The 906,991-nt window shown below is 71.4% G+C and carries 802 protein-coding genes, 21 tRNA genes, 6 rRNA genes, 2 other RNA genes, 17 pseudogenes and 3 riboswitches (2 of these 851 cut by a window edge); of the genes and pseudogenes, 395 read left to right on the plus strand and 453 right to left on the minus strand.

The window, feature by feature from the left end; all coding sequences use genetic code 11:
* Window positions 1–536 carry the final stretch of a UDP-N-acetylglucosamine 1-carboxyvinyltransferase gene (gene murA, locus ACQPXS_RS19920; protein WP_351809237.1) on the plus strand. Its footprint begins 805 nt before the window's first position, so 536 of the gene's 1,341 nt are visible here — the last part of the coding sequence; its start codon lies beyond the left edge, outside the window; it ends in the stop codon at window positions 534–536.
* 135 nt (window positions 537–671) lie between these two features.
* Here murA and ACQPXS_RS19925 read toward each other — a convergent pair whose 3' ends face one another.
* The 14 genes and pseudogenes from ACQPXS_RS19925 to ACQPXS_RS19990 form a co-directional block, all read right to left on the minus strand.
* Complete coding sequence (locus ACQPXS_RS19925) at window positions 672–953, minus strand: HU family DNA-binding protein (RefSeq protein ID WP_023550134.1); 282 nt, start codon at window positions 951–953, stop codon at window positions 672–674.
* Window positions 954–1,301: 348 nt separating this feature from the next.
* Complete coding sequence (locus tag ACQPXS_RS19930) at window positions 1,302–2,717, minus strand: NAD-dependent malic enzyme (protein ID WP_351809240.1); 1,416 nt, start codon at window positions 2,715–2,717, stop codon at window positions 1,302–1,304.
* A 389-nt stretch (window positions 2,718–3,106) separates the two neighbouring features.
* The gene (locus tag ACQPXS_RS19935) at window positions 3,107–5,494 is read right to left on the minus strand and encodes a HelD family protein (protein ID WP_433450727.1); all 2,388 of its coding nucleotides are present in this window, start codon (window positions 5,492–5,494) and stop codon (window positions 3,107–3,109) included.
* 228 nt (window positions 5,495–5,722) lie between these two features.
* Window positions 5,723–6,490 (minus strand): anti-sigma factor family protein, encoded by a 768-nt coding sequence (locus tag ACQPXS_RS19940; RefSeq protein ID WP_433450728.1) that lies wholly within the window; start codon window positions 6,488–6,490, stop codon window positions 5,723–5,725.
* A 62-nt stretch (window positions 6,491–6,552) separates the two neighbouring features.
* Entirely contained in the window at window positions 6,553–7,137 is a 585-nt protein-coding gene (locus ACQPXS_RS19945) for a sigma-70 family RNA polymerase sigma factor (protein WP_030167252.1), read from the minus strand.
* 217 nt (window positions 7,138–7,354) lie between these two features.
* Complete coding sequence (locus ACQPXS_RS19950; RefSeq protein WP_433450729.1) at window positions 7,355–7,948, minus strand: CGNR zinc finger domain-containing protein; 594 nt, start codon at window positions 7,946–7,948, stop codon at window positions 7,355–7,357.
* A 114-nt stretch (window positions 7,949–8,062) separates the two neighbouring features.
* Window positions 8,063–8,737 carry a contact-dependent growth inhibition system immunity protein gene (locus ACQPXS_RS19955; RefSeq protein WP_433455872.1) on the minus strand — a complete coding sequence of 225 codons (675 nt, stop codon included), beginning with the start codon at window positions 8,735–8,737 and terminating at the stop codon, window positions 8,063–8,065.
* Window positions 8,738–8,759: 22 nt separating this feature from the next.
* The gene (locus ACQPXS_RS19960) at window positions 8,760–9,059 is read right to left on the minus strand and encodes an RNase A-like domain-containing protein (protein WP_356312115.1); all 300 of its coding nucleotides are present in this window, start codon (window positions 9,057–9,059) and stop codon (window positions 8,760–8,762) included.
* 53 nt (window positions 9,060–9,112) lie between these two features.
* Window positions 9,113–9,601, minus strand: coding sequence for a hypothetical protein (locus ACQPXS_RS19965; protein ID WP_433450730.1), 489 nt, complete (start codon window positions 9,599–9,601; stop codon window positions 9,113–9,115).
* A gap of 19 nt (window positions 9,602–9,620) precedes the next feature.
* Window positions 9,621–11,315, minus strand: a complete 1,695-nt coding sequence (locus ACQPXS_RS19970) for an RNase A-like domain-containing protein (protein WP_433450731.1) — start codon at window positions 11,313–11,315, stop codon at window positions 9,621–9,623.
* Window positions 11,315–11,626 (minus strand): WXG100 family type VII secretion target, encoded by a 312-nt coding sequence (locus ACQPXS_RS19975; protein ID WP_356312108.1) that lies wholly within the window; start codon window positions 11,624–11,626, stop codon window positions 11,315–11,317. The genes ACQPXS_RS19970 and ACQPXS_RS19975 overlap by 1 nt, the downstream gene beginning before the upstream one ends.
* Before the next feature lie 57 nt (window positions 11,627–11,683).
* Window positions 11,684–12,109 carry a WXG100 family type VII secretion target gene (locus ACQPXS_RS19980; protein WP_433455874.1) on the minus strand — a complete coding sequence of 142 codons (426 nt, stop codon included), beginning with the start codon at window positions 12,107–12,109 and terminating at the stop codon, window positions 11,684–11,686.
* A gap of 137 nt (window positions 12,110–12,246) precedes the next feature.
* Entirely contained in the window at window positions 12,247–12,444 is a 198-nt protein-coding gene (locus ACQPXS_RS19985) for a DUF397 domain-containing protein (protein ID WP_356312103.1), read from the minus strand.
* A gap of 7 nt (window positions 12,445–12,451) precedes the next feature.
* Window positions 12,452–13,303 (minus strand): annotated as a pseudogene (locus ACQPXS_RS19990) (helix-turn-helix domain-containing protein).
* 98 nt (window positions 13,304–13,401) lie between these two features.
* Between ACQPXS_RS19990 and ACQPXS_RS19995 the strand changes: the two are divergent.
* Window positions 13,402–13,575 carry a hypothetical protein gene (locus ACQPXS_RS19995; RefSeq protein ID WP_433450732.1) on the plus strand — a complete coding sequence of 58 codons (174 nt, stop codon included), beginning with the start codon at window positions 13,402–13,404 and terminating at the stop codon, window positions 13,573–13,575.
* A 171-nt stretch (window positions 13,576–13,746) separates the two neighbouring features.
* A complete protein-coding gene (locus tag ACQPXS_RS20000; protein ID WP_433450733.1) occupies window positions 13,747–13,878 on the plus strand; it encodes a hypothetical protein in 132 nt (43 codons plus the stop codon).
* A gap of 167 nt (window positions 13,879–14,045) precedes the next feature.
* Here the strand turns inward: ACQPXS_RS20000 and ACQPXS_RS20005 are convergent.
* From ACQPXS_RS20005 to ACQPXS_RS20020, 4 genes and pseudogenes are all read right to left on the minus strand, one after another.
* A pseudogene (locus tag ACQPXS_RS20005) lies at window positions 14,046–15,049 on the minus strand (IS5 family transposase).
* A gap of 272 nt (window positions 15,050–15,321) precedes the next feature.
* Window positions 15,322–16,482, minus strand: a complete 1,161-nt coding sequence (locus ACQPXS_RS20010; RefSeq protein ID WP_433450734.1) for a uroporphyrinogen-III synthase — start codon at window positions 16,480–16,482, stop codon at window positions 15,322–15,324.
* 86 nt (window positions 16,483–16,568) lie between these two features.
* The gene (locus ACQPXS_RS20015; RefSeq protein ID WP_433450735.1) at window positions 16,569–17,948 is read right to left on the minus strand and encodes a nitrate/nitrite transporter; all 1,380 of its coding nucleotides are present in this window, start codon (window positions 17,946–17,948) and stop codon (window positions 16,569–16,571) included.
* A 251-nt stretch (window positions 17,949–18,199) separates the two neighbouring features.
* The gene (locus tag ACQPXS_RS20020) at window positions 18,200–19,210 is read right to left on the minus strand and encodes a LysR family transcriptional regulator (RefSeq protein WP_433450736.1); all 1,011 of its coding nucleotides are present in this window, start codon (window positions 19,208–19,210) and stop codon (window positions 18,200–18,202) included.
* 96 nt (window positions 19,211–19,306) lie between these two features.
* On the opposite strand from ACQPXS_RS20020, the gene ACQPXS_RS20025 reads away from it, so the two are divergent.
* On the plus strand, window positions 19,307–20,524 hold the full coding sequence (locus ACQPXS_RS20025) for an MFS transporter (RefSeq protein ID WP_433450737.1): 1,218 nt from the start codon (window positions 19,307–19,309) through the stop codon (window positions 20,522–20,524).
* Here the strand turns inward: ACQPXS_RS20025 and ACQPXS_RS20030 are convergent.
* The 6 genes from ACQPXS_RS20030 to ftsE all read right to left on the minus strand — a co-directional run bounded on the left by ACQPXS_RS20030 (window position 20,510) and on the right by ftsE (window position 25,719).
* Window positions 20,510–21,604 (minus strand): hypothetical protein, encoded by a 1,095-nt coding sequence (locus tag ACQPXS_RS20030; protein WP_433450738.1) that lies wholly within the window; start codon window positions 21,602–21,604, stop codon window positions 20,510–20,512. The two genes, ACQPXS_RS20025 and ACQPXS_RS20030, sit on opposite strands and share 15 nt — an antisense overlap.
* A 166-nt stretch (window positions 21,605–21,770) precedes the next feature.
* Window positions 21,771–22,139: a transfer-messenger RNA gene (ssrA, locus tag ACQPXS_RS20035) on the minus strand.
* A gap of 159 nt (window positions 22,140–22,298) precedes the next feature.
* Window positions 22,299–22,778, minus strand: a complete 480-nt coding sequence (smpB, locus tag ACQPXS_RS20040; RefSeq protein ID WP_433450739.1) for an SsrA-binding protein SmpB — start codon at window positions 22,776–22,778, stop codon at window positions 22,299–22,301.
* Between the two features lie 56 nt (window positions 22,779–22,834).
* A complete protein-coding gene (locus tag ACQPXS_RS20045; RefSeq protein WP_433450740.1) occupies window positions 22,835–24,010 on the minus strand; it encodes a S41 family peptidase in 1,176 nt (391 codons plus the stop codon).
* Between the two features lie 67 nt (window positions 24,011–24,077).
* On the minus strand, window positions 24,078–24,995 hold the full coding sequence (ftsX, locus tag ACQPXS_RS20050; RefSeq protein WP_351809280.1) for a permease-like cell division protein FtsX: 918 nt from the start codon (window positions 24,993–24,995) through the stop codon (window positions 24,078–24,080).
* A 34-nt stretch (window positions 24,996–25,029) separates the two neighbouring features.
* On the minus strand, window positions 25,030–25,719 hold the full coding sequence (gene ftsE, locus ACQPXS_RS20055) for a cell division ATP-binding protein FtsE (RefSeq protein WP_031159396.1): 690 nt from the start codon (window positions 25,717–25,719) through the stop codon (window positions 25,030–25,032).
* 236 nt (window positions 25,720–25,955) lie between these two features.
* Here ftsE and ACQPXS_RS20060 point away from each other — a divergent pair, with 236 nt between their 5' ends.
* On the plus strand, window positions 25,956–26,147 hold the full coding sequence (locus ACQPXS_RS20060; protein WP_351809283.1) for a hypothetical protein: 192 nt from the start codon (window positions 25,956–25,958) through the stop codon (window positions 26,145–26,147).
* Between the two features lie 173 nt (window positions 26,148–26,320).
* Here the strand turns inward: ACQPXS_RS20060 and ACQPXS_RS20065 are convergent, their stop codons facing one another.
* From ACQPXS_RS20065 to ACQPXS_RS20080, 4 genes are all read right to left on the minus strand, one after another.
* Entirely contained in the window at window positions 26,321–27,178 is an 858-nt protein-coding gene (locus tag ACQPXS_RS20065; RefSeq protein WP_433450741.1) for a hypothetical protein, read from the minus strand.
* 296 nt (window positions 27,179–27,474) lie between these two features.
* Window positions 27,475–28,581, minus strand: coding sequence for a peptide chain release factor 2 (prfB, locus tag ACQPXS_RS20070; protein WP_365719313.1), 1,107 nt, complete (start codon window positions 28,579–28,581; stop codon window positions 27,475–27,477).
* A gap of 765 nt (window positions 28,582–29,346) precedes the next feature.
* The gene (locus tag ACQPXS_RS20075) at window positions 29,347–30,573 is read right to left on the minus strand and encodes a serine/threonine-protein kinase (RefSeq protein ID WP_433450742.1); all 1,227 of its coding nucleotides are present in this window, start codon (window positions 30,571–30,573) and stop codon (window positions 29,347–29,349) included.
* Between the two features lie 157 nt (window positions 30,574–30,730).
* Entirely contained in the window at window positions 30,731–32,407 is a 1,677-nt protein-coding gene (locus ACQPXS_RS20080; protein WP_433450743.1) for a serine/threonine-protein kinase, read from the minus strand.
* A 337-nt stretch (window positions 32,408–32,744) separates the two neighbouring features.
* On the opposite strand from ACQPXS_RS20080, the gene ACQPXS_RS20085 reads away from it, so the two are divergent.
* The 7 genes from ACQPXS_RS20085 (at window position 32,745) to ACQPXS_RS20115 (ending at window position 46,906) form a co-directional block, all read left to right on the plus strand.
* Window positions 32,745–36,116, plus strand: coding sequence for an FHA domain-containing protein (locus tag ACQPXS_RS20085; RefSeq protein ID WP_433450744.1), 3,372 nt, complete (start codon window positions 32,745–32,747; stop codon window positions 36,114–36,116).
* Window positions 36,117–36,271: 155 nt separating this feature from the next.
* The gene (locus ACQPXS_RS20090) at window positions 36,272–37,654 is read left to right on the plus strand and encodes an ABC transporter substrate-binding protein (RefSeq protein WP_433450745.1); all 1,383 of its coding nucleotides are present in this window, start codon (window positions 36,272–36,274) and stop codon (window positions 37,652–37,654) included.
* A 73-nt stretch (window positions 37,655–37,727) separates the two neighbouring features.
* Window positions 37,728–39,008, plus strand: a complete 1,281-nt coding sequence (locus ACQPXS_RS20095) for a carbohydrate ABC transporter permease (protein ID WP_433450746.1) — start codon at window positions 37,728–37,730, stop codon at window positions 39,006–39,008.
* On the plus strand, window positions 39,005–39,913 hold the full coding sequence (locus ACQPXS_RS20100) for a carbohydrate ABC transporter permease (RefSeq protein WP_433450747.1): 909 nt from the start codon (window positions 39,005–39,007) through the stop codon (window positions 39,911–39,913). The genes ACQPXS_RS20095 and ACQPXS_RS20100 overlap by 4 nt, the downstream gene beginning before the upstream one ends.
* Before the next feature lie 171 nt (window positions 39,914–40,084).
* On the plus strand, window positions 40,085–42,313 hold the full coding sequence (locus ACQPXS_RS20105; protein WP_433450748.1) for a bifunctional glycosyltransferase/CDP-glycerol:glycerophosphate glycerophosphotransferase: 2,229 nt from the start codon (window positions 40,085–40,087) through the stop codon (window positions 42,311–42,313).
* Between the two features lie 150 nt (window positions 42,314–42,463).
* Window positions 42,464–44,665 carry a CDP-glycerol glycerophosphotransferase family protein gene (locus ACQPXS_RS20110; protein WP_433450749.1) on the plus strand — a complete coding sequence of 734 codons (2,202 nt, stop codon included), beginning with the start codon at window positions 42,464–42,466 and terminating at the stop codon, window positions 44,663–44,665.
* Window positions 44,666–44,671: 6 nt separating this feature from the next.
* Entirely contained in the window at window positions 44,672–46,906 is a 2,235-nt protein-coding gene (locus ACQPXS_RS20115; protein WP_433450750.1) for a bifunctional glycosyltransferase/CDP-glycerol:glycerophosphate glycerophosphotransferase, read from the plus strand.
* 52 nt (window positions 46,907–46,958) lie between these two features.
* On the opposite strand, the gene ACQPXS_RS20120 is transcribed toward ACQPXS_RS20115, so the two are convergent.
* A complete protein-coding gene (locus ACQPXS_RS20120) occupies window positions 46,959–47,372 on the minus strand; it encodes an organic hydroperoxide resistance protein (protein ID WP_351809318.1) in 414 nt (137 codons plus the stop codon).
* A 96-nt stretch (window positions 47,373–47,468) separates the two neighbouring features.
* Between ACQPXS_RS20120 and ACQPXS_RS20125 the strand changes: the two genes are divergently transcribed.
* A complete protein-coding gene (locus ACQPXS_RS20125) occupies window positions 47,469–47,978 on the plus strand; it encodes a MarR family winged helix-turn-helix transcriptional regulator (RefSeq protein WP_433450751.1) in 510 nt (169 codons plus the stop codon).
* Between the two features lie 12 nt (window positions 47,979–47,990).
* On the opposite strand, the gene ACQPXS_RS20130 is transcribed toward ACQPXS_RS20125, so the two are convergent.
* Window positions 47,991–49,472, minus strand: a complete 1,482-nt coding sequence (locus ACQPXS_RS20130; protein WP_433450752.1) for a glycosyltransferase family 39 protein — start codon at window positions 49,470–49,472, stop codon at window positions 47,991–47,993.
* 230 nt (window positions 49,473–49,702) lie between these two features.
* Between ACQPXS_RS20130 and ACQPXS_RS20135 the strand changes: the two genes are divergently transcribed.
* The 4 genes from ACQPXS_RS20135 (at window position 49,703) to ACQPXS_RS20150 (ending at window position 54,669) form a co-directional block, all read left to right on the plus strand.
* Window positions 49,703–50,971 carry a glycosyltransferase 87 family protein gene (locus ACQPXS_RS20135; protein ID WP_433450753.1) on the plus strand — a complete coding sequence of 423 codons (1,269 nt, stop codon included), beginning with the start codon at window positions 49,703–49,705 and terminating at the stop codon, window positions 50,969–50,971.
* Between the two features lie 44 nt (window positions 50,972–51,015).
* Window positions 51,016–52,653 (plus strand): glycosyltransferase family 2 protein, encoded by a 1,638-nt coding sequence (locus tag ACQPXS_RS20140; protein WP_433450754.1) that lies wholly within the window; start codon window positions 51,016–51,018, stop codon window positions 52,651–52,653.
* An 81-nt stretch (window positions 52,654–52,734) separates the two neighbouring features.
* A complete protein-coding gene (gene galE / locus ACQPXS_RS20145) occupies window positions 52,735–53,715 on the plus strand; it encodes a UDP-glucose 4-epimerase GalE (RefSeq protein WP_433450755.1) in 981 nt (326 codons plus the stop codon).
* Window positions 53,716–53,724: 9 nt separating this feature from the next.
* The gene (locus ACQPXS_RS20150; RefSeq protein ID WP_433450756.1) at window positions 53,725–54,669 is read left to right on the plus strand and encodes an ADP-ribosylglycohydrolase family protein; all 945 of its coding nucleotides are present in this window, start codon (window positions 53,725–53,727) and stop codon (window positions 54,667–54,669) included.
* Window positions 54,670–54,684: 15 nt separating this feature from the next.
* Here ACQPXS_RS20150 and ACQPXS_RS20155 read toward each other — a convergent pair whose 3' ends face one another.
* Window positions 54,685–55,311, minus strand: a complete 627-nt coding sequence (locus tag ACQPXS_RS20155) for a TetR/AcrR family transcriptional regulator (protein ID WP_351809339.1) — start codon at window positions 55,309–55,311, stop codon at window positions 54,685–54,687.
* A 210-nt stretch (window positions 55,312–55,521) separates the two neighbouring features.
* Between ACQPXS_RS20155 and ACQPXS_RS20160 the strand changes: the two genes are divergently transcribed.
* The 4 genes from ACQPXS_RS20160 to ACQPXS_RS20175 all read left to right on the plus strand — a co-directional run bounded on the left by ACQPXS_RS20160 (window position 55,522) and on the right by ACQPXS_RS20175 (window position 61,307).
* On the plus strand, window positions 55,522–56,436 hold the full coding sequence (locus ACQPXS_RS20160; protein WP_433450757.1) for an ABC transporter permease: 915 nt from the start codon (window positions 55,522–55,524) through the stop codon (window positions 56,434–56,436).
* A gap of 16 nt (window positions 56,437–56,452) precedes the next feature.
* Window positions 56,453–57,262, plus strand: a complete 810-nt coding sequence (locus tag ACQPXS_RS20165; protein ID WP_433455876.1) for an ABC transporter ATP-binding protein — start codon at window positions 56,453–56,455, stop codon at window positions 57,260–57,262.
* 176 nt (window positions 57,263–57,438) lie between these two features.
* On the plus strand, window positions 57,439–59,646 hold the full coding sequence (locus tag ACQPXS_RS20170; protein WP_433450758.1) for a CDP-glycerol glycerophosphotransferase family protein: 2,208 nt from the start codon (window positions 57,439–57,441) through the stop codon (window positions 59,644–59,646).
* Window positions 59,643–61,307 (plus strand): glycosyltransferase family 2 protein, encoded by a 1,665-nt coding sequence (locus ACQPXS_RS20175; RefSeq protein ID WP_433450759.1) that lies wholly within the window; start codon window positions 59,643–59,645, stop codon window positions 61,305–61,307. The genes ACQPXS_RS20170 and ACQPXS_RS20175 overlap by 4 nt, the downstream gene beginning before the upstream one ends.
* A gap of 137 nt (window positions 61,308–61,444) precedes the next feature.
* Here the strand turns inward: ACQPXS_RS20175 and ACQPXS_RS20180 are convergent, their stop codons facing one another.
* From ACQPXS_RS20180 to ACQPXS_RS20190, 3 genes are all read right to left on the minus strand, one after another.
* Window positions 61,445–62,959, minus strand: coding sequence for a hypothetical protein (locus ACQPXS_RS20180; protein ID WP_433450760.1), 1,515 nt, complete (start codon window positions 62,957–62,959; stop codon window positions 61,445–61,447).
* Window positions 62,940–63,425, minus strand: a complete 486-nt coding sequence (locus ACQPXS_RS20185; protein ID WP_433450761.1) for a GtrA family protein — start codon at window positions 63,423–63,425, stop codon at window positions 62,940–62,942. The genes ACQPXS_RS20180 and ACQPXS_RS20185 overlap by 20 nt, the downstream gene beginning before the upstream one ends.
* Window positions 63,426–63,562: 137 nt before the next feature.
* Window positions 63,563–68,497 (minus strand): NAD-glutamate dehydrogenase, encoded by a 4,935-nt coding sequence (locus ACQPXS_RS20190; RefSeq protein WP_433450762.1) that lies wholly within the window; start codon window positions 68,495–68,497, stop codon window positions 63,563–63,565.
* Between the two features lie 1,143 nt (window positions 68,498–69,640).
* Between ACQPXS_RS20190 and ACQPXS_RS20195 the strand changes: the two genes are divergently transcribed.
* Window positions 69,641–70,207, plus strand: a complete 567-nt coding sequence (locus ACQPXS_RS20195) for a DJ-1/PfpI family protein (RefSeq protein ID WP_399172437.1) — start codon at window positions 69,641–69,643, stop codon at window positions 70,205–70,207.
* Window positions 70,208–70,393: 186 nt separating this feature from the next.
* Here ACQPXS_RS20195 and ACQPXS_RS20200 read toward each other — a convergent pair whose 3' ends face one another.
* Both ACQPXS_RS20200 and ACQPXS_RS20205 read right to left on the minus strand, forming a co-directional pair.
* The gene (locus ACQPXS_RS20200) at window positions 70,394–71,062 is read right to left on the minus strand and encodes an HAD family hydrolase (protein WP_433450763.1); all 669 of its coding nucleotides are present in this window, start codon (window positions 71,060–71,062) and stop codon (window positions 70,394–70,396) included.
* Window positions 71,063–71,129: 67 nt separating this feature from the next.
* On the minus strand, window positions 71,130–71,642 hold the full coding sequence (locus tag ACQPXS_RS20205) for a DUF6912 family protein (protein ID WP_356312008.1): 513 nt from the start codon (window positions 71,640–71,642) through the stop codon (window positions 71,130–71,132).
* Window positions 71,643–71,972: 330 nt separating this feature from the next.
* On the opposite strand from ACQPXS_RS20205, the gene ACQPXS_RS20210 reads away from it, so the two are divergent.
* Window positions 71,973–72,497: an Rv3235 family protein gene (locus tag ACQPXS_RS20210; RefSeq protein ID WP_433450764.1), complete on the plus strand. Its 525-nt coding sequence runs from the start codon at window positions 71,973–71,975 to the stop codon at window positions 72,495–72,497.
* A 171-nt stretch (window positions 72,498–72,668) separates the two neighbouring features.
* On the opposite strand, the gene secA is transcribed toward ACQPXS_RS20210, so the two are convergent.
* Window positions 72,669–75,479: a preprotein translocase subunit SecA gene (gene secA, locus ACQPXS_RS20215; protein WP_433450765.1), complete on the minus strand. Its 2,811-nt coding sequence runs from the start codon at window positions 75,477–75,479 to the stop codon at window positions 72,669–72,671.
* Window positions 75,480–75,741: 262 nt separating this feature from the next.
* Here secA and ACQPXS_RS20220 point away from each other — a divergent pair, with 262 nt between their 5' ends.
* Both ACQPXS_RS20220 and ACQPXS_RS20225 read left to right on the plus strand, forming a co-directional pair.
* Entirely contained in the window at window positions 75,742–76,311 is a 570-nt protein-coding gene (locus ACQPXS_RS20220; RefSeq protein WP_356312004.1) for a GNAT family N-acetyltransferase, read from the plus strand.
* Window positions 76,312–76,442: 131 nt separating this feature from the next.
* A complete protein-coding gene (locus ACQPXS_RS20225; RefSeq protein WP_433450766.1) occupies window positions 76,443–77,618 on the plus strand; it encodes a winged helix-turn-helix domain-containing protein in 1,176 nt (391 codons plus the stop codon).
* A gap of 3 nt (window positions 77,619–77,621) precedes the next feature.
* Here the strand turns inward: ACQPXS_RS20225 and ACQPXS_RS20230 are convergent, their stop codons facing one another.
* The 7 genes from ACQPXS_RS20230 to mtnA form a co-directional block, all read right to left on the minus strand.
* Window positions 77,622–78,368 (minus strand): response regulator transcription factor, encoded by a 747-nt coding sequence (locus ACQPXS_RS20230; RefSeq protein WP_356312001.1) that lies wholly within the window; start codon window positions 78,366–78,368, stop codon window positions 77,622–77,624.
* A gap of 204 nt (window positions 78,369–78,572) precedes the next feature.
* Window positions 78,573–79,265, minus strand: a complete 693-nt coding sequence (hpf, locus tag ACQPXS_RS20235; RefSeq protein WP_390681328.1) for a ribosome hibernation-promoting factor, HPF/YfiA family — start codon at window positions 79,263–79,265, stop codon at window positions 78,573–78,575.
* Between the two features lie 311 nt (window positions 79,266–79,576).
* Window positions 79,577–80,437, minus strand: coding sequence for a ComF family protein (locus ACQPXS_RS20240; RefSeq protein ID WP_433450767.1), 861 nt, complete (start codon window positions 80,435–80,437; stop codon window positions 79,577–79,579).
* Window positions 80,438–80,560: 123 nt separating this feature from the next.
* A complete protein-coding gene (locus ACQPXS_RS20245) occupies window positions 80,561–82,396 on the minus strand; it encodes an LpqB family beta-propeller domain-containing protein (RefSeq protein WP_433450768.1) in 1,836 nt (611 codons plus the stop codon).
* The gene (gene mtrB, locus ACQPXS_RS20250; protein ID WP_433450769.1) at window positions 82,386–84,494 is read right to left on the minus strand and encodes an MtrAB system histidine kinase MtrB; all 2,109 of its coding nucleotides are present in this window, start codon (window positions 84,492–84,494) and stop codon (window positions 82,386–82,388) included. Before mtrB ends, ACQPXS_RS20245 begins: the two co-directional genes overlap by 11 nt.
* Before the next feature lies 1 nt (window position 84,495).
* Complete coding sequence (gene mtrA, locus ACQPXS_RS20255; protein ID WP_187279108.1) at window positions 84,496–85,185, minus strand: two-component system response regulator MtrA; 690 nt, start codon at window positions 85,183–85,185, stop codon at window positions 84,496–84,498.
* Between the two features lie 183 nt (window positions 85,186–85,368).
* A complete protein-coding gene (mtnA, locus tag ACQPXS_RS20260) occupies window positions 85,369–86,514 on the minus strand; it encodes an S-methyl-5-thioribose-1-phosphate isomerase (RefSeq protein WP_433450770.1) in 1,146 nt (381 codons plus the stop codon).
* Between the two features lie 140 nt (window positions 86,515–86,654).
* Here mtnA and ACQPXS_RS20265 point away from each other — a divergent pair, with 140 nt between their 5' ends.
* The 5 genes from ACQPXS_RS20265 to ACQPXS_RS20285 are packed head-to-tail and all read left to right on the plus strand — an operon-like array spanning window position 86,655 to window position 92,322.
* Complete coding sequence (locus ACQPXS_RS20265; RefSeq protein ID WP_433450771.1) at window positions 86,655–88,043, plus strand: glycerophosphoryl diester phosphodiesterase membrane domain-containing protein; 1,389 nt, start codon at window positions 86,655–86,657, stop codon at window positions 88,041–88,043.
* A 4-nt stretch (window positions 88,044–88,047) separates the two neighbouring features.
* On the plus strand, window positions 88,048–88,830 hold the full coding sequence (locus ACQPXS_RS20270) for a DUF4129 domain-containing protein (RefSeq protein WP_433450772.1): 783 nt from the start codon (window positions 88,048–88,050) through the stop codon (window positions 88,828–88,830).
* Complete coding sequence (locus ACQPXS_RS20275; protein ID WP_433450773.1) at window positions 88,827–90,023, plus strand: DUF4350 domain-containing protein; 1,197 nt, start codon at window positions 88,827–88,829, stop codon at window positions 90,021–90,023. Before ACQPXS_RS20270 ends, ACQPXS_RS20275 begins: the two co-directional genes overlap by 4 nt.
* Window positions 90,023–91,012 carry an AAA family ATPase gene (locus tag ACQPXS_RS20280; protein ID WP_433455879.1) on the plus strand — a complete coding sequence of 330 codons (990 nt, stop codon included), beginning with the start codon at window positions 90,023–90,025 and terminating at the stop codon, window positions 91,010–91,012. The genes ACQPXS_RS20275 and ACQPXS_RS20280 overlap by 1 nt, the downstream gene beginning before the upstream one ends.
* Window positions 91,012–92,322 (plus strand): DUF58 domain-containing protein, encoded by a 1,311-nt coding sequence (locus ACQPXS_RS20285; RefSeq protein ID WP_433450774.1) that lies wholly within the window; start codon window positions 91,012–91,014, stop codon window positions 92,320–92,322. The genes ACQPXS_RS20280 and ACQPXS_RS20285 overlap by 1 nt, the downstream gene beginning before the upstream one ends.
* A gap of 90 nt (window positions 92,323–92,412) precedes the next feature.
* On the opposite strand, the gene rrf (ACQPXS_RS20290) is transcribed toward ACQPXS_RS20285, so the two are convergent.
* From rrf (ACQPXS_RS20290) to ACQPXS_RS20305, 4 genes are all read right to left on the minus strand, one after another.
* A 5S ribosomal RNA gene (gene rrf, locus ACQPXS_RS20290) occupies window positions 92,413–92,529 on the minus strand.
* Window positions 92,530–92,614: 85 nt separating this feature from the next.
* Window positions 92,615–95,729, minus strand: a 23S ribosomal RNA gene (locus ACQPXS_RS20295).
* A 298-nt stretch (window positions 95,730–96,027) separates the two neighbouring features.
* Window positions 96,028–97,552 (minus strand): 16S ribosomal RNA (locus ACQPXS_RS20300).
* The 16S, 23S and 5S rRNA genes sit together here, the layout of an rRNA operon.
* Before the next feature lie 551 nt (window positions 97,553–98,103).
* Window positions 98,104–99,111 (minus strand): stage II sporulation protein M, encoded by a 1,008-nt coding sequence (locus ACQPXS_RS20305; protein WP_365334235.1) that lies wholly within the window; start codon window positions 99,109–99,111, stop codon window positions 98,104–98,106.
* A 154-nt stretch (window positions 99,112–99,265) separates the two neighbouring features.
* Here ACQPXS_RS20305 and ACQPXS_RS20310 point away from each other — a divergent pair, with 154 nt between their 5' ends.
* Window positions 99,266–100,228, plus strand: a complete 963-nt coding sequence (locus ACQPXS_RS20310) for an RDD family protein (protein WP_433450775.1) — start codon at window positions 99,266–99,268, stop codon at window positions 100,226–100,228.
* Between the two features lie 46 nt (window positions 100,229–100,274).
* Here ACQPXS_RS20310 and ACQPXS_RS20315 read toward each other — a convergent pair whose 3' ends face one another.
* A complete protein-coding gene (locus ACQPXS_RS20315; RefSeq protein ID WP_433450776.1) occupies window positions 100,275–100,889 on the minus strand; it encodes a hypothetical protein in 615 nt (204 codons plus the stop codon).
* A gap of 192 nt (window positions 100,890–101,081) precedes the next feature.
* Window positions 101,082–102,539: an adenosylhomocysteinase gene (gene ahcY, locus ACQPXS_RS20320; protein ID WP_433450777.1), complete on the minus strand. Its 1,458-nt coding sequence runs from the start codon at window positions 102,537–102,539 to the stop codon at window positions 101,082–101,084.
* A gap of 633 nt (window positions 102,540–103,172) precedes the next feature.
* Here ahcY and lepB point away from each other — a divergent pair.
* Window positions 103,173–103,865, plus strand: coding sequence for a signal peptidase I (gene lepB / locus ACQPXS_RS20325; RefSeq protein WP_433450778.1), 693 nt, complete (start codon window positions 103,173–103,175; stop codon window positions 103,863–103,865).
* A gap of 9 nt (window positions 103,866–103,874) precedes the next feature.
* Here lepB and ACQPXS_RS20330 read toward each other — a convergent pair whose 3' ends face one another.
* The 6 genes from ACQPXS_RS20330 to ACQPXS_RS20355 form a co-directional block, all read right to left on the minus strand.
* Complete coding sequence (locus ACQPXS_RS20330; RefSeq protein WP_433450779.1) at window positions 103,875–104,855, minus strand: cation diffusion facilitator family transporter; 981 nt, start codon at window positions 104,853–104,855, stop codon at window positions 103,875–103,877.
* Window positions 104,856–105,026: 171 nt separating this feature from the next.
* Window positions 105,027–106,178: a mannose-6-phosphate isomerase, class I gene (gene manA, locus ACQPXS_RS20335; RefSeq protein WP_433450780.1), complete on the minus strand. Its 1,152-nt coding sequence runs from the start codon at window positions 106,176–106,178 to the stop codon at window positions 105,027–105,029.
* A 116-nt stretch (window positions 106,179–106,294) separates the two neighbouring features.
* The gene (locus ACQPXS_RS20340) at window positions 106,295–107,422 is read right to left on the minus strand and encodes an SIS domain-containing protein (RefSeq protein ID WP_433450781.1); all 1,128 of its coding nucleotides are present in this window, start codon (window positions 107,420–107,422) and stop codon (window positions 106,295–106,297) included.
* Window positions 107,423–107,483: 61 nt separating this feature from the next.
* The gene (locus tag ACQPXS_RS20345) at window positions 107,484–107,654 is read right to left on the minus strand and encodes a Trm112 family protein (RefSeq protein WP_433450782.1); all 171 of its coding nucleotides are present in this window, start codon (window positions 107,652–107,654) and stop codon (window positions 107,484–107,486) included.
* 152 nt (window positions 107,655–107,806) lie between these two features.
* A complete protein-coding gene (locus tag ACQPXS_RS20350; protein WP_433450783.1) occupies window positions 107,807–109,171 on the minus strand; it encodes a phosphomannomutase/phosphoglucomutase in 1,365 nt (454 codons plus the stop codon).
* Window positions 109,172–109,321: 150 nt separating this feature from the next.
* Entirely contained in the window at window positions 109,322–109,744 is a 423-nt protein-coding gene (locus tag ACQPXS_RS20355) for a DUF3499 domain-containing protein (RefSeq protein WP_351812215.1), read from the minus strand.
* Window positions 109,745–110,160: 416 nt separating this feature from the next.
* Between ACQPXS_RS20355 and ACQPXS_RS20360 the strand changes: the two genes are divergently transcribed.
* The gene (locus tag ACQPXS_RS20360) at window positions 110,161–110,613 is read left to right on the plus strand and encodes a metallopeptidase family protein (protein WP_351812250.1); all 453 of its coding nucleotides are present in this window, start codon (window positions 110,161–110,163) and stop codon (window positions 110,611–110,613) included.
* A 127-nt stretch (window positions 110,614–110,740) separates the two neighbouring features.
* Here the strand turns inward: ACQPXS_RS20360 and ACQPXS_RS20365 are convergent, their stop codons facing one another.
* The 3 genes from ACQPXS_RS20365 to ACQPXS_RS20375 form a co-directional block, all read right to left on the minus strand.
* A complete protein-coding gene (locus ACQPXS_RS20365; RefSeq protein ID WP_433450784.1) occupies window positions 110,741–112,267 on the minus strand; it encodes a DUF5719 family protein in 1,527 nt (508 codons plus the stop codon).
* Window positions 112,264–115,941 (minus strand): glycosyltransferase, encoded by a 3,678-nt coding sequence (locus tag ACQPXS_RS20370; protein ID WP_433450785.1) that lies wholly within the window; start codon window positions 115,939–115,941, stop codon window positions 112,264–112,266. The genes ACQPXS_RS20365 and ACQPXS_RS20370 overlap by 4 nt, the downstream gene beginning before the upstream one ends.
* A 193-nt stretch (window positions 115,942–116,134) precedes the next feature.
* Window positions 116,135–116,398: a WhiB family transcriptional regulator gene (locus tag ACQPXS_RS20375; protein WP_003975777.1), complete on the minus strand. Its 264-nt coding sequence runs from the start codon at window positions 116,396–116,398 to the stop codon at window positions 116,135–116,137.
* Between the two features lie 632 nt (window positions 116,399–117,030).
* Between ACQPXS_RS20375 and ACQPXS_RS20380 the strand changes: the two genes are divergently transcribed.
* The 4 genes from ACQPXS_RS20380 (at window position 117,031) to ACQPXS_RS20395 (ending at window position 120,936) form a co-directional block, all read left to right on the plus strand.
* Window positions 117,031–117,525 (plus strand): cysteine dioxygenase, encoded by a 495-nt coding sequence (locus ACQPXS_RS20380; RefSeq protein WP_433450786.1) that lies wholly within the window; start codon window positions 117,031–117,033, stop codon window positions 117,523–117,525.
* Between the two features lie 33 nt (window positions 117,526–117,558).
* Window positions 117,559–118,518: a 2-phospho-L-lactate transferase gene (cofD, locus tag ACQPXS_RS20385; RefSeq protein ID WP_433450787.1), complete on the plus strand. Its 960-nt coding sequence runs from the start codon at window positions 117,559–117,561 to the stop codon at window positions 118,516–118,518.
* On the plus strand, window positions 118,515–119,822 hold the full coding sequence (locus ACQPXS_RS20390; protein ID WP_433450788.1) for a coenzyme F420-0:L-glutamate ligase: 1,308 nt from the start codon (window positions 118,515–118,517) through the stop codon (window positions 119,820–119,822). The genes cofD and ACQPXS_RS20390 overlap by 4 nt, the downstream gene beginning before the upstream one ends.
* Window positions 119,823–119,916: 94 nt before the next feature.
* The gene (locus tag ACQPXS_RS20395; RefSeq protein ID WP_433450789.1) at window positions 119,917–120,936 is read left to right on the plus strand and encodes a DNA-3-methyladenine glycosylase family protein; all 1,020 of its coding nucleotides are present in this window, start codon (window positions 119,917–119,919) and stop codon (window positions 120,934–120,936) included.
* A gap of 628 nt (window positions 120,937–121,564) precedes the next feature.
* Here the strand turns inward: ACQPXS_RS20395 and ACQPXS_RS20400 are convergent.
* Window positions 121,565–122,647: a sugar phosphate nucleotidyltransferase gene (locus tag ACQPXS_RS20400; protein ID WP_433450790.1), complete on the minus strand. Its 1,083-nt coding sequence runs from the start codon at window positions 122,645–122,647 to the stop codon at window positions 121,565–121,567.
* Between the two features lie 185 nt (window positions 122,648–122,832).
* A complete protein-coding gene (locus tag ACQPXS_RS20405; RefSeq protein WP_433455882.1) occupies window positions 122,833–124,212 on the minus strand; it encodes a peptidoglycan recognition protein family protein in 1,380 nt (459 codons plus the stop codon).
* Window positions 124,213–124,335: 123 nt separating this feature from the next.
* Between ACQPXS_RS20405 and ACQPXS_RS20410 the strand changes: the two genes are divergently transcribed.
* The 4 genes from ACQPXS_RS20410 to ACQPXS_RS20425 all read left to right on the plus strand — a co-directional run bounded on the left by ACQPXS_RS20410 (window position 124,336) and on the right by ACQPXS_RS20425 (window position 130,115).
* Window positions 124,336–125,091, plus strand: a complete 756-nt coding sequence (locus tag ACQPXS_RS20410; RefSeq protein ID WP_433450791.1) for a TIGR03089 family protein — start codon at window positions 124,336–124,338, stop codon at window positions 125,089–125,091.
* Between the two features lie 122 nt (window positions 125,092–125,213).
* Window positions 125,214–126,395: an LCP family protein gene (locus ACQPXS_RS20415; RefSeq protein WP_433450792.1), complete on the plus strand. Its 1,182-nt coding sequence runs from the start codon at window positions 125,214–125,216 to the stop codon at window positions 126,393–126,395.
* Window positions 126,396–126,625: 230 nt separating this feature from the next.
* Complete coding sequence (locus ACQPXS_RS20420; protein WP_433450793.1) at window positions 126,626–128,386, plus strand: LCP family protein; 1,761 nt, start codon at window positions 126,626–126,628, stop codon at window positions 128,384–128,386.
* A gap of 130 nt (window positions 128,387–128,516) precedes the next feature.
* Complete coding sequence (locus ACQPXS_RS20425) at window positions 128,517–130,115, plus strand: LCP family protein (protein ID WP_433455884.1); 1,599 nt, start codon at window positions 128,517–128,519, stop codon at window positions 130,113–130,115.
* Window positions 130,116–130,190: 75 nt separating this feature from the next.
* On the opposite strand, the gene ACQPXS_RS20430 is transcribed toward ACQPXS_RS20425, so the two are convergent.
* The 9 genes from ACQPXS_RS20430 to ACQPXS_RS20470 all read right to left on the minus strand — a co-directional run bounded on the left by ACQPXS_RS20430 (window position 130,191) and on the right by ACQPXS_RS20470 (window position 138,369).
* Window positions 130,191–131,099 (minus strand): hypothetical protein, encoded by a 909-nt coding sequence (locus ACQPXS_RS20430; protein WP_433450794.1) that lies wholly within the window; start codon window positions 131,097–131,099, stop codon window positions 130,191–130,193.
* Between the two features lie 61 nt (window positions 131,100–131,160).
* Complete coding sequence (locus tag ACQPXS_RS20435) at window positions 131,161–131,598, minus strand: hypothetical protein (protein ID WP_356311621.1); 438 nt, start codon at window positions 131,596–131,598, stop codon at window positions 131,161–131,163.
* A 47-nt stretch (window positions 131,599–131,645) separates the two neighbouring features.
* Window positions 131,646–132,116: a DUF2690 domain-containing protein gene (locus ACQPXS_RS20440; RefSeq protein ID WP_356311622.1), complete on the minus strand. Its 471-nt coding sequence runs from the start codon at window positions 132,114–132,116 to the stop codon at window positions 131,646–131,648.
* Window positions 132,117–132,215: 99 nt separating this feature from the next.
* The gene (locus ACQPXS_RS20445) at window positions 132,216–132,632 is read right to left on the minus strand and encodes a peptidase inhibitor family I36 protein (protein ID WP_433450795.1); all 417 of its coding nucleotides are present in this window, start codon (window positions 132,630–132,632) and stop codon (window positions 132,216–132,218) included.
* Between the two features lie 65 nt (window positions 132,633–132,697).
* A complete protein-coding gene (locus tag ACQPXS_RS20450; protein ID WP_433450796.1) occupies window positions 132,698–133,579 on the minus strand; it encodes a hypothetical protein in 882 nt (293 codons plus the stop codon).
* 86 nt (window positions 133,580–133,665) lie between these two features.
* Window positions 133,666–135,060, minus strand: coding sequence for an ABC transporter permease (locus tag ACQPXS_RS20455; protein WP_433450797.1), 1,395 nt, complete (start codon window positions 135,058–135,060; stop codon window positions 133,666–133,668).
* Window positions 135,057–135,749, minus strand: coding sequence for an ABC transporter ATP-binding protein (locus tag ACQPXS_RS20460; protein WP_433450798.1), 693 nt, complete (start codon window positions 135,747–135,749; stop codon window positions 135,057–135,059). Before ACQPXS_RS20460 ends, ACQPXS_RS20455 begins: the two co-directional genes overlap by 4 nt.
* A complete protein-coding gene (locus ACQPXS_RS20465) occupies window positions 135,746–137,071 on the minus strand; it encodes a peptidoglycan-binding protein (protein ID WP_433450799.1) in 1,326 nt (441 codons plus the stop codon). Before ACQPXS_RS20465 ends, ACQPXS_RS20460 begins: the two co-directional genes overlap by 4 nt.
* A 269-nt stretch (window positions 137,072–137,340) precedes the next feature.
* Entirely contained in the window at window positions 137,341–138,369 is a 1,029-nt protein-coding gene (locus ACQPXS_RS20470) for a glycosyltransferase family 2 protein (protein WP_433450800.1), read from the minus strand.
* A 252-nt stretch (window positions 138,370–138,621) separates the two neighbouring features.
* Here ACQPXS_RS20470 and ACQPXS_RS20475 point away from each other — a divergent pair, with 252 nt between their 5' ends.
* Window positions 138,622–139,998, plus strand: a complete 1,377-nt coding sequence (locus ACQPXS_RS20475) for an LCP family protein (protein ID WP_433450801.1) — start codon at window positions 138,622–138,624, stop codon at window positions 139,996–139,998.
* Between the two features lies 1 nt (window position 139,999).
* Here ACQPXS_RS20475 and ACQPXS_RS20480 read toward each other — a convergent pair whose 3' ends face one another.
* A complete protein-coding gene (locus ACQPXS_RS20480) occupies window positions 140,000–140,389 on the minus strand; it encodes a hypothetical protein (protein WP_433450802.1) in 390 nt (129 codons plus the stop codon).
* Between the two features lie 141 nt (window positions 140,390–140,530).
* Entirely contained in the window at window positions 140,531–141,091 is a 561-nt protein-coding gene (locus ACQPXS_RS20485; protein ID WP_433450803.1) for an acyl-CoA thioesterase, read from the minus strand.
* A 119-nt stretch (window positions 141,092–141,210) separates the two neighbouring features.
* Between ACQPXS_RS20485 and ACQPXS_RS20490 the strand changes: the two genes are divergently transcribed.
* The gene (locus ACQPXS_RS20490; protein WP_433450804.1) at window positions 141,211–142,533 is read left to right on the plus strand and encodes an LCP family protein; all 1,323 of its coding nucleotides are present in this window, start codon (window positions 141,211–141,213) and stop codon (window positions 142,531–142,533) included.
* A gap of 78 nt (window positions 142,534–142,611) precedes the next feature.
* On the opposite strand, the gene ACQPXS_RS20495 is transcribed toward ACQPXS_RS20490, so the two are convergent.
* Both ACQPXS_RS20495 and ACQPXS_RS20500 read right to left on the minus strand, forming a co-directional pair.
* Window positions 142,612–142,974, minus strand: a complete 363-nt coding sequence (locus tag ACQPXS_RS20495) for a four-helix bundle copper-binding protein (RefSeq protein WP_351807473.1) — start codon at window positions 142,972–142,974, stop codon at window positions 142,612–142,614.
* A gap of 163 nt (window positions 142,975–143,137) precedes the next feature.
* Window positions 143,138–144,295: an acyl-CoA dehydrogenase family protein gene (locus ACQPXS_RS20500; protein WP_433450805.1), complete on the minus strand. Its 1,158-nt coding sequence runs from the start codon at window positions 144,293–144,295 to the stop codon at window positions 143,138–143,140.
* 181 nt (window positions 144,296–144,476) lie between these two features.
* On the opposite strand from ACQPXS_RS20500, the gene ACQPXS_RS20505 reads away from it, so the two are divergent.
* Window positions 144,477–145,820 (plus strand): UDP-glucose dehydrogenase family protein, encoded by a 1,344-nt coding sequence (locus ACQPXS_RS20505; RefSeq protein WP_433450806.1) that lies wholly within the window; start codon window positions 144,477–144,479, stop codon window positions 145,818–145,820.
* A gap of 134 nt (window positions 145,821–145,954) precedes the next feature.
* On the opposite strand, the gene ACQPXS_RS20510 is transcribed toward ACQPXS_RS20505, so the two are convergent.
* Window positions 145,955–146,461, minus strand: a complete 507-nt coding sequence (locus tag ACQPXS_RS20510; RefSeq protein ID WP_433450807.1) for a CGNR zinc finger domain-containing protein — start codon at window positions 146,459–146,461, stop codon at window positions 145,955–145,957.
* Between the two features lie 95 nt (window positions 146,462–146,556).
* Between ACQPXS_RS20510 and ACQPXS_RS20515 the strand changes: the two genes are divergently transcribed.
* Both ACQPXS_RS20515 and ACQPXS_RS20520 read left to right on the plus strand, forming a co-directional pair.
* Entirely contained in the window at window positions 146,557–146,931 is a 375-nt protein-coding gene (locus tag ACQPXS_RS20515; RefSeq protein ID WP_356311641.1) for a VOC family protein, read from the plus strand.
* 20 nt (window positions 146,932–146,951) lie between these two features.
* Window positions 146,952–147,344, plus strand: coding sequence for a VOC family protein (locus ACQPXS_RS20520; RefSeq protein WP_390682657.1), 393 nt, complete (start codon window positions 146,952–146,954; stop codon window positions 147,342–147,344).
* 8 nt (window positions 147,345–147,352) lie between these two features.
* Here ACQPXS_RS20520 and ACQPXS_RS20525 read toward each other — a convergent pair whose 3' ends face one another.
* Both ACQPXS_RS20525 and ACQPXS_RS20530 read right to left on the minus strand, forming a co-directional pair.
* On the minus strand, window positions 147,353–148,447 hold the full coding sequence (locus ACQPXS_RS20525) for a dipeptidase (protein WP_433450808.1): 1,095 nt from the start codon (window positions 148,445–148,447) through the stop codon (window positions 147,353–147,355).
* A 125-nt stretch (window positions 148,448–148,572) separates the two neighbouring features.
* Window positions 148,573–148,932 (minus strand): MerR family transcriptional regulator, encoded by a 360-nt coding sequence (locus tag ACQPXS_RS20530; RefSeq protein ID WP_433450809.1) that lies wholly within the window; start codon window positions 148,930–148,932, stop codon window positions 148,573–148,575.
* Window positions 148,933–148,993: 61 nt separating this feature from the next.
* On the opposite strand from ACQPXS_RS20530, the gene ACQPXS_RS20535 reads away from it, so the two are divergent.
* On the plus strand, window positions 148,994–150,160 hold the full coding sequence (locus ACQPXS_RS20535) for an alkene reductase (protein WP_433450810.1): 1,167 nt from the start codon (window positions 148,994–148,996) through the stop codon (window positions 150,158–150,160).
* Here the strand turns inward: ACQPXS_RS20535 and ACQPXS_RS20540 are convergent.
* The 3 genes from ACQPXS_RS20540 to ACQPXS_RS20550 are packed head-to-tail and all read right to left on the minus strand — an operon-like array spanning window position 150,100 to window position 152,963.
* The gene (locus ACQPXS_RS20540) at window positions 150,100–151,287 is read right to left on the minus strand and encodes a dipeptidase (protein ID WP_351807460.1); all 1,188 of its coding nucleotides are present in this window, start codon (window positions 151,285–151,287) and stop codon (window positions 150,100–150,102) included. The two genes, ACQPXS_RS20535 and ACQPXS_RS20540, sit on opposite strands and share 61 nt — an antisense overlap.
* A gap of 6 nt (window positions 151,288–151,293) precedes the next feature.
* Complete coding sequence (purE, locus tag ACQPXS_RS20545; RefSeq protein WP_351807458.1) at window positions 151,294–151,827, minus strand: 5-(carboxyamino)imidazole ribonucleotide mutase; 534 nt, start codon at window positions 151,825–151,827, stop codon at window positions 151,294–151,296.
* Window positions 151,824–152,963, minus strand: a complete 1,140-nt coding sequence (locus ACQPXS_RS20550) for a 5-(carboxyamino)imidazole ribonucleotide synthase (RefSeq protein WP_356311650.1) — start codon at window positions 152,961–152,963, stop codon at window positions 151,824–151,826. The genes purE and ACQPXS_RS20550 overlap by 4 nt, the downstream gene beginning before the upstream one ends.
* A gap of 182 nt (window positions 152,964–153,145) precedes the next feature.
* Between ACQPXS_RS20550 and ACQPXS_RS20555 the strand changes: the two genes are divergently transcribed.
* Entirely contained in the window at window positions 153,146–153,652 is a 507-nt protein-coding gene (locus tag ACQPXS_RS20555; RefSeq protein ID WP_351807456.1) for a GtrA family protein, read from the plus strand.
* 19 nt (window positions 153,653–153,671) lie between these two features.
* On the opposite strand, the gene ACQPXS_RS20560 is transcribed toward ACQPXS_RS20555, so the two are convergent.
* Window positions 153,672–154,943, minus strand: coding sequence for an ATP-binding protein (locus tag ACQPXS_RS20560; protein ID WP_351807454.1), 1,272 nt, complete (start codon window positions 154,941–154,943; stop codon window positions 153,672–153,674).
* Between the two features lie 53 nt (window positions 154,944–154,996).
* The gene (locus ACQPXS_RS20565; protein ID WP_020940464.1) at window positions 154,997–155,674 is read right to left on the minus strand and encodes a response regulator transcription factor; all 678 of its coding nucleotides are present in this window, start codon (window positions 155,672–155,674) and stop codon (window positions 154,997–154,999) included.
* Window positions 155,675–156,192: 518 nt separating this feature from the next.
* Here ACQPXS_RS20565 and ACQPXS_RS20570 point away from each other — a divergent pair.
* Window positions 156,193–157,698, plus strand: coding sequence for an oligopeptide:H+ symporter (locus ACQPXS_RS20570; RefSeq protein ID WP_433450811.1), 1,506 nt, complete (start codon window positions 156,193–156,195; stop codon window positions 157,696–157,698).
* Between the two features lie 100 nt (window positions 157,699–157,798).
* Here the strand turns inward: ACQPXS_RS20570 and ACQPXS_RS20575 are convergent, their stop codons facing one another.
* The 7 genes from ACQPXS_RS20575 to ACQPXS_RS20605 all read right to left on the minus strand — a co-directional run bounded on the left by ACQPXS_RS20575 (window position 157,799) and on the right by ACQPXS_RS20605 (window position 165,487).
* Window positions 157,799–159,073 carry a hypothetical protein gene (locus ACQPXS_RS20575; RefSeq protein ID WP_433450812.1) on the minus strand — a complete coding sequence of 425 codons (1,275 nt, stop codon included), beginning with the start codon at window positions 159,071–159,073 and terminating at the stop codon, window positions 157,799–157,801.
* A complete protein-coding gene (locus tag ACQPXS_RS20580; RefSeq protein ID WP_433450813.1) occupies window positions 159,070–160,149 on the minus strand; it encodes a hypothetical protein in 1,080 nt (359 codons plus the stop codon). The genes ACQPXS_RS20575 and ACQPXS_RS20580 overlap by 4 nt, the downstream gene beginning before the upstream one ends.
* Window positions 160,146–161,648 carry a hypothetical protein gene (locus tag ACQPXS_RS20585; RefSeq protein WP_433450814.1) on the minus strand — a complete coding sequence of 501 codons (1,503 nt, stop codon included), beginning with the start codon at window positions 161,646–161,648 and terminating at the stop codon, window positions 160,146–160,148. The genes ACQPXS_RS20580 and ACQPXS_RS20585 overlap by 4 nt, the downstream gene beginning before the upstream one ends.
* Before the next feature lie 121 nt (window positions 161,649–161,769).
* A complete protein-coding gene (locus ACQPXS_RS20590) occupies window positions 161,770–162,435 on the minus strand; it encodes an LPXTG cell wall anchor domain-containing protein (RefSeq protein ID WP_433450815.1) in 666 nt (221 codons plus the stop codon).
* A gap of 174 nt (window positions 162,436–162,609) precedes the next feature.
* Entirely contained in the window at window positions 162,610–163,893 is a 1,284-nt protein-coding gene (gene serS / locus ACQPXS_RS20595; protein WP_433450816.1) for a serine--tRNA ligase, read from the minus strand.
* A 328-nt stretch (window positions 163,894–164,221) separates the two neighbouring features.
* On the minus strand, window positions 164,222–164,791 hold the full coding sequence (locus ACQPXS_RS20600; RefSeq protein WP_433450817.1) for an ATP-binding protein: 570 nt from the start codon (window positions 164,789–164,791) through the stop codon (window positions 164,222–164,224).
* A gap of 318 nt (window positions 164,792–165,109) precedes the next feature.
* Window positions 165,110–165,487, minus strand: a complete 378-nt coding sequence (locus ACQPXS_RS20605; protein WP_351807444.1) for an STAS domain-containing protein — start codon at window positions 165,485–165,487, stop codon at window positions 165,110–165,112.
* Window positions 165,488–165,732: 245 nt separating this feature from the next.
* Here ACQPXS_RS20605 and ACQPXS_RS20610 point away from each other — a divergent pair, with 245 nt between their 5' ends.
* Together ACQPXS_RS20610 and ACQPXS_RS20615 are read left to right on the plus strand one after the other, a co-directional pair.
* Window positions 165,733–166,629 (plus strand): RNA polymerase sigma factor SigF, encoded by an 897-nt coding sequence (locus tag ACQPXS_RS20610; protein WP_433450818.1) that lies wholly within the window; start codon window positions 165,733–165,735, stop codon window positions 166,627–166,629.
* Window positions 166,630–166,939: 310 nt separating this feature from the next.
* Window positions 166,940–168,508: an RICIN domain-containing protein gene (locus ACQPXS_RS20615; protein WP_433450819.1), complete on the plus strand. Its 1,569-nt coding sequence runs from the start codon at window positions 166,940–166,942 to the stop codon at window positions 168,506–168,508.
* A 30-nt stretch (window positions 168,509–168,538) separates the two neighbouring features.
* On the opposite strand, the gene hutI is transcribed toward ACQPXS_RS20615, so the two are convergent.
* Genes hutI through hutU form a run of 4 tightly spaced genes read right to left on the minus strand, consistent with a single transcriptional unit; the run spans window position 168,539 to window position 173,956 of the window.
* Window positions 168,539–169,714 carry an imidazolonepropionase gene (gene hutI, locus ACQPXS_RS20620; RefSeq protein ID WP_433450820.1) on the minus strand — a complete coding sequence of 392 codons (1,176 nt, stop codon included), beginning with the start codon at window positions 169,712–169,714 and terminating at the stop codon, window positions 168,539–168,541.
* Window positions 169,715–169,743: 29 nt separating this feature from the next.
* A complete protein-coding gene (locus ACQPXS_RS20625; protein ID WP_365334189.1) occupies window positions 169,744–171,081 on the minus strand; it encodes a formimidoylglutamate deiminase in 1,338 nt (445 codons plus the stop codon).
* Window positions 171,078–172,295: an allantoate amidohydrolase gene (locus tag ACQPXS_RS20630; RefSeq protein WP_433450821.1), complete on the minus strand. Its 1,218-nt coding sequence runs from the start codon at window positions 172,293–172,295 to the stop codon at window positions 171,078–171,080. Before ACQPXS_RS20630 ends, ACQPXS_RS20625 begins: the two co-directional genes overlap by 4 nt.
* Window positions 172,292–173,956, minus strand: coding sequence for a urocanate hydratase (hutU, locus tag ACQPXS_RS20635; RefSeq protein WP_433450822.1), 1,665 nt, complete (start codon window positions 173,954–173,956; stop codon window positions 172,292–172,294). Before hutU ends, ACQPXS_RS20630 begins: the two co-directional genes overlap by 4 nt.
* A 106-nt stretch (window positions 173,957–174,062) precedes the next feature.
* On the opposite strand from hutU, the gene ACQPXS_RS20640 reads away from it, so the two are divergent.
* The 5 genes from ACQPXS_RS20640 (at window position 174,063) to ACQPXS_RS20660 (ending at window position 177,811) form a co-directional block, all read left to right on the plus strand.
* A complete protein-coding gene (locus tag ACQPXS_RS20640; protein WP_433450823.1) occupies window positions 174,063–175,502 on the plus strand; it encodes a diaminopimelate decarboxylase in 1,440 nt (479 codons plus the stop codon).
* Window positions 175,503–175,682: 180 nt separating this feature from the next.
* Window positions 175,683–176,069, plus strand: a complete 387-nt coding sequence (locus ACQPXS_RS20645) for a hypothetical protein (RefSeq protein ID WP_351807429.1) — start codon at window positions 175,683–175,685, stop codon at window positions 176,067–176,069.
* A complete protein-coding gene (locus ACQPXS_RS20650; RefSeq protein WP_433450824.1) occupies window positions 176,066–176,869 on the plus strand; it encodes a transcriptional regulator in 804 nt (267 codons plus the stop codon). The genes ACQPXS_RS20645 and ACQPXS_RS20650 overlap by 4 nt, the downstream gene beginning before the upstream one ends.
* Before the next feature lie 31 nt (window positions 176,870–176,900).
* The gene (locus ACQPXS_RS20655) at window positions 176,901–177,416 is read left to right on the plus strand and encodes a roadblock/LC7 domain-containing protein (protein WP_433450825.1); all 516 of its coding nucleotides are present in this window, start codon (window positions 176,901–176,903) and stop codon (window positions 177,414–177,416) included.
* Between the two features lie 20 nt (window positions 177,417–177,436).
* On the plus strand, window positions 177,437–177,811 hold the full coding sequence (locus tag ACQPXS_RS20660) for a hypothetical protein (RefSeq protein ID WP_433450826.1): 375 nt from the start codon (window positions 177,437–177,439) through the stop codon (window positions 177,809–177,811).
* Window positions 177,812–177,827: 16 nt separating this feature from the next.
* Here ACQPXS_RS20660 and ACQPXS_RS20665 read toward each other — a convergent pair.
* From ACQPXS_RS20665 to ACQPXS_RS20675, 3 genes and pseudogenes are all read right to left on the minus strand, one after another.
* Window positions 177,828–178,409, minus strand: a pseudogene (locus tag ACQPXS_RS20665) (hypothetical protein); the annotation flags it as partial.
* A gap of 92 nt (window positions 178,410–178,501) precedes the next feature.
* Window positions 178,502–179,395, minus strand: a complete 894-nt coding sequence (locus ACQPXS_RS20670) for a MurR/RpiR family transcriptional regulator (RefSeq protein WP_433450827.1) — start codon at window positions 179,393–179,395, stop codon at window positions 178,502–178,504.
* Complete coding sequence (locus ACQPXS_RS20675) at window positions 179,392–180,909, minus strand: aromatic amino acid ammonia-lyase (protein ID WP_433450828.1); 1,518 nt, start codon at window positions 180,907–180,909, stop codon at window positions 179,392–179,394. Before ACQPXS_RS20675 ends, ACQPXS_RS20670 begins: the two co-directional genes overlap by 4 nt.
* 141 nt (window positions 180,910–181,050) lie before the next feature.
* On the opposite strand from ACQPXS_RS20675, the gene ACQPXS_RS20680 reads away from it, so the two are divergent.
* Genes ACQPXS_RS20680 through ACQPXS_RS20705 form a run of 6 tightly spaced genes read left to right on the plus strand, consistent with a single transcriptional unit; the run spans window position 181,051 to window position 186,177 of the window.
* Window positions 181,051–182,085 carry an ABC transporter ATP-binding protein gene (locus tag ACQPXS_RS20680; RefSeq protein WP_433450829.1) on the plus strand — a complete coding sequence of 345 codons (1,035 nt, stop codon included), beginning with the start codon at window positions 181,051–181,053 and terminating at the stop codon, window positions 182,083–182,085.
* A complete protein-coding gene (locus ACQPXS_RS20685) occupies window positions 182,082–182,723 on the plus strand; it encodes an ABC transporter permease (RefSeq protein ID WP_433450830.1) in 642 nt (213 codons plus the stop codon). Before ACQPXS_RS20680 ends, ACQPXS_RS20685 begins: the two co-directional genes overlap by 4 nt.
* Entirely contained in the window at window positions 182,723–183,385 is a 663-nt protein-coding gene (locus ACQPXS_RS20690) for an ABC transporter permease (protein ID WP_351807413.1), read from the plus strand. The genes ACQPXS_RS20685 and ACQPXS_RS20690 overlap by 1 nt, the downstream gene beginning before the upstream one ends.
* Before the next feature lie 13 nt (window positions 183,386–183,398).
* Complete coding sequence (locus tag ACQPXS_RS20695; protein ID WP_433450831.1) at window positions 183,399–184,331, plus strand: ABC transporter substrate-binding protein; 933 nt, start codon at window positions 183,399–183,401, stop codon at window positions 184,329–184,331.
* A complete protein-coding gene (locus tag ACQPXS_RS20700) occupies window positions 184,332–185,747 on the plus strand; it encodes a purine-cytosine permease family protein (RefSeq protein WP_433450832.1) in 1,416 nt (471 codons plus the stop codon).
* 10 nt (window positions 185,748–185,757) lie between these two features.
* Window positions 185,758–186,177 carry a hypothetical protein gene (locus ACQPXS_RS20705; RefSeq protein WP_433450833.1) on the plus strand — a complete coding sequence of 140 codons (420 nt, stop codon included), beginning with the start codon at window positions 185,758–185,760 and terminating at the stop codon, window positions 186,175–186,177.
* 767 nt (window positions 186,178–186,944) lie between these two features.
* Here ACQPXS_RS20705 and ACQPXS_RS20710 read toward each other — a convergent pair.
* Window positions 186,945–188,336: a cystathionine beta-synthase gene (locus ACQPXS_RS20710; protein WP_351807406.1), complete on the minus strand. Its 1,392-nt coding sequence runs from the start codon at window positions 188,334–188,336 to the stop codon at window positions 186,945–186,947.
* A gap of 159 nt (window positions 188,337–188,495) precedes the next feature.
* Between ACQPXS_RS20710 and ACQPXS_RS20715 the strand changes: the two genes are divergently transcribed.
* From ACQPXS_RS20715 to ACQPXS_RS20725, 3 genes are all read left to right on the plus strand, one after another.
* Window positions 188,496–189,515 carry an SGNH/GDSL hydrolase family protein gene (locus ACQPXS_RS20715; RefSeq protein ID WP_351807405.1) on the plus strand — a complete coding sequence of 340 codons (1,020 nt, stop codon included), beginning with the start codon at window positions 188,496–188,498 and terminating at the stop codon, window positions 189,513–189,515.
* A gap of 383 nt (window positions 189,516–189,898) precedes the next feature.
* Window positions 189,899–191,116, plus strand: a complete 1,218-nt coding sequence (locus ACQPXS_RS20720; protein WP_433450834.1) for an acetyl-CoA C-acetyltransferase — start codon at window positions 189,899–189,901, stop codon at window positions 191,114–191,116.
* 283 nt (window positions 191,117–191,399) lie between these two features.
* Window positions 191,400–192,191 carry a hypothetical protein gene (locus ACQPXS_RS20725; RefSeq protein ID WP_356311686.1) on the plus strand — a complete coding sequence of 264 codons (792 nt, stop codon included), beginning with the start codon at window positions 191,400–191,402 and terminating at the stop codon, window positions 192,189–192,191.
* 10 nt (window positions 192,192–192,201) lie between these two features.
* Here ACQPXS_RS20725 and ACQPXS_RS20730 read toward each other — a convergent pair whose 3' ends face one another.
* The gene (locus ACQPXS_RS20730; RefSeq protein ID WP_351807400.1) at window positions 192,202–192,513 is read right to left on the minus strand and encodes a hypothetical protein; all 312 of its coding nucleotides are present in this window, start codon (window positions 192,511–192,513) and stop codon (window positions 192,202–192,204) included.
* A 99-nt stretch (window positions 192,514–192,612) separates the two neighbouring features.
* Between ACQPXS_RS20730 and ACQPXS_RS20735 the strand changes: the two genes are divergently transcribed.
* The gene (locus ACQPXS_RS20735) at window positions 192,613–192,843 is read left to right on the plus strand and encodes a DUF4287 domain-containing protein (RefSeq protein ID WP_020940491.1); all 231 of its coding nucleotides are present in this window, start codon (window positions 192,613–192,615) and stop codon (window positions 192,841–192,843) included.
* 67 nt (window positions 192,844–192,910) lie between these two features.
* On the opposite strand, the gene ACQPXS_RS20740 is transcribed toward ACQPXS_RS20735, so the two are convergent.
* From ACQPXS_RS20740 to ACQPXS_RS20765, 6 genes are all read right to left on the minus strand, one after another.
* The gene (locus tag ACQPXS_RS20740) at window positions 192,911–193,765 is read right to left on the minus strand and encodes a Bax inhibitor-1/YccA family protein (RefSeq protein WP_433450835.1); all 855 of its coding nucleotides are present in this window, start codon (window positions 193,763–193,765) and stop codon (window positions 192,911–192,913) included.
* 186 nt (window positions 193,766–193,951) lie between these two features.
* Window positions 193,952–195,127, minus strand: a complete 1,176-nt coding sequence (locus ACQPXS_RS20745) for a 4-hydroxybenzoate 3-monooxygenase (RefSeq protein WP_366487928.1) — start codon at window positions 195,125–195,127, stop codon at window positions 193,952–193,954.
* A 140-nt stretch (window positions 195,128–195,267) separates the two neighbouring features.
* Window positions 195,268–195,942, minus strand: coding sequence for a hypothetical protein (locus tag ACQPXS_RS20750; protein WP_433450836.1), 675 nt, complete (start codon window positions 195,940–195,942; stop codon window positions 195,268–195,270).
* A 107-nt stretch (window positions 195,943–196,049) separates the two neighbouring features.
* Window positions 196,050–197,972 carry a hypothetical protein gene (locus ACQPXS_RS20755; RefSeq protein ID WP_433450837.1) on the minus strand — a complete coding sequence of 641 codons (1,923 nt, stop codon included), beginning with the start codon at window positions 197,970–197,972 and terminating at the stop codon, window positions 196,050–196,052.
* 135 nt (window positions 197,973–198,107) lie between these two features.
* Window positions 198,108–198,326, minus strand: coding sequence for a hypothetical protein (locus ACQPXS_RS20760; RefSeq protein WP_433450838.1), 219 nt, complete (start codon window positions 198,324–198,326; stop codon window positions 198,108–198,110).
* Between the two features lie 41 nt (window positions 198,327–198,367).
* Entirely contained in the window at window positions 198,368–198,583 is a 216-nt protein-coding gene (locus ACQPXS_RS20765; protein ID WP_399177023.1) for a hypothetical protein, read from the minus strand.
* Window positions 198,584–198,817: 234 nt separating this feature from the next.
* Between ACQPXS_RS20765 and ACQPXS_RS20770 the strand changes: the two genes are divergently transcribed.
* Complete coding sequence (locus tag ACQPXS_RS20770) at window positions 198,818–199,225, plus strand: helix-turn-helix transcriptional regulator (RefSeq protein WP_433450839.1); 408 nt, start codon at window positions 198,818–198,820, stop codon at window positions 199,223–199,225.
* Window positions 199,226–199,367: 142 nt separating this feature from the next.
* Entirely contained in the window at window positions 199,368–199,622 is a 255-nt protein-coding gene (locus tag ACQPXS_RS20775) for a hypothetical protein (protein WP_356311696.1), read from the plus strand.
* A 72-nt stretch (window positions 199,623–199,694) separates the two neighbouring features.
* On the opposite strand, the gene ACQPXS_RS20780 is transcribed toward ACQPXS_RS20775, so the two are convergent.
* The 4 genes from ACQPXS_RS20780 to ACQPXS_RS20795 form a co-directional block, all read right to left on the minus strand.
* A complete protein-coding gene (locus tag ACQPXS_RS20780; RefSeq protein WP_433450840.1) occupies window positions 199,695–200,567 on the minus strand; it encodes a serine peptidase in 873 nt (290 codons plus the stop codon).
* Entirely contained in the window at window positions 200,564–202,876 is a 2,313-nt protein-coding gene (locus ACQPXS_RS20785; protein WP_433450841.1) for a WD40 repeat domain-containing protein, read from the minus strand. Before ACQPXS_RS20785 ends, ACQPXS_RS20780 begins: the two co-directional genes overlap by 4 nt.
* Window positions 202,873–204,999 (minus strand): hypothetical protein, encoded by a 2,127-nt coding sequence (locus ACQPXS_RS20790; protein WP_433450842.1) that lies wholly within the window; start codon window positions 204,997–204,999, stop codon window positions 202,873–202,875. The genes ACQPXS_RS20785 and ACQPXS_RS20790 overlap by 4 nt, the downstream gene beginning before the upstream one ends.
* A 382-nt stretch (window positions 205,000–205,381) precedes the next feature.
* Window positions 205,382–205,468, minus strand: a tRNA-Leu gene (locus tag ACQPXS_RS20795).
* Window positions 205,469–205,893: 425 nt separating this feature from the next.
* Here ACQPXS_RS20795 and ACQPXS_RS20800 point away from each other — a divergent pair.
* Together ACQPXS_RS20800 and ACQPXS_RS20805 are read left to right on the plus strand one after the other, a co-directional pair.
* Complete coding sequence (locus ACQPXS_RS20800; protein ID WP_433450843.1) at window positions 205,894–206,664, plus strand: ABC transporter ATP-binding protein; 771 nt, start codon at window positions 205,894–205,896, stop codon at window positions 206,662–206,664.
* On the plus strand, window positions 206,664–209,192 hold the full coding sequence (locus ACQPXS_RS20805; RefSeq protein ID WP_433450844.1) for an ABC transporter permease: 2,529 nt from the start codon (window positions 206,664–206,666) through the stop codon (window positions 209,190–209,192). The genes ACQPXS_RS20800 and ACQPXS_RS20805 overlap by 1 nt, the downstream gene beginning before the upstream one ends.
* A 63-nt stretch (window positions 209,193–209,255) precedes the next feature.
* On the opposite strand, the gene ACQPXS_RS20810 is transcribed toward ACQPXS_RS20805, so the two are convergent.
* Complete coding sequence (locus ACQPXS_RS20810; protein ID WP_433450845.1) at window positions 209,256–210,548, minus strand: class I SAM-dependent methyltransferase; 1,293 nt, start codon at window positions 210,546–210,548, stop codon at window positions 209,256–209,258.
* Window positions 210,549–210,815: 267 nt separating this feature from the next.
* Here ACQPXS_RS20810 and ACQPXS_RS20815 point away from each other — a divergent pair, with 267 nt between their 5' ends.
* Window positions 210,816–211,412 carry a hypothetical protein gene (locus ACQPXS_RS20815; protein WP_433450846.1) on the plus strand — a complete coding sequence of 199 codons (597 nt, stop codon included), beginning with the start codon at window positions 210,816–210,818 and terminating at the stop codon, window positions 211,410–211,412.
* Between the two features lie 79 nt (window positions 211,413–211,491).
* Here ACQPXS_RS20815 and ACQPXS_RS20820 read toward each other — a convergent pair whose 3' ends face one another.
* The 7 genes and pseudogenes from ACQPXS_RS20820 to ACQPXS_RS20850 form a co-directional block, all read right to left on the minus strand.
* Window positions 211,492–212,871 carry an NAD(P)/FAD-dependent oxidoreductase gene (locus tag ACQPXS_RS20820; RefSeq protein ID WP_351807376.1) on the minus strand — a complete coding sequence of 460 codons (1,380 nt, stop codon included), beginning with the start codon at window positions 212,869–212,871 and terminating at the stop codon, window positions 211,492–211,494.
* 443 nt (window positions 212,872–213,314) lie between these two features.
* On the minus strand, window positions 213,315–214,271 hold the full coding sequence (locus ACQPXS_RS20825) for an exopolyphosphatase (protein ID WP_433455886.1): 957 nt from the start codon (window positions 214,269–214,271) through the stop codon (window positions 213,315–213,317).
* A 204-nt stretch (window positions 214,272–214,475) separates the two neighbouring features.
* Window positions 214,476–214,877, minus strand: a pseudogene (locus tag ACQPXS_RS20830) (DUF501 domain-containing protein); the annotation flags it as partial.
* A 28-nt stretch (window positions 214,878–214,905) separates the two neighbouring features.
* A complete protein-coding gene (locus tag ACQPXS_RS20835; protein ID WP_365330918.1) occupies window positions 214,906–215,382 on the minus strand; it encodes an FtsB family cell division protein in 477 nt (158 codons plus the stop codon).
* Between the two features lie 118 nt (window positions 215,383–215,500).
* The gene (gene eno, locus ACQPXS_RS20840) at window positions 215,501–216,808 is read right to left on the minus strand and encodes a phosphopyruvate hydratase (RefSeq protein WP_351807373.1); all 1,308 of its coding nucleotides are present in this window, start codon (window positions 216,806–216,808) and stop codon (window positions 215,501–215,503) included.
* Window positions 216,809–217,143: 335 nt separating this feature from the next.
* Window positions 217,144–217,839, minus strand: coding sequence for a transglycosylase family protein (locus ACQPXS_RS20845; RefSeq protein WP_433450847.1), 696 nt, complete (start codon window positions 217,837–217,839; stop codon window positions 217,144–217,146).
* A gap of 4 nt (window positions 217,840–217,843) precedes the next feature.
* A riboswitch (cyclic di-AMP (ydaO/yuaA leader) is annotated at window positions 217,844–218,016 on the minus strand.
* A gap of 182 nt (window positions 218,017–218,198) precedes the next feature.
* Window positions 218,199–219,260 (minus strand): transglycosylase family protein, encoded by a 1,062-nt coding sequence (locus ACQPXS_RS20850; RefSeq protein ID WP_433450848.1) that lies wholly within the window; start codon window positions 219,258–219,260, stop codon window positions 218,199–218,201.
* 291 nt (window positions 219,261–219,551) lie between these two features.
* On the opposite strand from ACQPXS_RS20850, the gene ACQPXS_RS20855 reads away from it, so the two are divergent.
* Window positions 219,552–220,235 carry a DUF899 family protein gene (locus ACQPXS_RS20855; protein ID WP_433450849.1) on the plus strand — a complete coding sequence of 228 codons (684 nt, stop codon included), beginning with the start codon at window positions 219,552–219,554 and terminating at the stop codon, window positions 220,233–220,235.
* Here the strand turns inward: ACQPXS_RS20855 and ACQPXS_RS20860 are convergent.
* The 6 genes from ACQPXS_RS20860 to ACQPXS_RS20885 all read right to left on the minus strand — a co-directional run bounded on the left by ACQPXS_RS20860 (window position 220,229) and on the right by ACQPXS_RS20885 (window position 228,439).
* Complete coding sequence (locus ACQPXS_RS20860) at window positions 220,229–221,539, minus strand: cytochrome P450 family protein (RefSeq protein WP_433450850.1); 1,311 nt, start codon at window positions 221,537–221,539, stop codon at window positions 220,229–220,231. The genes ACQPXS_RS20855 and ACQPXS_RS20860 overlap by 7 nt on opposite strands.
* Complete coding sequence (locus tag ACQPXS_RS20865) at window positions 221,536–222,672, minus strand: nucleoside triphosphate pyrophosphohydrolase (protein ID WP_433450851.1); 1,137 nt, start codon at window positions 222,670–222,672, stop codon at window positions 221,536–221,538. Before ACQPXS_RS20865 ends, ACQPXS_RS20860 begins: the two co-directional genes overlap by 4 nt.
* 148 nt (window positions 222,673–222,820) lie before the next feature.
* Window positions 222,821–223,474 (minus strand): SurA N-terminal domain-containing protein, encoded by a 654-nt coding sequence (locus ACQPXS_RS20870; protein ID WP_390682735.1) that lies wholly within the window; start codon window positions 223,472–223,474, stop codon window positions 222,821–222,823.
* Window positions 223,475–223,708: 234 nt separating this feature from the next.
* The gene (locus tag ACQPXS_RS20875) at window positions 223,709–225,199 is read right to left on the minus strand and encodes a protein kinase domain-containing protein (protein ID WP_433455888.1); all 1,491 of its coding nucleotides are present in this window, start codon (window positions 225,197–225,199) and stop codon (window positions 223,709–223,711) included.
* Between the two features lie 38 nt (window positions 225,200–225,237).
* Window positions 225,238–225,906 (minus strand): hypothetical protein, encoded by a 669-nt coding sequence (locus tag ACQPXS_RS20880; RefSeq protein ID WP_433450852.1) that lies wholly within the window; start codon window positions 225,904–225,906, stop codon window positions 225,238–225,240.
* Between the two features lie 262 nt (window positions 225,907–226,168).
* Window positions 226,169–228,439, minus strand: a complete 2,271-nt coding sequence (locus ACQPXS_RS20885; RefSeq protein WP_433450853.1) for an N-6 DNA methylase — start codon at window positions 228,437–228,439, stop codon at window positions 226,169–226,171.
* A 187-nt stretch (window positions 228,440–228,626) separates the two neighbouring features.
* Here ACQPXS_RS20885 and ACQPXS_RS20890 point away from each other — a divergent pair, with 187 nt between their 5' ends.
* Both ACQPXS_RS20890 and ACQPXS_RS20895 read left to right on the plus strand, forming a co-directional pair.
* Complete coding sequence (locus ACQPXS_RS20890; protein ID WP_433450854.1) at window positions 228,627–229,328, plus strand: hypothetical protein; 702 nt, start codon at window positions 228,627–228,629, stop codon at window positions 229,326–229,328.
* A 247-nt stretch (window positions 229,329–229,575) separates the two neighbouring features.
* Complete coding sequence (locus ACQPXS_RS20895; RefSeq protein WP_433450855.1) at window positions 229,576–230,295, plus strand: hypothetical protein; 720 nt, start codon at window positions 229,576–229,578, stop codon at window positions 230,293–230,295.
* A 27-nt stretch (window positions 230,296–230,322) separates the two neighbouring features.
* Here ACQPXS_RS20895 and ACQPXS_RS20900 read toward each other — a convergent pair whose 3' ends face one another.
* The 5 genes from ACQPXS_RS20900 to ACQPXS_RS20920 all read right to left on the minus strand — a co-directional run bounded on the left by ACQPXS_RS20900 (window position 230,323) and on the right by ACQPXS_RS20920 (window position 239,295).
* A complete protein-coding gene (locus ACQPXS_RS20900; RefSeq protein ID WP_433450856.1) occupies window positions 230,323–231,066 on the minus strand; it encodes an N-acetyltransferase in 744 nt (247 codons plus the stop codon).
* A gap of 68 nt (window positions 231,067–231,134) precedes the next feature.
* Window positions 231,135–231,848, minus strand: coding sequence for an HNH endonuclease family protein (locus tag ACQPXS_RS20905; protein ID WP_433450857.1), 714 nt, complete (start codon window positions 231,846–231,848; stop codon window positions 231,135–231,137).
* 237 nt (window positions 231,849–232,085) lie between these two features.
* The gene (mfd, locus tag ACQPXS_RS20910) at window positions 232,086–235,619 is read right to left on the minus strand and encodes a transcription-repair coupling factor (protein WP_433450858.1); all 3,534 of its coding nucleotides are present in this window, start codon (window positions 235,617–235,619) and stop codon (window positions 232,086–232,088) included.
* 308 nt (window positions 235,620–235,927) lie between these two features.
* Window positions 235,928–238,510 carry an ABC transporter permease gene (locus tag ACQPXS_RS20915; protein ID WP_433450859.1) on the minus strand — a complete coding sequence of 861 codons (2,583 nt, stop codon included), beginning with the start codon at window positions 238,508–238,510 and terminating at the stop codon, window positions 235,928–235,930.
* Window positions 238,507–239,295, minus strand: a complete 789-nt coding sequence (locus ACQPXS_RS20920) for an ABC transporter ATP-binding protein (protein ID WP_351807354.1) — start codon at window positions 239,293–239,295, stop codon at window positions 238,507–238,509. Before ACQPXS_RS20920 ends, ACQPXS_RS20915 begins: the two co-directional genes overlap by 4 nt.
* Window positions 239,296–239,720: 425 nt before the next feature.
* On the opposite strand from ACQPXS_RS20920, the gene ACQPXS_RS20925 reads away from it, so the two are divergent.
* The 3 genes from ACQPXS_RS20925 (at window position 239,721) to ACQPXS_RS20935 (ending at window position 243,649) form a co-directional block, all read left to right on the plus strand.
* Entirely contained in the window at window positions 239,721–241,331 is a 1,611-nt protein-coding gene (locus ACQPXS_RS20925) for an MFS transporter (RefSeq protein WP_433450860.1), read from the plus strand.
* 195 nt (window positions 241,332–241,526) lie between these two features.
* Window positions 241,527–242,006, plus strand: coding sequence for a DUF485 domain-containing protein (locus ACQPXS_RS20930; protein WP_433450861.1), 480 nt, complete (start codon window positions 241,527–241,529; stop codon window positions 242,004–242,006).
* Window positions 242,003–243,649, plus strand: coding sequence for a cation acetate symporter (locus ACQPXS_RS20935; protein WP_433450862.1), 1,647 nt, complete (start codon window positions 242,003–242,005; stop codon window positions 243,647–243,649). The genes ACQPXS_RS20930 and ACQPXS_RS20935 overlap by 4 nt, the downstream gene beginning before the upstream one ends.
* Here the strand turns inward: ACQPXS_RS20935 and ACQPXS_RS20940 are convergent.
* The 6 genes and pseudogenes from ACQPXS_RS20940 to ACQPXS_RS20965 form a co-directional block, all read right to left on the minus strand.
* On the minus strand, window positions 243,646–244,533 hold the full coding sequence (locus ACQPXS_RS20940; RefSeq protein ID WP_433450863.1) for a cellulose-binding protein: 888 nt from the start codon (window positions 244,531–244,533) through the stop codon (window positions 243,646–243,648). The two genes, ACQPXS_RS20935 and ACQPXS_RS20940, sit on opposite strands and share 4 nt — an antisense overlap.
* 150 nt (window positions 244,534–244,683) lie before the next feature.
* Window positions 244,684–245,001, minus strand: a complete 318-nt coding sequence (locus tag ACQPXS_RS20945; protein WP_433450864.1) for an EthD family reductase — start codon at window positions 244,999–245,001, stop codon at window positions 244,684–244,686.
* A complete protein-coding gene (locus ACQPXS_RS20950) occupies window positions 244,998–245,555 on the minus strand; it encodes a dihydrofolate reductase family protein (RefSeq protein WP_433450865.1) in 558 nt (185 codons plus the stop codon). Before ACQPXS_RS20950 ends, ACQPXS_RS20945 begins: the two co-directional genes overlap by 4 nt.
* A gap of 116 nt (window positions 245,556–245,671) precedes the next feature.
* A pseudogene (locus ACQPXS_RS20955) lies at window positions 245,672–246,610 on the minus strand (RNA polymerase subunit sigma-70); the annotation flags it as partial.
* Window positions 246,611–246,652: 42 nt separating this feature from the next.
* Window positions 246,653–249,562, minus strand: coding sequence for an SUKH-4 family immunity protein (locus ACQPXS_RS20960; RefSeq protein ID WP_433450866.1), 2,910 nt, complete (start codon window positions 249,560–249,562; stop codon window positions 246,653–246,655).
* Between the two features lie 10 nt (window positions 249,563–249,572).
* On the minus strand, window positions 249,573–250,592 hold the full coding sequence (locus tag ACQPXS_RS20965) for an SMI1/KNR4 family protein (protein ID WP_351807344.1): 1,020 nt from the start codon (window positions 250,590–250,592) through the stop codon (window positions 249,573–249,575).
* 265 nt (window positions 250,593–250,857) lie between these two features.
* Here ACQPXS_RS20965 and ACQPXS_RS20970 point away from each other — a divergent pair, with 265 nt between their 5' ends.
* Complete coding sequence (locus ACQPXS_RS20970) at window positions 250,858–251,373, plus strand: YwqJ-related putative deaminase (RefSeq protein WP_433450867.1); 516 nt, start codon at window positions 250,858–250,860, stop codon at window positions 251,371–251,373.
* Window positions 251,374–251,452: 79 nt separating this feature from the next.
* Window positions 251,453–251,986 carry an SUKH-3 domain-containing protein gene (locus tag ACQPXS_RS20975; RefSeq protein ID WP_433450868.1) on the plus strand — a complete coding sequence of 178 codons (534 nt, stop codon included), beginning with the start codon at window positions 251,453–251,455 and terminating at the stop codon, window positions 251,984–251,986.
* Window positions 251,987–252,026: 40 nt separating this feature from the next.
* On the opposite strand, the gene ACQPXS_RS20980 is transcribed toward ACQPXS_RS20975, so the two are convergent.
* The gene (locus ACQPXS_RS20980; RefSeq protein WP_433450869.1) at window positions 252,027–253,340 is read right to left on the minus strand and encodes a sensor histidine kinase; all 1,314 of its coding nucleotides are present in this window, start codon (window positions 253,338–253,340) and stop codon (window positions 252,027–252,029) included.
* A 166-nt stretch (window positions 253,341–253,506) separates the two neighbouring features.
* Between ACQPXS_RS20980 and ACQPXS_RS20985 the strand changes: the two genes are divergently transcribed.
* The 8 genes from ACQPXS_RS20985 to ACQPXS_RS21020 all read left to right on the plus strand — a co-directional run bounded on the left by ACQPXS_RS20985 (window position 253,507) and on the right by ACQPXS_RS21020 (window position 260,097).
* Complete coding sequence (locus ACQPXS_RS20985; RefSeq protein ID WP_433455890.1) at window positions 253,507–254,379, plus strand: hypothetical protein; 873 nt, start codon at window positions 253,507–253,509, stop codon at window positions 254,377–254,379.
* Between the two features lie 11 nt (window positions 254,380–254,390).
* A tRNA-Gln gene (locus ACQPXS_RS20990) sits at window positions 254,391–254,461 on the plus strand.
* A 135-nt stretch (window positions 254,462–254,596) separates the two neighbouring features.
* The gene (gene glmU / locus ACQPXS_RS20995; protein WP_433450870.1) at window positions 254,597–256,045 is read left to right on the plus strand and encodes a bifunctional UDP-N-acetylglucosamine diphosphorylase/glucosamine-1-phosphate N-acetyltransferase GlmU; all 1,449 of its coding nucleotides are present in this window, start codon (window positions 254,597–254,599) and stop codon (window positions 256,043–256,045) included.
* 154 nt (window positions 256,046–256,199) lie between these two features.
* Window positions 256,200–257,180 carry a ribose-phosphate diphosphokinase gene (locus tag ACQPXS_RS21000; RefSeq protein WP_365330969.1) on the plus strand — a complete coding sequence of 327 codons (981 nt, stop codon included), beginning with the start codon at window positions 256,200–256,202 and terminating at the stop codon, window positions 257,178–257,180.
* A 209-nt stretch (window positions 257,181–257,389) separates the two neighbouring features.
* A complete protein-coding gene (locus ACQPXS_RS21005; protein WP_433450871.1) occupies window positions 257,390–257,986 on the plus strand; it encodes a 50S ribosomal protein L25/general stress protein Ctc in 597 nt (198 codons plus the stop codon).
* Between the two features lie 91 nt (window positions 257,987–258,077).
* The gene (gene pth, locus ACQPXS_RS21010; RefSeq protein WP_433450872.1) at window positions 258,078–258,680 is read left to right on the plus strand and encodes an aminoacyl-tRNA hydrolase; all 603 of its coding nucleotides are present in this window, start codon (window positions 258,078–258,080) and stop codon (window positions 258,678–258,680) included.
* 79 nt (window positions 258,681–258,759) lie between these two features.
* Entirely contained in the window at window positions 258,760–259,275 is a 516-nt protein-coding gene (locus tag ACQPXS_RS21015; protein ID WP_351807487.1) for a hypothetical protein, read from the plus strand.
* Window positions 259,276–259,401: 126 nt separating this feature from the next.
* Window positions 259,402–260,097, plus strand: coding sequence for an LPXTG cell wall anchor domain-containing protein (locus ACQPXS_RS21020; RefSeq protein WP_433450873.1), 696 nt, complete (start codon window positions 259,402–259,404; stop codon window positions 260,095–260,097).
* Window positions 260,098–260,167: 70 nt separating this feature from the next.
* Here ACQPXS_RS21020 and ppc read toward each other — a convergent pair whose 3' ends face one another.
* A complete protein-coding gene (gene ppc, locus ACQPXS_RS21025; protein ID WP_433450874.1) occupies window positions 260,168–262,900 on the minus strand; it encodes a phosphoenolpyruvate carboxylase in 2,733 nt (910 codons plus the stop codon).
* 303 nt (window positions 262,901–263,203) lie between these two features.
* Here ppc and ACQPXS_RS21030 point away from each other — a divergent pair, with 303 nt between their 5' ends.
* The 3 genes from ACQPXS_RS21030 to ACQPXS_RS21040 all read left to right on the plus strand — a co-directional run bounded on the left by ACQPXS_RS21030 (window position 263,204) and on the right by ACQPXS_RS21040 (window position 265,308).
* The gene (locus ACQPXS_RS21030; RefSeq protein ID WP_433450875.1) at window positions 263,204–264,211 is read left to right on the plus strand and encodes an acyl-CoA desaturase; all 1,008 of its coding nucleotides are present in this window, start codon (window positions 263,204–263,206) and stop codon (window positions 264,209–264,211) included.
* Entirely contained in the window at window positions 264,208–264,885 is a 678-nt protein-coding gene (locus tag ACQPXS_RS21035; RefSeq protein ID WP_067049993.1) for a TetR/AcrR family transcriptional regulator, read from the plus strand. The genes ACQPXS_RS21030 and ACQPXS_RS21035 overlap by 4 nt, the downstream gene beginning before the upstream one ends.
* Window positions 264,886–264,990: 105 nt before the next feature.
* Entirely contained in the window at window positions 264,991–265,308 is a 318-nt protein-coding gene (locus ACQPXS_RS21040) for a hypothetical protein (RefSeq protein WP_433450876.1), read from the plus strand.
* Here ACQPXS_RS21040 and ACQPXS_RS21045 read toward each other — a convergent pair.
* Both ACQPXS_RS21045 and ACQPXS_RS21050 read right to left on the minus strand, forming a co-directional pair.
* Window positions 265,257–265,616 (minus strand): VOC family protein, encoded by a 360-nt coding sequence (locus tag ACQPXS_RS21045; protein ID WP_433450877.1) that lies wholly within the window; start codon window positions 265,614–265,616, stop codon window positions 265,257–265,259. The genes ACQPXS_RS21040 and ACQPXS_RS21045 overlap by 52 nt on opposite strands.
* A gap of 2 nt (window positions 265,617–265,618) precedes the next feature.
* Entirely contained in the window at window positions 265,619–266,443 is an 825-nt protein-coding gene (locus ACQPXS_RS21050; RefSeq protein ID WP_433450878.1) for a trans-aconitate 2-methyltransferase, read from the minus strand.
* A gap of 88 nt (window positions 266,444–266,531) precedes the next feature.
* On the opposite strand from ACQPXS_RS21050, the gene tamR reads away from it, so the two are divergent.
* Window positions 266,532–267,029, plus strand: coding sequence for a MarR family transcriptional regulator TamR (gene tamR, locus ACQPXS_RS21055; protein ID WP_351807328.1), 498 nt, complete (start codon window positions 266,532–266,534; stop codon window positions 267,027–267,029).
* Here tamR and ACQPXS_RS21060 read toward each other — a convergent pair.
* Window positions 266,988–267,761, minus strand: coding sequence for a LuxR C-terminal-related transcriptional regulator (locus ACQPXS_RS21060; protein ID WP_433450879.1), 774 nt, complete (start codon window positions 267,759–267,761; stop codon window positions 266,988–266,990). The genes tamR and ACQPXS_RS21060 overlap by 42 nt on opposite strands.
* A gap of 449 nt (window positions 267,762–268,210) precedes the next feature.
* On the opposite strand from ACQPXS_RS21060, the gene ACQPXS_RS21065 reads away from it, so the two are divergent.
* Window positions 268,211–268,630, plus strand: coding sequence for a hypothetical protein (locus ACQPXS_RS21065; RefSeq protein WP_365330983.1), 420 nt, complete (start codon window positions 268,211–268,213; stop codon window positions 268,628–268,630).
* A 66-nt stretch (window positions 268,631–268,696) separates the two neighbouring features.
* Here ACQPXS_RS21065 and galK read toward each other — a convergent pair whose 3' ends face one another.
* The 3 genes from galK to galT are packed head-to-tail and all read right to left on the minus strand — an operon-like array spanning window position 268,697 to window position 271,871.
* On the minus strand, window positions 268,697–269,851 hold the full coding sequence (gene galK, locus ACQPXS_RS21070) for a galactokinase (RefSeq protein WP_433450880.1): 1,155 nt from the start codon (window positions 269,849–269,851) through the stop codon (window positions 268,697–268,699).
* Window positions 269,851–270,813: a UDP-glucose 4-epimerase GalE gene (galE, locus tag ACQPXS_RS21075; protein WP_433450881.1), complete on the minus strand. Its 963-nt coding sequence runs from the start codon at window positions 270,811–270,813 to the stop codon at window positions 269,851–269,853. The genes galK and galE (ACQPXS_RS21075) overlap by 1 nt, the downstream gene beginning before the upstream one ends.
* Window positions 270,810–271,871, minus strand: coding sequence for a galactose-1-phosphate uridylyltransferase (gene galT / locus ACQPXS_RS21080; protein WP_433450882.1), 1,062 nt, complete (start codon window positions 271,869–271,871; stop codon window positions 270,810–270,812). The genes galE (ACQPXS_RS21075) and galT overlap by 4 nt, the downstream gene beginning before the upstream one ends.
* Before the next feature lie 180 nt (window positions 271,872–272,051).
* Here galT and ACQPXS_RS21085 point away from each other — a divergent pair, with 180 nt between their 5' ends.
* Window positions 272,052–273,743 (plus strand): sodium:solute symporter family protein, encoded by a 1,692-nt coding sequence (locus ACQPXS_RS21085; RefSeq protein WP_433450883.1) that lies wholly within the window; start codon window positions 272,052–272,054, stop codon window positions 273,741–273,743.
* Window positions 273,744–273,764: 21 nt separating this feature from the next.
* Window positions 273,765–274,109: a hypothetical protein gene (locus ACQPXS_RS21090; RefSeq protein WP_433450884.1), complete on the plus strand. Its 345-nt coding sequence runs from the start codon at window positions 273,765–273,767 to the stop codon at window positions 274,107–274,109.
* Between the two features lie 175 nt (window positions 274,110–274,284).
* Here the strand turns inward: ACQPXS_RS21090 and ACQPXS_RS21095 are convergent, their stop codons facing one another.
* From ACQPXS_RS21095 to ACQPXS_RS21110, 4 genes are all read right to left on the minus strand, one after another.
* On the minus strand, window positions 274,285–274,968 hold the full coding sequence (locus ACQPXS_RS21095) for a helix-turn-helix transcriptional regulator (RefSeq protein ID WP_433450885.1): 684 nt from the start codon (window positions 274,966–274,968) through the stop codon (window positions 274,285–274,287).
* Between the two features lie 226 nt (window positions 274,969–275,194).
* Complete coding sequence (locus tag ACQPXS_RS21100) at window positions 275,195–277,039, minus strand: PQQ-binding-like beta-propeller repeat protein (protein WP_433450886.1); 1,845 nt, start codon at window positions 277,037–277,039, stop codon at window positions 275,195–275,197.
* Between the two features lie 82 nt (window positions 277,040–277,121).
* The gene (locus tag ACQPXS_RS21105) at window positions 277,122–278,924 is read right to left on the minus strand and encodes a PQQ-binding-like beta-propeller repeat protein (protein ID WP_433450887.1); all 1,803 of its coding nucleotides are present in this window, start codon (window positions 278,922–278,924) and stop codon (window positions 277,122–277,124) included.
* A 505-nt stretch (window positions 278,925–279,429) separates the two neighbouring features.
* Window positions 279,430–281,238, minus strand: a complete 1,809-nt coding sequence (locus tag ACQPXS_RS21110) for an ABC-F family ATP-binding cassette domain-containing protein (protein WP_365330998.1) — start codon at window positions 281,236–281,238, stop codon at window positions 279,430–279,432.
* Between the two features lie 155 nt (window positions 281,239–281,393).
* Here ACQPXS_RS21110 and ACQPXS_RS21115 point away from each other — a divergent pair, with 155 nt between their 5' ends.
* Window positions 281,394–281,987 carry a Uma2 family endonuclease gene (locus ACQPXS_RS21115; protein WP_433450888.1) on the plus strand — a complete coding sequence of 198 codons (594 nt, stop codon included), beginning with the start codon at window positions 281,394–281,396 and terminating at the stop codon, window positions 281,985–281,987.
* A 9-nt stretch (window positions 281,988–281,996) separates the two neighbouring features.
* Here the strand turns inward: ACQPXS_RS21115 and ACQPXS_RS21120 are convergent, their stop codons facing one another.
* The 6 genes from ACQPXS_RS21120 to rsmI form a co-directional block, all read right to left on the minus strand.
* Window positions 281,997–282,890: a 4-(cytidine 5'-diphospho)-2-C-methyl-D-erythritol kinase gene (locus tag ACQPXS_RS21120; RefSeq protein ID WP_433450889.1), complete on the minus strand. Its 894-nt coding sequence runs from the start codon at window positions 282,888–282,890 to the stop codon at window positions 281,997–281,999.
* Window positions 282,887–283,786 (minus strand): 16S rRNA (adenine(1518)-N(6)/adenine(1519)-N(6))-dimethyltransferase RsmA, encoded by a 900-nt coding sequence (gene rsmA / locus ACQPXS_RS21125; protein WP_433450890.1) that lies wholly within the window; start codon window positions 283,784–283,786, stop codon window positions 282,887–282,889. The genes ACQPXS_RS21120 and rsmA overlap by 4 nt, the downstream gene beginning before the upstream one ends.
* An 83-nt stretch (window positions 283,787–283,869) precedes the next feature.
* Window positions 283,870–285,306: a ubiquitin-like domain-containing protein gene (locus tag ACQPXS_RS21130; protein ID WP_433450891.1), complete on the minus strand. Its 1,437-nt coding sequence runs from the start codon at window positions 285,304–285,306 to the stop codon at window positions 283,870–283,872.
* 154 nt (window positions 285,307–285,460) lie between these two features.
* On the minus strand, window positions 285,461–286,357 hold the full coding sequence (locus ACQPXS_RS21135; RefSeq protein ID WP_433450892.1) for a TatD family hydrolase: 897 nt from the start codon (window positions 286,355–286,357) through the stop codon (window positions 285,461–285,463).
* Window positions 286,358–286,404: 47 nt separating this feature from the next.
* Entirely contained in the window at window positions 286,405–286,806 is a 402-nt protein-coding gene (locus ACQPXS_RS21140; protein ID WP_433450893.1) for a hypothetical protein, read from the minus strand.
* Window positions 286,807–287,138: 332 nt separating this feature from the next.
* Window positions 287,139–287,987, minus strand: a complete 849-nt coding sequence (rsmI, locus tag ACQPXS_RS21145; protein WP_351807309.1) for a 16S rRNA (cytidine(1402)-2'-O)-methyltransferase — start codon at window positions 287,985–287,987, stop codon at window positions 287,139–287,141.
* 136 nt (window positions 287,988–288,123) lie between these two features.
* Between rsmI and ACQPXS_RS21150 the strand changes: the two genes are divergently transcribed.
* On the plus strand, window positions 288,124–289,872 hold the full coding sequence (locus tag ACQPXS_RS21150; protein WP_433450894.1) for a dolichyl-phosphate-mannose--protein mannosyltransferase: 1,749 nt from the start codon (window positions 288,124–288,126) through the stop codon (window positions 289,870–289,872).
* A 163-nt stretch (window positions 289,873–290,035) separates the two neighbouring features.
* A complete protein-coding gene (locus ACQPXS_RS21155; RefSeq protein WP_433450895.1) occupies window positions 290,036–291,697 on the plus strand; it encodes a penicillin-binding transpeptidase domain-containing protein in 1,662 nt (553 codons plus the stop codon).
* Here the strand turns inward: ACQPXS_RS21155 and ACQPXS_RS21160 are convergent, their stop codons facing one another.
* Window positions 291,698–292,036, minus strand: coding sequence for an SsgA family sporulation/cell division regulator (locus tag ACQPXS_RS21160; RefSeq protein WP_365331018.1), 339 nt, complete (start codon window positions 292,034–292,036; stop codon window positions 291,698–291,700).
* A gap of 169 nt (window positions 292,037–292,205) precedes the next feature.
* Between ACQPXS_RS21160 and ACQPXS_RS21165 the strand changes: the two genes are divergently transcribed.
* The 6 genes from ACQPXS_RS21165 to ACQPXS_RS21190 all read left to right on the plus strand — a co-directional run bounded on the left by ACQPXS_RS21165 (window position 292,206) and on the right by ACQPXS_RS21190 (window position 297,064).
* Window positions 292,206–293,261 carry an energy-coupling factor ABC transporter permease gene (locus ACQPXS_RS21165; RefSeq protein ID WP_433450896.1) on the plus strand — a complete coding sequence of 352 codons (1,056 nt, stop codon included), beginning with the start codon at window positions 292,206–292,208 and terminating at the stop codon, window positions 293,259–293,261.
* The gene (gene cbiQ, locus ACQPXS_RS21170) at window positions 293,254–294,024 is read left to right on the plus strand and encodes a cobalt ECF transporter T component CbiQ (RefSeq protein WP_433450897.1); all 771 of its coding nucleotides are present in this window, start codon (window positions 293,254–293,256) and stop codon (window positions 294,022–294,024) included. Before ACQPXS_RS21165 ends, cbiQ begins: the two co-directional genes overlap by 8 nt.
* Window positions 294,012–294,770, plus strand: a complete 759-nt coding sequence (locus ACQPXS_RS21175; RefSeq protein ID WP_433450898.1) for an energy-coupling factor ABC transporter ATP-binding protein — start codon at window positions 294,012–294,014, stop codon at window positions 294,768–294,770. The genes cbiQ and ACQPXS_RS21175 overlap by 13 nt, the downstream gene beginning before the upstream one ends.
* Window positions 294,767–295,234, plus strand: coding sequence for a MarR family winged helix-turn-helix transcriptional regulator (locus tag ACQPXS_RS21180; RefSeq protein WP_433450899.1), 468 nt, complete (start codon window positions 294,767–294,769; stop codon window positions 295,232–295,234). Before ACQPXS_RS21175 ends, ACQPXS_RS21180 begins: the two co-directional genes overlap by 4 nt.
* 130 nt (window positions 295,235–295,364) lie before the next feature.
* Window positions 295,365–295,811 carry an organic hydroperoxide resistance protein gene (locus ACQPXS_RS21185; RefSeq protein ID WP_351807293.1) on the plus strand — a complete coding sequence of 149 codons (447 nt, stop codon included), beginning with the start codon at window positions 295,365–295,367 and terminating at the stop codon, window positions 295,809–295,811.
* An 83-nt stretch (window positions 295,812–295,894) separates the two neighbouring features.
* Window positions 295,895–297,064: a serine hydrolase domain-containing protein gene (locus ACQPXS_RS21190; protein WP_433455892.1), complete on the plus strand. Its 1,170-nt coding sequence runs from the start codon at window positions 295,895–295,897 to the stop codon at window positions 297,062–297,064.
* 72 nt (window positions 297,065–297,136) lie between these two features.
* Here the strand turns inward: ACQPXS_RS21190 and ACQPXS_RS21195 are convergent, their stop codons facing one another.
* From ACQPXS_RS21195 to ACQPXS_RS21220, 6 genes are all read right to left on the minus strand, one after another.
* Complete coding sequence (locus ACQPXS_RS21195; RefSeq protein WP_351206064.1) at window positions 297,137–297,412, minus strand: DUF1876 domain-containing protein; 276 nt, start codon at window positions 297,410–297,412, stop codon at window positions 297,137–297,139.
* Window positions 297,413–297,466: 54 nt separating this feature from the next.
* On the minus strand, window positions 297,467–298,357 hold the full coding sequence (locus tag ACQPXS_RS21200) for an NAD(P)-dependent oxidoreductase (RefSeq protein ID WP_365331027.1): 891 nt from the start codon (window positions 298,355–298,357) through the stop codon (window positions 297,467–297,469).
* A 56-nt stretch (window positions 298,358–298,413) separates the two neighbouring features.
* A complete protein-coding gene (locus ACQPXS_RS21205) occupies window positions 298,414–299,259 on the minus strand; it encodes an EamA family transporter (RefSeq protein WP_433450900.1) in 846 nt (281 codons plus the stop codon).
* Window positions 299,256–299,771, minus strand: a complete 516-nt coding sequence (locus ACQPXS_RS21210) for a YbaK/EbsC family protein (protein ID WP_433450901.1) — start codon at window positions 299,769–299,771, stop codon at window positions 299,256–299,258. Before ACQPXS_RS21210 ends, ACQPXS_RS21205 begins: the two co-directional genes overlap by 4 nt.
* A 128-nt stretch (window positions 299,772–299,899) precedes the next feature.
* Window positions 299,900–302,125, minus strand: coding sequence for an MMPL family transporter (locus ACQPXS_RS21215; protein WP_433450902.1), 2,226 nt, complete (start codon window positions 302,123–302,125; stop codon window positions 299,900–299,902).
* Between the two features lie 109 nt (window positions 302,126–302,234).
* Window positions 302,235–302,882 carry a TetR/AcrR family transcriptional regulator gene (locus ACQPXS_RS21220; RefSeq protein WP_433450903.1) on the minus strand — a complete coding sequence of 216 codons (648 nt, stop codon included), beginning with the start codon at window positions 302,880–302,882 and terminating at the stop codon, window positions 302,235–302,237.
* A gap of 171 nt (window positions 302,883–303,053) precedes the next feature.
* Here ACQPXS_RS21220 and ACQPXS_RS21225 point away from each other — a divergent pair, with 171 nt between their 5' ends.
* Window positions 303,054–306,575 carry a S41 family peptidase gene (locus ACQPXS_RS21225; protein WP_433450904.1) on the plus strand — a complete coding sequence of 1,174 codons (3,522 nt, stop codon included), beginning with the start codon at window positions 303,054–303,056 and terminating at the stop codon, window positions 306,573–306,575.
* A 146-nt stretch (window positions 306,576–306,721) separates the two neighbouring features.
* On the opposite strand, the gene ACQPXS_RS21230 is transcribed toward ACQPXS_RS21225, so the two are convergent.
* The 4 genes from ACQPXS_RS21230 to ACQPXS_RS21245 all read right to left on the minus strand — a co-directional run bounded on the left by ACQPXS_RS21230 (window position 306,722) and on the right by ACQPXS_RS21245 (window position 310,473).
* Window positions 306,722–306,946 (minus strand): hypothetical protein, encoded by a 225-nt coding sequence (locus ACQPXS_RS21230; RefSeq protein ID WP_351807286.1) that lies wholly within the window; start codon window positions 306,944–306,946, stop codon window positions 306,722–306,724.
* A gap of 94 nt (window positions 306,947–307,040) precedes the next feature.
* Window positions 307,041–307,925: an SDR family oxidoreductase gene (locus ACQPXS_RS21235; protein ID WP_433450905.1), complete on the minus strand. Its 885-nt coding sequence runs from the start codon at window positions 307,923–307,925 to the stop codon at window positions 307,041–307,043.
* Complete coding sequence (locus ACQPXS_RS21240) at window positions 307,922–308,887, minus strand: alpha/beta fold hydrolase (RefSeq protein ID WP_433450906.1); 966 nt, start codon at window positions 308,885–308,887, stop codon at window positions 307,922–307,924. Before ACQPXS_RS21240 ends, ACQPXS_RS21235 begins: the two co-directional genes overlap by 4 nt.
* Window positions 308,884–310,473, minus strand: a complete 1,590-nt coding sequence (locus ACQPXS_RS21245; protein WP_433450907.1) for a flavin-containing monooxygenase — start codon at window positions 310,471–310,473, stop codon at window positions 308,884–308,886. Before ACQPXS_RS21245 ends, ACQPXS_RS21240 begins: the two co-directional genes overlap by 4 nt.
* Before the next feature lie 200 nt (window positions 310,474–310,673).
* On the opposite strand from ACQPXS_RS21245, the gene ACQPXS_RS21250 reads away from it, so the two are divergent.
* Window positions 310,674–311,294, plus strand: coding sequence for a MerR family transcriptional regulator (locus ACQPXS_RS21250; protein ID WP_356312420.1), 621 nt, complete (start codon window positions 310,674–310,676; stop codon window positions 311,292–311,294).
* Window positions 311,295–311,308: 14 nt separating this feature from the next.
* Here ACQPXS_RS21250 and ACQPXS_RS21255 read toward each other — a convergent pair whose 3' ends face one another.
* On the minus strand, window positions 311,309–312,112 hold the full coding sequence (locus tag ACQPXS_RS21255; protein ID WP_351807282.1) for an exodeoxyribonuclease III: 804 nt from the start codon (window positions 312,110–312,112) through the stop codon (window positions 311,309–311,311).
* Window positions 312,113–312,191: 79 nt separating this feature from the next.
* Here ACQPXS_RS21255 and ACQPXS_RS21260 point away from each other — a divergent pair, with 79 nt between their 5' ends.
* Complete coding sequence (locus ACQPXS_RS21260) at window positions 312,192–312,677, plus strand: GNAT family N-acetyltransferase (protein WP_433450908.1); 486 nt, start codon at window positions 312,192–312,194, stop codon at window positions 312,675–312,677.
* A gap of 49 nt (window positions 312,678–312,726) precedes the next feature.
* On the opposite strand, the gene ACQPXS_RS21265 is transcribed toward ACQPXS_RS21260, so the two are convergent.
* The 7 genes from ACQPXS_RS21265 to galU all read right to left on the minus strand — a co-directional run bounded on the left by ACQPXS_RS21265 (window position 312,727) and on the right by galU (window position 318,274).
* Window positions 312,727–312,800, minus strand: a tRNA-Ala gene (locus tag ACQPXS_RS21265).
* A gap of 91 nt (window positions 312,801–312,891) precedes the next feature.
* Window positions 312,892–314,079 carry a divisome protein SepX/GlpR gene (gene sepX / locus ACQPXS_RS21270; protein WP_433450909.1) on the minus strand — a complete coding sequence of 396 codons (1,188 nt, stop codon included), beginning with the start codon at window positions 314,077–314,079 and terminating at the stop codon, window positions 312,892–312,894.
* A gap of 173 nt (window positions 314,080–314,252) precedes the next feature.
* Window positions 314,253–314,876: a GNAT family N-acetyltransferase gene (locus ACQPXS_RS21275; protein WP_433450910.1), complete on the minus strand. Its 624-nt coding sequence runs from the start codon at window positions 314,874–314,876 to the stop codon at window positions 314,253–314,255.
* A gap of 20 nt (window positions 314,877–314,896) precedes the next feature.
* The gene (locus ACQPXS_RS21280; protein ID WP_433450911.1) at window positions 314,897–315,397 is read right to left on the minus strand and encodes a MogA/MoaB family molybdenum cofactor biosynthesis protein; all 501 of its coding nucleotides are present in this window, start codon (window positions 315,395–315,397) and stop codon (window positions 314,897–314,899) included.
* Entirely contained in the window at window positions 315,394–315,906 is a 513-nt protein-coding gene (moaC, locus tag ACQPXS_RS21285) for a cyclic pyranopterin monophosphate synthase MoaC (RefSeq protein ID WP_351807276.1), read from the minus strand. The genes ACQPXS_RS21280 and moaC overlap by 4 nt, the downstream gene beginning before the upstream one ends.
* 137 nt (window positions 315,907–316,043) lie before the next feature.
* Window positions 316,044–317,366 (minus strand): molybdotransferase-like divisome protein Glp, encoded by a 1,323-nt coding sequence (gene glp, locus ACQPXS_RS21290; RefSeq protein WP_433450912.1) that lies wholly within the window; start codon window positions 317,364–317,366, stop codon window positions 316,044–316,046.
* Entirely contained in the window at window positions 317,363–318,274 is a 912-nt protein-coding gene (gene galU / locus ACQPXS_RS21295) for a UTP--glucose-1-phosphate uridylyltransferase GalU (protein WP_351807274.1), read from the minus strand. Before galU ends, glp begins: the two co-directional genes overlap by 4 nt.
* 133 nt (window positions 318,275–318,407) lie before the next feature.
* On the opposite strand from galU, the gene ACQPXS_RS21300 reads away from it, so the two are divergent.
* Entirely contained in the window at window positions 318,408–318,989 is a 582-nt protein-coding gene (locus tag ACQPXS_RS21300) for a 5-formyltetrahydrofolate cyclo-ligase (protein ID WP_433450913.1), read from the plus strand.
* Window positions 318,990–319,059: 70 nt separating this feature from the next.
* Here ACQPXS_RS21300 and ACQPXS_RS21305 read toward each other — a convergent pair whose 3' ends face one another.
* Window positions 319,060–321,903, minus strand: coding sequence for a penicillin acylase family protein (locus ACQPXS_RS21305; protein WP_433450914.1), 2,844 nt, complete (start codon window positions 321,901–321,903; stop codon window positions 319,060–319,062).
* Window positions 321,904–322,120: 217 nt separating this feature from the next.
* Here ACQPXS_RS21305 and ACQPXS_RS21310 point away from each other — a divergent pair, with 217 nt between their 5' ends.
* The 6 genes from ACQPXS_RS21310 to mscL all read left to right on the plus strand — a co-directional run bounded on the left by ACQPXS_RS21310 (window position 322,121) and on the right by mscL (window position 327,918).
* Window positions 322,121–323,677: a potassium/proton antiporter gene (locus ACQPXS_RS21310; protein ID WP_365331062.1), complete on the plus strand. Its 1,557-nt coding sequence runs from the start codon at window positions 322,121–322,123 to the stop codon at window positions 323,675–323,677.
* Window positions 323,678–323,957: 280 nt separating this feature from the next.
* On the plus strand, window positions 323,958–325,256 hold the full coding sequence (locus tag ACQPXS_RS21315) for an MFS transporter (RefSeq protein ID WP_433450915.1): 1,299 nt from the start codon (window positions 323,958–323,960) through the stop codon (window positions 325,254–325,256).
* 67 nt (window positions 325,257–325,323) lie between these two features.
* Entirely contained in the window at window positions 325,324–325,623 is a 300-nt protein-coding gene (locus ACQPXS_RS21320; protein WP_433450916.1) for an FmdB family zinc ribbon protein, read from the plus strand.
* Window positions 325,624–325,723: 100 nt separating this feature from the next.
* Complete coding sequence (locus ACQPXS_RS21325; RefSeq protein WP_433450917.1) at window positions 325,724–326,557, plus strand: S-methyl-5'-thioadenosine phosphorylase; 834 nt, start codon at window positions 325,724–325,726, stop codon at window positions 326,555–326,557.
* A 164-nt stretch (window positions 326,558–326,721) separates the two neighbouring features.
* Window positions 326,722–327,303 (plus strand): hypothetical protein, encoded by a 582-nt coding sequence (locus tag ACQPXS_RS21330; RefSeq protein WP_433450918.1) that lies wholly within the window; start codon window positions 326,722–326,724, stop codon window positions 327,301–327,303.
* A 138-nt stretch (window positions 327,304–327,441) separates the two neighbouring features.
* The gene (mscL, locus tag ACQPXS_RS21335; protein WP_433450919.1) at window positions 327,442–327,918 is read left to right on the plus strand and encodes a large conductance mechanosensitive channel protein MscL; all 477 of its coding nucleotides are present in this window, start codon (window positions 327,442–327,444) and stop codon (window positions 327,916–327,918) included.
* 19 nt (window positions 327,919–327,937) lie between these two features.
* Here the strand turns inward: mscL and ACQPXS_RS21340 are convergent, their stop codons facing one another.
* Window positions 327,938–328,114: a hypothetical protein gene (locus tag ACQPXS_RS21340; RefSeq protein WP_351807265.1), complete on the minus strand. Its 177-nt coding sequence runs from the start codon at window positions 328,112–328,114 to the stop codon at window positions 327,938–327,940.
* 135 nt (window positions 328,115–328,249) lie between these two features.
* On the opposite strand from ACQPXS_RS21340, the gene ACQPXS_RS21345 reads away from it, so the two are divergent.
* The 4 genes from ACQPXS_RS21345 (at window position 328,250) to ACQPXS_RS21360 (ending at window position 332,852) form a co-directional block, all read left to right on the plus strand.
* The gene (locus tag ACQPXS_RS21345; protein ID WP_433450920.1) at window positions 328,250–329,488 is read left to right on the plus strand and encodes a low temperature requirement protein A; all 1,239 of its coding nucleotides are present in this window, start codon (window positions 328,250–328,252) and stop codon (window positions 329,486–329,488) included.
* A 37-nt stretch (window positions 329,489–329,525) separates the two neighbouring features.
* Window positions 329,526–330,548, plus strand: coding sequence for a P1 family peptidase (locus ACQPXS_RS21350; RefSeq protein WP_433450921.1), 1,023 nt, complete (start codon window positions 329,526–329,528; stop codon window positions 330,546–330,548).
* 182 nt (window positions 330,549–330,730) lie between these two features.
* Complete coding sequence (locus ACQPXS_RS21355) at window positions 330,731–331,948, plus strand: Ig-like domain-containing protein (RefSeq protein ID WP_433450922.1); 1,218 nt, start codon at window positions 330,731–330,733, stop codon at window positions 331,946–331,948.
* Between the two features lie 157 nt (window positions 331,949–332,105).
* Complete coding sequence (locus tag ACQPXS_RS21360) at window positions 332,106–332,852, plus strand: DUF6227 family protein (RefSeq protein ID WP_433450923.1); 747 nt, start codon at window positions 332,106–332,108, stop codon at window positions 332,850–332,852.
* Between the two features lie 59 nt (window positions 332,853–332,911).
* Here ACQPXS_RS21360 and ACQPXS_RS21365 read toward each other — a convergent pair whose 3' ends face one another.
* The 5 genes from ACQPXS_RS21365 to ACQPXS_RS21385 form a co-directional block, all read right to left on the minus strand.
* Window positions 332,912–333,163, minus strand: a complete 252-nt coding sequence (locus ACQPXS_RS21365; RefSeq protein ID WP_433450924.1) for a hypothetical protein — start codon at window positions 333,161–333,163, stop codon at window positions 332,912–332,914.
* Window positions 333,164–333,278: 115 nt separating this feature from the next.
* Window positions 333,279–335,441, minus strand: coding sequence for a PTS fructose transporter subunit IIABC (locus ACQPXS_RS21370; protein ID WP_433450925.1), 2,163 nt, complete (start codon window positions 335,439–335,441; stop codon window positions 333,279–333,281).
* Between the two features lie 193 nt (window positions 335,442–335,634).
* Complete coding sequence (pfkB, locus tag ACQPXS_RS21375; protein WP_433450926.1) at window positions 335,635–336,582, minus strand: 1-phosphofructokinase; 948 nt, start codon at window positions 336,580–336,582, stop codon at window positions 335,635–335,637.
* Entirely contained in the window at window positions 336,579–337,340 is a 762-nt protein-coding gene (locus tag ACQPXS_RS21380; RefSeq protein WP_433450927.1) for a DeoR/GlpR family DNA-binding transcription regulator, read from the minus strand. The genes pfkB and ACQPXS_RS21380 overlap by 4 nt, the downstream gene beginning before the upstream one ends.
* A 206-nt stretch (window positions 337,341–337,546) precedes the next feature.
* The gene (locus ACQPXS_RS21385; protein ID WP_433450928.1) at window positions 337,547–339,151 is read right to left on the minus strand and encodes an MFS transporter; all 1,605 of its coding nucleotides are present in this window, start codon (window positions 339,149–339,151) and stop codon (window positions 337,547–337,549) included.
* Between the two features lie 62 nt (window positions 339,152–339,213).
* On the opposite strand from ACQPXS_RS21385, the gene ACQPXS_RS21390 reads away from it, so the two are divergent.
* Window positions 339,214–340,203 (plus strand): helix-turn-helix transcriptional regulator, encoded by a 990-nt coding sequence (locus ACQPXS_RS21390; RefSeq protein WP_433450929.1) that lies wholly within the window; start codon window positions 339,214–339,216, stop codon window positions 340,201–340,203.
* A 62-nt stretch (window positions 340,204–340,265) separates the two neighbouring features.
* Here the strand turns inward: ACQPXS_RS21390 and ACQPXS_RS21395 are convergent, their stop codons facing one another.
* On the minus strand, window positions 340,266–341,021 hold the full coding sequence (locus tag ACQPXS_RS21395; protein ID WP_433450930.1) for a TetR/AcrR family transcriptional regulator: 756 nt from the start codon (window positions 341,019–341,021) through the stop codon (window positions 340,266–340,268).
* Between the two features lie 152 nt (window positions 341,022–341,173).
* Between ACQPXS_RS21395 and ACQPXS_RS21400 the strand changes: the two genes are divergently transcribed.
* Window positions 341,174–342,283 (plus strand): MerR family transcriptional regulator, encoded by a 1,110-nt coding sequence (locus ACQPXS_RS21400; RefSeq protein ID WP_433450931.1) that lies wholly within the window; start codon window positions 341,174–341,176, stop codon window positions 342,281–342,283.
* 526 nt (window positions 342,284–342,809) lie between these two features.
* Here the strand turns inward: ACQPXS_RS21400 and ACQPXS_RS21405 are convergent.
* Complete coding sequence (locus ACQPXS_RS21405) at window positions 342,810–343,808, minus strand: sigma-70 family RNA polymerase sigma factor (protein WP_351807253.1); 999 nt, start codon at window positions 343,806–343,808, stop codon at window positions 342,810–342,812.
* A gap of 192 nt (window positions 343,809–344,000) precedes the next feature.
* On the opposite strand from ACQPXS_RS21405, the gene ACQPXS_RS21410 reads away from it, so the two are divergent.
* Window positions 344,001–344,519 (plus strand): GNAT family N-acetyltransferase, encoded by a 519-nt coding sequence (locus tag ACQPXS_RS21410; RefSeq protein ID WP_351807251.1) that lies wholly within the window; start codon window positions 344,001–344,003, stop codon window positions 344,517–344,519.
* A gap of 37 nt (window positions 344,520–344,556) precedes the next feature.
* Here ACQPXS_RS21410 and ACQPXS_RS21415 read toward each other — a convergent pair whose 3' ends face one another.
* Window positions 344,557–345,348 carry a dioxygenase family protein gene (locus ACQPXS_RS21415; RefSeq protein ID WP_433450932.1) on the minus strand — a complete coding sequence of 264 codons (792 nt, stop codon included), beginning with the start codon at window positions 345,346–345,348 and terminating at the stop codon, window positions 344,557–344,559.
* A gap of 104 nt (window positions 345,349–345,452) precedes the next feature.
* Between ACQPXS_RS21415 and ACQPXS_RS21420 the strand changes: the two genes are divergently transcribed.
* Window positions 345,453–345,962 (plus strand): MarR family winged helix-turn-helix transcriptional regulator, encoded by a 510-nt coding sequence (locus ACQPXS_RS21420; protein WP_351807249.1) that lies wholly within the window; start codon window positions 345,453–345,455, stop codon window positions 345,960–345,962.
* 31 nt (window positions 345,963–345,993) lie between these two features.
* On the opposite strand, the gene ACQPXS_RS21425 is transcribed toward ACQPXS_RS21420, so the two are convergent.
* Window positions 345,994–347,550 (minus strand): MFS transporter, encoded by a 1,557-nt coding sequence (locus ACQPXS_RS21425; RefSeq protein ID WP_433450933.1) that lies wholly within the window; start codon window positions 347,548–347,550, stop codon window positions 345,994–345,996.
* Window positions 347,551–347,730: 180 nt separating this feature from the next.
* A complete protein-coding gene (locus ACQPXS_RS21430) occupies window positions 347,731–348,378 on the minus strand; it encodes a TetR/AcrR family transcriptional regulator (protein WP_433450934.1) in 648 nt (215 codons plus the stop codon).
* A 465-nt stretch (window positions 348,379–348,843) separates the two neighbouring features.
* Here ACQPXS_RS21430 and ACQPXS_RS21435 point away from each other — a divergent pair, with 465 nt between their 5' ends.
* From ACQPXS_RS21435 to ACQPXS_RS21445, 3 genes are all read left to right on the plus strand, one after another.
* Window positions 348,844–350,061 (plus strand): M6 family metalloprotease domain-containing protein, encoded by a 1,218-nt coding sequence (locus tag ACQPXS_RS21435; protein ID WP_433450935.1) that lies wholly within the window; start codon window positions 348,844–348,846, stop codon window positions 350,059–350,061.
* A gap of 115 nt (window positions 350,062–350,176) precedes the next feature.
* Window positions 350,177–351,793, plus strand: coding sequence for an IclR family transcriptional regulator domain-containing protein (locus ACQPXS_RS21440; protein WP_433450936.1), 1,617 nt, complete (start codon window positions 350,177–350,179; stop codon window positions 351,791–351,793).
* A gap of 84 nt (window positions 351,794–351,877) precedes the next feature.
* A tRNA-Arg gene (locus tag ACQPXS_RS21445) sits at window positions 351,878–351,950 on the plus strand.
* A gap of 71 nt (window positions 351,951–352,021) precedes the next feature.
* Here ACQPXS_RS21445 and ACQPXS_RS21450 read toward each other — a convergent pair.
* A pseudogene (locus ACQPXS_RS21450) lies at window positions 352,022–352,837 on the minus strand (tyrosine-type recombinase/integrase); the annotation flags it as partial.
* 319 nt (window positions 352,838–353,156) lie between these two features.
* Here ACQPXS_RS21450 and ACQPXS_RS21455 point away from each other — a divergent pair.
* The 3 genes from ACQPXS_RS21455 to ACQPXS_RS21465 all read left to right on the plus strand — a co-directional run bounded on the left by ACQPXS_RS21455 (window position 353,157) and on the right by ACQPXS_RS21465 (window position 355,415).
* Window positions 353,157–353,684 (plus strand): hypothetical protein, encoded by a 528-nt coding sequence (locus ACQPXS_RS21455; RefSeq protein WP_433450937.1) that lies wholly within the window; start codon window positions 353,157–353,159, stop codon window positions 353,682–353,684.
* A 28-nt stretch (window positions 353,685–353,712) separates the two neighbouring features.
* Entirely contained in the window at window positions 353,713–354,717 is a 1,005-nt protein-coding gene (locus ACQPXS_RS21460; RefSeq protein ID WP_433450938.1) for a peptidase, read from the plus strand.
* Between the two features lie 158 nt (window positions 354,718–354,875).
* The gene (locus ACQPXS_RS21465; RefSeq protein ID WP_433450939.1) at window positions 354,876–355,415 is read left to right on the plus strand and encodes a hypothetical protein; all 540 of its coding nucleotides are present in this window, start codon (window positions 354,876–354,878) and stop codon (window positions 355,413–355,415) included.
* Window positions 355,416–355,443: 28 nt separating this feature from the next.
* On the opposite strand, the gene ACQPXS_RS21470 is transcribed toward ACQPXS_RS21465, so the two are convergent.
* On the minus strand, window positions 355,444–356,544 hold the full coding sequence (locus ACQPXS_RS21470) for an FG-GAP repeat domain-containing protein (RefSeq protein ID WP_433450940.1): 1,101 nt from the start codon (window positions 356,542–356,544) through the stop codon (window positions 355,444–355,446).
* Window positions 356,545–356,848: 304 nt separating this feature from the next.
* Window positions 356,849–356,992: a hypothetical protein gene (locus tag ACQPXS_RS21475; RefSeq protein ID WP_433450941.1), complete on the minus strand. Its 144-nt coding sequence runs from the start codon at window positions 356,990–356,992 to the stop codon at window positions 356,849–356,851.
* Window positions 356,993–357,282: 290 nt separating this feature from the next.
* Here ACQPXS_RS21475 and ACQPXS_RS21480 point away from each other — a divergent pair, with 290 nt between their 5' ends.
* On the plus strand, window positions 357,283–357,522 hold the full coding sequence (locus tag ACQPXS_RS21480; protein WP_433450942.1) for an Imm32 family immunity protein: 240 nt from the start codon (window positions 357,283–357,285) through the stop codon (window positions 357,520–357,522).
* Window positions 357,523–357,994: 472 nt separating this feature from the next.
* Here the strand turns inward: ACQPXS_RS21480 and ACQPXS_RS21485 are convergent, their stop codons facing one another.
* Window positions 357,995–358,219 carry a hypothetical protein gene (locus ACQPXS_RS21485; RefSeq protein WP_433450943.1) on the minus strand — a complete coding sequence of 75 codons (225 nt, stop codon included), beginning with the start codon at window positions 358,217–358,219 and terminating at the stop codon, window positions 357,995–357,997.
* Window positions 358,220–358,257: 38 nt separating this feature from the next.
* Between ACQPXS_RS21485 and ACQPXS_RS21490 the strand changes: the two are divergent.
* From ACQPXS_RS21490 to ACQPXS_RS21500, 3 genes and pseudogenes are all read left to right on the plus strand, one after another.
* Window positions 358,258–358,587: pseudogene (locus tag ACQPXS_RS21490) on the plus strand (helix-turn-helix domain-containing protein); the annotation flags it as partial.
* Between the two features lie 221 nt (window positions 358,588–358,808).
* Entirely contained in the window at window positions 358,809–359,336 is a 528-nt protein-coding gene (locus ACQPXS_RS21495; RefSeq protein ID WP_433450944.1) for a hypothetical protein, read from the plus strand.
* A 459-nt stretch (window positions 359,337–359,795) separates the two neighbouring features.
* Window positions 359,796–359,941: pseudogene (locus ACQPXS_RS21500) on the plus strand (IS5/IS1182 family transposase); the annotation flags it as partial.
* Window positions 359,942–359,999: 58 nt separating this feature from the next.
* Here the strand turns inward: ACQPXS_RS21500 and ACQPXS_RS21505 are convergent.
* The 4 genes and pseudogenes from ACQPXS_RS21505 to ACQPXS_RS21520 form a co-directional block, all read right to left on the minus strand.
* Window positions 360,000–360,329, minus strand: coding sequence for a hypothetical protein (locus ACQPXS_RS21505; protein WP_433450945.1), 330 nt, complete (start codon window positions 360,327–360,329; stop codon window positions 360,000–360,002).
* A 1,409-nt stretch (window positions 360,330–361,738) separates the two neighbouring features.
* On the minus strand, window positions 361,739–362,128 hold the full coding sequence (locus ACQPXS_RS21510) for a hypothetical protein (RefSeq protein ID WP_433450946.1): 390 nt from the start codon (window positions 362,126–362,128) through the stop codon (window positions 361,739–361,741).
* A 266-nt stretch (window positions 362,129–362,394) separates the two neighbouring features.
* A pseudogene (locus ACQPXS_RS21515) lies at window positions 362,395–362,754 on the minus strand (site-specific integrase); the annotation flags it as partial.
* 87 nt (window positions 362,755–362,841) lie between these two features.
* Window positions 362,842–363,423, minus strand: coding sequence for a hypothetical protein (locus ACQPXS_RS21520; RefSeq protein ID WP_433450947.1), 582 nt, complete (start codon window positions 363,421–363,423; stop codon window positions 362,842–362,844).
* A gap of 609 nt (window positions 363,424–364,032) precedes the next feature.
* Between ACQPXS_RS21520 and ACQPXS_RS21525 the strand changes: the two genes are divergently transcribed.
* A complete protein-coding gene (locus ACQPXS_RS21525) occupies window positions 364,033–365,130 on the plus strand; it encodes a hypothetical protein (RefSeq protein ID WP_433455895.1) in 1,098 nt (365 codons plus the stop codon).
* 543 nt (window positions 365,131–365,673) lie between these two features.
* Here the strand turns inward: ACQPXS_RS21525 and ACQPXS_RS21530 are convergent.
* Complete coding sequence (locus tag ACQPXS_RS21530) at window positions 365,674–365,877, minus strand: hypothetical protein (protein ID WP_433450948.1); 204 nt, start codon at window positions 365,875–365,877, stop codon at window positions 365,674–365,676.
* A 296-nt stretch (window positions 365,878–366,173) separates the two neighbouring features.
* Between ACQPXS_RS21530 and ACQPXS_RS21535 the strand changes: the two genes are divergently transcribed.
* The gene (locus ACQPXS_RS21535; protein ID WP_433450949.1) at window positions 366,174–366,380 is read left to right on the plus strand and encodes a hypothetical protein; all 207 of its coding nucleotides are present in this window, start codon (window positions 366,174–366,176) and stop codon (window positions 366,378–366,380) included.
* Window positions 366,381–367,535: 1,155 nt separating this feature from the next.
* Here the strand turns inward: ACQPXS_RS21535 and ACQPXS_RS21540 are convergent.
* Window positions 367,536–367,832: a GYD domain-containing protein gene (locus ACQPXS_RS21540; protein WP_351805721.1), complete on the minus strand. Its 297-nt coding sequence runs from the start codon at window positions 367,830–367,832 to the stop codon at window positions 367,536–367,538.
* 161 nt (window positions 367,833–367,993) lie between these two features.
* On the opposite strand from ACQPXS_RS21540, the gene ACQPXS_RS21545 reads away from it, so the two are divergent.
* The 8 genes and pseudogenes from ACQPXS_RS21545 to ACQPXS_RS21580 all read left to right on the plus strand — a co-directional run.
* Window positions 367,994–368,728 carry a hypothetical protein gene (locus tag ACQPXS_RS21545; RefSeq protein WP_433450950.1) on the plus strand — a complete coding sequence of 245 codons (735 nt, stop codon included), beginning with the start codon at window positions 367,994–367,996 and terminating at the stop codon, window positions 368,726–368,728.
* An 84-nt stretch (window positions 368,729–368,812) separates the two neighbouring features.
* Window positions 368,813–369,133, plus strand: a complete 321-nt coding sequence (locus ACQPXS_RS21550; RefSeq protein WP_433450951.1) for a GYD domain-containing protein — start codon at window positions 368,813–368,815, stop codon at window positions 369,131–369,133.
* A 1,249-nt stretch (window positions 369,134–370,382) separates the two neighbouring features.
* Window positions 370,383–370,736 (plus strand): hypothetical protein, encoded by a 354-nt coding sequence (locus ACQPXS_RS21555; protein ID WP_433450952.1) that lies wholly within the window; start codon window positions 370,383–370,385, stop codon window positions 370,734–370,736.
* 54 nt (window positions 370,737–370,790) lie between these two features.
* Entirely contained in the window at window positions 370,791–371,015 is a 225-nt protein-coding gene (locus tag ACQPXS_RS21560; protein WP_433450953.1) for a hypothetical protein, read from the plus strand.
* 741 nt (window positions 371,016–371,756) lie between these two features.
* Entirely contained in the window at window positions 371,757–372,359 is a 603-nt protein-coding gene (locus ACQPXS_RS21565) for an RNA polymerase sigma factor (RefSeq protein ID WP_433450954.1), read from the plus strand.
* On the plus strand, window positions 372,356–373,150 hold the full coding sequence (locus ACQPXS_RS21570) for a hypothetical protein (RefSeq protein WP_433450955.1): 795 nt from the start codon (window positions 372,356–372,358) through the stop codon (window positions 373,148–373,150). Before ACQPXS_RS21565 ends, ACQPXS_RS21570 begins: the two co-directional genes overlap by 4 nt.
* Window positions 373,151–373,322: 172 nt before the next feature.
* Window positions 373,323–373,964 (plus strand): hypothetical protein, encoded by a 642-nt coding sequence (locus ACQPXS_RS21575; RefSeq protein ID WP_433450956.1) that lies wholly within the window; start codon window positions 373,323–373,325, stop codon window positions 373,962–373,964.
* 134 nt (window positions 373,965–374,098) lie between these two features.
* Window positions 374,099–374,929 (plus strand): annotated as a pseudogene (locus ACQPXS_RS21580) (slipin family protein); the annotation flags it as partial.
* On the opposite strand, the gene ACQPXS_RS21585 reads toward ACQPXS_RS21580, so the two are convergent.
* A complete protein-coding gene (locus ACQPXS_RS21585) occupies window positions 374,871–376,067 on the minus strand; it encodes an MFS transporter (RefSeq protein WP_351805707.1) in 1,197 nt (398 codons plus the stop codon). The pseudogene ACQPXS_RS21580 and the gene ACQPXS_RS21585 overlap by 59 nt on opposite strands.
* Before the next feature lie 88 nt (window positions 376,068–376,155).
* On the opposite strand from ACQPXS_RS21585, the gene ACQPXS_RS21590 reads away from it, so the two are divergent.
* From ACQPXS_RS21590 to ACQPXS_RS21600, 3 genes are all read left to right on the plus strand, one after another.
* A complete protein-coding gene (locus ACQPXS_RS21590; protein WP_433450957.1) occupies window positions 376,156–377,175 on the plus strand; it encodes a helix-turn-helix domain-containing protein in 1,020 nt (339 codons plus the stop codon).
* Between the two features lie 9 nt (window positions 377,176–377,184).
* Window positions 377,185–377,673 carry a glutathione peroxidase gene (locus ACQPXS_RS21595; RefSeq protein ID WP_351805705.1) on the plus strand — a complete coding sequence of 163 codons (489 nt, stop codon included), beginning with the start codon at window positions 377,185–377,187 and terminating at the stop codon, window positions 377,671–377,673.
* A gap of 66 nt (window positions 377,674–377,739) precedes the next feature.
* Window positions 377,740–378,639, plus strand: coding sequence for a MerR family transcriptional regulator (locus ACQPXS_RS21600; protein WP_433450958.1), 900 nt, complete (start codon window positions 377,740–377,742; stop codon window positions 378,637–378,639).
* 125 nt (window positions 378,640–378,764) lie between these two features.
* Here the strand turns inward: ACQPXS_RS21600 and ACQPXS_RS21605 are convergent, their stop codons facing one another.
* From ACQPXS_RS21605 to ACQPXS_RS21615, 3 genes are all read right to left on the minus strand, one after another.
* The gene (locus tag ACQPXS_RS21605; protein WP_351805701.1) at window positions 378,765–378,956 is read right to left on the minus strand and encodes a DUF397 domain-containing protein; all 192 of its coding nucleotides are present in this window, start codon (window positions 378,954–378,956) and stop codon (window positions 378,765–378,767) included.
* Between the two features lie 189 nt (window positions 378,957–379,145).
* Window positions 379,146–380,003, minus strand: a complete 858-nt coding sequence (locus tag ACQPXS_RS21610) for a helix-turn-helix domain-containing protein (protein WP_351805699.1) — start codon at window positions 380,001–380,003, stop codon at window positions 379,146–379,148.
* A 275-nt stretch (window positions 380,004–380,278) separates the two neighbouring features.
* Entirely contained in the window at window positions 380,279–381,034 is a 756-nt protein-coding gene (locus tag ACQPXS_RS21615) for a GOLPH3/VPS74 family protein (RefSeq protein WP_351805697.1), read from the minus strand.
* A gap of 144 nt (window positions 381,035–381,178) precedes the next feature.
* On the opposite strand from ACQPXS_RS21615, the gene ACQPXS_RS21620 reads away from it, so the two are divergent.
* The gene (locus ACQPXS_RS21620; protein ID WP_433450959.1) at window positions 381,179–383,623 is read left to right on the plus strand and encodes a D-alanyl-D-alanine carboxypeptidase; all 2,445 of its coding nucleotides are present in this window, start codon (window positions 381,179–381,181) and stop codon (window positions 383,621–383,623) included.
* A 221-nt stretch (window positions 383,624–383,844) separates the two neighbouring features.
* Window positions 383,845–385,746 carry an MFS transporter gene (locus tag ACQPXS_RS21625; protein WP_433450960.1) on the plus strand — a complete coding sequence of 634 codons (1,902 nt, stop codon included), beginning with the start codon at window positions 383,845–383,847 and terminating at the stop codon, window positions 385,744–385,746.
* On the opposite strand, the gene ACQPXS_RS21630 is transcribed toward ACQPXS_RS21625, so the two are convergent.
* Window positions 385,739–386,587, minus strand: a complete 849-nt coding sequence (locus tag ACQPXS_RS21630) for a hypothetical protein (RefSeq protein WP_433450961.1) — start codon at window positions 386,585–386,587, stop codon at window positions 385,739–385,741. The genes ACQPXS_RS21625 and ACQPXS_RS21630 overlap by 8 nt on opposite strands.
* Before the next feature lie 72 nt (window positions 386,588–386,659).
* On the opposite strand from ACQPXS_RS21630, the gene ACQPXS_RS21635 reads away from it, so the two are divergent.
* Together ACQPXS_RS21635 and ACQPXS_RS21640 are read left to right on the plus strand one after the other, a co-directional pair.
* Window positions 386,660–387,448, plus strand: coding sequence for an SDR family oxidoreductase (locus ACQPXS_RS21635; RefSeq protein WP_433450962.1), 789 nt, complete (start codon window positions 386,660–386,662; stop codon window positions 387,446–387,448).
* 126 nt (window positions 387,449–387,574) lie between these two features.
* A complete protein-coding gene (locus tag ACQPXS_RS21640; protein ID WP_433450963.1) occupies window positions 387,575–389,134 on the plus strand; it encodes a sodium:solute symporter family protein in 1,560 nt (519 codons plus the stop codon).
* Window positions 389,135–389,336: 202 nt separating this feature from the next.
* Here the strand turns inward: ACQPXS_RS21640 and ACQPXS_RS21645 are convergent, their stop codons facing one another.
* Window positions 389,337–390,218 carry a LuxR C-terminal-related transcriptional regulator gene (locus ACQPXS_RS21645; protein ID WP_433450964.1) on the minus strand — a complete coding sequence of 294 codons (882 nt, stop codon included), beginning with the start codon at window positions 390,216–390,218 and terminating at the stop codon, window positions 389,337–389,339.
* 344 nt (window positions 390,219–390,562) lie between these two features.
* Here ACQPXS_RS21645 and ACQPXS_RS21650 point away from each other — a divergent pair, with 344 nt between their 5' ends.
* The 17 genes from ACQPXS_RS21650 to ACQPXS_RS21730 all read left to right on the plus strand — a co-directional run bounded on the left by ACQPXS_RS21650 (window position 390,563) and on the right by ACQPXS_RS21730 (window position 408,372).
* Window positions 390,563–390,745: a hypothetical protein gene (locus ACQPXS_RS21650; RefSeq protein ID WP_433450965.1), complete on the plus strand. Its 183-nt coding sequence runs from the start codon at window positions 390,563–390,565 to the stop codon at window positions 390,743–390,745.
* Window positions 390,746–390,884: 139 nt separating this feature from the next.
* Window positions 390,885–391,997, plus strand: a complete 1,113-nt coding sequence (locus ACQPXS_RS21655) for an N-acetylneuraminate synthase family protein (RefSeq protein WP_433450966.1) — start codon at window positions 390,885–390,887, stop codon at window positions 391,995–391,997.
* On the plus strand, window positions 391,987–392,790 hold the full coding sequence (locus ACQPXS_RS21660; protein WP_433450967.1) for an SDR family oxidoreductase: 804 nt from the start codon (window positions 391,987–391,989) through the stop codon (window positions 392,788–392,790). The genes ACQPXS_RS21655 and ACQPXS_RS21660 overlap by 11 nt, the downstream gene beginning before the upstream one ends.
* A gap of 28 nt (window positions 392,791–392,818) precedes the next feature.
* Complete coding sequence (locus tag ACQPXS_RS21665; protein WP_433450968.1) at window positions 392,819–394,771, plus strand: transketolase C-terminal domain-containing protein; 1,953 nt, start codon at window positions 392,819–392,821, stop codon at window positions 394,769–394,771.
* 60 nt (window positions 394,772–394,831) lie between these two features.
* Entirely contained in the window at window positions 394,832–395,506 is a 675-nt protein-coding gene (locus ACQPXS_RS21670; RefSeq protein WP_433450969.1) for an RraA family protein, read from the plus strand.
* Window positions 395,506–396,468 carry a dTDP-4-dehydrorhamnose reductase gene (gene rfbD / locus ACQPXS_RS21675; protein WP_433450970.1) on the plus strand — a complete coding sequence of 321 codons (963 nt, stop codon included), beginning with the start codon at window positions 395,506–395,508 and terminating at the stop codon, window positions 396,466–396,468. Before ACQPXS_RS21670 ends, rfbD begins: the two co-directional genes overlap by 1 nt.
* Entirely contained in the window at window positions 396,465–397,787 is a 1,323-nt protein-coding gene (locus ACQPXS_RS21680; RefSeq protein ID WP_433450971.1) for a D-arabinono-1,4-lactone oxidase, read from the plus strand. Before rfbD ends, ACQPXS_RS21680 begins: the two co-directional genes overlap by 4 nt.
* A gap of 4 nt (window positions 397,788–397,791) precedes the next feature.
* Window positions 397,792–398,484 carry an HAD family hydrolase gene (locus tag ACQPXS_RS21685; protein ID WP_433450972.1) on the plus strand — a complete coding sequence of 231 codons (693 nt, stop codon included), beginning with the start codon at window positions 397,792–397,794 and terminating at the stop codon, window positions 398,482–398,484.
* Window positions 398,481–399,464, plus strand: a complete 984-nt coding sequence (locus tag ACQPXS_RS21690; protein WP_433450973.1) for a branched-chain amino acid transaminase — start codon at window positions 398,481–398,483, stop codon at window positions 399,462–399,464. The genes ACQPXS_RS21685 and ACQPXS_RS21690 overlap by 4 nt, the downstream gene beginning before the upstream one ends.
* The gene (locus ACQPXS_RS21695) at window positions 399,464–400,441 is read left to right on the plus strand and encodes a quinone oxidoreductase family protein (RefSeq protein ID WP_433450974.1); all 978 of its coding nucleotides are present in this window, start codon (window positions 399,464–399,466) and stop codon (window positions 400,439–400,441) included. The genes ACQPXS_RS21690 and ACQPXS_RS21695 overlap by 1 nt, the downstream gene beginning before the upstream one ends.
* A 31-nt stretch (window positions 400,442–400,472) precedes the next feature.
* Complete coding sequence (locus ACQPXS_RS21700; RefSeq protein ID WP_433450975.1) at window positions 400,473–401,336, plus strand: aldo/keto reductase; 864 nt, start codon at window positions 400,473–400,475, stop codon at window positions 401,334–401,336.
* A complete protein-coding gene (locus ACQPXS_RS21705; protein WP_433450976.1) occupies window positions 401,333–402,595 on the plus strand; it encodes an ATP-grasp domain-containing protein in 1,263 nt (420 codons plus the stop codon). Before ACQPXS_RS21700 ends, ACQPXS_RS21705 begins: the two co-directional genes overlap by 4 nt.
* Before the next feature lie 11 nt (window positions 402,596–402,606).
* Window positions 402,607–403,569 carry a TauD/TfdA family dioxygenase gene (locus tag ACQPXS_RS21710; protein WP_433450977.1) on the plus strand — a complete coding sequence of 321 codons (963 nt, stop codon included), beginning with the start codon at window positions 402,607–402,609 and terminating at the stop codon, window positions 403,567–403,569.
* A 135-nt stretch (window positions 403,570–403,704) separates the two neighbouring features.
* Window positions 403,705–404,952 carry an ATP-grasp domain-containing protein gene (locus tag ACQPXS_RS21715; RefSeq protein ID WP_433450978.1) on the plus strand — a complete coding sequence of 416 codons (1,248 nt, stop codon included), beginning with the start codon at window positions 403,705–403,707 and terminating at the stop codon, window positions 404,950–404,952.
* 26 nt (window positions 404,953–404,978) lie between these two features.
* Window positions 404,979–406,253: an MFS transporter gene (locus tag ACQPXS_RS21720; RefSeq protein WP_433450979.1), complete on the plus strand. Its 1,275-nt coding sequence runs from the start codon at window positions 404,979–404,981 to the stop codon at window positions 406,251–406,253.
* Window positions 406,250–407,014 carry an SDR family oxidoreductase gene (locus ACQPXS_RS21725; protein ID WP_433450980.1) on the plus strand — a complete coding sequence of 255 codons (765 nt, stop codon included), beginning with the start codon at window positions 406,250–406,252 and terminating at the stop codon, window positions 407,012–407,014. Before ACQPXS_RS21720 ends, ACQPXS_RS21725 begins: the two co-directional genes overlap by 4 nt.
* On the plus strand, window positions 407,011–408,372 hold the full coding sequence (locus ACQPXS_RS21730) for a hypothetical protein (RefSeq protein WP_433450981.1): 1,362 nt from the start codon (window positions 407,011–407,013) through the stop codon (window positions 408,370–408,372). The genes ACQPXS_RS21725 and ACQPXS_RS21730 overlap by 4 nt, the downstream gene beginning before the upstream one ends.
* Before the next feature lie 56 nt (window positions 408,373–408,428).
* Here the strand turns inward: ACQPXS_RS21730 and ACQPXS_RS21735 are convergent, their stop codons facing one another.
* Window positions 408,429–409,544 (minus strand): ADP-ribosylglycohydrolase family protein, encoded by a 1,116-nt coding sequence (locus ACQPXS_RS21735; RefSeq protein WP_433450982.1) that lies wholly within the window; start codon window positions 409,542–409,544, stop codon window positions 408,429–408,431.
* 97 nt (window positions 409,545–409,641) lie between these two features.
* Entirely contained in the window at window positions 409,642–410,424 is a 783-nt protein-coding gene (locus ACQPXS_RS21740; RefSeq protein WP_433450983.1) for a TetR/AcrR family transcriptional regulator C-terminal domain-containing protein, read from the minus strand.
* A 108-nt stretch (window positions 410,425–410,532) separates the two neighbouring features.
* On the opposite strand from ACQPXS_RS21740, the gene ACQPXS_RS21745 reads away from it, so the two are divergent.
* Together ACQPXS_RS21745 and ACQPXS_RS21750 are read left to right on the plus strand one after the other, a co-directional pair.
* A complete protein-coding gene (locus tag ACQPXS_RS21745) occupies window positions 410,533–411,558 on the plus strand; it encodes an alpha/beta fold hydrolase (RefSeq protein WP_433450984.1) in 1,026 nt (341 codons plus the stop codon).
* Between the two features lie 404 nt (window positions 411,559–411,962).
* Complete coding sequence (locus ACQPXS_RS21750; RefSeq protein ID WP_351805682.1) at window positions 411,963–412,472, plus strand: DUF2165 domain-containing protein; 510 nt, start codon at window positions 411,963–411,965, stop codon at window positions 412,470–412,472.
* Here the strand turns inward: ACQPXS_RS21750 and ACQPXS_RS21755 are convergent.
* The 3 genes from ACQPXS_RS21755 to ACQPXS_RS21765 form a co-directional block, all read right to left on the minus strand.
* Complete coding sequence (locus tag ACQPXS_RS21755; protein ID WP_433450985.1) at window positions 412,465–413,028, minus strand: hypothetical protein; 564 nt, start codon at window positions 413,026–413,028, stop codon at window positions 412,465–412,467. The two genes, ACQPXS_RS21750 and ACQPXS_RS21755, sit on opposite strands and share 8 nt — an antisense overlap.
* A gap of 59 nt (window positions 413,029–413,087) precedes the next feature.
* The gene (locus ACQPXS_RS21760; protein ID WP_351805678.1) at window positions 413,088–415,673 is read right to left on the minus strand and encodes a bifunctional FO biosynthesis protein CofGH; all 2,586 of its coding nucleotides are present in this window, start codon (window positions 415,671–415,673) and stop codon (window positions 413,088–413,090) included.
* Window positions 415,674–415,737: 64 nt separating this feature from the next.
* Window positions 415,738–416,583, minus strand: a complete 846-nt coding sequence (locus ACQPXS_RS21765) for an LLM class F420-dependent oxidoreductase (RefSeq protein WP_351805676.1) — start codon at window positions 416,581–416,583, stop codon at window positions 415,738–415,740.
* Between the two features lie 153 nt (window positions 416,584–416,736).
* Here ACQPXS_RS21765 and ACQPXS_RS21770 point away from each other — a divergent pair, with 153 nt between their 5' ends.
* A complete protein-coding gene (locus ACQPXS_RS21770; RefSeq protein ID WP_433450986.1) occupies window positions 416,737–418,254 on the plus strand; it encodes a CehA/McbA family metallohydrolase in 1,518 nt (505 codons plus the stop codon).
* On the opposite strand, the gene ACQPXS_RS21775 is transcribed toward ACQPXS_RS21770, so the two are convergent.
* Window positions 418,247–418,759: a PadR family transcriptional regulator gene (locus tag ACQPXS_RS21775; RefSeq protein WP_356304147.1), complete on the minus strand. Its 513-nt coding sequence runs from the start codon at window positions 418,757–418,759 to the stop codon at window positions 418,247–418,249. The two genes, ACQPXS_RS21770 and ACQPXS_RS21775, sit on opposite strands and share 8 nt — an antisense overlap.
* Window positions 418,760–418,852: 93 nt before the next feature.
* On the opposite strand from ACQPXS_RS21775, the gene ACQPXS_RS21780 reads away from it, so the two are divergent.
* Both ACQPXS_RS21780 and ACQPXS_RS21785 read left to right on the plus strand, forming a co-directional pair.
* The gene (locus tag ACQPXS_RS21780) at window positions 418,853–419,422 is read left to right on the plus strand and encodes a hypothetical protein (RefSeq protein WP_433450987.1); all 570 of its coding nucleotides are present in this window, start codon (window positions 418,853–418,855) and stop codon (window positions 419,420–419,422) included.
* Entirely contained in the window at window positions 419,419–420,732 is a 1,314-nt protein-coding gene (locus ACQPXS_RS21785) for a carotenoid oxygenase family protein (protein ID WP_433450988.1), read from the plus strand. The genes ACQPXS_RS21780 and ACQPXS_RS21785 overlap by 4 nt, the downstream gene beginning before the upstream one ends.
* An 86-nt stretch (window positions 420,733–420,818) precedes the next feature.
* On the opposite strand, the gene ACQPXS_RS21790 is transcribed toward ACQPXS_RS21785, so the two are convergent.
* Genes ACQPXS_RS21790 through ACQPXS_RS21805 form a run of 4 tightly spaced genes read right to left on the minus strand, consistent with a single transcriptional unit; the run spans window position 420,819 to window position 423,732 of the window.
* Window positions 420,819–421,235 (minus strand): hypothetical protein, encoded by a 417-nt coding sequence (locus ACQPXS_RS21790; protein ID WP_433450989.1) that lies wholly within the window; start codon window positions 421,233–421,235, stop codon window positions 420,819–420,821.
* Between the two features lie 28 nt (window positions 421,236–421,263).
* Window positions 421,264–421,788: a protease inhibitor I42 family protein gene (locus tag ACQPXS_RS21795; RefSeq protein WP_433450990.1), complete on the minus strand. Its 525-nt coding sequence runs from the start codon at window positions 421,786–421,788 to the stop codon at window positions 421,264–421,266.
* Entirely contained in the window at window positions 421,742–423,307 is a 1,566-nt protein-coding gene (locus ACQPXS_RS21800) for a peptidoglycan-binding protein (protein WP_433450991.1), read from the minus strand. The genes ACQPXS_RS21795 and ACQPXS_RS21800 overlap by 47 nt, the downstream gene beginning before the upstream one ends.
* Window positions 423,308–423,321: 14 nt before the next feature.
* A complete protein-coding gene (locus ACQPXS_RS21805) occupies window positions 423,322–423,732 on the minus strand; it encodes a hypothetical protein (RefSeq protein WP_433450992.1) in 411 nt (136 codons plus the stop codon).
* 146 nt (window positions 423,733–423,878) lie between these two features.
* Here ACQPXS_RS21805 and ACQPXS_RS21810 point away from each other — a divergent pair, with 146 nt between their 5' ends.
* Window positions 423,879–424,274 (plus strand): nitroreductase/quinone reductase family protein, encoded by a 396-nt coding sequence (locus tag ACQPXS_RS21810; RefSeq protein ID WP_365327446.1) that lies wholly within the window; start codon window positions 423,879–423,881, stop codon window positions 424,272–424,274.
* Between the two features lie 175 nt (window positions 424,275–424,449).
* Here the strand turns inward: ACQPXS_RS21810 and ACQPXS_RS21815 are convergent, their stop codons facing one another.
* From ACQPXS_RS21815 to ACQPXS_RS21845, 7 genes are all read right to left on the minus strand, one after another.
* The gene (locus ACQPXS_RS21815; RefSeq protein WP_433450993.1) at window positions 424,450–425,898 is read right to left on the minus strand and encodes an aldehyde dehydrogenase family protein; all 1,449 of its coding nucleotides are present in this window, start codon (window positions 425,896–425,898) and stop codon (window positions 424,450–424,452) included.
* Window positions 425,895–427,625 (minus strand): N-acyl-D-amino-acid deacylase family protein, encoded by a 1,731-nt coding sequence (locus ACQPXS_RS21820; RefSeq protein ID WP_433450994.1) that lies wholly within the window; start codon window positions 427,623–427,625, stop codon window positions 425,895–425,897. The genes ACQPXS_RS21815 and ACQPXS_RS21820 overlap by 4 nt, the downstream gene beginning before the upstream one ends.
* Before the next feature lie 13 nt (window positions 427,626–427,638).
* Complete coding sequence (locus ACQPXS_RS21825) at window positions 427,639–428,757, minus strand: LLM class flavin-dependent oxidoreductase (RefSeq protein ID WP_351805654.1); 1,119 nt, start codon at window positions 428,755–428,757, stop codon at window positions 427,639–427,641.
* Window positions 428,758–428,857: 100 nt separating this feature from the next.
* Window positions 428,858–429,628, minus strand: a complete 771-nt coding sequence (locus ACQPXS_RS21830) for an SDR family NAD(P)-dependent oxidoreductase (RefSeq protein ID WP_433450995.1) — start codon at window positions 429,626–429,628, stop codon at window positions 428,858–428,860.
* 8 nt (window positions 429,629–429,636) lie between these two features.
* Window positions 429,637–430,608: an LLM class F420-dependent oxidoreductase gene (locus tag ACQPXS_RS21835; RefSeq protein WP_433450996.1), complete on the minus strand. Its 972-nt coding sequence runs from the start codon at window positions 430,606–430,608 to the stop codon at window positions 429,637–429,639.
* 127 nt (window positions 430,609–430,735) lie between these two features.
* On the minus strand, window positions 430,736–432,223 hold the full coding sequence (locus tag ACQPXS_RS21840) for an FG-GAP-like repeat-containing protein (RefSeq protein ID WP_433450997.1): 1,488 nt from the start codon (window positions 432,221–432,223) through the stop codon (window positions 430,736–430,738).
* 128 nt (window positions 432,224–432,351) lie between these two features.
* Window positions 432,352–433,590, minus strand: a complete 1,239-nt coding sequence (locus ACQPXS_RS21845) for an amidohydrolase family protein (RefSeq protein WP_433450998.1) — start codon at window positions 433,588–433,590, stop codon at window positions 432,352–432,354.
* Window positions 433,591–433,779: 189 nt separating this feature from the next.
* Between ACQPXS_RS21845 and ACQPXS_RS21850 the strand changes: the two genes are divergently transcribed.
* The 4 genes from ACQPXS_RS21850 (at window position 433,780) to ACQPXS_RS21865 (ending at window position 438,973) form a co-directional block, all read left to right on the plus strand.
* The gene (locus ACQPXS_RS21850) at window positions 433,780–436,755 is read left to right on the plus strand and encodes a BTAD domain-containing putative transcriptional regulator (RefSeq protein ID WP_433450999.1); all 2,976 of its coding nucleotides are present in this window, start codon (window positions 433,780–433,782) and stop codon (window positions 436,753–436,755) included.
* Between the two features lie 211 nt (window positions 436,756–436,966).
* Window positions 436,967–437,191 (plus strand): hypothetical protein, encoded by a 225-nt coding sequence (locus ACQPXS_RS21855; RefSeq protein WP_351805642.1) that lies wholly within the window; start codon window positions 436,967–436,969, stop codon window positions 437,189–437,191.
* Window positions 437,192–437,865: 674 nt separating this feature from the next.
* Window positions 437,866–438,357, plus strand: coding sequence for a hypothetical protein (locus ACQPXS_RS21860; RefSeq protein ID WP_433451000.1), 492 nt, complete (start codon window positions 437,866–437,868; stop codon window positions 438,355–438,357).
* 73 nt (window positions 438,358–438,430) lie between these two features.
* Window positions 438,431–438,973, plus strand: a complete 543-nt coding sequence (locus ACQPXS_RS21865) for a GNAT family N-acetyltransferase (protein ID WP_433451001.1) — start codon at window positions 438,431–438,433, stop codon at window positions 438,971–438,973.
* Between the two features lie 555 nt (window positions 438,974–439,528).
* Here ACQPXS_RS21865 and ACQPXS_RS21870 read toward each other — a convergent pair.
* A complete protein-coding gene (locus tag ACQPXS_RS21870; RefSeq protein WP_433451002.1) occupies window positions 439,529–441,151 on the minus strand; it encodes a FadD3 family acyl-CoA ligase in 1,623 nt (540 codons plus the stop codon).
* A 97-nt stretch (window positions 441,152–441,248) separates the two neighbouring features.
* Here ACQPXS_RS21870 and ACQPXS_RS21875 point away from each other — a divergent pair, with 97 nt between their 5' ends.
* Genes ACQPXS_RS21875 through ACQPXS_RS21885 form a run of 3 tightly spaced genes read left to right on the plus strand, consistent with a single transcriptional unit; the run spans window position 441,249 to window position 443,589 of the window.
* Complete coding sequence (locus ACQPXS_RS21875) at window positions 441,249–442,403, plus strand: lipid-transfer protein (protein WP_433451003.1); 1,155 nt, start codon at window positions 441,249–441,251, stop codon at window positions 442,401–442,403.
* Window positions 442,404–442,405: 2 nt separating this feature from the next.
* Complete coding sequence (locus tag ACQPXS_RS21880; protein ID WP_433451004.1) at window positions 442,406–442,816, plus strand: Zn-ribbon domain-containing OB-fold protein; 411 nt, start codon at window positions 442,406–442,408, stop codon at window positions 442,814–442,816.
* Window positions 442,813–443,589 carry an enoyl-CoA hydratase/isomerase family protein gene (locus tag ACQPXS_RS21885; protein WP_433451005.1) on the plus strand — a complete coding sequence of 259 codons (777 nt, stop codon included), beginning with the start codon at window positions 442,813–442,815 and terminating at the stop codon, window positions 443,587–443,589. Before ACQPXS_RS21880 ends, ACQPXS_RS21885 begins: the two co-directional genes overlap by 4 nt.
* 126 nt (window positions 443,590–443,715) lie before the next feature.
* On the opposite strand, the gene ACQPXS_RS21890 is transcribed toward ACQPXS_RS21885, so the two are convergent.
* Entirely contained in the window at window positions 443,716–446,061 is a 2,346-nt protein-coding gene (locus tag ACQPXS_RS21890) for a PQQ-binding-like beta-propeller repeat protein (protein WP_433451006.1), read from the minus strand.
* A 180-nt stretch (window positions 446,062–446,241) separates the two neighbouring features.
* Window positions 446,242–446,994: a VOC family protein gene (locus ACQPXS_RS21895; RefSeq protein WP_433451007.1), complete on the minus strand. Its 753-nt coding sequence runs from the start codon at window positions 446,992–446,994 to the stop codon at window positions 446,242–446,244.
* A gap of 122 nt (window positions 446,995–447,116) precedes the next feature.
* On the opposite strand from ACQPXS_RS21895, the gene ACQPXS_RS21900 reads away from it, so the two are divergent.
* Complete coding sequence (locus ACQPXS_RS21900) at window positions 447,117–447,764, plus strand: TetR family transcriptional regulator (protein WP_351805624.1); 648 nt, start codon at window positions 447,117–447,119, stop codon at window positions 447,762–447,764.
* Window positions 447,765–447,864: 100 nt separating this feature from the next.
* Here the strand turns inward: ACQPXS_RS21900 and ACQPXS_RS21905 are convergent, their stop codons facing one another.
* On the minus strand, window positions 447,865–448,317 hold the full coding sequence (locus tag ACQPXS_RS21905) for an Lrp/AsnC family transcriptional regulator (protein ID WP_351805622.1): 453 nt from the start codon (window positions 448,315–448,317) through the stop codon (window positions 447,865–447,867).
* Window positions 448,318–448,399: 82 nt separating this feature from the next.
* Here ACQPXS_RS21905 and ACQPXS_RS21910 point away from each other — a divergent pair, with 82 nt between their 5' ends.
* Window positions 448,400–449,023: a LysE family translocator gene (locus tag ACQPXS_RS21910; protein ID WP_433451008.1), complete on the plus strand. Its 624-nt coding sequence runs from the start codon at window positions 448,400–448,402 to the stop codon at window positions 449,021–449,023.
* A gap of 26 nt (window positions 449,024–449,049) precedes the next feature.
* On the opposite strand, the gene ACQPXS_RS21915 is transcribed toward ACQPXS_RS21910, so the two are convergent.
* Both ACQPXS_RS21915 and ACQPXS_RS21920 read right to left on the minus strand, forming a co-directional pair.
* Entirely contained in the window at window positions 449,050–449,523 is a 474-nt protein-coding gene (locus ACQPXS_RS21915) for a nitroreductase family deazaflavin-dependent oxidoreductase (RefSeq protein ID WP_433451009.1), read from the minus strand.
* A complete protein-coding gene (locus ACQPXS_RS21920; RefSeq protein WP_433451010.1) occupies window positions 449,520–450,710 on the minus strand; it encodes an acyl-CoA dehydrogenase family protein in 1,191 nt (396 codons plus the stop codon). The genes ACQPXS_RS21915 and ACQPXS_RS21920 overlap by 4 nt, the downstream gene beginning before the upstream one ends.
* A 121-nt stretch (window positions 450,711–450,831) precedes the next feature.
* Here ACQPXS_RS21920 and ACQPXS_RS21925 point away from each other — a divergent pair, with 121 nt between their 5' ends.
* The gene (locus ACQPXS_RS21925) at window positions 450,832–452,001 is read left to right on the plus strand and encodes a thiolase C-terminal domain-containing protein (RefSeq protein WP_433451011.1); all 1,170 of its coding nucleotides are present in this window, start codon (window positions 450,832–450,834) and stop codon (window positions 451,999–452,001) included.
* 9 nt (window positions 452,002–452,010) lie between these two features.
* Here ACQPXS_RS21925 and ACQPXS_RS21930 read toward each other — a convergent pair whose 3' ends face one another.
* Window positions 452,011–452,985 carry a magnesium transporter CorA family protein gene (locus ACQPXS_RS21930; protein ID WP_433451012.1) on the minus strand — a complete coding sequence of 325 codons (975 nt, stop codon included), beginning with the start codon at window positions 452,983–452,985 and terminating at the stop codon, window positions 452,011–452,013.
* A 163-nt stretch (window positions 452,986–453,148) separates the two neighbouring features.
* Here ACQPXS_RS21930 and ACQPXS_RS21935 point away from each other — a divergent pair, with 163 nt between their 5' ends.
* On the plus strand, window positions 453,149–453,814 hold the full coding sequence (locus tag ACQPXS_RS21935; protein WP_433451013.1) for a pyridoxine/pyridoxamine 5'-phosphate oxidase: 666 nt from the start codon (window positions 453,149–453,151) through the stop codon (window positions 453,812–453,814).
* A 255-nt stretch (window positions 453,815–454,069) separates the two neighbouring features.
* On the opposite strand, the gene ACQPXS_RS21940 is transcribed toward ACQPXS_RS21935, so the two are convergent.
* The 3 genes from ACQPXS_RS21940 to ACQPXS_RS21950 are packed head-to-tail and all read right to left on the minus strand — an operon-like array spanning window position 454,070 to window position 455,865.
* Window positions 454,070–454,930, minus strand: a complete 861-nt coding sequence (locus ACQPXS_RS21940) for a GNAT family N-acetyltransferase (RefSeq protein ID WP_433451014.1) — start codon at window positions 454,928–454,930, stop codon at window positions 454,070–454,072.
* 55 nt (window positions 454,931–454,985) lie between these two features.
* Entirely contained in the window at window positions 454,986–455,381 is a 396-nt protein-coding gene (locus tag ACQPXS_RS21945; RefSeq protein ID WP_433451015.1) for a Zn-ribbon domain-containing OB-fold protein, read from the minus strand.
* Window positions 455,382–455,415: 34 nt separating this feature from the next.
* Window positions 455,416–455,865 carry a DoxX family membrane protein gene (locus tag ACQPXS_RS21950; protein WP_356304060.1) on the minus strand — a complete coding sequence of 150 codons (450 nt, stop codon included), beginning with the start codon at window positions 455,863–455,865 and terminating at the stop codon, window positions 455,416–455,418.
* Between the two features lie 234 nt (window positions 455,866–456,099).
* On the opposite strand from ACQPXS_RS21950, the gene ACQPXS_RS21955 reads away from it, so the two are divergent.
* The 3 genes from ACQPXS_RS21955 to ACQPXS_RS21965 all read left to right on the plus strand — a co-directional run bounded on the left by ACQPXS_RS21955 (window position 456,100) and on the right by ACQPXS_RS21965 (window position 460,420).
* A complete protein-coding gene (locus tag ACQPXS_RS21955) occupies window positions 456,100–457,296 on the plus strand; it encodes a flavin-containing monooxygenase (RefSeq protein WP_433451016.1) in 1,197 nt (398 codons plus the stop codon).
* A gap of 122 nt (window positions 457,297–457,418) precedes the next feature.
* Window positions 457,419–459,641 carry an acetate--CoA ligase family protein gene (locus ACQPXS_RS21960; RefSeq protein ID WP_433451017.1) on the plus strand — a complete coding sequence of 741 codons (2,223 nt, stop codon included), beginning with the start codon at window positions 457,419–457,421 and terminating at the stop codon, window positions 459,639–459,641.
* Window positions 459,638–460,420, plus strand: coding sequence for an enoyl-CoA hydratase/isomerase family protein (locus ACQPXS_RS21965; protein WP_433451018.1), 783 nt, complete (start codon window positions 459,638–459,640; stop codon window positions 460,418–460,420). Before ACQPXS_RS21960 ends, ACQPXS_RS21965 begins: the two co-directional genes overlap by 4 nt.
* Window positions 460,421–460,424: 4 nt before the next feature.
* Here the strand turns inward: ACQPXS_RS21965 and ACQPXS_RS21970 are convergent, their stop codons facing one another.
* The gene (locus ACQPXS_RS21970) at window positions 460,425–461,360 is read right to left on the minus strand and encodes a hypothetical protein (RefSeq protein ID WP_433451019.1); all 936 of its coding nucleotides are present in this window, start codon (window positions 461,358–461,360) and stop codon (window positions 460,425–460,427) included.
* A gap of 83 nt (window positions 461,361–461,443) precedes the next feature.
* On the opposite strand from ACQPXS_RS21970, the gene ACQPXS_RS21975 reads away from it, so the two are divergent.
* Together ACQPXS_RS21975 and ACQPXS_RS21980 are read left to right on the plus strand one after the other, a co-directional pair.
* Complete coding sequence (locus ACQPXS_RS21975) at window positions 461,444–462,040, plus strand: flavin reductase family protein (protein ID WP_433451020.1); 597 nt, start codon at window positions 461,444–461,446, stop codon at window positions 462,038–462,040.
* Between the two features lie 78 nt (window positions 462,041–462,118).
* Window positions 462,119–462,907, plus strand: coding sequence for a hypothetical protein (locus ACQPXS_RS21980; RefSeq protein ID WP_433451021.1), 789 nt, complete (start codon window positions 462,119–462,121; stop codon window positions 462,905–462,907).
* A 23-nt stretch (window positions 462,908–462,930) separates the two neighbouring features.
* Here ACQPXS_RS21980 and ACQPXS_RS21985 read toward each other — a convergent pair whose 3' ends face one another.
* The gene (locus ACQPXS_RS21985; RefSeq protein WP_433451022.1) at window positions 462,931–464,238 is read right to left on the minus strand and encodes an MFS transporter; all 1,308 of its coding nucleotides are present in this window, start codon (window positions 464,236–464,238) and stop codon (window positions 462,931–462,933) included.
* Between the two features lie 71 nt (window positions 464,239–464,309).
* Between ACQPXS_RS21985 and ACQPXS_RS21990 the strand changes: the two genes are divergently transcribed.
* Window positions 464,310–465,326 carry a GlxA family transcriptional regulator gene (locus tag ACQPXS_RS21990; protein WP_433451023.1) on the plus strand — a complete coding sequence of 339 codons (1,017 nt, stop codon included), beginning with the start codon at window positions 464,310–464,312 and terminating at the stop codon, window positions 465,324–465,326.
* Here the strand turns inward: ACQPXS_RS21990 and ACQPXS_RS21995 are convergent.
* The 3 genes from ACQPXS_RS21995 to ACQPXS_RS22005 form a co-directional block, all read right to left on the minus strand.
* Window positions 465,316–466,365, minus strand: a complete 1,050-nt coding sequence (locus ACQPXS_RS21995) for a Zn-dependent alcohol dehydrogenase (protein WP_433451024.1) — start codon at window positions 466,363–466,365, stop codon at window positions 465,316–465,318. The genes ACQPXS_RS21990 and ACQPXS_RS21995 overlap by 11 nt on opposite strands.
* The gene (locus ACQPXS_RS22000) at window positions 466,365–467,513 is read right to left on the minus strand and encodes an acyl-CoA dehydrogenase family protein (RefSeq protein ID WP_433451025.1); all 1,149 of its coding nucleotides are present in this window, start codon (window positions 467,511–467,513) and stop codon (window positions 466,365–466,367) included. Before ACQPXS_RS22000 ends, ACQPXS_RS21995 begins: the two co-directional genes overlap by 1 nt.
* Before the next feature lie 101 nt (window positions 467,514–467,614).
* Window positions 467,615–468,526: an SDR family NAD(P)-dependent oxidoreductase gene (locus tag ACQPXS_RS22005; protein WP_433451026.1), complete on the minus strand. Its 912-nt coding sequence runs from the start codon at window positions 468,524–468,526 to the stop codon at window positions 467,615–467,617.
* A gap of 86 nt (window positions 468,527–468,612) precedes the next feature.
* On the opposite strand from ACQPXS_RS22005, the gene ACQPXS_RS22010 reads away from it, so the two are divergent.
* Window positions 468,613–469,539 (plus strand): cyclase family protein, encoded by a 927-nt coding sequence (locus ACQPXS_RS22010; RefSeq protein WP_433451027.1) that lies wholly within the window; start codon window positions 468,613–468,615, stop codon window positions 469,537–469,539.
* A gap of 263 nt (window positions 469,540–469,802) precedes the next feature.
* On the opposite strand, the gene ACQPXS_RS22015 is transcribed toward ACQPXS_RS22010, so the two are convergent.
* The 4 genes from ACQPXS_RS22015 to ACQPXS_RS22030 all read right to left on the minus strand — a co-directional run bounded on the left by ACQPXS_RS22015 (window position 469,803) and on the right by ACQPXS_RS22030 (window position 474,127).
* On the minus strand, window positions 469,803–470,366 hold the full coding sequence (locus tag ACQPXS_RS22015) for an ATP-binding protein (RefSeq protein WP_433455897.1): 564 nt from the start codon (window positions 470,364–470,366) through the stop codon (window positions 469,803–469,805).
* A gap of 553 nt (window positions 470,367–470,919) precedes the next feature.
* Window positions 470,920–471,795, minus strand: coding sequence for an acyl-CoA dehydrogenase family protein (locus ACQPXS_RS22020; protein ID WP_433451028.1), 876 nt, complete (start codon window positions 471,793–471,795; stop codon window positions 470,920–470,922).
* 2 nt (window positions 471,796–471,797) lie between these two features.
* Complete coding sequence (locus tag ACQPXS_RS22025) at window positions 471,798–472,931, minus strand: acyl-CoA dehydrogenase (RefSeq protein ID WP_433451029.1); 1,134 nt, start codon at window positions 472,929–472,931, stop codon at window positions 471,798–471,800.
* Entirely contained in the window at window positions 472,931–474,127 is a 1,197-nt protein-coding gene (locus ACQPXS_RS22030) for an amidohydrolase family protein (RefSeq protein ID WP_433451030.1), read from the minus strand. Before ACQPXS_RS22030 ends, ACQPXS_RS22025 begins: the two co-directional genes overlap by 1 nt.
* A gap of 91 nt (window positions 474,128–474,218) precedes the next feature.
* Between ACQPXS_RS22030 and ACQPXS_RS22035 the strand changes: the two genes are divergently transcribed.
* Window positions 474,219–475,727 carry a class I adenylate-forming enzyme family protein gene (locus ACQPXS_RS22035; RefSeq protein ID WP_433451031.1) on the plus strand — a complete coding sequence of 503 codons (1,509 nt, stop codon included), beginning with the start codon at window positions 474,219–474,221 and terminating at the stop codon, window positions 475,725–475,727.
* 117 nt (window positions 475,728–475,844) lie between these two features.
* Here ACQPXS_RS22035 and ACQPXS_RS22040 read toward each other — a convergent pair whose 3' ends face one another.
* Window positions 475,845–476,357, minus strand: coding sequence for an EF-hand domain-containing protein (locus ACQPXS_RS22040; protein WP_351805569.1), 513 nt, complete (start codon window positions 476,355–476,357; stop codon window positions 475,845–475,847).
* A gap of 187 nt (window positions 476,358–476,544) precedes the next feature.
* Complete coding sequence (locus tag ACQPXS_RS22045; protein ID WP_356304017.1) at window positions 476,545–476,919, minus strand: STAS domain-containing protein; 375 nt, start codon at window positions 476,917–476,919, stop codon at window positions 476,545–476,547.
* 342 nt (window positions 476,920–477,261) lie between these two features.
* On the opposite strand from ACQPXS_RS22045, the gene ACQPXS_RS22050 reads away from it, so the two are divergent.
* Both ACQPXS_RS22050 and ACQPXS_RS22055 read left to right on the plus strand, forming a co-directional pair.
* A complete protein-coding gene (locus ACQPXS_RS22050) occupies window positions 477,262–477,831 on the plus strand; it encodes a sigma-70 family RNA polymerase sigma factor (protein WP_433451032.1) in 570 nt (189 codons plus the stop codon).
* Window positions 477,828–479,249 (plus strand): zf-HC2 domain-containing protein, encoded by a 1,422-nt coding sequence (locus tag ACQPXS_RS22055; RefSeq protein WP_433451033.1) that lies wholly within the window; start codon window positions 477,828–477,830, stop codon window positions 479,247–479,249. Before ACQPXS_RS22050 ends, ACQPXS_RS22055 begins: the two co-directional genes overlap by 4 nt.
* 59 nt (window positions 479,250–479,308) lie before the next feature.
* Here ACQPXS_RS22055 and purU read toward each other — a convergent pair whose 3' ends face one another.
* Window positions 479,309–480,187 carry a formyltetrahydrofolate deformylase gene (gene purU, locus ACQPXS_RS22060; protein WP_351805561.1) on the minus strand — a complete coding sequence of 293 codons (879 nt, stop codon included), beginning with the start codon at window positions 480,185–480,187 and terminating at the stop codon, window positions 479,309–479,311.
* A 112-nt stretch (window positions 480,188–480,299) separates the two neighbouring features.
* On the minus strand, window positions 480,300–480,800 hold the full coding sequence (locus tag ACQPXS_RS22065) for an SCO4402 family protein (RefSeq protein ID WP_433451034.1): 501 nt from the start codon (window positions 480,798–480,800) through the stop codon (window positions 480,300–480,302).
* 117 nt (window positions 480,801–480,917) lie between these two features.
* Between ACQPXS_RS22065 and ACQPXS_RS22070 the strand changes: the two genes are divergently transcribed.
* The gene (locus tag ACQPXS_RS22070; protein ID WP_433451035.1) at window positions 480,918–482,243 is read left to right on the plus strand and encodes an ABC transporter substrate-binding protein; all 1,326 of its coding nucleotides are present in this window, start codon (window positions 480,918–480,920) and stop codon (window positions 482,241–482,243) included.
* A gap of 43 nt (window positions 482,244–482,286) precedes the next feature.
* Here the strand turns inward: ACQPXS_RS22070 and ACQPXS_RS22075 are convergent, their stop codons facing one another.
* Together ACQPXS_RS22075 and ACQPXS_RS22080 are read right to left on the minus strand one after the other, a co-directional pair.
* Window positions 482,287–483,873 (minus strand): hypothetical protein, encoded by a 1,587-nt coding sequence (locus tag ACQPXS_RS22075; RefSeq protein WP_433451036.1) that lies wholly within the window; start codon window positions 483,871–483,873, stop codon window positions 482,287–482,289.
* 197 nt (window positions 483,874–484,070) lie between these two features.
* The gene (locus ACQPXS_RS22080) at window positions 484,071–485,456 is read right to left on the minus strand and encodes a transcriptional regulator (protein WP_433451037.1); all 1,386 of its coding nucleotides are present in this window, start codon (window positions 485,454–485,456) and stop codon (window positions 484,071–484,073) included.
* Window positions 485,457–485,745: 289 nt separating this feature from the next.
* Between ACQPXS_RS22080 and ACQPXS_RS22085 the strand changes: the two genes are divergently transcribed.
* The 3 genes from ACQPXS_RS22085 to ACQPXS_RS22095 all read left to right on the plus strand — a co-directional run bounded on the left by ACQPXS_RS22085 (window position 485,746) and on the right by ACQPXS_RS22095 (window position 488,859).
* The gene (locus ACQPXS_RS22085) at window positions 485,746–486,411 is read left to right on the plus strand and encodes a bifunctional DNA primase/polymerase (RefSeq protein WP_433451038.1); all 666 of its coding nucleotides are present in this window, start codon (window positions 485,746–485,748) and stop codon (window positions 486,409–486,411) included.
* A gap of 88 nt (window positions 486,412–486,499) precedes the next feature.
* Window positions 486,500–487,276 (plus strand): ABC transporter ATP-binding protein, encoded by a 777-nt coding sequence (locus tag ACQPXS_RS22090; protein ID WP_433451039.1) that lies wholly within the window; start codon window positions 486,500–486,502, stop codon window positions 487,274–487,276.
* Window positions 487,273–488,859 (plus strand): transporter, encoded by a 1,587-nt coding sequence (locus ACQPXS_RS22095; protein WP_433451040.1) that lies wholly within the window; start codon window positions 487,273–487,275, stop codon window positions 488,857–488,859. Before ACQPXS_RS22090 ends, ACQPXS_RS22095 begins: the two co-directional genes overlap by 4 nt.
* A 9-nt stretch (window positions 488,860–488,868) precedes the next feature.
* Here ACQPXS_RS22095 and ACQPXS_RS22100 read toward each other — a convergent pair whose 3' ends face one another.
* Entirely contained in the window at window positions 488,869–489,780 is a 912-nt protein-coding gene (locus ACQPXS_RS22100) for an alpha/beta fold hydrolase (RefSeq protein WP_433451041.1), read from the minus strand.
* Window positions 489,781–490,126: 346 nt separating this feature from the next.
* On the minus strand, window positions 490,127–490,819 hold the full coding sequence (locus ACQPXS_RS22105) for a metal-dependent transcriptional regulator (RefSeq protein ID WP_020940714.1): 693 nt from the start codon (window positions 490,817–490,819) through the stop codon (window positions 490,127–490,129).
* A 261-nt stretch (window positions 490,820–491,080) separates the two neighbouring features.
* Here ACQPXS_RS22105 and ACQPXS_RS22110 point away from each other — a divergent pair, with 261 nt between their 5' ends.
* The gene (locus tag ACQPXS_RS22110) at window positions 491,081–492,496 is read left to right on the plus strand and encodes a PAS domain-containing protein (RefSeq protein ID WP_433451042.1); all 1,416 of its coding nucleotides are present in this window, start codon (window positions 491,081–491,083) and stop codon (window positions 492,494–492,496) included.
* 26 nt (window positions 492,497–492,522) lie between these two features.
* Here ACQPXS_RS22110 and ACQPXS_RS22115 read toward each other — a convergent pair whose 3' ends face one another.
* On the minus strand, window positions 492,523–493,278 hold the full coding sequence (locus ACQPXS_RS22115; protein ID WP_433451043.1) for an SIS domain-containing protein: 756 nt from the start codon (window positions 493,276–493,278) through the stop codon (window positions 492,523–492,525).
* 437 nt (window positions 493,279–493,715) lie between these two features.
* Window positions 493,716–494,402, minus strand: coding sequence for a pyridoxamine 5'-phosphate oxidase (gene pdxH, locus ACQPXS_RS22120; protein WP_433451044.1), 687 nt, complete (start codon window positions 494,400–494,402; stop codon window positions 493,716–493,718).
* Window positions 494,403–494,569: 167 nt separating this feature from the next.
* Here pdxH and ACQPXS_RS22125 point away from each other — a divergent pair, with 167 nt between their 5' ends.
* On the plus strand, window positions 494,570–495,670 hold the full coding sequence (locus ACQPXS_RS22125) for a citrate synthase 2 (protein ID WP_366487254.1): 1,101 nt from the start codon (window positions 494,570–494,572) through the stop codon (window positions 495,668–495,670).
* Between the two features lie 85 nt (window positions 495,671–495,755).
* Here the strand turns inward: ACQPXS_RS22125 and ACQPXS_RS22130 are convergent, their stop codons facing one another.
* The 11 genes from ACQPXS_RS22130 to ACQPXS_RS22180 all read right to left on the minus strand — a co-directional run bounded on the left by ACQPXS_RS22130 (window position 495,756) and on the right by ACQPXS_RS22180 (window position 509,534).
* A complete protein-coding gene (locus ACQPXS_RS22130; protein ID WP_433451045.1) occupies window positions 495,756–496,790 on the minus strand; it encodes an isopenicillin N synthase family dioxygenase in 1,035 nt (344 codons plus the stop codon).
* A 236-nt stretch (window positions 496,791–497,026) separates the two neighbouring features.
* Complete coding sequence (locus ACQPXS_RS22135) at window positions 497,027–497,599, minus strand: hypothetical protein (RefSeq protein WP_433451046.1); 573 nt, start codon at window positions 497,597–497,599, stop codon at window positions 497,027–497,029.
* A 34-nt stretch (window positions 497,600–497,633) separates the two neighbouring features.
* Window positions 497,634–498,272, minus strand: a complete 639-nt coding sequence (locus tag ACQPXS_RS22140; protein ID WP_433451047.1) for a TetR/AcrR family transcriptional regulator — start codon at window positions 498,270–498,272, stop codon at window positions 497,634–497,636.
* 4 nt (window positions 498,273–498,276) lie between these two features.
* Window positions 498,277–499,011: an enoyl-CoA hydratase family protein gene (locus ACQPXS_RS22145; protein WP_433451048.1), complete on the minus strand. Its 735-nt coding sequence runs from the start codon at window positions 499,009–499,011 to the stop codon at window positions 498,277–498,279.
* A complete protein-coding gene (locus ACQPXS_RS22150) occupies window positions 499,008–500,579 on the minus strand; it encodes a 4-coumarate--CoA ligase family protein (RefSeq protein ID WP_433451049.1) in 1,572 nt (523 codons plus the stop codon). The genes ACQPXS_RS22145 and ACQPXS_RS22150 overlap by 4 nt, the downstream gene beginning before the upstream one ends.
* Before the next feature lie 29 nt (window positions 500,580–500,608).
* On the minus strand, window positions 500,609–501,799 hold the full coding sequence (locus ACQPXS_RS22155; RefSeq protein WP_433451050.1) for an acyl-CoA dehydrogenase family protein: 1,191 nt from the start codon (window positions 501,797–501,799) through the stop codon (window positions 500,609–500,611).
* A 7-nt stretch (window positions 501,800–501,806) separates the two neighbouring features.
* A complete protein-coding gene (locus ACQPXS_RS22160) occupies window positions 501,807–503,654 on the minus strand; it encodes an acetyl/propionyl/methylcrotonyl-CoA carboxylase subunit alpha (protein ID WP_433451051.1) in 1,848 nt (615 codons plus the stop codon).
* Window positions 503,655–503,662: 8 nt separating this feature from the next.
* Window positions 503,663–505,261, minus strand: coding sequence for an acyl-CoA carboxylase subunit beta (locus ACQPXS_RS22165; RefSeq protein ID WP_433451052.1), 1,599 nt, complete (start codon window positions 505,259–505,261; stop codon window positions 503,663–503,665).
* Complete coding sequence (locus ACQPXS_RS22170; protein ID WP_433451053.1) at window positions 505,258–506,934, minus strand: acyclic terpene utilization AtuA family protein; 1,677 nt, start codon at window positions 506,932–506,934, stop codon at window positions 505,258–505,260. The genes ACQPXS_RS22165 and ACQPXS_RS22170 overlap by 4 nt, the downstream gene beginning before the upstream one ends.
* Window positions 506,931–507,725, minus strand: a complete 795-nt coding sequence (locus ACQPXS_RS22175) for a TIGR03084 family metal-binding protein (protein WP_433451054.1) — start codon at window positions 507,723–507,725, stop codon at window positions 506,931–506,933. Before ACQPXS_RS22175 ends, ACQPXS_RS22170 begins: the two co-directional genes overlap by 4 nt.
* 90 nt (window positions 507,726–507,815) lie before the next feature.
* Complete coding sequence (locus tag ACQPXS_RS22180; RefSeq protein WP_433451055.1) at window positions 507,816–509,534, minus strand: NAD-dependent malic enzyme; 1,719 nt, start codon at window positions 509,532–509,534, stop codon at window positions 507,816–507,818.
* Window positions 509,535–509,734: 200 nt separating this feature from the next.
* Between ACQPXS_RS22180 and ACQPXS_RS22185 the strand changes: the two genes are divergently transcribed.
* Window positions 509,735–511,159 carry an FG-GAP repeat protein gene (locus tag ACQPXS_RS22185; RefSeq protein WP_433451056.1) on the plus strand — a complete coding sequence of 475 codons (1,425 nt, stop codon included), beginning with the start codon at window positions 509,735–509,737 and terminating at the stop codon, window positions 511,157–511,159.
* 218 nt (window positions 511,160–511,377) lie between these two features.
* On the opposite strand, the gene ACQPXS_RS22190 is transcribed toward ACQPXS_RS22185, so the two are convergent.
* The 6 genes from ACQPXS_RS22190 to ACQPXS_RS22215 form a co-directional block, all read right to left on the minus strand.
* On the minus strand, window positions 511,378–512,313 hold the full coding sequence (locus tag ACQPXS_RS22190; RefSeq protein ID WP_433451057.1) for an EamA family transporter: 936 nt from the start codon (window positions 512,311–512,313) through the stop codon (window positions 511,378–511,380).
* A 112-nt stretch (window positions 512,314–512,425) separates the two neighbouring features.
* Window positions 512,426–514,342 carry an ABC transporter ATP-binding protein gene (locus ACQPXS_RS22195; RefSeq protein WP_433451058.1) on the minus strand — a complete coding sequence of 639 codons (1,917 nt, stop codon included), beginning with the start codon at window positions 514,340–514,342 and terminating at the stop codon, window positions 512,426–512,428.
* A gap of 87 nt (window positions 514,343–514,429) precedes the next feature.
* Window positions 514,430–514,561, minus strand: coding sequence for a hypothetical protein (locus ACQPXS_RS22200; protein ID WP_433451059.1), 132 nt, complete (start codon window positions 514,559–514,561; stop codon window positions 514,430–514,432).
* Window positions 514,562–514,729: 168 nt separating this feature from the next.
* On the minus strand, window positions 514,730–515,851 hold the full coding sequence (locus ACQPXS_RS22205; RefSeq protein ID WP_433451060.1) for a lipid II:glycine glycyltransferase FemX: 1,122 nt from the start codon (window positions 515,849–515,851) through the stop codon (window positions 514,730–514,732).
* Window positions 515,852–515,885: 34 nt separating this feature from the next.
* Entirely contained in the window at window positions 515,886–516,653 is a 768-nt protein-coding gene (locus ACQPXS_RS22210) for a metallophosphoesterase family protein (protein ID WP_433451061.1), read from the minus strand.
* 32 nt (window positions 516,654–516,685) lie between these two features.
* Window positions 516,686–519,601 carry an FAD-binding and (Fe-S)-binding domain-containing protein gene (locus ACQPXS_RS22215; protein WP_433451062.1) on the minus strand — a complete coding sequence of 972 codons (2,916 nt, stop codon included), beginning with the start codon at window positions 519,599–519,601 and terminating at the stop codon, window positions 516,686–516,688.
* 157 nt (window positions 519,602–519,758) lie between these two features.
* Here ACQPXS_RS22215 and serC point away from each other — a divergent pair, with 157 nt between their 5' ends.
* Entirely contained in the window at window positions 519,759–520,877 is a 1,119-nt protein-coding gene (serC, locus tag ACQPXS_RS22220; protein ID WP_433451063.1) for a phosphoserine transaminase, read from the plus strand.
* 154 nt (window positions 520,878–521,031) lie between these two features.
* Here serC and ACQPXS_RS22225 read toward each other — a convergent pair whose 3' ends face one another.
* A complete protein-coding gene (locus tag ACQPXS_RS22225) occupies window positions 521,032–522,012 on the minus strand; it encodes a WD40 repeat domain-containing protein (RefSeq protein WP_433451064.1) in 981 nt (326 codons plus the stop codon).
* 113 nt (window positions 522,013–522,125) lie between these two features.
* Here ACQPXS_RS22225 and ACQPXS_RS22230 point away from each other — a divergent pair, with 113 nt between their 5' ends.
* From ACQPXS_RS22230 to ACQPXS_RS22245, 4 genes are all read left to right on the plus strand, one after another.
* Window positions 522,126–522,809: an SGNH/GDSL hydrolase family protein gene (locus tag ACQPXS_RS22230; protein WP_433451065.1), complete on the plus strand. Its 684-nt coding sequence runs from the start codon at window positions 522,126–522,128 to the stop codon at window positions 522,807–522,809.
* A gap of 88 nt (window positions 522,810–522,897) precedes the next feature.
* Window positions 522,898–523,479 (plus strand): Uma2 family endonuclease, encoded by a 582-nt coding sequence (locus ACQPXS_RS22235; protein WP_433451066.1) that lies wholly within the window; start codon window positions 522,898–522,900, stop codon window positions 523,477–523,479.
* 25 nt (window positions 523,480–523,504) lie between these two features.
* Window positions 523,505–523,804, plus strand: coding sequence for a putative quinol monooxygenase (locus tag ACQPXS_RS22240; RefSeq protein WP_433451067.1), 300 nt, complete (start codon window positions 523,505–523,507; stop codon window positions 523,802–523,804).
* 67 nt (window positions 523,805–523,871) lie between these two features.
* Window positions 523,872–524,864, plus strand: a complete 993-nt coding sequence (locus ACQPXS_RS22245; RefSeq protein WP_433451068.1) for an aldo/keto reductase — start codon at window positions 523,872–523,874, stop codon at window positions 524,862–524,864.
* A gap of 168 nt (window positions 524,865–525,032) precedes the next feature.
* Here the strand turns inward: ACQPXS_RS22245 and thpR are convergent, their stop codons facing one another.
* Window positions 525,033–525,605 (minus strand): RNA 2',3'-cyclic phosphodiesterase, encoded by a 573-nt coding sequence (gene thpR / locus ACQPXS_RS22250; RefSeq protein ID WP_433451069.1) that lies wholly within the window; start codon window positions 525,603–525,605, stop codon window positions 525,033–525,035.
* A 39-nt stretch (window positions 525,606–525,644) separates the two neighbouring features.
* Here thpR and ACQPXS_RS22255 point away from each other — a divergent pair, with 39 nt between their 5' ends.
* Window positions 525,645–526,166, plus strand: a complete 522-nt coding sequence (locus tag ACQPXS_RS22255; protein WP_433451070.1) for a GNAT family N-acetyltransferase — start codon at window positions 525,645–525,647, stop codon at window positions 526,164–526,166.
* A gap of 33 nt (window positions 526,167–526,199) precedes the next feature.
* Here the strand turns inward: ACQPXS_RS22255 and ACQPXS_RS22260 are convergent, their stop codons facing one another.
* The 3 genes from ACQPXS_RS22260 to ACQPXS_RS22270 all read right to left on the minus strand — a co-directional run bounded on the left by ACQPXS_RS22260 (window position 526,200) and on the right by ACQPXS_RS22270 (window position 529,305).
* Window positions 526,200–527,366 (minus strand): TIGR03118 family protein, encoded by a 1,167-nt coding sequence (locus ACQPXS_RS22260; protein ID WP_433451071.1) that lies wholly within the window; start codon window positions 527,364–527,366, stop codon window positions 526,200–526,202.
* Between the two features lie 126 nt (window positions 527,367–527,492).
* The gene (locus ACQPXS_RS22265) at window positions 527,493–528,839 is read right to left on the minus strand and encodes an MFS transporter (protein WP_433451072.1); all 1,347 of its coding nucleotides are present in this window, start codon (window positions 528,837–528,839) and stop codon (window positions 527,493–527,495) included.
* A gap of 28 nt (window positions 528,840–528,867) precedes the next feature.
* Window positions 528,868–529,305: a MarR family winged helix-turn-helix transcriptional regulator gene (locus tag ACQPXS_RS22270; RefSeq protein ID WP_351805477.1), complete on the minus strand. Its 438-nt coding sequence runs from the start codon at window positions 529,303–529,305 to the stop codon at window positions 528,868–528,870.
* 121 nt (window positions 529,306–529,426) lie between these two features.
* Between ACQPXS_RS22270 and ACQPXS_RS22275 the strand changes: the two genes are divergently transcribed.
* Window positions 529,427–529,696 carry a ribbon-helix-helix protein, CopG family gene (locus ACQPXS_RS22275; RefSeq protein ID WP_433451073.1) on the plus strand — a complete coding sequence of 90 codons (270 nt, stop codon included), beginning with the start codon at window positions 529,427–529,429 and terminating at the stop codon, window positions 529,694–529,696.
* Here ACQPXS_RS22275 and ACQPXS_RS22280 read toward each other — a convergent pair.
* A complete protein-coding gene (locus ACQPXS_RS22280; protein ID WP_433451074.1) occupies window positions 529,666–531,117 on the minus strand; it encodes an NCS2 family permease in 1,452 nt (483 codons plus the stop codon). The genes ACQPXS_RS22275 and ACQPXS_RS22280 overlap by 31 nt on opposite strands.
* Window positions 531,118–531,289: 172 nt before the next feature.
* Here ACQPXS_RS22280 and ACQPXS_RS22285 point away from each other — a divergent pair, with 172 nt between their 5' ends.
* Window positions 531,290–531,556: a DUF2530 domain-containing protein gene (locus ACQPXS_RS22285; protein ID WP_351805471.1), complete on the plus strand. Its 267-nt coding sequence runs from the start codon at window positions 531,290–531,292 to the stop codon at window positions 531,554–531,556.
* 46 nt (window positions 531,557–531,602) lie between these two features.
* Window positions 531,603–534,002, plus strand: a complete 2,400-nt coding sequence (locus ACQPXS_RS22290) for an HAD-IC family P-type ATPase (RefSeq protein WP_433451075.1) — start codon at window positions 531,603–531,605, stop codon at window positions 534,000–534,002.
* Between the two features lie 99 nt (window positions 534,003–534,101).
* On the opposite strand, the gene ACQPXS_RS22295 is transcribed toward ACQPXS_RS22290, so the two are convergent.
* The 6 genes and pseudogenes from ACQPXS_RS22295 to ACQPXS_RS22320 form a co-directional block, all read right to left on the minus strand.
* The gene (locus ACQPXS_RS22295) at window positions 534,102–534,932 is read right to left on the minus strand and encodes a hypothetical protein (RefSeq protein WP_433451076.1); all 831 of its coding nucleotides are present in this window, start codon (window positions 534,930–534,932) and stop codon (window positions 534,102–534,104) included.
* A gap of 131 nt (window positions 534,933–535,063) precedes the next feature.
* Entirely contained in the window at window positions 535,064–535,993 is a 930-nt protein-coding gene (locus ACQPXS_RS22300; RefSeq protein ID WP_433451077.1) for a hypothetical protein, read from the minus strand.
* 136 nt (window positions 535,994–536,129) lie between these two features.
* A complete protein-coding gene (locus ACQPXS_RS22305) occupies window positions 536,130–536,888 on the minus strand; it encodes a calcium-binding protein (RefSeq protein WP_433451078.1) in 759 nt (252 codons plus the stop codon).
* A 132-nt stretch (window positions 536,889–537,020) separates the two neighbouring features.
* Window positions 537,021–540,170 (minus strand): sacsin N-terminal ATP-binding-like domain-containing protein, encoded by a 3,150-nt coding sequence (locus ACQPXS_RS22310; protein ID WP_433451079.1) that lies wholly within the window; start codon window positions 540,168–540,170, stop codon window positions 537,021–537,023.
* Between the two features lie 151 nt (window positions 540,171–540,321).
* Window positions 540,322–540,826, minus strand: a pseudogene (locus ACQPXS_RS22315) (GNAT family N-acetyltransferase).
* Between the two features lie 4 nt (window positions 540,827–540,830).
* Window positions 540,831–541,757, minus strand: coding sequence for a DUF3027 domain-containing protein (locus ACQPXS_RS22320; RefSeq protein WP_365327268.1), 927 nt, complete (start codon window positions 541,755–541,757; stop codon window positions 540,831–540,833).
* A 288-nt stretch (window positions 541,758–542,045) separates the two neighbouring features.
* On the opposite strand from ACQPXS_RS22320, the gene ACQPXS_RS22325 reads away from it, so the two are divergent.
* The 4 genes from ACQPXS_RS22325 to ACQPXS_RS22340 all read left to right on the plus strand — a co-directional run bounded on the left by ACQPXS_RS22325 (window position 542,046) and on the right by ACQPXS_RS22340 (window position 545,641).
* Window positions 542,046–543,452, plus strand: coding sequence for an MFS transporter (locus tag ACQPXS_RS22325; protein WP_433451080.1), 1,407 nt, complete (start codon window positions 542,046–542,048; stop codon window positions 543,450–543,452).
* A gap of 137 nt (window positions 543,453–543,589) precedes the next feature.
* Window positions 543,590–544,063, plus strand: a complete 474-nt coding sequence (locus ACQPXS_RS22330; protein ID WP_433451081.1) for a DUF2771 domain-containing protein — start codon at window positions 543,590–543,592, stop codon at window positions 544,061–544,063.
* The gene (locus ACQPXS_RS22335) at window positions 544,036–544,794 is read left to right on the plus strand and encodes a futalosine hydrolase (RefSeq protein WP_433451082.1); all 759 of its coding nucleotides are present in this window, start codon (window positions 544,036–544,038) and stop codon (window positions 544,792–544,794) included. Before ACQPXS_RS22330 ends, ACQPXS_RS22335 begins: the two co-directional genes overlap by 28 nt.
* The gene (locus ACQPXS_RS22340; protein WP_351805451.1) at window positions 544,781–545,641 is read left to right on the plus strand and encodes a 1,4-dihydroxy-6-naphthoate synthase; all 861 of its coding nucleotides are present in this window, start codon (window positions 544,781–544,783) and stop codon (window positions 545,639–545,641) included. The genes ACQPXS_RS22335 and ACQPXS_RS22340 overlap by 14 nt, the downstream gene beginning before the upstream one ends.
* 7 nt (window positions 545,642–545,648) lie before the next feature.
* Here the strand turns inward: ACQPXS_RS22340 and ACQPXS_RS22345 are convergent, their stop codons facing one another.
* Window positions 545,649–546,032 carry a cold-shock protein gene (locus tag ACQPXS_RS22345; protein WP_351805449.1) on the minus strand — a complete coding sequence of 128 codons (384 nt, stop codon included), beginning with the start codon at window positions 546,030–546,032 and terminating at the stop codon, window positions 545,649–545,651.
* 154 nt (window positions 546,033–546,186) lie between these two features.
* Here ACQPXS_RS22345 and ACQPXS_RS22350 point away from each other — a divergent pair, with 154 nt between their 5' ends.
* Entirely contained in the window at window positions 546,187–546,438 is a 252-nt protein-coding gene (locus tag ACQPXS_RS22350; protein ID WP_356303861.1) for a hypothetical protein, read from the plus strand.
* Here ACQPXS_RS22350 and ACQPXS_RS22355 read toward each other — a convergent pair.
* Window positions 546,414–547,040, minus strand: coding sequence for an HAD family hydrolase (locus ACQPXS_RS22355; protein ID WP_433451083.1), 627 nt, complete (start codon window positions 547,038–547,040; stop codon window positions 546,414–546,416). The genes ACQPXS_RS22350 and ACQPXS_RS22355 overlap by 25 nt on opposite strands.
* Before the next feature lie 106 nt (window positions 547,041–547,146).
* On the minus strand, window positions 547,147–548,172 hold the full coding sequence (locus tag ACQPXS_RS22360) for a hypothetical protein (protein WP_433451084.1): 1,026 nt from the start codon (window positions 548,170–548,172) through the stop codon (window positions 547,147–547,149).
* 132 nt (window positions 548,173–548,304) lie between these two features.
* Between ACQPXS_RS22360 and ACQPXS_RS22365 the strand changes: the two genes are divergently transcribed.
* Both ACQPXS_RS22365 and ACQPXS_RS22370 read left to right on the plus strand, forming a co-directional pair.
* Window positions 548,305–550,881: a helicase-associated domain-containing protein gene (locus ACQPXS_RS22365; protein WP_433451085.1), complete on the plus strand. Its 2,577-nt coding sequence runs from the start codon at window positions 548,305–548,307 to the stop codon at window positions 550,879–550,881.
* A 65-nt stretch (window positions 550,882–550,946) separates the two neighbouring features.
* Window positions 550,947–552,605 (plus strand): DNA repair helicase XPB, encoded by a 1,659-nt coding sequence (locus ACQPXS_RS22370; protein WP_433451086.1) that lies wholly within the window; start codon window positions 550,947–550,949, stop codon window positions 552,603–552,605.
* 34 nt (window positions 552,606–552,639) lie between these two features.
* Here the strand turns inward: ACQPXS_RS22370 and ACQPXS_RS22375 are convergent.
* A pseudogene (locus tag ACQPXS_RS22375) lies at window positions 552,640–552,753 on the minus strand (glycosyltransferase 87 family protein); the annotation flags it as partial.
* Complete coding sequence (locus tag ACQPXS_RS22380) at window positions 552,750–552,932, minus strand: hypothetical protein (protein WP_433455899.1); 183 nt, start codon at window positions 552,930–552,932, stop codon at window positions 552,750–552,752. The gene ACQPXS_RS22380 and the pseudogene ACQPXS_RS22375, both read right to left, overlap by 4 nt.
* Before the next feature lie 281 nt (window positions 552,933–553,213).
* On the opposite strand from ACQPXS_RS22380, the gene ACQPXS_RS22385 reads away from it, so the two are divergent.
* Both ACQPXS_RS22385 and ACQPXS_RS22390 read left to right on the plus strand, forming a co-directional pair.
* Window positions 553,214–555,310: a HelD family protein gene (locus ACQPXS_RS22385; RefSeq protein WP_433451087.1), complete on the plus strand. Its 2,097-nt coding sequence runs from the start codon at window positions 553,214–553,216 to the stop codon at window positions 555,308–555,310.
* A 56-nt stretch (window positions 555,311–555,366) separates the two neighbouring features.
* Window positions 555,367–556,014 carry an LppU/SCO3897 family protein gene (locus ACQPXS_RS22390; RefSeq protein ID WP_433451088.1) on the plus strand — a complete coding sequence of 216 codons (648 nt, stop codon included), beginning with the start codon at window positions 555,367–555,369 and terminating at the stop codon, window positions 556,012–556,014.
* A gap of 21 nt (window positions 556,015–556,035) precedes the next feature.
* Here ACQPXS_RS22390 and ACQPXS_RS22395 read toward each other — a convergent pair whose 3' ends face one another.
* Together ACQPXS_RS22395 and ACQPXS_RS22400 are read right to left on the minus strand one after the other, a co-directional pair.
* Window positions 556,036–556,728 (minus strand): copper homeostasis protein CutC, encoded by a 693-nt coding sequence (locus ACQPXS_RS22395; protein WP_433451089.1) that lies wholly within the window; start codon window positions 556,726–556,728, stop codon window positions 556,036–556,038.
* 72 nt (window positions 556,729–556,800) lie between these two features.
* Window positions 556,801–557,469 carry a maleylpyruvate isomerase family mycothiol-dependent enzyme gene (locus ACQPXS_RS22400; RefSeq protein ID WP_351805431.1) on the minus strand — a complete coding sequence of 223 codons (669 nt, stop codon included), beginning with the start codon at window positions 557,467–557,469 and terminating at the stop codon, window positions 556,801–556,803.
* Window positions 557,470–557,541: 72 nt separating this feature from the next.
* On the opposite strand from ACQPXS_RS22400, the gene ACQPXS_RS22405 reads away from it, so the two are divergent.
* Entirely contained in the window at window positions 557,542–558,186 is a 645-nt protein-coding gene (locus ACQPXS_RS22405) for an HD domain-containing protein (RefSeq protein WP_433451090.1), read from the plus strand.
* Window positions 558,187–558,212: 26 nt separating this feature from the next.
* Window positions 558,213–559,301 (plus strand): GNAT family N-acetyltransferase, encoded by a 1,089-nt coding sequence (locus ACQPXS_RS22410; protein WP_433451091.1) that lies wholly within the window; start codon window positions 558,213–558,215, stop codon window positions 559,299–559,301.
* 38 nt (window positions 559,302–559,339) lie between these two features.
* Here ACQPXS_RS22410 and ACQPXS_RS22415 read toward each other — a convergent pair whose 3' ends face one another.
* The gene (locus ACQPXS_RS22415; RefSeq protein WP_356303830.1) at window positions 559,340–559,618 is read right to left on the minus strand and encodes a DUF4031 domain-containing protein; all 279 of its coding nucleotides are present in this window, start codon (window positions 559,616–559,618) and stop codon (window positions 559,340–559,342) included.
* Window positions 559,615–559,998, minus strand: a complete 384-nt coding sequence (locus ACQPXS_RS22420) for a hypothetical protein (protein ID WP_365327237.1) — start codon at window positions 559,996–559,998, stop codon at window positions 559,615–559,617. Before ACQPXS_RS22420 ends, ACQPXS_RS22415 begins: the two co-directional genes overlap by 4 nt.
* A 56-nt stretch (window positions 559,999–560,054) precedes the next feature.
* Here ACQPXS_RS22420 and ACQPXS_RS22425 point away from each other — a divergent pair, with 56 nt between their 5' ends.
* The 3 genes from ACQPXS_RS22425 to ACQPXS_RS22435 all read left to right on the plus strand — a co-directional run bounded on the left by ACQPXS_RS22425 (window position 560,055) and on the right by ACQPXS_RS22435 (window position 562,404).
* Window positions 560,055–560,960: a MurR/RpiR family transcriptional regulator gene (locus ACQPXS_RS22425; protein WP_433451092.1), complete on the plus strand. Its 906-nt coding sequence runs from the start codon at window positions 560,055–560,057 to the stop codon at window positions 560,958–560,960.
* Window positions 560,961–561,047: 87 nt separating this feature from the next.
* On the plus strand, window positions 561,048–561,971 hold the full coding sequence (murQ, locus tag ACQPXS_RS22430; RefSeq protein WP_433451093.1) for an N-acetylmuramic acid 6-phosphate etherase: 924 nt from the start codon (window positions 561,048–561,050) through the stop codon (window positions 561,969–561,971).
* Window positions 561,972–561,987: 16 nt separating this feature from the next.
* Window positions 561,988–562,404, plus strand: a complete 417-nt coding sequence (locus ACQPXS_RS22435) for a PTS glucose/sucrose transporter subunit IIB (RefSeq protein ID WP_433451094.1) — start codon at window positions 561,988–561,990, stop codon at window positions 562,402–562,404.
* A gap of 10 nt (window positions 562,405–562,414) precedes the next feature.
* Here ACQPXS_RS22435 and ACQPXS_RS22440 read toward each other — a convergent pair whose 3' ends face one another.
* Window positions 562,415–563,065 (minus strand): class I SAM-dependent methyltransferase, encoded by a 651-nt coding sequence (locus ACQPXS_RS22440; protein ID WP_433455901.1) that lies wholly within the window; start codon window positions 563,063–563,065, stop codon window positions 562,415–562,417.
* A 104-nt stretch (window positions 563,066–563,169) separates the two neighbouring features.
* Between ACQPXS_RS22440 and ACQPXS_RS22445 the strand changes: the two genes are divergently transcribed.
* On the plus strand, window positions 563,170–563,940 hold the full coding sequence (locus ACQPXS_RS22445; protein ID WP_433451095.1) for a calcium-binding protein: 771 nt from the start codon (window positions 563,170–563,172) through the stop codon (window positions 563,938–563,940).
* 102 nt (window positions 563,941–564,042) lie between these two features.
* Window positions 564,043–564,612, plus strand: a complete 570-nt coding sequence (locus tag ACQPXS_RS22450) for a hypothetical protein (RefSeq protein ID WP_351805411.1) — start codon at window positions 564,043–564,045, stop codon at window positions 564,610–564,612.
* Window positions 564,613–564,624: 12 nt separating this feature from the next.
* Here ACQPXS_RS22450 and ACQPXS_RS22455 read toward each other — a convergent pair whose 3' ends face one another.
* The 3 genes from ACQPXS_RS22455 to ACQPXS_RS22465 all read right to left on the minus strand — a co-directional run bounded on the left by ACQPXS_RS22455 (window position 564,625) and on the right by ACQPXS_RS22465 (window position 566,306).
* Window positions 564,625–565,749 (minus strand): NADH:flavin oxidoreductase, encoded by a 1,125-nt coding sequence (locus tag ACQPXS_RS22455; RefSeq protein WP_356303803.1) that lies wholly within the window; start codon window positions 565,747–565,749, stop codon window positions 564,625–564,627.
* A 114-nt stretch (window positions 565,750–565,863) separates the two neighbouring features.
* The gene (locus tag ACQPXS_RS22460; RefSeq protein WP_433451096.1) at window positions 565,864–566,076 is read right to left on the minus strand and encodes a hypothetical protein; all 213 of its coding nucleotides are present in this window, start codon (window positions 566,074–566,076) and stop codon (window positions 565,864–565,866) included.
* Entirely contained in the window at window positions 566,073–566,306 is a 234-nt protein-coding gene (locus ACQPXS_RS22465; RefSeq protein WP_433451097.1) for a hypothetical protein, read from the minus strand. The genes ACQPXS_RS22460 and ACQPXS_RS22465 overlap by 4 nt, the downstream gene beginning before the upstream one ends.
* Before the next feature lie 115 nt (window positions 566,307–566,421).
* On the opposite strand from ACQPXS_RS22465, the gene ACQPXS_RS22470 reads away from it, so the two are divergent.
* A complete protein-coding gene (locus tag ACQPXS_RS22470; protein ID WP_433451098.1) occupies window positions 566,422–567,261 on the plus strand; it encodes a helix-turn-helix domain-containing protein in 840 nt (279 codons plus the stop codon).
* A complete protein-coding gene (locus ACQPXS_RS22475; protein ID WP_433451099.1) occupies window positions 567,245–567,457 on the plus strand; it encodes a DUF397 domain-containing protein in 213 nt (70 codons plus the stop codon). Before ACQPXS_RS22470 ends, ACQPXS_RS22475 begins: the two co-directional genes overlap by 17 nt.
* 77 nt (window positions 567,458–567,534) lie before the next feature.
* Here ACQPXS_RS22475 and groL read toward each other — a convergent pair whose 3' ends face one another.
* The 4 genes from groL to thrC all read right to left on the minus strand — a co-directional run bounded on the left by groL (window position 567,535) and on the right by thrC (window position 571,678).
* Complete coding sequence (gene groL, locus ACQPXS_RS22480) at window positions 567,535–569,157, minus strand: chaperonin GroEL (RefSeq protein ID WP_228624502.1); 1,623 nt, start codon at window positions 569,155–569,157, stop codon at window positions 567,535–567,537.
* 327 nt (window positions 569,158–569,484) lie between these two features.
* Window positions 569,485–569,691 (minus strand): cold-shock protein, encoded by a 207-nt coding sequence (locus ACQPXS_RS22485; RefSeq protein ID WP_019057200.1) that lies wholly within the window; start codon window positions 569,689–569,691, stop codon window positions 569,485–569,487.
* Between the two features lie 431 nt (window positions 569,692–570,122).
* Window positions 570,123–570,398 carry a MoaD/ThiS family protein gene (locus tag ACQPXS_RS22490; RefSeq protein ID WP_004000249.1) on the minus strand — a complete coding sequence of 92 codons (276 nt, stop codon included), beginning with the start codon at window positions 570,396–570,398 and terminating at the stop codon, window positions 570,123–570,125.
* Window positions 570,395–571,678 (minus strand): threonine synthase, encoded by a 1,284-nt coding sequence (gene thrC / locus ACQPXS_RS22495; RefSeq protein ID WP_433451100.1) that lies wholly within the window; start codon window positions 571,676–571,678, stop codon window positions 570,395–570,397. Before thrC ends, ACQPXS_RS22490 begins: the two co-directional genes overlap by 4 nt.
* Before the next feature lie 17 nt (window positions 571,679–571,695).
* A riboswitch (SAM riboswitch) is annotated at window positions 571,696–571,836 on the minus strand.
* A gap of 129 nt (window positions 571,837–571,965) precedes the next feature.
* Between thrC and ACQPXS_RS22500 the strand changes: the two genes are divergently transcribed.
* Window positions 571,966–572,910 carry a glucosyl-3-phosphoglycerate synthase gene (locus ACQPXS_RS22500; protein WP_433451101.1) on the plus strand — a complete coding sequence of 315 codons (945 nt, stop codon included), beginning with the start codon at window positions 571,966–571,968 and terminating at the stop codon, window positions 572,908–572,910.
* Between the two features lie 74 nt (window positions 572,911–572,984).
* Window positions 572,985–574,481, plus strand: a complete 1,497-nt coding sequence (locus tag ACQPXS_RS22505; protein WP_433451102.1) for an alpha,alpha-trehalose-phosphate synthase (UDP-forming) — start codon at window positions 572,985–572,987, stop codon at window positions 574,479–574,481.
* Here the strand turns inward: ACQPXS_RS22505 and otsB are convergent.
* The 3 genes from otsB to ACQPXS_RS22520 all read right to left on the minus strand — a co-directional run bounded on the left by otsB (window position 574,469) and on the right by ACQPXS_RS22520 (window position 577,248).
* The gene (gene otsB, locus ACQPXS_RS22510; RefSeq protein WP_433451103.1) at window positions 574,469–575,302 is read right to left on the minus strand and encodes a trehalose-phosphatase; all 834 of its coding nucleotides are present in this window, start codon (window positions 575,300–575,302) and stop codon (window positions 574,469–574,471) included. The two genes, ACQPXS_RS22505 and otsB, sit on opposite strands and share 13 nt — an antisense overlap.
* 424 nt (window positions 575,303–575,726) lie before the next feature.
* On the minus strand, window positions 575,727–575,951 hold the full coding sequence (locus ACQPXS_RS22515; RefSeq protein WP_351601564.1) for a DUF3263 domain-containing protein: 225 nt from the start codon (window positions 575,949–575,951) through the stop codon (window positions 575,727–575,729).
* 34 nt (window positions 575,952–575,985) lie between these two features.
* The gene (locus ACQPXS_RS22520) at window positions 575,986–577,248 is read right to left on the minus strand and encodes an extracellular solute-binding protein (RefSeq protein ID WP_433451104.1); all 1,263 of its coding nucleotides are present in this window, start codon (window positions 577,246–577,248) and stop codon (window positions 575,986–575,988) included.
* A 181-nt stretch (window positions 577,249–577,429) separates the two neighbouring features.
* Between ACQPXS_RS22520 and ACQPXS_RS22525 the strand changes: the two genes are divergently transcribed.
* The 3 genes from ACQPXS_RS22525 to ACQPXS_RS22535 all read left to right on the plus strand — a co-directional run bounded on the left by ACQPXS_RS22525 (window position 577,430) and on the right by ACQPXS_RS22535 (window position 580,580).
* Window positions 577,430–578,383 carry an ROK family protein gene (locus ACQPXS_RS22525; RefSeq protein WP_390682300.1) on the plus strand — a complete coding sequence of 318 codons (954 nt, stop codon included), beginning with the start codon at window positions 577,430–577,432 and terminating at the stop codon, window positions 578,381–578,383.
* Entirely contained in the window at window positions 578,383–579,528 is a 1,146-nt protein-coding gene (gene nagA / locus ACQPXS_RS22530; protein ID WP_433451105.1) for an N-acetylglucosamine-6-phosphate deacetylase, read from the plus strand. The genes ACQPXS_RS22525 and nagA overlap by 1 nt, the downstream gene beginning before the upstream one ends.
* Window positions 579,529–579,650: 122 nt before the next feature.
* Window positions 579,651–580,580, plus strand: a complete 930-nt coding sequence (locus tag ACQPXS_RS22535; RefSeq protein ID WP_433451106.1) for a 1-phosphofructokinase family hexose kinase — start codon at window positions 579,651–579,653, stop codon at window positions 580,578–580,580.
* Here ACQPXS_RS22535 and ACQPXS_RS22540 read toward each other — a convergent pair.
* Entirely contained in the window at window positions 580,577–581,518 is a 942-nt protein-coding gene (locus ACQPXS_RS22540; RefSeq protein WP_433451107.1) for a carbohydrate-binding protein, read from the minus strand. The two genes, ACQPXS_RS22535 and ACQPXS_RS22540, sit on opposite strands and share 4 nt — an antisense overlap.
* A gap of 117 nt (window positions 581,519–581,635) precedes the next feature.
* Window positions 581,636–583,291: a diguanylate cyclase CdgB gene (gene cdgB, locus ACQPXS_RS22545; RefSeq protein ID WP_433451108.1), complete on the minus strand. Its 1,656-nt coding sequence runs from the start codon at window positions 583,289–583,291 to the stop codon at window positions 581,636–581,638.
* Window positions 583,292–583,627: 336 nt separating this feature from the next.
* Here cdgB and ACQPXS_RS22550 point away from each other — a divergent pair, with 336 nt between their 5' ends.
* Entirely contained in the window at window positions 583,628–584,200 is a 573-nt protein-coding gene (locus ACQPXS_RS22550) for a flavin reductase family protein (RefSeq protein ID WP_433451109.1), read from the plus strand.
* Window positions 584,201–584,249: 49 nt separating this feature from the next.
* Window positions 584,250–584,714 (plus strand): GNAT family N-acetyltransferase, encoded by a 465-nt coding sequence (locus ACQPXS_RS22555; RefSeq protein ID WP_433451110.1) that lies wholly within the window; start codon window positions 584,250–584,252, stop codon window positions 584,712–584,714.
* Window positions 584,715–584,729: 15 nt separating this feature from the next.
* Here ACQPXS_RS22555 and ACQPXS_RS22560 read toward each other — a convergent pair whose 3' ends face one another.
* Window positions 584,730–585,590, minus strand: a complete 861-nt coding sequence (locus ACQPXS_RS22560) for a sigma-70 family RNA polymerase sigma factor (protein WP_433451111.1) — start codon at window positions 585,588–585,590, stop codon at window positions 584,730–584,732.
* A 145-nt stretch (window positions 585,591–585,735) separates the two neighbouring features.
* Window positions 585,736–586,173, minus strand: coding sequence for an alternative ribosome rescue aminoacyl-tRNA hydrolase ArfB (arfB, locus tag ACQPXS_RS22565; RefSeq protein WP_365327193.1), 438 nt, complete (start codon window positions 586,171–586,173; stop codon window positions 585,736–585,738).
* A gap of 170 nt (window positions 586,174–586,343) precedes the next feature.
* Here arfB and ACQPXS_RS22570 point away from each other — a divergent pair, with 170 nt between their 5' ends.
* From ACQPXS_RS22570 to ACQPXS_RS22580, 3 genes are all read left to right on the plus strand, one after another.
* On the plus strand, window positions 586,344–586,919 hold the full coding sequence (locus tag ACQPXS_RS22570; RefSeq protein WP_153543370.1) for a TerD family protein: 576 nt from the start codon (window positions 586,344–586,346) through the stop codon (window positions 586,917–586,919).
* 230 nt (window positions 586,920–587,149) lie between these two features.
* Window positions 587,150–588,106, plus strand: a complete 957-nt coding sequence (locus tag ACQPXS_RS22575; RefSeq protein WP_433451112.1) for a GNAT family N-acetyltransferase — start codon at window positions 587,150–587,152, stop codon at window positions 588,104–588,106.
* Window positions 588,107–588,113: 7 nt separating this feature from the next.
* Window positions 588,114–588,590, plus strand: a complete 477-nt coding sequence (locus ACQPXS_RS22580; RefSeq protein ID WP_433451113.1) for a hypothetical protein — start codon at window positions 588,114–588,116, stop codon at window positions 588,588–588,590.
* Between the two features lie 9 nt (window positions 588,591–588,599).
* Here ACQPXS_RS22580 and ACQPXS_RS22585 read toward each other — a convergent pair whose 3' ends face one another.
* Entirely contained in the window at window positions 588,600–589,991 is a 1,392-nt protein-coding gene (locus ACQPXS_RS22585) for a M1 family metallopeptidase (RefSeq protein ID WP_433451114.1), read from the minus strand.
* Between the two features lie 77 nt (window positions 589,992–590,068).
* On the opposite strand from ACQPXS_RS22585, the gene ACQPXS_RS22590 reads away from it, so the two are divergent.
* Complete coding sequence (locus ACQPXS_RS22590; RefSeq protein ID WP_356303744.1) at window positions 590,069–590,569, plus strand: hypothetical protein; 501 nt, start codon at window positions 590,069–590,071, stop codon at window positions 590,567–590,569.
* Window positions 590,570–590,572: 3 nt separating this feature from the next.
* Here the strand turns inward: ACQPXS_RS22590 and ACQPXS_RS22595 are convergent, their stop codons facing one another.
* A complete protein-coding gene (locus tag ACQPXS_RS22595; protein ID WP_433451115.1) occupies window positions 590,573–591,262 on the minus strand; it encodes a pentapeptide repeat-containing protein in 690 nt (229 codons plus the stop codon).
* 149 nt (window positions 591,263–591,411) lie between these two features.
* Here ACQPXS_RS22595 and ACQPXS_RS22600 point away from each other — a divergent pair, with 149 nt between their 5' ends.
* The 3 genes from ACQPXS_RS22600 (at window position 591,412) to ACQPXS_RS22610 (ending at window position 595,209) form a co-directional block, all read left to right on the plus strand.
* Window positions 591,412–592,584, plus strand: a complete 1,173-nt coding sequence (locus tag ACQPXS_RS22600; RefSeq protein WP_433451116.1) for an NAD(P)-binding protein — start codon at window positions 591,412–591,414, stop codon at window positions 592,582–592,584.
* 49 nt (window positions 592,585–592,633) lie between these two features.
* Window positions 592,634–593,605, plus strand: a complete 972-nt coding sequence (locus ACQPXS_RS22605; protein ID WP_433451117.1) for a zinc-binding dehydrogenase — start codon at window positions 592,634–592,636, stop codon at window positions 593,603–593,605.
* An 89-nt stretch (window positions 593,606–593,694) separates the two neighbouring features.
* Window positions 593,695–595,209, plus strand: a complete 1,515-nt coding sequence (locus tag ACQPXS_RS22610; RefSeq protein ID WP_433451118.1) for an MFS transporter — start codon at window positions 593,695–593,697, stop codon at window positions 595,207–595,209.
* Here ACQPXS_RS22610 and ACQPXS_RS22615 read toward each other — a convergent pair.
* The 3 genes from ACQPXS_RS22615 to ACQPXS_RS22625 are packed head-to-tail and all read right to left on the minus strand — an operon-like array spanning window position 595,198 to window position 597,775.
* Complete coding sequence (locus tag ACQPXS_RS22615) at window positions 595,198–595,677, minus strand: GNAT family N-acetyltransferase (protein ID WP_351805357.1); 480 nt, start codon at window positions 595,675–595,677, stop codon at window positions 595,198–595,200. The genes ACQPXS_RS22610 and ACQPXS_RS22615 overlap by 12 nt on opposite strands.
* Before the next feature lie 27 nt (window positions 595,678–595,704).
* Window positions 595,705–597,111: an NAD(P)/FAD-dependent oxidoreductase gene (locus ACQPXS_RS22620; RefSeq protein WP_433451119.1), complete on the minus strand. Its 1,407-nt coding sequence runs from the start codon at window positions 597,109–597,111 to the stop codon at window positions 595,705–595,707.
* Window positions 597,112–597,121: 10 nt separating this feature from the next.
* The gene (locus ACQPXS_RS22625; protein WP_433451120.1) at window positions 597,122–597,775 is read right to left on the minus strand and encodes a rhomboid-like protein; all 654 of its coding nucleotides are present in this window, start codon (window positions 597,773–597,775) and stop codon (window positions 597,122–597,124) included.
* On the opposite strand from ACQPXS_RS22625, the gene ACQPXS_RS22630 reads away from it, so the two are divergent.
* The gene (locus tag ACQPXS_RS22630; protein WP_433451121.1) at window positions 597,774–598,688 is read left to right on the plus strand and encodes an aminoglycoside phosphotransferase family protein; all 915 of its coding nucleotides are present in this window, start codon (window positions 597,774–597,776) and stop codon (window positions 598,686–598,688) included. The genes ACQPXS_RS22625 and ACQPXS_RS22630 overlap by 2 nt on opposite strands.
* A gap of 43 nt (window positions 598,689–598,731) precedes the next feature.
* Here the strand turns inward: ACQPXS_RS22630 and ACQPXS_RS22635 are convergent.
* Window positions 598,732–598,808 (minus strand) — tRNA-Thr (locus ACQPXS_RS22635).
* Between the two features lie 214 nt (window positions 598,809–599,022).
* Between ACQPXS_RS22635 and ACQPXS_RS22640 the strand changes: the two genes are divergently transcribed.
* From ACQPXS_RS22640 to ACQPXS_RS22650, 3 genes are all read left to right on the plus strand, one after another.
* A complete protein-coding gene (locus tag ACQPXS_RS22640) occupies window positions 599,023–600,159 on the plus strand; it encodes an ABC transporter ATP-binding protein (RefSeq protein ID WP_433451122.1) in 1,137 nt (378 codons plus the stop codon).
* Window positions 600,160–600,386: 227 nt separating this feature from the next.
* On the plus strand, window positions 600,387–600,848 hold the full coding sequence (locus tag ACQPXS_RS22645) for a hypothetical protein (RefSeq protein WP_433451123.1): 462 nt from the start codon (window positions 600,387–600,389) through the stop codon (window positions 600,846–600,848).
* A 107-nt stretch (window positions 600,849–600,955) separates the two neighbouring features.
* Entirely contained in the window at window positions 600,956–601,687 is a 732-nt protein-coding gene (locus ACQPXS_RS22650; protein ID WP_351805345.1) for a nucleotidyltransferase family protein, read from the plus strand.
* Window positions 601,688–601,771: 84 nt separating this feature from the next.
* Here ACQPXS_RS22650 and ACQPXS_RS22655 read toward each other — a convergent pair whose 3' ends face one another.
* The 7 genes from ACQPXS_RS22655 to ACQPXS_RS22685 all read right to left on the minus strand — a co-directional run bounded on the left by ACQPXS_RS22655 (window position 601,772) and on the right by ACQPXS_RS22685 (window position 608,709).
* On the minus strand, window positions 601,772–603,487 hold the full coding sequence (locus ACQPXS_RS22655) for a DoxX family membrane protein (protein WP_433451124.1): 1,716 nt from the start codon (window positions 603,485–603,487) through the stop codon (window positions 601,772–601,774).
* 153 nt (window positions 603,488–603,640) lie between these two features.
* Window positions 603,641–604,582 (minus strand): 23S rRNA (guanosine(2251)-2'-O)-methyltransferase RlmB, encoded by a 942-nt coding sequence (gene rlmB, locus ACQPXS_RS22660; RefSeq protein ID WP_433451125.1) that lies wholly within the window; start codon window positions 604,580–604,582, stop codon window positions 603,641–603,643.
* 93 nt (window positions 604,583–604,675) lie between these two features.
* Complete coding sequence (gene cysS / locus ACQPXS_RS22665) at window positions 604,676–606,076, minus strand: cysteine--tRNA ligase (protein ID WP_356303710.1); 1,401 nt, start codon at window positions 606,074–606,076, stop codon at window positions 604,676–604,678.
* Window positions 606,077–606,136: 60 nt separating this feature from the next.
* Window positions 606,137–606,541, minus strand: coding sequence for a PPOX class F420-dependent oxidoreductase (locus tag ACQPXS_RS22670; RefSeq protein WP_433451126.1), 405 nt, complete (start codon window positions 606,539–606,541; stop codon window positions 606,137–606,139).
* Between the two features lie 91 nt (window positions 606,542–606,632).
* Window positions 606,633–607,151, minus strand: a complete 519-nt coding sequence (ispF, locus tag ACQPXS_RS22675) for a 2-C-methyl-D-erythritol 2,4-cyclodiphosphate synthase (RefSeq protein WP_356303704.1) — start codon at window positions 607,149–607,151, stop codon at window positions 606,633–606,635.
* Window positions 607,141–607,893 carry a 2-C-methyl-D-erythritol 4-phosphate cytidylyltransferase gene (ispD, locus tag ACQPXS_RS22680; protein WP_433451127.1) on the minus strand — a complete coding sequence of 251 codons (753 nt, stop codon included), beginning with the start codon at window positions 607,891–607,893 and terminating at the stop codon, window positions 607,141–607,143. The genes ispF and ispD overlap by 11 nt, the downstream gene beginning before the upstream one ends.
* Before the next feature lie 333 nt (window positions 607,894–608,226).
* Window positions 608,227–608,709, minus strand: coding sequence for a CarD family transcriptional regulator (locus ACQPXS_RS22685; RefSeq protein WP_003953493.1), 483 nt, complete (start codon window positions 608,707–608,709; stop codon window positions 608,227–608,229).
* Window positions 608,710–609,325: 616 nt separating this feature from the next.
* Between ACQPXS_RS22685 and ACQPXS_RS22690 the strand changes: the two genes are divergently transcribed.
* Window positions 609,326–610,003 (plus strand): DUF461 domain-containing protein, encoded by a 678-nt coding sequence (locus ACQPXS_RS22690; RefSeq protein ID WP_433451128.1) that lies wholly within the window; start codon window positions 609,326–609,328, stop codon window positions 610,001–610,003.
* A gap of 100 nt (window positions 610,004–610,103) precedes the next feature.
* Here the strand turns inward: ACQPXS_RS22690 and ACQPXS_RS22695 are convergent, their stop codons facing one another.
* Together ACQPXS_RS22695 and ACQPXS_RS22700 are read right to left on the minus strand one after the other, a co-directional pair.
* On the minus strand, window positions 610,104–610,784 hold the full coding sequence (locus ACQPXS_RS22695; protein ID WP_010358452.1) for a response regulator transcription factor: 681 nt from the start codon (window positions 610,782–610,784) through the stop codon (window positions 610,104–610,106).
* Window positions 610,781–612,040, minus strand: a complete 1,260-nt coding sequence (locus ACQPXS_RS22700; protein ID WP_356303695.1) for a sensor histidine kinase — start codon at window positions 612,038–612,040, stop codon at window positions 610,781–610,783. Before ACQPXS_RS22700 ends, ACQPXS_RS22695 begins: the two co-directional genes overlap by 4 nt.
* Window positions 612,041–612,219: 179 nt before the next feature.
* Between ACQPXS_RS22700 and phoU the strand changes: the two genes are divergently transcribed.
* Together phoU and ACQPXS_RS22710 are read left to right on the plus strand one after the other, a co-directional pair.
* Complete coding sequence (phoU, locus tag ACQPXS_RS22705; RefSeq protein ID WP_351805326.1) at window positions 612,220–612,909, plus strand: phosphate signaling complex protein PhoU; 690 nt, start codon at window positions 612,220–612,222, stop codon at window positions 612,907–612,909.
* A gap of 150 nt (window positions 612,910–613,059) precedes the next feature.
* A complete protein-coding gene (locus tag ACQPXS_RS22710; protein WP_365334386.1) occupies window positions 613,060–613,215 on the plus strand; it encodes a hypothetical protein in 156 nt (51 codons plus the stop codon).
* Between the two features lie 70 nt (window positions 613,216–613,285).
* Here the strand turns inward: ACQPXS_RS22710 and ACQPXS_RS22715 are convergent, their stop codons facing one another.
* From ACQPXS_RS22715 to ACQPXS_RS22730, 4 genes are all read right to left on the minus strand, one after another.
* On the minus strand, window positions 613,286–614,476 hold the full coding sequence (locus ACQPXS_RS22715; RefSeq protein WP_433451129.1) for a GAF domain-containing protein: 1,191 nt from the start codon (window positions 614,474–614,476) through the stop codon (window positions 613,286–613,288).
* 91 nt (window positions 614,477–614,567) lie between these two features.
* Window positions 614,568–614,915, minus strand: coding sequence for an ANTAR domain-containing protein (locus ACQPXS_RS22720; protein ID WP_433455904.1), 348 nt, complete (start codon window positions 614,913–614,915; stop codon window positions 614,568–614,570).
* Between the two features lie 21 nt (window positions 614,916–614,936).
* Window positions 614,937–615,317, minus strand: a complete 381-nt coding sequence (locus ACQPXS_RS22725; RefSeq protein ID WP_433451130.1) for a hypothetical protein — start codon at window positions 615,315–615,317, stop codon at window positions 614,937–614,939.
* A complete protein-coding gene (locus tag ACQPXS_RS22730; RefSeq protein ID WP_433451131.1) occupies window positions 615,317–616,219 on the minus strand; it encodes a GAF and ANTAR domain-containing protein in 903 nt (300 codons plus the stop codon). The genes ACQPXS_RS22725 and ACQPXS_RS22730 overlap by 1 nt, the downstream gene beginning before the upstream one ends.
* 270 nt (window positions 616,220–616,489) lie before the next feature.
* Here ACQPXS_RS22730 and ACQPXS_RS22735 point away from each other — a divergent pair, with 270 nt between their 5' ends.
* The 3 genes and pseudogenes from ACQPXS_RS22735 to ACQPXS_RS22745 all read left to right on the plus strand — a co-directional run.
* Entirely contained in the window at window positions 616,490–617,122 is a 633-nt protein-coding gene (locus ACQPXS_RS22735; protein ID WP_433451132.1) for a LuxR C-terminal-related transcriptional regulator, read from the plus strand.
* Window positions 617,123–617,221: 99 nt separating this feature from the next.
* Complete coding sequence (locus ACQPXS_RS22740; protein WP_433451133.1) at window positions 617,222–617,788, plus strand: hypothetical protein; 567 nt, start codon at window positions 617,222–617,224, stop codon at window positions 617,786–617,788.
* A gap of 250 nt (window positions 617,789–618,038) precedes the next feature.
* Window positions 618,039–618,218: pseudogene (locus tag ACQPXS_RS22745) on the plus strand (transposase); the annotation flags it as partial.
* 103 nt (window positions 618,219–618,321) lie between these two features.
* Here the strand turns inward: ACQPXS_RS22745 and ACQPXS_RS22750 are convergent.
* A complete protein-coding gene (locus ACQPXS_RS22750) occupies window positions 618,322–618,528 on the minus strand; it encodes a hypothetical protein (protein ID WP_365334379.1) in 207 nt (68 codons plus the stop codon).
* A 264-nt stretch (window positions 618,529–618,792) separates the two neighbouring features.
* A complete protein-coding gene (locus tag ACQPXS_RS22755) occupies window positions 618,793–619,068 on the minus strand; it encodes a hypothetical protein (protein WP_362084487.1) in 276 nt (91 codons plus the stop codon).
* Window positions 619,069–619,931: 863 nt separating this feature from the next.
* Here ACQPXS_RS22755 and ACQPXS_RS22760 point away from each other — a divergent pair.
* Window positions 619,932–621,404: a sialidase family protein gene (locus ACQPXS_RS22760; protein WP_433451134.1), complete on the plus strand. Its 1,473-nt coding sequence runs from the start codon at window positions 619,932–619,934 to the stop codon at window positions 621,402–621,404.
* Between the two features lie 186 nt (window positions 621,405–621,590).
* Complete coding sequence (locus ACQPXS_RS22765; RefSeq protein WP_433451135.1) at window positions 621,591–621,800, plus strand: hypothetical protein; 210 nt, start codon at window positions 621,591–621,593, stop codon at window positions 621,798–621,800.
* Here the strand turns inward: ACQPXS_RS22765 and ACQPXS_RS22770 are convergent.
* Window positions 621,706–622,278: a DUF4265 domain-containing protein gene (locus tag ACQPXS_RS22770; protein ID WP_433451136.1), complete on the minus strand. Its 573-nt coding sequence runs from the start codon at window positions 622,276–622,278 to the stop codon at window positions 621,706–621,708. The genes ACQPXS_RS22765 and ACQPXS_RS22770 overlap by 95 nt on opposite strands.
* 227 nt (window positions 622,279–622,505) lie before the next feature.
* On the opposite strand from ACQPXS_RS22770, the gene ACQPXS_RS22775 reads away from it, so the two are divergent.
* Window positions 622,506–624,512, plus strand: coding sequence for a YncE family protein (locus tag ACQPXS_RS22775; RefSeq protein WP_433451137.1), 2,007 nt, complete (start codon window positions 622,506–622,508; stop codon window positions 624,510–624,512).
* Between the two features lie 674 nt (window positions 624,513–625,186).
* A complete protein-coding gene (locus ACQPXS_RS22780; protein WP_433451138.1) occupies window positions 625,187–629,035 on the plus strand; it encodes a S8 family peptidase in 3,849 nt (1,282 codons plus the stop codon).
* Window positions 629,036–629,915: 880 nt separating this feature from the next.
* On the opposite strand, the gene ACQPXS_RS22785 is transcribed toward ACQPXS_RS22780, so the two are convergent.
* Window positions 629,916–630,677: a phosphoglyceromutase gene (locus tag ACQPXS_RS22785; protein ID WP_433451139.1), complete on the minus strand. Its 762-nt coding sequence runs from the start codon at window positions 630,675–630,677 to the stop codon at window positions 629,916–629,918.
* Between the two features lie 155 nt (window positions 630,678–630,832).
* On the opposite strand from ACQPXS_RS22785, the gene ACQPXS_RS22790 reads away from it, so the two are divergent.
* Window positions 630,833–632,086: an MDR family MFS transporter gene (locus ACQPXS_RS22790; RefSeq protein ID WP_433451140.1), complete on the plus strand. Its 1,254-nt coding sequence runs from the start codon at window positions 630,833–630,835 to the stop codon at window positions 632,084–632,086.
* A gap of 113 nt (window positions 632,087–632,199) precedes the next feature.
* Here the strand turns inward: ACQPXS_RS22790 and ACQPXS_RS22795 are convergent, their stop codons facing one another.
* Window positions 632,200–632,418: a hypothetical protein gene (locus ACQPXS_RS22795; protein ID WP_433451141.1), complete on the minus strand. Its 219-nt coding sequence runs from the start codon at window positions 632,416–632,418 to the stop codon at window positions 632,200–632,202.
* Between the two features lie 571 nt (window positions 632,419–632,989).
* On the opposite strand from ACQPXS_RS22795, the gene ACQPXS_RS22800 reads away from it, so the two are divergent.
* Complete coding sequence (locus tag ACQPXS_RS22800) at window positions 632,990–633,463, plus strand: carboxymuconolactone decarboxylase family protein (RefSeq protein WP_433451142.1); 474 nt, start codon at window positions 632,990–632,992, stop codon at window positions 633,461–633,463.
* A gap of 15 nt (window positions 633,464–633,478) precedes the next feature.
* Here ACQPXS_RS22800 and ACQPXS_RS22805 read toward each other — a convergent pair whose 3' ends face one another.
* The gene (locus ACQPXS_RS22805) at window positions 633,479–633,955 is read right to left on the minus strand and encodes a DUF2000 domain-containing protein (protein ID WP_356303653.1); all 477 of its coding nucleotides are present in this window, start codon (window positions 633,953–633,955) and stop codon (window positions 633,479–633,481) included.
* On the opposite strand from ACQPXS_RS22805, the gene ACQPXS_RS22810 reads away from it, so the two are divergent.
* Window positions 633,954–634,766 (plus strand): AraC family transcriptional regulator, encoded by an 813-nt coding sequence (locus tag ACQPXS_RS22810; RefSeq protein ID WP_433451143.1) that lies wholly within the window; start codon window positions 633,954–633,956, stop codon window positions 634,764–634,766. The two genes, ACQPXS_RS22805 and ACQPXS_RS22810, sit on opposite strands and share 2 nt — an antisense overlap.
* Here the strand turns inward: ACQPXS_RS22810 and ACQPXS_RS22815 are convergent, their stop codons facing one another.
* The 4 genes from ACQPXS_RS22815 to mshA form a co-directional block, all read right to left on the minus strand.
* Window positions 634,767–635,570, minus strand: a complete 804-nt coding sequence (locus ACQPXS_RS22815; RefSeq protein ID WP_433451144.1) for a hypothetical protein — start codon at window positions 635,568–635,570, stop codon at window positions 634,767–634,769.
* A 114-nt stretch (window positions 635,571–635,684) separates the two neighbouring features.
* Window positions 635,685–637,349, minus strand: coding sequence for a glycosyl hydrolase family 28-related protein (locus ACQPXS_RS22820; RefSeq protein WP_433451145.1), 1,665 nt, complete (start codon window positions 637,347–637,349; stop codon window positions 635,685–635,687).
* A gap of 104 nt (window positions 637,350–637,453) precedes the next feature.
* Complete coding sequence (locus ACQPXS_RS22825; RefSeq protein ID WP_351805277.1) at window positions 637,454–637,954, minus strand: YbjN domain-containing protein; 501 nt, start codon at window positions 637,952–637,954, stop codon at window positions 637,454–637,456.
* Entirely contained in the window at window positions 637,947–639,284 is a 1,338-nt protein-coding gene (gene mshA / locus ACQPXS_RS22830) for a D-inositol-3-phosphate glycosyltransferase (RefSeq protein ID WP_433451146.1), read from the minus strand. Before mshA ends, ACQPXS_RS22825 begins: the two co-directional genes overlap by 8 nt.
* 200 nt (window positions 639,285–639,484) lie before the next feature.
* On the opposite strand from mshA, the gene ACQPXS_RS22835 reads away from it, so the two are divergent.
* The 3 genes from ACQPXS_RS22835 (at window position 639,485) to ACQPXS_RS22845 (ending at window position 643,173) form a co-directional block, all read left to right on the plus strand.
* Window positions 639,485–640,297, plus strand: coding sequence for a class I SAM-dependent methyltransferase (locus ACQPXS_RS22835; protein ID WP_351805273.1), 813 nt, complete (start codon window positions 639,485–639,487; stop codon window positions 640,295–640,297).
* A gap of 225 nt (window positions 640,298–640,522) precedes the next feature.
* Complete coding sequence (locus ACQPXS_RS22840; protein ID WP_433451147.1) at window positions 640,523–641,590, plus strand: NlpC/P60 family protein; 1,068 nt, start codon at window positions 640,523–640,525, stop codon at window positions 641,588–641,590.
* 281 nt (window positions 641,591–641,871) lie between these two features.
* Window positions 641,872–643,173, plus strand: a complete 1,302-nt coding sequence (locus ACQPXS_RS22845) for a PP2C family protein-serine/threonine phosphatase (protein ID WP_365334367.1) — start codon at window positions 641,872–641,874, stop codon at window positions 643,171–643,173.
* Window positions 643,174–643,283: 110 nt separating this feature from the next.
* Here the strand turns inward: ACQPXS_RS22845 and ACQPXS_RS22850 are convergent, their stop codons facing one another.
* The 3 genes from ACQPXS_RS22850 to ACQPXS_RS22860 all read right to left on the minus strand — a co-directional run bounded on the left by ACQPXS_RS22850 (window position 643,284) and on the right by ACQPXS_RS22860 (window position 644,862).
* Window positions 643,284–643,619, minus strand: coding sequence for a DUF2516 family protein (locus tag ACQPXS_RS22850; protein ID WP_390682302.1), 336 nt, complete (start codon window positions 643,617–643,619; stop codon window positions 643,284–643,286).
* Between the two features lie 120 nt (window positions 643,620–643,739).
* Entirely contained in the window at window positions 643,740–644,330 is a 591-nt protein-coding gene (locus ACQPXS_RS22855) for a hypothetical protein (protein WP_351805267.1), read from the minus strand.
* Between the two features lie 76 nt (window positions 644,331–644,406).
* A complete protein-coding gene (locus tag ACQPXS_RS22860) occupies window positions 644,407–644,862 on the minus strand; it encodes a helix-turn-helix domain-containing protein (RefSeq protein ID WP_433451148.1) in 456 nt (151 codons plus the stop codon).
* Window positions 644,863–645,003: 141 nt separating this feature from the next.
* On the opposite strand from ACQPXS_RS22860, the gene ACQPXS_RS22865 reads away from it, so the two are divergent.
* A complete protein-coding gene (locus tag ACQPXS_RS22865) occupies window positions 645,004–645,885 on the plus strand; it encodes a GNAT family N-acetyltransferase (protein WP_433451149.1) in 882 nt (293 codons plus the stop codon).
* Between the two features lie 36 nt (window positions 645,886–645,921).
* Here the strand turns inward: ACQPXS_RS22865 and ACQPXS_RS22870 are convergent, their stop codons facing one another.
* Together ACQPXS_RS22870 and ACQPXS_RS22875 are read right to left on the minus strand one after the other, a co-directional pair.
* Complete coding sequence (locus tag ACQPXS_RS22870; protein WP_433451150.1) at window positions 645,922–646,788, minus strand: RNA polymerase sigma-70 factor; 867 nt, start codon at window positions 646,786–646,788, stop codon at window positions 645,922–645,924.
* Window positions 646,785–647,351 (minus strand): carboxymuconolactone decarboxylase family protein, encoded by a 567-nt coding sequence (locus ACQPXS_RS22875; protein ID WP_433451151.1) that lies wholly within the window; start codon window positions 647,349–647,351, stop codon window positions 646,785–646,787. The genes ACQPXS_RS22870 and ACQPXS_RS22875 overlap by 4 nt, the downstream gene beginning before the upstream one ends.
* 184 nt (window positions 647,352–647,535) lie before the next feature.
* Between ACQPXS_RS22875 and ACQPXS_RS22880 the strand changes: the two genes are divergently transcribed.
* Window positions 647,536–649,905, plus strand: a complete 2,370-nt coding sequence (locus ACQPXS_RS22880) for an ATP-binding cassette domain-containing protein (RefSeq protein WP_433451152.1) — start codon at window positions 647,536–647,538, stop codon at window positions 649,903–649,905.
* Between the two features lie 6 nt (window positions 649,906–649,911).
* On the opposite strand, the gene ACQPXS_RS22885 is transcribed toward ACQPXS_RS22880, so the two are convergent.
* From ACQPXS_RS22885 to ACQPXS_RS22925, 9 genes are all read right to left on the minus strand, one after another.
* Complete coding sequence (locus tag ACQPXS_RS22885) at window positions 649,912–650,451, minus strand: DUF6817 domain-containing protein (protein ID WP_433451153.1); 540 nt, start codon at window positions 650,449–650,451, stop codon at window positions 649,912–649,914.
* A gap of 163 nt (window positions 650,452–650,614) precedes the next feature.
* The gene (locus tag ACQPXS_RS22890) at window positions 650,615–651,091 is read right to left on the minus strand and encodes an HAD domain-containing protein (RefSeq protein WP_351805255.1); all 477 of its coding nucleotides are present in this window, start codon (window positions 651,089–651,091) and stop codon (window positions 650,615–650,617) included.
* Window positions 651,092–651,103: 12 nt separating this feature from the next.
* Window positions 651,104–651,727: an RraA family protein gene (locus tag ACQPXS_RS22895; RefSeq protein WP_433451154.1), complete on the minus strand. Its 624-nt coding sequence runs from the start codon at window positions 651,725–651,727 to the stop codon at window positions 651,104–651,106.
* A gap of 59 nt (window positions 651,728–651,786) precedes the next feature.
* On the minus strand, window positions 651,787–653,817 hold the full coding sequence (locus ACQPXS_RS22900) for a HelD family protein (protein WP_433451155.1): 2,031 nt from the start codon (window positions 653,815–653,817) through the stop codon (window positions 651,787–651,789).
* Between the two features lie 51 nt (window positions 653,818–653,868).
* Window positions 653,869–654,483, minus strand: coding sequence for a TetR family transcriptional regulator (locus ACQPXS_RS22905; protein ID WP_433451156.1), 615 nt, complete (start codon window positions 654,481–654,483; stop codon window positions 653,869–653,871).
* Window positions 654,484–654,492: 9 nt separating this feature from the next.
* Window positions 654,493–656,787, minus strand: coding sequence for a phosphotransferase (locus tag ACQPXS_RS22910; RefSeq protein ID WP_433451157.1), 2,295 nt, complete (start codon window positions 656,785–656,787; stop codon window positions 654,493–654,495).
* 244 nt (window positions 656,788–657,031) lie between these two features.
* Complete coding sequence (locus ACQPXS_RS22915; protein ID WP_433451158.1) at window positions 657,032–657,937, minus strand: GntR family transcriptional regulator; 906 nt, start codon at window positions 657,935–657,937, stop codon at window positions 657,032–657,034.
* Window positions 657,938–658,304: 367 nt separating this feature from the next.
* Window positions 658,305–659,135, minus strand: a complete 831-nt coding sequence (locus ACQPXS_RS22920) for an HAD family hydrolase (RefSeq protein WP_356303591.1) — start codon at window positions 659,133–659,135, stop codon at window positions 658,305–658,307.
* On the minus strand, window positions 659,084–659,965 hold the full coding sequence (locus tag ACQPXS_RS22925) for a winged helix-turn-helix domain-containing protein (RefSeq protein ID WP_433451159.1): 882 nt from the start codon (window positions 659,963–659,965) through the stop codon (window positions 659,084–659,086). Before ACQPXS_RS22925 ends, ACQPXS_RS22920 begins: the two co-directional genes overlap by 52 nt.
* Window positions 659,966–660,098: 133 nt before the next feature.
* Here ACQPXS_RS22925 and ACQPXS_RS22930 point away from each other — a divergent pair, with 133 nt between their 5' ends.
* Window positions 660,099–660,266, plus strand: a complete 168-nt coding sequence (locus ACQPXS_RS22930) for a hypothetical protein (RefSeq protein ID WP_351805241.1) — start codon at window positions 660,099–660,101, stop codon at window positions 660,264–660,266.
* A 13-nt stretch (window positions 660,267–660,279) separates the two neighbouring features.
* Here ACQPXS_RS22930 and ACQPXS_RS22935 read toward each other — a convergent pair whose 3' ends face one another.
* From ACQPXS_RS22935 to ACQPXS_RS22945, 3 genes are all read right to left on the minus strand, one after another.
* Complete coding sequence (locus ACQPXS_RS22935) at window positions 660,280–661,191, minus strand: winged helix-turn-helix domain-containing protein (protein WP_433451160.1); 912 nt, start codon at window positions 661,189–661,191, stop codon at window positions 660,280–660,282.
* Between the two features lie 303 nt (window positions 661,192–661,494).
* Window positions 661,495–662,733: a GNAT family N-acetyltransferase gene (locus ACQPXS_RS22940; protein WP_433451161.1), complete on the minus strand. Its 1,239-nt coding sequence runs from the start codon at window positions 662,731–662,733 to the stop codon at window positions 661,495–661,497.
* A gap of 63 nt (window positions 662,734–662,796) precedes the next feature.
* Window positions 662,797–663,417 carry an RsiG family protein gene (locus tag ACQPXS_RS22945; RefSeq protein WP_433451162.1) on the minus strand — a complete coding sequence of 207 codons (621 nt, stop codon included), beginning with the start codon at window positions 663,415–663,417 and terminating at the stop codon, window positions 662,797–662,799.
* Between the two features lie 160 nt (window positions 663,418–663,577).
* On the opposite strand from ACQPXS_RS22945, the gene dtd reads away from it, so the two are divergent.
* Entirely contained in the window at window positions 663,578–664,003 is a 426-nt protein-coding gene (gene dtd / locus ACQPXS_RS22950; RefSeq protein ID WP_351805233.1) for a D-aminoacyl-tRNA deacylase, read from the plus strand.
* 55 nt (window positions 664,004–664,058) lie between these two features.
* On the plus strand, window positions 664,059–664,829 hold the full coding sequence (locus ACQPXS_RS22955; RefSeq protein WP_433451163.1) for a maleylpyruvate isomerase N-terminal domain-containing protein: 771 nt from the start codon (window positions 664,059–664,061) through the stop codon (window positions 664,827–664,829).
* Between the two features lie 31 nt (window positions 664,830–664,860).
* Here ACQPXS_RS22955 and ACQPXS_RS22960 read toward each other — a convergent pair whose 3' ends face one another.
* The 5 genes from ACQPXS_RS22960 to ACQPXS_RS22980 form a co-directional block, all read right to left on the minus strand.
* Window positions 664,861–665,826: a YgfZ/GcvT domain-containing protein gene (locus ACQPXS_RS22960; RefSeq protein WP_433451164.1), complete on the minus strand. Its 966-nt coding sequence runs from the start codon at window positions 665,824–665,826 to the stop codon at window positions 664,861–664,863.
* A gap of 9 nt (window positions 665,827–665,835) precedes the next feature.
* Window positions 665,836–666,273 (minus strand): Fur family transcriptional regulator, encoded by a 438-nt coding sequence (locus ACQPXS_RS22965; RefSeq protein ID WP_351805227.1) that lies wholly within the window; start codon window positions 666,271–666,273, stop codon window positions 665,836–665,838.
* A 49-nt stretch (window positions 666,274–666,322) separates the two neighbouring features.
* Complete coding sequence (locus ACQPXS_RS22970; protein ID WP_351805225.1) at window positions 666,323–666,898, minus strand: FABP family protein; 576 nt, start codon at window positions 666,896–666,898, stop codon at window positions 666,323–666,325.
* 37 nt (window positions 666,899–666,935) lie between these two features.
* Window positions 666,936–667,217, minus strand: a complete 282-nt coding sequence (locus ACQPXS_RS22975) for a hypothetical protein (RefSeq protein WP_433456275.1) — start codon at window positions 667,215–667,217, stop codon at window positions 666,936–666,938.
* Between the two features lie 111 nt (window positions 667,218–667,328).
* The gene (locus ACQPXS_RS22980; protein WP_433451165.1) at window positions 667,329–667,619 is read right to left on the minus strand and encodes a hypothetical protein; all 291 of its coding nucleotides are present in this window, start codon (window positions 667,617–667,619) and stop codon (window positions 667,329–667,331) included.
* A gap of 75 nt (window positions 667,620–667,694) precedes the next feature.
* On the opposite strand from ACQPXS_RS22980, the gene ACQPXS_RS22985 reads away from it, so the two are divergent.
* Window positions 667,695–668,057 (plus strand): DsrE family protein, encoded by a 363-nt coding sequence (locus ACQPXS_RS22985; RefSeq protein ID WP_351805223.1) that lies wholly within the window; start codon window positions 667,695–667,697, stop codon window positions 668,055–668,057.
* Here ACQPXS_RS22985 and ACQPXS_RS22990 read toward each other — a convergent pair.
* Window positions 668,051–668,431 (minus strand): VOC family protein, encoded by a 381-nt coding sequence (locus tag ACQPXS_RS22990; RefSeq protein WP_433451166.1) that lies wholly within the window; start codon window positions 668,429–668,431, stop codon window positions 668,051–668,053. The genes ACQPXS_RS22985 and ACQPXS_RS22990 overlap by 7 nt on opposite strands.
* A gap of 10 nt (window positions 668,432–668,441) precedes the next feature.
* Complete coding sequence (locus ACQPXS_RS22995) at window positions 668,442–668,702, minus strand: DUF3099 domain-containing protein (RefSeq protein ID WP_433451167.1); 261 nt, start codon at window positions 668,700–668,702, stop codon at window positions 668,442–668,444.
* Window positions 668,703–668,821: 119 nt separating this feature from the next.
* Here ACQPXS_RS22995 and ACQPXS_RS23000 point away from each other — a divergent pair, with 119 nt between their 5' ends.
* The 5 genes from ACQPXS_RS23000 (at window position 668,822) to ACQPXS_RS23020 (ending at window position 672,202) form a co-directional block, all read left to right on the plus strand.
* Window positions 668,822–669,559 (plus strand): LmeA family phospholipid-binding protein, encoded by a 738-nt coding sequence (locus tag ACQPXS_RS23000; protein WP_433451168.1) that lies wholly within the window; start codon window positions 668,822–668,824, stop codon window positions 669,557–669,559.
* A 208-nt stretch (window positions 669,560–669,767) separates the two neighbouring features.
* Entirely contained in the window at window positions 669,768–669,848 is an 81-nt protein-coding gene (locus tag ACQPXS_RS23005) for an Ms5788A family Cys-rich leader peptide (RefSeq protein WP_350751515.1), read from the plus strand.
* Between the two features lie 129 nt (window positions 669,849–669,977).
* The gene (locus tag ACQPXS_RS23010) at window positions 669,978–670,823 is read left to right on the plus strand and encodes a sulfurtransferase (RefSeq protein ID WP_433451169.1); all 846 of its coding nucleotides are present in this window, start codon (window positions 669,978–669,980) and stop codon (window positions 670,821–670,823) included.
* A gap of 57 nt (window positions 670,824–670,880) precedes the next feature.
* Window positions 670,881–671,171, plus strand: coding sequence for a DUF1416 domain-containing protein (locus ACQPXS_RS23015; protein ID WP_004000115.1), 291 nt, complete (start codon window positions 670,881–670,883; stop codon window positions 671,169–671,171).
* 380 nt (window positions 671,172–671,551) lie between these two features.
* Window positions 671,552–672,202 (plus strand): hypothetical protein, encoded by a 651-nt coding sequence (locus ACQPXS_RS23020; RefSeq protein ID WP_433451171.1) that lies wholly within the window; start codon window positions 671,552–671,554, stop codon window positions 672,200–672,202.
* 144 nt (window positions 672,203–672,346) lie between these two features.
* Here ACQPXS_RS23020 and ACQPXS_RS23025 read toward each other — a convergent pair whose 3' ends face one another.
* The 3 genes from ACQPXS_RS23025 to ACQPXS_RS23035 are packed head-to-tail and all read right to left on the minus strand — an operon-like array spanning window position 672,347 to window position 674,630.
* Entirely contained in the window at window positions 672,347–673,486 is a 1,140-nt protein-coding gene (locus ACQPXS_RS23025; protein WP_433451172.1) for a hypothetical protein, read from the minus strand.
* Window positions 673,487–673,490: 4 nt separating this feature from the next.
* Window positions 673,491–673,745: a MoaD/ThiS family protein gene (locus ACQPXS_RS23030; RefSeq protein ID WP_351805209.1), complete on the minus strand. Its 255-nt coding sequence runs from the start codon at window positions 673,743–673,745 to the stop codon at window positions 673,491–673,493.
* A gap of 48 nt (window positions 673,746–673,793) precedes the next feature.
* A complete protein-coding gene (locus ACQPXS_RS23035) occupies window positions 673,794–674,630 on the minus strand; it encodes an alpha/beta hydrolase family protein (RefSeq protein WP_433455907.1) in 837 nt (278 codons plus the stop codon).
* Window positions 674,631–674,834: 204 nt separating this feature from the next.
* Here ACQPXS_RS23035 and ACQPXS_RS23040 point away from each other — a divergent pair, with 204 nt between their 5' ends.
* The 6 genes from ACQPXS_RS23040 (at window position 674,835) to ACQPXS_RS23065 (ending at window position 681,133) form a co-directional block, all read left to right on the plus strand.
* A complete protein-coding gene (locus ACQPXS_RS23040) occupies window positions 674,835–675,623 on the plus strand; it encodes a response regulator transcription factor (RefSeq protein ID WP_433451174.1) in 789 nt (262 codons plus the stop codon).
* 97 nt (window positions 675,624–675,720) lie between these two features.
* Complete coding sequence (locus ACQPXS_RS23045; RefSeq protein ID WP_351805205.1) at window positions 675,721–676,746, plus strand: LacI family DNA-binding transcriptional regulator; 1,026 nt, start codon at window positions 675,721–675,723, stop codon at window positions 676,744–676,746.
* A 106-nt stretch (window positions 676,747–676,852) separates the two neighbouring features.
* The gene (locus ACQPXS_RS23050) at window positions 676,853–677,851 is read left to right on the plus strand and encodes a S1C family serine protease (protein ID WP_433451175.1); all 999 of its coding nucleotides are present in this window, start codon (window positions 676,853–676,855) and stop codon (window positions 677,849–677,851) included.
* Between the two features lie 36 nt (window positions 677,852–677,887).
* Entirely contained in the window at window positions 677,888–678,124 is a 237-nt protein-coding gene (locus ACQPXS_RS23055; RefSeq protein WP_351805201.1) for a hypothetical protein, read from the plus strand.
* 796 nt (window positions 678,125–678,920) lie between these two features.
* Window positions 678,921–679,655 carry a response regulator transcription factor gene (locus tag ACQPXS_RS23060; RefSeq protein ID WP_055706594.1) on the plus strand — a complete coding sequence of 245 codons (735 nt, stop codon included), beginning with the start codon at window positions 678,921–678,923 and terminating at the stop codon, window positions 679,653–679,655.
* A complete protein-coding gene (locus ACQPXS_RS23065; RefSeq protein ID WP_433451176.1) occupies window positions 679,652–681,133 on the plus strand; it encodes a HAMP domain-containing sensor histidine kinase in 1,482 nt (493 codons plus the stop codon). Before ACQPXS_RS23060 ends, ACQPXS_RS23065 begins: the two co-directional genes overlap by 4 nt.
* 13 nt (window positions 681,134–681,146) lie before the next feature.
* Here ACQPXS_RS23065 and ACQPXS_RS23070 read toward each other — a convergent pair whose 3' ends face one another.
* Window positions 681,147–681,635 carry a MarR family winged helix-turn-helix transcriptional regulator gene (locus ACQPXS_RS23070; RefSeq protein WP_433451177.1) on the minus strand — a complete coding sequence of 163 codons (489 nt, stop codon included), beginning with the start codon at window positions 681,633–681,635 and terminating at the stop codon, window positions 681,147–681,149.
* Between the two features lie 118 nt (window positions 681,636–681,753).
* On the opposite strand from ACQPXS_RS23070, the gene ACQPXS_RS23075 reads away from it, so the two are divergent.
* The 3 genes from ACQPXS_RS23075 to ACQPXS_RS23085 all read left to right on the plus strand — a co-directional run bounded on the left by ACQPXS_RS23075 (window position 681,754) and on the right by ACQPXS_RS23085 (window position 683,911).
* Window positions 681,754–682,644 carry an NmrA/HSCARG family protein gene (locus ACQPXS_RS23075; RefSeq protein WP_433451178.1) on the plus strand — a complete coding sequence of 297 codons (891 nt, stop codon included), beginning with the start codon at window positions 681,754–681,756 and terminating at the stop codon, window positions 682,642–682,644.
* Window positions 682,641–682,970 carry a hypothetical protein gene (locus tag ACQPXS_RS23080; RefSeq protein ID WP_433451179.1) on the plus strand — a complete coding sequence of 110 codons (330 nt, stop codon included), beginning with the start codon at window positions 682,641–682,643 and terminating at the stop codon, window positions 682,968–682,970. The genes ACQPXS_RS23075 and ACQPXS_RS23080 overlap by 4 nt, the downstream gene beginning before the upstream one ends.
* A 227-nt stretch (window positions 682,971–683,197) precedes the next feature.
* Window positions 683,198–683,911, plus strand: a complete 714-nt coding sequence (locus tag ACQPXS_RS23085; protein WP_433451180.1) for a PH domain-containing protein — start codon at window positions 683,198–683,200, stop codon at window positions 683,909–683,911.
* Window positions 683,912–683,915: 4 nt separating this feature from the next.
* On the opposite strand, the gene ACQPXS_RS23090 is transcribed toward ACQPXS_RS23085, so the two are convergent.
* A complete protein-coding gene (locus ACQPXS_RS23090; protein WP_433451181.1) occupies window positions 683,916–684,134 on the minus strand; it encodes a hypothetical protein in 219 nt (72 codons plus the stop codon).
* 336 nt (window positions 684,135–684,470) lie between these two features.
* Here ACQPXS_RS23090 and mshD point away from each other — a divergent pair, with 336 nt between their 5' ends.
* The 7 genes from mshD (at window position 684,471) to ACQPXS_RS23125 (ending at window position 691,871) form a co-directional block, all read left to right on the plus strand.
* Window positions 684,471–685,397, plus strand: coding sequence for a mycothiol synthase (gene mshD / locus ACQPXS_RS23095; RefSeq protein WP_433451182.1), 927 nt, complete (start codon window positions 684,471–684,473; stop codon window positions 685,395–685,397).
* A 92-nt stretch (window positions 685,398–685,489) separates the two neighbouring features.
* Window positions 685,490–685,876, plus strand: coding sequence for a GntR family transcriptional regulator (locus tag ACQPXS_RS23100; protein WP_433451183.1), 387 nt, complete (start codon window positions 685,490–685,492; stop codon window positions 685,874–685,876).
* The gene (locus ACQPXS_RS23105; protein WP_433451184.1) at window positions 685,873–686,769 is read left to right on the plus strand and encodes an ABC transporter ATP-binding protein; all 897 of its coding nucleotides are present in this window, start codon (window positions 685,873–685,875) and stop codon (window positions 686,767–686,769) included. Before ACQPXS_RS23100 ends, ACQPXS_RS23105 begins: the two co-directional genes overlap by 4 nt.
* Window positions 686,766–687,773, plus strand: a complete 1,008-nt coding sequence (locus ACQPXS_RS23110) for an ABC transporter permease (RefSeq protein ID WP_433451186.1) — start codon at window positions 686,766–686,768, stop codon at window positions 687,771–687,773. The genes ACQPXS_RS23105 and ACQPXS_RS23110 overlap by 4 nt, the downstream gene beginning before the upstream one ends.
* A 187-nt stretch (window positions 687,774–687,960) precedes the next feature.
* Window positions 687,961–690,315, plus strand: a complete 2,355-nt coding sequence (locus ACQPXS_RS23115; RefSeq protein ID WP_433451187.1) for an RNA degradosome polyphosphate kinase — start codon at window positions 687,961–687,963, stop codon at window positions 690,313–690,315.
* Window positions 690,296–691,444 carry a CHAD domain-containing protein gene (locus ACQPXS_RS23120; RefSeq protein ID WP_433451188.1) on the plus strand — a complete coding sequence of 383 codons (1,149 nt, stop codon included), beginning with the start codon at window positions 690,296–690,298 and terminating at the stop codon, window positions 691,442–691,444. Before ACQPXS_RS23115 ends, ACQPXS_RS23120 begins: the two co-directional genes overlap by 20 nt.
* Window positions 691,445–691,463: 19 nt before the next feature.
* On the plus strand, window positions 691,464–691,871 hold the full coding sequence (locus ACQPXS_RS23125; protein ID WP_433451189.1) for an NUDIX hydrolase: 408 nt from the start codon (window positions 691,464–691,466) through the stop codon (window positions 691,869–691,871).
* On the opposite strand, the gene ACQPXS_RS23130 is transcribed toward ACQPXS_RS23125, so the two are convergent.
* Window positions 691,853–692,032, minus strand: a complete 180-nt coding sequence (locus ACQPXS_RS23130; protein WP_433451190.1) for a hypothetical protein — start codon at window positions 692,030–692,032, stop codon at window positions 691,853–691,855. The two genes, ACQPXS_RS23125 and ACQPXS_RS23130, sit on opposite strands and share 19 nt — an antisense overlap.
* A 145-nt stretch (window positions 692,033–692,177) precedes the next feature.
* On the opposite strand from ACQPXS_RS23130, the gene ACQPXS_RS23135 reads away from it, so the two are divergent.
* Both ACQPXS_RS23135 and ACQPXS_RS23140 read left to right on the plus strand, forming a co-directional pair.
* A complete protein-coding gene (locus tag ACQPXS_RS23135; RefSeq protein ID WP_433451192.1) occupies window positions 692,178–693,026 on the plus strand; it encodes a hypothetical protein in 849 nt (282 codons plus the stop codon).
* A gap of 101 nt (window positions 693,027–693,127) precedes the next feature.
* On the plus strand, window positions 693,128–693,289 hold the full coding sequence (locus tag ACQPXS_RS23140; RefSeq protein WP_356304288.1) for a hypothetical protein: 162 nt from the start codon (window positions 693,128–693,130) through the stop codon (window positions 693,287–693,289).
* A 10-nt stretch (window positions 693,290–693,299) separates the two neighbouring features.
* On the opposite strand, the gene ACQPXS_RS23145 is transcribed toward ACQPXS_RS23140, so the two are convergent.
* Window positions 693,300–693,665: a metal-sensitive transcriptional regulator gene (locus ACQPXS_RS23145; RefSeq protein WP_433451193.1), complete on the minus strand. Its 366-nt coding sequence runs from the start codon at window positions 693,663–693,665 to the stop codon at window positions 693,300–693,302.
* A 230-nt stretch (window positions 693,666–693,895) separates the two neighbouring features.
* Between ACQPXS_RS23145 and ACQPXS_RS23150 the strand changes: the two genes are divergently transcribed.
* The 4 genes and pseudogenes from ACQPXS_RS23150 (at window position 693,896) to ACQPXS_RS23165 (ending at window position 696,041) form a co-directional block, all read left to right on the plus strand.
* Window positions 693,896–694,516, plus strand: a complete 621-nt coding sequence (locus ACQPXS_RS23150; RefSeq protein ID WP_433451194.1) for a DUF47 domain-containing protein — start codon at window positions 693,896–693,898, stop codon at window positions 694,514–694,516.
* A gap of 7 nt (window positions 694,517–694,523) precedes the next feature.
* Complete coding sequence (locus ACQPXS_RS23155; protein WP_351805163.1) at window positions 694,524–695,522, plus strand: inorganic phosphate transporter; 999 nt, start codon at window positions 694,524–694,526, stop codon at window positions 695,520–695,522.
* Window positions 695,523–695,543: 21 nt separating this feature from the next.
* A complete protein-coding gene (locus ACQPXS_RS23160; protein ID WP_433455909.1) occupies window positions 695,544–695,729 on the plus strand; it encodes a hypothetical protein in 186 nt (61 codons plus the stop codon).
* A gap of 8 nt (window positions 695,730–695,737) precedes the next feature.
* Window positions 695,738–696,041, plus strand: a pseudogene (locus ACQPXS_RS23165) (hypothetical protein).
* Between the two features lie 158 nt (window positions 696,042–696,199).
* Here the strand turns inward: ACQPXS_RS23165 and pstB are convergent.
* From pstB to pstS, 4 genes are all read right to left on the minus strand, one after another.
* Window positions 696,200–696,976 carry a phosphate ABC transporter ATP-binding protein PstB gene (gene pstB / locus ACQPXS_RS23170; RefSeq protein ID WP_351805157.1) on the minus strand — a complete coding sequence of 259 codons (777 nt, stop codon included), beginning with the start codon at window positions 696,974–696,976 and terminating at the stop codon, window positions 696,200–696,202.
* Window positions 696,977–697,027: 51 nt separating this feature from the next.
* On the minus strand, window positions 697,028–698,089 hold the full coding sequence (gene pstA, locus ACQPXS_RS23175) for a phosphate ABC transporter permease PstA (protein WP_433451196.1): 1,062 nt from the start codon (window positions 698,087–698,089) through the stop codon (window positions 697,028–697,030).
* On the minus strand, window positions 698,086–699,093 hold the full coding sequence (pstC, locus tag ACQPXS_RS23180) for a phosphate ABC transporter permease subunit PstC (protein WP_351805153.1): 1,008 nt from the start codon (window positions 699,091–699,093) through the stop codon (window positions 698,086–698,088). The genes pstA and pstC overlap by 4 nt, the downstream gene beginning before the upstream one ends.
* A gap of 115 nt (window positions 699,094–699,208) precedes the next feature.
* Entirely contained in the window at window positions 699,209–700,345 is a 1,137-nt protein-coding gene (gene pstS, locus ACQPXS_RS23185; RefSeq protein ID WP_433451197.1) for a phosphate ABC transporter substrate-binding protein PstS, read from the minus strand.
* Between the two features lie 352 nt (window positions 700,346–700,697).
* Between pstS and ACQPXS_RS23190 the strand changes: the two genes are divergently transcribed.
* Window positions 700,698–702,254, plus strand: coding sequence for an FAD-binding oxidoreductase (locus ACQPXS_RS23190; RefSeq protein ID WP_433451199.1), 1,557 nt, complete (start codon window positions 700,698–700,700; stop codon window positions 702,252–702,254).
* A 29-nt stretch (window positions 702,255–702,283) separates the two neighbouring features.
* On the opposite strand, the gene ACQPXS_RS23195 is transcribed toward ACQPXS_RS23190, so the two are convergent.
* From ACQPXS_RS23195 to ACQPXS_RS23205, 3 genes are all read right to left on the minus strand, one after another.
* Window positions 702,284–702,988, minus strand: a complete 705-nt coding sequence (locus tag ACQPXS_RS23195) for a phosphatase PAP2 family protein (protein ID WP_433451200.1) — start codon at window positions 702,986–702,988, stop codon at window positions 702,284–702,286.
* Window positions 702,989–703,234: 246 nt separating this feature from the next.
* On the minus strand, window positions 703,235–704,191 hold the full coding sequence (locus ACQPXS_RS23200) for an NlpC/P60 family protein (RefSeq protein WP_433455911.1): 957 nt from the start codon (window positions 704,189–704,191) through the stop codon (window positions 703,235–703,237).
* 101 nt (window positions 704,192–704,292) lie between these two features.
* Complete coding sequence (locus tag ACQPXS_RS23205) at window positions 704,293–705,987, minus strand: serine/threonine-protein kinase (protein WP_433451202.1); 1,695 nt, start codon at window positions 705,985–705,987, stop codon at window positions 704,293–704,295.
* Between the two features lie 137 nt (window positions 705,988–706,124).
* Between ACQPXS_RS23205 and ACQPXS_RS23210 the strand changes: the two genes are divergently transcribed.
* Window positions 706,125–706,358, plus strand: coding sequence for a hypothetical protein (locus tag ACQPXS_RS23210; RefSeq protein WP_433451203.1), 234 nt, complete (start codon window positions 706,125–706,127; stop codon window positions 706,356–706,358).
* A 77-nt stretch (window positions 706,359–706,435) separates the two neighbouring features.
* Here ACQPXS_RS23210 and ACQPXS_RS23215 read toward each other — a convergent pair whose 3' ends face one another.
* The 3 genes from ACQPXS_RS23215 to ACQPXS_RS23225 form a co-directional block, all read right to left on the minus strand.
* Complete coding sequence (locus ACQPXS_RS23215) at window positions 706,436–707,206, minus strand: trypsin-like serine peptidase (RefSeq protein ID WP_433451204.1); 771 nt, start codon at window positions 707,204–707,206, stop codon at window positions 706,436–706,438.
* A gap of 135 nt (window positions 707,207–707,341) precedes the next feature.
* On the minus strand, window positions 707,342–708,094 hold the full coding sequence (locus ACQPXS_RS23220; protein ID WP_433451205.1) for an SDR family oxidoreductase: 753 nt from the start codon (window positions 708,092–708,094) through the stop codon (window positions 707,342–707,344).
* Window positions 708,095–708,190: 96 nt separating this feature from the next.
* Window positions 708,191–709,093 (minus strand): oxidoreductase, encoded by a 903-nt coding sequence (locus ACQPXS_RS23225; RefSeq protein WP_433451206.1) that lies wholly within the window; start codon window positions 709,091–709,093, stop codon window positions 708,191–708,193.
* A 62-nt stretch (window positions 709,094–709,155) separates the two neighbouring features.
* Here ACQPXS_RS23225 and ACQPXS_RS23230 point away from each other — a divergent pair, with 62 nt between their 5' ends.
* The 8 genes and pseudogenes from ACQPXS_RS23230 (at window position 709,156) to ACQPXS_RS23265 (ending at window position 718,122) form a co-directional block, all read left to right on the plus strand.
* A complete protein-coding gene (locus tag ACQPXS_RS23230) occupies window positions 709,156–709,770 on the plus strand; it encodes a TetR/AcrR family transcriptional regulator (protein WP_433451207.1) in 615 nt (204 codons plus the stop codon).
* Window positions 709,771–710,060: 290 nt separating this feature from the next.
* Window positions 710,061–710,579 (plus strand): annotated as a pseudogene (locus ACQPXS_RS23235) (peptidase S8); the annotation flags it as partial.
* Window positions 710,580–711,038: 459 nt separating this feature from the next.
* The gene (locus tag ACQPXS_RS23240; RefSeq protein ID WP_014673544.1) at window positions 711,039–711,347 is read left to right on the plus strand and encodes a hypothetical protein; all 309 of its coding nucleotides are present in this window, start codon (window positions 711,039–711,041) and stop codon (window positions 711,345–711,347) included.
* Between the two features lie 108 nt (window positions 711,348–711,455).
* Window positions 711,456–712,274: a hypothetical protein gene (locus ACQPXS_RS23245; RefSeq protein ID WP_433451208.1), complete on the plus strand. Its 819-nt coding sequence runs from the start codon at window positions 711,456–711,458 to the stop codon at window positions 712,272–712,274.
* Window positions 712,264–713,613 (plus strand): hypothetical protein, encoded by a 1,350-nt coding sequence (locus ACQPXS_RS23250; RefSeq protein WP_433451209.1) that lies wholly within the window; start codon window positions 712,264–712,266, stop codon window positions 713,611–713,613. The genes ACQPXS_RS23245 and ACQPXS_RS23250 overlap by 11 nt, the downstream gene beginning before the upstream one ends.
* Window positions 713,610–715,169, plus strand: coding sequence for an SCO6880 family protein (locus ACQPXS_RS23255; protein ID WP_365334794.1), 1,560 nt, complete (start codon window positions 713,610–713,612; stop codon window positions 715,167–715,169). Before ACQPXS_RS23250 ends, ACQPXS_RS23255 begins: the two co-directional genes overlap by 4 nt.
* 14 nt (window positions 715,170–715,183) lie before the next feature.
* Window positions 715,184–716,596, plus strand: a complete 1,413-nt coding sequence (locus tag ACQPXS_RS23260; protein WP_351805126.1) for an ATP-binding protein — start codon at window positions 715,184–715,186, stop codon at window positions 716,594–716,596.
* A gap of 23 nt (window positions 716,597–716,619) precedes the next feature.
* Window positions 716,620–718,122 carry a type IV secretory system conjugative DNA transfer family protein gene (locus ACQPXS_RS23265; protein ID WP_433451211.1) on the plus strand — a complete coding sequence of 501 codons (1,503 nt, stop codon included), beginning with the start codon at window positions 716,620–716,622 and terminating at the stop codon, window positions 718,120–718,122.
* 51 nt (window positions 718,123–718,173) lie between these two features.
* Here the strand turns inward: ACQPXS_RS23265 and ACQPXS_RS23270 are convergent, their stop codons facing one another.
* Window positions 718,174–718,740: a GNAT family N-acetyltransferase gene (locus ACQPXS_RS23270; RefSeq protein ID WP_433451212.1), complete on the minus strand. Its 567-nt coding sequence runs from the start codon at window positions 718,738–718,740 to the stop codon at window positions 718,174–718,176.
* 53 nt (window positions 718,741–718,793) lie between these two features.
* Between ACQPXS_RS23270 and ACQPXS_RS23275 the strand changes: the two genes are divergently transcribed.
* On the plus strand, window positions 718,794–719,345 hold the full coding sequence (locus ACQPXS_RS23275; protein WP_433451213.1) for a cysteine hydrolase family protein: 552 nt from the start codon (window positions 718,794–718,796) through the stop codon (window positions 719,343–719,345).
* Window positions 719,346–719,402: 57 nt separating this feature from the next.
* On the opposite strand, the gene rrf (ACQPXS_RS23280) is transcribed toward ACQPXS_RS23275, so the two are convergent.
* The 4 genes from rrf (ACQPXS_RS23280) to ACQPXS_RS23295 form a co-directional block, all read right to left on the minus strand.
* Window positions 719,403–719,519, minus strand: a 5S ribosomal RNA gene (gene rrf / locus ACQPXS_RS23280).
* Between the two features lie 86 nt (window positions 719,520–719,605).
* Window positions 719,606–722,721: ribosomal RNA gene (locus ACQPXS_RS23285) — 23S ribosomal RNA — on the minus strand.
* A 303-nt stretch (window positions 722,722–723,024) separates the two neighbouring features.
* Window positions 723,025–724,550, minus strand: a 16S ribosomal RNA gene (locus tag ACQPXS_RS23290).
* 636 nt (window positions 724,551–725,186) lie between these two features.
* A complete protein-coding gene (locus tag ACQPXS_RS23295; protein ID WP_067115199.1) occupies window positions 725,187–725,738 on the minus strand; it encodes a MarR family winged helix-turn-helix transcriptional regulator in 552 nt (183 codons plus the stop codon).
* Window positions 725,739–725,848: 110 nt separating this feature from the next.
* Between ACQPXS_RS23295 and ACQPXS_RS23300 the strand changes: the two genes are divergently transcribed.
* Window positions 725,849–727,138: an MDR family MFS transporter gene (locus ACQPXS_RS23300; RefSeq protein ID WP_433451214.1), complete on the plus strand. Its 1,290-nt coding sequence runs from the start codon at window positions 725,849–725,851 to the stop codon at window positions 727,136–727,138.
* Between the two features lie 30 nt (window positions 727,139–727,168).
* Here ACQPXS_RS23300 and ACQPXS_RS23305 read toward each other — a convergent pair whose 3' ends face one another.
* Together ACQPXS_RS23305 and ACQPXS_RS23310 are read right to left on the minus strand one after the other, a co-directional pair.
* Window positions 727,169–728,815, minus strand: coding sequence for an ATP-binding SpoIIE family protein phosphatase (locus tag ACQPXS_RS23305; protein ID WP_433451215.1), 1,647 nt, complete (start codon window positions 728,813–728,815; stop codon window positions 727,169–727,171).
* A gap of 132 nt (window positions 728,816–728,947) precedes the next feature.
* A complete protein-coding gene (locus tag ACQPXS_RS23310) occupies window positions 728,948–730,327 on the minus strand; it encodes an NAD(P)/FAD-dependent oxidoreductase (protein ID WP_365323863.1) in 1,380 nt (459 codons plus the stop codon).
* 375 nt (window positions 730,328–730,702) lie between these two features.
* Here ACQPXS_RS23310 and ACQPXS_RS23315 point away from each other — a divergent pair, with 375 nt between their 5' ends.
* On the plus strand, window positions 730,703–731,482 hold the full coding sequence (locus ACQPXS_RS23315; protein WP_433451216.1) for a TetR/AcrR family transcriptional regulator: 780 nt from the start codon (window positions 730,703–730,705) through the stop codon (window positions 731,480–731,482).
* Window positions 731,483–731,810: 328 nt separating this feature from the next.
* Window positions 731,811–733,706, plus strand: coding sequence for a sigma-70 family RNA polymerase sigma factor (locus ACQPXS_RS23320; RefSeq protein ID WP_433451217.1), 1,896 nt, complete (start codon window positions 731,811–731,813; stop codon window positions 733,704–733,706).
* 61 nt (window positions 733,707–733,767) lie between these two features.
* On the opposite strand, the gene ACQPXS_RS23325 is transcribed toward ACQPXS_RS23320, so the two are convergent.
* Both ACQPXS_RS23325 and ACQPXS_RS23330 read right to left on the minus strand, forming a co-directional pair.
* Window positions 733,768–737,100, minus strand: a complete 3,333-nt coding sequence (locus tag ACQPXS_RS23325) for a BTAD domain-containing putative transcriptional regulator (RefSeq protein WP_433451218.1) — start codon at window positions 737,098–737,100, stop codon at window positions 733,768–733,770.
* A 255-nt stretch (window positions 737,101–737,355) separates the two neighbouring features.
* Window positions 737,356–739,431 (minus strand): asparagine synthase-related protein, encoded by a 2,076-nt coding sequence (locus ACQPXS_RS23330; protein WP_433451219.1) that lies wholly within the window; start codon window positions 739,429–739,431, stop codon window positions 737,356–737,358.
* A 668-nt stretch (window positions 739,432–740,099) separates the two neighbouring features.
* Here ACQPXS_RS23330 and ACQPXS_RS23335 point away from each other — a divergent pair.
* The 4 genes from ACQPXS_RS23335 to ACQPXS_RS23350 all read left to right on the plus strand — a co-directional run bounded on the left by ACQPXS_RS23335 (window position 740,100) and on the right by ACQPXS_RS23350 (window position 745,115).
* Window positions 740,100–741,524, plus strand: coding sequence for an MFS transporter (locus tag ACQPXS_RS23335; protein WP_356301181.1), 1,425 nt, complete (start codon window positions 740,100–740,102; stop codon window positions 741,522–741,524).
* Between the two features lie 61 nt (window positions 741,525–741,585).
* The gene (lhgO, locus tag ACQPXS_RS23340; protein WP_433451221.1) at window positions 741,586–742,803 is read left to right on the plus strand and encodes an L-2-hydroxyglutarate oxidase; all 1,218 of its coding nucleotides are present in this window, start codon (window positions 741,586–741,588) and stop codon (window positions 742,801–742,803) included.
* Between the two features lie 56 nt (window positions 742,804–742,859).
* Entirely contained in the window at window positions 742,860–743,708 is an 849-nt protein-coding gene (gene trmB / locus ACQPXS_RS23345) for a tRNA (guanosine(46)-N7)-methyltransferase TrmB (RefSeq protein WP_433451222.1), read from the plus strand.
* 42 nt (window positions 743,709–743,750) lie between these two features.
* Window positions 743,751–745,115, plus strand: a complete 1,365-nt coding sequence (locus tag ACQPXS_RS23350) for a PrsW family intramembrane metalloprotease (protein ID WP_433451223.1) — start codon at window positions 743,751–743,753, stop codon at window positions 745,113–745,115.
* A 115-nt stretch (window positions 745,116–745,230) separates the two neighbouring features.
* Here the strand turns inward: ACQPXS_RS23350 and ACQPXS_RS23355 are convergent, their stop codons facing one another.
* Together ACQPXS_RS23355 and ACQPXS_RS23360 are read right to left on the minus strand one after the other, a co-directional pair.
* Complete coding sequence (locus ACQPXS_RS23355; protein WP_399173015.1) at window positions 745,231–746,175, minus strand: aldo/keto reductase; 945 nt, start codon at window positions 746,173–746,175, stop codon at window positions 745,231–745,233.
* 71 nt (window positions 746,176–746,246) lie between these two features.
* Window positions 746,247–747,275, minus strand: a complete 1,029-nt coding sequence (locus ACQPXS_RS23360; RefSeq protein WP_433451224.1) for a M23 family metallopeptidase — start codon at window positions 747,273–747,275, stop codon at window positions 746,247–746,249.
* 9 nt (window positions 747,276–747,284) lie between these two features.
* Window positions 747,285–747,429: riboswitch (cyclic di-AMP (ydaO/yuaA leader) on the minus strand.
* Between the two features lie 309 nt (window positions 747,430–747,738).
* On the opposite strand from ACQPXS_RS23360, the gene ACQPXS_RS23365 reads away from it, so the two are divergent.
* Window positions 747,739–747,812: transfer RNA gene (locus ACQPXS_RS23365), tRNA-Met, on the plus strand.
* Window positions 747,813–747,871: 59 nt separating this feature from the next.
* On the opposite strand, the gene ACQPXS_RS23370 is transcribed toward ACQPXS_RS23365, so the two are convergent.
* On the minus strand, window positions 747,872–749,005 hold the full coding sequence (locus tag ACQPXS_RS23370) for a dihydrofolate reductase family protein (RefSeq protein ID WP_433451225.1): 1,134 nt from the start codon (window positions 749,003–749,005) through the stop codon (window positions 747,872–747,874).
* Window positions 749,006–749,067: 62 nt separating this feature from the next.
* Between ACQPXS_RS23370 and ACQPXS_RS23375 the strand changes: the two genes are divergently transcribed.
* The gene (locus tag ACQPXS_RS23375) at window positions 749,068–749,589 is read left to right on the plus strand and encodes a MarR family winged helix-turn-helix transcriptional regulator (RefSeq protein WP_351802621.1); all 522 of its coding nucleotides are present in this window, start codon (window positions 749,068–749,070) and stop codon (window positions 749,587–749,589) included.
* Between the two features lie 82 nt (window positions 749,590–749,671).
* Window positions 749,672–750,304 (plus strand): GTP cyclohydrolase II, encoded by a 633-nt coding sequence (locus tag ACQPXS_RS23380; protein WP_433451227.1) that lies wholly within the window; start codon window positions 749,672–749,674, stop codon window positions 750,302–750,304.
* 161 nt (window positions 750,305–750,465) lie between these two features.
* Here the strand turns inward: ACQPXS_RS23380 and ACQPXS_RS23385 are convergent.
* The 5 genes from ACQPXS_RS23385 to ACQPXS_RS23405 all read right to left on the minus strand — a co-directional run bounded on the left by ACQPXS_RS23385 (window position 750,466) and on the right by ACQPXS_RS23405 (window position 755,690).
* Window positions 750,466–750,538, minus strand: a tRNA-Lys gene (locus ACQPXS_RS23385).
* 99 nt (window positions 750,539–750,637) lie between these two features.
* Entirely contained in the window at window positions 750,638–752,173 is a 1,536-nt protein-coding gene (locus ACQPXS_RS23390; protein WP_433451228.1) for an amino acid permease, read from the minus strand.
* Window positions 752,174–752,286: 113 nt separating this feature from the next.
* On the minus strand, window positions 752,287–754,440 hold the full coding sequence (locus ACQPXS_RS23395; protein WP_433451229.1) for a DEAD/DEAH box helicase: 2,154 nt from the start codon (window positions 754,438–754,440) through the stop codon (window positions 752,287–752,289).
* 235 nt (window positions 754,441–754,675) lie between these two features.
* Complete coding sequence (locus ACQPXS_RS23400; protein WP_433451230.1) at window positions 754,676–755,206, minus strand: hypothetical protein; 531 nt, start codon at window positions 755,204–755,206, stop codon at window positions 754,676–754,678.
* Window positions 755,207–755,339: 133 nt separating this feature from the next.
* Window positions 755,340–755,690 carry a metallopeptidase family protein gene (locus tag ACQPXS_RS23405; RefSeq protein WP_356301149.1) on the minus strand — a complete coding sequence of 117 codons (351 nt, stop codon included), beginning with the start codon at window positions 755,688–755,690 and terminating at the stop codon, window positions 755,340–755,342.
* 82 nt (window positions 755,691–755,772) lie between these two features.
* Between ACQPXS_RS23405 and ACQPXS_RS23410 the strand changes: the two genes are divergently transcribed.
* From ACQPXS_RS23410 to ACQPXS_RS23440, 7 genes are all read left to right on the plus strand, one after another.
* Window positions 755,773–757,338 (plus strand): metallophosphoesterase family protein, encoded by a 1,566-nt coding sequence (locus tag ACQPXS_RS23410; RefSeq protein ID WP_433451231.1) that lies wholly within the window; start codon window positions 755,773–755,775, stop codon window positions 757,336–757,338.
* An 80-nt stretch (window positions 757,339–757,418) separates the two neighbouring features.
* A tRNA-Glu gene (locus ACQPXS_RS23415) sits at window positions 757,419–757,491 on the plus strand.
* Window positions 757,492–757,527: 36 nt separating this feature from the next.
* Window positions 757,528–757,602, plus strand: a tRNA-Asp gene (locus tag ACQPXS_RS23420).
* 24 nt (window positions 757,603–757,626) lie between these two features.
* Window positions 757,627–757,700: transfer RNA gene (locus tag ACQPXS_RS23425), tRNA-Phe, on the plus strand.
* 51 nt (window positions 757,701–757,751) lie between these two features.
* Window positions 757,752–757,949: a DivIVA domain-containing protein gene (locus tag ACQPXS_RS23430; RefSeq protein ID WP_433451232.1), complete on the plus strand. Its 198-nt coding sequence runs from the start codon at window positions 757,752–757,754 to the stop codon at window positions 757,947–757,949.
* Window positions 757,946–758,308 carry a hypothetical protein gene (locus tag ACQPXS_RS23435; protein WP_433451233.1) on the plus strand — a complete coding sequence of 121 codons (363 nt, stop codon included), beginning with the start codon at window positions 757,946–757,948 and terminating at the stop codon, window positions 758,306–758,308. The genes ACQPXS_RS23430 and ACQPXS_RS23435 overlap by 4 nt, the downstream gene beginning before the upstream one ends.
* 69 nt (window positions 758,309–758,377) lie before the next feature.
* Window positions 758,378–759,958: an IS1182 family transposase gene (locus tag ACQPXS_RS23440; protein WP_433455642.1), complete on the plus strand. Its 1,581-nt coding sequence runs from the start codon at window positions 758,378–758,380 to the stop codon at window positions 759,956–759,958.
* Between the two features lie 60 nt (window positions 759,959–760,018).
* On the opposite strand, the gene ACQPXS_RS23445 is transcribed toward ACQPXS_RS23440, so the two are convergent.
* Window positions 760,019–761,038 carry an ABC transporter permease gene (locus ACQPXS_RS23445; protein ID WP_433451234.1) on the minus strand — a complete coding sequence of 340 codons (1,020 nt, stop codon included), beginning with the start codon at window positions 761,036–761,038 and terminating at the stop codon, window positions 760,019–760,021.
* Window positions 761,039–761,128: 90 nt separating this feature from the next.
* Between ACQPXS_RS23445 and hrpA the strand changes: the two genes are divergently transcribed.
* From hrpA to ACQPXS_RS23460, 3 genes are all read left to right on the plus strand, one after another.
* On the plus strand, window positions 761,129–765,073 hold the full coding sequence (gene hrpA / locus ACQPXS_RS23450; RefSeq protein ID WP_433451236.1) for an ATP-dependent RNA helicase HrpA: 3,945 nt from the start codon (window positions 761,129–761,131) through the stop codon (window positions 765,071–765,073).
* A gap of 96 nt (window positions 765,074–765,169) precedes the next feature.
* Window positions 765,170–765,244 (plus strand) — tRNA-Asp (locus ACQPXS_RS23455).
* A gap of 877 nt (window positions 765,245–766,121) precedes the next feature.
* Window positions 766,122–766,313, plus strand: coding sequence for a DUF6274 family protein (locus ACQPXS_RS23460; RefSeq protein WP_433451237.1), 192 nt, complete (start codon window positions 766,122–766,124; stop codon window positions 766,311–766,313).
* A gap of 459 nt (window positions 766,314–766,772) precedes the next feature.
* Here the strand turns inward: ACQPXS_RS23460 and bldC are convergent, their stop codons facing one another.
* Complete coding sequence (gene bldC, locus ACQPXS_RS23465; RefSeq protein WP_003949541.1) at window positions 766,773–766,979, minus strand: developmental transcriptional regulator BldC; 207 nt, start codon at window positions 766,977–766,979, stop codon at window positions 766,773–766,775.
* Window positions 766,980–767,518: 539 nt separating this feature from the next.
* Window positions 767,519–768,361: a hypothetical protein gene (locus ACQPXS_RS23470; RefSeq protein WP_365323907.1), complete on the minus strand. Its 843-nt coding sequence runs from the start codon at window positions 768,359–768,361 to the stop codon at window positions 767,519–767,521.
* A gap of 199 nt (window positions 768,362–768,560) precedes the next feature.
* Here ACQPXS_RS23470 and ACQPXS_RS23475 point away from each other — a divergent pair, with 199 nt between their 5' ends.
* Together ACQPXS_RS23475 and ACQPXS_RS23480 are read left to right on the plus strand one after the other, a co-directional pair.
* On the plus strand, window positions 768,561–769,667 hold the full coding sequence (locus ACQPXS_RS23475) for a Leu/Phe/Val dehydrogenase (protein WP_433451238.1): 1,107 nt from the start codon (window positions 768,561–768,563) through the stop codon (window positions 769,665–769,667).
* Between the two features lie 291 nt (window positions 769,668–769,958).
* Window positions 769,959–770,216 carry a DUF3073 domain-containing protein gene (locus ACQPXS_RS23480; RefSeq protein ID WP_071380680.1) on the plus strand — a complete coding sequence of 86 codons (258 nt, stop codon included), beginning with the start codon at window positions 769,959–769,961 and terminating at the stop codon, window positions 770,214–770,216.
* A gap of 87 nt (window positions 770,217–770,303) precedes the next feature.
* Here ACQPXS_RS23480 and purM read toward each other — a convergent pair whose 3' ends face one another.
* The 7 genes from purM to purS form a co-directional block, all read right to left on the minus strand.
* Window positions 770,304–771,371: a phosphoribosylformylglycinamidine cyclo-ligase gene (gene purM / locus ACQPXS_RS23485; RefSeq protein WP_433451240.1), complete on the minus strand. Its 1,068-nt coding sequence runs from the start codon at window positions 771,369–771,371 to the stop codon at window positions 770,304–770,306.
* Window positions 771,372–771,405: 34 nt separating this feature from the next.
* A complete protein-coding gene (gene purF / locus ACQPXS_RS23490; protein ID WP_055707139.1) occupies window positions 771,406–772,935 on the minus strand; it encodes an amidophosphoribosyltransferase in 1,530 nt (509 codons plus the stop codon).
* Between the two features lie 201 nt (window positions 772,936–773,136).
* Window positions 773,137–773,574 (minus strand): META domain-containing protein, encoded by a 438-nt coding sequence (locus tag ACQPXS_RS23495; RefSeq protein ID WP_433451242.1) that lies wholly within the window; start codon window positions 773,572–773,574, stop codon window positions 773,137–773,139.
* Window positions 773,575–773,630: 56 nt separating this feature from the next.
* Window positions 773,631–774,428, minus strand: coding sequence for a sterol carrier family protein (locus tag ACQPXS_RS23500; RefSeq protein ID WP_433451243.1), 798 nt, complete (start codon window positions 774,426–774,428; stop codon window positions 773,631–773,633).
* A gap of 138 nt (window positions 774,429–774,566) precedes the next feature.
* Window positions 774,567–776,843, minus strand: a complete 2,277-nt coding sequence (gene purL, locus ACQPXS_RS23505) for a phosphoribosylformylglycinamidine synthase subunit PurL (RefSeq protein WP_433451244.1) — start codon at window positions 776,841–776,843, stop codon at window positions 774,567–774,569.
* Window positions 776,840–777,520 (minus strand): phosphoribosylformylglycinamidine synthase subunit PurQ, encoded by a 681-nt coding sequence (gene purQ / locus ACQPXS_RS23510; protein WP_356301111.1) that lies wholly within the window; start codon window positions 777,518–777,520, stop codon window positions 776,840–776,842. The genes purL and purQ overlap by 4 nt, the downstream gene beginning before the upstream one ends.
* A complete protein-coding gene (gene purS, locus ACQPXS_RS23515; protein ID WP_356301108.1) occupies window positions 777,517–777,789 on the minus strand; it encodes a phosphoribosylformylglycinamidine synthase subunit PurS in 273 nt (90 codons plus the stop codon). Before purS ends, purQ begins: the two co-directional genes overlap by 4 nt.
* A gap of 310 nt (window positions 777,790–778,099) precedes the next feature.
* Here purS and ACQPXS_RS23520 point away from each other — a divergent pair, with 310 nt between their 5' ends.
* The 5 genes and pseudogenes from ACQPXS_RS23520 to ACQPXS_RS23540 all read left to right on the plus strand — a co-directional run bounded on the left by ACQPXS_RS23520 (window position 778,100) and on the right by ACQPXS_RS23540 (window position 779,637).
* Window positions 778,100–778,417 carry a histone-like nucleoid-structuring protein Lsr2 gene (locus ACQPXS_RS23520; protein ID WP_031164632.1) on the plus strand — a complete coding sequence of 106 codons (318 nt, stop codon included), beginning with the start codon at window positions 778,100–778,102 and terminating at the stop codon, window positions 778,415–778,417.
* Between the two features lie 204 nt (window positions 778,418–778,621).
* Window positions 778,622–778,693, plus strand: a tRNA-Gly gene (locus ACQPXS_RS23525).
* An 82-nt stretch (window positions 778,694–778,775) separates the two neighbouring features.
* Window positions 778,776–778,848 (plus strand) — tRNA-Gly (locus ACQPXS_RS23530).
* 270 nt (window positions 778,849–779,118) lie between these two features.
* Window positions 779,119–779,541: pseudogene (locus ACQPXS_RS23535) on the plus strand (DNA-binding response regulator); the annotation flags it as partial.
* 23 nt (window positions 779,542–779,564) lie between these two features.
* Window positions 779,565–779,637 (plus strand) — tRNA-Gly (locus tag ACQPXS_RS23540).
* A gap of 45 nt (window positions 779,638–779,682) precedes the next feature.
* Here the strand turns inward: ACQPXS_RS23540 and ACQPXS_RS23545 are convergent.
* From ACQPXS_RS23545 to ffs, 6 genes are all read right to left on the minus strand, one after another.
* Window positions 779,683–780,582: a phosphoribosylaminoimidazolesuccinocarboxamide synthase gene (locus ACQPXS_RS23545; protein WP_365323921.1), complete on the minus strand. Its 900-nt coding sequence runs from the start codon at window positions 780,580–780,582 to the stop codon at window positions 779,683–779,685.
* A gap of 116 nt (window positions 780,583–780,698) precedes the next feature.
* A complete protein-coding gene (locus ACQPXS_RS23550; RefSeq protein ID WP_433451245.1) occupies window positions 780,699–782,180 on the minus strand; it encodes a N,N-dimethylformamidase beta subunit family domain-containing protein in 1,482 nt (493 codons plus the stop codon).
* A gap of 257 nt (window positions 782,181–782,437) precedes the next feature.
* Window positions 782,438–784,408, minus strand: coding sequence for a hypothetical protein (locus ACQPXS_RS23555; protein WP_433451246.1), 1,971 nt, complete (start codon window positions 784,406–784,408; stop codon window positions 782,438–782,440).
* Between the two features lie 265 nt (window positions 784,409–784,673).
* Complete coding sequence (gene purD, locus ACQPXS_RS23560) at window positions 784,674–785,936, minus strand: phosphoribosylamine--glycine ligase (protein ID WP_433451247.1); 1,263 nt, start codon at window positions 785,934–785,936, stop codon at window positions 784,674–784,676.
* A gap of 953 nt (window positions 785,937–786,889) precedes the next feature.
* Window positions 786,890–789,157: a DNA polymerase III subunit gamma and tau gene (locus ACQPXS_RS23565; protein ID WP_433451248.1), complete on the minus strand. Its 2,268-nt coding sequence runs from the start codon at window positions 789,155–789,157 to the stop codon at window positions 786,890–786,892.
* A gap of 79 nt (window positions 789,158–789,236) precedes the next feature.
* An RNA gene (ffs, locus tag ACQPXS_RS23570) (signal recognition particle sRNA small type) lies at window positions 789,237–789,331 on the minus strand.
* Between the two features lie 109 nt (window positions 789,332–789,440).
* On the opposite strand from ffs, the gene ACQPXS_RS23575 reads away from it, so the two are divergent.
* The 4 genes from ACQPXS_RS23575 (at window position 789,441) to ACQPXS_RS23590 (ending at window position 791,861) form a co-directional block, all read left to right on the plus strand.
* Window positions 789,441–789,528 (plus strand) — tRNA-Ser (locus tag ACQPXS_RS23575).
* Window positions 789,529–789,926: 398 nt separating this feature from the next.
* The gene (locus ACQPXS_RS23580) at window positions 789,927–790,439 is read left to right on the plus strand and encodes a phytoene desaturase family protein (protein ID WP_433451249.1); all 513 of its coding nucleotides are present in this window, start codon (window positions 789,927–789,929) and stop codon (window positions 790,437–790,439) included.
* Entirely contained in the window at window positions 790,423–791,418 is a 996-nt protein-coding gene (locus tag ACQPXS_RS23585; RefSeq protein WP_433451250.1) for a phytoene desaturase family protein, read from the plus strand. Before ACQPXS_RS23580 ends, ACQPXS_RS23585 begins: the two co-directional genes overlap by 17 nt.
* A 221-nt stretch (window positions 791,419–791,639) precedes the next feature.
* The gene (locus ACQPXS_RS23590) at window positions 791,640–791,861 is read left to right on the plus strand and encodes a hypothetical protein (protein ID WP_351802672.1); all 222 of its coding nucleotides are present in this window, start codon (window positions 791,640–791,642) and stop codon (window positions 791,859–791,861) included.
* A 451-nt stretch (window positions 791,862–792,312) separates the two neighbouring features.
* On the opposite strand, the gene ACQPXS_RS23595 is transcribed toward ACQPXS_RS23590, so the two are convergent.
* The 4 genes from ACQPXS_RS23595 to ACQPXS_RS23610 are packed head-to-tail and all read right to left on the minus strand — an operon-like array spanning window position 792,313 to window position 797,142.
* Complete coding sequence (locus tag ACQPXS_RS23595; protein ID WP_433451251.1) at window positions 792,313–794,076, minus strand: copper resistance protein CopC; 1,764 nt, start codon at window positions 794,074–794,076, stop codon at window positions 792,313–792,315.
* Window positions 794,077–794,102: 26 nt separating this feature from the next.
* Window positions 794,103–794,417, minus strand: a complete 315-nt coding sequence (locus ACQPXS_RS23600; RefSeq protein ID WP_433451252.1) for a hypothetical protein — start codon at window positions 794,415–794,417, stop codon at window positions 794,103–794,105.
* Window positions 794,414–795,010, minus strand: coding sequence for a GNAT family N-acetyltransferase (locus tag ACQPXS_RS23605; protein WP_433451253.1), 597 nt, complete (start codon window positions 795,008–795,010; stop codon window positions 794,414–794,416). The genes ACQPXS_RS23600 and ACQPXS_RS23605 overlap by 4 nt, the downstream gene beginning before the upstream one ends.
* On the minus strand, window positions 795,007–797,142 hold the full coding sequence (locus ACQPXS_RS23610; RefSeq protein WP_433451254.1) for a penicillin acylase family protein: 2,136 nt from the start codon (window positions 797,140–797,142) through the stop codon (window positions 795,007–795,009). Before ACQPXS_RS23610 ends, ACQPXS_RS23605 begins: the two co-directional genes overlap by 4 nt.
* Before the next feature lie 128 nt (window positions 797,143–797,270).
* On the opposite strand from ACQPXS_RS23610, the gene ACQPXS_RS23615 reads away from it, so the two are divergent.
* The 6 genes from ACQPXS_RS23615 to ACQPXS_RS23640 all read left to right on the plus strand — a co-directional run bounded on the left by ACQPXS_RS23615 (window position 797,271) and on the right by ACQPXS_RS23640 (window position 800,668).
* The gene (locus ACQPXS_RS23615; RefSeq protein WP_433451255.1) at window positions 797,271–797,873 is read left to right on the plus strand and encodes an HhH-GPD-type base excision DNA repair protein; all 603 of its coding nucleotides are present in this window, start codon (window positions 797,271–797,273) and stop codon (window positions 797,871–797,873) included.
* Between the two features lie 195 nt (window positions 797,874–798,068).
* The gene (locus ACQPXS_RS23620; protein WP_433451257.1) at window positions 798,069–798,737 is read left to right on the plus strand and encodes an HdeD family acid-resistance protein; all 669 of its coding nucleotides are present in this window, start codon (window positions 798,069–798,071) and stop codon (window positions 798,735–798,737) included.
* A 97-nt stretch (window positions 798,738–798,834) separates the two neighbouring features.
* Window positions 798,835–799,155, plus strand: a complete 321-nt coding sequence (locus ACQPXS_RS23625; RefSeq protein ID WP_433451258.1) for a hypothetical protein — start codon at window positions 798,835–798,837, stop codon at window positions 799,153–799,155.
* 73 nt (window positions 799,156–799,228) lie between these two features.
* The gene (locus ACQPXS_RS23630) at window positions 799,229–799,357 is read left to right on the plus strand and encodes a hypothetical protein (protein ID WP_351802684.1); all 129 of its coding nucleotides are present in this window, start codon (window positions 799,229–799,231) and stop codon (window positions 799,355–799,357) included.
* 281 nt (window positions 799,358–799,638) lie between these two features.
* A complete protein-coding gene (locus ACQPXS_RS23635; protein ID WP_004943146.1) occupies window positions 799,639–799,935 on the plus strand; it encodes a type II toxin-antitoxin system VapB family antitoxin in 297 nt (98 codons plus the stop codon).
* 103 nt (window positions 799,936–800,038) lie between these two features.
* A complete protein-coding gene (locus ACQPXS_RS23640; protein ID WP_433451259.1) occupies window positions 800,039–800,668 on the plus strand; it encodes a LytR C-terminal domain-containing protein in 630 nt (209 codons plus the stop codon).
* Window positions 800,669–800,711: 43 nt separating this feature from the next.
* Here the strand turns inward: ACQPXS_RS23640 and upp are convergent, their stop codons facing one another.
* Window positions 800,712–801,347 (minus strand): uracil phosphoribosyltransferase, encoded by a 636-nt coding sequence (gene upp / locus ACQPXS_RS23645; RefSeq protein ID WP_351802688.1) that lies wholly within the window; start codon window positions 801,345–801,347, stop codon window positions 800,712–800,714.
* A 553-nt stretch (window positions 801,348–801,900) separates the two neighbouring features.
* Here upp and ACQPXS_RS23650 point away from each other — a divergent pair.
* From ACQPXS_RS23650 to ACQPXS_RS23685, 8 genes are all read left to right on the plus strand, one after another.
* Complete coding sequence (locus tag ACQPXS_RS23650; protein ID WP_356301262.1) at window positions 801,901–802,437, plus strand: hypothetical protein; 537 nt, start codon at window positions 801,901–801,903, stop codon at window positions 802,435–802,437.
* A 56-nt stretch (window positions 802,438–802,493) separates the two neighbouring features.
* Window positions 802,494–802,925 (plus strand): tRNA adenosine(34) deaminase TadA, encoded by a 432-nt coding sequence (gene tadA, locus ACQPXS_RS23655; RefSeq protein ID WP_356301068.1) that lies wholly within the window; start codon window positions 802,494–802,496, stop codon window positions 802,923–802,925.
* Between the two features lie 45 nt (window positions 802,926–802,970).
* Window positions 802,971–803,055: transfer RNA gene (locus tag ACQPXS_RS23660), tRNA-Ser, on the plus strand.
* Between the two features lie 162 nt (window positions 803,056–803,217).
* Window positions 803,218–803,397 (plus strand): hypothetical protein, encoded by a 180-nt coding sequence (locus tag ACQPXS_RS23665; RefSeq protein WP_351802692.1) that lies wholly within the window; start codon window positions 803,218–803,220, stop codon window positions 803,395–803,397.
* A 10-nt stretch (window positions 803,398–803,407) separates the two neighbouring features.
* Window positions 803,408–803,701, plus strand: a complete 294-nt coding sequence (locus ACQPXS_RS23670; protein ID WP_351802694.1) for a Dabb family protein — start codon at window positions 803,408–803,410, stop codon at window positions 803,699–803,701.
* A 174-nt stretch (window positions 803,702–803,875) separates the two neighbouring features.
* A complete protein-coding gene (locus ACQPXS_RS23675) occupies window positions 803,876–804,781 on the plus strand; it encodes an RNA polymerase sigma factor SigF (protein ID WP_351803192.1) in 906 nt (301 codons plus the stop codon).
* A gap of 326 nt (window positions 804,782–805,107) precedes the next feature.
* Window positions 805,108–806,046, plus strand: coding sequence for an RNA polymerase sigma factor SigF (locus ACQPXS_RS23680; RefSeq protein WP_356301064.1), 939 nt, complete (start codon window positions 805,108–805,110; stop codon window positions 806,044–806,046).
* Window positions 806,047–806,237: 191 nt separating this feature from the next.
* Entirely contained in the window at window positions 806,238–807,002 is a 765-nt protein-coding gene (locus ACQPXS_RS23685) for a hypothetical protein (RefSeq protein ID WP_433451260.1), read from the plus strand.
* Between the two features lie 46 nt (window positions 807,003–807,048).
* Here the strand turns inward: ACQPXS_RS23685 and ACQPXS_RS23690 are convergent, their stop codons facing one another.
* Complete coding sequence (locus ACQPXS_RS23690) at window positions 807,049–807,246, minus strand: hypothetical protein (RefSeq protein ID WP_153540132.1); 198 nt, start codon at window positions 807,244–807,246, stop codon at window positions 807,049–807,051.
* A gap of 205 nt (window positions 807,247–807,451) precedes the next feature.
* Here ACQPXS_RS23690 and ACQPXS_RS23695 point away from each other — a divergent pair, with 205 nt between their 5' ends.
* The 4 genes from ACQPXS_RS23695 to ACQPXS_RS23710 all read left to right on the plus strand — a co-directional run bounded on the left by ACQPXS_RS23695 (window position 807,452) and on the right by ACQPXS_RS23710 (window position 811,975).
* A complete protein-coding gene (locus tag ACQPXS_RS23695) occupies window positions 807,452–807,967 on the plus strand; it encodes a MarR family winged helix-turn-helix transcriptional regulator (RefSeq protein ID WP_433451261.1) in 516 nt (171 codons plus the stop codon).
* 13 nt (window positions 807,968–807,980) lie between these two features.
* Window positions 807,981–810,539, plus strand: a complete 2,559-nt coding sequence (locus ACQPXS_RS23700; RefSeq protein WP_433451262.1) for an MFS transporter — start codon at window positions 807,981–807,983, stop codon at window positions 810,537–810,539.
* A gap of 94 nt (window positions 810,540–810,633) precedes the next feature.
* Window positions 810,634–811,455, plus strand: coding sequence for a YceI family protein (locus ACQPXS_RS23705; protein ID WP_351802704.1), 822 nt, complete (start codon window positions 810,634–810,636; stop codon window positions 811,453–811,455).
* 49 nt (window positions 811,456–811,504) lie between these two features.
* On the plus strand, window positions 811,505–811,975 hold the full coding sequence (locus ACQPXS_RS23710; RefSeq protein ID WP_433451263.1) for a PPOX class F420-dependent oxidoreductase: 471 nt from the start codon (window positions 811,505–811,507) through the stop codon (window positions 811,973–811,975).
* Window positions 811,976–812,264: 289 nt separating this feature from the next.
* On the opposite strand, the gene ACQPXS_RS23715 is transcribed toward ACQPXS_RS23710, so the two are convergent.
* The 8 genes from ACQPXS_RS23715 to ACQPXS_RS23750 form a co-directional block, all read right to left on the minus strand.
* Entirely contained in the window at window positions 812,265–813,023 is a 759-nt protein-coding gene (locus ACQPXS_RS23715) for a TetR/AcrR family transcriptional regulator (RefSeq protein ID WP_356301049.1), read from the minus strand.
* 189 nt (window positions 813,024–813,212) lie between these two features.
* Window positions 813,213–815,402 carry a glycosyltransferase family 39 protein gene (locus tag ACQPXS_RS23720; RefSeq protein WP_433451264.1) on the minus strand — a complete coding sequence of 730 codons (2,190 nt, stop codon included), beginning with the start codon at window positions 815,400–815,402 and terminating at the stop codon, window positions 813,213–813,215.
* Window positions 815,399–816,898, minus strand: coding sequence for a glycosyltransferase (locus ACQPXS_RS23725; RefSeq protein ID WP_433451265.1), 1,500 nt, complete (start codon window positions 816,896–816,898; stop codon window positions 815,399–815,401). The genes ACQPXS_RS23720 and ACQPXS_RS23725 overlap by 4 nt, the downstream gene beginning before the upstream one ends.
* A 14-nt stretch (window positions 816,899–816,912) precedes the next feature.
* Window positions 816,913–818,580 carry a sensor histidine kinase gene (locus ACQPXS_RS23730; RefSeq protein ID WP_433451266.1) on the minus strand — a complete coding sequence of 556 codons (1,668 nt, stop codon included), beginning with the start codon at window positions 818,578–818,580 and terminating at the stop codon, window positions 816,913–816,915.
* A complete protein-coding gene (locus tag ACQPXS_RS23735; RefSeq protein WP_351802716.1) occupies window positions 818,577–819,317 on the minus strand; it encodes a response regulator transcription factor in 741 nt (246 codons plus the stop codon). The genes ACQPXS_RS23730 and ACQPXS_RS23735 overlap by 4 nt, the downstream gene beginning before the upstream one ends.
* A gap of 100 nt (window positions 819,318–819,417) precedes the next feature.
* Window positions 819,418–819,774: an antibiotic biosynthesis monooxygenase family protein gene (locus ACQPXS_RS23740; RefSeq protein WP_433451267.1), complete on the minus strand. Its 357-nt coding sequence runs from the start codon at window positions 819,772–819,774 to the stop codon at window positions 819,418–819,420.
* Window positions 819,775–819,861: 87 nt separating this feature from the next.
* On the minus strand, window positions 819,862–820,737 hold the full coding sequence (locus ACQPXS_RS23745; protein WP_433451268.1) for a DUF2797 domain-containing protein: 876 nt from the start codon (window positions 820,735–820,737) through the stop codon (window positions 819,862–819,864).
* A gap of 122 nt (window positions 820,738–820,859) precedes the next feature.
* Window positions 820,860–821,228: an HGxxPAAW family protein gene (locus ACQPXS_RS23750; RefSeq protein WP_433451269.1), complete on the minus strand. Its 369-nt coding sequence runs from the start codon at window positions 821,226–821,228 to the stop codon at window positions 820,860–820,862.
* Between the two features lie 91 nt (window positions 821,229–821,319).
* On the opposite strand from ACQPXS_RS23750, the gene ACQPXS_RS23755 reads away from it, so the two are divergent.
* Window positions 821,320–821,811 (plus strand): MarR family winged helix-turn-helix transcriptional regulator, encoded by a 492-nt coding sequence (locus ACQPXS_RS23755; RefSeq protein WP_356301029.1) that lies wholly within the window; start codon window positions 821,320–821,322, stop codon window positions 821,809–821,811.
* Between the two features lie 124 nt (window positions 821,812–821,935).
* Here ACQPXS_RS23755 and ACQPXS_RS23760 read toward each other — a convergent pair.
* Together ACQPXS_RS23760 and ACQPXS_RS23765 are read right to left on the minus strand one after the other, a co-directional pair.
* A tRNA-Arg gene (locus ACQPXS_RS23760) sits at window positions 821,936–822,008 on the minus strand.
* Between the two features lie 205 nt (window positions 822,009–822,213).
* Window positions 822,214–822,304: transfer RNA gene (locus ACQPXS_RS23765), tRNA-Ser, on the minus strand.
* Between the two features lie 273 nt (window positions 822,305–822,577).
* Here ACQPXS_RS23765 and ACQPXS_RS23770 point away from each other — a divergent pair.
* Together ACQPXS_RS23770 and ACQPXS_RS23775 are read left to right on the plus strand one after the other, a co-directional pair.
* Window positions 822,578–823,198: an SSI family serine proteinase inhibitor gene (locus ACQPXS_RS23770; protein WP_433451270.1), complete on the plus strand. Its 621-nt coding sequence runs from the start codon at window positions 822,578–822,580 to the stop codon at window positions 823,196–823,198.
* Between the two features lie 206 nt (window positions 823,199–823,404).
* Window positions 823,405–827,859, plus strand: coding sequence for a PAS domain-containing protein (locus tag ACQPXS_RS23775; RefSeq protein ID WP_433451271.1), 4,455 nt, complete (start codon window positions 823,405–823,407; stop codon window positions 827,857–827,859).
* A gap of 126 nt (window positions 827,860–827,985) precedes the next feature.
* On the opposite strand, the gene ACQPXS_RS23780 is transcribed toward ACQPXS_RS23775, so the two are convergent.
* From ACQPXS_RS23780 to ACQPXS_RS23810, 7 genes and pseudogenes are all read right to left on the minus strand, one after another.
* Window positions 827,986–829,662, minus strand: coding sequence for a long-chain fatty acid--CoA ligase (locus tag ACQPXS_RS23780; protein ID WP_433451273.1), 1,677 nt, complete (start codon window positions 829,660–829,662; stop codon window positions 827,986–827,988).
* 121 nt (window positions 829,663–829,783) lie between these two features.
* On the minus strand, window positions 829,784–830,377 hold the full coding sequence (locus tag ACQPXS_RS23785; RefSeq protein ID WP_351802730.1) for a SigE family RNA polymerase sigma factor: 594 nt from the start codon (window positions 830,375–830,377) through the stop codon (window positions 829,784–829,786).
* Window positions 830,378–830,639: 262 nt separating this feature from the next.
* Entirely contained in the window at window positions 830,640–831,806 is a 1,167-nt protein-coding gene (locus ACQPXS_RS23790; protein WP_433451274.1) for a lipid-transfer protein, read from the minus strand.
* Window positions 831,803–832,249 carry an acyl dehydratase gene (locus tag ACQPXS_RS23795; RefSeq protein WP_433451275.1) on the minus strand — a complete coding sequence of 149 codons (447 nt, stop codon included), beginning with the start codon at window positions 832,247–832,249 and terminating at the stop codon, window positions 831,803–831,805. Before ACQPXS_RS23795 ends, ACQPXS_RS23790 begins: the two co-directional genes overlap by 4 nt.
* A gap of 118 nt (window positions 832,250–832,367) precedes the next feature.
* Window positions 832,368–833,291: a bifunctional MaoC family dehydratase N-terminal/OB-fold nucleic acid binding domain-containing protein gene (locus ACQPXS_RS23800; protein ID WP_433455914.1), complete on the minus strand. Its 924-nt coding sequence runs from the start codon at window positions 833,289–833,291 to the stop codon at window positions 832,368–832,370.
* Window positions 833,292–833,347: 56 nt separating this feature from the next.
* Window positions 833,348–833,514, minus strand: a pseudogene (locus tag ACQPXS_RS23805) (acyl-CoA dehydrogenase); the annotation flags it as partial.
* A gap of 256 nt (window positions 833,515–833,770) precedes the next feature.
* Window positions 833,771–834,088, minus strand: a complete 318-nt coding sequence (locus ACQPXS_RS23810) for a hypothetical protein (RefSeq protein WP_433451277.1) — start codon at window positions 834,086–834,088, stop codon at window positions 833,771–833,773.
* Between the two features lie 369 nt (window positions 834,089–834,457).
* Here ACQPXS_RS23810 and ACQPXS_RS23815 point away from each other — a divergent pair, with 369 nt between their 5' ends.
* A complete protein-coding gene (locus tag ACQPXS_RS23815; protein WP_433451278.1) occupies window positions 834,458–835,336 on the plus strand; it encodes a bifunctional DNA primase/polymerase in 879 nt (292 codons plus the stop codon).
* A gap of 65 nt (window positions 835,337–835,401) precedes the next feature.
* On the opposite strand, the gene ACQPXS_RS23820 is transcribed toward ACQPXS_RS23815, so the two are convergent.
* Window positions 835,402–835,486, minus strand: a tRNA-Ser gene (locus ACQPXS_RS23820).
* Between the two features lie 1,625 nt (window positions 835,487–837,111).
* Here ACQPXS_RS23820 and ACQPXS_RS23825 point away from each other — a divergent pair.
* A complete protein-coding gene (locus ACQPXS_RS23825) occupies window positions 837,112–837,981 on the plus strand; it encodes an amidase domain-containing protein (protein WP_433451279.1) in 870 nt (289 codons plus the stop codon).
* A gap of 13 nt (window positions 837,982–837,994) precedes the next feature.
* Window positions 837,995–838,555, plus strand: a complete 561-nt coding sequence (locus ACQPXS_RS23830; RefSeq protein WP_433451280.1) for a hypothetical protein — start codon at window positions 837,995–837,997, stop codon at window positions 838,553–838,555.
* Window positions 838,556–838,612: 57 nt separating this feature from the next.
* Here the strand turns inward: ACQPXS_RS23830 and ACQPXS_RS23835 are convergent.
* Both ACQPXS_RS23835 and ACQPXS_RS23840 read right to left on the minus strand, forming a co-directional pair.
* Window positions 838,613–838,701: transfer RNA gene (locus tag ACQPXS_RS23835), tRNA-Ser, on the minus strand.
* Between the two features lie 163 nt (window positions 838,702–838,864).
* Window positions 838,865–840,370, minus strand: a complete 1,506-nt coding sequence (locus ACQPXS_RS23840) for a trypsin-like peptidase domain-containing protein (RefSeq protein WP_433451281.1) — start codon at window positions 840,368–840,370, stop codon at window positions 838,865–838,867.
* A 260-nt stretch (window positions 840,371–840,630) separates the two neighbouring features.
* Between ACQPXS_RS23840 and ACQPXS_RS23845 the strand changes: the two genes are divergently transcribed.
* The 3 genes from ACQPXS_RS23845 (at window position 840,631) to ACQPXS_RS23855 (ending at window position 843,561) form a co-directional block, all read left to right on the plus strand.
* Window positions 840,631–841,461, plus strand: coding sequence for a glycerophosphodiester phosphodiesterase (locus tag ACQPXS_RS23845; protein ID WP_433451283.1), 831 nt, complete (start codon window positions 840,631–840,633; stop codon window positions 841,459–841,461).
* A gap of 180 nt (window positions 841,462–841,641) precedes the next feature.
* Entirely contained in the window at window positions 841,642–842,277 is a 636-nt protein-coding gene (locus ACQPXS_RS23850; protein ID WP_433451284.1) for an ATP-binding protein, read from the plus strand.
* A 318-nt stretch (window positions 842,278–842,595) separates the two neighbouring features.
* Window positions 842,596–843,561 carry a DUF5926 family protein gene (locus ACQPXS_RS23855; protein WP_356300987.1) on the plus strand — a complete coding sequence of 322 codons (966 nt, stop codon included), beginning with the start codon at window positions 842,596–842,598 and terminating at the stop codon, window positions 843,559–843,561.
* Window positions 843,562–843,804: 243 nt separating this feature from the next.
* Here the strand turns inward: ACQPXS_RS23855 and ACQPXS_RS23860 are convergent, their stop codons facing one another.
* Together ACQPXS_RS23860 and ACQPXS_RS23865 are read right to left on the minus strand one after the other, a co-directional pair.
* Window positions 843,805–844,497: a hypothetical protein gene (locus ACQPXS_RS23860; protein WP_433451287.1), complete on the minus strand. Its 693-nt coding sequence runs from the start codon at window positions 844,495–844,497 to the stop codon at window positions 843,805–843,807.
* Window positions 844,498–844,665: 168 nt separating this feature from the next.
* Window positions 844,666–845,352 carry a bifunctional DNA primase/polymerase gene (locus tag ACQPXS_RS23865; RefSeq protein WP_433451288.1) on the minus strand — a complete coding sequence of 229 codons (687 nt, stop codon included), beginning with the start codon at window positions 845,350–845,352 and terminating at the stop codon, window positions 844,666–844,668.
* Window positions 845,353–845,962: 610 nt separating this feature from the next.
* Here ACQPXS_RS23865 and ACQPXS_RS23870 point away from each other — a divergent pair.
* The 3 genes from ACQPXS_RS23870 to ACQPXS_RS23880 all read left to right on the plus strand — a co-directional run bounded on the left by ACQPXS_RS23870 (window position 845,963) and on the right by ACQPXS_RS23880 (window position 850,443).
* The gene (locus ACQPXS_RS23870) at window positions 845,963–847,363 is read left to right on the plus strand and encodes a PP2C family protein-serine/threonine phosphatase (RefSeq protein WP_433451289.1); all 1,401 of its coding nucleotides are present in this window, start codon (window positions 845,963–845,965) and stop codon (window positions 847,361–847,363) included.
* Between the two features lie 185 nt (window positions 847,364–847,548).
* Window positions 847,549–849,009, plus strand: coding sequence for an aminopeptidase P family protein (locus ACQPXS_RS23875; protein WP_433451290.1), 1,461 nt, complete (start codon window positions 847,549–847,551; stop codon window positions 849,007–849,009).
* A gap of 66 nt (window positions 849,010–849,075) precedes the next feature.
* Entirely contained in the window at window positions 849,076–850,443 is a 1,368-nt protein-coding gene (locus tag ACQPXS_RS23880; RefSeq protein WP_433451292.1) for a PLP-dependent aminotransferase family protein, read from the plus strand.
* Between the two features lie 10 nt (window positions 850,444–850,453).
* Here ACQPXS_RS23880 and ACQPXS_RS23885 read toward each other — a convergent pair whose 3' ends face one another.
* The gene (locus ACQPXS_RS23885; RefSeq protein ID WP_433451294.1) at window positions 850,454–851,017 is read right to left on the minus strand and encodes a GNAT family N-acetyltransferase; all 564 of its coding nucleotides are present in this window, start codon (window positions 851,015–851,017) and stop codon (window positions 850,454–850,456) included.
* Window positions 851,018–851,024: 7 nt separating this feature from the next.
* Entirely contained in the window at window positions 851,025–851,471 is a 447-nt protein-coding gene (locus ACQPXS_RS23890) for an ATP-binding protein (RefSeq protein WP_351802763.1), read from the minus strand.
* 186 nt (window positions 851,472–851,657) lie between these two features.
* Here ACQPXS_RS23890 and ACQPXS_RS23895 point away from each other — a divergent pair, with 186 nt between their 5' ends.
* From ACQPXS_RS23895 to ACQPXS_RS23935, 9 genes are all read left to right on the plus strand, one after another.
* Window positions 851,658–852,521 (plus strand): hypothetical protein, encoded by an 864-nt coding sequence (locus tag ACQPXS_RS23895; RefSeq protein WP_433451297.1) that lies wholly within the window; start codon window positions 851,658–851,660, stop codon window positions 852,519–852,521.
* A 162-nt stretch (window positions 852,522–852,683) separates the two neighbouring features.
* Entirely contained in the window at window positions 852,684–853,421 is a 738-nt protein-coding gene (locus ACQPXS_RS23900) for a YcnI family copper-binding membrane protein (RefSeq protein WP_433451299.1), read from the plus strand.
* A gap of 105 nt (window positions 853,422–853,526) precedes the next feature.
* Entirely contained in the window at window positions 853,527–854,180 is a 654-nt protein-coding gene (locus tag ACQPXS_RS23905) for an SCO family protein (RefSeq protein ID WP_433451301.1), read from the plus strand.
* On the plus strand, window positions 854,177–854,665 hold the full coding sequence (locus ACQPXS_RS23910; RefSeq protein ID WP_433451304.1) for a copper chaperone PCu(A)C: 489 nt from the start codon (window positions 854,177–854,179) through the stop codon (window positions 854,663–854,665). Before ACQPXS_RS23905 ends, ACQPXS_RS23910 begins: the two co-directional genes overlap by 4 nt.
* 17 nt (window positions 854,666–854,682) lie before the next feature.
* Window positions 854,683–856,674, plus strand: a complete 1,992-nt coding sequence (locus ACQPXS_RS23915) for a copper resistance CopC/CopD family protein (RefSeq protein ID WP_433451307.1) — start codon at window positions 854,683–854,685, stop codon at window positions 856,672–856,674.
* An 8-nt stretch (window positions 856,675–856,682) separates the two neighbouring features.
* Window positions 856,683–857,966, plus strand: a complete 1,284-nt coding sequence (gene efeB / locus ACQPXS_RS23920) for an iron uptake transporter deferrochelatase/peroxidase subunit (RefSeq protein ID WP_433451308.1) — start codon at window positions 856,683–856,685, stop codon at window positions 857,964–857,966.
* Between the two features lie 197 nt (window positions 857,967–858,163).
* Window positions 858,164–859,096 (plus strand): prephenate dehydratase, encoded by a 933-nt coding sequence (pheA, locus tag ACQPXS_RS23925; protein ID WP_433451309.1) that lies wholly within the window; start codon window positions 858,164–858,166, stop codon window positions 859,094–859,096.
* A 608-nt stretch (window positions 859,097–859,704) separates the two neighbouring features.
* A complete protein-coding gene (serS, locus tag ACQPXS_RS23930) occupies window positions 859,705–860,982 on the plus strand; it encodes a serine--tRNA ligase (RefSeq protein WP_356300949.1) in 1,278 nt (425 codons plus the stop codon).
* Window positions 860,979–861,779: an HAD family hydrolase gene (locus tag ACQPXS_RS23935; RefSeq protein ID WP_433451310.1), complete on the plus strand. Its 801-nt coding sequence runs from the start codon at window positions 860,979–860,981 to the stop codon at window positions 861,777–861,779. Before serS (ACQPXS_RS23930) ends, ACQPXS_RS23935 begins: the two co-directional genes overlap by 4 nt.
* Before the next feature lie 247 nt (window positions 861,780–862,026).
* Here the strand turns inward: ACQPXS_RS23935 and ACQPXS_RS23940 are convergent.
* The 6 genes from ACQPXS_RS23940 to ACQPXS_RS23965 form a co-directional block, all read right to left on the minus strand.
* Window positions 862,027–862,114 (minus strand) — tRNA-Ser (locus ACQPXS_RS23940).
* Between the two features lie 251 nt (window positions 862,115–862,365).
* Entirely contained in the window at window positions 862,366–862,608 is a 243-nt protein-coding gene (locus ACQPXS_RS23945) for a hypothetical protein (protein WP_433451312.1), read from the minus strand.
* A gap of 118 nt (window positions 862,609–862,726) precedes the next feature.
* The gene (locus tag ACQPXS_RS23950; RefSeq protein WP_433451314.1) at window positions 862,727–863,446 is read right to left on the minus strand and encodes an ABC transporter permease subunit; all 720 of its coding nucleotides are present in this window, start codon (window positions 863,444–863,446) and stop codon (window positions 862,727–862,729) included.
* Between the two features lie 10 nt (window positions 863,447–863,456).
* Window positions 863,457–864,368: an ABC transporter ATP-binding protein gene (locus tag ACQPXS_RS23955; RefSeq protein WP_351802787.1), complete on the minus strand. Its 912-nt coding sequence runs from the start codon at window positions 864,366–864,368 to the stop codon at window positions 863,457–863,459.
* A complete protein-coding gene (locus ACQPXS_RS23960; protein WP_433451316.1) occupies window positions 864,365–865,282 on the minus strand; it encodes an ABC transporter permease in 918 nt (305 codons plus the stop codon). The genes ACQPXS_RS23955 and ACQPXS_RS23960 overlap by 4 nt, the downstream gene beginning before the upstream one ends.
* On the minus strand, window positions 865,272–866,252 hold the full coding sequence (locus ACQPXS_RS23965) for an ABC transporter ATP-binding protein (protein WP_433455916.1): 981 nt from the start codon (window positions 866,250–866,252) through the stop codon (window positions 865,272–865,274). Before ACQPXS_RS23965 ends, ACQPXS_RS23960 begins: the two co-directional genes overlap by 11 nt.
* Before the next feature lie 267 nt (window positions 866,253–866,519).
* Here ACQPXS_RS23965 and ACQPXS_RS23970 point away from each other — a divergent pair, with 267 nt between their 5' ends.
* The 7 genes from ACQPXS_RS23970 to ACQPXS_RS24000 all read left to right on the plus strand — a co-directional run bounded on the left by ACQPXS_RS23970 (window position 866,520) and on the right by ACQPXS_RS24000 (window position 872,806).
* On the plus strand, window positions 866,520–867,362 hold the full coding sequence (locus ACQPXS_RS23970; protein ID WP_433451318.1) for a M24 family metallopeptidase: 843 nt from the start codon (window positions 866,520–866,522) through the stop codon (window positions 867,360–867,362).
* A gap of 32 nt (window positions 867,363–867,394) precedes the next feature.
* Window positions 867,395–869,149: an SDR family oxidoreductase gene (locus ACQPXS_RS23975; RefSeq protein ID WP_433451320.1), complete on the plus strand. Its 1,755-nt coding sequence runs from the start codon at window positions 867,395–867,397 to the stop codon at window positions 869,147–869,149.
* Between the two features lie 130 nt (window positions 869,150–869,279).
* Entirely contained in the window at window positions 869,280–869,462 is a 183-nt protein-coding gene (locus tag ACQPXS_RS23980) for a hypothetical protein (RefSeq protein WP_433451321.1), read from the plus strand.
* Between the two features lie 354 nt (window positions 869,463–869,816).
* On the plus strand, window positions 869,817–870,365 hold the full coding sequence (locus ACQPXS_RS23985) for an RNA 2'-phosphotransferase (protein ID WP_399172911.1): 549 nt from the start codon (window positions 869,817–869,819) through the stop codon (window positions 870,363–870,365).
* 57 nt (window positions 870,366–870,422) lie between these two features.
* Window positions 870,423–870,902, plus strand: a complete 480-nt coding sequence (locus ACQPXS_RS23990) for a hypothetical protein (protein ID WP_433451322.1) — start codon at window positions 870,423–870,425, stop codon at window positions 870,900–870,902.
* A gap of 42 nt (window positions 870,903–870,944) precedes the next feature.
* On the plus strand, window positions 870,945–871,847 hold the full coding sequence (locus ACQPXS_RS23995) for an LLM class flavin-dependent oxidoreductase (RefSeq protein ID WP_433451324.1): 903 nt from the start codon (window positions 870,945–870,947) through the stop codon (window positions 871,845–871,847).
* 71 nt (window positions 871,848–871,918) lie between these two features.
* On the plus strand, window positions 871,919–872,806 hold the full coding sequence (locus ACQPXS_RS24000) for an HAD hydrolase family protein (RefSeq protein ID WP_433451326.1): 888 nt from the start codon (window positions 871,919–871,921) through the stop codon (window positions 872,804–872,806).
* 91 nt (window positions 872,807–872,897) lie between these two features.
* Here the strand turns inward: ACQPXS_RS24000 and cydD are convergent, their stop codons facing one another.
* The 3 genes from cydD to ACQPXS_RS24015 are packed head-to-tail and all read right to left on the minus strand — an operon-like array spanning window position 872,898 to window position 879,049.
* Window positions 872,898–876,446, minus strand: coding sequence for a thiol reductant ABC exporter subunit CydD (gene cydD / locus ACQPXS_RS24005; protein WP_433451327.1), 3,549 nt, complete (start codon window positions 876,444–876,446; stop codon window positions 872,898–872,900).
* A 59-nt stretch (window positions 876,447–876,505) separates the two neighbouring features.
* A complete protein-coding gene (gene cydB, locus ACQPXS_RS24010) occupies window positions 876,506–877,525 on the minus strand; it encodes a cytochrome d ubiquinol oxidase subunit II (RefSeq protein ID WP_433451328.1) in 1,020 nt (339 codons plus the stop codon).
* A 15-nt stretch (window positions 877,526–877,540) separates the two neighbouring features.
* Window positions 877,541–879,049, minus strand: coding sequence for a cytochrome ubiquinol oxidase subunit I (locus ACQPXS_RS24015; protein ID WP_433451329.1), 1,509 nt, complete (start codon window positions 879,047–879,049; stop codon window positions 877,541–877,543).
* 209 nt (window positions 879,050–879,258) lie between these two features.
* Here ACQPXS_RS24015 and ACQPXS_RS24020 point away from each other — a divergent pair, with 209 nt between their 5' ends.
* Complete coding sequence (locus tag ACQPXS_RS24020) at window positions 879,259–879,645, plus strand: cyclophilin-like fold protein (protein ID WP_433451330.1); 387 nt, start codon at window positions 879,259–879,261, stop codon at window positions 879,643–879,645.
* Between the two features lie 13 nt (window positions 879,646–879,658).
* On the opposite strand, the gene hisC is transcribed toward ACQPXS_RS24020, so the two are convergent.
* Window positions 879,659–880,738, minus strand: a complete 1,080-nt coding sequence (gene hisC, locus ACQPXS_RS24025; RefSeq protein ID WP_433451331.1) for a histidinol-phosphate transaminase — start codon at window positions 880,736–880,738, stop codon at window positions 879,659–879,661.
* 430 nt (window positions 880,739–881,168) lie between these two features.
* Between hisC and ACQPXS_RS24030 the strand changes: the two genes are divergently transcribed.
* The 3 genes from ACQPXS_RS24030 to ACQPXS_RS24040 all read left to right on the plus strand — a co-directional run bounded on the left by ACQPXS_RS24030 (window position 881,169) and on the right by ACQPXS_RS24040 (window position 884,665).
* Entirely contained in the window at window positions 881,169–882,281 is a 1,113-nt protein-coding gene (locus ACQPXS_RS24030; RefSeq protein WP_351802813.1) for a LacI family DNA-binding transcriptional regulator, read from the plus strand.
* Between the two features lie 281 nt (window positions 882,282–882,562).
* On the plus strand, window positions 882,563–883,621 hold the full coding sequence (locus tag ACQPXS_RS24035; protein WP_351802815.1) for a metallophosphoesterase: 1,059 nt from the start codon (window positions 882,563–882,565) through the stop codon (window positions 883,619–883,621).
* Window positions 883,622–883,801: 180 nt separating this feature from the next.
* A complete protein-coding gene (locus tag ACQPXS_RS24040) occupies window positions 883,802–884,665 on the plus strand; it encodes a hypothetical protein (protein ID WP_433451332.1) in 864 nt (287 codons plus the stop codon).
* A gap of 165 nt (window positions 884,666–884,830) precedes the next feature.
* On the opposite strand, the gene thiC is transcribed toward ACQPXS_RS24040, so the two are convergent.
* Window positions 884,831–886,615 carry a phosphomethylpyrimidine synthase ThiC gene (gene thiC, locus ACQPXS_RS24045; RefSeq protein ID WP_433451334.1) on the minus strand — a complete coding sequence of 595 codons (1,785 nt, stop codon included), beginning with the start codon at window positions 886,613–886,615 and terminating at the stop codon, window positions 884,831–884,833.
* 240 nt (window positions 886,616–886,855) lie between these two features.
* On the opposite strand from thiC, the gene ACQPXS_RS24050 reads away from it, so the two are divergent.
* Complete coding sequence (locus tag ACQPXS_RS24050; protein ID WP_433451335.1) at window positions 886,856–888,370, plus strand: YibE/F family protein; 1,515 nt, start codon at window positions 886,856–886,858, stop codon at window positions 888,368–888,370.
* 215 nt (window positions 888,371–888,585) lie between these two features.
* On the opposite strand, the gene ACQPXS_RS24055 is transcribed toward ACQPXS_RS24050, so the two are convergent.
* From ACQPXS_RS24055 to ACQPXS_RS24070, 4 genes are all read right to left on the minus strand, one after another.
* A complete protein-coding gene (locus ACQPXS_RS24055; protein ID WP_351802823.1) occupies window positions 888,586–889,023 on the minus strand; it encodes an SsgA family sporulation/cell division regulator in 438 nt (145 codons plus the stop codon).
* 100 nt (window positions 889,024–889,123) lie between these two features.
* Window positions 889,124–890,038: an IclR family transcriptional regulator gene (locus ACQPXS_RS24060; RefSeq protein WP_433451337.1), complete on the minus strand. Its 915-nt coding sequence runs from the start codon at window positions 890,036–890,038 to the stop codon at window positions 889,124–889,126.
* A 215-nt stretch (window positions 890,039–890,253) separates the two neighbouring features.
* Window positions 890,254–890,466: a DUF5326 family protein gene (locus tag ACQPXS_RS24065; protein WP_351802827.1), complete on the minus strand. Its 213-nt coding sequence runs from the start codon at window positions 890,464–890,466 to the stop codon at window positions 890,254–890,256.
* Between the two features lie 165 nt (window positions 890,467–890,631).
* The gene (locus ACQPXS_RS24070) at window positions 890,632–890,949 is read right to left on the minus strand and encodes a cupin domain-containing protein (RefSeq protein ID WP_351802829.1); all 318 of its coding nucleotides are present in this window, start codon (window positions 890,947–890,949) and stop codon (window positions 890,632–890,634) included.
* Window positions 890,950–891,006: 57 nt separating this feature from the next.
* On the opposite strand from ACQPXS_RS24070, the gene ACQPXS_RS24075 reads away from it, so the two are divergent.
* The 5 genes from ACQPXS_RS24075 to ACQPXS_RS24095 all read left to right on the plus strand — a co-directional run bounded on the left by ACQPXS_RS24075 (window position 891,007) and on the right by ACQPXS_RS24095 (window position 894,722).
* Window positions 891,007–891,384 carry a phage holin family protein gene (locus ACQPXS_RS24075; protein ID WP_189818452.1) on the plus strand — a complete coding sequence of 126 codons (378 nt, stop codon included), beginning with the start codon at window positions 891,007–891,009 and terminating at the stop codon, window positions 891,382–891,384.
* Between the two features lie 7 nt (window positions 891,385–891,391).
* A complete protein-coding gene (locus tag ACQPXS_RS24080; RefSeq protein ID WP_433451338.1) occupies window positions 891,392–891,883 on the plus strand; it encodes a low molecular weight protein-tyrosine-phosphatase in 492 nt (163 codons plus the stop codon).
* Window positions 891,880–893,028, plus strand: a complete 1,149-nt coding sequence (locus ACQPXS_RS24085) for a cystathionine gamma-lyase (protein WP_433451339.1) — start codon at window positions 891,880–891,882, stop codon at window positions 893,026–893,028. The genes ACQPXS_RS24080 and ACQPXS_RS24085 overlap by 4 nt, the downstream gene beginning before the upstream one ends.
* Before the next feature lie 217 nt (window positions 893,029–893,245).
* Window positions 893,246–894,151 carry a LysR family transcriptional regulator gene (locus ACQPXS_RS24090; RefSeq protein WP_433451341.1) on the plus strand — a complete coding sequence of 302 codons (906 nt, stop codon included), beginning with the start codon at window positions 893,246–893,248 and terminating at the stop codon, window positions 894,149–894,151.
* A gap of 88 nt (window positions 894,152–894,239) precedes the next feature.
* Window positions 894,240–894,722, plus strand: a complete 483-nt coding sequence (locus ACQPXS_RS24095) for an NUDIX hydrolase (RefSeq protein WP_351802836.1) — start codon at window positions 894,240–894,242, stop codon at window positions 894,720–894,722.
* Window positions 894,723–894,727: 5 nt separating this feature from the next.
* Here ACQPXS_RS24095 and ACQPXS_RS24100 read toward each other — a convergent pair whose 3' ends face one another.
* Window positions 894,728–895,987, minus strand: coding sequence for a globin domain-containing protein (locus ACQPXS_RS24100; RefSeq protein WP_433451342.1), 1,260 nt, complete (start codon window positions 895,985–895,987; stop codon window positions 894,728–894,730).
* Between the two features lie 321 nt (window positions 895,988–896,308).
* Window positions 896,309–896,941, minus strand: coding sequence for an HAD family hydrolase (locus ACQPXS_RS24105; protein ID WP_433451344.1), 633 nt, complete (start codon window positions 896,939–896,941; stop codon window positions 896,309–896,311).
* 151 nt (window positions 896,942–897,092) lie between these two features.
* Between ACQPXS_RS24105 and ACQPXS_RS24110 the strand changes: the two genes are divergently transcribed.
* Window positions 897,093–897,959, plus strand: coding sequence for a GNAT family N-acetyltransferase (locus tag ACQPXS_RS24110; RefSeq protein WP_433451345.1), 867 nt, complete (start codon window positions 897,093–897,095; stop codon window positions 897,957–897,959).
* A gap of 74 nt (window positions 897,960–898,033) precedes the next feature.
* On the opposite strand, the gene ACQPXS_RS24115 is transcribed toward ACQPXS_RS24110, so the two are convergent.
* Window positions 898,034–898,453 (minus strand): GlcG/HbpS family heme-binding protein, encoded by a 420-nt coding sequence (locus ACQPXS_RS24115; RefSeq protein WP_356300880.1) that lies wholly within the window; start codon window positions 898,451–898,453, stop codon window positions 898,034–898,036.
* Window positions 898,454–898,565: 112 nt separating this feature from the next.
* Window positions 898,566–899,774: an MFS transporter gene (locus ACQPXS_RS24120; RefSeq protein ID WP_433451346.1), complete on the minus strand. Its 1,209-nt coding sequence runs from the start codon at window positions 899,772–899,774 to the stop codon at window positions 898,566–898,568.
* Between the two features lie 142 nt (window positions 899,775–899,916).
* Between ACQPXS_RS24120 and ACQPXS_RS24125 the strand changes: the two genes are divergently transcribed.
* Together ACQPXS_RS24125 and ACQPXS_RS24130 are read left to right on the plus strand one after the other, a co-directional pair.
* Entirely contained in the window at window positions 899,917–900,375 is a 459-nt protein-coding gene (locus ACQPXS_RS24125; RefSeq protein WP_433451347.1) for a MarR family winged helix-turn-helix transcriptional regulator, read from the plus strand.
* 9 nt (window positions 900,376–900,384) lie between these two features.
* Window positions 900,385–900,837 carry a GNAT family N-acetyltransferase gene (locus ACQPXS_RS24130; protein ID WP_365324063.1) on the plus strand — a complete coding sequence of 151 codons (453 nt, stop codon included), beginning with the start codon at window positions 900,385–900,387 and terminating at the stop codon, window positions 900,835–900,837.
* A gap of 69 nt (window positions 900,838–900,906) precedes the next feature.
* Here ACQPXS_RS24130 and ACQPXS_RS24135 read toward each other — a convergent pair whose 3' ends face one another.
* The 3 genes from ACQPXS_RS24135 to dnaB all read right to left on the minus strand — a co-directional run bounded on the left by ACQPXS_RS24135 (window position 900,907) and on the right by dnaB (window position 904,637).
* Window positions 900,907–902,292, minus strand: a complete 1,386-nt coding sequence (locus ACQPXS_RS24135; protein WP_433451348.1) for a serine hydrolase domain-containing protein — start codon at window positions 902,290–902,292, stop codon at window positions 900,907–900,909.
* A gap of 122 nt (window positions 902,293–902,414) precedes the next feature.
* Entirely contained in the window at window positions 902,415–903,002 is a 588-nt protein-coding gene (locus ACQPXS_RS24140; protein ID WP_433455918.1) for a phosphotransferase, read from the minus strand.
* 156 nt (window positions 903,003–903,158) lie between these two features.
* Complete coding sequence (gene dnaB, locus ACQPXS_RS24145) at window positions 903,159–904,637, minus strand: replicative DNA helicase (RefSeq protein WP_433451350.1); 1,479 nt, start codon at window positions 904,635–904,637, stop codon at window positions 903,159–903,161.
* Window positions 904,638–905,118: 481 nt separating this feature from the next.
* Here dnaB and ACQPXS_RS24150 point away from each other — a divergent pair, with 481 nt between their 5' ends.
* Window positions 905,119–906,456 carry an MATE family efflux transporter gene (locus ACQPXS_RS24150; RefSeq protein ID WP_433451351.1) on the plus strand — a complete coding sequence of 446 codons (1,338 nt, stop codon included), beginning with the start codon at window positions 905,119–905,121 and terminating at the stop codon, window positions 906,454–906,456.
* A gap of 138 nt (window positions 906,457–906,594) precedes the next feature.
* On the opposite strand, the gene rplI is transcribed toward ACQPXS_RS24150, so the two are convergent.
* Window positions 906,595–906,991, minus strand: the 3' portion of a protein-coding gene (gene rplI / locus ACQPXS_RS24155; protein WP_351802858.1) for a 50S ribosomal protein L9. It continues 50 nt past the right edge of the window; 397 of the gene's 447 nt are visible here — the last part of the coding sequence; its start codon lies off the right edge, out of view; its stop codon occupies window positions 906,595–906,597.

Consider the following 906,991-nt stretch of genomic DNA (forward strand, 5'->3'; position numbering starts at 1 on the left):
TGACGTTCCTGAACACCTACCGGAAGGTGGGCGGCGCCTTCGAGATCGACGACGAGGGCATCCGTTTCTGGCACCCCGGTGGCCAGTTGAAGTCCATCGCGCTGGAGACGGACGTCCACCCCGGTTTCCAGACCGACTGGCAGCAGCCGCTGGTGGTCGCGCTGACCCAGGCCACGGGCCTGTCCATCATCCACGAGACGGTGTACGAGTCCCGGCTGGGCTTCACGTCCGCGCTGAACCAGATGGGCGCGCACATCCAGCTCTACCGCGAGTGCCTGGGCGGCTCCGACTGCCGCTTCGGCCAGCGCAACTTCCTGCACTCCGCGGTCGTCTCCGGACCCACCCGGCTCCAGGGCGCCGACCTGGTCATCCCCGACCTGCGCGGCGGGTTCTCGTACCTGATCGCGGCCCTGGCGGCCGAGGGCACGTCCCGCGTCCACGGCATCGAACTGATCAACCGCGGCTACGAGAACTTCATGGAGAAGCTCGTGGAACTGGGCGCGAAGGTCGAGCTGCCGGGCAAGGCGCTCGGCTGACGGGTTCCCGCGCCGTACGACGAAGGGGCGGCCCTCCGGTGAAGGAGGGCCGCCCCTTTGGCGTCATCGTGCGTCTTGACGTCATCGTGCGTCAGAACGCACCGTACGTCGTCCCATGACGTACGGACGACAAGGTCACTTGCCCTTGGCGGCTTCCTTCAGCTTGCTGCCCGCGGTGACCTTCACGCTGTAGCCGGCGGGGATGTTGATCGGCTCGCCGGTCTGCGGGTTGCGCGCGGTGCGAGCGGCACGGTGGGTGCGCTCGAAGGTCAGGAAGCCGGGGATGGTGACCTTCTCGTCGCCCTTGGCGACGATCTCGCCGACGGTCTCGGCGAACGCGGCCAGCACGGCGTCGGCGTCCTTGCGGGTCACCTCGGCGCGGTCGGCCAGCGCGGCCACCAGCTCACTGCGGTTCATGTTGTTACTCCCGTGTTTTTCTTGCCGTTGGGGTGTGCCACGCGGCGGACCCGCCCGAGGCACTGCGATGCCGATGCGCTCGCGCCCAGGGACGCATCCTGCCCCTACCTGCGGCGGTAAAGCCAATCCGGCACCCGTAGGAGTCGTGAGAACACCCTGGGGAGTCACACGAAAAGCGCCCGCTCGGCGTCACCCTAGAGGGCGCCCGGCATCGGCTGGTTCCACGACGCGCCGATGCGGGGGCCGCCGTGGTGATCCTCACAGCCCCTGCACAGTACGGCACGGCGTCACCGGGACGTCGCCCGGCCGCCGCCCCGCCGTCACCCGGCGGAGCGGCGAGGAGGGGGGCTAGGCCGTCGCGCCCGCCGCCTTCGCGGCCTCGCGGACGGCGCCGGCGACGGCGCCCGCGACCTTGTCGTTGAAGACGCTCGGGATGATGTAGTTCGGGTTCAGCTCGTCCTGGCTGACCACGTCGGCGAGGGCCTTCGCGGCGGCCAGCATCATCTCGGTGTTGACGGTGCGGGACTGGGCGTCCAGCAGGCCGCGGAAGACGCCCGGGAAGACCAGCACGTTGTTGATCTGGTTCGGGAAGTCGGAGCGGCCGGTGGCCACAACGGCCGCCGTCTGGCGGGCGATTGCGGGGTCCACCTCGGGGTCGGGGTTCGCGAGCGCGAACACGATCGCGCCCTCGGCCATGGCGGCCACGTCGTCGCCGTCGAGCACGTTCGGGGCGGAGACCCCGATGAACACGTCGGCGCCGCGCACGGCCTCCTTGAGGGTGCCGGTGAGGCCCTCGGGGTTGGTGTTGTCGGCGATCCAGCGCAGCGGCGAGTCGGCCGGGGCGTTCACCAGGTCCTCGCGGCCGGAGTGGACGACACCGTGGATGTCGGCGACGACGGCGTTCTTCACGCCCGCGGCGAGCAGCAGCTTGAGGATGGCCGTACCGGCCGCGCCGGCGCCGGACATCACGACCCGGATGTTCTCGATCGCCTTGTCCGTGACGCGAAGTGCGTTGGTCAGGGCGGCGAGGACGACGATCGCGGTGCCGTGCTGGTCGTCGTGGAAGACGGGGATGTCGAGGGCCTCGCGCAGCCGGGCCTCGATCTCGAAGCAGCGCGGCGCGGAGATGTCCTCCAGGTTGATGCCGGCGAAGCCGGGCGCGATCGCCTTGACGATCTCCACGATCGCGTCGGAGTCCTGGGTGTCCAGGCAGATCGGCCAGGCGTCGATGCCGGCGAAGCGCTTGAAGAGGGCCGCCTTGCCCTCCATGACGGGCAGCGCGGCCTTCGGGCCGATGTTGCCGAGGCCCAGCACGGCGGAGCCGTCCGTCACGACCGCAACGGAGTTGCGCTTGATGGTGAGGCGGCGGGCGTCCTCGGGGTTCTCGGCGATCGCCATGCAGACGCGGGCCACACCCGGCGTGTAGACCATGGACAGGTCGTCACGGTTGCGGATGGGGTGTTTCGACGCCATCTCGATCTTGCCGCCGAGGTGCATCAGGAACGTACGGTCCGAGACCTTGCCGAGGGTGACGCCCTCGATGCCGCGCAGCTTCTCGACGATCTCCTCGGCGTGCGCGGTGGAGGTGGCCGCGATGGTGACGTCGATGCGGAGCTTCTCGTGGCCGGACGCGGTGACGTCGAGGCCGGTGACCGAGCCTCCGGAGGACTCCACGGCGGTGGTGAGCTGCGAGACGGCGGTTCCGCTCGCGGGCACCTCCAGCCGGATGGTCATCGAGTAGGAGACGCTGGGCGCCGTTGCCATGGCCGACTTCCTCTGCTTTCACCGTGTCGCGAGTTGTGCCGTCCGATCGTCGCACCTACCGCGGAGTACGCGGTAGTCGCCCTGGATTGCGGACGTTGTGTTCATGAGCGGTGCCTGGTTGCCGCGCATTTTCGGAAAACCACTTCCACCATACGAGAAACGATCAGGCGGGAAAAGGGGCGCGCAGGGCAAAGAAAGAGACCCACATCACGTTCGTGATGTGGGTCTCCCTCACGCTGATGACACCGACCCGCCATGCTCGCCTCGCGGCAAGTGGTCCCTCGCAGGGACAAAGGTTGGGCCCGGGGGCTTGGATCGAGCCGGTGCCACGTCCAGGCTAACAAACCGACGCCCCGGGGCCATTCCCGTACGGGAGGTTCACAGGAAACTCAGTCCCGCAGCAGGTCCGGCACCCCGGCCGCGTCCGGCTCGTCCCGCTCCCCCGACACCACCGTCAGCCGCTGGGTGGCCCGGGTCAGCGCCACGTAGAGCACGCGCAGCCCGGCCGGCGACTCGTCGGCGATCTCCGCCGGCGAGACGACCACCGTCGCGTCGTACTCCAGGCCCTTGGCCTCCAGGCTGCCGAGCGCGACGACCCGGTCGCCGAGCCCGGCCAGCCAGCGCCGGGCCTCCTCGCGCCGGTTCATGGCGACGACCACGCCGACCGTGCCGTCCACCCGGTCCAGCAGCCGCTGGGCCTCGGACCGCACGGTGTCCGCCAGCGACTGCTCGACGACCGTGAAGCGCGGCTCGACGCCGGTGGACCGGACCGCGCTGGGCGCCTCGGAGCCGGGCATGGCGAGCGCGAGCACCTTGGCGGCCAGCTCGGCGATCTCCGCCGGGTTGCGGTAGTTCACGGTGAGCTGGAAACGGCGCCGGGGCCGGGTGCCGAGGGCCTCGTCGCGGGCCTCGGCCGCCTCGTCCGGGTCGGACCAGGAGGACTGGGCCGGGTCGCCGACCACGGTCCAGGTGGCGTGCCGGCCGCGGCGGCCGACCATGCGCCACTGCATCGGGGTGAGGTCCTGCGCCTCGTCCACGATGACGTGCGCGTACTCGGTGCGCTCCTGCGCGAGGCGCTCGGCCCGCTCCCGCTGCGACTCCTCGCGCACCGGCATCAGCTCCTCCAGCCCGGTGAGCTGGTCCAGGGGGTCGAGTTCGCGCTTCTTGCGCGGCCGGGCCGGGGCCCCGAGGATCGCCTGGAGTTCGTCCAGCATGGCGATGTCGTGCACGGAGTGCCCGTCCCGCTTCAGCGAGCGGGCGACCCTGCGGACCTCGCCGGGGGTGAGGATCCGGCGCGCCCAGCGGCCGAGCCGCCGCTCGTCGGCCATGGCGGCGAGCACGGCCTTCGGGGTCAGCTCGGGCCACCAGGCGTCGAGGAAGGCGAGGAAGGCGTCCTCGGACGTGACGTCCTCGTCGAAGGAGGAGCGCAGCTCGGCGGCCAGCTCCGGGTCGGTGTGCCGGGTGGCCGCCCCGGACTTGGCCCACAGGGCGTCCAGCAGCAGCTTGCGGGCGCGCGGGCGCAGCAGGTTGACCGGCGCGGTGCCGCCGAGGGCGGTGCGGCGGACGCGGTCCAGCTCCGCCGCCTCCAGCTCGATGCGGCGCCCGAAGGCGACCACACGGAGCCGGGTGGGCGGACCGTCGAAGGACCGCCGCTCGCTGTCGTCGGTGTCGTCGGCGTCGTCGTCCAGGGCGAGCTGCCCCGTGGCGCCGGTGCCCGCCGGTCCCAGTTCCAGGGCGCCCCGGGCCGCCTTCCGCAGCACCTTCAGCATCCGGTACGAGCCCTTGGCGCGGGCCACGGACGGGGAGTCGTACAGCGTGGCCTCGGCACCGTCGACGAGCGAGCCGATCGCACGGATCGCGACCTGGCCCTCCTCGCCGAGCGAGGGCAGCACGCCCTCGGTGTAAGCCACGAGCAGCGGGGTCGGGGAGACGATCAGGATGCCGCCCGCGTACCGGCGTCTGTCCTGGTAGAGCAGGTAGGCGGCACGATGCAGGGCGACGGCGGTCTTGCCGGTGCCGGGGCCGCCCTCCACATACGTGATCGAGGCGGCGGGGGCGCGGATGACCAGGTCCTGCTCGGCCTGGATGGAGGAGACGATGTCCCGCATGGTGTGGCTGCGGGCCTGGCCGAGGGCGGCCATGAGGGCGCCGTCGCCGATCACGGGCAGCTCGCGGCCGTCGAGGCGGGCGGTCAGCTCGGGCCGCATCAGATCGTCCTCGACACCGAGCACGCGGCGGCCCTTGGACCGGATCACCCGGCGCCGTACGACCCGCCCGGGGTCCACCGGAGTGGCCCGGTAGAAGGGGGCGGCGGCGGGCGCCCGCCAGTCGATGACCAGCGGCGCGTAGTCCTCGTCGAGCACGCCGATGCGCCCGATGTGCAGGGTCTCGGCGATGTCGGCGGTGTTGTCGTCGCGTACGGCACCCTCGGCGGGCTCGACCGCCGTGTAGGCCCCGTCGGGCCCCTTCTTCCCGTCCTTGCCGAGCAGCAGGTCGATTCGCCCGAACAGGAAGTCCTCGAACTCGTTGTTGAGCCGGTTCAGGTGGATGCCGGCCCGGAAGACCTGGGCGTCCCGCTCGGCCAGCGCGCCCGGGGTGCCGACCTGGCCGCGCTTGGCCGCGTCGTGCATCAGGAACTCGGCCTCGTGGATCTTCTCCTCGAGCCGCCGGTACACCCGGTCCAGGTGTTCCTGTTCGACGCTGATCTCTCGGTCGCGGACGGAGTCGTGTGCGTCGTGTACCGAGCCGACCGCGGACTGCTGAACCTGAGCGGCCACCGGGCCCCCTTCTGACGTGCTGGGCAGCCGTCAACCGTACGCGAAGGGGGGCCGTCAAAGCTACGGGACGGCAGCTCAGGGGCGCGGTGAATGCGCGACAGTCCCACGGGTGCGGGCAGCCGGCACCCGTCCGGAACACGCCGGGACCCGGCCTGGGGGCCTGGGGCGCAGCCCCGGAAGGCGGCACTCCCCGCACACCGCACCCCCCGGCCGGATCCGCCGCAGGCGCTACGCGTCGACCTGCACCAGCTTCTTCCCCTGGAAGGTCACGACCTCGAAGTGGTCGATCTCGTTGGGCTTGAAGGCCGCCGCGCCGCCGATGTAGAGCGGTTTCCTGGACTCCGGCGTCGTCCCGTTCGGGATGCCGTAGCCCCAGTCCGGCACGGACCAGGAGGACATGGTCACCCGCTGCCCGTTCTTCGCGACGAGCACCAGGGAGCACTTCAGCGGGCCCTTGACGTTCTTCAGCTCCAGGACCGCCTGGGTGCCCCAGTCCTTCTGCGCCATGCCGACGGTCGCGCTGACCTGGGACGACGGGTCCGTGGCCGACTTCTTCTCGGGCAGCGAGGCGAAGGTGGTCTGGGCGCTGGACGCCTGGACCTGTCCGCCGCCATCCGAGCCGCCGTTGACCGCCACCGCCGCCAGGGGCCCGGCGATGATCAGCGCGGCCGCCGCCGCGATCATGTAGAAGCTGCGCCGGCGCTTCTGGGCGCGCTTCTCCGTGACCTCGTCGACCAGCTTCTCCACGATCCGCGGGCTGGGCCTGGCGGACAGCGACTCGCCGATCGCGGGGGTGCTGCCGGAGCCCGGCAGGTCCGCGAGCGCGGCCAGCATCGGCTCCATCCCGGCCAGCTCGTCCAGCTGCTGGGCACACCACTCGCAGCCGGCGAGGTGCGCTTCGAAAGCGGTTGCCTCGGCGTCGTCGAGAATCCCGAGGGCGTAGGCGCCGACGGTCTCGTGCTCGCTCGGCACCGAAGATCCCGATTGGGGGCTCATGGGCCCAGACATACCCGGACCACCCGCACCGAATCCCTGCATTCCCCCGTAACCACTGCTCATCACGCCGTCACCCCCCGCTCCTCCAGTGCCAGCTTCATCGATCGCAGGGCGTAGAACACCCGAGAGCGCACCGTGCCGCTGGGTATCCCCAGCGTCTCGGCCGCCTCATTGACCGTACGCCCCTTGAAGTACGTCTCGACGAGCACCTCCCGGTGGGCCGGGGTCAGGTCGTCGAGCGCGTCCGACAGCGTCATCAGCCACAGCGCCTTGTCGATCTCGTCCTCCGCGGGGATGACCTCCAGCGGCGACGGATCGACCTCCTGCGGCCGGGCCTGCCGGCTGCGGTGGCCGTCGATGACGATGCGGCGCGCGACCGTCACCAGCCAGGGGCGTACCGAACCGGTCGCCCGATTGAGCTGACCGGCGTTCTTCCAGGCACGGATGAGCGTTTCCTGTACGACGTCCTCGGCGCGCTGCCGATCACCGGCGACCAGCCGCAGGACATACGCGAGCAGGGGTCCGGCGTGCTCTCGATACAGCGCACGCATCAACTCCTCATCCGGTTCCGAGGGCTGTGAGGACATGCGATGTCGGGCCCTCGATCCACGTTCATTGGCCACGGCCGCATCCTTGCGCACGCCCACCTCCGGTGTCCGGGGGTTCCCCCAGTCGGTCGCTCGCCCACCCGTACGGAAGGAGGCGGCACGGCGTTCAAACGGAAGTGACAGTTTTCTCCGGGGTGCTGTGACGAGCGGGACATGCGACCACAATCCCACCACGTGATCTTCACATTTCAGACACGCCGCTGCGAAGGACGCGGGATCCCCGTGTACGGCCCAACCAAACCTGGTGTTATGGAAATCACGCCCGTGCGACCGCGGCCCGCCGCCGGTGCCGGGCCACCCGCTCCCGGTTCCCGCAGACCTCACTGGAACACCACCGCCGGCGCCGCCCGCGGGAGGTGTCCAGGTACACGAGCGGGCAGTTGTCACCCTCGCACTCCCGGACGGCCGCCCGCGCGATGGGGTCGGTGAGCAGGTCCACGGCGTCCCGCGCGACGAGCGCGAGCAGTCCGGCGCAGGCCGGCGGGTCGGCCAACTCCCTTGTGAGCACGCCGTCCTCACCGCGCACGGCACGCGGGACCGGGGTCGCGGCATGGGCGACCTCGTTGACCCTCCGGAGCGCGCTCTCGTACGACGACGCGCCCGGCGCGTGCGGGCCGCGCACCAACGTCCCGATGTGCGCGCGCAGTTCCCGGAACCCCACGAGCCAGGTGGCGTCGGCATGACCGAGCGCCGTCCCCTCCGGCACGAGCCCCACCCCGCCGATCCACGCGCACAACGCCTCCACGCCGTCCAGCCGTTCGGCCGGATGCGTGGTCGCGAGCAGGTCCAGACAGATCCGTCCGGCGTCGAACCGCGGCTCGTACGGGGGTGTGGCCGTACCCAGTGCCATGTGCCTGTCACCGCCTAGGGCAGGAAGCGTGGGGGCTCTTCTCTGTGGGCCTCTCCTCTTCACAGTGCCCGCCCGCGGCCTGGGCCGGAACCCCTCACACCTACTCCGGCGCTTCTAGATCTTCGCCTGCGTGGGTGGCGTGGCAAGCTGCTCGGCGACCCGCGCCAGCCAGCCGCTCGGCGAGTACGGCGCAGGTGGGTCGACTTCCATGCCCAGTTCGGCGACCGCGAGTGCATAGTCGCTCTCGTCCAGATCCAGGGCGAGCAGCTCATGGAGTTCTCCGACGAGACGGGCTACGAGCTGCGGATTGGTGGAGCCCCGGTAGTCATCGACGGCTGCATCGTGATCGTCGAACTCGTCCGGCATGTCCTGGGAGAACCAGCCGCCGAGGAACTGGCCGAGTTCGGGGAAGCGGGCGTGCCATTCCCACTGGGTGTCGGGGGACGTCGGAGGCGGTACTTCTCCGGTCTCGATGCTGTGCTTGATGTGGTCCGCGAGGCAGTACAGCCACTGCTGGATGTCAGCCTCGGACAGGCCGACGTCGGGGATGGCGTAGAACTCGCCGAGGCGCAGCCTGAGCCGTCCCGGCGGATTGTCGGCGTAGTCCCGCAGCTGCCGTTCCGCGATGGCGAGAGCCCAGGGGCGGGTGTGCCAGGTGTGGCGGAGGTAGGCGGTAAGCGCCTGACTGGGCTTGTCGGGGGTGTCGTCGGCCGGCTGCCCGAGGTAGGCACGCATGACCTGGTCGAGTTCGCCGTAGTGGCGGTCGTGTTCAAGGGGGCTCAGGGGCACGGTGGTCAACCTCAACAGGTCACTACAGGTAGATGGGGAATGTGGCGTGAACGGCGAAGCCGTGCGGGCGGGAGGCATCCCGCTTGAGGATCACCCTGGCCGCGCGCGCGTCGACCGGCTCACGTCCTGCCAGCATCATCGCCTGCAACAAAACCCGGCCGACGGGCTCGGACCGCGACGGCCAGGCGGCCTCGATGGTCAGGCGAGGGCGCGTGGACCGGGCGAGCCACCGGTGGATGACCTGCTCGTTGGCGGTGACTACCTGCTGGGTGGCCCATTGGGCGGTCTCGCGGTCGGGGTAGGTGGCGGAGCGGGTACGCACCTTCAGTCCTCTCCTCGGTGCTGTGGGGGCGGCGGTTGGGCGACGCGAACGGATCAGTCGTCCTCGAAACGCCAGAGCACCAGGACATTCTCGTCCGACACCCCGATGAGGCAGATGTCTATGGTGGTCCCGGCGAGGACATTGGCGTGGAATGACGAGGCCAGGAAGTCAGCCTCTTCACCGTCTTCCGCGTGCCCGTGATTGGTGAAGAAACGTGCGCCATCCCCTACGGCCCTCAATATTTCCCGCAGGCAAATGTCACGTTCCACATCCGGTGCGCGAAGGGATTCATGAGGGCCATACAGAAGAGATCCGGCCGAAATCAGCCCGGCCAACTCCAGAGCTTGAGCGAGGGAGACCTCCAGGATACTGTCTCGCAATTCTCCGCGATCGACCTGCCGGAGCACGGGATTCCCCTGGATCGTTTCCATCACTGTGTCGTTCCAGTCCGCGCCTCTGCGGGCCACGAGCGCGGCGAAGGACTGACGTTCGTCGAAACGCCCCCGCGCGCAGGCGGGCAGACCCGTCTTCCTGTTCGTCACAGATCCTCCCACGGCCTGCTCACGGAAGCCTCGGCATGGACGTGTAGACCACGTAGGGCGGGTGAAGGCCGTTCTTGTACTTGAGTACGACCTCTACCGAGTGTGCGTCCTGCGCCGCACTCGCCCTCGGGTTGCTTGCCTCGATGGTACGACCGGTCACGGAATTGAACTCCACCGGATCCAGATTCAGAATTGAATTATCTTTACGCGGTTTAGAGAGCCACTTCTTGATCTTTTCGTGGTTATCGACGCCTTCATTCTTCTGCCCTGAATTAGCGGGCGGACCCACATATTCCACCGTGTCTTGTGTGTATTTCTGGGCGATTGTCAGATCGGTGAAGCTGGATGCAGCGGGAATCGACGGCTGATCTCTGAGCCGCTGCGCGAGTTGCTCATCGGTCTTGCCCACGTGTTTGTCAATGACATGACTCCCGTGGACACCCTCCTGATTTGCCAGGTCGATCGGGTATCTGTGGTTGGCCTCATTGTCCCCCGGCACCGTGTACAGCGGGTTCCCTTTAAAGTCGGTCAGGGCGCGCGCCCCGAACGCCTCTGATCTGGCTGATTCGGCAATGAAGGTCGGTGCGCTCGTATAAGCCTCGTCCAGTGCCGACATCAGGCCCTTGATACGCCGCCTCTGACGATGGACCCGGTTGTTGTAGGTATCAACGGCGTCATTCATGGCGCCTTCGTCGATATTCAGGACAATACCGACCGATACGTCCGCAACCAAGCCCTTTCCCACGTGCCAAAGCCCTTTCATCAGGCTCTTGGCGTCCGTGACGTCCAATTCTCGTGGATCGAGCTGCTTGATGCTGTCCTCTACGGCTTGCCGATAGATACGGTGCAAGTCGTTGCGAACGTCTTCCGCCGCTTGGGCCACGTGGAACACGGCATCGACCATGGCATCGCAGGTGTCGAACAGCACGGCGAAGACCGGGTGGCTGGTCCCCTTCTTGTGCGCGCCGTCGTTCGCCCAGTCGTAGCCCTCTCGGGTCTGGCCCCAGGCGGAGGTTCCCCACAGCGTGCTGCAGAACTGCCGCATCGCGTCATACCACTCCTGGTTGGCTTGGTCGGTGATGCCGCCGATAAGGCTGGTCAGCATCCCGTCCACCATACTGAGCGTGGTTTGCGGCATCCTCCAGGTCTCAGAGATCGAATACAGACGCAGATGATTGGGCAGTGGGAGGATCTTCGCCGCCTTGCCCCAGCGGCACTCGTGTTCCAGCAAGGGGCGCATGACGGCGAGGACTGCACCTTCCAGACCTTCCAGGGCCTTTTGCATGAAATCTTGACCGGCGTCGAAGTCCCCCCATTCGAAATCGGTGACCGGACCGTACTTGGGCGGCGTGTCGATCACATGAGGAACGGGTCGCTGCGTCGGATGACCCGTCGGCGAGGGGTTCGTGGCGTGGTCGGCCGCGACGTAGTTGTTGGCGGTGGTGGTGAATCCGACGGCAGCACCGCCGACGCTCACCACGGACTTGGCCCACACTTCGAGGAACCGGTCGGCGACTTTCAGGTAGGCCTTCGTGAAGCCCTTCATGGCCGAGCCGTTGCCACCGCCGTCCGGATACCGCGCCAGCTCGTCGAGAAACGCCCTGATGCCCTGGTCGAGAGGGTCCTGTTGGCCCGCCACGTTGGTGGAAACCTGGTAGAGAACCGATGGCGTCACATCGATCGTCCCGTGCCTGGGGGCCGCCGGAGTGGCCATCAGGCGGCTCCCCAGCCGCGCAGGACCGCTTTGTGCGCTGCCGAGTAATTGGCGTGCCCGGTAGTGACGTACTGGTGCAGCCACTTCTGGGCCGCTTGCAGGTCGCGCGCAGAGCGGTCCCACTCGTCGAGCTTCTTGACGAAGATCTCGCGGGCTTCGCCTTTCCAGGACAGTACGACTGGTTCGACGCGGTCGTACAGATCGCCCAGCCTGCCGTCGAGTTGTTTGAGGATGTCTTCCAGCTCGACGGCGAGTTCATGGAGCGTGGCGAACGAGACGGTTATGTGGTCGTTGTCGGCACCAGTCGACATGATTCCCCCTGGGTGTCGGTGACTGCGCCCTGAGACAGGCAGGTTGCGTCGGAGCCGTCAGAAGCCGTCCAGGCTGCTGCGCGGGCGAGTCGATGTGTCGTCGGCTCCGGTGTTCGGCGTGGAGAGCTTGTCGACCTCGCTGTCGACGTCCACGTGGATCCGCCGCATCTGTTCGAGCACGTGCAGATCGTCGGCGCTGAAGCCGTCACGGCTCATCCGTACCGCCTGCTCCAGGCCCTTCATCACTTCCCGGATACGTACGGCGTCCTCGGCGGCCGCGCGATGGAACTCCCGGTACGCCGTTGCCGCCGGGCCGCGCCAGCCCGCCTCGATACGGTCGACGAGCTCGTCCATGCGCCGGACCTGCTTGTCGAGGTGGTCCTGCATGTCATCGAGGTCGTCAGCGAGCTTGGTGAGGTCCTGAGACGACACCCGCAGGTCGGCGCTGCCGCCACGCCCTGAATCCGTCCCCCGAACGGCCATGTCCTCCGCCTCCGCCTGCATCGACAACCCGAGCATCTCATTGTTGAGATAATCCTACGGACGGTAGCTGTCGAGGTGAGCTGCCCCTCGCCGAAGGCGGTCAGTCCCATGTCCAGGTCGGCTTCCTGCAACCACCGTCAACGCGGTCCGCTTGCGCCCCTGGTCTCAGTCGTGTGCGCCAGGAAGTCCGCCCAGGCAGAGGGGGTGACGGTCAGGTAGGCGGCGGTGGGAGTCTTGGAGTCGCGGATGTGGATGGTGGTGAGGGTAGGGGCTATTTCGACGCAGTTCGAGCCGTCAGGGCTGTAGGTGGACTTCTGCCAGTGGAGTTCGGACACGGTTCCCTCAGATGGTCTTGGCGATGCGGTGGATCAGGTCACGGGACTCTGCGGGTTCGAACGCGTTCTCCTCCATTCGGTCGAGCACGAGCCGGTACTTCTCCAACTGAGCCTCGGCATCGAGGAACTCGCAGCCATGGTGAGCATCCAACTGAACGGTGTCGAGCTGCGGCACCGGCCCCGCCAGATAGTCGACGGACTGCCCATTGCCGGGGAACGAACCCTTGCCAAACGGGATCACCCGCACGGTCACTTGGTCCAACTCGCTCATGTCCAACAGATGCTTGAGCTGAGCACGCACAGTGGTAGGGCCGCCGTACCCCATGTGAAGTGCGCACTCATGGATCACCGCCGTGTACGGGGGCGGATTCTGCCGGTGCAAGATTTCCTGCCGTTTGATCCGGTGGCTGACCCGGTGCTCGATCTCGTACTGCCGCAGCGCCGGCACGGCCTCCTTGAAGAGGGCCCGGGCATGGTCGGTTGTCTGGAGCAGCGCGGGATGTGGATCACCAGGGCAACGCGCAGCGCCGACGCGTGGTACTCCAGCTCGGCAAGGTCGATGAGACCAGCAGGCAAGTGGTCCCGGTGACTGTCCCACCAACCGCGAGTACGCCGACCTGTCATCGAAGCCAGTGCGTCCACGAGGTCCTCATCGCAGCAGGCGTAAGCACGTGCCATGGAGCGCAACCAGTCGGCGCTAATGGGCGTGCGGCCCGTTTCGATCATGCTGATCCGCGCCTGGTTGACCCCGAGGAGCCCGGCGGCACTCGTAGCGGTCAGCCCAAGCCCGCTCACGGAGTTTACGCAGCTCCGCACCCAGTCGTCGCTGCCGGAGCGTAGGACTTTTGGTCGGCGGCACGCTGACCCCTTAAGCCGGAAGCGCACCTCCCCAGGCAAAGCCACCGCCCGGCGTGGTCGTTGAGAGAGCCCGATTCCCTTCTCTCGACGGAGGTCTTCATGGGCACCGTATCCCTGCCCCACACCTGGGTGTACGCGCTTCGCCTGCCCCATGATCCCCGCGCGGCACGCGTCGCACGTATGACCGTACGGGCCATCTTGGGCGGACACGGCAGACACGAAGTTCTCGACTCGGTCGAGTTGTTGACCTCCGAGCTGGTCACCAACGCCTAATTTCACACCAGCGGCCCCGCCTCCCTCCGGCTCACCGCCCTCGCGGACGGGAGGCTCAGGGTCGGGCTCTGGGACAGTCACCCGCGTATCCCCGCCCCCTTCGGCGAGCCCCCTTGGGACCTTCTGCCGCCCCTCCCGGCGGACAGCGAAAGTGGGCGTGGGCTACACCTCGTGCAGGAGTACGCCGACTGGTGGGGCGGCGTCCGCATCGGTGACGGCCCGGTGGAGCGCGGCGCCGGGAAGCTGCTGTGGTTCGAGGTGGGCGGGCAGCCGGTTGCAGGAGCGGGGCAGGCCATTGCATGACGACCCTTGCGGCACGTCGCTGCTCACTCCCGCTGCGAGGCTCATCGCGCTAGCGCATATCGCTCCACACCGTCTGGGCGAAATGGAACAGCACAGGGAGCAGGCTCTGAAGGCCGCCCTCCAGGACGGCAAGCTCGGACACCTCTAGGGCCTGTGTGATGTTGTGATCATCCAGTTGTCTTCAGGAGGTCGTTGATCCAGATCATCGACGCGCGGAGGTGGAGGCCGGCGAGGTAGCTCTCGGGCGTCTTGTCGTACCGAGTGGCGATACCCCGCCAGGCCTTCAACTTGTTGATGAGCCGCTCTACGGTGTTCCGCTCCTTGTAAAGATCGCCGTCGTGGCATGTGGGGCGGCCGCCCCGGCGGCCTTTCTTCTTCCGGTTGGCGGTCTGGTCCTTCTTCTCCGGGATGACTGCCTTGATGTTGCGTTTCCGCAGGTAAGAGCGGTTAGCGCGGGACGAGTAGGCCTTGTCGGCGGCGACAGCGTCGGGCCGGCTCCGGGGCCGACCAACGGGAAGACGGATGCGCACCTTCTGCAGCACGGGGACGAACTGCGGGCTATCGGCGGCCTGTCCTGCGGTCAGTACGAGGGACAGCGGACGGCACTTGCGGTCGGCGGCGAGATGGATCTTGCTCGTCAGTCCACCACGGGATCTGCCGAGCAGGGCCTGGGTCAAGCGGAGCTTGCGCCGCCGCCTGATCCGCCGTCGCTCTTCCTGCTCGGGGTCGTCCCTGCCGTCCTGTCCGTTCTGTTCTGGCGGGCCGCCCCTTTTTGCCGGGCCCGCTCCTGCTCGGCGGCGGCTTCCTCAAGGGCGTCCATGACGTCCTTGCCGATGCGCATCCCGGCCGCGTCGTGGTGAGCGCGGGCAGTGGTGGAGTCCACGCTGACCAGGGATAAGTCCGTCTCTCCCCGGCGGGCGGCCTCGGCGATCATGCCTTCCAGAAGAGCGGAGAAGACCCCGGCGTCCCGCCACACGCGAAAGCGCCCGTAAACGGTCGCCCACGGTCCGAACTCGGAGGGCATCTCGCGCCACTGAGCGCTGGACCGGAACCGCCAGATCACCCCCTCGAACTGCTCCCGCAGCCGCTCGGGGTACGGACCGTACTCGCCTATCGGCAGGTACGGCTCGATGAACTCCCACTGCTCGTCGGTGAGTTGCCTACGTGTCACACCCAGCGTCCTACCAGGTCCCGTCCCCACACGGGACGAGAACCCGAGATTGATCACGACCTCACACAGGCCCTAGTACTGGCTCACCCACTGGCAGAACCATGTGGAGATCGAGCGACGGCCTGACCTGGGTGCCCGATACCGGGCCGCCCTCGACTCCGTGCACAACACGGACCGCCGGGAGGACCCTGAGTTCCGCGCGGCAATCGCTGAGCTCCGTGCCGTCGAGGCCGAGGCCCGGCAGACGGCGCCCCAGTCACCAGCGAGCTCGGCTACCCGTCCGCGTACTTCGCGTCCGTCGCCGGGTCCAGGGCCAGGCGGTAGCCGCGCTTGACCACCGTCTGGATCAGCTTGGGGGCGCCGAGGGCCGTGCGGAGTCTCGCCATCGCCGTCTCCACGGCGTGCTCGTCGCGGCCCGCGCCCGGCAGGGCGCGCAGGAGGTCGGCGCGGGGCACCACCCAGCCAGGGCGGCGCGACAGGGCCCGCAGCAACGACATGCCCGCCGGGGGGACCGGCTTGAGGGCGCCGTCGACGAGGACCGCGTGGCCACGGATCTCCACCCGGTGGCCGGCGATCGGCAACGCGCGGGCGCGGGCCGGCAGTTCCTGGCACAGGAGTTGGACCAGGGGGCCGAGGCGGAAGCGTTCCGGCTGGATCGTGTCCACGCCGTGGGCCTGGAGGGGGAGCGCCGTGACCGGGCCCACGCAGGCCGGGAGGACGTCGTGGGCGAGGGCTGACAGCAGGTCGGTGAGCAGGCCCCGCTCCTCCGCCCGGGACAGCAGCGAGGCGGCCGCGGGGGCGCTGGTGAAGGTGAGGGCGTCCAGGGAGCGGCAGACCGTCGCGTCCAGGAGGCGGTCCAGCGGGGTGATGTCCTCCGGGGGCATCCAGCGGTACACCGGGACCGGGACCACCTCCGCTCCGCCGGCCCGCAGGGACTCCACGAAGCCCGGGAGCGGTTCGCCGTGCAGCTGTACGGCGATACGGCGGCCGTCGACACCCTCCTCCAGCAGGCGGTCCAGGACCTCGGCCAGGGACTCCGAGGAGGGCGACCACTCCTCCGTCAGCCCGGCCGCGCGGATCGCGCCCTTGACCTTCGGGCCCCTGGCCAGGAGTTCGGCGCCGCGCAGCCGGCCGAGCAGCTGCTCGCCGAGGCCCCAGCCGTCGGCGGCCTCCACCCAGCCCCGGAAGCCGATCGCCGTGGTGGCCACGACCACGTCGGGCACCTGGTCGATGATCTCCTTCGTCGCGGCGAGGAGTTCGCCGTCGTCGGCCAGCGGCACGATGCGCAGGGCCGGTGCGTGCAGGACGGCGGCACCGCGCCGCTGGAGCAGGGCGCCCAGCTCGTCGGCCCGGCGCGCGGCGGTGACGCCCACGGTGAATCCCGCGAGCGGACCGTGCTCGACGGCTCCGGGTTGCTGGTCTTCGTCGTACATGGGCTCTCCTAGCTGGCCGGCGCGCGAATCGAGCCTGTCAACGGCGCGTGACAGGCTCGGTTCGCCGTGATTGCGCCGGTGTTACGTCACACTTCGGCGTAGCTGAGCTGCGCCTTTGTCTCCGAAGCCGCCACTGCCACGGCCTGTCGCGCCGGGCGGCGAAGGTATACGGCCCACGTCACCGCGAAGCAGAGCCCGTAGAAGGCGAGGAAGGCGACGAACGCTCCGGTGCCGCTGCCGTAGGACAGGAAGGACTGGCGGAAGGCGAGGTTGATACCGACTCCGCCGAGCGCGCCGACCGCGCCGATCAGACCCATGGAGGCGCCGGACAGCCGACGGCCGTAAGCCGCCGCGGCCTCCCCCTCCAGACCCTTGGCCATGGCCTTCGCCTGGAAGATGCCGGGGATCATCTTGTACGTCGAGCCGTTGCCGAGCCCGCTGAGCACGAACAGGACGACGAAGACGGACACGAACAGCGGCAGCGACTTCTCCCGGCTCGCGGCGATCAGTACGGCCGTGGCGGCGGCCATGGCGACGTAGTTCCACAGGGTGATGCGGGCGCCGCCGAAACGGTCGGCGAGCCGGCCGCCGACGGGGCGGATCAGGGAGCCGAGCAGCGGGCCGATGAAGGTGAGGTACGCCGCCTGGAGCGGGGTGCGGCCGAACTGGATCGTCAGGACCTGGCCGAAGGCGAAGCTGTAGCCGATGAAGGAGCCGAAGGTGCCGACGTAGAGGAAGGACATGATCCAGGTGTGGGCGTCCTTCGCGGCGTCCTTGGCCGCGCCGGTGTCGTTCTTCACGGAGGCCAGGTTGTCCATGAAGAGGGCGGCCAGCATCGCGGCCACGACGATCAGCGGGATGTAGATGCCCAGCAGGACGCGCGGGCCGCCGCTCGCGCCGATGACCGCGAGGGCGACGAGTTGGATGACGGGCACGCCGATGTTGCCGCCGCCCGCGTTCAGGCCGAGCGCCCAGCCCTTCTTCTTCAGCGGGAAGAAGGCGTTGATGTTGGTCATGGAGGAGGCGAAGTTGCCGCCGCCGATGCCGGCCAGCAGGCCGACGACGAGGAACGTGCTGAAGGACGTGCCCGGTTCCATGACCGCGAAGGCCGCGATCGTCGGGATCAGCAGCAGGCTCGCCGAGATGATCGTCCAGTTGCGGCCGCCGAACACGGCCACGGCGAAGGTGTAGGGGACGCGCACGACCGCGCCGACGAGGGTGACCATCGAGGTCAGCAGGAACTTGTCGGCGGGCGTGAGGCCGTACTCGGGGCCCATGAACAGGACGAGGACGGACCACAGGGTCCAGATCGAGAAGCCGATGTGCTCCGAGAGGACCGAGAACCACAGGTTCCGGTTGGCGATCCGCTCCCCGGTCGCCTTCCAGAATCCCTCGTCCTCCGGGTCCCAGCGTTCGATCCAGCGGCCACTGCGACGGGTTGGGGCTGTTGGGGCTGGGGCTGTCATCACGCCTCCACGGGGCTCCGGCTGCTCGGTCCGCCGTCGACCTGCCATCGACCGGCTCAGCCCGAAGGTAGGGAGGGCGCGTTTCCTGCCTGTGGCTGTGGGTGACCGGAAGGGAACGTTGCTCTCACTCGGCGCGGGGGCGGCCGGTGAGGGGAGACCGCGGGAGCTCAGGACGCGATCTTGTACCGGTGCTCCGGGCGGCCCGTCGCCCCGTACCGGAGCACCACACGCGCACGGGACCGCCCGGGTGACTACGGCCCGGGCGGTCCCGTGCGCGTACCGTTCCCCCCGGCGCCCGTCATCGCCGTCTCGTCGGCGGCAGGCATCCAGCTCCCGTACGGCCGCCGCAGCCAGCCCTCCGCCGCCGCGAGCTCCGCCGCCGCCCCGCGCAGCGCGTCCAGTCCGGGATGGACCAGCCCCTTGCGCCAGACCAGGGAGACCGGCGACAGCGGAACCGGACCGACGAGCGGGCGGCGGACGGTGCGGGGCATGGCCGGAAAGTCGACCACGGCCAGGACCGGATGCCGGTTCTTGGCCATGATCCGCTCGAACTCCTCGTCCCCGACGGCCAGCGGCAGGGGTGCGGCGAGCCGGATGCCGCGGCCCTCGAAGAGCCGGCTCGCCAGGTCGGTCCACTCCAGGGTGCGCGGGTTGCCGGCGCCGGCGTACACGGTCTCGCCGGCCAGCGCGGCCAGCGGCACCTCGGCGCGGGCGGCCAGCGGATGGTCCTCGGGCAGGACGACGGCCATCGGCTCGAGACGCACCGGCTGCTGCTCCAGGCCGGAGCGCAGCGCCGGGTCCAGGCCGGCGAAACGGCCGAAGGAGGCGTCCAGCCGACCGGTCAGCAGCTCGGCGGCGGCCCCGGTCAGGCCGCTCTCGTAACGGGCCATCAGCTCGCAGTCCGGGGCGAGCTCGCGGGCCCGGTGCAGCACACGGCGGCCGGTGACCAGGCCCGGTGAGTTGAGGTCCACCAGCAGCGGCCGGGACCGGCCGGGGGCGAAGGCCGCGAGCAGGTCGTCCTGGGCGGCGAGGACCCGCCGGGCGTGCGGCAGCAGCCGGTCGCCGTCCGTGGTCAGGGTCACCTGCCGGGTCGTCCGCACGAACAGCTCGGCGCCCAGCTCCCGCTCCAGCCGCCGTACGTCCCGGCTGAGCGCCTGCTGGGCGACGTACAGACGGGCCGCGGCCCGGGTGAAGTGCAGTTCCTCGGCCACGGCGACGAAGGCGCGCAGGAGACGGGGGTCTATGTCGGCGGGGGCGGGCATGACCGTGAACTTACAACGCAGGTGCGTGAATCGGCACCGAGAAGGTGTTGGACCCCGTGATCCACTCGGGGCGAGGGTGAATCCATGCCTTCCGTCATGTCCAGGACCACCGGCACCTACCGCCGTCTCTTCTCGCTCCCCGGCACCCGCGCCTTCACCACCGGCAACCTCCTCGCCCGGCTGCCCATGGGCATGTTCAGCGTGAGCGCCGTCGTGATGATCGCCGGCTCGCGGGGCTCGTACGCCCTGGCCGGTGCCGTCACCGCGACCGGTCTCGCGGCGACCGCGCTGGCGGGGCCCTGGATCGCCCGGCTCGTGGACCGGCACGGGCAGGCCCGGATCGCCGTGCCGGCCACGGTCGTCTCCGCGCTCGGCAGCCTGGCCCTGCTGCTCTGCGTCCGCTGCGGCGCCCCGGACTGGACCCTGTTCGCCGCCTACGCCCTCACCGCGGCCACCCCGAACATCGGCGGCCTCTCCCGCGCCCGCTGGGCCCATCTGCTGCGCGACGAGCCGGCCGCGCTGCACACCGCGAACTCCTTCGAACAGGCCGCCGACGAGCTGTGCTTCATGCTCGGCCCCGTGCTGGCGTCCTTCCTCACCGGCACGTTCTTCCCGGAGGCGGGCACGCTCACCGGCGCGGTGCTGCTGCTCGCCGGGATGCTGCTGTTCACCGCCCAGCGGGCCACCGAGCCGCCGCCGCGGGCCCGCTCCCAGGCGCCCTCGCCGCTGCGCAGCCCGGGCATCCCGCCGCTGCTGGCCTGTTTCACCGCGACCGGGGCGGTGTTCGGTTCGATGGAGGTCGTCACGATCGCGTACGCCGACGCAGAGGGTCACCGTACGGCGGCGGGAGCGATCCTCGCCCTTCAGGCGGCGGGCTCGTGCGCGGCCGGCCTGCTGTACGGCGCCCGCAAGCCGACGGGGATACGGCTCGGGCACTGCCTGGCCGCGATGGCCGCGCTGATGACGCTGCCGTGGGTGGCCGCCGGGATGGCCGGCTCGCTGTGGGTGCTGGCGGGGGCGCTGCTGGTGGCGGGCATGGCGACCGCGCCGACCATGGTGACGGCGATGAGCCTGGTGCAGCGGCGCACCCCCGCCGACCGCCTCAACGAGGGCATGAGCCTGGTGGTGACCGGGCTGCTCACCGGCATCGCCTGCGGCTCGGCGACGGGCGGCTGGGCGGCCGAGCACCTCTCCGCCGTCGCGGCCTTCGCCGTTCCGGCCGTCGCGGCCGCCCTCGCCCTGGTCATCAACTCGTGCGCGCCGGCCGCCGGTTCAGTCCGGCGCGCGACGGCGCACGGATCAGTTCTGTCGTAGCGCGGGCATCGGCAGCGGGATGCCGTACGCGGTCGCGCCCGCGCCCACGCCGCCCTCACAGGTGTTCGGAGGGGTGGTGCCGCTGCCCCGGGTGGAGGGACGTTCGGCGGCCCAGAACATCTGGCCGAGCATGCCGGAGGTGCTGCCGGCGCCGTTCGGGGCGACCGACCGGACGAACGAACCGGTCGAGTTCTCCAGGGAGTTCGCGAAGTCCGTGCACTCGGGCAGGGACTTGTTCTGGTCGCTGATGTAGACGGCGCCGGTGAACTTGGCGGGTGCGAGCGGCGGGATCGGGGGCGAGTAGGTCGGCTTGCCGTCCACGTGTTCCTGCCAGTTGGCGATGGCCGAGCTGGTGGAGGGCTGGCGGGCGGGCACCATCGCGTTGGCGTAGTCGAGGACCGGCGCGTCGGTGCGCAGCCAGTCGCTGGTCGCCTTGCGGTCGAGGTCGATCAGCCAGCGGTCGCCGGCGGCCACGTCGATGGTGAGGCGGGCGGCGGGGTCGGCACCGGAGGCGTCGTACGGGTGGGCGGCCCGGTAGGCGTCGATGAAGGACTGCAGGCCGGTGAGGTCGGGGCCGGTGTTCTGCTCGTAGTCGATCTCGATGCCGACGCCGAGGTCGCTCGCCACGGCGGCGGCCCGCTGGCCGAGGAGGGCCGGGTTCTCGGCGAGCGCGCTGTCCCAGGAGTCGGTGTAGGTGATTCCGCCGATGGAGAGCATCACCCGGATCCCGTGGGAGGTGAAGTACTGGACGATGTCCTTGGTCATACCGCGGGGCACGCCGTTCAGGGTGGTGGCGTCGGTGGTGCCGTGCAGCAGTTTGAGGGGTTCGACGAAGCTGAGGACGACGAGATTGACCGAGGGCCGGCCGTCGCCGCGGTCGATCAGCCAGTGGTTCTGGCTGTCGAACTCGCTCACCGTGCGAACGGTGCCCCAGACGCAGGCGTCGTTCGAGCAGTGCCAGGCGCCGTAGATCTGCATCGGGGTGGTGGCCGCGGCCGTGGCGGCGGGGGCCTGCGGGACGACCAGGGCGCCGAGCAGCCCGATGGCGAGGAGAAGTCTGCGGCGGAACCGGGTGCGCATACGAACCTCCGGGAGGGGAGCGGCCTGCGGGACGCGGGAGGTGGCGCGGGCAGCGTGGCAGGTCCAGACCAATCCGGCAAGGGGGTGTGCGCTCGGCTCATGACGAAGGCCCCGCCGCTTCGAGCGACGGGGCCTTTGCCCACATGGGGTAACCCCCGGAGGGGCTTGGTGGAGATGGCGGGAATCGAACCCGCGTCCAACGGTGCGGAACCAGGGCTTCTCCGTGTGCAGTTCGCTTCGCTTTTCTCGGCCCCGGCGATCACGCGAACAAGTCGCCGACGGGCTCAGTCACTGTTTGGTTTCCCTTTTCACCCCGTGACCGGGATCAAGGTTTAGTTCCCTAGCTGATGCCAGGATCCGGGTCGGGAACAGCCCCGGGCTGACACTTCGCAAGTCGCTACTTAGGCAGCGAGGGCGAAGGAATCGCGCTTGGTGTTGGCGATTATTTTTTTCGGCCTGTGGTTTACGAGATCATGGCCGCTTCCTCGACACGCTTCCCCTGCTTCGACAGCCGCTGTCGAAACCGATCATCCCCATGTTGATTTTTCAACCCCTCCGAGGAGGGTCACACGCACCCGCTGTGAGATGCAGGTGCCATCGTACGGGAACAACGCCCGCCCGTGCCACCGTATTCCCGCCGGTCACCCGGCCGTCGTACCTGGTTCAACGCGACCGGGGGTCGGTGCATTCCCGGCTAGCCGCGCTGCTTGCGCCGCGCCGCCGCCATCGCCCGGTCCGCCTCGCGCCGGTCCTGCTTCTCGCGCAGGGTCTGGCGCTTGTCGTACTCCTTCTTGCCCCTCGCCAGCGCGATCTCGACCTTGGCACGGCCGTCCTTGAAGTACAGGGCGAGGGGCACGATCGTGTGCCCCGTCTCCTGGGACTTGGACTCCAGCTTGTCGATCTCCGCGCGGTGCAGCAGCAGCTTGCGCTTGCGGCGCGCGCTGTGGTTGGTCCAGGTGCCCTGGCTGTACTCGGGGACGTGCACGTTGTGCAGCCACGCCTCGTGGTCGCTCAGCTGCACGAAGCCGTCGACCAGCGAGGCCCTGCCCTGGCGCAGCGACTTCACCTCGGTGCCCATGAGGACCAGACCCGCCTCGTAGGTGTCGAGGATGTGGTAGTCGTGCCGCGCCTTCTTGTTCTGCGCGATCAGCTTGCGCCCTTTTTCCTTAGCCATAGTGCCGACCATTTTGGCACCACACAGGGGGTGGGAGTACAGCCGATTACGCGTGACTACGAGGGGTCACCCAGGCCGGTGAGGACCGTCTCGGCCCGGGCCAGGGCCTCCGGGCCCGCCTCCAGGTCGGGGGTGATGCCCCGGCCGTCGACCGCGTGGCCGGAGGGGGTGCGGTAGTGGCCGACAGTCAGCTCGGCCACCGAGCCGTCGGGCAGCCGGGTCGGCATCTGGATGGAGCCCTTGCCGAAGGTGCGCGAGCCGATCACCACCGCGCGGCCCCGGTCCTGCAGGGCACCGGTCAGCATCTCGGCCGCGCTCATGGTGCCGCCGTCGACCAGGGTGACCAGGGGTCGGTCGGTGTCGCCGCCGGGGGCCGCGTGCAGGGAGCGCTGGGCGCCCTTGACGTCGTAGGTGGCGACCAGGCCGCCGTCGAGGAAGGCGGAGGCGGTGGCCACCGCCTCGGTGACCAGGCCGCCGGAGTTGCCGCGCAGGTCGAGGACGATCCCGCCGTCGGCCGGGGCCTGCCGCAGAGCGGCGCGTACGGCGTCCGAGGAGCCCTTGGTGAACGCGGCGATCCCGATGACGGTGACCCCGCCGGGCAGCCGGCGCACGGTCACGGAGTCGGTGGACAGGCTGGCCCGGTGCAACGTCTCGGTCCACGCGCGCGTGCCCCGCTGCAGGCCCAGGGTGACGGGCGTGCCCGCGGCCGCGTCGTCGGCGTCGCCGCGCAGTAAGGAGACCACCTCGGTGACCGGCCGCCCGTCGACCTTGCTGCCGTCGACGCTGAGCAGCCGGTCGCCCTTGCGGATTCCGGCGTCGGCGGCCGGCGAGCCCGGCTGCACCCGGGTCACCTCGATCCGGCCGTCCCGCTCGCGCCGCGCCCACAGGCCGACGCCGGTGTAGCGGCCGTCGAGGGCCTCCTGGAACTCCTGGTACTCGTCCTGCGAGTACACCGCCCCCCAGCGGTCCCCGCTGCGGCTGACGGCCCGCTCGGCGGCCTCCATCGGGGACTTGCCGTCCGCCATCGCCTCGGCGGCGGCCCGCTGCACGTCCTCGTGTCCGCCTGCCGTGGGCGGCGGACCGGCGACGGCCTTGCGTGCGGACAAGGGCGCGTCGGGTTCCGGGAACGAGCCGGTGGCGGCGCCGGTGACCAGGACGCCGGCGAAGACCAATGTCAGGGCGGCCCCGCGGCGGAAGCGGCGGGGCGGACAGAACAGGTCGCGGCCTGACATGGCGGTGAGTCTAGGACAACGCGAAGGGCCGTACGGGCGCATGCCCGTACGGCCCTTTTGGCATGCGTCACACCTTCAGGTACTTGCGCAGCGCGAAGAAAGCCGCAAGTGACGGCATCAGAACGCTCGTTGCGAGGATCAGCGGCAGCTTGGTCAACACCGCGTCCCAGCCGACGAAATTGATCAGCGTGAGCTTGTGGGAGAGGTCCATGCCGTGGTCGATGGTGAAGTACCGGCCGACCACCAGGGCCACACAGGCGAGCCCGCCGCCGATGAGCCCGGCGACCGCGGCCTCGGCGATGAACGGCGCCTGGATGTAGAAGCCCGACGCACCGACCAGGCGCATGATCCCGGTTTCGCGCCGACGACTGAACGCCGAGACGCGCACGGTGTTGACGATCAGCAGCAGCGCGACGATCAGCATCATCGCCATCACGCCGAGCGCGCCCCGGTTCATCAGGTTCAGCAGCTGGAAGAGGTTGTCCAGGATGCCCTTCTGGTCCTGCACGGACTGCACACCGGCGCGCCCGTTGAAGGCGGAGGCGATCACCTGGTACTTCTGCGGGTCCTTGAGCTTGATCCGGTACGACTCCTGCATCTGGTCCGGCGTCAGCGAACTGGCCAGCGGGGAGTTGCCGAACTGCTCCTTGTAGTGCTTGTACGCCTCGTCCTGCGACTCGTAGGCGACCTTCTCGACGACCGACATCTTGTGCAGGTCCGAGAGGATCTGCTTCTTCTGGTCCTCGGTGACGGCGCCCTTGGCGCAGTTGACGTCCGATTCGGCGTCGTGCTTGTTGCACAGGAAGATCGAGACGTTGACCTTGTCGTACCAGTAGCCCTTCATGGTGCTCACCTGGTCGCTCATCAGCAGCGAGCCGCCGAAGAGCGCCAGGGACAGGGCGACGGAGACGATGACGGCGAAGGTCATCGTCAGATTGCGGCGGAGACCGACACCGATCTCCGACAGGACGAACTGGGCGCGCATGGCGTCTTGTCGAGCCTTTCCGTCGTGAACTTGCTTAGTGCTGGTAGCCGTAGACGCCGCGGGCCTGGTCGCGGACGAGGCGGCCCTTCTCCAGCTCGATGACGCGCTTGCGCATCTGGTCCACGATGTTCTGATCGTGCGTCGCCATGATGACCGTGGTGCCCGTCCGGTTGATGCGGTCGAGCAGCTTCATGATGCCGACGGAGGTCTGCGGGTCGAGGTTGCCGGTGGGCTCGTCGGCGATCAGCAGCTTGGGCCGGTTGACGAAGGCCCGCGCGATGGCCACGCGCTGCTGCTCACCGCCGGAGAGCTCACCGGGCATCCGGTCCTCCTTGCCGCCGAGCCCGACGAGGTCGAGCACCTGCGGCACGGACTTGCGGATCTCGCCGCGGGACTTGCCGATGACCTCCTGGGCGAAGGCCACGTTCTCCGCGACGGTCTTGTTCGGCAGGAGCCGGAAGTCCTGGAACACCGTCCCCAGCTGGCGGCGCATCTGCGGCACCTTCCAGTTGGAGAGGCGTGCGAGGTCCTTGCCCAGGACGTGCACCTGGCCGTGGCTGCACCGCTCCTCGCGGAGGACCAGCCGCAGGAAGGTGGACTTTCCGGAGCCGGAGGACCCCACGAGGAACACGAACTCGCCCTTCTCCACTTCCAGGGAGACATCCCTGAGTGCGGGGCGGGTCTGCTTGGGGTAGACCTTGGAGACGTTGTCGAATCGGATCACGGATGCACCACGGGTCGCCGGGGGTAGATGAGCGTGACCATACGCGACCCGGGTGTGCAAGTGCAGTCGCAGGTCGAGGTTGGGTAAGGCTTGTACGTTTTTGTACCGTCCGCTGCTCTCTCCCCGCTCTCCAAGGCCCCGCGCAAGCTCCGCGGGAACCTGGCACAGTGGAGGGGGAACGTTCTCGTTCCCGTGAGCGTTGTACGAGTGATGGCCGGTGCAAGGAGGGCGGGCGCATGACGTACGACCGGTTGGTGTGCGCGAACTGCGCGGCGCCCGTGAGCGAGGGCCGGTGCCCGGTGTGCCGTGCCAACCGCGAGCGACTGCAGCAAGAGGGTTTCCTGGGCGGGGTGAGCCCGATGGCTCTGATCGCCCTGCTGGCGGTGCTGATCGCCGCGGTGGCGCTGCTGGCGCACCAGACCGCTTGAGAACCGGCGCGTGTAAGAAAAGTCCCAGAAACCGGTGCCGTAAACCCGTCAGGGCCCGGAGCGTGGAGCTCCGGGCCCTTCCGTGTGCGCGGTTGACGCGCTGCGTGATCGTACGACTACACAACGGCCGTCCGGCTACGCCCTGACCGTATGGTCATGCGATGGCCGTATGGTTACGCGGCCGCGCCGCCCCGGCCGTTGACCAGACGCGGCAGGACGCGGAAGCCGATGCCGCCGGCGATCATCGTCGCGGCGCCGATGAGCAGGAACGCGGTCTGGCCGGCACCGGTCTCGGCGAGCTGCTTGTCGCCGCCCTGGGCCTGGGTGTCGGAGCCGGTGTCGGTGAGGGTCGCGGAGCCCTCCTCCTGCGAGGCGTTGTCGTTGCCGCCGCCCTGCGGGGTGTCGTTGTTGCCGCCGGTGGAGCCACCGGTGGTGCTGCCACCCGTGCCGGAGGAACCACCGGTGTTGCCGTTGCCACCGCCGTTGCCGTTTCCACCGCCGGTGCCGTTGCCGCCACCGTTGCCGTTTCCACCGCCGGTGCCGTTGTCACCACCATTGCCGTTGCCGCCGTCGGTGGTAGTGCTGCCACCGTCCGTGGTGGATCCGCCATCGGTCGAACCGCCGTCGGTGGTGCCGCCGATGGTGACGGTGCCGCCGATGCCGCCGTCGGTGGTGCCACCGTCCGTGGTGGATCCGCCGTCGGTGGTGCCACCGTCCGTCGTGGAACCGCCCTCGGTGGTGCCACCGTCCGTCGTGGAACCGCCCTCGGTGGTGCCACCGTCCGTCGTGGAACCGCCCTCGGTCGAGCCCTCGGTCACCCCCAGAGTGGCGCCCTGGATGGAACCGTCGGTCGTCCCCTGGGTCGAGCCGTCGGTGTCATTGCCGTCCGTCGTGACACCCAGGCTGATCGGGCCCGCCTGGACGCCGAGGTCCAGGGCGGAGGCCGCGCCGGCTGCGGTCAGTGACGCACCGGCCGCGATCACGGCGCCGGCGGCTATCCGCGCGACCCGGATCCGCGTCTTCTTCGTCATATGGTTGCTACCCCCAGTAGCTGTTCGTCAATGAGGCGCGCATGGGGCGTTGCCGTGATCGACGGGAGGCAGCCGGTGACGAAGTCGCGTCAACTCATTCCCCCGGTTCACATGCGCCCCTGAAGTACGCATGCCGCACTTCACCCTTCCGATTTTTCAAAGCAACGTCAAGGCCGTTGCGGGCGCAATGTCCTATCGGGAGGCATTTGGGGTGAGTTGAAGCCTGTGAGTGTGATGTAAAACCCAGACAAAAGACAACTGCCGCCTCTCGGGCGGCAGTTGTCGTGTCGACAAAGTTACTTCTCCTGCTGCTTGCGCCAGCGAATGCCGGCCTCCAGGAAGCCGTCGATCTCGCCGTTGAACACGGCCTCGGGGTTGCCGACCTCGTACTCGGTGCGCAGGTCCTTGACCATCTGGTACGGGTGCAGCACGTACGAACGCATCTGGTTGCCCCAGGAGTTGCCGCCGTCGCCCTTGAGGGCGTCCATCTTGGCCTGCTCCTCCTGCCGGCGCCGCTCCAGCAGCTTGGCCTGGAGGACGTTCATGGCGGTGGCCTTGTTCTGGATCTGCGACCGCTCGTTCTGGCAGGAGACCACGATGCCGGTGGGCAGGTGGGTGATGCGGACCGCGGAGTCGGTCGTGTTGACGCCCTGGCCGCCGGGCCCGGAGGACCGGTAGACGTCGATGCGCAGGTCGGACTCGTCGATCTCGACGTGGTCGGACTGCTCGACGACGGGCAGCACCTCCACACCGGCGAAGGACGTCTGGCGGCGGCCCTGGTTGTCGAAGGGCGAGATGCGCACGAGGCGGTGCGTGCCCTGCTCGACGGAGAGGGTGCCGTAGGCGTACGGCGCCTGGACGGCGAAGGTGGTCGACTTGATGCCGGCCTCTTCGGCGTACGACGTCTCGATGAGCTCGGTCTTGTAGCCGCGCTGCTCGGCCCAGCGCAGGTACATGCGCTGGAGCCGCTCGGCGAAGTCGGCGGCGTCGACGCCACCGGCCTCGGCACGGATGTTGACGAGCGCCTCACGGGAGTCGTACTCGCCGCTCAGCAGCGTCCGGACCTCCATCTCGTCCAGCGCCTTCCTCACCGCGGCCAGCTCGGACTCGGCCTCGGCACGGGTGTCCGGGTCGTCCTCCTCCTCGGCCATCTCGAAGAGGACGGCGAGATCGTCGATCCGGCCGCGCAGCGCCTCCGCCTTCCTGACCTCGGCCTGGAGGTGGGAGAGCTTGCTGGTGATCTTCTGCGCCTCGTCCGGGTTGTCCCAGAGGGACGGCGCGGCCGCCTGCTCCTCGAGCACGGCGACGTCTGCCCTCAGCTTGTCGAGGTCCAGGACGGCCTCGATCGACTCCATGGTCGAGGAGAGGGACTTCAGCTCTTCGGATACATCGACGACTGCCACGCATCCAGCGTAACGGCTCCGCCGAGCACCGAGCCCCTACCGGGGCCCCGGCCCCCGGCCTCGGCCTTTCCCCAGGCCCACCATCCCGGTCGGCTGGGCGGCACCGCCCCACCGAGACTCGGTCACCGCGCGCTGGGATGGCGGCGATCCGGGGCACTCCCCGCCGACCGGGACAATCCCTGGCTGCCACGCCGGCGATCTGGGCACCTCCCGTCCGACCGGGACAACGCCCTCCGCTTCCCTCAGGAGCCGGTGGAGCCCACCGCCCGACCAACCCGGCACCCCTGAGACTCGGTCGCCTGTCGCCTGTCGCCTGTCGCCGGTCGCCGGTCGCCTGTCGCCGGGGCCTGGGGAGACTGGCAGCTGTCCGGGCCGCGGCGATCTGGGGCGCCTCGGGGCCAACCGAGACTGCCCTCCCCTTCCCGGGAGCCTGTCAACGCCCTGCCGGCCGCCGACGCCGCGACGATCCGGGGCCGCTCTCGGCCCGGCCGCGCTCCCGCCCCTCCCACCGAAGCCAGCCGATCACCCAAGCCGCGACGGACCAGGCCACGCCTCAGCCGACCGAGCCCCCGCTCCTCCCCCAGCGGCCGAGGGAAGCCCTCCGGCCGGCCGAACCGTCGCGTACCGGCCTCCAGCCGACCACTCCCCCACTTCCCTCCCCAAAGCCAGGAAACGCCCGCCCGTCGGCCGAGCCGCAGTGGGCCCGGGCGCCCTCCTCCAGGCGGGGAAACCCAGGGGTGACAGAGGTGGAGCCCCCTGGGTGGGTCAGGGGGTCGACGTGGGGTGGGTGGTCGGCGTCGGGTCGTCCTCGCCGCCGGAGGAGGCGAACCACGCGCCGACGCCCAGGACGGCGGCCAGGACGACCCCGGCCACCCCCAGAGTCACCCGGCGCCGCCGCACCGCGGCCTTGTGCCGGGCCGAGCCCGGCCGGGGCGCACCGGCGGCGCGAGGAGCGCGGGCCGTGCCGTGCGCGCCGCCCGCCAGCTCGTCCGGCCCCGGCACCCGCATCGAGGTGTGCGTGTCCCGGTTGGAGTCCGGCTTGGTGCCCGGCACCAGCGACACCGCGCCCCGCCGTCGTACCGGCTCACCCGGCAAAGGCGCCGGCCCCGGCTCCTCCTCCGCCGCGCCCTCGGAGGGCTCGGGTTCGTCCACGTCCAGCGGCGGCATCCCGGCCAGCGTCGGCAGCTGCTCCCGCAGCCGCGCCGCCAGCTCGGAGGCGCGCAGCCGGGACGCGGGCGCCTTGGCCAGGCACTGCACGATCAGCTGCCACAGCTCCTCCGGGATGCCGGGCAGGGGTACCACGGTCTCCGTGACGTGCCGGCGCAGGACCGCGCCGGGGTGCCCCCCGCCGAACGGGGTGAAGCCCGCCAGCAGCTCGTACAGGACCGTCGCCAGGGCGTAGATGTCCACGGACGCGCGCGGCGGCAGGCCCTCGACGATCTCGGGGGCGAGGTAGTCCGGCGTACCGATGATCTTCGTCGCTCGCGTGCGCTTCGGCGTGTCGATCAGCTTGGCCACGCCGAAGTCGGTGAGCAGGGCGGGGTGGGCGCCCCCGGGTCCCAGCGGGCCCTGCATGTCGAGGAGCACGTTCTCGGGCTTGACGTCCCGGTGGACGACCCCGGCCGCGTGGGCCGCGGCCAGCGCGTCGGCGATGTCGGCGACGATCGCGACGGCCGCCTCGGGGGCGAGCCGCCGCTCGCGCTCCAGCCGGGTGCGCAGGTCGGTGCCGCGTACGAGGTCCATGACCAGGGCCAGGTCGTTGCCGTCGACCACCAGGTCGCGCACGGTGACGATGTGCGGGTGCTCCAGGCCGAGCAGCGCGGTGCGCTCCTGCACGAAGCGCCCGACGAGCTCCTGGTCGGAGGCGAGGTCCTCGCGCAGCAGCTTGACGGCGACGGGACCCTCCGGTCCCTCGCCCAGCCACACCGTGCCGGCGCTGCCCCGCCCCAGGATCTGGTTCGCGGTGTACCGGCTGCCGATCTTCCGTGCCAAGACTGCTCCTACCAGACGCGTGTTGCCGATAAAACTACGCGTCCGGCGAGCCAACCTTCACCGCGGAGACGGAAATCACCCGCCAGATGTCGACAAATCCTCAAACTCGCGGGCGGTTACCGCGAGTTCGCGCCCCGGGTCACCCCGGTCCGGGCGCTCAGTTGCCGCTGCCGGAGGAACCGCCCAGTTGCTTCATCCACTTGCTCACCTGGCCGGCCCAGTGGCTCACCTCGTGCCAGTAGCTCCGGCCCTGCCCGATCCAGGTGTGCACCGGGGTCAGCTCGTAGATCAGCCAGCTCGCCACGACCAGGATGACGATCGTGAACAGGCAGCCCTTCAGGCAGCCGAGCCCCGGGATCTTCATCGGGTTGGCGCTGCGCTGCCGGGGTGCCCGGGGCTCGCGGGCGGGCCGCTGCGGCTCCGGCGCGGGTGGCGCGTACCGCTGCGGCTGCTGCGGCGGGGCGTACTGCTGGGGCTGCTGCTCCCCGTAGCCGTACCCCTGCTGGTAGCCCTGCTGCCGGCCGCGCGGCTGGGGCTGCTGCGGGCGGGCCTGCGGGGCCTGCCGCGGCTGCTGCTGAGGACGGGCCACCTGCCGCTGGGGCCGGTGGTGCAGCGGGTCGTCCTCCGGGGACAGGTACTGGATCTGCGTCTGCTCGTTGCGGTCGCGGGCGGCGCGCAGCTGGGTCTGCCAGGGGTGCGGCTGCTCGGGCTGCTGCCCCTGCGGACCGGTGTTCGGCAGCACCGCCGTCGGGTCGGCCGCGCCCGTGTTCGGCAGTACGGCGGTGGGGTCGGCGGCGCCGACGGGGCCGCCGGTGTGCGGCAGGAAGCTGGTCGCGGCGTTGGGGTCGTACGACCCCGCCGAGCCCTGCGGCAGCACCTGGGTGGGGTCGGCGGCGCCGGGCACGCCCGGGACGGCGGTCGGGGCCGGGTCGGGGGCCAGCAGCGCGCCCACACCCTCGGCGGCGGCGATCTGCGCGGCGTTCGCGTGCACCCCGATGCCCTCGGCGACGACCCGGAGGCCGCGCGCCAGGTTCTCGGCGCTGGGCCGTTCGTCGGGGTTCTTGCGCAGGCAGCGTTCTATGACCGTCCACAGCGGGTCCGGGACGGTGGAGGGGCGGCGCGGCTCGGCGCTCAGGTGCTGGTGCAGCACCTCCAGGGCCGTGCTGCCGGCGAACGGCGGGCGGCCGGTGACCAGCTCGTACAGCAGGATGCCGGCGCCGTAGATGTCCACGGCGGAGGTCTGCGGGCGGCCCTCGGCGGACTCCGGCGCCACGTACGCGGGCGTGCCGACGAACTCCTGGGTGCGGGTCAGGCCCGGGGAGTCGGCGAGACGGGCGATGCCGAAGTCGGTCAGCATCGGGTGCATCTGGCCGCCGGCCTGCATGAGCAGCACGTTGGCGGGCTTCAGGTCGCGGTGGACGACGCCGTCGGCGTGGCTCGCGGCGAGCGCGTCGGCGATCTGCGCGGTCATCAGCGCGGCGGCGACCGGCGTGAGGGGGCCGCTCTCGCGCAGGTAGCGGTGCAGGTCGGGGCCGTCGACCAGGTCCATGACCAGCGCCAGCAGATCGCCCTCGACGACCAGGTCGCGGACCCGGACGATGTTCGGGTGGGTGAGGCGGAGCAGCACGGAGCGCTCGCGCAGGAAGCGCATCACGATGTCCGGGTCGCTCGCCAGTTCCTCTTTGAGGACCTTGATCGCGACCGTCTCGCCGGGCTGCCCGGGTACGGCCGCCTCGGCGCCCGCGGTCTCGCGCTGGCGGGCACGCCAGACGGTGCCTGTGGCGCCGCGTCCGAGCGGCTCCTCAAGCAGGTACTTGCTGCCGACTGGCCGCACGTCACGCGCTCCCTGCTGCTTGCTGATGCTTGCTTGTCTGCATTCCGGTTGTCGTTCCGGTTGTTCCGATCCACTGTAGTGCCGCCCCCGAGGGCACTACGTAAGCGTTCCCGAGCATGTTCGATGTGTTCGACGGAAAGACGCTCCCGTCGGTCCACTGGTTGCCGCAGGCCGGACGTGACCGATCTCAAGTGATCGTCTGTGCGGCACTGGTCAGGCACTTTTGGGGGCAGAGCCGACCAATCAAGATCACTTGATGCCGGGTCCCGGGCGCGTTGTCGGTGGCAGGTGCGAGGATGCCCTGCAGTACTGGCCGACGTGCTCGTGTGGGGTGGGGATGCAGATCCGGCTGACCGTCGTAGACCCGCTGGGCCCGGCCCCGCAGCGGGGCCGCGCCGCGAGCCGCGACGTGCTGGTCACGGCGCCCACCGGCACGGACCTGGCCGCGGTCGCGACGGCGCTGGCCGGGGTGGTCACCGGGGAGGGCCGCGACGCCCCCAACTCCCCCGTAGTGCTCTACGCCGGCACCGAGCGGCTGGACGCCCGCCGCTGCGCCCTCGGCGAGCCCCCGCTGGTCGACGGCGCGGTGCTGTCCCTGGGCGCCCCGGCGGCCCCCGAGCCGCATCCCGAGCTGGACGACGCGCCCACCCAGCTGCATGTCGTGGCGGGCCCGGACGCGGGCGGCGTCCATCTGCTGCACGGCGGCCGGATCACCGTGGGCCGCTCGGCCGACGCGGACGTCCCGCTGGACGACCCCGACGTGTCCCGGCTGCACTGCGTGGTCACCGTCGGGGCGGACGGGCGGGTGTCCGTCGCCGACCTCGGCTCCACGAACGGCACGACGCTGGACGGGGTCCGGGTGGGCGAGCGCCCGGTGCGGGTCCCCGCCGGGGGCTTGCTGCGGATCGGGGAATCGGCGCTGCGGGTTGCTCCGTCCGGGGGACCGGGCGCGCGGACCGTCTCCGACGGGGAGGGATGCCTTCGGGTTGTCCTCACGGGAACGGGCGACTCCGCGGACCGGCCTTCGGCCTTCTCCGGTTCGCCGCCCGCAGGTGCCGGGGCCGTCTCCGCGACCGGGCAGCACAGCTACGGCTCCGACGGCTGGGGGACCTCCGGCAGCGGGGGGCAGGAGCATCAGCGGGGGCCGGCCGTCGTGCCCGGGCAGGGCGGGGCACCCCGGATCGAGAGCGCGCCCGGTGCCGCCCGCGGCGGGGACACGCACGCGGGGCGGTTCGGCGTCGACGGGACGGACGAGGCGCCGCCGGACGGTGGCCGCAAGAACACTCCCGTCCGGGGCATCGACGCCCCGCAGGGCGCACGGCGGCGCGGGCTCGGTGCCTGGGCGCGCCGGCTGGCCGGCGGGCGTGGCGAACAGTCCGCCGGCGCCGGGGCGTACGACGGCACCGGCGCCCGTGCCGGCACCGGCCCGGCGGCCACCGCGCCGCAGCAGCCCGAGACCTGGCCGGATCCCGCCGCACTGCTGCTGACGGCGCTCGGCCCGGGGCCCCGGCTGTGGGAGCGTGAAGCCCGTCATCCGGAGACGCTGACCGTGCGGCTCGGTACGGCGGACCGGAGCGCGCCGGACGGCTCCGGCCTGGTGCCCGCGGTGCCCGTGACGGCGGCACTGCGCGAGGCGGGCGCACTGGGCCTGGCCGGCCCGCGCCCCCGGCTGTCCGGGCTGACCCGCGCGGTGCTGGCCCAGCTGGCCGCGCTGCACTCCCCCGACCTGCTGGAGATCGTGCTGATCAGCGCCGACCGCTCCCGCCCCGTGGAGGAGCGCACGGCCGAGTGGTCCTGGCTGGGCTGGCTCCCGCACGTCAGGCCGGGCCACGGCCAGGACTGCCGGCTGCTGCTGGCCTTCGACCGCGAGCAGGCGGCGGCCCGCACGGAGGAACTCCTGCGCCGGGTCGACGACCACACGGCGACCGGCACGACCGCGGCCCGCCCCGCCCCCGCACCCGGCACCCCCGTCGGCGCCACCGCTCACGCCACCGGCATCCCGGCCCAGGGACTCGCCCCCGGCCGAACCGGCGAGGGCGATCCCGCGCCCGGCCACATCCCCACCGGCCCTGCCCACGGCGGCACCCACCCGTCGGCCGCCCCCTCGGCCCCCACCCACCGCCCCTCCTGGGCCAGGGACGACGCCGAGGTCGGCGGAGGCAGCGGTTTCGCCGGTCCCTACACCGTCGTCGTCGTGGACGGAGACCCCGGTGGCGGCGCGCTGCGGGAGGCGGTCGCGCGGCTGGCCGTGGCCGGCCCGCGGGCCGGGATCCATGTGGTCTGTCTGGCCGAGACCGCCCCCGCCTCGCCCGCCTCCCCCGTGGCGCGGACGTACGAGGCCGCGTGCGCGGTGACGCCGACCTTCCGGCACTGCGGTGCCGTGGCGCTGCTCAGCGGGGATGTCACGACGGCGGTGCACCTGCTGCGGGTGGCGCCGGGCGGACCCGTCGAGCCGGGGACGGTCGCCGCCGTGGACGCCGTGTCCCTCGCCTGGGCGGAGCGGTTCGCCCGGGCGCTGGCGCCGCTGCGGCCGGACGGCCCGGCCGGCGAGCGGGACACGCGCGTGGCGGCGCCGTTGCCGCAGTCGGCGCGGCTGCTGGACGAGCTGGGGCTGGCCCGGGCCACCCCGGCGTCGCTGATGGCGCGCTGGGCCGACGCGGCCGACGACACCCAGGCCCTGGGCGGCCGGGCGCGGGCGGTGCTCGGTGCCGGGCCGCGCGGGCCGCTCACCGCCGACCTGGTGGCCGACGGACCGCACCTGCTGATCGAGGGGCCGTCCGGCAGCGGTCGTACGGAGTTGCTGCGGGCCGTGGTGGCCTCGCTGGCCGCCGCCGAGCGGCCGGACCGGCTGGGCGTCGTGCTGATCGACGGCCGGGACGGGGTCGGGACCAGCGCCGCGCACGGCGAGGGACTGCGCGTGTGCACCGACATACCGCATGTCACCACCCACCTCGTCGCCAACGACCCCGTGCGCATGCGCGAGTTCGCCCAGTCGCTGGCCGCCGAGCTCAAGCGGCGGGCGGAGCTGCTGGGGCGGTCCGATTTCGCGCAGTGGCACGCGGGGCACGAGGTGTCCGGCCGGATCGTCGCCCAGCGCGCACCGGCCCCCGCCACCGGTGACCTGGAGGCGCCGCCCAGTTCCACCCTGCGGCTGCGGCCGGGGGCGGCTTCGCGGCAACGGGCCGAGGCGGCGCCACCGTTGCCGCGGCTCGTGGTCGTCGTGGACGACCTGGACGCGCTGGTCTCACCCCCGCTCGGCTCGCCGGGCCGGCCCGCCGCCGGTTCGGTGCTGCGCGCGCTGGAGGCGGTGGCCCGGGAGGGCGAGCGGCTCGGGGTGCATCTGGTGGCGGCGGCCGGGACCGGGGGCCGAACGGCGGAGACCGAGCCCGCGCGGCGGGCGGCCCTGCGGGTCGTGCTGGACGCTCCGCAGCAGGGGCCGGACGAACCGGCGCCGGGGCGTGGCCGGCTGGCGTACGCGGACGGGCGGGCCGTCGGTTTCCAGGGCGGCCGGGTGACGGGCCGCATCCCGCGCACCGCGACCCAGCGGCCCACGGTGGTCCCGCTGGACTGGCAGCGCATGGGCGATCCCCCGGCCCGCCGGCCGGTGCGGGAGCTGGGCAACGGCCCCACCGACCTGGCCCTGCTGGCGAGCGCGGTGGAGCGGGCGGCCCGGGAGGTGTCGGCGGCGGAGGTGCCGTCTTTGCTGTAGCCGGGGAGGCACGCATACACCGCCGGTCACGAGCCGGTCACGATGACCCGTTTGACACAGCAGGCGCTCTTGCCCGTCCCGAGCGGCCCGGCGTACACCGGACCGCACGGGACAGTCTTCTTTACGTTCAATGGAGAACGACGAACGGGGAAGTGATGCGCAGCAAGAGCAGCACCATCCGGACACGCAGGACCGTCACCACATTCGCCGCGCTGCTCACCGGAGCCCTCGCCCTGAGCGCCTGCTCCGGCAGCGATGACAACGGCGGGAAGGGCAGCGGCGAGAAGACCGGCGGAGCCACCGGCTCCACCGTCACCCTGCCGAAGCTGAACGGCGCGAACCTGGAGATCGCCGCCGTGTGGACCGGTCAGGAGCAGAAGAACTTCAAGCAGGTCCTGGCCGAGTTCGAGAAGCGCACCGGCGCGAAGGTCACCTTCGTGCCCGCCCAGGACCCGATCATCAACTTCGTCGGTTCGAAGATCGCCGGTGGCCAGCCGCCGGACGTGGCCATGCTGCCGCAGCCCGGCGCCATCAAGCAGGCCGTGCAGCGGGGCTGGGCCAAGCCGCTCGGGGCGGAGGCCCAGAAGGAGCTGCAGAAGAACTACTCCCAGGGCTGGCAGGACATCGGCAAGGTCGACGGCAAGCAGTACGGCGTCTACTACAAGGCCGCCAACAAGTCGCTGATCTGGTACAACACCAAGGTCTTCGACAACGCGGGCGCCAAGGAGCCGAAGACGTGGCCGGAGTTGCTGACCACCGCCCGGGCGGTGTACGACTCCGGGGTCACGCCGTTCTCGGTGGGCGGTGCGGACGGCTGGACGCTGACGGACTGGTTCGAGAACGTCTATCTGTCCCAGGCCGGCCCCGAGAAGTACGACCAGCTCGCCCAGCACAAGATCAAGTGGACGGATCCCTCGGTCAAGCAGGCGCTGACGACGCTGGCGCAGATCTGGGGCAAGAAGGACTACCTCGCGGGCGGCCAGGACGGCGCGCTGCAGACGGAGTTCCCGTCCTCGGTCACCCAGACCTTCACCGGCGGCGACCAGCCGAAGGCCGCGATGGTCTACGAGGGCGACTTCGTGCAGGTCAACATCGGTGAGACCAAGGCGAAGGTGGGCACGGACGCGAAGGTGTTCCCGTTCCCGGCGGTCGGCTCGGCCGCGCCGGTGGTCTCCGGCGGTGACGCGGCGGTGATCCTGAAGGACTCCAAGGCGGCCCAGGCCCTGGTCACCTTCCTCGCCTCACCGGACGCGGCGACGATCCAGGCGAAGCTCGGCGGCTATCTCTCGCCGAACAAGAACGTGCCGGTCTCGGCGTACCCGAACGCGGTGCAGCAGAAGATCGCCAAGGCGCTGATCGCCTCCGGCGACGACTTCCGCTTCGACATGTCCGACCAGGCCCCGCAGGCCTTCGGCGGCACCCCCGGCAAGGGCGAGTGGAAGGACCTGCAGGACTTCCTGAAGAACCCGGCGGACGTGGCGGGCACCCAGGCCAGGCTGGAGAAGGACGCGGCGGCCGCGTACGGAAGCGGGAGCTGATCCGGCGATGGCGTCGGCGGCAACGGCGGCGGGGGCCTCACCGGGTCCCGCCGCGCCCCGCAGTCGTAGGAGCGTGACCGGCACCCGCCGGACCGTGGCAGCGCTGTTCCTGCTGCCCGCCCTGGTGCTGCTCGGCGCGCTCGTGGTCTACCCGATCGGGTACTCGGTCATCCGCAGCTTCTACAACGCCTCCGGCGACGGGTTCACCGGCGCCGACAACTACAAGACGCTCTTCACCGACGACGGCATCCGCACCGCCCTGAAGAACAACGTCATCTGGGTGGTGTTCGCTCCCGCGGTCTCCACCGCGCTCGGTCTGATCTTCGCGGTGCTGACCGAACGGGTGCGCTGGGGAACGGCGTTCAAGCTGGTCGTCTTCATGCCGATGGCGATCTCGATGCTGGCGGCCGGGATCATCTTCCGACTGGTGTACGACCAGGATCCGCACAAGGGGGTCGCGAACGCGGTGTGGGTGGGTGTCCACGACACCTTCGCGCAGTCGTCGGCGTTCCCGAAGGCCCACCCGGGCCGTGAGTCGCCGCTCGTCGCGCAGAACGGCGGTTTCGTCACCAAGACCACGGTCCACGCCGGGCAGACGGTCACCCTGCCGCTCGTCGGCGTCGCCCCGGACCAGATGCCGGACGGCGCGAAGAAGGCGGTGGCCGCCCGGCCCGAGCCCGGGAAGATCACCGGCACCACCTGGCAGGACTTCACGCGCGGCAAGGGCGTGGGACGGCTCGGCGCGCCCGACCCGTCCGAGCGGGGCTACGCCGGGATGCGGATCGAGGCGGTGAAGGACGGCAAGGTGGTCGCCTCCACCGAGGCGGCCGGCGACGGCACGTTCACGCTGCCCGCCTCCGCCGACGGCGCGCATCTGCGCCTTCCGGCGGGCAACTTCAAGGAGCCGTACAACGGCGTCGAGTGGCTCGGCCCGGCGCTGGTCACCCCGGCGGTCATCGGGGCGTACGTCTGGATGTGGGCGGGCTTCGCGATGGTGCTGATCGCGGCCGGGCTCGCGGGCGTGCCCCGGGAGCTGCTGGAGGCGGCGCGGGTGGACGGCGCCACCGAGTGGCAGGTGTTCCGCAAGGTCACCGTGCCGCTGCTCGCGCCGGTCCTCGCGGTCGTCACCGTCACGCTGATGATCAACGTGCTGAAGGTGTTCGACCTCGTCTACATCATCGCCCCGGGCTCCTCCCAGGACGACGCCAACGTGCTCGCCCTGGAGCTGTACCGCAAGGGCTTCGCCGAGAACCAGCCGGGCGTCGCGAGCGCGATCGCGGTGCTGCTGCTGGTGCTGGTGATTCCCGTGATGCTGTTCAACGTTCGTCGGCTGCGGCGGGAGGTGCGGCGATGACGGCGACCGCCGGGAGCATCGGGAAGGTCGGGCCCGTGCAGACGGTGAAGGCACGCCGGTCCCTCGGCTCGAAGATCACCGAGAGGCTGAGCGGCGGGCTGGTCCGCGTGTTCCTGATCGTGGTCGGTCTGTTCTGGCTGGTGCCGACGATCGGGCTGCTCGTCTCCTCGCTGCGCGCGCCGGAGGACATGAGCGCGAGCGGCTGGTGGAAGGTGTTCGCCGAGCCGTCCCAGCTGACCTTCGACAGCTATCGGAAACTGCTGGAGAACGGGGACATCACCCACTCCCTCTGGAACACCGTGCTGATCACGGTCCCGGCGACGCTGCTGGTCGTCGTGGTCGGCTCCCTCGCGGGCTACGCGTTCGCGTGGATGGAGTTCCCGGGCCGGGACTGGTGGTTCCTGGGTGTGGTGAGCCTGCTGGTCGTCCCCGTACAGGTGGCGCTGATCCCGATCGCCGAACTGTTCGGGAAGGTCGGCCTGTTCGGGACCATCCTCGGCGTGATCCTGTTCCACACCGGCTTCGGACTGCCGTTCGCGGTGTTCCTGCTGCGGAACTTCTTCGCGGAGATCCCGCGCGAGCTGCTGGAGGCGGCCCGCCTGGACGGCGCCGGTGAACTCCGGCTGTTCGCGCGGGTCGTGCTGCCGCTCGGCGGTCCGGCGATCGCGAGCCTCGGCATCTTCCAGTTCCTGTGGGTGTGGAACGACATGCTGGTCGCGCTGGTGTTCACCAAGTCCGGCACCCAGCCGATCACGGTCGCGCTGCAGACGCAGGTACGGCAGTTCGGCAACAACATCGACGTGCTGGCACCCGGCGCGTTCATCTCCATGGTGATCCCGCTGGCCGTGTTCTTCGCGTTCCAGCGTCAGTTCGTGTCCGGGGTGATGGCGGGCGCGGTCAAGTAACGGCGTTCGTCAGCACCCTTGCGAGGGGCGGGCCACCAGGGGGTCCGCCCCTCGCCGTTCATCCGTCGTCCCCCCGCCGTCCCCCATATGCCGCACGAACCGTAACCAATTCATTCCATCGGCCGTTTCCGGTCAGAAACCCCGCGCCGACCGACGACCCTTGGATGTCCCTTGCCCAGGTTCAGTGTCATTGTCCCCGCGTACAAGGTCCAGGCGTATCTCTCCGAGTGCCTGGACTCGGTGCTCTCGCAGTCGTACCCCGATCTGGAACTGATCGCCGTGGACGACTGCTCACCGGATGCCTGCGGGGCGATCATCGACGAGTACGCGGCCCGGGACGCGCGGGTGCGGCCCGTGCACCTGGCCGAGAACCGGGGCCTCGGGCGGGCCCGGAACGCGGGGCTGGCCGAGGCGACCGGTGACTACCTGCTCTTCCTGGACAGCGACGACACCCTCACCCCGGACGCGCTCAGGGCGATCGCGGACCGGATCAAGGATTCCGGCGAGCCGGACGTCCTGGTGTACGACTACGCGCGCACGTACTGGGACGGCCGGGCGGTGCGCAACCAGCTCGCCGGAACGCTCACCGAGCAGGGCCCGGCGCCGTTCCGCCTCGAGGACCGGCCGGGGCTGCTCAGGGTGCTGATGGTGGCCTGGAACAAGGCGTACCGGCGGGAGTTCGTCGAGGCCCACGGCTTCGCGTTCCCGCGGGGCTACTACGAGGACACCCCCTGGACCTTCCCCGTGCTGATGACGGCGGAGTCGATCGCCACCCTGGACCGGGTGTGCGTGCACTACCGGCAGCGCCGGCAGGGCAACATCCTCGGCACCACGAGCCGCAGGCACTTCGATCTCTTCGAGCAGTACGACCGGGTGTTCGCGTACGTCGAGGACCACCCCGAACTGGCGCGGTGGCGGCCGGAGTTGTTCCGCCGCATGATCGACCACTACGCCACGGTGTTCACCAAGCGGAACCGCCTGCCGCGCGGCAGCCACGGCGAGTTCCTGCGCCGGGCCCGCGCCCACTACCGCCGCTACCGCGTCCCCGGAACCCGGATGCGCCGCCGGAACATCCTGGTCCGCTTCGGTCTGCACCGCACCTTCCGCGCGTTCCGGCTGGTCTCGGCCATGCGCCGGCGCACGATCAAGGCGGCCGTGAAGCCGGCCCGCGCCGTACGGACCGGCGTGCTGCGGCTGCACTACCGGATCCAGCTGCGGCTGCCCGTCCGCGCCGACCGGGCGGTGTTCACCTCCGGCGCGGGCCGGGGCCACGGCGGCGACCCGGCCGCCCTGGAGGAGGCCTTCCGCACCCACGCCCCGCACATCCACACCGCCTGGATCGCCCGCCCCGGGCACGAGCACACGGTCCCGCCCGGCCCGCGCCGGCTGCGGCCCGGCAGCCCCGCCTACTGGACGGCGCTGGCCCGCGCCAAGTACCTGGTCACCGACGACGTCCTGGACCCGGACCTGCGCAAGCGGCCCGGGCAGATCCTGCTCCAGACCCGGCAGGGCACGCCGCTGAAGCACATGGGCCTGGACCTGCAGGAACGCCCGGCGGCGGCCCGCGACACCGACTTCGCCCGGCTGCTGCGCGGCGTCGACCAGTGGGACCTCCTGCTGTCGGGCAACCGGCACTCGACCCTGACCTGGGAGCGGGTCCTCCCGGGCCGCTACACCACGCTGGAGTACGGCGCCCCGCGCAACGACGTCTTCCAGCGGGCGACCTCGGCGGACGTGGCCCGGCTGCGCGCCTCGCTGGGCATCCCGGAGGGCGCGGTCGCGATCCTGTACGCGCCGACCCACCGGGACTACCTGCGCACCCAGCACCCGCTGCTGGACCTGGAGCGGATCGTGCGCCGCCTCGGCCCGCGGTTCGTGATCCTGGCGCGTACCCACGGCGACCGGTGTCCCGAGGGCCCCCGGGTCATCGACGTCCGCGACCACCCGAGCGTGCAGTCCCTGTGCCTGGCCTCGGACGCCCTGGTCACCGACTACTCGTCGATCATGTTCGACTACGCCGGCCTGGACCGGCCGATCGTGGTGCACACCGGCGACTGGGAGGCGTACCGGGCGGCCCGTGGCACCTACTTCGACCTGCGTACCTTCCCGCCGGGCGCGGTCGCGCACAGCGAGGACGAGCTGATCGACATCTTCGCGACCGGGCACTGGCGCGGCTCGCGCTCGACCCAGCAGCGGGCGGCGTTCCGGCAGCGGTTCTGCCCGTACGACGACGGACGCGCCGCCGAGCGGGTCGTCCGGCACGTGGTGCTGGGCGAGACGGGTCTGCCGCCGGTGGTGCCGCTCGCGGAGCGCAAGCCGGTGCCGTCGGCCTGTGGGCAGTCGCCGCTGGCCACCGTGCCGCAACCTTCCGGTTCCCTCCCCGTCACCGAGAGGCGCTGACGGCGTTGGTCCTTTCGGGAGTTCCCGTGCCCCTCGGCTCGACGCGGCCCACCCCGAGCCGGCCGTCCACCTGGCGTCCGGCGGGGCGGCCCGGTCGCGTGACAGGCCTCGTCCGCGGGACACGGTCCGCAAGACAACAGAAAGAGCAGAATGCCCCGCTTCAGCATCATCGTCCCGTCCCACGGGGTCGCCGCCCGGCTGTCCCAGGCGCTGGACTCGGTACTCGGCCAGTCGTTCGGCGATCTGCAACTGATCCCGGTCTGCGACGGCCCCGACTCCCCGGCCGCCGCCGTGGCCGCCGGGTACGCGGAGCGGGACCCCCGGGTGACCCCGGTCGACTCGCCGCCGTCCGCCGGTCTGAGCGGGGCGCGCAACGCGGGTGTCCAGGCGGCGACCGGCGCGTACGTGCTGTTCCTCGACGGCGACGACCTGCTGCTGCCGGGCGCGCTCGCGGCGCTGGACGCCCGGCTGACCGAGACCGCCGGCGTGGACGTGCTCCATGTCGAGCACGAGCGCGCCCCCTGGTGGGAGGGCGAGCCCACCAACCCGGCCAGGCCGCTGTTCGCCGGGGCCCCGAAGGGCGCCTTCGCCCCCGCCGACCTGCCGGAGCTGACCGGTGTACAGCTCCCGGCGTGGAGCGCGGTCTACCGCCGCAGCTTCCTCACCGAGCACAAGCTCGCCTTCCCCGACAGCCACTTCACCGACCTCGGCTGGGGCGGGCTGACCACGCTCGCGGCCGGGCGGATCGCGGTGCTGCGCCGGGTCGTCGTACGGCACCGGCTGCGCCGGCAGGGCAGCCGGCTCAATCTGCCGGGGCCGCACCAGCACGAGCTGCTCGACCAGGTGGAGCTCGTGCTGACCCGGGCCGCCGAGCTGGAGCTGCCCGCCGAGCGGACGCGCGCGCTCTTCGAGCAGCTGTTCACCCAGGTGCTGAAGACCGCATCCCGGCCGGAGCGGCTGCCGTCCGGGCACCGGGCGTTCTTCCGCCGCGCCGCCCGTCTGTACCGGCGCCACCGGCCGGCCGGTTTCCGGGCGCCCGGCGGCAGCCTGGGCGTGCAGCACCGGCTGCTGGCGACCGGGGCGTACAGCGCGTTCCGGGCGCTGCGCGGCGCCAACCGGCTGGCCACGGACACCGCCGAGCGCCTGCCCCGCCCGCGCGCGGTGCGCACCCGGCTGCGCTACGCCCGCGACCTGCGCCGCCCGCTCGACGAGAACCTGGCCGTGTACTGCGCCTACTGGGGCCGGGGCTACGCCTGCAATCCGGCCGCGATCCACGCCAAGGCCCGCGAACTCGCCCCGCACATCCGCTCGGTGTTCCTGGTCGAGGCCGACCAGGCGCACGCGATGCCGGAGGGCGTGGAGTACGCGGTGATCGGCTCCCGCCGCTCCTGGGAGGTGCTGGCCCGGGCCAAGTACCTGGTCAACAACGCCAACTTCGCCGAGGGCGTCGTCAAGCGGCCCGGCAGCGTGCACCTGCAGACCCAGCACGGCACCCCGCTGAAGACGATGGGCGTGGACCAGTCGACGTACACGGTGGTGGCCGCCCAGTCGGGCAGCTTCACCAGGCTGCTCGGCCGGGTGGACCGCTGGGACTTCAACCTCTCCTCCAACCGCCACTCCACCCAGATGTGGGAGCGCGCCTTCCCCGGCTCCTGGGAGGCGCTGGAGTACGGCTATCCGCGCAACGACGTCTACTACACGGCGACCGCCGAGGACGTGGCCCGCATCCGGCGCCGGCTGGGCGTCCCGGAGGACAAGACGGCCGTGCTGTACGCGCCGACCCACCGCGACCACCACACCGGCTTCGAGCCCGGCCTGGATCTCGAGGCCTTCTGCGAGGCGGCCGGCGAGGACGTGGTCGTCCTGCTGCGCGCCCACTACTTCTACGACCGGGGTCCCGGCCGCAGCGACGGCCGGATCATCGACGTCACCGCGCACCGCTCCTCCGAGGACGTCTGCCTCGCCGCGGACGCGCTGGTCACCGACTACTCGTCGATCATGTTCGACTACGCCAACCTGGACCGGCCGATCGTGGTGTACGCCGACGACTGGGACGTCTACCGGGAGACGCGGGGCGTCTACTTCGATCTGATGGCCGAGCCGCCGGGACCGGTCGCGCGCACCCCGGGGGAGCTGGCCGCCGTCTTCCGCGACGGCTCGTACGCGGGCGCGGAGGCGGCCGCGCTGCGGGCCGCGTTCCGGGAGCGGTTCTGCGAGTTCGACGACGGACGGGCCGCCGAGCGCGTCGTACGGCGGGTGCTGCTCGGCGAGCCGCCCGAGGCGGTCCCGCCCGTGATCCCGCTCGCGCAGCGCGTCCCCGCCCCCGCCGCCGCGACCCTCGTGAGGAGCTGACCCGCCGTGCCCCGCTTCAGTGTGATCGTGCCCTGCTTCAAGGTGCAGGGCTTTCTGCGCGAGTGCCTGGACTCGGTGCTGCTGCAGTCCTTCGACGACTTCGAGCTGATCGCCGTGGACGACCGCTCCCCGGACGGCTGCGGCGCGATCCTCGACGAGTACGCCGGGCGCGACCCGCGCGTGAAGGTGCTGCACCTGCCGGAGAACGTGGGCCTCGGCCGCGCCCGCAACGCCGGGCTGCCGCACGCCACCGGCGACTACCTGTTCTTCCTGGACAGCGACGACACCCTCACCCCGGGCGCGCTCAGGGCGATCGCCGACCGGCTGGCGGAGGCCGAGGACCCGGACGTGCTGGTCTTCGACTACGCGCGCGCCTACTGGTGGGGCGGCACGCGGCGCAACGTCCTGGCCGAGGTGCTCGCCGAGGCCGGCCCGGGCACCTTCACCGCCGACGCCTACCCGCGGATCCTCGACCTGCTGATGGTGGTGTGGAACAAGGTCTACCGGCGGGAGTTCGTGCAGGCGGAGGGCTTCGAGTTCCCGCCGGGCTACTACGAGGACACCCCCTGGACCTTCCCGGTCATGCTCAGCGCCCGCAGCATCGCCACCCTGGACCGGATCTGCCTGAACTACCGGCAGCGCCGGCAGGGCAACATCCTGTCCACGACCAGCCGCAAGCACTTCGACATCCACGACCAGTACGAGCGGGTCTTCGCGTTCGTCGAGCAGCGGCACCGGCTCGCGCACTGGCGGCCGTACCTGCACCGCAAGATGGGCGAGCACTGCCTGGACATCCTGGCCAAGCCGGACCGGCTGCCGCCCGCGGACAAGGCCGAGTTCTTCCGGCGCACGCGGGAGATGTTCCGGCGCCACAAGCCGGCGCAGGGCGCCCTGACCGACGGCGAGGCCGGCCTGCTGGAGGGCTCCTGGACGGCGTACCGGATCAGGCGGCAGGCGGCGCGGGCCGGACGGGAGACGGCGCGCCGGGCCGGTCTGCTCCGCGGTGCGGCCGCCGCGCGGGCCCGCTCCGGCTGGGCGGCCCTGCACACGCACCGGCCGCTGGACCCGCACCTGGTCGTCTACTCGGCGTCCTCGCACCGGGGCATGCTCGGCGACCCGGCCGCCGTGTACGCCAAGGCCCGGGAGATCGCCCCGCAGCTGCGCGGGGTGTGGGCGATGAAGGACGAGGAGACGGCCGCCGGGCTGCCGCCGGACGTGGAGCACGTGATCGTGGGCTCCCGGCGCTATCTGGAGGTCACGGCGCGGGCGAAGTTCTTCGTGAACGACGTCAACTGGCCGGGCACGCTGGTCAAGCGGCCCGGCAGCGTGCACATCCAGACCCATCAGGGCACCCCGCTGAAGTACATGGGTGCCGACCTGCTGGACAAGCCGGGCGCCCGGCTCGGCTTCGACGTGCCGCAGATGCTGCGCCGGGCCGACCGCTGGGACTACAGCCTGGTCGCCAACCGGCACTCCGAGCTGGTCTGGGAGCGGGCCTACCCATGCCACTTCACCTCGCTGCGCACCGGCAGTCCGCGCAACGACGTGCTGGTGAGGGGCGGCGACAGCGACTTCCGGCAGCGTCACGGCATCCCGGAGACGGACACGGTCGTGCTGTACGCCCCGACCCGCCGGGACTACCGCCGCAGCGGGCACGTGGACCGGATCGACCTCGTGCGGTTCGCGGCGGACCTCGGGAAGAGCCTGGGCGAGGGCCGGGGCGAGGGGTACACCCTGGTGGTCCGGCTGCACCCGTCGCTGGCGGCCGGCCCGGCGCGCGGCATGGGGCTGGCGGAGCTGGCCCGGCGCGGGATCGTGGTCGACGCGACCGACGAGCCGCGCCTGGAGGACGTCCTGCTCGCGGCGGACGTGCTGGTCACGGACTACTCGTCGGTGATGTTCGACTACGCCTGCCTGGACCGGCCGATCGTGGTGCACGCCGACGACTGGCCCGCGTTCTCGGCCGCCCGGGGCGCGTACTTCGACATCACCGCCGAGCCGCCGGGCCATGTCACGCGCTCCTACCGGGAGCTGTCCGGGCTGTTCGCCTCCGGGTCCTGGCGGGACGAGGAGTCGGCCCGGCTGCGCGCGCTGTTCCGGGCCCGGTTCTGCGAGTTCGACGACGGCCGGGCCGCCGACCGCGTCGTACGGACGCTGCTGCTGGGCGAGCCGATGACCGGACCGGGTGCGGTCCGGATCCCGGGCCAGACGGTGGGCCGGGGCACGCTGACCTCGGCGTAGGACGCCGGGGTGCCGGTGCCGAGGCGGCCACCGGCACCCCGGGCCGCCCGGGTCACTCGATGACGAGGTCGACGTCGATGTTGCCGCGGGTGGCGTTGGAGTAGGGGCAGACCTGGTGGGCGGTCTCGACCAGCTTGCGGCCGGTCTCCTCGTCCACGGTGCCGGGCAGCTCGACGCGCAGCGTCACCTTCAGCCCGAAGCCCTCGCCCTGCTTGCCGATGCCGACCTCGGCGGTCACCGCGGCGTCGCTGACGTCGACCTTGGCCTGCCGGCCGACCAGGCCGAGGGCGCTGCCGAAGCAGGCGGCGTAACCGGCGGCGAAGAGCTGCTCGGGGTTGGTGCCCTGGCCATTGCCGCCCAGCTCCACCGGCGGGGCGAGCTGGAGGTCGATCCTGCCGTCGGAGGAGACGGCACGACCGTCACGGCCGTGGGTGGCGGTGGCGACTGCGGTGTAGAGCGCGTCCATGGGACCCGTCCTCTCGGTTCGATGCGGTGTCCGCTGCGGGGTTGCCGCGTGCTTGCGGGCACAAGTAGAGCACACAATTAAGTTGTGCACAACTGAATGGCTCGCAAGAGCTATCCTGGACCCATGACCGCCTCGCCCACCGCCGCCGAAGCCGACTGGCTCCGCCTGGACCGCCAGATCTGCTTCTCCCTGCACGCCGCGTCCCGCGCCTTCAACGGCGTCTACCGCGTGATCCTCAAGGACCTCGGGCTCACCTACCCGCAGTACCTGGTGATGCTGGTGCTCTGGGAGCAGGGCGACCTGCCCGTCAAGAAGCTCGGCGAGCAGCTGCGGCTCGACTCCGGCACGCTGTCCCCGCTGGTCAAGCGGCTGGAAGCGGCCGGCCTGGTGCGCCGGGAGCGCAGCGCCCGGGACGAGCGCTCGGTGCAGGTCCGGCTGACCGAGGAGGGCGCGGCGCTGCGCGAGCGGGCGCTGGAGGTGCCGCGCCGCATCGCCCGGGCGACCGGCTTCGACCTGGCGGAGATCACCGAACTGCACGAACGCCTCGACCGGCTCACGGCCGCACTGGACGCGGCGGCCCTGGAAGCGGGACGCGAGGAGGACTAGCCGACGCGGGCCTCAGTCACGGGGCCTCACGGGCTTACGGACGTACAGCCGTACGACCATCCCGCCCCGCCGGACCCGCTCCCGCCCGGTGAACTCCGCCCGCAGCACGGCGAGTTTGGCCCGCTCGGTGGGCCTGCGCGGGCTCCAGCGCCCGGCGAGCAGACCCGGGTCCGCCACGACCCACACCCGGTCCAGCCGCTCCAGCCGCCACCGCACCTCCCGCGGCCCGGCCTCCCGCCCGTACAGCGTCCCCGACCCGGCGGCCTGCTCCACCAGCAGCACGTCCCGCGACCCCCGGAACGCGCCCGGATAGGTCAGGGCCACGTTCCGCTCATGTGCCGGCAGGAACAGCACGGCATCCCCGGGCCCCAGCTCCCGTGCCGCCACCCGGGAGACGGCACCGAGATCGTCGGGCCGGGTGGCCGGGTCGCGGTCCGCGCGCAGGACGGGGAGCTGGTGCACGAAGGACAGCGCGATCGCCAGGACACCGGTGAGGGTGACGAGGGGGGACTGCGACAGGGGGCGCCGTCCCGGCCTGCCGTCGGCGGCCGGCCGGCCCACCACCCCGGCCAGCCGCTCGGCACCCGCCGCCACCAGCAGCGGCGCCCCGCTCAGCGCGTACAGCACATACCGGTCCACGAACAGCGGCGAGGCCTGGGAAGCCAGCATCAACAGCACAGGCGGCACCACGGTCAACGGCAGCGCCACCCCCACGAGAGTGATCTCCCCCCGCCGCCCGAAGAGCCCCGCCAACGCGACCGACGCAAGGCCCAGACACACCGCGTACACCCCTCCCGAAGGCCCGAGAAAACACCGCAGCAGCTCCTCCGCCGTCACCGCCGTGGGCCTGCGCAGCCACGCCACCTGCGCCGCCTGCCCCCGCGACACCAGAACCATCGGCACCAGTGACACCAGGACCGCGCCTGCGGCACACCCCCACCCCCGCCACATGCGCCGCCCGACACGGGCCAGCGCCAGCGACCCCCCGTGGGCGCACAGCAGCAGCACCGCGAACTCGTGCAGCCAGCAGGTGAGACCGAGGACGGCGCCGTACGCCGCCCAGGAACGCGAGGAACCGCGCTGCACGGCCCGGACGAGCAGCAGCGTCGCCCCGGCCGCCCCGGCGGCCACCAGGGCATAACTGCGGCCCTCCTGCGCATAGTGCCCGGCCATCGGCGCCACGGCGTACAGCAGCCCGGCCCACAGTCCGACGCGCGGCCGGGCCAGCCGGGTGCCGAGCGCCGCCACCAGCGCGGCCGTCACCGCCGCCGCGCACACCGACGGCAGCCGCAGGACGACCTCGCCGGGGTGGACGGCGAGGACGGCGTGCATCAGGAGGTAGTACAGCCCGTGCACGGCGTCCACGTCGTGCAGCAGCAGCCAGATCTGCGGCACCGTACGCCGCCCGACCTGGAGGCTGACGGCCTCGTCGCGCCACATCCCGCCCCGGTCCAGCCCCCAGAGCCCGACCGCGAGCATCACCAGCGCGGGCACCCCCACGGCGGTCCGGCGGCGTATCCCGGTCCGGTGGCCGCGGGGCGCGCGCGTCGCCCCGCCGGCCGGCCCGACGACTGCCCTCGCAGCCGCCCTGCGCGACTGCGGTTTCGCAGGAAGCCCGACGTTCACCACGGTCCGCCCGATCTATTGCGATTAGCCAATGCTTTTCAGACCATGACGGCGTATCGGCATGGATACACCATCCGCGGCGCTTAGGCTCCCATGCGATGAACCGTCTCCGTGTCAACTCCGGTCCGGTGCTCGGCGTCACTGCCCTCTGGCTGGCCACCCGCGCCGTGATGCTGTGGCTGCTCACCCACGACAACGCCCCACTGCTGGGCGGGGGCACGGTGAGCCGTGAGGTGTCGGGGCTGTACGGCTACTGGTACGGCGTCCTCGCGCACGGCTCGTTCCCGGCGCACGACATGCTGTGGCAGTACCCGCCGGGCGCCGGCGTGGTCCTGCTCGCGCCGCGCCTGCTGCCGTGGCTGCCGTACTTCCAGGCGTTCGTGCTGCTCACTCTGGCGATGGATGCGCTGGTCACGACGGCACTGACGCGCGTGGGCGGACGTCCCGGACGCAGCCTGCTCGGCGCGGCCCTGTGGACCGGCGGACTGCCGCTGCTGCTGCACCTCCCGCTCGCCCGGTACGACGTCCAGGTCACCGCCCTCGCGGTGCTCTCCCTGCTGGCGCTGAAGCGCTCCACGCGCGCGTGCGGGGTGTTCGGCGCGCTGGGCGCGCTGGTGAAGGTATGGCCGGCGCTGGTGCTGCTGGGCACGCCCCCGGGGCCGTCGACTCGCCGGGCGTGGGGGTGGGCGACAGCCGTCGGAGCCGCCCTGCTCGGAGCGCTCGCCGTGTCGTTCGACCACCCCCTGTCCTTTCTGCGGGGGCAGGGCGGGCGGGGCGTGCAGATCGAGTCACTCGGCGGTACCGTGCTGAACCTGGCGCGGCACGCCGGCTGGCCGGGCCGGGCGCGCTACCAGTACGGCGCCACCGAGCTGGTCGGCCCGCACGTGTCCGCCGTGGTCACCGCCTCCCTGACACTGACGGCGGTCGCCCTCACGCTGCTGGTGCTGTGGCGGATGCAGGCGCAACGCTGGAGCGAGGCCACGCCGTACGACGCGGCGCTGAGCGCGGTGCTGCTCTTCACGGTCACCAGCCGGGTGATCAGCCCGCAGTACATGATCTGGCTGCTCGGTCTCGCCGGGGTGTGCCTGACCTCGCGGCACACCAGCCAGCGGCCCGTGGCGGCGCTGGTGCTGGCGGCGGCCGCGCTGACCACCCTGGTGTTCCCGATGCACTACACCGAGGTGGTCGAGGGCGCCTGGACCGGCTGTCTTCTCATGCTGGCCCGCAACGGGATCCTGGCGGCCGCGGCCGTGCTGTCGTTCGTGCGGTTGTGGCGCTCGACGGGCCCGGATGGAAAGACCGTGCAAACAACGGAACCCCGAACCGATTCCGACCGTCTTCCGGACCGAGCACTAAGCCTCTCTTAACGGCGTATTACCGAACATTTCTACGCTCCCGGCCTGTGGACCCGATGCGATCAGACCCGACCGACACACCCGATACAGCAGGTACCGCCGAGTCGCCGCGTCCGGCGCAGGTCGGTGTCGTCGTCATCGGCTACAACGACAGCGCGCACGTGGGTGACGCCGTGCGGTCGGCGCTCGCCCAGGGGCCGGCGGTCGCCGAGGTCGTCGCCGTGGACGACTGCTCCACGGACGGCAGCGCCGAACTGCTCGACCGACTGGCCGCCGACGAGCCCCGGCTGCGGGTGGTGCGCCGGAGCGTGAACAGTGGCGGCTGCGGCAGCCCGCGCAACGCCGGGATCGACGCGGTGACCACCCCGTACGTGATGTTCCTGGACAGCGACGACGTGCTGCCGCCCGGTGCGGTGGACGCGCTGCTGGCGGCAGCCACGGGGGCGCACGCCGAGGTGGCGAGTGGGCTGTGCGTGCGCCGGGAGCTGCCCTCGGGGCGCGAACAACCCTGGCAGGCGCCCCTCTACACGGCGCACACCGTGCTCGCGCGCCCCGCGCAGCGGCCCCGCCTGGTCCACGACACGCTGTGCGTCAACAAGCTGTACCGCACCGACTTCCTGCGCGAGCACGGCATCCGCTTCCCCGAGGGCCGCTTCCTCTACGAGGACATCGTCTTCACCGCGCGCGTGCTGGCCGCCGGCCCGCGCATCGCGCTCGTACCGGACCGCGTGTACGTGTGGCATGTGCGCCGCGCCGCCGAGCAGTTGTCGCTCTCGCTGGACCGGGAGCACATCGACAACTGGAAGGCGCGCGTGGAGGCGTGCGCGCTGGCGTACGACATTCTGCTGGGCGCCGGGCAGAAGGAGCTGGCGCGGGCGGCGCGGGCCAAGTTCCTCGACCACGAGGTGCGGATGTACGCGCGCGAGCTGGGGTTGCGCGACGCGCACTACCGGCGCGCGTGGTGGGCGCACACCCGTGAGTACCTGGCGCGCTACGACGCCGCCGACTGGGAGCTGAACCCGAGCGCTCCGGGCCGGCTGCTGGCACGGGTCGTCCTGGAGTCGCCCGAGCCCCGCGACCTGCCCCGGCTGCGCGAGCTGGCCGCCCGCCCGGCGCGCCTGCTGCCGCCCTACGCCCGCACGCCCGACGGCGTCCCGGTCTGGTCCCCCGACCTCCCCCAGGTCACCCTCACACCGTTCCTGACCCGCCCCACCGGTGTGCTCCCGCTCGTGGTCGACGCGGAACTGCGGCCACGCGCGCGTGCCTCGACGCTCCGTCTGCGACTGCACGAGCTGTACGGCAGGGTGGCGGAGGCGGGCCCGCGCGAGGTGGACGTGGAGTGGCAGTCCCGGGACGACGACCGGACGCGGGGGCGCACGACGACCCCGCTCACGCCCTGCGGCCCGGAGAGCTGGTCGGCCGAGCTGCCCGTCGACCTGGCCGGGCTCGGCGCCGGCACCTGGGACCTGCGGCTGACCGTGCGCTTCGCCGACGGCGCACAGCGCGATGTGACGGCGCACGCCCTGGCGGGCGCCGGCCGGCTGCGCCGGAGCGCCGTCCCGAGCGCCCGGCACGGTGTGCTCCTGGTGCAGCCGTACGCCACGCACTCCGGCGCGCTGGCCGTGCGCGTGGCGACCGGCGTGCGCGGGGTACTGCAGGTGGCGCGCGGCCGACTCCGCCGCCTGCTTCACTGAGGACCGCCTGCTGCTTCACTGGAAGACGCCCGCTGCTCCACCGAGCGACAGAACGGGCCAACTGACGAGGAGACGGCCGCAATGACCTGGCTGATCACCGGCGGTGCCGGATACATCGGGGCACACGTCGTACGGGCGATGACCGAGGCGGGCGAGCGCACGGTCGTCTACGACGACCTGTCCACCGGCGTCGCGGGGCGCGTACCGGCGGAGGTCCCCCTGGTGCGGGGCTCGGTCCTGGACGGGGAGCTTGTGGCCCGCACGCTCGCCGAGCACGAGATCAGCGGGGTCGTGCATCTGGCGGCGAAGAAGCAGGTGGGCGAGTCGGTGGAGCGCCCGCTGCACTACTACCGGGAGAACGTCGAGGGCCTGCGCACCCTCCTGGAGGCGGTGACACGGGCGGAGATCCCGTCCTTCGTCTTCTCCTCCTCGGCCGCCGTCTACGGCATGCCGGACGTCGCCCTGGTCACGGAGGAGACCCCCTGTCTGCCGATGTCCCCGTACGGCGAGACGAAGCTGGCCGGCGAGTGGCTGGTGCGCGCGACGGGCAGGGCGACCGGCATGTCCACGGCGTCCCTGCGCTACTTCAACGTGGCGGGCGCGGCCGGCCCCGAACTCGCCGACACCGGCGTCTTCAACCTCATCCCCATGGTCTTCGAGAAGCTCACCGAGGGCGCGCCGCCGCGCATCTTCGGCGACGACTACGCGACGCCGGACGGCACCTGCGTACGCGACTACATCCACGTGGTCGACCTGGCCGAGGCCCATGTCACCGTCGCCCGCGCCCTGGCCTCCTCCCCCGGCACCGACACGACCCTCAACATCGGCCGCGGCGAGGGCGTGTCGGTCCGCGAGATGATCGACCGGATCAACGCGGTCACCGGCTACAACCGCCCGCCGACCGTCACCCCGCGCCGCCCCGGCGACCCGGCACGCGTCGTCGCCTCGGCCGCCCGTATCGCCACGGAACTGGGCTGGCACGCCAAGTACGACGTCCAGGACATGATCACCTCGGCCTGGTACGGCTGGGTACACCACCACCCGGAAGCGGCACGGTCGTAGGCTGCGCCGGTGCCCCTTCCCGGAATTCGCGAACGCGCGGTCGGCGCCGTACTCGGCTCCGCCGTCGGCGACGCCCTCGGAGCCCCCTTCGAATTCGGTCCCGAGGGCGCCTTCTCCGCCCGTTTCCCCGCTCCCGGCCACGGCGGCGAGATGCGCGGAGGCGGCGGCTGGGAGCCGGGCGAGGCGACGGACGACACCCAGATGGCCGTCCTGACCGCCCAGTCCCTGCTGGACCACGGCGGCATGGACCTGCCGGACCTCTTCCACCGCTTCCAGCGCTGGGCGGCAGCCGGCCCGAAGGACATCGGCCTCCAGACGGAGGCGGTCCTGACCAGCGGCGACCCCTGGGACACGGCCGCCGCCCTGCACTTCCAGGTCAACCTGCGAGCGGCGGGCAACGGCGCGTTGATGCGAGCCGCCCCCTCGGCGGTGTACTTCGCCCGCGACGGCCGCGAGGCCACCATGGAGGCCGCCCGCCGCCTCTCCGCGCTTACCCACGGCGACGGCGCGGCTTGGGAGGGCACGGCAGCACTGCACGACCTGATGCGCGTGGCCCTGACCGGCGAGAACCCCCTCACCGCCCTGCCGGCAACCCTGGCTGCCCTCCACCCCGCCCACCGCTCCCGGTACGAGGTGGTCCTCTCCCCCGACTGGCACCCAGACCAGGCGACCGAGTTCAACGGCGCGGTGTGGCCGTGTCTCGGCTCGGCGGTGTGGGCGCTGCGGACCACGACGTCGTACGAGGAAGCGGTCCGCGCGGCGATCGACCTCGGCGGAGACACGGACACCGTGGCGGCGGTCACGGGGGCGCTGGCGGGGGCGGTGTACGGAGCCGGATCGATACCGACACGCTGGACCGAGCCCCTGCACGTGCCGCTACCGGGGTTCGACGGCCGCGTACTGCGCACACAGGACCTGACCGAACTGGCAGAGCGCCTGATCGCACCCGCGTAGCGGTCGTGCCCCGCCTCACAACGCCTTGAGCGCCCCCGCCGTGGCCCGGGCCAGTTGGTCCAGGTAGCCCTTCGGCAGCTTCGGGGATCTGATGACCACCGCACGCCAGTACAGCGGGCCGGAGATCAGGTCGAGCGCGAGGTCGGGATCGACGCCCGCCCGTACCTCGCCGCGCTCCTCCGCCGCCGCCACGATCCTGCTGGCCACGCCCTCCTGGCCGTCCCGCAGGGCCTTCTGGAAGGCGTCGGCGATGTCGGGATTGCGGGCCGCCTCCGCCTGCAGGTCGGGGATGATCTGGGAGGCGACCGGGTGGCGCAGGGCGCGGGAGGTCACCTCGTACAGGAGGCGGAGGTCGCCCTCCAGGGAGCCAGTGTCGGGGACCGGGAAGCCCAGGACCGCCATCGCCGAGACGACGTCCAGCACCAGGTGCAGCTTGGACCGCCAGCGCCGGTACACCGCGGTCTTGCCGACGCCCGCCCGCCGCGCGATGCCCTCGATGGACATCCGCGCGTAGCCGACGGCCGCGAGTTCCTCGAAGACCGCCGCCCGGATGGCCTCGGTCACGTCCTCCCGGAGTACGGCGGCCCCGGCGGGGGTCCGGCGGCGCGGACGCGTCGGCGGCTCGTCGGCGTTCGTGGTCATGACCCACAGCATAGGCCGTTACGACGAAACGGTTGCGTTCCGACGTCGATTGGTTCTACGCTCACGATGCGACGATACGGTCCCGTTCCGACGTAAGAGAACGTGAAGAGAAGCGTAAGGAAACGAACGCACGTCGGACGACGGACCCCGACGCGCCCCGGCCCCCCAGCCGGACGCGCCACCCCCTCCCCCCGAGCGAAAGCAGCGGATGTGAGCCAGGTCCTCGACACACCGCCCCCCACCCAGGCCCCGGCCGACGACGACCTCGCGGCGCTGGCCGCCCGGCACGGCCTGTCGGTCAGCGGCGCCCGCCCCTCCCTGCCGGAGTACGTCCGCCAGCTGTGGGAGCGGCGCCACTTCATCACCGCCTTCGCCACCGCCAAGCTCACCGCGCAGTACAGCCAGGCGAAGCTCGGCCAGGTCTGGCAGGTCATGACCCCGCTGCTGAACGCGGCGGTCTACTACTTCATCTTCGGCGTGCTGCTGGGCACCAGCCACGGGGTGCCGGACTACATCCCGTTCCTGGTCACCGGCGTGTTCATCTGGACGTTCACGCAGAGCTCGATCATGGCCGGCACCCGCGCGATCTCCGGCAACCTGGGCCTGGTCCGCGCCCTGCACTTCCCGCGCGCCGCCCTGCCGATCTCCTTCTGCCTCCAGCAGCTCCAGCAGCTGCTGTTCTCCATGGCCGCGCTGATCGTCATCCTGCTGTGCTTCGGCATCCCGGTCAGCGCCTCCTGGCTGCTGGCGATCCCGGCCCTCGTCCTGCAGTTCGTGTTCAACGCGGGCGTGTCGATGATCATGGCGCGCTGGGGCGCCAAGACCCCGGACATCGCCCAGCTGATGCCGTTCATCCTGCGCACCTGGATGTACGTGTCCGGCGTGATGTGGAGCATCAGCAAGCTCACCGAGAAGGACCACCTGCCGCACATCGTCACGGTCCTGCTGGAGACCAACCCGGCCGCCGTCTACATCGACCTCATGCGGTACGCGCTGATCGACAGCTTCCACGCCAGGCAGCTGCCCCCGCACGTGTGGCCGGCCGCGTTCGGCTGGGCCCTGCTCGCCGGCATCGGCGGCTTCATCTACTTCTGGAAGGCTGAGGAGACGTACGGCCGTGGCTGAGCAGACCCCCACCGAGATGATCCCCACCGTCATCGCCGAGAACGTCGACATCGTCTACCGGGTCAACGGCACCGGCGCCGGCCGCGGCACCGCCACCGCCGCCCTCAACCGCATGCTGCGCCGCAAGCAGGCCGAGCAGGCGGCCGGCGTACGCCGGGTGCACGCGGTCAAGAAGGTGTCGTTCGTCGCCTACAAGGGTGAGGCCATCGGGCTCATCGGCACCAACGGCTCCGGCAAGTCGACGCTGCTGAAGGCCGTCGCCGGGCTGCTCCCGGTGGAGAACGGGCACATCTACACCAACGGCCAGCCCTCCCTGCTCGGCGTCAACGCGGCCCTGATGAACGACCTGACGGGTGAACGCAACGTCCACCTCGGCGGTCTGGCCATGGGCATGTCCCGGGAGCAGGTCAGGGAGCGCTACCAGGACATCGTCGACTTCTCCGGGATCAACGAGAAGGGCGACTTCATCACCCTGCCGATGCGCACGTACTCCTCCGGCATGGCCGCCCGGCTGCGGTTCTCCATCGCCGCCGCCAAGGACCACGACGTCCTGCTGATCGACGAGGCACTGGCCACCGGCGACCGCAAGTTCCAGATGCGCTCCGAGGAACGCATCCGTGAACTGCGCGAGCGCGCGGGCACGGTCTTCCTGGTCAGCCACAACAACAAGTCGATCCGCGACACCTGCGAGCGGGTCCTGTGGCTGGAGCGCGGCGAGTTGCGCATGGACGGGCCGACCGAGGACGTCATGAAGGAGTACGAGGCCTTCACCGGCGACAAGAGCGACAAGCCGGCGAAGAAGCCGGCACCCAAGAAGGCGGCCTGACCGGTCGGAGCAAGAAGGTGGCATGAAAGTTACCGGCAGCGAAACCGCAGGCCACGGAACTCGCTCTTCCTTCATGGGCCCTCTCTTACTCCGCGTGTGGTTATCCCTTTCATCCGCTTAGTGACAGTATGTTATGAAGGGTGCCCCAAGCCGACGAGCCGAAGGAGTCCACTGCGATGCCCCAACTCAGCGTCATCGTCTACGGACCGAACGCACAGGGGCACCTGACAGAGTTGCTGGACTCCCTGGAAGCCCGCCCGCTCCCCGCCGCCGAGGTCATCGTCGCCGCGGTCGGCGACTGGGCGCGGGAGACGGCCGAGGGCCACGCCCCCGAGACGGTGGTCGTACCGCTGCCGGAGGGCACCGGTGACGCGGCGGCCCGGGCGGCCGGCGCCGCCCGCGCGAGCGGCCGCTGGCTGCACTTCGTCCACGCCAAGGACAGCCTGCCCGCCGGCGCCGCCCGGCTGATCGCCGAGCGGACCGCCGAGCTGGACGCCGCCGACGGCGCCGGGGTGGACGTACTCGTCTTCGACCACGTCACCACCACCTGGCAGACCGCCGGCACCCCCTCCCGCGACGGCCGGCTGCTCGCCGCCGTCGGCCGCGACAGCCTGCCCCTGGACGAGGCCGCCGACCTGCTGCGCCTGACCCCGCTGCTCGGCAACCGCGCCCTGCGCGCCGCGTTCTGGCGGGCGCACGAGCAGCAGCTCACCACCGACGACGAACCGCAGGCCGCCCACGCCGCCCTGCTGCACGCCGGCCGGGTCGCCTGTCTCAACCAGGTGGCGTACGAGAACCGCCGGCTGCGCCCCGAGAGCCTGCCGCCGCTCGCCCCCGAGGACCGGTTCGCGCTGATCGACCGCTACGACTCGCTGCTCTCCCTCGCCAGGGACCGCCGCGCCGCCCGCACGGTGCTGTACGACCTGATGATGCGCGACCTCGTGCGCACCTTCGCCGGCGAGAACCTGCCCGACGCCGTCGCCCGCGAGTTCTTCCGCCGCGCCTCCCTCGCCGCGGTCCGCTGGCGCCCCGAGAAGCACGAGCGCCCGGCCGGGGTGGAGGGCGTACGGCACGCCCTGCTGGAGGAGGGCGCGTACACCAAGTACCGCGCGTTCCAGGCCGCCAACCGCGCCCGCCGCGCCGCCAAGAAGGCCGTGCGCACCCGGAAGAAGCAGGTCGGCGCCAAGCTCCGCGACCAGCAGTACCACCGCGCCCTGAACCGTCCCGTCGACCCGGACCTGGCCGTGTTCGCCGCCTACTGGGACCGCGGGGTGTCCTGCAACCCGGCCGCGATCGCCGCCAAGCTCGCCGAACTCGCCCCGCACATCCACCAGGTGTGGACGGTGTCGAAGGAGAACACGGCGCTGCTGCCGCCCGGCACCGACCACGTCGTCCCCGGCACCCGCCGCTACTGGGAGACGCTGGCCACCGCCAAGTACCTCACGAACAACGTCAACTTCCCCAACGCGGTGGTCAAACGCCCCGACGCGATCCACCTCCAGACCCACCACGGCACCCCGCTCAAGCGCATGGGCCTGGACCAGAAGGAACACCCGGCCGCCGCCAAGGGCCTGGACTTCGCCGCGCTGCTGGCCCGCATCGACAAGTGGGACTACAGCGTCAGCGCCAACAGCCACTCGACCCGCATGTGGGAGCGCGCCTACCCGGCCCGCTACACCTCGCTCGACTACGGCTATCCGCGCAACGACGTCTTCTACACGAGCGGCGCCCGGGAAGTGCGCGCCGCCCGGGAACGCCTGGGCATCCCGCCCGGCAGGACGGCCGTCCTGTACGCCCCGACCCACCGCGACTACGAGGCCGGCTTCACCCCGCGCCTGGACCTCGCGGCCCTCGCCGACCGCCTCGGCGAGGACACCGTGCTCCTGGTCCGCGCCCACTACTTCTACGGCGGCGCCGCCTCCCCGCTGACCGGTCTGCGCCGCTCCGGCCGGATCATCGACGTCTCCTCCTACGACCCCGTGGAGGAGCTCTGCCTGGCCGCCGACGCGCTGGTCACGGACTACTCGTCGATCATGTTCGACTACGCCAACCTCGACCGCCCGATCGTCGTCTACGCCGACGACTGGGAGACCTACCGCACCACCCGGGGCGTCTACTTCGACCTCATGACCGACCACCCCGGCCAGGTCGCGCGCACGCAGGAGGAGCTGACGGAGATCTTCGTCTCCGGCGCCTGGCGCGACGAGGGCGCGGCCAAGGCGCGGGCCACCTTCCGGCGCCGGTTCTGCGAGTACGACGACGGCCGCGCCGCCGAACGGGTCGTACGACGGGTGTTCCTCGGCGAACCGGAGGAGTCACTGCCACCGGTGATCCCGCTGGAGGAACGCACCCCCGCCCCGACCCCCGAGGAGGCCTCGGCATGACGACCCCCGACGTGACGGTGACGGTCATCGTCTACAACGACGCCGCCCGCCTGCCCCGGGCGGTCGCCTCGCTGCGCGCGCAGACGCACGCGAACATCGAGATCATCATCAGCGACGACCACTCCACCGACGACACGCCGGCTGTGGCGCGCCGGCTGGAGTCGGAGGACTCCCGCATCCGCTACCTCCGCCTGCCGGAGAACAGCGGCGGCTGCAGCGCCCCGCGCAACCGGGCCATCGACATCGCCCGGGCGCCGTATCTGATGTTCCTCGACAGCGACGACGAACTCCCGCCCCGCGCGGTGGAGTTGCTGCTCGCCGCGCACCGCGAGCGGGAGGTGGACTTCACCATGGGGGCGGTGCGCCGGGTGCGGGTGGACAACGGCCGCCGTACGACGTGGATGCGGCACCTGGTCGCCGAGCGCCGCACGGTGGAGGGCATCGAGGCCGACCCGCGGCTGCTGTTCGAGCACCTGTCGACGAGCAAGATGTACGCGCGTTCCTTCCTCGACCGGCACGAGTTGCGCTTCCCGGAGGGCATCCACTACGAGGACCAGCTGTTCTCGGCGCAGGCGTACTGCCTGGCGAAGGCGTTCACGATCATTCCGGACCCGGTGTACGTCTGGTACATCGACCCGTTCGCGGCGGCGGCGACGGCCTCGATCTCGAACCAGCGGCACAAGGTCACGAACGTCCGCGACCGGATCCACGTCCAGCGTCTGATCGACGACTTCCTGGTGGAGAGCGGGCACGCGGGGCTGCGCGAGGACAAGGACTACAAGTTCCTCAAGCACGACTTCCGGATGTACGCGGGCGACCTGCCCTACCGGGACGAGGAGTGGCTGAGCGCCTTCGCGGACATCGTGAACCCGTACCTGGAGACCCTGTCCCCCGGCGCGTACGCCCGCCTGCCCCGCCCCGAGCGGGTGGTGCTGGAGCTGCTGCGCCAGGGCCGCCTGGAGGAGGTCCGGCTCGCGGCCCGCGGGCTCGGGCACGGGGTGGCGCCGCGGCAGGTCACGGCCGACGCGTCCGGTGTGCCGTACTGGGGCGACCGCGTGCCCACGTCCGACCGCGCCCGCCGCGAACTGGACGTGTCCGACCTGGAGTTGGACACGCGCCCGTTCCCGAGCGCGCAGTTCCGCCACGAGATCACGGAGCTGACCCCGGGCCCCGGAGCCTCCCTCACCCTGGCCGTCCGCACCTACGACCCCGGTCTGCGCCTCCCCGTGGGCCCGCAGCGAGCCGGCCTGGTCCTCTCCCCCGGCAACCGCCGGATGGCGGTCCCCTTCCGGCTCGACCCGGTCCGCCCCGGCGTCTTCGAGGGCACGGTCCATCTGGACCTGGCCGAGGCCCCGCTCCCCTTCCAGGGCTTCGCGGGCGTACGGCACCCGGTGGTCCGCCTCCAGCAGCAGGGCCTGGCCAACTCCGGTGTGCTGCTGGCTCCCCTGTCCTTCCCCGCCCTCACGGCCCAGATCGAATACCGCTCCGGTGCGACCCCGCACGAGGTCGCCGTGGAACCGGAGAACCGCAACCCCGGCCGCCTGCAGATCCGCTGGCGCCCGGTGGGGGTGACGGCCCGTGTCATCCGCCCGGTCGTGCGGAAGGTGGCCCGCCCGAAGGTCCGCAAGGCGGCGAAGCTGCTGTCCAGCGTGCTGAGGTAAGGGGGCCGCTCCGAAGCGCCGTCGAGGTGCGGGTCCGTGGGCGACCGCGGGCCCGTCCTGGCCGCTCGCGCCGTTCCCCACGCCCCTGGGCGCATTGCCGTCGCCGTCGGCCGCTCAGTGCCCCGCCCGGCGACAGCTCAGGGCACCACTCGGTACAGGACCTGGGACGCCGGGCCGACCGTCACCTTCCGAAGCCCCGGCCCCGCCAGGCTCTTCGGACCCACGACCCACTTCACGCCGTACTCCCGCAGAATCCCGGCCCGGTCAGCGGAAGACGTCCCCGCGGCGAAGTACCGGGCCACCGCGTCCTCCCGCCGCGCGGCGTCCGGAAGGAACACATCCGGATACCCCGGCGCCACGGTGTACGGCCCGTACGCGGGGATCTGCCGCGCCGGAGTCGTCCGGGCCATCACCACGTCCCCGTACTTCACCCACGGCGTGATCCAGTGGTACCCCACCCACGGCGTCCGGTACTTGGAGGCGACCGCGGACGGCAGAGCGGCACGCCCCGTCACATAACCGAGCGTCCCCACCTGCGTCCACGCGCCGACCAGCAGGGCGGCACCCAACAGGCACGCCCAGCCCGCCCTCCCCATCGCCCGCCGCCCCGCCGAGACGGTCTCCAGGGCGGCCGCGAGCTGGGCCGGGATCAGTGCGGCGGGCAGGGCGCGGCCCCAGGAGTAGTGGCCGGACAGCCCGCCCGCGGCGAACACCAGCACGCCCAGCGCGAAGAACAGCACCAGCGGGTCCCAGCGGTCGCGTCGGAAGCGGAGCACCAGCGCGGCCGCCCCGACCAGCACCAGACCGAACCGCGCGGCCAGGTGCTCGTACAGCGGCTTGTGGATGGCCTCCAGGTCCGCGCCGGCCGAGAACAGGGAGAAGAAGTCGTAGTACGGCCACAGCCACAGCAGGAGCAGGCCCAGGGCGAGCGCGGCGGACAGCCGCAGCAGCACCGCGCGGGGCGGCCGCGCCGCGATCACCATCGCCAGGGCGCCCAACGAGGCCACCACGCCGGTGAACTGGTGGCACAGCAGGATCAGCGCCCAGAGCACACCGAGCCACAGCCACCTTCCCCACGCGGCCTCCTCGCGCGTCGCCCGCGTGACCCAGGCCCAGAAGTGGAAGGTGAGGCCGAGCGAGAAGACGCTGGGGTACGACACCGTCAGCGCAAGGGAGTTCAGGCCCAGGAAGCCGGACCAGTTGAAGAGCAGCGGGCCCCAGAGGAACAGCAGGCTGAGCAGCGCCAGCGCGGGTGCCATGCGGTGGGAGCTGAGCGTGCGGACGTAGCGCCGGACGCCGGTGACGAGCAGGGTCAGCCCGACGAGCGCGGCCAGCCGCAGGACGACGAACACCGACAGGCCGGTCAGCTTGGCGACCAGCCCCAGGACCAGCATCCACGGCGAGTAGTAGGGGCTCGGCGTGTCCGCGTCGACCAGCGGGTTGCCGGGATGGAACAGGTCGTGGCTCAGGCGCTGGACGGTGGCCGCGTGCATGCCGAGGTCGCCCGCCCAGGGCAGGCGGACGATCACCAGGAGCAGCAGCACCACGACCAGCGCGGCGGCGGCCTGCGGCAGCGCCCGGCCGGCCCGCGCGGCGCCCGACGGGGGCTGCGTGCGGCTCACCGGCCCGGTGTCAGACGGTGCGGTGTGCATCCTGCTGGAACACCCAGGTGCGGTAGACGAGGAACCGGAAGGCGGAGGCGAGGACGATCGACAGTGCCTTCGCCGCATTCGACGCCAGCACACCGCGCAGGCCGAGACCGTGATAGCCGACCCAGAACAGGCCGATTTCCATCACGACACCGAGGCCGCTGAACACGAAGAACAGGATGATCTGGCTGCGGGTGCGCGAGGACCGGTCGCGATAGGCGAAATAGCGGAAGCCCAGGTAATTGGTCGCCATCGCGATCCAGCTGGCCAGGACGGTCGCGGTCATCGCCTGCCAACCCAGGCCGTGCAGCAGCAGGTTGAAGACCAGGAAATTGACGAGGACACCGCTGCCGCCGACGATCCCGAATTTCACGACCTCCAGCACGACACGCGTGACGGGCCGGGCCGGAGCCGGCGCGAGGGGTGCCGCCGCGCGGGTCTCGGTGATCTCGGTGAGTTGAACAGTCACAGCGCCGACCCTATCCGAAAGGCACCGATTAGCAGGAAACGGTAAATTCGCTGATCGTTTTTGCCTAAGGGTCGGCAAGAAAGGGAACGCCCCGGGCCGATTCGACGTCGGCCCGGGGCGCTGTGACTGCCGTGGTCCTACGAATGCGTGCGCAGCAGCGTCCGCATCGTCCGCATCGCCACCGACAGGTTGGCGAGGTCGAAGGTCTCCGAACCGCGGATCTCCTCCAGGGTGGTGCGCGCCCGGCTCAGGATGGGCGCGTTCTTCTGCTCCCAGGCCTTGAAGCGCTGCTCGGGAGTGGAGGTGCCGTTGCCGACCGCGAGGACGTCCGCGGTGAGCGCCGCGTGCGCCGCGTACAGGTCCTCGCGGATGGAGGCGCGGGCCATGGACTGCCAGCGGTCGGCGCGGGGCAACTCGATGATGCGGTCCATCAGCTGGGTGATGTCGAGCCGGTCGGCGAGGTCGTAGTAGATCTCGGCGACGTCGAGCGGCTCCTTGCCCATGCGGTCGGCCACCGACACGATGTCGAGCGTCGGGAAGGCGGAGGAGAACCCGGCCACGCGCGTGGCGAGTTCGTCCGGGACGCCGGCCGCGGACAGCTCGTCGTACACGTGCTGGTACCACTCCAGGTCCGCGCCGCGCAGCAGCTTCGGCAGCTCCTGCCAGACCCGCTCGACCCGCTCGGCGAAGAACTCGACCGTCTCGGCCAGCTGCAGCGGCTGCGGCCGGTTGTTGAGCAGCCAGCGCGTGCCGCGCTCGACCAGCCGGCGCGAGTGCAGCCGGATCCGGGTCTGGACGGCCGCGTCGACCTTGTTGTCCAGCTCCTCGACCGCGTCCCACACCGGCGCCGAGCGGAAGATCGCGCGGGCCGCGGTCTGGGCCCGGACGATCTCCTCCAGGGAGGCGCCGGTCTCCTCGCGCAGACGGTGCAGATACGTCGTACCGCCCGTGTTGACCGTGTCGTTGACCAGCACGGTCGTGGTGATCTCGCGGCGCAGCGGGTGGTTGTCGACGGCGTCCGCGAACCGCTCGCGCAGCGCCGTCGGGAAGTAGGCGTGCAGCAGGCTGCGCAGGTACGGGTCGTCGGGCAGGGAGGTGGCCAGCAGCTCCTCGGCGACCGTGATCTTCGTGTACGCCAGGACGACGGCGGTCTCCGGGCTGGTCAGGCCCTGGCCCTGGCCGAGGCGCTCGCGGATCTGACGGTCGGTCGGCAGGAACTCCAGCGCGCGGTCCAGGTGGCCCTCGCGCACCAGGTGGCGCAGGAACCGCTGCTGGGCGTGGAGCATGTCCTTGGCCTGGAACAGGGCGTTGGCCAGGGCGGTGTTCTGCGCGTAGTTGTTGCGCAGGACCAGCGCGCCGACCTCGTCGGTCATCTCCGCGAGCAGCTTGTTGCGCTGCTTGACGGTCATGTCGCCGTCCGCGACCAGGCCGTTCAGCAGGATCTTGATGTTCACCTCGTGGTCGGAGGTGTCCACGCCGGCGCTGTTGTCGATCGCGTCGGTGTTGATCCGGCCGCCGTGCAGCGCGAACTCGATCCGGCCGAGCTGGGTCAGACCCAGGTTGCCGCCCTCGCCGACGACCTTGACGCGCAGGTCGGCGCCGTCGACGCGGATGGCGTCGTTGGCCTTGTCGCCGACGTCCGCGTTCGACTCCGCCGACGCCTTCACGTACGTGCCGATGCCGCCGTTCCACAGCAGGTCCACCGGGGACTGCAGGATCGCCTTCATCAGGTCGGCCGGGGTCATCTTGGTGACCTTGCCCTCGATGCCGAGGGCCTCGCGGATGTGGGCGTTGACCGGGATCGACTTGGCGCTGCGCGGGAAGATCCCGCCGCCCGCCGACAGCAGCTCGGTGTTGTAGTCGGCCCAGCTGGAGCGGGGCAGCTCGAACAGGCGGCGGCGCTCGGCGTAGGAGGTGGCCGCGTCCGGGGTGGGGTCGATGAAGATGTGCCGGTGGTCGAAGGCGGCGACCAGGCGGATGTGCTCCGAGAGCAGCATGCCGTTGCCGAACACGTCACCGGACATGTCACCGATGCCGACGACCGTGAAGTCCTCGGTCTGCGTGTCCACGCCCAGCTCACGGAAGTGCCGCTTCACGGACTCCCAGGCGCCGCGCGCGGTGATGCCCATGCCCTTGTGGTCGTAGCCGGCCGAGCCGCCGGAGGCGAAGGCGTCGCCGAGCCAGAAGTTGTACTTCTCGGCGACGCCGTTGGCGATGTCCGAGAAGGTCGCGGTGCCCTTGTCGGCCGCGACGACCAGGTAGGTGTCGTCGCCGTCGTGCCGGACCACGTCCTGCGGCGGCACGACCTCGCCGGCGACCATGTTGTCGGTGATGTCGAGCAGCGCCGAGATGAACGTCTTGTAGCTGGCGACGCCCTCGGCCAGCCACGCGTCGCGGTCCTTGGCCGGGTCCGGCAGCTGCTTGGCGACGAAGCCGCCCTTGGCGCCGACCGGCACGATGACGGTGTTCTTCACCATCTGCGCCTTGACCAGGCCCAGGATCTCGGTACGGAAGTCCTCGCGCCGGTCGGACCAGCGCAGACCACCGCGCGCGACCTTGCCGAAGCGCAGGTGCACGCCCTCGACCCGCGGCGAGTACACCCAGATCTCGTACGCCGGACGGGGCGCCGGCAGGTCCGGGATGGCCTGCGGGTCGAACTTCATGGAGACGTAGTCGTGCGGCGTGCCGCCGAGCGCCTCCTGGAAGAAGTTCGTGCGCAGGGTCGCCTTGATGACGGTCAGGAAGGACCTGAGGATCCGGTCCTCGTCCAGGCTCGCCACCTGGTCCAGGGCCGCGTCCAGCTCCTCCAGCAGGGCGTCGGTGATCTCGAGACCGGCCTTCTGCCGGTCCGGCGACATCCGCGCCTCGAACAGCGAGACCAGCAGCCGGGTGGTGTGGACGTTGTTGCGGAGGGTGTCCTCCATGTAGTCCTGCGAGAAGGTCGAACCGGCCTGCCGCAGGTACTTGGCGTAGGCGCGCAGCACCATCGCCTGACGCCAGGTCAGCCCGGCGCTCAGCACCAGGGCGTTGAAGCCGTCGTTCTCCGCCTTGCCGGTCCAGGTGGCGGCGAAGGCCTCCTGGAAGCGCTCACGGGCGTCGTCGGCGAGGTGGTCGCCGCTGCCCGCCTTGGGCATGCGCAGACCGAAGTCGTAGATCCAGGCGGTGGTGCGGTCCGCGCAGCGCAGCTCGTACGGCCGCTCGTCGGTGACCTCGACGCCGAGGCGGCTGAGCACCGGCAGCACCTTGGAAAGGGAGACGGTGCCGCCCTTCTGGTAGATCTTGAACCGGCGCTCCTCCGGCCCGGCACCCACCGGCTCGTACAGGCTCAGGCTGAAGGTCTTGTCCTCGCTGAGCTGCTCCAGGTGGACCAGGTCGGCGACCGCGGCGCGCGGGGTGTGGTCGGCCTTGTAGCCCTCGGGGAAGGCGTGGTTGTAGCGGCGCAGCACCTCGGCCGCGTGCTCCTCACCGCACTCGGCGGTCAGCGCCTCGGCGAACGCGTCGGCCCAGGACCGGGCGGCCTCGACCAGGCGGGCCTCGATGCGGTCCTTGTCGGCGTCCGACAGCTCGGGCAGCACGGTGCCCGGCGGGACACGGACGACGAAGTGCAGCCGGGAGAGGATCGACTCGGTGTTCCAGGCGGTGAAGTCGACGCTGACGCCGCCCAGCTCCTCCTTGAGGATGTCGATGATCCGCAGCCGGACGCCGGTGGTGTAGCGGTCACGCGGGAGGTAGACGAGGGCCGAGTAGTAGCGGCCGTACTCGTCCTGCCGCAGGTAGAGCCTGAGGCGCCGCCGCTCCTGCAGGTAGAGGACGCTCGTGACGATGGACTGCAGTTCGGCGACGGGCGTCTGGAACAGCTCGTCGCGCGGGTAGGTCTCCAGGATCTGCAGCAGGTCGCGGCCGTCGTGGCTGTTGGGCGAGAACCCGGCGCGCTCCAGCACCTCGTCGACCTTGCGGCGGATGACCGGGACGCGGCGCACGGACTCGGTGTACGCGGCCGAGGAGAACAGACCGAGGAATCGCCGCTCACCCACGACGTTCCCGTCCGCGTCGAACTTCTTGACGCCGATGTAGTCCAGGTACGACGGCCGGTGCACGGTGGCCCGGCTGTTGGCCTTGGTCAGCACGAGCAGCTTGTGCTCGCGGGCCTTGGCGCGGGCGTCGGCCGGCAGCCGCTCGAAGGAAGGGCTGACCGGGTGCTGCTCGTCCTCGGCGTGGTGCGGGTCCGAGCGCAGTATGCCGAGACCGGTGCCGGGCACGGCGGCGAGCGTGTCGTCCTCGCGCAGCTGGTACTCGCGGTAGCCGAGGAAGGTGAAGTGGTCGTCGGCGAGCCAGCGCAGCAGCTCGCGGGCCTCCTCGACCTCGGGCCGGGGCAGATCGCCCGGGACGGGCTCGCTCTCCAGGTCGCCGGCGATCCGGGTCGCCGCGTCCCGCATCTTCTCCCAGTCCTCGACGGCCTCGCGCACGTCGGACAGCACGCGCAGCAGATCGGCGGTGATCTGCTTCAGGTCGGCGCGGTCGGTCTCCCGGTCGATCTCGACGTGGATCCAGGACTCGAAGTGCGCGTCGTGCGGCAGGTCGCCGCCCGGCGGGGTCGGCAGGACCTCGATGAGCTTGCCGGTCAGGTCGCGCCGGACCATGAACTGCGGGTGGACGACGACGTGGATCCCACGGCCCCGCCGGGTCAGCTCATTGGTGACCGAGTCGACGAGGAAGGGCATGTCGTCGGTGACGACCTCCACGACCGAGTGACTGCAGGTCCACCCGTTCTCCTCCACGGTCGGGGTGTGGACCCGCACGTTCGCCGTGCCCTGGGGGCGGTGCTCGGCGAGACGGTAGTGCGAGACCGCGGCGCCGAAGACGTCGACCGGGTCCCGGTCGGTGAGGTCTTCCGGTGCGGTGTGCAGGTAGTAGCGCTGGAGGAAAGCGAGCATGGACTCGCTGTCCGGGGTGCCCGGGGAGCCCTTGCCCGCGGTCCCGGTCGGTAGGTGCCCCCCGACCGGGCTGTTCTCAGCTACCCGGGCAGCCCTCTCGAGCAGCTCGGCCTTGGCTTCGTCCAGCTTGGTCTGCATTGTCCTCTGACTCCTGTCGCGCGCCGTTGCGTGACGTAGAAGGAAGTACGGTCTCTTTCCCTCCGGCTCGACGCCACGGCCCGGGGTGTCCGGTCCGCATCGACGCTATGCCGCGAGGTGAGATGAGCGGGGGGTTTTCGGCCATTCTCGACACGCCGGAGCGGTGTGACGCTGCTCCCGGCGCCGCCGTGTCCAGGGTTGTCCTCGGCGTCCCGGGGGCTCCTGCGGCCCCGCCCCGCCCGCGAAGACCAGCGACCGCCGCCCGGTCACGGAGGTGCTCCGTGCAACCCGGGCGCAGGGCAGGAGCAGGATCGCCCCCGCGAGATATCGCGCTGATCACGCCACAAGGCTATCGCTCCTCACGGGGGGCCCGTCATGAGCCGTATGTGTACAAAACCGAGGGGTGAAGTTTGACGTTCTGCACAGGGGTGGGGTGCGGGGTGGTGGCGTATCCGGTCGGGTGGGGTTGGTGGGGTTGGTGGGGTTCGCGGTGGTGGGGGGATGGGCTTGGTGGGGTGGAGGTGGTGATCGGGTGCGGTGGGGTTTTCGGGGTCAGTGGGACCGGCTGCTGTGCTGGGTGGGGTGCGGTGGGTGTGCGGCTTGGGACTGGCGGTTTCGTGGGAGTGGGGTTGGTGGGGCGGGCGTTGCGTGGCGGGGTGGTGGGGTCCGGTTCTGGGTGATGGGGTCCGGTCGCGGGGCGGTGGGCTCCCGGTGAGCGGGGGTGGGCGTCTGGTCTCGTGGCGTCGGCGTTGGGCGTCGGGTGGGCGTCTGGTCGCGGGGCGATGGGCTCCGAGGTGCGGGCGGTGCCACGGCTCGGGGCCGGGGACGCCGCGGTACGGGTCGTGGGCGTCCGGTCTCGTGGCGTCGGCATCGGACGTCGGCGCCGGGTGGGGGGCGGTGAGCTTCCGGTCCTGTGACCGTGAGCTTGCGGTCTCGTAGCGGTGGGTGTGCGGTCGCGCCGGTGGGGCGCTGACCGCACTCTGAGAACAGGGCACCCTGCCGCCAGTGGGGTCCCGGCGCTTGGCCGAGGGCCGGAACCGCGACGGCCCCCCTTGGCAAGCACGCCCGGTGTTGGCACGTTGCCCAGGGACAGTGCGTCCCGCCCAGGAGTACAGGAGCACCGGAGCACCCGGAGGAGCCGACATGCCCGCGAAGATCCTGATCGTCACCGGCGACGCGGCGGAGTCCCTGGAAGTCCTCTACCCGTACCAGCGTCTGCGCGAGGAGGGCTACGAGGTCCATATCGCGGCCCCCACCCGCAAGACCCTCCGCTTCGTCGTCCACGACTTCGAACCCGGCTACGACACCTACACCGAGAAGCCGGGCTACACCTGGCCCGCCGACCTGGCCTTCGCCGACGTGGACCCCGGGGAGTACGCGGCCCTCGTCATCCCCGGCGGCCGGGCCCCCGAGTATCTGCGCAACGACCCCGAGCTCCGCAAGATCCTCAAGGCGTTCTTCGACTCCGACCGGCCGGTCGCCCAGATCTGCCACGGCCCGCTGCTCACCGCGGCGATCGACAGCCTGCGGGGCCGCCGGGTCACGGCGTATCCCGCGCTGGAACCGGACATGCAGGCAGCCGGGGCGAGCTTCCAGGACACCGAGGCCGTGGTCGACGGCACCCTGGTCTCCTCCCGGGCCTGGCCCGACCACCCGACCTGGATGCGCGAGTTCCTCAAGGTCCTGCGCTCCAAGGCACCGGTGAACTGAGGAGGCGGCGAGCCGAGGGGCGGCCGGGGCGGAGTCCACCGTGGTGGTTGCGGCACATCACCGAGCGACGGACCCGTCCTGACCGCCCGCGCAGCGGCACCCCGCCGGTGCGGGCAGGCGAAACGGCCTCACCACGGCACAGGGCACCACCAGCCGCACCGGTCCCCAAGAACCCGGCACCCGCGGCTACGCCGCTATTCGCAGCGCTTCCTCCACCGCCTCCGCCAACGTGTCCACCACCGGCACCCCCACTTCCTCGAGACTGGTCCGGCTGTGCGACCCCCCGGTGTACAGCACGGCCCGCGCCCCCACACCCCGCGCCGCGATCGCGTCGTCCGCCGCGTCCCCGATCACCACGGTCCGCGCCGGCTCCACAACCCCGCCCAGCGCCTCCAGATGCCGCACCATGTGCTCGGCCTTGCTTCCCCCGGACGGCCCCGTACGCCCGTCGACCCGCAGGAAGTGCGCCTCGATCCCGAACCCCCGTACGAGCGGCACCAGTTCGTCGTGCACGTACATGCTGAGCAGCGACTGGCTGTGCCCCGCCGACCGCCACCCCGCGAGCAGCTCCTCCGCCCCTTCGGTCAGGCCGCACCGCGCCCGGTGCTCGGCGTAGTACCGGTGGAAGACCTCGTCCATCAGCTCCCACTCGACATCGGTGGGCAGCCGGCCGATCAGCCGCTCGTAGAACTTCGGCACCGGCACGCAGTACAGCGACCGGTACTGCTCCAGCGTGATCGGCTCGAGCCCCAGCTCCGCGAACGCCGCGTTCGTCGCCCCGATGATCGCGTCATTGTCGTGGAACAACGTGCCGTTCCAGTCCCAGACGATGTGCGAAGTCCCCTTCATCCCCATGCCAGAAACCGTACCCGCCCGCACTGACAACGAGCCCAGCCGGTGAATCCGCCCAGGTCGGATCGGGTCAGACGAGTCCGACGAGGTTGGGGATCTCCTGCGTGGCGTACCACAGGAGCTCGTGATCGTCCGCGCCGTCCACGACGAACTGCGCGTCGTCGTCCCCACCGTCGGCCGCCTCCAGCGCATCCGCCGCCGCGGCCACGTCCTGCTCCGCGTCCTCGGCGTCGACGTGCACCGCGGCCGCCTTGGCGAGCGGCACGGTCGTCGTCACGGTCACCTCGCCGAGGGCGGAGGGGTCCAGCGCACGGTCCGGGTCGACGCTCGCGGCGCCGTCGGCCACGTCCACGGCGACCACCACCCGGCGCCGTACCGCACCCGGATCCGCCGCCAGCAGCCGCAGGGAGGCCAGCGCGGCCCGGCTGAGCGCCGCGTACTCCAGCTCCTCGATGTCCTCGGAGAGATACCACTCGCGCAGCGCGGGCGTGACCGCATACGCCAGGAACGGGCCGCTCCCCAGCTCGCCCGTCTTGTGCGCCTCGGCGAGACCGGGGAGGGTCAGGGGGACGTAGACGCGCATACCGGCCGCTCTTTCCTGCTCAAAGGCTCCGCTGAGGCCCCGGGAAGGGCGGCTGCCGCGTCTCCCGGAGGGCCTTCAGGATACGTGTGCCGGTCCCCTTTCGGGTCTGTGCCCACTCCCCCGAAACCGTCGACTCCGCACCATGGATTCACCCCGGCAACTCGCCACACCTCAAGGATCCGGGACAGCCGCATCCCCCTGATAGGTGAACCTCTCGGCCCCGCCCGCTCCGGCCGTGCCTCCCTTGCCACCCCGCTCCCCGCCCCCGTACAAGATCCCCACCAGCGAGTTACCGCCCGGTATCACCCGGGCCCGCCGAACGGGGACCCCATGAACAAGGTCATGAGCCGCACCGCGCCCAAGGCGACGAACCGCACTCGCCACCCGCGCCGCCGCCCGCCGACCCGCCACGACACCCGCCGCCCGGGCGGCGCCCCACCCCGCAAGCCGTCCATCAGGGGCAGGCACGCCGTGCCCCCGACCACGCCGCGAAACCACGGAACGGCCCTCCCGACGCCGGAGACCGCCTTGTCCCCGGTACGCCCCACCGACCTCTTCGCAGACCGTCTGCTGGCCGTCCTGAGCGGTCAGCGGCCCGTCCACTGGATGCTCCGCCACACCGCCGGCCGCGCCTACGACGACCTGACTCGCCTCGCCGAACGCAGCCCCCTGCGCACGCGCGGAGCCCGCCCCGTCGTCCACGACATCGGCTACTACGTCCCCAGCGAGGGCGCCCTCGAGGTCTTCGCCCGCATCGCCGCCGGAAACCAACTCCGCGCCCTGGCCTTCCGCCTGGAACGCGGCCAGGACCTCCGCTGGCGCTGCACAGCAGTGGAAACAGGGCCCCGCCCCTAGCAACCAGCACAGGCCGTACCTGCGACCAGCCACACCACCGACACACGGCTGTCCCATCCCGCGTAGCTGCGGGCAAGCCCCCCGGTCGCCCAGCGGCGGCAAGGCAGAAGGGCCGGGCCCCCGAAAGGAAGCCCGGCCCTTCTGCACGGTCAGCGCGCCGCAGGCGACCCGCTACTTCTTGCGGCGCCGCCCGCCCTTGGCCTGCCGCCGCCGCTCCGCCCGCGTCAGCCCGTCCGCCTCGGAGCGCACCGGCTCGTCGTCCTCGAGGTCGCGCTCCACGATGCCGCCCTCGCCGTCCACGGTCGGCGCCGAGAAGTGCAGATCCCTCCGCTGCGGAACGTCCAGCCCCTTCGCACGGATCTCCGGACGCATCCCGGCCTGCGCCGGCACCGTCTCCGGAACACCCTCGCCGACCGGCTCCGCGACCTCGACCGGGACCTCCTCGACCTGCTGCTCGACCTGGACCTCCAGGTTGAACAGGTAGCCGACGGACTCCTCCTTGATGCCGTCCATCATGGCGGTGAACATGTCGAAGCCCTCGCGCTGGTACTCGACCAGCGGGTCCTTCTGCGCCATCGCGCGCAGGCCGATGCCCTCCTGGAGGTAGTCCATCTCGTAGAGGTGCTCACGCCACTTGCGGTCGAGGACCGACAGCACGACCCGGCGCTCCAGCTCACGCATGATCTCGGAGCCGAGCTGCGCCTCGCGGGCCTCGTACTGCTCGTGGATGTCGTCCTTGATGGACTCGGAGATGAACTCGGCGGTCAGCCCGGCCCGGTCGCCGGCGGCGTCCTCCAGCTCCTCGATGGTGACCTTCACCGGGTAGAGCTGCTTGAACGCGCCCCACAGCCGGTCCAGGTCCCAGTCCTCGGGGAAGCCCTCGGAGGTCTCCGCGTGGACGTACGCGTCGATCGTGTCGTCCATGAAGTGCTGGATCTGCTCGTGCAGGTCCTCGCCCTCCAGCACGCGCCGGCGCTCGCCGTAGATGACCTCGCGCTGCCGGTTGAGGACCTCGTCGTACTTCAGAACGTTCTTACGGGTCTCGAAGTTCTGCTGCTCGACCTGCGACTGCGCGGACGCGATCGCGCGCGTGACCATCTTGTTCTCGATCGGCACGTCGTCCGGCACGTTGGCCATGGACATCACGCGCTCGACCATCTGGGCCTTGAACAGGCGCATCAGGTCGTCACCGAGGGAGAGGTAGAAGCGGGACTCGCCCGGGTCGCCCTGACGGCCGGAACGACCGCGCAGCTGGTTGTCGATGCGCCGCGACTCGTGCCGCTCGGTGCCGAGGACGTAGAGGCCGCCGAGCGCCTTGACCTCTTCGAACTCGGCCTTGACGGCCTGCTCGGCCTTCTCCAGGGCGGCCGGCAGGGCCGCCGCCCACTCCTCGATGTGCTCCTCGGGGTCGAGGCCGCGCTGGCGCAGCTCCGCCTCGGCGAGGTCGTCGGGGTTGCCGCCGAGCTTGATGTCCGTACCACGACCGGCCATGTTGGTGGCCACGGTCACGGCGCCCTTGCGGCCGGCCTGGGCGACGATCGACGCCTCGCGCTCGTGGTGCTTGGCGTTCAGCACCTCGTGCTGGATGCCGCGCTTGCTGAGCTGCTGCGAGAGGTACTCCGACTTCTCGACGGACGTCGTGCCGACGAGGATCGGCTGACCCTTCTCGTGCTTCTCGGCGATGTCGTCGACGACGGCCTCGAACTTGGCGACCTCGGTGCGGTAGATCAGGTCCGACTGGTCCTTGCGGACCATCGGCCTGTTGGTCGGGATCGGGACCACGCCGAGCTTGTAGATCTGGTGGAACTCGGCGGCCTCGGTCATCGCCGTACCGGTCATGCCGGACAGCTTCGAGTAGAGGCGGAAGAAGTTCTGCAGGGTGATCGTGGCGAGCGTCTGGTTCTCGTCCTTGATGTCCACCCCTTCCTTCGCCTCGATCGCCTGGTGCATGCCCTCGTTGTAGCGGCGGCCGGCGAGGATACGGCCGGTGTGCTCGTCGACGATCATGACCTCGCCGTCGAGGACGACGTAGTCCTTGTCGCGCTTGAAGAGCTCCTTGGCCTTGATGGCGTTGTTCAGGTAGCCCACGAGCGGGGTGTTCACCGACTCGTAGAGGTTGTCGATGCCCAGCCAGTCCTCGACCTTGGTGACACCGGCCTCGTGGATGGCGACCGTGCGCTTCTTCTCGTCGACGTCGTAGTCGCCGGTCTCCTCCATGCCCTTCAGCGGGTTGCCCGCCTCGCCCCTCTTCAGGCGCGTGACCAGCTTGGCGAAGTCGCCGTACCACTTGGTGGCCTGGTCGGCCGGGCCCGAGATGATCAGCGGCGTACGGGCCTCGTCGACGAGGATGGAGTCGACCTCGTCGACGATGGCGAAGTTGTGTCCGCGCTGGACGAGCTCGTCCTTGGACCACGCCATGTTGTCGCGCAGGTAGTCGAAGCCGAACTCGTTGTTCGTGCCGTAGGTGATGTCGCAGTTGTACTGCTCGCGGCGCTGGGCCGGGGTCATGCTGGCGAGGATGCAGCCGACACTCAGGCCCAGGAACTTGTGGACCCGGCCCATCATCTCGGAGTCGCGCTCGGCCAGGTAGTCGTTGACCGTGACGATGTGGACGCCCTCGCCGGACAGGGCGTTCAGATACGCGGGCAGGGTGCCGACGAGGGTCTTGCCCTCACCGGTCTTCATCTCGGCCACATAGCCGAGGTGCAGGGCGGCGCCACCCATCAGCTGCACGTCGTAGTGCCGCTGACCGAGGACGCGCTTGGCGGCCTCGCGGACGGTCGCGAAGGCCTCGGGGAGCAGGTCGTCCAGGCTCTCACCATCGGCGTACCGCTGCTTGTACTCATCGGTGAGGGCCCGCAGCTCGGCGTCGGAGAGGTTCACGAAGTCCTCTTCGATGGAGTTGACCTGGTCCGCGATGCGGTGCAGCTTGCGCAGGATCTTGCCTTCGCCTGCACGCATGATCTTCGAGAGGACGGACACGGGGGTTTGTCTCCTTGCCGGTCGGGCCTGGGACGGTCGGTTTCCATTTGACGTACTGAGCAACGGCCATCGTATGCGAGACCCCGGCTGGGCCGGGAGGCCTGGCGGCCGACGGCTGTTTCGGCGCCGCTTCATCCCGGACAACGGACGGGGCACACGGATAGTGCCGCATCCGCGCGAGGATTTGCGCGAACTGTGATCACGCGCTCACATATAGCGAAAACCGATGGCCCGGCCGTGTACCGCCGAGCACAATCAGCCGATGGAACCCGTCACGCTCACCACCGACCGCCTGATCCTGCGCACGGTCGGCCCGCACGACACCCAGGCGGTGTACGAGGCCGCGCAGGACCCCGAGATCCAGCGCTGGACCACGGTGCCCTCGCCGTATCTGCCCGAGCACGCGAGCGGCTTCACCGAGGAGCTGGTCCCCGACGGCTGGGCCCAGGGTTCGATGTTCACCTTCGGTGTGTTCCTCACCGGCGGGGAGCTCGCCGGCATGCTCGGTCTCACCATGCGTTCGCTCGGCGTGGCGGAGGTCGGCTTCTGGGCTGCCAAGGAGCACCGCGGCCACGGTTACGTCACCGAGGCCACGCTCACCGCCTGCCGGTGGATCTTCACCGCGGTCGGCGTCGACCGGGTCGAATGGCGTGCCGAGGTCGGCAACCGCGCCTCCCGCGCGGTGGCGGAACGCGCGGGGTTCACCATCGAGGGCACCCTGCGCTCCGCGCTGAACAACAAAGGAGTGCGCCGGGACTGCTGGGTCGGCTCCCTGCTCCCCTCGGACCTGGGCCTGCCGTCCACGGCGCCGTACCTCCCCGCCCGCCCCTGACCCCACCGGCCGCCCGCCCAGCCCTCTCCTCCAGGCCCACACCCCGCCTGCCCCCGTGCGTCCGCCCACCGTTTCCGGGCATCTGCGCAGCTCACCGCGGACTGTCAGTGCCACCCTCTATCGTCCGGGGCATGACGACGCTTCCGCGACCGACCACCACCCTCACCGCGGACGACGCCCGCCGTATCGCCCTGCGGGCCCAGGGCTTCCTCGGCGCGCCCGACCGGCGGGCCGGAGTCCGCGGCGTGCTGCGCCACCTCGGGGCGGTCCAGCTCGACACGATCTCGGTCCTCGCCCGCTCCCACGAACTCGTGCCGTACGCCCGCCTCGGCGCGGTCGGCCGCAAGACGGTCGAGGCCGCCTACTGGACGGGCGCCCACGCCTTCGAGTACTGGTCGCACGCGGCGTGCATCCTGCCCATCGAGGAGTGGCCGCACTTCGCCTTCCGCCGCCGCGCCTACCGTGACCGCCCGCACTGGAACCACGAGCTGCCCGAGGGCGTGTACGAGCAGGTCATCAAGCAGCTGCGCGCGGAAGGCCCGCTGACCTCCACGGAACTGGGCGGCGCGAAGAAGACGAGCGACTGGTGGGACTGGTCCGGCACCAAGGTCGCGGTGGAGCGCGCGCTAATGTACGGCGAGGTGGTGTGCGTCGAGCGGCGTGGCTGGAAGCGGGTGTACGACCTGGCCGAGCGCGCCGTCCCGGACGCGCTGCTGCACGACGAGCTGGACGACACCGAGTGCCTGCGCCGCCTGGTCCGGCTGGCCGGCGAGTCCCTCGGCGTCGGCACGCGCGCGGACATCGCCGACTACCACCGCCTCAAGGGCGACCAGGTCGACGCGGTGATCGCCGACTCGGGCCTGGTGCCGGTCGAGGTCGAGGGCTGGGGGAAGCCGGCCTGGGCCGATCCGGCGGCCCTGGCGACAACGCCGCGCGGCCGGCACCGCACCACTCTGCTGTCGCCGTTCGACTCGCTGATCTGGGAGCGGGCGCGCACCGAGCGGATCTTCGGCTTCACCCACCGCCTGGAGGCGTACGTGCCCAAGCCGAAGCGGGTCCACGGCTACTTCGCGATGCCCGTGCTCGCGGGCGGCCGGCTGGTCGGGCGGGTGGACCCGGCGCGCGAGGGCCGCACACTGGTGGCACGGCAGGTCACCCTGGACGGCCCGAAGGCGGTCCCTGCGGTCGCCGAGGCCCTGATCGAGGCGGCGACCTGGGTGAACTGCACGGACGTCCGGGTGGAGCGGGTGGACGCACCCGGCCTGCGCGAGCCCCTGACGAGGGAACTCGCCGGCCTGCTCGGGTAGGCGCTAGCGGATCTCGAGGATCTTCTCCCGCATCGCGTAGACCACGGCTTCCATCCGGGAGTGCAGCTGGAGCTTCTCCAGGATGTTGCGGACGTGGTTCTTCACGGTGTTCTCGGAGATGAACAGTTCCTTGGCGATGTCCCGGTTGTTCATCCCGGTGGCGACGAGCTTGAGGACCTCCAGCTCCCGGTCGGTCAGCCGCGGCGCGGGCACCAGCCGGCGCTCGTCGGTGCGCTGGATCATCGACTTGAACTCGGTGAGGAGCTTGGAGGCCATGGACGGGCTGATCTGCGACTGCCCGTCGGCCACCGCGCGAATGGCGGTCGCCACCTCGTCCGTGGAGATCTCCTTGAGGAGGTATCCGGTCGCGCCCGCCTTGATCGCTTCGTAGAGGTCGGCCTCCTCGTCGCTGATCGTCAGCATGATGATCTTGGCGCTGGGGGCGACCTCCTTGATGGAGGTGCAGGCCTCGATCCCGCCGCGCCTGGGCATGCGGACGTCCATCAGCACGATGTCGGGCAGCAGGTCTGCGGCCTTGTCCACGGCCTCCGCCCCGTCACCGGCCTCGCCGACGACCTGGATGTCCTCCTCGGCCGCGAGCACGATCTCCAGGCCACGCCGGAAGAGGGCGTGGTCGTCCACGACCAGGACCCTGATCGGCTCCGCGCGTACGGAGCCCGTGTCCGGGCCCATGCCGATGACACCGTCATCGCCATCCTCGTCCCGCATCGGTCCGAAGGTGTCCGCCATCGTTCCTCCCCCTGAAGGCTGTGGCCTGTGGTCCTGTGCCATCGCCAACCCAAGGCAGCGGCCCACCGATTGGGCCGGTCCGGCCATGATTTCATGCCCGGCCGACACCGGGGTGACGGGCGAGGCGTGAACTGGTCGCACACAGGTGCCCCTGGGGGCGCACACGCGCTTCCAGGGGCACCGGCTCGATATGGGCCGGATGGGTCAGCCGCCCAGCGTGCCACCTGCCGCGGGGGGCTGCGCCTCAGCGACCATCGGGTCCGTGCTGAGGTGGATCACGCCGTAGTCGTAGGCGTGTCGCCGGTAGACGACGCTGGGTTCCTTCGTCTCTGCGTCGACGAACAAGTAGAAGTCGTGGCCGACCAGTTCCATCTCGTAAAGGGCCTGGTCGAGGCTCATCGGGGCGGCGACGTGGGTCTTCTCGCGGACGACGAGGGGGCCTTCACCCTTGACCTCCAGCGAGCCGATCTTCTTCGTCGGCACTCCGTCCGTCTCTTCCTCCTGAGCGGGCAGGCCGTTGCCGTTCAGCGTCGCCGCGCCCGGGACGTGGTCGGGCACCTCGGCCGCCGAGATCCGGCGTGCGCCTCGGCGGGAGAAACGCTTGTCGTGCTGCTTGCGCAGCCGGGCGTCCAGCTTCTCCGCCGCCAGGTCGAGTGCCGCGTACGGGTCGCTGGCCGCTGCCTCCGCCCGGATCACCGGACCGCGGGAGCGGAGCGTGATCTCCACTCGGTCACAGCGGTCGGCCTGTCGGGGGTTGGGCTCCTTGGACACCTCGACGTCGAGGCTGATCACCTTGGCATCGAGCCTCTGGATCTTCTCCAGCTTCAGCTTCTCGGCCACGTGCTTGCGGAACCGCTCGGGCACCTCGGTCTTGCGGCCTTTGACGACGATGTCCACGCAGAACTCCGTTCCCGGATCGCTCCGCTCCATCGGCGGAGCATCTCCCTTTGCACCAGGTCCGGTGATCACCGGACCGCGGACTCGGTGACTTCCACCTCCTCCTCCCCCAAGGGCGCGATCCCCACCCCACCGCCACGGGTGATTGCCGAAAACCCGCGGCACGGCATTCCGATATGAGAGGTGTGGCCTGCGCCTTTCCTCACAACCGAACATATCTCGCCCGGACGGATGTCGTCACCCTCTACTCCTGCGTACCTCCCTTCAGGTGAATTACCCCTCCCACAACCTGCAACGATGCAAGTCAGCGGTCAGTTCCTGTTCATTTCGAAAGAATCCAGCGGAGCGGCGATCACGGCCGCAAGGAGCGCATGCCGGACGGTGTTCCCGACCGTCTTTTCCGGTGCACCATGCACCCACTTCTCGCTCTCCCACCGTGCTCCGATCAGTCGTTCATCCCTTCCTTCCCGAGTTACGGCTCCGTACACGACTGTTCTCACTCCAGTTCCCTCCTCTGCCGCCTCCCGGACAGCTCGCGCCGCCTCCGCCAGGCTGGCGCCGGTGGTGATCAGGTCGTCGACGAGCACCACGCGACCCTCGCCGAGCAGCCGGCCACCGCCCGCCGTCACCTCCAGCGCGCCCGCGAGGTTCGCCAGGCGCCGTCGCGCGTCCAGTCCGGCCTGGTCCGCCACCGGCCGCCGCTGGCGCAGCACGGCCGCCACCCTGGCCGGCGTCCCGGTGCGCCGCAGCTCCCCGGCCGCCGCGAGCGCCATCCGCCGCACCGGATCGTGCCCACGGGCCCGCACGGCCCACCGGGCGGAGGGCACGGGCACGAGCAGCACAGGCCCGAAGCCCGCGGCAGCGGCACCCGCGCCGGTCCCGCCGAGCCCGGCCCGCACGGCTCCCGCCAGGGCCGCGCCCAGGGCTCCCGCGAGGGCCAACGCACCCCGCTCCTTGTGCGCGAGAAGCAGCGCGCGCACCTCCTCCGCGTACGGAGCCACCGCATGCACCACCGGCAGCCCGGCCGGCTCCGGCACCGGCTGCACCCGCCGCGCCGCGCGGCCGTACAGCGCCGCCCGGCACCGCGGACAGAGGACCGTACGAGGTGCTCCGCAGCCTGCGCAGTCGGTCGGCAGCACCAGGTCGGTGAAGTCCTGCCACCACCCCCGCATGTCCACCACTGTGCCAACGCGGAAGCGGCCCGGCCACCCCTGTGGAAAACGCCCTGTGGACAACCCGGGAAACGCGCACCGCCCCTCACCCACACGGGGGAAGGGGCGGTGCGTGGTGCGAGCTCAGCCCGGATAGACCGGCGCCGTCCCGTCCTTGTCCACCTTCTGCCACTGCGACCCGGACGGCAGCCGTACGATCCCGTCCTCCGAGCAGGCCACCAGCGGCACGCCCTCGTCCTCGGACGCGGCGATCGACTTCACGCCGGTGAGGGCGCCCGGCGCCGGCCCGTCCAGCGTGGAGCCGTCGACCTGGACGTACCGCAACTGCAGCACACCGCCCTGCTCCCGGCCGACGACGAGCAGCCTGCTGTCCCCGGCCCACGACAGGGCACTGACCTCCTCCAGGTCGGGCGCAGCCGATCGCAGTTCGACCACCGAGGTGCCCTGCCCCGTACCGTCGTCGTGCTGGATCCGGCCGATGAGCAGGGACTGCTTGCCGGCCTTTTCCACCACGAGCGCGATCCGCACCCCGTCGGCGGCGACCCGCGCGTCGCTGATCCGGCCGGGCAGGTCCGGGACCGCGACCTCCTCCGGTTTGGCGGCGCCCTGTTCCACGACGTACAGCCGCGGACGGCGCGCGTCCCGGTCGGCCACCCACAGGTCGCCGCGGGCGTCCCAGCTCGGCGTCGTCAGCCGGTCGTTCGGGGTCGCGCCCTGGCTGGTCACCAGCGCATGACCCAGCGAACCTCCGGACGCCAGCGACGTCACGTACAACGACCTGCCCTGGTCGCCGACGCCGGCCGCGCTGTGCTCGTCCCGCGACACCGCCACCGACGCGAGCGCCTTGCCGCCCTCGCCCAGCGGACCCGGCACCGGTACGGCGCTGGTGGTGGTGCTACCGGTCGGCATCCGCACCAGCCGGTGCTTGCCGTCGAGGTAGTACAGGTTCTCGGGGCTCTTGGCCGACCCGTGCCAGGCGGTGGACTCGGCGCGCTCCTCGCGGAGGTCGCACAGCCGGTGGCCGCCGACGCCCTGCAGTTCGACGGACTCCAGGGTCGGCGCCAGGTTCCGCAGTGTGAACAGCACCTGCGTCGCCATCTCGGTGCACTTGGTCGCCGTGACCTGGGCCCCCTTGAGGTTCAGCGGCACGGTCAGCGTGTTCTGGTCGTCCGGCGCCAGCCCCGACACGTCCTTCTGCAGGGCCGTACCGGTCGGGAAACTGGACCTGACGACCGGCTCGAGCCAGTGGGTGGGGCCGCTCAGCAGCGAGCGAACCATCTGCGTCATCGGGTCCACCTTGCTGCGCACGAACACCGGGTCGGCGACCGCCACCGGCTCCCGCGCGGACCCGACCGTCGTGTCGGAGGCGAAGTAGTACTTGTCGACGGACGTGTAGTTGCGCTGGAAGTCCGACTTGCCCATGACGACACCGTCGGGCAGCGCGTCGATGCGCCACTGCCCGTTCTTGGCGTCCCGCGTGAGGTGCACCTTCTTGCGGTAGGAGCCGCCGGCCGGCTGGTACGCCTGCTGCGAGTCCACCGTCGCGACCCTGCTGCCCGCGAGCACGCAGGTGACGGTGCTCGTCGGCTCCGACCCCGTGCCCGGCCGGCAGTCGGGCTCGATGCTCGGCCCGTTGGCGAGGACGGTGGTCGACCGCTCCGGCCGCCACTTGTGCGCCGCGGCGGGCGTCAGGTACTTGCGGGCCGTGTCGTACGCCGGATCGTCGCTGGTCAGCGCCTCCAGGAAGCCCTGCATGATCTCGGCGGGGCCGGCGCCCTCGGCCGGCGGCATGGCGAACACCCGGACCCCGGTGTCCTGCCGCGGCGTGGACTCCACGTTCCGCAGATCCCCGCTGTCGGGCATCGAGGCGCACCCGGCCAGCAGTACGGTCCCCAGGGCGGCGTACGCCACCGCGCGTCCCGACCTGGGCCGGGCGCCTCCCTTGCGGTCAGCGCCCACGAAATGCCTCCCCTGGCTCGGTCGAGTCCTCCGTGCCGGCCGCTTCCGGCCGTGCCGTGCCCGCGTCGGGTGCCGGACGTGTGGCGGGCCTGTCGTCCGTGCGCCGTGCACCACCGGTGGGCCGGGGCACCACGCGCGCGCCGTTGCCGTTGCCGGGCAGTGCGGCCGGGTCGGCGGCGCCGGCGGCCGGCCGCGGCGCGATCGGGGCGCGCGGTGGCAGGGCGGGCGACTGGGGGCCGCGCTGCTGCACGGGAAGGGTCGCCCGCTTCTCCTCGCCTCCACCGGGCAGACCGGCCTCGTCGAGGCCACGGTTGCGGCGCGAGTCCTTGGGCTCCAGCGGTATCGGCGAACCGCGCAGCGGCTCGTCCGCGGTCCTCGGCAGTGTCAGCCGGAACTGCGAGCCACCGCCCGGCTCGCCCCAGGCCTGCAGCCAGCCGCCGTGCAGCCGGGCGTCCTCCAGGGCGATCGACAGCCCGAGGCCCGTACCGCCGGTGGTACGCGCGCGTGCCGGGTCCGCCCGCCAGAAGCGGCTGAAGACCCGGGTCGCCTCGCCCGGCTTGAGTCCCACGCCGTAGTCGCGCACCGCGACGGCGACCGCGCCGCCCGCGGCGGCGAGCTTGACGACGACGTCCTTGCCCTCGCCGTGCTCGACGGCGTTGACGACGAGGTTGCGCAGCACGCGCTCCACACGGCGGGCGTCGGCCTCGGCGACGACGGGCTGCTGGTCGCCGACCACGCGTATGTGCGTGCCCTTGCGCTCGGCGAGCGGCTCCGCGCCGCTGACCACGCGCCGGACGACCTCCCTGAGGTCTATCGGCTCGGCCTCCAGGGCCGCCGCGCCCGCGTCGAAGCGGCTGATCTCCAGCAGGTCCGCGAGCAGCGACTCGAACCGGTCCAGCTGGTCGGCGAGCAGCTCGGCAGAGCGCGCGGTCACCGGATCGAAGTCCTCGCGCGCCTCGTGGATGACGTCCGCGGCCATGCGGACGGTGGTCAGCGGGGTGCGCAGCTCGTGCGAGACGTCCGACACGAACCGGCGCTGCATCCGCGACAGGTCCTCCAGCTGCTGGATCTTCACCTGGAGGTTCTGCGCCATCTTGTTGAAGGCCTCGCCCAGGCGCGCGATGTCGTCCTCACCGGTGACCTTCATCCGCTCCTGCAGCCGCCCGGCGGACAGCCGCTCCGCGATCCCGGCCGCCATCCGCACCGGCGTGACGACCTGGCGCACCACCAGCCAGGCGATGGCCCCGAGCAGCACGACGACGAACAGCCCCGCGGTCGCGAGGGTGCCCTTGACCAGGCTCAGGGACTTCTCCTCCTGCGTGAGCGGGAAGAGGTAGTACAGCTCGTACGGCCGCCCGTTGGGGTCGTTGACCTGCTTGCCGATGACCAGCGCCGGCTGCGACTCCTTGCCGTTGGCGTAGACGATCCGGGTGTAGCTCTGGGCGGCCGTCGTGCCGCTGTTGACCCGCTCGCGCAGGTCGTCGGGGATGCTGGAGGTCGGGTTGACGTTCCCGGAGCCGCGGGGGCTGCGGCCGCCGCCGCTGTCGTCGCCGACGGGCAGCGTGACGACGTCGAAGGCGCCCGCGCCGCCGCTGGACAGCGACTCCACGAGGTCGCTCATCCACGGGATGACGTTCTGCGACTGACGGCCGTCCGCGGTCGCGGTGCCGTCGGCGGTGCGGCTCCCGGCGGCCGCGCCCGTACCGGCGCCGCTGGCCGCCTCGTCGGCCTTCTGCTTGGCCACCGCGAAGCCGCCCGTGGCCTGGCTCTGCGAGGCCTTCACCTTCGCGTCCAGCAGGCCGTTGCGCACCTGCCCGATCACGACGAACCCCAGCAGCAGCACGACGCCCAGGGACATCAGCAGCGTCGTGGCGACGACCCGCAGCTGGATGTTGCGCCGCCACAGCCGCATCACCGGCAGCAGCGGACGGCGCACCCAGCGCAGGAGCAGCCTGATGACCGGGCTGCCCTGGACCCCGCCCTGGAGCAGCCCGCCCTCGAAGAGACTTCTGAACCGGGCCCCCGCCGTCCGGCCGACAGGCCGCCCCGGACGGGCCCCGGACCGGCCGGGAGCCGAAGCGGCGCTGTCCTCCGACATGTCAGCTCGGCCCGGCCTTGTAACCGACACCGCGGACGGTCACCACGATCTCGGGCCGCTCCGGATCCTTCTCGACCTTGGAACGCAGCCGCTGGACGTGCACGTTGACAAGCCGCGTGTCTGCGGCGTGCCGGTAGCCCCACACCTGCTCGAGCAGCACCTCACGGGTGAACACCTGCCAAGGCTTGCGGGCGAGCGCCACCAGCAGATCGAACTCCAGCGGCGTCAGCGCGATCGACTGCCCGTCCCGCTTCACCGAGTGCCCGGCCACATCGATGACCAGGTCACCGATGGTCAGCTGCTCCGGCGCCGGCTCCTCCGACCTCCGCAGCCGCGCCCGGATGCGGGCGACCAGCTCCTTCGGCTTGAACGGCTTGACGATGTAGTCGTCCGCGCCCGACTCCAGGCCCACGACCACGTCGACGGTGTCGCTCTTCGCCGTGAGCATCACGATCGGCACCCCGGACTCGGCCCGGATCAGCCGGCACACCTCGATGCCGTCCCGACCGGGCAGCATCAGGTCGAGCAGGACCAGATCGGGCTTGCTCTCCCGGAAAGCGGCCAGCGCCTTGTCGCCGTCGGCTACGAAAGACGGCTCAAAACCTTCACCACGCAGCACGATGCCGAGCATCTCGGCCAGTGCGGTGTCGTCGTCGACGACAAGGACTCGTCCCTTCATAAACGACATCATCCCATTCTCATAACAGCGACAGGCGCCCTGGTGAGGGAGGTCACTGGCCGGTGACGATAGTCGTACGGAGCCGTCACTGTCTGCCCCTGTCCTCCGACGTCGATCTCCGTGACGGCTGCCGGCGCCGCCGCTCCGGGCACGCGCGGGGGCCACACGGGTGGCATGCCGTGCCCTTCGATCGCGCTATTGGCTGGTCGTCACCCCGTGCGACCTGGCGCACAGCTCCGCAAGGGCCTCGGCCGTCACGGGGGAAACGGCTCCCTCCTCGGTGACGATGGCCGTCACGAGCTCGGGCGGCGTCACATCGAACGCCGGGTTGTACGCCTGGGTCCCCAGGGGCGCCACCGGAACCCCGCCTCCCGCTCCCCTCACCGGCACCTGAGGCGCTGCGATCTCGGTGACCTCGAAGCCCGGTCGCTGCTCGACCTCGATGGACGCCCCGTCGGGAGTGTCCGGATCAACCGTCGTCACGGGGGCCACCACGATGAACGGCACATGGTGGTACCGCGCCAGCACAGCGAGCGGATAGCTCCCCACCTTGTTCGCCACCGAGCCGTCGGCCGCGATCCGGTCCGCCCCGATCAGCACCGCGTCCACTTCACCGGCCGCGAGCAGCGAACCCGCCGCGTTGTCGGTGAGCAAGGTGTACGCCATGCCGGTGCGGGCCGCTTCGTACGCCGTGAGGCGGGCGCCCTGCAGCAACGGCCGCGTCTCGTCCACCCACAGCCGCCGCAGCCGCCCCTCACGGTGTGCCCTGAGGGCCACCGCGAAGGCCGTGCCCTCACCGCCCGACACCAGCGAACCGCTGTTGCAGTGGGTGAGGATCCGGTGCCCGCCGCCGGGCACCAGCTCGTCCAGCAACGCCAGCCCGTGAGCCGCCATCCGGGCGCTGGCCTCGGCGTCCTCCCGGTGCAGCACCCGCGCCGCGGCCAGCGCCGCCGTCGCCGCCGCGGTGGGATCGCCGCTCTGCGCCAGCGCGGCCTGGTACGCCGCCTGGGCCCGGCGCACGCCGACGGACAGGTTCACCGCGGTGGGCCGGGCCTCCTCGAGGGCCCGCGCCGCCTCGGCCACGTCGAATCCGCGCGCGGCGGCGAGCGCGACACCGTACGCCCCCGCGATCCCGAGCAGTGGCGCCCCGCGCACGGCGAGCGAACGGATCGCCTCCACCAGCGCCGGCGCGTCCGTGCACACCAGCTCGACCTCCTCGGCCGGCAGCCGCGTCTGATCGAGAAGCACCAGCACAGGGCCTTCGGGTGGTTCCTCCCATCGGATCGCAGGTATCTCGGTCGGCCGTTTGTCCCCGTCGGTTCGCGCCTGCTGATCAGCCATGCGGTCAGTCTGCCCCGGATCCGGCGGACAATTGAAGGTACCCAGCGCCTACCGCGGCCGGTCCCTTGATGACCACCCCATGGCACGATGGCTGCCAACCTGCCGCCGCGACCGCGGACGGGCACCGAGAAGGAGCTTCGATGACAGACACTCCGGGCTGGGCCTCGCCCGGAACCGCCCCGTCGAACGAGGGGCGGGAACCCGGCGCGTCGGGTCCCGCCGAGCCTGCCGACCGCCCCGGCGACACCGCACCCGCATCGCAGCCGGACGCCGGCACGCAGGGTCCAGGCGTGAAGTGGTCCAAGGAGCGACCGGCGGCCGGCCAGTGGTCCGCGCCCACCGGTGCCCCAAGCCCCCAGCAGCCTCCGCCACCCCCGCCGCCCGGCCCGGGGTGGACCGGACAGCCGCCCGGCCCGGGGTGGACCGGACAGCCGCCCGGCGGCCCCGGCGGGTACGGCGGCCCTCCCGGCGGTTACGGCGGCCACGGCACCCCCGGCGGTTACGGAGCCTGGGGCGGCGGCTGGGGCGGCCCCCCGCCCGCGGCGAAGCCCGGTGTCATCCCGCTGCGCCCGCTCGGTGTCGGCGAGATCCTCGACGGCGCCGTCTCCACCATGCGCACCCACTGGCGCACGGTGCTCGGCATCTCGCTGGTGGTGTCCCTGCTCCTGAACACCAGCATGGTCCTGCTGCAGGGCCTCGTCCTGAACGACACCGCCGTCCAGTCGACGATCAACGACCCGAACAACGCCAGCCCCGACGAAGCGCTCCACGCCCTGCGCGAGACCATGATCGGCACCGGCATCGTCTCGGTGATCCGCACGATCGCCATCATCGTTTTGACCGCCCTGCTCACGACCATCACCAGCCGGGCCGTGCTCGGCAGGTCGGTCACCGCCGGCGAGGCCTGGCGCGAATCCCGCCCGCAGATCCTGAAACTCTTCGGACTGCTCGTCCTGCTGGGCCTGATCTTCGCCGGTGTCGTGGTCGTCGGTGGACTGCCCGGTCTCCTCGTCGTGCTGGCCGGCAACAGCGACGGCGGAGCCGCCCTGCTCGTCCTCGGCTTCCTCGCGGCCACCGTCGTCGCGGTCTGGCTGGGGATCCGCTTCTACCTGGCCGCGCCCGCCCTGATGCTGGAGCGGCAGGGCATCGTGAGGTCCCTGAAGCGCTCCGCGAAGCTCGTCCGCGGCTCCTGGTGGCGCACCTTCGGCATCGTGCTGCTCACGCTGCTGATCACCGTCATCGTCGCGTCGGTCATCTCCATCCCCTTCACCCTGATCGGGGCCGCCGTCAGCGGCGACAGCACGAGCGACGTGCTCGGCACCAGCGGCGGACACGTCGGCTGGACGGCCCTGATCATCCGGGGCATCGGCGCGCTGATCGGCACCACGCTCACCCTGCCGATCAGCGCGGGCGTCACCGTGCTGCTCTACATCGACCAGCGCATCCGCCGCGAGGCACTCGACCTCGAACTGGCCCGCGCCGCCGGTGTCCAGAGCACCGGCGGCCGCGGTCCCGTCCCGGGGAGCTGATGCGGTGAGTCCCACGGGGGGAGTGCTCACGGCGGCGGCCACGTCCGGCGCCGGCAACACGGTCGTACAAGGCCTGCTGCGTGCGGCGGACACGGTCGTCCGTGCGGCGGGCGGCTCGGGAGACGAGCCGCCCGTGACCATCCCGCGTGGTCCGGCGCGGGAGGCGGCTCGCCGCGAGCTGTCCAAGCGGATGTACCACGAGAACGACCAAGGGCTGTTCCAGCGCGCGCTGAACGCGTTCTGGGACTGGCTCGACCGGCTGTTCAACTCGGCCGCCTCGGCGACACCCGGCGGCACGCTCGGCCTGGTCGTCGTGGTCCTGTTCGTCGTCGCCGTCCTGGCAGCCCTGTGGTGGCGCCTGGGCACCCCGCGCCGGCAACCCTCCTCCAGCGCCGCCGTCCTGTTCGACGACCGCCCCCGCAGCGCAGCCGAACACCGCGCCGCCGCCGAGGCACACGCGGCCCAGGGCCACTGGAACCAGGCCGTACAGGAACGCATGCGGGCCATCGTCCGCTCCCTGGAGGAACGCACCCTGCTCGACGTCCGCCCGGGCCGCACCGCCGATGAAGCGGCCGCCGAGGCCGGCCGGACGCTGCCCGAGCACACCGACCGGCTGCGCACCGCGGCCCGGGAGTTCGACGCCGTGACATACGGCGGACGCATGGCCACCGAGCAGTCGTACCAGCGCATCGCCGAACTCGACCGCGACCTGGAACGCAGCCGGCCCGCCCTCGCCCACAGCACCACCAGCACGGCCCACACCACCCACCAGGGGGCCGCCGAGTGACCGCCGAGGCCACGCTGCCGACGACCTCCACCGCGCCCACCGTCCGCCAGGTGTGGACCCGCGCGCGAGGCATCGCGCTCGCCGCCGCGCTGATCCTGGTGGCGGCCGTCGCCATGGCGGCCGTACGCTCCACCGTCCGGCACGGCGCGCTGGACCCACGCTCCGCCGACCCCCATGGCAGCCGTGCCGTCGCTCAACTCCTCGCCGACCGGGGCGTCTCCACGCGCGTGGTCACCACGCTCGGCGCCGCTCGGGACGCGGCCGGGCGGGACACCACTCTCCTGGTCGCCGTGCCCGACCTGCTGACGAGCCGTCAACAGGACCGGCTGCGCAAGGCCGTCGCGGCCTCCGGAGGGCGCACCCTGCTGGTCGCGGCCGGCAGCCCCTCCGTCGAACGACTCGCCCCCGGAGTCACCGCAGACCCCGCCACCAGCAGCGCCACCACGCTCGCCCCCGGCTGCACCCTGCCCGAGGCCCGGCGCGCGGGCAGCGCCGACACCGGCGGCATCCGCTACACCACCACCCGGCTCGGCGCCGACCGCTGCTACCCCAGCGCGCGTCTGGCCACCCTGCTGCGCGTCCCCGAGGCATCCGGGGGCGGCGACACCGTTGTGCTCGGCGCGCCCGACATCCTCTACAACGACCGCCTCGACAAGCAGGGCAACGCATCGCTCGCCCTCCAACTCCTCGGCTCCCGCCCCCATCTGGTCTGGTACCTCCCCTCGCTCTCCGACGTCTCGGCCACCGGCACCGGCGACCGCAAGAACTTCCTCGACCTGCTCCCCTCGGGCTGGCTCTGGGGCACCCTGCAGCTCTTCGTCGCGGCGGTCCTCGCCGCCTTCTGGCGGGGACGCCGCTTCGGCCCCCTCGTGCCCGAGAAACTCCCCGTCGCGATCCGCGCCTCGGAGACCGCCGAAGGCCGCGCTCGCCTCTACCGCAAGGCCGACGCCCGCGACCGCGCGGCCGCCGCTCTTCGCTCCGCCACCCGCACCCGCCTCGCCCCCCTCATCGGCATCCCCGTCACCCAGGCGCACACGCCCGAGGCCCTGCTCCCCGCCCTGTCCGCCCACCTCACCGGCGAGCAACAGGGCCTGCACTCGCTCCTCTTCGGACCGCCACCCGGCGACGACGCGGCCCTCATCGCACTCACCGACCAACTCGACGCCCTCGAAAGAGAGGTACGCCGTTCATGATGGACCCGACCACTGACAACGCCGGGAACACCGGGGACCCGGGCACCGCCCGCGCCGCCCTGGAAGCCCTGCGCGCCGAGATCGCCAAAGCCGTGGTCGGCCAGGACCCCGCCGTGACCGGCCTCGTCGTCGCCCTCCTGTGCCGCGGACACGTCCTCCTTGAAGGGGTCCCCGGAGTCGCCAAGACGTTGCTCGTCCGCGCCCTGGCATCCGCGCTCGAACTCGACACCAAGCGCGTCCAGTTCACCCCCGACCTGATGCCGAGCGACGTCACCGGCTCGCTCGTCTACGACACCCGCACCGCCGAGTTCTCCTTCCAGGAGGGCCCGGTCTTCACCAACCTCCTGCTCGCGGACGAGATCAACCGCACCCCACCGAAAACCCAGTCCTCCCTCCTCGAAGCCATGGAGGAGCGGCAGGTCACCGTCGACGGCACCCCACGCCCGCTCCCCGAACCGTTCCTCGTCGCCGCGACGCAGAACCCGGTCGAGTACGAGGGCACCTACCCCCTCCCCGAGGCCCAACTGGACCGGTTCCTCCTCAAACTGACGATCCCTCTTCCCTCCCGTCAGGACGAGATCGACGTGCTGACCCGCCACGCCTCGGGCTTCAACCCGCGCGACCTGCGCGCCGCCGGCGTACGCCCCGTCGCCGGACCCGCCGACCTGGAAGCGGCCCGCGCCGCCGTCGCCAAGACGACCGTGTCCCCCGAGATCACCGCGTACGTCGTGGACATCTGCCGCGCCACCCGGGAGTCGCCCTCCCTCACCCTCGGCGTGTCCCCGCGCGGCGCCACCGCTCTCCTGGCCACCTCGCGCGCCTGGGCCTGGCTGACGGGCCGCGACTACGTCATCCCCGACGACGTCAAGGCCCTCGCCCTGCCCACCCTGCGCCACCGGGTCCAGCTGCGCCCCGAGGCGGAGATGGAAGGCGTGACCGCGGACTCCGTCATCAACGCCATCCTCGCCCACGTCCCGGTCCCCCGCTGATGGCACTCACCGGACGCGCGGCCCTCCTCGCGGCCCTCGGATCGATCCCCGTCGGCATCCTGGAACCAAGCTGGACGGGCATCCTCGCCGTCAACGGACCCCTGGCCCTCGCCTGCGCCTGCGACTACGCGCTCGCCGCCCCCGTACGACGACTCGTCCTGTCCCGCTCCGGCGACACCTCCACTCGTCTCGGGGACACCGCCGACGTCACTCTCACGATCACCAACCCCTTCCGTCGCACCCTGCGGGCACAGCTGCGGGACGGGTGGCCGCCCAGCAGCTGGCAGCCGGGCACCGAGATCGAGGCCTCCCGCCACCGTCTGACCGTCCCGCCGGGCGAACGCCGGCGCGTGACGACCAGGCTGCGCCCCACTCGCCGCGGCGACCGCCAGGCCGACCGCGTGACGATCCGCTCCTACGGCCCCCTCGGACTGTTCTCCCGCCAAGGCGCCCACAAGCTGCCCTGGTCTGTACGGGTTCTGCCCCCGTTCACCAGCCGAAAGCATCTCCCGTCGAAACTCGCCCGATTGCGTGAACTCGACGGCCGCACCAGCGTGCTGACCCGCGGCGAGGGAACGGAGTTCGACAGCCTGCGCGAGTACGTTCCCGGGGACGACACCCGCTCCATCGACTGGCGAGCCACAGCCCGCCAGTCCGCCGTCGCCGTGCGCACCTGGCGTCCGGAACGCGACCGTCACATCCTGCTCGTCCTGGACACCGGCCGGACCTCGGCCGGCCGCGTGGGCGACGCCCCACGCCTCGACGCCTCCATGGACGCCGCACTCCTCCTCGCGGCCCTGGCCTCCCGAGCCGGCGACCGCGTGGCGCTCCTCGCGTACGACCGCCGGGTACGGGCCCTGGTCCAAGGCCGCTCGGCAGGAGACGTGCTGCCGGGCCTGGTGAGTGCGATGGGGCCACTGGAACCGGAGCTCGTGGAGACCGACGCCCGGGGGCTGACCTCGGCGGCGCTCCGTACTGCGCCGCGCCGGTCCCTGATCGTGCTGCTCACGACGCTGGACGCGGCTCCCGTGGAGCAGGGCCTGCTCCCCGTGCTTCCACAGCTCACCCAACGACACACTCTTCTGGTCGCCTCGGTGGCCGACCCGCACATCGCACAGATGGCTGAGTCCCGGGGCAGCGCGGAGGGGGTGTACGAGGCAGCGGCGGCGGCCCAGGCGCAGAGCGAGCGGCAGCGCACGGCTGAGCAGCTTCGACGGCATGGCGTGACGGTGGTGGACGCGACGCCGGAGGATCTGGCGCCGGCATTGGCGGATGTGTATCTGGCTCTGAAGGCGGCGGGCCGGCTTTGATCCGCCCCGGCTCTGCCGCCCTTAGGGGTGCTACGGGTCCTGAAATGCAGAAAGGCCCACACCATCCGGTGTGGGCCTTTCCCAAGAATTGTTCGGCGGCGTCCTACTCTCCCACAGGGTCCCCCCTGCAGTACCATCGGCGCTGTGAGGCTTAGCTTCCGGGTTCGGAATGTAACCGGGCGTTTCCCTCACGCTATGACCACCGAAACACTATGAAACTGTGAACGCCGCACCGCATCTTTCAGCGGGGCTGTTCGTGGTTTCAGAACCAACACAGTGGACGCGAGCAACTGAGGACAAGCCCTCGGCCTATTAGTACCGGTCACCTCCACCAGTTACCTGGCTTCCAGATCCGGCCTATCAACCCAGTCGTCTACTGGGAGCCTTACCCCATCAAGTGGGTGGGAGTCCTCATCTCGAAGCAGGCTTCCCGCTTAGATGCTTTCAGCGGTTATCCCTCCCGAACGTAGCCAACCAGCCATGCCCTTGGCAGAACAACTGGCACACCAGAGGTTCGTCCGTCCCGGTCCTCTCGTACTAGGGACAGCCCTTCTCAAGACTCCTACGCGCACAGCGGATAGGGACCGAACTGTCTCACGACGTTCTAAACCCAGCTCGCGTACCGCTTTAATGGGCGAACAGCCCAACCCTTGGGACCGACTCCAGCCCCAGGATGCGACGAGCCGACATCGAGGTGCCAAACCATCCCGTCGATATGGACTCTTGGGGAAGATCAGCCTGTTATCCCCGGGGTACCTTTTATCCGTTGAGCGACGGCGCTTCCACAAGCCACCGCCGGATCACTAGTCCCGACTTTCGTCCCTGCTCGACCCGTCGGTCTCACAGTCAAGCTCCCTTGTGCACTTACACTCAACACCTGATTGCCAACCAGGCTGAGGGAACCTTTGGGCGCCTCCGTTACCCTTTAGGAGGCAACCGCCCCAGTTAAACTACCCATCAGACACTGTCCCTGATCCGGATCACGGACCCAGGTTAGACATCCAGCACGACCAGACTGGTATTTCAACGACGACTCCACACACACTGGCGTGCGTGCTTCACAGTCTCCCAGCTATCCTACACAAGCCGAACCGAACACCAATATCAAACTGTAGTAAAGGTCCCGGGGTCTTTCCGTCCTGCTGCGCGAAACGAGCATCTTTACTCGTAGTGCAATTTCACCGGGCCTATGGTTGAGACAGTCGAGAAGTCGTTACGCCATTCGTGCAGGTCGGAACTTACCCGACAAGGAATTTCGCTACCTTAGGATGGTTATAGTTACCACCGCCGTTTACTGGCGCTTAAGTTCTCAGCTTCGCCCCACCGAAATGGAGCTAACCGGTCCCCTTAACGTTCCAGCACCGGGCAGGCGTCAGTCCGTATACATCGCCTTACGGCTTCGCACGGACCTGTGTTTTTAGTAAACAGTCGCTTCTCGCTGGTCTCTGCGGCCACCCCCAGCTCACCAAGTAAATTGGATCACCAGGACTGGCCCCCCTTCTCCCGAAGTTACGGGGGCATTTTGCCGAGTTCCTTAACCATAGTTCACCCGAACGCCTCGGTATTCTCTACCTGACCACCTGAGTCGGTTTAGGGTACGGGCCGCCATGAAACTCGCTAGAGGCTTTTCTCGACAGCATAGGATCATCCACTTCACCACAATCGGCTCGGCATCAGGTCTCAGACACGTGCAGGGCGGATTTGCCTACCCTGCGTCCTACACCCTTACCCCGGGACAACCACCGCCCGGGATGGACTACCTTCCTGCGTCACCCCATCACTCACCTACTACCAGCTTGGTCCGGCGGCTCCACCACTCCCCTTTGCCCGAAGGCTCCGGGGCGGCTTCACGGCCTTAGCATCACTGGATTCGATGTTTGACGCTCCACAGCGGGTACCGGAATATCAACCGGTTATCCATCGACTACGCCTGTCGGCCTCGCCTTAGGTCCCGACTTACCCTGGGCAGATCAGCTTGACCCAGGAACCCTTAGTCAATCGGCGCACACGTTTCTCACGTGTGAATCGCTACTCATGCCTGCATTCTCACTCGTCAACCGTCCACGACTACCTTCCAGTGCCGCTTCACCCGGCAGACGACGCTCCCCTACCCATCACAGCACCCGTTGGGGCTATACGCTGCAATGACACGACTTCGGCGGTACGCTTGAGCCCCGCTACATTGTCGGCGCGGAATCACTAGACCAGTGAGCTATTACGCACTCTTTCAAGGGTGGCTGCTTCTAAGCCAACCTCCTGGTTGTCTGTGCGACTCCACATCCTTTCCCACTTAGCGTACGCTTAGGGGCCTTAGTCGATGCTCTGGGCTGTTTCCCTCTCGACCATGGAGCTTATCCCCCACAGTCTCACTGCCGCGCTCTCACTTACCGGCATTCGGAGTTTGGCTAAGGTCAGTAACCCGGTAGGGCCCATCGCCTATCCAGTGCTCTACCTCCGGCAAGAAACACACGACGCTGCACCTAAATGCATTTCGGGGAGAACCAGCTATCACGGAGTTTGATTGGCCTTTCACCCCTAACCACAGGTCATCCCCCAGGTTTTCAACCCTGGTGGGTTCGGTCCTCCACGAAGTCTTACCTCCGCTTCAACCTGCCCATGGCTAGATCACTCCGCTTCGGGTCTTGAGCGTGCTACTGAAGCGCCCTATTCGGACTCGCTTTCGCTACGGCTTCCCCACCCGGGTTAACCTCGCAACACACCGCAAACTCGCAGGCTCATTCTTCAAAAGGCACGCAGTCACGAGGATCCGAAGATCCCGACGCTCCCACGGCTTGTAGGCACACGGTTTCAGGTACTATTTCACTCCCCTCCCGGGGTACTTTTCACCATTCCCTCACGGTACTATCCGCTATCGGTCACCAGGGAATATTTAGGCTTAGCGGGTGGTCCCGCCAGATTCACACGGGATTTCTCGGGCCCCGTGCTACTTGGGTGTTTCTCAAGCGAGCCGTACAGATTTCGACTACGGGGGTCTTACCCTCTACGCCGGACCTTTCGCATGTCCTTCGCCTATCCATACGGTTTCTGACTCGCCGACCAGCCGGCAGACTGATCAAGAGAAATCCCACAACCCCGCATGCGCAACCCCTGCCGGGTCTCACACGCATACGGTTTGGCCTCATCCGGTTTCGCTCGCCACTACTCCCGGAATCACGGTTGTTTTCTCTTCCTGCGGGTACTGAGATGTTTCACTTCCCCGCGTTCCCTCCACACTGCCTATGTGTTCAGCAGTGGGTGACAGCCCATGACGACTGCCGGGTTTCCCCATTCGGAAACCCCCGGATCAAAGCCTGGTTGACGACTCCCCGGGGACTATCGCGGCCTCCCACGTCCTTCATCGGTTCCTGGTGCCAAGGCATCCACCGTGCGCCCTTAAAAACTTGGCCACAGATGCTCGCGTCCACTGTGCAGTTCTCAAACAACGACCAGCCACCCATCACCCCGAACCCGAAGGTCCGAGTGCACTGGGGCCGGCAACTGAGGAAAGTTTCGTTCCCTCAGACACCCAACAGCGTGCCCGACACCCTCGCCGCTTCCTCGTTCCGTTCCACGCCGAAGCAGTACTAGGAAGAGAAGCCAGTCGAGTGTGCCGAGTAGTCAACGTTCCACCCATGAGCTAACCACCGTCGATCATTCGCCGACGTAGTGGCTCTGGCTGCCTCGCGGCAGCTAGATGCTCCTTAGAAAGGAGGTGATCCAGCCGCACCTTCCGGTACGGCTACCTTGTTACGACTTCGTCCCAATCGCCAGTCCCACCTTCGACAGCTCCCTCCCGCAAGGGGTTGGGCCACCGGCTTCGGGTGTTACCGACTTTCGTGACGTGACGGGCGGTGTGTACAAGGCCCGGGAACGTATTCACCGCAGCAATGCTGATCTGCGATTACTAGCGACTCCGACTTCATGGGGTCGAGTTGCAGACCCCAATCCGAACTGAGACCGGCTTTTTGAGATTCGCTCCACCTCGCGGTATCGCAGCTCTTTGTACCGGCCATTGTAGCACGTGTGCAGCCCAAGACATAAGGGGCATGATGACTTGACGTCGTCCCCACCTTCCTCCGAGTTGACCCCGGCGGTCTCCCGTGAGTCCCCAGCACCACAAGGGCCTGCTGGCAACACGGGACAAGGGTTGCGCTCGTTGCGGGACTTAACCCAACATCTCACGACACGAGCTGACGACAGCCATGCACCACCTGTACACCGACCACAAGGGGGCGCCTGTCTCCAGACGTTTCCGGTGTATGTCAAGCCTTGGTAAGGTTCTTCGCGTTGCGTCGAATTAAGCCACATGCTCCGCCGCTTGTGCGGGCCCCCGTCAATTCCTTTGAGTTTTAGCCTTGCGGCCGTACTCCCCAGGCGGGGCACTTAATGCGTTAGCTGCGGCACGGACAACGTGGAATGTTGCCCACACCTAGTGCCCACCGTTTACGGCGTGGACTACCAGGGTATCTAATCCTGTTCGCTCCCCACGCTTTCGCTCCTCAGCGTCAGTATCGGCCCAGAGATCCGCCTTCGCCACCGGTGTTCCTCCTGATATCTGCGCATTTCACCGCTACACCAGGAATTCCGATCTCCCCTACCGAACTCTAGCCTGCCCGTATCGACTGCAGACCCGGGGTTAAGCCCCGGGCTTTCACAACCGACGCGACAAGCCGCCTACGAGCTCTTTACGCCCAATAATTCCGGACAACGCTTGCGCCCTACGTATTACCGCGGCTGCTGGCACGTAGTTAGCCGGCGCTTCTTCTGCAGGTACCGTCACTTGCGCTTCTTCCCTGCTGAAAGAGGTTTACAACCCGAAGGCCGTCATCCCTCACGCGGCGTCGCTGCATCAGGCTTGCGCCCATTGTGCAATATTCCCCACTGCTGCCTCCCGTAGGAGTCTGGGCCGTGTCTCAGTCCCAGTGTGGCCGGTCGCCCTCTCAGGCCGGCTACCCGTCGTCGCCTTGGTGAGCCGTTACCTCACCAACAAGCTGATAGGCCGCGGGCTCATCCTGCACCGCCGGAGCTTTCCAACCTCCACCATGCGGAGGAGGCTCGTATCCGGTATTAGACCCCGTTTCCAGGGCTTGTCCCAGAGTGCAGGGCAGATTGCCCACGTGTTACTCACCCGTTCGCCACTAATCCCCACCGAAGTGGTTCATCGTTCGACTTGCATGTGTTAAGCACGCCGCCAGCGTTCGTCCTGAGCCAGGATCAAACTCTCCGTGAATGCTTCCCCGTGATCGGGGTGAACACCACGAGAGCGGAACAGTCGGAGGAATAGTCCGACCGTTCACAGCGTCCTCGCTGTGTTTTTTCAAAGGAACCTCGCCCCAGCTGATGCTGGAGACGGGGTATCAACATATCTGGCGTTGACTTTTGGCACGCTGTTGAGTTCTCAAGGAACGGTCGCTTCCTTTGTACTCACCCTCTCGGGCTTTCCTCCGGGCGCTCCCCTTCGGTGTTTCCGACTCTATCAGATCTTTTCGATCCGATTTCCTCGGCGCTTTCCAGGTTCTCGCTTTCGCGTTTCCCTTTCCGGCGGTTCCGACTTTATCAGAAGTTCTTGGCCGGTCTGACCGGCCTCTCATTTCTGAGTAATCGGGAGGCGCTTCTCCGAGATGTCGTTCTCGACTTCTCTGAAGCTCGTAGAGTCTAGCCGTCACCGCTGAACTTGTCCAGTTCCAGGCAACTGTTTGAATCTACCTCCCCACGCCACCCGTGTCAACAGGTCTTGCGAGGCGAAGAGGAGAGTAGCAGCTCACAGGGGTGGAACGCACATCACGCGGCGGTCGGCACCGAGGCGCTGCGGTCCGTCGCTTCGACATCGCCGGTCTCACCTGCGCGTACCGCTCGTCCGCCCAGGACGTAGACGTACGTCAGGAATGCCAGCTCGGCCAGGACGCCGATTCCGATGCGGGCCCAGGTGGGGAGGCCGGACGGGGTGACGAAGCCTTCGATGGCGCCGGAGACCAGGAGGACCAGGGCGAGTCCGATCGCCATGCCGACGGCCGCGCGTCCTTCCTCGGCGAGCGCGGTGCGCCGGCTGCGGGGACCCGGGTCTATGACTGTCCAGCCCAGGCGCAGTCCCGTACCGGCGGCGACGAAGACGGCGGTCAGTTCGAGCAGACCGTGCGGAAGGACCAGGCCGAGGAATGTGTCGAGTCGGCCGGCGGAGGACATCAGGCCGAAGCCGACGCCCAGGTTGAGCATGTTCTCGAAGAGGATCCAGAGGACCGGCAGGCCCAGGAAGACACCCAGGACCAGGCACATCGCGGCTGCCTGTGCGTTGTTCGTCCACACCTGGGCGGCGAAGGCCGCCGCGGGATGGCTGGAGTAGTACGTCTCGTACTCGCCGCCGGGGCGGGTCAGCTCGCGCAGCTGGCTGGGCGCCGCGATCGACGACTGAACGTCCGGGTGGGTGCCGATCCACCAGCCCAGGAGGATCGCGATGGCCGTGGAGACCAGTGCCGTGGGTACCCACCAGTGGCGGGCACGGTAGACCGCGGCCGGGAAGCCCTGGCCCAGGAAGCGCGTGACGTCCCGCCATGAGGCGCGGCGGGTGCCGGTGACGGCGCTGCGCGCGCGTGCCACCAGTTGGCTGAGCCGTCCGGTCAGCTGCGGGTCCGGGGCGCTGGACTGGATGAGGGACAGGTGGGTGGCGGTGCGCTGGTAGAGGGCGACGAGTTCGTCGGCCTCGGCGCCGGTGAGGCGGCGTCGGCGGCGGAGCAGGGCGTCGAGGCGGTCCCATTCGGCTCGGTGTACGGAGACGAAGACGTCCAGGTCCATCGGGTCTGCCTGCTCCTCGGCTGGTCGTCGACTGCTCGTCGCGGAGTCGTCGTGAATGCTCTCGATCGCGGTCAGGTAGTCGCACTGGCGCGCGATGTGCCCACAGCTTGGCAGACTTGCGCTCCTGGGGGCAGATGAGGGAAGGACGGCGGGCGTGAGTGAGCTGGTGACGGGCGAGGCGGTGGCGCTCGAACTGCGGCCGGCAAAGCTGCCGAGCAGGGCGCTTGCCGTGTTGCTCGATCTCGTGGTGGCCGTGGTCGCGTACGTCGTCGTCACCATCGCGGTGGTGTTGTCGACCGCCTCGCTGGACGAGGCCGCGCAGGTGGCGCTGTCGATCGCGACGTTTCTGCTGGTGCTGGTCGGCGGGCCGATCGCGGTGGAGACCCTCAGTCATGGGCGTTCGCTGGGGAAGCTGGCGTTCGGGCTCCGCGTGGTCCGGGACGACGGTGGGCCGATCCGGTTCCGGCACGCGCTCGTGCGGGGCGCGATCGGGGTGGTCGAGATCCTGCTGACGTTCGGCGTGGTCGCGTGCATCGCCTCGCTGGTGTCGGCGCGCGGCCGGCGGCTCGGTGACGTGTTCGCGGGCACGCTGGTCGTGCGTGAGCGAATGCCGGCAGGTCGGGCCGGCTTTGTTCCGCCGCCGCCTCCGTGGCTGGCAGGGCGGTTCGCCGAGCTGGACCTCTCGGCGGTGCCGGACGGGCTGTGGCTGGCGGTTCGGCAGTACCTGACCCGGATGGGGCAGCTCGACCCGCAGGTCTCGATGGGGATGGCCCAGCGGCTCGCGGCCGACCTGGCGGCGCGGACGGGGGCTTCTGTGCCACAGGATCTGCCGGCGGCCGTCTTCCTGGCGGCTGTGGTGCACGAGCGGCAGTCGCGTGAGGCGCGGCAGGCGTTCGGCGCCGCCGGATTCGCCCCCCAGACGACCGCGCCTGGCGCACCGGCCGCTCATCGGCCACCCCCTTCTCCCCAGCCGTCCGCGTCTCCCCAGCCACCGGTTTCTGCGCAGCCGCCCACTTTCGCTCGGCCGCCGCAGGCTCCGCTTCCGCCTTCCGCCGTACCTCCGCGGGACGAGCCCCCAGCGGACCGCCCGCCCACCGGTTTCGCACCACCGGCGTAGATACGGGCCCGCTTCCTCCCCTTCCAGCCGCCTCCGGTCTCGGCGTTCAGTCGAACGTCGACGGCGGTGACTGGAGGTCCTCCAGCTCGACTCCGGGTGCGGCCAGGACGACGTCCCCGGCGATGTGAACGGTGTGCCGCTCACCGGTGTCCAGGGCTGTGACCTGGTATTCGTTCACGGTCAGAGGGCCGTTGTCAGTGGCGTGTGCTTCGCTGTTCACCAGGGCCCAGGACTGGTCCACGGTGCGGGGGGCGAGGACCGGGTCCGTGAAGGCGACCAGGCGTACGCGGGTCGCGCCGGACGAGGGGGTGAGGCGCAGGAGACGGGCGGTGGCGACGAGGAACGCGGGGGACGTGCCGGTGAAGGCGTGGGCGCGCACATTGCCTTCGGTGGCATGGGTTCCGGCGGGGTCGGTGCGGACCCAGGTGACGCCGTCGAGGGCGGCACCGCGCACCTGCCACTCCCCCGCGTGGAGTTCGAGGCGGATGGGGCGGCCGAGGTCGTCCAGGGCGAGATCGACCGAGCCGCGCTGATCGCCGGCGGGGCTGGTCAGCCGGGAGACATAGCGCCAGCCGGAGGGGCCGGGGGCGCACTGGAAGTGTTCTTCGCCGAGGGGGGTGTGATCGTGCGGATCGTGGAGCGAATAACGGCCGCGGGGCATGGGGGTCCTGGGTCTTCGACGGGCTGACGGTCCGGCCGGGCTGCCGGTGCCTCCGGTGCTGTCCGGATGGACCGGCCAAAGGGGCAGGCCCCTGGCACGGGGGTGCGGGGGCCTGCCTCGGGGACCTGCTGCCGGGGAGCGCGGCGGTGCACCGCTGTGCTCCCCGGCGGGCGGGACTACGGAGTCGCCGGCTCAGTAGCGGTAGTGGTCCGACTTGAACGGGCCGTCGACCTCCACGCCGATGTACGCGGCCTGATCCGGGCGCAGCTTGGTGAGCTTGACGCCGAGCGCGTCCAGGTGGAGGCGGGCGACCTTCTCGTCCAGGTGCTTGGGCAGCACGTAGACACCGATCGGGTACTCGTCGGGCTTGGTGAACAGCTCGATCTGGGCCAGAGTCTGGTCCGCGAAGGAGTTGGACATCACGAACGACGGGTGGCCGGTGGCGTTGCCCAGGTTCAGCAGGCGGCCCTCGGACAGCACGATGATCTTCTTGCCGTCCGGGAAAGTCCAGGTGTGGACCTGCGGCTTGACCTCGTCCTTGACGATGCCGGGGACCTTGGCGAGGCCGGCCATGTCGATCTCGTTGTCGAAGTGACCGATGTTGCCGACGATCGCCTGGTGCTTCATCTTCGCCATGTCCGACGCAAGGATGATGTCCTTGTTGCCGGTGGTGGTGATGAAGATGTCGGCGGTCTCCACGACCTCGTCCAGGGTGGTGACCTGGTAGCCGTCCATCGCCGCCTGCAGGGCGCAGATCGGGTCGATCTCGGTGATGATCACGCGGGCGCCCTGGCCGCGCAGGGACTCGGCGCAGCCCTTGCCCACGTCGCCGTAGCCGCAGACGACGGCGGTCTTGCCGCCGATCAGGACGTCGGTGGCGCGGTTGATGCCGTCGACCAGGGAGTGGCGGCAGCCGTACTTGTTGTCGAACTTCGACTTGGTGACGGAGTCGTTGACGTTGATCGCCGGGAAGAGGAGGGAGCCCTCGCGCTGCATCTCGTACAGGCGGTGGACACCGGTGGTGGTCTCCTCGGTGACGCCGCGGATCTCCGAGGCCAGCTGGGTCCACTTCTGGGGGTTCTCGCCCAGGGTGCGGTGCAGCAGCTGGAGGATGACGTGGTGCTCGTCGGACTCGGCGGTGTCCAGGGCGGGGACCTCGCCGGCCTTCTCGTACTCGACGCCCTTGTGGACGAGGAGGGTGGCGTCACCGCCGTCGTCCAGGATCATGTTCGGGCCGCCGGTGGCACTGTCCGGCCAGGTCAGCGCCTGCTCCGTGCACCACCAGTACTCCTCCAGCGTCTCGCCCTTCCAGGCGAAGACCGGGATGCCCTGCGGGTTGTCGGGCGTGCCGTTCGGGCCGACGGCGATGGCCGCGGCCGCGTGGTCCTGGGTGGAGAAGATGTTGCAGGAGGCCCAGCGGACGCGGGCGCCGAGGGCGACCAGGGTCTCGATGAGAACGGCGGTCTGCACGGTCATGTGCAGGGAGCCGGTGATGCGGGCGCCGGCGAGGGGCTGGGCCTCGGCGTACTCCCTGCGGATCGCCATCAGGCCGGGCATCTCGTGCTCGGCGAGGGTGATCTCCTTGCGGCCGAACTCGGCCAGCGAGAGGTCGGCGACCTTGAAGTCCTGTCGGTTGTCGACAGTCGTCATTGCGAGCTGCTCCTCGGTGTCGGGGCGAGGTGGGTACGGCTGGTCTGCGCGGCGGCGGACACACGGGTGCCCGAGATGAGGACACTGGCATGCCCACGTGCGCGCAGCGCAGTCCGTCGGAGGCCCTCTCTCCCTCGGTCGGTCCGCGTGGGACCGCCCGACCGCCATCAGCAGCGACGTCTGGCTCCGTCCCAAGCTACACCGGACGACCCGGTCGGCCCCAGTCCGCCTCCGCATGGTTCGAGCCGTCCGGGAGGCGGTTCCGAGGGGCGCGGAGGGGGCGGGTGCCGCGTCGGCGGGGGCGCGGAAAGCGCGGGACGGGAGCCCACGGACCGTGACGAACAGGGGCTTTCGCGCCGCGGGCCGGGGCGGGGTGGTACGGGATGCAGGCCGGACCGGAGCCGTCCGGTCCGCTGGCGGGGTGTCCGGGAACGTGCCTCGTGCGACGAAGGTGTGAGGAGGCATACGTGCCCGATCCGGCCGCCCCCTCCACCGACCGCGGGCGGGCCCCTCCTCGGCGAGCACCCGCACCCACCTCCACCCGCAGGCCAAAGGGCGCCCCACCGCACAGACCGTTCACAAGGTGCCGCTATTCTCCGCCGCCTTGGATGGGCCGCTCGGGGAGGACGAGGCATGGCGGGTGGGACGCGTGGTCGCGGGCTGGGGATGTCGGCCGGTGTGGTGGGGGTGCTGGGGCTGGTGTTGGTGGTCGGGGCCTTTGGCTGGCTGCGGGGGGCGTACGGGGTCTCCAGCGTGGGTGGTGGCAGCATGCGGCCGACGTACGGGCAGGGCGACCGGATCGTCTGGGAGCGGGTGGACGGGAGCGAGGTGCGGCGCGGTGATGTCGTGTTGTTCCGGCCGCCGAAGTCCTACGGGTTCGACGCGCCCCTGATGAAGCGGGTCGTCGGTGTGGGCGGGGACCGGGTGCGGTGCTGCACGCTCGCGGGGGCGCAGCCGCGGGTGACCGTGAACGGCAAGCCGATCGAGGAGCCGTACGTGTACGGCGGCGACGCCGACGGCGCGCACCGGCCGTATGACGTGAAGGTCCCGGAGGGGCGGCTGTTCCTCCTGGGCGACTACCGCGCGAACTCCAACGACTCGCGGTTCCACCTCGACGAGCAGGGCGGCACGGTGTCCGCGGACGCGGTGCTGGGGCGGGTGACGGATGACCGCGCGGTTCCTGCCCTGCTGGTGGCGGCCCTGCTGCTGGGTGGGGTGCTGCTGCTCGTCGGGATCGGCCTGGGCATCGGTTTCCTTGCCGTACGGCGGCGGAGGGCGCCGGAGATCGCGCAGATGCCCTGGCCGGTGCGGCCGAGCGGGAGCTGAGGTCCCGGCTCAGTGGCCGGCGGCGTGCGGGTTCGGGCCGCCGGGGGTGGCCTCCGGGTCCGGGCCCTTGGCCGCCTCGGCCTCGCTGTAGATGTCCGGTTCGAGGTAGATGACGCGGGCGATGGGGACGGCGGCGCGGATGCGGGCCTCGGCGGCGTCGATGGCGTCGGCGACCTGGGCGGCCGTGTTGTCGTGCCGGACGGCGATCTTGGCGGCGATCAGCAGTTCCTCGGGGCCGAGGTGGAGCGTGCGCATGTGGATGACGCCGGTGACGGTGTCGCCGTCGACCGTCGCCTCCTCGATCTTCTGGATCACGTCCAGGCCCGCCGCCTCGCCGAGCAGCAGCGACTTGGTCTCGGCGGCCAGGACGAGGGCGATCAGGACGAGCAGGACGCCGATGCAGACGGTGCCGATGCCGTCCCAGACGCCGTCACCGGTGAGCACGGACAGGCCCACGCCGAGGAGGGCGAGGACCAGGCCGATCAGCGCGCCGAAGTCCTCCAGCAGGACCACGGGCAGCTCGGGGGCCTTGGCGCGGCGGATGAACTGCGACCAGGACAGCTTGCCGCGCAGCTCGTTCGACTCCTTGATGGCCGTGCGGAAGGAGAAGCCCTCGGCGATGACCGCGAAGACCAGCACGCCCACCGGCCAGTACCAGTCCTTCAGTTCGTGCGGGTGGCTGATCTTCTCGACGCCCTCGTAGATGGCGAACATGCCGCCGATGGAGAACAGGACGATCGAGACCAGGAAGGCGTAGATGAAGCGCTCGCGGCCGTAGCCGAAGGGGTGCTGCGGGGTCGCCTCGCGCTGGGCCTTCTTGCCGCCGATGAGCAGCAGGAACTGGTTGCCGGAGTCGGCGAGCGAGTGGACGCCCTCGGCGAGCATCGAGGAAGAGCCGCTGAACGCGAACGCCACGAACTTGGATGCCGCGATCGCGAGGTTGGCGCCGAGTGCCGCCACGATCGCCTTCGTACCGCCTGACGCGCTCATGTGTCCGCGTTGTCCCTTCGCCCTAGTCGTCGCCTTGGCGCGGCGCCTTCGTACGGCCACGCCGTCGAGGCGTGGCCGTACTTTGCCCGGCCTTTGCCGGTGGGCCATTCTTGCAGCCCGGCCGGGCGCCGCCGCGTCAGGTATCCACAACCCCGGTCAGACGATCACAGGTCATACGATCACAGTGGCACGGAAGATCGTGCCCGTGCCGGCGATCTCCGCCTTCTCGCCGGCCGGGACGAAGACCGACTGCCCCGGGTTCAGCTCGTGCTCGCCGGCGCGGACCGAGCCGGCCGTGCAGAGCAGGATCTGTGGCGTGCCGAGGGTGAGGTCACGGGCGGTGCCGCCCTCGGGAAGGACGTACCGGGAGAGGCGGAACTCGTCGATCGGCGTGTCGTAGACCTCCTCGCCGGCCGGGGAGGCCTCGGGGCGCAGCACGCCCGGGTCGCTCGCCTCGAAGCGGACGACGCGCAGCAGTTCGGGGACGTCGACGTGCTTGGGGGTCAGGCCGCAGCGCAGGACGTTGTCGGAGTTGGCCATGATCTCGACGCCGAGGCCGCTGATGTACGCGTGCGGGATGCCGGCGCCGAGGAACAGGGCCTCGCCGGGCTGCAGGCGCACGTGGTTCAGCAGCATCGCCGCGATGACGCCGGGGTCGCCCGGGTAGTGCTGGGCGAGGTCGGCGTAGGGCGCGTAGTCGCCGCCCAGGCGGGCGCAGGCGGCAGCGGCCTCGGCGACCGTGTGCGCCATCTCCTGCGGGTCGGCGGTGAGGATCGCGGTGAGCACCTCGCGCAGGGCCGCTTCCTCGGGCTGGGCGTGGAGCAGGTCGACGTACGGCTTGAGGGAGGCGACGCCGAGCCCGTCGATCAGGTCGGCGGCCCGGACCGGGTCGCGGAAGCCGCAGAGGCCGTCGAACTCGGTGAGCGCGCAGATCAGTTCGGGCTTGTGGTTGGCGTCCTTGTAGTTGCGGTGCGGGGCGTCGACCGGGATGCCGCGGCGCTCCTCGTCGGCGTAACCCTCCGCGGCCTGTGCCAGGTCGGGGTGCACCTGGAGGGAGAGGGGCGCACCGGCGGCGAGGATCTTCAGCAGGAACGGCAGCCGCGGGCCGAACTTCGCGACCGCCCCGGCGCCCAGCTCACGCTCCGGGTCGGCGTCGATGACGTCGACGAGCGTCCCGCGCGCGGTGCGCGAGGGGGCTCCCGGGTGCGCGCCCATCCACATCTCCGCCTGCGGCTCACCGGTCGGCTCGACGCCGAGGAGGTGCGGGATGGCGGTGGGGGAACCCCAGGCGTAGGGGCGGACGGTGTTGTCGAGGCGGTCCATGTGTCTTCTCTGTCTCCGTACGTACGGCTGCCCCAGCCGGGCGCCGGTGCTGGTGCCGGTGCCGGTCCTGGTTGTCGTGCTGATGGTGGGCGCGGGGGTTCCGGCCCGTAGCCAGATCAGGCCCTCGAAGCGAGCGCCAGGTAAACGGCGGCGAAATCCGTGACGGCGATCAGTTCAGCGAGGGACTCCAGTTCGCCGCCTTCCTCCGGTTCGAGTTCGCTGATCGGCGTGTCGTGGCTGAGCGCCAGGTCACGGGCGGCGGGGGCGGCGGTGAGACCGCTGATCGGGCGGTCACGGAGCAGCACCACGCGCGCGTGCAGCGCGGGCGGCTCCTCGACGCGGTCGCGGAAGAAGTCGTCGGGGTCGGCGCTGGCCGCCAGCGGGCCGGCCAGCAGGGCGCTGTGCGCGGAGAGCGCCTCGGGGAGTTCGGCGACGAGCGCGGGACGGCCGGCGAGTTCGGCGAGGGCCGCGGCGAAACGGTGGCCTGCGGGGCCCGCCGAGGTCCCTTCCGTCCACACCACGGGCAGTGCGTCGGCGAGTTCGGCGGCGAGGGTCTTGGCCGGGTTGCTGTAGGTCGCGATGGCGGGGCCGCAGCGTTCGGCGATGTGGTCCAGGCGGTCGGCGATCTTCTCCAGGGCGTCCGGCGGGGCGCCGATCAGCCCGATCCGGTCCAGCACGGCCAGCAGCGGGGTGAGCAGCGCCCAGAAGACGCCCGGGGAGGACGCGGCGAGCGGTTCCTCCTGGTCGTACGGCGCCGTCGCCATCGGTACGAACAGGCCGTGGGCGCCGGCGACCGCCTCGGCGAGCGGGGTGCCGGCCGGGGCCACGGCGACGACCGAGCAGCCGCGGCGGTAGGCCTGGTCGGTGAGGAGGGACAGGCTCGGTTCGGTGCCGTCCGGGGTGGCGATCAGCAGCAGGTCCACGGAGCCGGCCCAGCCCGGGAGCTCCCAGCGCAGGGCGCCCGCGGCCGGGGCCACGCCGGTCGGGGCCAGACGGACCACGGGGCTGCCGACGCCGGCCAGGGTGCCGAGGAGGTCGGCGGTGTGGGTGGCGGCGGCGCCGGGGCCGGCGATGAGGACGGCGCGGGGGCGGCCGTCGGGCTTGAGGTCGCCGACGCCGGCCTCGGCGGCGTGCCGGGCCGCGGTGCGGACGCGGGCGCCGGCTTCGGCGGCGCCGCGCAGCAGGCCTCGGCGGTCGGCCTCGGCGAGGCCCTCCGGGGTGTCGAGCAGCGATTCGTCCAGCATGGGCGGTTGCCTCCGAGCGCCGGGGTCCTGTGCGGGGTTGGCTACGAGGTGAGGGGCGTCGTCACTGGGGGCGGCGCGCCTCGTCCACGAGGAGGACCGGGATGCCGTCGCGGACCGGGTAGGCGAGGCCGCAGCCCTGGCCGGTGCAGATCAGCTCGGCGTCCTGCTCCTTGAGCGGGGCGTGGCAGGCCGGGCAGGCGAGGATCTCCAGGAGGCCGGCTTCGAGCGGCATGGGGTGTCCCTTCGAGGGCGGATGTCTGTCTGTGGATGTGCCTGGTCAGCGTACCGCTGGTGGACGGGCTGAGCCGGGCTGCCGGTACCGTCCAGGCGCAACCCCCCCTGGACTCCGTATGTCCGGCCGCTCAGGCCCTTATGTCCGGCCGCTCAGGCCCTGATGATCGCCAGGGCCTCGTCCCTGATCTTGGTCATCGTCGCCTCGTCCTTCGCCTCGGCGTTCAGGCGGAGCAGCGGCTCGGTGTTGGAGGGGCGGACGTTGAACCACCAGTCGGCGGCGGCGACGGTGAGGCCGTCGAGGTCGTCCAGGGTGACGTCGGCGCGGTTCTCGTACGCGGAGCGGATCGCGGCGAGGCGGGCGGACTGGTCGGCGACGGTGGAGTTGATCTCTCCGGAGCCGGTGTAGCGGTCGTACTGGGCGACGAGGGCGGACAGCGGGCCCTCCTGGCCGCCGAGGGCGGCGAGGACGTGCAGGGCGGCCAGCATGCCCGTGTCGGCGTTCCAGAAGTCCTTGAAGTAGTAGTGCGCGGAGTGCTCGCCGCCGAAGATCGCGCCGCTGCGGGCCATCTCGGCCTTGATGAAGGAGTGGCCGACGCGGGTGCGGACGGGGGCGCCGCCGTTCTCCTTCACGACCTCCGGGACCGTACGGGACGTGATCAGGTTGTGGATGATCGTGCCCTTGCCGCCGTTGCGGGCGAGCTCGCGGGCGGCGACCAGCGCGGTGATCGCGGACGGGGAGACCGGGTCGCCGTGCTCGTCCACGACGAAGCAGCGGTCGGCGTCGCCGTCGAAGGCGATGCCGAGGTCGGCTCCCTCCGCCGGGACGCGCTTTTGCAGGTCCACGAGGTTGGCCGGGTCGAGCGGGTTGGCCTCGTGGTTGGGGAAGGTGCCGTCCAGTTCGAAGTACATCGGGACGAGGGTCAGGGGCAGGCCGGCGAAGACCGAGGGGACCGTGTGGCCGCCCATGCCGTTGCCGGCGTCGACCACGACCTTCAGCGGGCGGATGGAGGTCAGGTCGACCAGGGAGCGGAGGTAGGCCGCGTAGTCCTCCAGCGTCTCGCGCGAGGACAGGGTTCCCGCCCGGCCGACCGGCTCGGGGGCGCCCGACTCCAGCCACCGCTCGACCAGTTCGCGGATCTGCGCGAGACCGGTGTCCTGGCCGACCGGGGCGGCACCCGCGCGGCACATCTTGATGCCGTTGTACTGGGCCGGGTTGTGGGAGGCGGTGAACATGGCGCCCGGCAGGTTCAGCGCGCCCGAGGCGTAGTACAGCTGGTCGGTGGAGCACAGGCCGATCTCGGTGACGTCCACGCCACGGTCCGCGGCGCCGCGCGCGAAGGCGCGGGACAGGCCGGGGGACGAGGGCCGCATGTCGTGGCCGACGACGATGGCCGCCGCACCCGTCACCTCCGCGAAGGCGGCGCCGAAGAGCCCGGCCAGTGACTCGTCCCACTGGTCCGGAACCACTCCACGTACGTCGTATGCCTTCACGATCTGCGACAGATCAGCAGCCACGGCCAACCCTCCTGAAAGTCCTATGTGTGCCCACAAACTACCCGTCCGGGGTAAGGGCGTGGTGTGCGGACACCAGGTGGACGCCCAGTCGTAACCGGGGGTGGGGTGCGGTGCGCCGGTTTGACGACCGTGGGGGCGCGTGGGGTGGGCTCAGTTGTCCGGGGAGCGCAGGACGCGCAGGTGGCCGCGGCGGGCGACCTCCATGGGGTCCGCCGTACGGCCTCCGCCGCCCGCCTGGGCCGCGCGCTCCTGGGGGCGGGCCGCCTCACGCACGGCGTTCGCGAGCGCTTCCAGGTCGTCGCCGCTGGGCCGCGCGGGGGCGGAGCCGTCGAGGAGGCGGACGACCTCCCAGCCGCGGGGGGCGGTGAGGCGTTCGGAGTGCTCGGCGCACAGGTCGTAGCAGTGCGGCTCGGCGTAGGTCGCGAGCGGGCCGAGGACCGCGGTCGAGTCGGCGTAGACGTACGTCAGCGTCGCGACGGCAGGTCGGCCGCAGGCGGTGCGCGAACAGCGACGTACAGGGCTCACGACGTTGGACGGTACCGCACTCTTGAGCGGGCCGCGACGACTCTCCACCAGGTCACTCCACCGTGTCGTGCTGTGAAACCCCCCACACACCCCTTCGGGGAGGCCCTGTTGACCTGCGCGGACGGGTGCTCGGCGGGTTTCGGGCGCGGCTCGATACGGTCATGAGTCGGCACAAACACCGTCAATTGCCTTGAGTTCGGCGGTCTTGGAGGGTTACGGAAACGAGCCAGACGTTGGCTGGAACGGTCAACCTGCGACAGGGAGGCGGAGACTGCCGATCGGAGCCGAACGGGGCCGATCGGCGGCGGGCTGATCGGCAGGGGGCGCGGGCGGCCGTGGAGGGGTCTTGATCGACCGGGAATGCGGTCGGCCGGGTGCGGCTGGTCGGGGTGCGGCGGGGTGAGGGACGGGTTGCCGTGTGGGGTCGGGCGGGGGGAGCGCGCGGGGACTACGCTTCCCCAGTGATGGACAACCGTGTACCGCCCCGTGCCGCCGGCCCCGGGCCCCGTCGCCGTGATCGTCACGGGAGGGGCATGCGGGGACCGATCGCGCCGCCGCAGGTGCCGCTGGCGGCCAGCCGGGCCGATGTGTTCGCGGACCTGGTGCAGGACTCCGTGGAGCGTCTCGAACGGCGGTGGCCGCAGCTCGCCGACATCGACTTCCTCGTGCTGGAGGTGCCCCGGCTGGACGGGCGCGGTGAGCAGGTGTGGAGCGACGAGGCCGTGCCGCTGGGCGGGGTCGTGCCCGCTCGGGACGGGCGCCGGGCGCGGGTGGTCGTGTACCGGCGGCCGGTGGAGATCCGCACCAAGGGACGGGACGAGCGGGCCGCGCTGGTGCACGAGGTGGTCGTGGAGCAGGTTGCCGAGTTGCTCGGGCTGACGCCGGAGACCGTGGATCCGCGGTACGGGGAGGATTAGGGCGGGCCACCGGGGTACGGCGGGGGGCCGCCGCTTCTGCCGGGGTGCCCTGTGCTGGGGCTGGGCGACGGGGCGATTCGCCTGCCCGCGCCGGCGGGGTGCCGCCGGCGCTGCGCGAGCGCGTCCCTCACTTCTGCAGGACCGACAGATCCTCCGTCGTCCTCGGTACCGCCACCATCCCCCGGTCGTTCGGGAGGGTCTGGATGGTGAAGCCGGGGATTCCGGACTCTGTGGCGGACAGGGTGCGCGAGGCGTACACCGGGCCGCCGGAGACGGTTTCGACGGTGAGGGCGTAGGTGCCCTTCAGGCCGGAGGGGACGGGGACGGCCACGTCCTGCGTGGTGCCGGACTTGATCGTGTAGGTCTTCGTCGTCGGCGTACCGCCCTCGCTGCCCGCCGACGCGGTGACCTTGACCGTGGCGGTGGCGGTGGGCGCGGTCAGGGCGAGGGTCGTGCCCTTGGCGCTGTTGTCGGCCGAGGTCGCGCGGGTGCCGACGGGGGCGGTGGCCGGGATGAAGGCCGTCTCCTGCTTGTCGCCCTTGCCCCGGACCACCCGGAGGGCCGCGACGACCGGGACCGACTGGTCGGTGGGGGTCAGGACCAGCGAGCCCGCCTCGCCCCGCGTCACGTCGCGCAGGTCGGCGGTGGTCGTCATGCCCGACTTCACGTGCAGGGTCTCGTTGCCCGCCGGGGTGATCAGGCCGTCCGGTGAGGCCAGGCGGACCTTCAGGTCGGCGTCGTCGCCGCCGGGGGTGAAGGCGATCAGGCGGACGTCGGTGGCGTCCTTGGGGATGCCGGGCAGGACCAGGCTGCCGGCGGGGTCGGCGGCCGCGGCCAGCCAGTCGCCGCCCACCTTGTCGTCCAGGGCCTGCACCGACGCGCCGACCCGGCCGCTGCGCACGCTGACGTGCACGGTCAGGTCGGCCTGCTGTTCGTCGGTGAGCGTGGACAGCAGGATCGGCTTGCTCGCGTGCGCCGGGACGGTCTGGTTCTCGCCGAGCGGGGACTTGATCGCGCCGTTCTTGCCGTACAGCTCGATGTCGACGACCGCGGGGGTGTCGTCGGGGTTGGTGAGGTGGACGTAGTCGGTGCGTTCGGTGGCCGTGCTGGCGCCCGGGAACCAGAAGTCGGTGTCCGCGGCGGTGCAGTTCACGCCCTGCAGGCCACGGCCGGTGCCGGCCGCGACCTCGGTGGTCTCCTGCACGGTCCAGCCGGGCGCGAACTTCCCGTCGGCGGTGCCGATGAGCGCGGGCGCGTCCGCGCCGGAGGTGTCGCCGGTGACGGGCGTGCCCGGCGCCTTCGGGGTGAGCACCGGCTGGTCCGCCGTCTTCTTCCCGCCTTTGGACCCCTTCGAGCCCTTGCCCGTCCCGGAGTTGTCCGTGCCGTCCGCCGAGTCCCCGGCGGCCGCCTGGAGTTGGGCCTTGCCGCCGCTCGACGCGCCCTGGGTGACGGGCGTGTACGACGTGTACGACGTGTCGGCGATGTCCGAGACGCTCGGCGCCGGGCACAGCAGGCTGGTGCGCTGGACCGGCAGGTTCGCGGCCGCCTTGGGGGCGGCGGCACCGGAGGCGGACGGGCCGTCGAGCGCGGCGAACGCGGTGACGGCGGCCAGCGCGGTGCCGGCGGCGATCAGGGACAGGGTCGTGCGGTTCACTGCTGGCTCCCGTCGGGGCGCTCGCTGCCGGTGCCGTGGGGGTGCTGGGCCGGGTCGTAGCCCTGCTGGGCGGGGTCGTACGCCGGGTGGTAGCCCTGCTGGTAGGACGTGGGGTCGTACGGCATCTGGTCGGCCGTACCGCCGTAGGCGTACGGGTCGTACTGGCCCTCGCCCGTCTGGTACGGGTCGGCGGCCGGGTACGCCTGCTGGTCGTAGCCGGAGGGCGGGTACTGGCTGCCGTTGGGGTACTGGTCGGTTCCGTAGCCGGCGTATCCGGCGTTCGCGTACGAACCCTGGTCCCAGTCCTCGTAGGACTGCTGGTGGGGTACGGCGGCCGGGGGCTCCTCCGGCAGCGGCGGTGCGGCCGGCTGCTCCTCGCCGGACTGGTCGTCGCCGGCCTGTTCCTCGGCCTGGGCGCGCAGCCGCCGGGCGCGGCGGCCCTCGCCGGAGACGGCCTGGGCGGGCAGCGGCTCCTCCTCGGGCAGGTCGTCGTCGACGTCGCGGCGGCGGCCGGGCAGGGCGAGGACGACCAGGACGACGGCGAGCGCACCCTGGGCCCACAGCCAGGCGGTGTGGGTGATCGGGTCGGCGTAGGTGACGTCCAGCCTGCCGCTGTCGGTGGGCAGCTGGAAGCCCTGGGCCCAGCCGTCGACCGTGGTGCGGGTGAGCGGTCTGCCGTTCAGGGTGGCCGTCCAGCCGTCGGAGGCGGTGTCGGCGAGGCGCAGGACGCGGCCGCCCGAGCCGGACGGGATGGTCGTGTGGATCTCCACCGGTCCCGCGGTGACCGGCTGGGCGGTGCCCGAGCCGCCGGCGGGGACGATGGTGGCCCGGGAGACCTCCTGGTCGACGCGGTACAAGGCGCCGCCGTTCTGCTGGCTGAGCCGGGACAGACCTGGGGTGGTGTCGAGGACGCGGGTGATGTCGCGGGGCGCGCCCTTGTGGACGAGGACGTACCGCACGGCGAAGCCGCCGAGTTCGTCGGCCTGGTCGGCGCCGGAGCCGGCGACGAGGTTGGCGACGACCTTGTCCAGCCGGGTGTTCTGGCCGTCGGCGGCGCTGATCTCGGCGTCGCCCATGCGGGCGCCGGAGCCGCGGACCAGGGTGTAGCGCACGCGCGCGGTGGAGTCGCTGTCCAGGATCAGGGTGCGGGCCCGGTCGCCGGTGGAGGAGTCCTCGGCGACGAACGCGGGCACCTGGGTCGGGTCGCTGCGGTCCAGGGGACCGTCGGCGCCGCGGATCATCCAGCCGGCGGCGACGAGCAGCGGGCCCGCGGCACAGGCGAAGGCGATCAGGGCGGCGACGGGCTGGCGCCAGCCGAAGCTCTGCTCGGCCACACGCGCGCGTGCGCCGTCGGCGCCGAGGGCTGCGGCGGCCAGCAGGGCGATGCCGTAGACGAGGGTGGCCGGTCCGGCCCAGGCGGACCGGTTGGACAGGGCGGCGAAGACGAGGCCGACCAGGGCGACGGCCCAGGCGGTGCGGATGGCCGGCTGCCGCTCGGAGCGCAGGAGTGCGCCGAGGGCGGCGAGGACGATGCCGATGAGCATCAGGCCGTGCACGGTGCCGGGGCCGCCGGGGCTGGCGCCGAGCAGGTCGAGCGCGGAGGCGGCCGAGGTGCCGTAGGCCAGGCCGGCTTCCTTGAAGAAGCCGGTCGGGAGCAGGGTCAGCGACCAGGGGGCGAGGACCAGCAGCGGGGTGCCGAGCTGGGCGAGGAAGCGCAGGGCGTGGGCGACGAGGTCGCCGCGGCGCAGCACGAGCACGCCGATGCCGAGGAACAGCGCGATGGGCCAGACGATCGGCGTGAAGGCGGTGGTGATGGTCAGCAGCAGCGCGTACGCCCAGGTGGCGCGCCAACTGCCCCGTACGCCGGAGCGGTTGGCGAGGCCGCTCGCCGCGATCCCGGCGCGCGCGATGAGCGGCAGCAGCACGGCGAGGACGGCGGTGCCGATGCGGCCGCCGGCCAGGGCGCCGGTGGTGGCGGGCAGGAAGGCGTAGGCGATGGCCGCCCAGGCGCGCAGCAGCCGGGAGGTGACGAGCGGCCGGGAGGCGAAGTAGGCGGTGAATCCGGCGAGCGGTACCGAGGCGACCAGCAGGACCGTCATCGCCAGGCCGGTGGAGCCGAACAGGATCGTGGCGAGCGTCGCGATGATCGCGAGGTAGGGCGGTGCGGCCGGGGTTCCGCCCGCGCCGACGGGGTGCCAGGAGTCGGCGAAGCGGGACCACAGCTCGCCGGCGCCGGCCGGGGCGGGCAGCAGGGCGCCGCCCGCCAGCGCGCCGCCGGCGAGCAGGGCACGGCAGGCGGCCAGGGAGATGAGCAGCAGGGCGAGGAAGAGCACGGGGCCGGGCTTGCGGGCGATCCGCTTGAGCCGGGCGAACTGCTCGACCTCCAGGAAGTCGGCGTCGTCGCCGCCGGGTCCGGACTCCACCGCGCCGCCGTGCCGGCCGGCCGGGGAGGTGTCGTCGGAGCCGCTGGTGAAGTTGGCGGCGAGCTGTTCCACGGTGGCCCGGATGGTGGCGCCGGGCGGCGGGAACAGTTGGCGCAGTTCGCCCTTGTCGATCTGCGAGGGTCCGCGGCGGCGCCGGGCGGCGATGATCCGCTCGGGGCGCAGCAGGGTGCCGAGCAGGCCGCGGATCTCGTCGACGGCCTGGCCGGGGACCTTGCCGACGAGATAGGCGATGGTGCGCAGGACGGTGCCGAAGACGAGTCGCAGCAGCGCCCAGGGGAGCGCCGCGCCACGGGTGTTGACGAGCAGGGTGTAGACGGCGCCGGCCTTGTCGACCTTGTGCGGGGAGGCGGCGGTGCGGCCCACGCAGTCGACGGTGCGGCGCTCGCGGGAGGCGGCCTCGGCGTGCCGTACGACGGCGTCGGGAGCGATCAGGACGCGGTGGCCGGCGGTGTGGGCGCGCCAGCACAGGTCGACGTCGTCGCGCATCAGCGGCAGTCGGCGGTCGAAGCCGCCGAGCTGTTCGAAGACGTCGCGGCGGATGAGCATGCCGGCGCTGGAGACGGACAGCACGGTGCGCACGTGGTCGTGCTGGCCCTGGTCCTGTTCGCGGCGCTCCAGGCCGGTCCAGCGGCGGCCGGAGTTGGCGATGGAGACGCCGACCTCCAGCAGTTGCCGGCGGTCGTACCAGCCGCGGAGCTTGGGGCCGACGATCGCCACGTCCTCGCGGCCGAGTTCGAGTTCGTTGTCGACGACGCGCAGCAGCTCGGCGAGGGCGTCGGGTTCGGGGGCGCAGTCGTCGTGCAGCAGCCAGAGCCACTGGATGGGCTCGCCGTACGGCAGTTCGGGCATGTCGTAGGCGTCGTCGCGCCACGTGCGCGTGACGGGGTCCCAGCCGCTGGGGCGCCTGAGGTAGGGCAGCTCTTCCGGGGTGAGGAGCGGGGCGGTGCGGCTCGCCTCCTCGACGGCCTGCCCGAACCCGGTGCGGCGGGCGAGGTGCAGCACGTTGGCGTCGCCGAGGGCGTCGGTGAGCATCCGGGCGGAGTCGTCCGCGCTGCCGGTGTCGGCGGCCACCGCGTACTGGACGGGTCGCTCCTGGCCGAGCAGCCCGGCGAGCGCGTCGGGCAGCCAGCGGGCGCCGTCGTGGGAGACGAGGACCGCGGTCACCACGTGGCGCGGGAACTCTGGTGTGGCAGCGTGCTCTTGGGCTGCCGTGTGGCTGTGCACGGACATCGAGGTACGGGCCCCGGTTCGATGGACTGCGGTGGACGCCTGCGCCCTCTCGGGGGGCGAGGGGGCGGCGGGGCGTCTCGGACGAGCGACCACACTATCGGCTGACCATGACGACGGCCCGCCGCCTGTGGATAACCCACCGGCGACGGGCCGTTCGTGACGTTTTGGTATGGATTTGTGTGCGTTGCCGTGGTCAGACGGCGGCCTTCTTCAGCCGGCGGCGCTCCCGCTCGGACAGTCCGCCCCAGATGCCGAAGCGCTCGTCGTTGGCGAGGGCGTACTCGAGGCACTCGGAGCGGACCTCGCAGGCAAGGCAGACCTTCTTCGCCTCTCTGGTGGAGCCGCCCTTCTCGGGGAAGAAGGACTCGGGGTCGGTCTGGGCGCACAGCGCGCGCTCCTGCCAGCCGAGTTCCTCGTCCGCGTCGTCGACCAGCAGTTGCTGCACCAGCTCGGTCATGTGCGCCCCTCGTCTGTCTTTCGCGTCCCCGTGTGCGTTGCCGTTACCGATTTCGGCTGAACGACACGAGTGAAATTACAAGTGTGCTGCTCCGGGCGAGTCAAGCCGAGATCTGCTATTGAGCCCGTTATTCACTCTGCGGAACCAAGGCCGTGCGGAAAGTGTTCAAATCGCCATTAACCGTGACACGCAGACGAGGCCCGGAGGGGCGCCGGAACCCCGTACGGACATGTGTACGGAGAAGGACGCCCTGGCGTTCGATCGCGTTCCGCAAGGTTTGAGCGCCCGGATGTGCCCCAAGTGTCCCAGCATCCAGGCGAACAAACCTTTCATCTCCGAGATGCACCGGATTGGGTGAAATCTGTCCCACATACCGGGCGCCGAGTTGACACTGCGCGTGTGAACCGATGTGCTAATGGGCATGCTCGCGAACTTGGCGCTCACCTCGACCCGCACCGCCGGGTCCCACGGTGCTGCCCGGGCTCGCTGTAGCTGTTGTCGCTGTTCCAGCTGTTGAGCCACACCCCTGCTCCAGCTGTAGGCCGTGTCCCCCGCGACCCGGTTTCCCCTCTCCGTTCCCCCTGGCCGCCTGGCACCTTCGGCCTTCTCCCACCGAGGAACCACAGCACCTCATGAACAGCGACAACGACCTCCAGATCGCCGGCGACATCCTCGAGGTCCCGCATCTGCTCCAGCCGCCGCGCGAGCACCCGGCCACCGTCGCCGAGTTCGTGGGCCTCGCCCGCCGGATCGCCGCCGACCGCTCCGAGTGGGAGCACCTCGTGCAGTACGACGCGACGACCCGCTGGTACCACCGGCTGCGCACCGGCCCCGGCTACGAGGTGTGGCTGCTGTCCTGGGTGCCGGGACAGGGCAGCGGACCGCACGACCACGGCCGCTCCTCCGGCGTCCTGACCGTCCTGGAGGGCACGCTCACCGAGCGCACCGAACGCGCCACGCGCGCGTTGGCGGCGGGAGCCCAGCGGGTGTTCGCGCCGGGGTACGTCCACGAGGTCGTCAACGACACCCTGGAGCCGGCGGTCAGCCTGCACGTGTACCACCCGGGCCTGACCGAGATGCCCATGCACACCTCGCCGCACTGCGAAGCTCGTCCGGTGACTGCCTGACGCGTTGTCGTACCGGCCTGCAACACTTGGGCCATGCGCATTGTGGTTCTGGCAGGCGGCATCGGTGGTGCCCGGTTCCTGCGTGGTCTGAAGCGGGCCGTGCCGGACGCGGACGTCACGGTCATCGGCAACACCGGCGACGACATCCACCTCTTCGGGCTGAAGGTCTGCCCGGACCTGGACACGGTGATGTACACGCTGGGCGGCGGCATCAACGAGGAGCAGGGCTGGGGGCGGTCCGACGAGACCTTCCACCTCAAAGAGGAGCTGGCGGCCTACGGGGTCGGGCCGGACTGGTTCGGACTCGGCGACCGGGACTTCGCCACGCACATCGTGCGCACGCAGATGCTCGGCGCGGGCTATCCGCTCAGCGCCGTCACCGAGGCGCTGTGCGACCGCTGGAAGCCGGGCGTGAAGCTGATCCCGATGACCGACGACCGCGTGGAGACCCATGTGGCCGTGGAGGTGGACGGCGAGCGCAAGGCGGTCCACTTCCAGGAGTACTGGGTACGGCTGCGGGCCTCCGTCCCCGCCCAGGCCGTGGTCCCGGTCGGCGCCGAGCAGGCCAAGCCGGCGCCCGGCGTGCTGGAGGCCGTCGCCGAGGCGGACGTCATCCTCTTCCCGCCGTCCAACCCGGTCGTCTCCATCGGCACCATCCTCGCCGTGCCCGGCATCCGGGAGGCCATCGCGGACGCGGGCGTGCCCGTGGTCGGCCTGTCCCCCATCGTCGGGGACGCCCCGGTGCGCGGCATGGCCGACAAGGTGCTCGCCGCGGTCGGCGTGGAGTCCACGGCCGCCGCGGTCGCCGAGCACTACGGCTCCGGGCTGCTGGACGGCTGGCTGGTCGACACCGTGGACGCGGGCGCGGTCGAGCGGGTCGAGGCGGACGGCATCCGCTGCCGGGCCGTACCGCTGATGATGACGGACGTCGAGGCGGCCGCGCAGATGGCGCGCGAGGCGCTGGCGCTGGCCGAGGAGGTGCGGCGAGCGTGAGTGAGGAGCGCCCGGAGTACACGGTCCGGGCCCTGTCGGGCATTCCCGAGGTGCAGCCGGGCGACGACCTCGCCAAGCTGATCGCCGCGGCCGAACCGGGCCTGGCCGACGGGGATGTGCTGCTCGTCACCTCCAAGATCGTCTCCAAGGCGGAGGGCCGCGTCCTGGAGGCGGCCGACCGGGAGGCGGCCATCGACGCCGAGACGGTCCGGGTCGTGGCCCGGCGCGGCGCCCTCAGGATCGTGGAGAACCGGCAGGGTCTGGTGATGGCCGCCGCCGGGGTCGACGCCTCCAACACCCCCGCCGGCACCGTGCTGTTGCTGCCCGAGGATCCGGACGCGTCCGCGCGCGCGATCCGCGACGGCCTGCGCGCCGCCCTCGGCGTCGACGTCGGCGTCGTCGTCACCGACACCTTCGGGCGGCCCTGGCGCGCGGGGCTCACGGACGTGGCGATCGGCGCCGCCGGGGTGCGCGTGCTGGACGATCTGCGTGGCGGCACGGACGCGCACGGCAATCCGCTGAGCGCGACGATCGTCGCCACGGTGGACGAACTGGCCGCCGCCGGCGACCTGGTCAAGGGCAAGGCGGCCGGACGGCCCGTCGCCGTCGTGCGCGGCCTGCCGCACGTGCTGGCCCCGGAGGGGGGCGAGGGCGCGCGGGCGCTGGTGCGGACCGCGCGGGACGACATGTTCCGGCTCGGCACGTCCGAGGCGGTCCGGGAGGCGGTGACCCAGCGGCGTACGGTCCGGGCGTTCACCGACGAACCCGTGGACCCCGGCGCGGTACGGCGCGCGGTGGCGGCGGCGGTGACCGCACCGGCCCCGCACCACACCACACCCTGGCGGTTCGTCCTGCTGGAGTCGGCTCCGTCCCGGACCCGGCTGCTGGACGCGATGCGGGACGCCTGGATCGCCGACCTGCGCCGGGACGGCAAGAGCGAGGAGTCCATCGCCAGGCGGATCCGCCGCGGGGACGTCCTGCGCAACGCGCCGTACCTGGTGGTGCCGTGCCTCGTCATGGACGGCTCGCACCACTACGGGGACGCGCGGCGGGACGGGGCCGAGCGGGAGATGTTCGTCGTCGCGATGGGCGCGGGCGTGCAGAACCTGCTGGTCGCGCTGGCCGGGGAGCGGCTGGGCTCGGCGTGGGTGTCGTCCACGATGTTCTGCCGGGACGTGGTGCGCGAGGTGCTGGATCTGCCCGCCGACTGGGAGCCGATGGGAGCGGTGGCGGTCGGGCATCCGGCCGAGGAGCCGAGACCGCGGCCGGAGCGGGACGCGGGCGCGTTCATAGAGGTGCGCTGAGTTCGGCGTACGCGGCCGTAGCCTTCGTGCGACCGCCTAGTCTCAATGGACGGCCCAGGCTCCGCTCCCCCCAGGACTTCACAGGACCTCACTCGTGGCAGGACGTTTCGCTCAGCGCCCCTCGCGTACCACCGTGCGCGGCGGCCATGTCGGCGTGCCCGCGGGTGCCGCCGGGATACCGCGGCAGGCCGCGGCTCCGGCGCGGGTACGGCGGTGGGTGCCGGAGGGGCCGCTCGATCTCGGACTGGTGCTCGGACCGTTGCGGCGCGGACCGGCCGACCCCACGTTCCGGGCCACCGCGGACGGATCCGTGTGGCGGGCCAGCCGGACGCCCGCCGGGCCGGGCACGCTGCGGGTGCGGGCGTACGGCGGTGAGGTGCTCGGCGAGGCGTGGGGGCCGGGGGCGGAGTGGCTGCTGGACCGGCTGCCCGAGTGGCTCGGCGCGGCCGACGCGCCGGAGGCGTTCGTGCCCCGGCACCGGGTGGTGGCGCTGGCGCGGCACCGGCGGCCGGGGCTGCGGCTGACGCGGACGGGGCTGGTGCTGGAGTCCCTCATCCCCTCGGTGCTGGAGCAGAAGGTCACGACGGACGAGGCGTACCGGGCGTGGCGGTTGCTCGTGCGGAAGTTCGGGGAGCGAGCGCCGGGGCCGGCGGGGGCCGGGGAACGGCCGCTGTTCGTGATGCCGGCGCCGCGGACCTGGGCGCTGATCCCGTCCTGGGAGTGGCATCGGGCCGGGGTCGACGACAAGCGGGCTTCGACGATTCTGCGGTCCGTACGGGTCGCTGCGCGGCTGGAGCAGGCGGTGGGGATGCCGGCGGTCGAGGCACAGGCGCGGTTGGAGGTCGTGCCGGGGATCGGGCCGTGGACGTCGGCGGAGGTGGTGCAGCGCAGTCATGGCGCGGCGGATGCGGTGACGGTCGGGGACCTGCATCTGCCGGGGATCGTGGGGTGGGCGTTGGCGGGGAACCGGCACGCCGACGACGCGGAGATGCTGCGCTTGCTGGAGCCGTATGCCGGGCAGCGGCATCGGGCGGCCCGGTTGATCCTGCTGAGCGGGAACACGCCTGCGCGGCGGGCGCCGAAGATGCCTCGGGTGGACATCGGGTTGCTGTGACCCGCGCTGTGCTGCCGCGGCTGGGCGGGGGTTCGCTCGGCGGCGGAGTGCGGGGTGCGGGGTGCTGCCGCCGGACAACGGGAAGTTCCGCTTGCCCGCGCCGACAGGGTGCCGGGTGCTGTCGCCGGACAACGGGGGGTTCCGCTTGCCCGCGCTGGCGGGGTGCCGCTGCGCCCACCCGTGCCGCCCCGGCGGCACGACTGCCCGCAGCCAGGACGGCACGCCGGCCGCGGGTGGATGGACGCCGAAATCAGCGGCGCGGCTGCCCGCGACTCCGTACGTCTCACCGCTGCCACGTGGGCGCCGCCCCAGCGGCACGACTGCCCGCAGCCAGGACGGCATGACAGCCGCGGCCCGCAGCTACGGCGGCATGCCGGCCGCGGGTGGATGGGCGCCGGGATCAGCGGCGCGGCTGCCCGCGACTCCGTACGTCTCACCGCTGCCGGGTGGGCGCCGCCCCAGCGGCACGACTGCCCGCAGCCAGGACGGCATGACGGCCGCTGGTGGATGGGCGCCGGGATCAGCGGCGCGGGGAAGTGTGCGGTCAGCCGTCGCGCAGTCGCACCCGGCGACGGCCTCCACCGCCCCCGAGGCACATGGCCCCCGGAGTCGGCGGCCTGGGCGGGCGTTACTGGTCGGAGGAGAAGCGCACCGCGCCGGCCGGGATGCGGGCGTCGCACCACACGCGTACTCCCTCGCGGAGCTCGTTGTCCGCGCCGATGATCGCGCCGTCGCCGATGACCGTGCCGGTGAGGACGGTGCGTTCGCCGACGCGGGCTCTGGTGCCGATGAGGGAGTCGGTGATGACCGCGCCGGGTTCGATGACGGCGCCGGGGAGGATGGTCGAGCCGGAGACCCGCGCGCCCTCGGCCACGAGCGCGCCCTCGCCGACCACCGTGCCGCCGGTCAGCTTGGCGTCCGGCGCCACCGTCGCCGTGGGGAGGATCAGACGGTCGCCGCAGCGGCCGGGGACCGCCGGGGACGGGGCGCGGCCCAGGACCAGGTCGGCCGAGCCGCGGACGAAGGCCGCCGGGGTGCCGAGGTCCAGCCAGTACGTGGAGTCGACCATGCCCTGGAGGTGGGCGCCGGCCGAGAGGAGGTCGGGGAAGGTCTCGCGCTCCACCGACACCGGGCGGCCCAGCGGGATCGTGTCGATGACCGAGCGGCGGAAGACGTACGCCCCCGCGTTGATCTGGTCGGTGACGATCTCCTCCGGCGTCTGCGGCTTCTCCAGGAAGGCGAGGACGCGGCCGGTCTCGTCCGTGGGGACCAGGCCGTAGGCCCTCGGGTCCGTCACCTTCGTCAGGTGCAGGGAGACGTCCGCGCCGGTCGACTCGTGGGTGTCGACCAGGGCCCTGATGTCCAGTCCGGTCAGGATGTCGCCGTTGAAGATCAGCACCGGCTCCTCGGGGCCGGAGTGCAGGCGCGAGGCGACGTTGCGGATGGCGCCGCCGGTGCCGAGCGGCTCCTCCTCCGTCACGTACTCGATGCGCAGGCCGAGGGAGGAGCCGTCGCCGAAGTACGGCTCGAAGACCTCGGCCAGATAGCTCGTGGCGAGGACGATGTGGTCCACGCCCGCCGCCTTGGCGCGCGCCAGCTGGTGCGTGAGGAACGGCACCCCGGCGGCCGGGACCATCGGCTTGGGCGTGTGCACCGTGAGCGGACGCAGCCGGGTGCCTTTGCCGCCGACCAGGAGGATCGCTTCTGTCACCTGTCGTCTCTGCTTCCTGCCGGGACCGGCCGAACTACTCGTTTCACTCGTTTCGGCCGGTCAGTGTATGCAGACCGTAGCGGCGGCACCCTTGACAACCATCCGGTTTCCCACGAGATCGGTGAGAGAACGGTGTGAGAGCGGCGGGTCCCCCGAAGACGGTGCCGAGCGCGACCCCGGCCGGCTCAGCGCCCCTGATAGCGCGCCGCGCTGGAACGGGCCGTACCGAGCTTGGCGTAAAGCCGCTTGCCGGGGCACTCGGTGGCGAATCCGTCCCGATGGCCGGAGATCACGTTCAGTCGCACGTTCTTACCCTTGGGGTAGAGATTGCCACCCCCCGAGGTGAGATATGTCTTGCCACGCGGATCGGCCCCGTAAAGGCCGAGTTTCCACGCGGTGAGCCGGGCGACCGCCGTCACCGCGGCGCCGGGCGGCTTCGTCGCACCGTAGGAGCCGATCACGGCGATGCCCGTGCTGTCGCTGTTGAAACCGCGGGTGTGCGCGCCGAGGACCGCCTTCGCCACGCCGCCGGCCCGGCCCTCGTAGATGGTTCCGCACTTGTCGATGAGGAAGTTGTAGCCGAGGTCCCGCCAACCCATGCCCGTGACGTGGTAGCGGTAGATACCGCGGATGACGGAGGGAGCCTGGGCGCAGGTGTACTTGTTGCCCGAGGCCGTGTGGTGCACGAAGGCCGCCTTGACCTTCTTCGTGTAGACGAATCCGCGTTCGCGCAGTGACTCGTCCGCGCCCCAGCCGCGCCGGGTGACGATCCGCGGGCGCGGCCCGATGTACGGCTTGGCCGCCACCGGGCCTGCCAGGCGGGCGAGTTCCTGCTCGGTGGCGGGCCTGCCCAGCGCCGGGATCTCCAGGACACCGAAACCGGCGATGTCCATGTTGACGGCCGAGGCCGCCCGCGCCGCGTCCATGTGCAGCCCGGTGCGCGGCACGTCGGCCGGCGAACCCTCGGGCGGCGCCTCCTCACCGGGGTCCACCAGTTCCAGGCGCAGACCGGAGGGCAGCGGCGGCTCGAGTTCGGCCGCATGACCGCCCCGCGCGCCCCCGCCGACGCCGCGCACCCGTACGTCCACACCGTCCGAGTCGCCCACCCACAGCGGTGCGGTCGCCCCGCGCACCCGCCGCGCGTCCCGTTCCGCCGTACCCGGGTCGGCGCCGTGGTCGCCGTTGTGCGTCTCGATGTCCTGCCAGCCGGACCACTTCCGCGTCGTCGCCGACCGGGTGCGCACCTGGACACTGCCGTGCAGCTCGGCGTCCGGATCGTCCCAGACGACCCCGACCAGCGAGAAGTGCTCGCCGCTCGGCCGGTACAGGCCCTGTTCCGGGGCGGTGCCGAGGACCCGCTCGCGGGTGAGGGGGGCGAGGGGCAGCGAGCGGGTGCCGCCCGGGGCCCGGGCCTCGGAGGGGCGTGCGGGTGCGGCGGCCGCGGGCAGGGACAGCAGCGGAAGCACGAGGGCCGCGGCGCAGGCGACGCCGATCGAGGTGACGGCGGTCGACGGGGCGCCGGGGGACGAAGTCAGGAATCCACGCATGGTCATGATCGTGGACATAGGCATACAAATCTGTCCAACGGTGAGGCGGCGGTGAACTGACGGTCCGTCGGGGAAGGGTTGCGCCGAACCGGTGGCCCCACCGCACATCGCGCACGTCCGCCCGCGCGTACCCTTTCCCGGGTGAACGCCACCGATCGCACCCCTGCCGACCTGCTGGCTTCCGCGCTCGCCGCGGATCCCGGCCGCCCGCTGGTGACCTTCTACGACGACGCCACGGGCGAACGCGTCGAACTGTCCGTGGCCACCTTCGCCAATTGGGTGGCCAAGACCGCGAACCTCCTCCAGGGCGACCTGTCCGCCGGGCCCGGTGACCGGGTCTCGCTGCTGCTGCCCGCGCACTGGCAGACGGCGGTGTGGCTGCTTGCCTGTTCCGCGGTGGGCGCGGTGGCGGACGTGGGCGGGGATCCGGCCGCGGCGGACGTCGTGGTCAGCGGGCCGGACGCGCTGGACGCGGCGCGGGCGTGCGGCGGGGAGCGCGTGGCGCTCGCACTGCGGCCGCTCGGCGGGCGGTTCCCGCAGACCCCGGCCGGGTTCGTCGACTACGCCGTGGAAGTGCCGGGGCAGGGGGACCGGTTCGTGCCGTTCGCCCCCGTGGACGCGGAGGAGCCCGCGCTGATCGTCGCGGGAGCCGAGTTCAGCGGGGCCGAGGTCGTCGACCGGGCGCTCACGGATGCGCCTTCCTTCGATCTGACGGGGCCTGGATCGAGGCTGCTGTCCGGGCTGTCGTACGACACCTGGGAAGGGGTCGGCGCGGGGTTGTACGCGCCGTTGGCCGTCGGCGGCTCCGTGGTGCTGTGCCGGCACCTGGACCGGCTGGGCGAGGAGGCCCTCGCCCAGCGGATCGAGAGCGAGCGGGTGACCGCGGTCCGCCGCTGAGAGGGGTCCGGCATCCGCACGTCCCCCGATCGGAGTACCTGAGGGCGCTGTCGGTGCCCGCCCCCGCCATCGTCGTAAGAGCAGGACGTGACGCTCGTACGCCGTGAAAGGGTGCCCCGCCCGTGACCGACCCCGTTGGCAAGCCCCTCGGTCCCGGCCAGGGGGCCTCCGCCACCGGCGCGGGGCTCCTACGGCGGTGTCGGCGGCGGTGGGTGCAGGCGACGGCGCTCGGTGTGGCCGTGCTCGTCGTGGCGGGCGTCGGGACCGGCTGGGCCCTCTACGCCAAGCTCAGCAACAACATCACCGCCGATGACGCGGCCGCCCGCGAACTGGAGCGGTACGAGCGGGAGCGGCCCACCGAGCTGGTGCGGGGCGCGCAGAACATCCTGCTGATCGGGTCGGACACGCGGGCCGGGGACGGGAACTCCGCGTACGGACGGGACCTGGGCAGCGAGCGGTCGGACACCACGATCCTGCTGCATCTGGCCGCCAACCGGCGCAGCGCCACCGCCGTGTCCCTGCCGAGGGATCTGATGGTGGACATCCCCGGCTGCCGGCAGCCGGACGGCAGCCGCAGCCAGCCGGTGTTCGCGATGTTCAACCACGCCTTCCAGCTGGGCGGTTCGGCCTGCACGATCCGGACCGTCGAGAAGCTGACGGCCATTCGGATCGACCATCACGTGGTCGTTGACTTCAGCGGGTTCAAGGAGATGGTGGACGCCGTCGACGGGGTGCAGGTCTGCCTGAAGGAGCCCATCGACGACAAGGCGGCCCTGCTGAAGCTGCCCGCGGGCAAGGTCAGGCTCAACGGGGAGCAGGCGCTGGGGTTCGTGCGGGCCCGCAAGTCGCTCGGCAACGGCAGCGACACCGAACGCATGGAGCGCCAGCAGCGGTTCCTCGGCGCGCTGGTCGACAAGATGCAGAGCAACGACGTTCTGCTGAACCCGGTGAAGCTGTATCCGGTGCTGGACGCGGCGACCTCCTCACTGACCACGGATCCGGAACTGGCCAGTCTGCACGGCTTGTACCAGTTGGTGCGCGGGCTGCGCGACATCCCCACGGAACGGGTGCAGTTCCTGACGGTGCCGAGGGAGTCGTACGTCTACGACGCCAACCGTGATCAACTCGTGGAGCCGGAGGCCGAGAAGCTGTTCGCACGGCTGCGGGCCGATCAGCCGGTGGCGGTGGCCCAGGAGCCGCCGCAGGAAGCCGCGGAGCCGGGTGGAAGAACCGGCGGCACAGCCGGCCCCTCCCCCGCGCCGACATTCCGCGGGAACACCGCCGCCGAACACGGCTGTGAGTAATGCGCACATCAAGAAGCCGGACTTCCGTCCGGGAAATGAGCCGGATTGCCCAGTTGTAGGCACAGGGAATTTGTCACTGGCGTCGCTTGACGCTGAACTGGGCGGATAGTGTGAGCGATCCGGTGCACCAGGCCGCGAGATCCGTCCTGGGGTCGTGCACCTTTCACCGAGACCCGAGCGCCTTTGAGGGGGAAGGCGCCGCGTGGCCCCGACGGAGGATTCGGACAACCGTGGACGCGCAAGGCCGTGGGCGGGCGGACAACATCGATCCCGCAGACCAGTGGGTGCTCAATCCGAACACCGGCGAATACGAACTGCGACTGGGCCCTTCCGCACCGCAGTCGGCGGTTCCCGGTCCCCGCAGACCCGCCTCCCGGGCCGGCGCCGGTGCGCCGCGCCCCCGTACCGACCCGGCGTCCGGCCGGACCCGCGAGACGGGGCCGGCGCGCGGGGGCGACGTACCGCCGCCGCGGTCGGGCCGGCGCCGGGGCACCGAGCCGGAGCCTCCGCCGGGGCGCCGGGCCGCCCGGCGGCCGGTGAAGAAGAAGTCGAAGGTCAAGAGGGCCCTGGCGTGGACGGCCGGCGGCACGGCGTTCGTGCTGCTCGCCGTCGGCACCGCCGGCTATCTGTACATCAAGCACCTCGAGGGCAACGTCACCACGACGGACGTCGAGGGCGCCGCCAAGGACGGCTTCAGCAAGGACGACGCCTTCAACATCCTGATCATCGGCACCGACAAACGGACCGGGAAGGGCAACGAGGGCTACGGCGACAAGGGCAGCGTCGGGCACGCCGACACCAACATCCTGCTGCACGTCGCCAAGGACCGGTCGAACGCGACCGCGCTCAGCATCCCGCGCGACCTGATCGTGAACGTGCCGGACTGCCCGACCAAGCAGGCCGACGGCTCGACCAAGGTCATCCCCGGCACGGACGACGTGCGCTTCAACACGAGCCTCGGGCAGGACGGCCGGGATCCGGGCTGCACCATGCGCACGGTGAAGGCGGTCACCGGCATACAGCCGGACCACTTCATGATGGTTGACTTCAACGCCGTCAAGACGCTGACGACGGCGGTCGACGGGGTGAACGTGTGCCTCGCCCACGCGGTCGACGACAAGGAGTCGCATCTCAAACTGCCCGCCGGCGAGCACAAGATCGAGGGTGAGCAGGCCCTGGCGTTCGTGCGGACCCGGCACAGCTGGGGCAACAAGGGCGACCTGGACCGCATCAAGGTGCAGCAGCAGTTCATGGCCTCGCTGATGCGGAAGATGTCCTCCAGCGACACGCTCACCAGCCCGACCAAGCTGGTCAGTCTGGCGGAGGCCGCCACGAAGGCGCTGACCGTCGACAAGGGCATCGGCTCCGTGACCACGCTCAAGGACATCGCGCTGGAGCTGAAGAAGGTGCCGACGAAGAACATCAGCTTCCTCACGGTGCCGGTGAGGGACAACCCGGCGGACGGCGTCGTCCACAAGACGGTGATCGTCGATCCGGCCCTCGCCCCGCCGGTGTTCGACGCCATCAACAGCGACGTCTCCTTCACCGAGGTGAAGAAGAAGCAGAAGGCGGAGAAGGACGCACAGGCCGCCCGTCTGAAGGGCACCAGGTCCGCGCCCTCCGACGTCCGGGTGCGGATCCTCAACGGCGGTGCCCAGTCGGGCAGCGCCCAGCAGACCCTCGACTGGCTGCAGAACCAGCAGGGCGTGCTGAAGTCGGAGAACGCGGGCAACGCCCCGGCGGAGCTGAGCAAGACCACGCTGGAGTACGCGCCCGACCAGGCGGCCCAGGCCAGGGAGCTGGCCCATCTGATGGGTCTGCCCGGCTCGGCGCTCAAGCCGGGCAAGAGCGTCACCAACTCCCAGGGGCTGCCGGCGATGACGCTGACCCTGGGCAAGGACTTCAAGGGCGCCGGGGTCTCCCTGACCGCTCCGTCGAAGGCGCCGACCGTCGACAAGTCCACGGCGGACAAGGTGAAGTGCGCCTCGTAGGTAACCCAATGGGCCCGTCGTGCGTCTAACTGGACGCGGGACGGGCCCGTTGTATGGCGCAAGGGTGGGGAGGGCAGGAAGATTGGCGCAGAGTGACGTGCGGGGGCAGGATCCTGCGGTCGACGACGCGATGTCGCTCGGACCGCGGGACGGGAAGTCACCGGAGGGGTCCGGCCGGCACGGCGGGGGGCGGCGCAGAGGCGGTTCCACGACCGGGCGGCCACGGCGCAGACGGCGCGCACTGCGCTGGTCGGCGACCGTCCTGGCGGTGGTGATACTCGGCACGGCCGGCGCCGGTTACCTGTACTACCAGCACCTGAACGCGAACATCCGCAAGGGTCAGCGCAGCAGCGCCGACGACTCCAAGGCGTACAAGACGCCGGCGAACGCGGCCGGGCAGACGCCGATGAACATCCTGCTGATCGGCTCCGACAGCCGCAACACGCCGGAGGACCTGAAGCTCGGCGGGCACCGCGAAAGCGTCGGGGCGCCGCCCCTGGCGGACGTGCAGATGCTCATCCACCTCTCCGCGGACCGCAAGAGCGCCGCCATGGTGAGCATCCCCCGCGACACCCGCGTGCACATCCCCAAGTGCACGGACCCCAAGACCGGCAAGAAGTATCCGGAGACCGACGACATCATCAACACCACCCTGGCCCGGGGCGGGGCCGGCTGCACGCTGGCCACCTGGGAGAACCTCACCGGGGTCTACATCGACCACTGGATGATGATCGACTTTGCGGGTGTCGTGGACATGGCCGACGCCATCGGGGGCGTCGAGGTCTGTGTGAAGCAGAACGTCTGGGACCACCCGACTCCGGCCCAGCCCGGCGGCTCCGGGCTGAAGCTGAAGGCCGGGACGCGGAAGATCTACCACGAGCAGGCCCTGCAGTGGCTGCGTACGCGGCACGCCTGGGGCAGCGACCTGATGCGGGCCCGCGCCCAGCACATGTACCTGAACTCGATGGTGCGCACCCTGAAGCACCAGAACGTCTTCACCGACAGCGGGCGGCTGATGGACCTGGCCGAGGCCGCCACCAAGTCGCTCCAGGTCTCCGAGGAGATCGGCTCGGTCAAGAAGCTGTACGACCTGGCCATGGAGCTGAAGTCGGTGCCGACCAACCGCATCACGTCGATGACGATGCCCAACGTCAAGGACTCGCTGAACGGCGAGCACGTCGTGCCGGACCCGGCCAACGCCGACAAGGTGTGGGAGATGCTGCGCGACGACGTGCCGTTCGACAAGAACGGCAAGCCGTCGGCCACGAAGCAGATCGAGAGCAAGACCCCGGCGACCAAGTCGCCCTCCACGGACCCGGGCCGGCTGGGGGTGCTGGTGCGCAACGCCACCCAGACCTCCACCGAGGCGGCGGTCCGCGGCCGGGCGAAGGACGTCAGCCAGGTGCTGGTGCAGAAGGGCTACGCCCGGGCGACCGCCGACACCTCGGGGACGCTGTCCGAGGAGAGCACGGTCGTGCAGTACCCGAGCGCCGACCTGCAGGGTGACGCGCAGGCCGTGGCGCAGGCGCTCGGCATCCCGACGAGCGCGGTGAAGCAGTCGACCGACGTCTCCGGGGTGACGGTGGTCGTGGGCGCGGACTGGCGCACCGGCACGAGCTATCCCAAGCCGGCCAAGCCCAAGGCCGGTGACGTGCCCGACGGCTCCGACGCCATCAACGGTGCGGACACCAGCACGTGCATGGACGTGTACAAGCCCTACCAGTGGTGACCGGACGGCCGGCCGGGTGACGGCACGGACACGAGGAGGGGCCCGCCGCCCGAGCGGCGGGCCCCTCCTCGCATGTCAGCGTCGGTCGCCCTTCAGGACGGCCTTCGCCGCGGCCACCTGGGCGCGGTGGATCCGCCGGAGCTGCGCCAGCGCCCCGGCCCGCTCGCCGATCAGCGCCGCCTGGATCCGCGCCTCGGCGCCGAACCAGACCGGCAGCAGCCGGGTCTTCCGTTTGCACGCCACGTCCGCCACCGCGGTGGGTATCTCCCGTGCTCCCGGGCGGCCCTTGGCGAACGCGGGCACGTCGAGGGGGTCCATGGGCGAGGCGTAGTGATAGCCGCCGCTCGCCGCCATACAGCTCGACCAGCGGCGGAAGACGGCCACGACGGCCGGCTGCCGCATCGACTGCGCGTAACCGCCGTCGGCGATGGCGGCGGCCGCGGCGGAGATGTCCGGCCGGGCGTACCTTCCTTCGACGCGCTCGACCGCCTCGGCCCGGCACCCGCCCTTCGGGACGGCCTTGCCGTGGTAGGTCGCGCCTTCTCCCCTGAGCACCGTCAGCATCCCCGGCGGTGGCGGCGGCGCCGGGACGGTGGGGCCCGGCGGGAGGTGGTAGCCGTACGCCGACGCCTCCTCGGGGCTCGACAGTCCGTAGCGCCGGTCCGCGGTGTGCGTCTCCGGCTGCCGGACGAAGGAGTAGGAGATCCCGTAGCGCGCCAGGCAGGTCTGCTCCAGCTTCTGCTCCGCCGACTGGATGAGCTCGCTCTGGGCGGACGTCAGGCTGTAGGCGGCGATGGGCAGTTTCCCGCTGTAGTCGCCGGAGAGCACGGGCACGGCGCGGGCCGGGGCCTGCGGCGGGCCGGTCTGCGCCGGGGCGGTCCGACCGGCGGGCGGGGAGGACGGGCCGGCGCAGGCCGTCAGCGCCGCCGTGGCGAGGACCGCGACGGCGGCGCCGCGCAACGACGCCGGAAGAGAGGTGAGCACCGGGAGCCTCCACGGTGACGTGCGGCCCGGTGTCGGTCACCGGGCCGCACGCGCGGTGTCGTCAGAACTGGTAGCAGCGGCTGTCGTGGGTGAACTTGAAGGAGGCGTCGTTGTTGTAGGTGTTGTGGAGGCGGAAGACCAGCTTGGAGGGCGGAACGGAGTCGCAGGAGCCGCCGTAGCCGCTGTTGAAGTAGATGGTCACGTACGAGTTGGGCGACACGTTGTCCAGCGACGCGGCGTTGTTCTTCACCGGCTGGCCGTAACCGGCGTCCCCGGAGTACTCGTCGAAGGTGTAGCCGGCCAGGTTCGAGACGTTGTCGCGCTCGAAGTGGGCCGACGCGCCCTCCAGGTTGCTGTTGAAGTCGAAGACGACGCACAGCGAGCTGTCCAGGCAGTTGTCGGACGCGTACGCCGACGCCGGCGCGGTGGCGGCGAAGAGCGAGCCCACCACGACGGGAAGGGCCACGGCCGCGGCGGCGATGTTCCTGCGGACGTTCATGACGTTCTCCTTGTGCGGAAAGGGAAGGGTGTTCGGGAGGCGGCGGATCAGTAGGCCGCGGTGCGGGTGTCGGCCATGCCGGCCGCCGTGTCGACGGTGCCCTCGGCGAAGGAGGTCAGGCCCTTGTCGTAGACCATCGGCGTGTAGCACTGCTTCTGGCCCTGGCCGATGGTGCAGCTGTAGGTGCGGCCGTCGTTGTTGCGCGTGACGAACGCGTGGGCGCAGTCGTAGCCGGCGGCCGCGTTGCCGCACGCCGACTGGGTGTAGTTGAGGGTCAGTCTCGCCCAGGCGGTGTGACAGGCGGTGCTGTAGCGCAGCTCGATGGTGCCGAAGGTGGAGTGCGAGTTCTTCACGACCGCCGACTCCACGGTGGTGGCGCCGCTCGCGCAGCCCGTGGCGGACGGGTCGGAGCCGTCGTAGGTGTACGCCTGGGCGCCGCCGGTGGCGGCGATCATCGCGAGGCCGAGAGCGCCCGTGACCACGCCGGCACGCGCGAAGTTCCGCAGGTTGAAACGCATTTCAGAGTCCCCCTATAAGCATGGGCATGACAGATGGAGGGACGGGCCCGTCCGGTCGTGGACGGGCCGTCCCGTGGGTGGGATGGGTGAGGTGGCGCGTCAGCGCCAGCGGAAGGAGGCGTTGTTGTTGTACGTCTTGACGAGGTTGCCCAGGTCACGCGGCGGGGCAACGTCCGAGGCGCCGGCGTAGTTGGAGTTGTAGTACGACACACCGGTCTTGTCGGTGCGGCTGTTGGCGTAGGACGCGGCGTTGTTCTTCACCGGGGTGTTCACGCCGTTGGTGCCCTGGCCGCCGTCGGAGAAGTACCAGCCGGCCCAGTTGGAGATGTTCTCGTAGGTGGCCGTCCAGCCGCCCTTCTGGTTCGAGTTGTACCAGAGGCAGTAGTCGACATCGATGACACCGCCGCACAGGTTGTCCGGGATGCTGTCGGCCTGGGCGGGCGCGGCGGAGGCCAGCATGCCGAAGGTGCCGGCGGCGGCCATCGCGACGGCGACGGCGGAGCTGCGAAGGCGCATGGGGGGTTGGTCCCTTCTGGTGGGTGGACTGATGGGTGAACCGGGGTGGTGACGCAGCGGTACGGTCACCGGGACCGGCCGGCCTCGGCGGCGGCACGCTTGAGCTGGTCCTCCTTGTGCCGCTTGATCCGGGCCAGCGTCTCGGCGTTCTTGTCGATCTCCGTCCGCTGCATCGCGGACTCGACGTCGAACCAGGTGCGGACGAGCCGGGTCCTCTTCTTGCATTCGACGTCCGCGCGGGCCGTCGAAATCTCTGCGGGGCCGGTCCGGGCCTTGCCGAACCTCGGGTCGTCGATCGCGTCCATGGGCGAGGCGTAGCGGTAGCCCCTGTCCGCCATGCACGAGGACCAGGCGCGGAAGACGGCCAGCACCCGGGGGTCCTTCTGGCTGCGGACGTAGCTGTCCAGGTTGATCCGGCGCGCGATCTCGTCCGGGCCGAAGGTGCCCTTGTCCCCGGCGAGCCGCCGCTTGGCCTCGCCGACGCACCCGCCGTCCGGGTCCAGCCGTCCGTCGGCACGCGGCTTGCCGCTCAGCGCGATGCGGCCCGCCTCGCCCAGCGACCGGACGTTGGCCCGGCCGGTCCTGGGCGTCGGGAAGTGGTAGCCGTAGGTGGCCGCCGTGTAGGAGTTGGCGATGCCGTACCGGCGGTCCATGACGCCGATGTCGGGGGTGTCGGTCTCGTCGGGGCGGTAGTCGAAGCCCTTGGCCTTCATGCAGTCGCGGGCCAGGTCGTTCATCGCGTGGGTGAGCAGGCCCATCTCGGACTCGGAGAAGATGTAGCCCTCGACCGGCAGGGCCAGGTCCGCCGTCAGGCTGGAGGACTTCGGGGCGAGGGAACTGTCCGGGGCGGCGGACGTCCCCGCCCCGCCCTGGCCGCCGCCCGCACCGGAGCACCCCGTGAGCAGCAGCGCGGCGGCGAACAGGACGGCGGTCGTTTTCTTTCGCATACGTCTTCCTCGTGATCCCACGACGTCTTCGGGGTGGTGCGGGGCACTGTCTTCGGGATGGCGCGGGCCGCACCCGGCCGGGCCGGTCACCGGCGCAGCGCTTCCGCCGGCTGGACGCGGCTCGCGCGCCAGGCGGGATACAGACCGGCGAGAAGTCCCGTGGCCAGGCCGATCGCGGGCGCGGCGACGACCGTCAGCGGGGCGATCACGGGCGTCCAGTCGCGTACGACGGCCATGCCGACCACCGCCACTGTGCCGAGGCTGGTGCCCACCAGGCCGCCCAGCGCGCCCAGGGCGCCCGACTCGGCCAGGAACTGCGCCGTGATGTGCCGGCCGCGGGCGCCCAGCGCGCGGCGCAGCCCGATCTCGCCGGTGCGCTCCAGCACCGCGACCAGCGTGGTGTTGGCGATGCCGACCGCACCGATCACCAGGCAGATGCCGGCCAGCAGCATGAACAGCTGGTCGAGGTCGGAGGTGACGTTGCCGCGCAGGGCCCGCGGGTCGGGCGGCGGCACGGCCCGGAACAGGTCGGGGTGCGCCGGATCGAGCGCGAGGGGTGCCTCGCCGGCGACCTGCCGGGCGGCGCCCAGGTCGGTCGAGACGAGCATCTCGGCCCGCCGCCCGCTGTCCGGGCCGCCCCAGATCCGCTGGGCCGTGGTGCGGGGCACGACGACGGACAGCAGCAGGTCCGCCTTGCGCCGCACGTCGTCGACGATGCCGATGACGGTGAAGGGGCGGCCGCCGACGAAGACGGCGGGCTGGGTCTCCAGGGTGGTGATCCCGAGCCGCGCGGCCAGTCCGGAGCCGATCACGGCGACGTTCTCGCCCCGCCGGTCGTGGAAGGCGTCGAAGATCCGCCCCTGCGCCAGATGCGGCTGCGCCGCCGCGAGGACGCCGGGCGAGGCCGCGATCACCTGGGTCCGCTCGCCCGTCGCCGGTTCCGCGGCCGAGCCGGGGGGTACGGCGGCGACGAGCTCGTCGGCCCGCAGCCGGACGGGCCAGTAGACCCCGGCGTGCCGCACGCCGTGCAGCGCCTCGATGCGCCGGTCGGCGTCGGCCGGGAAGGCGTCGGTCAGCAGGTCGGGCTGGTCGCCGCCGGTGTCCTCGACGGTGACCTCCGTCGCGGACAGGGCGTTGAAGCGCGAGTCGATCTGCGAGGAGGCGGTGGCGGTGAGCCCGAGCACGGCGACGAACGTCCCGACGCCGAGCACGGTTCCCAGCGCGGTCAGCGCGGAGCGCGCCGGCCGCTGCAGAATCCCGGCCGTGGCCTCGGCGAACACGTCCCGCAGACTGAGCCGCGACCTCTCGACGGGCCGCACCGACGCGGGCCGCCGCCGCACCGGCCACCGGAGCACGCCGGGCAGCCGGGAGCGCGCCGGCCGGGCGCCGGGCAGACCGGAGCCGGGCGTGCCGGGGTCGGGGAGGCCGGCGTCGGGCCCGCCGGGGCCTGCCGTGCCGGGGCGGGTGGCCGGGCGGGTCATGCCGCCGTCCGTTCTGCGAGGACGCCGTCCCTGATCGTCAGCGTGCGCCGGCCGCGCGCCGCGACGCCGGGGTCGTGAGTGATCACGACGAGGGTCATGCCGTCGCGATGGAGGTCGTCCAGCAGACCCAGGACGGAATCGGCCGTCGCCGTGTCCAGGTTGCCGGTCGGCTCGTCGCACAGCAGCAGCGACGGACGGGTGACCAGCGCGCGGGCGATGGCGACGCGCTGCCGCTCGCCGCCGGAGAGCCGGGTCGGCAGCGCGTCGGCGCGATGCGCGAGCCCCACCCGGGCGAGCGTCTCGCGGGCCCGGCTACGGCGGTCCGTGCGCGGTCCGGTGTTGTAGACCATGGCCAGCATCACGTTCTCGGTGGCCGACCGGTGGGGCAGCAGATGGAAGCTCTGGAACACGAACCCGATGCGCCGGCCGCGCAGCGCGGTGCGGTCGGCGTCGCCGAGCCCACCGGTGTCCACGCCGTCGAGGAAGTACCGTCCGCTGGTCGGCGCGTCCAGCAGCCCGGCGATGTTGAGGAAAGTCGACTTGCCGGAGCCGGAGGGTCCGACGACGGTGACGTACTCGCCCCGCCGGATCGTCACGTCGCCGGGCCGCAGGGCCGGCACGGGCGGCGGGCCGGGGTAGGTGAGACCGACACCGCGAAACTCCACGACGGGAGCGGCGAGAGTGCTCACCGGGCCGCCCCGGAGCCCTGCGCGACGCCGACCACGACCTTGTCCCCGGCGAGGAGCCGGGCGCCGCCGACCGGGGTCACCGCGGTGTAGCCGTCGCCGGAGGTGCCGGTGCGCACCTCGATGCGGCGGCGGGTGCCCGAGCGGTCGAGGACCGTGACGGTGGTGCGCGAGTCGGCTCCGGCCGAGATCGCCGAGACGGGGACGACGAGGACCTTGTGCCCGGAGGAGGCGGCCTCGATGGTCAGCCGTACGTCCTGGCCGGCGAGGCGGGCCGGCAGCGGCGAGCCCGGCGTGACCGTGATGGCGTACCCCTCGCCGCCCTGCCCGCCGTCCTGTCCGCCGTCCGTCCCGTCGGCGTCGGAGCCGGAGGTGGTGGGCGCGTCCGCGACCCTGGCCACCGTGCCGGTGAGTTCGTCGCCGGTGACCTCGGAGTAGACGCGGACCTTCTGTCCGGGGTGGACCAGGCCCTTGTCCTGCAGGCTGAGCGAGCCGCTCACGACCAGCCGGCCGGCGGAGACGGTGGCGAGCTTCTCGCCCGCCTCGGCGCCGACCTTGGCCCCGAGGCTCTCGACGCGGGCGGGGAAGCCGGAGAGGAAGACGACCTCGGAGGCGGGCACCATCGGCCCGGAGACCGACTCCGCCTTCGCCAGGCCGGACTTGGCGTCGGCCAGGTCGGAGCGGGCGAAGCCGATGTCCTCGGCGCTCGCGCCCTTGCCGATGAGGCGGTCGAGTGCGCGCTGGGCCCGCTTGACGTCGGCACGGGCGGTGTCGGCGGCGGAGCCGTCGGTGGTGACCGGCTCGTAGCCGATCGCCTCGTAGAGCGCGGCGACCGCGCGCTTGGTGCCGGGCCCGAACACGCCCGGCCGGTCGGTCCCGGTGGGGTGCCCCAAATCGCGCAGGGCGCCCTGGAGTTGGCTGATGTCGTCACCGTGCGCGCCGGGCTTGAGGTCGCGGTAGACGGGCAGGCTGCCGCGCAGGGCGAACAGGGGGCGGCCGGAGACCTCCAGGAGGACGCGGCCGGCCGGGAAGGTCTGCCCGGAGCGCACCATCACCTTGGTGACGACGGGCTTGAGCCCGCCCTCGGCGGCGGTGCCGGAGGCGGCGATGTCCACGGTCTGCGACGCGGAGACGGTGCCCCGGGTGACGACCGTGTCGGAGAGCACGCGCCGCTCGACCGGGGCGGTGAGCACGTCGGCCGCGGGCGGCCGGGCGTCGGCGGCGGCCTGCGCGGGCGACTTCACATACGCGGAGGTCCACAACGCGGTGGCGGCGAGCAGCACGGAACCGCCGGCCAGACCGCCCAGCAAGCGCTTGCGCCGCAACAGCGCAGACTTCTCCCCCGAGACGGACAAGAGTCCCCCAGATCCCCCATACCGCGAGCCTTTGGTCAGAAGGCCCACAGTTACTCCACAGTCGGGAGACAGCTGATCATTAATGAACCGAAACTGTCAAGAACCTTCATCAGGAGTCCCGTTGGCCGGCCAAGAACGTCAACGAGCAGCAAACGAAGGGAAGTTGCACGGGCAAAAAGACTGGGCCCCTCCCGGTGCGGGAGGGGCCCTGCCGGACGACTCGGCGGGAGCGCCGGGGGTCAGCGCGAGACGAGGACCGCCGGCCTCCGCGACGCGATGACCCTGCGCGCCAGCGACTTCGGGCTGGTCAGAAAGCCCCAGCCCCAGGACATGTGCATGGTGGCCAGGGCCACCGGGATCTGCAGCCGGGCCTTCAGCGGCAGCCCCTTGCCCGCCGGGACCGAGCCCGCGGCGATCGCCGCCAGATAGCCGCCGGGGACGACGAGGGCCCACGGTGTGAGCGCCGCGCCGACGACGATCCCGGCCGCAATCGCGCACAGAGCGGTGGGCGGGGCGAGGTAGCGCAGGTTGATGGACCCGGAGTGGTAGCGGGCCACGACGTGCCGCCAGCGGCCGTAGTCCTTGTACTGCTTGGCGAGGGCCCGGACGGAGGGCCGGGGGCGGTAGGAGACCTTGAGCTCCGGCGAGAACCAGATGAGCCCGCCCGCCTCCCTGATCCGGAAGTTCAGCTCCCAGTCCTGGGCGCGGATGAACTCCTCGTTGTAGCCGCCCTGCTGCTCCAGCGCCTCGCGGCGGAACACCCCGAGGTAGACCGTGTCGGCGGGCCCGGCCTCACCGCCGGTGTGGAAGGCGGCGTTGCCGACCCCGATCTTCGAGGTCATCGCGGCGGCGACCGCGTGCTCCCAGTCGTTCTCGCCCTCGGCGTGCATGATGCCGCCGACGTTCATCGCGCCGGTCTCCTCCAGAAGACGGACCGCGGTGGCTATGTAGTTCGGCGAGAGCATGCCGTGGCCGTCGACGCGGACCACGATCGGGTGCCGGGAGGCCTTGATCGCCGCGTTCAGCGCGGCGGGGGTACGGCCGGTCGGATTGGGGACGGTGTGCACGCGCGGGTCGTCACGGACCAGCTCGGCGGCGATCTCGTCCGTGCGGTCCGTGGACGGACCGAGGGCGATCACGACCTCCATCTCGCCGGCGTACTCCTGCGCGAGGATCGCTTGGACGGCCCCGCGCAGATGCCGCTCCTCGTTGAGGACGGGCATGATCACAGATACGGCGGGGTGTCGCACGTCGGGCTTGGCGTTCATAGGGGGCTCACGTTACCGCGAACGGGGGACACCGGTGCGCGCCGCCAGGGCTTGGGGCCGGGCTGGAGATCCTATCGGCCTACCGTGCTCACGGATCCCACGTACGGCCTCGTCCGGAGGTGCTCCCCTTTGGCCAGCCCGCCCCGGTCCCCCGCGCGACCGCAGCGCCGACCGCAGCCGCCCCGCCGGATGCCGCGCCCGCCCGAGCGGCCCGTGCGCTCCGTACGGCCGCCCAGGCGACCCCGGTGGGCCATGCGGGCGCTGAGCACGCTGTCCGTCGTGGTGCTCGCCTCCGCGGGGATCGGGCACGCGGTGATCAGCGGCCTGGACGCGGGGATCGCGCGGGTCGACGCCTTCAAGGACATGAAGCACCGGCCGCTCGCGGGCCACGGCACGAACATCCTGCTGGTCGGCACCGACGGCCGCGACAAGATCAGCGAGCAGCAGCGGCGGAGGTACCGGCTGGGCGGGGCGCCCTGCCACTGCACCGACACGATGATGATCGTGCACGTCTCGGAGAACCGGCAGCGGGCCACCGTGGTGAGCCTGCCGCGCGACTCCTACGCCGAGGTCCCCGCGCACACCGACTCCGGGCAGGAGCGACCGCCGCACCCGATCAAGCTCAACGCGGCCTACGCCGAGGGCGGCCCCCAGCTGACCATCCGCACGGTCGAGAACATGACCCACCTGAAGATCGACCACTATCTGGAGGTCGACTTCACCAGCTTCATGAAGACCGTGGACGTCCTCGGCGGGGTGAACGTCTGCACCACGACCCCGCTCAAGGACTCCTTCACCGGCCTCGACCTCGCCCCCGGCACACACCTGCTCAACGGCGGGCAGGCCCTGCAGTACGTGCGGGCCCGGCACGTGGACGGGGCCAGCGACCTCGGCCGGATGAAGCGGCAGCAGCGGTTCCTGGCCGCGCTGATCGAGCGGGCCACCTCCTCCGGGGTGCTGCTGAACCCGATGCGGTTCCGGGACGTGACCCGCGCGGTGCTCGGCTCGGTCCGCGCCGACGAGGGCTTCGGCACCGACGAGCTGCTCGACCTCGGCCGGGCCATGCGGAACTTCTCCCCCTCCTCCTCCGAGTTCACCACCGTGCCCATCGGGCAGATCAACTACGCCGTCAAGGGCATCGGCTCGACCCTGAAGTGGGACCAGACCAAGGCGGACCGGCTCTTCACGGCCCTGCGCGACGACAAGCCGCTCACCGTGGACCAGCCGCAGCGCGCACAGCCTCGTGTCCGGCCTCCGGTGCCCGTCGACGTGGACCCCCGGCAGATCCGGGTCCAGGTGGCGAACGGCACCGGCGCCGTCGGCCTCGCCAAACGCGTCGACGCGGCGCTCGCGGGGACCGGCTTCGCCACGACGCACCTGCCGGTGACGGCCGCCGGGCACGTGCCGCGCACCGTCATCTCCTACGACCCCCGCTGGGACCGCTCGGCCCGTGCGCTGGTGGCCGCCCTGCCGGGGGCCGAGCTGCGCGCCGTACCGGGCCAGGGCCCGCTGCTGAAGGTGGTCGCCGGGGCGGACTTCAAGGACGTGCACAAGGTCCGCTTCGAGGACCCGGCGCAGCCCCAGCAGGCCCCCGTCCGCGGCAACGAGGTCGTGTGCTCGAGCAGCTAGCTCACGAGGCGCACTTCACCTGGTCCGCCGTCTGTGTCGGGACGGCCGGCGGCTCGGCCGGGCGGGCGCCGGCGGTGTCGGTGGTGGTGATGTTGCCGTCGAGGTGCCTCAGGTAGAGGTAACCGCCGACGGCACCGGCGGCCGCGACGAGGGCGAGGGTGCCGCCGGTCCACAGCAGAATCCTTTTTCCGGTGGACTTCCCGCCCGTGGGCCTCTTCCCCGCCTTGCGCGGGGCACGGCCGCCGCCGCGGCCCCGGCCCGCGGCGCGGCGCGGACCGGGCACCCGGAGCTCTTCCGCGGAGTCCGGCGCGGACCGGGGCCCGGGCACGGCCGGCTCCCCGGCGGACGGGGCCGGCCGCAGCTCGTACTCGCCGGTGTGCGGGTTGCGCACCCACCGGTCCGCGGGGTCGATGTCGTCACCGTGATCCGGCCTGGCATGTCCACGCCATCACAGTATCCGCACAGATCATCGACGGGGGCGGCCGTGACGTTTCGCGCCCCCGTACAACCCCCTTGAAAAGAAGGGGAGTTGCTAGTCGTCGAAGCCCTCGGCCGCCCGCTTCTCCCGCAGCTCGCGGATCTCCCGGCGGCGTGCCAGGCGGTGGGTGCGGCGGATCTGGGCCTCCTGGTAGCGGCGGCGGTCGCGGTCGGTCTCCGGGATCACCGGCGGCACCCGGCGCGGCTTGCCGTCCGCGTCGACGGCCGCGAAGACCAGGTACGCGGAGCCGACCTGGGTGGGCGGGGTCGACTCGTTCCAGCGCTCGGCGAGGACCCGGACACCGACCTCCATGGAGGTCCGTCCGGTCCAGTTCACCTGCGCCTTCACATGGACCAGGTCGCCGACGCGGACCGGCTCCAGGAACGCCATCTCGTCCATGGACGCGGTGACGGCGGGACCGCCGGAGTGCCGGCCCGCGACGGCGCCCGCCGCGTCGTCGACCAGCTTCATGATCACCCCGCCGTGCACCGTCCCCAGCAGGTTGGTGTCGTTGTGGGTCATGATGTGGCTGAGAGTCGTGCGCGAGGCGGACGCCGGCTTGCCTGGTATGTCCGGTTCCATGTCCGGTTCCACGTCCGTGGCCTGGTCTGTCATGCCGTCCACCTTATGCCGAAGCGAACATCGCGGAATTTGTGTCGGCTTCGCAACAGCGCCGCTGTTATTTTCCGACAGCCCTTGTAAGCCACACAGCGGCTCCCTGCACACTGGGGCGCATGAATGACTGGCCCGAGGGATGGTCCGACGACAACCGCGGCGCGCGCTACGGGCGCGGCAGTGCCGGCTCGCAGCCGGAGGCCGCCCGCGTGATGCGGCAGGTGCGGCGCGGCCCGGCGGTACCGCCCGGGCAGCGCTCCTACGGCGACCCCGGCCCGGCGGCACCTCCGTACGGGGCCGGAATCCCGCAGCAGCCGTCGTACGTCGACGGCCAGGGATACGACGACGGCACCGGTTACGACAGCGGCTACAACACCGGCCAGGTGTACGGCGGCGGCCGGCGTGGCGGCGGCTTCATACCCAACGACAACGACCCGGACCCGGATCTCCAGCACTACCGGCCGCGCCCGAACTGGCGGCGCCGGCTCAAGTGGACCGCGCTCACGCTGGCGACCGTGCTGGTCGTCACATCCGTCGCGACCTACTTCTGGGCCGACTCCAAGCTGCGCCGCGAGGTCGACCTGTCCAAGGTCATCGACCGGCCGGCGTCGGGCGCCGGCACCAACTACCTGATCGTCGGCTCGGACAGCCGTGAGGGCATGTCCAAGGCGGACGAGAAGAAGCTGCACACCGGCTCCGCCCAGGGCAAGCGCACGGACTCGATGATGATCCTGCACGTCGGCGACAACGGCGACACGCTGATCTCGCTGCCGCGCGACTCGAACGTCACGATCCCCTCGTTCCGGGGTTCCACGTCCGGCAAGATCCGCCCCGCCATGGGCCAGAACAAGCTGAACGCGGCGTACGCCTACGACGGCCCGACGCTGCTGGTCCGCACGATCGAGTACAACACCGGTCTGCACATCGACCACTACGTGGAGATCGGCTTCCAGGGCTTCGCCAGCATCGTGGACGCGGTCGGCGGTGTCACCATCGACATCGACAAGGGCTTCAAGGACAAGTACTCGGGCGCCGACTTCAAGGCCGGCAAGCAGACCCTCAACGGCGCGCAGGCCCTCGCCTTCGTCCGCACCCGGCACGCGTTCGCGGCCTCCGACCTGCAGCGCACCAAGAACCAGCAGAAGTTCCTCTCCGCGCTGGCCCACCAGGTGGCCACCCCGTCCACGGTCCTCAACCCCTTCAAGTTCTACCCCGTGATGGGCGCGGGCCTGGACTCGCTGATCGTCGACAAGGACATGTCCCTGTGGGACCTGGGCTCGATGTTCTGGGCGATGAAGGGCGTCCAGGGCGGTGACGGCACGTCGATGAACATGCCGGTCTCCGGCTCCGTCGGCGGCAACCTCGTCTGGGACAAGGCGAAGGTCAAGACGCTGGTGAACGAGCTGAACAACGACCAGAAGGTCACCGTCTCCGGCAACTAGCCGAAGCGGACGACCGCCGGAAAAGGGCTGAGGGCACCCGCGCGGGTGCCCTCAGCCCTTTTCCGGCCCATGAGGCGCTCACATTCCGGCGCCCGCCATCGCGCGACAGGTCTCCGAACAGCGGCGACACGCCTCCGCGCAGCGCATCATCTGCTGGTCGTCGGGCATGGACATACACGCCTCGGCGCACATCTCGCACACCTTGGCGCACAGCGTGCACATCTCGGCGGACATGGGCGAGCGGCGCATCATCATGTCGGCGCACATGCGGGTCGTCTCGGAGCAGTCCATCAGGGCGCGCATGACCTGCATCTGCTGCTGGCCGCCCTTCTGCATGCAGGAGCTCATGGTCTCCTCGCACATGCTGTGGCAGTTCATGCAGGCCTCGACGCAGTCCTGCATCTGCTGGGTGAGCGCCGGCGTCATCTGGGACTGGGTCATGGGTCCTCCTCGGATGCGGGGGCCCGGGGACGGACCCCGTCTGCTTCCGTCCTACGCCGCCCCGGCCCCGCCCGCATGTGACCGACCGGTCGTAACGTGCGGCGGAGCAGCACAAAGGCGCCCCGGAGGGCGCCTTTGCGAGGAGACCCGAAGGCCCGTGCCGTTACGGCAGGTTGCGGGCCATGACGATCCGCTGTACCTGGTTGGTGCCCTCGTATATCTGGGTGATCTTCGCGTCGCGCATCATGCGCTCCACCGGGTAGTCGCGGGTGTAGCCGTAGCCGCCGAGGAGCTGGACGGCGTCCGTGGTGACCTCCATGGCCACGTCCGAGGCGAAGCACTTGGCGGCGGCGCCCAGGTAGGTGAGGTCGGCGTCGCCGCGCTCGGAGGCGGCGGCGGCCTGGTAGGTGAGGGCGCGGGCCGCCGAGATCTTCATGGACATGTCGGCGAGCATGAACTGGATGCCCTGGAAGTCGGCGATCGGCTTGCCGAACTGCTTGCGCTCCTGGACGTAGCCCTTGGCGTAGTCGAAGGCGCCCTGCGCCACGCCGAGCGCCTGGGCGGCGATGGTGATGCGGGTGTGGTCCAGGGTCTTCATGGCCGTCATGAAGCCGGTGCCCTCCTCGCCGATCATGCGGTCGGCGGGGATGCGGACGTTGTCGAAGTAGACCTCGCGGGTCGGGGAGCCCTTGATGCCGAGCTTCTTCTCCGGGGCGCCGAAGGAGACGCCCTCGTCCGACTTCTCGACGACGAAGGCGGAGATGCCCTTGGAGCGCTTGGCGGGGTCCGTGACCGCCATGACCGTGTAGTACTCGCTCACGCCCGCGTTGGTGATCCAGCGCTTGACGCCGTTGAGGACCCAGTGGTCGCCGTCGCGGACCGCCTTGGTCTTCATGCCGGCCGCGTCCGAGCCCGCCTCCGGCTCGGAGAGGCAGTACGAGAACATCCCGTCGCCCTTGGCGAGCGGGGTCAGGTACTTCTTCTTCAGGTCCTCGCCGCCGGAGAGGATCACCGGGAGGGAGCCGAGCTTGTTCACGGCGGGGATGAGGGAGGAGGACACGCAGGCGCGGGCCACCTCCTCGATCACGATGACCGTGGCGAGCGCGTCGGCGCCGGCGCCGCCGTACTCCTCGGGGACGTGCACCGCGTGCAGGTCGTTGGCGACGAGGGCGTCGAGGGCCTCCTGCGGGAAGCGGGCCTCCTCGTCCACCGCCGCGGCGTACGGCGCGATCTTCGCCTCGACCAGGGAACGGACGGCGTCCCGGAGCATGTCGTGCTCCTCGGACGGGCGGTACAGGTCGAAGTCAGCCGATCCGGCCACGGTCTCTCACGCTCCAAAGACGCAGTGATACTGACGCTAATTACCGTTAAGTAACTCAAATTTTAGAGTGCAGCCCGCAACACGCCTACGTGACCTACACGACAGCTGGGAAATTTCCCGGCGGGGGTCCCGACTATGCTCAGGGGCCGCATCACCGACGTACCCGAGCTGGAGCACATCCATGAGCCTGAAGATCACCGTGATCGGCACCGGCTACCTCGGCGCCACACACGCCGCGGCCATGGCCGAGCTCGGCTACGAGGTGCTGGGACTCGACGTCGTACCCGAGAAGATCGCCATGCTGGAGCGCGGCGAGACCCCCATGTACGAGCCGGGTCTTGAGGAGCTGCTGCGCCGGCACGTGGCCGGTATCGAGGGCTCCACCGGGCGGCTGCGGTTCACCACCGACTGGGCCGAGGTCGGCGCCTTCGGTGACGTCCACTTCGTGTGCGTCAACACCCCGCAGCGGCATGGCGAGTACGCGGCCGACATGTCGTACGTCGACTCCGCCATCTCCTCGCTCGCCCCGCATCTGCACGGTCCGGCCCTGGTGGTCGGCAAGTCGACGGTGCCGGTGGGCTCGGCCGAGCGGCTGGCCGGCTACCTCGCCGAGCACGCGCCGGCGGGCGGCGACGCCGAGCTGGCCTGGAACCCGGAGTTCCTGCGCGAGGGCTTCGCCGTCCAGGACACCCTGCACCCGGACCGGATCGTGGTGGGCGTGCGCAGCGAGCGCGCCGAGAAGCTGCTGCGGGAGGTGTACGCGACGCCGATCGGCGAGGGCACGCCGTTCGTGGTGACCGACTTCCCGACGGCCGAATTGGTGAAGACGGCCGCGAACTCCTTCCTCGCCACGAAGATCTCCTTCATCAACGCGATGGCGGAGGTGTGCGAGGCCGCGGGCGGTGACGTGGCGAAGCTGGCGGAGGCCATCGGGCACGACGACCGGATCGGGAGGAAGTTCCTGCGCGCCGGGATCGGCTTCGGCGGCGGCTGTCTGCCGAAGGACATCCGGGCGTTCATGGCGCGGGCGGGCGAACTGGGCGCGGACCAGGCGCTGACCTTCCTGCGCGAGATCGACTCCATCAACATGCGCCGGCGCGGGCAGATGGTGGAGATGACCCGGGAGGCGCTCGGCGGCGGCTCCTTCCTCGGCAAGCGGGTCGCGGTGCTCGGCGCCACGTTCAAGCCCGACTCTGACGACGTGCGTGACTCGCCCGCGCTGAACGTGGCCGGCCAGATCCACCTCCAGGGCGGCCAGGTCACCGTGTACGACCCGAAGGGCATGGAGAACGCCCGCAAGGTCTTCCCCACCCTGGGCTACGCCGACTCCGCGCTTCAGGCCGCGCGGGGCGCCGACGTCGTCCTGCACCTCACCGAGTGGCGGGAGTTCGGCGAGCTGGACCCGGCGGCGCTCGGCGAGGCCGCGGCGGCCCGGGTGATCCTGGACGGCCGCAACACGCTCGACCCGGAGCTGTGGCGCCGGGCGGGCTGGACGTACCGCGCGATGGGCCGCCCGACGGCCTGAGGACACACGGGACGACGGACAGCCCCCGAGGACATACGGCGACGCCGGTTCGGCCGAGGCTCAGTCGGCCGAACCGGCGTCTTTCCGCATTCTGCACCACCGGACACATACGTGGCCGGTGAACGGCCTGTGTCTTACCCCTCCTTGGCCCGGTACCGGCGCATCTTCGCCCGTGCCCCGCACACCTGCATGGAGCACCAGCGGCCGCGTCCGGCCGGGCTGCGGTCGTAGTACGCCCAGTGGCAGTCGGGGGCCTCACAGGCCTTCAGCCGCATCCAGGTGCCCTGCGTCAGGCCCTCGGCGACGGCGGCGGCGACCCGGGAGAGCAGCGGGGCGTCGGGGGCGGGGGCGAGGGCCGCGGAGCCGTCGCTGTCGTCGACGGCGACGTACAGGGGGGCGTGGGCCAGCAGCCGGCCGAGCGGGGCGACCTCGCGGTGCGGGGGGTGCCCGGCGTGCGCGAGCAGCACGGCCCGCAGCGACTCGCGCAGCTCCCGCGCCTCCGCCAGCCCGTCCTCGGTGATCCCGAAGCGCCCCCGGCCCTCCTCGGTGTCCAGCGTGTCGGCGCCGGTCTCCACGTCCAGCGTGTTGACCAGGGACTCGACCAGCGCCAGGGCTCCGGGAGCGGCCGATCTCTCATTCATGGTTGCGACGTTACCCCCAATGCGGGAGCATGCAGTAACCGTTACCGGTTACCCGGTTCTACGGGTAACCGTGTCCGTGACACAAGGAGGTAGTCATGGCTCTCGCCAAGCTCGGCGTCGTGGTGCTGGACTGTCCCGACCCCCGTGCGCTGGCCGGCTTCTACGCCGAGGTGCTGGGCGGCACGGTGGAGGTGCAGGGGGACCCCGAGGACGACGGGTGGGTCGACCTGAAGGTGCCCGGCGGGACGGCGCTGGCCTTCCAGCGGGCGCCCGGGTACGTGCCCCCGAAGTGGCCCGCGCCGGACGCCTCGCAGCACTTCCACCTGGACCTGGTGGTGGAGGACCTGGACGCGGCCGAGAAGGGCGTGCTGGAACTGGGCGCCAGGCCGCTGGACGCGGAGGACCGCGAGCGGACCTTCCGTGTGTACGCCGACCCCGCTGGGCACCCGTTCTGCCTGTGCGCCTGCTGAGCCGTCCGAAGGAGGACACCATGGCGTCCGTCGCCCGTTTCCGCTCCGTCGTGCTCGACTGCCCCGATCCGCACGCGCTGGCCGCCTTCTACGCGGCGGTGGCCGGGGGCACCCCCGAGGCCGAGGACGACGACTGGGTCGTCCTGCGGGTGCCGGACGGGCCGCGGCTGGCCTTCCAGCGGGCCGAGGGGCACACCCCGCCGGAGTGGCCGCGCGCGGACCGCAACGGCCAGCAGTTCCACCTCGACTTCGACGCGGGCCGGACCTGGGCCGAGATCGACACGGCCCACGAGCGGGTGCTGGCGCTCGGCGCCCGGCCGCTGGACCTTGAGGACCGGGAGAAGAAGGACTTCCAGGTGTACGCCGACCCGGCCGGGCATCCGTTCTGCCTGTGCCGGATCGAGCACCCGTGACGCCCTGATCAGGAGCCGTCCAGCTCCCCGATCCTCGCGTTGGACGCCTCCCGGCGGTGCTGCGCGGCCCGCGCCGCGAAATCCGCGCTGCGCAGCACCCGTTGGACGTTCCCCCAGGTCAGCAGGGCCAGCTCGGTCTCCGACCAGCCGCGCCGGAGCAGTTCGGCGATCAGGTGGGGGTAGCGGGAGGCGTCGGCGAGGTCGCGGGGGTGGGCGGCGCCGGAGTCGTAGGTGCCGGACAGGCCCACGCACTCCGGGCCGGCCACGTCCCGGACGTGGTCGAGGTGGTCGGCGACGTCCTGGACCGCCGGCCCGGTCTGCTCGGCGGTCAACGGCACCATGCACAGGCCCCTCGCCGCGCCCACCGCCGCGAGCAGCTCGTCGGACAGGTTGGCCGGGTGCGGGCGCAGAGCCCCGGCGGCGGAGCGGGTGCACAGCACCGGGGTCTTGGACAGCGCGAGAACACGTGCGGCGGTGGCCCGGGACGCGCCGGAGACATCGGCGACCACACCGAGCCGGTTCATCTCCCGCACCACCTCCTCGCCGAACCGGCTCAGCCCCGTCTCCCCCGCCCAGGCGGTGCCCGCGAGCGTGAGCACGCGCAGGCCGAGGGCGTGCAGGACCCGCAGGATGCCGAGGGAGTCGTCGAGCGCGCCGGCATGGGCCGGGCCCAGCACCACCGCGACCCGGCCGCAGTTGCGGGCGTCGATGATCTGCCCGGCGGTGCCCACCAGGCGCAGGCCCTCCGGATGGGCCTCGATCACCGACCGCGCCTGGTCCAGCTGTTCCAGCGTCGCGGAGGTCGCACGGTCGCCGCCGGTGCCCTCCGGCAGGTGCAGCGACCAGAACAGCGCCCCCACATGCCCCTCCCGCATCCGCGGTATGTCGGTGTCGACGGCCGCCTCACCCAGCTCCAGGTCGTACCAGGACAGATGGCGCAGGGCCCACGGCAGTCCGCTGTAGCCGTCGGCCACCGGGTGGGCGGCCAGCAGGGCGTGGGCCCGCTGCAGGGACGCGTGCTCCGAGACAAAAGGGTCGTCCGGCAGGCCGCCGTCCTCGCCGACCTCGGTCGTGGAGGGGATGTCGTCCTGGAGGTCGGCCATGGCGGGCTCCGTACGTCGTCGTGGCTTACGCGGTCGAGAGCTGCGTCGGGCTGGGGCGTATCGCCACGGTCGCACGGAGGGGAGGATGGCTTCCTGGTGAGTGGGGCGTTCGGGGGTACGGCCGGTCAGGCCTCCCGGGCCGTGCGGATGACCTCGTCCAGGGTCTCCCGGGAGCGCCGCAGATCGGCGATCATGCGGTCGATCCGGTCGCGCTCGGCGGTCAGGTCCCGCACCAGACGCGGGGTGGCGATCGCCGAGGGTCCGCCGTCCCGGTCGCGCATGCAGGGCAGCAGCTGCCGGATCTTCTCGCTGTGCAGCCCGGCCGCGTACAGCTCCTGGATCCGGATGACCCGGTCGACGGCCGCCTCCGGAAAGTCGCGGTGGCCGCCGGGGGTGCGCTCGGCGGTGAGCAGCCCCTGGGTCTCGTAGTAGCGCAGCGACCGCTCGCTCACGCCGGTGCGCCGGGCGAGTTCACCGATCCGCATGTCCGCCTCCGCCGGAAGAGGGCTTGAATCTCACATCGGTGTCAAGTTCTACCGTGCCGGCATGACGCAGACAACGGACTCCACGGACCTCACGGACCCCACCGACTTCCTGGCACCGGCCCGGCTCGGGCGGCTCGCCCTGCCCAACCACCTCGTGATGGCCCCGCTCACCCGCAACCGCGCGGAGGCCGACGGCACCCCCACCGACCTGATGGTCACCCACTACGCCCAGCGCGCCTCCGCCGGACTGATCATCGCCGAGGGCACGACACCCAACCCGGTCGGACAGACGTACCCGGACATCACCGCGATCCACACCGACCGGCACGTGTCCGGCTGGCGGCGGGTCACCGACGCGGTGCGGGCGGCCGGCGGGCGGATGTTCCTCCAGCTCCAGCACGGCGGCCGCGTGAGCCATCCGGCGACCACCGGCCTCACCCCGCTCGCGCCCTCCCCCGTCCCGCTGCCGGAGACGATCTTCACCCCGCAGGGCCACCGGCGGGCCGCGGTCCCGCGCGAGATGACGGCGGACGACATCCGCGCCACGATCGCCGACTTCGCCGCCGCCGCACGCCGGGCCGTCGACGCGGGCTTCGAGGGCGTGGAGGTGCACTCCGCCAACGGGATGCTGCTGCACCAGTTCCTCGCGGACAACACCAACCGCCGCACCGACGCCTACGGCGGCCCGGCCGCGCGACGGGTGCGGTTCGCGGCGGAGGTGACCGAGGCGGTGGCCGACGCGATCGGCGCGGACCGGGTCGGCATCCGCATCTCCCCCGCGAGCACGGTCAACGGCGTCCTGGAGGACGACACCGACGGCCTCTACGCCACGCTGCTGGACCGCCTGAAGGGGCTGGACCTCGCCTATCTGCACCTGGTGCGCTCCGGCCCGGCCACCGGCTGGTACCGGCGGATCCGCGCCGACTGGCCCGGCGTCCTCATCGGCAACCCCGACCTGACCGGCCTGTCCACGCAGGGCGTCACCCGGGCCGCGCGGGAGATGCTGGCGGCAGGCGCCGACCTGGTCGCGCTGGGCCGGCCGTTCCTCGCCAACCCGGACCTGGTCACCCGGCTGCGCCTCGGCGCACCGCTCAACCCGGTCCGGGACCGGTACTTCATGTACGTGGGCGGGGCCGCCGGCTACAACGACTACCCCGCCCTCGCGGATCAGGCGGGACTGCCGTCCAGCGACTCGATGGTGGCGTCGGACGGGTCGCGGGTCGCCTGAAGGTCACGGGCCACGTCCTCCGCCGCGCCCAGCACCCGTACCGCGTTCTGCCAGGTCAGCTTGGCCAGGTCGGCCCTGGACCAGCCGCGGTCCAGCAGCTCGGCGAGCAGGTTCGGATAGCCGGAGACGTCGTTCAGACCGTCCGGGGTGAAGGCGGTGCCGTCGTAGTCGCCGCCGATGCCCAGGTGGTCGACGCCGGCCACCTCGCGCATGTGGTCCAGGTGGTCCGCGACCGTGGACACCGTGGCGACCGGGCGCGGATTGCGCTCCTCGAAGGCCTGGTGGATCTTCATCGCCTCGGGGCTGGTGTCCAGGTGGTGCAGACCGTGGGCGCGCATGTTCTCGTCGGCCGCCGCCGTCCAGTCGACCGCCGCCTGGAGCACGAACTTCGGCACGAACGTCACCATCGCCATGCCGCCGCCCGCGGCCATCCGCTCCAGGACGTCGTCGGGGATGTTGCGCGGATGGTCGCACACGGCCCGCGCCGAGGAGTGCGAGAAGATCACCGGCGCGGACGTGGTGTCCAGCGCGGCCCGCATGGTCGTGGGGGCCACGTGGGACAGGTCGACCAGCATGCCGAGGCGGTTCATCTCGCGGACCACCTCGCGGCCGAACGCGGACAGACCGCCGACCTTCGGCTCGTCCGTGGCGGAGTCCGCCCAGTCGTTGTTGTCGTTGTGGGTGAGCGTCATGTAGCGCACCCCCAGCTCGTACAGGCCGCGCAGGGTGCCGAGGGAGTTGTCGATCGAGTGCCCGCCCTCCGCGCCCATGAGGGAGGCGATACGGCCCTCCGCGCGCGCCGCCTCCATGTCGGCGGCGGTCAGCGCGGCCCGCAGATCGGCGGGGTGCCGGGCGATGAGCCGGCGTACGCAGTCGATCTGTTCGAGGGTCGCCGGCACCGCCCCGGGCAGGTCCGAGCGTACGTACACCGACCAGTACTGCGCCCCGACCCCGCCCGCGCGCAGCCGCGGGATGTCGGTGTGCAGATGGGCGTCCTGCCGTACGGCGATGTCGCGGGCGGCGAGGTCGTAGCGGACCTGCTCGCGCAGCGCCCACGGCAGGTCGTTGTGGCCGTCGACGACCGGGAACTCGCGCAGCAGGGACCGTGCTTCGTCCAGTGAGGTCATTGCCTGTTACTTCCCGAAGCCGAAGCCGCTCGACCCCTCGACCTTCGCACGCAGCCGCTTGCCCTTCTCGGTGGCCTGGTCGTTGAGGTCCTGCTGGAAGTCGCGCATCCGGTGCAGCAGGTCCTCGTCGTGCGCGGCGAGGATGCGGGCCGCGAGGAGACCGGCGTTGCGGGCACCGGCGACGGAGACGGTGGCGACCGGGACCCCGGCCGGCATCTGCACGATGGACAGCAGCGAGTCCATGCCGTCGAGGTACTTCAGCGGCACCGGCACGCCGATGACCGGCAGCGGGGTGACGGAGGCGAGCATGCCGGGCAGGTGGGCGGCGCCGCCGGCACCGGCGATGATCACCTTCAGCCCACGGTCGGCGGCCTGCTCGCCGTACGTGACCATCTCGCGGGGCATGCGGTGCGCGGAGACGACGTCGACCTCGTAGGCGATCTCGAACTCGTCCAGGGCCTTGGCGGCGGCCTCCATGACGGGCCAGTCGGAGTCCGACCCCATGACGATGCCCACGACGGGGCCGGCAGCGGTGCTCATTCGGTGATGGTGCCTCTCAGATAGCCGGCTGCGTGACGGGCGCGTTCCAGCACGTCGTCCAGGTCGTCGCCGTAGGTGTTGACGTGACCGACCTTGCGGCCGGGCTTCACGTCCTTGCCGTACATGTGGATCTTGAGCTTGGGGTCGCGGGCCATGCAGTGCAAGTACGCGGAGTACATGTCCGGGTAGTCGCCACCCAGGACGTTGACCATGACCGTCCACGTGGCACGCGGACGCGGGTCGCCGAGCGGGAGGTCGAGGACCGCGCGGACGTGGTTGGCGAACTGGGAGGTGATCGCGCCGTCCTGGCTCCAGTGGCCGGAGTTGTGCGGGCGCATCGCCAGTTCGTTGACGAGGACGCGGCCGTCGCGGGTCTGGAACAGCTCGACGGCGAGGTGCCCGACGACACCCAGTTCCTTGGCGATGGTCAGGGCCATCTGCTCGGCCTGCAGGGCGAGGGACGCGTCCAGGTCGGGCGCCGGGGCTATGACCGTGTCGCAGACGCCGTTGACCTGCCGCGACTCGACCACCGGGTAGGCGACGGCCTGGCCGTGCGGGGAGCGTACGACGTTGGCGGCGAGCTCGCGGACGTAGTCGACCTTCTCCTCGGCGAGGACCGGGACACCGGCCCGGAACGGCTCGGCGGCCTCCTCGGCGCAGTCCACGACCCACACGCCCTTGCCGTCGTAGCCGCCGCGGACGGTCTTGAGGACCACCGGGAAGCCGTCCCCCTCGGCCGCGAACCGGACCACGTCGCCGGGGTCGGCGACGATCCGGTGCCGCGGGCACGGGATGCCGATCGCGTCGAGTCTCGCGCGCATCACGCCCTTGTCCTGGGCGTGCACCAGCGCGTCGGGGCCCGGACGCACGGGGATGCCGTCCGCCTCCAGGGCCCTGAGGTGCTCGGTGGGTACATGTTCGTGATCGAAGGTGATCACGTCGCAACCGCGCGCGAACTCGCGCAGCGTGTCCAGGTCGCGATAGTCGCCGATGACGACATCGCTCACGACCTGGGCCGCCGAGTCCTGAGGGGTGTCACTGAGAAGCTTGAACCTGATGCCCAACGGGATGCCCGCCTCGTGCGTCATACGCGCGAGCTGCCCCCCGCCGACCATGCCGACTACCGGGAACGTCACACCCCTAGCGTATCGGCCACGCCGGGACGGCCGGATCGTGTCCCTCTCACAAACTCTTACCAGCCGCTTTCCACCCTCTTTCCGACCTGTTTCCTGGTCTTGGCCTTGTGCACAGGCGGTGGAGGGTTCGTCTGGATAGCATGGCTGGGCCGACGAAACCTACCGACGGGAGCTGCACAGCCATGGAACCTCGTTCCTCGGGGCTGCAACGGCTCGTACGCGAGGTGGCCAAGTTCGGCACCGTCGGCGTTGCGGGCATCTTTGTCAATCTCGGCGTCTTCAACCTGGTCCGGCACGTCTCCGACCTGCCGGTGGTGCGCGCGAGCATCATCGCGACCGTGGTCGCCATCGCCTTCAACTACGTGGGCTTCCGGTACTGGACGTACCGGGACCGCGACAAGAGCGGCCGTACCAAGGAACTCACGCTCTTCCTCTTCTTCAGCGCGATCGGCCTGGTGATCGAGAACGGCGTGCTCTACGCGGCGACCTACGGGTTCGGCTGGGACAGCCCGCTGCAGAGCAACGTCTTCAAGTTCGTCGGCATCGGCATCGCGACCCTGTTCCGCTTCTGGTCGTACCGCACCTGGGTGTTCCGGGCCATGCCCGCGCAGGAGGCGGAGTCGATCCTGGTGGCGGAGGCGAAGAAGCCGCACAGCGAGCCCGAGCCGAAGTCCCAGCGGGTTCCCTGACCCGGTTCGCGGCCGCGGTTCACCGGACCGTCGGCAGGTCCTCCTCGGTCTTGCGGGCCGGCGGTGTACGCGACAGGAACAGGCCGAAGACCGGTGGCTGGGCCTGAAGCAGCTCCAGGCGCCCCCCGTCGGCCTCCGCGAGGTCGCGGGCGACGGCCAGGCCGATCCCCGTGGAGTTCCGTCCGCTGATCGTCCGCTCGAAGATCCGCGCGCCGAGGTCGGCGGGGACGCCCGGGCCCTCGTCGGTGACCTCGACCACGGCCTGGTTGCCGGTGACGCGGGTGCGCAGCGCGACCGTGCCGCCGCCGTGCATGAGGGAGTTCTCGATCAGCGCCGCCAGCACCTGGGCGACGGCCCCCGGGGTGCCGACGGCCTGCAGATGCCGCTTGCCGGAGCTGACGATGGCCCGGCCGGCGCTGCGGTAGGCGGGCCGCCATTCGGCGAGCTGCTGCTGGATGACCTCGTCCAGGTCGAAGGTGACGGCGGAGCCGGTGCGCGGGTCGCGGGAGTTCGTCAGCAGCCGCTCGACGACGTCCGTGAGCCGCTCGACCTGGGTGAGCGCGACGTTCGCCTCTTCCTTCACGATGTCCGGGTCGTCGGTGAGGGTGATCTCCTCGAGGCGCATGGACAGCGCGGTGAGCGGGGTGCGCAGCTGGTGGGAGGCGTCGGCGGCCAGGCGCCGCTCGGCGGTCAGCATGCGTCCGATCCGCTCGGCGGAGGAGTCCAGCACATCGGCGACCCGGTCCAGCTCGGGGACGCCGTAGCGCTTGTGCCGCGGGCGCGGGTCGCCGGAGCCGAGCCGCTCGGCGGTCTCCGCGAGGTCGGTCAGCGGGGAGGCGAGCCGGTTGGCCTGGCGTACGGCGAGCAGCACGGCCGCGATGACCGCGAGCAGCGCCACCAGGCCGATGATCAGCAGGGTCCGGCCGACCTCGCGGGTGACCGCGGAGCGCGGTTCCTCCACGGTGACGCTCTCGCCCTCCTCGCCCCGCTGTGTGGCGCGGATCACATCGCCCTGCGGCTTGGTGCCGATCTCGATGGGCGCCTGGCCGGGCATGCGGATGACCGCGTACTGCTCCTTGCTGACGGGGTTGCGCAGCGCGTCCGCGTTGACCTTCTCCGCGGCGAGGAGCCGGCTGTCCACGATGCTGGCCAGCCGCACCGCCTCGGACTCCACCCGCTCCTGGGCGCTGTTGCTGATCGTCCGGGTCTCGACGATCACGAGGGAGATGCCGAAGACGGCGATCACCACGAGGACGACGGCGAGGGTGGACTGGATGAGACGTCGGCGCATGTTCCGTTACCTGAGGTGATCGCTGGCCCTGGGAAGGGGCTCCGGGGAGGGGCTCAGCTCTTCTCGAAGCGGAAGCCCACTCCACGCACCGTGGCGATGTAGCGCGGGTTCGCCGCGTCGTCGCCGAGCTTCTTGCGCAGCCAGGAGATGTGCATGTCGAGGGTTTTGGTGGAGGACCACCACGTGGTGTCCCAGACCTCGCGCATCAGCTGGTCGCGGGTGACGACCCGGCCGGCGTCCCGCACCAGCACCCGCAGCAGGTCGAACTCCTTGGCGGTGAGCTGGAGTTCCTCGTCGCCCATCCACGCCCGGTGCGATTCGACGTCGATCCGCACCCCGTGCGTGGCCGGCGGCTGCTGCGGCTCGGCGGCACCGCGCCGGAGCAGGGCCCGTACCCGGGCGAGCAGTTCGGCGAGCCGGAAGGGCTTGGTGACGTAGTCGTCGGCGCCCGCGTCCAGGCCGACGACGGTGTCCACCTCGTCGGCCCGCGCGGTCAGGATGAGGATCGGCACGGTGTGGCCGTCGGCCCGCAGCCGGCGGGCGACCTCCAGGCCGTCCATGCCCGGCAGGCCCAGGTCCAGTACGACCAGGTCGACGCCGCCCTGCATGCCGGCGTCCAGCGCGGTGGGTCCGTCCTCGCGCACCTCGACCTCGTAACCTTCCCGGCGCAGGGCGCGGGCCAGCGGCTCCGAGATGGACGCGTCGTCCTCGGCGAGCAGTACACGGGTCATGAGGTGATGGTAGACCGCCCGCGCACGGTGCTGGGGTGTGATCGCTGCCAGGAACTCTTACCTTCGCACGCCGCCGGCACGGCGTCGGCACGGCGTTGGTACGAACCATCGCTCTGGGGATGCGATCGTAGGAAGGACCTTCGATTCAGGTGCTGCGGTTCCTTCGACACCTGTGATCCGCGTCTCAAGTCCTTCCATATCCGGCAGTGTCCTGCCTTACAGTGACCTGAACGCCTGTAGTACACCAGGGGACCTTCGGCGCGCAGACGTCGCTGAAGGTCTCTTTTGTGTGCGGTTGATGAAGATCAGCCTTGAAAGGAATGACCTCTGGCCGGGCTCCGCAGCGCATCGACGCGCGACGGGGCGTGGATCCCGGTGGTCGCCGTCCACCGCTTCCGAGACCCGGAGGCGGAAATCCCCTCGGGCGTTGGGGGCGGGCGGCCGACCCCGCCGGTGCCGGCCGACCCCACCGGGCGCGCAACGCTCCAGCAGCGCGTCCCGACCAGCAAGGAACGACCATGGCGTCCAGCCTGACGAAGGACTCGGTCCGCCGGGGCACCCCCGGTTCCGAGAAGACCTTCTTCGGCCACCCCCGCGGCCTGGCCACTCTCTTCATGACCGAGATGTGGGAGCGTTTCTCCTACTACGGCATGAGGGCTCTGCTCCCGCTGTACCTGGTGGCCCCGGGCGGCCTCCACCTGAGCGCGGGCACGGCGACCGCGATCTACTCGGTGTACGTGTCGCTCGTGTACCTGCTCGCCCTGCCCGGCGGCTGGGTCGCGGACCGCTTCCTCGGCCCTCGCAAGACGGTCGCCGTGGCGGGCCTGATCATCATGCTCGGCCACCTGTGCCTCGCGCTCCCCGTGGCCGCCAGCTTCTTCGTCGGCCTGGGTCTCGTCGCCATCGGTTCGGGTCTGCTGAAGGCCAACATCTCCACGATGGTCGGCCACCTCTACAAGGGCCCGGACGACCCGCGCCGGGACGGTGGCTTCACCCTCTTCTACATCGGCATCAACCTGGGTGCCTTCGCCGCGCCGCTGGTCATCGGCACCGTCGGTGAGAACGTCAACTGGCACCTGGGCTTCGCGCTGGCCGCGCTCGGCATGGCGCTGGGTCTGGCCCAGTACCTGCTGGGCGGCCGTCACCTGAACCCGAAGAGCAGCGAGGTCCCGACCCCGCTGAGCCCCGCGGAGAAGTCCGCCACCCTGCGCAAGGGCCTGATCTGGCTCGCCATCGCCGCGGTCTTCTACGGCGTCGTCGGCGGCACCGGCCACTTCACCCTGAACTGGGCGCTGATCCCGCTCACCCTCATCGGTCTGATCGTGCCGATCCTGGTCATCGCCCGCATCCGCCGGGACAAGGACCTGGACTCGGCCGAGAAGTCGAAGGTGTCGGCGTACGTCTGGTTCTTCGTCGCCGCCGCCGTCTTCTGGATGATCTACGACCAGGGTGGTTCGACCCTGTCGCTGTTCGCGGACGGCTCGGCCAGGAACTCGATCGCCGGCTGGACGTTCCCGGTCTCCTGGTACCAGTCGGTCAACCCGGTCATGATCATGGCCCTGGCGCCGGTCTTCGCCTGGCTGTGGCTGTGGCTGAACCGCCGCGGCAAGGAGCCGAGCACGATCGTGAAGTTCGCCTCCGGCCTGGTGCTGATCGGTACGTCCTTCTTCCTCTTCCTCGCCCCGCTGTCGATCGCCGAGGGCGGTCACAAGGCCGCGGCGATGTGGCTGGTCGCGATCTACTTCGTGCAGACCGTCGGTGAGCTGACGCTGTCTCCGGTGGGTCTGTCGGTGACGACGAAGATGGCGCCGAAGAAGTACGCCTCGCAGATGATGGGCGTCTGGTTCCTCGCGGTCACCGCGGGCGACTCGGTCACCGCGCTGGTGTCCAACCCGGCCATCGGCGGCATCAACCTCGACAAGATGGGCTTCGTCGCCCTGGAGGCCGTGCTCGCCGTCGTCGCCGGTGCGGCGGTGTGGATGTACCGCAAGAAGGTCAACAAGCTCATGGGGGACGTGCACTGACGTGCACTGACGTCCGGTGACGTGCTGACGTCCACTGGGACGGCTCCCTGAAGAGGGCCACCGCATCTCGGCATGCGGTGGCCCTCTTCGTGTCCGGGAGTCAGCGCGTCCTTCGCTTCGGCATGAACGTGAACACCGCACCGCCCAGCAGGATCGCCGTGCCCGCCACCAGGCCGAGGGCCTTCAGGGCGCCGTGGTCGCTCGCGCCGGTCTCGGCGAGGCCGCCGGAGCCGGAGGTGCCGCTGCCGCCGGCCGTCGAGCCGCCCGACGTGGAGGTGCCGCCCGAGGCGCCCCCCGGCTGCCGGCTGGTGTCCAGGGTGAGCGAGACCTCCGTCTTCGTCGGCGTGCACGTCGTGGTCGTACCGAGCGCCTTGATCGTCAGGACGCCCGGGGACAGGGTCGAGGTGCCGCTCGCGCCGGGCTTGTAGGTGCCGGTGAGGTCGGGGATCTCGATCGGGTCGCCGGACTTGATGTCCTTGGCGTTCGTCGGCCCCTCCACATGCACCGTGCCCTTGTCGGCGCCGCCCAGCACCACCTCCATGGACGGCTTCACGGAACCCTTCGGGATGTCGGCGGGGCTGTTCATCACCGACTTCTTGAACTGCACGGTGAGGTCGAAGTTCCCGCCGTTCCTCCTGGCGTTGATCTGCACCGGTGAGGTCGCGTTCTTGTCGCCGATCGGGGTCTTGCAGGCGTAGGGGACCTGCACCTCCTTGCCGGTGTAGTCGGTCTGGCCGTTGCCGCCGGTGGCGGTCGGGGAGGCCGTGGTCGTCGGCGTGGCCGACGGTGTGGGGGTCGTCGACGGCGTCGGCGTCGGGCTGGACGTGCCGCCCCCGCCCCCACCGGTGACCTGGATGGCCGCCGCCTTCTGCACGGTCTCCTTCGGCGTGCACTTGGTGTCGGTCGACATCGCGTTGACGGTGTACGCGTCCGGCGTCAGCGTCACCTCGCCGGCCGTCGTCAGCTTGATGCTGCCCTTCATGTCGGACAGCACCATCGCGCCGCCCTTGGGGATCGCGGGGTTCGTGCGCGTCCCCTGCATCGCGATGTCGGCGGCCTGTGCCCCGGCCGCCTTCAGGATCCCGGACGGCTGGACGGAGTTCGCGGGCAGGTCGATGATGTCGGGGTTCTTGGACGCGGCCTGGACGAACTTCCACACGACGTCCACCGTGTCGCCGACCTTCGCCGTGGCCGGGGCCGTGATCTCGACCTTCGTGGTGCCGTCGATCGGGCTGATGCCGGCGGGCGGCACACAGTGGGTGGCGTACGACACCTCGGCCGCCTGCGCGGGGCTCGCGGCGAGGCCCAGCAGGACGCCCGCACCGCTCAGCGCCAGCGCGGCGCCCGCGGCCGTACCTCTCCTTCGGATGCTCACGTCGGTCCTTTCGTGGTGGGAGTCGTGGGACTCGCCGGGCTGTCGGAGTGCGGTGCGGAGAGCCGGCCGGCCGGGTCGCCCGGGACGGAGTCCGGGGCGAACCACGGCAGGGTCGGGTTCGTGGGGGGCGGTTCGCTGGTACGGCCGCCGGTGCGGAGCAGCCGGGGCAGGCGCAGGGTGCGGGTGAGGCGGGCGGCGCCGGGTCGGCGCGGGCGCACCCGGTCCACCACGGCCATGCCGGCGCGGAAGAGCGCGGCCGGGACGACCAGGCAGAGCAGGATCCAGAACAGCGTCACGCCCCAGGGGCGGCCCACGCCCCACGGCTGTTCGGCGAGGACCCTGCCGGCGTATTTCAGGGAGACGGTGTAGTCGCCGTGCGCCCCGGCGGTCAGCTCGACCGGCAGTCTGACCTCGGCCTTCCGGCCCGGGGCCAGGGTGCCGTGCCACTGCCGGTCGTCCCACTGCGGGGCGAAGACGCCGTGCGCGGAGCCGACCTGGAACACCGGGTCCTCGATCGCGCCGGTGCCGGTGTTGCCGACGGTGAAGACCAGGGTGCGGCTCGGCGGCGCCCCGAACCAGGTGAGCAGTCCGCTCGACCCGGTCAGCCGCGTGTCGGAGAGAATCGCCAGCCGTCCCCCGGACTGTTCGGCGGACAGCGGGGCGACGGGATGCCCGGCGACCTGCAGGACGGCGTCCGCCTCCGCCTCGGCGCCGGTGACGGTGGCCACGTGCACCACACAGGGGCAGGGCACGGGAGGTTCGGCGACCGGGAGCTTCCGGCTGAAGGCCCCCTGGGCGTCGGTGGTCACGGCCCGGCCGTCACCGTTGGCGCAGGAGTTGGTGCCGCCGATGACCCCCCGGTCCGGTGTGGCCCGCCCGCACACCAACACCATCAGCAGGGTGTGCGCTCTCCAGCCACTTCCGCTGACGGTGACCGAGCCTCCGGCACCGGCCTGAGTCACCGACAGCTTCACGACGGGGCGGTCCACCGCATACGCCGGGCCGCCGCCACCCAGCAACGCCAGCACCGCCACCAGCACCGCCACCGGCCGCAGAATCCTTGCCTTCCCGCTCACTTCACCGCACCTTCCGTCAACTCCCCACCGAGGTATGGGACACCGGCGGCAACAGCGCCTCGCACACCACCGGGTGCCGACCGGCTGGGCGGCCGCCCGACGGGTTCGGCGTCCTTCGAGGCTCCGAGCGCCGTGCGGGGTGACGGGCCACCGGGCACCACCCGGCCGGACTTCGGCACCCCGGTCGCCAAGGGGCCGGTCACAGGGCCGTCGGGTGGCGGGGCGGTGGGGGCCGGGGAGCCGGTCGTCAAGGAATCGGAGACGGAGACCTGGAACGTCGGGCCGTCGCAGGCCAAGGGGTCGGTCACAGGGCCTTCGGGAGCGGCCGGGGAGCCGGGCGTGACCGGATCGGAGGAGGGGACTCGGGACGCCGGGACGTCGGGAGCCGTGACAGCAGGGGTCGAGCCTCTGGGCGTCGGACGGCCGGGATTCGGCACCCCGGTCGCCAGGGAGCCAGGCACAGGGCCTTCCAGGGCGGCCGGGGAGCCGGGCGTGACCGGATCCAAGGAAGCGACCCGGGACGCCGGGACGTCGGGAGCCGGGGTGCCGATCGTGACCGGATCCAAGGAGGCGACCCGGAACACCAGGCCGTCGGGGGCCGGGACACCGGGCGTCGGGGCGCTGAGCCTCGGGGCGGCCGGGGCCGAGTCCTCGGGGGAAGGGTCGTCGGTGGGCGTGGGGCGGTGCCGTCCGCGGGCTGCGAATGCCGCGACCGCCACCGCGAACAACGCGACGCCCGCCACCGTCGGCCACGGCACGAACCGGGCCGACGTGGTCGCCGTGTCGTGGGCTCCGCCCGGGGCCGTGACCGTCAGCCGTACGTCGACCGCGTCCAGCGCGGGCCGGTCGGGCCAGGGCTCGGTGAGCTTCACGCGGGCGCCGGGGCGCAGGTGGACGGGGAGGGTGCGCGGCGCGCGGTCCAGGACCCGCCCGAGGACGCCGTCCGCGCGCACCGCGAGCCGCGGCGCCAGCACAGTCGTACCGCGGTTGACCAGCTCGTACGTGATGCGGTCGGCGTGCACGGCGAGGTGCTCGACGGTCAGCGCGGCGAGCGCCGGGCCACCGACGCGCAGCCGGACCGGGACGGTCGCCGTACGCCCCCGCGTGTCCCGCGCGACGACGGCACCGGAGCGGTCGCCGGGCGCGGCCCCGGCCGGCACGGTCATCGTGAAGGGCACCTCGGCGCGGGTGCGGGCCGGGACGCGTATCCCGTTCCCGGCCTCGCCGGCGAACACGGTCCGCAGGCCGGTTCCGGACAGCCGTACGACGACCGGAGCCCGCCCGGGGTTGGTGACGACCACCGTGTCCTGCAGAACCGTCCCGGCCGAGCCTTCGGCGTAGAAGGACGGACGGCCCCCGCCCGCGGGCGCGAGGGACCACTCCGCGGGCGTGGCGAAGGCGCCGGGGGCGGCCAACAGGCACAGGACCAGGGTCAGGGCGGCGCGGGCGGAGAGCAGGACGGGACGCGCGCGGGTCAGGGCGCGGGCGGCGGACAGCATGGGCGGCTCCAGCGGTTGGCCTGGACTCCGACGGGTGATCTGGGCTGCGACGACGACCTCGGCTTCGGCGGTCACCCGGGCTCGAGCCGTCGGCCCGCGCCCCGGCCGTCGTCGGACCAGGTCAGCGGCGCGACGGCTGGCCGCGGCGGGTCAGCCAAAGGGTGCCCGCCGCTCCGGTGAGGAGTACCGTGCCGCCGAGTGTGCCGAGGGCGATCGCGTCGTCCTCGGGGCCGGTTTGCGGGAGCTGTCCGCCGGAGGACGTCGAGGAGGAGCCGCCGGCTGCGGTCACGTCCAGGGTGAGGCCCGGTTTCGGGCTGTTGGTCGGTGTGCAGGTCGTCGTCGTGCCGAGCGCCTTGATGATCAGCGTGCCCGGCGTGAAGGTGACCTTGCCGGTCTTCTTCGGCGTGTAGGTGCCGGTCAGGTCGCTGATCTTGATGGGGGTGTTGGCGGGGATCGCGGCCGCGTTGGCGGGCCCGCTGACCGGCAGCGTGCCGCTGTCCGCGCCGCCGAGCCTGATGCTCGCGCTCGGGGTCATCGCGCCCTTGCCCAGCTCGACGGGGCTGGAGGAGACGCCCTTCTGCCAGGACATGGTGATCCTGTAGCCGCTACCGCTCTTGACGCCCTTGATGTCGATGGGCGAGACGGCGCTCTTGACGCCGATCGGGGTCTGGCAGCGGTAGTCGACGTCGACCACGTCGGCGTGGGCGGCCGGCGCGGACAGCAGCACCGCCGAGCCGGCCAGGGCCGCGGCGGACGCGAGCGCGGCGGTGCGTTTCGGGTACGACACGGTCGGTCCACCCCATTCGTTCCGGATGCGTGCGGGCGAGCATTCCCTGACGGCGCATCAGATTTGGCCGTCAAGGTACGCCCGGCACCGCGAGGAGGGAAGACGCATCACACGCCGGAGTTGTGACGATCCGGCGTGTGTGACGCGTGGCCCGAGTGGAGGGCGGGCCGGGGCCTACGGCCTGCGCAGCACCTCCGGCAGGCCCCAGCGCCACAGCACCTCGGGCACGGCGACCGTGCCGTCGGGCCGCTGGTGCTGCTCCAGGAGGGCCGGCACCAGACGGCTCGTGGCCAGGCCCGAGGCGTTGAGGGTGTGGACGTAAGCCGCCCTGCCGCCCCCGGCCGGCCGGTACCGGATGCCGCCGCGCCGCGCCTGGTAGTCGCGGGCGTTCGACACCGAGCTGACCTCCGCGTAGGTGCCGAGGCTGGGCAGCCACACCTCGACGTCGTAGGTGCCGGCCTGCGCGGCGCTGGTGTCCCCGGCGGCGAGCCGGGTGACCCGGTGGTGCAGGCCGAGCTCGGTCACCAACCGCTCGGCCATGGCCAGCAGTTCCCGCTGGGCCGCGTCCGAGCCGTCGGGCCGGGTGAGCTGGAACAGTTCGACCTTGTTGAACTGGTGGCCGCGCAGGGTGCCCCGCTCGGCGGTGCGGTAGCCGCCGGCCTCCTTGCGGTAACAGGGCGTGTAGGCCACGTACTTGAGGGGCAGCTCACGCTCGTCGAGGGTCTCGCCGTGGTGCAGGGCGGCGAGCGCGGTCTCGGCGGTGGGCAGCAGGAACCGCTCGGGACGGCCGTCGGCGCCGCGGTCGGTGACGAAGACGTCGTCCGCGAACTTCGGGAACTGGCCGGCGGTGTAACCGGCCTGCCAGGTCAGCAGGTGGGGCGGCAGGACGAAGGTGTACCCGGCCCGGCGGTGGCGGTCCAGGAAGTGGTTGAGCAGGGCCCACTCCAGCGCGGCGCCCTCGCCCCGGTAGACCCAGTTGCCGCTGCCGGCGAGCACGGCGCCGCGCCGGTGGTCGACCAGCGCGAGGTCCTCGGTGAGCCGTACATGGTCGCGGGGCGGGAATGCGAACTCCGGGCGGGCGCCCCCGGTGCGGACGACCTCGTTGTGTTCCTTGCCGCCCGCGGGCACGTCCGGGTCGGGGAGGTTCGGCAGCCCGTCGAGGAACGCGCGGTGTGCGGCGTCCAGCCTGCCGTGCGCGGCGGTCGCCCCGGCGACCCGGTCGGCCAGTTCCGCGGCCCTGTCGAGGAGTTCGTCCGCCGGTTCGCCGGCCCGGCGGCGGGCCGCGATGTCGGCCGAGACGCGGCGCCGTTCGCCGCGCAGCCGCTCCAGGGCCGTACGGGCCTCACGCAGCCGCTGGTCGAGGTCGAGGAAAGCGTCGAGGTCCACGTCCAGGCCGCGTTTGGCGAGGCCTTCGCGGACGCGTTCGGGGTGCTGTCGGATGAGGGTGACGTCAAGCATGGTGCTGCCCAACTGGTCGGCGGGGCGGCATGGTCCGCCCCGGGTCGGTTCCCTCGGGGCGTGGGCGAGAGGGTGCTCGCGGTGCCACCACGCCTTCGCCGTCGTACGACGGCCTCGTCGGGCCCGATGACGGGGGCCGGCCGGCGGGGCATTTCCTCCCCGCACTCGGGAGGGGATTCACACCGGGGTGCGAGGCCGCCTTCACAGCGGGTGGCGGCTCTCTCGGCTCGCTGAGCCCGGGCTACTCGTCTCCGTCAGCGCGTTGCGCCCAGGGTAGGAAGGGCCGTACCCACGGGAAAACGAATTTCCCCGGGCGCCATGGCGGGGCTCACGCCGGTGCGCCCAGCTCCGCCCACACCGTCTTGCCCGGCCGGCCCGCGGCGCGGACGACGCCCCAGTCCAGGCACAGCCGCTGCACGATGAACATGCCGTGGCCGCCGGGACGGCCGGCGCGGTGCGGGGTGCGGGGGGCCGGCTGGCCGGTGCCGCGGTCGGAGACCTCGACCCGGATCACCTTGTTGTCGCAGGCCAGGAGCAGTTCGTCGGGGCCCTCGGCGTGCAGGCAGGCATTGGTGACCAGTTCGGAGACCACGAGCAGCACGTCCTCGGCCGCGGCCCGCTGGTCGGCGCCCGCGGCGGGCAGCCAGCCCCACGCGTACAGCGCCTGGCGGGCGAAGTCGCGGGCGAGCGGGACGACCCCGCTCTCGCCCTGCAGGCCGATTCTGCGCACCTGCGGCCCGCCGGTGCCCTGGGTGCCGCCGGCGGGCCCGGACGGCACGGACGGCGCGGCTGCGCCCGTGGGCACGCCTGGCGTCGGCGCATCCCCCTCGGACGCCCCGGAAGCGCCGCTGGGCTCCGGGCCGCGGTCGCCCGGCGGGTAAGGCCGGGTGGTGCTCATCAGCGCTTCACCTCACCGATTCACCAGTTCACGATTCAACGGCCGGCACCGCTTCGTGCCGGCCGGTCCGTACGTCGTCCGTACGTCGTCCGCCCGCCGTCCGCGCGGGATGTCCTGCTCGCCCGTCCGTCGCACGTACGTCCGTCCAGTCGTTGCGCCGGTCCCGGGGCGGTCCGGGCCGGCGGTCGTCAGGGGGTGCCCCGCCTTCCTCCTGCCCTCTCCTGCCCGGCCGATACGGCACAACACCCCTGTTTTCGGCGTGCCGGGTGCGGGCGCCCGCGGCCGGTGACACACGGACGAGGGCGGCGGACGGCGGACTCAGCCGGCGCCGTCGGTCAGGGCCGCCTCCACGGAGTCGTGCACGGTGAAGACCGCCTCGGCCCCCGTGATCTCGAACACGCGGGCGACCACCGGCTGCATCCCCGCCAGATGGACCCCGCCGCCGGCGGCCTCGGCCTTGAGCCGGGCTCCGAGCAGGACGTTCAGGCCCGTGGAGTCGCAGAACTCCAGGCGGGTGCAGTCCACGACGAGGCGTGAGAAACCCTTGCCCAGAAGGTCGTCGAGGGGCTCGCGCAGAAGATCGGCGGTGTGGTGATCGAGCTCACCCGCCGGTGTCACAACGGCGCTGGAGCCCTCTTCCCGCACCTCCACCAGAAGCCGGCCCGACTGTGCGCTGCCGACCGTCCCGTGGTCCATGCCGTCTCTCTCCCGAGGTCGTGGACGCTGACTGCTCTCGAACATTACGCCCTCCCCGCACACTCCGACACCTGAAGAACTTCACAGAACCGGACATACCCGAACAGAACGCACTTGCGATCCTGTCGGTCGAGCAGGTAGGGCTAGTAAGGACACCTGCCCCTACACGCCGGCTTCGGAGGCGCCGCACACCGCAGTGCACGCACGGCTTCGGCAGCCATATGCCGAGAACGATGGAGGACACCATGTCACCCCGGCTCGACGAATCGCATACCCCGCTCGCGACGTCGACACCCCCACCGGAACCACTGGATCATCCCATCGACCCCCTCGATCCTGTCGAGGGACTCCCGGAGATCCCCCCGTACGACGAGATCGGCCCGGTCGACGCGCGGGCCTTGTCCAAGACCCTCTTCGAGCGCCTTCAGTCGCTGGAGGAAGGGACGCACGAGTACGCGTACGTCCGCAACACCCTCGTCGAGCTCAACCTCGCGCTGGTGAAGTTCGCCGCCTCCCGCTTCCGCTCCCGCAGCGAGCCGATGGAGGACATCATCCAGGTCGGCACCATCGGCCTGATCAAGGCGATCGACCGCTTCGAACTCGCCCGCGGGGTGGAATTCCCCACCTTCGCGATGCCGACCATCATCGGCGAGATCAAGCGTTTCTTCCGCGACACCTCGTGGTCCGTGCGGGTTCCGCGCAGGCTGCAGGAGCTGCGCCTGGACCTGGCCAAGGCCGGGGACGAGCTGGCCCAGCGGCTGGACCGGGCCCCGACCGTCCAGGAGCTCGCCGAGAAGCTCGGCATCTCCAACGACGAGGTCGTCGAGGGCATGGCCGCCTCGAACGCGTACACGGCCTCCTCGCTGGACGCCCAGCCCGAGGAGGACGAGACCGAGGGCGCGCTCGCGGACCGCATCGGGTACGAGGACCACGGGCTGGAGGGCATCGAGTACGTCGAGTCCCTCAAGCCGCTGATCGCCGAACTCCCGCCACGGGACCGGAAGATCCTCTCCCTGCGGTTCGTGGCGAACATGACCCAGTCGGAGATCGGCGAGGAACTCGGCATCTCCCAGATGCACGTGTCCCGGCTGCTGTCCCGCACGCTGGTACGGCTGCGCAAGGGTCTGACGATCGAGGAGTGACCTCCGCGTCCGCTGCCGTGACGCCTTCGCAGCGGCCCGGCCACCGGTGCCGGGCCGCTGCGGCGTTGCCGCCGCCGGACCCACCCCTCCGGGTGGCACGGGTATCCCCGATTCCACCCGCCATTCCCGGTTCCCGGCCGCTCTCGCGCTCAACTGGCCCCGTGGTCCCAACCGTTATGTGGTTACCCGCGGAAACCTCTTTCCCCTGCGGTCCCCCTCGACCACTATGGCCCCCCAACTGGCTACTGGCCGGTATGTCAGACCGGGGACGCAACGGCGCGGTCCCCCGGGGCGCGAGGAGGCTGGACGCATGGCTCAGGGGGACGGGGCCGGAACGGGCGGAACCGAGGCGGGCGGCACCGGAGCACCCGCGGAACACGAGGACGCGCCGGACGCCCGGCTGACCGAACTGCTCCGTTCCCCCACGGCGACGGCGTACCCCGCGCTGCAGGAACTGCGCCGCCGGCACCACCCGGCGGTCCTGGCCTACGCCCGGCTGTGCGCGGCGGGCGAGTCCGCCGCGCGCCGGCTGGCGGCCGAGGTCTTCACCACGGCGGCCCGCGAGACGGCCCGGGGCGTCGACCCGGCCGTCCCGCTGCGCCACCGGCTGCTGCTGCTCACCGCGCGGCTGGCGGCCGGCTGGGCACGCGACGAGCGCTCCGCCGGCGTCGACCCCGGGCTGCTGCTCGTCCTGAACGCCTCCGGCCTGCCCGAGGGCCCCACCCCGCCCCTGCTCCCGGCGTTCCGCTCGCTGCCCTCCCGCACCCAGGGCCTGATCTGGTACGGCGTGCTGGAGGCGGAGGCGCAGGACCGCACCGCCGCCTTCCTCGGCCTGAGCGGCGTCGACGTGGCCTACGGCACCCCGCAGGCCCTCAAGGCCCTGGCCCAGGCCTGCCTGCGCGACCGTCTCGCCGCCTCCGACGACCCGCGCTGCGCCGACTTCCGCCGGCTGATCGAGGAGGCGGTACGGCCGGACGGCCCGCGCCGCAGTCCCGACCTGGACGCCCACATGGCCCGCTGCCCGCACTGCACGGCCGCGTTCGAGGACCTGCGGGCCCTGCGGGACGCGCCCCGGCCGACCCTGGCGGAGGGCCTGCTGCCGTGGAGCGGAACGGTGTACATACGCGCCGGGGAGCCCCCGGCCGCCCCCTGCCCCACCGCCGTGCGTCCGTCCTGGCCGCCCCGGCGCCGCGTCCTGCTGGCCTCGGCGGCCCTGGGCGTGGCCCTGACCCCGCTCCTGGTGTTCGCCCTCACCCCGGCCCGCACCGACGACCAGCAGCCGACGGCCGCGACGCCCACGGCGCCACCGGTGACGGTGACGGCGACGGTCTCCGTCACCCCCTCCGCGTCACCCTCTCCCACGAACTCCCCCTCCCCCCGCTCCCCGTCCCCCTCGCCGAGCCCGTCCCGCCCGGCCACGCACCCGCCGCGCGCCGAGAAGCCCACTGCGAAGCCGACACCCGCGTTCACACCCCCCGGCACCTCCTTCGCCCAGGTGGTGAACCTGGCCACGGGCCGCTGCCTGGACATCCGCGACGGCGATCTGTCGCGGGGCAACGACGTCATCACGGCCCCCTGCTCCTCCGCCGACACCCAGCGCTGGAGGTTCGACACCTACCTGGGCGTGCTGCGCTCGGCGGCCGACGACGACTTCTGCCTGGACAGCCGGGGCTCGACCGACCGCGGCGTGGGCATCTGGACGTGCGACTCGGTCTACGGCGGCAACGGCGAGAACCTTCGCTTCACCGTCGACCCCGACGGCACGATCCGCCCGAACATCGCCATCGAGACGGCGGTGACCCCGGACGGCGGATACGGCGTGTCCCTGCTGCCCCTGGACGACGGCCGGGAGCAGCGGTGGCGGGCGGGGGCGCGGTGAGCCCGGCCGCCCTGCGCCCCCGGTCCCCGCTCAGACCACCCGTTCGCCGCGCCGCCACACCCCGCTGACCAGGGGCACGCCCGGGCGGTAGGCGAGGTGGACGTGGCTGGGGGCGTCCAGGAGGGTCAGGTCGGCCCGGGCGCCGGGGGTGAGGCGGCCGATGTCGGTGCGGCGCAGGGCCGCCGCGCCGCCCGCCGTGGCCGACCAGACCGCCTCGTCCGGGGTCATCCGCATGTCGCGCACGGCCAGGGCGATGCAGAAGGGCAGCGAGGAGGTGAAGGACGAGCCCGGGTTGCAGTCCGTGGAGAGGGCGACCGTGACGCCCGCGTCCAGCAGACGGCGGGCGTCCGGCCACGCGGCGCGGGTGGAGAACTCGGCGCCGGGCAGGAGCGTGGCCACCGTGGCGCCGTTGGCGAGCGCGTCCACGTCGGCGTCCGTGAGGTGGGTGCAGTGGTCGGCGCTGGCCGCGTCCAGTTCGACGGCCAGCTGGACGCCGGGGCCGTAGGAGAGCTGGTTGGCGTGGATGCGGGGGTGCAGGCCCTTCGCCTTGCCGGCCGTGAGGATCGCGCGGGCCTGGTCGCCGTCGAAGGCGCCCTTCTCGCAGAACACGTCGATCCAGCGGGCGTGCGGCGCGCAGGCGTCCAGCATCTCGCCGGTGACCAGGGCGACATAGGCGGCCGGGTCGTCGGCGTAGTCGGGCGGGACGATGTGCGCGCCGAGGTACGTCACCTCGTCGGTGTGCCGCGCCGCGAGGCGCAGCGCGCGGTACTCGTCCTCGACGGTCAGGCCGTAGCCCGACTTGGTCTCGAAGGTCGTCGTGCCCTGACGGAGGGCCTCGTCGAGGTAACGGCTGAGGTTGGTCTCCAGTTCCGCGTCGCTCGCCGCCCGGGTGGCCGCGACCGTGGTGCGGATGCCGCCCGCCGAGTAGGAGCGGCCGGACATACGGGCGTTGAACTCCTGCGTGCGGTCCCCGGCGAACACCAGGTGCGAGTGCGAGTCCACGAAGCCCGGCAGCACCGCCCGGCCGCCCGCGTCGACCCGGTTGTCAGTGGCGGGTGCTTTGCTGGATTCACCGGTCCACGCGACGCGGTCGCCGTCGATGACGACGGCCGCGTCCTGGATCAGACCGAGGGGGGAGCCGTCACCGGAGGAGGGGTCGTTGGTGACCAGCGTGGCGATGTTGGTGATGACGGTGCTGCTGCTCATGGTCTCGTCCTTGTGGGGAGCGACGGGGTTCAGCCGCGGAGGGCTTCGACGGCGGCGGACAGCGCCTGCGGCACGTCGGGTACGAGGGTGTGCGCCCCGTCCCGTACGACGTGCCGGCCGCCCACGACCGTATGCCGTACGTCCGCCGCGCTCGCCGCGAATACGGCCGTCTCGGCGCCCAGCCTGGGCAGCGGGCCCGCTGTCCTGACCGAGTCGAGGGCGAGGGTGGTGAAGTCGGCGAGGGCGCCGGCTTCGAGGGTGCCGGCCTCGTCCCAGCCGAGGGCGGCGTGGCCGTCGGCGGTGGCGGCCCGCAGCAGGGAGTCGGCCGTCCAGTGCCCCCGGGTGCGGGTGCGCAGCCGCTCGTTCAGCTCCATCGCGCGCGCCTCTTCGAGCAGGTCGATGACGGCGTGGCTGTCGGAGCCGAGACAGAGCGGGGAGCCGGCCCGCTGCAGGGCGACGGCCGGGCCGATGCCGTCGGCCAGGTCGCGCTCGGTCGTCGGGCACATGCAGGTGCCGGTGCCCGAGCCGCCGAGCAGGGCGATGTCCTCGTCGGTGAGATGGGTGTTGTGCACACCGGTGGTGCGCGGCCCGAGGACGCCGTGGTCGGCGAGCAGCCGGGTGGGCGTGCAGCCGTGCGCGGCGAGGCAGGCGTCGTTCTCGGCGGTCTGCTCCGACAGGTGCACATGCAGCGGGGCCCGCCGCTGCCCGGCCCACTCCGCCACGGTCGCCAACTGCCCGGCGGGCACGGCCCGTACGGAGTGAATCGCCGCCCCGATCCGCGCGTGGTCCCGCTCCTTGAGAACTGCACAGCGTTCGGCCCAGGCCTCCGCGCTGCCGTCGGAGAACCGCAGCTGGTGGGTGTTGGGCGGTTCACCGAAGCCGGAAGACACGTAACAGGTGTCGAGGAGGGTGATCCGGATGCCGGCCTCGGCGGCGGCGTCGATCAGCGCCTCGCCCATGGCGTTGGGGTCGGCGTAGGGAGTGCCGCCGGGCGCGTGGTGCACGTAGTGGAACTCGCCGACGCAGGTGACGCCGGCCAGGGCCATCTCGGCGTACACCGCGCGCGCCAGGGCGTGGTAGGTGTCCGGGGTCAGGTGGTCGGCGACGGAGTACATCACCTCGCGCCAGGTCCAGAAGGTGCCGGAGCCGACCTGGACGGTGCCGCGCAGCGCCCGGTGGAAGGCGTGGCTGTGGGCGTTGGCGAGCCCCGGCAGGGTGAGCCCGCGCAGCACCTCGGCGCCGGGCGGCGGGGTGGGCGCCCCGGTGCGCACGGCACCGATCCGCCCGCCCTCGGTCTCGACGACGACCCCCGGCTCGACGCATCGGCCGAGCCAGGCGTGCTCCAACCAGTAGGTCCGCTTGGTCACCTGCAGGCCAGCCCTTCCAGTACGTCGGCGAGCGCGCGCACCCCGGCCAGGCAGTCGTCCTCGGCGGCGAACTCGGCCGGGGAGTGCGAGACACCGGTGGGGTTGCGCACGAACAGCATGGCGGTCGGAATGCTGCCGGAGAGGATTCCGGCGTCGTGTCCGGCCCCGGTCCCGAGGACGGGCACCTTCAGGCCGGTGTCCTTGCCGAGGATGCGGCCGAGCTCGTCGCGCAGGGCGTGGTCGAACTCGACGACGGGCGTGAAGGACTCCCGTACGACGTCCAGATCGATGCCGTGGGCGTCCGCGTACTCCCGTGCGGCCTTCTCGATCCCGCCGACCACGGTGTCCAGGGTGTCCTGGTCGGCGGCGCGGGAGTCGAGCCAGCCGCGCACGAGGGAGGGGATCGCGTTGACCCCGTTGGGCTCCACGGCGATCTTGCCGAAGGTGGCGACGGCACCGGCGAGTTCGGCCTCGCGGCGGGCGGCGAGCACGGTCTCGGCGTAGGACGGCATCGGGTCGCGGCGGTCGGCCAGCCGGGTGGTGCCGGCGTGGTTGGCCTCGCCCCGGAAGTCGAACCTCCAGCGGCCGTGCGGCCAGATGGCGCTGGCGATGCCCACCCGGTCGCCGGACAGGTCCAGGGCCCGGCCCTGCTCGACGTGCAGTTCGACGAAGGCGCCGATCCGGGCCAGCCGCTCGGGGTCGGCTCCGATGCCCTCGGGGTCGTATCCGGCGGCCTCCATGGCCTGCGGGAGGCTGATCCCGTCGGCGTCGGTGAGCCGGTGGGCCTGCTCGCCGGTCAGCTGACCGGCGGTGAGCCGCGACCCGACACAGGCGAGCCCGAACCGGGCCCCTTCCTCGTCCCCGAAGTTGACGACGGCCAGGGGCTTGGCGAACCGCGCGTTCCTGCTCCGCAGCTCGTCGAGGGCCGCGAAGGAGGACACCACACCGAGAGGGCCGTCGAAGGCACCACCGTCGGGCACGGAGTCCAGGTGCGACCCGGTGACGACGGCGTCCCCGGCAGCGGGGTCACCGAGCCAGGCCCACTGGTTGCCGTTCCGGTCGACCTCGTAGGTCAACCCGCGTGCCTCGGCCTGCTCCTTGAACCACGCCCGGCAGTCGGCGTCGGCGCCGGTCCAGGCGTAGCGCCGGTAGCCGCCGGAGGCGGAGCTGCGGCCGATCGGCAGCAGCTCCGCCCACATGCTGTGGAAACTCACGCGTCGTCACCCTCGCGCATGGGCACCCGGACACCGCGCTCCCCGGCCACCGACTCCGCGATGTCGTACCCGGCGTCCACGTGCCGGATGACGCCCATGCCGGGGTCGTTGGTGAGGACGCGCCGGATCTTCTCGCCACCCAGCTTCGTACCGTCGGCCACGGTCACCTGCCCGGCGTGAATGGACCGGCCCATGCCCACGCCGCCACCGTGGTGGATGGAGACCCACGACGCACCGGAGGCCACGTTCACCATGGCGTTCAGCAGGGGCCAGTCGGCGATCGCGTCGGATCCGTCGAGCATGGCCTCGGTCTCGCGGTACGGCGAGGCCACCGACCCGCAGTCCAGGTGGTCGCGGCCGATCGCCAGCGGAGCGGCCAGCTCGCCGGAGGCCACCATGTCGTTGAAGCGCTCGCCGGCCTTGTCGCGCTCGCCGTAGCCGAGCCAGCAGATGCGCGCGGGCAGGCCCTGGAAGTGGACGCGCTCGCCGGCCATCTTGATCCAGCGGGCCAGGGACTCGTTCTCCGGGAACAGCTCCAGGATCGCCTTGTCGGTCTTGGCGATGTCGGCGGGGTCGCCGGACAGGGCGGCCCAGCGGAAGGGGCCCTTGCCCTCGCAGAACAGCGGCCGGATGTAGGCGGGGACGAAGCCGGGGAAGGCGAATGCCCGGTCGTAGCCCGCCAGCTGGGCCTCGCCGCGGATGGAGTTGCCGTAGTCGAAGACCTCGGCGCCTGCGTCCATGAAGCCGACCATGGCCTCCACGTGACGCGCCATGGACTCGCGGGCACGCGTGGTGAAGCCGGCCGGGTCCTTCGCGGCGGCGTCGGCCATGTCCTCGAAGGCCACGCCCACCGGCAGGTAGGACAGCGGGTCGTGGGCGGAGGTCTGGTCGGTGACGATGTCGATGGGGGCGTTCATCGCGAGCAGCTGCGGGACCAGCTCGGCCGCGTTGCCGAGGACGCCGATGGACAGCGGGCGGCGGGCGTCGCGGGCCTCGGTGGCCAGCTGGAGCGCGTGGTCGAGGTTGTCGGCCCTGACGTCCAGGTAGCGGTGCTCGATGCGCCGCTCGATGGCGCGCGGGTCGCAGTCGATGCAGATCGCGACGCCGTCGTTCATGGTCACGGCGAGGGGCTGGGCGCCGCCCATGCCGCCGAGGCCGGCGGTCAGGGTGATGGTCCCGGCGAGGGTGCCGCCGAACTTCTTCGCGGCGACGGCGGCGAAGGTCTCGTAGGTGCCCTGGAGGATGCCCTGGGTGCCGATGTAGATCCAGGAGCCGGCGGTCATCTGGCCGTACATGGTCAGGCCGAGGGCCTCCAGACGGCGGAACTCCTCCCAGTTGGCCCAGTCGCCGACCAGGTTGGAGTTGGCGATCAGGACGCGCGGGGCCCACTCGTGGGTCTGCATCACGCCGACCGGGCGGCCGGACTGGACCAGCATGGTCTCGTCCTGCTTGAGGGTCTTCAGCGTGCGGACCATCGCGTCGAAGGAGCGCCAGTCACGGGCGGCCTTGCCCGTGCCGCCGTAGACGACGAGCTTGTCGGGGTGCTCCGCGACCTCCGGGTCGAGATTGTTCTGCAGCATGCGCAGCGCGGCTTCCTGCTGCCATCCCAGGGCGCTCAGTTCCGTGCCGCGCGGTGCTCGTACGGGGCGGGGTCCCGACATCGTCTGCCTCCTCCTGTTGCTCTGTCTATTCACATCCTGTCCTTCTGAATAGAACTAGTCAATACATCGGGGCGCCCCCGTCCGCGCGTCGTGGGTGTTTGGCTGGATGTACCCGAGACGGACACCAGGGGACACGAGGGGAGAGGCCGTGGAGCGGGACATCCGGGACGGCGGCGCGGAGGCCGGGGCGACCGAGGCGCGGGAGCGCGCCGCGCGGCGGGACGAGGCGGTGCGGGCCGCCGTGGAGCAGGGGCTGCTGGGACCGGACGCGGCCGTGGTGGGGCTGCTGGACGTGGCCGGGATCCGTCAGTCGGCGGCGGCGCTGCGGGCGGCGTTCGACGCGGTCGTGCCGCCCGGGACGCCGGTGCTGCACGCGTTCGCGGTGAAGGCGACCCCGCTGGTGCCCGTGCTGCGGCTGCTGCACGAGGCGGGCATCGGCGCGGAGGTGGCGAGCCCGGGCGAGCTGGCGCTGGTGCGGGCGGCCGGGGTGCCGGCGTCCCGCACCGTGCTGGACTCGCCCGCCAAGACCCCGGCGGAGCTGCGCGAGGCGCTGGCCCTGGGCATCGCGGTGAACGCCGACAACCCGCAGGAGCTGGACCGGCTGGACGCCCTGGTGCGGTCCGCGCCGACCGGGTCCCCGCTCGGCCTGAGGGTGAACCCGCAGGTCGGCGGTGGCGCGATCGGGGCCACCTCGACGGCGACGGAGACCTCCAAGTTCGGGGTGGCGCTGCGCGACGAGGGGGCGCGCGAGTGGGTCGTACGGGCGTATCTGGACCGGCCGTGGCTGACCCGGCTGCACGCGCACACCGGCTCGCAGGGCATCCCGCTGGCGCTGCTGGCGCGGGGCGCGGCGGAGACGTACGCGCTCGCGGAGGAGATCAACGAGCGGGCGGGGCGGCGGCAGATCGACACGCTCGACATCGGCGGCGGGCTGCCGGTGAACTTCGCGGCCGAGGCGACGGCGCCCTCGTACGCGCAGTACGCCCGGCTGCTGGCCGAGGAGGTGCCGGGACTGTTCGACGGGCGGTACGGGCTCGTGACCGAGTTCGGACGGTCGCTGCTGGCCAAGCAGGGGACGATGGTGGCCCGGGTGGAGTACGCCAAGAGCGCGGGCGGCCGGCGGATCGCGGTGACGCACGCGGGCGTGCAGGTGGCGACGCGGACGGTGTACGCGCCGGAAGCGTGGCCGCTGAGGATCGCCGCGTACGACGCCAAGGGGCGGCCGAAGCCGGGGCCGGAAGTGGTGCAGGACGTGGCCGGGCCGGCCTGCTTCTCGGGCGACCTGCTGGCGGAGGGGCGGGCGCTGCCCCTGCTGGAGCAGGGCGACTACGCGGCGGCGCTGGACACGGGCGCGTACTACTTCGCCCACCACTACGCCTACAACTCCCTTGTCCGGCCGGGCATCTACGGATTCGCGCCGGACGGCTCGGGGGGCGTCGCCTTCGCGGCCGTACGGGAGCCGCAGACCATCGCCGAGGTGGTGGCGGAGTCCGGCGGGGCGCACGTGGACGCGCTCACCACCCTCCAGGCACCGGGAAGCCGTTGACGCACCCCCGGCGCCCCTCGAACAAATGGATCAACTCCCCTGACACAGAGGTCAGTTGACCCACACTAGTACGCCGGAAGCATGTTCCACTGGAAAATGCCAAAGGCTCCACCTTTCCCGCGCACGGTGCGTAGTGTCGCTGTCACTCAGCCGGAGAACCAGGCGGGAGGGGAGCCACCGGTGCCCGGAATCGACGAGTGCCTGCTGGAAGCGATGCGATTGCCCGGTGCCCGGGGAGCGGCACTGGTGGACTGGACGAGCGGACTGGCCCTCGGCACGGTCGGGGAGGCGCCCGGCGGCGATCATGAGACGACCGCCGCCGAGGCCGCCGAACTGGCCCGGATGGCCGCCGAGCACGGCGCCTTCGCGACCCAGTCCGACGACGGGCACCCGACCGTCGAGGACGTGATCGTCAGCAACCGCGACAGCTACCACCTGCTCAGATTCGTGGACACGTCCTTCGACAGCAGCGTCTTCCTGCACCTGTGGCTCGGCCGTGAGGAGGGCAATCTCGCGCTCGCCCGGATCCGGCTCGGCGAGATGGCGGCCCGGCTGGTGCTGGGATGACCGTGGCCGAGATACCTCCGCCGCCCCTGCCGGTGCGGGACAGGTCGGCCGGCCGGGCGCTGTCGCCGATGCTGACCCGCCTCGCCGAGGAACGGGCGACCGGCGTCCTGGTCCGCGAGCACGGCACCCTGTACCTCGCCGAGGGCCGGGTGGTGCACGCCGAGAGCCCGTTCGCCCCCGGTCTCGACGTGCTCCTCACGGCCCACGGCACCCTCGCGGCCACCGCCTGGCAGCAGGCCGCCGCCGAGACCTCCGGCCCGCTGCACGCCGCCGAACTCCTGCTGGACTCCGGACTGCTGCCCGCGGGCGCGCTGGAGCTGTGCCACCTGGACGCGCTCTACGACGCCGGCTACTTCGCGCTCGCCCCGAGCAGCGCCCCGGGCCGCTTCCGCTACGACCGCGCGCCCCGCCTCGGCCCGCTGCCCTCGGTCCCGGTCGTCGCCCTGGAACGCGAGACGCTGCGCCGCCGCCTGCTGCTGCACCGGCTGTGGCCCGACCCGGCCGCCGACAGCGCCCCGCTGATCCGCGCGGCCCCGGCCGCCGGACGGGCCGCCACCGCGCCGGTCAGGCCCCGGCAGCGGGCGGTCCTGGACCGCGTGGACGGCGTCCGCACGGCCCCCCAGATCGCCCGGAACCTGGGCCGGCAGGCCTTCCACACGCTGGTGGACGTGCGCCGGCTCGTGGCGGCCGGCCATGTCGTACCCCGGCCGGCGGCGCCCCCGCCGCCGCCCCTACCCCCGGTCACCGACCCCGACATCGCGCTGCTGAAGAGGCTCAGGGATGCGCTGGAGGCACTTTGAACGGCACCGCACCGCCGAGAGGAGAGAGCTGATGGTGTCCGAGGAGGACCTCGAGGCCGTCCTGGCCGAGCTGCACCAGCTGCGCAGCCGGGTGCCGCAGCTCACCGGCGCCCTGGCGGCCGGCGTCGACGGCCTCGTCGTCGCCCACGACACGCCCGGAGTCGACCCGGAGGGCCTCGCTGCCCTCACCGCCGCCGCGCTCGGCGTCGCCGTGCGGGTCGCCGACGCCACCGGCAACGGCGGCTTCCGGGAGCTGCTGGTGCGCGGCGAGCGCGGCTATGTCGCCACCTACGCGGCCGGCCGCACCGCCGTACTGACCCTGCTCGCCCAGGACCGGGTCAACGTCGGCCGGCTGCACTTGGAGGGCCGCCGCTCCGGGGCCCGCGTCGGGGAGCTGCTCGACGCCGCCGACGCCGCGGCCCGACAGGCCCGGCGGGCCGGGCGCCCGCTGGGCGCCGTCAGCACCACACCCCCGACCACCCGTACCCGCACGACCCGCACGCCCCGCGCGGCAAGCGCCGACGCGCGCACCGCGACCGACAGTTGAACCGTTCGAGAGGATCCACCATGGCCAACACCGAGACCGCGCTGAAGGAAGCCCTCACCTCCATCGAGGGCGCCACCGGCGTCGCGCTCGTCGACTACACCAGCGGCATGGCGCTGGGCACGATGGGCGGCAGCAAGAGCTTCGACCTGAACGTCGCCGCCGCGGGCAACACCGACGTGGTCCGCGCCAAGATGCGCACGATGGAGATGCTCGGCATCAAGGGCGGGATCGAGGACATCCTGATCACGCTGTCCGACCAGTACCACCTGATCCGCCTGCTCAACAGCCGGAGCGGCAACGGCCTGTTCCTCTACCTGGTCCTCGACTCCTCCCGGGCCAACCTGGCGATGGCCCGGCACCAGCTGAGGAAGATCGAGCAGGAACTGGAGGTCTGAGCCCCGGCGAGGCCTGGACCAGGGCCGCGGTACGGCGGCGGGCCCCGCCCGGGGCCGCGTCGCCGGCCGCGATGCCCGTACCGCGCAGGCCCTTCACGGCCTTGCCCGCCGGGCTGCCGCCGCGCCGGTCGAGCCAGTCGACGCGCACCCACAGCAGCGTCTGCTCGGCGCGTTCGCGGCGCCCGAGCCAGGCGGCCTTCAGCCGCAGCCCGGTGCCGAGCCCGGCCAGCAGCATGCCGCCGGCCACCGGCACCGCGAAGGAGGAGCCGAGCGCGGCGGCCAAGGCCGACAGCAGCCACCAGCGGTGGCCCCGGCGCCAGTTGCACACGGTCACCGCCCGGTCCTGCAGCACGTCGTACTTGCCCGCGCGGGCCGCGCCGCGGGCGAGGGCGCCGTACCGGCCCCGGCGCACCAGCGCCACGGCCGCCGCGCCGACGAGGAACAGCGCCGCCCCGGCGAGCACCCCGATCCGCCGCCCCGTCAGCCCGGACGGCAGCACCCCGATCCCGGCGGCGCACACCCCGAACCACCACAGCGGTGCGGCCCCCGCCCGTACGACGACGGCCACCCGGGCCAGCCCCTGTCCTCCGCGCGCCACGTCAGCCTCCCGTGTCACGTGTCCGCAAAGCGCCTTGAGTGTCGTGAGGACGCTAGCGGCCGAACGTGAGACGAATCTGAGAGCGGACGGGCCTATTCCACGAAGAGGCCGCGCGCCGCCGCCTTCGCGTCGAACTCCTCCAGCCGGGCCTGCGCCTGGGGCAGGTCGTCGCAGACCGCCTCCAGCAGCACCCGTCCGAGCAGCATCGGCGCGCACGCGGTGTCGAAGGCGAGCCCGGTGCCCACGGCGGCGGGCAGCAGCAGGTCGGAGTACTTGGCGACCGGCGCGAAGGCGGAGTCGGCGACCGTGACGGTCGTCAGGCCGACGTCCTTGGCGTAGGCGAGGGTGTCGACGACCTCGCGCGGATGCCGGGGCAGGGCGAAGCACAGCAGCGCCGAGGCGCCCGCGCGGACGGACGCGTCGATCCGGTCCTGGATCATGGTGCCGCCCTCGTTGAGCAGCCGGACGTCCGGGTGGACCTTGGCGGCGAAGTAGGCGAAGCCGTAGGCCTGGGAGGCGGCGGCGCGCAGGCCCAGCACCGGCAGCGGACGGGAGGCGGCCAGGATCCGGCCGGCCCTCTGCACCGGGCGCGGGTCGGCGAGCAGGTCGGCGAGGTGCCGCAGGTTCTCGATCTCGGCCTCGACGGCCTGCTGGTACTCGTTGAAGGCGCCGGCCTCGGCGGCGGGCTCGGCGGGCACGACCTCGCGCAGGTGCTTGCGCAGCGCCGGATAGCCGTCGAAGCCGAGCGCCACGGCGAACCGGGTCACCGACGGCTGGCTGACCCCGGCCAGCTCGGCCAGCTCCACGCTGGACAGGAAGGGCACGTCGGCGGCCCGCCGGACCATGCTGTGCGCGATGCGGCGCTGGGTCGGCGTGAGCCGGTGACCCTCGAAGAGCGCCTGCAGCCGGTTGGCGGGGCTGTCCGTCAGGGCCACCGTCTCGGCACTTCTGTCCACACCTCTGTCCACACTCCTGTCCACGCTCATGACGCGCTCCCCCTCCAGATGTCCGTGAACCGGTCGAGCAGTGCGGCCGCCTCCGTCACGTCGTCCGTGAGCGGCCGGTCGGCCGGGTCGGGATCGAGGACCGACTCGGCGAGCGCGAACGCCCGGCCGGCCGGCAGCCCCGGATCGGGCCGCAGATCGCGCTGGCGCAGCGCGCGGACGGCGGCGACCAGTTCGCAGCCGACCACCAGACGATACGCACCGCACGCGCGCAGGGTCTGCCGCGCGGCGAGCGAGGCGAAGCTCGCCTGTTCCTCGACGCCCCGGGAGAGTACAGCGTGGCCGAGCGAGGCGGGCGCGGAGAAGGCGCGCAGATCGCCGAGGGCCGCTCCGGCCGCGTACTCCAGGATCATCACGCCGGAGGAGGCCGGCTCGTGGTCGGCGAGGAAAGGGCGCAGCCGGGTGTAGGCGGGCTCGTTGAGCGTGGACAGGCGGGACGTGGACAGCCGGGCCACCTGGGTCAGCGCGAGCCTGAAGTGGTCCAGGGCCAGGGCCAGTTGGGCCTGGTAGAAGCCGCCGTGGTGGTAGGCGGCCAAGTCCTCGGGGGAGATGAGCGGGTTCTCGGCGGCCGCGTTGATCTCCACGGTGAGGACCTGCTCCAAGGCGTCGGCGGCGTCGTGCGCCGGGCCGTGGATCTGGGGCAGGCAGCGGAAGCCGTAGGGGTCCTGGATCCGGCCGAGCGGCGGGGTCGGCCGGTCGGCGGCGCCGATCAGCTGCCGCATCCGCCGGGCCACCTCGGTGCTGCCCCGGTGCGGGCGGGCGGCGTGCACGGGGGCGGCGTACGCCTCGTGGGAGCCGTCGACGGCCAGCAGGGACAGGGCCGCGACGACCTGGGTGGCGCCGATGAGCCCGCGCAGTTCGTGCAGGGCGAGCGCGGACTGGCCGAGGGTGAGGGCGTTGCTGCTGATCAGGGCGAGGGCGTCGTTGTTGTCGAGGGGCTGCGGCTCGGGGGCGCCGGCGCCGCGCCAGGGGTGTTCCCCGGCGAGCGCGAGGCCGACCTGGGCGAGGGCCGCGATGTCGCCGGTGCCGACGGAGCCGAACTCGTTGACGACCGGGTGCGCGCCGGTCTCCAGCGCCTCGCACAGGGCGGTGACCACGCCCGGCCTGAGGCCCGCGCCGCCGGCCAGCAGCTGGTTGGCGCGGACGGCGAGCATGGCGCGCACCTGGCGGGCGGGGAGTTCCTCGCCGATCGCGCCGGCGTGACTGCGCAGCAGCCGCAGACCGTGGCCGGCGGCGGCCTCGGTGGGCACGTCCTCGTTCCGGTTGGCGCCCACGCCGGTGGAGCGGCCGTAGACGCGCCCGGTGGCGGCGATCTGCCGGGCGGCGTTCCAGGAGCGCTCCACGCGCCGCATCGCCTCGGCCTCGGGGACGGCACGCACGGCGCCGTCGGCGAGCCGCACGACGTCCTCGACGCCGAGTCCGGACCCGTCCAGGGCCACGGCCACGGACCGCGCGGACGGCACAGACATCGGCGCGTCCACGATGCGAGACGACATCACGCCCAAACACCCCTCAATCCGGACAGTGGTTCTTGTTCTTCGGTCATCCGTTACAGCGGATTAACGCCGAACCGTTGACAACCTATTCACACACCAAGAACTCTGCATGACGTTATACAGCCGGGCAAGGGACATCTCATGATCCAGTTCGACGCGGTCCACAAGCGCTTCCCCAACGGCACGACAGCAGTCCACGACCTCAGCCTGGAGATGCCGGAAGGCGGTATCACCGTCCTGGTCGGATCTTCCGGTTGCGGCAAGACCACCACCCTGCGGATGATCAACCGGATGGTCGAGCCGACCTCCGGCACCATCCGCGTCGGCGGCAAGGACGTCACCCGGCAGGACGCGGCCGAGCTGCGCCGCTCCATCGGCTATGTCATCCAGCAGGCCGGCCTCTTCCCGCACCGCACGGTGCTCGACAACATCGCCACCGTCCCGCTGCTGCTCGGCTGGAACCGCAGGAAGGCCCGGACCCGCGCCGCCGAACTGCTGGAGACCGTCGGCCTGGCCCCCGAGGCCGGCAAGCGCTACCCGCACCAGCTCTCCGGCGGCCAGCAGCAGCGCGTCGGCGTCGCCCGCGCCCTGGCCGCCGACCCGCCGGTGCTGCTCATGGACGAGCCGTTCGGCGCCGTCGACCCGGTCGTGCGCACCCAGCTCCAGGACGAACTGCTCCGGCTCCAGGCGGAGCTGAACAAGACCATCGTCTTCGTCACGCACGACATCGACGAGGCGGTACGGCTCGGCGACCGGATCGCCGTGTTCCGCACCGGCGGCCACCTGGTCCAGTGCGCCCCGCCCGCCGAACTCCTCGCCCGCCCCGCCGACGACTTCGTGGCCGGTTTCCTCGGCGCCGAGCGCGGCCTGAAGCTGCTGTCCCTGAAGACCCTCGCCGACGTCCCCCAGGGCCCGGCACCGCAGGGCGGCACCTGGACCCTCGTCCTCGACGCGGCGGACAAGCCCCTGCACTGGGCCTCGAAGGACGCCGAGCTCCCGGTGCGCCCGCTGAAGGACACCGACTCCCTGCTGTCGGCCCTCAACGAGTCGGTCGCCTCCCCCACCGGACTGATCGCCCGCGTCGACGCCGACGGCGTCCTGACCGGGGTGTCCTCCCGCGACGACATCCACGAGCACGCCGGGCGCGCCCACGCCGAAGTGCGGGTGGCCGCATGACGATCGACTGGTCCTGGATATCGGCCCACACCGACGACCTCACCACCCTCACGCTCTCCCACCTCCAGGCGGCCCTGACGGCCGTCGCCCTGGGCCTGCTGATCTCGCTGCCGCTGGCCGTGGTCGCCCACCGGATCCCCCGGCTGCGCGGCTTCCTGCTCGGCGCGTCCAACGTCCTCTTCACGATCCCGTCGATCGCGATCTTCGTCCTGCTGCTGCCGGTCAGCGGCCTGACCCGCACCACCACCGTGACCGGCCTGACGATCTACACCCTGGTCGTCCTGCTGCGGAACACCGTCGAGGGCCTGGACTCGGTCCCCGTGAAGGTGAAGGAGGCGGCGAAGGCGATGGGCACGCGCCCCCTGCGCACGCTCCTCACCGTCGAGTTCCCGCTCGCGCTCCCCGTGATCATGGCGGGCGTCCGGATCGCCACCGTCATGTCGATCTCCCTGGTCTCCGTCGCGACCTACATCGGCGACGGCGGCCTCGGCCAGCTCTTCACCGACGGCTTCCAGCGCAACTTCCCGACCCCGGTGATCGCCGGAGTGGTCCTCACCCTGCTCCTCGCGGTCGTCGCGGACGCGGCCCTGGTCGCCGTCCAGTACGCCCTCACCCCCTGGGCCAGGAGGCGAGCCTGATGTACGAACTGTTCAAGAACCTCGGGACGTGGCTGGTCAGCGGCTCCCAGTGGACCGGCCCGGACGGCATCGCGCACCGCCTCGCCGAACACCTGCAGTACTCGCTGCTGGCCACGCTCATCGCCGCCGCCATCGGCCTGCCGCTCGGCCTGCTGATCGGACACACCGGCAAGGGCGCGTTCCTCGCGATCAACCTGGCCTCCTTCGGCCGCGCCCTGCCGACCGTCGGCCTGGTCGTCCTGGTCTTCCTGGCCGGCGGCCTGTCGATGCTGCCGGTGTACGTCGCGCTGGTCGCCCTCGCCGTCCCGGCGATCGTCACCAACACCTACGCCGGGATGACCGCCGTCGACCCGGACGTCAAGGACGCCGCCCGTGGCCAGGGCATGCGCGGCCACCAGGTCCTGTTCCAGGTCGAGCTGCCGCTCGCGCTGCCGCTGATCATGACGGGCCTGCGCCTGGCCCTGATCCAGGTCGTCGCCACGGCGACCATCGCCGCGTACGTCTCCTTCGGCGGGCTGGGCCGCTACGTCTTCGACGGCCTCGCCCAGCGCGACCTGGTCCAGGTGCTCGGCGGGGCGGTGCTGGTCGCCGTCGTCGCCGTCGTCCTGGACGTGGCCCTGGCCTCGCTCCAGCGCTTCCTCTTCCGTCACCGCACCGCGTAGGGATAAACGACCAATGAACCGACGTACTGTCCTCGGCGGCCTGTTCGCGGTCGCCTCCGTGCCCGTCCTCTCCGCCTGCGCGGGCGGCATCACCTCCCTCAACGGCCAGGGCTCCGCCGCCGGCGGCGCCGGCTCCAGCAAGGGCGGAGTCACCATCGGCACGGCCAACTTCACCGAGAACCAGGTCCTCGGCTACCTCTACGCCGCCGCCCTCCAGGGCGCCGGTGTGAAGACGACCGTCCGCCCCAACCTCGGCACCCGCGAGATCGTCATCCCCGCGCTCAGGGGCGGCGACATCGACCTGCTGCCCGAGTACCAGGGCGCCCTCCTCAACTACCTGGCCCCGAAGGTCACGGCCGCCGAGTCGGGCGAGATGCAGAACGCCCTCACCCAGGCCCTCCCGGCCGGCCTCCAGGTGCTGCCGTACGGCATGGCGGAGGACTCCGACGCCTTCGTCGTCACCCGCGAGACGGCGAAGAAGTACGGCCTGGCCTCCCTCGCCGACCTGAGGAAGCAGAACGGGAAGCTGGTCATCGGCGCCGCCCCCGAGGTGAAGAAGCGCCAGGTCGGCGCGGTCGGCCTGAAGGACGTGTACGGCGTGGAGTTCAAGGAGTTCAAGTCGCTCGACTCCGACGGGCCGCTGGTCAAGGGCGCGTTGAAGAAGGGCGACGTGGACGTGGCGAACCTGTTCACCACCGACACCGACATCAGGGCCAACGACTGGGTGGTGCTCACCGACCCCCAGCACCTCATCCCCAGCCAGCACATCGTCCCGCTCATCGCCGACCGCAAGGCCGACGACACCGTCCGCAAGGCCCTCGCCCGGCTCGGCAACCTGCTGACCACCGCCCAGCTCACCGAGCTCAACCGGCAGGTGGACAAGGACAAGAAGGACCCCGAGGACGTGGCCAACGCCTACGCGAAGCAGCACGGGCTGGTGAAGTAGATGAGCGGCCTGGTGGAACTGCGCTCCATCGACGTCGTCCCGGACGAGGAGCGCCATGGCACCGCCTTCAGCCAGTTCACGCTCTGGCTGGGCGCCAACCTGCAGATCACGGCGGTCGTCACCGGCGCCCTCGCGGTCGTCTTCGGCGGGGACGTCGTCTGGTCGCTGACCGGCCTGCTGCTGGGCAATCTGCTCGGCGGCGCGGTGATGGCCCTGCACTCGGCGCAGGGCCCCCGGCTCGGTCTGCCGCAGATGATCCAGTCGCGGGCGCAGTTCGGGGTGCGCGGGGCGGTCGTACCGCTGCTCCTGGTGATCGTGATGTACGTCGGCTTCTTCGCGTCCGGCAGCGTGCTCGCCGGGCAGGCGGTGGGCGAGCTGACGCACACCGACGACACGACCGGGATCGTCGTGTTCGCGGCCGTCACGGCGGTCACGGCGGCCGTCGGCTACCGGGTCATCCACGCCCTCGGCCGGGTGGCCGGCGTGATCTGCGCGCTGGCCTTCGTCTACCTCGGCTTCCGGCTCCTCGACCGCGCCGACCTGACCGCCCTGCTGCACGACGCCCACTTCTCACTGCCGATGTTCCTGCTGGCGATGTCCCTGTCGGCGTCCTGGCAACTGGCGTTCGGGCCGTACGTGGCGGACTACTCGCGCTATCTGCCGCGCACGACGTCCACGAGGGCGACCTTCTGGTGGACGCTGTCCGGCTCGGCGCTGGGCAGCCAGTGGTCGATGACCTTCGGCGTGCTGGTCGCGGCGACCGCGGGGGCGAAGTTCCTGGACGGCCAGGTCGGTTACGTCGTCGCCCTCGGCGGCACCGGACTCGTCGCCTCCTTCTTCTACTTCGTCATCGCGCTCGGCAAGCTCACCATCAACGTGCTCAACACCTACGGCGGTTTCATGTCGATGGTGACGAGCGTGAGCGGCTTTCGCGGGCAGCGCCGGCTGTCACGGGCCGGGCGGGCCGCGTACATCGCGCTGATCATGGTGGCCGGCACGGCGGTCGCCCTGCTCGGCAAGGACAGCTTCCTGTCCTCCTTCAAGGACTTCCTGCTGTTCCTGCTGACCTTCTTCACGCCCTGGTCGGCGATCAACCTGGTCGACTACTACCTGATCTCCAAGGAGCGCTACGACATCCCGGCCCTGTCCGACCCGCACGGCCGCTACGGCGCCTGGCGCTGGGACGCCCTCGCCGTGTACGCGCTGGGCCTGCTCGCCCAGCTGCCGTTCCTCGCCACGGGCTTCTACACCGGCCCGCTGGTGGAGCCGCTGGGCGGCGCGGACATCTCCTGGATCGTGGGCCTTGCCGTACCGGCGCTGCTGTACTGGCTGGTGGGCCGGCGGAACGCGGCCTACCCGCCCGACGACGGCAAGAGGGGGGTTGTCCCCAGTGCGGAGGGCGTGAGCGCTCTCTAACGTGTCCCTCATGACCGGAACGGACGGGCGGGACACCGACCTGAGAAAAGAACTCGACGCCACCCTCCAGACCCGCAGGGAACTGGGCGAGGAGTACGAGTCGGCGCTGGTCGACTCCTTCCTGGAGAAGGTCGACCAGCGCATCGACGGGGCGGTCGAGCGCCGGCTGCGCCGGACACTGGCCGAGCAGCGGATGCAGGTGGCGCGCGGCAACCGCCCCGGGGCCGGCGCGGACTCCTGGGCCGAGCGGTTCGGCCTCGCCGTCGTCTCGCTGGTGCTGGCGATCCCGCTGTCGGCGATCGGCGCCTACAACGCCGGCCTGTCCGGCCTGCTGATCTCCTGGGGCGGCGTCGTCGGCGTCAACCTCGTCCAGGCCGCCCGCACCAATCCGGCCCTGCTCGGCCGCCGCAGCCCCTCCGATGACGACTGACCCTCTCACGCCCGTCGAGGGCGGCAGGACAATGATCCGGCGGAGGTCGACGTGCCGGGGCCGGCTGGTGGCGTAGGCGACGACGTCCGCCGTGAGCCCGCCGGTCGCCCCGAACATCTCGTCCAGCTGCCCGGACAGCTCCGTGCTGCGGTGGCGCGGCCCGCCGGCAGCGTGGGCGGCAGCGGCCCGCACCCCGCGTACGCAACGTGCTCGCCTGGAACGCGCTCGGCGACACGGTTGACGGCTTCGGCCGCCTGGCCCCCGGCTGGTCTTGCTGGACCCGGCCGGCCGGAAGCTGTATCCGCAGTGGCACGCGGTCGCCGCCCAGGCCCCGGCGGCGCCGGAGCAGACGATCGTGGTGTACACGCCGGAACCGGGGTCGGAGACGGCCGAAGGCCTCGCTCCGCCGGGGAGTCGGGCACCGAGCGCCGCTCGCCGAACCCGGCCGGAAAAGAATTGCGCGGGGACCGCCGCACCCCCGTTGCCGGGGGGCGGGACGACGGCGGTCCCCGCGAGGGACGCGGGCCGGGTCAGGGCCGGGCTTGCGCGTCCGTGGCGTCCATGGAGGTCCGGGAGCCGCTCCGGAGGTCCTAGGCGCCGTTCGGCGCCGGCCGGGGCGGGGAGCCGCTCCCGCCCTGCCGACATCCACCAATGTGCCGGACGCGTGTTAAGCGGGTGCTGCGCGCACGTGACACGCTCGTACCACTTCCGCGAACCCCGCCTCACCTCAAACGGCGCCGGTGAACCCGCAGTTCACCCGGGCTTCGCTACTGCTTTCCGCCCTTGGCCAGGAACGCCAGCAGGTCCTGCCGGCTGACCACGCCGGTGGGCTTGCCCTCGACCAGGACGATCGCCGCGTCGGCCGAGCCGAGCACGGACATCAGGTCGCCGACCGGCTCGCCGGAGCCGACCTGGGGCAGCGGGGCGCACATGTGCTTCTCCAGCGGGTCGTCGAGGGAGGCGCGCTTGGAGAACAGGGCGTCCAGCAGCTCGCGTTCCACCACGGACCCGACGACCTCGGCGGCCATCACGTCCGGGTGACCGGCGCCCGGCTTGACGACCGGCATCTGCGAGACGCCGTACTCGCGCAGCACCTCGATGGCCTGGCCGACGGTCTCCTCCGGGTGCATGTGCACCAGGGAGGGGATGGTGCCGGCCGCCTTGTCGTTCAGGACGTCGCCGACGCGGGCGCTCGGGCCCTCGTCCTCCAGGAAGCCGTAGTCGGCCATCCACTCGTCGTTGAAGATCTTGCTGAGGTAGCCGCGGCCGCTGTCCGGAAGCAGGACGACCACGACGTCGTCGGGCCCGAGCCGCTCGGCGACCCGCAGCGCCGCGACGACGGCCATGCCGCAGGAGCCGCCCACCAGCAGGCCCTCCTCCTTGGCCAGCCGGCGGGTCATCTGGAAGGAGTCCTTGTCGGACACCGCGACGATCTCGTCCGCGACGGTGCGGTCGTAGGCGGTCGGCCAGAAGTCCTCGCCGACGCCCTCCACCAGGTACGGCCGCCCGGACCCGCCGGAGTACACCGAGCCTTCGGGGTCGGCGCCGACGACCTTGACCTTGCCGTCGCTGACGTCCTTCAGGTAGCGGCCGGTACCGGAGATGGTGCCGCCCGTGCCCACGCCCGCCACGAAGTGGGTGATCCTGCCCTCGGTCTGCTCCCACAGCTCGGGGCCGGTCGAGTGATAGTGCGAGAGCGGGTTGTTGGGGTTGGAGTACTGGTCGGGCTTCCAGGCTCCCGGGGTCTCGCGGACGAGCCGGTCGGAGACGTTGTAGTAGGAGTCCGGGTGCTCGGGCGCGACGGCGGTCGGGCACACGACGACCTCGGCGCCGTAGGCCCGCAGCACGTTGATCTTGTCGGTGGAGACCTTGTCGGGGCACACGAAGATGCACTTGTACCCCTTCTGCTGGGCCACGATGGCCAGCCCCACACCGGTGTTGCCACTGGTCGGCTCGACGATCGTCCCGCCCGGCTTGAGCTCACCGCTCTGCTCGGCGGCCTCGATCATGCGCAGGGCGATGCGGTCCTTCACGGAGCCGCCCGGGTTGAAGTACTCCACCTTGGCCAGGACGGTGGCCTGGATGCCCTTGGTCACGTTGTTGAGCCGCACCAGCGGGGTGTTGCCGACGAGGCTGATCATCGAGTCGTGGAATTGCACCGTTGTCTCCGGATGCTGCAAAAGATGTGGTCTTAGTGGTGTCGCCAGCCTAAGGCCAGCCGTGTGGCCGGCGCGGCCGTTCACTCCCCGTTGAGATTGACGCACGGTCCGTACGGGGCAAGGAGTGGGTGTACGGCTACGAGGAGGTGGCGGCGACGCATGACCAGCATGTCGAGGGCGAGAGTGGCCCGGCGCATCGCGGCCGGAGCGGCGTACGGCGGTGGCGGGGTCGGGCTGGTCGGCGCGGCCGCGGTCGGTCTGCTGCTCGCGGAGGTACGGCTGGCCCGGCGCCATGTGGGCAACCACAGCGGCGGCCGCGTCCCGGTGGCCGACGGCGTGTACGGCCACGCCTACGACGTCCCCGGGGAACCGCCCCTCCGTCTGACCATGCTCGGCGACTCCACGGCGGCCGGGCAGGGCGTGCACCGGGCGGGCCAGACACCGGGCGCGCTGCTGGCCTCGGGCCTGGCGGCGGTGGCGGAACGCCCGGTGGAGCTGCGGAACGTGGCGCTGCCGGGCGCCCAGTCCGACGACCTGGACCGCCAGGTGGCGTCGGTGCTGTCGGGGGCGTCGCCGGTCCCGGACGTGTGCGTGATCATGATCGGCGCGAACGACGTGACCCACCGGATGCCGCCGACCCGTTCGGTACGGCACCTCTCGGCGGCGGTACGACGGCTGCGCACGGCCGGCGCGGAGGTGGTGGTCGGCACCTGCCCGGATCTCGGCACCATCGAGCCGGTGCAGCAGCCGCTGCGCTGGCTGGCCCGGCGGGCCTCGCGGCAGCTGGCGGCGGCGCAGACGATCGGGGTGGTGGAGCAGGGGGGACGGACCGTGTCGCTGGGCGACCTGCTGGGCCCCGAGTTCGAGGCGAACCCGCGGGAGCTCTTCGGGCCGGACAACTACCATCCCTCGGCGGAGGGGTACGCGACGGCGGCGATGGCGGTGCTGCCGACGGTGTGCGCGGCGCTGGGCCTGTGGCCGGCGGAGGAGGAACGGCCGGACGTGTCGCGGCGCGAGGGCTTCCTGCCGGTCGCCCGGGCGGCGGCCGAGGCCGCGTCGGAGGCGGGTACCGAGGTCACGGCGGCGATGCCGACGGGCCCGCGAGGCCCCTGGGCGCTGCTGAAGCGCCGCCGCCGACGCCGCGTACCGGAAGCCGAACCGGCCCGCCCGTCCCTGTGACCCACCTGGACCCTCCAGGTTCCAGCCCCCCCGCTCTGCCTCCGCCCACGGCCCAACCGACCCGGCCGGCTGCAAAGCGGGGCAGGGTCTCCCTCCCCCCAAGCCTCCCCAGCCCCTGGCACGGGGGCCCGGGAGGCGGGCGCCGGATCGGGGAGGCCGGAGCCGGGGAGGCGGGGACCGGGGAGGCCGTGACCGGAGGGCCCAGAGCAGCACCCTGGGACGGCACCCAGGACCCGATGTGGCCAAAGCCGTCGCAGGCCAAAGCAAGCGCTTAGTAAACTGCGGCCAGTGTCACACCGCGACACCGGTGACCTGGACCATACGTAGCGGTAACTTCCCAACCGGCCCTGCCCGAGAAGAAAACCCCGTTCACTGGAGCCGTGATGCCCGAAGCCGTCATCGTCTCGACCGCCCGCTCCCCCATCGGCCGCGCCGTCAAGGGCTCCCTGAAGGACCTGCGCCCCGACGACCTGACCGCCACGATCATCCAGGCCGCGCTCGCCAAGATCCCCGAGCTGGACCCCAAGGACATCGACGACCTGATGCTCGGCTGCGGCCTCCCCGGCGGCGAGCAGGGCCACAACCTCGGCCGGATCGTCGCCGTACAGATGGGCATGGACCACCTGCCGGGCTGCACGATCACCCGGTACTGCTCCTCGTCCCTGCAGACCTCCCGCATGGCCCTGCACGCCATCAAGGCCGGCGAGGGCGACGTCTTCGTCTCGGCCGGTGTCGAGATGGTCTCCCGCTACGCCCACGGCAGCTCCGACATGCCCGGCACGCACAACCCGCTGTTCGCCGAGGCCGAGGCCCGCACCGTGGCCACCGCCGAGTCGACCGGCTCCACCTGGCACGACCCGCGCGAGGACGGCCTGCTGCCCGACCCGTACATCGCGATGGGCCAGACCGCCGAGAACCTGGCCCGCGCCAAGGGCATCACCCGCCAGGACATGGACGAGTTCGGCGTCCGCTCGCAGAATTTGGCCGAGCAGGCCATCAAGAACGGGTTCTGGGAGCGCGAGATCACCCCGGTGACCCTCCCCGACGGCACGGTCGTCAGCAAGGACGACGGCCCGCGCCCCGGCGTCACCCTGGAGGGCGTCTCGGGCCTCAAGCCGGTCTTCCGCCCGGACGGACTCGTCACCGCCGGCAACTGCTGCCCGCTCAACGACGGCGCCGCCGCCGTCGTCATCATGAGCGACACCAAGGCCCGCGAGCTGGGCCTGACCCCGCTCGCCCGGATCGTGTCCACCGGCGTCTCCGGCCTCTCCCCCGAGATCATGGGCCTCGGCCCGGTCGAGGCGAGCGAGCAGGCGCTCCGGCGCGCCGGTCTCACCATCGACGACATCGACCTGGTCGAGATCAACGAGGCCTTCGCCGCCCAGGTGATCCCCTCCTACCGGGAACTCGGCATCGACCTCGACAAGCTGAACGTCAACGGCGGCGCCATCGCCGTCGGCCACCCCTTCGGCATGACCGGCGCCCGGATCACCGGCACGCTCATCAACTCCCTGCAGTGGCACGACAAGCAGTTCGGCCTGGAGACGATGTGCGTCGGCGGCGGCCAGGGCATGGCGATGGTCATCGAGCGCCTCAGCTGATCCACCGTCCGTAGCGAGGCGGGCACCTTACGTCAGGAAGCGGCCCGGAACCGAGGAAACTCCCCGGTTCCGGGCCTTTTCGTGATCGAATCTCCCCCAGGATGTGACCTATCTCGCTCGACGGACACATCGGCGCAGGTCAGTGCAGGTCAGCGCGGTCCCTGACGAAACCGCAAGGCCAAAGTCCTGTCCGTTTCGTGACGTTACGCACTGACAGCTGCTTAGTCCGCCCTTCAAGCTGATGTAGGAAGTCGGGGGTCGACTTTGAACCGGGAGTACGTCAGTGAGCGCCATGCCGATCGCCCTGCTGCTCACCACGGCCGCCACGGGCGCCGTGGGCGTCGCCGTCCTGCGCACCGTCCTGAAGCTGCGCCGCCAGCTGGCAGAGCTGCAGACCCAGCTCGCCGAGAACCAGTCGGCCGCCATGCGCGCGCTGCTGCCGAACGCCCGCAGCGGCGCCGACGCCGACCAGATACGCGCCGCCGTGGCCGAGGCGCTCGCCGAGGAGCGGGAGCGCGAGCTGGCCGAGGCACGCGCCTTCTGGGCCGCGCAGGAAGCCCGTGACGCCTCCGACACCCCGACCCTGCTCGGCCTGCCCGACACCGAGCTGTTCCTGCCCCGGCAGACCGACTTCGCCGGCCTGGAGCCGGTGTCCGAGCCGACCGCCGACGCCGACGAGTTCGCCGGGGAGTCCCCCGAACTGGCCGCGGCCCGCCGCCGTCACCCCTCGCACCCCGACTTCGTCCCGGTGCAGTCGCCCGCGGTGAACGACCACGAGCGCACCGTGACCACGCTGGAGCAGCTGGCCGCCGAACGCGTCGAGCTCTCCGACGTCCGCCCGGGTCCCCTCGGCACCCTCGACGTCTACGTCTTCGCCGACGGCACCACCCTCTGCATGACCCCGGGTCACCGCGAGACCGCCGAGCGCCTGGCGGCGGCGGTGGACGCGGGCGAGGCCCCGTATCTGCTCGGCGGTTCGGGCGTCTCCGGCGCCTACACCCTCACCTTCGCCTACGGCGAGGACGACAGGAACATGGTCTACATCCTGGCGGACAGGGTCATCGCGTCCCTGTAGGGAACGGCGCTCAGACCCCTGCCCTCCGGCGGGCCTCCTCGACCACCCGCACCGCCTCGGCGACTTCGTCGTCGCTGCGCAGCACCATCGCCAAGTCGTGCACGGCCACGAGGATCTGATCGGCCGCGGCGAACATGCCGGCGTCCGGCATCTGCCGCGGTTCGCTCCCGGGCTCCTCGACGGCCTGGGCCCGCCGGGCCAACTCCCTGGCCAGCTCGAGGGCCTCGGCCGCGGCACCCCGCTGAAGCCGGCTCTGCGGCGCCGCGCGCAACTTGTCGGCGAAGTGATCCACTGCTCGGGTCAAGGGCGTCGTATCAACCACGCGCCGAGCGTAACGTGCCGCACTGTTGCCAATACGCGAACGCTCAGGCACGGTGACGTGAAGGACCGGCTTACATCCCCTTTGCGTTCGGAGGCGCCGATGTCCCAGCTCTTCTCGGAGGAGACCCACCGCAATCTGCTCGCCCGCATCCCCCACTGCACCGGTCGCGAAGTGTCCGACTGGTTGCGCACCGTCGAAGAAGGCCCCGCCCTGTTCCGCTTCGAGGAGAAGGTCAGCTGGCTCCGGCACGAGTACGACCTCGCGTACGGCCACGCGAAGGCGATCGTCCACGAGTACGACCTGAGGAGGGCGGCACGCAAGCTGCTCTAGCCGCCGCCGAAGACGGCGAAGGGCCCCGGGTCGGGACCCGGGGCCCTCCTCATGACCGGCGCAGGCGCTAGTCGTTGTTGGTGAAGATCGCCACCAGCCGCAGCATCTCCAGGTAGATCCACACCAGGGTCACGGTGAGACCGAACGCGGCGAGCCAGGACTCGTTGCGCGGGGCGCCGTAGGCGATGCCGTCCTCGATCTGCTTGAAGTCGAGGGTCAGGAAGAACGCGCCGAGCACGATGGCGATGATGCCGACGAGCGCGCCGAGCGGACCGAAGCTGCGCAGACCGCCGTCCTCGGCGACGCCGAACACGACCAGCAGCAGGTTGACCGCCATGACCACCAGGAACGCCATGGCGATGGCCATGCCGATGCGGGCGTAGCGGGCGGTGACGCGGATCCAGCCGGCCTTGTAGACGAGCAGGGTCGCGGCCGAGACCGCCATGGTGCCGAGCACCGCCTGGAAGGGGGCGCCGCTCCAGCGGCTGTTGTACATCTCGCTGATGACACCGAGGAAGACGCCCTCGAAGGCGGCGTACCCGAGGATCAGCGCGGGCGACGGGGTGCGCTTGAAGCTCTGGACCATCGCCAGGACGAACGCGACGATCGCCGAGCCGACGGCCAGGCCGTAGCTGGTCGCCGTGACCGGCAGCAGCGCCCAGGCAAGGACGGCGCCGACGGCGACGGTGCCGAGCGTGATGGCCGAGCGGACGACGACGTCGTCCATGGTCATCCGGTCGGTGGTGGCGGGGGCCTGCGGCGGCGCGCCGGCACCCTGCTGGGCGTACGGGTTCTGGGCGTAGGGGTTCTGCGCGTACGGGTTGCCCTGTGCGTACCCGGCCTGCGGCGCGGTGTTGAAGCCGGCGTAGCCGTTGTCGCGGCTGAACCCCCGTCGCGAGAAGACCGGGTTGCTGCTCCTCATTTCACTCCTCCATGGCTGCCGTGCGCAGCCTTGGCTCAAGAGTAATGGATTGGCAAAGGACCGACCATGATACTTGAGGAGGATCTTTCCCCTGCCGTGCTGCCCAACACGCTACGCGGGCGAGTGATTCCCGGCCATGGGTGATCGCCTTCCATGACGAACCTGCTACCTCGCCGAGACCCGCCGCTAACCCAGCGGGAATCCGGTGTACGCCTCGGCCAGGTCGGTCTCGGCCGCGCGGGAGGAGGCGATCCGCTCCAGCCGGGCCCGTTGGAGGCGGGCGTCGAAGGGGGTGGCATCCGGGGCCGGATGGAGCATCGTCGTCATGTCGTAGGAGAACCGCTCGGCCTGCCAGACGCGGCGCAGACAGGTCGCGGAGTAGGCGTCGAGGAGGTCCGCCGAGCCGGTCTCCCGCTCGTGGACGAGGGCGCGGGCGAGGGTGACGACGTCACCGACGGCGAGGTTCAGCCCCTTGGCTCCGGTCGGCGGCACGATGTGAGCGGCGTCACCGGCGAGGAAGAGCCGGCCGTGGCGCATCGGCTCGTGCACGAAGGAGCGCATCGGCGTGACCGACTTCTGGGTGATGGGGCCGCGTTCCAGCCGCCAGCCGTCCGCGGTCTCGAAACGGCGCTCCAGCTCCGACCAGATCTCGTCGTCGGTCCACTCGTCGGCGTCCGTGCCGGCGGGCACCTGGAGATAGAGGCGGGAGACGGACGGGGAGCGCATGGACAGGAGGGCGAAGCCGCGGTCGTGGCGGGCGTAGACGAGTTCGTCGTGCGAGGGCGCGACGTCGGCGAGGACACCGAGCCAGGCGTAGGGGTACGTCCGCTCGAACACCCGGGACAGCGCGGCCGGGAAGGCGGCCCGGGCCGCGCCCCAGAAGCCGTCGCAGCCCACGGCGTAGTCGCACTCCAGCACGTCCTCGCGGCCCTCGTGCCGGAACCGGATCCGCGGCCGGTCGCCCTCGGCGCCCTCCACCGCCAGCGCCTCCGCCTCGAACAGCAGCGGCCCGCCCTCTTTCAGCTGAAGGGCGATCAGGTCCTTGCAGACCTCGGTCTGGGCGTACACCATCACCGACCGACCCCCGGTCAGGCCGGGGAAGTCGACGCGGTGGCGGCGCCGGTCGAAGCGCAGTTCGATGCCGTCGTGCCGCAGGCCCTCCCGGTCCATCCGCTCCCCGGCGCCGGCCGCGCGCAGCACGTCGACGGTGCCCTGCTCCAGGATTCCGGCGCGCTGCCGATGTTCGACGTAGGCGCGGTCGCGGCTCTCCAGGACGACCGAGTCGATGCCGGCGCGGTACAGCAGCCGCGCGAGCAGCAGTCCGGCCGGCCCGGCTCCGATGATGCCGACGGTGGTGCGCATCGGTTCGTCCCTTCGAGTCGACTCTAGACGTTCGCACAGTGAACTTTTCTTCACTTACCTCGCGCCAGAGTCTGCGCCGGGGGCCGAACGATGTCAATGGGGCGCATCGCGCCCCATTGAGCCGTCGCCGGGCGCCGCGTTCAGCGGCCCGGCCAGCCGTCCAGATGACGGTGCAGGGTGACGGTGGGCTGCGCGGCCGCCTTCGGCGCGTGGGCGACGGCATCGCGCAGGACCGCGCTCACCTCGCCCGCCAGGCCGTCGACCCGGGTCTTCAGCTCGGCCGCGGGCAGCGCGCAGCGGGTCAGCGCGTCCAGCCGGCGATGGATGTCGGCGAGCCGCTGCCGGGTGCCGGCGTCGAGGGTGAGCGGTGCCGGTGTGGAGACGACGAACTGGTAGGCGCCGGCGAGGGTCTGGCAGCCGGTGCACTCCTTGTTGGCCGCGTCGCTGAGGTTCACGGCGTTCAGGTGTGTGCGCTCACCGGCGAACGTGACGATCTGGAAGGACAGCGCGACCGACCGGCAGTGGTCGTCGGCCGAGCAGCCGGCCGAGACGGCGTTGGCCTGATTGCGCGCCGCCGCCGCGTTGACCGTGCCGAACTGGCGGATGGTGAAGGAGTCCTCGGTCCGCGTGTGATGGGCTCGATCGGCGTGGCTGAAGACGTGGTCGGAGGCGAAGGCCATGTGCGAGGCGCCGGTCGTCGCCTGGGCCGGTACGGCGGTGGCCGCACCGGCGATGCCGGCCGCGAACAGGCCAAGGCCCAGGGCGCGGCGGGCGAGGGGGTGGTTGCTGGAGCGTGCCTTGCGGTGGCTGCTCATGGGTTCTCCTGCGATGTCATGAGGACTGCCTGCGAAGAGCGGTCTTCGGGCAGTGGCTTCGGGCGGTGGCTCGGGGAATGCGACGTCGGGCGCCGGCCTTCGGGACGTCAGGGCGACGCCGGTGCGGGCGAGTCGCCGGACGGTGTGGGCGTGGGGCTTGCGGTCGGTGACGTGGGGACGCTCTCCGACGGGGTCGGGGAGCTCGGGGTGCCGGGGTCCTCGCTGGTGGGCGGGGGCGTAGTCGCGGTGCCGCCGTCGGTGGAGGAGTCCGGCTCATGGGACTTCGAGCCGGTCGGCTCGCCCGGTGCCGGAGCCGACGCCGAGAACTGCGGCGCGGAGGCGGACGCGCTCATCGAGGTGCCCGGCGACGGCCCGTCGCCCGACGCCGACGCGGACGCCCCCGGCACCGCCGAAGGCGACACGGAGGCACCGCCGGTGCCGTACCCGCCGGGCCCGCCGGGGCCCGGGGTCGAGGCGTCCCGCGGCGAGGGCTCCTCGGTGGGCACCCCGGGCTGCAGGATCGGTGCGATCGGGGGCTTCTTCGGCAGCGGCTTCGGGGTCACCCCGGACACCCAGGCGTAGGAGAGTCCGGTCAGTCCGGCGAGGGCGAGCACGCACAGCGCGAGCCGTAGCCGGGGCCGTCCGGCGGTGGAGCGTTTCGCGGCCCGGAAGAGCCGGCCGCCGATCTTCACCGACAGATAGACGACACCGGCCATCGGGCAGAGCAGCATCACGCAGCCGATCACCCCGACGAGTCCGGCGACGATCTGCCCGTGCGCGAAGGCCCCGCCGGTGCCGAGGAGTTGCTCGGTCAGCGAGCGGACCATCGTGGTGAGGATCCGGGGCAGGTTCCACAGCGCGTAGCCCATCTCGCCGACGATCAGCGGCACCATCGTCAGCACCCAGCCGGCCACGATGGTGCGCGCGGACCTCTTCAGCCCGGCGACCTCCGCGCGCGCCGCCCGGCCCTTGGCGCCCGGCGCGAGCGAGAGCAGGATCGGCTTGATCTTGCCGTAGAGATCGGGAACTCCGGCGAGGTCGCCCAGGATGTAGTAGCCGTCCAGGCGGACGGCCGGCATCAGCTGTTCGAGGATCTCGAAGTGCCCGAGGTAGACGGCGGCCAGGAAGAACTGCGCCCCGGTGGCGAAGTAGGCCCCGGCCATGGCCAGCATGAAGACGACGTTGAAGTACACCCCGCCGAGGTCCGTGCGCAGCCGGCCGGCGCGGGAGATCCGGTAGACGTCGGTGACGTCGGTGTACATCGACGGCCAGATGAGGAACAGCCCGCAGCCGATGCAGCCGGGCCGGGCGCCGCCGTACCGGCAGGCCGAGGCGTGGCCGAACTCGTGGAAGACGAGCGAGGCCACGGTGAGGGCGAAGACGATGAGGATCAGCACCGGCTGGTCCAGGACCTCCAGGACCGGTTCGATCGCTCCGAAGAAGCCGAACAGCCAGACGTCCATCACGAGTGCCGTGAGCAGGACGGCGGCGACCACGACCGGGCGGTGCAGCCAGGCCAGGGCCCGCGCGATCCGCGCCGTACGGCGTTCGTCGAAGATCACCCGGTGGCCCTTGAGGGCGAGCAGCAGGTCGGAGCGCGGGGCGTCGACCTCGTCGTCCTCCTGGCCCTCGGGCACGCACACGCCGAGCGGTTCGAGCTTGTTCTCCACCAGGTAGCGGATGTTCTCGCCGCTGACCTCGCGGCCGTAGCGGGCGCTGACCCGGTGGGCGATCGTCTCGACGTCGCGGACGCCGTCGACGGACGACGCCACCAGGTACAGCAGCCGCGACAGCTGGACGACCTGCCCGTCCCCCCGGCGGGCGATGTACTTCGGTTCGGTGAAGCCCGAACCCTGGTACTCGCCGTGCAGCCGCAGTCCCGCGCTGAGCCGCGGGGCCGGCTGGACCGGCGTTCCCAGGACCGGCAGGCTTCCTGTCGTCACCTGTTCGTACGTCACCGGCCAGCCGCCGGGCCCGGGTACCGGACCGGTGTCGTACAGCGCGCTGGTGCCGTCGTCGAGCACCGTCATGTGTGGTCTCCCCCCACGTTCCCCCCGGAAAAGACCGCGGGGACGGACCGCCCGCACGCCCTGTGCTCGTCCGCCCTCCGAGGCGTTCGGCGCCCCTTCGGGCCGGTGCGGTCCGTCCCCACGACCGTGGCGCCGTTACTGCGTGACGGTGATGGTCTGCTGGGCCGACGACTCGGCGGCCGACCACGAGGAGTGGTCGTTCAGGGCCGCCGACTCGTTGTGGGCGCTGATGTTCGCCACGTGCTTGGTGACGTTGACCGTCCGGTGGAAGCTGAACTTCAGCCGGCCGAGGGCCTCGCGGCCCGGCAGCAGCTCCGCGGACTCGCCGTCCAGCTCGCGCATGTCCATGCTCATGGTGGTTGTCCTTTCGTGGTGGGTGGGTCGGTGCGCGCGGGTTACTGGCTGACGCTGATGGTCTGGCCGGCGGCGGAGTCGGCCACGGACCACGAGGAGTGGTCGTTCAGGGCGGCGGACTCGTTGTGCGCGCTGATGTTCGCGACGTGCTTGGTGACGTTGACCGTCCGGTGGAAGCTGAACTTCAGCCGCCCCAGGGCCTCGCGGCCCGGCAGCAGCTCCGCGGACTCGGCGTCGAGCTCGTGGGCGTTCAACATGGTCGATTCCCCCTCGGGAAACAGGCGCTTCCGGTCGGAGAGAGTCAGGTTCCCCCCGGACTCTGTCCAACTTGGTCGGACGGGCTGTCCAACGAGATTGGACACTAGAGCCTCGTGACACCGGTCCGCAACCCCGATCCGGTGAATCACCCTTTCGGCGGCCCCGCTACCCGACCGTAGAATCGGCGCTGACAGGCACGGTCAGGTCGAGCGGCGAGCAGGAAGTGGACTTCGGTGGCCAACGCACTGCAGCAGTTGATCCGTGAGCGTCTCGACCGCAAGGGCTGGTCCTACGGCGACGTGGCACGGCGCGGCGGCGTGCCCCGCTCCACCGTGCACCACCTGGCCACCGCCGACCGGGTCGTCCGCATGCCCCAGGCCAGCACGCTGGAAGGCCTGGCCAAGGGCCTCGAGCTGCCGCTCGACGCCGTGCGCCGGGCCGCGGCCGAGGCCTGCGGCATCCACGTCTACGGCGCCCCGTCCGCCGAGGACGCCGACGGCACGGCCGCCCGCACCACCGATCCCGAGGTGGACCTGCTCATCGCCAGCGTGCAGCAGCTGTCGGCCGAGGACCGCCGGCATGTCGCCGCCCTGGTCGAGTCCCTGCTCGGCCGCTCCGCGGGCCCGGCACCGGAGAAGTGATCCGGCGGTCCGCTCGTGGACCGCGCCGGAAAAATCATGCAACTTCCCCCGAATTGACCCTCATCGCCCGCTAGTCTCTCGTCCTGCCCGAGGAGCGAGAGCCGTACGACCACCCGGGCTCTTTGGGGGGAACGTGTTGTTCGTGCATGGCGGGCCCACCACCGCGGTGGTGCGGGCCCCCGCCGGTGAATCGGTCGTCCTGCTCTCCGGCGAGCTGCCCGAGGTGCTCACCGAGGCCGCGGTGACCGAGCTGCTGGACCTGGCCGCGGCGATCCTGGACGCGGACGAGCTGGAGCTGTTCCACACCTGCCTGCGCACCCTGCGCACGGACGGGCTCCGGGCGGGCCGGCGCATCGAGGTGGACGGAGCGGTACTGACGGTGTACGAGGGGACGTGAACCGGCACGCCCGCGAAGGGCGCCCGAGGCCTCGCCGTCCGTCGGCGCCGACCGGCTCGGACCCTCGGACCGTCACCGTCCGACGTAGGGGCCGAGGAGGGCGGACATGGCGGCGCAGGCCAGGTAGTTCTTGGCGTGGTGGAATCCGAACCCGGCGTGGATCGTGTCCGTCAGGTCCAGCGCGACTCCTTGGAAGAAGGTCGCCAGTCGGGGCGGTATCGCCACCGGGTCGCCCGGATCGGCGATGTTCACCCATCGCTCCACGCCGGGCGGACGCGTCCCCAACCGGTGCCGGGGACCGTTTTCGGGCCGTGGCGAGAGACGGTCGAACACGGCTCGCGGCAGGGCCAGCGGGGAACCGGCGGTCACCAGCAGCTCCACCCGCAACTCCGGGTGGGCGTGCAGGGCTTCGTAGGTGACGACGGAGCCCAGTGAGTGCGCGATGACGATCCGGGGGCGGTGGCGTGCGATGCGGCGAGCGACCTCCTCCCGTGCGGCCAGCCGCTCCACGGCGTCGTCGGCGCGGACGTAGGCGGCCATCTCGCGGAAGAAGACGCGGATGAAGAGTTTGGTCAGCCGGCCGTCCAGGCTCAGTCGCTCCGCCACCCACGACGCGGCGTAGCGCAGCGGCAGGGTGAGAGCGCCCTGGCTCACCGCCTGGGGTGCATCGAGTGCGGCCAGCCAGGCGGCCATCAGTTCCCGCTCGAGGGGATCTGCCAACTCCTCGGGGTCGCCGCCCCCTTGGGAGACGGGGCCAGGGTGCAGCAGCGGTGCGTAATAGGCGAAGTCGAGGTCGATGAGTGCGGGGTCGGCGGTCAGGCCGACCGCCAGATGCTTCGTCCAGTCCTGGGCTTGAGCGGTGCGTACCTCGTCGGGTGTCTGGCGGCGGTTGTAGTGGCCCACTCCGTGGACACCGACGACACGCACAGGTGAGGTAGCGGTCATGACATCTCCTGCCGGATCGCGGTGGCTTGCAGCGCCAGGACTTCGTGGCCCATGCCGACCACGACGGTCCCGTCGGGGCCGAGGGCGGCGCTGTGGGGAACGTCGGGCAGCGAAAGGCGGGCCAGCAGCCGGCCGCCGAGGGGATCCCAGACCCGTACGGTCAAGTCCTGTGCGGTGCTGACCAGCCGGTTCGCACCCTGCTGGTGCAGGACGGCGAGATCGGTCACCGCGGCGTCGTGGCCGTCCAGGACAGCGAGCCGTTCGCCGCCGTCCGCGGCCAGGATCCGGATGCTGCCGTCGTCCGCCCCGGCGAACGCCACCGGGCGTCCGCCGAGTCGGGAGGCCGCCACGGCGGTGACGGGTGACGGTCCGTCGTACGCCAGCGGCACCCGGGAACGCCGCCAGTCCAGGTCCCACACCCAGTGCAGTTCCGCCTCCTGGGCGAACACGGCGGCCAGACGGCCGTCGATGACGGCCACGTCCATGGCTCGGACCATGCAGTCGAAGGTGTCCACGCGAAGCCGGCGAGCCGTGTCCCACACCCGGACCCTGCCGTCCGCACCGGCCGTGACGGCGAAGGTCACACCGCCGCCGACCACCAGGCCCACCTTCCGTACCCCGTCGGAGTGGCCGTCCAGGACGACAGGCCTGCGGCCGCTGCCCACCTGCCACACGTGAGCGGTTCCGTCGTCGCTTCCGGTGAGAACCACGGGCTGCTCACCCGGCGCGACGGTCACGGCCAGGTCGTTGACCGGGCCCGTATGGTCCTCCAGCACCACGAGGGTCTGTCCGGCGAAGACATCCCACACGCGGGCCGTGCCGTCCCGGCCGGCGGTGAAGGCGACCATGCGTCCGTCCACGCAGGCCGCCCTCACACGGGTCACCTCGTTGGTGTGACCTTCCAGGCTGGTCGCCGTGCTGCGGGCGGACAGGTCCCACACGTGCACGTTGCCTGCCTGTCCCGCGGTGACGGCCATGGGCCAGCCCGCGGGGTCGCCCACGGCGACGGCCGTGAGCCATTCCGCGGGCCGGGCCCTGGTCGTGGTGGCCGTGATCCGGAAGGTGCTCAGGTCCCACACCCGGGCCGTGCCGTCCCGGCTGGACGTCACGACCACGGGCAGACCCTCCAGCCGAGCTGCCGCGACGCCCGTCACCCAGTCGGTGTGTCCCCGCAGCACCGCCGTGTTCCGGCCGGAGACCAGGTCCCACACCCGGGCCGTGCGGTCACGGCCGGCCGTGACGGCGGTCGGCCTGCCGTCGACCACGGTCAGTGCCGCGCCCAGCACCCAGCCCTGGTGTCCTTCCAGGACCATCCCGCCGGCCGGGACGTTCTCGCCGAGGTCCCAGACGGTGGCCGAGCCGTCGTAGCGCGTGGTGACGGCTACCGGCCACCCGTCGAGTACCGCGGCCGCCACCGAGATCATGGGCTCGGCGCGGGCCGAGAGGATCCGCCGCGTGCAGCGCACCCGGCGGTCGGCGCCGATGGTCAGTTCCCACACCCAGGCCATGCCGCCGGTTGCCGTCGTCACCGCCATGCACCGTCCGCCGACCTGCAGGACGGCCAGGGCGGTCAGCGGAGCCGATGCCCCCGGGCGCGCGTCGGCGACGCCCATGGCGTGTCCCTCCGCGAGATCCCACACCCGCAGGGTGCTGTCCCAGCTGACGGTGACGACCACCGGCAGACCGCCCAGCTCGGTCACCGCCAGCCCTGTCACCGGGCCCGTGTGCCCTTCCAAGGTGTGTGTGGTCAGTCCGGTGGCGAGATCCCATACCCGCACGCGGCCGCGCGACCCGGCTGTCACCGCGACCGGCAGACCGTCGAGCACCGTCACGACCACGTCGGTCACCGCCTGGGTGTGGTCCTCGAGCGTGGCGGTCAGCGCGGTCGACGCCTGCTGGCCCGTGGCCCACGGATACTGCCAGCCGGTGCCGTGGGCGAGGTGGTGTCTCAGCGGCCCGGCGATCCCGAACCGGGCCGCGTCCAGGGCCAGGATCTGCCGCCGCTCGTGCGGACTCAGCCGGCGGTGGGCCGAGTAGGAGGCACGGTAGACCGCCGCGGCTATCCGGGCCTCCCGGGTGCTGGCGGTGGGCAGCATCGTCAGTACGGCGTCGGGCTCTGCTTCGGCGAGGAAGTCGGCGTCGAGCAGGAGCTCGTCACTGCGGTGGGCCTGGACGGCGTGCTGGGCGGCGTGCCGCAGGAGGTAGGGATCCGCCACCTGCCACAGTCGGCGGCCGTCCGTGTGGGGGACGCAGTGCAACAGGCGGTCGAACACCTGTGCCGCGTACGGCGATTCCGCGGAGGCGCTCACCAGGCGTCCCTTCCCCCCTCGTGGGACGGGCTCTTGGGAGTCCGCGGCGGGGGAAACGCGGCCGCCGGCCCGTACGGATCGGCCCGCAGCCGCTCGGCGAGGCCCTCGTGGAAGAGGCGGTACAGAGTCGTGCCGTCCACGTCGACGTCATGCCTCAGATAGAACCGTGCCTGGTCGAGCGCCTGCCTCACCTGGTCCGGGTCCATCGGCTCACCGGCCGGGAGCTGCGACGGGGCGAAGGCCCCGGCCGTATGGGCTAGCACACGTTCCGGCATACCGAGCCCCTCGGCGTGAGCCAGGGCCGCGAGCACCGGGCGCATCCAGGTCCGCTCCCCCGGCCGGGCCAGATCGAGTCTCAGCAGTGCCGTCAGGTCACGCGGGGCGGCACGCCCCAGTTCCCGGGCGCGGGCCGGATCGCTCTCCACCGGAAGGGTCAGGACGTGCCGTAGATACAGCCCGGCGACGAGGAACTCCCCCCATTCCAGGGGTGCTTGTTCCAGGGAGCGGCGCTCGCCCGTGTCGCCCGCGAGCCGGTCGGCGATCCCCAGGGCCAACGCCTTCGCGGCGGCGGCGTTCTCCCTGAGCTGGTAGGGGCCCGCGCTGGCCAGGAGGTCGCGCACATACGCTTGCAGATCGGCGTGCAGGTCGGCCCGGTCAGCCGCGTTGAGGTCGACCAGCACCCCGGCCGTCCGCGCAAGGTCCAGCAGCGGCTCGGCGAAAGGTTCGGGCCGCGTGCCGATCAGCAGGCGCATCGTGTCCACGCGCGACGCCTCCTGTGCCAGGGGCAGCAGCAGTGCCCGGACCACGTCCTCCGGGCGCTCCGCCTCGTCCAGTGCGTCCAGCGCCAGCGTGGCGGGCCGTCGGGTGTCCGTACCCGCCAGCCGGGCCAGGCCCTCCGCGTCCCAGCCCGCGGACGGCCGGTCCGCGGCCGACGCCCCCAGTTGGCGGGCCAGTGAATCGGCCACCTCCTCCAGGGTGCGGCGCCGGGCGTGGACCACCGCGAGTTTGTCGTGCACGGCCGGACGGTGCGGCAGCGGAAGCCACAACTGGCGGGTGATGCCGTGCAGTTCGGGATGGGCCGCGCAGACCAGGACACCGAGCAGGGCCGACTTGCCCACGCCGGGCTTTCCCGTGACGGCCGCGAACGGTGGCCCGTCGCCGTTGAACCACTGCGACAGCAGCGCGGCCTCCGTGCGGCGCCCGCGGAAGTAGCCGTGACCGATGCCGGCGTCCAGCGCCTCGCCACCGGCGCCGCGGTTCATGAAGTGCAGGGGGTCGAACGCTTCGTCGACCAGCGGTGCCAGATCCTGCTCGACCTCGGCCAGCACACCGGCCCGCGCCCTGGGCGGGTAGTGCGGGTTCGGGAAGAACGGCAGGTGGTCGAGCGTGTCGAAGAAGGGGATCCGACTGCCCTCGGGCTGTTGGAAGAACTTCTCTTCCCGGCTGTATTCGGCTACCAGGCGGGTGATCTCCCGTCCGACGGTGGCCAGCGGTATGTAGCGCAGCGAGGCGTCGGCGCGCAGGACACCGTCGCTGTAGGCGTGCAGAACAGCGGCGGTGGCGCGGCTGAGCCGGTAGTTCCATGCCTGGTCCTGCGCCGCGGAGGCGGCGATCACCCAGGCCCTCCGCTTGCCGGTGGGCATCTGCTGGTGCCATGGCAGCTCGGCGGCGGTGCCGGAGTGACACAGGTCCAGGATGAAAAGGGTCAGCGGCCGCGGCTTGTCCGGGTGCGACTCGATCAAGCTGATCCACGCGGCCACGGGGTCGTCCACGTTCCGCCCGTCCCGGCCGACCACGTGCAGGGTGCGTTCACCGGTCTGGGCGAGCCGTCCATGGGCCACCAGGTGGACGATCAGCACGGCATCGTCGTCGGCGGTGGTGATGGCGGTCCGGATCTCGCCGGAGGGATCGAGGGCCCGCCCGGCGGGGGCATCCCGGTCGGGCTCCCCGTGGGGGGCGTACCCGAAGCGGGCCAGTGCCCGAGCCACCTCGGCGGCGTGCCGGGGTGCCGCGGCGAGCGGATCGAGGTCCTGGCTGTCCAGGGCCGGCGGCCCGGCAGCCTCTTCCGCGTCGACAGGAAGGCCGATGGCCAAGACCTTCCGCGGCCCGGACTCCCCGCTCACGCCCGAGCCCTCCCGCAAACGCGCGAGCCTCTCCCCGGCGCCTGCGTCAACTCCCCCGTCGATCACCCGCGTTGCCCCCCAACAGCCCCTCTTCCGGGTAGCGGATCACCAGCCGATTCTGGCACGCGGCCCTCGCGCCCACCACCGACCGCGCACGCCCGCCCACAACCCCACGCGCCGCTGTCAGGACTTCGGTGGGATGCCCTCACGACATCTGATCGGTGACCAAGAGTGACGCCCAGGCGACCTGCAGGCCGAGAAGGACGCCGCGAAGCGGGTCGGCGGCGCGCTCCAGGGGAGGCAATCGCGACCAGAACCGCAGCCGGCGGACCGCTGTCGGACCACTCCCGAGGGTGGCCCCCGCCCCGCGTCGCAGACGAAGTGGTGCCCGGAGCCGGACTTGAACCGGCACGCCCGCGAAGGGGCAGCGAGGTTTAAGCTCGCCGTGTCTGCATTCCACCATCCGGGCAGGCCATGGGGCTCCGCTTCGAGGTTCGAGCCTATCGGGACGCATCCCCCGAACAGCGGAAGGGCGGACCGATGTTGTCTTATTTTATTGACGCCTGAGGGTGCATCAGCCCGCGGAACGGGCCATCCGCACTTGCCAACAGCCTGACGTGACGGGGGTACGCCCGTACGCGGAATGACGGAATTTCACCGTCCGAACGAGGGTGTTCCACCCGTTCTCGACATCGTTCGACAGCGGTTCGACGGCGATCCGGCCAGTGCCGCTCTCAGGGTCCGCCGTCCTCCCCAGGTATGACGCGGCGCTCTCCCGTCCGACCCCAGTCGCCCCCCGGAACCGGAACAGCGACTGACTACACGCGTCCTCGGCGCCGGGACGATGGAACGGTCCCCATGGAACACACGTCGTCCCGACAGGAGCACCGTCCCGTGACCACCACACCCACCGCCGGCCGGACCACCGCCGTGGCCGCACGCGCCACGGAGCTGTCGAAGATCTACGGGCAGGGTGAGACCCGGGTGGTCGCCCTGGACCGGGTCTCCGTCGACTTCCGGCAGGCCGAGTTCACCGCGATCATGGGCCCGTCGGGCTCGGGCAAGTCCACGCTGATGCACTGCGTGGCCGGCCTCGACACCTTCTCCTCCGGTTCCGTGCGGATCGGCGAGACCGAGCTGGGCTCCCTGAAGGACAAGCAGCTCACCAGGCTCCGCCGGGACAAGATCGGCTTCATCTTCCAGGCCTTCAACCTGCTGCCGACGCTGACCTCCCTGGAGAACATCACCCTGCCGATGGACATCGCCGGGCGGAAGCCGGACAAGGCCTGGCTGGACCGGGTCATCGCGATGGTCGGCCTGTCCGATCGGCTCGCCCACCGGCCCTCCCAGCTCTCCGGCGGTCAGCAGCAGCGTGTCGCCGTCGCCCGCGCCCTGGCCTCCAAGCCCGACATCATCTTCGGTGACGAGCCGACCGGAAACCTCGACTCGCGCTCCGGCGCCGAGGTCCTCGGCTTCCTGCGCAACTCCGTGCGCGAACTGGGCCAGACCGTGGTCATGGTGACGCACGACCCGGTGGCGGCGGCGTACGCGGACCGCGTGGTCTTCCTGGCGGACGGCCGGATCGTCGACGAGATCCACGGCCCCACGGCCGACTCCGTCCTCGACCTGATGAAGCAGTTCGACGCGAAGGGCCGTACCTCCTGATGTTCCGCACCGCCCTGCGCAACGTTCTCGCGCACAAGGCCCGGCTGCTGATGACCGTGCTCGCCGTGATGCTCGGCGTGGCCTTCGTCGCCGGGACGCTCGTCTTCACCAACACCATTTCCGACGCCTACCAGAAGAGCTCCGCCAAGGGCTTCGACCAGGTCGACGTCGCCGTACGGCCCACGTACCAGGACTCCGAGGGCGACAAGGTCGGCAAGCTGTCCGACCTGACCCAGGCCACGCTCGACAAGGCCGCCGCGGTCCCCGGTGCCGCCTCCGCGACCGGAGTCGTCGGCGGCTTCACCGCCGTCGCCGGCAAGGACGGCAAACTGGTCGGCGGCGACTGGCAGTCCAACGGCGGCAACTACTGGGGCACCAAGGACGCCCGGTACCCGCTGGTCGGCGGCCACGCCCCGCACGGCGCGGGCGAGGTGCTGCTCGACTCCAGGACCGCGAAGCGGGCCGGCTACCGGGTCGGCGACACCGTGCGGCTGTCCGTGAACGGCCCGGTCCTCACCCCGATCCTCGCCGGCATCTTCACCACCGACGACGGCAACGTCTCCGCCGGCGGCAGCCTCGCCCTGTTCGACACGCCGACCGCGCAAGCGCTGTTCGGCAAGAAGGGCACGTACGACGAGATCGACGTCAAGGCCTCGGCCGGCACCAGCCAGACCGCGCTGAAGGCCCGGCTGGACAAGGCCCTGCCCGCGCACCAGGTGAAGACCACCACCGCCGAGCAGCTCGCCGACGACCAGGCCAAGCAGATCGCCGCCTCGATGAGCGGCCTGAAGCAGGCCCTGCTGGTGTTCGCCGGCATCGCGCTGTTCGTCGGCACGTTCATCATCGCCAACACCTTCACCATGCTGGTCGCCCAGCGCACCCGGGAACTGGCCCTGCTGCGCGCGGTCGGCGCCTCCCGCCGCCAGGTGACCCGCTCGGTGCTGACCGAGGCGTTCGCGGTCGGCGCGGTCGCCGGCGTGGCGGGCCTCGCCGCCGGCGTCGGCATCGGCGCGGGCCTGCGCTCGCTGCTGGGCTCCTTCGGCGCGAGCGTGCCCGACGGGCCGCTGGTGATCAGCCCCGGCACCGTGGTGGCCGCCCTCGCGGTCGGCATCCTCATCACCATGCTGGCCGCCTGGCTGCCCGGCCGCCGGGCCGCGAAGATCCCGCCGGTGGCGGCGATGAGCAGCGTGCACGCCAAGGCCACCACCAAGTCGCTGGTGCTGCGCAACACGCTCGGCGCGCTGTTCGCGGCGGCCGGCGTCGCGGTGGTCCTCGCGGCCACGTCGATGGACACCGACTCCGCCCAGGGCCCGATGGGCATCGGCGCGGTCCTTCTCATCATCGGCGTGTTCATCCTGACCCCGCTGCTGTCCCGCCCGCTGATCGCGGCGGCCGCCCCGGTGCTGCGCGCCTTCGGGGTCTCGGGCAAGCTCGCCCGCCAGAACTCGGTGCGCAACCCGCGGCGCACGGCGGCCACCGCCTCGGCGCTGATGATCGGCCTGACCCTGATCACCGGTCTGACGGTGATGGCGGGCAGCCTGCAGACCGCGATCGACAAGATGGCCTCCTCGGCGATCCGCGCGGACTACGTCGTCTCGATGGCCAACCGCTCCCCGCTCTCCCCGGACGTGGCGACCACGCTCGCCGCCACCGACGGCGTCACCGCCAGCAGCCCGCTGCGCAACGCCGAGTCCCGGATCGACGGCAAGACCGAGTTCCTGACCGGGGTCGACGGCTCGTCCATCGGGAAGCTGACCGACCTGAAGGTGGACGAGGGCTCGTTCACGGTGAGCGGCACGCGGGTCGTCGTCGACAAGGACCGGGCCAAGGAGTACGGCTGGACACCCGGTTCGCACTTCACCGCGCACTTCGAGGACGGCAAGGCACGGCAGCTGACCGTCGCCGGTGTCTACGAGGGCAACGACATGATCAACGGCATCATGCTCGACGACAAGGTCCTCACCCCGCACCTGAAGGACCCGGCCGACATGCAGGTCATGGTCAAGACGGCGGACGGCGCCTCGGACGCGACGAAGACCCGGCTGACGAAGGTCCTCGGCACCAACCCGGCCATCAAGATCCAGGACAAGCAGGACATCTCCAACAGCATCGCGCAGATCTTCACGACGATGCTGAACATGCTCTACGGCCTGCTCGGCATGGCGGTGATCGTCGCGGTCCTCGGGGTCATCAACACCCTGGCGATGTCCGTCTTCGAACGCGCCCAGGAGATCGGCATGCTCCGCGCGATCGGCCTGGACCGCAAGGCGGTCAAGCGGATGGTCCGCCTGGAGTCCCTGGTGATCTCCCTGTTCGGCGGGGTGCTCGGCATCGGCCTGGGCGTGTTCTTCGGCTGGGCGGCCGGTCAGCTGCTGGGCACGAAGATGCCGACGTACGAACTGGTCCTGCCCTGGGCCCGGATGGCGGTCTTCCTGCTGCTGGCGGGTACGGTCGGCGTCCTCGCCGCCCTGTGGCCGGCCCGGCGCGCGGCCCGGCTGAACATGCTGGCGGCGATCAAGGCCGAGTAGCCGTACGGCACGGCGAAAGAGGGGGTCTCGCAGCCGCGAGGCCCCCCTTTGCCGTACGAACCGTCAGGTGTTCCAGGTGCGGGTGCGCAGCGGCAGGCCGGACGCGCCCGACTCCGGGGTGCGGACCGCCAGGACCTGGTTGACGCCGATCCGGTTGTGTTCGAACGCGAGCGCGGAGGCGGCCATGTACAGCCGCCAGACGCGGGCCCGGCCGGGGCTGGTGAGGCGGACCGCGCGGTCCCACTCCCCCTCCAGGTTGGCGACCCACCGGCGCAGGGTGCGCGCGTAGTGCTCGCGGATGGACTCCACGTCCCGCACCTCGAACCCGGCGCGCTCCAGCTGGGTGACGGTGGTGCCCAGGGGTGCGAGTTCGCCGTCCGGGAAGACGTAGGCGTCGATGAACTCGTCCACGGAGTACGCCGACTCGTCGTGCTGCGGGCGGCGGGCGATCTGGTGGTTGAGCAGCCGCCCGCCGGGCTTGAGCAGGCCGTGCAGCCGGCGGGCGTACTCCAGATACCGCTCGGCCCCGACGTGTTCGGCCATGCCGATGGAGGAGACGGCGTCGAAGGGCCCGTCCGCGACGTCCCGGTAGTCCTGGACCCTGATCTCCACCCGGTCGGTCAGCCCCTCGTCGGCGACGCGCTTGCGGGCGTACGCCGCCTGCTCCTGCGACAGAGTGATCCCGACGACGCTCACGCCGTGCTCACGGGCCGCGTGGATCGCCATCGAGCCCCAGCCGCAGCCGACGTCCAGCAGCCGCTGACCGGGCCTCAGACCGAGCTTGGCGCAGACGAGTTCGAGCTTGTCCCGCTGGGCGCTCTCCAGGGTGCCGTCGTCCTCCCAGTAGGCGCAGGAGTACACCATGGACGGCCCGAGGACGATCTCGTAGAAGTCGTTGCCGACGTCGTAGTGGTGGCTGATCGCCCGCTTGTCGCTGCGCCGGGTGTGCAGATGCCGGCGTGGCCTGCGGACCTCCTCGCGCGGCGGCGCGGGCGGGACCGGGGGCCCGGCCAGCTTCAGCAGTTCGAGGGCGGCGGCCCGTACGGCGGGCTCACGCAGGGACTGCAGGAGGCCGCGGGCGTCCTCGCCGCGCTCCCACACCAGTCCCGCCAGCGCGTCGAGCGCGGTGTACAGGTCGCCCTCGACGTCCAGGTCCCCGGAGACCCAGGCGCGGACGAGGCCCAGCTCGCCCGGTTTGAACAGCATGCGGCGCAGGGCCCGGCGATTGCGCACGACGAGCGCCGGCGCGTCCGGCGGCCCCGCCTGCGACCCGTCCCAGGCCCGGATCCGTAGCGGGAGCGCAGCTCCCAGCCCTTGCTCGGCAAGACTCCTCAGCCGCGACGCGGCGTCGGCCATGGCGCACACCTCCAAGACGAGATCCCGGATGCCGGTAACCACGTAAACACCGTTGGCCGTCCGGCGCAGTCCCGCAAAGGAGTTACAACTGGGCAAAACAGCTGTATGGGCCATACGAATGGCAGGACCGGCCGGGGGGTGCGGAGTGTGCGCGAGGCCCTGCCGTCGGTCAAGTCACGACTTGCAGGGGCATGACGTGCGCTCGGGGGCCGGGCCGTAATGGATGACGTACCCGGCTTCCCTTCTCCTCATCGGATGTGCATTTCCATGGTTCGCCTTTCCAGGTTCCACCGTCTCGCTCTGCTCGCCGCCTCGACGGCGGTCGTCACCGGTGGCGCGCTGTCGCAGGGCAGCGCTTTCGCCGCCACTCAGTGGCAGGAGATCACCGACTCCCCGAGCGGCATCTCCGTCCGGCTCCCCGGAAAGCCCGTGATGCAGAGGTACAGCGATCACGGAGTCAACAGCCGGGACTATGTGGTGCCGACCCGCTACGGAGCCCTGGGCTTCTCGGTGTTCGACGGGCCCGCCCACGCCCAGGCCGAGCCGTGGGACCTGAAGACCGGCCTCAAGGCCGCGGTGGACGGCTACAACAGCGCCGACATCGGCGCCGGACTGCGCGGCACCGACGTCCACGAAGGCACCAAGGACGGCGACCGCTATCTGGAGGCCAAGCTCGTCGGCGTCGGCGGCAGGACGGGGCACATCCGCTTCGTCGACCACGGCAGGCAGTCGATCGTGGTCATGACCGTGGGTCACGACGACCAGCGCGACGCCGTCGACCGGGACTACCGGCAGGTGCTCGACAGCGTCAAGGTCCCGGACCACGGCCCCCGGCAGGCCCAGGGACCCGCCGTGTCCACCTGACCGGTGTGCGGACACGCCGAAGGGGCCGCCCGCACCACGGATGGCAGGCAGCCCCTTCGGCGTGTTCGGCAGACCTGGGTCAGGAGGCCTTGGCCTTCTCCTCGGTCTTCGCGGCGGCGACCGGCGCCGGCTTCGCGGCCTCGTAGAACTCCTCGCGCGGGTTCTCCATGGCGCCCAGGGAGACGACCTCGCGCTTGAGGAACATGCCGAGCGTCCAGTCGGCGAAGACGCGGATCTTGCGGTTCCAGGTCGGCATCGCCATGCCGTGGTAGCCACGGTGCATGTACCAGGCGAGGCGGCCCTTGAGCTTGATCTTCATCTTGCCCATGACGATCATCGCCACGCCCTTGTGCAGGCCGAGACCGGCGACCGCACCCTTGTTGGCGTGCTCGTAGTCCTTCTGCGGGAAGCCCCGCATGCCGGAGACCACGTTGTCGCCGAGGACCTTGGCCTGGCGCAGCGCGTGCTGGGCGTTCGGCGGGCACCAGGCGTTCTCGTTGCCCGCCTTGCGGCCGACGAGGTCCGGGACCTGCGCGTTGTCACCGGCGGCCCAGATGTAGTCCGTGCCCTTGACCTGGAGCGTGGGCTCGCAGTCGACGTGGCCGCGCGGGCCGAGGGGCAGACCGAAGCGGGCGAGGGCCGGGTTCGGCTTGACGCCGGCCGTCCACACGATCGTGTTGGCGTCGACCTCGAGGCCGTTCTTGAGCACCACGTGGCCGTCGACGCAGGAGTCCATGGAGGTGGAGAGGTAGATCTCCACGCCCCGGCTCTCCAGGTGCTCCTTGCCGTACTGGCCGAGCTTGGGGCCGACCTCGGGGAGGATCTTGTCGGCGGCGTCGACGAGGATGAAGCGCATGTCCTCACGGGACACGTTCTTGTAGTACTTGGCCGCGTCCCGGGCCAGGTCCTCGACCTCGCCGATGGTCTCCGCGCCCGCGAAGCCACCGCCGATGAAGACGAAGGTGAGCGCCTTGCGGCGGATCTCCTCGTCGGTCGTGGAGTCGGCCTTGTCCAGCTGCTCGAGGACGTGGTTGCGCAGGCCGATGGACTCCTCGATGCCCTTCATGCCGATGCCCTGCTCGGCGAGGCCGGGGATCGGGAAGGTGCGGGAGACCGCGCCGAGCGCGATCACGAGGTAGTCGAAGGGCAGCTCGTACGCCTCGCCCACCAGCGGGGCGATCGTGGCGACCTTGCGGTCCTGGTCGATGGTGGTGACCCGACCGGTGAGGACCTCCGCCTTCGGCAGTACGCGTCGCAGCGGGACGACGACGTGGCGAGGGGAGATGTTGCCGGCGGCGGCTTCGGGGAGGAAGGGCTGGTAGGTCATGTACGACCGGGGGTCGACGACCGTGACGGTCGCCTCTCCGTAGCGCATCTTCTTGAGAATGCGCCGAGCTGCGTACAGGCCTACGTACCCACCGCCTACTACGAGGATCCTGGGACGCTCCGTGGTGCTCATGCCATCGAGTATCCACCCGCCTCGGAGGGGGTGCTCGTGCGCCCCTTCACAAGGTCTGACAGGCCCTGTGCTACACTCCGCGACCCGCGTGACGCAGATCATGACCGGCCGCGGGAACCGCAGTACGGCCGGGACCGTTGTCAATGCCGCGTGAGCTGCCTCTCCGGGCCGGCGGGACGGCGGTGAGGGTGCCGTGACGCCACCGGAACAACCCTTTCCGCGGCCACCCGCGTCCTCCATCTGAACATGTTCAAACGAGCTTTGGGCCCCCGGAAGGGCCAACCGGCACCCTTTCGTGGCCCGGCCGGGCCGAATTCCTTGTGAAGAACTTCACGAACTTTCCCGGAGCGGTCGCGCCGAAGGGGCCCGAAGGGCCCCTCGGCACCGCTCAAACGTTATCCGACCTGCTCAGCAGACGGCTACCCGCGAGTAACAAAAGAGAGCTACGCCACCGACCAGGCGATGCCGTCGAGGATGTCGTGCTCGCTCACCACGACCTCCTCGGCGCCGGTCCGCTCCATGATCGCGAGCAGCACGAGGGCGCCCGCGCCGATGACGTCGACCCGGCCGGGGTGCATGGAGGGGATCGCGGCGCGCTCGGCGTGCGTGGAGCGCAGCAGCCACTCGGTGATCTCGCGGACCCGGTCGCGGGAGATGCGGGAATGGTGGATGCGCGCGGAGTCGTACTCCGGCAGCTCCTGCGCGATGGCCGAGACCGTGGTGACGGACCCGGCGAGGCCCACCAGCGTGCGCGCCTCGCGCAGCGGGACCGTCTCCTCGGCGAGGTCCAGGGCGGCCTCGATGTCGGCCCGCATGGCGGCGATCTGCTCCTCGGTGGGCGGGTCGCTCACCTTGCCGTCGTGCACCAGGTGCCGCTCGGTCATCCGCACGCAGCCGACGTCCACGGACCGCGCCGCCCGGACGTGCTCCGCGCCGACGACGAACTCCGTGGAGCCGCCGCCGATGTCCACCACCAGGTACGGCTTGGTGAGATCGTCCCGGCCCGTCAGCTCCTTGGTCGCGCCGGTGAAGGAGAACTCGGCCTCCTGCTCGCCGCTGATCACCTCCGGCTCGACGCCGAGGATGTCCAGCACGCCGCGCACGAAGTCGTCCCGGTTCTCGGCGTCCCGGGAGGCGGAGGTGGCGACGAACCGCACCTCGGCGGCGCCGAGTTCGCGGATGATCCCGGCGTACTCCCGGCACGCGGCGAAGGTCCGCTCCAGCGCCTCGGGCGCCAGCCGGCCGGTGCGGTCCACGTCCTGGCCGAGCCGCACGATCGTCATGCGCCGGTCCAGCTCCAGCAGTTCGCCCGTGGCCGGGTTGACGTCGGCGACCAGCAGCCGGATGGAGTTCGTGCCGCAGTCGACGGCGGCGACCCGTGAGAAGCCCTCCGGAACCATCGGCCGGCCTGCGAAGAAACCGCTGCGGACCTCGGTCGGGTCGGTGACCGCGCCCTCCTCGCCGGGGTGCTCGTCCGCCGGGTCGGGCGCCTTCAGCGGCTGGACACACGGCCCCTTGCGCCACCACTGCGGCAGCATCGCGATCGCCTCGTCGCCGAGCGGGTTCACGCCCGGGCCGGCGGCCAGCGAGTGGGCCACCAGCACGTGCAGGCACTTGACCCGGTCCGGCATGCCGCCCGCGCTGGGGAAGCCCTCCAGGACCTCGATCTCGTCCCGGCGCCGGATGTAGTCCTCGTGCGCGGCCCGGTAGGCGGCGGCCAGTTCCGGGTCGGTCTGCAGCCGCTCCGTCATCTCCTTCATGACGCCGTCCGCCTCCAGCGTCCCGATCGCCGAGGCGGCGCGGGGGCACGTCAGGTAGTACGTCGTCGGGAAGGGCGTGCCGTCGGGCAGCCGGGGTGCCGTCTCCACGACGTCCGGCTGACCGCACGGGCAGCGGTGCGCGATGGCCCGCAGGCCCCGCGGCGGGCGGCCGAGTTGCTGCTGGAAGGCCTCGACGTCGGCGTCGGTGGGCTCGGTGCGCTCAGTGGGCGGCGGGGGCGTTTCCATGACTGCTTATCGGAGACTTTCTGTCAGTTCACTGGTCGGAGGCGTCGGACTTGTCGACGCCGTCCCAGACGTTCGCGTACCAGGGCCGGCGGGCGGCCCCGAGGTCGGCGCGGGACTGCTTGGCCGCGCCCGGGTCGATCACCACGTACCCGGTCTCCCCGGGCATCACATAGTGCAGCCGGCGCCGGATCTGCTGCTCGGCGTAGGAGTCGTCCTGCCAGCGCGCCTTGAGGTCGCGCAGCTGCTCGACCCGCTTGCGGGCCTGCTCCTGCTGCCGCTGGAGGTCGGAGATCTGCGCACGCTGGGAGACGTACTGGCGCATCGGATAGGCGAGCGCGACGATCAGCGAGCACAGCACCAGCGCGAGCAGCGCCGCGCGGCCGGTGAGCCGGGAGCGGCGGGCCTGGCGCCTGGTCTGGGAGCGGTACACGCGGGCCGCCGTCTGCTCGCCGAGCAGCCGCAGCCTGGTCGCGGTGGAGAAACGGTCCCGGTCCTTCACGGCCATCTGGCTTCTCCCGCCTCCCCTTGCCGGTGTGCTTCACACGTGCGTACGTCCCCGGACACGGTACGGGACCGGGTACGGGGACGTACGTACGACTGGCTAAGACTTGGCCCGGGTTGGCTCAGCCCTTGGAGATCTCGTGGTTGCCCTTGAAGCGCGGGAACGCGCTGCGGCCGGCGTACACCGCGGCGTCGTCGAGGATCTCCTCGATGCGCAGCAGCTGGTTGTACTTGGCGACGCGCTCGGAGCGGGCCGGGGCGCCGGTCTTGATCTGGCCGCAGTTGGTGGCGACGGCGAGGTCGGCGATGGTGACGTCCTCGGTCTCGCCGGAGCGGTGGGACATCATGCACTTGAAGCCGTTGCGCTGGGCCAGCTCGACGGCGTCCAGGGTCTCGGTCAGCGAGCCGATCTGGTTGACCTTGACCAGCAGGGCGTTGGCGGTGCCCTCCTCGATGCCGCGGGCGAGGCGCTCGGGGTTGGTGACGAACAGGTCGTCGCCGACCAGCTGGACCTTGTCGCCGAGACGGTCGGTGATGACCTTCCAGCCGGCCCAGTCGTCCTCGAACAGCGGGTCCTCGATGGAGACGAGCGGGTAGGCCGCGACGAGCTCCTCGTAGTACTCCGTCATCTCGGCGGCGGAGCGCTCCTTGCCCTCGAAGAGGTACTTGCCGTCCTTGTAGAACTCGGAGGCGGCCACGTCGAGCGCGAGGGCGATCTGGTCGCCGGGGACGTACCCGGCCTGCTTGATCGCTTCGAGGATCAGGTCCAGGGCGTCACGGTTGGAGCCCAGGTTCGGGGCGAAGCCGCCCTCGTCGCCGAGGCCGGTGGACAGGCCCTTGGACTTCAGGACGGACTTGAGGGTGTGGTAGACCTCGGCGCCCCAGCGCAGGGCCTCGGAGAAGGACTCCGCGCCGATCGGGGCGATCATGAACTCCTGGATGTCCACGTTGGAGTCCGCGTGCGAGCCGCCGTTGAGGATGTTCATCATCGGCACCGGCAGCAGGTGCGCGTTGGGGCCGCCCAGGTAGCGGAAGAGGGGGAGGTCGGACGCCTCGGAGGCGGCGTGGGCGACGGCGAGGGAGACGCCGAGGATGGCGTTGGCGCCGAGGGAGCCCTTGTTGTCGGTGGCGTCCAGGTCGAACATGGCCTGGTCGATCAGGCGCTGCTCGGTGGCGTCGTAGCCGACCAGCTCCGGGCCGATCTGCTCGATGACGGCGAGGACGGCCTTCTCGACGCCCTTGCCCTGGTAGCGGTTCGGGTCGCCGTCGCGGAGCTCGATGGCCTCGAAGGCGCCGGTGGAGGCGCCGGACGGGACGGCGGCACGACCCGTGCTGCCGTCGTCGAGGCCGACCTCGACCTCGACCGTGGGGTTGCCTCGGGAGTCCAGGATTTCCCGGGCTACGACGACGTCGATGGACGGCACGAGCATCTCCTTCTTGGATGTGACGCTGGAAGTGCGGGGCTGTGTGCCTTACGGCTGTGCCTTGCGACTAGAGCCTAACCGTCCCCGGCGCGTCGGCCACCGACCGACCGTCCCGTGGACAGGAGAGACACGCAGACGGTACCTATTGTTCACCCACGGAACAAAGGGGCCTGCCGGTGAGGCCCTGCTGAAGAGTGGGGAAACGCAAGACCCCGCCCCGGCGCGTACGGGGGAACACGCGCCGGGGCGGGGAGCCCGTGGGGACGGGGGTGGCCCTCACGAGGCCCTCAGCATGCGGGCCGGGGATGTGAGGGCACTGTGAGCCCGTTCGGAGCCAGGCGTCACTTCAGGTGCAGCTGCTGGCCCGGGTAGATGAGGTCGGCGTCCTTGACGATGTCCTTGTTCAGCTGGAACAGCTTCTGCCAGCCGCCGGCCACGTGGTGCTTCTCGGCGATGGCGCTGAGGGTGTCGCCCTTGACGACCTTGTACTCGCCGTCGCCCTTCTCGACCTTCTTGCCGGTCGGGGTGGTGACGGTCTTGCTCGCCGACGGGGCCGTGCGCGTGGTGGAGCGGGTGGCGGCCTGGCCGGTGGAGCGGGTGGCGGTGCTCTTGGTGGTGCTCTTGGTGGTGCTCTTGGCGGCCGCCGGGGCGGAGCCGTTGTACGGCGTGCTCGACAGGCCCGTGCCGCACACCGGCCAGGCGCCCTTGCCCTGGCCCGCGAGGACCTTCTCGGCGACGGCGATCTGCTGCGCCTTGGTGGCGAGGTCGGCACGCGCGGCGTAGGCGGTGCCGCCGTACGCGGCCCAGGTGGAGTTGGTGAACTGCAGGCCACCGTAGAAGCCGTTGCCGGTGTTGATGGACCAGTTGCCGCCCGACTCGCACTGGGCGACCTTGTCCCACTCGGAGGCGGTGGCGGCGGAGGCGTTGCCGGCCGCCATCAGCGGGGCGGCGACGGCGGCGCCGGCGACACCGGCGAGCGTGATGGCGCGGACGGCCTTGGACGGGCGACGGTGCGTGCCCTTGCCGGAGAACAGCATGGATCGATCCCCTCACCGACGCCTGCGAGGTGAGCTGTCGGGTTCGGGCCGGTTGAGTTGCCCGGCCGCGCACTCGTTCATCCGAGGCGCGGCTTCACCCCAAGCCGGACCAGCGTCAACCGCTGGGCCCGGCGCTTACCTTGGGTCCCCCGCTCCTGCCTACGGCGCTTGACGCGACGACTGTTCCCGGGCATCCGCTGGCAGGATTCGGCGTTGCGGCTGCCGGGGCTCGTGGTGACGAGCGGTCCTGACCGTAGACATGCGATCGTCGGATTTTCAAAGACGATCAGGGCTTCTGAGACTCATCCCACACTTTCACCAAACCGGACATCAGCCGCGAAGTGGGGCGTCAATTCCCGCTAGCCGTCGCCGTTTTCGGCATGGACTTCCAGGGTCTGACCGGCGGCGATGTGGTCCGGGTCGGCGCCGATGACCTTCTTGTTGGCGGCGTAGAGCGCATGCCACCCGCCGTCGACGTCAAGGGAGTCGGCGATGGAGGCGAGGGAGTCGCCCTCGCGGACGGTGTAGGTGTCCGATCCGCGGCCGGCGTGGCGGCCGGAAGGCGTGGCGTTCTGACCGTTTGTCACGCTTTCGTCCGCGCTCTCGCCGCGGTGACGTCCGCCACTGCCGAGCGCGCCGGTGTCGACCAGGCTCCAGGAACCGGCACTCTGCTGGTAATTGTCCGGGTTGTCGGCGCTCGGGGTTGCTGTGGGAGAGCTGTCGCCTCCCTGTGAACCTCCGCCGTCGCGCGAGCCGGACTTGTCAGTCTTGTCGGACTTGGGGGTGCTGGTTCCGGTGAAGTCACCGGCGCCGTCCGGGGTTCCGGTGGCGTGGCTGCCCGAGCCCGGGGCCGGTGCGGTGCTCTCGTCCGAGGAGGAGCCGGTGGAGTCCGAGCCGGAGGAGTCCGAGCCGGAGTTGGAGCCGGAAGCGGAGTCCGAGGAGGACGAATCCGACAGACCGGACGAGCCGGAGTGGCCGGCCGAGCCGGACGCGTCACCCGAACCGCCGGAGCCACCGACGCCGGGGTCGACGTCGACCGAACCGGAGTGGGAGGTCAGCCCGGCGGTCAGCGCACACATGGCCCACGGCTTGGTGCCCTGGTCGGCGAGGATCTTCTCGGCGACGGCTATCTGCTGCGAGCGGCTGGCCTGGTCGGCGCTCTCGGCGTACTGCGTGCCGCCGTACTCGTCCCAGTCCTCCTGCGAGATCTGCAGACCGCCGTAGTAGCCGTTTCCGCTGTCCGCGCTCCAGGAGCCGCCGCTCTCGCACTCGGCGACCTTGTCCCACGTGGTGCCGTCGGCCGCGTTGGCGCTCGCGGCGCCGAGCAGCGGGATGGCGATGGCGGAGCCGGTCACCCCGGCCGCGACGAGGAGGGCCGGAGCCTGACGGGGGCGACGGTGACGACCGTTCCCGGAGAGCATGCGGAAGCCTTTCGTGCGACAGCAGGACCGGCGGGCGAAGCAGTGCCTCTCGCCACGCTGATGAGTGAACGTATCGGCAGACGATCACTTGTCACAAGTTCATGCCGCGCAGATCACGTGAAGATCACAGTGTTGAATGTTTGTCATCTCCTGCTGTGCGGCGGCCGATCGTCCCCTCCTGCCCGCTTTGTCACCCGTCGGAACGGCGACGCCTCACGCCCTGCCCGCGGGGCGGCCGCGACCATGGACTCGACATGACCCCCCGGGGGGCTTCCCGTCCAGGAGGACACGATGGCGCGGCACACCCGGCTGCCCGGCGAGTCCGCGGACTACCTCGCCGCACGCGAGGAACTCCGCGACGCCGAGATCGAACTCATGCGCCACCGCGAGAGGGTCGCGGCCCTGCGCAGGGCGCTCCCGCAGGGCGCCGCGGTCGACGACTACGTCTTCCTCGAAGGCCCCGCCGACCTCGACGCGGGCGACACGCCCGTCCGCGAGGTCAGGCTGAGCGAGCTGTTCACCGGCCCCGGCCGGCCGTTGATCGTGTACCAGTTCATGTACGGCAAACGGCAGACCGACCCGTGCCCGATGTGCACCCTGTGGATCGACGGCTTCAACGGCGTCGCCCATCACGTCGCCCAGAACGCCGACCTCGTCGTCCTCGCCGCCGCCGACCCGCCCACCCTGCGCCGGCACGCCCGAGCCCGCGGCTGGTCCCGGCTGCGTCTGCTGAGCGCCGGGGACAGCACCTTCAAGTACGACCTGGGCAGCGAGGACGAGGACGGTGCGCAGGACTCCACCGTCTCCGTCTTCACCCGGGACGCGGACGGCACGGTCCGTCACTTCTACTCCGCCCATCCGCGTATGTCCGAGGACATCGACCAGCGCGGCATCGACCTCCTCAACCCCGTCTGGCACCTCCTCGACCTGACGCCGGGCGGCCGCGGCGACTGGTTCGCCGGCCTGGACTACTGATCGCCGCTTCCCGCCCGGACCGGCGTGAACTCCACGGGCAGGGTGCGCAGGCCCCGCATGATGAGCCCGCCGCGCCACCGCAGGTCGGCCGGATCGGCGGCGAGCCGCAGGTCGGGCAGCCGGGTGAGCAGGGTGGCGAGCGCGGTCTGGCCCTCCAGCCGGGCGAGGGGCGCGCCGAGGCAGTAGTGGATGCCGTGGCCGTATCCGAGGTGCTGGTTGTCGCGGCGGGCGAGGTCCAGCACGTCCGGGTCGGCGAACCGCTCCGGGTCCCGGTCCGCCGACGCGAGCACCACGAGCACCGGGTCCCCCGGCGCGATGTCCTGACCGCCGATGCCGAGCGGCTCGGTGGCGAACCGCCAGGTGGCCAGCTCCACCGGGCCGTCGTAGCGCAGGAGTTCCTCCACTGCGGTCTCCAGCAGGTCCCTTTCCCCCCTTGCCAGGGAGCCTTGGAGGCGCTCGCGCTCCTCGGGGTGGGTGAGCAGGGCGTAGGTGCCGTTGCCGATCAGGTTCACGGTGGTCTCGAAGCCGGCGAACAGCAGGATGAAGGCCATCGCCGCGGCCTCGTTCTCGGTGAGGTGCTCGCCGTGGTCGGAGGCGCGGATGAGACCGGAGATGAGGTCCTCGCCGGGCGCGGGCTCGGCGGGCAGCGCCTCGCGCTTCCTGTGGATCAGCTCGGCGAGGTAGCCGCGCATCTTCTTCACCGACCGGGCGACCCCGCCCCGCGGCCCTCCGCCGTGCCGGATCATCATGCCCGCCCAGTCCCGGAAGTCGTCCTGGTCCTCGCGCGGGACGCCGAGCAGGTCGCAGATGGCGTAGATGGGCAGCGGGAAGGCGAACTCGTGGATGAGGTCGGCGGAGCCTCGCGCCGCGAACCGGTCGATGAGGTGGTCGGTCAGCTCCTGCACCCGGGGCGCGAACTCGGCGACCCGGCGCGGGGTGAACGCCTTGCTGACCAGCCGGCGCAGCCGGGTGTGGTCCGGCGGGTCGATGTTCAGCAGATGGGTCATCAGCTCGGCCTTGCGCTCACCGGGGATGCCGGTCTTGCCCTTGGCGTGCGCGGGCTCGTCGTGATGCGCCGGGTTCTTGCTCAGCCGCTGGTCGGCGAGGGCCTGCCTGGCATCGGCGTACCGGGTGACCAGCCAGGCCTCGACACCGCTGGGCAACCGCGTCCGGTGCACCGGCGCGTGCTCGCGCAGCCATGCGTAGGCGGGGTAGGGGTCGGTGGCGAACTCCCAGGTGAACAGGGCGGGAGCGGAATCCGGGGCCGGGTCGGGGGCGGACTGGGGGTGGGGCTGGTCGGTCACTCTCCGACCGTATCCGGATCCGGGTGGGCCTCCGCGTCCCGGTGGCCGCCGGGATCCGTGCGTATCGCCTCGGGGGCGACTGCCTCCGCCGGGTCCCGGTGGGCCTCCGCGTCCTGGTGGCCGCCGGGGGCCCCGGATATGGCCTCGGGGACCGCTCCCTCCGCTTCGCGGATGGCGTCCCGGTACACGCGCGCCGCCGCGCGCAGGGCGGCCTCCGGGTCGACGCCCTCCGCCTCGGCGCGGGCCGCCAGGGCCAGCAGCTGGTAGCCGACGCCCTCGCCCTCGGGGAGCGGCACGTCGAGGCCCGCCGTGCGCGCACGGGAGGCGAGCTTCGCGGCGAGGGCCAGGCCGGGCTGGCCGAGCGGGACGCCCTCCGTGACCGAGGTGCGCCGCTTCTCCTCGGCCTTGGTGCGCAGCCAGTGCGCCTTGACGTCCTCCGGCGTCTCGGCCTTCTCGTCGCCGAAGACATGCGGGTGCCGGTGGACGAGCTTGGCGACGATGCCGCCGGCCACGTCGTCGACGGAGAACGGCGTCTCCGGGTGCTCCTCGGCGATCCGGGAGTGGAAGACGACCTGGAGCAGGACGTCGCCCAGTTCCTCGCGCAGCTCCTCGCGGTCGCCGGCCTCGATCGCCTCGACCAGTTCGTACGCCTCCTCGATGCCGTACTTGGCGAGGCCCTGGTGGGTCTGCCGGGACGACCAGGGGCATTCGGCGCGGATGCGGTCCATGACCTGCACGAGGTCCAGCAGACGGGCGCCCGGCAGGTCGTAGGAGGCCGGGAGCAGTTCCAGCTCGGGCATGGTGACGCGGCCGGAGCCGGCCAGGCGGGCCAGGCCGTCGGTGAGCGCGGGCTCGCCCTCGCCGGTGGCCACGACCACCACCGTCCGCCCGCCGGCACAGGCGTCGACGAGCTCCTGGGCGGTGGGGGACGCCTGAGCCACCGCTATGCCGGCCTCGCGCAGATACGGCAGCTGCGGATGCGCTCCGTCCGCGCACAGCACGGCGTCGGCGGCGCGCAGCGCCTGCCAGGCGGGCCAGGACAGCAGGCCGGGCGCGACACGGTGGCTGGTGGTGAGCAGGACGATGCGACCGGGGTCGGCGGCGGGGGTGAGATCGGAGCTGGATGCGTTCACGATCCGAACGTAACCCACGGCGGCGAGGAGCGGATTTGGTTATCCACAGGGCGGGGACGATCGTGCGATCGTACGACCGCGACCCGCTCGGTTGCCCGAGCCCGGCCGTCCCCTGTCGTACCGTCCCGGCGCCCGGCCGGGCCGCTCGCTACGCCGTCACCGGCTGCCCGCCCGACGCCGTCGTGACCTCCCGTACCCACGGCGTCTTGGCGTCCACCCGGCTGCTCTTCTGCACGTCCCAGCTGCCGTAGCGCGGGTTGAGGTCGATGTGGAGTTCCTGGGACGCCTTGGACAGCGCCTTCCAGAAGGCGGGCTGGCTGGTGTCGGTGCCGAGCTGCCTGGCCAGCTTCTGCGCCTCCAGCTGGAGCCGGAGGTTGTCGTCGAGGCGGGCCGGGGCGATGCCGTACTTCTGCAGCCAGGCGGTCTGCAGCCCCTTGAGGCCGCCCGCCTGCTGCTCGAGCCCGGCGCGCATCTGCTGGACCTCCTCGCGGCTGACCGTGATGCCCGCGTCCCGCGCGGCACGGTGCAGCACCCGGTCCAGGACCATGTTGTGCAGGGTGTCCCGAGTGAGGCTGCTGGTGGAGGCCAGGACCTGCTGGTACTGGGTCTCGTCCGGCACCGCGGCCCGCTGTGCCCTGCGGACCTCGTCGACCCGGCTCTCCAGCTGCGCGACGGTGATCCGCTGTCCTCCCACGACGGCCGCGGCGCCCGGGTGGGCGCTGTTTCCGCAGGCGGTCAGCAGGGGTGCCGCGGCGGCGATCGCGGCAGTGAGGACGAGCGCGGTGCGACGGCGGCGGTGCAAGGAAACCTCCAAGGGGAGATTGTGCGACGGTGCACAAAGTCTTGCGGTGATCGATGTTAGGCAGTGGGGCGGCCTGGGCCAACCCATTCGACCAACGATTCGCGCGCGCTTCGGGCACCGTCGCGCCGCCGCTGCGGGCTCGGCGCACGTGAGTCCCGTCCGCGGCGCGTGTCCGACGGCGATGCCGATGCCGCGCCACGGGAGTTCACAGCGCCCTCCCGGGCAGCGGCATGGTCAACCGCGCACCTGCCCCAGCCACTGCAGGGTGCGCCGGATCTCCATGGCCATCGGATAGCCGGGACCGTGCAGCCGTTCCACGTCCATCAGCAGCCGGGCGAGGGTGTCGTGGGCGGAGGGCCGGTCGCCGAGGGCGAGCAGCAGATGGCCGATGCGCCGGCGCACGTCGTGGGCGAGCTGCGGGTCGCCGGAGACGTACTGGTTCTCGTAGTACGGCAGCAGCGCGCGGTACTCGGCGAGCGCCGCCGCCGGCTGGCCCAGCTGCTCCAGGCACTGCGCGGCCTCGTAGCGGTAGCGCAGGGACTGCGGGTCGGCCTGGCCGGCCTCGGCGGCGCGTTCGTCGGCGAGGCGGCGCAGTTCGGGCAGCGCGCGCCGGTACTGGCCGTCGTCCATGAGCGTGGCCGCGTACTGCTTGCGCAGGGTGCGCACGACCGGGGAGTGCTCCCCGTGCTGCTCGGCGGCGGCGGGCAGGATCGCGCCCAGGATGTCCACGGCCTGGGTGATGCGCCCCTCCCCGAGCAGCCGCTTGACCTCGTCCACGGCGGCGGCGACGTCGGGCTTCTCGGCCATCGGCGGCGGCGCGACGGGGGCGGGCTGGGGCGCGGGGGTCCGCGCGCGGTCCGGCCAGGGGGCGTGCGGGCGCAGGAAGGGGCGCGTGGGGTCCAAGGGCGCCCCGGTGGGCATGCCGCGCGCCGGCAGGAGCGCCGCCAGGTCCTCGTAGACCTCCTGCGCGGACGCCGGCCGGTGCTGCGGGTCCTTGGCGAGCAGGCGCAGGACGAGCGTCTCCAGCGCCTCGGGGACCTCGGGGCGGAGACGGCGTACGGGCAGCGGGGGCTCGTACAGGTGCCGGTGCAGCACCCCGAGCGCCGTCGAACCCGCGAACGGCACGTCCCCGCTGAGCAGTTCGTGCATCAGCACACCGAGCGCGTACAGGTCGGTGTACGGGCCGACCGCGCCGCCCATCGCCTGTTCCGGCGCCATGTAGGCGGGCGAGCCGATCGGGGAGCCGGTGTGGGTCAGGCGGGTGGTGTCGGTGTCCATGACGGACGCCACGCCCAGGTCGAGCACGGTGACCGTGCCGTCCTGCTTCACCATCACGTTGCGCGGCTTGAGGTCGCGGTGCACGATCGGCACGGCGTGCACGGCACTCAGCACGGCGCACAGTTGCGCGGCCACCGCGACCGCCCACTGCCACGGGTACGGATCGTGCTCGGCGAGATGGTCGGACAGGTCGGCGCCGTCGACGTACTGCATGACGAGGAACAGCTCCTCGCCCTCGCTTCCCGCGTCGTGCACGGTCACCAGACCGGGGTGGTCCACCTGCGCGGTCACCCGGCACTCGCGCATGAACCGGCGGCGCAGTTCGTCCGCCTCCTGGCCCGCCACCTTGTCCGGGCGCAGCAGCTTGACCGCCACACGCCGGTCCAGCCGCCGGTCGTACGCCGTCCACACCTGGCCCATGCCGCCCTGTCCGATGAGCGTGGACAGTTCGTACCGGCCGGCGACGACACGTCCTGTCGCCACGGTCACCTTCCGCCCTCATGGCCGTCGGGCCGGCCGTGCTGCTGCCCGTCGTGCTTGCGCAGATAGTCGCTCAGCTCGTCCAGTTCGGCGCGCACCTGGTCGATGTGGCTGGGCGCCGGGCGCCGCGGCGGCGGGGTGGTCGGCGGGGGCTGGGGCACGGGCGTGTGCGGCATCGGGGGTGGGGTGTGCGGGGCGACCGGGGCCGGCGGGAAGGGCGTGTCGTGGCCCGCCCGGCCGATCGGCACGGTGGGGACGGTCGCCGCCGTGTAGGGGTTCGCGGGGCCCGGATAGGCGTACCCGGCCTGGCCGGTCCGCGTCGCGTACGCCTGCTGCCAGCGCGAGTAGTGGCGGATTTCCGCGGCGAGGTAGTACGCGATCGTGCCCACCAGCGTGCCCAGCAGCAGAAACATGCCGAAGTAGCCGGCCGGGGTGTGGATGTCCTCGCCGGGCTCGGTGCCTATCAGCACCAGGCTGAGGATGTCGGCGACCAGCGCGGCGACGAACAGGCACCAGTCCAGCGCCCGTCGCGTGACGATCGCCAGCCGCAGCAGCATCGCCCAGGCCATGAGGCCGATGCTGAAGAACCCGATCACCACGAACAGCACACGCAGCAGAACCAGCCACGCGGTGTGCGGCGGCTGCTTCACCGGCTGGTAGCCGAGGCCTTGCATGACTGCTCCTGATGCCTGATGTGGGCGTACGTGTCCGACCGGCGTGCTCCGTCGGGCGGAGAACGCCGGTCGTCCGATTGTCGCTTCGAGCATATGACCCGACACCGACAAGGACACGAACAAGCGCCCCTGTTGTACCGAACCGTTGTCCGCCCCACAGCGCGAACCCCCCACCGGCACGGCCGCCGGTGAGCACTCCACGGTCCGCGGGACGCCGTCGGCCGGCGGCAGGACCAGGGCGCGAACGGCCCCCGGCCCGGGGTCAGTCGGGCGCCACCGTGCCGTCGGTGAGCCCGTCGTACATCCCGCGCACGAGTTGTTCCCCGAGCCGGCTCGCGTGACGCAGCGCCCGCTCGAACTCGTCGAGTGCGCGGAAGCGTGCGCCGTAGCGCCGCTGTTCGTCCAGCGGGAGCCGGGGCAGCTGCAGACGGCGCACGTCGAGCCGGGTCGCGGTGGAGGCGTAGCTACTGGCCTGCCGGTTGTTCGCGGTGCCGCGCAGGAACCCGGCGAGGAACCACGGGTCGAGCGCCGTGCGATCGGGGCGCAGCAGGACTAGGTTGCGCCCGAGGGCGGCGCCCCCCGTCGCGTCGTCGATCACGCGCGCCACCGAGCCGCCGCCCAGCACCGGTACGACGACGTCTCCCGGCTCGGTCAGCACCGCCTCCTCCTCGCTCTCCGGAAGCGCCCCGGAGGGCGCCGTGCCGGCGAGGACGTCGTGGTCGGTGAGCACGGGCACGCGCGCGTGGCCGCCGTTTCCGCCGGTGCGCATCAGCAGCGCGCCCCCGCGCGCGAGTTCACCGATGGTGGTGAGCGGCCAGCGCGCGCCCGGCGCGGGGGCGGCGGGCGGCGGAGTGAGCTCGCCGGTCAGGCGCAGGGTCGTGCCGAGGCGCTCACGCACCGCCGTGAGCTGCTCCGCGCCGTCGGCCACGGCGGCCGGCGGCAGACGGCGGGCGGGCGCGAGGTCGACGTCGTCGTCGAGGAGTTCGATGACCGGCACGGACCGGGCGAGGCCCGGCCGCTCCGCCAGCCGCCCGTCGCGTTCGAAGGCACGCCAGGCGTCCAGTACGGCCTCCCGCACCGCCGGCCAGTCCGGTCCGCCGCGTCCCTCCCCGGCGAACCTCCCGGTGTCCACGAGCAGCACCTCGGGCGACGCCGGCGTCCGTTCGGGGCGGCGCAGCACCCACACGTGCAGCGGGATGTTGTACGGCGGCGCCGCCCCGACCGGCAGCGCGGCCACCGCCCTGAGCGCGCCCCGGCGCAGCAGGTCGGCGCGGATCCGGCGCCCGGAGCGGCGGGAGGCGGCGGCCGGCGGCATGAGCAGCACGGCGGATCCGCCGTCGGCGAGCCGGGCCAGGCCGTGCTGGACCCAGGCGAGTTCGGACTCGGTGCGGGCCGGGAAGCCGTACTCCCAGCGGGGGTCGTAGGCGAGTTCGTCGTGGCCCCAGTTGCGCTCGTTGAACGGCGGATGGCACAGCACCGCGTCGGCGCGCAGCTCCGGGTAGGCGTCGGCGCGCAGGGTGTCGCCGGCGGCGCCGCGTACGCCGGCCCGGGAGTGCAGTGCCAGCCGCAGCGCGGTGAGCGCGGCCAGGTCGGGCGCGCTGTCCTGGGCGTACAGCTCCTGGTCGGGGCGGGTGTCGACGGCGCGCAGCAGGGCGCCGGTGCCGCAGGCGGGGTCCAGGACGGTACGGGCGGGGCCGGCGAGGTCGGCCATGAGACCGGCGAGTTCGGCCGGGGTGAGCGTGTACTGGCGGGGGTTGGCGTCCAGGTGCCGGCCCAGCAGGAACTCGAAGGCCTGCCGCGCCCCGATCTCGGCGGCCAGCTCGGCGGCACCGCGCAGGAGGGTGGCGGAGGGGAGGAGTTGGGGGCCGGTGGGGGTACGGGGGGTGGGGGTGGCCGAGGTGGAGGCGGGGGCGGCGGTGGCGGCTGCGGGGGTGCCGTGAATGGCGGCGGTGTTGTGAACAGCTGGTGGGGGGTTCACAGCCTGGTCCGTGGGTGAGGCGTTCACACCAGATTCGACGGGGCCGATGTTCACATCAGGCCCGGCGGCCGCGCTGTTCACACCCTCCGCACCGCCGGACGCATTCGCGCCCGCGCCCGCCCCCGCACTCCCCCCGCCGCGCCCCGCACGCCCCGGCACGCTGCCGAAACGTGCCGTCAGCACCTGCTCCAGCGCGCCCGGCAGGATCGCGGCGAGGCGCGCGTCGGAGCCGGCGCTCGCGTCGAGCCAGACGGTGGGGCGCTCGTGGATCAGCAGCAGGGCGCAGCCCGCGTGGACCAGGGCGGTCAGCGGGCCCTCGGGGTGTCCGACGAGTTGCTGCCAGACGCGTTCCCGCAGCGGGACCTCGGCGAGTTTGCCCTGCTTGCGCAGCCAGGCCTCGACCTCGGCGAGCGCGAAGGACGGGCTGGTCTCGGTGCCGCCGACCGGTTTCGGGAAGTCGGCGTGCCGGCGGCGCCAGTTGCTGACGGCGGCCCGGCCCACTCCGGCGAGTCGGGCGATCCCCGCCGCGGTCACCTCTGTCGCGTTGTCCTGCACCGGCCCCGCTCCCCTCGTCCCGTGTGTGCGCCGAGCATACCGGCGTACACAAGATCCATGCATTCACGCCGTGTACTCATCCAAACCTGTGAACCGTGTTGACTCGGTTCACAGACTCTGGTCTTATTGACCCAGCGAACAAGCGGCCACCGGAGGGGGAGGCCGCCGCTTTGGGGAGGGATTCGCCATGGGCATGAAGGCCAAGGTCTCGCTGGGCGCCGTCGTGGGGGTCGTCGTCATCGCCGCCGTGTCGGCGAACGCCGGCAGCAACGGCAAGGACGGCGGTTCCGGCGGCAGCGGCAAGGGCTCTTCCGCCTCCGCCGAGCACACCCCCGGCGGCACCAAGGACAAGAAGGGCTCGGGGGGCGGGCAGGCGTCCGGGAAGAAGAAGGCCGCCATCGCCGGCGACGGCGAGTACCAGGTCGGCTCGGACGTGAAGCCGGGCACGTACCGCACGAACGGCAACTCCGACGACATGTGCTACTGGGAACGCGCCAAGGACGCCAAGGGCGAGATGGACTCGCTGCTGGCCAACGACAACGTCACCGGCACGAGTTACGTGACCGTCAAGCCCACCGACAAGATCTTCAAGTCCAGCGGCTGCAAGGACTGGGAGGCCGTCGACCCCAAGGCGAAGGGCACGCCCGCCTCCTCGATGGACGGCGACGGCGGCATGTTCAAGGTCGGCACGGACATCGCTCCGGGCACCTACAAGTCGACCGGCAACGCCGACGACTCCTGCTACTGGGAGCGCACCAAGGACGCCGCGCACGGGCTGAACTCGATCATCGCCAACAACAACGTGACCGGCACGGCCGTCGTCACCATCAGCCCGAGCGACGCCTACTTCAAGACCACCGGCTGCGGCGACTGGAAGAAGGCGGCCTGAGCCGGCCCTTCCCACCGCCGCTCACCGAGCACCGCTCAACCAAGCCGCGCACCGCGCACCGCGCGTCAACCGCGCGCTCACGCACGGCGCACCCACGTACCGTGCACCACGCACCACGCACCGCTCACCGGACCTGTCCCGCCGACTCCGGCTGCCCGGGCCCGATCCCGGGTGGCCGGACCGGTTCCGGACGCCGTACGGCATGCCGTACCCATAACCCCGTAACACCCAGCTCTGAAGGACTGTCATGCGCCTCACCCCCCGTGTCGCCACGCTGCTCGCCGTCGCGGCGCTTCCGCTGGCCCTCACCGCCTGTTCCTCCGGTTCCTCCGCCGACACCGGCGGGGCGAGCCCCAAGCCGGCCAAGGCGAAGGACCTGAACGCCGGTCTCGCCACCGGTACGCAGTTGAAGAAGGCGCTGGCGCCCGCGTCGGCCTTCCCGGCCGGGTTCACCTCCGAGGCCGACGGCGCCTCGGACAGCGGCGGCCAGTTCCTCTCCCCGTCCGCCCGGAGCACCGCGAAGCCGGACTGCACCAGGCTGGAGAGCACGTCCTGGATCCAGGTGACCGGCTTCAAGGGGGGCGTGTCGTTCGCGCAGAACGACTACGTGAACCACGACAAGACCGAGGAAGTGGCCCAGGAGATCGACGCGTTCCAGGGCACCACCGCGAGCGCGGTGCTCAAGCAGCTGGAGACGGTCGCCGCCGAGTGCGCCACCTTCACGGACACCGACGCGCACGCCAAGGTGAAGCTCACGGGTAAGTCCACGGCCGGGCTCGGGGACGAGGCCTACACGATGACGCTGACGAGCGGCGCGTGGGAGAACGGCTCCACGCTCATCGCGGCTCGTTCCGGCAACTCCGTGATCACCGTGCTGTCCACGGCGGGCACCGACGACGGAGCGGCCACCGCGAAGAAGGTGACGACGCAGATCCTGGGCAACCTGAAGGGCCTGAAGACCACCTGACCCGGGGGGAGTGGATGCGGCACCCGCTCACAGCGGGTGCCGCATCCACACGTTGGGCTCGACGTAGACGGCGTATCCGCGCTCCGGTTCGCAGCGGACCGGGACCAGTGCGCCGGGCACCTCGACGTCGGCCGCGGTGTCGAACGGCAGCCCGGTCCAGCGGCGCCACTCCTCCAGCGAGGCGCCCACGGTCATGGAGGCCGGCGCGATGGAGTCGATGGTGGCTCCGGCGCGCGCGTGGACGCGCAGCCACGGGTCCTCGGGCAGGCCGTCGGGGCGGATTCGGTGGGCGTACTCGGTGATCGGGGTGTGCGGTTCGCGGTGCTTGGCGCTGGGGCGGACGGGGGCGACGACCTCGCGGAAGCCGAGCGCGCGGGCGTTGTCCCGCATCGCCGAGAGCATCACGGCGGACAGGCCGTGGCCCTGGGCGTGCGGGGCGATGGTGACCGAGATGGCGCTCACCGTGTCGGGGCGGGTGCCCCGGCGCAGGTCGGCGAAGGCCCACAGCAGGATCTGGTCCCAGCCGCGTGCGGGCAGGGTGCGCCGGCCGTCGGTGTCGAGGGCGAAGGGCACGCTGAAGGCGTGGGCGACGATCTCGCCGTGCTCGTCCTCGGCGAAGAGCGCGTACTGCGGAAGTTCGGTGGGGATGCGGCCGTAGTGGGCGTTGCCCACGGGGTCGTTGGTCACGAACTCGGGCCAGGTGTCGGCCATCTCGAACAACGCCGGCACCCGCTCGGGCCGCTCGGCGACGCTGCTGACCTTGACGTCCATGGCACTCACGGTAGGGGGCGCACGGCCGGCCCGGTAACGGTTTTGCCGGTCGGCGGGTCGGACCGCGTTCAGCGGGCGCGGAAACGGTCCGGCGCCTTGGTGGGGTTGCCGCCCGTGGGGAGTTTCTGGTCGGGGCAGCCGTTGAGGACCTTCTTCATGGCGGCCTTCTCGGCGGCGGTGACCCACAGGCCGTACTTCTTCTTCACCGCGACCTGGGCCGCCACATAGGTGCAGCGGTACCTCTTGTTGGGCGGCAGCCAGGTGGCCGCGTCGCCGTCGCCCTTGCCGCGGTTGGTACTCGCGTCGACCGCGATGAGGTTGAGGGGGTCGTTGGCCAGGGCTATGCGCTTGCTGGCGTCCCAGTACCTGGCGCCCTTCTGCCAGGCGTCGGACAGGGGGACGACGTGGTCGATGTCGACCTGGCTGCGGCCGCGCCGGTAGGTGATGTCCTTGCCGGAGTAGGGGTCGGGCTCCAGCAGGCCGTAGGAGACCTTGCAGGTGCCGCCGGTGAACTTCACGGCCTTCAGGTCGCGCTTGAGTATGTCGTCGCGGGTGTCGCAGGAGTTGGAGTCGGTGTCCGCCCAGGCGGTGCCGAACCGGGCCCGCGCATAACCGGTCTTCGGCGCCCGGCCCTTGACGGCCAGTGAGTCGACGGCGGCCAGGACCGCGCCGTTGCCGCCGCCCTGGGACCCGGAGGTCCCCTCGCTCTGCGCGGACTTGCAGCCGGTCACCGCGACCAGCACGGCCACGGCGGTGACCGCCCCACACCTCAGACGCGCCACGGTGCGTCCCCCCTCACTCGCCCGGGTCCGCCCGTCGACACGGGCGGAATCGTTCCGTCCCTTACGGTAACCGCCGCGAGGCCCCCTTCAGACGGGGACCAAGCGGTGCTTTCGGGCGGACGGCGGGCCGACGGCGGCCGAGCCGGGGCATGGCGGTGCCGTACCGGGGGGCGCGGCCGGCACGCGCGTGAGCCCGCTCACGCGCGTGCCGCCGGGGTGTGCGCGGCCCTACGGCTCCTAAGACCCCAGGATCGAGGCCAGGAACTCGCCGACCCAGCCGAGCAGTTCGCGGCCGACCAGCGGCTTGCCGCCGACCTTCGCGGTCTTCGGGCGCGGGACCAGCACCTGGTGGACGGACGGCTTGATGACCGTGCCCGGGTAGAGGCGCTTGACCCGCAGTTCCTGAGACTCGCGCAACTCCACCGGCGCGAAGCGGATGTTGGTGCCCTGCAGGACGATCTCGCCGACGCCGCACGCGCGGGCGAGCATCCGCAGCCCGGCCACCAGCAGCAGGTTCTCCACCGGTTCGGGCAGTTTGCCGTAGCGGTCGGTGAGTTCCTCGCGGACGGCCTTGATGTCCTCCTCCGAGTTGGCGGAGGCGATGGCACGGTAGGCCTGGAGGCGGAGGCGCTCTCCGGGCGCGTAGTCGTGCGGGACGTGCGCGTCGACCGGCAGCTCGATCTTGACCTCGAGCGGCGGCTCCTCCTCGATCCCGCCGGTCTCCAGCTGGCGCCGGTAGTCGGCGACCGCCTCGCCGACCATGCGGACGTACAGGTCGAAGCCGACGCCCGCGATGTGCCCGGACTGCTCGCCGCCGAGCAGGTTGCCGGCGCCGCGGATCTCCAGGTCCTTCATCGCCACGTACATGCCCGCGCCCATCTCGGTGTGCTGGGCGATGGTCGCCAGGCGCTCGTGCGCGGTCTCCGTCAGCGGCTTCTCCGGCGGGTACAGGAAGTACGCGTAGCCGCGCTCCCTGCCGCGGCCGACGCGGCCGCGCAGCTGGTGCAGCTGGGACAGGCCGAAGGTGTCGCCGCGCTCCACGATGAGGGTGTTGGCGTTGGAGATGTCGATGCCGGACTCGACGATCGTGGTCGAGACGAGGACGTCGAACCTCTTCTCCCAGAAGTCGACGACGACCTGCTCCAGCGCCGACTCCGACATCTGGCCGTGGGCGGTGGCGATGCGTGCCTCGGGGACGATCTCGCGGAGCCTCGCCGCCGCGCGGTCGATGGACTCGACACGGTTGTGGATGTAGAAGACCTGGCCCTCGCGCAGCAGTTCGCGGCGGATGGCGGCGCCGATCTGCTTCTCCTCGTACGGCCCGACGAAGGTGAGCACCGGGTGGCGCTCCTCCGGGGGCGTGGTGATCGTGGACATCTCGCGGATGCCGGTGACCGCCATCTCCAGGGTGCGCGGGATGGGGGTGGCGGACATGGTCAGCACGTCGACGTTGGCGCGGAGCTTCTTCAGCTGCTCCTTGTGCTCGACGCCGAAGCGCTGCTCCTCGTCGACGATGACCAGGCCGAGGTCCTTGAACTTCGTCTCGGAGGAGAACAGGCGGTGGGTGCCGATGACGACGTCCACGGCGCCGTCCTTCAGTCCCTCCAGGACGGCCTTGGCCTCGGTGTCGGTCTGGAACCGGGACAGGGCCTTCACGCTCACCGGGAACTGCGCGTACCGCTCGGAGAACGTCCCGAAGTGCTGCTGCACCAGCAGGGTCGTCGGCACCAGGACCGCGACCTGCTTTCCGTCCTGTACGGCCTTGAAGGCGGCCCGCACCGCGATCTCGGTCTTGCCGTAGCCGACGTCGCCGCAGATCAGGCGGTCCATGGGGACGGACTTCTCCATGTCCTCCTTGACCTCGGCGATGGTGGTGAGCTGGTCCGGGGTCTCGGCGTAGGGGAAGGCGTCCTCCAGCTCGCGCTGCCAGGGCGTGTCGGTGCCGAAGGAGTGGCCGGGGGCGGCCATGCGCGCGCTGTAGAGCTTGATCAGGTCGGCGGCGATCTCCTTGACGGCCTTCTTCGCGCGTGCCTTGGTCTTCGTCCAGTCGGCGCCGCCGAGCCGGTGCAGGGTGGGGGCCTCGCCGCCGACGTACTTGGTGATCTGCTCCAGCTGGTCGGTCGGGATGTAGAGGCGGTCGCCGGGCTGGCCGCGCTTGGCGGGTGCGTACTCCACGACCAGGTACTCGCGGGTGGCGCCCTGCACCGTGCGCTGCACCATCTCGATGTAGCGGCCGACGCCGTGCTGTTCGTGGACGATGTAGTCGCCCGACTCCAGGGTGAGCGGGTCGATGGTCTTGCGGCGGCGGGCCGGCATCCGGGCGCCCTCGCGGCCGGTCGCGCGCTGCCCGGACAGGTCGGTCTCGGTGAGCACGGCGAGCTTGAGGACCGGGTCCACGAAGCCGTACTCGATCGAGCCGCAGGAGACGTGCACCAGCGACGGGCTCAGCTCGCCGAGGTCGGCGTCCAGGCGGGCGGCGATGCCCTCGTTGCCGAGCACCTCCGCGGTGCGGGCGGCCGGGCCGTGGCCCTCGGTGACGAAGACCGCGCGCCAGCCGTCGGCGAGCCAGCCCTTGGTGTCGGCGAGGGCCCGCGCGGTGTCGCCGCGGTAGGTCTCGGGCGCGTGCATGCCGAGCTTGAGGGTGTCCGCGTCGAGTTCGAGGTCGGCCGCGAAGGGCGACACCGACCACCACATCATGTCCAGCTCGCGCGCGTGGTCGCGGACGTCGGCGATGGACCACAGGGAGGCGGCGCCGACGTCGATCGGGGCCTCGCCGCCGCCTGCGGTGGCCGCCCAGGAGGCCTGCAGGAACTCCTGGGAGGTGGCCACGAGGTCGGCGGCGCGCGTACGGACCCGCTCCGGGTCGCAGACCACGGCCATCGCGCCCTTGGGGAGGACGTCGAGGAGCAGTTCCATGTCGTCGACCAGGACGGGGGCGAGGGATTCCATGCCCTCGACGGCGATGCCCTCGGCGATCTTGTTCAGGAGTTCGCCGAGCTCCGGGTGCTCTTCGGCGAGGGCACGCGCGCGTGCGCGGACGTCGTCGGTGAGCAGCAGTTCGCGGCACGGCGGCGCCCACAGGCCGTGCTCGGCGACTTCGAGGGAGCGCTGGTCGGCGACCTTGAAGTAGCGGATCTCCTCGACGTCGTCGCCCCAGAACTCGACGCGCAGGGGGTGTTCCTCGGTGGGCGGGAACACGTCCAGGATGCCGCCGCGCACGGCGAACTCGCCGCGCTTCTCGACGAGCTCCACGCGCGCGTAGGCGGCGGCCGCGAGGGCTTCCACGATGTCGTTCAGGTCGGCGGTCTGGCCGGTCCTCAAGGACACCGGCTCCAGGTCGCCGAGGCCCTTGACCTGCGGCTGCAGCACGGAGCGCACGGGCGCTACGACGACGGAGACGGGGCCGGTCTCGGGGTCGTCCGGGCTGGGGTGGGCCAGGCGGCGCAGGACGGCGAGGCGGCGGCCGACGGTGTCGCTGCGCGGGCTGAGCCGCTCGTGCGGGAGGGTCTCCCAGGAGGGGTACTCCACGACGCCCTCGGCGGGCAGCAGGGAGCGCAGGGCCGCCGCCAGGTCCTCGGCCTCGCGGCCCGTGGCCGTGACCGCCAGCACCGGGCGGCCGGCCTCGCGGGCGAGCGCGGCGACCGTGAAGGGGCGGGCCGCCGGGGGGCCGACGAGGTCGACGTGCATGCGGTTGCCGTCCGCGGCCGCCGTGATCGCTTCCGCGAGGGCGGGGTCCTTGACGACGGCGTCGAGCAGACCGTGCAGGCTCATGGGGCTTTTTCCGTCCAGGGGTGGGCAACGCAAGTAGCCCGGCGCGGGTGGCAGCCGGGGGTGTCCAGCGTACGACTCCGCCGGGGGTGGCGTCGGAGGCTGTGGACAACTCCGCGTCCTCGCGGCCCGGTGCCGCAGCCGGCGCGCCCACCCGTCCCGGCCGGCTGAGAGGTGATCCCACGGAGTCCCGGCTCGGCCCGCCGCACACAGAACCCGGTGCCGGGGAGTCCCCCAGGACTCCCCGGCACCGGGTCCTTCCCCCGCAACCCCCGTGTGCGGTGGTCGTACCGTCGGCCCGGCCTGCGCGGCTAGTCCGTGGCGATCGCGTTCAGCACGTTCATCCGGCCCGCCCGGAACGCCGGGATCAGCGCGGCGAACAGGCCCACGAAGGCCGAGGCGATGAAGACCGTGATGATCGTCGGCCAGGGGATGTCCAGGACCTTCAGGCCCTCCAGCGCGAGAAGCTGCTGGGCGGTCGCGCCCCAGCCCATGCCCAGCCCGAGGCCGAGCAGGGCGCCGAAGACGGCGATCACCACGGACTCCAGGCGGATCATGCGGCGCAGCTGGCGGCGGGAGAGACCGATGGCCCGCATGAGGCCGATCTCCCGGGTCCGCTCGACCACCGACAGGGCCAGGGTGTTCACCACGCCCAGGACCGCGACGATGATCGCGAGGGCCAGCAGGCCGTAGATCATGTTCAGCAGCTGGCCGATCTGGTCCTTCAGCGCCTTCTTGTAGTCGGTCTGGTCGCGCACGGTCAGGGCCGGGTCGTCGCGCAGCGTCGACTTCAGCGCCTTGTAGGCGGCCGCCTCCTGCCCGTCCTTGGCGGTGGCGAAGACCAGCTGGTCCAGCGGCATCCGGTCGGCCGGCACGTACTTCGCGGCGGTGGCGATGGAGGCGTACATCGCGCCCTTGTCGACCACGACGTCGTCGCTGGTGATCGCGCGGACCGTCAGCTTGGCCGTCGTACCGTCCTTGAAGTCGACCGAGACGGTGGAGCCGAGCTTGATGCCGTGCTTCTTGGCGAAGCCCTCGAAGACGGACATCGAGTCGGGCTTGTAGGCGTCGGCGAGGTTGCCGGCGACCGTCTTGGTGCGCAGGTCCTGTGCGTAGGTCGGGTCGGCCGCGTTGATGGTCTCCTTCTTGGAGACCCGGCCGTCCGGCGTGGCCAGGTCCGCGTCCAGGAGCTTGTACTCGGTGACCCGCTCCAGGCCGGGCGTGGCCTTGATCCTCTGCACCATCTGCGGGTTGATCAGCGTGTACTCCTGGTCGCCCTGGATGATGAAGTCGGTGCCGACGGTCTTGTCGAGCTGGTCGGTGGCCGAGGCCACCATGGAGGAGCCGACCACCGACAGGCAGGCCACCAGGGCCAGCCCGATCATCAGGGCCGCGCCGGTGGCGCCGGTGCGGCGCGGGTTGCGCAGCGCGTTGCGCTCGGCCATCCGGCCCACGGGGCCGAAGATCCGCAGGATGATCGCGCCGAGGACGCGGACCAGTCCGGCCGCCAGCAGCGGGCCGATGACGACGAAGCCGATCAGCGTGGTCACCACGCCCAGGCCCAGCCAGCCCGAGCCGGCCTTGGCCTTGTCCGCGGTCGCGGCGACGTACAGGCTCCAGCCGCCGGCGGCGGTCAGGAGCAGGCCGATCACGGCCCGGACGGCGCCGGCCCTGGCGTCGGCCGGGGCGCCGGCGTCGCGCAGGGCGGCCATCGGGGAGACCTTGCCGGCGCGGCGGGCGGGCAGATAAGCGGCCAGGACGGTGACCACGACGCCGAGGAGCAGGCCGACGGCGGGGGTCGTCCAGGCGACGGTCAGATCGTCGGTCGACAGGTGCATGCCCATCTTGCCCATGAGCTTCATCAGGCCGACCGCGATGCCGACGCCCGCGCCGACGCCGAGCACCGAGCCGATCACGCCGAGCAGCAGCGCCTCGATCAGCACCGACCGGTTGACCTGCCTGCGGGAGGAGCCGATGGCGCGCATCAGGCCGATCTCGCGGGTGCGCTGGGCGACCAGCATGGAGAAGGTGTTGATGATCAGGAAGATGCCGACGAGGAAGGCGATCCCGGCGAAGCCGAGCATCGCGTACTTCATAACGTTCAGGAAGCTCTCGACGCTCTTCTGGTTGGCGTCGGCGACCTCCTTGGCGGTCTGCACCTTGTAGCCGTGGCCGAGGGCGGCGGTGACGTTCTTCTTCAGCTGGTCGTTCGTCACGCCCTTGGCGGCGGTGACGTTGACGTTGGTGTAGACGCCGGTCTTGCCGACCAGGGTCTGCTGGGCGGTTTTGGTGTCCAGGTAGAAGATGGCCGCGCCGGGGTTGGTGACCTGGAAGGCGGCGATGCCGGACACGCGCGCGTGGTGTGTGCCGACGACCGAGATCATGCCGATGTCGTCACCGAGCTTCAGGTGGTGCTTGGAAGCGGTGTCCTCGTCGACCATGACCTGGTCCGGGCCCTTGGGCGCCGCACCCTTGGTGATCTTCATGGTGCGGGCGTCGTTGCTGTTCCAGCTGCCGACGATGGTCGGCGCGCCGCTGCTCGGCGACAGCTTGTCCCGGTGGGCGTCGATGACGGTCACCGCGGTGGAGCCCACCGTGCCCTCGGCCTTCTCGACGCCCTGGGCGCCTCGTACCTTGCCGACCACGGAGGCCGGCATGACCGGCGGCTTTCCGGTGCGGGAGGTGGTCTCACCGGTGTCGGAGGACCCCTTCGCGCTGACCGTCACGTCCGAGGACGTGGCCTGGAACAGCTTGTCGAAGGTGGTGTTCATGGTGTCGGTGAAGACAAGGGTGCCGCTGACGAAGGCCACCGACAGCAGGACCGCGATCGCCGAGAGCGCCATGCGGCCCTTGTGCGCGAAGAAGTTGCGCAGCGAGGTCTTCAGGACGGTCATGACGTACGCCCCCGGGCGTCGAAGTCCTTCATGCGGTCCAGGACCTGATCGGCCGTCGGGTTGTACATCTCGTCGACGATCCGGCCGTCGGCGAGGTAGAGCACGCGGTCGGCGTAGGAGGCGGCGACGGGGTCGTGGGTGACCATCACGATGGTCTGGCCGAGTTCGTCCACGGACCGCCGCAGGAAGCCGAGGACTTCCGCGCCCGCGCGCGAGTCGAGGTTTCCGGTCGGCTCGTCCCCGAAGATGATCTCGGGGCGGGCGGCGAGCGCGCGGGCCACGGCGACGCGCTGCTGCTGGCCGCCGGAGAGCTGGGCCGGCCGGTGCTTGAGCCTTTCGGCGAGCCCGACGGTCTCCACCACGCGGTCCAGCCAGGCCTTGTCCGGCTTGCGCCCGGCGATGTCCATGGGCAGCGTGATGTTCTCGAGGGCGTTCAGGGTCGGCAGCAGGTTGAACGCCTGGAAGATGAAGCCGATCCGGTCCCGGCGCAGCTGGGTGAGCTTCTTGTCCTTCAGGCCGGTGATCTCGGTCTCGTCCAGGTAGATCTGGCCGCCGGTGACGGTGTCGAGTCCGGCGAGGCAGTGCATGAGCGTGGACTTGCCGGACCCCGAGGGGCCCATGATGGCCGTGAACTGGCCGCGCGCGATGTCCACGTCGACGTGATCGAGGGCGACGACGCGGGTCTCGCCGGACCCGTACGCCTTCACGACCTGCCGCGCCCGCGCGGCAACGGCCGTACGCCCTCCAGTGCCCCCGTGCCTGGGAATGGTCACAGCCGATGTCACGGTATGTCTCCTATGTCGGTCGGCATGTCGGTGAGTTGTGCCCTGGCACGCCAGGGCCTCGTTCTTGGGTACGTCGTCGAGTCTCGCGGTCGGCGGAGCCCTCGCGCGCTGGTGCGAGGCCCCCTCTTTCCCGGGGGAAAACCCCACCCCGCCGGTGCGGTCAGCCGCCCCTCGGCGACGTAAAGCCAGGTTAAGGACCGGGCCCGGCCGCTCTCGTCCTCCGCCGGGACGAACCCTTCCCGGGCCGAAGTAAGGAGGGACCCCTAGGGGTGCTCCACCCGGGGGCGGAGTTCTCCTCGGGGTCGTCTCCACCCTTCGGTGCGCAAAGCCTCCACCCTGCCGTCGCGTCAGGGTCAAGTCGCCGCGTCAGGGTCCGTCGTGTCAGGGGCGCGGTGTGCGGCGCGTGGGAAGCTGTCGTACCGGAGATGGATGCACGGGGCACGGGAGTGTCCCGGCGCGAGCACGGGAGGGGTCCGGTGGGGAGTACGACACCCGCGATACGCGGCGGCGCGGTGCGGCGGCAGGACACCCGGCGGCGGGGCGCGGTGGTCGCCGCGCTGATGCTGGCGATGGCGCTGGCCGCGCTCGACGCCACCATCGTCTCCACGGCCGTACCGCAGATCGTCGGCGACCTCGGCGGGTTCTCCGTCTTCTCCTGGCTCTTCTCCGGCTATCTGCTCGCCGTGACCGTCACGCTCCCCGTCTACGGCAAGCTGTCCGACACCTTCGGCCGCAAGCCGGTGCTGGTGACGGGCGCGGCCGTGTTCCTGCTGGGCTCGCTGCTGTGCGCGGGCGCCTGGAACATGGCGGCGCTGATCGCGTTCCGGATCGTGCAGGGGCTGGGCGGCGGGGCGTTGCAGGGCACCGTGCAGACGCTGGCCGCCGATCTGTATCCGCTGGCGGAGCGCCCGAAGATCCAGTCGAAGCTGTCCACGGTGTGGGCGGTGTCGGCGGTGGCGGGGCCGGGGCTCGGCGGGGTGCTCGCCGCGTACGCCGACTGGCGCTGGATCTTCCTGATCAACCTGCCGATCGGCGCCGCCGCGCTGTGGCTGATCGTCCGTCACCTGCACGAGCCCGAGCGGGAGAGACCGAAGAAGGCGGAGAACCCGGACAACCCGGATAACTCGGAGAACTCGGAAAACTCGGAAAACGCAGACCACGCGCGCGTGGACTGGGCCGGCGCGGTCGCGGTGTTCGCGTGCGGCGGGGTGCTGCTGACCGCGCTGGTGCAGGGCGGGGTCGCCTGGCCGTGGCTGTCGGCGCCCTCGCTCACGCTGTTCGGCACCGGCCTGGCGCTGGCCGGTGTGGTGGTCGTGGTGGAGCGGCGGGCGGCGCAGCCGATCATCCCCGGGTGGGTGTGGCGGCGCCGGACGATCGCGGCGGTCAATCTGGCGCTCGGCGCGCTGGGCCTGCTGATGGTGGCGCCGAGCGTGTTCCTGCCGACGTACGCGCAGTCGGTGCTCGGACTCGCGCCCGTGGCCGCCGGTTTCGTGCTGTCGGTGTGGACGCTCAGCTGGCCGGTGTCGGCGGCGCTCAGCCAGCATGTCTACCGGCGCATCGGCTTCCGGGACACCGCGCTGCTCGGTATCGGGCTGGCCGCGCTGATCCTGTGCGCGTTCCCGCTGCTGCCCTACCCCGGCTCGTGGTGGCAGCCGACGCTGCTGATGCTGCTGCTGGGCGCGGCGCTCGGGCTGTTCCAGCTGCCGCTGATCGTCGGTGTGCAGTCGACGGTGGGCTGGTCGGAGCGGGGCACCACGACCGCGTCCGTGCTGTTCTGCCGGCAGACCGGACAGACCCTGGGCGCCTCGCTGTTCGGCGCCGTCGCCAACGGGGTGCTCGCCGCACGGCTGGGCGGGGCGGGCGATCTGGACTCCGTCACGCGCGCGTTGGACGCCGGTACGGCCCCGGAGGCGACCCGGCGCGCGATCGCCGACGCGGTGCACGCGGTGTACATCGGGGCGGCGGCCGCGGCGGCCCTGGCCTTCCTGGTGCTGCTGCTGGTGGCACCGCGGCGGTTCCCGGTGCGCGACGAGTGAGCGCACGAGGTGCCGGTTAACGCGGGTAACACCCCAGGTCGGCGTGGGTTCTTCCGTAGTAAGCGCATACCGACTGGCCAGTTTGGTGAAAACGCCGCGCGCCCCGGACTCCGCGAGTAGCGTGCGTGGCTCCGCGCACCCCCCACCTCCCTGCGGTCCGCCGCCATGGACCCGAGCCACGCAAGGAGCCCCGGGATGTCCTACGACCCGCCGCACCGCTCGTACCCGCCGCCCCAGCCCTTCTACGACACCTCCCCACCGCCCTACGACCGGCCCCGTCCCCCGTACGACCCGTCCCACCTCACCTACCCCTGGCAGCCCGCTCCCCCGCCACCGCCCGGCCCGGACCGCCGGCCGCCCCGCGAACCCGTCGGTCACCACAGCGACCTGCGGGTGCTGCGCAGCGCCTACCGCTGGCAGCGGCGTACGGCCACGCTCACCGCGCTGGGCTACTTCACCCTGTTCCTGGTGCTGTCCGCGACCGCGCCCGGCGTGATGACGCGCACCGTCGCCGACGGCATCCCCGCCGGTCTGCTGCTCGCCCTCATCCAACTCCCGGTCACCTGGCTCGCGATCGCCCTGTACGAGCACACCGCGCGCCGGCACGTCGATCCGCTCGCGGACCGCATCCGCAAGCAGGCCGAACTCGACGCACGCCGGGGAGCCGTCCGATGACCGCCGCCGCCGGCACTCCCGCCGTGGGAGGCTTCGCCGGATTCAGCGGCTCGGCCCAGTCCATGTCCCTGGTCGCCTTCTCCACCGCCGCCACGGTGACCCTGCTGCTGTGCGTGATGACCGGCCCAGACCGCGACGACCTCGACGAGTTCTACACCGGCTACGGCTCCCTCTCCCCGCTGCGCAACGGCCTCGCCATCGCGGGGGACTACATCTCCGCGGCCACCGTCCTCGGCACCGGCGGAATCATCGCCCTGTGCGGCTACGACGGCGTCGTCCTCGCCCTGAGCACCGCGCTGTCGCTGATGCTGCTGATGTTCCTGCTGGCCGAACCGCTGCGCAACGCGGGCCGGTTCACCATGGGCGACGCGCTCGCCCGCCGGCTGCCGGGGCGCTGCGTGCGCGTCACGGCCTGCGCGGTGACGATCGCCGCGCTGCTGCCGCTGATGCTGGTCCAACTCGCCGGAACCGGGCAGCTGATGGCCTTCATCCTGGGCTTCACCGACGAATCGCTCAAGACCGCGTGCGTCGTCGCGCTGGGCGCTCTGATGATCGCCTACGCGGCGATCGGCGGCATGAAGGGCACCGCGCTCATCCAGATCCTGAAGATCGTGATGCTGGTCGGTTCGGGCGCCGTGGTCGCCGTGCTGATCCTGCGCCGCTTCGACTGGGATCCGGGCGCGCTGTTCACCGCGGCCTCGCGGCAGAGCGGCGCCGGGCCGGCCTTCCTGCGCTCAGGGCTGGAGTTCGGCACGTCGGGCAAATCCCGCCTGGACATGGTCGCCTCGGAGCTGACGGTGGTGCTCGGCGGCGCCTGTCTGCCGCACATCACCATGCGCATGTACACCGCCTCCAGCGCCCGCCAGGTGCGCCGCTCGATGTCCTGGGCGGTGTCGATCGTCGCGCTGTTCGTGCTGGTCATCACGGTGGTCGGATTCGGCGCCACGGCGCTGGTCGGCCCTGCCGTGATCGCCCGGGCTGATCCGCAGGGCAACACCGCGTACCTGCTGGGCTCGCGGGCGGTCTTCGGCGCGGACGTGTCCACGGCGGAGACCTTCCTGTTCACCATGGTGACGACGGCGATCTTCCTGACCCTGCTCGCCTCGGTCGCCGGGATGATCCTCGCCTGCGCCAACTCCCTCGCCCACGACGTGTTCGCGGCCCGCGTGCAGGAGATGCCGGCCCGCCGCGAGATGGCCCTCGCCCGCGTCTCGGCGCTCGCCACGGGCGTGCCGACGATCCTGCTCGCCACGCTGGTGCAGCACCACAGCCTGCAGCCCCTGGTGACGCTCTCCTTCTGCCTGGGCGCCTCGGCCATCGCACCGGCCCTGGTGTACGGGCTGTTCTGGCGCCGCTACACCCGCAGCGGGCTGCTGGCGACGCTCATCGGGGGCACGCTGACCGTGCTGCTGCTCATGCCGGGCACCAACCTGGTCTCCGGCTCACCCGTATCGGCCTTCCAGCACGCCGACTTCAACTGGTTCCCCTTCACCACGACCGGCATCGTCTCCATCCCGGCGGGCTTCCTCTTCGGCTGGCTCGGCACGATCGCCTCGGGCCGGGCCAAGGCGGAGCAACAGCGGCACCAGTACGAGGCGGTGGAGGGATGGATTCTGGCCGGGGCGGTGCGCAAGGGCCGTTAGTCCAGGGTCGCTCTGCCGGTCAGGGAGATCAGGCTGCTGCGGACGTGGTCCATGTGCTCGCGCACGATGTCCCAGGTCTCGCCGTGTTCGCGCAGCACCTGTTCCGTCTCCAGGGCGATGCGTTCCTCGCGCACGCGCGCGTCGGCGATGATCTCGGCGGCACGCGCGTGTGCCTCCTCCTGGCTGCGGCGCGCGTACTCCTCGGCCTCCCCCAGAGCCCGCTCGGCATCGGACAGCGCGGCCTCGGCCCGGCTCACCCGCTCGGCGTGCCGGGCGTCCAGCGCGGCGATCCGCTCGGCCGCCTCACGCTCGGCCTCGGCCCACCGCTCGGCGTGCTCGCGGGACTGCTCGGCGAGCATGCCGGTGGCGCACCGCCGTACCTCGCGCAACGCGGAAAGCGCCTCCGAGCGCCCTTCCTTCACCTCGCGCCGCGCGCCGACGCGGATGTCGTCGGCCTCGGCGCGCGCGGCGAGGAGCAGCCGCCGGGCGCGTTCGTCGGCTTCCGCGCGGAGCGCGTCCGCCGCTTCCTGCGCCTGCCGTCGTACGCACTCGGCGTGCGCCTGGGCATGCGCGAGGAACTGGTCCGCTGCACGGCGCGTGCGCGCGCACAGGCCCGCCGCCTCCTCCTGCGCGAGCTGGAACACCCGACGTGCGCCCTCCCCGAGCGACTCGTACGCGTGCGGCGCGAGCCGGACGACGGCCTCGCGCATCCGCGCGGCCTCCGCCTCCATGTCCTTGGCGAGCACGGTCAGCCGCGCGGCCCGTTCCCACGCGGCGTCGCGGTCGCAGGACAGTTTCTCCAGGCAGGCGTCGACCTGCTCGGGGCGGTAGCCACGCCCCCGGACGGTCACGAAGCCGTGCGGCGACACCGATGCGCTGCTCACCGTGGGAACCCCTCTCCGCCGGACGTACACGGCAGGATGATTTCCCGCACATCCTGATGGATCGGACGTAAGTGTTCATAATGCGACACTCCGCTGCCCGGTCACGCCCGAAACCCCGCGCTCCGCAATCGGTACGGCGAGCGGGGCCGGCTACAGCACGTCCTCCTCAAGGGTGACGATCATGCTGCGAACAGGCGCAAGCTCCGCCAAGCGCGCCGCGTCCGCCGCCGTGGCGCGCCCCTCGGCCGAGGCGAACGCCGCGCGCAGCTCTGCCGGCGAGTCCCACTCCAGCGTCGCGACCAGGTAGTACGACGCGCCCCCGCGCACCCGCGCCGTCGCCCAGCCGACGGTGTAGCGGCGCAGACCGGGCAGCCGTCGGCCCAGCGGGATGTGCACCTCGCGGTAGTGCCGGTCGAACGCCTCCGGGTCGGCGGGGGTCTCGTACAGGGCGAGGAAACGGGCCGTCATCGTGCGGCCCTCCCGTGACGTGTGAGGACGGCGGCGCCCACCCGTTCGGCCGACAGGCACTCCAGCTCGGCCGGCTCACTCCCGGCCGGGAACAGCCGCCGGCCCTGCCCCAGCACGACCGGGAAGGTGAGCAGCCGGTACTCGTCGACCAGGTCCTCCTTCCGCAGCGCGGCCACGACACCGAGGCTGCCGGTGACGACCACGTCCCGCCGCTCGGCGCGTACGGCGTCCGCCAGATCGCCTTCCATCAGGCGCGAGTTGGCCCAGACGGACACGTCCGGGGTGCCGCGGGAGACGACCAGTTTCGGTACGGCGTTCATCCGCGCGGCGAACGGATCGTCCCGGCCCGGCCACAGCCGCGCGAACAGCTCCCAGGTGGTACGGCCCAGCAGCAGGATCCCTTCGTCCAGCACACGGCCGAGCCGGAACTTGTCCCCCGCGACCGCCTCCGGGCCGTGCCGGAAGGCCCAGCCGCCGTACGGCGTACCCGCGGACCCGTCCGGGTCGGACACGATCCCGTCCAGGCTGATGAACTCGATGACGACGACACTCACGACGACGGTCCCTTCACTCGGCTCGGTTGCTCACCGGTACCTACCGGCGACACCGGCCGGACTCATCGCTCCGGCCGAGAAATCGCGTGACGGTCGCCGTCGGGAGCCGTGCCGTCTCAGCGGGCGGCGGGCGCAGCAGGCGCGAACGCGGTCAGGACGCGCGGGTCGGCGAACACCACATTGCGGGCGACCCGGCCGCCGGTCACCGTCAGGACCTGCACCGTGTGGAGCGCATGACCGCCGCCGGGCACCGGCGCGTACGCCGCGAGCGCCGGCTGCCCGTTGGCCGCCACACGCTCCACCCGCCAGCCAGCGCCGCGCATCGCGAACACCCGCTCCATGAACAGGCCGTAGTCCCGCCTGCCGCGGTACCACAGCGGCACCGGCGGCATCTCCAGGACCGCGTCCTCGGTGAGCAGCCGCACCAGCGCCGGCACGTCGGCCGCCTCGAAGGCGCGCATGTAGCGCCGCACCACCGCCCGCACCTCGGGATCCTCCGGCTCGCCGACCTCCCCGATCGCGCCCCCGCGCGCGAGGACGGCGCGCGCCCGCTGCAGCGCGCTGTTCACCGCGGCCACCGACGTCCCCAGCTGCTCGGCGACCTCGGCGGCGGAGAACTCCAGCACCTCGCGCAGCACCAGCACGGCCCGCTGCCGCGCCGGCAGCAACTGCAGCGCCGCCACCAGCGCCAGCCGCAGGTCCGCGCGCGCCTCCACGTCGAACCGCGCCTCGGGGAACGGCTCCAGCCACGGCACTTCAGGCGCCGGCGCCAGCGGCGCGCCCGGATCGTCCGAAGGCGCTCCCAGCCCGGAGGGCAGAGGGCGGCGCGAACGGCTCTCCAGCGCGCTCAGACAGGCGTTGGTCGCGATCCGGTACAGCCAGGTCCGCACGGACGCGCGCGTGGCGTCGTAGCGGTCCCGCGCCTTCCAGGCCCGCAGCATCGTCTCCTGCGTCAGATCCTCGGCCTCGTGGAACGAGCCCAGCATGCGGTAGCAGTACGCCACCAGCTCGCCCCGGTACGGCTCCAAGTCCACCGGCCCATCATGCCCTTCACTCGCGCGTGAAGGGCATGAGCCGGCAACGTCCGGCCGGCGCGCCTACAGCAGGCCGTCCCACATCTGCTCCAGCAGCACCGACCACCAGCTCTCCGGCGAACCGAGCGCCGCCGGGTCCAGGGAGGCCAGCTGCGCCTGGAAGTCGACGGTCCAGCGGCCCGCCTGCTCCTGGTTCAGCCCGAACCGCAGCCGCCACATCCGGCCCAGCAGCGCCAGGCAGCGCGCGAACTCCGGCAGCCCGGTGTTCACGAACTGCGGCGGCACCCCAGCGCCGCCCGGCCCCGCCTCGACGGGCACGGCCACGATGTTCGCCGTGCCGTACTGCACACAGATCGCCTTGCCGAAGTCGGTGCCCATGACCAGGTACGAGCCGGCGTCCGAGGCCGGCTGCACCCCGCGCTCGGCCGCCAGCTCCGCCAGCGTCGGCACCGGCCGGCCCGGCTGGGCCTGCGCCCAGAAGAACGGGCCCATGTCCACCGGCAGACCGGCCACCACCAGCGTGTGCGCCACGATCGGCGGCACACCCTGCCGCGACACCGCCTGCTGCTCGAACCGGAAGATCCCCGGCCCGAACGCCGCCGCCAGCTCCTGCGCGATGCCCTCCGGCGGGACGGGCGGAGCGGCCTGCACCGACGGCAACGGCGCCCGCACCGGCGCGGGCCGCGCCGGACCGTCCGCCACCTGGTGCAACTCGCCCTGATGTGCCAGCAGTTGCCGCATGCCCTGCTGCCGGCTCGCATGGTCCGTGCCGTACGGCGCAATGCTCGTGATCCGCGCCTGCGGCCACTGCTCCCGGATCATCCGCGCACAGTAGGCGCCGGGCAGCGCGCACGACTCCAGCTCCGTGTGCAGCTCCAGCACCTGGTCCGGCGGCACGTTCATCGCCCGCAGCTCATGGAAGATCTGCCACTCCGGATGCGGCGTACCCGGCGCCGAACGCCGGATCAGCTGCTGCTCCGAACCGTCCTGCGCGCGATAGCGCAGCACGGCCTGATAGCCCGGACCCACCGTCGGCTGCCCCTGCTGCGGATACCCGTACGCCGGCGACTGCCCGGGCGCGCCCGGCGGCGGCATCGCACCGTGCGGCATCGGCTGCGCAGCACCCGGAACGCCCGGCGGCATGCCGGAGGCGCCCGGCGCACCGAGCGTGCCGGGGGCGGGCGGCGGCGGGGGTGCGCCCGGTCCGGTGACCGGGGGCGCGGCCAGCACGGTCTCCGCGTGGTGCACGGCCTCGCGGCCGCCGCCCGGGGCGCCGGGCGTACCGGGACCGACAGGGGCGCTCGGCGGCTGCGACGCGCCGGGCGCGGGAGGCATGCCCGGGGCACCCGGCGCCGCAGGAGCGCCGGGCGTGTTCGGCATACCGGGGGCGCCCGGAACGCCGGGCGTGTTCGGCGCGCCCGGAGGCTGCGGCGCGCCCTGGCCAAGCTGGCTGGGGTCGCCCAGCACCGTGGCCGCGTGGTGCACGTTGCCCGGAGGCGCAGCAGGAGGACGGGGGGCGCCCGGAGCATTCGGCGCACCAGCGCCACCGGGACCCTCGGGCCCCTCCGGCCCGAGCGCCGACACCAGCTGTGTCGGCACATACCCGCCGGCAGGCGCGCCCGGCGCGGGAGGCGTCGGCGCACTCCCCGGGCGCGCGCCCGGCGTACCAGGGGCACCCGGCGGCGGAGGCGGCGCACCCACACCGCCGCGCGCCTTCTTCGGCGGCGGCGCGGCCTTGCTCGTCGCGGCATCCGCGATGTCCCCGGCGTTCGGCGCGAGCCGCCGCGCCGAGGCACCCGTGTCGGCCGGAGGCTGTGGCGCACCCGCCACGCCACCCGGCGGCGGCGCCTGCGGGTAGCCGTACCCCGGAGCACCCTGCGGAGCGCCGGGACCCTGCGGATACCCGTAGGTCTGCGCGCCCGGGGGCGGCGGGGGCGTGCTGCCCTGCGGAGCGCCCGGCGCACCAGGGGCCGCGGGAGCCGCAGGGGGCGCGAGCGGAGTGCCGGGCGCCGGCGGGTAGGCGGGTGCGCCCGGCGCAGACGTGCCGGGAGCCGCCGGCGGCTGCGGGTAGCCGTACGGCGGCGTACCGGGCGGGGGCGTACTGCCCTGCGGAGCGCCCGGCGGAAAGCCCTGCGCGCCCGGCGCGTTCGAAGAGTCGAGAGCCGGCGCGACCGCCGTCGGCGGCAGCTGGCTGCCCCCCGACATCAACGCCGTCTTCGCATCCGGCGCACTCACCGGCGGTCGCGGAGCCTCGTCGTCGGCATCGCTCAGCGGCGGCGCGAACACCGTCGCGGGCAACGGCACCGAACGGTCGTCCTCGGCGGAGTCCGCGTTCGTGTCCGTACCGGCCCAGGGCGTCGCCCCCACCGGCACATCCGCCGAAGGCGCGTTCACAGGAGCGGGCGCCCCGGGCACACCGGGCACGCCCGGCGCACCGGGCCCACCCTGCGCCCCGCCAGACACCCCGGACGATCCGGACGCGCCCGTCGGCACCCCGGCCTGCGTCTGCGCCAGCCCCGCCCCACCGGACGAAGCCCCACCACCGACACCGGCACCGGCGCCGGCACCGTCCTCGCCCCCAGACCGCCGGTCCCCGATGCCCAGCTTGTCCGCCGCCTCCTGCAACCACTCCGGAGGAGTCAGCAGGAACGACGTCTGGTTCAGATCCATCCGCGCGGCAGCCGACGCCGGAACCGCGTCCTGCGGCTCGTCCGCACGCCCGTACTCCTCCTCGTACCGGCGGATCACCTCACCCACCGGCAGCCCCGGCCACAGCGTCGCCTCCCCGCTGTCCCGGGCGATCACGAGCCGCTGCGCACCGGCGTCCGAACGCGGGCCCTCCGCCCGGTCCTCGCCCCACACCACGAAACCCAGCTCGAACTCCCGCACCCGCACCTCACGATGCTGGTACGCGGGCACGTCACCGTTGATCCACTCCTCGGCGCGCTCCTGCGCCTGCGCGTAGGTCACCATCGCCTGAAGCTCACTCCCCCACCGAGCCGGAAGACGCCGCACCGGAAGAACCGGAAGACACCGGAACGACACGCGCGAAGCCGCCGTCGACCATCAGATTCGCCACCGTCTCCAACTCCGGCGGACTGCCCGCCAGCCGCGACAGAAAGGCGTCGAAATCATCACCGCACGGCAGCAGCAGACGCTCCACCCGCTCCGCCGGCGGCCACGACGGATCCACATCACGCACGTCGTCGTACGCGCAGAACCACACCGAACCCGGCCGCTCGCCCTTCACCTTCACCGCGAGCAACCCGCCCTGCACGAACGCCACCCCGAGGTAATCCTTCGTCAGATGGTCGCGCAGACACTTGTTCACGTACACCAGGTCGTTGACCGCCGCCTCCTCACGCACCGTGAAGAACGGCTGGTCCAGCAGCAGCCCCAACTCGGCGTCCAACGCCGTACCCACCGGCGCGCACCCGCCCGCCGCCTTCAAGAACGAGCGATACGCGCCCGGAAGCCGGTAGCCGAGATCCTCCTCGACACCCTGAACCTGCGCCTCCGACACCGCCACACCCGACTTCGGCAGCCCGAAATGCGCCGGCCGTGTCTCCTGCAACGGCCGCGTCCCCCGCTTGGCGTGGTCCACCGCCGCCGTCGCCACCCCACCGTGATGCCGCAGCAACGCCTTCACCTCGACCGGAATCAGCTCCAGCCGCCGCGTCCCGGCCACGTGGTGCCACGTCCAGCCGTGCGGCGTCGCCACATCCGGCACCGTGTCCCACAACTCGTGCCGCTCCGCGGCCAACGCCGCGTTCGCCGACACATAGTCCGTCAGCCGCAACTCGTCGACACCGAAACCCTCCGGCGGCTCGGCGATCTCCACCGCCACGCGCGCGTACGGAGAGAAATCCGGGTAACCACGCTCATCGACCCGTACCCCTCTCGGGTGACGCGCCGCCCGGACCGGATCCGGAAAGTGCACGACCTGCCCGGCGTAGGCCGCGTTCGGCGGCGCGGCTTGCTGCCCGAGCCGACCTGTCGTCATGGCGGTAGCCCCCTGCGGCGTTCTCTCTGGCCTTAAAGCGGCGGTGTCGATCGCGGATGCCGACAGCCTATGCGGTACGCGAACCCCGGTCACCGGCCCACCGCATGCACGGGGAAACCATCCCTCCGCTTCCGTGACCAGCCGTCACCCCACCGTGACGACCAAATCCGACCCGGGCGTGTCGCACCGCCCCAGCTTCCGCAGCGGCCACGGCATTTGGCACCCTGTGTCCTTCGGGGGGATGCCCGGGGAGGGAAAAACGATCATGAACGCCTTGCGAACCGGAGGTACGGACGTGCGGTCCGGCGACCCACGCATCGGCTGGAGCGGCACCGACACACCCCCCGCCCCCACCCTCCTCCACCGCCGCGACGGCATCCTGCCCACCGTCGCCGCCGCCCTCTCCGTCCGCGGCGCCACCCTCACCGGCACCGCCGCCCGAGGCGACCAGCCCCCCGCCCTCCACCCCCTCGTCCAGGACTTCCTCGACACCCTCACCAGCGGCGAACGCGACCGCTTCACCGGCCGCTGCGCCGAAACCATCCTCATCTCCCGGCACCTCACCGCCGCCGACGCCGCACGCAGCAAACGCGCCGCCCGCAAACCCATGACCAACGGCGAAGCCCGCAAAGCCCTCAAACAGGCCAAACTCACCGCCCGCCGCATACGCGAAGACGGCGACCCCCTCCACGGCAGCTTCGCCACCCCCTGCCGCGCCTGCACCGCCCTCAGCGCGCACTTCGGCGTCCGCATCGTCGACCCCACGGCAACCGACGGCTGAAAACCACCGTCAACCGAAGTACCACCCGCAGACACGACGACCGCAGCCCCACCCCGCAGGCACGACGAACGAAGGGCAGATGCACCCCGACAACGCCACCACTCCCAAGTCCGCCCCCCGCCACGAGCACGGGGCCACCCCGCCCCGCTTCCCCGCACTCGTCGACGCCGCCCTGCGCGCCGCCGGCTGGCAACCCGGACGCTGGGACATAAAACAGGCAGAGATCTGGGCCGACGCCCTGCGCGAACACACCTCACCCGCCGGACACCGGCACACCGTCTTCCCCGCCGCCGTCGAAGCCTGGGCCGAATTCGGCGGCCTGACCATCACCCCGGGCGGCCCCGGCCGGCAGATCGCCCCCGCCACCCTCCACCTCGACCCCCTCCACGGCCGCCACCACGCCCGCACCCTCGGCGACCTCGGCCGCGCCCTCGGCACCGAACTCTGCCCCCTCGGCGAAGAGCCCGACACCGCCGCCGTCCTCGCCATCGACACCGACGGCCGCGTCTACACCCTCGACCACACCGGCGACTGGTACGTCGGCCCCGACATCGACCACGCACTCACCACCCTCATCACCGGCATCGAGCCGGTGAGGCTCACCGCGGGCTGACACCACCCGAACCCCTCAACGAGCGCAGCACGAGCGCGCCTCACGCCGCCGGAATCACCGCCGACACCCGGAAACCCCCCGCCTCCGTCGGCCCCGACACGAACACACCGCCCAGCGCCACGACCCGCTCCCGCATCCCCACCAGGCCGTTGCCACCCGACGGCAGCCCCGCCGCCGACGCCGACCCCGGCTCCGGCGGCGGCTCGTTCTCCACCTGCATCGCGATCTCCGACACCCGATGCGCCAACCGCACATACGTCTTCGCACCCGCCGCGTGCTTGTGGACGTTCGTCAACGCCTCCTGCACCACCCGGTACGCCGTCTGCTCGATCCGAGCCGCGTACGACCGCGCCTCCCCCTCCACCGACAGATCCACGACCATCCCCGCGGCCGCCGACTGCCCGACCAGCTCCTCCAGCTCCGACAGACACGGCCCCTCCACCGCACCGTCCGCCTCGGCCACCCGGGAAGCCGCGGCCGCGGCCGCCTCCCCCACCGCCGCCAACGGCACCATCGGAGCACGCCGCACCGGATCCTCCCCCGCCCGCAGCACCCCCAGCATCTGCCGCAACTCGGTCAACGCCTGCCGGCCCATGTCACCCACCAGCGCCGCGTTCCGCACCGCCTTCTCCGGGTCCTTCCGCGCGACCGCCTGCAGCGCGGCAGCGTGCACCACCATCAGACTCACCCGATGCGCGACCACGTCATGCATCTCCCGGGCGATCCGCGTCCGCTCCTCGTTGCGCGCCCACTCGGCCCGCTCCTCCGCCCGCTCGGCCAGCAACTGAAGCTCCCGCTCCAGACTGTCCGCCCGCTCCCGCAGGCTCTCCATCAACCGCCGCCGCGCCCCCACGTACAGACCCAGCAGCACCGGCGGAGCCGTCAGCCCCAACGCGGTCGTCACCGCCGCGAACGGCACGAACCAGTCACCCAGCGTCAGATCGCCCCGCGCCATGTCCTGGCGCACCCGCACGAACGTCACGACCGCCGTCCCCACCAGCGACATCCCCGCCAGCGCCCCGATGACCCGGCGCGGCAGCTCACACGCGGCGAGCGTGTACAGGCCGACGATCCCGAGCAGGAACCCCATCTGCGCGGGCGTGATGGCGATGGCCACGAGCACGACGGCGATCGACCACTTCCGCCGTACGAGCAACACGGACCCGGCGATCACCCCGAAAACGATCCCCACCGCCGCCGGAATGCCGGCATCCCGGGCGAACGGAACACCCTCCGCGCCGCACTCCACGGCCGACACCAGCGCGAGACTCCCGTCGAGCACCGCGCTGCGCCACCTGGCCCACCACCACGGCCCGGCCAGGGCCGTCGTGTGCTCTTCCCCCGTCGTGGTCATGCCTCCAGCCTACGGGCGAGGGCTGCGGCTTTTCCGGCGACTTTCACCGACCTCCACACACCACGCTCGGTAACCGAACGACCTCGAAACCCACCGGAATCACTCGAACTGGTGAACCCTTCCCGTTCGACCCCGGAACGGATCATTCCGGCCGGACGGTATGCCCATGGCACATTCATCTGGCAGGTACGCCGACTTCGAGGGGTTGCGGCAGCGGGCGGTGGCCTTGCGGCGGGCGGGGCTCAGCCGACGACAGATCCGCGACCGGCTGCACGTCGACAACAACGACATCCTCAACCGCCTCCTGGAGGGAGAGCCGCCGCCGGAATGGACGAAGCGCCCGAAGGCGAAGGACGACCTGCGGGAGAGGGCGCGGGAGCTACGACTCCAGGGGTGGACCTACGACCAGATCCAGGTGGAGCTGGGGTGCTCGAAAAGTTCGATCTCGCTATGGGTGCGGGATCTGCCCCGGCCCGAGCGCAGGCGGAGCCCGGAGGAGGCGGCAGCCATCGCAAGGCGGGGGTGGAAAGCGAAGCTGCGGATCCGCGACGAGGAGCGCCAACAGACCAAGGATGCGGCCAAGCGGGCGATCGGGGGCCTCTCCGCCCGCGAACTGTTCTTGGCGGGCGTGAGCCTCTACTGGGCCGAAGGAAGCAAGGACAAGCCGTACGACCGCCGCGAGAACGTCACCTTCGTGAACAGCGACCCAGGGGTCATCAAGGTCTTCCTCGCCTGGCTCGACTTGCTGGGAGTCGAGCGCGAGCGACTGCGCTACACCGTCATGATCCACGAGAACGCAGACGTGGCGGGGGCCGAACAGTACTGGGCAGACCTCACCGGCGCCGACCGCTCCGCTTTCAACAAGACGACCCTCAAGAAGCACAATCCAAAGACGGTCCGCAAGAACACCGGTGACAACTACCGCGGCTGCCTCGCGATCAAAGTCCTGAAAGGAGCCGACTTGTACCGTCGCATCGAAGGCTCTTGGTACGGCATAGTGGAGGCCGTGCGCGAAGCCGATCAATCAAATCGGACATAGCGCGCAAATAGTCCCGGATCGTCTAAGGGCAGGACAAACGGTTTTGGTCCGTTGAATGAGGGTTCGAATCCTTCTCCGGGAGCACACAGCGCACAAAACCCAGGTTCGGGCCCTGACCGGTGACTGCACCGTCAGGGCCCGCTCTCATGCCCCCCAGAAGTCCCCCCGGTATCCTGCGGCTGTCACCCCCACTCACCCACAGCCGAAGGGCAACCCCGTGAGCGCCATCCGCCCGGCAGCCGTCGTCGTTCTCGCAGCGGGTGAGGGCACCCGTATGAAGTCGGCCACACCGAAGGTCCTGCACGAGATCTGTGGCCGTTCCCTCGTGGGCCATGTGCTGGCCGCCGCCCGGGAACTGGACCCCGAGAACCTGGTCGTGGTCGTGGGCCACGCCCGTGAGCAGGTCGCCGCCCACCTCGCCGAGATCGACCCGGGCACCAGGACGGCGGTACAGGCGGAGCAGAACGGCACCGGGCACGCCGTGCGCATGGGTCTGGAGGAGCTGGGCGGGGGCGTGGACGGGACCGTGGTGGTCGTCTGCGGGGACACGCCGCTGCTCACCGCCGGCACGCTGAAGCGGCTCGCGCAGACGCACGCCGCCGACGGCAACGCCGTGACCGTGCTGACGGCCGAGGTGCCGGACGCGACCGGGTACGGCCGGATCGTGCGGGACGAGGCGACGGGTGCCGTCACCGCGATCGTGGAGCACAAGGACGCGACCGACGCCCAGCGGTCGATCCGGGAGATCAACAGCGGGGTGTTCGCGTTCGACGGGCAGTTGCTGGCGGACGCGCTGAAGAAGGTGCGGACGGACAACAGCCAGGGTGAGGAGTACCTCACCGATGTGCTCGGGATCCTGCGCGAGGCCGGTCACCGTGTCGGCGCCTCCGTGGCCGGCGATCACCGGGAGATCGCGGGGATCAACAACCGGGTGCAGCTGGCCGAGGCGCGCCGGATCCTCAACGACCGGCTGCTGACCGCCGCGATGCTCGACGGGGTCACGGTCGTCGACCCTGCCTCCACCTGGGTCGACGTGACCGTCTCCTTCGAGCGGGATGTGGTCGTTCATCCGAACACGCAGCTCATCGGCTCCACCCGGCTCGGTGAGGGTGCGGAGGTCGGTCCGAACAGCCGGCTGAAGGACACGCGGGTGGGTGCCGGGGCGCGGGTGGACAACACGGTGTCGGACGGGGCGGTCGTGGGGGCGGAGGCGAGCGTGGGGCCGTACGCGTATCTGCGGCCCGGGACGCGGCTCGGCGCCAAGGGCAAGATCGGGACCTATGTCGAGACGAAGAACGCCTCGATCGGTGAGGGCACCAAGGTGCCGCATCTGTCCTATGTCGGTGACGCGACGATCGGTGAGTACACGAACATCGGCGCGGCGAGTGTGTTCGTGAACTACGACGGTGAGAGCAAGCACCACACGACCGTGGGTTCGCATTGCAAGACGGGGTCGGACAACATGTTTGTGGCTCCTGTCACGGTCGGGGACGGTGCCTACACCGCCGCGGGGTCGGTGATCACGAAGGATGTGCCGCCCGGTTCGCTGGCCGTGGCCCGTGGTCAGCAGCGGAATATCGAGGGTTGGGTGGCTCGGAAGCGTCCGGGGAGCGCGGCGGCGAAGGCGGCCGAGGCGGCGTCCCGGGGCGGTGAGAGCGAGGACTGACCGGAAACGGCTGCGCCAAACACGGCGTACCGTGATAAGTGCACATCCGCACGCGTGCACCCGCACCCTTACCAGCGGATACGGCCTTCCATGCCCTGACGGGGGGTCGTGTGAGCAGTCGGCTGGCTGAGACAACCTCTGAGGAGACAGTGCTGTGACCGGGATCAAGACGACCGGCGAGAAGAAGTTGATGTTCTTCTCCGGCCGCGCCCACCCCGAGCTTGCCGAGGAGGTCGCCCACGAGCTGGGTGTCGGGGTCGTCCCGACGAAGGCCTTCGACTTCGCGAACGGTGAGATCTACGTTCGTTATCAGGAGTCGGCGCGTGGTGCGGACTGCTTTGTGATCCAGAGCCACACGGCTCCGATCAACCAGTGGATCATGGAGCAGCTGATCATGATCGACGCGCTGAAGCGTGCGTCGGCTCGCTCCATCACGGTGATCGTGCCGTTCTACGGTTACGCGCGGCAGGACAAGAAGCACCGTGGTCGTGAACCCATTTCGGCGCGTCTGATCGCCGATCTGATGAAGACGGCGGGGGCGGACCGGCTTTTGACCGTGGATCTGCACACGGATCAGATCCAGGGTTTCTTCGACGGGCCGGTGGACCATCTGTTCGCGCTGCCGCTGCTCGCCGACTATGTGGGCGAGAAGGTGGACCGGGACAAGCTGACGGTCGTGTCGCCGGACGCGGGTCGTGTGCGGGTGGCGGACCGCTGGTGTGACCGGCTGGGTGCGCCGCTCGCCATCGTGCACAAGCGGCGTGACAAGGATGTGGCGAACCAGGTGACCGTCCACGAGGTCGTGGGTGAGGTCAAGGGCCGGGTGTGTGTGCTCGTCGACGACATGATCGACACGGGTGGGACGATCTGTGCCGCGGCCGATGCGCTGTTCGCGCACGGTGCGGAGGACGTCATCGTCACCGCGACGCACGGTGTGCTGTCGGGTCCGGCCGCGGACCGGCTGAAGAACTCGCGGGTGAGTGAGTTCGTGTTCACGAACACGCTGCCGACGCCGGCGGAGCTGGGCCGGGATCTGGACAAGATCACGGTGCTGTCGATCGCTCCGACGATCGCGAGTGCGGTGCGCGAGGTGTTCGAGGACGGTTCGGTGACGAGCCTCTTCGACGAGCAGTGAGGTTTCCGCGGCCCCGCTGTGTGAGGTAGCCGGAGATCCTTTTGGGTGCGGCCTCCCGGTCCGAGTAGACTGCTGCAGTTGCTCGGCGAGGGAGGCCGTTCTCCGTTTCTGACGGGGTTCGGCGGTCCGTTATCGACGCGCTCTTCGTAGCAGGCCGTTCGTGGCCGGGTGACCACGTCCGTTCCGAGTTCCTACGAGGAGTGATCATCATGTCCGAGGTGAAGCTTTCCGCCGAGACCCGTACCGAGTTCGGCAAGGGTGCGGCCCGTCGCATCCGCCGTGACAGCAAGGTTCCGGTTGTTCTCTACGGCCACGGCACCGAGCCGGTGCACCTGACCCTGCCGGGTCACGACCTGCTGCTGGCGCTGCGTACTCCGAACGTCCTGATCTCCCTGGACATCGACGGCAAGGCCAACGAGCTGGCGATCCCGAAGGCCGTGCAGCGTGACCCGCTGAAGGGCTTCCTGGAGCACGTCGACCTGCTGCTGGTCAAGCGCGGCGAGAAGGTCACGGTCGAGATCCCGGTGCACGCCGAGGGCGAGCTGGCCCCGGGTGGCAACCTGCTGGAGCACGTCCTGTCCGCGCTGCCGGTCGAGGCCGAGGCGACCCACATCCCCGAGGCCGTCACGGTCTCCGTCGAGGGCCTGGAGGCCGGTGCCTCCGTGCTGGCCAAGGACATCACCCTGCCGAGCGGTGTGACCCTGGCCGTCGAGGAGGACGCGGTCGTTCTGCAGGTGCTGCAGGCCCAGGCCGAGGAGACCGAGGGCGAGGCCGCCGAGGAGGGCGAGGAGCAGGCCGAGGCCTGATCCTTGCGGCGTCGTCCTGCGACGTCGTCATCATCCGTTCAGCCGCCGCTCTCCCTCGCGGGGAGCGGCGGCTGGCGCGTATCGAGGAGACATGAACGTGACCACCCCCGCAGATGCCCCCTGGCTGATCGTCGGGCTCGGGAATCCCGGGCCGGAGTACGCCATGAACCGGCACAACGTCGGTTTCATGGTGGTGGAGCTGCTCGCGGAGCGGATCGGGGGGAAGTTCAAGCGGGCGGGCAAGGCGCAGGCGCAGGTGCTGGAGGGGCGGATCGGTCCGGCGGGGCCGGGCAGCCGGCGGGTGATCCTGGCGAAGCCGATGTCGTACATGAATCTGTCCGGTGGTCCGGTGAACGCGCTGAAGGACTTCTACAAGGTGCCGGTGGCGAACATCGTGGCCGTGCACGACGAGCTGGACATCGACTACGGCACGCTGCGGCTGAAGCTGGGCGGTGGTGACAACGGGCACAACGGTCTGAAGTCGATGACGAAGGCGATGGGTTCGGACTATCACCGGGTGCGGTTCGGGATCGGCCGGCCTCCGGGTCGTATGCAGGTGGCGGACTTCGTGCTGAAGGACTTCTCGTCGGCGGAGCGCAAGGAGCTGGACTACTTCGTGGACCGTGCGGCGGACGCGGTGGAGTGTCTGGTGATCGAGGGGCTGGAGCGGGCGCAGAGCGCGTACAACGCGTGAGGGTGCGGGGCGTCGTACAACTGGTGACTTGTACGGCTTTGGTTCCCGGCTGAGTTGACCGGTCGTGGTGGTATGGCCAATGATCCCGGCCATGCCCGCCACAGCCAGCTCAGCTCGTCAGGTGTCCGTGTCCGCGTTGCGGTTCGGGCGGCTTGCGGCGACGGGCGCGCTCGCCGCGCTGATCCTGTTCGCCGGGGTGTGGGGTTCGTGGGGGACGGCGCAGCACGTGATGCTGGCCAAGGGGCGGGAGCAGGGCACGGTGCGGGTGGCCGTCTGTGCGCACGACACCTGCAGTGGTCCGTTCACGCCGACGTCGGCGGGGGCGCGGGCGCGCGCGCGTGTGGAGATCGCGGAGTCGGTCGCGGTGCGCAAGGGGCGGACGTACGACGTCGTGCTGAAGCCGGGTACGCGGGACGCGGTGCGTTCGGGCCCGGCGGGGATCCTGTACGCGTGGGTGCCGTTGGGCGGGGCGTTGCTGCTGGCGTCGGTGGTGGTGGCCGGCGGGATGCGGCTGACGCGGGTGGCGTGGGTGCTGGCGGGGTGCGGGGTGGCCTTGCTGACGGGGGCTTTTCTGGCGGTGTCCGCCGGTTCGTGACTCCGTGCGCCGGTGGTGCCGGGCAGGCGTTGTGTCTTCGTGATTGACCCTGGGTCAGCGGAAGTTGGAAGCTGGGTCGCCCCCTCCACATCGTCCCCGTAGGCCACTCGAAGATGGATCAGTCCCATGCGTACCCTCCTCCGTGCCGGCGCGGTGTCCGCCGGTCTGTCGGCAGCGCTGTTCCTCGCGCCCGCTGCGCACGCCACTGCGCCGGGTGACAACGGCGATGTGAAGATCCACAAGTCCTCGACGGACGAGTACGACCAGCGCAATGAGCCGCACGTGTGCTCGTTCTATCTGGACGCCTTCCACTTCGACGGCGGCCAGCAGGTCGACTGGCACATCGAGGTGTGGGCCCCGACCGGTGGCACGAAGGGCACGACGGTGAAGTCGGGTGCCCTGTCCCTGGACGCCGACGGCCACGGCCGCACGCCGGACATGACGCTGCCGGACGGGCACTACAAGCTGTTCTGGAACTTCGACGGCGAGAAGGGCGCGGCCAAGCACAAGGTGTTCTGGACGAACTGCGAGGGCTCCGGCGGCGGTGGCGGTACGCCGTCGTCGGGTCCGTCGTCCAGTGCGACGTCGAGCGCGTCCCCGGCGCCGTCGTCGTCGGCGTCGTCGTCGCCGTCCTCGTCGGCCTCCGCTCCGGCGTCGTCCTCGTCTCCCGCTCCGTCCTCCTCGCCGTCCGCGCAGGGCGGTGGCGGTGGTCTCGCGGAGACCGGTAACGGCGTTCCGGTGGCGGCGCTGTCGGGTGTCGCGGCGGTGCTGGTCGGTGCGGGCGGCTACCTGGTGGTGCGGCGCCGGAAGGCGCGTGGCTGACCGGAGCCGGAATGGGCGGTGCCCCCGGGGTCGTACGACCCCGGGGGCACTCTTGTGCTCAGGCGGCGGGTCAGCCGGTGTTGCGCAGGCCGGCCGCCACGCCGTTGACGGTGAGGAGCAGGGCGCGGGAGAGCAGCGGGTCGGGGTCGGTGCCCGCGGCCGCCGCGTCGCGCTGGCGCTTGAGCAGGGTGACCTGGAGGTAGGAGATGGGGTCCAGGTAGGCGTCGCGGATGGCGAAGGTCTGCTTGAGGACGGGCTGGGCGTCCAGCAGGTCCTGTTCACCGGTGATCCGCAGGACCTCGCGGACGGTCAGCTCGTGTTCGGCCCTGATGGTGTCGAAGACGTGCTTGAGGTCGTCGGGGACGAGGGTGTCGACGTAGTGCTGGGCGATGCGCAGGTCGGTCTTGGCGAGGGTCATCTCGACGTTGGAGACGAAGTTCCGGAAGAAGTGCCACTGCTGGTGCATCTCGTCGAGGACGGTGTCGAGGCCCGCCTCGCGCAGGGCCTTCAGTCCCGATCCGACGCCGAACCAGCCGGGGACGATCTGCCGGGACTGGGTCCAGCCGAACACCCAGGGGATGGCGCGCAGGCCGTCGAGGCCGGCGCCGGAGTCGGGGCGCCGGGAGGGGCGGGAGCCGAGGTGGAGTTCGGCGAGCTGGTCGACCGGGGTGGAGGCGAAGAAGTACGCCGGGAGGTCGGGGTCCTCCACCAGGCGGCGGTAGGCCGCGTGGGCCGCGTCCGACACCACGTCCATGGCGGCGTCCCAGCGGGCGAGGGCCTCGTCGGACTGGCGGGGGGCGGTGTGCAGGGCGGAGGCCTGCAGGGTGGCCGCGACCGTGAGTTCCAGGTTCTCCCGGGCGAGGGAGGGGATGAGGTACTTGTCGGAGATGACCTCGCCCTGCTCGGTGACCTTGATCTCGCCTTCGAGGGTGCCCCAGGGCTGGGCGAGGATGGCGTCGTGGGAGGGGCCGCCGCCGCGGCCGACGGTGCCGCCGCGGCCGTGGAAGAGGCGCAGGCGTACGCCGTAGCGGTGGGCGACGTCGCGCAGGCGGCGCTGGGCGCGGTGGATCTCCCACTGGCTGGTGGTGATGCCGCCGAACTTGGAGGAGTCGGAGTAGCCGAGCATGACCTCCTGGACGTCGCCGCGCAGCGCGACCAGGCGCCGGTAGGACGGGTCGGAGAGCATGTCCTCGAGGATGGTGTCGGCGGCGCGCAGCTCGTCGGTGGTCTCCAGCAGGGGGACGATGCCGATCTTCGCCCAGCCGGCGTGGAGGTCCATCAGGCCGGCCTCGCGGGCGAGGACGGCGGCGGCGAAGACGTCGTCGGCGCCCTGGCACATGGAGATGATGTAGGACTCGACGACCTCGGGGCCGAAGACCTCCAGGGCCTTCCTGACGGTCTCGAAGACGCCGAGGGTCTTGCGCCCGGCGGCGTCGACGGGCGCCGGGGTGGGGGCCAGCGGGCGGCGGGAGCGCAGTTCCTTGGCGAGGAGCTTGGCGCGGTACTCGCGGGGCATGTCGGCGTAGCGCCAGGACTCCTCGCCGAGGCGGTCGAAGAGCTGGCCGAGGGCGTGGTGGTGGGCGTCGGCGTGTTCGCGGACGTCCATGGTGGCGAGCTGGAGGCCGAAGGCGGCGAGGGTGCGGATGGTGCGGGCGAGGCGGCCGTCGGCGAGCAGGCCGCCGCGGTGCTCGCGCAGCGAGGCCTGGATGATCCTGAGGTCCTGCAGCAGCTCGCTGGTGCCGAGGTAGTCGCGGCCCGCCTCGTGCGGGATGCCCCGGGCGAGGCGCTGCTTGGTGTTCTCCAGCTTCTGCCGGATGCAGGTGGCCTTGAGCCGGTAGGGCTCCTCGGCGTTGAGGCGCTTGTAGCGGGGGCTGATCTCGGGGAGCACCTCCAGGTCCTGCTTGAGGGACTCCAGGAGCTCTTCGGTGGCACCGGTGTAGCGGATGGAGTTGGAGAGCAGGCCGCGCAGCTCGTCGATCATCTCCAGGGCGTCGTTGATGCCGTGCTCGTGCTGGAGGATGAGGACGTCCCAGGTGACCTGGGGGGTGACGTTGGGGTTGCCGTCGCGGTCGCCGCCGATCCAGGTGCCGAAGGTGAGCGGGCGGGTGTCGTCGGGGAGCTTGACGCCGACGCGCTCCAGTTCCGCGGTCAGGTCCTCCAGGACGTCGCCGACGGCCTCGGCGTGCAGCTCGTCGAGGTAGTAGATGGCGTTGCGGGCCTCGTCGGCGGGCTCGGGGCGTACGACGCGCAGCTCGTCGGTCTGCCACACGAGGTCGATGTTCTCGGCGAGGCGGACGTCGTGGCGGCGGCGGTCGGAGCCCTGGACGGGGGTCTCCAGGAGCGCGGCGATGCGCCGGAGCTTGTTCAGCACCGAGCGGCGCGCGGCCTCGGTGGGGTGCGCCGTGAACACCGGGCGGACGTTCAGGTTCTGGACGGTCTGCTTCAGGTGCGCGGGGTCGGCGTCCTTGAGGCGGTCGGCGGTGCGGGCGAGGAGGCCGCCCTCGGCGGCGCGCCGGGCGCGCAGTTCGCGGCCGCGGTGCACCTGTTCGGTGACGTTGGCGAGGTGGAAGTAGGTGGAGAAGGCGCGCACCAGCTTGGCCGCGGTCTCCAGTTCGGTGCCGCGCAGCAGCTCGGCGGCGGCCTCGCCGTCCTCGCGGGTGAGGCGGCGGACCTTCTCGACCAGGTCGAGGAGCTCGGGTCCTTCCTGCCGTACGAGGGTCTCGCCGAGGAGATCACCCAGCCGGCGGATGTCGGCGCGCAGCTCGCTGCTGGTCGTGGTGGTCTGGTCGTCGGCACTGCTCACAGGTGCGGCTCCTTGCAGTGTGGAAGCTCGTCTGGGAGGGAACCCGGCCGGCTGGCCGCGCGGCGAGCGCCGCATACGGGCCGGAGTGTCCGGGAAGGAAACTTCAGCGGACCGCGCTGTCCGACCGAGTTCAAGGATAGGTGTCGATGGGGACGCGCAGGCTCCGGGGCTCTTGCCGCCGCTCGACACGCTGCCATACTTACGACGCCGTAGGTTACGGAACCGTAGGGAAGTACCGTCGCCTCCCGTCCGGTCCCGGCGGTGCGGCATCTGCCTCGACCCTCGACCCCACAGGGGACGCGCATGACCTCAAGTTCCGATGTGATCGAAGAAGCCCGTAAGGCCGACGACAGTCCGATCCCGTCCGCCACGCTGGGTGGCGAGCAGAAGCGTTCGATCGAGCAGATCACGCTGCTTTTGTTCATCACCGTGCCGTTCCTGGCGCTCGTGGCGGCCGTTCCGCTGGCCTGGGGCTGGGGGGTGAGCTGGCTCGATCTGGGCCTGCTGGTGTTCTTCTACTTCCTGGGATGCCACGGCATCACGATCGGTTTCCACCGGTACTTCACCCACGGTTCGTTCAAGGCCAAGCGGCCACTGCGGATCGCGCTGGCGATCATGGGCTCGCTGGCGGTCGAGGGTCCCCTGGTGCGCTGGGTGGCCGATCACCGCAAGCACCACAAGTTCTCCGACGCGGAGGGCGACCCGCACTCTCCGTGGCGGTTCGGCGAGACGGTTCCGGCGCTGTTGAAGGGCCTGTGGTGGGCCCACATCGGCTGGATGTTCGACGAGGAGCAGACCCCGCAGGACAAGTACGCGCCGGACCTGATCAAGGACCCGGCGATCCGGGCGATCTCCCGCCAGTTCGTGTACTGGACGATCGTCTCCCTGCTCCTGCCGCCGCTGATCGGCGGTCTGGTGACGATGTCCTGGTGGGGCGCGTTCACCGCGTTCTTCTGGGGTTCCCTCGTACGGGTGGCGTTGCTGCACCATGTGACGTGGTCGATCAACTCGATCTGTCACGCGGTGGGCAAGCGGCCGTTCAAGTCGCGGGACCGTTCGGGCAACGTGTGGTGGCTGGCGGTGCTGTCGTGCGGTGAGTCCTGGCACAACCTGCACCACGCCGACCCGACCTCGGCGCGGCACGGTGTGATGCGCGGCCAGATCGACTCCTCGGCACGGTTCATCCGCATCTTCGAGCTGCTCGGCTGGGCGTACGACGTGCGCTGGCCGTCACGCTCGCGTATCGATTCGCGCCGCAACACCGACCAGGACGGCTCCCGCCGCCGGAGGGAGACGGCGAAGGCGGCATGATTGACGCCGTGGCGACCGACTCCAGCAGCACCTCCAGCAACGACAAACCACGGCGGACCCGCCGGACCCGTATGACCGGTGCGGAGCGCCGCCAGCAGCTGCTGGAGATCGGTCGCACCCTCTTCGCGGCGAAGGGTTTCGAGGGCACCTCGGTGGAGGAGATCGCGGCGAAGGCCGGGGTGTCCAAGCCGGTGGTGTACGAGCACTTCGGCGGCAAGGAGGGCCTGTACGCGGTGGTGGTGGACCGCGAGATGCGCCGCCTGCTGGACATGGTGACCAGCTCCCTGACCGCCGGCCATCCGCGCGAACTGTGCGAGCAGGCCGCGTTCGCGCTGCTGGACTACATCGAGGAGTACACGGACGGCTTCCGCATCCTGGTCCGCGACTCCCCCATTCCCCAGTCGACGGGTTCCTTCGCCTCCCTCATCTCCGACATCGCCACGCAGGTGGAGGACATCCTGGGCCGCGAGTTCAAGTCCCGCGGCTTCGACCCGAAGCTGGCACCGCTGTACGCGCAGGCGCTGGTCGGCATGGTCGCCCTGACCGGCCAGTGGTGGCTGGACGTGCGCCGCCCGAAGAAGGCGGAGGTGGCGGCGCACCTGGTGAACCTGGCGTGGCACGGCCTGGACGGCCTGGAACAGAAACCCCGCCTGATCGGACACCGAAAGGCTTGACACCGGCCGGGACGTGGCCCTGACGACGGACGCCGGGTGCCAGGCCTGTCCCTCCTGACGCCCGCCGGGCGCGGGGCGTGGCCTGACGAGGGACGCCGGGGGCGGATGGGGCCCTCCACCACCTCGCGCGGCGGCCACACCGGCGGCGGCTGGGACTGCGCGGGACTGGCGGCCACCGGCGGCGGGACGCGCCGGATCACGGCGACCGGTTTCACGTCGTACCCGGTCCACATGCCGGTGAAGGTGGCGCAGGAGCCCTGGGGGACCTGGGTCCCGGTGGACCGGGGCGGCTGGAACAAGGCGGGCCGGGCTCTCTCCCCGCTGATCCCGCTGGCGCTCGCGATCCCGCTCGCCAGGGGCACTCTGGCCGGTTACCGGGGCTGGAGGAACTCCAGGCGGTTGCCGACGAGGTCCTGCGAGTAGAAGCGGAGATGGCCGGGGAGGTTGTCGTCCCAGGTCACCTTCGCGCCCCTGGCGGTGAGCCGGGCCGCGTACGCCTCGATGTCCGTCACCCGCAGCCCCGGGTGGGCCTTCCTCGCGGGCCGGAAGTCCTCCTCGATGCCCAGGTGGAGCTGCACGGCCCCGGCCCGGAACCAGCAGCCCCCGCGCGCCGCGAGGACGGGCGGCTTGGGGATCTCCGTCATCCCGAGGACGTCCACGTAGTACGCCCGCAGCGCGTCCTCCGACCCGGGCGGGGCCGCCAGCTGCACATGATCGACCGCGGCGAGCACGTTCAGCCCTCCTTCACGGCGACGGCGAACAGCCGGCGAAAGGGCAGGACCGTGCCGTACGGCGCGCCGGGGTAGGCCTGCCGCAGCAGGTCCCGGTACTCGGCCAGGAACCCCTCGCGCGCCTCGGGGTCGTCGGCGAGCGCGGTGAGCGCGGGCCGCAGGCCGGTGCCCTTCACCCAGTCCAGGACGGGATCCTCGCCCTGCAGGACGTGGAAGTACGTCGTCTGCCACACGTCGGTCGCGCAGCCGAGGCGGGCGAGACGGTCCAGATAGGCGCCGGGGGTGTGCACGGAGTCGGTGCGGCGCAGGACGTCGGCGAGGCGGGACTTCCAGCGGGGGCTGCCGGCGAGTTCGCGCATCAGGGCGTGCAGCGGGGCGTCGATGTTGTCGGGCACCTGGAAGGCGAAGGCACCGCCCGGCCTCAGCCCGGCGATCCAGTCGGCGAAGCGGTCGGCGTGGTCCGGCACCCACTGGAGGGTCGCGTTGGAGACGATCAGGTCGTAAGGCTCGCCGGGCACCCAGGTGCGCACGTCGGCGTGGGCGAAGTCCAGCCGTCCGCCGCCGGCCGTGGGGCCCTCGTACTCGGTGCGGGCCGCATCGAGCATCTCCGGGGAGTTGTCGTAGCCGGTGACGTGGGCGGCGGGCCAGCCTTCGGTGAGCCGGACGGTGACGTTGCCCGGGCCGCAGCCGAGGTCGGCGATGCGGGGCCGCCCCGCGGGCGGCCGCGTGGGCAGGGCGGGGACGCGGGCGAGGAGGTCGGCGAAGGGACGGGCCCGGTGACCGGCGTGTCGCAGATACTGCCCGGGGTCCCAGAGGGGTGTCGTCATGGCACCACTGTCCTCCCCCATTTATCTCGATGTCAAGACAGTTGACATCAAGAGACTTCACATCGACACAACCACTACACTGATCTCCATGGAGGACGAGGTCGATCGGCTGGTCGCAGCGTGGCGCCGGGAACGTCCGGACCTCGACGTGGACCCGCTGGAAGTGCTCAGCCGGGTGAGCCGACTCGCCCGGCATCTGGACCGTGCGCGCCGGCTCGCCTTCGCCGAGCATCAGCTGGAGCCGTGGGAGTTCGATGTGCTGACCGCGCTCAGGCGCGCGGGCACGCCGTACCAGCTCTCCCCCGGTCAGCTGCTGACCCAGACCCTGGTCACCTCGGGCACGATGACCAACCGGATCGACCGGCTGGCCAAGAAGGGCCTGGTGGAGCGGCTGCCCGACCCGAGCGACCGGCGGGGCGTACTGGTCCGGCTGACCGACACCGGCCGGGACCGCGCCGACCAGGCGCTGGCCGGCCTGCTGGAGCAGGAGCGGGCGATCCTCGCCGAGCTGTCCCGCGCCCAGCGCACGGAACTGGCCGCTCTGCTACGCCAGTTGACCGCCCCGTTCGACAACATCCCCGGCTAGTTCGGCCGGCCCGACCCCCGCGCGGCGGGCGAGTGCGACGGCGGCCAGGGTCGAGTGGACGCCCAGCTTGCCGAGGACGTTCTGCATGTGGGTGCGCACGGTGTGCGGGGAGAGGAACAGCCGCTCGGCCACGGCCTTGCGGCCCAGGCCCGCGACCATGCAGCGCAGCACCTCCTGCTCGCGCGGGGTGAGGGACTCCACCAGCCGCTCGCTCTCGGTGCGGTGCCGGCGGGCGGCCGTCAGCTCCCTGAGCACGCCGGTGAGCAGGGCGGGCGGCAGATGGGTCTCGTCGCGCAGCACGCCCCGGATCACCGTCAGCAGCCGGGACAGCGAGCAGTCCTTGGCGACCCACCCGGAGGCGCCGGCCTGCAGCGCGAGCGCCGCCCGCCGGGAGTCGTCCTTCTCGGCGAGCACGACGATCCGCACGGCGGGCTGGGCGGCCCGGACCCCGGCGACGAGCGAGATCCCGTCGACCAGCCCCTCCTCGCCGCCCCTCTGCACCGGCACGGGAACGGCCGGGCGGGTGCCGGGCACCTGGCCGCCCAGGTCGGCGTCGACCAGCAGCACGTCGAAGCGGCGGCCCTCACCGGCCGCCCGCTCCAGGCAGCGCAGCGCGGCCGGGCCGCTGCCGGCCGCGGAGACCTCGACGTCCGGCTCGGCGGCCAGGGCGGCCGCGAGCGACTCGGCGAAGATGCGGTGGTCGTCGACGACCAGGACTCGGATACGAACCACGAAACCCCCTTCCCCAGGCTCCGCACGGAGCAGGGGACAACCAAGGTCCGGAAAGGGCCCGGAGAACGACGACCCGCGCGGGTACGGACATCCGCGGAAAGGACGCGCGCCGCACGGCCGCCGCCGTCGCGGAAACTGCTACCCCCACCGCGGGTTCCGTACCCGCCTGTCTCGCCCCCTGATCAGCACCGGCCCCCACCGGTGCTGTTCCACAGAGTACGGACGGGAGCACGCAGCGGAAGGAGATTTGCAGAACTGGCCGTCCAGCGCGGTTTTGATGTGCCGCATGTTTCACATTGAGGCGGAAGTCGACAAAGCCCGACGTGATCCGCTCCGGGCCGGCCGGGCTGTTATGTCCATCACAAGATCATTCTCTCGGTGATGGTCATGGACATGCCCCTCTTACCATTCTTGCTGCGCGTTTACCGATCTTGAAGACGGAGTGAACCTTGAAGAAGAAGCTCAGCCGCATCCTCACCGTGGGTGCCGCCGCCCTCGGCGCCGTCGCCTTCGCCGCCGGCCCCGCGGCGGCCGGTGACGTCGGCGCAAGCGTCACCGGGGCGAAGGGCTCCGCGACCTTCACCTACGACGGCCACTACATCGCCCCCCAGATCTACCTGACGCTGGCCGACACGCGCCCGGACGGACACCACGCCCAGCTGCGTGTGCAGTCCGTCGACCCGAGCAGGACGGTGCACAGCTACGCGTGGCACTACGTCTACACCGGCGCCGACACCCAGCAGACGTGGCCGACCTCCCTGCAGGACAACCGCGGCATCGTGGCGCTGCGCATCCAGGTCTGCGTCGCCGAGGGCAGCACGATCCTGGGCTGCGACGAGTCCAGCTGGGACGGCAACCCCAACTACTAGCAACGACACCGGCCCCGCACACGCCGACGTGTGCGGGGCCGGTGCCTGTCGTGGCCGGGGCGGGTGTCAGACCAGTCGGCCGGCGCCCGGCGACGGCACCGCCTCGAACACCCGCGGAGCGGTGAAGCCCGCTGCCGCGAAGGCCTCTTCGACCGCCTTGGTGAGGGTGTCCACCTCGGCCGCCTCCGCCAGGACGATCGCCGAGCCGCCGAAGCCGCCGCCGGTCATGCGGGCGCCGAGCGCGCCGCCCGCCAGGGCCGTGTCCACGACCAGGTCCAGCTCCGGGCAGGAGATGCGGAAGTCGTCGCGCAGGGAGGCGTGGCCCTCGGTGAGGACGGGGCCGATCGCGCGGGTCTCGCCGGCGCGGAGCAGGTCGACGACCCGCTCGACCCGGTGATCCTCCGTCACCACATGGCGGACCAGGCGGACGACCTCCTCCTCGTCGCCCAGGCGGGCGAGGGCCGTGTCCAGTTCGGCGTACGGCACGTCCCGCAGGGCGTCGACGCCGAGCAGGGCCGCGCCCTTCTCGCAGCCGGCCCGCCGCTTGCCGTACTCGCCGCCGCTGTGGGCGTGCTTGACCCGGGTGTCCACGACCAGCAGGCGCAGGCCCTCGGCCGCGAGGTCGAAGGGGATCTGCCGCTGGGACAGGTCGCGGGTGTCCAGGAAGAGCGCGTGGCCCTGCTCGCAGCAGGCCGACGCGGTCTGGTCCATGATGCCGGTGGGCGCGCCGACGTAGACGTTCTCGGCGCGCTGGCACAGCCGGGCCAGCTTCCAGCCCGGAAGGCCCAGTTGGTACAGGTCGTTGAGGGCGAGCGCGATCACCACCTCCAGGGCCGCCGAGGAGGACAGGCCGGCGCCGGTCGGGACCGTCGAGGACAGGTGGACGTCCGCGCCGGTCACGCCGTGGCCCGCCTCGCGCAGCGCCCAGACCACGCCCGCCGGGTACGCCGTCCACTCGTCGTCGCCCTGCGGTGCCAGGTCGTCCAGCCGCAGCTCCTTTACGCCGCCCTCGACGTCCGCCGAGTGCAGGCGCAGGACGCCGTCGGTGCGGCGGGAGACCGCCGCGATCGCCCGGTGCGGCAGCGCGAACGGCATCACGAAGCCGTCGTTGTAGTCGGTGTGCTCGCCGATGAGGTTGACGCGGCCGGGTGCCGCCCACACTCCCTCCGGCTCGGCGCCGTACAGCTCGGCGAAGCGCTCAGCGACCTGCTGTGCCCCCACTACTGCTCCCTTGCGATGTGCTGTGCGAACTCCCACGCGTCCGCGACGATGCCCGCGAGGCCCGCGCGGGACGGGTTCCAGCCCAGCTTCTCGCGGGCCGTGTCCGCCGAGGCGACCAGGACGGCCGGGTCGCCGCCGCGGCGCGGTGCCACGATCTCCGGGATCGGGTGGCCGGTGACCTGCCGGACCGTCTCGATGACCTCGCGGACGGAGAAGCCCTCGCCGTTGCCGAGGTTGCAGATCAGGTGCTCGCCCGGGGTGGCTGCGGCCAGGGCCAGCAGGTGGGCCTCCGCCAGGTCCGCGACGTGGATGTAGTCGCGCACGCAGGTGCCGTCCGGGGTCGGGTAGTCGTCGCCGAAGACGGAGATCGCGTCGCGGCGGCCCTGGGCGACCTGGAGGACCAGCGGGATGAGGTGCGACTCGGGGTCGTGGCGCTCGCCGTGCGCGCCGTAGGCGCCGGCCACGTTGAAGTAGCGCAGGGAGACCGCGGCCAGGCCGTGGGCGTTCGCCTCGCTGGTGATCATGTGGTCGACGGCCAGCTTGGAGGCGCCGTAGGGGTTGGTCGGCTTCGTCGGGGCGCTCTCCGTGATCGGGACCTCGTCCGGCTCGCCGTAGGTCGCCGCCGTGGAGGAGAAGACGAGCTTGCGGACGCCCGCCTCGCGCATCGCGCCGAGCAGGGCCATGGAGCCGGCGACGTTGTTGTCCCAGTACTTCTCCGGCTTCACCACCGACTCGCCGACCTGCGAGGACGCGGCGAAGTGCAGCACGCCGTCGTAGGTGGGGTCGAGCCACTTGGCGGCGTCGCGGATGTCGCCCTCGACGAAGGCCGCGCCGGCGGGCACGCCCGCGCGGAAGCCGGTGGAGAGGTTGTCGAGGACGGTGACCTCGTGGCCGGCCTCCAGCAGATGCTGGGCCACGACACTGCCGACGTAACCCGCGCCACCCGTCACCAGGTACTTCATGAACTCGCTACCTCTCGCAGTCGCTCGGCCGCGCGCTCCGGCGGCACGTCGTTGATGAACACGCTCATGCCGGACTCGGAACCCGCGAGAAACTTCAGCTTGCCGGAAGTGCGGCGGATGGTGAAAAGCTCGAGGTGGAGCGCGAAGTCGTCCCGCGTGACCCCCTCGAACTCCTCCAGCGCGCCGAACGGGGCCTGGTGCCAGGCCGCGATGTAGGGCGTCGGAGGTTCCCCCTCGCCGAAGATACGGTCGAAGCGCCTCAAGAGTTCCAGATAGACCTGGGGGAATTCTGTGCGTGCCGGCTCGTCCAGGGCGAGCAGGTCGGGCACGCGCCGCTTGGGGTACAGGTGTACCTCGTACGGCCAGTGCGCCGCGTACGGCACGAACGCCACCCAGTGTTCACCCTCGAGGACGACCCGCCCACCGGCGAGTTCCCTCTCCAGGACGGCGTCGAAGAGGTTCTCGCCGCCGGTCGCCTCCTTGTGCGCGGCGAGCGAGCGGAGCATGAGCGCGGTGCGCGGGGTGGTGAAGGGGTATGCGTAGATCTGACCGTGCGGGTGGCCCAGGGTCACGCCGATCTCGGCACCGCGGTTCTCGAAACAGAAGACCTGCTCGACCGAGGGCAGATGCGACAGCTCCGACGTGCGGTCCGTCCACGCGTCCAGCACCAGGCGCGCCTGTTCGACGGTCAGGTCGGCGAAGGAGGCGTCGTGGTCGGAGGTGAAGCACACGACCTCGCAGCGGCCGGAGTCGCCGGCGAGGGAGGGAAACCGGTTCTCGAAGACGACGACGTCGTACGACGAGTCCGGGATCTCGCTCAGCCGGTCGCCCCGCGTGGGGCACAGCGGGCACTCGTCGGCCGGCGGATGGTACGTGCGGCCCTGCCGGTGGGAGGCGACGGCGACCGAGTCGCCGAGCAGCTCGTCGCGGCGGATCTCGGACGTCGTATGGGTCCGCTCCAGCGGGCGGCGGTCGACGGCGTCACGCACGGTGTCGTCCCGCAGGTCGTAGTAGATGAGCTCACGACCGTCGGCCAGCCGTGTCGAGGTCTTCTTCAACGCCGGACTCCTCTACGTCCCGCACCCAATCACTCAACACAATCAAACATAACAGACCACAACTCGACAACATCCAGGACCATCACAATCAAACAAAGAACGTCAACAGAAGTGTTCAATTTCTGAACGCGGAGGCGTAGGTTCCGCTCTGGATCAGTTCGCGCAACGAAGCGAGTTCTTATGCAAACCCCCACAGACAGTCCCCTGTATATGGCGGCGGCACTACGGCTCCCCACCAACTGGCTGGACTACACGATCCTGGCGATCTACTTCGTCGTCGTGCTGGGCATCGGCTTCGCTGCCCGCCGCTCCGTCAAGACCAGCCTCGACTTCTTCCTCTCCGGACGCTCGCTGCCCGCCTGGATCACCGGCCTCGCCTTCATCTCGGCGAACCTGGCGGCCACCGAGATCCTGGGCATGGCCGCGAACAGCGCCCAGTACGGCGCGTACACCGTGCACTGGTACTGGATCGGCGCGATCCCGGCTATGGTCTTCCTGGGCCTGGTGATGATGCCGTTCTACTACGGCAGCAAGGTCCGCTCGGTCCCCGAGTTCCTGCTGCTGCGCTTCGACCGGGGCGCCCACCTGCTCAGCTCGATCCTGTTCGCGTTCGCCGCCATCCTGATCGCGGGCGTCAACCTCTACGCCCTCGCGATCGTCGTCGAGGCGCTGCTGGGCTGGCCGCAGTGGGTCGCGATCGTGGTCGCCGGCGCGTTCGTGCTGGCGTACATCACGCTGGGCGGCCTGTCCTCGGCGATCTACAACGAGGTGCTCCAGTTCTTCGTGATCCTGGCGGCCCTGATCCCGATCACCGTCCTCGGCCTGAAGAAGGTCGGCGGCTGGGGCGGGCTGACCGACAAGCTGACCGCGACGCACGGCGCGAACTTCACCACCGCGTGGGGCGGTACCGGCATCGGCCACGCCAACCCGCTCGGCGCGAACTGGCTGACCATCGTCCTCGGCCTCGGCTTCGTGCTGTCCTTCGGCTACTGGACGACCAACTTCGCCGAGGTGCAGCGCGCGCTGTCCGCGAAGAACCTCTCCGCCGGCCAGCGCACCCCGCTGATCGCCGCCTACCCGAAGATCTTCATCGTCTTCCTGGTGATGATCCCGGGCCTGGTCGCCGCCGCGCTCATCCCGAAGTTCGGCACCGCGGGCTCCGGCTACCAGTACAACGACGCCATCCCCTTCCTGATGCAGGAGCTGCTGCCCAACGGCGTGCTCGGCATCGCCGTCACCGGTCTGCTCGCCGCGTTCATGGCCGGCATGGCCGCCAACGTGTCGTCCTTCAACACCGTGTTCACCAACGACATCTGGGCGAAGTACGTGGTGCGCGGCCGCGAGGACGGCTACTACGTCGGGTTCGGCCGTCTGATCACCGTGATCGGCGTCCTCGCCTCCATCGGCACGGCGTTCCTGGCGTCCTCGTTCTCGAACATCATGAGCTACCTGCAGACGCTGTTCTCCTTCTTCAACGTGCCGATGTTCGTCGTGTTCATCGTCGGCATGTTCTGGAAGCGCGCGTCCGCCAAGTCCGGGTTCTGGGGTCTGCTCGCGGGCACCACGGCGGCGATGATCAACTACTTCGTGTTCTACAAGAAGGGGATCATCTCCCTGCCCTCCGACCAGGGCGCCAACTTCGTCTCCGCGATCGCGGGCTTCGTCGCCGGCGCGGTCGTGATGGTCGCGGTGTCCCTGTGCACCAGGCCGAAGCCGGCTCACGAGCTGCAGGGCCTGGTCTACGGCACCCGGTCCCCCGGCATGTCCGAACCGCCCGCGCCCGGTGACGAGGCCTGGTACCGCCGGCCGGCCCTGCTGGGCTGGGGCGCGGTCGTCCTGGCCGCCGTCTGCTACGTCCCGTTCTCGTTCTGACGCGGGAGGATCGAGGAAACCATGTCTGAACACCCCGAGCACCCCGACCGCCGCCACCACTACACCGAGGACGAGGTGGCGCGGGAAGTCACCGAGCTGGAGGGCAAGTCCACGACGGCCGCCCGCATCTTCGACCTGCGCCGCATCATCGGCGGCCTGTTCGTGGTGTACGGCGTCATCGTCACGGTCACCGGCATCACCGACTCCCAGGCCGCCATCGACAAGGCCCAGGGCGTCAACATCAACCTCTGGACCGGGATCGGCATGCTCCTGCTGGGCGTCTTCTTCCTGGCCTGGCTGAAGCTCCGGCCCACTCCGCCGCCGCTTCCTCCTCAGGGGCTGCCGGAGGAACGGCAGGGGGAGTAGAGCGCCTGTTCCGGCTGCGGGGGCGTGGGGCCGGGCGCGCCCGCGTAGCGTAGCCGCACATCGATACGGCCCCGCGCCGCCGCAGCCGCCGGCAGTCGTGCCTCCCCCACTGGGGGAGCCACCCCGTCGGCGCCGGGTTGCGGCCCCCACCCCGGCCCGCGCCAGTGCGGGCTGCCTACTCGGGACCGGAAACCGCCGGTCCCGCCCGGTCCAGCAACCCCGTTCGCGCGGCCAGCGCCGCCGCCTCCAGGCGGGAGCCGACCCCCAGCTTCATCAGCACCCGCTGGACATGGGTACGGGCGGTACTCGGCGCGATCCCCATCCCCGCCGCGATCAGCCGGGTGTCCTCCCCGTCGGCCACCCTGACCAGCACCTCCACCTCGCGCGGCGTCAGCATCGACAGCAACCGCTGCGCCTCGTCATCGGGCTGGGCGGCCGGATTGAGCAGCTCCCCGAAGGCCCCCTGCAGCAACTGCGGCGCCACCGCCGCCTCCCCCGCCCGCGCCTTCATGATCGCCCGCTCGACGCCCTCGATCCGCTCGTCGTGCCGTACGTACCCCGACGCCCCGGCCGCGAAGGCCGCAGCGATGCCGCGCGGCGAGGGCACCGGGCCGAGCACCAGCACCGCCACCTGCGGCCGCTCCCGCTTGATCTTCACCACCGGGTCGAACACACCCGGTTCGGCCGGCGCCGCCGTACCCAGCAGGCACACCTCCGGCGCCCGCGCGATCACCAGGTCCGCCGCGCCCGCGGCCGGCGCCGCCGCCGCGAGCACCCGGTGCCCGCGCAGCTTGAGTGCCGACGCGAGCGCCTCCGCGAGCAGGCGATGGTCGTCGACGACCATGAGCCGCACTCCCATAGAGCAACCCCCCAGTCCCCCCCCCATGGATGCCCCACTATGGACGCCCACCGACACACAAGGACAGAGGGCCCCCGGCTCCTCGCCCTTCATGCCCCCGGAAGCTACACGCTTGTTCGACGTCGCGCTGCCCCTATTGATGAGAAGTGCCCCGGATCGATGAAATCCGGGGCACTTCTCGGTAAGTCACCCATTCGGGCGAGACCGCCGCGTCGACGGCGCGGCGTCAGCCACCCGTGCCGAACACCAGCACCAGGTCCTGCTCGCCGATCGACGACACGCCCTTCCGGTGGGCGAAGACCTGCGCCATGTACAGGCGGCCGTCGCGGAAGAGGAACTCGTGGCTGTCGGGCAGGAAGTTGCTCTCCGCCTCCCGCACGTTCTTCTCGGCGGGGTTCTCCAGCAGCTTGGTCGCCTTGAAGCTGCCGCCGTCGATACTGACGACCTGACCGCCCTTGTTGTACGTCGGCGGCTTGTAGGCGAGCAGATTGCTCCCGTCCATGCGCAGCGGCACGAGCGTGGTGTCGTCGCCGGCATCGGCGCGCTGGCCCGTCGGCTTTCCGGTGGTGAGGTCGAAGGCGACGACCGAGTTGGTCTGGCTGAGGCCGGAGGAGCCGTCGTGCTCCGCGGTCGGCAGGTAGAGCTTGCCGTTCCCGACGACGACCCCGTGGCAGTCCTCGACGCGGGTGATGCCCTCGCACTTGCCGGCGTACGTGCTCGACGGCGCGGAGATGTGAGCGAGCAGCTTGCCCGTCTTGCCGTCGATGGAGAAGTAGTCCGACACCTCCGTGCTGTCGCCCACGGCGGCGGCCACCACCAGCGGGTCGGTGGAGACGACGGAGGCTTCGTCGATGCCCGGGTCCATCTTGTACTCGGAGAGCACCTTGCCCGTCTTCGGGTCGAGGGTCTGGATGAGCAGCCGGGCGTTGTCGAAGTCTCCGCAGCTGCGCACCGCGACCAGCTTGGCGCCGCCGCCGTACCCCGCGTCGTAACAGTCGTCGCCCGGCTTCGGCAGCCACAGCGCCTTGCCGGAGTCGATGTCGAACGCGGCACCGCCACTGGTGTCGCCGACCGCGACGGTACGGTGACCGACCGTCACATTCTGGTAACTGACCGGGTAGTCACCGGACTTGACCGACTTCGTCCACAGCTTTGTGCCGGCGTCGAGATCGATCGCGGCGATCTGCGAGCATCCGGCGAAGCTCTTCTTCGTGTCCCACTTGGGCTGGTAGGTGATCGCGGTCCGGCCGTCGGACGTGACCTGCCTGCTGGCCGCGCAGAGCGGGCCGGGCAGCTTGATCGTCCACAGCTTGGTGCCCTTGACCGGGTCGTAACCGACGATCTCGGCGACCCCGCTCTTGGCGTACACCTTGTCGGTCAGCCATGAACCCACGGTGCTCACCACGTCGTCCGTGGTGGGCAGCGGAACCTTGAACAGCACGTCGGCCGCGGGGTCGGCCGGCACCTTCTCCTTGCCGCCCCCCGTGGTCCCGCCGCTGCCGTTCTTGCCGCCGCTGGAGGAGGCGGTGTCGTGCTTCGTGCCGTCGTCCCCGGAGGAGTGGGTGTACCAGATGCCGCCGCCGACGATCAGCGCGATCGCGACGACCGCCGCGACGATGATGAACAGCGCGGTGTTGTTCCGCCCGCCGCCGCCCTGCACCGGCTGCGGCTGCGAATGCATCGGGGCCGGCGGCAGGCCCGGATAGCCGTAACCCGGCTGCGCGGGCTGCGCGTACGGGTTCTGCGGCCGGCCGTAGCCGGCCGGGGGCTGCGGCGCACCGGGGTAGCCGTAACCGGGCTGCGGCGGCTGGGCGGGCGGCGGGACCTGCGGGTAGCCGTAGCCGGGCTGCGGCTGCGGGGGCTGCGCGGGCGGCGGGACCTGCGGCGGGCCGTAGCCGGGCTGCGACTGCGGCTGCGGCTGCTGGGGCTGCGGAGCCGACGCGGCCTGCGGGTAGCCGTAGCCGGGCTGCGGGGGCTGGGGCTGGGGAGGCTGCTGGGGCTGCGGGGCCGGGGGGCCGAAACCGCCCTGCTGCGGGGGCTGGTTCGGGGGCGGAGGGGGCGGCTGGGTCATGGGACGGGTACCTCGGTGAGGCCGAAAGGGCCGGACGGCGAAGGGGATTCGGTCGGGACGGGGACTGAGCCGGGACGGCGGCTCAGTTGCCGAAGGCCATGATCAGCTTCTCCTTCGACTGGTCGCTGCCGGACAGCCGGCCGGTGGAGATGAAGAACCGCCCGTCGGCCCAGTCCACGACACTGTCGAAGAAGGTGTCCTCGATCTCGGCGGTGCCCTGCGGGTTCTGCAGCAGCTTGGTCGTGGTGTGGGAGGAGCCGGTGGCCGGGATCGACACCACCTGGCCGCCCGCGTCGTACGACGGCTGCACATACGCGACGAGCCTGCCGCCCTCGACCCGCAGCGGGTACATCGGCTCGTCCGCCGGGGACTTGGCCCGCCACCGCGCCTTGCCGGTGGAGAGGCTGATGGCGACGATCTCGTTGGCGGTGCTGGTGGCGTCCGTCGGCAGGTACAGCGTCTCGGCGTCCGCGGCGACGCCCTGGCAGCCCTGCAGGTCGCGTTCGAGGATCGCCCAGCCGCAGCGGGGGGCGAACTTCTCGTCGACCTTCACCTCGGAGCGGAACTTGCCGTCCCTGGTGAACGTCGAGATGTTCCAGGCCTTCTTGTCCTGGTTGGTCAGATAGACCACCAGCGGGTCCACGGAGAACGTCCGGGTGACCTGCCAGCCCTTCTTGACCGGCTGGGTCCAGCGCACCTTGCCGGTGGCCGGGTCCAGTTCCTGGATCTCGTCGTGCGCGTTGCTGCCGCCGGCACCGCAGGAGGACACCTGGATCAGCCGGTCGGTGCCGCCCGCGTACGCGGTCGGGAAGCAGGCCGCGCCGTACTTCGTCTTGTCGTACAGCTTCCTGCCGCTGTCGATGTCGTACGCCGTGCCCGACTCGGACCGGCCCACCATCAGCGTCCTGCCGCTCACGGCCAGTTCGACGTTGAGCGTGCTGTCGAACAGCCCGCCGTCGGCGACCTTGGCGCTCCAGCCCTTCTCGCCGGTGCCCAGGTCGATCTGCTGCAGTTGATTGCACTTGGCGTCGTCGCCCGCGCCGCTCATGTACGCCACGACGACCTTGTCGTCGGCCGACTTCTGCGGGGTGACCGCGCAGATCTTCTGCGGGAAGGAGAGGGGACCCCACACGGGCCTGCCGTCGCCGACACCGTAGGCGAAGACCTGCTTGTACGCCGCCTTCACCGCGGCCTTGCCGGTGATCCACATGCCGGGCGCGTCGGCGCCCGAACCGGGGGCGTCCGGTGCCGACTTGTACCAGAGCACCTTCGCCTCTCCGGCCTTGCGGCCCTCGTTGAGGTTCTCCGGGTCGTCACCGCCGCCGCCCGGCGCGCTCGGCGAGCCGGAGGCGGACGGCTTGTCGTCGCTCTGCTGGGCGACCGGCTTCTTCTTGCCGCTGCCGTCGCCGTCGCTCGTGACCGCGTACACCGTGCCGCCGATGACGAGCAGCGCGGCCACCGCGGCACCGATGATCAGCGCGGTCCGCTTCTTCCCGGGCGGGGCACCGGGCGCGCCCGGGTACGGCGGCTGCTGCGGCTGCCCGAACCCGGGCTGGGGCGCCGCCCCGTACGGGCCCGGCTGCTGCGGATAGCCGTAGGGGCCCGGGGCGGGGGCGCCGTACGGGCCCGGCTGCTGCGGATAGCCGTAGCCCGGCTGCGGCGGCTGCGGGGCGGGCGGCTGGGCCGGCGGCGGGGGCGCGGGAGGTACGCCGGGCGCGGCGGGCCCGCCCTGGGGGGCGCCCGGGGTGCCGTACGGAGTGCTCGGGGCGCCGAAACCGCCCGGGGCCGGTGGCGTCTGCGGGGCGCCGAATCCGCCGCCCTGCGGCGGCTGGTCCTGCGGTGCTCCGAATCCGCCCTGCGGCGGCTGGTTGGGCGGCTGGGTCATCAGCGCTCTTCCCCCTCGTTCACTGATTTTTCGCCACGCCCTGAGGTTCTTGACGGACCCTGGGTCGTTACTCAGACGGTTCTCAGACGGCTCTTTCTATCACTCGGTACGGACAGCACACCGGCCCGGATCCGGCGCTGTTCCCAAGGGACGACCGGCCCGTGATGCGGCCGTTACGCGCCTTCACGCCCCCTTCACGCAGCGCACGCAACAGCCCCGCGCGCCGGGGCGGACGCCGGCGCGGTGAGGGGTGCGGGGGGTGAAGAGGGGGTGTGCGGTGCCTGGTTCACGGCCAGGGGGATGCGCGATCAGGCAGCGCGCGGTACCGGGCCGGGCGCCGTGGCCGGCAGCGCACACGACCGGAGCGAGAGCCGCGCTCGGCAGCGCACACGACCAGAGCGAGAGCCGCGCTCGGCGGCGCGCGCCCCCGCCCGCGCGCCGGCCCGCGCGCCGGCCCGCGCGCCGTACCCGCGTCGGCGCCCGCGCCGCCCCGCACCCGCCTCCGTTACGCGTCCTCCGCCAACTCCAGCCAGCGCATCTCCAGTTCCTCGCGCTCGCCGGCAAGGTCGCGCAGCTGGGCGTCCAGGTCGGCGACCTTGGCGAAGTCGGTGGCGTTCTCGGCGATCCGGGCGTGGAGCTTGGACTCCTTCTCGGAGATCCTGTCCAACTGGCGCTCGATCTTCTGGAGTTCCTTCTTGGCGGCGCGCTGGTCGGCGGCGCTCTTCTCCTGCGTGGCCGGCTTGGGTGCCGCGGCGGCGGCCTGCGCGGCGACGGCCTCCTCCATCCGCTGACGGCGCTCCAGGTACTCGTCGATGCCGCGCGGCAGCATCCGCAGGGTGCCGTCGCCGAGGAGGGCGAAGACCCGGTCCGTGGTGCGCTCGACGAAGAAGCGGTCGTGGGAGATGACGATCATCGAGCCGGGCCAGCCGTCGAGGACGTCCTCCAGCTGGGTGAGAGTCTCGATGTCGAGGTCGTTGGTGGGCTCGTCCAGGAAGAGGACGTTGGGCTCGTCCATCAGCAGCCGCAGCAGTTGCAGGCGGCGGCGCTCGCCACCCGACAGGTCACCGACCGGCGTCCACTGCTTCTCCTTGTTGAAGCCGAACGTCTCGCACAGCTGCCCGGCGGTCATCTCGCGCCCCTTGCCGAGGTCGACGCGTTCGCGGACCCGCTGCACGGCCTCCAGGACCCGCCAGGTGGGGTCGAGTTCGGCGACCTCCTGGGACAGGTAGGCGAGCTTGACGGTCCTGCCGACGGCGATACGGCCACCGGCAGGCTGCTCCTCGCCCTCGGTGCGGGCGGCCGCGGCCATGGCGCGCAGCAGGGAGGTCTTGCCGGCGCCGTTCACGCCGACGAGACCGATCCGGTCACCGGGCCCGAGCTGCCAGGTGACGTGCTTGAGCAGCACCTTCGGCCCGGCCTGCACGGTGATGTCCTCGAGGTCGAAGACGGTCTTGCCCAGCCGCGAGGAGGCGAACTTCATCAGCTCCGAGCTGTCCCGGGGCGGCGGCACGTCCGCGATCAGCTCGTTGGCGGCCTCCACGCGAAAGCGCGGCTTGGACGTACGGGCGGGGGCGCCGCGCCGCAGCCAGGCCAGCTCCTTGCGGATCAGGTTCTGCCGCTTGACCTCCTCGGTGGCCGCGATCCGCTCGCGCTCGGCACGCGCGAAGACGTAGTCGGAGTAGCCACCCTCGTACTCGTACACGTCGCCGCGCTGCACGTCCCACATGCGGGTGCAGACCTGGTCCAGGAACCAGCGGTCGTGGGTGACGCACACCAGCGCCGAGCGCCGGTTCTGCAGGTGCTTCGCGAGCCAGGCGATGCCCTCGACGTCGAGGTGGTTGGTGGGCTCGTCGAGGACGATCAGGTCCTGTTCCTCGATGAGCAGCTTGGCGAGCGCGATACGGCGCCGCTCGCCGCCGGAGAGCGGCCCGATGACGGTGTCGAGCCCCTTGGGGAACCCGGGCAGGTCCAGCCCCCCGAACAGCCCGGTCAGTACGTCCCTGACCTTGGCGTTGCCGGCCCACTCGTGGTCGGCCATGTCGCCGATGACCTCGTGGCGGACGGTGGCGGCGGGGTCGAGGGAGTCGTGCTGGGTGAGCACGCCGAGCCGCAGGCCGCCGGAGTGCGTGACGCGTCCGGTGTCGGCCTCCTCCAGCTTGGCGAGCATGCGGATGAGGGTGGTCTTGCCGTCGCCGTTGCGTCCGACGACCCCGATCCGGTCCCCTTCCGACACACCGAGCGAGACGCCGTCCAGCAAGGCACGGGTGCCGTACACCTTGCTGACGTTCTCGACATTGACCAGGTTGACGGCCATTTCACTCCTGTGCGCGGGGTCGGTCAGCCTTCTAGCGTAGGGCCTGCCGGGGTGAAGTCGGGGCGCGAGGAGGTGGTCACTCTTTGTGATGACGTGATCAGGAGGCGGCCGCTACCGTGGAGGGCAGGCAGCAGGTCCCGTCCATGGGAGGAACCATGACCGCCGAGTCCGTAGAGCACCGCGTCCAGTGGCCGGTGCCGCCCCAGGACGGCTACACCGTGGACGACCTGTTCACACTGCCGGATCTCCCGCCGCACACCGAGCTGATCGACGGGAGTCTGGTTTTCGTGAGTCCGCAGCGCCGTTTCCACGCCAGTGTGATCGACCTGCTTGTCCACGGCCTGCGCACGACTCTGCCTGCCGAGCTCAGGGTCAGCCGGGATATGACCGTCGTGCTCGACAACCGCAATGGTCCAGAACCCGATGTGAGCGTCATCCGCGCCGACGCCGTCACGGGTCCGGGTCAGACGAGGTACGAGGCCAGGGACGTACTCCTGGCTATCGAGGTCGTCTCGCCGGACTCGGAGTCCCGTGACCGCACGACCAAGCCCCAGAAGTACGCCGCTGCAGAGATCCCGGACTTCTGGCGCGTCGAGGAGAGCGGGACGAGCGGCAGGCCCGTCATCCATGTCTACGAGCTCGACCCGCTCACCAGGGCATACATCCACACCGGCATGCACCGCGACCGGATCAAGGTCGACAAGCCGTACTCCATCGACATCGACCTGACCGCCATCGACAACCTGTGAGTCCTGCCGTCAGAGAACCGTCGCCCCCGCCACCGGCCCCGCCGCCGTCCGCACCGTGCGGCAGGTGCCGGAGGCCCGGAGAGCTCCCGCCACCTTCTCCGCCGACTCCGCGTCGCGCGTCAGGAAGGCCGTCGTGGGCCCGGAGCCCGAGACCAGCGCGGCGAGCGCACCCGCCCCGCGCCCCGCGTCCAGCGTGTCGGCGAGCTCCGGGAACAGGGACAGCGCCGCGGGCTGAAGATCGTTGGACACGGCCGCGGCCAGCGCCTCCACGTCCCCCTTCGCCAGCGCCTGGAGCAGGTCCGCCGAGGCCACCGGCTCGGGGATCTCCCGCCCCTCGGCCAGCCGGTCGAACTCACGGAAGACCGCCGGGGTCGACAGCCCCCGCTCGGCCATCGCGAACACCCAGCAGAAGGTGCCGCCGACCTCCAGGGCCGTCAGCTGCTCGCCCCGCCCGATGCCGAGAGCGGCGCCCCCGACCAGACTGAAGGGCACATCACTGCCCAACTCGGCGCAGATGGAGAGCAGTTCGGCGCGGGAGGCGCCGGCGTTCCACAGCGTGTTGCAGGCGAGCAGTGCGCCCGCGCCGTCCGCGCTGCCGCCGGCCATGCCGCCGGCGACCGGGATGTCCTTGTCGATGTGGATGTGCACGTCCGGCTCGATGCCCCGGCGCCCGGCGAGCGCGATCGCGGCGCGCGCGGCGAGGTTGGTGCCGTCCAGGGGGACCTGGGCGGCGTCCGGGCCCGCGCAGGTGACGCGGAGCTCGTCGGCCGGGGTGACGGTGACCTCGTCGTACAGGCCGACGGCGAGGAAGACGTTGGCGAGGTCGTGGAACCCGTCGGGGCGCGCGGCGCCGACCGCGAGCTGGACGTTGACCTTGGCCGGTACCCGGACCGTGACGCTCACTCGCCGCTCTCCTCGTGCTCGTGCTCGGTGCTCCGCGCGTCCTTGTGTTCGGCGATCCGCGCGAACTCCTCCACCGTCAGCGACTCGCCGCGGGCCCGGGGCGAGACACCGGCCGCGACCAGGGCGGCCTCGGCGGCGGCGGCGGACCCGGCCCAGCCGGCCAGCGCCGCCCGCAGGGTCTTGCGGCGCTGTGCGAAGGCCGCGTCGACCACGGCGAAGACCTCGGCCCTGGAGGCGGTCGTCTTGATCGGCTCGGCCCGCCGGACGAGGGACACCAGCCCGCTGTCGACGTTCGGCGCGGGCCAGAAGACGTTGCGGCCGATGGCCCCGGCCCGCTTCACCTCGGCGTACCAGTTGGCCTTCACCGACGGCACGCCGTACACCTTCGAGCCGGGCGGGGCGGCGAGCCGGTCGGCGACCTCGGACTGCACCATGACGAGGGTGCGCTCGATGCTGGGGAAGGTGTCGAGCATGTGCAGCAGCACGGGGACGGCGACGTTGTAGGGGAGGTTCGCCACCAGCGCCGTCGGCGGGGGGCCGGGCAGTTCGGTGACGTGCATCGCGTCGGAGTGGACGAGCGCGAACCGGTCGGCGCGCGCCGGCATGCGCGCCCCGATCGTCGTGGGCAGGGCGTCGGCGAGCACGTCGTCGATCTCGACGGCCGTGACCCGGTCGGCGGCCTCCAGCAGCGCGAGCGTGAGGGAGCCGAGCCCCGGGCCGACCTCGACGACCACGTCGTCGGGGCGGACCTCGGCGGTGCGGACGATACGGCGGACCGTGTTCGCGTCGATCACGAAGTTCTGGCCGCGCTGCTTGGTGGGGCGGACACCGAGCGCTGCCGCCAGCTCGCGGATGTCGGCGGGGCCGAGGAGGGCGTCGGGGGTGGGGCTGCTCACGGGACAAGGGTACGGGGGTCTGCCCGGCCGGTTCGCCAGGCTCCTGGTGCCGCGGCCGGGGGTGGGTCCGTCGCCGGGGCCCGCTAACCGTGCAACCGTGCCCCGCAGTGCGGCCAGGGCGTCGCCCCCCGCCGCTTGTACAGCTTCTTCGCGCGCAGGGTCTGTTCCTCCGCCGGGGCGTCCTGGGGGCGGCCGGTGCCGCCGAGGCTGTGCCAGGTGTGGCTGTCGAACTGGTAGAGCCCGCCGTACGTGCCGGAGGGGTCGACCGCGTGCGGGCGGCCGCCGGACTCGCACGCGGCGAGACCGTGCCAGTTCAGGTGGCCGGTGCCGGCCACGGAGGTCGGCAGCGGCTTGGTGCCCACCCGCACGATCTGTTTGCGCGGCTTGCGCACCACCTCGGAGGTCTCCCGGCGCGGCTTCTGGCGGACACCGTTGACGATGCGCAGGAGGTAGGTGTCGCGGCGCAGTCCGGGCCGCCCGGGCTGGGCGACGACCTCGGCGCCCTTGAAGAGGGTGGGGTCCTCCCTGCGCAGGGTCTTGAACGGGATCAGCTCCTCGCGGACCTCCCGGGTGCCGCTGATCCGCAGCACGGTCACGGTCTGTCCGTCGCGGGGGAAGCTGTCCGGCGGGACGGAGGTGGTGTCCTGGCCGTGCAGGCCGATCCCGGCCTCCTGGACGGCCTCGCGGACGGTGGCCGCGTTGGTGCGGATGGTCCGGCTCCGGCCGTCGGCCATGATCGTGACGGCGCGCTCGGTGCGGACGTCGAGTGCGAGCCCGGCGCGTCCGATGGGCTGGGAGCGCGAGGCGGACAGATACGCGCCCTCGGCGCGCACCCCCAGCTCGTCCAGCGCCCCTTCCACGGTGTGCGCGGTCGTCCACACCTCGCGCCGCGTGCCGTCCAGCGTGAGCCGGACGGGGCGCCCGTAGCGCACGGCGACCGCGTCTCCGCTGGCGAGCTCCGCGTCGGGGGCGGGCGCGATCATGTCGTGCGCCCCCACGCGCACGCCCTGCTCGGCGAGCAGATCGTGCACGTCGTCGGCGAAGGTGTGCAGGGTGCGCTGCCTGCCGTCGACGGTCAGCTCGATCGCCTTGTCCTCGGCGACGAACGCGGTGGTGCCGCCGGCGAGGAAGGCCACGACCAGCGCCTGCGGCAGCAGCCGGCGCACGGCGGAATCCGGGCGCTCGACGCAGCGCAGCTTGCGCCGGCGCGCACCCCGCCCACTCACACCGGCGGCCGGCTCGTTCTCCGGCGCGACGTCCTCGTCCCGCGCACTCCCGGCGTCCCGCGCACTCCCGGCGTCCCGCGCGCTCCCGGCGTGGTCCGCCTGCGGGACGCCGCTCACGCCCCGCCGGGGCGGCACCGGCTCGCTGACGAGGTACGCCTGCGCCTCGTAGGCGGGCCGGTAGGTGTCCCGGTGCATCCCGTACGGCAGGGTCTCCGCGGTGTGCACGGAAGTGTCGGGGCCGTACGGGTCGTGCGGCTCATACGGCTCGAACGTCTCGTTCTGCGACTTGCTCACGCCGACACGCTCCAGAGGTGCCAGAGGGGGTCCGGATCGGGCCCACAGAACCTAGCGGAGCGTTCGTCACTCTCCAAAGCGACGCGACTACGTACTGTTGCCCGTCGAGCATGCGCCCAGTACTCGAACAGACGGTCCAGCAGAGCGGCAGGGCTCAGTAGCAGAAGGCCCGGGCGGTGTTGGCGGCGAGGGCCATGGCCAGCGCGTCCTCGTCGATACCGCGCACGGCGGCCATGGCGCGCACCGTGACGGGGATCAGATACGGGGCGTTGGGGCGCCCGCGGTAAGGCGCCGGAGTCAGGAAGGGCGCGTCGGTCTCCACGAGGACCAGCTCCAGCGGGGCGACGGCGAGCGCGTCCCGCAGGTTCTGGGCGTTCTTGAAGGTGACGTTGCCGGCGAAGGACATGAAGTAGCCCTCGCGGGCGCAGATCCGCGCCATCTCTGCGTCGCCGGAGTAGCAGTGGAAGATCGTGCGCTCGGGGGCGCCCTCCTCCTTCAGGACGCGCAGGACGTCGGCGTGCGCGTCCCGGTCGTGGATGACGAGCGCCTTGCCGTGCCGCTTGGCGATCTCGATGTGGGCGCGGAAGGACCGCTCCTGGGCCGCCTTGCCCTCCGGGCCGGTGCGGAAGTAGTCCAGCCCACTCTCTCCGACGCCCCTGACCTGGGGCAGCCCGGCGAGCCGGTCGATCTCGGCGAGAGCGTCGTCGAGCGCCGCGTCCCCGCCCGGCTCGCGAGCGCCCTGCCGCGACCAGCCGTCGGGGTCGCCGTGGACGATGCGCGGGGCCTCGTTGGGGTGGAGGGCGACGGCGGCGTGGACGCCGTCGTGGGCCGCGGCGATCTCGGCCGCCCACTGCGAGCCCTTGATGTCGCAGCCGACCTGGACGACGGTCGTCACCCCCACCGACGCGGCCTTCGCGAGGCCCTCCTCGACCGTGCCGGACTGCATGTCGAGATGGGTGTGCGAGTCGGCGACCGGAACGCGCAGCGGCGCCGGAAGCGGCGGTGCGGCGTTCTTGTCGCCCTTGGAGGTCTGGCCGGCGTTCGAAGGCATGCCCCGATCCTACGAAAGGGGCAAACCCTCAGCGGCCGCCGATCCACTCAGCCGGCCTTGCGCTGGAACGGGTGCAGGAGATCGGACAGGTGCCAGTGGTGCGGCTCCCGGGTCTCCGTGGGCACCCGCGGGGCCTCGACCGGGCCGGCCTGCGGCACGGCGTGGTGCCGCTCGGCGGCGCCGCGCACCGACGAGACCTGACCCGCGCGCATGATCCGCACGACGTGACCGTCGCAGTTCTGGCAGCCGGGCCGGCTCAGCGGCGACGGCACGACCCGGCCGTCCGCCACGTACAGCACGAACTCCTGGCCGTCGGCGTCCGTGTGGTGCTCTATCTCGTACGACTGCTCCCAGCCGTGCCCGCATCGCATGCAGGCGAACGCATACGACTCGTGAACGACGGCTGTGGGCGTGCCGCGCAGGCCGGTCTGCCCTGCGATCTCACTCATGCCGGCTCCTCTTGTCCGCTGGGCAAGCGCCCCGCGACGGGGCGTCTCTTCACCCAGTGGACGCCTTCACCAGCGCGAACGCACCAGGGCTGTCGAGTGTTGGAGGCGATTTGGGTCTTCCTTGCAGAAAAGGCCACGATCGGCCCCGTTTCCCTTTGCCATCGGCGACAGCCCTTTGCCGTCCCATGGCCCGTCCGCTCACAAGAGAAGATCCCTGCTCAGAGGGGTTTCCGCAGCGCCCCATGGGGCGCTGGGAACCGCGCGAGCACACCCCGCACACCCGGGCCGCCAACGGCGCACACCCCCCGAGCCGTCAGGCGAACGAACTCCCGTCACTCACCGGAACGCTTCGCTGCAACGACGGCATCGAAAACGACCCGCTTCGGCACCCCCGCCTCCACGGCCACCGCCGCGATGGCCTCCTTGCGCCGCTCCCCGGCCTCCTCACGCGCGCGTACCCGGCGGACCAGTTCCGCGGCGTCCAGTTCCTCGGGGGCACTCTGCGGCGCCCCCTCGACCACCACGGTGATCTCCCCGCGGACCCCCTGCGCGGCCCATGCGGCCAGCTCGGCCAGCGGGCCGCGCCGTACCTCCTCGTACGTCTTGGTCAGCTCCCGGCACACGGCGGCCCGCCGGTCCGCGCCGAAGACGTCGGCCATGGCGGCGAGGGTGTCGTCGAGCCGGTGCGGGGCCTCGAAGTAGACCAGTGTGCGCCGCTCGGCCGCGACCTCCCGGAGCCGGGACAGGCGCTCGCCGGCCTTGCGCGGCAGGAAGCCCTCGAAGCAGAAGCGGTCGACGGGCAGCCCGGACAGGGCGAGCGCGGTGAGCACCGCGGACGGCCCCGGTACGGCGGTGACCCGGATGTCCTTCTCCACCGCGGCCGCGACCAGCCGGTAGCCCGGGTCGGAGACGGACGGCATCCCGGCGTCGGTCACGAGCAGCACCCGCGCGCCGCCGAGCAGTTCCTCGACCAGCTCCGGCGTCCGGGCGGACTCGTTGCCCTCGAAGTACGACACCACACGGCCCTTGGGCGTGACGCCGAGGGCCTGGGTGAGCCGGCGCAGCCGCCGGGTGTCCTCGGCGGCGACCACGTCGGCGCCGGCGAGCTCCTCGGCCAGCCGGGGCGGCGCGTCCGCGATGTCGCCGATGGGGGTACCTGCCAGGACAAGGGTTCCAGTCACACCCCCATCCTCCCAGCCCCCGCCCACCGCGCGGCCCGCCCCCGCACCCCCGGACGACGATCACATCCCGACTGGTACCCGACCGGTACCCCACATGCACGGGACTCGCACAGAACGGTTCCCTACCATGGCGCGGGTGACCAGTACCGCGTCCTCCATGGACCTCCGGCAGGGCCAGGCACCGCACGACCAGCGGCCGTCGTGGCAGCAGCGGCTGCGCCGATTCGGGTACGTACCGGCCAAGGACGCGCCCTCGGGCGACGTTCGCGACCGGCTGGTGCCCCCGTACGCCGAGCCGGGCCCACGGCTGTGGCAGGTGCTCGGCGTGCCGCCGGTCCTCGCCGAGCGGATCACCCGCTGGTCGGGCTGGGGCGGTCCGCTGCTGGTGACGCTGATGGCGGGCCTGATGCGGTTCTGGAACCTGGGCAGCCCGCGCGCGGTGATATTCGACGAGACGTACTACGCCAAGGACGCCTGGGCGCTCGTCCACCGCGGCTTCGAGGTCAACTGGGACAAGAACGCCAACGACCTGGTGCTGCGGACGCACGGCCATCTCCCGGTCCCGACGGACGCGGCGTACGTCGTGCATCCGCCGGTCGGCAAGTACGTCATCGGGCTCGGTGAGCTGATCTTCGGGTTCGACCCGTTCGGCTGGCGGTTCATGACGGCGCTGCTGGGGACGCTGAGCGTGCTGATGCTGTGCCGGATCGGGCGCCGGATGTTCCGCTCGACGTTCCTCGGCTGCCTGGCGGGCGCGCTGATGGCGGTGGACGGCCTGCACTTCGTGATGAGCCGGACCTCGCTGCTCGACGGTGTGCTGATGTTCTTCGTGGTGGCCGCGTTCGGCTGTCTGGTCATCGACCGGGACCGGTCGCGGGAGAGACTGGCCGCGGCGCTGCCGGTGGACGCCGACGGCCGGGTCCGCCCGGACGAGCGCGTCGCCGACACGTTCCGCTTCGGCCTGCGCCCCTGGCGCTGGGTGGCCGGGCTGATGCTGGGCCTGGCCATCGGCACCAAGTGGAACGGCCTGTACATCCTGATCGCGTTCTGTGTGATGGCAGTGCTGTGGGACGTGGGCGCGCGCAAGACGGCCGGCGCCCGGCACCCGTACGTGGCGGCCCTGAAGTACGACACGGGCATCGCCTTCCTGGCGACGGTCCCGGTGGCGATCGCGGTCTACCTGGCCTCCTGGACCGGCTGGATCCTCTCCCCGGCGGACGGCACCGGCGGCTACTTCCGCAACTGGGCGGCCACCGACGGCAGGGGCGGCAGCTGGACCTTCCTGCCGGACTGGCTGCGCAGCCTGTGGCACTACGAGCACGAGGTGTACAAGTTCCACGTCGGCCTGACCTCCCCGCACACCTACCAGTCCAACCCGTGGAGCTGGATCGTGCTGGGCCGCCCGGTGTCGTACTTCTACGAGTCCCCCAACCCCGGCGCCGACGGCTGCCCGGCGAGCTCGGGCCAGAAGTGCGCCCGCGAGGTGCTGGCGCTCGGCACACCGCTGCTGTGGTGGGCGGCCTGCTTCGCGATCCTGTACGTGCTGTGGCGGTGGGCGCTGCGCCGCGACTGGCGCGCCGGTGCCGTCGCGTGCGGCATCGCGGCGGGCTACCTCCCCTGGTTCCTGTACCAGGAGCGGACGATCTTCCTGTTCTACGCGGTGGTCTTCCTGCCGTTCCTGTGCCTGGCGGTGGCGATGATGATCGGCGCGATCATCGGCCCACCGGACTCCTCCGACACCCGCCGCGTGATCGGCGCGTCGGCGGCGGGCGTCCTGGTGCTGCTGATCGCCTGGAACTTCATCTACTTCTGGCCCCTGTACACCGGCACGGCGATCCCGATCGACTCGTGGCGGTCGCGGATGTGGCTGGACACCTGGGTGTGAGCACGGCTTTCCGACGGGGCCGCGTCCCGTGCGGATTGTCGCAAGTGCGCTACGGATTCGCCGCCGGGATCACCCGCTGAGGCGGGGACCTTAAGGTGAGTGCCGTCGTTGGGGAGTGTGAGGGCTGCGGGGACCCTGGGGAAGGCACGGAGGAACTGAGGCTGTGGGCAAGAGAAGGCGCGTCGCCGAGCGACGGAAGACGACCGGGCCCGCCCTGGTCGGCGGGGTCATCGCCCTCGTCGTCGGCGGCGCCGGGTTCGCCGTCTACGCGCTGACCGGCGGCGGTGCCGCCGCAGACGACAGTGCCTCGGCCCCCCACAAGACCGTCAAGACCGGCCCCCTCAGCGCCGCCGAGGTCCGCACGGCCTCCACCCGTTTCCTCACCGCGTGGCGGCAGGGCAGGATCGGTGAGGCGGCCGCCGCCACCGACGACGCCTCCGCCGCCACCGAGCTGCTGACCGGCTACACCAAGGACGCCCACCTGAAGGGCGTCACGCTGACCGCCGGCACGCCCACGGGCGCCAAGGTGCCCTTCTCCGTCAAGGCGACGGTGTCGTACCAGAACCTCAGCAAGCCGCTGGCCTACGGCTCCTCGCTCACGGTGGTGCGGCGGGCGAGCGACGGCAGGCCGCTGGTCGACTGGCACTCCTCGGTCGTCCACCCGGATCTGAAGGACGGCGACACGCTCGTCACCGGCGAGTCCGGCACTCCGCCGGTCAAGGCGCTGGACCGTGACGGCGGCGAGCTGACGGCCTCCAAGTACGCCTCCCTGGGGCCGGTGCTGGACGGGCTGCGGGAGAAGTACGGCAAGACGGCGGGCGGCAAGGCGGGCGTGGAACTGCGCGTGGTGCGCGGCAAGGCCTCGCAGAAGGCCGGGCTGTCCGACAAGACGCTGGTGGAGCTGAGCAAGGGCACCCCGGGCACGGTGAGGACGACGCTGAGCCCCGCCTTCCAGGCGGCGGCCGAGGAGCAGGTCGGCAAGCGCTCGCGGGCCTCCGTGGTCGTCGTGCGGCCCTCGACCGGCGAGATCCTCGCGGTCGCCAACAGCGAGCACGGCTTCAACGTCGGCTTCCAGGGCTCCCTCGCGCCCGGCTCCACGATGAAGATCGTGACGTCGACCATGCTGTTCGAGAAGAACCTGATCACCCCGGACGCCTCGCACCCCTGCCCCAAGACGTACAAGCTGGCCGGCTGGACGTTCCACAACGACGGCGACTCCGAGATCAAGAAGGGCACGTTCAAGCAGAGCTTCGGGGCCTCCTGCAACAACGCCTTCATCGACTTCGCGCCGAAGCTGTCCAACAGCGACCTGACGAAGGAGGCCCAGGAGGTCTACGGCCTGTCCATGAACAACTGGGCCATCGGCGTCCCCTCCTTCGACGGCGCCGTCCCCGTGCAGAGCGGCGCGCAGATGGGCGCCTCGCTGATCGGGCAGGGCGGGGTGCGCATGAACCCGCTGAACATGGCGTCGGTGGCGGCCACCGTGGAGTCGGGCGCCTTCCACCAGCCGTACCTGGTCTCTCCCGACGTGGACCACCGCACGCTGGCGAAGGCGTCGCGCACCATGTCCGCGAAGACGCAGTCCGAGCTGAAGGACGTCATGCGGTTCACGGCGGACTACGGCACGGCCGCCAAGGCGATGGCGGGCATGAGCGGCGACTACGGCGCCAAGACGGGCTCCGCCGAGGTCGACGGCCAGAAGAAGCCGAACGGCTGGTTCACCGCCTTCAAGGGGGACCTCGCGGCCGCCGGTGTGGTCCAGGCGGGCGGCCACGGTGGCGACACGGCCGGGCCGATCGTGGCGTCCCTGCTCAAGATGGGCTGATCAAGCCCGTACCGGCTCCGCCGTGTACGTCCGGCGCAGGAACCTCACCAGGGTCTTCGACTCGAACTGGACGACCTCGACACCGTCATCGGAGTGGAACTCGACGACGGCCTGGACGCGCCCGCACGGCCACACCCGTACCGCGCCGCTCTCGGCCGGTGTCCGCAGGCCCCGTTCGAGCAGGGCGCGGGAGAAGGTCCACTCGTGCGGGCCCGGCAGGCCGACCCGGACCGAGCGTGGATCGGAGTCGGGGTCGTAGCGCAACACGACGGGTACGGCCCCCGGGTCCTCCTCGTCCGTGACGATATGGGCGCGTGCGTACTGCTCGACCACAGACATCGGACCGCCCTTTCACCCTGAGTGACGTAAGCGAAAGCCACGCCTCCGCTTCTTCTCCAATGTCCCATATTTCCCGGTTTATGGCTTATTGAGATGATTCACGCTGTGCCGGGACACGAGACCTTCTCTCTCTTGCAAAGCATTCGCAACAAGGGCCTAAAATCAAACGGTGCATGTACCTGACGGATTCATCGACGCCCCCACCTCCGCCGTCACCGCCGTGGCCGCCGCCGGCGCCGTCGCGGTGAGCCTGCGCGGCGCCCGCCGTGAACTCGACGAACGGACGGCTCCGCTCGCCGGTCTGGTGGCGGCGTTCATCTTCGCCGTACAGATGCTCAACTTCCCCGTCGCGGCCGGAACAAGCGGCCACCTGCTGGGCGGAGCGCTCGCCGCGATCCTCGTCGGCCCGTACACGGGCGTGCTGTGCGTGTCCGTGGTGCTGCTCATGCAGGGCGTGCTGTTCGCGGACGGCGGGCTCACCGCGCTCGGCGTGAACATCACCGACATGGCGATCACCACGACGGTCGTGTCGTACGCCGTCTTCCGCGCGCTGCTCGCCGTCCTGCCCCGCAAGCGGCGCTCGGTGACCGTGGCCTCCTTCGTGGCCGCGCTCGCGTCCGTGCCGACCGCCGCCGTCGTCTTCACGCTCCTCTACGCGATCGGCGGGACGACGGACGTGTCCATCGGCAAGGTCGCGACCGCGATGATCGGCGTGCATGTGCTGATCGGCGTCGGGGAGGCCGTCATCACCGCGCTCACGGTGAGCGCGGTGATCGCCGTGCGCCCGGATCTCGTGCACGGCGCGCGCGGCCTGCGGCAGCGGCTCAAGCTGCGCGTGAACGGCGCGCTGGTGGACGCTCCGGCGCCAGGGGGAGCGCCCACGGCGCCCTTGGCGGCGCGCACCTCCCGGCGCGCGCTGTGGATGACGGGCCTGGTCGCGTCGCTGGTGCTCGCCGGTTTCGTCAGCTTCTACGCCTCCGCGAACCCCGACGGCCTGGAGAAGGTCGCGCACGACCAGGGCATCGACAAGAAGCAGGACCGGCACGCCGCCGCCGGCTCCCCGCTCGCCGGCTACGGCGTCAGGAACGTCTCCGACGCCCGGCTGTCCGGCGGTCTCGCCGGCGTGATCGGCGTCGGCGTCACGGTCGTGGCGGGCACCGCGGTGTTCTGGGCGGTGCGCCGGCGGCGTACCGAGGACGTCTCCCCCGCCGGCACGGGTGCCTGACAGGGGAGCCGGACACGCCCACAGGCTCTACCGGCACGGGCACTCACCCGTGCACGGCCTGCCGCCGCACACCGAACTCGCCGCCGCCTTCCTGTTCGTGCTGGTCGTCGTGTCGACGCCGCGCGAGGCGATGTGGGCGTTCGCGGTGTACGCCGGCCTGCTCGCCCTCGTCGCGCGCCACGCGCGCGTGCCCGCCGGTCTCCTGCTCAAGCGGCTGCTGATCGAGGCGCCGTTCGTGGCGTTCGCGGTGCTCATGCCGTTCGTGGCGGAGGGCGAGCGGGTGCACGTCCTCGGCCTCTCGCTCAGCGTGAACGGGCTGTGGGGCGCCTGGAACGTGCTCGCCAAGGGCACCCTCGGCGTCGCCGCCTCCGTGCTGCTGGCCACCACCACCGAACTGCGCGAACTGCTGCTGGGGCTGCAGCGGCTGAAGCTGCCGCCGCTGCTCGTGCAGATCGCCTCCTTCATGATCCGCTACGGCGACGTCATCGCCGACGAGATGCGCCGCATGCGGATCGCCCGCGAGTCGCGCGGCTTCGAGGCCAGGGGCGTGCGGCACTGGGGCGTGCTCGCCAAGTCCGCCGGCGCGCTGTTCATCCGCTCCTACGAGCGCGGGGAGCGCGTGCACCTGGCCATGGTGAGCCGCGGCTACGCCGGTTCGATGCCTGTCATCGACGAGGTGACCGCGTCCCGCGCGCAGTGGTCGTACGCCCTCACCCTCCCCTGCGCCGCCCTCGTCGTCTGTCTGCTGGGATGGATTCTGTGACACCTTCGCTCGAAGTGGCCGGACTGGCCTTCGCCTACCCCGACGGCCACCAGGCCCTGTTCGGCGTCGACTTCACCATCGCCCGCGGGGAACGGGTGGCGCTGCTCGGCCCGAACGGCGCCGGCAAGACCACCCTGGTGCTGCACCTCAACGGCATCCTGAGCGGCGGCACCGGCACGGTGACGGTCGCCGGACTGCCCGTGGGCAAGCGGCACATGGCCGCGATCCGGCAGAAGGTCGGCATCGTCTTCCAGGACCCGGACGACCAGTTGTTCATGCCGACCGTGCGCGAGGACGTGGCGTTCGGACCGGCCGCGGCCGGGATCAGGGGCGCGGCTCTGGAGCAGCGGGTGCGTACGGCCCTGGAGCGGGTCGGCATGCAGGACTTCGCCGACCGCCCGCCGCACCACCTGTCCTTCGGGCAGCGCCGGCGCGTGGCCGTGGCCACCGTGCTCGCCATGGAACCGGAGATCCTCGTCCTCGACGAGCCGTCCTCCAACCTCGACCCGGCCTCCCGCCGCGAACTCGCCGGGATCCTGCGCTCCCTGGACGTCACCGTCCTCATGGTCACCCACGACCTCCCGTACGCCCTGGAGCTGTGCCCCCGCTCCCTGATCCTCAGCGACGGCGTGATCGCGGCCGACGGCCCGACCGGCAAGCTGCTCTCCGACGAGGACCTGATGCGGGCCCACCGGCTGGAGCTGCCGTTCGGCTTCGACCCGAAGTCCGTGACAATGGGCGCGTGACGAACGAGGACCGCGCCACCGAGGGGTCGCTGCTGCTGGACGACCAGCTGTGCTTCGCGCTGTACGCCGCGCAGCGGGCCGTGACCGCCGCATACCGTCCGCTTCTGGACGACCTCGGGCTCACCTACCCGCAGTACCTCGTGCTGCTGGTGCTGTGGGAGCGCGGTGAGACCAGCGTGAAGGAGCTGGCGCGCGCCCTGCGCCTGGACTACGGGACCGTCTCGCCGTTGCTGAAGCGGCTGGAGGGGGCGGGTCTGGTCCGAAGGGAGCGCGCCGTCGGCGACGAGCGCTCGGTGCTCGTCGCGTGCACGGGGCGCGGAGAGGAACTCAGGGAGCGCGCGGCGCGCGTGCCGGGCGCCCTTCTCACCACGACGGGCCTCGGCGCGCAGGAGGTCGCAGCGCTGCGCGAGGCGTTGTGGGAACTCACCGAACGCGCCGGCGCCGCGGCCGACCGAGGGCGCTGATCCCGCACTGATCCCCCCGCTGATCCCGCGCTACCCACGGTTGCCACCCCCTGCTGCCGCCTCCTGACCTACCGGCCAGTACCTTGTGCACGATGTACTTGCGCGCCACTTGTTCCGGGGGAGGCCGGCCATGACCGAGGACACCGCTGTCGACACCCGCCCGACGAAGATCATGTACGTCGCCGAGGCCACCGCCCACGGCGGCCGCGACGGCTATGTCACCAGCCAGGACGGCCAGATCGAGCTGAAGGTCGCGATGCCTCCGGAGCTGGGCGGCGACGGCAACGGCACCAACCCGGAACAGCTGTTCGCGGCCGGCTACAGCTCCTGCTTCCACAACGCGCTGATCCTCGTCGGCAACCGCGCGGGCTACGACCTGACCGGCTCCACGGTGGCCGCCAAGGTCGGGATCGGCCCGAACCGGACGCGCGGCTACGGTCTCGCGGTCGCCCTCAGCGTCTCCCTGCCGGTGCTGGACCCGGACGTGGCGGCCCGGCTGGTGGACGCCGCGCACGAGGTCTGCCCCTACTCCAACGCCACGCGCGGCAACATCGATGTAACGATCCTGCTGGGCTGATCCCACCGAGGAATCACAGGCGCGCAGCCGGTGTTGCACGCACTGTCGCAGGCGATGGGACAGTGACCGAAGGGACGGCGGGCGTGGACGTGAACGGCACAGTGGCCGAGGGCTTCGAGCCGGTCAGGGAGGCGTTCGCAGCGAACTTCGCGCTGCTCGGCGAGCGCGGCGCGGCCGTCGCCGTCTACCAGGACGGCCACAAGGTCGTCGACCTGTGGGCCGGGACGAAGGACGTCGACGGCACGGCCGGCTCCGCCCCGTGGGAGCCCGGGACCGCGCAGATCGTGCGCTCGGCGACCAAGGGTGTCGTCGCCGCCGCGCTGCTGCTCCTGCACCAGCGCGGCGAACTGGACCTGGACGCCCCGGTCGGCGCGTACTGGCCCGAGTACAAGGCGGCCGGCAAGGAGCACACCCTCGTCCGGCACCTGCTCGCCCACCGCGCGGGCGTGCCCGTGCTGGACCGCCCGCTGAGCCCCGCCGAGGCCGCCGATCCCGACCTGGGCGCCGCGGCCGTCGCCGCGCAGGCGCCCGTGTGGGAGCCGGGCACGGATCACGGCTACCACGCCCAGACCTACAGCTGGCTCACCGGCGAACTGATCCGGCGGATCACCGGCCGCCCGGTCGGCGAGTGGCTGGCCAAGGAGATCGCCGGCCCCGTCGGCGCGGACCTGTGGCTCGGTCTGCCGCAGTCGGAGCACGCGCGCGTGGGCCGCGTCGGCCCGGTCGAGCCTCCCGAGGCCGCAGGCGGCCTGAAGACCCGCCCCAAGCGCGCGGTGGCCGAGGCCTACGCCGACCCGGACTCGCTGACCCGGCGCGCGTTCGCGGCGATCACCCCGCTGCCCGACGAGAACGACCCCGCCTACCGCGCGGCCGCCCTGCCCGCCTCCAACGGCATCGCCACCGCCGACGGGCTGGCCCGCTTCTACGCCTCGCTGATCGGCGAAGTGGACGGCGGCACCCGGCTGTTCACCCCGCAGACGAGGGAACTGGCCCGCGCCGAGCAGTCCGCCGGACCGGACCGGGTCCTGGTGGTCGGCACCCGGTTCGGTCTCGGCTACATGCTGCACGGCGCGGCGTCCCCGCTGCTCTCGCCCGGTTCCTTCGGGCATCCGGGCCGGGGCGGCGCCCTCGCGTTCGCCGACCCGGAGACCGGCATCGCCTTCGGCTATGTCACCAACGGCTTCCGGAAGAGCGTGACGGCGGACCCGCGGGCGCAGGCGCTGGTGCGGGCGGTGCGCACGGCGCTCGCATAGGCGCTCACACCCGCGGGGGCGCTCACGCAGGACCGTGCGCCCCGGAGCGAGCTCCTGGGCGCACGCGCGCTGTCACACGTTGATCGTGTGCGAGGTCCGTCCGGACGCCGCGTCGATCTCGTCGTGTGCCTTGGTCAGCAGTTGCATGGCCAGTTCGTTGAGGGCACGTGCGCCGGCGATCTCCTCGCCGACCCTTGGCTGGTTGGAGTCGACGCGGTGCCGCGTCGCGTGGCCGTGCGCCCGCACCTCGCTTCCGTCGGGCAAGCGCACCAAAGCCGCCGCCTTCGTGTGCTGATCATCCTCCTTGAACTCAAGCTCGACGTGCCATCCCACAGCGGTGTGCATCATGACGATCACCTCCGAAAACCCTTGCTTCCAGGGTGCGCCCGGTACCCCGGCCCGTCATGTCGACGCCTGGTCCTCGAAGCTGGCGAAGTACGCGGCGGCCATGTCCTCGTCCGCGTGCCCCTGGGCGGCGGCGCGGGCGAACCGCTGCGCCGTCGCGGCGGCGACGTCCAGCCGTACGCCGCCGCGCTCGCCCGCCTGCACGATGAGCCGGGCGTCCTTCTCCGCGGTGGCCACGGCGAACGACGGCGGGGTCAGCTTGCCGTCGAGCACCAGCGCGGCCTTGGCCCGCAGGTACCCCATGTCGAGCGGACCGCCCTCGATGAGGTCGAAGAACCCTTGCGGATCCACGTCGAGGGCCCGGGAGAGGGCGAGGACCTCGCCGCCCGCCGCGGTGACCGCGAGCACCCAGCTGTTGGCGACCAGCTTCAGCCGGCTGGCGCTGCCCGCGCCGCCGTCGGACCCGGTCCACATGGTCTTCGCGCCGACCGCGTCGAAGACGGGCGCGACCGTCTGCCGTCCCTCCTCCGGCCCGGCGGCCAGCACGGTCAGCTGACCGGCCTCGGCGGGCTGCCTGGTACCGAGGACGGGTGCATCGTAGAAGACGAGTCCGTGCTCGCCGGCGAAGGCGGCCAGGTCGGTGACCAGCTCGATCCCTGCGGTGGTGCACTGCGCCCACACCGTGCCGGGCCGCAGGGCCGGCGCGGCCTCGCGCATGACGTCCAGGACGGTGTTGCCGTCGTACAGCATCGTCAGGACGACGTCGGCGCCCTCGACGGCCTCCGCGGGGGTGCCGGCGATCCGCGCCCCGTCCGCGGCGAGCGGCTCGGCCTTCTCGCGCGTGCGGTTCCACGCGCGGACCTCCAGCCCGGCGCGGCACAGGTTCCGGGCCATCGCGGCCCCCATGATGCCGGTACCCAGCACGCTGACGGTCGGCTTGTCGGTCATTGACGGCTCCCTGTCGTCCGGTTCCTGCCCGGTGGTTCTCCCTACGGGCTACCCGCTCACCCCGCATGCATCATCAACCCGATGCCCACCACCAGCAGCCCGGCCGCCGCGATCCGGGGCGCGCCGAAGCGCTCCTTGAAGAAGACCGCGCCGATCGCGGCCCCGACGATGATCGAGGACTCGCGCAGGGCGGCGATCGGGGCGAGTTCGGCGCGGGTCTGGGCCCACAGGACCAGGGCGTACGCGGTGACGGACAAGGCGGCGCCGATCAGGCCGAGGGCGGCGTACGGCCGGAGCAGCCGGACGGTGTCGGCACGCGCGCGTGCGCACATCCAGGCGGGGATCACAACTCCTTCGAGGGCCATGAGCCAGGCGATGTACCCGAGCGGTGCGTGCGCGGCGCGTACGCCCAGGCCGTCGATGACCGTGTACGCCGCGATCGTCAGGCCGGTCGCGAGGGCCGCGCCGACGGCCGCCCAGTTCGGCCGGCTTCCGCGCAGCCCCCACAGGCTGACGCCGATGAGGCCCACGCAGGACACGGCGATCCCGGCCAGCGCCCGGTCGCCGGGCACCTCGTGCGCGAACACGGCGGCCAGCACGGTGACCACGAGCGGGGCGCTGCCGCGCGCGATGGGGTACGCCTGCCCGAAGTCACCGAGCCGGAAGGAGGTCATCAGCAGCGCGTAGTAGGCGATGTGGACGACCGCCGAGGCCAGCAGATATGGCCAGGCGGCCCCCGCCGGGGAGGCCGCGAACGGCGCGATCGCGAGCCCGATCAGCATGCCGCCCCCGGAGATGAGGGTGAAGCCGACCAGTTTGTCGGTGATCCGGTGCGCGATGGCGTTCCAGCTGGCGTGGGTCACGGCGGCGAGCAGCACGGCGGCCGTGACGAGCGGCGTCACGCGGTCTGCTCGCGCACGTCCACCAGGTCGGCACCGGCGTGGGCGACCAGTGCCTTCGGCTCGATCGGGAACACGGTGTGCGGTGTTCCGGCGGCCGCCCAGACCACGTCGTGGGCGAGCAGTGAACGGTCGGCGAGGACACGCGTGCGGGTGCGGTGCCCGAAGGGCGGCACGCCGCCGATGGCGTACCCGGTGGTCTCGCGTACGACCCCGGCGCCGGCCCGGGTGACCTCGCCGGCGCCCAGTTCCTCCCGCACCCGCTCCACGTCCACGCGCGAGGCCCCGTCCATGAGGACCAGCACCGGCACCCCGTCGGCGGCGAAGATCAGCGACTTGCAGATCTGGCTGAGTTCGCAGCCGATGGCCGCGGCGGCCTCGGGGGCGGTCCGGGTGGCCTCCGGGAACCTCCTGGTGTGTGCCAGCAGGTCGGCGAGCCCGAGGGTGCGCAGGGCTTCGGCGAAACGGGGGTGGGCTCCGGACTCGTCGGCGTCAGTGGCGGCTGTCGTCGTCATGCCGGGCACGCTACGCCATCGTCCGAGGCCCGCTCATGAGGTTTTCGCGCAGGAACGGAAAGCCGGTGAGGGTGCAGCCCCGTCCCCACGGGCACCCTCACCGGCCGCTCTGACTCAGGAGCGGTACGTCAGGCCCGTACCAGCTCCCTCTCCTCGTCGGGGTCGGCGTCCCTGCCGGCCGCGGCGGACTGTGTGCGCAGGCCCTCGCCCTCGACGTCCACGTTGGGCAGTGCGCGGTCGAGCCACTTCGGCAGCCACCAGGCCCGCTTGCCGAGCAGGGCGAGGACGGCCGGGACGATGGCCATGCGGACGATGAACGCGTCGAAGAACACGGCGATCGCGAGGCCGAAGCCGATCATCTTGACCATCGCCTCGCTGGAGCCGATGAAGCCGGAGAAGACGGCGATCATGATGACGGCGGCGGCGGTCACGACCCGTGCGCCGTGCCGGAAGCCGGTGACCACGGCCTGGCTGGGCTTCTCGCCGTGCACGAACGCCTCCCGCATCCGGGTCACGAGGAAGACCTCGTAGTCCATCGCGAGGCCGAAGACGACACCCACCATGAAGATCGGCATCATCGACATGACCGGGCCGGTCTGCTCGACGTTCATCAGGCCCGACAGCCAGCCCCACTGGAAGACCGCGACGACCGCGCCGAGGGCCGCGAGCACGCTGAGCAGGAAGCCGAGGGCCGCCTTCAGCGGGACGAGGACCGAGCGGAAGACCACGATCAGCAGCAGGAAGGCCAGGCCGACGACCAGCGCGAGGTAGGGCAGGAGCGCGTCGTTCAGCTTCTGCGAGACGTCGATGTTCATCGCCGTGGAGCCGGTGACCAGGACCTTGGAGTCGGTCTTCGCGGCGATGTCCGCGCCCTTGCCACGGATGGCGTGCACCAGGTCCTCGGTCGTCTTCGAGGACGGCTTGGACTTGGGTACGACGGTGATCGTCGCGGTGTCGCCGGCCTTGTTGGGCACGGCCGGGGTGACGGTGACGACGTCCTTCAGGCCCTTGATCTGGTCGCCGACCTCGGTGAACGTCTTCTTGGGGCGGGAGCTGTCCTTGGCGTCGACCACGACCATCAGCGGGCCGTTGAAGCCCGGCCCGAAGCCCTCGGAGAGCAGGTCGTAGGCGCGGCGCTGGGTGGTGGAGGTGGGCTGGGAGCCGTCGTCGGGCAGGCCCAGTTCCAGGGAGGTGGCCGGGATCGCCGCCGCGCCGAGGCCGAGCACGCCTAGCAGCAGGACGGCGACCGGGCGCCGTACGACGAAGCTCGCCCAGCGGGTGCCCATGTTGGGGCGGCCGGGCTTCTTCGGCCTGCGGCCGCCGCCCAGCAGCTTGCTCTTCTCACCCGCCGGCTTGACCTTGCGGCCCGCGTAGCCGAGCAGTGCCGGGATCAGTGTCAGCGCGATCAGGACGGCGATGGCGACGGTGCCGGCCGCGGCGATGCCCATCTTGGTCAGCATCGGGATGTTGACGACCGACAGGCCGACCAGGGCGATGACGACGGTGAGTCCGGCGAAGACCACCGCCGAGCCCGCCGTGCCGACGGCGCGTCCGGCCGCCTCCTCGCGCTCGCGGCCCTCGGCCAGTTCGGCGCGGTAGCGGGAGACGATGAAGAGGGCGTAGTCGATGCCGACGGCCAGGCCGATCATCGACGCCAGGGTGGAGGTCGTGGAACCGAGGTCCAGGGCGCTGGCGAGCGCGGTGATGGCGGAGACGCCGATGCCGACGCCGATGAGGGCGGTGAGCAGCGGGAATCCGGCCGCGAGCAGCGAGCCGAAGGTGATGACGAGGACGACGGCGGCGATCCCGATGCCGATGACCTCGCTGGAGCCGGTCTCCGGGGTCGCGGTGAGCGCGTCCCCGCCGACCTCGACGGTCAACCCGGCGTCGCGCGCGTGCTGGGCGGCCTCCTTCAGGGCGCCCTTGGAGGAGTCCTTCAGCTCGATGCCGGAGACCTTGTACTTCACCGAGGCGTAGGCGATCGTGCCGTTCCCGCTGACGGCGTGCCCGGCGTAGGGGTCGGCGACGGAGACGACCTCGGAGCCGCTGCGCAGCTCCTCGACCGTCTTCTCGACGGCCGCCTTGTTCTCGTGGTCGGTCATCTTCTCGCCGCCGGGCGCCTTGAAGACCACGCGGGCGGTGGCGCCGTCGGCACTCATGCCGGGGAAGCGCTGTTCCAGCAGGTCGAAGGCCTTCTGGGCCTCGGTGCCGGGGATGGAGAAGGAGGTGCTGCCGGCGGGCGGCGCGGAGGCGGCGCCCACCCCGGCCAGGGTGAGCAGCGCGACCCACAGGAGGGCGACGAAGTGCCGTCGCCGGAAGGCGAGACGGCCGAGTTTGTACAGAAACGTGGCCACGGAGGCGTACTCCCGGTCAGGTCGTGGGGTTCATCAGGGCAGGGGTGATCAGCCCGACGACGTGAGCGGTGACGTCAGATGGTGGGCTTGCTCGGGGACCAGAGGGTGGTCAGCTGGTGGTGACGCCGAGGGCGGGGAGGACCACGGCGTCGATGTACGACAGGAGGAAGGCCTGCGTGGGCGGCTGTTCGTCGATGAGCGAGCGGGCGGCGAACCCGCCGATCATCATGTGCATCACATAGTCGATCGCGGGGTTGTCCGCACGGACCTCGCCCCGGTCGATCGCCCGCTGCAGCACTCGGCGGAACTCCGCCAGCTCCGGCTCGATGAGATGTTCCTTGAACGCCTTCAGCAGGTCCGGGTTGCCGTGGACGGCCATCGCCAGACCCCGCATCAGCGCGGAGTTCTGCTCCATCTCGCAGTCGTCGGAACGCAGGGTGAGGGCGTGCAGATCGCCTCTGAGCGACCCGGTGTCGACCCCGTCGGCGGAGCCGCCCGGCTTGCTGTGCCGCACCGCCTTCGCCACCAGCTCGGCCTTGCCGCCCCACTGGCGGTAGAGCGTGGCCTTGCTGGACCGGGTGCGCGCGGCGACGGCGTCCATGGTGAGGGCGTCGTAGCCGACCTCCCGGAGCAGGTCGAGCACGGCCTCGTACAACTCGGCCTCGCGCTCGGGCGTGATGCGGCTGCGACGCCCCGGTGCAAGCACCGGCTCGTCCGGAGCGGCTGACGCCGCGCCCTTGGATGCGACCTCGGTCATGCCACTCACCTTCCCGCTCCGCAGCTTCCTGCTTCGTACACCATGAACATACCCTGAGGGCATGCGAAACGAAACCGTTTCGTACGTGTGCTGGGTCACGAACGTGAGCGGCGCGTAAGTCCGCGACCGTGGGAGCCGCACGAGTTGCTGGGCCCCAGCGGGCGGAAAAGCATGGGGAGAGTGAGCTATCTGCGCTTCCCCCACCTCAGCGGCGACCTGGTGTGCTTCGTGGCCGAGGACGACGTCTGGCTTGCCCCACTCGACGCCCCGGGCCGGGCCTGGCGGCTCACGGCGGACCGTACGAAGGACGGGCACCCGCGCTTCTCCCCCGACGGCAGCCGGATCGCGTTCACCAGCTGGCGCAGTCTCGTCCCCGAGATCCACCTTGTCGGCGTCGAGGGCGGCCCCGCACGGCAGTTGACCTACTGGGGCAGCACCGACACACAGGTCTGCGGCTGGACGCCCCCGGACGAGGACGGGAAGTGCGACATCCTCGCCGTCGCCTCCCACGGCGAGCCCTTCTCGTACTTCACCTGGGCCTACAAGGTGTCCACCGACGGCGACCCCGGCCGCAAGCTGCCCTGGGGCCCGGTCGCCGACATCCAGGTCGCCGACATCGACGGCGTCCACAAGACCCTGCTGCTCACCGGCACCCCGCCGCACGAGCCGGCCTCCTGGAAGCGGTACCGCGGCGGCGCCATGGGCCGCCTCTGGCTGCACGGGCAGCGCCTGCTGCCCGACATCGAGGGGCATCTGGCCTGCCCCATGTTCGTCGCGGGCCGCATCGCCTTCCTCTCCGACCACGAGGGCGTCGGCAACCTCTACTCCTGCGCGTACGACGGCACCGACCTGCGCCGCCACACCGACCACGACGCCTTCTACGCCCGGCACGCCGCCGGCGACGGCACACGGGTGGTCTACCAGTGCGCGGGCGATCTGTGGCTGGTGGACGACTTCTCCCCGGGCGCCGTACCGCGCAAACTGGACATCCGGCTGGCCGGGCCGGCCACCGGGCGCCGCCGCTACCATGTGCCGGCCGCGCAGAACGTCGACGGCATCTCCGTGGACGAGACCGGCCGGGCCAGCGCCGTCGTCGTACGCGGCAGCCTGTACTGGCTCACCCACCGCGACGGCCCCGCCCGTACGATCACCGACACGCCCGGCGTACGAGTACGGCTGCCGGAGATGCTGGGCACGACCGGCCAGGTGGCGTATGTGACGGACGCCGAGGGCGAGGACGCCGTCGAGATCGCCCAGCTACCCCGCGCGACCGGCGACCGCGCGCCCCGCCGGCTGGCCCGCGGCCTGATGGGCCGCGTCCTGGAGATGGCCTGCGATCCCGAGGGCGAACGGCTGGCGGTCGCCTCGCACGACGGGCGGCTGCTGCTGATCGACGTGGCTGAGGAGGAGGGGGAAGCGGAGGAAGAGGCCGAGGGCCAGGGCCAGGGCGAGGGGGAGGGGGAGGTCGCGGGGGGCCCCGCTCAGGGTGCCGCGGGCAGCGACGACGAGTCCGCCGGCGAACAGGCCGGTGGACCCACGGAAGCCGTCGAAGGCCAGAGCACCGCACCCGCCGAAGCCGCCGAAGCCGCCGAAGCCGCCGAAGCCGCCGAAGCCGCCGAAGCCGCCGAAGCCGCCGAAGCCGCCGAAGCCGCCGAAGCCGCCGAAGCCGCCGGCGGCAGGGTCACCGAGCTGATCCGGTCCGTCAACGGCCCCGTGCGCGACCTCGCCTTCTCCCCGAACGGCGCCTGGCTCGCCTGGTCCCACCCGGGCATCGGCCGCTCCCTGCGCCAGATCAAGCTGGCCCGCATCAAGGACCGGCTGATCGTGGACGTGACCAACGGCCGCTTCGAGGACGAGAACCCCGTCTTCACCCGCGACGGCCGCTATCTCGCCTTCCTCTCCTGGCGCGGCTTCGACCCGGTGTACGACGTCCACACCGGCGACCTGTCCTTCCCGCTCGGCTGCCGCCCGTACCTCGTGCCGCTGAACTCGGCGACCCCCTCCCCCTTCGCCCTGAACCCCGAGGGCCGACCGGCGGCCGGCGGGCTCGATCCCGTCGAGGAGGAGGAGACCGGCGAGGCCGGCACGGTGACCGTGGAGGTCGAGGGCCTGGCGATGCGGGTCACGCCGTTCCCGGTGATCGCCTCCAAGTACTCCGCGCTGTGCCCGGTCGCCGGCGGCGGACTGGTGTGGCTGCGCTGGCCGATCTCCGGCGCGCTCGGCGAGACCTTCGCCAACCCGGCCGACATCAGCGGCCGCCCGACCCTGGAGTACTTCAACCTCGCCAAGGCGAAGAAGTCCGAACTGGTCGACCACCTGGACTGGTTCGCGGTCAGCGGCGACGGCACCCGGCTGGTCGTGGTGGACGAGGGCGACCTGCGCGCGGTGCCCGCCACGGAGATGGGCGACAGCGACACGACCGTCTGGATCGACCTGCGCCGCATCCTGCACGTCGTCGACCCGCCCGCCGAGTGGCGCCAGGCCTTCGACGAGGCGGGCCGGCTCATCCGCGCCTACTTCTGGGACCCGGGCATGTGCGGCATCGACTGGGACGCGGTGCTCGACCAGTACCGTCCCCTCGTCGAACGGGTCGCCTCCCCGGACGAGTTCGCCGATCTCCTGCGGGAGGTCCTCGGCGAACTGGGCACCTCGCACGCCTACGTCACCGCCGCCCGCCGCAACGAGGGCCCGCCCCACTACCAGCGCTGGCAGGGCCTGCTCGGCACCAACTTCGTGCGCCGGGACGGTGTTTGGGTCGTCAAGCGCATCCTGCCCGGCGACTCCTCCGACTCCAAGGCCCGCTCACCACTGGCCGGCACCGGCATCCGCGAGGGCGCGGTCCTCACCCACGTCGACGGCCGCCCGGTCGATCCGGTGACCGGTCCGTATCCGCTGCTCGCCGGCTCCGGAGGTACGACCGTGGAGCTGACGTTCCTCCCGGCGAAAGGCGAGCCGGGCCGGGCCCGCCGGGTCGCCGTCGTCCCGCTCATCGACGAACGGCCGCTGCGCTACCAGGACTGGGTCGCCAAACGCCGCGCGGTCGTACGGGAGTTCAGCGGCGGCAAGTGCGGCTACCTGCACATCCCCGACATGGGCGGCTCCGGCTGGGCCCAGTTCAACCGCGACCTGCGCATGGAGGTGTCCCGGCCCGCCCTGATCGTGGACGTGCGCGGCAACGCGGGCGGGCACATCAGCGAACTCGTCATCGAGAAGCTGACCCGGACGATCCTGGGCTGGGACCTGACGCGGGACGCGCAGCCGGTGTCGTACACCTCGAACGCGCCGCGGGGCCCGGTGGTCGCCCTCGCCGACGAGGCGACCTCCTCGGACGGCGACATGATCACCGCCGCCTTCAAGCTGCTGAAACTGGGCCCGGTGGTCGGCCAGCGCACCTGGGGCGGCGTGGTCGGCATGACCGGCCGGCACCGGCTGGGCGACGGCACCGTCATCACGGTCCCGATGAACGCGGCCTGGTTCGACGCCTACGGCTGGTCCGTGGAGAACCACGGCGTCACCCCCGACCTGGAGATCATGCGCACCCCCCTGGACTGGGCGGAAGGCCGCCACGCCCAGCTGACCGACGCGGTCCAACTCGCCGTGGAACTCCTGGAATCCAACCCGGCCGCCATCCCCCCCGACTACAGCCACGTCCCCGACCGCTCCCGCCCTCGTCTGCCACCACGGGCCGAGTGACGGGGCCACCACGGGCAGACTGACGGGGCACCCGTGCCCGGCCTGGCACGGAAAGGACCCCGGACAAAAGCGCAGGACAAAAGCGCAGGGCACCCTCCACGAAGAAGGGTGCCCCACGCCGAACCGGCCAAAGCCGAGCGCAGCGACTACGCGTCGTAGTCCCGGTCGAAGCGGTCTTCCATCTCCGCTTCCGTGTCCTCGATGTCGCGCATGTTCTCGCGACCGCGCTGGGGCTGCTGCTGGCCACGCTGCGGCTGCTGCTGACCACGCTGGGGCTGCTGCTGGCCACGCTGGCCGGCCCGCTCACGGGCCTCGCCGAGCTTCTGCTTGCCCTGTTCCTGCCAGTCGTTGGCCTTGTCCTTCATACCCATGTGGGTTCACTCCCGTGGTGGGTGAGGTGGAGAATTCGGCCCCTCAGTGGGGCCTCGACCAGATTCACACGGGCGACCACGGAACGCATGTGGATCAGTTACGGTGCGTAGCGCGCGCTGCCTCGTCGGCCGCCCCACCTGCACCGACGAGTCCGGAGCGCATCCCCTGAAGACGGGGCGCGAACCGCTTCATCTCGCGCTGCCCGACCGTCCCGATGAGCGCCGGCAGATAACCGCGCACGCCCTGCATGCCGCGCAGCCACCACTGCCCGTACACATGCGCCGAGCGCCGCTCGATCCCGGCGACGAGCCGGTCCACCGCCGGCCCCAGCGGGTAGGTCTTGTTGGACGGCCAGGGCAGCCGCTGCCGCAGCTCGCGCATGACCTCGTCCTGGTCGGCGCCGCGCACCATGTCGGTGTCGGTCCAGGACAGGTACGCGACACCGACGCGCACTCCCTGGTAGCCGACCTCGGCGCGCAGACTGTGCGCGTACGCCTCCACGCCCGACTTGGACGCGCAGTACGCCGTCATCATCGGCGCCGGCGTGATCGCGGCGAGCGAGGCGACCTGGAGCAGATAGCCCCGGCTCTCCACCAGCACCGGCAGGAACGCGCGCGCGGTCACCGCCGAACCGATCAGGTTGACCTCGATCACCCGCCGCCAGGCCTGCGGATCGGAGTCGATGAACGGACCGCCCGTCGCCACACCGGCGTTGGCGACCACGATGTCGACCTTCCCGAACCGCGCCTTCACCTCCTGCGCGACCCGGCTCATCGCCTCGTGGTCGGTGACGTCGGCGTACCAGTAGGCGCTGTCGCTGTGCAGGCGCGAGGAGACGTCCTTGAGCGCCTCCTCCTCCAGGCCGACCAGCGCGACCTTCGCGCCGCGCGCGGAGAGCTTGCGCGCCAGCAGCTCACCGACACCGCGCGCCGCTCCGGTGACGACCGCGACCTGTCCTTCGAGGCTGACCCTGCTCATGCGCCCTCCTTGATCTGCGCCGGGGTGGAACCGTGCTCGTCCGCGGGATCGGCCCCCGTGACGGTGACGTATGTGGTGACGAGTTCCCGGATCCTCCCGGTCACCAGATCGGGAGCCTCGATCGGGGTCATGTGCCCCACGCCTGCCAGCTCGGTCAGGCCGACGCAGTGCGGCAGCGCGGCGACCAGCGCGTGGGCGTGCACGGGGGGCGTGAGCCGGTCGGACGCGCCGTGCACGATCGCGGTGGGCGCGTGCAACTCCCGTACGCCGTGGTCGAGATCGAGCGCCTCGAGCACTCGCGCCCAGGCGTGACGTGCGGCGCGCGGGCAGGCGTGCACGATCCGCGCGCACGCCTCCACCATGTGCGGGGCCGAACCGGCGCCCATGGTGGCGTACTTGAGGATGCGCATGGCGACCGGCGTGACCGGTCCGAGCGGGGCGCGCGAGCCGAGAATGCGCCCGGTGATCCAGGTGCGCACGCGCCCGGCGCCAAGCGGCACCACGCGCGCCTCCGGCACCAGCCGCGAGCTGCCGGTGCTGCACAGCAGGACGGCGGCGGCGTGGTCACGGAAGCGGGGGCGCGGGGCCGCGGCCATGACGGTCATCCCGCCCATGGAGTGGCCGACGATCAGCGCCTTCTCTCCCGGCGTGAGCGTCTGCGCGAGCACCGCCTCCAGGTCGTCCGCCAGCGCGTGGGTGGTGCACGCGGGGCTCGCGGGACTGCGTCCGTGCCCCCTCTGGTCGTACGCGATCACACGGTGGTCGGCCGCCAGATCCCGTATCTGCGCAGCCCAGAAGGCGGTCGAGCAGGTCCAGCCATGGGAGAGGACGACGGGCGGCGCGTTCTCGGGGCCGTGCACCTCGACGTGCAGGCGCGCGCCGTCGGCGGAGACGACGGTGAGTTCGCGGGAGGGGGTGGGCGGTGCGTACGGTCCGGAGGTCACGGAGGCGAGCCGGCTCACGCGGCGCCCTCGCTCTGCGGCACGGCGGCCACCGTCTTGTCCACGGCCGCACCGGCCTTCTGCACGGCCGTACCGGCCGGCTTGGCGTCGGTCTTGCCGGTCTTGCCGGTCTTGCCGGTCTTGCGGATGACCTCGTACTCCCCCAGGTCCACCCGCCGGGTCGCGCGCCGGAACTCGGACGTCGTACCGGGCCAGATGGTGGTGTTGCGGCCGCTCGCGTCCAGGTACCAGCTGGTGCAGCCGCCGGTGTTCCACACGGTGCGCTTCATGCGCTCCTGGACCTTGCGGTTCCAGTCCTCGACGGCCGTGGGCCGGGCATCGAGGGCCGTACGGCCGCCGAGGACGTCCAGTTGCCGCAGATAGTCGGCCATGTAGTTCAGCTGGGACTCGATCATGAGGATCATGGAGGAGTTCCCGAGGCCGGTGTTGGGCCCGATGATCGTCATCCAGTTCGGGAACCCGGCGGCCGCGGCGCCGCGCAGCGCCTGCATGCCGTTCTTCCAGGACTCGGCGAGGGTGATGCCCTCCGCCCCGACCACGCGCTCGGCGATCGGCATGTCCGTGACGTGGAAGCCCGTACCGAAGATGATCGCGTCGACCTCGGCCTCGGTGCCGTCGGCCGCGACGACGGTCGATCCGCGGATCTCGCTGAGCCCGCTGGCGACGACGTCCACGTTCGGCCTGGCCAGCGCCGGGTAGTACGTGCTGGACAGCAGGATCCGCTTGCAGCCGATGCGGTAGTCGGGGGTGAGTTTGGCGCGCAGGGCCGGGTCCTTGATGGCGCGGGCCATGTTGCGCTTGGCGAGCTGCTCGACCAGGCCCAGTTCGTCGGGGTGCTTGGTGAACGCCTGGACCTGCAGCTCCCGGATGCCCCACAGCAGGCCGCGCCTGAGCTGGGTGGTGAAGGGCAGAAACCGGTGCAGCCGGCGCTCGGCGCCGCTGATGGCGCGGTCCATGCGGGGCATCACCCAGGGCGGGGTGCGCTGGAAGAGGGTGAGCCGGCCGACCCGCGGCTGGATGGAGGGCACGATCTGGATGGCGGAGGCGCCGGTGCCGATCACCGCGACGCGCTTGCCGCGCAGGTCGTGGTCGTGGTCCCAGCGGGCGGAGTGGAACACCTTGCCCGGGAAGGACGCGAGGCCCGGGATCTCGGGGATCTTCGGGTCGGACAGCGGCCCGGTGGCGGAGACGACCACGTCGGCGGTGAGTGACCCGCGCGCGGTCTCGATGTTCCACCGCAGGTTGTCGTTGTCCCAGCTCATCAGCTTGACCTCGGAGCCGAAGCGGATGTGCGGGCGCAGTCCGAAGAGGTCGGTGACGTGTTCCAGGTAGGCGCGGATGTGCTCCTGCCCGGAGAAAGTACGCGGCCATTCGGGGTTGGGTGCGAAGGAGAAGGAGTACAGGTGGGAGGGCACGTCACAGGCGCACCCGGGGTAACTGTTGTCCCGCCAGGTGCCGCCGACGCTGTCCGCCCGCTCCAGGACGACGAAGTCGGTGATCCCTTCGCGGCGCAGCCGCACGGCGGCCCCCAGGCCGCCGAACCCGGACCCGATCACCGCCACCCGTACATGCTCGTGCTCGGCCATCCCGAAGCCTCCACGCATCGCCTTGGATTCTGCCAGTGAACACTGGCGCAGTGGGACTGTAGAGCAGCTCCGTACCGAGCGGTAGGGGTCGCGGAAGGAAAGTTACCGGCGGTACAACATAGGCTGCGGGCGTGGCAGAGGACGCAGAACACCCGGCGGAGCACCCGGAGGTACGGCCGCGGGCACGGCGCGAGTACCGCATGGAGGAGCTGGCGCGGCTGGCCGGCATCACCGTGCGCACGCTGCGCTTCTACCGCGAGCGCAAGCTGATCCCGCCGCCCCGCCGCGAGGGCCGTATCGCCTGGTACGACGACCATCACCTGGCCCGTCTGCGCACCATCGCCGCGCTGCTGGAGCGCGGCCACACCCTCAACGGCATCGCGGAACTCGCCGAAGCCCTCGACCAGGGCCGCAACGTCGCCGACCTGGTCGGCGTCGGCACCCCCACCGAGGAGGAGCCGGTCCGCCTGACCCCGGAGGAACTCGCCGCCCGCTTCGAGGGCGAGGTCACCCCCGAGAACCTCGCCGCCGCCATGGAACTGGGCTATCTGGGCACCGACGGCGACGAGATCGTCCACATCAGCCGCCGCCTGCTGGACGTCTCCTCCGCCCTCGTCCGCGAGGGCATCCCGCTCGCCGAGGTCCTCACGGCCGGCGCCCGCGTCCGCGAACACGCCGACGCTCTGGCCGCGCTCTTCACCGACCTGATCCTCCGCCACGCCCCCGAGGAGGACCTCCACCGCCTGCGCCCGCTGGCCCGGAGTGTGGTGGAGGCGGAACTGTCGCTGGCGCTGGACCGGCGGATCAGCAAGCGGGACTAGAGGTCGACTCGGGACTAGAGGTCGTAGACGACCGTCACGGGCGCGTGGTCGGACCAGCGCTCGGCGTGCGTGGCCGCGCGCTCGACGAAGCCCTTGACCGCCTTCCCGGCGAGATGGGGTGTGGCGACCTGGTAGTCGATGCGCCAACCCGAATCGTTGTCGAAAGCCCGCCCCCGGTACGACCACCAGGTGTACGGACCCTCGACGTCCGGGTGCAGGGCCCGTACGACGTCGACGTAGCCGCCGTCCTCGGCCGCGAACACCTGCCCGAGCCACTGCCGTTCCTCGGGCAGGAAGCCGGAGTTCTTGGTGTTGCCGCGCCAGTTCTTGAGGTCGGCCTGCTGGTGGGCGATGTTCCAGTCGCCGCAGACGACCACTTCGCGCCCGTCGGCGGCGGCCCGCTCGCGCAGCGTCTTGAGGTGGGCGAGGAACTCTCCCATGAAGCGGACCTTCTCGTCCTGCCGCTCGGTGCCGACCTCGCCGGAGGGCAGATAGAGGGAGGCGACCGTGACGCCGGGCAGGTCGGCCTCGACGTAGCGGCCGCTGCCGTCGAACTCGGCCGAGCCGAAGCCGACCCGGACGCGGTCGGGCTCGCGCCGGGTGTAGAGGGAGACGCCCGCACGGCCCTTGGCGGCGGCGGGGGCGTGCACGACGTGCCAGCCGTCGGGCTGCCGCACCTCCTCGGGCAGCTGGTGCGGCTCGGCGCGCACCTCCTGCAGGCAGACGACGTCCGCTTCAGTCTGCGCGAGCCACTGCACGAAGCCCTTCTTGGCGGCGGCTCGCAGCCCGTTCACGTTAACCGAGGTCACAGTCAGCACCCCGGCACGATACCGGCACACTGGTCGGAGCCCTCAAAGCCCGAGGTCCCACCGACTGCATAGAAGTACGATACTCAGCATGAATATACGCCGCGTTCGTTTCGATCACCCCGACGCCGTGAAGCTCAACGACGAGGTCCAGGCCGAGTACGCCGAGCGGTACGGCGACGACGGCGACGCCACCGTCCTCGACACGACGGACTTCGACCCGCCGCACGGCGTCTTTCTGATCGCGTACGACGAGTTCGACCGCCCCGTGGCCACCGGCGGCTGGCGCAGCCAGGACCGCAACGGGGAGGGCAACGAGGACGGCGACGCCGAGGTGAAGCGGATGTTCGTCATAGCGGAGATGCGCGGCCGCGGCCTGGCCCGCCGGATCCTCGCCGCCCTGGAGGAGGACGCGCGCGCGGCGGGCCGTGTCCGCATGGTCCTGGAGACCGGGACCAAGCAGCCGGAGGCCATCGCCCTGTACACCGCCAGCGACTACGAACCGTGCACCAAGTTCGGCTACTACCGCCACCACGAGGAGAGCCGCTGCTTCGCGAAGAAGCTGAAGAAGCTGTAGACACGATGAAGCCCCAGCCGGCTTTCGCCGGCTGGGGCTTCATGCTGCGTGGACCTGAGGGGATTTGAACCCCTGGCCCCCTCGATGCGAACGAGGTGCGCTACCGGACTGCGCCACAGGCCCTTGCAACGAGTGAAACTTTAGCATCCCGATCGGGGTGCTTGGAAATCCGTTCCCTGACTGGTCAGCGCGTCTTCCGGAAGTGTGGCGGGCGTCACTCGTTGGCCGCGCGCGGGCGGTCGCCGTCCTCGTACTGATCGAACAGGGGGGTGCGCCCGCGCTCGCGCGACCGGCGCGCGGAGGCCGTGCGGCGCGCGTCACTGCGGCCGCCGGCCGGCTTGTCCGCGGACGCGGGCGCCTGCCCGTCCGCCTGGGGCTCCGGCGTGCGGCTCGCCTCCTGCTCCGGCGCGACCGAACTGGAACGCGCCGAACTCCAGGTGTCGGGCGCCCCCAGATCCACGTCGGACGTGGCACGGGGCGCGACCGGCGCGGTCACGTACGTCGGCAGGGGCACCGGCACCGGGTCCCAACTGTCCCCGCCGGGCCGCCGCTGCCGCTCGCGCTGCTGGTCGACCCACTCGGCGTGGTCCGTCTGCTCGACGAGGGCGCGCCGGTCCGCGGCGAGTGCGGCCAGCCCGGTGTCCGTCTGGGCCTGAGGGGCTTCCTCCGATTCGTCCGCGCCGGGTCCCGCGTCGAGGGGCGCGCGGCGGCGCGGCTGGCGCTCGCGCTCCCGCAGCCGCTGGGCGGCCATCTCGGCGCGCCGGCGGTCCATCTGGTAGGCGAAGCGACGGCGTTCCTGGGAGCGCAGGTAGGCGATGTACGCGCTGAGCAGCACGGCCGGCCCGGCGGGTGCCCACAGGAAGGCGAGCCCGCCGACGGCGGCGACGATCGCGCCCAGGGTGAAGGCGAGGAAGAGAACCACGGTGGTGCGCCTGCGGCGCGCGAGGACCTTCGAGCGCCGGGCGCGTGCTGCGGCCGCCTGCGCGGAGGACGCCTGGCGCGTGGACGGCACTCGCTTCTGCGCGGGCACGGAGCCGGAGTTGCGCGCCGGAGCGGCGTCGGGTTCTCGTGCCGGTTCCGGCCTCGCGGGCGCCTCGGGTTCGAGGCCGGCGTGCGCCTGACGGCGGGTCGGAGGCATGGCGAAGGCCCGGACGTCCACCGAGTCGGTGACGGCGTCCGGGTCGCCGGTGCCAGGCTCCCCCTCCTGGGCGGAGCGCGCCCGCAGGTCCTTGGCGTACCGGCGCTCCATTCCCGCCCGTCCGGACAGCAGCCGGATGGCGGTGCTGAAGCGTTCCGTCGGACGGGCCTCGTTCAGCTCGTCCTGCCTACGGAGCCACATCGGCACCAAGTAGGCGGCCCAGGCCCCGACAATGACTGCGTAGATGAGGCCGCTGCTGCTCACATCTCACACCGTAGAGGGGTTTGCACGAGGCCATCCGCCAATTGCGCCGGTGTGTCGCACGATCCGGCTGATATTTCCAGCTTTTTTTGCGACCCATGCGATCAGCGGACCGTCCCAGGTGGGAATTCAATGCCTCTGAGACGGTCAACAACCGATCAATTTCGAACACACATTCAATTTCCGGTGTTCTGGGGTTTCTGCCGCAGCTGCTGGGAACGTGCCCTCTGCCACCGCGCGAGCAAACCGTCGGGCACCTCTTCCGCGGTGAGCGCGAAGACCAGATGGTCCCGCCAGGCCCCGTCGATGTGCAGATAGCGCGGCCGGAGCCCCTCCTCGCGGAATCCGAGTTTCTCCACGACCCGGCGGCTGGGCCGGTTCTCGGGCCGAATGCAGACCTCGATGCGGTGCAGTCCGACGGTGCGGAAACAGTGGTCCACCACGAGCGCGACGGCCGTGGGCATCACCCCGTGCCCGGCCACCGCCTCGTCCACCCAGTAGCCGACATGCCCCGAGCACATCGATCCCCAGGTGATCCCGGCGACCGTGAGCTGACCGACGAGCCGTCCCTGGTACTCGATGACGAACGGCAGCATCCGGCCCGCGTTGGCCTCGGACCGCAGGTGCCGGACCATCTGGCGGTAGGTCGGCCGGTGCGCGATCGGCCCGCTCGGCGTGGGCGGCGGAATCGTCGCCTCCCAGGGGCGCAGCCAGTCCCGGTTGCGCCGGTTCACCTCGCGCCAGACCCGCTGGTCGCGCAGCCTTATCGGCCGGAGGACGACATCGCCGTCCGCCAGCACGACAGGCCAGGAAGGGCTGTTCAGCTCGCACCCCCGCTGCTGGGTCCGGGGTGGTCGCCGCCGCGGATCTGGTCGACGGCGTGGACCAGCAGGGGCTCCAGCACGGCGAGGCCGTCCTTCACGCCGCCCGTGGAGCCCGGCAGATTGACGATCAGGGTCCGGCCCGCCACCCCGGCCAGGCCCCGGGAGAGCGCCGCGGTGGGAACCTTCTCGCGCCCGTACGCCCGGATGGCCTCCGCGATGCCCGGCACCTCCCGGTCGATGACCGCGCGGGTCGCCTCGGGCGTGCGGTCGGTCGGCGATATCCCGGTGCCGCCGGTGGTGACGACGGCGTCGTAGCCGGCGTCGACCGCCGCGCGCAGGGCCGCCTCGACGGGGCCCCCGTCCGGGACCACCTGCGGGCCGTCGACGTCGAAACCGAGGCTCTTCAGGCCGTCCGCGACCAAGGGGCCGCCCTTGTCCTCATAGACGCCCGCGGCAGCCCTGTTGGAGGCGGTGACCACCAGAGCCCGGTAGGTCATGCCCGGCTCCAGTCGCCCGACTTGCCGCCCGTCTTCTGCTCCACCCGCACGTCCGTGATGACCGCTCCCTTGTCGACCGCCTTGACCATGTCGATCACGGTGAGCGCGGCGACCGTCACGGCGGTGAGGGCCTCCATCTCGACGCCCGTACGGTCCGTCGTCTTCACGGTGGCCTGGATCTCCACGGCGTCGTCCGCGACCGACAGGTCCAGTTTCACACCCGACACCGACAAGGGGTGACACAGCGGGATCAGGTCCGGGGTCCGCTTGGCGCCCATGATCCCGGCGATACGCGCCGTGGCGAGGGCGTCCCCCTTGGGCATCCCCTCGCCGCGCAGCAGTTCGACCACGCGCGGCGAGACCAGGACGCGGCCGCTGGCGCGGGCGGTGCGCGCGGTGACGTCCTTCCCGGACACGTCGACCATGCGGGCCGCGCCCGCCTCGTCGATGTGCGTCAGTCCGTCCTGCGCAGAGGGTCCGGGGGTCTCCCCCCGGAAAGACTCAGTCATGCTGTGTGCCGCTCCCGGTCCGGGCCCGGCGCGGTGCGGTGCGCGGGCCTGTTGTGCGCGACACGGTACCGCCATGTCCGCGCAGGCACCGGCCCAGGACCCCCGTCGGGCCCCTCGCACGCTCACGCGCGCGTGCCTCAGCCGAGCAGGACGACCTCCACCTCGGTGCCGGGCTCGACGGACTCCACGTCCTCGGGTACGACGATCAGCGCGTCGGCGTGCGCCAGCGCCGCGATCAGGTGGGAGCCCGCACCGCCCACGGGGGTCACCTCGCCGTCGCCGTACGCACCGCGCAGGAACTGCCGGCGCCCCTTGGGCGAGCGCAGCGCCTTGTCGGTCGTCAGGGTGGCCCGGACACGGGGCCGGTGCACGTCCGTGAGGCCCATCAGGGTGCGGATGGCCGGACGGACGAACAGTTCGAAGGAGACGTACGACGACACCGGGTTGCCCGGCAGGGCCAGCAGCGGTGTGTGGTCGGGGCCGATGGAGCCGAAGCCCTGGGGCTTGCCGGGCTGCATGGCGAGTTTGCGGAACTCCACGCCGCTGCCCGCCTCGTCCTCGTCGCCGGCGTACGACAGCGCCTCCTTGACGACGTCGTACGCCCCGACGCTCACCCCGCCCGTGGTGACCATGAGGTCGGCGCGGACGAGCTGGTCCTCGATGGTGGAGCGGAGGGTCTCGGCGTCGTCGGCGACGGCGCCCACCCGGTAGGCGATGGCGCCGGCGTCCCGCGCGGCGGCGGTGAGGGCGAAGCTGTTGGAGTCGTAGATCTGGCCGTGGCCCAGTTCCTCGCCGGGCTGCACGAGTTCGCTGCCGGTGGACAGCACGACCACGCGTGGGCGCGGGCGCACGCGTACGATGCCGCGGCCGATCGCGGCCAGCAGCGCGATCTGCGGCGGGCCGAGGATCGTCCCGGCCTCCAGGGCGCGGTCACCGGCCTTCACGTCGCTGCCCTTGGCGCGCACGTGCGCGCGTGCCTCGGCGGAGCGGTGCACGCGCACGTGTCCCTCGGCGCCCTCCGGGGCCAGGCTGCGCGCCCGCATCCCGCTCACCGGGCCCTCGCCGAGCCCGCCGTCGGTCCACTCCACCGGGACGACGGCCTCGGCACCGGGCGGCAGCGGGGCGCCGGTCATGATGCGGGCGGCCTGGCCGGGGCCGACCCGGACCGGATGGGCCGCGCCCGCGGCGACGTCGCCGACGACCTCCAGGGCGGCCGGGAACTCCTCACTGGCGCCCGTCACGTCCGCGACCCGCACCGCGTACCCGTCCATGGAGCTGTTGTCGAACGGCGGCAGGGACACCGGCACCGTGACGTCGTCGACCAGGACGCAGCCCTGGGCGTCGAGCAGTTGCAGCTCGATGGGTTCGAGGGGGCGGACGGTCGAGAGGATGTCCTCCAGGTGCTCGTCCACCGACCACAGGTCGTCCGGGCCGGCGGGGCGGGTCGCGGCGCTGCTCAAGATTGCTGCATCTCCTCGGCTACGTAACTGCGAAGCCAGGTCCGGAAGTCCGGGCCCAGGTCTTCACGTTCGCACGCGAGTCTGACAATGGCACGCAGATAGTCGCCACGGTCACCGGTGTCATAACGGCGGCCCTTGAAGACGACGCCGTGCACCGGTCCGCCGACCTTCTCGTCCGCCGCGAGCTGCTGGAGGGCGTCGGTGAGCTGGATCTCGCCGCCGCGGCCGGGCTCGGTCTTGCGCAGTATGTCGAAGATGTGCGGGTCGAGGACGTAACGGCCGATGATCGCGTAGTTCGAGGGGGCGTCCGCCGGTTCCGGCTTCTCGACCAGGCCGGTGATCCGTACGACGTCACCGTCGGCCGTCGTCTCCACGGCCGCGCAGCCGTAGAGGTGGATCTGCTCGGGCGCGACCTCCATGAGGGCGATCACGCTGCCGCCGTGCTGCTCCTGGACCTCGATCATGCGCTGCAGGAGCGGGTCGCGCGGGTCGATCAGGTCGTCGCCCAGGAGCACCGCGAACGGCTCGTGGCCGACGTGCGGGGCGGCGCACAGGACGGCGTGGCCGAGACCCCTGGGGTCGCCCTGGCGCACGTAGTGCATGGTCGCCAGGTCACTCGACTCCTGCACCTTCGCGAGCCGTTCGGCGTCGCCCTTCTTCTCGAGCGCCGATTCCAGCTCGTAGTTGCGGTCGAAGTGGTCCTCGAGGGGGCGCTTGTTGCGTCCGGTGATCATGAGGACGTCGTCGAGCCCCGCCGACACGGCCTCCTCGACCACGTACTGGATCGCGGGCTTGTCGACGACCGGCAGCATCTCCTTGGGAGTGGCCTTCGTGGCCGGCAGGAACCGGGTGCCGAGACCTGCTGCGGGAATGACAGCCTTGCTGATCCTGGGGTGCGACTGAGTCATGCCCGCAACCTTATCCGGTGCCTTTGTGCGGAATCTGTGGCTCCGGTTGGTTGACCCTTTATGACGGCATTCAAGAAGGGTGCGAGAACGACCCGTGGAACACGACGGACGCGCGAGCGAGCCTGACAAGCGAATGTTGCGGCGAGAGCTCCTCTCGGTGAGGAACAGGTTGCCGGAGAATGACGTCGACGAGACGGGCCGCGCGCTGGCGGAGCGCGCCCTGGAGCTGCCCGAGCTGGCGCACGCGCGCACGGTGGCGGCGTACGTCTCCGTGGGGAGCGAGCCCGGCACCCGGGCGCTGCTGGACGCACTGCGCGCGCGGGGCGTGCGGGTACTGCTCCCCGCGCTCCTGCCCGACAACGACCTCGACTGGGGCGAGTACGCCGGCCCGGGCTCCCTCGCGCGGGTCCAACACGGCGGGAAGATGGCGCTTTTCGAACCCTCCGGCGCGCGTCTGGGCGCGGACGCCGTGACGGCCGCGGACGTCGTCCTGCTGCCCGGGCTCGCGGTCGACGCGCGCGGGATGCGACTGGGGCGCGGCGGAGGGTCGTACGACCGCGTGCTGGCCCGTCTGGAGCGCGCGGGCGCACACCCCCGGCTCGTGGTGCTGTTGTACGACACGGAGGTCGTCGCGCAGGTCCCGGCGGAGGCGCACGACAGGCCCGTGCACGCCGTGGTGACTCCCTCCGGCGTGCGCCGCTTCCCGAGCGCCTGACGGGGCACGCCGGAAACCAGAACGGCCCTCCACGCGTGCGTGGAGGGCCGTTCTGGTTTCCGTCAGTGGGTCACGGCTTGAGGACGAGGGTGTCGCTCGTGCTGTCGTCGACCGCCTTGGCCGAGAACGACCAGGGCAGCAGTTCGCCCTTGGCCCACAGGCTCGTCTGGTCCGTGTAGTGCGCGCTGAAGGCGTGCCCGGAGGCGCCGGTCAGGTTGATCCACCTGGACTTGTCGAAGTCGGCGAGGTTGACCACCATCCGCATGGACGGCACCCAGACGACGTTGTAGCCGCCGGCGGCGTTCCAGCCGGTCGCGTTCACCGTGGCCTCGCCGCCGCTGAGCTTCCAGGGGCCGCGGTTGAGGACGTACTGCAGGGCCTTGGGGCCGTCGGTGCCGAGCGTCTGGTTCTTCAGGAACAGGCGGTGCAGCCGGCCCCAGCTCCAGGTGTCGATGTCCTTGCCCAACTTGGCGGTCAGCTCCCAGCGGGCGTCGATCATGGCGCGGCGGAAGAGCTGGTCGAGGTTGTTCGCCGGGGGGCGGGTGCCCGACTTGGGGGTCTTCCACCAGTCGCTGTCCGGCTTCTCCATCAGGGTGCGCACGACCTCGAACCAGCGGTCGCCGCCGTCCGGCTGCGCCTGGTCGGCGTCGCGCTCGCCGCACTCGCGCACCTTGGTGTCGTCGTCGACCGGGCCGGTGCTGTCGATCTTGTCGACCCACAGGCACTGTCCCTTGACGCGCAGTTCCTTGGGGAGCTTGTTGCCGAAGGCGAGCTTGAGGATGTTGCGCCAGACCGCGTTGAAGTAGGCGGCCGCCGCGGAGTCGGACTCCTGGGTGTAGTCCCAGCCCTCCAGGAGCTTCTGCGCGTCGCGCACGTTCTTGTCGTCAAGGTTGATCTTCAGCAGTTTCGGCACCAGGAGCTTGGCGATCTCGCTGCTGTTGTCCAGCTGCATCTGCCGCATGTCGTCGGTGGAGATCTTGCCGCCGTCCTTGATCTTGGACTCGATCAGGTCGGTGATGCGCTGGCTGCGGGCGCCGTAGCCCCAGTCGGTGGTGAGGGTGTACGGGTACTTGTCCTTGTCGACCACGGCCTGGTTGGCGGTGACGATGTAGCCGCGCTTGGGGTTGTACTCGTAGGGCAGCTCGTTCTGCTTGATGAAGCCGGTCCAGCGGTACTTCGAGTCCCAGCCCGGCGCGGGGATCGAGCCGTCGTCCGCGGACGACCGCGTGGGGATCCTGCCGGGCAGCGTGTAGCCGATGTGGTTGTCGGTGTCGGCGTAGACGAGGTTCTGCGAGGGCACGTCGAACAGGGCGGCGGCCTGGCGGAAGTCGCTCCAGTCCGCGGCCTTGTCGAGGGCGAACACGGCGTCCATGGAGGTGCCGGGGTCCAGCGCGGTCCACCTCAGGGCGATGCCGTAGCCGTCGCCGCGGTCGGGGGCGGCGGTGTTGACCGTGGCCCGCTTGCCGACCTGGACGAGTTCGTCGTCACGGTCGGACAGCAGCGGCATCCCGTCCTTGGTCTGGCGTACGACGATCTTCTTGGACGCGCCGCCGGCGACCTTGATGGTCTCCTCGCGGGTCTTGAAGGGGCGGATCTTGCCGTCGTACAGGTAGCCGTTCGCGCTCACCTTCTCCAGGTAGAGGTCGGTGACGTCGACCCCGGAGTTGGTCATGCCCCAGGCGATGTTCGCGTTGTGGCCGATGATCACACCGGGCATGCCGGCGAAGGTGTAGCCGGTCACGTCGTACTGGCACGTGGTGGAGACGCTGCGGCAGTGCAGGCCCATCTGGTACCAGACCGACGGCAGCGACGCCGACAGGTGCGGGTCGTTGGCGAGCAGCGGCTTCTTGGTGATGGTGTACTTCCCGGACACCACCCACGAGTTGGAGCCGATGCCCTGGCCGTTCACTCCGACGGCCGTCGGAACGTCGTCCAGGACGTTGTAGAGGCCCGCCAGCTGGCTTGTGAGCGACGATCCGGACGTGGTCGAGGTGGAGGAGCCGGTCGTGCCCGTCGAGCCCGTAGAGCCGCCTGTGGCGCCGCCGGTGGTGCCGGAGGTACCCGTCGTGCCCGTCGTGCCGGTGTTCTGCGAGGCTCCGGAGGCGCCGCTCTGCTGGAAGGAATGGGTCAGCTCGTCGTACTGGCCTTCCTGCACGATCGGCTTGTTCCGGCTGTACGGGTACTCCGGGTACAGGTCCTGGATCTGCTGCGGGCCGAGCCGGCTGGTCATCAGGGCGCGGTCGATCTCGTCCTGCATGTTGCCGCGCAGGTCCCAGGCCATCGCCTTCAGCCACGAGATCGAGTCGACCGGGGTCCACTTCTCGGGCTTGTAGTCGTTGGTGAAGCCCAGGGCGGCGTACTCCAGGGAGATGTCCTTGCCGTCCTTGCCCTGGAGGTAGGCGTTGACACCCTTGGCGTACGCCTGGAGGTACTTCTTCGTGGCGGCCGACAGCTTGGTGTCGTACTCCTGCCCGGCGATCCGGTCCCAGCCCAGGGTGCGCAGGAACTCGTCGTTCTTGACCTGGCTCTTGCCGAACATCTCCGACAGGCGCCCGGCGGTCATGTGCCGTCGCACGTCCATCTCGTAGAACCGGTCCTGCGCCTGGACGAAGCCCTGCGCCATGAACAGGTCCTCGTCGGAGGACGCGTAGATCTGCGGGATGCCGTTGCCGTCCCGCTTGACGTCGACCGGCCCAGACAGGCCCTGGAGCGTGATCGAACCCTTGGTCTGGGGGAAGGAGGCGCGGACGGTGCTGATCGACCAGTACGCGCCGAAGGCGATGCCTCCGATGACGGCCAGTACCAGCACCAGCACGATCAGGCGGGCTTTGCGCCCCTTCTTCCTGCCGGACTTGGCGGGCGCGGCACCGGTGGTGGCGGTGTCACCCGTTGTGGCGGTGGTGTTGGGGGGCATCGCTGTCCTTGCTGTCCTAACGCGAGCGGCAGGTCGGGCTGTGACTTTGAATGAGCGCTGGAGCAACCATAGGCGCAGGGCCCTGTCCCGCTTGACGCGGAGTCGGGAACCAGCGCGCACGAGCGTTCGATCTTGCCCCGCGAAGCGTCAAGAAAGCGTCAAGAGTTAGGTAAGGTAACGAAGTACTTGGGTGCGGTGCGCCGCAGCCCCGGATCTTGTGTACGCGAGCTCGCGCCCCCGGCGCGCGGGCCAAGGAAGGGAACCGCCGCTGACCGTTCACCACCTCAACCAGCTCCTGCTCGTCTGCTCCGTGGTCCTGCTCGTCGCCGTCGCGGCCGTCCGGATCTCCTCCCGCAGCGGGCTCCCCAGCCTGCTCGTGTACCTGGGGATCGGCGTCCTCATGGGCCAGGACGGCATCGGCGAGATCCACTTCAACAGCGCCGCGGTGACCCAGGTCATGGGGTACGCGGCCCTGGTCGTGATCCTCGCCGAGGGCGGCCTCGGCACGAAGTGGAAGGAGATCAGGCCGGTCCTGTCGTCCGCCTCCGTCCTGGCGACCGCCGGAGTCGCCATCAGCGTGGGCGTCACCGCGGCGGGCGCGCACTATCTGGTCGGGCTGGAGTGGCGGCAGGCGCTGATCATCGGCGCGGTGGTGTCCTCGACGGACGCGGCGGCGGTCTTCTCCGTGCTGCGCAGGGTTCCCCTCCCCGCGCGCGTGACGGGCACGCTGGAGGCGGAGTCCGGCTTCAACGACGCCCCGGTGGTCATCCTGGTCGTCGCCTTCTCCACGGCCGGCCCGGTCGAGCACTGGTACGTCCTGCTGGGCGAGATAGCCCTGGAACTGGCCATCGGCGCGGCCATAGGGCTCGCTGTGGGCTGGTTCGGCTCCTGGGGGCTCAGGCACGTGGCCCTGCCGGCCTCCGGTCTCTACCCGATCGCGGTCATGGCGATCGCCGTGACCGCCTACGCCGCCGGCGCGCTGGGGCACGGCAGCGGCTTCCTGGCCGTCTATCTGGCCGCGATGATGCTCGGCAACGCCAAGCTTCCGCACTGGCCGGCCACGCGCGGCTTCGCCGAGGGGCTCGGCTGGATCGCCCAGATCGGCATGTTCGTCGTGCTCGGCCTGCTGGTCACCCCGCACGAGCTGGGCGACGACGTCGTACCGGCGCTGATCATCGGGCTGGTCCTCACCATGGTGGCCCGCCCGCTGAGCGTGGTCCTCAGCCTGGCGCCGTTCCGTGTGCCGTGGCAGGAGCAGACGCTGATGTCGTGGGCGGGCCTGCGCGGCGCCGTGCCCATCATCCTGGCGACCATCCCGATGGTGAACGGCGTCACCGGCAGCCGCCGCATCTTCAACATCGTCTTCGTGCTGGTCGTGGTCTACACCCTCGTCCAGGGACCGACGCTGCCCTGGCTGGCGCGCACGCTGCGGCTGGGCGAGACGGGCGAGGCCTCCGACCTCGGCATCGAGTCGGCACCGCTGGAACGGCTGCGCGGGCATCTGCTGTCCGTGTCGATCCCCGAGGGCTCCCGGATGCACGGGGTGGAGGTCAGCGAGCTGCGCCTGCCTCCAGGAGCCGCCGTCACTCTCGTCGTGCGCGAAGAAAAATCGTTCGTTCCACTGCCCTCGACGGTGTTGCGGCGGGGCGACGAACTGCTCGTCGTCGCCACCGACCCGGTCCGCGACGCGGCGGAACGCCGTCTGCGCGCGGTCGCCCACGGCGGCAAACTGGCGGGCTGGCTCGGCACGAACGGGGCGTCCAGCTCGCGTTGAGGGCGCGTTCCCTGCCGTTCACGCCCCCTTCCCGTGAAATCCCAGGTGGGCCCTTCCGTGGTGCTCGTTTTCACAGCTGGGGGAGGAGGTGATCCCTGTAGCATGAAGGCGCACCCTGATCGAACCAACTCTGCCTGACGCAGAGCTGGCGCGACCGTATGGCGGCCGGGTCCCCACCCGCAGTGGGCGCCGGTATCTACCGCAGTCCGCGCAAGAGGACAGCTCTCGGCGCCCGGGCCCACACAGGCCCGCGCTACCAGGCGGCAGAAAGGCACGGGCCGTGGGATCCACGGTCACCACCACCGAACCGGAGAAGACCTCGCCGGCCTCGTCCCGCCCGGGATACGGACAGCTGCTGCGCACCCGCGGCGCCTGGACCTTCCTGCTCCCCGGCTTCGCGGCGCGCCAGCCGTTCGCGATGCTCACCATCTCCCTCGTGCTGCTCGTGCAGCACACCACCGGCTCGTACGGCGCCGCGGGCGCCACCGCGGCCGCCACCGGTGTCTCCATGGCGCTGTTCGCGCCGTACAGCGGGCGTCTCGCCGACCGCTACGGCCAGCGCGCCGTGCTGATCCCCGGCGTTCTGGTGCACACGCTGTCCGGCCTGTCCCTCACGGCGCTCGCGCTGGCGCACGCTCCCCTGTGGGCGCTGTTCCTGGCGGCCGTCCCGACCGGCGCCTCGGTGCCGCAGATCGGCCCCATGGTGCGTGCACGCTGGGGCGTGACGCTGCAGGGTTCGCCGTTGATGACCACCGCGGCGGCGTTCGAGTCGGTCACGGACGAGCTGACCTTCGTCTTCGGCCCGCTGCTGGCGACCGCGCTGTGCACCGCCGTGACCCCGGCGGCCGGCCTGGTCACGGAAGGGGCGCTGACCCTCGTCGGCGGTCTGCTGTTCGCCGCGCAGAAGGGCACGCAGCCGCCGGTGACCGGTACGGGTGGGCACGCGCGCGTGAAGCACGCCTCCGCGCTGCGCGTGCCGGGCGTGCGCGTGCTGGTGGTGACCTTCCTGGGCATCGGGTCCGTCTTCGGCGGCATGCAGGTGTCGCTCGCGGCGTTCACCGAGTCCATCGGCGAGCCCGGCCTGAACGGTGTCCTGTACGGCGTCTTCGCCGCCGGCAACATGCTGTCCGGCATCGTCTGCGGCGCGATCGCCTGGAAGAGCGCCCCCCAGCGCCGCCTGGTCGTCGGCTACACGGCGCTCGCGATCGTCGCGTCCGCCCTGTGGACGGCGCACTCGGTGCTGCTGCTCGCCGGGCTCGGTCTGCTGGTGGGCATGTGCATCGCGCCGGCGCTGATCACCGGCTACACGCTGGTCGAGGGCCTGGTCCCGGCCGGCGCCCGCACGGAGGCCTTCACCTGGCTGACCGGCGCGGTCGCGCTCGGGCAGGCGGCCGCCGTCACGGTCGCCGGACAGCTGGAGGACCGGCTGTGGGACGGCGCGGGATTCCTGGTGCCGATGGCCGGCACGGTGCTCGCGCTGGCCACCCTGCTGGCGCTGCGGTCGCGGCTGGTCGCGCCGCCGCAGCACCGTACCGTCGCACGTGGCGTCGGTCACCGCGTGCCGGTGGCGGTGGACTGATTCCCAGGAATACGTCACTATGGACTGTCGTTAGCACTCATTGAGTCAGAGTGCCAGGAGGAAGACAGTGCCGACCTACCAGTACCAGTGCACCGAGTGCGGCGAGGGCCTCGAGGCGGTGCAGAAGTTCACCGACGACGCCCTGACCGAGTGCCCCAACTGCGGTGGCCGCCTGAAGAAGGTGTTCTCCGCGGTCGGCATCGTCTTCAAGGGCTCCGGCTTCTACCGCAACGACTCCCGCGGCTCCTCGTCGAGCAGCAGCCCGGCGTCGAAGCCGTCGAGCACGTCGTCGTCGAGTTCGACGAGCACGTCCTCCTCGGACTCGAAGCCGTCCTCGTCGAGCTCCGCCAACAGCTCCGCGGCCTGACCTGCTCTTTCCCCGGACCCTGACGTCGTACGACGTCAGGGTCCTCGGCGTTTCCCGGCGCCGCTCCCCCACGGTTTCAGCGCCCGCTAATGTGCTGGTCATGGCGAACGCAGAGATCGGCGTAATCGGTGGCTCGGGCTTCTACTCGTTCCTCGACGACGTGACCGAGGTCCAGGTCGACACCCCCTACGGGCCGCCCAGCGACTCCCTCTTCCTCGGCGAGATCGCCGGCCGGCGGGTCGCCTTCCTGCCCCGGCACGGCCGCGGCCACCACCTGCCGCCGCACCGCATCAACTACCGCGCCAACCTGTGGGCGCTGCGCTCGGTCGGCGTCCGGCAGGTGCTCGGGCCCTGCGCGGTGGGCGGGCTGCAGCCCGAGTACGGCCCCGGCACGCTGCTCGTGCCGGACCAGTTCGTGGACCGGACGAAGTCCCGTATGCAGTCGTACTTCGACGGGCTCCCGCTGCCCGACGGCACCGTGCCGAACGTCGTGCACGTCTCCATGGCCGACCCCTACTGCCCCGCCGGACGGGCTGTCGCCCTGAAGGCCGCCCACGGGCGGGACTGGGAGCCGGTGGACGGCGGCACGCTGGTCGTGGTCGAGGGGCCGCGCTTCTCGACGCGTGCGGAATCGTTGTGGCACCGGGCGCAGGGCTGGTCGGTCGTGGGCATGACCGGTCACCCGGAAGCGGCGCTCGCCCGGGAACTGGAGCTCTGCTACACGTCGCTGACCCTGGTCACCGACCTCGACGCGGGCGCCGAGACCGGCGAGGGCGTCTCGCACGAGGAGGTGCTGCGGGTGTTCGCGGCCAATGTGGACCGGCTGCGCGGTGTGCTGTTCGACGCGGTGGCGGCGCTGCCGGAAACCGGGGCACGGGACTGCCTGTGCGTGAACGCGCTCGGCGGAATGGATCCGGGCTTCGAGCTGCCGTAGCGCCTTCGCGAGAAGACCCGGAATTGCCCGTTCGGGTGGCCGGGTTATCCACAATCCGTCCGTCGTCCACCGGCTCCGGCGGAATGCGGCGCGAGGCCTCATCGTGGCCTCGCAAGCCGAATTCCTCGTCGCAGGCGGTGATTCCCGTGCCTTCGTCCCCGTCCTTGAATCCGTCCCCCGCCCCGTCCCCGCCCTCTTCGCATTTTCCGGCTCCGCTCCGGCTTCCGCGTCCGCTGGGCACGGACGCCCCGGCGACCTGTCACATCCCGCAGTTCCCGCCGGTGCGGGTGCGCGGCGGTCGGTATCGGCTGCAGCGGCTCCTACGGCACCGCGGGCGGGCCATCGCGGCCGGCCTCGCGGTCACCACGGCCGCGCTCATCGCCGCGGGGCCGCGCACGGGAACCGCACCGCAGCGTGCGGAACAGGCCCCGGGCCACCCGGTTACGGTGCCCGCACGCCGGCCCTCGGCCGTGGACGTGGTGACGGCGCCCGTGCGGATCGCCGACGCGGCCACCGTCCGGCTCCTGCGGCCCGGCGACCGCGTCGACGTCATCGCCGCCGGGGACCCGTCGGCCGGCGGCGTCGCACGCGTGCTCGCGCGCGGCGTGCGGGTGACCAAGGTGCCCGAGCCGCTGGAGGACGGGGCAGAGAGCGGGGCGCTGGTCGTGCTGTCGGTGCCGCGTGCCACCGCGGCCCGGCTCGTCGGCGCGAGCGCCACGGCGAGGCTGGCGGTGACGCTGTGCTGAACCGACTGGGACGCTTCCTCGGCGGCTTGCTGTCAAGTCGCTCGATCGAACGGCGGGACTGGACACGGTGGGCTCACCGTGCCGTAGGTTGCGGAGCGTTTCGTTCCACACCCTGCGTATGCGAGGAGAGTCCCCGAGGTGAGCGCGAAGAAGGAACCGAGCGTCTGGCAGGGCTTCAAGGCCTTCCTGATGCGCGGCAACGTCGTCGATCTGGCAGTCGCGGTGGTCATCGGCGCGGCCTTCACGAACATCGTGAACTCGGTGGTCAAGGGGGTGATCAACCCGCTGGTGGGGGCGATCGGCACACAGAATCTGGATCACTACAGCTCCTGCCTGAAGGACCCGTGTGTGGTGGGTCCGGACGGCTCGGTCAAGAGCGGTGTGCCGATCCTGTGGGGCACCGTTCTCGGTGCGACGCTGACGTTCGTGATCACCGCCGCGGTCGTGTACTTCCTGATGATCCTGCCGATGTCGAAGTACCTGGCGCGGCAGGCGGCCCGCAAGGCGGCGCGGGAGGGCACCAAGGAGGTCATCGAGGTGACCGAGCTGGAGGTGCTCAAGGAGATCCGCGACGCGCTGGTCGCGCAGCGTGGATCTGGGCGCGACGAACGCTAGCGGCGCTGCCGCGGACGGCTCAGAGGTGGTGGGGCGGCTTCTCGTCGAGGAAGCGCTTGAGGTCGGCGGCGCTGTCGCCGTCCGTGCGCTCGCCCCACCCGCGGTCGGTGTCGTCCGAGGACTGCTGGTCCAGCGGGTCGTCGAAGACCAGTGCGGGCTTCGGCTCGCGGGGCTCGGATGCGGGAGCGGTGCTCATGCCACAAGGGTACGGCCCCGGCCCACGCGCCCCCGCGCGTCCGGCGCCCCCGGTGGGGCCCGCCTGTGAATGCGTTCATTGCCTGCTGATGCCTTCACAACGCCTTCCGAACGCTTTTCTGCTGTGCTGAGGGGCATGATGTCGAGTTCCGCTCCGGCGCCCGCCTCCCCGGGCGCACCCCAGCCCTCCGGACCGCTGCGACGCCTCGTCGCGCGCGGGCGCGACGAGGCTCACCGCGTCTCCTCGCCCCTGGAGCTCTTCTTCGACCTGTGCTTCGTCGTGGCGATCGCGCAGGCGGGCGCGCAACTGGTGCACTCCGTCGCCGGGGGGCACGCGGGCGACGGCATCCTCAACTACGCCATGCTGTTCTTCTCCATCTGGTGGGCCTGGATGAACTTCACCTGGTTCGCCTCGGCGTACGACAACGACGACGCGCTCTACCGGGTCGTCACCCTGGTGCAGATCGCCGGCGTCCTGGTCCTGGCCGCCGGCATCTCCCGGGCCTTCCAGCAGCACGACTACCTGCTGGTCTGGCTCGGCTATGTGATCATGCGGCTGGCGATGGCCACGCAGTGGCTGAGAGCCGCGAGATCGACCGAGGGCGCCGAGAGAACCATGGGGTTGCGGTACGCGTGCGGCGTGCTCCTGTGCCAGGTCGGCTGGCTCGGACTGTTGCTGCTGCCCCAACCCGCCCGGCCCTGGGTGTTCCTTGTGATGGCGATCGCGGAGATGTGTGTCCCGCTGCTCGCCGAGAAGGAGTACGAGACCTCCTGGCACCCGCACCACATCGCCGAACGGTACGGCCTGTTCACCATCATCGTGCTCGGCGAGACGGTCGCCGCGGCGACCGTGGCCGTGAAGGGGGCCTTCGACGAGCGCAACGCGCTGGGCGAGCTGCTGCCGATCGCGGCGGGCGGGCTGCTGATCGTATTCTCCGCATGGTGGATCTACTTCGTGGTGCCCATCCACGGTCACCTGCGCGCCAACGGTCAGGCGTTCCTGTGGGGTTACGGCCACTACCTGATCTTCTCCTCCGCCGCGGCGATCGGCGCGGGCCTGGAGGTGGCCGTGGAACACGCGGTCGGCAAGACAGCCATCTCCACGCTGTCCGCGTCGGCGGCCGTGACGCTGCCGACAGCGCTGTATCTGCTCACCGTCTGGCTGCTCCACTCGCGGCACTTCAAGGTCGGCATCGCCCAGCAACTGGTGCTGCCGGTCGCGGCGCTGCTGGTGATCTGCTGCACCTTCCTGGGCGACTGGGCGGTGTTCGCGGCGGGACTGATGTGCTCGGCTGCGGTCGCCGTCGGGGTGACGCTGACGGCGCGCATGGTCGGGCGGGGGCGTGCGGCGAGCGCCGCTGCTCCGGCCGGCTGAGTCCTCGGAGGCACCGGGAGGGGCGAGACTGGCCTCCATGACAGTTGACGCAATCACGGACGTCGCCGGGGTGCGGGTGGGGCATGCCACCCGCAGCGGGGACGGCTGGCTCACCGGTACCACGGTCGTGCTCGCTCCGGAGGGCGGCGCGGTCGTCGCCGTGGACGTGCGCGGCGGCGGCCCCGGCACCAAGGAGACCGACGCGCTGGACCCGCGCAACGTGGTGCAGCGGGTCGACGCGGTCGTGCTGACCGGGGGCAGCGCGTACGGGCTCGACGCGGCGTCCGGCGTGATGGCCTGGCTGGAGGAGCAGCGGCGCGGCGTGCGGGTGGGGCCGGACCCGGCGCACGTGGTTCCGGTCGTGCCCGCGGCGTGCGTCTTCGACCTGGGGCGCGGAGACTTCCGCGCGCGACCGGACGCGGCGACCGGGCGTGCGGCGGTGGAGGCCGCGGCGGCGAGCGCGCCCGGTGCCAGGGTGCCGCAGGGGTGCGTCGGGGCCGGGACGGGCGCCGTGGCAGGGCGGATCAAGGGCGGCGTGGGCACCGCGAGCACGGTGCTCGACTCAGGGGTCACCGTGGCCGCGCTGGTCGTCGTGAACGCTGCGGGGTCGGTGATCGAGCCCGAGACGGGGGCGCTGTACGGGGAGTTGTGCCAAGGACGGGTGGAGTACCCGGAGGAGCGCGTGCACGAGGCCGCGCGCCGGCGCCTCGACGAAACCGCCGCCGAGCATGCGCCGCCCCCGCTCAACACGACGTTGGCGGTCGTCGCGACCGACGCGGACCTCTCCAAGACGCAGGCGCAGAAGCTGGCGGGCACGGCGCACGACGGGATCGCGCGCGCCGTACGGCCGGTGCACCTCATGAACGACGGCGACACGGTGTTCGCGCTGGCGACCGGCGCGCGCGCTCTCGCCGGGCGCCCCCTGGAGCTCAACGGCGTCCTCGCCGCCGGCGCGGATGTCGTGACCCGCGCGATCGTACGGGGCGTACGCGCCGCCGAGTCGGTCGACGGGCCCGGTGGAGTGTGGCCGTCGTACGGGGAGTTGTACGGGGCGAGGTAGGGGCGGTGCGCGGCGGGGCGGAGGGCTGAGGACGGGCGGGAGCCGCCGCCGGCGTTGCATTGTCGCGGTTGTGTCACGTGATGGCGTTCAGGGGGGAGGGCGGGAACCTTCCCGGCCGCCAGTGTCCTCTTTCTTCACGCACTGGAACGGATCACGCACATCACACGAACCTGGAGCAGCCCGTGACAACGCCGGACATTGCAGCGCGGCGCGTACTGGGGGCCTGTGCCGCCCTGGTGGTCGGCAGCCTCGTCCTGACCGCTTGTGGTGGCGACGCCAACGCCACCGACAACGGCAAGGGCGGCAAGAACTCCCCCAAGGCGTCGGCGGCGCAGATCCTGATCTCGGCCAAGGACGGTTCGACCGGCGCGTCCATCAACGCGACCGGCGTGAAGGTCAGCGGCGGCAGGCTGACCGAGGTGAGGATGACCGTCGCCGAGTCGGGGCAGACCGTGGCGGGCGCGATATCGGCGGACGGCGGCAGCTGGAAGCCGAAGCGGCAGCTGGAGCGCGGGACGAAGTACAAGATCGACGCGACCGCGAAGGACTCCGGCGGCCGTACCACCACGACCAGGTCTGTCTTCACCACCGTCACGACGGCGAACAGCTTCATCGGCACCTACACGCCGGACAACGGCACCACGGTAGGGGTGGGCATGCCGGTGTCGTTCAAGTTCGACAAGTCGATCACCGACAAGAAGGCCGTGCAGTCGCACATCACCGTCGACTCCAGCAGTGGTCAGCAGGTGGTCGGGCACTGGTTCGGGGACCAGCGGCTGGACTTCCGGCCGCAGGAGTACTGGAAGGCCGGCTCCAGGGTCACGCTGAAGATCGACCTGGACGGGGTTCAGGGGGCGAAGGGCGTCTACGGCGTGCAGAAGAAGACCGTCTCCTTCACCGTCGGGCGGTCCCAGGTCTCCACGGTCGACGCCGACACGCAGACCATGACCGTGGTACGCGACGGCAGGACGATCAAGACGGTTCCGATCTCCACCGGCGACCCGCAGCACACCACGTACAACGGGCAGATGGTGATTTCCGAGAAGTTCCGGCAGACCCCCATGGACAGCCGGACGGTGGGTCTCGGCAACGCGTACAACATCCCGGACGTGCCGCACGCGATGCGTCTGACGGACTCCGGGACCTTCATCCACGGCAACTACTGGTACAACAAGGCCAATCCGCCCTTCGGCCGCGAGGGCACCAGCCACGGCTGCGTCGGGCTCGCGGACGTGCAGGGCGGGCAGGGCGCCACGTCGGCCACGTGGTTCTTCGACAACTCGATCACCGGTGACGTCGTGATCGTGAAGAACTCCCCCGACAAGACCGTCGCCCCGGACAACGGGCTCAACGGCTGGAACATGCCGTGGAGCGCCTGGACCGCCGGAAGTGCCCTCTGAGCGGCGCTTTTTGACGTCACGTCGGGCCGCGCGGGAACTTCTCGCGCGGCCCGCGCGTTTTCCTGGCATAGGTTTTCTCGGTTCCAGGACATGATGTCCGACCGAGGGGCTACGGTATGCACCCACAAGGTGACATGCAGCAACGCCGGGAGAAGCCTTGAGCGTTCCGTACGAGACGGCAGCGTACGAACCAGCCGAGTCGCCCGAGTCTCCTGAGGAGCATCTCGAGCGACTCCTCGGCCGTGCCCTGAACTCCTTCGAGCTGCCCGACGAGGTGATACGGCAGCTCGACTGCGCGCTGGTGCACGACAGTTCGCTGCACTCGGCGTACCACAGCGCGGGGCTGCACCGGGAGACGTACCGGCACACCTGGCTGCTCGCCGACGGCTCCGCGGTCACGCTGTGGGAGCTCGCGCACAACCCCACGCCGGGTGGCGCCCCGGTGAGCGAGGTGTACGTCGACGAGGAGGAGCTGCAGACGGCCACGGCGCGGCTCGGGATGCCGCCCGAGACGCCGGAGTTCGAGCTGCCCGCGCTGATGCGGCTGTGGGCGATCCCGGAGCCGCGGCACATGTTCGCCTCCGAGGACTCGGCCGACCACGCGCGCCGGCTGCTGCGCCGTGCGGAGAATCCGGACCGGCCCGACGCGCAGACGGCGGAGCTGCTGGCGACGGCGACGGCGCACGAGATCACGCAGGCGTTCGGGCGCCCGGGCCGCGCCGGGCGCGTGGGACTGAGCTACGCGCTGTACGAGCACGCGTTCCTGCTGCCGGACGGCAGCCAGGTCTCCCTGTGGGAGGTGGAGCACACCGCGACACCGGACGGGCGGCACATGTGCGAGGTGTACATGTCTCAGGACGCGGCCCGGGACGCCATGGAGCGGCGCGCGGCGCGACAGGGGTAGTGAGCGCCGCGGGGCGGCAGGGCAGCGCGTGCCGCGGGGCGGGGAACGGCGCTTCTCCGTCAGTGATCGCCAAGTCGTCGTATCAGTCCGGCGAAGGCGTCCTGTTCCGCGGGGGTGAGTTCCACCTTCTCCCACGCGGGGCCGCCCTGCCGCTGGGGCGGGAGGAACGGGAGACGAGCGGCCGGGAGCTCTCGCAGGGCCTCCTTGCGGAAGCGGCGCAGCAGGCGTACGACGACGATCGCCCAGGCCACGCCGACCAGGGTGAGGACGGCCGCGCCGGTCAACTGGAGAGTCGCGACATGCTCTGGCATAGGCCCAGTACACACCACGGTCCGGGACTTTGATCCCGGACCGTGACGTATCTCGCAGGTGCCGTGAACAACTCACAGCGAACTAAAGGGACAAGGCGTGGCGGCGGTGGGTGGGTCAGGCCGCCACGGGCTGCTTGGTCTCCTTTGCCGCGGTGGCCGCGTTCGCGGCGGGGTCGGTGGCCTTGGTCTCCGCGGTCTGCTTGCGCATGCCCTTGAGCAGGACGACCAGGGCCGTGGTGGCGCAGACGCCGGCCGCGATGGCGATGAGGTACAGGAAGGGGTTGCCGATCAGCGGGATCACGAAGATGCCGCCGTGCGGGGCGCGCAGGGTGGCACCGAAGGCCATCGACAGAGCGCCGGTGAGCGCGCCGCCGACCATCGACGAGGGGATCACGCGCAGCGGGTCGGCCGCCGCGAACGGGATGGCGCCCTCGGAGATGAAGGACGCGCCCAGCACCCAGGCGGCCTTGCCGTTCTCGCGCTCGGTGTGGGTGAACAGCCTGCCCCGCACGGTGGTGGCCAGGGCCATCGCCAGCGGCGGGACCATGCCGGCCGCCATCACCGCGGCCATGATCTTCATGGCGGAGTCGCTGGGGTTGGAGACCGCGATGCCGGCGGTGGCGAAGGTGTAGGCGACCTTGTTGACCGGGCCGCCGAGGTCGAAGCACATCATCAGGCCGAGCAGGGCGCCGAGCAGGATCGCGTTGGTGCCGGTGAGGCCGTTCAGCCAGTCGGTGAGGCCCTTCTGGGCACTGGCGATGGGCTTGCCGATCACCACGAACATCAGGAATCCGACGATCGCCGAGGAGATCAGCGGGATCACCACCACCGGCATGATGCCGCGCAACGCCGGGGGTATCCGCACCTTCTGGATGGCCAGCACCACACCGCCGGCGATCAGACCGGCCGCGAGGCCGCCGAGGAAGCCCGCGTTGATGGTCAGGGAGATCGCGCCGCCCACGAAGCCGGGGACGAGGCCTGGCCGGTCGGCCATGCCGTAGGCGATGTAGCCGGCCAGGACCGGGACCAGGAAGCCGAAGGCGACGACGCCGATCTGGAAGGACAGCGCGCCCCAGCTGTCGGCCTGCGTCCACACGAAGTGGTCCATGACCGACGGCGCCTTGTTGATCTTGTAGCCGCCGATCGCGAATCCCAGGGCGATGAGGAGACCGCCCGCGGCGACGAACGGCACCATGTAGCTCACACCGCTCATCAGCCACTTGCGCAGCTTGGTGCCGTAGCCCTCGGTGGAGTCGCCCGCGCGCTCGACCGGCGTGCCGCCCGAGGCGGGCGCCGGCGCGCTCGTCTCGCCGCGCGCCGCCTTCGCGCGCACCTCCGTGATGAGTGCGGCGGGGCGGTTGATGCCCGCCTTCACGCCGACGTCGACGGTCGGCTTTCCGGCGAAACGGTCCTTCTCTCGTACGGGGACGTCGTGCGCGAAGATCACGGCGTCCGCCGCCGCGATCACCGCCGGGTCCAGCCGGGTGAAGCCGGCCGAGCCCTGTGTCTCGACGACGAGTTCGACGCCCGCCTCGCGTCCCGCATTCTCCAGGGACTCGGCCGCCATGTAGGTGTGCGCGATGCCGGTGGGGCAGGAGGTGACGGCGACGATACGGAAGGGACGTTCGCCGGAGCCCGCGGCGGAGCCGGCGCCCGCGGGGGTCGCCTGCGCCGGGGTGGACGCGCCCGGCGCCTGCGCGGTGGTGCCCGCCGCGGCGTCGGCGGAGGCCGCCACCGACGCCGCAGCGGTGTCTTCGAGGGCGCCGCCTGCGCCCGCAGCGCCCACGGCGCCCTGAGCAGCGCCCGCCGCAGGGTTCGCGCCCCCGGTGCTCGGCGTCTCGTCGCCGCGGATCAGCGCGGCCGCCGTCTGCGTGTCGGTCACCGCGCGCAGCGCGTCCGTGAACTCGGTGTTCATCAGCTGGCGGGCCAGTGAGGAGAGGATCGTCAGGTGGGCGTCGTCGGCGCCGGCCGGGGCCGCGATCAGGAAGATCAGGTCGGCCGGGCCGTCCGCGGCGCCGAAGTCGATGCCGGCGGCGCTGCGGCCGAAGGCGAGGCTCGGCTCGGTGACGTGGGCGCTGCGGCAGTGCGGGATGCCGATGCCGCCGTCGAGGCCGGTCGGCATCTGGGCCTCACGGGCGGCCACGTCGGCGAGGAAGCCCTCCAGGTCGGTCACCCGGCCTTGGGCCACCATGCGCTCGGCGAGGGCGCGCGCCGCCGCTTCCTTGGTGTCGGCGGACAGGTCGAGGTCGACCAGGTCCGCGGTGATCATGTCGCTCATCGCGGGCTCCTATGCACGCGTATCGCCCGGGGGGAGGCGTGGGCGGAAAGGGGGACGGGGGTGGGGGCAGCGGCGAGTACCGGGGAACATCGCCGCTTCGAGGCGGGCCCGGTGGGCACGTCCTGGGGTGTGGACGCGGTGTGAGCGCCCGGCCGCCGGGTGCCGGGGCGGGTGCGGCGGAGCGCGAGGGCGTTCATGACACCGGCTCCGTCAGTTCGCGGTCGAGGGGGATCTCGGCCGTGACGGTCACGGCCGACGGGTCCAGGTCGGCGGGGGTCGGCATGACGCTGCCGGGGAGCTGGACGGCGGCGGCGCCGTGGGCGACGGCGGAGGCGAGGGCCTCGGGGCCGCTGCCGCCGGCGATCAGGAACCCGGCGAGGGAGGAGTCCCCGGCGCCGACGTTGCTGCGGACCGTGTCCACGCAGGCGGTGGCGAACCAGGTGCCCGCGTCCTCCACGAGGAGTTGCCCGTCGGCGCCCAGGCTGGCGAGCACGGCGCGCGCGCCCATGCCGCGTACCTCCTCGGCCGCCTTCAGCGCGTCGCCCACGGTCGCCAGGGGGCGCCCGACGGCTTCCGCGAGCTCCTCGGCGTTGGGCTTCACCACGTCGGGCCGCGCGGCCAGTGCCTCCAGCAGCGCATGCCCCGAGGTGTCCAGCGCGATGCGCGCGCCCCCGGCGTGCGCCCGCGTGACGACGTCGGCGTACCACGAGGGCGCGAGCCCCCGGGGCAGGCTGCCGCAGCACGCGATCCAGTCGGCGTCGCGGGACTGCTCGTGCACGGTGTCCAGGAGGAGCTCCTGTTCGGCCTGCGACAGCTCCGGGCCCGGCGCGTTGATCTTGGTGAGCACCCCGTCGGACTCCGCGAGCGCGATGTTCGAGCGGGTGGCTCCGGCGATCAGGACCGGCGCGACCTCGATGCCCTGCGCGTCGAGCAGGTCCGCGATGAGCGCCCCCGGCGCACCACCCAGGGGCAGAACGGCGACCGTGCGCCGGCCGGCGGCCGCGACGGCGCGCGAGACGTTCACGCCCTTGCCGCCGGGGTCCATGCGCTCGCCGGTGGCGCGGACGACCTCGCCGCGTTCCAGGGCGGGGACCTCGTAGGTGCGGTCGAGGGAGGGGTTGGGGGTGACGGTGAGGATCATGCGCGTACTACTTCCGTGCCGCCGCGCTCGATGGCGGCAGCGTCTTCCGGGCTCAGCCCGCTGTCGGTGATCAGCAGGTCCACATCGCCCAGGTCGCCGAACCGGGCGAAGTGCTCCTGGCCGTGCTTGGAGGAGTCGGCCAGCAGCACCACGCGCCGGGCGGCCGCGACGGCGGCCCGCTTGACCGCGGCCTCGGCGAGATCCGGGGTGGTCAGACCGTGCTCGGTGGAGAAGCCGTTGGCCGCCACGAACAGCACGTCGGCGCGGATCTCGCCGTATGCGCGCAGCGCCCAGGCGTCCACGGCAGCGCGCGTGCGGTGCCGTACGCGCCCCCCGACCAGATGGAGCTGGATGCCCGGGTGGTCGGCGAGGCGGGCGGCGATGGGCAGGCTGTGCGTGACGACAGTCAGGGAGGCCTCCAGCGGGATCGCGGCGGCGACCCGGGCGACCGTCGTACCGGCGTCGAGGATCATCGTGCCCTCGGTCGGCAGTTCGGCGACGGCGGCCTTGGCGATGCGGTCCTTCTCGTCGGCGGCGGTGGACTCGCGCTCGGTGAGGTCCGGTTCGAAGTCGAGGCGGCCCACCGGGATGGCGCCGCCGTGCACCCGGCGGACGAGGCCCGCGCGGTCGAGGGCCTTCAGATCGCGGCGGATCGTTTCCGCGGTGACCTGGAACTCCTCGGCGAGCGACAGCACGTCCACCCGGCCGCCGTCACGTGCGAGCCGGAGGATCTCCTGCTGCCGTTCCGGTGCGTACATGCGTGCTCGCCTCCGCCTCGATGTCCGTTCACTTCTGACTGATGCCCGAACGTGTGGTTTCAGTCGCGAGGCTACGCCGGGATTTCCGGAAAGTAAACAGGTTCGGGCTTCAACCGGACATGATCGGGCGTCCGGCCGGACAGAGGGGCATGGACGGGCATGCGACGGGCCCGGCACCCGCAGGTGCCGGGCCCGTCAGGCGCGGCTCAGTGCACCAGCTCCGGCTCCCGCGCCGGCGCCTCCGCCTCGGCTCCCTCCACCTGCTGTGCGGGCCGCTTCGGCAGGGCCGACATCAGCAGGAAGATCGCGCCCATGATCCCGGCGACCCACCACAGCGCGTGCTGGAAGGCGTGCACGAAGGCCGGGCCGCCCTGGGCCGGGGCCGGCCGGTCGCCGATCTCGCCGAAGAACACCACCGACACCAGCCCCAGGCCGAGCGCGTTGCCCATCTGCTGCACCGTGTTGATCAGCCCGGACGCGGACCCGGCGTGCTGGCGCGGCACCTCGGAGAGCACCGCGTCGGTCAGCGGGGCGACGATCAGCCCCATGCCGGCGCCCATCACGACCAGCGGGAGGGACATCTGCCAGGAGGCGATGCCGAGGCCGTACCGGTGCGCCTCCCACAGGTAGAGCAGGACGCCTACGGCCATGACCAGCGCGCCCGCCTGGAGCACCTTCCGCCCGAACCTCGGTACGAGGTTCTGCACCGACATCCCGGCCGCCGTCGACACCGCGAGGGAGAACGGCACGCCGGTCAGCCCGGCCCGCAGCGGGCTCCAGCCCAGGCCGATCTGCATGTAGAGCGTCCAGACCAGGAAGAAGATGCCGAGCGCGACCCCGAAAACGGTCTGTACGGCGATGCCCGCAGCGAAGCTCTTCACCCGGAAGAGGGACAGTTCGATGAGCGGGGAACCGTCCCTGGCCGCCTTCCGTTTTTCGTACGACACCAGCGCCGCGAAGACGACGAGCGCGCCGGCCATGCAGAGGTACCCCCACAGTGGCCAGCCCAGCTCGCGACCGCGGGTGAGCGGGTAGAGCAGCATCAGCAGGCCCAGCGAGACCAGGGCGACACCGACGAGGTCCAGCTTCAGCGCCCTGGGGGCCTTCGATTCGGTGATGAAGTGGCGGCCCAGGATCCAGGCCAGGACGCCGACGGGGAGGTTGATGAGGAAGATGGGCCGCCATTCGAGGCCGAACAGGTTCCACTCGGTCAGCAGCGCGCCGAGCAGCGGTCCGGAGACCGCGCCGAGGCCCACGATCGCGCCGAACAGGCCGAACACCTTGCCGCGTTCGTGGGCCGGGAAGGTGGCGTGCACGATCGACAGCACCTGCGGCACCATCATCGCCGCCATACCGCCCTGCAGGATGCGGGAGGCGACCAGCATCTCCGGGTTCGCGGCGAAGCCGCACAGGGCGGAGGCGAGGGTGAAGCCGCCGACACCGATCAGGAACAGCCGTTTGCGGCCATGGATGTCGCCGAGACGTCCGCCGGTGATGAGACCCGCGGCGAAGGCCAGGGCGTAGCCGGCGGTGATCCACTGGATCTGACTGACCGACGCGTGGGCCGTCCGCTGGATGGACGGGATGGCGATGTTGACGATCGTCACGTCCACCAGGTCCATGAAGGCCGCGGTCATGACGATGGCCAGGGCCAGCCATCGGGTTCGGTCGGGGATGGGTTCGGGGAGCGCCGTGGGAGGGGGTGTGGTCACCCGGGTGCCGGTCGTCTGTGGCTTGTCGCGCCCTGTGGCGGAGCCGCTGATCGACGCGGCTGCGCGCCCCGGGAAGGTGTTGTCGTCGCCGTGGGTCATGCGCTCAAGCTAGGAGGCCATTAGGTCAGATCGTGTCCTACTTGTGCGGCATCCTCGTACTCATGACGACGGACACCCCGGCACGGTTGTTGCAGCTCCTCTCCCTGCTCCAGACCCCCCGAGAGTGGCCCGGCGGTGAGCTCGCCGAGCGGCTCGGGGTGTCGCGGCGCACCGTGCGACGGGACATCGACCGGTTGCGTGAGCTCGGGTATCCGGTGCAGGCCAGCAAGGGGGCCGACGGCGGATACCGGCTGGTCGCCGGCAAGGCGCTGCCGCCGCTGGTGCTGGACGACGAGGAGGCGGTGGCGATCGCGGTGGGGCTGCGGGCCGGAGCCGGGCATGCGGTGGAGGGCGTGGACGAGGCCTCCGTACGGGCCCTGGCCAAGCTGGAGCAGGTGCTGCCGGCCCGGCTGCGCCACCGGGTGTCCACGCTCCAGGCCGCGACGACACCGCTGACCAGCGGGGACGGGCCGACCATCGCACCGGAGACGCTGACCGTGATGGCCTCGACAGTGGCGGGGCACGAGCGGCTGCGGTTCGCCTACCGCGACAAGGACGGCGGCGAGTCACGGCGGCTGACCGAACCGCACCGGCTGGTGTCGACCGGGCGGCGGTGGTATCTCGTCGCCTACGACCTGGACCGCGCCGACTGGCGGACCTTCCGGGTGGACCGGGTGAGCGAGCCGTTCGCGACCGGAGCCCGCTTCGCGCCACGGGAGTTGCCGACGGGGAGCGCGGCGGAGTATCTGCGCCAGTCCATCCAGCGGCGGCAGGAGAGGTACGAGTTCGCGGTGCGCTTCGCCGCGACGGCGGAGCAGGTCTCCGCACGCCTGCCGGCGGGGCTCGGGGTGCCGGAGGACGACGGCGCGGGCGGTTGTGTGCTGCGGGGCGCCTTCGGCGATCCCCTGGAGTGGCTGGCAGTACGGCTGGCGATGACGGGGTACGAGTTCACGGTGCGGGGTCCGGGTGAACTGGCCGCATGCGTCCGCGAGTTGGGTGCGCGGCTGAGTCGAGCGGGGGCGGATGTCCGCGAGGAGGGGACCCTTCGGTGAGGACACCTTCGGTAGGGGCCCTTCGGCGAGGGGCTCTTCGGCGTGCGGCGCCGGGGACGGCTCTAGCCCTCCCCGGCGTCCCACTCGAAGTCCCGCAGGGATTGGAGGTTGCGCAGCGCCAGGGTCGCGGGGCCGTCCGGGCCCGTGGGCGGGGAGGAAGTGGCGGCCCAGGACTCCACGGCCACACGGACGGCGGCGCCGGCGACGGCGGCGGCGAAGCGGAGGTCGGGGGTGACCGTCGCCTCACCGGTCCCACGACCGTCAAGTCGGCCAGGCTCACGGCCGGTTGCCGTTGCCGCGATCCGGTGCGCGAGGATCTCCGCCAGGCTCCGCTCCGACGCCTGGCACACCTCCGCCCAGACCTTGCGCAGGGCAGGGCTGGCGTCGGCCAGACGGATCAGGGTGCGCACCCATTCCCAGGACGCGGCCGAGACGCCGGCGCCGGGGATGAGGGTGTGCTGCACGGCGTGCTCCAGGGCCTCGGGGACGCCGAGCTGGGCCGGGGCCGAGCGGACCGCTTCCGCCCAGCGCTGGGCGCCTGCCGCGTAGAGGGGGGCGACCGCTTCCTCCTTGGTGGCGAAGTAGCGGTAGAAGGTGCGCGGGGCGATGCCGGCGGCCTGTGCGATGTCCTCGGCGCGGGTCGCCCGCAGACCCTGGCGGACGAACAGGGCGGCCGCCGCCCGGGCGATCTCCGTCCGGGTCTCGGCCTTGCGGCGTTCGGTCAGCGAGACGGGCGCGGAGGCGGAACGCGATTCACGGGCAGCGGTGGAGGTGGTGCCGGGGGTGGTGCTCGGCGGGGTGCCGGGGGTGGTGCTCATCCCGGCAGGCTATGCCCATGTGGCAGAATCTGCCATCCGACGGTCCACCCCGGGGTTCAGGTACGGGGTGGGCCGTCGTTCCATGACGCGCCACCATCCCGCCGCCCGCGCAGACTTGAGTCTCCCGCCAGGGGAGACCGGAAGGTGGGGTCATGCACTCCGGCATCGCGTACTCGATCGGTGAGCTGGCCCGGCGTACCGGGCTGTCGGTCAAGACCATCCGCTTCTACTCGGATCAGCATCTCGTGGTGCCGGCGAGCCGTACCCCTGCCGGTTACCGCCGCTACGGCCCCGAGGCGGTCGCCCGGCTGGCGCTCGTACGGACGCTGCGCGAACTCGGCCTGGGCCTGGAGGTGATCCGGCGGATCGTGGACCGGCCGCTCGGCCTCGGCCGGGTCGCGGCCGAGCAGGTGGCCGCGCTGGACGTGCAGATCAGTGCGCTGCGCCTGCGCCGGGCGGTGCTGTCCGCCGTGGCGGCCAGGCGTGAACCGACCTTCGAGGAGATGGAATTCATGCACCGGTTGGCGACCCTGTCCGAAAAGGAGCGGCGCCGCCTGATCGACGGTTTCCTCGACGCCGTCTTCGAGGCACCGCCCCAGCCCTCCCTGACCGACGCACCCCAGCCTTCCCCGGCCGACGCACCACCCCACCCCTCCCCGGCCGACGCACCACCCCACCTCGCCCCGGCGGACGCATCACCCCACCCCTCCCCGGCCAACGCATCGCCCCAACTCGCCCCGGCCGACGCGCCCCATCCTGCCGAGGGCGGGCTCCGGCGCTCCCTCACCCCCGAGTTGCCCGACCACGCGACCGAGGAACAGGTGACGGCGTGGGTGGAGCTGGCCGAGCTGTCGCTCGACGACGAGTTCCGTGCGGCCGTACGACGGCTGGTCCGGGAGCATGCCGGGACCCGGCACGGCCGCGAGGGCAGCGTCGCCGGCACGCCCCCCGTCCCGGACGTCGTCGCCGTCGCCCGGGATGTCGTGAACACCGCCCTTGCGTCCGGCATCAGGCCCGAGGCGCCGGAAGCGGATCCCGTCGTCGCGGCCCTTGTCACCCGATGCGCCCCCGCCTGCGGGCAGCCAGGTCACGCCGCGCCGCACGAGTGGCTGCTCCAGCGTCTCGAAGCCGCGCGCGAACCCCGCCATGACACCTATCTCCGCCTGCTGGCCCTCGTCAACGGTTGGCCGGCCCCCGAGCCGGTGACACCGGCGATCGACTGGGCGGCCGCAGCCCTGCGCGCGCGGGCGGTGGCCGGATAGGAACGCCCGGACAGGAACGGACGGCAGGAACGGACGGACAGGAACGACCCCAGCGACCGATCAGTTGACAGGCGGCACCCTCAACCGACCCAAGCGGTCGAGAAGTCGCAGATACAGACACGCATGAAGCCGGGCCTCGGCACCCGGGGGGGATAGGTGCCGAAGCCCGGCTGGGAGGTCCCGGCGCCGGGGGGGGATGTGCGTCGGGACCTGGCTGTGTGGTTCGGTTCGTGCGGTGGGCGCGTGGGGTCGGCCCGGTCTGTGCGGTTGGTGCGTGGGAGTGCGGTCCCGGGCCTGGCTGCTGGGGGCCCGGAAGGGTTGTTCCCGCGGGCCCGGGAGTTGAAGCGATGGGACCGCGCCATGTTCGCGCCGCCTTTCGCCACCGGCGTGCGCTCCCCCAGGCACCCGACGCCCACAGGCACCACAGGTTGCCGGCCGCCGCGCTCCCGCACCGCGGCCCACCGCGACCCCCGACTCAGCCCACGGGCGCCCCTCTCACAGCCGGCACCGGCACGTCGTAACTCCGTTACGCCGCCGCGTCGAAGCCGGTCTGGCGGGCCAGCTTCTTCAGTTCGAGCAGAGCGTGCTTCTCGATCTGGCGGATGCGTTCGCGGGTCAGGCCGTGTTCCTTGCCGACCTCGGTCAGGGTGCGCTCGCGGCCGTCCTCGATGCCGTAGCGCATCTTGATGATGGAGGCCGTGCGCTGGTCCAGGCGGCCGATCAGGTCGTCCAGTTCCTCGCTGCGCAGCAGGGTCATGACCGACTGCTCGGGGGAGACCGCCGAGGTGTCCTCCAGCAGGTCGCCGAACTGGGTCTCGCCCTCGTCGTCCACCGACATGTTCAGCGAGACCGGGTCACGGGCCCAGTCCAGGACGTCGATGACGCGCTCCGGCGTCGCGCCCAGCTCCACGGCGATCTCCGCGGGCTCCGGGTCGCGGCCGTGCTCACGGTTGAACTCGCGCTGCACGCGGCGGATGCGGCCCAGCTCCTCCACCAGGTGGACGGGGAGCCGGATGGTGCGGGACTGGTCGGCGATGGAGCGGGTGATGGCCTGACGGATCCACCAGGTGGCGTACGTCGAGAACTTGAAGCCCTTGCGGTAGTCGAACTTCTCGACCGCGCGCACCAGACCGGCGTTGCCCTCCTGGATCAGGTCGAGCAGGGGCAGGCCGCTGCGCGGATAGCGCCGGGCCACGGCGACGACGAGGCGGAGGTTGGAACGGATGAAGATGTCCTTGGCCCGCTCGCCGGCGGCGACCAGCGCCTCCAGTTCCTCGCGGGTGGCGTCCGTCTTGGACTCCTCCTCACCGTCGAGGACCTGCTGCGCGAAGACACCCGCCTCGATGGTCTGGGACAGCTCGACCTCCTTGGCGGCGTCGAGCAGCGGCGTGCGCGCGATCTCGTCGAGGTACATGCCGACCAGGTCGCGGTCCGCGATCTCGCCGCCATGGGCGCGAACACTGCTTGCCGAGTCGACCGTCTCGCCGGTGGCGGACTGACGACGGGCGACGGCACGGGTTGCCATGCGTGCTCCCTTGCGATGGTGGGCTGGCGGGTGGTCCTGCTGAACGCTCGGCATCGGGGGAGGGTCTGTGGCGACTCTCTCCGAGTGCCCTGCATCCGTGGGAAACAACGACTGGAATCCGGACAGAATTCCCAACCCGCCCCCCAATTTTTCTGATCATGCAGTACCCTGTCCGCCACACGGGGAGGCGACATGGCCACGCAACGTACAGAGGTGCAGGTCAGGCCGGGAGTCGAGGGAGATCTCGACGCTCTCACGGCGATCTACAACCACTATGTACGCGAGACGGCCATCACCTTCGATACCGCGATCTTCACTCCGGAGGAGCGCCGCCCTTGGCTGCTCTCCCACCCGGAAGACGGCCCGCACCGGCTGAAGGTTGCCACGGACGCGGAGTCACAGCGGATTCTGGGGTACGCCACATCCAGCCCTTACCGGCCGAAGCCCGCGTACGTCACGTCGGTGGAGACCTCGGTGTACGTCGCCCCGGACGCCGGGCGGCGCGGTGTCGGCACGCTGCTCTACGAGGCCCTGTTCAAGGCGCTGGCCGACGAGGACGTGCACCGCGCCTACGCCGGGATCGCCCAGCCCAACGAGGCCTCCGAACGGCTGCACGCCCGCTTCGGCTTCCGGTATGTCGGCACGTACCGCGAGGTCGGCCGCAAGTTCGGCCGCTACTGGGACGTGGCCTGGTACGAGAAGGAGCTGTGACCCCGAGGGGTCCCTGGGCGCCCTTGAGGGCCCGCACTCATCCGAACTGCACCGACCGCTTGGCCATTCCCATCCAGAACCCGTCGATGACGGACTTCTGCGCGTCGAGCTCGCCCCCCGCCTCCGCCGCACCCATGGTGACGAAGAGCGGGGCGAAGTGTTCGGTGCGCGGATGGGCGTATCGGCCGGCCGGGGCCTTGTTCAGGAAGTCCAGCAGGGCGTCCCAGTCGCGGGCCTGAAGGGCGCGGCGGCCCCAGTCGTCGAACTCGGAGGACCAGCTGGGCACGCCGCTCCCCGTGTACCGCAGGGCGGCGAGGTTGTGGGTGAAGAAGCCGGAGCCGACGATCAGCACCCCCTCGTCTCGCAGCGGCGCGAGCTTGCGGCCGATGTCCATCAGGCGCACGGGGTCGAGCGTGGGCATGGATATCTGCAGGACGGGGATGTCGGCGGCGGGGAACATCTCGACGAGGGGGACGTAGGCGCCGTGGTCGAGGCCGCGGTCGGGGATGTCCTGGACGGGGGTGCCGGGGGCGCGCAGCAGCTTGCGGACGGACTCGGCGAGCTCGGGGGCGCCGGGGGCGGCGTACTGGACCTGGTAGTAGTGCTCGGGGAAGCCCCAGAAGTCGTAGACGAGCGGGACGGTCTCCACCGCGCCGAGGGCGAGCGGGGCCTCCTCCCAGTGGGCGGAGACCATGAGGATCGCCTTGGGGCGGGGCAGGCCGGCGGACCAGGCGGCGAGCTGGCCGGGCCAGACGGGGTCGTCGGCGAGCGGCGGGGCGCCGTGACTGAGGTACAGGGCGGGCATGCGCTCCGGGCTGCTGGTGGACATCGCGGCGGCTCCCAGGACAGTGTTGCTTTAACTCTCAAGTTCCATGTGCAACCGTACGCCCGACTAGTTCAAGTTTCAAGGAGATGCCTCGTACAGTGGAGTACATGAACACGGCATCCGGCTCCGCCGCACAGCCCCGCTGGCTCAGCGACGAGGAACAGCGCGTCTGGCGCGCCTACCTGCACGCCACCACCCTGCTGGAGGACCACCTCGACCGGCAGCTGCAACGGGACGCGGGCATGCCGCACATCTACTACGGCCTGCTCGTCGGCCTCGCCGAGGCACCGCGCCGCCGGCTGCGGATGACCGAGCTGGCGATGCAGGCGAAGATCACCCGTTCCCGGCTGTCGCACGCCATCGCGCGGCTGGAGAAGAACGGCTGGGTGCGCCGTGAGGACTGCCCCTCCGACAAGCGCGGCCAGTTCGCGGTGCTCACCGACGAGGGCGCCGAGGTGCTCAGGCGCACCGCGCCGGGGCACGTGGCCGCCGTACGGCAGGCGCTGTTCGAGCGGCTCAGCCCGGAACAGCAGAAGGCCCTCGGCGAGATCATGGAGATCGTCGCCGAGGGCCTCCAGCCCGATGAAGCGGGTGCGGACCTGCCCTGGCTCCGCTAGGTCAGCGCGCGGCCACGCGCGCTGCGGCCGGTCAGTGGGCCACCACCGGCACCGGCACCTCGTCCTCGACGCCCTCGCCGGAGGCCACCGTGGTGGCGCCCGGGCGCCCCGCGTTGACGAAGGTGAAGGCGATCAGGGCGGCGAGGCCCAGGATGCCGACGGCGAGCCAGATCGCCGCGGTGTAGCCGTGCACCAGGCCCTGCAGCTGGACCAGCTGCTGCTGCGGCTTGGCGGCCGCACCGGCGATGTGGTCCTTGACGTACGACGTCGTCGCGGAGGCGGCGATCGTGTTCAGCAGGGCGGTGCCGATCGCGCCGCCCACCTGCTGCGAGGTGTTGACCATCGCGGAGGCGACGCCGGCGTCCCGGGGCTCGACGCCCATGGTGGCCAGGGACATGGCCGGCATGAACGCCGTACCCATGCCGAGGCCCAGGAGCAGCATCGCGGGCAGCAGCAGGGCGGCGTACGACGAGCCGACCTCCAGCTGCGTCAGCAGCAGCATGCCGACGCCGGCGACCAGGAAGCCGGGGCCCATCAGCAGGCGGGCCGGGACGCGGGTCATCAGCCGGGTGCCGATCTGGGTGGAGCCGGTGATCATGCCCGCGATCATCGGCAGGAACGCGAAGCCGGTCTTGACCGGCGAGTAGCCCTTCACGACCTGCAGGTAGTAGGTCAGGAAGAGGAACAGGCCGAACATGCCGATGATCGCGAGACCGAGCGAGAGGTAGATGCCGCCGCGGTTGCGGTCGGTCACCACGCGCAGCGGCAGCAGCGGGGCCTTGACCCGGGACTCGACGAAGGCGAAGGCGGTCAGCAGCACCGCGGACGCGATGAACATGGACACGGTGACCGCGTCGCTCCAGCCGTCGGACTCGGCACGGGTGAAGCCGTAGACGAGGGCGACCAGGCCCAGGGTGGACAGGATCACGCCGGGGATGTCGAGCGGGGAGCGGTTGCGGCCGCCCTCGGGCTCACGGATGACGAAGTAGGCGCCGGCCGCGGCGACGATGGCGAACGGGATGTTCACGAAGAAGGTCCAGCGCCAGTTCAGGTACTCGGTGAGGAAACCGCCGAGGATCAGGCCGACGGCACCGCCGCCGCCCGCGATGGCGCCGTAGATGCCGAACGCCTTGGCGCGCTCCCTGGCGTCCGTGAACATCACGGCGAGCAGCGACAGCGCGGCCGGGGCGAGCAGGGCGCCGAAGACGCCCTGGAGGGCGCGGGCGCCGAACATCATCGCACCGGTGGTGGCGGCACCGCCCAGCGCGGAGGCGAGGGCGAAGCCGGCGAGGCCGGTGACGAAGGCGCGCTTGCGGCCCCACTTGTCGGCGATACGGCCGCCGAAGAGCAGCAGACCGCCGAAGGCGAGGGCGTAGGCCGTGACGACCCACTGCCGGTTGCCGTCGGAGATGCCGAGGTCGCTCTGGGCGGAGGGCAGGGCGATGTTCACGATGGTGGCGTCGAGGACGACCATCAGCTGGGCGAGCGCGATGAAGACGAGCGCCTTCCAGCGGTTGGCGTCGCCGCCGCGTGCGGCGACGCCGGTCGGCGCGGTGGCGCCGGCAGCCTTTCGGGCTGTTTCGGACATGGGGGTACCCACTTCGGGACTTCGAGACGGAACGTGACGGAAAACGTGCGGAAAAGATCGAGAAAACAGGGAGTAGGACGAAAAAACGGAAGCTCAGGGTGTGGCTCGTCGACGGTGACGGCCGGGGCGCCGGGTGTGCCGGCCTACGGGTGGACTGGGATCGGGGGCCGAACTAATCGGTCACGAGTCGCGCAGCTCCTTGATGGTCACGGCCGTGCCCGGCAGGGCGGAGCGGGCGGGCGCCCGCAGGCCGTCGAGGAACAGCTGAAGGTGGCGGTGGACGAAACGGTCGCCGCGCAGGCAGTCCGTGCCGGCCGGGGGCCGGCTCAGCTGCGCCACGACGATCATCAGGTCGCCGACGCCGACGTCGGGCCGGAGCTGGCCTGCCGCCACGGCCCGCCCCATGACCTCCTCCACGAGCTGCTCGACACGCTCGCGGGAGGCTTCCAGGTCGGGGTGGTGCTTGTCGAAACTGCTGGCGATCATCGGGCACAGCGCGCTGATCCGCTCGACGGCGGCGGCGTGCACGAAGTGCTCCAGCGCGGCGAAGGCGTCCCCGGTCTCGGCGAGGGCCACCTCGGCCGCCTCGGCCGTACGGTCCATGACCGAGCAGACGACCTCGCGGACGAGGGCCTCGCGGTCGGGGAAGTTGCGGTACACCGTGGCGTTGCCGACGCCGGCCCGGCGGGCGATCTCGTCGAGCGGCACGTCCGGACCGTGCTCGACGAACATCTCCCGGGCCGCGGTGACGATCCGCTCCCGGTTGCGCACGGCGTCGGCGCGGGGCCGGGGCACCTTGCGCGCTACGGGGGTGGTCGCGGTCGGCACGGCGTACTCCTCGGTCTGCTGCTTGGCGATCCGGGGATGCAGTCCCCGTTTCGCTCTGACGCAGGGCTAAACGGGGAGAGGGTCCCCGGTTATTTCCCGAGCACGAAAAGAATTCCTGTGACCTGAGACACACTCACATCCCGCCGGGATTCACCCCCGTGCGAGCCCGCATTCCCACGATCGGTCTCCTCCAGCGCGCGCCCCGCACCCCGCCGACACAGGGTGATCGCAAGGGTGCAGCCGGAGACCTGTGGCTGCCGTGGAGCGAAGGGTCCATGCATGCAGCCGCAGCCGCCCCGCCACATATGCCCTGCGCAAACAGGAGCCCGGGGCGGCCCCGCCCGCACAGCAGCCCGCGGCGGCTTCGGCCACGCACGAGCCCACCGGGGCGGCCCCGCCCGCGAAGCGCGCCCGCCGCGCTCCCGCCGCCGCATACGCCCGCGCCGGGCGGCTGTACTCGCCGCGGTGACCGCCCTGACCGTGGCGGTCGGCACCTCGGCCGGAACCGGACACCTGATGGCGCCCAGCACCGCCGGACCCATCGGCACGGCCCGCTCCGCTCTCATCCCCTGCACGATCCAGGGCAGCGTCGACGTACAGATGACCGAGGGCATCCCCACCCCGCACGGCTACGCCCGCTCCACGGGCACGCTCCACGCCCTGACCCTGATGGTCGACTTCTCCGACGCGCCCGGACAGGGCAGCGCCATGGACCGCTTCCACGAGTTCTTCCCGCAGACCCGGGACTGGTTCCGCACCGCGTCCTACGGCCGCCTCGACTACCGGCCGGAGACCCCGGTCACCACATGGCTGCGGATGCCCAAGCCCTTCAAGGAGTACGGCATAGAGCGCGGCGCGCCCTTCGACCCCGGCTACCGGGAGCTGGTGCAGGACATCGTGGCCGCGGCCGACCCGAAGGTGGACTTCCGCGCGTACGACATCCTCAACGTCCTGGTCACCCCCAACGCCGGCCCCTCCGCCCTGGACACGGTCCTGTCCGTGACCTTCGCCGGCAACGGCGAGGCCGCCCCGGTCGCCGACGGCGTCCCCGTCGCCAACGCGTCCTTCATCTACTCCCGGCAGGACGACGGCTCCGGCTCCTTCTCCCACACCGGCTACCGGGTGCTGCCGCACGAGAACGGCCACACCTTCGGCCTGCCCGACCTGTACACGCAGGAGGGCGGGGGCGCGGTCGGGCACTGGGACATCATGAGCGAGGACTGGGGGGCCGGGAACGATCTGCTCGGCTGGCACAAGTGGAAGCTGGGCTGGCTGGACGGCTCCCAGGTGGGCTGCGCGGCGGCGCGCGGCACCGTCGAGTACGACCTGACACCGCTGTACAAGGCCGGCGGCGGCAAGCTGGTCCTCGTCCCCATCGACGCGTGGAGCGCGTACGCCCTGGAGGTGCGGGAGCAGGGCGGCAACGACGAGGTGGTGTGCCGGCCGGGCGTGCTGATCTACAAGGTGGACGGCTCGATCGACACCGGACGCGGACCGGTCACCGTCCACGACAGCCACCGGGACAGCGGCGGCTGCACCCGCAGCCCCAACGTCCAGGCAGAGCTCTCCGACGCCCCCTACTCCCCCGGCGAGACCTTCAAGGACCCCGGTCACGGCATCACCGTTCAGATGATCAGCAAGGACCAGGACAAGACGTACCGGGTACGGGTGACGCGGACGTAGCGCCTCCGGCTTCCGGAAGGAGCCGGCCGGAGGGAGCCGGCCGGAGGCTCTTCGGCCACGGGGCGCCGGGGGCGGTCTACCGTAGGCGTGCCCGTATGCCCTTACCGGAGAGCCGATGCCCGCGAAGAGTGCGACCGCACTGGATGCCGACACCCGCGCGGAAGCGGGGGAGGCGGTCGGGCCGTTGCTGCGCGGGGTCGGGGTGCTGCGGCGGCTGACCGAGGCGGGCGGCACGCTCAGCCCCAGCGCGCTGGAACGGGCCACCGGCCTCGCCCGCTCCACCGTCGACCGCGTCACCGCGACCCTCTCCCGCATGGACTACGTCCGCCTCGACGGCCGGGACGTCGTCCTCGCCCCCGGCGTGATGGAGCTGGGCAACGCCTACCTGGCCGCCCTGCGGCTGCCCGCGCTGCTCGGCGCCCACGCCGACGCCCTCGCCGACGAACTCGACGAGTCGGTCTCGCTCGCGGTCGCCGACCTCGACGGCATCCGCTTCATCCACCAGGCCACCCGCCGCCGCGCGATGTCCGTGAGCTTCCGCATCGGCGACCTGCTCCCGGCCGAACGCACCGCGCCGGGCCCGCTGTTCGCCACCGAGTGGACGGAGCCGGACTGGACACGCTGGCGCGCCCGCCGCGCGGCGGACCCGACGGACGCGGCCTTCCCCGCCGTACCGCCACGACAGCTGCCCGCCGACGACTCCGCCTTCCCGGAACGGGTGGAGCAGGCGCGCCGGGACGGCTGGGCGGTGGACGACCAGCTGATCGAACCGGGCCTGGTCGCGGTCTCCGTGCCCGTACGGCACCCGGACACCGGCCGCCTGGCCTGCGTGGCGAGCGTGGTCAGCCACACCAGCCGGCACTCCGCAGCCGACCTGCGCACCAGCCTCCTGCCCCGCCTTCGTACGGCGGTGGCGGCGATGGAGTCCGAGCTGCGCACCGCTGCCCCGCCCGAGCCCGGCCCGCCGCCCTCGGGCCTGGCGACCTGGACGACGGCGTCCAAGCACGAGCTGGGCCGGGACTTCGTGGAATCCCTGGCGCGCGGCCTGACCGTGCCGGCCGCCTTCGGCGAGGGCCGCACGGCGCTGTCCCTGAGCGAGGTGGCACGGGCGACCGGCCTGGCCCGGGCCACGGCCCGCCGCGCGCTGCTCACCCACGAGCACCTGGGCCTGGTGCGCGTGCACCCCGACCACACCTTCACCCTGACCCCCCGCGTCCTCGACCTCGGCTTCCCGCCGCTGTCCCGCACTACGCTCCCCCGCCTGGCCGAGCCCCACCTCCGCGCCCTCGCGGACCGGTTGCACGAACCGACGGCGCTGGCGGTCCTCACGCCCGACGGCACGGAGATCCAGTACACGGCCGGAGCGGGCGCGAGCCGCGTCCTCACCGTCCACATCACCGTCGGCGCCCGCCTGCCCGCCGCCCGGACCTCCCTCGGCCGAGTCCTCCTGGCGGACACCGCCCGCCCCCTCCCCCCGCCCCTCGCCGAGGTCCACGCCCAGGGATACGCCCTGGTCGACGAGGAACTGGAGTCGGGCCTACGCTCCATCGCCGTACCGCTGCGGGACCGGGCCGGCCGGGCGGTCGCCGCGCTGAACGTCGCCACCCACGCGGCCCGCCGCACCCTCGAGGACTGCGTCCACGACGTCCTCCCCGCCCTGCGCACGACCGCCGCCCACATCGAGTCCGACCTCCACACCGCCTCCCGCTTCACCCACATCCCCGCATCCTGACCCCGACCCGCACGGCCCGCCGTACCGCGCGGGGCCCACCCGCTACACTGTCGGCGGTGGCCCCGTCGCCACCGATCGAGCAATGCCTTCGTAGCTCAGGGGATAGAGCACCGCTCTCCTAAAGCGGGTGTCGCAGGTTCGAATCCTGCCGGGGGCACAAGGGAAAAGGCCCCGGACCGATCTTGGTCCGGGGCCTTTGACATCTACTTCTGACATCAACGCGGGCGGTCACTGACGACCGGGACGCCTCCGCAGCAGGCGATCCATGTGGCTCATGGCCTCGCGCTGGGTGTCCTGCACGACGTGGGTGTAGACGTCCATGGGGATGCTGATCTGGCTGTGCCCAAGGATCTCCATCACGACGCGGGGCGCGACTCCGGCCGCCGTGAGGAGGGTCGCGGTGCCGTGCCAGGCGTCGTGCAGCCGGATCACGCGGAGGCCGGCGGACTGGGCGATGCGGGTGAAGGAGCGGTACAGGTTCCGCGGCTCGACCGGGTGGCCGGTGCGGGTGGTGAAGACGTAGGCGGACTCCTGCCAGTTCTCCCCCGCCTTGGCGCGGGCAGCTGCCTGCCGCATGCGGTGCCAGCGGAGGGGCGCGATGCAGAGGGCGGGGAGCGGGACGGCACGGCGACGGCGGCTTTTCGGGTCGTCGTCGTACAGGACGCCCTGGCGGCGCTGTGCCTGCTGGCGGACGTACAGGACGCGGTGGTCGAGGTCGAGGTCCGACCAGCGAAGGCCGACGATCTCGCCCCGGCGGAGGCCCATGGCGATGGCGAGCACGAAGGCCGCGTAGAGCGGGTCCTTGCGAGAGGCAGCGAGGAAGTCGAGGGTTTCGTCCAGGCTCCAGGGCTTCAACTCGCGGATGTCGGTTCGGGGCGGCTCGACGAGCTTGGCAACGTTCCGCGCGATCAGTTCCTCACGGCAGGCCGAGGACAGCGCTGAACGCAGAACTCGGTGCGCTTCCTTGGCCGTTGCCCCGGTGGTCTCCTGCTCCAGGCGCACGAGGAACCGGCGTACATCGGGGACGCTGAGAGATTCGAGCCAACGAAGTACCGCAACCGGTACGACCGCAGCCGACCATCACTGCACGTACGCGGCCGGCTGGTCAGCCCAGCAAGCATCAGCGACCGCCGCGCCCGTAGTTCGCATTGAGGGGCACCGTGGCACCCCCGCAGTCCGTCTCTGGGCTGTGCATCGCCGCCATTGCCCATCCGCGACGGCCGTCACGCTCAGCTACGTGTTAGACCATCTGGCGCCCGGGGGTTGCCTCTATCGCGTGATGAGCGTCAGCCGTCCTCCAGCTTTGCCTGTTGGGGCGTGTACGCATAGGCACGGTTATTGATCACATGTTGGAGGAGTGGGAATGAGGGTCCGCACAGCAGTGCTGCTCCCGGTCGCTACGGTCGGCGCCATCATGGCCACCACCACCCCCGCGACGGCCGCCGATACGACGACCACCTTCACCGTGACCGGGACGACGGGCCTCACCATCACCGCGTCGGCGACCGCCTCTCTGTCCTCCGCCGCCCCCGGCGGCGTGGCATCGGGCCAGCTCGGCACGGTGACAGTGAGCGACCAGCGCTCCCAGCTGGGTACCACGTGGACCGCCACCGTGTCCCTGAGTTCCGCTTTCAAGACGGGTGGCGGCACCGCCGCCGAGACGGTCAGCGGCAGCGACGTGACATACAGCCCTGGCTCGGCGACCGCGGAGACCAACCCCTCGCACACCGCCGGGAGCGCGGGCACCCTGGCAAGCGCCCGCACGGCGTTCTCCCGGGCCAGCGGTGACGGCGCGAACTCAGTCAGCTGGAATCCCGCGGTCACCGTCAATGTGCCGGCGTCGAACGTCTCCGGTACCTACACCGGCACCATCACGCACTCCGTGGCCTGAATCCCGCCCCGTGCATAAAAGGAATGTCTTGTCTCTCCGGGTCCTGGCCGCTTCCCTGGCTGCTTTCCTGGCGTGTTCCACCACAGCGGTGCCGACCGCCGTCGCGGACTCTTCGTACGACACCGGATTCATCGGCTTCCGTCTGCTCGAAGCCCCGGTCGTGCGGCATGATGACCCGCGGGCACTGAAGTACATCGTCGACCACCTCAGGCCGGGAACCGTCATTCACCGCCGGTTCGAGGTCGCCAACAAGACGGGCAGCCGTCGCGAGGTACAGCTGTACCCGGCCGCGGCCAGGATCGCGGACAACAGGTTCGTGTTCGCCGAAGGCCGCACTCCCAACGAACTGACCCGGTGGACCAGCGTCCGGCCCGCCGTCCTCAGGCTCAAGCCGTGGGAGAAGACCGAGGCCAAGGTCACCATCAAAGTGCCGGACACGGCGACGCCGGGAGAACGCTACGCCGTGGTGTGGGCCGAGTGCGGAACGCCACCGGATGCCGCGCACAACATCGGCTCCATCATGCGGGTGGGGACGCGCGTGTACCTGGACGTCAGTAACAGCCGGGAGTACGCCGACTTCCGCATCACCAAGATCATCGCCCTCCGTGACAAGCACGGGTCGCCGAGCATCGTCGCCTACGTGCACAACACGGGAAAGCGGGCACTGGACCTGAGGGGGAAGGTCAGACTCTCGGACGGCCCCGGCGGGCTGGACGCGGGGGCCCATCCGCTGACCGAGGGCGTCACCCTGCCACCGGGCGGCAGGGGAACGGTCAGAGTGGACGGCCTGATCAAGAGCCTGCCCGACGGACCCTGGACCGCGCACCTGCACCTGGAAAGCGGCATGGTGCAACACGACCTCGCCGCACGCCTGACCTTCCCCAAGCCGGGAGGTATGTCGGTCGCTTTGATCGAGATCGCCTCCAACCGAAGGGTCTGGTATGCCGCGGGAGGAATTCTGCTGACCGTCACCGGTGCCACGATGACGTTCCTGCGGTACCGGCGCCGAAGCGCCACGAGAAAACACACATGAGTTCCCCTTGTTGACACTCTGGGGTGAACCACCGGAATTGCGTGCCCGGAGCACCCGGACAAGTCCTTGCGCTCACCCAGAATGCGGGAGAACCACACGCCGGATGAGCAGAAGGAGAATGAGTGGGATCACGATCCCCCTCATGGGCCCGAATCGCCTTGCGGATCGGCGTCGGAGGAGCATTGTGTGCGAACTTCCTGGTCCTGCCTCCGGGACAAGGGCCTCCGGCGGACGCCGCGACGGCCACAGCAGTCTTCCTGATTCCCGAAGCGCTGTCCTCCGCCTCGATCACCGCCCCCGCCTCGGCCAGCCTGGGGTCGGTCACGCCCGGTAACACGCTGACCGTGCAGATGGGGCAGGTGCAAGTCACGAGCACGTCCACGATGCGGTGGACGGCGACGGTGTCGGCGACGAACTTCACCACCGGAGCGGGTTCCCCCGGCCAGACCATTGCACGGGGAAACCTGTCCTACTGGTCGGGCCCCGCCACCTCGAAGTCGGGGCCCGGAACCTTCAGTCCCGGTCAGGCCACGGCCGCCAACAAGGTGACGCTGGACACCGCCCGCACCGCCTTCTCCTACACCGCGGTCAGTTCATCCAACACCTCGTGCATCTGGAAGCCGACGCTGATCATGTCGGTGCCCGCCAGCGCGGTGTCCGGCGCCTATACCGGAACAGTGACCCACTCGGTCGCCTAGCAGCCGGCTGCCAGGCGACTCGCGAGTCCTACGGGGAGGTGGTGTTGAGCAGGACCGACACATCACCGGAGGTGTAGTTCGCCACCGTCACATCAGGGCGGGAGTCCTCGTTGAAGTCCCCTACCGCGATGCCGAACGGCCCGTTGTCGGCGGCGAAGTCGGTCTTGGAGGCGAAGGTGCCGTCCCCGTTGCCCGGCAACACGGACACCGTGTTGTCGTTGGCGTTGCCCACCACGAGATCGAGATGACCGTCACCGTCGAAGTCCGCCACGTCCAGGGGGACCGGCGCGTTGCCCACCGCGTAGTCGGTCTTGGTGTTGAACGTGCCGTCCCCGTTGCCCAGCAGCACCGACACTGTGGCGTCGCTCAGGTTGGGCACAGCGATGTCAAGGTTGCTGTCACCGTTGAAGTCCGCTACCTGGATCCGGGTGGGTGAGCTCCCGGTGCCGTAGTCGGTCTTGGTGTTGAAGGTTCCGTCGCCGTTGCCCAGCAGCACCGACACCGTGTTGTCACTGACGTTGGAGACGACCAGGTCGAGGTTGGTGTCCTTGTTCACGTCTTTCGCCACGACCGAGAACGGGTACGCTCCCGTGCCGTAGTCGGTCTTGGTGTTGAAGGTTCCGTCGCCGTTGCCCAGCAGTACCGACACCGTGTTGTCGTTCGTGTTGGAGGCCGCCAGGTCGAGGTGGCCGTCCTTGTCGAAGTCGCCGACCTCCACCTTGTAAGGGCCCGAGCCGGTCGCGTAGTCGGTCTTGGTGTTGAACGTGCCGTCCCCGTTGCCCAGCAGCACCGACACCGTGTTGCCGTTCAGGTTGTCGACCGCCAGGTCGAGATTGCCGTCCTCGTTGAAGTCACCGACGGCGACGCCGGCCGGGTAGTCCCCCGTGCCGTAGTCGGTCTTGGTGTTGAACGTGCCGTCCCCGTTGCCCAGCAGCACCGACACCGTGTTGTCGTACGAATTGGCCACGGCCTGGTCGAGGTGCCCGTCCTTGTTGAAGTCGGCCACCCGCACCGCCTGAGCAGCGTTCCCTGCCGCGTAGTCGACATGTGTTGCAAACGTCGGGGCACCCGCCCACGCGGTGCCCTGAGCCGTGAACAGCGCCGTCACCGCCGCCAGAACGGCGATCACGTATGTGCGGCCTCTCCGAGCTTTCCGGGCCGGTCTTTTCTGCGACATCTCTCTCCTCCTTGCCGGTAACCATTCGTCGAAGCGATGGCCTGAGAAAAGACCTACGGTCGCGTTGACGACCCCATGGCCCCTCATTTCGGCGATCTCAGCGGTGACACGCCGTCACGCTGGAAACCATACGGTCCCGCGCCACCGAAATGCCGTCAATGAAAAGGAAATCCTTTGGAAGAGCGAATTGGCGCACAAAACCACTTCGCGGGGGGAGTGAAAATTCCTACGGCGCACGCCGGAGCAGAACAGGCACTCACTCCTCCGCGCCGTCGTCGTCGAACCCCGGCGCATCCGGGCCACGCTGCGGGCGCCAGCCGCCAGCAGTGATGGATGCGGTGAAGCAGTAGCGACCCAGCACGTCGAGGTTCTTGTGCTTGACCGGTCTCTCTAGAGCCACGGATCAGAAGGTCGCAGCAGGTGAAGACGGTCTGGCCTAGAGCCAGGCCGTCTCAGTTCCCGTCTCATTCGGCGAGGTTCACCGCCGCCCAGGCAGGACCGTCCGAAGGGGCCGCCCCAACACTCAGGCGCCCATGAACGCAGGTGAACGGCCCTGTACACCGCCCAGTAAGGCACCAACAGACTTGGAAAGCGTGCGCCCTCGGTGCCTGACGGTCCCTGAGTACGCGATGCTTTGGTATGGCCCCTGAACCTAGCGCCGCACCGTCGATGACCACTCAGGTGAGTGCGGTGACCGACGGAACCACCAGAGTCTTCACCTGGGAGGAAGACGCACGCATCGAGGTCCGCAACCTCGGCCGAGAGATCGTCATCGAAGCCAACGCGGCCGGGCTGAAGACCCTGGCTGGCCATCTCCTCACACTCGCCCAGGACGGCACACCAGATGGCGCTCACCTCCACCTGGAGGAGCACAACGGACTCGAAGAGGGCTCAGCAAGCCTGGTCTTGGAGAGGTGCGACGACGAATGACTCGTGCCAGACGTGTGCCAGATCGTGCGGGGAACCACGGGGAACAGCGGGGAACCCGTCCACCGTCCACCAAGCGTCTACGTCTCTCCGCCGCAGGTCAGGATCGGAGCCAACCCTAGATACCCTTAGCTTCCCAAGCTCATGGCCTTGCGGTGGCCAGACCGCGGTTGATGAGGGCAACGATTCCCGTTCAGCGGACCTGGGTATCGCTGAGGGGTGCCCCGGCGGGGCGAGCCGTTGTGTGAGTGCAGCTAGAAGGTTGCGTGAGTACAGGTGCAGGGGGGGACTCATGGCGCGCCGCAAGACAGTGATGCAAGTGCTCGCCGAGGCGTACAAGGCGAAGCAGCAGGCCAAGGCTGCTGAGTTAAAGCGTGCCCAGCAGAAGGAGCAGCGGGCAGCGAAGGCTGCTGAGGAGCGCCGACGCCGTCAAAAACGGGAAGCCGCCAAGGCCGAGACCGAGCATGCCCGTCTGTTAGCCGCAGGCGAGAAGCACCTCGACCGGGAACAGGCTGCACAGGCACGCGAGGTTGCCCGTATCGAGCGGGAGTTGGCTAAGCGCCAGGCCGAGCGACGGCGCGCTGAAGAGCAGCGAGAACGGGAGCAGGCCCACGCGGAGAAGGAGCGGCAGAAGCACGCGCGCGAAACCCGATTGGCGCAGTTGCACGATGAGGCAGAGCAACGCACGCTCCAGGCCCACGGCGGGCCGTGGCCTCCCTGTCCGGCGGCGAGCATCCGGTCCGCAAGGGCCGGCCGTGGTCCCCTCCGCCGGAGGACCGGGTACTGCTCGTGTCGGCCTACTGGCGCACGAATTTGACGATGCGTCAACTCGCGCCGCTCTTCGGCATCTGGAAGTCCGCGGCCGACCGGATCATCGACCACCTCGGTCCCGCGCTTGCCCTGCGGCCCCGCACGCGGTTCGCCAAGGGCACCGTGGTCATCGTGGATGGCACCCTGGTCCCCACCCGCGATCACACTATCGCCGAGCGGTCGAAGAACTATCGGTACTCCACCAACCACCAGGTCGTCATCGACGCCGACACCCGCCTAGGACTTGTCCGGCCGATCATGTTGCTGGTTAGGGTGCGAGCGTGTCCAAGCCGAGCGCGAGCAACGAGACCAGCAGCATGGTCTGCCTGTGGGTCGAGCCGTGGGCCGAGACATGGTGATCACGTTATCGCCTCACGGCGGCCGGTTCCCGATCTCCGCCCGCTGGTAGCCTCTGCACACGCTGACCAGCGCAGCCGTCCTGGAATCGATCCTGCGGCTCGGTTCTTGGAAAGAGTGACGTGATCAAGCGGGTGCACATGACCGCCGGAGTGGTTTTGGCGGCAGTCATAGTTTTGTCCGGATGCGGCGCTACGAAGTCGGACAAAGCGAAGTCCACTCCGCAGCCTGCGTCAACGGCAAGGTCTGGCAGCGCGGTCGGCGCCCCCAGTGCCGACTCCGCGTCGAGTACCGGTGAAAGCGGTGGCAAGCAGAGTTCGCGGCCGACCGCCCCTTCCACCCCCACGGCGTCCCCCTCCGTCGCTGCTGCCCGGCCTCTGAAGGACGGCACCGCCGTGCTCACGCACTGCGCGGACAAGGACGACCCGTACGCGACCGCCGCGGTCCGGAATCCGAACGGGCGCCAGGGTCTCTTCGCCGTGAGAATCAGCTACAAGAACGCAAACGGCTTCACCATGACCGAGACCTACGACGAGGTGTCGGTGCCTGCGAAGAGCAAGGCGAAGGTTCGGGTGGCCGTTGCCAGCGCGGGACCCGTGGACGAGATCGCTCGCTGTGAGGTCAATCCACGGGCCACTGCCGTGCGGTGACGGCCCACGGAGCTCACCTCGTCCGAAAACGGCCTGGGAGCCGCGCGACGATCGGTTCCGCCTGCCGGCGCCCGGCAGGGTGCCGAGGAAATGGGCGACGGCTCTTGGCCGGCTGTGACCCGCGAGCGGGGCGCGGGGACACGCGTGCCGGGCCTCGACGAAGGCGTAGAACGCAGCCCTCGACACCAACAGACGCGAACGCCGACGGTCGGCGCTGAACCTCAGCGAACGATCAGCCCAGGATTTCGGCGGGTTGACCGAGGCTGCCGAGCCCCCATGATCGACCTGATAAGGATGAGGCCAGACCTCAAAGCCTTGGCCAAGTACGGGCGCCGTCACATCGCCTGGCGCCACTTGCCTTGGCTCGGTCATTGAGACTCCTCAAACTCGCCTGCCGTCTTATCACTCACCGACAGTTCGGCTCATTGTCGCGCGCCGCCGACAGTACGACACAGGGCCGGCCACTACCGGTGGGTGATCAAGCAGACCTTCGCCTGCCCTACGGATTCCGACGCCTGTGAATCCGCTGGGAACGGCGAGCAGAGATGCGCGAGGCTTTCCTCAGACTCGCCTGCTGCCACATCACCCACCGACAGCTCCGGTCATCCTGCCAGCCGTTGCAGCAGATGGCGCCTCAATTCAACGACCGTGCAGACGAGTTGACTAATCTTCGTCGCAGGTAGCGTCGTAGTTCCTCTCGTAAGAGTCTTTGTAGCCCTGCACGTATTTCGAGTTGCTCGACTTCGGGGCAAAGGACTGGCGGTAGTTGCAGTCTGCGCCGTCGCTCTTCCCTGCCGCCCGTCCATCCACCTGGCCCTGCTGGTAGGGAGTACGGGTCTTCGTCGGCTTGGGGGTGGGGCTGGGCTGGGCCGACGCTTCGTGCGCCACCGAGGTGGCTGCTGCTGCCTGCGATACGACCGTCGGCGCAAGCGTCAGACCTGCAACCGCGGTGATAGTGCCCGCAAGCAGTGCAGTGGTTCGCTTGGCGCGCATGGCTATCCTCTTTCTCAGAGACTGTTGCTTGCATTGATGCACCGCCACTGCCGACACGCTGAGCCGGTTACGGACCATGCAGCGTTGTCGGGGGCTCGAGGCATCGGGTGCATCAGAGCCGAAGCACTTTGGCATTCAGCGCCCGCCTTCAGACGGCTGGATACAGCCGATGCTGTGGCACCCATCTACGTTATCGAACAGACGAAACTATGTCCATTTCTACGACTGTCGCACTCTTTTATGCGGCTACGTCCCGCCGGGCGGCGCAGTCACTCGCCGAACTGCTTCGTTGTCCGCAGGGGAAGCTGCCGGTCGCCCCGGCCGGTTTGGCGGTGTGCTAACCGGTAACGACCGCCGGCTGCTGACGCCGCCGGCCACTGCGCCCCTGGCCTATGCCGGCAAAGTGCCCCAGGAGGGACCGTGGGTGAGTGGAAGCAGGGGAAGTGGGGTTGGCCGACAGACCGAGGCGGCTGTCCGCAACAAGACGACGATGGGACGTCCGTTGCTACCTCCACCAAGATGACTGGACGAAGCTCGGCCAGGCCGAACTGAAGAAGAGGGTGAGTATGCGCCGCAAGAAGTGAGCCGGAGCCGTGGGGTGAGTGTCTAACTGTGTGACAACGTCGACCAACATCGGCGGACGAGCGCGAATGTCCGCCAACCATCAAGGCGGGTGAGAGGCCCAACAGTGCGAGGCAGCGCCCTCACCCAAGTTGCTTCGGGACGAAGCGGTCGCTCCCAACTGTCCCGAGTGCAGCCAACCCATGAAGTTCGGCGGCTTCGTCCTCGTCGATCGGGAGGACGATGGTCGGCGGACCTGCCGGGGGCTGTGGAGGTGTACCGGTCGGCATGTCTGGTGGCGCTGGGCCGACCATCCGGAGGAGCCGTTGGAGGCCTGCCCAATGCCCGAGCTGTTCCGCTGACATCCAACGCTGACATCAACGCCCCCGGATGGCGGCGGCACACAGCAGCCACGTACGGAACCAGTTCGTGAGGCGAGCCGCGACCAGGCCGAGGGGAGATCGAACTCCTAAAGCGGGTGCCGCAGGTTCGAATCCTGCCGGGGGCACCAGGCAAAACGGCCCGGACCGATCATGGTCCAGGCCGTTTTGACGGCACGGTTTGACGGCAACGGACGCCGAGCTTGCTGCACAGGCCTGCTCGGGCCTGAGCCTGCGCGTTCAAGTGCTCCAAGGCCCTCCCTGCCCGCTTCACGCGCTTGCGCCGGCGTTCCCGCTCCGAGGAACCAACGGAATTCGCTGACCTGCTGAAACACGGCTCTCGCAGAGGGAAGGTCCCGCGTCGAAGCGTGGAGATTGGCTTCATGAGAGGTGACACACTGGGCACCCAACAGGGCCCCCGCCGAACAGTGATCTTGGTGGAGACACGGTTCTGGCAGGCGCTCGGTTTCAGTAGCCGGCCCCGCCTCCGTCGGCGACGGTGTCCTCACCGGGGTAAAAGCTGCCGTCGCCGTAATCGACGCTGCCGGCGTCATCGGTGACCTGGCCGGGTTGGTAGGGGTCGGGGTAGATGCCGTCTTGGGGAAAATCGTCATCGACGTTGCCATTGGTGTAGCCCGTGCCGGGGTCGCCCCACAGCCCGGGGTCGTACAGGCCGCCGCCGTCACCGTCATGGGTGACCACGGTCGGCGAGGCTGTGGAGTGGCTCAGAGCCGGCGTCGCGGCGGATGCCGGAAGGATGACGCCCCCGCAGATCACCGTGGTCGAGGCAGCGACCAGTGCGATGCGGGCGACCCCCTGCTTGGGCGGGACCTTGTGGAGCTGGGAGTCAGGGGTCATCGGTCTGTTCCTTTTGATACTTGAACATTCCCTCTCTGCACTCGGAAGTACGGGCGGGGTCGGTGGATTGGTCCCAACGGGATCGCCGTGCCTGGATGGCCGGCGTTTTGGTGAGAGGGGGTCTCGTCGCGGAGGAATCCCGCCTCACCGTGCAGGCCGCGCCTCCTTGTCCGGTGAGGCCAGTACGTCCAGTGGGCCCCAGGGGCATGGGGCTGTCATGTGCCGACAACTCGGGACTTGACCGATCCGAGGGCGTCCGGTACATGCCGCCACTTCTCCCCCGCCCTGGCGCGGGCAGCTGCCTGCCGCATCCGGTGCCAGCGCAAGGGCGCGATGCAGAGGGCGGGCAGCGGGACCGTGCGGGACGGCGGCTCTTCGGGTCGTCGTCGAGGTCGAGGTCCGACCAGCGAAGGCCGACGATCTCGCCCCGACGGAGACCCATGGCGATGGCGAGCACGAAGGCCGCGTGGAGCGGGTCCTTACGAGCGGCGGCCAGGAAGTCGAGCGTCTCGTCCAGGCTCCTGGGCTTCAGCTCGCTGTTGTCGGTGCGAGGCGGCTCGACGAGCTTGGCGTACGTTGCGCGTGATCGGTTCTTCGCGGCACGTCGGCGACGTCGAGCGATTCAAGCACCCGTCGTCGCTCCGCTCCTCCGGGCGGGCACACAGTGCATGAGGTCGGAACACGTCGTGGCAGGGGCGGTCGGCTCCGCGACTTCAGTGCTGACTGTTGCGGAATCCGATGACCACGGCACCCCACCAACAGACCTGAGACACCAGCGCTGTTGCGGCTCCCCAGGCGAGGAAGCGCGGGGCGAACGCGTCCGCGCCCTGCTGCGTCATGCGCCTGTTCAGGAGCCCGGCTTGGAGGCCGTTGAGGGTGAGGACGAGCACCAGCCCCCACTTGATGCGGGTGAGGGCGGAGCCGAAGTCCGGGTGGAGCATGACGCCGCTGGCCACTAGGCCGGCGAGGCCGGTCCAGATGGGGACGTGGAGGCGGCCTGCGTTGTTCAGGGCGTCGCGCAGGGTGCACCGGCCCGTCAGACACAGGAGAGCGTAGTAATCGGCCACCAGGACAGCTCCGAAGCCGAGGACGAGCGAGGCCAGATGGGCGAAAAGCGCCGCGATGTGGAGGGTGGCATCCACGCGCAGATGCAGGGATATCCAGGCGCAGGCCGATAGGCCCAGGCAGGCGGCGAGTGCAGCGGCTGCGACCGTCCACCAGGTGTCGTACAGCCCCAGCCGCTGGACGGGCGCCGCCTGAGGGGACACGGACGACTCCGAGGGCAGCACGGACACAGACGACTCCTAGGGCAAACACAAACAAGACTTAGGTAAGGCTCACCTAAGTGTTTCTTCAAGTCAAGGTCGCGCCTGCACGGGCTTCCTGCCGCGGCGCGAGCGTGATCAGGGCGTGTCATTCCTGTGACCTCTGCTTGGAGGCGCGGGGCTGTACAGCAGCGGAGTACAGCAACCCCGCCGACTGGCACCAACCGTCCATGTGCCTCACTGATCGGCTGGCCAGCAGGTCAGACCTCGGCGACCGACCGACCGAGTTCGCGGCGAGGGCCACATCACGGCACCCCCGCTCGGGCCGTCTCTGGGCCGTACGGCGGTACTCGACGACGACCAACGGGCAAGTAGCTCTCCCAGTCGTCGTCCAGAGGCATCCAGGTCACCGGCTGCCCGGCCTCCGCGACCAACGGGGTCGCTGCAGCGATGACCGCGGCATACGGCCACCCGAGAGTGACCGGCCAGTTCCAGCCGCCCCGCCGACCTTTCGGGTAGGCCCCCCGGGCCGAGGCCCCCGCCGGCGGCGATCATGAAGACAAGCTGAGCTGTGTGATGATGCACGGAAGGTGACCGGCCCTGGGGAGGGACCGGGTGCGCGAGAAGGGCGGGCCCCTCGTGGGGAAGGGTGAGGCGTCCATACCGGACGAAGAGTGGGAGCGCTTCCTTCGTGAAGCCGAGGCGGGGACCAAGGGCGCGCCTGAGGAGCCGTCGGCGCGGGCCCGGATGGTGGCGCGGCGACTGCGGGAAGAGACGGGCCCACAGGAGCCGTGGCGGAGTCATCAACCGGACCGGCGGCAAGGAGGCAAGGGCTGGTACGTGATCGGTCTGCTGGTTGCGGTCGCCTTGCTGGTCGTGGCGCTGGATCCAGGGCGGGTGCCTGGATGGTTCCGAGGCGGAGGCGGCGAGAGTGCGCCGCTCGCCGTGGAGTCGGAACGTCCGGATCAACCGCCGCCGACGGAAGCGGCGGCCCAACGCCCGACTCTGCAGCGGCCGTTCAGGGGGTCGCCCGCGGCGCGGTGGGGTGACGGGACGGCTGGGATCGGCCTGCCTGAGGCACGGGCGACCGGCTGGATGAGCAAGGGACAGGTCGCGCAGGCTCTCGAAAAGACCCGGGAGTTCCTCGCCGCGTCCAGTCTGGATCCTGGTGTGCTGCGCGGGGAGCGGCCGAGGAAGGCGATCGCGTTGATCAATCCTCATCAGCCGGATGTCCAGGCCTACCTGGCGACCGCGTTCCGTGCACCCAGCCGGGAGAACGATCCTCTGCTGCTGTTCAGCCGGTTCGACAAGACGAAGGTCCGGCTTGTCGGGGATGTGGTCAAGGCGCGAGGGCGGATCACGTATCGAGAAGGTCAGCGCGGTGCGGTCGAGGTGACCACCGATGTCACGTACGTATATCCGGTCGTACGCGCCGCAGCGGGAAGCGATGAAGTCGCACGCACCATCGTGCGCCGCGAGGTCGTGATGAATTGGGACGACCCGGCCAAGGTCGTCGTCGAGCCGGGTACGTTCTCACTCGTCTCCTACAAGGTGGACACCACCAACGGTGGCTGCGATACCTTCACCGGCTACCTCACCCCCGAGTTCGGCGCGGACCGCACGGCCTCGCGCCGGGGAGACGGCCCCGAGGTCGACCCGTACGACCGGAGCACGTCGATGGAAACGCGCATGCGGGAGGCCGGCGATGCGGGGTGCGGGACTGCCACACGGTCGTGAGCGGCAGTTGCAGGAAATCAGAACCGCATGGCCGGGGGCCGCATGCGTCCCGGGTCGGTGGGTGTCCAGCTGCGTGACATCACCCACGAACACCAGCGAACAAGCAGTGGCGGCCTGCCCTGGTCCGACTACAGCCGGCCCATGAAGTCCGGCGGCTTCGTTCTCTCCGCGCGGGAGGACGATGGCCGGCGGATCTGCTGGTGGTTGTGGAAGTGCGCCGGTCGGCATGTCTGGTGGGAGAAGGGCCGGGGAGGGGTTCCGACGGCACCGGCAACGGCGTCGGGGTAGACGTGGCGACGAACCTGCCGAACGGCACCGTACGGCTGTCGGTGCTGTGGACCAGGAGATCTGCCTGCACCCCGACGACGACGCCGAACGGGTGGCCCGGTCACTGCTCCGAGCTGCCGAACACGGCCGCCACGTCGCACCGTCGGAAAGCCCGGGAACCGACCAAAGCACCACGGCCAGCCTCGACACCAAGTGCCCCGCCCGGGACCAGCCTCCGGCGGGGGATCGGTCGGTACCGGGACGGAGGGGGTGCCGTCAGAGCCACTGGTCGAACACGAATCCGATGGCCCGGCGGGTCAGCTCTTCCTCGATCCGCCGTTGGATGCCGCCGCTCGGGTTCGTCTCCGGCTCCGTTTTGGGCAGACGGGCCCACCAGGCCGGGCTGCCACCGGGCAGCGACACGATGCCACCGAAACGCATGTCACCCGCGAACCACACAAGACCCCGTCCATCCGTCATGCCCGTCCATACCTCGCCGGGCAACCCTCGACCGGAACTCACTCGCGACTGAGCCGTCCGGGGCAAGCAGCAGGCGTCTGGCCTCCTCCCCCTGGACCGCCTCCAAGCGGCACGGCCACACCTGCCATGGGCTGGACATCGCTGCCGTGACAGCCTCCCGCAACTCGCGCACGCTGGTCTTGCTGCTGTCGGTGATCCAGGTGTACGCGGCAAAACCCAGGAGCAGACCACCGGATGCGACAGGCCACTTGAGAGCGGGCTTGGTGAGGGCAGCAAGAAAGAGCGATGTCCCGAAGATGATGAAGAAGCAGTACCCGCCCACTCAGGCCATACCGATCCGCTTCTTCGTCGCGGCCGTGAGCGCCTCGTCCATTGCAGACCGGGTGCTCGGTGTCATCTCCTCCGCTGGTCGCGACGACACCTGGTCGCCGAACTCCTCCGCCGGCACAGCGCCCCTCCTCGGCCGAGGCAGACCCGAACCCGCCCGCTGCTCCGGCCATTGAACAGGCCGGACGCCTTTGGGTACCAGGGGTGCTCCCCCTGCAGGAATCAGCGTGGCTGGGCCGTCTCCGGCACGCGACGTATGCCGGTGTGATCTTCCACCTCGATGCGGGTGCCGCGGGTCGAATCCTGGCGGGCCTTTGCCGATGCCCTACGGCTGCGGTCATACACCTCCCTGCGCTTCTGACACCTGGTTGGCCTCACAACCTCACACCTTGGACATGCCCGGAATGCCAGTTATGTGAGCTGTCGGTACGTTCATCGCAGGTCGGTCGTCCGGCCGACGCACAGTAAGAAAGAGAGAAGTGCCCATGCCCCCGCGTGCTTTCGCTGTGGTCGGCGCCGGTATAGGCGCGACCGTCCTCGCAGCCACCGGCATAACCTATGCCTCGACCGCCGAGTCGAGCCTTGCGTCCCCGCCTGCCCACCGGGCAGCCCGGCCTCTCCACCAACCCGCCCAACCGGCCCACCACGCCGCCCACACCGAGCACCAAGCCGCATCCGCAGCCCCTGCCGCTTCCGCCACGGCTCCTTCGAGCGTCAAGAACGGGGGCGGAGACGGAAACGAAGGCCGCGATGGCGGCGGACGCGACGACGGCGGACGCGACGACGGCAGTTGGGGCGGTGGACGCGACGGCGGCGGACGCGACGGCGGCGGACGCGATGGCGGCGGACGCGATGGCGGCAGTTGGGGCGGTGGACGCGACGGCGGCGGTTGGCGCGGTGGCGGCAGTTGGGGTGGTGGACGCGACGGCGGCGGTTGGCGCGGTGGCCGCGGTTGGCGCGGTGGCGGTCACGGGTGGGGCGGAAGGATCTTCGTCAACGAACGTTCGTACCCCGCCTTCATCGAGGGGTGCATCACCGCGGCCAGCGGACTGGGCGCGCACAGCCTCAACGTCCTCAATGAAAGCAGGAGGACCGTCCAGGTCTTCCGGGGCTTCAACTGCGACGGTGGCCCTCCGATCGCCACCGTGGGACCCCGCAGCGAGACCTTCGGCGTGGTGCCCCACGGCCACGACGGCGGATTCGGTCGTCACGGTGTCGTGGGCAGCTTCCGGGTGGTCTGCGACTACGACGGCTGGTGGTGACAGCGCCACCCGGCGCACGGGAAAGTCCCCGGACCGATCAGGGTCCGGGGACTCACTGCGTGGAGGCCGTCAGCCGGCCGCCTTGGCGACGATGCGCTCCATCTCCTCTCGGCCGAAGGCCCGCAGCGTCGTGGAACGGACGTTGCCCACCCCACCGAGTTGCAGGAGCGCTGCGGCGGCAGTTTCGTCGTCGGGGGCCTCGACCACGGCCACGAGGTCGTACAGACCGACGGTCCAGTAGATGCTCAAGAGCTTCGCTCCGAGCTTTTGTACCGCGGAGCCGAAGGTCTCGGCGCGCTTCGCGGTGTCCTTGTAGTTTCGGACCCCTTGATCGGTCCAGCTCAGCAAGGCGACGTACGTCGGCATGTTCTTCCACCTTCATAAGGAGACACATCGCGAGGTCAAGCCTGGGCACAACGGGCGGAACCCGCACGGGATGCGCACCCGAACGAGCACGACGGGCGAGCGCAGCCGAGGGCGCGCCAGGTCCCCGCGGGCGGGAACGCGCCGCCGAGTACGCTCCGCGCATGGCTCTTGCGGTGCACATCCCGGAGTATCTGGAGGACTGCGAGCTGGTGGCGGGCGAGGATCTCACGGTCGAGCCCGCCTTCTGGCTCGCCCATCTCATGTTGACCATGGGCGATCCCAGCGCGGATGCGGAACGCTACGGGGTGGACGCGTCGGTCTACGAGGAGATGGTGGAGCGCCTCGGCGACCCCGAGGCGCCCTGGCCCGTGTTGCGCGTCCCCTTCGACGGTGGGCATACCGCTTATGTCGTGTATGCCAATTTCGAGGATGTCAACAACGTCGACTTCTTCGTGCGCCACGCCGAGTGGGGACGGCTCGGTTACCTCGGCCAGTGCGGCGCCGACGAGGCCCGCCCCGGACTGTCCTGGGCGGAGCTCGCCGTACTCGCCGAGGCCGCGCAGAACAGCGGTGAAGGTCTGACCGACAGGTCACAGCGCCTGTTGCTCCTGCTTCCGATGCTCGGCGACGCCGAGATGCCCCGCGAAGCGCGCCCCACGGTGGCGCAAGCGCTGATCCGCTGTGGCCTACGTACCGACGCAGCGGACGAGTTGGCCGCCGTCCTGGTCGGCGAGCAGGAGCCCGTCAGCGCATTCCGCTGGACCGTGACCTCTGACAGCCCGATCGCAGTGTGTTCGTCGTCCTACAGCCCCCGCCGAGTACCGCTCGCCCTCGGTATCACACCGGGTCAGGCTCAGGCCCTCGCGGACGCCCTCAACGCGGCTTCCAACGGGTGAATCCGGGTGCGTGGTGGATGGCTGCCGGCGTGACAGCGGGAAGTCCTCTGCACACCGGACACGTCACGGGCTGGGAGTACCCCTATGCCGAAGTTCCTCATCCAGGCCACCTACACGCCCGAGGGCACGAAGGGCCTGCTCAAGGAGGGCGGGAGCGGCCGTCGCGCCGCCGTCGACCACGTCGTCGCCGACCTCGGCGGGACGGTCGAAGCCATGTACTACGCCTTCGGGGAGGACGACTTCGTGTGCATCATCGACTTCCCCGACCCGGTCTCCATGGCCGCCGTCAGCCTCCGCGTCAAGGCCAGCGGCGCGCTCCACACCCGTGCCACTCCCCTGCTCACCGTCGACGAGATCGACGAGGCCGCCCGCCGGCAGGTCGCCTTCCGGTCTCCCGGCGCGTAAGGAAGCCACCTGGCCGCCTCGCGCGGTGCCCGAGGACCGCAAGGCCGGCCAGTCCTGTGTCCTGGCTCAGTCGTCGGAATACCGGCCGTTGCCGCCTCTGGCTTTCCCGGCGCCGTGACTGCCTGACCACTCGGTGGACCCGTCGCCTTCCTCTTCCTCGTCACCGTGTCCATGCACAGGTGGCGTCGAGGCCGGGGTTCCGTTCGTTGGTGTTGCTGCGGCGGTCGTCGTCGAGCTGGGGGAGGCGTCGGCGCGGTGTCGTCGGAGTTGAGCGAGGCGCCGAGTGCCCTGGCCACGGTGAACAGCGTGAGGGCGGCGCCGAAGAGGGCGGCTCTGGAGGCGAGCTTGCGGCGGCCACGGGGATGGGAGTGCGCGCCGGTGCGGGACTGGGTGGGGGTGCGGGGTGGCGGGCGAGGGGATCGCCGGGGGCATGAGGGCGTTGCCCGCGGGATCGGCCGGTCGTGGTGTCCCGTTCTGCGCGGCCAGCCAATCGGCTGCCTGCGCTGCGGTGGGCCGGTGGGCCGGGTCCTTCGCGAGCGGGCGCTTCCCGAGGGGCTGCGCATGGGGCAGGCAGGCGACGGGGGACTCGCCTGCCTGCCCCTCATTGCGCGGCCACCCGCTCGGATTCGGGGGGCGAGCAGGTGCCGCGGGCCCATGGGGTCCCTGGTGCCCCGGGGGCCTGGGTCCTGGGGTCCTGGGCCCACCCGTACAGCGCACTGGAGTGCCGGGCCGTCACACCCCTGCGGCACGCGTCACCACACGGCTCTCCGAGCCGGGAGAGCGGGGGCAGACCCGGATACGGGGGAACCGGGCCTGCCCCTGCACGTCGGCGCCTCCACACCCTCCCCCCGGAGGACGGGCGCCGTGACCCCGCCCGGGGTCACTTCCCACAGCGACCCGCACGTCAGGAATGTCACGGGGAGACGGACCCGGTTTCGAGACCCACACCTCCATGAAGAGACGTACTGATTTCCTTCATAACCTGGTCATGAATTACGCAAACACCTGCAGTCGATAACTGCGACGGCACCGAATCACGTCTCCATTCGGTCCGGAAAAGCGCCCTACTGCCTGCACATTTGGGCAAGTGCCTGCATAGGCGGCCATATTTGGGGCATCGCAGACGGTGGTGTAACGCCGTAGTGCATGCGGAACGCAGAAGCAGTCAGAAGCGGGGTGCCGACTCGACTGAATTCCGGCGCCCTGGAGCGAGCGCGCGGACATGGCACTACGTCAGATCGGATTTCCCGTGAGCAACATCGACCCGGTTCCCGGATACCAGGCATACAACGAGCCCTCGGGGCCGGACCGCGCCGTGCGCCGTCAGGCCACCACACGGCGTACGGCCATCACCATCTGCACGATCGCCGACATCGCGGCGGGCCTGCTGGGCCTGTGGATCCTGCTGTTCCTGCTCGACGCGAACCGCGCGAATGTGTTCGTCGAATTCGTGCGGGGCACGGCGGACTGGCTGTCCTGGTGGTCACAGGACATTTTCACGATGGACACAGAGGGTCTGCGTGTTGTCCTCAATTACGGCCTCCCGGCCGTCATCTATTTGCTGATCGGTCACGGGATCGCTGCCCGGCTCAACCGAGCCTGACAGTGGACCGGCCGCTTTACCGATCTTTATTGATCACCATGAAACTGGGCGACCATGACACACAGCTCCACCCAAAACGATCACACTCCGATCTATGAGGACCTGATACGAGAACGCGGTGACGTCGTCGCCGAAGCTCAACTCGCCGCCCGGCACACGCAGCACCAGGCGGCGGAATTGCTGACCGGGCGGAACATGGGTCAGCAGGCTCCTCACCGGGATCACGGCACCGGAGCCGCCGCGGCCGGCCAGCAGGAGTGGCGCGGGTCGGCGCCCTAGGCGGTCGGCACCTCAACGGCACCCTGGTATGCCCCGGCTGCGGCGCCTGCGCCCCGGACATCGCCCCGCACGCCGCCGCCGAGGTCGAGGACCCGCCGCCCGCGCGGCAGGGCCGGCCGGTCCGCCGGAGGAAGAACAGGCGCCGGGCGGTGGTCGCGGGCGTGGTCGCACTCGTCGGCGGCGGCCTGACCGTCGGCATGGTGGACCGGCACCCCACCGACCGGGCCCAGGCGGCCGTGGCACCCGACGACCGGAGGACGGGCGCCGGCCAGGAGCAGACACCCGACAAGGACCATCCGGCCGCCGCACCGGCGACAGCTCCGCACACTCACCGGCCCGCGCACTCCCCTTCCCGGCCGCCGACGGCGACCAACGCACCGCGCCAGCAGTCCCTCTCGGCATCGCCCCGTGCGACGCCGCCGAGCGCCCGGCCGGGCACCGTGACTCCTGCCCGCCCGACCGCCTCGGCACGACGGCTCAACAGCGGCCTGCGCCCACGGCAGGCGACGGCACGAGGCTGGGCACGTCCCGGACCGGCCCCTCACGGGTGCCGACATCGCCGACGGAGGTCTGCCTGGTCGGGGTGTGCCTCGGCTGATCACGCCAACGCCCGTGAGGGGGACCCCCCGTTGCTCGCATCGCCCACTGAAGGTCGTACCCCGTAACCGATTATTTGGGCGGCCGGTGTGGCGTGCCGTACGCTCCGAGGGCGTTGCTCGGCCGGCGGGAGACGGATCGATCGTGTTGAACGAAGGGCGTGTTCAGCCTCTGTCGGCCGATGATCTTGCGCTGAGCACGGCAGTCGCACGGGCCCAGGACGGTGACGAGGCGGCGTTCTCGGTGCTGTACCGAGCGGTCCAGCCCGGCCTGCACGCCTACCTGCGCGGGCTCCTGGGTGAAGGTGCCGAGGACATCGCCGCGGCTGTATGGCGGGAGATCGCCCGCGAGTTGCCGCGGTTTCGTGGCGACGGACCCGGATTCCGCGGCTGGACGGCGAGCATCGCCCGGCGCCACGCGCGCGGCCACCTCCGGCGTCGCGGCGCGCCACCCCGCCCGGCCGGCACCAGTACGCCCCCGGACCTCACCCACCACCTCCCGTCCGAAGCCGTGCTGTCCGCCCCGGCGGCGCGGGCCCTGGTCGGCCGGCTGCCCCGTGCCCAGGCCGAGGCGGTCCTGCTGCGCCATGTCGTACGCCTCGACGAACCGGCGGTCGCCCGGGTCATGGGCAGGCCCGTCCTTGTCGTACGGGTCCTGGCCCGGCGTGGTCTGAGGAGCCTCGCCCGGCTGCTGGACACCACCGAGGTGATACGCGAGGTCGCACCGGCACCGGGGGAACGGCGATGAGCACCCGACGAAACGGAGACGAACGGTTGAGCGGTGCGGCTCACCGGCCCGAGGACACCCCACGCCTCGGCCCCACCACCGAACGCGACAACCCGTCCGGCCTGGACGACCTCGCCGAGCGGATCGGCGAGGCGCTGCGCCGGCAGCCCGTGGACGACCGTGCGGAACAGGCCGCCCTCGCCGCCTTCCGCAGCGCACGCACGGCGAGCGACGAGGCCGTACGTACCCGGCGCCGGGACGACTGGCGGCCGAGGACGCGAACGCGGCGGTGGGCGCGCGGCGGCGCCCTCGCCCTCGCGGCCGGCACCCTGCTGGGCGGTGTCGCCGTCGCCTCCATCGGCGTGGTCGACGGCGCACGGCACCACCGCGCTCCCGAGGCCGGCACCGGCCACAGCACGCGCCGGCCGGCCACATCCACCCCCGGCGAACAGGGCCCTGCGTCCACCGGATCCGGCACGGCACCCACCGCCCTTCCCTCACGCCCCGCCACCGCAAAGGACATCGAGGCCCACTGCCGCGCCTACGAGCGGATCAAGGGCCGTGGCCATGCCCTGGGCGCCACGGCATGGCAGCGCCTCGTCCACGCCGCGGGTGGCGAACGACAGGTCCCGGGATACTGCGCCCAGTTGACCGCATCGGCGGACGACGACGCCCCGGCGCCGGCCACGACGGACAAGGCCAAGAAGACCGGCAGGACGACGAACGCCGGCAGGGCGGGGAAGGGCCAGGGCAGGCCGAGCGCCGAGCCCAGGCCGTCCAAGGGGCCCGGGGCCTCCGGCAACCAGCCATGACCAGCCGATAGGTCCCGCCGCACAACGAACGGAGTTCCCCCGGACTTCCACCCGGCTGGGCTCAAGACTTCACACCCACGGACATATCCGGAATGCCGGTCATAAAAGCTGTCGGTACGTTCAACGAAGGTCGGTCGTCCGGGCCGACGTCCGTGAGACAGAGAGAAGTGACATGGCCCCGCGTACTTTTGCTGCGATCGGCGCCGGAGTAGGCGCGACGGTCCTCGCAGCCGCCGGCATCACCTACGCCTCGACAGCCGAGTCCACCCCGGCGTCCCCGCCTGTCCACCGGGTGGCCCATGCCGCCCATCCGGCGGCCCAGACCGTCCGACGAGCTGCCCCCACCGCGGCTTCCTCGAACGGCACGAAAGCGAGCGGAGAGAAGACCGAAGGCCGCGGCGGGAACGGAGGCCGCGACGGCGGCGGGCGTGACGGCGGCGGCCCCGGCCCCGGCTTCGGTCCCGGCCCCGGCTTCGGTCCCGGCCCCGGTCGTGGCGGCGGGGACCACGGGAGGATCTACTTCAACGAACGTACGTATCCCGCCGTCGCCGAGGGCTGCATCACCGCGGCCAGCGGACTGGGCGCGAACAGCTTCAGCGTGTTCAACGACAGCCGGAAGACCATCGAGATCTTCCGGGGCTTCAACTGTGACAACGGCGCTCCGGTCGCCGTCGTGGGTCCCCACGGCGAGACCAGCGGCGTGGTGACCCGTACCTTCAACGAGGGCCCTTTCAGTGGGGGCTTGTTCAATTTCGGTGACGACGGCGTCGTGGGCAGCTTCCGGGTGGTCTGCGACGACGACGGGTGGTGGTGACCGCTCCGCCCGGTGGGTCCGCGGACCGGCTTCTCAACGGATTCTTGACGCACTCATGACGCGGGTGCCCGCATCCATCCCGCCACCGCCGGTGTCCTTCCCGGTGTCCGTGCCGTTGCGAGGAATGGAGTGCCATGGAAGGCACCGTGGTGGCGGTCGTCGTGGTGGCGCTGTTGGCGCTGCTCGTGCTGAAGAGCGGTATGCGAGTGGTCAACCAGGTGGAACGCGGGGTCGTGTTCCGGTGGGGCAAGGCCCTGCCGGAGCACCGGTCGCCAGGCGTCACCTTCCTGATCCCCTTCGCCGACCGTATGCGCAAGGTCAACGTGCAGGTCGTGACCATGCCGGTGCCCACCCAGGAGGGCATCACCAAGGACAACGTGTCGGTGAAGGTCGACGCCGTCGTCTACTTCCGGGTGACCGACCCGGTGCGCGCGGCCATCGAGGTCCAGGACTACGTCTTCGCCGTCGGGCAGGTCGCCCAGTCCTCGCTGCGGTCCATCATCGGCAAGAGCGATCTGGACGACCTGCTGAGTGACCGGGAGCGGCTGCACGAAGGGCTCGCCCTGATGATCGACAGCCCCGCCGCCGGGTGGGGGATCCACATCGACCGGGTCGAGATCAAGGACGTACAGCTGCCCGAGTCGCTGAAGCGGTCCATGTCCCGGCAGGCCGAGGCCGAACGGGAGCGGCGGGCCCGGGTCATCACCGCCGACGGCGAGTTCCAGGCCGCACAGCAGCTCGCCAACGCCTCCCGGATCATGGCCGACACACCGGAGGCCATGCAGCTGCGGCTCCTCCAGACGGTCGTCGAGGTCGCCGCCGAGAAGAACTCGACCCTCGTGATGCCGTTCCCCGTCGAGCTGCTGCGCTACTTCGACCGGGCCGTGCAGAAGATCGACGCCGACCTCAGCGTGCCTCGGCAGCAGCAGGCTCCCGCCCCGGCTCCGCAGAGCGCCGAGCAGCCGTAGCCAACGCCAGCGTCACGCCGACCGAGCCCGCCGCCATCACCGTCATCCCGGCGGCGGGCGAGGTGAGTTGGGCCACCGCGCCGGCCAGCGCGGCGCTCACCCCCTGCATGGTCAGCATGCCGGACGAGTGCAGCCCCAGGGCCTGGCCGGCCAGCTCCCCCGGGGTCAGGTCCATCAGCCGCTCCTGCTGGACGAGACTCGCGCCGAAACCGACGGAGGCGACCGTCACACACACCGCCGCCACCGGCAGCGGGGGGTGCGCGCAGAACACCAGGTACGGCGTCGCCAGCAACAGCAACAGGGGCGTGGCCAGGCGGCGACGTACCGCCGGCGGCAGCAGCCGGCCCACCGTCACATCGCCGGCGAACATGCCGAACGCCCCGCAGGCGAACAGGGTGCCGGCGGCGTGCGGCGCGTACGACACGTACAGGGACTCGCAGCCGACGACCAGGCCGTTGGGCAGCCACAGGCCCAGGTAGGTGAGGCGGCGCGGGCGCGACGACCACAGCAGGGCGTTGGTGCGCCAGGTGGCCGAAGGGGACGTACGCCCCGCCGTCCTCGGCGGCCGGGCGGTCAGGCCGAGCCGCAGGGCCAGCGCGGCCAGCAGGTACAGCGCCGCGGACAGCAGCAGGCAGACGCGCGGGGAGAGCAGCTCGAGCAGGGCGCCGCCGGTGGCGAATCCGGCGATCTGCATCAGCCCGCTCATCATGTTGAACAGCGAACGCCCCGGCAGATAGCCGTCCTTGGTGAGGATCTCGTTCAGCAGGCCCCAGCGGACCCCGCCGCCGAGGGAGGCCACGAGGCCCAGCACCAGGACGACGCCGAAGACCGCGCCGACCGGCAGCCCGGGCGCCGCCTGCGCCGCCGTTCCGGCCGCGAAGGCCAGCGCGATCACGGACAGCGCCGTACGCGGGGGCAGCCGGTCGGCGCCGGACAGCAGGAAGGTCGCGCCCAGCACCTGGGCCAGCGAGGGGCCGAACATGCTCACCGCCGACAGCAGGGGCGAGCCGGTGGCCCGGTACACGAGCGTGCCCAGGGCCAGCCCGCCGACGGTCTGCGCGGCGGTCTGCGCGGCCGAGCCGAGGAAGAGCGGGGTGAACTCGGGGGTGCGGAGCAGGGATCGGTAGCTGGACATGCCGGGGAGTCTCGGCCGGTGGCGGATGCGCCCGTTATTGTTTCGCCGCAGCGCGAAAGGTCGTACGGCCGTTGGGGGGGGTGCCGAAGTGGGCTGGTGGCAGCTCAACGCGGACACGCTCGCCCGCAGCCGGTTCGTCGTCTCGCCGCTCGCCGAGACCTTCGCCTGCCTGAAGCTGCTGCACGTGACGGACGCCGCGCATCCCGGTGAGCAGGAGTGGCTGCGCGCCCATCTGCCCGCCTACCGCGCCCGGCTGGCGGCGGACCCGGTGACGGCACGGCTGGTACGGGCCGGGCTGGGGCGGGACTGGATCGCCGACTTCCTCACCCCGGCGCCCCGCGGCGGGGAGGCGTTCGCGGACGAGGTCGCCCGGGTCCGCTCGACGGCGCCGGACGCGGCCCGCGCCCATCTGCGCACCGCGCTCGCCGGGCCGCTTCCCGCCGGGCTGGACCGGGACGACCTGCCGGAGCGGGCGGCCGTCCTGCTGGAGTGGGTGTGGGAGGCGACCGTACGGCCGTCCTGGGAGCGGCGCAGGCGGGTGCTGGAGGCGGACGTGGTCGCGCGGACCGCGCAGGTGAGCCGGGGCGGCTGGGTGAGCGTGCTGGACGCGCTGCGGCCCGGACGCACCCGCTGGCTCGGCGAGAACCGGCTCCAGATCAACCTGCACGAGTACCCGCCCCGCGAGATCTCCGGGGCCGAGCTGATCTTCGTGCCGGTGACCGTGCAGCGGGTGGGCTGGGTGGCCTGGGACGACGGGGTGCGCTACGCGGCGGTCTACCCCTGCGCCGGTGCCCTCGCCGACACCGGCGTCAGACCCGTCCCGTCCGCTCTGGGCGCGCTCCTCGGCACCGCCCGGGCCGAGGTCCTCCTCCTGCTCGCCTCGCCCATGAGCACCACCCAGCTGACGGCGGTGACGGGGCAGGGGCTGGGCTCGGTGGGGCGCCATCTGAAGGTGCTCAGGGAGGCGGGGCTGGTGGAGCGGGGAAGAGCCGGGCGGTCGGTGCTGTACGCGCGGACACCGGTCGGGGACCTCCTGGTGGAGGCGCCCCGAGGGGAGCGGGGCCGCGGACGACCGGCGGCCCGCCATGGCGACTCCTCGGGCGTCTAGGCTCACCACATGACCAACGTGCTGAATGTCGACATCGACGCCCTCACCGGCGGCCCCGCGGACCTCCCCCAGTACGCCGGGAAGGCCGTCCTCATCGTCAACGTGGCCTCCAAGTGCGGCCTCACCCCCCAGTACACGGGCCTGGAGAAGCTCCAGGAGCGCTACGCCGACCGCGGCTTCACCGTGCTCGGCGTGCCCTGCAACCAGTTCCTCGGCCAGGAGCCCGGCAGCGCCGAGGAGATCGCGGAGTTCTGCTCGGCGACGTACGGCGTGACCTTCCCGCTCACCGAGAAGGTCGAGGTGAACGGCGAGGGCCGGCACCCGCTGTACGAGCGTCTGGTGGACGTCGCCGACGCCGAGGGGCACAGCGGCGACATCCGCTGGAACTTCGAGAAGTTCCTGATCGGGCGGGACGGCACGGTCGTCGCCCGGTTCTCGCCGCAGACCGAGCCGGAGTCGGACGCGATCGTGACCGCCATCGAGGCCCAGCTCGGCTGAGCACGGCTTGACCTTGCCCCTGGGGCAGGGCCGAGCGTCCCTGTCACCGGGCGGCGGATCCGCCCGGTGACGGAGGATGACACGGTGGACGACGACCGGCTCACCGACGACCTGCTCACCATCGGCGCGTTCGCCGCGCGGGCCCGGCTGTCGGCCAAGGCGCTGCGCCTGTACGACCGCCTCGGCCTGCTGACGCCCGCGCACGTCGACGAGACGACCGGCTACCGCCACTACCGCGCCGAGCAGGCCGAACGCGCCCGTCTCGTGGCCCTGCTGCGGCAGCTGGACATGCCGCTGGCCCGGATCGCCGAGGTGCTCGGCGCCGAGGGCCCCGAGGCCGCCGACCGGCTCGCCGCCTACTGGGCGGACGTGGAGGCCCGGGTCGCCGGGCAGCGGACGCTCGCCGAGTACCTCCGTGGACGGCTGTCCGGGAGGAGCACCGAGATGTACGAGAAGTTCGTGATCGAGACCGTGGACGTGCCGGCGCAGGTGGTGATCACCGAGTCGCGGCACACGCTGGCGGACGAGCTGCCGACGTGGATCGGCGCGTCGCTGGGCCGGCTGGAGGCGGCGGCGCGGGAGTGCGGGGGCATGACGGGCGCGCCGTTCGTGGTCTACCACTCCGAGGTGTCGATGGAGAGCGACGGCCCGGCGGAGTCCTGTGTGCCGGTGGCCGACGAGGCGGCGGCCCGGGCGTGGGCCGCCGGGCGGGGGCGGGCCTGGGAGACGGCGGTACGGGTGGAGCCGGCGGCCCGGCTGGCCTACACGCGGATCACCAAGGCGCAGGTGGCGCATCCGCAGATCCTGGCCGCCTTCGAGGCCGTGGAGCAGTGGATGGCGGGCCAGGGGCTGGAGATGGCCGGTCCGTGCCGTGAGATCTACTGGGCGGACTGGGACGCGTCGGGCCCCGAGGACCCGGTGTGCGACGTGGCGTTCCCGGTGAGGCCGGCCACGCGGACGACCTGACCGCGTCCCGGACAGAAGGTGCCCTCTCGGCAAGGACGGCGACTGGTCGAGAGGGCTCTTCCGGTGGTGCTTGTGAAGTTGTCTTTCTCGGGGGGTCTTTACTGACGAAGGTCAGGGAGGGCCCCCTAGGCCTTGACCGAGGTCACGAAGGCGTTCCACGCGTTGGCCGGGAAGGCGAGGATCGGGCCCTCGGGGACCTTGGAGTCACGGACGGCGAGTTCGGCGTCGGTGGGCGACTTGACCTCGACGCAGGCGCCGTTGCCCGCGGAATAGGAGGACTTCATCCACGTCTCCGAAGCGCCCTGAATCAGTGCCATGTCCACTCCTGTTGCGAGTTGCGATAGTGCGGTTCACGCCAACCTTGTCGACTGATTGGCGTGATCGACGCTACCGGGCAACTGCCCCCGCGGGAGTAGTCGTTCACTCAACCGGATGGCATATTCCAGAGGAGCCTTCCACTGGAGCGGACCGACGGTGTACGATCCGGCGCCCTGTGTGACAGCAGTTCATTCCGCGTACTGCTTGGCCACCTTTGCAATGAACTGCCGGGATTGCTCCACATTGAGCGACTGTGCCCGCAGATGCTCGTACATGACGGCGTACTTCTGCACGTCCTGGGCCTTCTCCAGGTACAGGTCGCTGGTGACGCCCTCCAGGTACACCACACTGGAGTCGGCCGCGTCGGCGAACTCCAGGATCGCGTACTGGCCGTTGAGCCCCGGATGCGCGCCCACCTCGAACGGCAGCACCTGCACGGTGACGTGCGGCAGCTGGGACATCTCGATCAGATGGTCCAGCTGCTCCCGCATCACCAGCCTGCTGCCCACGACGCGCTTCAGCGCCGCCTCGTCGAGCACGACCCACAGCCGGAGCGGGTTGGCCTCGGCGGTGATACGTTCCTGTCGGCGCATGCGCACCTGCACACGCTTCTCGATCTCGGCGGTCGACGTCTCCGGCAGCGCGCCCTGCACCAGGGCCTCCGCGTAGGCGCGGGTCTGCAACAGACCAGTCACCAGCTGGGGTTCGTACACCCGCAGCGACTCGGCGTCGGTCTCCAGACCGATGTACACGCTGTACGGGATGTCGCCGAAGGTGTGCCACCAGCCCTGCTGGCGGGAGTCGCGGGCCATCTCCATCAAGGAGTCGACGATCCGCTGGTCCTCGACCTCGTACACCCCGCACAGGTCACGCACATCGCGCTGGCTGATGCTCCTCCGGCCGTTCTCCAGCCGGCTGATCTTCGACTGCGACACGAGCAGACGCTCGGCCACTTCCTCGGCCGTCATGCCTTTGAGCTCCCGGAGCCTGCGCAGCTCCTGGCCCAGCCGGCGCCGCCTGACGGTGGGATTGACATTGGACGCCACGGGACGTGCACCTCCGGCTGCCTGCCTGTTTGTTTAACACTTTCCGTATCTGCTGCTGAGCAGACTGCCACCAAGGTGCTTTCTACCGCTGGGAAACGGTGGATATGCGGCGCGTACGCGTCAGTTCGCCACGTCTCGCCACCCGAGGGTGTGCCCGGACGCAGTCGAGCGGGACGGTGAGATCCCGGGGAAGGACCTCACCGCCCCGCTCCGACCAGCGGCTCCCGAACCGGTCTGGGCGAGCCGGCGTTACGGCTCGGAACCGGGGTTACGGCTCAGTGGGCCACGGCGCGTGCCATGGATCCGCGGTGCGGCTGCATCGGAACCCCCCGAGCGGGTTCCGCCGCGGACCTGGCGCCGGCCGCGCCCTGCCGCCCGGTGGCGGCCGTTGCCCGGCGGGGCTGCGCGGCAGCCCCGTTCTGCACGTCCATCACGGCATGCGCCACAAGACCGCCCATGGGGTCGTGCCGGATCAGGTCCCGCAGCCGGGAGCGGGACGAGCGTCCCTCGTTCCCCGGATACAGGTGCTTGCCGAGTCCGACGGCGTGCGCCAGGGCGGCGAGCGCCGCGGTCCGCGGATCCGGCGGTACGCCGGTGCGGATCGCGGAGTCCAGCCGGGCCCTGATCTCCCGGCTGATCTCGTTGTCCGTCGCCTGATAGCGAGTCGTCGGCAGCACCCCGCACATCTGGCCGGCCACGGCGTGCACCATGCCGCACCGCTCCAGATGCGAGAGATACGTCTGACGGAGCCCCAGCCGGGGCCCGCCGATCCAATGGACGGCACGCACGGGAGCGCCACGCCTTCGCAGCAACTCCAACGCGCAGTCCAGAGTCGGATCTCCTGTCGGCCGTGGCACCACCACGGCGATACGATCCCCGTCTGGGGCTATCCGTCCGGCCAGCGCCAGCTCCACTAGCTGTGCTCCGGCCAGACCGAGGTCGAGCGACTGCGGCTGTGCAGTGGTACCCGTGGTCGGGTCCAGTGCCAGCAACAGAAGCTCCTCCGGAAGTGTTCTGCGGCTCCTGCCCATCCATGCCTCCCCGCGTGGATGAATGACAGGGTGACCCCTCTCACATTGGTCTGTCGAGGGTGCGTGACCGGTTCGTGAGGGAACCGGTAGGTATGTCGTTCTCGTCTACTGCAGGGGCCAAGCCCTCACACAGGACACTGGTACATGGTTCGGACAGGGCGCGCGCGTGGGCGTGCGGCGCATGAGGAGGCATCGGTGGCGGGCGAGTCCCCCGACAGGTCGAAGCAGCGCGAGTCGTCGGCAGAACGGACGTCGGGGAGCGAGGGTCCGGTTCCCGAGGCACGCGATCCGCGCCTCGCCGTCTCGCGGGAAAAGGATTCCGTGCCCGGCGGTGTGGACACCGCGACGAAGATCCTGTCGGTCCGCGACGCGAAGCCCCGCGCCACGGAAGCCTCACCGGAGGACACCGCCCTCCGCGAGGCGGTCTCGGCCTGGGTCCGCGGCGCCGCCCCCGCAACTGACGAGCCGGCACCCGCGGATGGGCCGGAGGCCGAGGAGACCGAGGCCACGGACGCCGACGCGAGGCCGAACACGCCTACGGAACCGGACGCTGACGCTGCCTCCGACACGGAGGCAGAGAGCAGGACGGACACGGAGGCCGACGCTGACGCCGAGGCCGACGCTGACGCTGAGGCTGACGGTGACGCCGGGGCCGACGCTGAGGCTGACGGTGACGCGGAGGCCGATGCGGACGGCGATGCGAAGGCAAAGGCCGAAGGCGAAGCCGAGGCGCCGGAGGCCGAGGACGGACCCGAGGACGCCGACGACGAGGACGCCCCACAGGGGCCACCCGCAGCCGACGACGAGACCCGCACGGGTGGTGCGGGTGGGAACGACACGGACGCCGAAGGCGAAGCCGAGGCGAGTGACGCACCCGCCCCCACACCGGAGGCGGACGCCGAGACGAGCGACGCACCCGCCCCCACACCGGAGGCGGACGCCGAGACGAGCGACGCACCCGCCCCCACACCGGAGGCGGACGCCGAGACGAGCGACGCACCCGCCCCCACACCGGAGGCGGACGCCGAGACGAGCGACGCACCCGCCCCCGCGCCGGAGGCGGACGCCGTCGACCAGCCCACCGCCGTCTTCAAGGCCGTCACCCCCAAGCCGCAGGTCGACCAGCCCACGACCATGCTCAAGCTGGGCGGCAAGCCCAAGTCCCCGGAGCCCGACTCCGAGCGCACCAGCAAGTTCGTCGCGCTCAAGAACGACATGGCGCCGGCCGCCAAGCCAGCTGCCAAGCCGGACGCCACCACCCCCGTCCCCCAGGTCGGCCCCGAGCGCACCACCCAGCAGCCCCTCCCCCCGAAGCCCCCGCTGGACCTCCTGGCGGAGCTGACGAACACGCCCCCGCCCCCGGAGACCGCGGTCCGCACGATCGTGCGCCGGGTCAAGATCTGGACCCCCCTGGTCCTGCTCCTGGCGATCGTCTTCGCGGTCGTACAGACCCTTCGCCCGCTCCCCGACCCCACCCTCGACCTCACCGCGAAGGACACCTACACCTTCGACGGCGGCAAGGCCGACATCCCGTGGCCGGCCACCGGTGAGGCCGCGCTCGACGTCCAGGGCATCGGCACGTTCGGCAACTCCGGCGACCAGAAGCCCGTACCGATCGCGAGCGTCGCGAAGGTGATGACGGCGTACCTCATCCTGCGCGACCACCCGCTCAAGAGCGGTCAGGACGGCCCGAAGATCAAGATCGACAAGGCCGCCGAGGACCAGTCGGACGCGGGCCAGGAGTCCACCGTCCGCGTCACGGCCGGTGACCGGATCTCCGAGCGCGAGGCCCTGGAGGCCATCCTCCTGCCCTCCGCCAACAACGTGGCCCGGCTGCTCGCCCGCTGGGACTCCGGTTCGGAGCAGGCGTTCACGGAGAAGATGAACGCCGCCGCCAAGGGCCTCGGCATGACCGACACCAAGTACACCGACCCCTCGGGCCTGACCGCCTCCACGGTCAGCACGGCGGTGGACCAGGTGAAGCTGGCCCGCGCGGCGATGCAGCAGCCCGTCTTCCGCGAGGTCGCGGCGATGATGTCGTACGACGACTACAAGGGCGTCAACCACTCCAACTACAACCGCCTGGTCGGCCACAACAACGTCGTCGGCATCAAGACCGGCACCACGCCCGCCGCCCTCGGCAACCTCGTCTTCGCGGCGAAGCAGCAGGTCGGCGGCGAGACGCGGACGATCATCGGTGCCGTGCTGCGCCAGCCGGCCGGCGGCTTCGACAACACGATCATCAGCGGGGTCCTGGACGCGGGCGACAAGCTGATCCGGTCCGCTCAGGGCGCCCTGAAGTCGGTGACGATCCTGAAGAAGGGCGATGTCGTCGGGTATGTCGACGACGGTCTCGGCGGCCGTACGCCGATCGTGGCGACCAAGGACGTCACGGCGGCCGGCTGGGCGGGGCTGAAGGTGAAGCTGTCGTTCACCTCCGGCAAGGTGCCGCACACCGCGAAGGCCGGCACCGAGGTCGGCTCGCTCACCGTGGGTGACGGTTCGGCCGGTGCCGTCAAGGTGCCGGTGGCCCTGCAGAAGGATCTGGCGGAGCCCGGCTTCGGCGCCAAGCTGACCCGTCTGGGCTGACCTCCGGCAGCCGTACGGGCCCGCTCGCACCACCGTTCCGCCCGCCCGCGCACCCCGCCGACGGCGCCCACCCGGGGGCCTCGCGGCGGGGTGCGTGCTAGCGTCGCGAATCGGGGCAGGTCGCCGGTCACGGGACACGGCCGCGAACTGGACGGGAAGCGGCCGGGAACAGCGTGGAACACGGCCGAGAACAGAAGACGGGACACGGGGAGTGCCTTCAGGTGGCCACAGCGGAGCCGACACGCGCCGACGACGCCGATCCGGGCCCGGGATCCGGCCCGCGAATACGCGTGTCCACGGCTGACCCGGAGGGTCGCACCGAGCACCCGGCCGACCCTACCGACAGTGATCGTCCCGACCGCCCCGGCGGTCGCCCGGACGGGCCCGCCGCACCCCCGAACCGGCTCGCACGTCTCCTCACCGCCGCCGAACCCCTGCGGCAGCGGCTGCTCACGCACCCGGTGCTGTCCATAACGACCCTCGCGGGCCTCCTGCACATCGTCTGGTTCTTCACGTTCGCGAACAGCGGTGGCGATCTGGCGGCGCAGGACGCCTGGGCGGAGTTCGTCGGCCGGCACCCGGACTCGGCGTACAACCTGGCCTGGTACGGCGGCATGCACCCGGTGTCGTACAGCGTGGTGTCGCCGTATCTGATGGCCGTCCTCGGTGTCCGTACGACGATGATGATCGCCGGGACCGTGTCGGCGGGCCTGCTGACGCTGGTCCTGATCCGCAGCCGGGCGGTGAAGAACCCGCTGTGGGCGTCGCTCGCCGGGGTGGTCGCGCTGCTGTGCAACGCGATCTCGGGCCGGGTGACCTTCGGGCTCGGCACGATGTTCGCGCTCGGCGCGGTCGCGGCCGTCTTCTGCTGGCCGTACCGGTGGCGGTACAAACGCTGGGCGAAGGCGGCGGTGGCCGCCCCGCTGGCCGGGCTCTCCACGATGGCCTCGCCCGTCTCGGGCCTGTTCGTCGGACTCGTCGCGGTCGCGCTGTTCCTGCAGAAGCGGCGGCCCGGCGCCTGGGCGCTGGGGCTCGCCCCGACGGTGGTGGTCGCCGCCTCGTACTTCCTCTTCCCGTTCTCCGGCACGCAGCCGATGACGATCGGCTCGGTGGTCCTGCCCCTGCTGTACGGCCTGCTGTGCCTGTTCCTCGCCCCCAGGCAGTGGGTGACGGTCCGGCTGACGGCCGCCGTGTACAGCGTCGGCGTGGTCCTGGTGTGGCTGATCAACTCGCAGATCGGGTCGAACATCTCCCGGCTGCCGATGCTGTTCACGGGTGCGGTGCTGGTGGCCGCGCTGCCGTTCACGGTGCCGAGGTCCCGCAAGTGGTACGTGACCGTGCTGGCGCTCCTGGGCTTCGCCGGCTGGATCGGCTTCAAGTCGGTGGACGACATCGTCCACACGACCCCGGCCGCGTCCTGGGCCCGGGAACTCGCCCCGCTCGTGCACCAGCTGCAGAAGGCCGGTGCCGAGAAGGGCCGCGTCGAGGTGGTCCCGGCCCGCTCGCACCGGGAGGCGTCCGCCCTCGCGCCGTACGTCAACCTGGCGCGCGGCTGGAACCGGCAGGCCGACATGGAGCGCAACCCGCTCTTCTACGACGACACCCTCAACTCGGCGAACTACCACGAGTGGCTGCAGCGCTGGGCCGTCCACTTCGTCGTCCTGCCGAAGGACAACCCGGACGGCGACGGCGGCGAGCGCGAGCGGCAACTGCTGCGGCGCGGGATGCCGTATCTCAGGCAGGTCTGGGGCGACGCCAACTGGCAGTTGTTCCGGGTGACCGATCCGACGCCGCTCGCCGAGCCCGACGCGGTGGTGGACCGCGCCGAGCAGGGTGAGATGACGCTTCAGGTGCGCAAGGCCGGGCGGATCCTGATCAGGATCCCCTACTCGCCGTGGCTGAGCATCGTCGACGAGGACGGCAAGAGCCTGAAGCCGCCGCAGATGGTCTCCTCCGGTCCGCCGAAGCAGTACCGGAACGTCAACGGGTGCCTGACGGAGACGCCGGAGGACGCGAACGGCGACAAGTGGACGATGCTGATCGCTCCGCGGGCCGGCACGTACCGGCTGGCCGCGCCGTACCAGCTGCCGCGCGGCACCCCCTGCCCGGACGAGCTCAAGTAGAGCCGCGCAGCTCGGACACGTAGGCGTCCGTCCCCGGCACCGTCGGGATGAACGGCGCCACCAGCTCCACCCGCCCCAGCCCCGAGCCGGAGACATCCGTGTCCAGCCCGGTGAAGCCGTCCTCCCAGCACTCCCTCGGATCCGCCTCCAGGAACCACAGGAGCGTCAATCGGGTGTCCACGCCCTCGACCTGCTTGACGTAGGTCATGCGGTCGCCCGGCAGGGGGGTCGGCCGGAAGACCGTGACCATGGCCGCCGGGGAGCCGGCGAGGCGGCGGGGCAGGTGCCGGGTGCGCAGCCACTCCACCAGTTGGGACCGCCGCTGCGGCGACTCGCTGTCGATCACCTCCAGCACCAGCCCCGCGTAGGGGTGGTCGAGGGCGTGGACGTCACGCGGACCGGCCGCGCCGTCGCGGTAGACCGTCGTCTCGTGGTCCTGGAAGGCCGTGAAGACGTGGGTGCGGTCGTGGTAGACGCGGGCGTCGCGGCCCAGGCGCTTGTTGATGGCGACGGTCCACTTCATGTGGTCGTCGTAGCGGCCCTCGGTGATCCAGTAGGTGGAGAGGTAGCAGCCGGCCGTGACGGGCCGGGCGACGGCCGACTTCCCGGGATACCGCAGGAGCTGCAGATCCCGGGTCGCGACCCAGCGCCGGCCCGCGTACATCCAGGGCATGGCCATCGCGCCGGCGTAGTAGTGGTCGTCCTCGTACCAGCGGTTGTAGGCGTACTCGTGGCCGGGGTGCGGCTCGACCATGGTGATCAGGGCGTGGCCGGGCCGGACGCCGTACGGTCCTACGGCGGCGAGCTCGGCGTACAGCTCGCTGCGGGTCTCGTCGCTCATACGGTTCCCCTTTCCTGCCGCGGCCCATACTCTGACGCTCCGTCAGATAAAGCCATACCGCGGGAGGCACCGATGTCCCTGCTCGCAGGCAGGACAGTGGTCGTATCGGGAGTGGGCGCCGGGCTCGGGCACCAGGTCGCCGCGGCCGTCGTACGGGACGGCGGGAACGCGGTGCTCGGGGCGCGCACCGAGGCGAACCTCGCCAAGAGTGCGGCGGAGATCGATCCGGACGGCACGCGTACGGCGTACCGGGCGACCGACATCGCCGACGAGGACCAGTGCGCGGCGCTGGCGGAGCTGGCGCGGGAGCGGTTCGGCGGCATCGACGCGGTGGTCCATGTCGCGGCCTGGGACTCGTACTTCGGCGGGCTGGAGGACGCGGACTTCGCGACCTGGCGGTCGGTCGTCGACGTGAACCTGCTGGGCACCCTGCGGATGACGCGGGCCTGTCTGCCGGCGCTGAAGGCGGGCGGCGGCGGTTCCGTGGTCTTCATCGGGACGCAGTCGGCCGTCGCCGCGCCCTCGCAGGTGAAGCAGGCGGCCTACGCCGCTTCCAAGGGTGCGCTGACCAGCGCGATGTACTCGCTGGCGCGGGAGCTCGGGGCGTACCGGATCCGGGTCAACACCGTGCTGCCGGGCTGGATGTGGGGCCCGCCGGTGCAGGCGTACGTCGCGTTCACCGCGCGGACGGAAGGGGTGCCGGAGGCGGAGGTACGGGCCCGGCTGACGGAGCGGATGGCGCTGCCGGACCTCGCGACGGACGCGGACGTGGCGGACGCGGCGGTGTTCCTGTCATCGGACCGGGCGCGGGCCATCACCGGGCAGTCGCTGCTGGTCAACGCGGGGGAGTTGATGCGTTGAGGCAACTCGGGCCTCATCCGGGATGTTCATGTAGATGAACACGAATCATCAAGTCGAACATTTTTACTGTGACTTGACCTTACTGTTGCTTGTCGCGTTCATGTGACCGCACCCACGATCGAGCACATGAACAGTCTCGACTGGGCCGTACTCATCGGCTACTTCGGTGTGATGGTCGCGATCGGCGTCTGGTCGCACAAGCGCGTGGACAACGTTTCCGACTTCTTCACGGCCGGCGGCAAGATGCCCTGGTGGCTGTCCGGCATCTCGCACCACATGTCGGGCTACAGCGCGGTCATGTTCACCGGGTACGCGGGCATCGCCTACACCTACGGCGTCACCTCCTTCGTCACCTGGTCCTTCCCCATCGCGCTCGGCATCGCCATCGGGTCGAAGCTGTTCGCGCCCCGCATCAACCGACTGCGCTCCCGGCTCCATGTGGCCTCCCCGCTGGAGTACCTGAAGAACCGCTACAACCTGTCCACCCAGCAGGCGCTCGCCTGGTCCGGCATGCTGCTGAAGATCGTGGACGTGGGCGCCAAGTGGGCGGCGATCGCCACCCTGTTGTCGGTGTTCACCGGGGTCACCCTGAACCAGGGCATCCTCATCACCGGTGCGATCACGGCCGTGTACTGCACGATCGGCGGCCTGTGGGCGGACGCGCTGACCGAACTCGGCCAGTTCGTCATCCAGTTGCTCGCCGGCGTCTCGATGTTCGTGGCCGTCGTACTGAAGCTGAACGACAAGCACATCGGCTTCTTCGACGCCTGGAACCAGCCGGCGCTGCACGGCCACGGCAAGCCGCTGGTCGGCCCCTACGGCACGGTGTTCCTCCTCGCCTTCCTGTTCATCAAGCTCTTCGAGTACAACGGCGGCATGCTCAACCAGGCGCAGCGGTACATGGCGACGGGCAGCGCCTACGAGGCCGAGCGGTCGGCCCGGCTGTCGTCCGTGCTGTGGCTGATCTGGCCGGTGGTGCTGTTCTTCCCGATGTGGATGTCCCCGCTCCTGGTCCACGCCCAGAAGCCGGACGGCTCCGACTCCTACGGCCTGATGACCGAACAGCTGCTGCCGCACGGCCTGCTGGGCCTGGTCATCGTCGGCTTCTTCTCCCACACGATGGCCATGTGCTCCTCGGACGCGAACGCGATCGCGGCGGTGTTCACCCGTGACGTGGCCCCGGTGTTCTCCTCCCGGGCCCGGGGCTGGGGCGAGCGCTCCGGCCTGGTCGCGGCCCGCGTGACGACCCTGGTCTTCCTCGGCCTGTCCATGGCGGTGGCGACCCAGGTCAACTCCCCCACGTTCAAGGACATCATCACGGTCGTCATCAAGTGGGTCGCCGGTCTGATGGGCCCGATCGCGATCCCGATGATGCTGGGCCTGCTCCGGACGTTCCGGCGCTCCGGCCCGACGGCGGCGCTCACCAGCTGGGCGGCGGGCCTGCTGGCGTTCTGGCTGGTGAACTACCCCATCAACTGGAACGTCTCCGGCGGAGTCCCGCTCCAGTACCAGGTCTCGGTCCCGCTGGCGGTGTCCCTGGTGCTGTACATCGTCATCGGGTACGTGAAGCCCGAGGAGACGCCCGAGCGCCTCGCCATCATCGAGAAGCTCAACACCGACGGGGACTCGATGGCGGCGGTGCCGGTTCCCGCGGGTGCCGGGGACGACGTGGTCGGAGCGCCGTAGGGGCCGGCCGCCCGGGAGCGCAGCCGGCGACGGCGTCCGGGCTTTCCGGCGGGAATACGCCACCGCAGGAAAGCGCGGACGCCGTCGCCGGCTCCGTCCGACCGGGCATCGGACCGTAATCCCACCGCCTGCCGCGGAATCCGCCGAGCACACTCACGAACGCGCCTTCGGCCGGCGGCAAGAGCGCACTGCGAGCGGAGTACTACTCCTTGTCGTCCGACGTCGTGTCCGAGCCGCCTTCCGAGGCGGCTTCCGGGTCGTCATCCGCGGGGCCGGGCGGGCCGTCGTCCGGGAGCAGCCCCCGCCGTCCCACGATCAGTCCGGCCTGGAAGCGGCTGCTCGCGTCGATCTCGTCCATCAGTTCCGTGATGTAACGCCGGCATGTTCTGGTGGCCATTCCCAGACGCCGGGCGATGACATCATCCTTCAGCCCCGCAGCCATGAGCCGCAGAATGTTCGTGCGCAGCTCTTCCGCGGTTTCCTGGTATTCGACGCGGTCCGCATCGAATACCTGGGCCGACTGCCAGATATTCTCGAACGTCCGATACATGAAATTGACAAGAGTGGGTTCGGACACAATGGCGGCCCCCGGCGCCTGCCGTCCCCGCCGTTCCTGGGAGACGACCGCGATCCGGCCGTCGAAAAAGAAAACCCTTTCGAACGGCTCGCCCGTCGTCCGCACCTCGGCCCCTTCCGCCACGACCTGCCGCACGAAGGCGCGCGTGGCGAGGCTGGCCCTGGCCGTGTGCTGGTAGAGCGTCCGCATGGTGACGCCACGGGCCAGCATCTCCAGCGTGGGGGTGAGCACCCGGCGCACCGACTCCGAGCTGCGTCCGCCGCCCGGCTGCACGGTGACCGTCTCACGCTCGCAGGTGTGCATCAGCATGCTCACCTCGCGCTTCACGTCGGCGGGATCGTCCAGTACCCGGATCTGCTGGGCACATCTGCTGGAACGGGTGCCCTCCCGGTAGAGGGGCACCAGCGCGCGCAGTTCGCCGTGGATGTGGGCGAGACGTTCCTGCGCCTCGTTGATGGACCGCTCCACGGGGGAGCGCAGCTCCATCTCGGCGATCAGCGGATCCACCGGCACCGGCGGGCCGTCGTCCGTACCCGGTGCGAGCAGCCGCAGCTCCAGCAGGAGCTCCCTGATCTCCGCCGCGGCCCGCTCGTCGACACCGAGGTCTCTCGATATGTCGGCATCCCGGAACATTCCGTTCCGGAGAGCGCACTCGTATCCGGATACGGCGAGCCCTGTCAGCAGTGGTCGATTTCCCACGCAATCCCCACCCGTTTGTCCGATTTTGTCGGAATCCCCTTGTAGCCAAAAAAGATTAGGACACCGTCCGGCGCAACACAACAAGCCCCTTGCCTGCCAGAGTCGTCGCAGCACCGGCAAAGGACGCCGGAGCAACTATCAGGGGGGCAGAAATGAAGAAGGCTCGAAAGGCACTTGTCGCCGCCATAAGCGCCGGCATTCTCGCGGCGACTGTCGCGACCCTCGATGCCGCGGCCACCAACGGAGACCCCGAGTGGGACTCGGTCCGGGCCGGCGCCGCCGACTCCAGCGCACTGATCACGCCCGCGTCGCCCGACGACCACGCCTGGGACTGACCCGCGGGCCGTCCACCCTTCCTGTTCTTCTCTCCACCGCTCCGCTCGGGGCATCCGCACGTCCTGAGCGGAGCGATTCATTCGCATTTGCACTGAACGACCACCTTCGTCTTCAGGTTCAAGGATGGTGTGAAACCTCATGCGTGAACTCCACATAGCGAATCGTCGAGTCGCCGACGACACGGCGCCTTACGTGATCGCCGAGATCGGTCACAACCACGGCGGCAGCCTCGAACAGGCCGAGGAGCTCTTCCGGCAGGCCGCGGCGGCCGGCGCGAGCGCCGCCAAGCTCCAGAAGCGGGACAACAGGTCGCTGTTCACCCGCGCCATGTACGACCAGCCGTACGAGGGCCGCAACAGCTACGGCCCGACATACGGAAAGCACCGCGAGGCACTGGAGTTCGGCCGCGCCGAGTACGTCCATCTCGCCAAGGTGGCCGCGGAGGTGGGGATCGACTTCTTCTCCACCGCGTTCGACCTCCCCAGCGTCGACTTCCTGGTCGAACTGGGCATGCCGGCCATCAAGATCGCCTCGGCCGACGTCACCAACACCCCGCTGCTCAGCTACGCGGCGAAGACCGGCAAGACGCTCATCGTCAGCACCGGCGGCGCTTCCATGGACGAGGTGCGGCTTGCCGTCGACACCGTTCTGCCGCTCAACCCGAACCTGGCGCTGCTCCAGTGCACCGCCGTCTACCCCGCCGCGCCGGCCGATCTCAACCTCTCGGTCATCGACACGTACCGCAACGAGTTCCCCGACGTGGTCATCGGCTTCTCAGGTCACGACCTCGGCCCCGACCTGAGCTTCGTCGCCCACGCCCTCGGTGCCCGGGTCATCGAGAAGCACTTCACCCTGGACCGGACGCTCCCCGGCACCGATCACGCGTTCTCCCTCGACCCGGGCCAGCTGACTGACCTGGTGGCGGGCCTGGAGCGCACCCGGGCCTCCCTCGGCTCCCCGGTCAAGGTCTGCAGTGACACCGAGGCCCCGGCCGTCCGCAAGATGGGCAAGAAGCTGGTCGCCGCGGGCGACCTGCCGGTCGGCCACGTGCTGACCGAGCGTGACATCGCCTGCAAGTCGCCGGGCGACGGCCTCAAGCCGTACCAGCTCGACCTGGTCCTCGGACGCGCGCTGCTGCTGCCGCTGAAGACCGACGACAACATCCGGCTCCAGGATCTCGCCGAGCCCGCCGATTTCGAGCCCCCCGCCCAGCGCCCGGTGGCGATCGGGGAGGGCTTCGTTGCCTATTGATCTCACCGGCGAGGTCGCCGTGGTGACCGGAGTCGCCGGAAAGCTCGGCGGGATCTGGGCCTGCGCTCTGCTGGAGGCGGGCGCCGACGTCCTGGGGCTCGACCTGAACGAGGTCCCGCCCGACGACGTACGGAAGGTCGCCGAGCGGGAGGACACCGGCACCTACGTCGGGGCGTGGGCGGACGTCACCCACCGCCGTTCTCTGGAACAGTCCCTGCGGACCTGCCAGGAACGGTTCGGCGTCCCCACGATCCTGGTCAACAACGCCGGTATCGACCAACCGCCCTCGGCGGCCGGCGGGAGCTGGTACTTCGAGGAGGTCCCCGAGGAGCTGTCCGCGGTCACCCTCGACGTCAACGCGCTCGGCGCGCTGCGGGTCTGCCAGGTCTACGGCTCGGCGATGGCCCACGTGGGCCGGGGAACCATCATCAACATCGGCTCTCTGTACGGGAACGTCGCCCCGTACCCCCCGCTGTACGAGCACATCGACCTCGACCCGCCGTTCCTGAAACCCCCCGCCTACGGCATGTCGAAAGCGGGCGTCTCCGCCCTCAGCAGGTATCTGGCCGCCCTGTGGGGCCCGAACGGCATACGGGTCAACACCCTCTCGCCCGGCGGCGTGCTGGGTGAGCAGGACCCCGAGTTCCGCCGGAAGTTCACCGCCCGCGTGCCCCTGGGCCGGATGGCCGAGGCGGGGGACCTCACCGGACCTCTCCTCTTCCTGGCATCCGACCTCAGCAGCTATGTCACGGGCCAGGAACTGATCGTCGACGGCGGCTACGTCTGCTGGTGACCGCCCTTCCACTCCGGGAGTCAAACCCATGGACGTCCCTCTCAGCCGAGTGGAGGTCGCGGAGTTCGACCGCGTCCTCGCCGGTATGGAGAATCCGTACGACCGGGCCGCCGCCTTCTCGGCCCTGACCAGGATCAACACCCTCTACATGGTGATGCGCGCCGGCTCGGGGCATCTCGGCTCCAGCTTCAGCGCCGCCGACGTCGTGAGCCACCTCTTCCTCAACGAGATGGACCGGCCCTTCGAGGACGACGGCGACCTCTACTTCTCCTCCAAGGGGCACGACGCCCCCGGCCTGTACGCCGCGCTCATCGGTGTCGGCCAACTCCCGGAGGAGTACGTCCACAAGCTGCGCCGGATCGACGGCCTGCCCGGACACCCCGATGTGCACACCCCGCACATGCCCTTCAACACCGGCTCCCTCGGCATGGGCATCTCCAAGGCCAAGGGGGTGATCCTCGCGGACCGGCTGCGGGGAGCGAGCCGCCGGGTCTTCGTGATGACCGGCGACGGCGAGCTCCAGGAGGGCCAGAACTGGGAAGCCCTGGCCGGCGCCGCACACCGCGGCATGGGCGAGCTGACCGTGATCGTCGACCACAACAAGATCCAGTCCGACACCTATGTCAGCGACGTCAACGACCTCGGTGACCTGGTGGCGAAGTTCGAGAGTTTCGGCTGGGGCGCGCTGCGCGTCGACGGTCACGACCAACAGGAACTGGAGGCCGTCTTCCGCAAGCGGGCCGAGGCCTTCCCGGACCGGCCGGCGGTCATCATCGCCGACACCGTCAAGGGCGCCGGCTGCGACACCTTCGCCGCGACCTCGATGGGCGAGGACGAGTGGCGCTACCTCTTCCACAGCGGTGCCCCGGCCGCGGCGCACTACCGGACCGCCCACGCCGAACTGACCGCTGCGGCCGACGCCCTGCTCACCGCGGCCGGGCTCGGCCCGGTACGCCTGGTCCCGGAGGAGCCGAGGACCGAGCCCGCACCCGGCGGGCCCCGCCTGTTCGAGGTCTACGGCGAGGCGCTGGTGGCACACGCCGCCGAGCGGGAGGACATCGTCGCCCTCGACGCGGACCTGGTGCTGGACACCGGACTGATCCCGTTCTCACGGCACTTCCCCGAGCGCTTCGTCGAGTTCGGCATCGCCGAGCAGGACATGGTCTCGGCGGCGGGCGGCCTCGCCTCACGCGGCCTGCTGCCCTTCGTCCACTCGTTCTCCTGCTTCCTGCACGCCCGGCCCAACGAGCAGATCTACAACAACGCGACCGAGGGCCGCCGGGTGGTGTACGTCGGCTCGCTCGCCGGCCTGCTGCCGGCCGCCCCGGGCCACTCGCACCAGGCCGTACGGGACGTCAGCGCGGTCGGCGCCATACCGGACCTGGTCGTTCTGGAGCCGGCGAACGCCGACGAGGTGCGCGCCGCGGTGCGCTACTGCCTCGACAGCCCCTACAGCGTCTACCTCCGCCTCGTCAGCGCTGCGGTCCCCGACGAGGTGACCGCGCTGGGCGCGGAGCCGCTGCACACCGGGCGCGGCCGTGTCGTGCGCGAAGGCGGCCGGACCGTGGCCGTCGGTTCGGGACCGGTGGTCCTCGGGCAGCTGCTGCGCGCCGCGGAAGAACTGGCGGCGGAGGGCATCGAGCTCACCGTGGTCGAGCTGCCGTGGCTCAACCGGGTCGACCCGAAGTGGCTGGCCTCGCTCTCCGCCGACGCCGATCACCTGCTGGTCGTGGAGAACCACTACGCCAAGGGCGGTCAGGCCGACACCGTCGCCCGTTGCCTCATGGAGCTCGGCGGCCCGCACCGGCCGCGGTTCCGGGGCATCGGCCTCACCGAGGTGCCCCGGTGCGGCACCGAGGAGGAGGCGCTGCGGGCCCACGGGCTGCACGCCGAGCAGCTCGCCGCCACGATCCACGCCGAGGTGCGCGGCGGCACCGAACCGGCCGCTTCCCCCGTGGACATCACGCTGCGCGCCCACTGACCCGGACCGGACCGAGAGACGGACCGGCCGGACAGACAGAGAGATTCAGGAGAGAACCAGATGAAGACCGTCTACAACGACGTCACCCGTCCTCCGCAGCACCTGGTCGACGCCTTCCGCGAGGTCACCGCGGAGTACAGCCCCAGCTGCCTGGTGACCGACGCGCGCGGCCGTGCGGGCGCGATCGGTGGGCTGCTGCCGGTCAAGCCGCACCAGAAGGTGGCCGGCCCCGCTCTCACCGTCGCGCTGTCCATCGACGACCTGGTCGACTGCATGCCCCTGCTCAGCCGCGCCCAGCCGGGCGACGTCATCGTGGTCGCCTGCCACGAGACCAAGCGGACGGCGATGTGGGGCGGGCTGATGTCCACCCTCTCGATGAAGGCCGGGATCGCCGCGGGCATCGTCGACGGCGCCATCCGCGACGTCGACGAGATCCGCGACCTGGACTTCCCCGTCTGGTACCGCAGCACGGTCCCCCGGCCCTCGCCCAGCGCGGTCCACGACCGTACCGAGCCCGTGCAGTTCAACGTCCCGGTCGTGATCGACGGCCAGGTCATCGAGCCCGGTGACATCGTCGTGGCCGACGAGAACGGCATCGCCGTGGTCCCCAGGGACGACGCCGAGCAGGTGCTGGAGCAGACCCGGTTCCAGATCGGCAAGGAGAAGCTGATCCGCGACAAGATCAACTCGGGCGCCTCCCTGCAGGAGCTGCTCACCGAGTTCGGTCACCTGTGATGGGTACGCGCAGCCGGCGGGTCTATCTGACGGGGGCCGACGGGATGCTCGGCCGGGCCCTCACCGCCGCCCTGGCGGCCGACCCGGTCACCGCGGCCTGGCCGGTGCACGGGGTCTCGCTCGCCGACTTCGACATCACCGACGCGGACGCGCTGCACGCTTCGGTCGCACGGTTCCGCCCGGACATCGTCGTGCACACCGCGGCCCACGCCATCGTCGACGACTGCGAACTCGACCCCCGGCTGGCGCTGCGCGTCAACATCGAGGGCGTACGCAACGTCGCCGAGGCCTGCCGTCGAAGCGGTGCCAGGCTGGTCTACATCTCCAGCGACTACGTCTTCGACGGGCGCGCCACGCCCGCCGGCGGCTACCGGGAGAACGACCTGCCCAACCCGGTGAACGTCTACGGACTGACCAAGGTGGCGGGCGAGCGGATCAGCGAGCTGGTCCCGGACCACCTGGCCGTCCGGACCTCCTGGCTCTTCGGCGGCACCGACGAGCGGGTGGACACCGTCCTGGACACGGTTCGGCGGCTGGGGCGGGGCGAGCCGGCCCGGCTCATCCACGACCAGTACAGCAGGCCCACGTACACCGTGGACCTGGCCCGGGCGATCGTCTTCCTGCTCACCCGGGACCAGCCGGTCACCGGCACCCTGCACGTGGCCAACACGGGGACGGCGAGCTGGTACGAGGTGGGGCGCGCGATCCAGGCCCTGCTGCGGCCGCCCGGCGCGCCCGAGCCGATCGCCCTCGACGAGTGCGGCTTCCTCGGTGCCCGTCCGGTCGACTCCTCCCTGCATACCGGCCGGCTGGCCGACCTCGGGCTGCACATGCCGCACTGGCGCGACGCCCTGCGCAGATATCTCGATGCCCTCGGCGCTCCGGACGCCGGGACGACAGCGGCAGCCGCAGCCACGGTGGCCGGCCCACCGACCGAACCCACCAAGGACGCACTCGGATGAGCGCACGACCGACCTGGAAGACCTGGTCGGGCCTGGACAGATGTACCCCCCGGCATCTGGTCACCCCGACCACCGAGGACGGCATCGCCGATGCCGTCCGGCTGGCCGCCCGTGAGGACCTCGTCCTCCGGGCGGCCGGCACCGGCCACTCGTTCAATCCGCTGGCCACCACCGACGGTGTCCTGGCCGACCTGACCCGCTACACCGGCATCGTCTCGGTCGACCACGCCACCCCGTCCGTGACCGTGCGGGCCGGCACCCTCCTCGACGACCTCACCGAGGCGCTGCACCGGCAGGGCCTGGCGCTGCCCAACGTGGGCACCCTCGGCGGGCAGACCGTCGCCGGCGCCATATCCACCGGCAACCACGGCACCGGCATCGCCCACCCCCCGCTGTCCGGGGAGATCCTGGCGATGACCCTGGTCGACGCGGACGGCAAGCCGCGCACCCTGGACCGCGACTGCGAGCCGGAGTTGCTGCGCGCGGCCCGTACCGGGCTCGGGGCGCTCGGGGTCGTCTCCACCGTCACCCTGCGCTGTGTGCCCGCGTTCAACCTGCGGGTCGCCGAGGGCAGCGAGCCGCTGGACGCGTTGCTGGAGCGCTTCGACAGCTGGGCGCACAGCGCGGACCACGTCACCTTCTCCTGGCAGCCGTGGAGCGACCGGGCGGGCACCCGGTCCATGCACCGTACGCGGGAGCCCGCCACCCGGGCCGGCGACCGCAAGCGGTACGGCATCACCCTCGGCGAGCTGTGGTGCGGTGTCCTGGGGCATGCCGGGCGGTTCTCGTCGGCCGCGGTGCCCCGGCTGTCCGGGCTCTTCGGCGGCGGCGCGACGGAGGAGTTCACGGGCGCCGGTCACCGGGTCTTCACCTTCCCCCAGCCCGTACGGTTCATCGCGCTGGAGCACTGCCTGCCGCTGGAGAACGTCCCGGACGCGCTGCGCGAACTGCGGCCGGCCCTGCGCCGGTCCGGACTTCACTCGCCGTACTCGGTGCTCGGCCGGGTCGGTGCCGGGGACGACTCCCCGCTCAGCCCCGCCCACGGCGCCGGCCCGGTCGGATACCTCAACCTGACCGTGCCGCGCATGGCGCCCTATCTGGAGTTGCTGCGCACGATCGAGCACGTCCTGCGGGGGCACGGTGCCCGCCCGCACTGGGGCAAGGCGCACACCGCCACCGCACAGGTCCTCGCCCCGCGCTATCCGGAGTGGGAGACCTTCCAGCGGGTGCGCGCCGAGCTGGATCCCGAGGGCCGGTTCACCAACGACTATCTGCGCCGGGTGCTGGGCCCGGTGCGGGTACCGGCCGGAAACGGGTGACGTCATGACACCGCAGGCGCTGTTCCTGGATTTCGACGGGCTGATCTGCGACACCGAGGACGCCGCCCGCCGCTCCTGGTCGCTGCTGTACGCGTCGTACGGCCTCGCCTTCCCGCATGCGGTCTGGCGGCGGATGCAGGGGCGCTCGGACGGTGAGGAGGTCGCGCTCGCCGATCTCGGGCGGCGCCTCGGCCGTCCGGTCGACCCGGGCACCCGGACGCGGCGGCTACAGAAGAAGACGGAGCTGTGCCGGGCCGCACCACTGCGGCCCGGTGTGGCCCGGTTGCTGGAGCAGGCGGAACTGCGGGGCGTTCCGGCCCTCGTGGTGTCGAGTTCGCCGCGCGACTGGGTGGAACCGCACCTGGTCCGCCTCGGGGTGCGGCGGTTCTTCGCCGACCTGGTCACCGGGGACCTGGTGGAGCGTCACAAGCCCGCCCCGGACCTGTACCTGCGCGCGCTGTGGCAGACCGGCCTGCCCGCCGAGGAGGTATGTGCCTTCGAGGACTCACCGACCGGGGTACGGGCCGCGCGGGCGGCGGGCGTGGCCTGCGTGGCGGTGCCCTCGGCGGCCGGCGATGCGGCAGCGCTCACCGAGGCCGTCCAGGTCCTGCCCTCCCTGGCCGACTTCTCCTTCGACCGCTTCCTCCTGCCCGGCTCCCCCTTGCCCGACCCGATGAAAGGACGTCCGCCGCGATGACCGCCACCCTTCAGCCCGCCGTCCGGGCCGAGCTGGACACTCTGGCCAGCCCGGGCCAGGACGTTCCCGAGTGGATCTGGCGCAACGGCGCACTGGTCCCCTGGGAGCAGGCCACGATCCATGTGAACGCGGTCGGCCACGCCTCGGTCGCCGCAGTCTTCGAGGGCATCAAGGCCTATCTGGCCGCGGACGGTGAGCGGTTGCTGCTCTTCCGTCTGGACGAGCACCTGGACCGGCTCCGGCAGTCGGCCCGGATCTGCCGGTTGAGCCTGCCGTACGGGCGCGAGGAGCTGCGGACCGCCGTGCTGGAGGTCGTACGGGCCAACGGCTACCGCACCGACGCCTACATCCGTCCCTGGGCCTTCCCCACCGGCATCATCCGCGAGCAGATGGTGCCCGCGGGCACGGAATGCGAAGTGGTCGTCGACACCTGGCCCTTCCGCAGCGGGCTCAACAAGGAGCGCGGCTGCCGGGCGGCGGTCAGCTCCTGGTTGCGGGTCAGCGACGCCTCCACGCCCCCCAGGGTCAAGGCCTTCTCGAACTACCACAACGGCCGTCTCGCCCTGATGGAGGCGCGGGAGAACGGCCACGACTGGCCGATCCTGCTCAACGAGCGCCACAAGGTCGCCGAGGGGCCGGGTGCCTGCATCGCCCTGGTCCGGGGCGGCACCGTGATCACGCCCTCGCTCACCAGCGGCGTCCTCGAGAGCATCACCCGCGCCACCGCGCTCGAACTCCTGAACGACCTCGGTGTCCCCGTGGTCGAGCGCGAGGTGGACCGCAGCGAGCTCTACCTCGCCGACGAGGTCTTCTTCATGGGAACCGCCTGGGAGATCCTCCCGGTCACCACCGTGGACGGGCTGCGGGTCGGCGACGGTACCCCCGGACCGGTCACCCGGCGACTGGAGGCCGCCTACACCCGACTGGTCCGCGGCGAGTCGCGGGCGCACCCGGACTGGCTCACGGAGGTCCGGCCCTGATGCGCGCGATCTCGGTCCTCAGGCACGGCGGACCCGACGTGCTGATCCCCGCCGCGCTGCCCGACCCCCGGCCGGGCCCCGGTGAGGTACTGATCGCCGTCGAGGCGGCCGGCGTCAACTTCATCGACGCGCACTTCCGCGCCGGCCGCTATCCGGTGGCGCTGCCCTACGTGCCGGGGCAGGAGGCCGTGGGCCGGGTCCTGGCGGCCGGTCCCGCGGTGACCGGCCCGCGCATCGGCGACCGCGTCGGCTGGGTCAACCTCCCCGGTGCATACGCCGAACTCGCCGTGATCCCCGCCGAACGCGTCGTACCGATCCCCGAGGACGTCTCCCCGCACACGGCCGCCGCCGTCCTGCTGCACGGCATGACGGCGCACTACCTGGTGCACGACAGCCATGCCGTCCGCCCCGGCGAGACGATTCTCGTGCACGCCGCCGCCGGGGGCATGGGCCTGCTGCTCACCCAGTGGATCAAGCTGCTCGGCGGCCGGGTGATCGGCACCGTCTCCTCCGCCGCGAAGGAGGAACGGGCCCGGGCGGCCGGCGCCGACGAGGTGATCCGCTACGACACCCTGGACCCGGCCGGCGTCGCCTGCGCCGTGTCCGCCCTGACGGGCGGCGCAGGGGTGGCCGCGGTCTACGACGGCATCGGCGCCCCCACCTTCGACGGGTCCCTGGCCGCCCTGCGCCCGCGCGGCACCCTCGTGCTGTACGGGCAGGCGGGCGGCCCCGTGCCCCCGTTCGACCTCGGCCGGCTCAACCAGGGCGGTTCGCTGCGCGTCACCCGCCCCAACCTCGACCACCACATCGCCTCGCGCGAGGAGCTGACCGGACGCGCCACCGACGTCCTGCGTCTGGTGGCGTCCGGCGCCCTCACGCCGCACATCGGTTCCGTCCGGCCCCTGGAGGACGCCGCGCGGGCCCATGCCGACCTCGAGGGCAGACGCTCCGTCGGCAAGCTCCTGCTGACGCTCTGACACCTGACCACCACCGCGAAAGGAGCCGGGGATGACGTCCCCCAGCACCACCCTCACCATCGGCGGCGACCTGACCGTCGGCCGCCTCGGATTCGGCGCGATGCGCCTCACCGGGCCGGGAATCTGGGGTCCACCGGCCGATGTGCCCGGTGCCCTCAAGGTCGCGCGGCGCGCCGTCGAACTCGGCATCACCTTCCTCGACACCGCGGACTCCTACGGCCCCGGGACCAGCGAGGAACTGCTGGCCGAGGCGCTCCACCCGTACCCGGAGGACCTGGTCATCGCCACCAAGGCCGGCCAGAGCCGTCCCGCGCCCGGTCAGTGGATTCCGCTGGGGCGCCCCGAATATCTGCGGCAGCAGGCCGAATTGAGCCTGCGCAGGCTGCGGCTGGAGCGGATCGACCTGTTCCAGCTGCACCGGATCGACCCGAAGGTGCCCCTCGCCGAGCAGCTGGGCGCGCTGAAACAGCTCCAGGACGAGGGCAAGATCCGCCACATCGGCCTCTCCCAGGTCGGCGTCGAGCAGTTGGAGGAGGCACGGCGCGAGGTCGAGGTCGTCAGCGTGCAGAACCTCTACAACCTCACCGAGCGCACCGACGACGACGTCATCGACTACTGCGAGCGCGAAGGCATCGCCTTCATCCCGTGGCTGCCGATCGCCCGCGGCGCCCACGCCACCGCCGACGGCGTACTCGCCGAGGTCGCGGCCGAACTGGGGGCCACCCCCGCCCAGGTGTCGCTGGCCTGGCTGCTGCGCCGCTCCCCCGTGGTGCTGCCGATCCCGGGCACGAGCTCGATCGCTCATCTGGAGGAGAACACCGCGGCCGCCCGCATCGCGCTCACCGACGAGCAGTTCGCACGGCTGTCCGCCGTGGCCGGAAAGGAACGGACATGAGCATTCTCATCCTGCACAAGAAGAACCTGAGCCGCCGCCGGCACCTGGCCCGTGCCCGCAGTTACGCCGCCGAGCACGGCGAGAAGCTGCTGCTCGTCATGAAGGACCCGACCTGGGAAACGGAGTACGTCGACCGGGTCGCCCTCGCCGACACCTCCGACCTCGCCGAGACCACGGCCGCCGTGAAGGAACTGCAGGCGAGCGAGGAGGAGCCGATCCGCGGCGTCGTCACCTTCATCGACAGCGGCGTGCCCATGGCCGCACGGGTGGCCGCCGACCTGGGGCTGCCCTCGGTGAGCGAGCGGACGGCGTATCTCGCGCGCGACAAGTTCGCCATGCGCGAGGCGATCGCCCGGGCCGGCGGTGTGGCACAGCCGCGTTACGGCCTGGCGCGCACCCTTCAGGAGGCGAGGACCGAGGCCGCCCGGATCGGCTACCCGCTGGTCCTCAAGCCCTTCATCGGCAGCGGCAGCATGTATGTGCGCAGCGTCGACAGCGAGGCCGAGCTGGACCGCTGGTTCGAGGAGACCCGCCGGGGCGCCTGGGAGGGCTTCGAGTGGGACCCGCTGTACGACGAGACGTACCGGCTGTACGAAGGCGCCCTGCTGCTGGAGGAGTTCGTCCCCGGCGCCGAGGTCAGCGTCGAGTCGCTGGTGTCGGACGGCGAGACGCGTGTCATCGCGGTGCACGACAAGCCGCTGCCCACCGGGCCGACGTTCGAGGAGGTGTACGCCTGCACGCCCACCCGTGTGGACCCGCACATCGTGGCGCGGCTGGCGGAGGCCACCGCGGCGGCGCACCGGGCGCTGGGCATCCACACCGGCGGCACCCATGTGGAGTTCCGGCTGCGCGGCGAGGAGCCGGTGATCCTGGAGGCGGCCGCCCGGCTGGGCGGCGGGCCCATCTGCCGTTCCGTCCAGTTGAGCACCGGCGTGGACATGGTGGAGGCGGTCCTTGACCTGGCGACCGGCCGCAGCCCCGACGTCCGGCCGCTGCCCGAACCGCGGGCCGTCGGCTTCTGGAACATCTTCCCCGAGCGGCCCGGGGTGCTCACCACGGTCAGCGGGCTCGAGCGGGCCGGCGCGGACGACCGGGTGGACGAGATCCAGATCTACCGCGAGCCGGGCGACTTCCTCGACGTCCCGCCGCACACCTTCCAGAGCCACGGCCACCTGATCTTCACGGTGGACGGCACGGACCGGCTCGACGCCGTCTTCGCCGAGATGGTGCGCATGGTCCGGCTCGAGACCAAGCCCTGACGGAGGAGTTCATGAGCGCGCACATACGTCTGCACGAGCACCGTCTCGACGACGGGATCCGTGACCTGCTGGGCAAGGAGATCGCCGCGCGGCTGTCGGCAGCCGACTTCGATCCGGACCACGACGCGGCGATCCTGGCCCGGATCGGGGCCCATGCGCTGGAGAGACTGCTGCCCCCGGAGATCCTGACGACCGTGAAGGACTTCACGGGATCGGGCGCGCACGCCCTGCTGCTGGACAACCTTCCCCAGCAGGAGGCGCCCAGGACGCCCGTGTCGGGATTCGGCGGCGAGGCGGATCTCGCCGTCACCAACACCCTGCATCTGGGCCTCGTCCAGCTGCTCGGCCTCACGCCGTTCGCGGTCGAGTACGAGAACGCGGGCAAGCTGATCAGGAATGTCGTCCCGAATCCCGTGGCCGCGGGGAAGACCAGTTCCTGGGGATCGGACTCCGAATTCTTCTGGCACACCGACAATCCGCATCTGCCGTTCGGTGATCCGGGCTCCGATCCGCGTCCCTACATTCCGCGCTATCTCACCTTCTGCGTGATGCGCAACGCCGAACAGGTGCCCACCGAGATCATGTCGGTCGAGGCCGCGGTCGACCGACTGCCGGCGGAGACGGGGCGGGTGCTGTCCTCGAACGCCTTCGAGATCGCCGCACCCGACTCCAACGACGTCACGGCGGACGGGCGCCGGCTCACTCTCACCGAGGCCGCGGTCCTGGAACGCCGCGCCGCCGGCCTGCGCGTCCGCTTCGACCACGGCACCACGAGCGCCGTCACCCCGCAGGCCGCCGACGCCCTCGCGACCTGGGTCGAGACCCTGCCGGGCGCGCCCTGCTGGCAGCCCGTGCTCGCCCCGGGACAGTTCCTGGCCTTCGACAACTACCGCGTGCTGCACCGTAGGCAGGCCTTCACCCCGGCGGAGGACGAAGCCGAGGCGCGGTGGCTCCGCCGCTGCTACGCCAGCTGAGCGAAACGTCCCGCTCTGCCGGAATCACCTTCTGGCCGTGCCACATCCGGACACCGTCGGACGCATCGGCCCGCGCCCGGCGCCGTGCCACTGTCATCACAGTCTCTTCCGCGCATTCCCGAACGGAGAACACCCATGCCTCGAGTCGTCCTTGTCGGCGGAAAGCCACAACCTGTCAGCACCGCACGGGAATTCGGGGTCGAGATCGTCCTCGTCCACGAAGAGGGAAAATACGAGGACGAGTTCGCCGACCACTGCGCACAGATAGTCCACGCGACGATCGATGACAGCGAGTCGATTCTCGCCGCCCTCCGCCCGCTGCACGAGGAAAAGCCCTTCGACCGGGTTCTGTCGGCCACCGAGGAAGCCGCCATCGCGGCCGGTGAGGTGGCCGACGCCCTCGGCATCCCCGGGACCAGCGCCTTCACCGCCCGCGCACTGAAGGACAAGGCGATCACCCGCAGGCTGCTCGCCGAGCACGGTGTCAGCCCCGTCCGCCACGCGGTGATCACCAGCGCGGAGGAGGCGGCGGAGTTCGCCCGCTCCGTCGACGGTCCCGTCGTCATCAAGCCCTCGGACGGGGTAGCCAGCATCCAGATCCATGTCGCGCACACACCGGACGAGGCCACCACCGCCTGGAAGACGCTGGCGGAGGCCGGTCATCGCAACGCCATCGCCGAGGAGTTCCTCGACGGGCCCGTGGTCAGCGTGGACACCTTCTCCCACCGCGGCCGTCACATCGTGTTCGGCATGTCCGAGTACCAGATGAACGACCTCTTCGTGGAGTGGGAGGTGCGCACCCCCAGTCCGCTCGCCGAGCCCTGGCGGGCCGAACTCACCGAGCTCGTGGGCCGTCTGCTGGACATCGTCGGTCTCACCGACGGGCCCGCGCACAGCGAGTTCATCCTCACCGCGGACGGTCCGCGGGTGCTGGAGTCGCACAACCGCTTCGCCGGCAGCGGCGCGCCGGACCTCGTCCGCCGCGCCACCGGCGCCGACCTCTACCGCATGTTCCTCGCCGTCCAGCTCGGCTTCGAGGAGCTGCCGCAGACCTCGCCCCGCCCGACCGGCGGCGCGGCGATCCGCTTCTTCACCCCGGACCCGGGCACCATCACGGCCGTCACGGGCCTGGACGAGGTGGACGCCCTGGTGCTGCGGGTCCCGCCGGGTGGTGCCCGCGGAAACATCGTCCCGATGCTGGCCAGGACCAGGGAAGCCGACGTGGCCGTCGTCCTGTCCAAGCACGTCGGCGATGTCGTACCGGCGCTGCGGTCGGTCAAGGACTGCAACTCGGGCTACGTCATCGCGACCGGCCGGGACGCCGCCGACGCCTCGGCCAAGTGCGCGCGCGTGATCGAACAGATCCGCTTCCACATCGGGTGACCCGAAGGCCGCCTAGGAGAGACGACATGACAACCTTGGACACGCCCCGGGACACCGAGCCTGCCGCGCCGCCGCCGCTGATGCGCGACCGCCAGTTCCGGCGGTTCATCACCGCCGCGGCGGCAGGAAAGCTCGGCACCCAGATCGGCTACGTCGCCATCCCCCTGCTGGCCGTCACCACACTGCACGCCGACGCCGGGCAAGTCGGTCTGCTCGCCACCCTCAGCACCCTGTCCTTCCTGCTCATCGGCCTGCCCGCCGGGGCCTGGGTGGACCGGGTGCGGCGACGCAAGGTGATGATCGCCGCGGATGTGGCGCGCGGGCTGCTGCTCGCCTCCGTCCCGGCCGCCTGGCTGACCGGGCACCTCGGCATCGGACAGCTGTACGCCGTCGTCCTGCTGAACGGTGTGGCCACGGTGTTCGCCGATGTCGGCGAACAGAGCTTCCTGCCGGCCCTGGTCGGCCGCGAGCAGCTGCCGGCCGCCAACGCGACCCTGGTCGGCATGGACGCCCTCAACCAGATCGCCGGGCGCAGCGCCGGAGGCCTTCTGGTGCAGCTGATCTCGGCCCCGGCGGCCCTCCTGGTGAACGCGTGCGGCTACCTCTGGTCGGCTGCGTGGCTGACGACCATCCGCAAGCCGGAACCCACCCCCGTGCGGGGGCCGGACAAGAGACTGGTCAAGGAGATCAAGGAGGGCCTGGTCTTCGTCGTCGGCCACCCGGTGCTGCGCGCCATCGCCCTGGCCAGTGCCTGCAACAACCTGTCCATCCAGGTGAGCGTCACGATGCTGCCGGTGCTGTTCGTGCACGATCTCGGCTTCTCGGAAGGCGTACTGGGGCTCTATCTGGCCGTGGGCGGCCTCGGCGTCCTGCTCGGCTCGCGGGCGGCGAAGCGGATCGGGCCGCGACTCGGCCAGGGCCGCACGCTGTGGATCGTCGGGCTCGTCGTCGCCCCGTTCGGCTTCCTGGTGCCGCTGGCGAGCAGCGGCTGGGGCCTGTGCCCGGCCGTCCTGGGCTGGCTGCTCACCACCTTCCGGGTCGGCGTCAACAACGTCATCCAGGTGAGCTTCCGGCAACGGTGCACCCCCGACGGGCTGCTCGGGCGGATGAACGCCACCATGCGGTTCGTCCTCACCGGGGCCCTGGCGATCGGTTCGGCACTCGCCGGGGCGATCGGCGAGTTCGCCGGCGCTCGCGCCGCTCTCTGGGTCGGCGCCGCCGGCCTCGCCGTGGTCTGGATCCCCCTCTATCTGTCCCCCTTGCGCACCATGCGCAACTGGCCCGAAGGTGCATCCCAGTGAAGACGACGACAGCGACCGCGGTCGTGACCGGTGCCAGCAGCGGCATCGGCGCCGCGACCGCGCGGCGGCTGGCCAAGGAGGGCTACCACGTTCTCGCCGTCGCCCGCCGCGCCGACCGGCTGCGGGCACTCGCCCTGGAGACCGGCGGGGAGGCGTATCCGCTCGACATCACCGACCGGGCGGCCGTACGGGAGTTCGCCGCGACCCTGGAGCGGTGCGACGTCCTGGTGAACAACGCGGGCGGCGCCTTCGGCTCCGAGCACGCGGCGGACAGCGACCCCGAGGACTGGCGGCACGGTTTCGAGGTCAACGTCATGGGATCGCTGCACATGACGCAGGCGCTGCTGCCGCTGCTGCGCGGCGGGGACGGCGGGACCGTGGTCGCCCTCACCTCCACCGCGGCCTTCGTCAACTACGAGGGCGGTGGCAGCTACAGCGCGGTCAAGCACGCTGCGCACGCCCTCGCCGAGACGCTCCGCCTCGAACTGTCCGGCGAGCCCGTCCGGGTCGTCGAGATCGCTCCCGGCATGGTGCGCACCGAGGAGTTCGCCCTCAACCGCTACCGCGGGGACGCCGAACGAGCCGCGGCCGTGTACGCGGGCGTGGACCGGCCGCTGACCGCCGAGGACGTCGCCGAGTGCGTTCGGTGGGCGGTCGGTCTGCCCCGGCACGTCAACGTCGACCGGCTCGTGGTCCGGCCCCTCGCCCAGGCCGCCCAGCACAAGGTGCACCGCGGACCGGTCTTCGGGGAGCGCTCATGACCGACCACGTCACCCGCGCCTATCTGAAGGCAAGCGCCCCCGAGGACAGTGCGCTGCGGCACGCCGTGGCACAGTCCGTGTCCGCGCTGCCGCCCGCGCTCGCCGCGTCCTGCGCCCACCGGCTGCTCCCCCGGCCGATGTTCGCCGCCGAGGACGAGATGAACGCGATCCACGGCGACCTGACGGACCTCTTCGGGCTGCTTACCTCGCTGCCGCAGCGCCTCTTCGACGGTGATCTCGGCCGGTTCTGCGAGGCGTTGGGCATCGACGCCCGCAAAGCCGCCTTCATGCGGCGGCTCGGCGGGGGCCCGCCGCCCCTGCACGGGCGCGCCGACATGTACCACGACGGTGACTCGTTGAAGCTTCTGGAGCTGAACCTCGGCAGCCAGCTGGGCGGCACCGACCGCGCCGAACTCAGCCGCTGCCTGCTGGAGGTCGACGCTTTCGCCGCGTTCGCCGACGAGCACCGGCTCCGCTACATCCACACCGGCGAGGTGATCGCCGGTGTCCTGCGCGAGGCGGCCGCGCCCGTGGCGAACGGGGACGCCCCGGTCATCGCCCTGCTGGAGGCCGACGGCGGCCTCGCCCCGTACCTGCATCTGGTCCGCTCCTTCCAGGAGATGATGCACCGGCTCGGCGTCGACCTGCGGATCGGGGAGCTCGGCCAGGTGCGGGAGCGCGGCGGCAAGCTGCACCTCGACGGCACCCCCGTGGACCTCGTCCTGCGCTACTTCTCCGTGGACCAACTGTGTGCCACCCCGGAGGGGGAGGCCGCCGTGGATCCGGTGTACCGGGCGCACCGGGCCGGCGGCACGGTGCTCTACACCCCGCTGGAGAGCTTCCTCTACGGCAACAAGGGCACTCTGGCCCTGCTCTCCGACCCGCTGCACCGCGAGGCGTTCTCCGCTTCCGAGGCAGCACTGATCGACCGCGTGCTGCCGTGGACCCGCGTGCTGACGGACGGTCCCGCTCAGGTCGAGGGCACCACTGTGGACCTGCTCGAGCACTGCCGGGAGTGGCGCGAACAGCTGATCCTCAAACCGCGGGGCGACTTCGGCGGCGCCGGCATCGTCGCCGGCTGGGAGTGCGGCGAACAGGAGTGGAAGGAACGGCTCCTCGACTGCCGCGACAACGGCTACGTGGTCCAGCGCAGGGTGGTGCCGCGCGGCGAGCCGGTCCTGGATCCGCAGACCGGGCGGACCGAGGACTGGATCGCGGTCTGGGACGCGTTCCTCACGCCGCACGGGCACGCGGGCGGCCACATCAGAGCGGTTCCGGTGGGGTCCGGAGAGATCGTGAACATGGGCACGAACCCGCTGTGCCGCACCTCGGGGGTCTTCCAGTACCCGGCGGGGTGAACGGGCGGGGCGTGGACGGAGGCCGGACGGAGGCCGGTGTCCCGCGCGGGTGCGGCTCAGGCCCGGGGATACCGGGCCAGCCATCCCGGTGAAGAGCCCGCCGGGCCGTGCAGCGCCGGGCCCTGGGTCATCTCCATCGCGAAGTCGTCGGCGAGTTCCAGTACCGTCGGGCGGCCCTCCAGCTCCGCCACCCAGGCCGGGGGGAGGGCCGTCTCGCCGTGGAGGGCGCCGAGGAGTCCGCCGGTGAGGGCGCCGGCCGCTGCCGAGGGGCCGCCCTGGTTCACCGCCAGGCACAGTCCGTGCCGGACGTCCTCCCCCACCAGCGCGCAGTACACCGACGCCGCCAGCAGCCCGTCCGCCGTGCCGTCGCCGGCCAGTTCCTCCACCCGGGTCGGGCCCGGGATCCCCTGCCGCACCGCCCCGAGGGCATGCTGCAGGGCGTCCGAGACGGGCTGGTGGCCGGGCCGGGCGGCGAGCAGGGCGAGGGCCCGCTGCACGGCGGCGTCCAGGCTCTCGCCCCGGGCCAGCGCATGCACGATCACCGCGTACGCGCCCGCCGACAGGTAGGCGAGAGGGTGCCCGTGGCTCTGCGCGGCGCACTCCACCGCGAGCTGCGCGACGAGCTGCGGCTCCCAGCCGACCAGCAGCCCGAAGGGCGCGGACCTGGCCACCGCCTCCGGCCCCAGCTCGCCGGGGTTCTTCGGTGACTCCAGCGTGCCCATGGCGTCGTCGCCGAACCCGACGAGCAGCGCCCGGCTCGGATCGCGGCGGGCGTACAGCCACTCCTCACGGGCCAGCCAGCCGTCGTCCTTGCGGCGCTCGTCGGGCCCCCAGTCCCGCTGGGTGGCCGCCCAGCGCCGGTACGCCCGGTGCAGATCGGTCGGCGGGTGCCAGGCGCCGGTGTCCCGGCGGACCTGGGCCCTGATCAGCCCGTCCACGCTGAACAGGGTGAGCTGGGTGTGATGGGTGACGGTGCCGCGCCGCCCGTGCCCGAAGGCCAGGTCGAGCAGGCCCTCGGGGCCGTACGTGGCCCGGATCTCCTCCAGGGACAGCGGATCGGCGGGTCCGCCGAGCGCGTCGCCCACGGCGACCCCGAGCAGGGTGCCGCGCACCCGGCTGCGGTAGTCCTGCTGCTCGGATCGGCCCCAGACGGCGCCGGCTGTCGTACTCACTCAGACCTCCTCACGGCACCGTCCCGTCCGTACGACGCTCAGCACTGTAATCGACGGGGAACGGTCCGTTCACAGGGGCAAATCATCCCCCAGGGGGTCATTCCCGCGTCATTCCCGCCCCGGCCATGAGCGCTTCGACACCGTCGAGGATCCGGTCCAGCCCGAAGTCGAGCGCGTCGACGCCGGCCGGCTCGAAGGCGCCGTCGGCGATGGCCCGGGTCAGGGCCGGGAACCGGGCCGCGTGGCGTTCGAGCACCTCGCCGGTGAGGCGGTTCCACTCCCGGTCCTCGTCCGCGTCGAAGTCGGCCGTCTGCTGGGCGAGGCTGCGCACCAGTCCGACGACCAGGACGAAGACCTGGTGCCGCTGGGCCGCCGGCAGTCCGGTCGGCTCCAGGGCCGCGTGCGCCGCGTCCAGCCAGCCGAGCTGGTGGGGGCCCATGACCTGGCGGCGCATCGCGGTGGCGGCGAGCGCCCAGGGATGGGCCCGGTAGAGGTCCAGGCAGTGGCGGGCCCACAGCCGTGTCCCGGCGCGCCAGTCGCCCCGGGCGGCGGAGAGGTCGGGGACCTCGGCGAGGATCGACTCGATCATCAGCTCGACCAGCTCCGCCTTGCCGAGCACATAGCGGTACAGCGCCATCGCCGAGACGCCGAACTCGGCGCCGACCTTGCTCATCGAGACCGCGTCCAGCCCCTGGGCATCGGCCAGTTCGACGGCGGCCGCGGCGATGCGCTGCGGGGACAGCGTCGGCTTGGGCCCGCGTGTGGGCTGCTCCTGTTCCCCCCACAGCAGCGCGAGGGCCGCCCGCGGGTCGCGCGGCGTCTCCTGCTGCCCCCTGCCGCCCCCGGCGTTGCGTCCGCTCTTTGCGTCCCGTGCGGCCACGAGGTCCCTCCTGTTCGGCTCCGGCGAAGCCCGTTGACTCGCCCAGTAACTCTATATACCGTAAACCAAAGGAACAGCTGACGGCGTAAACCGTTTAGGGGGAAAACCATGCTGCTCACCTACCGCGCCCTCAAGCGCCGCGCCCTCGCCAAGAGGCTGGCGATCACCGCTCCGAACGGCATCGACGAGTCCTCGTACGTCCGCATCGGCGGCATCGACCAGTGGATCTCGGTCCGCGGCGAGGACCGGGCCAACCCCGTGATCCTGGAGATCCACGGCGGCCCCGGCGCCTCCAACCTGGTCTTCACCCCGCGCACCCGCGCCTGGGAGCGGCACTTCACGATCGTGCGCTGGGACATGCGGGGCGCCGGCAAGACCTTCGCGGCCGGGGGTCCCGAGGGCCAGGGCGAGCTCACCCTCGACCGCCTCCACGAGGACGCCCTGGAGGTGACGGCCCACATCCGCGCCCGCCTCGCGGTGGACAAGGTCCTCCTCCTCGCCAACAGCTTCGGCACGGTCACCGGCCTCCGGCTGGCCCGCGACCACCCCGAGCTGTACTCGGCGTACGTCGGCACCGACCAGAACATCGTCGAGGGCGGCCGCAACCCCTCCGCCTACGAGGGGCTGCTGACCCGCCTGGAGAAGGCGGGCAGGAAGAAGCAGCTGGCGAGGATGGCCGCCATCGGCCCCGACCGGTCGGCCTGGTCGCCGCACGAGTGGGCGGAGTACGCGAAGACGGTGGTCACGACCGACCCGTTGACCTACGACACGATGAAGACGGTCGTGATCCGCTCCCTGTGGTTCTCGCCCCTTCACACCCTGCGCGAGCTGCGCACGTACCTGAAGGCGCAGACCTTCTCCGAGTCCCTGGGCCCGCAGGCGATGACGATCGACGAGTACGCCGAGGGCACCGCCTTCCAGCTCCCCTTCTTCGTCTTCCAGGGCGAAAGCGACGTCCTCACCCCGCCGCAGCCGGCCCGCCGCTTCCACGACGAAGTCACCGCTCCGGTGAAGGACTTCGCCCTGATCCGTGGCGCGAGCCACTTCGCGTCCTTCCGGCACCCCGACCAGTTCCTGGAGCTGATGCTGACCAAGGTGCGGCCGGTGGTAACCGGAGAGGCGGTGGGGCGCTGAGGACAGGAAAGACAGCACCGGGTCGGCCGGCCCAGTCCGGCGAGTCGGTCCGCGTCCAGCGTGCCGGCGAGCGGTCCGGCGCCCGGCACCATGCCGCGCCCGGCGAGCCCGCCCCGCGCCACCCCGGCGAACCGGCCTACGGACGCGGGCCACCTCGCGGCCGAGGCCGAGGGCGGCGCGGCCTCGGCCTCGTGCCGTCGCTCCCGGTGGGCGGCCGGAAGCCGCTCCGGTTCCTCGCACCGGTTGCCGCGGACGTGAAAGAGGAAGCGGTGGCGTGCATCCCCGGGGTACGCCCAAGTCGGCGCGGACAGCGGCCCGTTCATCACGCCGGTCCGTCGGCCCGCCCTCTCAATCTGGCGGAATCACCACGCGATAACCGGGGTCACGGCGAGGAGAATTCGACCATGACCACCAACCCCCCACGTCACACCGGCCTCGGCCTGGCCGCCGGTGTGCTCACCGGCATACTCGCCCTCTACATCGCCCTCGTCGCCCTCGGGAACATCACCGACTTCGGGACGAACCAGCAGTTCGTCCGGCATGTGCTGGCGATGGACACGACGTTCGGGGACGACGACCTCATGTGGCGGGCCGTCACCAGCACCGGCCTCCAGGACACCGCGTACGTCCTCATCATCGTGTGGGAGACGGTGGCGGCCCTGGTGCTGATCTGGGGGACCTGGCTCTGGGCGCGGCGCAGGGACGACGACCTCGCGCGCCGCGTCTCCACCTACGGGCTGCTGATGCTGGTGCTGCTGTTCGGCGCCGGGTTCATCGCGATCGGCGGTGAGTGGTTCGCGATGTGGCAGTCCAAGACCTGGAACGGACTGGACGCCGCCACCCGGGTGTTCCTGCTGAGCGGGGTCGCCTTGATCGTCAACCAGCTGCCCGCCCGCCGGGAAGCCACTACTTGACGACCGACACCCTGGTGCCCTGATCGCCGAAGGACCACAGCGCGGCTCCGTCCGCCTTGTGCATACGGATGCCGCCCAGCTTCTTGCCGTCCGCCGGGGGCGGCGAGGAACCGTCCAGGGCGTTGGAGAAGGCTATGTTCACGCCGGACTCGATCGTGACGTACATGACGTGCTCGATCTCCACGCCGTCCGAGCCCTTGAGGGACTGGGTGCGCTTGATGATCGAGTAGCGGCCGGGCTGCGGGCTCACCGTGCCCGGCCACACCGTGAACGTCCGGGTCGCCTTGCCCGTCGCGTCGACCAGCCACACCCGCTTCTCGCCGAGCGAGTACACGATCCGGCGGCCCTCGCCCGACGCGCCCGGCAGCGCGGGCGGAGCCGTGGAGTGCGGCGCGGCGGAGCCGTGGGCGCTCGCCGACGCCGACGGGCTCGGCTTGGCCACGGCGGCCACGGGACGCGGCCCGTGGCCCGCCTGTACGGCGAGGGCGACGACGGCCGCGGTCGCGCCTGCCGTCAGGCCGGTGACCCAGGCCCAGGAGGGCAGTCGGGCAGCCACGGGTACGCATCTCCTCCGCTACGGGGCCCCGCCTCAGATCGGGGGTCGGATCATCGTACTCAGTCCAGGACGGGCAGCAGCTCGGGCAGGTGGCCGTCGGAGGCCTCGGCCGCCCGCTGCCGCTCCTTCGGCACCTCGCCGTAGAGCGTGGTGCGCGGTTTCGCGGGGCGGCCGGCCGCCTCGGCCACGGCGATCAGGTCGCGGACCGACTTGTACGAGCCGTAGGAGGAGCCCGCCATGCGGGAGATCGTCTCCTCCATCAGGGTTCCGCCCAGGTCGTTCGCTCCCGAGCGGAGCATCTCCGCCGCACCCTCCGTGCCCAGTTTCACCCAGCTTGTCTGGATGTTGGGGATCCAGGGGTGGAGGAGGAGACGGGCCATCGCCGTCACCGCGCGGTTGTCGCGGGTGGACGGGCCGGGGCGGGCGATGCCCGCGAGGTACACCGGTGCGTTCGTGTGGATGAAGGGGAGGGTGACGAACTCCGTGAAGCCGCCCGTCTCCCGCTGGAGCCGCGCCAGCGTACGCAGGTGGCCCAGCCAGTGGCGGGGCTGGTCGACGTGGCCGTACATCATCGTGGAGGAGGAGCGGATGCCCAGCTCGTGGGCCGTCCGCACCACCTCGATCCAGGTGGCCGTCGGCAGCTTGCCCTTGGTCAGCACCCAGCGGACCTCGTCGTCCAGGATCTCCGCCGCCGTGCCGGGGATGGTGTCCAGGCCGGACTCCTTGGCGGCGGAAAGCCACTCGCGGATCGACATGCCCGTCCGGGTCGCGCCGTTCACCACCTCCATCGGCGAGAAGGCGTGCACGTGCATGCCGGGGACGCGCTCCTTGACCGCCTTCGCGATGTCGAAGTACGCCGTGCCCGGCAGGTCGGGGTGGATGCCGCCCTGCATGCACACCTCCACCGCGCCCACGTCCCAGGCCTGCTGGGCGCGGTCGGCGACCTGCTCCAGCGACAGGGTGTACGCGTCGGCGTCCGTGCGGCGCTGGGCGAAGGCGCAGAAGCGGCAGCCCGTGTAGCAGACGTTGGTGAAGTTGATGTTGCGGGTGACGATGTACGTCACGTCGTCCCCGACGGCCGACCTGCGCACGTCGTCGGCCACCCGGCACAACGCGTCCAGCGCCGGGCCGTCCGCGTGCAGCAGCGCCAGGGCCTCGGCGTCGGTCAGCTTCGTCGGGTCGTCGGCCGCCGTCGCCAGCGCCTGGCGTACGTCCGTGTCGATGCGCTCCGGCGTCATGCCGGGGGCGGCGGCCTCGCGCAGCGCCTCCCAGTCGCCGTACACCTCGTCGAAGTCGTCGCGCCGGTCGGCGCCGCGGCCCTCGGTGTCGATCGTGCGGTGCAGGTCCGTGCGGCCGGTGGGGACGAAGGCCTCCTCCGGCTCCTGCCACGGGTGCCCCTCGACGGTCGCGTCCGGGAGGGCCAGGCCCGTCTCCGGGTCGGCCAGCGCGCTCACGTGCGGGCGCAGCCGCGGGTCCAGCCAGGGCTCGCCGCGGCGCACGAACTCCGGGTAGACGCAGAGGCGTTCGCGGAGTTCGAAACCGGCCGCCCGGGAGCGTTCGGTGAGTTCCTCGATCTGCGGCCAGGGGCGTTCGGGGTTGACGTGGTCGATGGTCAGGGGCGACACCCCGCCCCAGTCGTCGATGCCGGCGCCGATCAGCCGCTCGTACTCGGAGTCGACCAGGTTCGGCGGGGCCTGGAGGCAGGCGGACGGGCCCATGATGTGGCGGGCGACGGCCACCGTGGCCACCAGGTCGTCCAGTTCGGCGTCCGGCATGCCGCGCATCGCCGTGTCCGGCTTGGCGCGGAAGTTCTGGATGATCAGCTCCTGGATGCCGTGGTAGGCCCGGGAGACCTTGCGCAGCGCGAAGAGGGACTCGGCGCGCTCCTCGTACGTCTCCCCGATGCCGATGAGCAGGCCGGAGGTGAAGGGCACGGAGGAGCGGCCGGCGTCCTCCAGGACGCGCAGGCGTACGGCGGGCTCCTTGTCCGGGGAGCCGTGGTGGGGGCCGCCGGGCTCGGACCACAGCCGGGTCGCGGTCGTCTCCAGCATCATGCCCATGGAGGGGGCGACCGGCTTGAGGCGCTGGAAGTCCGTCCAGGTCATCACGCCGGGGTTGAGGTGGGGCAGCAGGCCCGTCTCCTCCAGGATGCGGATGGAGACGGCGCGCACGTAGGCGATGGTGTCGTCGTAGCCGTGCGCGTCGAGCCACTCGCGCGCCTCGGGCCAGCGGTCCTCCGGCTTGTCGCCGAGGGTGATCAGGGCTTCCTTGCAGCCGAGGGCGGCGCCCTTGCGCGCGATGTCCAGCACCTCGTCCGGGGACATGAACATTCCGTGGCCGGCCCGGCGCAGCTTGCCGGGGACGGTGACGAAGGTGCAGTAGTGGCACTTGTCCCGGCACAGCCGGGTGAGGGGGATGAAGACGCTCTTCGAGTACGTGATGACGCCGGGACGGCCCGCCTGTTCGAGACCCGCGTCCCGCACCCGGGCGGCGGACGCGGCGAGGTCGGTCAGGGCCTCGCCGCGGGCCTGGAGCAGCACCGCCGCCTCGGAGACGTCGAGGGCGACGCCGTCCCGGGCGCGTTTGAGGGCGCGACGCATGGAGTTCTCGGTCGGTCCGGTTCCGGAGGTCGCGGAAGTCGTCATCTCTTGAGCATACGTTCGGGGTGATCAGAGCAAGGGGCTCCACCCGGCCTACCGAAAGTTCGGCCTACAGAAAGCTTCCGTACTCGTCCAGCACCCCCAACACCTCCGCCTCCCCCGCCGGCGGCAATTGCAGTACGACCTCCTCGATGCCCAGGTCCGCGTAATGGGCCAGCTTGCCCGGGGTGGGCTGGACCGCGTACGGGACGACCTGGAGGGTGGCCGGGTCGCGGCCCGCGTCCGCCCAGACCGAACGCAGCACCGGCAGGGACCCGGTGAGGCCCCGGCCGCCGATCGGCAGCCAGCCGTCGGCGTACTCGGCGATGTGCGCGAACAGTTTCGGCCCGGCCGCCCCGCCGACGAGCGTGCGCGGCCCGACGACCCGGCCGCGCGGCTTGCCGACCGGCTTGGGGTGGGCGTGACTGGCCCGTACGGCGGCGAACTCGCCGTCGTAGGACGTCGGTTCCTCGGACCACAGCGCCTGCATCAGCCGCACCCGGTCCCGGACCAGTTCCCGGCGGGTGCGCCACTGCACGCCGTGGTCGGCGGCCTCCTCGACGTTCCAGCCGTAGCCGAGACCGAGGGTGAAGCGGCCGCCGGACAGGTGGTCCAGGGTGGCGATCTGCTTGGCCAGGGCGATGGGGTCGTGCTGGGCGAGGAGGGTGATGCCGGTGCCGAGGCCGAGGCGCTCGGTGACGGCCGCGGCCTGGCCGAGGGCGACGAAGGGGTCGAGGGTGCGGGTGTACTCGCGGGGCAGGTCGCCGCCGGCGGGGTACGGCGTCGTGCGCTCCACGGGGATGTGGGTGTGTTCGGGGAGGTAGAGGCCGGCGTAACCGCGGTGTTCGAGTTCGCGGGCGAGCCGTACCGGCGCGATGGTCTCGTCGGTCAGGAAGATGGTGACGGCGATGCGCATGGCCCATCTGTACCCGGCCGGACCCGCACTGTCCATACCGACTGGTCGGCACTGTCCGGGCCGGTGACCGTGAAGCCGCGCGCACGACAGCCGTCGGACGCCACTCGCCCTGTCGTTCAGGAGCGTTAACGCGCGGACGCGAGAGTGACCGCCATGGCTGAAGACACGCACGGTCACACTCATGACATCGGCAGACGCGCGCTGTTCGTGACGGGCGCCGCGGCTGCCCTTACGTTGGGAAGCGTGAGCTTCGCGGCGGCGGACGGTCAGCAGCAGGAAACCCGGTCGGTTCGCGGCACCCTGCCGCCCGGCTCCCCCGACTTCGTGTACGTGCCGGTCGAAGTCCCCGCCGGCGTGCGGGAGATCAAGGTCTCCTACACCTACGACAGGCCCTCGGTCCCGGGCGGCACCCAGGGCAACGCCCTCGACATCGGCCTCTTCGACGAGCGCGGCACCGAGCTGGGCGGCCGGGGCTTCAGGGGCTGGTCGGGCGGCGCCCGCACCGAGTTCTTCGTCCGCGCCGACGACGCCACGCCCGGCTACATCCCCGGCCCGGTGCGCGAGGGCACCTGGTACGTGGCACTCGGCCCCTACACGGTGGCGCCCCAGGGGCTGAGCTACGAGCTGACGATCACGCTGACCTACGGCGAGGCGGGCGAGACCCCGCGGCCGGTGTATCCGCCGTCCCGAGCCAAGGGCCGGGGCCGGGCCTGGTACCGGGGAGACTGCCATCTGCACTCCTGGTACTCCGACGGCCGCCGCACCCCGGCCGAGATCGCGGCGCTCGCGCGGGCCGCGGGCCTGGACTTCATCAACTCCTCGGACCACAACACCCACTCCGCGCACCCCCATTGGGCGGACCAGGCCGGCGACGACCTGCTGGTCATGCTCGGCGAGGAGGTCACCACCCGCAACGGCCACGTGCTGGCGCTCGGCACCGATCCCGGCACGTTCGTCGACTGGCGCTACCGGGCCCGGGACAACCGCTGGGCCCGTTTCGCGCGGGACATCCGCCGCGCCGGCGGTCTGGTCGTCCCCGCCCACCCGCACGCCACCTGCGTCGGCTGCGGCTGGAAGTTCGGCTTCGGCGAGGCGGACGCCGTGGAGGTGTGGAACGGCCCCTACACCCCGGACGACGAGGTGACGCTGGCCGACTGGGACAACCAGCTGGTCGCCTCCGTGCGGCAGGGGCGGCCCTGGCTCCCGGCCATGGGCAACAGCGACGCCCACCGCGATCCGGACGCGGTCGGCATGCCCCAGACGGTCGTCCTCGCCGACGACCTGACCCGGGAGGCGATCCAGGAAGGCATCCGCGCGGGACGCAGTTACGTGGCCGAGTCGAAGAACGTGACCCTCGCCTTCACGGTGACGGGCGGGCGCGGACAGCAGGCGGGCATCGGCGAGCGGCTGTCCGTGGCCGCCGACACCCCCGTGACCGTCCGGCTGGAGGTCTCGGGCGCCCCGCGCTGCTCGATCCGTTTCGTCACCGACCAGGGTGTGCTGTTCACCGGCGATCCGCTGCCGGTGTCCGGCTCGGGCACGGCCGAGTGGCGTACGACGCCCGCCTACGCCGCGTACGTACGCGCCGAGTTGCGGCACGAGACGGCGGCCGGGCCGGTGCCGGGCGCGCTCGCCGCCTTCACCAACCCGATCTTCCTCGGGGCTATCTGATCTGCTCGGCCGCCCACTCGGCCCACTCGCGCCGCATCGCGTTGAAGCGCAGGCCGTACTCCAGCGCGATGCGGCCGTGGACCGAGAGGTTGCCCTCGTCCCAGTCGATGGAGTCGGCGAGCCGCCGCAGCTGGTCGTATCCGGCCTGGGACATGGCGGTCAGGTCGGTCAGGTAGGCGCGGGCCTGTTCGGGGCTGAGCACGCCGAGGAAGAAGACGCGCAGCAGGATGTCGCTGCGGATGACCCGCTGGGGAGGGACCTCGGTCAGCCAGTGACGCAGCTCCGCCATGCCCGCGTCCGTGATCTCGTACTCCTTGCGACCGCGCGGACCCTCGGCGGCCACCGTGATCAGCCCGGAGCCCGCCAGCTTGGTCAGCTCGGTGTAGATCTGGCTCTGCGTCGCGGGCCAGACGTTGGCCAGCGAGGTCTCGAACGTCTTCAGCAGGTCGTACCCGCTGGCGCGACGGTCCGAGAGCAGGCCGAGGAGGGCGTGTCTGAGACTCATGCCCCCATCCTACATTCCACTGTTGACATGTCGAGACCGGACCTTCTACTTTTGACATGTCGAGACCAGGACACACACTCACCGGGGGAACCCATGTCGTACCTGCGCACGTTCTTGCCGTGGATCGTCTTCGCCGTCATCCCCTCGGGGGACTGGCAGTGGGGCGCCCTGGCCGCCCTGGTGGTGGCCGTGGGGATCATCGTCCAGGAGATGCGCTCCGGCGCCGGCTTCGACGCCCTCGTCATCGAGGCCGGCTCGGCGGTCTTCTTCGCGGTCCTCGCGGCCATCGCCTTCGCCGACCCGCACTCGGGCGTGCACGACTACTCCGCCGCCCTCTCCTCCGGCACCCTCGCCGTCATCGCCGGCCTCTCGCTGGCCGTCGGCCGGCCCTTCACCCTGGGCATCGCCAAGCGCACCACCCCGCGCGAGCTCTGGGGCCTGAGGCCCTTCATCCGGGTCAACGTCGTCATCACGTCCGTGTGGACCGCCGCCTTCGCCCTGACCGCCGTCGTCCTCGCGGTGCTGGCCCACTCCGGCAGCGCCCACTCGACGCCCGCGACCGTCGTCCAGATCGCCGGCTTCGCCGTCCCGATGCTCTTCACCGTCCGCTATGTCGCCCACGTCCAGGCGAAGGCCCGGGCCGCCGGGCAGGTGGCCCGGTGACCGCCGCCCCGAAGCACCTGTCCGGCAACTACGCCCCGGTCACCGAGGAACTCACCGCGCACGACCTGCCGGTGACCGGCACGATCCCGCCCGAGCTGACCGGCTGGTACCTGCGCAACGGCCCGAACCCGGCCGACGCCGCCTGCGGGCACTGGTTCTTCGGCGACGGCATGGTCCACGGGGTGCGCCTGGAGGGCGGGCGGGCCGTCTCCTACCGCAACCGCTGGGTCCGCACGAGCCAACTGGCCGACGGAGCGCGGCTGTACGACGACCGGGGCCGCCGCGACCTCACCGCGGGACCGGCCAACACCCACGTCGTCCGGCACGCGGGCCGCACCCTCGCCCTGGTCGAGACCACCCTGCCCTACGAGCTGACCCGCGACCTGGACACCGAGGGGCCGTACGACTTCGACGGCCGCCTCACCACCGCGATGACGGCCCACCTGAAGACCTGTCCGGCCACCGGCGAACTCCACTTCTTCGGCTCCGGCATGCTGGAGCCCACCCACCTGACCTACCACCGGGCCGACGCCACGGGCGAGTTGGTGTTCAGCCGGCCGATCGAGGTGCCGGGGCCGACCATGCTGCACGACTTCGCGCTCACCGCCGGGCACGTCGTCTTCATGGACCTGCCGGTCGTCTTCGACGTCGAACTCGCCCTGGTCGGCGGCACGATGCCGTACCGGTGGGACGACGGGTACGGCGCCCGGCTCGGCGTGCTGCGCCGCGACGACCCCCGCGGCGAGGTCCGCTGGTTCGCCGTCGACCCCTGCTACGTCTTCCACACCCTCAACGCCCATGACGCGCCGGACGGCACCATCGTGCTGCACGTGATGCGCTACCCGGAGCTGTGGCGGCGCGACGCGCACGGCCGGACCCGGGAGCAGCGGGCGGTGCTGTGGAAGTGGACCATCGACACGGTCGCCGGGACGGTCCGCGAGGAGCAGATCGACGACCGGACCGGCGAGTTCCCGCGCGTCGACGACCGGCTCACCGGACTCGCCGCCGGACACGGGCACATGACGAGCGGCACCTGCCTGATCCGCTACGACCTGTCCTCCGGGGCCGTCACCGCCCACGACTTCGGGCCCGGCCGCACCCCCGGCGAGGCGGCCTTCGCCCCCGCCGACGGCACGCCCGGCGGCCCCGGCCGGCTCATGACGTACGTGTACGACGCCGCCACCGACCGCAGCGACCTGGCGGTCCTGGACGCCGACGACCTCACCGCACCCCCGGTCGCCGTGATCCACCTGCCGGCCCGGGTGCCGTTCGGCTTCCACGGCAACTGGCTGGTGGACGGGGACGGCTAGGCGGGCTCGGGCACGGCCGAGTGGCGTACGGCGCCTTCCTGCGCGGCGTCTGTGCGCGCCGAGTCGCGGCACGAGACGGCGGCCGGTCAGCTCCGTGCGGTCCTCGTCAGCCGGCGCAGTTCGATGACCGTCGCGACGGCGCGCAGCCAGCGGGCGGCGGTGTCGTCGGCGGCGACACCGGCCGCGAGTTCGGTGCCGGCGGCCAGCCAGTCGCGTACGACAGCCGCCGCCTCCGGGCGCGGCAGCGGCTCGGCGAGCCCGGCGGCGTAGGCGAGGCCACCGGCCCGGACGGTGTCGGCGAGGAAGGCCACCGAGCGCGGCTGGGTGCCGAGACGGTCGAGCAGCACGGCCGCGCCCACGGCGCCGTCGCCGAACAGGGCGGTGCGCCGGGGGCCGGGCGGAGCTGTGAGGCCGTAGCGGAGCATGACGGGGATGTCGAGCCGGGCCAGCTCGTCGTCGGTGCGGTCCGGGGGATGCGGGGCGGGGTTCGATACGGGGTTCATGTTTCCGGTGTCGGTGGTGTCGGCCGGCTCAGCGGACGGTGACGGTGTAGGTGACGCGCTTCGGCGCGGACTGCCGGTACGGTGCGGTCGACGCCGTGGCCGGGGTGCCGCCGCCGTCCTCGTCGCACGTGGTGGCGAACGTGCAGTGGGTCAGCACGATCCGGGTGCTGCCCTTGCCGGTGGCCTCGAAGGTGAAGGTGAGGCTGCTGCCGGCGCCGGCCAGGTGCTTGTCACCGGAGTCCGAGGTGCTGTGCCGCCCGCGCTCGCGGACCACACGGGCGTCGGGCCCGGGGTCGGACAGGTACCAGTGCTCACGGGTGGAGGCGTTCTGGTGGACGGTGAGCGTGAAGCGCTCCCCGACCTTCGCGGTGATGCGGGGTTCGTCGGTGGGGTGGGCGACGGCGGCCGGCTCGTCGGTGCCCGACCCGCAGCCCGCGACGAGCGTCAGCAGCGCGACCGCCGCGACGACGCCGCCCGCCGTCCCGCCCCGGCGCCTCTGGCCCGGCCTACTGCGCCGTCGGGAGGTACACGCTGTACGCGTCGTTGAGTCCACTGTCCGCTGCCTTGCCCATGTGTCCGTTGATGAAGTCGTTCTCGCTGACCCAGGTCGTCGAGCCCCAGGGGTTGTAGATCTGCAGCTTGTCGCCCTCCTGGCCGATGATGGTCATCGCATGGGCGCCGTCCTTGCCCTTGACGTCGACGGGGACCGGGCGGCCGTCCGCGACCGCCTTCTCGACATCGGTCAGCACCGCCCTGCGGTCGGCGGCGCCGTCCAGATCGTGGCGCTGGTAGTCGTCGCCGGTGGCGGCACCGATGGTGGTGTCGGCGATGTGCTCCTGCCCGTCGGGGCCCATGCCCTCCCAGTGGTCACCGCCGTCGCCCTCCGTGTGCAGCCGGTGCTGCTCGGCCACCAGGCGCCGCTTGAAGGCCTCGGGGTCGTCCTCCTGTCCGCTGTGGCCGCCGGTGAGGTCGAGCGCGTAGAGGGGGTCGACCATGGCGCGGGCGGTGACGGTGGACGAGGCCACGCAGGTGCCCTCCGAGCCGTCGCCGCCTTGGATCCACCGCTGCCCGTCGAAGGTGACGTAGTCCTTGTTGTTGTTGGAGCCGTCGGGGGCCAGGCCCTCGTCGTCCATGCTGTCCACGGCGGTGACGACCGGCGTGAGATGCCTGCGCAGCCACTCGGGGTCGTGCCCGTGGATCTTGCCCTGGAACTGCTCGATCTCCGTCACGCTGTGCCCGGCGGCCAGGGCCTTCATCAGATAGGCCCGCTCCTGCGGGCTGTCCGACCCGGCCAGCATCCGGTCCATGGCGGCCCGGTCGGCGGCGCTCAGCCGGTCCATGCGCCGGCCGGCGCGCTCCAGGTCGTGCGCGGTGAGGATCTCGTTCAGCACGGGGTCGCCGTCGACGGCGCTGGTCTCGGCCAGCATCAGCTTGTCGACGGCGGTCAGGTTGCCCGTGCCCAGCTTGCGGATGCGCGCCTCGGAGACCCACTTGTTCAGGTCCCTGGCGACGGCGTGGGCGGCGTCGTCGGCGGCGATCGCGGCCTTGTGCATGTCGCCGACGCCGAGGGAGGCGAGGGAACGGGCGTTCAGCCGGACGGCCTCCTCGTCGTCGTCCTCGTAGAGGTCGTCGAACCAGCCGTCCTTGCCGCCGAGCATCCGGAGTGCCTCGTGCAGCGTCTCCCGCCCGTCGCCGTCCTGGCTCTTGGCGTCCTTCAGGGCGTCGGCGAACGTGAGCAGCGCCTGTCCGCCGCCGTAGAAGGCCCGGCCCACCGCCCCGGCGGCCCGCCCGGCGGCGGCCACCGCGTCCGAGGCGAGGACACTCGTGTTCCCGGCCCAGACGTCCGGCAGGCCCTTCTTGGCCACCCTGTCGATGCGCTTGCAGAGGTCCTCGAGGTCCTGCTTCTGGTACAGCTTGCCCAGGAACTCCAGCGTCGCCGTGTCACCGACCGGGGCGGAGACGGCGAGCGCGTCGTTGATGGCGTCGATCAGGTCGTTCTTGCTGCCGGCCGTGGAAATGTCGTGGCACAGGTCGCCGAGCCGCTTGCGGCGCTCGCCCGTGGACTCCGTCATCGCGCGCCGCTCCCTCAGTAGTCGGCCAGCGCCGACGGGCGGGTGCCGTGGGCGGGCATGGTGGAGACGTAGCCGTCACCGGCCGGGGCGGGCAGGGTGCTGAGGGAGCCGTCGCCGACCCGCACGCCGCGGACGCTGGTGTCGACCAGGCCGTCGCTGCCGGCGTACGCCCCCTTCGACAGCCGTACCTTGTCGGCCAGTTCGTGCAGCGCCGATTCCAGGGCCTTGACCTCCGCCTCCCAGGCGGCGGCGTACGCGTTGAACGCCGCGGCGGCGTCCGGGCCGCCCAGCGCGTCGTCCATGTAGCACATGCCGGGCTGGACGGCCTCGCGGATCTTGCCCGCGTCGTCGCCCGCGGCGTCCAGATCCTTCGCCTGTCCGGACATCCCGGACTTGACCGTGTAGCCGTCCGAAGACGCGCCCATCAGGCTCCCCCGTTGAAATGATCACAACTGCGCGGGAGGCTAACACGCGACACCCGGCGGAGCGTTGGGGGATTCACACGCCCCGCACCGAGCCGACACACCATCCCGCCACGACACCGTGCCGTCGGACCAGGAGAGCGACCCGTATGTCAGCCCCCGCAGACCGCAAGCACCGCCTGGTGACCGCCTTCCAGCGGCACATCGCCAACCCGCTCAACCGGAGGCTGCCGTTCCAGACCCTCCTGGAGACGACGGGCCGCAGTTCCGGCCTGCCCCGGCAGACGCCGGTGGGCGGCCGCAAGGTCGGCGACTCCTTCTGGCTGGTCTCCGAGTTCGGCTACAAGTCCCAGTACGTCCGCAACATCCAGGCCGACCCGAGGGTCCGCGTCCGCCTCGCCGGCCGCTGGCACCACGGCACCGCCCACCTCCTCCCCGACGACGACCCGGTGGCCCGCCTGCGCGCCCTGCCCCGCTTCAACAGCGCCGCGGTCCGGGCGTTCGGCACGGACCTGCTGACGGTGCGGGTGGATCTGGAGACGTGAGGATCCGTTTCCCCGACGGCACGGACCTCGTGATGGCGCCGGGCCGCGGAGGTCACAGCCCGCCCCGCTCGCCGGAACAGCCCTTGAGCGACGGTCGCGGGTGGCCCCGCGCACGTCCTGGTGATCGTGCGCGAGCCCGGCCGTGTTCGATCTGCAGGCCCCCGGGACCGTGACCTCACCCCGGCCACACGATCGCCTGCACCTCGCTGTACGCGTGCAGGGCGTACACGCCCACGTCCCGCCCCACCCCGCTCCTCTTGAAGCCCCCGAACGGCGCCTCCATGTTGCGGCCGACGGTGTTCACCCCCACGCCGCCGGCCCGCAGCTGCCGGGCCACCCGGAAGGCCCGGGCCACGTCGCCGGACCAGACGTAGTCGACGAGCCCGTACTCGGAGTCGTTGGCGAGGGCGATTCCCTCCTCCTCGTCGTCGAACGGGACGACCACGACGACCGGCCCGAAGATCTCCTCACGGGCCACCCGCATGTCGTTGGCGCAGTCGGCGAGGAGGGTGGGCGAGACGTAGAAACCCCGCTCCAGCGAAGGCCGTTCGCCGCCCGCGACCACCGACGCGCCCTCCTTCCGGCCGAGTTCGACGTAGGACTCGACCCGCGCCCGGTGCTCCGCCGAGATCACCGGCCCGACGACCGTGTCCGCCTCCCTCGGGTCTCCCACCTTCAGCCTCCGGGCATGAGCGGCAAGTTGCTCCACCAGCCGCTCGTACACCCCCCGCTGGGCCAGCACCCGGGTCGGTGCCGTACAGATCTGCCCGCTGTAGAAGGAGAAGGTCGTGCCGATGCCGGCGACGGCGGAGCCCATGTCCGCGTCGTCGAACACCACCGCCGCGCCCTTCCCGCCCAGCTCCATGAGCCGGCGTTTCATCTCCCGCCCGCACACCTCCCCGATCCGCCGGCCGACGGCCGTGGAGCCGGTGAAGCTGACCATGTCGACGTCGGGGGACGCGACCGCGGCCTCGCCCACGTCCGTGGCACGCCCGGAGACGACGTTCACCACCCCCGGCGGCGCCCCGGCCGCCTCCAGGGCCTCGGCCATCCGGTAGACGGACAGCGGATCCTGCGGGGCCGGCTTGACGACCACCGTGTTGCCCATGGCCAGCGCCGGCGCGACCTTGCCGGCCGCATTGGCCCACGGGTTGTTGTAGGAGGTGATGCAGGTGACGACCCCGACGGGCTGCCGTACCGCCAGCGCGCCCATCACCGCGGCCCGCCCCATCGGCCCGGCCTCGTTGATCTGCGGTGCGATCGCCCACTCGGCGGGCTCCACGCTCGCGTACCGCCGGAAGCGGGCGGCGGCCACCCCGACCTGCATCGCCCGGGCGGTCCCCGTGGTCGCGCCGGTCTCCGCGCGGGCCAGCTCGGTGTAGGGGTCCAGGCGGCCGCGGATGATGTCCGCCGCCCGGCCCAGCACCGCCGCCCGCTCCTCAGGCCGGGTCCGCGACCACGCCCCGAACGCCTCCCGGGCCGCCGCGCAGGCCGCCCGCACCTGCTCCGGCGAGGCCTCCGGCGCCCAGCCGACGGTCTCCTCGGTGGCCGGGTCGGTCACGGGGTAGTGCCCGCCGTCCGGCTCCACCCACTCCCCGCCGACGAACAGCCGCTGCCCCTTCACCGGGTGCTCACCGTCCGCGTGTCGGTGCCGGACCGCAGCACCTTCCCCGGTACGGCCCCGGTCACCACGTCGTCCCGGATCGTCTCGACCCCGTTGACCCACACGGCCCGCACCCCGATCGCCCGGGAGTCCAGGCGCGGACTGTCACCCGGCAGGTCGTGCACCAGCCGGGCCTGACTGGCGTCGATGCGCTCCGGGTCGAAGAGGACGAGATCCGCATGCCAGCCCTCCCGCACCCGGCCCCGTTCCCGCAGCCCGAAGAGCCGCGCCGGGTCGTCGGTCAGCATCTTCACCGCCTGCTCCAGCCCGACCAGCCGGCGGCCGCGCAGACAGTCCCCGAGGAACCGGGTGGTGTACGGCGCCCCGCACATCCGGTCCAGGTGCGCGCCCGCGTCGGAGCCGCCGAGCAGCACGTCCTCGTGCTGCCAGGTCTCGGCGCGCAGCGCCCAGGACGCCGGGTCGTTGTCGGTCGGCATCGGCCACAGCACCGTCCGCAGCCGGTCGTTGGCGCAGATCTCCACCAGGCAGGTGAACGGGTCCTGCCCCCGCTCCTCGGCGATGTCCCGTACGACCCGTCCCGTGAGCCCCCGGTTGGCCTCGCTGTAGGTGTCCCCGATGACGTACCGCCCGAAGTTCGCCAGCCGCCGGAAGACGCCCGCCTCCTTCGACCGGGCCCGCCGCAGCATCTCCGCCCGGACGGCGGGGTCACGGAGCCTGGCGATCCGCTCCGGCACCGGCAGCCCGAGGACCGGCCCCCAGCCCGGGATGAGGTTGAGGGCGCAGAACGTGCCCAGGGACATGTTCATCGGGGTGAGGATCGGCATGGTGAGGGCCACCACCCGCCCGCCCGCCTTCCGGGCCCGCTCGCTCGCGCTCAGCTGCCGCGGCACCCGCTCCGGAACGGCCGCGTCGACGGTGAGCACGTTCCAGTTGAGCGGCCGCCCGGCGACCGCGCTCATCTCCACGAGCAGATCGATCTCGTCGTCGCTGAACTGGTCCAGACAGCCGGCGACGATCGCCTCGATCTGCGTCCCCTCGTGCTCGCCGACGGCCTTCGACAGGGCCAGCAGCTCCGCCGGCCGCGCGTGCCGGGACGCGACCGGCTGCCCGTCCCCGTCCGAGTGCGTGCCGGACTGCGTGGTGGACAGCCCCCAGGCCCCCGCGTCCATGGCCTCGTGCAGCAGCCGCAGCATCGCGGCGAGCTGCTCCTGGCCCGGCTGCCCCCCGACCGCCGCAGGCCCCATGACGTACCGCCGCACCGCGCAGTGCCCCACCATGAACCCCGCGTTGACGGCGATCCGCCCGTCGAGGGCGTCCAGGTACTCCCCGAAGGAATGCCAGCTCCAGGGCGCCCCCTCCTCCAGCGCCACCAGGGACATCCCCTCCACCTTGGACATCATCCGGCGCGTGTAGTCGGCGTCCTCGGGGCGAGCGGGGTTCAGGGGGGCGAGGGTGAACCCGCAGTTGCCGGCGGCGACCGTCGTCACGCCGTGGTTGAGGGAAGGGGTGGCGTACGGGTCCCAGAAGAGCTGGGCGTCGTAGTGGGTGTGGGGGTCGACGAAGCCGGGGGCGAGGACCAGGCCGTGGGCGTCCTCGGTGGTGCGGGCGTCCTCGGTGATCTCTCCGACGGCGGCGATACGGCCGCCGCGTATGCCGACGTCGGCGGTGAAGGCGGGGGCACCCGTACCGTCGACGACGGACGCGCCCTTGACGAGATGGTCCAACATGCCCGGAACCCCCTCAGACGGCCTGACGGAACCTGGACGTCCGATGCACCGGATCCGTGTCGATCTTGGGAATCACGTGCTCCCCGATCAGCCGGATCGTCTGCAGCGTCTCCTCCTTCGGCACCCCCACCGGCAGCCCGAAGCTCAGCTGGTCGGCGCCCGCCTGCTCCCACCGCTTGCACTGCCGCAGCACCTCGTCGGGGTCACCGCAGATGAGCAGCTCCTCCTCCACGAGCAGCTCCACGAACTCCGGCGTGTAGGGGGGAAGCGTCTCCGGCCAGACGGGGAACCCCTCGGGCCGGGGGAAGGTGTCGTGGTACCGGAACACCAGCGAGGGCAGATAGTGCAGGCCCCCGTTCACCGCGATCTCGATCGCCTCGGCGTGCGTCGGTGCGCAGATCGCGGTCGTCGTCACCATCACGTTGTCGTTGACGAAGTCGCCGACCGGCTCGGCGTCCACGACCGCGGTCTTGTACTGCTCCAGCACCCACTCCATGTCGGACACCTTCTGGATGCTGAAGCCGAGCACGCCGAGCCCCTTCCGCGCGGCCATGGCGTACGACGGCGGGGAGCCGGCCGCGTACCACATCGCCGGGTGCGACTTCCCGTACGGCTTCGGCAGGACCTTCCGCGGCGGCAGCTGCCAGTGCTTGCCCTGGAAGCCGGCGTACTCGTCCTGGAGCCACATCTTCGGGAACTCGGCGATGGTCTCCTCCCAGATCTCCTTGGTGTGGTTCATATCGGTGATCCCCGGCAGAAACCCGAGGATCTCGTGGCTGCCGGCGCCCCGCCCGCTGCCGAACTCGAAGCGCCCCTCGCTGAGGTGGTCCAGCATGGCGACCTTCTCGGCGACCTTCACGGGGTGGTTGACCTGGGCGAGCGGGTTGAAGATCCCCGACCCCAGGTGGATCCGCTCCGTCGCGTGCGCCAGATATCCCAGGAAGACGTCGTTGGCGGACAGGTGCGAGTACTCCTCCAGGAAGTGGTGCTCGGAGGCCCAGGCGTACTTGAAGCCCGACTTGTCCGCCTGGATGACGTACTCGGTCTCCTCCATCAGCGCCTTGTGCTCGGCCAGCGGGTCGGTCTCGGCGCGCTTGCCCACGTATCCCTGTACAAAGAGCCCGAATTCCAAGGCGGTTCACCGTCCCCAGTCTCTTCTGACGCTCCGTCAGATCTTTCTTGTCGGCCGACTGTCGCATCGGCCGCCGCGACCGTCAATAGCTGACGGTCACTCAGATAACGCTGACCCCCGCCAGCCATCCGCCGTCGATCACGAACGGCTGCCCGGTGATGTACGAGGAGTCCGCCGAGGTGAGGAAGAGCGCCAGCCGCGCCACCTCCTCCGGCTGCCCGACCCGTCCGAGCGGCACGAGCTTGCGGTACAGCTCGTCCAGGGCCCGGCTCATCTCCTCCGGGTCGGCGTCCGGGTCGAGCCGTGCCGGGTTGGACATCGGGGTGTCGATGGCGCCCGGGCAGATCGCGTTGACCCGGATCCGCCGGGCCGCCAGCTCCAGGGCGGCGACCCGGGTGAGCCCTAGGACGGCGTGCTTGGTGGCGGCGTACGTCCCCACGGCGGCCATCCCGGTCAGCGCGGTGTACGAGGCGGTGTTGACGATCGTGCCCCCGTCGGCCATCTCGGGCGCGACGGTCTTCATACCGAGGAAGCAGCCGACCTGATTGACCTGCACGACCTGCATGAACTCGTCGAGGGGCGTGTCCACGAGGGAGTTGAACCGCAGGATGCCGGCGTTGTTGACGAGCCCGTCGATACGGCCGTACGCCCGCTTGACCGCCGCCACGGCACCGGCCCAGTCGACCTCCCTGCCCACGTCGAGGTGGACGTAGAGCGCGCCCAGCCGCTTGGCGAGGACCTCACCCTGGTCGTCGAGCACATCGGCTACGACGACCCTCGCGCCCTCCTCGACGAACAGCCGCGCCTCCTGCTCACCCTGTCCACGCGCCGCGCCCGTGACGATGACGACGCGTCCGTCCAGCTTGCCCATGACACTCCTTAGCCGAGGTGGGGGGCGACCTGCTCCCCGAAGGCGGTGATCTGGTCGGTGAGTTCGGCCCGGCTCCGGCAGCGGAACCGCACCTGGATCTGGTGCACGCCCATCACCCGATAGGCCCGCAGCGACTGGGCGAGGGCGTCCGGGGCACCGGTGAGGGTGCGGCGGCCGACGTCCCAGGAGGGCCGGCCGAGGTAGAGGGGCTCGGTGATGGCGCCGACGGTGAAGGCCGCCTCGATGCCCGCCCGCTCCCGGAGCTCCCGGATCCGGGCGATCTGCGCGGGCAGCCGGTCCCGCGGATCCCCCTGCGGCAGCCAGCCGTCCCCCTTGAGGGCGGCCCGGCGCACGGCGGCGGGCGAGGAGCCGCCGACCCAGAGGGGGACATACGGTTGCGCGGGCCGGGGCCGCTGTCCCAGTCCCTGGAAGTCGTAGGTCTTCCCGTGATGCTCGGGGAACTCCTCCGCCCCCAAGGCGGCCCGCAGCGCGTCGATCGTCTCGTCCAGCACGGCCCCCCGCCGCTCGAAGTCCGCCCCGAGCGCCTCGAACTCCTCCCGGACGTGCCCGGCCCCCACCCCGAGGACCAGCCGGCCGCCGGAGAGATGGTCGAGGGTGGCGTACTGCTTGGCGGTGAGCAGCGGGTGCCGCAGCCCCACGACGGCCACATGGCTGAGCAGGCGCACCCGCTCGGTCACGGCGGCCAGGTGGGCGAGGGTGGCGACCGGGTCGTACCAGACCGTGCCCATGGCGGGGGCGAGCCGGCGCGGGACGCCCACGTGGTCGCAGGCGGCGACGTAGGCGTAGCCGGCGCGGTCGGCGGCGCGGGCGATCTCGACGAGGTCGGCGGGGCCGGCGGCGGCTTCCCAGGGTTCCGCGTAGAGGGTGCTCTGGGACTGGATGGGGAGCTGGATGCCGTAGGAGAGGCGTTCCTCGGACGGGACGGGCACGACGACCCCCTTGTCTGACTGACGATCCATGACTGACGACCCGTCAGATCGGATGTGACTCGCACATCGTCGTGGCTGACGCCTCGTCAGACAAGAGGCAGCCCCGGCGGAACATGTCCGCCGGGGCTGCCGTCCGGGAGAGGGCCCGTGGGGTGGGTCAGCGGGCGAAGCCGTCGCCGAAGCGGGCGTCGGTGACGGGCGCGCCGAGGCTGGCGGGCCCGAAGGAGACCGAGCCGGAGGCGGTCGGGCCGGTGCTGGTGGAGCGGAAGGCCCAGACGGCGCCGTCGTAGGTGTTCTCGCCGTACGCGGAGACGTACAGCTCGGCACGGCCGTCGTGGTTGGTGTCGGCCAGCGCGGTGCGCCCGCCGAAGAGGTCGTTCTTCTCGGCGGTACCGGGCACACCCGTGGTGTTCTGGTTGAAGGACACGGCGCCGCCGCCGGTGAGGCCGGAGGCGCCGCCGCGCAGCACGGCCACGGCGCCCGCCGAGGTGACCGTGCCCACGTCCTCTCCCGGGGAGCCGACGGCGACGTCCGCGTACCCGTCGCCGTTGACGTCCGCGACGGAGATGCCCAAGCCGAAGTCGTCGCCGTACTCGGACACTCCGGGCACGCCCGCCGTGTCCTGGTTGATCACCGTCGTACGGGAGGGGTCGGGCCCGTTCGCCGAGCCGTACACCACGCCGACCTGCCCGCCGAGGAGCGCCGGGTCCACGGACTCCTCACCGTGGCCGTCGACGGGGCGCCCGATGACGAGGTCGGCGTACCCGTCCTTGTTCACGTCACCGATGCCGAGGCTGGAGCCGCCGGGCACGTTGGTGCCGTCGGTCTGCTTCAGGACGACCGGGGCGCTCAGACCCTGCCCGGTGCCGTGGAGGTAGGCGACGCGATAGGCGGCGCCCGGCGGACCCTCCTCGGTGGGGGTGTGGACGAGCCCGACGAGGTCGGTGATGCCGTCGTGGTCGACGTCCCCGGCGGCGACGTCGTCGATGACGAAGCCGGGGTCTTCGTAGCTGACGTCGAAGGCGATGTCCGCGGACGCCGCGGCGCCGGCGGTGCGGGTGAACGGACCGGTCAGCAGGCGGTTGTCCGTGGCCACGTCGAGGTGACCGTCCCCGTTGAAGTCGCCGACGGTGACGTGCCGGGGTATGACCAGGCCGAGCGGGCCGCCGGTCGCCACGACCTTGCCGCCGGACAGCCCCGCCTTCCCGCCCCAGACGACGGTCACGGTGCCCGCGTCATCTATGGTCCCGATGTCCTCGCCGCTCGCGCCGACGACCAGGTCCGCGTACCCGTCGCCGTCCAGGTCGCCGAGGGCCAGGCCCCAGCCGAACCAGTCGTCGGTCTCGGCGACGCCGGGTACGCCGGCCGTGTCCTGGCTGATGACCTGCCGGTGCGTGGTGTCCAGCCCCTTCGAGGAGCCGTACACGACGCTCACGTACCCCGCCCGGCTGTGCCCGCCGACGGTGCCCCTCGAGGCGGCGACCGCGAGGTCCACGTACCCGTCGCCGTTGAAGTCGGCCCGCACGCTCTGCGCCCCGGCACTCACCGTACCGGCCGCGTGCGCGCTCACCGGGCCGACAACGGCTCCGGCGACGGCCACGGCGGCCACGAGTCCGAGGCGAGAACGAAACCTGCGCTTGCTCATGTGGAACCCAACTCCTGCAGTGAAAGAGCAGCTGCCCAACGGAGGAGTCAAGATCCCACTCCGCCGCCGGTACGACTCCCCTGGCGGCTGCAGGGTTGCCCTGGAAGACGGCAGGAGTTTCCGGATCGTTAACCAGCGCCGCCCCAGGACCACAGCCCGTCCTCCGTCAGCCCCAGCAGCTCGATCGCGTTCCCCCGGACGATCCGCTCGACGACGTCCGCCGACAGGTGCCCCATCTGGGCCTCGCCGACCTCGCGGGACTTGGGCCAGGTGGAGTCGGAGTGCGGGTAGTCGGTCTCGTACAGGACGTTGCCGAGGCCGATGGAGTCGAGGTTCCTCAGCCCGAAGGCGTCGTCGAAGAAGCAGCCGTAGACGTGGTCGGCGAAGAGCTCGGACGGCGGCCGGTGGACCTTGTCCGCGACCCCGCCCCACCCCCGGTTCTCCTCCCACACCACGTCGGCGCGTTCGAGGATGTACGGAATCCAGCCGATCTGCCCCTCGGCGTACATCACCTTCAGATTCGGGAAACGCTCGAACTTCCCGCTCATCAGCCAGTCCACCATCGAGAAACAGCAGTTGGCGAAGGTGATGGTGGAGCCGACGGCTGGCGGGGCGTCGGCGGAGGTGGAGGGCATACGGCTGCTGGAGCCGATGTGCATGGCGACGACCGTGCCCGTCTCGTCGCAGGCGGCGAGGAACGGGTCCCAGTCGTCGCTGTGGACGGACGGCAGCCCGAGGTGCGGGGGTATCTCGGAGAAGGCGACGGCCCGTACCCCTCGTCGGGCGTTGCGCCGTACTTCCGCGGCGGCCAGCTCGGCGTCCCACAGGGGTATGAGGGTGAGCGGGATGAGCCGCCCCTGCGCCTGAGCCCCGCACCACTCCTCCACCATCCAGTCGTTGTAGGCGCGCACGCACAGCAGGGCGAGCTCCTTGTCGGCGGCCTCGGTGAACGTCTGCCCGCAGAAGCGGGGGAAGGTGGGGAAGCACAGGGCGGACTGCACATGGTTGACGTCCATGTCGGCGAGCCGGGCGGCCACGTCGTACGACCCGACCCGCATCTGCTCGTACGTGATGACTTCCAGCCTGACCTCGTCCCTGCTGTACCCCACGGCGGTGTCGAGCCGGGTGAGGGGCCGCCGCAGATCCTCGTAGACCCACCAGTCGCCGAGCGGCCCTTCGGTGCTGCCGGGTTCGCCCATGACGGGCTTGAAACGCCCGCCGAGGAAGGTCATCTCCTTCAGCGGGGCGCGCACGATCCGGGGCCCGATGTCCCGGTATTTCCTCGGCAGCCGGTCCTGCCAGACGCGGGCGGGCTCGACGGTGTGGTCGTCGACGGAGATGATCAGCGGGAACTGTGTGGTCTCCATGTCCCTCACGGTAGCGCTTATCTGACGTACCGTCAGCTCCTGAATGCCCGTGATCGCTTGCGAAGAGGGTGTGAGGGGTTTGTGTGCCGCGCTGCACCGCCCTGTGATCGGCGTCTCCCACGGCTGACGCAACCGCCCGGAACAAGGCAAACTGACGGGGTTGTTCGTGATGCCGAGGGGGACGAACGCATGGACGGTGGGCCGCGAGTGCCTGAGCAGCGGCGTTCCGGCTCCGTGACCGTCACGGAGCAGGAGGCGCTGCGGTTCGGCGTGCTCGGTCCGGTGCGGGCCTGGCGCGGCGAGGAGCAGATCGGCATGGGCTCGCCCCAGCAGCGCGCCCTGCTGGCGGCCCTGCTGCTGCGCGAGGGCCGTACGGCGACGGCGGCGGAGCTGATCGACGCGTTGTGGGGCGCCGAGCCGCCGTCGCAGGCACTGGCGGCGGTCCGCACGTACGCGTCCCGCCTGCGCAAGGTCCTGCCCCCCGGCGTGCTGCTCAGCGAGTCCGGCGGGTACGCGGTGCGGGTGCCGGCCGAGGGCGCCCTGGACCTGGCGGTCGCCCAGGACCTGGCGGCGGAGGCGGAGAAGGCACGGGCCGCCGGCGACCTGTGCCGAGCCCGGGAGCTGCTGAACCGGGCCCTCTCCCTCTGGGACGGCGAGGTCCTGGCCGGCGTCCCCGGCCCGTACGCCGAGACCCAGCGGGTCCGCCTGGAGGAATGGCGCCTGGGCCTGCTGGAATCCCGCCTGGACATGGACCTGGAGCAGGGCTGCCACGCGGAGGCGGTCTCGGAGCTGACGGCGCTGACGGCCGCGTACCCCTTGCGGGAGCGGCTGCGCGAGCTGCTGATGCTGGCCCTGTACCGCAGCGGACGGCAGGCGGAGGCCCTGGCGGTCTACGCCGACACCCGCCGCCTGCTGGCCGAGGAACTGGGCGTGGACCCGCGCCCCGGCCTGCGGGACCTGCAGCAGAGGATCCTGCAGGCCGACCCGGCCCTGGCGGAGCCGTCCTCCCCGGCGACGGAGCCGTCCGTGGTGGCCGTCCGCCCGGCTCAGCTCCCGGCCTCGGTCCCCGACTTCACGGGCCGTACGTCCTTCGTCTCCGAACTGAGCGAGGTGCTGTCCTCGGCCTCGGAGTCCCCCGACGCCGGGGGCCGGGTGATGGCGGTGTCGGCACTGGCCGGCATCGGCGGCGTGGGCAAGACGACGCTCGCGGTACACGTGGCCCACCGGGCCCGCGCGGCCTTCCCCGACGGCCAGCTCTACGTGGACCTCCAGGGCGCGGGTCCCCGCCCGGCGGAACCGGAGACGGTACTGGGTTCGTTCCTGCGCGCGCTGGGCACGGCGGACTCGGCGATCCCGGACTCCCTGGACGAACGGGCGGCGCTCTACCGCTCGGTGCTCGACGGACGCCGTGTCCTCGTGCTGCTGGACAACGCGAAGGACGCGGCCCAGGTACGCCCTCTCCTGCCCGGCACGGAGGGCTGCGCGGCCCTGGTGACGTCCCGCGTCCGCATGGTCGACCTGGCCGGGGCCCATCTGGTGGACCTGGACGTGATGTCCCCCGAGGAGGCCCTCGCCCTCTTCACGAAGATCGTGGGCGAGGAACGGGTCGCGGCGGAACGCGAGTCCGCCCTGGACGTCGTGGCGGCCTGCGGCTTCCTCCCCCTGGCGATCCGCATCGCGGCCTCCCGCCTCGCGGCGCGCAGGACCTGGACGGTCTCGGTCCTGGCGGCGAAGCTCGCGGACGAACGCCGCCGGCTGGACGAACTGCAGGCCGGTGACCTGGCGGTGAAGGCGACCTTCGAGCTGGGATACGGCCAGCTGGAGCCGTCCCAGGCCCGCGCGTTCCGCCTGCTGGGCCTTGCGGACGGTCCGGACATCTCGCTGGCGGCCGCGGCGGCGGTCCTGGACCTCCCTTCGGAGGAGACCGAGGACCTCCTCGAATCCCTGGTGGACACGTCACTGCTGGAGTCGGCGGCACCCGGGCGGTACCGCTTCCACGACCTGGTCCGGCTCTACGCGCGTGCCTGCGCGGAGAGGGACGAGCAGCCGCCGAGCGAGCGGGAGGCTGCGATGTCGCGGTTGCTGGACTTCTACCTGGCCACGGCGGCCCAGGTCTATGCGATGGAGCGGCCGGGGGACCGGCTGGTGGATCACTTGGAGAAGACCGGTGTCCCAGGGCTGGTCTTCACCGACCGTCGCGCCGCACAGGACTGGCTCTACTCCGAGGCCGTGCCGCTTCTGGCCTGCGTACGGCAGTCGTCGGGCGGTGCGACGCTGCGGCGCGCCGTCGATCTGCTGTGGGCGGCGGTCGACCTCGCGGAGTCGGGAGCGAACTTCAAGGAGTACGAGGCGGCCGGCGCGGCCCTGCGCAGCGCTTCCCACGCTGCATCCGACATACGGGCCGAAGGCCGGGCCATCCTGGTACTGGCCAACGCGCGCCACTGGTCGGGGCAGTTCACTCAGGCGTATGAGGAGGCACAACGGGCCCTCGCCCTGTCGGAGGCTGCCAACGACCCCCTGCCATGCTGCTGGGCCGCGAACATCCTCGGCATCTTCGCCTATTACCAGAGCCGTTACGCCGAGGGTGAGGCATACCTGGAGCGTGCCATCTCGGACTTCCGTGACTGCGGCGACCTTTCCGGCGCGGCAGCGGCACTCTGCAACCTCTCGCGCCTGCACCTGCAGACCGACCGGGCCGACAGCGCGGTGCATCTCGCGCGGCAGGGCACGGAGACGTACGAGCAGCTCGGGCACTCGCTGAAGGCGGCCAACGGACACTACGCCCTCGGACTGGCCCTCGGTAAGAGCGGGCAACTGGCCGATGCCAGTGCCCATCTGGGCCAGGCGCTGATCGTCTTCCGGGCCAGCAGGCAGCGCCTGTGGGAAGGGATGACCCTCTTCCGGCTCGCCGAGGTGGACCTACTCGCCCAACGACCGGCCCAGGCCGCAGCCAACGCCGAGATGGCCCTGACCCCGCTCAAGGAGATCGGCGGCGAGTGGCGGCGCGGCAACGTGCTCACCGTACTCGGGAAGGCGCTGAACGGGATCGGGCACACGGGCCGGGCGCAGGTCTGCTGGCGCGAGGCCCTGGAGATCTACGAAGCGCTGAACTCCCCGGAGGCGGCGGAAGTCCAAGCGCTTCTGGCACCAGCCGCCGCTGCCTGATCCGGGCGCTGTCGCGGCGTTCATCGATCGTTTATCGCCCCGCGGCAGTCTCATGGATACCGGGCCGTCGTGTCGGGGGGCAGACGGACCAGCCGGTGAGACCGCTGTACTCGCGATCTAGAGTGGGCGGCTCCAGCGGCCCATCCGGCCACACTCGGGGGAGTGTCCGGATGGGCCCGCCACAGCTGAACGCAATTAAGGGGAGCACCCGATGAGCGACATCATCAAGGACGAGCCGGTCGTCACGCCGGACAACACGCACATCACCGATGCCGAGGCCGGCACCGCGGTCAAGCCGCTCAACACCCACATCACGGACGCCGAGGCCGGCACCGAGGTCACGCCGCTCAACACGCACATCACCGACGCCGAGGCCGTGGCCGCCGACGGCACGGTGACGCCGGACAACACCCACATCACGTCCGACCCCAGCTGAGCCACCTCCCGCACGGGGGACCGGCCGCGACGGCGCCGAGGGGGAGCCGTCGCGGCCGAGGTGTGTCCGGAGCCTCCAAACCGGAGATTGGCAGATTCGTTCCACGGCACTGTGCCATTTACCCAGGTCGGCCGGTCCACCGGTGGAACCGATCTGCCCATCTCGCCTTCCGCCTAGCCGGCGGCCGGGGTTATCCACAGGGGGGCGGGGCAGGGCGGGGGTTCGGGCAGAGTGGGGGTGTGGGGCGGTGTGAGCTTGGGGGGCTTGTGGAGGGCGGGGTGTTGCTCACCTCGCGGGCGGTGGCGGCGGGGTGGCCTCGGGTCTCGCTGTCTCGGCGGCTCGAGTCGGAGGGGTGGACCCGGATCAGAAGCGGGGCGTGGGCGGAGCCGGGGCAGGAGGTCGGGCTCCTCCTGCGGTTGAGGGCGGCGCAACTTCTCAAGCCGGGGCTCGTGGTGAGTCACCGGGCGGCGGCTCGGCTGTGGCAGATCGAGACGCTTGCGACAGGACCGCCGGACTGCCTTGAATTCACCGACCCGGCGCTCAGGGCCCGGCAGGGTCTCGCCGATGTCCGCATTCACCGGATTCCCCTTCCACAGAGCGACACCGTGAAGTGGGCGGGGCTGCGCGTCACGAGGGTTCCTCGAACTCTCGCCGACCTGCTCCGGTCCGGGCCGATGGACGACGCCGTCGTGGCCGTGGAGTCGGCACTGACCTACCGCCGGGTCGACGGGCGGCGCCGACCGCCTGTCACCACCCCGGCCGCTGTTTCCCTCGCTCTCCAAGCCCCGCTGCTGGGGTCCGCCCGGGCCCGGGACTGGCTGCGGATCGTCGATCTTCAGGCGGGGTCACCGGCGGAAACGGTGGCTCGCCTGCGCATGCTCGACGCCGGGCTGCGGCCTGAGACCCAGGCCGAGGTCCGCACCCCGGACGGCCGCCGCCGCTACCTCGACTTCCTGTTCCGGCCGGAGGGGCTGGCCGTGGAGATCGAGGGGTACGCCTACCACGGCACCCGCGACGCCCACCGCCGGGACATCGCCCGCTTCAACCAGGTCCTCCAGTGTCCCGAGGTCCGCAGCCTGCTCCGCTTCAGCGCGGAGGACGTCTTCCACCGGGTGGAGTGGGTGGTCGGGGAGGTCGAACGTACGTTGGCCGCGCTGAGGCGATGAGGCGATGAGGGGCCAACCGAGCCGACCCCTTATTGGTTTGCCGCCGGTCGGTCCGGCCGGATAGGAAGCTCGCATGCTTAGAGGCAGCAAGGTCGGACTCAGGGCCCGGCACGAGGACGACATCCCGATCCTGCGGGCCGAGCTCTACGACGACGTGGTCAACTCATCGCGGGCCGAGGGCGGGCCGTGGCGACCGATCACGCCCGGCTCGAAGGATCCGCGCCTCGTGGTGGACGACACGGAACAGGGCCGCGTCCAGTTCTCCGTGGTGGAGCTGGAGGGCGACACCCTGGTCGGCACCGCGGTGCTGTGGGGCATCGACAACCACAACCGGTCCGCGCACATCGGGCTGGGACTACTGCCGTCCTCCCGCGGCAAGGGCTACGGCACCGACGTGGTCGCGGTGCTGTGCCACTACGGTTTCGTCGTGCGCGGCCTCCAGCGGCTGCAGATAGAGACACTCTCGGACAACGCCGCGATGCTGCGATCCGCCGAGCGCAACGGCTTCGTCCGCGAAGGCCTGCTGCGCTCCTCGGCCTGGGTGATGGGCGAGTTCCTCGACGAGGTGCTCCTCGGTCTCCTCGCCCAGGACTGGAAGCAGGCCTCGAAGGTCTAGATCGCCGCCCAACCGCCAGCGCGGTCCCGGCCCAGCCCCAGACTTCCGCGATTGGCAGATCCGTTCCACCTCCCCCAGACACACCCCCGAAATTCAGGGGCATCCAGCACGGCCAAGTGGAACAAATCTGCCAACCCCTCCACACAACCACCTCGCGGGCGCCCCACCACCCACCGGCCACCACCCACCACCCACCACCGACCGCCACCCACCACCCACCGGCCGCAAGCCGCCGCCCCCTCCCGGCGTGCATGCGAGACGCGACCGCGCCCTCCTCAGCGCAGGGCGCGAACGCAGCCGACCCAAGGTACCGGCACGCCCGAGCCGGCCACTTTCCCCGGGCTGCCCGCTCGCTTCTCACCCGTGCTGGAGCGAGGTGTGTCAAGGGTGGCCCGGAGGGCCATCAGCGAAGCCGACGCGGAGTGGAGCGCAGCGGAACGCAGCGCCCTTGACTCGCCTCGCTCCAGCACGACACTGGCCGAGAAGCGGGCGGCCCACGGCAACCGAACAGCCCAGCCCCTCAGCCCCGTTCCGCCTGTCCCAACCCCCTCCCCCTCACCCCCTCCCCCGCAAAACCCCCTTCACCACCTTCCCGCTAGCGTTCCGTGGGAGCTCCTCCACGAACTCCACCGTCCTCGGCACCTTGTAGTTCGCCATCTCGCGGCGGGACCACGCGATCAGGTCGTCCGAGGTCAGCGTCGAACCCGGTCTGCGGGCCACGAACGCCTTGGCCACCTCGCCCAGTCGGGGGTCCGGTACGCCGATCACCGCCACCTCGCGCACGTCCGGGTGGAGGGCCAGCGCCTGCTCGATCTCCGCCGGGTAGGCGTTGAAGCCGCCGACGATGAACATGTCCTTGATGCGGTCCGTGATGCGCAGGTTGCCCGCCTCGTCCAGGACGCCCACGTCGCCGGTGCGCAGCCAGCCGTCCGGGGAGATCGTCCCGGCCGTCGCCGCCGCGTCGTCGTAGTAGCCGCGCATGACGTTGAAGCCGCGGACCAGGATCTCGCCCGGCTCACCGGGACCCACCGGTGTGCCCGTCGCGTCCACCAGCCGTATCTCCGTCCCCGGGATCGCCCGGCCGGAGGTGGAGGCGATGACCGACGGGGAGTCGCCACGCCGGCACATCGTGACGATGCCGCTCGCCTCCGAGAGGCCGTACGCCGTGAGAACGGTGTCCACGCCCAGTTCGGCGCGCAGGCGTTCCACCAACGTCAGCGGTACCACCGCCGCTCCGGTCACCACCAGGCGCAGCGCGGAGAGGTCGTACGCGTCCCGGGAAGGGTGGTCCAGGAGGGACTGGTGGAGGGTCGGCGGGCCCGGGAGGACGGACACGCGCTCCGACGCGATGTTCGCCAGTGCCGTCTCCACGTTGAACACCGGCTGCGGGATCATCGTCGTCCCGCGCGTCAGGCAGGCGATCACCCCGGCCTTGTAGCCGAAGGTGTGGAAGAAGGGGTTGACGATCAAGTAGCGGTCGCCTGTCCGCAGGCCGGCCAGGTCCGCCCAGATCCCGTACGCCCGCAGGGTCTGGCCGTGCGTGATCACCGCGCCCTTGGGGCGGCCCGTCGTACCCGACGTGTAGACGATGTCCGACACCGCCGAGCCGTCCAACTCCCCTCGCCGCCTTTCCACCTCCGCCGCGCTCACCCCCTCCCCGCCCGCCAGGAAGTCCTTCCAGGTGCGGAAGTCCGGGGGTGCGTCCTCCGACAGGACCACCACCTCCCTCAGGTCCGGCAGGGCGGGGAGCGGGCCGCCGGCGTCCGGTGAGCCCGGCACCCCCTCCCCCTCCCCCGCCGCCCGGCGCAGGCTCGCCACGTACGACGTGCCCAGGAAGGTGCCCGTCACGAAGAGCAGCCGCGCCCCGCTGCGGCGCAGTACGTCCGCCGCCTCCGTGCCCTTGAAGCGTGTGTTGAGCGGGACGAGGACCGCGCCCGCCGTCACCGCGCCCAGGGCGGCCGTGATCCAGTCCAGGGAGTTGGGGGCCCAGACCGCGACCCGGTCGCCCACCTGCACGCCGCTCGCCAGGCAGGCCGCCGCCGCACGCTCGACACGGGCGCCCAGCTCGGCGTACGTGATCCTGGTACGGCCCTCGACCACCGCCTCGGTGTCCGCGTACCGCTCGGCCGACCACCGGACCAGATCGGGGATGGTGTCGATGGTGTCCCGGTCGCTCATCACAGGCCCCCTGCACAGCGCCGCCGAACTGCTGACTGATCGTCAGGTTAGCGGTAACCTGACGGTCTGTCAGGTCGTCGCGTGTGAGGGGGACGCCATGGCAACAACCGGGCTCAAGGACGCCACCGCCATCGTCGGGATCGGGCAGACCTCGTTCGCCAAGCGCCTTGCCGAGGACGAGAAGACGCTCGCCTGCCGGGCCGTGCTCGCCGCGCTCGACGACGCGGGCATCGCACCCGGCGAGGTCGACGCACTCGCCTCCTACACCATGGAGGAGACCGACGAGGTCGAGCTCGCCAAGGCCGTGGGGTTCGGGGATCTCACCTTCTTCAGCAAGGTCGGGTACGGCGGCGGCGGTTCCTGTGCCACCGTCGCGCACCTCGCCGCCGCCATCGCCTCCGGGCAGGCCACCGTCGGCGTCGCCTGGCGGTCGCGCAAGCGCGGGTCCGGGCCGCGGCCCTGGACCGACACCCGCGTCCAGCTGCCCACCCCGGCCCAGTGGACCCGGCCCTTCGGACTCCTGCGCCCCGCCGACGAGATCGCCATGCTCACCCGCCGCTACATGCACGAGTACGGCGCCACCCGCGACCACCTCTTCAACGTCGCCCTCGCCTGCCGCAACCGCGCCAACCAGAACCCGGCCGCCGTGATGTACGAGCGGCCGCTGACCCGCGAGATGTACATGACCTCGCGATGGATCAGCGAGCCGCTCTGCCTCTTCGACAACTGCCTGGAGACGGACGGGGCCCTGGCCTGTGTCCTCGTGTCCAAGGAGCGGGCCCGGGACTGCCGCCGCAAGCCCGTCTACATCCACTCCGCCGCGCAGGGTCTGCCCGCCCAGCACCACGGCATGGTCAACTACTGGAGCGACGACCCCCTCACCGGGCCCGCCTGGACCGCCGCCCGGCACCTGTGGAAGCACGCCGACCTCACCCCCGACGACGTCGACGTGGCGCAGATCTACGACGCGTTCACCCCGCTCATCCCGCTCTCGCTGGAGGGCTACGGCTTCTGCGGGCGAGGGGAAGGGGGCGCCTTCACCGAACAGGGCGCCCTGGAGATCGGCGGGCGGCTGCCCCTCAACACCAGCGGGGGCGGGCTCTCCGAGGCCTACGTCCACGGCTTCAACCTCATCAACGAAGGGGTGAAGCAATTGCGCGGCACCAGTACCGCGCAGGTGCCCGGCGCCGCCACCTGCCTGGTCACGGCCGGCGAGGGTGTGCCCACCTCCGCTCTCCTGCTCAGGAGCTGATCATGCTGACACCCGTCACCGACACCGACGGCGCCCCCTTCTGGGAGTACGCGTCCCGTGGTGAACTGCGCGTCCAGGCCTGCGGCGACTGCCACGAGCCCCGCTTCCCGCCCCGCCCCTGCTGCCCGCACTGCCGGTCCTTCGCGAGCGAGTGGCGGCTGACCAGCGGGCGTGGGCGGATCTGGTCGTACGTCGTGCCGCACCCGCCCCTCCTCCCCGGCTACGCCGAACAAGCGCCGTACAACGTCGTCTTGGTGGAGCTGGAGGACTGCCCCCGGATCCGGCTGGTGGGGAATCTGGTCGCCCATGCCGGTGCGGCCCTCGGCTCCCTCGGTTCGCACAGGCCGAGGATCGGCGCCCGGGTGCACGTCGTCTTCGGTGACGGCGGGCTGCCGCAGTGGGTGCTCGCGTGAGCGCCGTACGGGTCGACGCCGACAAGGGCGGCGGGGTCGCCGTGGTCACCCTGGACCGGCCGCACCGGCTCAACGCCATCGACCTGGACATGGCTCGCGAACTCACCGAGGTCTGGCGGGCGTTGCGGTTCGACGACTCCGTGCGGGCCGTCGTGCTCACCGGGAGCGGGGAGCGGGCGTTCTGCACCGGGATCGACCGGGACGTCGTCGTGCCGCAGCCCTCGTCGCCGTACACGCAGGACGATCCGTTGCTGACCGTCGGACCGAAGGCCAACGACCTGTGGAAGCCGGTGATCGCCGCCGTGCGCGGGATGGCCTGCGGGGGTGCCTTCTACCTGCTGGGCGAGTGCGAGTTCGTCGTCGCCGATCCGACGGCCGTCTTCTTCGACCCGCATACGACGTACGGCATGGTCAGCGCCTATGAGTCGATGCTGATGGCGGCGCGGATGCCGTACGGGGAGGTGGCCCGGATGGCGCTCATGGGGACGGCCGAGCGGATCTCCGCCCGGCGGGCCCATGAGATCGGGCTCGTGTCGGAAGTCACGGAGGACGGCGGGGCGTTGGCGGGTGCGGTGCGCTGTGCGTCCGTCATCGCCGGGTATCCGACGGAGGGGGTGCAGGGGACCGTGCGGGCGCTGTGGGCGGCCAGGGAGGCGGCGCCGGCCCAGGCGTTCGCCCAGGCCGCGCCGCTCATCGCCCTGGGCAGTCTGCCCGTCGAACGGCAGGCGGAGCTGTTCCGGAACAGGGACCGCACCGAGCCGCGGATACGGTGAGTGACCGTATGGCGGGAGACGCGCACCCGGGGTAGCGTCAGCCCTGGGACGGCCGCCGTCCGGAGCCCTTCCGTGACACACCGGTACGACGGCCGTCGCTCATCACCGGCACGCCGGTCACGGGCGTCATGCCGTGCGGGCCGTCCCCGTGCCCTTCTCCGCGTCCAGCGCGTACACGCACCGGTCCTTGCTGCACGCGTACACCACGCCGTCCTTGACGACCGGCGAGCCGGTGATCTCGCCGCCCGTCGCCAGCTTCCAGCGCAGGCGGCCGTCGTCGGACTTCAGGGTGTACAGCAGGTGGTCCGTCGAGCCGAAGTGGATACGGCCCTCCGCCACCGCGGGTGCGCCCACGACGTCGCCGCCCGCCTGGAAGCGCCACTTGGGCGTGCCGGTGACCGCGTCCAGGGTGTACAGGCCCTTGCCGCTGCCGACATGGACGTGCCCGGCGGCGACCAGCACCGGCTCGATCGACGAACGCGCCTCCGTCGCGATGCGCCAGCGGTCGCGGCCGTCGGTGGCGTCGAGGGCATAGACGGTGCCCAGGTAGTCCGCCAGGTAGACGCCGCCGCCCGTCACCGCCGGGCCCGGGGCGAAGGCCGGCGGGCTGAGGAAGACCGCGGGCGCCTCGAAGTGCCAGCGGACCATGCCGCTCGCCGCCTCGACGGCGAGGACACGGGTGCCGGCGGAGACGTACACGTAACCGTCGGGGGCGGGGGTCAGGCGCACCGGCACGCCGCCACAGGAGGCCGCGTCGCCGACCGGGTAGGACCAGCGCTCCTCGCCGGTGCGGGCCTCCAGGGCGCGCAGCCGGGCGTCCTGCCAGACGTAGACCGTGCCCTCGTGGACGAGGGGGCCCGCCTCCGGGGACTCGAAGTCGGTCTGGCAGCCGGCGATCTCCCACAGCTTCTGGCCGTTCGACGCCTCCCACGCCTGGACGCCGCCGCCGCGGGTGCCGGTGACGACCGTGCCGTGGTCGGCGTTCAGGGAGTACACCCAGGCGTCCGTGGACAGCCGCCACAGGTCGGTGCCCTCGCGGGCGTCCAGGGCGAACAGGGTGGGGCCGTCGGAGGCGTGGATACGGCCGTCGGCCACGGCCATGGACCAGGCGACGTCCCGCGTCTTGAAGCGGCGCCGGCCGGTGGCCACGTCCAGGGCGTGCACCTCGAAGGAGGTGACGTAGACCAGGTCGCCGTCGACGGCGGGGGTGCCCCAGACCTCGTTGGACATGCGGAACCGCCAGGGCCGCCAGCCGCTCGCGGTCTCCGGGGGCTGGGGCGGTACGGGCGGCATGTTCGGATCGGGGCCGGTGACGCCCGGGCGCGGGCGGGACCAGCTGGCGACCAGGCCGGCCTCCGGCGGGGGCGCCTTGACGGCGGCGGCGCGGGCGTCGGCGACGCGCGGACCGGGGCCGATGGGCACCGCCGCGCCGGCCAGCCGGGCCGGGCCGCTGTCAGGGGCGCCGACGGGGACGGGGGCCGGGACCGGCGGGTCGTACGGGGGCGGCGGGGGTACGGCCGCGCGGCCGCCGCTCCTCGGGCCGCCGGTCGGGGCCGCGGAGGGCTTGACGGCGGGGCGGCCGCCGCGGCGGGCCTCGATGAGCGCGACCGCCTTCTCGGGCAGCCAGGCGGAGGCGGTGCCGCTGTCGTCCGAGCCGGAGCCGAAGAGGTGGGGCGCGAGCTGGGCCTGGAGGTCGGCCGGGGTGGGCCGGGCGGAGGCCTCCATCTGCATACAGACTTCGATGAGCGGGCGCAGCTCGTCGGGCAGGCCGGTGAGGTCCGGGCCCTCGCGCAGCAGCATGAAGACGGTCTCGACCGGGTTGGCGCCGTGGAAGGGCGGGTGCCCGGTGGCCGCGAAGACCAGCATGGAGCCGAGCGAGAAGACGTCGCTGGCGCCGGTGACGCTGCGGGAGTCCTTGGCCTGCTCGGGGGACATGTAGGCGGGAGTGCCGACGGCGACGTTCGTCATGGTCAGCCGGGTGTTGGAGACACCGGAGGCGATGCCGAAGTCGATCACCCGGGGGCCGTCCTCGACCACGAGCACGTTGGACGGCTTGAGGTCGCGGTGGACCAGCCCCGCGCCGTGGATGGACTGGAGGGCTTCCGCGACTCCCGCGGCGAGCCAGCGCACGGCCTGGGCCGGGAGCGGCCCGCAGTCGTTCACTATCTCCTCGAGCGAGGGCGCGGGGACGTAGGCGGTCGCCAGCCACGGCACGGCGGCGCGCGGGTCGGCGTCGACCACGGCCGCCGTGTAGAAGCCGGAGACCGCGCGGGCCGCCTCCACCTCGCGGGTGAAGCGGACCCGGAAGAGCTGGTCCTCGGCCAGCTCGGTGCGCACCGTCTTGATCGCCACGCGCCGGCCGGACGCCGAGCGCGCGAGATAGACCAGCCCCATGCCGCCGGCGCCCAGCCGGCCCAGCACCTCGAACGGCCCGATCCGCCGCGGATCGTGCTGCGTCAGCTGATCCACCACTTGCCTGCCACCTCCCCGTACGAGCCGCGCCACTCTCCATATGTACGCGACCGAAGTGCAGCGTCTCACCACCGCACCGCCATGGCGGCACGCACCCCAGATTCTTCCTGGCCGGGCGGCAGGTTGCGAACCCGGTGACATTCGGGGTGTCTCACCACCTACCATGCCAAAGCGGATGGATCAGCGCTGCAACAGTGCGAACGACGCCCCCTGATTGTCGGTGACGACGGCCACTCGTCCGTACGACGTCTCGAAGGGTGGCGCCTGCACCCGGCCGCCGAGCCGCTGTACGGCCCCGAGTGCGTCGTCGAGGTCGGCGACCCGGAAGTGGGTGAGGAAGTGCGGGGGCATCTCGGCGGGGAAGACGTCGGTGACGTCGGCGCGGCCGAAGTCGGGCTCGGCGCCGGTGCCGAACAGGGCGTCGTGGAAGAGGCCGCCGTAGAAGTCGTTGGCGGCCGCGGTGTCCCGGGTGTAGAGCTCGGCCCAGACGAAGGTGCCGGGCTCGTGCCGCCGCTCGAAGCCCCGGTGGCGTCCCGGCTGCCACAGCGCGAACACCGCGCCCTCGGGGTCGGTGGCGAGGGCGGCCACCCCGAGGTCGCCCACCGGGAACGGGGCCATGACCACCTGTCCGCCGGCCGCGGTGATCCGCCGGCCCAGGGCCTCGGCGTCCGGGGTGGCGAAGGACACCGTCCAGACCGTGGGCATACGGCCGTCGATCTTCGGTGCCAGCGAGGCGACGAGCGCCCCGTCCAGCCGGGCCCACACCGAGGAGCCGTAGGCGTCCTCGAAGGTCCACCCGAAGAGCTCACCGTAGAACCGCTTGCCCGCCTCGACATCGGCGAGCTGGGCGTCCACCCAGCAAGGCACACCCTCCCCGTATGTCTCCAGTGCCTCTTCGGCCTCTTCATTCCCGGATGCCCTGTTTTCGGCCATGCCGTCAAAGTAACCGGGCCGCACGCACCGCGCAGACCAGGCACACCACCCTCAGAGCACCCTTGCACCCCATTTGCAGTCGGCCGAATCGCGCTCCGATCACCCCTCGGTAAGCTGACGGCATGACAGGACAAGTGCGTACCGTCGACGGCCGCGTGGCCGGCCGGCGTGGGCAGGCGACCCGGCAGAAGCTGCTCGACTGCCTCAGCGAGATGCTCAGCTCCTCCCCCTACCGGGACGTCAAGGTCATCGATGTCGCCCGGAAGGCGGGAACTTCACCCGCGACCTTCTACCAGTACTTTCCCGACGTCGAAGGCGCCGTCCTGGAGATCGCCGAGCAAATGGCGGCCGAGGGCGCGGGTTTGACCGAACTGCTCCAGGGGCGATCCTGGGCCGGCAAGTCGGGATGGCAGACCGCCCAGGAACTCGTGGACGGATTCCTGGAGTTCTGGCGCAAGAACGATGCGATCCTGCGGGTCGTCGACCTCGGCGCGGCCGAGGGGGACAAACGCTTCTACAAGATCCGTATGAAGATCCTGAACTCGGTGAACAACTCCCTCGCGGAGTCCATCACCGAGTTGCAGTCCAAGGGCAGGGTCGACAAGGACGTGAACCCGGCGGCGGTGGCCGGCTCGCTGGTCGCGATGCTCGCGGCGGTGGCGGCGCACCAGAAGGGCTTCTCTTCCTGGGGCGTGAAACAGGCCGAACTCAAGCCGAATCTCGCGCTGTTGGTGCACCTGGGTGTGACCGGGAAGAAGCCGAGCAAGTAACACACGGCCGGGATAGATCCCTTTTTCTCCTTACCCAAGTCCTGTCTGGCAGGCGGTGGTTCACGCGCCTTTCGCGCGCGGTGAGTCACCGCCTGCTCCGTTATGCGGGCAGCGGACGGTCCTTGACGACGTGCTTCATCACCAGCGTCGACGTCAGCCGCTGCACTCCCGGCAGAGTCGCCAGCTGCTCGTCGTACAGCCGCTGGAAGGCCGCGAGGTCGGCGGTGGCGACCCGGAGCAGGTAGTCGGGCTCGCCGAACAGCCGCTGGGCGTCGAGCACGTGCTCCAGCTCGCCGACCGCCCGCTCGAACTCGGCGACCGTGTCCCGGTCCTCCTGCCGCATGGACACGAAGACGAGCGCCTCGAAGTTCAGCCCGAGCGCCGCCGCGTCCACCACCGCCCGGTAGCCCTGGATGGCACCGGAGCGCTCCAGCTCGCGCAGCCGGCGGTGGCAGGGCGAGACGCTGAGGCGCACCCGGGCGGCCAGCTCGGTCACGGTCAGCCGCCCGTCCTGCTGCAGCTCGGCAAGGATTTTCCGGTCCATGTCGTCCATGAGGCAGATCTTCCCCCAGAGTGCGCGACGGCGAGCAAACTTCGGGAACACTTTCGCGCCATTCACGCCTAATGTCCCCATCATGGACTCGGGACTGCTCTTCTCCTTCCTCGCCGTGGACCTGCTGCTGGTGTGCGTGCCGGGCGCCGACTGGGCGTATGTGATCGCGGCCGCGCTGCGCCGCGGCTCGGTGCCGCGCGCGGTGGCCGGCCTGGTCTGCGGCTACGCCGTGCACACGGCCCTGGCGACGGCGGGCCTGGCGGTGCTGGTGGCGGGCTCGCCGAAGCTGCTGACGGTCCTGACGGTGGCGGGCGCGGGGTATCTGCTCTGGCTCGGCTGGAGTGTGCTGCGCCGCCCGGCGGTCCCGGGCGCGGCGGACGAGGTCCAGGCCGCCGGCGAGGGGCGCCTCTTCCTCCGCGGCGCCACGATCAGCGGCCTCAACCCCAAGGGCCTGCTGCTCTACCTCTCCGTCCTCCCCCAGTTCCTCACCCTGCGCGGCGCCCACCTGCCCGTCCCGGTCCAGACGGCGGCCCTCGGCCTGCTCCACATGGCCTGCTGCGCGGCCGTCTACCTCACCGTCGGCGCGTTGTCGCGGGTGCTGCTGTCCGCGCGGCCGACGGCGGCCCGGGCGGTGACGCGGACGTCGGGGGCGGCGATGCTGGGGATCGGCGCGGTTCTCCTGGCGGAGCGCCTGGCCACGCTGTAGGTCCGGCCGTCTTCCGGCCGCGCCTCTCAGGGGGCTTCCGTGATCCGGAACAGGCGGATCTCCCTCGTCACCCGGGCCTGGTACGTGGCGTACGGCGGCCAGAACTCCAGGAGTGCCGTCCAGGCCCGCGCCCGCTCCTGTCCGGTGAGCAGCCGGGCGGTGACGGGGACGTCCCGGCCCTTCCAGCTGATCACGGCCTCCGGATGGGCCAGCAGGTTGTGGCTCCAGGCGGGATGCCCGGGCCGCCCGAAGTTGGAGCCGACCAGCAGCCAGCTCGTGCCGTCGTCCTCCGGCATGCAGGCCAGCGGGGTGCGGCGGGGCAGGCCGCTGCGGGCGCCGGTGGTGATGAGGATCACCCCTGGCAGCATCCGGGTGCTGAGCAGGTACCGCCCCCCGGTGAGCCGGTGGACCGCCCGGTCGAGCGCCGGGATCACATGGGGCGCGACCTTCGCGAACCCGCGCGTGGAGGACACCTTCCGCACCATCCGGACGCCGATCACACCGTCACCTCCCCGCCCGCGAAGAGCCCGGCGGCCTCGGCGGCCCGGTCCCGCAGCCGGTGCACCGGTCCGAACAGGAGCTCGTCCCCGGCGGCGCGCTTGAAGTACAGCTGGGCGTCGTGCTCCCAGGTGAAGCCGATCCCGCCGTGCAACTGGATCCCTTCGGCGGCGGCCTGGCGCAGCGCCTCCAGCGCCTGGGCGAGCGCCGGCCCACCGGAGCACGGCCCGGCACCGGCGCCGCAGGCCCACGCGGCGTGGTACGCGGCGGACCGAGCCGCCTGCACCCCCACGTACACGTCGGCCAGCCGGTGCTTCACCGCCTGGAAGGAGCCGACGGGCCGACCGAACTGCTCGCGCTGTCCGACGTACTCCACGGTCCGCTCCAGCACCCGTTCCGCCGCCCCGACGGCCTCGCAGGCGAGCACCGCGGCGGCCCCGTCGCCGAGCGCGGCCAGGGCGGGCAGCACGTCCGTATCCTCCTCGCCGAGCAACTCCGCCCGGACATCACGGAGTTGGACGCGTCCCTGCGGCCGGGTGGCGTCCAGTGCGGTCTGCCGGGCCCGTGCGACACCGGGCGCGTCCCCGGCCACCAGGAACAGCAGGGTCCGGGACCGGGCGAAGCCGCCGGTGTGCGCGGCGACGAGCAGCAGCCCCGCGCTGTGCCCGTCCAGCACCTGGTCGGCCTGCCCGTACAGCCGCCAGTCACCGTCGGCGCGCCGGGCCTGGACACCCCCGGCCCGTCCGCCGCCCGCGGCGAAGCCGCCGTTGTCGCGGGTCAGGGCGAGTGCCGTGGTGAGGGCCGGGCCGGGGACGGCGAGGGCGGCGGTGAGGGTGCCGGCGGCCAGGCGGGGCAGCAGTTCGGCGCGCTGGTCCGGCGTGCCGAGGGCGAGGATCAGCGGGGCGGTGAGGACGGAGGTGGCGAGCAGCGGGGAGGGGGCGAGCGCCCGGCCGGTCTCCTCGCAGGCGAGGGCGAGTTCGGTGACCGAGCAGCCGACGCCGCCGTACCGTTCGGGCAGGGCGAGCCCGGGCAGGCCGAGCCGGTCGGCGAGGGCCGACCACAGGAGGGGGTCGTGTCCGGCCGGGCTGTCGACCGCGGTGCGCAGCTCGGGCGAGCCGCACCGCTTGTTCAGCAGCTCGCGCAGGGTGCGGCGGATCTCGTCCTGTTCGGCGGTCAGGCGCGTGTCCATGGCTGGTCCCTCATCCCTCCCGAGCCGATCTGACGGACCGTCATGTTAGGCCGGGAGGGCGGGAATGCCCAGGGTCACGACACCTGCCGCGGGCCGCCTGATCTGATGTACCGTCAGATTCATGACGGTTGGGAGCAGGAAGGTCGCCGTGGTCGGTGTGGCCCTCTCCGACTGCGGACGCGTGGACGACGCCACCCCGTACACCCTGCACGCGCAGGCCGCCCGACGCGCCCTCGCGGACGCGGGGCTCGACCGCGCCCGGGTCGACGGCCTCGCCTCGGCGGGTCTCGGCACCCTGGCCCCGGTGGAGGTGGCCGAGTATCTGGGCCTGCGCCCCACCTGGGTGGACTCCACCTCGGTCGGCGGCTCGACCTGGGAGGTCATGGCCGCGCACGCCGCGGACGCGATAGCGGCGGGCCACGCGAACGCCGTCCTCCTCGTCTACGGCTCGACGGCACGCGCGGACATCAGGGCGGGCCGCAGGACGGGCGACCTCTCCTTCGGCGCCCGCGGCCCCCTCCAGTTCGAGGCCCCCTACGGCCACACGCTGATCGCCAAGTACGCGATGGCCGCCCGCCGCCACATGATCGAACACGGCACGACCGTCGAGCAGTTGGCCGAGGTGGCGGTCCAGGCCCGGGCCAACGCGGGCCTGAACCCGGAGGCGATGTTCCGCGACCCGGTCACGGTCGACGACGTCCTGGCCGGCCCGATGATCGCCGACCCCTTCACCAGGCTGCACTGCTGTCTGCGCTCGGACGGCGGCGCCGCGGTGCTGCTGGCGGCCGAGGAGTACGCACGGGACTGCCGTACGGCCCCCGTCTGGGTCCTCGGCACCGGGGAGCACGTCTCGCACACGGCGATGTCCGAGTGGACGGACTTCACGGTGTCCCCGGCGGCGGTGAGCGGACGGCTGGCCTTCGAGCGGGCGGGGGTGCGGCCGCGGGAGATGGACTTCGCCCAGATCTACGACGCCTTCACCTACATGACCCTGGTGACCCTGGAGGACCTGGGCTTCTGCCGGAAGGGCGAGGGCGGGGCGTTCGTGGAGAAGGGCCGGCTGCTGGTGCGGGGCGGCGAGCTGCCGGTGAACACGGACGGGGGCGGCCTCTCCGCCCAGCATCCCGGCATGCGCGGGCTGTTCCTGCTGGTGGAGGCGGTACGGCAGCTGCGTGGGGAGGCCGGGGAACGGCAGGTGCGGACGCGGGACGGACGGCTGCCGAGGCTGGGGGTGGCGTCCGGGACGGGAGGCTGGTTCTGCTCGTCGGGGACGGTGGTTCTCGGCCGGTGAGGCCCCCGTTCAGTCTTCCTCCAGCAGTCGGCGCCAGATGCGGGTGCGGTGCAGGACGTAGAGGGAGCCGAGCAGGACGACCAACTGCAGCCCCACGGCGAGCAGCCAGAACTCGTCCCTGGTCTCCAGCCGGTTCGTCAGGAACGTGAAGTTCATGCCGAAGAACCCGGTGATGAACGACAGCGGCAGGAAGATCACCGACACGATGGCCAGCCGGTTGATCACGCCGTTCTGCTCACCCGCGACGAGCGAGGAGTAACTGGCGAAGGCCCGGCGGGTGGCGTCCTGGAGGGACTCGACGTCGGCGAGCACCAGCCTTCCGGCGGTCTGGAACCCCTGGGCACGCCGTTGCCGCTCCTCGGGGAAGGTGGGGCTCATCATCCGGCGGGTGAGGATCTCGTCGGTCGCCTGGAGGTAGGGCCGCAGGGCGTGGTGCAGGAGGGCGGAGTGCCGCCGCAGCTGCGCCAGCCGGTAGACCTGCTCGGGGCGCCGGCTCTCGAACATGTCGTCCTCCAGTTCCTCGGACTGCAGCAGGGCCTGCACGGCCGCCCGGCGGAAGGTGTCCAGGGCCTCCTGGAGCAGCAGGAAGAGCACGGCCACGGTGTCGTCGGGCCGCTCGTGCCGCAACGCCGCGGTGATGTTCCCGGCCAGTCCGGCCTGGCCCCGGTGCACGGTGGCCAGGAACCGCTCGGTCACCACCACGTGGAGGTGGGCGATCTCGTCCTCGTGCACCACCGGCACGACGAAGGCGGCCCGGTCCCCCAGGAACTCGGCCCGCGCGGGCTCGCCCTCCCTGCCGAACCAGTCCAGGTCCTCGCCGTCCAGGCCGAGCTGATCGGCGATCGGCGGGCCCTCGGCCGGCGCGTGCTCCGGCAGCTCGACGTCGACCAGCAGGAAGGAGCCGACGGCCAGCCGCTCACGCGCCTCCGAGACGTCCGTACGGGTGATGGTCATCTCGGGCATCGACACCACCGTTACGATCATCGCCCCTCACCGTCATTCCCGGGCCCGTGGCTCCGAGCGTCCCCGGGCTCCGGCGGCCCCGCACCCGGAATCACTCGTGTGCGTCGCGGGAGGGCTGCCGAACGGATGGCGGCCCGGACCTCCTCGCCCGCGCCGACGGCGGCCCGGTGGCGATACTCGGCACATGGAAACGGATCTCCACGCACTGCTGAAATCGCTGCGGGTATGGGACCCGGACGTCACGGACCTGCGGCCCTTCGACCCGGACACCGCCCCACCGACCCCGCTGCCCCTGTTCACGAGCTGGTTGGCGGACGCGGTGGCGGCCGGGCAGCCGGAGCCGCACACGATGTCGCTGGCCACGGTGGACGAGGAAGGCAGGCCCGACGTGCGGATCGTGATGCTGCACGGCGCCGACGCGGACGGCTGGACCTTCGGCACGCACGCCACGAGCCGCAAGGGCCGGGCCCTGAGCGCACACCCCCACGCGGCCCTGGCCTTCTACTGGCCGGTGCTGGGCCGCCAGGTCCGGCTGCGCGGGCCGGTGACCGCGGCGCCGTCCCGGGAGAGCCAGGCGGACCTGCAGGCCCGCTCGACGGGAGCGCTGGCCGCGGCGCTCACCGGTCGGCAGAGCGAGGAGCTGTCCTCGCTGGAGGAGTTGCGGCGGGCGTCCCAGGCCGCGTGGGAGCGGGCGCGCGAGAACCCTGCCGAGCCGTCCCCCACCTGGACGCTGTACCGGCTGCGCCCCGAGACGGTGGAGTTCTTCCAGGGGGACGCCGACCGGCGGCACGTGCGGCTGGAGTACCGGAGCACGGGGTTCGGCTGGAGCAGGACGTTGCTCTGGCCTTAGCCGGGGTGCCCATTCGCCGTGAACGGTGCGACCGCACGCGACTGCGAGTGGTCGGTGGCCGGCCGCGCAGTTCCCCGCGCCCCTGGCCGAGCTGCGGTCAGGCTTCCGCCACCAGCCGCCGGGCCAGACGCACCAGGTCCGGGATCGCCGGGTGTGTCGGGGTGCCTCGGTGCCAGGCGAGGAGGAGGGGGACCGCAGGGACGTCGGTGGCGTTCCGGGACCGTGGCACCCAGCACCGCGGGTGCCACGGCGCCGTCAGTCGCCGAACCGCCACACCGCGAAGTCCGCCACCGGCCGGTAGCCGATCCGCTGGTACAGCCCGTTGCTCGTCGGGTTGTCGAGGTCGGTGAAGAGCAGGATCTCCGAAGCCCCGGCCTCGCGCGCGGCCCGGCTCACCTCCGCCGTGGCCGCGCCCGCGTATCCGCGTCCGCGCAGGGGCGCGGGGGTGTAGACGGGGGCGATGCGGACCTGGCCGGCCGTCTCGGGGGTGGCTCCGGCCATGGCGAGCGGGGTGCCGTCGTCGGTTTCCCAGAGGGTGACGCCGCCGTAGGAGATACGGGCGTCGGCCCAGTTGCCCGGGTCCTGGCCGACGCCGCCGGTGATCTCCTCGAACTCCTCGAACCAGCGGATCAGCAACTCCCGGTCCGCCGGCCCGGCGATCCACGCCCGCCCCCGCGGCCGGGGCTCGGGCACGGTCAACTCGTCCAGCCGGTAGAGCCGTTGCCGCTTGTCGACGGCGACCGCGACAGCGGTACGCCGCTGCCAGGCCGCCGCGAAGGCGTCCGTCGCGCCCTTCGGCCCCGAGACTCCGGCGAGTGAGCGGCCCAGCCCGGCCAGCCGGACCGCCAGGGCGTCGGCCTCCTGCGGGGTGAGCGCGGTGACGTTGATCTGGAAGGGCGGGGTGTGGAGCAGAACGGCCCGTATCGCGCCGTCGTCCGCCTCCAGCAGGCCGAAGAGGGGCGCTTCCCGGCCGTAGAGGTGCAGCCCGCGCCGCCGCAGCGCGTCCGTCACCGTCAGCGGCACCGTGTGCAGGGCCGGCCGGGAACGCAGGAAGTCGCCCGCGCGGGAGAGGAACTCGTCCAGGTCGTCGGTGAGATACCAGTTCTCAGGGCGCATACGACCATGATCGGCGCCAACCGCCGGACGGAACACCGGTTTTCGCCGCCGCGGCTCAGCCCTCCGGGCGGAAGACCGGCTTGCCCTCCACGAACGTCACCCGCAGCGGCAGCCCGGCCCGCAGGTCCGCGGCCGCGCACTCCACCACCTGCGTCATCATCCGCGGGCCCTCCGCCAGATCGACCACCGCGGCCACGTAGGGCGTGCGCTCGCCGAAGGGCGGCAGGTCGTTGCGGTGGACGGTGGACCAGGTGTAGAGCAGGGCCCGGCCGCTCGCCTCCACCCAGGTCACCTCCTCACTCCAGCAGTGCGGGCAGAACTCGCGCGGGTAGTGGTGGGCCCGGCGGCAGGCCCCGCAGCGGCGGATCAGCAGCCGGCCCCGCGCGGCCGCCTCCCAGTAGGGGCGCGTGAAGGCGTCGGGCTCGGGAAGGTCGTAGCGGACCGCGGCCATCAGGACCACCCGCCCAAAAGAGCCGCAGGCCGCATCAGAACCACCCCAGCCACGCGTCCAGCGACCAGGTCTGCCACGCCATCCCGAAGAACCCGACGAGCGAGACGAGCGCCATCATCGAGTTCTGGCCCTGCTCGGCCCAGTCGTGGATCATCAGCACGAAGTAGACCGCGTTCAACAGCAGTCCGCCCAGCAGCGCGACCGGCGTCAGAAAGCCGAGGATCAGGCCGAGGCCGAGGGAGAGTTCGGCGTAGGCGACGACGTACGCCATGAGCTTCGGGTGCGGCCGCACCAGTGCGTCGAACCCGGTCCGCACCGGCGTCCAGCGGTGCTTCTCCGCGATCTCCGCGGCCCACGCGATGCCGCTGCCCCGCTCGAACCAGGCCTTCTTGTCCTTGTGCCGCCAGCTTTCCAGCCACCACAGACCGAGACCGATCCGCAGCACCGCCAGCCACTCCGCGCCGCCGAGCCATATCGAGTCCATGACATCTGACGGTACGTCAGATGTCTGGTGATGCCCACCTGTGAGTCCGCCCCGAATCACTCCGGGACCACACTGGCGGATCGTCGGACCTCGGCCCGGCGGTGCACACTCCCCCCTCATCCGTGTGGGCTACGCCACCTGCAGCGGGCACTTCTCCACACACGTGATCAATCCGCAACCAATTCCGGTCTTGACCGAGACCCATCAACCGGGTGCGTGATTACGCTCCCGGACATGGCCGACTCCCGTTCCGCTTCCGTGCAGCTCTCCGCCACGCCCGCCGACCGCCCGGTCTACGTCATCGGCGCCGGCCCGGGAGGTCTGGCCGCCGCGTACGCACTGCGGGCACGGGGCATACGTGCCGTGGTGCTGGAGCGGGCCGACCGCGTGGGCGCCTCCTGGCACGGCCATTACGACCGTCTGCGCCTGCACACCACCCGGCGGCTGTCCGCACTGCCGGGCCTGAAGATCCCCCGGAAGTTCGGGCGCTGGGTGTCCCGCGACAACGTGGTGCGCTATCTGGAGAGGTACGCCGAGCACCACGAGCTGGAGATCGTCACCGGCGTGGAGGTCTTCCGCGTCGAGCGGGCCGGGGACGGCACCGGCTGGCTGCTGCACGCCTCCGGCGGGCGCGAGCTGACCGGCAGCGCGGTGGTCGTCGCCACCGGCTACAACCACACCCCGCACATCCCGGACTGGCCGGGCCTGGCGGCGTACGGCGGGGAGTTCCTGCACGCCTCCGAGTACCGCAACGCGAAGCCGTACGACGGCCGCGACGTCCTCGTTGTCGGCGTCGGCAACACGGGCGCCGAGATCGCCGTGGACCTGGTGGAGGGCGGGGCGGCGCGGGTGCGGCTGGCGGTCCGCACCGTCCCGCACATCGTGCGCCGTACGACGCTCGGCTGGCCCGCGCAGTACTCGGGTGTCCTGGTGCGGCGGCTGCCGGTACGGCTGGTGGACCGGCTCGCCGGGTCGATGGGCCGGCTCGGCGTGCCGGACCTGTCGGCCCACGGGCTGCCGCGTCCGGACACCGGGATGTACAGCAGGGTCCGCCAGGGCGCCATCCCGGTGCAGGACGTCGGTCTGATCGACGCCGTGCGCAAGGGCGAGGTGGAGATCGTGGCCGCCGTCGACTCCTTCGAGGCCGGCGACCCCGGAAAGGTCGTCCTCGCCGACGGCAGCCGGATCGAGCCGGACGCCGTGATCGCGGCCACCGGGTACACGCGGGCGCTGGAGGGTCTGGTCGGGCACCTGGGAGTGCTGGACGAGCGCGGCAGGCCGGTCGTGCACGGCGGCCGTACGCCGGCACAGGCGCCCGGTCTGTACTTCACCGGGTTCACCAACCCGATCAGCGGGATGTTCCGGGAGATGGCGCTCGACGCGGGGAGGATCGCGAAGGCGGCGGCCAGGCAGCTGCGCGCCCGCCGGTGACCCCGTCGCCGCGCACCCGCCGGCGACTTCGCCCGGTCCGACCAGTTCCTGACACTGCGTCAGTTCAGTAACCTGACAGAGCGTCAGTTTACTTGTGCTGTCTCACAGGAGCGGGCGGACCGATGCTTGGATCAACCCACGGCACCCTCACCACCGACTCCCGCCGGGCCCGGGTCATCGCCTGCGGCGAGCAGCGGCCCGGACCCGCCGTCCACGACCGGGTCGGCGACCTGGACGTCAGCGGGCGCCCGCTGTACGCGGACGTACCGGACCTGAGCCGCTTCTTCCGGCCCGAGTCGGTCGCCGTGATCGGCGCCTCGGACGCGGAGGGACGCCCGAACACCGGGATCACCCGGCAGCTGCTGGCCTGGGCCGAGCGGGTCGGCGCACGCGTGCACCCGGTGCATCCCACCCGCCCCTCGGTCTTCGGCGTGCCCTGCGCCGCCTCCGTCGCCGAACTGCCGGCCGGGCAGATCGACCTGGCCGTGCTGCTGGTGGCCGACCCGCTGCCGGTGATCGGCGAACTGGCCGACGCCAAGGTGAGGTTCGCGGTCGCCTTCGCCTCCGGGTTCGCCGAGACGGGCGAGGCGGGCGCCGAGGCGCAGCAGCGCCTGGCGGACGCCGTACGCCGCTCGGGGATCCGGCTCCTCGGCCCGAACACCAACCTCAACGCCTTCGAGCACTTCCGCGAGGACCTGACCGGCCCGGCGATAGCGCTGATCACCCAGTCCGGCCACCAGGGCCGCCCCGTGTTCGCGCTCCAGGAGCTCGGCATCCGCCTCTCCCACTGGGCGCCCACCGGCAACGAGGCCGACCTGGAGACCGCCGACTTCCTCTCCTGGTTCGCCGAGCGGCCCGAGGTCGGCGCCATCGCCTGTTACGTGGAGGGCCTGAAGGACGGCCGCGCCTTCCTGCTGGCCGCCGACCGCGCCGCCCGCCGCGGGGTGCCGGTGGTCGCGGTGAAGGTGGGCCGCACCGAGACCGGCGCGCGTACGGCCGCCTCGCACACCGGCAAGCTCACGGGCGCCGACGACGTGGTGGACGCGGCGATGCGCCAGTTCGGCGTCGTACGGGTGGACGGTCTCGACGAACTCCAGGACACCGCCGCCCTGCTGGCGCGGGCGCGGGCGCCGCTGGCGGACGGGGTCGCGGTGTACTCGATCTCCGGTGGCACCGGGGCGCACGCCGCCGACCTGGCGACGGCGGCCGGGCTGCGGCTCCCCCGCCTGTCGGAGGCCAGGCAGGCCGAGCTGCACCAGTGGATACCGGAGTACCTGAGCGTGGCCAACCCGGTGGACAGCGGCGGGCATCCGGTGGGCGACCCGCGCGGCCGGAAGATCATCGACGCGATCCTCGCCGACCCGTCGATCGGCGTCCTGATCTGCCCGATCACCGGGCCCTTCCCGCCGTTGAGCGACAAACTCGTGGCGGATCTGGTGGAGGCGGCCGAGCAGACGGACAAGCTGGTGTGCGTGGTGTGGGGTTCGCCGGTGGGCACCGAGGCGGCCTATCGCGAGGTCCTGCTCGGCTCCTCGCGGGTGGCGACCTTCCGCACGGTGGGCAACTGCCTCAAGGCCGTCCGCGCCTGGCTGGACCACCACGCCTTCGCGAGCGGCTACCGCTCCCCCTTCGACGAGGCACCGCGCACCCCCTCCCCCTCCTTCCGCAAGGCCGAGGCCCTGATGCGCCCCGGCCGGCAGCTCAGCGAGCACGGGGCCAAGCAGCTGCTGCGCGCCTACGGCATCCGGGTGCCGCGCGAGCAGCTGGTGACCAGCGCGGCGGCGGCCGTCCGGGCGGCGGCCCAGGTCGGCTACCCGGTGGTGATGAAGGCCTCCGGCGCCCAGATCGCCCACAAGACCGAGCTGGGCCTGGTGAAGATCGGCCTGACGTCGGCCAGCCAGGTCAGGGACGCCTACCGCGAGCTGACCGACATCGCCCGCTACGAGGGTGTCTCGCTGGACGGGATCCTGGTGTGCCAGATGGTCGAGCAGGGCGTGGAGATGGTCCTGGGGATGACCCACGACGACCTGTTCGGGCCGACGGTGACGGTGGGCCTCGGCGGGGTCCTGGTGGAGGTCCTGCACGACTCGGCGGTCCGTGTCCCGCCGTTCGGCGAGGACCAGGCCCGCGCCATGCTCACCGAGCTCCGCGGCCGGGCCCTGCTGGACGGCGTCCGGGGCCGCCCACCCGCCGACCGGGACGCGCTGGTCGAGGTGATCCTGCGGGTTCAGCGCATGGCACTCGAACTGGGCGAGCACATCGCCGAGTTGGACGTCAACCCGCTGATGGTGCTGCCCCGGGGGCAGGGCGCGGTGGCGCTGGACGCGCTGGTGGTGTGCCGATGAGCGAGCTGGAGACCGAGCGGAGCGAACAGGTAGCCCACCTCACCCTGAACCGTCCCGGGTCCCTCAACGCCCTCACGCCCGCGTTGCGGGACGAGCTGATCGACCGCCTTGCCGAGGCATCCGCGGCTCCCGGCGTCCGGGCGGTGGTGCTGACCGGCGCGGGCCGGGGCTTCTGCGCGGGCGCGGACCTGAGGGGCGGCACCGGCGGCGACCGGCTGCCCGGTGACGTGGCCCGGATGCTGCGGCAGGGCGCCCAACGCCTGATCGCGGCCGTCCTGGACTGCGAGAAGCCGGTGATCGCCGCCGTGAACGGCACGGCGGCGGGCCTCGGCGCGCACCTGGCGTTCGCCTGTGACCTGGTCCTGGCCGCCGAGTCGGCCCGCTTCATCGAGGTGTTCGTACGGCGGGGGCTGGTGCCGGACGGCGGCGGGGCGTACCTGCTGCCCCGCCTGCTGGGCCCCCGGCGGGCGAAGGAGCTGCTGTTCTTCGGTGACGCGGTGTCGGCGGCGGAGGCGGAACGCCTGGGCCTGGTGAACCGGGTCGTACCGGACGCGGACCTGGCGAAGACGACCCGGGAGTGGGCGACCCGGCTGGCCTCCGCCCCGACCCGCGCCCTGGCCCTGACCAAGCACCTGGTGAACACCTCCCTGGAGTCGGACCGGGCCACCGCCTTCGCCGCGGAGGCCTGGGCCCAGGAGCTCAACATGACGACCGAGGACGCGCGGGAGGGCCTGCGGGCGTTCGTGGAGCGCCGGGGGCCGGAGTTCCGGGGCCGGTGAGGGCTCAGTCCCCGGCGCGGTCCAGGGTCCGGAGGGTGCCGGCGTCCGGGTCGCCGAAGAGGACGTACAGCTGGGGGGCGGACTCGGTGCCGCTGACGGACCAGTGGGTGTCCAGGCCGCAGTCGGTGTCGAGGTGCAGGAGGATGCCGGCGCGGCCGGTGCCGTCCGTGTCGGGGTCGGGCTTCCAGGTGCCGGAGCCCGCGCAGACGACGTAGTCCTCGTAGTCCGGGGCCGACCAGTCGCCGTCCGTGGGTTCGGTGGGGAGGTTGTGGGCCTCGGCCCGGCCGCCGGGGGTGAGACGGAGCTCGGCGCCGTCGTCGCCGCGCCAGACGCCGGTGAGCTGGGCGCGGGTCAGCTCGGGCGGCTCGTACTGCGGGATCAGGCCGGTTGCGGAGGCCGCGAGCCCGCCGCCGAGGGCGAGGGCGAAGAGGCCGGCGCAGGCGAGTGCCGAGCGCCACCACACGCCCCACATCGACCAGGGGCGCGTGCGGACGTAGGCGATGCCGAGCACGGGCAGCAGGCCCAGGGCGGTGAGGACCGAGGCCGTGGTGACGAAGGGCAGGCCGAGGAGTGCCGTGGTCACCGCGCCCCAGCCGACGGCCGTGACCGCGGCCCCGATCACGCGCCAGGCCCCCTCCGGCCCGCCGAACCGCCGGAGCGCCGGGCGGGCGAGCAGGATCGCGGGCAGCGTCAGCACGGCCGAGAGCAGCAGGCCGAGGAACGGCAGCAGCAGCGGGGCGAAGACCAGCAGACAGGCGATCCCGAGTGCGCCGATGTAGCCGGTCCCGTACTGGTCCTGGCTGCTCAGCCAGATCCACCACAGCAGCCAGGCCGTCGGCAGCTGCGCCGCGTGCACCGGGACCGCCGCGGCGAGATCACGCCGCAGCGACCGCGGCACCTCCGCGTCACCGGCTCTTTCCTGTTTCTTTTCCCACCCCATGGCCGCAGATTATGAAGGGCCTGTGCGGACCCTTGTCACTGGACTTCCTATCTGATGGCCCGTCAGTTTCAATGGATGGCGTGATGGGACACGCAGGGGCGGCGGCCGCCGCCGTCCGGTATCTGGGGCGCGGGCCCGTGGAGCCGTTGCCGCGGCCGGAGTTGCGGTGCGTGCGGGAGGACGAGCGGGCTCCGGTGGACCCGGGCGAGTTCCGGCGGGTGCTGGGAAGCTTCGCGAGCGGCGTGACGGTGATCACGGCGCCGTCCGCCGAGGAAGAGGGCGGTCCCGCGGGTTTCGCCTGCCAGAGCTTCGCCTCCCTCTCCCTGGAGCCGCCCCTGGTCTGCTTCATGGTGGGCCGTACGTCCACCACCTGGCCCCGGATCGCCCGCGCGGGCGTCTTCTGCGTCAACGTGCTCAGCGCCGGCCAGGGCGAACTGTGCCGGGCCTTCGCGGTGAGCGGCGCGGACAAGTTCGCGGGGGTGGCGTACGACGCGGCACCCGTGTCCGGCTCGCCCCGGCTGGCCGGTGCCGCCGCCTGGATCGACTGCTCCGTCCACGCCGTGCACACCGGGGGCGACCACCTGATCGTGGTGGGCCGGGTGGACGCCCTCGGCACGCAGGAGCCGGGCGAGCCACTGCTCTTCCACCGGGGGCGGTTCGCCCGGATCCGCAACCCCTAGCCTCTATCCGGCGGTTCACAGGGAGCGGGCTGCCGATACGCTGCGTGCGGTCCACGACCGGCTGACCGGAAGGCAGTGATGACGCGCGTCTCCAGACCGCCGACCGAGGCGATACTCGCCGCCCTTCCCGAGCTCGCCCCCTACGGGCGCGACGCGGCGGTACTGCGTCCCGAGCGCGGAAGGCCGGACCGCGGGAGCAGCTCGATCGGCGGCCCGCTGCTGTGGCCCGGCGACGAGCCGTGGCCGGAGTGCTCCCTGCCCGATGTGGCCGATCCCGACGGCGTGTCCGCCACGGCCATGGTGCCGGTCGCCCAGATCTTCCGGCGCGACGTGCCGGGCCCCTGGTGGCCGGCCGGCTTCGACCTCCTGCAGATCCTCTGGTGTCCCAACGAACACTGGGACCCTCCGGCCCAGCAGGCCGACGTCAGCCCGGTGGTCGAGCTGCGATGGCGCCGGGCCGCCGACGTGACGAGCCCGTTGACGACCCCGCCGGCGCCCTCGCGGTACGACGAGGACGGCTTTCTGCCCCAGGCGTGCACCGTCACCGCCGAGCACCTGACCGACTTCCCCTACCGCGAGGAGCTGCCTGCGCGGATCCGTCCGCGGCTGGAGGAACTGGTCCGTGACACCGGTGACGGCGGTGACGTCATCACCCGCCTCGCCGGCTGGAAGCTGGGCGGCTGGCCGACCTGGCACCTGACGTATCCGATGGTGTTCGCCTGCGGTGACTGCGGCACCGACATGACGCTGCTGTTCACCGTGGCCAGCGACGCCGAGTCAGGGGTCGTCGTCGGCCGGTACGGAGAGCTGCGGCTCTTCACCTGTTCTGCCGACCACACCCACCCCTTCCAGGCGGACCTGCACTGACGCCGTCCGGCCGGTGGACCCCGTCAGGACAGGGCGGCCACCGGGGCGGGCGGAGCCGCCCGGCGGATCACCAGGGACATCAGGGCCGCCGCCGCGCACAGCGTGCCGGAGGCGTACCAGACGAGGTTGTAGGAGCCGAAGACGTCGCGGGCGAGGCCGCCGAGGTAGGCGACGAGGGCCGCGCCGACCTGGTGGGAGGCGAGCACCCAGCCGAAGACGATGGCGCTGTCCTCGCCGTAGTTCTCGCGGCACAGCGCGAGGGTCGGCGGGACGGTGGCCACCCAGTCCAGGCCGTAGAAGACGATGAAGAAGAGCATCGGCGGGTGGACGGCGGGTCCCAGCAGCATGGGGAGGAAGAGCAGGGAGAGGCCGCGCAGGGCGTAGTACACCGCCAGCAGGCGGCGCGGTTCGAAGCGGTCGGTGAACCAGCCGGAGGCGATCGTGCCGGCCACGTCGAACACGCCGATGACCGCGAGCAGCGAGGCCGCCGTCGTGACGGGCATGCCGTGGTCGTGCTCGGCGGGCACGAAGTGGGTCTGGATCAGGCCGTTGGTGGAGGCGCCGCAGATCGCGAAGGTGCCCGCGAGCAGCCAGAAGGTGCCGGTGCGGACGGAGGTGGAAAGCACCTTCAGCGTGCGGCGGGCGGCGCCGGTCACCGGCGCGGGCTTGGGCACGAACTCCCGGGCGCCGTAGGGCTTCTGGCCGATGTCGGCCGGGTGGTCGCGCAGCAGGATCCATACGAAGGGGACGACGGCGAGCGCCGCGAGGGCGACCGTCACGGCGGCCGGGCGCCAGCCGTGGTGCTCGGTCAGCCAGGACAGCACCGGCAGGAAGATCAGCTGCCCGGAGGCGGACGCGGCGGTCAGGATGCCGCTGACCAGTCCGCGCCGCTCGGTGAACCACCGGTTGGTGACCGTCGCGGCGAAGGCGAGCGCCATCGAGCCCGAGCCCAGTCCCACCAGCAGGCCCCAGCACAGCCACAGCTGCCAGGCCGCCGTCATCCACACGGTCAGGCCCGAACCGGCCGCGATCACGGTCAGCGCGACGGCGACCACCCGGCGGATGCCGAAGCGGTCCATCAGCGCCGCGGCGAAGGGGGCGGTGAGGCCGTAGAGCGCGAGGTTGATGGAGACGGCCGCGCCGATCGTGCCGCGCGACCAGCCGAACTCCTGGTGCAGCGGGTCGATGAGCAGGCCGGGCAGGGAACGGAAGGCGGCCGCGCCGATGATCGTGACGAAGGTGACGGCGGCGACGAACCACGCCCGGTGCACACGGCGGCGCCGGGCGGGCGGGGCCTGGACGGGGGCTGCGGCTGGGCTTGTCTGAGTCACGTCATACAGCGTCCTTTTTTCATGAGCGCACATCGAGTGGCCCGAGAGACAGCATTCGCTAGGATCGGGCCATGGCTGCTGTCACCGAGGAACCCGGGGGAGCCGCGGGTTTCCGTCCGCATCGCGTCGTCGTCCTCGCCCTCGACGGCCTGCTCCCCTTCGAGCTGGGCATCCCGCACCGGATCTTCGGCCGCCCCAAGGACGAGCAGGGCCGGCACCTGTACGAGGTGGTGACCTGCTCGGTACGGCCGCCCGGCCCGGTCGAGACCGACGCCGACTTCGCCGTGCACGTCCCGAACGGCCCGGAGGCGCTGGCCGGCGCCGACACGGTGATCGTCCCGGCGTCGTACGAGCTCGGCCCGGTCTTCGAGGAGGGCCGGCTGACCGACGAGCTGGCCGCCGCCCTCGCCCGCATCCGCCCGGGCACCCGGCTCGCGTCCATCTGCACCGGCGTCTACGTCCTCGCCGCCGCCGGATACCTCGACGGCCGCCCGGCGACCACGCACTGGGCCGACGCCGAGCGTTTCCAGCGCATGTTCCCGCGGGTCAGGATGGACGCGGACGTACTGTTCGTCGACGACGGCGACGTGCTCACCTCGGCCGGCGTGGCCGCCGGGATCGACCTGTGCCTGCACATGGTGCGCCGCGACTTCGGTACGGCGGTCGCCAACGAGGTGGCCCGGCGCACGGTCGTACCGCCGCACCGCGAGGGCGGTCAGGCCCAGTACATCCACCGCCCGGTCCCGGACCCGCAGCTCGCCACGACGACCGCCGCCCGCGCCTGGGCGCTCGGCCGCCTCCACCAGCCGATCCAGCTGCGGGACATGGCCGAGCAGGAGGCCATGTCGGTCCGCACCTTCACCCGCCGCTTCCGCGAGGAGGTCGGGATCAGCCCCGGCCAGTGGCTCACCCAGCAGCGTGTAGAACGCGCCCGCCAGTTGCTCGAGACCACCGACCTGTCCATCGACCAGGTGGCCCGCGAGGCGGGCTTCGGCACGGCCCAGTCGATGCGCCAGCACCTCCAGCAGGCGCTCGGGGTGACCCCTACGGCGTACCGGCGCACCTTCCGCACCGGAGTCAGAACGTGAGCACCGCCCGCGCCACCCGCCCCGCCTCGGCGTCCGCGCGGGCCTTGGCGAAGTCCTCCACCGGGTGGACCGCCGTCACCAACTCGTCGAGCAGCAGTCGGCCTTGGCGGTACAGCTCGGCGTACAGCGCGATGTCCCGCTGGGGGCGCGAGGAGCCGTAGCGGCAGCCCAGGACGGACTTGTCCAGGTAGAGGGAGGAGACACGGAAGGACGCCTCGGCGGCGGCCGGGGGCACGCCCAGCAGGACGGCCTGTCCGTGCCGGTCGAGGAGGTCGATCGCCTGCCGGATCAGCTCCACCCGGCCCACGCACTCGAAGGCGTGGTCGGCCCCCGTCGGCAGGAGGTCCCGCACGCCCTCAGCGGAGGTCAGGAAGTCGGTCGCGCCGAACCGCCGGGCCGTTTCCTCCTTGGCCGGGTTGGCGTCCACGGCGACGATCCTGAGCGCCCCCGCGAGCCGCGCGCCCTGCAGCACGTTCAGCCCGATCCCGCCGGTCCCGATGACGACGACGCTGTCCCCGCGGTCCACCCGGGCCCGGTTCAGCACGGCCCCCACGCCCGTGAGCACCCCGCACCCGATCAGCGCGGCCGACTCCAGGGGGATGTCCTTCGGGATCCGCACCGCCTGCACGGCCTTGACGACCGTGCGCTCGGCGAACGCCGAGTTGGAGGCGAACTGGTGCACCGGGTCGGCGCCCCGGGTGAAGGGCTTGCCCGGACGCCCGATGGCCTGCCGGCACATCGTCGGCCGGCCCCGGTCGCACTCCGCGCACGTACCGCAGTTGGCGAGCGTGGACAGCGCCACATGGTCGCCGGGCGCGACATGGGTGACGCCCGCGCCGACCGCTTCCACGACCCCGGCGCCCTCGTGCCCCAGCACCACCGGCACCGGGAACGGAATGGTGCCGTCCACCACGGACAGATCGCTGTGGCACAGTCCCGCCGCCGCGATCGCCACCAGCACCTCGCCCGGCCCCGGCTCGCGCACCGCGAGATCGTCGACCACCTGCACCTGCTTGCCGTCGAACACCACACCACGCATCACACGGCCCCCTTGGGCTCCCTGGGCAGACCGAGCACGCGCTCGGCGATGATCGTGCGCTGGACCTGGTCCGAGCCGCCGTAGATGGTGTCGGCCCGGGAGAAGAGGAACAGGTGCTGGTCCGGGCCGAGTTCGTACGGCGCCGAGGCCGACCAGTCCGTGGGGCCGACGGCGGCCGCCGCACCCCTGACCTGCATGGCCAGCTCGCCGAGCCGCTGGTGCCAGCCGGCCCAGAGCAGCTTGGCCACGCTGGGCGCACCGGGGTCGCCCGAGCCGCCGAGGGCGCCCAGGGCGTGCCGGCGCATGGTCCGCAGCTCGGCCCACTGCCGCACGAGCCGCGACCGCACGACGGGGTCCGCCGCCGCCCCCGTCTCCAAGGCCGCCCGAGCGACCTGCGCCAACTCCTCGGCGAACCCGACCTGTTGGGCGAGCGTGGACACCCCGCGCTCGAAGCCGAGCAGACTCATGGCCACCGACCACCCCCGCCCCTCCCCGCCCACGACGTGCTCCACGCTCGCGTGCGCCCCGTCGAAGAAGACCTCGTTGAAGTCGCTGGTGCCGGTCATCTGCCGGATGGGGCGGACCTCGATCCGGCCGGGCTGGTCCATGGGGACGAGCAGAAAGCTGAGCCCGTGGTGGCGCCTGGACTCCGGGTCGGTACGGGCCAGCACGAAGCACCAGTCGGCCTCATGGGCGAGCGAGGTCCAGATCTTCTGCCCACTGATCCGGTAGCGGCCCTGCTCCCGCACGGCCACCGTCCGCACTCCGGCCAGGTCCGACCCCGCGCCGGGCTCGCTGTATCCCTGGCACCACAGCTCCTCACCGGCCGCGATCGGGGGCAGGAAGCGGGACTTCTGCTCCGCGGTGCCGTGCGCGATGAGGGTGGGGGCGAGCAGGTTCTCCCCGATGTGCCCCGAACGCGGGGGCGCGGCCGACCGGGCGTACTCCTCGGCCCAGACGACCTGCTGGGTGAGGGTGGCCGTGCGGTTGCCGTATCCCGGCCCGGACCAGCCGAGCCCTATCCAGCCGGATCGGCCGAGGGTGCGTTCCCAGGTACGGCGGTCGGTGGCCGACTCGGAGTTGTCGGCCAGCCAGGCACGGGCCTCGGCACGGAACTCCTCGTCCTCTTGGCTGAACCCGAAATCCATTGAAGACCGCCTTAGGTTGACGCGCCCCGAAGGGGCGCGGGGAACTGCGCGACAAGCCGCACACGACCTGCGGCCGCCAGACCACAACGCGCCCCGAGCCATCAGGCGTTCGGCCGAGAATCAGAGCGCGCCGCCTCTTCCATCGCCGAGAGCCGGGACAGCATCGGCATCGGATCCACGCCCACGGACCCCGGCAGGAACTCCGCGATCCTTTCCGGTGTCCAACCGCCGGAGGCATACGCGGCCCGGAGTTCCCTCGGCTGCGCCCACACCGCGATCTTGGGCCCCGCGACGGTGTACACCTGCCCGGTGACACCCTGCGCTGCGGCCTGGTCGGACAGCAGGTACACCACGAGCGCGGCCACGTCCTCCGGCTCGCCGATCTCCGTCAGTTCCATCGGAACGTTCGCCGACATCCGCGTACGGGCCACCGGCGCCACCGCGTTCGCGGTCACCCCGTACTTGTGCAGGCCGAGGGCCGCGCTGCGGACGAGCGAGATGATCCCGCCCTTCGCCGCGCTGTAGTTGGCCTGGGACACGGAACCCTGATGGTTGCCGCTGGTGAACCCGATCAGCGTGCCGGAGCGCTGCCCCCGCATCACCGCGGACGCCGCCCGGAAGACGGTGAACGTGCCCTTGAGGTGGGTGGCGAGGACGGGGTCCCACTCCTCCTCGGTCATGTTGAAGAGCATGCGTTCGCGCAGGATCCCGGCCACGCACACGACCCCGTCGAGACGGCCGTACGAGGCCAGCGCCACGTCGGCCACCCGCTGCCCGCCCGCCATCGTGGAGATGTCGTCGGCGACCGCCACCGCCTCCCCGCCCGCCGCCTCGATCTCCTTGACGACGGCCTCGGCGACCTCGCTGGTGGGTGAGGCGCCGTCGACGCCGACGCCGTAGTCGTTGACGACGACCTTCGCCCCCTCGGCGGCAGCCGCCCGCGCGACCGCCCGGCCGATGCCCCGTCCGGCGCCCGTCACGGCGACGACCTTTCCTGCCAAGAAGTTCCCCACGCCCGGCCCCTTCCCGCGGTTTCTGACGGTCCGTTAGATTTTATGGCGCGCCGGACGCGCGGACACAAGCCCCGGGGAGGCACCGGATGGCACTGCCGGAGGAGTTCCACGAGATGGCCAAGCGCGTGAACAACTGGGGGCGCTGGGGGGCGGACGACGAGATCGGCACGCTGAACCTGATCACCGACGAGACCGTCCGGGAGGCCGCCGCCTGCGTCCGCACCGGGCGCCGCGTCCCGCTCGCACTCCCCCTGCGGCAGGACGGAGTGCAGACCGGCATGATCCCCGGGCGGGTCAACCCGCTGCACGTCATGGTCCAGATCAACCAGGAACTCTTCGGGCCGGGCACGGTGGCGTGCAGCGACGACGCGGTGACCATGGGACTGCAGGCGGGCACCCACTGGGACGCGCTCACCCATGTCTCGCACTCCGGGAGGCTCTACAACGGCCGCCCGGCGCACACGGTCACCGCGCACGGCGGCGCCGAGTTCGGCGGGATCGACAAGGCGCGGCACATCGTCTCGCGCGGGGTGCTGCTGGACGTGGCACGCGCGCGGGGCGTTGACCGGCTGGCGGGGGGCCACGCGGTCACTCCGGAGGACCTGGAGGCGGCCGAGGAGTTCGGCGGAGTGCGGGTCCGGGCCGGGGACATCGTGCTGGTGCGGACCGGGCAGGTGCAGGTGTACCTGGCCGGGGACAAGCACGGGTACGGCTATCCGTCGCCGGGGCTGTCCCTGCGCACGCCGGAGTGGTTCCACGCCCGCGATGTGGCGGCGGTCGCGAACGATACGCTCACCTTTGAGATATTTCCGCCCGAGTCGGAGGGTCTGTGGCTGCCCGTGCACGCCCTCGACCTGGTGGAGATGGGGATGCTGCAGGGCCAGAACTGGAATCTCGAAGAGTTGTCCACAGCCTGTGGAGAAGTGAGGCGGTACGCGTTCCTGCTCTCGGCGATGCCCGAGCCGTTCGTCGGCGCGACGGGAACCCCGGTGGCCCCTGTGGCCGTCCTCTGACAGCCGCCCCGCGCGCGGGGCATTGACCGGCCGGCGGCGCGCCTCCCCCCACCGTCGCGCGCACGCGCCGCCCACCGGGTGCGACCCACACTCGACGAGGGCCGCCGTCACCCGGGCCCTCGCCGTCCCCTCGCGGCGAATCGTCGCCCACAAGCGTGTTCAGGCGGTCACGAGTCGTCAACGCCGGTACGGGGATTTGTTACGTACGCCCTGTTCGTGACACCCGCGCACGGATGCACCCCCGGCGCACGCCGTGCCGGTCGCTACACCGCCTCGAAGGCCAGACCCTCGTACGCGGACAGTCCGCCCCCGTACGCCATCGCTGCGCTCTCCCCGGGCTGTGAACAGCGGTCGAGTTCGCACCAGATGCTCTTGCCGGCGCCTTCCGGGCTCCAGCCCCAGCGATCGGCCAGGCAGTCCACCAGGGCCAGGCCGCGGCCGCCGGTGGCGTCACCGTCGGCGCAACGCGGCACGGGGGCGCGGGAGCTGCTGTCGGCCACCTCGACGCGCACGGTGACCGCGGCGGGAGCCGCCGGTGCCTCGGCGGCTCCCGTGGGCTCGGCGGTCCCGGCCGGCCCGGCAGCCGCTGTCCGCCCGGCGGCTTCGGCCGGCTCGGCGGTTCCGGCCAGCGTGCCCGGCAGGGAGAGCCGGAGCACGGCCGCGTGGCCGGTGTGCACGACCGCGTTGGTCACCAGCTCGGAGACGAGCAGGATCAGGGTCTCGGCGAGCGGCTCGTCGGCCGTTATGCCGAGTCCGGGGAGCCGCGAGCGGGCCCACCTCCTCGCCCGCCCCACCTCCGTGGGATCGGGCCGGATCTCCAGCTGCACTTGAAGCACCTGCACCGCTCACACCATCCGAACCGGCGGACACATGACCCCACGCCACCCGGCCGCCACGGCCGCTGTGGCCGCGACGACGATCACGAGGGCCACGATCGTAGCCATTTTCTGCATGGCCAGAACAACGGCCAGAGCAAGGGTCACGGAACGTGATTCCCTTGGGAGACAGCATGGTTGACGTACAGTCACCCCAACAAGCGCTTCGGGCATATTCCAGCGCGAAGGAGTACGCGTGCGGCATACTGTGCGACGCTCGTGCCGGGGAGTCGAACAGGCGTCTGCGGACGCCCCTACCGCCCCGCGAGCAGCGGCGCGCACCGCGCGGCCCGGTGCCACCCCAGGGGCACCGTCGGCCCGGCTCGTGCTCGCAGCCACTCGCATCCCACACAAGGTACCGGAGCGGACACCTGACTCCGGGATGTGACGAGCCCGGTGAAGGACACAACCACGTATCGACGCTCCGTGATACCGGTGTGCCACAATCCGCGACATCTTGGGCCAAGGCTTTTCCGGCGGTGCAGTCCAGGGCGTGGTCGTCCCGTCAGGCCACCAGACGCGCGGCGAGCAGTTCCTCACTCTCCGTACCGCCGCCACCTCGCCGGGCCCGCACCCAGGCCCGCTTCAGGTGCAGATGCACATCCGCCTCCCAGGTGAACCCCATGCCGCCGTGCACCTGGAGGCAGTCACGGGCCCCGCGTACGGCGGCCTCGTCGGCGAGCAGCCGGGCGGCGGCGATGTCGGCCGGGTCGGCGGTGGCGGCGGCCGCGTACACGGCGACACGCGCGGTCTCGGTCCGCACCAGCAGCTCCGCGCACAGATGCTGCACGGCCTGGAAGGCCCCGACCGGCTGCCCGAACTGCTCGCGGGTGCGGGCGTGTTGCACGGCGAGCTCCTGCACGCGTACGGCGGTGCCGAGTTGCTCGGCGGCGGTGAGGAGGGTGACGACGGGGTCGGGGGCAGGACCGCCCGCATCCGTGGGCGTCCGGTGCAGCGGGGTGAGCGGGTCGACGGAACGCAGCGGTACGGCCCCGGCCACCTCCCCCAGCGCCACGTCCGCCGCCTCCAGCCACTCCACCAGCTCCCCGTCCACCGCCGTCACCACCGTCTCGCCGGTGGCCGCACCCGGTACGCGCCCGGCCGCCAGGTGGGTCGCCACGAGCGGTCCGGGCAGCAGGGCCCGGCCCGCCTCCTCGAAGGCCAGCACCGCCTCGGGCAGCCCCAGCCCGACCCCGGCGTCCGCCTCGGGCAGCCGCAGGGCGAAGAACCCCGCGTCCCCGAGCGCCCGCCACAGCTCCCGGTCGAGCCGTCCCGGCGCGTCGACGGCCGCCCGCAGCGCCTCCCGCCCGAACCGCCGGCCCATCAGCTCCCGTACGCCCGCCTTCAACGCCCGCTGTTCCTCGGTGAGTTGGAAACGCACGTTCACCTCCCCTTCGGCAGCCCCAGGATCCGCTCGGCCACGATGTTGCGCTGGATCTGTGAGGTCCCGGCGGCGATGGTGTACGAGAGGGAGGACAGGCGGTCCAGGACCCAGGGCCGGTTCAGGTCGAGGCAGTCGGGCCCCAGGACCTCGGCGGCGGTGTCGTACAGCTCCTGACGGACGTGGGAGTAGCGGAGTTTGAAGACCGACCCCCCGGCCCCCGGGATCCCGCCGCTCGCCTCCGCCTCGCTCACGTTCCACTGGGTCAGCCTCCACAGCGCGCGGAACTCCGCCTCCAGACGGCCGAGTCGGCGCCGCAGCACGGGATCGTCCCAGCGGCCGTTCTCCCGCGCCTCGCCCGCGAGCCCGGCCAGCACGCGGCGGCAGGCCACCACCTCGCCCACGAACGCCGTGCCGCGTTCGAAGGACAGGGTCACCATGGTCACGCGCCAGCCGTCGTTCTCCGCGCCGACCCGGTTCGCCACCGGTACCCGCACCTCGTCGAGGAAGACCTCCGCGAACTCCGCCGAGCCGGCGAGCGTGCGCAGGGGCCGTACGGTGACGCCGTCGGCGGACATGGGCATCGCGAGCCAGGTGATGCCCCGGTGCCTGGCCGCGTCCGGGTCGGTGCGGACCAGCAGTTCGCACCAGTCGGCGACCTCGGCGTGGGAGGTCCAGATCTTGGACCCGGTGACCACGTAGTCGTCGCCGTCGCGCCACGCGCGCGTGCGCAGCGCGGCCAGGTCGGAGCCGGCGCCCGGTTCGCTGAACCCCTGGCACCACACCTCCTCGCCGCGCAGGATCGGCGGCAGCCAGCGGGCCCTCTGCCCGGGCGTGCCCTCCGCGGCGACGGTCGGCCCGGCGTGCAGCAGCCCGACGAAGTTCGCCCCCACGTAGGGCGCCCCCGCGCGCTCGGTCTCCTCCAGGAAGATCAGCCGGGTCGTCGGCGAGGCGTCCCAGTGGACGTCGGCGTACCCGGCGTCGTAGAGCGTCCGCTGCCAGCCGAGGTCGTACGCCCGGCGCGCGGGCCAGTCGTCGGGGGACGGCTTCGGCGGCAGCGTGGGCAGCACCTCGGCGAGCCATTCGCGCAGCCGGGCGCGGAACTCCTCCTCCTCGGGCGTGTACGACAGATCCACTAGCGGTCCAGGTCCAGGCCGAGCATGCGGATGGCGTTGCCCCGCATCAGCTTGTGGACCGTCTCCTCGTCCAGGCCCTTCACATGGTCGAGGGCGACCTCCTTGGTGTGCGGGAAGGTCGAGTCGACGTGCGGGTAGTCGGTCTCGAAGGTGGCGTTGTCCCGCCCCACCACGTCCAGCGACGCGACACCGTGCTTGTCGCGGAAGAAGCAGCAGAAGATCTGCCGGTAGTAGTACGTCGACGGCGGCTCGGGGATCAGGTCCCGGACCCCGCCCCAGGCGCGGTGCTCCTCCCACACGTCGTCGGCACGCTCCAGGGCGTACGGGATCCAGCCCATCTGTCCTTCGGAGTAGGCGAGTTTGAGCCGGGGGAACTTCACCAGGACCCCGCTGAAGAGGTAGTCCATCATCGAGGCCATCGCGTTGTTGAAGCTCAGCGAGGCCTGGACGGCGGGCGGGGCGTCGGGGGACGCGGCCGGCATCTGCGAGCTGCTGCCGATGTGCATGTTGACGACCGTGCCGGTCTCCTGGCAGACGGCGAAGAAGGGATCCCAGTAGCCGGAGTGGATGGAGGGCAGCCCGAGGTGGGTGGGGATCTCGGAGAAGGTGACGGCGCGGACCCCGCGCGCCGCGTTCCGGCGGACCTCCGCGACCGCCAGCTCCACGTCCCACAGCGGGATGAGGCACAGCGGGATCAGCCGGCCCCCGCTGTCCCCGCACCACTCCTCCACCATCCAGTCGTTGTAGGCACGTACGCAGGCGAGGGCGACCTCCTTGTCGTGCGCCTCGGCGAAGGTCTGTCCGCAGAAGCGGGGGAAGGTCGGGAAGCAGAGGCTGGCCTCGACGTGGTTGAGGTCCATGTCCTTCAGGCGCTCGACGGGGTCCCAGCAGCCCGGCCGCATCTGCTCCCGGGTGATGCCCTCCAGGGTCATCTCGTCCCGGTCGAAGCCGACGGCGGCGATGTTGCGCTTGTACGGGAACTTCAGGTCCTCGTAGATCCACCAGTCGGTCGGCTGGCCGGCCGGGTCCATGGTGATCCGGTACGTGCCGCCGACGTAGGCCAGTTCCCCGATGCCGGCGGTCAGCGGCTTGGGCCCACGGTCCCGGTACCTGGCCGGCAGCCAGGTCTCGAAGAGGTGGGCGGGCTCGATCACATGGTCGTCGACGCTGATGATGCGGGGCAGTTCGCTGGCCATGATTCCCCTCCGCCGGACAGCAGTCATCTGATGGTTCGTCAGGTAGCATGACAGCTGACGGTTCGTCAGCCAAGCCAGTGAGGGGGCATACATGAACGAGACCCCGCACACCCTGAGCTCCGCCCGCACGCTGTGGGACCTTGTCGTCCGCCGCGCCGCCCTCACCCCCGACCGCCCGGTTCTCCTCCAGCGGGATCGCACCCTCACCTTCGGCGAACTGCGCGCGCGTGCCGAGCGGGTCGCGGCGGGTCTGTACGACATGGGCGTACGGCCCGGCACGGTCGTCGCCTGGCAGCTGCCCACCCGGATCGAGACCGCCCTGCTCTCCCTCGCCCTGGCCCGCCTGGGCGCCGTGCAGTCCCCGGTGGTCCCGTTCTACCGGGACCGCGAGGTCGGCTTCGCGCTGCGTGAGTCGAAGGCGGAGTTCTTCGCGGTCCCGGGTGTGTGGCGGGGCCACGACCACACGGAGATGGCCCGCCGCCTCGGCGCGAAGGGCATCTTCGAGGCGTACGACGATCTCCCTCGGGGCGACCCGTCCGTGCTCCCCGCCCCGCCCGCCGAGGGCACCTCGGTCCGCTGGATCTACTGGACCTCCGGCACGACCTCCGACCCCAAGGGCGTGCTGCACACCGACCGCTCATTGATCGCCGGCGGCTCCTGCCTCGCCCACGCCCTGCGTCTGACACCGGACGACGTCGGCTCGATCGCCTTCCCCTACGCCCACATAGGCGGCCCCGACTACCTGGTGATGCTGCTGCTCTACGGGTTCCCCGCGGTGATGTTCGAGCACTTCGCGCTGCCGGACGCGCTGGCGGAGTACCGGCGGCACAAGGTGACGGTGGCCGGCGGCTCCACGGCCTTCTACTCGATGTTCCTCGCCGAGCAGCGCAGGCGACCGGGCGAGAGGCTGATCCCGACCCTGCGCCTGCTGGCGGGCGGCGGCGCGCCGAAACCCCCCGAGGTCCACCACTGCGTGGTCCGCGAGATGAACGTCCAGCTCACCCACGGCTACGGCATGACCGAGGTCCCGATGATCACCATGGGCGACCCCCGGGACACCCCCGAGAACCTGGCCACGACCGAGGGCCGCCCCCCGGCCGGCATGGAGATCCGGATCGTCGACGGCGAGATACGGCTGCGCGGCGAGGCCGTCTGCCAGGGCTATCTGGACCCCGCCCAGACGGCCGCCGCCTTCGACACCGACGGCTTTCTGCGCACCGGCGACCTGGGCCATGTGACGGACTCCGGCCATCTCGTCCTCACCGGCCGCGTGAAGGACGTGATCATCCGCAAGGGCGAGAACATCTCGGCCAAGGAGATCGAGGACCTCCTCGTCGCGCACCCGTCCGTGGCCGACGTGGCGGTGATCGGCCTGCCGGACGCGGACCGGGGTGAGCTGGTCTGCGCGGTCGTGGAACAGCCCCCGGAAGCCGCCGGGTTGACCCTGCCGGAGGTCGTCTCGTACCTGCGCTCCTCGGGCCTGTCCGTCCACAAGCTGCCGGAACGGCTGGAGGTGGTGGAGGCGCTGCCCCGGAACGACACCCTGCGGAAGGTGCTGAAGTACAAGCTGCGGGAGCGGTTCTCCCAACCGCTCCCCTGAACCGCTCGGACAACAGCCCGCTTGCCCTCGGCGGCGTCTGACGACGGCGGTCGCCCGGCAGCCGCAGCTGTGCCGGGCCGGCGGGTCGCGCGACCGGGGCTCATGTGGGCGGTGTGGTTATTCGGGGACGGTGAAGTAGCGGGCGAACGCCGGGACGATCTCCGGTTCGCCCACCATGCCGTCGCCGTCGGTGTCCAGCGCGGTGGCCGTCGCCCGGGCGATGCCGTCCGGCACGTGGAAGACCCGCAGGACGCGGACGGTGTCCGCGACCGTGGCCCGGCCGTCCCCGTCGGTGTCCGCCACGGCCAGGGCCGCGTGCAGGAAGGGGCGGGCGATCTCGGCGAAGCGTCCGGGGTTGTCGCGCAGGCGCTTGACCGCGCCGGTGACGAACTCCTCGCGGGTGATGCGCTGGTCGCCGTCCCGGTCGGCGATCCCGGCCATGCCCTGCCAGAACGCCTCCGCGCCGGCGTACAGGGCCTGCCCCTTGTCGGAGCGTGCGGGCACGGCGAACTCGGCGAGGAGCGCCTTGGCCGCCGCGCTGAAGTCCTCGCGGTCGATCCAGCCGTTGCCGTCCTGGTCGAAGGTGGCGAACCGGGCTGCGATCCTGCGCTCGTAGTCGGTGCTGACCATGTCTGTTCGGGCCGCCTTACGTGTGCGTCGTTCGGGTCGTCCTACGGGTGCGTGAGGGACCTGGCAGGGAGCGTATGACGCGGGTGGCCGTCCGATGGCGGTAATCCGGTGGTTGTGCCAAGACCGGGGGAATTTTGCGACAACAGTGTGGCTGTGTCCCGAAGGGCCGAGGGGTGCGGGCGGCGCGTCAGGCCGAGAGCGGGCCGGCCTCGTCCGTCGTCGCGGACTCGATGTCGGGCCGGACGTCGAAGAGCCGGCGGACACCGAGCGCGCCGAGGACCCGGTTGACGTGCGAGCCGTCGTCGGCGCCGCGGTCGGGCAGTATGAGCCGGAGCCGGCCCTGACAGGAGCGGATCAGCCTGCGGGCGGCGACGAGCACGCCGACCCCGCTGGAGTCGCAGAAGAAGACGTCGGAGAGGTCCACGACGAGGCTGTGATGCCCCTCGGCGACGACGTCGTGCACACGTTGGCGCAGGACCGGGGAGGTCATCAGGTCCAGTTCCCCGGACACCCGGAGCACGGCCCATTCGCCCTGTTCGACGCCCGTCACCTTGAATGCCACGTCCCTGCCCCTCCGCTCGCCGGAACTTCCGGAACCGCCCGGAAACGGAAGCAGTTCCTACGCTTGCTTCCGCGCGGCTGCCCAGCGGCCGTTCCCTGAAACGTCGAGCCACAAACCAGACGTGATCGACAAGGGGCTTTTTTCGGTCACTATCGATCCTGTTCGGTCACAGATTCAGCCAGCTCGCGTGAAGGTTGTGTGAAGGGGGCACTATCACCTGCAGGCCTTCCGGGGGCGCGCATTGACACAAAGGGGCGTGCACCGTCCGACGTGCCGACTACATTCGAGAAGACGGTGCAGACAGGCTGGACGGGCCGGACACGGGTGAGGGGAGGGGACCGCATGGCCACCAAGGACGCACCACCCCGGTGGGACCGCAAGATGCAGCAGCGACTCGCCCGCGGTGAGGCCGCCGCCCTGGGCGAGCTGTACGACCGCTTCGCCTCGCTCGTGCACGGCCTCGCCCACCGCGTCCTCGGCGACGAGAAGGCCGCCGACACCCTCACCCGCGAGGTCTTCACCCACCTCTGGGAGCACCCCGAGACCTACGACCCCAAGAAGGGCCCGCTGCGCACCTGGGTCGCCGGGGTCACCCACCGGCTCGCCGTGCAGCGACTGCGCGACAGCGAGGCCGCCGCGCTGCCCCGGGGCGGCGGCTCCGTGGCGGAACTGGAGCGCAGGGTGCGCCGCGCCTCGGTCGCCGCCCGCGCCGACTACATCGTCCACTCCATGCCCGCCCCGCTGCGCGCCGCCCTCGACCTGGCCTACTTCCAGCGCCGCGACTACCGCCAGACCGCCACCGACCTCGGCGTCACCGAGGACGAGGCCCGCCGCCGGCTCCGCCTCGGCCTGCAACTGCTCTCCACCGCCCATGACGCCGGGACACCCCCGGGACGCGGGGGTGCGGTGTGAGCGAAGCGGGACGGTTCGAGGCACACGACGGGCCCGAGGGACCGGGAAACGAGGAGCGGCGCGCGGGGCAGCCGTACGAGGGCGACGGGCAGCCGTACGAGGGCGATGGCGGCCGGGGTGAGAACGGCCACACCGGCGAGGGTGCGGGCGGCGGCTCGGGGCAGGACCCGGACGGCGCCGGCGGGCCCGGGCCGGACCGGCCGGCGCGCATACCGACGCCCCGCGCCTCCGTCGAGGACGGCGGGCGTCCGCTGCCCGGCCTCGCCGATCCGGACGACCTCGCGCCCGTGCCGCTCGACCTGCCGCACGACGTCCTGAAATCGCTTCTCGGCGCCTGGGCGCTGGCCGCCTGTTCGGCGGCGGAGACGGCCGCCGTCGAGGACCACCTGGGCTCCTGCGGAAGCTGCGCCGACGAGGCCCGCCGGCTGCGCGAGGCCGTCGGCCTGCTGCACCAGCCCGAAAGCCTCGACCTGGACCCGGGGCTGCGCACCCGCGTCCTGGCGAGCTGCCTGGAACGCCGTCCGCCGCGCATCCCGGTCCCCGAGTGGGCGGGGCCGTACGACGCCGAGACCGCGCGCCTGGACGCCCTGCTGCAGGACTTCGGGGACGCGGAGTGGCACGCGCCGGTGCGGCTGCGGTGGTTCGAGGCCGACGCGGCGAAGAGCCGTCGTACGACGGTGGCGGGAGTGATCGCGCACCTGCTGTCCGTGGACGGGCTGGTCGCGGTCGGGCTCGGCCTGGAGGACCCGCTGACCGAGGTCGTCGGCGCGGCCGTGCGGCAGGCGGTGGGCCCGGCCGAGCGCACCGAGGCGTTCTGGCGGACCTCCCACTTCCCGCCGACCCGCTCGGTGCGCGGGCCCTGGCGGGAGCAGAGCCACGGCCTGGTGCGGACGGTGTCCTTCACCGGCGGGCAGGCGGGCGGACTGGCGGTGTCGTACGGCGACTTCGAGCTGCCGCTGCACGACGCGATGCTGGACCGGGCCTTCGAGTGCTGGGTGCACGCCGAGGACATCGCGGAGGCGGTGGACTACCCGTACCGGCCGCCCGCGCCGCGCCACCTGAACAAGATGATCGACCTCACGACCCGGATGCTGCCCACCGCGCTGGCCAGGCGGCGGCAGACCGGGCTGGCGTCCCCGGCCCGCGGCCGCCACCTCGGCATCGCCGGCGAGCCCGGCCGCAGCCTGCGGCTGGAGATCGAGGGTGCGGCGGGCGGCGAGTGGCTGATCCCCCTGGACTCACCGGCGGCGGTGGCCTCCGCGGACCTGCAGGTGGCCCACGTGGCGCTGGACGGCGTGGAGTTCTGCCGCCTCGCCGCCGGCCGGGTGTCGCCGGAGGAGGCCGCGGCGGGGCAGGTCGGTGACCGGGAGGCGATCAGGGACGTGCTGTTCGCCACGGCGGGGTTGAGCCGGCTGTAGGGGCGCCGCCCGAAGAGGCGCGGGGCCGTATCGCCATGCGGCTGCGCCGCGGGAAGCCGCTAGGCGAACACCACCGTGCGGCGCCCGTTGAGCAGGATCCTCCGCTCCGCATGCCACTTCACCGCCCGCGCCAGCGCCTGGCACTCCACATCCCGGCCGATCGCGACCAGCTGGTCCGGGGTCACGTCATGCCCGACCCGCTCGACCTCCTGCTCGATGATCGGCCCCTCGTCGAGGTCGGCGGTCACATAGTGCGCGGTCGCCCCGATGAGCTTGACGCCCCGGGCGTGCGCCTGGTGATACGGCTTCGCGCCCTTGAAGCTCGGCAGGAAGGAGTGGTGGATGTTGATGATCCGGCCGCTGAGCTGCTTGCACAGGTCGTCGGAGATGACCTGCATGTAGCGGGCGAGGACGACCAGCTCGACGCCCTCCTCGCGCACGATGTCCAGCAGCTTCGTCTCGGCCTGCGACTTCGTGTCCTTCGTCACCGGAATGTGGTGGAAGGGGATGTTGTAGGAGCCCACGAGCTCCTCGAACTCGGTGTGGTTGGAGACCACGCCCACGATCTCCACCGGCAGCGCACCGATCCGGGCCCGGAACAGCAGGTCGTTCAGGCAGTGCCCGAACTTGCTGACCATGAGCAGGATCCGCATCCTCTCGTCGGCCCGGTTGATCTGCCAGTCCATGTGGAAGGAGTCGCCGATCGCCGCGAAGCTCGCCCGCAGCTTCTCCACCGTCACCGGCGGCTCGGCCGAGAAGTGGACGCGCATGAAGAACAGACCCGTGTCGTGGTCGCCGAACTGCTGGCTGTCCTCGATGTTGCAGCCGGTCATGAAGAGGTAGCTCGACACGGCGTGCACGATGCCCTGCTTGTCCGGGCAGGAGAGGGTGAGGACGTACTGGTCGGCCGGGGCCGCGGGCGCGGGCTGCTCGTTCATGCACTACAGGTTCTCACGCCGACCGCCCGCCGTGGGTGATCGTCCCGCAGGGCGGGACGGCGGGGCGGGCGCGCAGGGCCGGATGACGGGGCCGGATGACGGGGCGGTACGCCTACGCGGTCCGCGTCAGGATCCGCAGCACTTCCAGGCTCTTCGGCGGCGCGTCCGGGTCGTCCCCGTCACTCGTCGCCATCCGCACGTGCGCGTCCCGCGCCGCCCGCACCGCCTCCGGCCACCCCTGGTGTTCGAGATAGGCGGCGACCGGCGCGTCCGGGCCCACCTGGTGCATGATCCGCAGCACCCGCAGCACGGCGGTGTCCACCAGCGCCGCCTCCTGCGAGTCGCGGAATATCGTGCCGACGTATTTCTCCGCGGACCAGTTGTCCAGCCAGGTGTCCTCCACCAGCCGGTAGACGGCGTCCGTGACGTCGCCGTACCCGTCCACGCCGGCCAGCCAGACGTCCCGCTGGAACGGGGGATCGGAGAGCATGTGCAGCGCCGAGCGCACGTTGCTGCGCCAGCGCCACCACGGCATGTCGCTTAGAGGCATGCCGCCCATGGTGGGGGAGCGACGGCCACGACGGGAAGGGTTCTCCGAAGCTTGCACGGTCATAGATCGTACGATCTCCGCCACACCAGCCTCACAGGCCCCTGTAATTCACCTTGATGTCACCCCTCGTTGACTCAGGGTCACTCGCCGGTTCGTCGTGTGAGGGAATCGTGTGTGCACATGACCGGCAGGCGACGCACTTTTCGTACATTCCTCCATTCGCCCTTCCGCCCCGGCAGAGCCACCGCCCTGACCGCGGGCGCCGTGGCCCTCTGTGCGTCGCTCACCGCCGGATGCGGGGTCATCCCCGGTGCCACGGGGGGCTCCGGGGATGACCCGGTCAAGGTGATGACCTGGGCGCCGCAGGACACCGACGCCACCAACAAGCCCGGCATGCCCGCGATGGCCCTGGCCTACGCCAAGTGGATCAACGCGCACGGCGGCATCAACGGCCGCAAGCTGAAGGTCCTGACCTGCAACGACCACAACGACAGCGTGGGCGCCGCCAAGTGCGCCCGGTACGCGGCCGACGAGAACGTGGTCGCGGTCGTCGGCTCCTACAGCCAGTTCACCGACTCCTACTCCGCCCCGCTGGAGGGCGCGGGCATCCCCTACATAGGCGGCTACGGCGTCACCAACGACGAGTTCACCGGCCAGATGTCCTACCCGGTCAACGGCGGCCAGCCCGCCCTGCTCGCCGGTCTCGGCAAGGCCCTCGCGGCCTCCTGCGGCAACGTCTCCCTGGTCCGCCCCGACAGCATCGCCGGCGACGAGCTGCCCGTGCTGCTCGACGCCGGCCTGCAGTCGGGCGGGCACGCCAAGGCGGGCGACCAGCTCGCCGAGGAGGACTCCACCGAGTACGGCGACCAGGCCGACGAGGCGCTGCGCTACGCCGGCGGGGACCTCGCGAAGAAGGGCTGCGTGGTCCCCGCGCTCGGCGACCGCACCGACACCTTCCTGGACTCCTTCCGGCGCATCCGCGGCAACTTCCCCTCGGTACGGCTCGCGACCGTGCTCGGCAGCGTCGACCAGACCGTGATCAACGCCACCGGCGGCGCGTCCGGGCCGTACGAGGGGGCGTACATCACCGGATGGTATCCGCCGGCCTCGGACTCGCGCTGGGACCCGATGAAGAAGGTGATCAACGAGGAGGCCTTCGGCGACAACCGCATCGACCCCGCGGACGCCGGAGTGCAGACCACCTGGATCGCCTACACCGTGCTGAAGGCCGTCCTGGACAAGATCGGCGGCGGGGACGTGAGCGCCGACTCCGTGCGCCGCACCCTCGACGACGGCCTGCGGGTCTCCACCGGCGGTCTCACCCCGACCCTGCACTGGTCCCACTCCAGCAAGCTGGCCGCGGTCGGCTTCCCGCGGATGGTCAACGCCGACGTCACCCTGCAGGTGGTCCAGGACGGCAAGCTGGTCGCCGCCCGCAGGGGCGTCGGCGGACTCGACGGCACCACCGACATGACGCGGACGCTGGAGAACGCCGACGTGCAGTGACGCCCGCCGGCGCGCCCCTCAGGCACCCGTCACGGCCGGGTGCTCACAGCTGGGTGGGCTGGCGCTGGGTCAGGCCGTACTTCTGCGCGATCGTGTTCCACAGCGCCGCCGCCTTCACCTTCTGCGCGCTGGCGGTGCCGCTCGCCCGGTTGCCGGCCTGGGTCTCGCCCGTGGTGCGGGCGTGGCCCTTGCGGCAGACCTTGCGGTTCTTGGCCTGGTCGGCCCAGGCCGCGTAGTGGTTGTCGGCCGCGGCGGACGCCTGCCAGGCCTGGGTCAGCGCGGCGGTGAGGTCGCCGTTGTTCGGCAGCTTGTCCACGGACAGCTTGCCGAGCCGGGTCACCAGGTCGTTGCGCTGCCTGGCCGCGTCCCTCAGGTCCGAGGCGGCACCGTCGAGGTTGTCGCAGTTCTTGACGTCGGCCACCGACTTGATCACCGTGGCGCGGCTGCTGCCGCTGTCGGCGAGCAGCTTGTCCAGCGCGACCGCCTGCTGCCGGGCCGGGTCGGCGGCGGCCGAGGAGCCCTGGCTCGGAGCCGCGGACGTGGCCGCGACCGTCTTGCCGTCGGCGCCCTGGTCCTTGCCGTCCCCGCCGCTGAGCAGGGCGCCGACGCCCACGCCGATGACGACGATGCCGACACCGATCGCGGCGATCAGCGGCACCCGCGACCGGGTCCGGGGCCGCTCGTCGTCGTGTGCGGGGTCGTACGACGGCTGCTGGGTGCCGTACTGCGCCGGGCCGGGGTAGGCGTTCGGCTGCGGGACGCGCGGCATCTGCTGGGTGGCCCCGGCCGGGCCGTCGCCCGCCGGGCCGCCCCGGAAGAGGTGGTCGAACCCGTCCGAGGGCTGCTGGTTCCCGCCCTGCGACTGGCTCTGCGCCTGCGCGGCGTACGGCGGGATGTACTGGGTGGCCTGCGCATCCGGCGACGCCTGCGCGGGCGCCTGCTGCTGGACGCGGCCTAGGTAGCGCGTCTCCTCGCCGCCCGACTCGGGCGGCAGCGCGCCGGGCGCCACCGGCGGGATGTACTGGGTCGCGCCCTCGTCGGCGGGTGCGGCCGGCACGGGCGGCAGGTACTGCGTGGCGCCCTCGGGTGCGGCCGCCGTCTGCACCGGGGGTATGTACTGCGTCGCGCCCTCGTCCCCCGCCGGCAGCGGGGCCGGGTAGGCGTCCGGCACGGCCGGCGGAAGCGGCGCGGCGGCGCCCGCCTGCTGCGGATACGACTGCTGCTGGTGCTGCTGGTACGGATCGGGTGCCGCGCCGTACCCGGGCTGCTGACCGGCGCCGTAACCACCGCCCTGTGCGCCGGAGTGGTCGTACGACGGCGTCTGGCCGTACGACGGGGCCGGGGCGCCCTCCGGGGGCAGCGGGCCGGGGTTCGCGGCGGGCGGCTGCTGGTGCACCGCGTCCGGGGTGTGCCACTGCGGGGCCGCCGCCGGGGGCCAGCCCTGGCCCGGATGAGGCGCCTGCTGCTCGGGCCCCCAGGAACCGCCCCAGGCCTGCCCGCCTGCCGGGGCCGCGGGGGCGGGCGCGCCGGTCATGCCGGGCAGCAAGGGCTCGCCTCCGTCGGAGGGCAGCACGATGCCTTCGCGCGCGGGCCGCGCCGACGGCTCCTCGCCCTGTCCACTCTGCGTCACCGGGACTCCTACCAATGGGGGACCTTGTGAATCGGGCTCACGCTACCGGGTCCCCCGAGCCGGGTGCCATGCAGCTCAGGGCGCGATCTTCTTCCCTGTGACAGCGGTAACAAAACCGCCCCGCGGCGCGCCGGCCCGACACCCTCACGGATCCGGGTGCCGTTAGCCGGGCGTTCACGCGGCCGCGGGGCCGGTGTTCACGCGGCCTGCTGGAGATCGAGGCGCGCCCCGAACTCCCGTACCACCGCCTCCTCCCGGAAGGGTTCCAGGCGCTGCTGGAGATCTTCCAGATACTCGGCGCCCCGGTTGGAGCGGAGCGTCTCCAGCAGCTCCACCGCCTTCAGGCCGGTGCTGCAAGCCTGTTCGACCTCCCGCTGCTGCACCTGGGCCGTGGCGAGCAGCACATAGCCGATGGCGCGCCGCCGGGCCCGGGACTCCGGGTGCCCGGCCAGCGACTGCTCGGCGTACCGGGCCGCCTGCTCGGGCCGGCCGAGATCGCGCTGACAGTGCGCCAACTCGTCGGCGAGATACGCCTCGTCGAAGTGCCGGATCCACACCGGGTCGTCGCCGGAGGAGCCGTCCGCCTGCTCCATCGCGGTCACCGCCCGCCCGATGGAGGCCTGCGCCGCGCGCGCGTCGCCGAGCAGGGCGTGCCCGCGCGCCTCGGCCGCGTGGAACATCGCCTCCACCCGCGGGGTCACCTGCCCGCGCGTCCCTTCCTGCGCCGCCCGCGCCAACTGGGCGATCTCCCGCGGGTTTCCGAGCTGGGCGGCGAGGTGGCTCATGGACGCGGCGAGGACGTAACCGCCGTACCCGCGGTCCCCGGCGGCCTGAGCGAGCCGCAGCGACTGGATGTAGTACCGCTGGGCCAGCCCCGGTTGGCCGGTGTCCACGGCCATGTACCCGGCGAGTTCGGTCAACCGGGCGACGGACGCGAAGAGTTCCCGCCCGACCGTCTCCCGGTAGGAGCCGGCGAGCAGCCCGGAGACGACGCTGTTGAGGTAGTGCACGACGACCGGGCGCACATGCCCGCTGCCGAACTGGTGGTCCAGGTCGGTCAGCGCCTGCGTCATGGACCGTACGGCCGCCACGTCGGCCTGCCCCACGCGCGGGCCGGCCTGCCGGGCCACCTGGGCGTCCGGTACCGAGATCAGCCAGTCGCGGCTGGGCTCGACCAGCGCGGAGGCGGCGACGGAGGAGCCGGACAGGAAGTCCCGCCGGCCCACGTCGCTGCGCCACAGCTCGCAGACCTGCTCGATGGCCCCCAGTACCGTCGGCGAGAACTGGAGACCGACCCCCGAGGCGAGGTTCTTGCCGTTGGCCATGCCGATCTCGTCGATCGTGACCGTACGGCCGAGCTTGCGCCCGAGCGCCTCCGCGATGATCGCCGGCGCGCGGCCCCGTGGCTGCTGTCCGCGCAGCCAGCGGGCCACGGACGTCTTGTCGTAGCGCAGGTCGAGGCCGTGCTCGGCGCCGCACATGTTGACCCGCCGGGCCAACCCGGCGTTCGAGCACCCCGCTTCCTGGATGAGTGCCTGCAGCCGTTCGTTCGGCTGCCTCGCCACGAGAGGCCTTGCGGCCATGGACTACCCCCTGCGTTGCGACCCCCGGAGCGTGAAGTTCCGGCCGAGTGGTCGGTGACGATCCGTACGGGAAGATCACTGCCCAGTTGACATACCGTCAATGCGCGACATGTGCGGTTTGCCGGGGTAAAGGCGCATGCCGACCCCACCCCTGGCTACCCAGGTCAGGCCCCGCTTCCTCCCGCGCGCCCCCGCCCGTGCACCCATGCGCCCCGACTGCTGAATCGATGCTCCACCCCGGCGCGCGCCATGGCCGTAACTCCAGGTGGGTGCGGGAGTTGAGAGGGGCGTGGAAGAGACGATCGCGGGCGCCGAAAACACTCAGATTGCCGGTCAGATTCCGCAGCAGCGCGGGGGATCGCTGCTGGAGACCGCCGTACGCTACGCCGAGGAACGGCACTGGGACGTGTTCCCGGGCACCTGGCTGGAAGCGGTCGACGGAGTCCAGCGCTGCTCGTGCGGCGACGCCTCGTGCCCTGCGCCGGGTGCGCACCCCGCGCGCCCCGACTGGGCGACGCAGGCGACCGGCAGCGCGACCGTCGCGCGCCGGATGTGGCAGAAGCAGCCGACGGCTTCGATCCTGCTGCCGACGGGCCGGACGTTCGACGCGTTGTCCGTCCCGGAGAGTGCGGGGTTCCTGGCGCTGGCCCGGATGGAGCGGATGGAGTCGACCCTGGGGCCGGTCACGCTGAGTCCGGATCGGCGGATGCACTTCTTCGTGCTGCCGGGCGGGTCGGTGAAGGTGCCGGAGCTGGTGCGGAAGCTGGGGTGGACGTTGTCGTCCCTTGATCTGGTGGCGCTGGGTGAGGGGGCGTACGTGGCCGCTCCCCCGACGCGGTTCGGGTCTCGCGGGGCCGTGCAGTGGGCTTGCCGGCCCACCCCGGCGAATCGGTGGCTGCCGGACGCGGAGGAGCTGATCTCGCCGCTCGCGTACGCCTGCGGGCGGGATCGGTAGCCGCGCGCAGGCGCCCGCGCGGCGGAGCCGCGTACCGGGCCCAGCCCCGCGCCCCTACCGGGCGCCGCACTGGTCGTAGCCTTCCTCCATGACCGAAGTCGCAGTACGCGTACGAGGGCTCTGGAAGCAGTTCGGGCAGCAGGTCGCCGTCGGGGGGATCAATCTGGACCTGCCCGCCGGAAAGTTCATCGGGCTGGTCGGGCCCAACGGGGCCGGGAAGACCACCACCCTGTCCATGGCGACCGGGTTGCTGCGGCCGGACGGCGGGACCGTCGAGGTCGTCGGGCATGACGTGTGGCGGGATCCCGTGGCCGTCAAGGCGAGGATCGGCGTCCTTCCCGAGGGGCTGCGGCTGTTCGAGCGGCTGTCGGGGCGGGAGCTGCTCGGGTACTCGGGGCGGCTGCGCGGACTGCCGGGGGCCGAGGTCGACAAGCGGGCCACGCAGCTGCTGGACGTCCTCGACCTGGCCGGCTCCCAGCACAAGCTCGTCGTCGACTACTCGACCGGCATGCGCAAGAAGATCGGGCTCGCGGCCGCGGTCCTGCACAACCCCGAGGTGCTCTTCCTGGACGAGCCCTTCGAGGGCGTCGACCCGGTGTCCGCCCAGACCATCCGAGGCGTCCTGGAGCGGTACACCGCCTCCGGCGCCACCGTCGTCTTCTCCTCCCACGTCATGGAGCTGGTCGAGTCGCTGTGCGACTGGGTCGCGGTGATGGCGGCGGGACGCATCCGCGCGACCGGCCCGCTGGCCGACGTGCGCGGCACGCACCCGACGCTCCAGGGCGCCTTCCTGGAGCTGGTCGGCGCGACCGGCCGGGACGCCGGGTCCGATCTGGACTGGCTGGGTGGCGGGACGGCCCGATGACCAACCTCACCTCCACCGTCGTACGGCTGAAACTGTCACTGCTGAAGAACGGGCTGCGGCAGTCCGGGGGCCGGCGGGCCGCGTTCGTCGTCTCGGCGGTCATCGCGGTCCTGTTCGCCCTGCTGCAACTGCTGGGGCTGCTCGCGCTGCACGGGCACGCGCACGCCGACGCCGTCGCCGTACCGGGTACGGCCGTGCTGGCGCTGGGCTGGACGGTGCTGCCGCTGTTCTTCCCGACCGGCGACGAGACGCTGGACCCGACCCGGCTGGTGATGCTCCCGCTGCGCCCCCGCCCGCTGGTCCGGGCACTGCTCGCGGCCTCCCTGGTCGGCATCGGCCCGCTGTTCACCCTGCTGGTGCTGACGGGCTGCGCGCTGTCCCTGGCCCGGGGCGCGGCCGGGTACGTCGTCTCCGTCGTCGCCGTAGCCCTCGCCCTGCTGGTCTGCGTGGCGCTGGCGCGGGCCGTCGCCACGGCCAACGTACGTCTGCTGACCAGCAGGAAGGGCCGCGATCTGGCCGTGCTGAGCGGACTGGTGATCGCGATCGGGGCGCAGCTGGTCAACTTCGGGGCGCGGCAGCTGGGCTCGGCCGGGCTCGGCCGGTTGCAGCCGGTCGCGGACGTGCTGTCCTGGGTGCCGCCGGCGTCGGCCGTTGCGGCGGTGCGCGCGGTGAGCGAGGGGTCGTACGGCGTCGCGGCCGCCCAACTCGCCGTCACCGTCGCCGGTCTGGCGGCGCTGATCGTCGTGTGGGCGCGGAGCCTGACCCGGCTGATGACCGCGCCCGACGCCTCCACGCTGCAGCCGGCCGACACCGCGGTCCGCAGCCGCTCGGCCACCGGACTGGGCCGGCTGCTGCCGCAGGACCGCACGGGTACGGTCACGGAACGCAGCCTGCGCTACATCTGGCGGGACCCGAAGACCAAGGCCGCCTGGGTGACCTCGCTGGCCATCGGGCTGATCGTGCCGGTGTTCAACGCGGTGCAGGGCACGGGGTCGATCTACTTCGCGTGCTTCGCCGCCGGGATGCTCGGCATCCAGATGTACAACCAGTTCGGGCAGGACAGCTCCGCGTTCTGGATGGTGGCCATGACCGTCTCCTCACCCCGGGACGCCTACGCCGAGCTGCGCGGCCGCGCCCTCGCCCTGCTGCTGATCACCCTCCCCTACGCGGCGCTCGTGACGGTGGTGACGACGGCCCTGCTCGGCGCCTGGACGCGGCTGCCGGAGGTGCTCGGGCTGTCCTTCGCGCTGCTCGGGGCGATGCTCGCGACCGGCGCCTGGACCTCGGCCCGCTTCCCCTACTCCATCCCCCAGGAGGGCCACAAGAACGTCGTCCCCGGCCAGGCGGGCCTCGCCTGGATCTCGATCTTCGGCGGCATGATCGCGGCGGCCCTGCTCTGCTCCCCCGTCATCGCCCTGACCGTCTGGCTCCACGTCAGCGCGGGCGGGGAGGACTGGCGGTGGCTGCTGCTGCCGGTGGGGGCCGCGTACGGCGCGACGCTGACCTGGCTGGGCCTGCGCCTGGCGGCTCCGAGGACGGCAGGACGGCTGCCGGAGATCCTCACGGCCGTCAGCAAGGGGTAGAGCAACTCCTCAGTCGCCGAGCACCCGGTCGAGAAACGGCTGGACGGCTCCCCGCCAGGCCCCCGGCATGTCGTAGTGCGCAAGGTGCCCGGCATCGGAGACCTCCGCGTACTCCCCGGCCGGCAGCACCCGCACCATCTCCTGCGCCTCCGCCCGCCCCAGCTCCCCGTCCACGCCGCGCACCACCAGCGTCGGGCACCGCACCTGGGCCAGTTCCTCCCAGTGCGCGTCGTACACCCAGGTCTCACGGGACCGGAGCATCTGCTCCGGCTCGAACACCGGCCGCCAGCCGTCGGCGCCCTCGTGCATCACCTCGGCGTAGAACTCACCACGCGCCGGATTCGGCCGCTCCACCCAGGGATCGTCCTCACCGAACCACTTGCGTACGTCGGCCAGCGTGGCGAAGGGGACGGGCCAGGCCCGGAACCAGTCCGCCCACTCCCGCTGCGAGGCGGCGCCCAGGGCGGAGGCCCGCATGTCGCAGATGATCAGGCCCCGGACCAGTTCGGGGCGCTTCGCGGCGAGCTGCCAGGCGGTCAGCGCGCCCATGGCGTGGCCGATCAGGAGCGCGGGGGCGAGGCCGAGCTGTTCGAGGGCGGCCTCGGCGTCCTCGACATAGGCCTCGCGGGTGTAGGCGGCCTGTGGGGGCTTCTCGCTCTGGCCGTGTCCGCGCTGGTCGAGGGCGACGGCACGGTGGCGTGCGGCGAGCCAGCGGGCGGTGGAGGCCCAGTGGGAGGCACGGCCCATCAGGCCGTGAAGTAACAGCACGCCCGCGGCACCGGACGTCGGACCGGGCGGCACGTCCGCCCGGCCGCCCGTCCGGTCGTCCGCCGGATCGAGTCCCGTCTTGGGAGGGTCGGCGAACTCCCAGGCGGCGAGGCGCACCCCGCCCGCTCCCGTCACGTCGATACGCCGTGCCATCGGCCTGGCACCCCCCAGCTCCGCCTGCCTCGTACCGGTGTACTGCCGTACTCGCTCGTACTCGCTGCTGTCGCTGTCGTGCTTGTCGTCGTGCTGTCGTCGTGCTCGTCCTGCCGCCGCAGACTATCGAATACTTATTCGAAAAACGCGTATCTGCGGACAACACCCCTCATTCGAGTGACACCCCTGAAGGAATGATCGCCGCCACCGAGGGGATCACTTCTGCGGGAGGCGGACCGCTCGGGGAAAAACGGTCCGAGGGGAATGACCCTGAGAGCTCGGGGCTCCGGGTCAGCACAGGGGAGGACAGGCCCCGGCGCCGCAAGGCGCCGGGGCCCTCTCCCGCTCAGCGCTTGGCCACGAACACATGCGAGGCGACGTCCGCCTCCAGCTCGGCCGCCTCGCCGCCGCTGCCGACCAGCACACCGCCCGCCGACTCCGTCACACTCACCACGGACCCGGGCTGCACACCCGCGCGCCGCAGCGTGTACATCAGCTGCGCGTCCGTCTGGATCGGCTCACCGATACGGCGGACGACGACCGTCTTGCCGTCCGTGCCCGCGTCCAGGTCGGCCAGCGAGACCATGCCCTCGTCCAGGAACGGATCGGCACCGTCCTTCTCGCCCAGCTCCTCCAGGCCCGGGATCGGATTGCCGTACGGCGACTCGGTCGGGTGCCGCAGCAGCTCCAGCACGCGCCGCTCGACGGCCTCGCTCATCACGTGCTCCCAGCGGCAGGCCTCCGCGTGCACCTGCTCCCACTCCAGGCCGATCACATCGACCAGGAGACACTCGGCCAGCCGGTGCTTGCGCATCACGCGCGTGGCGAGCCTGCGCCCCTCGTCGGTCAGCTCCAGATGCCGGTCGCTGGCGACGGAGACGAGCCCGTCACGCTCCATGCGCGCCACCGTCTGGCTCACCGTCGGCCCACTCTGGTCCAGCCGCTCCGCGATGCGGGCGCGCATGGGGACGACGCCTTCCTCTTCGAGCTCGAGGATGGTGCGGAGATACATCTCCGTGGTGTCGATCAGTCCGGACATACGTGCCCCTCGATTACCTCTGCCGGCAGCCCGGCGCGTGCGCTGGCCCTGGCACCAATTCTGCCGGATCCGACTGACAAGCGGGGGCCGCCGGGAAAACGGGCGGCCACCGGGGGGGTTCGGCGGCCCTTCGGGGCACTCAATCTTGTGGGGCCAATCTTGCGGGAACAGGATGTGGGCTGGGTCACGTTCCAGTTAGATGAAGCCCAGTGAGCGAACCGTGCGCCGTAAGCGCGCCGACGCAGCCTCCAGGGGGTCCAGGTGAGTGCTTCCCGGCGGAGTGGGACCACCGACGCACTCGGGCCCGACGAGCCCGGTGAGTCAGGCGGATCCGATCTGCTCGCCGCACTGCTCGACGGCATGGACGCGGCCCTGTGCGCCTTCGACGCCGACGGGGTCGTCACGCACTGGAACCGGGAGGCCGAGCGCATCCTCGGCTGGACGGCCGCTGAGGCCGTGGGGCGGCACGGGTTCGCCGGATGGGCGGTGCGCAGCGCCGACGCCGAGGAGGTGCAGACCCGGCTGATGTCGGTGATGCAGGCGCCCGGGCGGCAGGTGCACGAGTTCGCGCTGGTCACCAAGGACGGCGGGCGGGTGCTGGTGCGGACCCAGTCCGCCGCCGTACGCGGGCCCGACGGCAAACCCGCCGGGGTGTACTGCGCGTTCAGCGAGGTGCACACCCAGATCGACCTGGAGCGGTCGATCGCGCTGAGCGAGGCACTGTTCGAGGACGCCGCCTGGGGAGTCGTGCTCATCGACGCCGACCTGCGGCCCGCCGTCGTCAACGCGCACGCGGCCCGCGCGCTCGGCATCGGGCGTACCTCCGCGCTGGGCCGGCCGCTCGGCGAACTGCTCGCGCAGGGCGTGGAGGAACTGGAGGCCGCGTTCACCCATGTGCTGGCCGAAGGCGCGCCGCCCGCGCCCGCCGAGATGTGGGTGACCGTACGCACCCAGGGGAGCGAGAAGCGGCGCTGCTGGCGCAACGGCTTCGTACGGCTGGCCTCGCCGCTCGCGGAGGAACCCGTGCCGCTCGGCGTCGGCTGGCTGTTCCAGGACGTCACCGAGGCCAAACAGAGCGAGCAGGAGGCGGCCCTGCTGCGCTTCCGCTCCAACCAACTGCACCGGGCCGCGCGTGCCGCCGCCGAGTGCGAGGACCCGGCCGAGGCGGCCACCGTCCACCTGGACTTCGCCCTCGCCGGCTTCGCCGACCACGCGTTGATCGACCGCATGGTGCCTTCCCCGCGCTCGGAGGGGCCCGAGGATTCCCAGGGTTCCGAGGGCGAGGGGACGGCCGTACGACTGGTACGGCTCGCCGCGACGCCCGCCGGAGCACCGGGACCGAGCCTGCTGACCGGCGCGGCCGGGCTGCCCGTGCGCTACGAACCGGGCCATCCGGCGCTGCAGTGCGTGGAGCGCGCCGGGGCGGTACGCGCGGACGCCGGATCCGTCCCGGAACAGCGGGCGCGGGAATGGGCGCTGACCCGGCAGTGGCCCGGCGACGCGGTGCACGCCCTGTGCGCGGTGCTGCGCAGCCGGGGGCGGACGCTGGGCGTGGTGACCTTCCTGCGCGGCTCCGGCCGCAGCCGCTTCGAGCGGTCCGACGCGGCCTATGCCGAGGACGTGGCCGTCCGCATCGCGGCGGCGCTGGACCTGGCGGACGCGGTGCGGGAGAAGTAGCCCCTCCCGCAGGCTCGCCGGTGGGCTCAGTGCCGGTAGAAGATCCGGTCGGCGTACTCCCGCATCACACGGCGGTTCCACTCGTGGCCGCCGTCGACGTTGCCGGAGCGCAGGAGCGGGGGTTCGATGCCCCGGCCGGCGAGGGCGGCGGCGGCGGTCGCCATGACGGCCTGCATCAGGGCGGCGGTGACGACCGTGGAGGCGGGGGCGAAGGGCGCCGGGATGGTGTCCAGGGTGAGCTCCGCGTCCCCGACGGCGATCTTCGAGTCCAGGACGATGTCGCAGTGGTCCTTCAGGAAGGTGCCGGAGGAGTGCCGGGACGTGGTCTGCGAGGCGTACGCGACCGAGGTGACCCCGATGACCTTCAGGCCGAGGGCGCGCGCGTTCACGGCCATCTCCACAGGCAGGGCGTTGCGGCCGGAGAGGGAGATGATCACCAGGGCGTCGCCGGAGCGGACCGGTGAGGTGTCGAGGACGGCACCGGCGAGGCCGCCGACGCGTTCGAGCGCGGAGCCGAGGGTGGCCGGGGTGACGTCGACGCCGACGACGCCGGGGACGGCGAGCAGGTTCATCAGGGCGAGGCCGCCGGCGCGGTAGACGACGTCCTGTGCGGCCAGGGAGGAGTGCCCGGCGCCGAAGGCGAACAGGCGGCCGCCGGCGGCGACGGTGTCGGCGAGCAGGTTGCCGGCGGCGGCGATCGACTCGGCCTCCTCCTCGCGGACCCGTTGCAGCAGGCCGATGGCGGCGTCGAAGAACAGGTCGGCAGGCGTGCCGTCGCTCATGCGGTGCCCCTTCGCAGCGTCTGTGTCGCGGATCACCGTGCGGTCTGGACCAGTGCGGTGTCAATACGGCCGCCTGCCATCCGGGCCGGTCACGCCTTCGCGGCAGCCGGCCGGTGCGAGCTCGGGTATCCGGATCTCCGTCTGTGCCGGCGGCACATCGGAAAAACACTTGAGCCCTCCCCGACCGCTTCCTAGGCTGTGGCTTACGTGGAAGGGAGGTGATCGGGTAAATGAGTGAAACCCGGACGCGCGAGGTGGCTGCGGGCTAGCGGCTCGCCACCACACCCAGTGCGGTGCCGGACCAGCGTGTGTGCGAAACACGCAGCCGGCCGAATCCAACGCAGTCACCCGGCCCGCGGGCTGCCGGTACGTCCGGCCGGCTCCTCCCAGAGGAACCCAGCCCGCGGGTCGTCTGCGTTCACGGGGCGCCCGTGCTCTCAGGGGGCGAGGCGCTCGACCTGCCAGCCGCCGCCCGGCTGGGCGACGTAGCGCAGGCGGTCGTGGAGGCGGTCGTGCCGGCCCTGCCAGAACTCGATGGTCTCCGGGGTGATGCGGAAGCCGCCCCAGTGCGGGGGCACCGGGACCTGTTCGTCCTCGGGGTAGCGGGCCTGCAGTTCGGCGTAGGCGGTGTCCAGTTCGGTTCGGGAGGCGATCACCGAGGACTGGGCGCTGGCCCAGGCGCCCAGCTGGGAGCCGTGCGGGCGGGTGCGGAAGTAGGCGGCGGTCTCGTCGCGGCCGGTGCGGTGGGCGGTGCCGGTGACGATGACCTGGCGGGCCAGCGGGTGCCAGGGGAAGAGCAGCGAGATGTGCGGGTTCTCGGCGAGGTCGTGGGCCTTGCGGGAGCCGTAGTTGGTGAAGAAGACGAAGCCCTCGGTGTCGAACTGCTTCATCAGGACCGTGCGCGAGCTGGGGCGGCCCGCCGCGTCCGCCGTGGAGACGACCATCGCGTTGGGCTCGTAGATGGTGCCGTGCAGTGCCGCCCGGGCGGCGTCCTCGAACCAGCGGGCGAACTGGTCCATGGGGTGCGCGGCGAGGTCCTGTTCGGCGAGTCCCTCCGCCCGGTACTGCTTGCGCATGGCGGCGGGGTCGAGGACGGGGTCCAGGAGCGGGTCGCGGTCGGTCACGCGGTCATCTTGCCGTATCGAACGGCACTGGCACTCAGTGTCGTACAGACTCCCCAACTGTGGCACTGGGAGTTATCGTGCAGGTTCCCTTGCGGTTTGGGTGACCACCGGCCGATCGGGGCATCACCGGGGTGACCGCCGCCGACCACTTCACGAGGAGCCGCCTGATGTCCGATTTCGTACCCGGACTCGAGGGAGTCGTCGCGTTCGAGACGGAGATCGCCGAACCGGACAAGGAGGGGGGCGCCCTGCGCTACCGGGGCGTCGACATCGAGGATCTGGTCGGTCATGTCTCGTTCGGGAACGTGTGGGGGCTGCTGGTCGACGGGGCCTTCAATCCGGGGCTGCCGCCCGCCGAGCCGTTCCCGATCCCGGTGCACTCCGGTGACATCCGGGTGGATGTGCAGTCGGCGCTCGCGATGCTGGCGCCGGTGTGGGGGCTGAAGCCGTTGCTCGACATCGACGAGCGTCAGGCGCGGGAGGATCTCGCGCGGGCCGCCGTGATGGCGCTGTCGTACGTGGCCCAGTCGGCGCGTGGGCAGACGCTGCCGATGGTGCCTCAGCGGGAGATCGACAAGGCGAAGTCGGTGGTGGAGCGGTTCATGATCCGGTGGCGGGGGGAGCCGGATCCCAAGCATGTCGCCGCGGTGGACGCCTATTGGACGTCCGCGGCCGAGCACGGGATGAACGCCTCGACGTTCACCGCGCGGGTCATCGCCTCCACCGGCGCCGATGTCGCGGCCGCGCTGTCGGGGGCGGTCGGTGCGATGTCCGGGCCGTTGCACGGGGGTGCGCCCTCGCGGGTGCTCGGGATGATCGAGGAGATCGAGCGGACGGGGGACGCGGAGGCGTACGTCCGGCAGGCCCTGGACCGGGGCGAGCGGCTGATGGGGTTCGGGCACCGGGTGTACCGGGCGGAGGATCCGCGGGCGCGGGTGCTGCGGCGTACGGCGCGGGAGCTGGGGGCGCCGCGGTTCGAGGTCGCCGAGGCTTTGGAGAAGGCCGCGCTGGAGGAGCTGCACAATCGCCGGCCCGACCGGGTGCTCGCCACCAACGTGGAGTTCTGGGCGGCCATTGTGCTGGACTTCGCCGAGGTGCCGGCGCACATGTTCACGTCGATGTTCACCTGTGCCCGGACCGCCGGGTGGTCGGCGCACATCCTCGAGCAGAAGCGGACGGGGCGGCTGGTGCGGCCGTCGGCTCGGTACGTGGGTCCCGGGCCGCGCCGGCCGGAGGACATCGAGGGGTACGGAGAGATCGCCAGCTGAGAGAGACGGCTCAGGGGCGCGGGCGACCGCGGGTCCGCTGCGGTTGCCCGCGCCCCTGAGAACCGGGCCCGTCGGGCCCGTTTTTTCATGCAGGGGTCAGCAGATCCGCATGGTGCCGCCGCGCCACCAGCGGGTGTGCCCTCAGCTTGCCCTTGAGTTCGTTGTAGCCGTACTCGGCGTACAGGGGGTTCGCCGGGTCGGTGGTGATGCCGGGGGCCTCGGAGGCGTGCGGGAAGGGCAGCGGCTCGACCTTGGCGTCCAGGCGGGGGTTGTAGAAGAACGGCACGGAGAAGCGCTGGGTGGCTCCGGGCGGGCTGACCACGCGGTGGTTGGTGGCGATCAGGTAGCCGTTGGTGGCGACTTCCAGGAGTTCGCCGAGGTTGACGACGAAGGCGCCCTCGATGGGCGGGACGTCGTGGAAGAGGCCGTCCTCGCGCTGGACCTGGAGGCCGCCGACGGTGTCCTGCAGGAGCAGGGTCAGGAAGCCGTAGTCCTTGTGGGCGCCGACGCCCTGGTCGGTGCCGTCGTCGGCGCTGCCGGGGTAGCGGACGAGCTTGAGGTGCGGGTGGGCGTGGGTGCCGAAGACCGGGTCGTAGAAGTCGGCGGGGGCGCCGATCGCCGTCAGGAGTTCGTGCAGGAGGCGGTTCGCCACCGCGCTGAGCTTGTCGATCCAGGCCAGGGCGGCGGTGCGCAGTCCGGGGAGGGCGGTGGGCCACTGGTTGGGGCCCTGGAGCCACCAGTACGGGGGTTCGCCCGGGGCGGGGACGCGGGCGGGGCGTTCGGCGCCTATGTCGAGCTGGTCGCGCCAGTCGCGGGCGCCGGCGGTGCGTTCGTCGCCCGTGCGGGTGTAGCCGCGGAAATGCGGGGAGTACACGTTGTCGAGGGCGAGCCGGTCGGCCTCGGGGAGGGCGAAGAAGGCGCGCATGGCGGTGAGCAGCGCGTCGGTCTCGGCCTGGGTGACGCCGTGTCCGACGAGCTGGAAGAAGCCGACGTCGTGGGCGGCGCTGTGCAGCCGGGTGTGGAACCGGGCGCGGGCCTGGGGGCCTCGGTCGGCGTCCGACAGGTCGATGACGGGGAGCTGGTCGTAGGACGGGGTCGCCGTCTCGGTGTGCGTGGTCATGGTGCGTCCGCGGGTGTACGGGGCACGGGTGGCCGCCGAGGGGTGTGACGGCCCCCGGGTGCCGGAAAAAGGACCGGAAAGAGAAAGGGAGGAGGGGGCTGGATCAGGCGGGCAGGCGCCGACAGCCCATGCTCGTGACGCGCACGTAGTCCACGTGGCGGCGGCGGACGAGCATCGGAAGCATGGGGCAAGGGTACTGCCCTGTGCCGGATACGGGTGTGGCCCGGCTCACCGGGTCAGAACTTGCCCCACACGCACACGGTGCGGTGGCCGCCCAGCGCGTCGGCGAGCAGGGTGCGGAAGTCCTCGCCGAACTCGGGCCAGTTCCAGAACTCGAAGCCCAGGTGGGCGAAGGCGAAGTAGTCGTGGGCCCAGGTCCAGTCCGGGAGCGGGACCGGGGTGGCGCAGGCGGGGCAGGTGACGTCGGCCGCTCCGGTCGCGTGCCAGCGGTCCATGGCCGTGCCGTACGGCTCCCAGGCCGCGTCCATCCGGTCGTACTCGTCGGTGTAGAGGCGGGTGGTGGTCGTACAGCGGGGGCAGCGGACCCACTCGGGTTCGCCCTGGCCGCCGTGGAAGATCGTGCGCCCGGTGTACAGGGTCAGGCCGTCGGACGGTTTCCAGTGGGCGTCCGCCGGGTCGACGGCCCGGTGCCAGTGCGGGCCGGGCAGGTGGTGGCCGAAGGAGCGGTCGGTGCGCTCGGCCAGCACGATGCCCTCGGTCACGAGCCGGCCGAGGACGTGCTCGGCGAGGCGCGGTGCCTCGGCGGCGGTGGCGTCCAGGTCGACGATGGTCTGAAAGTGGTCCCCCATGTCCGCAACCGTAGCCGCCGCCACTGACAACGGCTCAGCCGAGGACCTGTTCGAGCAGGTCGGCCCACTGGGCGACGACCCGTGCGCGGCGGGCGGCGTCGTCGGTGAGGAGGTTGGCGAGGCCGAGGCCGCGGGCCATGTCGAGGAGGCCCTGGACGGTTTCGCGGACGCCGGGGCGCCTCTCGTCGGCGCCGAGCAGGTCGACGGCGATGCGGTGGGTCTCGCGGCCGACGCGGGCCTCCAGTTCGGTCACGCGGGTGCGCAGCTGGTCCTCGTTGGAGGCGGCGACCCACAGGTGCAGGGCGGCGCGGAAGAGGGGGCCGGTGTAGAGGTCGACGAGGGCGGCGACGACGGCGCGGCGGTCGGCGGGGCCGCCGGCCGGGAAGAGTTCCCGCAGGGCGGTGGAGCGTTCTTCGGCGACGTATTCGACGGCGGCCGTGAAGAGGTCCTCGCGGGTCGGGAAGTGGTGCTGGGCGGCGCCGCGGGAGACGCCGGCGCGTTCGGCGACGACGGCGACGGTGGAGCCCGCCCAGCCGTGTTCGGCCAGGCAGGCCACGGCGGCCTCCAGGAGCCGCTGCCGCGTGGCCCGGCTGCGGTCCTGTTTGGGGCTGCGGTCCGGCTTGGGGTTCGGGTCCTGCCGGGCCACGCCGTCGCGTTCCGCCGTCGTGCTCATCCGGTCACACCACCCATGCCGCGTCCCGTCTTTCCAGGAAGGCCGTCATCCCCTCCCGGGCCTGGTCGGAGGAGAACAGCCGGGCCGAGAGCGCGGTCAGCGCCGCCGCGTCCCGGTCGAATGTTTCCAGCACCCTAGCCGTGAGCAGCTGTTTCGTCTCGGCCAGGGCCTGCGGGGAGGAGCGCCGCAGGCCGTCGAGGATGGGGGCGAGGGCGTCGTCGACGTCGTCGGCGGTCGTCGTCAGCAGGCCGAGGCGTACGGCCTCGGCCGGGTCGAAGCGTTCGCCGGTGAGGTAGTGGCGGGCGAGGGCGCGGGGGTCGGTGCGCGGGATGACCGGCAGGGAGATCACGGCGGGGGCGACGCCGATGCGGACCTCGGTGAAGGCGAAGGTGGCCGTGGTGGAGGCGGCGGCGATGTCGCAGGCGGCGAGCAGGCCGAGCCCGCCTGCGCGGACGTGGCCGGTGACGCGGGCGACGACCGGCTTGGGCAGTTCCACGATCTGCCGGAGCAGGGCGACCAGGGCGTCGGGGTCGGGTGGGTCGCGCAGGTCGGCGCCGGCGCAGAAGGTGGAGCCGGTGTGGGTGAGGACGACGGCGCGTACGCCGGGGTCCTTGCCGCAGTCGGTGAGGGCGGCGGCGAGGTCGCAGACGAGGGCGGCCGAGAGGGCGTTGCGGGTGTCGGTGGCGTCGAGGCTGAGGGTTTCGACGGCACGCGCGCGTGTGCGGCTGATCGAGGTCACGGCAGCTCCCTCAGTTCCCGGCGCAGGATCTTGCCGGAGGCGGCGCGGGGGACGGTGTCGATGAAGGTGACCCGGCGAACGCGTTTGTAGGGGGCCACGCGTTCGGCGACGTACTGCATGATCTCGTTCTCGGTCGGTTCCCCGGCGGTGTCGGCGCGGCGGACGACGAAGGCGTGCGGGACCTCGGTGCCGTCGCCGTCGTAGGTGCCGATGACGGCGGCGTCGGCGATGCGGGGGTGGGTGAGCAGCAGGGCCTCCAGTTCGGCGGGGGCCACCTGGAAGCCCTTGTACTTGATGAGTTCCTTCACCCGGTCCACGACGTACAGCCAGCCGTCCTCGTCGGTGTGCCCGACGTCTCCGGTGTGCAGCCAGCCGTCGGCGTCGATCATCGCGGCGGTGGCGTCGGGGCGGCCGAGGTAGCCCTTCATCACCTGGGGGCCGCGGATCAGGATCTCGCCGCTCTCACCGGTGCCGAGGTCCTTGTCGGGGTCGTCCAGGGAGACGATCCGCATCTCGGTGCCGGCGATGAGCCTGCCGACGGTGCCGGCGGGGGCGTCGTGCAGCCGGTCGAGGGGGACGACGTGGGTGCCGGGGGACAGTTCGGTCATGCCGTAGGCCTGGCCGATCGGGGGCAGGCCGAGGCGCTGCGCGCAGGCGCGGGCGAGCTGGGCGTCCAGCGGGGCGGCGGCGCTGATGACGTACTTCAGACAGGAGAGGTCGTAGCGGGCGACCGCCGGGTGCTTGGCGAGGGCGAGGACGATCGGCGGGGCGACGTACAGGCCGGTGATGCGGTGCTTCTCGATGGCTGCGAGGAAGGTCTCCAGGTCGAAGCGGGGCAGGACGACGACCGTGGCGCCCTGGCGCAGGGGCGCGTTCATCAGGGCGGTGAGGCCGTAGATGTGGAAGAACGGCAGTACGGCGAGGATGCGGTCGCCGGGGGCGGCCGGTACGGCGGGCGCCAGCTGGGCGAGGTTGGTGGCGATCTGGCGGTGGGTGAGCATCACGCCTTTGGCGATGCCGGTGGTGCCGGAGGAGTACGGCAGCGCGGCGACGTCCTCGGCCGGGTCGAACGCGATCTCCGGTTCGGGGGCGGCGGTGGCGAGCATGTCGATGAGGGAGCGGTGGCCGGGCGCGCTGTCGCAGACGAATATCTCCCGTATGCCGCCCGCGAGTTCGGCGGCGCGGCGGGCCGTCTCCAGCAGGGGTGAGACGGTGACGATCCAGCGCGCCCTGCTGTCGCCGAGCTGTTTGGCGAACTCCTCGGGCGTGGCGAGCGGGTGCACCGTGGTGACGGAGGCACCCGCGCGCGTGGCGGCGTAGAAGGCGGTCGGGAAGGCGATGGTGTTGGGGCTGTGCAGGGCGAGGACGTCGCCCTTGCCGACGCCCGCCTCGGCGAGCCCGGCGGCGACGCGCCGGTGGAACCGGTCCAGCTGCTGGTACGTGAGTGTGGTGCCGTCCGTGCCGTCGATGAGTGCGGGGTGCTCGCCGAACTCGGCGGCGTGCCCCAGGACGGCCTCGTGGATCGGGAGTGCTACGGGCGGAACGTCTGCGTACTCGCTGCGGAACACGGTTCCTCCAGGACGGTCGGCGCGGTCGCCTAGTACGACTTGGGCAGGCCCAGGGTCTGGTGAGAGACGTAGTTGAGAATCATCTCCCGGCTCACCGGGGCAATACGAGCCACGCGCGCGGCCGTTATCAGCGAGGCGAGGCCGAACTCGCGGGTGAGCCCGTTGCCGCCGAGGGTGTGCACGGCCTGGTCGACGGCCTTCACGCAGGCCTCCCCGGCCGCGTACTTGGCCATGTTGGCGGCCTCGCCCGCGCCGATGTCGTCGCCGGTGTCGTAGAGGTGGGCCGCCTTCTGCATCATCAGCCGGGCCAGTTCCAGATCGATGTGGGCCTGCGCCAGGGGGTGGGCGATGGCCTGGTGGGCGCCGATCGGGGACTTCCAGACGGTACGGTCGCGGGCGTACTCGACGGCCCTGGCCAGGGCGTAGCGGCCCATGCCGATGGCGAAGGCGGCGGTCATGATCCGCTCGGGGTTCAGCCCGGCGAACAGTTGCAGCAGTCCGGCGTCCTCTCCCCCACTGCCGAAAGCGTGGGAGGGGCCCCCACCGACGAGCGCGTCGGCGGGCAGCCGTACGTCGTCCAGGACCAGCTCGAACTGCTTCTCGGCGGCGCCCAGTTCCATGTCGATCGGGTGCCTTTCGAAGCCCTCGGCGTCCGTCGGGACGATGAACAGGCAGGGCTTGAGGCGTCCGGTGCGGGCGTCCTCGGTACGGCCGACGATCAGGACGGCGTCCGCCATGTCGACGCCGGAGATGAAGACCTTGCGGCCGGTCAGCAGCCAGTCGGTGCCGTCCTTGCGGGCGGTGGTGGTGATGCGGTGGCTGTTGGAGCCGGCGTCGGGTTCGGTGATGCCGAAGGCCATGAGGCGGGTGCCGTCGGCGATTCCCGGGAGCCACCGCTGCTTTTGGGCCTCCGTGCCGAAGCGGGAGATCACGGTGCCGCAGATGGCGGGCGAGACCACCAGCATGAGCAGGGGGCAGCCCGCTGCTCCCAGCTCTTCGAGGACTATGGAGAGTTCGGCGATGCCACCACCGCCGCCGCCGTGCTCCTCGGGGAGGTTGACGCCGAGGTAGCCGAGCTTTCCGGCCTCGGTCCACAGTTCGGTGGGGGGTTTGCCCGCGGCGACGGCCTGGAGGAGGTAGTCGCGGCCGTAGCGTTTGCCGAGGGCGGCCACCGCCGAGCGGAGGGCTTTGTGCTCTTCGGTTTCGATGACGGGAGACATGCGGCTCCTAAGAAGAGGTTTCCTGCACTACGGCGAGCAACGTTCCTGGTTCCACCTGCCGGCCGGTCGTGGCGTGCAGCGCGGTCAGCGTGCCTGTGACCGGCGCCGAGATCCGGTGCTGCATCTTCATCGCCTCCAGCCAGATCAGCGGCTGGCCCGCCTGGACGGCCGCCCCCTCCTCAAGGCCCTCGGCGATGCGGACGACCGTGCCCGGCATCGGTGCCAGCAGGGAACCCGGTGCGAGCTGGGCGGTGGGGTCGGGGAAGCGGGGCAGGGCGGTGAGACGGGTGGCACCCACGTGGACCTCGTCGCCGTAGCGGGCGACGGTGTACGTCCGTTCCACGCCGTCCACTTCGAGTACGACCACGCGCGCGTCGGCGCGCACGACCCGCACTCCCTCGGCCGCGAGGCCGTCCCTCGTGTGCCGGTAGCGGACCTCGTGCTCCTCCCCCGCGACCGCGTACCGCTTCACCTGCGGCTGCGAGGGAACGTTGCGCCAGCCGCCGAAGCGGGAGCGGCCGTGGGCGTCGGCGAGGGCGGCGGCCAGGGGGGCGTACGGGTCGGGTGCCGGGGTGGTCAGGGCGGGCAGGTGGCGGTCGTAGAAGCCGGTGTCCATGCGGCCGCTCGTGAACTCCTCGTGGCGCAGGGAGCGCACGAGGAGGTCCCGGTTGGTGAGCGGGCCGTGCAGGTCGGCCCGCTCCAGCGCGCCCGCGAGCCGGCGGATGGCCTCCGTGCGGGTGGGCGCGTGGGCGACGACCTTGGCGATCATCGGGTCGTAGTGGACGCCGATGGTGTCGCCGTCGGTGTAGCCGGTGTCCAGGCGGACCCCCTCCGGTACGGCGAGGTGGTGCAGGGTGCCGGTCTGCGGGGCCCAGTCGTGGGCGGGGTCCTCGGCGTACAGGCGGGCCTCGATCGCGTGGCCACGCGCGCGTGGCGGGTCTTTTTCCAGGGCCGCGCCCTCCGCGATGCGGATCTGCTCGGCGACCAGGTCGATGCCGAACACCGCCTCGGTCACGGGGTGTTCAACCTGGAGGCGGGTGTTCATCTCCAGGAAGTGCGCGCGGCCGTCGGCGACGAGGAACTCGACGGTGCCGGCACCGGTGTAGGCGACGGCGCACGCGGCCTGTACGGCCAGCGCGTACAGGTCTTCCGTGAGCTGCTCGGACAGGCCGGGCGCCGGGGCCTCCTCGACGACCTTCTGGTGGCGGCGCTGGAGGGAGCAGTCGCGGGTGCCGAGGGGCCGGATCGTGCCGTGGGTGTCGGCGAGGATCTGGACCTCGACGTGGCGGCCGTGCTCCAGGTAGGGCTCGATGAACACCTCGCCGTCGCCGAAGGCGCTCGCGGCCTCGGCGCGCGCGGCCTCCAGGGCGGCGCTCAGCTCCTCCAGGCGGCGCACGATCCGCATCCCGCGCCCCCCGCCGCCGGCGGCCGCCTTCACCAGCACCGGCAGGTCGGCCTCGGTGACCTCCTGCAGGGGCGTGAGGCCCATCAGTTCCTTGGCCCGGGTCTTGGACGCCATCGCCTCGATGGCCTCCGGGGAGGGACCGATCCAGGTGAGGCCGGCGTCGAGGACGGCCCGGGCGAAGTCGGGGTTCTCGGAGAGGAAGCCGTAACCGGGGTGCACGGCGTCCGCACCGGCGGCGAGGGCCGCCTTCACGATCAGGTCGCCGCGCAGATACGTCTCGGCGGGCGCCGCGCCCGGCAGCCGTACCGCCGTGTCGGCCACGCGCGCGTGGAGCGCGTTCTCGTCGGCGTCCGAGTGCACGGCGACCGTCCGGATCCCCAACTCACGGCAGGTGCGGAAGATCCGGCAGGCGATCTCGCCCCGGTTGGCGACGAGCAGTGTCGTAATCACGTGATGCCTCACATCCGGAAGACGCCGAAGCCGCCGCGCACGCCCTCGTAGGGCGCCGTGTGGAGGGCGGACAGGCACAGGCCGAGGACGGTGCGGGTGTCGCGCGGGTCGATGACGCCGTCGTCGTACAGCCGACCGGACAGGAACATCGGCAGCGACTCGGACTCGATCTGCTGCTCCACCATGGCGCGCAGGGCGGCGTCCGCGTCCTCGTCGTACGGCTGTCCCTTCGCCGCCGCCGACTGGCGGGCGACGATCGACAGCACACCGGCGAGCTGCTGCGGGCCCATGACGGCGGACTTGGCGCTCGGCCAGGCGAACAGGAAACGGGGGTCGTAGGCCCGCCCGCACATGCCGTAGTGCCCGGCGCCGTACGACGCCCCCATGAGCACGGACAGGTGCGGGACCCGGCTGTTGCTGACCGCGTTGATCATCATCGAGCCGTGCTTGATGATCCCGCCCTGCTCGTACTCCCTGCCGACCATGTAGCCGGTGGTGTTGTGCAGGAAGAGCAGCGGGATGTCGCGCTGGTTGGCGAGCTGGATGAACTGGGCGGCCTTCTGCGACTCGGCGCTGAAGAGCACGCCCTGGGCGTTGGCGAGCACCCCCACCGGATATCCGTGCAGAGCCGCCCAGCCGGTGACCAGGCTGGTCCCGTAGAGCGGCTTGAACTCGTCGAAGTCGGAGGCGTCGACGATCCGGGCGATGACCTCCCGCGGGTCGAAGGGGATCTTGAGGTCGCCCGGGACGATGCCCAGCAGTTCCTCCGGGTCGTACTTGGGAGGCTCGGCGGGGCCGGGATCCGGGTACGCCTTGCGGTGGCCCAGCCTGGCCACCACACGGCGGGCCTGCCGCAAGGCATCCGGCTCGTCCACGGCGAAGTAGTCGGCGAGGCCCGACACGCGCGCGTGCATCTCGGCGCCGCCCAGGGACTCGTCGTCGCTCTCCTCGCCGGTGGCCATCTTCACCAGCGGCGGCCCGCCGAGGAAGACCTTCGCCCGCTCCTTGACCATGATCACGTGGTCGGACATGCCGGGGATGTAGGCGCCGCCGGCGGTGGAGTTGCCGAAGACGACCGCGATGGTCGGGATGCCGGCGGCGGAGAGCCGGGTGAGGTCGCGGAAGACGGCGCCGCCGGGGATGAAGATCTCCTTCTGGGAGGGCAGGTCGGCGCCGCCCGACTCCACCAGGGAGATGCAGGGCAGCCGGTTGGCGAGCGCGATGTCGTTCGCCCGCAGGGCCTTCTTCAGGCTCCACGGGTTGCTCGCGCCGCCGCGCACGGTCGGGTCGTTGGCGGTGATCAGGCACTCCACGCCCTCGACCACGCCGATGCCGGTGACCAGCGAGGCGCCGACCGGGTAGTCACTGCCCCAGGCGGCCAGCGGGGACAGCTCCAGGAAGGGCGTGTCCGGATCGAGCAGCAGCTCGATCCGCTCGCGGGCGAGCAGCTTGCCCCGCTTGCGGTGCCGCTGGATGTACTTCTCGCCGCCGCCCGCGAGCGCCTTGGCGTGCTCGGCGTCGAGTGCGGCGAGCTTGGCGAGCATGGCCTCGCGGTTGGCCCGGTAGTCGGGGCCGGCCGGGTCCAGGGCCGAGGTCAGGACGGTCACAGCAGGGCCTCCGGGATGTCCAGGTGGCGGGAGCGCAGCCATTCGCCGAGGGCCTTGGCCTGCGGGTCGAAGCGGGCCTGCGCGGCGACGCCCGCGCCGAGGATGCCCGCCACGACGAAGTTCAGGGCGCGGAGATTCGGCAGCAGGTGCCGGGTGACGGGCAGGTCCCGGCTCTCGGGGATCAGCTGCCGGAACCTTTCGGCGGTCAGCTCGTGCGCCAGCCACCGCCAGGCCTGGTCGCTGCGGGCCCAGACCCCGACGTTGGCGTTCCCGCCCTTGTCCCCGCTGCGGGCCCCGGCGACCAGCCCGAGGGGTGCGCGACGGGTCGGACCGGGCGGGAGGGGGTCGGGGAGCGGCGGGGCCGGTACGTCGTCCAGGGGCTGAGTGTCCTGGGGCACCGGCACAGGGATACGGCGTCCGTCGCGGAGGACGGCCATATGGTCGACGGCACCATGAGGGACGTACACCTCCTCGAAGACCCCATACGGCGAGCCCTTCCCCGGTGGGGAGAGCACATGGAAGCCCGGGTAGCTGGCCAGCGCCAGCTCCACGGCCGCCCCGCTCAGCGCCCGCCCGACGACCCGTTCGTCCGAATCCCGTACGACGAGCCGCAGCAGGGCGCTCGCGGTCTCCTCGGTGTCGGCGTCGGCCCGGTCGGTGCGGACCAGCTCCCAACGGACCTCATTGGGCGGCCATTTCGCGAGTGCGTCGGTGAGCTGCGCCCGCACCAGCGCGGCCTTGGCCTCGATGTCGAGTCCGGTGAGGACGAAGACGACCTCGTTGCGGAAGCCGCCGAGCCGGTTGAGCCCGACCTTCAGCGTGGGCGGCGGCGCCTCGCCCCGCACGCCCTCGATCCGCACCCGGTCCGGCCCGTCCTGGCTCAGCCGTACGGTGTCCAGCCGGGCGGTGACATCGGGCCCCGCGTACCGGCCGCCACCGGTCTCGTACAGCAGCTGCGCGGTGACCGTGCCGACGTCGACCAGCCCGCCGGTGCCGGGGTGCTTGGTGACGACACTGCTGCCGTCGGCGTGGACCTCGGCGAGCGGGAAGCCGGGCCGGTGTACGTCCCCCTCCCGGAAGAACGCGTAGTTCCCGCCGGTGGCCTGGGTCCCGCACTCCAGCACATGCCCGGCGACGACGGCGCCCGCGAGCGGGTCGTGGTCCGTGGGGCCCCAGCCGAAGTGGGCGGCGGCGGGCCCGGTGACGAGGGCCGCGTCGGTCACGCGGCCGGTGACGACGATGTCCGCACCGGCCCGCAGACACGCGGCGATGCCGAAGCCGCCGAGGTAGGCGTGGGCGGCGAGCGCGCCGGGGTGGGAGGCGGTGAGGTCGTCGCCCTCGACGTGCGCGACACGGACCGGGATGTCGAGGCGGGCGGCCAACTCCCGTACGGCATCCGCGAGTCCGGCCGGATTGAGTCCCCCGGCGTTGGTGACGATCTTCACCCCGCGCTCGTGGGCGAGGCCGAGGCAGTCCTCCAGCTGGCGCAGGAAGGTGCGGGCGTAACCGGCGCCGGGATCCTTCAGCCGGTCGCGGGCGAGGATCAGCATGGTGAGTTCGGCGAGGTAGTCGCCGGTGAGGACGTCGACCTCGCCGCCGGTGAGCATCTCGCGCAGGGCGTCGAAGCGGTCGCCGTAGAAGCCGGAGAAGTTGCCGATGCGCAGCACGGTCATGCCGGGGCCCCCTTCGGCGGGCGGCCGCCGCCGGACGGGCCCGCGAAGGCCTGCGCGATGTCCAGCCAGCGGTCGGCGTCCGGGCCGGCGGCGTTCAGGGCGAGGTCGGAGCGGTGGGCTCGCTGGGTGACGAGGAGGCAGAAGTCGAGGGCGGGGCCAGTGACGCGCTGCGGGGCGTCCTCGGGGCCGTACGCCCACAACTCGCCCGTCGGCGCCACGAGTTCCACGCTGAACTCCTCCGCGGGCGGGGTGAGCCCGTGCACGGTGTGGGCGAAGTCCCGGGTGCGGACCCCGAGCCGGGCCACATGCCTGAGCCGGTCGGTGGGGGTGCGGGCCACACCGAGGGCGTCGGCGACGTCCAGGCCGTGGGCCCAGGTCTCCATGAGGCGGGCGGTGGCCATGGAGGCGGCCGACATGGGCGGGCCGTACCAGGGGAAACGGGCGCCGGGCGGGGCCTCGCGCAGGGCCTTGTCGAGGGCGGTGCGGCCCTCGCGCCAGGCCGCCAGCAGCTCGGCGGGCGGGCGCCGGGCGCCTTCCTCCGCGCCCTCGTCCACGAAGGAGTCGGGGGCGGCGAGCGCCTTGCCGACCAGTGCGCGGAACGCGTCCGCGTCGGTGACGGCGAGCAGCGCCGACCGGTCGGTCCAGGCGAGATGGGCGATCTGGTGGGCGACGGTCCAGCCGGGGGCGGGGGTGGGCAGTGCCCACTGCCCGGGGCTCAACTCGGCCACGAGCAGGTCGAGTTCCTCGCTCTCGGCACGCAGGTCGTCGATGACGGGCGTCGGGTCGGCCATGGGGGGAGCATGGCAGTGGACACAGAAACAATCAAGCGTGCTTGCATGAATTTGCCCGGCCGGTTTCGCCCGCTTCCCGGGAAGGGGTCCTCACACCGCTTCCACCGGCGGATACACCGGCTCCCAGCGCGCCGCGCGCACCGCCGCCTCGACGTCGGCGCCGTCCAGACCGGCCCGGGCGACGCCGTCCGCCATCGCCGCGCGGACCACGGCCACGGCGACCGCCTCCGACGTGCCGCGCAGGTCCCGGATGGGCGGGAGGACCGGCGCGTTCAGCCGGGCGACGTCGCTGTCGCCGGTCCGGCGGGCCACCGCGTCCGCCGCCGCGCGGAGCATGCGGTCGGTGATGCGGGAGGCCCGCGCGACGATCGTGCCGAGGCCGAGACCGGGGAAGACGAGGGCGTTGTTGGCCTGCCCGATCTCGTACGTCGTCCCGTCCCGCTCGACCGGCGCGAAAGGGCTGCCGGTGGCCACCAGCGCCTGCCCGTCCGTCCAGTCGAGCAGGTCGGCCGGGGTCGCCTCGGCGAGGTGGGTGGGGTTGGACATGGGCAGGATGATCGGGCGCTCGGTGTGCCGGGCCATCTCGCGGACGATCGGCTCGGTGAAGGCGCCGCTCTGGCCGGAGGTGCCGATGAGGATGGTGGGACGGACCCTTCGGACCACCTCGTCGAGGGGGATGCCGGGCAGGCTGTCGTCGCGCCGCCAGTCGGCGACCTCGTCGGCGGGGCGGGCGTAGGGCTGCTGGAAGTCGCGGAGCTTGTCGCCCTGGCCGTCGGTGAGCAGTCCGTACCGGTCGACGCACCAGAAGCGGGCGGTGGCCTCGGCCGGGGACAGCCCCTCGGCGACCAGGGCGTCCCGGAGCTGGTCGGCGACGCCGATGCCGGCGGTGCCCGCGCCGAAGACGACGATCCGGTGCTTCGGCAAGGGCACACCGGCGGCGCGTACGCCGGACAGGACGGCGGCGAGGTTCACCGCGCCCGTGCCCTGGATGTCGTCGTTGAAGGTGCAGACCCGGTCCCGGTAACGGTTCAGGATCCGGCGGGCGTTGGCGGTGCCGAAGTCCTCCCAGTGCAGCAGGGCGTTCGGGAAGAGTGCGGTCGCGGCGGTGACGTAGGCGTCGATGAACGCGTCGTAGGTCTCCCGGTCGGCGCGGGGGTGCCGGTTGCCGAGGTAGAGGGGGTTGTCGAGGAGTTCCTTGCGGTTGGTGCCGACGTCGAGCATGACCGGCAGGGTGCGGCGCGGGTCGATGCCGGCGGCGGCCGTGTAGACGGCGAGCTTGCCGACCGCGATGTCGATGCCGCCCACGCCCCAGTCGCCGATGCCGAGGATGCCCTCGCCGTCGGTGGCCACGATCAGGTCGACGTCGTCGGCGCCGCGACCGCTCGCGCGCAGGGAGCACTCGATGTCGTCAGGGGCGTCCACGGAGAGGTAGATGCCGCGCGGGCGGCGGTACTCGTGGCTGTAGCGCTCGATGGCCGTGCCCACGGTGGGCGTGTACACGATGGGCAGCATCTCTTCGAGGTGGTCGCCGACGAGCCGGTAGAACAGCGTCTCGTTGCGGTCGTGCAGCGCGGCCAGATTGACGTTCTTGGCCAGGTCGCTCGGCTGCGCCCGGTACTGGGCGTAGGCGCGCTCGGCCTGCTCGTCCTGGGTGAGCACATGGGGCGGGACCAGCCCGACGAGGTCCAGGGCCCGGCGCTCGGTCTCGGTGAACGCCGTCCCGCGGTTGATCCGGGGGTCGGCGAGTACGGCACGGCCACGGGCGGTGATCTTCAGCGGGCGGGGAGCGGGATCGCTGTTGCCGGTCACGGGACCACTTTTCCACACATCCCGCTCCGATGTGCACCTAAGCCGCTACTCTCCGTCATCGCCCGACCGAGGCGGACCGGATGGTCGGGCCCGCACCGCACGGCGGCCGGCGGCGCGACGGACGCGTCGCGGGCCCCATTAGGATGCGCTGCCTGCGGCGCATGCCAGGTGCGTCGCGTGGGGGAGGGATCCAGTTGAGAGTGAACAAGCTCGGTCTGCGCGGCAGTTGGAGAACGGGAGCGGTGGTGATCGCCGTCGCCATGGGCGCTTCGCTGCTGTCGGCCATGCCCGCGGCAGCCGTGCACGGCGCGGTGCCCGGCGACTTCAACGGCGACGGTTACCGCGACGCGGTCCTGCCCGCGCCCGGCGCGAACGTCGCCGGCAAGGAGGGAGCCGGTGCCGTGGTCGTGCTCTACGGAGCCAGGTCGGGGCTGTCGACGGCCAGGCGGGCGACCATCACGCAGAACAGCGCCGGCGTGCCGGGCACAGCCGAGGCGAACGACGGCTTCGGCGCCTCGACCGCGACGGCCGACCTGAACCGGGACGGCTATGCCGACCTGGTCGTCTCCGCCCCCTACGAGGACACCGCGGCGGGCCAGGACGTCGGCACCGTGACGGTCCTGTGGGGCAGCCAGAAGGGGCTGACCGCCGGCACGGACCTGCCGGCGACCACTCCCGGCACGTACTACGGCCTGGACGTGCAGGCGCTCGGCACGGGCCCCGGCGCGAAGACGGAGGTTGTCGTCGCCGGGTACGAGGGGTTGATGCGCTTCATGGGACCGTTCAGCCGCCGCGGCACCTACGGCCAGGCCGTGGAGAACCGGGACACCGCTTCCGTCGGAAGCGTCGCACTGGGCGACTTCGACAACGGGGGCTCCCCCGACGAGGTGGCCGTCACTGTCCGGCTGAGCGGTCTGAGCGGCGGCGAGGTGTACGTCGACCCCGTCTACGGCGGCGCGCAGCAGACGGGCAACGGCCTGATCGCGGCCAGTGGGGACGTCAACGGCGACGGATACGCCGATCTCGTGGTCGGCGACCCCGACGAGCCGGACAGGGCCGGAGCCGACGGGGCGCTCGGCGGCCGGGTCCTCGTCTGGTACGGCTCGGCGCACGGCATCGCGCGGGACGCGAAGCCCGTGCAGCTGACCCAGAACACCCCGGGTGTGCCCGGTTCGAGCGAGAAGGGGGACGCCTTCGGTGGGGCCCTCGCGGTGGCCGATCTGAACGGTGACGGGCTGGCGGACATCGTGATCGGCTCGCCGTTCGAGGACACGGGCAAGAGAAACGCCGGCCAGGTGACGGTCGTCCCCGGCCGCCGCACCGGCGCCCTGGGCGGCAACGCCTATGCCTTCACCCAGGACACCGCCGGCATCCCCGGCAGCGGTGAGGTCGACGATTCTTTCGGGACCACCGTCGCCGTGGGTGACATCGACAAGGACGGCAGACCGGAACTCTTCGTCAGCGCCGCGGAGGAGGACAGCTCCACCGGCGCCGTCTGGGTCCTTCCGGGCGGAACCGGCGGCCCCACCGCCAAGGGCAGCCACATGATCACCGCCCCGTCCGTCGGCTTCTCCCAGAAGGAGAACACCCTCCTCGGCGGTTACGGACTACTCGGAGTCATCTGACACGCGCACCAGGTCCCCTTCCGTCGTCACGTGGATAGGTCATGTCCCTGTTCCACCGCCTTGTGCGCGTCCGCTCCGTGACCCTCGAAGTTGTCGGCGAACTCCCGCATGGCGTCCGCCGTCTCGCGGAAGTCGTCCTCGTCGACGTTCGGAATGGTAAGGGCACGAGCTGAAAGGGCTATCCCGTTTGCGGCCTGCCCTGTGACAAGGCCGGAACGTCAGGCTTCCGGCATCGCCGGAGCCGCACCCCGGCCCACCTGGGTGCGGACCGCGCCGATGCTCGCCGCGATGACCAGGGCGATGGCGGCGGCCTCCGCGGCGGACAGGGACTGGCCGAGGATCAGGAAGCCCGCCGTTGCGGCGATCGCCGGTTCCAGGCTCATCAGGATCGCGAAGGTGGAGGCGGGCAGGCGGCGCAGGGCCAGGAGTTCGAGGGTGTAGGGCAGGACGGAGGAGAGCAGGGCCACCGCCGAGCCGAGGGCCACGGTGGTGGGGTTCAGCAGGCGGCTGCCGGCCGAGGCGATGCCGATGGGCAGGAAGAGGAGGGCCGCTATCGCCATGGCCAGGGCCAGGCCGTCCGCCTGGGGAAAGCGGCGGCCCGTACGGGCGCTGAAGAGAATGTAGATCGCCCACATGGCGCCGGCACCCAGGGCGAATCCGACACCTGTGGGATCGAGGCTGCCGAAGCCTCCACCGCTCAGCAGGAAGACGCCCAGCAGGGCCAGTCCCGCCCACAGCGCGTTGATGGCACGGCGGGAGGCCAGGACGGACAGGGACAGCGGGCCGAGGACCTCCAGGGTGACCGCCGGGCCCAGCGGGATGCGGGCGACCGCCTCGTAGAAGAGGCCGTTCATCGCGCCCATGGCGATGCCGAACGCGATGACCGTGCCCCAGTCGGCACGGGAGTGGCCGCGCAGCCGGGGGCGGCAGACGAGGAGGAGGACGACGGCCGCCGCGAGGAGGCGGAGGGTGACCACGCCGGGCGCACCGGCCCTCGGCATCAGGGTCACCGCCAGGGCCCCGCCGAACTGGACCGAGATGCCGCCGGCCAGCACGAGGCCCACGGGGCCGAGCGAACCGGGAGAGCCGAAGCGGCGCGGGCCTCGGGCAGGGGTGACCGGGGTCGGCGTGGCGGTGCTGGAGGTGGCGGTCACGGGCGGTCCTGTGCTTGATCGGGTTCGTTCATCTCCATGTACTAACGAGTCCAGAGTAATGGACTCTGACAGGTGCGTGAACCCTTTAAGGAACTGTCCCGAATGCTGGAAGTCAGATAGTCGGCCAGGTGTCGGCGGCATAGGGGTCGTAACCGTACGGCTGCTGGTACGGCGGCGCCTGCCCGTACACGGGAGCCGGCACCGGTGCCTGCTGGTCCTCCCACAGCGGCATGCGCAGCTCGCCGGTGTCCATCACCGCGTTGTTCTGCGAGCGGTGCAGCCGTGCGTACGCCCCGCCCCGGGCGAGGAGTTCGTCGTGCCGGCCGGTCTCCACGATCCGGCCCCGGTCGACCACCAGGACGCGGTCGGCGTCAGGGGCGAGGTTGAGGTCGTGGGTGATCATGATCGTCGTGCGGCCGGCCATCAGGCGGCGCAGGGGTTTGACGACGCGGCGGGCGGCCATCGCGTCCAGGCCCGTCGTCGGCTCGTCCAGGACCAGGACGGGCGCGTCGCGCAGGAGGGCGCGGGCGATGGCGAGGCGCTGGAGCTGGCCGCCGGACAGGCGGGCCGAGCTGGGGTCGACCCGGGTGCCGTACCCGTCGGGCAGCCGCGAGATGAACTCGTGCGCGTCGGCCGCCCTCGCCGCCTCCTCGATGGCCCGGTCGCTGGCGCCGGGCCGGCCGCAGGCGATGTTGGCGCGGACCGTGTCGTGCAGGACGAGGGTCTCCTGCGGCAGGAGCGTCACGTACTCGCGGAGGCGGGCAAGGGGGAAGTCGCGCAACGGCACGCCGTCCAGGAGGACATCTCCGGAGTCCGGGTCGTAGAAGCGCAGCAGGAGCTTGGAGACCGTGGACTTGCCCGCGCCGCTCGGGCCGGTGACGATCACCAGCTCGCCGGGGCCGACCGTGAAGGAGAGGTCTCGGAGGGCGGCCTTCTCGGCGCCGGGGTAGCGGAAGGTGACGTCCCTGACCTCGACCGTGCCGTCCGGGCGGCCGGTGTCCGCGGGGTGACGCGGGTCGGTGACCGAGGGGCGGACGTCCAGGATCTCGATGAGCCGCTCGGCTCCGGCCGTGGCGGCGGTGACGGTGAGGCCGAGCTGGGCCAGGCCGCGCACCGGTGGATAGAGGTAGCCCAGGAAGGCGGCGAAGGCGAGGAGCTGACCCAGGGTCATCCGGCCGGTGGAGATCTCCCAGGCGCCGATGCCGATCACCGCGAGCACGCACACCGTCTCGATGACCTGCACTATCTGTTCGTAGGCCTCGTTCAGGCGGGTGGAGCGCACCGAGGCGCGGAACCAGGCGTTCGCCTCCTCGCGCAGCCGGCGGCGTTCGGCGTCCCGGCGGTCGTAGGCCTGGATGAGCACGATGTTGCCGAGGGACTCCTCCACCACGGAGGTGATCGCGCCGTCGGCGACCCGGCCCGCACGGGAGACGTCCTTGATGGAACCGGAGAAGCGGCGGGCGGCCAGCCAGAACAGGGGCGCGAGGACGAAGGTGGCGACGGCCAGGTCCCAGCGCAGCCAGAACGCGGCGGCCGCGTAGAAGAGGGCGGAGAAGGCGGCCGAGGCGGCGCCGACCAGGCCGGAGACGACCATCGTCTCGATCGCCTCGACGTCACCGGTCAGCCGGGAGAGCAGATCGCCCTGGCGGTGGCGCTGGAAGAAGTGCGGCGGCAGTTGCTGGACATGGTCGAAGACGTGCTCGCGCAGCCGTATCACGAACCGCTCGGTCACCCAGGCGGCCAGGGAGTTGCCGGCATAGGCGACGACGGCGCCCACCACGGCGATCGCCAGCCACCTGCCCGCCGGGCTCCAGAACGCCGCCAGTGAGCCCTTCTGCAGGGCGTGGTCGGTGAGGTCGCCGAACAGCAGGATGGCCTCGGTCTCGGCGAGCGCGGCGAGGACCGTGCACAGCCAGACCAGCAGCAGCCATTTTCTGAGCCCCTTGGTCAGCGGCCAGAAACGACGGAATGCGGTACGGGCCGAAATTGTCGGGGTGTCGTACTCGAATTCGTCACCCTCGTCGTCCACAACGGATTTCCCTTCTGAATCACCGTCCTGAATGAAACGAAAAGGGGCCGACGGTGCACCATCGGCCCCTTTCACATCAGCGCCGGATCAGTGGTCCTGGCCGGGCAGCGGCTTGGGCAGCGGCTTCGGCGCGTGCTTCTTCCTGTGCCTCGGCGGGGGCGGGGGCGGCAGCTGCTTCTTCGGCTTCGGGGGCAGCGGGGCGAGCTTCTTCAGACTCATTCCGACTCCTCATGTCGCACTGTACGTGTGGGTGCTGAATTCCGCGTCCGGAACCCGACACAGAAGAACGTACACGCCTCTCATGTCCCCGAACGGCAAAAATGGCAAAGGGGCGCTGTGAATACCCTTGGAAATGCTGAGCGTTGGTTTGCGAAGCTGAGAGTGCGCTCAGCGCAGGGTCAGGTAGACGTCAAGTGCCTTGTGCAGGAGGCGGTTCAGCGGGAAGTCCCACTCGCCCACGTACTCCACGGCCTCGCCGCCCGCGCCCACCTTGAAGCGGAGCAGGCCGAGGAGGTGGTCGGACTCCTCCAGGGTGTCGGTGATGCCCCGGAAGTCGTAGACGTGCGCCCCGAGTTCGTGGGCGTCGCACATCATGCGCCACTGCATCGCGGTGCTGGGCTGCACCTCGCGCTTGCGGGCGGTGGATGCGCCGTAGGAGTACCAGACGTGACCGCCGACGATCAGCATCGTGGCCGCGGCGAGGACCTCGCCGTCGTGGTGGGCGAGGTACAGCCGCATCCGGTCGGGGTCCTCGGCGGTGAGCGCGCTCCACATGCGCTGGAAGTACGTCAGCGGGCGCGGGATGAACCGGTCGCGCCGGGCCGTCTCGGCGTACAGCCCGTAGAACACCGGCAGGTCCTCGTAACCGCCCCGGACGACCTTCACGCCCGCCTTGTCGGCCTTCTTGATGTTGCGCCGCCACTGCTGGTTGAGGCCCCGCTGGACGTCCTCCAGCGACCGTCCGGCGTACGGCACCTGGCACACGTACCGGGGCTGCCCGGCGGCGAATCCCTCCTCGCCGCCCGGCTCGGCCTGCCGCCAGCCCATCCGGCGCAGCCGGTCGGCCAGGTCCACGGCGCCCTGTTCGGACGAGGTCGGCGGCACGTCCCGCAGCCGGTGTGCGTCCGGGTCGGCGATCCCTTCCTTGACCGCCTCGGGACTCCAGCGCCGGGCCACCACGGGCGGGCCCATCTTCACCGAGAACGCGCCCAGCCCCTTGAGATGGGCCAGCATCGGCTCCAGCCACCGCTCCAGGTCGGGCGAGTCCCAGTCGATGACCGGCCCCTCCGGTAGGTAGGCCAGATACCGCCTGATCTTCGGCAGCGGTCTGAGCAGCACCAGCCCGGCCCCGACGAGCCGCCCGTCCGGCTCGAACCACCCGAGGCTCTCCGCCCGCCAGTCCGCCTTCACGTCCCCCCACGACGGCACCTGCATATGGCTGACGGAGGGCCGGCCCGCCACGAAGGCGAGGTGTTCGGCACGGGTGATGGTCCGCAGGGTGAGGGTCATGCCGCGCTCCTAGGAGATCGCCGGTCGGGTCATCCTATGAACCATCCCTCCCGTCCTTCGGTCCCCATGCCGCCAGCACCTGAGTGTCCGTCGCCCGGGCGTACAGGTAGTGGTCGGCCCACTCGGCGATCTCCGGGTAGGCGCACTCCGCGGTGAGCCGGGCGACGGCCGCCGGGATGTCGTACGGCGTCACGCGCAGGTCGGTGCCGGGGCCCAACAGGCACCAGTGGGCGCCGGGGCGGCCGTAGGGCATGCCGACGCTGCCGGGATTGACCACCAGACGGCCGTGCGCCAGACGGGCGTAGGGCATGTGGGTGTGGCCGCAGACGACCGTGCCGATGCCGGGGTCGAGGCCGGTGAAGACCTCCGCCCAGCGGTCGGGGCGGGAGTCCACCAGCACCAGCTCCTCGTCGTCGCGCGGGGTCGCATGGCAGAACAGGACCGTGCCGAGGCCACGGACGCGCAGGGTGAGCGTCCGGGGCAGGCCGGCGAGGAAGTCGATCTGCTCCTCGCCAAGGGCCCGGGCCGCGTGCGGGCCGATGGGGTCGGGGATGTCGGTGCGCTCGCCGCGCCGGTACTCCACCAGCTCCCGGTCGGCGTTGCCCGCGAGCCACAGCACCCGCTCGCCCTGCTCCCGCAGCAGGTCCAGCACCTCGGCCGGCTGCGGGCCCGCCGTGATGTCGCCGGTCAGGACGATACGGTCGGCCGCCGCCACCTCGGGTTCCGCCAGCACCGCCTCCAGGGCGGGCAGCACGCCGTGGATGTCGGACAGCACGGCCAGCCTGCCGTATTCCCCGGTCACTTCATGCCCCTCGTCACTTCGCTCCCCCTCGGTCACGTCACCTCTCCCGCCGGATGGTCCAGCGCCTCCGCCAGCACCTCCGCCAGATGCCGGCCCCGCACCCCGGCCAGCTGCTCCAGCTGGGTGCGGCAGGAGAAGCCGTCGGCCAGGACCACGGTCTGCTCGGGCGCGTCCCGGACCGAGGGCAGGAGCTGTTCCTCCGCGCAGGCCCTCGACACCTCGAAGTGCCCTTTTTCGAAGCCGAAGTTGCCCGCGACGCCGCAGCAGCCGCCGCTCAGCTCGCCGGTGAGGCCCGCGGCCGCGCGCAGCCGGCGGTCGGGGGTGTCACCGAGCACCGCGTGCTGGTGGCAGTGGGTCTGTCCGGCGACCGGACGGTCCACGGCGGGCGGGGTCCAGTGCGGGGCGTGCCGCTGCAGGGCTTCGGCGAAGGTGACGACGGCCGAGGCGAGGCGGGCTGCGCGCGGGTCGTCGTGCAGCAGTTCCGGCAGGTCGGTGCGCAGGGCCGCCGCGCAGCTCGGTTCCAGCACGACGACCGGGACCCCGGCCCGCAGCACCGGCTCCATCAGGTCCAGCGTGCGCCGCAGGACCGCGCGGGCGCGGTCGAGCTGGCCGGTGGAGATGTAGGTGAGGCCGCAGCAGACGCGGGCCCGGCGGGCGGCGAGCAGCGCGATGGCGGAGCGGGTCCTGCCATCGGCGATCCGTCCCCCGCGGGGCAGCAGCGTCGGCGGCAGGGCCACCCGCAGCCCGGCGGCCTCCAGCACCCGGACGGCGGCCCGGCCGACGGCCGGTGACAGATGCTCGGTGAAGGTGTCCGGCCAGAGCACGACCAGGTCCCCCGGCCCCGAGCCCCACGGCGCCGGCCCCCCGGTGCCGCCGCCGGCGGGCTTCCTGCCTCGGAACCAGCCGGTGAACGTCCGCGTGGCCAGCCGGGGAATCCCCCGCTCGGCCGCGATCCCGCCCAGGCGTTTGCCGGCCTGGGCCAACGGCCGTACCGAAGCGAGCGCGTTGAGCAGGGGGGCCGTGCGGGTGGCGGCGACCCAGCGCAGCCACTGCGGCAGCCTGCCCATGGCGAGGTGCGCGGCGGGACGGCGCCGGCCGGCGTAGTGGTGGTGCAGGAACTCCGCCTTGTAGGTGGCCATGTCGACGCCGACCGGGCAGTCGGAGCGGCAGCCCTTGCAGGACAGGCACAGGTCGAGGGCGTCACGCACCTCGGTCGAACGCCAGCCGTCGGTGACCAGTTCGCCGGCCAGCATCTCGTGCAGCAGCCGGGCCCGGCCGCGCGTGGAGTGCTCCTCCTCGCCGGTCGCCCGGAAGGACGGGCACATCACGGCGGGCCCGGACGCCGTGGCCGTACGGCACTTGGCGACGCCGACGCAGCGGCGGACGGCGGCACGGAAGTCGCCTCCGTCGGCCGGGTAGCCGAAGGCCACGTCGACGGGCTTGCCCGGAAGGACGGAGAAGCGGAGGTTCGCGTCCAGCGGCGCCGGGCGGACCAGCATGCCGGGGTTGAGCAGGTCGTCGGGGTCCCAGACCGCCTTGGCCCGCTCGAAGAGCCGGACCGTCTCCGCGCCGTACATGCGCGGCAGCAGCTCCGCGCGGGCCTGTCCGTCGCCGTGCTCCCCGGACAGGGAGCCGCCGTGCTCCACCACCAGGTCGGCCAGTTCCTCGGAGAAGCGGCGGAAGCGGCCGACGCCGGCCTCGGTGAGCAGGTCGAAGTCGATACGGACGTGGATGCAGCCGTCGCCGAAGTGGCCGTAGGGCGTGCCGCGCAGGCCGTGCGCCGACACCAGGGCGCGGAAGTCGCGCAGATAGGCGCCGAGCCGGGCGGGCGGAACCGCGCAGTCCTCCCATCCGGGCCAGGCCTCGCTGCCGTCGGGCATACGCGTGGCCGTACCGCTCGCGTCCTCGCGGACGCGCCACAGGGTCCGCTGGGCGGCCGGGTCGGTCACCACGAGGGAGTCGATCACGTCGGCCGCGCGGACGATGTCCTCCGCACGCGCGCGTGCCTCGGCCGCCGACTCCCCGCCCGTCTCCACGAACAGCCAGGCGCCCCCCTTGGGCAGTCCGGCCGGCGAGCGCACCAGGTCGGCCGCCATGCCCTCCACGGTCAGCGGGCCGAGCGGAAGGAGTCCGGCGGCGGCCTCGGCGGCGGCGCTCTCGTCGCCGTAGGCCAGCACGGCCAGGGCACGCGCGCGTGGAGCCCGAACCAGCTGGACGACGGCCTCGGTGAGGATGCCGAGGGTGCCTTCGGATCCGCAGAAGGAGCGGGCGACATCGGCGCCCTTCTCGGGCAGCAGCGCGTCCAGCGCATACCCGGAGATGCGGCGGGGCAGCTCGGGAAAGCCGGTGCGCAGCCGGGCCAACTCGCCCTGCGCGAGCTCGCGCAGCCCGTCCGGCGCCCCGGCCCAGTCCCGGCCGAGTCGCAGCCGGTGCCCGCGCGCGGTGAGGACGGACAGCTCCCGCACGCTGTCGGCGGTCGTGCCCCAGGCGACCGAGTGCGAGCCGCAGGAGTTGTTGCCGATCATCCCGCCGAGCGTGCACCGGCTGTGCGTGGACGGGTCCGGGCCGAACCGCAGACCGTGCGGGGCGGCGGCCTCCTGGAGCCGGTCGAGGACGAGCCCCGGTTGGACGACGGCCGTACGGGTGCCGGGGTCCAGCTCCAGCAGGCCGTTCATGTGCCGGGTGAAGTCCAGCACCACGCCGGCGCCGGTCGCCTGCCCGGCGATCGACGTGCCCCCGCCGCGCGCCACCACCGGCACCCCGCGGGTCCGGCAGACCTCCAGCGCCGCGGCCACGTCGTCGGCGTCTCTCGGGGCGACGACACCCGCCGGGACACGCCGGTAGTTGGACGCGTCCATGGTGACCAGCGCCCGGGAGGTGGTGTCGAAACCGACCTCGCCCCGGACGGCGCCGCGCAGCTCCGCTTCGAGACCCGAGTGATCCGTCATGCGTCCAGGATGCATCCGCTCACGGACAGTCACCGGAAGTTTTCCACAGCCCCGCGCATACCGTCGTACAAGTTCACAAGTCCAGTGACCGGTGATCTCGTCTCATCCGACGGACACCGCTCTGCCCGGTTTCGCCCACCGCGATACTCTCCGACTCGTGGCCGACATCCAGATTCCCGCTGACATCAAGCCCGCCGACGGACGTTTCGGCGCGGGCCCCTCCAAGGTGCGTACCGAGGCGCTGGACGCCCTCGCCGCGACCGGAAGCTCCCTGCTCGGCACCTCCCACCGCCAGGCGCCCGTCAAGAACCTGGTCGGCAAGGTCCGCGAGGGCATCTCCGAACTGTTCTCCCTGCCCGAGGGCTACGAGGTGATCCTCGGCAACGGCGGCTCGACCGCCTTCTGGGACATCGCCACCCACGGTGTGATCGAGAACAAGTCCCAGCACCTGAGCTTCGGCGAGTTCTCCTCCAAGTTCGCCAAGGCCGCCAAGCTCGCCCCGTGGCTGGCCGAGCCCACCGTCATCTCCAGCGACCCCGGCACCCACCCCGAGGCGCGGGCCGAGGCGGGCGTCGACGTGTACGCCTTCACCCACAACGAGACCTCGACGGGCGTGGCGATGCCCATCAGGCGTGTCGACGGCGCGGACTCCGGTGCCCTGGTCCTCGTGGACGCCACCTCCGGCGCCGGCGGTCTCCCGGTCGACGTGTCCGAGACGGACATCTACTACTTCGCCCCGCAGAAGTCCTTCGCCTCCGACGGCGGCCTGTGGATCGGCATCTTCTCCCCGGCCGCGATCGAGCGCGCCGAGCGCGTCCACGCCTCCGGCCGCCACGTCCCCGAGTTCTTCTCGCTGCCCACGGCGATCGACAACTCCCGCAAGAACCAGACGTACAACACCCCGGCCCTCGCCACCCTGTTCCTGCTGAACCAGCAGCTGGAGTGGCTCAACGGCCAGGGCGGCCTGGACTGGTCCACGGCCCGTACCAAGGACTCCTCGACCCGCCTGTACTCCTGGGCGGAGGAGTCCAAGTACGCCACCCCGTTCGTCACCGACCCGGCCAAGCGCTCGCAGGTCATCGGCACGATCGACTTCTCCGACGAGATCGACGCCGCCGCCGTCGCCAAGGCCCTGCGCGCCAACGGCATCGTCGACACCGAGCCCTACCGCAAGCTCGGCCGCAACCAGCTCCGCGTCGCGATGTTCCCGGCGATCGACCCGGCGGACGTCGAGGCGCTGACGCACTGCATCGACTACGTGATCGAGAGGCTCTGACCCTCCGGGTACAACAGCCGGGGGCGCCCCGCGGAGTTCGTTCCGCGGGGCGCCCTTCGTCGCGTGCCGTCGTCCCGGGCCGCGCCCCCAACGCCGGTCAGGAACGCCCGCGTGGGAATGACCAGGCACGGCCCCGCAGGACGCCCGAGCCGCCTCACCCCCGCCGCCGCAGCAGCCGCAGCCCGAACAGGGCGGCCAGCCCGACGGCGGCGACGGCGGCGCCGATCCTCAGGCCGTCGCCGCTCACCCCCGAGGACGCGGCTCCCGAACTCCCGCTCGCCGAGGGGGAACCGGACTCCGGGCCGCCGGGCGCGTTCTTCGCCACGACCTCGCTGCCCGCGCCCTCGCTGCTGTACAGCAGCTTGGTCCCGTCGGCGGAATAGGAGACGCCCTCTCCCTGCCCCTGCAGGGGCACGTCGAGGCGTCCCTCGCGCTTGATCCGGCCGCCGTTCCAGTCGTAGTAGACGCCGCCGAAGTACCCGCGCACGGCGAGCTGCCGGCCGTCGGGTGAGAAGGCCGCGTCCGTGGCCCAGAGGTCGACGGACGCGACCGGCTTGAAGATGTTCGCGCCGGAGGCGGACAGGGTGGCCGGGCCCTCGTACAGATGCCCCCCGTCCTCCTTCTTGTCGATGATGTAGACGCGTCCGGTCTTCGGGTGGACGATCAGCGACTCGGCGTCGCGCGGCCCGTTCGCGTACTTCACGACGTACTGCGTGGCCGTCACCGTCTGGTCCTTCAGCTCCTCCGGCTCGGGCAGCCGGTAGATCCACACGTACGGCCACGTGCCGCCGAGGTTGTCGCCGATGTCGCCCAGGTAGATCTCGTTGTGCGGTCCGATGGAGATGGCCTCGACGTCCCGGGGGGCGCCGATGCCGCGCAGGGTGATCCGGGCGACGGTCTTCCCGGTCCGGCTGTCCACGGCGTAGATGTGCGGGCCGTCGCCGCTGTCGTTGTGCGTCCAGTAGATGCCGGGGTGGAGCCGGGAGGCGGCGAGCCCGCTCGACTCGGAGACCCGCGGATCCTTGAACGTGAACCCCTGGTCGCCGTCCCCGCCGGTGCTCTCGGCGGCGGAGGCGGGCAGCGCGCAGGCGCCGGCGAGCAGCAACCCGGCGAGGACGGCGGACGATCGACGCATGTCTCAAGATTGCCATTCGCTTCCGCGGTTCACCTGGCACGCTCCCGCCGGAGTCCGCCGGACGTGGTGGGCCTCACATCCCACCGGCACGCGTGATCGTCCATCATGACCGGATGCTTAGGTTCATGCCCGTAGGTGACTCCATGACGATCGGGAGCGCGGGCGAGCACACATGGCGTTACCGGCTGTGGCGGCATCTGTGCGAGACGCACAACGGCCCGTTCACCTTCGTCGGACCGCGCGAGGAGCTGTACGACAAGGCGGCCGACGCCCCGACGTCCCACGCCTACGCCGAGCCCGGCTTCCCCCGCCGCCACCTGGCCGGCTGGGGCGAGGGCTGGCTGCACATGGCTCCGCTGATCGGCGACGCGGTACGGGAGCACCGGGCGGATGTGCTGCTGGTCTCCCTCGGGCTCATCGACCTGGGCTTCTACACCAACGCCGAGCAGACGGCGCAGAACGTGCGCGCCTTCGTCGCGGGAGCCCGCGAGGCCAGGCCGCGCATCCGCATGGTGCTGCTGCCGGTGATCCCGAACATACGGGCCGAGGCGGACCCGTGCTTCGCCGAGGAGGTCGACCGCTTCAACGTCCTGCTCGCCAAGGCGGTCGCTGACCTGGACGAGCCCCGGTCGCCCATTCTGCTGGCCTCGCCGCCCGAGTCGTACGACATCCATGCCGACACCTACGACGGCACCCATCCCAACGCGCGCGGGGAGCACCGGATCGCGGGGGCGTTCGCGGGGGCGATGTGGGAGGCGTGGGGGGTCGGACAGGCGTACGTGACCGGAACGGGTTGACCGAATTCCGGCGTCTCCCGGTCACCGTGCGTATCGTTGAACTGCGCGGCTGCTCCTGTCCGTGGGGCAGCTGGGGAGGAGCGCCACGATGACCGTCCTTGAAGACAGGATCGCGATGGCCGAGTGCGACGACGAGAGCATGCTCGACGAGATGTTCGACCGGCTTGAGCCCACCCCCGAGGGATACAAGGTCGAGATCGTCGAGGGGACTGTCTACATGTCGCCGCAGCGGGACACTCATTGGCACATCACCCTGGACCTCATCGAGCAACTGCGACGCAAGTACCCGCGAGGGCGGTTGAAGTCCGATGTCCGGATCGACTACCCGGGTCGCCTCAACGGTTTCGCGACGGACGTGACAGCCGTCAGGGAAGGTGCGGCCAAGACTGAGAAGGGCCGCTGGCGCTACCAAGACGTCGAGTTCGTCGCCGAGGTCATCACCAAGGGCACCGCAGCCAACGACTACGGCCCGAAGAAGACCGCATACGCCACCGCCGAAGTCCCGGTGTATGTCATCGCCGACCCCTACAAGGGCATGTGCTACGTCTACACCCAGCCCAAGGAAGGCGACTACATCACGAGGACGAAGGTCGACTTCGGCAAGGACATCGACCTGACCGGCACCGTGATCGACCTCGTCCTCAAGACCGACGAGTTCCCCCGCGACTGACACGCCGGATGCCAGGATGCGGCCCATGACCTACGGCTGCATCGCCTCCATGAAGACCGCCCCCGGCTCCCGCGACGAGGTCGTGGCCATCCTCCTCGGCGCCGCCGAAGGCCTCCGCGCGGCCGGCTGCCACGCGTACATCGTGGGCCTCGCCGACGAGGACGACGTGACGATCCGGGTGACCGAGGTCTGGCGCAGCAAGGAGCACCACGACGCCTCGCTGCAACTGCCGGAGGCCCGCGCGGCGATCGCGAAGGCCATGCCCCTGCTGACGGGCGAGTTCACCAAGCAGGAGCTGGCGGTCGCGGGCGGTCTCGGGCTCTGAGACAGCACACCCCCAGGCCCCGAAAGCCCTTGCATAGAGCGCACTTCAAGCCGTTGGCTAGAGGACCATGAAGTACACGCAGCTTGGACGCACGGGACTCAAGGTCAGCCGACTGGTCCTCGGGACGATGAACTTCGGGCCGCAGACCGACGAGGCCGACAGCCACACCATCATGGACGCGGCGCTGGACGCGGGCATCAACTTCTTCGACACGGCCAACGTGTACGGCTGGGGCGAGAACAAGGGCCGCACCGAGACGATCATCGGCAACTGGTTCGCCAAGGGCGAGCGCCGCGACAAGGTCGTCCTCGCCACCAAGGTCTACGGCAACATGGCCCCCGACGGCGAGTCCGTCTGGCCCAACCACGACAAGCTCTCCGCGCTGAACATCCGCCGGGCCGTGGACGCCAGCCTGAAGCGGCTGCAGACCGACTACATCGATCTCTACCAGTTCCACCACATCGACCGCAGCACCCCGTTCGAGGAGATCTGGCAGGCCATCGACACCCTGGTCCAGCAGGGCAAGATCCTCTACGCCGGCTCCTCCAACTTCCCCGGCTACAAGATCGCCCAGGCCAACGAGATCGCCGCCCGCCGCGGCGGCACCATCGGCCTGGTCAGCGAGCAGTGCCTGTACAACCTGGCCGAGCGCCGCGCCGAGATGGAGGTCATCCCGGCCGCGCAGGACTACGGCCTCGGGGTCATCCCGTGGTCGCCGCTGCACGGCGGCCTGCTCGGTGGGATCATCAAGAAGGAGGTCCAGGGCGGCCGCCGCGCCACCGGCCGGGCCGCCGACACCCTCAAGGACCCGGCCGCCCGCGCCCAGATCCAGGCGTACGAGGACCTGGTCGACAAGCACGGCCTGGAGCCCGGCGAGGTGGCCCTGGCCTGGCTGCTCACCCGTCCGGGTGTGACGGGTCCCATCGTCGGTCCGCGCACGGCCGAGCAGCTGGAGTCCGCGGTCAGGGCTTCGGAGCTGGAGCTGAGCGAGGAACTGCTGGCGGGCCTGGACGAGATCTTCCCGGGCACGGGTCCGTCCCCGGAGGCCTTCGCCTGGTAGTTCCGGGAGGGGGCCGGCGCCCCGTGGAGGCGGCGGGGCTGCATGTGACATGCGGCTCCGCCGTCGGGCCACTACCTGACGGCCGCCGAGACGGCCACCACTACGAACATCAGCACAAGCACACCGGCCATGATCCGGTTCCGGGTCTTCGGGTCCACGTATCCGAGCCTAACCGGAGGCACCCAGTGCCCAGCGGGCGACCGCCTCATAGCGCGGCTGCTCCCCCACCGCCCCCGACCGCGGCAGGTTGCTCCGCACCAGCACCAGCTCGTTCACCGTCCAGGTCCCGCTGGTGAACTCGCGGAGCAGATCGACATACGGCCGTACGTCCACCGAGTCCCGGCTCCGCGCCACCGTCAGGTGGGCCTTGTACCGCCGGTGCTCCCCCATCGGCACGCCCGCCTTCCGCGCCGCCGCCTCCGCACGGTCGGCGAGCAGCCGCATCGCCTCCACCTCGCCGTACGCGCCGGTCCACAGGGCCTTGCCGTGCCCGAACTGGCCGCCGCCGGAGAGCGCCAGGTCGAAGGGCGCGGTGCGGTGGGCCGCGCGGGCCAGGCGGTCCGACAGGTCCGGTACGAGGTCGTCGGCGACCTCGCCGTAGAAGGCGAGGGTGAAGTGCCAGCCCGGGCGGTTGGTCCAGCGCAGCCGCTCCGCTCCGGGCAGGCGCTTCAACTTGGCGACCTCGACGGCGAGTTCATGGACGACGTGCTCCGGAGGGAGCACCGCGGCGAAGAGTCTCATGCCTTCACCTTGGCAGACCCGCGCGGGCAGGATGACCCCATGACGATCACCATCCGTGAAGGCGGCCCCGACGACATCCCCGCGATACTCGGCATGCTGGACAGCAGTGTGGAGTGGCTGGTCTCACAGGGGCGCACCGGACAGTGGGGCACCAAGCCGCTGTCGGAGAACCCGAGGGTGGCGGAATCGGTCGCCGGGTTCATGGAGCAGGGCACCGTGTACCTCGCCGAGATCGACGGTGTGCCGGCCGCCACCCTCACCCTCACGGACGCGCCCGGCGCGTACCTGTCGCACCTGCCGTCGCCCGGCGAGCCCGAGCGGTACATCCACTGGCTCGCCTCCGACCGCCGTTTCAAGGGACAGGGCGCCGGGGCCGCGCTGCTCGCCCACGCCGCCGAGGTGACCCGCCGGGCCGGTGTCCGCCTGCTGCGGGTGGACTGCTACGCGGGCGGCGACCGCAGGCTCGTCGCCTACTACGAGGCGAACGGTTTCACACCGACGCAGACGTACACCACCGGCGAGAACGACTGGCCGGGGCAGGTGCTCGCCCGGCGGGTGTGACCGCCGGCGAGCACCCCACGCCCGGTCGACGGGTCAGCGCTCGGCGCGCAGCGTGCCGAGCAGCCCGTGCACTTCGTCCTCGATCCCCGCGGCGAACCAGACGCTGTCCCTGCCGCCGGACCGGTCGGTGCCCTGCTGCAGCCCCCACAGGCCCTCGATCTCGATCGGCTCCCCGTTGCGGTTCCTCAGGGTCCCCTCGAACCGGCCGGTCCTCAGGTCGAAGGCGTTGATGCGGCCGTCGCCGAAGTTGCCCACGAGAAGGTCACCCGCGAACCTCCCGAACCCCTTGGGCGCCGTCTCCAGGCCCCAGGGCGAGTTGAGCACGCCCCGGCTCGCGAAGCGCTCGACCAGCCTGCCGCCGGGCGTGAACACGTCGATGAAGCCGTGCCCCGCGCCGGGGACGTCGTCCTCCTTGTCCTCGTCCTGCAGGGCGTACGTCACGAAGACCCGCTCACCGATCTTCTTGACGTCGAAGGGCGCGTAGCCGGCGGGGAGACGCGGGTCGCGGAACGCGCCGGCGGTCAGCCTCACCCGCTTGAAGTCGCTGTCGAAGACGTCGATGCGCGCGGCGCGGAAGTTCGCGACGAGAAGGCGCGCCTGCCGCGCGGGGCGCGTCCAGCAATCCGTGCCCTTCGCGTCCCTCTTCTGGCAGTCCACCAGCGTCAGGCCCTTGAACACGGCGTTCTTCACCTTCGCGACCTGGACGGCGCGCGTCGGATCCACGTTCGGGCTGGACGCGAAGAGGCGGCCGCCCTCCCCGGCGAAGATGTACCGCGCGGGACCGGACCTTCCGAAGGCGCTCAAGCGGAAGGCGCCGGTGTCGTTGCGCACGATCCCGGTCGGGTCGGCGTCCTCGGGGAGCCGGATCACGGGTGTGAGGGCGGTGACGGGCCCACCGTCCCGGGCACCCGAGTACACCGTGGACGTGCTGGTTCCGTTGTTGGCGACCCTGATCGCACCGCTCGGCGTGCGGACGAGGCCCCAGGGGTTGACCAGGTTCTCGTCCTGTAGCTCCGCCCTGCCTGCCAGGTCGGAGACGAGATCGCGCTCCCGGAAGCCGTGGTCGGCCCGGTGCGATGCGCCCACGGCCCCGGACGGCACGGCGGCGGCGAGCGCGCCGACCGCGCCGAGGGTCAGCGCGACCGCCGCCAGCCCGCGCACGCGGGGGAGGGATCTCGGGGTCGAAACCTGTGATGCCATGCGGATGCTCCTGTCCCATACGGGTGCCAAATGGGGCGTACGGGCAGAAGTAATCTCATACAGTGCCAATCACACCGGTGATCGACACGCAGCCGCACAGCCGTACGACCACGGCAGCCGTGACCGCTACGCCGCCGTGGCCAGCCGCTCCCGCTCGCGCGGTACGAAGCGGACCCGCGGGTGGCCGTGGTGCCAGCCCACCGCCAGGCGCAGACCGCCGATGCGGGCCAGGACCAGGCCGATACCCGCGGCGGCCGCGGCCGAGACCAGGCCGCCGAGGGCGAAGCCGACCCGGGGGCCGCAGGTGTCGGTGATCCAGCCGACGACCGGCGCGCCCAGCGGCGTGCCGCCCATGAACACCATCATGAACAGGGACATCACCCGGCCGCGCATGGCCGGGTCGGTGGCCATCTGCACGGCGGTGTTCGCGGTGACGTTGACCGTCAGGCCGAAGACCCCGATCGGGACCATGAGCAGCGCGAACAGCCAGTACGACGGGGCCAGTGCGGCCACCACCTCCAGCGTGCCGAAGGCCAGCGCGGCGGCGATCAGGACGCGCAGCCGGGCCGTGCCGCGCCGGGCGGCCAGCAGGGCGCCGCACAGGGAGCCGACGGCCATCAGGGTGTTGAAGAGACTGTAGGAGCCGGCGCCGGAGTGGAAGACGCCGTTCGCGTAGGCCGACAGCCACACCGGGAAGTTGAAGCCGAAGGTGCCGATGAAGCCGACGAGGACGATCGGCCAGATCAGCTCCGGGCGCCCGGCCACGTACTGGAGACCTTCCCGCAGCTGGCCCTTGCCGCGCGGCGCGCGCTGGACCACGTGCAGTTCGCGGGAGCGCATCAGCAGCAGACCGGCGATGGGCGCGACGAAGGACAGGCCGTTGGCGAGGAACGCCCAGCCGGTGCCCACACCGGTGATCATCACACCGGCGACGGCGGGGCCGACCAGGCGGGCGGACTGGAAGTTGGCCGAGTTCAGGCTGACCGCGTTCTGCAGCTGCTCGGGGCCGACCATCTCGGAGACGAAGGACTGGCGGGCCGGGTTGTCGAGCACCGTGGCGAGCCCGACGGCGAAGGCGGCGACGTAGACGTGCCAGACCTGGACGTGGCCGGTGAGCGTGAGGAAGGCGAGCGCCAGGCCCGTCACGGCCATGGAGGCCTGTGTGACCAGCAGCGTGGGGCGCTTGGGGAGGCGGTCGACCAGGACTCCGCCGTAGAGGCCGAAGAGGAGCATCGGCAGGAACTGCAGGGCCGTCGTGATGCCCACCGCGGCGGAGGAGCCGGTGAGACTGAGGACGAGCCAGTCCTGGGCGATGCGCTGCATCCAGGTGCCGGTGTTGGAGACGATCTGGCCCAGGAAGAAGAGGCGGTAGTTCCGGATCTTCAGCGAGCTGAACATCGAGCCCTTGCGGGCGGCGTGGGTAGTAGTGGCGGTCGGTGCGGGGGCGGAAGGTGTTCCGGATCCCGTACTCAAAGACGTTCGCCTCCTTCGGACGGCTTGCTTACAGGTGTGCGAGCTTCTCCAGCACGGGGGCGGCGGCGCGCAGCTTGGCCCACTCGTCCTCGTCGAGGCCCTCGACCAGGCCGGCCAGGAACGCGTTGCGCTTGCGGCGGCTCTCCTCGAGCATCGCCTCGGCCTGCTCGGTCTGGGTGACGACCTTCTGGCGCCGGTCCTCGGGATGCGGCTCCAGCCGGACCAGCCCCTTGGCTTCGAGCAGCGCGACGATGCGGGTCATCGACGGTGGCTGGACGTGCTCCTTGCGGGCGAGCTCGCCCGGGGTGGCCGAGCCGCAGCGGGCCAGGGTGCCGAGCACCGACATCTCGGTGGGGCTCAGCGACTCGTCGACCCGCTGGTGCTTGAGCCGACGGGACAACCGCATCACGGCGGAACGGAGGGAGTTCACGGCGGCAGCGTCGTCGCCATGGGTGAGGTCCGGCATGTTCTTTAGAGTAACTCATTACTCTCGCTAAAGACCACCTCGACACGCCCGGATGCCCGTGATGCCCGCCACTGAACCAATCGATCACCCAAATGGGTGAGTCAGTTGCCGAATGTGACGCATGGGGTGGCCGGATATGGCGACCCTCGTACGCATGGCGACCAGTGTGCTCAGCCTGCGCGTAGACGGAGAGCTGCTCGAAAGACTCCGGCAGCACGCGGCGAAAAGAGGAATGAGCGTGCAGGACTATGTGGTCCGCACGCTCATCCGGGACGACTTCGACGAGCGGTTCAAGGCCGCCGTCGAGGAGACGGAGCGGTTCTACGGCGTCACCCTGACGCCGGAGAAACCGCAGAAGGCTCAGGTCAAGCCCAGGGCCGGCATCAGGTAGTAGAAGGCGAAGACCGCCGAGACGACATACATCGCGGCCGGGATCTCCCGGAACCGGCCGGCGGCCAGGCGCAGCACCGTGAAGGTGATGAAGCCCATGCCGATGCCGTTGGTGATCGAGTAGGTGAACGGCATCAGCAGCATCGTCACGAACGCCGGGATCGCGATGGTGTAGTCCGCCCAGTCGATCTCCTTGATCGAGTTGGACAGGATCAGGAAACCGACCGCGATCAGCGCCGGGGTCGCCGCCTGGGACGGGACCATCGTGGCGACCGGGGTGAGGAACAGCGCGACGGCGAAGAGACCGCCCGTGACGACGTTGGCGAGGCCCGTGCGGGCGCCCTCGCCGACACCGGCCGTGGACTCCACGAACGCGGTGGTGGCCGAGGAGGAGCTGGCGCCGCCCGCCGCGACCGCGAGGCCGTCGATGAACAGGACCTTGTTGATGCCCGGCATGTAGCCCTCGGCGTCGGTCAGCTTGGCCTCGTCGCTGACGCCCATGATCGTGCCCATCGCGTCGAAGAAGCACGACAGCAGGACCGTGAAGACGAAGAGGACGCCGGTCAGCACGCCGACCTTGGAGAAGCCGCCGAACAGGCTCACCTGGCCGACCAGGCCGAAGTCGGGGCTGGCGACCGGGTTGCCCGGCCACTTCGGCACCGTCAGGCCCCAGGACGGGATCGTGGTGACCGCGTTGACGATCACCGCGAGGACGGTCATGCCGACGATCGAGATCAGGATCGCGCCCGGCACCTTGCGGACGATCAGCGCGAAGGTGAGCAGCGCGCCCAGGATGAAGATCAGCACCGGCCAGCCGTGCAGGTGACCGCCCACGCCGAGCTGGACGGGGACGGTGGTCTGGGCGGCGTCCGGCATCCGGGTGACGAAGCCGGAGTCGACCAGGCCGATCAGCATGATGAACAGGCCGATACCGATCGAGATCGCCTTGCGCAGCCCGAACGGCACGGCGTTCATCACGCGCTCGCGCAGACCCGTGGCGACCAGCAGCATGACCACGAACCCGGCCAGGACGACCATGCCCATCGCGTCCGGCCAGGACATCCGGGGCGCCAGCTGGAGGGCGACCACCGAGTTCACGCCGAGGCCGGCGGCGAGCGCGATCGGGACGTTGCCGATGACGCCCATCAGCAGCGTGGTGAACGCGGCCGTCAGCGCGGTCGCCGTGACCAGCTGGCCGTTGTCCAGGTGGTGCCCGTACATGTCCTTCGCGCTGCCGAGGATGATCGGGTTCAGCACGATGATGTACGCCATCGCGAAGAAGGTGGCGAAACCACCGCGGATCTCCCGGGCGACGGAACTGCCGCGCTCGGAGATCCTGAAGTAGCGGTCGAGGGCGCCCTGGGCGGGCGCACCGCCCGGGATTTCGGGGGTGGGGACCTTGGCGGGAGCCGAGGTGGACATGCGAGACCTCATCACCGACGGGGTTCCCCCGAGCCCCGTTGGAGTTTCATACGAACAGAAGCGGCCAAAGACAAACGGTTTCAGTATGAACACATAAGCGCGAGATCGCTATCTCCGCGCGTAGACAGATCGGAAAGCGGCGAGGAAGCGGTCGCCTCGTAAGCTGTGCCCCATGGCCAAGTGGACCCCCAAGCACGAGGCGCCCGAGCCCCTGGAGGGCCCCGTGGTCGCCACCATCACCGGCGGCACGATCGTCTGGTTCGTCCTCTTCCTCGTCCAGCTCCCCTTCTACGGCTGGTTCGAGGACCACGGGCATCTGTGGTGGCTGTGGACCTGCCTGGCCGGAGGCGGGCTGGGCCTGATCGGCATCTGGTACGTACGCAAGCGGGACGCGGCGATCAAGCGCTCGGCCACCCTGCAGTCGACGGCGGCCGAGTAACCCGTAAAGCGGGCAGGCGGGCAAATCCGCACGTACCGTCGATGGCATGACCCACATAGACGCGGGAGCGGAACTCGACCCCGTGCATCCGGTGGCCCTACCGATGACCAGGTCGGCAGGGCTGACCGGTGCCGAAGTCGCGGAGCGCGTCACCCGCGGCCAGGTCAACGACGTACCGGTGCGCAGCAGCAGGTCGCTGGGCGGGATCGTCCGGGCGAACGTCCTCACCCGGTTCAACGCGATCATCGGCGTGCTCTGGCTGATCATGCTGTTCGTCGCGCCGATCCAGGACAGCCTCTTCGGCTTCGTGATCCTCGCCAACACCGGCATCGGCATCGTCCAGGAGTGGCGGGCCAAGCAGACCCTCGACTCGCTCGCGGTGATCGGGGAGGCCCGGCCGACGGTACGCCGGGACGGCACCGCCGCCGAGGTGGCCACCAGCGAGATCGTGCTGGACGACCTGATCGAGATCGGGCCCGGGGACAAGGTCGTGGTGGACGGCGTGTGCGTCGAGGCCGACGGGCTGGAGATCGACGAGTCGCTGCTCACCGGCGAGGCCGACCCCGTCGTCAAGCGTCCCGGCGACGCGGTCATGTCCGGCAGCTTCGTCGTCGCGGGCGGCGGCGCCTTCCAGGCGACCAAGGTCGGCCGCGAGGCCTACGCCGCCCAGCTCGCCGAGGAGGCCTCCCGCTTCACCCTGGTCCACTCCGAGCTGCGCACCGGCATCTCCACGATCCTCAAGTACGTCACCTGGATGATGGTCCCGGCGGCCGTCGGGCTCGTCGTCACCCAGCTCGTCGTCCAGAGCAACGGCTTCAAGGACTCCATCGCCCGCACGGTCGGCGGCATCGTCCCGATGGTCCCGGAGGGGCTGGTCCTGCTCACCTCGGTCGCCTTCGCCATCGGGGTCATCCGGCTCGGCCGGAAACAGTGCCTGGTGCAGGAGCTGCCGGCGATCGAGGGGCTGGCCCGCGTCGACACCGTCTGCCTGGACAAGACCGGCACGCTCACCGAGGGCGGCATGGACGTCACCGAGCTGCGGCCGCTCGACGGGGCCGACGAGGGGTACGTGCGCAAGGTGCTCGGCGCCCTCGGCGAGTCCGACCCGCGCCCCAACGCCTCCCTGAAGGCCATCATCGACGCCTGCCCGGACACCGAGGAATGGCGGTGCGTGGAGTCGGTGCCCTTCTCCTCGGCCCGCAAGTACAGCGGGGCCGCGTTCAGCGAGGCCGACGGCGAGATCAGCACCTGGCTGCTGGGCGCCCCGGACGTCCTGCTCGCCGACGGCGACCCGGCCCTGGCCGAGACCGGGCGCCTCAACGAGCAGGGCCTGCGGGTGCTGCTGCTGACCCGGGCGAGCCGCGACCTGGACGACCCCGAGCCGGCCCGCGGCGCCCGCCCCACCGCCCTCGTCGTCCTGGAACAGCGGCTGCGGCCGGACGCCGCCGACACCCTGCGCTACTTCGCGGACCAGAACGTCCGCGCCAAGGTCATCTCCGGCGACAACGCGGTCTCGGTCGGCGCGGTCGCCGCCAAGCTGGGCCTGGACGGTACGACGGTGGACGCGCGGCACCTGCCCGCCGACCGGGCGGGGATGGCGGACGCGCTGGACCGGGGGACGATCTTCGGGCGGGTCACCCCGCGGCAGAAGCGGGACATGGTCGGCGCCCTGCAGTCGCACGGGCACACGGTCGCGATGACCGGCGACGGCGTGAACGACGTGCTCGCCCTGAAGGACTCCGACATCGGGGTCGCCATGGGCTCCGGCTCGGAGGCGACGCGGGCGGTGGCGCAGATCGTGCTGCTGGACAACAGCTTCGCCAGCCTGCCGTCGGTGGTCGGCGAGGGCCGCCGGGTGATCGGCAACATCACGCGCGTGGCGACGCTGTTCCTGGTGAAGACCGTCTACTCGGTGCTGCTGGCCGTCCTGGTGGTCTGCGCGCAGGTCGCCTACCCCTTCCTGCCGAGACACCTGACCCTGCTGTCCACCCTCACCATCGGCGTCCCGGCGTTCTTCCTGGCCCTGGCGCCCAACAAGGAGCGGGCGAAACCGCACTTCGTGCGCAGGGTCATGCGGTACTCGATCCCGGGCGGGGTGGTGGCGGGGGCGGCGACCTTCGTGACGTACCTGGTCGCCCGCGACCACTACACGGGAACCGGCCAGCTGGACGCGGAGACCAGCGCGGCGACGCTGACCCTCTTCCTGGTCTCCATGTGGATCCTGGCGATCATCGCCCGCCCCTACACCTGGTGGCGGGTGACCCTGGTGGCCGCGATGGGGGTGGCGTTCCTGCTGGTCCTGGCCGTCCCGGCGCTGCAGGGCTTCTTCGCGCTGAAGCTGGTGGGGGTCACGATGCCGTGGACCGCCGTCGGCATCGCGGTGGTGGCGGCGGCCGCCCTGGAGTTCCTGTGGAAGTGGGTCGACCGCCGCGAGGCGCTGCGCTGATCCGGGGCCGGCGACGTCCGGGTGATGGACGCCGGAGGGGAACTGCGGGTCCGCCGTGGCTGGTCGCGCAGTTCCCCGCGCCCCTTAGGGGGCGCTACGTCACTTCGCGCCCACGTACACGCCCGTGGCGCTGACCGCCGGGGTCGTGGAGACGCCCGCGAAGGAGTAGCGCCAGTAGCCGCTGGAGTTGACGGTGGCGGTGGTCTTCGCGTTGCCGTACGAGTCGGTGGTCACCGTCTTGATCGTGGTGTACGTGCTCGTGCCGGCCTTGCGGAACTGGAGCTTGACGGGCTGGCCGCCGAAGTTGTTGTACGTGTGGTGCTCCCAGTCGGCCCGCGTCAGCTTGCCCGACACGGTGACGCTCTTGCCCTTGTAGACGGACGTCGAGCTCACCGTGGTCGTCAGCTTGGAGTAGCGCTGCACCAGGCTGGTGCCGAGGCCGCTCTGGTCCTTGAAGCCGACCTTGCTCATGTCGGGGTTGTTCGGGTCCTGGCCGTTGAAGGCGACGGCCTCGGCGGCCACGCTCCAGCTGCCGGCCCAGGCGTTCTTCAGGTCGCCGTCGGCCGGGTAGATGTTGACGGACCCCTTGCAGGTGGCCGTCGTCGACGAGGTGGCGGTGCAGGTCGCCGGGTTGTCGCCGTACAGCTCGGGCGCGGTGTCGCTGTAGGTGCCGTGGTAGAGGAAGGCGTCCGTGTAGAAGTCCTTCGCGGCGATGTCGACGTCGGTGCCGTGCGTCAGCGTGTACGAGTACGCGACGGTCACCTCGTTGGTGGTGCCCACCTTGATCGACTTGGCGATCGAGACGTTGGAGAAGCTGGCGTTCAGCGTGTACGGCGCGCCCGAGTCGGTGACGGCCTGCGCGGCCGGGACTGCGAGGGCGGTGAGGGCCAGGGCGCCGGAGACGGCGGCCACGGTGGCACGTATGCGCATGTGCGTTTTCCCCTGGAGGGAGAAGTGATCGTGGAGTCGGTTGACTCACGCGATCAGATCCGCGGGGGAGGCCGCCGGTTGTACGGCCGGTGCCCCCGCGGACCAGATTTTGTGCCGCGCTTACCGGCCCATTACCGCACGTCGACGAAGTCGCCCGTGGCGTTGACCGCCGGGGTGGTCGAGGTGCCCGCGAAGGAGAAGCGCCAGTAGCCGTCGTAGTTGGCGGTGGTGGTGGTCTTCAGGTTGCCGTACGAGTCCGTGTACACCGTCTTGAGGGTGCTGTAGGTGCTCGTGCCGTACTTGCGGAACTGCAGCTTGACCGGCTGGTTCGTGTACCCGTGGTACTGGTTGTCCTCCCAGTTGGCCCGGGAGAGCTTGCCGGTGACCGTGATGGTCTTGCCCTTCGCCACCGGCTCCGGCGAGGCGTTGACCGTCAGCTTGGAGTAGCGCTGGACCAGCGTGGTGCCCAGGTCGCCCTGGTCGGCGTAACCGACCTTGGTGATGTCGAAGTCGGGGCTGCTCGGGTCCTGGCCGTTGTAGGCGATGGCGAGGGCCGCGCCGTGCCACGTACCCGCGTCGGAGTTCAAGAGCTCGCCGTCGGCCGGGTAGACGTCGATGTTGCCCTTGCAGCTGGCGGTGGTCGACGAGGTTTCCGTGCAGGTGGCCGGGTAGTCGCCGAACAGCATGTTGTCCGGCGTGTCGAACGAGCCCTTGTAGATGTAGGGGCCGGTGACGAAGTCGTCGGCGGTGATGTCGACGTCCGTGCCGTGGGTCATCGTGTAGGTGACCGTGGTGGAGACGTGGTTGGTCGTTCCGACCTTCACCGCCCCGGCGATCTTGAAGTTGGAGAAGGTGACGTCCATCGGGTACGGGGCGTCGGTGTCGTCCGAGGCGGCGAACGCGGTCTTGCCCGAGGAGGCGGCCTGAGCGGCCTCACGGATCTTCAGGATGTCCGCCTTGGACGGCGTCGCCGAGCCGCCGGCGGCCTGGGCGGCCGGCATGACAAGAGCGGAGAGGGCCAGGGCGCCGGTGACGGCGGCCACGGTGGCACGTATGCGCATGCGTTCCCCTGTGTGGAGAAAGTGGACACGGGGTCCAAATGACCAAGGAGTCAGTCGACTCGCGTGGTCAGACCCGTGAAGGAATGGAGTGGTTGTACGGATGAAGCAGTGAGTTTCCGGTGGATTAACCGGCTGGCTACTGCACGTCGACGAAGTCACCGGCGGCGCTGACCGCGGAGGTGGTCGAGTTGCCCGCGAAGGAGAAGCGGTAGTAGCCGTCGACCGTCGCCGTGGTGGTGGTCCTCAGGTTGCCCGCGGAGTCCGCCGTGATGGTCTTCAGCGTGCTGTAGGTGCTCGAACCCTTCTTGCGGAACTGGAGCTTGACGGACTGCGAGCCGTAGGCGCCGTACTTCAGCGACTCCCAGTTGGCGCGGGTGAGGGCGCCGGTGACGGTGAGGGTCCTGCCCTTCTTCACCGGCTCCGGGGCGGCGTTGACCGTGAGCCTCGCGGCGCGCTGGAACCAGAAGGAACCGGCCTTCTCCTTCCAGACGAAGTCGCCGTCCTCGGCGTTGACGAACGCGTCGACGTACCAGGTGCCGGCGTTCTTGTTGCTGTAGTAGTCGACCTTCGGGTCGACCGTGACCGAGGCGGTGCAGGTGGAGGTGGTGGAGTTCACGGCCGTGCACGTGGGCTTGCCGGTCGTCTCGATGCCGTAGTCGGGCCCGTTGAGCGTGAAGTACTCGGCGTCCTCGATGCCCGAGTCGTCGGTGGCCGTGACGCTGACCTTGAGGGTGACCGGGCTGGAGACGCCCATGGACACCTTGTTGTCGCCGTCCACGACCACCTCGGTGATCCTGGTGTCGCCGTAGCCGCCGTCGGCCTGCGCGGCCGGGACGGCGAGGGCGGACAGGGCCAGAGCGCCGCCGACGACGGCGACAGAGGCGCGCATACGCATGTGTTCCCCTGCGTGCGTAGTGATCGGTGAGCCGGTTGGCTCCGGTGGGTCGGACTCGGCACGCAGGGGCATGGTTGTACGGAAGTTGAATATTCCGTAAGAGAATTGTGGAGGCGGATGCTCCGGGGGCCGTCAGTCGAACCAGCGGTCCCTGGCCAGTTCCTCCGTCCGGGACGGGTCTTCCAGCAGGGCCGCCACCTCGAAGCGCCGCGGCCACTGGCCGGCCGCCCACGCGAGCCCCGCGGCGACCCCCTCCAGGGTGGCCGCGTGCAGCACACCGTCGTCGGTGAGCCGCCAGTCGATCTCCACGCCGTCCACGACCAGTTCCTCGTGCTCGACGTACGTCTCGGGCGTACCCGGCCCGAGCAGCACCCGCACCGACTCCGGTACGTCGTGCTCGGCCCCCTCGGAGTGCACCTCGCCGGTGACGGACTCGCTCAGCCGCCGCACCTGGAACAGCTCCGCCAGCTCGGCCGCGCGGGACGGCCGCACCGGCAGCAGCGCGACCCCGCCGGTGAACGGCAGCAGATCGGGCGAGTCGACCACGACCGCCTCCCCCGCGTCCACGACCTCCACCCGGCCGTCGACCACGGCCCGCAGCTCGTCCGGCAGCGTCACCTGCTCCGGGTCCAGCTCCGCCAATGCGCTGTACAGGCCGTGCAGTTGGGCGGCGGTGACCGGCCGGTCGGGGTCGGCCAGCCGGTCCAGCAGCTCGGCCGCGCCGCCGGGCTCGTCCAGCAGGGCCGCGACGGAGGTGCGCACGCCCAGGGCCCGCAGCACCTGCTCGTCCTCGAACCCGGTAGCGTCGGCCTCGTCGTACAGGCCGCGCAGCAGCGGATCACCGCCCGCCGCGAGCAGACCGGCCGGCCGGCGCCCGTCGAGCACGGGGTGCCCGCGCAGCCACCACGCCGTGTACGGCCGCACGATCTCGTGCGTACCGTCGTGCAGCAGGACGCGCACCGGCTGGGTGAGGGCGTCCCGCAGCGGCGGCTGGGCGAGCAGCGCGAGCGCCTGCGGCCAGTGCTCGTCGTCCACCAGGTCCAGATCGCGTACGGCGACCAGCTCGGTGGAGACCGGCGGCACCGGGCTGTCCGGGAAGCGGTCGAGGATGTCCTCGCACCACACGTCGACGGCGTCCAGCAGACCGGCGTCGTCCGGCTCGGCGAAGTCGCTCTCCCGGGGCTCCAGTTCGTCCGGGTCGAGGACGACGTCGGTGGCGCGGACCAGCGCGAAGTTCGCGAGCACGCCACAGGCGGCCAGCGGCTGCTCGCCCCACCTGTCGGCCAGGTCGCGGTCCACGGCGGCCAGTTCACCCTCGCGGATCACCCGGGCGAACGGGCTGCCGGGGAAGACGAGTTCACCGGCGGGGGCCGGTTCCCCGTCCTCGTCGGGCAGCGCGAGGGCGCCGAGCCAGGGTTCGTCCCCGGGCTCCAGGCCCGCGTCCCGGACCAGCGCCAGAACGGTGTCGGCCAGTTCCTCCGGGTCCGGAGCGTCCTCCTCCCAGCCCCCGATCGCGCCCTCCTCGTCCAGCGAGGCGGCGACGGCGGCCCGCACCTGCGGGGTGGTCAGCACCGCACGCGGGGTGGCGGGCAGCGCGCCGAGCTTCTCCAGCAGCGGATGCGCGGCGTCCTCGTGGGCCACCTTCAGCCCGAGCCGGCCGAGGACGTCCGCGTCGATGCGGGCGGCGTCCGGGGTGGGCAGCAGGACCTGCCGGGGGCCGATGGTGGTCCGCCCGTCCGCCAGCGGCACCGGCAGCCCGGACAGCCGCTCGGGATCGACCCCGGCGAGGCTGTCGTAGAGCCGCCACCACCAGCCGGGGTCCTTCTCCAGGCCGGCGAGCCGGTCGACGGCGTCGGCGAGCCGCAGCCGGGCCACCCCGAGGGTGCGCAGCTCCACGCGCCGTTCGAGACCGGCGGGCAGCAGCGTGGGCAGCACCTCGGCGAGCACCCGGACGGTCGCGGCCCCGGCGCCCTCCACGATCTCCGCGTCCCTGGGGCGCAGCGCCTCCGGAAGCTCGTGTTCGTCGTCCGTCTTCGCCGCCACGGCCGGGTGGGCGGGTGGGAGGAACTCAGTGCGCGGCAGCCGCTCCAGCACGGCCTGCCGCAGCGCCCCGTCCAGCTCGCCCTTGCCGAGCGGCCCGGGCACGAGGTCGATGATCCCTTCCGTCACCGGCCGCCAGTCGGCGAGCAGTTCGGCGTAGACGTCGGCCGCGCGCTGCACCAGGAAGTCGGTGAGCGGGCCGGGAGCCGTGTGCCGGCGGGTGGTGTCGAGGGGGAAGGAGGCGATGAGCAGGGCGGGGACGCCGAGGGCTTCGTCACTGGGCGTGGGCGCGTGCACCACGGGCGTCGTACGAGGCCGCACCGGACGCCCGCCCTCGTCCTCGGGTACGGCCCAGGTCACCGACCAGTGGGGCCGCAGCCGCTCCTCCACCGGCCGGTCGGCGAGCAGGTCGGGCGTGAGCGGCCCGTGGGCGGCGGCGGTACGCCACCGGGTGACCCCTTCGCGCGAGTCCTCCACGACGACGACGGCGCCCTCGGTACGGCGCCGCAGCACGCGCTGCGCCTCGCGGCCGATCTCCACGACGACCTCCTCCAGGCCCGGCAGGGCGAGGAGCAGCGCGTCGTCGAGGGAGCCCAGCAGCCGCTCGGCGAGACCGGCGGCGGCCGCGTCGCGCAGGGGCAGGATGACGGCGGTGTCGTACGGGTCCGGGGCGGTGCCCTCGGCGGCGAACGGCAGCCGGAGCAGCGGCACATGACCGTCCCGGCGCCGGATCTCGTCCCCGAGTCCGGGACTGTGCCGTGCGGTGTCGGCGGCCAGTTCCCGCGCCTCACCGAGGGACCAGCGCACACCTCCGTGCCGGCCCACGATCGCGGGTTCGTCGGTGACGGCGAGCACGGCGGCGAACCCGACGCCGAACCGCCCGACGGGCCCCTGGGCGGCGTCGAGGTCCCGCTTGGCCGAGGCGCGCAGCGTGGACAGCGACTCCACTCCGGCCGCGTCCAGCGGCGCACCGGTGTTGGCGGCGACGAGGACCCCGTCCCGCAGGGTGAGCCTGAGCCGCCCCGGCACCCGCGCCCGGGCGGCGGCGTCGGCGGCGTTCTGGGCCAGCTCGACGACGAGCCGGTCCCGGTAGCCGCCGAGGACCAGGTCCTCCTCGGCGTTGGCGTCCTCACGGAACCGGGCGGCGCTGGTGGCCCAGGCGTCGAGGACACCACGGCGCAGCCGGGCCGTTCCGAAGGGATCGGCACCCTCGGCCGCCGGCCGCACGTACTTGCTGCTCACGCTTACCCATCCTCCCGGCTTCGGGCGAGGAGCCCCTGGCCTTCGCGCCGGGGTGGAGCGCCTCGCGCCTGCGGATCGTATCCCGTGGCAGCGACACCGGGCGCCGCGCTCCGCGGCCCCCTGCGGTCAGCCGCAAACCCACCCAAATCTTTCAGGACAACTGCGTTGCAGAGGGCTGCCGTTGGACCGGAGCGGGGACCGCCCGGCGGCAGACCTGGCGGGAGCCGCCCTCCAGGCCGGGGCCGGCCGGTTCGGCCGGGGTGAAGCCGAGGCTCTCGTTAGAAGGCACGCGCGCCGCTCGTCTCCGCGCCGGGATGATCCGGGCCGAACGTGACCACCTCGACGGTGCCCGGGCCGTGCACGAACCGACGGGTCGCGTCGGCCATGAGGGCCCGGCCGACGCCCTTGCCCCGGGCCGTTTCCGAGACGACCAGCCAGTGGACCTTGTGGACCGGGTCCGCACCGCCGAAGAGCAGGGCCCCGAGCAGGCCCGCTCCCGGTTCCTCGGCGACCAGTGCCGTGGAGCGGCGGATGTTCCTCTGCACGGCACGGGTGAAACCGGGGTCGTCCACCATCGGGCCGAACCAGTGCTCGACCTGCGCCGCCGGCGCGAGGAACCCGGGGACGTCCCGCTGCCTCGCACGTCTGACGATCACGGGGTCAGGAGTGCCCCAGTTCCGCCGTCTCCTCGTCGCCCGCCTCCGGGACCGAGCCCGAGTCGCGGGCCGGGCGCAGGGGGAAGGGGTCCACCCGGGTCTCGTCGATGACCGGCGGGGCCGGCTGCGGGGGCTTGGGCATGACCGCGGCCTCCGAGTGGCCGCCGCAGCCGTAGGACAGGGAGACCACACGGCCGTCGGCCGGGGAGAACTCGTTGGCGCAGACGCCGAAGGCCTGGCCGAGGGAGCCGCCGATGGGGGCGAGGAAACCGCAGCTCATGCAGGTGGCCGGGGCCGCCTGGGCCATCGCGGTCTTCGGGCCGTACGACTCCTCCCAGCGGTCCGCGGCGACGTGCAGGCCGTAGCGGGACAGGACGCGGGCCCGGCGCATGCCCAGTTCCTCCGCCACCGCCGCGATCGAGCCCCGGGTGGGGGTCGTGGGCTGGGTGGCGGGGGCGCCGGGGGTGACGTCGGCGTCCTCCGCCTCCGCCAGTTCCGCCATCTCCTGGGAGACGAGCGAGTTCGGCGGCGGCTCCTCCTCGCCCGTGTAGCCGGGCTCCAGGCGCAGGTCGTCCTGGTCGGTGGGCAGCAGGTCGCCGGGGCCGAGGTCGCCGGGGCGCAGCCGCTCGCTCCACGGGACCCACTCGGGGGCGAGCAGGGCGTCGGGGCCGGGGAGCAGGACCACCTCGTCGAGCGTGACGATCTTGGCACGGGAGGCGCGGGCCACGGTCGCCGCCCAGCGCCAGCCGCGGTAACCCGGCTCCTTGCACTCGAAGAAGTGCGTGACAACGCGGTCGCCCTCGGAGACGAGGCCGACGTGCTCTCCGACCACACCGGGGGCGGCGGCCTCCTCGGCGGCGGCGCGGGCGAGATCGACCGCCTCGGCACACAGACGGTCGGGGGTGCGGCTTCGCGTTGTCGCTGCGCTCACAGGTATCGCTTCTCTCCTACGCCGTCTCGTCGAGGGCGGCTGCCTCGGGCGGGCCTGCCGACGGAGCGGACCGGGGGACCGCATCGACGTCTGCATCCGCGCGCTGGGCGCACCTCTGCCATCCATTCTGCGTTATGGCTGAGATAGGCACGCTACACCGAACAGGATTCCCTGCCTCTACGCGGCAGATTTTCCCGGCCGCCCGTCCGGCCCGGCACGCCCACCCCGCGGTTCGGTTCTGCGCCATGCGCGTCGTATGCGCACTATCCGGCCGCTTCTCGGGGCACTATGAAGCACGTGGCGACCGCGGACAGGCGTGGTGTTCGGGGTGGCGGTGCGAGCCGGGTCGGTGGCGCCGTCCGTTCCGTCGGGCGTGCCCTGCACTTCCCGGTCACCGGGGCCGCGCGCGGGATCCGGAAGGCCACGCACGCGCACGGGGCGGGCGAGTCGGGGCTCGGCAAGCTGATCGAGCTGCACGCCGTCAACGGCGCGGGTGACGTGATGATCACCGTGGCGCTCGCCTCCACCGTGTTCTTCTCCGTGCCGACCGACGAGGCGCGGGGGCGGGTCGCGCTCTACCTCGCCATCACGATGGCGCCCTTCACCGTCCTCGCCCCGGTCATCGGTCCCCTCCTCGACCGGTTGCCGCACGGCCGGCGCGCGGCGATGGCCGGGGCCATGCTGGCCCGCGCCCTGCTCGCGCTCGTCATCTCGGGCGCCGTGGCGAGCGGCAGCCTGGAGCTGTATCCCGCCGCGCTGGGGGTGCTGGTCGCGTCCAAGGCGTACGGGGTGGTCCGCAGTGCGGTCGTACCCCGGCTGCTGCCGCCCCGGTTCTCGCTGGTGAAGGCCAACTCGCGGGTCACCCTGGCGGGGCTGCTGGCCACCGGTGTGGCCGCGCCGGTCGCCGCGGGGCTGCACCAGGTCGGCGATCCCTGGCCGCTGTACGGCGCCTTCGTGATCTTCGTCGCGGGCACGTTCCTGTCGTTCTCCCTGCCCCCCAAGGTGGACTCGGCCAAGGGCGAGGACGTGGCGCTGCTCGCGGCCGACGAGCAGCATCTGCACGGGCCCCAGCGCCGGAGGGAACAGGCGAAGCGGCCGGGGCTGCGGACCGTGGGCTCCGCCGTCACCCACGCGCTCGGCGCCAACGCCGCCCTGCGCTGCCTCTCCGGCTTCCTGATCTTCTTCCTCGCCTTCCTGCTGCGCGAGCACCCGCTGACCGGCGAGAGCGCGGCGGTCTCGCTCGGGATAGTGGGTGTCGCCGCCGGTGCGGGCAACGCGCTGGGCACGGCCGTCGGGGCCTGGCTGAGATCCCGCGCCCCGGAGATCATCATCGTGACCGCCGTCGCGGTGGTGCTCGGCACGGCGATCGTGGCCGCCCTGTTCTTCAGCGCGCTGCTGGTGGCCTGCCTCGCGGCCGTCGCCGGGTTCGGGCAGGCGCTGGCCAAGCTGGCCCTGGACGCGCTGATCCAGCGGGACGTACCGGAGCTGGTGCGCACCTCGGCGTTCGCCCGCTCGGAGACGCTGCTGCAGATGGCGTGGGTGTTCGGCGGCGCCGTCGGCATCGTGCTGCCGCTCAACGGCACCGTCGGCCTGCTGGTCGGCGCGGCGTTCGTGGCGGTCGGCTGGCTGGCCACCCTCAAGGGCCTGCTCGCCTCCGCCCGGCACGGCGGCCGGCCCCGGACCCGCGTGGCCTGACGTGCCCGGGACAACCCTGAACTCGGCATGACGAAGCGGACACGGTGTGCCGAACCGCAGGCACGGCTGGCGTAACGAACCGGGCACGCCGCACCCCACGTGGCCGGACGGCTCCAGGTGCCCGATAGCCTTCGGCCATGACCACGCTGCAATCCGTTGTGCGACGCCGCCGCGCCGTCGCCGCCGCCGGCGCCGTTTCCGCCGGACTGCTCCTGCTCACGGCCTGCGAGAAGCCGACGCCCGTCGCGACCGTCACCGTCGGCGACAGCTCGGTCAACTCCGAGGCCCTCTGCTACAACGACGGCAACGCGCTGGACGCCAAGTCGCTGGCGCAGTGCGTCAAGAACGTCGGCAAGGCCGAGTCCATCAAGGTCGACCAGGACGAGAAGGTCCGCGTCGGTGTCGACCCGAAGATCGCGGACGCAGGCTGGGTCCTGCTGGTGAACGGCCAGCAGTTCACCAACGTCAGCAAGAAGACCTACACCACCATCCCGGGCAGCGCGTTCTTCAACCAGCAGTACGGCACCCAGGGCGACACCAACACGCTCACGATCCGGATGGGCGAGAAGGCCAACCAGGGCATGTGGTCGTTCAAGCTGAAGAAGGCCTGATCACGGCTTCCGTGCGCGTTCGACACGTCCTCGTGGCCACCGCTGTCCCCGCAGAGCGGGACGCGGTGGCACGCGCGTTCCCCTCGCCGGTGGAGCGGGTCCCGCTGCCCGGCGCGGGTCTGACGCGTACGGCCGGCGGCTGGGACCTGCTCGACGCGGGCGTGGGTCCGGCCCTCGCCGCGGCCTCCGTCTCCGCCGCGCTCACCGCGGCCCGTCTCGCCGGCACCCCGTACGACCTGGTCGTCTCGGCCGGGATCGGCGGCGGCTTCCAGCCCGAGGCGCCCGTCGGCTCGCTCGTCGTCGCCGACCGGATCACCGTGGCCGACCTGGGCGCCGAGACCGCCGAAGGCTTCGTCTCGGTCACCGAACTGGGCTTCGGGACCGTCACCCACTACCCGCCCCGATTCCTGGTGGGGATCGCGTCCGAGGCCACCTGCGCCCCGGCCGGCACCGTTCTGACCGTCTCCACCGTCACCGGCACCGCCGCCCGCGCCGCCGAGCTGCGCGCCCGGCACCCGCGGGCGCTCGCCGAGGGCATGGAGGGCTTCGGGGTCGCGGAGGCGGCCGCCGCGCACGGAACGGCGGTGCTGGAGATCCGCGCGGTCTCCAACCCGGTCGGCCCGCGCGACCGCGCCGCCTGGCGCATCGGCGACGCCCTGGCCGCCCTTACCGAGGCGTTCGGGAAGCTCGCGCCCGCATTGGAGAGTTGGAACCCTCATGACGACCAGTGAGCAGCGGTCCCTGCGGATCGCGTACTCCCCCTGCCCCAACGACACCTTCGTCTTCGACGCCCTCGCCCACGGCCGGATCCCCGGCGCCCCCGCGCTGGACGTGACCTTCGCCGACATCGACATCACCAACGGCATGGCCGAGCGCGGCGAGTTCGACGTGCTGAAGGTGTCGTACGCCGTCCTGCCGTACGTCCTCGGCGAGTACGCGCTGCTGCCGTGCGGCGGTGCGCTGGGCCGGGGCTGCGGGCCGCTGGTGCTCACCCGCGAGGCGGGCGTCGATCTGACGGGCCGTACGGTCGCGGTGCCGAGCGAGAAGTCGACGGCGTATCTGCTGTTCCGGCTGTGGGCGGCGGACACGCTGTCCGGCGGCGGGGTCGGCGAGATCGTCGTCATGCCGTTCCACGAGATCATGCCGGCCGTGCGGGACGGCAAGGTGGACGCGGGGCTGGTCATCCACGAGGCCCGGTTCACCTACCAGAACTACGGGCTGCACAAGCTCGCCGACATGGGCGAGCACTGGGAGCGGACGACCGGGCTGCCGATCCCGCTGGGCGCGATCATCGCCAAGCGCACGCTGGGGGCCGAGACCCTCACCCGGCTCGCCGACTCCGTCCGCGCCTCCGTGCGCGCCGCCTGGGACGACCCCGAGGCGTCCCGGCCGTACGTCATGGCCCACGCCCAGGAGATGGACCCGGCCGTGGCGGACCAGCACATCGGCCTGTACGTGAACGAGTTCACCGCAGGCCTCGGCGAGGACGGCTACGCCGCGGTCCGCGGGCTGCTCACACGCGCGGCGGCCGAGGGGCTGGTACCGCCCCTCGGCCCGGATGCGCTCGCGTTTCCCTGACGGGTGCCTACACGTCCAGCTGGTCGGCGACCGCCCGCAGCAGTCCGGCGATCTTCTTGCCGGAGGCCTTCTCGGGATACCGGCCCTTCTCGAGCATCGGCGTGATGTTCTCGAGAAGGGTCGTCAGGTCCTGCACGATGGAGGCCAGCTCGTCCGGCTTCTTGCGCTGGGCCGCGGCGACCGACGGCGTCGGATCCAGCACGGTCACCGACAGCGCCTGGTCACCGCGCTGACCGGCGACGACGCCGAACTCCACGCGCTGTCCCGGCTTGAGTGCGTCGACTCCGGCGGGAAGGACAGAGGAATGGACGAAGACGTCACCGCCGTCGTCGCGGGAGAGAAAGCCGAAGCCCTTCTCGCTGTTGAACCATTTGACACGCCCGGTCGGCACCGTCTGTCCTCGTCCTCGTACTAGTCGGGAAAAGCGCTCTTGATAGCACTAGAGCGGGTCCACCATGACCCGCCGCCATCAAGGCTAATGGTCTCGGGGCGGGTGACAAGACGTCCCCCGGTTGTTCCCTCGCGCTGGGAACTACCCTGGTCCGGTGCGTGACAAAACCCAAACGAATTCCGCCGCGCCCGGTGACCGGCTGATCCGCGCCGGTGCGATCGTCTTCTTCATCGGGGCCGTGGCCACTCTCGTCACGGTGGCCCCGCTGTTCCTCGGCGCAAAGCCTTTTCCGACGTACATGTTCGGTTTGAGCATGCTCATGGCCGTCGGTTTCCTCGTCGCCGGTGCGGGCGTCCTGCGGTCGATCGCCGCAGGCCGGCGTCAGGCGCGGGGCGCCTCACGGTAGGCGGACAGCCACGCCGGGAAGACGGACAGGTCCGCCAGGACCACGTCCGCGCCGGCGGCGCGCAGCTCCTCCGCGGGGCACGGCCCGGTCGCCACGGCGACCGACAGCGCTCCCGCCGTACGGGCCCCGCGCACGTCCCCGACGTGATCGCCGACGTAGACGCCGGCGCGGTACTCGCGCAGCGCCTCCGCCTTCTGCTCGGCCCACAGGTCGCCCACGACCACGTCCGGCTCGATGCCGAGGTGGCTCAGGTGCAGCTTGGCGTTGGGCTCGTACTTCGCGGTGACCACCATCGTCCGTCCGCCGGCCGCCCGCACCGCGGCTATCGCCTCCCGGGCGCCGTCCATGGCGGGGGTCGCGGCGATGGCGATCGCCGGGTACATCTCCCGGTACAGGTCGGCCATCGCGGGCACCTGCTCCTCGGGGAACCAGTTGATCAGCTCCTCGGCGAGCGGCGGTCCGAGCCGGGTCACCGCCAGATCGGCGTCGATGTACGTCCCGGTCCGCTCGGACAGCGCCACGTAGCAGGCGTGGATTCCGGGCCGCGAGTCGATCAGGGTCATGTCGAGGTCGAATCCGACGGTGAATGTCATATGCGTCATTGTGTCAGCCGCGAGGATGGCCGGTGAGCGCCCCGAAGGACACGGGCGACCGCGCGAGCGACCACGCCGGCCCGCCGCCAGGCGCGCACGGCGAGCCCTGCGGTGCTCACCTGCTCCTCTGCGACCGCCACACCAGGTACAGCGCCGAGGCCACCGCCGCCCCGCGGACCACCCACGGCCATGTCCCGGCGACCGCGTCGTTCATGTGGCCCTGGGCGATCGGCTGGCCCCAGCGGCCGTTGACCCTCCCCCACAGCCACACCGCTCCGGCCCCTACCGCAGCACCCGGCAGGACCATCACGGCCACCTTGGTCTCCGCGGGGGTCAGCCGCCGGGAGCCGTAGGCGATCACCCAGCCGAGGAGCAGCGCGAACCAGTTCCCGAGCACCGCACCGGCGACCAGCGCGGCGGCGGCCAGCAGCAGGAGGGGGTTGGTCCAGCCGGCGGCGGGGCGGGGGACCAGACGCCGGCGCGCGGCGGAGGACGCGGGCTCGGCCTCGGCCTCGGTCGCCTCCGGTTTCGGCGCGGCCGGCGCCGCGACCCGGTCCGCCGGCTCCCGCTCCTTCGGTGGCCGCCTGAGCAGCTCCGGGATCTCCACACCGCCCACGAACCCCGGCACCGAGTCCGTCTCGGCCGCGACGCCGAAGGAGTTGCCGCCCAGACGCCACCAGTCGGGCTGTGCGGCGCCGTCCCCGAGTTCGTGCGCGGCGGCCAGGTGGGGCGGGGACGGGGCGTCGCGCGGGACGGAGGGCACGGTCCCGGTCTCTGTCTCGGCGGGGCGGGGGCCGGGGACGATCCGGCGCAGGCCCTTCAGGCCCTTCGGCTTCGGTTCCGGCTTCCGTTCGCGCGGCGCGGGCTGCACGGGCACGGCGGCGGGCGGCTGCGGAACCCGGCCGGTGCCGGACGTGCCTCCGGCTGCCGCGACGACCTCGTCCGGGGTGCCCAGCCGGTCCAGGATGCGGCGGACCGCGGCGGGACTGTCGACCGTCGCCTTGGCCCGGTGCCGGTCGATCTCGTTGCGCAGCTCCGACACGAGCCGCATCCGTGTCGCCGACGGCAGCTGCCGTTGCTGAGCGATGTCTCCGACACGGCTCAGGTACTCGTAGACGACCTGGTCGCTCTCGATCCCCAACGGAACCCCTCCGGGGTGACGGCGATGAAACCCCGTGAGGACGGTAGCGCAGAGTCGTGCCGCCCCACCCGTACCGGGGTCGGCGCCTGCGGGGCGCCCCTTCCGGGGACGGCAACCGCTACCGTGGGTCAGATGAGCCAAGCGGCCCACCCAGCCCCCCGTTCCCTCGCGGAAGCGCTCCGCGCACGGGACGACGCCTCCCTGGCCGCGCTGCTGCGCAGCCGCCCCGATCTCATCACGCCCGTCCCGACCGATCTCACCCAGCTGGCCACCCGCGCCGGGACCCGTGCCTCGGTGCTGCGCGCGCTGGAGCGGCTGGACCGGTTCGCGCTGCAGACGGCGGAGGCGCTGGCCGTGGCCCCGGACCCGGCGTCGTACGACACGCTGCTCGCGCTGATGGCCGGGGACGCCGGGGACGAGGCGGTCGCCGCCGCGCTGCCGCACACCGTCGCCGGCTTGCGGGAGCAGGCGCTGGTGTGGGGCGACGACGAGCGGCTGCGGCTGGTCCGCACGGCCCGCGAACTCCTCGCGCCGTCCCCGCAGCACCCCTCCCCGACGGGGCTCGGGCCCTGCGTGCAGGAGGCCACCTCGGGCATGTCGCCGGGCCGGATCCAGGAGATCGTCACGGCGGCCGGGCTGCCCTCGACGCACGACTCGGTGTCCGCCGTGGCCGCGCTGACCGCGCTGTTCGAGGACCGGGGGAAGATGGCCGAGCTGCTGGCCGGAGCCCCGGAGGCGGCCCGCGAGGTGCTGGCGCGGCTGGTGTGGGGGCCGCCGTACGGGCAGGTCACCCCGGAACCGGCGGCGCATCTGCGCTGGCTGCTCGACCGCGGGCTGCTTTTGCCGACCGCGCCCGGCACGGTCGTCCTGCCGCGTGAGGTCGCCCTGCATCTGCGCGAGGGCCGGGCCCACCGGGCGCCCGAGCCGCTGCCGCCCGCCGTGGAGCCGGCCGCGACGCACGGCCGGCAGGTGGTGGACGCGACGGCGGCCGGGCAGGCGTACACCGCGCTCGCCACGGTCGAGGAGCTGCTGAAGGACTGGGACGAGGGCGGCCCGGCCGTGCTGCGGGCCGGCGGGCTGAGCGTCCGCGACCTGAAGCGGACGGCCGTCGCACTGGACGTGTCCGAGCCGGTCGCCGCGTTCTGGGTGGAACTGGCGTACGCGGCCGGGCTGATCGCCTCCGACGGCGAGGCCGACGAACGGTACGCGGCCACGCCCGCCTACGACGAGTGGCTGGAACGGCCCTCCGCCGAGCGTTGGGCGCAGCTGGCGGAGGCCTGGCTGGCGGCCACCCGCACGCCGGGGCTGGTCGGCGGGCGCGACGCCAAGGACCGTACGCTCGCCGCGCTCGGCCCCGGCCTGGACCGCTCGGCCGCGCCCGAGGTACGGCACCGGGTGCTGACCCTGCTGGCCGGACTGCCGGCGGGCGCGGCACCGGACACCGAGTCGGTGCTGGCCCGGCTGCGCTGGGAACGGCCGTTGCGCGGGCCCCAGCAGCGCGACGGCGAGGAGGAGCTGCGCTCGCGGCTCGCCCGCTGGACCCTGTCCGAGGCGGAGGCGCTGGGCATCACGGGGCGGGGCGCACTGTCGACGCAGGGCCGCGCCCTGCTGGGCGCCCCGGCGGCGGAGGCGGGCCCGCGCGCCGCCTCGGCCACCCCGGGCGCCCCCGGCCCGGCCGCGGAGGCCGGCCCCGGCGACAAGCTGCCCGTCCACCATCACCACCGCCCGGCCGCCCCGGCCGCCCTCTCCCCCGCCGAGCAGGCCGTGGCGACGGCCGCCGCCGCCCGCCTGCTCGCGCCGCTCCTGCCCGAGCCGCTGGACCACGTGCTGCTCCAGGCCGACCTGACGGCGGTGGCGCCTGGGCCGCTGCAACGCCCCCTCGCCGATCTGCTGGACGTGCTCGCGGACGTCGAGTCCAAGGGCGGCGCGACCGTGTACCGCTTCACCCCGGCCTCGGTACGACGGGCCCTGGACGCCGGCCGTACCGCAGCCGATCTGCACGCCTTCCTCGCCGAGCACTCCCGCACCCCGGTGCCGCAGCCGCTCGCGTATCTCATCGACGACGTGGCCCGCAAGCACGGCCACCTCCGGGTCGGCGCGGCCTCGGCGTACGTGCGCTGCGACGACGACGCCCTGCTGAACGAGATCCTCGCCGACCGGCGCGCCGCGGCACTGCGGCTGCGCCGGCTCGCCCCGACCGTGCTGGCCGCGCCGTGCGACCCGGCCACCCTGCTGGAGGGCCTGCGCGCGATGGGCTTCGCGCCGGCCGCCGAGTCCGCCGAGGGCGACGTCCTGATCACCCGCGCCCACGCCCACCGCACCCCGCCGCGCACCGCGCCCGAGCCGGTCCCGGACGGGCCGCCGCCGCCCGACGCCACGCTGCTCGCGGCGGCGATCCGCGCGATCCGGGCCGGCGACCTGGCCGCCACCGCCCCGCGCAAGGCCGCCGGGGCCGGGGCTCCGCCGGCGGGCGGCGAGCTGCCCCGCACCTCCTCCGCCGAGACCCTGGCCACCGTGCAGGCCGCCGTGCTGACCGGCGGGTCCCTCTGGATCGGCTACGTCAACGCCGAGGGCACCGCCAGCCAGCGCGTCATCGCCCCGGTCAAGGTGGAGGGCGGTTTCGTCACGGCGTACGACCACACGGCGGACGAGGTGCGCACCTATCCGCTGCACCGGATCACGGGCGTGGCGGAGCTGGCGGAAGACTGACGGTGATCGCCGGCGTTTAGGGCACACTGGACGTTTGGTTGTTGTGGAAAGGGTGTGTGCCACACGTGAACGGACCGCTGATCGTCCAGTCCGACAAGACCCTGCTCCTGGAAGTCGAGCACGAGCGGGCCGACGACTGCCGGCGTGCCATCGCGCCGTTCGCCGAGCTGGAGCGGGCGCCCGAGCACATCCACACCTACCGGGTGACCCCGCTCGGGCTGTGGAACGCGCGTGCCGCCGGGCATGACGCCGAGCAGGTCGTGGACGCGCTGGTGCAGTACAGCCGGTATCCGGTGCCGCACGCGCTGCTGGTGGACATCGCCGAGACGATGGACCGCTACGGACGGCTCACGCTGAGCAAGCACCCCGCGCACGGGCTCGTGCTGACCACCACCGACCGGCCGGTGCTGGAGGAGGTGCTGAAGTCCAAGCGGATCGCCCCGCTGGTCGGGGCGCGCATCGACGCGGACACGGTCGTCGTGCACCCGTCCGAGCGCGGGCAGATCAAGCAGATGCTGCTGAGGCTGGGCTGGCCGGCCGAGGACCTCGCCGGGTACGTCGACGGTGAGGCGCACCCGATCGACCTGCTGGAGGACGGCTGGGCGCTCAGGCCGTACCAGAAGCAGGCCGTGGAGAACTTCTGGCACGGCGGCAGCGGTGTCGTGGTGCTGCCCTGCGGCGCCGGCAAGACGCTGGTGGGCGCCGGTTCCATGGCCCAGGCCAAGTCCACGACCCTGATCCTCGTCACCAACACCGTCTCCGCCCGGCAGTGGAAGCACGAGCTGGTGAAGCGGACCACGCTGACCGAGGACGAGATCGGCGAGTACAGCGGTACGAAGAAGGAGATCCGCCCGGTCACCATCGCCACCTACCAGGTGCTGACGACCAAGCGGAAGGGCGTCTACCCGCATCTGGAACTCTTCGACTCCCGGGACTGGGGCCTGATCGTCTACGACGAGGTGCACCTCCTGCCCGCCCCCGTCTTCAAGTTCACCGCCGATCTGCAGGCGCGCCGCCGCCTGGGCCTGACGGCGACCCTGGTCCGCGAGGACGGCCGCGAGTCGGACGTGTTCTCGCTCATCGGGCCGAAGCGGTTCGACGCGCCCTGGAAGGAGATCGAGGCCCAGGGGTACATCGCGCCGGCCGACTGCGTCGAGGTCCGGGTGAATCTGACGGACTCCGAGCGGCTGGCGTACGCGACGGCCGAGACGGAGGAGAAGTACCGCTTCTGTGCGACGACGGACACCAAGCGGAAGGTGACGGAGGCGATCGTCCGCCGTTTCGCCGGCCAGCAGATCCTCGTCATCGGCCAGTACATCGACCAACTCGACGAACTGGGCGAGCACTTGAACGCCCCCGTCATCAAGGGCGAGACCTCCAACGCCCAGCGCGAGAGGCTCTTCGACGCCTTCCGCGAGGGCGAGATCAGCGTGCTGGTGGTGTCGAAGGTCGCGAACTTCTCCATCGACCTGCCGGAGGCGACGGTCGCCATCCAGGTGTCCGGCACCTTCGGCTCCCGCCAGGAGGAGGCCCAGCGCCTCGGCCGCGTCCTGCGCCCGAAGGCCGACGGCCACCAGGCGCACTTCTACTCGGTCGTCGCCCGCGACACCATCGACCAGGACTTCGCCGCCCACCGCCAGCGCTTCCTGGCCGAACAGGGCTACGCCTACCGGATCATGGACGCGGACGAGATCCTGGCGGAGGACAGCACCGGCTCAGCTTGATGCCGGTGGCGACGGGCACGTTGGTCTGGCCGACGATCAGGGCCGCGAGCAGGAGCGCGTTGCCCGCGAGGAATGCGGCCTTCAGGGCCGGGACGAACAGGATCGCCGCGAAGGGCGGGTGGGTCGCGGGTGAAGTCTGTGCGGTTACTTGCGGCGTATGCCCGCCTCCTCGCCGTACTCGCCGAGGATGACCACGCCGAACGCGGCCTCCGCGAACACCTTGATCGCACGGAGGACGTTGCCCAGCCAGTGGTGATGCGGGCCGTCCACGGCTGTGGCGCCGGTCGGCGGTGGGACAGGACCTGGGGAGATGGTTGCTGCGCTCATGTCTCCATGGTGGATCGCCGGGCATAAGACCCGCATCGGTCTCCAGAGCCAATCCCGGACGGCTCCGTGTAGATCTACGGGTGGACCGCGGCCCCTACTTCGGGGGCCGCGCGTCCCCTAGGGGTCGGAAATGCGCGGGCGGAAAAACCGTTGGCCCCCACCGCGCGTTCTCGCCTAGAATTTCCGCTCTTGCCCGCCTCCCCTCCGCGGAGTGCCGTCGCCCGGTCGGAAACCGGGCGGCTTCGTCGTAGTCACCCAGCAGGTCCACCGGAGGCACCCCCGTGTCCACGTCCACGCCCGCCGACGACCCACTCGCCCGAGAGCGCTCCCACCTCGCCGCCTCCCGCGCCGCACTGCGCGCCATGCGCGAGGACGTGGAGTCGCTGGACATCCGGGACGTCACCGCGAACTGGGTCAACGCCGAAGTGCTGTCCCGCCAGATCGACGAGCGGATCAAGGCACTGGCCGACCTCAGCGACACCCCGCTGTTCTTCGGCCGGCTGGACTACCTGCACGCGCCGCGCGCGGACCAGGCCGAGGGGGCCGAGGAATCAAAGAGGCGCGAAGCGCCTTCCTCGCAAGGGCGGCGGTGGGAGACGGGCGGGCGGTTCTACATCGGGCGGCGGCATGTGCACGACGCCGGCGGCGACCCCATGGTCATCGACTGGCGCGCCCCGGTCTCGCAGCCGTTCTACCGGGCGTCCAAGAAGGACCCGATGGACGTCGGGCTGCGCCGCCGCTTCGGCTACACCGGCGGCGACCTCACGGCGTACGAGGACGAGCACCTCTCCGACCCGGCCGAGGCGGCCACCGCCAGCAAGCTGCTCCAGCAGGAGATCGAGCGGCCGCGTGTCGGCCCCATGCGGGACATCGTCGCCACCATCCAGCCCGAGCAGGACGAGATCGTCCGCTCCGGTCTGTCCGGCACGGTCTGCGTCCAGGGCGGCCCCGGCACCGGAAAGACCGCCGTCGGCCTGCACCGGGTGGCCTACCTCCTCTACGCCCACCGGGAGCGGCTCGCCCGCACCGGCACCCTGGTGATCGGGCCGAACAAGTCCTTCCTGCACTACATCGAGCAAGTCCTCCCCGCGCTGGGCGAGCTGACCGTGCGGCAGGCCACCGTGGACGACCTGGTCGCGCACGTCGAGGTGCGCGGCGCCGACGACGCGGCCGCCGCCGTGATCAAGGGCGACGCCCGGATGGCCGAGGTGCTGCGCCGGGCCCTGTACTCCCACGTGACCATGCCGACGGAGCCGGTCGTGGTGGTGCGCGGCTCCCGGCGCTGGCGGGTGCCGTCGTACGAGCTGGAGGACATCGTCCGGGAGTTGCTCCAGCGGGACATCCGTTACGGCGCCGCCCGCGAGGCCCTGCCGCAGCGGATCGCGCACGCGGTGCTGGTGCAGATGGAGCGCTCGGGCGAGGCGCCGGACGACCGGGTGCAGGACGCGGTGGCGCGCAACAGCGCGGTGAAGGCGGCCGTGAAGGAGATCTGGCCGGCCGTGGACCCGGCGAAGCTCGTGCTGCGCCTGCTGACGGACGCGGACTTCCTCGCCGAGCACGCCGCCGGGATCCTGGACGAGGACGAGCAGAAGACGATCCTGTGGGCCAAACCGGTGCGCAGCGTGAAGTCGGCCAAGTGGTCGGCGGCGGACGCGGTGCTGATCGACGAGGCGGCCGATCTGATCCAGCGCACGCACTCACTCGGCCATGTCGTCCTCGACGAGGCGCAGGACCTGTCCCCCATGCAGTACCGGGCCGTCGGCCGCCGCTGCACGACGGGCAGCGCGACGGTACTGGGCGACCTGGCGCAGGGCACGACCCCCTGGGCGACCCGCAGCTGGGACGAGGCGCTGGCCCATCTCGGCAAGCGCGAGGGGGTGATCGAGGAGCTGACGGCCGGTTTCCGCGTCCCCACGGACGTCATCGCCTACGCCTCCCGCCTCCTGCCGCACATCGCCCCCGGCCTCACCCCCGTGGCCTCCGTCCGGGAGAACCCCGGCTTCTTCGAGATCCGTACGGTCACGGAGGCGTCCGAAGTCGTGGCCGCCTGCGAGGAGTTGCTGCGCAACGAGGGTTCGACCGGCCTGATCGCCGCCGACGCCCGTGTCCCCGTCCTGGCCGAGGCCCTGACGGCCGCGGGCCTGCCGTACCTGGCCCCCGGTGCGGAGACCACCCAGGAGACCCGTCTCACCCTGGTCCCGGCGTCCCTGGCCAAGGGTCTGGAGTACGACTACGTGGTCCTGGACGAGCCGCAGGCGGTGGTGGACGGCGAGCCGGACGAGCGCACGGGACTGCGCCGGCTGTACGTGGCGCTCACGCGTGCGGTGTCGGGGCTGATCGTGACCCACGCGGCGGCGGTACCGCCTCAGTTGGCCTGACGGCACACGGCTAGGGTGTCGTGCCGTTCCGTCACGTCCCCAGGGAAAGGCCTCCGTTGAGCACACCGCCGTCCCCGCATCCCGGCTACCCGCAGGCTCCAGGGCCGTACGCGCAGCAGCCGGGTCCGTACCAGCAGGCGCCTGGGCCGTACGCACAGGCGCCCGGGGCATACCAGCACCCGGCGCCCGGTCCGTATCAGCAGGCCCCGGTGCCGTACCCGCCCCAGCCGGCGCCCGCCGGGTACGGCCAGGCCGCTCCGTACCAGCAGGCCCCCGGTGCCTACCCGTCCGCCACCGCCCCCTCGCCCGCAGGCCCCGGGTGCGACGTGTGCGGAGCCGCGCCGGCCGCACGGGTGACGATCCGCGGCCATCAGGGCATGCTGATCGTGATGCGGAACCTGTGGCGGAAGGGCACCTTCTGCCAGACCTGCGGGCTCGCCGTCTTCCGGAAGATGCAGTCGGACACGATGGTGCAGGGCTGGTGGGGTCCGGCGTCGATGATCATCACGCCCATCACGCTGCTGATCAACCTCTTCACCCTGTCCAGGATCCGGAAGCTCCCCGCGCCGACGGCCGCCTTCGGCCCCGGCCTGGACCCGGGCCAGCCGGTCCTGCGACGCCCGGCCGGAATGTTCGGCCTGGTCCCGCTCACCGGCTTCTGCCTGGTGTTCCTCTTCGTCCTCGTAGCGCTCGCGACCGCGTGACGACGCTGGACGGGGGCTGTCCTACTCCCCGTCCAGCACCCTGCGCCACTCGGCCACAGCCCCCTCGGAAACCGCCCCCGCCCAACCCGCGGAGCGCGCCGCGCCGCCGATGTGGAAGGCGTCGATGCCGGCGGCCCGCAGCCGCGGCACGTGCTCCAGCCGCAGGCCGCCGCCGACCAGGAGGGTCTGGCCGTACCCCGGCTCGCCCCGCCGGCCCGCCTCGGCGACCAGCGTCGGCAGACCCTCGTCGACCCCGCCGGCGGCACCCGCGGTGAGGTAGGTGTCGAGGCCGGGCAGGTCGGCGAGCCGCTTGCGCAGGGCGTCGCGGTCGGCGGCGCGGTCGATCGCCCGGTGGAACGTCCACGCGCAGCCGTCCAGCACGCCGACCACCCGCTCGACGGCGGCCAGGTCCGCCCAGCCGCCCCCGTCGAGGAACCCGAGGACGAACTGGTCGGCGCCGGCCTCGCGCAGGTCGCCGGCCACCCGGAGCAGACGGTCCACGTCACCGGCCGCGAACCCGTCCGCGAGGCGGAGCATCACGCGCAGGTCGATGTCGACGGCGGCCCGGATCCGGGCGACGGTGGCGGGCGCGGGGCTGAGCCCGTCGGCCGCCATGTCGGTGACCAGCTCCAGCCGGTCCGCGCCTCCGGCCTGGGCGGCGACCGCGTCGTCCACGTCGAGCGCGATCACCTCCAGGACTGCACGCTTGCTCATGGCACCCCATTCGTCCATCGGTCCCTACAGGTCTAGTCCAATTCCAAGACTACGCCTGTGCGGGGGCGCCCTTCACCCGAAGATGTTGAGTTCCCCCTCCCGCGCGCCGGCCAGCTCGTATCCGCTCCCGTTCACCGGCCGCCCCGCGTACAGCCGGACGAGGGTGGGCGCGTCGCCGATGTAGCGCGCGGGCGGGCCGCCCGCCACCGCCGCCCCGAGCCGCAGCGGCTCGTCCACGTCGTCCAGGTCGGCGTGCAGGGGCAGGTGTTCCTTCTCACGGGTGATCCGGACGAGCAGCGTCAGCGCGTCCGGCAGCCCGGCCCCCGCGTACGCCCCCGGCGCGCCGAAGACCTCGCGCACGTCACCGGCGTGCACCCACTCCCCCAGCGCGATCATGTCGAGCACCCCGCCCGCCCTGGCGATCACCGGCCCGGCCTCGGTCATCCCGCGCTCCAGCTCGTCCACGACCCGCGCGTTGGACCACCCGGCCCGCTCGGCGATGTCCCTGTCGTTGGACTCGGGCGAGAACACGCCCTTCTCGAACCGGCTCTCCACCACCCGCATCAACGCGGCCGAACAGTGCGCCAGCACGTCCCGCACCGACCACCCCGGACACGCGGCGGTCGGCAGCGCGAAGTCCGCGTCCGGACGCGCCCGCAGCAGCGGTATGAGGGCGTCCCGCTCCAGAGCGAGCAGCCGGCCGGGGAGTTCGGGGTCTCGTACTTCCTGTACGTCAGTCATGGGGGCCACGCTAGGGCGCCGACGGCACGCCTCACGGCAGAACGACGGCGCGCGTCGCGGAAGAATGGGCCCATGGCCGACCTCGATGCCCTGCGCCTCCGCTTCGCCCGTGCGCTGGAAGCCGCCCGTGCCCCGGGCGGCGGCCCCGATCCCGCGCCGTACGCCGACAACCTGCTCGCCCGCTGGCAGGAGCCGCAGCGCCGGTACCACACGGTGGCCCACCTCACCGCGGTCCTCGACCACATCGACGTACTGGAGGGGTACGCCGCCGACCCGGACGTCGTGCGCCTGGCCGCCTGGTTCCACGACGCCGTCTACCTTCCGGAGCGGTCCGAGAACGAGGAGCGCTCGGCGCGGCTCGCCGAGCGCGCCCTGCCGGAGGCGGGTGTGCCGGACGCCAGGGCGGCCGAGGTGGCCCGGCTGGTCCGGCTCACCTGCACGCACGACCCGGCCGACGACGACCGCGACGGCCAGGTGCTGTGCGACGCCGACCTCGCGATCCTGGCCGCGCCCCCGTCGGCGTACGCCGTCTACACCGCCGAGGTGCGCGAGGAGTACCACTTCGTGCCGAACGACGCCTTCAGGGAGGGCCGCTCGGCCGTCCTGCGCCAACTCCTCACGCTCCCACGGCTGTTCCGCACTCCCTACGGCCAGGAGAACTGGGAGGCCACCGCCCGCTACAACCTCGCCTCCGAGCTGGAAATGCTGTCGCCCTGAGGGGACCCGCCCTCTAGGGTTCGCCCATGCGACCGATAAACGGGGACCATGTGACCGAGGCCGTGGCGGGCTGCACGGCGGCACTGCGCGCGGCGGTGGACCGGGACTGGCGGGCGGTGCGGGCCGGGCGGCTGGAGTGGGACTGCCACGCCACCGCCGTCCATGTCGCCGACGACCTGATCGCCTACGCCGGCAACCTGGCCGGACGCGCGCAGGACGCCTACGTCCCCTTCGAGCTGAAGTTCCTCGACGAGGGCACCGGCAACGCGGGCCTGCTGCACGTCATCGAGACGACCGGGGCGCTGCTGGCCGCCGCCGTCCGCACCGCACCGCCCGGCGTCCGCGCCTTCCACCCCTACCCCTTCCGCAGCGCCGACGCCCAGGGCTTCGCCGCGATGGGCATCGCCGAGGTGCTGCTGCACACCCACGACATGGCCGAGGGGCTGGACATCCCCTACGAGCCGCCCGCCGAGCTCGTCGAGGCGCTCCTGGCCTGCCTCTTCCCGCACGTCCAGCCCGGCCCCGCCCCGTGGCCGACCCTGCTGTGGGCCACCGGCCGCGGCGAGCTGCCCGGCCGCGCCCCGGTCACCGAATGGCGCTGGATGAACAACCTCGTCATCCCGGCCGGGCGCTTCACCCTGACCGGTCTGCGCCCGGCCGCCGCCCACGATCTGCGCCTGGGCGGCGACGGCGGCTTCACCTGGCTCGACGGCGGCCCGTACGAGGGCACCCGGGAGGCCGCCTCCTTCCTGATGAAGGCGTACGAAGGCGGCGTGCACCGCCCGGAGTTCGGGGTCTTCGTGCTCGTACGGCACGAGGACGGCCGCGCGATCGGCGGCCTCGGCTTCCACGGCGTCCCGGACGAGGACGGCCGGGTGGAGATCGGCTACGACCTGGTCGAGGGCGCCCGGGGGCAGGGGTACGCCACGGAGGCCCTGCGCGCGCTGGCGGACTGGGCACTGGCCCGGGACGACGTCGGCTCGCTCTTCGCGACCATCGAGCGGGACAACACGCCCTCGCAGGCGGTGGTCACCCGGGCCGGGTTCGTCCCGGTGAGCGGCGAGGACGGCACCGAGCCGGCCTCCGGACTGCTCCACTACGAACTGCGCGGCTGAAAAAGGCGCCTCGGGGCCACACGGTTCGCGGTCGGGGACTAGGAAACCCCCCGCCGCACCAGCCCCTTGGGCCTGCGCAGCCCGGACTCCCGCAGCAGCCGCACCACTTCGCGGCTGCTGACCTCCACCGCTCCGGCCGCGACCGCCTCCGCGTACCGGTGCGAGGGAACGTCGTAGTGGTCGCGCTCGAAGGCCCGCCTCGGCACGCCCAGCCCGTCGGCGAACGTGTGGAGTTCGTCGTACGACACGTCGCTGACCAGGTGTGACCACATACGGCCGTGTCCCGGCCAGGCGGGCGGGTCGATGTACAGCGTCACGACGAGGCCATTCCGCCCGTGGCCGAGCCCAGCGAGCCCACGGCCGCGACCTTCACGCCCGCCTTGTGGCACACCCAGTGCGGGTCGGGGCCCAGCTCGGGCTCCACGTCCAGCGCGTGCGGGTCGCCGGAAGGGCACACCGGGCACAGCGGCCAGCGGCCGTAGCGGTCCAGCAGCGCGTCCTGCACGTCCTGGGCGATCAGCCCGGCGACGTAGGACGCGCCCTCCGGCCACTGCTCGACCCACCAGCGGCGCTCCACGACGGAGTCCTCGACCAGCGAGACCACGTCCGCCTCCGCGACCTCGCCTGCGATCAGATCGGCGAGCACGAGGGCTCGGGCGGCGTGCAGCGCCTGTTCAAGGGGACTGATGGGCTCCATAAGACCCATTGTGCGCACTCTTGACCACGACGCCGAACCGAAAATATCTTTCATCTGTGACCCAGGACGTGAAGGAAATTTTCGGCAGTCCCGGCGGATCCCTCGCCGCCAAGGTGCGCACCCTCGCCCCCACCATGACCCGCTCCATGCAGCGCGTCGCGGAGGCCGTCGCGAGCGACCCGGCCGGCTGCGCCGCCCTCACGGTCACCGGCCTCGCCGAGCTCACCGGCACCAGCGAGGCCACGGTCGTGCGCACCGCCCGCATCCTGGGCTACCCCGGCTACCGCGATCTGCGTCTGGCCCTCGCCGGGCTCGCCGCGCAGCAGCAGTCGGGCCGGGCGCCGGCGATCACGACCGACATCGCGGTGGACGACCCCATCGCCGACGTCGTCACCAAGCTGGCCTACGAGGAGCAGCAGACCCTCGCGGACACGGCCGCCGGACTCGACACCGTCCAGCTCGCCGCCGCGGTGGGCGCACTGGCCGGCGCCCGGCGCACCGACGTGTACGGCATAGGGGCGTCCGGGCTCGTCGCCCAGGACCTCACCCAGAAGCTGCTCCGCATAGGCCTCATAGCCCACGCCCACAGCGACCCGCACCTCGCCGTGACCAACGCGGTACAGCTCCGTTCGGGTGACGTGGCGATCGCGATCACCCACTCCGGCTCGACGGGGGACGTCATCGAGCCGCTGCGGGCCGCCTTCGAGCACGGGGCCACGACCGTGGCCATCACCGGCAGGCCGGACTCGCCGGTCACTCAGTACGCCGACCACGTCCTGACGACGTCCACCTCACGGGAGAGCGAGCTGCGGCCGGCCGCGATGTCCTCGCGGACCAGTCAACTGCTCGTGGTGGACTGCCTGTTCGTGGGAGTGGCCCAGCGTACGTACGAGACGGCGGCGCCCGCGCTGGCCGCGTCGTACGAGGCGCTGGCCCACCGGCATCGCACCAGCCCCAGGTGAGTGACACTCCGGATGGTCCGGACGAGTGACACCCCGGGTGAGTAACAGGACGCGCAACGGCACCCAGACCTGAGAGAGCCGCCCCCCATGACCTCCCATGACCTGCGTCGGCAGTTGGCTTCCCTGACCACCGAAGCCTTCCGGCCCGAGCTCGCCGACATCGACCGCCTTCCCACCCTCGACATCGCCCGCCTGATGAACGGTGAGGACGCGGGTGTGCCCGCCGCCGTGGCGGCGCAGTTGCCCCGGATCGCCGCCGCCATCGACGCCGTCGCCGCACGCATGGCTCGCGGTGGCCGACTGGTCTACGCCGGCGCGGGCACCGCCGGCCGGCTCGGCGTCCTGGACGCCTCCGAGTGCCCGCCCACCTTCAACACCGACCCCGCGCAGGTCGTCGGCCTGATCGCGGGCGGCCCGGAGGCGATGGTGACCTCCGTCGAGGGCGCGGAGGACTCCGCGGAACTGGCCCGCCGGGACCTGGACGCGCTGGGGCTCACCCCCGACGACACCGTGGTCGGCGTCTCCGCCTCCGGCCGCACCCCCTACGCGATCGGCGCCGTCGAGCACGCCCGCGCCCTGGGCGCCCTGACCATCGGCCTGGCCTGCAACGAGCACAGCGCGCTCGCGGCGGCGGCCGAGCACGGCATCGAGGTGGTGGTCGGCCCCGAACTGATCACCGGCTCCACCCGGCTGAAGGCGGGCACGGCCCAGAAGCTGGTCCTCAACATGCTCTCGACGATCACGATGATCCGGCTCGGCAAGACCTACGGGAACCTGATGGTCGACGTGCGGGCGTCCAACGACAAGCTGCGGGCCCGCTCCCGCCGGATCGTGTCCCTGGCCACGGGCGCCTCGGACGCGGAGATCGAGAAGGCCCTCAGCGAGTCCGGCGGCGAGGTGAAGAACGCGATCCTCGCCCTCCTCGCCCAGGTCGACGGCCCGACGGCCGCCCGCCTTCTGGAGGAGTCCGGCGGCCATCTGCGTGCCGCGCTGGCGCACGCGGCCCGCTGACCCGCACGCTCGGGGCGTGCGCAACGCCCCCGCCTCCGCCGCGACCGCCATCCTCCACCGGGTCGGCGGCCCGGCCAACATCACCTCCGTGGGCCACTGCATGACCCGCCTCCGGCTGACCCTCGCCGATCCGACGGCGGTGGACGAGGAGGGGCTGCGGACGCTGCCCGGGGTGCTGGGGGTGGTGTCCGACGGGCCCACCCGGCAGATCGTGCTCGGGCCCGGAGTGGTCGCCACGGCCGCCCTGACGGCCGCCTCCGCGGCCACCCTGGCCGCTCCCGCGCACGCCGACGACCACTGGACCGCCACGGACACCGCGACCTGTGCGGGCAACCTCGTCGCCGCCCCCGCGGTGAAGTCCGTGTCCCCGCTTCCGCTGGGCAACCCCATGCCCAGGTGCGGCAAGGGCAGCCTGATCCATCAGGGCCGCTGAGCGACGGGCCTCACCCAGCCCGCCAGACCAGCGTGTAACGCCAGAAGAGCCGCCGCCGGAACCGGGCCCCGGGAAGCAGCCGGCGAGCCTCCCGCTCGACCTCGCCGTAACTCATCGCGGGCTCGCGGGTGGGCGCGGTCATGGACACGGGCCTCCGGGTGACCGCCCGCCCGCGATTCTTCACCCACCCGGTCGCCGCGTTCAGCGGTACGGCGACCAGCCCGAGCGCGTGGTCGAGCGGGCTGTCGGCCCGCGCGCAGCCGACGACGACGAGGGTTCCACCGGGAGCCAGCTCCTTCTTGAGCCGGTCGAGGGTGCCGGCGAAGGGCAGGTGGTGGAGTACGGCCACACAGGTGATGACGTCGAAGGGGCCGGGCGGAAGGCCGTCAGGGGCGGAGGCGAGCCGGTAGGTGACGGCGGCGTCGGGAGCCGTCAGCTGACGCGCCTTGCCGAGAATCTCCGGATCGGCGTCCACCCCGACGACCGACTCCGCCCGCCGGGCCGGCAACCGAACCAGATCCCCGCTCCCGCACCCCACGTCCAGCGCGGCACGGAACCGCCGGGGCAACTGCCGTACCAGCCACGGGTGATAGTGCGCGTTGTGGTCCCAGGGGTAGGCGGCATTGAAGCGACGAAGGACGTCGACCAACCGGTTCGCCAGCACGGGCGCACCCTACGACTCCCCCGGGCAGAGGCCATCCTTTACAGTTCGTTCACCCGCCAGACGCTCACTTGGGCGACAGGCCTCATTTCTTGAGGGAACACATGCGCAGACTCGCCATCGGTGCCGCTTCGTCCGGCGCGCTGGCACTCATCGCCCTCACCGCTCCGGCCGCTCACGCGGACACGGTGGTGGGCGACACCCAGGTCTCGAACGTGGTGGTGAACGGTGGCAAGGACGTCGCCGTCGGCACGACGAACAAGGTGACCTTCAAGGTCACGTTCACGGCCTCCGACCCGGCCGGCATAGCCTCCGGGCAGACGTACCTGTACCACGGCACCTGGAGCGACCCCGACGCCTTCTGGACCCAGGACTCGCCCAGTGAGACCACGTGCACGTCGGGGACCACGGTCACCTGCACGTCGACGTACACCGTCGTCCCCGAGTACGACCTGCACTACAACGCCCTCGCGGGCACCTGGCACTTCGGCGCGTACGCGAAGGCCAAGGACGGCGACTCGGCGAAGCGGACGAATCTCGGCACCTTCCACGTACAGCGCTACTCCAAGCTCACGGTCAACGCCTCGCCGGAGCCGGTCGCCAAGGGCCGGACGATCACCGTCACGGGCAAGCTGACCAGGGCGAACTGGGAGGACCACCTGTATCACGGGTACGCCGGACAGCCGGTCAAGCTGCAGTTCCGCAAGGCCGGCAGCAGCACGTACAGCACCGTCAAGACCGTGAACACAGACGGCAGCGGCAATCTGAAGACCACGGTCACCGCCTCCACCGACGGCTACTGGCGCTACTACTTCACGGGCACGAGCACCACGCCCGCCGCCAAGGCCACGGGCGACTTCGTCGACGTGAACTGACGAGCCCGGCCCAAGGGCCCGACCCCGTCGAGTCGGCCGCTTTGCCGGTCGCTCTCGTACCCTTGGGGGACGCCGAGGAACTCAAGGACTGCGCAGGCTGACATGAATCACGCCCAGCTCGCCGCTCTGGGAAGGGCCCTCCGGGTGCTCGGGGAGCACGGGGAGGCGCTGACCGCCGACACCCCGGACGCCCGGCTGCACGAGGTCAAGGCGGATCTGCGCCGGGCGCTGGACCTCGTGGAGGAGAGCGTCGGGAGCGGCGCGCCCAGCACCCGGTGTCCCGAGCATCCGCAGGGGCCCGTCGACGAGAGCGCGCCCGATCTGTGTCTGCTCTGCGAGACCCGGCGCCGGGCCGCCCGCCGGTCGGAGTTCCAGGGCGCGAGGACCGAACCCGCACCCGCCGCCACCGCGCCCTCCCGTTACGGGGTCCGAGGCGACCGGCCTCAGCCGCAGCAGCGGTGGCTGCCGGAGGCGTGGAACGGGCAGGAGTGGCAGTTGTGCGGGACGCCGAGGAGGGATCGGCGGGAGGCGGAGGCGTATCTCGCCGCCCAGCGGCGCGGATCCCGGCCCGCGATGGCCTACCGGCTCGTGCACGAGTTCACCGACTACGAGGTGCTACGGGTGTGGGGCACACCCGTGCACGTCGACATCGAGCCCATGGGCAACCTGTAGGCCTCGGGAGCTTCAGCTGAGCGTCTTCAGCGAGGCCGCGTCGTACGGCTTCAGCTCGTCGAAGCGGTCGGAGAGCACCTTGGCCGCCCACTCCGGGTCCTGGAGCAGCGCGCGGCCCACGGCGACCATGTCGAACTCGTCGGCCTCCATGCGGTCGAGGAGGTTGTCGATGCCCTTGACCTCGGAGCCCTGCCCCTGGAAGGCGCCCAGGAACTCGCCGTCGAGGCCGACCGAACCGACGGTGATGACCTGCTTGCCGGTCAGCTTCTTCGTCCAGCCGGCCAGGTTCAGGTCCGAGCCCTCGAACTCCGGCAGCCAGTAGCGGCGGGTGGAGGCGTGGAAGACGTCGACGCCGGCCGCCGCCAGGGGGGTCAGGATCGCCTCCAGCTCCTCGGGGGTCTCGGCCAGGCGGGCGGTGTAGTCCTGCTGCTTCCACTGCGAGTAGCGGAAGATGATCGGGAACTCGGGGGAGACCGCCTCGCGGACCGCCGCCACGATCTCCGCGGAGAACTGGGTGCGGGCCACCGGGTCGCCGCCGTAGGCGTCGGTGCGGCGGTTGGTGCCCTCCCACAGGAACTGGTCGAGGAGGTAACCGTGGGCGCCGTGGAGCTCCACGCCGTCGAAGCCGATGCGCTCGGCGTCCGCGGCGGCCCGGGCGAACGCGGCGACGACGTCGTCCAGGTCCTTCTGGGTCATGGCCTTGCCGGTGGGCTCGGCGTCCGCCGTCACCAGGCCGGACGGGCCCATCGCGGGGGCGTCCGGGTACGGGGCGTCGCCGTCCTTGCGGACCATGCCGATGTGCCAGAGCTGCGGGACGATCGTGCCGCCGGCCGCGTGCACGTCCTCGGCGACCTTCGCCCAGCCCGCCAGCTGCTCCTCGCCGTGGAACCGGGGCACGCGCGCGCTGTTGCCGGCCGACTCGTGGCCCACGTACGTGCCCTCGGTGACGATCAGGCCGACCCCGGCGGCGGCCCGGCGGGAGTAGTACGAGCGCACGTCCTCGCCGGGGATGCCGTCCGGGGAGAACATGCGGGTCATCGGCGCCATCACGATCCGATTGGGGACCGTGAGCCCGTTGAGGGCGATCGGACGGGACAGGACCTGGGCCGCGCGGGAGGCGGGCGTCGTGACGGTCACGTGGGGGGCTCCTCTGGGTGGCTGAGTCAACCGGACGGTATGTGTGCACGCATTGTTGCAGCTCCTTAAGTAATCGCCTATGCGCTGCCCCACATTCCACCCCGGAGGAAGCCCTTATGTGACGCCGCTCACACTGTCCCGGTTCAGCCGTCGCGCCCGCTCCCGCAGCACCTCGTCCGTCGGCGCCTCCCCCAGCTCCCCCGGCGGACAGTCCCATTCCCGGCCGCCGCCGATGGGCCGGAGCTGGACGTACCCGCCCACGCGCCCCATGACCTCGCCGATCCGCCCGCTGCGCAGGTCCACGGCGTACACGGGTGCACGGCTCACGCGGCACCGCCCTTCGCGCGAACGACCGCCGCCAGCCTCGAGGCGACGCCGATGTTGCAGCGGCCCAGGTCGACCAAGGCGTACGGATGCCCGTGGGCGCCGGTCACCGGGTCGATCCGCAGCGACGGCAGGATGATCCCGACGCCGCGCAGGGCTTCGCGCAGCCGCTCCACCGCTTCCTCGGCACTCCGGGCGGGCCGCTCGTCCGCCGCCGATTCCTTCGTCTCCATTGCGCCAATTCCTCCACGCTGAGTGTTCGCGTTCACCACACAGCGTGGCCGCCGGCGCTCTAACCTGGCCAGAGAGGGCGCCCCAACAACCTCTGCTGTCAGACCAGGAGTCGCCATGGCAGGACCGAAGAACCTCGATCCGTCGTCATCGCCGCGCGCCTTGCTGGGCGCGGAGTTACGGCACGCCCGGGAGCGGAAGGGGCTGAGCCAGGAGCAGTTGGGCCAACGGCTGTTCGTGAGCGGGTCGTTCATCGGGCAACTGGAGGCGGGGACACGGCGGATGCAGCCGGAGTTCGCTCGGATGCTGGATGAGGTGCTGGAGACGGGGGGCTTCTTCACGCGGAACTGCGGGGCGGCGGCCAAGTCGAAGTATCCAGAGCACTTCGCGGAAGCGGCGGAGGCTGAGGCGAGAGCTACGGCGATCAGGGAGTACGCGCCGCTCCTGATCCCGGGATTGCTCCAGACACCCGCGTACGCACGGGCTGTGAACCGCGCCTACGACCCGACGGCACCGGAGGAAACCATCGACGAGTGGGTGGAAGGGCGGATGGAACGGATCCGTCTGCTCGACCACCCAACAAGGCCGATGTTGTGGGCCGTACTTGACGAAGCCGCATTGCGCCGGGAGACCGGTGGCCGAGAGGTGATGGCGCAAGCCTTGCACCACGTCGCGGGTCTGGCCCGCCGGAGCCGGGCCATCGTGCAGGTGCTGCCGTTCAGCGCGGGAGCGCATACGGCGATGAAGGGCGCCCTCAAGCTGATGGACTTCGAGGACGCGCCCCCGCTGGTCTACTCAGAAGGGGTCGGCACCGGTCGGCTGGAGGACGATCCGGCCACCGTCGCCCAACTGAGGTTCACGTTTGATCTCCTCGTGGCCTCTGCACTCTCGCCGGGGAAGTCCCTAGCTCTGGTCGAGTCGTTGGCGCAGGATTACACCCATGAGGAACATCCCTGACCACGATCTGAGCGCGGCCATCTGGCACAAGTCGAGCTATAGCGGGGGAGGCGGCGACAACTGCCTGGAGGTCACCCACTCCTTCCCCACCGCCATCCCCGTCCGCGACTCCAAAACCCCCCGCGGCCCGAAGCTCGTGTTCCGGCCCACGGCCTGGTCCGCTTTCGTCGATCACCTCAAGCGGCCCCACAGCTGAGTACACGCCCGAGGGCGGCACCCCCAGCCGGAAGCTGGAAGTGCCGCCCTCGGAACGGACAGGTGATCCGGGGAGGATCAGAAGTCCATGTCACCGCCCGGCATGCCGCCGCCGGCCGGCGCGGCGGCCTTCTCCGGCTTGTCGGCGATGACGGCCTCGGTGGTCAGGAACAGCGCGGCGATGGAGGCGGCGTTCTGCAGGGCAGAGCGGGTCACCTTCGCCGGGTCGATGATGCCCTCGGCGACCAGGTCGACGTACTCGCCGGTCGCAGCGTTCAGGCCGTGGCCCGGGGTCAGGTTGCGCACCTTCTCCACCACGACACCGCCCTCGAGGCCGGCGTTGACGGCGATCTGCTTCAGCGGGGCCTCGAGCGCGATGCGGACGGCGTTGGCGCCGGTCGCCTCGTCACCCTCGAGCTCCAGCTTCTCGAAGACCTGGGAGGCCTGCAGCAGGGCCACGCCACCACCGGCGACGATGCCCTCCTCGACGGCCGCCTTGGCGTTGCGGACGGCGTCCTCGATGCGGTGCTTGCGCTCCTTGAGCTCCACCTCGGTGGCGGCGCCGGCCTTGATGACCGCGACACCGCCGGCGAGCTTCGCCAGGCGCTCCTGCAGCTTCTCGCGGTCGTAGTCCGAGTCGCTGTTCTCGATCTCGGCGCGGATCTGGTTGACGCGGCCGTTGACCTGCTCGGAGGAGCCGGCACCGTCGACGATGGTGGTCTCGTCCTTGGTGATGACGACCTTGCGGGCGCGGCCCAGGAGGTCCAGGGTCGCGTTCTCCAGCTTGAGGCCGACCTCCTCGGAGATGACCTCGCCGCCCGTGAGGATGGCGATGTCGCCGAGCATGGCCTTGCGGCGGTCACCGAAGCCCGGGGCCTTGACGGCGACGGACTTGAAGGTGCCGCGGATCTTGTTGACGACCAGGGTCGACAGGGCCTCGCCCTCGACGTCCTCGGCGATGATCAGCAGCGGCTTGCCCGACTGCATGACCTTCTCCAGGAGCGGGAGCAGGTCCTTGACGGAGCTGATCTTGGAGTTGGCGATGAGGATGTACGGGTCCTCGAGCGACGCCTCCATGCGCTCCATGTCGGTCGCGAAGTAGGCGGAGATGTAGCCCTTGTCGAAGCGCATGCCCTCGGTGAGCTCCAGCTCCAGACCGAAGGTGTTGCTCTCCTCGACGGTGATGACGCCTTCCTTGCCGACCTTGTCCATGGCCTCGGCGATCAGCTCGCCGATCTGGGTGTCGGCGGCGGAGATGGACGCGGTGGAGGCGATCTGCTCCTTGGTCTCGACGTCCTTCGCCTGCTCCAGCAGGGCGGCGGAGACGGCCTCGACGGCCTTCTCGATACCGCGCTTCAGGGCCATCGGGTTGGCACCCGCGGCGACGTTGCGCAGGCCTTCCTTGACGAGGGCCTGGGCGAGCACGGTCGCGGTGGTCGTACCGTCACCGGCGACGTCGTCCGTCTTCTTGGCGACTTCCTTGACCAGCTCGGCGCCGATCTTCTCGTACGGGTCCTCGAGCTCGATCTCCTTGGCGATGGAGACACCATCGTTGGTGATCGTGGGGGCGCCCCACTTCTTCTCGAGGACGACGTTGCGGCCCTTGGGGCCGAGCGTCACCTTCACGGCGTCCGCGAGCTGGTTCATGCCGCGCTCGAGGCCGCGCCGCGCCTCCTCGTCGAACGCGATGATCTTGGCCATGTGAAGTGGTCCCTCCAGGACTGGGGGTGATTCCTTCGGACCGCGCCCGCGCCCGCGACGGACGGCTCGCCGGCCTCGTGGTTCCTTGCCCCACCCGGCCTGCGGGCCTCACCGACCCGGTCCTTCACTGTCACTCTCACCTTCAGAGTGCTAACGCCAATGATTAGCACTCGGCATGGTCGAGTGCAAGCGCCTACGGGGTACGGCACCCCCGTCAGCCGCCCGCGAACACGGGCCACCCCGGGCATGACGAAGGGCTCGCACCCCGAGCGAGGTGCGAGCCCTTCGAAGATGAACGAAGAACGTCGCTGACAGTCGACGCGTGCTTCAGCTGGTCGCCAGCCGGACCATGTCCGCCTGCGGGCCCTTCTGGCCCTGCGAGATCTCGAAGTCGACCCGCTGCCCCTCTTCCAGGGTGCGGTAACCGTCCATCTGGATCGCGCTGTAGTGGACGAAAACATCCGCACCACCGTCGACCGCGATGAAGCCGTACCCCTTCTCCGCGTTGAACCACTTGACGGTGCCCTGAGCCATGCCTAACTCCCCTATTACTGGCCCTTGCACAGATCCACACTTCGCGGACCCGGGTCAGACCTCACCCCCCATCGGTCGGGGGCGTGCGCCGGAACGCGTCGACCGCGGCTGAATGTATCTGTCCAACTGCCGTCTGCAACAGGTCAATCGGACGAGAATTCTGGACGGGAACGGTCCGGAATGTGCGGAGAATTCGCCTGACTTCAGGGCAAGTCGGGCTCAGCAAACCGCCACAAAAGCCGCATATAACCCACGCACTTTGGCTACTTCTTGTCGGGCGTGCGGCATGAATACAGGGCCCCCGACCGGTGGTCCGAGGGCGCGTTCCCCAACTCTACCGCGCTTAATCACGCAGAATTGCCTCCTCCGCTTCTCTTACGGAGGAGGCAATTCGATGAACAGCGCGTAACCGAAGTTACCCAAGGTAACGATCAGCCGCCGGCGACGGCCGGAATGATGGACACACCGGCGCCGTCCGGGGTCGCCGTCTCCAGTCCCTGCTCGAAGCGGACGTCGTCGTCGTTGACGTAGACGTTGACGAACCGGCGCAGCTTGCCCTGGTCGTCCAGGACGCGCGCGGCGATGCCGGTGTGGTTCTTCTCCAGGTCGGCGATGACCTCGGCGAGGGTCGCGCCCTCGGCGGCGACCTCGGCCTGACCGCCGGTGTAGGTGCGCAGGATGGTGGGGATGCGAACGGTCACGCTCATGCGAGGCCAGCCTCTCGGAAGGAGTCCAGGGTCGGTCGGATGGTGGCGGTGAGGCCGGTCCCGGCAACCGCGTCCAGCGTCTTCAGGCCGTCGCCGGTGTTGAGGACCACCGTGGTCTTGGTCGGGTCCAGGACGCCGTCCTTGAGCAGCTTGCGGGTGACGCCGACGGTCACACCGCCCGCCGTCTCCGCGAAGATGCCCTCGGTGCGGGCCAGCAGCTTGATGGCGTCGACGACTTCCTCGTCCGTCACGTCCTCCACGGCACCGCCGGTGCGGCGCGCGATGTCCAGGACGTACGGCCCGTCGGCCGGGTTGCCGATGGCGAGGGACTTGGCGATGGTGTTCGGCTTCTGGGGCCGTACGACGTCGTGCCCGGCCTTGAAGGCGGTGGACACCGGCGAGCAGCCCTCGGCCTGCGCACCGAAGATCCGGTACGGCTTGTCCTCGACCAGACCGAGCTTGATCAGCTCCTGCAGACCCTTGTCGATCTTCGTCAGCTGGGAGCCGGAGGCGATCGGGACCACGATCTGGTCGGGCAGCCGCCAGCCGAGCTGCTCGCAGATCTCGTACGCGAGGGTCTTGGAGCCCTCCGCGTAGTACGGCCGCAGATTGACGTTGACGAAGCCCCAGCCCTCGCCGGCCGGGTCGCCGATCAGCTCGGAGCAGAAGCGGTTCACGTCGTCGTAGTTGCCCTCGATGCCGACCAGCTCGCCGCCGTAGACCGCGGCCATGACGACCTTGCCCTGCTCCAGGTCGTGCGGGATGAACACGCAGGAGCGGAAGCCGGCGCGGGCCGCGGCGGCGCCGACGGCACCGGCGAGGTTGCCGGTGGAGGAGCAGGACAGGGTGGTGAAGCCGAAGGCGCGGGCGGCCTCCAGGGCCTGGGCGACCACGCGGTCCTTGAAGGAGTGGGTCGGGTTGCCGGAGTCGTCCTTGACGAACAGGCCGCCGGTGACGCCCAGTTCGGCGGCGAGGTTGTCGGCCTTGACGAGCTTGGTCCAGCCCGGGTTCAGGTTCGGCTTGTCGGCCACGTCGGCCGGGACGGGCAGCAGCGGCGCGTACCGCCAGATGTTCGCGGGGCCGGACTCGATGCGACGGCGCAGCTCTTCGGTGTCGTAGGCGGAGAAGTCGTAGGCGATCTCCAGCGGGCCGAAACACTCCTCGCAGGCGAACACCGGGCCGAGGGGGACGCGGTGACCGCACTCGCGACAGCTCAGGGCCGCGGCGGGACCGAGGTCGACGGTGGAATCGGTGGAGCTTGCAACTGTCTGCACAGCCATGGAGGCGAGGCCCTTTCTCCTCATCTTCCTCACGACGCATCTCGCCGTGAGACGGATTTGGCACCTTCCCTGGCCGGGAGCCTCGCGTGAACGAGTTCGACTCAGGGGGGTTGCCGGGGCTTCATCGGGCCGTGTCCCTCTGCCCCTCTGGATGAGCGGTATGCAGTTGTGAGCGCGCCGCCGACCCCGACATGCGATGGTCACCGACGTTGTTCAAGACTGTAACCGAAGGCCAGGACAGTTGAGATAGCCGTCCGAACCGCGAGACACGTGAGGAGCCGCTGACCGTGCTGGAAGAAGTCGAGCGCTGGCTGGCCACCCGTTCCTGGTCGGTGACCGATCGCCCGCTGCACAGGATCCTTGCTGCCAAGCAGCGCACGGGCCAGTCGGTCTCCGTCGTGCTGCCCGCGCTCAACGAGGAGGAGACGGTCGGAGACATCGTCGCGGTCATCCGGCACGACCTCGTGGAGCGGGTCCCGCTCGTCGACGAGATCGTGGTGGTCGACTCCGGCTCCACCGACCGCACCTCCGAGGTCGCCGCCGCCGCCGGCGCGCGGGTCGTTCACCGGGACGAGATCCTGCCCCGCATCCCCGCCGTCCCCGGAAAGGGCGAGGTGCTGTGGCGCTCGCTGCTGGTGACCGGCGGGGACATCGTCTGCTTCATCGACGCGGACCTGAGGGAGTTCTCCTCCGACTTCGTCTCCGGGATCGTCGGCCCGCTGCTCACCGACCCCGGGGTGGACCTGGTCAAGGGCATGTACGACCGCCCGCTCGCCGGGACGGCCGGCCAGGGCGGCCGGGTCACCGAGCTGATGGCCCGCCCGCTGCTGAACATGCACTGGCCGCAGCTGGCCGGATTCGTGCAGCCGCTGGGCGGCGAGTACGCGGCCCGGCGCTCGCTGCTGGAGCAGCTGCCGTTCCCGGTCGGGTACGGCGTGGAGCTGGGCATGCTGGTGGACGCCCTGCACCTGGTCGGTCTCGACGCGCTGGCCCAGGTGGACCTGGGCGTGCGCAAGCACCGCCACCAGGACGGGCAGGCGCTGGGCCGGATGGCCGCCGCGATCTACCGCACGGCCCAGCTCCGGCTGGCCCGCGGCCATCTGATCCGCCCCGCCCTCACCCAGTTCGAGCGCGGCGAGGACGGCTTCGAGCCACGCACCTACTCGGTGGACACCGAGGAACGGCCGCCGATGGTGGAGATCGCGGAATATGCCGAGCGCAAGGTGGCGTGAACCGGTCGTATACGTCGGCGTGCCGGGCGTGGCCGTACGTTTGAGCGTTTCCGGGCCGGGCTAGGTTGAGGACCATGGCTTCCACGCAGGGTGCTGCCGAGAAGGCTCGGGTGCTGGTCGCGTCCAATCGCGGCCCGGTTTCGTACACGGTGGACGAGAACGGCTCGCTGCACGCCAAGCGGGGCGGCGGCGGGCTGGTGTCGGGGCTGTCGGCCATCGGGTCGGGCGCGGACTCGCTGTGGGTGTGCTCGGCGCTCGGCGACGGGGACCGGGCGGCCGTGCGGCGCGCGGGCGACGGGCCGCTGCCGGACGAGGACACCGGCGGGCAGCGGGTGCGGATGCTCGACATCGACGCGAGCGTGCACTCCGACGCCTACAACGGCATCGCCAACTCGGTGCTGTGGTTCGTCCACCACATGCTGTACCAGACCCCGCTGGAGCCGGTCTTCGACGCGGAGTTCCGGCGGCAGTGGGCGTCGTACGAGGCCTACAACCGGGCGTTCGCCGAGGCGCTGGCCGAGGCGGCGGCCGAGGGGGCGACGGTCCTGGTGCAGGACTACCACCTGTGCCTGGTGCCCGGGATGCTCCGCGGGCTCCGCCCCGACCTGCGGATCGGCCATTTCTCGCACACCCCCTGGGCGCCCCCCGACTACTTCGAGCTGCTCCCGGGGGACATCCGCGAGCAGCTGATGGCGGGCATGCTCGGCGCGGACCGGGTGGCGTTCCTGACCTGGCGGTGGGCGACGGCCTTCCAGCGGTGCGCGGAGGGACTGGACGCCGAGCGCTACCTGGTGGCCTGGCCGTCGGGCTCCGCCGGGCACGTCGAGCACCTGCGCGAGGGACGTCGTCGTACGTACATCGGCGTGCACTCCCTCGGCGCCGACGCCGACTTCCTGCGGGCCCGCGCGCACCAGCCGGACGTGGAGGAGCGGATGGCGGCCCTGCGCGAGGAGATCGGCGAGGGCCGCAGGACCGTCGTCCGCGTCGACCGCACGGAGCTGTCCAAGAACATCGTGCGCGGACTGCTGGCGTACCGGCAGCTGCTAGAGGAGCACCCGGAGTGGCGGGAGCGGGTGGTGCACCTCGCGTTCGCGTATCCGTCGCGGCAGGACCTCGCCGTGTACCGGGACTACACCGCCGCGGTGCAGCGGGTGGCCGAGGAGATCAACTCGGCCTACGGCACGCCCGGTTGGACCCCGGTCGTGCTGCACGTCAAGGACGACTTCGCCCGCTCCCTGGCCGCGTACCGGCTCGCCGACGTGGCGCTGGTCAACCCCATCCGGGACGGCATGAACCTGGTCGCCAAGGAGGTGCCGGTCGTCTCCGACGAGGGGTGCGCGCTGGTGCTGTCGCGGGAGGCCGGGGCGTACGAGGAGCTGGGCGCCCACGCGTTCGTGGTGAACCCCTACGACGTGCTGGACACCGCGCGGGCCCTGCACGAGGCGCTGTCCCTGCCGCCGGAGGAGCGGGCGGACCGCACCAAGAGGCTGGCGGCGGCGGCCACCGCGCTTCCCCCGGCCCAGTGGTTCCTGGATCAGCTGCGGGCGCTGGAGGAGCTTCAGTCCAGCTGAGCGGCGAGACTCCGCAGCAGGTCTACGACACCGGCCGGGCCGTCGACCACCATGTCCGCGCGCTCCGCCAGCTCGGTGACCTCCGTGCTGCCGCTGCAGACCAGGAGACCGGGGACGCCGTCGGCGCGGAGTTCGTCGACGGCGGCGAAGGCGGGGAGGTCGCCGAGGTCGTCACCGGCGTAGAGGACGGACTCGGCGCCGGTCCTGCGGACGTGGTCGGTGAGGGCCACGCCCTTGTCCATGCCCGGTGGGCGCAGCTCCAGGACCAGGCGGCCGGGTTCGACGATCAGGCCGTGGCGGGCGGCGAGGTCGGTGAGGGGGCCGCGCAGGGCCTCGAACGCGGCCTGCGGGTCGTCGGCGCGGCGGGTGTGCACCGCGACCGCCCGGCCCTTCTCCTCGATCCAGGTGCCGTGCCAGGCGCCGGCGCGCTCCAGCACACCCGGCAGTTCGGCGCGGGCCGCCGCGACCCCGGGGTGCGGGGGCGGGGCGGTGACGGTGGCGGTGACGGCGTCCCAGCGTTCGGCGCCGTAGTGGCCGAGGACGGTGAGGTGCTCCAGGCCGGGGACGCCGGTGAAGCCGCCGTAGCGGACCGCGACGGCGGCGGGGCGGCCGGTGATCACGGCGACGGACGCCACCTTGGGGGCCAGGGCGGCCAGTGCGGGTACGGCCTCGGGGTGGGCGCGGGCCTGCTCGGGGTCGGCGACGATGGGGGCCAGTGTGCCGTCGAAGTCCAGACCGACACTCGCCGCGGACGGCTTCGCCAGGAGCGCGGCGAGTCCGTCCCGGCCGGGCTGGGTCCGCGGGGTCGGCAGAGGGTCCATACAGCGACACTATCCAGGCGCGGCCGGACTCACTCCTGGGACTCCGCCTCCCCACCCACCCGGCTCGGCCGGCTGGATGGGCACCCCGCCAGACGCACCCGCCGCCGGGGGCAGCGGCGGCCGTCACACCCGCACAGCTACGGGCAGCCGCGCCGCTGGGCGGCACGGGTGGGCGCTGGGGCCCTGGGAGGCACCCCGCCAGACGCATCCGCCGCCGGGGGCAGCGGCGGCCGTCACACCCGCACAGCTGCGGGCAGCCGCGCCGCTGGGCGGCACGGGTGGGCGCTGGGGGCCCTGGGAGGCACCCCACCGGCGCCGGTAAGCGAAGGCCCCCGGCGTCCAGCGGCGGCACCCGGCACACCGCCGACGTCGGTAGGCGCGCCCACCCCGGCCGGCACCGGCGCCAGGCCCCCGCTCAGCCGGTTCAGCGCTCCGTCCGTCGGGAGTCCCGTACCCGGCGCAGGCGGTTGACCGTCACCGGGTCCGCCGCCAGCGCCCTCTCGTCGTCCAGCAGTGCGTTCAGGAGCTGGTAGTAGCGGACCGGGGACAGGCCCAGTTCCTCGCGTATCGCTCGTTCCTTGGCGCCGGGGCCGGGGAAGCCGCGGCGCTCCAGGGCGAGGATGGCCTGTTCGCGGGGGGCGAGTTCCATGCGGCCACCGTAGCGGTGGGGTCCGACAGGGCGCTCAGTTCGTCGCGCCGCTGTCCGCCGCCGCCGCCATCGCCTGGAGGCGGGTCAGGACGCCGGCGGGGTCGCCGCCGGGGGCGACGGCCTGGCCGATGTTCTGCTTCACGGCCGCGCTGACCGACGCCCAGGTGGTCTTGCCGACGGGGTACAGCTCGGAGGTGGCCAGCTGGTCGAGGAAGGGGTGCAGAGCCTTGTCGGGGGCGGAGTCCGACGCGCTCATCGCGTTGGACGCGGAGCCGGTGACCGGGAGGAGGCCGTACTCGCGGGAGAAGGCCAGCACGTTCTTCTCCGTGTAGACGAAGTTGAGGAAGTCGCCTGTCTGGTCGCGGTGCCCGTTCTGCTTGAAGGCCATCATCCAGTCGGCGACGCCCATGGAGGCCCTGGCCGTGCCGGTGCGCCCCGGCATCGGGACCATGCCGAACTTCACGCCCTTCTTCTCGGCCTGCTGGATCAGCGTCGGGTGGCCGTTGAGCATGCCGACCTGGCCGTCGGCGAAGGCGGCGAAGGCGCTCGCGCGGTTGAGCTTGCCGGGCGCGACCGGCCCGGTCAGGCCCTTGTCGACCAGCTCGTCCTTGAGCCAGGTGAAGGTCTGGACGTTCGGCGCGGAGTCGATGGTGTAGGTGCCGATGTCGTCGGTGTAGCCGTTGCCGCCGTCGCTGGGGTTGCTGCCGCTGAGCAGCCACTGCATGGTCTCGGCCTGGGCCTCCTCGGGGCCGAGCGGCAGCGCGTAGGGGTACTTCACGCCCTTGGCCTTGAGCGCCTTGGCGTCGGCGGCCAGTTCGTCCCAGGTGGTGGGCGGGGTGATGCCAGCCTCGGCGAACAAAGTCTTGTTGTAGAAGAGCACGCGCGTGGAGGCGGCGAAGGGGATGCCGTACTGCGTGTGGTTCCACTGCCCGGCCTCGGTGAGCTGGGAGAGGAAGTCGGCCTGGGTCCGGATGGAGAGCAGGTCGGAGGCCGGGTAGAGCTTGCCCGCGGCCGCGTAGTCGGCGTAGGCGCCGATCTGGGCCAGGTCGGGGGCGTGGCCTGCGGCGACCATGTCCTTGACCTTGGCGTCGACGTCGTTCCAGGAGTACACGCTGACGTCGATCTTCACACCGGGGTGCTTGGACTCGTACTCCTTGGCCAGGCTGTCCCAGTACTTCCGGGAGCTGTTGGCCGCCGAGTCGCCGTAGTCGGCGGCGACGAGTCTCAACGTGACGTCGGAGGAGCCCGTGCTCCCGCAGCCGCCGAGGACCGCCGTCATGCCCAGTGCGGACACCACCGCGATCGTTCCTGCCGTACGCCGACGCACCCTCAAAGCCCCAACCCTGCTGTCTGACCGTTCAATATATGGACACATAAGGTCTACACCACGTGAGTGGACTAGACCTCTCGCGGGTGGGAGGGCCACACTAGGGCCCGTGGTGAGACATGTCATCGCCCTGGACGTGGGCGGTACCGGGATGAAGGCCGCCCTCGTCGGCGACGACGGCGAGCTGCTCCACCGTGCCCGCCGCGCCACCGGCCGCGAGCGCGGCCCGGACGCGGTGATCGCGACGATCCTCGACTTCGCCGCCGAGCTGCACGCGTACGGCGTGGAGCGCTACGGCGAGGCCGCCGCCGCTGCCGGCATCGCGGTCCCGGGCATCGTCGACGAGCAGCGGGGCATCGCCTCCTACGCGGCCAACCTCGGCTGGCGGGACGTACCGCTGCGGGCGCTGCTCACGCAGCGGCTCGGCATCCCCGTCGCCCTCGGCCACGACGTGCGCACCGGCGGTCTCGCCGAGGGCCGGATCGGCGCGGGCAAGGGCGCCGACCGGTTCCTGTTCGTGCCGCTCGGCACCGGTATCGCGGGCGCCATCGGCATCGACGGCCGGGTGGAGGCGGGCGCGCACGGCTTCGCGGGCGAGATCGGCCACGTCGTCGTACGGCCCGGCGGGATCGCGTGTCCCTGCGGGCAGCGCGGCTGCCTGGAGCGGTACGCCTCCGCGTCCGCCGTCAGCGAGGCCTGGGCGGCGGCCGGCGGGGACCCGGACGCGGACGCCGCCGACTGCGCCAAGGCCGTCGTGTCCGGCGACCCGAACGCCGTCCGGGTCTGGCGGGAGGCGGTCGACGCGCTCGCCGACGGCCTGGTCACCGCGCTCACCCTGCTGGACCCGCGCACCCTGATCATCGGTGGTGGTCTCGCCGAGGCGGGGGAAGTGTTGTTCCAGCCCCTGCGGGACGCCGTCCGGCGCCGGGTCACCTTCCAGAAACTGCCGGCCATCGTCCCGGCGGCGCTCGGGGACACGGCCGGCTGCCTGGGCGCGGGCCTGCTGGCCCGCGATCTCCTCGACACCGGCGGACCCGTCCGCACCGACCCCGGCCCCGGCTCCACCGACGCCGATTCCACCGACCCCTCGGAGGTAACTGCCTGATGGCTCCCAGCTTGGTTCTCGCAGGTGCTCGGGTGGTGCTGCCCAGCGGGGCCCTGGACGACGGGCGTGTGGTCGTCGAGGGTACGAAGATCGCCGCTGCCGCTCCCGGGAACGCCGAGGTGATCGACGTGACCGGCCACTGGCTGGTGCCGGGGTTCGTGGACATCCACAACCACGGCGGCGGCGGTGCGTCCTTCTCCGGTACGGCCGAGCAGATCCTCACCGCGGTCCGCACGCACCGGCTGCACGGCACCACCACCCTGGTGGCCTCCACCGTCACCGACGAGATGGACCTGCTGGTCCGCCAGGCCGGGCTGCTGAGCGAACTGGCCGAGCAGGGGGAGATCGCCGGCATCCACTTCGAGGGGCCGTTCATCTCGCCGTGCCGCAAGGGCGCCCACTCCGAGGAACTGCTGCGCGACCCGGACCCGGCCGAGGTCCGCAAGCTGATCGACGCGGCGCGCGGCAAGGCCAGGATGGTCACGCTCGCGGCGGAGCTGCCGGGCGGCACCGACTCCGTACGGCTGCTCGCCGAGCACGGCGTCATCGCGGCGATCGGGCACACGGACGCCACGTACGAGCAGACGGTCGAGGCCATCGACGCGGGCGCCACGGTCGCCACCCACCTGTTCAACGCGATGCCGGCCCTGAACCACCGGGCGCCGGGCCCCATCGCCGCCCTGCTGGAGGACGAGCGGGTCACGGTCGAGCTGATCAACGACGGCACGCATCTCCACCCGGCCGCGCTGGAGCTGGCCTTCCACCGCGCGGGGGCGGACCGGGTCGCGTTCATCACGGACGCGATGGACGCGGCCGGCATCGGCGACGGCCGCTACATGCTGGGCCCGCTGGAGGTCGAGGTCAGCGAGGGCGTGGCCCGGCTGGTGGAGGGCGGCTCGATCGCGGGCTCCACGCTGACCCTGGACCGGGCGTTCAAGCGGGCGGTGACCGTCGACCGGTTGCCGGTCGAGGACGCCGTACAGGCCCTGTCGGTCAACCCGGCCCGTCTCCTCGGCCTTTCCGACCGCATCGGCTCGCTGGAGCCCGGCAAGGACGCCGACCTGGTGGTGCTGGACGCGGACTTCGACGTCAAGGGCGTGATGCGGCAGGGCGAGTGGGTGGTGATCCCGCCCCAACTGGCCTGATCTGCCCCTCTTTTCCGTGGACGGCGGCCGACTCGTGACTGGGCCGACCGCCGTCTGTTTGGCATGATCGTGCCCCCGGACACCGATGGCAGGCGCATGGACTTCGAGGGAGGTCGGCCCGGGTGATCCTCACGGTCACGCTGAACACCGCTCTCGACCTCACCTATCGCGTGCGGTCGCTACGGCCGCACGCCTCGCACCGGGTCTCGGAGGTCGTCGAACGGCCCGGCGGCAAGGGCGTGAACGTGGCCCGGGTGCTGGCCGCGCTCGGGCGCGAGGTGACGGTCACGGGGTTCGCGGGCGGCGGCACCGGGCGCGCGATACGCGACCGGCTGGGCGGGATCCCCCGGCTGACGGACGCGCTGGTGCCGGTCGCGGGGGCGAGTCGGCGCACGATCGCGGTCGTGGACGAACTGTCGGGCGACACCACCCAGTTGAACGAGCCGGGCCCGCCGATAGCGCCGGCCGAGTGGGGGGCCTTCCTCGACCGCTACGAGGAACTGCTGCCGTCCGCCTCGGCGGTGGCCCTGTGCGGCAGCCTGCCGCCGGGCGTGCCGGTGGGGGCGTACGCGAACCTGGTCCGCGCGGCGCGGTCGGCCGGCGTCCCCGTCCTGCTGGACACCAGCGGCGAACCACTGCGCCGCGGGGTGGCCGCCCGCCCCGACCTCATCAAGCCGAACGCCGACGAACTGGCCGAACTGACCGGCTCCCACGATCCGTTGCGGGCAACGCAGGACGCCCGGCGGCGCGGCGCCCACGCGGTCGTCGCCTCCTTCGGCGCGGACGGCCTGCTGGCCGTCACCCCCGAGGGCCGCTGGCGCGCCACCCCACCGGCCCTGGTGCGCGGCAACCCGACCGGCGCGGGCGACTCGGCAGTCGCGGGCCTGCTGTCGGGGCTCATCGAGAACCTTCCGTGGCCGGACCGCCTGGCCCGCGCGGTCGCCCTGTCGGCGGCGACCGTACGAGCCCCTGCCGCTGGCGAGTTCGACCCGGCGGTGTACGAGGAGCTGCATGGGACGGTGGCGGTGACCGGGGTGGTCAGCGCGGCCTAGCCCTTCAGCGTGTGCTCCCCCTCCTCGAGCCAGAACTGGTCGATCAGCGCGTTGCACTGGTCACCGGGCTGGCAGGAGACGGAGATCGTGTTGGAACCCTGATTGAGGGTGGGGTACACGTAGGTCGTGGTCCAGCCATTGGCGTAGTCGCCGTCCTTGGCGTGGGTGTAGTTCTTCAACGGCAGCCCGGTGGCGAACGGCTTGCCGTTGATGCTCACCGTCATCTTCTGGTCCGGGCCGGCCACGCTGAAGTGTGCGAACAGGGTGTATTCGCCGGCCGAGGGGACGTTGTCGACGGTCCAGGTGATCGAGGAGCCGACCGTGTTCAGGCCGCCCACGTAAGAACCGTCCGCGCTCTTCGCACCCTTGACGTCCGAGGCCTTCGCCGCGCCGCCGGCGAGCTGAACGCCGCCGGCGGTCGCGTCGGTCTTCAGCTGGCCGCTCTCCGCCGTGATGCTGCTGGACGGGCTCGGGGCGTGGCTCTGGGACTGGGACTGGGACGGAGTCGTGCCGGCCTGGTTGCCGGTGTTCTTGTCGTCGTTGCCGTTGAGCATCGCCACGCCGATGCCGATCACGACCGCGGCGACCACCGCGATCGCGCCGATCAGCAGGCCCTTGGTGTTCGGGCCGCGGCGGCCGGGGGCGGGCGGCGCGGAGCGGGGGCTGCTCGGCGGGGTGCCGCCGGGGAGGGTCTCGGGGGCCTGGTAGTAGGCGTTCGGCTGGCCGTAGCCGGGCTGCTGCTGGGGCACGCCCTGGCCGTAGGTGGCCTGCTGCTGGCCGTACTGGCGTTCGCCGACCGCCCGCACCCTGCTGACCGAGTTCGGGTAGCCGTAACCGCCGGACGGCGGCTGAGCCCCTCTGGCCTGACCGTCGGCGTACAGATAGCCGAACGGGTCGTCGTCCTCGGGCGTGCTCGGGCCGTTTTCGCCGGGCGTCATCCCTTGGTCTCCTCAGCGGGTGCGGGTGGATGCGGTACAGGTCTGGAAAGGCGAGCCTACCCGCTCCGGCTGAGCCAAACGGGTGACTCGCACCGCATCAACTCGCTGACCTGGGGATCATCCGGCGCGTCGGTGCTGTTTGGGACGAGATCGTTTCTCTACGTACATCCGCTCGTCAGCGGACTTCAACACTTCGTCCGCCGTCATGCCGCAGTGTGCCCACCCGATGCCGAAGCTCGCGCCCACCCGGACGGCGCGGCCCTCGGCCCGGATCGGCTGGATGATCTCGTTGCGCAGCCGTACGGCGAGGTCCTGGGCGTCGGCCCGGCCGAGGCCGTCGGCGAGGATCACGAACTCGTCGCCGCCGAGGCGGGCGACCGTGTCGCCGTCCCGGACCCCGCGGGACAGGCGCCGGGCGACCTCGATCAGGACCGCGTCGCCCGCGTTGTGCCCGAAGCGGTCGTTGATCGACTTGAAGCCGTCGAGGTCGCAGAAGAGCACCGCGAGCCCCTTGGTGCCGTCGTCGCGGTCGTCCTCGGGGGCGACGGTGTGGACGTGGTGGTCGAAGGTGCCGTACGCCTCGGTGCCCGGCCGGAAGTCGAAGCCGTGACTCGCGGGGGCGTCGAAGGCGGGGTGGCCGTAGGCCGCGTCCAGCGACTCCAGATCGCCCGCGTGGGCCGGGCGCCGGCACAGCCGGGCGGCCAGGCGGGAGCGCAGCTCGGCGGAGTTCGGCAGGCCGGTGAGGGAGTCGTGGGAGGCGCGGTGGGCGAGCTGCAGTTCGCGGCGCTTGCGCTCCTCTATGTCCTCGACGTGGGTGAGGAGGAAGCGGGGGCCGTCGGCGGCGTCGGCGACGACGCTGTTGCGCAGGCTCACCCAGACGTACGTGCCGTCGCGGCGGCCGAGGCGCAGCTCCGCGCGGCCGCCCTCCGCCGAGGTCCGCAGCAGCGTGCCGATGTCCTCGGGGTGGACGAGGTCGGAGAAGGAGTAGCGGCGCATCGCGGAGGCCGGGCGGCCCAGCAGGCGGCACAGGGCGTCGTTGGTGCGCAGGATGCGGCCGTGCTGGTCGCCACCCATCTCTGCGATGGCCATGCCGGAGGGGGCGTACTCGAAGGCCTGCCTGAAGCTTTCCTCACTCGCCCGCAGGGCCTGCTGCTCGCGCTCCAGGCGGACCAGGGCTCGCTGCATGTTGGCGCGCAGCCGGGCGTTGCTGATCGCGATGGCGGCCTGGAAGGCGTACATCTGCAGGGCCTCGCGGCCCCAGGCGCCGGGGTGGCGGCCGTTGCGCGGCCGGTCGACGGAGATGACCCCGAGCAGCTCGCCGCAGGAGCCGCCCGAGACGCCCGGCGTGTACATGGGGGCGAAGAGGCGGTCGGAGGGGTGCCACTCGTCCTCGAAGCGTGGTGCCGGGCCGTCCGTGAACCACTGGGGGACGTCGTCGTCGTCCAGCACCCAGCCCTCGGTGTGCGGTATGAAGACCAGGTCACCCCAGCGCTCGCCCATGTTCAGCCGCCGGTCCCAGGACTCGCGGGAGCCGACCCGGCCGGTGATCAGGGCCTCGGCGGCGGAGTTCCCGGCGAACGCGGCGACGACGAGATCGCCGTCCTGGCGCACGAGGTTCACGCACGCCATCTCGTAGCCGAGGGCTTGTACGGCGCCGTCGGCGACCGTCTGCAGCGTGTCCGCCAGACTGCGTGCCGTGTTCATGTCGGCCATGACCTGGTGCAGCTGTCGCAGGGACGCAAGACGGACGTACGGCTCCGACTCGGTCTCCATGCTCGCCCTCCCCCCGAGACCTCGCAGCGAATCAAGGGTTGTCTTCGGCGCTTCTTAGGGTGCCTCTTACGGTGCGTTCCAGTTTCCCCCGCCACTGAATCACAGCGCGCTGCCCACTCGGTACACAGGGTCAACAATTCCTGACCCTTGTGACTCAAGTCACAGGCAAACGTGAGCAACTGAGTGGAGTTTCCGCGTTTTCCGCGTGCGTTACTGAACGCAAGCTTTTGGGGTCTGTTCACATCATGCACACAACGGGTCCTCCGTCGGTCCTAGGACCCGGCTCGGGCGGAGGCCCGATGCGGCCCGTGCGGGGCGGAGACTAGCGTTTCGGGCGTGCTGAAGACTCCCTCCCCCACCGCCCCCGCCGCTTCCGGGCATGCTGAGGGGGTGAGCAACGACGAGTTCCGGGCCGCGATGTCCCGGCTGGCCGCCGGAGTGGTCCTGGTGACCGCGCAGGAGCCGCCGCTGGACCCGGACGACCCGGACGCGCCGGGCATGGAGGACGTCGGCATGACCGCCACCGCGTTCATGTCCGTCTCCCTCGACCCGCCGCTGGTCCTGGTGAGCCTGCGCACGGGCTCCCGCATGGACGACCTGCTCGACGAACAGCCCCTGTGGGCGGTGTCGGTCCTCACCGAGAGCCAGCGGCACGTCGCGGGCCGCTTCGCCATGCGGGGCCGCATCAGCGACCGGCTGCTCTTCGAGGACATCGCGTACGTCCGCGGCGAGGTCACCGGCGCCCCTCTGGTGGGCGGCGCGCTGGCCACGCTGGAGTGCCGCACCGAGCAGCGGGTGACGGCCGGCGACCACACCCTCGTCATCGGCCGCGTCCTGACCGCGAGCGTCCCGAGCGCGGAGGGCGGGCCGCTGCTGTACTTCCGGGGCCGGTACCGGCAGTTGGGGTGACCCCGATATTGCGTGGCCCCGCGGCGGCCGCCACGCCTAGCGTGCCCGGATGACCACCCCGCACCTGCAAGACATCACCCCCCGCAACGTCGAGGCCGCCATCGGCATCCGCATCCGCCCCGACCAGGAGCACGCGGTCGAGCCCGTGGTGAAGTCCCTCGCCGAGGCGTACGTCCACCCCGCCGGCGTCGCCTGGCCCCGCCTCATCGTGGACGGCGACCGCCCGGTCGGCTTCCTGATGGCCTTCTTCGACATCGACTGGCACGGAGACGGCAGCGTGCGCCGCTCCGGGCTGTGGCGGCTGAACATCGCGGCGGAGGAACAGGGCCGCGGCTACGGCCGCTTCGCCGTCGACTCGGTCGCCGCCGAGATCCGCCGCCGCGGCGGCAAGGAGCTGTACGCCACCTGGCACCCCGGCCCGGACGGCCCCGAGGACTTCTACCTCCGCCTGGGCTTCCGCCGGAACGGGGAGACGAGCGGGGGACAGACGGTGGGGGTGCTGGACCTCCGGTGACGCCCGGCGGCTCGGCTACACCGGCTCGATGGTCAGCTCGGCCAGGTCCTCCGGGTTCGTCAGGATGTCGATGGCCGTGATGCGGTCGGCGGCGAAGGCGAACGTCAGGACACGCTCGACGCGGCCGCCGGCGTACACGACCAGCCCCGTCGCCCCGTCGACCAGCGCGGGACGCGCCACGCGGGCCAGATGGGCGAAGCTCTTCGCACCGGAGGCGACGCCCACCGCACCGGCGGCCACACCCGCCTCGCTGCGCGCCACCACGTCCGGGTCGAGCACCGCCAGCAGGCCGTCGAAGTCCCCCTCCCGCGCGGCCGCCAGGAAGGCGTCGACCACCTCCCGCTGCCGTACCAGGTCGGCTTCCGGAGCCTCCGCGCCCCGCACCCGGCGCCGGGCCCGGCTGGCCAGTTGCCGCGCGGCGGCCGGGCTGCGCCCGAGGATCCCGCCGACCTCCTCGAACGGCACCCCGAACAGGTCGTGCAGCACGAACGCGAGCCGCTCGGCCGGCGAGAGGGTGTCGAGGACGACCAGGAGCGCCATCCCGACCGAGTCCGCGAGCACGGCGTCCTGTGCCGGGTCCGGTTCGGCGGATGCCCCGGGATGCCAGGTGTCCAGGGGCTCCTCGCCGCACGAGCGGCGGGAGCGGAGCATGTCGAGGCAGACCCGGCCGACGACGGTCGTCAGCCAGCCCCCGAGGTTGTCCACCTCACGCGTGTCGGTCCGGCTCAGCCGGAACCAGGCCTCCTGCACCGCGTCCTCGGCCTCCGCGGCCGAGCCCAGCATCCGGAAGGCGACGGCCCGCAGATGCCCCCGGTACGCCTCGAACCGCTCGGCGAGAAAGTGGTCGTCGCGGTGCTGCCGCTCGTCGTCGCTCATCGGGTGCCCGGCCTCTCCGTCGCCTGGTGGTCCGTTCCCTCACCGACCCACTGACTCACTGACGAACGGCAGGCCCCGGATGTGACGCCTCAGGGCCGCACGGCGGGCCGTACGGGTGACGGGCGTCGCCCCGCGCCCGCCGGGCTCATGCCCAGTCGCGGCCCGAGCGGCCCCGCTTCGTCTCCGAGCGCTGCTTCTTCTGCCGCAGCCGGCGTTCGTTGATGCCCCGCGGGATCCGGGTCGGCCTGCGCGGCTTGGGCGGGGGCGCGCAGGCCTCCGCGAGGAGGGCGGCGAGGCGTACGGCGGCGGTCTCGCGGTTGCGCCACTGGGAGCGGTGCTCGGAGGCCCGCACGGTCACCACGCCGTCGACGAGCCGGCCCGCGAGCCGCTCGAGCGCCCGCTCCTTCCAGACCGCCGGCAGCGCCTCGGTGCGGGCGAGGTCGAAGCGCAGCTCCACCTGCGAGTCGCTGGTGTTGACGTGCTGTCCGCCGGGCCCGGACGACCTGGAGAAACGCCACATCAGCTCGGCCTCGGGAAGGGAGACGGAGCCGCGGATGACGTAAGGACCGGACATGCCCTCCATGTTCCCGTCCCCGCCCGGTCCGCGTCACCTGGATTTCCGGGCCCGGATCTCCCCGCTCGGTAAAAAAGGTAAAGGGCTCCGGAACCACCGGGACCCCCTCGACGTTCTTCCCGGTGACGGTAGCTTCAAGGGCACTGCACCACACATATCCAAGGGAAGGGACTCCCAACATGGCTGTAAGCCTGTCCAAGGGTGGCAACGTCTCGCTCACCAAGGAGGCTCCGGGCCTGACCGCCGTCACCGTGGGCCTCGGCTGGGACGTCCGCACCACCACCGGCACGGACTTCGACCTGGACGCCTCCGCCATCGCGGTCAACGGCCAGGGCAAGGTCTACTCGGACGCGCACTTCGTCTTCTTCAACAACAAGCAGACCCCGGACAACACCATCGTCCACACCGGCGACAACCGCACCGGCGAGGGCGCCGGCGACGACGAGGCGATCAACGTCAACCTGGCCGCGCTCCCGGCCGACATCGACAAGGTCGTCTTCCCGGTCTCCATCTACGACGCCGAGAACCGCGGCCAGAACTTCGGCCAGGTCCGCAACGCCTACATCCGCATCGTCAACCAGGCCGGCGGCGCCGAGATCGCCCGCTACGACCTCTCCGAGGACGCCGCGACCGAGACGGCCATGGTCTTCGGCGAGCTGTACCGCAACGGCGCGGAGTGGAAGTTCCGCGCGGTGGGCCAGGGTTACGCCTCGGGCCTGGTCGGCATCGCCCAGGACTTCGGTGTGAACGTCTGACGGACGCCGGACGCTGCGCTGAGCTTCGGCCGCCATCCGGAGGCGGCGGTGCCGGGCCCGATCCAGGCGGAACGCGGCGCAGCGGCGGGCAGAGGCCTTCGGTCGTCGGGCCTCCGGTTGCGGTGAGCGGCAGTCTCCGGCCGCAGTGGGCCGGCGGCCGGAGACTGCCCGGCCGTCCCGGCGTTGAAAAACCGGGGTGGGCAGGGAGTCTTCGGGGATAGCTTGCCGCTGTGATCCTCGAACCTCTGTCCCCCGGCCGGGACTTGCCGCCGCCGCTGCTGGCCGAGCTCACCGCGCTCTACGCCTCCAACCGCGAGTTCCACCGGCTCAGCGGCGACTTCCCCGACCCGGACGACGTACTCCCCGAGCAGGTCGCGGCCGCGCTGGCCGAGGACCTGGCCGTGCCGGGCGCCGAGGTGCTGCTCGCCCGCACGGAGGAGGGGCGGCTCGTCGCACTCGCGGGCACGCTCGCCCACCACCCCGACCCCGCCGACCCGGATCCGTGGATCGGGCTGCTGATGGTGGACGCGGCCGAGCACGGGAAGGGCCACGGCCGGGCCGTCGCGGACCTCGTCGAGGAGCGTTTCCGCGCACAGGGCCGCCGCAGCGCGGTACGGCTCGCCGTCCTCGCCAACAATCCCAAGGCCCTGGCCTTCTGGACCGCCCTCGGCTACGAGGTGATCGGCCACCGCCCCGACCGTGCCCTCGGCCGCCCCTGCGCGGTGCTGCGCAAAGTGCTCGGCGAGCAGTCCCGCACACCGAGGAAGGCGGCCCGGATCGCCGTCGTCGACCCGGACGGCGCGGTGCTCCTCTTCCGGTACGACAACATCGAGGTCGGCGTCCACTGGGCGCTGCCCGGCGGTGGCCTGGAGCCAGGCGAGTCCCCGCGCGAGGGCGCCCTCAGGGAACTGGCCGAGGAGACCGGCTGGACCGGCCTGGAGCCGGGCCCCCTGCTGTGCACCTGGGAACACGACTTCACTCACACCGGCACACCCGTCCGCCAGCACGAGCACGTCTACGTCACCCGCGGCCCGCGCCGGGACCCGGCCGGCCCCGGCCTCGCCGCCGCGCACGCCGCCGACGGCATCCTCGCCTGGCGCTGGTGGACACGGCGGGAACTGGCCGGGGCACCCGAGCCGGTGTGGCCGCCGGGACTCGCGGGACTGCTGGACGCGTGGGAGGACTGAGCGGGCGGTGGAGTGGACGACACTGGCCGGTACCGGACTCGGCGCCGTCGTCGGGGTCGGCTCGACGCTGCTCGCCGACCGGGTGCGGTGGCGGCGCGAGACCGGTGAACGGGACCGGCGCGAACGCAGGGAGCTGTATGTCACCTGCCTGACCAGGTACCGGCTGGCCTACGAGGCCATGCACACGGCCGCCACCGCCCACCGGGACGGGCCCGCGGACCGGCGGGACGCGGCCGTGCGGGAGGCGTTCCGCGACTCGGGCTGCGACGAGGTCCGGGAGAACCTGCTGATCTGCGCCCCGGAGGAGATGGCGGACGTCGTCGAGGACGTGTACGCCTCCCTGCGGGAACTGCTGGAGGTGTTCGCCGCGGGTGATCCGGCGCTGGACACACCGGAGTTCCAGGAGCACCGGCTCAGGCACGCGCAGGCCGTGTGGGCGGCCCGGGCGGCGATGCGGGCGGCACTGGAGCGGGGAGCCCGGTAACCGCGCCCGTCACGGACGGGCCGGCTTGCCGTCGCCGTACAGCCAGTCCTTCCAGATCTCGGCGAAGTCCTTGTGCGGGGCCTTCTTCTCCACGTACGCGGTGAAGTCGGCGGTGCTCGCGCTGCCGTGGCGGTGGGCGGCGGCCCAGCCCTGGATGATGTCGTAGAACGTGTCGTCGCCGACCTTCTGCCGGATCTTCTGCAGGACCATCGCGCCCCGCTCGTAGACGGGGCTGTCGGAGATGTGGGCGGCGCTCGACGGTTTCGCGGGCGGGTAGGCCCAGATGGCCTCGTTGTCGCCGCGGTACAGGTCCATGAAGTGCTTCTGCACGCTGTCGCCGCCGTGGTCCTCCTGCCACAGCCACTCCGCGTAGGTGGCGAAGCCCTCGTTCAGCCACATGTCCTGCCAGGACTCCGGGGTGACCGAGTCGCCGTACCACTGGTGGGCGAGCTCGTGCACGAGGGTGCCGGTGTCCGGGGCGCCGGGGAAGACGGGCCGGTTCTGGGTCTCCAGGGCGTAGCCGGCGTCGTCCGGGCGGTCGACGATCGCGCCGGTGGAGGAGAAGGGGTACGGCCCGAAGTTCGTCTCCTCCCACTCGATGATCTCGGGGAGCCGTGCCAGCGCCTTCTCGCTCGCCTTCGCCTGGGTGGGGTCGACGGCGGTGAGGATCGGCAGTCCGTGCGGGCCGGTGCCGCGGATGAGGTCGAAGTGGCCGACGGCGACGGTGGCGAGGTAGCTCGCCATGGGCTGGGGGGTGTGCCAGTGGAAGGTCGTACGGCCGCCCTTGGTGTACTGGTCCGCCAACTCGCCGTTGGACACGGCCTGCAGGCCCTTGGGGACGGTCACGGTGAGGTCGTAGGCGGCCTTGTCGGAGGGGTGGTTGTCGCCGGGGAACCAGGCCATGGAGCCGACGGGTTCACCGAGGGCCAGGGCGCCGTCGGCGGTGGGCAGCCAGCCCTCCTTCGAGCCGTCGGGGTCGGTGAGGGTCTGCGGGGTGCCCGCGTAGCGGACGGTGGTGCGGAAGGTCTCGCCGCTGCTCAGGTCGTCGTGCGGTCGGACGGTGAGCTCCTGGCCGGCCCGGTTGAAGCGGGCCTTCTTGCCCTCGACGGTGACCGAGTCGACGTGCAGCCCGGCGAGGTCGAGGTCGAAGGCGGACAGGCCCTGGGTGGCGCGGGCGGTGATGACCGCCGTGCCGGTGAGACGGCGGGTGGCGGGGGTGTAGTCGAGGGTGAGGTCGTAGTGCTCGACGTCGTAGCCGCCGTTGCCCGCCTTCGGGAAATAGGGGTCGCGTACGCCGGAGCCGCCCGGGGTGCCATGCACACCGGCGTCGCACGCGGTGCCCGTCAGGGCGAGGGCGAGCAGGGCCGCGGCGGCCGGCACAAGGCGTACGGATCTGGACATGTCAGTGATCTTAAATGCCGGGGTTCGCGTGATCCGGGTGTCCGGGGACGCTGCCGAGGCGTGACACCATCTCTGACGTGCTCGACATCGGCTACGCCCTCTCCAACCGGTTCCCGGACCCCCCGCAGACCGACTACCGCCGCGCGGACGTGCGCGCGCTGCGGCACGACCTGTTCTGCGGTGACGTGTATCTCGCGGACACGAAGACGGACCGGGAGCTGTCCACAGCCTGGGGATGGGTGCCGGTGCTGGACTTCGCGTGGGCGCTGTGCGACATCGTGGAGCGGCTGGACCGGGACCCGATGGGCTCCCGCGCCGCCCGGCCGCAGCGGGCGGAGCTGGACTTCACCGAGTCCACCGACCGGATGCTGTTCGAGCGCCGCTTCGGCTGGGTGGACATCACCGCCGACTGGGTGCCGGCCGAGGAGTCCCCGCTGTCCTTCTCCCACGCCGAACTGCGCCGCGAGGCCCGCGACTTCCTGCACGACCTGATCGCCGACCTGACCGACCTGCATGAGGACTTGTCGGAGAACCCCGCCATCTGGACGCTCCAGGCCCGCTTCCCCCGCGTGCCATAGGCCCTACTCCACCCGGATCCCCAGCTCCGCCGCCAACAGCGGTGCCAGATCCAGCAGTTGCCCCGTGCTGATCACCGCCCCCGACAGCCGGTCCAGCCCCCGCACGATCTCCAGCGGCGCCGCCCCGCGCAGGTCCACGTCCGTCAGTGTCGCGCTGCCGAAGTCGGCCTCTTTGAGGGCGCAGTCGACGAACTCCACCCGCTCCAGGGTCGCGCCCGCGAAATCCGGCTCGACCAGGACGCAGGACTCGAAGACGACGTCCTTCAGGCGGGCCTCCCGCATGTTGAGGTAGTCGATCTTGCCGCCGCGGACCACGACCCGTTCCAGGACGGCGCCGTGCAACTGCGTGCCGCCCAGCCGGGCGTCGATCAGCTCGACGTCACGGAACGTGGACTCGGCGAGATGCGTGCCCACCCCGCGCGGCCCGGTCAGGACCGAGTCCAGCACTCTGGCCCGGCCCAGCGCCGTACCGTCCAGCAGACAGCCGGTCAGGGCGCAGTCCATGAACCGGGCGCCCACGCCGTCCTGCCCCGTCAGGTCGGCGTCCTGGAAGTCCAGCCCGTCGTAGTCCCCGTCCGGCTCCAACTCCCCCTGCGGCCACGGCCGAAGGGGCGGCAGCCGCAGCTCCGGCCGTCGCGCTCCCCGCACCGCTGCCCGGCCCGCCGCACGGCCGCCCGTCGCTCTCCTCGCCATGCCCCCATGCTGCACCCCACCACTGACAACCCACCTGACCTGCGCAAACCCCGGCGATGTCACATTCCGGGCCCGTCAAACAGTCCTAGTTACGAACCGACAGCCGTACGCACGGACCAGGTGTACCGATCAGAGGGAGGGCCCACCTCATGCACCGCCCCACGCACCGCATCACCGTCGTCGGCGGTGGCTTCGCCGGACTCACCGCCGCGATCGCCGCCGCCGAGGCGGGCGCCACGGTCACCCTGTACGAGGCCCACCACACCCTGGGCGGCCGGGCCCGCACCGCCGAGGGGCCGTACCGCACCAACGAGGGCCCGCACGCCCTCTACAGCGGGGGGCCGCACTGGACCTGGCTCCGGCAGCGGAACCTGATCGGACCGCTCGCCCCGATCCCGGCCCTGGAAGCGGCCCGGCTGCGGCTGCGGCACCACGGCGCACTGCGCCGCACCCCGCCCTTCGGGATGCTGAAACTGCTGCGCCCCGGCATCCGGCAGGCGCCCGTCGGCACCGACTTCCTGAGCTGGGCGGCCGGCGTCGCCGGCGAGGAGGGCGCCCGCGCCGCCGCGCACTACGCGGCCGTCGCCCTGTTCCACCACAACCCCGGCGCCCTGTCCGCGGCGTTCGTGCAGGAGCGGCTGCGCCGGGCCACCAAGCTGCCGCCGGAGGCGCACTACCCGGTCGGCGGCTGGGCCTCCCTGATCGACCGGATGGCCACCCGGGCCTGGAAGCTGGGCGTGCGCATCGAGACGCTGTCCCGCGTCGACGCCCTGCCCACCGACACCCCCGTGGTCCTCGCCACCTCGCTGGCCGCCGCCCGCCGGCTGCTCGGCGACGACTCGCTGACCTGGCCCAGCGGCCGTACCGTCCTGCTCGACCTCGCCGTCCGCACCCGGCGCGGCGACCCGTTCGTCCTCTCGGACCTCGACGCGCCCGGCTGGCTGGAGCGGTGCACGGCACCGGATGCGTCCCTCGCCCCGGCCGGGGAGCAGCTGATCCAGGGCCAGTTCCCGATCGGCCCGGGCGAGTCCCGGGCCGACGGTCTCGCCCGCGCCGAGGAACTGCTCGACCTGGGCTTCCCGGGCTGGCGGGAGCGGCTGACCTGGCGCCGGGAGGCGATGGCGGACGGCCGTACCGGGGCCGTCGACCCGCCGGGGACCAGCTGGCGGGACCGGCCCGCCGTGGACCGCGGCGACGGGGTCTGTCTCGCCGGCGACCAGGTGGCGGCGCCGGGCGTGCTGTCGGAGGTGTCCTTCAACAGCGCGATCACCGCGGTGTCCCTGATCCTCGGCCGGCCCGCCCTTGACCTCAAGCGCGCTTGAGGCCGGAGCGTGGAGCCGATGAGACAGCCGTCCTCCTGGGGGGGTCACCATGCACGCCGTCCGCCTGTACGCCTTCGGTCCCGCCGAGAACCTCCGCTACGAGCAGGCCCCGGACCCGGTCCCCGGCCCGGGCCGGCTGCGGATCGCGGTCGCCGCGGCCGGGGTGCACCTGCTCGACGCCGCCCTGCGCGCCGGGCACCGAGGTCCGCTGCCCGAGCGGCCCACCCTGCCGACCGTGCCCGGCCGCGAGGTCGCCGGGGTCGTGGACGCGCTCGGCGACGGCGTCGACGGGCTGTGGCTCGGCAGGCGGGTCGTGGCCCACCTCGGCTTCGCGCCCGGAGGGTACGCCGAACTCGCCGTCACCGAGGTCGACCGCGTGCACGAGATCCCGCGGAACCTGGACTTCGCCGCAGCCGTCGCCATGATCGGCACCGGGCGTACTGCGCTCGGGATCGTGCAGTTCGCCGAGCCGGGACCGGACGACGTGGTCGTCGTACCCGCCGCCGCCGGAGGCATCGGCACCCTGCTCGTGCAGTATGCCAAGAACGCCGGAGCCACCGTGATCGGACTCGCGGGCGGCCCGGAGAAGACGGCCCGGGTCCGGGCGAACGGCGCCGACCTCGCCGTCGACTACACCGACACCGCCTGGCCCGCGAAGGTCCGGGCCGACCTCGGGGCCAGGCAGGCATCGATCGTCTACGACGGCGTCGGCGGAGAGGCGGCCCGGCAGGCCGTCGCCCTCCTCGGACCCGGCGGGCGGCACCTGGTCTTCGGCTGGTCGGCGGAAGGCATCGGGGAGGGCAAGGGACACCTCGTCGAGGGCGTCTCCCAGTCCGTGCTCGGCCCCGAGATGCTCCGCAGGGCGGGCGGACTGCACGCGCTCGAACTGCGCGCGCTCGCCGAAGCCGCCCACGGCCGGCTGCGCCCCGCCGTCACCCGCTTCCCCCTCGCGGCCGCGCCCGCGGCGCACCGCGCACTCGAGAACCGCGGAACTATCGGAAAGGTGGTACTGGAGCCATGAAACGCCTGACGAATACCAGGGCGAAAGCCCCGAGCAGCCGGAACACGCACACGGATGCAACGCGCCACGATTCGTGGTCTTCTGGCCAGATGAGCAACGGCCGAACGGGTGCGGCCGGAACCCCCCGAGAGGCCCCCGAGGCGACCGATCCGCACCGCTGGTGGGCCCTCGTCGTCATCGCCCTCGCCCAGCTGATGGTCGTCCTGGACGCGACGATCGTGAACATCGCCCTGCCCTCCGCCCAGCGCGCCCTGCACATGTCCGACGGCAACCGCCAGTGGGTGATCACCGCCTACACCCTCGCCTTCGGCGGCCTCCTCCTGCTCGGCGGGCGCATCGCCGACCTCGTCGGCCGCAAACGCACCTTCGTCCTCGGACTCGTCGGCTTCGCCATCGCCTCCGCGATCGGCGGCGCCGCCACCAGCTCCGGCATGCTCTTCGGCGCCCGCGCGCTCCAAGGCGCCTTCGCCGCCGTCCTCGCGCCCTCCGCGCTCTCCCTGCTGACCACGACCTTCACCGACCCCCGCGAACGCGGCAAGGCCTTCGGCGTGTACGGCGCCCTCGCCGGCAGCGGCTCGGCGATCGGGTTCATCGTCGGCGGTCTGCTCACCGAGTACCTCAACTGGCGCTGGTGCCTGTACGTCAACGTGCCCATCGCCGTCCTCGCCGTGTTCGGCGCCTTCGCCCTACTGCACGACCGTCCCGGCCACCGCGAGGCCGGCCTCGACGTACCCGGCGCCCTGCTCGGCTGCGGCGGCCTCGTCGCGATCGTCTACGGCTTCAGCGAGGCCGAACCGCGCGGCTGGACCGACCCGCTGGTCCTCGCCCTCTTCGCGGCCGGGATCGCCCTGCTCATCACGTTCGTCTGGTGGCAGAACCGGGCCCCGAGCCCCCTGCTGCCGCTGCACATCATCAAGGACCGCAACCGCGCCGGCTGCTTCCTGACCATGATGCTCGCGACGATCGGCATGTTCGGCCTGTTCCTGTTCATGACCTACTACCTGCAGATCATCCTCGGCTACTCGCCGGTCAGGACGGGCCTCGCCTATCTGCCCCTCACCGCCGCGATCATCACCGGCTCCACGCAGATCTCCGCACGGCTGCTGCACCGCGTGGCCCCGCGCATGCTCATGGCCCCCGGCATGGTCCTCGCCGCGGGCGGCATGATGCTCCTGACCCGCATGACGGTCCACTCCTCCTACACGACCGACATCCTGCCCGCCCTGCTCCTGATGGGCCTCGGCATGGGCCTGACCTTCATGCCCGTGTTCGCCACCGCGACCTCCGGCATCGCGCCCCGCGACTCCGGCGTCACCTCGGCGACGGTCAACACCTCGCAGCAGGTGGGCGGCTCGATCGGTACGGCACTGCTCAACACCATCGCCACCACCAGCAGCGCCGCCTACATCACCGCCCACCTGCGCACCGGCGCGCCCAAGGCGCTCGTGGTCCCGGCCGGTGTCGTCCACGGCTACACCGTCGCCATCTGGTGGGCGGCCGGCGTGATGCTCCTGGCGGGGCTGACGGCCGGCCTGCTGGTCACGGCCAAGGCCCCGAAACACGGGGCGCCGGCCGACGCCCCGGTGCCCGAGTCAGTGACCTGATCCCAGGGCCGCGAGCGCCTCGTCCGTCAGCCGGTACACCGTCCACTCGTCCTGCGGGCGCGCGCCCAGGGCCTCGTAGAAACCGATCGCGGGCCGGTTCCAGTCCAGCACCGACCACTCCAGCCGCCCGTACCCGCGCTCCACACAGATCCGCGCCAGCTCCGTCAGCAGCGCCCGCCCGTGCCCGCCGCCCCGGGCACCGGGCCGGACGTACAGATCCTCCAGGTAGATCCCGTGCACCCCGCGCCAGGTCGAGAAGTTCAAAAACCACAGCGCGAACCCCACGGCCTCCCCGGTGGCGTCGTCCACGGCCATGTGCGCGAACGCCGCCGGCCGCTCCCCGAACAGCGCCTCCCGAAGCTGCTCCTGCGTCGCCTCGGCCTCGTCCGGAGCCTTCTCGTACTCGGCCAGCTCACGGACGAGGGCGTGGATGACGGGGATGTCGGCGGGTATCGCGGGACGAATCATGCGGCGAGACTAACCGTCACCACCCGCTCAGTGCCGCCCCGCCACCCGGTCCGCCACCTTCGCCAGCCGCGAGGACTCCGTCCCCGGGCGGAGCCGTTCGCGCAGGTCGGCGGTGCGGTAGGTGGCGTACATGCCGTGCACGCCGAGCCAGCGGAAGGGTTCGGGTTCCCACTTGCGGACCTTGTGGTTCACCCAGGGCAGGTCCGTCAGCTCGGTGCGGCCACCCTGGCCGGAGTCCTGCCGGACCAGGTCCCGCAGGGTACGGGCGGCCAGATTGGTGGTGGCGACCCCGGAGCCGACGTACCCGCCGGCGAAGCCGAGGCCCGTCGAGCGGTCGAGGGTCACCGTGGCGCACCAGTCGCGGGGTACGCCGAGGACGCCCGACCAGGCGTGCGTCACCCGGACCCCGGCCAGGGCCGGGAAGAAGCGGGTCAGGATCTCCCGGAGGGCTTCGACGGTCGCCTCCTGCGTGCGGCCGTCGTTGTCCGTCCTCGATCCGAAGCGGTACGGCACACCCCGGCCGCCGAGTGCGATGCGGCCGTCGGCGGTGCGCTGGGCGTACATGTAGGCGTGGGCCATGTCGCCGAGGGTCTCGCGGCCGTCCCAGCCGATGGACGCCCACTGGTCCTCGGTCAGCGGCTCGGTGGCGATCATGGAGGAGTTCATGGGGAGCCAGGTGCGCCTCAGGCCCTTCAGGGACGCGGTGAAGCCCTCCGTGCAGCGCAGGATGTAGGGAGCGCGGACCGTGCCGTAGGGGGTGACGGCGTGCTTGGGGCGGATCTCGGTCACCGGGGTCGACTCGTGGATCGTGACGCCGAGGGCCTCCACCGCCGCCGCGAGGCCCTTGACCAGCTTCACGGGGTGCAGCCGGGCGCCGTGCGGGGTCCAGGTGGAACCGACCGCGTCGGCGATGCGGATGCGCTCCGCGGTCTGGCGGGCGCCGTACAGTTCCCGGTCCTTCTCGCCGTACGACAGCTCGTGCTCGTGGAAGGCCTTCAGACGGGCCAGTTGGGCGGGTGTGGTGGCCACTTCGAGGACACCGCCCTGGTGGATGTCGGCGTCGATGCCCTCGGCCTCGGCCGCCGCGATCACCTCCGCGACGGTGTCGTTCATCGCCTTCTGCAGGCGGACGGCGGCCTCACGGCCGTGCAGCCTGGCGTACCGGTCGCGGCCGGCGATGCCGTTGTAGAGCCAGCCGCCGTTGCGGCCGGAGGCGCCGTAGCCGCAGAACTTCTGCTCCAGGACGGTGATGCGGAGGAAGGGGGCGGCCTTCTTCAGGTAGTACGCCGTCCACAGACCGGTGTAGCCACCGCCGACGATCGCGACGTCGGCGGTCGCGTCCCCGGGCAGGGGCTCGCGTACCGCGGGGAGGCCGTCGTCCGCGTACCAGAAGGAGATCCCGCCGTTGACGACACTGCTTGCCGAGCTGCTCATGGCCGGGACGTTAACCCTTCAAAGCGGCCAGTGTCTCCTTCGGATTCCATGCTTTTCCGCGGCCTCTGGTCAGGGGGTAACAGGCCAGCCCGATCAGTACGGAGACGAAATGGCCGAGTTCGGTGAAGGTGCGTCCCGCGGCCAGGGGCAGGGTGAAGACGGGCAGGATGACCAGGAGATACCCGTACCGCCAAGGGGAGGCGAAGCGGTAGGTGAGAACACCGATGACGCCGGCCAAGGCGTAACTGACGCCGATGTCCAGGGTGTTGACGGCCGAGTGCGGGGCCATGCCGTCCCGGACTGCCTTCAGCAGGGCGCCTTCGCTGATGAGGGTGGCCAGGACGTGCGCCAGGGCGCACACCGCGAACCAACGGGCCGTGCCGAGCCAGCGTTCGGCGGGCGCCTGGAACACGGTGTACAGCAGGACGTAGGGGAGCCAGCGGCCGCTGTCGATCCACATCGCGCTGGCCACGAGGACCCGTACCGGATTGCGCGACAGTTCATGGATGTTGGTCGACCGCTGCCGCAGGAAGTGCTGCTCGAACTCCGGCGACATCTGGTGCAGCGCGACGGTCGTGACGAACAGGACCGCCAGCCACACATACGTGCCGGGAGCGCTGCGGATGTATGCCCACACGTGGCCGAGGCCCCGGTTAATTCGCATGAGCCGATTCACGCACGCCAGTATCGTCCGGTCCGTGATTGACATCCCCGGCGATCTCGCGGAGGCCCAGGAGACGTACAACGGTGCGGCGGGGCGGGCGTTCATCGCCGGGCTGCCGGCTCTGGCGGCCGCTTTCCTGGACCGGTGGCGGCTGCGGCTCGACGGGCCCTCCATGAACGGTGTGAGCGCGCTGGTCCTGCCGGTGGTCCGGGCCGACGGCGGCCGTGCCGTGCTCAAGCTGCAGCTGCCGGACGAGGAGAGCGAGGGGGAGCCGGTCGCGCTGCGGGTGTGGGACGGCGACGGGGCCGTACGGCTGCTGGACCACGACCCGGCGACGGGCACCATGCTCCTGGAACGGCTCGACGAGTCGCGGATGCTGTCCGCCATGGCCGACACGCGCGCGGCCGTCGTGGTCGTCGCGCGGCTGCTGGACCGTCTGACGTCCTTCCCGGCGCCGCCGGGCATGCGCCGGCTCGGTGACATCGCCGAGGCCATGCTGGAGCAGACCCCCTGGGCACTGGAGCGCATCCCCGACCCTGGGGCGCGCCGGATCGTCGCCGGCTGCGCGGCCGCGGTGCGGGAGGTCGTCGCGGAGCCCGGTGACCGGCTGCTGCACTGGGATCTGCACTTCGAGAACGTGCTGGCCGCCGACCGCGCCGAGTGGCTGGCCATCGATCCCAAGCCGCTGGCCGGCGACCCGGGCTTCGAGTTGTGGCCGGCACTGGACAACCGTTTCGAGGCGGCCGAGGTGCGCCGGCGCTTCGACGCGATGACGGAGGTGCTCGGCCTGGACCGGGAGCGGGCACGCGCCTGGACGCTGGGCCGGCTGCTGCAGAACGCCCTGTGGGACGTGGAGGACGGCCGGCCGCTCGAGGACCGCCAGCTGGAGATCGCACGCCGGCTCCGCACATGAAAAATGCCGCCGACTCGGGAAAATCCCAGGTCAGCGGCGCTTTTGGAGCCCCCTGTCGGATTCGAACCGACGACCTTCGCTTTACAAGAGCGGTGCTCTGACCAGCTGAGCTAAGGAGGCGTGCACCCGGGTGCTCGTGCAGTGTACCCAGGTCCGCGTCGGGTCCTGTCGAAAATTTCCGCGAAGTTCACAGTCGCCGAGGTACTGACAGACCGGTGAACGCCAGGTACCGTCCTGAGCCAGTTCGCGCAGTTCACTCGTGTGGACTACACCACCACCTTCCTACAACGGATCGTCCGGCACGTTCCTGCCGGTAGAAGGGGGCCCATTCACCATGGCCACTGTCACGTTCGACAAGGCGACCCGGATCTACCCGGGTTCCACCAAGCCCGCCGTCGACGGTCTCGACATCGCGATCGAGGACGGCGAGTTTCTCGTCCTGGTCGGCCCGTCGGGTTGCGGAAAGTCCACCTCGCTGCGGATGCTCGCGGGCCTGGAGGACGTCAACGCCGGCGCCATCCGCATCGGTGACCGCGACGTCACGCACCTGCCGCCCAAGGACCGGGACATCGCCATGGTGTTCCAGAACTACGCCCTCTACCCGCACATGACGGTCGCCGACAACATGGGCTTCGCGCTCAAGATCGCGGGCGTCAACAAGGCGGAGATCCGGCAGAAGGTCGAGGAGGCCGCGAAGATCCTCGACCTCACCGAGTACCTGGACCGCAAGCCGAAGGCGCTCTCCGGTGGTCAGCGCCAGCGTGTCGCCATGGGCCGCGCGATCGTGCGTGAGCCGCAGGTGTTCCTCATGGACGAGCCGCTGTCCAACCTGGACGCCAAGCTCCGCGTGAGCACCCGTACGCAGATCGCCTCGCTGCAGCGCCGCCTCGGCATCACCACCGTCTACGTCACCCACGACCAGGTCGAGGCCATGACGATGGGCGACCGTGTGGCGGTCCTCAAGGACGGTCTGCTCCAGCAGGTCGACTCGCCGCGGAACATGTACGACAAGCCCGCGAACCTCTTCGTCGCCGGCTTCATCGGCTCCCCGGCCATGAACCTGGTCGAGGTGCCGATCACCGACGGCGGCGTGAAGTTCGGCAACAGCGTCGTCCCGGTCAACCGGGACGCCCTGACGGCCGCCTCGGACCGGGGTGACCGCACGGTGACCGTGGGTGTCCGCCCCGAGCACTTCGACGTGGTCGAGCACGACGGCGGCACGGCCGCCTCCCTGACCAAGGACAGCGCGGACGCGCCGGCCGGTCTCGCCGTCTCCGTGAACGTCGTCGAGGAGCTCGGCGCCGACGGCTACGTCTACGGCACCGCCGAGGTCGGCGGCGAGGTCAAGGACCTGGTCGTCCGCGTCAACGGCCGCCAGGTCCCGGAGAAGGGCTCCACGCTGCACGTGGTGCCGCGGCCGGGCGAGATCCACGTGTTCTCGACGTCCACGGGTGAGCGTCTCACCGACTGAGCGCGTTCACACGGACTGAGCTGCGCGTTCGCGCGGAGTTGACGAAAGGGGCCCTGCGGAGTGCCGCAGGGCCCCTTTCGCGCGGTTCACGCGTGCGGAGATACCCCGGCACAGCCATCATTTCGGGCGGGGTACGTCAACCCCATACCCAGAAAGTAGCGCCATCTCATCCCCCGAAGGGGTGACTGAATGTCGCCAAATCATTACCCCACGCTACCCTCACACGCGTGAAGCTCTCCACCACCCCACAGACGCGACGCGGCCACCGGGGCGGCCCTGCCCGCCGGATCGGCCGCACTCTCGCCCTCGTCCTGCCCGTCGTCCTGGTGCTCTCCGGAACCCTCGCGGTGACCCGGGTCAACTGGACGGGAGGCCCCTCCAGCTCGGCGCTGGCCGCCTCGGACATCTCCGCGGCGGGGGTTTCCACCAAGACGGTCTCCCGCGCCCCGCAGGACGTGCTCCGCGACCAGCTGATGAGCGAGCTGCAGGACAAGAACCCCGGGGTCGTCCTCGGCCACCTCCAGCAGGCCGTGAACGGACACCCCGCGCTGGCCCGGCACTGCTCGGCCATCGCCCGGGCCCTGGGCCAGGCCGCGGTGCGCATCTACGGCGCCTCGCGCGCCCAGTCCTACGCCCGCCCGGTGTGCGACACGTCGTTCGCGTCGGGCGTGCTCGCCGCGCACAGCTGAACACCGGGAGGCGCCCGGAAGCCGGTGACCGCTCCTTCGGGTAACGGGTCCCCAAGGAGCGCGCCGCCGCCGGCCGGCCCTGGCGGGGCGCCACGTACAGTGCGGTCATGACCCATCCCAACGCCGCGTCGCGCCCCACCCAGGCCGTGATCCTGGCCGGTGGCCAGGGCTCCCGGCTGCGCCCCTACACCGACGACCGGCCCAAGCCGATGGTCGAGATCCCCGGCACGGGCACTCCGATCATCGGCCACCAGCTGAACTGGCTCGCCGAGGAGGGCGTGACCGACGTGGTGGTCTCCTGCGGCCATCTCGCCGACGTCCTGCAGAAGTGGCTGGACTCCGCCGACCTGCCGCTCTCCGTCACCACCGTCGTGGAGACCGAGCCCCTCGGCCGTGGCGGCGGCCTGAAGTACGCCGCCGCGCATCTCCCCCGCCCCGACCGGGCCTGGTACGCCACCAACGGCGACATTTGGACCCGCTTCTCCCTGCGGGACATGGCCGACTTCCACACCGAGCGGGACGCCGTCGCGACCCTGGCTCTGGCGCGGCCGCGCATCCCCTGGGGCGCGGTGCAGACCGACGGGTTCGGGCACATCACCGACTTCATCGAGGCTCCGCCGTCGACGTTCGAGATCAACGCGGGCGTGTACGTGTTCTCGCCCGAGTTCGCCTCGCTGCTTCCGGAGCGGGGGGATCACGAGCGGACCACGTTCCCCGGGCTGGCCCGTGAGCGCAAGCTCGCCGGGTTCCCCATTCCGCAGGGGGCGTACTGGCGGGCCATCGACACGGCCAAGGATCTGACCGAGGCGGCCAAGGAGCTCGCCGCGCTGGGGCGGTAGCCCGGCGGTTTGCGCCCTCGCCACGCACGAAGGCCCCGTACGTGTCGCGGTACGGGGCCTTCCGCTCGCTTGCCTGCGGACGAGCTAGCCCAGCAGGCCGCCCACCAGGCCCGGCTGGCCGCTGGACGAAGAGCCGCCCGAGCTGCCGGTGCCACCGGAACCGGACGCGCCGCCGGAAGTGGACGCGCCGCCGGAGCTGGTCGGGCCCTCCGTCGTGCTCGGCGCGCCGCCGGTCGGGGAGGACGGGCGGGGCGGAATCTGGCCCGAGGTGCCCTGGGTCTGGCTGGGCGTCGTGGTCGTACCGCCCGCGGTGTGGGTGGCACCCGGGGTCGCCGCCGCGCCGGAGGGGCTCGCGCCGGCCGTGGCGCCGCCCGAGGGCGAGGTGGAGGCCGCCGGGGTCTTCTTGTGCCGCGCGCCGGGCTGCTGCGGGACCGGGGAGCCGGGGAGGTTGTTGCGGGGGGCCTCGCCCGGGCCGGGGACGACGACACGGCTGGAGTCGCGCACGGCGCCACCGAGCAGCGAGCCCACGAGCAGGGTGACGCCGACCGTGATAACCGTGATCAGGGCGCCGCGGCGCAGGACGTAGCGGCGCAGGTCCCAGATGTCGGCGCGAGGGCCGAGGCGGCGCCAGGCACCGGCGGCGAGGCGGCCGTCCACGGAGTAGACGGGGGCGCCGGCGATGATCAGCGGGGACCAGGCGGCCAGGTAGATGATGTCGGGGGCGTCGTAGGCGGGGACCGTCTTCCAGCTGACCGTGACGATCAGGGCGGCGGACAGCAGGGCCCCGACGACCGCGGCGACGCGCTGCCAGCAGCCGAGGACGGTCAGGACGCCGACGACCACCTGGAGGAAGGCGATGACCAGGCCGGAGCCGACGGGGTGGTGCAGGGCGAACTGGCGCAGCGGCTCGGCGACGTCCCAGGGGTGCAGGGTGTTGAGCCACTTGACCATCGAGCCGCGCTTGCCGCCGTCGAAGTAGACGGGGTCGCACAGCTTGCCCATGCCGGCGTAGATGGAGATGAAGCCCAGGAAGATGCGCAGCGGGAGGAGGACGACGCCCAGGTTCATCCGGCGGCCGGGGTAGTAGGCGTGCCGGGCCGGGTCTTCCGCGTGGCGGCGGGTGGAGCGCGGGGCGTCGGGGTCGGCGTAGTCGTCGTACGTGCCGTAGCCGTCGTGGTCCCCGTGGTCGCCGTACTCGTCGTCACCGTAGCCTTCGTGGCCTTCGTACAGCCCGAAGTCGGCGTCGGTGTAGGGGGGTTCGTCGTAGGCGCCGCCGACCGTGCGCATGTGCGGCAGCAGGCGGGTGCCGTGGGTGTCGGGCGCCGTGCGCTGGTGGCCGACGACCGGGGTCTCGACCGTCTGGTCCAGGTCGTCGTAGGCGTAGCCGGTCCCGAGGCGTGGGATGACCTGCGTGGCGCCGGGCTCGGGTTCGTCGATGTGGCGGACGCTGCTGCCCCGCACGGCCTGGAGCAGCCGGTGGGCGCCGGTGTCGTCGGGGGCGGACTTGCCGCTCCACACGACGGGGCGGCGGCGGCCGGCGGCGGCCGGCCGGCCCGCCGTGCCCAGGACGGGCATCCGGGCGGCGTCCTGGGCGCTCGGATGCCGGGCGATCCGCGGGGAGGGGCCGCGCTTCGCCGACGCGCCCAACTGCACGCGGAAGCTGGCGTGATTGACGATGACCTGCGCCGGATCGCTCGGCACCTTCACCATGCTCAGCGCGGGAGCGTCGTCGAGCCCGGACTGGAATCCCGACGAGCGTCCCCCCGTGGGTGTGCGGGGTGTTCTGGTGTCCACACTCATCTAACCGAGTGACGTGGAGTTAGGACACTGCTTGGACCGGGCGGATGTGTCCGGACCCCGTCAAAGCAGTCTCGAACGCCACATGGACCCCAGAATTACCCCGCAAGGGTGAAATTCCGGACGGGTGTTCCATCCCGTCGGCGCGCCGTCGGGTCAGCCGCGCCTGCGGGCCGCCTCGTACAGCACGATGCCCGCGGCCACACCGGCGTTGAGCGACTCCGCGCCGCCGGGCATCGGGATGCGGACGCGGAAGTCGCAGGTCTCGCCGACCAGGCGGGACAGGCCCTTGCCCTCGCTGCCGACGACGATGACGACCGGGCCGTCCAGGGCCTCCAGATCGCCGAGTTCGACCTCGCCGTCCGCCGCCAGGCCCACGACCGTGATGCCGGCCTTCTTGTACGCCTCCAGGGCGCGGGTCAGGTTGGTGGCGCGGGCGACCGGGGTGCGGGCGGCCGTGCCGGCGGAGGTCTTCCAGGCGCCGGCGGTCATGCCGGCCGAGCGGCGCTCGGGCACGACCACGCCGTGACCGCCGAAGGCGGAGACGGAGCGGACGACCGCGCCGAGGTTGCGCGGGTCGGTGACGCCGTCCAGGGCGACGATCAGCGGGTCCTCGGACTCGTCGTAGGCGGCGTCGGTGAGGTCCTCGGGGTGCGCGTACTCGTACGGCGGGACCTGGAGGACGAGGCCCTGGTGGTTGAGGCCGTTGGTCATGCGGTCCAGCTCGGGGCGCGGGGCCTCCATCAGGTTGATGCCGCCGCGCTCGGCGGCGAGCTGGAGGGCCTCGCGGACGCGCTCGTCGTTGTCGATGAACTGCTGGACGTAGAGCGTGGAGGCGGGGACGCCCTCGCGCAGCGCCTCGACCACCGGGTTACGGCCGACGACCAGCTCGGAGGCCGACTTGCCGCTGCCCCGGCGCTGCGGCGCGCGGCCCTGGGCGCGGCGGGCCTTGGCCGCGGCGGCGCGCTGCTTGGCGTGACCCTTGCGCATCTCGGCGGGCGGGGTCGGGCCCTTGCCCTCCAGGCCCCGGCGCCGCTGGCCGCCGCTGCCGACCTGCGCGCCCTTCTTGCCGGACATGCGGCGGTTGTTCGCGGCCATGACCTACCTGTTCTCTACGGGAAAAGTGTGCGTACGTCTATGCAGTGTGCCGCCCGGGGGGCCGGGCGGCACAATCGATCAAGGATCCGGGACCTACCGGGACCCGAGGGTCCAGCGCGGGCCCTGCGGGCTGTCCTCGATGACCAGGCCCGACTGGCCCAGCTGGTCGCGGATGGCGTCGGCGGTGGCCCAGTCCTTGCGGGCGCGGGCGGACTCGCGCTGGTCGAGGATCAGGCGGACGAGGCTGTCGACCACGCCGTGCAGGTCCTCGCCCTTCTCCGCCTCACCGGCCCAGTGCGCGTCCAGCGGGTCGAGACCGAGGACGCCGAGCATGGCCCGTACCTCGGCGAGGCGGGCGACGGCGGCGTCCTTGTCGTCGGCGGCCAGCGCGCTGTTGCCCTGCCGGACGGTGGTGTGCACGACGGCCAGGGCCTGCGGGACGCCCAGGTCGTCGTCCATCGCCTCGGCGAAGGCGGGCGGGACCTCGGCGGCCGGTTCGACGGTCTTCCCGGCCAGCTCGGTCACGCGCTGCACGAAGCCCTCGATCCGCGCGAACGCCGACTCGGCCTCGCGCAGCGACTCCTCGCTGTACTCGATCATCGAGCGGTAGTGCGGGGTGCCGAGGTAGTAGCGGAGCACGATGGGCCGCCACTGCCTGACCATCTCGGACACGAGGACGGAGTTGCCCAGCGACTTGGACATCTTGTCGCCGGCCATGGTGACCCAGGCGTTGTGCACCCAGTACCGGGCGAAGTCGTCGCCGTAGGCCTTGGCCTGGGCGATCTCGTTCTCGTGGTGCGGGAAGATCAGGTCGAGGCCGCCGCCGTGGATGTCGAAGGCGGTGCCCAGGTACTTGTGCGCCATGGCCGAGCACTCCAGGTGCCAGCCGGGGCGGCCCTCTCCCCACGGGGTCGGCCAGGTCGGCTCGCCCGGCTTCGCCGCCTTCCACATGGCGAAGTCGCGCGGGTCCCGCTTGCCGGTCTCGCCCTCGCCGGAGGGCTGGAGCAGGTTGTCCAGCTCCTGCCGGGACAGCTCCAGGTACCGCGGGAAGGACCGTACATCGAAGTAGACGTTGCCCTCGGCCGCGTAGGCGTGACCGCGGTCGATGAGGCGCTGCATCATCTCGACCATCTCGGTGATGTGGCCGGTGGCGCGCGGCTCGTACGTCGGCGGCAGGCAGCCGAGGGCGGTGTAGCCCTCGTTGAACGCGCGTTCGTTCTCGTACCCGATCGACCACCACGGCCGGCCCTGCTCGCGGGCCTTGGCGATGATCTTGTCGTCGATGTCCGTGACGTTCCTGACGAACGTGACGTCATAGCCGCGGTACTCGAACCAGCGGCGCATGATGTCGAAGTTCAGGCCCGACCGGATGTGCCCGATGTGCGGTGCCGCCTGCACGGTGGCGCCACACAGGTAGATCGAGACGCAGCCCGGCTTGAGCGGGGTGAAGTCACGGATCTGCCGGGCGCTGGTGTCGTACAGGCGAATGGTCACCACTCCAGGGTAGTGGGCGCGAGGGGGTGCCTCATGCCCCTTCCCCACAATGCCGGGGCGTCAGAGCCTGCCGACCACCTTCCGCGGCGTGATCCGCACGACCACCCGCTGGGCGTCCTGACCGGCGTCGGGGTTGAAGTCCGCGTACTTCTGGCCGGTGTACTTCTGGCTCAGCGCGTCGATGAGTTCCTGGCCGCCCTCGGTGGTCAGCCGGGCGGTGCCGCGGATCTCGGCGTACTCGTAGGGCTCCTCGGGGTTGGTGACCACCACCGTCACCCGGGGGTCGCGGTCCAGGTTCTTGTACTTGCGGCGGTCGACGGTGGTGGAGAACAGGAGGTCGTCACCGTCCCGCTTCACCCAGACCGGCGACATCTGCGGGCTGCCGTCGGGCTGGAGGGTGCCGACGACGATGAACACCTTGCCGTCGAGCACGGACTTGAGCTGGTCGGACAGTACGGCGGACATGGGCACCCTCCGGAGTCCAGGGATCACTGGTGGCCGTGTGGGTACCCTCGCACGCCCCCGGCTCACCCGCACCACGAGCAGAACGGCGGCTTCAGCCCGTGCGGACCACCAGTGCCGTGGCGATCGCCATCAGTCCCTCCTCGCGGCCCGGGAAGCCGAGGCCGTCCGTCGTGGCGCCCGAGACGGAGACCGGCGCGCCGGCCGCCTCGGAGAGGATCTTCTGCGCCTCGTCCCGGCGCTTGCCGATCTTCGGGCGCGGGCCGATCACCTGGACGGCGACGTTGCCGATGGCGAAGCCGGCCTCGCGGACGATCCGGGCGGCCTCGGTCAGGAGGGTCACGCCCGAGGCGCCGGACCACTCGGGGCGGCCGGTGCCGAAGTGCTGTCCCAGGTCACCGAGGCCGGCGGCGGAGAAGAGGGCGTTGCAGGCGGCGTGGGCGACGACGTCCGCGTCGGAGTGCCCCGCCAGACCCGTCCCCTCGCCCTCCCACTTCAGGCCCGCGCACCACAGCTCGCGGCCCTCCTCGAAGGCGTGGATGTCGGTGCCGATGCCGACCTGGGGCAGGACGCCACCCGGCGGCAGCCGGAAGTCCGATGCCTCAGAAGCCATCGTTGAGCCTCCTGCGGGCCAGGACCGCCTCGGCGAGGACCAGGTCGAGGGGCCGGGTGACCTTGAAGGCCTCCTCGTGCCCGGGGACGGCCACGACCGTCAGGCCCAGCTGCTCGACCATGCTCGCGTCGTCGGTGACGTTGTCGGTGACCGTCTCGTGGGCGCGGATCAGGGTCGCGCGGTCGAAGCCCTGGGGCGTCTGGACGGCGCGCAGTCGGGCGCGCTCGGGCGTGGCGACGACCGGCTCGGGCGCGCCGGCCTCGGTGGCGGGCTCGACCTCCTTGACGGTGTCGGCCAGCGGGAGCGCGGGGACGACGGCGGGGGCGCCCGCGCGTACGGCCTCGATGACGGCGTCGACCGTGTCGACCGGGACGAGCGGGCGGGCCGCATCGTGGACGAGGACGACGCCGTACTCGGGCGGCAGGGCGTCGAGGCCGAGCCTGACCGATTCCTGGCGGCTGTCCCCGCCGGGGACGACCAGGAAGTCGGTGCGGTCGGGCAGGGCGTGCGCGTCGAGCAGCGACTTGACCTCGGCGGCGCCGTCCCGCGGGGCCACGACGATCACCAGGGATACATGGCGGGACGCGGCGAGCGCGCGGACCGCGTGGATGAGCATGGGCGTGCCGTTCAGCGCGCGGAGCGCCTTGGGGGCGCCCGGGCCGAGGCGTACGCCCCGGCCGGCGGCGGGAATCACGGCGGCGACGGGGGTCTGCGCGGGCGAAGGGCGCGATTCGTCAGACATCGGTTCCTGTCAGGTTTGTGTGCTCGACCTAGGTGGGTATGGCCTGGAGGAGTGCCGGGCGCGACGCCTTGACCGGACCCTTTCCGTGACCCTGGTCGAGCCATCTGCCCGGGCCCGGCACATCAAGTATCGGGGGGTTTTCCCTGAGTGTGCGGCAGGCGTTTCGGCGCCCCGTTTCCGGCTGCCGAGGCGGCGCTGGGTCTTTGCGGCTTTTTCCGGGGACGAACATGCCGCAGCGCCCGGCGACATGTTCCGTGTCATCGGGCACCGCGGCATTTCACTGTGCTGAGCGTGCTGAGCGCGACGGAAGCGAAGGTTCGCTGCCGTGGCGCGTCAGGAAGCGAGCACCTCGTCGAGCAGGGCCTCGGCCTTGTCCTCGTTCGTGTTCTCCGCGAGAGCCAGCTCGCTCACCAGGATCTGGCGGGCCTTGGCGAGCATGCGCTTCTCACCGGCGGAGAGCCCTCGCTCCCGCTCACGACGCCACAGGTCACGCACGACTTCCGCGACCTTGATGACATCGCCGGAGGCGAGCTTCTCCAGGTTTGCCTTGTAACGGCGCGACCAGTTCGTGGGCTCCTCGGCGTACGGCGCGCGCAGCACCTCGAAGACCCGGTCCAGCCCGTCCTGACCGACCACATCACGCACGCCCACGAACTCAGCATTGTCCGCTGGCACACGTACCGTCAGGTCACCCTGGGCGACCTTCAGCACCAAGTAGGTCTTGTCCACGCCTTTGATCTGGCGAGTTTCGATGGCCTCGATCAGCGCGGCCCCGTGATGGGGATAGACCACGGTGTCGCCAACCTTGAACGTCATGTGACAGGTACCCCTTCCGTGGCTATCCAGGGTAACACGGATACGCCGTCTTCTGAATGGCGTTTTCGCAGGTCAGGGCATATCTCGGGGCTTGACAACTGCGACAGGAACGTGCTGCGAGGGGTCTGCGGAACCGGGAATTCGCAGGTCGGAGGGGCTCTTCGGGCGAGGAGAAACGCGTACGTTACACACTTCGCGAGCCGTCTCCAAGTGGACTAACGTCCCGATTTGTCCACTTCCAAGCGTACGACTTCCGCTACTCCGTTCGGTGGCCCGAGGCCCCATCCGGGCCGATTCCTGAATTGATCAACGGCTGCCGGGAGCGGCGCGCGTGATCAATATCGAGGTGGTCATCGAGGGGATCGCGCATTCCTTCACGGAAATTTTGCGAGTGGTTATGTGAATGGCGGACGAGCGCTCGGCAAAGTGACTGGAGGGTCAGATGTGACAGGAGTGACCAGGCGTTCGCGGTACCCCCAGCCGGAGGCAAGCGGGGTGCTTGGGGAGGGTCGGGTGCGGCGGCTCGGGAACGGCTCGGTAACCTAAGGCCGCTGACAGACACTTAGGGTGGCTTTATAAGGGGAGCCGCCCGCGCGTTCAAGGAGTTGCCGCCGCCGTGAGCAGCAGCCTTCGACGCGGCGCCCTCGCCGCCTCCGCCATCGTCTTCTCGATCGCCTCGCTCGCCGCCTGTGGCGCCGGCAACAACTCGCAGACCCTGGGGATCAAGCCGGACAACGCCGCGACCTCGGTCGGCAACATCAAGGTCCAGAACGCCACGATCATCACCCAGCCCGACCTGAAGGCGACGGGTCCGGCCGTGATCTCCGCGACCCTGTTCAACGCGGGCGGCAAGCCCGAGACCCTGCAGTCGATCACCGTCCCGGGCAGCACCGAGTCCGTGAAGCTGACCCCGGCCGCGGGCGGCAGCCTGACCGTCCCGGCGCACGGCTCCCTGCTCCTCGGCGGCAAGGGCAACGCCTCCGCCGAGATCCCGAGCGGCCGCGAGGCCGTCCAGGACGGCAACGCCCAGAAGGTCACCTTCACCTTCAGCAGGACCGGTGCGGTGAGCCTGCGCGCCTTCGTGGTGCCGGCCGCCGGCTACTTCGACAAGTGGGGCCCGAGCGAGATCCCGTCCGCCTCGGCGACGGTGACCGGGGCCCCGGGCGCCACCGCCTCCGGCAGCGCCAAGCCCGGCAAGCACGGCAAGGCCACCCCGTCGGCGACCGCCACCGACACGGCGACCACGGGCGCGACCCCGAGCGACTCGGCCTCCCAGTCGGCCGCGGGCCAGTGAGCAGCCGCAGCCGCCACTGAGCAGCCGTACGACGAAGGGCGGCACCCCTACCGCGGGGTGCCGCCCTTCGTCGTACGGCTGCCTCCGAGCCGGTTACGGCTTACGGCTCGAACTTGTAGCCCAGGCCCCGGACCGTCACCAGGTAGCGCGGGGCGCCCGGGTCCGGCTCGATCTTGGCGCGCAGGCGCTTGACGTGGACGTCCAGGGTCTTGGTGTCGCCCACGTAGTCGGCGCCCCAGACGCGGTCGATGAGCTGCATGCGGGTCAGGACGCGGCCGGCGTTGCGCAGGAGCATCTCCAGGAGGTCGAACTCCTTCAGGGGGAGGTCGACCTTGGAGCCGGAGACCGTCACGACGTGGCGGTCGACGTCCATGCGGACCGGGCCGGCCTCCAGGGCCGCCGGGGTCACCTCCTCCGGCTCGCCGCGGCGGCGCAGCACCGCGCGGATGCGGGCCACCAGCTCACGGGAGGAGAAGGGCTTGGTGACGTAGTCGTCGGCTCCTATTTCCAGGCCGACCACCTTGTCGATCTCGCTGTCCTTGGCGGTCACCATGATCACGGGGACGTTGGAGCGGCCGCGCAGCTGGCGGCACACCTCCGTGCCGGGCAGCCCCGGCAGCATCAGGTCGAGGAGGACGAGGTCGGCGCCGTTGCGCTCGAACTCGTCGAGTCCGTCGGGGCCGGTGGCCGCCACGGCGACCTCGAAGCCCTCCTTGCGGAGCATGTACGACAGGGCGTCGGAGAAGGACTCCTCGTCCTCGACGACGAGCACTCGGGTCACGGAAGGACCTCCGGGGCGGGAAGCGGTTCGTACGGGGTTGAGTCGGGGGCGCCGTCGGCCTCGTCTTCGTCGTCGAGGTCGGGGTGCTGTTGTGCGCGGTCGCGGGCCGCACCCGCCTCCGGCAGCCTCAGGGTGAACGTGGAGCCCTGGCCTTCTGCGCTCCAGACCGTGACCTCCCCGCCGTGCGAGGCGACCACGTGCTTGACGATCGCGAGACCCAGACCGGTGCCTCCGGTGGCCCGCGAGCGGGCCGGGTCGACGCGGTAGAAGCGCTCGAAGATGCGCTCCTTGTCCTTGTCGGAGATGCCGATACCCTGGTCCGTCACGGCGAGTTCGATCATGTCGCCGCCGGGTGCGTTGACCCGGCGGGCGGCTATGCCGACGCGGGTGCGGGCCGGGGAGTAGTTCACGGCGTTCTCGACCAGGTTGCCGAGGGCCGCCGCGAGCTGGCCGCGGTTGCCCCAGACGTGCAGGTCGGCGGTGCCGCCCGCGGCCATGGTGATCTGTTTGGTGCCGGCCTGGTGACGGCAGCGGTCGACGGCCTCGGCGACCAGCTCGTCCACGCGGACGGGCTCGGCGTCCTCCAGCGGGTCGTCGTTCTGCACCCGGGAGAGGTCGATCAGTTCCTGGACCAGGTTGGTCAGGCGGGTCGCCTCGATCTGCATACGGCCCGCGAAGCGCTGTACCGCCTCGGGGTCGTCGGAGGCGTCCATGACCGCCTCCGACAGGAGGGAGAGAGCGCCGACGGGCGTCTTCAGCTCATGGCTCACATTGGCCACGAAGTCGCGTCGTACGGCCTCGATCCTCCTGGCCTCGGTCAGGTCTTCGACCAGCAGCAGGACCAGACGGGAGCCGAGCGGGGCCACACGCGCGGAGACGGCGAGGGCCTCGCCGCGCCCGGTGCCACGCCGGGGCAGGTCCAGCTCGACCTGCCGTATCTCGCCGTCCCTCCTGGTGTCCCTGGTCATCTGGAGCATGGGCTCGACGGCGAGCTTGCCGCCGCGGACCAGCCCGAGGGCGTAGGCGGCGGAGCTCGCCTTGACGACGGCGTCGGCCTCGTCGAGGACGACGGCCGAGGAGCGCAGCACGGACAGTACGGTGTCCACGCCCGGCGGGAGTACGGGATCGGTGTGCAAGGAAGTCCTGGTCGGTCGCTTCTGGTCGCGTTCGCTCCAGCGGAACGCCAGCATGGCGATGACACCGGTGAGCACCCCGGCGATCGCTGCCGCTGCGGCGACCGCCGCGTTCACGTCCATGCATCCAGGTTAAGCAGGCCCTACGACATGACTACAGCCGTCGAGGTGCGACCTCGGACACTCGTCGCTCAGAGTTCACCTTGGGGCCAGGATTGGTTCATTTGGGGTGGCGGAAACGGACGCGTGTGGCGCAGAACGTGGGAGCGTGGGGACCAAGCACACCTATGAGAGGGAACCTGATGCGGGACGCGTACCACGAGGAACTTGACTCGATCGGCGACGGTCTGGTGGAGATGGCCCGGCTGGTCGGGTCGGCGATCGGGCGCGCCACGACCGCCATCCTGGACGCCGACCTGAAGCTGGCCGAGAGCGTGATCGAGGCCGACCAGAAGGTCGACGAGCTCCAGCACGACCTGGAGGCCCGGGCCATAGCCCTGCTCGCCCGGCAGCAGCCGGTGGCGACCGACCTGCGGATCGTCGTCACCTCCCTGCGCATGTCCGCCGACCTGGAGCGGTCCGGCGACCTCGCCCAGCACGTGGCGAAGCTGGCCCGGCTGCGCTTCCCCGAGCGCGCGGTGCCGAACGACCTGCACGCCACGATCCTGGAGATGGGCCAGCTCGCGCAGCGTCTGATGGCGAAGGCGGCCGAGGTGATCATCACCAAGGACGTGGACCTCGCGCTGCAGCTGGAGCAGGACGACGACGAGATGGACCAGCTGCACCGCACGCTGTTCCAGCACCTGATCGACGAGCGCTGGCGGCACGGCATCGAGACGGCGGTGGACGTCACCCTGCTCGGCCGCTACTACGAGCGGTACGCCGACCACGCCGTGGCCGTCGCCAAGCGGGTCGTCTACCTGGTCACGGGCGAGCACGCGGACGAACTCCAGCAGGACATCCAGCCGGTGACGGGGGTCGAGGGCGCGTAACCCTCCGGGGCCGGCGGGGGCCGGGCGCTCGCCCGCGCCTGCCGGATGGCGTCGGGGGCGCGTGGGCGCCTCCGTGCGCCGTTGATGCGCCCAGGGAAGCGGGCATGCAATAGGCGAGGGCATCCCTGCCCCAGCGTCTAGGAGGGACCCATGGCCGAATCCCCCAGCACCACGCCCGACCCCACGCAGGAGCGCGAGACCGACCAGCCCGCCGAGACCAGGAGCCTTCCGCTGATCGGCGCGTGCGGCTGCGGCTCGGGCTGCGGTTGCGGGTGCCAGTCGGGCGGCCCCTGCCAGTGCGGCTGAGGGCCGGTAGGACGTCGTAGAGCCTGTCGAGGGCCGGTGTGAACCCGATTCACACCGGCCCTTTCCCGTGTCACACCGGCCCCTGCCCATCGCCCTGACGACCCTGCGCCCGCCGGTGCAGGTCCTCCAGGGCGTCCCGGACGGTGGTCGTCCGGTACCAGTCCAGCCACGCCCCCGCCTCCCGGGCGACCCGGTCCAGCGCACCGAGCTCGGCCCCGGTGTAGGCGTGTCCGGGCTGGTCGTGGTGGGTGGAGACCATGCCCTGCGGCCGACCGGCCGGGCCCGGGATCGGAGTGCACTGCAGCGAGCGGCTGTGCGCGGCGAGCATCACCGCGCGCGCCGTCTCGTCGAAGTCCGGCGCGGTGGCGACGTCCTCGACGACGACCCGCCGGCGTTTGCGCGCGGCGTTCCCGCACGCGGTGGTGGTGTCGTCGATCACGGCGAAGAAGTTCACGAACTCGGTGGGCAGGCCGCAGTGGGACTTCAGCCACAGCGTGTTGTCGCTGGCGTCGATGAGCTGGACGTCGGCCATGCCGGTGCGGGTGATCGCGCAGACGGCGTCCCGGAGCGCGTCGAGGAACACCGGCAGTGGCGGCGGCCGGCCCGACGCGGCGGGGACGAACCCGACGACGGGCGGCGGAAGCCGGATACGGCCGGGGAACCAGGGCTGGTGGGCGCGCGGTGGCCGCGCCTGGCCGAGGGCCGCCGCCAGCCGGACGGCGCCGAGCCCGTGCTCGCGGCCGACAGCCCGGAGCAGCGCGGCCGCACTGCGCGCGTTCGGCAGGCCGTACCGCTCCATGAGGATGCCCTGCGCGCGCGTGACCAGGGCGTGCGCGAGCAGTTCGTGGCGCAGTTCCACGGCGTACGGGCGCAGATGGGGGCCGTCCGGGGCGGCGGCCGAGGTGAGGAAGACGCTGAGGGCGTCGGTCACCGTCGCATACAGCCCGCACCCGGGGCCGCCGGGCTGCCGCGTCCGGGCCAGCACGGCCGCGGCGTCGGCGGGGCAGGCGGCGAGGAAGAGCATCCGGCCGTGCTCGGCGGAACCCTCGGCGAACCGGTACAGGGCCCGCGCGGCGGCGGGGGACAGCCGGCGCAGTCCGCTCAGGTCGAGGACGAGCTGGGTCGCCCCGGGGGCGCGCAGCGCGGTGTCCAGGTCGGCACCGGAGTCGGCGTCGCCGAACAGCGCGAGGACGGTCAGCCTGCCGGTCGCCAGTCCGGGCATGGCAAGTTCCGCCACGGTCCGGCAGGAGAAGTGCTGCATGTCGGACCCCTGCCTGCACGCCACAGGATCGCCCGGGTCCCGCGGCTCGTCCCCCATTTCAGCGTAAGCCGCCCGGGCCTGGGCGGCAGCCTCAGGTCTCCGTCTCCGGCTCTGCCGCGGCGGCGAGGACGGCGTCCGGGGGGAGGGCCCGCTGGACCAGGGCGCGCGCCGTGTCCACCAGGCGGCGGCGGTGGCCGTCGGCGTAGCCGCGCAGGGCCCCGCGGGCGTCGGCCAGGGAGAGTTCACCGGCCTCGGCGAGCATCCCGGTGGCCATGTCGACGGTGGCCTTGGCGGCGAGGGCGGCCTGGACGCGGTTGCTGACGTCGGTCGGGCGCAGCCGCTCCGGGCGCCAGTTGACCAGCGCGACGGCCGTGACGTCGGCGAGCGCCTGGGAGAGCTCCAGATCCAGCGGAGGCAGCCCGCCCGGCCGGCGCAGCAGGAGGTTGACGGCGCCGACGGTCTACCGGCGGACGCGCAGGGGCAGCGCGTGCAGGGAGTGGTACCCGCACCGTACGGCGAAGGGGGCGACCTGCGGCCAGCGGTCGCCGCTGTGCTCCAGGTCCGACACGTCGATACGGCGGCCCTCGCGGAAGCTCTCCAGGCAGGGACCCTCGTCGGCCTGGAGCTGGAAGAACTCCAGCGCCTCCGCGTCCACCTCGGTGACCGCCAGGGTGCGCAGGTCACCGCGGCCGGAGACGACCATGATGCCGACCGCGTCGGCTCCGGTGATGTCGACGCAGTTGCGTGCCAGGCGCTCGACGAGCACCACCGGGTCGATGTCGTCGGCCAGGGAGTCGGCCAGCCCGACGAGCGCCTCGGCGAGCTGTTGTTCACGGCCCATCACCGTTCACCGTCCCTTCCGTCTGCCTCGTCCCCGCCGTCGCGTCCGTCCTCGCCGGCGTACTCCCTGCGGTCACCGCCGTCGTCCGCCTCCTTGCGGAAACGGAACTTGCGGGACAGGACCTCGCGGGACAGCTGGCTGACCGTGCGGCCCTCGGCGTACGCGCGGGCGCGCAGCCGGTCCAGGGCCTGCTCGGGGTCCAGTCCCAGCTGCACCATCACCATGCCGACCGCCTGGTAGACCTCGGTGTGGTCGGCCTCGGAGGCCGCCACCCAGGACGCTACCTCGTCCTCTCTGTCTTCCTCGGCGCTGTCGTGCCCGGCCACCTGGAGGCTCATCAGCGCGTAGGTGACCGCGTCGCCCACCCACAGCGCGGTCCGCATGTCCTGTTCGGTGAGCCCGCCGGCGCTCTCGCTGTACAGGTCGAGGGTGCCGATCGCGGCACCGCTGACACCGAGCGGCAACGAGAAGACCGCGCGGACACCGAGGGCCACCGCCTCGTGCGCGAAGATCGGCCAGCGGCGGGCGTCGGGGCCGTCGGTGAGGTCGGCCGCGACGACGGGGGCGCCCTGGTCGAGGGCGGTCTGGCAGGGCCCGTCCCCCACGGTGTACTGCAGCTCGGCGAGCCGGGCGGCGACCCGGTCGCTGGCGCACCAGGTGACGCGCACGCCCTTCCCGCCGGAGATCGACACCGAGGAACCGCTGACGGGCAGCAGCCGTACGCACGCCTGGCACAGCGCGCCCGGTACCGCCTGCGGGTCGCCGGTGCCCCTCGCGGCGGCGGCCAGCGTCTCACTGACCCGCAGCCGTGCCCGTCCGTCCGGCGGCACACCGCCACCGGCCGGCTGCTCCCACCGCTCGGGCGCCATGTCCTCACCCCCGTCGCGGCGCGCCGTCAGCACACATGATCCACCAGTATCCCGTCCGCCACCCCCGGACCGACTGCTCCACCCTCCGGGTTCCCACCTTGAGCGGACCCACGTGGGGCTGTTCTCCGGGAAGGCGGCAATCCGGCCCCCGGCGTGGCCCCCGGCCCCGGAGGCCTCCGGTTGGGTCAGTCCGGCGGGCGGGGACGGTCCCGGCCCGGGATGCTGGGATGACCGTGGCCTGCCACCGGGCTGCCCAGCCCAGCGGCGTCGCCGGTGGCCGGCCCCCTATCCACGGGGACCTGGATGAGCCGAGAACCGACATGTGTGGCGGTCGTCTCCGACTGCCCGCTCCTTCTGTACGGCCTGATCCGCGTCGTCGACAGCGCGCCGGAACTGCAGCGGCTGCGCGGGGCGGGCGACAACGGCACACCGCCGCACGAGGTCGGCGAGGCGGAGGTGGTCCTGCTCAATCTGAGCGGCTCCGTCCGGGAGACCTGCGACCTGGTGGTCCGGCTGCACGAAAGGGGCCGCCGGGTGGTCGTGCTGTCGGCCGCCGCGACGCAGACCGACCTCGTGCTGCTCATCGAGGCCGGGGCCCGGGGCTATGTGAGTCAGTGGGCGGGTGAGGAGGAGCTGCTGGCCGCGCTGCGCACCGTCGCCTCGGGCCGCAGCTATTTCTCGACCAGCTTTTTCGGTGACCGCGACGTGCACAAGAACCCACCCCGTATCACCGAGCGGGAGTGGCAGATCCTGCGACTCGTCGCGAATGGAGCCACCGACCGGGAAATCGCCGCCGAATTGAATATCAGCGAGCACACCGTCCATTCCCATCTGGACCGGCTGTGCAGCAAGACCGGTTACCGCCGCCGGGCCGATCTCACCCGGCTCGCGCTGAAGCGCGGAATGGCGGCCACGGAGCCCGCCGAGGAGGGGTAGTTCTCCCCACACCGCCTGGGTGGTTCTGCCTCTGGTTCTTCCGCGGCACGACAGAGATCCTCGATCAGGTCCGTGTGAAACTCAACCAGGGTTGGGAAAATGGACGACAAACTCAGGAAGATCTGTGTCGCGGTGACGGCCTCCTCCTGTCTGGCGGCCGGCGCCTGGGGCATTTCGGCAACGGACGCCGGCGCGACGTCGAAGTCGACGAAGGCGACCGCTCTCGCACCCACCGCCAAGGTCATCAAGTGCTACCGCACGCACAAGGACCCGAAGAAGATCCACTGCTACCAGGTCAAGAAGCGGCACGAGCGCCACAACGGCCGCGACGTCATCGTCATCATCCTGGTGCAGGTTCCCACACCGAAGAATCCCCCGACCGTCATCGTCGTACCGTCGCTGCCGAACCCGACCACGACGTCGCCGGCGCCGACCACGACCTCGCCGAGTCCGTCGTCGAGTTCCCCCACGACGGGTTCGGCCACGCCGTCCACCGGCCCTAGTCCCGGTGGGCCGGCCACCAGCGCACCGAGCAGCGAGTCACCGAGCGGCGGCTCCTCGGAGACAGGAGCGCCCAGCGCGGCAGAGACCGGAGGCACGGACACCGGTGCGCCCAGCGCACCGGAAACCGGAGGCGCGGAAACCGAGGCGCCGAGCGGCAGCTGACCACCCCGGAACCCTGCCCGGACCCGAGCACAGCGCGCGGGCCCGGGCAGCGGCGTACGCGGACCCGCGGCAAGGGCGGCGGCACCTCGGCCTTCACCCCAAAGCGCGTTCGGGGCGACCCGCTTTCACCGCGATTCCCGCTGTTCACGACGGGGCCGGCCTCGGTGTAGTGGCTCAGCCCCTTTCGCTCGGCTCACTCGGCGTTGTCGGCTCGTCGGCCGCGCCGTACAGGTGGGTGCGGAAATGGAAACGAGTCCTGACGTCGATGCCAGGCGGTCGGCGTCAGGACCGGAGCCCAGATCCTGATCGAGGTCGGCGACGGCAGCACCTTCCCGACCGCCGGCCATAGCCCTCCGGACGAGGGAACAAGCAGCTCAAACGGGCTTTCCTCTCCTCCGCGTTCGCCGCTCCGGGCGACGCGGTGTCGAGACGGGCGCGGGCGATCCACCCAACGGTGGACCGGGAGCCGTCACCCCATACCCACCGCGTCGGGCGCACCGGCCGGACTGGTCACCCAGCCCTGCGCCGACCGGTCAAGTGATCGCCTGCGTGGTCCCGTCAGGCAGCGCGCAGACCTCCCCGGCGTAGGGGCGTGCAACGATCTGTCCGCCGGCGGCCGTGCAGTCGTCTCTGGAGATGTTCGGAGACGAGGCGGCCCCGGCGCTGACAGCGCCGACGGCGCTCACGCCGGCAAGGGTCGCCGCGGCCAGGGCGATGCCCAGGATTCTGCGCATACGCATGACTTCCTCCTCCTCTCAGGCGCCTTCGTTCGGCCTCCGGGAAGGACAAGTCGCAAGACGACGGCGCCCTCTTACTCAGCATGGGCGCTCCGCATGAGGCCCGCGAGGCAAGGCCGGGCACCGCGCCCGGGCGGCGACTGCCCGGCCCGGAGAGGCATGACGTCACCGACCTCGACCGGCCGCATCGGTACGCCGCGTGCGCGTCGGCAGGAGCGGGGCGACGCCGATGTCCGGTACCGGTGGGTGCCTGCCGCGCGTGGTCCTCTAACGCGGTTCGTGGGCAGCCGCCCGGCAGGCAGCGGTCGCGGCACCGCCCGCCACTCCGGCCCCGGTCAGCCCGGTCACACAACCCTGCAGGTCTCCGACCACGCCACGACTGCAGGCCGCTGTGACGGAGTCGGAAGCGGTGGCACCGGCCAGTTCGGCCATCTGTGTGCAGGCGGGGATGTCCGCCCGGACCGCGGGAGCGGCGAGGACCGCACCGCCGAGGGTGAGGGTGAGGCCGGTGAGGGCACCGGCGATACGGGTCGACGTGCGCATGGGAAGCACCTGCCTTCCGGGTTGGTCGCGCGGTCCTGGTCCCGGCGGGCCGGATCCACGCGGTAAGGCCGCCCGGCGACGCTCGACGGGTGGTGCCCCGGCCGCCGGGCTCACATCGAGCCGCACCGGGACATGGTCGCCAGGCCGAAGAAGAGGGCCCCGAATCCGGATGAGACACACACGGACCTCCACTCGCGGGCCCCTCACTCCAGCGTCGCACCCTCTCCCCCGCCCGTCCTGGGCACCCCGGGGGTGCCCCCGAATACGCCGTTGTGGAGGGCGGTGTTCTGTTCGCGGGGCGAAGGCGGGACGATTCGGCTCCTTCTCGAAGCCGGTGCCGACACCGACCGGGACAACGTTCATGGCGTGAGCCCGAGGGCGCTGGCGGGGCGGATTGCCAACTATGACGTGGCTGTTCACCTTCCGGCTGGGGACGGCACTTCCTCCTGGACGCCGTCTGCCGTGGCTCGTAATGGGCCCGGGAGACCGCCGTACTTGCCTCGACCGGCGTCATACAGTGACCGACGAGGTCGTTCGGATTTCCCAGCTGTATTGATCCCGGGCGTGGTTGACACTCGGCAGTCGCGAACAGGCGCAGAAATCCAGCAAGTCATCCCGCTCCACCCACCCGTCTGAGCCAAGGCCGATCCCGTCGGCATCACCAACCGGCACGGTGCACCGCCGGTCGGCTCCGCCGTGCTCCTCGACGACCCCGGGGATGACTCCGTCGTTCGGCCCATCAAGGGCACCGGATGCCACACCGAAAAGGATCAAGCGGAGTCGCCCCACCCTCGCGTTCCAGTACGCCTCCGCGCCCCGGCCGCCTCCCGTACGCCGGCCGCCAGGCCCGGAGGAGATCCCGCATGCGCGTCGTCCTGCCCCTGACCGCCGTCACCACCGCCGCGCTCCTGCTCGTCACGGTCACCGGCACGACTCCCGCCGCGGCAGACCGGAACCCCGACGGCACACCACTGGTCAGGGTGTCCCAGGGCGACCCGTACGCGCAGTGCACCATCGGCGCGAGGTCCCCCGACAGCGTCGTCTACCCGGGCACCGAGGTCGAGCCGTACCTGTCCGTCGATCCGCGCGACCCGAAGCGCGTGGTCACCGTGTTCCAGCAGGACCGCTGGAACGACGGCGGCGCCCGTGGCCTGGTGGCCGGCTGGACCAGGGACGGCCGCACCTTCCACCGGAGCACGTTGCCGTTCAGCCTGTGCGCCCCCGGCGGCGCGGACTACGAACGGGCCACCGACCCCTGGGTGAGCACCGGACCGGACGGCACGGTCTACGCCGGCGGGGAGGGCGTCGACTTCACGAAGAGCACGCGCAGCGCCCTCCTGGCAGTCACATCCCGTGATGGCGGCCGCACTTGGCAGAACCTCACCACCACGCACGTCGACGAGCAGCCGTTCTTCAACGACAAGCCCACACTCACCGCCGACCCGATCCGCAAGGGCACCGCCTACCAGGTCTGGAACCGCCTCGACAACGACCCACCCGGCCCCAGCTCCCTCGACGGTCCCGGCTACATCTCCCTCACCCGCGACGGCGGCCGCACCTGGAGCAAGGCCCGGCCGTTCGTCGACACCAGCACCGTGCCCAACACCCAGACCATCGGTCATCAGATCGTCGTCGACCGGCGCACCGGCACCCTGTACGACTTCTTCGACCGGATCACCTACTCCGACGACCTGAGCACCGTCGTCGAGGCCCGCTACGAGGTGGTCACCTCGACCGACGCCGGAGAGACCTGGAGCGCCCCGGTCACCGTGGCCCGGGACACCTCCGTACCGGAGGTCGACCCGAACGACCCCGGCAAACTGCTGCGCGACGGGACCACCGTGCCGAGCCCGGCCGTCGACCCCAGGACGGGCACGCTGTACATGGCCTACGAGGGCTCGGACTTCTCCGGCGGCAGGTTCGACTCCGTCCAGCTCGTGCGGTCCACCGACGGCGGACGCACCTGGGGGACCCCGGAGCTGATCAGCCCCAAGGGCGTTCCGGCCTTCTCACCGTCGATCGCGGTCGCCGAGCGGGGCACGGTCGCGCTCACTTACTACGACCTGCGCTTCCTCAGGCCCGGCAACACCACCACCCTGCCCACCGCCTACCAACTGGCCACGCTGCGGCACGGAAACCCGAAGCTGCGGACCGAACGACGGATCTCGCGGGTCTTCGACTGGCTGCAGGCACCGTTCGCCGGGGGCTTCTTCCTCGGCGACTACCAAGGCCTGGTGGCGGACGGCAAGGGAGTACGGGCGGTGCTCACCGAGACCCACTCCGGCGCACCGCAGAACCGTACGGACGTGTACACCAGCGCTCTCCGCACCCGCTGACCGACGCGGACGACCACGTTGGGCGGGGTGGTCTCGTCGTTCCAGGGCCTGTCCGACGGGTCGCGCCACCGACCCCGCACCCCACCGCACTGTCACCCGAATGGCTCAACATGACGTGCCACCCACATGGGTGAAGATCAAGCTGGCTAGTGCCCCAACCGAGGCAATCCGTGAAAGGGAAACCAAATGCGCATTCGACGAATCCTCGCCGCCGTCATCGCTACGGCAGCCCTCGCCGGACTCGGCCTCACAGGCGCCGCCGCCGCCACCGCCGCCACCGCACAGGGTGCCCCATCCTACGTCACCCCTTCTCAGTGCAAGCAGGGCGGCGGAACGGCCGATCTGACGGACAACCTCTGCAAGGGCGGTACGCACGACGGGGAGCGGATCGACTGAACCCCACAAGGCGCCCCGCAGCCACGCGCCGCGGGGCGCTCCCGCGCGAGCGTAGCCGGGAGAGAGTCGCAGACGGCACGGAACATGCCTCCCACCCCTCTTCCATGTCCCACCACTCCTCGGCTACGCCGTGGTTGAGCAACCTTTGCACCTTGGCGAGATCAGCGGTGGGCGGGACGTCCAGGGCCACCATGCCGAACCGCTCTATGCCCTCGCCGTCGACGCCAAGTTGCTGAAACGCGTTGATCACGCTTTGCCGCGCAGCTCGTCGGCCCATCGCACGCCTTCCTCGTCGGGCTCCGTGACCACGACGTCGCCGCAGGCGATGCCTCGGATGAACCAGGGGGATGTTGTCGAGCTGCACGGTGCCGTCACCCTGATCGATCGCCCGCAAGCTCTCCACCGAGGCCGGAGGCCAGTCGTCCTCTATCTCAAGCCGGAAGTGCACCTTGACGTACGGGCCGCCGGGATTCGTCATGCTGCCAGGATGCACGCGTCAAACAGGCCGCCTGGAGGGGGCCTCTTTCGATGGCGACCTCTTCGTCTCCATACCGAGTGCGCGCCTGCCATAGAGGGTGCTCGGCTCCTGGCGGCATCCAGTGGCACCTGCGGAGACTTGCGCAGGTGTGCCGTACAACCCTGAAGGGGCTCCAGGGGTCTTGTGGGCAGTCTTGTCTTCCTAGTGGGGGTTGCATCACTGTGCGTGTGCGCAGTATTTCGGCCGTTACAGCGCTCGCGGTCACTCTCAGTTCTGTCGCCCTGATCGGGGCGGCCGCGGGCGCTGCTGTCGCCGACAGCAGCGCCGCGCTGCCCATCACGTCCAGCGGCGACATCATCGTGGACGGCGTTCACCGGCGCGTCTTCATCAGTGACCCGTCGGGAGGCAAGGTCGTTGCCACCGACTACAACGGCACCGTCATCGGGACGATCACTTCGCTGCCGCAGGCTGACGGCCTGGAGCTTTCCGCCGACTCGGCAACGCTCTACGTTGCCGTGCCGGGAACTGATGAGATCGTGGCCATCGACACGGCGACGGTCACCGAGGCTGGGCGGTACGCGACGGGTGACGGCACAGATCCGCAGCACCTAGCGCTCGCGGGCGGCAAACTTTGGTTTGGCTATGGCAGCGTCGGTCACGGCAACATCGGCTCTCTCGACCTGTCCGGCGGGCAGACGCAGGTTTCGCTCGCCCAGGAGGCCGACGGAACGTGGAAGGACGCTCCCCTGCTGGACTCGGTACCCGGCGCTCCCGACACCCTGGCGGCCGGCTCGCGCCAGTACTACTTCACCCTCGGCATCTATGACGTGTCGTCCGGCACGGCCGGCCGGACCGCCTTCCTCGGCGGGCAGGACGCCGCCATCGGCAACACCGCGGAGGACCTGGCGCTCACCCCGGACGGCACAGAGCTCGTGGTGGCCACCACAGCAGGCGACTTCCAGCAGGTCTTCCGGACCTCAGACCTGTCAGAGACCATCAGATATCCGAGTAGCTACTGGGAACAACGGTCGGTGGATGTCGCGCCGGACGGCCTCGTCGCGGGGGGCACCGACACTTACGCCTCCTTCGACCGCCCCCATGTGTCCATCTACAAGCCGGGCAGCACGACCCCGAGGCGGACCGCCAACTTCACCGACTACCAGAATGGAGTCGCCCAAGAGACCCTGCTCGACCACGGCGACCTCGCTTTCGCGCCCGACAGCAGCCGGCTCTTCGCGGTCACACACAGCCTCAACAGCAAGTACCGTCTGCGCGTCGTCACCGACCCCGGCAAGGCCGTCACCACCGTCACGGTGAACGCCCCGGCGACGGCCGACCGTGCCAAGTCGCTGACCGTCTCCGGCAAGGTCACGAACACGCTCGGGCTGCCCGCGGGGACCACCGTCGCGGTCACCCGGACGGACCTGGAGTCCCCGAACGGCAAGGCGCTCCCGGCCGCGACGGTGAAGGCGGACGGGACCTTCTCCTTCACCGACACCCCGCCCGCGGGCGGCAAGGTCGCGTACAAGGTCTCGTATGCCGGCGACGCCGATCGCACGACTGCCTCCGCCTCCGACACGGTCGAGGTCTCCCGGAACTCCACGACCCTGACAGTGAACAAGAACGGCAACGTCTACGACTACGCCAGCAACGTGACGTTCACCGCCCACCTCGGCACGACGTACAAGAACCGGACGCTCTCGCTCTACGCGGACACTGCGGGCGACGGCAAGGGCAAGTACCTGGTCAAGACCGGCACGGTCAACAGCGAGGGCAACCTGTCGGTCACCTTGACCCTGAAGCGCGACACCACGGTGAGCGCGTCCTTCTCCGGCGACGCGCGGACCGCCCCGAGGACGGCCACGAGCTGGGTGGGCGCGAAGGTCAAGGTGTCGCTGGGCCTGAGCCGCTACTACAAGACGGCCACGGTCAACGGGTACACCAAGTACTACTTCCGGAAGACGACCAATCCGCTCCTCACGACCACGATGACGGCCTACCCCGGCCGCTCGCAGAGGCTGCAGTTCCAGATCTACTCCGACGGCGCCTGGCGCTCGGCGGGGTCCCAGTACTTCAAGCTCGACTCCACGGGCAAGTCGGTGGTGGAACTGGGCGGCACGCACCAGACCGGTTACTCGATGCGCGTGCGGTCGTCCTACATCAACGACTCCTCGGGCGACACCGTGAACTCGACCACGCACGGCTCCTGGAAGTACTTCACCTTCACCAGCTGAGGCCGCCCCCAGGCCCGGCGCATCCGATGACGCACCGGGCCTTGGGATACATCTCCTCAGGGGATGCGATAGAGCCGAGTGGCGGTCGGGCTGGATCGGATGTCCGAGGGCAGCGCAACGCGACGGCTGACCAGCCGGACGAGGGGGCATCGGGCGCGAGGCTAAAGCTGTGGAGCCGACCACCGCTTTAGGAGTTCGATCCCCGGTTTCCGCACGGGCACTGGGTTCCGTCCGGGTAGTACCTGGGGCTCGTCGCCGACGCCCATGGCGGCGGGGCTGGTCCCAGCCTCGGTGAGGCTCAGCGAGGCTGGTGGCGGGGTCGGTGGTGGCGGTGCCGGCGATGTTGGTTGAAGACCGGCAGAGACGAACCAGTCCCCTGTTCCAACACCCGGCCCGCAAACCGACTTCGGACGCCGGTCCTCGGTCGCTCTGACATTGGCGCCCTTGCTGCATCAAGCATTCTCGGCAAGTGACACACCGTCACCAAGCGGGATGGAGTAATCCGTCATGGCAATCCCCGTCGCGCTGACAGCGTGGCGGCGGCGCGCGGGCGGCGGGTGTCGCAGTTGGGGCATGTCGCAGTTGCGACACCTGAGGCCAGTGACAGGTTGAGCTGCATCAACGGATGCTTTCGGACAGCTTGCGCCCCCCGCTGTACGAGAGGTGTCTCACTGATGTCAAGAATCCGCCTAACGGCGGCACTATCGACTGGAGTGGTATTGGTCGCCGGAGTTGTGCCGGTCGCATTCGCGGCGCAGACGGCAGCTACCGGGACCGCCGCTCATCCCGCCGCTGTACCGGGGGCTCGCTCCGTGACCGTCCGGCTGGTGACCGGTGACCGGGTGACCGTGACGACGCTGCCCGGCGGACGGCACACCGCGTCGGTGCAGCCTGGACCCGGGCGCGAACACATCCCCTTCCAGACGCTGGAGGGGGACGACAAGCAGTTGACCGTGATGCCGTTCGACGCCGAGGCGCTGGTGTCGGCAGGCACCCTGGACCGGCAGCTGTTCAATGTGACGGCGCTTATCTCCCAGGGCTACGACGAGGCACACACCTCCGCGCTGCCGCTGATCGTCTCCTCACGGCCGGAGCCGTCACGGGCCGGGGCCAGGGTCACCGCACAGGCGGCGAAGACAGCCGCGGCGACGGCCGACCGCCTGGTGGCGCTCAACGCGTCGGCGACGCCCTCCCGTGACCTGCAGAGCATCCACGCGCGGTCGGTGCGGGTCGCCGACCACGACCTGGGGAAGTTCTGGAAGACGCTGAACCCCGGCGGAACGCCGGACGCCGCCCGCGCCACGGTCACCCCGCGCATCTCGCTGGACGGCAAGGTGAAGGCTCTGCTGGACCGCAGCACCGCACAGATCAACGCCCCCACCGCCTGGAAGGCCGGCTACGAAGGCCAGGGCGTCAAGGTGGCCGTGCTGGACACCGGTGTCGACGCCAGTCACCCCGACCTCGTCGGCCGCATCGCGGAGGCCAAGGACTTCTCCGGCAGTGGGAACACCGGCGACCACTTCGGCCACGGTACGCACGTCGCCTCGATCGTCGGCGGCAGCGGGGCCGCCTCCGACGGCACCCGACGCGGTGTCGCGCCCAAGGCCGACCTGCTGATCGGCAAGGTGCTGGACGACAACGGCTACGGCGACGAGTCGGGCATCATCGACGGCATGGAGTGGGCGACCGCCGAGCACGCCAAGGTCGTCAACATGAGCCTCGGGGCGGACGAGCAGACCGACGGCACCGACCCGCTCAGCCAGGCCGTCGACAACCTGACCGCCTCCACCGGCACGCTCTTCGTGATCGCGGCGGGCAACTCGGGCCCAGGCCAGTCCACCGTCGGTACGCCCGGCGCAGCCGATGCCGCGCTGACCGTGGGCGCCGTCGACCGCGACGACTCTCTGGCCCCCTTCTCCAGCCGCGGCCCGCGCTTCGGCGACGACGCGGTCAAGCCCGACGTGACCGCCCCCGGCGTGGGCATCGTCGCCGCCCGCGCGGCCGGCACCACCCTGGGCGACCCGATCGACGCCAACTACGTCGCGCTGTCCGGTACCTCCATGGCCACCCCGCACGTCGCCGGCGCCGCCGCGCTGCTGGCCCAGCAGCACCCGGACTGGGACGCCCAGCAGCTCAAGGACGCCCTGATCAGCACCGCGCACACGGTGCCCGGCACCAAGGTGACCGAGCAGGGCGGCGGCCGCATCGACGTGGCCGCGGCCATGGGCCCGGTGACGGCCACCGGCTCCGTCACCCTCGCCCCGCTGACCACCGGTGGCACGCAGGGGCCGCAGCAGGCGGCCACCCTCCGCTACACCAACACCGGCGATCACCCGCTCACCCTCTCCCTGGCCGTCAACCTGGCCACCGAGACCGGGAAGGCAATCCCCGACGGGGTGGTCAGCCCCGACTCCAGCACCGTGCAACTGGCTCCGGGTGCCACCGTCGACGTACCGCTGCACATCGACGCGGCCCACGCCGTCCGCGGCAAGTTCTACGGATACATCACCGCGAAGTCCGCCGACGGCACCGTGCTCGCCCACACCACCGTCTCTCTCGTGGTGCACGCCCCCCAGCACCGGCTGACCGTGGTCTACCGCGACCGCGACGGCAAGATCGTGCCCGGCTCACTGCCGACCATCTGGGGCCCCGACGGGTTCGTGAACTACACGGACCGCGACGCGGGAGTCGCCGTCGTGGAAGAGGGCACGTACAACATCAACTCCGGTTTCTACGACCGGACCGATGACGGCGAAGAGGCGGGCCAGATCGTCGACCCCGAGGTGAAGGTCACCAAGGACATGACGGTGACGCTGAATGCCGCCGACGTCACCGAGGTGAAGATCCGCACGCCTCGCCCCGCCGAGCAGCACGGCGTCCTCAGCACCATGTTCTACCGCCGGATCGACGGTCACGGCCTGCTCCAGGGCGCCCTGTTCTTCGACACCGTCAAGCGGCTCTATGTCAGCCCCACCGCTGCGGTCACCGACGGTGCCTTCGAGTTCTCCTCGCGCTGGCAGATGACGGCCCCGCAGCTGCGGGCCAAGGTCTCGGGCAGCTCACAGCAGTTCGCGCCGTACTACCAGGTGACCTCCCCGGTCTTCGGGGACCAGGGCGCGCGGCTGACCGCTGCTGCCGCCGGCCTGGCGGCGGCGCCCGACTTCCGCGGGGCGCGCGGCAAGCTGGCCGTCGTACGGGACGACAACTCCGCCTGGTACGACCGACGGGCCCTCGCGCAGTCCGCGGCGGACGCGGGAGCCAAGGCGCTGCTGCTGGTGCAGCCCGAGGGATTCTCCGACTGGACCCGGTGGCAGCCGAATGGTGACCGGATGGCCCTGCCCACCATGCAGACCTCCTGGAAGAACGGGACGGCTCTGCTGGAGCGCATGGCGAAGGGCGACACGACGGTGGAGTTCTCCGGCACCGTCCGCAGCCCGTACCTGTACGACGTGATGCAGGTTTCGAAGGGCTCCATCCCCAAGCAGGTGGTCTACACCGTCTCGGATCGGAACAGCGCGGAGGTCCGCAGTACGTACACCCGCACTGGTGCCTCGTCCTGGGCGAGCGAGCAGCGTTTCGGATGGCGGCCGTTCGAGGACACCGCGTGGAACCAGTACAGCCGCTATGTTCCGGTGGGACAGGAACGCGTCGAGTACGTAAGCGCCGGGGACACGCTGTGGCAGCACGTCGTGCACCACAACGTCATCGACAACGTCGACTTCCCGCTGCAGGCCGGCATGCACGACGCCCCGCACACCTACCAGCCCGGCCAGAGCGCCACGGAGCGGTGGTTCGGAGCAGTGGTCCGCCCGTCGATCCCGCGCGGTAAGGGCCTGTCATCGGTGCGCAACGGCGACACCCTGTCGGTGTACGTTCCGGAATTCAACGACTCCGGCGCCGGCCACTGGTCGTTCGCGGAGAGCGACCCCTTCGGCGGAATCGGCGGCGGCGTCGGCACGGCTTCCGTCAACGACACGGCCGAGGCGGTGCTGTACCGGAACGGGGAGCAGATCGCCACGTCCGACAACGGTGCGTGGGGCAACTTCGAGGTGCCCGCGGGCAACGCCGAATACCGGCTCGACCTGACCACCGCCCGCGTCTCGGACGACTGGCACTTCGGCACCCGCACCAACACCTCGTGGACGTTCCACTCGGACACCGCGGCCGACGAGACCCTGCTGCCGCTGCTCCAGCTCGACTACGACGTACCGGTCGACGCACAGAACGCGGTCGGCGCGGCGCGTACGCACGCCCTCGGCCTGACCATCCGCATGCAGGACGGCATGGCAGCCCCCCGCGGGGTGACGCTGAAGGTCGAAGCGTCGTACGACGACGGGAAGAGCTGGAGCACCGCGCGCACGGCGCGGCACGGCGGTGACGGGCAGTTCACCGCCACTGTGGAGCGGCCGTCGGGCGTACACGGCGACGCGTACGTGACGCTGCGGCTCACCGCCACGGACGCCGACGGCAACAGCGTCCAGCAGACCGTGAACCGCGCCTACCTGCACCACGGGACCGCGTGAGCCGCCGGGAACGCTGACGCGGGCTGATCCGGCTGAACCACGGCGGGTGCCAAGGGCCTGTGGGCCCTTGGCACCCGCCGTGCCATCTGCGGCCTTGGGCTTCTGCTTTTGCGAGCGAGCCCGGGTCCAGATTTGCCCCGAGGGGCCTTTCTGATACTCCGATGCAGGTCAGACCTGGTGCCCCCGGCAGGATTTCGACACCCGCTTCAGGAGAGAGGATCTGTGGCACGAGGCGATCCCGTCGCGTGGTCCTTGCTCCACTCGTTGATCTCCCCGGTCCGGGGGCGGGATTCTGACCCCAACGGACTGGAGGGAGACGTAGCGTGGCGGTCCCATGGGGACTCCTGATATCCACCGCCGGAGGCATTGCCGCCACCGTGGTCGGTGTCATCGCGGGTGGCGTCGTGGGGCGCCGCAGCCAGAACCCCCAGTGGCTCCAGGAGTCGCGGACCGCCGCCTGTGAGAAGTTCCTCCAAGCGTTCGGCGCTGTAGAGATGGAGCTTCGCGAGGCGTTCGTCGACAGACGCGCACCCGCCGTCGTCTGGGGGCCGTTCAATGCCGCGCTACGACGTGCCGACAACGGTTTGCCTGCAAAATCGGCTGTCAGCGGCCGGCCAACTCGGCAGCTGGCCACTCTTCCTCCTGGTCATGTGGCTACGCGAGTGGCTGCCCATGCTCCTTCGGAGATCAGCGCATGGGCCTGCTCCGAGGACTGGGCGAGCATGACGTATGCGGTCGGCGGAGTGACTTTGGCCGGGAGCTGCTCTGGCGCGAGTGATCATGGCCCCGTAAGCGTGGTCGTGCGCAGACACGGCCCCAGCACACAGAAGAGCCCCCTCCTGACAGCAAAAGCGCAGGTAGGGGGCTTCTTCGGTCTGGGTTACTTCTTCTTGCCCTGGTTCTTGACCGCCTCGATCGCCGCCGCGGCCGCCTCGGGGTCGAGGTACCTGCCGCCGGGGGTGAGCGGCTTGAAGTCGGCGTCGAGTTCGTAGACGAGGGGGATGCCCGTCGGGATGTTCAGGCCCGCGATGTCGGCGTCGGAGATGCCGTCCAGGTGCTTGACCAGGGCGCGCAGCGAGTTGCCGTGGGCCGCGACCAGGACCGTGCGGCCGGTCAGGAGGTCGGGGACGATGTCGTCGAACCAGTACGGAAGCATCCGGTGGACGACGTCCTTCAGGCACTCCGTCCTGGGGCGCAGCTCCGGCGGCAGCGTGGCGTAGCGCGGGTCGTCGAACTGGGAGAACTCCGAGTCGTCCGCGAGCGGCGGCGGCGGGGTGTCGTAGGAGCGGCGCCAGAGCATGAACTGCTCCTCGCCGAACTCGGCCAGCGTGGCCGCCTTGTCCTTGCCCTGGAGGGCGCCGTAGTGGCGCTCGTTCAGGCGCCAGCTGCGGTGGACCGGGATCCAGTGGCGGTCCGCGGCCTCGAGGGCCAGCTGGGCCGTGCGGATCGCGCGCTTCTGCAGGGACGTGTGGACCACGTCGGGGAGAAGGTCGGCGTCCTTCAGGAGCTCGCCACCGCGGACTGCCTCCTTCTCGCCCTTCTCGTTGAGGTTGACGTCCACCCAGCCGGTGAACAGGTTCTTCGCGTTCCACTCGCTCTCGCCGTGGCGGAGGAGGATCAGCTTGTACGGTGCGTCGGCCATGGGAAAGAGCGTAATCCACGGGTTCGCGCCGCCGCCCGGGCCGGTCAGTGGGTGGACGGTTGACGGCATCTGTTAATCGAGTGGCCGCCGGCAGGCCCCGTATGTAAGTTGTGCTTATGGCGTGAGCCGCTTACCGATCCATGGGGGGTGTTGTCATGTCCGGCACCCGTCTCCGACGTGCCGCACGGGAGAGCGTCTCCGGGCTCCCCCGAGACTTCTGGTGGCTGTGGACCAGCACCCTCGTCAACCGGCTCGGCGCATTCGTGGCCACCTTCATGGCCCTCTACCTCACCCTCGAGCGCGGCTACTCCGCCTCGTACGCCGGTCTCGTCGCCTCGCTGCACGGGCTGGGCGGGGTCGTCTCCTCGCTGGGGGGCGGGGTCATGGCCGACCGGCTCGGCAGGCGGCCGACCCTCCTCATCGCCCAGTCGGCCACCGCCGCCTCCGTCGCCCTGCTCGGCTTCATGACGGACCCCGTCGCCATCGCCGCCGTCGCCTTCCTCGTCGGCATGGCCTCCAACGCCTCCCGGCCCGCCGTACAGGCGATGATGGCCGACATCGTCCGGCCCGAGGACCGGGTGCGGGCCTTCTCCCTCAACTACTGGGCCATCAACCTCGGCTTCGCCGTCTCCTCCGCGGCCGCCGGGTTCATCGCCGAGTTCAGCTATCTCGCCGGCTTCCTCATCGAGGCCGGGATGACCCTGGCCTGCGCGCTCGTCGTCTTCCTCAAGGTGCCCGAGTCCCGGCCGGCGGCACAGGTGAAGGAGAAGGACGGCGCCGTCAGCCTCGGAACCGTGCTGCGGGACGGGCGGTACATGGCCGTCGTCGGGCTGTGCTTCCTCGTCGCCCTCGTCTTCCAGCAGGGGTCCGTGGGGCTGCCGGTGGCCATGGGGCGGGCCGGGTTCTCGCCCGCCGACTACGGCCTCGCCATCGCCGTCAACGGTGTCCTGATCGTCGCCCTGCAGATCCCGGTCACCCGGTTCATCGAGCACCGCGACCCGCGCACCCTGCTGGTCGTCTCCTCGCTGCTCGCCGGTTACGGCTTCGGGCTCACCGCGTTCGCCGGCTCGGTCGGCGTCTTCATGGTCACCGTGTGCGTGTGGACCCTCGCCGAGATCGTCAACGCCCCGACCCAGACCGGACTCGTCGTACGGCTCTCTCCGGTGCACGGCCGCGGGCGCTACCAGGGCGTGTACACGCTGTCCTGGTCCGTCGCCGCGCTGGTCGCCCCGCTGATGTCCGGCACGGTCATCGACCGGCTGGGCGCGCAGTGGCTGTGGGGGATGTGCGCCGCGGTGGGCACGGTCGCCGGGCTGGGGTACGGGGTGCTCATGCGAGGGCTGCCGAAGGAGGGCCCGGCGGTGCCGGCCCCGAGGTCGGACGCCGAGCCGGAGGTCAGCGCCGCCTGAGGGACGGGATGCGCGGCAAGCACGGCCCTTGCACGACCCAGCCCCCTGCCGGGATGTTCTCCGCCGGCAGGGGGCTTGTGCGGCGATCGCGACGATCGGCTCTCCCGGAGGGATCAGAAGGCGAGGTTGACGCCGATCTGGTGCGGCTGGCTGAGGGCGCTGACGGCACCCGCAACCTGGCCCTGGACGGCGCCGAGCTGGGACAGCGCGTCGGCGGTGCTCAGGGTGGTGGAGTCGGCGGTGAGGCTGGCCTCGGGGGCCAGGCCACCGGAGACGGTGTCGAGCTCGGTGTCGGAGATCTCGGCGGTCTGGATCTGGTGAGCGGCGTTCATGATGAAACTGCCCTTCGCACGGATGGTTCACATGGTCCAAGGGGAAACGGCCCGCTGGGGACAGATGGTCGGGCCGCGACCGCAGGCGTGCGCCGTCCCTTTCAGGACACCTGGCGCGATCCCGGCGGTGCGAGCGATCAAACCACGGAGCCTGCCGGGCATCCAGTCAACCACCGCTCGCACCCGGCCAGTTGGCCACCCCGGATGACGGATCCGTGCGGGTACGGTCACGCGTTGGGGCCAGTTCCTCCACATGCCGCGCCGCTCAGACAGGGCACGGCCCTTGCCGTCGCCGCGCCGACCGGGACAACTCCCCACCAACCGAACCCGCCCGGCCCTCGGATGCGTACGCACTGTGCAGATTCCGTTCACGGACGAATCCGCGGCCCCGGGCGGTGAGCAGATCGCCCGGATCTCAGGACGAAGAGCGCGGTGGCGGGCACCCGGCCGAGCCCACCCCGACGATCCCGGTGACCCAGGTCACACTCAGCCCCGTCACATCTCCGCGGAGGGATCCGTCAGGGAGGTGGAGCCAACGAAAACCCGCTCGGAGACCACACGGGAGCACACCATGGACGCTCGTCTGAACATCTTCGCCAACCCTGTCACCGGCACGTTCTTCAAGTACCTCAACTCGGCGGGGAAGGTGGTCACGGACTCCCCCCTGCCGGCCGCGACGCAGGAGCTGGTGAAGATCCGGGCCAGCCAGATCAACGGGTGCGGGATGTGCCTCGACATGCACACCAAGGACGCGACCGCCGCCGGGGAGACCGCACAGCGGCTGAACCTGGTCGCGAGCTGGCGGGAGGCGACGGTGTTCAGCGAGGCCGAGCGGGCCGCGCTGGAGCTGGCGGAGCAGGGCACCCGTATCGCCGACGCCGCCGGAGGCGTCCCGGACGAGGTGTGGGCGAACGCCGCCGAGCACTACGACGAGGACCAGCTCGCCGCGCTCGTCACGCTGATCGCCCTGATCAACACCTACAACCGCATCAACGTCATCGTCCGGCAGCCCGCCGGCGACTACCAGCCCGGCATGTTCGGCTGACCCCGGCCGACGGCCTCAGGGGTGCATGCGCGCGCCCTTGAGGACCTTGTCCACTCCACCCCGTGGGCCGTACACCGCCAGCCCCACCAGGTCCAGCTCCGCCGTCGGCACGGCCCGCACCGCCGCGCGGTTGTCGCGGTCGTTGCCCGTGGCGAACAGGTCCGAGGTGAAGACGGCCCGGGGCAGGGCGCGGCTCAGCGCCCTGCCGTGGGCCGCCTTCAGGGTCTCCTTCGAGCCCTCGAAGACCAGCACCGGCTGGCGGAACATGGGCAGGTACGCCACGGCGTCCGCGTCCTCGTACGGCTCGCCGATCACCTCGGGGACCGTCGCGCCCAGGCCACTGACCAGGAACGCGGTGACGTTGAGCCGCTGCCAGGGCTCCAGGTCCTCGCGCAGCAGCACGGCGATCTTCGTGTCGAAACGGATGGGTTCAGCGCTCATGGAATGAGACTGCCGACCGCCGTACGGCGCCGTCTTGTACGTTCTTTGCATGGCCGCCCGGCAGAACGGCACCCGCCAGGAAGTCAGCGCGTGGCGCCCCCGCGTTCCGGGCGTCACCGAGGTCTTCCACGCCCGCTTCACCGAGTACGCCTACCCGATGCACGTCCACGACGCCTGGACGCTGCTCATCGTGGACGACGGCGCCGTACGGTACGACCTCGACCGGCACGAGCACGGCACCCCGCAGGACACCGTCACGCTGCTCCCGCCGCACGTGCCGCACAACGGCTCCCCGGCCACCCCGGACGGCTTCCGCAAGCGGGTCGTCTACCTCGACAGCAGCCGGCTCGGCGAGGATCTCATCGGGCGGGCCGTCGACACGCCCGATCTGCGGGATCCGGTGCTGCGGCGGCACGTCGGCCGGCTGCACTCCGCCCTCGCCCGGCCCGGCGACGAGCTGGAGGCCGAGAGCCGGCTGACCCTGGTCGGGGAGCGGCTGCGCGGTCTGCTGCGGCGGACGGACGCCCCTGCGCACCGTCCGGATCCGGTGCTCGCCCGTGCGCTTCGGGAGTTGCTCGACGCCCGGGTCGTGGAGGGGCTCCCGCTGGAGGAGGCCGCGCGGCTGCTGCACGCCCATCCCGCCCATCTGGTGCGGGCGTTCAGCGCGGCGTACGGCATCGCCCCGCACCAGTACCTGATGTCCCGCCGGGTCGGGCGGGCACGACGGCTGCTGCTGGACGGGCTGGCGCCGGGCGAGGTGGCCCCGGCCACCGGGTTCTACGACCAGGCCCATCTCACCCGGCACTTCAGGAAGCTGGTGGGCGTGACGCCGGGGCGCTACCGGGCCTGCGCCCGGTCATAGCTACCCGACGTCCACGTAGTCGCCCGCGGCGGTCGCGCCGCTCGTCGTGCTCGTCTCGCCGAACGTCCAGCGCCAGTAGCCGTCCGCGGCCGCGGTGACCGTGGTCTTCAGGTAGCCCGCGGAGTCCGCCGACACGATCTTGACCGTCGAGTAGGTGCTGGTGCCCGCCTTGCGGAACTGCAGCTTGGCCGCCTTGCCGCCGAAGCCGGTGTATGCGTGCTTCACCCAGTCGGCGCGGGTGATCCGGCCCGTCACGGTGAGCGTCCTGCCCTTCGCGACGGGCTCGGGCGAGGCGTTGACGGTGACCTGCGCCCTACGCTTGACCTGCACGGAGCCGAAGCCGGTCAGGTACTCCTCGCCCCTGGGCTGACCGTCCGAACCCCAGATGCGCGCGGAGACCGCGATCTTCCAGGTGGTGGCGTCGTTGTTCGAGTCCAGGGTGTAGCGAGGCTCGATGTACAGCTCGCCGTCGCAGTCGGCGGCGTGTGTGCCGTCCTCGTTGCAGTTGGTGTAGCCCATGTAGATGCCGCCGGAGTCCGCGCCCGCGGCGACCGTGGTGTCGTGGTAGAGGAACGGGAAGGCGTTCACGTCCTGCAGCTGGGGGCCGGACGGCCAGGACATGTGGTACGTGAAGCCGGGCCTCACCTCGGCGCTGGTGCCCACGATGACGGGCTTTCCCTTGTTCACGACCAGGTTCGACACCGTGATGCCGGTGTCCGCCGCCTCCGCGGACGGCGCGGCGAACGCCCCCAGGGCGAGCGCTCCCGCGAGCACGACCGCGGAGCCGGATCTGCCTGCGCGCATGCACAACCTCTTCGTTGGTGAGGGACCGGTAAGGCCCCGGTAAGGATTCGGGTCGCCGCAGGTTAACAGCACGTCTCCGAACGCCGGTTCGAGCCCCCACCGCGGTCTCTCCCTCTAGAAGTCCCGCTGCGCGTCGTACAGATTGCTCGGTCGTACGGCGTCCGTGGTGCCGTACAGCTCCAGGCGCGCGTGCAGATCGCCGGTGAAGTCGGGGACGTCGATCTGGTCGAACTCGGTGACCTCGTTGACGCCGACCGTCGCGGAGTAGGGCGCGAGTCCGTCGATCTTCATCAGGCCCGCGCGGCCGTTGGTGACCCTGATGTTCCAGTGGGTGAAGCGGGCGCCGAAGAGCGGGCCCGCGCTGACGTCTCCGCCGTGCCGGCCGTTGTTGTTCACCGTGATGTCCGTGCGGACGTCGGCGAAGGGCAGGCCGCGGTGGCTGTCGAAGGTGCCCATCTGCATCTCGCCGCGCGACCAGACGTTGTACGAGGACAGCCCTTCGACGTTGATGCCGTGGAGCTGGGTGTTCGGCGGGGCCGGGACCGTGCGCTGTTCGATGGTGAAGTCCTCGATCAGGTTGTCGTGGGAGCCCTCGCGGCAGAAGTACGGGTGGTGCGAGCCGCGGCCGGCGACCCGGGTGCGGCGCAGGGTGCAGGCGGAGGCGGCGACCAGGCCGAAGCCGTTGTCGACGTTCCTCACCGTGACGTCGTCCACCCAGCAGTCGTACGCACACTGCAAGGCCACGCCGTTGTAGCCCTTGTCGAGCAGGTGCGGGGACTGCGGGGTCTCGACCGCCTCCAGGGTCAGGCCCTCGACGCCGGACCCGGTCAGCTCGGTGACGTGCGTGGTCAGTTGCGGGTTCCACTCGGGGCGTACGTCGAGCGGGAGGGGGCGTTCGAGGGTGACCCGGCGGCCCCGGACGCGGGTGACGCGGACCGGCCACTCGTACGGGACGTACGACAGCAGCTTGGTCTTGTCGTCCCAGGAGTACGACGCCGGGCCCGGGCCGCCGCCCGCCATGTGCTGGAGCAGGGTGTGCGCGGGGTCGTCCGCGAGGCGGAGGAGGACGAGGCGGCCGGGGTGCAGCCCTTCCGGATCGGCGACGGTGATCGTCCACGAGCCCTGCCGGGCCGGCTCCACCGCCGTCAGCGGCGTCCACTCGTCCCGCTTGTTGCCGGTCCAGCCCTCGAAGGGCCAGGCGCGGGACCGGACGGCGGCGACGAGGGAGTCCCAACGGGCCCTCGGCGCCAGCCAGATGAGGCCGCCCGCCCAGGACCACGCCGACTTGTCGCCGCCGTAGCGGGAGCCGTAGACGCCGATCAGCTCGGTGAGGGACTTCGTCGCGAAGAGGGTGGTACGGCCGCTGCCGGCGCCGCGCAGGACGACGCCCGAGTCGCCGATGTGGATCAGGCCGTCGATGCGGAAGGTGCCGGGCGGGATGGTGACCGTGCCACCGCCGGCCCTTCCGGCGGCGGCGATGGCACGGTTGATCGCCGGGGCGCAGTCGGTGGTGCCGTCGGGTACGGCGCCGTACTCGGTGACGTCGGCGAAATGGCGGGGGCGGGGGAAGCGGGCGGCTCCGCCGCGGTGACCGGCGCGGCCGACGTAGGGAATCTGCGGGTGGGTGAAGGGAGACCGGCTGAACTCGCGCCAGACGTCCGGCACTTGCGCCTGTTCGGCGGCCGCCGCCTTGACCGTCGCCCCGATCGTGGTCGCGCCGAGCGCCACGGCCGTGGCGCCGGCCAGCAGGGTCCGTCTCGTGAGGTGCGTGCTGCTCATGTCCACCCGCCCCTTCATATTCAGGTATATGAATGACGTTCAGGATTGCGTCGGCCGTGAGCATGCCACTGCCACCGTCGGACAGGGAAGAGGTCGTACGGAAGTCAGTCCGCCGGGCGCTCGATCAGATGCCTGAACGCGTCCAGGTTGCGCGTGGACTCGCCCCGGGACACCCGCCAGGCGTACTCCTTGCGGATGGAGGAGGCGAAGCCCAGCTCCAGGAGGGTGTTGAAGGCGCCGTCGGCCGCCTCCAGGACCTGGCCGAGGAGGCGGTCGATCTCGTCGGGGGTGACCGAGGCGAGGGGCAGGCGGGCGGTGACGTAGACGTCGCCGAGGCGGTCGACGGCGTAACTCACGCCGTACAGCTTGAGGTTGCGCTCCAGCAGCCAGCGGTGGACGCCCGCCTCGTTCTCGTCGGGGTGGCGGACGACGAAGGCGTTGAGGGAGAGGGAGTGGCGGCCGACGAGGAAGGAGACCGTCGTGGAGAGCTTGCGGGTGCCGGGGAGCTTGACCACGTAGTTTCCGGGCTCGGGGCTCTCCCACTCCAGTTCGGCGTCCTTCAGGACACCTTCCAGGACCTGCCCGGCCTTCTCGACGTCACCCATGGTGGGAGCGTACGCGACGGCGGTGGGACTGGGTCGCGGCCGTGTAGACGTCCGCGGTCTCGGCGGCCGCCCGGTCCCAGCCGAAGGACTGCGCGTGCCGGGCGGCGGCCCGGCCCATGCTCGCCGGGAGGGACGGCTCGTCGACGAAACGGCGCAGCACGCGCGCGTAGTCGGCGGGACGGTGGCCGTGGACCAGGAAGCCGGTCTCGCCGTCGCACACGGCCACCGGAAGTCCGCCGACCGAGGCCGCGAGCACCGGCGTACCGGCCGCCTGCGCCTCTATGGCGACCAGCCCGAAGGATTCGCTGTAGGACGGCATGACCAGCACGGACGCGGCCCGGAACCAGTCCGCGAGCTGTTCCTGCCCGACCGGCGGGCGGAACCGTACGACGTCCGCGATGCCGAGCCGGGCGGCGAGCTTCTGCAGCCCCTCCGGTTTGGCGAGCCCGCTGCCGCTCGGGCCGCCGACGACCGGGACCAGGATGCGGGAGCGGAGCTCCGGGCGCTCGTCCAGCAGCACCGCCACCGCGCGCAGCAGCACGTCCGGGGCCTTGAGGGGCTGTATGCGGCCGGCGAAGAGCGGGATGAGGGCGTCCTGCGGGAGGCCGAGCCGGGCGCGGGCGGCGGCCCGGCCGTCGGCGGGGCGGAAGCGGTCGAGGTTGACGCCCGGGTGGACGACGGCGACCTTCGCGGGGTCGGCGCAGTAGTGCCGTACCAGCTCGTCGGCCTCCTCGGCCGTGTTGGCGATGAGGCGGTCGGCGGCGGCCACGATCTGGGTCTCGCCGATGACGCGGGCGGCGGGCTCGGGCGTGTCGCCGTCGGCCAGGTTGGCGTTCTTCACCTTGGCCATGGTGTGCATGGCGTGCACCAGGGGCACGCCCCAGCGCTGGGCGGCGAGCCAGCCGACGTGGCCGGAGAGCCAGTAGTGGGAGTGGACGAGGTCGTAGTAGCCGGGACGGTGACCGGCCCAGGCCTGCATCACACCGTGCGTGAAGGCGCACAGCTGGGCCGGCAGGTCCTCCTTGGCCAGGCCCTCGTAGGGTCCGGCGTCGACGTGCCGGACGAGGACGCCGGGCGCCAGCTCGACCGTGGGCGGCAGTCCGCCGGCCGTGGCCCGGGTGAAGATCTCGACCTCGATGTTGAGGGCGGCGAGCCGCTGGGCCAGCTCCACGATGTAGACGTTCATGCCGCCGGCGTCGCCGGTGCCGGGCTGGTGGAGCGGGGAGGTGTGGACGGAGAGCATGGCGACGCGGCGGGGCCTGCGGTGCAGTCGTAGCCGTGACGCGGCCGACGGGGAGCGTCGCCCGAGCCTGCTGACGTACTGGCTCACCTGGCGGTCCTCTCCTTGCTGCGGGCATGCCGGACGGAGGACCGACCTCGTCCTCCAAGGAGGTGCAACAGAGGCGGGGGCCGGGCCATTTCCCGATCAAGCAGCTTTACCCAATCATTACCCTTGATCGAGCAACCGTTCGATGCGGTGCCGGCCCGACGGTCGTTTTCCGGGGCGCGCCCCCGCTTACCCTCGTAGTCATGAAAGCCCGCGCAGCCGCCCGCCCCGTGGGAACGGTGACGCGCGGGACGACGAACCCCAACCGGCTCCGCCGCATGGACCGCTGGATAGCCGCGACCCACGGCACCGAACTGCGCCGCGCCGAGACACCCCTGGCCATCGACCTCGGTTACGGCGCCGCGCCCTGGACCGCCGTGGAGCTGCTCGGCCGGCTGCGGACCACCGCCCCCCGCACGCACGTGGTGGGCATCGAGATCGAACCCGCGCGGGTCGCGGCGGCGAAGGCGTACGAGCGGCAGGGTCTGACCTTCCGGCACGGCGGATTCGAGGTACCCGTGCCCGGGCGGCCGATGCTCATCCGGGCCGCCAACGTGCTGCGCCAGTACGACGAGGCCGAAGTCGCCGCCGTCTGGCAGCGGCTGTGCGCGCGGCTCGCCCCGGCCGGCGGCGGCTCGCGCGGCGGGCTGCTGGTGGAGGGCACGTGCGACGAGATCGGGCGTCGGCACGTGTGGGTGGCGCTCGGCCCGGAGGGCCCGCGCAGCGTCACCTTCGCCACCCGGCTGGGCTCGCTGGAGCGGCCCTCCGACCTCGCCGAGCGGCTGCCGAAGGCCCTCATCCACCGCAACGTCCCCGGCGAGCCGGTGCACGCCTTCCTGCGCGACTTCGACCGGGCCTGGGCCGCCGCCGCGCCCTTCGCCTCCTACGGCGCCCGGCAGCGCTGGCTGCGCGCGGTACGGGACCTGACGGCCGACTGGCCGGTGACGGACGGCCCGGCGCGCTGGCGGCAGGGTGAAGTGACGGTGGCGTGGGGGGCCTTGGCGCCCCGGGGCTGAGATCGCCCGTTCGGCGAGGCCGGACGTGCCCCAGCCGGGATCACCCGTTCGGGAAAGCCGGAACGGAACGATCTCCGTGCGCCGTTCGTCACACCGGCGGGGAGATCGTCATAGCGGCGCGAACTCGGGGGAAAACCTACCTCTGTCGTTTTGTGTCGTGACGTGACACCATCCCCGGAGCATCGTAAGTTACTGACGGTAAATCAGCTTTGGGGAGCATGTGTGATGGGCTGGGGCAAGCGCAGCATCCTCTCGGCCGCCGTGACGGTGGTCTGCGCGGTGACCGTGCTGGCAGCGCCCGGCACGGCCTTCGCCACCCCGGCACCCACGCCGAGCACGTCCCCGACTCCCCCGCCGAGCAAGGACCTCGAACAGGTCCGCGAGAAGCTCGACAAGCTCTACCACGACGCCGCCGTCGCCACCGACGCCTACAACGCGGCCGAGGAGAAGGCGAAGCAGCAGTCCGCCCAGATCGTCGCGCTGGCCAGGAAGATCGACGAGGGACAGCAGAGGCTCGCGAAGCTCAAGGACCAGGCGGGCGCGGCCGCCCGCGCCCAGTACCGCACCGGCGGCATCCCGCCCACCGCCCAGTTCCTGCTCAGCGACGACCCGGGACAGGTCCTGGACGGGGCCGGGCTGGTGCTCCAGGGCCAGCGGGCGACGAAGTCGCTGATGAGCGAACTGACCAGCACCCAGGACCAGTTGCGGGCGTACGCCGACGACGCCGCCGCGCAGTGGACGCAGCTGGACGGCGAGCGCAAGGCCAAGGCCACCGCCAAGAAGAGGATCGAGCGGCAGATCGCCGCCGCCGAGAAGCTCGAGTCCGAGCTGGAGAAGAAGGACAGGGAGCGGCTCGCCAGGCTGGAGGCCGAGGCCGCGCTGAAGGCGCAGACGGACTGGCTGGACACCGGCATACTCAAGAAGATCCACGGCAAGGCGTCCGCGGAGGGCGAGAAGGCGATCGCGTTCGCCACGGCCCAGCTCGGCAAGCCCTATGTGTGGGGCGCCGAGGGCCCGAAGTCCTACGACTGCTCCGGCCTGACCTCCCAGGCCTGGGCGTCGGCCGGCCACCCCATCCCGCGCACCTCGCAGGAGCAGTGGAAGCAGCTCAAGCACGTCGCCGTCAAGGACATGCGCCCCGGGGACCTCATCATCTACTTCGACGACGCCAGCCACGTGGCCATCTACGTCGGCGACGGCGCGATCATCCAGGCCCCGCGCCCCGGGCGGACGGTGACGGTCGCGGGCGCCGGCTCGATGCCGATCCTGGGGGTCGTACGACCGGACGCGTGAGCCAGGTCATCTCCGGCCATGCCCCAGTGATGTGCACCATGTGACCCACTCCACCACCAACCCCCGTTCAAACCCGGGCCGGACGTGAGCTTCGTCATTCCCCGTGCCGGGGTACCGTGTCCAACTGTCGTACGGAAAGCGGCATATGACAGCGGCCTGCGCGGGAGCGACGCGGCTCACACCATTCCATCGGGGTGGGAGCACCCGCTATGGTCCCCGTCGGTGGCTTCGAGACCCTCGACGCCGCCGTGCCCTCGGGGGGAGGGAAGGAACCCAGGACGATGCCCGTACCCGTACCGCGGCAGAGAGCGATCCCGGCCGTGGAGAGTGGTCAGGCGCAGGCCGCCTCCGCAGTCGGCGGCCCCCTCAAGGAAGAGGCCCACCGCGACGCGATGCCCACGAACGGCACCGGCGCCACTCTCACCCTGCTGCTGATCGAGGACGATCCGGCCGGTTCGCCGATCGTGCCCGACCTGCTGGACTCGGCCGGCAAGCCGATCCGTGTGCGTACCGCCCGGAACCTCACCGAGGCCGAGCGGCTGCTCACCGACGACGTCCACTGCATCCTGCTGGACCTGGCCCTGTCGGCGCCGGGCGGCAGCGACACCGACGACGAGCTGGCCGTGCTCAAGCACGTGCTCCGGCTCGCGCCCCGGCATGCCGTGCTCGCGCTGACCGCCTCCGGCGACGCCGAGCGCGGTGCCGAGGCCGTGCGCGTGGGTGCGCAGGACTACCTCTTCCGGGACGAGCTGGACGGCCGGCTGCTCAGCCGTGCCATCCGGTACGCGGTGGAGCGGAAACGTTCCGACACGGCCGAGCGGCGGCTGGCCGAGGGCCGGCTGCGCGCGCAGGAGAACCGCCGTCTGGAGCGCGGGCTGCTGCCCACGCCCCTGCTGGAGGGCTCCTCGCTGCGCTTCGCCGCCCGCTACCGCCCCGGCCGCTCCCGCGCGCTGCTCGGCGGTGACTTCTACGACGCCGTCCGCACCCCCGACGGCACCGTGCACGCCATGATCGGCGACGTCTGCGGCCACGGCCCGGACGAGGCCGCGCTCGGTGTGGAGCTGCGCATCGCCTGGCGGGCGCTGACGCTGGCGGGCCTGTGCGGCGACGAACTGCTCGGCACGCTGCAGCAGGTGCTGGAGCACGAGCGGGCCGACGAGGAGATCTTCGCGACCCTGTGCACGGTGGACATCGCTCCCGACGGCCGCCGCGCGGGCCTGTGCCTGGCCGGCCACCCGGCCCCGCTGCTCGCCCGCCCCGGCCGGCAGGCCCGCCTGCTGCCCTACGACAACAACGGCCCCGCCCTCGGCCTGCTGCCCGGCGCCCGCTGGCCGCGGATGCAGGTGGAGCTGGGTTCCGAGTGGAGCCTGATGCTCTACACCGACGGCCTGATCGAGGGCCGCGTCGGCGAGGGCGGCGAGCGACTCGGTCAGGACGGGATGGTGTCGATGATCCGCCGCCAGCTCTCCGAGGGTTTGCGGGGGGAGGCGTTGCTGCGGGCGGCGGTCAGTGAGGTGCGGGAGCTCAATGGTGGGGAGCTGACCGATGACGTGGCCGTGGTGCTGTTGGATCGGGCGCCGTAGTAGTCGGGGTCTCGCCGTAGGGGTCCCTCGCCGTCGCCGGGTGCGGGTGCGTTGTGGCTTGTCGCGCAGTTCCCCGCGCCCCTTGGGTCAGTATCCGCGCCCGGAATCGGCTAGCGGCCGCCGTTCCACGGCCCGTAAGGGCCGTCGCTGCTGCTTCCCCTGCGGCGGCGGAAGCCCTTGCCGCCGGAGACCTGCTGCAGGGCGGGGCGTACGTCCACGAAGAAGACGATCGTGGCGACCAGGCCCGCGAGCTGCAGGAACAGCATGGGCACGAAGAGGTTCACGGCGACCGCGATGCCGAGGATGATCAGCCAGAAGCCCTTGTTCTGCTTGCTCGCGGCGCGGTACGCGTCCTCGCGGAAGATCGCCGCCATCACGAACGCCACGATGGCGAGCGCCAGCATGGCGGTGAAGATCAGCCACATCACTCCGCCGACTGCCGTCATCAGCACAATGCCCACCACCCGAGTCGAGTCGTCCGTACAGCCACCGTACCCGTACAACGGGCCGGACACCCCCAAGGTGCCCGGCCCGCTGTCATCTCGGCGTGATCCCGCCGCTGCCGGTCACTTGGCCGGCGGCGTCGTCTTCTTCGCTGTGGTGGTCTTGCGGGGGGCCGGTGCCTTCTTCGCCACCGGCTTGCTCTCCTCGGCGGGCTCGGCCACGGCCGGCTGCGGCTCGTCCCGGGCCTCGGCCGGCTCGGGCTTGCCCTCGACGGCGATCGCGAAGTCCTCGATCTCCTCGGCGGCCTCGCCGCGCCAGCTCTTCACGGCCTGCTCGCCGTGCTCGGCGACCTTCTCGTAGGTCTCGCGGGCCTTGACGGCGTACTCGGCGGCGACGCCGACACCGCGCAGGGCGAGGTCCTGGGCCTGCTCACCGAGCTTCTTCAGGTCGACGTCGAGGGTGCCGAAGAACTCGTTGACCTTGGTCTGGAGGGTCTCCTGCGCCTCCTTGGCCCGGGCGGCGGCCTTCTCCTGCACGGCCTTCGGGTCGGTGTTGCGTACGGCCTCGATACGGGCCGGCGCCTCGGCGCGCAGCTGCTCGACCAGGGCGGGCACCTTCTTGGCCTGCTGGAAGGCGAGGTCGGCGGTGCCGGCGGCGAAGTAGAGCGGGGTCGGGTCGCTGAGGGTCTTGCGCAGGTCGTCGGTGATGGCCATCGTGATCTGGTCCTCCCGGATTCGCGTTCGGCTGAGGTTGGTGTGGTCCGCGGTGGGAGCCGGCGCCCTGGTCCGGTTATCCGGCCGTCCGCCGCGGGCCTGCATCGGCATCGTGTCGGTCGGTGGCGCCGTCGGGGTCTGCTTCCCGAGCGCCGCCCTCGTCGCCGGCGGGCTCGCCGATCCCGAATCCGTTCTCTTTCCGGAAGGACTCGTAGATCTGGAGCAGCACCTGCTTCTGCCGCTCGTTGAGCGAGGGATCGGCGAGGATGACCGCCCTGGTCTCCACTTCATCCCGGTCCCGCTCGGCGTCGAGGATTCCGGCGCGGACGTACAGCGTCTCGGCGGAGATGCGCAGGGCCTTGGCGACCTGCTGGAGCACCTCCGCGCTGGGCTTGCGCAGCCCGCGCTCGATCTGGCTCAGGTAGGGATTGGACACCCCGGCGGCGTCGGCGAGTTGCCGCAGCGACAGCTGAGCGTTCCGCCGCTGCTCGCGCAGGTACTCACCGAGATTGCCGACGTTGAGCGATGCCATGCCTCCACCTTGCCCCACCACCGCTAACAATTGCAAGCACCCGCTTGCAAAAGTCTGTCGGGGGAAGGGAGGTCCCTGGACTGCGTTCTCGCTCTGGCCGAAAACCGTTGGGCGCCTCAACTGCTTCGGGAACCATGAAGCATGCGACCGGATGGCTGGTACCTCACCGACGACGTCGACGGCTTTCTCGTCCGGGCCGGGGACTTTCTGCGCTCTCGGCCCGGGGCGCACGTCATGCAGCTGAGCTGGGCCGAGAGGGTGCGAGCGCGCGGGGCGGAGGCGTTCGGTGCCGAAGCCGCCGTTTTCGGCGTGCTGGAGCGAGCGGGCAAGGTCGAGGCCACCTTCTACCGCCTTCCGCCGCGTGGTTTCGGCCTCTCCCCGCTCACGCCCGAGCAGGCCGACTCCCTCGCCGCCCGCCTGGCCGCCCTCGGGCACTCCGTCCCCTCCGTCAGCGCCGACCACGTGACGGCCGGCGCTTTCGCCGAGGCCTGGCAGCGGCGCACCGGCGCGACGCCGGAACTCCGCGATACGCGGCTCCGTCTGTACCGCCTGGGCACGCTCACCCCGCCGGAGCCGATGCCGGCGGGCCGGGGCCGCGTCCTGGGCGAGCAGGACCTCGAGCACGCCATGTTCTGGTGCGGCGAGTTCGCCAAGGCCGTCGGGGAAGACGTCTGCATCGACGCCGGCACATGGGCCGGCACCCGCTTCGCCGACAAGCGCTACACGCTCTGGGAGACCCCGGACGGCACCCCCGTCTCCGTCGCGGGCCTGAACCCGCTGATCGGCGGCCAGATCCAGGTGGACGTCGTCTACACCCCGGCCCACCTCCGCGGCCGCGGCTACGCGGGTGCCGTGACGGCGGAGGTGAGCCGGGCCGCGCTGGCCGCGGGCGCCAGGGACGTCGTCCTGTTCGCCGACCTGTCCAACCCCACCAGCAACGCCCTCTACCAGCGCCTCGGCTATCGCACGCTCACCGACTGGGCGGTGTACGACTTCACGAGCGCCGGACCCGAAACCGGTTGAGAACGACGACGGGGGATCGCGCCGGACAGCGGACGGCTACCGGGCGAGTTCGGCCGGCTCGTTCAGGCGGGTCAGCTTGTGCGGGTTGCGGACCACGTGGATCCGGGTGATCCGGCCGTCCTCCACCGTGACGCTCACCGCGCTCGGCTCGCCGTCGAGGTCGATACGGCCGGCCGGGGCGCCGTTGAGCCACACCGCCGTCGTCTCCAGGCTCTCCACCCGCCGGTGTGCGCGCGCGAGCAGGTCCGCGACCACGCCGGCCCCGTGGAACGGCCGTACGGCGGCGGCCACCACCCCGCCCCCGTCGGTGATCATGACCACGTCCGGCGCCAGGATCTCCAGCAGCTCCCCCAGCCGCCCGGTGCGCAGTGCGGCCAGGAAACGTTCCACCACCGCCTGCTGCTCGGAGCGGCTCACCCGCACGCGCGGCCGCCGGGCCGCCACGTGCTCGCGGGCGCGGCGCGCGATCTGCCGCACCGTGGCCGCCGTCTTCCCGACCGCCTCGCCGATCTCCCCGTACGGCAGCTCGAAGACCTCGCGCAGCACGAACACCGCGCGCTCGGTCGGCCCGAGGGTTTCCAGGACCGTCAGCATCGCGATCGACACGCTCTCCGCGAGCTCGACGTCCTCGGCGACGTCGGGGCTGGTCAGCAGCGGTTCCGGCAGCCACTCGCCGACGTACTCCTCGCGGCTGCGGGACAGGGCGCGCAGCCGGTTGAGCGCCTGCCGGGTAACGATCCGGACCAGGTAGGCCCGCGGCTCACGCACGTCGGCCTGCTCGACGCCGGCCCACCGCAGCCAGGACTCCTGCAGCACGTCCTCCGCGTCGGCCGCCGAGCCGAGCATCTCGTAGGCGACCGTGAAGAGCAGGCTGCGGTGGGTGACGAAGGGATCCTCGGTCATGAAGCCGGCTGCTCCACACGCGCGGCCAGGGGAATCTCGCAGGCGTCCGAGAGGCCCTGGGACCTGACTCCGAGCGCCGTGTTGTTCCTGGTCGCGAAGTTGGCGAAGGCGATCGACGCGGTGATCTCGATCAGCGCCGCCGCGCCGAGCCGGTCGAGCAGACGCGCGGACAGCTCGTCGGTCACGGTCGGCGGCGTGGCCGACATCGCCTCGGCGTACTCCATCACGTCGCGCTCCAACGGGGTGAAGACGTCCGACTCCCGCCAGCGCGGCACCTGGCTGGCCTTGGTCAGGTCCAGCTTCTTGTTCTGCGCCTGGAAGTAGTTGACGTCGAGGCACCAGCTGCAGCCGACCAGCGCGGCCACCGCCATGTGCGCGAACGACTTCAGGTTCTCGTCGGCCACGTCCCAGGCGTTCACCCGGGCCCCCATCTCCTGGCCCGCCTCGGCGACCTTGGGGTTGTGCCACGTGGCCTGCAGGGGTTCGGGCACGGTGCCGAACTGCTCGATCAGGACTTCGGTGATCTCGGGGCCGAGCTCGGCCTTCGGGACGCGGAGCGTCATGGTGTCCTCCTCATGCGACGCGGTACGACTCGTGTGCCGACCGGTCGTACGACTCGTGTGGCGACCGGTTCGCCATGAAGACACCACCGGGCTGCCGGGTGTGACATCGGGCTCGCCGGGCCGCCGGGACGGTCGTCAGGATCGAAGAAGCGCCGGGCGGTCCGGTCCCGCTACCGTGACCGCCATGGACGACGCCACCGCACCGCACGCAGCCGACAGCCACGACCTGATCCGTGTGCACGGCGCCCGGGAGAACAACCTCAAGGACGTCAGCGTGGAGCTCCCCAAGCGCCGGCTGACCGTGTTCACCGGTGTGTCCGGCTCCGGCAAGAGCTCGCTGGTCTTCGACACGATCGCCGCGGAGTCGCAGCGGCTGATCAACGAGACGTACAGCGCGTTCGTGCAGGGCTTCATGCCGACGCTCGCGCGCCCCGAGGTCGACGTCCTCGACGGGCTCACCACGGCGATCATCGTCGACCAGCAGCGGATGGGCGCCGACCCCCGCTCCACCGTCGGCACCGCCACCGACGCCAACGCCATGCTGCGCATCCTGTTCAGCCGGCTCGGCAAGCCGCACATCGGCTCGCCCAAGGCGTACTCCTTCAACGTGGCCTCCATCAGCGGTGCCGGCGCGGTGACCGTGGAGCGCGGCGGACAGCAGGTGAAGGAGCGGCGCAGCTTCAGCATCACCGGCGGCATGTGCCCGCGCTGCGAGGGCCGGGGCACGGTCACCGACCTCGACCTCACCCAGCTCTTCGACGACTCCCTGTCCCTCAACGAGGGCGCGCTGACCGTCCCCGGCTACAAGACCGGCGGCTGGAACTACCGCCTCTACACCGAGTCCGGCCTGTACGACCCGGACAAGCCCATCCGCAAGTTCACCAAGCGGGAGCTGCACGACTTCCTGTACAAGGAACCGACCCGGATGAAGATCGCGGGCATCAACATGACCTACGAGGGTCTGATCCCGCGGATCCAGAAGTCGATGCTCGCCAAGGACAAGGAGGGCATGCAGCCGCACATCCGGGCGTTCGTGGAGCGCGCGGTCACCTTCACCGTCTGCCCCGAGTGCGAGGGCACCCGGCTCACCGCGGCGGCCCGCTCCTCGAAGATCGACGGCGTGAGCATCGCCGACGCCTGCGCGATGCAGATCAGCGACCTGGCCGAGTGGGTACGGGGGCTGGACCAGCCGACGGTGGCACCGCTCCTGGCCTCCCTGCGGCACACCCTCGACTCGTTCGTGGAGATCGGCCTCGGCTATCTCTCGCTCGACCGGCCCGCGGGCACGCTGTCGGGCGGCGAGGCCCAGCGCGTGAAGATGATCCGCCACCTCGGCTCGTCCCTGACGGACGTGACGTACGTCTTCGACGAACCCACCATCGGCCTGCACCCGCACGACATCCAGCGGATGAACGAACTGCTGCTGCGGCTGCGCGACAAGGGCAACACCGTGCTGGTCGTGGAGCACAAGCCGGAGGCGATCGCGATCGCCGACCATGTCGTCGACCTCGGCCCCGGCGCCGGTACGGCGGGCGGCACCGTCTGCTTCGAGGGCACCGTGGAGGGCCTGCGGGCCAGCGGCACGCTGACCGGCCGTCACCTGGACGACCGGGCGGCGGTCAAGGACACCGTGCGCAAGCCGACGGGGGCGTTGGAGATCAGGGGCGCGACGACGCACAACCTGCGGAACGTGGACGTCGACATCCCGCTGGGCGTCCTCTGCGTCGTCACCGGGGTGGCCGGCTCCGGCAAGAGCTCGCTGGTGCACGGGTCGATGCCGTCGGGCGCGGACGTCGTGTCCGTCGACCAGACCCCGATCCGCGGCTCGCGCCGCAGCAACCCGGCGACCTACACCGGGCTGCTGGAGCCGATCCGCAAGGCGTTCGCCAAGGCCAACGGCGTGAAGCCGGCGCTGTTCAGCGCCAACTCCGAGGGCGCCTGCCCCACCTGCAACGGCGCCGGCGTCGTCTACACCGACCTGGCGATGATGGCCGGTGTCGCCACGACGTGCGAGGAGTGCGAGGGCAAACGCTTCCAGGCCTCGGTGCTGGAGTACACCTTCGGCGGGCGGGACATCGCGGAGGTTCTGGCGATGTCGGTGACCGAGGCGGAGGAGTTCTTCGCCACGGGCGAGGCGCGCACACCGTCGGCGCACAAGATCCTGGAGCGCATGTCCGACGTGGGCCTCGGCTACCTCACCCTCGGCCAGCCGCTCACCACCCTCTCCGGCGGTGAACGCCAGCGCCTGAAGCTGGCCACGCACATGGCCGACAAGGGCGGGATCTACGTCCTCGACGAGCCGACGACGGGCCTCCACCTGGCCGACGTGGAACAGCTCCTCGCCCTCCTGGACCGCCTGGTCGACTCCGGCAAGTCGGTGATCGTCGTGGAACACCACCAGGCGGTCATGGCCCATGCCGACTGGATCGTCGACCTCGGGCCCGGTGCCGGCCACGACGGCGGCCGCGTGGTCTTCGAGGGCACCCCGGCGGAGCTGGTGAAGACCCGTTCCACCCTCACCGGCGAGCACTTGGCGGACTACGTCGGCGCGTGAGCCGGGTCAGCCGGCCAGCACCGTCTCGCACGCCGACCATGCCGACGGGCTCAGCAGGGGCCGGACGCGGGTGAAGAGAGCGAGGAGGTCCGGCCCCCAGCGGCCGCGGAAGGCGGGGTCCCGGCGGGCCAGGTCGAGTTCGTTGGCGGCGGTCAGCTCGGCGAAGTCCCGGCGCGGGCCGGCCCCGGGGACATGGGCGCGACCGGTGAACCGGTCCTGGAAGAGCCCGTCGTCCTCGGCCAGCGCCGGATAGGTGGCCGCGCGGTCACAGGAGCCGTACAGGTACACGAGGGCCTCGGCCTCGGCACCGATGACGGCCGCCAGTTCGGCCCGTCGGCCGGGCGGCAGCAGGGGCTCGGGAAAGCCGTCGGTGCCGTAGCAGGCGTGGCACAGGCCGGCGAGCCGCAGGGCCGGGCGGGCGCCCCACTCGGCGAGCTGTCGCTCCACGCGCCGAAGATGCGCGAGGAGGGTGCCGCCCGGATGCGCGAGGTCGGCGGCTCCCAGGTCGCGCAGGAACGCGACCGCGGTGGCCGGGGAATCCGGCACGGCTCTCCTCCGTCCGTCGGCCCGAAGGGCATCGCCCTGCCGATCATCCGGCGGCCGGCACGAGCCGGTCAATCCTCGGTTTTCCTCCTCCGGTCCAAGCCTTGGCTTCACCCGCTCCCCGACCTGGGGGACTCGCCGAGTGCAGCGACTCCGTGCCCCGGGTTCAGCAACCGATCCCCGCCAGCCACTCCCCCACCGCCTGGAAGTCCGCCTCCGTCAGGCCGTGCCGGTGGTCCACCCGGTGCAGCAGGGCCGGTCCGGGGTGGTGGACGGCGGTCCAGGCGCGGTCGGGGGCGGTGATCTCGTCGTCCAGCCAGACGAAGGGGCGGCCCGCCGCCCAGGCGACCAGGGGCCGGGTCTTCCAGTGCAGCCGGCCGGGGGGCTCGGGCGCGTCCGGCCACTGGACGACCGGGAGCGGCGGCAGGCCCAGCCAGGGCGCCAGGCAGCCGTTGGCCTCGTCCATCCAGGTCGTGGCCCACACCAGCTCGCAGCCCAGCCCGGCCAGCCGGTGGCCCAGCGCCGGATCGACCCGGTTGAGCAGCGGGTGTTCACCGACGGCGGCAGAGGGGCCGTCGTACAGCTGGTAGGGGCCCGCCCCGAAGGGGATGAGCGGGCCGTCGACGTCGAGGAAGAGCAGCATCACCGTCCAGGATCAGTCCTGGAAGCCCTGCGCGGCGAGGATTTCGTCGATCCGCTCCCGGTGAGCCTTCTCCCAGTCGTCCAGGGTCTCCTCGGACTCCTTGGCGAGCTTGGCCCGCGCGGCCCGCAGGACCTCCTCCGCTCGGGATGCCGGCACGGCGACCACGCCCTCCTCGTCCGCCACGATCACGTCCCCGGACTCGACCGGTACGCCCCCGCAGCGCACGGGCCGGTTCAGCGGCCGTACCGCCTTCTTGGCGCCGGGGATGGGGACGACGCCGCGGGCGAAGACGGGGAAGGCCAGCTCCCGGACCTCGCCCAGGTCGCGGATCAGGCCGTCGGCGACGAACGCGGCCACGCCGCGGCGCCGGGCCACCGCGCACACGTTGCCGCCGGCCAGCGCGTAGTCGAGGTCGCCGGACTCGACGACGACGACCGAGCCGGGCGCGGCGCGGTGGATGGCCGCGTGCAGCATGAGGTTGTCGCCGGGCGGGCAGCTGACGGTGAACGCCGGTCCGGCCACCCGCGGGACCGGCTGCCACAGCGGCCGTATGCCGATGTCCATGACCTGTGCGCGGCCGAGGAGGTCGGCGAGGGTCGTGGTGGGCACTTCGCTGAACGCTGCTGTCTGGGTCATGGCTCGCACGCTATCCCCGTCGGAACACGCCGTCCGCTGTTCGGATTTCAGTCGGAAGCTCAGAAGGGGAGCGGACGGGCGTGGACCACGTCCAGGCGGGAGACCGCCCTCGTCAGCACGACGTACAGGCGATGCGCGCCGCGCTCCTCCGCCTCCGCCACCGCCGCCGGTTCCACGGCCACCACATGGTCGTACTCCAGGCCCTTGACCATGCTCGCGGGGACCAGGGTCACGCGGGCGCCGAGCTCGTCCGGGCCGGCCGGGTCCAGGCCCGCCGCCGTGAGGGCCGCCCGTACGGCGTCCACGTCCACGTCGGCCGCCACGACGCCCACCGAGCCCTCGTGGGCCAACGCCTCGCGTACCGCGGTCACGGTCGTGCCCGGCACGTCGTCGGTCGGACGCAGCCTCACCTCCCCGTCCGCGCGGAGGGATTCGGCCGGGGGCACCGACACGTCCAGGCGGGGCAGCAGGCGGTTGGCCAGGTCCACGACGGCCGCCGGCACGCGGAAACCGGTGGTCAGCGGGACCACGGCCGCGTCCGGCCGGCCGAGGTGGCGCAGCTGGACGGACCAGTCGCGGGCGGCCCACGCGGTGGTGCCCTGGGCGAGGTCGCCGAGGACGGTCAGCGAGCCGAAGGCCGCGCGGCGGGCGATCGCCCGGCACTCCATGGGCGAGAGGTCCTGCGCCTCGTCGACGACGATGTGGCCGTAGCCCTCCGGATGCTCGATCAGCCCGGAGAGCTCGTCCAGCAGGACCAGGTCGGCGGCCGACCAGCGGGCCGACTTGTACGAGCGCGGCGGGCGCGGCCACACCAGCGCCGCCTGCTCCTCCGGGTCCAGCAGCCCGTCGGCGACCCGCGCCAACTCCGCCGGGTCGGTGAGGAGTCGGGCCAGCACCTCCTCGGGGCGGACCTTCGGCCAGACCAGGTCGAGGTGCTCGGTGAGCGGCCGGGCCCTTTCGATGCGGCGCACCCAGGAGGCGGGCAGGACCCCGGCGCGCCGCTCGGCCCGCTCGCGCAGCCGCCGTACCACCCGGGTGCGCACCCGTTCGCGGCCGATGGCGTACGGCGGCTCCTCGGTGCGCACGGCCTCGACGATGGCGGCCAGTTCACCGGCGGGCACCCGCCACCGGCTGGAGCCGTCCTTCACGGCGAGGTCGGTCACGCCGTCGGTGGTGACGCGCCCGTACAGCGCCCGGCGCAGCACCTCGGCCATCCGGGGGTCGTGCTTGAGCGCCGCCGTGCCCGCCGGGTCGGTGCCGGTGACCGGGTGCCGGGCGATCTCCTCCAGGAGCGTCGACTGGCCCACGCCGGTCTCGCCGAGCGAGGGCAGCACCTCGGCGATGTAGTGCAGGAAGGTGCGGTTGGGGCCGAGGATCAGCAGTCCGGCGCGCTGCAGCCGCTTGGGGTGGGTGTAGAGCAGGTACGCCGCCCGGTGCAGGCCCACCGCCGTCTTGCCGGTGCCGGGCGCGCCCTGGACGCACACCGAGTCGGCGAGGGCGGCGCGGACCAGGTCGTCCTGTTCGGGCTGGATGGTGGCGGCGATGTCCCGCATGGGTCCGACGCGCGGCCGTTCGATCTCGCGGGCCACGATGTCGCTGGTCCGGGACTCGCCCTGGCCGAGGTGCTCGTCCTCCAGGCCGGTGAGGTCGGCGGCCTCGCCCCGGCTGCCCGGCGCCCAGCCGAACCGGCGCCGTACCTCGACGCCTCGCGGGTCGCGGGCGCTCGCCTGGTAGAAGGCGCGGGAGACGGGGGCCCGCCAGTCGACCACGAGGGGCGGGGCGGCCGGGTCCTCGGTGATCCGCAGCCGGCCGACGTGGTAGTGCTGCCCGCCGTGCCCGGGGTCGCCGTCGGCGAAGTCCAGGCGGCCGAAGAACAGCGGGCCGGGCGGCAGTTCGCGCAGCGCCTTGGCCTGGCTGCGCAGGCGGTGGCCGAGGACCTCGGCGTCGGCTCCGGAGGCGGAGACGTCCTCGCCGATGACGACCTGTTCGGCGGCGCCCTCGACCATGGCGGCGAGGGCGGCACGGCAGGTGTCGTGGTAGGCGCGCTCGGTGTGCAGGGTGTCCGTGAGGGCGGGGTCGAGTGACGTCATGGCGACCAGCGTACCGCCATAGCGTTACCGAGTTACATTTTTAACCGAGTCTCACTGCCCATGTCTCAGCTCCGGCAGCCCCTCCCCGAGCCGCCGGAACGCCCGCTCGGCCGCACGTACCGCGTCCGGCGCCACCTCCTCGATCCGCTCCCCGGCCGCGATCCGCCGCCAGTTCTCCTGGGCGAGGATGCGCTGCACGGCGATGATCTGCCCGGCGGCCAGCCGTGCGTCCAGCCCGCCCCCGAGCGCCTCGGCGAGCGCCGCCTCCGACCGCTCCAGATGGGAGTGCGCCCGCGCCACCAGGGCCGGGGTGCCGTAGAGCAGGGTGTGGAAGGCGAGCACCTGGGGGTGGTCGTTCAGCCCGGTGACCGGGTCGCGCCGCTCGAGACCGGCGAGGAAGTGCCGGCGCAGCGCGTCCACCGGATCGGGCGCGCCGGCGACCACCCGCGCGGCCTCCGTCTCGTGGTCCGCGATCCGGTGCAGGACCAGGTCCTCCTTGGCCGGGAAGTACCGGAAGAGGGTCGGCTTGGAGATCCCGGCCGCCGCCGCGACCTCGGCCACGGACACCGCGTCGAAGCCCCGCTCCAGGAACAGCCGTACGGCGATGTCCGACACGTCCTGGTACATCCGCTGCCGCTTGCGCTCACGCAGGCCCATCTCACCCATGGGGCGAGCCTACGCAGCGCCGCCCGGGCGGGTGGGCCAGGCCAGGGCGCGGGTGAGGTAGGGGTTGGTCCGGCGCCGCGACGACAGCCCCAGCGAGGCGGTGGCCGCCGCCAGGGTCATCGCGTACGAGTCCACCGCACGGCGGACGTTGGGGGCGTCCAGGCTCGCGCCGGTGACCAGGCGGTCGAGGTCGACGTAGGCGGAACGGACGATCTCGATCCACCGGTACACCCGCCAGTCCTCCTGCCAGTTCCTGGTGAACCGGTCCGGCAGCCGGCTCTCCCAGCGGCGGAACATGCGGTCGCGGATCTCCGGCCGGGTCGGGGTGAGGTGCATGTGCCGGACCAGCTCGTACAGCGGGTCGCCGACCACCGCCAGCTCCCAGTCGATGAGGGTCAGCGCGAGATCGTCACCGCGGCGCACCAGGTTCCAGGGGTTGAGGTCGCCGTGCAGCAGGGCGGCGGCCCGGTCGGTGACCTGGTGCCGGGCGAGGATCTCGCGCAGCCGGGCCGCGTCGGGCAGGCCCAGGAAGCGGGCCAGCTGCTGCGACTCCTTGGGCAGCCGCGCCACCAGCGCCACCAGCTGGTCGCTGAGCCAGGCGTAGAAGCCGGGCCGGCCGGCGAGCGGGTCGACCAGGGTGTAGTCGACCTCGGTCAGCGCGGCCAGCTGGTCGACCAGGCGGTCCGCCTCGTGCGGGAGCAGCCCGTGCACCGGGTGCTCGGGCCGCCGTCCGACGTCGGGCGGCCCCTCGTAGGTGTGGATGGCGAACAGGTCCCCGGAGTAGGTCCGGATGGCGGACAGGCTCTTCGAGTGGCTCTCCCCCAGCGCCAGCACCCGGGGCGCGGCCACCGCCGCCCCGGACCGCTCGATGGCCTGGAGCACGGCGTGCTCGCTGAGGAAACTGCGCTCGCGCCGGGTGACGTCCGCGACCTTGCGGCGGACGACGACCGGGAACGGCGTGCCGGGGACCTGGAGCACCGTGTTGAGGTGCACGGTGCCCTTGAACACCCGGTGGGCCGGGGCCGCACCCTCCAGGACGAGGGCGTCGGCGACCGCGGAGTGCGGGAAGTCGGGGTGCGCCGGCACCCGCCGGTCCGGCTTCCAGTCGATCGCCCGGGCGACCGGACCCCGCCACGGCCCGCCCCCGGCCGGCGCCGCCGCTCCCGTGACCGCCGTGGTACCGGGCCGTACGGACGCCGCACGCCAGCGGAACAGGATCCGCTCGATCTCCTCCCGACCCGGCACCCGGCCCAGCCGCAGCGGTTCCGCCGCCGCCTGCACGGCCTGGTGCACCCATGCCGTCGCCTCGTCCAGGCTCTTCTGGTCGAAGGACTCCTCCAGCGACTTCGCGGCACGCATCACATCGGGGTACACCGACTGCGCCCGTTCGAAGGCCACGTAGTGCCGCAGGTCGCGGGTCACCCCGTTGACCGCGGCCGGCCGCACCCCGCCCATGGCGCGCGCCCACGCCTCGATCACCTCGCCCCACTGGTGGTCCGGATACTGCATCCGGACCAGGTGGACGGCGAGGTCGTGCAGGGGATCGCCGTAGGTGGCCAGTTCCCAGTCGACCCAGATCAGGGGCGGATCACCGCCGTACGACATGATCACGTTGTCGCGGTGCAGGTCGGCGTGGAGCAGTCCGTAGGGGCGGCGGGACATGGCGGGGACCCGTTCGGCCAGCCGGACCAGGGCGTCCTCGGGGATGCCGAGCGCGGCGAACAGGCCGCCGAAACGGGCCCAGTTGGGCTTGCGGATCTGCAGGTCGGCCAGCCGGGCCAGGGTCTGCAGGAAGCCCTGGCTGTCGGTGTGGTTGCGGGGCCACAACGGCGACAGGGGCGGCAGCGCGGGGCCCCGCACCTGGGCCGCCTGGGCGAGCAGGTCCGCCAGGGCCCCGACCAGCAGGCGGTCGACCGGTTTGCCGGCCCGGCAGACGCTGGAGAGCGGCACGCCTTCCACATAGCTGTGGATGGCGAAGCCGTCGCCCTCGACCAGGCACTCGGGCACGTTGGGCAGCACGCCCTTGACGGCCCGCAGGATCCCCGCCTCGCTGCGCCAGGTCCGGATCACCACGGGCAGGGCGTCGGCGCGCGGCAGCCGCACGGTCACCAGGGTGCCCGGCTTCCGGCCCAGTTGCCGGGCCATGGCATCCGTCAGCGGCACCACGTGGTTGTCGTTGTGGAAACCGCCGCTGGTGCGCCCCCGCGCGGCGGCAGCCGCCACGAACGCCAGACACACGGGATCGGTCCGGGACCGGCCGGCACGCGCCCCGGCGGTGTCGCGGGGGACGGGTGGTGCGCCCACTGGCCGCTCCGGGTTTCGATCGCGCTGCGCTGGAGGGGGACGAGACGGGTCGGGGGAAAACGCTAACTCCCCGGACGACAAACAACACAACCTGCGGGCCGGTCGAGCAGCCAGGCGGGTGGTGTGCCACTCGTCCGCGCCGAGCCGGCGGAGGCCGGCTCGTCGCCATCCCTCACACGAGACCCCGAGCGGTCGCTCGGACGGTAGGGCGGATGCTATCCCATACCCGAGGGTGTTCCGGGACTCACGCCTGTGCCGCCGTCCCGACCGCCGTGGCCTCGTCCGTCAGCAGCTTCCACGTGGCCTCGAACCACGCCTTCATGCCGTCCACGAAGGTCGACCCCGGTGAGTCGGCACGGGCGTCGCGGACGTGGTGGGTGAGCGTCGCGCCGAGCCCGAGGACGTCCACGGCCCGGACCTCCTCACCGGTGTCGAACATCACCGGGCGGACGAGCGGTATGTACGGGCCGTGCAGCACCTCGGAGCGGTTGATGACGTAGAGCTTGAACGTGGGTGCGAAGGGGGCGTGGCGGAACTCGTACTCCACCTCGGGGACGAGCTGCTCGGCGCTCAGCTCGCCGAGGACCTTGTGCAGCGAGGCGGTGTGGGCCTCGGTGATGCCCCGCAGCCGTTCCCGCAGCCGTTCGTCGTGTCCCGGCTCCACCCCGCGCGGATAGGGCAGGGCGTCGATCGCGGACGGGAGGATCAGGCGCAGGGCGATCCGCCGGGGCGCGATGATGCCGGCGCGGATCCGCTCCGCCTGCAGATGGATGTGCGTGTCCAGGCTCTCCGAGGTCAACGTGTAGATGTCCAGCGTGACTTCGGGCTGCTCGAACGCCTCGGCGATCAGCGGCCCCAGAGTCAGCTGACGCCGGGACCTGCTCGCCCGGGGCGTCGAGGACTGGATGCGCTGGTTGCGCACCACCCGCGAGCCCTTGCCCTGCCGGGACTCGATCCATTCCTCACCGCGCAGTACGCGCAAGGCCCGCTGCACGGTGTCCCGGGAGACCCCGAACTCCCTGGCCAGCGCGGCCTGGGAGGGCAGATAGGTCTCCACCGGATAGAAGCCGTCGGCCATCCGGGCCCGCAGCTCCTCCGTGACCCGGAGGAACTCGTGCCCGCCGACCTCGTCCTTCCGCTCCACCGTCATGCGCCGTACGTACCTCCCACGCACCGTCGGCAAACCCACGACAGTCAGGCAACCAGTCAAGTCAACTGCGCGGTTACTGGATCTACTTGGCCGGGCATGCTGCCACAAGCAGTCAACTTCGTCAGTCAACAGCGCGGACTTGAGGGGTTGACCGGTTGCCGGGGGCCGGAAGGGGTGCGAGCCGTGACGATCCATGTGCTCGGATTCGACGTGCAGATCGACGACCTGACCCAGCTGGTCCTCTGGGGCGTGGGCGCCCTGGCGTCGCTGCGGGCCTGGGCCCGCAGGCGGCGGGGCCGGCCGGAGGCCGGGATCCCGGGGGCCGACGCCCCGGAGGCCGGGATCCCGGCGGCCGCACGGCCCGTCGTCACCAGCCCCGCAGCACCCGCAGCACCGGCTCCAGCGACGCGACGACGTGCCCGGCACCGGCATCCCGCAGAAGCTTCCCCTTCCGATCGTTACGCGCGTAGCCGAGAAAGGGCACGCCTGCGTCGTTCGCGGCGGCGAGGTCGGACGGCGAGTCGCCGATCATCAGGGCCGCCGAAGGGGCGGAGCCCGTCGCGGCCAGCGCCCGGTTGAGGCAGTGCGGGTCGGGCTTGAGGAGGTGCAGCTCGGTCGTACGGCCGTAGATGTGGGGGGCGAAGCAGCCGGTGAGGCCGCGGTCGTTCAGGTAGGTGCGGACCACCTTCGGGGAGTTGTTGGTGGTGATGGCCAGCCGGGCGCCCACCGCGGTCCAGGTGCGTATCAGGGGGTCGGCGTAGGCGGTGGGCAGCGCGGAGCCGGCGGCCCGCAGCTCCTCCTGGGTGAGACGTTCCTCCAGCTCGGTCACGAGGTCGCTGCCGGGATGCCGCAGGTCCACCGCGCGCAGCACCTCGTGCGGGTCGAGCGAGTCCCGCTCGGAGTCGCTGAGCAGGTTGTTGAGCCCACGCCCGGCCAGCCAGTCCACCAGCTCGGTCGCCACCCGTTCGGCCTTGTGCCGCGCGAACAGACGGCAGATCGGCCCGTCGAAGTCCCACAGGACCACCCGGGCACCCTCGATCAGACCCCGGAGCTCGTCGATCTCGTCCGCGGTCCGCCTCGCGGTCCCTTCGGTCCGCGTCGTGTCGGTCTGCGTCGCATCGGTCTGCGTCGTCGCATCAGAAGTCACTAGGAGAGTGTCAGGTCCGTGGTGATGGTTTCCCAGAGGGCGTCGAACCACTTCTGCGATTGCTCCACGAACGCCGCGTCCCGCTGCCCGGCCCGCTGCTCGAAGGAGAACAGCAGGGACTCCGAGCCGAGCGTGTCGTACATCTCCAGCGTCCCGCTGTCGGTGGGCTCCGCGCGGCGCGTGACCATGTAGTGCGCGAACAGCGCCTCGACCCCGTTGAGCAGGTACAGCTTGACCGGCGGGGTGAACGGCAGCGCCCGGAAGGTGACATGGACGTCGATGTCGTGGGTGCCGCGCAGCGCCTGCAGGTTGTACTGCAGGACCTGGCCCTGGGCGTTGCGCATGGCCAGCCAGCGCCGGTGCACGGCGTGGTCCTCCTCGCTGCCGGCGTCGACCGAGACCGGGAAGGCGAGGTTGATGTCGCGGGACGGCAGCAGGATGCGGGCGTCGATCCGCTCGGGGCGCAGCCGGCCCTCGTGGACCAGGCGCAGCGGCTCGCCGAGCGCGGGGATCAGGCTCTGCGCGGTCAGGCAGACGGCGTCGATGCGCACGTGCGGCGCCGCGAAGGCCTCGGTCAGCCGGGGCGCGAGCGCCACCATGGTCGGCTGCGGCTCCCCCCGCTGGGTCTGCGGCTCGGCGACCCGCGGCGGGCTGCCCTTGCTGACGTCGGCGAGCAGCCCGTCCTCCTGGAGCACCCGCAGCGCCTGGCGTACGGCGCCCCGCTCCACGCCGAACTCCCCGGCCAGCTCCGCCTGCGTGGGCAGCCGCTCGCCGGGCTGCAGCTCGCCGGTGCGGATCCGCTCGCGCAGGGTGTCGGCGATCTCGTGGGGCGTGAGCCTCCTGCTGCCGTTCACTGCCACATGCTCCTGGGTCACGACCAAACGCTACAACTTTGATCCATCTATGGGGAGTTGCCGAGAAGTTGTTTATGAACTCGCACCAAGTGGGGACAACTTAGATGGAGTTGGTTGCCAACTTTTCCGAGTTGGCCAATCTTCTGAAGGGGGAACCGCCGTGCCCGCCCTCGCTCTTTTCGTCGAGCAACTCGTCCAGTGGAAGTTCGGTCTCGCCGGCGCCGTCGGACTGCTTCTGATCTCCGTCGGCATCGAGACCAAGAGCCACAAGGCCCTCTCCGCCGGCGCCGTCCTGCTCGCCGTGCTCCTCGCGGGCCCGGCGCTGTAAAGCCTCACCAGTCCTAGGAACTGAGCAGAAGCTCCGAACTGATCGTCTCCCACAGCGCGTCGAACCACAGCCGCGACTGCTCCACGAACGCGGCGTCGCGCTCCCCGGCACGCCGCTCGAAGGCGAACAGCATCGAGCGCGTGCCGTCGGCGTCGTACAGCTCCAGATGCTCGTGCTCGATCTCCCGCTCGCGGCGCTTGAGCGTGTAGTACGCGAACAGCGCCTCGGAGTCACCCAGCAGATACAGCTTGACCGGCGGGGTGAACGGCAGGGCGCGGAAGGAGACCCGGACGTCGACGCCGTGCGTGGTGAGCAGGGCCAGCAGGTTCTGCCGCAGCACCATGCCCTGGGCGTTGCGCTGGGACAGCCAGCGCCGGTGCAGCAGGCCGTGGTCGTCGGCCACCGGGGCCGGGAAGGCGAGGTCGATGTCACGGCTGGGCAGCAGCACCCGGACGTCGATCTTGGCCGGTTTCAGCCGTCCCGCGTGGATCTGCCGCAGCGGCTCGCCGATGGCCAGCGTGAGCGAGACCGCGGTCAGGCAGAGCGCGTCGATCCGCACGTGGGGGGCGGCGAAGGCCTGCGCTATCCGGGGTGCGAGGCCGACCATGGTGGGCTGGGGCGGCGCCGTCGGTCCGGCCGGGAACCGGACCGGGCCCGGCACCGCCGCCACGGTGGCCGGGCTGCCCTTGGACACGTTGGTGAGCAGACGCTCCGACTGCAGGATGCGCAAGGCCTGCCGCACGGCCCCGCGTTCGACGCCGAACTCGACGGCCAACTCCGCCTGCGTGGGCATGCGCTGGCCCGGCTGCAGCAGCCCGGCCCTGATCCGGCTGCGCAGTTCGTCGGCGATGTCGCGATGGGACGTATGGGGCCGCTGTGACCTCGTCCGTCCACTGGCGGAGGCGTGCTCCGGGTCCACGGACAAACACTACAACTTCCCGCCAAGTTCCGGCAGTTCGTCGATAGCTGGTTATGAGCCGCTTCCTAGCGGACATAAGTACGGTGAAGTTGGCTGCCAACTTGCATGACATGGTCAAGCTTCCCAGTGGTTGGCCGACCGGGCTCCCTTCCGGAGGGGAGCCGGGAGCCCGGGCAGGGGACGGCCACCGAAGCGCACAGTCACAACTGAACACGACATCGCACAGCCACAACCGAACATCGCTGCACAGCCACAACTGAACAGCTCGCTACGGATGCACAGTCGGAAGTCGCCGGGAGAAGGGAACGGTCAGAAGATGTCCGGGCACCACGGCCGCCCGGGCGAGCGGAACAGGGCGTCGGCCTTCCGGGCGGCGCCCTCTCGTTCTTCCCGCACCCGGCCGAGCGCCGTGAGCCGCAGCACCGACTCGCCGCCGAGCCACACCGACGCCAACTCCCGGACGTCCAGGGTGAGATCGGCGCCCTCGGTGCCCGCCGGCACACAGGAGGTGGCCTCGGGCGAGGCCTCCAGCCGGAACCGGCCCCCGGCCAGACCGGCGTCGTCCACGACCTCCAGCACCAGCGTGCCCGTCCCGTCGTACGTCCGCGCCTCAAGGGCCCGTACGACGTCCAGGATCCGCACCCACAGCCAGTCCGCGTGCCCGGTGATCCGGGCGGCGCGCGGATCGGGGAGGTAGCACGGCAGCAGGTCGTCGGGGCCGCGGAAGCCGCTCCTGACCTTCGTGATCCAGTCGATGGAACACAGGTAGTGCCACAGGGCGCGCTCGGCCGCCGGGGTGATGGCGGTCAGCTTGAGCACGCTCGCTGTCTGGTCCGGCTGCTTGCCGTTCCAGGTGTCGTCGGACTTGTACGCCACCAGGCCCTGCACCTCGCCGTCGGCCGCGCGGTGGACGGCGTGGAACGGCTCGGTCCAGTCGGCGCGGAAGCGGACGGCCCCGGTGCTCGCCTGCCACCACAGCTCGTCCCGGCTGACCGCGCCGGGCTGGGCGCGCCTGAACCGCTCGTAGAACTCCGGGCCGAGCTTGCGGACCTCCGCCCCGTCCACCAGGTCGATGCGGCCCCCGTCGTCCGGGCCCGACCAGCGCGGATCGAGGCCGGCCCGGGGCACCTCGACGGTCCACTGGGTCGACCAGGTGGCGGGGCCGAAGCCGTAGCGGCCGTAGATCGGGTACTCGGCGGCGATCAGGGTGGCGACCACGTCGCCGCGTTCCTTCGCCGCCGCGAGGTCCTGGTTCATCATGCGGGTGAGCAGGCCGCGGCGGCGGTGGGTGGGGCTGACGGAGACGTTGGTGATCGCGTCCGCCGGGACCAGGCCGCCGCCCACCGCGGTGAGCTCCTGCGCGAAGGACCGGAAGGTGGCGACACACCGGCCGCCGTCGAAGGCGCCGAGCAGCCGGCCCGGCACGAACTGCAGGCGCCGGGCGTCGAGTTCCTCGGGCGTCAGGGCGGGTGGCTGCAGGAACCCGGTGGCCAGCGCGCGCTGCCAGTCCTCGAAATCGGCCTCGGTGACGATCCGGACGTCGCTCATGGGGCCACGGTAGGCGGACCGGCCGCCTCCTGTCGTCACGTTTTCCGCAGGCGCCCACCAGCCTCACGTCAGCAGATCGTCGACCTGCGCCTCACCCACCCGGTACCGCCGGGCGATCTCCCCGCTGCAGTCGTCGGCCGTCCGCTGCAACCGCTGGCGGCGCCGGGAGACCTCCCGCTCGTAGCGCACCAGCCGGCCCATCGCGGCGGTCAGTTCCAGGTCGGTGCGCGCCTGCAGGTCCGACAGCTCGACCTCGGCGAGCATCTCGGCGGCCAGCTGCCGGTACTCCTCGTTGTGCGGGGTGCCGAGCGTGACGTGGCGGGCCGAGGAACGGTGCTGGGCCGGGGCGTCCTTGAGGATCTCCGGGAGCCGGTCGACCACGGAGCCGTCGGTGGGCGCCGGCACGGACGCGCGGCCGCGCCGGCACAGCTCCGCGCGCAGGATGTCGATCCGCCCCTGCAGCAGCCGCCGCACATAGCTGAGGTCCGCCTCGTCGCGCTGGGCGTCGCGGCGCAGCGCGCGCAGCTCCGGCAGGCTCAGCCGGGCCAGTTCGGGCTCGGGCGGCTCCACGGGCAGCGTGGGGCCGGCCGGGGCCGCCGGGGTGGGCGGCGTGTCGGCGCGCTGGGCGGGCGGCCGGTACGTCCCCTGTGCCCCCAGCCGCCCGCTGGTACTCGGTGTGCTCATGTTGCTTGTGACCGTCCCCTCGACCGGCGTGTGCAAGCATCGTGCCACCCCAACCGGCCGCTATGTGACCGAGTGCCCCCGAACGGCCCCAGATGGGCGGTAAGAGATCCATATTGGACCCCCTGTGACCGCGTACCGGGCACCCGGCATGATGGTCCGCATGCGTGCGGTGGTGCAGAGAGTGGACGGCGCGAGCGTCGTCGTGGACGGAGAGACGGTCGGCGCGATCGAGGGCGAGGGGTTGTGCGTCCTGGTCGGGGTGACCCACGAGGACACCAAGGAGAAGGCGGCGCAGCTGGCCCGCAAGCTGTGGTCGATCCGCATGCTGCAGGACGAGAAGTCGTGCAGCGACATCGACGCCCCGCTGCTGGTCATCAGCCAGTTCACGCTGTACGGCGACGCGCGCAAGGGCCGCCGGCCCACCTGGAACGCCGCCGCCCCCGGCGATGTCGCCGAGCCGCTGGTGGACGAGGTGGTGTCCCGGCTGCGGGCGCTGGGCGCGACGGTCGCGACGGGGCGGTTCGGCGCGCGGATGCGGGTGTCGCTGACGAACGACGGACCCTTCACGGTGCTGATCGAGGTCTGAGACGGCACCGGGATGGCCGGTTTGCCGGACGTCCCGGCCGGGATAGCCATGGCGCGTGGTTCCCACCAAGGTCGATGACACCCTGCCGGAGCCGGCCCCCTTCGTGCACGCCGTGCAGGCACGCAGGCCCGACGACGGCACGTGGTGCGAGGCGTGGACGGTACGGGACGTCCTGATCCACCAGACGGGCAATGCCGAGGAGCTGGCCCGGGTGCTCCAGGCGTTCCTCGACGGATCACCGGTGGAGACCCGGGGCTTCGACCGCGAGGCACCCTTCCGGCGGCTGTCCGACTCCGAGCTCTGGGCGACGTTCCTGAACCGCTGCGAACGGCTCACCGAGGTCGCCGCGGCCGCCGCTCAGGACCTGTCGCCGGACACGGAGGTCCGGTGGACCGGCCGTACGGTGTCGGTCCCCTTCTTCGCGGAGCACATGCGTGAGGAGCTGATCCTGCACCGCTGGGACCTGACCGGCGACGACCGGACGGCGGTGCGGGCGCTCGACGAGCCGTGGACGACCGAGCACAGCGTGGTGTCGGTCGGCCGGCCGCTGCTCGCGCGCGGCGGCGCCGGGCTGGACCTGGGACCCGGCGGACGGATCGAGGGCCGCCTGCGCACCCCGGGCACGGACGACATCGTGGTGGCCGCCGACGCGGACGGCGGCAGCATCCGGTTCGCCGCCCCCGAGGGCCCCGCCACGATCGAGAGCGACGCGGCCACCCGTGTCCTGCTGCTGTGGGGGCGGCGCCCGGCCGATGCGTCGCGCTGGCACAGCGCGGCAGGCCCGGAGGCGCTGCGGGCTGTACGAACCCTGCTGAGCGGCTACTGACTCCGCCGCCTCGCGCGCCCGCGCCGGCAGACTACGGCTCGACCACGACCTCTTGCGCCGCCGCGGTCTCCCCGGCGATCAGCCGCGCGTCCACCGGCACGTTCCGCTTCACCAGCGCCAGCGCCACCGGCCCCAGCTCGTGGTGCCGTACCGACGTCGTCACGAAGCCGATCTTGCGGCCCTCCGGGCCCTCGTCGGCGAGCCGGATCTCCGTGCCCGGCACCGGCAGATGGACCTCGCTGCCGTCCAGGTGGAGGAAGACCAGGCGGCGCGGCGGCTTGCCCAGGTTCTGGACGCGGGCGACCGTCTCCTGGCCCCGGTAGCAGCCCTTCTGCAGGTGCACGGCCGTGCCGATCCAGCCCAGCTCGTGCGGGATGGTCCGGTGGTCGGTCTCGAAGCCGAGCCGGGGCCGGTGCTGCTCGACGCGCAGCGCCTCGTGGGCGAGGAGGCCGGCGGCGGGCCCGTGCGCGGCCGCGAAGGACTCCAGGTCCTCGCGGGGCAGGAAGAGATCACGGCCGTACGCCGTCTCGCGTACGACGACGTCCTCGGGCGCCTCGGCGATGGACCCGGCGGGCAGGTGGACGACCGCGAAGTCGGCCGTCCGGTCGGCGACCTCCACGCGGTAGAAGAACTTCATCGACTCCAGGTACGCGATCAGCGCGTCCTGGGTCCCGGGTTCCACATGCGCCCAGACGGTGCTGCCGTCGTCCACCAGGTACAGCGCGTGCTCGATGTGCCCGTGCGCGGAGAGGATCAGCGCCTCGGTGGCCTCACCGGCCGGCAGCTCACTGACGTGCTGGGTGAGCAGCAGGTGCAGCCAGCTCAGCCGGTCCTCATCGGTGACGGTGACGACACCGCGATGGGACAGGTCGACGAAACCGGTGCCGTCGGCGAGGGCACGCTGCTCGCGGAACAGGTCGCCGTAGTGGGCGGCGACACCTTCGTCCACGCCCTCGGCGGGGACGGCGCCGGGCAGGGACAGCAGAGGGCTCTTCATACCGTCAGCCTACGACGTGGTAGTTGAAGTCTTCAGCGAGCAGTCCTTGCACCGGCCGAAGATCGCGAAGTGCTTCATGTCGGTGTCGAACCCGAACTGCTGACGCAGCTTGGCGGTGAACTCGGCGGCCACGTCCACGTCGGCCTCGATCACGTTCTCGCAGTCGCGGCACACCAGGTGCAGATGGTGATGCCGGTCGGCGAGGTGGTACGTGGGCGCACCGTGCCCCAGGTGGGCGTGGCTGACCAGGCCCAGCTCCTCCAGCAGCTCCAGCGTCCGGTACACCGTCGAAATGTTGACCCCCGACGCCGTCTTCCTCACTTCGCCGAGGATGTCGTCGGGGGTCGCGTGCTCAAGGGTGTCCACGGCTTCGAGGACAAGCTGCCGCTGCGGCGTCAGCCGGTAGCCGCGCTGCCTGAGGTCGCTCTTCCAGTCGGTGCTCACCACACCAAAGAGTCTAGGACCACTCGGACCGGGTCACTTGGGGAAGACGGGCCTACTTGAAGAAGGCGATCCCGTCGTCCGGGAGGTCGTCCGGGAGGGCCTTGGCCCAGCGCTCGACGTCCTCCGGGGTGACGACCTTCTTCAGGTGGGCCGACATGTAGGGGCGCAGCTCGACCTCGGGGGTCTGCTTCTCGCCGACCCACATCAGGTCGCTCTTGACGTAGCCGTACAGGCGCTTGCCGCCGCTGTACGGCTGCGAGCCCGGGATGCGGGCCATGGTGTCCGTGGCCAGGTCGATCTGCGGCTTCTTCTCGGCCATCACGCCGTACCAGATCTCGATGACACCGTCGTCGCGGGTCGTCGTCACCTCGACCTTGCGGTCGGCGTCGATCCGCCAGAAGCCGGACTCCGACTCCAGGGGGCGGACCTTGTTTCCGTCCTGGTCCAGCACCCAGGTGTGGGAGTGGTACTCCAGGAAGTCCCGGCCGTCGTGGGTGAAGCTGACCTCCTGCCCGAAGTTGCACTTCTGCGAGCCGGGGAAGTCGTGCACGCCCGCGCCGGCCCAGTTGCCGAGCAGGAAGGCGAGCGGGACCAGGTCCTTGTGCAGGTCGGACGGGATCTCGATCATGAGGGGAGGCTTTCCTGGATCTTTCCTGGACGTGGGGTCAGCGCTGGCCCTGGTACAGCTTCTTCACGGTCAGGTAGGCGAAGGCGAGCACGCCGACGCAGACCAGGACCAGCAGGGTTTCGAAGAAGATCTCCACGGGTGCTCCTTGAGCGAGGGTGTGGGCGTACGACAGAGCCGGGGCCCAGCTTACGCGGCCGGGCCCCGGCTCTCTTTGCGAGGTGGTGCGTAGCGACCCGGGGTCTCGGCCGAGCAGCTGCTGCCGCAGGACCACCGTCTGCTGGAAGGGGATCTCCTTCGCACCGCCGGCGCGGGACCGCACCACGAGTGCGTGGGGGGTACGACGCGTCCATCGCGCTGGAGGCAGCCCCGCGCAGGGCGAGCGTCGGATTCCGGTAGCCGGTGACCTCGCCCTGCTGGACCTCGCCGGCGATCAGGCCGGTCTCGAACCGGAGCCTTGGAGGGTGTCCCGCTCGTCCTTGGTCGCGTACTCCGCGAGGTACGCCTTCGGCTCCACCCATCCGTGGGCGAGCGCGGGGGCGGCCTTGGCGCCCTTCGGCGCGGGCAGGACCAGCTTGTGCAGGTCGGCGTAGTGGACGGAGGCCTTGTTGCGGTGGGCGAACGGGGCGGGACGGCTGGCGGGCAGCGGCGGCCGCACGATCCGCGGGTACTCCCAGCGGCTGTCCGGGCGGGTGCCGAGACCGGGGCGGCCGGTGCGCTCCATCAGCGGACGCAGCCCGGCGCCCGTGCCGAAGCGGTGGGGCGGTCGGCGCCGGCCGGGAGGGCTTACGCTTCCGGCATGGCGAAGAAGCTCGTGATCAAGGTGACGGCCGGGGCCGATGCCCCGGAGCGCTGCTCGCAGGCGTTCACCGTGGCGGCGGTGGCCGTGGCCAGCGGTGTCGACGTGTCGCTGTGGCTGACCGGGGAGTCGTCCTGGTTCGCGCTGCCGGGGCGGGCCGCCGAGTTCGAGCTGCCGCACGCGGCTCCGCTGCCGGACCTGATCGAGTCGGTCCTGGCCGCCGGCCGCATCACGCTGTGCACCCAGTGCGCCGCCCGGCGCGAGATCACCGAGAAGGACGTGATCGAGGGCGTACGGATCGCGGGGGCGCAGGTCTTCGTGCAGGAGACGCTGGCGGAGGACACGCAGGCGCTCGTCTACTGAGACGCCCGCGTCCAGAGGCAGAAGGGGTGCCCCGCGGGGTCGAACAGCACGCGGACGTCGTCCTGCGGCTGGTACGCGGCGAGTTCGGCCCCTTCCGCCACGGCCCGCGCGGTCTCGCCTTCGAGGTCGTCGACCTCGATGTCCAGGTGCAGCATCATCCGCTGGTCACCGGGTGCGCGCGTGGGCCAGACCGGCGGGACGTACCCGGGTTCGGTCTGGAAGGACAGGCCCGTGCCGCCGCCGGGCGGGCCGATGAGGACCCAGTCGGGTTCCTCGGCGCGGACCACGTATCCGAGCAGGCGGCGATAGAAACCGGCCAGCATGTGCGCGTCCGGGGCGTCGAGCACCACCGTGGACAGCCTCGTGGGCGACATGCGCTCCTTCCTACCGGGGCCCCTTCTTGCCGTCCAGCTCGTCCCACCACTCGTCGGACTGGGGGTCGCCGGACGGGTCGTCCCACCAGCGGTCCTCCGGGCCCCGCCGGTTGGCGATCATCGCCGCGACCGGCGGGATCAGCATGGCCGCGACGCACATTCCCACGGCCGCCGGGACCGACCAGATGCGCACCACTCCCCAGGCCAGGACGAAGAGCCCGATGCAGGTCCCCATCATGGCGAAGTAGATGTGCCGCCGCCGCGCGTACATAACACCAGGGTAGGCCGCGTCGTACCTGTCACAACTGATCCACAATCGCCGCCCGGGCGGCGCCCGCGGGGTTACCGTGACGTAGCCGAAGACCGCTCTCGTCCCGGGGGAATCACCACATGCGCGCCCTGCGAATAATCCTGATCCTCGTCGTGATCCTGGGTGGGCTCTTCGTGATCGCGGACCGGGTGGCCGTGCACTTCGCCGAGGGTGAGGCCGCCGACAAGCTGAAGTCGACGGAGAACCTGGCCTCGACGCCGGACGTGAACATCAAGGGGTTCCCGTTCCTCACCCAGGTCGCGGGCGGGTCGCTGGACGACGTCGAGGTCGGGATCAAGGACTACGAGGCCGCGACCGGGACCGCCGGCAAGACGATCCGGATCGACGATCTGCAGGCCGACATGAAGGGCGTCTCCTTCTCCGGCGACTACAGCTCCGCCACCGCGGCCAGCGCCACCGGCACCGCGACGATCTCCTACTCCGAGCTGCTGAAGACCGCCAAGTCCGAGCCGACCGAGGTGGCCCCCGGGGTCACCGCCCGGGTCGTCGGCCTGTCCGACGGCGGCAACGGCAAGATCAAGGTCATGGTGGAGGGCACCGTCTCGTCCCTGGGGATCAAGCAGACCGTGCCCGTGCTCAGCTCCGTGACCGTCGAGAACGACAAGGTGCGGGTGCATGCCGACTCGCTGCCCAAGCTCGGCGCCGCCGCGATCGCCGAGGGCCGTATCCGCCAGATCACCGACTTCCAGCAGGCCATCGACCGGCTGCCCGGCGGCATCAAGCTGGACAAGGTGCAGGCCGCGAAGGACGGCGTGGAGATCACCGTGAAGGGTTCCGGCGTCAGGCTGGCGGGGTAGGTCCACCGTCGGCGGACGGTCCGGGGAGCGGGATCGTCCGACTGGCGAGACGGGGTCGTCCGTACATCAGATGCGGAGACCCGCGCGAGCGTCCGGGAGGCCGTGGGGCGGTCGCCGGGCGCTTTCTTGTCCCGCCATACGGACGATCGTGTCTCGTCATATGACACACCGGTGACACGCCCACCCGGACGTCCCTACGATCGAGCCCATGAAGCGACAGGCGGATCTCACGAAGCGGCGGGCAGTGGACCTGTGCCGCGTTGCCGCCATGCTCTGTCGCCCCTTCTGAGCGAAAGTCCCCGACTTCCGCATCTCACCGCCGCCCTGCTGGAAGGGCACCCGTGCGCCGCCCGGCCCTCTCGAGCGCGCACCCCTGTACTCGCACGCCCCGCCGCAACTGCCCCGGAGGAGAAAGAGCATGAGCCGCACCGACGTCCTGGTCGACGCCGACTGGCTGCAGGAGCACCTGGACGACCCGGCCATCGCCGTCGTCGAGGTGGACGAGGACACGTCCGCCTACGACAAGAACCACATCAAGAACGCGATCCGCATCGACTGGACCAAGGATCTGCAGGACCCGGTCCGCCGCGACTTCATCGACCAGGAGGGCTTCGAGAAGCTCCTGTCGGAGAAGGGCATCGCCAACGACCACACGGTGATCCTCTACGGCGGCAACAACAACTGGTTCGCCTCGTACGCCTACTGGTACTTCAAGCTCTACGGCCACGAGAACGTCAAGCTCCTCGACGGCGGCCGCAAGAAGTGGGAACTGGACGCCCGCGAGCTGGTCGACGGCACCGAGGTCCCGGAGCGCCCGAAGACCGCGTACAAGGCCAAGCCGCAGGACACCTCGATCCGCGCCTTCCGTGACGACGTCGTCGCCGCGATCGGCTCGCACAACCTGGTCGACGTGCGGTCGCCCGACGAGTTCTCCGGCAAGCTGCTCGCCCCGGCGCACCTGCCGCAGGAGCAGTCGCAGCGTCCGGGCCACGTCCCGAGCGCCAAGAACATCCCGTGGTCGAAGAACGCCAACGACGACGGCACCTTCAAGTCGGACGAGGACCTCAAGGCCCTCTACGCCGAGGAGAACGTGGACCTCGCCAAGGACACGATCGCCTACTGCCGCATCGGTGAGCGCTCGGCCCTGACCTGGTTCGTGCTGCACGAGCTGCTCGGCGTCGAGAACGTCAAGAACTACGACGGTTCCTGGACCGAGTACGGCTCCCTCGTCGGCGTGCCGATCGAGCTCGGCGCCAGCAACTGAGCCCACCCCCAATCCATCCCGACCGACCTCCCGGTCAGACCCCTCTGGAGAAACAGCATGTGCGGAGCGAAGGCCGGCGGCCCGGACGCCTCGACGATCAAGCCCGGTGAGACCACGATCCAGGGTCAGGTGACCCGCGACGGCGAGCCGGTGACGGGCTATGTCCGTCTGCTGGACTCGACCGGAGAGTTCACGGCCGAGGTTCCCACCTCGGCGACCGGTCAGTTCCGGTTCTACGCGGCCGAGGGCACCTGGACGGTCCGGGCGCTCGTGCCGGGCGCGACGGCCGACCGCACGGTCGTCGTGGCGGAGAAGGGCGCGCTGGCCGAGGTCGCCATCGCGGTCTGAACGGGCTTGCGCGAAGCAGCAGCACAGTGACGGTCGGAGGGCCGCATCCCTGGGGTTGGACGCCAGTGGGGGTGCGGCCCTTCGGCATGCGCGCTAGCGCGACCGACGCCCTTGCGCCAGTAACGACACGCTTGCCGTCGGGGTAGGCACTTGTCATAAGATCATCCAAAAGGTCTAGCGGTGCATCAACTGCCCTTGTTCTACGACGACTTGACACCCCCTCGGTGAACGACGGACAGCGGACATGCGCCGCAATTCCCCCAATTGGTGCACAAAAACCCAGTCTCGGGCCATTTCCGACATGACAGCCATGGAGCTCGGCGAATACGTTCCATGTCGACCGGCCGATGAGTCGGCGTCTCAGAGACTGGAGAAGCACCATGAAGATCACTCGTTCCACCGCTCTCACTGCCGCTGCGGCGGCAGCCGCGGCCCTGGCGGCGACCGGCGTCACCTACGCGTCGGCCGCCTCCGCGCCGGAGGCGGCGCCGGCTGCCCGGCCGGCCGTCGCGCCGGCCGCCGCCGCGCCTCTCGGTGGCGCCGGAGCGGGCAACAACAACAACGGCAAGGGCAACGAAGGCGGCGGCCCTCGCGGTGGCGGCGGCCCCCGCGGCGGCGGCTGGTGGGACGGAGGCCGCATCCAGATCAACGAGCGGTCCTACTCCGCCCACCCGGGCGACTGCATCACCGTGATCAGTGGCCTGGGCGCCAAGACGCTGAACATCCGCAACGACAGCCGCCGGGTTGTCGAGGTGTTCCGCGGCGCGGTCTGCGACAACGGCGCTCCGGTCGCCACCGTCGGACCCCACAGCCAGAGCGACGGCGTTCGCGTTCGCCACACGAGGGGCATCCACGTCAAGGACGGCGTCCTCGGCAGCTTCCGCGTGGTCGGTGGCCACGGCTGGGGCGGCGGCTGGGGCGGCGGCTGGGGCGGCGGCTTCGGCGGCTGGGGCGGCGGCGACGGCGGCTGGGGCGGCGACGACGGCGGCTGGGGCGGCGACGGCCACGACGGCGGCGACGGCGGGCACTGACCCACATCCCGCAGCTGACCCACAGCCCGCTGGTACCTCACAGCCCGCTGTATGAAATGGAGCCCCGGCCCGCCGGAATCGGGCCGGGGCTCCGGCATGTCCCCCGCCCGACGACGGACGGGACGTGATCGGGGCGGAACAGCTCTAACCGAGCGCCCTTCCCAGCACCCACACCACGGGCGCGGCAGCCGACAGCGGCAGCGCCACCCCGGCCGTGAAGTGCACGAACCTCGACGGGTAGTCGTAACTGGCCACGCGATGACCGACCAGCGCGCACACGCCCGCGGCCGCGCCCAGCAGCGCGCCCTTCGCGCCCAGCCCGGTCATCCCGCCCACGGCGATCCCCGCGCCGGCCGCCGCCAGCAGCGAGACCACGACCGACGCCGGCGTCGGCAGCGGCAGGGCCCGGGCCAGGATCGCCACCGCCACCGCCGCGGCGCCCACGGACACCGCGTGCGCGTCGGCGCCCAGGTACCCGGTGGCCAGTACCGAAAGGGCCGACGAGACGACCGTCGCCATCAGGCCGTACATCCGCTCGTCCGGCGAGGCGTGCGAGCGCAGCTGCAGGGCCAGGGCCAGCAGGACCCAGACGCCGAGCGGGCCGAGGATGGCCGCGGGGGCGTGGTCGCGGCCGGCGGCCAGGACCGCCGCGTCGGCCGTGAGCCCGCCCAGGAACGCCAGCGCGATGCCCTGGCGGGCCGGCCACATGCCGTTCAGCCGGAACCAGCCCGCCGCCGTCACGCCCTGGAGCACCACGAGCGGCGCGAGGAGCGCGTACGAGGCGACCGGCGCCGCCGCGGCCAGCAGCAGCCCCAGCAGCGCGGTCAGCAGCGCGGGCTGCATACCGGGCTCGATGATCGGCGAACGGCCCTCCAGGCGCGCCCGCTGGGCATCCGTGATCCGGGCGTTCCCGGCGAGCGTGGCGGGGCCGTAGTCCGGCTCGGACTCCGGTACGGCCTCCGGCGCGGGCGCGGCTGCAGGGGCAGGCTGCGGCTGCGGCCGAGGAGCAGCCGCGTGCTGCTGCTGGTGCTGGTACTGCCCGTCGTACGTCTGCGGCTGCGGCGCGGGCGTCTGCACCGAGGCGTGCGTCTGCGTGTCCCAGGTCTGGCCCTGCCACTGCTGGGTGAGCTGGGGGTCGTAGCCCGGCTCCGGCTGCTGTGCGTGCTGGTGGTCGTAGCCCGGCCAGGACTGCCGGCCGGCCTGCTGCTGATGTTGCTGCTGGTACGGGTCGTAGCCCTCGTACGGACCGCCCTGATAGGGGCCCTGATACGGCTGGTCGCTCATCGCCTCACCCTCCTGCGAACGGCGGGAGCACCTCGACCGTGCCGCCCTCGGCCAGCCGTACCGTCTCATGCGCGCGGGTCCCGACGGGGTCACCGTCGACGAGGAAGGAGCATCGCTGCAGCACGCGGGTGAGTTCACCGGGATGGCGCGCGCGCACGCCGGCCAGCGCGTCGGCGAGCGTGTCCGCGTCGTACGGCTCCTCGGCGACACCGGCCGCGGCCTTTGCGGCCGCCCAGTAGCGCACCGTGACCTTGGGCATCTGATTCCTCAATCGACAGCCTGAAAGAAACTAAAGAGTGCTGTCAGGCTAGCCCGCCTTGACGGCCGCCCATTCCCCGATCCGGGCGAGCAGGGCGTCCTGGGCCGCGTGCTCCGCGTGGCCCATGCCCGCCTCCACCCAGAGTTCTCCGTGATCACCGGCCGCCTCGGCGAGCATCCGGGGGTGGTCGAGGGGGAAGTAGCCGTCGCGGTCGCCGTGCACGATCAGCAGCGGGGTGGGGGCGATCCCCGGGACCGCTTCCGTCGGGGAGAGCGGGACGGGGTCCCACTCGCGGTGGTGGATGCGGGTGCGCAGGCCGTAGCGGCCGACCAGACGGCCCTCGGGGCGGGTGACCAGCCAGTGCAGCCGGCGCATGGGGGCCGTGCCCCGGTAGTACCAGCGGGCCGGGGCGCTGACCGAGACCACCGCGTCGACCGTGCCGGGCTCCAGGGCGGCGTGCCGCAGGACCACCGAGCCGCCCATCGAGAAGCCGACGGTCGCCACGCGCGCGTGCCCGAGGCCGCGCGCCCACGCGACGGCGGCGGCGAGGTCGAGGACCTCCCTGTCGCCGACCGTGGAGCGGCCGCCGGAGCGCCCGTGGCCGCGGAAGGAGAAGGTGACGACCGCGCCGTAACCGCGCAGGACGCCCGCCACCCGTCGTACGTGCGGACGGTCCACGTCCCCGGTGAACCCGTGGGCGACGACGAACACCAGGTCACGGGAGGCCGAACGGCCGGTGTCGGGATCGGATCCGGAGCTTTCGTATACGACGGCGCCGGGATCGTATACGGAATCGATCGGGATTCCGTCGGCCGTGCGCAGAAACGTCCGGATAGGCCCCTGTCTGCGCGTCTCGCGATTCGGACGAAAGGCGGAATGCGCCATTTGACCTGCCGCACGGTTCCTCATGTGGGCTATTCTGCTTGGCAGAGGACTCGGGCAGCGCAGCCCCCGGGTCCTTTTGTGCTTTCGGAAGCGTTGTATACGAAGCGGGAAACCTCAGGTGACCGCCGGTGTACGGGGCCTTCGGGATCGCAGAGCAGTGCCCGTCCGCACAGTCCTCGCAGGGACCGAGGAGGAACCAGACGTATGAGTTCTCTGCTGCTCCTGACCAACGCCCTTCAGCCGTCGACGGAGGTGCTCCCGGCCCTCGGCCTGCTCCTGCACAACGTGCGGGTGGCCCCGGCGGAGGGCCCCGCCCTCGTCGACACCCCCGGCGCCGACGTCATCCTCGTCGACGGCCGCCGCGATCTCCCCCAGGTACGCAGCCTGTGCCAGCTGCTGCGTTCCACCGGCCCCGGCTGTCCGCTGATCCTCGTCGTCACCGAGGGCGGTCTCGCCGCCGTCACCGCCGACTGGGGCATCGACGACGTGCTCCTCGACACCGCCGGGCCCGCGGAGGTGGAGGCGCGACTGCGGCTGGCCATGGGCCGCCAGCAGATCGTGAACGACGACTCCCCGATGGAGATCCGCAACGGCGACCTCTCCGTGGACGAGGCGACCTACAGCGCCAAGCTCAAGGGCCGGGTCCTGGACCTGACCTTCAAGGAGTTCGAGCTGCTGAAATACCTCGCCCAGCACCCGGGCCGGGTCTTCACCCGCGCCCAGCTGCTGCAGGAGGTGTGGGGCTACGACTACTTCGGCGGCACCCGGACCGTCGACGTCCACGTACGGCGGCTGCGGGCCAAGCTCGGCCCGGAGCACGAGTCGCTGATCGGCACCGTCCGGAACGTCGGTTATCGATTCGTTACGCCCGAGAAGGCCGACAAGGGCGACCGGGCCGGCGAGGAGGCGAAGGCGAGGGCAGAGCGGGCGAAGACGGAGGATACGGACACCTCTGCCGCCCTTGACGGCTCCGAGATCCACGCCGACGTCTGACGCGGGCATGAAAGCCGTTCGGGCCGGGCATTGCTTCCGCACATCCAAGAGCTGATACGCCCTGCCCAGAACGGGTCAATCCGCGTAGACTCCGCGCGTGGCCAAGGTGACTCGGGATGACGTGGCACGGCTGGCTGGAACCTCCACCGCCGTCGTCAGTTATGTCATCAACAACGGACCCCGGCCGGTCGCCCCGGCCACGCGCGAGCGTGTCCTCGCCGCGATCAAGGAACTGGGGTACCGCCCCGACCGGGTCGCCCAGGCGATGGCCTCCCGGCGCACGGACCTCATAGGCCTGATCATCCCGGACGCCCGCCAGCCCTTCTTCGGCGAGATGGCGCACGCGGTCGAGCAGGCCGCCTCCGAGCGCGGAAAGATGGTCCTGGTCGGCAACACCGATTACATCGGTGAACGCGAGGTCCACTATCTGCGCGCCTTCCTCGGCATGCGCGTCTCGGGTCTGATCCTCGTCTCCCACGCGCTGAACGACCTCGCCGCCGCGGAGATCGACGCCTGGGACGCCCGGGTGGTGCTGCTGCACGAGCGCCCCGAGGCCATCGACGACGTGGCCGTGGTCACGGACGACCTCGGCGGCGCCCAGCTCGCCGTGCGCCACCTGCTGGAGCACGGCTACGAGTACGTCGCCTGTATGGGCGGTACGGCCGAGACCCCGGCCGTCGGCGACCCGGTCTCCGACCACGTCGAGGGCTGGAAGCGGGCCATGGCCGAGGCGGGCCTGTCCACCGAGGGCCGGCTGTTCGAGGCGCCGTACAACCGCTACGACGCCTACCGTGTCGCCCTGGACGTCCTCTCCGGCCCCGAGCGGCCCCCGGCGATCTTCTGCTCCACCGACGACCAGGCGATCGGCCTGCTGCGGGCCGCGCGCGAGCTGCGCATCGACGTGCCGGGCAAACTGGCGGTGGCCGGCTTCGACGACATCAAGGAGGCGGCGCTGGCCGACCCCCCGCTGACCACGGTCGCCTCGGACCGCTCGGCGATGGCCCGGGCGGCGGTCGACCTGGTGCTGGACGACGGGCTGCGGGTGCCGGGATCGCGGCGGGAGCGGCTGAAGACGTTCCCGTCCCGGCTGGTGGTGCGGACGAGCTGCGGCTGTGCGACCTGAGGCCTGAGCCTCACCGACAGGTCTTTATATCCGGCAAACGAGGTTCTGCCGGGCTTCTCAGCGAGCACTCAGGAAGCTCTCATGGTCACGGGGGAGGCTTCTTGGCATGACCGAGAGCCAGGGTGCCTACACCCAGCAGCCCAGCAGCAGCTACTCCGCTCCCGTGAATCCCGAGTGGCCGCCCCCGCCGGCGTACGAGCCGGTGACGGCAGTGGCACCCGAGCCGAGGAAGCGGCGCAACCGGGGTCCGGTGGGCCTCCTCGCGGCCGTCGCGATCGTCGCGGCGGCGGTGGGCGGCGCCACGGCGTACGGCTTCCAGGAGCTGACCGGCAAGGACACGGTCTCCGCCGCCGGTACGACCACGAACGTGGTGCCGACCGGCAAGCGCGGTGACGTCGCGGCGATCGCTGCCGCGGTCAGCCCGAGCGTGGTCGAGATAAACGCGGCCCTCGGCAACGGCTCCTCCACCGGCTCCGGCGTGATCATCACGTCGAACGGCGAGATCGTCACCAACAACCACGTCGTGTCCGGTGCACAGTCGATCAAGGTGCGCACCAGCGACGGCAAGAGCTACACCGCCGATGTCGTCGGCACCGACAGCTCCAAGGACCTCGCGCTGATCAAGCTGCGCGACGCCTCCGGGCTGCGGCCCGCGGCCCTCGGCAACTCCTCCGGTGTCCAGGTCGGTGACACGGTCGTCGCGATCGGTTCCCCCGAGGGCCTGACCGGCACCGTCACCAGCGGTATCGTCTCCGCCCTCAACCGGGACGTGACCGTCTCCACCGACGAGAACCAGGGTCAGGGGCAGGGCGGCGACGGACAGTGGCCGTTCCAGTTCGGCGGCCGTGAGTTCAACGGCGACACGGGATCGTCCACGACGACGTACAAGGCCATCCAGACGGACGCCTCCCTCAACCCCGGCAACTCCGGCGGCGCCCTGATCGACGCGAGCGGCAACGTCATCGGCGTCAACTCCGCGATGTACTCGTCGAGCCAGCAGTCCTCCTCGTCCTCGGACGCCGGCAGCATCGGCCTCGGCTTCGCGATCCCCGTCAACACCGTCAAGTCCGACCTGGCCAAGCTGCGGGCGGGCAACAACAGCTAGCGCGTCAGCACTGCACCAGTCAGCAGGGAGTACGTCATGATCACCAAGGTTTCGCACCAGATCGCCGACCACGGTCCCGCCGCCCTCGCCCTGGCGCTCACGGTCACCCGGGACCTGCACGTGCCCATCCCGGCACCCCGCAAGCCGGAGTCGGCCCCGCGCGCGCCCGAGGTGGTCACACGGTTCCCGGAGCTGATGGGCCTGCGCACCGGCCCTGTCCGCACCCACCGCCGGAAGGTCCCACTGAACAGGCTGACCGCGGTACGTGCCTGACACCGGGGCCGGGCCTGGCCCCTGAGGCCGGGCCATACCCCTCGGGTTGGGCCCGGCCCCCGGGGTTGAGACTGCCCCTGGGGTTGGGCCTACCCCCTCCGGATGGGGCCTGACCCCGGGGTGAGAGGGCCCGGGGGTTGGGACTCCCCCCTCCGGGTGGGCCCGTCCCCCGGGGTTGGGCCTGAGCCCCGGGTTGGGCGAATCGGGCGGACTCGGATCAGGCGGGCGGACGGCGGATCTGGGCGTGCCTCCGGTTCGGACCTGACGGCCGCCGGGGCCTGCCGCCGGATCGGGTCCGACCGACTTCGGGCCCGCCCCCCGGATCCGACCGCCGTCGGGTCAGTCCTGGCGCCGGATCCGACCGCCGCCCGCACCGACACCGACCACCGAAAGAGCCAACCTCCAGACCAGGTCCAACCCCCGGACCGGGGCCAGGTCCACCCCCCGGACCGGGGCCAACCTCCAGGCCGGGTCCCGCCATCGAACCAGGCCCCGACCAGACCACCAACCGCAGCAGCCGCGAGCGGGCCAGCCCCGGACCAGGCTCGACCACCACCCGCACCGACCACCGAAAGAACCAACCCCCACCGGATCAACCCCGCCCAGGCCACCCGAAGGCCGAGACCGAACCCTCTGCCATGGCGATCGCCGTCCGGGCCGAGCCCCGGCGGGTCTGCCTCCCGGGGCGCCGGTCGTGGCAGGCTGAAAGGCAGCCGAGACGCAGCCAAGACGCAGCCGAGACGCAGAGCGACACCCCGTCCACCCCAACCGCCGCACCCCGAGGAACCCGCGAGCCATGAGCCCCGCCGAAGGCGACCGTGACCCCCAGCGCATCCTGATCGTCGACGACGAGCCGGCCGTACGCGAGGCGCTGCAGCGCAGCCTCGCCTTCGACGGGTACGACACGGAGGTGGCCGTCGACGGCGCGGACGCGCTGGAGAAGGCGACCGCCTACAAGCCCGACCTGGTCGTCCTGGACATCCAGATGCCGCGCATGGACGGCCTCACCGCGGCCCGCCGCATCCGCGGGGCGGGGGACACCACCCCGATCCTCATGCTCACGGCCCGCGACACCGTCGGCGACCGGGTGACCGGCCTCGACGCCGGCGCCGACGACTACCTGGTCAAGCCGTTCGAGCTGGACGAGCTGTTCGCCCGTATCCGCGCCCTCCTGCGCCGCAGCTCGTACGCGGCGGCGGTGTCCGCCGAGGCCCAGGAGGACGAGGCGCTGACCTTCGCCGACCTGCGCATGGACCTCGCGACCCGTGAGGTGACGCGGGGTGGCCGGCAGGTGGAGCTGACCCGCACCGAGTTCACCCTCCTGGAGATGTTCATGGCGCACCCGCGCCAGGTCCTCACCCGCGAGCAGATCCTGAAGGCGGTCTGGGGCTTCGACTTCGAGCCCTCCTCCAACTCCCTCGACGTCTACGTCATGTACCTGCGCCGCAAGACCGAGGCCGGCGGCGAGCCGCGCCTCGTGCACACCGTGCGGGGCGTGGGGTACGTCCTGCGGCAGGGCGGCGCCGAGTGAGCAGGTTGGTACGGCGCTACCGGTCCCTGCCGATCAGGGCCCGGTTGGCGATGCTGGTCGCGGCGGCGGTGGCGTTCGCGGTGGCGGCGGTCTCGGTGACGTGCTGGTTCATCGTGGAGGGGAGGCTGTACCAGCAGGTCGACGACGAGCTGGAAAAGGCGATGGGCGGGCCCGGGCAGATCCAGCAGGCCTACATCGCCCTCAACAACTGTGTCGACACCCCGCAGCGCACGTCCCCCGGGTACCAGTTCCAGGACCGGTACTCGCAGGTCGTCACCGACAACGGCACGACCTGTCTCGTGGGCAACTCCCCGGACAAGATCAAGGTCACCCAGGCCGACAAGGACGAGATCAAGGCGGGGGACATCCGGCACCTGTACTTCCGCAACGGCACCGACAGCAAGGGCAGCGACCTCCGGGTGGTCACCCGGCCGCTCGGCTCCACCACCGACCGGACCACGGGCCAGCCCGGCCCCAACGTCGGCCTGATCGTCGCCGCGAACCTCAAGGGCACCCACGAGACCCTCAACGAACTGGCGCTCATCCTCCTGCTCGTCTCCGGCATAGGAGTCATCGGCGCCGGCGCCGCGGGCCTCGCCGTCGCGCGGGCGGGCCTGCGCCCCGTCGACAAGCTCACCGAGGCCGTGGAGCACGTGGCCCGGACGGAAGACCTGACGGTCCGCATCCCCGTGGAGGACGACAGCGAGGACGAGGTCGCCCGGCTCTCCCGGTCCTTCAACTCCATGACCGCCTCCCTGGCCAGCTCCCGGGACCTGCAGCAGCAGCTGATCGCCGACGCCGGCCATGAACTCCGTACGCCCCTGACGTCGTTGCGCACGAACATCGAGCTCCTCACCCGCAGCGAGGAGACGGGCCGTCCGCTTCCGCCGGAGGACCGCAAGGCGCTGCTCGCCTCGGTGAAGGCGCAGATGACCGAACTGGCCGCGCTGATCGGCGACCTGCAGGAGCTGTCCCGCTCGGAGGGGCAGCGCGGCGAGCGGGTCCAGCTGGTGTCGTTCCAGGACACGGTCGAGGCGGCGCTGCGCCGTGCCCGCCTGCGCGGCCCGGAGCTGACGATCACGTCGGACCTGGAGCCCTGGTACGTCCGGGCGGAGCCCTCCGCGCTGGAGCGTGCGGTCGTCAACGTCCTCGACAACGCGGTGAAGTTCAGCCCCGAGGGCGGCACGGTCGAGGTGCGGCTCGCCGACGGCGTCCTGACCGTCCGCGACCACGGCCCCGGCGTTCCCGAGGACGAGCTCCCGCACGTCTTCGACCGCTTCTGGCGCTCCCCCAGCGCCCGCGCCCTGCCCGGCTCGGGCCTCGGCCTGTCCATCGTGGCCCGCACGGTCCAGCAGGCGGGCGGCGAGGTCACCCTGTCCCGCGCCCAGGGCGGCGGCACGGTGGCGACGGTACGGCTGCCGGGTGCGGCGACACCGCCGCCGGAGGCGCCGGAGACGACCGAGACCCTGGTCGGCTGAGCGCGCCGTCGCCTCACTCCGGCTTCGGCAGGGCGCGCAGTCGCTGGATCTGGGTGCGGCTCAGTTCGTTCGCGCGGCGCATGTGGCGGGTGATCGCCCGCAGTTCGTCCTCGCTGTGGTCGTCGAGCAGCGTCTGCCAGGTACGGCCGAGCTCGTCCCAGACGGCGGTGACCCGGGCGATGCGCTCCGGCACCGGGGTGACCAGCACCCGCCGGCGGTCCCGCGTGTCCGGTCTGCGGGCCACATAGCCGCCGCGTTCGAGCCGGTCCACCAGCCGGGTGGCCGAGCCCGTGGTGAGGCCGGTCATGTCGGCGATCTGCCGGACCGTGAGCGGTTCGGGTTCGGCCGTCAGCAGGCTCAGGGCCTGCACATCGGTGGGGTGCAGGCCGAGATGGTCCGCGACGGCCTGGTTGAACAGCACGTACGACGCCAGATAGCGCCGCGACTCCGCCGACAACTCCTCGTACAGCCGGGCCCGGCGCGGGTCGGTCGCGTCCGTCACGTGGCTCGCCTCCAAAAACACTGCACGGCGCAGCAAAACTCGGCTATCCTCCTGCGCGACGCAGCTATTGCGTCGCGCAGCAATCATCGTCGGTCATCCTATCCACCGGGGGACACCCATGCTCACCGTCGCCGTCACCGGCGCCACCGGCGCCCAGGGCGGAGCCACCGCCCGCGCCCTCCTCGCCGCCGGCCACCAGGTCCGCGCCCTGACCCGTAACCACGACGCACCGGCCGCCAGGGCCCTGCACGCCCTCGGCGCCGAGATCCGCCACGCCGACTTCGACGACCGCGCCTCCCTCGACGCGGCCCTCACCGGCGCGGACGCGCTCTTCGCGGTCACCACTCCCTTCGGCAGCGACACCGACACCGAGGTACGCCAGGGCAGAGCCCTCGTCGACGCAGCGACGGCCGCCCGCCTCGCCCACGTCGTCCTCACCTCCGCCGCCCACGCCGACCGCGGCACCGGCGTCCCGCACTACGACAGCAAGCACCGGATCGAGCGGTACCTGTGCGCCTCCGGCGTGCCCTGGACGGTGATCGCCCCGGCCGCCTTCATGGACAACTACGCCGGCGGCTGGACCCTCTCCGGACTGCGCGAGGGCGTCTTCGGCTGGCCCATGCCCGCGGACCGCCCCTTCGCCCTGATCCCCTCCGCCGACATCGGCGCGTTCGCCGCACTGACCTTCAGCAGGCGGGAGGAGTTCCTGGGACGCCGTATCGACATCGCCTCGGACACCCGAACCCCCGAGCAGATCGCGGCCGCCCTCACCACCGCCACGGGCCGCCCGGTCACCCACCGCGAGGTCGGCCTCGACATCGTCCGCGCCCACTCCACGGACCTGGCGGCCATGTTCGCCTACTTCACCACCACCGGCCTCGACGTCGACGCCCCCGCCCTGCGCCGCGCGTATCCCGAGGTCGGCTGGCACACCTTCGCCGACTGGGCGGCCGGCCGGGACTGGCCCGCCCTGCTGCACGCACCCCGCACCGAAGGAGCCCACACGTGAAACCCGTCGGCCACTGGCTCAACCGCGCCGACAAGGCCCTCACCCGCGCGATGACCGGTGTGTTGCCGGAGTACGGCCTCACCCGCCTCGACTGGCACCTCCTCAACGTCATCCGCGACACCGCGCCCGAGGCCACGGACTCCGCCGTCCTGTCGGCACTCGCCGCCCACGCCGACGTTGTCACGCTGACAACCTCGGTCGACGCCGTACTCACCGGCGGCTGGGCGACCCGCACGGCCCGCACCGACTGGCCCTCACCCACGACGGCCGCCGTCGGCCGGCCGCCGTCACCGAGCGCGTCCAGGCGTTCCGCGACCTGTCCATGACCGGGATATCGGCGGCCGAGTACCGCACCGCCGTCCACGTCCTGCAACGCATGACCCACAACACCCAGACCGCCGCCTCGCCCGCCACCGCCACAGCGGCACCGGCATAGACGCCCGGGCGCGTGGCGGCGGATCGTTTCGCCCACCCCCTCCGCGCCGCCCCGCGCACGAGGTCTAGCCTCTCCTCGGTCGCGCACCCTTTCCGGTGCGCCGGGGAGGGGATCTCCATGGACGACGGCGGGTCGGCACGGGTGTACCGCAGGCAGCGAAGACGGCCTCCGCAGACCGCGCTGCTGCCGCTCATCTTGCTGGCCAACGCGGCGCTGCAGACCATCCACACCCGCCACTCCGTACCGGTCTGGTGGACCCCCGTCGCGCTCGCCGCCTTCGTGGCCGTCGGCGTGTGGGGTGTCCTGGCGGAGTGGCGGGCGCACACCGTGGTGACGGCCCGGGGAATCACCCGCCAGGGACCCCTGCGGGCGCGCACCTGGGCCTGGTCCGCCGTGTACGACATCCGGATCGAGAACACCGGCAGCCAGCCCCTCAACGTCCATCCCCGGTGGCCGGCCTACCTGTACGACTCCGAAGGCCGCCGCTTCCTGCTCCCGCAGATCAACGAGTGGCAGCTGGCCGACCCCTACGCCGAGGTCGGGGCCCTGCGCGAGGCCGCCTGGCGGTACGGGATGCCCTACGGGCAGCGGGCCGAGACCGAGGCACGGATCCTGCGGCAGGCCGGGCGACGCCGGGGGTGGCAGTGGGCGAGCGTCGCGGCCGTGGTGGTGTTCGCCCTCATGATCGTGGTCGCGCTGACGGAGGACATCGCCGGGGCACCGGCCAACCTCTTCCTGCTGCTCCTGGTCATACCGCTGGCCGCTTTCGGCCTGCTCGGGCTCCTGCTCGCCGAGTACTGCGCCGCCCGCGCCCTGCGGCTGCCGCGCTAGGGCTTCAGCAGCGCGGCATCACGGTGTCGTCGCCCGCCGGCGCCGGTGCCGTCAGCGCCCGTGTCAGCACCAACTCGCCCGGCTGCGCGGTGAATCCGGCGCTTCCCGGATCTCGCCGATGCCGCGGGCGCCGGCCGAGGAAGGCGGCGAAAGCGAGGAATTGACCGAAGGTCACACGACCGGCGGAGATCTCCCAGACGCCCAGTCCGATCACCGCGAGCACGCACGGATACGGCCGGAGAAACGACGCGGCGAGCAGGAAGGGGGTGAGAAGACGGCGGGTCCTGGATGTGACGGAACGTACGGCGAACCGGCCTTGAGGGCGTGGCCGGCTCGGCGAACAGCAAGGTCGCAGCCGTCTCGGCGAGCGCGGGGACCCCGCCTTACGGCATAGCCATTCTCCGTTTTCCGTGATTCATACGGTGAATTCCGACACCGAAACATTACGACACCGAAAGCCCGGAAAAACAAATTCCACTGTAAGTAATTCACAGGGGCTTTCCGGAACCACGGTGCCATTCACATGGGCTTTACGGGGTGGCTGCCGTACCCTCTACGCATGAGCAGCGACGACACCGTACGGGCCTTCCCCGCCCGCTCCATCGAGACCCATTCCGCGCTCACCCCGGACCAGGCCGAGGCCGTGCGGGCCCTGCTCGCCGAGGCCGCCGCGGTCGACGGACAGCAGCCGGTGTCCGAACAGGGCCGGCTGCAACTGCGCGGCGGGGCCCGCGAGGGCGTTTCGCATCTGCTGCTGAGCGTCGACGGCGAACTCGTCGGCTACGCCCAACTGGAGGACACCGACCCGGTGGAGGCACCGGCCGCCGAACTCGTCGTACGCCCCGTGCACCGGGGGCAGGGGCACGGCCGGGCGCTCGGCTCGGCGCTGCTCGCCGCCTCCGGCAAGCGGCTTCGGGTGTGGGCGCACGGCGGGCATCCCGCCGCCCGGCATCTCGCCCAGGTGCTCGGTCTGACCCTGTTCCGTGAACTGCGGCAGATGCGGCGGCCGTTGACCGATCTCCAGCTGCCCGACCCGGTGCTGCCGGAGGGCGTGAGCGTGCGCACCTTCGTGCCCGGCAAGGACGACGCGGCGTGGCTCGCGGTCAACGCGGCCGCCTTCGCCCACCACCCGGAGCAGGGTTCGCTGACCCAGCGGGACCTCGACGACCGTAAGGCCGAGCCGTGGTTCGACCCGGCCGGGTTCTTCCTCGCCGAGCGGCGCGGCGAGGTGGTCGGCTTCCACTGGACCAAGGTGCACGCCGAGGAGGGGCTGGGCGAGGTCTACGTCCTCGGGGTCCGCCCCGGCGAACAGGGCGGCGGCCTCGGCAAGGCCCTGACCACGATCGGCCTGCGCCACCTGGCCGGCCAGCAACTGCCGACCGCGATGCTCTACGTCGACGCGGACAACCAGGCGGCGGTGTCGGTGTACGAGCGGCTGGGCTTCACGACATACGAGACGGACCTGATGTACCGCACGGAAACCTGACATACGGCAGGACGAGGGGCGGCCGGCTTGACGGCCGCCCCTTCCTTACACCACCCTTTCACTACTCAATTAGTGAAAGGGTGGTTCAACGCATGGTCGAGTACCGCATCGACCGGCACAGCGGGGTCGCCACCTACGTCCAGATCGTCCAGCAGACCAAGCAGGCCCTGCGCATGGGCCTGCTCCAGCCGGGAGACCGGCTGCCCACCGCACGCGAGGTCGTGGAGGCCACCGCGATCAACCCCAACACCGTCCTGAAGGCGTACCGGGAACTGGAACGCGAGGGACTGGTGGAGGCGCGCCGGGGTCTTGGGACCTTCGTGCGGCGGGCGCTCGGCACCAGCCCGGTCGACCCCTCCCTCCGTACCGAGCTGGAGGCATGGGCCGAGCGGGCACGCGGCGCCGGGCTGGAGCGGGACGACGTGGCCGCACTCTTCACCGCCGTACTCGACACGCACTTCCAGGGAGAACGTTCATGAGCGACACGGCGATCGAGGCGACCGGCCTCGGCAAGCGCTTCGGGCGCCGGGGAGGCTGGGCGCTGCGCGACTGTGCCTTCCGGCTGCCCGCCGGGCGGGTGTGTGCCCTCGTCGGGCCCAACGGCGCCGGCAAGTCGACGCTGCTCGCCCTCGCCGCGGGGCTGCTCCCGCCCACCGAGGGCCGGCTGCGGGTGCTCGGCGCCGATCCGGCCGCGGTCCGCCCGCGGGTCGGTTACGTCGCCCAGGACAAGCCGCTCTACACGCAGCTCACGATCGCCGAGATCCTGCGCATGGGCGCCGACCTCAACCCCGGGCACTGGGACGCGGCTGCCGCCGAGCACGTCGTCGCGGGCGGCGACCTGGACCCCAGGGCCCGCATCCGCTCCCTCTCCGGAGGCCAGCGCACCCGGGTAGCGCTCGCCCTCGCCCTCGGCAAGCGGCCCGAACTGCTGCTCCTGGACGAGCCGATGGCCGACCTCGATCCCCTCGCCCGGCACGAGCTGATGGGCACGCTGATGGCCCAGGCCGCCCAGTTCGGCACCACCATCGTGATGTCCTCCCACGTCGTCGCCGAACTGGAGGACTCCTGCGACCACCTGCTGCTCGTCGGCGGCGGCCGGATCCGGCTGGCCGGCGAGATCGACGACCTGCTCGCCGCCCACCTCCGGGTCACCGGCGCCGCCGACTCCGCCGGCCTCGACGCGCACGCCGTGGTCGAGTCCCGGGTCACCGGCCGCCAGCTGACCGCGCTGATCCGCCCGTCGGGGCCGCTGCCCGCCGGCTGGCGCACGGTGGCGCCCACGCTGGAGGAACTGGTCCTCGCCCACCTGCGCAATCCCGAGGCCCCCGCCCTGACCACCGCTTTGGCCGTCACCGAGGAGAGTGCCGCGTGACCACCGACCCGACCCTCCCGCGTCCCCGCACCGTCCGCTGGCTGCTGCGGCTGCACCGCCCCGCGCTGTACGCCTTCGCCGGCCTGGTGATCCTCCTGGCCGCCGTGCAGCTCGCCCTGGCCGGACCGCTAGCCGACGCGGCCGCCGCGGGCTGGCGGCAGTTCGACGCCTGCGACCTGGACATGAGGATATGCACGTACGACCAGGCCTCGATCCTGCGCTACAAGGACTACTACGACTACGCCACCGACGCTCTGATCGCGCTGCCCTTCCTGGTGGCCGCCTGGGCCGGCGCCGCCCTGACCGGCCGGGAGATGGAGACCGGCACCGCCCGGCTGTCCTGGACCCAGGGCACCTCCCCGGCCCGCTGGCTCACCGTCCGGCTGGCCGTCCCGGCGTCCCTCGTCGCCGCCGGCACCTGTCTGCTGTTCTGGCTGCACCACCGCGCCTGGTCGGCGGGGCTGGGCCGGGTCGACTCCGCCAAGCGCTGGTACGACCTCGCGACCTTCCACGCCAACGGCCCCACCACCGCCACGCTGGCCCTGACCGGGCTGGCTGCCGGCACCCTGGCGGGCCTGGCCCTGGGCCGTACGCTGCCCGCGCTGGTCGTCGGCACGCTGCTCACCGTGGGCGTCGCCGGTGTGGCCCAGCAGCTGCTGCCCCACCTGTGGCCGGCGGTCACCCGCATCGGCGACCTCCACCAGGGCTACCACGGTGACGGCCTCATCGTCGCCCAGGGCCTCGTGACCAGGACCGGCGAGCATGTGTCCTGCGGTTCCGGGGCGTGCGACCGCGCCTCCGTGAACGCGGTCGGCTACTTCAACACCTACCACCCCTACTCTCACTACTGGCCCCTCCAGCTCACCACCAGCGCGCTGTTCCTGGCGGTCACCGGCCTGCTGGTGCTCGCCTCCTACCTGGTGCTGCGCCGGCAGACCGGAGCGCTTCGGGCGGCCGGGACGGCCACCGCCGCCGGCACCAAGGGCGTCCTCGTCTCCGCCTGATCGCCGTTGGGTCAAGCGGCGCGGGCGGCCACGGTTCCGTCGTGGCCGCCCGCGCGGTTCCGCGCGCCCTGCGGGGCGCGTCACCGGCCTCGCTTTCGCAACCAGGACCCCCGGGAGCCGCCCCGCGCTATCCCGCACGTCATGTCTCCGTAACCATCGATTCAGCCAGACTTGCGACGCTCGGCCAATGAAGCCCGCCGTGCCAGAGCCTTCGCCGCCCCCCGAGGGGCCCGTGGGGAACGGGGCCGTGACGCTCCCGCCCGCACGTTCCGACGCGCCCGTAATGCCCGTGGCGCGGAAGAATGGGGTCATGAGCCAGCAAGACACCCAGGCAGAGGTCCAGCGCATCCAGCCCGACGTGGGCTCCATAGCCGCGCACCGCACGCATGTCGCGCAGGGAGCGGTTTCCGACCTCGAACCCGACCTCGACGCGGATCTCGACGCGTACGAGGAGGCGAAGGCCGAGGGCATCCTCCTGCCACAGGGCCGTTTCCTCGACCGTGAGCGCAGCTGGCTCGCCTTCAACGAGCGCGTCCTGGAGCTCGCCGAGGACCCGAACACACCGCTGCTGGAGCGTGCGAACTTCCTCGCGATCTTCGCCAGCAACCTGGACGAGTTCTTCATGGTCCGGGTGGCCGGTCTGAAGCGCCGTATCGCCACCGGTGTGGCCACGCGCTCCGCCTCCGGGCTGCAGCCGCGCGAGGTGCTGGAGATGATCTGGGCCCGCTCGCGCGAGCTCATGGCCCGGCACGCCGCCTGCTACCACGAGGACGTCGCCCCCGCGCTCGCGGACGAGGGCATCCACCTGGTCCGCTGGAACGAGCTGACCGACAAGGAACAGGCCCGCCTGTTCACGCTGTTCCGGCACCAGATCTTCCCGGTCCTCACCCCGCTGGCCGTCGACCCCGCGCACCCCTTCCCGTACATCTCCGGCCTCTCCCTGAACCTGGCCGTCGTCGTACGCAACCCGGTCAGCGGCCACAAGCACTTCGCGCGCGTGAAGGTGCCGCCGCTGCTGTCCCGCTTCCTGGAGAGCAGCCCCGGCCGGTACGTCCCCATCGAGGACGTCATCGCCGCGCACCTGGAGGAGCTGTTCCCGGGCATGGAGGTGCTGGAGCACCACACCTTCCGCCTCACCCGCAACGAGGATCTGGAGGTCGAGGAGGACGACGCCGAGAACCTGCTCCAGGCCCTGGAGAAGGAGCTCATGCGGCGCCGCTTCGGCCCGCCGGTGCGCCTGGAGGTCGAGGAGTCCATCGACCGCGAGGTGCTGGACCTGCTGGTCCGCGAGCTGAAGATCAGCGAGGCGGAGGTGTACCCGCTGCCGGGTCCGCTCGACCTCACCGGCCTCTTCCGCATCCACAGCCTCGACCGGCCCGAGCTGAAGTACCAGAAGTTCGTCGCCGGCACCCACCGCGACCTCGCCGAGGTCGAGTCGGCGTCCGCGCCGGACATCTTCGCGGCCCTGCGCACCCGGGACGTGCTGCTGCACCACCCGTACGACAGCTTCTCCACCTCCGTGCAGGCCTTCCTGGAGCAGGCGGCGGCCGACCCGGACGTCCTCGCCATCAAGCAGACCCTGTACCGCACCTCCGGCGACTCCCCGATAGTCGACGCGCTCATCGACGCCGCCGAGTCCGGCAAGCAGGTCCTCGTCCTGGTCGAGATCAAGGCCCGCTTCGACGAACACGCCAACATCAAGTGGGCGCGCAAGCTGGAGGAGGCCGGCTGCCACGTCGTCTACGGCCTGGTCGGCCTGAAGACGCACTGCAAGCTGTCCCTGGTGGTCCGCCAGGAGGGCGAGACCCTGCGCCGCTACAGCCACGTCGGCACGGGCAACTACCACCCGAAGACGGCGCGCCTGTACGAGGACCTGGGCCTGCTCACCGCCGACCAGCAGGTCGGCGCGGACCTGTCCGACCTCTTCAACCGTCTGTCGGGCTACTCCCGCCGGGAGACCTACCGCCGCCTGCTGGTGGCCCCCAAGTCCCTGCGCGACGGCCTGATCTCACGGATAGAGAAGGAGGTCCAGCACCACCGCGCGGGCCGTCCGGCGTTCATCCGGTTCAAGGTCAACTCGATGGTCGACGAGGCGGTCATCGACGCCCTCTACCGCGCCTCCCAGGCGGGCGTGCCGGTGGACATCTGGGTGCGCGGCATCTGCGCCGTCCGCCCCGGCGTCACCGGCCTGTCGGAGAACATCCGGGTCCGCTCGATCCTCGGCCGCTTCCTGGAGCACTCCCGCGTGTTCGCCTTCGGCAACGGCGGCGAGCCCGAGGTGTGGATCGGCAGCGCCGACATGATGCACCGCAACCTCGACCGCCGGATAGAGGCCCTGGTGCGGGTCGTCGACCCCGCCCACCGGGCAGCCCTCAACCGGCTGCTCGACACCGGTATGTCCGATTCGACCTCCTCCTGGCACCTCGGTCCGGACGGCGAGTGGACGCGACACGCGACCGACGCGGACGGCCAACCCCTGCGCAACGTCCAGGAGATGCTCATAGACGCCCGGAGGCGCCGGCGTGGCACAGCAACACCTTGACCCGACGGACCCCACGGCCGAGGTGGTGACCGGGGACGCCCTCGCGGCGTATCTGCGCGCCCAGGCCACGGAGTTCCTCCGCGCCCTGCGCCTGCACCGTGAGACCGGCGGTGCGAACGGGGGCGGCCCGGCGCGAGCTCAGGCGGGCGCCGGGGAGAAGAGCGCGGGGGAATCCGTCGACGCGGCGCGCGCACTGCGCCGTTCGGCCCGCCGCATCAGCGGCAGCCTGCACACCTTCCGTCCGCTCCTCGACCCCGACTGGTCCGAGGAGATGCGCCCCGAACTGGCCTGGCTGTCGGGCACGCTGGGCCTGGAGCACGCGTACGAGGCGCGGCTGGAGCGGCTGTTGCTGGCGTTGCACCGGTTGTCCGGGGCCACGGCCTTCCCGGGCCAGGTGACGTCCGCCGAGGTGGGCGCGACGGCACCGCTCGACTCCAGCGGTCCGGCGAGCCCCGCGCCGGAACGCGGCAACCTCACGGTGGGCGCGGCGAAAGCGGGCGCGCTGCTCGAACGCCAGCTGACCCTGGCCCGGACCCGGGCTCACTCCACGGCCCTGCAGGCACTGGGATCGAGCCGCTTCCACGCGGTCGCGGACAAGGTCGCCGTACTCGCCAGCGAGGTCCCCCTCACGCCCACCGCCCCCACGACCGACCTGCGTCCCCTGGCAGCCGCTGCGGAGGAACGGCTGACAGACGCCATCGCAGGTCTTCCGCTGGTCGTCGCGGGCCACCCGTACAACGCGGAGGCCCTGGTGCACGGACTGTCCCCGGACCCGGCCCCGCACGCCCAGGACGGCCCCTGGCACCAGGTCCGGCTGCTGCTGCGGCTGCACCGGTACGCCCAGGAGGCGCTGCACGGCGGTGGGGGCACCTCCCAGCTCGGGCGAAGCCGGGAGCCCGGGGGACTGCCCGTGGACATGCGCCTGCTGGCGGCCGGTCAGGCCCTGAACCGGCACCGGGACGCCTCGGAGGCGGCAGCGGCGGCGGCCCAGGCCGCCCGTACGCCCCGGATCGCCCCCGCGACGGCGTACGCGCTCGGCGTGCTCCACGCCGACCAGCGGCACGAGGTGGAGGCTGCCAGGTTCGCCTTCCAGCAGGCCTGGCAGAAGCAGACCGTCAGCGCACCCTGAGTCCCCCCGAGGAGGCGGTGTGAGCGACACCCTGGTGCGGGCGGCCGGCTGCGTGCTGTGGCGCCGCTCGCCGGTCTCCGGCGACCTGGAGATCTGTCTGGTCCACCGGCCGAAGTACGACGACTGGTCGCATCCGAAGGGCAAACTCAAGCGCGGGGAGGACGCGCTCGCGGGCGCCCTTCGGGAGGTCGCGGAGGAGACCGGGTACACGGCCGTGCCCGGCGCCGAACTGCCGACCCTGCGGTATCTGGCCAACGGCCGCCCGAAGCAGGTGCGTTACTGGGCGGCCGAGGCGGTCTCCGGGCACTTCGCCCCGAACGCCGAGGTGGACCGCATCCTGTGGCTCTCCCCCGCCGCGGCCCGCAGCCGCCTCACCCAGCCCCGCGACCGCGAACTCGTCGACGCCCTTCACCGCTCCGCCGCGTGAGCCTCCGCGTCCGCACGGGCCTGGCTGCGGGCCCGGCGGGCCGGACCGCGCCAGCCGCAGCTACAGCGGGCCAGGCAGAAGCGGCCCTGTTCCGTCGTCGAGGTGAGGTGCTCCTGGCCCTGCCCCTGCCGGACGCGCTCCGGCCCCTCCTGCTGCGCCACGCTGACAACGTTACCGACACCGCGGTTAAAGGGTTCGTATGGCCTTCCCCGCCCCACGACAGCGCGTGACGGTGTCCCCCTACCCGTCGTTAGCCGGACGACAGGGGGCCCGTGACGGACGTACCGGCTTGGGGGTAGGCAGGCGATGGAACGGCGGCAGCACAGGACCGCGGGCAGGACGGTCGTCGCGGTCGGCATCATGCTCGGCCTCGGAGCGGGTGCCACGGGCTGTTCCGGCAGCGGGGCCGCCGCCGAGGACGTCAAGGGCGGGGGCGACCCGGTCGCCGTCCTGCACCGGGCCGTGGACACCCTGCGCGGCGCGGGCAGTTCCAAGGCCACCACGTCCATGGAGATGGCCACGGGCGGCACCCGGGTCACCATCCGCGGCCAGGGCGTCTACGACTACCGGCACCGGCTCGGCCGGCTCATCGTCGTCCTGCCCGAGGACCCGGCGGGCGCCTCCGAGCACCAGCCGATCACCGAACTCCTCGCCCCCGGCGCCCTGTTCATGAAGAACCGGGGCGCGGGCGTGCCTCCCGACAAGTGGGTCCGCGTGGACACCGCCACGCTGTCCGACGGCAACCTGGTCACCGGCGGCGCGACCGACCCGTACGCGGCTGCCGAGGTGCTGCGCGGGACGCGGACGGCGACCTATGTCGGCACCACCGAGGTCGGCGGCACGGCCGTACGCCACTACCGGGGCACGGCGGATCTGGGCAGCGCGGCCCGGAAGGCCTCCGCAGCGAACAGGGAGCCACTGGCGGCGGCGGCAAAAGGGTTCGCCACGGCCGAAGTGCCGTTCGACGCCTATCTCGACGACCAGGGCCGCATCCGCAAGCTCAGGCAGCGCTTCAGCTTCGTCAACGGCAAGCAGAAGACCCCCGTGGCGGTCGCCTCGACGACCCTGCTCTACGACTTCGGCGCCCCCGCCGACGTACGGCTGCCGCGCTCGGCGGACATCTACGCGGGCCGTATCGCCGAGGACGGCGACTAGTCCCTGGCACCACCCCGTAAGTAGCCCGTCCGTGCCATGCGCGGTATGTGCAGCGCTCCCTACTCTAGGAAGCGGGTGACGGCAGAGAAGAGGTGAGGCGGGTGGCTCCGGTCGGCGGTACGGCGGTGCAGGACCACGTGGCCCTCGCCGAGATCGAGCTGTGCGGAGAGCTGATCATCGCGGCCTCAGCGGCCGAGGACCGGCTCAGCCTGGAGAGCATCGACGAGGTGCTGCGGGTGTCCGAGGAACGTGCGGACCAGTAGCGCCCCGCTCTCAGGAGCGCAGGAGGCGGCCGATCGCCTTCGTCGCCTCGTCCACCTTGGTGTCGATCTCGTCGCCGCCCTTGAGGGCCGCGTCGGCCACGCAGTGCCGCAGATGCTCCTCCAGCAGCTGCAGCGCGAACGACTGCAGCGCCTTGGTGGAGGCGGAGACCTGGGTCAGTATGTCGATGCAGTAGGTGTCCTCGTCGACCATCCGCTGCAGGCCTCGGATCTGCCCCTCGATCCGGCGCAGCCGCTTGAGGTGCTCGTCCTTCTGCTTGTGGTAGCCGTGCGTGGCGTGCGGAGTGTGCCCGGTCTCACTCACGGTCCCACCCGTGGTCTCGGAGGGAGCCGTGGCGCCGGCCTCGGTCGTCGTCATCGCGGGCCTCCATCTCGGGACGAGCTGCGGGACAAGCTCTGGACACAATCGGGGATACATACCCCTAGTGGGTATATGGTAACCAACTTTGCGGGGTAGGGAGCCCTTGGTCCGCCCCCGTGCTGATCAATTTGCCCGATGGGCGACACTGGGATGCGGCCCGATAGCCGTGGCCGGATGATGCGCCTAGCATCAGCCTGACCGAAACCGAAGCACCCCGAGGACCCCACGTGCGCTTTCGTCTGACCCCCAGGGAGACGAGCTTCTACGACATGTTCGCCGCATCCGCGGACAACATCGTCACCGGCTCGAAACTCCTGATGGAACTGCTCGGGGCGGACGCACCTGCCCGAGCCGAGATCGCAGAGCGTATGCGGGCCGCGGAACACGCGGGTGACGACGCCACGCACGCGATCTTCCACCAGCTGAACTCCTCGTTCATCACGCCGTTCGACCGCGAGGACATCTACGCCCTCGCCGGGTCCCTGGACGACATCATGGACTTCATGGAGGAGGCCGTCGACCTGGTCGTCCTCTACAACGTCGAGGAACTGCCGAAGGGCGTCGAGCAGCAGATCGAGGTCCTGGCCCGGGCCGCCGAGCTGACGGCCGAGGCGATGCCGAACCTGCGCACGCTGGACAACCTGACCGAGTACTGGATCGAGGTCAACCGCCTGGAGAACCAGGCGGACCAGATCCACCGCAAGCTGCTGGCCCACCTCTTCAACGGCAAGTACGACGCGATCGAGGTGCTCAAGCTCAAGCAGATCGTGGACGTCCTGGAAGAGGCGGCGGACGCGTTCGAGCACGTGGCGAACACGGTGGAGACCATCGCCGTCAAGGAGTCCTGAGGCGTCGATGGACACCTTCGCCCTCATCGTGACCATCCTGGTCGCGCTCTTCTTCACGTACACCAACGGCTTCCACGACTCGGCGAACGCGATCGCGACATCGGTGTCGACGCGAGCGCTCACGCCCCGGGCGGCCCTCGCCATGGCCGCGGTGATGAACCTCGCCGGTGCCTTCCTGGGCTCGGGCGTCGCCAAGACCGTCAGCGAAGGCCTGATCGAAACGCCTTCGGGCTCGACGGGGATGGGCATCCTGTTCGCGGCCCTGCTCGGCGCGATCACCTGGAACCTGATCACCTGGTACTTCGGTCTGCCGTCCTCGTCCTCCCACGCCCTGTTCGGTGGCCTGGTCGGCGCGGCCCTGGCGGGCGGCACGGCGGTCCACTGGAACGGCGTCCTGGACAAGATCATCATCCCGATGTTCCTGTCCCCCGTGGTCGGCCTGATCGTGGGCTACCTCGTCATGCTGGCGATCATGTGGCTGTTCCGCCGGGCCAACCCGCACAAGGCCAAGCGCGGCTTCCGCATCGCGCAGACGGTCTCGGCGGCCGGCATGGCCCTCGGCCACGGCCTTCAGGACGCCCAGAAGACGATGGGTGTCGTCGTCATGGCACTGGTGATTTCCGGCCACGAGACCTTCGGCGACCCGATCCCGGTCTGGGTGAAGATCGTCTCCGCGGTGATGCTGTCCCTGGGCACCTACGCGGGCGGCTGGCGCATCATGCGCACCCTGGGCCGCAAGATCATCGAGCTGGACCCCCCGCAGGGCTTCGCGGCCGAGGCCACCGGCGCCTCGATCATGTTCGGCACGGCCTTCCTCTTCAAGGCCCCGATCTCCACGACCCACGTCATCACCTCGGCGATCATGGGCGTGGGCGCGACCAAGCGCGTCAACGCCGTCCGCTGGGGCGTGGCCAAGAACATCGTCCTGGGCTGGTTCATCACGATGCCGGCGGCGGGGGTGGTCGCCGCGCTGGCCTTCGGCGTGGAGAAGCTGACGGTGCTGTAGCCCGGCTCCCGCGCGCACGCCATAGCGGCGGCCGAGGGGATGTCGCTGCGCGCCTACCTGGCCCAGCTCTCCGAGACTCTGCTCACCCCCGCCGAGCAGGCCCGCGCCGCCTTGAAGGAGTGGACGGGCTACGCACCCAGTCCTGCGGAGGAACGGGCCCTCGACAGCGAGCCGGACCGCCGACTGGCCCGGGCGGCGGCCCGGTGAGCGACTCGATGCACATCGTCCTGGACGACACCGCCATGGCCGCGGCCGGCCGGGGCCATGTCCTTGCCTCCCGAAGCCGACCGGGCCCGTCCCGTTACGGCAGAACAGCTCGCCGCCCTGCCCGGCATCACCGTCCTGGACCTGGACCTGCCCGCGGCCCTGGCCGTGGCCCGGCAGCACACGTGGGCCGCGGCGCACTGTCTCCACGCCGCTCAACCCACCCCGGACCGTCCCGACGCGGCGATCATCGCCACCACCACCCCCGACCGGTGGATCGGCGAGCCGGTCCGCGTACTGGACCTCGCCCCGTAAAGGCCCGGACGGCCGTCCCACGGCCCGAGGCGAACGCAATGGGCCCGCCCCCGGGAGCCAGGGGCGGGCCCTCTTGCGTCCTCGCGGTGGCACCGCCATGCAGCACCGCGAGGGGTTCCATGACACCGGCGTCGGCTCGGCCGACGCGGCGGCGCCTGTCAGCCGAAGCGGCCCGAGATGTAGTCCTCGGTCGCCTGCACCGACGGGTTGGAGAAGATGCGCTCGGTGTCGTCGATCTCGATCAGCCGGCCCGGCTGGCCCACGGCCGCCAGGTTGAAGAACGCCGTACGGTCCGAGACGCGCGCCGCCTGCTGCATGTTGTGCGTCACGATGACGATCGTGAAGCGCTCCTTCAGCTCACCGATCAGGTCCTCGATGGCGAGGGTGGAGATCGGGTCCAGGGCGGAGCAGGGCTCGTCCATCAGCAGCACGTTCGGCTCGACCGCGATCGCCCGCGCGATGCACAGACGCTGCTGCTGGCCGCCCGACAGGCCGGAGCCCGGCTTGTTCAGGCGGTCCTTGACCTCGTTCCAGAGGTTCGCGCCCTTCAGGGACTTCTCGACGATGTCGTTCAGTTCCGACTTCCGGTACTTGCCGTTCAGGCGCAGGCCCGCCGCCACGTTGTCGAAGATCGACATCGTGGGGAAGGGGTTCGGGCGCTGGAAGACCATGCCCACCTCGCGGCGGACGGACACCGGGTCGATCCCGGTGCCGTACAGGTCCTCGTCGTCCAGCAGCACCTTGCCCTCGACGCGGCCACCGGGGGTGACCTCGTGCATCCGGTTCAGCGTGCGCAGGAACGTCGACTTGCCGCAGCCGGAGGGGCCGATGAACGCCGTCACCGAACGCGGCTCGACGGTCATCGAGATGTCTTCGATCGCCTTGTGGGAGCCGTAGTAGGCGGTGAGTCCGCTTACGTCGATTCGCTTGGCCATGTCTACTTCACTTCCAGATAAGTCTTGTCAGTCGCCGAGGTTGGCCGCGACTCAGCGACCGGTCTTCGGGGCCTTCCAGCGGGCGATGCCGCGGGCCACCAGGTTGAGGATCATCACGAAGGCGATCAGCGTGAGCGAGGCCGCCCACGCGCGGTCGTACGCCGCTCCGGAACCCGCGCTGTTCGCGAACTGCTGGTAGATGTACAGCGGCAGCGACGCCTGCGCCCCCTCGAAGGGGTTGTTGTTGATGAACGGGTTGCCGAAGACCAGCAGCAGAACCGGCGCGGTCTCACCGGCGATACGGGCGATCGCCAGCATGATGCCGGTGGTGATGCCACCGATGGAGGTCGGCAGGACCACCTTCAGGATCGTGCGCCACTTCGGCACACCGAGGGCGAGGGACGCCTCGCGCAGCTCGTTCGGGACGAGCTTGAGCATCTCCTCGGTGGAGCGGACGACGACCGGCATCATCAGGATGGCCAGGGCCAGCGAACCGGCGAAGCCGAACGGCTGCATCTTGAAGATGAGCATCAGCGACAGGATGAACAGACCCGCGACGATCGACGGGATGCCGGTCATCACGTCGACGAAGAAGGTGACGGCCTTGGCGAGCCGGCCTCGGCCGTACTCCACCAGGTAGATCGCGGTGAGCACGCCGATCGGCGCGCCGATCACGGTGGCGAGGCCCACCTGCTCCAGGCTGCCGATGATGGCGTGGTAGATGCCACCACCGGGCTCGGTGTCGGCGACGACCCCCATGGAGTGGGTGAGGAAGTAGACGTTCAGGACCTTCACACCGCGCGCGACGGTCACCCAGATCAGGGAGACCAGCGGCACCACGGCGAGCAGGAAGGCGACCCAGACGAGGCTGGTCGCGACGCGGTCCTTGGCCTGGCGGCGGCCCTCGACGCGCGCGGCGATCACGTACGTACCGAGGACGAACAGGACCGCGGCGATCAGACCCCACTGGATCTTGCTGTCCAGGCCGGCGGCCAGGGAGATGCCGATGCCCAGGGCGAGGGAGCCCGCGGCGATCACCCACGGCGACCACGTGGGCAGGCTGGCGCCGCGCAGGGTGCTGTGGCGCTTGTGCGTGACGGATGCGGTGCTCATGCGTTGGCCCCCGAGTACTCCGCACGGCGGGCGATGATGATCCGGGCCGCGCCGTTGACCAGCAGGGTGATGACGAACAGGACCAGACCGGAGGCGATGAGTGCGTCCCGGCCGAACTCCGTCGCCTCGCTGAACTTGCTGGCGATGTTCTGGGCGAAGGTGCCGCCGCCCGGGTTGAGCAGGCTGGCGTGGATGATGAAGTCGGGGGAGAGCACGGTGGCCACGGCCATCGTCTCGCCGAGCGCGCGGCCGAGGCCGAGCATCGACGCGGAGATCACGCCGGAGCGGCCGAAGGGCAGCACGGACATCCGGACGACCTCCCAGCGCGTGGCGCCGAGGGCCAGGGCGGCCTCCTCGTGCATCTGCGGGACCTGGCGGAAGACCTCGCGGCTCACGTTGGTGATGATCGGCAGGATCATGATCGCGAGCAGGATGCCGACGGTGAGCATCGAGCGCGGGGCGCCCTTGTCCCAGGAGAAGATGCCGGTCCAGCCGAAGAAGTCGTTGAGCCAGCCGTAGAGGCCGTTCATGTGCGGTACGAGGACCAGCGCGCCCCACAGGCCGTACACGATGGACGGCACGGCGGCGAGCAGGTCGATCACGTACGCGACGGGACCGGCGAGCCGGCGCGGTGCGTAGTGCGTGATGAACAGCGCGATGGAGACCGCGACCGGGACGGCGAGCAGCATGGCGATGACCGAGGAGACGATCGTGCCGAAGGCCAGTACCGCGATGCCGAAGGTCGGCGGGACGAGGTTGGTGTTCCACTCGGAGGTGGTCAGGAAGTTGCCGTGGTCCTTGCTGATCGCGAGGGAGGCGCGGTAGGTGAGGAAGACCGCGATCGCGGCCATGATCACCAGCAGCAGGATGCCGGACCCACGGGAAAGGCCGAGGAAGATGCGGTCACCCGGGCGGGTCGCGCCGCGGGCGTTGCGCTTCTGCTCGGCCGTCGAGGGCTGGGGCGTGGGGGGTGGTGCGTCAGTTGTCTTGGTCGATATGTCCATCGGGTTCTCCGGTCTGCGGAGCCGGCCGCCCACGCGGGGCGGCGGCTCGTGGCGGCGGTGCACCGGACGGTGCGGCCCGGGCCCTGTCGGGCACGGGCCGCACTTTCGGATCAGGTCAGCTCAGGCCCTCGATGGTGGTGCGGACCTTGCTGATGATCGCGTCGGGGACGGGCGCGTAGTCGATCGTGGAGAGGATCTTCTGACCGTCCTCGCTGGCGATGTAGCGCAGGAACGCCTTGGTGGCGGGCAGGGTGTCCGCCTTGTTGCCCTTGTCGCAGACGATCTCGTACGTCACCAGGGTGATCGGGTAGGCACCCTCGGCCTTGGTGGCGTAGTCCAGCTTCAGCGACAGGTCGTTGCCGGTGCCGACGACCTTGGCGGCCGCGATGTCGGCGGTGGCGGAGTCGGTGCTGGGCGCGACCGGCTTGCTGGCACCGGTGTCGATGGAGACGGCCTTCATGCCGTCCTTGACGTAGGACAGCTCGAAGTAGCCGATGGCGCCGGAGGTCTGCTTGACCTGCTGGGCCACACCCGCGGACTGCGGAGCGGACTGGCCGCCCTTGGCCTGCCAGGCCTTGCCGCCCGAGTACTTCCAGTTGTTCGGGGTGGTGGCGATCAGGTACTTGGTGAAGTTGTCCGTGGTGCCGGACTCGTCCGAGCGGTGGAACGCCTGGATCTTCAGGTCGGGAAGCTTCACCGACGGGTTCAGCTTCTTGATCGCCGGGTCGTTCCAGTTGGTGATCTTGCTGTCGAAGATCTTGGCGATGGTCGGGGCGTCCAGGACCAGGCTGTCGACACCCGGAACGTTGTAACCGAGGGCGATCGGGCCGCCCACCATCGGGAGGTCGATGCCCTGACCGCCGGAGCAGACCTTCTTGGAGGCGGTGACCTCGTCCGGCTTCAGCGCGGAGTCGGAACCGGCGAAGGCCAGCTGGCCCTGGTTGAAGGAGGTGACACCGGCACCGGAGCCGCCACCCTTGTAGTTGATCTGCACGCCACAGGCCTGGGAGAACTCCTTGACCCAGGCGTCGATCGCGTTCTTCTGCGCGGAGGAGCCGTCTGCGAGCAGCTGACCCTTGGCGTTGTCGCACTTGATCGAGGAGGCGTTGGTGGCGCCGGACGCGCTGCCCGACGCCTTGGGGGAACCGCCACCGTTGTCGTCGGAGCCGCACGCCGTCAGGGCCAGGGCGCCGGTCACGGCGATCGCACCGAGCGAGAGGGCGCGCAGCCGGTTCTTGCGCTGAAGCTTCACTTTCGGGAGTTCCTTCCAGGAGCCGCCGCGGTCGGCGGCGTGCGAGGTGTAGGGAGGTAGCGCGAGCGCATATGGCCGCGCTCCGCACCGTGCACGGCCGAAATTAGGCAGAACAGGTGAAGCCGCCGATGGCCGGAAGTGAACGGGGGGTGAACCCCTGCCGTCGGCCTGGTTAGGTCACGGAATGCTCACGGGGAGAGCACGTGGAGGTTCCGGCAATCGGGTCACGCGCACACGTCTTCGGTGTCCGTTTCCCTGTGCGTGAACTGTTACGAACCAACGCGCCCGCCGGGCCGTCTCATTCCACGAAAGGCCAAGGAGGCCTGCGGAAAGGCGACACAGGACGATGGGCATGGAACGGCGTACGTTCATCGCGGGCGGCACGGCCGCAGTGGCCGCGACCGCACTGACCGGCTGCAGCTCGGGCGCGGGCAGGTCCAGTGCCTCGGCGAGCACGGGCTCATCCTCGCTCACGTCCCTCAAGACCACCAGCGCCAACGCCGCCGCGAACTGGACGGCCCTCGCCCACGACCTGGACGGCACCCTGGTCCGGCCCGGCGACGCGAGCTGGACCACGGCCCACCAGCTGTACAACACCCGCTTCGACGGCCTGAAGCCCGCCGCGGTGGCGTACGTCGCGCACGCCGGTGACATCCGTACGACCCTCGCCTACGCCCATGCCCATGGCGTGCGGGTGTCCATACGCAACGGGGGCCATTCCTACGCGGGCTACTCCTCCGGCGACAACCGCCTCGTCCTCGACGTGTCCCGGCTGAACCGGATACGCGTGTCCGGCGGCCAGGCCGTCGTCGGCGCCGGCTCCAAGCTGATCGACGTCTACCGGGCGCTGGCCGCGAAGGGCGTGACCATACCCGCGGGCTCCTGCCCCACCGTCGGCGTCTCCGGCCTGGTGCTCGGCGGCGGCCACGGCGTCGCCTCCCGCGCCTACGGCCTTACCTGCGACAGCCTCACCCAGGCGACGGTCATCACGGCGGACGGCACCCAGGTGACGGCGAACGCGTCCTCGCACTCCGACCTCTTCTGGGCGCTGCGCGGCGCCGGCAACGGCAACTTCGGCGTCGTCACCGAGCTGCAGTTCAGGACCCACCCGGCCCCGCAGGCGGTGACGGCGTACATGACCTGGCCGTGGTCCAAGGCGGCGGCCGTGCTGAAGGCCTGGCAGGAGTGGGGGCCGAGCCAGCCAGACGAGATCTGGTCCTCCCTGCACCTGGAGTGCTCGCCGGGCCGCACCCCCACCATCTCCGTGGCCTGCTTCTCCCTCGGCACCTACGGCGAACTCCAGAACGCGGTCGACCGCCTCGCCCACGCGGCCGGCGCGAACGCCTCCTCCGTCAGCCTGCGCCGCCGGGGCTACGAGGAGGCGATGGAGGTCTACGCCGGCTGCTCCTCCTTCTCCACGGACGCCCAGTGCCACCTGCCGGGCTCCACACCGGGCCGCTCCCCGCAGGGCCGGCTGGGCCGGGAGACGTACGCGGCCCGCTCCGACTTCTTCGACCGCTCCCTCTCCCCGGCGGGCATCCAGACGGTGCTGCGGCAGATCGCCTCCGTGCGCGGCGGCGCGGGCAGCATCGCGTTCACCGCCCTCGGCGGCGCGGTCAACCGCGTCTCCCCCACGGCGACGGCCTTCGTCCACCGCCGCTCCCGGATGCTGGCCCAGTACCTCGCGTCCTGGGGCGCGGGGGCCTCCGGCACCACCGCCCAGTCCTGGCTGACCTCGGCGCACGACGCGATGAAGCCGTACGCCTCCGGCGCGGCGTACCAGAACTACACCGACCCGACGCTGCGGAACTGGAAGACGGCGTACTACGGGGACGCGGTGACCCGGCTGGGGAAGGTGAAGAAGCAGTACGACCCGGACAGGTTCTTCTCGTACGCGCAGGGGCTGTGAGACGGGGCGGGGCGCCGCGGTGCCGTCGGCTACGCCGCGAGGTCCCGCTCCTCGGACTCCACCGACGTACGGGCGGCCGGGAGCAGCGCCCCCTCACGCGCCCCGCCCGCCGCTCGCGTCCGTACGATCCACCCCGCCCGGGGCGACCGCTCCACCGCTCGCATCAGCGGGGTGAGCAGCGCCGAGGCCAGCGGGGAGAGCAGCAGCGCGGCGGCCGTACCGAGCGCGAAGCCGCCGATGACGTCCGTCGGGTAGTGCACGCCCATGTAAACCCGGCAGAACCCCTCCAGCAGCGCGAGCCCTATACCGGCGATGCCGAAGCGGCGGTTGGCGACGAAGAGGCCGACGCCCAGCGCCATGGTGATGGTCGCGTGGTCGCTGACGAAGGAGAAGTCGGTCTTGCCGGAGACGAGGACGTCCAGCCCCTGGTGATCGACGAAGGGGCGGGGGCGTTCCACGAAGCCCCGGATCGGGACGTTGACCAGCACCGCGATGCCGGCCGCGAGCGGCGCCCACACCAGCGCGGCCACGGAGGGCGCGGCGTCCTCGGCGCCCCGGCGCCGCACGGACCACCAGCACCACAGCACGAGCAGCACCATGGCCACCAGCAGCCCGTACTCGCCGACGAACTCCATGAGCCGGTCGAACCAGTGGGGCGCGTCCTTGGCCAGGCCATTGATGTCGTAGAGCAGGTCGACGTCGGGGTTCGATCCGGATTCGGCGAGTACAGCCATGGTGCTGCGGCCCCTTCGTCGTCTACCGGACGCACCTCGTGTGCGCCGCTCCTACCCCCGTGGTTCGTAGATCCGCTTCCGCTGCACTGCCGCACTGCCCGTACTGACGTCCGCTCGGCTACGTCAACAGGAACGCACGGTCCCCATCAATACGTTCCACTCTCCACTGAATGATCACGCAGACGTTATCGAAGAGAGACTCATCGCCGCAGCTCAGGGGGTTGGTTCACGCTCGGTCACACCGTGTCAAACCGACGTGGGAAGTGCTTTTGCGCCATCTTCGGTGACGCGGGTGGCGCCGAAGTAGTCCGGCGTGTCGATCGGATCGAACCGGATGACGGCCCCCGTCCGCGGCGCGTCGATCATGTACCCCCCGCCCACGTAGATCCCCACGTGGTGGATGGCCCGCGAGTCGCCGAGGTCGGTGGAGAAGAACACCAGATCACCCGGGAGAAGCTGATCGCGCGACGGATGCGGCCCGGCGTTGTACTGATCATTGGCCACCCGCGGCAGCGTGATCCCCACCTTCGCGTACGCGGCCTGCGTCAGCCCCGAACAGTCGAACCGCCCACCCTGCTCGGCCGACCCCTCACCCCCCCACAGATAGGGCGTCCCCAACTTGCTCTGCGCGAAGGCGATGGCACCGGCGGCTTGCTGGGTGGGGTCGATCCGGCTGACGGGCGCCGCGAAGCTCTGCGCCAGGCTGCGGATCCGCTTGACGTAGTTCTGCGTCTCGCTGATGGCCGGCACCCCGCCGGCCTTTATCACCCGGTAGGCACCGGCGTTGTAGGCGGCGAGCATGTTGTCGGAGACGTTGCCCGGCACGTCCTTCACGTACTTCGCCAACTCGCAGTCGTACGAAGCGGCCGAGGGAATCGCGTCGTTGGGGTCCCAGATGTCCCGCTTGCCGTCGCCGTTGCCGTCGATGCCGTGCGTGGCCCATGTGCTGGGGATGAACTGGGCGATGCCCCGCGCGTCGGCCGGGCTGACGATGGTCGGGTTCCAACCGCTCTCCTGGTACAGCTGGGCGGCGAGCAGCGCCGGGGTGAGCGCCGGGCACAGGTTGCCCCACTTCTGCACGAGCGACTTGTAGGCGGTCGGTACGGCACCTTTCGCGAGCGCCCGGCCCCCCGAGCCGACTCCGTTGACGAGGTTCCCGGCGACGACGTACACCCCGATGACGAGCAGCATGACGAAGCCCATGCCGAGCCCGACGGCCGCCCCACCGATCACCCATACCTTCCGCACGGGTCAACTTTCCCCCATGCGGGGACGGTTCAATGCGCTTTCTGCACGATGTGGCGTCATTTCACCGTGAAGCCCAGGCACATGACGCTGCTGTAGTCGCGGGGCGTGCGGATGTGGTGCCACTGGACGGTCCAGTCACCGGGATCGTTGGCGAGCGGGATGGCGGGCCAGGACTTCTTCCCGTCCGGCGACCAGGAACGGAAGTCGTCCGGGTAGGTGAGGTACTTCCAGGCGGTGGAGTCACCGCCGTAGAGGTCGATGGGCTTGCTGGTGTACCCGAGAGTCACGTTCTGCTGGAGCGCCCCGGCGGGGGGTTTTCCGGTGCTCGGGTCGATACTGTGCGGCGGCTTCACGCTGACGGTCACGTAGTACGGTGCGTGGGTCCCGGACTGCTGTGCGTACAGGTTGTTCCAGAACCCGATCCGCAGCCCGTGGTCGAAGACCGGACGCTCCCCGCCCTTGCTGGGATCGTCCGGGTCGGACTCGGAGCCCTGGAATCCCTCGGGCGCCCGTTCCTCGACCGGCAGTTGGCACTGCCCCGTCGACGACTGCCAGAACGTGCGGTCGATGTCGTCACCCGCGTAGGCGGGTGCCCCGCCCCTGCCGCCGGCCGCCTTGGTCGCCGTGGCCGGCGCACTCGCGGAAACCCCGCCGTGCGCGGTGTCCTTGCCGTCGCCCCGCTGGGTGAGCACCACAGCCGTGGCGGCCCCGACACCCACCACAAGCCCCACCGCCACGGCCACCGTCCACCGCTTGCCCGGACGTCGGCCCGGCCGTGCCAACCGGGTCGGCGTGTAACCGGATGGGCCGTACGGCCCCGGCCCCACCGTCGGCAGGTCATGCGGGCCCACCGACGGAGCCATCGGCGGCCGTACCGGAGTCGGCGGCGTCTGCGGCGCGGCCTCGCCCAGGGTGGCGAAGCCGGCGTAGACCGGGTCCTCCACAAGCGCGGTGCGTACCCCGCACCGGGCGATCACCTCGGCAAGCCCCGGCCGGGCGGCAGCGTCCTTGGCCACGCACGCCTCGATCAGCGCCGCCAACTCCGGTGCAGCACCGGCCAGATCGATGGGCTCGTGGACGGCGCGGTAGCTGACTCCGTTCGGGTCGCCGCTGCCGAAGGGCGCCCGGCCGGTCGCCGCGTACGCGAGCGTGGCGCCGAGCGCGAACACGTCGGCCGGCGGTCCGACCTCGTTGCGCAGCAGCACCTCGGGGGCGGTGAAGCCGGGCGTGCCGGGCGCGAACCCGGCGTCGGTGAGGGCGGTCTGGCCCACGCCACGGGCGATACCGAAGTCGATGAGCTGCGGGCCCTGGGCGGCGAGGATGACGTTCTGCGGCTTCAGATCCCGGTGGGTGACTCGGTGCGCGTGGACCGCCGCCAGCCCCTCGGCCAGCGCGGCGAAGAGGCCCCGGCCGGTCTCCGGCGGCAGCGGGCCACGTTCCGTCACCGCCTTGGCGAGCGTGGGGCCGGCGACGTACTCGGTGGCCAGCCAGTAGGGGGCGGCTTCCAACGAGGCGTCGATCAGGTTGGCCGTGTAGGCACTGCGGACCGCCCGCGCGGTCTCCACCTCGCGCCGGAACCGGGCCAGGGCCTCGGGATGGTCGGTGATCTCGTCCCGGATCACCTTGATGGCGACCAGCCGCCCGCCGGGTGACCGCCCGAGATAGACCTGCCCCATCCCACCCGCCCCGAGCCGGGCGAGCAGCGTGTGCGTTCCTATGTGCGACGGGTCCTGAGGCTTGAGCGCATCCACGGACACACCCTGCCATGAAGATCAGTTGGCCGTCCGGGGTGTTTCACCGACATCGGCTCCGAACGACTCGGGCAACGGCACCGGCTCCCCGAACGTTCGCCAACCGCTACCTCGGCCCGCTCAACGGTGCCCTCTTCATGGACGTCGTCCCCATCACCGCGTTCGTCATCTCCGCGCTGACCGGCGTGATCACGGCCGGCATGCAGGTGGTCGGCGCCTCGCCGACCGCGCCGGCGCTCGTCTTCGACAACCTGTACCTGCGCCGGGTCGCCCAGCGCACGGCGGCGGCAGCGGCGGCCAGGGCCGCGACCGAGAAGCCGGCGGTGGCGGCGACGGAGGGGAAGACCTCGCCGGTCGCGGCGAGCCGCTGAGCGGTGGTCAGGCCTTCCGGAGGGCGGCTGTCGTGGGGGGCACCCCCCGTGGCAGCCGCTTGCGCACCGCCCGCACTTCAGGGATCGCCGATCGCGTCCTTGTACAGCTCGGCCGCCTTGCCGCCCAGCACCACGCTGTACGACACGTCGTCGGTCGAGCCGCCCTCCTCGTGGCCGCCGAGGATGCCGACGACCTGGTGGTCCCCGTTGATCCACGGGCTGCCGCTGGTGCCGCCGGCGAACGAGGGGCAGTCGATGCGCTGCTGGGTGCTGCTGTGCGCGACCGGCTTGTTGGTGCAGCTGATGGGCACCTCACGCGAGTCGGGGTAGCCGATGAGGGTGACGGCGGTGGCCCCGGTGGCCGTACCGGGCGTGAACCGGTTGGCCCCCACCACGTCCTCGATCCGCCTGCCCTCCAGGTCGTCGACGGTGACGAGGGCCAGGTCGCTGTCCTCGTCCTGGTCCTTGGCCCAGCCGTCGGGCAGGTAGCGCTTGCCGACCTTCCACACCCCGTACGGCGCCTGCCCGTCCCGGTAGCCCGGCACGAACACCAGATCGCTGTCGGCCTCGCCCACGCAGTGCGCGGCGGTGACGAGGAGGTTGCCCCGCGGGCTGTGCACGACCGAGGCCGTGCAGAAGTGGCCGCCGGACAGGTCGTCGGCCCGGTCCGCGCCGAACAGCGCGCCGACCCGCGCCGTCTGCCGGGTCGCGACGACATCGGCGGTGACCCCCAGGGGCCCCGGCCCGTCATCTGCGGCCGCCACGGACGCCGAGGTCATGGCGAGCATCACCACGGCGCCCAGCAGCGCGGGACGCGAGGTGACCGTGATGCGTGAGATGCGCTTCATCAGACGTCACTGTCCCCCGCGAACGTGAGAATCCCGCTGCGACTTAGCTGAGATTTTCCTGTGAAACGTCACGATGGGCACGACATCCACCCGCAATGTCCGGCCGACCAGGCACGATTACGCAAGGTCAACTCGTCAGAAGGTCGTCGTCATCCCCCCGTCCACCGCGATCGTCTGCCCCGTGATGAAAGACGCCGCATCGCTCGCCAGGAACACCACGACCCCCGCGATCTCCTCCGGCCGCCCCCACCGCCCCAGTGCCGTGCGCGTCCGCAGCCACCGCTCCCACGCGGGGTCGGCCGCCAGTTCCGCGTTGACGTCGGTCGCGAACGTGCCCGGTGCGATCGAGTTGACCGTCGTACCGCTCGGGCCGAGGTCGGCGGCCAGGGCCCGGGTCAGGCCGTCGAGGCCCGCCTTCGCCGTGGCGTAGGCGACGTCTCCGGTGCGGCCCAGCTGGCCGACCACCGAGGAGACGTTGATGATCCGGCCCGCCGCTCGCCGCGCGGCCAGTCCCCTCGCCACCGTCTGGCTCAGGGCGTACGCCGAGGTCAGATGGACGTCGAGCAGCGCGGCCAGCTCCTTTGGGGTCATCTCGGTCACACCGCGTCGGTCGCGGTGGCCCACGTTGTTGACCAGGATGTCGACATCACCGAGGGCCCGCACCGCCTCCTCGGCGGCCTCCCGGTCGGTGACGTCGAAGGCGGCGGCGGTGACGTCGTACCCCTCCTGCGCCCGCAACCGCGCCACCACGGGCTCCAGGCTCGCCGGGCTCCGCCCGTTCAGGACGACCCGCGCCCCGGCCCCGGCCAGCCCCCGCGCCATCTCCAGCCCGAGCCCGCGCACCGAGCCGGTCACCAGGGCGGTACGGCCGTCGAGCCGGAAGTTCACCGCTGGACTCTCACGCACAACGGGACGTGTGCCCCAGGAGTGCCCCGGCACTCGGTACGACGGCTGCCGCCCGCGCCTTCGCGCCCCCTGGCCTCCTCACGGCCGGCTGACCGGCTTCAGGCCCCAGTCCACCCCGGTCAGCTCCGCCGACAGGGTCCACAGGCGCCGGGCCGCCTCCGGATCGCTGGCCGCCGCGCTGCGGCCGACCAGCGTGGGGGCGCCGCGCATCTCGCCGAGGCCGGCCGGGCCGACGTAGGACGCGCCGGGAAGGTCCTGGCTCGCGGCGTAGAGCGTGGGCTGGGCGCCGGCCTGGTCGCTCTGGGCGAACAGCCTGTTGCCGACCCCCATGGCTCCCCTCATCAGCGGGTTCGCGTGGTGGCTCTGGAGGTTCGTGGCAGCCCAGCCGGGGTGCGCGGCCAGGGCACGGACCGGGGAGCCGGCCTCGGTGAGGCGGCGCTGCAGTTCCAGGGTGAACAGGAGATTGGCCAGCTTCGACTGGGCGTAGGCGCGGGTCGGGGTGTAGCGGCCGCGCAGGTTCACGTCCTCGAAGTGGATCACTCCGTCGCCGAAGCGGTGGGCGCCGGAGGCCACCGTCACCACCCGGTCCGTCACATACGGCAGCAGCAGGTTCGTCAGCGCGAAGTGACCCAGGTGGTTCGTGCCGAACTGCATCTCGAAGCCCTGCTTGGTGCGCTGCTCCGGCAGCATCATCACGCCCGCGTTGTTGATCAGCAGATCCAGCGGGCGGTCCCAGCCGGCCGCGAACTCCCGTACGGAGTCCAGGTCGGCCAGGTCCAGGCGGCGCACCTCGGTGCTGCCGCTCACCTTCGCCGCGGCGGCGCCGCCCCGCGCGAGATCCCGTACGGCGAACACCACATGCGCTCCGGCCCGGGCCAGTGCCTCGGCGGCGGCGAAGCCGATGCCGCTGTTGGCACCGGTGACGACGGCCGTACGGCCGGTCAGGTCGGGGAGGCGGGTCGCGTTCCATTTATCGGTCATGGCTCCAAAGTAGGCACCGACAACAATGATGTCAATGACAACATCGGGTTACGATGGTCCGCATGCCGCGCATGCCCCCGTCATCGACGAACCGCCCCTATCACCACGGAGACCTGCGCGCCGCCCTGCTCAAGAGCGCCGAGCGCACCCTGCGCGAGAAGGGTGTCGGCGCGCTCTCGCTGCGCGAGCTGGCCCGGGACGTCGGGGTGAGCCACGCGGCCCCCGGCCGGCACTTCAAGGACAAGCAGGCCCTCATAGACGCCCTCGCGCTGGACGGCTACGAGCGCCTGAACCAGGCCCTGCGCGCCGCCACGGAGCAGCCCGGCCTCACCTTCGAGGGACGCATGGCGGCGCTCGCCCGCGCCTACCTCGGCTTCGCCGTCGAGAACCCGGAGCTGCTGGAGCTGATGTTCGCGCGCAAGCACGCGCCCGACAGCTCCGCCCAGCTCGCCGCCGCCGTCGACGAGTCCCTCGGCTCCTTCGCCCGGATGATCGCGGAGGCGCAGGAGCAGGGCGAGATCGTCGCCGGGGACCCCGAGCGGATCACCATGATCGCCGCGGCGAGCCTGCACGGCCTCGCCGCCCTCATCGCCGCCTGCGCGCTCGACGCCGAGGAGGCCATGCACGGCCTGGACGAACACGTCCATCTGCTGCTCCACGGCCTCAAGCCCCGATGAGCCCGGCGAGTCCGGCGAGACCGGTGAACCGCCGCTGAATTCCGGCCGATCCCCTCTGTGCGGAACCTGTGCCCCGGGTCAAGCCACGCCCAGCACAGCGCCAGCACACTGCCATTGATCAGCAATCCGCCAACTGCCTTGAGTAACGCGGAAGTCAGAATTCCGAAAGCCTCCTGTTGTCGCGTACTCAACAACGCGATGGTTCGTCGCGGGCCGCCACCCCCACCGGTCACCCACCGGTGGTCCCCACAACCGCAGGCCTCTGACCACCACTCCCAGGAGGCTGTACCTTGCGTATGACCACCCCCAACACCCCCCACATACCGGGCAGATGGCGCCGGATCGGATCGGCAGCCGCGGTCACCGCCGCACTTCTCGCCGCCGGCCTGACCACCGCGGCCCACGCAGAAGCCGCCGCCACCACGCCCCACAAGGTGAGCGCCAGGACCATCGCCGCCCAGGTCGCCGAGGCCCACGTCCGCTACGAGAAGGCGTGCGGCGCCACCCCGAAGAAGGGCTACGCCGCCTGCGACGCGCTGCGCGTCACCGGCGGCACCACCGCCTTCATGGAGAAGCAGGCGGCCCTGAAGGGCATCACCCCCAGGACGGTGAGGCCCGACGCCGCCTCCGACTCCCCGACCGGCTACGGCCCGAGCGACATCCAGTCGGCGTACGGCCTGACCGACGCCGCCTCCGCGGGCGGCTCGGGCGAGACCGTCGCCATCGTCGACGCCTACGACGACCCGAGCGCCGAGTCCGACCTCGCCAAGTACCGCTCGTACCACGGCCTGTCCGCCTGCACCTCGGCACCGTCCACACCCCGCCGGCACACCGTCCAGGGGCAGCTACCCGGCCAAGTTCCCGACCGGCTGGGGCACCCCCGAGGGCGGGACGGCCTTCACCGGCTGACCGCACCCACTGCTTCGCAGGCCACAGGCCCCGACGGCACCTGCCGCCGGGGCCATGTCCTGTTCCCCGACCCCTCGCATGAGAACATCGTCTCGACGCCTCACCCGACCAGCCGTCAGAAACCGTGCCAGGTCGTAGAGGAGACAACGACCCAACCACATGACAGGTTCCGGTCGGACCTCATTGCCCGGCGTGACCTGCCGTGATACACAGAGTGACCGTACGCGCCACTCGCACGAAACCCGCCAGCCAATGACGTCAAGTCGACATACGACCGCGGAGTTGTCGGCGACAATGAGACCTGCCCTCCGCACACCGCGGGGGCCACGCGGAACTACCCACCAGGGGCGGTGACTTACATGCTCTTTGCGGCCGACAAGGGAGACATCAACACCATCATCGGCGGAATCGCTCCGGACTGGGGCCCCTTCGGCAGCCTGGGCAACGAGGCGAAGGTGATGATCGAGGTGGTGATGGCCGTGGCCATCCTCCTGTGCCTCGGCATCGCGGTCTGGGGTGCGGCCAAACAGCGCATCGGCGCCACCGCCCTCCGCGACACCTTCAGCGCCGAGCAGGGCAAGGGCCTCATCATCGCCGGCCTGACCGGGGTCTTCATCATCGGCTCCCTCGGCACCCTGTTCACGATCGTGTACGGCATGGCGGTCTGAGTCCCCTGAAGGTTGCGTCTCCCTGATGTCGAGTCACCACACCGCGCCCGCGCGGCAAGCAGCACGGCTACCGTCGTACGCCTACGAGGGTGAGGGAGCGCGCACGCCATGACCTCCGGAGACGACCAGGCCTACTCCGACGCGGGCCACACCCGCACCCGCCTCCCCGAAACCGACCCCTACGGCGGCGCCCCCCGCCGCACCGGCCGCTCCTCCTCCCGAAGCCTGGTCACGGTGGTCGGCGTAGTGGTCCTCCTCATCGCGGCGATCGCTTTTGCCAACAGGGGGGACAACTCGTCCGCGGACGGCTCGACCGCGAAGACCCGCAAGCCGGCGGCCGCTCCCACGGCGGCCAGCGGAACCCGTCCCGTGGACACCAAGTCCGCGGGTGTACCGACGGGATTCGCCCACACGGAGCAGGGAGCGCAGTCGGCCGCCTCGAACTACGCCGTGGCGCTGGGTTCGACGGGCATGTTCAACAAGGACAGCCGCGACGACCTCCTGCACCTCCTCTACACCTCCGCAGCGGCGGCCAGACTCCAGGGCCCGATGGACCAGGCCTACTCGACCGACTTTCTCGCCAAGATGGGCCTCGACGCGGCAGGCAACCCGCCGAACGGCAGTACGTTCGTCTCCCGGGTGGTCCCGGTCGGCACGACAGTGCAGCACTACACGGCGAACGACGCCAAGGTGGCGGTCTGGTACGTGGGGCTCATCGGCATGGCCGGCAGCTCCTCCACCGACCCCGTCACCTCGTCCTGGAAGACCTGGACGTTCGACCTGCAGTGGTCCGGGGGCGACTGGAAGATCACCTCCGACGCCCAGAAGGACGGCCCCGCACCGGTACCCGGCGACGACAAGGCCGCCACCTCCGACGAGATCAGCAAGGCCATCGAAGAGTACGGAGGGTTCACGTATGCCCGGTAGCCCGCGACGCGCGCTCAAGCTCGCCGGAGTCGTGACAGCCGTCCAGACCACCGCCGTGCTGCTGGCCACACGTGCCTTCGCCGTGCCCTCACCCACCCCTTCCGGCGGCGCTTCGCCCTCGCCGTCGAAGAAGTACAACTGCGACGTCATCTCCGGCGAGGCCAAGAAGTACTGCGAACGCGGCAACACCTCCAGTGGCTCAGGAGGTTCCAACGTCCCGGACACCTCCGCCCTCGACCCCCTCTCCTCCCTCGCCAGGGGTTGTGCCGAAGCCGCCTCCTGGACCATCGACAAGCTCGGCAAGGCCGTGAAGGAGACGGCCAACGTCGACTTCACCAACCCCAAGTTCCTGCAGCAGTACGCGATCGTCTTCGCCGCGTCCACGATCCTCACGCTCCTGCTGTGGCTCCTGGCCGTCGCCAAGCGAGCCGTACGCGGCGTGCCGCTGACCACCGCCATCTCGGAAGCCGTCGGATTCCTGTGGCTGACGGTGCTCGCCTCCGCCTTCACCCCGCTGATCCTCTACACGGTCGTATCCGCGACCGACGGAGTGACCGACGTCCTCGCCAAGGCCACCGGGGACCAGGCCGACACGTTCTTCGGCACCTTCTCCGGCGCCCTCGGCAAGGGCACCGACATCGGCGGCGGCCCGATCATGCTGATCGTGGTCTCCCTGGTCAGCATCCTCGCCGCCGGCGTCCTCTGGCTGGAGCTGGTCATCAGGGCCGCTCTCCTCTACGTCGGCGCCCTCCTCGGCACCGTCGTCTACGCGGGCCTCGTCGACAAGAACCTGTGGGGACACGTACGCCGCTGGGCCGGGATCATGATCGCCGTGATCCTCGTCAAGCCCGTCATCGTCATCGTGCTCGGGCTCGCCGGCGCCCTGTCCTCCGGCAACGGCCCCGACGCCTTCTCCGCCGTCGTCTCCGGCCTCGCCATCATCCTGCTCGCCATCTTCGCCAGCGCGATGATCTACCGCTTCGTCCCCGGCTTCGGCGACGAGATCGCCAACGGCCGCAACAACCGCATCATGCAGGGCGCCGAGTCCAAGGCCGCCGCCGTCATCAGCTCCCCCGCCACCCTCGTCGCCCAGGGCATCAAGACCCACAGCTCCCGCGCCGACAACAACGGAGCCGGCGGACAAACCAGCAGCAGCGCCCCGCGCCCGGCCAACCCCGCCACCGGCGGGGTCGCCGCCCACAGCAGCCGTACCCCCACCGGGGGCGGCGGCGGAGCCGTCCCCTCCGCCGCGCCCGCGCCCCGCGCGCCCAGCCCGGTCAACACCCCGCACGCCGGCAACACCCGCAACGTCAACCGCACGGGAGGTGAAGGGCGTTGACGACCGAGTCCCACCTGTCCCATCCGGTCACGCCCCGCCGTACGTATCTCATCGGCCGCGCCCGGCCGAACGCGATCATCGGCCGGAACCGCGAATCCGGCGAGATCGCGCTGATCGTCGCGGGCGCGTTCCTCGGCATGATGTGCGGCCTCCTCGTCCCGGTCCTGTCCCTGCGCATCGTGTTGCTGACGGGCTTCCCGCTGCTCGCGCTCGCCGCGGTGTACGTGCCCTACAAGCGCCGCACCTTCTACAAGTGGTTCGAGATCAACCGCAGTTACAAGCGCACCGTCAAGGGCGGCCACGCCGTCTACCGGTCCGGCGTCATGGAGGCGGGCACGCGGCTCGACGGGCGGGAGATCGAAATCGGCCCGCCCCCGGGCATCGGCCGCATCACCTGGCTCGCAGCCCCCTTCGGGCCCGACGAGATCGCCGTACTGCTGCACGCCGACCGGAAGACCGTCACCGCCGCCATCGAGATCGAAGGCCCCGGCGTCGGCCTGCGCGACTCCGAGGACCAGGAGGCCCTGGTCGACCGCTTCGGCACGCTGCTCAAGCACGTCGCCAACGGCGACGGATTCGTCACCCGGCTGCAGATGCTCGCCCGCACCCTGCCCGCCGACCCCGACGCCCACGCCAAGGACGTCGCCCAACGCGGTGACCCACGCTCCCCCGGCTGGCTCCAGCAGTCGTACGACCAGCTGCAGTCCATGGTGTCCACCAGCAGCGAGCAGCACCGCGCCTACCTAGTCGCCTGCATGCACTACACGCGCGAGCTCGCCGCCGAGGCGAACGCCATGGCCCGCGCCGTCCGCGCCCGCGGCGGCAAGGTCGACCGGGACGCGGGACTGGCGGTGGTCATGGCCCGCGAGCTGACCGACATCTGCTCCCGGCTCCAGGAGGCCGACATCCGGGTCCGCCAGCCGCTCGGCCAGGGCCGGCTCGCCTCCCTCATCCACTCCATGTACGACCCGGACCACCCCATCGACCACATCCAGGCGATGACCAAGCGCAACGCCTGGCCGGCCGAGCTCGACGCCATGGAGCCCACCTACCTCCAGGCCAAGACCCGCGAGTCCAACACCCGCGCCCCCTGGTGCCACGCCACCGCCTGGGTGAAGGAATGGCCCATGACCCCGGTCGGGGTCAACTTCCTCGCGCCCCTCCTCGTCCACACCCCGGACGTCATCCGAACGGTCGCGGTGACGATGGATCTCGAACCCACCGAGGTAGCCATCGAACGCATGCTGACCGAGAAGACCAACGACGAGGCCGAGGCCTCCCGCGCCGCCAAGATGAACCGCACCGTCGACCCGCGCGACGTCGCCGCCCACAACCGCCTCGACCAGAGAGGCGAAGACCTCGCGAGCGGAGCGGCGGGCGTCAACCTCGTCGGCTACATCACCGTCTCCGCCCGCACCCCGGAGGCCCTGAACCGGGACAAGCGCACGATAAGGGCCTCCGCCGGCAAGTCGTACCTCAAGCTGGAGTGGTGCGACCGAGAGCACCACCGCGCCTTCGTGAACACACTTCCCTTCGCCACCGGCATCCGAAGGTAGGGGCTGATTCACCGATGCGGGATCCGCTGTCCGTCCTCACCGACGCCTTCACCTCCTTCCTCTTCGGGAAGGTCGAGACGACCCGGCTGCCGGTGCGCACCTCCACGGGCCAGGCCCAGGCGGTCTATCTGCCCACGGCCGCGCCCGGCCTCGGCGACTCGGGCGTCATCATCGGCCGCGAGGTGTACTCCGGAAAGGGCTACATCTACGACCCCTTCCAGCTCTACGGCCAGCAGCTCCCGGCGCCGCACTGGCTGGTCCTCGGCGAGTCCGGCAACGGCAAGTCGGCCCTGGAGAAGACGTACGTCCTGCGCCAGCTGCGCTTCAAGGACCGCCAGGTCGTCGTCCTGGACGCCCAGGGCGAGGACGGGGTGGGCGAGTGGAACCTCATCGCGGAGGAGCTGGGGATAACCCCCATCCGGCTGGACCCCACGGCGGCGCTGGACCACGGGATCCGGCTCAACCCGCTCGACCCCGCGATCACCACCACCGGCCAGCTCGCGCTGCTCCGGACGATCATCGAGGTCGCGATGGGCCACGGCCTGGACGAGCGCTCCGGCTTCGCCCTCAAGGTCGCCCACTCCTTCGTCAACGAGACGATCGTCGACCGCCAGCCGGTCCTCACCGACATCGTCGAGCAGCTACGGCACCCCGAGCCGGAGTCGGCCGAGGCGATGAACGTCGCCATAGACGACGTACGGGCCTGGGGCCTGGACGTGGCCCTGGTGCTGGACCGGCTGGTCGACGGTGACCTGCGCGGCATGTTCGACGGCCCGACGACCGTGGGGATCGACCTGGACGCCCCGCTGATCGTCTTCGACCTCTCCCACATCGACCGCAACTCCATCGCCATGCCCATCCTCATGGCGATCGTCGGCGTGTGGCTGGAGCACACCTGGATCCGCCCCGACCGCAAGAAGCGCATCTTCCTGGTCGAGGAGGCCTGGCACATCATCAACAGCCCGTTCGTGGCCCAGCTGTTCCAGCGCCTGCTGAAGTTCGGCCGCCGGCTGGGCCTGTCGTTCGTGGCGGTGGTGCACCACCTGTCCGACGTCGTGGACGGAGCCGCGGCCAAGGAGGCGGCGGCGATCCTGAAGATGGCCTCCACCAGGACCATCTACGCCCAGAAGGCCGACGAGGCCCGGGCCACCGGCCGGGTGCTGGGTTTGCCGAGGTGGGCCGTGGAAATCATCCCGACACTGACGCCCGGCATCGCCGTATGGGACGTCAACGGCAATGTCCAGGTGGTCAAACACCTGGTCACGGAGACGGAACGCCCGCTGGTCTTCACCGACCGCGCGATGACCGAGTCCTCCAGCGACCTCACGGCCGACGACGCGCTGCGCGCCGCCGAACTGGAGGCCGAGCAGCGGGCGGCGGCCTTCGTGGAACACCATCTGGGCGACTCCGAGTCGACGGTGGCGTAGGGGCAGAGGCAGGGGAGGAACGGGTGAGACCGGACGCTCGCGACCGCCGCGACGATCGCCGGGAGGGCCAGGGCGGCATCCCCGACGGCCTGCTGATCGGCATACTCGCGTTCCTCCTCGGCATGACCGTGCTGGTGTGGACGGCCACCGGCCTCGCCGCCCTCTTCGCCAAGGGCGCCTGGCCGCACGCCGTCACCTTCACCCGCACCCCCCTCGCCATGCGCCACCTCATCGGCGAACCCCACGACATCACCGGCGCCTGGCCCGACACCCCCGCCTCCGAGCTGTCCGGCTGGGGCCTGTTCTGGGGCCTGTTCATCGGCCAGCTGATGGTCTTGTTCGTCGTCACCGTGTTCGTGATGGGTGTGGTGGCGAGGTGGCGGGCGGGCAGAGCGCGGGCGCGGGCCCAGAGAGAGGTGCCGGCGGAGCCGGAGCAGCGGCACGAGGTCCCGGTCCCGCGCAGCACCGGGCCGAGGCCGGAGCCGACGCCGGAGCCGATGCCCGCGCCGGTGCCCGCCCCGGCGGTGCCCGTGCGGGAGACGCCCCCTCCGACCGTCGCCCCTGTCGCTCAGCTCCAGGTCGACGGCGAGCGGGCGCGCGAGTGGGAGAAGGTCGTCGTCGCGCCCAGGGAAGGCCGCCAGACGGCCGCGGCCCAGGCCATCCAGGACGCGCCGGGCCCCGCACTCGTCGTCACCTCGAACCCCGCCCTGTGGGCGGAGACGAAGGACGCCAGAGCCAAACTGGGCCCCACCCTCCTCTACGACCCCACCCACCTGTGCGACACCCCGGCCCGCCTCCACTGGTCCCCCACAGCCGGCTGCGAGGACAAACAGACCGCGCTGAACAGGGCCACCGCCCTGCTCGCCCCCGTCCAGCCCACGGCCAAGATCGACCAGGCGGTCGCCGACACGGCACTGACCCTGCTCCGGAGCTACCTCCACGCCGCCGCGCTGGAGAACCGCACCATCCGCCACGTCCACCGCTGGTCCCAGGGCACCCAGGTCCAGGACGCCGTACGCACCCTCCGCACCCACGCCAAGGCCGCCCCCGGCGCCGCCGGCGAGCTGGAGGCCGCGCTCACCGCGCACCCCGAACGCCGCGACATCGCCCAGGAGCTGACCAGCCGAGCCCTCTCGGCCCTGTTCACCGTGAACATCCGCGAGGCCTGCACCCCGAACCGAACAGATGCCCTGTCACTGGATTCCTTCGTCCACGAGGGGGGCACGCTTTATGTGGTCGGTGAATCCATCGAGGACCCCAGGAGCAACCCGGGCGCAATGCCCCTCCTGACGGCCCTCGCCTCCAGCGTGGTCGAGCGCGGCCGGCGCATGGCCGAACGGTCATCCTCCGGTCGGCTCGACCCACCACTCGCCCTCGTCCTGGACGACGTCGCGGCCACGGCCCCCATCCCCCAGCTCCCCGAGCTGCTCGCCACCGGCCCCGACCAGGGCCTGCCCGCCTTCGCCCTGCTCCGCTCCCGTGAGCAGGCCCGCTCCCGCTGGCCGCACCGGGAACTACCGGTCTGAGACAGCCGACCCGAGACAGCCGACCCGAGACAGCCGATCCGAGACGGCCGCCTAGGACGGCCACTCCAGAACGAACTCCACCTCGTTCTGCGCCTCGTCCCTGACGTGCGGCACGACCACACCGCTGGGCGCGAACCCGACCTTGCGATACGCCCCCTGGGCACGGGCGTTCTCCTCGTGCACCAGCAGGCGCACCCGCTCCGCACCCCGTTCCCGCGCCCATGCCACACCGGCGTCGAACAGGGCCTTGATCAGCCCGTTCCCGCGGTGCTCGGGCCGGATGAACACCCCGACCACATGCCCCTGTCGACGCTCGACGGCATGCCCGGCCCAGTCCGTCATCCCGGCTTCCTCGATGAGCACGGTCACCGAGCCGGCCCAGGTACCGTCGGGCACCTCGGCGATGAACTGCCGCGCCACGCTCTGCTCCTCGGCCGACCGCTCGGCCCGCTCCTGGTAGAAGGAGTCGGGCTTGGCGGCGCCCTCCTCGTACGTCTCCAGGAAGGCGAGGTGCGCGACCGGGTCCCGCAGCGCGTCCAGCCGCAGCTCCTTCACCCGGGGCCAGTCGTCCGGTCGTATCGCGCGGATGACGTAGTCACCGCTGGTCGAGGTGCTCATGAGGGCCACCGTAGTGCCGCCCGTTGTCAGCGGCATCCCATATTGTGAAAGCCATGACAACACTGCCCGAACGACCGAACACCGCCCTTCTGGTCATCGATGTGCAGAACGGCGTGATGGCGCCGAGCTCGCCCGGCCGCGAGGACGTCATCGCGAACATCGGCACTCTCATCGACAGGGCACGCGCGGCGGACGTGCCGGTGATCTGGGTGCAGCACCAGGACGAGGAACTGGTGCCGGGCACCGAGAGCTGGGAGTACGTCCCGCAGCTGAAGCGACTCGATTCCGAGCCCCTGGTCGCCAAGAGCTACGGGGACTCCTTCGAGGACACCGTCCTGGAGTCCGTCCTCGCGGAGCGCGCAGTGGGCCGCCTCTTCGTCACGGGCGCCCAGACGGACTTCTGCATCCGCTCCACCCTGCACGGCGCCCTCGTGCGGGGCTACGACGCCACGCTGGTCGCCGACGCGCACACGACGGAGGACCTCACCGAGTACGGCGCGCCGGCCCCGGAACAGGTCATCGCCCACACCAACTTGTACTGGAGCGGCCAGCATGCACCCGGCCGCCGAGGCGGAATCATCAAGACGGCCGAAGTGGCCTTCTAAAAGGCGTTGAAATGCAGAAAGGCCCACACCATCCGGTGTGGGCCTTTCCCAAGAATTGTTCGGCGGCGTCCTACTCTCCCACAGGGTCCCCCCTGCAGTACCATCGGCGCTGTGAGGCTTAGCTTCCGGGTTCGGAATGTAACCGGGCGTTTCCCTCACGCTATGACCACCGAAACACTATGAAACTGTGAACGCCGCACCACCCTCACCGGGCGGGGCTGTTCGTGGTTTCAGAACCAACACAGTGGACGCGAGCAACTGAGGACAAGCCCTCGGCCTATTAGTACCGGTCACCTCCACCAGTTACCTGGCTTCCAGATCCGGCCTATCAACCCAGTCGTCTACTGGGAGCCTTACCCCATCAAGTGGGTGGGAGTCCTCATCTCGAAGCAGGCTTCCCGCTTAGATGCTTTCAGCGGTTATCCCTCCCGAACGTAGCCAACCAGCCATGCCCTTGGCAGAACAACTGGCACACCAGAGGTTCGTCCGTCCCGGTCCTCTCGTACTAGGGACAGCCCTTCTCAAGACTCCTACGCGCACAGCGGATAGGGACCGAACTGTCTCACGACGTTCTAAACCCAGCTCGCGTACCGCTTTAATGGGCGAACAGCCCAACCCTTGGGACCGACTCCAGCCCCAGGATGCGACGAGCCGACATCGAGGTGCCAAACCATCCCGTCGATATGGACTCTTGGGGAAGATCAGCCTGTTATCCCCGGGGTACCTTTTATCCGTTGAGCGACGGCGCTTCCACAAGCCACCGCCGGATCACTAGTCCCGACTTTCGTCCCTGCTCGACCCGTCGGTCTCACAGTCAAGCTCCCTTGTGCACTTACACTCAACACCTGATTGCCAACCAGGCTGAGGGAACCTTTGGGCGCCTCCGTTACCCTTTAGGAGGCAACCGCCCCAGTTAAACTACCCATCAGACACTGTCCCTGATCCGGATCACGGACCCAGGTTAGACATCCAGCACGACCAGACTGGTATTTCAACGACGACTCCACACACACTGGCGTGCGTGCTTCACAGTCTCCCAGCTATCCTACACAAGCCGAACCGAACACCAATATCAAACTGTAGTAAAGGTCCCGGGGTCTTTCCGTCCTGCTGCGCGAAACGAGCATCTTTACTCGTAGTGCAATTTCACCGGGCCTATGGTTGAGACAGTCGAGAAGTCGTTACGCCATTCGTGCAGGTCGGAACTTACCCGACAAGGAATTTCGCTACCTTAGGATGGTTATAGTTACCACCGCCGTTTACTGGCGCTTAAGTTCTCAGCTTCGCCCCACCGAAATGGAGCTAACCGGTCCCCTTAACGTTCCAGCACCGGGCAGGCGTCAGTCCGTATACATCGCCTTACGGCTTCGCACGGACCTGTGTTTTTAGTAAACAGTCGCTTCTCGCTGGTCTCTGCGGCCACCCCCAGCTCAGAGCGCGAAGCTCATCACCAGGACTGGCCCCCCTTCTCCCGAAGTTACGGGGGCATTTTGCCGAGTTCCTTAACCATAGTTCACCCGAACGCCTCGGTATTCTCTACCTGACCACCTGAGTCGGTTTAGGGTACGGGCCGCCATGAAACTCGCTAGAGGCTTTTCTCGACAGCATAGGATCATCCACTTCACCACAATCGGCTCGGCATCAGGTCTCAGACTTAATGCAGGGCGGATTTGCCTACCCTGCGTCCTACACCCTTACCCCGGGACAACCACCGCCCGGGATGGACTACCTTCCTGCGTCACCCCATCACTCACCTACTACCAGCTTGGTCCGGCGGCTCCACCACTCCCCTTTGCCCGAAGGCTCCGGGGCGGCTTCACGGCCTTAGCATCACTGGATTCGATGTTTGACGCTTCACAGCGGGTACCGGAATATCAACCGGTTATCCATCGACTACGCCTGTCGGCCTCGCCTTAGGTCCCGACTTACCCTGGGCAGATCAGCTTGACCCAGGAACCCTTAGTCAATCGGCGCACACGTTTCTCACGTGTGAATCGCTACTCATGCCTGCATTCTCACTCGTCAACCGTCCACGACTACCTTCCAGTGCCGCTTCACCCGGCAGACGACGCTCCCCTACCCATCACAGCACCCGTTGGGGCTATACGCTGCAATGACACGACTTCGGCGGTACGCTTGAGCCCCGCTACATTGTCGGCGCGGAATCACTAGACCAGTGAGCTATTACGCACTCTTTCAAGGGTGGCTGCTTCTAAGCCAACCTCCTGGTTGTCTGTGCGACTCCACATCCTTTCCCACTTAGCGTACGCTTAGGGGCCTTAGTCGATGCTCTGGGCTGTTTCCCTCTCGACCATGGAGCTTATCCCCCACAGTCTCACTGCCGCGCTCTCACTTACCGGCATTCGGAGTTTGGCTAAGGTCAGTAACCCGGTAGGGCCCATCGCCTATCCAGTGCTCTACCTCCGGCAAGAAACACACGACGCTGCACCTAAATGCATTTCGGGGAGAACCAGCTATCACGGAGTTTGATTGGCCTTTCACCCCTAACCACAGGTCATCCCCCAGGTTTTCAACCCTGGTGGGTTCGGTCCTCCACGAAGTCTTACCTCCGCTTCAACCTGCCCATGGCTAGATCACTCCGCTTCGGGTCTTGAGCGTGCTACTGAAGCGCCCTATTCGGACTCGCTTTCGCTACGGCTTCCCCACCCGGGTTAACCTCGCAACACACCGCAAACTCGCAGGCTCATTCTTCAAAAGGCACGCAGTCACGAGGATCCGAAGATCCCGACGCTCCCACGGCTTGTAGGCACACGGTTTCAGGTACTATTTCACTCCCCTCCCGGGGTACTTTTCACCATTCCCTCACGGTACTATCCGCTATCGGTCACCAGGGAATATTTAGGCTTAGCGGGTGGTCCCGCCAGATTCACACGGGATTTCTCGGGCCCCGTGCTACTTGGGTGTCTCTCCAACGAGCCGCTGACGTTTCGACTACGGGGGTCTTACCCTCTACGCCGGACCTTTCGCATGTCCTTCGCCTACATCAACGGTTTCTGACTCGTCCCACGGCCGGCAGACCGTGGAAGAGAGATCCCACAACCCCGCATGCGCAACCCCTGCCGGGTCTCACACGCATACGGTTTGGCCTCATCCGGTTTCGCTCGCCACTACTCCCGGAATCACGGTTGTTTTCTCTTCCTGCGGGTACTGAGATGTTTCACTTCCCCGCGTTCCCTCCACACTGCCTATGTGTTCAGCAGTGGGTGACAGCCCATGACGACTGCCGGGTTTCCCCATTCGGAAACCCCCGGATCAAAGCCTGGTTGACGACTCCCCGGGGACTATCGCGGCCTCCCACGTCCTTCATCGGTTCCTGGTGCCAAGGCATCCACCGTGCGCCCTTAAAAACTTGGCCACAGATGCTCGCGTCCACTGTGCAGTTCTCAAACAACGACCAGCCACCCGTCACAGCCCGCCGAAGCAGACTTTCACCGGGGCCGGCATCTCAGAGGGAGTTCATTCCCTCAGACACCCAACAGCGTGCCCGACACGATCAGCCGACCAGATCAGCGTTCCACGCCCCGAGGGGCAGTACTAGCGCCTGGTCCATCCTGGACCGTGCCGAATAATCAACGTTCCACCCATGAGCAACCAGCATCGGACGTTCGCCGATGTACTGGCCTCTGACCGAGCGAACCCGGTAAGAAGTGCTCCTTAGAAAGGAGGTGATCCAGCCGCACCTTCCGGTACGGCTACCTTGTTACGACTTCGTCCCAATCGCTAGTCCCACCTTCGACAGCTCCCTCCCACAAGGGGTTGGGCCACCGGCTTCGGGTGTTACCAACTTTCGTGACGTGACGGGCGGTGTGTACAAGGCCCGGGAACGTATTCACCGCAGCAATGCTGATCTGCGATTACTAGCGACTCCGACTTCATGGGGTCGAGTTGCAGACCCCAATCCGAACTGAGACCGGCTTTTTGAGATTCGCTCCACCTCACGGTATCGCAGCTCTTTGTACCGGCCATTGTAGCACGTGTGCAGCCCAAGACATAAGGGGCATGATGACTTGACGTCGTCCCCACCTTCCTCCGAGTTGACCCCGGCGGTCTCCTGTGAGTCCCCATCACCCCGAAGGGCATGCTGGCAACACAGAACAAGGGTTGCGCTCGTTGCGGGACTTAACCCAACATCTCACGACACGAGCTGACGACAGCCATGCACCACCTGTACACCGACCACAAGGGGGCGCCTGTCTCCAGACGTTTCCGGTGTATGTCAAGCCTTGGTAAGGTTCTTCGCGTTGCGTCGAATTAAGCCACATGCTCCGCCGCTTGTGCGGGCCCCCGTCAATTCCTTTGAGTTTTAGCCTTGCGGCCGTACTCCCCAGGCGGGGAACTTAATGCGTTAGCTGCGGCACCGACGACGTGGAATGTCGCCAACACCTAGTTCCCACCGTTTACGGCGTGGACTACCAGGGTATCTAATCCTGTTCGCTCCCCACGCTTTCGCTCCTCAGCGTCAGTAATGGCCCAGAGATCCGCCTTCGCCACCGGTGTTCCTCCTGATATCTGCGCATTTCACCGCTACACCAGGAATTCCGATCTCCCCTACCACACTCTAGCTAGCCCGTATCGACTGCAGACCCGAGGTTAAGCCTCGGGCTTTCACAATCGACGTGACAAGCCGCCTACGAGCTCTTTACGCCCAATAATTCCGGACAACGCTTGCGCCCTACGTATTACCGCGGCTGCTGGCACGTAGTTAGCCGGCGCTTCTTCTGCAGGTACCGTCACTTGCGCTTCTTCCCTGCTGAAAGAGGTTTACAACCCGAAGGCCGTCATCCCTCACGCGGCGTCGCTGCATCAGGCTTTCGCCCATTGTGCAATATTCCCCACTGCTGCCTCCCGTAGGAGTCTGGGCCGTGTCTCAGTCCCAGTGTGGCCGGTCGCCCTCTCAGGCCGGCTACCCGTCGTCGCCTTGGTGAGCCATTACCTCACCAACAAGCTGATAGGCCGCGGGCTCATCCTTCACCGCCGGAGCTTTCCAAGTTCACAGATGCCTGCGAACCTCGTATCCGGTATTAGACCCCGTTTCCAGGGCTTGTCCCAGAGTGAAGGGCAGATTGCCCACGTGTTACTCACCCGTTCGCCACTAATCCACCCCGAAGGGCTTCATCGTTCGACTTGCATGTGTTAAGCACGCCGCCAGCGTTCGTCCTGAGCCAGGATCAAACTCTCCGTGAATGTTTTCCCGTAATCGGGATGAACACCACGAGAGCGGTGCGAGAGGAGGAATAGTCCCCTCGCACACAGCGTCCTCGCTGTGTTATTTCAAAGGAACCTCGACCATCGGATTGTTCCGACGGACGGGGTATCAACATATCTGGCGTTGATTTTTGGCACGCTGTTGAGTTCTCAAGGAACGGTCGCTTCCTTTGTACTCACCCTCTCGGGCTTTCCTCCGGGCTTCCCTTCGGTGTTTCCGACTCTATCAGATCTTTTCGATCCGATTTCCTCGGTGCTTTCCAGGTTCTCGCTTTCGCGTTTCCCTTTCCGGCGGTTCCGACTCTATCAGATCCTTTCGGCGTCTGACTCCCAGTCAGGGGGGCTTGTCTTCCTGGCCGTTGGGCCGTTCCGACGTCTCAAACCTTAGCGGATCCGCTCGGCGATTCCCAATCGGGCCGCCGGGCTTCCATTCGAATTGAATTCGGGCACGCTGAATACAACCCGTCCGGGAGATCGTGCTGCTGGTGTGAGGTGCCGCTCGAAGCGGCCGAGGTGCTACCGAGGAACCGTTACGGCTCCGTGGCAACCCGAAGAACTTTACGGATCGGCCAGGGGCGTGTCAACACCCCCCTGTCAAGATTTTTTACGGTGACCTCAGTCGAGGTCGCTGAGCCGACCGCCGGCGTCCGGCTGGGCGTGCTCCACCCTGCGCAGGAGCCTGGTCAGGACCTCACCGAGCACCCCGCGCTCCGCCGGCGTGAGGTCCTGGAGCAGGTCCTCCTCGAAAACGGTGGCCAGGCGCATGGCCTCCAGCCACTTCTCGCGGCCCTCGGGGGTCAGCTCGACGATCACCCGGACTCGGTTTGACTCGTCGCGCTCCCTGGTGACGAGTCCCTCGGTGACCATGCGGTCGATCCGGTGGGTCATCGCGGCCGGCGTGAGACCGAGCCGCTTGGCGAGGTCACTGGGGCCCATGCGGTAGGGGGCGCCGGAGAGGACCAGCGCCTTGAGCACCTCCCACTCGGCGTTGCTGATGCCGAGGGCGGAGGTCTGGCGGCCGTAGGCGACGTTCATACGGCGGTTGAGGCGGGACAGCGCCGACACGATCTTCTCGACCTGGGGGTCCAGGTCCTGGAACTCGCGCTGGTAGGCGGCGATCTGCTCTTCGAGCGTCGGCTCGGTGACGTCGGGGGCGGTGTCGGCCATGGCCGCAGTATCGCACGCACGTGCTTTGCATTGAAGTCCTTCCATGTGTAATCTTTAGCTTCGAACTTTAGCTTTGAAGTCTTCAGGCCTAACTAGTGAGAGAGGTGAACGTGACCAGGGCGATGGGCGCAGCGATGCGCCGGATCCACGTGGGCAACGCACTCAGCGCGTTCGGGCTCGGCTTCACCGTCCCCTACCTGTACGTCTACGTGGCGCAGGTGCGGGGCCTGGGAGCCATGACGGCGGGAGTCGTGCTCGCCGTCTTCGCCGTGGCCGCGCTGATCGTGCTGCCGTTCGCCGGCCGGGCGATCGTGCGGCGTGGCCCGCTGCCGGTTCTGATCGCCGCCCTGGTCACCGCCGCGCTCGGCGCGCTGAGCCTGGGGCTCGCGGGCAACGCCACCGCAGTACTGCTGTCGTCGGCGGCGCTCGGTGCCGGGCAGGCCGTGATGCAGCCGGCGCTGGCGACCATGATCGTGGACTGCTCCACGGCCGACACCCGGTCGCGGGCGTTCGCGATGCAGTTCTTCCTGCAGAATCTGGGGCTCGGTATAGGCGGTCTCATCGGCGGTCATCTCGTCGACACCACGCGCGTGTCGTCGTTCACGCTGCTGTTCACGATCGAGGCGGCGATGTTCCTGCTGCTGGTCGGCGTGATGGCGACCGTGCGGATGCCGCACTCGCCGCGGATCGAGGACGCGCCCGCGCGGTCGGCCAAGGGCAGCTGGAAGCAGCTGCTCCAGAACCGGGCCATGGTGCAGCTGTGCGTGCTGGGTTTCGTGCTGTTCTTCGCCTGCTACGGCCAGTTCGAGTCCGGGCTGAGCGCGTACGGCGTCGAGGCCGCCGGGATATCCACTTCCGCGCTGGGGACGGCCCTGGCCGCGAACACGCTGATGATCGTGGTCGCGCAGTTCGCCGTGCTGAAGTTCGTGGAGCGCCGTCGGCGGTCCCGGGTCATCGCCGGTGTCGGCCTGATCTGGTCCGTGGCCTGGCTGGCCGCCGGGTACGCGGGGCTGGGGCACGGCAGCCGGGAGATGGCCACCGCGGCCTTCGTCTCGACCTACGCGCTGTTCGGGCTGGGTGAGGCGATGCTGTCGCCGACGGTCGCGCCGCTGGTCGCCGACCTGGCTCCCGAGGGGATGGCCGGGCAGTACAACTCTGCGTTCGCGCTGGTCAAGCAGTTGGCGCTGGCTGTGGGTCCGGCGGTGGGCGGTCCGCTGGGTGCCTCGCTGCCCGCGCCGTACGTCGTGACCTTCCTGCTGTTCTCGCTGGGGATCACGGTGCTTGCGCTGCGGCTGGGGCGGCGGCTCACCCCCGTCCAGGACCGGCCGTGGCCGGCGCGCGGGAGCCTGGTGGTCGCCCGGGGCGGCGCACCCGCGGAGCCGGTGGCCGCGGAGGCGTAAGGCACCCGGTGCCCCACGGTGTCCAGCTCTCTAGCTCTTCGGCAACACGAACTCGCACCACACCGCCTTGCCGCCGCCGGGCGTTCTGCGGCAGCCCCAGTTGGACGCGATCGTCGCCACGATGGCGATGCCCCGGCCGGACTCGTCCCCCGGTTCCGCTCGCCGGCGTCGGGGAAGGTGATCGTCCCCGTCCGTCACCTCGATGATCAGGCGGCGGTCGGTACGGCGGAGCCGGAGGCGCATGGGGGGCGTGCCGTGCTGGAGGGAGTTGGCGACGAGCTCGCTCGCGGCGAGCACGCCGAGATCGTGCAGCTCGGCCGGGAAGCGCCAGCTCGTCAGCACGCCGGAGGCGAACGCACGCGCGCGGGGGGCCGCCTCCACGCCGCCGAGGAGTTCCAGGGCCGCGTTGCGGAAGAGGTCGCCGTCGGGGCCCGTACGGGCTGGGTGCTGGAGGACGAGGACGGCGACGTCGTCGTCGTGGTCGGCGGTGACGCCGGCCGAGCGGACCAGGCGGTCGCAGACGACCTGTGGGGTGCCGGTCGCGCCGGCGAGGGCGCCTTCGAGGGCCGCGATGCCCTCGTCCAGGTCCTCGTCGCGGCGTTCGACCAGGCCGTCGGTGTAGAGCACGGCCGTGGAGCCCGGGCCGAGGGCGATGGAGCCGGAGGAGTGGATCCAGCCGCCGGTGCCGAGCGGCGGGCCGGTGGGCTCGTCGGCGCGGGAGACGGTGCCGTTCTCGTCGCGGACCAGGATCGGCAGGTGCCCGGCGGAGGCGTACACCAGCCGGCCCTCGTTGGGGTCGTGGACGGCGTAGACGCAGGTGGCGATCTGGTTTGCGTCGATCTCGGTGGCCAGGCCGTCCAGCAACTGGAGCACCTCGTGCGGCGGCAGGTCGAGGCGGGCGTAGGCGCGGACGGCCGTACGCAACTGGCCCATGACAGCCGCCGCCCGCACACCCCGGCCCATGACGTCGCCGATCACCAGGGCCGTGCGGCCGCCGCCCAGGGTGATCACGTCGTACCAGTCGCCGCCGACCGCTGCCTCGGTGCCGCCGGGCTGGTAGGTGGCGGCGATGCGCAGGTCGTCGGGTTGTTCCAGCTCCTGCGGCAACAGCGAGCGCTGGAGGGTCACCGCCGTCTCGCGCTGGCGGCGCTCGCTGGCGCGCAGCCGTTCGGCGGCCTCGGCGTGGTCGGTGACGTCGGTGGCGAAGACGAGCACGCCGCCGTCGCGGTCGCCGCCCTCGTCGACGGGGGTGCAGGTGAAGGTGTACGAGCGGCCGTCCACGGCCTTGCGGGACTTCAGGGTGCGGGGCTTGCCGCTGCGCAGCACCTGGTCGAGGAGCGGCAGCAGGCCCAGTTCGGCGAGTTCGGGCAGTGCCTCGCGGGCGGGGGTGCCCAGGGGCCGTACGCCGAAGGCCGCCGCGTAGGCGTCGTTGACGTACGCGATGCGGTGGTCGGGGCCGTGCACCAGGGCGACCAGGGCCGGGACGTGGTCGAGGACGTCGCGCGCGGGCAGTTCGTCGACGGCGGGCACCAGGGGTGTGCCGTCGGCGGGCTGTCCGGCGCGGGCCGCGGGGACGGAGCCTTCCCCCCGCCGGTCCGGGGAGACCGGGGTCTCGGTCCGCGCGGCGGCGCGGCGCTGCGTTCCGGGGAGCCGGGCGCTCCAGCGCGTGAAGTTCACTTGGGAAGAAGCCTCGTGGGTGCTTAAGGGCGGGCGGGTGGCCCGTCCGAGGACGTGGGGCAGTCTGGCAGGGGGCGAGCCGCGGCGACATCCGTCAGACGCCTGGGCGGGCCGGGGAGTTCCTGGGTCCGGTCAGGACGACCCCTTCGGGTCGTCCGAGGGGCTGTGAGGAGGCTTTCCACCGGCAGCGAGTTCGAACTCCGCTCGCGGATGTTCGAGCGAACCGAGCGAGACGATCTCCCTCTTGAAGAGCCCGGCGAGGGTCCATTCCGCCAGGACACGGGCCTTTCGGTTGAAAGTGGGCACCCTGCTGAGGTGGTAGACGCGGTGCATGAACCAGGCAGGGTAGCCCTTCAGCTTGCGCCCGTAGACCTGGGCGACGCCCTCGTGCAGGCCGAGGGAGGCGACCGAGCCGACGTACTTGTGGGCGTACGTCTCCAGGGGCTCACCGCGCAGCGCGTGGGCGATGTTGTCGCCGAGGGTCCGGGCCTGGCGGACGGCGTGCTGGGCGTTGGGCGCGGTCTCGGTGCCGGGTTCGGCTGCGGTGACGTCGGGGACGGCCGCCGCGTCTCCGGCCGCCCAGGCGTGCTCCGTGCCGTCGACGGTCAGCTGGGCGGTGCATTTGAGCCTGCCGCGCGCGGTGAGCGGCAGGTCGGTCGCGGCGAGCAGGGGGCTGGGCTTGACGCCGGCCGTCCACACGACCGTACGGGTCGGGAAGCGCTGGCCGTCGCTGAGGACGGCGACGCGGTCGGCACAGGAGTCCAGGCGGGTTTCGAGGAGCACCTGGATGTTGCGGCGGCGCAGCTGGGTGACGGTGTAGCGGCCCATTTCCTCGCCGACCTCGGGGAGGATGCGGTCGGAGGCCTCCACGAGGATCCACTTCATGTCCTCGGGGCGGACGTTGTGGTAGTAGCGCGCGGCGTAGCGGGCCATGTCCTGGAGCTCGGCGAGTGCCTCCACGCCCGCGTAGCCGCCGCCGACGAAGACGAACGTCAGGGCGGCGTCGCGGATCGCGGGGTCGCGGGTGGAGGAGGCGATGTCCATCTGCTCGATGACGTGGTTGCGCAGGCCGATGGCCTCTTCGACGGTCTTGAAGCCGATGCCGTACTCGGCGAGGCCGGGGATGGGCAGCGTGCGGGAGATCGAGCCGGGGGCCAGCACGAGCTCGTCGTAACCGAGGAGTTCGGCCGGTTTTCCCTCCTCGGCGGTGGCGAGGGTGCGGACGGCGGCGGTGCGCACCGCGTGGTCGATGGACGTCACCTCGCCGACGACCACATGACAGTGGTCCAGGACGCGACGCAGCGGTACGACGACATGGCGAGGCGAGATCGAACCGGCGGCCGCTTCCGGAAGGAACGGCTGGTACGTCATGTAGGGGTCCGGAGTGACGACGGTGATGTCGACCTCACCCCGCCTGAGCTCGCCCTTCAGCTTCCGCTGCAGACGCAGTGCCGTGTACATCCCGACGTAGCCGCCGCCGACAACCAGAATGCGCGCACGTTCCTTCACCATCCCATGACGCACCCGACTCTGTTGTTTGTCCACAGCCCCGGCAATTTGTGTGACTGGCGGCCGGGTGCGCGTGGGGCCGGGCCCGGTGCCGGGACGGGACGAAAGGGGGCAGGTCAGCGGGGGCGGGCGATGGGGCGCGAAGGTGAGGAAACGGGATGTACGAGACCCGTACTCCGATCGGGGGGCGCACTGTGCGGAACCTGCCCCTTCTGAATTGACTTCCTCTCAACTATGTTCGTGTGTCGACGGGGTGTAGGGAATGTGGTCGAACGGGTGCCGCGACGGGCGGACCCGGTCGAGAACGACGTCAGTTCCACACGCTTCGGATCACAGGCGGGGAGTCTCCGGGGGGAGACGTCATTACCGGGGGAACACATGCATGTTCAGGACACGCATTGGTCATCTGCAGCCGCCATCGCACCGGGTGGCGGGGCGATGAACGCGGCGGTGGGCAACGGACGCGCGGACGCGGCGCGTACGGCCCCGCTGCGGGTGGACGCACAGCGCAATCTGGAACACGTGCTGCGTGCGGCACGTGAGGTCTTCGGCGAGCTGGGGTACGGCGCGCCGATGGAGGACGTGGCCCGGCGGGCCCGGGTGGGTGTCGGCACGGTGTACCGGCGCTTTCCCAGCAAGGACGTGCTGGTCCGGCGGATAGCCGAGGAGGAGACCGCCCGGCTGACCGAGCAGGCGCGGGCCGCGCTCGGGCAGGAGGACGAGCCGTGGTCGGCGCTGTCCCGGTTCCTGCGGACGTCCGTGGCGTCCGGGGCGGGGCGGTTGCTGCCGCCGCAGGTCCTGCGGGTCGGCTCCGCGCAGGGCTCCGCCGAGTCGGGTGGTCCGGGCGGGGCGCCCGCCGAGGAGGCTCGGGTGCCTCAGCAGCGGGTGCAGCCGGCGGCCGGTGAGCTTCGGCTGGTGCCCGGGGAAGCCCCCGGGGCAGCCGACGACAGCGGGGTCGGAGCGTTGCTCGATGTGGTGGGGCAGCTGGTGGAGCGGGCTCGGGCGGCCGGTGAGCTGCGGGCGGACGTGTCCGTGGGGGATGTGCTGCTGGTGATCGCCACGGCGGCACCGTCTCTGCCGGATGCGGCGCAGCAGGCGGCGGCTTCGGCCCGGTTGCTGGACATCCTGCTGGAGGGGCTGCGGTCGCGTCCCGCGTAGGGGTCCCCGCCGTCGGCGGCTGCGGGTGGTTGCCTTGCAGGCGGTTCGGGGTGGGTGGCCCTGTGGTCTTCGGCCTGACCGGGAGCCGGGGCTGATCGCGCAGCCCCCGCGCCCCTGGGGGGCCTGCCGGGCCGCCTGCCCCATCGGCGTCCCTCACCGAAAGCGACCTTCTCTGCGGTTCCCTCGTTCGAGTGATGGCCGAAAGTCTGTGCCGACAGCGGCCCTCGGATGAGTGGATGCCGTGAACATGGAGCCCTTGAACAAAAAACCATGTGGCACCCTGAGCCGGTGACGGGTTGGGCTGGGCGGGTGTCGGGGGCTTTCCGCGATGGGCGTTGACGGGTGGGACGAGTCACGCGGTGACGACGCGAGCGCGGAGGCCGCCGGCCCGACCCCGCCCCAGGTGCCGAATCAGGGCGGGCCTCCGGCTTCCACGGGCGGGCGGAGCGAGAGGAGCGTGCCGGCCCAGCGTGCCGGCAGCGTGCTGCCGCCGCCCCGGGAGCTGCCGCCCGACGACGGCGAGCTGATCGAGCGGATGCGCGGCGGTGACGACTCCGCGTACGAGGAGCTCTACCGGCGGCACGCGGACCCCGTACGGCGCTATGCGCGCAGCTGCTGCCGGGACGCGCACACCGCCGACGACCTGACGGCCGAGGTCTTCGCCCGGATGCTGCAGGCGGTGCGCGGCGGATCGGGGCCCTCGCACGCCGTGCGGGCCTATCTGCTGACCTCCGTGCGGCGCGTCGCCGCGCACTGGACCAAGTCGGCCCGGCGCGAGCAGCTCGTGGACGACTTCGCCGTCTTCGCCCAACAGGCCTCGCATGCCTCCGAAGGATCCGGCACCGCTGCCTCCGTCGGCTCCTTCGGAGCGGGCCTGGACCTCGGCGCCGATGTGCGCGCGATGCACGAGGCCGAGCAGTCGATGGCGATGCGGGCCTTCCGCTCGCTGCCCGAGCGCTGGCAGGCCGTGCTGTGGCACACCGAAGTGGAGGACGAGTCCCCGAGTGAAGTGGCCGTGCTGTTCGGGCTGGACGCCAACGGCACGCGCGTGCTGGCGAGCCGCGCCCGCGAGGGGCTGAAGCAGGCCTATCTCCAGGCCCACGTCAGCGCCTCCCTCGCCGCCGACGAGGAGTGCTCCCGCTACGCCGACCAGCTCGGCACCTACGCCCGTCGCAAACTGCGCATCCGTGCCGAGCGGGGCCTGCGCAAGCACCTGGAGGAATGCGCCAAGTGCCGGCTGGCGGCGGCTCAGATCGAGGAGGTCGCCGGCGGTATCCCCGCTGTCGTCCCGGTCGCGGTCATCGGCTGGTTCGGGGCCGCCGGGTACGCCAAGGCGCTCGGCGTCATCGCCGGCAGCGCCGGGGCGGGGGCGGCGGGTGCCGCCGCGGCCACCGGGTCGTCGTCCGGCGGTGCGGGCGGTGCCGCGGCCTCGGAGGGGCTCGGGGCACCGGTGAAGGCGGGGATCGCGGCCGGTGTGGTCGCGGTGGCCGCCGCCGCGGTGGCACTGGCCCTGGCGAACGACAGCCATCCGCCGGCGAAGGAGACCGCCAGACCGACGCCGTCCGCGCCGGTCGCGCAGCCTCCGGCGCCGAAGCCGACCCCGTCGAAGCAGAAGCCCTCGCCGCAGCCGGTGGTGCTCGCAGCCGAGCCGACCCCCACCCCGACGCCGACGCCCACTCCGACCCCCACCCCGACGCCGACGCCCGAGCCCACCCCTACACCGACGCCGCCGCCCCCGCCGAAACCCACGCCCAGCCCGACCCCGACGCCCACTCCACCCCCGGCGCCCACCGTCTACGAGCTGAGCGACCTGAGTTACGACGTCGACGGCGACGGCAGCAAGCCCGAGATCCGGCTCGGCGGGAGCAGCTGGGTGTGGCAGCGCTACGGCATGTCGATCGGCGGCAAGCAGTACGCGCGCGGGGCGACCGTGCACGGCGAGTCCTCCGTCACCATCGACCTCAACCGGCGGTGCGGCTCCTACGACGCACTGGCCGGCGTGGACGACATGACGCTCGGCCTCGGCAAGGTGTCCTTCTCCGTCTGGGCCGACGGCGTCCGGCTGTGGCAGTCCGGGATGCTCAAGGGACGCGACCAGGCCGTGCCCGTCCATGTGGACCTCACCGGTCGCAGGACCGTACGGCTCGTCGTACGGCCGCACAGCAACGTCTTCGACCAGGCGGCGCTCGCGGACTGGGCGGAGTCCCGGTTCACCTGCCGGTAGGCCGAAAGGCCGGCGAGCGGAAGGCCGCTGAGCGGAAGCACCGAAAGGCGGCCGCCGGCCCTCACCGGGCGCGCTCGACGGCCGCCTCCTCGGTGCCGAGCTCGCGCAGCACGTCGGCCGCGTCGAGGGACGCGCCCCGGGCGCGCTCGGCCGCGTACCGCTCGGGCGGCAGGGCCGCGCGGGCGCCGGCCTGCACCCGGGCGGCCTCGCTGCCTTCCGGCTCGGGACGCGGAGTGCCGGCGCGCCAGTGGTCCGCGGCGGCGAACAGCCGGACCGCACCGGCCAGATCGCCGCACCGGGCCCGCAGACCGGCCGCGATGTCCACCAGCCCCGCCGTGATCGTCTCGGCGCACCGCTGGGCCACGGCCGCGCGCAGCGCCCCGGCGATGATCGGCAGCCCGTGCGCGGGGCCCGACTCTTCGGCGGCGAGGAGCGCCTCGACGATGCGCAGGGCCGCCTCGAACTGCGGTGGCGGGGTGCCGCCGCGGGCCACCGCGCGGGTCTCCTGGTACAGCTCGCGGGCCCGGGCGGTCTGCCCGTCGTGCAGGGCGATGTGGGCGAGCAGCAGCCGTACGAAGGCACGCGACTCCGGCACCGCGTACCGGTCGGCGGCCGCGCCCGCCTCGTCCAGGGCGGCCACCGCGGTCTTCGGGTCGCCGGAGCGGTAGGAGATCTCGGCGAGCCGGGCCAGCAGGAAGGGCGACTCGGCGTAGGCCTTCACCTCGTAGGCCAGGCGCAGTGCCTCCTCGTACTCACCGCGCGCCTCGGCGAACCTGCCGCGGGCCATGGCCGCCTCGCCGGCCGCGCTGCACACCTGGGCCCGCATCCAGCGGTCCCCGACGCGCCGGCTGAGCGTCCGCAGCTCGGCCAGGTCCTCGTCCACGCCCCGCAGGTTGCCCGGGGAGTCGACGATCACGTGGGTGCGGAACATCAGCGAGACGCCGATCTCCCAGTCGCCGCCGTACGCCCGGCAGTTGGCCACCGTCGCGGCCATGTCCGGCCCGACGTCCGCCGGGCCGCCCAGGTAGTAGGCGGTCAGCGGCCACACGATGCCAGGGAACCGGGCGGCCTGGGGGCCGCCGTGCTCGTAGGCGGCGCGGACGCGTGCGATGTACTCCGCTGCGCGCGGGTCGCCCGCCAGGTGCTCGGTACTCGACTCGGAGGTCAGGAACAGATCGAGCATCCGCAGATCCATCCGCACGTCCCGCAGCGGGTGCCCGGCCTTTCCGTCGGGCACGGCGAGGAAGTCGCCGATCGGATCGGCCGACTCCACCAGGGACATCAGGTCGGCGCCGACGCCGAGGGCGGGCGGGGCATCCGAGGTCGACAGGGCGTCCAGTGCCACGCCCAGGCGCAGGACCAGCCGTACCCACGCGACCGCTTCCTGGCGGTGGTTGCGGAGCCACCAGAACCAGCCGATGGCCAGGACGATCGCGGCCGCCTCCGGCTCGTCGCCGGCGCGTACGGAGCGGTCCAGGGCAGCCCGGATGTTGTCCAGCTCGGTCTCCAGGCGGGAGATCCAGGGGAGTTGGTCCGCCGAACGCAGGCTCGGCTCGGCCTCCTCGACCAGCGCCCGCACCCAGGCGCGATGCCGGCGCTCGGCCCTGGCGCGCAGTCCGGGGATCTCGGCCGCGCGCTCGGTGGCGTACTCGTGGATGGTCTCCAGCATGCGGTAGCGCATGCCGCCGGAGCCGTCGGGGCCGCTGGGCGCGGCCACGACGAGGGACTTGTCGACGAGGGCGCCGATCAGGTCGGCGGCCGGTCCGGTGCACACGGCCTCGGCGGCCGCGAGGTCCCAGCCGCCGGCGAACACCGACACCTCGCACAGCACCGTACGCTCGCGCTCGTCCAGCAGGTCCCAGGACCAGTCGACGACCGCGCGCAGGGTCTGCTGGCGGGGCAGGACCGTACGGCTGCCGGAGGTGAGCAGGCGGAAGCGGTCGTCGAGCCGGTCGGCGATCTGCCGCGGGGTCAGCAGCCTGAGCCGGGCGGCGGCCAGCTCGATGGCGAGCGGCAGCCCGTCCAGGCGGCGGCAGATCTCCGCCACGGCCCCGGTGTCGGCGAGCACCGCTTCGGCGTCGGGACGGACGGCCTTCGCGCGCTCGGCGAACAGGCGGTGCGCCTGCTCCGGGACCAGGGGCTCGACCGGGCGCACCGACTCACCGGGGACGAGCAGGGGTTCACGGCTGGTCGCGAGGATCGTGAGGCCCGGGCAGTGGGTGAGGAGGGTCTCGGCGAGGGCGGCGGCCGCGCCGATGACGTGTTCGCAGTTGTCAAGGATCAGGAGCTGGCTGCGCGGGGCGCAGTACTCGATCAGCAGGGCGACGGGGTCGGCCTGCGGGGTCGCCAGCTCGTTGGTCAGCAGCACGGTCTCGCGCAGACCGAGCGCGCTGACCACGGCGCCGGGCACCGCCTCCGGGTGGTCGAGCGGGGCCAGCTCGACCAGCCATGCGTGCGGGAGCCCTGCGGCGGCCTCCTCGGCGAGGCGGGTCTTTCCCGAGCCGCCCGGTCCGGTGAGCGTGACCAGGCGGGCCCTGTGCAAGTCGGAACGAATGGCTTCGAGTTCTGGTTCCCGACCGACGAAGGACGTCAGGCGGGGGCGCAGATTGCCGGTGCGCTCGGGCGGTTGAGCGGGAGCCGGCGCGGTCGGTGACTTCGTCGGCTGCGGCTGGGGTTCCTGCTGCCTGAGCAACGACGTGTGCAGGGCTTTGAGTTCCGGGCCCGGGTCGGTGCCGAGGGTGTCGGCGAGGGTGCGGCGGGCGGACTCGTACGCGGCGAGGGCGTCCGCAAGGCGGCCGGTGTCGCGCAGGGCGCGGATGAGCAGGGCGTGCAGGGGCTCGTCCAGCGGGTGGGCCGTGGTGAGTTCCGTCAGCTCGGGTACGGCGTCCGGGGCGCGGCCGAGGTCGAGGGCGGCGGCGGCACGGGCGCGGGTGGCCTCCAGGCGCCGGGCCTCCGCGCGGGTGGCGGCGGTGCGGTCGGGGAGGTCGGCGAGGGCGGGGCCGTGCCAGAGGGCGAGGGCCTCGGTGAGGGTGCGGTGGGCGGTGGCCGGGTCGCCGGTGGTGAGGGCCTTGGTGCCGGCGTCGACGAGGCGCTCGAAGACGTACAGGTCCACGTCGTCCTCCAGCGCCTCGAGGCGGTAGCCGCCCGGGGTGGAGGTGATGGTGTGGCGGCCGAGGGTGCGGCGGAGGCGGCCGACCAGGGCCTGGAGGGCGGCGGGGGCGTCCTGGGGCGGGTCGTCCGCCCAGATCTCGTCGATCAGGGTTTCGGGGGTGGTGGCGCGGGAGGGGCGGAGGGCCAGGGCGGTCAGGAGTGTGCGCAGGCGTGGGCCGCCGATGGGTACGGGGGTGCCCTGGTCGTCCGCTGCTTGGGCTACGCCCAGAATTCTGTACCGCACCTGGTCATTGTCGCGGGGGGCTCGGGGTGGGGCACGGGGTTTCTTCGGCGGCGGCACCGGACCACGACGGCGAGGGCGCCCCGTGAGGGGCGCGGGGAACTGCGCGAGCGGCCCCACCGGCCGGCAGTCGGCAGACGGCGGGAGCCACCCCGGCGGGGCGCGGGGCCTGGGGGCGACAGCCCGCAGAACGGCAGGGCGGCAGCCCCAGAACGGCACGGCGGCAGCCCCCAGCAAGGCAGGGCCGGCACCCAGCCGTCACGCGCCGGAGGCCAGCGCGTCCCTCCTCGGCTGAATCCCGGAGGGCACCGCACGCGCGCGTGCCGGTGTTCCCGTCCAGCACGTCCCCCGGCGGGACAGGAGGCGGTGGAGCCAGAGTTCGAGGGAGACGAGGTCGGCGAGCCCGTCGAGGGGGAGGGGGTCGCCGGCGGCGGCGTCGCGCAGGGCCTTGCGGACGACGCGGGCCTCCACCAGACCGGCGTCGGCCAGCAGAGGGCTGGAGAAGAGGTCCTGGAGGGGGTCGGCCGCCACGCGCAGGCCCGTGCGTGCGGCCGCCGCCGAGGAGGCGTGGGAGGGGGCGCCCCAGCCGGGCGGGAGGTCGGTGACGCCGGCGCCCTCCAGGACCCTGCGGAGGATGGAGGAGCGGGCGCCTGGCTGGACGCGGAGCGCCTCCGGGAGGGCGCGGCAGGCGCGCACGACCTGGTTGTCGAGGAACGGCGCGTGCAGGCGCTGGGAGCGGATCTCGGCGGCCTGCTCCAGGACGCGCAGGTCGGCGGCGTGGCGGGCGAGGGCGGCACGCGCGCGGTACTCGCCGGGACGCTGGGCGCCGGTCGCCGAGCGGTCCGCCTCGGTCTGCAGCAGAACCGATACTTCGGCCAGCGCCTCCCCGGTCAGCCACCGGGCCGCCGGCCCGGGTCTGGCCCAGGTCAGCGCGGCGAGGGACGCGCCGACCGCTCCCCCCGGCTCGTCCAGGTGGCGCCGCATCAGCCGCTCGGCCAGCACCTCCAGGCCGGCCCGGTACGGCGTACGGGCGAGCCGGCGGGCGGCGCCGTACACGCGCGCGGGGACCATCACCGAGCCGTCGGCCTTGGCGAGCGCGGCGACCGGGCGCACCAGATGGCGCCGTTTGCGGTCCATCAGGAGGTCGGCGAGGCGGGCGGGGTGGGCGTCCAGGACCTGGCGGGCGCCGTGGCCGGTGAAGTGGTCGGCGCTGCCGGCGGCGAGCCGGGCGCGGTGCCGGGCGGCGGTGACCAGCGAGGGTCCGGGTTCGTCGGTGAGGGGGCCGTCGAGTTCGGCGTACGGCAGGGTCTCCTCGGCGCCGGTGACGACGACGTGGTGCAGGCGCGGGTTGGCGGCGAGGGCGCCGGCGCGTTCCAGTTCGGCCTCGCGGCCGCCGACGGCCAGGTCGTTGAAGGTGACGGCGAGGAGCCGTTCGCCCGCGCCCGTGCCGTGGCCGAGGAGCGTGCCGGGTCTGCCGGGCAGCCCGGCGGCCAGCAGCGCGAGGGTGCCGGAGGCGGGGCCGCCGGAGAGGTCGGCGCCGATGCCGGGCACGGGCATCCCGCGCCGGGCCCGCCGCTCGGCCGGGCCCATGCCGGGCACCGGACCGGGGTCGAGGTCGGGCACGTGCCGGGGCGCCGAGAGCCGGGTGCGGACCGCCTCCACCAGCGCGTCCCGTACGGCGTCCACGGCGCGGTCGGGGTCGGCCGGGGGCGCGGCCACGGCGAGGGAGGCGACCGGCTCGTACCCGGCGATCTCCCGCGCCCCGGCGCGCAGCACGAGCGCGTGCCCCGGCGGTACCCGCCGCACGCCCTCGTAGGGGGTGGTGTCGCGCAGCGCGGCCGGTACGTCCGGGGCGGCGAGCAGCGCGGCAAGATGGGCGAAGTCGAGGTTGGCCTCGATGAGGTCGGCGAGGGGCAGCGCGGCGGTGGCGTAGGCGGTGCCGCCGGCCCAGGGGGTGTGGAACACGGGGCGGGCGCCCGCGAGATCGCCGCAGACGGTGATGCGGCGGCCGACCTTGACGACGGCCGTGTAGCTGCCCGGCCAGGTCGTCAGGTGGCGCAGCGCGCCCCCGCGCGCGGTGAACAGGCCGCGCCGCAGTTCCTCGTCGGAGGCGCCGCAGATGCCGAGGACGGCGATGCGGTTGTCGCCGTCGGCCTTCACCATGCGCACCTCGTCCGGGCGCCAGTCGCCGACGGCCCACAGGGGATCCGGGTCGCCCCACAGGAGCTGGGAGCCGACCGGGTGCAGGGTCTCGCCCTCGTAGCCGGTGGCCCCCGCGGAGCCGATCCCGGCGACGCCCGCGGCGGTGCTGCTCCAACCCACCAACCACCGCATCGACGCCTCCACAGGCTGTGGACAACACTGCACCGTACGAACCGGATCCCCATGCTGCCACGAGAGACGCGTTGTGGAGGGGCGGCGGCACCGGCTTCGATCGAGGGAAATGCCCGGCGGGCATGCGGACGGTGCGACTCGAATGCGCCCCCCGTACGCTCCCCCAAGACGCCCTTCGCGCCCTCAAGTTGCGTGGTCGGAGGGCATGTCCACCAGGACGGGCGGGGGCGATTTCAAGCCAAATATGTTGAGCGGAACGGGATATGAGCACGCTCCGTACAGGCCTGCGGAGAGCGCGGCGGCGCGGACACGCGCACAGTCCGGGAGGCGGGCATCGCCTCCCGGACCGGTCCGCCACCCGCGGGGATGAAGGTGGCGGTGTCCCCCAGCCCACTGGATCCAGTACAGCGGGCCGACCCACGCAAGAGCCATGGAACCGCTCCCCCGATGGCCGGAGAAGAGCGCACGGACGGGCGCACGGCCACACGTGCGGGGGCACGCGGCGACAGGCCGTGCACGGTGCGTACAGGACCGCACTTCCGTACGGACCACAATCCCGCCATCCGGAACAATGCCCCTTAACGCTTGGGATGCGGCGAACTACGCTGGGTTTACGAATGCCGCATGGTTATGCCAGCGCGGCAGCCGTCTGTGTCGAGGGGTGGCGCATGTCCAGGGAGCAACGCGGGCCGAACGAAAAGCTCGGCGCCGTTCTCGCCCTCGCGGGAATCAGCAACGCAGGACTCGCCAGGCGCGTCAACGACCTTGGGGCGCAACGCGGGTTGACTCTTCGCTACGACAAGACCTCCGTGGCGCGCTGGGTGTCGAAGGGGATGGTGCCGCAGGGTGCGGCGCCGCACCTCATCGCGGCCGCCATCGGACAGAAGCTCGGCCGCCCGGTGCCGCTCCACGAGATCGGCCTGGCGGACGCGGATCCCGCGCCCGAGGTGGGCCTCGCCTTCCCCAGAGACGTCGGACAGGCGGTGAAGTCGGCGACCGAGCTGTACCGTCTCGACCTCGCCGGGCGCCGGGCCGGCTCCGGCGGCATCTGGCAGTCGCTCGCCGGCTCGTTCGCGGTGAGCGCATACGCAACGCCTGCCTCGCGCTGGCTGATAACCCCCGCCGACAGCTCGGTCGCGCGGGAGGCGAGTTCCGCCGAGGGCTCCGGCGCACCGATCAAAGTCGGCCACAGCGACGTGCAGAAGCTGCGGGAGGCCGCCGAGGACGCCCGGCGGTGGGACTCCAAGTACGGGGGCGGGGACTGGCGTTCGTCGATGGTGCCGGAGTGCCTGCGGGTGGAGGCGGCACCGCTGCTGCTCGGCTCCTACTCCGACGAAGTGGGCCGCGCGCTCTTCGGGGCGTCCGCCGAACTCACCCGGCTCGCCGGGTGGATGGCCTTCGACACCGGTCAGCAGGAGGCGGCACAGCGGTACTACATCCAGGCGCTGCGCCTCGCGCGCGCGGCGGCGGACGTCCCGCTGGGGGGCTATGTGCTGGCCTCCATGTCCCTGCAGGCGACGTATCGCGGCTTCGGCGACGAGGGCGTCGATCTGGCACAGGCCGCGCTGGAGCGCAACCGCGGGCTGGCGACCGCGCGCACGATGAGTTTCTTCCGGCTGGTGGAGGCGCGGGCACACGCGCGTGCGGGCGATGCCCAGGCGGCGGGTGCGGCGCTGAAGGCGGCCGAGGGGTGGCTGGAGCGGTCCCGGGAGGGCGACAACGATCCTTCGTGGCTTGGTTTCTATGGATATGACCGTTTCGCTGCGGATGCGGCCGAGTGCTACCGGGATCTGAAGGCCCCGCGACAGGTACGGAGGTTCACGGAACAGGCCTTGTCGAAGCCGACCGAGGAGTTCGTGCGCTCGCACGGCCTGCGGCTGGTCGTGTCGGCCGTCGCCGAGCTGGAGTCCGGGAATCTCGACGCCGCCTGCGAGCAGGGGGTGCGGGCCGTGGAGGTGGCCGGTCGGATCTCTTCGGCCCGCACGACCGAGTACGTGAAGGACCTCCTGCACCGGCTGGAGCCGTACGGGGACGAGCCGAGGGTGGTCGAGCTGCGGGAGCGGGCCCGGCCCCTGCTGATGGCTCCGGCCTGAGAACGGTCACATCCGCGTTTGAAGGCTTTGTCAGTGGCGCAGTGCACTATCGAGGTGGGAGGTGGTGCAGGTGCCGGTCGGGGCGTACGACTGTGACGTGCTCGTGGTCGGTGGGGGGATCGTCGGGCTGTCCACGGCGTATGCGATCACCCGGGCCGCACCGGGTACGGCGGTCACCGTGCTGGAGAAGGAGCCGGGGCCGGCCCGGCACCAGACGGGGCGCAACAGCGGGGTCATCCACAGCGGGATCTACTACCGGCCGGGCTCACTCAAGGCGCGGTACGCGGTGCGGGGCGCCGCCGAGATGGTGAAGTTCTGCGCCGAGTACGGCATCGCGCACGCCGTCACCGGCAAGCTGATCGTCGCCACGGACCGGGAGGAGCTGCCCCGGCTGCACGCGCTCGTGCAGCGCGGCAGGGAGAACGGCATTCCGGTGCGGGAGCTGGGCCCCGCGCAGATCGGTGAGTACGAGCCCGAGGTGCGGGGACTGGCGGCGATCCACGTCGGCACCACGGGGGTGTGCGACTTCGCCGGCGTCGCCCGGCACCTGGCGCAGGCCTCGGGGGCCGAGATCCGGTACGGCGCCCGCGTCGTACGCGTCGACCGGCGCCCGGAGCGCGGCGTGGCCGTACTCACCTCGGGCGGGGATGTCGTACGCGCGCGCGTGCTGGTGAACTGCGCCGGGCTGTACTGCGACGAGATCGCCCGGCTGACCGGGGACGAGCCCGGGGTGCGGATCGTGCCGTTCCGCGGGGAGTACTACGAGCTGGCGCGGCCGGAGCTGGTGCGCGGGCTGGTGTATCCGGTGCCGGACCCGGCCTTCCCCTTCCTCGGGGTCCATCTGACCCGGGGCATCGACGGAGGCGTGCACATCGGCCCCAACGCGGTGCCGGCCCTGGCCCGGGAGGGGTACGGCTGGGGGGTCGTACGGCCCCGGGAGCTGGCCGGGACCGTGGCGTGGCCGGGGTCGTGGGCCATCGCCCGGCGGCACTGGAGATACGGCGCGGGAGAGCTGCACCGCTCGCTGTCGAAGGGGGCGTTCCTGGAGGCGGTGCGCAGGTTGCTGCCCGGAACGGAGGCGGACGACCTGGTGCGGGCCCCTGCCGGGGTGCGGGCGCAGGCGGTGTTGCGGGACGGCACGCTGGTGGACGACTTCTTGATCAAGCAGGGGGCTCGTGCCGTGCATGTGCTGAACGCGCCCTCGCCCGCGGCCACCGCTTCCCTGCCGATCGGGCGGGAAGTGGGGCGCCGGGTGCTGGACATGCTCGGCTCCCTGTAGCGCCGTCCCGGACCCCGGTCCGTTCGGCGGTGCCGCGCCGTAAAATCTGTCCTACTGTGTCTGACTTCCTCAACGCCCCCGAAGCCCTCTCGCCGACCTCCCACACCCCCGGCGTGTCCGTCCGGCACACCCGGGTCAAGGGTGAGCCGCGGTTTCCGGACGGACCCAAGGCCGATCCGGCCGGATCGCACTTCGAGCGGCGGATCCGGAGTTTTCAGCCGCGGCGCAGCCGGGTGACCGCCGGGCAGGCGGACGCGCTGCAGCGGCTGTGGCCCAAGTGGGGGCTGGACATCGACGGGCAGAAGGTCATCGACCTCGGCGAGCTGTTCGGGAACGACAGGCCCGTCGTCCTGGAGATCGGCTTCGGGATGGGCGAGGCCACCGCGCAGATGGCCGCCGCCGACCCGGACACCAACATCCTCGCCGTCGACGTGCACACCCCGGGCCAGGGCAATCTGCTGGCTCTCGCCGACCGTCACGGCCTGCGCAACGTCCGGGTGGGCAACGGGGACGCGATCATCCTGCTCCGGGAGATGCTCACCGCCGACTCGCTCGACGGGTTGCGGGTGTACTTCCCGGACCCCTGGCCCAAGAAGCGGCACCACAAGCGGCGGCTCATCCAGCCCGAGTTCCTGACGCTGGCCGCGACGCGGCTCAGGCCCGGCGCGATCGTGCACTGCGCGACCGACTGGGAGCCGTACGCCGAACAGATGCTCGAGGTGCTCAGCGCCCATCCCGACTTCGAGAACACGCAGGCGGACGGCGGTTTCGCCACGCGCCCCGAGTTCCGGCCGCTGACCCGTTTCGAGGGGCAGGGACTGGAGAAGGGACATGTGGTGAACGATCTGCTCTTCCGGCGCGTACCGCACCAGGACCGGCGTCCGTCCGGACATCAGGACCGATAAAACGCTCCAGCCCCTCGTCCCGTCACCGTTAGGGTCGATGCCGTGGCCACCAGTCCTCCGTTTCCGACGTATCCCCCGGGCCCCCACGGCCCCCTGCTCCGCCATCCGCACTGGTGGCAGCGCAGGTGGGTGCGGTACGGAGCACTGATCACCCTGCTCGCGCTGTCCGGTCTCGTCATCCTCGCCCTGGTGCGCAGACAGACCGGTACCGAGGGGTTTCTCGTCGGGCTCGGCCTTGCCGTGCTGCCCGTGCCCTGGCTGATAGCCGCGTTCCGGTGGCTGGACCGGGTCGAGCCGGGGCCCTGGCGGAACCTGGTCTTCGCCTTCGCCTGGGGAGCGTGCGCGGCGGCGCTGATAGCCATCGTCGCCAACAGCTTCGCGACCAAGTGGATAGCCACGGCCACCGCCGATCCGGCCGGTGCGAACACCCTCGGCGCCACCGTGATCGCGCCGATCGTGGAGGAGTCCGCCAAGGCCGCGGCCGTGCTGCTCGTCTTCCTCTTCCGCAGACGTGACTTCACCGGGATCGTCGACGGGGTGGTGATAGCGGGCATCACCGCCACCGGGTTCGCGTTCACGGAGAACATCCTCTATCTGGGGACGGCCTTCGGGGTCGACCAGCTCAGCGGCGGCCGCGGCATCGTCTCCGTCACCGCCGCCACCTTCTTCGTGCGCATCGTGATGTCCCCGTTCGCGCACCCCCTGTTCACCACCCTCACCGGCCTCGGTTTCGGCATCGCGGCGCTGTCCGCCCCGCGGCAGCGGGTCCGGCGGATGCTGCTGCCGGTCTGCGGCCTGCTGCTCGCGATGAGCATGCACGCCTTCTGGAACGGCTCCTCCACCTTCGGCGAGTTCGGGTTCTTCGCCGTCTACGGCGGATTCATGGTGCCCGTGTTCGGCCTGCTGACCTGGCTCGCGATCTGGACGCGGCAGCGGGAGCTGCGCACCGTGCGGGAGGAGCTGCCGGCGTATGTGCTGGCCGGGTGGCTGGGACCGGCCGAGCCGTTCGCGCTCGGGTCGATGCGGGCGCGGCGGACGGCCCGTGACTACGCCCGGCACCACGGCGGCCGGCCGGCGGCGCGGACGGTGGCGCAGTACGAGGCGTACGCGACCTCGCTCGCCTTTCTGCGGCACCGGGGGCGCAAGGGGAAGGCCGGGGCCGACTTCGTCGTCCGGGAGCGGGAGCTGCTGGACCAGCTGTGGAAGCACAGGGATGTGGCCCGGCCGGCCCTGGAGTACGCGGCGCGAGCGACCGCGCCGGTCCGGCCGATGTACGCGGCGCCCGTGCCGGCCCCTGCGGCGCATTGGCCGGGGTACGGCTATCCGGGACCGGGGTACGGCTATCCAGGGCCGGGGTACGGCTATCCGGCGGCGCCCTACTCCGCTTACAACCCGTATCAGTCCTAGCCGGTCGCGTCGCGGAGGGTTCGCCACCGCCGGACTGCGCCGTCGCGGCTGAGCGTCGCGGCGGAAGGAGAGCCGCAGGCGGCCGGCAGAAGGCAGCCCGCGGCCGGGGCGGGAATCAGGCGGACGCCTCCGTCAGGCTCGCCACTTCCTCCTCCGTCAGCTTCAGGTCCACCACGCCCAGCAGTGCCGGCAGCTGGTCCACCGTGCGGGCCGAGGCGATCGGGGCCGTGATCGTCGGCTGGGCGGCGAGCCAGGCGAGGGCGACCGTGGCGACGGGGGCGTCGTGGGCGGCGGCGATCTCGTCGAGGGCCGCGAGGACCTTCTGGCCGCGCTCGGACTCCGCGTACTCCTGGGCCCGGCCCGCGCGGGCGCTGTCGACCTTGGTGCCGGGACGGTACTTGCCGGTCAGGAAACCCGCGGCGAGGGAGAAGTAGGGCACCGAGGACAGGCCCTCCTTGGCGGCCAGGTCCTGCAGCGGGCCCTCGTAGGTGTCGCGGGAGACGAGGTTGTAGTGGGGCTGGAGGGCGACATAGCGGGCGAGGCCCTCGCGGTCGGAGAAGTCGAGCGAGGCCCTCAGGCGCTCGGGGCTGATGTTGGAGGCGGCGATGTGGCGGACCTTGCCCGCCTTCACCAGCTCGTCCAGCGCGCCGATGATCTCCTCGACCGGGACCTCGGGCTTGTCGAAGTGGGTGTAGTAGAGGTCGATGTGGTCGGTGTCCAGGCGGCGCAGGGAGGCGTCCGCGGCGGCCTTGATGTTGGCAGCGGACAGGCCCTGGAACTCGGGGTGCTGGCTGACCTTGGTCGCGATGACGACGCGGTCGCGGTTGCCTCGGGACTTGACCCACTTGCCGATGACCGTCTCGGACTCGCCGCCCTTGTGGCCCTCGATCCAGGCCGAGTAGGAGTCGGCGGTGTCGATGAAGTTGCCGCCGGCGGCCGTGTAGGCGTCCAGGACGGCGAAGGAGGTCTCCTCGTCGGCGGTCCAGCCGAAGACGTTGCCGCCCAGGCAGAGCGGGAAGACCTCGAGGTCGGAGGAACCGAGTGTGCGCAGGGAAGTCATGCTCCACATCAACACCGGCGGCAGATGATCGCATTCCGCCGCCGGTGCAAAGTCCCCCGTACAGACGGCTGTCAGGGGTTGAGGCCCTTGTCGCGCAGCCACGGCGCCGGGTCGACGGCGGTGGCCTGGCCGTTCGGGTGGACCTCCAGGTGGAGGTGGGGGCCGGTGACGTTGCCGGTGGCGCCGACCCGGCCGATGACCTCGCCGGTGGAGACCTTCTGGCCGACGGAGACGTTGATCGAGGACTGGTGGCAGAACCACAGCTCGGTGCCGTCGTCCAGGGTCAGGACGGTGCGGTAGCCGTAGGCGCCGGCCCAGCCCGCCTCGGTGACCGTGCCGCTGTGGATGGCCTTGATGAGCGTGCCGGTCGGGGCGGCGAAGTCGAGGCCGGTGTGGTAGCCGGAGGACCACATCGCGCCGGGCTGCCCGAAGGTGCCGGTGATCGTGTACGAGACGACGGGCAGCTGGTACTGCTTGGCCAGCTCGGCCAGCCGCGCGGCCTCGGCGGCCTTCTTGGCGTCGGCCTCCGCCTTCTCCTTGGCGGCGGCGGCCTTGGCGGCGGCCTCCTTCTCCGCCTTGGCGGCCGCGGCGGCGGCCTGCTGGTCGGCGGCGGCGATCGCGGCGGCGGTGGCCTTGCCGTCGGCCTGGCCCTTCTGCTGCTCGGCCTGGGCCATGATCCGGTTGCGCAGGGCCTCGCCGGCGTTGCCGCTGTCGGCGCTGTCCGTGGTCACGCCCACGTGGCTGAGCCCGGTGGTGGAGGCCTGCGGTGTGTCGGAGGAGCCGCCGTCGAAGATGTGCTCGACGGAGTCCAGGTCCGGCATGGATATGGAGACCGGCGGCTTGCCGGTGTTGGCGCTGGCCATGCCGCCCGCGCCGACCGCGGCGATCACGCCGACGCCGAGGACGGTGGAGCTGCGTGCGAAGCCGCCGCGCTGCTTGGCGACGCGGTGCCGGCCACGGACCGGGGCGACGGAGTCCTCGGTGGGGTTCCACTCCTCCCAGGGCCCCTCCTCGGCGCGGTAGGCGCCGTAGCCGAAGGTCTCCGGCTGGGCTTGCGCGGGCACGAACGGGGCTTCTGGGGCGGGCCGGTTGGACGCCACTCGGGCGTACTCCTTTCCTTCCTCCGCCTACCGGGTTAGCTGACGGGTTCGGAGCAGGAAGGTCTCCTACGCGCGTATACCGGCTGGTATCCGCGCGATTCACCCCAAGATGGTGGTTCCCCGGTTCCCTTGCGGGATTCGACGCGTGCGCACGGAGCCGCCTCTTGTGACGGCTGGGACGACCGCGCTGCGTTATCGAACGTTAATAGACCCGGCAGCCACTTTCCAAGCCGTTCGGCTTGATCATTAACGCTTTCAACGATGGACTTACCGTTCAAGAACACTCCAAACCGGGCGAGTTGGCCACCGCTCAGGAGCGTCCGCGTTTTTGATGGTGACTCAGATGTTATGCGGAGGGCTGTCGTCCGGTCACTGTCGGTGAAGGTGATCACGGGAGTCGTGGAGGGGTGACCGGTGTGCGGCCGATCGGATGACCGCGTGGTGTACAGTAGAGACACAACGACGCGGGGTGGAGCAGCTCGGTAGCTCGCTGGGCTCATAACCCAGAGGTCGCAGGTTCAAATCCTGTCCCCGCTACTGAAGGCTCAGGGCCCGGAATCCTCGGATTCCGGGCCCTGAGCGTTTGCACGGGCGCCTCAGCCCAGCAGATGCCCGTTCGGCGCCTTGGCGGATTCCTCCAGCTCGGGCAGGACGACCACCTCGGCACCCGCCTTGACCAGAATCCCCGTACCGTCGGCCGCCGCCACGAACGTGTCCGGCTCCCGCCAGGCGGTGACCACCCGGCGCACCCCCGCCCGAAGGATCAGCTCGGCGCAGGGCGCGGGCCGCGAGGCACGCCGCGCGCAGGGCTCCAGGCTGCTGTACACCGTGGCGGCAGCCAGTCGCGGATCCGCCGGGTCGATCTTCGCGAGCGCGGCCTCCTCCGCGTGGACCACGGGATCATCCCCCTCCCGGGAGTGGCCGCGAGCCAGCTCCGTACCGTCGGCGGCGACCACCACCGCGCCGACGCTGAACGCCGTCTCCGAGGGCGGACACAGCGCGGCGAGTTCACAGGCGGTGCGCAGCCAGTGCCGGTCGGCGGCGGTGGCGAGGGGACCCGTGCCGGGCGCGGTGGGCTCGTAGCGCATGAGGACGACGTCCTCGATCCGGCGGGTCTCGGTCAGACGCAGCCGGCCGGACTGGTAGCCACCGGGGCCGAACAGGCGGGGCGCGGCGGGGTCGCCGACGAAGAGCGGGGCGAGGACCAGCTGGAGCTCGTCGGCGAGGCCCAGCTGCAGCAGCTGGGTGTGGACCGTGCCGCCGCCCTCGACCATCAGCCGTCCGACCCCGCGCACGTCGTGCAGGTGGGACAGCAGGGCCCGCCAGTCGAGGCCGGGGCCGAGCGGGACGATGTCGGCGGCGCCGCCGAGGCGGCGGGCGGCCCGCTCGGCACCCCGGTCGGTGGTGTAGACGAGCTTGTCGCCGCCGGTGTGCCAGAAGTTTGCGTCGGGGTCGAGGTCGCCGGTGGCGCTGACGGTCACCTTCAGCGGGTACTCCGGCCGGCCCGCCCGGACCCGCGCCGCGCGGCGCTCGGCGGAGTTGACCAGCAACCGCGGGTTGTCGGCGCGGATCGTGCCGGCGCCGATCAGGATGGCGTCGACGGAGGCCCGTACCGCGTCGACCCGGTCGAAGTCGGCCGGGCTGGACAGCAGGAGCCGGTCGGGGCCGGTGTCGTCCAGGTAGCCGTCGAGGGAGACGGCGGCGGACAGCAGCACGTACGGGTACGACATCGGCGCGGTCTCCCTGCGAGGCGAGGCTTGGTTCAAGTTTGAAACAAACTTACACTGGCGGCATGACGACCCGCTGGCTCAGCCCTGAGGAGCAGCGCGCCTGGCGCGCGTATCTCGCCGCGACCCACCTCCTGGAGGACGCGATCGACCGACAGCTCCAGCAGGACGCCGGCATGCCGCACCTGTTCTACTCCGTGCTGGCCAACCTGTCCGACGCGCCCGACCGGCGGCTGCGGATGACCGACCTCGCCGAAACGCTGAAGATCACGCGCAGCAGGCTGACGTATGCGGTGACCCGCCTCGAGCGGGACGGGCTGGTGCGCCGGGAGGACTGCCGCTGGGACAAGCGCAGCAGTATCGCCGTGCTGACGGACGAGGGGATGGCCGTCCTGGAGCGTACGGCACCGGGGCACGTCGAGACCGTGCGCGCCGCCCTGTTCGACCGGCTCACGCCGGAGCAGGTGGGGCAGCTGGAGGAGATCTGCACGGGGATCGCGCGCGGGCTGCAGGGCGAGGGTGCCGAGTCGGGGGCGGAGGACGTGCCCTGGCGGCGCCGTTCGTCGTGTCCTTCCTCCGGTAATTGATTGCTTTAACTTTGAAGCAGCGGTAGGGTCCCGTCTGTACCGCTGCTTCAAATCTGAAGCAACAGCCTCCGGAGGGACCCGCATGCCCGACACCCCCGCCGCCACGCCGCGCGCCCGCGTCCGGGTACCGCTGCGCTTCCAGGACGGCTACAGCGTCGACGCCGAACTCGTCACCTTCCACGGCCTCGCCGACGGCCAGGAGCACGTCGCCGTCCTCCTCGGCGACCCCGCCCCCGGCACCGTCCCGCTGGTGCGCCTGCACTCCGAGTGCCTGACCGGCGACGTCTTCGGCTCGGCCCGCTGCGACTGCGGACCCCAGCTGCGCGAGGCGGTCGAGCGCATCGCCGACCGCGGCGGCGTCCTGCTCTACCTCCGCCAGGAGGGCCGCGGCATCGGTCTCTACAACAAGCTCGACGCGTACGCCCTGCAGGACCAGGGCCTCGACACCTACGAGGCGAACGCCGCGCTCGGCCTGCCGGAGGACGCCCGCGACTACACGGCCGCCGCGCAGATGCTCGCCGCCCTCGGCATCGGGGAGCTGGACCTGCTGTCCAACAACCCCGACAAGGCCGAGCAGTTGCGCGCGCTGGGCGTCGTCGTCCGGGACCGGGTGCCGACCGGCGTCTTCACCACGGCCCACAACGTCCGCTACCTGCGCGCGAAGGTCCTCCAGACCCGCCACACCCTCCCGCTGGCCGAGCTCAACGTGGGCTGAGGCCAGTGGACGGCCGGGGCCGGCAGGGTCGCCGCGACGGCGTGCGCGGTGCGGAAGCCGGACGGCGGCACGCGTCCGGAAACGAGACGGCGTCCGGGCCGGCGAAGCCGGCTCGGACGCCGCGCAGCAGGTCAGAGGGCATGGAGCCCGCCTGCGGACCGTAGGCCCTGTGGGACTCGAACCCACAACCAATGGATTAAAAGTCCACTGCTCTGCCAATTGAGCTAAGGGCCCAGGCGATGTTGCCTGTCCGAGCATAGCCGGACGCGGCCGTGTCTCCGATCGGGTATCGGTGACACGGCCGCGTCGGGAGGGTGCCAAGGCTCCGGATGGTCACTTTTCGACCGGGTTCGGGGCGGTGACGGTCCGCTGTGCGCTGAGGAACCAGTGGCGGGCCGAGGCCAGCCACCAGCTCGCGGCGAAGCCGAGGACGACCAGGACGGCGACGGGCGCGTAGTTGAAGGTCTTCCAGGTGACCGGGGAGACCTGCGGGAGCATGAAGAGGATCGTGATCGCCACGACCCAGGTCACGGAGACGATTCCGATCAGGGCGGACCAGCGGCCCAGGTGCCAGGGCCCGCGTTCGAAGGCGGTGCCCCTGCGGACCCGCAGGAAGGTCGGGATGACGTACGCGATGTAGAGGCCGATGACGGCGATCGAGGTCACCGCCGCGTACGCGGTCGAGTTGATCAGGTAGGGCAGGCCGAGGGCGAGTGCCGCCAGCGCGGCCAGCCAGACCGCCGCCACGGGCGTGCGGGTGCGCGGGCTGACCGTGTGCCAGACGTGGGAGAAGGGCAGCGCGCCGTCGCGCGAAAAGGCGTAGATCATGCGGCTGTTGGCGGTCACCGAGGCCATGCCGCAGAAGAGCTGGGCGCCGATCACCACCAGCAGCAACAGCTTCCCCGTCGTCGCTCCCAGCGCGTCCAGGAGGATCTGCGCCGGGGGCGCACCCGTCGGGGACGTCAGTTCCTTGTCGTACGACTGGATCGCGAAGGTGAAGCCGAGCAGGAGCACGAAGCCCGCGATCCAGGACGTCCAGATCGAGCGGACGATGCCCTTCGGGCCCGCCGTGGACGCGTCGTGGGTCTCCTCGGTCATGTGGGCGGAGGCGTCGTAGCCGGTGAAGGTGTACTGGGCCATCAGAAGGCCGAGCAGGACGACGTAGGTGCCGCTGCCCCAGCCCGTCTCGTTGACGAACTTCGTGAACACGAACGACGCCGACTGGTGGTGGTCGGGGAAGAAGGCGAGCGCGCCGACGATCACCGCCACGCCCAGCACGTGCCACCACACGCTCACGTCGTTCAGGAACGCGACGATGCGCACGCCGAAGGTGTTCAGCAGGCCGTGGAGGACGAGGATCGCCGCGAAGAGGAGGACCGTGCGGCCCGGGGTCACCTCGAAGTCGAACTGGAGGTTCAGGTACGCGCCGAGGAACGAGGCCGCGCCGAAGTCGATGCCGGCGGTCACCGCGACCTGGCCCAGCACGTTGAACCAGCCGGTGAACCAGGCCCAGGCCGCCGCCGACCGGGCGGGTGCCAGACGGTGCGCCCAGAAGTACAGGCCGGCCGAGGTGGGGTAGGCCGAGCAGATCTCGGCCATCGACAGGCCGACGAACAGGGTCATCAGGCCGACGACCACCCAGCCCCAGGTGATCACCGCGGGGCCGCCGGTGGTCATGCCGAAGAGGTAGAGGGTCAGGCAGCCGGACAGGACCGAGATGATCGTGAAGGAGACGGCGTAGTTCGAGAACGCCGACATCCGGCGGGCGAGGACCTGGGTGTAACCGAGCTGGGCCAGCCGTTCCTCGTCCGACAGCCCGGACGGGCCGGACGTTTCCTGCTGCCCGCTCACTCTCGCGTCATCTGTCATGCCCCCAGCATTTCCCTCACCGAGGGCGTGACATGCGTCGCCCGGTGGCGAAAAAGGGCCCGTACGACGTCGTCGTACGGGCCCTTCTGAGGTCACTCGGACCTCACTGGGTGTCAGCCGTTGCGCTTCCAGCGCGGCTTGTCCTCGCGGCGGCCGAAGGAGCCGTTGCCGCGGTGGTCGTCACGGCGGCCGTAGGGGCGCTCGTGGCCGCCGGTGCGGAAGCCCGGGCGGTCGTCGCGGCGGTCGCGGTTGAACGGGCGGTCGCTGCCCCGGTGCCCGCCGCGCTCGTCCCGGCGGAAACCGCCACGGTCGCCACGGTCCCGGTCGAAGGAGCGGCCACCGCGGTCGTCACGACGGTCGCGGTCGAACGGGCGGCGGTCGTCGCGGCGCTCGAAACCACGGGAGCCGCCCCGGTCGTCACGGCGCTCGAACCCACGCTCACCACGGTCCCGGTCGAAGGAACGGCCACCGCGGTCGTCACGGCGGTCGCGGTCGAAGGGACGGCGGTCGTCACGACGGTCACGGTCGAACGGGCGGCGGTCGTCGCGGCGCTCGAAACCACGGGAGCCGCCCCGGTCGTCACGGCGCTCGAAGCCACGGCCACCGCGGTCACCACGGTCGTAACCGCCGCGCTCCTCACGGCGCTCGAAGCCCCGCTCACCACGGTCCCGGTCGAAGCCGCGCCGCTCCCGGCGCTCGTACGGCGCCGAAGCCGCCGGACGCTCCTCGCGCTCGGTCTCCCGCTGCGCCGGCTCCTCGGTCACGGCCGCGAGCTCCTCCGCCGCCGTCGCCTGGGCCTCGGCCACCGCGGTCTCGGGGTCCTCACCGCGCTCGCGGGCGACCCGGGCGACCAGCCGGTCGGCCTCCTCGCGCAGCTCGGTGGCACGGCGCTGGGCGCGCTCCAGCTGCTTGGTGAGCTGGGCGACCTCGCGCTCGGCCTGCTGGGCGGCGTTGGCGGCGGACTCGGCCTGGACCTCGGTCATGGAACGGGCGCCGGTGATGTCGGCGACCTCCGGGTCGAAGGCGGCGCCGCCCTGGATGATGTGGCGGGCCGCGTCGACGCCGGCGTCCTCCATGAGGCGGAAGATCTGGCGGCGCTGGTGCGGGAGGGACAGCGACACGACCGTGCCGGTGCGACCCGCTCGGGCGGTGCGGCCGGCGCGGTGCAGGTAGTCCTTGTGGTCGCCGGCCGGGTCCACGTTCAGGACCAGGTCGATGCCGTCGACGTGGATGCCGCGGGCGGCGACGTCGGTGGCGACCAGGACGTTGACGTAGCCGTCCTTGAAGTCGGCCAGGGTGCGCGTGCGGGCGCCCTGGGTCATGCCGCCGTGCAGCGCGTCGGCCTTCACGCCCGCCTCGCGCAGCTGCTCGGCGACGCGGTCGGCGCCCAGCTGGGTGCGGACGAAGATGATCGTGCGGCCCTTGCGGGAGGCGATCGCGGCGGTGACCGGCGCCTTGTCCTTGGGCTTCACGATGAGGATGTGGTGCGACATGGTCGTCACCGCGCCCTGGGCCGCGTCCACCTCGTGGGAGACGGGGCTGTTCAGGTAGCGGTCGACGAGGGTCTGGATCTCGTTCTCCATCGTGGCGGAGAAGAGCATGCGCTGGCCGCCGGCCGGGACCTGGTCGAGCAGCTCGGTGACCTCGGGCAGGAAGCCCAGGTCGGACATCTGGTCGGCCTCGTCGAGGACGGCGATCTGGACGTCCTCCAAGGAGCAGGCGCCGCGGTTGATGATGTCGCGCAGCCGGCCCGGGGTGGCGACCAGGATGTCGACGCCGCGCTCCAGGGCGTAGATCTGGTTGCCCATCGAGGTGCCGCCGCAGACGACCTTCATCTTCAGGCCGAGGACGTCACCGTACGGCTGGAGGGCGTCGGCGACCTGCATGGCCAGCTCGCGGGTCGGGGTGAGGATGACGGCGCGGGGCTTGTGCTTCTGGGTGCGGCCGCCGGCCAGCTGGGCCAGGGTCGGCAGGCCGAAGGAGAGGGTCTTGCCGGAGCCGGTGCGGCCACGGCCGAGGATGTCCTTTCCGTCCAGGGCGTCCGGGATGGTCGCGGCCTGGATCGGGAAGGGGGTCGTCACGCCGTTCTGCGCGAGCTTGCGCACGACGCCCTCGGGCAGGCCGAGGTCGGCGAAGGTGGTCTGGGGGGTGGTGTCAGCGGCCTCGGGGGCCTCGGTGATCTCGGTCGTCGCGTCGGTGAGTTCCTTGTCGAGCTCATTGAGCTCGTTCTCGGACACGACGAACTGATCAGTACTGGACACGGACATGCGAATGCGAAACCTTCCGGAGTCTCGTCGGCACGCGCCCGTCAACTCCGTGATTCGCTCACGACCGCCTCGATGCGGTCCGCCACGGCAAAGGAGAGTACGCGCCACACGGCGCGCTCTGTGGTGGCGCCGGGCAAATGGGATCAAACGATCTGCCACCATACGCACCCACCGCCCCTGAACGCAAACCGGCTCCATATTCGCAGGTGAGCCGCGTCTCCGGCGCCGCCCGAGATCAGGCCGCGATGTCCGCCCCGGGCGCCGGCGCCGGTTCGCGCTCGACGAGCTGTGTCCCCGTCCCCTCGTGGGCCGAGGAGGACGGTTCGGCCGACGGGGGCTCGGAGGTCGCGGGCGGCGGGGTGGAGGCGGGCGGCTCGGGCGGTGCGGAGGTGGCCGGCGGCGTGGGTGGGGCGTTGGTCGGCGCCGGACCGCCGGGGTCGCCGGTGCTGCCGGGGCCCGGCTTCGCCGGGGCCGCGGGCGAGTCGCCCTCGCCGGACGAGGAGGTGGCCGACGGGGAGGCCGACTCCTCTCCGGGCTTCTTCTTGCCGCCGTGCTCGTGCTTACGGTCACCCGCATTGCCGTCGTGCCCGCCGAGGCCGCCGGTGCCGTCCCCCGGGCCGCCGTCGGGTGCCTCGCCGCCGTGCTGCCCGGCCGAGTGCGCGGGCCTGGCCCGGCCCGCGTCGTCACCCACGTTCACACAGCCGGCGGCAGCGGCGAGGGTCAGCACCGTGACGGTGAGCCGGACGGGTACGGGCAAGGGGCGCACGGCGGCCACCTCCGGAGGCAAGGAAAGGAGTCAACCTCCCCAACTCCCGCCGCCCACAAGAGGACACGCGCCGCGCACACGCGGGTTCTCGGCCGCACCCACGCCGCCACCGGCCCCCTCACCCGACGCTGTCTCACCCATACCCAAGGGTGTGCAGCCGGGCGTCGTCGATGCCGAAGTGGTGGGCGATCTCGTGCACCACCGTCACCTCCGTCTCCACCACGACGTCCTCGCGCGACTCGCACATCCGCAACGTCGGCCCGCGGTAGATGGTGATCCGGTCCGGCAGCACCCCCGCGTACCACTCGCCCCGGTCGGTCAGCGGCGTGCCCTCGTACAGGCCGAGCAGCTCGGGGTCGTCGGCGGGCGGTTCGTCCTCGACGAACACCGCCACGTTGTCCATGAGCCGCATCAGCTCCGGCGGGATCCGGTCGAGCGCCTCGGCGACCAGTTCCTCGAACTCCTCGCGCGTCATCTCCAGCACATGGTCATTGTCCGGCACGAAGGCCCGTACGAGTGCGGTGCGGCACCGCATAACCGCCCCCGTACACGGGCATACGGCCCCAATGGTCCGCGTCTTTGCCGCAGCCCTCCGCACGATGACGAACCGCATGCGCATACGCCGCCGCGGCACGCGCCCGCTCCCCGCGCTGGAACTCGCCGCCCGGCCCCGCCCCTGGCTCCGCGGCCTGGGCCTCACGGCCGTGGTCCTCTTCGGTGCCTGGCTGGGCCTGCTGATCGTCGGAAACGTACGGGCCCCGGTCGGCCCCATGAACACGACGATGGCGCTGCGCCCGTCGCTCACCGGCGGCACGAAGATCAACGTCTCGCCGCTGGGCGCGCTCACCCTGGACAGCCATGTGGCACCCGTCCGCCTGGACGTCAACGTGGACCAGCTGGACCCGCTGCGTGCCCAGGCCCTGGTCGACCACCCCGAGCGGATCTCCGGCCTCCAGGACGAGGTCGCCAGGGACGTCGAGCACGGCACGCTGGACCTGGCCGTGCGCTCCTGTGTCGCCGTGGTCGCCGGTGCCACGGCCCTCGGACTCGCCGTGTACCGCAGCCCCCGCCGCGCCCTCGCCGCCGGCGGCCTCGCCCTGACCCTGCTGGCCGCGTCCGGGGCGAGCGCGTACGCCACCTGGAACCCCAAGTCGGTCCTGGAGCCGAAGTTCTCCGGGCTGCTCAGCTCCGCGCCGGCGGTGGTCGGCAACGCGCGCAGCATCGTCTCCGACTTCGACGTCTACCAGAAGGAGCTGGCCCGCCTGGTGACGAACGTGACGAAGCTCTACGACGTCACCTCCACGCTCCCGGCCTACCAGCCGGACCCCTCCACCATCCGGGTCCTGCACGTGTCGGACATCCACCTCAACCCGGCGAGCTGGAAGATCATCGCCTCGCTGGTGGAGCAGTACAAGGTGAACGTGATCGTCGACTCCGGCGACACGATGGACCACGGTGTGGCGGCGGAGAACGGCTTCCTTGACCCGATCCGGGACCTGGGCGTGCCGTACGTGTGGGTGCGGGGCAACCACGACTCCCGGATCACCCAGCGCTATCTGGAGCGGATGAGGAACGTGCACGTCCTGGACGACGGCCGGGCGCAGACGGTCGCGGGACTGCGGTTCGCGGGCATCGGCGACCCGCAGTTCACCCCGGACCGCTCGGTGGTGCCCGGCGGGGACGCGGCCGAGCGACTGGCGGGCGACCGGCTGGCCAGCGCCCTGCGCGACCAGCGGGCGACCGGCTCCCCGGTCGACGTCGCGATCGCCCACGAGCCGTCGGCGGCCCGCGAGACGGACGGCGAGGTGCCGCTGGTGCTGTGCGGCCATCTGCACCACGAGGGGGACGAGATGCTGCCCTACGGCACCCGGCTGCGCATGGAGGGTTCCACGGGCGGAAGCGGGCTGCGGGCGGTCGAGCACAAGTACCCCGCGCCCATCGAGGCCTCGATCCTCTACTTCGACCGCGACAGCCACCGTCTCCAGGCCTGGGACGCGATCAAACTGGGCGGACTGGGCGAGACGACGGCCGAGGTCAGCCGCCATCTGGCGGACGAGAGCCGACCGAGGACCACACCTTCCCCGGGCACCCCGTCCCCCTCTTCCCCCACCTCGTCCGCCCCCTCGCCGTAAACCGTTTTGGCGATACTCCCCGGCATCCCATATGCTTCTCACGTCCCCGACGCGCTGAGAAGCGCCCAGGCGGGCCGATAGCCCTCATCGTCTAGCGGCCTAGGACGCCGCCCTTTCAAGGCGGTAGCACGGGTTCGAATCCCGTTGGGGGCACGCAATACCGTGTGCGACACTGTTGCACGCAAGCTTGGTCCTGTGGAGCAGTTTGGAGTGCTCGCCACCCTGTCAAGGTGGAGGCCGCGGGTTCAAATCCCGTCAGGACCGCTGGTGTTTCACGTGAAACACCATGGCTGGGTAGCTCAGTTGGTACGAGCGTCCGCCTGAAAAGCGGAAGGTCGCCGGTTCGACCCCGGCCCCAGCCACAGCCAGAAGGCCCCGTTCAGTGAACGGGGCCTTCGTCGTAGGGGGCATTCATGGCCGATGACTTCCGGGGCTTCGACATCGCTCGGCGTGGTTACGACCGCGCCCAGGTGGACGCCTATCTGACCCGGCTGGCCGAAGGTACGGCACCCGGGGCACCGCCAGTCTTCGACATCGTCCGGCGTGGGTATGACCGGGCTCAGGTGGACGCACGGGTCACACAGCTGCTGAATGGGGGGACGGGGAGATGAGCCAGGACCAGGCCGCCGCCGTGACGGGGGAAACCCAGCTGGAGAAGGTCCGGGCGCGATACGGGCTGCTCGCGGTCATCATCAGCAATGTGGCGATCGTCGCGGTCGCGATCGTCGGGGTGTGGCGGCTCGACGGGGACAAGTCCGTGATCGTCGGCATCCTGACCGCCGCGTTCACCGCGGTCAGCAGCATGACGACCGCCTACCTGGGCATCAAGGCCGTCTCCAACACCGCGCGTTCCATCGCTCTCGGCGACGGCGGCCGATCCTCCCGTCAGCACGGCGCGCCGGCAACCACCAAGGCTCCGGAACCCACTACGGCTCCTGCCACGCCGCCCGCCCAGCGCACCACGTCCTAGAAGGCTCATGAAGATCTTGGGGTTCTGGCCCCGCCGCGTGAGCGGCGGGGCCAGACTCGTTTCGTGGTGATGGGGGAATGGGCCGGGGAGACGGTCGGGCCGGATGTGTGGGAGACGTGCCGGGAGTTGATCCCGGCCGGGAGTGTGTTCGCGTTCCTGGCCGAGCACCGTGGCGCGCTGTTTCCGGCTGAGATGTTCGCGGACATGTACCCGTCGGCGAACGGGCGGCCGAGCATGCCGCCGCAGATCCTGGCCGCGGCGGTCACGCTGCAGGCCCTGCACGGGCTGTCGGACTTCGAGACGGTCCAGGAACTGCGGTGTGACCTGCGGTGGAAGGCCGCCTGCGGGCTGGGTCTGCACGACATGGCGTTCGATGCGTCGCTGCTGGCCTACTTCCGCCGCCGCCTTTCCCGCTCGGTTCGGCCGAACCGCGTGTTCGAAGCCGTGCGCGAGGTCGTGAAGGCCACCGGTGTCCTCAAGGGCAAGCAGCGGCGGGCGCTGGACTCCACCGTGCTGGACGACGCGGTCGCCACCCAGGACACCGTCACTCAGCTCATCGCCGCCGTCCGTGCGGTGATCCGCGAGGTCCCCGGGGCCGGCGAGGTGGCCGCGGTCCAGTGCACTGCGCATGACTACACCGATCCCGGCAAGCCCCGTATCGCCTGGAACGACGAACAGGCCCGCGCCGCCCTCGTCGACGCTCTGGTCACCGACGCACTCAGGCTGCTGGGCCACCTGCCCGAGCAGGAACTGGGCGAGAAAGCGGCCAACGCGGTCGGCCTGCTGGCCCTGGTCGCCGGGCAGGATGTCGAGCCCGCCGAGGACTCCGACGGCCGCGACGGACGCTGGCGCATCACCCAGGGGACCGCGCCGGACCGGATGGTCTCCACCGTCGACCCTGAGTCCCGGCACATCCACAAGACCCGAACCCACCAGCAGGACGGATACAAAGCCCACCTGGCCATCGAGCCCGAGACCGGCTTATACACCGCCGTGGCTCTGCGGCCCGGCGCCGGAGCCGAGCACCACGAGGCCACCGTCGGCCTGGACCTGCTGGCCGACGAGGAGAGCCCGGTGGACGCCTTCGGTGACACCGCCTACTCCGCCGGCGACACGCGCCAAGCCCTCCGCCAGGCGGGGCACCGGCTGTTCTTCAAGCCCGCCCCGCTACGGCCCGCCGTCCCCGGCGGCTTCACTCTGGACGACTTCGCCATCAACACCACCGCCGCCCTCGTGACCTGCCCCGCCGGGCACACGGTCCCCCTGTCGGACCCCGGCGGACAGCACCACCAGCGCAAGGCCGCCTTCAAGGACCTGTGCACCGGATGCCCGCTGCGTGAGCGGTGCACCAAGGCCAAGGCCGGCCGCATCCTGACCATCCGCCCCCACCACGACCTCCAGGCCGCAGCCCGCCACCAAGCCACCACCGATCCCGAATGGCAAGCCGACTACCGGCGCTGGCGACCACCGGTCGAACGAGCCGTCGCCTGGCTCGTCCAGCACGGCAACCGCCGCCTGCGCTACCGCGGAGCCATCGTCAACAACACCTGGCTCCACACCCGAGCCGCCGCCCTCAACCTCCGGCGACTGGTCAACCTCGGACTCACCCACACCGGCGGCAGCTGGCAACTCGCCCCGGCCACCGCATAGCGAACAGGGGCTGCCCGGCCTACGGCCGGACACCCCCCAACCAAGATCTTCATGAGCCTTCTAGGGCTCGTCGGCCGGTCCCACCGGGCGGCCGCCCGGATGCCGTTCGCGCCAGGTCAGGAACACCGCGCAGGAGACGACCGCCCAGCCCGCCAGCACCAGGAAGGGAAAGGCGTGCTGGTGGCCGCGGAAGTACACGGCGGTGTGCTGGGCGTTCACCGAGGCGCCCGGCGGCAGCCAGCGGCCGATGGTTCCGAGCGCAGAGGGCAGGAGCGGCCAGGAGACGGCACCGCCGGACGAGGGATTGCCGAGCATGACCAAGAGCCCCCAGGTCGGCAGCATGGCCCACCGCCCGAACAGGGTGTTGAACATCGTGAACACCATGCCCGTGACGAACATCGTCAGGGCGAGGATCAGCCACGACTGCACGAACGGCAGCTTCAGCGCCCCCAGCCACCAGTCCACCACCGCGGCGATCGTGAAACCGCCGAGCAGGGCGTAGCAGACCGTCACGGCGATGCGCTCCAGGGGGTTCAGGGCCCGCGCGTGCACGCTGAGCTGGATGGATCCGACCATGCCGACGATCACGGCGGCCAGGGAGATGTAGAAGATCGCCAGCCCCCGCGGATCGCCCTTCTGCAGGGGCTTGAGATCCCGGACCGCCACGGGTGTTCCGGTGGCCTTGCCCACCTTCACCGCGGCCTCCGTGAGCACCTGGGCGACCGTGGATCCGGACGCCCCCGACACGTCCAGCGCGATCGCCCGGCCGCCGGCGGGCGCCTCGATCACCGCGAACACCTTCTGCTGGTTCACCGCCCGCACCGCCGCCTCCCGGCCGCTGTACGGGTGCAGGTTCAGCGAGGCGTCCAGGGCCTGGTCCATGCCCCCGATGAACCGCCGGGCCGTCGGCCGGTCGGAGGCGCCGGTCACCGCGATCGGGATGTGGTGCGGGGTCGGATTGGCCATGGCGTACGTGTAGGAGCCGGCGAAGAGGCCCGCTGCCGCGGCGATGAGCACGAGGAGGACGGTCGCGGGGAGGAAGGGGGACTGCTTGAAGGCCGCCCAGCTCGAATCGGACATACGGGATACTTTGGCAGCTCGGCCGGCCATCGACGCCCCGAGTCAAATCGTTCGCGTGTTTTTCGGGCGGGGTGAGATCCTGGATCGCGTATGTCTACGCATCCCGCCCCCGCTCTCGGCACCCTCGCCCCCCGTCTGACCGAGCTGTCGCTGCGCGACGCGCATCGGCTCGGCCGGCGGCTCGAGGGCGCGCGCAAGATCCGTAAGCCGGAGGCCCGCGCCGCCGTCCTCGCCGAGATCGAGGCGGAGGTCGGCAAGGCCGAGGTCCGCATGGCCGAGCGGCGCTCCCGTGTGCCCGCGATCGGCTACCCGGAGCAGCTGCCGGTCAGCCAGAAGAAGGACGTGATCGCGGCGGCCATCCGCGATCACCAGGTCGTCATCGTGGCCGGTGAGACCGGTTCCGGAAAGACCACGCAGATCCCGAAGATCTGTCTGGAGCTGGGCCGTGGCGTGCGCGGCATGATCGGGCACACCCAGCCCCGGCGTATCGCCGCCCGTACCGTCGCCGAGCGCGTGGCGGAGGAGCTGAAGACGCCCCTCGGCGAGTCCGTCGGCTGGAAGGTGCGGTTCACCGACCAGGTGAACCCGGACGCCACCTTCATCAAGCTGATGACGGACGGCATCCTGCTCGCCGAGATCCAGACCGACCGCGAGCTGCGCGCCTACGACACGATCATCATCGACGAGGCGCACGAGCGGTCCCTCAACATCGACTTCCTGCTGGGTTACCTGGCGCAGCTGCTGCCCAAGCGGCCGGACCTCAAGGTCGTCATCACCTCGGCGACCATCGACCCCGAGCGCTTCTCCCGGCACTTCGGCGACGCCCCGATCATCGAGGTCAGCGGCCGTACGTACCCCGTGGAGGTGCGCTACCGGCCGCTCCTGGAGGAGGACTCGGACGACGCCGACCGGGACCAGATCACCGCGATCTGCGACGCGGTCGAGGAACTCCAGGCCGAAGGCCAGGGCGACATCCTCGTCTTCCTCTCCGGTGAGCGGGAGATCCGGGACACGGCGGACGCCCTGGAGAAGAAGAAGTACAGATTCACCGAGATCCTGCCCCTCTACGCCCGGCTCTCGCATGCCGAGCAGCACCGGGTCTTCCAGCCGCACACCGGGCGCAGGATCGTTCTGGCCACCAACGTCGCCGAGACGTCCCTCACCGTCCCCGGCATCAAGTACGTCATCGACCCCGGCTTCGCCCGGATCAGCCGCTACAGCCATCGCACCAAGGTCCAGCGGCTGCCCATCGAGGCGGTCTCCCAGGCCAGTGCCAACCAGCGCAAGGGCCGCTGCGGCCGTACGAGCGACGGCATCTGCATCCGCCTGTACTCCGAGGAGGACTTCCTCGCCCGGCCGGAGTTCACGGACGCGGAGATCCTCCGTACGAACCTGGCCTCCGTCATCCTCCAGATGACCGCGGCCGGGCTCGGCGACATCGAGAAGTTCCCCTTCATCGACCCGCCGGACCACCGCAACATCCGCGACGGCGTACAGCTGCTGCAGGAGCTGGGCGCGCTCGACCCCGCCCAGAAGGACCCGCGCAAGCGCCTCACCGACACCGGCCGCAAGCTGGCCCAGCTGCCCGTCGACCCGCGCCTGGCCCGCATGGTGCTGGAGGCCGACAAGAACGGCTGTGTCCGCGAGGTCATGGTCATCGCGGCCGCGCTGTCCATCCAGGACCCGCGCGAGCGCCCTGCCGACAAGCAGGCCCAGGCCGACCAGCAGCACGCCCGCTTCAAGGACGAGACCAGCGACTTCCTCGCCTACCTCAACCTGTGGCGGTACATCCGCGAGCAGCAGAAGGAGCGCGGATCCAGTTCCTTCCGGCGGATGTGCAAGCAGGAGTACCTGAACTTCCTGCGCATCCGCGAGTGGCAGGACATCTACACCCAGCTGCGCACGGTCGCCAAGCAGATGGGCATCCACCTCAACGAGGAGGACGCACCGGCCGACCGCATCCACACCTCCCTGCTCGCCGGCCTGCTCTCCCACATCGGGATGAAGGACGTACGCGACGGCAACAAGAACGAGTACCTGGGCGCCCGCAACGCCAAGTTCGCGATCTTCCCGGGCTCGGCGCTGTTCAAGAAGCAGCCGAAGTTCGTGATGTCGGCCGAGCTGGTGGAGACCTCCAGGCTCTGGGCGCGGGTCAACGCGAAGATCGAGCCGGAGTGGGTCGAGCCGCTCGCCGGGCACCTGCTCAAGCGGACGTACAGCGAGCCGCACTGGGAGAAGGACCAGGCGGCCGTGATGGCGTACGAGAAGGTCACGCTGTACGGCGTCCCGATCGTCGCCCAGCGCAAGGTGAACTACGGCCGCATCGACCCGGAGACCAGCCGCGAGCTGTTCATCCGCAACGCGCTGGTGGAGGGCGACTGGCGCACGCACCACAAGTTCTTCGCCGACAACCGCAAACTCCTCAGCGAGGTCGAGGAGCTGGAGCACCGGGCGCGGCGCCGGGACATCGTGGTCGACGACGAGACGCTCTTCGACTTCTACGACCAGCGGGTGCCCGAACACGTCGTGTCCGGCGCGCACTTCGACTCCTGGTGGAAGCGGAAGCGGCACGAGCAGCCCGACTTCCTGGACTTCGAGCGGGAGATGCTCATCCGGGAGTCGGCGGAGGCGGTCACCAAGGCCGACTATCCGGACTCCTGGCGGCAGGGGCAGCTGAAGTTCCGGGTGACGTACCAGTTCGAGCCGGGCGCGGACGCGGACGGCGTGACCGTGCACATCCCGCTCCAGGTCCTCAACCAGGTCACGGACGAGGGCTTCGACTGGCAGATCCCGGGCCTGCGCGAGGAGGTCGTGACGGAGCTGATCCGCTCCCTCCCGAAGCCGATCCGCCGCAACTACGTGCCCGCGCCGAACTACGCGAAGGCCTTCTTGGAGAAGGCGGTCCCGCTCCAGGAGCCGCTGACGGTCACGATGGCCCGTGAGCTCAAGCGCATGGTCGGCGTCCCCTTCGAGGCGGACGACTTCGACTGGTCCAAGGTCCCCGACCACCTCAAGATCACCTTCCGGATCGTCGACGAACGGCGCCGGAAGCTGGCCGAGGACAAGGACCTGGAGGCGCTGAAGCTCAGGCTGAAGCCGAAGGCCAGGAAGGCGCTGTCGCAGGCGGCGGCAGCGACCGCGTCCCGCGAGGGCGGGGAGTCCCTGGAGCGTACGGGCCTGTCCGACTGGACGATCGGCACGCTCACCCGCGTGTTCGAAACGCGCCGGGCCGGCCACCCGGTGAAGGCGTACCCGGCGCTGGTGGACGACGGCGACACCGTCTCGGTGCGGCTGTTCGACACGGAGGCCGAGCAGACCGAGGCCATGTGGAAGGGCACCCGACGGCTGATCCTGCGCAACATCCCGGTGAACCCGGCGAAGTTCGCGTCCGAGAAGCTGACGAACGCCCAGAAGCTGGCGCTGTCCGCGAATCCGCACGGCTCCATCCAGGCGCTGTTCGACGACTGCGCGATGGCGGCGGCCGACAAGCTGATCGCGGACTTCGGCGGCCCGGTCTGGGACGACGAGTCGTACCGGAAGCTGTACGACAAGGTGCGCGCGGAGATCGTCGACACGACGGTCCGTACGGTCGCCCAGGTGCAGCAGGTCCTCGCCGCCTGGCAGGCCTGTGAACGCCGTCTGAAGGCCGTGAGCAGCCCCGCGCTGCTGGCGAACCTGACGGACGTGCGCAAGCAGCTGGACGCGCTCGTGAAGCCGGGATTCGTCACGTGGGCGGGTATACGGCGCCTGCCCGACCTGATGCGCTACCTGGTGGCCGCGGACCGGCGCCTGCAGCAGATGCCGACCAACGTCCAGCGGGACACCACGCGCATGGAGAAGGTCCACGAGATGCAGGACGAGTACGCCTGGCTCCTGGAACAGCTCCCGCAGGGCCGCCCGGTGCCGTCCTCGGTCCTGGACATCCGCTGGATGATCGAGGAGCTGAGGGTCAGCTACTTCGCCCACGCCCTCGGCACCGCGTACCCCGTCTCCGACAAGCGGATCGTGAAGGCGATCGACGCGGCCGCGCCGTAACCGTTCGCGTACAGGGGGTGAGTTCGACCAGGCGGCCTCACCTCCTGTACAGTCTCTTCTCGCAGCGCAGTGCACAAACGAAGCGCCGCGAAACCTGGTCCTGTGGAGCAGTTTGGAGTGCTCGCCACCCTGTCAAGGTGGAGGCCGCGGGTTCAAATCCCGTCAGGACCGCAGAGAGAAGGGCCCCCCGCGTGGGGGCCCTTCTTGCATGCCCGCCAAGCCGGAAGCCGCGCCCGCGGCGAAGCAGCAACCAGGCACAGCAAATCCCGCCAGGACCGCCCCAGAGAAGGGCCCCACACAGGAGCCCTACCTCCACGCCTGACGACACTCGGGCTACCACCCCGCCGAGGCGAAGGCCGCCCCCGCGGCGAAGCTGCAACCAGACACAGCAACCGCACCAGGACCACAGCGGAGAGGCCCCCGCGCAGGTCCCCGCCTCCACGCCAGCCGACACCGGCCCACCACCCCGCCCAAGCCGGAAGCCGCGCCCGCGGCGGACCGGCAACCAGACACAGCAAACCGCCAGGGCCGCCACAGAGTACGGCCCCACACCGGAGCCCTACCTCCACGCCAGCCGACACCGGCCCACCACCCCGCGGAGGCGAAAGCCGCCCGCGGCGGAGCAGCGACCAGGCACAGCAAATCCCGCCAGGACCCCGGGCCAAGCCGGAGGCCGCGTCCACAGCACGGGCCGCGATCAGGCACAGCAATCCCCTCAGAGCCCCCCACAGAGAAGCGCCCGCACCCGGCGGCGGAGGCGGCCCCTTCCGTAAGCCGTCGCTGCTCCCGTGCCGGTCGGTGCACTCGGCGGCCGGTGAGGGAGGACAAGGCCCGTTCACAGGGCCGGCAGGGACTGGGCGGTGGAGCACCCAGGGGACGGGCGGCGGGATCGCCGGACACCGCCCCAGCGGACCGCGGCGGGAGCGGGCGGCAGTGGCGCGCGAGGGCGCGGCTGTACCAGCGGGGCCGCTCGGCCTTGACGGCGTCACATTCCGTCGGTACCCAGAAGACAGGGCCCGTTCCCCTGTGCGGTCCGCGGAGGTGGCGTATGGCGGCATCGGTCAGGCACGAGACGCGGGCGCTGCTGAGGGCCCATCTGTCGGCCGCCTCGTCCTACCGGCACCTCACCCGCCACTGCCCCGTCTGTCACCACCTGCTCCGGCTGGCGATGGACGCCGGCCCGCTGGACCCCGAAGCGAGCGACGAGGAAGCCGAGGACGAAACTCCGCGCAGCGCGTGAGCGGCGCCGGCCCAACAGCCCTGCCTCCGTGGGACGCTGGAACCGATCGCTCCACTAGCGCACCCGTGCCGTCGGCAACAACCGCCGGGACATGTGACGGGAGTCACCGCATGAGTTTTTGAAAGGGCGGTACTTACCCCCTACCTACAACTGGTCAATTTAATATGTGCAATTGCACCCACCGCAGGGGACACGCACAGCGGTTCCGACAGCCCTGCTCAGACTTCGACAAGGCCGCTCACAGAGGCCCACCGCGCCCCCCGACCAGCGCACAAAAAAGATCGCGCTGGACCCGGCGGAGTCCAGCGCGATCTACGACGCACCCTGTGTCGCTGCCTACAACGTTCTCTTCGGCTTGGGCGAGGGCCCTGTTGGGGCAGGTCCCGCGTCGCTTGGAGCTAGGGTTTCGGGCGCCTCGGCCGGTGGGGGACCTGCCGGATTGCCCGCTTATTCGGTTGTTCAGGCCTCGCTGCGCTGCTGCGGGATGCCCGCGAGCAGTGCGCGGACTTCGGCCTCGCGGTAGCGGCGGTGCCCGCCGAGCGTACGGATGGACGTGAGCTTGCCGGCCTTCGCCCACCGCGTGACCGTCTTCGGGTCGACGCGGAACATCGTGGCGACCTCAGCCGGGGTCAGCAGCGGCTCGGCATCAGGGGTGCGAGCGGTCATGAGCGGCCTCCTCGGGAGAACCGAACCTTCTCGGTTCTTTCCTCTAAATTCTGCACCTTGACCCGCGTTGCCCGAAATGGCGGACGCGAGTCGAGTCGGTTATAGGACGAACGGCTTGTCCTCGGCACTACAACTACACCATCTGTCCAGCCGCGTCGGCCAAACCGATGGAATTGCCCTCCCAGGTGTTCATCAGCGACGGAAGCCGATGGACCATGCCATAGCGGACAGTCACGCCACTGTGACGATCAGTCACAGGACGATCAGGAGTCACAAGGCCCCCCAAAGCGTGCAATGCTGAGATTCCGCCCACAATGGAGCACAGATGGACGGACGGAGCCCTCCCCGGACTCCTTGTCCTATTTTGGCATGAGGGGCGGCAAGAGGCGCAAGGGCCGTGTAAGTGCCGTCCATCACCCTTGGGACAAAAGTCCAGATCGGGACCAACGTCCCGTCACATGGTCAAGTGGCCTAGACCGTACGTCGTTCGGCGTGGTTTGGGCCGTGACGTACGTCACTCTTCCAGCGTTTCTGGAACTTCAGTTCGCTGAACGCCGGTCCCGGACCGCCCGCCACCGCTCCACGAGCCGCACATAGGCCTCCCCGGCCGCCGCGCCGTCGCCCCGGCGCAGCGCCGCGATGCCCTCGGCCACGTCCGCCGCCGAGTGGTCGCCCTCCAGCTCACCGGCCGGCAGCACATGCACCAGGCCGCCGTAGTCGAGCTCGACCAGCGAGCGCGGATGGAACTCCTCCAGCCAGCGGCCGACGTCCACCAGGCCGTCGATCAGCGGGCCTTCCTCGACGGCGTCCTTCAGGGCGCGCAGCGCCCGCGCCACCCGCCGCCGGGCCTGCACCATCGGCGTGCGGTAGCGCAGCAGCGGCGGCACCTCGGCGGTGCCCTTCTCGTAGCGCCGCTCCTCGTCGGACACCAGCACGAACCAGTTCAGCGGCACCTGCCAGGTCGCCGTGCGGATCCACGGGCGGGCGTCGGGGTTGCGGGCGAGCCAGCGCTCGTAGTCCTGGGCGGCCTGGCGCCGTACGACCGGGGGCAGCACCGCGTCCAGCACCGGCGCCGGAAGCTCCTCCGCCAGCTCGCCGAGCGCCTGCCAGCCGCGCAGCCGGGTCCGCCAGGGGCACACGCAGACCACGCCCTCGACCTCCAGCACGAAGGCGTCGCTGCTCTCGTGCACCGGCACCGCGACCGGCGGGGTGGGCAGCAAGTCGGCCAGGGAGCGGCGCAGTTCGTCCTGGTAGGAGGGGCGGTCGGGGCGGCGGGCGTAGCGGGCCCAGTGGCCGCGCTCCGGCTCCGGGAAGGCGCCCAGCGGCTCGTACACGCGCAAGTACGCGGCATAGGGGACGACCACGGAGGACACCTTCGGCACGCCTGCTCCCTCCCCATCGGGCCCGGCTCGAAACCACTGCAAATCGTGCCATGGTCATGCGTGCGTAAGAGGCGCGGGAGAGTGATCCTGAACACTGCACGGATGGTGGTCGTGCCAAGGCTCTACGCTCATGCCACGGCACCCCGCCACCCGTACGGGGTCCACCCCACTCGCCGCTCTTTACACAGGAGTCACCACAGTGACCGACGTAATTGGCGCACCTGCCGATGTACTGCAGACCCTGTTCCACTCGGACCAGGGGGGTCATGAGCAGGTCGTGCTCTGCCAGGACCGCGCCACCGGCCTCAAGGCCGTGATCGCCATCCACTCCACCGCCCTGGGTCCGGCCCTCGGCGGTACGCGCTTCTACCCCTACGCCACCGAGGCCGAGGCCGTCGCCGACGCCCTCAACCTCGCGCGCGGCATGTCGTACAAGAACGCCATGGCCGGTCTCGACCACGGCGGCGGCAAGGCCGTGATCATCGGCGACCCGGAGCGCGACAAGACCGAGGAGCTGCTCCTCGCCTACGGCCGCATGGTCGCCTCGCTCGGCGGGCGCTACGTCACCGCGTGCGACGTCGGTACGTACGTCGCCGACATGGACGTCGTGGCCCGCGAGTGCCGCTGGACCACCGGCCGCTCCCCGGAGAACGGCGGCGCCGGCGACTCCTCCGTGCTCACCGCCTTCGGCGTCTACCAGGGCATGCGCGCCTCCGCCCAGCACCTGTGGGGCGACCCCTCGCTGCGCGGCCGCAAGGTCGGCATCGCCGGCGTCGGCAAGGTCGGCCACCACCTGGTGAAGCACCTGATGGACGAGGGCGCCGAGGTCGTCGTCACGGACGTGCGCGCGGACGCCGTCCAGCGGATCGTCGACCAGTACCCCACGCGGGTGACGGCGGTCGCCGACACCGAGGAGCTGATCCGGGTCGAGGGTCTCGACGTCTACGCCCCCTGCGCGCTCGGCGGCGCCCTGAACGACCACAGCGTGCCGGTGCTCACCGCCAAGGTGGTGTGCGGCGCGGCCAACAACCAGCTTGCGCACCCGGGCGTGGAGAAGGACATCGCGGACCGCGGGATCCTCTACGCGCCGGACTACGTGGTGAACGCCGGCGGAGTGATCCAGGTGGCCGACGAGCTGCACGGGTTCGACTTCGACCGGTGCAAGGCCAAGGCGGCGAAGATCTTCGACACCACCCTGGCAATCTTCGCACGTGCGAAGGAAGACGGGATTCCGCCGGCCGCCGCGGCCGACCGGATCGCCGAGCAGCGGATGGCCGAGGCGCGCGCCGGCCACGCTGCGCACTGAGTCCGTCGCACAGGTGAGCGGTACCCGCCGGTGGGGGCTTGGAGAGAACTCTCACTTCCATCGGCGGGTCGTTCCCCGATAAGTGGTTAAAATCGCCACTGACCAGCGAGGACGGGGCGCCTCGAAGGTCCTGGGCACACGCGCGTGCTGCGGGCGACGTACCGTATGGGCGCGGGCTCAGGTACCGTGGAAGCCCTACGGACCGGCCTCTCCACGGAGGGTCCGTTCCGGATCATGAACGCGTGTCAGACTCTGGGGCCGTCGAGCCCCTGTCACCGAGGGGGTCGAGCCATGGGGCGCGGCCGGGCCAAGGCCAAGCAGACAAAGGTCGCCCGCCAGCTGAAGTACAACAGCGGTGGGACTGATCTTTCACGTCTGGCCAGTGAACTGGGCGCATCGACTTCGAGCCAGCCGCCGAACGGCGAGCCGTTCGAGGACGATGAGAACGACGAGGACGATCTCTACTCTCGTTACGCCGACCTCTACGAGGACGACGACGAGGAAGAGGACGACAACGATCCTCACCAACAGCACCGTCGCGGCGCTTGACCTTGCAGTGACCAGTCCGGTCGGTGGCATAGCCACCGACCGGTTTCTGTGCTGTCCGCACGGTCGGCACGGTCGCCGCCCGCAGGATCAGGCGGCGTAGTCCCCCACCAGCTCCGCGCCCGTCTCCTTGTCGCCGCGGTCGGTGATCTCGCCGGCCACCCAGGCCTCGACGCCGCGGTCGGCCAGGGTCGCGAGGGCCACCTCGGTGGACTCCGCGGGGACGATCGCCATCATGCCGACGCCCATGTTGAGGGTCTTCTCCAGCTCCAGGCGCTCGACGTTGCCGGTCTTCCCGACCAGGTCGAAGATCGCGCCCGGGGTCCAGGTGGAGCGGTCGACGACCGCGTGCAGCGCGTCGGGGATAACGCGGGCCAGGTTCGCCGCGAGTCCGCCGCCGGTGATGTGCGAGAACGCGTGCACGTCCGTGGTGCGGGTCAGCGCCAGGCAGTCCAGCGAGTAGATCTTGGTGGGCTCCAGCAGCTCCTCGCCGAGCGCGCGGCCGAGCTCCGGGACCTCCGTCTCCAGCGCCAGGCCGGCTGTGTTCAGCAGGACGTGGCGGACCAGGGAGTACCCGTTCGAGTGAAGCCCGGAGGACGCCATGGCGATCACCGCGTCACCCTCACGGATGCGATCCGCGCCGAGCAGCCGGTCGGCCTCCACGACGCCCGTACCGGCCCCGGCGACGTCGAAGTCGTCCTCACCCAGCAGGCCCGGGTGTTCGGCGGTCTCGCCGCCCACCAGGGCGCATCCGGCGAGCACACAGCCCTCCGCGATGCCCTTCACGATGGCCGCGACGCGCTCGGGGTGGACCTTGCCGACGCAGATGTAGTCCGTCATGAACAGCGGCTCGGCACCGCACACCACGATGTCGTCCATGACCATGGCGACCAGGTCGTGGCCGATGGTGTCGTAGACGCCCATGCGGCGGGCGACGTCCACCTTCGTGCCGACGCCGTCCGTGGCGGAGGCGAGCAGCGGGCGCTCGAAGCGCTTGAGGGCGGAGGCGTCGAAGAGCCCGGCGAAGCCGCCGAGGCCGCCGAGGACCTCGGGGCGCTGGGTCTTCTTCACCCACTCCTTCATCAGCTCGACCGCGCGGTCGCCCGCCTCGATGTCGACGCCCGCCGCTGCGTAGCTGGCACCAGTTGTCTCAGACATGACTGTGAGAGCTTTCGTGTCGTACTGCAGGGTGTTACGGGCGACGGATCGCGTCGGCCGCGGCCGTGGCGGCGGGACCGGCCGCCAGCTCGGTCTCCAGGAGCTGCTTGCCGAGCAGCTCGGGGTCCGGCAGCTCCATCGGGTACTCGCCGTCGAAGCAGGCGCGGCACAGGTTCGGCTTGGCGATGGTGGTCGCCTCGATCATGCCGTCGATGGAGATATAGGCGAGCGAGTCGGCGCCGAGCGAGGTGCCGATCTCCTCGATGGTCATGCCGTTGGCGATCAGTTCCGCGCGCGTGGCGAAGTCGATGCCGAAGAAGCAGGGCCACTTCACGGGCGGCGAGGAGATCCGGATGTGGACCTCGGCGGCGCCGGCCTCGCGGAGCATGCGGACCAGGGCCCGCTGGGTGTTGCCGCGCACGATCGAGTCGTCGACGACGACCAGGCGCTTGCCCTTGATGACTTCCTTCAGCGGGTTCAGCTTCAGGCGGATGCCGAGCTGGCGGATGGTCTGCGAGGGCTGGATGAAGGTCCGGCCGACGTAGGCGTTCTTCACGAGACCGGCGCCGAAGGGGATGCCGGAGGCCTCCGCGTAGCCGATGGCGGCCGGGGTGCCGGACTCCGGGGTCGCTATGACCAGGTCGGCCTCGACGGGGGCTTCCTTGGCCAGCCGGCGGCCCATCTCCACCCGGGAGAGGTATACGTTCCGGCCGGCGATGTCGGTGTCCGGGCGGGCCAGGTACACGTACTCGAAGACACAGCCCTTGGGCTTCGCTTCCGCGAATCGGGAGCTGCGCAGACCGTTCTCGTCGACGGCGACGAACTCGCCCGGCTCGATCTCGCGGACGAAGCTGGCACCGCAGATGTCCAGGGCGGCGGTCTCGGAGGCGACCACCCAGCCGCGCTCCAGGCGGCCGAGGACCAGCGGGCGGATGCCCTGCGGGTCACGGGCCGCGTAGAGGGTCTGCTCGTCCATGAAGACGAGCGAGAAGGCACCCCGCACCTTCGGGAGGACCTGGTGGGCCGCCTCCTCGATGGTGAGCGGCTTGCCGTCCTCGTCGACCTGGGCGGCGAGCAGGGCCGTCAGCAGGTCGGTGTCGTTGGTGGCCGCGACCCGGGTGGAGCGGCTGTTGTTGTCGTTCGGCAGGTCGGCGACCATCTCGGCGAGCTGCGCCGTGTTGACCAGGTTGCCGTTGTGGCCGAGCGCGATCGAGCCGTGCGCGGTGGCGCGGAACGTCGGCTGGGCGTTCTCCCACACGGAGGCGCCGGTGGTCGAGTAGCGGGCGTGTCCGACCGCGATATGACCCTGGAGCGAACCGAGCGAGGTCTCGTCGAAGACCTGGGAGACCAGGCCCATGTCCTTGAAGACGAGGATCTGGGAGCCGTTGCTGACCGCGATTCCCGCGGATTCCTGACCCCGGTGCTGGAGGGCGTAGAGCCCGAAGTACGTGAGCTTTGCGACCTCTTCACCCGGAGCCCAGACACCGAAGACGCCGCAAGCGTCCTGGGGGCCCTTCTCGCCGGGAAGCAGATCGTGATTGAGTCGACCGTCACCACGTGGCACGCCACCGAGTGTAGGCGAGGTCGACCACTGGTCCGAATTGGGGATACGTACCCTTAACAAGTCCGGACCTGTGGATCACCTTGTCGGTTTACGCGTTTGCCCAGGTCAGCGAGGTGCGCTCGGGGCTCTGGGCGCCGACGGCGGCGCTGCGGGCGGCGGCCGCGGGCCCGTTCGCCGGGTGCGCGAGTGAGGTGTCGCACATCATCCGGGCGCGTTGCGGCTGAGGTGGATGCGGTCCCCGTCGCCGTCGGTGAGCGTCAGTTTCTCGTGTTGCGTCTCGGCGACGAGCGTGCCGGTGGTCAGCGCGCGGGCGAGGGCGCGCTCGAAGTCCATCCGGTCCGGCGCGCAGGCCATCCGGGTCGTGCGCAGGTCGCCGAAGGTGATCCGGTCGCCGTGGACGGTGGCCCGCGCGCTGAACTGGTTGCAGCCGAGGTTGCCGGCCGCCTTGCCGTTCTCGTCGATGCGCAGGCGGGCGGACGCGGGGGCGTGCCGGGTCGTATCGCCGACGGTGAGGCTGTCGACCCGCCAGTCGATGCCGGTCAGGGGCTGGGGGGCGGTCACCGCACCACTGTCCGCCCTCCCGTTGCCGCACGCCATCGTGAGGACGGCGAGCACGGCGGCCGCCGGTGCGAGGATCATGCGTTGCTTGTACCGGTTCATGGCGATTCGACGGTAGACCGGCCGGGTCGGTTCCGCTACGCCATCAGCGGCAGCAGCCCCCCGATGTCCGCCCGCTCCCCACTGGCGCTCACCTTGGCCTCCTCCAGGGCGTCCGTCCAGCTCAGGCGGCCGGTGGCGAGCCGGATCCAGGTCAGCGGATCGGTCTCCACCACGTTGGGCGGGGTGCCGCGGGTGTGCCGGGGCCCCTCGACGCACTGCACCACGGCGTACGGCGGCACCCGCACCTCCGTGGAGCCGCCGGGCGCCTTCACGGCGAGGGCGTCGGCGAGCAGCCGGGTGGCGGCGGCCAGGGCCTGGCGGTCGTACGGGACCTCCAGGCCGGGCACGGCGGCGTTGAGGTCGTCGGTGTGGACGACGAGTTCGGCGGTGCGGGTGACCAGGTAATCGTCCAGGGGCAGCGCACCGGCGCTCGTCTGCAGGATCCGGCTGCCGGAGTGCTCGGCGAGCAGGGCGCGCAGGGACCGGTCGATGTCCGTGAGGTAGGCGTCGAGGTCGGGGTGTTCGGCGGACAGGTTCCGGGTGAACTCGTCGATGGCGGCGGCGTTGGCCGCGGTGGCGAAGGGCCAGTCGAGCAGCACGGCGTCCGCCTTGGCCGGCTCGGGCAGGGCGAGCGAGCGGTGGACGGCGGTGAGCGCCATGCCGATGTGCACGACCAGGTCCCGTACGGCCCACCCGCCGAGCCGGGTGGGCAGCGCGAGCTGCTCCTCGGTGAGGCCGCGCACGGCTTCCCGGACGTTTGCGAACTGGGCCAGGACCGCGGCGCGGGTCCTGCCGGGGTCGTAGCTGCGGGCGCGCTTCTTGGCCGGTGGCATGGCGGTGAGCCTATGCCCTGACCGCGCAGTCCTTCAGGCCGTTTTCGACCAGGCGACCGCAGGAACCCATGGCCGCACGAGAAGGGCCCCGCCCGGCTTCCGGACGGGGCCCTTCTTCGGGTGTGCTCGCGGATGCGCCTACGCCAGCAGCGCCGGGATGGTCTTCTCGTGTGCCGTTCGCAGCTCCTCCAGGGTGAGCGCGAACTCGCCCTGGACCTCCACCACTGCATTTGAATCAGACGCAGTACCGTCCACGACACCGATCCGGGTGGCCGGCAGGCCCCGCGCACCGCACATGTCGTTGAAGCGGACCTCCTCCGAGCGCGGCACCGCGACGATCGCGCGGCCCGCCGACTCGGAGAACAGGAACGTGAAGGCGTCCAGGCCGTCCGGTACGACCAGCCGCGCGCCCTTGCCGCCGAGCAGCGCGGACTCCACGACCGCCTGCACCAGGCCGCCGTCGGACAGGTCATGCGCGGAGTCGATCATGCCGTCGCGGGAGGCGGAGATCAGGATCTCGCCCAGCAGCCGCTCGCGCTCCAGGTCGACCTGCGGGGGCAGACCGCCGAGGTGGTCGTGGACCACCTGGGACCAGGCCGAGCCGCCGAACTCCTCGCGGGTGTCGCCGAGGAGGTAGATCAGCTGGCCCTCCTCCTGGAAGGCGACCGGGGTGCGGCGCGCGACATCGTCGATCACGCCCAGGACCGCGACCACCGGGGTCGGGTGGATGGCCGCCTCGCCCGTCTGGTTGTAGAGCGAGACGTTGCCGCCGGTCACCGGCGTGCCGAGCTGCCGGCAGGCGTCCGCGAGACCGCGCACGGCCTCCGCGAACTGCCACATCACGGCCGGGTCCTCGGGCGAGCCGAAGTTCAGGCAGTCGGACACCGCGAGGGGCTTGGCACCGGTGGTGGCCACGTTGCGGTACGCCTCGGCCAGGGCCAGCTGCGCGCCCGTGTACGGGTCGAGCTTGGCGTAGCGGCCGTTGCCGTCCGTCGCGATCGCGACACCGAGACCGGTCTCCTCGTCCACGCGGATCATGCCGGAGTCCTCCGGCTGGGCGAGGACGGTGTTGCCCTGCACGAGGTGGTCGTACTGCTGGGTGATCCACCTCTTGGAGGCCTGGTTGGGAGAGGCGACCAGCTTCAGGACCTGGTCCTTCAGCTCCTCCGCCGTCGCGGGCCGGGGCAGCTTGTTCGCGTCGTCGGCCTGCAGGGCGTCCTGCCAGTCGGGGCGGGCGTACGGGCGCTCGTACGTCGGGCCCTCGTGGGCGACCGTGCGCGGGTCGACGTCCACGATCTTCTCGCCGTGCCAGAAGATCTCCAGGCGGTCGCCGTCGGTCACCTCGCCAATGACGGTGGCGATGACGTCCCACTTCGCGCAGATCTCCAGGAAGCGGTCGACCTTCTCCGGCTCCACGACCGCGCACATGCGTTCCTGCGACTCGCTCATGAGGATTTCCTCGGGAGACAGGGTCGAGTCGCGCAGCGGGACGTCGTCCAGGGTGACGCGCATACCGCCGGAGCCGTTGGAGGCGAGCTCGGAGGTGGCGCAGGAGAGACCGGCGGCACCGAGGTCCTGGATGCCGACGACCAGCTTCTCCTTGAAGGCCTCCAGGGTGCACTCGATGAGGAGCTTCTCCTGGAAGGGGTCGCCGACCTGGACGGCCGGGCGCTTGCTCGGCTTGGCGTCGTCGAAGGTCTCGGACGCGAGGATCGAGGCGCCGCCGATGCCGTCGCCGCCGGTGCGGGCCCCGTACAGGATGACCTTGTTGCCCGCGCCGGAGGCCTTGGCGAGGTGGATGTCCTCGTGCTTCATCACGCCGATGGCGCCGGCGTTGACCAGCGGGTTGCCCTGGTAGCAGGCGTCGAAGACGACCTCGCCGCCGATGTTGGGCAGGCCCAGGCAGTTGCCGTAGCCGCCGATGCCCGCGACCACGCCCGGGAGCACCCGCTTGGTGTCGGGGTGGTCGGCGGCGCCGAACCGCAGCGGGTCGACGACCGCCACCGGCCGCGCGCCCATGGCGATGATGTCGCGGACGATGCCGCCGACGCCCGTGGCCGCGCCCTGGTAGGGCTCGACGTACGACGGGTGGTTGTGCGACTCGACCTTGAAGGTCACGGCGTAACCCTGGCCGACGTCCACCACGCCCGCGTTCTCGCCGATGCCGACGAGCAGGGCGTCGCTCTCGGGCGCCTTCTCGCCGAACTGGCGCAGGTGGACCTTGGAGGACTTGTACGAGCAGTGCTCGGACCACATGACCGAGTACATGGCGAGTTCGGCGCCGGTCGGCCGGCGGCCGAGGATCTCCACCACCCGCTCGTACTCGTCCTTCTTCAGACCGAGTTCGGCCCAGGGCAGCTCGACGTCGGGGGTCGCGGCCGCGTGCTCGACCGTGTCCAGAGGCGTCCGGCTCATGCGTTGACCAGCTTCTTGAGGATCGAGGTGAAGAACGGGAGCCCGTCGGTACGGCCCGTACCGACCAGCGGCTCTACGGCGTGCTCGGGGTGCGGCATCAGTCCGACGACATTGCCCGCCTCGTTGGTGATGCCGGCGATGTCGTTGAGCGAGCCGTTCGGGTTGAAGTCCAGGTACCGGAACGCCACCCGGCCCTCGGCCTCCAGCTTGTCCAGCGTGTACCGGTCGGCGACGTACCGGCCGTCCATGTTCTTCAGCGGGATGTGGATCTCCTGGCCGGCGCGGTAGTCGCTGGTCCAGGCCGTCTCCGCGTTCTCCACCCGCAGCTTCTGGTCGCGGCAGATGAAGTGGAGGTGGTCGTTGCCGAGCATCCCGCCCGGAAGGAGGTGGGCCTCGGTGAGGATCTGGAAGCCGTTGCAGATGCCGAGGACCGGAAGGCCGGCCTTCGCCTGCTCGATCACGGACTCCATCACCGGCGAGAACCGGGAGATGGCACCGGCGCGCAGATAGTCGCCGTAGGAGAAACCGCCGGGAAGGACCACGGCGTCGACCTGCTTGAGGTCCTTGTCCTTGTGCCACAGGGCAACCGGTTCGGCGCCCGCGAGGCGGATCGCGCGCTGGGCATCCTGATCATCGAGGCTGCCCGGGAAAGTGACGACGCCAATACGAGCGGTCACTTGGCCGCCTCCGCGACTTCCGCGGTCTCTTCGACCTTGACGGTGAAGTCCTCGATCACGGTGTTGGCGAGGAAGGATTCCGCGAGCTCGTGGATGCGGGCGAGTGCGGCCTCGTCGACCGGCCCGTCAACTTCGAGTTCGAATCGCTTTCCCTGACGTACGTCGGAGATCCCCTCGAAACCCAGGCGCGGCAGCGCACGCTGGACCGCCTGGCCCTGGGGGTCGAGGATCTCCGGCTTGAGCATGACGTCGACTACGACGCGTGCCACTGGCACTCCCGGTGTGTGGTGCTGAGCAGGTTCCTTCAGACTACCCGCACAAAATTTCTACGCGAGTAGAGTTGTAGGAAACTACGTGAGGCGCATCACGATCGGGTGTCGAAGCCGTACTGCCGTGAAAAGTTCTGGGAAAGTTCCCCAGTCCGCCCCGTTCACCTATTGTCTTCGGACACGCGGACGGATTTAGTCGGGCTTCACTTTCCATTGCCGAGCACTGTACAAATGAATTGGCAATAGCCGATACTCGGCACGTCATCGCCGGTGAGCTGTATCGACGTGCCGCACGAAGGGACCGATATTCGTGGCGCAAAAGGTCGTGGTCACGCTCTTTGACGACATCGACGGCTCGGAAGCGGCGGAAACGATCGCCTTCGGACTCGACGGGAAGTCGTACGAGATCGACCTGAACGAAACCAACGCCAAGAAACTGCGCAAGGCACTCGCGCCCTACGTCGAGGCCGGCCGCAAGAGGTCGCGGTCCGGCAAGGCGTACAAGCAGACGGAGGTCGCCCCCGACCCGGCGGCCGTCCGCGCCTGGGCCCAGGCCAACAAGATGGACGTCCCCGCCCGCGGACGCATCCCCAAGAAGGTCTACGAGGCGTTCAGCGCCGCGCAGTGAGGCGCGCGGGGAGCCGTGACGAGCGGCCGGCCGCACCAGCCCGCGAAGGGGCAGTCCTCAGGGTCCGTCAGCGGACCCTGAGGGCCGCGCACTTGGGCATATCGGGCGCCAGGGGAAGCCGACTTGCGCCACCCCCCTGTTGATCAGCTAATGTTTGGAGCACGCCGAGGGGCGAGGCCGAAAGGCCGAAACCCCGAGGAGCGTGCGGGTGTAGTTCAGTAGCAGAACATCCCCCTTCCAGGGGGAAGGCGCAGTGTGCGATTCCTGTCACCCGCTCCGGCACCGGTTGTCACGACCACTCTTGTGGATCAGGTAGGCTGGTGCTCGCACCGATCGGTGGGAGCCGGTCGGGAGCAGTGCGGACGTAGCTCAGTTGGTAGAGCGCAACCTTGCCAAGGTTGAGGTCGCGAGTTCGAGCCTCGTCGTCCGCTCGGGATAAAGACCCCGGTCCATCGGACCGGGGTCTTCTCGTTCCCCGTGATCCGCGCCGGCCATTGTCCTGCCGAGCGATGACACCGCCGTAGGCCGACCCCGGGTTGAACTCACAGGTGCGCCGGGTGGGTTTGACGGCGGCCGGCATCGATGGCGAGGGCCTGGCGAAGCGTCCGGTGAGCACGGAACCCTGGTGACCGAGGTGCCGCTGGGAAAATAAGTGAGCGGAGTCAACTCATGAGCTCACCGGTGCCGCTGTGGCTCACCGAGGTGTGAAGGCCACCACATCCTTGCGCGCCGAACCGCCTTCCCGCCGGGTGCCGATCGTCACCGGGTACGGCGGCCCGGCCGCCCGAAGCGGGTGCTCGCGGCCGACGTGCGCGGGTTCGGCCCGTAGAAGGTCCGCGCCCAGCGGCTCACCGGGATCATCCAGACCGAGCACGACGTAAACCGACTGCGTGGACCCGGAGTTGGCCGCCGACGCGATCTCCGCCGGGGGCTCCCCGAGGGCCTCGGGGGAGGCCGCGGTGGTCGAGCCGGCCGCCGGCGACGCGCCGGTCGCAAAGATCGTCCGGCGGGCCGCGCCGTCCTGCGGCACCGTGCGGAATCGCAGCTCCTCGGCCGTCACGGAACCCGACACCGAGAACCGTCATGCGGCGGTGCGTCTCACACACGAGCGAGGTTGGGTATAGTTGCTCTCGCGCCACGGCGCAAGGCGGACGTAGCTCAGTTGGTAGAGCGCAACCTTGCCAAGGTTGAGGTCGCGAGTTCGAGCCTCGTCGTCCGCTCGGGAAGAAGACCCCGGTCCATCGGACCGGGGTCTTCTCGTGCTGCTAGCTCCAGCTCAGGCCGGTGAGGCGCTCGTAGGCCTCCACGTACTTCCGCCGGGTCTGCTGGACGACCTCGTCCGGCAGCGGCGGCGGGGGCTGCTCGCTCTTGCGGTCCCAGCCGGAGGCCGCGGAGGTCAGCCAGTCCCGGACGAACTGCTTGTCGTACGACGGCTGGGCGCGGCCCGGCTGCCACTGGTCGGCCGGCCAGAAGCGGGAGGAGTCGGGGGTGAGGACCTCGTCCGCGAGGACCAGGGTGTCGCCGTCGAAGCCGAACTCGAACTTGGTGTCCGCCAGGATGATCCCCCGGTCGCGGGCGATGTCCCGGGCACGCGAGTACACGGCGAGGGTGGCCTGGCGGAGCTGGGCGGCGGTGTCGGCGCCCACCTGACGGGCGACCTCCTCGTAGGAGACGTTCTCGTCGTGCTCGCCGACCTCGGCCTTGGTGGCCGGGGTGAAGATCGGGGCGGGGAGTTCCGAGCCGTCGACGAGGCCCTCGGGGAGGGCGAGGCCGCAGACCGTACGGGACTCGTCGTACTCGACCAGGCCGGAGCCGGTGAGGTAGCCGCGGGCCACGCACTCCACCGGGACCATCTTCAGCTGCTTGCAGACCAGCGTGCGGCCCGCCCAGTCGGCGGGGGCGCCCTCGGGCACCTCGGTGCTGATCACGTGGTTGGGGGCCAGGTCGCGCAGCTGGTCGAACCACCACAGGGAGAGCTGGGTGAGGACACGGCCCTTGTCGGGGATCTCCGTGGGCAGCACCCAGTCGTACGCGGACATGCGGTCGCTGGCGACCATCACGAGGTCGCCCGCCTCGTTCTGGTACAGCTCGCGCACCTTTCCGGTGTGCAGGTGCACCAGGCCCGGAACCTGGATCGGCTCGGGCTTTTCTACGAATCCGGACACGGTTCCTCCCCGTGGTTCTGTCCAAGTGCCTCGATTCTCCCTTATCGGGGCGATCGGTTTCGGCCAGGGGTCGTGTGTTCCGGGTCGGCGATCAGTCGAGGTTCGCGGGTTGGGGATCAGTCGCGTTTGCAGATGCGGTCCAGGAGGTTCGCCGTGGCGCGCTGGATACGGGGGTCCACATGGCCGGGGCGGTCCAGGGCCGGGGACCAGGCGAAGGTGCCGGAGGCGAAGACCCAGGCGCCGGAGGGGGCGCGGTAGAGGGAGGTCTCCTGGTGGCGCAGCACCCCGTCGTTGTCGGTGTACGGGGAGTGGGCGAGCAGGATGCGCTCCTCGTGCGCGGGCAGCGGGGTGCGCGGGAAGTACCGGTCGGCCTCGCCGGCGACCAGGCCTTCGATCTCGTCGCCCTCGTGCGCGCCGGTCGCCTCCCAGAGCCAGTGCCCGGCGTTGCGGACGACCAGGGGATGCGGCTCGGGCACCCGGCCCGCGTACTGGATGCCGACCACTTGCTGCTCGGGCCGGTCGATCTCGCGCCAGAGGACCGGCTTGCCGGGTCCCTTGCGTTTGCGGCAGGTCAGCAGCCGGTCCGGGACGCCGGACGGGGAGGGGCCCAGCTCCACCTGCCAGTACATGCTGTTGGCGGAGAGGAAGACCAGCGAGGTGCCGCGGTCGCGGGCCTGCTCGACCGCGCGGCGCATCGGCACGGACCAGTACTCGTCGTGGCCGGGGAAGACCAGGCCCCGGTAGCGGGCCGGATCCACGCGGCCGGCGTGCAGGTCGCGGGCGTCGGCGTAGGCGAGGTCGTAGCCGTACCGCTCGGCCCACCGGATGAAGTCGTAGGCGTGCCCGACGTGCAGGGGCAGGCCGGAGCCCGCGTAGGGGCGGTCGAAGGAGACCGTGGTCGCCGCGTCGGCCTCGCCGAGCAGCCGGCCCTTGTCGTCCCAGGCGTGGTAGAGGCTGGCGCCGGTCCGGCCGTCCTCCGGATACAGGTTGTACGCCTGCCAGGTGATGTCCGGCAGCAGCAGGAGCAGGTCGGCCGGGTGGTCGTCGCGGACCGTGAACGGCACGTGGGAGCGGTAGCCGTCGGCGGTGGTGAGGACGGCCACATACGCGCCGATGGGCCAGTGGGAGGGCACCTGGAGGCGCCAGGACAGCCACCAGTGGTGGCAGGAGACCGTGCGGTCGACGGCCAGCGGCGCGGGCTGGACGATGCCGGACAGGCGCGGGCTCGTGGTGATCTTGGAGGCGCCGTCGCCGCCGTAGTGGCCGATCCGGTAGATGTCGACGCCGAACTCCTGGGGCGGGTCGACCGTGATGTGGAAGTCGATCGCCGCGCCGGGGGTGACCGCGCCGGTTGCGGTGAAGCCCTTGATCTGGCGGCGCACGTCGTCGGCCGAGCGGGGCCCGGGCACGCGTGGGGCGGTGCCGACCCCCTTGAGCGGCTGCGGGCTGGGGTCGACGTACCAGGGCACGACATGACCGGTGTCGTCGAAGTAGGTCTCACTGCCGCGCAGCCAGGGCACCGGGCCCTGACCGAAGGGGTCCGTGACGGCGTGCGCGAGTGCTCCGGACTCCCAGCGGCGGATGTGGTCCGAGGCCATGGTCGCTGCCCTCCCTCTGCCCCCGTGTCGTCCTGTCTCGGTGGTGCTCGCCGTGCTCGCTGTTCTCGCAGTGCTCGGTGTGATCGGTGGTACGCGCTGTCCTCGGGCGTGCTGTCGTATGTCGCACGCCCTTGCCAGGTGCGTGGTCGCTCCAGCACATCACATAACGCACGGGCTCGGTCACTAGTCGTTGCGAATTGACCTGAAGTGGAAGACAGCGCTCCCGTTCGGCGAGCCGCACGGGCTGCCACGGGCCGCTAGACGAGCCGTACGGGCTTCTCGGGGCGTATCCCGGACGCGGCCAGCCAGTCGCGCAGCGGGCCCGGGTCTCCCTCCTCGATGAGGCGGAGCACCTTGGGCGCGAGGTCGGCGGCGCGCTCGCCGCCGAGCAGCAGGGAGGGGCCGTCCAGCCAGTCCAGGGCGGGGACCGCGCCGGCGGTGTCCACGGCGGCGCAGCACACCATGGCCGTGACGTGCTCGGTGAGCAGGTCGCGGGCGGTGCGGGGCGGCTGCAGCGGGAAGAGGGGCAGGCCGGCGTCGTCCCACAGGGCGCTCTCGGCGCTTCGGCCGGTGGCGGTCGCGCCGAATCTGGGCGCGCCGGCCTCCTCGCGGGCCAGCGCGGCGGTCAGGCCTGCGGCGAGGGCGGCGCTGCGTTCCGTACCGGGGTCTTCGGGGGGCGGTTCCCCCTCGGCTTCGCCTTCGGTGGGGATTTCGTTCCCGCCCGCACCACCCGTGCGGCTTTCGTTGTCGGGTGCGGGTCGCCCCTGTGGGGCGTTCTCGCCGTCGGCGGCTCGCGGGTGGGGCGTTGGGGCGTCGGGCTCCTGGGGGGCGGGCTCGCCTTCGGTGGGTTGCGCGTCGGGCGTCGGGGTGGGTGGGCGCGAGGGGGCCGGGGTCGCGTCGGTGGGGTGGGGGGCGACCTGCGGTGACCTCGGCTCCGGGGCTTCCGGGGCGGGCTCGGTGAGGTGGTCCAGGACTCGGGCCAGGGTGGGGCCGCCGGGGTCGGGGGTCGTGGGGTCGAGGGAGGGGCGGACGCCCAGGGAGTCCAGGACGCGGTGCAGACGGGCCGCGTCGGCGCGCCAGGTGCGGTCCACGACCTCCTCCGGATACGCCTGCCAGTCCACCGGCGCCCAGTCCGGGCCGGACTCCGCGGGGCCGCCGTGGAAGAGGCGGGCGGCGAGGAGGGAGGCGGCCTCGTCCACGACGCCCGGCTCCTCCAGGAGGTCGCACGCGGGCCGCTCGCCGAGCCGGGAGGTGAAGCCCTCGGCCAGGCGGTCGCGCCGGGACAGCTCGGTGAGCGCCGCCACCACGCCCGCGTCCAGCCGCGAGGGCCAGCGGCCCATGCGCCAGGCGGGCAACGCGACCCTGGTCAGCAGCCGGTCCCAGCCGGCGTAGGCCAGGCCCACCTGTTCCTGGGCGACGATCCGCAGGCCGTAGTCGACGGCCTGGGCCCGCTCGGCCGCCGCCGCGGCGACCCCGCGCTCCATCTGAGTGGCGTGTTCCCGGCAGCTCCGCAGCAGCAGGCGGGCCACCCAGCCGAGGGCCGCGCACACACCGCGCGTCGCCGGGCAGCGGGCCCGTGTCGAGGCGACCGCGACCGCCGCGTCCAGACCGCGCACGAAGCGCCGGGCGGCGGCTATGTCCGGGTGCGCCGAAGGGCCTGTACCGGCGATGACCGGGGCGAGGACCGCGCGCAGCTCGCCGACCCGCATCCACCACAGGAACGGGGAGCCGATGACGAGCACCGGGGAGACGGGCGGGCGGCGGACCGGGCCCGACAGCTCGTCCTCGTCGGGCGCGGGGCGCGGCGGCGGGCCGTGGGCCGAGTGCGTGCGGTCCTCCAGCCAGCTGTCGCAGTCCGGGGTCAGCGCTATGGCCGAGGGGGCCGGCACGTCCAGCCGGTCGGCGAGGTCGCGCACCATCCGGTACAGGTCCGGGGCGGACTCCTCCGGGATCGGCACCGTCGGGCTGACGGCCGGGCGGGCCCGGGCCACGACCAGGGCGATACCGGTGGCGGCCAGCAGCACCAGCACGGCGAGCAGGCCCACGACCCAGCGGGCCACGTCCCAGCCCTGGCCGACGAAATGGCCGGTGGGAGCGCCGGTCAGCAGGATCACCGCGGCCGCAGCGGGCAGCACGGCCACGGCCAGCGCCCGGCCCCGCACCCTCAGTACGGCGAGGGCCCGGCTGCGCGCGGCCTGCGCGCCCATCTCCGCACCGATTCCGGTCACGTCCCGCCCTCACCGCCTCGCTGCCGATGTACGTGCTGTCCTGGTGGTGCTCACTCCCCCACTGTGGCACCCGCCACTGACATCGCAATGCCGGTGGGCCAAGTGCCGGAACGCTTGCGCGGCACCCTAGTTGGGGCCCCGGCCCACGTCAGCCGTATAGACGATTGCTCACTCGATGGAATGGCTTTGGTCAGAGGTGAGTGACAGACAGCAAAGATCAGGCCCCGGATCAGGGGATCCGGGGCCTGCATCAGGGGAAGGCAGATCAGGCGTTCGCCGCCTCGGCCGCCGCCTTCGCGGCGATGTCCGTGCGGTGCTGGGAGCCGTCCAGGCGGATCCGGTCCACCGCCCGGTACGCCCGTTCGCGCGCCTCGGTCAGGTCCTTGCCGGTGGCGGTGACGGACAGCACACGGCCGCCCGCGCTGACGACTGCGTCGCCGTCCCGCTTGGTCCCGGCGTGCAGCACGTACGCGTGCGGGGCGTCCTCGGCGGCCACCTCGTCCAGACCGGTGATCGGGTCGCCGGTGCGGGGGGTGGCGGGGTAGTTGTGCGAGGCGACGACGACCGTGACGGCGGCGTCCTCGCTCCAGCGCAGGGGCGGCAGATCGGCGAGGTTGCCGGTGGCGGCGGCCATCAGCAGGCCGGCCAGCGGGGTCTTCAGCCGGGCCAGCACGACCTGGGTCTCGGGATCGCCGAAGCGGGCGTTGAACTCGATCACCCGGACGCCACGGCTGGTGATCGCCAGGCCCGCGTAGAGCAGGCCGGAGAAGGGGGTGTCACGGCGGTGCATCTCGTCCACGGTCGGCTGCAGCACCGTCTCCAGCACCTCGTCGACCAGCTTCGGCTCGGCCCACGGCAGCGGGGAGTACGCGCCCATGCCGCCGGTGTTCGGGCCCTCGTCGCCGTCCAGGGCGCGCTTGAAGTCCTGGGCGGGCTGGAGCGGTACGACCGTCTCCCCGTCGGTGATCGCGAAGAGGGACACCTCGGGGCCGTCGAGGAACTCCTCGATGACCACGCGCTCGCAGGCGGCGGCGTGGGCCTTGGCGGCCTCCAGGTCGTCGGTGACGACCACGCCCTTGCCGGCGGCGAGGCCGTCGTCCTTGACGACGTAGGGGGCGCCGAAGGCGTCCAGGGCCTCGTCGACCTCCTCGGCCGTCGTGCACACGTAGGAGCGGGCGGTCGGCACCCCGGCCGCCGCCATGACGTCCTTGGCGAAGGCCTTGGAGCCCTCCAGCTGCGCGGCCTCCTTGGACGGGCCGAACACCGGGATGCCCGCCGCGCGGACGGCGTCGGCCACACCGGCGACCAGCGGGGCCTCCGGGCCGACGACGACCAGGTCGGCACCGAGGCCGGCGGCCAGCTCGGCGACCGCCTTGCCGTCGAGCGCGTCGACCGAGTGCAGCTCGGCGACCTCGGCGATGCCGGCGTTGCCGGGGGCGCAGTGCAGCGCGGTGACGTCGGGGTCGAGGGACAGGGAGCGGCACAGGGCGTGTTCGCGGGCGCCGCTGCCGATGACGAGGACCTTCACGGGGTCAGCCTAATGGCAAGGTTGCCGAAGGTTGGGGGGCGGGTTTGTTGGGGTTTCCTCCAAAGGGCGCGGTGTCGGGGCTGCCGCGCCTGGCGGCTCCGCCCCTCCAGACCCCCGTTTTGCCCACCCGCCCACCCGACACGGTTGGCTGGAAGGGTGCCGTTCCAGGTGCGGTGAGTGGTGCAGTGCAGGCGGGCCGGCCGGGCCGGGCCGGGGGAGAGTTGGCTCGGTCGGCTGGGAGCGCGCGCTCTGGAGTGGGTGCGGCGTGTGTGGTGCGGTGCGGGCCGGGGCGGGGCGGGGCAATCGGCTCCGTCGGCTGCGGGGGTGTCGTTCGGGGTGGGGTGTGGCGTGCGTGACTCAGTGCGATGCAGGGCCGGGCGGGGGAGTCGGCTCGGTTCGGTCGGCCTCTCGCGTCACCGATCCATCCCGGCCGGCAACTCGCGGCACTGCCCCACACCGCTCGACCACTCGCGGCGCCGCCTCAACACCGTCGACCACTCGCAAACACCGTCGACCACGCGCACGCCGCCCCATCCCCGCCGGCAACTCGCGGCGCCGCCCCAACCCCGTCGGCCACTCGCGCCCTGCTTGATCCCGTCGACCACTCGCGCGCCGGGCCATCCCTATCGGCCACTCGCGGCACCGCCCAAACCCGCTCGATCGCCCGCGGCGCCGCCCAACCCCGTCGACCACTCGCGCCCTGCTTAATCCCGATCGGCCACTCGCACACCGGGCCATCCCCGTCGGCCCTCGCGGCACCGCCCCATCCCAGCCCGCAACTCGCCGCGCCGCCCCAACCCTGTCGGCCACTCGCGTCCTGCTTGATCCCGTCGACCACCCGCACACCGAGCCATCCCGGCCGGCCCTCGCGACACCGCCCCATCCCGTTCGACCACGGGCGCCCCGACCCAACACCGTCGACCACTGGTACCGCCGCGCCCCACCCCCGTCGGCTACTCGTTCGAGAACTCCTCGACCACCGTCGCCCCCAGTTCCCGCACGATCAGTTCGTGGCCGGAGAGGGCCGACTCGTCGAGGTCCGGGTCGTCGTCCTCGGGGATGTCGTCTTCGGGGGCGACGGGGGGCGGCTCGGGGGCGGCCGTGGGCTGAGGCGCGGGGGTGGGTGTGGTGGGCGTGGCCGGGGGGCCGGACGGCGGGGTCGGCTGGGGAGCCGCGGGGCGGGGTGCGGACGGGGCGCCGTGGCCACCGCCGCCTCCGGCGGGAGCGCCGTAGCCGCCTCCGCCGCCGAAGCCCGAGCCCCCGGCGGGCGGGGGCGCGGAACCGCCACCGGACGGGTCGACGACCGCCTCGATCTTCCACTGCACGTTGAACTGCTCGGCCAGCGCCGCCCGCAGCACGTCCTCGCTGCCACTGCCTGCGAAGTTGTCACGGGCACCGGCGTTGACGAAGCCGAGCTGGAGGGTGGTGCCGTCGAAGCCGGCCACCTGCGCGTTCTGGCTGAGCAGGATCCAAGTGAAGCGGCGGCGGTTCTTGACGGCCTCCAGGATGTTCGGCCAGAGCATGCGCGGGTCGAGGCCACCGGTCGGGGCGGCCGCGGGCGCTGCCGGGGCCGGGGGGGCCGCCGAGGACGCCGGGGGCTGCTGCTGGCCTGCCGAAGGACGGCCTGGGGCGTGGCCCTGCGGCGCGCCGCCGCCCGCCGGTGCCGCGGCCGTGGGCCAGCCACCGGGGCGGCGACCGCTTCCGGCCGTAGCGGCCGTGGGCCAGGCGCCGGGAGCGGCAGCAGCCGGGGCAACAGGGGCAGCCGGTGCGGGGGGTGCCGTCGGGGCCGGGGGTGCCGTAGGCGCGGGGGCGGCCGGAGCCGGACCACCTGCACCAGGTCCGCCAGGAGCGCCAGGACCACCGTCGCCAGGGCCACTGGTACCCGGACCCGCAACGCCCTGCCCGCCGGCGCCAGGCCCAGCACCCCCCGGCCCGTTCGCCGCCCGCACCGCCGCGCGGGCCACTGCCGGGCCGGTGCCGGGTGGTACGGAGGCCGCGGCGCCGTGGGCCTCGGGGCCAGGGGCGTAGCCCATCGCGGGCGTACCGGCGCCGGCCGAGAAGTGGACGCCGCGCTCGATGCGGTCGAGGCGGGCCATCAGCGAGCGCTCGTCGCCGTAGGCGGCGGGGAGCAGTACGCGTGCGCAGATCAGTTCCAGCTGGAGGCGGGGCGAGGTGGCGCCGCGCATCTCCGTCAGGCCGGCGTTGACGAGGTCGGCGGCGCGGCTCAGCTCGGCGGCGCCGAAGGTGGAGGCCTGGGCCTGCATGCGCTCCAGGACGTCGGCCGGGGCGTCGAGGAGGCCCTTGTCCACGGCGTCCGGCACGGCGGCGAGGATCACCAGGTCCCGGAGGCGCTCCAGCAGGTCGGCGACGAAACGGCGCGGGTCGTTGCCGCCCTCGATGACGCGGTCGACGACTTCGAAGGCGGCGGCGCCGTCACCGGTGGCGAAGGCCTCGACGACGGAGTCGAGAAGGGAGCCGTCGGTGTAGCCGAGGAGGGAGGTGGCCATGGCGTAGGTCACACCCTGCTCGCTGGCGCCGGCGAGGAGCTGGTCCATGACGGACATGGAGTCACGCACGGAACCCGCACCGGCGCGCACGACGAGCGGCAGCACGCCGTCCTCGACCGGGATGTCCTCCTTCTGGCACACCTCGGCGAGGTAGTCCCGCAGGGTGCCGGGCGGCACGAGCCGGAAGGGGTAGTGATGGGTCCGCGACCGGATCGTGCCGATGACCTTCTCGGGCTCGGTGGTCGCGAAGATGAACTTGAGGTGCTCCGGCGGCTCCTCGACGACCTTCAGCAGCGCGTTGAAGCCGGCCGACGTGACCATGTGGGCCTCGTCGATGATGTAGATCTTGTACCGGCTGCTCGCGGGGCCGAAGAACGCCTTCTCGCGCAGCTCACGGGCGTCGTCCACACCACCGTGAGAGGCCGCGTCGATCTCGATGACGTCGATCGAGCCCGGGCCGTTGCGCGCCAGGTCCCGGCACGACTGGCACTCGCCGCACGGGGTCGGGGTGGGACCTTGCTCACAGTTCAGACAGCGGGCGAGGATCCGCGCGCTGGTCGTCTTGCCGCAGCCGCGCGGACCACTGAACAGGTACGCGTGATTGACCCGGTTGTTCCGCAGCGCCTGCTGCAGCGGGTCGGTGACATGCTCCTGCCCGATGACCTCGGCAAAGGTCTCCGGGCGATAGCGGCGGTACAGCGCGAGAGACGACACGCATACGAGGTTATAGGCGCCCACTGACAACCGGTCCCGGCCGCCGACGCCCCGGCGGAGTCCGCGGCGGCCCGGAAACGCAAGGGCCCCCCACGCACCCGCCAGAGCCAACCTACCCTTGCTGCCTTCCGGCCCTGGGGGAGTTCAGTCAGATAGCGCCGCGTGAGGGGCTGCGCTCCACAGTACCCGATCGCGGCCCGTGGGCTGTAACGGATGCGGGCCTGCGGGAACGAGGCGGGAACGAGTTCGCGAGCACTCCCCTCGGTCATGTAATGTTTCCGGCGGAGGATTCGCCTAGAGGCCTAGGGCGCACGCTTGGAAAGCGTGTTGGGGGCAACCCCTCACGAGTTCGAATCTCGTATCCTCCGCCAGCTCAGAGGGCCGGGTCACGAAAGTGGCCCGGCCCTCTGGCGTTCGTCGGTCTCCGTTTCCGTCTCAGTTGGTTGCCCGGCCCGCTCCAGGCGGTGTCCGGAGGGCGTCTCCGACGTGCTGAGCGACCTTCCTGAGCATGACTCCGGTCACATGCATCTACCGGGCGCGCATCCGCGCCGCTCCCCCAGGCTGTCAATCCGTGATCGCGTCGATCACGACGTCCGGAACGCCGAGGATCAGGAGACCCTCAGGGCCTGGGGCGGTGCCTGCAAGCGTTGGACAGCCCGGTGCCTGAGGGGAACGCTGGATCGGCGAGGGCCGTGCCCTCGTCCTCGCCGGTGGTGGCTCGCTCAGGCGAAGCCCTGGTACCCCACCCCTCACGTCTTGAGGAGCGCTGATGGCACCTACCTTCGACGCGGTCGTGATCGGGTCAGGTGTGAACGGCTTGGTCGCCGCTGCCCAGCTGGCCAAGAGCGGCTGGTCGGTGGCCCTCATCGAGGGAAGCGACCGGCTGGGCGGCTTCATCGCCACCGAGGAGCGGACTCTGCCCGGCTACCTGCACGACACGTACTCCTCGTGGCACCCGCTGTTCGTGTCCGGCGGGGCCTACGCCGCCCTGGGTGAGGACCTGCACCGTCACGGTCTGGAGTATCGCAACACCGACGGACTGATCACGGGCACCGTCACCGACGAAGGGCGCGTGGTCCTGGCCCACCGCGACCCCGCGGCCACCGCCGAGATGTTCGGCCACTCCGAGGACCGAACCGCCTACCTCGCCCTGTTGCGGAGGTTCCTCGCCAACGCCGACGCACTGGGCGGCATCCTGGGCGGTGAGCCTCGCTCGCCCCGTGTGCTCCGGCATGTGGTGAAACTGCTGCGCCGGGAGCGCTTCAGTGGCACCGAGAAGTGAGGACCACGCCTTGGGCGGCCTGATGCTGCCCGCCATGGCCGCGACCCTGCACGGTTTCGGCATGCCCGTGGTGGCGGGTGGCGCCCGGAACTTCGTCCGCGCCTTCGAGGCACTGCTCGGCGAGCTCGGGGTGCACATCTCCACGGGGCGGTCGGCGGAGCGGCTGCTCCTCACGGGCGGCCGGGTCATGGGCGTCGCCACCGACGGCGAAACCGTCCGGGCCCGCCGCGCCGTCCTGGTCTCGGTAACCCCGACCGCGCTGTACGGCGAGCTTCTGCCACAGGACGCGCCCGTCCCGCCCGCCATCCGCGACGAGGCCCTGCGCTACCGGTACGGACGCGCCGCGATGCAGCTCCACGTCGCCCTCTCCGCCCCGCTCGGCTGGCGCGACGCGCGCCTGGCCGGCGTACCGCTGGTCCATCTCAGCGACGGGTCCGCGAGCACCGCGATCGCGTGCGCGGAGGCCGAGGCGGGGCTGCTGCCGCGCAGGCCCACACTGGTCGTCGGCCAGCAGTACGTCCTGGACCCGTCACGCGTGCCGGACGGCGCGGCGACCCTGTGGATCCAGCTCCAAGAACTGCCCTACAAGCCGACCGGCGACGCGGCGGGCGAACTGGACGCCCACGGCCGCTGGACGAAGGAGCTGACCGAGGGATACGTCCAACGGGTCCTGGCCAGGATCGCGCTGCACGCGCCCGACCTGCCGGAGAAGCTGCTCGCCTGGGACGCCGTCACACCGTCGGACCTGATGGCGCACAATCCGAACGCGGTCGACGGCGACCCCTACGGCGGCTCGGCCGAACTCGACCAGGCCCTGCTGTGGCGCCCCCTGCCGGGCGCGGCCCGGCACGCCACACCCGTACCCGGCTTGTGGCACATCGGCGCCTCGACCCACCCCGGCCCCGGCCTCGGCGCCGGATCGGGGCACCTCGTGGCCCAGCACCTCATCCGCGGCAGGCGCCGGAGCGGCCGCCGCTGACACGCGGTGAGGTGGGCATCCGTCCGGTCACGCCGCCGGCCCTTGACCGCGTCCATCACCGCGTCCGGGACTCCTGGGATCCCTACGGGCGAAGGGAGGAGATTCCAGTTTCGTCTCACCGGGTCGCGGAACCCCAGGTCAGGGGCATGAAGCAGGTGTTCCCGTCCGGATCTGTGCCGACGGCCACAGCAAACGGGATCCACGTACGCTCATACTGAGTCATGACAAAGCCTGCTGCGCCGAAGCGTCATCTGCCTACCAGCCCCTTCAAGGCCCCCGTCACACCGGCTCCCAAGCACTTCGCCGTGGGCGACCAGGTCACCCACGACATGTACGGCCTCGGCCGAGTGATCGGCATCGAGGCCGGAGTCGCGGCGCTCGTGGATTTCGGCTCGGAGCAAGTACGTGTCTTGAGCCCGTACGCCAAGATGACCAAGCTGTAGGACCGCTGTGCCCGGTCACGGCACACCAGGTCCCTTCAGGGACCTGTAACGAAAGAGAGTCCCCTCATCGATCTGACGTCGCTGTTCTCCGCCCTGGAAGGGCAACCCCGCCGCTCCACCGCGGCATCGCCGCCTCCGGCGACCAACCCCTTCCAGGCCCCTGACTTCGGGGAAGACGAGACCTTGCCGCACGAAGACGCACAGGAGCCCGCCCGGGGCACACGTGCGGCGCGGCCCGAGGCGGCCTAGCCACGCGGCAGGCGAACGGCCCTGTACGCACTCCCGGCCAGGCGCCGACAGACGTGCCTCCGGCAGGGCTGACCAGGCGGAACGAGGGCCCCGACCAGATTCTGGTCGGGTCCCTCGCCGTGTCGTCGCCGCGGTTCTGGTCGCGGTTCGACGCAGGCCGAGCGGTGGCCCTCCCGGCCCTACGGGGCCCGGCGCGTCCTGCCTACCGTGTCACCCGCACCGGTGCCGACACCGTCACCTGGTCCAGTTCCGACACCCGGACCGTCGCCCTCATCGTCCAGGTGCCCGGGAGGGGGAGGTCGAAGGAGTCGCCGGACCAGTAGCCGCCGCGGTCGGTGACGCGGGTGTCGAGGGGGCCCAGGTGCCGGGCGGGCAGGGTGAGGGTGACCCGGAGTTCGGGGACCGTGGACAGGCCGCCGTCGGGGCCGTAGACCACCGCCTGGACGGAGGTGCGGCCGACGCGGCCCGGGTCCAGGGTGATCTGCACCTTGCCGTGGCCGCCGGGGGTGCCGACGTCGAAGGGGATCGTGGTGACGGAGGCCGTCGGGATGCCGGTCTCCGGTGTCCCCGCCGGCGCCGCCCCGGTGGCCGCGCGCCCGGGAACCGTGCTGGTCAGCAGGGTCGTCAGGGCCAGCACCAGCACGCCGACGGCCGCCTCCGCCAGCACCGAGCGGCGCAGGGTGTGGAAGGGCGGGGGTGGCGGCGGCGTGGGCCGTTCCGGGGGCGGTGGGAGTGGGGGGACCGTGGCCGGTTCGGGTACGCGGGCGACGGCGACCCGGGATTCTCGGGTCAGGCGGGTCGTCCAGGCGCGGGAGCAGGCCGCCGCCAGGAGGAGCGCGGTGACCGCCGCGAGTTTGGCCAGCAGGGTGCGGCCGTACGTCGTGTCCGTGAGCGCCTGCCAGGAGCCGAGGCCCCGCCAGGACTGGTAGACGCCGGTCACGACCAGGACCGTCACCGAGGCGAAGGCCAGGCGGGAGAAGCGGGCCAGGGTGGTGAGGGAGGTACGCGGCAGCGTGCGCAGGAGGGCCGCCAGGCCGCCCAGCCAGGTCCCCATGGCCAGCAGGTGGAGCGTGCCGGCGGTGATGGCCAGGGGGACCTGGATGCCCGCCGAGGCGTGGTCGGCCGCGGTCCAGGTCAGGGCGAGCGGGAGGGAGACGGCCCCGGCCACGGCGAGCGTCGTACGGCGCGGGAGCCTTCTGCGGCGGGCCCGCAGGAGCGCGACGGCGGCCGCCGCGAGGAGGAGCAGGGCCAGGCGCGCGAGCAGGAGGGCGCCGGGGCGGGTCGTGGCCGGGTGGGTCAGGGAGCGCAGGGAGAGGGCGGGTGCTGTGCCCTCCTCGTAGGGGGTGCGCAGGAGGTACAGGGCGGCCGTCGTGGCGAGGAGGGTCCAGGCGGCGGCCAGGGCGGGGACGCGCAGCGGGGCCGCCGTGGGCGGGCGGCAGTACGCCACGAACGCCGCCGTGCCGAGCAGGAGGGCCAGGCAGAGGTAGGCGAGGTAGCGGGCGATGTTGTAGAGGGCCGCCGTGGCGGGGTTCTCCGGGTCGGCGGGGGCCGGGCTCGCGGCGGTCGCCGTGCGGGTGCCGACCGAGAAGGTGAGCGCGCCGGACACCGGGTGGCTGTCCGCGGACACCACGCGCCAGGCGACCGTGTAGGTGCCGGTGGCGAGCTTGCCGGGCAGGGCGACGCGGGCCGTGTCCGAGCGGCCGGGTGCGTGCTCGGCGGGCCCGGTGCGCAGCTGGTGGTTGGTGGGGTCGTAGACGCGGAAGGTGTCGGTGAGCAGGCCGACCGATTCGGTGAACGTCAGCGTGATGTGCCGGGGGGCCGTGCGCAGCAGGGTCCCGTCGGCGGGGTCGGTCGTGCGCAGGGCCGCGTGGGCGGACGCGGGGGCCGCCGTGCCGAGCAACAGGAGGAAGAGGCCCGCACAGAGCAGGGTCAGCCGCCTGGACCGGCGGTGTCGGTCGCGCTGCACCTCGTCCCCTCCCTTGCCCGCGTTCCCTAACGTACGGACAGACCGGCCGCCTTGCTCACCGGGTCGGCCAAGCCGGCGGCGTACGGGCGCGGGACAGGCGGCTCGATGGAGGCGATGTGGGTGAGGGTGCCGCCACCGCGGGCCCGCATATGCGCGGCGGTGGCCTGGGGGCAGGCGAAGACGCTGGTGAGGCCGGTGCCGACGACCGTGCGCCACTCAGCCGCCGTCATGCCGGGCAGGCTGGATCGGCTGGACTCCCAGGTGCGCCGGAACAGGCCGCCCTCGCTGGTGATGGGTTCGGGGCCGTAGTGCGCGATCAGGTCCTCGGGGGTCGTCGTCACCCGGGGAAGGCCACCTCCCGGTCCAGGAAGGCCAGTTGGGCGTGCTTCTCGGGCAGGTACACATCGGGGAGGTCCACCTCGGGCAGGACGACCGCCGGGCCGCGCACGAAGCCCTGGCGTTCGAAGCGGGCGATCGCCTTGGTGTTGCGTACGTCCGGGTCGGCCACGAGCCGGCGCCGGTCCAGGGCCCGCAGCGCGTACGTCGTCATCACGGTCAGCAGCGCCGAAGTCCAGCCGGGGCGCGGGCCGTCGGGACCGGCCGGGCCGAGAAGGACGTGGACGCCGAGGTCGCCGGGGCGGACGCCGTAGCACGCGCCGACCCGGTCCGCGGCCGGCTCGTACGTCTGGAACAGGGCCGCCGGCGCGCCGTCCTTGGTGACGAGGTGGGCGTGGTGGGTGTCGAGGCCGGCCATGTGGGCGTAGATCTCGGCGACCTGGTCGCGGGTGAGGCCGTTCATGCCCCAGAAGACCGCGCGTTCCTCGCTCACCCAGCGGTGGATCACGTCCGCGTCGGACGCGGGGTCGAGGGGGCGGATGCGGACGGCGCCGAAGCCGACGACGTGCTGCTCGTACGGGGCGGTGGGCTCGGTCATCGGGTCTCCTCGGCGGGTTCCGAGGTCAGCAGGGTCCAGTCGGTGACGACGGGGACCAGTTCTCCCTTGAGCCACAAGGGGAGTTGGTCGCGGTGGTGGGCTGCGCCGGGGACGCCGTCGGCGCCGAAGGGGACCACCCAGCGGCTGTCCGCGCGGTCGGCGAGGTCCCAGACGTAACGGGCGGCCGGGCCGCGGGCCGCACGGTCGGTGAGACCGGGGACGGCGGAGGTGCACAGCACGCAGTCGTGGTCCCCGGCGAGTCCGGGTTCGGGGTCCTGTCGTGTTTCCGGGTACGGCAGTGCGCGCCAGGGGGCGAGGCGGTGGGTGTCGGACCAGGTGCCGGACCGGGGCTGGGCGGCCACCTCCTCCAGGGCCGCGCGGACGGCGGCCGGGCGGTCGATGCCGTACAACTCCTCGGCGCGCAGCAGGTGTTCGAGGGCGTAGCCGATGCGCGGGACGAGGGCCAGCCAGGGGAGCAGGACCTCCGGGCAGGCCGGGGGCTCGGCGAGCGGGGCGAACACCGGGTGGGCGGCGAGGTGGCGTACGACCGCGCCGCGCACCGCCGCGTGGGCGGCCGCGTCGGTGCTGTCGGCGTCCATGCGGCGGTTCCAGGCGAGCAGGCGGTCGCGCAGCCGGGCCGCGGCGGGGGTGAGGCCGTCGAGGGCGGCGAGGTGGTCCAGGAGCGGGGCGGCGGAGGCGAGGTGGGTGTCGGTGTGGATCACCGGCATGCCGTCGGCGGTCCAGGTGCGGCGCGTGTCGAGGAGGGTGCGGATGCGGTCGGCGCGGTGCGGCGGGGCGAATTCGACGCCGAGTGGGGTGGCGAGGCCGCGCTGGTTGGCCATCACCGCGATGCCGTCTTCGAGGGGGGCGTACGGGGTTTCCTGCCAGCCGTGCCAGTCGTGGCCGGGCTGCCAGGCGGGGACCGGGTGGAGGCGGTTGGCCGCCGCGCGGACCGGTACGCGGCCGGCGACGCGGTGGAGCGTGCCGCCGCCGGTGTCGGCGGCCTGTACGACGTTGACCGGCTCGGCCCAGGCGTCCAGGGCCCGGTCGACGTCCTGGACCGTGCGGGCCCTGAGGAGGGGGAGGAGGGCGCTGAAGCCGAGATCTTCCGTGACACGGGGTGGGTAACGCAGCGCCAGGGCGGTGTCCTCACCGGCACCAGGACCGCTTTCGTCGTCATCTGCGGAAGCCGTGATGCGCCCCTGAAGGCCCTCCGGCCCCCCGGCGATCACCGGGCCCCGCGCCGTCTCGATCACCTCGATCTCGACCGGCGGCTCTCCCGCGATCCGTACCGTCTCCGTGTGCCGGGCGGCCCGGTGCCAGTGGCCGTCCGGGCCGAGGGCCTGGACGCCGGCGCCGGTGCGGCGCAGGCGTTCGCGGTACAGGTCCTGGTAGTCGGCCATGGCGTTGGTGATGGCCCAGGCGACCGTGCCGGTGTGGCCGAAGTGGGCGATGCCGGGGACGCCCGGCACGGCCAGGCCGACGACGTCGAACTCGGGGCAGGCGAGGTGGATCTGCTGGTAGACGCCGGGGTCCTCGATGAAGCGGTGCGGGTCGCCGGCGATCAGGGCGTGCCCGGTGGCGGTACGGGCGCCGGAGACGAGCCAGCCGTTGCTGCCCGCGGTGCCGGGGCCGTCCGTGGCGAACAGGCCGACGGCGTCGGGACCGAGGTGCCGTATCGCCCGCTCGCGCCAGAGCTTGGCCGGGAAGCCGGCGAACAGCAGGTGGGTGGCGAGCCAGACGCCGAGCGGGGTCCACGGCTGCCAGGGGGCGGGGGTGAGGCCGGTGCGGGTGAATTCGGGCGCCCGGCGGGCACCGGCCGGCAGGCCCTCGTTGACGCCGTCGGTGTACGCCCGGACCCAGTCGGCCGTCTCCGGGTCCCGGCGTTCCAGCGCGGCGAAGCAGCGGCGGGCCGTGTCGTCGAGGCGGGCCCGGCGGGCGAGGACGTCCCAGGAGAGGGCTCCGGCGCCGAGGAAGGCGGCCGAGGTGCCCTGGGAGCGGTGGCGTTCGACCTCCAGCTGCCAGGCTCGGTCCAGCGCGCTCACCCGGCCCTGGGCGCGGGCCAGTTCGAGGGTGCTGGAGGCCCGTAGATGGGGGATGCCCCAGGCGTCGCGGTACGTCTCGATGGTCACCCGGAAGCCCTCTTCTGCTTTAGGTTAGCCTTGCCTAACTTCTCCGTGAAGGGATCGTACGCGAGAGACGGAGCGGCTGTCGGGCCACCCCGGCTGCGCCGCGCGCGTCGGCGCGCCACCATCGACGCATGGACGTCACCCTGCACCTCGCCCAGGACCCCGACGCCGACGCGTTGCTCGGGCGGTCCGCGCTCGCCGCGCTCACCGGCATGCTGCTCGACCAACAGGTCCCGATGGAATGGGCGTTCAAGGGACCCCGGACCATCGCCGACCGGCTCGGCGTCGGAGCGGCCGGAGATCTCGACGCGCACGACATCGCCGCGATGGACCCGGAGACCTTCGCCGCGCTGCTCGCCGAGAAGCCGGCCGTGCACCGCTACCCGGGCTCGATGGCCAAGCGCATCCAGCAGCTGTGCCAGTACCTCGTCGAGCACTACGACGGGGACGCGGAGGGGGTCTGGCGGGATGTGCCGACCGGTGCCGAGCTGCTGAAGCGGCTGGAGGACCTGCCCGGGTTCGGCAAGCAGAAGGCGCAGATCTTCCTCGCGCTGCTCGGCAAGCAGCTCGGCGTCGCGCCGAAGGGCTGGCGGGAGGCCGCGGGGGCGTACGGCGAACGCGAGTCCTTCCGGTCCGTCGCCGACATCACCGGGCCGGAGTCGCTGGCCAAGGTCCGCGCGCACAAGCAGGAGATGAAGGCGGCGGCGAAGGCCTCCGGCAAGTCGGGGCGATAGGCGTCGGGGCGGGTTCGGCCGGTTGTCGGCTGCGGGTGCGCGGTGGGCCGGTCGCGCCCACGCGGCGGAGCCGCATGTCGATACCGCCCCGCGCCCCTCGGCCGGACCGGTCGCCCCACGTGAAAGGGCGCCTGGACATCACTCGACCGGCCCTCCCCGATGGCCGGTCCGCCTCCGCCGTTCACAGCATGAACCATGACCGAGGCACCGAACACCGGTCCGGAGTGGGGCCGTGAGTACGACGACCGGAACGTGCACGCGACCGCGCCGCCGGGCGACCGGCGGGAACCCGAGCCGCCGTTCGAGGGTCCCCTGCACGCCCTGTCCCAGGCCGCCTGGCAGGTGGTCCTGGTCACCGGGATCGCCTCGCTGATCCTCGGTGTCCTGGTGCTCGTCTGGCCCGGCCACTCCCTGCTCGTCGCCGGCGTCCTCTTCGGCGTCTACCTCGTGATCAGCGGCATCTTCCAGGTGGTCTCCGCGTTCGGCACGCACAAGACGACCTCCCTGCGCGTGCTGGCCTTCATCAGCGGCGCCCTGTCGATCCTGCTCGGCCTGCTCTGCTTCCGCGGGCCCATGCAGTCGATCCTGCTGCTCGCCCTGTGGATCGGCATCGGCTGGCTGATCCGCGGGATCACCCAGACCATCGCCGCCGCGCAGGACTCCCGGATGCCCGGCCGGGCCTGGCAGATCTGCCTGGGGGTGCTCACCTTCATCGCCGGGATCGTGCTCATCGACTCGCCGTTCCGCTCGGTCGCCGTGCTGACCGTCGTCGCCGGCATCTGGCTGCTCGTCGTGGGACTCGCGGAGATCGTCACCGCGTTCGGCATCCGCGGCCGGGCCAAGGCGATCCCGCGGACGCTGTGAACACCGGCGTCAACCACCATGCCCCCGCCTACGCCGAGCGGGCGGATCTCGGCCCCGGCGTGCTGCACACCCCCCACGCCCCGGGGACACACCCGACGTGAGCAGGACCGCGAGCGTCCCCCGCAGCCGAACCTGGCTGCGGGTGCTCGTGCTGCTCCTCGCCCTGTGGGTGCCCGTCGCCCATGCGCAGGCCCAGGCGGGCCACGTGCCGGGCACCCCCGCCGAGGCCTTCGAGCACGACGTCCTCGACACGGTCCTACGGCCGCCCGCCCCCGCCGTCCACCGGGCCGACGGACCCGAGCGGCCCGCACCCCTCCCCGGCCGGGCGCCCGGCCGGGCGGCGGCACGGACCCGCCCCGGCACACCGCGGGCGCCGTACGCCCCGCCCCTGCTCCGCACGGTGGTCCTGCGCTGCTGACCGACCGCGTCCCCGCGAAAGGCGGGCCACCGGCCAGTCAGACACGAGACCAGACGCAAGGAGCAGCACAGTCATGCCCATGGATCCCTACGCCGTCCTGCGCGCCCTGCTGCGCGCGGAGGCCCGGCGGTCGACGGCGCCCAAGCCGGAGCAGAAGCACAAGGACGAACCGCAGCGGCCGCCCGAGGAACGCAACCGCTGAACCGGCACCGGCGGGGGCGGGCCACCGCCTCCGCCGGGCGGTGCCGACGTGCGTACGGCGGTCTCCCGGCCGCCGTACGGGGGAAATCCGCCGTGCCGGAATCCGCTCGGCGATCGGCAGGAGGGGCTTGGTCCCGGTCTCGCCGCCACTGGTCTCGGCCACCTGTTCGCAGGAGCTGTTTCCTGGTAACAGCACCTATGACCCATTTGCGGCATCTTTTCAAGCGCCGCACTCCGCCGCCATGGCTGCGCCCGGAACGTCTTGACCGGTAGGCTTTCCGTGTGATCTTCAAGCGCATCGGAAACGGCCGGCCGTACCCCGACCACGGCCGGGAAAGCACCCGGCAGTGGGCGGACGTCGCGCCGCGCCCGGTCCGCCTCGATCAGCTCGTGACCACCAAGCAGCAGCTCGACCTGGAGACCCTGCTGGCGGAGGACTCGACGTTCTACGGCGACCTCTTCGCGCACGTCGTGAAGTGGCAGGGCGACCTCTATCTGGAGGACGGGCTGCACCGCGCGGTCCGCGCCGCCCTCCAGCAGCGCCAGGTGCTGCACGCACGGGTGCTCGAACTCGACTGACCGGCGCGACACCGTCCTGCCCCTTGACCCTTTCGGGTTCCCCTGAGCGGCATCGACTGATCATCTAATAGGCAGCGCCGCCCGGGCGCACTACGCTGCGCCCATGAGCATGCTCACTCCCCCTGGCATGGGCGGCAAGTACCGGATCACGGGGGACAAATACCCTCGGATGCGTCCGCCGCGCCGACGCGCCAGGCTCGTGGCCGCCGTGGTGGCGTCCGTCGCCGTGCTCGGCCTGATCGGCTGGGGCACCCTGCAGCTCATCGACGTCTTCACCGGCGGCAAGAAGGCATCGGCGGCCGGTCCGAAGACCGACTGCCACCCCAAGGCGGACACGGCCGCACAGGTGAAGGCCCTGCCGAAGCCGGGCCAGATCACCGTGAACGTCTACAACGCCACCGAGCGCACCGGCCTCGCCAAGACCACCGCCGACGAGCTGAAGAAGCGCGGCTTCAAGATCGGTGACGTGGGCAACGCGCCCGGGGAGTTCGACAAGAAGGTCAAGAGCGCCGGGATACTGCTCGGACCGGCCGCCGCCCGGAACACCTCGCTGCAGGTGCTGGCGACCCAGCTGGCCGGCGCCGAACAGCGCACCGATACCCGCAAGGGCGCCGACCTCGACCTCATCCTGGGGGACGGCTTCAAGGGTCTGGACAAGCCGGCGGCCGCGGAGCAGGCGCTGACCAGGCTGAGCGCACCCGCACCGAAGGCCTCTACGAAGAAGAGCTGCTGAGAGGCGCCCCGTCAGGGGCGCCGGGCCGTAGCGACGTGCGGCTCTACTCGGCCGCCCCGTAGAGCCGGTCTCCCGCGTCCCCGAGTCCCGGCACGATGTACCCGTGCTCGTTGAGGTGGTCGTCCACGGCCGCGGTGACCACGGTCACCGGCGTCCCCGCCAGCTCCCGCTCCATGACCTCGACGCCCTCGGGAGCGGCGAGCAGGACGACCGCCGTCACATCGTCCGCACCGCGCTTGATCAGCTCCCGGATCGCCGCGACCAGCGTGCCGCCCGTGGCCAGCATCGGGTCCAGGACGTACACCTGGCGGCCCGAGAGGTCCTCCGGCATGCGCGAGGCGTAGGTGGAGGCCTGCAGCGTCTCCTCGTTGCGGATCATGCCCAGGAAGCCCACCTCGGCGGTCGGCAGCAGCCGGACCATGCCGTCCAGCATGCCGAGGCCGGCGCGCAGGATCGGCACGACCAGCGGGCGCGGGCGGGCGAGCTTGACGCCGGTCGTCTCGGCGACCGGGGTCCGGATGTCGACGGCTTCGGTGCGCACGTCCCGCGTGGCCTCGTAGGCGAGCAGGGTGACCAGTTCGTCGGCGAGCCGGCGGAAGGTCGCGGAGTCGGTGCGCTGGTCGCGCAGCGTGGTGAGCTTGTGGGCGACCAGGGGGTGGTCGACGACATGGAGACGCATGCCCCTAACGGTACCCGCGCCGAGGCCGCCGCCCGTCCCGGCGTACCCGCGGCCGGACCCCCGGCGGAACCCCCGGCCGCCACCCCTCCGGCCCTGGCGTCGACGCGGCCGTCCGAGGGAAAGTGGGAGGGACGGAACTGGGTTGGTGTGACGCGTGAGCCCGCGGTGCGCGGTGCCGCCGTACCGGAGCCGGACGCCCCGCCGCGCCACGCGAGGCGCATTGCGGACACTCCGCTGGTAGACCGATTGCGGGAGGGACACGCTTGGGAATCCTCGTGGGAATCCGCTGGGACAAGACCCGGTAAGCAAGTTCAGGCTGAGGAAGATCCGCGCACACACCGGTGTTTGCAAGGCGGGCGTGCGTGAGCGGCTGGAAAAGCCGCGTACGATCCGCAGGTGGCTGCAAGACACAGGGCGCCGAAGACGTCCCCTGAACGCCTTGTTTCTGCCACGATTCCGAGTGGGTGGGGCTCGGAGCCCAGCTCTCTCCGCCCACGTACCTCCGCCGGGGGGACCCCCAACCGGCACGCCTATGACCAGTGGGAGAGTCACGGTGTACTTCGCCGCACTGCTCGCGCGCACCGAAGACGGGTGGGAAGCGAGCGACACAGAGCTCGACGATGTGGAGACCCTGTCGGATCTTGCCGACCTGGCCCGTGAAGCCTCTCCCGAGGAGGACACGGTGCTCGTGCTGATCGAGCAGGAGGACTCCTGGTTCGGCGTCGTCCGCGTGGACGGCGAGGACGACCCTCGCATCTACGTCTCGGACGCGGCCGCCGCCCAGCGCAGCGCGTACGGCGAGCTGCTGCTCACCGACGAGCTGCTCGGCCGCGAGCCGGGTGCCGACGACGGCCCCGACCTGGACTCCCTCGACCTCGACGGCACGGAGGACGGCGAGTCCGAGTCCGACGAGGACGACGAGGAGGGCGCCGCCGCCGACGCCGTTCCGCACAGCCCGGTGGGCGACAGCCAGATCCTCGACGACCTGGGCATCAGCGAGAAGGAGCTGCGCTCGCTGGACGCCGAGGACGCGCTGGGCACGATCGCCGAGGCCCTGGGCGCCTCGGAGGTGCTGGAGACCGTCCGCTGACCGCCCGGAACCCGGCCGCCGCACCGGACCCGGTACGCGACCGCTGGCGGGCCGCGATGCGACTCGCCCTGGCCGAGGCCGAACGGGCCGGCCGGGGCGGGGACGTCCCCGTCGGCGCCGTCGTACTGTCCCCGGACGGTACGACGGTGCTCGCCGTCGGGCACAACGAGCGCGAGGCCACCGGCGATCCCACGGCCCACGCGGAGGTCCTCGCGATCCGGCGGGCCGCCGCCCTGCTCGGGGAGTGGCGGCTGGCCGACTGCACGCTCGTGGTCACCCTGGAGCCGTGCACGATGTGCGCGGGCGCGATCGTCCAGTCCCGCGTCGACCGGGTCGTCTACGGCGCCCGGGACGAGAAGGCGGGCGCGGCGGGCTCGCTGTGGGACGTGATCCGCGACCGGCGGCTCAATCACCGTCCGGAGGTCGTCGAGGGCGTCCTCGCGACGGAGTGCGCCCGCGTCCTCACCGAGTTTTTCCGGGACCGCTGAATACCGATTTCTGACCACGCCGTCCTGTGCTGTAAGGTCTCCCTCGGTAGCGTGTCCGAGCGGCCGAAGGAGCTCGCCTCGAAAGCGAGTGTGGCGCAAGTCACCGAGGGTTCAAATCCCTCCGCTACCGCTCGAAGAAGGGCCCCGTCGAGAGACGGGGCCCTTCGTGCGTCGAGAGGATGGGACGCAAAAGACCTCGGGTGGCGGCCCGTTGGTCCTTGAAAAGAGCGCGAAGGTTACACTCGCGCCCGGCAACAGGGGCTCGCAAGGCGCACGCACAGGGGAGGCCGCGGTGGCGGTGAACGCCAAGAAGATCGCCGTATACGTGCTCGTGGTCTTCGCGCTGTACGTGATCATCACGGACCCGGCCAAGGCGGCCGACTACGTCCAGATAGGCTTCGAGGGCATATCGGACGCGGCCAAGGCCATCGGCACCTTCATGACCTGGCTCGCCAACGGAGCAAAGAGCTGAGGTACATCCCATGATCCGTCACCTGGTCCTCTTCAAGCTCAACGAGGGCGTCGAGCGCGACGATCCGCGGGTCGTGGCGGGCGTGGAGGCCTTCAAGGCCCTCGGCGGGCAGATCGAGGAGCTGCGCTTCTGGGAGTGCGCCTGGAACATCACCGACCGGCCGATCGCCTACGACTTCGCGATCAACTCGGCGGTCGAGGACACCGACGCCCTCAAGCGCTACCTGGAGCACCCGGCCCATCAGGCGGGGGTCGCGCTGTGGCGCGAGTTCGCCACGTGGGTGATCGCCGACTACGAATTCTGACCACTTCCACCCGCGAGCCCCCCGCCGGAACGGCTGGGGGCTTTCGTGCGTCTTACTCCCCAACTTGGTGGAGTTTGAACACAACACGGGGTTATGCGGTGCTTGCACACAGTGCACATGTCTTGTGATGCTATGACCGCTTTTGACCGATGATTGAGCGATGAAGAGGTGGCGTTGACCGTGTCGGCCAGTACTGCGCCGCCCCAGGAGGAGGCACCCGCCCCCGCCTCCTCCTGCGCCTCCGCCCCCTCCTCCGACGACCCCTCCGCCGCCCCCGCTCCCTCCTCCGACCCCGCCCCCGTCCCCCCCGAGAAACGGCGCGGTTCCGACACCCGCGCCCTCACCCAGGTCCTCTTCGCCGAGCTGAAGGACCTCACGCCGGGTACGCCGGAGCACCACCGGGTGCGGGGGGCGCTGATCGAGGCGAACCTCCCGCTCGTGCGCTACGCCGCCGCCCGCTTCCGCTCCCGCAACGAGCCCATGGAGGACGTGGTCCAGGTCGGCACCATCGGCCTGATCAACGCCATCGACCGGTTCGACCCGGACCGGGGCGTGCAGTTCCCCACCTTCGCCATGCCGACCGTGGTCGGCGAGATCAAGCGGTACTTCCGGGACAACGTCCGCACGGTCCACGTACCCCGCCGGCTGCACGAGCTGTGGGTGCAGGTCAACAGCGCCACCGAGGACCTCACCACGCTCTTCGGGCGCTCGCCCACCACCGCCGAGATCGCCGAGCGGCTCAGGATCAGCGAGGAGGAGGTGCTGAGCTGCATCGAGGCGGGCCGCTCGTACCACGCCACCTCGCTGGAGGCCGCGCAGGAGGGCGACGGGCTGCCCGGCCTGCTGGACCGGATCGGCTACGAGGACCCGGCCCTGGACGGCGTGGAACACCGCGACCTGGTCCGCCACCTCCTCGTCCAACTACCGGAACGCGAACAGCGAATCCTTCTCCTGCGCTACTACAGCAATCTCACCCAGTCGCAGATCAGCGCGGAACTCGGCGTCTCCCAGATGCACGTCTCCCGCCTCCTCGCCCGCAGCTTCCAGCGACTGCGCTCGGCGAATCGCATCGACGCGTAGAAGCTCCCGGGGCGGAGCACGACAGGCGCACGGAAGCACGTGCGGGATCACCGCCTGCATCGCAAACCCGATCGATGCATCACCATCGAGAGCGAATCGCTCACCAGTGCAGATGCCGACAGTTGGACCCTTATAAAGCGTCAGACCCCGCCTTTCCAGGGCTGATTCACTTCTCACATGTCGACATGTCACTACAGCGTGTTGCCGACATGTGACATTCTGCGGGAGACGCGTTTGCCGGGCCTTCGGCGCCGGTATTCAGGTGAAGGCTGCGTTGCTCGCAAGACAGCGCCGCCACGACCGTCCCGCGACCCAAAGGGGGTGGCATGTCCGCAGACCAGGGCAGCTCGAAGGTGCTGACGCCCGCGACCAGCGAGGCAGCGCCCAAGGAGCTCGACGCACTCGACGTCCTCGACGGCATCGAGGGCGTCACGGCCCTCGCCGCCGTGCCGTCCCCGACCGCCCCGGCGGCCGCAGACCTCCCGGCCCCGCCGGCCTCCGGGGACATCGACACCCGGACCCTGTCCCGCTCCCTGTTCCTGCGGCTCGCCGCGCTCGGCGAGGACAGCCCCGAGCGGGCCTACGTCCGGGACACCCTGATCGAGCTGAACCTGCCGCTGGTCCGCTACGCGGCGGCGCGCTTCCGCTCGCGCAACGAGCCGATGGAGGACATCGTCCAGGTCGGCACCATCGGCCTGATCAAGGCGATCGACCGCTTCGACTGCGAACGGGGCGTGGAGTTCCCGACGTTCGCCATGCCGACGGTGGTCGGCGAGATCAAGCGCTTCTTCCGGGACACGTCCTGGTCGGTGCGCGTCCCGCGCCGCCTCCAGGAGCTGCGTCTGGCCCTCACCAAGGCCAGCGACGAGCTGTCCCAGAAGCTGGACCGCTCCCCGACGGTGACCGAGCTGGCCGCCGTGCTCGGCGTCTCCGAGGAGGACGTGGTCGACGGCCTCGCGGTCGGCAACGCCTACACCGCCTCCTCGCTGGACTCCCCGGCCCCCGAGGACGACGGCGGCGAGGGCTCGCTCGCCGACCGGCTCGGCTACGAGGACACGGCCCTGGAGGGCGTGGAGTACCGCGAGTCCCTCAAGCCCCTGCTGGCCAAGCTCCCGCCCCGGGAGCGCCGGATCATCATGCTCCGCTTCTTCGCCAACATGACCCAGTCCCAGATCGGCGAGGAGGTCGGCATCTCCCAGATGCACGTCTCGCGCCTGCTGACCCGGACGCTGGCGCAGCTGCGGGAGGGGCTGATCTCCGACTAGCGCTGCGCGGGTGGTGGCGAGTGGGGAAGTGCCGGGATCTGCCGTCTTTCGTCTGCGGCATCGTCGAGGCCGGTCGCGCAGTTCCCCGCGCTCCGCGGGCGCGTAGCCCCCACCGCAACCCCATGCGCGGGACCTGACCGTGTGCCGCCTCAGGGGTTCCCATCTGACGACACGTCAGCCACCATGGCCCGATGCTGCGAGCGACAGGGCCCGCGTGGGCGACATGGACACGTGGCCGCCGAGACGCCGTTACGGCAGCGTCGGCGGCCGTCGTCGTCCTGGGCGGGGTACTGGCCGCGTGCGGGGGCGACGGTCCGGGCGGGGGTTACGTCGCGGTCGGCTCGGGGCAGAGCGGGCCGGGCTCGGTCACTCCGACGGGATCCGTGACGCTGGTGCCGCTCGACGGAGGCAGGAGCACGAGCGGGAAGAGGAGCGGCCGTAACTCCCCTGGCGGTGCGCCGGCTTCCGGCGATACCGCCGCCTCGGGCAGCCCGGACACTCCGGAGCGGACCGCCACCGGTCCCGGCGGTGACGGCTCCCCCGCCACCCCCGGTCCGACCGGCACGGACAGTCGTACGACACCGCCCGCCACCTCGCCCGCCCCGGCGCCCAGGCCCACGTCCGGCAACGGCAACGGCAAGACCCCCACCCCCGCCGATCTCACCTGGGGCGACCCCACGACACGGCCGGCGGACCGGCGCTGGTGTCAGAAGGTGACCGTCGGGTTCGACAACTCCGGAGGTACGGCGGTGCGGGCGGGCTCGGTGACCTTCGGGACGCACGTCATCGGCGCGCTCGGTATCGACTGGGGGACGGTCGGCTCGACGGTGGACCTCCCGGTGCCGATCGCGCCGGGCGCGCACGAGGACCACACCTGGACGGTGTGCGTCGACGCCTGGCGCGTGCCGCTCGGCATGCACATCGAGACGCGGGACGTGTCCGTCCAGTGGAAGTGATCGCCGGAAGCCGGCCCTGCTTCGGCCGGTTCTCCTTCAGGCGGTCCTACTTCATCGCCAGCCAGGCGACGCCGGCCACCACGGCGATGGCGACGATGACACCGATGATCAGGCCGATCCGGGGGCCGGAGGGGGCCGCGGCCTGCTGCTGGCGGCCCTGAGGGGCCTCGTCGACGAACGCGCGGAACATCTGGGTGCTGCCGGCGGGGTCGTAATTGCCCTGGGGGCCCTGGGTGTTAGCCATGGCCCGAGACCTTAGCGAAGACGGGCCGGGCCGCCCAAGTGGGGGGCCACCGGGACAGAGGGGGGCACCTCACCCGCACCGACCTGCATATTTACGACTGCAATACTTGCCTTTGCCAAGTTTTTGCGTGGCTGGATCCCCGTTTATTTGCCTGCAGCAACCAAACAGGGCTATGGTTGCCTCAAGCAACGATACGGGAGGTGTGATGGCCGGGCAGGCGCAGTTTGAAGAGCTGGCGCGTCAGCTCAGTGCCGTCGGAGCCGTGAAACGGGACCTGGGGCGGATCCTGCCGCCCGACTGTCCGGCCGGCTCGGCCGCCGTGCTGACCCTGCTCGGCCGCCACGGAGACATGCGCATGAGCAAGCTCGCCGAGCTGCTCGCCGTGGACATGTCGGTCACCAGCCGGCATGTCGCGCACGTCGCCGCGCGCGGCTGGATCGAGCGGCACCCGGACCCCGCGGACAAGCGCTCGCGCATCCTGCGGCTGACACCCGCGGGCCTGGAAGAGCTCCACGAGCTGTCCCGGCGGACCACGCATCTGCTCGCCGAGCGGCTCGCCGACTGGACCGACGACGAGGTCGGCCAGCTGATCCGGCTGATGACCCGGCTGCGCGCGTCCTTCGGCGACTGCCGGTCCGCCCCGGTCCGGATCCCCGCGGCCGTGGCCCGGACGAGCACTCCCGTAGTCGAAGAGACCACCCGTACACCCGCAAGCACGTAAGAAAAGGAAGCCCATGGCAACGACCACACCAGCCGGTGTGCGGGCTCACGCCAAGCACGGGGAAGGCACAGGCCACGCCCCGATGACGCACCGGCAGATCATGGAGGCCCTGTCCGGGCTGCTGCTCGGCATGTTCGTGGCGATCCTGTCGTCCACGATCGTCTCCAACGCCCTGCCGCACATCATCGGGGACCTCGGCGGCGGCCAGTCCGCCTACACCTGGGTGGTCACCGCCGCCCTGCTGTCGATGACCGCGGCCACTCCCCTGTGGGGCAAGCTCGCCGACCTGTACAGCAAGAAGGCTCTCGTCCAGATAGCCCTCGTCATCTACGTCGTCGCCTCGATGGCGGCCGGCCTGTCGCAGAACCCGGGCATGCTGATCGCCTGCCGTGTCGTGCAGGGCATCGGCGTCGGCGGTCTGTCCGCCCTGGCGCAGATCGTCATGGCGGCGATGATCTCCCCGCGTGAGCGCGGCCGTTACTCCGGCTACCTGGGTGCCACCTTCGCCGTCGCCACCGTCGGCGGCCCGCTGCTCGGCGGTGTCATCACCGACACCTCCTGGCTGGGCTGGCGCTGGTGCTTCTACGTCGGTGTCCCCTTCGCCGTGATCGCGCTGATCGTGCTGCAGAAGACCCTGCACCTGCCCGTGGTCAAGCGCGAGGTCAAGGTCGACTGGGCCGGAGCGACCTTCATCTCCGCCGCCGTCTCCCTGCTGCTGGTCTGGGTCACCTTCGCCGGTGACAAGTACGACTGGGTGTCCTGGCAGACGTACGCGATGGTCGGCGGTTCGATCGTGCTCGGCGCGATCTTCGTGCTCATCGAGTCCAAGGCGAGCGAGCCGATCATCCCGCTGCGCCTGTTCAAGAACCGCACGATCACACTGGCCTCGCTGGCCTCGCTGTTCGTCGGTATCGCGATGTTCACCGGCACGGTGTTCTTCAGCCAGTACTTCCAGCTCGCCCGCGACAAGTCCCCGACGATGTCCGGCGTCCTGACCATCCCGATGATCGGCGGTCTGTTCGTCTCCTCGACCGTCTCGGGTCAGTTCATCACCCGCACCGGCCGCTGGAAGGCCTGGCTGGTCAGCGGTGGCGTCCTGGTGACGGCGGGCCTGCTGCTGCTCGGCGGCATCCGGTACGACACCGACTACTGGAAGATGGCCATCTTCATGGCCCTGCTGGGTCTCGGCATCGGCATGATGATGCAGAACCTGGTGCTCGCCACGCAGAACCAGGTGGCGCCCTCCGACCTCGGCTCGGCCAGCTCCACGGTCACCTTCTTCCGCTCCCTCGGCGGTGCGGTCGGCGTCTCCGCGCTGGGTGCGGTGATGTCCCGCCGGATCACGCACTACGTCCAGGACGGCGTCTCCGCCCTGAGCCCCAAGTACCAGGCCGCCCTGGCCGGCAGCTCCGGCTCCACCGACAGCATCCCGGACATGAACAAGCTCCCGGCGCCCATCCGGACGCTGCTGGAGAGCGCCTACGGCCACGGCATCGCGGATGTCTTCTTCATCGCCGGCTGCCTCGCCGCCGTCGCGTTCCTGATCACGCTGTTCATCAAGGAGGTCCCGCTGAAGACCAAGGGCGCGCTCGCGCAGGCCGCCGAGGGCCAGGCTCCGGCCGAGGTCCCGGCCTCCGTCGCGGAGGCCGCCACGGAGGCCGCCGCCGAGGCTCCGGCCCGGGAACGGGTGCCCAGCTGGGCCGAGCCCGTCGTCGCGGCGGACCGCTTCCAGGGCGCGCCGGCCACCGCGACCGCCACCCGGCAGATGACCGCCGTCGCCACCGTCGCCGAGCCCGGCACCGGCGCGGGCGGCGGCACCCCGGTCCACGGCTTCGTCCGCGGCGCCGAGAGCGCCCCGGTCCCGCAGGCCGCGGTCACCCTGATCTCGCTGTCCGGCCGCCAGCTGGGCCGCGCGGTCGCCCAGGCCGACGGCTCCTACTCCGTCGACGCCCCGGGCACGGGGTCGTACGTCCTGATCGCCTCCGCCGACGGCTACCAGCCGCAGGCCTCCACCGTCGTGGTGGGCGAGGAACCGCTGGCGTACGACATCCTGCTCAGCGGCACCAGCGGGCTGACCGGTGTGGTCCGGGCCGCCGGGAGCGCGCTGCCGGTCAAGGACGCGATGGTGATCGTCACCGACGTGCGCGGTGATCTGCTGGCCACCGCCGCCACCGGGGAGCAGGGCGACTTCGCCCTCACCGACCTGGTGCCGGGCACGGTCACCCTGGCCGTCAACGCGAGCGGGTTCCGGCCGCGCGCCCTGCCGGTCGAGATCGGCGCCACCGGGGTCACCCGGGTCGAGATCGACCTGGACGCCGGCGCCCGCCTCCAGGGTGTCGTCAAGGCTCCGCACGGTCCGCTGGCCGACGCCCGCGTGACGCTCGTCGACCAGGCGGGCAACGTGGTCGGCACCGCCACCACCGGCACGGACGGCGCGTACGCCTTCACCGACCTGGACAGCGGCGAGTACACCGTCATCGCGACGGGTTACCCGCCGGTGGCGACGGCCCTGACCGTCGCCGGCACCGGGGTCGACGGCCACCAGATCGAACTCGCCCACCCCGGCGAGTAGTTCACTCGCGGCCCGTGGCACACATACCGTCGTGTGTGCGCCACGGGCCGGTTTCATACGACCAATTTGTAAGGCTTTGCAGGGAGAAAACGGGATGGGACTGACCGCGAAGATCCGCACGCGGGACGGGTGGGCCGTGTCGCACGCGGTCGTCACGGTGACCGACATGACCGGTACGCAGGTGCTGCGCGCCGAGGCGGACGCCGAGGGAGCCGTACGGGATGCCACCGAGCTGGCGCCGGGGGCGTACACGGTGATCGTGACGGCCGTCGGATACGCGCCCGCGGCCTCCTCCGCGATCGTCACCGCCAGCGGCCGGGCCGAGGTCGGCACGGTCACGCTGGCCCGGCAGGGCGGCACCGAGCTGCCGCCGCCCGGGCCCTGGACCATCGACCCGGTGCACTCCTCCGTCGCCGCGGTCGCCCAGCACCTGGGGATCTCCAGCGTGCACGGGCGGTTCACCGAGTTCGGCGGCACGATCGAGATCGCACCGGACGACGTCACCAAGTCCCGCGTGGAGGCGGTGATCAAGGCCGCGTCCATCGACACGGGCAACGGCATGCGCGACGGGCATCTGAAGTCCGCGGACTTCCTCGACGTCGAGCAGCATCCGCAGATCACCTACCGCTCGACCGGTCTGACCCAGGCCGGCTCCGACCGCTGGACCGTGCACGGCGAGCTGTCCATGCACGGGGTCGTACGACCGGTGGACCTGGACCTCGCCTACCTCGGCACCGGCGCCGACCCCTGGGGCGGCACGCGGGCCGCGTTCCGGGCGACGGCCGAACTGCGCCGCGAGGACTTCGCGATGAACTACAACCAGGTCCTCCAGGCGGGTATCGCCGCGGTCGGTACGACGCTGAAGGTGGAGCTGGACATCCAGGCGGTCCAGGGCGACTCGCTGCCCCAGGCGTAGGCACAGCAGGGTCAGCCACGGGGGCGCGCACTGCCCCTAGGCTGCCCCCATGGCACCGAACATCGCTACCAACACCCGCGTATCGCTGGATGAGCTGCTGGACTTCGTACGACCCCGTCACCGGGCCCTGCTGATCACCCGCCGCGCCGACGGCGGACCGCAGGCCTCCCCGCTGACCTGCGGGGTCGACGACTCGGGGCGGATCGTCGTCTCCACCTACCCCGAGCGCGCCAAGACCCGCAACGCCAAGCGGGATCCGCAGGTCAGCGTGCTCGTCCTGAGCGACGACTGGGACGGCCCCTGGGTCCAGATCGACGGCACGGCCGAGGTCATCGACGCACCCGACTCGGTGGAACCCCTGGTCGAGTACTACCGCAACATCGCCGGCGAACACCCCGACTGGGACGAGTACCGGGAGGCGATGGTCAAGCAGGGCAAGTCCATCATCCGGGTGACACCCGAACGGTGGGGACCGGTGGCGACCGGGGGGTTTCCGGCACGGCTGGCCGAGGACCGGTAGACGCCGCTCAACCCCACTCGACGGACGGAGTCCGGCGCAGCGCCTCGAAGCCTGCGAAGCAGTGCGAGAGGCGCAGACAAGAGGGGCCCGGGAGGCGATGGTCAAGCAGGGCAAGTCCATCATCCGGGTGACACCCGAACGGTGGGGACCGGTGGCGACCGGGGGGTTTCCGGCACGGCTGGCCGAGGAACGGTAGACACCGGAGGTGTGCGGGCCAGCGGCGACCGGGGCGTTTCCGGCGCGGCTGGCCGAGGACCGACCGGAGCCATGGGGGCCGGTGGCGGAGTGGTCAGCCTCGGCTGACCATCGCCTCGATGCCGGCGATCAGCAGGTCCAGGGCGAAGGCGAAGTCGCGGTCCAGCATCTCGTCCACCGTGTCCCCGCCCCGGGCCGCCATGAGGTCCTTCGACTCCTCGACGACCTCGGCGGTCCCCGGGGCCTCGGTCACCAGGGCCATGGCCTGTTCGTAGTACTCGTCGGGGCTCAGCCCGGTGTCCGCGATCCGGGCGAAGAAGTGCCCCTCGATCGTGCCGAAGCCGTACACGAACTGGAAGACCGCCGAGATCGCCCCCGTCACCCCGTGCGCGGGCAGGCCCGCCCGGCGGACGACCCGCTGGACCGCGCGGGAGAACGCCAGCGAGTTCGGGCCGATGTTGAGATAGCGCCCCGCCAGCGGCGACAGCCACGGGTGGCGCACCAGCAGCGCCCGGTACTCGGTGGCCAGCCCGCGCAGCTGCTCGCGCCAGTCCTCGCCCCGGGCGTCCGGATCCGGCAGCCGCAGCTCGCCGAAGGCCGCGTCCAGGGCGAGTTCGAGCAGGTCGTCCTTGGTGTCGACGTACCAGTACAGGGACATCGCGGTGACGTTCAGCTCCGCGGCCAGCCGTCGCATGGAGAACTTCGTCAGCCCCTCGGCGTCCAGCAGCCGCACTGACGTCGCGGTGATCCGCTCCCGGTCCAGTCCGGAAGGCTGGCCGGCACGACCGCCGCGCCGCGGCTTCTCCTGCAGCCACACACTGTCCCGCGCCGACCGACCCGCTGCCTTCACCATCGGCGCATCCTCCTGAGACTCCGGCCACTGGTCCAACCTTAGGCGCGGGCCTGCGCCGGTCTGTGGACCGCGTCCGTCCCAGGAGGACTTCAGGCCGTCAGATCCGGTCGGCCACGAGGACGTTGCGGCCGCCGTAGAGGGAGTCGTCGCCACCGGCGCCACTCGCACCGCCGACGAAGGCCCCCTGTTTCAGCCGCTCGCCTTCTGCGTCAGGTCGTAGAAGGTGGCCGAACCGACGGTGACCTTCTTGAAGGTGCTCTCGACCCACGAGGTGATCCGGGACGACGTACCGCTGCTGCTGCCGCCCATCCCACCGCCCATGCCACCACCGGCGATGAAGTAGTGGATCTTCCCTTCCGCCACGTACTTCTTGAACTGCGCCAGTGTCGGCGAGGGGTCGGTGCCGTTGAAGCCGCCGATCGCCATCACCGGCTCACCGGTGGCGAGTTGGTAGCCGGCCGCGTTCTGCGAACCGATGGACGCGGCGACCCAGGTGTATTCCCCGGCGTCCTCCTCCAGCAGCTTCTTGGCCGCCGAGGAGACGTTCGCGCCGTTCAGCAGGCCGCCGGCGCCACCGCCGCCGCCCATGCCGCCGTCGCCCATCCGGCCGGCGCCGGGCAGGCCGTTGCCGTTCTGGCCCTGCCGGCCCTGCTGACCTTGGTTGTTCTGGCCCTGCCGGCCGGGCATGCCACCACCGAAGCCGCCCCCGCCGGGGAAGCCGTTGCCGTTCTGCTGACCTTGCTGCCCTTGGCCCTGCTGACCCGGCATCGCGCCGCCGAAGCCGCCGCCGGGCCCGCGGCCGCCGCCGAAGCCCATCATGCTCGCGCCCGCCGGACCGGCCGTCGGAATGGAGCCGGTGTGCGCGGAGTCCACCGTGCTGAGGGTGTACGCCGTCGGACCGGCGAGCGCGGCCACCAGACCCACCGCCGCCGCCCCGAGGGCCAGCTGCCGGGAGATCCGCCCGGCGAAGATCAGGCCCAGCGCGGCCACCATGCCGCCGATCAGCACCAACCACTTCAGCCAGGGCAGATAGCCGGAGGTGCGGTTGAGCAGGACGTATCCCCACGCGGACGCGGCCACCAGCGCGGCGGCGAGGCCGATCGACGCCCAGGTCTCCCTGCGCCGCTCCCACAGCAGCCCGGCGCCCATGCCGACGACGGCCGCGAGGTAGGGCGCGAGCGCCACCGTGTAGTACTGGTGGAAGATGCCCGCCATGTAGCTGAAGACCGCCATGGTGATCAGCAGCGAGCCGCCCCACACCAGGAACGAGGCCCGCGTCACGGACGTACGGCGCAGCTTCCGGGTCGCCCACAGGCCCGCGGCCAGCAGGATCAGCGCGGCCGGGAGCAGCCAGGAGATCTGGCCGCCGATCTCGGAGTTGAACATCCGGTCCCAGCCGGTCGCGCCCCAGCGGCCGGAGCCGGTCCCGCCGCCACCGCCGCCGACGCTGCCGGTCTCGTCGCCGTTGATCCGGCCGAGGCCGTTGTAGCCGAAGGTCAGCTCCAGGAAGCTGTTGTTCTGCGAGCCGCCGATGTAAGGGCGGGAGGAGGCGGGCCACAGCTCGACGATCGCGACCCACCAGCCGCCGGAGACCACGAGCGCGACGGTGGCGAGGCCCAGCTGGACCAGGCGCCTGCGCAGCCGCACCGGACCGCAGACGGCGTAGACGATCGCCGACGGCGGCAGGATCAGGAAGGCCTGCAGCGTCTTGGCGAGGAAGGCGAAGCCGATCGCCGCCCCGGCCGCGACCAGCCACTTGGTCCGGCCGTCCTCCACGGCCCGTACGACGAAGTAGCAGGCCAGCGCCATCAGCAGGGCCAGCATCGCGTCCGGGTTGTCGAACCGGAACATCAGCGCGGCCACCGGGGTGAGGGCGAGCACCACGCCCGCGATCAGACCCGCCGCCGGGCTGAACCGGCGCCGTACGGCCGCGTACACGACCGCCACCGTGCCGACGCCCATGAGGACCTCGGGAGTGAGGATCGCCCACGAGTTCAGGCCGAAGATCCGCACCGACAGCTCCATCGGCCACAGGAAGGCCGACGGCTTGTCGACGGTGATGGCGTTGCCCGCGTCCAGCGAACCGAAGAAGAACGCCTTCCAGGACTTGCTGCCCGCCTGCACGGCCGCCGAGTAGAAGGAGTTGGCGTAGCCGGAGGCGCTGAGGTTGTACAGGTAGAGCAGGAGGGTGGCGGCCAGCAGGGCGAGGAAGGCCGGGCGCGCCCAGCGGGGGTCCTCGGGGCGGCCGCGCCACAGTCCGCGCAGGACCGGCTGCCTGGGCTCGCCGGCCCCGGGGGCCTGCGGGAGAGCGGTCGGGGGCGGACCCCAGTCGGTCGTACCGCTGTGCCGGGCGGTCGGCTGGTCGTAATGAGTGGTCATCGGGGATCCCCCGGGTTGGTGTCGTGAGGGCGCACCGGCTGCAGTCGCATGGTGGCGTCCCTCCAGCTGCCGTCCGCGGCTTCACCGGCGCGGACCTGGGTGGCCGTCGGATACGGCACCGGGCGCTGGGGCAGCGGTGCGTACGGAGCGGTCGTGCCGTGCGGCGGGGTCGTGCTGTACGGCGGGGTCGTGCTCGTGCTGTAGGTCGGCGAGGACAGGGGGTGGGAGGCGACGACCGTCGAGCCGGCGTTGGACTCGCCGCGGTCCGGGAACACCCAGGCGCGGAAGAGCAGGAACCGCAGCACGGTCGCGGCGAGGTTGGCGGCGATGAGCACCGCCAGTTCGGTGGAGTGCGCCGGGCTGGAGCCGGCCGCGTTCAGGGCGGCCAGGGAGCCGCTGGTCAGCGCGAGGCCGATGCCGAAGACGACCAGGCCCTGCGCCTGGTGCCGTACGGCGCCGCCCCGGCCGCGCACTCCGAAGGTGAGCCTGCGGTTGGCGGCCGTGTTGGCGATCGCGGAGACCAGCAGGGCGAGCGCGTTGGCGGTCTGGGAGCCGGAGAACTGCCGGAAGACGCTGTAGAGGAGGAGGTAGAAGAGGGTGGACAGGCCGCCGACGACGCAGAAGCCGACGAGCTGACGGGCAAGTCCCGTGGGCACGTTGGCCAGGTCGCGGTCGCGCGGGTCGTCGCCGAAGGGCCGGGTGAGCCGGTCCAGCGGGAGCGAACCGGTGGCCAGCGCCTTGCCGACCCGCCAGACGCCCTTGAGGTCGTCGGTGGCGGTCTTCACGATGTGCACGGTGGAGTCGGGGTCGTCGACCCAGTCGACCGGCACCTCGTGGATCCTCAGGCCCGCCCGCTCGGCGAGCACCAGCATCTCGGTGTCGAAGAACCAGCCGGTGTCCTCCACCAGCGGCAGCAGCACCTGTGCCACATCGCGCCGGATGGCCTTGAATCCGCACTGGGCGTCCGAGAACCGGGCCTGGAGCGAGCCGCGCAGGATCAGGTTGTAGGCCCGGCTGATGAGTTCCCGCTTGGGGCCGCGCACCACCCGGGAGGCGGGGGCGAGCCGGGAGCCGATCGCGAGGTCCGAGTGGCCGGAGATCAGCGGGGCCACCAGCGGCAGCAGGGCGTTGAGGTCGGTGGACAGGTCGACGTCCATGTAGGCGAGGATCGGCGCCTCGGACGCGGACCAGACGGTCCTCAGGGCCCGTCCCCTGCCCTTCTGCTCCAGGCGGAAGTTGGTGACCTCGGGGATCTCCGCCTCCAGCCGCGCCGCCACCAGCGGGGTGGTGTCCGTGGACGCGTTGTCCGCGATCGTGATGCGGAAGGCGTACGGGAAGGTGCGCGTGAGGTGCTCGTGCAGTCTGCGGACGCACGGCTGGAGGTCCTTCTCCTCGTTGTAGACGGGGACCACTACGTCCAGGACAGGCGTACCGGCGTCTCCGGCCGGGAGGTGCTCCCGCGCCGGCAGGGTGCCGGAAGAAGAGTCGGTTCGCATGGAACCGACTCAACTCAAGCGCCCTGTCGCACCCATGTGGTGGCACTGTGCTGTGCCTGTGAGTGCGCCTGCCAGTCGGTTTCGGGCGCGGGCCGCGGAACGGCGGGGGCGAGCGCGGGCAGATGGACGGTGAACACGGTCCGCCCGGGCACGCTGTCGACGGTGACGGCACCCCCGTGCGCGGCCGCGACCGCCTGCACGATGGCCAGCCCGAGTCCGGTGGACCCCGTCGACCTGGAGCGCGCGGAGTCCCCGCGCGCGAACCGCTCGAAGACGTGCGGCAGCAGATCCGGCGGTATGCCCTGCCCGTTGTCCTCGACGTCGACGCACATCCACGGCCCGCGCCGCTGCACGCGCGCGGTCACGGTCGTACCGGGCTGGGTGTGTTTGCGGGCGTTGCCGAGCAGGTTGACCAGCACCTGCTGGATGCGCGCCGCGTCCGCCGACACGAGCGCGGGTTCATCGGGCAGGTCGAGCCGCCAGTTGTGGTCCATGCCGGCCGCGCGGGAGTCGCTGACCGTGTCCACGACGAGCGGGACGAGATCGGTCTGCTCGAACTGCAGCGGCCGGCCGGCGTCGAGGCGGGCGAGGAGGAGAAGGTCCTCGACGAGGAGGGTCATACGGCCCGCCTCGGACTCGATCCGGCCGAGGGCGTGCCGGGTGTCGGGCCCGACCTGTTCCCGTCCGCGTCGGGTGAGTTCCGCGTACCCGCGAATGGACGCGAGCGGGGTGCGCAGCTCATGGCTGGCATCGGCGACGAACTGCCGTACCCGCGTCTCGCTCTGCTGCCGGGCGTGCAGGGCGCCGTGGACGTGGTCGAGCATCCGGTTCAGCGCGGCACCCACCTGCCCGACCTCGGTGTGCGGGTCGCACTCGGACTCCGGGACCCGCTCGCTGAGGTTGACCTCGCCGGTGTGCAGGGTCAGTTCGGAGACCCGGGTGGCGGTGGCGGCGACCTTGCGCAGGGGGCGGGTGGCGACGCCGACGATGACGGTGCCGGCGAGGGTGGCGGCGATGAGACCGGCCGCGGTGACGCTGATCTCGACCAGGATCAGGGTGTCGATGTTGTCGTCGACGTCCTTGGTCGGCAGGGCGATGTAGAACGCGTCGCCGTTGTCCCGGCTCGTCACGTACTTGACGAGGTAGTCCCCGAGCCCGGGGATCTCCACGCTGTGCGCCTTGTCGTCCTTGGCCACGGAGTTCAGCGCGGTCTTCTGCGCGGCCGTCAGGCCGGCGGCGCGCATCCGCTTGAACAGGCCGTAGTCGTCGTTCTGCTGCCGGGCCACGGCGGCGGAGGTGATCGAGCCGTTCTTCACGTACGCCGCGACGGTACGGGGCTGTGTCGGGCCCCTGGTGAGCAGGGTGTCGACCTTGTCGCCCGGTGTCGCGGCGTCCGACGCCGAGGGGTCCAGGCTCCCCGGGACCGCACCGGGCCGCGCGTCGGCCGGAGCCTGCATATGACCGACCGCCCGCGCGGCGGTCTCGTTCACCTTGACCTCGAGCTGCTGGTACAGATGCGAGCGCAGCGCCACCGTGGTGACGGTGCCGATCACCGCGCACACCACGGCGATCAGCACCACCGAGGCGACGACGAGCCGGGTCCGCAGGGTGCGTGGCTGTCCCCCACGTCGCTTCTGCCGCTTCTGCCGTTGCCGCGGACCCGGTCGTCGCCGTCCGCTCATGACACGGCGGGCTTGATCAGATAACCCGCCCCACGCCGGGTGTGGATCATCGGCTCACGCCCGGCGTCGATCTTCCGCCGCAGATAGGAGATGTACAGCTCGACGACATTGGCCTGCCCGCCGAAGTCGTACGACCACACCCGGTCCAGGATCTGCGCCTTGCTGAGCACGCGCCGCGGGTTGCGCATCAGGAAGCGCAGCAGCTCGAACTCGGTGGCGGTGAGGTGGATGGAGTCCCCGGCCCGCGACACCTCGTGGCTGTCTTCGTCGAGGGTCAGGTCGCCCACGACGAGCACCGAGTCGGACCGCCGGTCGGCGGCCCCGGACCGGCGGATGAGCCCCCGCAGCCGCGCCACGACCTCCTCCAGGCTGAACGGCTTGGTGACGTAGTCGTCGCCGCCGGCGGTGAGCCCGGCGATGCGGTCCTCCACCGCGTCCTTGGCGGTCAGGAAGAGGACGGGCACGTCCGGCAGTTCGCGCCGCAGCCGCCCGAGGACGGTCAGTCCGTCCATGTCGGGCAGCATCATGTCCAGCACGACGGCGTCGGGCCGGAACTCACGGGCGGTCTGGACGGCGCCCTGCCCGTCCCCCGCACTCCTGATCTGCCAGCCCTCGTAGCGAAGAGCCATGCTCAGCAGTTCGGTGATCGACAGCTCGTCGTCCACCACAAGCACGCGGACGGGGCTCCCGTCCGGCCTCAGCAGTTCGGTGCGCCCCTGGGGCGAGGTCGTGGTCATGGTGGACACGATGTCGAGGTCCTCTGAGAAGAGGCTTTCCCTCATCTGTGATTTCCCTGAGAAACACACAGGCGCCTCTCAGGCGGCACCTGGGAAGCGCTCACTCCCGCGCGAAGACGCGCGCGTGCTCGACCCTGGCGATGTGGATCGCGTACCGCTCGTACCACCGCTCCCGGCCACGGCGCTTGGCCGCGAGATGCTCGGGGTGCCGCCGCCATCGCTCGATCCCCTCGAGATCCCGGAAGTAGGCGACGGAGATCGCGAGTCCGCCGGGGGTACGGGCGGAGTCCTCGCCGAGGAAGCCGGGGACTTCACGGACGAGTCGGGAGAGGTGCTCGGCGGTGCGGTCGTATCCGCCGGGGTCGTCGTCGGTGCGGAGTGAGGTGAAGATGGCGGCGTAGTAAGGGGGTTCGGGGAGAGAGGTGGGCTGTACAGCGGCATCGGTCTGGTCGCTCATGACAACGACGGTCGGCCGTGGGCTGGTTCGGCGTCCACGGGCCTTGCCGAAAGGGATCCGTACGGGATCCGAGTCTTTGCCTTCGCCTCAGAACAGTCCCTCCTGCCCTCGTGCGAACTCCCGGAGCGGGAAGGCGAGTCCGGCGGTCTGCGAAGCGGCCGGCGACACCAGCTCCCAGCCGGTCATCAGCCGTGTGTCGAGCACGACCACCCCGCGCTCGCCGACCGCCAGATGGAGATCGGGCCCGGCGGCCGCGACCAGCTCACCGCCGACCTCGCCACCGGGGACGAGTTCCGCCACTTCCCCGAACGCGGACGCGGCACCGGCAAGCCCGAACACCCCCATGTGATCGGTGACTTCGCAGGGCTCCGGCCGCAGGGACTCGGGCCAGCCACTGAGCGCCACGGCCCGCGCATGCAGCTCCCGCACCTGCGCCGCACGCTCCTCCTCGGTCCCCGGCAACGCCGACCGCACCGCACGCTTCACGGCGTACGGAATCCGGTCCGGCACCTGGAGCGCGGCCCGCAGCAGCTCCTCGGTGCGCCGGGCGGCCATCAGCGGGCCGGCGCCGAGCCAGCTGAAACAGACGGCTCCCTGCTCCAGCAGCCGGGCCGAGCCCCGCTCGACCGCGGTGATCCCGACTTTCACCATCCCGGGCCCGAACCACGCCAGATACACCCGGTACGGCCGCGGGTCGTCGGCGATCGTGTCGGCGGCCACGGAGTGCGCCCGGTCCAGCCGCGCGCACTCCTCGCACCGGGCGCCCGTGCTCCGCGCCGGCACGACCGCGCCCACCGGACAGGCGTGGCCACGGGCGCCCACACAGTGCCGGGCGCTCGCCTCCGGCACGGCGAAGGCGACCCGCTTCCCCCACGGCAGCGCACTGCGCCGCCCGCCGTCCCACACCAGCACGGGACCGTCGGGCGACCAGCGCAGTCCGGTGCACTTCCATACTTGTGCCATCACTCGTCAGGGTAGGGGTCGGGTCCGACAACGGGTTCCTTCGACCGCGTCGGCGACCTGCTCGGGCACGAGGCAGGCGGTGCCGCACGGCGATCACCAACCGCCGGTCGCCGAAAGGACATTCACTCGACAGGTGACAGAGGCGTCGATTCCGCAGCCGTCGACCGCCCCGCCGCCACAGCCACCACCACAGCCCGCCGCCCCCGCCCCGCCAACCGGCAGCTGACGCACCCTGGATGCCCCCCGCGGGCCTGCGCGTCCCGGTCCCGCATCCCCCACTGCCCGCGCGGCCGCACCCCCGGCGGCTTGCCCCAACCGGCCAGATGCAGGACCCACGTCACCAGAACGCTCACGGCCACGACGGCGAGCCCGCCCACGACCAGCGGCAGCGAGGCCGCACACACGCCCAGCCCCACCACACCGCTTCCCACCGTCGCGATGCCGAAGCCGGTCCAGCCGGCGACCGTGTGACCCTCGTCGTACAGACTCATACAGCAACCTCCGGGGACAAGAAGGCAGATTCCCTCACGAGCTAAGAAGTCTCCTCAACCGAATATCTCACGAGCTAAGGGATTCCGAAAGATGCACGGCACGCCGCGCCCACCCGCCACTCCGGCCCAGGCGCTGTCGGCGATGGACCACCTCATCGCCGCCCACCTGATCGGACAGCAGGAGCTCGCCCGGCGGCTGGGCCTGAACGTCACGGACCTGACCTGCTTCGCCTTCGTCCTGGAGGCCGGCGACGACCTGCTGACCGCCGGCGATCTCGCCGCCCGCGCCCACGTGACCACCGGCGCGGTGACCGGCATCCTCAACCGCCTCGAACGCGCCGGCTACGTCACCCGCCGCCCCGACCCCACGGACCGCCGCCGGGTCCGGGTGGCCGCCGTACCGGACGCCGTCACCCGGGTGGAGGCGGTGTACGCGGGCCACTACAAGCGCCTGACGGACCTGTTCTCCGACTACTCCCCGGAGGAACTGGCGATCATCACGGACTGGTTCACCCGGGCCACCGCCCTGGCGCACGCGTACCTGGAGAAGCTGAACCGGAACGACCCGGACGAGGAGTGCTGACACCCGACGCCGACGCCGCCCGCTCCCCGGGCCCCGGACTCGGACTCTCCCGGGGCCCGCGTCGATCTGCCGCACACGACACAACGCCAGAGGCCCCGGATCTCTCCGGGGCCTCTGGTCTCTGCGCACTCGGCAGGATTCGAACCTGCAACCTTCTGATCCGTAGTCAGATGCTCTATCCGTTAAGCTACGAGTGCTTGTTCTTTTGTTCTTGTCTCTCCGTTTCGGCCCTTTCGGCCCGTCCCGGCGACAGGAAGAACATTACATGACTGCCGCCGACATGTGAAATCCGTTTGGCACACCCCTTGTGACCTGCGGAAACGCCTCTGAGCGCACAGAGGGGCGACGCGGGGCGGGAACGCCGAAGCCCCGGTCCTGGGGACCGGGGCTTCGGGATCGGTGCGGAGGCGGAGGGATTTGAACCCTCGATGGGCTTTAAGGCCCAAACCGCATTAGCAGTGCGGCGCCATAGACCGGACTAGGCGACGCCTCCAGCACAACCGCTCACGCGAGCGCGCGAGTGGTGCGTGCAGATGATGACACAGCCGAGCGGCTCGTCACCAATCGGCTCCCACGGTACTAGGCAGTCGGGCCGCAGGGCAAAGGGCTTCCGCCCGGCGCGGCGGTGCGGACGCAACGTCCGGGGGGCCGGCGCGTTGGGCAGGGCATGGTTTCTCTTCTTCAGCCGGGCCGGCAGCGCGCTCAGGGGCGCGGATCTCTCCAGCGGGGGCGTGCGCACGGCAAGAGCATCTCTGTCCTCGCCGCCGTGTCCGCCCTGGGCGCCCTCTCCGCCGTGCCCGCCGTCGCCGCGCCCGTCCTGCCGCCGCCCGTGCGGCCCGAGGACCGGGCCGGTGATCACCTCACCGTCGTCGTGCGGCATGCCGGGCCCGGGCGGGACGGGACCTACGAGCTGTTCTGTCACCCGGCCGGCGGAAGCCACCCGGACGCGGCGGAGGCCTGCCGGACACTGGAGGAGCACACGCAGTGGGGGCGCGACCTCTTCGCCCCGGTGGCGCCCGGCACCACCTGCACCATGCTCAACGGCGGACCGGCCACCGCCCGGGTGACCGGCACCTGGGCCGGACGCGGCGTCGACGCCGCCTACGACCGCAGCAACGGCTGCGAGATCGGGCGGTGGGACCGGATGGTGCCGCTGCTGCCGACGTTGGGCTCGGGCGGCGTGAGGCCTGGGCACGTAGGACCGGCCGTGGGCACGTCAGCCCGCCGGACCGGCGGCCCCCTGGGGCGCCCGGCCCGGCCTGCCGACCCACCGGTCGGCACCAGCCCCCACCGGCCCGATGGCCCGCGGACCCGCCCCGCCCCCACCGGTGCCGGCCACACCCAACCGACTCGCGGGCTCCCCCCAACGAAATCACCGGTCCCGTAAAGGTCCCGCGAAGGTCTCGCGGAGTCGGAGGGCGTGGTCGGCGGGTGGTGGCCGGTTCGGTGTCACCGTGTCGTGGGACCTCGCTCTCATCCGGCGTCGCGAGCGCAACGTGTGCCCTTAGACTCCCTCGCGTGACACGTCGCGGGCCGGTTGGCAAGATGGCCCGAGCGGTCGGCAAGATGCGGTAACAGGGAGGAAGGCGTCTCGTGAGCAGCAGGCCATCCCGAGGCGCTGCTCGCCTCGCAGCCATACTCGACGCGCTGCCGGACGCGTTGGTCCTGGTCAACGCCAACGGAACCGTCGTCAACGCCAACACCATCGCGCTCGAGGCGTTCGAGGCGCCGGGTACGGCTCTCGTGGGGCGCGGGCTGCTCGATCTGCTGCCCGAATTCGACTCGCGGCTGATCCCCGGGTCCATGCGGCGGCCCGATCACATGGATCCGCACGGGCGGACCAAGCCCACGCGGATGGTCGCGCGGCGCACCGACGGGTCCGAGTTCCCCGTCGAGGTCACGAGCGCGAATCTGGAGAACGGGCAGCAGGCGTACGACGGTTACGGATACACGGGTGACGAGCTGCTCATGCTCGTCGTCCGGGATCTCTCCGGGACCGTCGACACCGAGGCCGAGCTGGCACGCTCGCAGCGGCAGACCGAGATGATCCTGCGGGCCGCCGCGGAAGGCGTGGTGGGCACGGACACCGACGGGCGGATCGTGCTCGTCAACCCTGCCGCCGCCCAGATTCTGGGGTACCGGGCCGGAGAGCTCGGCGGCAAGGAGCTGCACACGCTGGTGCTGCACTCGCGCGCCGACGGGTCGCCGTTCCCGTACGAGGAGTCGCCGCTCGCCGACACCCTGCGCTCCGGGCGCAAGCACCGGGTGCGCGGGCAGGTGCTGTGGTCCAAGGGGGATCAGCAGGTCTCGGTCGATCTGACCACCGCGCCCGTGCGCGACGGGGACCAGCTCGTCGGTGCCGTGATGACCTTCACCGACCGGCGGCCCTACGAGGCCCTCGCCGAGGAGAAGGCCGCGCTGGAGAAGGCGCACGCCGAGGAGGTCGAGCGGCTCGCCGAGGAGCATGCCTCCGACCTGACCGCGCTGCGCCAGCAGCATGTGACCGAGGTCGAGGAGCTGCGCGAGAAGCACGCCGAGGAGGTCGCGGCCGGCGAGGAGCGGTACGCCGCGCTCGCCGAGCGGGAGAAGGACCGGTACGAGGCCCTCACCGGGCGGCACGAGCAGCTGCTGACCCTGCTCGGGCAGTCGCTGCGCGGACCGCTGGACGAGCTGCGGCGCGAGCTGGCGGCACTGGCCGCCGACGACGCCGGGCAGCTGTGGCCCGAGGCCAACCAGGTGCTGCATCACCTTTCGGCCGGATATTCGCGGATCACCACGCTCATCGACAACGTCCTCGGGTACCAGCGCCTGGACTCGGGCGCCGAGGACATCACCCGTACGAAGGTGCTCCTGGACGCCGTCGTCGCCGCCGGTGTGGACGGTGCCGTCGAGCTGATCGGTCCGGGGCGGGTGCAGTTCGCCGTGCACGCGCCGCCCATCGAGGCCGAGGTCGACCCGCAGCGGCTCGCCACGGCGCTGGCCCATCTGGTGGCGGATGTCGCCGGTGTCGACGCGACCGGCAACTCGCCGGTCTCCGCGGGCGGTTACCTGGACAACACCGTCGTGGTCGCGGCCGCGCAGCGCGGTGAGGTCGCGCGGATCGAGGTGCGCGGGCCGTACGCCGGGGGAGACGCGGTGCACGAGCCGATCGTGCGCGGGATCGTACGGGCCCACGGCGGCGTGCTGCAGACGCACGAGGTGCCGGGCATGAGCGGCAGCGCGTACGTGCTGGAGGTGCCGCTCGGCGGTGGCGCCGGGACGGTCGACGGCGCGGGCGCGGGGCAGATGCCCGCCGCGCTTGCGCCCGCCGCGCCGGATGCGGGCGGGCAGGCCGCCGGCGCCGGTGAGGTGGCCGTGATCGAGACCGGTGCCGCCGAGCAGGCCGCCGGTGGCGGACGGCGGCGGGCCCGGCGGTCCTCCACCGATGCCTTCCTGGACAGTGACGTTCCCGGTGCCGGCCAGACCGGGGAGACCGACGGGCCCGCGCCGACCGGCCGCCGCCGCAGGCGTGCCGCGGCGCCCGCCGAGGAGACGGGCGCGGTCCCGGCCGAGGCCGCGGAGACCGCCTCCGGGGGTACCGGACGACGCCGTGGCCGGCCCGCCGAGGGCGGCACCGGTGCCGACACGGGCGTGAGCGAGGGTGCCGTGGTGACCGCGGCCGAGCATGCCGCGGGGGCCGCCGCATCCGGTAACGGGCTCGGCCCGACCGTTCCGCCGCAGGGCGTGCCCGCACCCGCCGGCCGACCCGCCCGCCCCGACTCCGGCGCGCCGCAGGCCGCCCTGCCGGCCGCGCCCGCGCTGCCCGCGGCGGGCAGCGGGCCGATGCCGGGTGCGGAGGCCGTACCGGCCGACGGTGGGCAGCCCACCGGGCGGCGCCGGCGTGCGCTGGCCGCCGCGGCGGAACGTGCCGCCGCCCAGGAGGCGGGCGGTGCGCGTACGGTCTTCGCCCTGCCGCCGGCCGAGGCCGACCGCTCACCGCAGTCCCCGGACTCGGCGAGCGGAGTGGGCACGGTTCCGGCGGCCGGTGGCGTTCCGGGTGCCGGTGTGCCGGTCGCCCCGGGTGCCGGTGCTGTTCCGGGTGGTGCCGACGGGCAGCCGCAGGGCGCCGGTCCGGTGCAGGTGCCCGCTCAGCTGCCGCCGGCCGCCGCGGGGGTGCCGGGTGACGCCGGCCGGCACGACGCCGTACCGCACGACCAGTCCGCCGACCACACCCCGCCGCAGCCGCATCCGACCAGCGCACCGACCGGCCGGCGCCGCCGGGCCGTGGCCCAGCCGGCGGATCCCGCGCAGCCGGCACCGGCACCGACGCCCACTGCCCCGGCCACTGCGGCACAGGGCGTTCCCGGGCAGGCCGTGCCGCATCCGGCGGGGCCGCCGACTCCCGGTCAGGGCACGCCGGTTCACGGCATTCCGGCGCAGGGGACGGCCGGGCAGAACATCCCCGTCCAGGCGGGTCCCGCGATGGCGCCCGCGCAGCCGCCCGCTGCGGCACCCGGCGCCCCGGCCGGTGTCGCCGCGCCCGGTCAGCAGACGGCCGTACCGCAGGTGGCCGTGCCGCACCCGGCCGCGCCCGTGCACGACACCGCCGGCCGGCCGGTTCCGGCGGCTCCGGGACAGGCGGTCCAGGTCCAGCAGCCCACCGCGGCGGCAACGCCCGCGACGCCGCCCGGTGGTACGCCGAGCGCCCAGCCGCTGCCCGCGGAGGCCGGTGCCGGCCCGGTGCCGACGGCCGTTCAGGCGCCCGGCGTGCCCCAGCAGTGGCCCGGCACCGGTGACACCTCCGGCGCGGGCACGCCCGTACCGCAGAGCGGCACGCCGGCCCCCGGCACCCCGCTGCCCGCGGCACACACCGCAGTCCAGACGCCGCGGGCCGCGCAGCCGTTGCCCGCCGAGAGTGCCGCGGCCGACCCGAACTCGACGCAGGGACGGGCGATCAGCGTGCGCACGCTCGGGCAGGGTGTGCCGTTCTCGCGGCAGGCCGCTCAGGTGCAGCAGCCGACGGCGACCCCGCCGCCGCACGCGCCGGGCGGTTCCGGCCGCAGGCGCAAGCTGGGCACGCCTCCGGACCCGGCCAAGCGTCCGGAGCAGCAGGCGGAACAGACGGCCCGGCCGCATCCGGCGGCCGAACAGCCGGCGACCGCGCATCCGTCCCTGGCCGGGCAGGCCCGGCTCGCCCCGGGCACCGAGGGCGGCGGACGGTCGTACGCCATAGGCGCACCCGATGCCAACGCCGCCGAAGGCCCCGAGCCGCTGGACGGCCCCGGGGGTGCGGTCGAGATCTCGGACACTCCGCGTCCGCAGCCGCTCGACGACGAGCTGCCGCCGGAGCCGCTGGACAACCCGCGCCGGCTCCTGGTGTGGCCCGCGCCGGACGCGACGACCCAGCAGGCGCTGAGCGACCGTGGCTACCGGCCGGTGATCGTGCACTCCCGTGAGGAGGTCGACGCGCAGATCGCGGCGTTCCCGGCCGCTCTGTTCGTGGACCCGCTGACCGGGCCCATCACGCGTACGGCCCTGCAGTCGCTGCGGCAGGCGGCCGTCGCGGCCGAGGTGCCGGTGCTGGTGACGGCCGGGCTCGGGCAGGCGACGCGCGAGGCGGCGTACGGCGCCGATCCCGCCGTTCTGCTGAAGGCGCTGGCGCCGCGCGACAGCGAGCAGCATCCGCCGCGGGTGCTGCTCATCGAGGAGCACGCGGAGATCGCGCTGGCGCTGACGGCGACGCTGGAGCGGCGCGGGATGCAGGTCGCGCGGGCCGCGAGCGACAGCGACGCGGTGACGCTGGCGGGTCAGTTCCGGCCGAACCTCGTGGTGATGGACCTGATGCAGGTGCAGCGCCGGCAGGCCGGGTTCACTGGGATCATCGACTGGCTCCGCGCGAACGGGCAGCTCAACCGCACCCCGCTGGTCGTCTACACCGCCGCGGTCGACCAGGCCGACCTGCCCCGGCTGGCCTCGGGCGAGACGGTCCTGTTCCTCGCGGAGCGGTCCACGAGCACCGAGGTCCAGGGCCGGATCGTGGACCTGCTGGCCCGGATCGGCACCAACTAGCGCACGCGCTTTTCGTACCTCGTACGACGTGCCGGGGACGACCGCTCCTTCGGGCAGGTGCTCGGCGGCCGGTGCCGGACGCGCGCGCCGGGCGGCGAGTCCCGCTGCCCGGCGCGGCCCGCGGTGTCACAGGCGGGTGACGTCCAGTTCCCCGTCCGCGTACCGCCTGCGCAGCACCTTCTTGTCGAACTTGCCCACGCTCGTCTTCGGCACCGACTCGACGATCGTCCAGCGCTCGGGCAGCTGCCACCTGGCGATGCGCCCCTCCTCGGCGAGGAAGACGCGCAGGGTCTCGAAGTCGGCGGTGGCGCCCTCCCGCAGGACGACGGTGGCCAGCGGGCGCTCGCCCCATTTCTCGTCGGGTACGGCGACCACCGCGGCCTCGGCGACGTCCGGGTGGGACATCAGCGCGTTCTCCAGCTCCACCGAGGAGATCCACTCGCCGCCGGACTTGATGACGTCCTTGGCGCGGTCGGTGAGGGTGAGGTAGCCGTCGGGGGAGATGGTTCCGACGTCACCCGTCTTCAGCCAGCCGTCCTCGCTGAACTTGTCGGCGGGCCGCAGCGGTTCGGCGTCGGGGCCGTTGTAGTAGGCGCCGGCGATCCAGGGGCCGCGCACCTCCAGCTCGCCCGCCGACTCGCCGTCCCAGGGGAGGCGTTCGCCGCCGGGGCCGGTGAGCCGGGCCTCGACGCCGGCCGGGAAGCGGCCCTGGGTGAGGCGGTAGGCGAACTCCTCGTCCGTACCGGCCGCGTGGGCCGGGGGACGGGCGACCGTGCCGAGCGGGGACGTCTCCGTCATGCCCCAGGCGTGGCAGACGCGCATGCCGAGCCGGTCGAAGGCCTCCATGAGGGAGGGCGGACAGGCGGAGCCGCCGATGGTGACCTGGGTGAGGGAGGAGACGTCGCGCGGCTTGTTGCCCAGCTCGGCGAGCAGGCCCTGCCAGATGGTCGGGACGGCCGCGGCGTGGGTCGGCCTCTCGCGCTCGATCATCTCGGCGAGCGGCGCCGGCTGGAGGAAGCGGTCCGGCATCAGCATGTTGACGCCGGTCATGAAGGTGGCGTGCGGCAGGCCCCAGGCGTTGACGTGGAACTGGGGGACGACGACCAGCGAGGTGTCCTGGTCGGTCAGGCCCATCGACTGCGTCATGTTGACCTGCATGGAGTGCAGGTAGATCGAACGGTGGCTGTACACCACGCCCTTGGGGTCGCCGGTCGTGCCGGAGGTGTAGCACATGGCGGCGGCCTGGCGTTCGTCCAGCTCCGGCCAGTCGAAGGTGGTCGGCCGGTCCGCGATCAGCTCCTCGTACTCGTGGATCCGGGCGTGCGCGCCGTGGAGCGGGGAGCGGTCACCGGGGCCGGAGACGACGATGTGCTCGACCGTCGCCAGCTTGGGCAGCAGCGGGGCGAGCAGCGGGATGAGCGAGCCGTTGACGATGACGACCTTGTCGGCCGCGTGGTTGACGATCCACACCAACTGCTCGGCGGGCAGCCGCAGATTGAGCGTGTGCAGCACCGCGCCCATGGACGGGATCGCGAAGTAGGCCTCCACGTGCTCGGCGTTGTTCCACATCAGGGTGGCCACCCGGTCGTCGCCCCGGACGCCGAGTTCGTCGCGCAGGGCGTTCGCCAGCTGCACCGCGCGCACGCCGGCCTCGGCGAAACCGCGCCGCTGCGGCTCGGCGTCCCCGGTCCAGGTGATGATCTGGGATCGCCCGTGCACCAGCGTCCCGTGCGTCAGGATGCGGGTGACGGTCAGCGGTACGTCCTGCATGGTGCTCAGCACGGAGTCCTCCCGGGGCGGCATTGCCTACGCGGTGGTAGAGGTTGCGCTGATTCTGCGCACATACCGCGCGGTATGTCACTAGGGAGGGGAGAACAATCAGCGAGGGACACGGCCCCCGGACGCCGCCTGCGGCACCGGGCCGCTAGCGAACCAGGCCCAGTTCGGGATCCTCGCGCAGCTTGCCGAGCGCACGCGAGACCGCCGACTTCACCGTGCCCACCGACACCCCGAGCACCTCGGCGGTCTGGGCCTCGCTGAGGTCCTCGTAGTAGCGCAGGACGACCATCGCCCGCTGCCGCGCGGGCAGCTTGGTGATCGCCCGCCACATCGCGTCGTGCAGCGCCTGCCGTTCGGCCGGGTCGTCGTCGCCCGGCACGGGCTCCGGCTCGGGCAGTTCGTCACAGGTGAACTCGTCCACCCGGCGCTTGCGCCACTGCGAGGTACGGGTGTTCAGCAGCGCACGGCGCACATAGCCGTCGAGCGCCCGCTGGTCCTCTATCCGCTCCCAGGCCACGTAGGTCTTGGCGAGCGCGGTCTGCAGCAGGTCCTCGGCGTCGCTCAGGTTCGCGGTGAGCGAGCGTGCGGTGCGCAGCAGGACCGGCTGACGAGCCCGCACATACGACGCGAACGTCGGATATGTCGGACTCTCCCCGCTCGGCCGGAGCCGGGGGTGCGGGAGGGTCTGCCGCCTTGGTGCGGCGGCGGCCGAGGCGCTGGTGCAGACGGGTGTGGTCATGGCTCCACGCTAGGAGCGGACCGCCGTCCGGCGGATCGCCCCCAGGTCCCGAAGCGGCGTCCCCCTCAGGTTGTAGGGGTGGGGCCGGCTCCACCTCCTGAAGGTGGACGGCGGGTGCACTCCGTATGCGGGTACGACCCTGACTCCGCCCCGATCCGACCTGGCTCCGCCCGCCGGCCGACCCCGAGGGCGGTGCGGGCCCGGCTCGGTGACAGGGTGGGGTTCGGCCCTGCCGGTCAGCCGCTCGGGGACGGGGAGGCGGTCAGGCGTCTGCCGTCAGGACCAGCCCCGAGGTGGGCACCCCGGTACCGGCCGTCACCAGGGTCCGGGTCGCGCCCGGTATCTGGTTCACCGCCGTGCCCCGCAGCTGGCGCACCGCCTCCGCTATGCCGTTCATCCCGTGCAGATACGCCTCCCCGAGCTGGCCCCCGTGCGTGTTGAGCGGCAGCCTCTCCTCGGCCACGAAGTCCGCCGCCTCCCCCTTCCCGCAGAACCCGAACTCCTCCAGTTGCATCAGCACGAACGGTGTGAAGTGGTCGTACAGGATCCCCACGTCGATGTCGGCCGGGCCGAGTCCGGACGACCTCCACAGCCGGCGGGCCACCGCGCCCATCTCCGGCAGGCCGGTCAGATCGTCCCGGTAGAAGCTGGTCATCTGCTCCTGCGCCCGGCCGGCGCCCTGGGCGGCCGCCGCGATCACCGCCGGGGGACGCGCCAGGTCCCGGGCCCGCTCCACCGAGGTGACGACGATCGCCTGCCCGCCGTCGGTCTCCTGACAGCAGTCCAGCAACCGCAGCGGCTCCACGATCCAGCGGGACGCCGCGTGTTCCGCGAGCGTGATCGGGCGGCCGTGGAAGTAGGCCGCCGGGTTCGTCGCCGCGTACGCGCGGTCCAGCACGGCCACATGCCCGAACACCTCCGGCGTCAGCCCGTACGCGTGCAGGTACCGCTGGGCCGCCATCGCCACCCAGGAGGCCGGCGTGAGCAGCCCGAACGGCAGCACCCAGCCGAGCGCCACGCCCTCCGCCGACGGCTCCCGGTGCTGCACGCCGGCACCGAACCTGCGGCCCGAGCGCTCGTTGAAGGCGCGGTAGCAGACCACGACCTCCGCCACGCCCGTCGCCACCGCGAGCGCCGCCTGGAGCACGGTCGCGCAGGCCGCACCGCCGCCGTAGTGCACGCGGGAGAAGAAGGACAGCTCGCCCATCCCGCAGGCCTGGGCCACCGTGATCTCCGGGTTGGTGTCCATGGTGAACGTCACCATCCCGTCCACGTCCGCCGGCGCCAGCCCCGCGTCGTCCAGCGCGGCCCGCACCGCCTCCACGGCCAGCCGCAGCTCGCTGCGCCCGGATTCCTTGGAGAACTCGGTGGCCCCGATCCCGGCGATCGCGGCGCGGCCGGCCAGGGTGTCGCGGGCATGGAGGCTCATGAACGGCCCTCCGGGTCCGGGGCAGGCGGGGCCGGGTTCGCCGGCACCGTGACGGTCACCGTGCCCGTCACATGTGTGCCGAGGGCGTTGGCTCCGACGACCCGTACGGTCGCGGTGTCGCCGTCGACCGCTTCGATCGTGCCCGTCAACACCATGGTGTCCCCCGGATAGTTGGGCGCCCCGAGCCTGATGGAGACCTTGCGGAGCATCGCCGTCGGGCCGAAGTGGTCCGTGATGTATCTGCCGACCAGGCCGTTGGTCGTCAGGATGTTCATGAAGACGTCCGGTGAGCCCTTCCGCCTGGCCGACTCGGCGTCGTGGTGCACGTCCTGGTAGTCCCGCGACGCGATCGCCCCGGCCACGATCAGCGTCCGCGTGACCGGGATCTCCAGCGGCGGCAGCTTGGCGCCCGCCGTCGGTGCCGTCGTCGGCGCGGTCCTCATGGCTCACTCCCCACTGGCGATCGACTCCCCCGGTTCCTGGAGCGCTTCGGCCCCGCAGCCCAGGCAGGCGAGGCGGGGCAACGAGTGGTGCACACCGGCCGGCAGTGTGAAGTCCATGTCAGGCCTCGCCCTCGCCCTCGACGACCCGGAAGACCGGCAGGACCAGGGCGCCATCCGCGTCCTCGTAGGTCCGGAACTCCACCCGGACCGGCAGGCCGATGCGCACCTTGTCGTACGGCACCCCGACCACGTTGCTCACCAGCCGCACGCCCTCGGCGAGTTCGATCAGACCGACCGCGTAGGGAGGATCGAAGGCCGGGAAGGGCGGGTGGTGCATCACCACGTACGAGTAGACCGTCCCCTCGCCGCTCGCCTCGACCGTGTCCCAGTCCAGGCAGCCGCACCCGTTGCAGCCCGGCAGCCAGGGGTGACGCAGGGTGCCGCAGTCCGTGCAGCGCTGGATGAGCAGTCGGTGCTCGGCCACGCCCTGCCAGAAGCCGGCGTTGTCCCGGCCCACCACCGGGCGGGGGCGCGGGGCCTGGGGTTCGTGGCGGACCGGGGCGTACTTGAGGATGCGGAAGCGGTGGGTGCCCACGAGGTCGCCGCCGACGCGGACGTCCGTGCGGGTCGTGACGAAGTACCCGGCACCCAGCTTCGTCGTCTTGCGGCCGGAGACCGACTCGATCACCGAGTCGAACGTGACCTGGTCACCCGGGCGCAGGGGCCGCAGATACTCCTGCTCGCAGTCGGTGGCCACCACGGCCGTACAGCCCGAGGCGTCGAGGAGGGACAGCAGCTCGTCGTAGGCGCCCGTGCGGCCCTGGTGTCCGGACAGGCCGCCCATCGTCCAGGCCTGGAGCATGGTGGGCGGGGCGATGGGGTCCGGCCCAAGGTAGGCCGGGTTGGTGTCGCCCATGGCCTCGCACCAGTGCCGGATCATCGGCGCGTTCACCGGGTCCTTGCCCACCCCGGCGACGGCGGCCGGCCGCCCCTCGTACGCCTTGAGCCGCGCGCCGAGTCCGTCGAGAGCCGCGCCGGCCACATGCCCGGCCCGCGCCTCCCCACCCTCGGTGATCCGCGCCTCCCTGCCCCCCGTGCTCACCGGCGCTCCCTCGTCATCCCGAGCCGCATCGCCGCGACGATCTCCCGCTGCACCTCGCTCACCCCGCCCCGAACGTGTTGATCTGCGCCGCCCTGTTCAGCCGCTCCGGTTCGCCGGCGCCGAACGCACCCGGTGACCCCGAACGGGTCGGTCCCGCCGGCCCGTCCGTCCCGAGCACGTGCCGGCACGTCCTCGCTTACCTGTCAGACCAGTTTCTGACTGTCCGTCAGATTCGGGGGGATGTCAAGGTCGCGACCGGCGGCCCTCGGGGCCGGACCGCCGGCGTCAAGGCCCCCGGGCACGGCGCCGGGCGCGGGAAAACGCCTGCGCGGCGGCACCGAAGTACCGCCGCGCAGACGTGTTACGACCCCGAAGCACACCCCACGAGACCCCTCACCGGGAGGGACCTCGCCCGAGGGTCACCACAGGCGGGTGAAGTGGATGGCCACGTTCTCGTTGCCCTGCTGGATGGCCGTCCAGGCAGAGCGGTTGACCTGGGCGGTGTTGCTCTGGTTCGAGGCACCGTTGCCGACCGCGTTCTGCTGCGTGGTGGACGAGTTGCCGTTGTTGTTGTGGCCGACTCCGCTGCCGATGATGCCCGCCACACCGGTGTTGGCGCTCGATCCGTTGTCCGCGAAGGAGCCGTTGTCGGCGGCCGCGACGCCGCTGAAGAGGGCGGCTGCGAGCGGGAGCGCGGCGACGGCGGCGAGTACGCGGGCGGTACGGATGCTTGCCATGTTGTTCCTCCAGAACCGAGAACTCTGCGGCCCTAGGGCCGGAAGTGCGTGAAGTACGGCTGGTGTCAGGGCAGTTGGCCGACCGCTCTGACTGTCGTGGACGACGTCGCGAGATCAGAGTTGCCCACCGAATCCCCGGCGAACCACCCCGGAAGACCCGATTCGCACGCAAGCGTGATGACAAGTCGATAAACCCCTATCGCCACCTTTCGTCACTTCACTCCCGGAGAGGAACCAGGCGAAACTTTCGCCCATCAACCGACACAAGGGGCGAATCGTTCCGGCACATATCCGGCCAATTTCCCGGCCATCGGCGCGTCGCCACCGACCCCTCTTCCCTTTTTCGAACGTACGTACGAACATGGAGTCATGGCCTACACCGACCGGCAGGCCACGACGCTGGCCCTCGCACACGCACTGTCGGCCGCCGAACGCGGGCTGGCCGTCATCCCCCTGTCCCGGACCAAGCTCCCGGCCCTGCGCTCCCCCCACCGCGACGACCCCGACCCGGCCGGACCCCGCTGCCACGGCGAGTGCGGCCGCTTCGGCCACGGCGTGTACGACGCCTCGGCCGACCCCGTCCGCATCCGCGAGCTGTTCGCCGCCGCGCCCTGGGCCACCGGCTACGGCATCGCGTGCGGGCTGCCGCCGTACCACCTGATCGGCGTCGACCTGGACACCAAGTCCGGCACGAACTCCTCGACCGCGCTACGCGAACTGGCGCTGCGCCATCTGTTCACCATTCCGGAGACGGTCGTCGTCCGCACCCCGAGCGGCGGACGTCACCTCTGGCTCACCGGCCCGCCGGACGTCGTCGTACCGAACTCCGCCGGTCGCCTCGCCCCCGGTATCGACATCCGGGGCGCCGGCGGCTACCTCGTGGGCCCCGGCTCCCGTACCGACCACGGCGTGTACACGACCGCCCCCGGCACCACGCACCTGGCCCCCGCCCCCTGTCCGCCGTCCCTGCTGCGCCTGCTGGTGCCGCCGCCCCGGCCCCCGCACGCGCAAGCGAACCATCCGGTCCCCGGCGACCACGGCCGCGGCCTGGTCCAGTTCGTCCTCTCCGCGCACGAGGGCCAGCGCAACACCCGCCTCTTCTGGGCGGCCTGCCGCGCCTACGAGAACGGCATCGGCGCCGCCCTGGCCGACCCCCTGACCGAGGCCGCCCTGGGCACCGGCCTGTCCGAACGCGAAGCCCGCGCGACGATCGCCTCGGCGGCACGGATGACGGGACACCAGCCGTGACGGCGAGGAAGCCGAGGAGCACGCGAAAGGGGCGCCCCTGAGGGGGCGCCCCTTTCCAGCATCTGCGGTGGGTGTGGGATTTGAACCCACGGTGACTCGCGCCACGACGGTTTTCAAGACCGTTCCCTTAGGCCGCTCGGGCAACCCACCTCGCTCCCACCCACCTGGGGCGGAGCGGGTACAGCGTACCGGGCTCCGGCGTCGCCCGGGGCCCGTGGTCCACACAGGGTCCACTGTCTCTGACTCGGCCCAAGATCCCTTCAGATCGGCCCTCGACCCGAGGCTCACGCCGACACCGGGCAAGCCTACTGTCGTGCCAGCCGCGTCCGTGGCCCCTGGTTCCCGCGCCTGTGGTGGCGGAGCCTGGGCGGCAGTGCACCTTCTGATCCGTACGATCGGGCAGGCCATTACGCCAGGGCCTCGCCGGTTCCGCGGTGGTCGTTGACGGTGGTCCTCGGCGGCTCGCGCGTGCCGTCGTTGACGTCAGGTGCGCCGACAGCCACGGCCTTCGGCAGGTGTACCGATACCGCCTCTCCCGTCCCGGGCAGCGCGAGCCGCTCGACATGCCGGCCAACCCGGAGAGGGTGCAGCGGCTTTGTGGCCTCCCTTGCCTATTCGGAGAACTGCAGATGAGATGCTCCGGTTCGATACTGACGACGCGCATCTACCCCTTCTTGATGTGATGCATCGCAAACAACACAAAGGCAACTCCCAACAGGAGGAATAGTTCCGCCATCAACACGGCATGCCTAAATCTCCGGATATACATACCTGGAGTCGAATCTTGCTTGCCGAGCAACAAGGCGGTCGCAAAAAGCCACAGGAACAAGAATGAGTGATGCATCTTTGGCGGTAAGCCCCTCCGCCACCAAAAGAGTCGACCTCGATTTGGATGAATGCGTAAAGCCAGGAAAGCCAGCGCCTCGATTAAACAGCAATGCGATACCAAACGCTGTTAACGGCCACGGAGAGGTACAGCATATAAAGCTGCGACCGGACTAGCGCGAGCGGACACCTGATCCTGGCTTGGCCTCCCGGGTCGGGGAAAAGTAGATGCCCCGCTTTTCTCGCTCACCTTGATAATGAAGGGCTCGTTGAGTGGCACCGTGCATTTGGCAAACGTCATCCCGAGTCGGCTCTGGCTGGACCGACACAGGCGAGTCGTTCGATGCACGCGGCCTGAAGAAGCGGGCCCGTAGAGCGACCCGGCCGGTTCCGATCCCGCCCGTCCTGGTGCGCCTAATCCGCGAGCACATCAAGGAGTTCGGCACCGCCGAAGACGGCCGGCTGTTCCGTGCGGCCCAGGGTGGCCACCTGCTGTCCAAGGAGTACGGGGAGGTTTGGAAAGCGGCTCGACTCGCGGTGCTGACCGAAGCCGAAGCGGCTTCCCCCGGGCGTCTCGCTCTGGCTTGAGTCCGGTGCCTCCCAGGCAGAAGTCGCACGCCGAGCAGGCCACAGCATCGCTGTCCTCTTCCGCTTCCACGCGAAGGCGATTCACCGCAGCCGGCAGCCCGCGAACAAGCAGATCCAGCGTGCCCTTGAAGCTGCTGAGGAGCAGCAAGCCCACCTGCGGCCAAGAGGCGTCACCCCACCTGCTGAGGAGGGGTGACGCCTCCGCCTTTCACCCAGGTGCTCCGGCTCGGCTGCCGCTCAAAACCGGCCAACTGGGAACCTGCGCATCCGTCTCTCCATCCTCATAGTCAACGTGTCCCGAATGCCGCACGATCCGACCAACGGGCGGCCGGGACCCATCACAGGGGGAAGGAACCCGACTCTTGCGCAACAAGCTCGGCCGTACGATCACCGGCGCAGCAGTGCTCGCCCTCACCGCCGCCGGCGCCGTCACAGGAACAGCACACGCCTCCACGGACGTTCCCGACGCCACCGGAGCCATTACAGAAACAGCGAACGCCTCCATAAGCGCTGCCGACGACGCCTCCACAGACGTTGGCGACAACACCTCCGCAGCGGTCGCCGACTCGGTGTGGACCTCAAGAGGGTGGCCCGCCCCTTCAGCCGATCCGCACCTTCCTGACGCAAACGGCAACATCCCCGCCGACCAGGAGGAGGAGCCGCAGCCGCTCATCGATGAAGGCATCTATCGCCCTGACGCCGACTCGGCGTCCACGTCGCCAGATTCGGCAGATTCGGCAGCCGCAGCCGCAGCAATCAGCGGCGACGGAACGGCCAACTGGGCGTACAACAACCTGGACACTCGGTGGGAGTACAGGACGGACTGCGCGAACTTCGTCTCGAAGGCTCTGTACCACGGGGGCGGGATGAAGATGCGGCCTGGCGGCCGCAAGGCAGATAACGCTTGGTGGCAGGGTAGGTACGGGTTTGGCAAGAGCTGGAGTTGGACGAGCGCGGACTACCTCCGGCGGCACGTGACCAAGTGGCGGAACGGTGCGATCCAACCGCACGAGTACAACGCCAAGGTGGGGGATCTCGTCTTCTTCAAGTGGAAGAAGGAGAGGGTTTACAACCACGTGGCGATCGTCTACTCCATGGTGCAGGGGCACGCGGGGATCGTGCAGCATGGCCTGAAGAACCAGACCACTCTCAACGAAGTGATCAATCGGTACAGTCACACCTCGAACCCGATCGAGAAGGTCACGATCGTCAGGCCCAAGACCCGCTCATAACAAGGAACGTGAGATGCCCAGGTTGAAGCAGAGCCATGCAGCGGCCGGATGGATGGCAGCAGCAGTGTTGCTGACGTCTGGATGTGCTGTTCTCGACAGCAGCTCTGCTGATGCCAGAGGACCGGGCGCGTCCTACGAGCAGGCGTACGCCGACCACGAGCCGTTGCACGTGGTCGGTTACCCCTCCACCGGCTCGTTGCTGGTGATGCAAGAGCTCGTGTGGGACATCGCCGACGGCAAGACGGCTGAGCTCCGCAAGCTGGCGACCAGCGACAGCAGCGATGCGGTAGCCCAAAAGACCGCCGAGAACTGGATCAAGGGCTTCGGAGCCGGCGCCCGCGGCAAAGTGACAGGCGATTTCTATGACGACGGTTCAGAACGCCAAGTCGTGGTCCTGTACTTCCATGGCACCCACCAGGTCAAAGAGTTCACCGTTCGGCTCGACGGCGATGCGGGCAAGGAGGACTGGCGGGTTCTTATGAAGTCGACCGATTTCAAGGACGCCACCCAAGCTCCCAGCTGGGCGCCGAAGGAGCCGGGAGGAACCGGCTCCACCATGAAGAACAACAACTAGAAGGGGCGCCCCTCATCAAGGGACACCCCTTCTGACCAGCACCTACGCTGGCCTGCGCGGAGGCGGTGGGATTTGAACCCACGGTGACATCGCTGCCACGACGGTTTTCAAGACCGTTCCCTCAGGCCGCTCGGGCAACCCACCTCGCTCCCACCCACCTGGGGCGGAGCGGGTACAGCGTTCGCGGAACCCAGGGTGGCCGTACGGTGACAGGCAACCGCCGCGCGGGCCGGCATACGTGCCCCCGGCGCGGCGAGGGACGCCCCTCTGCCGAGAAGCGCCCCCACGCGTGCGTGTCGGTCGGTCCGGTCAGTTGTCGCCGATCCGGGAGCCCAGGGTCAGCTCGGTCGTGTGTTCCTGGCCGCCGCGCTTGTAGGTGATCGTGACCTTGTCGCCGGGCTTGTGGGTCCAGATCTCGCCGATCAGGGTCGGGCCGCTGTCGATCACCATGTCGTCCAGCTTGGTGATCACGTCACCCGGCTTGAGGCCCGCCTTGTCGGCGGGGCCGCCCGACTCGACCGCGGCGGAGCCGGCCGCGCCCTGGTCGGTGATCTTCGCGCCGCCTGCGGAGTCCTCCAGCGAGACGGAGGCGCCGATCTTGGCGTACACCGGCTTGCCCGTCTTGATCAGCTGCTGGGCGACGTACTTGGCCTGGTTGATCGGGATGGCGAAGCCCAGGCCGATCGAGCCGGACTGGCCCGAGCCGAAGCCGCCGCTGTTGGTCGACTGGATCGCCGAGTTGATGCCGATGACCGCGCCGGAGGCGTTCAGCAGCGGGCCGCCGGAGTTGCCCGGGTTGATCGACGCGTCGGTCTGCAGGGCGCTCATGTACGACGCCTTGCTGGAGGAGCTGCCGTCGCTGGAGGCCACCGGGCGGTTCTTGGCGCTGATGATGCCGGTCGTCACCGTGTTGGACAGGCCGAAGGGGGCGCCGATGGCGATCGTCTCGTCACCGACGGCCACCTTGTCGGAGTCGCCGAGGGCGAGGGGCTTGAGGTCCGTCGGGGGGTTCTTGAGCTTGATGACGGCCACGTCGTAGCCCTGGGCGTGGCCGACGACCTCCGCGTCGTACTTCCGGCCGTTCGGGAACGTGGCGGTCAGCTTGCCGCCGTCGAGCGCGTCCGCCACCACGTGGTTGTTGGTGACGATGTGGCCCTGGGTGTCGAAGACGAACCCGGTGCCCGTGCCGCCCTCGCCGTTGGTGCTCTCGGCCTCGATGGTGACCGTGCTGGGCAGCGCCCTGGCGGCCACGTTGGCGATCGTGCCGGGTGCGCGCTTGACCTGCGCGGCGCTGCCGTCGGAGGCGGAGACGGTGGTGGAGCCGTTGTTGTCGTTGTCCTTGGCCAGGGTGTAGCCGAGGCCGCCGCCCAGGCCGCCCGCGACCAGCGCGGCCACCAGGACCGCGGCGACGAGACCGCCGCGCCCGCTGCGCGGCTTGGGAGCGGGCTGCTGGTACGACGCTCCCCAGCCGCCGGCGCCGCCCGCACCGCCCATACCGGCGGCGCCGCCGTCGCCGTAGGCCGCGCCCTCGCCGTACGGCGGGTTGGCCGGCGGCGGAGGCGGCCAGGAGCCGTCGGGGGCCGGACCCGAGGCGGCGGGGCCGGATGCGTGCGGGGTGGCGGCGTGCGGGGTGGTGGCCTGGCCCGGCTGGGATCCGGCTGTCGCCGGCACGTCCTGGGGCACCGGCGGCAGGGGAGCCGTCGGCTCGTTCCCCCCAGGGGTGGAGCCCTGCGGGGAAGTGGCGGGAGAGGCCACCGGCACAGGAGGTGCGGACGGGGCCTGGGGTACCTCGTTGCCCTCGTTCTCGGTGCTCACAGCTCTTCTCCTCGGTCCACGGCTGTTGTTCTCGGTCGCACTCGGTCACGCTCGGCAGCTGTGCATGGTGCTGGGTTCAGTTTCCACTGCTCCGTTTGTATGCAGTCAGCTTTTCCCACGGGCCGTCAGAGCACCATAAGCGGTGGCTGTGGGTCCGTGACCAGTCTTTATATAGGGCATTACTGGCAAAAGTTACATAAACGGGCACCAAGTGCGCCCGAGCCGCCCCGCACACCCCTGGACGGTGGCACCATGACGCGGTGACCCACGCACTACAGCGCTCCGTCCAGGTCGTCGCCCACCGAGGCGCCTCCGAAGACGCTCCCGAGCACACCCTGGCCGCCTACAAGAAGGCCATCGAGGACGGCGCCGACGCCCTCGAGTGCGACGTACGGCTGACCGCCGACGGCCATCTGGTCTGCGTCCACGACCGGCGGGTGAACCGTACCTCCAACGGCCGGGGCGCCGTCTCCGCGCTGGAACTGGCCGATCTCGCCGCCCTCGACTTCGGCTCCTGGAAGCCGCGCGACTCCTGGCGCGGACGGGACGAGGAGCCCGACTGGGAGCACCGGCCGGAGGACCGCGAGGAGACCTCCGTGCTCACCCTGGAGCGGCTGCTGGAGCTGGTCTCGGACGCCGGGCAGCGGGTGGAGCTGGCCATCGAGACCAAGCACCCCACGCGCTGGGCCGGCCAGGTCGAGGAGCGGCTGCTGACGCTGCTGAAGCGGTTCGCCCTGGACGCGCCGGCCTCCGCCGCCGAGTCCCAGGTCCGGGTCATGAGCTTCTCGGCGCGCTCGCTGCACCGCGTGCGTGCCGCCGCGCCGACGCTGCCGACGGTCTACCTGGTGCAGTTCCTCACACCTCGGCTGCGCGACGGACGGCTGCCCGCGGGCGTGCGGATCGCCGGCCCCTCGATCCGCATCCTGCGCAACAACCCGGCCTATGTGGAGCGGCTGCAGCGCGCCGGTCACCAGGTGCACGTGTGGACCGTGAACGAGCCCGAGGACGTCGATCTCTGCGTGGAGCTGGGCATCGACGCCATCATCACCAACCGCCCGCGCGCGGTCCTGCGTCAGCTGGGGCGGGTGTGACTGGGGGTGTGACCTCAAGAGGCCGGTAAAGAGCCGTGCCCGTCCCTTGACCCCGCTGTGCGGCTGCTGAATCCTCCACTCTCGGCCACGCCATTGAAATCCAGCCGCACGACAACCCACGGTAGGGCTTTCGCCACAGGGAGTGCTCCGGCGCGCTCGCTCCGTGCACGGACGTTGCGAATGCGTCACCGGAAGAGGATTGGCCGGTTTCCGGTACAGGCCGTTGGGGCATCCACACCGTGGCGTGGGGCAAAGGAGGTCTCGGGGGTGGCGTTGGTGGTGGCACAGGAGGTGCCCACGTCGTCGAGCATGGCCGTTCCCCATGGCCCTGCGGGCGTGGGGAAGGCAAGACACCGGATGCGTTCGCAGTTGCGCAGCGGTGGCGTGTCCGAATCGGTCATCGACGATGCCGTACTGATCCTTTCCGAACTGCTGAGCAATGCCTGCAAACACGGGCGGCCCCTGGGCGACGCGCTGGCCGGCGACGGCGATGTGCTCGCCGCGTGGCGGATCGACGCGGGGGGCCGGCTCATCGTCGAGGTGACGGACGGCGGCGGCCCGACGCGCCCGGCGCCGGCCACCCCGTCGGTGACGGCGCACGGCGGCCGCGGGCTGAACATCATCACGGCACTCGCCGACGACTGGGGCGTCCGGGACGACGTGCGCGGCGAGGTGACGGTCTGGGTGGTGGTCCACGAGGACGTCCACGATCCCGATGCGGGGTGCCGCCGGGACGGTTTCGCTACGCGCGTCACGTCCCGCGTGCCGGACCTGCCCGGGCTGGACTTCGCGGACGCGTTCGAGGACATGGACTGAACGACACGGTCGAGGAGTCGGGCCGAGGGGCGTCATCGAGGGCCTGAGCCACGCGGCGAAGGACACCGGCCCGGCGGACGCGAGCCCCGGTCCGGCGGGCGACGGGCGTGGACCGGCCCCGCGGCCGTAAGCCGACCCGGCGCCGGCGGCCCCCGCCCGCAGGACCGGGAGCCGGCCGCAGAACGCCCCTGAGCTGTCCGCGGATTCACACCGTTGGAGTCGAGCGGACGTGCGTTGTCCACAGGTTCCCGCCGGTCATGGCCTGAACGGCTAGGCTCCCGCCCGTACGAGAAGAGCCGTAACCGGGAGACACGCACGATGGCCAAGAAGCGACCCCAGACGAAGGCCGATCGGCCGCAGCTCAGCGATGCGGAGGTCCCGGTTGTCGGCGCCCGCGAGCCCTGCCCCTGCGGCAGTGGCCGGCGCTACAAGGCGTGCCACGGCCGGGCCGCGGCGCACGCGGTGACCGAGCTGGTGCAGCGCCCGTTCGAGGGGCTGCCCGGCGAGTGCGACTGGGTGGCGCTGCGCGAGCTGGTGCCGGCCGCGACGGTCGAGCTGACCCTCAAGGACGGCCTGCCCGAGGACGTCCCGTCGGTCACGCTGGCCACGGTGCTGCCGATGGCCTGGCCCGCGCTGCGCCGCGACGACGGGTCGATCCTGCTCGGCCTGCAGAACGACACGGCGTCCGGTGACCTCAGCCGCGACCTCGCCGACACCCTCCAGCGCGCCCTCCAGGCCCAGCCCGGCACCCCGGTGCAGGGCCGTCGCGCCCCGGTCGACGGTCCGCGGCTGCAGGACCTGCTCGACCTCCAGGCGCCGTTCGAGCCGGTCGTGCAGAGCGGCTTCGAGTTCTGGGTGCCGGACGCGGAGAACGCCACGCCCGAGGTGACCGCCTCCCTGGAGCGTGCCAACGCCGCCGCCATCCCAACGGCGAGGCTGACCGGCGTGGACGCCGCGTACTGGTGCGAGACCCCGGAGAAGAACCACCTGCGCTGGGTCATGCCGCATCCGGAGGAGCAGCTTCTGGACGCTCTCGCGCGGCTGCACGCGGCGGGCCGTTCCCATCTGGGCGAGGGCACCCGGCTCGTGGGTTCCTTCCGTGCTCACGGCCTCACCGTGCCGGTCTGGGACCTGCCGAGCGGGGTCACGGCGGACGACGTGGAGAAGCCGGCCGCCGAGTTCGCCGAGCGGCTCGCCGCCGCCCTGGCCGCCACCGAGCCGCTCACGCCGGAAGAGCGCCGGGCGCGTGGCGGACTGACCAACCGGCAGGTCACGCTCAGCTGACGCGGCGCCGCGCGCGTCTTGGGACTGAACGGTCGGTAAGGCGCGCGCAGGCCGTGAAACAGGTGACTCCTGTCACAACTCCCCCTGACGACAGGGAAATCGGTGGCCGAATGCCCCGGACGGAATTTGCGAACCGCCGATCTCTTGTTACCGTTCCAGTAGCCCGGTTGCTGGTGCATCCCCCGTCGCCAGCAACCGGGTCTTTCCATGTCCGCGTAACGGTGTACGGCGCGTCGCGGAGCGTCAACTCACCTCAGTTGAACCGGAGTTGCCGTCGGCGACCACCGAGTTGCTGCCCGAGCGCAGCAGCAGCGCGCCGTCGGTCCCGTGCGCGGCGAACTCGGTGACGGCCGTGTAGGCGTCCATGCCGCCCCGGCTGTGCTCGCGGGGTGTCTCGCAGGTGGCGGGCTCGTCGTCGGTGCCCGTGACGCACCGCATCTGCAGGCTGTGACCGCCCGGGCCCATCAGGCTGAGCACGGAGTCCAGCGACTTGCCGGTGGAGTTGCGGTAGTAGGTGCGGGCCCAGGTGTCGGTGCCCTCGGCCAGCACACAGGTCTGGGCCTCGATGCCGTCGGGGGAGGTGAGCTGGGGGCCGCACCGTGTGGCGGTGGCCAGGCCCAGCCCGAGCAGCCGAGGGGTACGGTCGGACGCGGGCTGCTTGGCATCCTCGTGCCCGAGGCCCCCGTCACGCCGCTCCAGGTCCCCGACGCTCCCGGTGGCGTCCTGCGCCCCGGGGGCCCGTACGGCGTCCCGCGCCTTCCCGGCCACCTCGTGCCGGGCCGCCTTGCCCACCTGTCGCGCGGACGCCACGGCCAGCGGCAGCACGACCGCGGCCGTCACGACGGCGGCGAGCCCGAGCAGCCGCAGCGTCCGGGAGTCGGCCCGGCGCACACGCCCCGGCGGCACCGCCGTCGGCTGCGCACCCGTCGAGGTCACCCCCGCCGGCCGCACGCGTGGCGACCGCGCCGCTCCCCGCACCGATCGGCGGCCGTGCCGCCCCGAAGGCCTCCCGGAGAACCGAGTGCCTTGTCCCCGAGAATTTCGCAGCATGTGCGGAAGATAACGAGCGAGCGGGACGCACGGCTCCGCCCGCGCCGGACACCCCTACAACTCGGGCGCGCTCACACCCGTACGAGTGAGGGCGTCGACCACGGCGTCCACCACGGCCTCCACATCCGGCACCCAGGGCGCGGCCGACCCCGGCAGCGGCGCCCGCTCCCAGCGGACCGCGCCCTGACCGGTCTCGGACGGGGGCAGGGCGAGGTAGCCGCCCTCGCCGTGGAAGCGCAGCGAACCCGGGACGAAGTCCTTGGCGTAGAGCAGTTCGCCCAACTGCTCCAGGGAGTACGGCTTCACCAGCAGCGACCAGCGGGTCGGGGAGGCGATCACCGGGCCGAGGCGCATGCCCCGCCGGTCGAGCAGGGCGAGGGCGCGGGAGGCGGCGAGCGCCGGCAGGCTGACCGCGCAGGGCGCCTTGCCCCCGGTGGCCAGGACGATCGGCGCGCTCGGCCGGTTGGTCCACCACCAGCGCACCATGCGGGCGTCGGTCGTGGCGGCGAGCAGGCCGGGATCGAAGGGGTGCGCACCGGGCACCGTGCACTCCGGGTCGGGGCAGGCGCAGCGGGCCCGCCCGCGCGGGTCCGGGGCCACGCCCGGGAGTACCGGCCACTGCCACTCGGTCGCAAAGGTCAGGGCCGCACCGATCAGCTCAGACCTCTCGTCGTTCCGCCCGGGCCTCCCGTCGTTCCGCCTGGACAGGAGCCTGCGTCGCCTTCCGAGGATCTCGCGCATGAGCGCTCGTTCCTTTCCGTTGCACCGCTGGCAACACCGTGGTCCACATCACACCATGTGTCGATCACTTCACTGTGCGTACCTGTTGGCGCATCACACCCCTGCGCACGGCAGGGGGATCCCCAAGGGGTCGAGCAAGGGTCGCGTCCGCGTCCATAGTGCGTCTTTCACAAGCACGGCTGCGGCGCGGGGGTGGCGAAGTATGGCGTTTTGCCGTCGCGCGTGTTTCTCTCCGCCTCCGCCAGGGAGGATGGGGCTCGGCCGTCGGTGGCTATGACGCCCGGGTCCGTCGCCAGGTTCCGGGTGGCCCCCAACCACCCCTGGCCTTCACCGAGTACGTACCCATCACGACCGCTGTGACGCTCCGTGGAGCAAGGCCAGTCGACCGCAATGGACCGATACCTGGTGCAGTTTTCAGCCAACTTGGCAGTAAGGCAAGGGGTTCGAGGGAAACCTCGTCCGTCTCATGGACACCAGGAATCCCTGCAGGACAATGCTGGACATCCCCTCACGAGTGCGTGTACATGTGGAGACACTGCTAGCGGCGCAGAATGCCATGGGGGTTCGCGATGCTTTTCAGCACTACGCACCGGTCTGAAAGCCGGACGCCATGAACGCCCCGCACCCTCCGAAAGTGGCTGGAATCGATCCAGCGGTTCCGACGCCCGCACACACTGTCGCGCCCACTCCCCCCGCCGTCGGCGCCGGGCCCTCCCCGGACCCCGCTCTCGTCCCCGCGCCGAACGCCCCCGCGCCCGGCGCCCTCCTCCAGGACCGGCTGGCCGGCTGGGTCTCCGACCTCACGACCCTCCACGAACTCACCGAGTGCCTGTCCCGGACGAACGCCCTGGAACCGGCCCTGCACGAACTCCTGCGCGCCGGAGCCGCCCTCGTCGGCGCCCGCCGCGGCCTGGTCGCCCTGGAGCCCGGCGACGGACTCGGCCCCCGCACCACCCTCGGTCTCGGCCTCGGCCGCGCCGACCTCGGCCACATCGAGACCGTCCCGCGCGGCGCGCTGCCGTACGACACCGGCACGGCCGCCGAGATCGTCCACCCGGACCTGCTCGCCGAGGACGGCCTCGACCCCCGGCACCGCGAGGTGGCCGCCCGCCTCGGCTACGCCGCCAGCTACGCCCTGCCCCTCGCCTCCGAGTCCGCCGGCCGTCTCGGCGCCGCCGTCTGGCTCTACGACGAACCGGCCGAACCCCACGAGCGCCGGCGCCACCTCGCCGGCCTCTACGTCCGGCACGCCACCGAGCACCTCGCCCGGCTGGTGGAGCTGGAACGCGCACGCACGTGCGCGGCGACCATCGCCGAGGAACTGCTGCCCACCCGGCTGCCGCGTGTGCCGGGCGTCCAGCTCGCGGCCCGGCGCCGCACCGGCCCGCTCGGCGGCGGCGACTGGTACGACGCGCTGCCGCTGCCGGACGCCGCGCTCGGACTGTCCGTCGGCTCGGTCACCGGCTCCGGGCCGAGCGCCGTGGCCGCGATGGGCCGGCTGCGCGCCAGCTTGCGCGCGTACGCCGTGATGGAGGGCGAGGACCCGGTCGCCGTCCTGTCCGACCTGGAACTGCTGCTGCGGCTGACCGAACCCGCCCGCTCGGCCACCGCGCTGTTCGCCTACTGCGAGCCCGCCCTGCGCAAGGTCACCCTGGCCGGCGCCGGACACAGCCCGCCGCTGCTGATCGGCGAGCGGCGCACCGAGTTCGCCGAGACCTCCGTCTCCGCGCCGCTCGGCATGCTCGCCTGCTGGGAGGCGCCGAGCGTGGAGTTCCAGGCGGAGGCCGGGGAGACGGTCCTGCTCTACACCGACGGGCTGCTGCACCGTACCGGCGACCCGACGGACCGCGCCTTCGCCCGCCTGCACGCCGCCGCCGCGAGCGTCCCGCGCACGCTGCGCCGCGACCCCGGCGCCATCGCCGACCACGTCCTGCGCACCGTCCTGCCGGACGGTCTGGACGCGGCCGACAGCGAGGAGGACGTGGTGCTGCTGGCGGCCCGCTTCGACTGAGCACCGCCCCGCCGCCGACGGCCCGCTTAGGCCGGGCATCGCCATGCATGACCGGGCATAACAGGTCGTGCGACCCTGGTCCGCCCGCGGTACGAACGTACGATGATGGAGGCCCCCCGCTCCGACACGATCGCGAGCAGCACGGGCCGCCGGGGGAGATCACACGCCGTACCGAGGAGGATCACGTGTCCGACGAGCTCAACCCGGAGACCCCGGAAGCTGAGTCCGAGGAGCCCATCAAGCAGCGGAAGAACGGCCTGTACCCGGGCGTCTCCGACGAGCTGGCCGAGAACATGAAGTCCGGCTGGGCCGACACGGAGCTGCGGGACCTGCAGCCGATCCCGCAGGCCGCCGAGACCGCGCGCCGCCGCGCCGCGCTCTCCGCCCGCTTCCCGGGCGAGCGCCTGGTGATCCCGGCGGGCAACCTGAAGACCCGCTCGAACGACACCGAGTACCCCTTCCGCTCCTCCGTCGAGTACGCGTACCTCACCGGCAACCAGACCGAGGACGGCGTCCTGGTCCTGGAGCCCACGGCGGACGGCCACGAGGCGACGATCTACCTCCTGCCCCGCTCCGACCGCGAGAACGGCGAGTTCTGGCTCTCCGGCCAGGGCGAACTGTGGGTCGGCCGGCGCCACTCCCTCGCCGAGTCCGAGGCGCTGTACGGCATCCCGGCCGCCGACGTGCGCGAGCTGGCCGACAAGCTGCGCGAGGCCACGGGTCCGGTGCGCGTGGTGCGCGGCTACGACGCCGGCATCGAGGCCGCGCTGACCGACAAGGTCACCGCTGAGCGGGACGAGGAGCTGCGGGTCTTCCTCTCCGAGGCCCGGCTGGTCAAGGACGAGTTCGAGATCGGCGAGCTGCAGAAGGCCGTCGACTCCACGGTCCGCGGCTTCGAGGACGTGGTGAAGGTCCTCGACAAGGCCGAGGCCACGTCCGAGCGCTACATCGAGGGCACGTTCTTCCTGCGTGCGCGCGTGGAGGGCAACGACGTCGGCTACGGCTCCATCTGCGCGGCCGGCCCGCACGCCTGCACCCTGCACTGGGTCCGCAACGACGGCCCGGTCCGCTCCGGCGACCTCCTCCTGCTCGACGCCGGTGTGGAGACCCACACCCTCTACACGGCCGACGTCACGCGCACGCTGCCGGTCAACGGCACGTACACCGGGATCCAGAAGAAGATCTACGACGCGGTGTACGAGGCCCAGGAGGCCGGTATCGCGGCCGTGCAGCCGGGCGCCAAGTACCGCGACTTCCACGACGCCGCCCAGCGCGTGCTCGCCGAGAAGCTCGTCGAGTGGGGTCTGGTCGAGGGCCCGGTGGAGCGCGTCCTGGAGCTGGGTCTGCAGCGCCGCTGGACCCTGCACGGCACCGGTCACATGCTCGGCATGGACGTCCACGACTGCGCCGCCGCGCGGACCGAGACGTACGTGGACGGCACGCTGGAGCCGGGCATGGTTCTCACCGTCGAGCCGGGGCTGTACTTCCAGGCCGACGACCTGACCGTGCCGGAGGAGTACCGGGGCATCGGCGTCCGGATCGAGGACGACATCCTCGTCACCGAGGACGGCAACAGGAACCTCTCGGCGGGCCTGCCGCGCCGTTCCGACGAGGTCGAGGCGTGGATGGCCGCGCTGAAGAGCTGATCTGCGTTTCAATGGCCGGGTACCGGGAGGTGCCCGGCCATTCGCGTGCCTGGGGGGAAGGTTCTCGTGAACGACTTCTGGTCCGGTGTCGGTGTCGATCTGCATCTGGAGCCGGACTCGGCGGACGGGCGCCGTATCGGACTCGAGCGGGCCCTGCGGGACGCCGTACGGGACGGGCGGCTCGTGCCCGGGACCCGGCTTCCGGCCACCCGGCGGCTCGCCACCGAGCTCGGCATCTCACGCGGCACCGCCAAGGCCGCCTACGACCAGCTCGTCGCCGAGGGGTACCTGACGGCGCGCCAGGGCTCGGGCACCCGGGTCGCCGAGCTGCCGCCCGTGGCCTCGGCGGAGCCCGGCACGGCGACACGCACGCGTGCCCCGCGTTTCGATCTGCGCCCCGGCAGCCCGGACGTCGGCGCCTTCCCGGCGGCGGCCTGGCTGCGCGCGCTGCGCCGGGCCATAGCGACGGCGCCCTCGCTGGCGTACGACTACGGCGACCCGCGCGGCCGGATCGAGCTGCGCACGGCGCTCTCCGGCTATCTGGGCCGGGCGCGCGGGGTGCTGGCGCCGCCGGAGCGGATCGTCATCACCTCCGGGTACGTCCAGGGCCTCGCGCTGCTCACGCGCGTGCTGGACGGCGCCGCCGTCGCCATGGAGGACCCCGGGCTCCCGTTCCACCGGGAGGTCGTGCGGCGGGCCGGCGGAACGGTCCTGCCGGCACCGGTCGACGCGCACGGGGTGCGCCCCGAGGAACTGGGCGAGGCCGCCGCCGTGGTGGTCACACCGGCGCACCAGTACCCGACGGGGGTGACCCTGCACCCGGAGCGGCGGCGAGCGCTCGGCGACTGGGCACGCGCGCGTGGCGGGCTGATCGTCGAGGACGACTACGACGGGGAGTTCCGCTACGACCGCCAGCCGGTCGGCGCGTTGCAGGGCATGGCGCCGGGCCAGGTGGTCTATCTGGGCACCGCCTCCAAGACCCTCGGCCCCGCACTCCGCCTCGGCTGGATGGTGCTGCCCGCGCACCTGGTCGACGCGGTCGCCGACGCCAAGCTGCACAGCGACCACCACACCGAGTCCATCGGCCAGCTTGCGCTCGCCGAGCTGATCGACAGCCATGCCTACGACCGGCACGTGCGCGCGTGCCGGCTGCGCTACCGGCGCCGCCGGGACCAGTTGCTGCACCGGCTGGGGGCGGGCCGGAGCGTGCACGGGATCGCGGCGGGGCTGCACGCGCTGATCGACGTGCCCGACGAGACGGCGGTGATGGCCCGCGCGGAGGCGGAGGGCCTCGCCCTCGGCGCCCTCGGCGACCACTGGCAGGCAGGCCGGCGCGAGGGCCGGCCGCAGGGCCTGGTCGTCGGCTACGGCACGCCCCGCGAGCGGGTGTATCCGGAGGCCCTGGAGGTGCTCGCGAAGGTGCTGGACGCCTGAGAGGGGCTCGTCACAGGGCGGGATCGCGGTCGTGCAGGATCCGCTGGAACAGCCGGCAGTCCCGCCACTCCCCGTCGATGTGCAGGTACTTCGGGGCCATGCCGATCGGTTCGAACCCGCATTTCGCCAGCACCCGCTGCGAGCCGGTGTTCCCGAGCAGCGTCGAGGCCTCGATCCGGTGCAGCCCCACCGTGTCGCGCGCGATCCGGCAGACCCGCTCCACCGCGGCCGTGGCCAGGCCGCGGTGCTGCTGGTCGGCGGCCACCCAGTAACCCAGCGAGGAACTGCAGAACGGCCCCCGGCTGATCCCGGTCAGGGTGATGGTCCCGACGATCCGCCCGTCCGCCGCCTGGAACACGAAGGGAACCGCGCCGCCCTCGGAGAACACCCGCAGCATCCCGTCGATCCGCTCCCGCTGCCCCGCCTCGGTGAAGAAGGACTCCGGCCGGCGCGGCTCCCACGGCCGCAGGTGCTCACGGTTGTCCACATAGGCCGCGCTCAGCGGACCCGCGTCGGCCCGCGCCAGCAGCCGCAGCGTCACCCCGTCCGCTATGTCTCCGCTCTCGATCTCCATGCCCTCACTATGCCGTCAGCAGCGAGGGGTCCTTCGTCCACTTGAGAATCTTGTCGAAGCTGACCACCGTGCCGCCCCGGCCCGGCTTGGCGCCGATGTGCACGTGGTCGGCGAGTTCCCGGATGAGACACAGCCCGCGGCCGTGCTCGGCGTCCGCGCGGGCGGGCCGGATCTCCTGGGTGCGGGCGAACCCCGGTCCGGAATCGGCCACTTCGATACGGCACTTCTCTCCGTCGAGGTACGCGGTCACCCGGTACGCCTCCGAGACGCCGCCGTGCGGCGCGTTCCCGCCGTGTTCGACGGCGTTCGCGCAGGCCTCGGTCAGGGCCACGGACAGGTCGTAGGAGACTTCGGGATCGACGCCCGCCGTCTCCATGGTGCCGATCAAAAGCCGCCGGGCGAGCGGCACGCTCGCGGCCTCGCGGCGCAGATGGAGTGACCACCAGATGCTCATGCTCCAGCCTCCTGGCCGCGGCTCGACATACCGATACGTATTGCCGCCCGTAGGGGGCCGTAAGCACACAGTTGACGTGACTCCGCCCATACAGCCGATGCGCAAAGGGAGGAATCGGTGTATGAGGGACGTTCCCGCGGCCCTGCCGTAGGGCGCCCGTAAGCGCAGTGCGATGATGAGCGCGCCATGACTGCCCCCCACCCGCGCACGGCGCGTCCCGGAGCCGGGCTCCGGATCCTGCGGGCCGCGGTGTTCGCCGCGGTCTGCGTCGCGTTGGCCGCATGCGGGCACACCCTCGCCTCCTGCGCGAGCGTGCCCCTGTGGACGCTGGGCGCGGGCTTCCTCGGCTGTCTGCTGCTGGTGGTGCCGCTCGCCGGGCGGGCCCGCTCGCTGCCGGGCATCGCCGCGCTCCTCGCGCTCGGCCAGACCGCGCTGCACGCGCTGTTCGGGCTGAGCCAGCACGGCACCGCCATGGCCTCCGGCGGGACGGCGATGGGGTCGATGGGGTCGATGAACTCCACCGGCTCGACGGTCTCCTCGCTCAGCGACACCGCGCTGGTCGAGCAGGCCGCGCGGCTGCTGTGCGGGGCGAGCCCGTCCGCCCTGACCCCGGGGCGCGCCTTCCATCTGCTGTCCGCCGCGCACCTCGTGGACCGCTCGGGGCGGCCCCTGGCGGTCATGGGCGGCGTGCACCACGCCTACGACGCCACCGGCTCCTCCGCCGCGCTGCTGCCCTCGCTGCCGATGCTGCTCGGCCACGTCCTCGCGGCCGTCGCCGCGGGCTGGCTGCTGCGCCGGGGCGACCTGGCGCTGCTGCGGCTGATCGAGCTGTCGGCGCACGGAGTCGCAGAGGGGGCGCTCGTACGGTCGCTGCGCGCCGCGCTCGCGCTGGCGCGCGCCCTGTGCGCCGGGCTGCTTCCCGCCGCCGAGCCCCTCCCGCGGGGCCGTCGTACCGCCCGGGACGACGCACCCGACCCGCACACCACCGCACTCCAGCACACGGTGATCCGGCGCGGCCCGCCCGCCGCCGCCTTCCGTCTCGCCGCCTGACGCGACGCGCGCACCACTGCACTGATCCGGTGATCCGGAGCAGAGGGCTGCCGCCGTCGCGCGGCACGCGCGCGTGCGCACCGTGAACCCGCCGAAGGGCACGGCCACGCACACGCGTACCTCTCTTCCTCACCGGAACTCTCAGAGTGGAGTGCTCCTGCCATGCAGGCTTCTCGTATCGCTTCCCGTGCCCTCGCCGCCGGCGCCGTCGCGGGCACGGCCGTCCTGGCGCTGTCCGTCCCCGCCTTCGCGCACGTCTCCGTGCAGCCGGAGGGCACCGCGGCCAAGGGCGGCTACGCGGTCGTCGACTTCAAGGTCCCCAACGAGCGCGACAGCGCCTCGACCACCAGGATCGAGGTCAGCTTCCCGGCCGACCACCCGCTGGCCTCGGTCATGCCCGAGCCCGTCGCCGGCTGGACCGTGAAGGTCACCAAGTCCAAGCTGGACAAGCCGCTGACCGTGCACGGCGAGAAGATCGACGAGGCCGTCACCAAGGTCACCTGGACCGCGGCCGACGGCAAGGGCATCCAGCCCGGCTACTTCCAGAAGTTCCCGCTCTCCCTCGGCGCCCTGCCCGAGAACACCGACCAGCTCGTCTTCAAGGCGGTCCAGACGTACTCCAACAAGGAGGTCGTGCGCTGGATCGAGGTGCCGCAGGCCGGCCAGGACGAGCCGGAGAACCCGGCGCCCGTGCTGCAGCTGTCCGCCGCGACCGACGACCACCACGGCACGGCGGGCGCCGAGGACGCCTCCGACAGGACCGCGACCGCGGCCGCCGATTCCGGATCCGGCTCCCACGGCACCGACACCACCGCGCGCGTGCTCGGCGTCGTCGGCATCGTCGTCGGCGTCGCGGGCGTCGCCTACGGCGTGCTCGCCGGCCGCCGCCGGACCGCCTAAGCCCTTCCGGACCGCGCACCGGGGTCGTGCGGGGCGTGCGACGCTGTCGTGGCTGTCGTACGACCCCGGTGCGCGCCGGAACACTCACATCTGGGACATTTTTCTATGCGCAACAAGACGTTCGCCGCGGCCGCGCTGCTCGCCGCCGCCACCCTGACCCTCTCCGCCTGCGGCAGCGGGAACGACGGCAAGTCGCCGGTCTCCGTGGTCTCGGAGGAGTCCGACTCGGGCAAGGCCGCCACCGTCCTCGACCAGCCCTTCCAGAAGCCGGACCTGGTCCTCACCGACACCCACGGCGAGAAGTTCGACCTCCGCCAGGAGACCAAGGGCCATCCGACCCTGCTGTACTTCGGCTACACCCACTGCCCCGACATCTGCCCCACGACGATGAGCAACATCGCCGTCGCCAAGAAGGCGCTGCCCAAGTCCGAGCAGAACGACCTGCGGGTGGTGTTCGTCACCACCGACCCCGGCCGCGACACCCCGGCCGAGCTGGGCAAGTGGCTCAAGGGCATCGACCCGCAGTTCATCGGGCTGACCGGGGACTTCGCCACCATTCAGGCCGGTGCCCGCTCCGTCGGCATCTCCGTGGAACCGACGACGAAGGACAAGAACGGCAAGCTCGTCTCCGTCCACGGCACCCAGGTCATCGCCTTCTCCCCGAAGACGAACGGCGGTTACGTCCTCTACGGCGAGGACGCCACGGTCGACGACTACACCAAGGACCTGCCCAAGCTCGTCAAGGGGGCGAACCCGTGAGGCACCGCCCCGCCCTCGTGACCGCGGGCGCCGCGCTCGCCGGTGCACTGGCCCTCGCCGGCTGCTCCGGCTCGGGCTCGGGCTCGGGGTCGTCCGGCTCCGGCTCCTCGAAGGCCGAACTGTCGGTGAGCGGGCCGTACATGCCGCAGCCGGTCTCCGCCGACATGGCCGCCGGCTTTCTGACGATCGCCAACAAGGGCGGCGCCGAGGACGAGTTGACCGAGGTGACCAGCGACGTCGCGGGCCAGGTCACCATGCACAGCACCATGGGCGGCGCCATGCGGGAGAAGAACTCCTTCGCCATACCCGCCCATGGTCAACTCGTGTTCAAAAGCGGTGGCAACCATCTGATGTTCGAGAAGCTGAAGCACCAGCCGAAGCAGGGCCAGACGGTCACCGTGAAGCTCACCTTCGCCAAGTCCGGGCCCCTCACCGTCGAGATGCCGGTGAAGTCCGCGACGTACAACCCGTCGACCGGCCACTGAGGGAGGGACCGACCACCGTGACGCGGACCATCACCCCCACGGGACACCGGGGCAGCCTGCGCACCCTGGTGCTGCTGCTCCTCGCCGCCATCGGCGCACTGCTCGCGGGCGCCGGACCGGCCTCCGCCCACGCGGCGCTGACCGGCAGCGACCCCGCACAGGGGGTGGTGGTCAAGCAGGCGCCCAGCCAGGTGTCGCTCACCTTCTCCGAGAAGGTCGCGATGAACGACGACTCCCTGCGCGTCCTCGACCCGCGGGGCAAGCCGGTCCAGACCGGCACACCCGCCAACGTGAGCGACACGACGTACGCGGTGCGGCTCAAGAACGGCCTGGGCAAGGGCACCTACACGGTCACCTACCAGGTCGTCTCGGCCGACAGCCACCCCGTCTCCGGTGCCTACACCTTCTCCATCGGGGCGCCCTCGCAGACCGTGGTCTCCGGCACCGGTTCGGTCGCGGGCGGCGGAGCCGTGGGCGGGCTCTACGCGTTCGGGCGGTACGCGTCGTACGCCGGTTTCGTCGTGCTCGCCGGGGGCGCGGCCTTCGTGCTCGCCTGCTGGCAGCGCGGCGCGGGCGTACGGGCCCTGCAGCGGCTGGTCGTCGGCGGCTGGCTCACGCTCACCGCGGCCACCCTGTGGCTGCTGCTCCTGCGCGGCTCCTACACCACCTCGGGGAAGTTCGCCGACGTCTTCGACCTCGGTCTGCTGGGCCAGGTGCTGCAGACCAAGACCGGCGCGGCGCTGGTCTCCCGGCTGCTGCTGCTCGCCGCCGCCGCGCTGTTCGTCGCCGTCCTCTTCGGTGCCTACACCAAGCGGGAGGAAGGCCAGGAGAAGCGCGATCTGACCTTCGGGCTCGCCATCGGCGGTGTGGTCGTCGCGGCGGGGCTCGCGAGCAGCTGGGCCATGGCCGAGCACGCCTCGGTCGGGCTCCAGCCGGGCATCGCCATGCCCGTCGACGTCGTCCACCTGCTGGCCGTCGCCACCTGGCTGGGCGGGCTCACCGCCCTGCTGGTCGCCCTGTACCGGGCGCCCGCCGAGACACCGGTGGAGGCCTCCGCCGTCCGCCGCTTCTCCCGGCTGGCCTTCGGTTCCGTCGTCGTGCTCGTCGCCACCGGTATCTACCAGTCATGGCGGCAGCTGGGCTCCTGGTCGGCGTTCACCGACACCCGGTACGGGCAGTTGCTGCTGGTCAAGATCGGGCTGGTGGCGCTCCTGGTCGGCATCGCCTCGATATCGCGACGGTGGACGGGGCGGCTCGCCGACGACGCGCACGACGCCGACGCGGTTGCCGTCGCCAAGGAGGCCGGGAAAACGGCCGCGGGCGCCGAGGAGCCCGAGAGGGAACGCGTCACCGCGGCAAGCGCGGCCGAGAAGGAGCGTGCCGCCACCGCGAAGGCGGCCGGGAAGAGCGCCGGCTCCGGCGACTCGGAGCGCGCCGCCCAGCTCGCCCGGCAGCGCGCCGCGATGGCCGCCGCCCGGCAGAAGCGGCTGCGGGACGGCGACGCCAACCGCTTCGGACTGCGCCGTACGGTGCTCGCCGAGGCCGGTGTCGCGGTCGTCCTGCTCGCCGTCACCACCTGGCTGACCCAGACCGAGCCGGGCCGCACCGAACTGGACGCCAAGGCGGCCTCCTCGTCCTCCTCCGCCTCGGCCACGGCGCCCTCGAACGGCGCGCTGACCCTGGACATGCCCTTCGACACCGGCGGCACCGACGGCAAGGGCGTCGTCAGCATCGACCTCGACCCCGCGCGCGTGGGCGGCAACGAGATGCATGTGTACGTCCAGCGGCCCAACGGCCGGGCCTTCGACATCCCCGAGGTGAAGGTCGCCTTCACCCTCGAGGCGAAGAAGATCGGCCCGCTCCCCGTGACCCCCGACCACATCACCACCGGCCACTGGTCGGCGAGCGGAGTGCAGATTCCCATGGCCGGCGACTGGAAGATCGCCGTCACCGTGCGGACCTCCGACATCGACCAGGTGACCGTCTCCAAGAACGCGCAGATCGGCTGAACGACACCATGCCCGACCAGTCCATCCCTCAGGCCCGTACCGCCGCCGAGGTTTCCGAGGCGGCCGAGCCCGCGGGCGGCCACGGCATCTCGCGGCGCGCCCTGCTCGGTACCGCGGGCACCACCGGGCTCGTGCTCGGCGCGGCGGGCGGTGCCGTGGGCTACACCGCCGCACCCGCCCCGGCCACCCCGCTGACCTCGGTGGGCTCCGACCGGGCGATGTTTCACGGGAAACATCAGCCCGGCATCACCGAGGGCCTCCAGGCGCGCGGTCATCTCGTCGCCTTCGACCTGGCGGCGGGCGCCGGCCGCAAGGAGGCCGCGGCCCTGCTGCGCCGCTGGTCGACGGCGGCCGAGCGGCTGATGGCGGGCGAAGCCGCGCCGCACGACGACACCGATGTGGCCCGCGACGCCGGGCCCTCCTCGCTGACGATCACCTTCGGCTTCGGGCACTCCTTCTTCGGCAAGACCGGCCTGGAGAAGCAGCGGCCGAGCGCGCTGGACCCCCTGCCCGACTTCTCCTCCGACCACCTCGACAAGGCGCGCAGCGACGGCGATCTATGGGTGCAGATCGGTGCGAACGACGCCCTGGTCGCCTTCCACGCCCTGCGCGCGATCCAGAAGGACGCGGGCGGAGCGGCGCGCCTGCGCTGGCAGATGAACGGCTTCAACCGCACGCCGGGCGCCACCGCGCACCCCATGACCGCCCGCAACCTCATGGGCCAGCTGGACGGCACCCGCAATCCGAAGCCGGCCGACGCCGACTTCGACCGGCGGATCTTCGTGCCGGCCTCGGGCGAGCCGGCCTGGATGGCGAACGGTTCCTACGCCGTCGTACGGCGCATCCGCATGCTGCTGGACGACTGGGAGAAGCTGTCGGTGCCGGCCCAGGAGGCGGTCATCGGACGCCGGAAGTCCAACGGGGCGCCGCTGTCCGGGGGTGACGAGACCACCCCGATGGACCTGGAGAAGACCGACGCCAAAGGCGAGTACGTCGTCCCCCTCACTGCCCACGCCCGGATCACCCGGCCCGACAAGAACGGCGGCGCGGCCATGCTGCGGCGTCCCTTCTCCTACCACCACGGCTTCGACGCGGACGGCACGCCCGACGCCGGTCTGCTCTTCGTCTGCTGGCAGGCCGACCCGCTGCGGGGTTTCGTCCCGGTGCAGCGCAAGCTCGACCGGGGCGACGCGCTGTCCCAGTACATCCGGCACGAGGCGAGCGGGCTGTTCGCGGTGCCGGGCGGGGCCGCCAAGGGCGAGTACGTGGGGCAGCGGCTGCTGGAGAGCTGAGCCGACGGCGCGTGACGGGGGGCGGGCCGGCGCGTGACGGGAGTCCGGGACGACGGGTGACGGGGAGACGCGTTCGAGCGGGTCACGGCTCCGTCGCGGTCACGCGCTTTAGGGGTATTCGGGGTTCAAACCACCCGGTCGAGTGGTTGTCGTGAGACACCCGAGCCCGGACGGCCTGCGGCGATTAGGGTGAGGACATGCCAGCGAGCTATGCGTATCTCGGCCCCGAGGGCACCTTCACCGAAGTCGCCCTGCGGACGCTCCCGGAAGCGGCCACCCGGGAGCTCGTCCCGTATGTGTCGGTGCAGTCCGCGCTGGACGCGGTGCGGACCGGCGAGGCCGATGCCGCGTTCGTGCCGATCGAGAACTCCGTCGAGGGCGGCATCACCACCACCCTGGACGAGCTGGTCGCGGGCGAACCACTGATGATCTACCGCGAGGTGCTGCTGTCGATCACCTTCGCCCTGCTGGTCCGGCCCGGCACCGAGCTCACGGACATCAAGACGGTCTCCGCCCACCCGGCGGCCCAGCCGCAGGTGCGCAACTGGATGCGCAAGCACCTCCCGGACGCGCACTGGGAGTCGGCCGCCTCCAACGCGGACGCCGCCCGCCTGGTCCAGGAGGGCCGTTACGACGCCGCCTTCGCGGGCGAGTTCGCCGCCGCCCGGTACGGCCTTCAGGCCCTGGAGACCGAGATCCACGACGCGGAGAACGCGCAGACCCGGTTCGTGCTGGTCGGCCGCCCGGCCCGGCCCGCCGCGCCGACCGGCGCCGACAAGACCTCGGTGGTGCTGTGGCAGCGCGACGACCATCCCGGTGGCCTGCGCGACCTGCTCGGTGAGTTCGCCTCCCGCGGCATCAACCTCATGCTGCTGCAGTCGCGGCCGACCGGCGCCGGCATCGGCAACTACTGCTTCTGCATCGACGCCGAGGGCCACATCTCCGACCGGCGGATGGCGGAGGCGCTGATGGGCCTGAAGCGGATCTGTCTGCAGGTGCGTTTCCTCGGCTCCTATCCGCGTGCGGACATCGGGCCGGCCGAGGCTCCTGCGACGCGGCCGGGGACGTCGGACGAGGAGTTCATGGCGGCGGCCGACTGGGTGGCGCGCTGCCAGGACGGTCGGTTCTGAGGCGGCCGTAGACTGCTTCCGGCCAGTACTACCTGCATATCTTCGTTATCCACAGAAGTTATCCACAGGTCCGCTTCTCGACCTGGGGACAAGTCGACAAGGGCGCGTGAGTCGGTCGACAAATCGCCCCTCGTGCCCCCGATGCGGCCACTATCCCGCACCTCACCCTTCGTCCACTCGTTTCCATTGATTCATCTTTTGGAGCGACCCCTTTCCACTCAAAAGTGGGTGTGAACAGGGTTTGTCCTGGGAATTCTCCAGTCCGCCGCGATGTTCCGGAGTGATCAATTCCGAAATCCACAGACCTTCCACACAGCCTGTGGATAACTCTTCGGAGGGGTGTGGATCGCTGTGGACAGCGGGCCCGCGAAGTCCCGTCCTCCACAAGGAAATCCGGTCAACCCGGCGCCGGAGCACCGCCCCGTCCCAGGGAGTGAGACACTCTCCGTTGACGCGTTCCGGGCGGTTCCGGATGCCGCCGACGGGTTTTGACACATCACGCTGCGTAATTTGCGCATTACGGAACGCAAGCGACAAATGGTGGCGAATCCGAGCTGCTTGGAATAGGGATTCGTGAGCGGCGAGCCCGCACCGGTAGCCTTGGCCTCGTGATTGACCTTCGCCTGCTCCGTGAGGACCCCGACCGTGTGCGCGCGTCCCAGCGCGCCCGTGGAGAGGACGTCGCGCTCGTCGACTCCCTCCTGTCTGCCGACGAGCGGCGCAGGTCCTCCGGCGTCCGCTTCGACGAGTTGCGCGCCGAGCAGAAGCAGCTCGGCAAGCTGATCCCCAAGGCCACCGGCGACGAGAAGGCCGAGCTGCTGAAGCGGGCGAGCCAGCTCGCCGCCGACGTCAAGGCCGCCGACGCCGAGCGCGACGCGGCCGACGCCGAGACCCAGGAGCTGCTGCTCCAGCTCGGCAACCTCGTCCACCCCGACGTGCCCGTCGGCGGCGAGGAGGACTTCGCCACGCTGGAGACGCACGGCACGGTCCGTGACTTCGGCGCCGAGGGCTTCGAGCCCAAGGACCACCTGGAGCTCGGCCAGATCCTCGGCGCCATCGACGTCGAGCGCGGCGCCAAGGTCTCCGGTTCCCGCTTCTACTTCCTCACCGGCGTCGGCGCTCTGCTGGAGCTGGCCCTGGTGAACGCGGCGATGGCCCAGGCCACCGCGGCGGGCTTCACCCCGATGCTCACCCCGGCGCTGGTCCGCCCGCAGTCCATGGCCGGCACCGGCTTCCTCGGCCAGGCCGCCCAGGACGTCTACCACCTCGACAAGGACGACCTGTACCTGGTCGGCACCTCCGAGGTCCCGCTGGCGGCCTACCACATGGACGAGATCATCGACGCCGACAAGCTGCCCCTGCGGTACGCGGGCTTCTCGCCCTGCTTCCGCCGCGAGGCCGGCTCGCACGGCAAGGACACGCGGGGCATCTTCCGTGTGCACCAGTTCGACAAGGTCGAGATGTTCTCGTACGTCGCCCCCGAGGACTCCCAGGCCGAGCACCAGCGCCTGCTGGAGTGGGAGAAGCAGTGGCTGACCTCGCTGGAGCTGCCGTTCCGCGTCATCGACGTCGCCACCGGTGACCTCGGCGCCTCGGCCGCCCGCAAGTTCGACTGCGAGGCGTGGATCCCGACCCAGGGCAAGTACCGCGAGCTGACCTCGACCTCGGACTGCACCGAGTTCCAGTCCCGCCGGCTGTCGATCCGCGTCCGCGACGGCAAGCAGGTCAAGCCGCTCGCCACCCTCAACGGCACGCTGTGCGCCGTACCGCGCACGATCGTGGCGATCCTGGAGAACCACCAGCAGGCCGACGGCTCGGTCCGGGTCCCCGAGGTGCTGCGCCCGTACCTGGGCGGCCGGGAGGTCCTGGAGCCGGTCGCCAAGTGACCGGCTTCCCCTACCGGCTGATCGCGACCGACCTCGACGGAACGCTCCTGCGCTCCGACGAGTCGGTCTCCCGGCGCACCCGGGACGCGCTTGCCGCGGCCACCGCGGCGGGCGCGGCCCACATCGTCGTCACCGGCCGCGCGGTCCCCTGGACCCGGCACATCCTGGACGGCCTCGGCTACGAGGGACTCGCCGTCTGCGGCCAGGGCGCACAGGTCTACGACGCCGGGGCGCACCGCCTGCTGACGTCCGTGACCCTGGACCGGCAGCTGGCGGGGGTGGCCCTGGCCAAGATCGAGGCCGAGGTGGGTCCGCTGTACCTGGCGGCCAGCCGGGACGGTCTCGACGGCGAGGTGCTGGTGGGCCCGGGCTACGCGGTCACGGGCAAGCTCCCCGCCACCCCCTTCACGGACGCGTCCGACCTCTGGGCGGCTCCGCTGGGCAAGATCTACATACAGCATCCGACGATGGGCGACGACGAGCTGGCGGACGCCGCCCGGCAGGCCGCCGGCGGTTTCGTCACCGTGGCCATGGCGGGCGCGGGCATCGTGGAACTCCTCCCGCTGGGCCTGTCCAAGGCCACGGGCCTCTCCCTGGCAGCCCGCCGCCTCGGTCTGAAGGCCGCGGACACGATCGCCTTCGGCGACATGCCCAACGACATCCCGATGTTCGCCTGGGCCTCCCGGGGCGTGGCCATGGCCAACGCCCATGAGGAGCTCCGCGCGGTGGCCGACGAAGTGACCTCCTCCAACGAGGAGGACGGGATCGCGGTGGTGCTGGAGCGATTGCTGGCTTAGCAGCCGGGGCTCGCCGTGCGACGTGCGGTCCGTCGCCGGGTGCGGGTGCATCGTGGCTGGTCGCGCAGTTCCCCCCGCCCCTGGGGCGTCGCAGTACCGGCGCCTTCCAAGCACCGCCGCCGCTGCGGGCAGAGGGCATCCTGCCGGCGCCCGCGAGTGAGTCGCCCCGTCGGCCACCCACAGCACCGGGCGCCACTCCACAGACTCCCAGCCGGCAAGTCGGCCAAGTCCCAGTGACAACGTCTCGCGGAGGATGCACGGATCGAACGTGCGCGGGCTTTCCAGGCCCGACCACGGTTTAGCAAACCGGTGCCTTACCACTCGGCCAATCCTCCGGGTGGGCGGCCCACGCGAGAGCGACATCGCGTGCTCGAAGCGGCCGCCCCGGGCAGCTCCTAGGGCTCCACGGCGGGGTAACTACACCGGAGCCGGCCTCGGGCTGCCCTGGCGGGAGCTGGGCGTACTGCCGTGCATGGACATCGCCCACCTCCACTCCCGGTTCATGACGCCGGGACGATCCCGGCGGATGGGGCACAATCACTCTGCCTCACCGCTGAGTTGGGCGCCAGCGAATAAAAGGGCGCCGCTAGCGCCGGCGCCATCTGCGCCGGCGCGCCTTGCTGAAGAACCAGCCCGCCGGGGGCTCGTCGGAGCGCCATGGCTGCGGCTCCGGCTCCTCGGCCCGCCAGCGGGCAGCCAGCATCCGTGCTCTCGCGGACGGCTCGGAGGTCTCGGCGGAGCGCACAAAGGACTCGTCCAGGACCAGCTCGTCCCACATGTCACCGCCGGAGCGCCCACACCCGTCGTGCTGCGGTATCTCCTCTGCCATGGCCGGCCTCCTAGCCGTACATCCGCTTTGCCCAGTGTGCCCGGGTCGAGATGAAGTCCCCGTCAAGGCTTCGGGGCCCCGCAGGAGCCCCGGAGCCCTGGCGGGAGCCCCGGCGGGCCTACTCCTCGCCCGCCAGCTTCAGCGTCCGCAGCTTCTGCCCGGCGTACCAGGTGGCCAGCACGGTCACCGCCACCAGCAGCACCGTGGCCGTCGGCAGGCTCACGTCCGAGGTCACCAGGTCACCGCCGGCGAGCTTGTGGGCGACGGCCAGCGACCACTGCTGGACGCTGAGCGTGCGCGCGCCGGGCACCAGCGAGCCGAACAGCGCCTCCCAGACCAGCGCGTAGACGAGTCCGAAGACCACCGCGTGCCGGGAGACGGTGCCGAGCAGCAGGAAGAGCGCCGAGTAGGCGATGGAGGACACCAGCGCGGCGACGGTGTAGGCGACGGCGATCTGCTGGCCGTTGCCGTTGAGGATCAGGCCCGCGATCAGGGTCGGGACCGCCGAGAAGACCATGGTCACGGCGATGGCGACGATCAGCTTGGTGAAGATGATCGTGGGCCGTTTCAGCGGCTTGGACAGCAGATAGACGACGGAGCCGTCGTCGATCTCCGGTCCGATCGCGCCCGTGCCCGCGATGACGCCGATGATCGGCACCATCGTGGCGATCCCGAAGCCGCCGAGGACGTCGGAGGCCGTCTGGTCGTCGGCTCCGGTCAGGCCGCGTACGGCCACGGAGATCACGATCAGCAGCAGCGGCAGCACGCCGAGGATGAGGGCCCGGCGACGGCCGAGCAGGGCCCGGTAGGTGAGCCGGGCGACGGTGGGGTCGTACATCTTCGGCCTCCTACGCCGCGACCAGATACGAGAAGACGGACTCCAGGGACTCGTCGGACGGCGAGACCGTGAGCAGTCGGATGCCGTGGTCCCGGGCGACCCTCGGCAGCAGGGCGGTGAAGCGGCCGAAGTCGACGGCCTGGACGCGCAGCGCGCCCTCGGTCAGGTCGACCTCGATGCCCGCAGTCGAAGGGTCGGCGATCAGCGCGGCCGCGAGGGCGCGGTCGTCGCTGGAGCGGACCAGGTAGCGGTGCGGGCGGTCGGTCATCAGCCGGCGGATCTTGCGGAAGTCGCCACTGGCGGCGTGCCTCCCCGCGACGACGACCTCGATGTGCCGGGCGAGCTGTTCGACCTCTTCGAGGATGTGCGAGGAGAACAGCACCGTGCGGCCCTCGTCGCCCATCTTCCGCAGCAGGTCCATCAGTTGCATGCGCTGGCGCGGGTCCATGCCGTTGAACGGCTCGTCCAGCAGGAGCAGCGACGGGTCGTGGACCAGCGCGCTCGCCATCTTCACGCGCTGCCGCATGCCCTTGGAGTACGTGGAGATCTTCCGGTCCTGTGCGTACTCCATCTCGACCGTGGCGAGGGCCCGTTGGGCGGCCTTGTCGCCGAGACCGTGCAGCTCGGCGTTGGCGACGACGAACTCGCGCCCGGTGAGGAAGTCGTACATCGCCTCGCGCTCGGGAACGATGCCGATGTGCCGGTAGATCCGCTCGTTGCGCCACACCGGCTGTCCGTCGAGGGTGACCGTGCCGGTGGAGGGGGCGAGGAAGCCGCCCATCATGTTGATCAGGGTGGACTTTCCGGCGCCGTTGGGCCCGAGCAGGCCGGTGACCCCGGGGCCGATGGTCATGGTGATGTCGTTGACGGCGACCACGTTGCCGAACCAACGCGAGACGTGGTCGATGCTGAGCGTGGTCACAGTCCCACCTTCTTGTAGCGGCGCATCAGCAGGCCGTAGCTGCCGGCGATCAGGGCGAGCACGACCAGGACGTAGACCAGGCCCTGCCCGGTCGACGGGCTCACCGCGCCGGGGTTGCGGGCGGTCGCGCCCAGGAAGGCCGACTGGACGCCGTCGATGAGCGTGACCGGGGAGAACAGGCCGATCCAGGGGATGGCGGAGGTGTGGTTCTGCACATCGGCGATGGCCTGGAGGGTGCTGACCGCTCCGTAGGAGATGACGAGCACGGCGATCACGGCGGCGATGCCGAAGCCGCGGCGCGGGGTGACGGCGGCGATGACCAGGCCGATGCCCGCGAAGAGCAGGGAGAGCAGGGCCACGGAGACCAGTCCCTCGGCGAATTCCTTCGTCTGGTGGGCGAAGCCCAGCTTGGACAGCAGCGCGCCCACGTACATCACGAGCAGGGGAGCGGCGGTCAGGATGAAGATCGCCGAGGCGAGCGAGGCGAACTTGGCGCGTACGTAGTCGGCGGTCTCGATGGGCCGCGAGAAGTACAGCGGGACCGTCTTGAAGCGCAGGTCGCGGGAGACCGCCTGGGGTGCCTGCGCGGCGACGTACAGGCTGATCACGGCCTGCATCATGATCCCGTAGCGGGTGTAGGCAACGGGCAGTTCATGCGCCTTGGTGAAGACCGCGACGGCCACCATGATGGCCGCGGGCACGCACATCACGGCGAACAGCAGCATCGGCAGCACCTTGGACTTGGCCGAGCGGCCGAGGCCGTAGGCGCCGCGCAGGGACTGCGCGTACAGCGAGCGGCGGGCGTAGGCGCGGCCGAGGCGCGGGCCGTCGTAGCCACGGTAGCCGATGTCGTGGATGCGGGTCTGGTCGCCCGGGGGTGTGGTCAGGGGCTGCAAGGGGTGCTCAACCGCCATGGCGGACGGCCTCCTTCCGCTGCTCGTCGCCGCTGTGCTCGGCGCTGCTGGTGAACACCTCGGAGATGTGGTGCCGGCGCTGCTCCATGCGCACCAGGCCGAGGCCGAGGTCGGCGACGACGTCCCGGACCAGGTCGTACGTCTCCTCGCCCTGGGCGGTCAGCAGCAGGATGTGTCCGGCGCCGGGGAGTCCGGCGCCCTCGTTCTGGGTCTCCACCCCGCGCGCGTGGAGCGCGTCGCGGACCGCGCGGGTGCCGTCGGGGTGGGTGTCGCTGTCGGTGACCTCGATCGCGAGGGTGGTCGTGGTCTGGGTGAAGTCGGTGGTGGAGCTGGAGCGCAGGAGCTTGCCGCCGTCGATGACGACGACGTGGTCGCAGGTGCGCTCCAGTTCACCGAGGAGGTGGGAGGTGACCAGGACCGAGATCCCGAAGTCGGTGTGGATGCGGCGGATCAGGCCGAGCATCTCGTCCCGGCCGACCGGGTCGAGGCCGTTGGTCGGCTCGTCCAGGAACACCAGCTGCGGGTCGTGCACCAGCGCCTGCGCGAGCTTGACCCGTTGCTTCATGCCGGTCGAGTAGCCGCCGATGGGGCGGTAGCGCTCCTCGTACAGTCCGACGTGGCGCAGGGTGTCCGCGGTGCGCTCACGCGCGGCGGTGGGCGGCAGGCCGGACATGCGCGCCATGTGGACGACGAACTCGGTGGCCGAGACGTCGGGCGGCAGGCAGTCGTGCTCCGGCATGTAGCCGACGCGCTCGCGGATGGCGCCGCCCTTGGAGGCGACGTCGAGGCCGAGCACCTCGGCGCGGCCCTCCGTGGCGGGGGACAGACCCAGCAGGATCTTGATCAGGGTGGACTTGCCGGCGCCGTTGGCTCCGACGAGTCCGGTCACACCGGCTCCGATGTCCACGGACAGCCGGTCGAGCGCGGTCACCCGGGGGAACCGCTTGCTCAGGCTTTCGGTCGCGATCACAGTCACGCCTACGACGGTAGTGATTCAGGCCACGCCGGTCGTCAGACCTCAGAGCCGTCTTCGCGTCCGACCCAAGTATTACGGGGCCCTAGGGGATGCCACGCCTCAGGGTTACCCCGGGTTCTCCACAGCCTGTCAGCCGTCCTATTGACGCGGCCTCTAACAACTGCCACATTCGCCAGTGTCAAGTTACGGACGAGTACAGCGGTCCACAGACGAGTCGTCGCATCGACGGGACGAGCCGGTGACGCGACGGGACGGGGCGGCATGACGACGGCAGTGAGCAGCAAACTCTCCGTGGAGTTGCGGGGGTTCAGGCGGGTGCAGCGCCTCGCCTACGAATGCGCGGAGGCGGTCGCGGCGCGGCTGGAACCCGGCGTGACCGAACGCGAGGCGGCCCGGATGCAGCGGGAGTGGCTGCGCGAGCGCGGGGTGCGGGACTGGTTCCATCTGCCCTTCGCCTGGTTCGGCGACCGCACGGCGTTCGTGAACTTCCGCGTACCGCTGCAGTTCTTCCCCACCGGCCGCGCCCTGGAGCCCGGGATGCCGTTCATCCTGGACATGGCGCCGGTCCACGAGGGCTACACGGCGGACATCGGCTACTCGGGCTCACTCGGCGTCAACCCGGTGCAGGAACGGCTCATGGCCGATCTGGAGGCGCACCGCGAGCTGATCCTGCGCGAGGTGCGCGAGCGTCGGCCGCTGCGCGAGATCTACGAGGACGTGGACCGTCTCATGGTCCGCCAGGGGTATGCCAACCGGCATCGCGCGTACCCGTTCGGTGTGATCGCCCACAAGGTGGACCGTGTGAAGCAGCGCCGCTTCTCCCCCCACCTGTTCGGGTTCGGCACGCAGTCCCTGAAGGGTCTGGCCTCCGACGCGCTGCGCGGCCACCGCGAGGGCTGGTCACCGCTGTGGTCGCCGTACCGCTTCTCCGACCATCCGCCGCGGCCGGGCCTGTGGGCGGTCGAACCGCACCTCGGCTTCCGGGGCACGGGTGCGAAGTTCGAGGAGATCCTCGTGGTCACCGACTCCAAGGACCCCGAGGAGAGCGCGTTCTGGCTGGACGACGAGCTGCCGCACGTGCGGCGCTGGGCGGAGGAGAAGTGACGGCGGGCGGGTCGGGAGGAGCGGCGGCGGACGTGACGTTGAAGGGTGCGCGGGAGCGCAGGGTGGCGACCGGCGGGGTCGAACTGTGCGTGGCCGAGCTGGGCGATCCGGAGCAGCCCACGGTGGTGCTGGTGCACGGCTACCCGGACAGCAAGGAGGTCTGGTCCGAGGTCGCCCTCCGCCTGGCCGACCGCTTCCATGTGGTCCTGTACGACGTCCGGGGCCACGGACGTTCGACGGCGCCCAAACCGCTGCGCGGCGGCTTCACGCTGGCCAAGCTCACCGACGACTTCCTGGCCGTCGTGGACGCGGTGAGCCCGGACCGCCCGGTCCACCTCGTCGGGCACGACTGGGGCTCGGTGCAGTCCTGGGAGTTCGTCACGGTCGGCCGCACCGAGGGCCGTATCGCCTCCTTCACCTCGATCTCGGGCCCGTCCCTGGACCACTTCGGGCACTGGATCAACGCGCGCGTGCGGCGCCCGACGCCCCGCCGGGTGGGCCAGCTCCTCGGCCAGGGCGCCAAGTCCTGGTACGTGTACCTGCTGCACACTCCGGCCCTGCCGGAACTGGCCTGGCGCGGCCCGCTCGGCAAACGCTGGCCGAAGATCCTCCAGCGGGTCGAGAAGGTCCCCGGCGGTGCCTACCCGACCCCCTCCCTCGCCTCCGACGCGGCGCACGGCGCCTGGCTGTACCGGGACAACGTCCGCGCCCGGCTGCTCAGGCCGCGCCCGGACGCGTACGCGCACGCGCCCGTGCAGCTCATCACGCCGCAGCAGGACGCGTTCCTCTCGGAGCGCCTGTACGACGACCTGGAGCAGTGGGTGCCCCGGCTGACCCGCCGCACGTTTCCGGCCAAGCACTGGGTCCCGCGCACCCGCCCTGATCAACTCGCCTCTTGGATCGAGGAATTCGTCATGTCCGTGGACGGCGGCCGCCCGGAACCCAAGGCCACCGGCCGGCACGCCGACCGGTTCGGCGGCCAGTTGGTCCTGATCACCGGGGCCGGCAGCGGCATCGGCCGGGCCACGGCGTTCGCGTTCGCGGAGGCCGGCGCCCGTGTGGTGGCCGTCGACCGCGACGCCGAGGCCGCCACCCGCACCGCCGAGCTGTCCCGGCTGATCGGCGCGCCCGACGCCTGGGCGGAGCTGGCCGACGTCTCCGACGAGCAGGCGATGGAGAAGCTCGCCGAGAAGGTGCACCGCGAGTACGGCGTGCTGGACGTGCTGGTCAACAACGCGGGCATCGGGCTGTCGGGCTCCTTCTTCGCCACCACCTCCGAGGACTGGCGCAAGGTCCTGGACGTCAATCTCTGGGGTGTGATCCATGGCTGCCGGCTCTTCGGCGCGCGGATGGCCGAGCGCGGCCAGGGCGGGCACATCGTCAACATCGCCTCGGCGGCGGCGTTCCAGCCCTCCTGGGCCCTGCCCGCCTACGGCACCTCCAAGGCCGCCGTGCTGATGCTCTCCGAGTGCCTGCGGGCCGAACTCGCCGGTCAGGGCATCGGGGTGAGCGCGATCTGCCCCGGCATCGTCAACACGAACATCACCTCCACGGCTCGCTTCGCTGGAGTGGACGAGGCGGAGGAGCGGCGCCGCCAGAAGAACTCCGCCCGGCTGTACGGCCTGCGCAACTACCCCCCGGAGAAGGTCGCCGAGGCCATCCTGGACGCCGTGGTCCGCAACAAGGCGGTCGTGCCGGTGACGCCGGAAGCGCGGGGCGCGCATCTGCTGTCGCGTTTTCTGCCGGGGGCGTTGCGGGGGCTGGCTCGGGTGGAGCCGAAGTTGTGAGGACCTGGGGGTCGCACCTTGGTCACTAGCCGTTCACGGCCGTTCCCCGAGTCACCAAGCGCCGTCCGTGGACACCGAGTTGCACCGGCCGCTGTATCGCTACCCGCGATCACACGTCGGGCCAAGGGAGTTGAGGAGACAGACCGAGCACATCGCCGCCCACTTCCAGCAGTTCACCACCGAGTACGTCTTCGCGCGCTGCCTGGACGCTGCCGGTCACCGTACGGACGCGAACGCGGCGGAATCGGCCGACTGGTACGTCGGCTGCGCCCTCGGGTCCGGCAGGCCATGGAAGGTGAACTCGCCGGAGTGATACCCGCGTTGGTGACCGGACGTCCGCGCACACACCTGGGGACGGCGAATCCTGCGAAGAGCAATCCGGCCGCTCTCCTACTGAGGCGATCCGGGCCGCACACAGGCTCGTTGGGAATGAATACGTTGCCGCGGTCATCACGCTGGCAACTGAACGCAAGCTGAGGGACCGCAACTTGGCACGTCTGACCTCATGCGCCTCACAGAGCAACGCTAGTTCCCGAATCTCCCTAATCTGCACGTCACTTGTCCACAGGATCGTCAATTCCCCTGTGGATAACACCACTTGGCTGTGGACCAAACCTACGAGCAAAAAGAACCTGCGTGATCCATATCTCTCCCTCACCCTGGACGCATGGACGAAAGACGCACCGTGAAGGTGTCGAAGTACCTCTCGAAACACCTGCGCCACCAGCCGGAGCGCATCGGGCTCACCCTGGACCAGGGCGGCTGGGTGGAGATCGACACGCTGATCGCCGCGGCCGCCGCCCACGGCTTCCGGTTCACGCGCGAGGAACTGGACCACGTGGTGGCCGCCAACGACAAACAGCGCTTCAAGATCGAGGGCAGCCGGATCCGCGCCAGCCAGGGCCACAGCATCGAGGTCGATCTCGGGCTGCCCCCGGCGACCCCGCCGCCGTATCTCTACCACGGGACCGTCGCCCGCAACCTGGACGCGATCCGGGCGGACGGCCTCAGGCCCATGAGCCGGCACGACGTCCACCTCTCCGCCGACCGCGAGACCGCCACCCGGGTCGGCGCCCGGCGCGGCCGCCCCGTGGTGCTCACCGTCGACGCCGGAGCTATGCACCGCGACGGCCACGTCTTTCATGTCAGCGCCAACGGCGTCTGGTTGACGAAGGCCGTACCCCCGCGCTACCTGCGGTTTCCTGGACCGCACTGAACGTTCGGCCCGCTGCGTGCCCCGGCCCCCGGCCGACACGCGCACCCGACCGCCGTCATGATCAGTGATATGGACCACCCGCCCGAACATCCCGAGCACCTGCCGACCACCGAGTCCGCCGTCGCCGCGCTGCGCGCCCTCGCCGTCCACTACGCGCGCGAGATCGAGGTGACCCACGACATCGGCGCCGACCAGACCTCCCGCCGCAGCGCCGCGGGCATCGGTGTGACCGCCGACCCCGACGGCTCCCTGCCGCACGAGGCGTACGTCGAGGTCGGCGGCGTACCCCGGGTGAGTGTGCGTCTCTATCCGGAGGACGACGCGCTGATCACCGTCGAGGGCATCGAGTGCCCCGACATCCCGCGCGACGACGTGCCCGCCTTCCTCCGCTCCGTCTTCGAGGGCCTCGCCCATGTCAAGGCGCGCCGCTTCCCGCCCGGCTACCGCCTCGTCGTCCCGCTGCCCGGCGACCGTACACACAAGGAATACGTCCCCATGGCCCTGCTCAGCCCGTGGTTGAGCAGCCGCGTTCGGTGACCGTTTGGTCCGTCGTCCGTGCGTCCGCTTACTCTCGGACCCATGAGTCTGCGTCTGAGCACCGTGATCCTGCCGTACCGCCGCTGGAGCGAGGGCGGCCGTTCGGCCTGGGTGCGGGCCGAGCAGCTCGGCTTCCACACGGCGTACACCTACGACCACCTGTCCTGGCGCAGCTTCCGTGACGGCCCGTGGTTCGGCGCGGTCCCGACGCTGACCGCCGCCGCTGCCACCACCGAGCGGCTGCGCCTCGGCACGCTGGTGACCTCGCCGAACTTCCGGCACCCGGTGACCCTCGCCAAGGAGCTGATCTCCCTCGACGACATCTCCGGCGGCCGGATCACCCTCGGCATCGGCGCCGGCGGCACCGGCTTCGACGCGACGGCGCTGGGCCAGGAGCCGTGGAGCCCGCGCGAGCGCGCCGACCGGTTCGCCGAGTTCGTGCCGCTGCTGGACCGGCTCCTCACCGAGGACGCGGTGACGCACGAGGGCCGCTTCTACTCGGCGCACGAGGCCCGGAACATCCCGGGCTGCGTGCAGCGACCCCGGCTGCCGTTCGCGGTGGCGGCCACCGGACCCCGCGGCCTCAGGCTCGCCGCGCGGCACGGCCAGGCATGGGTGACCACCGGCGACCCGAAGCTGTACGAGAACGGCACCCCGGAGCAGTCCGTCGAGGCCCTGCGCGGGCAGATCGCCAAGCTGTCCGAGGCCTGCGCGGACGCCGGGCGGGACGTGACCGGCCTCGACAAGATCCTGCTCACGGGCTTCACCCCCGACCGCGCCCGGCCGCTTCAGTCCGTGGACGCCTTCGTGGACTTCGCCGGCCGCCACCGGGAGCTGGGCTTCACCGAGATCGTGATCCACTGGCCCATCCCGGACTCCGACTTCGCCGCGGACGAGAAGGTCTTCGAGCAGATCGCCATGGAAGCCCCCGCCCAGCTGGACTGATCGGTACGGCAGCGAGGCTCGACGTCATGTGTGTCTCATCTGTGCGGAGTTCCGCACGGCCGTGCGGGCATATGCGCGAGAATGACCGGGTGACCTCAGCGACCAGACAGCCCGGGACCCCGTCCGCCGCCGTACGGCCGCGGCTGATCGCCACCGACCTCGACGGCACCCTGCTGCGCGACGACAAGTCGGTCTCCCCGCGGACCGTGGCCGCGCTGGCCGCCGCCGAGGAGGCGGGCATCGAGGTCTTCTTCGTCACCGGCCGCCCCGCCCGCTGGATGGACGTCGTCAGCGACCACGTGCACGGCCACGGCCTGGCGATCTGCGGCAACGGCGCCGCCGTCGTCGACCTGCACGGCGGCCCCGGCGCCCACCGCTTCGTGAAGGTACGCGAGTTGGCGCGCGAGAACGCCCTGGACTCCGTACGGCTGCTGCGCGCGGTGGCGCCCGGCACGGTGTTCGCGGTGGAGCAGACGTACGGCTTCCACCAGGAGCCGGCCTATCCCAAGCTGCACATGGAGATACCGGACAACCTCCTGCCCGCCGAGCGCCTCCTCGCCCCCGACGGCCCGGACGCCGACCAGCCCGTGCTCAAGATCCTGGCCTACCATCCGGATCTCGACCCGGACGCCTTCCTCACCCTCGCCCGGCTCGCGATCGGCGGCCGGGCCAACGTCACCCGCTCCAGCCCCAGCGCCCTGCTGGAACTGAGCGGCCCCGACGTCTCCAAGGCCAGCACGCTCGCCCTGTGCTGCGCCGAGCGGGGTATCTCGCACGAGGAGGTCGTCGCCTTCGGCGACATGCCCAACGACGTCGAGATGCTGACCTGGGCCGGCCAGTCCTACGCGATGGGCAACGCCCACCCGGACGTCATCGCCGCCGCGTCGGGCCGTACGGTCGCCAACAACGAGGACGGCGTCGCGGTCGTGATCGAGCAACTGCTCGACGAGAGCATCTGAGGCACCGCCGAGCCTGCTGCGGTCCTCGCCGAGCGCTTCGGCCCGCCGCCTCGGGTTCCACGGAAACCGGGGCGGCGAACCGTGGTCACCGTCACCGCACCCCGACCAGCGACTCCGCCTCGGCCTCCCGCCGCGCGAGCGCCCGCAGCGGCCCGTCCACCGCGAGGAGCTCCGCGTAGGTTCCTCGCTGCACCGCCCGGCCCGCGTCGAGCACGATCACCTCGTCCACCGCGTCCAGCCCCGCCAGCCGGTGCGTGATCAGCAGCGTCGTACGGCCCTCGGTGGCGGCCAGCAGATCCGCGGTCAGTGCGTCGGCCGTCGGCAGGTCCAGGTGCTCGGCGGGCTCGTCGAGGACCAGGACGGGGAAGTCGGCCAGCAGGGCGCGGGCCAGCGCCAAACGCTGCCGCTGACCGCCGGACAGCCGGGCCCCGTGCTCGCCGACCAGCGTGTCCAGGCCGTCGGGCAGCCCGTCCACCCAGTCCAGCAGCCGGGCCCGGTCCAGCGCCCGGCGCAGATCGGCCTCGGTGGCGTCCTTCCTGGCCAGCAGCAGGTTCTCGCGCACCGAGCTGTCGAAGAGATGCGCGTCCTGCGCGCACAGCCCGACGAGTCGCCGTACGTCGTCACCGGCCAGCGCGTACGCGTCCACACCGGCGAGCGTGTACGAGCCCTCCTGCGGGTCGAGGAAGCGCAGCAGCACCTGGGCGAGGGTCGTCTTGCCGGCGCCGGACGCCCCGACCACCGCGATCCGCCGCCCCTCCTCCAGGGTGAGATCGAAGCCGGCCAGCGCGTCCTGCCGCTGCCCCTCGTACCGCGCGGCCAGCCCCTTGACGACCACGGGGAACGGCGAGGCGGGCGCCTGCCGGGGCCGCTCGGGCTCGCGCACGGGCTCCGGAGCGTCCAGCACCTCATGGACACGCTCCGCGCTCTGCCGCACCCGCTGCCGGTGGCGCACGGCGAGCGGCAGTCCCAGTACGCCTTCGAAGGCGGCCAGGGGAGTGAGGACGACCACGGCCATCGCCACACCGCCGAGCCGGCCCGCTGCCACCGCCTGGGCACCGAACAGCGCGGCCGCCGTGACGGTCAGGCCGGACACCAGCGCGGTGAGCCCGTCACCGAGCGCGGTCACTGCGGCGGCCCGTGAGGCGATCCGGGTGAGGGTGCCGTCGGCTCGCCGGGCCGCGTCCGTACGGGCGGGCAGCGCGCCGGCGACCGTCAGCTCGGCGGTGCCGGTGAGCAGATCGGTGACCCGGGTGGCCAGGGCGCCCCGGGCCGGGGCCAGCCGTCGCTCGGTCCGCCGGGCCACGGTCGCGGTGACCAGCGGGACGCCGACGCCGGCCGCCACGAGGCCCGCCGCGAGGGCGGCGCCGGCCTCCGGGAGCAGCCAGGCCGTGAAGCCGACGGAGGCGGCGGAGACGACGAGGGCGACCGACGTGGGCAGCAGCCAGCGCAGCCAGTAGTCCTGGAGCTCGTCGACGTCCGCGATCAGCCGGGTGAGCAGATCACCGCGCCGGGCGTTCCGCAGCCCCGCAGGCGCCAGCCGCTCCAGCCGCCGGTACACGGCGACCCGGGTGTCGGCCAGCATCCGCAGCACGGCGTCGTGCGACACCAGCCGCTCGGCGTACCGGAACACGGCCCGCCCGATCCCGAAGGCCCGCGTGGCCGTCACGGCCACCATCAGATACAGCACCGGAGGCTGCTGCGACGCCCGCGAGATGAGCCACCCCGAGGTCGCCATCAGCCCGACCGCACTACCGAGCGCGAGGCTGCCGAGCACCAACGCCCACACCAGCCGCCCGCGCCGCGGCCCGGCAAGCGCACGCACCCGGGCCAGCGCACGCCGGGACCGCACCGAGGCCCCCGCGACCGGGCCGCTTTCCGACGGCCCGCGCAGACCCGTCGTCGAGCCGATCTCCCCCTGCTCCGGCCGAGCCCGCTCCGACCCACCATCCAGCCGGTCCAGGGGACGGAGCCCCCTGGAAAGGCGGCTCCAGCTCGGGACGCTCGACAACTCCGCGCTCTCCAGCCGCACCACTCGGTCCGCAACCTCCAGCAGGGCCGGCCGGTGCACCACCAACAGCACCGTTCGGCCCACCGAAAGCTTCCGCACCGCCGCCACAATCTCCGCCTCCGTGCCCCCGTCCAGCGAGGCCGTCGGCTCGTCCAACAACAGCACGGGCCGGTCGGCGAGAAACGCCCGGGCAAGAGCCAGCCGCTGCCGCTGCCCCGCCGACAGCCCGGCCCCGTCCTCCCCGAGCACGGTCTCCGCCGCCTCGGGCAACGCGTCCACGAACTCGAGCGCACCGGCGTCCCGCAGCGCCCGCCGTACGGCACGGTCGTCCGCATCGGGCCGAGCCAGCCGCACGTTCTCCGCAATGGTCCCGGCATACAGATGCGGCCGTTGCGGCACCCACGCGATCCGCGACCGCCACGCCTCCAGATCGAGTCCGGCCAGGTCGGCTCCCCCGACCTGCACCCGCCCCTCGCTGGGCGAGACGAACCCGAGCAGCACGTTGAGCAGCGTCGACTTGCCCACCCCGCTCGGCCCCACCAGCGCCACCGTCTCACCGGGCTCGACGCTGAACGACACATCCGTCACGGCGTCCACCGAACGACCGGGGTAGCGAACAGTGACCCCCTCGAAGGCCACAGCGCCAGACGGCACCGCGCCCGTGCCGGACGCCGGAACCGGCGTCTGCAGCACAGTGAAGATCTCCTCCGCAGCAGCCAGCCCTTCCGCCGCCGCGTGGTACTGCGCACCGACCTGCCGCAACGGAAGGTAGGCCTCGGGCGCCAGGACGAGAATCACCAGGCCGATGTACAGATCCATGTCACCGTGCACGAGCCGCATGCCGATCGTCACCGCGACCAGGGCGACCGACAGCGTGGCGAGCAACTCCAGCGCGAAGGAGGAGAGGAAGGCGATCCGCAGGGTCCGCAGGGTGGCCTGCCGGTACTCGCCGGTGATCCGGCGGATGGACTCGGCCTGCGCCTTGGCCCTGCCGAACACCTTCAGCGTGGGCAGTCCGGCGACCACGTCGAGGAAGTGCCCCGACAACCGCGACAGCAGCCGCCACTGACGGTCCATCCGGGACTGGGTGGCCCAGCCGATCAGCATCATGAAGAGCGGGATGAGCGGCAGGGTGCCGACGATGATCGCCGCCGACACCCAGTCCTCGGTGACGATCCGCGCCAGCACCGCGACCGGAACGACCACCGCGAGCCCTAGCTGTGGCAGATAGCGCGAGAAGTAGTCATCGAGGGCGTCGACCCCGCGCGTGGCCAGCGTGACCAGCGAACCGGTGCGCTGCCCGGCCAGCCACTCGGGACCGAGCGCCGCCGCCCGGTCGAGGAGCCGCCCCCGCAGTTCGGACTTCACCGCCGCGCTCGCCCGATGGGCGGCGAGTTCGGTGAGCCACGCGACGATCGACCGACCCACGGCCACGGCGGCCAACAGCAAGAGGGGCGTGCGCAGTTCGGTGACGGACTGCCCGTGCTGGAACGCACCGACGACGACTTCGGCAATGAGCATCGCCTGGACGATGACCAGCCCCGCGCCGACGGCCCCCAGACCGACGACCGCCACGAGGAAGAAGCGCGTGGCGCGGGCGTAGCGCAGCAGACGTGGATCGATTGGTTTCACGTGAAACGTGCCCTTCGGCCCAGAGGGTGTGTTTCATGTGAAACACACCCTCGACGGACTCAGTGCGCGGCGCCGGCCGCAGCATCGGGAGCGATGTGCTGCGTGCCGATCCGCTTGCGGAAGACCCAGTAGGTCCAGCCCTGGTAGAGCACGACGAGAGGCGTGGCGATGGCCGCCAGCCACGTCATGATCTTCAAGGTGTAGGGGCTCGACGAGGCGTTGGTGACCGTCAGGCTCCAGTCCCCGTTGAGCGTCGACGGCATGACGCTCGGGAAGAGCGACAGGAAGAGCATCGCCACGGCGGCGACAATGGTGACGCCGGACAGCGCGAACGCCCATCCCTCACGCCCGACCTGGTTGGCTGCCAGCGCGCCCACCAGCGCGGCGACCGCTACGACGAGAGCCACCAGGCTCTTGCCGTCACCACTGTCGGCCTGCGTCCACAGCAGGAAGCCGACCGCCACGACGGCAGTGACGAGACCGACCCACAGTGCCAGCTTCCGCGCCCGCACCCGGATGTCCCCCACGGTCTTGAGCGCGGTGAAGACCGCTCCGTGGAAGGTGAACAGGGTGAGCGTGACCAGGCCGCCGAGCAGGGCGTAGGGGTTGAGCAGGTCCCCGACGCTGCCGACGTACTCGAAGTGCTGGTCGATCTTCACACCCCGCACGATGTTCCCGAAGGCCACGCCCCACAGGAACGCCGGGATCAGCGAGGTCCAGAAGATGGCCGTCTCCCAGTTGCGCTGCCAGTTCTCCTCGGGCCGCTTGGCGCGGTACTCGAAGGCGACGCCCCGGACGATCAGGCAGACCAGGATGACCAGCAGTGGCAGGTAGAAGCCGGAGAAGAGGGTGGCGTACCACTCGGGGAACGCGGCGAAGGTCGCGCCGCCTGCCGTGAGCAGCCACACCTCGTTGCCGTCCCAGACGGGCCCGATGGTGTTGATCAGCACCCGGCGCTCCGGTCGGTTGCGGGCCAGCAGCTTGGTGAGGATCCCGACCCCGAAGTCGAAGCCTTCCAGGAAGAAGTAGCCGGTCCACAGGACGGCGATCAGGACGAACCAGACGTCGTGAAGTTGCATGACTGTCCCCCTGGCCTAGTACGAGAAGGCCATCGGCTTGTCGGCGTCACGGGTCTCGCCGCCGATCTTCGTGGGCGGGTTGAGGTCGGCCTCGGTCAGCTCGGGCGGGCCTGCCTTGACGTACTTAGCGAGCAGCTTGACCTCGACCACGGCGAGGATCGCGTAGAGCGAGGTGAAGACGATCATCGAGGTGAGGACCTCGGCCTGGGAGACACCGGGGGAGACCGCGTGCCGGGTCTGCAGGACGCCGTAGACGGCCCACGGCTGGCGGCCCATCTCGGTGAAGATCCAGCCCCAGGAGTTGGCGATCAGCGGGAAGGCCAGGGTCCAGGTCGCGATGCGCCAGTACCAGGGCGTGAGCTTGGGGCTGAGCGCCTTGTTCTTGAACAGCACCAGATGCGGCACCTCGTCCTCGCCGACCCGCAGATGCTGCGGCAGCATGAACTTCTTGCGGGTCAGCCACAGTCCGGCCAGGCCGATGCCGAAGGAGGCCATACCGAAGCCGATCATCCAGCGGAAGCCCCAGAAGGCGACCGGGATGTTGGGCCGGTAGTCGCCCGGGCCGAACTTCTGCTGCTCGGCCTTGTTGACGTCGTTGATGCCGGGGACGTACGAGGTGAAGGAGTCGTCGGCGAGGAAGGACAGCAGGCCCGGGATCTCGATCGCGACGGTGTTGTGGCCCTTCTCCACGTCGCCGTAGGCGAAGATCGAGAACGGTGCCGGCTTCTGGCCGTCCCACAGCGCCTCGGCGGCCGCCATCTTCATCGGCTGCTGCTTGAACATGACCTTGCCGAGGGTGTCGCCGCTGACCGCGGTGAGCAGACCGGCGATGACCACGGTGACCAGGCCGAGCCGCAGCGAGGTCTTCATCTCGCGGATGTGCTTCCTGCGGGCCAGGTGGTAGGCGGCGATGCCCACCATGAATGCGCCGCCGGTCAGGAAGGCCGCGGACAGGGTGTGGAAGGCCTGGCTGAGGGCGGTGTTCTGGGTGAGCACGGCCCAGAAGTCGGTCAGTTCGGCACGGCCCTTCGCCTTGTCGATCTTGTAGCCGACCGGATGCTGCATCCAGGAGTTGGCCGCGAGGATGAAGTACGCCGACAGGATCGTGCCGATCGAGACCATCCAGATGCAGGCCAGGTGGATCTTCTTGGGCAGCTTGTCCCAGCCGAAGATCCACAGGCCGATGAAGGTGGACTCGAAGAAGAACGCGATCAGTGCCTCGAAGGCGAGCGGGGCGCCGAAGATGTCACCGACGAAGCGGGAGTAGTCCGACCAGTTCATGCCGAACTGGAACTCCTGCACGATGCCTGTGACCACACCCATCGCGATGTTGATCAGGAAGAGCTTGCCCCAGAACTTCGTCGCCCTGAGGTACTTCTCCTTCTCCGTGCGCACCCAGGCCGTCTGCAGCCCGGCCGTGAGGGCGGCCAGGGAGATCGTCAGCGGGACGAACAGGAAGTGGTAGACGGTGGTGATGCCGAACTGCCAGCGCGCCAGTGTCTCCGGCGCCAGAGCCAGGTCCACGTCGTCACTCTCCTTACTACGCCGTGGTACAGCGGCGATACGCCCCGTCTGTCACGTACATACGAGGCAAACGGGACGCGCTTGTGAACGCGTTCACATTCACAAGCCATTATGACGTACCGATTTTCGGTCCGGTAGGGCGGGGTGGCCCTCCTGCCGCAACGTCAAGACCTTGGCAGCGACTTCAACATCTTGTTGAATTGCGCGCCATGCAGATACGCATCTCCTGGCCCGCGGGAAACATCACCGCGACCCTCGACGCAGACACCCCGACCACGCAGGCCCTCGCCAAGGCGCTGCCTCTCACCTCCAGTGCCTGCACATGGGGCGAAGAGATCTATTTCGACACAGGTATCGCTGTTTCACGTGAAACGGATGCCCGGCAGGTCGTGGAGCCGGGCACGGTGGCCTTCTGGACGGACGGCGACGCGCTCGCCCTCCCCTACGGCCCAACACCGATCTCGCGAGGCGGCGAATGCCGCCTCGCGAGCCCGTGCAACGTTCTTGGAAGCCTGGACGGGGATGCCCGCATTCTGGCGACCGTACGGAACGGCGACCCCATCCGTGTGGAACGTGTGGAACTGATCGACGAGTAGAGCCCGCGCCGGGCTACAGCTCCTTGCGGAACGCCTCCGCCACCTTCAGGAAGATGTCGTTCGCCTCGGTCTCGCCGACCGTCACCCGCACACCCTCGCCCGGGAACGGCCGGATCACCACGCCGTGCTGCTCACAGGCCTGAGCGAACGCGACCGTGCTCTCCCCCAGCCGCAGCCAGACGAAGTTCGCCTGCGTCTCCGGCACCGTCCAGCCCTGGGCGCGCAGCGCGTCGACCACGCGCGTGCGCTCACACACCAGCGAGCCGACCCGTCCGAGCAGCTCGTCCTCGGCCCGAAGCGAGGCGATCGCCGCTTCCTGTGCGAGCTGGCTGACACCGAAGGGCACCGCCGTCTTGCGCAGGGCCGCCGCGACCGGCTCATGGGCGATCGCGAAACCGACGCGCAGCCCCGCGAGCCCGTAGGCCTTGGAGAACGTGCGCAGAACGCAGACGTTGGGCCGGTTCCGGTACAGCTCGACGCCGTCGGGCACCTCCGGGTCGCGGATGAACTCGCGATAGGCCTCGTCCAGCACGACCAGGACGTCGCCGGGCACCCGGTCGAGGAACCGCTCCAGCTCGGCCCGCCGCACCACCGTGCCCGTCGGGTTGTTGGGGTTGCAGACGAAGATCAGACGTGTCCGGTCGGTGATCGCGTCCGCCATCGCGTCCAGGTCGTGCACATCGCCGGGCGTGAGCGGCACCTGCACCGACCGGGCCCCACTGATCTGCGTGATGATCGGATACGCCTCGAAGGACCGCCAGGCGTAGATCACCTCGTCACCGGGACCGCTGGTGGCCTGGATGAGCTGCTGGGCGACACCCACCGAGCCGGTGCCGGTCGCCAGGTGGGAGACCGGGACGCCGAAGCGCTCCGACAGCTCGGCCATCAGCCCGGTGCACGCCATGTCCGGGTAGCGGTTGAAGTCGCAGGCGGCCGCCGTCACGCTCTCCATCACGCCGGGCAGCGGTGGGTACGGGTTCTCGTTGGAGGACAGCTTGTAGGCGACCGGCCCGCCGGCCGCGGCGGGCTTGCCCGGCTTGTAGGTGGGGATACCCTCCAGCTCGGCGCGCAGCTTGGGGCTCGTCTCGCTCACCGCAGTCCTCCTCGCGACCACCGGCGGACCGTCGACGCCGCCGGCTTCCAATACTCCTCACCTTATGAGGATTCGGCCCCGGTGCGTACAGGTGGCGGCCCCGCAAAACGAGGACCAGGTCCACCCCGGCGCCATCCCAGGGCATCACCGTACGAAGGCGTACGTTTCAGGGGCGCGCCGTACATATATCTACGCGCCGGTGGCTCGCGCCGTAGCGCGCATCACCCGTGCAGGTGAGTTGAGACCTCTTCGAGACATCCGGCACTTGGCAGGTCCATACGCGCCACTACGCCACGTCCTGGCGCAGGATCGTTCAACTTCCTGTATTTCCAAGGCAGTTAACGCCGTATGACCATGCAGAAACGTGCCTGTCAACGCGTGCATATGCGTCCGCACTACCCCACCGCATGAGCCCTACTATCGGCTCGCCATGACAGCAGCAGGGAAGCACCAGGTGAGCCGCGCGGAAACCTCACGTCGAGGCAGCCGGCCGGGCCGGGCGGGCATCAGAGACGTGGCCGCCGCCGCCGGAGTCTCCATCACGACCGTCTCCGACGCTCTCAACGGCAAGGGCAGGCTCCCGGATGCCACCCGGCGCCATGTCCGTGAGGTCGCGGACCGGCTGGGATACCGTCCCTCCGCCGCCGCCCGCACGCTCCGTACCGGCAAGTCGGGTCTGATCGGTCTGACCGTGACGACGTACGGGGATGAACCTTTCACCTTCACGGAGTTCGCGTACTTCGCCGAGATGGCACGGGCCGCCACCTCGGCCGCGCTCGCCCGCGGCTACGCCCTCGTGATCCTGCCCGCGACCTCCCGCCACGACGTGTGGTCCAACGTCGCCCTGGACGGCACGGTGGTCATCGACCCCTCCGATCAGGACCCGGTGGTCAGCGAGCTCGTCCGGCAGGGACTGCCCGTCGTCTCGGACGGCCGCCCGGCCGGCTCGCTGCCGGTCACCGCCTGGGTCGACAACGACCACGAGGCGGCCGTCCTCGGCATCCTCGACCACCTCGCCGCCGCCGGCGCCCGCCGCATCGGCCTGCTCACCGGAACGACGACGGACACGTACACCCACCTGTCCACCACCGCCTACCTGCGCTGGTGCGAGCGGGTCGGCCAGGACCCGGTCTACGAGGCCTACCCGGCGCACGACCCGTGCGCGGGCGCCGTGGCCGCCGACCGGCTGCTCGCCCGCCCCGACCGGCCCGACGCGGTCTACGGCCTGTTCGACCCCAACGGCACCGACCTGCTCGCCGCCGCCCGGCGCTACGGGCTCCGCGTCCCCGACGACCTGCTGCTCGTGTGCTGCAGCGAGTCCATGGTGTACGCCAGCACCGAGCCGCCCATCACCACGCTCTCCCTGAAGCCCCGCCGCATCGGCACCGCGGTGGTCCAGCTCCTCATCGACGCCATCGAGGGCGTGGAGTCGGACCAGCCGGTCGAGCAGGTGATACCGACCGAGCTGATCGTGCGCACCTCCTCGCAGCGGCGTCCGCCTCGCACGACGGTCAGCCCCCCACGGTCGCCGGACGGCAGATAGCGCCGGAAAGCGGGGTGCTCACCCCGTGCACCCACCTGCCGAGAGAGGGGGCTCGGCGGGCCGGTGGCCGGCGGGCGTGGTGTTCGGCCGGTGCAGAGTCGGCCGAACACCTGACCAAACGGGGCGAAAGCCGCGGTGAACTGGCGTCTTGTTCCGATTCACCACCCCTGGGTCATCACACGGCGCGACGCGCATTCCTATGATGGGCCCACGACACCGCGGACCGCTGCGACCAGGCAGTCCGAAGGGGTGCAGAGGCGGCGCGATGGTGGAGGGGTCTGATGACTCAGGGGGCCGGTCAGGGACCCGAAGTGGAGCGGACGGCGACGCTGCGCGACTTCCGGGTACCTGCGTACGTCCACACCGCCCACCCGGGCGACACCGCACCGCCCGCCGACCCGGCGTACCCCGACGACTACACACCCACCCAGCGCGACCTCCCGGTCATCAACCGCACGGAGACGGTCCAGGTCCCCGTCGAGCCGGCACCCGCGACCCCGGCCCCGCAGCCCGCGACCGGGCCCGGACCGCTGTTCGTCGTCGGAGACGTCCACGGGTACCTCGATGAACTGATGGCCGCACTGCAGGCGCAGGGGCTGATCGACGCCTCCGGCCAGTGGTGCGCCGGCACCACCCGGCTGTGGTTCCTCGGCGACTTCACCGACCGCGGACCGGACGGCATCGGCGTCATCGACCTCGTGATGCGGCTGTCCGCCGAGGCCGCGGCGGCCGGCGGCTACTGCAAGGCCCTGATGGGCAACCACGAGCTGCTGCTGCTCGGCGCCAAGCGGTTCGGCGACACCCCCGTCAACTCCGGCGCGGGCACGGCCACCTTCCAGGCGGCCTGGCTGCTCAACGGCGGCCAGAAGACCGACATGGACCGCCTCCAGGACCACCATCTGCAGTGGATGGCCCGCCTCGACGCCGTCGAGGAGGTCGACGGCTATCTGCTCGTGCACTCTGACACCACCGCCTACCTCGACTACGGCGACTCCATCGAGGCGGTCAACGACACCGTCCGCGAGACCCTCACCCGCAACGACGCGGACGAGTGCTGGGATCTGTTCCGCAAGTTCACCAAGCGCTTCTCCTTCCGCGACGAGGGCGGCGCCGACGCCGTGCGCTCGCTCCTCGATACGTACGGCGGCACCCGCATCGTTCACGGTCACAGCCCGATCCCCTATCTCCTCGGCGAGGTGGGCTCCGAGGACGGCGAGGAGGGCACCGGTCCCGTCGTGGAGGGCCCGCACGTGTACGCCGACGGGCTCGCCATCGCGATGGACGGCGGGGTGACCATGGCCGGAAAGCTACTCGTCCGGCAACTCCCCCTCGCCAACTGACCGTTCCGCGAGCGGGCGCCTCCGGCGGAGTGCCCGCAGGCCGATGGGCAATTTCCGGCAACCCCCTGTCACCGTGTGCCGTGACGGCTCTACCATCGGCTTATCCGTAGCAGGCTCCCCTCCGTTTCTGCCCGACGGCTCGCCGGCGTGCGAGCCACAAGCCCTACGGAGCATCGGGGGATGCACATGAACAGCGTTCCGCAGCACCTGCAGAGCGAGGACCGCCAGGAATTCGAGCGGCTCCTCGATGAGGCGCTGCGCTCCGCACCACAGCGACCGGAACTGGCCGCTGTCGGACAGCGGCTCAATCCCGAACAACTGCGCACCATGGCGCTCAACGCCACCGCACTGATAACGGCCGCCGCGGCGGCCGAATACCAGCACTATGTGAAGATCCGCCAGGAACTGCGTCAGCCGGCGATGACTCCCTCGGCCTCCGGTGAGTCCGCCCCCACGGACCAGAGTTCGGCCATCCCAGGGCTCGTCAGCAGTCTCGGTGAGGCCGCCGAGAGCACCGGCGCGGGTGCCGTCGCGGTCATCGCCGTACTGGCTCCCGTCCTCTCCGGAACCGCCGCGGCGATCTTCCTGCTCGTCGGATACATCCTGCGGACGCTCAGCCCCGGACAGGCCTTCGCCCAGACCATGCTCACCGCCGGGTGGGTGTTCGGCGCGGTGACCGCGGCCACGATCCTCCTGGCCGCGGTCGGACTGCTCCTCACCGCCCTGCGCAACGGCAACTCGCCACAGGCCCGGGCGCTGGACGCGGCGCACCGGGAACTGGACAGCGCCAGAGAGGCCTGGCGGGCCGCCCTCCTGGAGCGCGGCATCCTGCCGTTCCTCAGGGAGGCACTCGCCGAGCCCCGACCAGCGGCTCCCCTGCACCACACGACCCCACCCGCCCCGCGCGGCCGCATGCCCCGTCTGGGGTACGACCGCCCCGGATTCAGCAGCCCCGACGACGGCTCCCAGTCCGGCCGGCCGAGCTTCACCAGCCCGGACTACACGAGCCCGGACTTCGGCGGCCCGGAACACCAGCCCGAGTAGCCCCACCGGCAGCCCGGACACGGCCCGCGCTCCCGACCGACGTGGGACCGACCGGGCGGCCCACCGGGGTGCCGCCGTCCCGGTGCCCTGACCGGCGCCGGCCGGGTCCGCGCTTCGCGTGACGCCTTGCGGCGGCTCGGAAACGCGGACGCTTGCGTCCGGCCCTCAGTCCGCGATCGGCAGGTACACCCGGTTACCCGCCGCCGCGAACTCCCTCGACTTCTGAGCCATTCCCTCCTCGATCTCCTCCTGGCTGCCGCCGTGCTGACGGCGGATGTCCTGGGAGATCTTCATGGAGCAGAACTTCGGCCCGCACATCGAGCAGAAGTGGGCCGTCTTGGCCGGCTCCGCCGGAAGGGTCTCGTCGTGGAACTCCCGTGCCGTGTCCGGATCCAGAGCGAGGTTGAACTGGTCCTCCCACCGGAACTCGAAGCGGGCGTCGGACAGTGCGTCGTCCCACTCCTGGGCGCCCGGGTGCCCCTTGGCGAGGTCGGCCGCGTGCGCGGCGATCTTGTAGGTGATGACGCCGGTCTTGACGTCGTCACGATTGGGCAGGCCCAGGTGCTCCTTGGGCGTGACGTAGCAGAGCATCGCCGTGCCCCACCAGGCGATCATCGCGGCGCCGATGCCGGAGGTGATGTGGTCGTACGCCGGCGCGATGTCCGTGGTCAGCGGGCCGAGCGTATAGAACGGAGCCTCATCGCAGATCTCCTGCTGAAGGTCGATGTTCTCCTTGATCTTGTGCATCGGGACGTGTCCCGGGCCCTCGATCATCGTCTGTACGTTGAAACGCCTGGCGATCCGGTTGAGTTCCCCGAGCGTCCTCAACTCCGCGAACTGCGCCTCGTCGTTGGCGTCCGCGATCGAACCGGGCCGGAGGCCGTCGCCCAGCGAGTACGTGACGTCGTAGGCGGCGAGGATCTCGCAGAGCTCCTCGAAGTTCTCGTACAGGAACGACTCCTTGTGGTGCGCCAGGCACCACGCGGCCATGATCGAGCCGCCGCGCGAGACGATTCCCGTCTTCCGGTTGGCGGTGAGCGGCACGTACGGCAGCCGGACACCCGCGTGGACGGTCATGTAGTCCACGCCCTGCTCGGCCTGCTCGATGACCGTGTCCTTGTAGATCTCCCAGGTCAGCTCCTCGGCCTTGCCGTCGACCTTCTCCAGGGCCTGGTAGAGCGGCACCGTGCCGATGGGGACGGGGGAGTTGCGCAGCACCCACTCGCGGGTGGTGTGGATGTTGCGGCCGGTGGAGAGGTCCATGACCGTGTCGGCACCCCAGCGGGTCGCCCAGGTCATCTTCTCCACCTCCTCCTCGATGGAGGAGGTGACCGCCGAGTTGCCGATGTTGGCGTTGACCTTCACCAGGAACCGCTTGCCGATGATCATCGGTTCGATCTCCGGGTGGTTGACGTTGGCCGGCAGCACCGCCCGGCCGGCCGCGATCTCCTCGCGGACGACCTCGGCAGACACGTTCTCCCGGATGGCCACGTACTCCATCTCCGGGGTGATCTCGCCCCGGCGGGCGTATGCGAGCTGTGTGACCGCCTCGCCGGCCCGGCCCCGGCGCGGCTGGCGCGGCCGTCCGGGGAAGACCGCGTCCAGGTTGCGCAGTCCGCCACGCGGCGAGGTGTGCTTGATCCCGTCGTCCTCGGGACGGACGGGACGGCCCGCGTACTCCTCGGTGTCGCCGCGGGCGATGATCCAGTTCTCCCGCAACGGCGGCAGGCCCCTGCGGACATCGGTGTCGACGAGCGGATCGGTGTACGGGCCCGACGTGTCGTACAGCGTGACCGACTGCCCGTTGGTGAGATGCACCTGACGGACCGGCACGCGCAGGTCGGGGCGCGAACCCTCGATGTACGCCTTGTGCCAGCCGATGGACTTCCCGGCCTCCTGGGACTTCTCGTCTTGAGCGGAGGCAGGCGTGCGTGCGTCCTTGTTGGTCATGAGACCTACTCCCTACGCCGGCATTACCCGGTAACAGGTTCGGCGGTCGACGCAGCGGTTTCCGTCTGTCGACACCCACGCGGAACATCGCCTGTTCCACGTGAAACATCGCGCCTACGGAGGTCAGCGCCCTCTCAGCCCGGTGCTCCGAGCTCCCGCGTGTGCAAAGGTGCCTCCACGCTAGCGTCATAAGTGGCGCGGTGAACAGTGGGCCCCTGCCGTAGTTGCGATGATCGGGCGGTGACCGGAATGCAGCAGTACCCCTATCGGCCTCCCGAGCCGCGCCACCGACCGAGCTCGGGGCAGGGCGACGACGGCCACGCCTCCGAGTGGGAGGGCGGCCGAGACGACGGCCGCGGTCATGGTCACGGGCAGTCAGACGGACACAGCCGCAGGCACGGCCCGGAGCAGGACCATGGCCACGACGATGGGCACGGACACGGTCATGGCGGCAGCCACGGCCACAGCCACAGCCATGGGCCCGCCGCGCCCGTCTCCCGGCACCTGCGCAAGGTCATCGCCGCGGTCCTGGTCCCGTTCACCGCGGCGGTCGTCGTCGGCCTGGTCGTGCTCTGGCCCGGGGGAGCCCCGCCCCACAAGCGCAGCGGCGTCGGCTTCGACCGGGAGACCCAGCAGGCCACGGTCACCAGGGTCGTCGAGGTGAGCTGCACGTCGGTGAACGCCTCCGGTGGCGCCCCGACCGGCGGCAGCGCCACCGCCGCGGGCACCTCGGCGGATCAGGGGGCGAAGGGAAGCTGCAAGAAGGCGACCGTCCGGGTCGACACCGGCAAGGACAGGGGCCGTACGTTCATCGAGGTCGTGCAGCCGGACCAGAGCCGGCAGCTCAGCCAGGGTGAGAAGGTGGTGGTCGCCTACGAGCCCTCGGCGCCGAAGGACCTGCAGTACTCGGTGACCGACGTGAACCGGAAGTTCCCCATGGCGCTGCTCGCGGGGATCTTCGCGCTCGCGGTCGTGGTGGTCGGCAGGCTGCGCGGCGTGATGGCGCTCGTCGCACTGGCGGTCAGTTTCCTGGTGCTGACCCTGTTCATCCTGCCCGCGATCCTCCAGGGTTCGAATCCACTGCTCGTGGCGGTGGTCGGATCGAGTGCCATCATGCTGCTCGCCCTGTACATGTGCCACGGCCTGTCGGCCCGCACCTCGGTGGCGGTGCTCGGCACACTGGTCTCGCTGCTGCTGATCGGCGTCCTCGGCTCGCAGTTCATCGGCTGGGCCGCCCTCACCGGCAACACGGACGACAGCACCGGCCTGATCCACGGCCTGTACCCGTCGATCGACATGAGCGGTCTGCTGCTGGCCGGCGTCATCATCGGCTCGCTCGGCGTCCTGGACGACGTCACCGTGACGCAGACGTCGGCGGTCTGGGAGCTGCACGAGGCCAATCCGACGATGGGCTGGCGCGGGCTGTACCGCGCGGGCATCCGCATCGGCCGCGACCACATCGCCTCCGTGGTCAACACCCTCGTCCTCGCCTACGCCGGCGCCGCGCTGCCGTTGCTGCTGCTGTTCTCGATCGCGCAGAGCGGCGTCGGGACCGTGGCCAACAGCGAGCTGGTGGCCGAGGAGATCGTGCGCACGCTGGTGGGCTCGATCGGTCTGGTCGCCTCCGTCCCGGTCACCACGGCGCTCGCCGCCCTGGTGGTCTCGGCCGACCGTCCCGGCCCGGACACCGCGGCACCGGCCGCGACACGGCCCGTCCCGGCACGCGGTGGCCGCGGGCGCCGCCGGAAGCGGTAGGGCAGCCCCGGGCCGACACGAGCGGCAGTGGGTCCGCCCGAGGCCGACTCAAGCAAGCAGCAGGCCCGCCGGGAACCGGCCCAGGATGCAGCGAGCCCGCCGTGGCCGGTGCGAGACCCGGTGAGCTCGACCGAGTCTCTACTCCCCGTGCAGAAGCGTTCCTGCACAATCCCACGCGGCACGGCGGAGCGCCCGGCGCCCCGTGCCGTAACGCTTCAGCCGGCGCTCTGTTCCTCGGCCAGGATGCGGTCCAGGGCCTCTTCCAGATGGGCGTCGAAGTCGGCCAGCGCGCCCTCCTGACCGAGCGGCACAAGCTTGTCCGTGCGGTCCAGGAAAGCCACGAGCGGCGGCGCGGAGGAACGGAACAGGGCCTGGTCACCGCCGACCTGAAGCCTGATCAGCACCTCGCCCAGCAGCTCGGAGTCGGCGGGAGCGATGTGCACATCCCCTTCCCCGCACGGCCGGCCGACGCCGTCGATCAACAGCTCACGACCGAACGCCCAGGTCACGGGCGCGTCGCCGGGCAGATGGAAGGTGAGCCGGACGGCATAGGGATCACAGGTCTCGTAGCGCAACTCCACCGGGATGCGGAAGGAGAGCTCCTCCGACACGAGAAAGCTCATGATGACCTCTGCCTGTACGGACTCGCGCATCGTCTACCCCGTCGTATGGACATCGACTGGCCGGGATTGATCCCTCTAACCGTGGTCAAATCTTGCTGAACGTACACAGGAGATCACAAGGAGTAAGTTTTCAGATACTGATAGAGAAGGTGAGCGTTCCCAGATGCCTCCCGATCTCCGTCTGCAGCCGACGCGCCGCGGGCAGCAGCCGGTCGGCCTGGTGCGCGGGAAGCGACATGGCCATGGTGGCCACGGTGGTGCCGACCGTGATCGGGACCGCCGCGCAGACCGTCCCGAGCGCGTACTCCTGACGCTCCACCACCGGTTCCATGCGCGGCAGCCGGGCCAGCCGCCGCAACAGGGCGTCGTTGTCGCGCACCGTGTACGGGGTGAGGGACTGCACGGGGTAGCGCGCGAGATGGTCGCGGCGGGCGTCCTCGTCCAGCTGGGAGAGAAGACACTGCCCGATGGCGTGCGCGTGGCCGGTCTCGCGGAAGTCGGCCCACTCCTCGACCGCCGGCGCCTCGGGCGAGTCGGAGACGCACATGACGTCGATCTCACCGTCCCGGTACATCGCGTAATACACGGGCACACCGATGGAATCACGCCAGTGCGCAAGCGTGTCCGCCACCGCGGTGCGACGTTTCTGCTGGGCTCCGCTGCTGCCCAGCCGTTCGGCCGCCTCACCGAGGAAGAACAGCCCCTTCTCGCGCCGTAGATAGCCCTCGTGCACCAGGGTGCGCAGCAGGTGGTACGTCGTCGGGAGGGCGAGGCCGGTTTCGCGGGCGAGTTGTTTGGCGGGCGCGCCGTACACATGGGTGGCGATGGACTCCAGCAGGCGCATGGCGCGCTGGACGGATCCGATGAGCGTCGCCCCGACCGGCGGGCCGGGGGCGTCGACGGGGGGCGGTGGCCCGGCGGCGTCGGTGGGATTTGGTTGTCCGGGGACCGCGATGGCGGGCGGCCGCTGACTGGGGGGTGCGCAGGAGCGCGGTGGGATGGTGGGTGCGTGCGGTTCCGCCGGTGCGGTGTCAACCGTGGCCAAGGGTCACTCCGGAGCGCGAGGGGCAGCCCGTGCGGGGAGAGCACGGAGGGGGTCTGCGCCGCCCGCGGGGCCGGACCCCGCGGTGGTTGTGGACTCTAATCGTCCACCGCCGCACACAGACGGCCTCACGGGAAACTTCCCTCGCCCGAGGGAAACCGGGTATCGCCTTGCCGGGAACCGGTGATCCCGTTGCCGGTCACCAGTCCCCGGGTCCGTCACCAGTCGCCGCGCGACGAGGAGTTCGACATGAACTTGCGCACGATGTAGATGAGACCGCCGACCAGGGCGACGAAGACCAGCGCCTTGAACAGCAGACCGATCACGAACCCGACCACCGTCGCTATCAGGCCGCCGAACACGACCAGGGCGATGACCGGCACCGCGACCCACTTCACCCACCACGGCAGTCCCGCGAAGATCTCTCGCATCGCCCTCGTCCTTTGCGTTCTCGTACGTCTGAGTGCTCGTACGCGCTTGTCACGTACGGCGTCGATGTCCTGCACTCGATGCTAGGGCCGACGAGGGGTCCCGCGGGGGCCTCGCGTCCCTTGTCCGCCCCTGACCCGTCCCCTAGGGAATCCCGGGGTCCGGGCTCACGCCTCGGGGGGAGAGAAGACGACGAGAACCCTCAGGTCCTCGCTGATGTGGTGGAACTTGTGGGCGACCCCGGCCGGCACGTACACCACGCTGCCGCGCGCCACCTCGGTGGTCTCCAGTCCCACCGTGATGGAGGCCCGGCCGCTGACGACGAAGTACACCTCGTCCTGGTTGTGCGGCGTCTGCGGGTCGTGCTCGCCCGCGTTGAGGGCGTACAGGCCGACGGACATGTTCCGCTCCCGCAGGAACTGAAGGTAGGCCCCCTCGTTGGCGGCGCGCTCCGCCTCCAGTTCGTCCAGCCGGAATGCCTTCATCGCCGCTGTCGCCCTCGCCTCTGCTCAGTTCCGATCCGGTCTGCCACGATCAGACACATGAAGAATTTCGTAGTCAAGACGATCGCCAACGCGGGCGCCCTGGCGGTCGCCGTGTGGCTGTTGGACAAGATCACTCTGACGGGTGACAGCACGGCCAAGAAGGCCGGCACGCTGATCGTCGTCGCGCTGATCTTCGGCCTGGTGAACTGGCTGGTCAAGCCGATAGTGAAGGTGCTCACCTTCCCGCTGTTCATCCTGACCCTGGGCCTGATCACCCTGGTGGTGAACGCGCTGATGCTGCTGCTGACCTCCTGGGTCTGCGGCAAGCTCGACCTGAGCTTCCACGTGGAGGGCTTCTGGACGGCCGTCGTCGGCGGTCTGATCGTCTCCGTCGTCTCGTGGGCGCTGCACGTCGTCCTGCCCGACGAGGACTGAGCCCACGATGACCTACCGCGTCTGCTTCGTGTGCACCGGCAACATCTGCCGCTCCCCGATGGCCGAGTCCGTCTTCCGCGCGCGTGTGGCGGAGGCCGGACTCGAGGACAGGGTGGTGGTCGACAGCGCCGGCACCGGCGGCTGGCACGAGGGCGAGCCCGCCGACCCGCGGACCATCGCGGTCCTCGAGGAGCACGCCTACGACAGCGATCATGTCGCGCGCCGGTTCCAGCCGTCGTGGTTCTCCCGTCTCGACCTGGTGATCGCCCTCGACTCCGGCCATCTCAAGGCCCTGCGCCGCCTCGCGCCGACCGAGGAGGACGCGCGCAAGGTCCGCCTGCTGCGCTCGTACGATCCCGCCGCCGGCGACGACCTCGACGTGCCGGATCCGTACTACGGACACCGGGACGGCTTCGAGGAGTGCCTCGGGATGGTGGAGGCGGCGAGCGTGGGTCTGCTCGCCGCCGTACGCGAGCGGCTGGAAGGACGGGCGGCATGAGCGACACCCCCGAGGACCAGGCACGTACCGGCGACGGCACGCGCGCGGTACGCGCCGGACTGCCCGAACCGGTCAAGCACGAGCCGACCCTGCCCGGACCGGTGTTCGCGGCGCATTTCCACCTGCCCGGCGAGGCGACGGGGCCGTATCTCTACGGCCGTGACGAGAACCCGACCTGGACGCTGCTGGAGCGGGCCGTCGGCGAGCTGGAGGCGCCCGGGCGGGACGACGTCGAGACGCTGGTCTTCGCCTCCGGCATGGCGGCGATCTCCTCCGTGCTCTTCTCCCAGCTGCGCGCCGGGGACGCGGTCGTGCTGCCCTCCGACGGCTATCAGGTGCTGCCGCTGGTCCGCGCGCAGCTGGAGGCGTACGGCGTCGAGGTGCGCACCGCCCCCACCGGCGGCGATGCCCAGCTGGAGGTTCTCGACGGCGCCCGGCTGCTGTGGATCGAGTCCCCGTCGAACCCGGGGCTCGACGTGTGCGACATCCGGCGGCTGGTCGCGGCCGCCCACGCCCAGGGCGCCCTGGTGGCCGTCGACAACACCCTCGCCACCCCGCTCGGGCAGCGCCCGCTGGAGCTGGGCGCCGACTTCTCCGTGGCCAGCGGCACCAAGCAGCTCACCGGCCATGGTGACGTGCTGCTGGGCTATGTCGCCGGCCGCGACGCCGAGGCGATGGCCGCCGTACGGCGCTGGCGCAAGATCGTCGGGGCGATCTCCGGGCCCATGGAGGCCTGGCTCGCGCACCGGTCCATCGCCACGCTCCAGCTGCGCGTGGACCGGCAGAACGCCACCGCCCTCGCGGTCGCCGAGGCGCTGAAGCAGCGGCCCGAGGTGTCCGGCCTGCGCTATCCCGGACTGCCCGACGACCCCGCGCACAAGACCGCCGCGCAGCAGATGCGCCGCTACGGCTGCGTGGTCTCCTTCACGCTGCCCACACGCGCGCGTGCCGAGCGCTTCCTCACAGCCCTGCGCCTGGTGGAGGACGCCACGAGCTTCGGCGGGGTGCGTTCCACGGCCGAGCGCCGCCGCCGCTGGGGCGGGGACGCGGTACCGGAGGGCTTCATCCGTATGTCCGTCGGGGCCGAGGACCCCGAGGACCTGATCGCCGACGTGCTGCGGGCCCTGGACGAGTCGGCCGAGTGACTGCGCGGCCGTCCGGCCGAGGACGCACGACGGTCCGAGCCTCCCCCCTCGTGGCTCGGACCGTCTTCGGTTCCTGCGCGTGAAGAACCGCGCGAACAAGGCTAGTTGACTCTCTGTCAGTGTCCAATCACGCTAGCGACAGAGACCTATCGACTTATTTATAGTTGGGGCCTGCCTGAGGGCCGGAGGAGGGCAGAGATGGGGGGAAGGGGACGCCATGGACCTGGCCTTGCTGCGCACTTTCGTCACTGTGCACCGGGCTGGATCCTTCACCCGCGCCGCCGCTCTGCTCGGCCTCTCCCAGCCCGCCGTCACCTCGCAGATCCGCACACTGGAACGGCAGCTGGGCAAGCCTCTCTTCCTTCGCCAGGCGCGCGGGGTGACCCCGACGACCATCGGCGACGAACTCGCGCACAAGGCCGCCCCCCACCTCGACGCCCTGGTGGAGATAGCCGAGAGCGGCCTGGACGACGAGTCCTCGCTCAGAACCCTGCATCTCGCCGGCCCGCCCGAGTTCACCGCGGAACGCGCCCTGCCCGCCCTGACGGAGCTGACCGGCGACGACGGCCAGGGATTCGCGCTCCGCGCCTCCTTCGGCACGGCGGAGGAAGCGCTGGAGGGGCTCGCCTCCGGACATCATGATCTGGCCATCAGTACGGCCCGTCCGCGCGGCGCTCTGCTGACCGCGACTCCGCTCTGCGACGAGGAACACGTACTGGTCGCCGCTCCTCGCTGGCTGGAGCGGATCGGTGCGCAGGCGCTGCGCCTGAAGGGAGCGCCCGCGCTGGAGGATCTTCCCGTCGTCGAGGTCCACGAGTCGCTGCCCTTCGTCTCCCGCTACTGGGCCTCCGTCTTCGACTCGCGTCCAGCCGCCTCGGGCACGGTCATCGTTCCGGATCTACGGGCGGTCCTCGCCTGCGCGATCGCAGGTGCCGGACTCGCGGTGCTGCCCCGCTATCTGTGTGCTCCCGCCCTCGCCGGCGGCACGATCGCGACGCTGCACGATCCGCCCGTGCCGCCGCTGCGCACCTACTTCCTGGTGGTGCGCACCGGCACCCTCGCCATGCCCCACATCGCCCGGGCCCACGAGTGGCTTCAGCGGGCGGCCACGGCCTGGTGCTGAGGCCCTCCAGCACAGCGCCCACGCATGGCGATCACAAGGTGACTCTATGCAATGTTTCACGTGGAACCAGCCGGGCCACATTTCTCCCATGACCGTCCGACCCGTGGTCAAGCGCACCGCCCGCGCCGTTCTTCTCGACGGTGACGACCTGATCCTGATCAAGCGCACCAAGCCCGGTGTCGATCCCTACTGGGTCACCCCCGGTGGCGGGGTCGAGCCCGGGGATCCGACCGTCGTGGACGCCCTGCACCGGGAGGTGTCCGAAGAACTCGGCGCCAAGATCACCGATGTGGTGCCGTGCTTCGTGGACACCGTCGAGCACATCGGCGAGGACGGCGGCGCCACCGGTGTGAAGGTGCAGCACTTCTTCGTCTGCCGACTGGAGTCCATGGACCCGGCCTTGCGACACGGCCCCGAAGTGGACGAGCCGGCCGGTGAGTACGAGATCGTCCGCATCCCGTTCACCCGTGTCGGCATCGCCTCTGTCCACCTCGTCCCGCTGTCCCTGCGCCACTATCTGGACGGCAACATCGAGGGAGTGCGCGCCATGCACGCTCCCGACCTCGGTTAGCGCGCTCAGCCTCCGACGACGAGCAGGTCCTCCACCGAGTCGTGCCGTATGCGACTCGACGGAACACCGATGTCCCGGAGCGTGTCGACGCCGCTGCGGATCATTCCGGGCGGGCCCGAGAGGTAGGCGTCGTACTCGTTCCAGGGGCCGTAATCGCGCACGGCATCGGGGAGCTGGATGTGGGCCTGCTGGTCGATGACCGCCCGGACCGACAGCCAGGGGTGGCTCTGCTGGAGCCGGAGCATGGTGTCGATGTCGTAGAGGTCGTGGTCGGTGCGGGCGCCGTAGAACACCTCGACAGGCCGACGCGCTCCACGCTCGGCGACGTCCTCGACCAGGGCCTTGATGGGCGCTATGCCGGTGCCGCCGCCCAGGCAGAGCAGTCCGCTGTCGGTCGTATGGTCGACGGTCATGGAGCCGGTCGGCGGCCCGAGGCGGATGACGTCTCCGGGCCGGGCGCGGTGGACCAGGGCGTTGGAGACCCAGCCGGCCGGTACGGCCTTCACATGGAAGGTCAGCAGACCGTCCGAGCGGGGCGCCGAAGCGAACGAGTAGTGCCGCCAGACCCGTGGCCACCAGGGCGTCTCCACGCTCGTGTACTGGCCGGCGAGAAAGGGGTAGGGCTGGTCGGGGCGGACGGTGAGGATCGCGACGTCGGGGGTTCTGAGGTCGTGGGTGACGACCTCGGCGTGCCACCAGGCCGGAGACCGCAGTTCGTCCGCCGCCGCGGCGTCGATCATGACCTGCGAGATCTTCGTGTAGGCCCGCACCCAGGCCGCCTCGGCCTCCGGGCTCCAGACGGCGGTGGCGTACCTGCTCAACGCGCCGATCAGGCATTCCCCGACGGCCGGATAGTGCTCTGCGCGGGTCCCGTACTTGCGGTGTCCACGGCCCAGGTTCTGCAGGTAGTCGACGAGGACCGAGGTGTCGTCCAGGTATTCGGCCGCGGTGAGCAGCGCCTTCAGCAGGCGCTCCCGCTGGATGTCCATCGCGGCCGGGAACAGTGCCCGCAGCTCTGGGTGGCGGACGAAGAGCAGTGCGTAGAAGTAAGAGGTGACCTTGTCGGCGATCGGGCCTATCTCGGCCATCGTGCGGCGTATGAGGACGGCGTCCGCAGACCCCTCCTGGGCGGCCGGCGCCGGACGTTGAGCCGGCACGCGCTCCGGGCTGTCCGGCGGCGGAGCCGACGATGCCAGGCGCGGCCTGAACCAGCCGTCCCCGCCTGGCATGCCGTTCTCCCCCGACGTGGTGGTCGGAGCGTCCATGGTGCCCTCGCCTCGAACGTCTTGCGGTCGGTCTGCGCACCTTCTCTTGGAGAAGGTGCCTGCTTTCCCCCCGTCGGGCGGCCTGCCGTAGCACCGCGCAGCGTTGCATCCCGATCGGATGCCGCGGTCACCTATCCGGAAACGCGAATCTCTCGCTCTCCGTCCCGTTACGCTGCTCGCCCTGCTCTCGGCTCGCACGGGACAAGTGGACTCCATCCCGGGCGTGAACCGGAGTCGACCCTACCGGCCGCCGCCGCGCACACAAGTCCCCCCTTCCTTCCTCACGAATCGGGCAAGGATGCGAACCATGAAGTCCGACAATTACCGGGCAGAACGAACCAATTCATAGGCATCCCACAGATCCCGCCCCGCGTAGGAGTGCGTTGCGAGTCCCGACAGGTGGGCATCCGCATTGACCGCTACGGAAACCGGTACGACAGCAAACAGGTCCTTGTCCGACAGCGAATCGCCGTAGGCCACACAGTCCGCCCGTGCCACGCCGAATTCCTCGCAGAGCCGGTCCGCGACGGTCACCTTGGCCGCGGCACTGAGCACGCCGGACGGATCCACGGGCTCGGTGAACGGAACGGCCGGGAAGCGGGATCCATGCGCCGCGTGAGCGCCCCAGTCAAGAAGGCGTTCCACGAAGAAGGACGGTGAGAGCGACACCACCGCGCAGTATTCGCCCGCGCCTCTGATCTCTGCCCAGACCTCCCGGATGCGGGCCAGCCAAGGAGCTGCCTCGAAAGCGGCGCTGATATGCGCCTCGGTCAGATCGGACCACAGGTCGTACACCTGCGCCGCGTACTCCGGCGCACCGATCCGGCCCTCCGCAATCGCCCGGTCCAGCGCCACGGTCTCCGCTTCCAATCCCAGTTGGCGGGAAATCTCCACGGGAGCCGTACTGCCGTGCAGCAATGTGCCGTCGAGATCGAAGAGATGAAGTCTCGCCATGGCCCCCGAGGCTAACCGGCTGTCGATGTTTCACGTGAAACCCTCCCCGCTGTCCACGGGTTGTGCATGGGGCCACGAGATGACCAAAAGCACGTCTGTCTGCGGGGAAACGGGTGGACGTCGAGGGTGCCGGTCGGACAGCCTGACCTGCGTGTCGACTCCTTCCCTTGCCGCTCTGCCCATCCGTCGTCTGACGCTTCGCGATCTCACCGTCTGCGCCGACTTGTCCCAGGACCGGGGGTGGCCACGCGAGGAACACAAGTGGGGATTCCTCCTCACGGCCGGAAAGGGCTTCGGCATCGACGACCCTCAGGGAGGACTCGTCGCCGCATGCGTCGTCACGGAGTACGGCCCGTGGGGGCGTCCGGATCTCGCGGCCATCGGCATGGTTCTGGTGGCCGGACGCCATGCCCGTCAGGGTGTCGGGCGCCGCTTGATGCGCCACGTCCTGTCGACCATGGGAACCACTCCGCTCACCCTGCACGCCACCCCCAACGGCCGTCCCCTGTACGAGGAGCTGGGCTTCAAGGTGACGGGCCGGGCGGAGATGCTGAAGGGCCGCTTCACTCCCGGCGGGACGGAATCCGGAGTGTTCACCCGTGCCGCTGCCGCGGAGGATCTGCCCGCGATCCTGCGTCTCGACGAGAAGGTGTTCGGCGCCGACCGCACTCCCCTGATCACCCGTCTGCCCGCCTTCGCCGACCAGTTGCGGGTGGCCGAGGAGGAGGGCCGGATCATCGGCTACGCGGCCGCGTGGCCCAACATGGACACCCATGTCGTCGGTCCCCTGGTGGCCCGCGACACGGAGACGGCCAAGGCTCTGGTCGGCTCGCTGGCGGCCCACACGGACCGTCCACTGCGCACCGACATCGATGTGCGCCATGAGGAACTGCTGACCTGGGCGAAGGCGCGGGGCCTGGCCTCCGTGGCCTTCAACGCCGTGATGACGTATGGCACCACGGACCTCCCGGGGGACTGGACCCGCCGGTTCGCCCCGCTGACCGTGGCCGCGGGCTGAGCCGTCGTACGACGAACGCCGGTCCCACCGCGTCGTGTGGCGAGACCGGCGTTGTCCCTGTGGGGGGTCGTGCCTCAGGCGAGTGCCCGCACGGCCGCGGTGGCGAAGCCGTGGTCCTGCTCCGGCGCACCCCCGCCGACGCCGATGGCGCCGATCAGGCGGCCGTCCCGGTGGACGGGCACTCCGCCGGCGATGAACAGCAGAGGCCGGTCGAGGGCCGTGGGCAGCGTGTGGAAGAGGCCGCCCGGCTGCACGGCGTCGACCAGGTCGGCGGTGGGGGTGTTCAGCTGGAGTGCCGTGTAGGCCTTGCGGGTGCTGGTCTCGCCGGAGATCAGCACGGCCCGGTCGTCCCGGCGGAAGGCGAGCAGGTGGCCGCCCGCGTCCAGGACGGTGACGCTGACGGTGACCCCGGCGTCCTCGGCCGCGCGGCGGGCCGTGGCGACGAGCAGTTCGGCGTCGTCGATGGACAGCGGGGCGACGGCGGTGGTGCTCATGGAGACTTTCTCCTCGGGTGTAGCTGAGAGGGGGGTACTTGCCGTACCGGGATGAGAGCCCCGGTACGGACGTCTTGGGGATTCGGGTGCGGTGCCCTGTGGCGCGAAGGACTCAGTGGTGGACCGGCGTCTGCCGGCCGGCGGGCGTCCCGGCGGCGACCACGGTGCTGCGGGCGCCATCACGGCGCTCCAGCGCCGCCGACAGGACGGCGAGGACCAGGGCGGCCGCGGCGAGTACGGCGCCCACCCAGTTGGGGGCCGTGTAGCCGAAGCCGGCCGCGATCACGATGCCGCCGAGCCAGGCGGACAGCGCGTTGCCCAGGTTGAAGGCGCCGATGTTCACGGCCGACGCCAGCGTCGGGGCACCGTGCGCCTGGTCGAGCACGCGCTTCTGCAGCGGCGGTACGGTCGCGAAGCCCAGGGCGCCGATCAGGGCGATGGTCACGGCCGCCGCGATCTTGTTGTGCGCGGTGAGCGTGAAGAGCGCCAGGACGACGGCCAGGGCGCCCAGGGAGACGTACAGCATCGGCATCAGGGCGCGGTCGGCGAACTTGCCGCCGACGAGGTTTCCGCCGACCATGCCGATGCCGAACAGGACCAGCAGCCAGGTCACGGAGCCGTCGGCGAAGCCGGCGATGTGGGTCATCATCGGCGCGATGTAGGTGATGGCCGCGAAGACGCCGCCGAAGCCGAGGACGGTCATCGCCATGGCGAGCAGGACTTGCGCGTTCTTGAAGGCGGCCAGTTCGTGCCGCAGGTGCACACCCTCGGGCCTCGGCATCTCGGGCACCAGCTTGGCGATGCCGGCGAGGCCGACGACCCCGAGGGCGGCGACGATGCCGAAGGTGACGCGCCAGCCGACGTGCTGGCCGATGAGCGTGCCCAGCGGGACGCCGACGACATTGGCGACGGTCAGACCGGTGAACATCATGGCGATGGCACCGGCCTTCTTGTGGGGCGCCACGAGCTCGGCCGCCACGACCGAGCCGATACCGAAGAAGGCACCGTGCACGAGCGAGGCGACCACACGTCCGATCAGCATGATCGCGAAGGCTGGGGCGACCGCGGACACCAGGTTCCCGGCGATGAAGAGGCCCATGAGCAGCATCAGCATGCGCTTGCGCGAGATCTTGGTGCCGAGCACGGTCATCAGCGGGGCGCCGATGACCACGCCGAGCGCGTAGCCCGTCACGAGCAGGCCCGCCGTGGGGATGGACACCCCGAAGTCGCCCGCGACCTCGGGCAGCAAGCCCATGATCACGAACTCTGTCGTTCCGATTCCGAAGGCCCCGATCGCGAGGGCCAGGAGCGCGAGAGGCATGGAGGGGTACGCCTTCCAGACGATTGCAGGTGCGCTTTGCGTGCGTCCACAATAGTTGCAGACGCGGGCTAAATGCAAGCGCGCACTATTGCGTGCTTGCTCTACTCTTGATGCAGCCGCTCCGGGACGGAGGAGAACGCCAATGACAGCGACGGACCCCGCGCTCACTGCCCTCGCGCAGGGCTGGTGCGCCCTCTCTGCCCTGCATGGAAGGATCGAGGCGCACATCGAGCGCGCCCTGCAGGCGAAGCACGACCTGAGCGTGCGCGAGTACTCACTGCTCGATGTACTGAGCCGCCAGCACGACGGCGAAGGGGGTCATCTGCAGATGAAGCAGGTCGCCGACGCGGTCGTCCTCAGCCAGAGCGCCACCACGCGCCTGGTGACCCGGCTGGAAGACCGCGGCCTTCTGGAGCGCTACCTGTGCCCCACCGACCGGCGCGGTATCTACACCAACGTCACCGAGGCGGGCCTGCGACTGCTGGAGGAGGCGCGCCCCACCAATGACGCCGCCCTGCGCCAGGCCCTGGACGAGGCCTCCAGGAACCCTGAACTGGCCCCCTTGGTACGGGTCGTGGAGTCGCTGAACGTACCGGCATAGGGTGCACGCATGGGAGATCTTGAAATACGGCGTGCGACCGCCGACGACCTTCCGGCGATCGTCGCGATGCTCGCCGACGATCCGCTCGGTGCCCAGCGCGAGTCCCCCGACGACATGACCCCGTACCGGGCCGCGCTGGGACGTCTGGAGGCCGACCCGAACCAGCACCTCGTCGTCGCCGTCCGCGAAGGCCGCGTGATCGGGACCCTCCAGCTCACGATCATTCCGGGCCTCTCCCACAAGGGAGCGACCCGTGCGCTCATCGAGGCCGTCCGTATCCACGCGGATGAACGGGGCAGCGGGCTGGGTGGCCTGCTGATCGAGTGGGCCATCGACACCGCCCGCCGGCTGGAGTGCCGGATGGTGCAGCTGACGTCCGACAAGACACGCACCGACGCCCACCGCTTCTACGAGCGGCTTGGCTTCAGCGCCACGCACGAGGGCTTCAAATTGCGGCTCTGACAGCGCCGCCGGACCAGGAACAGCACAGGGGTGTGCTTCACGTGAAACACACCCCTGTGGCGTGCAGAGCTAGCCGATCCCCCGCCATCCCTCGGGGTCCACGCCACCGGGGATCGGCGCCTCGGGGTCGTACGGCTGCCGCGTGAACACGAACGAGCCGAGGTCGAGATGACTCAGGGTCCCGTCCGTGCGCCGCACCGGCCGCAGCAGCTCTCCGGCGAAGTAGCCCTCCAGCCCGGTCCAGGTGCCGTCACCGTTGGAGCGGAAGCGGGAACGCCGGCCGCTGCCGCTCAGCGGACCTAGCGCGAGAAGGCCGTCGGCGGTCACCCGAAGACCGAAGGCACTGGTCCCCCAGTACCACTGCCCCGCCAGCTCCAGGACCGCCGGGTCCACCTGGCGCAGCGGCCGCCAGGGCTCCGGGATCCGCGGCTCCGTCTCGGCGACGATCCGCACCAGGTCGGCGCCCACCGCTCCCAGCAGCGGCCCACTGGTGCAGTTGGCGAGCACCACCGCGGCCACGTCGTCCTCGACGCTCAGGGTGAGGTTCGCCAGGAAGCCCGGCAGTGAACCGGAATGGCCGACCAGGAGGCGGCCGTCACGGCGCTGGATCTGCAGCCCTAGTCCATACGTCGCCCCGTCCAGCACGTCCGCCGCCTCGGCGGGCGCCGCAGGCGTGCGCATCTCCCGCACCGACTCCGCGCTCAGCACCCGGTCGTCACCCGCGGCGAGAAACGCGGCGAACCGCGCCAGGTCCCCCGTCGTCGACCACAGTTGGCCGGCCGGAGCCATCCTGCCCAGATCCTCCAGCGGCTCCGGCAACATCGCGTCCGCCCATGGATGCACGGCCCATCCGCCGGCATGCGGAGCCTGCGGCTGCGTGCTCGTACGGTGCAGTCCGAGCGGTTCGAGGATCTCGCTGCGCAGCACCTCCTCCCAGGAAGCGCCTCGCAGCTCCTCCACCAGCGCGCCGAGCACCGTGTAGCCGGGGTTGGAGTAGTGGTGCCGTCGGCCGACGGGGTGCACAAGGGGCTGCTCGCCGAGGACGTCGCTCAGCTCCGGGCGCAGGGTGCCTGAGGTCCGTTCCCACCAGGGCGCGGGTGACTCGGCCGCCAAGCCCGCGGTGTGTGCGAGCAGTTCGGCGATCGTCGCCTCGTCCGCACCGGTGCCGGGCAGATGCTTCTCCAGCGGGTCACCGAGGTCGAGCAGGCCCTCGTCACGCAGCCGCATCACCAGGACGGCGGTGAAGGTCTTGGTGATGGACCCGATCCTGTACTGCACGTTCTCGTCCGGCCCGTGCCCGTCCACCGAGGTCCGCGCCCCGTGCCACACGGCCTGTCCGCCCCTCACCACGGTCGCGACCAGCGAGGGCGCCCGCCCTTCGGCCTGGGCGACGGCGATCCTGTGCAGCAGGGCGCGGCGCGTTCCGGGGAGCAGCTCTTCCTGAGATGACGTCATGCGCCCAGTCCACCTGCTGTGGCGGCGGACGTCGAGTTCATTTCCCCGGCAAAGCCGTCCTCCCCGCGCCGGCTGCAGGTTCCCGCGACTCGTGCCACAGCGCAGCGCCGTGACCTGCGGCTTCACTGTCGCTCTGTCAGCCTTGGGTCGGTCTGCCTCGCGTGGATGCCGAAGCGCAGGGTGACCAGGTCGAATCGACGATCATCGCGGGCGGCGCCGTCCCAGTCGACGACTCCCGTGATCACTCCGTCGGTCGCCAGCATGTTGCCCGGATGGAAGTCGAAGTGCACCGCGTCGGCTCCGGTCGACCGAGGCGGGCTGTCGGCACCGACAGACGCGATCCAACGTTCCAGCGCCGCACTGCGACCGTTGTGCCGACGCAGCGGCCCGTGCAGGCAGTAGCGGGCACCGTCCTCCCGCAAGTGAAGCTCCACCGCGGGGATGTCAGGGCGGTCGGCAAGCCGATCCGCCTGCAACTGGTTGAGTTGGAGCACCTGGTCCAGGCTGCGGTGGTCGAGGTGGTCGATCTTCTTGCCCGGCAGCAGCTCTTGCACCATGATCACCGCGTGGCCGACCTGGGCAACCAGCTCGGTAGCCGGAGCCGGATAGCCCGCCAGCCGTAGCGCCTCGGTAACGGCAAGCGGTCCCGCCCGCATCTCTTCGGCCGAGCTGTGAGGCCGCCACTTCAGGACGGACCGGTGACCGTCCATCCAGCGCACATAGGCGGCACCCACCTGTCGCCCGGGCAGACACCTTCCAGGGTCAAGCGAACGCCGGCCTGTGCGTGCAGGGCGTCGATCATCCGGGCGGCATCGAGCCGCTCAGCACGGGCCCACGTATGGGGAGAAGAACTCACTGGGTCGCTATCAGGTCTGGGCCATGTCCACGAAGCGGGAGTAGTGGCCCTGGAAGGCGACCGTGATGGTGGCCGTGGGGCCGTTACGGTGCTTGGCCACGATCAGGTCGGCCTCGCCCGCGCGCGGGGACTCCTTTTCGTACGCGTCCTCGCGGTGCAGCAGGATGACCATGTCGGCGTCCTGCTCGATGGAGCCGGACTCACGCAGGTCGGAGACCATCGGCTTCTTGTCCGTGCGCTGCTCGGGACCACGGTTGAGCTGCGAGAGCGCGATGACCGGGATCTCCAGCTCCTTGGCGAGCAGCTTGAGGTTACGGGACATGTCCGAGACCTCCTGCTGACGGCTCTCGGCGCGCTTGGAGCCGCCGGACTGCATCAGCTGGAGGTAGTCGATCACGACCAGCTTCAGGTCGTTGCGCTGCTTCAGGCGTCGGCACTTGGCGCGGATCTCCATCATCGACAGGTTGGGGGAGTCGTCGATGTAGAGCGGTGCGGCCGAGACATCCGGCATACGGCGGGCGAGCCTGGTCCAGTCCTCGTCGGTCATCGTGCCGGACCGCATGTGGTGAAGGGCGACCCGGGCCTCGGCGGACAGCAGGCGCATCGCGATCTCGTTGCGGCCCATCTCGAGGGAGAAGATGACGCTCGGCAGGTTGTGCTTGATCGAGGCGGCCCGGGCGAAGTCCAGCGCAAGCGTCGACTTACCCATGGCGGGTCGGGCGGCGATGACGATCATCTGGCCGGGGTGCAGGCCGTTCGTCAGCGAGTCGAAGTCGGTGAAGCCGGTCGGCACACCGGTCATCTCGCCGCTGCGCGAGCCGATCGCCTCGATCTCGTCGAGGGCGCCTTCCATGATGTCGCCGAGCGGCAGATAGTCCTCGCTGGTGCGCTGCTCGGTGACGGCGTAGATCTCGGCCTGGGCGCGGTTGACGATCTCGTCCACATCGCCGTCGGCCGCGTATCCCATCTGTGTGATGCGCGTGCCCGCCTCGACCAGGCGGCGCAGCACCGCCCGCTCATGGACGATCTCCGCGTAGTACTCGGCGTTGGCCGCCGTCGGCACGGTCTGGACGAGGCTGTGCAGATACGCGGCCCCGCCGACCTTGTTGATCTCGCCGCGCTTGGTGAGTTCGGCGGCGATGGTGATCGGGTCGGCCGGCTCGCCCTTGGCGTAGACGTCCAGGATCGCCTGGTAGATCGTCTCGTGAGCGGGCTTGTAGAAGTCGTGGCCCTTGAGGATCTCGACGACGTCGGCGATGGCGTCCTTGGACAGCAGCATGCCGCCCAGCACGGACTGTTCGGCGTCCAGGTCCTGTGGCGGCACCCGCTCGAAGGAGGAACCCCCGCCGTCCCAGGAGGTGCTCTCCCGGCCCCGGTCGTGTTGTTCGTCACGACCCCGGCCGCCGTCATCGCGTCGACGGGAGGCCGGCAGACGATCACTGGGTCCGGCATCGGCCCACGGATCGTCCAAGGGCTCGGAAATGCTCACCGAGCCACCTCCTCCCGTCCGCACGGCGGACCTCGCCATGCCCTCTGTTCTACGGCACGACACTGACAAATGAGAGGCCCAACTCCGGTTCCGACGCGTCGGATTTGTGAGGATCCGCAGGCCAGGAAAAGGACGCTTTCCGGGCCGAGGGAAGGAGCGGGCGCCGGACAACGGTAGGCCCGTCGGCACCGTCAGCCAATCTGGTTATCCACAGGCCTTGTGGACGACGGCCCGGATGCTGTGGAGAACTCGCCGAAACCTGTGCACGACCCGGTGGACAGCCCTGTGAACAAGCCCTCTCTCACCCTCGCAAGATCGCTCTGACCTGCGGCTTTACCGTCCACCGGCTGTGTAGAAGAAAAACTTCGCCAGTCGGGCCAAGTTCGCATCGAACGGTGCGCGAAAGGACACACCTCGAGGGGAAGCGTAAGGGCCACTCGACCATTGCATCGCTTACCTGTGGACGATTAGATTAGTGCTCGTGACACAGGCTCCCGCGATACCCCAGGCCACCCGTCGGCGGCACGACAGAGAGATCGTCGCGCTGGCCGTCCCGGCCTTCGGCGCCCTCGTCGCCGAGCCTCTCTTCGTCATGGCGGACAGTGCCATCGTCGGCCATCTCGGCACCGCACAGCTGGCCGGTCTCGGGGTTGCCTCGGCCCTGCTCACCACCGCGGTGAGCGTCTTCGTCTTTCTCGCCTACGCCACCACCGCCGCGGTGGCCCGCCGCGTCGGCGCCGGCGATCCACAGGCCGCGATTCGCCAGGGCATGGACGGCATCTGGCTGGCGCTGCTGCTCGGCATGGGCGTCATCGCCGTCGTCCTTCCGCTGGCCCCCGGCATCGTGGACCTCTTCGGCGCCTCCACAACCGCGGCCCCCTATGCCACGACGTATCTGCGCATCTCCTCTCTGGGCATCCCGGCGATGCTGATCGTCCTCGCCGCGACGGGAGTGCTCCGCGGATTGCAGGACACCAAGACCCCGCTCTATGTCGCCGTCGCCGGCTTCGTCGCCAACGGTGCCCTCAATGCGGCACTCGTCTACGGCGCCGGGCTCGGCATCGCCGGTTCGGCCTGGGGTACGGTCACCGCCCAGTGCGGCATGGCGGCCGTCTATCTCACCGTGGTCATCCGCGGGGCCCATCGACACGGTGCTTCCCTGCGCCCGGACGCCGCCGGAATCCGGGCCTCGGCCCAGGCGGGCGTTCCACTCCTGGTCCGCACCCTGTCGCTGCGGGCGATCCTGATGATCGCGACGGCGGTCGCCGCGCATCTGGGCGACGCCGACATCGCCGCCCACCAGATCATCTTGTCCCTGTGGAGCCTGTTGGCCTTCGCTCTCGACGCGATAGCGATCGCGGGACAGGCCATCATCGGCCGCTATCTCGGTGCCAACGACGCCCAAGGAGCACGTGAGGCCTGCCGTCGCATGGTCCAGTGGGGCATCGCGACCGGTGTGGTTCTCGGTCTGCTCGTGGTGGCCGCCCGCCCGCTGTTCCTGCCGCTGTTCACCAGCGACTCCGTGGTCAAGGACGCGGCGCTGCCCGCGCTGCTGATGGTGGCGCTCTCGCAGCCCCTCTGCGGGATCGTCTTCGTGCTGGACGGAGTTCTGATGGGAGCCGGCGACGGGCCCTACCTTGCCGGGGCCATGGTCGTCACCCTCGCGGTGTTCGCTCCGGTCGCCCTGCTCGTGCCTACCCTCGGCGGTGGTCTCACCGCGCTGTGGGCCGCGATGACACTGATGATGACTGTCCGCATGCTGACCCTGTGGCTGCGCGCACGCTCGGGTCGCTGGATCGTCACCGGAGCCACCCGCTGAACGGACCGGCAGGCTCACCCGTCCCGGTTTCACGTGAAACATGCCGCACTGGGCGCTGCGCATTCCGGTCCCGCACGCGAAGAAGGGCCGCCCCGCTAGGGACGGCCCTTCTCTCAGCTGCTCAAGCCGAGCGCAGCGTCACGCCGCGACGACCTCGATGTTGACCTTGGCGGCAACCTCGGGGTGCAGACGCACGGACGTCTCGTGGGCGCCCAGGGTCTTGATCGGGGCGGCCAGCTCGATGCGGCGCTTGTCGACCTCGGGGCCACCGGAAGCCTTGATCGCGGAAGCGATGTCGGCCGGGGTGACGGAACCGAAGAGACGGCCGGAGTCGCCGGAGCGGACGGCCAGGCGGACCTTGACGCCCTCGAGCTGGGCCTTGACCTGGTTGGCCTGCTCGATGGTCTGGATCTCGTGGATCTTGCGAGCGCGGCGGATCTGCTCGACGTCCTTCTCGCCACCCTTGGTCCAGCGGATAGCGAACTTCCGCGGGATCAGGTAGTTGCGAGCGTAACCGTCCTTGACGTCGACGACG

It is taken from the genome of Streptomyces sp. CA-142005, assembly GCF_050942335.1.
Lineage (GTDB): Bacteria > Actinomycetota > Actinomycetes > Streptomycetales > Streptomycetaceae > Streptomyces.

Coding starts and splice junctions, on each gene's coding strand:
- ACQPXS_RS19925 (WP_023550134.1), bottom strand. CDS start 953: ATGAACCGCAGTGAGCTGGTGGCCGCGCTGGCCGACCGCGCCGAGGTG.
- ACQPXS_RS19930 (WP_351809240.1), bottom strand. CDS start 2,717: ATGGCAACGGCGCCCAGCGTCTCCTACTCGATGACCATCCGGCTGGAG.
- ACQPXS_RS19940 (WP_433450728.1), bottom strand. CDS start 6,490: ATGAGCCCCCAATCGGGATCTTCGGTGCCGAGCGAGCACGAGACCGTC.
- ACQPXS_RS19950 (WP_433450729.1), bottom strand. CDS start 7,948: ATGGCACTGGGTACGGCCACACCCCCGTACGAGCCGCGGTTCGACGCC.
- ACQPXS_RS19970 (WP_433450731.1), bottom strand. CDS start 11,315: ATGGCCACTCCGGCGGCCCCCAGGCACGGGACGATCGATGTGACGCCA.
- ACQPXS_RS19975 (WP_356312108.1), bottom strand. CDS start 11,626: ATGTCGACTGGTGCCGACAACGACCACATAACCGTCTCGTTCGCCACG.
- ACQPXS_RS19980 (WP_433455874.1), bottom strand. CDS start 12,109: ATGGCCGTTCGGGGGACGGATTCAGGGCGTGGCGGCAGCGCCGACCTG.
- ACQPXS_RS19995 (WP_433450732.1), top strand. CDS start 13,402: ATGGGCACCGTATCCCTGCCCCACACCTGGGTGTACGCGCTTCGCCTG.
- ACQPXS_RS20010 (WP_433450734.1), bottom strand. CDS start 16,482: ATGTACGACGAAGACCAGCAACCCGGAGCCGTCGAGCACGGTCCGCTC.
- ACQPXS_RS20015 (WP_433450735.1), bottom strand. CDS start 17,948: ATGACAGCCCCAGCCCCAACAGCCCCAACCCGTCGCAGTGGCCGCTGG.
- ACQPXS_RS20020 (WP_433450736.1), bottom strand. CDS start 19,210: ATGCCCGCCCCCGCCGACATAGACCCCCGTCTCCTGCGCGCCTTCGTC.
- ACQPXS_RS20025 (WP_433450737.1), top strand. CDS start 19,307: ATGTCCAGGACCACCGGCACCTACCGCCGTCTCTTCTCGCTCCCCGGC.
- ACQPXS_RS20030 (WP_433450738.1), bottom strand. CDS start 21,604: ATGCGCACCCGGTTCCGCCGCAGACTTCTCCTCGCCATCGGGCTGCTC.
- smpB (WP_433450739.1), bottom strand. CDS start 22,778: ATGGCTAAGGAAAAAGGGCGCAAGCTGATCGCGCAGAACAAGAAGGCG.
- ACQPXS_RS20045 (WP_433450740.1), bottom strand. CDS start 24,010: ATGTCAGGCCGCGACCTGTTCTGTCCGCCCCGCCGCTTCCGCCGCGGG.
- ftsX (WP_351809280.1), bottom strand. CDS start 24,995: ATGCGCGCCCAGTTCGTCCTGTCGGAGATCGGTGTCGGTCTCCGCCGC.
- ACQPXS_RS20060 (WP_351809283.1), top strand. CDS start 25,956: ATGACGTACGACCGGTTGGTGTGCGCGAACTGCGCGGCGCCCGTGAGC.
- ACQPXS_RS20065 (WP_433450741.1), bottom strand. CDS start 27,178: ATGACGAAGAAGACGCGGATCCGGGTCGCGCGGATAGCCGCCGGCGCC.
- ACQPXS_RS20085 (WP_433450744.1), top strand. CDS start 32,745: ATGCAGATCCGGCTGACCGTCGTAGACCCGCTGGGCCCGGCCCCGCAG.
- ACQPXS_RS20090 (WP_433450745.1), top strand. CDS start 36,272: ATGCGCAGCAAGAGCAGCACCATCCGGACACGCAGGACCGTCACCACA.
- ACQPXS_RS20100 (WP_433450747.1), top strand. CDS start 39,005: ATGACGGCGACCGCCGGGAGCATCGGGAAGGTCGGGCCCGTGCAGACG.
- ACQPXS_RS20110 (WP_433450749.1), top strand. CDS start 42,464: ATGCCCCGCTTCAGCATCATCGTCCCGTCCCACGGGGTCGCCGCCCGG.
- ACQPXS_RS20120 (WP_351809318.1), bottom strand. CDS start 47,372: ATGGACGCGCTCTACACCGCAGTCGCCACCGCCACCCACGGCCGTGAC.
- ACQPXS_RS20125 (WP_433450751.1), top strand. CDS start 47,469: ATGGCTCGCAAGAGCTATCCTGGACCCATGACCGCCTCGCCCACCGCC.
- ACQPXS_RS20135 (WP_433450753.1), top strand. CDS start 49,703: ATGAACCGTCTCCGTGTCAACTCCGGTCCGGTGCTCGGCGTCACTGCC.
- ACQPXS_RS20140 (WP_433450754.1), top strand. CDS start 51,016: ATGCGATCAGACCCGACCGACACACCCGATACAGCAGGTACCGCCGAG.
- galE (WP_433450755.1), top strand. CDS start 52,735: ATGACCTGGCTGATCACCGGCGGTGCCGGATACATCGGGGCACACGTC.
- ACQPXS_RS20155 (WP_351809339.1), bottom strand. CDS start 55,311: ATGACCACGAACGCCGACGAGCCGCCGACGCGTCCGCGCCGCCGGACC.
- ACQPXS_RS20165 (WP_433455876.1), top strand. CDS start 56,453: ATGATCCCCACCGTCATCGCCGAGAACGTCGACATCGTCTACCGGGTC.
- ACQPXS_RS20170 (WP_433450758.1), top strand. CDS start 57,439: ATGCCCCAACTCAGCGTCATCGTCTACGGACCGAACGCACAGGGGCAC.
- ACQPXS_RS20175 (WP_433450759.1), top strand. CDS start 59,643: ATGACGACCCCCGACGTGACGGTGACGGTCATCGTCTACAACGACGCC.
- ACQPXS_RS20180 (WP_433450760.1), bottom strand. CDS start 62,959: ATGCACACCGCACCGTCTGACACCGGGCCGGTGAGCCGCACGCAGCCC.
- ACQPXS_RS20190 (WP_433450762.1), bottom strand. CDS start 68,497: ATGCAGACCAAGCTGGACGAAGCCAAGGCCGAGCTGCTCGAGAGGGCT.
- ACQPXS_RS20195 (WP_399172437.1), top strand. CDS start 69,641: ATGCCCGCGAAGATCCTGATCGTCACCGGCGACGCGGCGGAGTCCCTG.
- ACQPXS_RS20200 (WP_433450763.1), bottom strand. CDS start 71,062: ATGGGGATGAAGGGGACTTCGCACATCGTCTGGGACTGGAACGGCACG.
- ACQPXS_RS20205 (WP_356312008.1), bottom strand. CDS start 71,642: ATGCGCGTCTACGTCCCCCTGACCCTCCCCGGTCTCGCCGAGGCGCAC.
- ACQPXS_RS20210 (WP_433450764.1), top strand. CDS start 71,973: ATGAACAAGGTCATGAGCCGCACCGCGCCCAAGGCGACGAACCGCACT.
- ACQPXS_RS20220 (WP_356312004.1), top strand. CDS start 75,742: ATGGAACCCGTCACGCTCACCACCGACCGCCTGATCCTGCGCACGGTC.
- ACQPXS_RS20225 (WP_433450766.1), top strand. CDS start 76,443: ATGACGACGCTTCCGCGACCGACCACCACCCTCACCGCGGACGACGCC.
- ACQPXS_RS20230 (WP_356312001.1), bottom strand. CDS start 78,368: ATGGCGGACACCTTCGGACCGATGCGGGACGAGGATGGCGATGACGGT.
- ACQPXS_RS20240 (WP_433450767.1), bottom strand. CDS start 80,437: ATGCGGGGGTGGTGGCAGGACTTCACCGACCTGGTGCTGCCGACCGAC.
- mtrB (WP_433450769.1), bottom strand. CDS start 84,494: ATGTCGGAGGACAGCGCCGCTTCGGCTCCCGGCCGGTCCGGGGCCCGT.
- mtrA (WP_187279108.1), bottom strand. CDS start 85,185: ATGATGTCGTTTATGAAGGGACGAGTCCTTGTCGTCGACGACGACACC.
- mtnA (WP_433450770.1), bottom strand. CDS start 86,514: ATGGCTGATCAGCAGGCGCGAACCGACGGGGACAAACGGCCGACCGAG.
- ACQPXS_RS20265 (WP_433450771.1), top strand. CDS start 86,655: ATGACAGACACTCCGGGCTGGGCCTCGCCCGGAACCGCCCCGTCGAAC.
- ACQPXS_RS20280 (WP_433455879.1), top strand. CDS start 90,023: ATGGACCCGACCACTGACAACGCCGGGAACACCGGGGACCCGGGCACC.
- ACQPXS_RS20285 (WP_433450774.1), top strand. CDS start 91,012: ATGGCACTCACCGGACGCGCGGCCCTCCTCGCGGCCCTCGGATCGATC.
- ACQPXS_RS20305 (WP_365334235.1), bottom strand. CDS start 99,111: ATGGACCTGGACGTCTTCGTCTCCGTACACCGAGCCGAATGGGACCGC.
- ACQPXS_RS20315 (WP_433450776.1), bottom strand. CDS start 100,889: ATGCCCCGCGGCCGTTATTCGCTCCACGATCCGCACGATCACACCCCC.
- ahcY (WP_433450777.1), bottom strand. CDS start 102,539: ATGACGACTGTCGACAACCGACAGGACTTCAAGGTCGCCGACCTCTCG.
- lepB (WP_433450778.1), top strand. CDS start 103,173: ATGGCGGGTGGGACGCGTGGTCGCGGGCTGGGGATGTCGGCCGGTGTG.
- ACQPXS_RS20330 (WP_433450779.1), bottom strand. CDS start 104,855: ATGAGCGCGTCAGGCGGTACGAAGGCGATCGTGGCGGCACTCGGCGCC.
- manA (WP_433450780.1), bottom strand. CDS start 106,178: ATGGACCGCCTCGACAACACCGTCCGCCCCTACGCCTGGGGTTCCCCC.
- ACQPXS_RS20340 (WP_433450781.1), bottom strand. CDS start 107,422: ATGCTGGACGAATCGCTGCTCGACACCCCGGAGGGCCTCGCCGAGGCC.
- ACQPXS_RS20345 (WP_433450782.1), bottom strand. CDS start 107,654: ATGCCGCTCGAAGCCGGCCTCCTGGAGATCCTCGCCTGCCCGGCCTGC.
- ACQPXS_RS20360 (WP_351812250.1), top strand. CDS start 110,161: ATGGACAACCGTGTACCGCCCCGTGCCGCCGGCCCCGGGCCCCGTCGC.
- ACQPXS_RS20370 (WP_433450785.1), bottom strand. CDS start 115,941: ATGTCCGTGCACAGCCACACGGCAGCCCAAGAGCACGCTGCCACACCA.
- ACQPXS_RS20375 (WP_003975777.1), bottom strand. CDS start 116,398: ATGACCGAGCTGGTGCAGCAACTGCTGGTCGACGACGCGGACGAGGAA.
- ACQPXS_RS20380 (WP_433450786.1), top strand. CDS start 117,031: ATGAACAGCGACAACGACCTCCAGATCGCCGGCGACATCCTCGAGGTC.
- cofD (WP_433450787.1), top strand. CDS start 117,559: ATGCGCATTGTGGTTCTGGCAGGCGGCATCGGTGGTGCCCGGTTCCTG.
- ACQPXS_RS20405 (WP_433455882.1), bottom strand. CDS start 124,212: ATGTCCACGATCATGACCATGCGTGGATTCCTGACTTCGTCCCCCGGC.
- ACQPXS_RS20425 (WP_433455884.1), top strand. CDS start 128,517: ATGTCGCTCGGACCGCGGGACGGGAAGTCACCGGAGGGGTCCGGCCGG.
- ACQPXS_RS20435 (WP_356311621.1), bottom strand. CDS start 131,598: ATGAACGTCCGCAGGAACATCGCCGCCGCGGCCGTGGCCCTTCCCGTC.
- ACQPXS_RS20440 (WP_356311622.1), bottom strand. CDS start 132,116: ATGCGTTTCAACCTGCGGAACTTCGCGCGTGCCGGCGTGGTCACGGGC.
- ACQPXS_RS20445 (WP_433450795.1), bottom strand. CDS start 132,632: ATGCGCCTTCGCAGCTCCGCCGTCGCCGTCGCGATGGCCGCCGCCGGC.
- ACQPXS_RS20450 (WP_433450796.1), bottom strand. CDS start 133,579: ATGCGAAAGAAAACGACCGCCGTCCTGTTCGCCGCCGCGCTGCTGCTC.
- ACQPXS_RS20455 (WP_433450797.1), bottom strand. CDS start 135,060: ATGACCCGCCCGGCCACCCGCCCCGGCACGGCAGGCCCCGGCGGGCCC.
- ACQPXS_RS20470 (WP_433450800.1), bottom strand. CDS start 138,369: ATGAACGCCAAGCCCGACGTGCGACACCCCGCCGTATCTGTGATCATG.
- ACQPXS_RS20475 (WP_433450801.1), top strand. CDS start 138,622: ATGCGGGCGCTGAGCACGCTGTCCGTCGTGGTGCTCGCCTCCGCGGGG.
- ACQPXS_RS20485 (WP_433450803.1), bottom strand. CDS start 141,091: ATGACAGACCAGGCCACGGACGTGGAACCGGACATGGAACCGGACATA.
- ACQPXS_RS20490 (WP_433450804.1), top strand. CDS start 141,211: ATGAATGACTGGCCCGAGGGATGGTCCGACGACAACCGCGGCGCGCGC.
- ACQPXS_RS20495 (WP_351807473.1), bottom strand. CDS start 142,974: ATGACCCAGTCCCAGATGACGCCGGCGCTCACCCAGCAGATGCAGGAC.
- ACQPXS_RS20505 (WP_433450806.1), top strand. CDS start 144,477: ATGAGCCTGAAGATCACCGTGATCGGCACCGGCTACCTCGGCGCCACA.
- ACQPXS_RS20510 (WP_433450807.1), bottom strand. CDS start 146,461: ATGAATGAGAGATCGGCCGCTCCCGGAGCCCTGGCGCTGGTCGAGTCC.
- ACQPXS_RS20515 (WP_356311641.1), top strand. CDS start 146,557: ATGGCTCTCGCCAAGCTCGGCGTCGTGGTGCTGGACTGTCCCGACCCC.
- ACQPXS_RS20520 (WP_390682657.1), top strand. CDS start 146,952: ATGGCGTCCGTCGCCCGTTTCCGCTCCGTCGTGCTCGACTGCCCCGAT.
- ACQPXS_RS20525 (WP_433450808.1), bottom strand. CDS start 148,447: ATGGCCGACCTCCAGGACGACATCCCCTCCACGACCGAGGTCGGCGAG.
- ACQPXS_RS20530 (WP_433450809.1), bottom strand. CDS start 148,932: ATGCGGATCGGTGAACTCGCCCGGCGCACCGGCGTGAGCGAGCGGTCG.
- ACQPXS_RS20535 (WP_433450810.1), top strand. CDS start 148,994: ATGACGCAGACAACGGACTCCACGGACCTCACGGACCCCACCGACTTC.
- ACQPXS_RS20540 (WP_351807460.1), bottom strand. CDS start 151,287: ATGACCTCACTGGACGAAGCACGGTCCCTGCTGCGCGAGTTCCCGGTC.
- purE (WP_351807458.1), bottom strand. CDS start 151,827: ATGAGCACCGCTGCCGGCCCCGTCGTGGGCATCGTCATGGGGTCGGAC.
- ACQPXS_RS20555 (WP_351807456.1), top strand. CDS start 153,146: ATGGAACCTCGTTCCTCGGGGCTGCAACGGCTCGTACGCGAGGTGGCC.
- ACQPXS_RS20560 (WP_351807454.1), bottom strand. CDS start 154,943: ATGCGCCGACGTCTCATCCAGTCCACCCTCGCCGTCGTCCTCGTGGTG.
- ACQPXS_RS20565 (WP_020940464.1), bottom strand. CDS start 155,674: ATGACCCGTGTACTGCTCGCCGAGGACGACGCGTCCATCTCGGAGCCG.
- ACQPXS_RS20570 (WP_433450811.1), top strand. CDS start 156,193: ATGGCGTCCAGCCTGACGAAGGACTCGGTCCGCCGGGGCACCCCCGGT.
- ACQPXS_RS20585 (WP_433450814.1), bottom strand. CDS start 161,648: ATGCTGTCCGCCGCCCGCGCCCTGACCCGCGCGCGTCCCGTCCTGCTC.
- serS (WP_433450816.1), bottom strand. CDS start 163,893: ATGCTTGACGTCACCCTCATCCGACAGCACCCCGAACGCGTCCGCGAA.
- ACQPXS_RS20600 (WP_433450817.1), bottom strand. CDS start 164,791: ATGAGCACCACCCGGCCTTACCCGCCGGGCGACCGCGGCCCGGAGCCC.
- ACQPXS_RS20605 (WP_351807444.1), bottom strand. CDS start 165,487: ATGGACCACGGGACGGTCGGCAGCGCACAGTCGGGCCGGCTTCTGGTG.
- ACQPXS_RS20610 (WP_433450818.1), top strand. CDS start 165,733: ATGTCACCCCGGCTCGACGAATCGCATACCCCGCTCGCGACGTCGACA.
- ACQPXS_RS20615 (WP_433450819.1), top strand. CDS start 166,940: ATGGCTCAGGGGGACGGGGCCGGAACGGGCGGAACCGAGGCGGGCGGC.
- hutI (WP_433450820.1), bottom strand. CDS start 169,714: ATGAGCAGCAGCACCGTCATCACCAACATCGCCACGCTGGTCACCAAC.
- hutU (WP_433450822.1), bottom strand. CDS start 173,956: ATGTCGGGACCCCGCCCCGTACGAGCACCGCGCGGCACGGAACTGAGC.
- ACQPXS_RS20640 (WP_433450823.1), top strand. CDS start 174,063: ATGTACCCGAGACGGACACCAGGGGACACGAGGGGAGAGGCCGTGGAG.
- ACQPXS_RS20650 (WP_433450824.1), top strand. CDS start 176,066: ATGACCGTGGCCGAGATACCTCCGCCGCCCCTGCCGGTGCGGGACAGG.
- ACQPXS_RS20655 (WP_433450825.1), top strand. CDS start 176,901: ATGGTGTCCGAGGAGGACCTCGAGGCCGTCCTGGCCGAGCTGCACCAG.
- ACQPXS_RS20660 (WP_433450826.1), top strand. CDS start 177,437: ATGGCCAACACCGAGACCGCGCTGAAGGAAGCCCTCACCTCCATCGAG.
- ACQPXS_RS20670 (WP_433450827.1), bottom strand. CDS start 179,395: ATGAGCGTGGACAGGAGTGTGGACAGAGGTGTGGACAGAAGTGCCGAG.
- ACQPXS_RS20675 (WP_433450828.1), bottom strand. CDS start 180,909: ATGTCGTCTCGCATCGTGGACGCGCCGATGTCTGTGCCGTCCGCGCGG.
- ACQPXS_RS20680 (WP_433450829.1), top strand. CDS start 181,051: ATGATCCAGTTCGACGCGGTCCACAAGCGCTTCCCCAACGGCACGACA.
- ACQPXS_RS20685 (WP_433450830.1), top strand. CDS start 182,082: ATGACGATCGACTGGTCCTGGATATCGGCCCACACCGACGACCTCACC.
- ACQPXS_RS20690 (WP_351807413.1), top strand. CDS start 182,723: ATGTACGAACTGTTCAAGAACCTCGGGACGTGGCTGGTCAGCGGCTCC.
- ACQPXS_RS20695 (WP_433450831.1), top strand. CDS start 183,399: ATGAACCGACGTACTGTCCTCGGCGGCCTGTTCGCGGTCGCCTCCGTG.
- ACQPXS_RS20700 (WP_433450832.1), top strand. CDS start 184,332: ATGAGCGGCCTGGTGGAACTGCGCTCCATCGACGTCGTCCCGGACGAG.
- ACQPXS_RS20705 (WP_433450833.1), top strand. CDS start 185,758: ATGACCGGAACGGACGGGCGGGACACCGACCTGAGAAAAGAACTCGAC.
- ACQPXS_RS20715 (WP_351807405.1), top strand. CDS start 188,496: ATGACCAGCATGTCGAGGGCGAGAGTGGCCCGGCGCATCGCGGCCGGA.
- ACQPXS_RS20720 (WP_433450834.1), top strand. CDS start 189,899: ATGCCCGAAGCCGTCATCGTCTCGACCGCCCGCTCCCCCATCGGCCGC.
- ACQPXS_RS20735 (WP_020940491.1), top strand. CDS start 192,613: ATGTCCCAGCTCTTCTCGGAGGAGACCCACCGCAATCTGCTCGCCCGC.
- ACQPXS_RS20740 (WP_433450835.1), bottom strand. CDS start 193,765: ATGAGGAGCAGCAACCCGGTCTTCTCGCGACGGGGGTTCAGCCGCGAC.
- ACQPXS_RS20745 (WP_366487928.1), bottom strand. CDS start 195,127: ATGCGCACCACCGTCGGCATCATCGGAGCCGGGCCGGCCGGACTGCTG.
- ACQPXS_RS20750 (WP_433450836.1), bottom strand. CDS start 195,942: ATGAGCAGCCACCGCAAGGCACGCTCCAGCAACCACCCCCTCGCCCGC.
- ACQPXS_RS20755 (WP_433450837.1), bottom strand. CDS start 197,972: ATGACGGTGCTCGACGACGGCACCAGCGCGCTGTACGACACCGGTCCG.
- ACQPXS_RS20760 (WP_433450838.1), bottom strand. CDS start 198,326: ATGAGCATGGACATGCGCGAGCTGGACGGCGAGTCCGCGGAGCTGCTG.
- ACQPXS_RS20765 (WP_399177023.1), bottom strand. CDS start 198,583: ATGTTGAACGCCCACGAGCTCGACGCCGAGTCCGCGGAGCTGCTGCCG.
- ACQPXS_RS20780 (WP_433450840.1), bottom strand. CDS start 200,567: ATGACCGCTACCTCACCTGTGCGTGTCGTCGGTGTCCACGGAGTGGGC.
- ACQPXS_RS20805 (WP_433450844.1), top strand. CDS start 206,664: ATGTTCCGCACCGCCCTGCGCAACGTTCTCGCGCACAAGGCCCGGCTG.
- ACQPXS_RS20810 (WP_433450845.1), bottom strand. CDS start 210,548: ATGGCCGACGCCGCGTCGCGGCTGAGGAGTCTTGCCGAGCAAGGGCTG.
- ACQPXS_RS20815 (WP_433450846.1), top strand. CDS start 210,816: ATGGTTCGCCTTTCCAGGTTCCACCGTCTCGCTCTGCTCGCCGCCTCG.
- ACQPXS_RS20820 (WP_351807376.1), bottom strand. CDS start 212,871: ATGAGCACCACGGAGCGTCCCAGGATCCTCGTAGTAGGCGGTGGGTAC.
- ACQPXS_RS20825 (WP_433455886.1), bottom strand. CDS start 214,271: ATGGTTCCGGAGGGCTTCTCACGGGTCGCCGCCGTCGACTGCGGCACG.
- ACQPXS_RS20835 (WP_365330918.1), bottom strand. CDS start 215,382: ATGGCCGTGAAGGACCGGGACCGTTTCTCCACCGCGACCAGGCTGCGG.
- eno (WP_351807373.1), bottom strand. CDS start 216,808: ATGCTCGTGCCGTCCATCGACGTCGTCGTAGCCCGGGAAATCCTGGAC.
- ACQPXS_RS20845 (WP_433450847.1), bottom strand. CDS start 217,839: ATGCTGTTCTCCGGCAAGGGCACGCACCGTCGCCCGTCCAAGGCCGTC.
- ACQPXS_RS20850 (WP_433450848.1), bottom strand. CDS start 219,260: ATGCTCTCCGGGAACGGTCGTCACCGTCGCCCCCGTCAGGCTCCGGCC.
- ACQPXS_RS20855 (WP_433450849.1), top strand. CDS start 219,552: ATGGCGCGGCACACCCGGCTGCCCGGCGAGTCCGCGGACTACCTCGCC.
- ACQPXS_RS20880 (WP_433450852.1), bottom strand. CDS start 225,906: ATGCAAGGCCTCGGCTACCAGCCGGTGAAGCAGCCGCCGCACACCGCG.
- ACQPXS_RS20890 (WP_433450854.1), top strand. CDS start 228,627: ATGGGCATGAAGGCCAAGGTCTCGCTGGGCGCCGTCGTGGGGGTCGTC.
- ACQPXS_RS20895 (WP_433450855.1), top strand. CDS start 229,576: ATGCGCCTCACCCCCCGTGTCGCCACGCTGCTCGCCGTCGCGGCGCTT.
- ACQPXS_RS20900 (WP_433450856.1), bottom strand. CDS start 231,066: ATGGACGTCAAGGTCAGCAGCGTCGCCGAGCGGCCCGAGCGGGTGCCG.
- mfd (WP_433450858.1), bottom strand. CDS start 235,619: ATGAGCCTGCACGGTCTGCTCGACGCCGTCGTCAAGGACCCCGCCCTC.
- ACQPXS_RS20915 (WP_433450859.1), bottom strand. CDS start 238,510: ATGACCGTCCTGAAGACCTCGCTGCGCAACTTCTTCGCGCACAAGGGC.
- ACQPXS_RS20925 (WP_433450860.1), top strand. CDS start 239,721: ATGGATGCACGGGGCACGGGAGTGTCCCGGCGCGAGCACGGGAGGGGT.
- ACQPXS_RS20930 (WP_433450861.1), top strand. CDS start 241,527: ATGTCCTACGACCCGCCGCACCGCTCGTACCCGCCGCCCCAGCCCTTC.
- ACQPXS_RS20935 (WP_433450862.1), top strand. CDS start 242,003: ATGACCGCCGCCGCCGGCACTCCCGCCGTGGGAGGCTTCGCCGGATTC.
- ACQPXS_RS20945 (WP_433450864.1), bottom strand. CDS start 245,001: ATGACGGCCCGTTTCCTCGCCCTGTACGAGACCCCCGCCGACCCGGAG.
- ACQPXS_RS20960 (WP_433450866.1), bottom strand. CDS start 249,562: ATGGTGACCTACGCGCAGGCGCAGGAGCGCGCCGAGGAGTGGATCAAC.
- ACQPXS_RS20965 (WP_351807344.1), bottom strand. CDS start 250,592: ATGACGACAGGTCGGCTCGGGCAGCAAGCCGCGCCGCCGAACGCGGCC.
- ACQPXS_RS20970 (WP_433450867.1), top strand. CDS start 250,858: ATGAACGCCTTGCGAACCGGAGGTACGGACGTGCGGTCCGGCGACCCA.
- ACQPXS_RS20975 (WP_433450868.1), top strand. CDS start 251,453: ATGCACCCCGACAACGCCACCACTCCCAAGTCCGCCCCCCGCCACGAG.
- ACQPXS_RS20980 (WP_433450869.1), bottom strand. CDS start 253,340: ATGACCACGACGGGGGAAGAGCACACGACGGCCCTGGCCGGGCCGTGG.
- ACQPXS_RS20985 (WP_433455890.1), top strand. CDS start 253,507: ATGGCACATTCATCTGGCAGGTACGCCGACTTCGAGGGGTTGCGGCAG.
- ACQPXS_RS21005 (WP_433450871.1), top strand. CDS start 257,390: ATGTCCGAGGTGAAGCTTTCCGCCGAGACCCGTACCGAGTTCGGCAAG.
- pth (WP_433450872.1), top strand. CDS start 258,078: ATGAACGTGACCACCCCCGCAGATGCCCCCTGGCTGATCGTCGGGCTC.
- ACQPXS_RS21015 (WP_351807487.1), top strand. CDS start 258,760: ATGATCCCGGCCATGCCCGCCACAGCCAGCTCAGCTCGTCAGGTGTCC.
- ACQPXS_RS21020 (WP_433450873.1), top strand. CDS start 259,402: ATGCGTACCCTCCTCCGTGCCGGCGCGGTGTCCGCCGGTCTGTCGGCA.
- ACQPXS_RS21030 (WP_433450875.1), top strand. CDS start 263,204: ATGACCTCAAGTTCCGATGTGATCGAAGAAGCCCGTAAGGCCGACGAC.
- ACQPXS_RS21035 (WP_067049993.1), top strand. CDS start 264,208: ATGATTGACGCCGTGGCGACCGACTCCAGCAGCACCTCCAGCAACGAC.
- ACQPXS_RS21040 (WP_433450876.1), top strand. CDS start 264,991: ATGGGGCCCTCCACCACCTCGCGCGGCGGCCACACCGGCGGCGGCTGG.
- ACQPXS_RS21050 (WP_433450878.1), bottom strand. CDS start 266,443: ATGACGACACCCCTCTGGGACCCCGGGCAGTATCTGCGACACGCCGGT.
- tamR (WP_351807328.1), top strand. CDS start 266,532: ATGGAGGACGAGGTCGATCGGCTGGTCGCAGCGTGGCGCCGGGAACGT.
- galE (WP_433450881.1), bottom strand. CDS start 270,813: ATGAAGTACCTGGTGACGGGTGGCGCGGGTTACGTCGGCAGTGTCGTG.
- ACQPXS_RS21085 (WP_433450883.1), top strand. CDS start 272,052: ATGCAAACCCCCACAGACAGTCCCCTGTATATGGCGGCGGCACTACGG.
- ACQPXS_RS21090 (WP_433450884.1), top strand. CDS start 273,765: ATGTCTGAACACCCCGAGCACCCCGACCGCCGCCACCACTACACCGAG.
- ACQPXS_RS21095 (WP_433450885.1), bottom strand. CDS start 274,968: ATGGGAGTGCGGCTCATGGTCGTCGACGACCATCGCCTGCTCGCGGAG.
- ACQPXS_RS21100 (WP_433450886.1), bottom strand. CDS start 277,039: ATGACCCAGCCGCCCCCTCCGCCCCCGAACCAGCCCCCGCAGCAGGGC.
- ACQPXS_RS21105 (WP_433450887.1), bottom strand. CDS start 278,924: ATGACCCAGCCGCCCAACCAGCCGCCGCAGGGCGGATTCGGAGCACCG.
- ACQPXS_RS21110 (WP_365330998.1), bottom strand. CDS start 281,238: ATGGCCGTCAACCTGGTCAATGTCGAGAACGTCAGCAAGGTGTACGGC.
- ACQPXS_RS21115 (WP_433450888.1), top strand. CDS start 281,394: ATGACCGCCGAGTCCGTAGAGCACCGCGTCCAGTGGCCGGTGCCGCCC.
- ACQPXS_RS21135 (WP_433450892.1), bottom strand. CDS start 286,357: ATGCCTTCGAACGCCGGCCAGACCTCCAAGGGCGACAAGAACGCCGCA.
- ACQPXS_RS21140 (WP_433450893.1), bottom strand. CDS start 286,806: ATGAGTGAGATCGCAGGGCAGACCGGCCTGCGCGGCACGCCCACAGCC.
- ACQPXS_RS21160 (WP_365331018.1), bottom strand. CDS start 292,036: ATGTCTGTGGTCGAGCAGTACGCACGCGCCCATATCGTCACGGACGAG.
- ACQPXS_RS21175 (WP_433450898.1), top strand. CDS start 294,012: ATGGATTCTGTGACACCTTCGCTCGAAGTGGCCGGACTGGCCTTCGCC.
- ACQPXS_RS21185 (WP_351807293.1), top strand. CDS start 295,365: ATGACCGAGGACACCGCTGTCGACACCCGCCCGACGAAGATCATGTAC.
- ACQPXS_RS21195 (WP_351206064.1), bottom strand. CDS start 297,412: ATGATGCACACCGCTGTGGGATGGCACGTCGAGCTTGAGTTCAAGGAG.
- ACQPXS_RS21200 (WP_365331027.1), bottom strand. CDS start 298,357: ATGACCGACAAGCCGACCGTCAGCGTGCTGGGTACCGGCATCATGGGG.
- ACQPXS_RS21210 (WP_433450901.1), bottom strand. CDS start 299,771: ATGACGACGACAGCCGCCACTGACGCCGACGAGTCCGGAGCCCACCCC.
- ACQPXS_RS21220 (WP_433450903.1), bottom strand. CDS start 302,882: ATGACCGAGGTCGCATCCAAGGGCGCGGCGTCAGCCGCTCCGGACGAG.
- ACQPXS_RS21225 (WP_433450904.1), top strand. CDS start 303,054: ATGGGGAGAGTGAGCTATCTGCGCTTCCCCCACCTCAGCGGCGACCTG.
- ACQPXS_RS21230 (WP_351807286.1), bottom strand. CDS start 306,946: ATGGGTATGAAGGACAAGGCCAACGACTGGCAGGAACAGGGCAAGCAG.
- ACQPXS_RS21235 (WP_433450905.1), bottom strand. CDS start 307,925: ATGAGCAGGGTCAGCCTCGAAGGACAGGTCGCGGTCGTCACCGGAGCG.
- ACQPXS_RS21245 (WP_433450907.1), bottom strand. CDS start 310,473: ATGGCCGAGCACGAGCATGTACGGGTGGCGGTGATCGGGTCCGGGTTC.
- ACQPXS_RS21250 (WP_356312420.1), top strand. CDS start 310,674: ATGGAGGAGCTGGCGCGGCTGGCCGGCATCACCGTGCGCACGCTGCGC.
- ACQPXS_RS21260 (WP_433450908.1), top strand. CDS start 312,192: ATGAATATACGCCGCGTTCGTTTCGATCACCCCGACGCCGTGAAGCTC.
- ACQPXS_RS21280 (WP_433450911.1), bottom strand. CDS start 315,397: ATGACCTACCGGGCTCTGGTGGTCACCGCCTCCAACAGGGCTGCCGCG.
- moaC (WP_351807276.1), bottom strand. CDS start 315,906: ATGACTGAGTCTTTCCGGGGGGAGACCCCCGGACCCTCTGCGCAGGAC.
- galU (WP_351807274.1), bottom strand. CDS start 318,274: ATGACTCAGTCGCACCCCAGGATCAGCAAGGCTGTCATTCCCGCAGCA.
- ACQPXS_RS21300 (WP_433450913.1), top strand. CDS start 318,408: ATGTTGCGGCGAGAGCTCCTCTCGGTGAGGAACAGGTTGCCGGAGAAT.
- ACQPXS_RS21305 (WP_433450914.1), bottom strand. CDS start 321,903: ATGCCCCCCAACACCACCGCCACAACGGGTGACACCGCCACCACCGGT.
- ACQPXS_RS21325 (WP_433450917.1), top strand. CDS start 325,724: ATGGCGAACGCAGAGATCGGCGTAATCGGTGGCTCGGGCTTCTACTCG.
- ACQPXS_RS21340 (WP_351807265.1), bottom strand. CDS start 328,114: ATGAGCACCGCTCCCGCATCCGAGCCCCGCGAGCCGAAGCCCGCACTG.
- ACQPXS_RS21345 (WP_433450920.1), top strand. CDS start 328,250: ATGATGTCGAGTTCCGCTCCGGCGCCCGCCTCCCCGGGCGCACCCCAG.
- ACQPXS_RS21350 (WP_433450921.1), top strand. CDS start 329,526: ATGACAGTTGACGCAATCACGGACGTCGCCGGGGTGCGGGTGGGGCAT.
- ACQPXS_RS21365 (WP_433450924.1), bottom strand. CDS start 333,163: ATGCCAGAGCATGTCGCGACTCTCCAGTTGACCGGCGCGGCCGTCCTC.
- ACQPXS_RS21370 (WP_433450925.1), bottom strand. CDS start 335,441: ATGAGCGACATGATCACCGCGGACCTGGTCGACCTCGACCTGTCCGCC.
- pfkB (WP_433450926.1), bottom strand. CDS start 336,582: ATGATCCTCACCGTCACCCCCAACCCCTCCCTCGACCGCACCTACGAG.
- ACQPXS_RS21380 (WP_433450927.1), bottom strand. CDS start 337,340: ATGTACGCACCGGAACGGCAGCAGGAGATCCTCCGGCTCGCACGTGAC.
- ACQPXS_RS21385 (WP_433450928.1), bottom strand. CDS start 339,151: ATGACCCACGGCGACGACAACACCTTCCCGGGGCGCGCAGCCGCGTCG.
- ACQPXS_RS21390 (WP_433450929.1), top strand. CDS start 339,214: ATGACGACGGACACCCCGGCACGGTTGTTGCAGCTCCTCTCCCTGCTC.
- ACQPXS_RS21395 (WP_433450930.1), bottom strand. CDS start 341,021: ATGAGCACCACCCCCGGCACCCCGCCGAGCACCACCCCCGGCACCACC.
- ACQPXS_RS21400 (WP_433450931.1), top strand. CDS start 341,174: ATGCACTCCGGCATCGCGTACTCGATCGGTGAGCTGGCCCGGCGTACC.
- ACQPXS_RS21405 (WP_351807253.1), bottom strand. CDS start 343,808: ATGGCAACCCGTGCCGTCGCCCGTCGTCAGTCCGCCACCGGCGAGACG.
- ACQPXS_RS21410 (WP_351807251.1), top strand. CDS start 344,001: ATGGCCACGCAACGTACAGAGGTGCAGGTCAGGCCGGGAGTCGAGGGA.
- ACQPXS_RS21415 (WP_433450932.1), bottom strand. CDS start 345,348: ATGTCCACCAGCAGCCCGGAGCGCATGCCCGCCCTGTACCTCAGTCAC.
- ACQPXS_RS21420 (WP_351807249.1), top strand. CDS start 345,453: ATGAACACGGCATCCGGCTCCGCCGCACAGCCCCGCTGGCTCAGCGAC.
- ACQPXS_RS21425 (WP_433450933.1), bottom strand. CDS start 347,550: ATGTCCGAAACAGCCCGAAAGGCTGCCGGCGCCACCGCGCCGACCGGC.
- ACQPXS_RS21440 (WP_433450936.1), top strand. CDS start 350,177: ATGCCCGCGAAGAGTGCGACCGCACTGGATGCCGACACCCGCGCGGAA.
- ACQPXS_RS21455 (WP_433450937.1), top strand. CDS start 353,157: ATGAGGGTCCGCACAGCAGTGCTGCTCCCGGTCGCTACGGTCGGCGCC.
- ACQPXS_RS21505 (WP_433450945.1), bottom strand. CDS start 360,329: ATGCGCGCCAAGCGAACCACTGCACTGCTTGCGGGCACTATCACCGCG.
- ACQPXS_RS21510 (WP_433450946.1), bottom strand. CDS start 362,128: ATGACCCCTGACTCCCAGCTCCACAAGGTCCCGCCCAAGCAGGGGGTC.
- ACQPXS_RS21530 (WP_433450948.1), bottom strand. CDS start 365,877: ATGACGGATGGACGGGGTCTTGTGTGGTTCGCGGGTGACATGCGTTTC.
- ACQPXS_RS21535 (WP_433450949.1), top strand. CDS start 366,174: ATGATGAAGAAGCAGTACCCGCCCACTCAGGCCATACCGATCCGCTTC.
- ACQPXS_RS21540 (WP_351805721.1), bottom strand. CDS start 367,832: ATGCCGACGTACGTCGCCTTGCTGAGCTGGACCGATCAAGGGGTCCGA.
- ACQPXS_RS21545 (WP_433450950.1), top strand. CDS start 367,994: ATGGCTCTTGCGGTGCACATCCCGGAGTATCTGGAGGACTGCGAGCTG.
- ACQPXS_RS21550 (WP_433450951.1), top strand. CDS start 368,813: ATGCCGAAGTTCCTCATCCAGGCCACCTACACGCCCGAGGGCACGAAG.
- ACQPXS_RS21560 (WP_433450953.1), top strand. CDS start 370,791: ATGACACACAGCTCCACCCAAAACGATCACACTCCGATCTATGAGGAC.
- ACQPXS_RS21570 (WP_433450955.1), top strand. CDS start 372,356: ATGAGCACCCGACGAAACGGAGACGAACGGTTGAGCGGTGCGGCTCAC.
- ACQPXS_RS21575 (WP_433450956.1), top strand. CDS start 373,323: ATGGCCCCGCGTACTTTTGCTGCGATCGGCGCCGGAGTAGGCGCGACG.
- ACQPXS_RS21585 (WP_351805707.1), bottom strand. CDS start 376,067: ATGTCCAGCTACCGATCCCTGCTCCGCACCCCCGAGTTCACCCCGCTC.
- ACQPXS_RS21595 (WP_351805705.1), top strand. CDS start 377,185: ATGACCAACGTGCTGAATGTCGACATCGACGCCCTCACCGGCGGCCCC.
- ACQPXS_RS21605 (WP_351805701.1), bottom strand. CDS start 378,956: ATGGCACTGATTCAGGGCGCTTCGGAGACGTGGATGAAGTCCTCCTAT.
- ACQPXS_RS21615 (WP_351805697.1), bottom strand. CDS start 381,034: ATGGGCAGGAGCCGCAGAACACTTCCGGAGGAGCTTCTGTTGCTGGCA.
- ACQPXS_RS21620 (WP_433450959.1), top strand. CDS start 381,179: ATGGTTCGGACAGGGCGCGCGCGTGGGCGTGCGGCGCATGAGGAGGCA.
- ACQPXS_RS21630 (WP_433450961.1), bottom strand. CDS start 386,587: ATGAGCGACGAGACCCGCAGCGAGCTGTACGCCGAGCTCGCCGCCGTA.
- ACQPXS_RS21635 (WP_433450962.1), top strand. CDS start 386,660: ATGTCCCTGCTCGCAGGCAGGACAGTGGTCGTATCGGGAGTGGGCGCC.
- ACQPXS_RS21640 (WP_433450963.1), top strand. CDS start 387,575: ATGAACAGTCTCGACTGGGCCGTACTCATCGGCTACTTCGGTGTGATG.
- ACQPXS_RS21650 (WP_433450965.1), top strand. CDS start 390,563: ATGAAGAAGGCTCGAAAGGCACTTGTCGCCGCCATAAGCGCCGGCATT.
- ACQPXS_RS21655 (WP_433450966.1), top strand. CDS start 390,885: ATGCGTGAACTCCACATAGCGAATCGTCGAGTCGCCGACGACACGGCG.
- ACQPXS_RS21665 (WP_433450968.1), top strand. CDS start 392,819: ATGGACGTCCCTCTCAGCCGAGTGGAGGTCGCGGAGTTCGACCGCGTC.
- ACQPXS_RS21670 (WP_433450969.1), top strand. CDS start 394,832: ATGAAGACCGTCTACAACGACGTCACCCGTCCTCCGCAGCACCTGGTC.
- rfbD (WP_433450970.1), top strand. CDS start 395,506: ATGGGTACGCGCAGCCGGCGGGTCTATCTGACGGGGGCCGACGGGATG.
- ACQPXS_RS21680 (WP_433450971.1), top strand. CDS start 396,465: ATGAGCGCACGACCGACCTGGAAGACCTGGTCGGGCCTGGACAGATGT.
- ACQPXS_RS21685 (WP_433450972.1), top strand. CDS start 397,792: ATGACACCGCAGGCGCTGTTCCTGGATTTCGACGGGCTGATCTGCGAC.
- ACQPXS_RS21690 (WP_433450973.1), top strand. CDS start 398,481: ATGACCGCCACCCTTCAGCCCGCCGTCCGGGCCGAGCTGGACACTCTG.
- ACQPXS_RS21695 (WP_433450974.1), top strand. CDS start 399,464: ATGCGCGCGATCTCGGTCCTCAGGCACGGCGGACCCGACGTGCTGATC.
- ACQPXS_RS21700 (WP_433450975.1), top strand. CDS start 400,473: ATGACGTCCCCCAGCACCACCCTCACCATCGGCGGCGACCTGACCGTC.
- ACQPXS_RS21705 (WP_433450976.1), top strand. CDS start 401,333: ATGAGCATTCTCATCCTGCACAAGAAGAACCTGAGCCGCCGCCGGCAC.
- ACQPXS_RS21710 (WP_433450977.1), top strand. CDS start 402,607: ATGAGCGCGCACATACGTCTGCACGAGCACCGTCTCGACGACGGGATC.
- ACQPXS_RS21715 (WP_433450978.1), top strand. CDS start 403,705: ATGCCTCGAGTCGTCCTTGTCGGCGGAAAGCCACAACCTGTCAGCACC.
- ACQPXS_RS21720 (WP_433450979.1), top strand. CDS start 404,979: ATGACAACCTTGGACACGCCCCGGGACACCGAGCCTGCCGCGCCGCCG.
- ACQPXS_RS21730 (WP_433450981.1), top strand. CDS start 407,011: ATGACCGACCACGTCACCCGCGCCTATCTGAAGGCAAGCGCCCCCGAG.
- ACQPXS_RS21745 (WP_433450984.1), top strand. CDS start 410,533: ATGCTGCTCACCTACCGCGCCCTCAAGCGCCGCGCCCTCGCCAAGAGG.
- ACQPXS_RS21750 (WP_351805682.1), top strand. CDS start 411,963: ATGACCACCAACCCCCCACGTCACACCGGCCTCGGCCTGGCCGCCGGT.
- ACQPXS_RS21760 (WP_351805678.1), bottom strand. CDS start 415,673: ATGACGACTTCCGCGACCTCCGGAACCGGACCGACCGAGAACTCCATG.
- ACQPXS_RS21765 (WP_351805676.1), bottom strand. CDS start 416,583: ATGCGCATCGCCGTCACCATCTTCCTGACCGACGAGACCATCGCGCCG.
- ACQPXS_RS21770 (WP_433450986.1), top strand. CDS start 416,737: ATGGCTGAAGACACGCACGGTCACACTCATGACATCGGCAGACGCGCG.
- ACQPXS_RS21775 (WP_356304147.1), bottom strand. CDS start 418,759: ATGAGTCTCAGACACGCCCTCCTCGGCCTGCTCTCGGACCGTCGCGCC.
- ACQPXS_RS21780 (WP_433450987.1), top strand. CDS start 418,853: ATGTCGTACCTGCGCACGTTCTTGCCGTGGATCGTCTTCGCCGTCATC.
- ACQPXS_RS21790 (WP_433450989.1), bottom strand. CDS start 421,235: ATGAACCCCGTATCGAACCCCGCCCCGCATCCCCCGGACCGCACCGAC.
- ACQPXS_RS21800 (WP_433450991.1), bottom strand. CDS start 423,307: ATGACGGAGTCCACGGGCGAGCGCCGCAAGCGGCTCGGCGACCTGTGC.
- ACQPXS_RS21805 (WP_433450992.1), bottom strand. CDS start 423,732: ATGGGCGCGTCTTCGGACGGCTACACGGTCAAGTCCGGGATGTCCGGA.
- ACQPXS_RS21810 (WP_365327446.1), top strand. CDS start 423,879: ATGTCAGCCCCCGCAGACCGCAAGCACCGCCTGGTGACCGCCTTCCAG.
- ACQPXS_RS21820 (WP_433450994.1), bottom strand. CDS start 427,625: ATGTTGGACCATCTCGTCAAGGGCGCGTCCGTCGTCGACGGTACGGGT.
- ACQPXS_RS21830 (WP_433450995.1), bottom strand. CDS start 429,628: ATGGGCAAGCTGGACGGACGCGTCGTCATCGTCACGGGCGCGGCGCGT.
- ACQPXS_RS21835 (WP_433450996.1), bottom strand. CDS start 430,608: ATGGATCGTCAGTCAGACAAGGGGGTCGTCGTGCCCGTCCCGTCCGAG.
- ACQPXS_RS21840 (WP_433450997.1), bottom strand. CDS start 432,223: ATGAGCAAGCGCAGGTTTCGTTCTCGCCTCGGACTCGTGGCCGCCGTG.
- ACQPXS_RS21845 (WP_433450998.1), bottom strand. CDS start 433,590: ATGGAGACCACACAGTTCCCGCTGATCATCTCCGTCGACGACCACACC.
- ACQPXS_RS21850 (WP_433450999.1), top strand. CDS start 433,780: ATGGACGGTGGGCCGCGAGTGCCTGAGCAGCGGCGTTCCGGCTCCGTG.
- ACQPXS_RS21855 (WP_351805642.1), top strand. CDS start 436,967: ATGAGCGACATCATCAAGGACGAGCCGGTCGTCACGCCGGACAACACG.
- ACQPXS_RS21860 (WP_433451000.1), top strand. CDS start 437,866: ATGGACGACGCCGTCGTGGCCGTGGAGTCGGCACTGACCTACCGCCGG.
- ACQPXS_RS21865 (WP_433451001.1), top strand. CDS start 438,431: ATGCTTAGAGGCAGCAAGGTCGGACTCAGGGCCCGGCACGAGGACGAC.
- ACQPXS_RS21870 (WP_433451002.1), bottom strand. CDS start 441,151: ATGAGCGACCGGGACACCATCGACACCATCCCCGATCTGGTCCGGTGG.
- ACQPXS_RS21875 (WP_433451003.1), top strand. CDS start 441,249: ATGGCAACAACCGGGCTCAAGGACGCCACCGCCATCGTCGGGATCGGG.
- ACQPXS_RS21880 (WP_433451004.1), top strand. CDS start 442,406: ATGCTGACACCCGTCACCGACACCGACGGCGCCCCCTTCTGGGAGTAC.
- ACQPXS_RS21895 (WP_433451007.1), bottom strand. CDS start 446,994: ATGGCCGAAAACAGGGCATCCGGGAATGAAGAGGCCGAAGAGGCACTG.
- ACQPXS_RS21900 (WP_351805624.1), top strand. CDS start 447,117: ATGACAGGACAAGTGCGTACCGTCGACGGCCGCGTGGCCGGCCGGCGT.
- ACQPXS_RS21905 (WP_351805622.1), bottom strand. CDS start 448,317: ATGGACGACATGGACCGGAAAATCCTTGCCGAGCTGCAGCAGGACGGG.
- ACQPXS_RS21910 (WP_433451008.1), top strand. CDS start 448,400: ATGGACTCGGGACTGCTCTTCTCCTTCCTCGCCGTGGACCTGCTGCTG.
- ACQPXS_RS21920 (WP_433451010.1), bottom strand. CDS start 450,710: ATGGACACGCGCCTGACCGCCGAACAGGACGAGATCCGCCGCACCCTG.
- ACQPXS_RS21925 (WP_433451011.1), top strand. CDS start 450,832: ATGACGGTTGGGAGCAGGAAGGTCGCCGTGGTCGGTGTGGCCCTCTCC.
- ACQPXS_RS21930 (WP_433451012.1), bottom strand. CDS start 452,985: ATGATCGTAACGGTGGTGTCGATGCCCGAGATGACCATCACCCGTACG.
- ACQPXS_RS21935 (WP_433451013.1), top strand. CDS start 453,149: ATGGAAACGGATCTCCACGCACTGCTGAAATCGCTGCGGGTATGGGAC.
- ACQPXS_RS21940 (WP_433451014.1), bottom strand. CDS start 454,930: ATGCGCCCTGAGAACTGGTATCTCACCGACGACCTGGACGAGTTCCTC.
- ACQPXS_RS21945 (WP_433451015.1), bottom strand. CDS start 455,381: ATGGCCGCGGTCCGCTACGACCTTCCCGAGCCCGACGCCTTCACGCGC.
- ACQPXS_RS21950 (WP_356304060.1), bottom strand. CDS start 455,865: ATGGACTCGATATGGCTCGGCGGCGCGGAGTGGCTGGCGGTGCTGCGG.
- ACQPXS_RS21955 (WP_433451016.1), top strand. CDS start 456,100: ATGGCCGACTCCCGTTCCGCTTCCGTGCAGCTCTCCGCCACGCCCGCC.
- ACQPXS_RS21960 (WP_433451017.1), top strand. CDS start 457,419: ATGCTTGGATCAACCCACGGCACCCTCACCACCGACTCCCGCCGGGCC.
- ACQPXS_RS21965 (WP_433451018.1), top strand. CDS start 459,638: ATGAGCGAGCTGGAGACCGAGCGGAGCGAACAGGTAGCCCACCTCACC.
- ACQPXS_RS21970 (WP_433451019.1), bottom strand. CDS start 461,360: ATGGGGTGGGAAAAGAAACAGGAAAGAGCCGGTGACGCGGAGGTGCCG.
- ACQPXS_RS21975 (WP_433451020.1), top strand. CDS start 461,444: ATGGGACACGCAGGGGCGGCGGCCGCCGCCGTCCGGTATCTGGGGCGC.
- ACQPXS_RS21980 (WP_433451021.1), top strand. CDS start 462,119: ATGACGCGCGTCTCCAGACCGCCGACCGAGGCGATACTCGCCGCCCTT.
- ACQPXS_RS21990 (WP_433451023.1), top strand. CDS start 464,310: ATGGCTGCTGTCACCGAGGAACCCGGGGGAGCCGCGGGTTTCCGTCCG.
- ACQPXS_RS21995 (WP_433451024.1), bottom strand. CDS start 466,365: ATGCGTGGTGTGGTGTTCGACGGCAAGCAGGTGCAGGTGGTCGACGAT.
- ACQPXS_RS22000 (WP_433451025.1), bottom strand. CDS start 467,513: ATGGATTTCGGGTTCAGCCAAGAGGACGAGGAGTTCCGTGCCGAGGCC.
- ACQPXS_RS22010 (WP_433451027.1), top strand. CDS start 468,613: ATGGCACTGCCGGAGGAGTTCCACGAGATGGCCAAGCGCGTGAACAAC.
- ACQPXS_RS22030 (WP_433451030.1), bottom strand. CDS start 474,127: ATGGCCAGCGAACTGCCCCGCATCATCAGCGTCGACGACCATGTGATC.
- ACQPXS_RS22035 (WP_433451031.1), top strand. CDS start 474,219: ATGAACGAGACCCCGCACACCCTGAGCTCCGCCCGCACGCTGTGGGAC.
- ACQPXS_RS22040 (WP_351805569.1), bottom strand. CDS start 476,357: ATGGTCAGCACCGACTACGAGCGCAGGATCGCAGCCCGGTTCGCCACC.
- ACQPXS_RS22050 (WP_433451032.1), top strand. CDS start 477,262: ATGGCCACCAAGGACGCACCACCCCGGTGGGACCGCAAGATGCAGCAG.
- purU (WP_351805561.1), bottom strand. CDS start 480,187: ATGAACGAGCAGCCCGCGCCCGCGGCCCCGGCCGACCAGTACGTCCTC.
- ACQPXS_RS22065 (WP_433451034.1), bottom strand. CDS start 480,800: ATGACCGTGCAAGCTTCGGAGAACCCTTCCCGTCGTGGCCGTCGCTCC.
- ACQPXS_RS22070 (WP_433451035.1), top strand. CDS start 480,918: ATGACCGGCAGGCGACGCACTTTTCGTACATTCCTCCATTCGCCCTTC.
- ACQPXS_RS22080 (WP_433451037.1), bottom strand. CDS start 485,456: ATGGCCGCAAGGCCTCTCGTGGCGAGGCAGCCGAACGAACGGCTGCAG.
- ACQPXS_RS22090 (WP_433451039.1), top strand. CDS start 486,500: ATGACCGAAGTCGCAGTACGCGTACGAGGGCTCTGGAAGCAGTTCGGG.
- ACQPXS_RS22095 (WP_433451040.1), top strand. CDS start 487,273: ATGACCAACCTCACCTCCACCGTCGTACGGCTGAAACTGTCACTGCTG.
- ACQPXS_RS22100 (WP_433451041.1), bottom strand. CDS start 489,780: ATGGCACGGCGTATCGACGTGACGGGAGCGGGCGGGGTGCGCCTCGCC.
- ACQPXS_RS22105 (WP_020940714.1), bottom strand. CDS start 490,819: ATGTCCGGACTGATCGACACCACGGAGATGTATCTCCGCACCATCCTC.
- ACQPXS_RS22115 (WP_433451043.1), bottom strand. CDS start 493,278: ATGAGCGACGGCACGCCTGCCGACCTGTTCTTCGACGCCGCCATCGGC.
- ACQPXS_RS22125 (WP_366487254.1), top strand. CDS start 494,570: ATGTCCGATTTCGTACCCGGACTCGAGGGAGTCGTCGCGTTCGAGACG.
- ACQPXS_RS22130 (WP_433451045.1), bottom strand. CDS start 496,790: ATGACCACGCACACCGAGACGGCGACCCCGTCCTACGACCAGCTCCCC.
- ACQPXS_RS22135 (WP_433451046.1), bottom strand. CDS start 497,599: ATGGGGGACCACTTTCAGACCATCGTCGACCTGGACGCCACCGCCGCC.
- ACQPXS_RS22140 (WP_433451047.1), bottom strand. CDS start 498,272: ATGAGCACGACGGCGGAACGCGACGGCGTGGCCCGGCAGGACCCGAAC.
- ACQPXS_RS22155 (WP_433451050.1), bottom strand. CDS start 501,799: ATGTCTCCCGTCATCGAAACCGAAGAGCACAAAGCCCTCCGCTCGGCG.
- ACQPXS_RS22170 (WP_433451053.1), bottom strand. CDS start 506,934: ATGACCGTGCTGCGCATCGGCAACTTCTCCGGCTTCTACGGCGACCGC.
- ACQPXS_RS22175 (WP_433451054.1), bottom strand. CDS start 507,725: ATGGCCGACCCGACGCCCGTCATCGACGACCTGCGTGCCGAGAGCGAG.
- ACQPXS_RS22200 (WP_433451059.1), bottom strand. CDS start 514,561: ATGAGTCTGAAGAAGCTCGCCCCGCTGCCCCCGAAGCCGAAGAAGCAG.
- ACQPXS_RS22205 (WP_433451060.1), bottom strand. CDS start 515,851: ATGACCCTCACCCTGCGGACCATCACCCGTGCCGAACACCTCGCCTTC.
- ACQPXS_RS22215 (WP_433451062.1), bottom strand. CDS start 519,601: ATGACGGATCACTCGGGTCTCGAAGCGGAGCTGCGCGGCGCCGTCCGG.
- ACQPXS_RS22225 (WP_433451064.1), bottom strand. CDS start 522,012: ATGCGTCGATCGTCCGCCGTCCTCGCCGGGTTGCTGCTCGCCGGCGCC.
- ACQPXS_RS22230 (WP_433451065.1), top strand. CDS start 522,126: ATGCTTAGGTTCATGCCCGTAGGTGACTCCATGACGATCGGGAGCGCG.
- ACQPXS_RS22235 (WP_433451066.1), top strand. CDS start 522,898: ATGACCGTCCTTGAAGACAGGATCGCGATGGCCGAGTGCGACGACGAG.
- ACQPXS_RS22240 (WP_433451067.1), top strand. CDS start 523,505: ATGACCTACGGCTGCATCGCCTCCATGAAGACCGCCCCCGGCTCCCGC.
- ACQPXS_RS22245 (WP_433451068.1), top strand. CDS start 523,872: ATGAAGTACACGCAGCTTGGACGCACGGGACTCAAGGTCAGCCGACTG.
- thpR (WP_433451069.1), bottom strand. CDS start 525,605: ATGAGACTCTTCGCCGCGGTGCTCCCTCCGGAGCACGTCGTCCATGAA.
- ACQPXS_RS22255 (WP_433451070.1), top strand. CDS start 525,645: ATGACGATCACCATCCGTGAAGGCGGCCCCGACGACATCCCCGCGATA.
- ACQPXS_RS22260 (WP_433451071.1), bottom strand. CDS start 527,366: ATGGCATCACAGGTTTCGACCCCGAGATCCCTCCCCCGCGTGCGCGGG.
- ACQPXS_RS22270 (WP_351805477.1), bottom strand. CDS start 529,305: ATGCCGGACCTCACCCATGGCGACGACGCTGCCGCCGTGAACTCCCTC.
- ACQPXS_RS22275 (WP_433451073.1), top strand. CDS start 529,427: ATGGGGTGGCCGGATATGGCGACCCTCGTACGCATGGCGACCAGTGTG.
- ACQPXS_RS22280 (WP_433451074.1), bottom strand. CDS start 531,117: ATGTCCACCTCGGCTCCCGCCAAGGTCCCCACCCCCGAAATCCCGGGC.
- ACQPXS_RS22285 (WP_351805471.1), top strand. CDS start 531,290: ATGGCCAAGTGGACCCCCAAGCACGAGGCGCCCGAGCCCCTGGAGGGC.
- ACQPXS_RS22290 (WP_433451075.1), top strand. CDS start 531,603: ATGACCCACATAGACGCGGGAGCGGAACTCGACCCCGTGCATCCGGTG.
- ACQPXS_RS22295 (WP_433451076.1), bottom strand. CDS start 534,932: ATGCGCATACGTGCCACCGTGGCCGCCGTCTCCGGCGCCCTGGCCCTC.
- ACQPXS_RS22300 (WP_433451077.1), bottom strand. CDS start 535,993: ATGCGCATACGTGCCACCGTGGCCGCCGTCACCGGCGCCCTGGCCCTC.
- ACQPXS_RS22305 (WP_433451078.1), bottom strand. CDS start 536,888: ATGCGTATGCGCGCCTCTGTCGCCGTCGTCGGCGGCGCTCTGGCCCTG.
- ACQPXS_RS22325 (WP_433451080.1), top strand. CDS start 542,046: ATGAAGCACGTGGCGACCGCGGACAGGCGTGGTGTTCGGGGTGGCGGT.
- ACQPXS_RS22330 (WP_433451081.1), top strand. CDS start 543,590: ATGACCACGCTGCAATCCGTTGTGCGACGCCGCCGCGCCGTCGCCGCC.
- ACQPXS_RS22340 (WP_351805451.1), top strand. CDS start 544,781: ATGACGACCAGTGAGCAGCGGTCCCTGCGGATCGCGTACTCCCCCTGC.
- ACQPXS_RS22355 (WP_433451083.1), bottom strand. CDS start 547,040: ATGACGCATATGACATTCACCGTCGGATTCGACCTCGACATGACCCTG.
- ACQPXS_RS22365 (WP_433451085.1), top strand. CDS start 548,305: ATGAGCCAAGCGGCCCACCCAGCCCCCCGTTCCCTCGCGGAAGCGCTC.
- ACQPXS_RS22380 (WP_433455899.1), bottom strand. CDS start 552,932: ATGAGCGCAGCAACCATCTCCCCAGGTCCTGTCCCACCGCCGACCGGC.
- ACQPXS_RS22395 (WP_433451089.1), bottom strand. CDS start 556,728: ATGAGCAAGCGTGCAGTCCTGGAGGTGATCGCGCTCGACGTGGACGAC.
- ACQPXS_RS22400 (WP_351805431.1), bottom strand. CDS start 557,469: ATGACTGACGTACAGGAAGTACGAGACCCCGAACTCCCCGGCCGGCTG.
- ACQPXS_RS22405 (WP_433451090.1), top strand. CDS start 557,542: ATGGCCGACCTCGATGCCCTGCGCCTCCGCTTCGCCCGTGCGCTGGAA.
- ACQPXS_RS22410 (WP_433451091.1), top strand. CDS start 558,213: ATGCGACCGATAAACGGGGACCATGTGACCGAGGCCGTGGCGGGCTGC.
- ACQPXS_RS22420 (WP_365327237.1), bottom strand. CDS start 559,998: ATGGAGCCCATCAGTCCCCTTGAACAGGCGCTGCACGCCGCCCGAGCC.
- murQ (WP_433451093.1), top strand. CDS start 561,048: ATGACCTCCCATGACCTGCGTCGGCAGTTGGCTTCCCTGACCACCGAA.
- ACQPXS_RS22445 (WP_433451095.1), top strand. CDS start 563,170: ATGCGCAGACTCGCCATCGGTGCCGCTTCGTCCGGCGCGCTGGCACTC.
- ACQPXS_RS22450 (WP_351805411.1), top strand. CDS start 564,043: ATGAATCACGCCCAGCTCGCCGCTCTGGGAAGGGCCCTCCGGGTGCTC.
- ACQPXS_RS22465 (WP_433451097.1), bottom strand. CDS start 566,306: ATGGAGACGAAGGAATCGGCGGCGGACGAGCGGCCCGCCCGGAGTGCC.
- ACQPXS_RS22470 (WP_433451098.1), top strand. CDS start 566,422: ATGGCAGGACCGAAGAACCTCGATCCGTCGTCATCGCCGCGCGCCTTG.
- ACQPXS_RS22475 (WP_433451099.1), top strand. CDS start 567,245: ATGAGGAACATCCCTGACCACGATCTGAGCGCGGCCATCTGGCACAAG.
- groL (WP_228624502.1), bottom strand. CDS start 569,157: ATGGCCAAGATCATCGCGTTCGACGAGGAGGCGCGGCGCGGCCTCGAG.
- ACQPXS_RS22485 (WP_019057200.1), bottom strand. CDS start 569,691: ATGGCTCAGGGCACCGTCAAGTGGTTCAACGCGGAGAAGGGGTACGGC.
- ACQPXS_RS22490 (WP_004000249.1), bottom strand. CDS start 570,398: ATGAGCGTGACCGTTCGCATCCCCACCATCCTGCGCACCTACACCGGC.
- thrC (WP_433451100.1), bottom strand. CDS start 571,678: ATGGCTGTGCAGACAGTTGCAAGCTCCACCGATTCCACCGTCGACCTC.
- ACQPXS_RS22505 (WP_433451102.1), top strand. CDS start 572,985: ATGGCTTCCACGCAGGGTGCTGCCGAGAAGGCTCGGGTGCTGGTCGCG.
- otsB (WP_433451103.1), bottom strand. CDS start 575,302: ATGGACCCTCTGCCGACCCCGCGGACCCAGCCCGGCCGGGACGGACTC.
- ACQPXS_RS22515 (WP_351601564.1), bottom strand. CDS start 575,951: ATGGAACTCGCCCCCCGCGAACAGGCCATCCTCGCCCTGGAGCGCCGC.
- ACQPXS_RS22525 (WP_390682300.1), top strand. CDS start 577,430: ATGAAGGCCGCCCTCGTCGGCGACGACGGCGAGCTGCTCCACCGTGCC.
- nagA (WP_433451105.1), top strand. CDS start 578,383: ATGGCTCCCAGCTTGGTTCTCGCAGGTGCTCGGGTGGTGCTGCCCAGC.
- ACQPXS_RS22540 (WP_433451107.1), bottom strand. CDS start 581,518: ATGACGCCCGGCGAAAACGGCCCGAGCACGCCCGAGGACGACGACCCG.
- cdgB (WP_433451108.1), bottom strand. CDS start 583,291: ATGGAGACCGAGTCGGAGCCGTACGTCCGTCTTGCGTCCCTGCGACAG.
- ACQPXS_RS22555 (WP_433451110.1), top strand. CDS start 584,250: ATGACCACCCCGCACCTGCAAGACATCACCCCCCGCAACGTCGAGGCC.
- ACQPXS_RS22560 (WP_433451111.1), bottom strand. CDS start 585,590: ATGAGCGACGACGAGCGGCAGCACCGCGACGACCACTTTCTCGCCGAG.
- arfB (WP_365327193.1), bottom strand. CDS start 586,173: ATGGAGGGCATGTCCGGTCCTTACGTCATCCGCGGCTCCGTCTCCCTT.
- ACQPXS_RS22570 (WP_153543370.1), top strand. CDS start 586,344: ATGGCTGTAAGCCTGTCCAAGGGTGGCAACGTCTCGCTCACCAAGGAG.
- ACQPXS_RS22585 (WP_433451114.1), bottom strand. CDS start 589,991: ATGTCCAGATCCGTACGCCTTGTGCCGGCCGCCGCGGCCCTGCTCGCC.
- ACQPXS_RS22595 (WP_433451115.1), bottom strand. CDS start 591,262: ATGGCGAGGAGAGCGACGGGCGGCCGTGCGGCGGGCCGGGCAGCGGTG.
- ACQPXS_RS22600 (WP_433451116.1), top strand. CDS start 591,412: ATGCACCGCCCCACGCACCGCATCACCGTCGTCGGCGGTGGCTTCGCC.
- ACQPXS_RS22605 (WP_433451117.1), top strand. CDS start 592,634: ATGCACGCCGTCCGCCTGTACGCCTTCGGTCCCGCCGAGAACCTCCGC.
- ACQPXS_RS22610 (WP_433451118.1), top strand. CDS start 593,695: ATGAGCAACGGCCGAACGGGTGCGGCCGGAACCCCCCGAGAGGCCCCC.
- ACQPXS_RS22615 (WP_351805357.1), bottom strand. CDS start 595,677: ATGATTCGTCCCGCGATACCCGCCGACATCCCCGTCATCCACGCCCTC.
- ACQPXS_RS22620 (WP_433451119.1), bottom strand. CDS start 597,111: ATGAGCAGCTCGGCAAGCAGTGTCGTCAACGGCGGGATCTCCTTCTGG.
- ACQPXS_RS22630 (WP_433451121.1), top strand. CDS start 597,774: ATGAGCCGATTCACGCACGCCAGTATCGTCCGGTCCGTGATTGACATC.
- ACQPXS_RS22625 (WP_433451120.1), bottom strand. CDS start 597,775: ATGCGAATTAACCGGGGCCTCGGCCACGTGTGGGCATACATCCGCAGC.
- ACQPXS_RS22640 (WP_433451122.1), top strand. CDS start 599,023: ATGGCCACTGTCACGTTCGACAAGGCGACCCGGATCTACCCGGGTTCC.
- ACQPXS_RS22650 (WP_351805345.1), top strand. CDS start 600,956: ATGACCCATCCCAACGCCGCGTCGCGCCCCACCCAGGCCGTGATCCTG.
- ACQPXS_RS22655 (WP_433451124.1), bottom strand. CDS start 603,487: ATGAGTGTGGACACCAGAACACCCCGCACACCCACGGGGGGACGCTCG.
- rlmB (WP_433451125.1), bottom strand. CDS start 604,582: ATGGCCGCGAACAACCGCCGCATGTCCGGCAAGAAGGGCGCGCAGGTC.
- ACQPXS_RS22670 (WP_433451126.1), bottom strand. CDS start 606,541: ATGTCCGCCGTACTGTCCGACCAGCTCAAGTCCGTGCTCGACGGCAAG.
- ispF (WP_356303704.1), bottom strand. CDS start 607,151: ATGGCTTCTGAGGCATCGGACTTCCGGCTGCCGCCGGGTGGCGTCCTG.
- ispD (WP_433451127.1), bottom strand. CDS start 607,893: ATGTCTGACGAATCGCGCCCTTCGCCCGCGCAGACCCCCGTCGCCGCC.
- ACQPXS_RS22685 (WP_003953493.1), bottom strand. CDS start 608,709: ATGACGTTCAAGGTTGGCGACACCGTGGTCTATCCCCATCACGGGGCC.
- ACQPXS_RS22700 (WP_356303695.1), bottom strand. CDS start 612,040: ATGGACGTGAACGCGGCGGTCGCCGCAGCGGCAGCGATCGCCGGGGTG.
- phoU (WP_351805326.1), top strand. CDS start 612,220: ATGCGGGACGCGTACCACGAGGAACTTGACTCGATCGGCGACGGTCTG.
- ACQPXS_RS22710 (WP_365334386.1), top strand. CDS start 613,060: ATGGCCGAATCCCCCAGCACCACGCCCGACCCCACGCAGGAGCGCGAG.
- ACQPXS_RS22715 (WP_433451129.1), bottom strand. CDS start 614,476: ATGCAGCACTTCTCCTGCCGGACCGTGGCGGAACTTGCCATGCCCGGA.
- ACQPXS_RS22725 (WP_433451130.1), bottom strand. CDS start 615,317: ATGGGCCGTGAACAACAGCTCGCCGAGGCGCTCGTCGGGCTGGCCGAC.
- ACQPXS_RS22735 (WP_433451132.1), top strand. CDS start 616,490: ATGAGCCGAGAACCGACATGTGTGGCGGTCGTCTCCGACTGCCCGCTC.
- ACQPXS_RS22740 (WP_433451133.1), top strand. CDS start 617,222: ATGGACGACAAACTCAGGAAGATCTGTGTCGCGGTGACGGCCTCCTCC.
- ACQPXS_RS22750 (WP_365334379.1), bottom strand. CDS start 618,528: ATGCGTATGCGCAGAATCCTGGGCATCGCCCTGGCCGCGGCGACCCTT.
- ACQPXS_RS22755 (WP_362084487.1), bottom strand. CDS start 619,068: ATGCGCACGTCGACCCGTATCGCCGGTGCCCTCACCGGCCTCACCCTC.
- ACQPXS_RS22760 (WP_433451134.1), top strand. CDS start 619,932: ATGCGCGTCGTCCTGCCCCTGACCGCCGTCACCACCGCCGCGCTCCTG.
- ACQPXS_RS22765 (WP_433451135.1), top strand. CDS start 621,591: ATGCGCATTCGACGAATCCTCGCCGCCGTCATCGCTACGGCAGCCCTC.
- ACQPXS_RS22770 (WP_433451136.1), bottom strand. CDS start 622,278: ATGACGAATCCCGGCGGCCCGTACGTCAAGGTGCACTTCCGGCTTGAG.
- ACQPXS_RS22780 (WP_433451138.1), top strand. CDS start 625,187: ATGTCAAGAATCCGCCTAACGGCGGCACTATCGACTGGAGTGGTATTG.
- ACQPXS_RS22785 (WP_433451139.1), bottom strand. CDS start 630,677: ATGGCCGACGCACCGTACAAGCTGATCCTCCTCCGCCACGGCGAGAGC.
- ACQPXS_RS22790 (WP_433451140.1), top strand. CDS start 630,833: ATGTCCGGCACCCGTCTCCGACGTGCCGCACGGGAGAGCGTCTCCGGG.
- ACQPXS_RS22795 (WP_433451141.1), bottom strand. CDS start 632,418: ATGAACGCCGCTCACCAGATCCAGACCGCCGAGATCTCCGACACCGAG.
- ACQPXS_RS22800 (WP_433451142.1), top strand. CDS start 632,990: ATGGACGCTCGTCTGAACATCTTCGCCAACCCTGTCACCGGCACGTTC.
- ACQPXS_RS22810 (WP_433451143.1), top strand. CDS start 633,954: ATGGCCGCCCGGCAGAACGGCACCCGCCAGGAAGTCAGCGCGTGGCGC.
- ACQPXS_RS22805 (WP_356303653.1), bottom strand. CDS start 633,955: ATGCAAAGAACGTACAAGACGGCGCCGTACGGCGGTCGGCAGTCTCAT.
- ACQPXS_RS22815 (WP_433451144.1), bottom strand. CDS start 635,570: ATGCGCGCAGGCAGATCCGGCTCCGCGGTCGTGCTCGCGGGAGCGCTC.
- ACQPXS_RS22820 (WP_433451145.1), bottom strand. CDS start 637,349: ATGAGCAGCACGCACCTCACGAGACGGACCCTGCTGGCCGGCGCCACG.
- ACQPXS_RS22825 (WP_351805277.1), bottom strand. CDS start 637,954: ATGGGTGACGTCGAGAAGGCCGGGCAGGTCCTGGAAGGTGTCCTGAAG.
- ACQPXS_RS22835 (WP_351805273.1), top strand. CDS start 639,485: ATGAAAGCCCGCGCAGCCGCCCGCCCCGTGGGAACGGTGACGCGCGGG.
- ACQPXS_RS22840 (WP_433451147.1), top strand. CDS start 640,523: ATGGGCTGGGGCAAGCGCAGCATCCTCTCGGCCGCCGTGACGGTGGTC.
- ACQPXS_RS22845 (WP_365334367.1), top strand. CDS start 641,872: ATGCCCGTACCCGTACCGCGGCAGAGAGCGATCCCGGCCGTGGAGAGT.
- ACQPXS_RS22850 (WP_390682302.1), bottom strand. CDS start 643,619: ATGACGGCAGTCGGCGGAGTGATGTGGCTGATCTTCACCGCCATGCTG.
- ACQPXS_RS22855 (WP_351805267.1), bottom strand. CDS start 644,330: ATGGCCATCACCGACGACCTGCGCAAGACCCTCAGCGACCCGACCCCG.
- ACQPXS_RS22860 (WP_433451148.1), bottom strand. CDS start 644,862: ATGGCATCGCTCAACGTCGGCAATCTCGGTGAGTACCTGCGCGAGCAG.
- ACQPXS_RS22865 (WP_433451149.1), top strand. CDS start 645,004: ATGCGACCGGATGGCTGGTACCTCACCGACGACGTCGACGGCTTTCTC.
- ACQPXS_RS22870 (WP_433451150.1), bottom strand. CDS start 646,788: ATGACCGAGGATCCCTTCGTCACCCACCGCAGCCTGCTCTTCACGGTC.
- ACQPXS_RS22875 (WP_433451151.1), bottom strand. CDS start 647,351: ATGACGCTCCGCGTCCCGAAGGCCGAGCTCGGCCCCGAGATCACCGAA.
- ACQPXS_RS22880 (WP_433451152.1), top strand. CDS start 647,536: ATGGACGACGCCACCGCACCGCACGCAGCCGACAGCCACGACCTGATC.
- ACQPXS_RS22890 (WP_351805255.1), bottom strand. CDS start 651,091: ATGCTGCTCTTCCTCGACGTCGACGGCCCGCTCATCCCCTTCGGGGCG.
- ACQPXS_RS22895 (WP_433451154.1), bottom strand. CDS start 651,727: ATGACCCAGACAGCAGCGTTCAGCGAAGTGCCCACCACGACCCTCGCC.
- ACQPXS_RS22900 (WP_433451155.1), bottom strand. CDS start 653,817: ATGACGTCACTCGACCCCGCCCTCACGGACACCCTGCACACCGAGCGC.
- ACQPXS_RS22905 (WP_433451156.1), bottom strand. CDS start 654,483: ATGGGTGAGATGGGCCTGCGTGAGCGCAAGCGGCAGCGGATGTACCAG.
- ACQPXS_RS22915 (WP_433451158.1), bottom strand. CDS start 657,937: ATGACGGTGGAGCGGAAGGACGAGGTCGGCGGGCACGAGTTCCTCCGG.
- ACQPXS_RS22940 (WP_433451161.1), bottom strand. CDS start 662,733: ATGAGCGACGTCCGGATCGTCACCGAGGCCGATTTCGAGGACTGGCAG.
- ACQPXS_RS22945 (WP_433451162.1), bottom strand. CDS start 663,417: ATGAGCACACCGAGTACCAGCGGGCGGCTGGGGGCACAGGGGACGTAC.
- dtd (WP_351805233.1), top strand. CDS start 663,578: ATGCGTGCGGTGGTGCAGAGAGTGGACGGCGCGAGCGTCGTCGTGGAC.
- ACQPXS_RS22960 (WP_433451164.1), bottom strand. CDS start 665,826: ATGAAGAGCCCTCTGCTGTCCCTGCCCGGCGCCGTCCCCGCCGAGGGC.
- ACQPXS_RS22970 (WP_351805225.1), bottom strand. CDS start 666,898: ATGATCGAGATCCCGTCCGACCTGCACAAGGACCTGGTCCCGCTCGCC.
- ACQPXS_RS22980 (WP_433451165.1), bottom strand. CDS start 667,619: ATGGAGCGCACCGGCCGCCCCGGTCTCGGCACCCGCCCGGACAGCCGC.
- ACQPXS_RS22985 (WP_351805223.1), top strand. CDS start 667,695: ATGGCGAAGAAGCTCGTGATCAAGGTGACGGCCGGGGCCGATGCCCCG.
- ACQPXS_RS22990 (WP_433451166.1), bottom strand. CDS start 668,431: ATGTCGCCCACGAGGCTGTCCACGGTGGTGCTCGACGCCCCGGACGCG.
- ACQPXS_RS22995 (WP_433451167.1), bottom strand. CDS start 668,702: ATGTACGCGCGGCGGCGGCACATCTACTTCGCCATGATGGGGACCTGC.
- ACQPXS_RS23000 (WP_433451168.1), top strand. CDS start 668,822: ATGCGCGCCCTGCGAATAATCCTGATCCTCGTCGTGATCCTGGGTGGG.
- ACQPXS_RS23005 (WP_350751515.1), top strand. CDS start 669,768: ATGAAGCGACAGGCGGATCTCACGAAGCGGCGGGCAGTGGACCTGTGC.
- ACQPXS_RS23010 (WP_433451169.1), top strand. CDS start 669,978: ATGAGCCGCACCGACGTCCTGGTCGACGCCGACTGGCTGCAGGAGCAC.
- ACQPXS_RS23015 (WP_004000115.1), top strand. CDS start 670,881: ATGTGCGGAGCGAAGGCCGGCGGCCCGGACGCCTCGACGATCAAGCCC.
- ACQPXS_RS23020 (WP_433451171.1), top strand. CDS start 671,552: ATGAAGATCACTCGTTCCACCGCTCTCACTGCCGCTGCGGCGGCAGCC.
- ACQPXS_RS23025 (WP_433451172.1), bottom strand. CDS start 673,486: ATGAGCGACCAGCCGTATCAGGGCCCCTATCAGGGCGGTCCGTACGAG.
- ACQPXS_RS23030 (WP_351805209.1), bottom strand. CDS start 673,745: ATGCCCAAGGTCACGGTGCGCTACTGGGCGGCCGCAAAGGCCGCGGCC.
- ACQPXS_RS23035 (WP_433455907.1), bottom strand. CDS start 674,630: ATGGCGCATTCCGCCTTTCGTCCGAATCGCGAGACGCGCAGACAGGGG.
- ACQPXS_RS23040 (WP_433451174.1), top strand. CDS start 674,835: ATGAGTTCTCTGCTGCTCCTGACCAACGCCCTTCAGCCGTCGACGGAG.
- ACQPXS_RS23050 (WP_433451175.1), top strand. CDS start 676,853: ATGACCGAGAGCCAGGGTGCCTACACCCAGCAGCCCAGCAGCAGCTAC.
- ACQPXS_RS23055 (WP_351805201.1), top strand. CDS start 677,888: ATGATCACCAAGGTTTCGCACCAGATCGCCGACCACGGTCCCGCCGCC.
- ACQPXS_RS23060 (WP_055706594.1), top strand. CDS start 678,921: ATGAGCCCCGCCGAAGGCGACCGTGACCCCCAGCGCATCCTGATCGTC.
- ACQPXS_RS23075 (WP_433451178.1), top strand. CDS start 681,754: ATGCTCACCGTCGCCGTCACCGGCGCCACCGGCGCCCAGGGCGGAGCC.
- ACQPXS_RS23085 (WP_433451180.1), top strand. CDS start 683,198: ATGGACGACGGCGGGTCGGCACGGGTGTACCGCAGGCAGCGAAGACGG.
- mshD (WP_433451182.1), top strand. CDS start 684,471: ATGAGCAGCGACGACACCGTACGGGCCTTCCCCGCCCGCTCCATCGAG.
- ACQPXS_RS23100 (WP_433451183.1), top strand. CDS start 685,490: ATGGTCGAGTACCGCATCGACCGGCACAGCGGGGTCGCCACCTACGTC.
- ACQPXS_RS23105 (WP_433451184.1), top strand. CDS start 685,873: ATGAGCGACACGGCGATCGAGGCGACCGGCCTCGGCAAGCGCTTCGGG.
- ACQPXS_RS23115 (WP_433451187.1), top strand. CDS start 687,961: ATGAAGCCCGCCGTGCCAGAGCCTTCGCCGCCCCCCGAGGGGCCCGTG.
- ACQPXS_RS23135 (WP_433451192.1), top strand. CDS start 692,178: ATGGAACGGCGGCAGCACAGGACCGCGGGCAGGACGGTCGTCGCGGTC.
- ACQPXS_RS23145 (WP_433451193.1), bottom strand. CDS start 693,665: ATGACGACGACCGAGGCCGGCGCCACGGCTCCCTCCGAGACCACGGGT.
- ACQPXS_RS23155 (WP_351805163.1), top strand. CDS start 694,524: ATGGACACCTTCGCCCTCATCGTGACCATCCTGGTCGCGCTCTTCTTC.
- pstB (WP_351805157.1), bottom strand. CDS start 696,976: ATGGCCAAGCGAATCGACGTAAGCGGACTCACCGCCTACTACGGCTCC.
- pstA (WP_433451196.1), bottom strand. CDS start 698,089: ATGAGCACCGCATCCGTCACGCACAAGCGCCACAGCACCCTGCGCGGC.
- pstC (WP_351805153.1), bottom strand. CDS start 699,093: ATGGACATATCGACCAAGACAACTGACGCACCACCCCCCACGCCCCAG.
- ACQPXS_RS23190 (WP_433451199.1), top strand. CDS start 700,698: ATGGAACGGCGTACGTTCATCGCGGGCGGCACGGCCGCAGTGGCCGCG.
- ACQPXS_RS23195 (WP_433451200.1), bottom strand. CDS start 702,988: ATGGCTGTACTCGCCGAATCCGGATCGAACCCCGACGTCGACCTGCTC.
- ACQPXS_RS23200 (WP_433455911.1), bottom strand. CDS start 704,191: ATGGGCTTCGTCATGCTGCTCGTCATCGGGGTGTACGTCGTCGCCGGG.
- ACQPXS_RS23210 (WP_433451203.1), top strand. CDS start 706,125: ATGGACGTCGTCCCCATCACCGCGTTCGTCATCTCCGCGCTGACCGGC.
- ACQPXS_RS23215 (WP_433451204.1), bottom strand. CDS start 707,206: ATGAAGCGCATCTCACGCATCACGGTCACCTCGCGTCCCGCGCTGCTG.
- ACQPXS_RS23225 (WP_433451206.1), bottom strand. CDS start 709,093: ATGACCGATAAATGGAACGCGACCCGCCTCCCCGACCTGACCGGCCGT.
- ACQPXS_RS23230 (WP_433451207.1), top strand. CDS start 709,156: ATGCCGCGCATGCCCCCGTCATCGACGAACCGCCCCTATCACCACGGA.
- ACQPXS_RS23240 (WP_014673544.1), top strand. CDS start 711,039: ATGCTCTTTGCGGCCGACAAGGGAGACATCAACACCATCATCGGCGGA.
- ACQPXS_RS23245 (WP_433451208.1), top strand. CDS start 711,456: ATGACCTCCGGAGACGACCAGGCCTACTCCGACGCGGGCCACACCCGC.
- ACQPXS_RS23250 (WP_433451209.1), top strand. CDS start 712,264: ATGCCCGGTAGCCCGCGACGCGCGCTCAAGCTCGCCGGAGTCGTGACA.
- ACQPXS_RS23260 (WP_351805126.1), top strand. CDS start 715,184: ATGCGGGATCCGCTGTCCGTCCTCACCGACGCCTTCACCTCCTTCCTC.
- ACQPXS_RS23270 (WP_433451212.1), bottom strand. CDS start 718,740: ATGAGCACCTCGACCAGCGGTGACTACGTCATCCGCGCGATACGACCG.
- ACQPXS_RS23275 (WP_433451213.1), top strand. CDS start 718,794: ATGACAACACTGCCCGAACGACCGAACACCGCCCTTCTGGTCATCGAT.
- ACQPXS_RS23295 (WP_067115199.1), bottom strand. CDS start 725,738: ATGGCCGACACCGCCCCCGACGTCACCGAGCCGACGCTCGAAGAGCAG.
- ACQPXS_RS23310 (WP_365323863.1), bottom strand. CDS start 730,327: ATGGTGAAGGAACGTGCGCGCATTCTGGTTGTCGGCGGCGGCTACGTC.
- ACQPXS_RS23315 (WP_433451216.1), top strand. CDS start 730,703: ATGCATGTTCAGGACACGCATTGGTCATCTGCAGCCGCCATCGCACCG.
- ACQPXS_RS23320 (WP_433451217.1), top strand. CDS start 731,811: ATGGGCGTTGACGGGTGGGACGAGTCACGCGGTGACGACGCGAGCGCG.
- ACQPXS_RS23330 (WP_433451219.1), bottom strand. CDS start 739,431: ATGCGGTGGTTGGTGGGTTGGAGCAGCACCGCCGCGGGCGTCGCCGGG.
- ACQPXS_RS23335 (WP_356301181.1), top strand. CDS start 740,100: ATGTCCAGGGAGCAACGCGGGCCGAACGAAAAGCTCGGCGCCGTTCTC.
- ACQPXS_RS23355 (WP_399173015.1), bottom strand. CDS start 746,175: ATGACTTCCCTGCGCACACTCGGTTCCTCCGACCTCGAGGTCTTCCCG.
- ACQPXS_RS23370 (WP_433451225.1), bottom strand. CDS start 749,005: ATGTCGTACCCGTACGTGCTGCTGTCCGCCGCCGTCTCCCTCGACGGC.
- ACQPXS_RS23375 (WP_351802621.1), top strand. CDS start 749,068: ATGACGACCCGCTGGCTCAGCCCTGAGGAGCAGCGCGCCTGGCGCGCG.
- ACQPXS_RS23380 (WP_433451227.1), top strand. CDS start 749,672: ATGCCCGACACCCCCGCCGCCACGCCGCGCGCCCGCGTCCGGGTACCG.
- ACQPXS_RS23390 (WP_433451228.1), bottom strand. CDS start 752,173: ATGACAGATGACGCGAGAGTGAGCGGGCAGCAGGAAACGTCCGGCCCG.
- ACQPXS_RS23395 (WP_433451229.1), bottom strand. CDS start 754,440: ATGTCCGTGTCCAGTACTGATCAGTTCGTCGTGTCCGAGAACGAGCTC.
- ACQPXS_RS23410 (WP_433451231.1), top strand. CDS start 755,773: ATGGTCCGCGTCTTTGCCGCAGCCCTCCGCACGATGACGAACCGCATG.
- ACQPXS_RS23430 (WP_433451232.1), top strand. CDS start 757,752: ATGGCCGATGACTTCCGGGGCTTCGACATCGCTCGGCGTGGTTACGAC.
- ACQPXS_RS23435 (WP_433451233.1), top strand. CDS start 757,946: ATGAGCCAGGACCAGGCCGCCGCCGTGACGGGGGAAACCCAGCTGGAG.
- ACQPXS_RS23440 (WP_433455642.1), top strand. CDS start 758,378: ATGGGGGAATGGGCCGGGGAGACGGTCGGGCCGGATGTGTGGGAGACG.
- ACQPXS_RS23445 (WP_433451234.1), bottom strand. CDS start 761,038: ATGTCCGATTCGAGCTGGGCGGCCTTCAAGCAGTCCCCCTTCCTCCCC.
- hrpA (WP_433451236.1), top strand. CDS start 761,129: ATGTCTACGCATCCCGCCCCCGCTCTCGGCACCCTCGCCCCCCGTCTG.
- ACQPXS_RS23460 (WP_433451237.1), top strand. CDS start 766,122: ATGGCGGCATCGGTCAGGCACGAGACGCGGGCGCTGCTGAGGGCCCAT.
- bldC (WP_003949541.1), bottom strand. CDS start 766,979: ATGACCGCTCGCACCCCTGATGCCGAGCCGCTGCTGACCCCGGCTGAG.
- ACQPXS_RS23480 (WP_071380680.1), top strand. CDS start 769,959: ATGGGGCGCGGCCGGGCCAAGGCCAAGCAGACAAAGGTCGCCCGCCAG.
- purM (WP_433451240.1), bottom strand. CDS start 771,371: ATGTCTGAGACAACTGGTGCCAGCTACGCAGCGGCGGGCGTCGACATC.
- ACQPXS_RS23495 (WP_433451242.1), bottom strand. CDS start 773,574: ATGATCCTCGCACCGGCGGCCGCCGTGCTCGCCGTCCTCACGATGGCG.
- ACQPXS_RS23500 (WP_433451243.1), bottom strand. CDS start 774,428: ATGCCACCGGCCAAGAAGCGCGCCCGCAGCTACGACCCCGGCAGGACC.
- purL (WP_433451244.1), bottom strand. CDS start 776,843: ATGAGCCGGACGCCTCTGGACACGGTCGAGCACGCGGCCGCGACCCCC.
- ACQPXS_RS23550 (WP_433451245.1), bottom strand. CDS start 782,180: ATGGCCTCGGACCACATCCGCCGCTGGGAGTCCGGAGCACTCGCGCAC.
- ACQPXS_RS23580 (WP_433451249.1), top strand. CDS start 789,927: ATGGCACCTACCTTCGACGCGGTCGTGATCGGGTCAGGTGTGAACGGC.
- ACQPXS_RS23590 (WP_351802672.1), top strand. CDS start 791,640: ATGACAAAGCCTGCTGCGCCGAAGCGTCATCTGCCTACCAGCCCCTTC.
- ACQPXS_RS23605 (WP_433451253.1), bottom strand. CDS start 795,010: ATGACCGAGCCCACCGCCCCGTACGAGCAGCACGTCGTCGGCTTCGGC.
- ACQPXS_RS23615 (WP_433451255.1), top strand. CDS start 797,271: ATGGACGTCACCCTGCACCTCGCCCAGGACCCCGACGCCGACGCGTTG.
- ACQPXS_RS23620 (WP_433451257.1), top strand. CDS start 798,069: ATGACCGAGGCACCGAACACCGGTCCGGAGTGGGGCCGTGAGTACGAC.
- ACQPXS_RS23630 (WP_351802684.1), top strand. CDS start 799,229: ATGCCCATGGATCCCTACGCCGTCCTGCGCGCCCTGCTGCGCGCGGAG.
- ACQPXS_RS23640 (WP_433451259.1), top strand. CDS start 800,039: ATGAGCATGCTCACTCCCCCTGGCATGGGCGGCAAGTACCGGATCACG.
- upp (WP_351802688.1), bottom strand. CDS start 801,347: ATGCGTCTCCATGTCGTCGACCACCCCCTGGTCGCCCACAAGCTCACC.
- tadA (WP_356301068.1), top strand. CDS start 802,494: ATGCGACTCGCCCTGGCCGAGGCCGAACGGGCCGGCCGGGGCGGGGAC.
- ACQPXS_RS23670 (WP_351802694.1), top strand. CDS start 803,408: ATGATCCGTCACCTGGTCCTCTTCAAGCTCAACGAGGGCGTCGAGCGC.
- ACQPXS_RS23680 (WP_356301064.1), top strand. CDS start 805,108: ATGTCCGCAGACCAGGGCAGCTCGAAGGTGCTGACGCCCGCGACCAGC.
- ACQPXS_RS23685 (WP_433451260.1), top strand. CDS start 806,238: ATGCTGCGAGCGACAGGGCCCGCGTGGGCGACATGGACACGTGGCCGC.
- ACQPXS_RS23690 (WP_153540132.1), bottom strand. CDS start 807,246: ATGGCTAACACCCAGGGCCCCCAGGGCAATTACGACCCCGCCGGCAGC.
- ACQPXS_RS23695 (WP_433451261.1), top strand. CDS start 807,452: ATGGCCGGGCAGGCGCAGTTTGAAGAGCTGGCGCGTCAGCTCAGTGCC.
- ACQPXS_RS23700 (WP_433451262.1), top strand. CDS start 807,981: ATGGCAACGACCACACCAGCCGGTGTGCGGGCTCACGCCAAGCACGGG.
- ACQPXS_RS23705 (WP_351802704.1), top strand. CDS start 810,634: ATGGGACTGACCGCGAAGATCCGCACGCGGGACGGGTGGGCCGTGTCG.
- ACQPXS_RS23710 (WP_433451263.1), top strand. CDS start 811,505: ATGGCACCGAACATCGCTACCAACACCCGCGTATCGCTGGATGAGCTG.
- ACQPXS_RS23715 (WP_356301049.1), bottom strand. CDS start 813,023: ATGGTGAAGGCAGCGGGTCGGTCGGCGCGGGACAGTGTGTGGCTGCAG.
- ACQPXS_RS23720 (WP_433451264.1), bottom strand. CDS start 815,402: ATGACCACTCATTACGACCAGCCGACCGCCCGGCACAGCGGTACGACC.
- ACQPXS_RS23725 (WP_433451265.1), bottom strand. CDS start 816,898: ATGCGAACCGACTCTTCTTCCGGCACCCTGCCGGCGCGGGAGCACCTC.
- ACQPXS_RS23730 (WP_433451266.1), bottom strand. CDS start 818,580: ATGAGCGGACGGCGACGACCGGGTCCGCGGCAACGGCAGAAGCGGCAG.
- ACQPXS_RS23735 (WP_351802716.1), bottom strand. CDS start 819,317: ATGACCACGACCTCGCCCCAGGGGCGCACCGAACTGCTGAGGCCGGAC.
- ACQPXS_RS23740 (WP_433451267.1), bottom strand. CDS start 819,774: ATGAGCGACCAGACCGATGCCGCTGTACAGCCCACCTCTCTCCCCGAA.
- ACQPXS_RS23745 (WP_433451268.1), bottom strand. CDS start 820,737: ATGGCACAAGTATGGAAGTGCACCGGACTGCGCTGGTCGCCCGACGGT.
- ACQPXS_RS23750 (WP_433451269.1), bottom strand. CDS start 821,228: ATGAGTCTGTACGACGAGGGTCACACGGTCGCCGGCTGGACCGGCTTC.
- ACQPXS_RS23755 (WP_356301029.1), top strand. CDS start 821,320: ATGCACGGCACGCCGCGCCCACCCGCCACTCCGGCCCAGGCGCTGTCG.
- ACQPXS_RS23780 (WP_433451273.1), bottom strand. CDS start 829,662: ATGCCGCCCCGGGAGGACTCCGTGCTGAGCACCATGCAGGACGTACCG.
- ACQPXS_RS23785 (WP_351802730.1), bottom strand. CDS start 830,377: ATGACCACACCCGTCTGCACCAGCGCCTCGGCCGCCGCCGCACCAAGG.
- ACQPXS_RS23790 (WP_433451274.1), bottom strand. CDS start 831,806: ATGAGCCTCCATGCCCGCGACACCCTGGCCGGCCGCGCCGCGATCGCC.
- ACQPXS_RS23795 (WP_433451275.1), bottom strand. CDS start 832,249: ATGAGGACCGCGCCGACGACGGCACCGACGGCGGGCGCCAAGCTGCCG.
- ACQPXS_RS23810 (WP_433451277.1), bottom strand. CDS start 834,088: ATGGCAAGCATCCGTACCGCCCGCGTACTCGCCGCCGTCGCCGCGCTC.
- ACQPXS_RS23815 (WP_433451278.1), top strand. CDS start 834,458: ATGGCCTACACCGACCGGCAGGCCACGACGCTGGCCCTCGCACACGCA.
- ACQPXS_RS23830 (WP_433451280.1), top strand. CDS start 837,995: ATGCCCAGGTTGAAGCAGAGCCATGCAGCGGCCGGATGGATGGCAGCA.
- ACQPXS_RS23850 (WP_433451284.1), top strand. CDS start 841,642: ATGCGTCACCGGAAGAGGATTGGCCGGTTTCCGGTACAGGCCGTTGGG.
- ACQPXS_RS23855 (WP_356300987.1), top strand. CDS start 842,596: ATGGCCAAGAAGCGACCCCAGACGAAGGCCGATCGGCCGCAGCTCAGC.
- ACQPXS_RS23865 (WP_433451288.1), bottom strand. CDS start 845,352: ATGCGCGAGATCCTCGGAAGGCGACGCAGGCTCCTGTCCAGGCGGAAC.
- ACQPXS_RS23870 (WP_433451289.1), top strand. CDS start 845,963: ATGAACGCCCCGCACCCTCCGAAAGTGGCTGGAATCGATCCAGCGGTT.
- ACQPXS_RS23885 (WP_433451294.1), bottom strand. CDS start 851,017: ATGGAGATCGAGAGCGGAGACATAGCGGACGGGGTGACGCTGCGGCTG.
- ACQPXS_RS23890 (WP_351802763.1), bottom strand. CDS start 851,471: ATGAGCATCTGGTGGTCACTCCATCTGCGCCGCGAGGCCGCGAGCGTG.
- ACQPXS_RS23895 (WP_433451297.1), top strand. CDS start 851,658: ATGACTGCCCCCCACCCGCGCACGGCGCGTCCCGGAGCCGGGCTCCGG.
- ACQPXS_RS23900 (WP_433451299.1), top strand. CDS start 852,684: ATGCAGGCTTCTCGTATCGCTTCCCGTGCCCTCGCCGCCGGCGCCGTC.
- ACQPXS_RS23905 (WP_433451301.1), top strand. CDS start 853,527: ATGCGCAACAAGACGTTCGCCGCGGCCGCGCTGCTCGCCGCCGCCACC.
- efeB (WP_433451308.1), top strand. CDS start 856,683: ATGCCCGACCAGTCCATCCCTCAGGCCCGTACCGCCGCCGAGGTTTCC.
- pheA (WP_433451309.1), top strand. CDS start 858,164: ATGCCAGCGAGCTATGCGTATCTCGGCCCCGAGGGCACCTTCACCGAA.
- ACQPXS_RS23945 (WP_433451312.1), bottom strand. CDS start 862,608: ATGGCAGAGGAGATACCGCAGCACGACGGGTGTGGGCGCTCCGGCGGT.
- ACQPXS_RS23950 (WP_433451314.1), bottom strand. CDS start 863,446: ATGTACGACCCCACCGTCGCCCGGCTCACCTACCGGGCCCTGCTCGGC.
- ACQPXS_RS23960 (WP_433451316.1), bottom strand. CDS start 865,282: ATGGCGGTTGAGCACCCCTTGCAGCCCCTGACCACACCCCCGGGCGAC.
- ACQPXS_RS23970 (WP_433451318.1), top strand. CDS start 866,520: ATGACGACGGCAGTGAGCAGCAAACTCTCCGTGGAGTTGCGGGGGTTC.
- ACQPXS_RS23985 (WP_399172911.1), top strand. CDS start 869,817: ATGGACGAAAGACGCACCGTGAAGGTGTCGAAGTACCTCTCGAAACAC.
- ACQPXS_RS23990 (WP_433451322.1), top strand. CDS start 870,423: ATGATCAGTGATATGGACCACCCGCCCGAACATCCCGAGCACCTGCCG.
- ACQPXS_RS23995 (WP_433451324.1), top strand. CDS start 870,945: ATGAGTCTGCGTCTGAGCACCGTGATCCTGCCGTACCGCCGCTGGAGC.
- ACQPXS_RS24000 (WP_433451326.1), top strand. CDS start 871,919: ATGCGCGAGAATGACCGGGTGACCTCAGCGACCAGACAGCCCGGGACC.
- cydB (WP_433451328.1), bottom strand. CDS start 877,525: ATGCAACTTCACGACGTCTGGTTCGTCCTGATCGCCGTCCTGTGGACC.
- ACQPXS_RS24020 (WP_433451330.1), top strand. CDS start 879,259: ATGCAGATACGCATCTCCTGGCCCGCGGGAAACATCACCGCGACCCTC.
- ACQPXS_RS24030 (WP_351802813.1), top strand. CDS start 881,169: ATGACAGCAGCAGGGAAGCACCAGGTGAGCCGCGCGGAAACCTCACGT.
- ACQPXS_RS24035 (WP_351802815.1), top strand. CDS start 882,563: ATGACTCAGGGGGCCGGTCAGGGACCCGAAGTGGAGCGGACGGCGACG.
- ACQPXS_RS24040 (WP_433451332.1), top strand. CDS start 883,802: ATGCACATGAACAGCGTTCCGCAGCACCTGCAGAGCGAGGACCGCCAG.
- thiC (WP_433451334.1), bottom strand. CDS start 886,615: ATGACCAACAAGGACGCACGCACGCCTGCCTCCGCTCAAGACGAGAAG.
- ACQPXS_RS24055 (WP_351802823.1), bottom strand. CDS start 889,023: ATGCGCGAGTCCGTACAGGCAGAGGTCATCATGAGCTTTCTCGTGTCG.
- ACQPXS_RS24065 (WP_351802827.1), bottom strand. CDS start 890,466: ATGCGAGAGATCTTCGCGGGACTGCCGTGGTGGGTGAAGTGGGTCGCG.
- ACQPXS_RS24070 (WP_351802829.1), bottom strand. CDS start 890,949: ATGAAGGCATTCCGGCTGGACGAACTGGAGGCGGAGCGCGCCGCCAAC.
- ACQPXS_RS24075 (WP_189818452.1), top strand. CDS start 891,007: ATGAAGAATTTCGTAGTCAAGACGATCGCCAACGCGGGCGCCCTGGCG.
- ACQPXS_RS24080 (WP_433451338.1), top strand. CDS start 891,392: ATGACCTACCGCGTCTGCTTCGTGTGCACCGGCAACATCTGCCGCTCC.
- ACQPXS_RS24085 (WP_433451339.1), top strand. CDS start 891,880: ATGAGCGACACCCCCGAGGACCAGGCACGTACCGGCGACGGCACGCGC.
- ACQPXS_RS24090 (WP_433451341.1), top strand. CDS start 893,246: ATGGACCTGGCCTTGCTGCGCACTTTCGTCACTGTGCACCGGGCTGGA.
- ACQPXS_RS24095 (WP_351802836.1), top strand. CDS start 894,240: ATGACCGTCCGACCCGTGGTCAAGCGCACCGCCCGCGCCGTTCTTCTC.
- ACQPXS_RS24100 (WP_433451342.1), bottom strand. CDS start 895,987: ATGGACGCTCCGACCACCACGTCGGGGGAGAACGGCATGCCAGGCGGG.
- ACQPXS_RS24105 (WP_433451344.1), bottom strand. CDS start 896,941: ATGGCGAGACTTCATCTCTTCGATCTCGACGGCACATTGCTGCACGGC.
- ACQPXS_RS24115 (WP_356300880.1), bottom strand. CDS start 898,453: ATGAGCACCACCGCCGTCGCCCCGCTGTCCATCGACGACGCCGAACTG.
- ACQPXS_RS24120 (WP_433451346.1), bottom strand. CDS start 899,774: ATGCCTCTCGCGCTCCTGGCCCTCGCGATCGGGGCCTTCGGAATCGGA.
- ACQPXS_RS24125 (WP_433451347.1), top strand. CDS start 899,917: ATGACAGCGACGGACCCCGCGCTCACTGCCCTCGCGCAGGGCTGGTGC.
- ACQPXS_RS24130 (WP_365324063.1), top strand. CDS start 900,385: ATGGGAGATCTTGAAATACGGCGTGCGACCGCCGACGACCTTCCGGCG.
- ACQPXS_RS24135 (WP_433451348.1), bottom strand. CDS start 902,292: ATGACGTCATCTCAGGAAGAGCTGCTCCCCGGAACGCGCCGCGCCCTG.
- ACQPXS_RS24140 (WP_433455918.1), bottom strand. CDS start 903,002: ATGGACGGTCACCGGTCCGTCCTGAAGTGGCGGCCTCACAGCTCGGCC.